This window comes from Fictibacillus sp. KU28468 (genome assembly GCF_026153615.1).
GTDB lineage: Bacteria > Bacillota > Bacilli > Bacillales > Fictibacillaceae > Fictibacillus_C > Fictibacillus_C marinisediminis.
This window is the reverse complement of the sequence record NZ_CP110666.1, coordinates 2639748-3546707: the sequence shown is the minus strand read 5'-3', so window position 1 is coordinate 3546707 and position 906960 is coordinate 2639748. Positions and strand designations below refer to the sequence as shown.

Here is a 906960-nt window from a genome sequence, read left to right as displayed (position 1 = left end):
AGCAACGTAAAGGGTACCATCTTCCTGCAGCTGTGCAAAAAAAACAGATTTACAGGAGGAGATACCAGCATTTCGCAGTTTCTTCTGGATCCATTCCTCAGTAAGTCCATATTCCCGCAAGTTTCCTTGCATCACAGTTCCGTCAACAATCAGTTCGGAAGGGAGGAAATGCGAGGGAGCAGCATCAGGCGTTTTCTTCTTTTTTATACTAAGCTGTCCGTTGGGCTCAAAGATAGCATAATCTACTTCTGTTATAGAGAAGATTTCCTGATTTCTCAGCAGCATGCACAAATCATCCAGACCGAGATTGAGCTTATCCAGCGCCTGCTGCATAATCATTCCTTTTTTTATAACAATGCAAGGCTCACCCTCCAGAGCCAATTTGGACTTGGGTGACCGTTTAACAAGAAATTCGATAGCCAGGAGAGCACAACTCCATATCAAAACCGCGACTAAGCCATTGGAAATAGGAACGTCTCTATAGTGAATAATCATTTCGCCGACGATGTTGCCAAAGGCAATACTCGTCGCATAATTAAAGTAGGTTAGCTCTCCTAACTGTTTTTTTCCAAATACTTTTGTAAAGATCAATAGAAAGACCAAACCAAGTAATGTCCTGACTGCTGTTTCTGTGATACCGTTCATTCGCTCACCTCTTTGCTATTCCCATTTTTACCGAAAAGAAAGAAGAGCAAACAAAAAAGATGGCTTTAAAGGCCATCTTTTTTTGATTAGCATCCCTATGTCATTTTTTGCATAAGAAGATGGCACAGAATAAGCTGTTTCAACCTTTGCCTTAGGATTTCCACCTTGTGTTCTTCTGCTTTTGGCATGAAATTGAAGGCAAAAATGGATGAAAGCTCTCTGACCGAGGGAAGTATATCACCTGGATATAAGATTGGGGAAAAAAGTTAACCTGAATACTCAGCCTGTTTTACTTCCGAAAATAATGAGCATACAATAAAGAGGAGAGGAGTTGCGTATATGCGTGAAATGATAGAAAAAAGCAAGCTTTTAATCTTTGATTTAGATGGCACCCTTTATGAGGGCACTGATCATTTTGACTATTATTGCCGTCTGCTTCAGCATCGGGCGGATAAATCGATACAAGAAGAGTTTTATAATGCTTATGAAGAGATGAAACAGGGGAAACATCCTGTTGCCATCGGAAAAGTGTATGACTTGAAAGAAAATGCGTCGCTCACTGTCGATCCCCTGACTTTGCAGGTAACGGCTGCACATCTTTGGGACGGTACTCAAATGAATGAAGAAACCATGAAGAGGGAGTACTCTGGAGAACTTACATATGATTTTGAACGCTTTATCGCTATTGGGGATGGCTGGTGGCTGCCCTATGTTACCGCCATGCATTACGGTCTGAGCCAGCAGGATACATGGGATTGCTACAATGCGACAAAGGTGTATATGGTCAGTGATGAGTTTTCACTCACAAAAACGCCATTATTGAAGGAAAGCCTTGAGAAACTGAAGAAGAAAAAACACCTTGTTCTGATGACAAACAGTGATAAAGAAGATGTGCTGCGTCTGCTCCTTGAACTGGAGCTGCAGGATGTGTTTGATGAGATCTTTCCTTCCTCACAGAAGCCTGTAAAGACCAAAGAGATTCTGATGGCCATTACGTCCAAATATAAGGTGAAGCCGGATGAAGCGGTTTCCATCGGAGATAATTTTATCAACGAAATCGCACCGGCCCTGCTGATGGGGCTAAATGCCGTGTACATACAGCCGAATGGCTACGATCTCCAGCATGACAATCTTTATATTGTTCCTACTTTGGGACATGCTTTTTAAAAGATGTGAAAGCTTTTGCTCTTTTTTGTTCTAATTTGGACAAAGTTACCTAAACTAGGAATAGGATGTCCGTAAGGGGGAGAGCGTGTGAAAAAAGCAATTCTGGTCGCTATGGGCTTTATTTTGTATGGAGCCGCCATGTGGTATTACTTAATGCATGGGGCTCAGGCCGATCTGCCGGTACAATTCCGGGGTTCTGCTGCTGATCCTGCCATGTTTATGAATGATAGGCAGCTTAAGCTGAGCTATGATTTCTCAAGGATAAAGGATTGGATCTACTTTTTGTCTGTTCCGCTGGAATGGCTGATCTATCTGCTCGTTTTAGGGTTTGGAATATCAAAAAAAATGAGGAGCACTGTCAAGCAAGTGACCCATTTTTCAGTCATCCATACAGCTCTTTATGTCCTTTTGCTGTCCTTTGTGAGCTGGATTTTGACCTTTCCGCTTCGATACTACAGCTATACGATCTCAAGGGATTATCATATCTCCGTTCAGCCGTTCAAGGGATGGATGAAAGACAGTTTGATCGACTTTTGGGTAGGATGGATATTTACGGTATTAACTGTACTCGTCATCTACTTTTTTATCCGTAAAAGTAAGAAGAAGTGGTGGCTGTACGCGTGGCTGATCTCCATTCCGTTCACCATCTTTATGTATTTCATCCAGCCCGTTGTGATTGATCCGCTCTATAATAAATTTTATCCTTTAAAGGACCAAGTGCTGAAGGAGAAAATATTAACGCTGGCCGAACGGGCAGATATACCGGCTTCCAACGTATATGAAGTGAACATGTCGGAAAAGACCAATTCCCTCAATGCTTATGTAAATGGCATAGGGTCCAACCTGCGAATTGTATTATGGGATACGACGCTCGATAAACTGAACGATAAACAGGTTTTGTTTGTCATGGCCCACGAGATGGGGCATTATGTGATGAAACATCTGTATCAGAATCTCATAGGTGCGATCATCCTGTCGTTCTTCGGCCTCTTCCTGGGAAGCAGAATTTATTCCTGGGCGATCTCAAAGTGGGGCAAACGGTGGGGTATCAAAGGAGTGAGTGATATCGCTGGCTTGCCGGTGCTTCTCCTGATATTCAGTCTATTGTCGTTTGTTGCTGGTCCTGTTGAAAATGCGTTTTCCCGTAAAGCGGAGAAGGATGCAGACCGCTATGCCATTGAGATGACCAAGAATCCCGACTCAGCAGTTGGAGCTTTCCAGCAGCTGACGATCTCAGGGCTCAGCGAAGTGAATCCGCCAAAGCTCGTGAAGTTCTTTTTGTATGGCCACCCCACTATGCTCGAAAGGATTACCTTCCTCGATTCCTATAAACAAAAATACGAACCAAAGGAACTGGAGAAAGCAAAAAAGCAACAGCGATGATAAAAGAAAAAGGTTGTTTTCGTAACCTTTGTTGCTCTTAGGAGTGGTTGATTTCCGTTTCAGGAGGCTCGCTTTCCGCGGGGCGTGCGGTGAGCCTTACCGGCGTGAACGCCTGCGGGAGTCTCACCTGTCACGCTAGTCCCGCAGGACAAGGAAGGCTCCGGCAGCTTTTTATCGCACGAAGAAAATGTGAAGTTCATTTTCGAGGAGTCTCGCACCTTGCACACCAATCAACTTTTCATTGAAGATTTTTCACGTCAAAGGAGCTGCCTGAAGGTCAATTTTCGACTTTCAGGACAGCCCCTTATTTTGCGTTTTCAAGACTATAGTTTGGCAGGACGAGTACTTCAACACGCCTGTTTTTTGCTTTGCCTTGTGCGGTTTTGTTGCTGGCTCTCGGCCGGTATTCCCCATAGCCGCTGGCGCTTAGTGTTTGTGGTGATAGATGCGGGTTCTTCATCATGATTTGCATGAAGTTAATGGCTCGTATAGCACTTAATTCCCAGTTTGACTTGTACTTAGACGTTTCAATCGGAACATTATCCGTATGCCCTGCAATAATAATATTTCGGGGAGGATTGGTGACGAGTAATTTAGACAGATCCTTTCCTATACTGACCGATTCTGTCTTGACGGTTGCACTTCCTGAATCAAAGAGCGCATTATCCAAAATGGTAATCAATAGGCCATTCTCTGTCAGTTTCGTCTGAAGGCTTTTCGATAGATGTTTGTCTTTTATAAAACTGTCTATTTTTTTCTGGACCTTATGAAGGGATTCTAGCTCTTCTTTGGCCTTCTCCATCCGTTCCTTTTCCTGAATCGATAATTGTACGATCTTTTCTTTTTTAGGAAGCGGCGTTGATTCGGTTGATGAGATGGGTGCCTGTTCTTCCAATACGCCGATTCCGCCGGAGAATTGACTGCGGAACGTGCTGGCCATCTGTTTGAACTTGGATGCATCCACTTCACTCATTGCAAAAAGAACGATAAATAGCGCCAGGAGAAGAGTCAGCATGTCGGAATAAGGAATGAGCCATGATTCATCTACATGATCTTCATGTTTTTTCTTTTTTCTAGCCAATGCTGACACCCTCTTTTAGGCTTTCCCGTTCGCTTGCCGGGATGTAGGTTAATAATTTTTCTTCCAATATTTTTGGAGAGGTTCCATCCTGGATGGATAAAAGCCCTTCAATCATAATCTCTTTTAGCATGACTTCATTCTGTGATTTTCGTTTTAATTTATTGGCAAAGGGGTGCCATAGGACATACCCAGTAAATATTCCAAAGAGCGTTGCGATAAAAGCAGCAGAAATGGCATGTCCGAGGGCCTCAATATCATCCATGTGTCCGAGGGCTGCAACAAGACCGACAACTGCTCCTAGTACTCCGAGCGTCGGCGCATAGGTGCCTGCCTGTGAGAAGATGCCCGCATTGCTGAGATGGCGTTCTTCCATCGTTTCCAGATCTTTTATTAGTACATCCTTGATAAATTCGGGGGACTGGCCGTCGACAATCATTTTGATCCCTTGTTTTAAAAATGGATCATCAATTTCTTCAGATTTCGGTTCGAGTGCAAGCAAGCCTTCCTTTCGGGCGATAGTTGCCCATTCAATGAAAATTGCAATCAGTTCTCGCATGCTTACCATCTTTTGATCGGTAAACAATATCTTAAAAAGCTTTGGAAGTTTTTTTACTTCGTTTAAAGGAAAGGCAATCATGATGGCAGCAGCTGTTCCTGCAAAGATAATCAACAGTGCTGCGGGATTGAAGAGCGAAGAGATAGCAACCCCTTTTAAAACCATACCTACACCAATAGCAACAAATCCAATGATTAAGCCAATCACCGATGTTTTATCCATATTATATTCATCCTCGCTTTTTGCTGAATTTAAAGATAGGTCTCCTGTTCCGGTTACACTTATATATCGGCGTTTCTCCATGTATTTTTATAGAAACTTCGTCGTGGCAGATGCAGAATTCCAGAATTCAGGTCATCCAAAACACTAATTCAAACGTTATCTTAATAACTCTGTTTATTACGGTAGGACAAAGCAGACATCAATAGGTATAATGACAGTAAAACGATTCAAAGGAGACAGGTATGTCAAAGCTTACTGATTTTGAACTTTATCTTAAAGTTCAAAACGGGGATAAATCAGCGCTTGAGCAGAAGTTATTGGACTTTGGAGAAAAAAAGAAGTTTATTCGGAAGAGAAAGGAAAGTTTTCATCATGGCTGTTAACGATCACGAGAAATACATGTTTAGACTTTATCCGCAAGATGAAGGGAAATGAGGTTGAACTTGAGGACCGTGATTCATTGATAAAAGATGAAATGTCTATTGAGGATCAGATTACATGGAAAGAAGAGAGGCTAAAATTGAAATCAGCGATGAAGCATCTTGCTGAAGATCAGCGAAAAGTTGGGGCTGTCGTCTTTAAAGTGGATTATCCAGGCAGCCACAAGTGGGATGCCGTTGCCGTTTCTCATGAACCTACAGCAAAAAGCACACAGCCTAAAGGCTATTGTCCTTCTTTCTAAGCTGTAATATGCAGGTGAAGAAACCCAATAAGAAAAACATAAAGAGGCAGGTTCTATGAAAATAAAACCATTCATTATTGTTCTCATCCTCGTTGGTTTAATCGGGCTTGCCCTTTGGACATCAAAGCAGGAAGCACAACCTAAGGACCGGAATGCATCGAGGGGTACATTCAGCGCGGTGGAGGAGAATGGACATACAGGCTTAAAACCAGGCAATAAAGTGCCGGATTTTACGATAATGGCACTGAACGGAGAAAAGGTTTCCATTAAAGATTACCGTGGTAAAAAGGTCATTCTGAATTTCTGGGCAACCTGGTGCCCTCCTTGCCGAAAAGAAATGCCCGATATGCAGAAAGTCTTCAACCAATATGAAGAAAAGAAGCTGGAAATCCTGGCAGTAAATCTAAGATATACAGAGAAAAGCACGGATTCGGTTTCAGAATTTGTAAAGGAACGAAAAGCAGCGTTTCCGATTTTGTTAGATACGGATGGAACGGTCAGTAAGAAGTTTCAGGCGGTATCTCTTCCGACGAGTTATTTGATTGACTCCAAGGGGATAATCCAAAAAAAAATAATTGGACCTCTTTCTCAAAATCTTATGATAGATTTTGCAGAAAAGGCAAAATAAGAAAATCCCTCCTTGCTCATTTGAGCAAGGAGGGATTTTCTATCCTTCATAGGATATTATTACTAGTAATTCCTAAAGAAAAATTAGGCACTTTGCATAATAGGGATTTCTTACCTTTTACCGAATTATATCAAAGGGGATCGATAGCGTACAAAAATCCAACTATGGAGAAAAGGGGTATACACACCATGGTTGAACAATTTTTAGTGAAAATGATGAATATGCAGAGGCGTATAGAACAACCTCAAAAGGAGGACGGACAGATTCATACATTGGAACTCAGTCCGGTTCAATTTTTCAAGCTGAAAAGAAAAGCTGCCGGAAACTATGTTGTCACGCACTCTGAGGGGAAGTTTGCCCAAGAAATTGCAATTCGTGGAGCTGCTGCAGAACGTCCTTTGAGTGATCTGATACCTCTTAAAACCATTCAGCACTGGGAAATTTACTTTGAAAAAGCCTTCAGCGGCCATGCCTGCTTTTTTGAAACGCACTATGCGGACCGTTCTTATCATACGGTTCTTTCACCTGTGTTTCATAATGGACAGGTATCAGAAGTTGTTGGTACTTCAACGGATTGTACACGCGATACAAAATCACGAGAAGAATTAATACTCTATACGCACAAATACAAAGAAATATTTAATAATACACTCAATCCTATTCTTTTGATGAATAACAGCAGAGTCATTCTCGAAGCTAATCCAGCCGCGCGCAAGGTGCTTGGAATCTCACTCGGGGATTTAAACCAAAACAGGCTGGATGCCTTCATCTGTGAGGAAGATGAAGGAGAATTATCTCTTAATTGGGATCTGTTCATGCTCGATCCGAGCCTCAAATGGGAGTTTAAATCAGGATTTGCAGACGAAAAAAGGCTGATTGAATTTACAGGAAAGAAAGACATACTGCCGGGCATCCACCTGTGTATCCTGGAGGATGTGACTGAACGAAGGCAGACAGAAGCCCGCCTTCTAAAAGCGGAGACCTTGAATGTCGTCGGTGAGATGGCTGCTGGAGTCGCCCATGAAATCCGTAATCCTCTCACCAGCCTTAAAGGGTTTATCCAGCTGCTTAAAAATGAAAGCCAAGCACATGATGCTTATTATTCCATTATTTTAAACGAAGTTGACCGGATTGAGTATATTATCAAAGAGTTTCTGCTGCTTGCCAAGACCGACCGCCAGCATATTGAAAAAAGCAGTCTCGTGCTCACACTAAAAGAAACAGTCTCCCTGCTTCAGACACAGGCGATCCTAAAAAACATTGAACTGGAAATGGAGATTGGCGAAGGCATTCCTGATATTGATTGTGATCCTTTTCAGATTAAACAGGTTTTTATTAATTTAATTAAAAATGGGATTGAAGCGACGGCTGAAGGTGGAACCATTACCATTAAAGCTTTCCGCAAAGAAAAAGATTATGTTCATTTCTGCTTTACGGATAATGGAACGGGAATGCCGAACCAAGTATTGGACAGAATTGGAAAACCATTCTATACAACAAAAGAAGAGGGAACAGGTTTAGGGCTCATGGTCAGCTATAAGATTATTGAAAATCATAAAGGCCGGGTAAGGGTTTCAAGTGAAGTAGGAAAAGGGACAACATTTGAAGTGGTTTTGCCGATTTAAATTGAGAGTAAATGCGGGCTTTTTGGATTGAGGAGGAATGAATGTCCATACAAAAAAGAGGCGTCCCTACGGGCGCCTCCTTTTTGTATGATCATCCAGTGAATTCTTGGACAAACATTTTACCGTATTTTCCGCCGTCAACAATCCCGATACCAACTTTTGTGTAGTCAGATTTAAGGATGTTTTCACGGTGTCCTTGAGAGTTCATAAGAGATGTGTGAGCTCCATCAACTGAAGAGTTTCCGGCAATGTTTTCACCAGCTGTTTGGTATTGGATGCCAAACTTATTCATCATGTCGAATGGAGAACCGTATTTTGGTGAATTGTGATCGAAGTAGTTGTTGTCGATCATGTCTTGTGCTTTTACTCGAGCCATTTTAGTTAGTTCCATATCTACTTGAAGCGGTTTAACCCCTGCTTTTTCACGCTCTTGGTTTACTTTGTCAACCATTTGCTTTTCGTCAGCAGTTAATTGCCCAGCAGCAGCGTCAGACTTTGGTGCTTCACTCGCTTTTTGTTGTTGTGGAGCTGCTTGAGTTTGAGTTTTTTCTTGAGCTGGAGCTTGTTGTTGCTTTTGCTCAACGTTTTGAGTTTGTACATCGAATCCTTGTTTTTTAAGAGATTCGATTAATTTATTTATATCAGCGTTCGATTGTCCTTGTTGTGGTTGTACTTGTACATTTCCACCTTGAGGGCAATCTTGCGCATGAGAAATTCCTGCGTTAGCACCGAATAATGATGCACCTAGAATTGAAGCTACTACTACTTTTTTCATGGATGTATTCCTCCCGTTTTTGTATAGTGATGTTAGCTACAACACAGGTTTCGCCCTTAGGTGTCCGCGGGTGGGGGTGTGGAAACAACTACCAGTTTATTTCCAGATTCTTTGGATACTGCTTTCTTCCTGTACGGTCACTTCATATACATCGGGGTTCGATAGAGCCTTCCATTCTGAAAAACCCATGCGTTCATCAAAGAGTTTTAATAACAGAGTCATTAAATTTCCATGTGTGACAAGAACGATACACTGATACGGCGTTGCGATGATTTCTTTCAGAAGCGGCCGAACCCTTTCCATTGCCTTCCGATTGGATTCTCCTCCTTCAAGAACGGCTTCAAAGTCGTAAAAGGAATGCTCAAGCAATTTCAGCCACTCAGGATGATCCTTTGAGGATAATATCCTTTCAGCTAAGCGGTCATCTGTTTCGATGGGGAGATCCTTGAATTTTGCCAGAGGTTCAATGGAATCAACTGCTCTGGTAAAAGGACTTGAAATAATTCTGTCAACGGGTTTGTTCATTAAAAAGTTCTTTAAATCGTGGGATTGCTGCAATCCTTCCTTTGTCAGGACAGCGTTTCTTTCCTGGCCACTGGCTTTGCAATGCCGGACAACTAAAATTGATTTCATGTGTGTTCCTCTTTCTGCAGAATATAGTTCTAACCCTCTAAACTTCGAGACCATTAAACAAGATTCCTTTCACGAATAATATAGAAGATGGAATTTTGCTGACACTTCAGCATTTCCTATTAGAAAGGAGTACGGTATGTATCCTGAACTTAAGCAGTTTAATCAAATAAGCAAGGATTATGAAGAACGTATAAAAGAGGCTAATGATCGATGGAAGATCCTGCATAAGCAGAAGGAAATGGCCTCTTCAGAGTATGAGAGTCTTCTTGGACAGTATGGCAGAAGAAATTCCCGTGTCAGTATGGAAGCCCTTCATGAGAGTAAGGACGAGTATCTCCGGCTATTAGCGAAGGAACGGGATGCCATGGAACATCTGGATGAGCTTAAAGAAACCAGACGGGACAGGATGAAGGATTTTGTGAATACCCTTCATCAGGCAAGAGACCGTGAAGTGGATGCTGCTACAAGAACGATGAAGAAAAAGGTAGAGGAAATGCAACGTTTGAAGGCAGAATATTTAATGATTGTACAGCAGATTCATCAAATTCATCAGTATGTAAATGAAATTGAAGAATCTACACTAAAAGCTTTCCAAACGATGGACAGCCGCTATCAGCAGAGAACGGATTATTCAATCTATCCAGCTTTAGCCAGGATGGAGATCAGCCACCATGAAATTCAGCAGGTATTTACGGCTGGAAAGCTGCCGTCTGAACTGACGAAGTACACAGATCCTTATTCTTCGATCCATTTGTCCAGAAAGAAATAATCAAAAAAAAAGCCATAATCTTAAAGATTATGGCAAAAGCCGAACGCATGATGAAGAATTGGGGTGGGAAGAGCTTTTTCTGCCGGAGAGACTTTTAAGCCGGCAGGATAGAGTGACATTCTCTACATGATTACAATATGCAGCTGTTATTGTTCAAGATTGGACAAGTGCCATGGGGAAGTCACCCAATTTTCTGATTTTTTTTCAGAAATGATCAAGAATGTGACACTGTTTTGGCGCGCCATTCGGATAGCAGTTCCTTCTCCCTATCCGGGGACATGCCGGCTTTATAGTCTTCTGGTTTCATATTTCTGGTCTGATCCCAGTTAAAGGTGTCCATAATGGTTTCTTGGATATTTCGGAAAGCAAGACCGGAAGCGATCGCTTTGTCATTGTTTATATGCTGTATTCCGATGGATTTCTTGGAGGAAATCCATAACGGAAGTTCCATCCATTCATTTACTTTCTTCTCATTTAAGAAGGATTCTTCTACCCAAATAATCTCACCTCCGGATTTGGTGACGGAGAGACAGGCTTTCAGGACTTCAGCCATCCTATAATGATCTCCTGCTGCATTAAACACTCCAGCTGCTTTTTTCTCCACCATTGAAACGATCCATTCAGACAAATCCCTGACATCAATGAATTGAACTTGTCTGTCTGGTTCTGCAGGTGCTAAAATTCCCCCGCCTTTCGCTGCTCTGGCAGGCCAATACGTAAATCTGTCTGAATAATCGTGGGGTCCGACAATTAAGCCGGGACGGATGATCAGACAAGACTCACCGTAGGTTTGTTTGATTTTTTCCTCACAGGCGGCTTTTAATGGGCCATATGTCTCTCCGGTTATTTCCTCTGTGGCTGTATCCGTAAGGACACCAAGTTCACTTTCTTCTGTCTGGTTTTTTTTCTCCATGCTTTTATAGGCAGATACGGAAGAAATATACGTGTAGTGGGGAACTGAATCCCTCAGAGTTTTCGCCATTTGTTCAGTCTGCCTCGGGAAATATCCGCACGTGTCGACAACAGCGTCCCACTTCTGTCCTCGTAATTGCTTTAAATCGCTGTCTCTGTCTCCAATCAGGGTTTGGCATTCAGGAAACAGTTCTTGATTTGACCCCCGATTGAAAAGAGTAACCTGATGGCCTTGCTGTAAAAATGAAGCCGCAATATATCTTCCTACGAATCGTGTACCGCCAATGATCAGTATTCTCACTTTTATTCCTCCTCAGCTGGTTTTACGAAATACAGGCAATTTCCAAAGTACAATCAAGTTGACGAGCAGCAATGAACAGGCGCCGCAAAACATAATGGAAGTGATAGAGACGCCATTTGAAAGAAAGAAAGAGGTAACCGCATAGGAAACAGGGGTTAACCCCAAGGAAGCCATGGTTAATAATCCTGAAAGCCTTCCGAGCATCGACCGGTCCACTAATTGCTGAAAAATAGAGAGGATCGGGATATTCGTTGCTGGAAATGTCATGCCGATTAGAAATAAGACGGCCATGCACCCGGCTTGAAAGTGAGTTTGGCTGAAAAGCATGAGAGCTGCTGCCATAGAAAACAGGGCGGCCGTCGCAAACATGCCGCGGTATCTTTTAACATTGAGGAAGCCGATGACCAGAGAACTGAAAACCATTCCTGCAGCCATTGATCCGTCCATATAGCTGAAATCGAGGGCAGAACCATGCAAGATGGTTTTTACAAAAATGGGCAATCCCATCATCAAAGGTCCTACTACGCTTAAATTTATGAATATGGTACTGATGAAGAGGGCGATTAGGAATGGCTGAGTCTTAACAAAGGAAAAGCCTTCTTTGATGGAGGCGAAAATACCTGGCCCGCCGCTGCTGTCAGTGGAGGCAGGCTTTAAGTTAATCAATCTGCTGAGGAAAGCCGAGCATAACAGCATGACGGCCGGTACAGAAAAGGAGAACAGATACCCTCCCCATGAGACAAGGAATCCTCCAATCATCGGCCCAATGATCATAGAGGCTTGCTGAGTCGTCTGAATGATGGAGTTTGCTCTTGTCAGCTGAGAATCCTCAACAAGCATAGGAAGAAGCGCACTGTTTGCAGGCCAGACGAAGGCATCGAGAATTCCAAAGACGAGGCCGAATACGGCAAATGAATAGACAGAAACCTCACCTGAACCGAGCAAGATCAAGAGTCCGCCGAGCAGGATGGAGCGTGTAAGGTTAGAGACCGATAAGATTTTGGTCCGGCTTACACGGTCTGCGATGACCCCTCCAACAGCCATGAACAGGAGGCGGGGAATACTTGATGCGATCATTACCATTCCGAGAGAGGCTTCCATATTAAGTGTTTTTACAATGTACCAGGATTGAGAAAACAAAAATATTGCAATACTGAAGGCTGAACAAAATGTAACTCCCCACAAGAGCATAAATTTTTTCTGGCTGAAAAAAGAAACCGGAATTGCCGGCTGTTCTCCTTTGATTATAGCTTCTTCCATGTTAACTACTCTCCTATTCGTCAGGATATTCGGGTTCACGGAACGGGAATGCCAGCAGCAGCATGTGATAGAGCTCTCCGCCCTGCTGCCGGGTTTTTTTAAAGGAATTAATTAACTCCTGCAGTTCTTTCGCTTTTTTCTCAAATTCCTGGATTTGAGCCTCATTCAAATACAATTGGTCATAGCCGAATTTAATCTGTTTCCACTCTTCGAACAAGCTGCTGTCTACCCTGCGCAAATAGCTTTTTGTTTTATCAAGGGAAATTAGAACGTTTTCCCTGAGCGTATCGGATAATTCATTTTTTACATGATCCTTGTGTTGTTTAAGAATGTTTTCAACAGAAAAATTTCTGGCGATCGGACGATAAAATTTTTGGATGATGCCGTTTTTTTCCTCAGTTTTTTCTACTGTAATCAATCCCACGCGGTCTAATTCTTTTAAATGATAATGAATTTTTGGGGCGGGGGCTTCGAGAATATCTGCAATCATTTTTCCTGTTTTGGCTTCATCAATAATTTCCCATAAGACTTTTAAGCGAAGGGGATCGCTAATGACTTTTAACTGTTCGGCATCTTCCAAATAATAAATTTCTTGCATGTTCTTCTCCTTTTGAACGTTCAAATTATATTGAATGTTATAAATTTATATTACCTCATCCCGTAAAGTATGTCAATTTTATCCAAATGAGCCATTCGACCTAGAAATTCTAATTTTCCAAAAAATAAATTTCCAATGTTTAGATTTTTTAGTATAATGTTAGTAGTTCATAAAGTTGGAGGATTCTATTAAATGAAAATAGAAGGACTAAAGGCATATGTTGAAAAGCTGGAAGTAGCTCATTATATACTGTCTAAAAGTTTGCATCCGGAAACGACAGGTGAAGGAGATCTAACCAGAACCCAATACATTTTAATGAGAATGCTATCTGTAAGAGACCGTTGGACAGTTACTGAATTGGCTGAAATGCTTGAAGTGAAGCCGAGTGCAGTAACCGTAGCGGTGGATCGCCTTTATAAAAAGAATTACGTGCAGCGTTACCGCAGTGAAGCTGACCGAAGAATTGTTTATTTGGAGCTTTCCGAAACAGGAATTGCAATCTTGCATGAAGCTGAAGAGCGGCGTCTGGTAAGTATGGAAAATTTATTGAGCAAACTCTCTCAGGAAGAGCGTGAAATGCTGATTACGATTTACGGGAAATTTGGGAAGAATACCTCACAAAGCGAAGAACTGACGTTCGCACCATAAAAAAACAACGGATCTTTTTCCGTTGTTTTTTCTTTTGCTCATTCTGATTTGCATAAAGGGCTTTGAAATGAAATATTTCATACTCCGGCTGAAGTTGAAAATACTATAGATATTCAAGATGAAGGAGGGATCTTTATGCTGAGAAGAGAAGGGTTGATTCCCACTGTATTAGGAACTGTTGTAAGCTTGGCTTCTTTTTCTTTTAGAGGTAACACACGCAAGTATTCTTCACTTTCTAACATCCTGCTTGGGTTTGGACTTGCACATCTCGTACTTGGGGTCATCGATTTGTTTGAACATAATGAAGATGAATGGTAAGAGGGGGCTGTCCAAGAAGTCTGTAAGCTGTTGATTTCCGTTCCAGGGTGCTCGCTTTTACCGGCGCGAGCTCCTACTTTCGCGGGGCGTGCGGTGAGCCTTACCGGCGTGAACGCCTGCTTTTTGGTGCTAGCGCCTGCGGGAGTCTCACCTGTCACGCTAGTCCCGCAGGACAAGGAAGGCTCCGGCAGCTTTTTATCGCACGAAGAAAATGTGAAGTTCATTTTCGAGGAGTCTCGCACCTTCCACTTCAATCAACTTTTCATTAAAGATTTCCAAGCCAAAAAGGAGCTGCTGAAGGTCAATTTTCGACTTTCAGGACAGCCCCTTCTTCTTAGTTTAATGGACTAATTTTACGGGAATTTTAGTTGAAAACTAAGCAGTAGGAGAATGAGCCATGAAACGAATTCTTGAATTTCTATTTGTCCTTGCAATGATTGCAGCTTTGTACATCATCTTTTTTTCAAATTTAGGATTGTATTGGAAGTTGGGGAGCGCAGCTGTTTATTTCGCGATTCTTTTTATCACTATTTATTCCCTTCTGCTCGAAAACCGGACAGCGCAGCATACGCTGGTCTGGATCTATGCTTTAGTGTTCATTCCTCTTTTCGGTTATATTTTTTACTTGTATTCCGGACAGCTTTACTTAAAGGGCCACCTTTTCAAGAGCAAACGGAAGCATGACAGGGAAGAATTGCAGCTGCTGGCAAAAAGGGAACAGAAACCGGACTGGTCTTTGTTTAATGAACATCAAGCTTGTTTTTCAAAATTTGCGCATAACGTGACGATGACCTTTCAAAACAGTGCCACCCAAACAAAAATACTTAAGAACGGGCAAGAAACGTTTCCGGAAATTAAACGCCGGCTGCTGGAAGCCAAGAGGTACATACATATCGAATATTACATATTCCGATCGGACCGGCTAGGAAAAGAATTGATTGATATATTAATCCAAAAATCAGAAGAAGGGGTTGAAGTTCGCTTTTTATTTGATGCGGTGGGAAGCTTGACTCTCTCTTCGAATGAAATTGACCGGATGAAAAAAGCAGGCGTTCAGGTGCATCCGTTCCTGCCTATTAAATATGGATTCTTTAATCAAAAGTTTAATTTTAGAAATCACCGCAAGATTATCGTCATTGACGGAGCAGTGGGATTTGTCGGAGGCCTGAACGTAGGAATTGAATATTTGGGAGAGGACCAAAAATTCGGTTTTTGGCGTGATACCCATATGGTCATGGAGGGAGAGGCCGTTCAGACGCTTCATGCTGTGTTCCTTCTGGACTGGGATTACGTAAGTGAAGAATACCTGCTGGAGAATGAGGAGTATACCAAACCTGTTCCTGTTGAAGGGAACGGTGCGGTTCAGGTGGTTCCAAGCGGACCGGATACCCAGGAAGGAATCATGAGTGATTTGTATTATTCTCTCATTTCCTGTGCGACCAAATCCATCTGGATCGCCACGCCTTATTTTGTTCCAAATGAAGCCATCAGAACCGCTTTAAGAATTGCTTCCCGTAAAGGGGTTCAGGTAAGGCTGATGGTGCCTGAGATCAACGACAGCTTCCTGACACAGTATGCCACAAGATCGTATTTTCCTGAATTGCTGCGCAGCGGCATTGAGATCTATTCCTATAAGAAAGGATTTATGCACCAGAAGGTAATGATCGTGGATGGGGATATGGCATCCATTGGTACAGCGAACATGGACATGAGAAGCTTTCATCTGAACTTTGAAGTGAATGTCTTTTTAACGGGAACTTCATCGATTAAGGACCTTGTAGAACACTATGAGGAAGATATGAAAGAAAGTGAAAAGGTACGGCCTGTCGGCTTCTATAAAAGGGGGCTCTGGGAACGTACGAAGGAATCATTTGCCCGGTTGTTCTCTGGTGTTCTATAAGAGAAACCCTTGTACTAACTTTCCTCTCCGGTGAATACGTTTTATCATGATGAGTGATAAGAGGTGAACACATGGATTGGCTTGAAGCGGTCATATTAGGAATCATTCAGGGGCTGACTGAATTTTTGCCTGTCAGTTCCACCGGACATCTCCTTTTGGGAAGGCATTTCTTTCGGCTGGATGAAGCAGGGCTTTTTCTCGACAGCATGCTTCATATTGGTACGCTGATTGCAGTGATGACGATTTATTGGCGAGAGATAAAAGAACTGATTAAGCAGCCATTCAGCAGACTGTCCATGCTGCTTGTGGCAGGCACTATACCCACCGTTATTATAGGCTTGTCATTTAAGGACTATTTTGAGGAAATCTCGAAGACCGGTGTTACTGTAGGATGGGAGTTTCTTGCCACAGGGTGTGTGCTTTGGTTTGCGGATACCATGAAATCAAGAGGACATAAGAAGCTGGAAGACATTACGATCATGGATGCGGTTTTAATTGGAAGTTTTCAGGGAGCAGCAATCCTGCCTGCAGTATCCCGTTCAGGGTTAACGATTGCTGCAGCACTTTTCCGTAAGATTGACAGGGGAACAGCGGCTTACTTTTCCTTTTTGTTATCCATACCTGCGATTGCCGGCGGTTGTCTGCTTCAAGTGAAAGATGTGCTGGGCGGCCAGGCGGAACAATTATCGTTCTTCTCCCTTTTCCTTGGGACAGCCATGTCAGCATTATTTGGCTACATAGCGGTTAAATGGATGATCTCTCTAGTGAAAAAAGGTTCTTTAAAGGGTTTTGCTATATATGTATGGCTCCTTGGCATTTCAATTGTTGGAATGCAGGCAGCAGGTGTTTTTTAACCTAAAATGAAGTCCTTAAGAAAGCATTGACAATTAACATTTGCAGGATTACATTATATTTATTCAAAATCCCATAGCCTTTAAATCGCTTAATTTTAAAGATCTTGTTAAGAGCGGGGGAACCACCTTTTTTGGGGTGAATCTTAGAAATAAGAAGGGATACTTTCAATTCCTAATCCGGCAGCTAACCTCGTAAGCGTTATACAGGAAGAAAGGGACAGTTTGGAAAGTAGCTGACCATTTTTTATAATGGTCTTTTTTTATTTGTTCTTAACTGATATTTGTTTCTAAGGAGAGAGAAGAATGGACAAGCAGTTTGCCGTTATAGGGTTAGGCCGTTTCGGTGGAAGCATATGCAGAGAATTTGCAAAAATGGGTTATGAAGTCATGGCTGTTGACCGGGATATCGAGCGGGTAAATGAATACGCCAGTATTGCTACTCAGGCTGTACAGGCAAACTCTACAGACGAGAAAGCATTAAGCGCCCTCGGTATTCGAAATTTCAATCATGTGATCGTATCGATTGGGGAAGATATCCAATCCAGTATCTTAACTACGCTTCTTTTAAAAGAAGCAGGAGTGAAAAGAGTCTGGGTTAAAGCTCAAAATGACTATCATCATAAAGTCCTTGAAAAAGTGGGTGCGGACCGAATCATACATCCTGAACGTGACATGGCCCTCAGGGTAGCACAGCTCATTACGTCTGAGAAAATTATTGATTTTATTGAACTATCCAACGAACACAGCATCATTGAAGTGGGAGTCACTGACAAACTTGCAGGCAAAACCCTGACGGAACTTGATGTCCGTGCCAAATATGGATGTAACATTGTCGCAATAAAAAAAGACAACGATATTCTTGTTTCTCCCATTGCCAATGTGGTATTGAAGCCAGGTGATGTTCTCGTAGTGATCGGACAAAATAAAGATTTAAACCGTTTCGAAAATGAAGGAGTGTAGTTTTCAGTGGCACTTAAAGTAGAGAGACGCAGTTCGTTCTTTTACCATCCGATCAAGCTGAATCCTCCCCAGATTCTCGCACTTGTTTTCTTGGCTCTCGTGCTTGTTGGCGGAGTGCTTCTCAAGCTGCCGATCGCTGCTGAAGAGCATATGAGTTGGATCGACGCTTTCTTTACCGCAGTATCAGCAGCAACAGTGACAGGCCTGGTTACCGTTGATCCTGGATCTGCCTTCACGCTGTTCGGTCAGATCGTTATCCTATTTCTCATCCAAGTGGGAGGACTTGGAATCATGTCCTTTGCTGTACTGGTCGTTCTCATGCTCGGGAAACGTATTGGCATCAAGCAGCGGCTTATCATGCAAGAGGCATTAAACCAGCCTTCCATTGGCGGAGTAATCAGGCTGGTAAGAAATCTTCTTCTCTTTTCTTTAATTATCGAGTCGATTGCTGTCTTCTTTCTTTCTTTGCGATGGGTCCCGGATCTGGGCTGGGGCAAGGGAATTTATTATAGTATTTTTCATACGATAGCAGCTTACAATAATGCTGGTTTTGGTTTGTGGCCAGACAATCTTACGAGGTATGTCGGTGACCCTACCGTCAACCTTGTGATTACACTTTTAATCATTACCGGCGGAATTGGTTTTACGGTACTTGTGGATCTTTGGTATAGCCGAAAGTGGCGAAATCTTTCACTTCATTCAAAAATCATGATTATCAGCACGATTTTAGTCAACCTGGTTTCCATTCTGCTCATTTATGCATTTGAATACAATAATCCTCATACACTGGGCCATCTTTCACAGTCTGATAAAATATGGGCAGCTTATTTTCAGGGCATTTCTCCACGGACAGCTGGATTTAATACGATTGACATCGGGAGTATGAGGCAGGATTCAATATTATTTACAATCATGCTCATGTTCATTGGGGCAGGGAGTACATCTACTGGCGGAGGAATAAAGCTGACAACATTCATTGTCATCATCTTTGCAGTCGTTACCTTTTTGCGCGGAAAGGAAGATACGACCATTATGAAACGGACGATACGCAATACAGTCATCTTTCGGGCGCTTGCCATCGCAACGATCAGCATGATGCTTGTATTCGGTGGAGCCATTCTGTTGGCAATGACTGAGAAAGCTCCTTTCCTTAACATTCTGTTTGAGGTAGTCTCTGCATTCGGTACAGTCGGGCTGACAATGGGCTTAACATTCCACCTCACTTTTTTCGGCAAAATCGTTATTATCTGCATTATGTTCTTGGGGAAAATCGGGCCTCTGACGCTCGCTTTCTCCATTGCTAAACCGAATAAAGCTAACATTCGCTATCCTGATGGCGAAGTGTTTACAGGATAAAAAAGAGGCGCGGGAAATTCTCCGCACCTCTTTTTTTATGGTTTTATTTAATTAAGTTTGCTTCTCGTGCGGGCGTAAAAAAAATAAACGATTAGGCCGATAGAAATCCAGATGACAAAAGAAATCCATGTGATCGAAGGAAGACTGATCATCAAGTAAAGACAGAATAAAACGGTTAAGATCGGCAATACAGGAACAAATGGAGCTTTGAATGCTCTTTCCAGGTTTGGATGTGTTTTCCTTAACACGATCACAGCTACGGCGATAAGAGCAAATGCTGACAATGTTCCCATGTTAACTAGGTGTGCAAGCGTTGTAAGATCGATAAAACCGGCAATTCCGGCTGCGATAAATCCCGTAAGCCAGGTATTTTTGAACGGCGTTTTAAATACCGGATGGACTTTAGAAAGTACAGGAGGCAGCAGGCCGTCGCGGCTCATCGCATAAGAAATTCGAACCTGTCCGAAAAGCATGACGAGCAGAACAGTGGTAATTCCCGTAATCGCACCGACTGATACAAGACCTGCAATGGAATCCTGGCCTACGTAGTGCAGGGCGAATGAAACAGGGTCTGCTACGTTCAATTTATTGTAGGGCACCATACCAGTTAAAATAAGGGATACTACAATATACAATGCGGTACAGATGGTAAGCGACCAGATAATTCCGAGAGGCAGATCACGCTGCGGCCGTTTAACTTCTTCGGCTGCTGTTGCTACTGCGTCGAATCCGATATAGGCAAAGAATACCGTTGCGGCACCAGCTACAATCCCTTCGAAACCAAACGGCATAAATGGTGTCCAGTTATCCGGTTTCACATAGCCGACACCGGCAACAATAAACAGAATAATAACAGCAAGCTTTATGAATACCATAATATTGTTGACACGGGCGCTCTCCCTGATTCCTCTGCTTAATAGCGTAGTAATCAGCAAAATAATGATAACCGCCGGGAGGTTAATCCATCCCCCCTTGCCGGATCCTGGAGCTGTTGCAAGCTCAACTGGAAGGTGAAGGCCGAATCCAGCGATCAATGACTGGAAATAAGCGGACCAGCCGGTTGCAACAGCAGATGTGGCGAGCAAGTACTCCAGCATCAGATCCCAGCCGATCAAAAAGGCAAAAACTTCACCTAGCGTGGCATAAGTATAGGTATAAACACTGCCGGCGATAGGAACGGTCGATGCAAACTCGGCATAGCAGAAGGCGGCGAAAGCACAAGCAAGACCAGATATGATAAAAGAAAGGATGAGAGCAGGACCAGCATGTTCAGCTGCTACAACTCCAGTCAAAACAAATATTCCGGTTCCTATAATAGCCCCGATGCCCAATAATGTTAAATCAAATGCTCCTAATGAGCGGTTCAATCCTTTATTGTTACTTTGAGCTAACATTTCTGAAATGGATTTTTTTCTGAAAATACTCATTGATGACCTCCATTTAAAGATTAATCTTTATAGTTTGAATATATTGAAAATTTTTATTTTCAAACTATTTGTAGTATATTGTCGAATGATGGTCTTGTCAATGGCTAACTAATTAGATAACTTTTCCAGGATCAAGATTTTTAAGTCAATTTCTTAGAAGCTGCTCTAATAATTCACTGTATTTCTTTTTCTCATCTAATGAAGAAACAGCATCATACTTCAACAATGTCTCCTTAATTACTTCCTCTTGTTTCTTAGTGCTCCAGCTTACATAGGCCTGATAGCAGCTGCTTTCCAGGTAAATGTTCAGCATATTATGGTCAGGTCCGAAAAAAAAGGCAAGGTGGTCGATGAACATGCGGATATTATTCAAGTCTACCGGGACGATGTGTGTATCCAAATGGTATTTGTAGGGATTGTATACATCCCTCTGAAATGAAATGCCATAGCATTCATCGTCAAGGAGCAGCCCTGGTGTTGTTGGCAGCAGAAGGAAAGGAGTATCCTGTCCATCATAGCCGATGAAAAAATCATGGCTGTTCTCGTTTTTAACGGGAGGCCGTTTCATGGTGGCATGTACAATTTCTTTTTGAAGGTTTATCAACACTACCACTCTCTTTCATTGATTGATAAACACAGCATGCCCGATAGATTACTAGTTTATACATGTGACATGCTGCCCTGATAAAGTGATAAGTTGTTGAAAGGGAATTGACGAACAATTCAGAAAGGCATAAACTGATTGTAGTGAGCAATTAGTTATTAGTGAAAGCCGCGATTTAAGCGAAAGTAGTGGATAAGATGTCTCTTGCAGAACAAAAGTTAATCGGCAAGCTTGCCATGCTTTATGTATTGGATGAATCTCACCAATTGAAGGTGGCGGAACTCGGATGGCTCCACTGCACCGGTAAAGTAGGTTCCATGGAATCGAATAAAGTAGTGGCAGCAATCGAAACAGCCGCAAAAAAGAACCAGGTTATCAATGGAGGAATCTATCGTGAAACTCATGCGTTATACCATGCCATTATGGAAGCGCTTCACGGAGTTACCCGGGGGCAAGTTCAGCTTGGAACGGTTCTTCGGACGGTAGGTTTACGATTTGCCATTGTTAGGGGACAGCCATATGAGCAGCCGGAAGAAGGAGAATGGATTGCTGTAGCTTTATACGGGACGATCGGCGCACCGGTCAAAGGTCTGGAACATGAAGCCATCGGACTCGGCATTAATCATATATAAATAAAAGCCCATAGCAAATAGTGAAACTTTAGGGGGCTGTGTTTCAAAGAACAGGTTTTTTTGCTGTTCTTTAAATGCAGCCTCTTTTTGCGTTTTTTTACATTATAAAAAAAGGAGAAGGATGACGCATGGTAGTTCTGACAGGACATACGTTGACTTTAGAAGAGGCAAAAAGCATCTTAAGTACCAATGAACGAGTGATCGCCTGTGAAGAAAGTTTAAAAAGAGTAAAAGAAAGCCGAAGAGCAGTAGAAGATATTGTTGCAAAAGGGAAAGTCATCTATGGGATCACGACAGGTTTCGGAAAGCTAAGTGATGTTTATATCGCTCCGGAGGATACTGAAAAACTGCAATTGAATTTAATAAGAAGCCATGCATGCGGAGTTGGAGAGCCTTTTCCTGAAAACGTAAGCCGCCTGATGGTCGTTTTGCGTGCCAACGCTCTATTAAAAGGATATTCGGGAGTAAGGCCGGTTGTTGTAGAAACGCTGATTAAACTTGTAAACTGCCAGATCCATCCGGTAATCCCTCAGCAAGGGTCCTTGGGAGCAAGCGGTGATCTTGCACCGCTGTCCCATCTGGCTCTTGTTTTGATCGGTGAAGGAGAAGTATGGTACCGCGGAAAGCGAATGAGTGCGATGGAAGCGCTGCTGCAGGAAGAAATCCTGCCGCTCACACTTACGGCTAAAGAAGGCCTTGCCCTCATCAATGGCACACAGGCGATGACAGCTCAGGGAGTAGCAGCCTATTTAGAAGCAGAGCAGCTTGCCAGCCAGTCAGAAGCCATAGCTGCGTTAACAATGGAAGGTTTAACAGCTATCACTGACGCTTTTGACAGAGACATTCATCTGGCGCGCGGCTATAAAGAGCAAGCAGCAGTAGCTGAACGCATCCTTTCCTACTTGGAAGGCAGCCGGCTGACGACGCGGCAAGGAGAAGTACGAGTGCAGGATGCTTATTCTATCCGCTGTATTCCTCAGGTACATGGTGCATCCTGGCAGGCACTGGGCTATGTAAAAGAGAAGCTGGAAATTGAAATTAACGCAGCAACAGACAATCCCCTTATTTTTGATGAAGGAAGAAAGGTTATTTCAGGCGGCAATTTTCATGGCCAGCCGATTGCCCTTGCCATGGATTTTCTCAGCATTGCGATGGCCGAATTCGCCAACATTTCAGAAAGGAGGATCGAACGGATGGTCAATCCTCAACTCAGTGATCTGCCGGCATTCCTCAGCGCTAATCCAGGCCTTGAATCTGGAGCGATGATTATGCAATATTGTGCGGCTTCATTGGTCTCAGAGAACAAAACGCTTGCTCATCCTGCGAGTGTGGATTCTATTCCTTCCTCTGCGAATCAGGAGGACCATGTCAGTATGGGGACCATCGGGGCACGGCATGCCTTCCAGATTATCGGCAATGTAAGAAGAGTATTTGCTATTGAAATGATCTGCGCTCTTCAAGCCGTCTATTATAGAGGGATAGATCTCCTTGCACCCGCAACCCGCAATATCTATGACCAGGCTTCTGCCGTTTGTCCTCCTATTACGTCTGACAGAATTTTTGCCACGGATATCGAACGAATGAATGCTTGGCTGAAAGAAGTTCGATGGGACGGACTTCTAGAACACCCAAACGAAAATTCAAAAGAAATGCAATGCTAAGAGGAGGAAATAACCATGTCAAATACCATTCAAAAAATTTCGGCTCCGCGCGGAGACAAATTAAACACGAAAGGATGGGTTCAAGAAGCAGCGCTGAGGATGCTGATGAATAACCTTGATGCAGAAGTTGCTGAAAAACCGGAAGAGCTTGTTGTTTATGGAGGAATTGGGAAAGCAGCGAGAAACTGGGAGAGCTATGAAAAAATTGTGGAATCCCTTAAGAAACTGGAGACCGATGAAACCCTCCTGATCCAATCCGGTAAACCTGTAGCAGTATTTAAGTCTCATCCAGACGCACCGAGAGTTTTACTTGCAAACTCAAACCTTGTACCAGCCTGGGCCAATTGGGAGACGTTCCGTGATTTAGAAAAACGGGGGCTCATGATGTACGGCCAGATGACGGCTGGAAGCTGGATTTATATCGGTACACAGGGAATTTTGCAAGGAACCTTTGAAACGTTTGCTGAAGCGGCACGCAAGCATTTTAACCATTCTCTTAAAGGAACGTTAACCGTTACGGCGGGCCTTGGAGGCATGGGAGGAGCACAGCCGCTGGCAGTTACGATGAACGGAGGGGTTGTGATCGCGATTGAGTGCGATCTTTCTCGCATCCAGCGAAGAATCGATACTAAATATTGTGACGTGCTTGCCAAGGATTTGAATGAGGCATTATCGCTGGCAAAGGAAGCCATGGCTCAAGAGAAGCCTCTGTCCATCGGCTTGCTGGGAAATGCTGCTGAGCTATTGCCTCAGTTGGCAGAAAGAAATGAAATACCGCATCTTGTTACTGACCAGACTTCCGCTCATGATCCGCTAAATGGATATCTTCCTGCTGGAATGTCGATGGAAGAAGGGGAAAAAATGCGGACGGAAAATCCAGATACGTATATCCGAAAGGCAAAGGAAAGCATGGCCGTACACGTACAGGCGATTCTTGACCTGCAGGCAAAGGGTGCGGTGGCGTTTGATTATGGCAACAACATCCGCCAGGTCGCCTTTGATGAGGGCGTAAAAGATGCCTTCCAGTTCCCAGGTTTTGTTCCGGCCTTTATCCGTCCTCTATTTTGTGAAGGGAAAGGGCCTTTCAGATGGGTAGCTCTTTCCGGCGATCCGGAGGATATTTATAAAACAGACGAAGTCATTCTAAGAGAATTTGCCGATAATGAACACTTATGCAATTGGATTAAAATGGCGAGGGAAAAAGTCCAGTTCCAAGGACTTCCTTCGAGAATTTGCTGGCTCGGATATGGTGAACGGGCGAAATTCGGCCGTATCATCAATGAAATGGTCGCCAAGGGAGAACTTTCGGCTCCGATTGTGATTGGACGTGACCATTTGGACTGCGGTTCTGTGGCCTCTCCAAACAGAGAAACCGAAAGCATGCTGGACGGCAGTGACGCTGTAGCAGACTGGCCGATACTGAATGCTCTCATCAATTCCGTAAATGGGGCGAGCTGGGTATCCCTGCATCACGGCGGAGGTGTCGGAATGGGCTATTCACTCCACAGCGGTATGGTAATCGTTGCAGATGGAACAGATGATGCAGCGAGAAGACTGGAGCGGGTGCTGACTTCGGATCCTGGCATGGGTGTTGTACGCCATGCTGATGCAGGATATGACCTGGCAAAGAAAACAGCCAAGGAAAAGGGAGTTCAAATCCCGATGATGGAAGAATAGGAGGGGTAAAATGCTGGATACATTGTTAACCTCCATTGATCAGCTTCTGGCTATTGATGGATCGCATGGACCAAAACGAGGCAAGGATATGAGTACACTTCCTGTGATCAAAAACGGTGCACTCGGTATAAAGGATGGAAAGATTGCATTTATAGGCACAACAGAGGAAGCGAAGGGCTTAGAGGCCAAAGAAATCATTGATTGTAAAGGGAAAATTGTATCCCCGGGCCTTGTTGATCCACATACACATCTTGTATTTGGCGGATCACGAGAACATGAAATGGCCTTGAAACAGCAGGGCGTATCTTACTTAGAGATTCTCGCACAAGGGGGCGGAATCTTATCTACCGTAAAAGCAACAAAGGATACGAGTGAGGAAGAACTCTTTCAAAAAGGATTGTTTCATCTAGATCGCAGCTTAAGTTTGGGTGTAACGACAATGGAGGCCAAAAGCGGATATGGTCTGGATCGTGAAACAGAAATAAAACAGCTGAGGGTGGCCAAACGATTGGATGAGGCTCATGATATGGACCTTGTTTCTACATTCCTCGGAGCTCATGCTGTACCAGCTGAGTATAAGGGGAAACCAGAAGGATTTTTGGAGAGCATGCTGGATGTGCTTCCTTACATTAAAGAACAGGGACTGGCTGAATTTGTGGATATCTTCTGCGAAACAGGCGTATTTACAGTTGAACAATCACGAAGGTTTCTTGAGCGAGCAAAAGACCTTGGATTTAACGTGAAAATTCATGCTGATGAGATCGATCCACTGGGCGGGGCAGAGATGGCATGCGGGATCGGGGCTATTACCGCCGATCACCTCGTAGGTGTTTCAGAAGAAGGAATACGGTTGCTTGGAACTTCGGAAACCATTGCTGTTCTCCTCCCAGGCACAACGTTCTACCTTGGAAAAGACAGCTATGCACCAGCAAGAAGCATCATTGAGGCAGGCGGAGCAGTTGCATTGTCCACAGATTTCAATCCGGGAAGTTCTCCAACCGAAAATCTTCAGTTTATTATGAACCTGGCGGCATTAAGACTAAAAATGAAGCCTGAAGAAATTTGGAATGCCGTTACAGTCAATGCTGCGTATGCCATTGGCAGAGGGTGTGAAGCTGGAGCCATTGAAACGGGAAGGTGGGCCGACCTCGTTCTTTGGGATGCCCCCAATTATCACTATCTGCCTTATCATTACGGTGTGAATCACGTGAATACTGTGTGGAAAAAAGGAAAGAAGGCAGGAGAAAGGAAGCCTGCTTATGCATGACATCGAACATTTAAAGCCTTCTGGAAAACCAAAGTTCATTGACCGGGGGATTAAAAAAGCAGGAGAAATGCTCGTGGACTGGAACGGAGAGAAGGTGAGCGGCATAGGGCTAATCGGGATGCCGTTATCAAAAACCTCGATTTCCCATTCAGGAGCTTCGGAAGCACCGGAAGTGATCAGGAAAATGCTGAATTCGTTTACGACATACAGCATTGAAAAGGACATCGATCTGCAATCATCAGTCATTACCGACTTGGGTGACATCATGCCTCATGTGACAGATCTCAAGGAAACACAATCCAGATTCGAACATGCATTGGAAGGAGTACTGAAGCACAATCCCGGTATGATTCCAATCGTACTCGGGGGAGACCATTCAATCAGCGCCAGCAGCATCGCAGCCTTCTCCAACATTTATGGTTCGGTTGGAATTATCCAGTTTGACGCCCATCACGACCTGCGCAATCTCGAAGATGGCGGCCCTTCAAACGGGACTCCCTTTCGAAACCTGATCGAACGGAATAAGATCAAAGGAGAGCACCTGATCCAGATAGGATTGCGTGATTTTTCCAATGGAAAGACCTATAGTGACTATGCTAAAGAGAAAGGTGTCACTGTTTATCCGATGAGCGAAGTAAACAGCCGTGGTATCATTCCTATATTGGAAGAAAGCATTCAACAGCTTAAATCGTCGGTATCTGCTGTTTATGTTTCAGTAGACATGGATGTTCTTGACCAGGCTTTCGCACCAGGATGTCCTGCCATCGGCCCTGGCGGCATGCACAGTGAAGAACTCATCAGGGGCATTCAGTTCCTTTCAACCCTCCCGATCGTAAAAGGCATGGATCTCGTGGAGATTGATCCAGCTATTGATTTTAGAGACATGACCAGCCGCCTAGCTGCCTATCTTATTCTTCAGTTTTTATTATTTCAAACATCAAAATAACACAAAAACCATCTCGAAATTTAATCCGAGATGGTTTTTTAATATCACTCATCCTTTTTGAGCATACGGTTCAGCTTGGTCCAGCGCAGTTCAATGAGCGGCTGGGCGAGGGCTATGACCGGCTTGCTGGCAAGGAACATTGTAATCATAACGGCCAGAACGAGAAGCATCACATAATAGTTGTTCTTCTCTATGGAGGAGAACAAATCTGTTGTAAATAAATATTTTAATACGAAACCATGCAGTAAATAAATATATAACGTTCTTTCGCCAAATTCCGTAAAAAAGAATCTTCGCTTTGGAATGATCGCCAAAAAACTGAATGTGGCAAGAAACATAACAGCATAGAGACCAAGCCTGATAAATCCTCCGTACCATTCGTTATGCCCGAGAATTTCCGCATAGGATGAAGAAGATAAAAGCCAGTCTTTGGCATGGTCTGGGATGAAGAAATGATAAGCCAGAAACATTAAGACCATGAATATACCGGAAGAGATCCGGATTGATGGTTTTAAAATCTGTTTGAAATCCCTTTTTGTCAAATAATGCCCTAGCAAAAACACTGGAAAAAATACAAAGGTTCTCAATAAACTTAAATATGTTCCTATCTCTGTAATATAACCGACAGCAACTCCAATTCCGATCGCAAGGATTAAAGGATACTTTATTTTTACAAATACCTTTAATAGGATGTTCCAGAATACCAGGCTTAACAAAAACCACATCGTCCATTGCGGGTCGAAAAAATTAAGCTTCATTTCACTTTTATCATATAAGTCATAGTAAAAGAATGAATAGATTAATTGAAAGACAACATAGGGAACAAGAACTTTTCTGAAAATCTTGGACAAATAGCCATCCTTGAATACACCCTTTGTAAAGAAGCCGGATATAAGGATAAAGGCTGGCATATGAAACGTATATATAAAGTTATAAAGGGTATAGAGCAAGTCATTTTGGCTTTTGATGGGGGAGATGAAATGACCCAGCACCACCAATAAGATTAAAATAAATCTTGCATTATCAAAATAATAGTCGCGTTCTTTTACATCAGTTGCCATATTTCCTCCAACATCTACAAGACATGCAAACATAGTTATTCGATGCCCGTGTCCCTTTTTCTGTATCTAGTTCTATAATTCCCATAATTGATAGGATTTCTAACCTACAAATAAAAAAAGTACAAAACAAAGTTTGTACTTTTGTCCTGAATGATAGGACCTGTTTTAAGATGAGATTTAAAAATCGATTTTAATTTTAACAAATCCAGCACTCCGTAGAGCTTCATAGATGATGACAAGTGCAGGGCCGACGATCAGACCGACGAATCCCAGGAGCTGAAAGCCGAGATAAAGGCTGATCAATGCTGCCAATGCTGAAATGCCGAGGCTGGATCCAAGGATTTTGGGTTCAATGATCCGCCGGATGACTGTCAGTACAGCAAACATAATCAATAGACCGATGGCCAGGAAATCGTTGCTGACCACAAAGTTATAGACGGCCCAAGGAACAATAAACGACCCTGTCCCTAATATAGGAAGAATATCAACCAATACGATAAACAGTGCGATAAGTACAGCATATTTCACATCAAGGATTAAAAGGCCGATTAAGGCAAGTACGTACGTGATAAAGCTAAGGATAATTTGAGCCCGGATGAAGCCTACAGTCGCTCTGGAAAGCTGTGTGAAAACGAGTTCGACCTTTTCTCTTGCAGATGTTGTAAACAGATTGAGAAAATTGGCGAAGAGCCGGGGTAAATCAAGAGAAATCAAAAACACAGCTACCAGATAAATGATGAGATAGATCAACAGCTGAGGGATGGAAGCAATAACCGCTATGATTCCATTCGTCAGCTTGGTCGCGAAACTTCCAGCAAACGTCTTAAAGCCCATCAGGGCATTCTGTATCGTTGAAATAACTTCGGGAGGAAGTGAAGCATAAAGTTTTTCTGCTTTATATAAATCTTTTTCAATAAGGCCGAACACTTTTACAGCATAAGAAGGAACAAGTGACAGGAATTCAATCGTCTGAACCACCAATGTTGTAGTCAGCCAATAGGAGAGAAGTCCAAATCCTGCTAGAAATAAAATAAACACGACTGTAACAGACAATAACCGTTTCATCTTAAAATTCTTTATGAAAAGCTTAATTGCAGGCTCCAGCACAAGAGCGGTTACAAGGGCTAATATTAAAGGAATGCTGTAAGGGATCAGAAAAATAACCACAGCCAGCACTAACCCAATAATAATTAAATTCTTTAACGACATTTCAGGCCATCATCCTCTATGTAAAGTAACTTTAATCTATATCTTAAATCATTATATGGAACGGTGAAAAAGTCAATCCTGTTCTAGCCTTTCGACAGAAAATTATATCTGTTCTGCTTTTCTCTTATGAATTGTCAGCAAGGCAGCGTTGATTTGTCCGCCAATAATCATAATCATCGCAGAGAGATAGAACCAGATCATAAGGGTGAGCAATGCGCCAAGATTGCCGTAGATCTGCCGGTAATCGAAAAGTGTTACATAATAGGAAAAGCCGATGGAGATCAGCTGCCATCCAATCGTAGAGAAGAAGGCTCCGGGCAAGACCTGTTTCAGCTTTAAGCGAATATTCGGAGCAATCAGGTACAGTGAAACAAACATCACCATCAGAATACCGAAGCTCAACGTCCAGCGGGTCGTATTCCAAAGGTGGAATGCCGGATGGCCATAGCCAAGCCTGTTCGCCAGAAAAGTACCGATCGAATTGCCGAATACAGGCAATAGCAAGGTAGAGACGATGGCAAATACGAGACCTAAAGTCAATAAGATGCCAAGAAAGAGTTCCCGGATGAAGGGCCGGTTCTCGATCACGTGATACGCTTGGTTAAACACACGGATAATGGCAAGAATTCCGATGGAAGACAGCCAGATGGTGATAACAATACTGATAGAAAAAATATCGCTCCTGTTCTGATCAAGAACGGAAATCAAATTATATTCCAGCAAGTTAAAAGCCTGTACTGGAGCGAACGGGCGAATAATCTCAAGCACTGAACCAGATGAAATGGGAAGGAACCCTAAAATGGTGAAGATTAAAAATGAAAAAGGAAAGAGTGACACCAAGAAATAGTAAGCAAGCTGTGCAGAAAGATCAAACACCTTGTCTTCAAAAAAACGAAGTTTAAGTTCTTTTAAAAATACGATCATAACTAACTCCTTTTTAGCCGTTACATGCAGTATTCCCCTTGTATAAGTAATAGAGACTGCTTTCATGATATAAATTTCAAAATGATTGAAACTTTCTTTCTTGATATCCGTATAACTTAAAACAAAGCAATTTTTCTTGCATGTCTCAAGGTTTTTTATGAAATGATATGGGGAAATAAGGATCAAACGCTATCATAATGTTTCATTTTTACAGCAAGATGCTGAGGAGGAAATTAACCAATGGATTTTTTTACGGCAGAATTCTTTTCTGCTCTCTTATCCATCGTCATTATCGATCTGGTGCTAGCAGGCGATAATGCGATTGTGATAGGACTTGCAGCAAGAAACTTGAAAAAAGAGCAGCAAAAAAAGGTAATCATCTGGGGAACGGTTGGGGCGGTGATTATTCGTGCGCTTGCTACGATGGCGGTCGTCTGGCTGCTTAAAGTGCCAGGATTGCTCCTTGCAGGAGGACTAATCCTGATTTACATCGCCTATAAGCTTATGGCGGAAGACAAGGATCATGATATTAAAGCTCAGGATAGCATCTGGGCAGCGATCAGAACCATCATTATCGCAGATGCGGTAATGGGTCTCGATAACGTACTTGCAGTAGCAGGAGCTGCTCATGGTGACTTCCTGCTGGTCGTTCTTGGATTACTTATTTCTGTTCCAATCGTTGTATGGGGAAGTACACTGTTCCTGAAACTCATCGACAAGTTTCCGTTTATTATTACGATCGGAGCAGGAATCCTGGCTTGGACTGCTGCTAAAATGATTGTTGGGGAACCGTTCCTCAAAGAGTATTTCAGCAATCCGTTCATTAAATATGGATTTGAAATTCTTATCATTGCCGCTGTCGTTCTAATTGGATTAGCGAAAAAACGTTCTGGCGCCAACCAAAAGAATACACAAGAACGCGGAGTTTAAGTCAATAAAAAAGCTGAAGCAGATCCTATCTGCTCCAGCTTTTTTTGTTATTTCTGGTGCCCCAGGCACCCGTAACTTAATATACATCCCTTTTCGTAAAGACAGCGAAGGCGACTATGAGGCCGCCTGCAGCCCAAACCAATAGTACACTTAACGAAAAGCCGAGGGACATTCCTTCAATCGGAGTAGCCATGCCGCTGATAAAATTAGTCAGGTCTAAATTCACCATGAATAGATATTTAGCGCTTTCCCATGAAGATACCATATTGGAAAGAATAGCACCGGCGATCAATGCCGCCAGCATGATTCCCATAACTGCAGCAGTACTCCTCAACAGTACAGATAGCATAAAGGTTAATGTTCCAACAACAAGGCATACATACCATACCAGACCGAATTCCATCAAAACATATTGCCATTGAGGAATGAGATGAACGTTGTTTGTCAGCAGTTCTTCACCCTTTGGACTGAATCCGGTCAAAAGAGGCATATCCCATCCTCCATAGCCAAAGACTAAACCTGATATAGTATAAGAAAGAAAGGCCACTGCTGTTACAATAAGCGATACTGATAATAGGAGCGCTATATATTTGCTCAGTAAAATTTTCCAACGTTTCACCGGCCGGGTGAGAAGGAGCTTGATGGTTCCCCCGCTAGCTTCAGAGGAAACTAGATCTGCTGCAGCCACCATAACAAGAAGCGGAAGAAGCAAAGTAATTGAATTTTCAACGAAAACTCTCATGAACGTTGGAGCACCTGGAGCCTGGGGATTAACATCATGATCGAGATAATATTGCTGCTGGGCCAAACGAATTTTTAAATATTTTCTCCAGTCATCCTGTAGCCGGCTTGAGCTTAGACGGTTCTGTGTGTCAACAATCTCCTGCTGGAGCTTCGTACGCCAATCTGCATTCCCAAGCTTCTCCTGAGTGGTCTTTGCCTGCTGGTATTGAGCATACGTAAAAAGGGGGACGAGGGCAGCAATAATCAGGATGATGACAAACAGCCGCTTTTTTCTGAACAGCTTCAGCAATTCATTATGAACAAGTTTAGTCAATATGCTCTCCTCCTGTAAGTTCTAAGAAAAGATCTTCAAGGGCAGGGAGTTTCGTTTTCATTTCTTTTACTTCAATCCCGGCGTTAACAAGTATCCTGTTCCAGTTTCCTATTTGATTCTCATCGTATAATGTGATAAGCCTGCCGTCTGATTCTGTCACAGTTGTAACTTCTTCAAGCAGAAGCTTCGCTTTATCCAGCGGTAATGCACTCCATACAACCCGTTCCTGTTCAGCCAGTAATGATTCTACTGTGTCGATCCTGATGATGCTGCCTTTCGAGATTATGGCTACACGGTCACACATCAGTTGAATTTCGCTAAGCAGGTGGGAGGAAACCATCACGCATAATTTCTCCTTTTCGGCCAGGAAGCGGATGAACTCTCTCATTTCACGGATTCCAGCAGGATCAAGCCCGTTGGTCGGTTCATCAAGTATAAGCAGTTTTGGGTTGCCAAGCAGGGCTTGGGCAATTCCGAGACGCTGCCTCATACCCAAAGAATAGGTACTCACTCTATCATTTATCCTTTTGCCCATATCTACGAGTTCGACGACTTCTTGAAGCCGGCTCTCGTGGATGGAGGAATCCATACGGGCAAAATGTTCAAGATTTTCCCAGCCTGTTAAATAAGGATAAAGCTCAGGGTTTTCAACAATGCAGCCCAAGTCTTTCATCGCTTCCCCGAACTGGGTCTGAACGTTCTTTCCACCGATATAGATCGATCCTGATGTGGGCTTGATCAGCCCGACAAGCATACGGATCGTGGTTGTTTTTCCGGCCCCGTTCGGTCCAAGAAAGCCAAAGACTTCACCGGGATATAATTCAAAGGAAAGTCCTTTGATAATTTCTTTTTTGCCGATGGTTTTCCGAAGGTTGCTAACGGAAAGGGCAGGTGATTCGCTCATTTCTTTTCCTCCTCGCTGAAATGAATGAGGGAAGCAGTGCGCTCTCCGATTAATTGATAGCCTTCTTTATTCGGATGAAAATGGTCACTGAAAAGATAGTCATTCACATTAAGTTCAAAAAGATCAAAGGTGGGGACATAAATAATATTGGGATAAGCAGCCGCAGCGTTAGCGGAATCAAAGTTCCATTTCCGGACGATGCTTGACGTTTTCTTGGAATCCTCCATATCGCTGAATGGGTTGTAGAGCCCTACATGATAGATGGTCCCAGTCTTGTTTAGCGAACGAATTTCCTTGTATAGTTCTTTCAGGTTGTTAAGGTAAGCATCCTCTGTTTTATTGATGCTCTGCGAATTTAGCTGCTGAAGAACTTGTCCGCCGCGGAATAAATCGTTGCCTCCAATTGTAAGCAGGATGACATCAGCGTTTTTAATCTGGCGTTTGATCTGCTGCTGGCTGATCTGGTCAAGAAGCTCTTTTGAAGTTTGCCCTTTTATAGCGGAATTGGAAAGCTCAATCTCTTTTTTTGTTTTCTTTGCTAATTCTTCTTTCAAGTAACCGATGTAGCCCTTGCCGTCAGGGTCGCCAGTGCCCCTTGTCAAGGAATCGCCTAATGCTGCAATGCGTAAGTTCCTGCCCATTCCATCCGCTGAATCGCTGGCAGTTTTACCGCTGTCTGGTTTAACGGTATCCATCCGCTGGCCGCCAGCTGAAAAAAACTGGTCCTGTATGACCCAGGCAAGTCCCGAAAGCCATAAAAAAGCTGATAAAATGGAAAGAGCTGTGATGAGAGACAGACCTTTTTTTCTCACAAGACCATCCTTTCAAATACTAATTACATAAAGCATAGCAGAGAAACAAAAAATTTCTTACTATTTTGCATATGTTTTCCTTCCTTTCTATTGTTTCCACTCCGCTGCCCTGTCTAAGCAGCTGTCATAAAAAATGCTGGTTAATGATACAGAGGGGAGAATAGAGAGAGAATAACAGCAGGCAACCTAAGCAGCCGGGTGGTGAAATATGAAAAAGAAATATCAAAACAAGCTGATTGCCATAGTGGTCATGACCATGGCAGCCATCTATTTTTTTATAAGCCTGAATCCTCCGCTTTCCGTGGTGGGTGAACATAAGAAATCAGCCAATGAAACATGGATTGAAGTAAAGAACGAAGGCTGGCTTTCATTGAAGGTAGATGCCTTGTATGTGAATAACAATGAGGTTCCTGCCGAAGCTTCTTTTTTGGCAGCTGATAAATTTACACCGTTAAAAAAGCAGACAATTCATTCAGGGGAAGAAAAGAATATACGTATTTTTTACGAGGTGCCTTTAAAAAGGATTACCGTAGCCTACAGCTTTGGCGGCATTTCTTTTATACGTTCGTTTTCAATCTTTTAACCAATTCAGTGTTCATTGGGTATGATCGAATACATGAGTGTAAAGGAGGGATTTTGATGGATTCAAAAACTGACTTTAATAATGAAGAATACGTTCAGTTAGATGAAGAAACGCTGTTTATTGTCTCACAGACGTTCAAAGCGCTCTCTGACCCTACCAGAATACGGATTCTGCATCTGCTTTCTCAAAAAGAATGCAGTGTGAATGAAATAACAGAGGCTTTATCTCTTTTGCAATCTACAGTTTCTCATCAATTAAGATTTTTAAAGAACTTGCGTCTTGTGAAGTTTCGCCGTTCAGGGACCACCCTGTTTTATTCCATGGACGATGGACATGTCATTGATCTGCTTAAACAGGCCATACATCATGCGAGCCATGACTAAGCTTGTTGTTGAGGAGAAAAGAAAAGATTTTGCTGATTTTATGAAGGTTTTATATTGTTTTTGTTGAATTTTGAGAAAAAAGCAGGAATTCTATAAAAAAACCTGTTCTAAAAGGCAGAAGCAAGCAAAAACGCTTAAAATCAGACGAAATAGATTATTCTGAATATTTTAATTTATCATCACATAAAGTATTATAAACGTAACAAAAGAAGGGAGTAGATTCCAATGAAGAATGTTAGCGAAGCATGCTAAACAAGCCTATACAAATAGTTAAACTATTTAACAGGCACAGTATGCGGGTCTTCAGAGTCTGCCAAGCAACAATTATCCATACATCCTTTTTAAAGGCGTGATTCCAATGAAAAAAGTTAGCGAAGCATGTCAAAATCATATCCGCTAAAAAATCAGCCCGTGAAAACTGGTTTTGAGATATGTGGACATGTGGGAAACCAAAAATGGAAACATTAAAACTTCAGAGGACGTGGTTCCGATGACAAAAGTTAGCGAAGCATGCTAGGATCATGGCGCATTAGGAAATAGTCCGTGAAAACTATTTTCGCATCATGTGGGCATGTGGGAAGCCAAAAAGGAGAAAATAAACTGAAAGATGCAAGTCTGCAAGTGATGCAAGACATGTGTTCTAAGTAAAGAAAGGAAAATCAACAAGTGAATAGCAAGTATTTTAAATAAGGCGCAAGTTTATGTTAATTTACATAAACAGCGTCTTATTTTTGTATAAAAATAAGACGCTGTTTAACGAGGAGGACTTGAAGGGAAACTAAGTTACAGGAAATGGAGGTCTCCAATGAATAATATATCCGGACAGAAAAACGCGCATCCTAAAACTCCCCAAAAATATCCTGAGCGACAATATTATTTCCCTGCCCAAATCGTTGAAACGTTTATTAGAAAAGGAAAAGAATCCATACAAACCACTTATTTGGCACAATTAATTCTATCCAGTCTGGCAGGAGCTTTTATCGCTTTTGGAGCTCTAGGTTCAGTATTATTGACAATGGAAATTGAATCGGCCGGCATTGTGAATTTGATGGCTGGTATCGGATTTATGATTGGCTACGCGATGGTCTTTTTATCAGGTTCCATATTATTTACGGAAGTAAACATACTCTTGCCCAGTTATATCATGCAGAGCAAGTTTTGGATCAGTAAAAAACTGCTGTCCTTTTGGTTTATCTGTTACATTGGAAATTTTGCGGGAGCTCTATTTGTCGGTTTTCTTTTAGACCTTTCAGGCTCGCTGCACGATGACTTCTATGATTACCTGCTCATATTCGTGGAAAAGAAAATGGAATTTACACATAGAGGAACTTGGGGCTGGTTTCAGGTTCTTTTTTCGGGAATTTTGGCAAACTGGCTGATCGGAGCCGCAGCGGTTCTTGCTACCGCCGCAAGAGATGTGGTTGGCAAGATTCTCGGTATTGCTCTGCCTGTTATCATTTTCGAAGCCGGAAACTTTCAGCACGCTGTGGCCAACATGGGCTATTTCAGTATATCCGTCCTTGAAGGCTTTGATATCAGCTGGTATAAGTTTATTCTGCTTAATCTGGTTCCAGCAAGTATCGGCAACCTGATCGGCGGCGGTATACTTGTATCTCTGCTGTTGTCATATGCTTACAAAGAAGAACTAGATGAGGGGGTTCTGAAAGAGGAAGAAGAGGCAATTGAGGAAATGGAAAACAAGAAAGAAGCACCCAATGGAAAACCAGCTGGAGAACCAGCTGGTCACCAATAATAAGGATAAGGGTAATAAGGATACGGATAGTAATAAGGATATAGAGAGAGTGCAGCTATAGAGGCAAGGGGAAATATCCCTGGAAAGAACCTTCTTCCAAACCATGGCCGGCCAAAAAATACACGATTTTCTTCATTGTCCTCTCTTCCCATAGCCCCCTGCTGCCCCTGCATTCCTTGTGTTCCCTGCATGCCCTGCTGGCTTTGTGTTCCTTGCTGGCTCCCTTGCCCGCCCTGTTGCGGCTGCTGAATGTCCTGAGGAATCATCATATGGAGATTCTGGCCATCCACATTTGTAATAATCCCTTCCGTTTTCTTGCCATCATGCATGGTAATAATCACATGAAAATACAGGTGCTGTTTACAAAGATTGTGCATTTGTGCCCAGTTTCTTTCATCCGTATGCTCCGGATTATTGTAATCTTCCACCATAGGCAATCAACTCCTTCCAACACTATTTTTATTAAAAAAAAAAAAAAGATTATGTCTGTCCAAAGAGGTTTGTGAGTGTTATTTCATTAGATATAGGGTAAATACTAACCACAATAGTGTATGAGGAGGAACAGCATGAGCTTATCTAAACAACAAATCAACGAATTAGAACAAAATCTGCTAAAGATGAAAAAACAACTAGAAGCACAGCATGAGCTGAGGGAGAAAGATGAAAGCCTGCAAGAGTCTACCGGGGAGATCAGCTCATATGATAACCACTTTGGTGATATGGGGAGTGAGTTATATGACCGCGAAATGGCAATGGCGCTTGATGAAAATCAAGAGGAAATTCTTGAAGACATTAACGAGGCGCTCCAGCGCATTGAAGAAGGCACCTACGGAAAATGCGTGGACACGGGAGAGGAGATTCCTTACGAAAGGTTAAAAGCCCTTCCTTATGCAAAACGGACGGTCCAGGCACAAGAAAAGGCTGATGAGGTCGGGAAAACAGATGATTATGAAATAGGTGAACCTTCTTTCGTCAGGAAGGGTGAAGGGAAGTATGAAGACAGCAGAATGCAATCGGTTGACGAGATAATGGAGACACACGGAAATGCTTCTAATAAAGGAGAGGACGCATAATAAAAAAGCAGCCTGCCCAACTATCGGGGTTCGGCTGCTTTTTTGTTCTTTGAATATCGTTTATTCGTGGCGTAGGACAACATAGGTTTAAAATAATAAATTGTATTAAACAGGATATTACCGAGAAGGATTCCGGCAAAAGCATCTAGAACTACGTGCTGTTTAATGAAGAGTGTGGAAAGAATAATCAAGTATCCTGCAATGTTGACAGCGAAAATTCGTACTGGTGTTTTTGTTTTGCAGTATCTTATTGCAATGACCATTAAATAACTGCTCAGGACATGAATACTTGGAAAGCAATTAAAAGGTTCATCGGCTGTGTAAATGTAACGGATAACATTTGTGAGAACACCGCTGCCCTCTATGGCAGGTCTTGGAACCGTTGTCTGAAAGAAATAGTAAATGACATAACAGATCACCATCCCGATCGTTAAGCTCAACAGCGTCTTGAAATATAAGGATCTGTCATAGATAAAAAAGTAAAACAACATGCCAAAAATGAAAAGGTACCAAAAAACATACGGAATAATAAAGGCTTCAATAAAAGGAATATGCTGGTCAAATGATGTAATAAGACTCCTTGCTCCCCGATCTCCGTTATTCAGTAATTCATAAAAAGTATGCAGAAGAGGAATAGAGAGCATCAATAACAAAGGAAGAATATGGGATTTTAATTTACTCAATAGTCACTGCCCCTTCAATTCATAACAATCATGTTTAACAACTACCATATTATACCATATCGTTTGCTAGAGTTGGGATGGTTCTTGTTAATGGCTATGTAATATTTATACCAAAAAATAGTCATACACTAGCTTATCATAACGTAATGAAGGGCTAGAGGCATCCTTTTTTTAGTGACAAATTATTTAACGATTTGCCTTCTCTGCATTATACTTCCCTAAAAATTGAAGGAAAGAACATCATTCAAAGGACAAATCCGCACATAAAGGTCTTTTGACACTAGGTATTAAGTCCTGTTAACGAAGATTGGGTAGTCAGATTGTTACAATTCATTTTACTGAATTTAGCTTAATTTGACAAAAAATATGGAATTCATTAGGTTTAATGTCATAAAAAATCGGGAATTCTATTAATTTGTAATATATCTGTAATCTCCCTAAAATGTTCGTGTCATATTTTGTTGGTAGAATCTAATTAACTTAGCAAGGAAACAAATACCAACATTGGTAATACAGATTTTAGGGGGATACATGCTTTGAAAAAATTGGCAGCGGCAGCGGCACTATTAGGAATGATGGCTTTCAACCCAATCGTAGGGAAAGCAGCGCTTGGCGATCACACTTTAAAACAAGGTATGACCAGTAAAGATGTGCAACAATTACAATCTGTCCTTAAGAAAAAAGGATATTTCACATACAAAAAGACGACTACTTACTATGGTACATATACGAAATCAGCTGTAAAAAAGTTCCAAAAGGCAAAAAAACTTAAAGCAGATGGCGTAGCTGGAAAAAGCACGTTCAAAGCACTAGGGGTTAAAACAGCTGTTAAAAGCACTTCATACAGTTCATCAGGTTTGATCAGTACAGCAAAAAGATACATGGGTGTTCCTTACCGCTGGGGCGGAACAACACCTAAAGGGTTCGATTGCAGCGGCTATATCAACTATGTTTTTGATAAATCGGCTGGAATTGACTTGCCTAGAACAGTTTCCGGAATCTATTTAAAAGGTACATCTGTCAGTACTCCAAAAGCTGGAGATGTTGTATTTTTCCAAACGTATAAACATGGTGCTTCCCATGCTGGAATATACATCGGAGACCATAAGTTTATTCACAGTTCATCTTCAAAAGGAGTAAGCATTGCTTCAATGCAAAATCCTTACTGGGCACCGAAATTCCTTGGCGCTAAAAAGATATAAGTACGAAACAGGCAGACTCATTCTGCCTGTTTTTTTTTTCAGTTTGAAGCCTTTTTTTATTTTTTTGTCATATCGTTTAACTTTTCTGAATATTATAGTATAATCTATCATATCATGAATTGGCCTTAATGCAGTTTACCTTCTGTTGAAAGGAGTGTTAGGCATGTATTTTGGTGAAACTGTCAAAATCAACCGTTTTGACGGGGAATACTTTGAGGTGAACCACAACTGGCTGATGGATATTGTGTGGGACAAATATCACATGCCGCTGCGGGACTTTTTGGATTCTTATGATAGAAGGGACAGTGATTATATTTTGACGCTGGCCGAACAGAATACTTTACGTTACGAATTGAAAAATGATGAAAGCCGCTTAGTTTTATAAGCGGTTTTTTTGTGATGTAAAAAAGTACAATATTCAGCTTGCATAGATGTAATGTCTAGCACCAGCACCCAGGGCTGAAAACTTGGTTCTTGTTTTCAGCATAAGTCCTCGATGACGCTTGCGCTTTTCTTACTTTGTCTTGTGGCATACCTCTTCACCTCTTCATATCATATGAGGAATGTTAGGCGAGGAGGATGAATTATGGCAAAAAAAAAGGCTAAAAAGATCTCTAAGTATGATCAGGCGGTCAATAAATATGCACATACTCAAAAAATGGTTACCAGTTCCACCTGCCTGTCCTGCAAAACCCAATGTGTGAGGGGATTGGCCTATATAGATAAAATGTCTAAACCGGGCGCGGTCGGGCACGGTGTCCCCTGCCATCTGACAAAAGGAAAAGGTATGAAATAAGTGATGTCTCTCTAACTTAGCACATCTTCCCTAAGGATTTAGTTTGTGTGAGGATGTGCATCCTTTTTTATTTTGAAGGATGTTAGCATCCATAAAAAGGTGTTTATGTTAATTCATCGCCGGGAAAAGTTCAGAATAGTGAAAACAAAAATGATGTCTCTGTCCCATAAAGGCGATAATAACTATAAACTATATAAAGCAAAGTCAGGTGATATCCATGAGCAGAGAATGCAGAGAAAAATTAAGTTTAAATGGCATATGGAAATGTGTTCCTGATGAGGATAACCGTCTGGAAGGAAATATTAGAAACAAGCCTGTATACCATTCAGAAGAACTAACTTGGGAGGATATCCATGTTCCTGCACACTGGCAGAAAGCAGGATATGAGGATTTCCAGGGAGTCATGTGGTATAAAACTGTCTTTCGTGCTCCGTCACTAAAGAAAAATAAGATGTTCTACATTTGTTTTGATGCTGTTGATTATTATTCAGAGGTTTGGCTGAACGGAGTGTATCTTGGAGCTCATGAAGGAGACTTTGATGCGTTTGAATTTAATGTCTCTGATTTTCTCGAATATTGCGGAGAGAACACGCTGGTAATCAAAGTGACTTCTGAATTGGATACAAAGCCCGAACGTAAAAAAATTGCCAAGGGAGGCCTTTACCATTGGGACTGCCTTCCAGTGAAACAAGAAGGGCTGACAGATTGTCCAGAAGTTCCTTCTTCTGTGAATGCCCATTACCCAAATCCTCTTGTCAACCCGGGTGGAATATGGAAAGGGGTTTATCTTGAAGAGCGCTGCAAGGTACATATTGAGCATATTCAGGTGACTCCTTATCTAAAAGATGAGTATAAGAAAGCCACCATCTACCTTGATGTTGAAATACAGAATAATAACAGCAAAGAAGCCAAAATTGACGTGGAAGTTTCATTCTTGCCCCATAATTTCAGAGGGAAAATATACAGATGGAAGTCTCAGAGCTATTTTCAAAGACCAGGTACGAGCAGCTATTCAATGACTGACCAGCTGTCCAACCCCAAATTATGGTGGACATGGGAGCTTGGATTTCCTCACCTGTATAAAGCTGTGATTGAAGTGTGGGTAAATGGGGTATTGGTAGACAAGAAGATTCAAATATTTGGAATCCGCGAAATTAAAATGGATGAAAAATGGATCTTTTACCTCAATGGAACAAGGGTGTTTATTAAAGGAAACAACTATTTGTCCGACCAGTTCCTCTCTCTTATGACAAAGGAATCCTACCAGCTTGATGTCCAAATGATGCTGGATGCCAACATGAATACCACCAGGCTTTTTGCCCATGCCGAACAGGAAGAGTTTTATCAGCTGTGCAACGAGAAGGGTATCATGGTTTTTCAGGATTTGCCGTTTCAATGGGGCTATGAATCTACGGGTCTTTTTATAAAAAGAGCCGAGGAGGTTTCACGTCGTTTCGTTAGAATGCTGTATAACCATCCTTCGATCATTTTGTGGTCCTGCCACAGCGAATCCCGCTTTCATGACTACAACAAGCTGGACAATATGCTCTTGCGTGTCGTAAAGGAACTCGATAGTCTGCGGCCCGTTATTAAAAATTCGGTGCTCGTATCCGATGAGGAACTTCCTCATTTTTTTGAGACGCTGGATGACTTTACAGACTATATCGGTACGCATTTAAGTGTGCACTGGGTCGGCTGGTATTGGGGCAAAATTGAGGATGCTGAGTTTTATAACCCGATGTTTGTAACAGAGTATGGAACCCAGTCTATTCCAAATGAAGATTCCTTGAAGAAATTTATGAACCAGGAGTCTCTCTGGCCTGTTAACTGGGAGATCTACCGTACATGGGGCTTTCAGACCAATATTTATCAGACGATGTTGGGGTCGGTCATGACTCAGTCCCTTCAAGAACTTATCGACATTACACAAGAATATCAGGTTCAGTTCTACAAGGAGCATACAGAGGCGTTAAGGCGGAAGAAATACAATCATGTAGGCGGGCTTCTTCAGTTTCACTTTGTTAATACAGGACCGTCCATCGATTGGTCCATCATCGACTATTACCGCCAGCCTAAAAAAGCTTATTTTGCCATGGCTAAAGCTTTTGAACCGCTGCATCTGTCCTTTAACGGCGAAGTTACGGATGGGGAGCTTGGAAAGACTGCTACCGTAACTCCTTGGATCGTGAACGATTACAACGTTACATTTGAAAACTGCGAAATAGCCTACAAGGTATTCCTTGAAGACGGCACCCTGGTCGATCAGCAATGTTTGCCTGTTCCAAAGATAGAGAAAGATTCAGTCCAATCATTTGAATCTTTAACCCTTCCGGTTTCATCCGGCACAACAGTTAAAGTAACAGGTCAATTGATGGATTCGAACGGTAAGACGGTCATGGAAAATGATAAAATCATCCGCTCGCTTCCGGCAGAGGATGAAGTGCAAAATCCGTTCAAATCCCCAATACGATTATAAAATGAGGAGGCAAAACCGATGAAAAAGGGATTGTTGCTGCTTTTTTGTCTTGTATTGGCTTTATCCATGTCAGCCTGTTCCAATGACAACCAAGGAGCGTCAGGAACAGAGAAAAATGGAGAAGTGCAGCTGAAAATGTGGGCGCATCAGGGACAGCCGAAAGAAGTCGACTTTTATAAAAAACGTATTGAGGAATTCAATAAAACTCATAAAGGAAAAATTCATGTTAAGCTCGATATCATTCCAAGCGGTGCAGGCCACGCCTATGAAGATAAAATCAATGCTGCTGCAACCTCGAACGGGCTCCCGGATGTTCTTGATATGGACGGGCCTTTTGTCGGGAACTATGCAGCAACAGGGATCCTGGCTCCCATTGATGATTACGTAGCGAAAAAGGACAAGCAGGATTTTGCCAAATCCATCATCCAGCAAGGTACATATGACGGCAAACTATACGCACTTGGGGCAATGGAATCATCCATTGTGGTCTTCTATAACAAAAAGTTGCTGAAGGAAGCCGGAATTCAGGCTCCTGAATCGCTGGATAAAGCTTGGACATGGGATCAGTTCATGGACGTATCAAAAAAGCTGACTAAGAACAATGTCCGCGGGCTCACGATGCATATGGATAATGGCGTCGGGGAATGGCTCACTTACATGGGTTCCGTATTTGTGTGGTCCAACGGCGGCCTCTTGCTCAATGAAGACCGCACTAAAGCTGACGGCTATGTCAATGGCCCGAAATCGGTAGAGGCAATGAACTATGTCAAAGATCTGTTTAAGTCAAAAGTTGTGAGCGTTTCCAACGGGCCAACGGATTTTGAAGAAGGAAAGGCGGCCATGATGCTTGGAGGTGTGTGGCTGATTCCTGGCTTTGAGGAGTATAAAAATCTGGATTGGGGAATGACCTATTTCCCTTACAGCAAAAAGAAAACCTCACCTTCCGGATCTTGGGCATTTGGTGTGTCCAGCCAGTCCAAGCAGCCGAAAGAAGCAGCTGAGGTTGTAAAGTGGATGAGCAATAAGGATTCTGTTGTAGAAATATCCAAAATTACCGGAATGCCGCCGGCAAGAGAATCCGCGTTTAAAGAGCTGCCGGAATACGATAAACTCCCTAAAAAGGTCATTAAAGACCAGGTTCTGAATACAGCAAAAGCTCGTCCGGCGACTCCTGCCTATCCGGTTTTAACCGCTAAATTTGCAGAAGCTTTTCAAGCGGCTGCCTTGGGGCAGGATGTAAAAAAAGAACTTGATAAAGCAGCGAAGGATACAGACAGAGAACTGGAACGATTCAAAAAATAAGCGAAAAAGGAGTGATTCATTCACTCCTTTTCCTGTACTTTTTGCAGAAAGGAGAAACAGGATGGAACCCGTTGCACAAAAAACAAACGTAAACCCTCCACTGCCTACGGTAAGCCCGAAGCAAAGAAAGCGGAAAAATATGTTTACCAGCTATGGATTTGTAGGCCCGGCGATGGTGCTGCTGTTTATCTTTCTTATACTGCCAGCTATTCTGGCGTTGTACTACAGTTTTACAAACTATTATTTGCTGACTCCAGAAAAAATGAAATTCATTGGTTTAGAAAACTACAAGCGACTCGCTGAGGACGACATCTTTTTAAAATCTTTAGGCAATACCGCTAAGTTTGTCGTGATTGTTGTGCCTGTTCAAACTCTTGTTGCCTTGGCACTCGCCCTTCTTGTGAATCAAAAGATAAGAGGTATTAAATTTTTCAGGATGGCTTTTTTTGCTCCTGTCGTAACTTCGATGGTCATCGTTTCTATATTGTGGACGTTTATCTATAATCCTGACAATGGTTTGGCCAATTCCATCTTAAATATCGTGGGACTCGGCCCGTTTCAGTTTCTTACAGATAAAGACCAGGCCATGTACTCTATCATTTTTATGAGTATCTGGCAGGGGGCGGGCTATCAGATGATGATCTTCCTTGCCGGACTTCAGGAGATTCCGGACCATCTCTATGAGGCCGCATCCATTGATGGAGCGAGTGCTTGGCAAAAGCTCATTCACATTACGATTCCGGGAATTCGTAATATCCTTGTCTTTATTGCGATCGTAACGATGATTGCTGCTACCAAACTCTTTATCCAGCCTTTTGTCATGACGCAGGGAGGCCCATTGGATTCTACGAAAACGCTCGTTTATATGGTATATGAAACAGGCTTTAAGTTTAGGGATGTTGGCTATTCATCAGCCATCGCCATTCTTTTCTTTGTGATCGTGCTAGTCATTTCCATTCTGCAGCGAAAGTTTATTAAAGAATCTACAGAATAGGAGGAGAGTTATGAAAAAGAACCGTTTATTTAAATTAATAGGATTGTATGTCGCCCTTACTTTGCTGGCACTTCTTTTTTTATTTCCTCTCATCTGGATGATTGTCTCTTCCTTTAAATCGGAAGCGCAGATTTTTGCGGACTTAAAATCATTTAAAGCTTTTGTTCCTTATACCTTCTCTTTGGACAATTATACCGGGGTTTTTGAACGGATTCCCTTCATCAGATACCTGCTTACGAGTACATTGTATGTATCCGTCATTGTCATTCTCGGGCTGTTTGTTAACTCCCTCGCTGCCTATGCATTTGCACGAATGGAGTTTAAAGGAAGAGATTTTTTATTTGCAGCGGTTGTTGCGTTAATCATTATCCCCTTTGAGAGTATCCTGCTCCCCTTATATTTAATCATTGATGAGTTTGATTGGCTGAACACCTACCAGGCGCTAATCATTCCTTTTATTGCAAATGCCTTTAACATTTTCATGTTTAGGCAGTTCTTTTTAAACTTGCCGAAAGAATTGGAAGAGTCTGCACGAATGGATGGTGCTTCTACGCTTCGAATCTTTTTCCAGATTGTCATTCCGCTATCAAAGCCTGTTTTTATTACAGTGGCTCTCCTTACATTTATTACACATTGGGGAGACTTCATGTGGCCGCTCATTGCAACAACAGATGAGAGCGTAAGGCCACTGCAAGTCGGCATGCAGTTCTTTTTCCATCAGCCGCCTGTAAAATATGGACATGTTATGGCCGCACTTACGATGGCAACCATCCCGCTGCTGATCATCTTCGTGTTCTTTCAAAAATACTACGTACAGGGAATTGCATCTGCCGGTATGAAAAACTAATCGATTAAAAGCAAAGCTGAATGGATCAGCTTTGCTTTTTCTTTCATATTCGAATGTTTTACCCTTTAGAACCTTCTGTAATGTTCGACCCTTCTATAAAGTATCGTTGGAAAAAGAAGAACAACAAGATAACAGGCAGCAGGACGAGGACTGATGCGGACATTAAATAATGCCATTGTGTCTGAACTGTTCCTTTGAAAGTTTGAAGTCCAATCTGAAGGGTGTATAACTTTTCATCATTTATATATAGGAGAGGACCTAAAAAGTCATTCCAAGCCCCATTGAAAGATAGAATGGCAACGGTGATAACGGCCGGCTTCATAAGCGGCATGGCCAGCTTCCACCAAATTTGCAAGTGGTGTGCCCCGTCTATTTTCGCTGCGTCAATCATTTCATCAGGAATAGTTTTAAAAAATTGGCGAAGAAGGAAAATGAAGAACGCATTCCCGAAAAAAGCAGGAACAATTAAAGGAAGATAGGTATTGATCCAATGAAGCTTTGAAAACAGCATGTATTGCGGAATCATCATGACAAAGCCCGGAATAAGCATGGTGGCCAGAACGAGGGTGAAAAGTATATTCCTTCCTTTAAACCGTATTTTTGCAAAACCATACGCAACAAAAGAATTAACAAATACATTCCCGATGACTACACATATTGTAATAAATAAGGTATTAAGGGCCCATCGGGTAAAAGGGGCCGTTTGCCAAGCTTTAATATAATTTCCCCATTGAAAGGATTCCGGCAGCAAGGATGGAGGATACTGCATGATTTCAGCTGGAGTCTTTAATGAAGTAGATATCATCCACCATACGGGTGATAGAATGACAATGCTGCCTAGGAGAAGGAGCACCACTACCAGCAGTTTTTTTGATTTCCGTTTAAATGATTGGGTTTCATAAAATTTAGGTGCCTGCTGATTTGAATTCATTTTTCGTCCCCTCCTCCATAATGAACCCAGCGTTTGCCGAATTTTAGATTGATTACAGTTAAAATAAGAACAATGACAAAAAGAAACCATGCCATCGCTGAAGCATACCCCATGTTAAAAACCTCAAATGCGTTATTCCACATATGAAGATTATAGAACAGCAGTGAATTTACAGGCCCTCCATCCCCATTTTCCGTCATAACATAGGCTTCTTGAAAGATTTGAAAGCCGCCAATTAAACTGGTTACAATATCGAAAAAGATAATGGGTGTAATCATAGGAAGCGTAATGTGAAAGAATTTTTGAATAGAGCTTGCTCCATCGATGTCTGCCGCTTCATACATGGCTTTGGGAACCCCCTGCAAGCTAGCCAAATATAGAAGCATGCTGCCGCCTACACTCCACATCTTCATGATGATAAGTGCAGGCTTTGTCCATGCAGGATCAAACAGCCATGCAGGGCCTTTAATGCCAACCCAGCTTAAGGCAGTATTGACAAGTCCTGTCGAAGGACTTAGAAGCTGCATCCATAGTAAATAAACCCCAACTCCTGATAACACTGCAGGCAGATAATAAATCGTCCGGAAAATTTTAATACCCGGTATTTTATGATTGAGCAGAACAGCCAGAAGGATTGCTCCGGCAGTCGTGAGAGGTACAGAAAAGACAACAAAATATAACGTGTTCCATAGTGAAGTCCAAAATAGACCGTCATTAAAAAACATTTGATGATAATTTTTTGTACCGACAAAATCCAACTTGGACGTCATATTATAGTTCGTAAAACTGATGTACAAAGAAAACAGAAGCGGACCAAGCGTTAATGCAAGAAAACCGAACAGCCATGGGGATATAAACAAAAATCCTGACAGTTGCTCGCGTTTTTTTAATGATTTAATTTTATATTTCTTAACAGGCTCTGCTATTTCTTTTTTGAGGGCCTGATTTCCTTTCTTACCTGATTCGTAAACGGTTTCCATATTCATACCCCGCCCTACATTTTATTATGGCATCTTATCGTGCATAGTACGATTTAGATAAACGGCCTGCCTCATATTTGGACAGGCCGTTTATCTTTAATTTTGAAGTGAATGTTCTACTTCTGATTGAGCTTGTTTCAATGCCTTTTCAGGGTCCTTTTTACCTAAAAGCACTTCATCAATTAAAGGATTAATTTTATTCTGATAGTCAGGGGCGTCTGGTGGAACAGGGTTCATTTTTGTAACATTCAGATTTTTTACAGTTTCCCTATAAACCATTTTGTCTTTGCCTTTTAATTTAGAAAGGGCATCTTCGGAAGCTTTTTTGTTTGAAACATTATCAAAGTTCTTTGAAGCCCAATAGCTCTGTGCCTTTTCGCCAGTTAAATACTTAATAAACTTATAGGCTTCTTTAGGATGTGCAGCTCCTTTGGGAATTTCGGCTACAAATCCGCCGCCATCGCTCCAATGCCCGGTATCTTTTGATTTGGATGGTATTGGTGCTACCCCAAAATCCATATTTTTGCCGAAATCTCGGATCTGTGTATAAAATGTGCCTACATCTACCCACATACCGACTTTGCCAGCGATAAAAGGATTAGCCTGTTCACTACCAAATTCTGCTTTAAAGGCATTGACGTTATCTGTTCCAAGCCGATTATTCCAGCCCTTCAGCCATTTAAGGCCCTCTATCTTTTCAGGGGAATTGATCTGTACCTGCCCAGCTTTAGTGAGAAAGCTTTCCCCGTTATCTGCATTCATCAGCCAGCTTGGTGGCCCAAATGAACCCCAAAGCGGATAAAAACCGATTCTTTCATAACGGTCCCCGCTCTTCTTATCGAGCCTTTTGGCATAGGATTCAAGTTCATCCCATGTTTTGGGAGGCTTATTTGGATCCAAGCCCGCTTCTTTGAACGCTTTTTTGTTGTAGAATAGCAGTCTTGTATCAGTATTGAAAGGAACTGCGTATGGGTCGCCTTTATACAGTACGGTATCCCAAAGTCTTGGATAGAAGTTTTCTTTGAAGGAGTCATCTTTTATGTATTTCGTTAAATTAGTAGATTGATTGTTCTTAGCCCTGTGCTGGACGGAATTAATATCATTAATAATAACGTCAGGGGGATTACCGGCAGAAATGGCCGCTAAGTTCTTTGTCCATATGTCACCCCAGGGCAAAAAGGTGTGTTTTACATAAATATCATCCTGTGATTTATTAAAATCACTGATGATCTTTTCAATAACGGGACGCCTTGTTTCCGATCCCCAGAACGTCCAGAAATTAACGGTTACTTTTCCTTTTGAGCCGGCGCTCTCTGCCTGTGGCCCTCCAGAACTGCCTGAGCATCCTGCCAATATGCCCAGCATTAACAAAATGGAGAATAATATAGCGGGAAAAATTTTCATGTTGCCCTCCTAATGATTAATTAAAGCAGTAAACCATAGAATATTACCCTAAATCTAATAAAATAAAACGACATAATTTCTGATTTGTTTTTTTGAAATTGTTTTCCGGAAAAAGAAAATAAAAGAACAAATTGGGAAAATGAATAGATAAATACTTGGATATTTTCATAGGCTAATCACCGATTTTCCCAATACACATCCTTCTTTTGTACTGATACAATTAAAATCAAACAATGTTCGACAAAGCATGGTATGTAAATAGTACCAGGAGGGATGGGTGAGGGTGTGAAAAAGAGAATACTTGTCTATCTCTATCCCCAGTTTCGAGAAGTAGAGATTATGGTGGCGCTGTCTATTGTCAGCCGCTTTTATGAAGTGTTGACCTTCTCATTGCCGCATGGGGCAGTTACAAGTGAATGCGGCCTTACGATGCAGCCGTCTATTAAACTGAAGAATATTAATCCTCTTGAATATGATTTGCTGCTGATCCCAGGAGGCACGCAAGCCGGCAGCCAATCTGATCCCCGGCTGATCAGACTGATCAAAGCCTTTGATAGAGATGGTGTACGCATAGCTGCCATAGGCACGGGTGTGCTTCTGGCTGGAAAAGCAGGAGTATTGATCAACAAAAATTTTACGGCCTCTGTTCTTGAAGAGGAGCATAGAAGAGCCAAGGACTGGCTGACAGGAAGAGCTGTCAACCGGCCGGTCGTTGAAGATAAAAATATAATAACCGCCAAAAACAATGCATATATTGATTTTGGATTGGTCATCGGTGACAGACTGGGTTGTTTTAACAGTATAGATGATTACAATCTGTATAAAGGCAGAGTGTAGCAGGTTGCTTGCCTATGTTAAAATAAGGAATAATAAATAAAGGAGCTGTACACGTGTCGACTCTTCTTATTTCAATTGTTATGTCTGTCATCATCATTTTGTTCATCCTTGTTATTTTTGTTGTTGCGATATCAAAGGGATATTCCTATAAACATACGGTGGACAGCCTGGAGGAAAATCCGCACCTGCAAGGAAAAAAGGAAAAATCGCGCGATGCATAAAGCTGGCAGCCCATGCCGGCTTTTTTTATTTTTCAGGCAAGGCTCATAAATTTAGACTGGAAAGTTTGAGGATGAGAGGGGATAATAAAGATGATGAGAGCGCATACATCGTTATGTGTTTTTTTACAAACTATGAAGTAAAAAGGAGAAAATATGTTAAAAGTAATTAGGCCTGCCTCACCCTTTGATTTCTCTAAGATGCTTCGGCGGGTGAGCAGTGCAGGAAAAAATAATATCGTGCATGTGGACATGGACAATCAAACCTATAAAAGAATGATTCACCTTAGAAATAAACCGATACTTATTCAGGTAAAAGCAGCGGGCAGCATCGACAATCCGGAGCTTATGCTGGAGCACCCCGATGGGCTTTCCGCAAGGGAGCAGGATGAGCTGGCTGTTATGGTAAAACGCATGTTTTCCACGGAGATTGATATTAAACAATTCTATAGCCAATTTTCGGACCATAGACAGATTACGCCGCTCATCTCGGACTTTTTCGGTGTGCGTCTTGTTACCGATCCCGACCTTTTTGAATCCATGGTTAAGATTATAATTGGCCAGCAGGTGAATCTAACGTTTGCCGGTGTCTTGATCGACCGTTTGATTGTTCTTGCCGGTGAACACATTGAACATGAAGGAGAAATGTTCTCCGTTTTTCCAACTCCGGAAAAAGTGGCTTCACTGAATGTTGAACAGCTGAGGGAGCTCCAGTTCAGTCAGAGGAAAGCGGAGTATATTATAGATTTTTCAAGGTTGATCACTTCTGGAGCATTAGATACTGATTCCCTTTGGTCCATGACAGATGAAGAAGTAATGAATACGCTGCTGCCCATCAGGGGAATTGGCCGCTGGACGATTGAATGTCTCCTTATTTTTGCAATGGGGCGTACCAATGTTCTTCCGGCAGCTGATATCGGTTTAAGAAATGGTGTGCGTAAAGCATGGGATCTTGACTATCAGCCGACTGAAGAGGATGTAAGAAAGCTGGCTGAAGACTGGGCGCCATGGAACACTTACATTACGTATTATCTTTGGGAAAGCCTAGCGGTTGAACCCTTGATAAAAGAAAGATAAGAATGCGAATAGAACGAGGAGGAAGGTACTGTGAACATTGCTTTTTTTCTTTTGCCTAAAGAAGAAGTGGCTTTTTTAAAGTCTACCTCAACAATCAGGCAGGCACTTGAAAAACTGGAACATCATCGATATACGGCTGTTCCTGTGCTGGATGAAAAAGGAAGGTATTCTGAAACACTGACAGAAGGCGATTTGCTTTGGACGATTAAAAATACGCCAGGGCTGACGTTTGAAACGAGCCATCGTTTTTCCATCTCCGGCATCCAAAAAGACCGGGTCATCAAGTCCGTCTATATTAATGCTGAGATGGAAGATCTCTTGTCTTTAATTGCCACCCAAAACTTTGTTCCTGTGGTGGATGATCAGGGAGTATTTATCGGCATTGTCCGCAGGAGTGACATTATTGAATACTGCTCCAATCAGCTGTTTGCCATAAAGGGGACTTAAAAAGAATGGAAGAGATCTACTCTGAGTTTCCGCAATTAGAAACAAAGCGTTTTATTCTTCGAAACATTGAAGAAGAGGATGCAGCCGACCTGCATGAAGTATATTCTGATCCTGAGGTTGTAAAATTTTGGGGTACTGCTCCGTTTACTTCTATAGAGCAAACCAAATCCTTAATTTGTGACTTTCAAAAAGGTTATAGGGATCAGATGACGATCCGCTGGGGAATTGCGGAAAGGGAAGGAAAGCGGCTTATCGGAACATGCGGATACCATAACTGGGCAAAAAAGAAGTTCAGGACAGAAATAGGATATGAAATACGAAAAAGCAAATGGCGCAAAGGTGTGATGAAAGAAGTACTCGGCTCCATACTTCCTTTCGCCTTTCAACACATGAAACTAAACCGGATTGGAGCCCTTATTCATCCCGACAACCATGGCTCTGCGATACTTGTATCAAAATTTGGTTTTCACGAAGAAGGGTGCCTCAGAGACTATCAATGTGTTGATGGTGAATTTCAAGATTTAGTGATGTACAGTTTGCTCAAAAAAGACATATTAACTCAAACATAGCATGGATGGAGTTAGGCGTTGAGCCTAGCTTTTTTTTATTTAACAGAGAATACTGCCTGGCAGTGGTATAACGAAATGTATGGGGAGTTTCTCATTCAAATATTCAATGAGTGGGTGGAGCATGATGTAGGCTCGGTATATGTCATGAACTTTGAATGGGCACTGGCTTTGTGGATTGGAATCCCTTTATCCATTTGTATTTTTTCAGAGAAGTGCGGTCAGGCAGCAGCAATGGAACACACAGGTGAGTTGTTTGCCTGTGATCGTTTTGTCTATCCTGAATATGGGTTAGGAAATATTAAAGAGGGCTTAGTATAAATAGATTTTGGTTTCATGAGCAAGGATTAAATTATCTATGTGCATCTTATCTCAACTATTTCAAGCACATTGATCCCTCTATGAAAAGGATGAAACAGCTGCTGCAGGATGGTATGCCTGCTTCGTATATTATGATGGATCCAGGAGGTGAACACGGCCAGCTATTCATTAGCAAAAACATCACACTCAGAACCGTTTCTGAATGTGATGTTTTTTTATTCTATTCGAGGGGGAAACATCAGGTCCTTTCTTCTCTATTCCGTTTCTTGAACTCTCCTGTAAGGCTTCGTGTTTCTTTTTTAAAGAAATCCAGCTCGTCCGAATCAAGTGAAAGGCCTCCATACCGGACCTTATTATAAGACGTTGATACGATCTCAATCCCTGTTATCGGCAGATCGAGACGATGCAGCCATTCAGTAACGGATTCGTCATAGGCACGGCCGCCCCCTAGTTTTGTCATGCGTTTTTCAAATTGGATATAAACTTTTCTCGCCTCATCGGCCGGTGTTTTCCAAAAACGGCGCCGTTTAAGAGCAGGCTTTTCGCCGGGCATAATGGGCTGAATACTTTGTGAGGATATCGTCTGACCCAATGTTGATAGAATCCTTCTTCTGAAATAGATTAAGAGGGCGAGCAGGATGACTGCACAGATGATCCACAATATCCATTGGTTGTGAAAAGGTGATACGTGAGGCAGTCCTTTCACTTTTTTGCTTCCTTTAAATGATCCAGCAAAGGCTTCAGCTCTCCTTTTGCCGCCATCAGAAATGGGAAGAAGGCTGTAAAGAAAGAATAGAGGTTTGCTTAAAATCGTAAATACAGCATAGAGTAGTAGACCCATCAAATTTTTGAACAAGAAGGAAAAGAAGGGGAAAGCAAGGTATGCAGCAACTGCTGAAGATAGCAGAACCGATAACGATAATATTCCTTGCTTTGTGCTCTGAAAACAAGGTTTCCCATCATTCAAATTTCGATGATAGCTTTTAAGCAGGATAAGATAGGCAAGCTGTACTGTCGGAATGAGGAGCAAAGCCTCAGGAATGTTCGGAAAGAAAATATACTGAAAGAATGCCAGTACAAAAGAGACAAGCCAGATCACTTCCATGTCTTGCTTAATGGGATCAGACCAGTTAGCCCATGCTCGCCAGGCTAAGATCCCTGCGAGAAGGAAAGAAAAGGCGGCGCCAAACCCAAAAAGATAAGCAATTCCAAAAGCAATAGGGCTGAGAAGGATGATTTTACCCACGGTCATCTTTTTCGAAAAGGTAAAAAGCAAAACAAATGGCAAGCAGCCAAGAATATAAAGAGCAAAAAACTTTAAAAAAAGGATAAGACTGAAAGGCAGCAGGCTGATTACGATTAAATAAAGAAGCAGACTGTCAAACGAGTAATTAAGAGAAAAGGTGAGAAGCATCCTTTTGTTTTTCATGAGATGGCTCTCCTTGCAGACCATTTTGAAAGATAAGCCCCTTCTTCTTGTTCTATAATCCGATAGACAGGGCTCCCGTGCTTCTGCCACTTTTGAAAGTACAGCTCTTGCCTGTCATCTTCATCAAGGCTGCCTGCCAGTATAACCACAGGAACCGTGCTTGAAATTTCGCGGTCTGATTTTGCAAGCAGCTCAATGAGGGGAAAGGTTACACTTGAAACACTGATACGGGCAAGTGTTTCGAGTACTTTTAACAGATGAGCACGGTCCTCTCCTTTTTCCACTTTAAGAAAACCAACAGCACCGGGAACACGGATATTCATAAAGATTTCATACGGAATACCGGCTGAAGAAGCATGCTGGCACATAAAGGTTAAATAACTGAGCTGGTTTTCCATTGTCTCACTCTGAAAAGGGGAGGTCCCATAGGAGGATGACCCAACATTGACGATAAAAGCCCATTTGTATTCTGTTGTTTTCTCTACAATTTTCGTCTTGAGTGAAGCTGAAGCTGCTGTTGCTTTCCAATGGATCCTGTTATAAGGATCACTCCTTTCATAGTCTCTTACACCTGCAGGAGAAGCCGGATCTTCAAACAATGACCGTGAAAAAGGATGGAAACCTTGGCCGAACTGCAGCAGCGGCTTGATACCAATCACTGGGAGAGGGGCAGGAAATACTATCACTTCCGTTCGGTAGATGGGATCAAAGGCCAGGAGGAGGAGACCATATCCCATGACATTCCGGATGCTGAGTTCAATACGGTTCAGCTTCACGGCCCCCCGTTTTTTTCCTGTAACTATAAGCTCCTGCTCCAGCCGTGACTTTTTAGGGACAGCAAATTGCCACTCATAATCCTTTTGCTTTAAATTTTTCTTTTCATGTGTCAGTACTGCGTTATCAACATCAATGGCATCGGAAGCGGTAAAGGTCATCGTTCCACGGATCTGCGGCCAGCTGCCTTCATAGGAAAGGGTAAGAGGCAGGCTGTCTGTATCGCCCGGAAAAAGCCGGATGCTCCTTCGCGGGTTTTGAAAAACAAGTTGATCAGCAGCAGACCGGAAATAAAGCCTGCTGAGATAGTATACGGCTCCGAATAAGCATGCAAGCGCTAATACAGCAGGTGATTTTTTATAAAAACTGATGGCAGCTAAAACTCCGCCGGCACTTAACGAGGCCTGAAGAAGCTTGGGTACGGCAAGCTCTTTCCGCCAGACACTCATGACCCAGCACCTGACTCGACCGGGACTTCAACGGATTTCAAGATCTCCTGAATGACCTGATGCTTTGTTTTTCTCAGCGTTCCTTCAAGCGAGAGGACCAGACGGTGGGAAAGAACATAAGGGGCCATCAGTTTTATGTCATCCGGTGTGACGTACATCCGTCCATGAATCAGAGCATGGCCCTGAGATGCACGCATAAAGGCAAGCGTTCCCCGCGGGCTGACGCCAGCTTCAGCAAATCCTGATTCTCTTGTCGCATGAACAATGGACAGCAAATAGTTCTCAACATCGTCCGATAGTTCCACTTCCTTTACCATGTCTTGCATTCTATGTAAATCCTCCAGAGAGAAGACGGCTTCAAGCAGATCGAGAGGTTCCTGCTTTCGATACAGAGAGATCATCCTCTTTTCTTCTTCAAATGAAGGGTATCCGGTCTGTATTTGAATGAAAAAACGGTCAAGCTGTGCTTCCGGAAGGGGAAAGGTACCTTGAGATTCAATCGGATTCTGGGTAGCGATGACAATAAAAGGAGAGGGAAGCTTGGTTGTTTCCCCTTCAATGGTAACTTGCTTCTCCTCCATTATTTCAAGCAGGCTGGACTGTGCCCTTGGTGTAGCTCTGTTAATCTCATCAGCCAGCAGTATGTTCGTCATGACCGGTCCGACGCGAAGCTCGAAATCCTGTTCTTTCGGGTTGAAAAATTTAATCCCAGTTATATCACTGGGAAGGACATCAGCCGTAAACTGAATCCGTCTGAATCCGCCGCTGATGGACTTGGCCACACTTTTAGCCAGCACCGTCTTCCCGGTGCCTGGCACGTCTTCTAAAAGAATATGTCCTTTATTAATAAGTGCAATCATAATCAAGTCGACAATTTTTTCTTTTCCGACTAATACTGACGCTATATTACGTTTCATGCGTTCTGTTTGCTGAAGGATATCCAATTTTATTTCCACCTTTATTTTCCATTTTTCTAATATATTCTACAAAAACGGTGAAAAACCTCCAATAAAAAAAGACGGCGAAAAACGCCATCTTTTATCTGAAATTGAAAATTAAAGCCAAATGATCGCAGCTAAAACTGCGGCAAGTATAAAACGATAATAGGCAAATGGAGTAAGTTTTACTTTTGCAATCAAGCGGATAAAGAACAGAATAGCAACGACCGCGACAATAAAGGCCGTGATGAATCCTGCTGCAAAGAATGGAAGATCAGCTCCGCTAAGAACATCCCAGCTTTTATACAGATCAAGACCGCTTGCAGCAATCATAATTGGGACTGCAAGAATAAATGTGAAATCTGCAGCTGTTCTGTGGCTTAAGCCGAGCAGCACACCGCCAGAAATGGTCGCGCCCGAACGGGAGAAGCCCGGCCAAAGTGCAAGACATTGAAACAGCCCAATGATAAATGCTTGTTTATACGTAATTTGATCAAGGGTAGCTGCCGTAATTTTCTTCTTCTTCTTTTCCGCATAAATCATCAGCAGACCGCCGACAATTAAGCTGAATACAACCGTACTTGTAGAGAATAAATATTTTTTTACAGCATCATGAGCGAGAAGCCCGATCACAACAGCCGGCAGCATGCCCGCAAAAATGTGGAGTAAATTCAAATGGCCTTTTTGGCCGTTTTCTGTCTCCACCTTGCCTACACCGAGAAGGCTCCACAGTCTTTTCCAATATAGAACCACAACAGCTAGGATGGAACCGAGCTGTATAACAATTTCAAACGTTTTCGCTTTGTCCCCTGTAAACCCGAGAAAATGCCCGGTAATAATTAAATGTCCGGTGGAGGAAACAGGTAGAAACTCTGTTAATCCTTCTACCATTCCCATAATAATCGCAATCCAAAGAAACATACATTCACCAGCCTGTTCACTAATTAGTCAAATACTGTACCTATTATAAAAGATATTTGCCGAAAAACATATAAAGATATTGTGACAACACTGAAATGCTGAAGCGGCTGTTCAGAGACGATAAGCACTGGAGGGCTTTGGCATAAAACGCTTTTTGTTTTCTGACAAAGACCGAAGTGATCGAGTCTCTAGCCGCTGAAGCTGGACACCGATAAAGAAAACACAATTTGCGTCTTTTGCAAACTGATGTTGCACTTATGCCCTGCGGGTAAATGCTGAAACGGCTGTCGAGAGAATAATCCGCACTAACAACGTTCGCAGCCCAAACAAAAAAAGAGACGGCACATGTCCGCCTCTTTTCTTAAAATGCAAAGATTATTTATCCAGGATGGTAACTTTAACGTTCTTGCGTCCCCATTCGGTTGCTTTTTGTTTAGAAGAATAGAAGACATCGATTCTGTTTCCTTGAATGGCGCCGCCTTTGTCAGCAGCTACTGCATAGCCATAGCCTTCTACATACACTTGTGAGTTTAACGGAATAACATCCGGGTCAACAGCGATGACTTTTACGTTTGGATTCGCTTTAAGATTTGTACCGTTTGCTGTTACGCCGCTGCATCCATCGCAATCAGCGGTGTAAGCTGTTGCTTCAACAGATACTGTTTTTCCTTGTTTCTGATCAGTAGAAGCAGCCTTTACTGGTGCTGAGGCTTTTTGTGCTGGAGCAGAAGATTCAACTTCAGTTTTGACGCGGACGCCATTTTCACCATAAAGAGCTTTAATGGTTTGAGGACCCGTTAATCCGTCAACAGTGATGCCTTTTGCTTTTTGGAAAGCTTTTACTGCATTCACAGTAACCGGACCATAAATGCCATCCACAGTATAGTTATAGAATCCTTGGTCTTTTAATTCACTTTGCAATCCTGAAACTGCATATCCTTTATTGCCTTGCTTTAGTATATTTGATTTTCCTAAAGAGGACTGAAGAAGTGCCTCAGCAGTTCTTTTTCCTGCTATTCCATCTACTTTTAATCCGTTTCTCTTTTGGAAATCTTTCACGGAAGCCGCTGTAATATCTCCATAAAAACCTGTTGTTTCAGTGTAATGAAAATATCCCTTATCCTTGAGTTTTTGCTGCAATTGATGCACGTCATTATCCCACATGCCCTGTTTTAATGTATGGTCCCCTAACGCGGCTTCCCCTACTAGTGGAGAACTCATCATTACTCCAGCGATCGCTCCTGTTGCAATTACTTTTTTAATCATATGTAGTACCTCCTCAAGTACGAAAAGTTTTAGTTAAAAAGGATATGTTTTCCTTCATAGCCAATTGCAATTGTACAGGGTGTGTATGACAGGCAGGTTAGAGTAAGGTAACAAAACGATTACATAATTATTTCGAAATAGTTCTATATCCCTCCAACCATTGAATTATTTACCTGATGAACTCATGGCATGACTGGGGTGTGAGGTTTTACTTGCTGTAATTCTTTATAATTTTCAGAAAACTGTTAAACTTGTATCGTACCTATTTATTGAAGGAAAGGTGGAATTTTTCATGGAATATCGCCGACTTGGAAAAACTGGATTGAAGGTAAGCGAGATTTCACTCGGCAGCTGGCTGACAACGGCTGGCTATGTGGAGAAAGAAAACGCGGAGGCTAGCATAAATAAAGCGTTTGACCTCGGCATTAACTTTTTCGACACCGCCAACGTCTATATGCGCGGAGAAGCTGAGAAAGTAGTGGGAGGGGTATTGAAAGATTACCAGAGAGATTCCTATGTTCTCGCAACAAAAGCCTTTTGGCCGATGGGAGAAGGTCCGAACGATAGAGGGCTTTCCCGCAAACATGTCATCGAGCAGTGCAATGCCAGTCTGCAGCGGCTCGGTCTGGATTATGTTGATATCTTCTATTGTCACCGTTATGACAAAGAAACGCCGCTCGAAGAAACATTGCGGGCCATCGATGATCTGATCAGGCATGGAAAGGTTTTGTATGCGGGAGTAAGTGAATGGACTGCAGAACAAATTTCTGAAGCGGTCCACTTTGCGGACAAAAAATTATTGGATCGAATTGTTGTCAGTCAGCCTCAATATAATATGTTTGAACGCTATATTGAAAAAGAAGTGATCCCTGTCAGCGAGAAACACGGAATCGGCCAAGTCGTATGGTCACCGTTGGCACAGGGGGTGCTAACAGGTAAGTACAAAATAGGAGAAGAAGCTCCGAAGGGAAGCCGCGCAGCAGATGAGAACAGTAGAAAGGCTATATCCCGCCATCTGACAGACGAGAAGCTTCAGAAAGTAGAACAGTTAAAAGGGGTAGCGGCAGAAACCGGTATCTCTGTTGCACAGCTTGCCCTTGCCTGGATCTTACGGCAGGAGAATGTTTCAAGCGCGATCGTAGGAGCGAGCTCTCCGGATCAGCTGGAGGAAACCGTGAAGGCCTCCGGCATTAAACTTTCCTCTGAGACTCTCGAGAATATTGAGAACATTCTTCAAAATTAATAGAATTCAAAAACGGCGGGGGACTTCCCCGCCGTTTTCTGCGTTATGCAGTTTTACGTTCTGTGTTATTGCGCTGGTTATTGCTCGATATACTGTTTTGGGCGACCCTTCATTCGGGAAAGGAGATTCAGCAAATGATCTAGTTCCTGGCTGCATTTCACGGTGACTTCTGCTGTCAATCCGTAGGTTTTCCCAAGACAAAGCAAAACTTCGCGCTTTTTTTCAATCATTTGTAATAACATCTTTCATTCACGACTTTCATGAGGGATTTTGTCACAAAAACTAGTATGAAGCAAAACCTAAATTTAGAAAAGAGATTTGATAAAAGTAGTCAAAATATTACAAAAAATAGTGTTGAATTATCTGTAATAATGGGCAATATAGTCCATTATTTTTTTGTTGTTGAAGGAATGAAGCACAACATTGAATGGAACCTCCTTAATTTTGATATAATGGATGGTACTATATTACGGAGGCTCACATGTTAAGTAAGCAGATTCCTAAAGACGTTGTTCTGGAACTTGGAAAAGACGTGTTGTTTCATTTTAGTGGAGAAGTGATACAAGAAGGCTATGCGCTTTACCAAAAAGGCGCTGTATACAATATTAATGTGGATAACAAGACTGTAACAGGAAGTGTTTCTGAAGAGAGTGGATATGCGGTAAGTCTTGATCTTGAGCATTTTTCAGAGAGCAGCTGTTCATGCTTCAGCTCAGAGCCATGTGCTCATAAGCTGGCTGTGTTTTTTCAGCTGTATGCCTCTTTTGGACCTCCCTATCAGCTTATATTGGAATGGAAAAGCAAGAGAGGAAAACAAAAGAATGAACAGCAGGAAGCCATGATTTCTTCAGCTGATCAGCAAGAGAGCAGCACAAAGAATGCTGAACCAAAAACGAGAAAACGGGTGATTCAAAACATACTTTCTGTTGATGAATGGAAAAAGAACTTTAATCAGCGCTTTGAAGACTTTGAAAAGAATAAGATGCAGAATCTGACCTTTAAAGAGCTGGAAAGGGGAGAAGGCTATACCTTCACCCACATCCATAAGGAGTTTTATCCAGGTCTATTGAATGCTGCCAGTTTTATGGATGATGACATAGGAAAGCTGTATCGGTTTCATGCACAGCTTGAGACCTTCCTAAGGCTTACGGAATATGAAAAGCAATATGGGGTGCCCGATTATTTAGCTGCACATTTTAAACTTAATCTCAGCCAGCTGGTCGATGGGATGTTCAAAACGGCTATGGAGATTCAGGCAGAAAGGCTTAAGTCGGAACATCTGGATTTAATTGAACAAAGTTTAAAAGAATTCCAGAATATATTTAAGCTTTCCGCCCGTTATTTTGATATTATTTTTCGTGTCTTTCAAGTAGGCTGGGCGACCATTTACCATGTGGACCAATGGGTAGTAGCTTATGAAAAGCAGCTTCTGGAGGAAAAGGAAAAGGGTTCCCGGGCTCAGTTTCTGGATATGGCGCTCGTTCACTTTGCCTTTTTGAGGGATGACCTTACAGAAGCTTATCAGCGGATGGAAAAAACAGAGCAGTTTTCTTCCCGTCATGCCTTAATATGGCTTGAGCTGCTTTTTCATTGGGAAAAGTGGGAGTCTTTACTGAAATGGCTGCTCGCCTTGAAGCCGGAATTTTACCGGAAGACGCAGGATTATTACCGGGATACGTCTGTTCGGGAACAGTTTCACCAATATATTGAATACTTTTGGAAATATGCACAGTACACGGGGGAGGAAAAGGAGTATGAACAGATGCTCGTTGACTGCCTTCCGGTAACTTTTTATGAATACAATGAATTTTTGCACGTCCAGCAGGATTTTAAGCGCTGGGTCGAGCTTCAGATCTTAATGGGGTATTCGCCTTCCTTGATTAATGGTACGGATTTAAAAGAAGTGGAGCAGCTGGATATGGAAGTGCTTCTTCCGCTGTACCACCAGTCCGTTGACCGGCTCATCAGGGAGAAAAACCGCAAATCCTATAAGCTGGCCATCCGTTTCTTGAAAAAGCTTCAGTCAATCTATAAAAAGCTGGACCGAGACGTGCAGTTTGATGATTATATTGAAAAGCTGGCTACCCAGTATGCCAGACTCCGCGCTTTTCAGGAAGAGCTAAGGAAAGGAAAATTCATACATGATTGATGTGACCGCCATTGTACTTCATGCCAGATGGCTGAACGACAACAGAATGGTGTTCTGGGGAGAGCAGAAAGGGCGCAGACTCCATGTGGATGACTGGATGCCCATGCTGTTTGCCTGGCATAAAAAATCTTATTATGGAACGTTTATCGAACGAGATGATGAGCAATATGTTTATGTGTCTGCTGTTGATGCGTTTCGTCTGTTCACAGGGCATCCGCGTTTTTTCCTGAAACAGGACAATTGGAGCGCAGAGGCTCAAGACATGATCACTCACGCCCGGGAGCTGGATGTATCACTGCAGGAACACCGAGTAAAACCCAGTTTTGAATCCTGGAAAAAAGGTGAATGGAAATGGGAGATAGAAGCCACCGGGAAAGAACTGTCCCATTGGCTGAACACGGCGATCGATGAACTCGCTCTTGAAGAACCAGAAAGATTGGATGCGGATCCTGCCTTTTTCGACCGGTTTCCGTTTCAACATCTTCTCGAAAAAAATACACTTTATGAAAATCTGTCAGAGGAATCATGGCTCGTTAAACTGGGTTGGAAAAAAGATGAAAAGCCGTTCGATGTCCTTCTTGAGCTTCAGGAACCTGAAGAAGATGATCGATATTGGAAACTGGATGTGCTGCTGGAGGATAAGGAGAGCAGCATCCACTTTGACTGGACAGGGGCAGCGGAAGATCTTCCGGAAGAATGGCAGCCCTTTACGCACCGAATAGCAGAAGATCTTTCTTTTGCCGGTACACTTGTATCTTTTCTTCAAAAGAAGGATGGTTCTTTTAAAACGAAGCTGACGGAAAATGAAGCATGGGATTTTTTAAATGAGAAGAGTCAATGGCTGGAAGAAGGGGGATTTAAAATCCTTCTTCCTTCATGGTGGGAAGCGCTGAAAGATCTTCAGCCGGACCTGAAAGCGAAAGTGAAAAGTTCATCTGGCGGATACGCTCCGTCATTTTTAGGGCTGGATTCCATCGTGCAGTTCGACTGGAAAGTTTCCACAGGCGACATCGAATTGAGCGAAGAGGAGTTCCTGAAGCTCGTTGACAGCCGCAGGCGCCTAGTGAAAATTAAAGGGAAATGGTTCAAGCTCGATCCTGCTTTTATCCGTGAGGTCAGACAGGTTATGAAGAGTGTGAACCGCAAAGGCCTTCAGCTGAAGGATATTTTGGAACAGCACCTCATGCAGCCCGTGAAAGACGGCAATGAAGAAGAGCCTTCCTTGCTGCGATATGTCAATATTGAGCTGAACACAGACCTTGCCAAAATGGTCGAACAGCTGTCTGAAGTGAAAGAGATCCCGATTCAGCCTACGGCCCCAGGCTTTCAGGGAAGTCTTCGGGACTACCAAAAAACAGGGAGCTCCTGGCTTCAATTTTTAAGAAAGTTCGGTCTTGGAGGATGTCTGGCGGATGACATGGGACTTGGGAAAACAATCCAGACCATCGATTACCTGCTTCAAACAAGAAAAGATAATGAAGAGGGGGGATTTCCTGCACTTCTAATCTGTCCGACTTCTGTCATTGGAAACTGGCAGAAAGAACTGCAGCATTTTTCACCTGATTTAAACGTGTTCCTTCATTATGGATCTTCAAGGATAAGAGGAGAGCCATTTATCAAGTCGATTCAGGGGGCGGATGTTGTATTAACCTCGTATACGACCGCACAGCTGGATGAAGAAGATTTTCAGCATGTCTTGTGGGATGCGATCATTTTAGATGAAGCTCAGAATATAAAGAACAGTTTTACAAAACAATCAAGGAGCATCCGCCGTTTATCGGGAAGGCATAAAATTGCGCTGACCGGCACACCAGTAGAGAACCGGCTGCTTGAGCTTTGGGCCATATTTGATTTTCTTAATCCCGGTTACCTGGGAAGTGAAGCCGCCTTTCGAAAACGGTTCGTCCTTCCTGTTGAAAGAGAGCACGATAACAGCCGGCTGAAACAGCTGCAGAGCCTCGTTCAGCCTTTCTTATTGAGAAGGACCAAACAGGACCCGCACGTACAGCTGAACCTTCCGGAGAAACAGGAGATTAAAGAGTATGTCCATCTAACGGCAGAGCAGGCATCCTTATACGAACGGATGATTCAGGATACGTTTCAGCAGCTTGAGCAAGAGGGCGGCATGAAGCGAAGAGGGCTGATTTTAGCTTTATTAGGCAAGCTGAAGCAGGTTTGTGACCATCCGGTTCTATATCTGAAGGAAGAAAAGAAGAACAGGCTCGAGGAGCGATCGAATAAATTTTCGAAGCTGGTGGAACTCTTGGAAGCCATAAGAGAAAAGGGCGAAAGGTGTTTGATCTTTACGCAGTTTTTATTTATGGGCAATCTGATTCAGGACTATATCGCGAACCGCTGGAACGAAGATGTGCTCTTTTTGCACGGAGGAGTGCCTAAGGCTAAACGCGATGAAATGATTGAAAAGTTTCAGGATGGAAAACACAGTGTGTTCGTGCTGTCCTTGAAAGCTGGGGGGACAGGGTTAAATCTTACAGAAGCAAACCATGTGATTCATTTTGACCGCTGGTGGAACCCAGCTGTAGAAAACCAGGCGACAGACCGTGCCCACCGAATCGGGCAAAAACGGTTTGTGACCGTTCATAAGATGATCACGCTCGGTACGCTTGAAGAGCGGATTGATGAAATGCTTGAAAGCAAAAAAGAGCTTAGCGAAAAAGTCATCACGAGTGAAAACTGGATTACAGAGCTTTCTACTCAGGAACTCAGAGAGCTTTTTGTCCTGCGGAAGGAATGGGTAGAAAAAGAGTAAAAAAAGAGGAGCAGACTCAGGATTGAGCTGCTCCTCTTTTTTTATTATTTATAAAGTATGTCATCTCTTAGTGTATTGACGTGATCAACTGCTGTTTCAATATCTTGTTCGGGCACGTTAAACTCCTGAAGCGCTTCTTTTAAGTGAAGAACAATGGCGTCGAAATGCTCAGGCTGGAGATTCATGCCTTCATGTACCTTTGCCATCGACTTTCCGGAATACTGAGCGGGTCCGCCCAAAGCGAAACTCAAGAACTTGGTTTGATGTTTCCTCTGTTTTTCCATATCGATATTTTCGAAAAAATAATTTACACTCGAATCGGCCAAAACTTTATCATAAAAACGGTCAACCACTTTTCCTATGGAGTCTTTGCCACCCAATTTTTCGTAAAGTGATGTCTGCAATGATATCTCCTCCTTATGTTACCATTTTCCCACAAGAGGACAGACATAAACGCTAAGGAGATTTATGGTTTGGACCTGAACACTTTTCTTGCGAATATGAGGTAAAAGAGGAGAGGGAACGGACATTGGATCAATCCCCATAAAGACCAGAACCAATAACGGTAGCCGCGTTTCCTTCCGTCCAGAAACAGCCATGTGCTCTGGCAAAGAAGAATGATGACAACGAGAATTAGTGTCCAAAGCGGCTGGCTGTGTATGTTATGTGTCATTCCATTCACCTTCTTTTCTATGATGTTTATAAAGAAACAGAATAGCACCAATCAGTACGGGAGCCTGAAGGATGACGAAAACAGAAGGGAGCCGAATAAGCATAGCTGCCACGCAGAACAGAACTGCAGCAGCTATCACTCCAAACAGGGCAAGCTCTTTAGCGAGCTGTCTTTTATTTCTGCTGGTTTCCTCAGCTACCATTTGTTCAAAAAAGGCAAGGTCTGGCACGATGACTTCTTCATATTTTTCAATCTGTGAGAGGCTTTCCTTTAGCTTATCTTCAAGGTTATTTGCTGAGTCTGGATTCTCCTTCACTTTCAGCTAACTCCTTTCTAATGAATCTTAACCCGGTATGAACCCGAGATTTAACCGTTCCGGCGGGAATATTCAGCATGTTCCCGATCTCGTCGTACGTATAACCGTAATAATGCTTTAGGATTAAGGGGGTTCTTGTTTCTTCGTTTAAAAGGCTTACGGCATCTAGCACTTCATTCCATTCTTCATTGATGAAAGCGGCTTTCCATTTCAGGTTTCGGGATGCCTGTTCGCGCTCCTGGTACTTCTGCTCGGTTTTCTTGCGTCTGAACTGGTCGATGTATAGATGGGATGCGATGGAAATGAGCCAGGAAGAAAATTTAGACTTTCCCTCGTATAACCCAATCTTTTGAATGCATTTAAGCATGGTCTCCTGTACAAGGTCTTCTGCTGTTGAACGGTTCATCGTTATTTTCAGTACATAATGAAACAAAATAGAATAATTTTGCTGCAGCAAGAGAGAAAGAGAATGCTGGTCGCCCTTTTTTGCTTTTTTGACCAAATCTTTTTCTTCCATCTTTACGGTGTCCTCCTTGCGACCTGATTCATGAATCAATAGTAATACGTTTTGTGAAGGTAAATCGTTCGTTCTGTTAAAAAATATCTCTTATTAATGGATAAAAGAGGGATCCTTTGTTACGTTAGAAATATTCTGTTATCTGGCGAGTCTTTTTACATTAAATTAACTGAGAGGAAGATTGATCATGTATTTACCGTCTTTTTCGTTGGAAGGAAAAACAGCATTGATCACTGGAGCAGGGCGGGGAATCGGCAGGGCACTGGCCATTGGTTTTGCTGAAGCTGGAGCGGATGTTGTACTGATCTCCCGAACTCGATCAGATCTTGATGAAGTTGCCGGCTCTATCGAAAAACTTGGGAGAAAGGCATATGCCTTTACAGTAGATGTGACAGTAAAGGAAGAAATTCAATCATTATATGATTCTCTTACATCACGCCAAATTCCTGTAAATATTCTAGTCAATAATGCCGGTATGAATATTAGAAGCAAAGCGCTGGAAGTTTCTGAAGAGGAATGGGAGAAAATCATGAACACCAACCTTCGTTCAGCCTTCTATGTTTCCCAGGAAGCCGCTAAACTTATGAAATCTCAAGGGAACGGGCGAATCATCAACATTTCCTCTGTAGCAGGGCATGTTGCGTTAAGAACGGGAGTAGTATATGCTTCGGCGAAAGCGGCGATGATCCAAATGACGAAAAACCTTGCACTGGAATGGGGCCGTTACGGAATCAATGTGAACTCAATTGGTCCCTGGTATTTCAGAACACCGTTAACAGCAGAACTTCTTGCAGATGAAAACTATTTGAATGACATTCTATCCCGTACTCCACTGAACAGAGTCGGAGAACTGGCCGAATTAGTCGGTCCTGCCGTTTTCCTGTCTTCTGACGCTGGTTCCTATTGTACAGGACAAACTCTTTTTGTAGACGGCGGAATGACCGTGTATGGATTCTAGGGAGACAATCTAAGTGTTAAGAGAAAGATCCCGGCCTTGTATACCGGGATCTTTTCATGTCCGAAAATATGCAGGGCAGATGTATAAAAAGTGAGAAAGCGTTAATAATGGTAGCAAATGCAATATATTAAATTACTTTTTAGGAGGATTTTTTTCATGAGAAAACAAGACTTAGTTGACGCAGTAAAATCTGCAACAAACATGAATAAAAAAGAGTCAACCCTTGCGGTGGAAGCTGTTCTTGAATCGATTACCAATGCATTAAGGCAGGGTGAGAGCGTCCAGCTGATTGGATTTGGAACCTTTGAAACTCGCAACCGCAACGCCCGTAAAGGGCGCAACCCTCTAACAGGGGAAGAAATCATGATTGCCGCAAGCAGTGTACCTGCATTTAAACCAGGAAAATCACTGAAAGAAGCCGTTAAAGCAGTATAAAATAAAAAGCCCCGGGTCTGAAGTGACCCCGAAAAGTTAGAGTTTTTATTATGCAGTTAATTGGCTGGTGTGTATCCGGTATTGAACGGGACTCATACCGGCCAATTTTTGTTTAATTCGCTTGTTATTATAATAATTGATATATTCTTTGATTCGCTTCTTTAAATCTTCAAACGAGCATCGTCGGTGACCATGATACATTTCTTGTTTTAATAGGCCAAAGAAGTTCTCCATAGGTGAGTTATCAATGCAGTTTCCTTTTCGTGACATACTCTGAACCCAGAGCTTCAGCACCACCTTCATTAAAAGCTTTTTTCCATGAAGCGATCATCGGAGAATTTGTTATCCCAAAATGAAGGGCTGTTTCCATTTCTGAAAAACCTGTTCTTTTCATAAAGCTTAGTACATCCAGCTTAAATTGAACAGAATAATTCCTCCTGTGAAGTTTCTTCCTTAAACCTTCCATTCCAAACTTTTCGTAAAGTTTGACCCATCTCTTAATCGGTGTACTGTCTGCCATGCCATGCTTCCTAGCCAGTGTGATTTATCCAAAATGCCCTGCCTGATATTCCTTTACTACCATCAACTTAAATTGTTCGCTATATTTAGCCATAAACAAACACCCCAAAAGTTAAGTTTTTACTCTAACTTTTGGGGTGCAATATAGTCACGGGGCTTTTTTTAATGAACAAAGTTTTTCCCATGCCTATTATTGTCTCTATTTGTCGGTAAATTCTTGAAGGAAAACCTTACCCCATTATCTAATATAAAAGGGATTGAGACACAATACGACAGAATGATAGTTGAGGGTGTGGACTGAAAATGATGCTGACCAAAGATGAACTTCTTCCGAGACTTGGTGTTTTCAAAAAATTAATTGATGTTTTGCCTGAATTTATATGCTTGAAAAATAGAGAAGGCCATTGGATAGAGGCTAATGAATTTGCACTTCAGGTATGTGGAGTGGACCGCTGTACGTATAAAGGAAAAGCTCTTGATGAACAGAACTCCTGGTGTAATGCAGGGATAATCGAGCGGTCAAAGGAAACAGACAAGAAGGCTTGGGAAACAGGACATCCGATAAAAATTCAAGAAGAAGTGCAGCAAAAAGACGGATCGTATATTTATCTTGAATTAATCAAACAAGCTACTTTTGACGAAGAAGGGAATCCTTTGTTTTTGTTTGTGACAGGAAGGGACATCACCCAGCATAAAGAAAAGGAAGAAGAGCTGAGTGTCGCGCTCGAACTTTTGGAATCTGTACTCGAGGGCACGACTGACGCCATTTTAATTGTCGATACAAAAGAAAATCTGATCAAGGTCAATCATGCCTTTGAGAATATGTTCGGCTGGGAAGAGCATGACCTTCTATCCGATGAAATCAATTCGCACATTATCATACCGGATGAATTCAAAGCGGAATCTAAAAGTATTATGGGCCTTCTTGCCGAAGGAAGTACGGTTCCTTCCTTTGAAACCCAGAGAGTCCGGCGTGATGGATTAAGGATTGATGTATCCATATCGTTTTCTGCTATCCGCAACATGCAGGGCAGAGTCATCGGTTTCTGTTTGATTTACCGGGATATTTCAGCACAAAAAAAGGCAGAGCGGGCTCTCCGTGAGAGTGAGGCGAAGTACCGTGTCATTGCCGAGCATTCTAAAGATTTAATCGCCGTAGCCAATCCCAATGGGGAACTGATCTATAGTTCACCTTCCCATGAAGCCATCCTCGGATTCTCTAGTAACTTAAATGAAATAAACAGAATTCTTTTTTCAAGGATTCATCCGGATGATTGGGAATTTCTTAGAGCTGCCTTTGCGAAGGCCAAAATGAAAAAAAAACCTTTTACATTTGAATGTCGCCTGATGCATCAAAATGGAGATTGGCTGGTCATGGAGACTAATGCGGTTCCGGTACTTAACGAATGGAACGAGATAGAAAGCTTCGTAACGATCGCTCGGGATATTACAGCAACGAAGGAAACTGAGGAATTGATAAGAAAGTCGGAGAAGCTTTCTGTTCTGGGGGAGCTGGCGGCAGGAGTCGCCCATGAAATACGGAACCCCCTTACATCCTTGATCGGCTTTGCCCAGCTTTTAAAGGAAACAGATGAAGAGATGAAAACCAAATATGTTGCAATTATGCTGACGGAATTAAAACGAATTAATGACATTGTCGGGGAGCTTATGCTAGTGGCAAAGCCGCAAGCCGTCCACTTCGAATACAGTTCATTAGAAGATATGCTTCAATCTGTGATTCGCCTTCTGGACACACAAGCCATTATTAAAAACATACAGATTCAATTAAAAGTGGATAAAGATATTCCTTCTATTTATTGTGTGGAAAATCAGTTGAAGCAGTTATTTATCAATCTGTTAAAAAATTCCATTGAAGCCATGGATCAAGGAGGAATCATCACGCTTGCTGTCATAAAGAAAAAAGGAAGTGTAGTGATTAAGATTGAAGACCAGGGTTCGGGCATACCGAAAAACAGGCTTGGAAAATTAGGAGAACCTTTTTATACGACGAAGGAAAAGGGAACAGGGCTTGGTCTGATGGTATGCTATAAAATTGTAAAAGAACATTACGGTAACATTTCTTTTGAGAGTGAAAAGAATAAAGGAACAACTGTTCAAGTGAAATTGCCCATCTATCCATTTTCAGTCGTTTAGAAATAGGCACCCGGGACATACTTATTCTAAAAAGGCAGGATGATGAGATGTCCCCCTACCGAATTTTTTTCGTATACAGGATGAATGATCTTCGCTATCTGCATGTACACGGGATGGATATGGTAAATAAAAAGCTGTTTACTGTTCTGTTGTACTCACCGGATGATTCCATTGATCTTACTCTGAATACAGAGCATTTGCCGCAGGAACTTCTGGAGACGCTGTCCAAGGAAAAGGAAAACATAGATGGAGGCAGCTACGATCTGGCACATTGGCAGCCGATGCAGTGGAATCAAGATTTAAATGCATTAAAAACGAACTAGACCAGCTCAAATAGAGCTGGTTTTTTTTATAGATGTGTAATGTCTAGCCCCACGCGCTTCGGCTTTTCCAACTAATCACTGGTGCCGGATTGGATGATATGGGTCTTTACCTTTACCGATAGGGGAACATCAGGATATTAAGGGACATTATTCTGTTCATGTTTTAAATAGTGAAAATCACTTGTTCCCATTTTCTGCTAAACAGCTTGTATTATACCCTAAAAAAAGAACCCTCTCAGATGAGAGGGTTCTTTACGTACTATCTTCTTCTTTTCATAAACAGAACGATAAGGATGACTACGAGTACAAGGATGATTAGAGTTTTCATGGATTAGTCCTTTCTAAGGTAAGTTTGTACTTTATTATTACCCTGTCCGCATTCTCCTTAATCTGCTGTTTTTAAAATAAAACCTTCCCCGGATTTAAAATATGGCGGGGGTCGAACTGTTCTTTGATCATTTTCATCAATGGCAGGGTGTCGGCATGCTCCTGCTGCAAATATTTCATCTTGCCGATTCCGATTCCATGTTCACCGGTACAGCTTCCTCTTTTAGAAAGGGCATACTCGACAATCATCTCATTAATACGATTGGCTTTTTGTGTTTCTTCTTCGCTGCTCTTATCAAACATGAGAATAGAATGGAAATTCCCATCACCGACATGTCCGAGAACTCCGCCGTGCAGACCTTCCCTTTCTATCAGTTCACGGGCGTAAACCACAGCGCCTGTTAATTCAGATAAGGGCACACACACATCTGTCAGCATCATCTCTCTTCCAGGAAACCCATGCTTAAATGCATAGGCAAGGTGATGTCTTGCTTCCCAAAGCTTTGCCTTCTTTATAGAATCTGTTTCGAATATCAGATCTTCAGAACCGTTAGCTGACAACAGTTCTTCAGCAAAGGCGACATCCTGCTGCATACCGGATGGGTTACCATGAAACTCCAGGAAAAGAGTGGGCTTTTCGGGATAGGAGGTTTCACTGTGCTGATTGACCTGCCTGATGGAATATTCATCAACAAGCTCTACACGGGCTAGTGAGTTTCCTGAGGAAAGAAGAGATATTGCGCCATCTACCGCCGCTTTAACACTAGGGAAAACCGCTCTTCCAGCAACAGTAGCCTCAGGAATGCCATAGACTTTGAGTGTAAGTTCAGTAAATACACCTAACGTGCCTTCCGAACCGACAAAAAGACTTGTCAAATGATACCCGGATGATGATTTTGCGGCGAGCCCGCCTGTATGGATAATCGAGCCGTCTGAAAGGACGACTTCCAGATCTCTGACTTGAGGCCGCATGATTCCATACCGCACGCTAGTCGTACCGCTCGCATTCGTTGCTGCCATCCCGCCTAACGTAGCATCTGCTCCTGGGTCAACAGGGAAAAACAAACCGTACTTTTTTAATGCCTGATTCAATTGTGTACGTGTTACCCCCGGCTGCACCCTGACTAGGAAATCCTCTTCACGCACTTCCAAGATCTTGTTCATGTTCTGGAAATTAATAGAGATGCCGCCCTGCAGTGGAATGCAGTGACCTTCAAGACTTGAACCTGCTCCAAAAGGAACAACAGGAATCTGGTGTTCGCTGGCGTATTGTAATATAGAAGAAACTTCGGAAGCTGAATCAGGAAAAACCACCACTTCCGGAAGTACAGGTGAATGATGGGACTCATCTTTGCTGTGCTGCTGAAGGATCGTCTCGTTGCTTGTTGCACGTTTTTCATCGGTAAGTTTTTTCATTTCTATAAGCAAATCTTCATGTAGTACTGGCATGTAAAAATCCTCCCTTGGGTGTATGTTAATAATCTCTCTTAAGGGTACTTATAGATGTAGACATAAAAATCCTTTTTTTATTCTGGTAAAATAACAAAAATCAGCCAAGACTATGTGTGAGGTGATGACATTGAAAAACTGGCTGCTTATATTGGGGTTTATCATCGTTTTAGCCGGATGCGGCACAACGGAAAAGAATGAGGCTAAGAAGGGAGAACCAGTCATGGGAGACGGAAACAAACAGGAACAGAAAAAAGACGATCCTGAAAGAAACAATGGCGGAGGAATTGTTGCAGGCGCCATCGAGCCTAAACTTTCGATTCTCGAGCAAAAAGCTGGGAGAGCGCTATTGCGCTATGAACTGAAAAATCAGACAGAGCAAGTCAAAATATTTGAATTCACAAGCGGTAAGAAATTTGACTACATTGTGAAAAATAAAGAGGGCAAAAAAGTTTATCAATACTCAGATGACCATATGTTTACTCAAGCTCTTTCGAAGATCACTTTAAAACAAGGAGAAACCTATACACAGGACATCATAGTCAAAAATTTGCCAGCCGGAACATATACGATTGAAATCTGGCTCACGGCAATAGATGAGGATAACGATTACAGACAGAAGCAAACATTTGAGATTAAATAGTGAAGAGCCCGCTCATGAAGCGGGATTTTTTATTGGGTTGTGGTCTCCGCTTCATAAAAAAAACAGATCATTTGATTTTCGGGAACAAGAAGTGTAAGGTACTAGAAACCAAAGATAATGTTACACACTTAAAATAAGCAAATATAAATTATTTGAGCAAAAACCTTGAAAGTCAAAGAAGGTCAAAGTATAATAAATCCATAAGGTCAAAGATAGTCAAAGTTAGACAAGACAAATGACCTATTACAATGAAGGAGGAAATGCTTTATGCGATGTGAACAATGTAAAGTGAATCCTGCGACTATTCATATGAATGTTTCTTTTAATCAACACAAACAACAATTAACGCTTTGTACAGATTGCTACCATAAAGTAACACAATCCATGAACACTGCAGGAGGTATGAATCCAATGAATCAATTCTCATCCTTTGACGAATTCTTTAAACAAATGATGAGCAGCGGAATGAATTCAGGTATTTCCAGCGAGCAGCAGTCTCCTAAGACCCAGCAGGGTGGAGGAGGAGGATTCCTGGATCAATTCGGGCGCAATATCAGCCATGCTGCGAAAGCAGGCTTGGTCGACCCAGTGATCGGCAGGGAAGAAGAAATCAGCCGTGTCATTGAAATCTTGAATCGCCGAAATAAAAACAACCCTGTCCTCATCGGGGAACCAGGGGTAGGTAAAACAGCCATTGCAGAAGGTCTTGCATTAAAAATTGCAGAAGGCTCTGTGCCGGCTAAACTTTTATCTAAAGAAGTCTACTTGCTGGATGTGGCATCTCTTGTTGCTGATACAGGAATCCGAGGCCAGTTTGAAGAACGGATGAAGCAGCTGATCGCTGAACTTCAAAAACGCAAGAACGTCATTCTTTTCATTGATGAAATTCATCAGATTGTCGGTGCCGGTTCTGCGGAAGGATCTATGGATGCGGGTAACATTCTAAAACCTGCTTTAGCACGAGGAGAGCTTCAAGTTGTTGGGGCAACCACGTTGAAAGAATACCGCAAAATTGAAAAGGATGCCGCTCTTGAACGCCGTTTTCAACCAGTAATCGTTAATGAACCCACGCCAGAAAAAGCGTATGAAATCTTAAAAGGACTTGCTCCAAAGTATGAACAATATCATGAAGTAAGCTTTTCTGATGATGTTCTAAAAGCATGTGTAAATCTTTCTCACCGCTATATTCAAGACCGATTCCTTCCAGATAAAGCAATCGATCTTATGGATGAGGCAGGTTCAAAAATCAATCTGCTGCACTCAGGAAGTGAAACTTCTTCTATTGAAGAAAGATTAGAAGAAATTTCCAACGAAAAAGAAAAAGCAGCATTGAGCGAAAATTATGAGCTTGCAGCCAAACTTCGCCAGGAAGAACTTCAGCTTCAGGAAAAACTGACCGAAAACGAAGCGAAAACGAAGGCAGAGGTTTCATTGGAAGATATTCAAAAAATCGTTGAACAGAAAACAGGAATCCCTGTAAGGAAGCTTCAAGCGGACGAACAGGCAAAAATGAAAGACCTTGCGAAAAACTTATCCCGAAAAGTCATCGGACAAAAAGAAGCGGTGGATAAAGTATCAAAAGCCATCCGCCGAAGCCGTGCAGGCCTTAAGGCCAAAAGCCGTCCAATTGGATCCTTCTTGTTTGTCGGACCGACTGGGGTAGGTAAAACAGAGCTTACGAAGTCGCTTGCAGAAGAACTGTTCGGTGATAAGGAAGCCATGATTCGCCTCGATATGAGTGAGTACATGGAAAAACATGCCGTGTCCAAGCTGATCGGTTCACCTCCAGGTTATGTGGGCCATGATGAAGCTGGACAGCTGACAGAACTGGTGCGCCGCAAGCCTTATAGCATCATCCTGCTCGATGAAATTGAAAAAGCCCATCCGGACGTCCAGCACATGTTCCTTCAAATTCTTGAAGACGGGCGTCTCACTGACAGCCAGGGCCGTACGGTAAGCTTTAAGGATACAGTCATTATCATGACGAGCAATGCCGGTTCTGGACTTAAACAAACGAAGAAATTAGGATTTACAAACGAGGTGGCTGAAGTTCAAAAAGAAACAAGCATTCTCGATGCGATCGGTTCTTACTTTAAGCCAGAATTCCTTAACCGTTTTGACAGTATTGTTCAATTTCAGTCACTTAAAGAAGAAGATCTTGTTCAAATCGTAGACCTTATGCTTACAGAATTGAAAGCAAACCTGGTTGAACAAGGCATCTCCATCAGTTTTACGAATGAGGCGAAAAAGAAAATTGCTGAACTGGGCTATCATCCATCGTTCGGGGCACGTCCTTTGCGCAGAGTGATTCAGGAGAAAGTGGAGGATGCTGTTGCAGACGTCCTTCTGGAGCAAGAAGAAAGTACAGAATTACGTGTTGATGTTCGTGAAAATGAATTAGTTGTAGTAAAAAGAGAAATAAAATAATACTAAAAAAGAGCCATGCGATGCCGCATGGCTTTTTTGTGTGAGATATGTGATGTAACCCTAATCGTTGTCCTTGGAGCGAATAATGGTCAGAACTAGCATTGAAAAACCAATCATTAACGACATTGCTTCGAATACTGTCATACCATTCCCTCCCCCTGATTATTTCGGGCTAGAACGTTGTATCAGGATAAGCAGCAACCCCTGTCTTATATATTCCTATTTTATCCCGATTGTCAATTTATAACAAGAATCGTTAAGACTATTTCAAATCTTTTCCAATAGTGCGATGGTACCAAGTTACCAAGCAAAATAGAATAAATATTCTCTAATTTGAAATTTAAAGGAAAATACATGCCGTTTTTACTATTTTTTATCCCGGTTGTATTGATGCTGTTTTTGCAGTGAAATAGTTAAAAACACCAGCCGGGTTTTCTGTTTCATCGTTTGCTACAATAATAGGGGAGGTTGGATTATGCGGAAATATAAGCTTGATGTGGTGGATGTAATTGAATTAAAAGAGCATTATATTGGAGAGACAAAAGAAGTAATGGTGGATACTGTCATCCTGAATGAGGATGGAAGCGAGTTTTTTCGCGGAATTACGGCAGTAAGATTTAACCGGCATGGAATATTTCCGCAGATTGACACCCTAAAGGGAATTTTTGAGGATAAAAACAGTTTTATGGACTTTGCGAGTTATTTAAAACGTTATATTAAACAGCAAGTGCGCTATTTGTAAGAAAGGGGCAGATTGATGAATTATGTATGGTATGCAAGTTACGGCTCAAATATGAACCAAGACAGGTTCAGCTGTTATATAGAAGGAAAGCAGGCAGAAGGCAGCTCTGAACCAGAGAGAGGATGCCGCAATTGTAATCCTCCCCTGGCTGACCAGCCGATAAATATTCAGTACCCGCTTTATTTTTCTAAACAGGAAAGCAAATGGGGAACAGGAGGAGTGGCGTTCATCGGCCACCGTGAAGGTGAAAATGAGAAGACAGCAGGAAGAATGTATTTGATTTCTGAAGAGCAGTTTATGGATGTAGCTTCACAGGAAAACGGCATCGATGGTTTAGAGATTGATTTCGCCCGAATTAAGGAATCCCGTTTTCTTCCCTTAACGGAGGGATGGTACGGAACCATCGTTTATTTGGGAGATTGCGAAGGCAAGCCGATTTTTACGTTTACATCCAACCATGATATGGGGGAGGAAGAGTTTGTGTCTCCTTCCTTTGCTTACCTCAAGACGATCGCCAAAGGGCTGGAGACTCTAGGGATGGATCGGCAGGAGGTTGTGGATTATCTGCTTGAGAAGAACGGGATTAACGGATTCATAAAAGGCGATCAGCTGGTTAAAGGATTATGGGGCTAGCGTAAAGGTCTTAGTTATATCGTCTGACTGAAGGCTGTAATGCCATGAAGAAGCAAAAATAGGCACCAAGTCGCAAGTCTCTTGATGCTTATCAATAAGATTTAAAGGTGAGATAATATAAATCCCCTATACATATGAGGCACCTTTACAAAGGTGCCTCTATTTTTTTGCTAAATACACTTAAGAATGAAGCTCGACAATGGAGACATACGTATTCCATAGAGCATGGACAAGCATGCCGGGAACGAGAGATTTAGTAAAGTAGAACAGCGTAGCAAAAACCATGCCCATGATACCGGCAGCCAGCGGATAACCGATATGCAAAGAGCCAAAGACAGCAGAAGAAACAGTCAGCCCCGCAATAAAATGATATCTCTCATGAAAGAAACGGAAAAGAAATCCCCGGAAGACCAATTCTTCAGTTACAGGTGCAGCAATGCAGGCGCAAAAAATAACAATAGCGATACCGGCGATACCAATCCCGCTTGTAAAAAGGCGGTCATCTCCGTTTGATCCGGGATCTTCGAGATGAAGCACCTCAAAAATAAGATATTGTGATACCTGGCAAATGATGAGAGCCCCAGCCATCAAGAAGTAGGTTTTCTTCTTTTTCAGGGCACCCAGCGTTAGTTTCTGGAACATAAATTGACGGGTGCGCTTAAAGACGAGCATGACTGCAGTGAACGTTAAAGCATCAATCAGCAAGAAGACAGGGCTTTTTTCAAATCCAGCCATGGAAAAACCAAAAATGACAGCTGCGAGCGCGTAAAACATGCCGGTCAGCAATGAAAACAAGATGATAAATCCAAGGTAAGCACCAAAAAAGCCGATGAATCCTCCCCAGGTCACCGGATAGGCACGTTTCTTCTTCACCAATGGCTGAGGCATTTCTTCTGTATACTCCAAATGTTCTTCCATTCTCTCCTCCTCATTGCTTTATAATCATATGCAGACCATCTATTTCAATTACACCAAAAATAGGATACAAAAGGAAGTGAGACGATGACAAAAAAAATTGTAGTTTCATTCAGCGGGGGCAAAGATTCCATGCTGGCTCTTCATAAATTGCTGGAATCAAAGGAATATGAAATCGATTCTTTGTTGACGACAGTCAATGAGGATTTTAAAAGGACGAGCATACACGGCATTCGGGAGGAAATTCTTGATGCGCAGGCAAACGCGCTTGGCTTTCCTGTCCGTAAAGTTAGAATTCCAAAAGTATGCACGAATGAGATCTACGAGGAGCGGATGCGGGTAGAAATGGACAAGGTGAGCCAAGCCGGCATTCAGCACGTGATGTTTGGAGACATTTTTCTTGCTGACATCAGAGAGTATAGGGAGGCCAAATTAAAACCGGCTGGAATGGAAGCTGTTTTCCCTCTGTGGGGCGCAAAGTCAGAGGATCTCATCGACGAATTTCTCGCGTTGGGTTATCGGACCGTCGTCACTACTCTTGATCGGACGAAGCTGGATGAAGATTTTCTGGGCCGTGAGATCAACGGCGACTGGAGAACGGATTTGCCCGAGAACGTAGATCCATGCGGAGAAAACGGAGAATTCCATACTCTTGTAATTGGGGGGCCATTGTTCAGGCAAAAGATTGAAGTGGTTCAGGGAAGTGAGACGGTTAGAGACGGCAATTTTGTTTATCGTGACTTTATGCTCGCTGAATAAAGATGAAAAGGCATTGTCCTCTGCCGGGACAATGCCTTTTATTTTTTCTTATAAGGAGCTTTAAGTGTTTTAATCATCTGCTCCGCAATCAGTTCGTGGCCTTTGTCGTTGGGATGAATAGAATCATAAATCCATTCTTTCCTGTTTTCGGGCTTAAGCACTTCGCTGCTCGGTATCACAACAGATGGTTTATATTTGGCTGTTGTTTCATAGGCAATCAGATTCCAGTCATTCAGCAATTTTTTAGTTGCCGGATAAAAGGATTCTCCCGAGTCCACAGCGTTATACAATTCATTGTATACGAGAATAGCATCAGGATTCTCTTTTCGAATCAATGAAAATATCTTATTTAAATTTTCTTCATAAGCAGATTTCACGTTTTGATAATCCTGAAGTGCCTGGACAGGCCCTTCCTTTAAAGCAAGCTTCACCAGATCGTTGCCCCCGATATTGATCGTAATAATATCCGCAGATTTTATCCGGTCCGACATACCTGGGGATGAGATGTGTTTAAGCAGATCACGGCTGGTTGCTCCTGAAATTCCCTGATTATCTAGCTGCACTTTTTTAGACGTAAGGACAGCCAGATTACTGCTGGCCATTTTAATAAAACCGCCTTGATCAGAACCTCGGCCCTGAATGACCGAATCTCCCAAAGCTAGATGATGAATCTCTTTTGCAGGCAGGGTTTTTAAATGCTGAATATAAGAAACATCAGCCGAATGGGATTTCGTCCCGGCGGATTCAGTGACTGCTGCATTCTGTGCCTTCAGGCGATCTATCTTAAACTGGGGATAGTAATACCACCCTCCAGCAGCCAGCGTACATAATGCAAAAAGGATGAGCGTCAGCGATATCCATTTTTTCATACGGCTCCCCCTTTCAAAGTAACCATTTTAAACCATCAATACTTCTTCTATCAAATATATAAACTTTTGCAGGGCATATGAGATTTCTTAAAATTGGATTTTACAGGAGAAGGAAAAAAGACAAGAGTAAAGAAGCCATAAAGAAAGAGGGGGAATACAGGTGGAAACAGCTATTCAAATTGAAAAACAGATACTGAAAAAGAAAAAATGGAAAAGAGTGGCCGTGATTATGCTGGCAGGACTGCTTCTCGTCACTGCCATTTCGGGATCGGCTGCCTATTGGATACTAAGAAAGAGCCTTCCAGTTGTGAGCGGTACAAAAACCGTTCCATCACTTTCCGGAACGGCAGTAGCTGTCCGTGACAAGAACGGTGTACCTCATATCAAGGCTGGCAGTTTAAAAGATTTATATACTGCCCAAGGATACGTTACGGCTCAGGACAGGATGTTTCAAATGGATTTGAGCAGGCGCCAGGCGTCAGGACAATTAAGCGAAGTAATCGGTGAGAAAACGGTGGAAAAGGACCGTTATTTCAGGACGCTTGGTTTACGAAGAGCCGCAGAGGCATCGTATGAACTGTATTCTTCTGAAGCGAAGCAAGTGCTGCAATGGTACGCGGATGGCGTGAACGCCTACTTAAGGGATGCCGAAAAGAACAATTCACTTCCGATCGAATTTTTGATGGTGGGGTACAAGCCAAAGAAATGGACGCCCGTCGATTCATTGACCATTGGAAAATATATGGCCTTTGATCTTGGCGGACATTGGGAAGGACAGGCATTCAGGCATTACTTGCTGCAGAATTTCCCAAAGGGCAACGCACTTGATCTTTTCCCTTCTTATCCAAAGGGCGGAGCAGAAATCATTGATATCGCAAGCAAAGCAAAGGTGGATATTAAGAGCAGCCTCGCTAAAGCGGTCATTCCTAATGAATTCAACGGATCGAATGATTGGGTGGTGGCCGGAACCAAAACAAAATCGGGTCTGCCGTATCTTGCAGACGATCCTCATCTTGGATTAAGCACGCCATCGATCTGGTACGAAAGCCATTTAAAAGCACCCGGCATGAATGTAAGCGGTGTCATATTTGCGGGGGTTCCGGGAATTATCGTTGGCCGGAACACACAGATTGCCTGGGGAGTCACAAATGTAGGACCCGATGTTCAGGACCTTTACATTGAAAAACGAAATTCCGATCATCCGGATGAATTTCTGTATGAAGGAAAATGGGAGAAAGCAAAAATCATCACAGAAAATATAAAAGTGAAAGATCAAAAGACCCTTCCTTACAAAGTCACGATTACCCGTCACGGTCCGATTATGTCCGAATTTGCTTATGACAAGCAAAAGAATACGGCGCTTTCCATGAGATGGACGGCACTTGAACCCTCAACGGAACTTCAGGCTGTACTGATGTTTAATAAAGCAAAGAACTGGAATGAGTTTAAAAAGGCGCTGACTTATTTTCATACACCGGCCCAGAACTTTGTCTTCGCATCTAAAGAAGGAACAATTGCCTATCGCGCCAATGGACTGATTCCGATCCGTAAAGAGAAATATGCTTCTGTCCCTGTACCGGGCTGGGAAAAGAAATATGAATGGAAGGGTTATATTCCTTGGGATAAGCTCCCGACGGCCGTGAACCCAAAAGAAGGATTTATTGCAACGGCCAATAATAAAGTGATCGGTGACGATTACCCGTACCACATTACTGATTCATGGGCCCAGCCTTACCGGGAGCAGCGAATAAAAGATGTTCTGTCAGCCAAAGAAAAGCTTTCCGTAAAAGATATGCAGAAGCTGCAGTTCGACAGGAAAAATCTTCAGGCAGAAGAAATGTTGCCGATCCTTCTCTCCCATTTGAAGACTGCAGATCTTGGGACAAACGGCAGAAAAGCGGTAAAACTATTGAAAGACTGGAATCATGAAGATGACAAAAATCTTGCTGCGCCCCTGCTGTTCAACTTATGGATGCAAGAGTTCAGCGATGTTCTCTTTGAAAAAAAGATTGATGAAAAGATGATGCCTTTGTTTGACGGCAAGGCTCAAGTCGTTGATGAACTGATCCGCAAGGCGGCCGAGGGTAAGGAAGGTCCCTGGATCAAAGAGGCAGGGGGGCTGGACAAAGCCGCAACAATCTCCTTCAGCAGAACGGTTAAACAGGTGGAGAAGCTGCAGGGTGAAAATCCCGATAAGTGGAAGTGGGGAACGTATCATACATTGCCGTTTGATCATCCTCTATCAGCGATAAAGCCGCTGAACCTGCTGTTTAATCCAAAAAAAACGCCGATGGGAGGAAGCAGGGTAACAGTAGGTGCTGCAGGCTGGGATTCTCTTACAGGGAAAGTGAACCATGGAGCTGCCTGGAGAACGGTAGTTGATCTTGCAGACTTGACGAAAACCTACAATGTCGTCGGTCCAGGACAGTCAGGACATGTCCTCAGCAAGTGGTATGATAACCAGATTGAAGATTGGACTACAGGCCGCTATCATGTAACGGAAACGAATGAATCCAGCTTCAAAAACGGAGAAAAACTAGTATTAAAGCCTGGTAAATGAAAACAGCCTCGTCCAAAAGGGACGAGGCTGTTTTATCATTAAGGATCGAGTCTTCGGTACTTCGCTTCAAAGAGCAAGTAGGCGCCATAAGCGACCAGTCCGAGAGCGACGATTGTAAGGAGCACTGGACCGAACGGCTGCTTTACAAGTTCAGCCAGAGCACCATCCAGCCCCTTTGTTTCATCTGGATCTGCCTGAATGGCTGTTCTGATTAAAAAGATGCCTATGATGGCGAATACTACACCATGTGCAAAAAGTCCGAACTTCCCGATATAACGTGCGGTCTTCCATTCTTTTTGATTCATCTCATGACGTTTAAGCCCTTTTTTGAATTTTTCCGTATAGGCCTTGTAGAAGTTATAAACCCCGATACCGATAAATACAGCACCAATAACCGCAATGATTGTTTGTCCAAAGGGCTGTGCCAGCGCTTTTGCGGATAAGGTCTGGTATTTTTGACTTGACGAGTTGGCACTCGCTCTGAAGATTATTTTGATTGCACTAACACATAGACTGAAATATATGGCAGCGATGATGAGATAACTGATTCGCGCCATCCATCCTTTTGCGTCATTTCCTTTATGCTCGGGGTCAAAGACCGTCATGATGACTTGCCACAGTGCATAGCCTGCAAGCCCCACAGCCAGCGCAGCGAGCATGACAGAGCCAAAGGGCTGCTTGGCAATGGTGTAGAGGGCACCTGAGGAAGTGGTTAATTTACCTTGCAAACCGAATGCTGTCATTACGGCAAGTATTCCAATGACAATATAAACGGCTCCTTTTGAGAAATGGCCGAAGCGGGCCATCCGGACGATCCATGGTGCAGCTTCATCTTTATATTCTTCTGCTTTTCTTTGGGCATGTTCTTTGTGCTGTGACAAATCTTTTTCCATAAAGGAGCCCCTTTCAAGGTTTCTATCTTCTATATACCCATTTTCTCCAATAGTTGAAACGGGCAGACTGCTGTCCACACCCGTTTTCCACAATTTGCATAAGATGCAGGGTAATTAGTGTAATCAGGGTAAAGAGGAGGTTTACTTTTGAAGGAACAATATTACGGTCTTTGCTGTCAGCATATTGGGCAAGACGTTGAAATTACCACCCATGACGGGAGTGTCTATAGAGGCTCCATCCAAAGCGTTGATACAGAAAATGTCTATCTCCTTCCCTATCATGATGATGGGACAGGGCGGTTCTTTCCGGTCCTTGGTGCAGCCTTGGTAGGTCTTGGACTGGGTTCCATTGCAGGGTTTGCCCTTGCGCCCCGTCCGTACGCTTATGGCTACGGTTACGGATACGGCGGGGTTGCACCATATCCTGGCGGCTTTGGCGGTTTTCCGGGAGGGTACGGCGGTTTTCCGGGCGGATACGGCGGTTTCCCAGGCGGCTATGGAGGCTTTTATTAGGTAAGAATAAAAAACTCTTCGCTTATAAAGTGAGGAGTTTTTTTGCTGTCTGTGAAATTGGCCAGTAAATCCGAAACATCGGCATGTAAAACCCCCACACCGGACAGTAAACACTCTTCAACCCTTTGAATGAACCGGAAACTTCTGGCTTATAATAGGGAAAAGGGCCAACTGGCTGAAAAAACTTGACAATACGGCTGAAAAATTGTACTATTTTCCCCATAATCTAAAGATGTAAAGCTATGACAGACGAATAGTATCTGAGGTGCTTTTGTGAAAAGCGATCCGGGGATGGTGGAAGCCCGGACAAAAGTTCAGAGAAACGGCAGTCTCGAGCGATTAATTGACCAAAGCGGATGCTTTTTTTAGCATCAATTAGGGTGGAACCGCGTGAGTATAAGCTCTCGTCCCTGGACAAGGATATTTGTCTATGGATGAGGGCTTTTTTGGTTGATTTAATTAGCATTTACTAAAAAAGGAGAGATGGTCATGAGTGTGACAATGGAACAGATCGTCAACATGGCAAAACAGCGCGGCTTTATTTTTCCGGGTTCAGAAATTTACGGAGGCTTGTCCAATACGTGGGATTATGGCCCGCTCGGCGTTGAACTGAAGAACAACGTGAAAAAAGCTTGGTGGAAAAAGTTTGTTCAGGAATCTCCATACAATGTTGGTTTGGATGCAGCGATTCTCATGAACCCGCAAACATGGGTAGCATCTGGACACATCGGAAACTTCAATGATCCAATGATCGACTGTAAGCAATGTAAGGCAAGACACCGTGCCGATAAATTGATTGAAGATGCACTTGCTGAAAAAGGAATCGAGAAGATTGTTGACGGGCTTTCTTTCGATGAAATGGAAAAGTTGATTGAAGAGCATAACATCGCATGTCCGGATTGTGATGCGCACGACTTTACATCTATCCGCCAGTTTAACCTGATGTTCAAAACGTTCCAGGGTGTAACGGAATCCAGCACGAACGAAATCTATCTTCGTCCCGAAACAGCACAAGGGATCTTTGTAAACTTTAAAAACGTGCAGCGTACGATGAGAAAGAAATTGCCGTTCGGGATCGCTCAGGTCGGCAAAAGCTTCCGTAACGAGATCACACCTGGTAACTTCACGTTCCGTACCCGTGAGTTCGAACAGATGGAGCTCGAGTTCTTCTGCAAGCCTGGCGAAGAACTGAAATGGTTTGATTTCTGGAAGCAGTATGCTCACGATTTCTTATTGAATCTTGGCATGAAACAGGATAAGCTTCGCCTGCGTGACCATGAATCCGAAGAGCTTTCCCACTACAGCAACGCTACGACAGATTTTGAATACCAGTTCCCGTTTGGCTGGGGAGAGCTTTGGGGCATCGCATCCCGTACTGATTTTGACCTTAAGCGCCACAGTGAGCACTCTGGTGAAGACTTTAACTATATCGATCAAGAAACGAATGACCGTTACATCCCTTATTGCATCGAGCCTTCACTTGGCGCAGACCGTGTAACACTTGCGTTCTTGATCGACGCGTTTGAAGAGGAAGAGCTTGAAGGCGGAGATACAAGGGCTGTTCTTCACTTGCATCCAGCTCTTGCGCCGTTTAAAGCAGCAGTGCTTCCTTTATCGAAAAAGCTTTCTGAAGAAGCAAGAGAAGTATTTGCCGGTCTTGCCAGCGACTTCATGGTTGATTATGATGAAACAGGCTCCATCGGAAAACGTTACCGCAGACAGGATGAAATCGGAACTCCTTTCTGTATTACGTATGATTTTGATTCTAAAGAAGATCAGCAGGTAACGGTACGTAACCGCGACACAATGGAACAGGTCCGCATGCCGGTCTCAGAGCTTCGATCCTTCCTGGAATCGAAGATCAAATTTTAATCTCTTTACATTTTTGACCTGAATGGTAAGATGAAATTAATTAAATACCTATTAGCAACACTGGGGGAGCCTTTGCCGGCTGAGACTGAACAACCTGTTCTAAACCCTTTGAACCTGATCTGGATGATGCCAGCGTAGGGAAGTGGAATCTGCACTGTATGACACATACAGCTGCTCTTGATTAGAAAACAGATAATCAGCCACTCTTTGCGAAAAGGGTGGCTTTTTTGCATGGAGAAAAGGAGGATGCAAGATGGGGAAATTCGAGTTTCATGCAATGACGAATGGAAGGAAGCAGCCTGACGAAATCATCTCGGCCGCATCCATCCTGGCTCCATATGTGACGTGCATACATATCAGGGAAAAAGACAGAAGTGCCGGTGAGATTTTTAATCTGGCAGAGAGATTGAAGAGAGAAGGATTGGGCCGGGAGCAGATCTATATCAATGACCGTGTGGATGTAGCCGTTGCTTCGGGAGCTGAAGGCGTTCACTTAAAAGGCTCCAGTCTTGATCCGGAAATCGTACACCGCTATTTTAGCGGGCTGAGAATCGGCCAATCCGTTCATTCCATAGATGAAGCGCTCTATGCTGAAGAAAAAGGAGCTCATTATTTGTTTTACGGACACGTTTTTAAAACAGGAAGCAAAAAAGGGAGCGAGCCGCGGGGTCTGGATCAATTGCGGGAGGTTGCTGAAGCGGTCACTGTTCCAGTTATCGCAATCGGAGGAGTTACACCAAGTAATACTAGTGAACTCATAAAAGCGGGAGCAAAAGGAATCGCCGTCATGTCGGGGATCTGGTCGGCGGCAGATCCGGGTTTAGAAGCGAAAGGCTATGCGGAAGCACTTAAGAAGGAGGAGATGTCATAATGCCCAGGCACTATGATGTGATCATTGCTGGCGGGGGGATAATCGGCTGTGCCATTGCTTACTATTTGCGCAAACATACAGAGTATACCGTGCTTGTGATTGAAAAGAACCGAATAGGCAATGAAGCTTCATCGGCCGCTGCAGGAATGCTTGGAGCGCAGGCAGAACTGAATGAGGCAGGGCCGCTCTACACGATGGCCCGTGAGAGCAGGAGCCTTTTTCCTGAGTTAAACAGGGAACTGAAGGAAATCAGCGGGATTGACATTGAGTTTATAGACAAAGGGCTGTTTAAAGCGGCAAAAAATGAAAAGGAAAGCCTCCGATTGCAGCAACTCATTGATTTTCACAACGATAGCGGCCAGCCGGCAGAGTGGATCAGCGGATCGGAGCTTTTGAAAATGGAGCCGAAGCTGTCCAGCGGATTGGAAGGTGCAATGTATTTGCCGAAAGACGGCCAGGTCAATCCATCTCAATTGACGAAAGCCTTTGCCCAATCTGCAGCAATGCTTGGAGCTGATTTTTTAGATTATACCGAAGCAGCCGGATTCGAAATGGGCCGGTCAGGGATTGGAATCCAAACGAGCGCGGGTATGTTTTTCGGAGAGAAGGCAGTGCTCGCATCAGGCGTCTGGACAGGGAAACTGGCGGCCCAGACCGGATTGCACATGCCTCTTTTTCCAGTAAAGGGAGAGTGTCTTTCTTTAACCTTTTTAGAACCGGTCATTACATCAACTGTTATCTCAGATGAATGCTATCTCGTCCCTAAGCAAGGAGGCAGGCTCGTAATCGGAGCAACCATGGAAGCAGGTACATACGACAGAAAGGTCAGAGCAAAGGGAGTTTTGGAACTGCTGACAAAAGCGAGTGAAGTCCTTCCTGCTATCGAAGAGGGCGAATGGGAGAAGGCATGGACAGGGTTTCGGCCGCAAACCCCTGATGGCCTCCCGTACATGGGGAAACATCCTTACCATAAAGACTTGTACATTGCGGCAGGCCATTTTCGCAATGGGATCCTGCTCAGTCCGCTGACAGGGCGATGGATGGCAGAGCTGCTGATCGGAAATCTGCAGGAAGAAAGATTAAAAGAGTTTGCGCCAGACCGGTTTGCCTATGAAAAGATGAAAGGATGAGTCTCATGAAACTGATGGTTAACGGAACAGCCTTAGATATAGCCTCAGCCCGTACAATCCAGGAACTTTTGGGAGAGTTAAAGCTTGCCGGCAAAGGGGCAATCGTTGAATTGAATCAAGAAATTTTGGATAAAAACCAGCACGCAGAAACGCGTTTAGCAGATGGTGACAAAATAGAAATCGTACATTTTGTAGGAGGAGGATGAGGTTATGCTGAAGATTGGAAACTATGAATTTCGCTCCAGATTGCTTTTAGGAACAGGTAAATTCCCTGATTTTGATGTCCAAAAAGAGGCAGTAAGGGTGTCGGGCACGGAAATCCTTACATTTGCCGTAAGAAGGATGAACATTTTTGATCCTGACCAGCCAAACTTTTTAGAAAAGCTGGAGGCAGAGAACTTTACGCTTCTGCCGAACACGGCGGGTGCGAAAACGGCAGAAGAGGCGGTTAGAATCGCGAAGCTGGCAAAAGCTTCGGGGCTATGTGATATGATAAAGGTAGAAGTGATAGGAGATTTTAAAACCCTGTTGCCTGATCCGCTGGAAACGCTGCGGGCTTCAGAAATGCTGTTGGAAGAGGGGTTTACGGTCTTGCCCTATGCTTCAGATGATGTCATTCTTGCACAAAAATTAGAGGAACTTGGCGTGCATGCCATAATGCCCGGAGCTTCCCCCATTGGATCTGGCCTCGGGATCATTAACCCGTTAAACATAAGCCTTATTATTGAGCAGGCCAATATACCAGTGATTGTAGATGCAGGCATCGGATCACCGGCTGATGCGGCGGCGGCCATGGAGTTGGGGGCTGATGGAGTACTGCTGAATTCAGCGGTATCAGGGGCCGATAATCCAGTAAAAATGGCCGAGGCCATGAAGCTTGCCATTGAAGCCGGCCGTCTCGGGTATGAAGCGGGAAGAATTCCAAAGAAAAGGTATGCAGCGGCAAGCAGTCCGCTGGAGGGAATGAGTATTTAATGAATGATCGCTACTCCAGGCAGATGTTATTCGAGCCTATAGGAGAAGAGGGACAGGATCTCTTGTCTGATAAACATGTTGTGATTATCGGTGCGGGTGCGCTCGGAACGGGCAATGCAGAAATTCTTGCCCGCGCGGGTGTGGGCAGGATCACGATTGCTGACCGTGACTATGTAGAATGGAGCAACCTCCAGCGTCAGCAGCTTTTCAGCGAGGAAGATGCAAAGTACCGGATGCCTAAAGCGGTTGCTGCAAGAGAACGGCTGGAACAGGTTAATTCCGATATCCACGTAGAGGGCCTTGTTTTGGATGCAGGAGCTGAAGAACTGAGGGAACTGACGGAGTTTGCCGATCTGATCATTGATGCGACAGATAATTTTGATACGCGATTGCTGATCAATGACATCTCCCAGGAGAAGAAGATTCCTTGGATTTACGGCGCATGCGTTGGAAGCTACGGACTCAGTTATGTGATTTTACCCGGTGAGACGCCTTGTCTAAGCTGTCTCCTGGAAAAGGTGCCGATGGGCGGAGCAACGTGTGATACGGCGGGAATCATTGCGCCTGTTGTCCAAATGGTTGTCGCTCACCAGACGTCTGAAGCACTGAAGCTGCTGACGGGCAACACCGCTGCACTCCGCAACAAACTGGTTTCCTTTGATGTATGGAACAATCATTATTTGGCGATGGATGTCCAAAAGCTAAAAAAAACGGACTGTCCTTCCTGTGGAGAACATCCTCGGTATCCGCATCTGAATCCTGAAAATCAGACGAAGACAGCTGTGCTCTGCGGAAGGAACACCGTCCAGATCCGTCCTTCGGAAAAGGGAGAAAGGGATTTGGATGAGCTTTCTTTGTCCCTGTCGCGGCTTGGCGGGAAAGTAGAACAGAACCCTTATCTGCTTTCATACAGCAATCAAGAAGAACAGCGGCTTGTCTTTTTCAAGGACGGACGCGTACTGATTCATGGCACGAAAGATATAACAGAAGCGAAAAATCTCTATTACAGTTTAATAGGATAATGAAATAGCAATCTGCTAGGGGGGCCGTACGGCTGAGACTGAACCTTTGTGTTCTAGACCCTTGGAACCTGATCTGGATTATACCAGCGGAGGGAAGCGTGCTGAAGCAACAAGCTGATTCAGAATAGATGACCTCAGCAAAAAACTCAGCCGCCATCTTTCATGAAGGCGGCTTTTTTGCGTGGATTGTTCGGTGCCAGGCACCGCCGTTACACAAGTATGTAAAGCCTGGTGCCTGGCACCAGATAAATGGCACCAGATAAAAGATAAAGGAGGCTGCCATGAACGGATTACAAGAGAAGATTAATAGATTAGCGGAGGAGAGACAGGAGAGGCTGATTGAGCTTTTAAGAGAGCTCGTTGCCTTTCAGACGGTCAGTCCTCCTGCAAGAAACACTGAAGAGGCACAAAGCTGCGTGAAATCCATCCTCTCTGGCCTTGGATTTATGACGGAGGAGTGGGAGCTGTTTCCTGGCGACAAGATTGTCGCAGGATCAAAACAAGGAGATGCCTCAGAGGAATATCAAAGCCTTCTTCTTAACGGCCACATTGATGTCGTAGCTGTCGGGGATGAAACGCAATGGAAGTATCCGCCGTTTGTGCTGACGGAGGAAGATGGATGGCTCTATGGACGGGGTACAGCAGACATGAAGGGAGGCATGGCCTCTTCTCTGTTTGCTCTTCAGCTTCTTCAAGAGCTGGGGATCAAGCTGAAAGGGGACCTCTTTTTTCAATCAGTAACCGGCGAAGAAGCCGGGGAAGCGGGTACCAAATCCTGTTTAGATCGGGGAATGAAAGCTGACTTTGCGCTCGTGGCTGATACGTCCAATCTGGAGATTTATGGACAAGGCGGCGTCATCACCGGCTGGATCACGATAAAAAGTAAAGAGACCTTTCATGATGGCCTTCGCTCGCGGATGATTCATGCAGGCGGCGGAATAATAGGAGCGAGCGCCATTGAAAAAATGATGAAGATTATAGAAGGGCTGCAGGAACTTGAACGGCATTGGGCAGTAACCAAAACATATCCAAACTTCCCGTTCGGAAGCACGACCATCAATCCCTCTGTCATTGAAGGAGGCAGGAATGCTGCATTTATCGCTGATGAATGCAAACTTTGGGTTACTGTTCATTTTTACCCGAATGAGACGTATGAAGATGCTGCAAAAGAAATTGAGGAGCACATTATTGCTATAGCAAAGGCCGATCCATGGCTGAAAAACAACCTGCCTCTGTTTAAGTGGGGAGGAATATCCATGATTGAGGAGAAGGGTGAAATCTTTCCTGCACTTGATGTTGATCACAATCATGAAGCATTGGCAGTACTGAAAGAACAGCATGATGCCGTTTCAGAACAGAAAGCTGCTGTTTCGATGTCGCCGACCGTTACAGATGCGGGGTGGCTTGGACAGGCGGGAATCCCAGCTGTCATTTATGGCCCGGGAGAGCTGAACGAAGCCCATGCTGTCAATGAAAAGGTGAGGCTTAAACAGTTGCTGGAGCATTCAAAGGTTCTCGCCGGATTTATTGCAAAGTGGTGCAATACAGAAAGGAGCAATAAACCATGACAAAGTTAAAGGAAGAACGATTTACAGATAGATTACACAGAAACGTGGAGCCAATCTGGAAGCATACTCATCTTCATCCGTTCGTTCAGGGTATTAAAGATGGTTCCTTGCCTAAAGAGCGCTTTGCTTATTACATGAAACAGGATTATGTGTTTTTAAAGGATTATGCAAAGCTCTTTGCGTTAGGGACGATAAAATCCAAGGATACAGAGACGATGAGCTGGTTTTCAAGCCTGCTTCATGAAACATTGAATACAGAAATGGATCTTCACCGCGAGTACTGCCATGAAATCGGCATCGAGCCCGAGGAACTGGAGGCTGAGCAAGCTTCTCCAATTAACCTTGCGTACACTCGCTATATGATGAACGCTTCCCAGCAGGGAACACTTGCTGAGGTAATCACATGCCTGCTGCCGTGCATGTGGAGCTACCACGAGATCGGAACGCTATTAAAGAGGGAAGCGGGAAGCCTCGCAGAGCATCCGTATACCCGATGGATTGAGATGTATGCCTCAGAAGAGTTCGGTGCACTTGCACAGTGGCTGATTGTTGAACTGAACAAGTTGGCGAAAGATATGACAGAACAGGAATTGGCGGTGCTAGAGGAGCATTTCCTGACCACATCGCGCTTTGAATTCATGTTTTGGGATATGGTGTATTACGGTCATGGATGGCCGGTATAATCACCTTTTGAAGGAGAGTTTTTATGTCAATAATCTTTAAGAATGTATCTTATTCTTTTACGGAGCAAAAACAAGCCCTCCCGCTTCTCAAGAACATCAATTTTGCAGCAGCGCCCGGAGAATTTGTATCGATCATCGGCAAGAGTGGAACCGGAAAAAGTACCCTGCTCAAGCTTGCCTGTGGACTGGAGAAACCTGATCAGGGAGAGATTATCGTACATGAGAAGCCAGTATATCCTGGAGCGGCGGGATACATGCCTCAAAAGGATTTGCTTCTGCCTTGGCGTACGGTCATGGAAAATCTTCTTCTTGCTCCTGAGATTCAGAACCAGAAGGGACAGAAGGTAGAAGAGGGGGATTCATGGCTGAAAAAAGTAGGACTGTGGAATTACCGGAATGCTTATCCGCATGAACTTTCAGGGGGGATGCGCCAAAGAATAGCCTTTCTCCGCACCCTGCTGACTGGAAAAGAAGTACTTCTTCTTGATGAACCATTCGGTGCTTTAGATGCGATGACTAAAAAGGAAATGCACGAATGGATTTCTTCCCTATGGAAGGATTTAAACAAAACCATTCTTTTGGTTACACATGATCTTCATGAAGCGGTTTTTTTAAGTGACCGAATCATCTTGCTGCATCCATCTGGCGAAACAGAAGAGGTGATGATTCGGCTTCCGAGGCCGAGAAATAGAGTATTAACGAATGAGATGGTGGGATTAATCAATAAATTGGAGAGCAGAATTACAAATGAACAGCATGAAACGATTTTTTAAAGACTATTATTTATTTTTGGCTGCTGCCGCCGTCTTGCTCGTACTATGGGAATGGCTTGTGAGGACAGACAGGGTGCCTTCGTTTATTTTGCCGGCCCCTACAGGCATCCTCGTTTCGCTCTTTGAAAACAAAGAGGTTCTTCTAGGACATACATGGGCGACATTCAAGGAAGCCATCCTAGGTTTTTTGATCGCAGCCGTTGCAGGTGTTTCGCTTGCTGCTGCCATGTTTTTTTTCAAATCTGTACAGAAAATGGTCTATCCTGCGGTCTTGATCTCCCAGACGATACCGATCATTGCACTGTCTCCGATCTTTGTCCTTTGGTTCGGCTACAGCATCTGGAGCAAAGTGGCGGTTACCGTACTGATTGCCTTCTTTCCCATCGTCGTCAGCACGTATGATGGTTTGAACCATCATGACCGGGATTATGTGGATCTTCTGCGTTCCATGGGAGCACGGAGATGGCAGGTCTTCAAAAAGGTGCAGCTGCCAATGGCGCTTCCGGCTTTCTTTTCAGGGATAAAACTCGCCGCTGTATTTTCAGTAGTAGGAGCGACGATCGGCGAATGGCTTGGTGCCAGCGAGGGGCTTGGCTATTATTCCAGAAGAATGTCGGGAAGCCTAAATGCAGAAGGAGTATTTTCTGCCATTTTTCTATTGTCATTGCTCGGGATGTGTTTGTTCGGAGCAGCTGCACTCGCAGAAAAACAAATGTTTAAATGGAAAGCTAACAGAGAGGATGTACAACATGAACAAATGGATAAAACGAAGTAGCTGGTTCTTCTTTGGGAGCCTGCTTCTCCTTTTAAGTGCTTGTTCCTCAGGGGACACAGCCAATCAAGGAGGAAAAGGGGATCTTAAAAAAGTCAGCATCATGCTCGATTGGTATCCGAATGCAGTACATGCCGGCATTTATGACGCCATCAAAAAAGGATATTTTAAGAAAGAAGGCATCCAGGTTGATGTGAAGATGCCAGCAGAAACGAACGATCCGTTAAAACTGGTGGCTGCCGGCAGGACCGATCTTGCATTAACGTACCAGCCTCAGGTCGTTCTTTCCAGGTCAGAAGATATTCCTGTTGTTTCCTTGGGAGCGCTGGTCAGGCATCCATTAAACCATTTGATGGTTCCTAAAAACAGTTCGATTCGTTCACCCAAAGATCTGGAAGGGAAGAATGTAGGCTATCCTTCTATTCCCATCAATGAAGCGATGGTCAAAACAATGGTGAAACATGATGGAGGCAATCCTGAAAAAGTGAAGATGACAGATGTCGGCTGGGATATCATCCCCGCGATGGCGGCTCACAAAGTCGATGGAATATCTGGAGGGTATATCAACCATGAACAGATTCTCTTGAATAAAGAGGGCCATCCTGTACGGTCCATTGATCCTGTAAAGTACGGTGTTCCTGATTATTATGAGCTCGTTCTTGTTTCCAGTGAAGATGGACTGAAAAAGAACCGAAAGCTTTACCAGAAGTTTTGGAATGCGCTGAAAAAAGGCCAAAAGGATGTACACGATTATCCGGACCAGGCACTGAATGTCTTATTTAAGCATGAAAACAAAGAATTCCCGCTGGATCAAAACGTAGAAAAGAAAAGCCTGCAGATCCTGCTGCCTTTAATGGACAGCGGAAAGAAGCCTTTTGGCTATCAGGACAAGCGTTCATGGAAAAAGGTTTCGGATTGGCTCTATGAAACCGATATGATTAAAAAGAAGGAAGATCCACGGAACGCTTATATTAATTTTGAGCAATAGAAGAATAGACTCCTCGAAAATGGTTACGGTAATAACCAAAGAGGAGGTGCCGTTATGGCTAACAGTGAAAAAATCCGCAAGCAAAACGCTGAACAGCGAAAAGGAAAAGCTGATATTCCAAAAGGAACGTTTGCTGATTCGATTGCCAATCAGGGAGACATAACTGAAGCAAAAAATATCAAAGAGAATAAATAGCAAGGAGGGCGTACTCTAATCAAGGGTGCGCTTTTTCTTATTTAGAAAGAACGATAGTATACAGGTTATGATGGATTCAGATAAAAGGGGAAAGACGTTGTGCTGACATGGGAGAAGAGCGGTCCTGACAAAACTATGGACGAACTGGAGATCATGAACACCAATCCGTTTTACAATAAGCTGTTTTACGGTCGTGGCGAAGTTACATTTGAAGAGGTGACGGAAGACTTAAAGGGATTGGAAGGATCCCCTAGACAACGCTATTTGATTAAAGCGGATGGCAACAACGCTGCGATCGTTGAGTACATTCTGAACAATCCGAAGGACCATAAACCTTGGCTTGGATTTTTAATGGTACACAGCACTTTCCACAGACAGGGGATCGCAAAGGAAATCTATCTGGCATGCGAAGAAGAGATAAAGAAAAATAACAAACAATACTTGCGTCTCGGTGTACTTAGCGGGAATATCCCTGCGCTTTCTTTTTGGTTCAGAATGGGTTTTGCAGAAATAGAAGTAAAGGAAAGCGAGGGAAAGCTTCTTCATATTCTTGAAAAATATCTTTAAACCGCTAATCAAGTCCTTTTTCCTAAATTCATTCTTACTCACATAAAGGCGAGTGTGCACGCATATCCTCATTGGTGTGCATAAAAGCTAAACCAGCTTAACATGTGCTTAATGATAGTGCATTAAAATGGCAGGGAAAAAGAATAGGAGTGGAAGGTAATGAAGACATATTGCTTTTTACAGGAAAAAATGAATTCTGCGACAATTAACAAGCTCGTTCTTAAGGCGAACGAATATGAAGAGTGCCAGATCTATTTTGAACTTGATAACTGCCAGATGAACGCTAAAAGCATTCTTAGTATGAGTAAGCTTCGCGGTATTGCCGGGCTATGCTGCATATCTGCCCAGGGCATGGATAAACAGCACGCATTGGAAGGTCTGAGACAGATCTGCGCTGGGAAAATATAACCATAAGAAATAATCGGGCGAACTATGATTTTTGAACATATATAGGATTTGTTGAAAATAATTAAGGCGAATTTGAACATAAATCCTTATTTCAGCGATTTGACAAGTTCATTTCAGCTTTCTGTCCCGACGCACAATAAAAAAGCTTGCACCGCATTATTTGGGCCAAGCTTATCTATTGCTTTTTCCTCTCATAGCTTTTCCCCATCTCAGAGGAGGAATGGGGAAAGTCATCCTTTTGCTTCTTCTTTAATGATGGAAAACAGATGGTCTAACGCATTACTAAGCTGGCTTTCTTCCATTCTGCTGATATAGGCTTCCTGATTTGAATAAAGCTGCTCAATGCCTTGCATAAGGGATTCAGCAGTCAGGTCTTCTTCAAACAGAACTTCGCAATAGCCTTGTTTTTCAAATGATCGGGCATTTTCAATTTGATCTCCGCGGCTTGCTTCTTTTGAGAGTGGAATGAGAAGCATTGGCTTTCTCAGTGACAAAAACTCAAAGATAGAATTAGAGCCTGCTCTTGAAATGACAAAATCCGTTGCTGCAAGGATATCTGCGAGCTCATCCGATACATATTCGAACTGGATGTAGCCTTTTTTCAGAATGGAAGAATCCTTCTGGCCTTTTCCGCAAAGATGAATGATTTGAAAGCGGGGAAGCAGAGCGTCAAGGCTTAATCTTACGGCCTCATTTATTTTTTTTGATCCGAGACTTCCTCCCATGATCAAGATGATCGGTTTACCAGGAATCAAACCACAGAAAGCTCTCCCCTTGACTGCGATCCCTTCATGCAGCTCCTTACGGATAACAGCACCCGCGTATACCGCTTTTTCCCTTGGAAGATGATCAGTGGTTTCGGGGAACGTTGTACACACTTTGTTAGCGAAGGGGAGTGAAAGACGGTTTGCAAGCCCTGGACTAAGATCGGATTCATGGGTCACAATTGGCACCTTGTTCATCCGGCTGCCGAGGATTACGGGAACGGATACGAAACCACCCTTTGAAAAGACCACGTCTGGTTTTATGGTCTTGATGAGCCGAAATGCTTCAAATGCTCCTTGCATGACACGGAACGGATCTTTAAAATTGTTCCAGTCAAAATAGCGCCTTAGTTTACCAGTAGAGATGCTGTAATAGCGGACGCTTTCGATGGTTTCTGTCAGTTGCCGTTCAATTCCTCCTTTTGAACCGATATAGCTGACTTCCCAGCCTTCTTTTAAGAACAAAGGAATCAGAGCCAGGTTAACAGAAACGTGCCCGGTGGAACCTCCCCCGGTGAATACGATTTTCTTGCCCAAACCTTCCACCCCTTTTATTTATGTGTTTCTATCATACCAAAAATAATCTGCAATGATTCCAGAAATATCTGAATAATGGTTGACGCTCTCCTGTTTGCCGTGATAGAGTAAGACTAATTTAATGAAGCTTATCAAGAGCGGCGGAGGGAAAGGCCCAATGAAGCCCGGCAACCTTCAAGTATTCTACTTGAAAAGGTGCTAAATCCTTCAAAGGTAAAACTTTGGGAGATAAGAGACGGATCGGAACCATACAGCTCTCTTATCTTCGTGATAAGGGGGTTTTTTGTACTAAAAAAATAAAGTGCTACATAACATGTTTCAATCTCATGATAATACTCTTATCCAGAGTGGCGGAGGGAAAGGCCCGATGAAGCCCGGCAACCTTCAAGTATTCTACTTGAAAAGGTGCTACTACCTGCAGGAAAGAACCCTGGATGATAAGAGGAGGCCGGACTGCAGACCTCTTCTTTAGGAAGAGGTTTTTTCTTTTGCCATCATACAGATACCATTCATCCACTAATAAAAAATTTGCTTTTGCAGAAGGAGTGATTGTGTTGAAAGAATTAAAAATAGCACTGCTGGGGCTGGGGACTGTAGGATCCGGCGTATATACATCCATCATGGATAGAAAAGGTGCTTTAGAAGAATTGCTGGGTCATCGTCTGAAGCTGTCCAGTATTTTGATTAAGGATTCTTCCAAAGCAAGGCCTTTCGTAAAGGGGGTACCGTTGACGTCCGAATTCGAGAAGGCGATCGGGGAAGAAGTGCCTGATGTGGTCATTGAGGCGATTGGCGGAATCGAGCCTGCACGGTCTTACATCATACAATCACTTGAAGCGGGATGCCATGTGATTTCTGCGAATAAAGATTTGATTGCCAGGCATGGAGAAGAATTAACAGAGCGTGCTGCCGCAAAGGGTGTCCGTTTTGTCTATGAAGCGAGCGTAGGCGGAGGAATACCGATTTTGAGAACATTGAGGGAGCTTTTAAGAATCAATCGGATTCAGCATGTAGAAGCCATTTTAAATGGAACGTCCAACTTCATTCTTTCGTACATGAGAACGACAGGTTCCTCGTTTGAAGAAGCGCTGAAACTGGCACAGAAAAAAGGATATGCAGAGCCGGATCCGACAAATGACATCGAAGGCTTGGACGCATTCTACAAAGCGATGGTGCTGAGCAAATGGATTTATGGCGTGCAGCCATCCTGGGAAGAAGTGCAGGTGGAGGGGATTGGAAATGTGCTTCTTGAAGAGATTCAACTGGCTGAGCAGCTGGGGCTTCGGCTGAAGCATCTCGTTCTTTTAAACGATAGACTTGATCTCCAGGTACAGCCTGTATTTGTGGATAGCGATCATCCGCTGTATGGTGTGGAAGGCGTGGACAATGCCGTCCGTATTCAGACAGACCTTCTCGGCTGTTTGACCTTGCAAGGGCCGGGAGCTGGTGCAGAAGCAACAGCAAGTGCCATTGTGGAAGACTTATTATCGATCTATGAAACTAGGGAAGTATATAGAAACAAACCGGCTGTATCGGAACTCTGCCCTAAGAAACAAGAACAAGAGGTGAATACCTACCTTCTCGTCGGTGAAAAAATTGATTTTACAAAGGAAAGGGTTTCAGCCATTGAAAGGCATGGAATCATTTTAGACCGGACTTCTCTTCGTTTTCAGCATACTTCCCTTGCTGCCCTGCTTTATGAAGGACCGCTCCCTCTAGAACAGGAGGATGAGTTTATTCCAGTGAACAGCATCTATCCGGTCCGTCTGTCAAAAAGCGGCAAGGGGGCAGAAAAAGAAAAGGTGCCGGTGGCAGAATAGGAGACAGGAATATCCGTGGAGAGTCGGCTCTCTGCGGATTTTTTTACCCATCATGTTGACAAAGGAAAGGGTTTTACATATGATGGAAGTAACAAAAGGAAGGGAGTTGTGTGGATGAGCGTTCACGTTCTTAACTAAGCGAATTGGATAGTTGGAGCAAAAAGGCCGTGCTTGAAGCGGTTGTATTCTTGATGTCTTTTTGCGGCCACCAATAGTTAAGAACAGCGGTCAGCATACAACATTATCATTTTCGTGTACGTATTTTGTGCAACGAACGATGCCGCGCTCTTTGGGCGTATTTTTTTATGCTTTTTACAGCTTCCATAAGTCAGGGGACAGCTGTATGGAGAGGCGTATCCTTCCACACGAAAATTGATAACAGGCAGAAATGGCGGCGGTCCATTTCTGCCTTTTTTATTGTCATGATCTGGCCCTGTTCCCGGGAAAGGGGGAACTGTTTTATAGATTAGCAATTCGAAAAAATATGAGGAGGCAACTACCTTTGAACACCCATACAATTAACATGCTCGAATTTAATAAAATTACAGAAACATTATCTGCGTATGGATTAAACGAGAGTACAAAAAGAAAAATTTTAGAGCTAATGCCCTCTGGACAGATCACAATCATTAAGAATTGGCTAAGAGAGACGACGGAAGCGGCAGCAATTCTTAGAAAGTCTTCAAGCGTTCCTATTGCGAACTTGAACGGGATCGACCATGTGATGACGATTCCGGATAAAGGCCTTCTCTTAAGCCCTGAACAGCTGCAGCTTATTTGCGGGCTTGCAGAAAACGTAGAGCGTTTGCAGCGGTATATGAAGGACAAAGAATTTCTTGCACCAACTGTATCTGCTTATGCATACTCTCTGTTTGAACTGAAAGACCTCAAATCTGAAATTCAGCGCTGTATCCGTAACGGAAGAGTGGATGACGGAGCCAGCAAGCCGCTTGAAAAAGTAAGAAAGAGGATGCTGGCCTGTGAGGAAAAAATCAAAGCGAAGCTGGATCATATTCTAAAATCACCGGCCTATCGGGATATGCTTCAGGAACCAATGATTTCGGTGAGAGACGGAAGGTATGTCATCCCTGTAAAAAGTAAATTTAAACGGAGCATGGATGGGCAGATCATTGATTCCTCTTCCAGCGGATCCACCGTTTTTATAGAACCGAAAGATGTCCGCAAGCTGCAGGATGAGCTTCAGCTTCTGCAGGCAGAGGAAGACATCGAAACAGCAAGGGTGCTGGGCAGATTAACAGGTCTGGTTGCAGGCTGCAAACATGAGATCTCAGTTAATATTGAAGGGATGCTTCATTATGATTTTATTTTTGCCAAAGCCAAATACAGCATCGCCCTTGATGGCAGGGAGGTTTCACTTAATCGTGAAAAACGGACCATTATCCATGAAGGAAGGCATCCGCTGCTCGGAAGCCATGCTGTTCCTTTGAATTTCCGACTAGGTGAAAACTATGGAGCACTCGTTATTACGGGTCCGAATACCGGCGGAAAGACGGTAGCCATAAAAACGGCAGGACTGCTGACGCTGATGGTTCAGTCGGGGCTTCATATTCCTGCTGGAGAGGGGAGCGAATTTGGAATCTATTCAGAGGTGCTGACAGATATCGGTGACCATCAGAACATTGAACAGTCGCTGAGCACATTTTCGGCGCATATGACGAACATTATCTCCATCCTTCAGAAGGCCGGTCCTGATACGCTTGTCATCCTCGATGAACTTGGTGCGGGAACCGATCCTGCTGAGGGAATGGGGCTGGCTGTAGCCATTCTTGAAGAATTGTTTGAGAGAGGCGCTTCCATTCTAGCCACGACCCATTACAGTGAGATTAAAGATTTTGCTTATCTTACTCCAGGATTTGAGAACGCATCGATGGCTTTTGACCTCGAATCTCTAAAGCCGCTTTATGAGCTGAAGATTGGGGAAGCTGGTGAAAGCCAGGCCTTTTCCATCGCGTGGAAGCTGGGTCTCGAACAAAAGCTGATCACAAGGGCAAAACAAATAACGAGCAAAGAGGTTTCAGAAAAGAAAGAGAGCACTATGTTCGATTTACTGCATGTAGAAGCACAAACGCAAATGATAAGGAAAAGAAGAGAAGCAGAAGAAGGGAGAAACCGCAAGATACGAGAGGCAGAAAAGAAAACGGAAGAAAAACCGGAAGCCCGGACATTCGAAGTGGGGGATCGGGTGTATGTATCCAGTTTAAAAACGGCGGGCATCATCTGTTCGGAAGAAGATAAAAGAGGAGAATACGAAGTGATTGTCCAAGGAGAAAAGGTGAAGATCCATAAGCTTCGCCTCACCCTCCATATTTCAAGAACCGAGCTGTATCCCGAGGGATATGATATGGATATTGTTTTTGAAACCAAGGAAAACCGAAAAAAAGACCGGCTCTTGAGCAAACGTCATGTTGATGGAATGGTGATCAACAGAGACGAAGAATAAAAGCTGCTAAAATGGTTGGTGCCTGGCACCACAATTACACAAGTGTGTAATTACGGTGCCAGGCACCAAAACCAAAACCAAACAAAAAGATCCAGGCGCTTCCGCCTGGATCTTTTTATTCTGCAGTAAAATTAGCAGCTGCTGCTGGATTCACATCCACCGAGATGGCCGATCCCGCACGAACAGCCGATGATGATCAAGAGGATAAACAATACGATAATAATCGCAAATCCTCTTCCGCCGCCGTAACCGTAGCCGCCATATCCGTGACATCCGCCGCCATAACCGTACCCGTAAGAAGCTGCAACAGGAACGTTTAGCGGAGCATTCATCGGTACATTAATCGGTGCGTTTGCATACATATTAAATTCCTCCTTCAAAATACTATTCCAACATCCTCGATACAGTATATGAAGGATCAGCCACTCGGTCTGGACGAATGCCTTGATGGCAAGCCTAAATTCTGGAGCAAAGAAAAAACGACGCTCTGGACCGTATTCCAGGGCGTGCGTTTTATGGAAAATCTTTTTATTGCTGTGCAAGCTGCGATTCAATTTCTTTTTTCATATCTTTGGGTGATGTCTGAGGAGAATGGCGGGATACAACAATTCCATTTCGATCAACAAGAAACTTTGTGAAATTCCATTTGACCACCTTTGAGCCTAAAATGCCGGGCGCTTCTTTTGTCAGGAAAGCAAAGAGAGGATGAATGTTGTCTCCTTTTACATCAACCTTTGCGAACATGGGGAATTTCACTCCATAATTCAATTCGCAAAACTCCTGAATTTCTTCTTCACTCCCAGGTTCCTGGCCTGCAAACTGGTTACAAGGGAAGCCAAGGATTTCAAGACCTTGTTCCTTGTACTGGTCGTAAAGTGCCTGAAGTTCCTTATATTGAGGAGTAAAACCGCATTTACTCGCTGTGTTGGCAATGATTAAAACCTTGCCCTCGTAGTCCCTGAGTGATTTTTCTTCCCCCGTGATCGTCTTTGCTCGATATTCATAAACAGACATTGTGACCCTCCTATTATATAAACGAAAGTATATAGCTTCAGTGTAGTAGGTTTTATTCAGAAAGGAAAATAAAACGCTTACCAATACATGTACGGTGCCAGGCACCGCCTTTTGACACTTGTGTAATTACGGTGCCTGGCACGCCAAAAAATCAAAAAAAAGCGACAGGGAGAATTCTCCTTGTCGCTTTTTCTATTCTTTTATGCTTCTTATGCCGCGGATATTGAGGCTTTTGCCCGCACACTATAAAACTGATAAAGGACGAGGGCGATGACGGACAATATGATTCCTGAGATATACGGAAGTCCCGCTGCAACAGAAAACAGCCAGCCGCCAAGCGGAGGCCCGATGATCCGTCCAAGCGAATCAAAGGAAGAGAGCAGTCCGGTTACACTGCCATGCCCTGATGTTGATGTTTTTGTTAAAAGTGCAGAGACACTAGGGCGGATTACACCATTGCCAATCCCGAAAATAGAAAGATAGATGGCCGCCGTCGTAAAGTTATGAACTAGAAGGATCAAACCAAACCCGGCAGCAGAAATGACAATGCCGGCCTGGATGACTTTTCCTTCGCCGAATTTTTTGGTCAGTCTGCCGACAAGTCCTCCTTGAACAAGAGCACCTGCAAACCCCATGATCATAAATATGTAGCCAAGGTGATTGGTATCAAGTCCAGCTTTTTTTGCAGCAAAATAAGCGAAAGTCGCTTCAAGTCCTGATAACGAAAGGGAAATGAACAGCTGAAGCACGAACAGAATGGATATGGCTCCCGTAAAAGCTTTCCATCTCGATCCAGGTTCAGACGGTCCATTCGTCCGGAGCTCTTTAGGCAGTGATTCCTTCAATACGAAAAGAACGAGAAAAAACGTGATAATTGATGAAATTCCAGCAAGATAAAACGGTGTGTTCAAGCTCGTCTTGGAAAAAACACCACCGATAGCCGGGCCGAAAATAAAACCAAGACCGACAGCTGCACCGAGGATACCCATACCTTTACCCCGGTTTTCCGGGGTCGTAATATCGGCTACATAAGCCATCGTTGTTGGCATGTTGGCGGATGAAAGCAGGCCGCCGATAATCCGTGCCGCAAAAAGCATCCAGAGCTGGCTGGAGACAGCCATCAAAAAGAAGGAAATAGAAAGTCCGGCGATTCCGATTAGCATGACCGGTTTCCGGCCGATCCTGTCAGAAACTCTTCCCCAGATAGGGGCGAAAAGAAGCTGCATCAATGAATAAACAGCCATCAGCAAACCGAGCTGTGCCGGATTTGCTCCGACCTTTTCCGCAAAAAAAGGAAGGACAGGAATAATGATTCCGAATCCAACCATCACTAAAAACATGACTAAGAATAAGATTGGCAACGCTTTTTTATTTTCCAATCTTGAGTCCCCTCCTGATCAAATCATATATCTATGTATTTTTATTTTAAAACGATAACCTGCATTAACTCTATAAACGTACCTCTTTTAACGGTTTTTATCAACTTCTGCATCTATACACCATGAGAAACAGCAGGATCATTTACAGGATGTGAGGGCCTGTTTGTTCTCAAAAATAGATACAGCCCTGTGCAGACAAGAAAACCTCCGGCTGCCTGGAATGCAGATATATGCTCATTCAGCATGAAATAGGCCAGTATGCTCGCGCCAACAGGCTCACCAAGGATATTGACAGAGATGGTTGTTGCACTTACGTATTTCATCAGCCAGTTAAAGAGGACATGGCCGAAGACGGTGGGAACAATGGCAAGTAAAAAGAAAACGGTCCAATCATGTTTGGAATAACCGGCCATAGCGATGCCAGCCCCCAAATTATAAAGAGCAAAAACAGCAATAGCGGATACAAAAACAGAAAGACTATAAAAATAAGAAGGAATACGCCGTAAAAGATGCTGTCCGATCAGCATATGAACTGCTACTGCAAGCGTCCCAAGAAGGGAAAGTACGTCTCCAAGCAAATTTTCGGGCGATATGCCAACGTCACCCCAGCCAATCAGCACAGCGCCGCAGATGGCGACCCCCATCCCAGCAAGCGAAGCGGCGGTGGTTCTTTCTTTAAATAGAAAGAAGGCCCCAATCAGAACAAAGACAGGCTGCAAAGCGAGTATGATCGTAGAGCTTGCGACAGTCGTCAGCTTCAGGGAACCCATCCAGAGCAAAAAATGAAGAGCAAGAAACATTCCCGACAAAAAAAGTAGCAGCCACTGACGAGGCGTAACTTGTTTCGAATGCTTGAACTGCTTACCTGCAAAAGGAAGCATGAACAGAACAGTAAAAAGCAGCCTGTACATCCCTTGAACGGAAACGGGAGCATCAGAAAGCTTAACAAAAATAGAAGAAAAAGAAACGGCGACAATACCGACGATTAACGGAATAAATACCGGAAAAGGGCACTTTTGTTTATCCATAGAGGCCTCCTGTATTCTCATTATGCCTATATGAAGTATACAGGATTTTTTATAAAAATCAGCCATTTTCTTACGGAGATTCCCAATAGAAATTCAAAAAAAAAAAACGGCTGACTGCTTATGCAGATCAACCTATTTTTTTATCTGTTTATTGAAGGCGGTGTTTGAAATGCTTGTTTCTTGGAAATAGACGGTAGATGACATGAAGCGCAAGAACGCCAGCCACTAATAGTGCGGCTAGTTTAATGTCTTGTAAATCTGTCTGTTTGACAGCAATTCCGATAAACGGCCAGACAATTACGAGGGAAAAAATGTCTCTGTTTCGCGCTTAAAATAAAAGGCGAAAGCGGCACCGACAATCAGCAATGACTTAATCCCCATGATAGAAGAATTGGTTCAAAAGGAGAAAATGAACAATGGATAAGAAACGGGAAACCATTAATGAATTCGCCAAAAATAAGCGGAAGTACATAAAAAACTTGAAGCAGGAACACCAAAACCAGGATAAAAACTAATGAAGCGGAGGCTCCTTGGGCGTAATGAGAGCCGCTCTTTTTTAATTTGCCAACTTAATATACGGTAATATTATGGACTCGGACGCTACTTCTCAGGTGATTTTTAGCAGCAGCAACAAAACAAGCGGCACGAAAACGGAAAGCCAGCGGCGAAAGGTATTTAAGAATACCTTTCGCCGCTGGCTTTTGTTAAGTTCAGTTTGCTTTATGTACGCTGCTGCTCACAAGCTCCCAGCGCGTGTACTGAAATTTCCAGACAGAGTCTGCGAAGGCAACTGAGTCTGCGTTGGCGATCCCGGATATTCTCTGAACACCCCGCAATTCGAATATGCCATCACCATTTATGTCTACAGGTGTGAGCATGCTGAATTTATTAGCGGATACCTTGATCGGTTTTACAAGGGTACCATTTTTATAGACCTCAGAGGTATCATATTTTTGTTTTCGTTCTTTTAAATTAATAGAAGTGATTTTTCCAGTGTTTTTAACTAAAATCGTAGCGTTGTAGCCATCTGTAAATCTTCCGCTGATTCCTAAAGAGGAAGGAACCGGAATTTCGAACACATGGTTATTTTTTGCAGATACTAGATGAAAGACAGAAGTTCCTCCGCGCCCGCCTGTTTCAGCCGAAATGTATGTCTCAGGAATATGGTCACCATTGAAATCAAAGAACTGAATGTGAGGATGATATCCCCCATCATTTAAATTTAAGGTTGTGAACCGATGGGTTGCTGAGTCTTGAAGAATCAAAAATAGATTTTCAGAGTAAATATTCTCCTGTTTTTCCTTTTGGCCCATTAACGTTACTACGTCAGGGCGCCGGTCACCTGTTACATCCATTTTTCGCTGTGACAGGACATAGATGGATGAACCGCTTTTATTTTCATTATTTTCTTGGCTGAGCGGGTTGGCAAGTGTCGGCGTTCCGGCGGTAATCAGTAAAATGAGGAAAAGAAGCATGTTGAAAAATATGGTCTTCACGAATTCTGCCTCCTTAATATCCTAATTATGGTTAATATGCCGATATTTCCATCGGTTCATACACATGGCTAACGAATTATTTTTTTGTAAATAAAATGAAATGTTTTTACAGGTTATCACTTCTTCAAACAGGGTATAAACCACTAAGGAGGGTTCGAATATGAAACAAACAATGAGTATGAAACCATGGATATTAGTGGGTATAGGTACTTCGGCTGCAGCCGTATGGTTATCATCAAAGCCTAACAGAATTCGAACAAAACTTGCATTGAAAAACATTAAGAGGAAAATTAAGCCTGACTATTCAGATAGAACGAAGGTTCTCCCTGTGGAAAAAGGCGGCCATCCTGATCCGAGCGATTTTGAAGATTCAAAAATGGTTTCAGAAGGTTCAGCCTATGGGGTCCATTATTTCAATGAAAAAAAGCAGTAAATAGGATAAACCTACTGTTTTATGAATATCAGTCAAGTTAGCCTCGCGCGTATGTTATTATGTTGAAATAACATATACGCGAGGTGATTTTGTTTTGAAGGCAAAAATTATCCTTTTAACAGCATTCCTTTTATTGGTAACAGGCACTGTTTATGCAGCCAGCTCAGTCCAAGTAAGGTCATATGGAGGAGATAAGTCCTCGTCTGCTGTTTCGTTTGACGACACCTATGCGACCATTTCGATAAAGAAGACGACAGGAAGCGGAAAGCTGAAACTTGAGCTTTGGCAAAAGCATTTATTTTTCCCGGATGAAAAAGTAGGCCAGACACCTTGGATAACAGAAAAGGGAGTAGGCTATCAAAAAGTGATCAATCTCGCTGGATCAGGGGATTATTATCTTAAAGTGGTAGACTCAGGCAAAGCTGGAGGAAATGGAATTGGCGTAAATTATAAGGCAACATCATTTCTGCAATGATTGATAGCTAAAAAGGCAGGGAATTCTTCCTTGTCTTTTATCATTTTCGCAAAAAAAAAGAGAATACATTACTGTATCCTCTAGCATTTCAATAATTTTCATGTCTCTCGCCTGGATAAAACTTTTCATCCAATTCCCATGATTCTACCATTTGGTAAGCGGCTTGCTGAGGGTAGCCTTTTCCGTACAGATAAGCCATGGCAGCAACCTCCCGCAAAGCATGTTCATAGGAGGTTTTCGGCGCTTCAGTCAATCCCCGTTTAACAAACCACTCGACGGCTGTCAAGGTCGATAACTTCAGGGGATTATTGTATGGAGTGAAGTAACCCCCGGCACCTGGAGCTGGACCTGGATAGCCCGGGTCTGGATAGCCCGGGTTTGGATAGCCCGGGTCTGGATAGCCCGGGTTTGGATAACCCGGGCCTGGACCGGCCCATCCTTGAGGCCCAGGAGGTCCTGAAAAGGGTGCTGGCCCCGGATAGGGTAAAGGAGGACCTGGATAAGGTAGCACGTTCGTTTCACCTCTCGTTTTAAGTAGCCTTTATGACAATCTAGTGTATGCAGGCGCCTAACACTCTGTGCAGAAGACATTGTTCCCTGCCTTTAAAGCTCAGAAACAGAATACTTAACCTATTTCAAAATTTAAGTATAATATATACAGGTAAGAACATTTTGGAAATTTAAAAGGCAGGTAATGAACATGAAAATTTTAGTTATGAACGGCAGTCCAACTGCGGAATCAAGAACCAGAGGCATTGCCGAGTATGCAGCAAACGTTCTGAAAGAAAAAGGTATAGATGTGTCCTTTTTCGACGCGGGAAAAGACCGTCTTCCATTATTCACGGGAGATACGGCGGAGCGGGAGGATGAAGCTGTTCGCGGTTTGAGTAAAGCGGCTGATGAAGCGGATGGTTTTTTTATTTGCACGCCGGAATATCACAATGGAATGAGCGGAGCTTTAAAAAATGCACTTGATTTTTTAAGCGGCGGCCATTTTAAGAACAAGCCAGTTGCCATCGCAGCGGCTGCTGGCGGCGGAAAAGGCGGAATTAACGCATTAAACAACCTGCGTACGGTGATGAGAGGTTTATACAGCCTTGTACTGCCGGATCAATTTGTCGCTGATCCCCTTCATTTCAATGAAGAACGGGAGCTGTCAGAAGAATTGGCTACGTTAAGAGTGTCTGCACTGACCGATCAGCTTATTGACTTAACAAAGGTCGTATCCGCCAACAAACAAAACCTTACTGAAGAATAATAAAGGAAAGGGGCTGTCCAGAAAGTCGAAAATTGACCTTCAGGCAGCCCCTTTTTGGCTTGAAAAATCTTCAATGAAAAGTTAATTGAAGTGGAAGATGCGAGACTCCTCGAAAATGAACTTCACATTTTCTTCGTGCGATATAACGCTGCCGAAGCTTTCCTTGTCCTGCGGGACTAGCGTGACAGGTGAGACTCCCGCCGGTGCTTGCACCAAAAAGTAGGCGTTCACGCGGTAAGGCTCACCGCACGCCCCGCGAAAGTAGGAGCTCGCGCCGGTAAAAGCGAGCAGCCTGGAACGAAAATCAACAGCTTACAGACTTCTTGGACAGCCCCTTTTTTTTTCGAGGAAGTAAAGTCTAGCTTCAGCTTTTCATTTGAACCAGCTTATGATTTCGAAATACCACATGCCGGCAAGGAAAATAACCCCCAGTGACAAGACGATAAATTTGACGTATCTCAAAAGGATTCTCCTGTCTTTTTACAATAGTATGACCAAAAGCCTATATGATAACGCGGCTTTTCAAAGGGAAGTTTGTATTGTTTTGTAACTTTATCACTTCTTTTGTTGAATCTCTTCTCAAACGTCAACTTTTTATAGATAATATCACTTGTGTATCTGAATATGTTGGAATTGATAGAAAAGGAGAGCATTGTGTGTGAGTAATGTAGAGTATCGCCAAAAATGGCTTTTAGAATCGATTGGAGTAAAAAAAGAAGAGCTAATCAGGCTGGCATTTCTCAGAGGGTTTACTAGTCATGAAACGGTCCAGTGCAGCCAGGAGCTTGACGGCCTGCTGAACGAGTACCAAAGAAACGTTTGTTAATTCATCGTTACGAGTTGCTTCGTTAACAGATCGACCCGTGTCAGGATCGCACGTTTAATCAGCAGCGGATAATCATTTTGAAACTCACTGAGAAGTGCCCGAATCTCGGTGATCAAGTCCAGTTCGTTTTCAAGAATAACATCTCTGCTCACTTGCTTAGGGAAGTCAATGACATTATTTTTCATCAAAACACCTCCGCGTAACTTACTTCTACATGAATGTAGTATTCCATAAAAAAGGAAACACTCCTGCACATAATTGTAAATGTTTTGAAAAGACGGCCTCAATTTTACAATAAAAAGCATCAGAATCTAAAAGAAGAAACGTTTTTTTCTTTCCTTGATTATGGGTATATTCGTAAAGGCAAACGCCTGCACACTTGTAAGGCATATCTTTTCTTGTTTTTGAAGATTTATGCGAAAATGTCGATATATTCATAATCTAAGGAGGGAATAAGATGGCTAAACATCTTCAAGACACAACAACATTGCACAATGGCGTTAAAATGCCTTGGTTCGGCCTTGGGGTTTATAAAGTGGAAGAAGGGGACGAAGTCTACCAATCCGTTAAATCGGCTTTGAGCAAAGGATATAAAAGCATTGATACAGCAGCAGTATACGGAAATGAAGAAGGCGTTGGCCGTGCGATCAAAGATTCCGGCATCCCGCGTGAAGAATTATTCATCACGACGAAAGTATGGAATGCAGATCAAGGTTATGAAACAACTTTAGCAGCATATGAGGAATCTCTCAAAAAGCTTCAGCTTGATTATGTGGATCTTTATCTCATTCACTGGCCAGTGGAAGGGAAATATAAAGAAACATGGCGTGCTTTGGAGAAATTATACATAGACGGCCGTGTCCGGGCGATCGGTGTGAGTAACTTCCACGTCCACCATTTAAAAGACGTAATGGCAGACAGTGAGATTGTACCGATGGTTAACCAGGTAGAGTTTCATCCGCTGTTAGCTCAAAAAGAATTGCTTGCTTTCTGTAAAGAAAACAAAATTCAGATGGAAGCGTGGAGCCCTCTGATGCAGGGTGAGCTCCTAAACAATCCAGTACTTTCTGAGATTGCGGAAAAACACAACAAATCCGTGGCACAGGTCATCCTGCGCTGGGATCTTCAAAATGGTGTTGTGACCATTCCGAAATCCGTAAAAGACCATAGAATTCAAGAAAACTCCGAAGTCTTTGACTTTGAACTAAGCGCGGAAGACATGGAGAAAATCAATACGCTAAACGAAGATCAAAGAGTCGGGCCCGATCCGGATAACTTTGACTTCTAAGACTAAAATGATAAAAAGAGGACGACTCAATTGGATGAGCCGTCCTCTTTTTTGTTTGCGCATAGAATGGTAAATATCCCTTCAGCCCGGGGTGTGCGTTATCATGATTTATAAAAGTAGTTCATTTCCTGCAAAACAGCCTTCAAATAATCCCATGTCCGAATGGTGGAAGGTACACTGAGGTGTTCTTCAGGAGTATGCACATCAAACATATCAGGACCAAGGGAAATGGCATCGATATGTGGAAGTTTTTCTGTGAAAATTCCGCATTCCAGACCGGCATGAATGGCTACGATCTCTGGAGGATTGCCGTATAAATCTTTGTAGACCGTTTCGAACAAGCGGCGGACTTTTGAATCTGGGCGGTAAGGCCATTCTGGATAATCAGCTTCTGTAGAGAACCGAGATTCTGTAAGCTGTGCAATCAGGTTATTCTGCTCAACAGTCTGCTGCTTCAGACTTTTCACTGAGCTTCGTATCTCACTGACAAAACGAACTTCCTGGCTGTTGCTCGTTACCACTCCAAGGTTGGTTGAACTCTCTGTTAAACCTTCAATCTCCTGGCTCATGGACAGCACACCATTTGGGATCAGCATGAGTGAGGTGATCACGTTTTGTGTGGTTTTGACGGAATATAATTTGTCCGGGCTTTCCGCGGCTTCTTCGACTGTAACTGAGATTCCAGGATCAGCTGTCCGCAGCTCATTTTTAAGAACATGTTCCCAGTGGGACACCAGCTTTGGCAGATCGATTGAAACATCTGAAGTTAAATAGATTACAGCTTCGGCTTCCCGAGGGATCGCATTTGATTTCAGCCCTCCATTTATTGAATGAAGGCTGAAAGGGAACTGGACGGAAAGCTCATGCAGTATTCTTCCAAGGAGCTTGTTGGCATTGCCTCTTCCTTTTTGGATGGACATGCCGGAGTGGCCGCCGAAAAGCCCGCTCAACTGGATCTTGTAGCCTTTAAGTTCTTTTGGAGCAGTTTCCCATTGTATAGGAAGAGCTTGCATGGCAGTTATGCCGCCTGCACTGCTGACCAATAATTTGCCTTCTTCTTCTGAATCAAGATTAATAAAAATTTCTCCAGAAAAAATTTCAGGACTGGCTTCTAGCGCGCCTTTCATGGTTGTTTCTTCTTCTGTAGTGATGATGATTTCAAGGGCAGGATGAGGAATACCACTCGAATCAAGGAGGGCGAGGGCATAAGCAACGGCTATTCCGTTATCCGCTCCGAGTGTCGTATTGGACGCATAGAGCATGTCATCTTTTAGCTGCAGGGAGATGGGGTCGTGTTCAAAATCATGGGCCGTTCCTTTGTTCTTTTCACATACCATATCCATATGGCCTTGCAGAATGATGGCAGGTACATGCTCATAGCCTTCTGAAGCGGTTTTTTTTATGAAAATGTTAAGCGCTTCATCCTGTACCGCTTCAAGGTTCCTTTCTTTTGCAAAACGCAAGAGGTAATTACTGATTTCTTTTTCGTTGCCGGAACCGCGGGGAATGGCGGAAATTTCGGAAAAAAAATGAAACACCGGGTGCTTTTTTACATCTTCAAGTGTTGTGTGCATATAATTCATCCTTTGCATGAATATTTTTGGACATGAACTTATGTATAAATATAGAGTAGAGAAAGAGGGTGAAATAATCAACCTGCTCAAACAAAAGGCTTTTCAAAAGGCTTGCAGTTTTGTATAATACACTTTGTTGACCATAAATATTGGCTCCGTAGCTCAGTGGATAGAGCGTCGGTTTCCTAAACCGTGCGTCGCAGGTTCGATTCCTGCCGGGGCCGCCACACTTATAAACAATACGATGGCTGCACGCGGCTGTCTTTTTTTATGTCTGACGAGATTTGAACGATTATTGAACAGTATAAGAACATAATGTGACATTTATCACAAACTAGTGTTAGGTCTGTTAAAATAGAGACATACTATATGATAGATATGAAAAGATGGTGATTTTATGGGTGAAAATGCTACTCCAAGCATTTTAAAAGACTATATACAAATAACAAAGCCGGGTATTATCTTTTCTAACCTGTTAGGAACAATTGCTGGCTTTTGCATCGGTGCGAGAAATCTTTCTTCAAGCCTTAGCTTATGGGAGCTTTTCTTCTGGACAGTTCTAGGAACCGTTTTTGTGATCGGTTCATCTGCGATCGTGAATAATGTTTACGATGCGGATATCGATAAGTACATGGAACGGACAAAGAACCGGCCGATTACCAATGGGAGAATACCGAAACGAAATGCGATCTTAATGTCGCTCATTTTTATTATCATAGGTGAGGCCATTTTAGGCTTGATGGTAAATCCGGTTGCTGCGCTTATAGGTTTTATTGGATTTATTTTCTATGGATTTGTTTATACAATTTCTAAAAGGGTGACAGTGATCAATACGGAAATCGGATGTATTTCAGGCGCTACACCTCCGATTATTGGCTATACGGCAGTTACCGGACACTTTGATTTGATCGCATTGCTCTTATTTGTATTCATGTTCGCATGGCAGCCCCCGCACTTCTTTGCACTGGCAATGAAACGGGCAGAAGAGTACAAGAGTGTAAATGTACCGATGCTGCCGAACAAAGTGGGCTTTAAGCAAACGAAGGTTCATATTTTAATCTATACCGTATTTGCGGTAGCAGCTTCTCTTCTCTTGTACTTTTTTAACGTACTGGGAATCTGGTACTTAATCGTTGCGGGTATTTTAGGAGCAGTCTTCCTTTACCGTGCGATGCAGTCCTTTAAGTACAAAGAAAAAGAAACGGAAATTGCGTGGTCAGGAAGAATGTTTAAATTCTCCATTATGTATTTAACGCTCATGTTCGTGACCATGATGTTTGCTCCGATTTTCAGCTAATAGCTTAACAATAAAAACCCCTATTGAAATGGTGCCTGGCACCGCCTCAATGGGGATTTTTTAATCCAGCTCCAGCACCAAGGGCTGAACGTGGCGCTGGAGCTTTTTTTAATGGCTGATTTCTTTCGTTGATGAGGGAATTGGTTTGGATTTTATGGAAGGTGACCAATTTCTCTCGGAGACAAAACATAATGTCTCTGCCAACAAGACGGCGGCGAACACATCAAGGATGACATGCTGTTTAACCATCAGAGTTGAAACGATAATAATCACGGAAAAGTACGTAATCATACTTCTGTTCCAGGTTGTTGAGAACGGTGCCTTGCGCATTACCCGGACCAGCAGGTAGCTGGAAAAGCAATGGATGCTTGGAAAACAATTATAAGGGGCATCCATCTCGTAGACCCGGTTTACAAGAGATTCCAAGAATGAAGAGCCAGCAACGAGCGGCCTAGGAACGGTGGTCTGAAAAAGGCTGTATACCGTATAGCAGACCAGCAGGCCTGCAATGTAAACAAACAGTGTCTTGAAGTACGTCTTCTTATCTTTGAAATAGAAATAAATCAAGGTTCCGTAAATATATAAGGTCCACAATAGGTAAGGGATAATAAAAACAGCAGAGAATGGTATGTTCCTGTCAACAGTTGTAGCTAGGTTATGCACTTCGCTCCCGGGGTGATTGACCCAATCATAGATCAAGGAGCAAATCGGCAATAATCCTAAAGAAAGCAGCGGGAACAGGTTTAGCAGCGATTTCTTCATAATTTCCTCCATGGCAGCTAACTTCTTTTGCCATTTCCCTAGTATACATCAGATCAAACAGAATAGGGCAAATGGAAAACATTGCTTGCTAAATGATAAGGCTGCTGGTTTAAAGGTAAGCTAAAAAAGGTATTTATCCTGTAATCCAAGCATGTTCAGGAGGTACAATCCATGCAGATAAGTAAACCAGCAATTGTTCCGCGTTATACATTTTCTGAAATTTACGGTCCGGATCTCATTTTTAATCCGAGGCCTTCATTCGCTCATAATAAGTGGATTCCCGATTGTCCAGTAAAGCTTGATCTTCTGACGGGAAGCCAGTTTGCGGTATTGGGAAGCATGCCGGTCATCTGCAACCGGTCGGTAACTACCAAAAAAGCAACGGAGCTGTATGAACGGGCGGGTCTCCTGCTTCGTTTTCCTGTTCACGAATATTCGACAGAGGCGGATTATCGAAACATTTTCGGCCGCTTAGAAAAAGAGCAGAAGAAGATGGTAGTTCAGCATATTCACCCAGAAGAAGAAATGTCATCAGAAAATTATTGGATCGATCCGCGCCTTGTTCAGTATCTAAACAATAAAGCGAATTTAGAAGAGCTGGTTCCTTCTGGACATGCTCCGAAACGAAAATCAACAACAGCTGCGGAACTTCATGATCAATTAGAAACCTTCCCATTTCCATGTGTCGTTAAGGCAGCGACAAATGAGGCAAATGCGGCAGGTTTTGATGTATTTATCTGCAAAAATCAGGAGGACATTGACAGGGCAGCAAACTTTTTCGCCTCCTGTGAAGGAATTGTCATAGAAGAGTACTTGGAGATCGAGCACAATTATTGCGTTCAGTTTGCCTGTACAGCAGATGACCGTCTGATTTATCTGGGCAGTACGATCCAAAATATTACGGAAGACGGAAAATATAAAGGAAACTGGGTCGATAAAGAGTCAGAACCCGATGATGAGGTCATCAAGGTCGGGAGAAGAATTATGGAAGAAGGCTGTAAAAGAGGCTATAAAGGGATTGCAGGATTTGACATTGCGGTAACGGCTGATGGAAGGAAAATAGCCTTTGATTTAAATTATAGAGTCAACGGTTCTACCGCCGCACTTCTTATGAGAGACAGTGTTGAAGAACAGCTCGGTAAAAAGGTAATCAAATTCGTTTCCTGGGAATCCAAGGGCGGTATAGAACCCCTGTATGATGAAGTGAAACGGGGGATTGAAGATAGATATTTCATTCCGCTGTCGATCTATAATGGCAGTGAAAGCCCTTATGAAGATGCCGCCACGCTTATACAGGGCCTTGTACTGGGAGACACAAGGGAAGAGGCGGATCAAAAGGAATATATTTTTCAAAGAGCCGGTCTATCCTAAAAGAGAAAACCATCTAAAACTCCCCGGCATTTGGAGGGGAGTTTTCTTATCCTTATGGTGGCACCTGTTTACAGATATAGGGTTGGGGTAAATACTAGTAAATAAAATCAGACATTGATTAGGAGGCAATACATATGAGCAAAATGGTGATTGGAGTGTATGAAACAGAGAACGAAGCTGTTGATAGTATACAATCCCTGGTGAATCAAGGATACAATGCAAAGGACATCTCCATCCTTGCTAAAGATGATGGAAAGATGGATCGAGTTGCCGATAAAACGAATGTTTCAGAAGAACATCTGGACGAAGATGTAAACGAAGCAGCCTATGGAACCATTGCAGGTTTTCTGTCTGGTATCGGCGGAGCCATCGCGGTGCCAGGCCTTGGTGTTCCCGGTATTGGTCCGCTGCTTGCTGCTGGTCCATTTGCATCCATGTTTAGTGAGGATTCAGAGGATGATTTAAAAGAAGTTCTCATGTCCCTGGATCTTTCAGAACGGACGGCTGAGCGTTATGTGCAAAAAATAGAACAGGGCAGCATTATGGTTTTCTTAGAAAAAGATGCGGTGAAACTTTAACAATAGAGTAATTCTAAGAGGTGCCTGAACGCATAAAATAGTCCGCCACATGAAAGGATATGTACATAAAAGCAAGTTAAAGTGAGGGCGGATATGAAAAAAGAGAATATGGCAATTCTAAGCGGCGTTATGATAATGGGTATTGTAGCTTTAAGACTAATGAACAGGCTTCGTAATGATGATCATTGGATGAAACTTGACGGAATGGGAAGCCTGGCTATATTTTCAGCACGGGGCGGAGGTTTCGTGGATTTCTTTCTGAGAAGTTACTCTTTTCTTGGTTCTGGATTTCTGTTGATTCCTGCCACTATTTATTCTGCATACAGATACAGGAGAAAAGGAAAGAGAAACATTGTTTTTTTATTAATAGCCAACCTGATCGGATGCCGTTGGATTAACTCTGTTTGGAGAAAGAATTGGAAGCAGCGGCCTCCATCCACTAAACCTTTTTACATTAGGTATGGATATCCGAGTGCGCATGCGATGAATGCAACAGCGCTTTATGGTCTTTTTACACTCTTATCAAAAAAGTTTGTTAGAACGAAATTTTGTATATTGGCAGTGCACCTTGGATTTATTTGCTGGAGCAGAATTTATCTAGGCATTCACTATATTACGGATGTACTGGCTGGAGTTGCCGGAGGAGCAATGTGGCTGGCTTTTATGGCTTCAGTGTTTTTTTTCCGATCAGAGAACTCCGAAAAAAGATTTGACATCGACTTAGATCATGGTATAAGATAGGTCACATCAAGTAAATATGAACGTGTTTCTTATCCAGAGAGGTGGAGGGATATGGCCCTGTGATACCTCGGCAGCGGGTTTTTCTTTTGAAAAACACTGTGCCAATTCCAGCAAGTTCCTTTAAGGGCTTGGAAGATAAGAAGAGCAGCTCGTTTCCTTATGGATACAAACATCTCTTCTTTCTTTAAGAAGAGATTTTTTTATTTAATTGAACATTATATTTGTTTCTTATCCAGAGAGGTGGAGGGATTGGCCCTTTGAAACCTCGGCAGCGGGTTCCCGGTTTAATGGGAATACTGTGCCAAGTCCGGCAAGCGATTAGCGCTTGGAAGATAAGAAGAGATCAGCCACTCATCTCGATGCGTCAGGCCTCTTCTTGTTTTCAAGAAGAGGCTTTTTTTGATGTTTTAACAGTAGCGAGAAAGGAGATCACATCATTGATTCGATTTGAAGAGGTAACCAAAATTTATGAGAGTGGCAAAAGCCGGGTAAGAGCGTTAAACAATGTGAGCTTTGAGATAAAAAAAGGGGAGATCTACGGTGTTGTCGGATACAGCGGAGCAGGAAAGAGCTCCTTGCTGCGATGTGTGAATCTTTTGGAGAAGCCAACATCAGGGCACGTCTTTGTAGGAGAGGAGGACATGGCAAGATTGTCTCCGAAGGAACTGAGAAAAAAACGGAAAAATATCGGTATGATTTTTCAGCATTTTAATCTGCTGAACGCAAAAACGGTATTTGATAATATTGCGACACCGCTTTATCTTCTCGGCATGAAGAAATCATTCGTTAAAGAGAAGGTGAACGACCTGCTGGAATTTGTTGGCTTGTCCGAGCACGGGCATAAATATCCCGACCAGCTCTCCGGCGGACAAAAACAGCGGGTAGGCATTGCCCGGGCGCTCTCCACTGATCCGGAAGTGCTATTGTGTGATGAAGCAACATCGGCATTGGATCCGCAGACTACCTCCAGTATTTTAAAGCTTCTGAAAAAAATCAATAAGGAATACAACATTACGATTCTGATCATCACGCATGAGATGAACGTCATTCGTGAGATATGCGATTCCGTCGCTGTTATGGAGAACGGAGAAGTGATTGAGAAAGGGAGCGTTTTTGATGTATTTGCAAGGCCACAGACTGAGACGGCAAGGCGCTTCGTCAGTTCAGTTCTTCAGGATGAATTGCCTGAGTCCCTTAAAGACCTATTGAAGAAGCAGGACAGGAATCATCAGATCTTCAGGATTGTATTTACCGGAGCATCCACAAGACAACCGCTGCTGTCACAGATTGCCAAGAAATTCAACGTGGACGTCAGCGTTCTATACGGCCATGTCACAGAACTTCAAGACGTCCCTTTCGGAAACCTTGTTGTTCAATTGATCGGCGACGAACAGGAAATCAGAAGAGCGATCTTTTTCGTGAACCAGAGTGAAGTCGAAATAAGGGAGGTCGCACCTTATGCAAGTTGATTGGAGTACATTTTGGGTCGACATTTTAAATGCGGCCGGTGATACCTTAACGATGGTTGGATTTTCCTTATTGTTCTCGGCTGTAATCGGCATTCCGCTTGGCGTCGTACTCGTAGTCACGAGGAAGGGGCACATTCTTGAAAACCTGGCCGTCTTTAACGTTTTGAACGCGATTGTAAACGTTCTGCGTTCGATACCGTTCATCATCTTAATGGTGGCGATTATCCCGTTTACAAGATTAGTAGTCGGTACCTCTATCGGGACATCGGCCGCGATTGTGCCATTGATTGTATATGCCGGCCCCTATATCGCAAGGCTCGTGGAAAACAGCCTGCTTGAGATCGATCCGGGCATTGTAGAGGCCGCAGAAGCCATGGGAGCTACTCCTTGGCAGACCATCTTTCGCATACTGCTGCCGGAAGCATTCAGTTCACTGATCCTGTCGTTTACGATCGCAACGATCGGCCTGGTCGGAGCTTCGGCGATGGCAGGGGCTGTTGGTGGAGGAGGCTTGGGCGATCTGGCCATTGCCTACGGCTATCAGCGATTTGATACAGACGTGATGATTGTCACCGTCGTTCTGCTCGTCATCCTTGTTCAAGGCTTACAGAGCACAGGAAATATACTGTCCAGAAAAATTAGAAGAAGATAAAAAGAGAAAAGGGAGAAGGGAAATCGTATGAAAAAATATTCATTGATCATTTTAGTCATCGGGGTTTTAATGTCGGCATTCTTGAGCGGGTGCAGCGGCGGAGATAAAAAAGGCCTTGAAAAAGTAAAGATGGGCATCAGCGGATCTGACAGTGACGTGTGGAAGTATATCGCTAAAAAAGCAGAAAAAGAAGGTATTGATTTGGAAATCGTAGAGTTTTCCGATTATGTCCGTCCGAATCAGGCATTGTCTGACGGGGATATTGACGCTAATGCGTTTCAGACCATCTCTTACTTCAATTCGTTTAAAAAAGAACATAAATTGGATTTAGCCCCGATTGCAACAACCGTCATTGCGCCTATGGGCGTTTACTCAAAAAAATACAAGAACATCAAGGATATCCCGGCTGGATCAACCATTGCTTTGCCGAATGAAGCTACGAACATGGGCCGTGCATTGCTTCTTCTGCAGAGTGCCGGGCTAATCAAACTGGAAAAGAACTTTGATGGAAATGGTGATCTGAAAAAAGTGGCGGAGAACAAAAAACACTTGAAGCTTAAACCAGTAGTTGCAGGCCAGACACCACGGGTGCTTCCTGATGTGGCCGCTTCAATCATTAACAATGGCGTTGCTGTCGATGCTGGAATGAATCCGAAGAAAGATTCGATCTTCCTTGAAAGCAAGACTGCAAAGCCATATATCAATATCATTGCAACAAGAACTGAAGATAAAAATAAAAAATCGCTGAAAAAAATTGCGAAGATCTATCAATCAAAAGATACAGCCAAGAAGATTAAAGAAATCTATAAAGGTGCAACCATTCCAACGTTTGTACCGCTAAGTGAAATTGGAGAGTAATAGAGAGAAAGGATCTGAGATCATGACTGTAATCAGCAGAACTGCCGGAGAAACCCAGGAACAAATCCGTACGAACATTGATGTAAACCAAGCGGCTTACATTCAAACTTCTCACGAGATCCATGATAATCCAGAAATCGGAAATGAAGAAGTGTTTGCATCCAGCCTGCTTACATCGCTGCTCGAAAAAGAGGGGTTTCAGATAGAACGCGGAGTGGCCGGTCACGAAACGGCATTTGTTGCCCGTAAGCGTTCTATTCTAGATGGGCCATCCGTTGCCTTTTTAGCAGAATATGATGCCCTTCCCGGCATCGGTCATGCATGCGGCCATAATATCATCGGTACATCAAGTGTGGCAGCGGCCATCGCTCTGGCTTCCGTTATCGATGAGATCGGAGGAGAAGTAGCTGTTTTTGGAACGCCTGCTGAAGAAGGCGGAGAGAACGGAAGTGCGAAGGGAAGTTTTGTGAAACACGGCTTGCTGGACGGCATTGATGCTGCGTTAATGTTCCATCCCGGTAACGCTAACCGCATTACCGGGACATCGCTTGCCGTTGATCCGCTGGATTTTGAATACATCGGGAAGCCCGCTCATGCGGCTGCGGCACCGGAAAAGGGAATCAATGCACTTGATGCAGTTATTCAGTTGTTTGTCGGGATTAACGCACTGCGCCAGCATGTGGCGGACGATGTGAAAATTCATGGCATCATTACACACGGGGGAGACGCTCCTAATATTGTGCCTGAATATGCGAAGGCCCGTTTTTACATTCGTGCTTCCACAAGAGCAAGACTGAATGAGACAACGAAAAAAGTAAAAGCCATCGCAGAAGGTGCTGCCCTTGCAACAGGAGCAAAGCTTAATGTTATTGCTTTTCAGAATCAGGTGGATAACCTTTTATTAAATCGATCGTTTGATAAAGTGTTTCAAGAACAGCTGGAGAGTCTGGGTGCAGAAGTAGATACCTCACACCGATGCGGACTTGGTTCGACTGATGCCGGTAACATCAGCCAGGCCGTGCCGACGATTCACCCTTACCTTCAGATCGGGCCGGATACGTTAATCGGGCATACGGATGAGTTCAGGGAGGCGGCAAAGTCAGAGCAGGGCGATCAGGCGCTTATTCTCGGTGCAAAAGCGCTCGCTTTGACCGGTTTTCAGCTGCTCACGAACGGTGAAGTGCTGGCTGGCATCAAGAAGGAATTTGAATTGAATAAAGCTAAGGAACTTGCTTCGGTCTAAAGAGCGATTTTGTCGATATTGAGCTTATTTTTGATTAATTGAGCCGAACTCAACATTTTTGAGCTAAACTTCAATTAATTGATCCTATTTCATTATTCAGACTTCTTCGCAAGATTTTTGTTAACTCTTAAAAGCCCTCAATCTCCCTGGAGGGCTTTTTTCCTAGCACTTTTTTTCATTTTCTCCAGCCAAGTGGTACCATACAAACAAGGAGGCGGTACATATGATAAAAAGTATTTCTGATACAGCTGTATTACAAAACGGTTTAAAGATGCCATGGCTGGGTCTTGGGGTATATAAAGCAGAAGAAGGCCAAGAGGTTATTGAGGCAATTAAACATGCGGTCGCCGCCGGCTACAGAAGCATCGATACAGCTTCGTTCTATAAAAATGAAGAAGGTGTAGGAGAGGCTGTTAAACAGGTGGATGTCCCGCGTGAAGAGCTTTTTATTACGACCAAGGTCTGGAATACAGAACAGGGATATGAGGAGACGCTGCGCTCATTTAAAGAGAGCCTGAAAAAGCTTGATATGGATTACGCAGACCTGTTCCTTGTTCATTGGCCGGTGTCTGGCAAGTATAAAGAGACGTGGAAAGCATTAGAAACGCTTTATAAAGAGGGTAAGACAAAAGCGATTGGTGTTTGTAATTTTAAAATTCACCATCTGGAAGACCTTATGAAAGACTGTGAGATTAAACCGATGGTCAATCAAGTGGAGTACCATCCCCGCCTTACACAAAAAGAACTGTTGGCTTTCTGCAAAGATCATCAAATCCAGCTGGAAGCATGGAGACCGCTGTTAAAGGGTGAAATCTTTGATGAACCGATCCTGATGGCATTGGCAGAAAAGCATAATAAAACGGTGGCACAGGTTATTCTTCGCTGGGATCTTCAGAATGGAGTAATTACCATTCCTAAATCAGTGAATGAAAACCGTATTAAGGAAAATGCCGATATCTTTGATTTTGAATTAAGCATGGAAGACATGGAGCAGATTGATTCATTGAATAAAGATCTTCGAAACGGGCCAGATCCGGACGAGTTTTAAGAAAAACTAAATTAGACAATAAGGTTTTATTAGGGTGAAAGGGAATTGAATAGCCATTTGATTTGTTTCACAAATCAAATGGCTCAAAAAAGAGCCAGCTATTCCCTCCTTCGGTGTTTGTATGTAAAAGACTTGAGGGCCTCTTTCAAGCAACAGTGTGCGATGTCCGTTACGAACGTTACGAACGAAAATCAATCTTCGGCTTTAGCAAAACTTAAGAGTTTGATAACTAAATATTTGCAGACTTTCAGTAAAATCGTCCTTAGTAAGGTCCTCTGTTATAGAACAGAGGACCTATTTTTATTTTTATTTAAAAAATGTGTTGCACAAATTATCTCAACTGTTATATATTATTTTACAAGATAAATATCTGTTTTATAACAGAAACCCCATCTCGTAATAAGGAGGAGAAATCGTGATGAATTGTGCCAGCTGCCATGGGAATGGTGAAGAAACATGCTTAGAGTGCAACGGATCAGGAATGCATCAAAATGGAAACTGCCCGGATTGTATGGGCGAAGGATGTGTCTGCTGCAAGCGCTGTAATGGAAACGGAATCATTGACTGAACAGGAGGTTAACACATGGATAATTCGGTAGTAACATCTAAAACACAAACTGTTGCAGTACAGGGAGATGTGGACCATGAAATACTGTCAGCAGAAGCCATGGCTTTTCTTGAAAAGCTTCATGATCGTTTCCAGAATGCAAGATTGCAACTCTTGCAGAACAGAGTAAACAGACAGAAAAAAATAGATCAAGGTGAGCTTCCGGATTTTTTGCCTGAAACAAAGAAAATACGGGAAAGCAATTGGTCTGTTGCAGATGTGCCTGATGATTTGCAGGATCGAAGAGTAGAAATTACCGGTCCGGCTGGTGATGCAAAGATGGTCATCAATGCTTTGAACTCAGGAGCCAAGGTCTTCATGGCAGATTTTGAAGATGCCAACTCTCCGACGTGGGAAAACAATCTGCTCGGACAGGTGTATTTGCGGGATGCGATTCGGGGAGAGCTGGAGTATACTTCTCCGCAGGGAAAAGAGTACCGCCTGCATGAGAAAACAGCGACTCTCGTTGTACGGCCCAGGGGCTGGCATCTTGAGGAGAAGCATCTGTCGTATAAAGGAGAGCCAATGTCTGGCAGTTTAGTAGATTTTGGACTTTATTTTTTTCATAATGCTAAAGCGCTGATCGAAAAAGGCTCCGGCCCCTACTTTTATCTGCCGAAGCTTGAGGGGCATCTGGAAGCCAGACTTTGGAACGAAGTGTTTGTCTTTGCCCAAGAGGAAATGGGAATTCCTCAAGGGACGGTCAAAGCAACTGTTTTGATTGAAACCATCCTAGCGACCTTTGAAGCGGAAGAGATTCTTTATGAATTACAGGAACACAGCGCGGGATTAAATTGCGGACGCTGGGACTATATTTTCAGCTACATTAAAAAGCTTAAGAATCATACGTCCTATCTGCTGCCCGACCGAGCACACGTCACGATGACGGTGCCTTTTATGAGAGCGTATACACAGTTTGTCATTAAGGTCTGCCATAAAAGAGGTGCTCATGCCATCGGGGGAATGGCGGCACAGATTCCGATCAAAAACAATCCCGAAGCCAATGAAGAAGCACTGCAAAAAGTAAAAACAGACAAAGAAAGAGAAGCGGCTGACGGGCATGACGGCAGCTGGGTAGCCCATCCCGGATTAGTGCCGGTCGTCCTTGAAGTATTTGACCGTCTGATGCCTTCGGCGAATCAATTGGAGAAACAGCGGAATGACGTAGCAGTAACAGCTGAGGATCTTTTGCAGCCTACGATCGGGCCGATTACTGAAAACGGCCTGAGGACCAATATCTCTGTAGGAATACAATACATTGCTGCATGGCTTACAGGCCGCGGAGCAGTACCGCTTAACCATCTGATGGAGGATGCGGCTACAGCTGAGATCTCCAGAGCTCAAGTCTGGCAATGGATCCGCCATACGCAAGGCGTCCTGGAAGATGGCAGACAGGTAACCCTTGAGCTTGTGGGACAAGTGACGGAAGAAGAAGTTCAGAAAATCAAAACAACACTGAATGAGCAGCAATGGGAAGATGGCCGGTTTGAAGAAGCCATTACTCTCTTTGAGCAGCTGGTTAGACAAGATGAGTTCATCGAATTTTTAACATTGCCTGGTTATACCCATATTAAATAAGGAGTGAAATAGAATGAATCAAAAAGATACGGCAGCACAAATTAATGAGAATTGGAAAGAAAAACGGTGGGAAGGAATCGAGAGAACGTATACGGCAGAAGATGTTGCCAAACTGAGAGGCTCGGTTCAAATTGAACATACCCTGGCCAAAAGAGGAGCAGAACGGCTATGGAAATCACTCCAAGACGAAAATTATGTTCATGCGCTTGGAGCACTGACGGGAAATCAGGCAGTTCAGCAAGTGAAGGCGGGGCTTAAGGCGATCTACTTAAGCGGCTGGCAAGTGGCGGCCGATGCCAACCTTTCCGGACATATGTATCCTGACCAAAGCCTTTACCCTGCAAACAGTGTACCTAATGTCGTGAAAAAGATTAACCAGGCGCTGCAGCGTGCCGATCAGATTGAATGCTCCGAAGGAAAAACCGACATCGACTGGTTTGTTCCAATTGTCGCGGATGCCGAGGCAGGATTTGGCGGAGCGCTTAACGTATTTGAGATGATGAAAGCGATGATTGAAGCAGGAGCCTCAGGGGTTCATTTTGAAGACCAGCTTTCTTCGGAAAAGAAGTGCGGTCACCTTGGCGGTAAAGTGCTCCTTCCGACACAGCAGGCGGTGCGCCATCTGGTTTCCGCCAGGCTGGCAGCAGATGTGATGGGAGTGGATACCATCTTAATCGCACGTACGGATGCCAATGCCGCTAATTTAATCACGAGCGATGTGGATCCTTATGACCATCATTTTTTAACCGGGGACAGGACTACTGAAGGGTTTTACAGAACGAATGCAGGGATCGACCAGGCGATTGCCAGAGGGCTTGCTTACGCGCCGTATGCAGACCTCATCTGGTGCGAGACATCGGAACCAAATCTTGAAGAAGCACAGAGATTTGCCGATGCCATCCACGAGCGTTTTCCTGGTAAAATGCTAGCCTATAACTGCTCTCCGTCTTTCAACTGGAAAAAGAAGCTGGATGATGAGACGATTGCTACCTTCCAGCAGCAGATTGCATCGATGGGTTACAAGTTCCAGTTTGTTACTCTTGCAGGATTCCATACTCTTAACCATAGCATGTTCGAACTGGCAAAAGAATATAAAACTAGAGGAATGGCCGCCTATTCAGAGCTTCAGCAGAGGGAGTTTGCAAATGAAAAAAATGGATACACGGCAACTCGTCATCAGCGTGAAGTAGGCACAGGTTACTTTGATGAAGTGGCACAAGCTGTCTCCGGCGGGCTTTCCTCTACTACAGCACTTAAAGGTTCAACAGAGGAAGAACAGTTTACAATAGCTAAATAAAGTGAAGCAGCCTTTAATGAGGCTGCTTTCTTTTTCATATTTGTCTAGCTCCCTTTGTTTATAGACAAATAACGAGATTTGGACAATAATTAAGGAAAATGCAAGAAGAAGAAAGGAATTACGCAAAAATGCTGCAGCAAGCTCTTGATCGAAGCGATATTGGAATTTATATGATTGACAAGGATTATAAGACTGTTTTTGTAAACAAAAAATGTGAAGAAATGTTAAACATAAATAGAGAAGATGCCATAGGTGTACATATTGATGAATTTTTAAGCCGAATTGATGGCTATCGCAGGTTTCTTTCGCTGTCACTGGAAAACAGAGAGGAATATGAAAAAAGCCGTTTTGAATATATTTGGAATGGAGAAACCCGAATCTTTACAGCCAAAACAAGAATTTTAAAAGATGGTGATACGATCATCGGAGCTTATGTGGAGTTCATTGAGGTGACCAGCCAGATCCTAAAGGAAAGGGAACTGGGGCAGATCATTAAAGAGCTTTCTTCCAATATTATTCCTGTCATGGATCGGATCGGTGTCCTTCCGATGCAGCCGACAGTTGGAAATGACCAGATTTTTTTGCTGACTGATTACACATTAAACCGCTGTTCTGAATTAAGGATTGAACATTTAATCATTGATTTAACCGCTGTATATTCGATAAATGACAGCCTTGTATCGGAACTTACACAGCTGATTGCAGCTCTTCAATTACTGGGGACTGAGGTATATGTCAGTGGAATTCAGCCAATGGTTTCAGCCGCGATTGTTTCTTCGGGTTATGCTTTTCCTGTTAAAGATGGCCGTACTTTTGCTCATTTGAGCCAAGTTTTGAAGGAACTGGGTAATGATTGAAGCTGCACAAGGCATTAATTTGATTGAAAAAGGTGGGGATACAAATGTCTGCTGAAGTCAGCCTGTCTTTCTATCAGCCTGAGCATAATCAGGAGTTGAGTACATTTGAACTTCCAAAAATGCAGCTGCGATTTACGGCACTTCCGTTAACGGCATTAAAGGTCTGCGAAGAAGACCAGAGCAGACATCCGGTGGTCATTTTGTACGAGGGGAAGCCTGCCGGTTTTTTTGTGCTCCATCATGGACCGGGCATCACCCCCTTTACAGAAAATCCGAACGCCCTTTTCATCCGTGCACTTTCTGTTCATCCGGAATACCAGGGAAAACGGGTAGCAAAACGTGCGATGCTGGCCCTGCCTGGCTTTGCCTCCGTCCATTTTCCATTTTGCGATGAGCTCGTGCTGGCGGTAAACAAAAAGAACATTGCCGCACAGCAACTGTATTTTAAAACGGGCTTTGAGGACAGAGGACAAAGAAGGGCTGGCAATATTGGCATTCAATATATTTTGCAGCTGCCCTTATAAAGGAGTATTTTTCCGAACAGCTAGCTGGTGTTTTATCGTATGCGAGAGGCCTGTCCTATGGGGATAAGGGCTTTTTTTTTAGTTTTTGACTGTTTGATATTTCCATTTTTATGTGAGAAAATATAAAAGATATTTTATTAATATGCTAGGATGGTAACTTTTTGTACTACATAAGGGGGTTTTTAGCTTGGCATTGGAGCTGCAGTATCTGCATAAATCTTTTGGGCATACAAAGGCAGTGTCTAATCTTTCACTTACTTTGCCGGCCGGGGAAGTACTTGGGCTTTTAGGAAGAAATGGTGCGGGTAAGACGACAACCATTAAAATGATTCTAGGCCTTCTCGTACCTGATCAGGGGGAGATTCTGTGGAAAGGCAGCCTGCTCGACCGCAGCCAAGTTTCGATCGGCTACTTGCCGGAAGAAAGAGGACTCTATCAAAAAAGCAAAGTTTCTGATCAGCTTCGATATTTTGCAGAGCTTGAGGGGATGGACAGACAAAGCGCCAATAAAGCTATCGATTATTGGCTTGAAAAACTGCAAATTCCCGAACACAAACATAAAAAGGCTTCCGATCTTTCCAAAGGAAATCAGCAAAAAATACAGCTGATCGCCACACTTATTCATGATCCGGAGCTTTTGATACTGGATGAGCCGTTCAGTGGTCTCGATCCTGTTAATTCGAATATGCTGTCTGCGATTATAGAAGAACAGGTGAAAAAGAAAAAAACAGTGATCCTTTCCTCGCATCGTATGGAGCAGATTGAATCATTCTGTGAAAATGTTTGTCTGATGAAAGATGGGCAAGCGGTTATACACGGCAGGCTTAGCGAGATTAAACAGAACTACGGATACCGCAATCTCACGCTGTTTAATCATGAAGATATGGAAGAGAAGCTGAAGGCATGGAAGGTTTCCTACGAGAAGAAGATGAACGACTTGCTTGTAAGGGTAAAGGATGATTCAGAAGCCTTCGAACTGTTTAACAGGCTACATCAGGCGAACGTTCCCATTCGATATTTTAAAATGCTCGAACCTACACTGAATGAAATCTTCCTGGAAAAGGTGAGATAAGATGAAAAAGTTTTCAACCGTATATAAATTTCATTTAAAAGAAAACCTGACTTCCAGGGCTTTCAAAATATCAACAGCCATCATCTTTGTGGCCATTCTGGCTTTTCTTGGCTACTCCAACTGGGCAAACAGCTCTGATAGCGGCAATAAGGATAAGATCTCGCTGATCAATGAAACGAGCAACGAGATTAATATTCAGGCATTAAATAAAACGCTAGAAGAAACAAAGCTGAATGAAGCCGGCCAAAGCCAGGGGAAAAGCTTAAGAAACAAGGTAGATCAAGGAGATCTGGATGGAGTTTTAATTGTTAAAGATCAAAAAGGTGTACCAGGTTTGACCTATATTTATAAAAACTTCCCGAATAATGAAGTTGTTCCTGTCGTATCTCAGGCATTGCAACAAGCATATATATCGAATACGATCTCCAAAAATAAAATTAATGCAGAAACGGCTTCTTCTTTGCTGGCAACAGTACAAGTGAAGGATGAAGTATTAAAGGATACGAGCAACACGTTTGGAATCGTTTATCTCTTTGTATTCTTTATGTACATATTTATCATGGGGTTCGGCCAGATGATTGCAACGGCCATCGCAGCGGAAAAATCCTCGCGCGTCATGGAAATCATGATTCCAAAAGTAAAGCCGATCATGATGATGTATGCCAAGATAGCCGCTATCCTGACAGGTGCAATTGTTCAGATTGCGTTTATCGGAGGGGCTGGCGGAATTGCTTACTTGGCAGGCTGGCTTGATGCCGATCAATTGTCGATTTTCGGTGCAGCTATCAATCTATCGAATTTAACACCGGGCGTCATTACAGCTTTCATTTCGTATTTTGTACTGGGGTATTTATTGTACGCCATGCTTTATGCGGCAGTCGGGTCAATGGTAAGCAGAACAGAAGACTTGGGCTCATCTCAGTTTCCGATCATTATCCTGATCATGGGAGCATTCTTTATCGGTATGCGCTCATTGTTCGATCCCTCCACTACACTTGTTGTTGTCAGCTCGTACATTCCGTTCTTCTCACCGATCGTTACATTTTCAAGAATTGTAGCGGGAGAAGCGGGAGCGATGGAGATAAGTATTACAATCGGAATACTTCTTGTTTCATTATGGATTATCAACCGGATTGCAGGGCGCATTTATGTGCATGGTGTGATGCATTACGGCGGCAAAGTGAAACTGAAAGATATGATCCAAGTCGCTAAAAATAGTTAATAAAGTGAAGCCGGCTATTGAAAACCGGCTTTTCTTATGTCCTCAAAAAAGAGTGATACAATCAAAAGGACTTCGATTTGAGAGGGAGGCGCACAATGTTAATCAATTGGAAACAAGAACACAAGGATCAGGCCATCCGAGATATTCAGCAGTTTTTTTACGATGAACGCGGGGAGGAAATAGGAATTATCGCAGCAGAAAATTTTCTTGATTTTTTCGCGAAGCAGATTGGACCTCATTTTTATAATCAGGGAGTCAGAGATTCACAGAATGTCTTAAGAGACAGACTGGCTGCTGTAGAAGATGATCTATATGCACTTGAAAGGAAATAAAAATAGGCCAGGCACCCATGCCTGGCCTATTTTTAATTAGCGAGCCTTACGATTGCAAGAAGTTTGAAAGAATCGCTCATCCGTATTCTGCCGGCTTGCTCTGTTGATGCATACAAGGTATACCGGGCAACCTCCAGGTTTTCGGTTAATTCCTCCGATCCAGTAACGGTCGCCGTGTTCTGCTGCTGAAGGTCCTGAGTCGTCAGAGAGTTCTGTGCCACAACAACTTCTTGATTGCGCCTGACGGTCAGTGTAATTTCTGCTGGTTCACAAGGGAAGCCAGCAGTCCACCCGGCTGATGCCGTTATTTCTACCTTATCCCCTTTGGAGAGCTGGGTAAATTGCACGTAAAGGAGCGGAACCTCTTCATTGGCTGGCAGAAAATCACTGGGGCTGTTCAGGTTCATTTCCTTGTTGATTGAAAGTTTCTTTTGAAACGTACTGTGTTTTTTCGCATCCGTTTTCCCGTTGCCAAAATTAAATTTCATCCATTTACCTCATTCAAAGTGTTATGAATTATGGTATGCGGTGTGGGGACAGAGGCTTGGACGGGTGGATGTGGTGCCTGGCAGCTAAAGAAGAAGAATTCATCCGTTGAAAAGTGGAAGAATAATCAGTCTGTACAAATATGGAGGTGAGTGTTTATGCAGATTTTATTAATAAGGCATGGGCAATCAGAAGCTGATATCCTGAATGTTCATGAAGGAAGGGCGGATGACCCCCTTACAGACTTGGGCAGAGAGCAAGCACGTCTGATGGCAAAAAGGGTGACTGAAGACTTTAGACCGGATGTCATATACGCAAGTACGCTTTGCAGGGCATCGGAAACAGCATCCATTTTGTCAAAAGCATCTGGTGCACCATTAAATTTTGAAGATAAGCTTCGTGAGCATGATAATGGAGTGCTCGCAGGAGTTCCATTTGAGGAAGAAAAAAAGTATTTTATCCCTAAAACCATGTATGAAAGGTTTGAAAAAGGAGAATCTGCCATCGAATTTCGAATGAGGGTGGAATGTATCTTTTCCAAAATATTGACTGAATGCTGTGAACAGCGAATTGCTATTGTTGCTCATGGAGGAGTTATACACTGCTTACTTCGTTCTTTCTTTAAAATGGGGGTACATATTGAGTTTTCTTTTCCAACTGGTGATACGGGCATTCATTTGCTTGAGATAAAAGGAGCCAAACGAATTATTCATTTTCTAAATGATACGTCTCATACTGCGGCAATACCATCAACAGTAAAATAAAGGCTTAGCAACGTCTTTCCTCATGGATTGACGTTTATTTTTTTGAAGGAAAAGGAATAACTACGGGTGCAGGAGAGTACAAGCATATTTATTGAAATAAAAAGAAAAAGTAAGTATCTTTTAAAACATACTTTCAAAAGGAGTGAAGCAATTGTCAGCTAAAAAAGTTTTAATCGTTGTGACGAGCCATGATAAAATCGGTGATCATAAAACGGGACTATGGCTTGAAGAGTTCGCAGTTCCTTACAATGAATTCAAAAAACAAGGATACGATATTAAGGTTGTCAGCATTGAAGGCGGAGAAGTGCCTCTCGATCCTAACAGCCTTGAAGGAGATAATGGAGATTTTGAAGAAGCGAAATCGCTGCTGAAGGATACACCAGCACTAACAAGGGAAGAAGCACACGGTTTTGATGCAATTTATCTTCCAGGCGGGCATGGTACCGTTTTTGATTTTCCGAACAGCAGGGATCTTCAAGTGGTTGTTTCCCAATTCGCACAAGAGAACAAAGTAATTGGCTCCGTTTGCCACGGTCCAACAGGGCTCGTGACAGCAGCCTATGAAGACGGAACTCCGATTGTTAAAGGGAAAAAAGTATCGGCGTTTACCGATTCTGAAGAGAGAGAAATGAAACTGACCGAAGAAGTTCCGTTTCTCTTGGAAACAAGGTTGCGTGAACTTGGAGCTGAATTTGTGAATGGCGACAACTGGACAGACTTTGCGGTTATAGATGGCAAGCTTGTAACCGGCCAGAATCCCCAATCCAGCCTCAGTGTAGCGCGAAAAGTAATTGAGGTGCTGGAAAGCTAATTTTATAGTTTTATTTTGATTGCCGGGTATTTTAAAATACCCGGCAATTTTTTATGTGCAAAAAACCTTCAGCACCTATTTTGGGGGAAGATAGGTGAACAATGATGCACTTTAGTTGGGGTGGAATAAGATGTATGGACAAAGGAGGAGTAATTTTGAACATAGACAAAGATATAAAAGCAACAGAATATTCAATGCCCTCTGCTCCATTAGTGGGAAAAGAAGGTTCTCATCATCATTATTATCTATTATGCCAGCATTTTGTTGGACAACATATTGAGCTTGAAATGATCGATGGCAAGATTTATCATGGCAGGCTTCAAACCTATGACAATGAGAATATGTATATGGTAATGCCGTTGAGAAATTACGAAATGGCGGACAGCCGTTTTCCGATTTTATCAGGCGGAGTGTTTCCAGGATACGGCTTGTACGGTTTTCCTTTTTATGGGATACGGCGATTTCGGCCTTTTTGGTAAAGTTTAAACGTTTACTGACTTAGTTGGAAGCGATGCTTTTTCATTCATAATGGGGGTTAAGGAATGAGGAATTGTCTGTTTGCGGGTGTTGCAGTAGCTGCCATCATTATATTATTTGCCTGGTTTACGGATCGATGGATATTTATATTAGAAGTTGCAGGACCTGTAGGATTTGGAGCCTTTTTGTTATCAGGCATTATGCTCTGTCTCTTTCTTGACGGGAAAATGATTAAGAAACATCCAAGAAAGAAAAAACGGAAAGAATGCAGAAGTGATTATTCGTTTCATATTTTGTTATTCGGATTACCAAGCGCTGCTGCTGCTATTCTTTATTTGATGAGATAGAATTCACACTCTTAAACGCATAAAGGCCTCTTATCAGGATTTTGAAGATCTGATAAGAGGCCTTTATGTTTCTGCTGATTCAATTTTTCCCATTTTGTTTTAGTTTTTCTCGTCCTCATATCTTTGAGTGCATAGATACCGCGATTGTCCAAAGGATTTCTTCTTCCGTCCCTTATTAGTCGTTCTCTTTGTTTTCTTGCTTTGCTTTTGCTCATTGTAAATCACTCCTTTTCTTTATTATACGATAAATAAAACGAAAATGATTTTGCATCTGTTCGCCAGCTCTTAACATTTTCCGGGAAATAATTCATTTTTCGTGTCGGATTTTATCAAAGCAAGCAATATATAAGGGGGACGTGAAACGCGGTCAATTATATATAAAGGCAACTAACCCATTGGAGCCTTGCTCACGGAAGGGAGAAGTTGTTATGAAACAAACACCATACCTCTTTAAAGACAAGATTACACTCCATGACCGTGCCCTCGATTTTACTAGAGCAGGCATCACGATTACAGACCTTCTTTAACAGATAATCCTATTGTTTATGTCAATGATGGGTTTCTTTCAATGTCTGGTTATACGCACGAGGAAGTTATAGGTAAGAACTGCCGCTTTCTGCAAGGTGACGAGACAGACCGGAGTAAGGTAAAGGCCATTAAGGATGCTATTTCAAAAAAGAAGAGGATTTCCGTTAAATTAAAGAATTACCGGAAAGACCACACTTCCTTCTGGAATGAATTAACGATTGATCCTTTCTACATAGAAGATGAAGCCAAATACTATTTTATTGGGATTTAAAAAGACATCACAAAGCAAGAAGAGTATCAGGATCGGCTGGAAACTACGTTAAAGAAGATTGACCGTTTGTCGACTCCGCTAGTTCCCATTGTTTTCAAAAAAATTAATAAATTCAATAAACAAAGCGGCAGCCATATCGGCCTGCCGCTTTTATACTATTTGATATACATCATACGGTTTGTCATTGCCATACCTTTAGGATATTTAAAGCCGATTACCATCCAGGAAATAAATAGAGCAAAGGACAGAAAGATAAATACAACCAAGAAACTGTTCCAAAATAGTTTGCTTTTTTCTTGTTTGAATTTATATTCGATGTGCCATTTGCCGTTGCCCATTCCGAGTGTATCATTTACTTCCTTTCCAGCAGTCGAGAAAACATAATCAGGAGGGCGTTTTTCCGATCTTTCTGTTCCTTGTTTTTCTGAAAATACAGCCAAATATTCCAATCCATTAATTTCAGAAGCCAATGAGGTGATCTTTTCTTTAACAGCGGGTGTCAGCGCCTCAGCATTCTGATTCTTCAGCAACTGAAAGATTTCGTCCGGGTTATGTGAGAATAGGGTTGTGTGTTTAAAATCCTGCCACATGAATACACCGAAAATAAGCATGCTAGCCGTAATAAACATTAGTGTAAGACGGAGAAGCAGACGGGCAGGACCTGCTTCTTTACGCTCTTTTATTCGTTTCCTTCTTATATAATCCGAAAGAAGAATGACTTTCTGATGATCAGCAGACATGGCATATTGTCCTCCCTTTTAAAAAATGTATAAAACTCAGCAACAAAAGACCTAGAGTGCTCTGTTGCTGCCTTTTTGCTTCAAATAAAGAGATTACTTATGTATTCTTCAAAATTTTGAATATTCCTACGATTAATTTTGATTTTATTCGGGTAAATACTTCATAGGTATATCGTTTGATAAACGTGGATAATTCTTTGGGAAGAGCAACAAGAGGAAAAAATTGCATGAAATTCTACCCAGTATAGTACAAACTCTCTAGTACTCTTGTAGCTAGTATTTAATTTTTTCTCACGTTACCATTGTATTATTCAGAACTATCAAACAATATTAAAGGAGGAAAAGCAGTGAAAAAGTTCTATTTGCCAGTACTACTAATAGTCGCAATGGTTTTGTCGGTTGCCGGCTGCGGGTCCTCAACTTCCAAAACAAAAAGTGGAGATGAAGTGGAGCTGAAGGAAGATGGAGTATTTTCGTTTGTCGTATCAGGGGAGTTTTATCCTTTCAGCTACTCGGATAAGAACGGGAAACTTGATGGATTTGATGTAGCGGTAGGAAAAGCACTCGCAAAGGAAATGGGATTAAAAGCAAAAGTGGACAAACAAAAATTTCACGGAATAGTCACAGCGGTAAAAACCAATCGCTTTGACGCTGCGGTTGCGAGCCATACCATTACTCCTGAGAGGAAGAAAGCTGTTAATTTCAGTACGCCATATTATTATTCTGGTCCGGTATTATTTGTTAAGAAAGACAGCTCCATTAAAGGAGTCAAAGACATTAAAGGCAAAAATATTGCTGTTGCTAAAGGATCTACATATGAAAGCGAAGCTCAAAAATATACTAAAGACATATCGGTGTATGACAGTGATGTCACAGCTTTGCGTGCCCTGAGTGAAGGAAAGCACGATGGAGTTATCACAGATTCCATTACAGGCAAACAAGCGATTAAAAAAGGATTTAAGGTTTCAGAAGCAGAAACGCTGGGGACGAGTGAACAGGCGATCGCTGTATCCAAAAAAGATGAAAAGCTTTTGAAAGCCATCAATAAAGCGCTCGAAGAACTTAGAAAAGATGGAACATTAGAGAAACTGAGCAAAAAGTATCTCGATATTGATATTACAAAAAAATCATAATTCACTTAAAGAATGTGTGAGCATGCGGCACATTCTTTTCTTTCAGAAGGAGCTGAACCTGTTTGCCAAATATCGGACATTTTTTTCACGTGTTCATCGACAGCTATCCGCTCTTTATGAAGGGATTGCTGCTGACCCTGCAAATTACAATCGTTTCTATTTTAATAGGTACAGTAGTAGGATTGCTGTTTGCTTTTTTTAAGCTCTCGAGCAGCAGAGTTTTAAATGCGATCGCGAACGTTTACATTGCAATTATCAGGGGGACACCGCTGATCGTGCAGATTTTCTTCTTTTATTTTGGATTGGCTGAGCTCGGTATTTCGCCATACTGGTGTGCCACGCTTGGGCTTGCCTTGCATAACAGTGCATATATCGCGGAGATTTTCAGAGGATCGATTCAGTCTATCAATAAAGGGCAGCTGGAAGCTGGGCGTTCGTTAGGGATGAGTACGCCTCTTGCCATGAGGCGCATCGTATTGCCGCAGGCATTCCGGCGTGCGCTTCCGCCCCTTGGTAACCAATTTATAATCGGTTTAAAGGATTCTTCGCTGGCTGCTTTTATCTCTTCTTCAGAACTGTTTAACGTGGCGACAACTCAAGGATCACGCACGTTTGAAGAAATGACCTATCTTCTGATTGTTGCTATTTATTATTTAGTTCTGGTTCTTTTGTTTACCCTTTTGGTGAACAAACTGGAAGGTAAAATCGCCGGAGGAGACGAGTAGAGGGGGAGTTTCATGGAACAGAGAAAAGTTATGATTAACGTTAATGATTTAAACAAATCATTCGGTGATCTACACGTTTTAAAAAATGTGAATCTTGAAGTGCACGAACAGGATGTTGTCGTCTTGATTGGCGCCAGCGGTTCAGGAAAAAGTACGCTGCTTCGCTGTTTAAACTATTTAGAGTACAAAGAAAGCGGCACGATTATGATTGATGGCAAAGTGGTGGAACCCGATAAGACCGACCTGAACAAGATCAGACAGGAAGTAGGAATGGTTTTTCAGCATTTTAACCTTTTTCCACATAAAACCGTATTGGAGAATGTTATAGAGGCTCCGCTGATGGTAAAAAAGGTGCCGAAAGATCAGGCTGTTCAAGAAGGCAGAGCGCTCTTGAAAAAGGTTGGACTGGCCGATAAAGAAGATGTGTATCCTTCAAAACTCTCTGGGGGACAAAAGCAGAGGGTGGCTATCGCTAGATCTCTCGCAATGAAGCCTAAAATCATGCTTTTTGATGAGCCGACTTCTGCTCTGGACCCCGAACTTGTCGGTGAGGTTCTAGCCACGATGAAGGATCTCGCGAGAGAAGGGATGACGATGCTCGTGGTAACCCATGAGATGGGCTTCGCTAGAGAAGCCGCCGACACGGTTGTTTATATGCATGATGGTAAAATTGTTGAAAAGGGTACCCCGAGCCAGATCTTTTCTGAGCCGCAGCATCAGCGCACAAAAGATTTTCTCAGCACAATACTATAGTTTTTATAAAAAAGGTGCCAGGCACCGTCTTTTGACAATTGTCAAAAAGCGGTGCCTGGCACCAAGTTTTTTACGCTTTTCTTTTCAAGTAAGAATCAAAGACAAAAGGGCCGAATGGAAGGACTGAGGCGACAAGTGCTCCCATGACCAATGTGAATGGCCAGCGATTTTTAAAGGTGACATTCGCGAGGGCAATTAGGTAAAGTACAAAGAACAGCCCGTGCAGTGAGCCGGCAATCATAACGGCTATGGGATAACCTGCAAAATACTTCAGCGGCATGGCGATGCCAAGCAGAACGAGGAAAGATATTCCTTCAAGTGTTCCAATTAATATAAATCGTTTGAGGGATGGATTCATACCTGGTAACCTCCTGTATCTCATTTCCCTATTAATTTACCATATCGAGGGGAGGGGTTGAGGGAGAATCATGGACGATATGTGAACCCTTTTTGTCTATTTGGAGAGATTAAAGCAAGTATTCCGATTCCATTTCCTTGTTCAGATAGCGGGCCATCGCGGTTTTTGCCATTTTTAATCCCGCTTTCCGATAGAATTCCTCATTTCCAGTTGTTGAGATTAAGTGGACACAGGAAACATCTTGTAGCTGAGCAAGCAGATCTACTACAATCTCTCGTCCAAGTCCGAGGCCTTGATAATCGGGGGAAACGATAACATCATAGATGGCTGCATTGAATACGCCATCTGAAAGAGCTCTTCCCAGCCCGGCCAGTTGTCCATCCACATAAGCAAAAGAGGTATGGGTGCTGCTGTTATAAATTTTGATTATGTTTTCAGTGTTATGCTTGCTCCAGCCTACGGCGTGATAAAGCTTCAGAACATCGTTCCAGATCACGTTTGATCGGCCTCTCTCAATGTGTGCCACAAACATTCCCTCCATTCACTCATCATTTTTTTATTTTACCCCTGAGAAAAATGGATTGGAATAACAAAAAAGCAGTCGGGAGATAAATTTCCCGACTGCTTTTGTAAGAGTTTATTTACTGAAAGAGGCCATCCAACGGTTTTAATAGATTTGGCAGCAGTTTTAGTGTTGAATGTTTTTTCATCTCCTTTTCCATTTTCTCAAAAAGATCAGGAGAGGCGAGTTCTTCATGATCTTTCAGCAGAGAAAGCAGATCCAGATTTTTTAACAGCTGGTTTTGAAGCAGCTTCAGTTGTTTTTCCGCTTTGTCATTTTCTGAACAAAGATCTGTCAGCGGTACTTTTTCATTTTGGGCGGCATGGATTAAATCCAACCCAAGCTGTTTGGGAACTTTTCCATCCATTTTGGCTGCGTCCTGGCAGAGCTGCTGTTTTGTCCGCTTCAGATGTTTCTTCACAGGCTCTGTGACTTGTTGCGCCGTTTTTTCTGTGCGGTGAACCACTTTAGGGACGGTGTCTGTCACTTTTTTCACTGGTTTTTTAACGGTATCCACGGTATCAGCTACCGGTTTTTTAATTTTTTTCAACGGTTCTGTTGTTTGGTCAATCGTATCCTTGACCGGTTTAGTTACCTCGCCAACAGTATCACTTACTGGCTTAACAGCATCCTCAACCGGTTTTTTAAGTTTCTTATCAATCGGCTTTTTAGAATCAGGCAAGAGCGGATCTGTTCCTTTGTCTGCAGGCTGATCTTCCTTTGACTTGTCTTCACACGTAAGCGGAAGGTGACCCTTCATGAGTGAGCCAATCGCATCTTTCGCTTCTAACAAAGGTAAAGAAGAGAGATCCTGAAGAACCTTTGGCGCATCGGGCCGCTGTAGATCATGATTGCCTTTTACGGTTGAAAGCTGAAGCCGCGAAAGCTCCCCTTGTTCGGCTTTCATCTGATGAACGAGCATCGTTACATTTTTAAGACCAAGCTCAGGAACAGATTCGCCTGCGTTCAAACAGGCTCCTTTTAAAGAAAAGGCGGAAGCATCCACGGTCATGTTCGTCAGGTGAACTGGCCCGTTTGCCTTCATGATGATTGTGATCGGGCCTTGATCAGTAGAAAGGACTTTTGTCAGTTTCATGCCATAAAGTGTGGCATTGCGGTATTGAAAACGAATCATGGGTTTTTGTTTTTGGACTGAAGTTTCCCCCATGACCACTTGAGGTAGCATGGTGCCCCCATCGACCCGATCTGCACTGATGACAAAGCCTTCCAAATTTTGATCAGCGCTCTCTGCCTTTGCTTGTGAAGAGCTAAAAAGCCCTGTCAGACCTAAAAGACAGGTGATGACCATCAGTGTTCGAACCATCATTTTGCTTGCACCATCTTATGAGGAACGTAGATTTCTTCCTCCGTTTCCTCTGAAGGCTGTTCGCCTGCTCGACGGTCAGAGGCAGGCGGGCTCCAGGCAACCATCAAGGATCCCCCGGTAATACCAAGTAGGGTTCCTACAATAAAGCCGCCAAGAGCACCGATGATGGACAGGATGGATAAAAAGATGGCAACAATACCAAATACTTTAGAAAACTGAGGAAAGAAAAGCCCCATGATGCCGATTAATAGCACCAAGCCCCCGAATAGGATTCCAATAACGGATACTGTGCCTGGCAGGAAGGCTTTGACGATCAAATTTAAGGGAACCCACAAAATAAGTGCCCCGCTGAGAAGTGTCAGAATCGATCCAAGAAAGGGACGTTCCTGCTTCCATTGTCTTACGCTCATATTCTTCACCTCCCATTTTAGTTGCCTGGTTTGTTGATGCGTTCAACTGTTACTTTCATACCGTTCATGACAACCTTTTCTTGAAAAAGGTAGTGGGTTTTTATCTTGGCGTGATCAAGCTGGATGGTAGAGGACATTTGCTGAAATTGTTTTTGCCAGTCATTGCTCTGCTTTTCTTTTAGGGCAAGGTTGCCGAACTTGGCATCCGCATTAATAACAGAAGCATCTTGCTGCAGCCCTGAAATGTGAACTGGTTTTTTGGCAGTAATTTTTACACGGATCCATTTATCCCCGCTGATGTTGAAATCTTTGTAAAGCTGGAGGTTATTGATGGTCAGATCTTTAATCAGGTTTGTGCCTTGAGGTGTGGATTTTTCCTTGCTCGATTCACCCATCTTTGGATAGAACGTATAGCCCTTTCCTTCAAGATGGTCAAAAACAACGTAAAAGTCACCGATCCCTGCCATCGGAATGGCGTAAGCCGTACCCGAGATCCCCATAAAACTAAGGAGGGCAGTCAGTACAATCATTCCGGAACCAAAAGCTTTCCAGAAGACTTTCTTGTTGGTTCCTCCTTTTTTCATAGCAGGCTTTAACTGAACCGTTTTTTCATTCATCAACGTCACCTCTTTCATATTTATGAAAACGCTTTAATATACACTTACTTTACTTTTAGGACAGTAAACTGACAATTCCGATAAGTATCGTAATCATGTTTTTTCACCCGACAAATGTAGGGGTAAATAGGTCGTATATTGTAAAAATATTTCGAAAAATATGAAGTGTAAGATATTTTGGCAAAGTAGAGGGAGGAATTCGGATGGAAGAGCTTTTTTTAAATGGTATGGCTCTCCTGACAAAATATGGGGGAGACATCTTAACAAACTGGAAGCGGGTGAAAAGTGAACTGTCCACTCAGCAAGACGACCTCATCTCTGAATTTGACGGCATGATGACCTATTCATTTGAAGAACTGCTGAAGAAAAATGACTATGAACATATTAATCAGCTGATTCTTGCCATGCTATCCCAATGGAGAGATCAGTACTCCATGGATATAGATTACAGCCAGGTGATTTTTTTGCTATCCGCCATTGAAAATATGATTCATCATATTCTGGAGGAGCAGGAGAACCCGAGTATTATTGACCATCAATCGATTCAGTATATCTTCAATAAGCTGCTCGACCAGGTTCTGATTCCATTGACAACAGAAACGAGCGGACATAAATGGCTGGATACAATGATAACTTCCAACATTATTCCGCTTCACTGGGCTGCGCTTTTACGAATAGAAGATTTCGATTACAAAGTGATTGAACTGAGAAGTGTCGATTCTACGAAAGAAACGAAGTCTATTATTGAAATCTGTATGACGATGTCTGCCCATACAGCGGAACAGCTTTCTCTCGCTTTATGCCGTCTCATGAATCCGGGAGAGACGCAGCCAAGAGTCATTCCAATTTCGTTTGCAAAAGAGACCCTGCTGCTTTGTCTGAAATCAACAGACGCTTCCAGCATCTCTTCTCAAAGGATTGAGCTCATTTCCAATATGTACAAACGGCAGATCAAGATGAATACACTGGAGAGCGAAAATGAATGGAAGGATGCTGCTCTCTTATATACTCTCAGGCTGCTCATGGCACAAACCTGTTCAGATACATTAAAAACAGTGGCTGATGGCTTTGTAGATTATCTATCCTATAAACGAAGCGCATTGTTTCTCTATTCACCTAAAGTGGAGAGTGCTATTTTTGCCGCTCATAAGAATTTGGGTAAGGATGTACAGAATATAAAGGTAGAATTCTCGGAAGTCTCATTTTTGAAAAAGTATCTGCAGAAAATTCTGCAGTCAAAGCCGGTTTACCTTGAAGAGGCAGCAGAGCATATTCCAAGGCGGCTGGCAGATGAATATCAGCTGGCTTCTCTTGTCGCCGTGCCGATCTTTACACCAAGAAAGGGAAGGCTGCTCGGACTGATTCTGTTAGATCAAGATGGAGAATGGTTTGAAGAGCCAAAACCAAATCAGCAGGCAATGCTCATGAAGTTTGGCCATTATGCAGGTGAAGCGCTCTATAAACAGTGGGGAAGCATTATCCAGCAGCTGGATGTGGGATCACCCTTGCTTACTCCGAGAGAAAAGGATGTATTGAAGCTTATGGCGCAGGGCGAAACGATCCAATGCGCTGCTGAACATCTTCATCTAAGCCCGTATACCGTCCGGGATTATGTAGCAGCCATCATTAAAAAATTAAAGGTGAAAAACCGGACAGAAGCCGTCGTAAAAGCCATCCGTCTGAATTTGATAGAATAAAAAATGGTGCCAGGCACCGCTTTTTGACATGTGTCAAAAGCCGGTGCCTGGCACCAAAACGTTAATCCTTTTTCTCTAAAGCGGACTTCAAGGCGTCGGCAAGGCTGTTCCCCATTGGAGCTTCTTCTTGTTTCGTATACTTTTTCATCAGTTGGCGTTCTTCACGCTTCGTAACCGTTTTTTTTCCGGTCCTCAGCTTTTTCCACGACGTTGCATGGACGGCATTGGAAGTAAGTTCCTGCTTTACCGTTGTGGATCTCCATCTTTTTATGGCATTGCGGACAGCGGCGGTTGGACAGCTTCGGATCCTTTCGCTTCCTGAATCCGCATTCCCTGCTGGAGCAGACGAGCATTTTTCCGTCACGCCCCTTGACCTCTTTCATCAGTTCTCCGCATTCAGGACATTTGGAGCCGGTGAGGTTATGCGCTTTGTACGTTTGCTTGCTGCCTTTAATCTCCTGTACAAGCTGTTTTGTCTGCTTGCGGATATTATCAAGAAAGGCTTTCGGATTTCCTTTTCCTCGTGCAATGTCTTCTAGTTCTTTCTCCCACTTTGCTGTCAGTTCAGGAGATTTTAATTCACTGTTGACCAATTCAATCAACTGTTTTCCTTTTGGAGTAGGATGAAGGCGGTTGTTCTGGCGGTCGATGGCCTCTGTGCTCAAAAGGCGTTCAATGATATCGGCGCGGGTAGCCGGCGTTCCAAGGCCGAACTTCTCCATGCGGGCCAGCAAGTCTGCTTCATTGAAACGGGCAGGCGGCTCCGTCAGTTTCTTCTGCAGGCGGGAATCCTTTACACTGAATTCCTGTCCAGTTTTAACTGCACCGAGCTGCTTCGTATCAGAACTGTCTTCATCTTTTCCTGTAACTTTCTTAAATCCGGCATCTACAATTTTGGTTTCTCTGGCAGAGAACATTTCGCCTTTTACATCAATGACTGCATGAATGGTCTCCGTCTGATAAGGTCCGTAAAATAAAGCAAGAAAGCGGCGGACGATGATATCGTACAGCTTTCGTTCATCATTGGAAAGGTCGCCAAGATGAGGAGTTTCATCTGTTGGTATAATGGCGTGGTGATCCGATACCTTACTGTTGTTAAAGACCTTCTTCGCGGCCACTCTGCCTTTATTCCTTAACGCAGGCTGAACCTCATCCCGATAGGCAGAGGAGAGAGCCTGCAGCCGATCGTTCATCGTCTGCTCCATATCGGCAGTTAAATATTTGGAATCTGTTCGTGGATAGGTCACGAGCTTGTAGCGCTCATACAGGTTCTGCAGCACACTTGACGTTTTTTTCGCTGAGAATCCGAAGCGCCGGTTGGCGTCACGCTGAAGTTCTGTCAGGTCATAGGGCATTGGCTGCTGTTCAGACTTTGCCTTCGTTTGAACAGATGCGACAGTACCTTTCTCATTTTTGACCAGCTCAACGACCTTTTCAGCTTTGGAGCGGTCAAAAATTCTTCGTTCCCCATTATTCTCCCAAGCCGCATCAAGCGGTCCAATCTTGGCATCGATTGTAAAATACTCCTTTGGAACAAAAGCTTTGATCTCCGCTTCCCTATCTAAAATCATGGAGAGGGCAGGGGTCTGAACACGCCCTGCTGACAGCTGTTCGTTGTATTTAGTAGTCAGCGCTCGTGTTACATTCAATCCAATGAGCCAGTCAGCTTCTGAGCGGCATACGGCAGACTGATACAAAAAGTCATACTCTTTGGCAGGTTTTAAATTGCGAAACCCATCCTTGATCGCCCTATCTGTCTGTGATGAGATCCAAAGGCGCTTCACCGGTTTCTTCCAGCGGAGTTTTTCCAGAATCCAGCGGGCGACAAGCTCACCTTCACGCCCGGCATCCGTGGCGATAATAAATTCCCCAACATCTTTTCGTCTGGCCAGGTGTTCGATTCCTTTAAATTGGTGGCTTACCTGGCGAATAAGCTTTAGGCCCATTTCATTAGGAATGATAGGCAGATCTTCCATTCGCCATGTTTTATATTCTTTGTTATAGTCCTCAGGCATCTTCAGCTCTACCAGATGGCCAAGCGCCCAAGTGACAATGTACTTTGGTCCTTCTATATATTGTTTTGTTTGCTGACTGCAGCCAAGTACACGGGCCAGGTCTCTGGCTACACTCGGCTTTTCGGCAAGAACTATGGATTTCATGTAATGAAAAGCTCCTTTCTCGTTCAGGCAGTTTGATTGAACTGCGTCCTTTATCAGTATAGCCGAAAGCAGGTTTCTTCGAAAATGTTTTGAAGCCTGGTAAAGAATACTTTGTATTTTCCGATATAGAGAGTAGCTAAAATAAAGAGGTGCATCTAATGAAAATACGAAACAAGTTATTCATTCTAATCGGGACGGCCATTTTTGCCCTGATTGTAGCTGGAGGTTTTTCATACTTCCATAGCTACAGTCAGGAACAGATGAGCGGGGAACTGCAAGACAAACAGGATCTGCAGACATCTTTAAAAGATCTGCAGTTTTACATTGCTGGCTACTCCAACGATGAGCGGGCGTATTTGCTGACCGGCGACAAAAAATACACAGCTGAAATGGCAGACAAAAAGAAGAGCATTGTGAGCCTTGCCAAACCGCTTCTGCCGCTGCTGGATGAAAAAATCCGCAAAAAATCGGAAGCGGGTCTAACCGGTTATTTTAATTCCAGTGAACGAACAATAAAAGCGTATGACGGCGGCGGAAAAGAACTTGCGATGACGGTTCACTTTGGCGATGAACGGAACATTCGCAAAGAAGTACTAAATCCGGTCATTGAAGGCTTGGATAAAAAGCTTGAAAAAGAAATTGCCACTGCAAAAGCAGACAACAAAAAAGCCATGATGATTCAAAATACAGTGTTCTCAGGTCTATTGCTTTTGCTGATGATCGGAAGCGTAATCTTCGGCACCCTGATTGTCCGTTCTATTATTCGTCCCATTCATCTTCTTAATCGTAATCTAAAAGAGATTGCAGAGGGAGAAGGGGATCTGACCAGACGAATCCAGTTAGATACGAAAGACGAACTCGGAGTCCTCGCCGGCACATTTGATCAATTTACAGAAAGTTTGCAGTCCATGATTTTACGAATCTCGGAAACAACCTCGCAAGTAGCAGCTTCATCACAGCAGCTGACAGCAAGCGCGGAGCAAAATAGCCATGCGGCAGGGCACATTGCACAAAGCATTCAGCAAGTCGCAACAGGCGCAGATATCCAGATGGAGAAATCAGCTGGCAGTGCAGAAATGATTGAGGAAACTGTTCAGCAGCTGGACGTTATTTCTGCGAATGCCTCCCATGCGGGTGAACTGACAGGCACCGCTTCTGGACAGGCTGAAGAAGGAAAAAAATACGTAAGCCGAACTGTAGAACAAATGAAACAAATCGAAGAATCGGTAAACATTACCCATGAGGGAATCGATGAACTAAGAGGACGGTCACAATCCATTGGAGACATCGTATCCATTATTACCGATATCTCGAATCAAACGAATCTTCTTGCTCTGAATGCATCCATTGAGGCTGCACGGGCGGGTGAAAGCGGAAGAGGGTTTGCTGTGGTCGCCGAGGAAGTAAGAAAGCTTGCCGAGCAATCCGGCCAATCGGCTCAAGAAATCAAGAGTCTTATTGAACAGATTCAGCATGAAACTGGGGCTTCAAGCCAGTCAATCGAGAACGTAAAAGAAAATGTTTCAGTGGGATTAACGGTTGTCCAGGAAACAGAAAAACAATTCCATCTGATACAAGAGTCCGTCATGGATGTTAATGAAAAAATCATGGGAATTTCGGGCGCGATCCAGCTGCTGGCAAATGGTTCTAGCTCTATTTCACAATCAGCCGATGAGATGGCGGCAAGCGCCAAAGAATCTTCAGAAAGCGCACAAAGCATCGCGGCTTCGACGGAAGAGCAGCTTGCTTCCATGGAAGAAATAACAGCTTCTGCACAGTCATTATCCTATATGGCAGAAGAGCTTCAGGGTATGATCTCGAAGTTTAAAATATGAACGAAGCAATTAAAAAGGGACCCCTGAGGGTCCCTTTTTTAGATTGATGTTACTTGTATTTAATATCGGACGCCAGCCGGTTTTGTTTACGTTTTTTCATCTTTTTTTTAAATGAAAATCAGTTTGTCAGCATAAGGTATAGAAAGTATGAAAAACGGGGGAAGGAAGATGATTCATCTGGATGAAGGAACGGTGCTTGCGAACGGGGTAAACATGCCTTGGGTCGGGCTGGGCACCTGCAAGCTTCGGCACCCGCAAGCGGTTGAACGAGCGGTGCATGCCGCTCTTGATGCCGGGTACAGGAGCATAGATACGGCTGCAATCTATCAAAACGAAACAGAAATTGGAAACGCTTTACAAAAAAGTTCAGTCTCAAGAGAACTTCTTTTTATTACAACAAAACTATGGAATGCGTCCCACGGATACAATAATACGCTTGCAGCCTTTGATGAGAGCCGGCGAAAACTTGGTGTGGATTATATTGATCTCTACATGATTCATTGGCCGGTTAAAGGGCAGATCAAGGAAACGTGGAGAGCGCTCGAGATCCTATACAACCGTGGAGATGTAAGAGCAATTGGCGTATCCAATTTTAGTGTATCAGATTTGGAAGAGTTGATCAGGCATTGCGAGATTAAGCCTCAGGTCAACCAGGTAGAGTATCATCCGAGGCTCTCTCAGAAAAAGTTGATGCATTTCTGCCATCAAAACAATATTCAAGTGGAAGCATGGAGCCCGTTGATGCAGGGAGAGATTCTGTATGAGAGCCTTATCCTGCAGATTGCAGAGAAACACGGGAAAACTCCGGCTCAGGTAGTATTGAGGTGGGCGCTTCAAAACGGAATTCCTGTCATTCCTAAATCAGCGACACCTCACCGCATACGTCAAAATATTGATGTTTTTGATTTTGAACTGCCGATTGAAGATATGGTGAACATTCACTTTTTGAATGAAAACAGGAGAATCGGACCTGATTCCGGCCTATATTTTTATGACTGACCATACAAACATCCAGTGATTTATTGCTGGGTGTTTTTTGCTTTTTCTCATGAAGGATGGACGTGATTTTGAATAGAATTCCGCTGACAGGGTATCCAAAACTATAAATAACCAAACGAAAGCCACTTAAAGATTAAGTTAGGCTTTAACTGGGTAATGTAGAAATAAGAGGTGAATGACAGCATGGAATCAATAACAGATTGGTTAAAAGACATACTATTATTCTTAGGCGGATTCTTGAACGTTAGTATCTTACTCATTATCATCATTGTCATTTTAGTGGTACGTTCAGCAAGACGCAATAAAAGGAATAAAAACCACAAAGATTATCTCGATGATTAATCGAAAAAAAGATAAGGCTGGTTCTGTTGAAGAACCGGCCTTTTTAATGGATTTTCTAGCTCCAACCATATATGATGAAAAGACTGATCATGTAATATGGGGGAGGCAAAATGAAAGAAGTTAATCAGCTTGAAAAAGCAACGTTTGCCGGAGGCTGTTTCTGGTGCATGGTAAAGCCATTTGATGAACTGCCGGGCATCCACGGCATCATTTCAGGGTATACTGGAGGCCATGTTGAGAATCCGGCATATGAAGAAATCAAAAAAGGTACCACCGGCCATTATGAAGCGGTTGAGATCACCTTCGATCCCGTTCTATTTCCTTATCAAAAGCTATTGGACATTTACTGGCCTCAAATCGATCCAACCGATGACGGTGGACAATTTTTTGACAGAGGAAGCCAATACAAAACCGCAATTTTTTTCCATAATGAAGAACAGCGGGAACTAGCCGAGCGCTCAAAACAAGAAGTGGCCAGCAGCGGCCGTTTCAACAAGCCAATTGTAACGGAGATTCTGCCGGCTTCAGCATTTTATTCAGCAGAAGACTATCATCAGGGTTTCTACAAGAAAAACCCTGAGAAATATAAGCAGGAACGCATAGATTCCGGAAGAGACACCTTTATTGAAGAAAACTGGACAAAGAAAGACAGCTGATAGACAGCTGTCTTTTTTTATTTGTTTGCGATATCCCTGAATCGTAAATGGTCTCTCCGTTAATCAGCGTCTTTTCAACAGTGCTCCGCGCATCGAACGGATCTCCGCTCCAAACCACTACGTCGGCATCCTTGCCAGGTTCAAGAGAACCGACCCTCTCATCGACACCCAAATGTTTTGCGGCATTGATTGTAATAGCCTTCAAGGGGTTTCCTCGCTTAAGCCGTGTTTCACCGCGGCAATAGCGCTTAAAATAAGGCTGTCGATAGCCCCGACATAAGGAGTTACCGGGTCGCTCGTTACATTACTGAATGTCGGGCCAATCGATAATAGCGGAGATGTGATGTCTGGCATGCCGATTATCGATGGAGGACCAGCTGCCATTTTTTCGACTCTTCCCGTCAGAAAATTTGCAAAAATTTTAAATAAAAGAGGTATTCCTGCAGAACTATCGAATACTGCAGGTGCCTACCTTTGTAATAATGTCATGTACAGTATGCTGCATCACTTGGAAAAATCAAATCTCGATATACCTGCTGGCTTCATTCATGTTCCTCCGTCCTATGAGCTTGCTGTGAACGACCGGTCCATTTCCGGATGGCCTAAGGAAACACTGCTGAACGCTATTGAAGTCGTGATTGATTCACTGGATAAAAAAATAACGGGAGATGAGCAGAAGTGGAAAAATTATATGACCGATTAAAAGAATTGTATCCAGAAATGGTGAAGATCCGCCGGCATCTGCATGAAAATCCGGAGCTTTCGTTTGAAGAAGTAAAAACACCGAAATATATCGCAGCCTATCATGAAGCGTTGGGACACGAAGTACGCAGAAATGTCGGGGGAAGAGGAGTCGTTGCTGTGCTTCGCGGCGGCAAGCCTGGCAAAACGGTAGCTCTTCGTGCGGATTTTGATGCACTGCCGATTCAAGAAGAAAATGATGTGGAATACAAATCGAAAGTCGATGGTGTCATGCATGCCTGCGGACATGATGGTCATACTGCCACATTGCTTGTCCTGGCTAAAGTGCTGAACAGCCTGAAGGATGAGCTCGAAGGAACGATCGTTTTTATACATCAGCATGCGGAAGAACTTGCTCCTGGAGGGGCGATTGCCATGATTGAGGATGGTTGCCTGGATGGCGTAGACGTTATTTTTGGCACCCATCTCTGGGCGGTTGCACCGTTCGGCTGCATTGAACACCGGATAGGTCCTTTTATGGCAGCGGCCGATAAGTTTGATATTGTTATCCAAGGAAAAGGAGGCCACGGTGCACAGCCTCACCTTACAAAAGATGCGGTGGTAATAGGTTCACAGCTTGTTATGAACTTGCAGCAGCTTGTCAGCCGCCGGGTCAATCCGCTGGAGGCAGCCGTCCTGTCAGTTGGCGCTTTTGAAGCGATCAACGCCTTTAACGTTATTGCGGATACAGCTAAAATTACAGGCACTGTCCGTACGTTTAAAGAAGATGTCAGGGCATTGATGGAGCGGGAAATTGAACGAGTTGTGAAAGGAACGTGCATGTCTGCTGATGCGGGCTATAGCCTGTCCTACAAGCGCGGATATCCACCAGTCGTCAACCATAAAGAAGAAACTGATTTTATAGCAAGGATTGCAAAGGATGTTCCTGGCGTTACAAAGGTTGTTGAAGGTGAGCCGCAAATGGGCGGCGAGGACTTCGCCTATTATCTGGAGCATGTGAAGGGAACGTTCTTCTATACAGGTGCACAGGATGAAAGCAAGAGTGAAACGTACCCTCATCATCACCCGAAATTTAACATTGATGAAAGAGCCATGCTCGTCGCGGCCAATACATTGGGAGCTGCATCATTGACCTTTTTGAAGGAAGCAGCAAAGAAAGAAGAGGCTGCTGTAACAAAATAGAAAGAGAACGAGAGCTGGTTCCGCACAGGCAAAAACGACAAGCCGGACCAGCTTTTTAAATGTTTAGGCGACACCTCTTCGTTTAGACAATTTTTGCAAGTGTGCCCCAAAAATAAAGGGAATACTTTTATATTACAAGAATGAGAAAAGAGACCATTTCTTATCCTTGGAAGGAGAAAATACTAATGGAAAAGTATGAGCAAAAGAAGATTACTGACTTTATCATCCTGCACAGAGAAGATTTTCAAAATAAGCTGTTATCCGAGGCTGTAGAAGTCGCAGCGAAAATAAATGATATTTTACAATCAGGAAATATTGATCTATTGAAAAACGCTGAGAAGCTGGTAACGTATGTCGTGGAAAGGAAAGAAACTGAACTTACTTCCTTTGCTCAGCAAGAGGGGGTGGCTTGGGCAAAGCATTCTTTAACCCTTACTCTTAAACTGGAGTGGGTACATGCAATTAGAAGGACGCTGTGGCACTATCTGTTTGAATATGATCAACAGAACACATTTGGACTCAGCATTTCAGACTATAGAGAAACGTTTTTTCAGATGGAGAAGCGGATCAATGACGGCATCGATAAATTTCTTAATAGTTTTTTCATAAGCTATTCGGCTTATAAAGATGAATTAATCAACGCTCAGCGAAAAATGGTTGAGCATTTATCGGTTCCTATTATACCGATCAATCCTCATATAGCGGTTCTTCCTTTAATCGGGGTTATTGATGTATACCGTGTGCATACCATTGAAGAAAAAGTATTAACGGACATTTCGAATTTAAAAATACGAACGTTAATTATGGATCTATCAGCCATTACAGATATGGATATTGATGTGATCCACCATTTTCAAAGAGTACTGAGCGGCGTTTCATTGATGGGATGTGAGGCGGTCATTACGGGTCTTCGTGCGGAACTCGTCAGGAAAATGATTCATTTGGATGTTTCGTTTGATGAGCACGCGGCAACTAAAGGTACGCTTCAGCAAACGTTAGCCGAATATTTTAAAGACGGTCTGCATTCATAAATTATTTCTAGTAGGGGGTATCACATTGAAAAAAACAATATCCAGGCTGCCGATGCCTGCTGGTCTAAGAATAGAACTTTCCAGAGCAGCCGGGCTGGATAGCGAAACACTGTTTCGCGCACTGAAAGAAAAAGATGTGAAATCCTTACGGCCAGCGGGAGAAAACTTGGATTGGGAGTACATGTTTTCGTATGCTGAACAGCATGAAGAGGAAGTAAAAGCAGCGATCTATCATGGCTACGAATTTAAATTCCTGACGATCAATGGATTGAGGAACTATTTGAAGATACGCTTTGGTTTCAAGGCTGGCCATGGATTTGATGTCAGTGAAGAAGGAGTTGTTTCACTGAAAATCAATGCGGAAGATGTAAAAGAACTGGAGGGCGCACTGCCAGGTCACTGGAATCTTTCAACGCTGGATGTGCCAGAAGAAAAAGATGGCCGAAGAAAGATTCAGATCAAGCCAGCCGCTCTTGAGCAAAACAAAGCAGCAGGAAGCTAAAGAACAGTTGTAACTTAATGAAAAAATAGGGTAGCGGCAGAATATCATGTTCTGCCGCTTTTTGTTGTTTTTGGTGCCAGGCACTGCGATTACACAAGTGTCAAAAGCCGGTGCCTGGCACCAATAAAATAAATTTACATATACTGTATTTACAAACGTAACAGTGTTATGTTACATTGATATCAGAAGAGAAAGGAGCCGGTAACTTGATCAATGAACTGATATCAAAAAAAGACCTGTTGGATTTGGCTGGAATTTCTTATGGACAGCTGTACCGCTGGAAAAGGAAAAACCTCATTCCTGAAGAGTGGTTTGTGCGTAAATCAACGTTTACAGGGCAAGAAACATTTTTCCCGAAGGATAAAGTGCTGGAACGGATCGACAAGATTCAATCGATGAAGGAAACGCTTTCGCTCGATGAACTTGCTGAACGGTTCTCACCTTCCGTAAAAACGGAAACCAAAATCACTAAAGAAGAACTGCTGCAGCGAAACATTGTTTCGAAAGCGGCCCTTGATCTGTATTTGAATGAAAATGGAAATATCGAGCAGTTTCAGTTTGATGAACTGCTGGAAGTGTTTATCTTAGATAAGCTGCTGACTTCCGGATACATCAGTCTCGACGAAGGAAAGATGCTCCTTCAAGTCCTAAAGGAAGCCCGAGGTTCACTCAGCAAGAGCAGATATGAACTTTTGTTTATCCGAAAGCTTGGCGTTACTTCATGCCTGCTGCTGTCAGGAGCAGAAAGTATAATGGTTGACCAGGGATCAAAAGTGACAGTTAGGCTTTCCGTAACGAGCTGTGTAGAAGAGCTAAAAACAAATTTGTAATGGAGGATGATTATGCAAAGCGGGATCAAAGGAAATCTCACCATCAATGGATACGGATCATCGAATGGCGGACATTTCGAGCAGGTCAAACTGAATGGCAGAGGCATAGTGAACGGCAGTATTGAATGTGTCCGGTTTGAGTGCAATGGGTCGGGAACTGTACATGGTCATTTGAAAATGCAAGATGCAAAAATCAGTGGAAGCGGAAAAGTTAAAGGCGCAGTGGAGGGAAACGATTTTGCCATTGAAGGGCACGGCTCGGTGTCCGATAGCGTCAGCCTAACCAACAAAATGAAATTATCAGGTTCAGGAAAAATTGGGGGCAGCCTTAAAGCCGATGAAATCAAGATCAATGGAAAAGCAACAATTGCAAACGATTGTGAAGCTGAAACCTTTAAAGCGGACGGCCAGTTTACCATCGGAGGCCTCTTGAGTGCGGATCATATTGATATCAGACTTTATGGTGATAGCTCTGTAACCGAAATGGGTGGCCAGTCCATTAAAGTAAAAGGAAAAAAGGGGCGTTTCTTTCATCTTTTCAAAGCCTTTTTCCCTGTCAAGCTGACAGTAAAACTAATTGAAGGCGATGACCTTGAGCTTGAAAGCACAAAGGCGGATGTCGTTCGGGGGAACAATGTTACGATCGGCCCTGATTGCGAAATTGATTTGGTTGAATACCAAGGGACACTCCATCAGGATGATAACGCAAAGGTAAGAGAAATCAAAAAAATATAGCCACAAACGGAAGGAGGATTACAATGGCGAAAGCAAATAACCTTATGATGAACGGTACAGGAGGCGCATCGGGAGGCTTGTACAATAAAGTGAAAATTATGGGAGAGGGAACCATTACTGACGATTTTGAATGTGCCCTTTTTAAAACATACGGATCGAGTGAGGTGTCCGGGAACGCCAAAGCGGAGGTTTTTGAAATTTTTGGCGAGACCGAAGTAAAAAAGAATTTGGACGCGCGAAACATGAAAGTACTTGGAACGCTTTCAATCGGAGAATCAGCAAAGATCGAAAACACAAAGATCCTAGGAACAGTGGAGGTTGCCGGAAGATTTACCGGGGATAAGGTGGACCTCAAGGGTAGTATAATTGTTAAAGGGGATCTTGAAGCGGAGGAATTTGTATCAAGCGGCCTTTTTGAGGTTTCGGGCCTGCTGAATGCAGATGTTATTGACGTCAAGCTGAGGTACAGCACGAGCCATGTTCAAGAGATGGGCGGAGAAACAATTCGTGTCCAAAAGAAAGGCGCCTTCCTGCCTTTCATGAAAAATGAAGGATATCTTGAAGCCAAGACCATTGAAGGTGATGATATCTTTCTGGAAAATACAACGGCTGATGTGGTGCGGGGGAAATTCGTACGGATCGGTTCTGGCTGTGAAATTGGATTGGTTGAGTACTATGAAGAGTTTAAGGCTCTATCTGGATCGTCGGTTAAAGAACACCGGAAAATAGATTAAGAGGATAAAAATTTGAAGGCAGTCGCCAGGAGGAATTTATATGAATGAAACTGCTTCTCCGTCAAAAGCGGGTATGGGAACCCTTGAAAAGGCAGCGATAAAAGAAGTTTCGTTTAGAGGCGCAACACTCAAAAATGTGTCTTTCATTTCGAGGATTACCTTGTCTAAGAAATATTACCGTGCTATTAAATCCATCTGTTCTGATGGTGCAATGAAGGATAAACTGACCTATGCAGCGCTAAAAGGCAAGGAAGCAGATTTATCAAAGGGTACTGTTAGATAAGGAGGAGAAGAATATGCCAAACAAGTCCATTCAGGTAAAAGGTTTGCAAAAGTCCTTCAAGAAGCTTCAGGTCCTAAAGGGTGTAGATTTTGAGGTGGAAAAGGGAGATATTTTTGCTCTGCTTGGCTCCAACGGTGCAGGTAAGACAACGATTGTCAAAATCCTCACCACGCTGCTGAAACCGGATGGAGGGACTGCCTTCGTAAACGGATTCGAGGTTGTGTCAAAGGACGATGAAGTGCGGCAGTCAATCAGCCTGACCGGGCAATTCGCCGCTGTGGATGAGGTTTTGACAGGGCGGGAAAATCTGATCATGATTGCCAAACTGAGGCACCTTAAACATCCACGCCAAGCAGCGGATGAGCTGCTAAAACGGTTCAGTTTGCTGGAGGCCGCTGATCGCAGGACGTCTACTTATTCAGGCGGCATGCGCCGCAGGCTCGATATCGCCATGAGCCTTGTGGGAAAACCGCAGATTATTTTCCTCGACGAACCGACTACCGGACTGGACCCCGAGGGGCGCATCGAGGTTTGGAAGATAGTCAAAGAACTTGCTGAGAGCGGTACGACTGTATTCTTGACCACTCAGTATTTGGAGGAGGCTGAACAGCTTGCAGATAGAATTGCCATTTTGCATGAGGGCAGGATTATTGCCAGCGGTACGCTCCAGGAACTGAAAAAGCTGTTCCCGCCCGCAAAAGTGGAATATGTGGAAAAACAGCCTTCATTGGAAGAGATCTTCCTCGCAATTATCAATAAAAAGGAGGAAAAGTAAAAATGAATACACATTTTTTCAGCGACATGGGTGTTATGCTTGGACGTTCCATGCGCCATATTTTGCGAAGTATGGACACCATCATTACGGTCAGCATCACGCCGATTGCATTATTGCTGCTGTTCGTCTATGTGTTTGGTGGTGCAATCCAAACCGGTACGGATAATTATGTGAACTACCTGATGCCCGGCATATTGCTGATAGCGATTGCGAGTGGTATATCTTATACGGCTTACCGCCTGTTTTTAGATAAGCAAAGGGGCATATTTGAGAGGTTCCACTCCATGCCGATTGCACGTTCCACCGTGTTGTGGGGGCACGTGCTAACCTCGCTGGTATCCAATGCCATTTCTGTAGTCGTAATCATTCTCGTAGCGCTCATTATGGGCTTTCGATCATCGGCCGGGGTGCTGTCATGGCTCGCTGTAGCCGGTATACTCGCGCTGTTTACGCTCACCCTGACCTGGATCGCGGCGATTGCCGGACTGTCCGCAAAATCGGTGGACGGTGTAAGCGCCTTTTCCTATCCTCTAATCTTCATGCCGTTTATCAGTTCAGCGTTTGTACCAACCGAGTCGATGCCGTCGGCAGTTCGCGCCTTTGCCGAAAATCAGCCGGTAACCTCTATAGTGGAATCCATTCGTGCGTTGTTGTCAAGTCAGCCAGTGGGTAATGATATATGGATTGCTCTTGCTTGGTGCGTTGGAATTATGATTGTGGCTTATGTCTTTGCAATGAGGGCGTACAATAAGCGGGTATGAAGAATGTAATGGAAAAATAGTTTAGCAGAGGTACAGCTACAGTGAAATGATATAAAAAATAAAATACTAGCACTCATTTCAGAGGTCTTAACAGGGCAGAATTATCAATCGCAATAAAGGCACCACACAAGGAATGGTTCAGGAAGCACATTCGGCGGCATATAACAATAAGGCCGGGTTTTATAAGGGATTGGAAAAATTAAAACGTGTATAGGGAGAATTAAAATGAGTCAAAAAAAGGAGCAGGTTAGGATTTGTAGTAGCGGGACTGCTGCTTGCCATCCTGATGGCATCGATGGATAATACCAACGCATCATGCATACCCATGTATATTAATAACTGTCTGATAACTTACCCATAAGCCATACACCCACCCTGTTATATAACCCTATCCTATATAGCCTTAGTGCTACCGTTCACATCACACACTGTACATCACACACTGTACATCACACATCGCTATCATTAACCATTGCATCATCATCATCACCACATCATTATCATTAACCATTGCATCACCACAGTTGAACAATAAATAAATTATATTTAAATAACACTTATCATTAACAAACTAGTCTGAACATCCAGTCAACGGGTAGGGATAGCTTTAAAATGGAGGTCTTTTCCACACTCGGTATCAGTGTATATAATATTTTCATTTTCTAAATCGGGGTTTAGAATTATTTTTCTCCAAATATAAATTGCCCGAATTCCTCTTGTCATTAAACTTTACATAAAGCTTAGGTAACCCTGAGTTACCCTAACTCATTACATCACCGTTAACATGAACCCATTCAATAAAAAAGACAAAGACTGTCCTACGGGCTATTTTCTTTTCCTTTATTTACAATTAAAGTAATAATATGGTAATATGTAGGGGCAAGTAGCAAGAAGCGGGTTCTGCCTTTGGCGGTAATCCAACCCCTTCTAAAGGGTGATTCAAATGGGAATCAAGTTTTCATTCGAGATTTCAAGTAAGGTGGACTGGATGCTAGTGATAGCACTCATAGACCTTGCGGTAAATTTGCTTAGCCTGTAATGGGCTAGGCTTTTTTACTTTTTTATCAGTTTTAGACACTTCAAAAAAATAGGGTGCTGAAATCCGAAAATTTTTCCTGAAAATAAACTTACCGAAACTAATAATAAAATAGGCATAAAATCCTACCCTAAAAAATAATTTTAGTGTAAAAGTTTCAAGAAAATATATTCCAATAATATTTCATTCGTGTTACAATTCGCTTTGGTGATAAAATTAAATAAAAGGGAGATTTTAGGGATAATGGCAAAAAAGGAAAAAGTTAAGAAACCTATTTTTAAAAGGGTCTGGTTCTGGGTGTTAGTAATCTTTGTCGTAATCATCGCTGCTAATATGGGTGGAGGAGATGATACTGCTTCAACAACTGACACTGGTAAAACCGAGACTGCAAGTGCTTCACCTTCCAGTGAAAAGGTTACTGCTGATGCACCTAAAAAGGAAGAAGCTAAAGCTGAACCAAAGAAAGAGGTTAAGAAGGAAGAACCTAAAAAACCTGAAATGACCTTATCACAAGAGAATGCAATTCAATCAGCTAAGGATTATATTGGCACTATGGCTTTCTCTAAAACTGGACTTATTAAGCAATTAGAGTTTGACAAGTTTTCAAATGCTGATGCAACTTTTGCGATAAATCACATTGAAGTAAACTGGAATGAACAAGCCGCAAAATCAGCAAAAGAATATCTCGACACTACTTCATTTTCAAGAAGTGGCTTAATTCAACAATTAAAGTTTGACGGATATACAACTGAACAAGCGACTTACGGTGTTGATAAAGTAGGTCTATAAATAATAAGGAGTCCTTCGGGGCTTCTTTTTTTATGTCCAGAAGAGGGGTGGGTTGCGGTGTCTAACTGTATGACAATTGTAGCCATAAGCCATACACCCACCCTGTTATATAACCCTATCCTATATAGCCTTAGTGCTACCGTTCACACCTCTCATTCCGTATAGATTCCGATATAAAGGATAAGCTTTAAGAGTTGACGGAAGCCTTCTGCAAGGAGTTTGGAACAATGTATCACAGACACAGCTTTAATTACACGTGTACATAATAATTTAAGGGGAAAAGCCTTGATATATAAGGGTTTATGGTTGCAGTTATAAGAAACCTTGGATAACACGATTGTTGTTACTGCGATGGGAACGATCGTGGGTGATCTGGGCGGCCTTGAAAGCTTTGTCTGGGTTGTCTCTGCTTACATGGTAGCTGAAATGGCAGGAATGCCGATCTTCGGGAAGCTGTCGGATATGTACGGCAGAAAACGATTCTTTATTTTTGGACTGATCCTGTTTATGGCAGGTTCCTCACTATGCGGAACGGCCGACAGCATTCTTCAGCTCGGCATCTACCGGGCGATTCAGGGGATTGGCGGAGGAGCTTTGATTACGATAGCGTTTACCATTGTTTTTGATATCTTTCCTCCAGAAAAGCGAGGAAAGATGGGCGGACTGTTTGGAGCGGTCTTCGGGCTTTCCAGCATTTTCGGTCCCCTTTTGGGAGCTTATATCACCGATAACATCAGCTGGCATTGGGTTTTCTACATTAACCTGCCGCTCGGAATCCTTGCGTTAGTATTCGTTGGCTTATTCTACAAAGAATCACACGTTCATACGAAGCAAAAAATTGACTGGCTCGGAGCTGTTACGCTGATTGGAGCAGTTGTTTGCCTTATGTTTGCGCTGGAGCTCGGCGGTCAGAAGTTTGATTGGGACTCTTGGCAGATCATCAGTCTGTTTGCCGGCTTTACTATCCTGTTCCTGCTGTTCCTGGGGGTGAACGAAAAGCGGAAGAACCGATCATCTCCTTTAAAATGTTTCAGAACCGCTTGTTTGCGGGGTGCACTGTTGTCGCGTTCTTTTATGGTGCTACTTTCATGGCTGCTACCGTTTATATTCCTATTTTTGTTCATGACGTGTACGGTGGAACAGCGACCAACTCAGGGCTGTTCCTGCTGCCGATGATGCTGGGTTCTGTGGTTACAGCACAGGTCGGAGGTTTCCTTACTTCTAAAATGAGTTATCGCAGCATCATGTTCCTTTCATGATTGCTGGATTTGCTTTATTGAGCACGATCACGCCGGATACAAGCAGACTGGTACTAACGCTGTACATGATCGTCGTCGGTCTTGGAGTAGGAGTCTCCTTCTCGGTTCTCAGCATGGCCGCTATCCATAATTTCGGCATGCATCAGAGGGGATCCGCTACATCAACGAGCAACTTTATCCGTTCACTCGGCATGACGCTCGGAATTACCATCTTCGGTACGATTCAGAGGAGGGACCTGGCATCACTGCTCAAGGAAACATTTAAAGGAATGGGAGGAACGATGCCGGGCAGCGGAGCAGGCGATGCCCGTCAGATTCTTTCTGAACAGGCGAGGGCGGCGATTCCGGCGCCAATACTGGAAAAGATCACTGCCGCCTTGTCCGACTCCATCGTCCATACCTTCATGTGGGCACTCATTCCGGCAGCGGTTGCCTTCCTGTTTGTCTTCCTCATGAGCAAGGAACGAATGACGGTGCCAGGCACCGTCATTACACAAGTGTCAAAAGAAGGTGCCTGACACCCGAAATAAAAAAACGCGATGCCAAACTATTCGGCACCGCGTTTTCGCGTTTTTTACGTTCTTTTATTCTTTTCTCAGCTCCGGCGGGACACGCCCGTCGCTCGGTTCGCTTCCTTCTTCTGTGTTATGTACTGTCCAGGCTATTAATGTGGCACTGTCGCGGCCATGATGAGTTTCAACGGTCTGCAGAAGCCGCTGTACACCTTCCTCCACCATGCTGTCATCAGCAAACTGACGATACACCTTCTCCGCATCCTCAAATCCTGCATCAGGGCACTCAACCATCCCATCAGTAGCAAGAAGCAGTACGGTTTTTCCTTTGCGAAGCTCACGCACACCTGAGCTGTAACTAGGAACAGGCAATTCAAACGTATTTTCCTTCCCGACCCACTCATAAAAGTTCCGCTGATTCAATTGATACTGCTTAAAGTCCGCAAGTTCAGGATGGCACAGATAGAGCACGCAATCGCCGATTGAAAACCACCACACATAATTCTCTTTGCGGAACGCGATCAGGCAGGCGGTTTCACCTTTTACCCTTTGGCACTTCGCGCGAAATTCAGCGCTCTTAAACAACGAAACTATGCGTGACTCCACCTCTGTAAAACAATCAGGTGCCTGAAGTCTGACCGCTTCAAGCAACCGCTCTTTTTCAGCTTCCAGCTCTTCAACGACAAGCTGGGCACTCTCTGCACTATAATGGGCATCCAGGATGACGGCAAACTCCCAATCTCCCTTTTCGCAAGCCCATACCAGGCATCCGTCTTCATTCTTATTGGCACCGGAAAGAGAGTTTCCACCATATCTTCCGACCGTGATATGATGAAGGGAAGAGATATCAGGCTGATCAATATAAGTATGAGAGCTGCCGACCCAGTTTATTTCATTCATTAACTTTTTCATAATCCATCCATCTCCATATGTGCTCTCAGCCTCTCGCACACCGCATCGACTTCTTCTCCGGTGCCGTACTGAGCGTTCTCCCAGTCTAATACTTCCCATGGTCCCCAGTACTCTTCAGGTGTGCCGGGATAGCGGGGAGTAAGATGCATGTGAAGATGAGGAACACCATGTCCGGAAACACGGGCGTAAATGTGTTCGGCTCCTTCGCTTTTTTTGAGGGCTTTGCTTATCCTTGCCATGGCCATCCCAAAAGACTTTGCTTCTTCCAGGTTCATATCAGCCAATGTAGGCACATGGCGCTTTAAATCAATCATGACATAGCCGAGATAAGCCGGGTTGCAGCCTTTATCGATATGTCCGATGTATACATAATCATCTTCGAAAATCATTTTTCCGGCTGTGTTTATCGTACCTTCGTGCTTGTTGCATATAAAACAGGAATCACTCATACAGGACAGCCCCCTTTTTAGATTTTTTTCAAATTATATACGATATCAGTTGATTAAGGAATAGTTTTCCAAATAATAGAGGAGGAATCATTATGGCTAAAAGATGGGCGCTCTCATGGAGTGGAGGAAAGGATGCGTGCATGGTGCTTGATCAGCTTGTGAAACAAGGAGAAGAAGTGGCATGTCTAATGACGACCCTTCCGAAAGAAATCGGCCGAACGTTTGGACATGGAGAGAGAACAGAACTCATTCAGGCCCAGGCTGATGCACTCAGCATTCCGCTTGAATGGATTCCGTGTTCTTTCGAGTCATACACAGCTAATTTTATATCAGAGCTAAAATCCTTCAAACAAAAATACAAATTGGATGGAGTGGCTTTCGGTGACCTGTATTTGGATGAACACAGACAATGGGGCGAAAACGTTGCCGAACAAACGGGTCTCGAAGCCGTTTACCCGCTATGGATGAAAAAAGAAGAAGCACCTTCAGCATTAAAAAATTTCGTTGAGTCTGAATATAAAGCGAAAATTATTAGAGTATCCAACGCGCATCTTGAAGAGAAGTGGCTGGGAAGAGAAATAGACGCTTCGTTCTTAAACGATATTCAAGAAACCGGCATCTGTCCGATGGGGGAGGCGGGCGAATACCACAGTTACGTATACAGTGGACCGCTGTTTCGCCGTGCCATTCCCGTAACATCGGGTGAAATCGTAGAACTCGAAACAACAAAGCGAATGGAGCTCTCATTGCAATCAGCAGCAATCAATAGGGAGTGAGCCAGCCTGGAAAGGATAATGGCGGCCATGGCGGAAACGGATAGGAGATGGAGTAGGAGTAAGGAGATGGGTAGGGTGAATAGTACGGTGGTGAATAATGCGGAAATGAATAAGGAGAAGAAAGGGATAATGGCACGGGAGGATGAGGAGCCGTCGTGAAAGGCACCGCAGGAACAGCAGGGACCCCTGGTACAGCCGGCACAGCTACGGCAACTCGCCCGCATAAATCAAGTATTCTCCCATGATCAAGCCATCCGCAATGATGGTGCTGATCATCAAAAAGAGGAAGCATATGAACCCTCCTGTCATTTAAACGTCACACTAAATTATTCAAGGGTTTGAAGAAAGTGAACAGAGAGAAAAGGAGAACTGAGACCAGTTCTCCTTTATTTATATCGTTTTCACTTCACGATTGTTTTCTGGCTGCAGAAAGCTTATTTCATCAATGATTTCTACTGCAGACCTGAAGCTCTCGTCGATCTGAAGCAGTCTTCTTATCAGTCTGTGGACTTCCGGAGACAATGTAAGCTCTTCCTCCCAGCTTTTTTCTTTCTTTGTATCAGGTTCATAATTCGAATAGAGCAGAAACAGGAGAAAGTGGCCAAGAGCATAAAAGTCACTTTCGACAGATACCTCTCGCATCAGATTATTAACTGTCTTGCGCTGATTATGGTGTTCTTGTTTTCTGTAAAGCCTGCAAGCAAGACCGAAATCGATAATGTGCAGTTTTCCATGGTCCGAAATAATATTGGGAATACGGAGATCCCGATGAACGATTCCTTTTTCATGGAAGGAACTGATAATGATCAGCACCTCTTTCAAAACGGCAAGAGCTTCCACCTCCGTATAGCGAATGCCCTCTTCAAAAATTAAATCCTCAAACGTTTTTCCGGAAACATAATCCATAACAATGAACCGGCCCCGTTTATCCTGCCCTGCTTGATGAACAGAAGGGATGGAAGGACATTTTAGCTGCTTATGAATTCTCGTCTCCCGATTAAATAATTGCCGGCCAGCTTTTGTCCAAGCCTTTGTTTTCCTCAGCTGCTTAACCGCCACTGTTTTTCCGGAATCCTTATCTAAAGCTGTATACGTTATTCCGTAGCTCCCCATGCCTAGCATTTTATTGATTCGATAACGGTCAAATAGGATAGTGCCCGGCTTAAGCGGCCGGTCTAGGATCAGCCGATACAGATCCTTTGCCCAATGAAACATCATGGATATCAGCTGCTGAAGAAGCCGCTTTTTCTGCGTTTTCCTTTGTAATAAGAATGACCATGGCTTTTTCCGTAATGTTTTTTCGCATGGTCGCTGCTGCTGAACTTCTTATATGAATGTTTATGATAATCACTGCTGCTGTATCGTTTGTGGCTTCCGCCAAGTAATGATTTCAATAATTTTTTTAACATGAAAAATCAACTCCTTTCCTAACTATACGGATCTACTTCAGTTTAGTTTCATTTTTGTCCAAATTTGCTGTGGGCTAATCCATAGAAATTACGTAAAGAAACTGCAACAAAAAGATTTTCTGCCGATATTAGAATAGTATTTTACTTGTTGTAGAAAGTGAGCAAACCAAGTTGTCTATTAAGCTAAGAACACTAGTCGCACTAACAATTGCTATTTTGATTTTTATTTTGTCGGGAATTTTAAGCATCACCATCAGCAAGAGGTCAGGAGCTGATATTAAAAAGGAAATTGGAGTAACGCTGTCACAGAACGCCTATCAGATGGCTGATAAGCTGGATTACTTTATGTGGTCGCGTTATGGTGAGATTAAAGTGCTGAGTGAACTCGATCAGCTTAAAGAACAGAAGCACCCGGAAAGCATTGAAAAAATGCTAAATCGTCTGCATGACAGCATTCCCTCGTTTTCATGGATTGGTCTGACCGATAAAAAAGGAAATGTCATCGCATCCACACAAGGAATTTTAAAAGGTAAAAACATTGAGGAACGCCCTGTATTCCAGCGAGCGAAAAAGGCACCTTTCATAGGAGATGTCCATGATGCGGTTCTTCTGGCAAAGCTGCTTCCTAATCCGTCCGGTGAGCCGATGCAGTTCGTGGATATCAGCACACCTGTATATGGGAAAAACGGCGATTTCAAAGGGGTTTTGGCCGCACACCTGAGCTGGGAGTGGTCAAAAGAGATCCGGGATACTGTATTGCAGCCCATGAAAAGTGAGAGGGGCAGTACTGAAATTTTCATTGTCAGCGCCAAACAGAACACGATCCTTCTCGGTCCAAAGCATTTGCTTGGAAAACCATTGCATCTTAAAAGTGTAAAACAGGCACAGCAAAAGAAAAATCATTGGAACCTTGAAAGATGGCCGGATGGAAAAACTTATTTAACCGGTTATGCATTGGGACAGGGTCATTTGGACTATCAAGGCCTCGGTTGGGCTATCATTGTCAGGCAGTCGGAAGATGCTGCATTTATTCCTGCAAAAAACCTCCAGTCCTTTATCTTGTTTTTTGGAGGTATTTGTTCAGTGCTGTTCGCAATTGCCGGCTGGCTGCTCGCAGGGAAAATTGCAGGTCCGCTGCAGCAAATTACAAACGCAGCCTATGAACTTCGTAAAGGAAATAAAGTAGAGATTCCGCAAGTGAGAGGGATAAAGGACATCGAGGTTCTTTCGTCTTCCCTTCGAAATCTTGTTGCTTCATTAAGTGAAACAGAATCAGAGCTTGGCAGAATGGAAGATCTGGCGCATAACGATGCATTGACTGGACTGCCGAACCGCCTCTCCCTTTATTTGCAGGTTGAACAGGCTATCCGGAGGGCAAGGGTGGTTGCTGACGGGTATTTCACTCTTCTGTTTATGGATTTAGATGGCTTTAAGTATGTCAATGATACATACGGCCATCATATTGGCGATGAACTTCTGAAGGAGGTAGGAAAACGGTTAAAACGGAGCCTGAGGAAAGGTGAGTATGTCGCCAGATTGGGAGGAGATGAATTTGTTCTTCTCATCGAATCTTCATCAGGTGAACCGATTGAGGAAGGGAAGCGGATCGGGAGCAGGACTATCAGTGTGCTTAATGAACGTTTTATGTTCAATGGAAACAGTTTAACAATCGGCTGCAGCATTGGCGGTGCAGTTTGGCCCATGAACGGTGAAGATATTGAAGATGTGATGAAGCTGGCGGATCAGGCGTTATATCTTTCAAAAAAATCAGGTAAAAACCAAGTTAATTTTATCGATCTTCCATCAATACAAGCCGTGCAATAAGAAAAGAAAATGTACTGAAAAGAAACAGATGTTATAATATGGAAAAAGAGGAGGGGTTTCATGACATCTGCGTATATCTTTTTCGGAGCTATTGCCATTCTGTATTTTATCATTATGATTCCTATTCAATATTCCTATATTTCCGGGATGAAAGAGCGAAGCCGAAACACTTCGTTAAGCCAGCAGGAAATGTATGATCAAATGCCAGTACAGGAAGAGCAGCTTCATTATCATGTGCAGGGCAACCTTTTTAATCTGCCGTCTGCTCTTGTCGCCAGCCTGATTTATAAATTGAAACATCGATAATGTTCTAAAAGCAGCGGTGCTTATTAAAAAGCGCTGCTGCTTTTCCTATGTCATTTAGTTGTTTTTTTAACGAATCGTTGATAATTTAAAAAGGAATGCGAATGAGGAGGATCAGCTTGAAGAATTTTAACATTACAATTCCAGCAGTCAATCATGAAGTCCGGGCGTTCCAGGCTGCTGCAGGGGATACAGAGGAAGTTATGGCATTGCTTGTCCGGACCGCACAATGGCTTCAGAGCAAAGGGTCCACGCAGTGGAATGAACTGCTTGAGGGCAAAGATGTTCATGGAATGGCTCAATCCATTTTAGACGGGGACGTGTTTGTTTTTAAAAATAAAGAAAATAAAATGGTAGGGGCGGTCATGCTCCCTCAGAAGGCGAGTGCTTGGGATCTTGAGCTTTGGGGAGATGATCTTGAGGAAGCGATCTACCTTCACCGTCTGGCGATTGACCGAAACACCGCTGGAAAAAATTTGGGAGCGGATATCCTGGACTGGGTAACGAATGGCATTTCGTTTAACGGAAAATCCGTCATCCGCCTGGACTGCATTGCCACCAATGAAAGCTTAAACCGGTTATACAGCGGTGCTGGCTTTACGTTTCGCGGAACAAGTGAAAGCGGCTTTAACATCTATGACAAGCCGAAACAATAAAAGAAAAGCAAAAACGCCCGGCGAAGCATCGCGGGGCGTTTTACTCTTCGAATATTCATGGTTGTAATGTCTAGCTCCAGCGCCCGGGGTTGAAAACGGAAGTACCGTTTTCAACATAAGTCCTCGGAGGACGAAATGAAAAATCACAATTCGTCTTTGGTCGCTTCACTCTTTCGCCTCAACACAAAAAGCGTGTTGCTGCGTAAGAGTTCCAGCGCTTGAGGCCTCCAAGCCCGACAGCAGTTACCAAGGCCAGCGGAAGCCAGCGTTTAAAATTATCCCTTATCATTGTCGTCCCCTCCTGTAATTTTCTTATATTTATTTGGCAAATTAAGTATATTCATAATCTTTCAGGCACTCAATGGACCATAGGTATTGCCTAAATGGTACTAGATTACAAGAGGTGCTGAGGAGGTAAACAAAGGAGTTGACACAAAAAAAGAGCCAGGAACGTTCCCATGGCTCTTTAGCAGTTTTATTTACTCAATTATTTAGAAAAAGCATTGCTTGACGTACAGCCGGTGTGCTAAAATGAAGTTTGCGACTTACCGGAAATTGTTAATATAAGATTAAATTTACCCAAATTTATTATAATAGGTAAGTGGTTGTTTTGTCAAGAATTTTAGCATGGAAATTTGCAGATAAAGGAGAGGGGTTATGAACCAGTGGGAAACAGAATGGCAAAGAGAACAGGAACGCGTTAATTCGGTTGTTGATCAAGTAAAAAAGAAAATGAATGTTCTTGAGGAGCATCTTGGCGGGAAAAAAGAAGATGTGGTCCAGATCAGAAAAGACTTCTGGGAAGATGTGACCGTCAATTTTGATGATGCGCATGAGGCGGCAGAAACCGCAGCCAGTATTAAGCAGCAGGCAGAATTGCTGTCTGAATTGGAACGCAGCCATAAAAACGCTGAAGACCAGAAAAAAAGCCTTGTAAAACTGAGTGACTCCCCTTACTTCGGAAGAATAGATTTTAAAGAAGTGAAGGATGCCAAGACAGATCGAATTTATCTCGGAATCGCTTCGTTTTATGATGAAAAGGCAGATGAATTTCTAGTATATGACTGGAGGGCGCCCATCTCCAGTCTATACTATGATCATTCACTTGGCAGAGCGGAATACGAGGCGCCAGAAGGTACCGTTTCAGGAGAGATGGAGCTGAAACGGCAATATATCATCCGGAATGCCCAGATCAAGAGTATGTTTGATACGGGTGTGACCATTGGCGATGAATTGCTGCAGGAAGTACTGAGCCGGCAGGCTAATCCTCAGATGAAAAGCATCGTGGCCACTATCCAAAAAGAACAGAACCAAATTATCCGGAATACGAAGGGGAACCTTCTGATTGTTCAAGGAGCTGCCGGGTGCGGAAAAACGTCAGCGGCCCTTCAGCGTGTCGCTTACCTCTTATATCGATACAGAGAAACACTTTCGGCCAACCAGATCGTACTCTTTTCTCCCAACAACGTGTTCAACAGCTATGTCTCAAACGTTTTGCCTGAGCTGGGTGAAGAAAATATGCTGCAGACGACGTTTCAGCAATATGTGTATCACCATCTTGGTGATTCCTACGATCTTGAAGATCCGTTGGAACAGATGGAGGCCGTACTTACTGAGGATGACCATCCGGATCACAAAGTCAGGCTGGAGGGCATCCGTTTTAAAGCGTCGCTTGATTTCATGAACGTGATTGAAGCGTATATCACTCATCTGCGCAATGAGGATATGCTCTTTAAATCTGTTTCATTTAGAGGGAGAGTCTTGGTCTCAGCAGAACAGATCAAAGAAAAATTCTATTCTTACTCCTCTTCGGTTTCCATTCCGAACCGCATGAAGCTCGTATCCGAATGGCTCGTGAGTGAGGTCAGGAAACGGGAAAAGACCGAACGGAAAGAACCGTGGGTGGAAGAAAAAATACAGCTGCTCGATAAAGAAGTGTACGTCAGGCTCTATCAAAAACTAATGAAGAAAAAGCAATACACGGAAGATTCGTTTAATGATTTTGAACAGGAGCAGAGACTGTTATCGGCGTATGTGGTTTCCAAAGCATTTAAGCCATTGAAAAAGAGGATCAAGTCCTTAACGTTCATTAATCTTAAGGCGCTGTACATGAGGCTGTTTACAGGCGAGGGGTTATCCTGGGAGAGGGAGGAGAAGTATCTGCTTCCTGGCAGCTGGAAAGAAATCTCCAGGCTGACTGCTGAAACATTAAGCAATGGAGAACTTTTATATGAGGATGCAACTCCTTACTTATATTTAAAAGAACGGCTGGAAGGGTTTCAGACCAATACGGCAGTACGCCATGTATTTATAGATGAGGCACAGGACTATTCTCCGTTTCAGTTTGCCTTCATTCAGCGCCTGTTTCCACGAAGCAAAATGACCGTTTTGGGTGATCTCAATCAATCGATTTATGCCCATTCCACGGGTGATGCGTTTCAGATGCTGTATGAGCGTTATGGAAAAGACCATACAGAACGCATTATTTTAACGCGAAGCTATCGTTCCACAAGACAGATCGTTGAATTTACACGGGAAATGCTAAATGAGAAGGAATCCATCATTCCCTTTAACCGTGATGGAGAAAAGCCGGTGCTGAAACAGTACGAAAAGAAAGAGGACCATACTCGAGCCATTGCAGGCACGATCCGTAAACTGCAGGATAAACATTTAAAGACGATCGCTGTGATATGCAAGACCGCGAAAGAATGTGAGGAAGCTTACGAAAGCCTGAAAGACCAGGTTCATGTAGAACTCATGAAGAAAGATTCTTTTTCTTTCAAGCAGGATACGCTGATCATTCCATCTTATCTTGCTAAAGGGATCGAGTTCGATGCGGTTCTGGTATACAATGCGTCAAATTTGCAATACGGCAAAGAAAGTGATCGCAGGCTGTTTTATACGGTGTGTACCCGTGCCATGCACGAACTGTATCTGTTTTCCCGCGGAGCGATTTCTCCGTTCATCACTGCGGTTCCTCAAGATTCCTTTGTGAGAGAAAATTAACAAAAAACCTGCCTTGAAACCTGCCTGAGCAGTTTTCCAACATCATGAGGGGCTGTCCAGAAAGTCGAAAATTGACCTTCAGGCAGCCCCTTTTTGCTTGGATGCCAAGCTTAAACAAAAAAACACACCCTGTTCGGGTGTGTTAATTGGTAGCTACGACCTTATAGCCAATTTCCTCAAGCTCGTGAATATTGTCGATATTTGTAACGCAGACGGAATCGTCATCGACTCTGCATACGACTGCTTCATTTTCATGGCAGTTCTGCAAAGCCCCTACTACAGATTCAAACTCTTTACCTAAAATCTCTTTCTGTCCAACTGACCAGGAACGCTGCCGGCAAACGTGATTGACTAACGAAACCATGACGGGACCACCTCCGTATGGATATATATGTTTATACCACAATTCTAGCATTTTACTCTTATAGAGGCAAAAAGAAATTTATTTGTAATAATTTATCTTTTTATATCGAAAATTCTGCAAAAAGTTTGAAAATGAGAAAAATACAGACTGAGTTAGGTTTAAAGAGGGTAAGTATCGTTAATAGTAAGCGGGAAGGGAGCTGTAAAAATGAAAGTATTAGTCGCAGGAGCAAACGGAACAACAGGAAGATTAATTCTGCAGGAACTAAAAAAAGCAGGACATGAAGCCAAGGCGATGGTCAGGAAGAAGGAACAGGGCCCTGATCTGGAAAATCTAGGAGCCGAAATCGTGCTCGCTGATCTCGAAGGAGATGTCTCTGAAGCAGTAAAAGGCTGTGATGCGGTTATTTTTGCAGCTGGTTCCGGTTCGAAAACGGGTCCGGATAAAACGGAAGCAGTTGATCGGGATGGTGCGATCAACATAATGGAAGAAGCTGAAAAACAAAAGGTGAGAAGGTTTATTATGCTGAGCAGCATGGGAGCAGGAACTCCAGAGAAAGGACCGGAAGAGCTGCAGCATTATTTAGAGATGAAAGGTGAAGCGGATGACCGGCTTGAATCCAGCAGGCTCCATTATACGATCGTCAGGCCAGGTGCGCTCACCGATGAACAAGGAACAGGCAAAATTAATATTGGTCGGAACTTGGGGAGTGGGAGTATTGCCCGCGCCGATGTAGCCAAAGTGATAGTAGCATCCCTGGATCTTGAAAATGCAAATCATAAAATCTTTGAAATTCTTGAGGGTGATCAGCAAGTAGATGATGCTTTAAAATCACTGTAAAATTCATTTATGAATGTGCGAAGGGGCTGTCCAGAAAGTCGAAAATTGACCTTCAGGCAGCCCCTTTTTGGCTTGAAAAATCTTCAATGAAAAGTTAATTGAAGTGGAAGATGCGAGACTCCTCGAAAATGAACTTCACATTTTCTTCGTGCGATAAAAAGCTGCCGGAGCCTTCCTTGTCCTGCGGGACTAGCGTGACAGGTGAGACTCCCGCAGGCGCTAGCACCAAAAAGTAGGCGTTCACGCCGGTAAGGCTCACCGCACGCCCCGCGAAAGTAGGAGCTCGCGCCGGTAAAAGCGAGCAGCCTGGAACGGAAATCAACAGCTTACAGACTTCTTGGACAGCCCCTTTTTAGTTATAAAATAAAATATGGATGAGCTGAAGGACAATGCCCAGGAATATACTGCTTTTGACTGGAACCTTCAGCAGAAGCTTGCGGGCTTATCACACAATCCGATATCTATCTCCTGATCATTAATAGTTTTAAAGAGGTCTATCTGCGTCTGGCAAAATCCTTTTTTGAAAATCAGCTCCATCGTTCCGCTTCAAGAAATTTTATAATGAACTGCTGAATACATTTTTAAAAAGAGATGCAGATGGAGCAGGGAGCCTTACGAAGCAAATGATGGAGGACAGTTTGCGATTGTGGAAAACAGGAGGGTGAAATGATGAAGAGTAAGGGATTGTATCAGGACTTTTTCCTGCATTTAGACATTTTGGTCTTGTCATTGATTATGTTAGGAATGGCTTTCTTTGTAGTGGCGTCCGGTATTAGTTGGCTGGCAGTTCTCTGCTTTCTTCTGGGGCTTGTTGCCTTTATGTTCAGTGAATATTTCACTCATCGCTTTTTATTTCATTTAAAAGTACCTAAAAACCCTCTGTTTCTTAAATTTTTAAAGCGGTTACATTATGATCATCATAAGTTTCCAGATGACCTGAAACTCCTTTTTCTGCCAATCTGGTACAGCATTCCCAGTCTGTTTGTGCTTTCGGCCCTATTTTATTTTATAACGGGCTCCATTTTAATCAGCTTGCCATTTGCGGGCGGACTCGTCTGTATGCTCCTCGTTTATGAATGGAAGCACTATGTCGCGCACCGGCCGATCAAACCTAACTCCAGATTCGGCAAGTGGCTGAAAAAGACACATACGCTTCATCATTATAAAAATGAAAACTACTGGTATGGAGTGTCCAATCCATTTGTGGATGCACTATTTGGTACGTTGAAGGATGAGAAAAGGGTAGAAATGAGTCAAACAGCAAGGGATCTTGAAAAAAGAGCGTAATAGAGCCAGACCTTTTACTCTGCTTTTTTAGAGGATTTTTTGTTACAGTAGAAAAGAAGATAAAGATATTCGAGGAGATGATCATAATGAATCAGTACCTTTACAAGCAGTTTGAAATGACAAGAGGATTTTTTCTGAAAAATGCCAGCGCAGTTCCCGCTGAAATGGCTGATGTTCAGCCGGAAGGATTCAACAATACCATCCACTGGCACATCGGACATGTCTTAACCGTAACTGAGCAGTTTCTTTTCGGTTTTCCGAAAAAGTCAGCTCATTTGCCCGAAAACTATGTAGAATTGTTTGGCAAAGGAACAAAGCCGGCAGACTGGAAGGGAAATGTTCCATCCGTTGAAGAACTGGTCACTCAGCTGCAGGATCAGCTCGTACGAATTAAAGACATCCCGGAAGAAGCACTGGATGAAAAATTGAAAAAGCCGTTCCTTGGTCTGGAAACATTCCGTGAACTAGCAAACATGGCTGTTTTTCATGAATCCAATCATTTGGGACAGCTGCACGCGATCGAACTTCTTATTGAACGCACGGTCGTTAAAAACTAAGAAAACCCAGAGAGCAAAAAACGGCTCTCTGGGTTTTTTTATGGGTGGAATTTCAAACACAGACACAAGTGAAAAGTAAAGAACAAAACAGTGTTCATCATGAACAAATGAAATTATGAATGAATCACTGAATGCAGAAAATCGATATCATTTTTTATCTGTTCCTTCAGAAACCGGTCTCTGCAACGTAAATATTCATCCGTAAGCATGGCGATTTCCTTCATGAACAGCATTACCTCTGTTTTTTTTAGCATAAGTTAACCCTGCCCTGCTCGTTTAGAATATGGAAAAATTCTTCCTGATACTTTATTCCTCTTTTTCAGTCAAAATAAACTAATATGTGCTAATTTTTTTGCCTCGTTCACAAATCTTTCAAGAAAACATTTGGGATAAAGCGTATATAAGTTTTCCAAGTGAAGCATCAGTTGAGCCGTCATTAATATAAAAGATATCTAACGAAGAATAGGTTAAGGTTTTCATGTTTTCAACGGATGTTGCAATGATTTTCTACTCATTGTAACAAGGAATGAGTATACTGACACTTTTTTCAAAAATCGGTTCTGGCCGATACCGTTTTTTTCTTTTTTGAAATAAGGGAAGGCAGTTAAAGGAATGAATGATTGGGAAAGCGATAGAAAGAAGAAAAAAAGTACTGCATATTCCACTATGATTGACCACCTTTTATGCCTCGTTAAAGTAAATCATGACCAAAACACCTTTTCAATGGCAAACAAACAAGTTGAACTTTTCTGTTAATTGAAAGTCTATACATATTTTGGCGGTTAAACGACTACAGTGAATAAATACCTGTGCCAAAAGACGGATTGTGCATGAAAAGCAGAGAAGCTATGATTACGTTGAAAACAGAATACGTTTTCTGCTAGGGGAGCCCGTCAGCCGGGCTGAGAGAAGAGAGAATAAGCTCTTTGACCCTTTGAACCTGATCTGGGTTATACCAGCGTAGGGAAGTAGGAGTCGAAGTCATATATACATATCGTATATTTTTCTTTGTCTATCCTATCGGGTTCTTCTTACTAGAACCCGATTTTTTTTTATGCTGTGTGTAACTTTGGACTCAATTTTTGAAAAAACGAGGAGGAAGTTGCATGAACGTACAGAACGAAAGCAAGTTCTCATTAAAATCACAGTTTCCAAACAGCACCAAAGTGTATAAGACCGGATCCCGTCCCGACATCCGGGTGCCAATGAGAAGGATCAGTCTGGCGGATACACAGACATCAGGAAGAGATGAGAAGAACCCGCCCGTCGTCCTTTATGATACGAGCGGACCTTATACAGATTTGAATTATGCTGCAGATGTTGAAAAAGGACTGCCTTTGCTGAGGGAAAATTGGGTGAGAGACAGGAACGATACAGAGCAATACGATGGGCGCGGAATTAAACCGGAGGACAACGGCTACAGACAGCAGTCTCATGCGGGTCATGTGTTTCCGGTTCGCCCATTTAAGCCGATGCGGGCAAAAGGTGGCGGAAATGTTACTCAGATGCATTATGCAAAAAAAGGGATCATTACGCCTGAAATGGAGTTCATTGCGATCCGGGAGGGGCTTGAAGCCGATTTTGTTCGAAGCGAAGTGGCGAGCGGGAGGGCCATCATCCCTGCCAACATTAATCACCTGGAACTGGAACCGATGATTATCGGGAAGAACTTTCATGTGAAAATCAACGCGAACATCGGAAACTCTGCTGTGACTTCGTCCATTGAGGAAGAGGTTGAAAAAATGACATGGGCTACCTACTGGGGAGCGGATACAATCATGGATCTGTCTACAGGCAAAGACATCCATACGACAAGAGAGTGGATCATCAGAAACTCTCCGGTCCCTGTTGGCACCGTTCCGATCTATCAGGCACTTGAGAAAGTGAACGGAATAGCGGAGGATTTATCCTGGGAAGTCTACCGTGATACACTCATTGAACAGGCCGAGCAGGGAGTCGATTATTTTACGATTCATGCTGGTGTGTTGCTGCGGTACGTGCCATTAACGATCAATCGGGTCACGGGCATCGTTTCACGGGGCGGATCCATCATGGCGCAATGGTGTCTCGCTTACCATCAGGAAAACTTTTTATATACTCATTTCGAGGACATCTGCGAAATCTGTAAAGCGTATGACATCTCCGTCTCATTGGGTGATGGATTACGGCCCGGCTCGATTGCGGATGCCAATGACGAGGCACAGTTTGCAGAACTGGAAACGTTGGGAGAGCTCACAAAGATCGCCTGGAAACATGATGTGCAGGTCATGATCGAAGGACCGGGGCATGTGCCGATGCATCAGATCAAGGAGAACGTAGATAAGCAAATGGAGATCTGCCATGAGGCGCCCTTCTATACACTAGGGCCTCTGACGACAGACATTGCGCCTGGGTACGACCACATCACTTCCGCAATTGGGGCTGCTATGATTGGATGGTTCGGAACGGCTATGCTTTGCTATGTGACGCCGAAGGAACATTTGGGGCTGCCGAACAAGGATGATGTCAGGGAGGGAGTGATCGCTTATAAGATCGCTGCCCATGCAGCAGATTTGGCAAAAGGCCATCAAGGAGCATTGAAGAGGGATAATGCTCTCTCAAAAGCTAGATTTGAATTCAGATGGGAAGATCAGTTTAATCTATCATTGGATCCTGAGAAGGCAAGGGGTTATCACGATGAAACCCTCCCTGCACAAGGTGCAAAAACCGCTCATTTTTGTTCCATGTGCGGACCAAAATTCTGCTCTATGAAAATTTCACATGATCTAAGAAATATGTCTGCACAAGAACTTTCGGGTCAGGAAAAAGATGTAAAGGAAGGAATGCGGGAAAAAGCCAAGGAATTTCATGACAAAGGCTCGAATATCTATTCATGAGCACCATTTCTATCCTTCGTGAAAGAATTGCTCTGCTGGAAATGCAGCTGCAGGAGATTCAGAGAAAATGCCGCCATGTATTTCTCGAAACCTCAAACTCCGATGAACGCATCTGTATGAGATGCAGCTATACAGAAAAAATCCTGTACAGGTTCCCTGAAGAAAGAGCAGTGGTGCCTGACACCATTTATGCGCATAAACGGTGCCTGGCACCCAAATAAAGCATAGAAAACACCGCTCTTTGGCAATGATAATGAAAAAGGAAGATTCAGGGAGGATTTATATTGGGTACAAATTGGCTGCAGAATACATTAAACTGGACTGAGCAAAGAGTGGGGCAAGCTTCTGATGGATTCAGGGAGATCCTCGGAAAGATCAAGAACGAGCCGGCGATGACGGTTACTGACTTGGCGACCTTCATCATGCTTCATCCTGAGACCCATAAAGAAAGAAACGATTTTCTCGGACTTACGTATTACACTTATTCATTGCATCTGGGGAACGTTGATCTACTTCTGGAAACAAAGGAAGGAAATGAGCATAAGGTTTTAGAATGCAGAGTAGATGAAAATAATCAGGTGATCTCCCATTACCGTTCCTATGATGCAAAGGCCAAAGAACGTTTGGCCATTCCGTTGGACATCAAACAATATCATAATTAGAGTGAGATTCCCGTCGGCCAAAAGGCAGACGGGTTTTTTTGTGCAGCGTGTTATATTTTAAGAATATTTCAAAAAATATTGTATGAAGCAATAATATTTATTAAGATAATCTCGAATCGTTTCGTGAAAGACTTTTATAAAGGAGGAATTAGAAATGCATAAAAGAGGGTTGCAGCTTTACACGATAAGAGAGCTTTGTGAAAAAGATTTCATTGGCACACTAAAAGAAGTTTCATCGTGGGGGTATAATGGTGCACAGTTTGCCGGTTATTATGACACTTCAGCAAAGGTGTTAAAGCAGGCACTGGATGAGTATGATTTAAAACCGGCAGGCAGCCACATCGGACTCGATCAGCTTGAGGGAGATGCACTCAAACGCCAGATTGAATACAATCAGTTACTTGGAAACGACTTATTAATCCTGGCATATCTGACGGAAGAGAATCGAAAGAATATAGAAGATTATAAACGAGCAGCTGAGATTTTAAATAATGCAGGGTATTTATTGAATCGCGAAGGGTTGAAATTAGGGTATCACAATCATGATTTTGAGTTTGTTGATCATGGGGGTGCTGCAGGTTACGATATTTTATTGGATGAGACCGATCCCTCACTGGTTTCCTTTGAATTGGATTGCTATTGGGCAGCCTATTCAGGCTATGACCCTGCTGAGTTTATGGAAAGGCTTGGGAAACGTCTTGTTACTTTACACATGAAGGACATGGCAGTAAAAGGGACCGAAAAACAAAGCACGATTTTAGGAAATGGAGAATTGGATTTACAATCTATCATCAAAAAGGGCAATGAATTGAATGTATCATGGTACATTGTGGAACAGGAGCATTTTGAAAAAGACCTTGTCACTACTGCAAAAGAAAATGCCAGGGTTCTTGAAGAACTACTAAGTTAGAAAACTTTTTTGATATAAAGCAGGCTCCAACGAGTTGCTCAGCCTTAGCAGCTGGAAAGGATTCTGCTTTTTATTATTATCGGGCAAAACCGAAATAAGTGGGTATTTAATATGAAAAGGCTCTTTTCTAAAAAATTGTTGCTTTGGGAACATTTTTGTAAAGAACCTTTATTGCTAAGTTGATTGGAGTGCAAGGTGCGAGACTCCTCGAAAATGAATTTCGCATTTTCTTCGTGCGATATAACGCTGCCGCAGCCTTCCTTGTCCTGCGGGAGCAGCGGGACAGGTGAGACCCAAAGGTGCCTGCGCCGTGGGGCTCACCGCACGCCCCGCGGAAAGCGAGCATCCTGGAACGGAAGTCAGCCACTCTCAAGAGCAACAAAGGTTACGAAAACAGCCTATGAAAAAGAGGAGGTAGATGATGAGTATCTATAAGAAAGAAGAAGGAAAAGTGGCCATTGTTACAGGCGGCGGTTCAGGAATTGGACGAGCAGCAGCCCTGGCCTTGGGGAAGGAAGGCTTAAAGGTTTGCGTGATGGATGTAAAAGAAGAACGAGCAGAAGAAGTGGCAGGGGAGATTAAGGATTCGGGCGGGGAGGCGATGGCTGCGGAAATCGATGTTTCCAACCCTCATGAGGTGCAGCGAGGAATAGAGCAAGCGGTACAGAAGTGGGGGAGGCTGGATGTTCTATTTGCCAACGCCGGGATTAACGGGACTCTTGCTCCAATAGAAATTTTGTCGCTTGAAGAATGGAACACCACCATATCCACCAACTTAAACGGCACCTTTTTAGCCGTTAAGCATGCTATTCCCTATATGAAAAAAGCAGGAGGAAGCATTGTGATCACGAGTTCCATTAATGGAACTCGTAAGTTTCACGGATTCGGGATGGCTGCATACAGTTCATCGAAAGCAGCACAGGTTGCTTTTATGAAAATGGCTGCTCTCGAGCTTGCCCGGTATAAGATAAGAGTGAATGCGATTTGTCCTGGTGCCATTAATACCAACATCGGAGAAAATACAGATGCAACCGAAGCGGTAAAGGAGATTACGATTCCGGTTAATTATCCAGAAGGAAACCAGCCCCTTGAACATAAGCCTGGGGAACCTGAACAAGTCGCCGATCTCGTTTTGTTTCTTGCGTCTGAACGCTCCGGTCATATTACAGGAACAGAAATCTACATTGACGGCGCTGAAACACTTCTATAAAAGAAAATGAAAGAGTACAAAAAGAGAAGAGCTGTCACTAGCTCTTCTCTTTTTTACCGCCGGCCCCTTGAGTTGGTTTAAGGTATCTGTAAGGGGAAATTCAGAAAGATGATACACGGGTATTAAATAGGGGGTAAAATAGCGTCTATGCCGCTTTTTGGGGCTTTTAAACAGCGTTAGAAAGATGTATTCAGGGTTCGATTGGTATGGATAATAAAGGATTTTTAGTATTTTTATAGAAAAGAATAAGGAAGGTAAATTGACTAAGTTTGGGGAGAAGATCATTTGAATCAATCAGAGAACATTTTAAATCAAGATGATGTCTTGCACATGCTGGATTCTTTATTAAGAGATCCGGTACCCTTTTGGGATGAATTTTATCGTGACCGTAATAAAAAGATTCCTTTTTTTCATAATGTGCCTGATGAAAACTTGGTTGAATACTTCGACAATGGCCGGTTAGGACCAGGCAGAGTGCTTGAACTAGGCTGCGGCCCGGGGAGAAACGCGATTTATCTTGCTCAAAAAGGCTGCGAGGTGGATGCGGTTGACCTGTCTGTAGAAGCCTTGGACTGGGGAAAGGAGCGAGCGCTGAACCAAAAGCTGCCTATTCATTTTATTCATCAGAATATCTTTAATCTGGATATAGAGGACGGATCCTATAACTTCATCTATGATTCAGGCTGTTTTCATCACCTTGCCCCGCATCGCAGGCTGACCTATGTGGAACTTGTAAACCGAGCTTTAAAACCAGGCGGCCATTTTGCGGTGACTTGTTTTGTGATGGGCGGCAGTTTGGGAGGCTCGGAAATTTCAGACTGGGAGGTGTACCGGGCGCGATCGGTGATGGGCGGATTGGGCTATACAGAGGAAAAGCTGAAAACTATTTTCAGGAGCTTTACGGCAGTAGAGGTTAGAAGGATGAAAGTGATGGGTGCAGGAAGTTCAACATTCGGTGTTCCGGATTTATGGACAGCTTTGTTTAAAAAGGAATAAAAAGTAGTACATTTTTACCATTTAACGTTAATTTGCAAAAATTTTTAAAAAACAGGTTTAAAATCAAAATCTTTTTTTGTATGATAAGATGATAACTATTAAGTCATTTTTTTGGGGGAAAGATGATGAATTCACTGAAACGGAGAATCCGGGGGCATAAAGGTATGGAGTTCGCTTTGATCTATCTTATCCTTTTGTTCGGTGTTGGTGCTTATCAGACAATTGAAGTCTTTATGAATATCAATCTTTATTCAGAACACGTTCTGTTCGGGCTGACTTCTCACTCGTTCATAGCTTCTATTTTGTTATTCTGGTCATTGATCAGTATTTTCTGGGTATTAAGCTTGCGAGTATTGGACTGGGCCCACCGTACATCATTGTTTACTTTAAAAAATGCAATATTTGGCTCTGTCGTTTTATTTCTTGGCGTTCCGATCGGAGTCTCTATACAGATTTACAGCGTTATGTCTTTGAATACGATTCTCAGCTCAATTACAGAAGCTTTATTAATTACAACGATTATCTCTTTTGCGATCGGGATTTCAGGAAAGTTCCGAAAAACAGCATAAGTGCAATAACGGCTCTGCCTAATAGGCGGAGCCGTTTTTTATAATGGTGCCTGGCACCCTTATAGTAAACTAGCGGGAGGGAGACTTCATGATTGAGTTAAAACCTGTCGATCGCGGCAACTGGGAAGAAGCGCTGCAGTTAAAAGTGAAAAAAGAGCAGGAGCATTTCGTGCCTTCTGTCGCTGTATCGCTGGCTAAAGTCTATATTAAGCCGGACGGCGATGATGTTGAGTACCTTCCGTTTGCTATCTATGCAGAAGGAATGATGGTAGGATTCATCATGCATGCATTTGAAGAGCAGAATGATAACATGTATTGGATCAATGGTTTTCTCATTGATGAAAAGCATCAGGGGAAGGGATATGGAAAAAGAGCGATGATTGAAATGATTTCTTGGATTGAGGAGAGGTTTCCTCATTCCCGTGAAACACGGCTTACGGTCCATCAAGAGAACCAGAGGGCAGCCGTACTGTATAAGAGGCTAGACTATCTGCCAACGGGAGATGTATATGATGGAGAAATTGTGTACAAACGGGAAAGAATTCAATAGAACAAAACCAGTGGCTTTTGCACTGGTTTTTTTATTGAGTTGTCAATTGATATGCGATATATTGGTTTTATGAAAAATATTCAACCAATTAGACGATTATCATTAAGAGAAGAAGTGTATCATCATTTGAAGAACGCAATACTCTTATTAGAACTGGAGCCTGAGGAACGATTGCATGACAAAGATCTTGCGGAGCAATTCGGCATCAGCCGGACACCGGTAAGGGAGGCTCTAAAAAAACTTGAAGATGAAGGACTAGTCGAAGCGATGCCGGGTTCCGCGACAAGAGTCGCTCCGTTAAATAACGATGAAGCGAACCATGCATTTACCGTCGTTGCAGCACTTCATGCATTAGCCGCCAGACTTGCCGTTCCACTTCTGGAGGAAAAGGATATTAAAGAATTAAAAGTACAAAATCAAAAGCTGAGATCTGCTATGGAAGAAAGGAATGTTATAGCCGCCATTCAAGCGGATGAAGATTTTCATCAGGTGTTTCTAACAGCAGCCGGAAATCCTGAGCTGGTGAAAGCGCTGGAGGTAAGTACCGCTAAGATCCGCCGTTTAGAAATGGCCCAATTCGGCTCCGTAAAAGGGGTGAATTCGATACAGCAGCATGAACAAATCATTGAAGCCTGCATAGAAAAAGATAGTGAGAAAACAGCTCTCCTGACTGAAGTAAACTGGCTGAGTCTCGGAGAACTGCTGATTCAAAAATGAAGAGAGAGGTGTACTCCATGCGGCCTGTCATCGTCGGAATTTGCTCTGCTTTCTTTTTTGCCTTTACATTTGTGCTAAACCGTTTAATGGAATTATCAGGAGGAAGCTGGATCTGGAGCGCTTCACTTCGCTATTTTTTCATGGTGCCCTTTCTGCTGATTATTGTAATGTTAAGGGGAAACTTGGGCCAGCTGATGCAGACCATGAAAGAACAGCCGAAAAGCTGGCTGTTATGGAGTTTGGTGGGCTTCGGCCTATTTTATGCTCCCATCTGTTTTGCTGCAGCCTATGAACCTGGATGGCTGATCGCCGGAACGTGGCAGATTACCATTATCTCAGGCTCACTTCTCGTTCCTTTTTTTAAGGAACAGGTTCAAACATCACAAGGGCTTCAATCGGTAAGAGGGAAGATTCCGTTTAAGGGGCTCTCCATGTCGTTGATCATCCTTCTTGGCATTGTCCTGATGCAGATGGAGCAGGCAAGAACACTTTCGTTCAATGATGTGCTGCTAGGAGCACTTCCTGTGTTAGTCGCTTCGTTTGCTTATCCGCTCGGTAATCGAAAAATGATGGAGTTATGCGGAGGTCGGTTGGATGCTTATCAGCGGGTACTTGGCATGACGCTCGCCAGTCTTCCTTTCTGGATCGTTCTCGCTTTTATTGGCTGGCTTGCCGATGGGCCTCCAACGGCAGTCCAAACCTTTCAATCCGCCCTTGTAGCTCTTTCTTCCGGCGTTATCGCCACGGTGCTGTTCTTTTATGCCACGGATCTTGTCAGGGGGAACATGCAGCAGTTAGCGGCTGTTGAGGCGACCCAATCTGCGGAAGTCCTCTTTGCGGCAATGGGTGAAATATGGATGTTATCCGTGCCGATGCCCTCCGCTTTATCATGGCTTGGCATGGCATTAATCATGGTTGGAATGATTCTTCACAGCTATGTTTCACAGGTGAAAAAACGCTCAAACCTAAAAAGAGCTAACGTTTCATAAAAAGGGATTTATTTCCTTGTCTATTTTGTTAATCATTCGGGTATTAACATTGGTAAAAGAGGAAGGGAAGACTTAGCCATGGCTTGGATTGAAGATCACTTGCTGCTTCTCATACTGGTGGTGCTTGCAATCATCGTGTTTGTGTTATTGTTTAAACTTGCTCTGCGTGCCGCCCTCATATTTGGAGTCATTGCCATCATCGCTATTGTCATATTTGGGGTCAGCCCCGACAAAATTATGAACATAGGAAAACAAGGTGTGAATTCTGCATCAACGGCATATAAAAAAACGATCGAGCCTGTGATAAAAAAAGAAATGGTCGATGCCAAACATGTTGAAAAGAAAGACGGAAGCTTTGTTATTCAGAGTAAAAGCGTAAAGATCACAGGCAAGGATGGAGACGAAAACGCAAAAGTCGTCTATAAAGGAAAAACCTATGATGTTGATATGAATGTGGTTAAGCCACTGCGTGAACAAATCGATACGACAAAACAATAAAAACGTGATAAGCAGGCCTGGAATGATAAGAGTGAGATTCCAGGCTTTTTTGTGTTCTCGAAAGGATACATTCATATTTCTGGATTTGGTGGCAATAATTTATATGAGCAGGAAATGAGGTGTATGAATGAAACGAAAGTCGGTCCTTATGATTAGTCTGGCCTACACGGTTTTTATGGCGGTCTTGTTTTTTTATTACTTTCCAAAAGGAGAGGTTCACAGCTATCAGGTAGCATTAGGAGGAGTTCTGTGCGGAGCCATACCGCTTGTCCTTGCCCGGTTTACTAAATTAAAGTTTAACCTGCCCATATTGCTTTCCTATTTAGCTTTTCTTTTTGCATCACAATATTTAGGTTCCATTCTTCATTTTTATGGTTTGGGCTGGTGGGATACGTTTCTGCATTTGCTGAGCGGAGCTTTGCTGGCTTTCGTTGCAGTGGCTCTTTATGAAAGGCTCGTTCATCGGGAAGGAGGCACGCATATTTCAGCATGGCTTGTCTTCTGGTTCGTGTTTTCATTTGCCGTTCTTGGCGGAGTCATCTGGGAGATGTATGAGTTCAGTATGGATCAGATCTTTGCTATGACGCTGCAGGGCGGGGGAAACAGCGATACGATGGTGGATCTTATTGCGGATACCTCAGGCGGCCTTATCATTGCCGTCATTTCACTGGTACGGACAAAACAAAAATTCGATGCACCAGACGGCGGGAAAGAACCTGGTCTGCCTCCTGAATCCTTGGCATAATGACAGCCCGAATCAACAAAGATTCGGGCTGTTCTTATTTTCTGTTCCAGTGCTGAAGCAAAGGTCCATCCGTACCGAAAACAGGATCGGTTTCAGGGAGAGGAACATTACGTATTTCTTCTAGAGCCGCAGGGCGTTCACCGTCGACTCCACGCATCAGATTATAATCCATTCCGTTGGGGTAAGCGCCAGCCACTTGAAAATCCGCGCTGGATTCCATGTTAATATGCCCGGTTCCAGCTGGCAAAACGATGACATCACCAGCATGAATCTGCAGCTCTTGTCCGGATTTTCCACCAATCTTAACTGTCGCAAATCCCGATATGACACCTAATACCTCATGAGTGTTGCTGTGATAATGATGATAGTCGAAAATGCCGTTCCGCCAGCTGTTTAGCCAGTTGTTCTCATTAAAAATCTGTTCGGCTTGATAAGATCGTTCGGCTAAAACCCCTTCGTAGAACAATACCGGCCAATCTGGGTGATTAGGAATGAATCCATCATCTTCAAAATAATAGGTTTTCACCTCAAACGTACTCATTTCGATTTGCCTCCTCAGTACACTTTTAAAATGAATTCCCGCTATGGGGGAAGATTAACCACAATGAATCGCTTATTTTATTGAAATACAACACTTGACATAATTAAATATATTATTTATACTAACTTACATAAAGTAATAAACAATAAAAATGGTCGTTTAGTGGAGGGAAATTAACATGGCAAAAGATTTTTTAACTTCAGTTCAAGAGAGACGCTCTTATTATGGAATCAGAAAAGAAGCCATTGTTTCTGATGAAAGAATTCAGGAAATCATCAATCATGCGGTAAAATACACACCATCTTCTTTTAATTCACAAAGTGCCCGTGTTGTTGTATTGCTTGGCGAAAACCACGATAAACTTTGGAATATCACGAAAGAAACTCTTCGTGCCATCGTTCCGGCAGATCAGTTTTCTCCGACAGAAGGAAAAATGAACGCGTTCGGAAGCGGATACGGAACCGTCCTATTTTTCGAAGACCAAAAAGTAGTGGAAGGACTTCAAGAAGCATTCGCTGCTTATGCAGACAATTTCCCAATCTGGTCCAACCATTCTTCAGGGATGCTCCAATTTGTTGTTTGGACTGCACTAGAGAATGAAGGATTCGGTGCATCACTTCAGCACTACAACCCAATCATTGATGAAGAAGTCAAAAAAGAATGGAATGTGCCAGAAAACTGGAAGCTTATCGCTCAAATGCCATTCGGCAAGCCTGTGGCAGCACCAGGCGAAAAAGAATTCCAGCCGCTTGAAGACCGTGTGAAAATCTATAAATAAAAATAAAAAGAGACCGTCCCCTTAAGACGGTCTCTTTTTTTGTGTCATTTATTATCCAATCAATAAACATGCAGCTACTTAAATAGATGGGCCAATCTCTCATACGATTTTTTTCTTTCTGCAAAAGAAAATACATTTGTCAAAATCATAAATTCAGCAGTCTGATACTGTTCTGAAAGTAATATAAGCTTGTCTCTTACGATCTCTGGAGAACCGATCACCATACGTTTTCTGTTCTTTTTGATTTGTTCCCGGTCAAACTGTGTGAAGGAGTATGATTTTGATTCTTCAATGTTCGGTATCCGGCTGTCCAGGCCCTTTTCAACACGGAGAAGCCAAAGGTCCTGGCTTAAAGCTAGTTCTTCAGCATGCTCATCCGTTTCCCCGCAGATCACAAAAACCGCAGCGATACCAGCCGGTTTTTCGAAAAAGGCTGATGACTGAAAGGTTTCATAATAGGTCTGAAACGCTTCCTGTCCCCTCTCGGGATTGATAAAATGCCCAAATACATAACCGATACCAAGCTCGGCTGCCTGCCTGGCGCTGTTTTCGCCCATTCCCAGTTCCCAAAGGCCTGGCGGTGAGGGGACTTGAGGAGAAGTTTTTATCCCATGAAAAGGATGATCAGAAGGGAGGGAGTTCGTCAGGTAATACGATAGATCCTGGAGCTGCCGGGGAAATGCGGTTAAGCTTTTCTTTATGTTGTCTGTTAAAGCAAGTCTCGTTTTCATCGTACCGCCGGGTGACCGGCCCACTCCAAGATCGATTCTGCCCGGCGAAAGAGCTTCCAGCTGCTGAAAGGTTTCTGCAACCTTAAACGGACTGTATTGCGGCAAAAGGACACCGCCAGAACCAAGCCGGATAGATTGAGTGAGTGCGGCGGTATGGGCAATCAATATTTCAGGAGCCGTGCTTGCCAGCCCCTTTGTGCTGTGATGCTCGGCAAACCAATACCGGTGATAGCCAAGCTTTTCAGCAATCTGGGCGAGCTGTATACTTTGCTGCAATGTCTCTGCAGCAGTCTGCCCTTTTGGAACAGGAACTTGATCTAATATACTTAAGGATATCAAGAGAAAGCATCCTTTCTGTTAAAAATACTGTTACCTTATGTATGCAGCAAAATCACTGCTTTAAAACGCAAATGTGAATAATGAATAGGAAAAACGAGGTGCCAGGCACCCCGTTTTTAACCGATCTGATTCCATTTTTGGACATTGCGTACATCAATCAGGGGCTCAATGTTTGTTCTGTAAGTCTGATAATGTGCCGAATCAATATGACTGTCGATTGCATTCTGATCTTTCCATAATTCATACAGCATAAAAACTTTTGGATCATCCTGCGATTGATGAAGGTTATAGTGTAAGCATCCTTCCTCGTTTCTCGAATGCTTCAATACTTCAAGAAGTACGTTCTGCGCTTCTTCTTCACGTCCAGGTTTTGCTGTAAGCGTGGCTGAAACTGTGATAGGGCTCATCATTTTTTCCTCCCATTTTTGTTTAGTTAGAGTGAACCTACTATAACGGACACTCTGTAAAAAGTCATCCCATTTGCCTAAGCAAAAACCAGTCCCGGATCATGAGACTGGCTTCTTGCATTCATTATACAGCTGAAACGTGAAGAGTCACTTCAATGTTTCCGCGGGTTGCTTTTGAATATGGACAAACTTGGTGAGCCTGTTCGATCAGCTGCTGGGCTTCTTCCTGACTGGCTCCCTTAATGGCAGCATGTAAAGCAACTGCTAAACCAAAGCCTCCATCGGTATCTTTGCCGATGCTTACTTCTGCGGTAACACTGGATTCAACTCGTTTTCTTGCCTGGCGGGCTACAAGCTGAAGAGCACTGTCAAAGCAGGCTGCGTAACCTGCAGCGAATAATTGTTCAGGGTTGGTAGCACCTGCTTCTTCCTTTCCGCCAAGTGCTTTTGGCATGGATAGTGAAAAATCAAGAGTGCTGTCACTGGATTTAACTTTACCTTGTCGTCCGCCGTCTGCGGTTGCTTTTGCTGTGTATAAAGATTTCATGCATGATCTCTCCCTTTTGATTTATATTGTGCACAATTTAATTACTTAATATCAATCTAACATGAAGCGATTTGTTTGTCAAAAATTAAATTGTGAACAATTTAATTTGACCGTAATGTTTGGTTGAAATATAGTGGAAATAGGATTATGAAGTGAGAGGAGGCGAAGAAAAATGAGTAAAGACCCATTGAAACTGGAAAACCAGATCTGTTTTATGGTGTATGCGGCTGCCCGTGAAATCACGAAGCAGTACCGTCCATTGCTGGAGGAGCTCGACGTCACCTACCCGCAATACCTGGTCCTGCTCGTACTATGGGAAAAGAAAGAGCTAGCCGTGAAAGATCTTGGTGAGAAGCTGTTCCTCGATTCGGGAACCCTGACACCAATGCTGAAAAGAATGGAAGCTCATAGACTGATCATGAGGAACCGTTCCAAGCAGGATGAGCGAAGTGTGATGGTCTCCTTGACGGAAAGAGGGGAAGGGCTGCGTGAGAAAGCAGCATGTATTCCCGGAGCACTGCTTGAAAACATAAAGATGGAAGACGATGAACTGAAAAACTTGAAGAGAAGCCTTGGTAAAATACTGAACAACATTCAAGAAAAAGAGTAAAAAAACCCCATTCGTTTAAGCCGAATGGGGTTTTTTACTGAAGTTATGTTCTGAGGTTTTGCTGGTGATCATGAACTCGGTTTACATACCTTCCTATGACTGTCTGTTACAGCTGCAGCCATTCTATACGCGGTCATAGGTTTAAAGGTTGGGATAAAAGAAACAACCAGTGAAAAAGCTTCCAGAAATAAAGATGAAAGCTCCTAAATAAGATTGGAAAACGGGTGGAGAAATCCACCCGTTTTGTTTTGGCTGTTACCAATCTGTCTAGGTGAAAACAACTATATACACATATGGGTTAATTTGGTAACATAAACGCGGACGAAGGAACAGTGGATAGGAAGGATTATTTTATGAAGAGAAATATTATTTTAGCTGTTTTCTTGCTGATTTTCATAGTCGGCTGGACGGCGTCATTTGCTGCATACAAACATCGGCAGGAATCTAAAACCGTGGAAGATGCGGCACGTTTATTGCCGACAAAAGTAAAGGAAATCAGACGGAGCACATCACAGAAAGAACTTCAGAAATGGATTAAGGATGCGTCGGAATCAGGGGAAAAGATATCCATTGCGGGCATGCAGCACAGCCAGGGAGGGCAAACGTACTTCCCAGACTCTATTATGCTTGATATGAAAACATACAATAGAGTACTGAATTTTCAGCCTGATAAAAAAAGAATTACTGTTCAGAGCGGAGCAACATGGAACGATATCCAGCGTTATATACATGGAAATGGACTCGCCGTTCAAGTGATGCAGTCCCAAAATATTTTCACCGTTGGCGGTTCGATCAGTGTCAATGTACATGGGAGAGATATAAGGTATGGTTCTTTAATTGATACGGTAGAGTCTTTGCGGCTGTTAAAAGCAGATGGGACGATTATTAATGTCAGCAGAAAACAAAATCATGAGCTGTTTGAACTCGTTAATGGGGGTTATGGTTTATTTGGCGTCATACTAGATGTAACACTTAAATTAGCACAGGATGAATGGTATGAAAATGAAGTAATCGCGATGGACTACAGTGAGTATACGGACTATTTTAAAAGAAAGGTCAAGCATGATCCTAACATCCGTATGCATATGGCCCGCCTGTCCATCGCACCCGATCCTTCGTTTTTTAAAGAGATGTACGTTACCAATTACCGGTTGCTGCAGAATCAAAAATCAACAAAAAATGAGCCGCTGAGGAACGATGGAAATGTCGTGCTGCCTAAAGTATTGCTCGGAACGTCACGGTACAGCAGCTGGGGCAAGGAATTATTATGGAAAACTCAGAAAAACTATTTTCTGAAGCAAAATGGAAAAGTGGAGACACGGAATAATGTTATGCGTTCAGACAGTGAATTTATGGAATATGACAGCCAAAACAGGACAGAGATCCTGCAGGAATATTTTGTTCCAGTGGATGAATTCTCTTCTTATGTGGATGACTTAAAGGCAGTTCTTACTAAAGAAGATCTGAATGTGCTGAATATTACGATACGCTATGTTGATCAAGACCAGCAGGCGATGATGACGTATGCGAAAAAGGATATGTTTGCCCTTGTTTGGCTGATCAATCAGGAGAAAAGCAAGAAAGGCACTGCTGATACTAAAAGAGTAGTCCGCAAGCTCATTAATATTACACTCGATCATGGAGGCAGCTATTATCTGCCTTATTACCCTTTCGCCAGCCAAAGCCAGCTGGAACGTGCCTATCCTCGTACGCAGGAATTCTTTGCACTGAAAAGAAAGTATGATCCGTCCGAAATGTTCATGAACTACTTTTATAAGGAGTACGGAGATGACCTATAAACAGCTCATACGTTCACAAAGCGTCATGATGACGGCAAGCAGCATCGTATTTCCTTTTTATCTGCTGCTTCTCCGCAATCTGGGTGACAGCTATTCTCAATTCGGCTGGGCCTATGGTCTGTTTGCTTTATCTTCCGCCTTATTTCATCCGTTCATTGGCAAGTGGAGTGACAGGTTTGGTGACCGTATACTGCTGCTGATCTATGCATGGGGAATGGCGGTGGTCATGCTGCTGGTTCCAGTCCTATCTGAGACTTGGCATGTTTATGTTATTCAGATAGTTATGGGCCTTTTGGGAGCATTTCAGAAAACAACAGAAAAAACAGCCCTATCCCGCCACACGGAAAGAAGAAATGCCGGTAAAAAGGTGGGCCACTATCATTTATGGACGTCTATTTGGGCAGCACTTGCTGTCATCATGACAGGATACATGATTGATTTTCTAACCATCGGCTCATTGTTTTATCTTACCTCTTTGTTGTATTTGATCGGAGGGATAATTCTCTGGAAGCGCCCCGTTATGGATGAATCAGCCAGCCAGTTGGATAAAAAGGTGATGTAAAATAAAAAGAAGGACGAACCCCGGGTTCGGGTGTTTCGTCCTTTCATTTTGTAAGGATCAAGAAGGATTACCCAAGCGCTTTAGTTCTTCGTCGATCTGTTTAATATCAATCCGCTCAAACAGCGGCTTTACACCTGAAAGCTGAATTCGGTCCGGATAAATCACCTTCCACGATGATTCTTTCATTCCAAGTGCCTGCTGGACTTCTTTGCTCGAAAAAGGAAGGAATGGTTCCAGCAGCTGCGCGAGATTAGTGATAATGGCAACACAGGTAGCCATTGTTCTCTCACAGCCAGCAGGGTTCTCATTAATTTGTTTCCAAGGCTGCTGTTCATCAAAATATTTATTCGCCGAACGGATGTAAGCGAAAATTTCTTCAAGTGCTTCTTTAAAACGGGACTCTTCAATCAAACGGCCTGTCTTTTGGTAAAGAGGAGGTAAAAGGGATTCTGCGATACGATCAACTCTACTCTTTGGCAAGAGCCCCCCGTAATATTTTTCAATAAATTTAAGTGTCCGGTTCACAAAATTGCCGTAGGCGCCAAGCAGTTCGCCGTTATGGCTATAGATGAACTCTCTCCATGAAAAATCAGTATCCCGGTTTTCGGGTGCATTGATCGTTAGGAAGTAGCGGATCGAATCCGGATGGTACCTCTCCAGAATGTCTGGAACCCAGACCGCCCAATTTTTACTCGTGGATATTTTTTTCTTCTCCAGTGTCAAATATTCATTCGAAACAATGTGACGGGGAAGGGCGGGATTTTGAGTTCCGTGCAGGATGGCAGGCCAGATGATGGTGTGGAACGGAATGTTATCCTTGCCATGGACATAATACGTGATCGTGTCTTCCTTCCAAAAGAGTGAATCATCATTGCCAGTCTCCTGTGACCATAATTGACTGGCAGAAAGATAGCCTGACACCGCTTCAATCCAGACATACACCTTTTTGTCTTCATAGCCCTCAATCGGGATACTTACTCCAATAGGCAAGTCACGTGAAACGGCACGGTCGATCAATCCTTCTTGTAGATAGCGCTTAGTCAACTGAATGGCATTCTGCCGCCAGGATTGTTGCTGCTCTGCTCGTTTAACATCTCTTTCCAGCTTTTCCTGAAACTTACGAAGCGCAAAATAGAAATGCTCAGTAAGCTTGAACACGGGCGGCTGGCCGCATAGCTTACATGTCCGGTCCAGCAGATCAGCAGGATCAAGGATGGTAGAACAATAGTCGCACTGATCTCCTCGCGCCTGTTTTCCGCATACGGGGCATGTACCCTCAACATAACGGTCAGGCAGAAACTGATCGTAGGATTCACAATACGCTTGCTCCATTTCTTTTTTATAGATATATCCGTTGTTTAATAAAGTAAGAAAAATCTTCTGAACGACCTCATGATGTTGGGGGTGGTCCGTTCTCGTGTAACAGTCGTACGAGAAACCGAGCCTGGTGAAGCAATCCTGAAATTCGGTATGATAGCGGTCCGCTACTTCCTGCGGTGAAATATTTTCCTGCCTTGCCCGGATAGTAATCGGTGTCCCGTTGCAGTCACTGCCTGAAACGTATAATACGTTCTCTCTCTTTAGGCGGTAATAGCGGGCTAACAGATCTCCGGGCAGCAGACTTGAAATGTGACCAGTGTGCAGTGAGCCATTCGCATAGGGCCAGGCTCCTCCAATAAAAATCGCCATTAGTCATCCTCCTCAATTTAGAGTTCAGTTATATCAGAATTGGCTAAACTGTTGGATTGCATGCTTAGACATTAAAAAAACCGTCCATATCTAAACATAGATAAGGACGGGGCTGATCTTCCCGTGGTACCACCTTCATTCATGAGAGGCTTGCGCCTGTCACCTCAGCTAGTACGGAGTGGATAAAAAACACTCTTATACTGTGGATTTGATAACAAGTGCCACCACTTGCTGCCGCCTACTTGCGTAAAGAAGCGTTCGGGACAGAGCTCAGAGACCATTTTCAAACCGTCATTTTTTGCTTCTTTTCAGCTGCCGAAGCTCTCTGTGTAAAAATAGTACGATTCTACTTTTCTCATCATTGCTTTTTTGAATAAGGATTTTGTAACCATTATTATAGCAAATATATTCAAATGATATCCAGTATTACAATAAAATAGATAAATAAGTCTATTGCTTGCGTGTCACCTCCGGGAGTAAAATTAAATTGTCTGAAAATTATGATAGCGAGGAGACAGGGGAATGAAAAAGAGGAACATGGCATTGACGGCCGCGGCCGTGATATTATTGTCAGTCAGTATGCCTTCTTTTCAGCATGGAAACAGCCCTGCTTTAAGAGGAAATGCTGTAAACGCTCAATCATTAAGCGCGAAATCTTCTGCAGATGACTTTTTAAAAAGGAATGCCGCTAAGTACAACCTTTCAAATGATCTCTCAGGCCTGGACTATGTTACGACCATTTCAACAGCTGCCGGCAGCTATGTGCGTTATCAGCAGATGGTAAACGGTTCACCTGTTTTCTCCAAGCAGCTTACCGCGACAGTCGATCTTGATGGACATGTCAGTTTGATAGTCTCAGATTATACACCATATAACTCAGTTGAACGTGCGCCGGACAAGCTTACAAAGGAGCAGGCTGAGACAAAGGCTGCTGCCTATATCAATGACAAAGGAAAAGGTAAGTGGGGCACGACCGAGAACACGTTTGGCTATGTGATTCAAAACGGCAAAGCCATTCCTGTGTATAAAGTCGTGATTCATGCGAATGAACCATTTGGGGCCTGGGAAGCGATCGTCCATGCGGGCAATGGGAGATTAATAGAGAAAAAGGATCTTAACCAAAAAGCAACAGGTTCAGGGCAGGTTTTTCTACCGAATCCGGTGGAGTCCAGTGGAAGTGCGGCAGGGCTGGCAGACAATAATGATGCGGATTCACCAGCATTGAACGCCCAGCTTAAAAATGTTCAATTATTGGGTCTTGATGGATCAGGAAAACTGGCAGGCCAATATGTTGCCATTAACTCAAAAGCAAGGACGAAAAGTTCAACCCTTACATTCAATTACACTCGCTCGGATAATCAATTTGAAGATGTAATGGCTTACTATCATATTGATACCTTGCAGCGCTACATTCAATCGCTAGGTTTTACCAACATCAACAACCGTACGATTACAGCGAATGTGAATACGTATAAACAGGATAACTCTTTTTACAGCCCGACGAAGAAGGATCTTACCTTTGGTTCTGGCGGAGTGGATGATGCTGAGGATGCAGGAGTCATCGCTCACGAATATGGACATTCTATTCAGGACAATCAGGTTCCAGGTTTTGGAGACTCCCTTGAAGGAGGATCTATGGGGGAGGGCTTTGGAGACTATCTTGGTGCAACCTATGAGGATGCAGTTACAGGGGATGGATTTGGACATGCTTGTGTTGCGGAATGGGATTCAACCTCCTATTCTTCGTCAAACCCTCCTTGTCTGAGAAGACTGGATGAAAATAAAGTATACCCAAGGGATGTTGCCGGGGAAGTTCATGCGGATGGAGAGATTTGGTCTCAGCCTCTATATGAGCTGGCAGGAGCTATTGGAAGGGACGCTGCTACAAAAATTATTTTGCAGTCTCATTGGTCACTGACACCCAATGCAACATTTAATGACGGGGCACGGGCGATCAAGCAGGCAGATCAGCAGCTCAATGGCGGCCGCAATGCAAAAACAATTGATGCAGTCTTTAAAGCGAGAGGGCTATCAACCAATTAATAAATAATAAAACCCCCCTGGAATGATCCAGGGGGATTTTATTATTTATTTTTATTCTGATCCAATTTCACGATCTTATATGCACCATGCTTGATGACTTGCCTTTCGTGCTGTGGATCTACCTCCTGAAATTCTTTGAAATCTGCCACTACAGTATCTGGAAAGCTTGCAATGACCCTGGCTTTCATGTTATTTACTTCGATTACGTCGTAAGGAAGTGCTGGTTTCATAGAAATCTCCTTTATAATGATTTGAACCCATAAAAAAAGAGCCGATCGGGCTCTTTTTTATGACAAGCTCAAATTCTGATCTTACACGTGTGTAGGTGTGTCACGAATTACTCCGTGCTCGCTTTGAAGGCTGCCATTAGCAGCAGCTGCACCCATCAAGGCTGTTAAAACCAAAAAAGTTCCCAGTAAAATTTTTGCTTTTTTCATCGTAAATACCCCATTTCTTCAATTTTGGTTTTAGCGCGGTACGCCTGATAAAAATAAGTACTGGCTTTCTCAAACTTTTTTTCATGATGAAGAATCGTAGCAATGGCTTCGGTATAATCTTGTACAAAGCCCCATAACTGCTGTTCTTCAAAGTATTTCAAATGCTCAGTAACAACTTGCTCGATTTCCTCAGAGGGAAGATTAGAGTACTGGGCATTTAAAATTTGCAGGTGGTGAATATACTCTTCATTCTGAATGGTGCTGCAAACGTCCATGCCTTGCTGGAGATAAAAAAAACCATTCTCTTTATCTTCCATTTTGAAGTATTCCCGTGCGAGCAGGAAGGATAGTTTATGGGGGATAAACTCCTTGCTGTACAGTTCGCTAAGGTGGCGAATGGCAATATCGGACAAATTTTGTTCAGAATAAAGGAATCCAAGGTTATAGCGTATAAAGTTGAGAAGCTCTTCATCTTTAAACTTCTCAGCGATATCCAGTGAATCCAAAAAGTGCTCTTCTGCCTGCTCGTACTGTTTTAGACTAAGACAGCAGAGACCTAGAATGTTTTCGCAGTCTGCACTTCTGAGATCGTTTTTTGAAACTTCTTCATACGTGGTTTTAGCCAGTTTTGCATAGCTGAGTGAAAGCAGAAACTTCCTGCTGTGATAATAGGCAGTGGCCGCTTTATAAAAAAATTCGGCAACTTCGATCTTATCTTCAATACTGCCCATAAATCTTTCCGCTTCATAATAGCAGGCCACAGCTTCTATGTACTGGTTCATACTGTAGGCATAGACGCCTTTGAAAAAGTGATAGTAGAAAGCCATTTCAGGGGATAACTGTCTTTGAAGCAGTTCAAGCTGCTGCAATAGAACTGCAGTGTCATCAAAGTTTTTTTGGATGAGTGTATACCGGATCTCCAGCAGCGAATGCCATAACAGTTCTTGCTGATCCAGTGTGGCAGGATCGATTTGTTCCTGCACCTCAATATTTAATTCTTCGACCACTGCCAGATTTCGATCCCTCATACTCACGTTCCATCGACTGAGCAATTCAATGACTTCAGACGCCTTTTCTGTTTGTAATATCATGATAACTCCCCTTAAGAAGGTTATATGAAAATAGTAGCATATAATGGAAAAAGGAAAGTTGGGAAAGTAGTATTGAAAATATAGCGATTATTAAGCAGGAATCTATCTCATTTTCCCAAGTTATTCTAAAATTCGGATTTTTCATCTTTATTCATTTTGGGTTTATAATAGTAGCCATTGTGGTAATTAGCAATGAGGAAGGTGAAGATTATGTATAAGCTCATCTCGCTTGCTATACCAATTGTACTGCTGAGCGTATGGCTTGGCTTTGCGCATGGTGACAAAGCGAAAACGGAAGAAAATATGCCAAAAACTAAAATAAATTCAGGATCGCACCCTTTAAATACATTATCTAATGTGGTTGTTTCAACCGACAGTCTTTCGAATCAGGAAAAGGATATCATGCTGGAGCAGGTCATATCTACAGACAAGCTCTTTCCCGATCAGCGACCTGCCAGTATATCGGCCCACAGCGGCAAAACCTACGCGAATGCGAAAGAAAAGCCGGTGAAAGAAAGTAAAGTAAAACCGGTGAAAGAAAGTAAAGTAAAACCGGTGAAGCAAAAACCAGCAAAGGAAAAAAAGGCAAAGAAACCCAAAGATAACAAGGGCTTGAAAAAAGGAAAAGTGAAAAAAGACAAGCCGGTAAAGCCGGAAAAACCGGCAAAAGAGGAAAAAAAAACCCGTTAAAATTCCGAAGCCTTCTGAAAAGCCTGCTGATCAGACAAAGCCAAAACCTGAACCAAAGCCTGAAAAACCAATGCCGCCTGAGGAAGAAGATACAAATAAGGACGATGGGACAGATGGCGGTCAAAGTGATGCTCAGCCATCACAGCAGGATAACAGTGCTCAAATACAGAGCATAACCCCTCAAAATGAGAGTACAACAGAATAAAACGAAGGCCTTTTCAGATGAGAAGGTCTTTTTTGTTGTGATCTTGAGAGAAAAGTCTTGCTTGTTTGAGCGGAATTGAGAGTAACTCAGAATAAGTGAGCCGAATCTGCAATAATTGAGCGCAACTCAAAATAATTGAAACTTCCGGAAAAGTCAGATAACTTTATGGCCTGATTTCAGATAAACACAGTGTTCATCAACTCACAGAAAAGGGTAGGATACTATGGAAACGATATTTTTAGGCGTTGAGGAGGCTCTATTCTATGTATATCTTTACAGGAGATGAAATTAAAAAAATCGATCAAACAGCACAAAATAGCGGCATGGATGTGTATACCTTGATGGAGAATGCCGGAAAAGCTCTGTATGAAGCCGTCTCGGATCTGGTAACCAGAGAAAGCCGTATCCTCGTCATGGCGGGTAAAGGCAATAACGGTGGAGACGGCATCGTGCTCTCAAGATACCTTCAGCAGAACGGATTCCATTGTGAGCTCGCCCTTCCAGATGGAAAACCAGGCACGGAAACAGCGTTCAAACATTTTACTTATTATACGGCTTGCGGCCTGAAGGTCTCCGAAAGGGAAGGGAAATATGATGTGATCATTGACGCCCTGCTCGGTGTCGGTACTTCTCCTCCCTTAAGAGGGAAGATTGCCCAAGAGGTCAGATGGGCAAATTCGCAGCAAGCACTGAAAATAGCGGTGGATCTCCCTACAGGTGTTTCTGCAGATCATGGCGAAACAGATGAAGCCTTTCAAGCAGAATTTACTTTTTGCCTCCATGGCTTTAAACCCTCTGCGTTTTTAGAAGGAAGTACAGATTTCTTTGGTGTTACCAGAGTGTTATCGATCGGTTTGCCTCAGGAATCCAATTGGCAAGTTTGGACAGAAGAAAATGTGCGGTCAACGTTTCATAAGAGGTTTGCCGGTGCTCATAAAGGAACGTTTGGAACGGGCCTTCTTCTTGCAGGATCTGATGAGATGCCAGGAAGTGCGCTGCTGGCTGGAAAAGGCGCATTAAAAAGCGGCATTGGAAAACTGACTATAGGAACGAGCCGTTTTGTCTCAGGGATTCTGGCGGGGCAGCTGCCAGAAGCGATGTACAAGCATGACGGACTGGAGGCTGTGGGAGAGGGTGATGTACCAAAAGGGATAAAGGCCTGCGCGATCGGACCAGGGCTGGCAGATGCTGAAAAAACCGAGATGGCATTACAGCACTTAATGAACACGGATCTGCATCTGGTCATCGATGCAGGAGCACTAAAAAAAAGAACATACCCGAAGCGGAAAGGTTTAGTGATCCTAACCCCGCATCCGGGTGAATTCAGCAGAATGACAGGCGTACCAGCCAGTGACATACAAAAAAAACAGATTTCAGTATGCTCTTGCCTATGCACAGGAACAGAACGCAATCGTTATTTTGAAAGGAAGATATACGGTGCTGGCCTTTCCTGACGGCAGCCTCATTGTCAATCCGACAGGCAACGCCGGACTGGCTAAAGGGGGAACAGGTGACACGCTTACCGGAATGCTTCTGGCTTTCGTTTCCTCAGAAAAAGACGTAAAGCCGGCTGTAGCCAATGCAGTTTATTTTCATGGAGCAAGTGCTGATTTATGGGAACAGACAAATGCTGAACGAGGATTGCTCGCCAGTGATGTAAGTGAACACCTTCCGCTGGTCATGAAATCCTTTGAGTATTAAATCCGTAATTAGACAAAGTTTCCAACTTAACATAGATAAAAGTTTATTACAAATAAAAAAGTCAGACGTTCAACTTATGAAGAAAAGGCACGAAAGAAACTAATGGGCAGCGATTTAAGGGATGGTTTTTAATTTTGGCAATGCTTTTGGGGTGAACTATCTTCTGACAGCTAAAAGCTTGCAGCAGATAGGTGGATTAGCAAGCATATAGATTAAAAATATGTTTCATAAACCGCAAATACGGATAATTATATGTATTATTTGTCAAAATACGTCGAAAAATAATTAGAATGAGGAGTGCAGAGTACTAAGGAATTTTGAAATTTTGAAGGAGGAAGTTCATGTCAGATCAAGGACCATTTAAAAAAACGATATCATTATTAGATCTTATACTCATCGGACTAGGAGCCATCTTTGGATCAGCTTGGCTGTTTGCAGTAAGTAATGTTGCTTCCAAAGCAGGACCACTCGGGAGTATTTCCTGGATTATCGGAGGAGTCATCGTTCTGCTGATCGGACTTGTCTATGCTGAACTGGGTGCAGCCCTTCCGCGTACAGGGGGGATTTTAAGGTATCCGGTGTATTCGCATGGACCGCTGGTAGGATATCTCATATCCTTTATTACTATCGTTGCTTACACAAGTTTGATTTCAATAGAAGTAACAGCTGTCAGACAGTATATTGCTTACTGGTTTCCAGGGCTTACGAAAGCAGGGTCTGACTCACCGACGATCACAGGCTGGCTGGTACAGTTCGGTTTGCTTTGTGTGTTTTTCCTGTTGAACTACTGGAGTGTTAAAACATTTACAAAATCGAACATTATCATTTCGATCTTTAAATATTTTGTCCCGCTCACCATTATCACCGTGTTAGCCTTCCATTTTAAATCCGGAAACTTTTCGGTTGAAGGATTCGCTCCATTTGGTTTCCAAGGTGTCCAGGCCGCAATATCCACAGGCGGTGTTATGTTTGCCTATCTAGGGCTGCATCCGATCGTATCTGTTGCAGGTGAAGTAAAAAATCCTCAGCGGAACATTCCAATCGCTCTCATTGTGTGTATCGTTCTCGCCGCAGTGATTTATACTCTTCTGCAAGTTCTGTTTATCGGTGCCATTCCTACAGATGTGCTTGGTGGAGGCTGGCAAAAGATACAGCAAGAATTCGCCCTGCCGTTTAAAGATATAGCTGTCGCGCTGGGACTAGGATGGCTTGCGACCATCGTTGTGCTTGATGCCGTCATTTCACCCGGAGGAAATGGAAATATCTTTATGAACACAACATCCCGTTTAGTGTACGCATGGAGCCGTACAGGAACACTGTTTAAAGTATTCTCAAGAGTACATGAAAAAACAGGAATCCCTCGGCCGTCATTATGGCTGTCCTTCGTGCTGTCCGTGTTCTGGACACTGCCGTTTCCATCTTGGAACGCGCTCGTAAATGTGTGTTCAGTTGCCTTGATCCTTTCCTATGCGATCGCTCCGATTTCTTCGGCAGCATTCCGCTTAAACGCGAAGGATCTTCACAAGCCATTTACTCTTAAGGGGATGAGTATTATTGCTCCTCTCTCCTTTATTTTCGCGACCTATATCGTATATTGGTCCGGCTGGAAGACGATTTCATGGTTAATCGGTTCACAGCTTCTGATGTTCGTCATCTACCTGATCTTTTCCAAGTATGTACCGAAGAAGGATGTCAGTCTTGCACAGCAATTGAAATCATCATGGTGGCTAGTGGCCTACTATGTGATGATGCTCATCATTTCGTATATCGGTTCCTTTGGAGGCGGGCTAGGCGTGTTGAGTAATCCATTGGATCTCATAATCATTGCTATCGGCTCTCTGTTGATTTATTTCTGGGCCAAACATTCCGGGCTGCCAAAAGCCATTATTGATAATGATGATGAGGATCTTAAAGAACAAGAAGAAAGCATAAAGGGAAATCCTGTTTCAACGTAATATACAAATCAACTATAAATAAAGAGTCTCTCCCAAACCGGGGGAGGCTTTTTATCATATAGGTTATGGAAGTTGACACTCTTGAGAAAAAGAAGTATATTACTTATTGTTTCTCTATTTTGTGCAAAATTTAATTTTAGGCAATGCAATATATGGAATTAAATGGAGGTTATCTTATGTCAACCAGAGATTTCACAGATGTTATCAATGAACGTCACTCAGTAAGAAAATATGATCCTTCTGCAGAACTGGCAGCAGAAGAAATTACAGAACTCCTTGAGGACGCAGCTAAAGCACCATCTTCTTGGAACCTTCAGCACTGGAAGTTTCTTGTGTTCCATGATCAGCAAGCAAAAGAGCAGCTTCTTCCGATTGCTTATAATCAGGAACAAGTAGTGCAAGCATCAGCTGTTGTTGCCATTCTTGGTGATTTAGAAGCTGACCAAAATGCTGACAGAGTTTATCAGGATGCTGTTGATGGCGGATTTATGACAGAGGAAATTAAAACAGCACTTGTTAGCCAGATTAAAGATGCTTATGCAACCCGTCCGGAAATGGCTCGTGATGAGGCCATCCGCAATGCCTCACTCGCATCCATGCAGCTTATGCTTACAGCAAAAGCAAAAGGACTTGATACGTGTGCAATGGGTGGATTCAATGCCGATGAACTCGTAAAAGCGTTTGGCATTCCGGAAAGGTATCTTCCCGTTATGCTGATATCTGTAGGAAAAGCAGCTAAAACAGCTCATCAGACTGCCCGATTCCCGATCCAAGAAGCGATTGTATGGAACAAATTTTAATTTATATAAAGTAAAAAAGCAGCTCTCACATGTGAGAGCTGCTTTTTTTAGGCTTCAAGCCAGTTCTGAGACCAATTTTCCACTTCTCTCATGATCGGCTGGATCGCCAATCCTTTTTCAGTAAGGGAATACTCTATGCGTACAGGGGTCTCTGGAATAACCACCCGTTTTACTAAACCATGCTGTTCAAGGTCCTTTAATCTCTCAGAAAGAATCCTGCCGCTCACTCCGATGGCTGATTCAATGGCACAAAAACGGTGAGGGCCGGATAGAAGCAGATAAATAATCATGCCCGTCCATCGCTGGCTCAAGAGATTCATTGCTTTTTCGAACCTGGGACAAAGTTTGGACGTGTTCATTGTGTACCTTCACCTCGCTAATTTTAGTATAACATAAGATGATTTTTATTAATATAATTACTTTTAGTAAGTGTTGATAAACAAAAAAGTACCAGCCAGGCGGCTAGGTACTTTTTTTGTTTATTTTCCATTAGAGACGGGCACGGCATTAAAGTATTCTTCCAGTGTTTCTCCTTTGCCCATGATCTTTTGTGCAACAGATTTTCCTACAAAACGGATGTGCCAAGGCTCGTACTTATACCCGGTAATGGAGTCCTTTCCTTCGGGATAGCGAATAATAAAGCCGAACTCTGAAACATGTTTAGCAAGCCATTTTGATTCTTGTGTGCCGCCAAAACAATCTTGGGCAGGACACTTTCCGCCGTCTCCAGCTACATCAATCGCCAATCCTGTTTCATGTTCACTTGTTCCAGGAAGTGCGCTGTATGTTCTTGCTTTTTCATAGCCATCGCGTTTTGCATAATTATTGAACAGCGTTGTTTGTGTAGCATGCGAACGGTATGCTGATACTCCAGTCAAGTGGATACCTTCTTTTTCCGCGGCAGCAAACATGGTTTCAAGCGCATCAGCAGCAGCCTTGCGCATCATGCGTTTCTCGGACTTTTCACTGAAAATAAACGGTACATCAGGATAAACAAGGTCTGCCGGCTTGTAGTTTTCAGGCAGTTTAGAACGTTTGTTTACTAGAACCGGAATACTTTCTGGATGGGCTACAACAGAGACACTGTCGTCCTTTTGAGCTGGCGGTTTTGGCTTTTTATTCTGACCCTGCGAAGGCTCGCCCGGTTCATTTTTTTTCTTATCCTGATCTTTTTTCGGTTCAGGATCCTGGCTTACATTGCCATTATTGTTCTTGTTTTCGCCGTTCTTTTTGTTTTCATCAGAAGGTGTGTTTTTATAATCGTTTTTTTTTGTCGGTTCATTCTTTTTATGTGCCTCATGTTCATGTTTTTCCGTTTTATGAGACGTATTTTCTTTTTGGGTTTGATCATCATTGGAACAGCCGGCAAAAAGAGCCAGACTTAATGCAAGTGCAACTCCTGAAACTAACCTTTTCTTCATATGTAAAACTTCCTTTCAAAATTGCGTTGTTGATTCCGACTTCTAATTATAACTGAAGTTTCCCTGTGAAACAAAGGATGAAACTGAATATTATATGAACATATCATAGTACAATGAACCAATACGTTAAACATTCATAAAATAAAATATTAAAAAAATAGATAAATAGGTTTCAGGCTTGTAAGTGCCGGGAATAGATTTAGAAAACTGGTAAGGAGGGATGGACAATGGATATGAATCAAGTTGCACAGCCTATTTCGAAGCCAATGACCCAGTCCGTTCTGAAGCAGCCGCTATTGCTGGCAGCAGGAACATCTAAAAAACCAGACGAAGATCGAAAACCAGAGTATGAATTAACGTTTTTGAATCCAAACTGATTTTACTAGGAGATTGTGCTGATGTTGAACTAAAAAGCCTGGACTCATATGGATGGAGTTCAGGCTATTTATTTTGTTTTCATCCTTTAAGTTCTGGTTCTCTAATTAAACACATTCATGGAACTATATTCCATGAATGTGTTTGGAGGCGATATAATGAGCATGAAATGGCAAGAGATTATAGACACTGAAGAAGAATTTGAGAAATTGCGTTCTCTTTGTGGAACACCCAGTATACGGGCTGAGAACAAAGTAATCTCATATCTTGACCAGCATTGCCGGGAATTTATCGGAATGTCCCCTTTTTTGACGCTGGCTACATGTGATTCGGAAGGCAGATGCGATGTTTCACCAAGGGGAGATATCCCCGGATTCGTTACCGTGCTAGACGAACATCACCTATTTATCCCTGAACGTCTTGGCAACAAAAGAATGGATTCTGCACAAAATATCTTAACAAACCCGGGCACGGGTTTGTTATTTATGATTCCGGGCCTGGGGGAAACGCTAAGAGTGAACGGAAAAGCCTTTATCTGCCGTGACAAAGAGCTTCTAGAATTAAGTACTGTCAATGGCAAACTACCCTTGTTTGGAATCGTAGTGAAGGCTGAGGAATGCTACTTGCATTGTGCCAAAGCGTTTATCCGCTCCGGGCTTTGGTGTCCTGAATCATGGGAGCCGAAAGAATCGCTGCCATCTGCGGCTAAAATGTTGGCAGCACATATGAATATTCCCAATATGAGTACTGAGCAGGTAGAAGAGGGTTTGCAAGAAGGATACAGACACCGGCTTTATTAAAAAAGGCTGTTTTCGTAACCGTTGTTCCTCTTAGAAGTGGTTGATTGGCATCCTGAAACGGATCCGTCAAATGGGAGGCTATAGATATGAACCAGAATGAAGAAATCAGAAGGCAGCTGTTAAAAACGGTAAGCGGTCTAAGCGATGATCAGTTAAACGAACCGGAAGAGAAGGGCAGATGGTCGATCATGCAGACGCTGCATCATCTATATCTCATGGAAAAATCGATCGCCATCATCATATCAAACCGTTTAAAAAGTAAAATAACGGTATCTGCAGAACCGAAACCGATTGAAATGACGGTGGACCGCAGCAGAAAAGTAGATGCTCCTGTTTTTGCTGTTCCCACGAAACGGTATCTGACCCTGGAAAAAATAAAAGAAAAATTGGAAGAATCACGAAATGAGCTGAATAAGGTAGCAAACAGCAATGATCAAGAGGCTTTGGAACAGAAATCCTACCCTCACCCGGTGTTTGGCCCGATGCCATTAAAACAATGGATTCCTTTCGTGGGGTATCATGAAAAGAGACATCTGGCTCAAATTGAAGAAATTAAGGAAAAGGTTCTTTCTTAGACAATTAAGCTAGACATCAACGGGAAGTTATACCTTAGTTGACTTATCAGAATACCTGCATTAAAATTTTACACAATAGAATAAATTGCTGATCAGAAAACTGAAGGCACCGCTATGCATGTTATTCCTTATGCACAGCGGTGCCTTTTTGCTGTCCTTTTCTGGTGAGGGAATATTGGAGGTATGTTATGTCTTTCAGCTATGTCAGCCATCTTGAATGTCCAAAGTGCGGCAGCATCTATGCTCATCACGAACCTAATCAATTGTGCCAGTGCGGTTCCCCCCTTCTCGTAAACTATGATTTAGAGGAACTGAAAAATGAGAATGAAATTATTAATAAGAAGAGGAATGATCTTTGGAGGTACCACAAACTTCTTCCTGTTATAGACCCAGATCATGTGGTATCACTGGGAGAGGGGATGACTCCTTTATTATCCATGCCTGCTCTCGGTGAGAAGCTTGGAATTGCAAATCTGCTCATGAAAGATGAGGGCATGGTACCTACCGGGTCTTTTAAGGCCAGGGGAGCGGCAGTCGGCGTTTCAAAAGCCAGAGAGCTCGGTATTACCCGGCTTGCCATGCCGACCAATGGCAACGCAGGAGCCGCCTGGTCACTCTATTGTGCAAGGGCCGGCATAAAGCCGTACATCGTTATGCCGGTGGATGCCCCAGTCATTACGAGAAAAGAAGTGGCGATTTCAGGTGCAGAGCTCTTTCTTGTGAACGGCCTGATCAGTGATGCCGGAAAAATTGTCGCGTCCCTTGTGAAGGAAGAAGGTTTCTATGATGCTTCCACATTAAAAGAACCTTACCGGATTGAAGGCAAGAAAACGATGGGGTATGAAATTTTAGAACAATGCGGAAGCGAGCCGCCTGATGTTATTGTGTATCCAACAGGCGGAGGAGTGGGGCTGATTGGCATATATAAAGCATTGAAAGAATTCAGGGAACTGGGCTTATTTAAAGGAAGCAGACTGCCGCGTTTAGTCGCTGTCCAGGCTGAAGGATGTGCACCGATCGTAAAAGCATGGGAAGAACACAAGAGTGAATCGGAGTTCTGGGAAAATTCTGAGACAGCTGCTTTTGGTATCAATGTTCCAAAAGCGATCGGAGATTTCCTTGTCCTTGAAGCACTTTATGAAACGGATGGATGCGCCGTTGCCGTTTCAGAAGATGAAATTAGCTTTACTCAGCGCCAAACTGCAGAGCTTGAAGGGAGTTTTATTTGTCCGGAAGGAGCGGCTGTGTTTGCCGCCTCAAAACGATTGAGGGAAAATGGCTGGATCAAAGCAGAGGAAAAGGTGATATGCCTAAATACTGGGCAGGGGATTAAATACCCTGATTCGTTTTCTGTAGATCCTCCCGTTTTAGAGCCTGGAGAAATCATTCGAAAATAAAATGAGTTATTGTCTTGACAATAAGATGGAAATCCCTATAATTGAATCCAATAGAATACATTTATCTTATATTTCTTATTTAGAGAGGTGGAGGGATCTGGCCCTTTGAAGCCTCGGCAGCGGACTCAATTATGAGCACTGTGCCAATTCCACAAGCAAAACGCTTGAATGATAAGAAGAGTATGACTTATGATGGCGATTCAACCTCTTCTTGTGCGTATTTTGCTTCCGCAAGAAGAGGTTTTTATTTATGCGAAAAACCAACTAATTCACTGTGAAATATAAGGATTGCTGATTGGTCAACCAAAGGCGCTTCATCATGAAAATGACGGCGGTTATTTTTTTGTTAAAAGCTTTATTAGTAAACGTAGTTGTTTATTTGTGGGGTGTGATTGAACCGCCTTCTGCTTTTCGGGCGTTTCATTTGTTTCACAAATCAGCAGGCTCATATCATCGCCAGCTATCACACACACCTTACTGTATAAAAAGGACTTGAGGGTCTCTTTCAAGCATCAGTATGCGATGCACAATAGGAAAGAAAATCAACAATGTGCTTTAAAAAAGCCTTGTAAAAAGGAGGGATTGTTTTGGAAAATCAACTAAGAAGAGCTGTGGAAAGCAAACGAAATCAGCTGATCAATAAACTCATCAATATGGGCATTTATAAAAAAGATGAGCTTCATTTATTTCAGCTGGCACTCTCTGATCTTGAAGAGGAGTATGCAAAGGCGGTAGGCGGCAAGAACAGCCTTCCGCAGGCTAAATAAACCACTCATTGAAGTATTCTTGCTTTTTTCGCGCCTGCTCCCCTTCTATTCTGTATTCGCTGCAACGGTTTTCTTAAAAACAGGGCAGCAATAAGAAAAACAGCGGGGAAAAGCAGCAGATGATACAAGTCAGACAGTACAACTTCTCTAATCATTCCCCCGGCTGCTTCTCGCAGTAAACTGACTCCATACGTAAACGGCATATACGGATTAAGCTTTTGAAAGAAGGAAGAGGTCATTGCCACAGGAAATGTTCCGCCTGAACTTGAAAACTGCAGAACGAGAAAAATAACCGCCAGGCCTTTACCCACATTTCCAAAGATGGAAACGAGCGTATACGTTAGTATGACAAAGACGATGCTCAGGAACATGGCAAATAAAACAAACCATGTTTTGTCCACAATGTAGGAATGGATAATGAACAGGTCACCAAGAGATACGACAAGCCCCTGCAGCATGCCGATCGTTGCAAAAGTCATCAGCCTCCCAAAATAAAAAGAAAGCGGTGAAATCTCTCCTTTACTTGGAACTTCACCTACTTTAAGAGAAGAGATGAGCAGCATTCCTCCCACCCAAAGCGCAAGTAAGGTGTAGAAGGGAGTCATGGCTGAGCCATAATTAGGAATCGGAAAAATTTTATTCTCTTTCAACGTGATAGGAGCGGCCAGAAAATCACTTTCCTTTTGAGCATCGTTCTTTAACGCTTTAATGATATCTCTCAAATTATTGTTGCGTTCAAAATCCCTGATTTTGTCTGCCGTACGTGTGATGGATTTCTCCATGGCGGGCAAGTCTTTTTCTGCAAATATAGCGGCCCTGTGGATTGCTTGTTCTATTTGGGGAAGCTGGGTATCCATCAATATCCCTGCTTTTTGAATATCTTGTTTGACACCCGGCAAATCGTTCCTCATAAAATCTGCTGCCTGTTGGATTTTCTGTTCTTGTGCGGGCCAGTCCTGTTGAGCAAATAAAGAAAGCTTCTGCAGAGGTTCGGTGTATGAGTCTGCACGGCCAGAAAGGATTTCTTTGTTCTGCTGGACGGTATTTTTAAGCTGATGCAATTCTTCTTTGATCGCTTCTAATTCATCAGGCTGGTATGAGATATCCGGGTTAGTTTTTTGTGCTGCGTTTCCTTTTGAGATCGCTTTATCTGCGGCTGTCTCCAGGTCAGTCAGTGAGCGTTCAAGATTCCCTGCCGTGTCATCTGCAGTTTGAAGTTTTAACAGATTATCCTGAAGAGGAGCCAACTGGTCGAACACCACTTTGATTTTAGGCAGACTTTCTTCCGTTTTAAGGATAACAGCCCCCAGCTTATCGATGTCGGGCACGCTTTTTTGAAACTCTTGGATCATACCCGCTCTTTTTTTTAACTCATTCATTTTTTGATCAAGCGAGATGATACGGTCTCCCATCTGATTGATTTGAGAAAACTCTTTTTCCAGAGAAAATATCTTCTGTTCAAAGCTGAGTATTGTTGGCATTTCTTTTTCTAACGTCATGCCAGCTTCGTTAAATTTTTTAAAGATGGCGTTTCCTACACTCTTCGTGAAATTGTCGCTAACCTGGTTGATAACAGTGGAAACTCCTGACTGGGTGATCTTAGGTGATACAGCATTGATTTTTTCGTTTACTGTATATACGATTTCAGGTTTTTCAGGATTTTCACTCGCGATGCTTGAAATCTTTTGTGAAAAATCACGTGGAATGAAGAGACTGGCATAATACTTCCCTTTCACCACTCCATCATGAGCGGTGTCTTTATCCACAAAGGTCCATCCTAGCTTATGATTGTTCTTTAAATTTCTTACGACTTGACGTCCGATATTAATGTGCTCATCCTGCAACAGGGCTCCTGTATCTTCATTCGTGATGGCAACCTTTATGCCTGATGTGTTTTCATAGGGATCCCACATGGCCTTAATATTCACCCAGGCATAAACAGATGGCAGTACAATTAACCCAAAGATCAGCAGAGCTGCAGAGGGAATTGTCAAAATGTCTTTCCAATCCAAGATATAAACGCGGAACATATTTTTCATCGTCACAAATCCTTTTCAAAGCAATTTAATGAAGATAGCAGTTCTGCATAGTCTTTGTTTCAAACGGAAGTTTATGTAAAGCCCCTTATCAGGTGTTGAAAAGAATTGGACACAGCCGGCCAGGTTATGGTGTACTAATAAAGGAATCTTATTTAATGGAGGAATTCAGATTGAACGAACAAATGGCCAATGAAATTCTTTCTGATCTGCGCAGCGGGAATCTTAGTGAATACGTCGTTATTAAAGAAGAGTTTTTTGTCTTTCGTGAGGTTCTTGTAAAGCAAGAGGATAAGAAAGCATTCCGCGGATTCATCGTCCCGGGCGGTGGGGGGAACGTAAAGTATTTGTATCAGCCTGGCTGGACAGCTTAAACCGAAATATAAAATGAGCTGGATCTGGAGCATTCCGGATCCCACAAAAAAATCGGTACCCTATCTGAAGGGAACCGATTTTTTTATTATTTAACGATAATCACCGGACATTCTGCTGCATGAGCTACCTGATGGCTGACACTTCCCAATAAGGCTTCTTTTATAAACCCCTTACCTGTGCTCCCCATGACAATGACATCGTACTCGTGTTTTTTTGCATACGAAGTGATGATCTGAGAAGGCTCCCCGTTATAGGCATGCGTTTCATAGGGAATTCCTGATTCAGAGAGATACTGAATGGCAGGCTGCAATAGTTCTTTGTCCTCTTCTTCCATTATCTCATCCAGATCAAAGTTAAGAAGCGGTTCCTGCAAAGGAAGGTTTTTATTTACATGCAGAATTGTAACCATTTCAGTATTCATCTTATGAGCCAGTTCCACTCCGTGCTGAAGAGCGCGGGCAGAAGGAGCTGAACCATCAAAGGCAATCAGAATTTTATTGTACATTGTAGAGACCTTCCTTTCCTTTAATGAGAAATTGAATCCACATGAGCAAGATGTTTACGGCCAAACGCAACAACCAGCATGGCGAATAGAACAAAAATCGCGCCCGTTACAAATGGCACATGTGGTGAATAGGTTTCAGCCAGTTTATTGGCAAGCCATGGTCCGATCGCACCACCGATGAAACGTACAAAACTGTAGGCAGCCGAGGCGGTTGCCCGCTCAACCGGTGCTACCTGCATAACAGCTGTTGTGATCAATGTATTGTTTGTCCCAAGGAAAAGACCGGCAACGATAACGGCTACGATGACCACCGTGCTTGATTCTGTCCAGATTCCCATAGCCAGCAGTGTCAATGCGAATAAGATCAGCATTACACACATGGATTTTACTGTACCGAATCTTGCCTGAATTTTTGGTGCAACGAATACAGAAGTTATGGCTAAGCATAAGCCCCATCCGAGGAACACATAGCCGAGGCCATGTTCGTCTAAATTCATAACAAATGGTGAATAGGCCATTAGAGTAAAGAATCCAATGTTATAAAGAAATGCGGTTAGACCCAGTCTAAGAAGTCCTGGATATTTCAATGCTTTAATCGGGTCGAGTACAGAACTTTTAATTTTTGGTTTAGGTACATGCGGCATTTTTAACAATAAGGCAAAGAATGCGATCACCATCAGTACGCTGACGCCGTAAAAAGGTCCGCGCCAAGAAATCGATCCCAGCTCCCCACCAAGTAATGGCCCAACGGAAATCCCCAATCCGATGGCTGCTTCATATAAAATAATGGCTTTTGCAGTACCTCCGATGGATAAACCAACAATGGCGGATAAAGCAGTTGCGATGAATAACGAGTTTCCTAACCCCCAACCGCCGCGAAAACCAACGATTTGGGAAATTTCATTAGAGGAGCCGGCTAAGGCAGAAAAAACGATAATCAATAATATTCCTGACAATAACGTCCACTTGATACCAACCCGGCTGGAAACCACGCCTGTAATCAGCATAGCGATACCGGTAATCAAATTGTAGCTGGAAAATAATAATGAGACCTGGCTCGGAGTAGCGTTAAGCTGATGAGCGATGGCAGGCAAAATAGGATCCACGAGACCCAATCCCATAAAAGAAATAATGGTGGCAAAGAAGATAACCCATATGACCAGAGGCTGTTTGCTTGGCTGTTCCTGGATACTCAATGCTTCTTGTTTCATAACTAAAAACCCCTTTTTCTATTTTAATATAAGTTAAAATAAATCACGTAATAGCATTGTGTACTCAAGAATTATAAAATATATTAACCTTAACGTCAACGTAAACATTTCCTTTTTAATATGCTTTTGTGGTATTTTTTATATAGAGCGATTTTTCGTATATTTGAACTTTAATGGCAAAGGAGCAAGAAAAATGAATGGGTTAAAAATAGATGATGTGGCTAAGCAGAGCGGGTTAACAAAACGGACGATCCGTTATTATGAACAGATCGGCCTGCTAGCTTCACCTCCGAGGAGTGAGGGGGGAATAAGACTATATTCAGAGGAGCATGTGGAGTTCTTAAAGAAGATCACAAATGCAAAAGAAGTGATGGGCTTTTCGCTTTCGGAGCTGCAGGAATTCATTACACTCAGTGACACCTTAGAACTTCAAAAACATGATTACAGACAGTTTAAAGGGACGAGCCAGCAAAAAGAAAAGCTTGAGAAAGTATTAATTACAGTGGAAGAGCAATTAAAACTGTTAGAACAAAAAAAGAAAAATATTCTCAAGGTGGAGGGAGACTTGGTCTCTCTTCGTGACAGGGCAAAAGCTGCGCTGATTCGGTTTGAACAGGAAAAATAAAAAAGCAGGCGGGAAAGGGTAACACCCGTCCAGCCTGCTTTTTTTATACGTTAATTGGTTTGTTCAAAGACGTTTCCTTCTGCAGGAATAGGGTGCTCCTTGAGCAATTTCGCAAAATGAATCAAGTTATGCGCCATGATCTTGGAATGCTGCATCGTAAATTCGTTTTCATAGCCTTTGGACTCGATATAAGAAGGACCAGGGCCAGCTTCTCCGACCCAATACGTATCTACATTCGGAGGGACTGTAAATCCGATATGAGATAAAGCGTAGATCACTGAACGGCTGACATGCTTGGCGCCGTCTTCGTTTCCTGTTACAACGACACCGCCGACTTTGTTATAGAAGAGATATTGCCCTTTATCGTTCGTTTGGCTGCTTGCCCCATATAGCCTTTCAATTAAAACTGTTGTAAGGCTGCTCTGCTGTCCTAGCCAGATCGGAGAACCAATAATTAAAATATCGGCTTCCTTTACTTTTTCGAAAATAATCGGCCATTCATCATTGTCGCTGATGGCATCTCCTGTTACTCCGTATTCAATGTTATAGTCTGCAAGGGTAACGATTTCTGTTTCAATTTCTTTTTCATCAAAAATTTTAACCGATTCATCAATGAGTGCTCTTGTATTTGATGTTTGGTTGCTCTTGTTTAAGGTACAGTTAATAACGAGTGCTTTTATGGACATTATTGATTCTACTCTCCTTCTGTTAGATTCTTTTTGATTCAATGTACCCTTCTATTCAAACTGAAAACATAAAAAAGCCCGCCGGCTTCCCAGGATCTAGGAAACCGGCGGGCTCTTATTGTTTTATTAGTTCACTCCAACATTTGTCCACGCTGTTTTTACTGCTGTGTATTCAGCGCTTGTGCTGCCATACAGATCAGCAGTAGCGCTTAATAGTGCAGCACGTGCTCCGCTGAAGTTAGTAGTCGGCGTCATATAGCGAGTCAGTGCTCTGTAGTAAATTTTCTCTGCTTTAGCTTTTCCGATCGCAGTGATCGTGTTATAAGCAGCTTTGTTAGGGATACCGCTGTTCGTATGCACTCCGCCATTATCACTTGAAGTGTTAACATATCCGCTCATATTGTCAGGCTGACCATAGAGCTTTGGATTTGAGAGGCTGCGGAGGCCATCTCCAGCTGTTCCAGGAGTATATACATCTTCACCCATCAGCCAGTCGTTTGGATCAAGGAAATATCCGAACACGTCTGACATGGATTCATTTAATGCTCCTGATTGATAGGAATAATTGAGTCCTGCCGTTCGTTCTGTTACCGCATGCGTTAATTCATGGGCAACAACATCAAGTGCACCGGACAATGGACGGAACTGAACGCCATCGCCATCACCGTATACCATCTGTGATCCATTCCAGAATGCGTTGTTGTATTTATAGCTGTAATGAACGGTAGAACTAATGGATGCACCTGCATTATCAAAGCTGTTGCGTCCATGAGTATTTAAATAATAATCATAAACTTTGCCGGCATAGTAGTTCGCATCAACATCTGCACCTTGTGAAGATGAAGTCCAAGCGTTGTTGGAATCCACAGAATACGCTCCTGGAAGGCTTGACCCATTTTGAGCCGTGTAGGTTTCGATGACACCATTCATCGGTTTCGTGGTGTCAAATAAGTAATAATAGCCAGCAGATAGATAGGTGTTTAACGTTTTGCTGTCACCGAGGACACCGTATCCAGAACCGGTGGTCGGTCCATCGTTATTTACAGCGTTAAAGCTCTTAAGGACATCTCCATTGGCTGCATCAACGTAGACTTGCCAGTTTGCAGGATAAGGATCGATGAATTGAAGGGCAACACGGTAGGCAAGTTTGAATTTATCTCCGTCTTTAAACATGACAAGTTTGGACTTTTCGACCGTATCACTTATCTTTGCACCTTTAAAGGCAAGCGGCTTGAGGTTTTCTTTTTTTGGCTGTTCACCTATATGCTTCCAAGCAGCTTTTATGGCGTTCGCCTTTGTCAGCTTTTTAGTAGCTTTAAAATTTTTAGGAAGGTTGGAATGGACGTCTCCATTGATTGCAGTAATTTTTCCTTGCTTGTCCGTATGAACGATGAACGTTGCTCCATCAATTGGAACACCGTTGATCGACTGGTTAAACACATAGTGTGTCATACCTAAATCATCTTTTTCTTGTTTTACTAGAGTGAGATGCTTTGATGCTTCAAACGGAAAGAGTTGTTTATTGCTGTCTAGAAAGGCAAGGATTTCTTTCTTGGAAAGGTATGTACCTTTGGAAAGTTTGCCTGAAATAAAGGATGGAACAGAATTTTCTTTTGTTCGAGTAACTTGAACCTGAGAGGTAACAGTTTTGTCATTCTCATGAAGAACCAGCTTTTGAGCTTTTGTTCCAGGCTCATTAGCTGCTGCTGCCTGATAGGCTGAACTGAATAGTAAACCAGCCGATAGTACTGCAATCAAACCTTTTTTCATAAAATACCCTCCTAAAATTCTGTGTAGGGGGCGCCCTTGGATTTATCATAGCACAGGGGCAGTACTTCGGTATTGGGAAAAACAGGGTGGTTTACTGTGAAATTCAGATTAAAGTTTACACCTGTTTTCCCAAGTGTAAAGAATGAGAAAAAGGAGTATAATTTTGTGTGTTTTTTGTGTCTATTAATAAAAAGTGATAGTGATGGATATTGCAAAACAATTACAATTCCCATTCAGGGTATGAATTAAACCTGAAATATGTTATTCTATATAGAAATAATAAAAAATCATTTGGGCAATATAGCTATTTTGAGCTCCCTCTTATAATGGAAAGGGGATTGATGACCATGAATCAATCAAAAATTCAGGACATGCTGCTCGATCTAAAAACGAAACAATACATCGAATCAGATGTAACCCATACGCTAAGTCAAAATAGTATACCATTAATCTCAATAAGCTACAGTAAATCCGACCATGTTTTTAAAATCCAATATTCCGATAACCCCGAGATTGAGTCATACGCTAATATCGACGCAGCGATGGACGCTATCACCTCACAGTTAAACAGACATAAATAAAATAAACACCGTGATTACGGTGTTTTTTCTTTTGCCCTGACACTCGTATTGTTGAGGGTATATCTACTTTTGTACTAGCAGATATGATATAATCACAGGAAAATTAGTAGAAAAGAAAGAGGCTGACAATGCTTACATTTTCAGAAAAAATAAATATTATTGAAGAAAACTTCCCTCAATTAACAAGGAAAGATATTTCCCTTGGGCGCATAAATTACCATCTCGAGGAGAGCAATCGCGACAAAAAAATTGTTATACAGCATCTGCATCCGAACGGGAACGGATTTGTATATGCTGGCCATCTGCCTAGAGGCAAGAAGAATGAAAAAGGCATGGTCAACATCCGGGATTATTCGGCTGATGAGCTGATTAACCTCGTACAGAAATCAATGGACTATTTATTAGAAGAAAAGGGTAATTCAGATGAGGAGTCTTATCCTTCAGAACCGGAAAAAGAAAATTGGATTGGAGGAGTAGACCACGAAAAGCTCCTGCTCGTTCATGAAGATGAACTATGGAATATATATGCGGGCTTAAATTTAGAAGCTGCTTTTGAATCCTATAAAGAAGCACATGACTATTTAGTTGAAGAAGGCTTTCAAAAAATATAGCCAGCCATTTTCATGATACTTAATCTTAATTGAGGAGTTTATAGAGATGGACATAAATCAAGAATTGCATCAATTTCTTCTGAATAGAGCCAGAAATTTGACCGAGGAATGGTATGATTCGCTTGATAAGTCAGGCACAGCTGGAGTATACAGTTCCAATGATCCCGCAGTTATAAAGACGCTGAAAGAACAAAATTATGAATTTCATATTCATTTATGTGAAGTGCTTGAAAAAGACGAAGAAACCTTTTTTAAAGATTTTGATGAGTGGATTATTAAAATTGCAAAAGACAATGAACATTTAAAAACACCCATTCATTACATCATAAAAGAATTCATGAGGGTACGGCAGCAGTATCTTGATTATATCAGCGAGTTCGTATCGATTCATCCAGAAGACATCGAACAGTTGCAGATCGAAGAATGGAATCGGGTGATGATCAAGATTTTTGACAATGTCATGCTTCAATTCATTGAGGAGACCCATAAATATTCCACCAATCGGCTGAAAGCACAGCAAGAATTACTGAATGAATTGAGTTCACCTGTCATCTCATTAAATAACGATACCGCTTTACTGCCGCTTGTTGGCGATATTGACACGGCCCGAGCGAAGTTTATTCTGGAGAATACACTGAATCAATGTGTCCAAAAAGGAATTGGCCATCTCTTTATTGATTTATCGGGTGTTGTGATGATTGATACTATGGTAGCTCATGAGATCTTCCAGCTTATTGATGCACTTGATCTTGTCGGGGTGAAGACTACCCTTTCAGGCATTCGTCCAGAAATCGCTGCAACTGCAGTTCAGCTCGGCCTATCCTTTGACAGGGTTTCCATCACTTCTACATTGGCTCAGGCGATGGACTTCAATAACAAGCAAAAAGGAAATAGCAACTGATATTTGCCAGGCAGCATTACTCATTGTAATGCTGCCTTTTTTATTTGAGTTTGAGGGATAAAAGGGTATGATACTAAATAAAAGGAAGAGTAACGAAAAATGTATTAATAGGAGGCATTATGGAACTAAAAGGAATACACCACGTCTCAGCCATCACGGCATTAGCGGGGAAAAACTATGAGTTTTATACGAAAGTCCTTGGAATGCGGCTGATCAAGAAAACCGTCAATCAGGATGACACCTCTGTGTATCATCTGTTCTATGGCGATGAAAAAGGAAATGCAGGAACTGAATTAACGTTTTTCGAAATCCCCAGAGCAGGAAGGAATCATGATGGCGCTAATAGCATTTCAGAAATATCCCTTCGCGTAAAGAACAATGAAGCGCTGCAATACTGGAAAACACGGTTCGAAGAGAAGAAGGTCGAACATGAGGAATTGTCGGAACGGTTCCGCCGGCAGTCATTAGCTTTTAAAGATGAAGAAGGACAGCGCCTGCGTCTTGTTTCAGACGAAACGAATAGTGGCGTAGCGGGCGGTGTGCCATGGAAAAAAAGCGCTGTTCCAAAGGACTTCGGAATTATCGGTCTTGGGCCGGTCATGCTGACGGTTCGTACAAGAGAATTAACCGAGGAAGTCATAACTGAAATTTTAGGATTCAGAAAAAAAGGAGCTTATGCCTCTCAAGTACCTGGTCAGCCGGACATTCTCGTGTACGAAACGGGAGAGGGCGGTACGGGTGCAGAACTTCATATTGAAGAGCGAAAGGACTTGCCTCCTGAACGGCTGGGAAGAGGAGGAGTTCATCATGTGGCGTTCCGTGTGAATGATGAAGAGGAACTCAGACAATGGATCAATAAAATACAGGGCGCCCGAATTCCAAATTCAGATTTTGTAGACCGGTACTATTTTAAGTCGTTATATTTCAGAGAGCTTAATGGGATTTTATTTGAATTAGCGACGGATGGTCCAGGCTTTGCTACGGATGAGGACCTTGAACATCTTGGTGAATCATTGGCATTGCCTCCTTTCCTCGAACCGAAGCGCCAAGAGATTGAAGCCAAACTGAAACCGCTTGATACCAAATTGTCCTAAACTTCATGTTGTGGGTATGGGATTCCCTCCTTTGCATCATATTAACTAAGAAAATCAAACTGCAAAGGAAGGGATAACCTATGGCAACTATACTTTATATCACTGCCCACCCTCATGATGAAACACAATCCTACAGCATGACTGCAGGAAAGGCATTTATTGAATCCTATAGAGATGCAAATCCAAGTGATGAAGTCATCCACTTGGATCTATACAAAGAGAATATTCCTCAGATTGATGCTGATGTATTCAGCGGGTGGGGAAAGCTAAGAACCGGTTCAACGTTTGATCAGCTGTCTGAGAATGAGCAATCCAAGGTTCGGCGGCTATCCGAACTGACCGAGCAATTTGTTGCTGCGGACAAATATGTTTTTGTGACGCCGCTTTGGAATTTTTTGTTTCCACCGGTTATGAAGGCTTATATTGACTCCATCTGTACAGCAGGTAAGACATTTAAGTATACAGAGCAGGGTCCGGTCGGTTTGCTTACTGACAAGAAAGCACTGCATATCCAGGCGCGCGGAGGGATTTATTCGGAAGGCCCAGCCATGGAATTGGAGATGGGGCACCGTTATATTGGCGTAATCATGAATTTCTTTGGTGTTCCTTCTTTTGAAGGTTTATTTGTCGAAGGGCACAATCAATTTCCTGATCGGGCGGAAGAAATTAAACAAAATGCCATTGCGAGAGCAAAGGAAAAAGCCCTGAATTTCTAAATGAATAAAAAACGAAAAGGAAAGCCTTTTATGCAAGTAAAAAGCTTTCCTTTTTCTTTTAGCTTTGTTAAAGCATATTGTAGATTTTTTTCATAATGGGCCTCGCATACTGATGCTTAAAAGAGACCCTCAAGTCTTTTTCTCCATTAATAAGGGTGAACTGGCGATTCAATCACCCCCACTTTCTTTTAAGTAGTGAAGAGCTCTCCTTGTATAGCTTTAATATATCGTTCTGCGGATCTTTGAACAGCTTGTGATGCATTTTCTTGTACGACTCTGTGAAAAGCATTGTACAAGCGATTAAATTTTAAATCCTTAACATTATCGGCTATACGGCTAACAACGGAAGCAGGCAGTGGGATAAGGTTAGGGTAGCTGTACATAAAACTGACCCAGCTGCGGTCAGCCGCCACCTGTATGACGTCCCCTGTTAAAAAGACACCCTTACTTTGGCTGCCATCGGCCCAGTGAAGGACTGCTCCTCCCTTAAAGTGGCCGCCCAGATGGTGCAGCGTCAATCCCTTGCTAAGTTCAAGCTTCTCACCTGACCAAAAATGAATATGGCTGCTTGTGCGGGTGACCCATTCTTTATCGTCTTCATGTATGTAGATCGGTACGTTGAACGTTTCTGCCCACGCCACCTGGCTTGAATAATAATGGGGATGGGAAAGGGCAATCGCATCGATACCACCAAGCTGTTTAACCGCTTCAATCGAAGCGTTGTCCAGGTAGGTAATGCAATCCCATAAAAGATTGAAACCTTCGCCTTGAACAAGGTAAGCCGTCTGTGAGATGGCAAAGTCTGGCTGGGTATGTATACTGTACAGGTTTGGCTCATCTTCCTTGATGGTGTTGTAAAAATCGTCAGCTCTCATTTCTTTGAGTGTTGTCCATTTTTGGCCAGCCGGATTAACATACTGCCTCTCTTCATTGCAAATGATGCACTCTGAAGGGGGCTGCTCAGATTGCTGGTACTGAACACCGCATGTGCTGCAAATAAATAATTCCACATCATCAACTCCTAATCTTAATAAATCTTAATAATTTCTGCACACGATTCTTAAGGTTTGAATCTTATGATAGAACTATAAATTCAAACCAACGGAGTGTGTTACAGTGTCCTTATCCTTTGTTTCTCAATACATCGTTAAGCCAAGAACGGTCGGAGCCATTCTCCCGAGTTCCAAATATCTTGCTGCAAAAATGGTAGGAGAAATCGATTTTAACTCTGCCTCCTACATTATAGAACTGGGACCGGGGACAGGAGTCTTCACTGACAAATTGCTTGAAAAACGAAATGAGAAAACTACAATCTTGATTATAGAGTATAATAGAGAATTTTATAAACGATTAGCATATAAATACAAAGATGCAAAAAAGTTCCATGTTGTTAATGGTTCTGCGGAAAACCTGCATCTTTATATGAAGATGTGCAACATTCCTTATGCAGACGCCATTGTTTCAGGTCTGCCATTTGCCAGTCTGCCAAAGGAAATGTCAGATTCCATTTTAAATAATGCAAAAGCCGCGCTCCATCAGGACGGCAAATTTATTACGTTTCAATATACAAAATGGAAAAGGAAAATGATTGAAGAGTACTTCTCTGACATTAACGTAAAGAAAGAGCTAAGGAATGTACCGCCGGCCTATGTTTTCAGCTGCAGCAAAGAATCAGAGAAAAGGGAAAGTCCTTATTGTTGATGATGAAAAAGTCAGCTGAAAAGTTTCAAATTTATACCGCATAAACAATCTGACTGTTAGGACATCTTGAAAGAACTAAGCATCACGGATTTTGAGGAAGCTATTGAAATTGGAATGACAGACATCAGCAGGTTTTGCTTGGTACTTCTTAATGTAATATCTCGTCAATGAGACTGACATTGTGGAAAAGTTAAGTCACCGTGTGAAGTATTCGTTTGAACCAAAGGAAATTTATATTGGATTGTCCTCAGATGAATCAAGTATTCAAATTACCGTAAGAAATAGGGGTGTGGAAATACCAGGGGATGAAATTGATAAGCTACAGCTTTATACCGTCCATTAAATTATTAAGGATAACAGAGCTTTGAATTTGCTGATGATTTATTCTGCTTGCCTTTCGTGGCATAAATATTGTTTAGATACGAGTTTGGTAACGGTTCTAATCAAACACAAAAGGGGCTGTCCTGAAAGTCGAAAATTGACCTTCAGCAGCTCCTTTTTGGCTTGAAAATCTTCAATGAAAAGTTGATTGAAGTGGAAGGTGAGAGACTCCTCGAAAATGAACTTCACATTTTCTTCGTGAGATAAAAAGCTGCCGGGGCCTTCCCTGTCCTGCGGGACTAGCGTGACAGGTGAGACTCCCGCAGGCGCTAGCGCCAAAAAGTAGGCGTTCACGCCGGTAAAAGCGAGCACCCTGGAACGGAAACCACAGCTTACAGACTTCTTGGACAGCCCCTTTTCATCACTTTTGGTAATTATTCCGATGAGATTCCCGTGTTCGATAAGGAGGCCAGTACATTCAGCAATTTCGTTCCATCAGGACTCCCAAGACCTGTACAGGCATCCCATCCTGCATGGGATTCATATCCTATATTGTTCCCCTCTGTAATATCATGAAGGGGTTGATCTTGGACAGGCAATGGATAGAGAAAAGGATTCGCAAAGCCTAAAGGATGTTCCAATTTTTGGTTAATCATCACAATTAAACCTGCCCAAAGTGGAGCGACTGCGCTTGTTCCTCCCACAACAAATTGTTGTCCGTCTGCTTGAACTTCATATCCAGTTGCAGGATCCGCATTACCCGCTACATCGGGAACCCCGCGTCCCACTCTTCCTCCTGGGTTTACAGATGCAGGAACTCGAGCATTTGCCTGCCAATCTGGCAGATCAAAAACATCACTGACTCCTCCTCCGGTCGCCCCATGTTCTCCTTCATTCCAGACCACTTCCTTCTGAATGGTCTGGCCAGCCCCGTCTAGACGTGTGCCCCCGCAAGCAAGGACATAAGGGCTCGAAGCTGGAAAGTCTACATGGGCAAGTCCGTCATTTACCCCGTCAGAAGAACCATTATCCCCTGAAGCACAGCATATCGTCACTCCAAGTGCCGCTGCATCATGGAAGACTTGATTCATGGCCTCTATGGCCTGATTCGTCCATTCACTTTCGGAAGCTCCCCAACTAATCGAAATGACGGAAGGTTTATTATTGGTATCGTGAATGGCTGTTGTAATGGCTTTTAAGAATCCTGCATCTGTATTCGGAGCGAAATACATCGCAATTTTTACGCCAGGAGCAACTGCAGCTGCTACCTCAATATCTAGCACAACTTCACCATCAGGCCCATCAGGACTACCTGTTGGTTTATTTTTAGCTCCTTTAATGGATACGTCCGTAATGTGAGGAACAGGTACGCCAAGACGAGTAAAATATTCCTTTAGGTCTGCATTTCGATACCCGCCACCTAATTCAATAATACCGATGCATTGGTCTTTGCAATTGATATCTGTAGGAAAATTATAAAGCTTGGCTACTTGTGGCGGTGTAAAGGAACTTACCGTTTTCCTCTGTTTGGCGGTTTCTATATTTTCTCTACGGATTCGAAAATGTGGCTTTGTTTGTGGCCGGTTATCTAACCCCAAAACAGCTTGTACAATATCTTTGAGGTTTTCGGGTATGTGAACATAACCTGTGCGTCCCCGATAAGTAAATTCGGGATGCTCATAAGTGCAAAGCTCAACTTTAAAGGCTTTATTCACTGTGGTGATCGTTCCTGATAACACGATTGTACCTGCAGCAGCGTTTACCTCGCTGACTTCAAGTCCATAACGATCGGCAAATTCCTCTATTTTCTTTATGTCTTCTTGATAGGCACTGTGGGTATTTGAAAATTCTTCATGATTAAGATAATTACGTTCATTTGGATGACGAACTTCCATTTCTTTTACGATCGTCTTTAAAGCAGATTGAATAGAGGAGCGACGTACAAATAACGTCACAGATAGCGTGTCATTTGGGTCGGCTGGGCCAAGTTTTCTAGCATTGGGGAGCGGTTTACGTTCACTGCCTTGAATACGAATATGATTATCCATTTATTCAACATCTCCTTTCTTGCCTTACAAATTATTTTACTTCATCATTCACTTTAACCGCTATCAAAAACTGAACATTTAAAAAATTTTACACATTTCTAGTGTTAATAATAGAAGGGATTCATTGACGAATCTGAAATTACTAAATTTCACTCGAACTTTATAAAAGATGATAGTGCTTGATTTCAAAACCAAGAATACGCGGTTTTTTGCTGCATTTCAGTATAGATTCCCCCCGATCCTACAAACAATAGAAAAAGATCAGGGGTGATGTGATGAGTAAAAAAAGCTGCAGTTCTTCGGCCGGCCGAGACAGCAAGAGCGGGGACTTAAAATGGTGGCAGCTCTCTTTAATGGGAGTGGGCTGCACGATCGGAACGGGTTATTTCTTAGGATCTTCCATAGGCATTAAGATGACCGGACCTTCGATCGTTATCTCTTTTATCCTGGCAGCAATCGGTACATATATTGTTTTTAATGTTCTCGCCCAAATGACGGCCGAAGATCCGCAGAAAGGATCTTTTTGTGCGTATGCTAAAAAAGCGTTTGGACGCTGGGCTGGGTTCAGCTGTGGCTGGAACTATTGGATTTCCAATATTCTTGTGATGGGGAGCCAGCTGACGGCACTTTCCATCCTGTCTCGTTTTTGGTTTCACAATGTTCCGCTATGGGTGTTTGCTGCAGGTTATGCCGTATTGGCGATCGCTGTTGTTTTGACCGGAACAAAAGGATTCGACAAAATTGAGGATATTCTCGCGATTGTAAAGGTGGCGGCTATCTTAATGTTCATTATTATAGCGGCAGCAGCAATGGCCGGCTGGATTGACGGCGAAGTGAAGAAACCGGGCCTGCCGGACAATTCACAGGTGCTTTTTCATGATGGCTTTCGTGGGTTTTGGTCCTCACTCATCTATGCGTTCTATGCGTTTGGAGGTATTGAAGTCATCGGTTTAATGGCCATGCAGCTGAAGAAGAAAGAGGATGGCCCTAAAGCAGGAAAAGCGATGATGATTCTGCTTACGGGTATTTATGTGCTTTCCATGGGCCTAGCCGTTACAATGGTGTTTCAGCATGCCTTTGATGATAAAGAAAGTCCTTTTGTTACCGCTTTGAGTGATTATCATCTTCCGTTTTTTCCCCATGTGTTTAACGGTGCCATTATCATTGCGGGATTTTCCACGATGACCGCTTCACTGTTTGGAGTAACAAACCTTTTATGTACGATGTCTGAGGATGGAGATGCACCTGGCGTTTTTAGCAAAAAAGTGAAAAAGCTGAAGGACCTCCCCTTGGCCTCACTGGGGATCGGTGCTGCCGGTCTGCTGGCTTCCATCATTACGGCTTTACTTCTGCCGGGAAAGATTTATGAATACATTACAACAGCTGCAGGGATATTGCTTCTTTATAACTGGCTGTTCATTATTGTTTCATCCTTAAAGGTTCTGAAACAAAAGGTGTGGGGTAAAGTATTCTCCATGTTAGGAATCGTTCTTCTTTTAGCGAGCATCAGCGGCACGATGGCTGAGAAGACCATCCGTCCAGGTTTTTATGTGAGCCTTCTTCTTGCGGCAATCATTGGTGCAGCGGCCGTATTCATGGGGAAAGTTTGGAAAAAGGCTGAAGCTAAAGGCGATTGAAAGGCTGTTTCCAAGGAAACGTGGAGAGAGCTTTTTTATTTATGAAAATTATAGGTAAAATAAACGTATTAAAAATTTTAAGAGTAAAATGAACTTATTCTTATTTTTGACGTCATTTTATTAGAAGACAATTCGTTGAGGCAGTTTGTCTAGAAGCGGGTGAATAAAGTGTGGACCACGAACTCCAGCAATTAATCGTAAACGCCAAAAAAGGAGATCAGGATTCCTTTTCAAAAATCGTTCGAAAATATAAAGGGAAAGTGTACCGGCATGCCTTTGCGATGGTCCATGATCAAATGGAAGCGGAAGATATTACTCAGGAAGCTTTCGTAAAAGCTTATTTTTCACTTCATCATTTGAAGCAGGATTATGCCTTCGCCTCTTGGTTAACACGAATCGTTACAAACTTATGTTATGACCGGATAAAGAAAGCTGAAAAGTCGCCTGTGCTGCATGTGGATCCGGAAAAAACAGAACGGCTGCCAAGCACCCATTCTGAAGTTGAAAACGCACAGCTGAAAATGAATCTTCAGTTTGCGATGAAAAAGCTTTCTCCAGACCATCGAACGGTGGTCGTTTTGCGGGACATTCAAGGATTCTCGTATCAGGAGATCGCAGATATTTTGGAGATTCCTGTGGGAACCGTTAGATCCAGAATAAATGTAGCTCGAACAGAATTAAGGAGCGAACTCATGAGGGGTGATCGGGATGCATGATGAAGTAAAAGAGCTTCTTTCTGCATATGTGGATGAAGAATTAAACGGGGATGAACGTATGGAGATAGAGGAGCATTGTAAAACCTGCAGTGAATGCAGGCAAGAAGTGTACGAACTGAGGGAATTAAAAGAACATTTTTACGCTGCATATCAGGTTGCAGAGCCGGAAAATTGGCAGATCGAACGAGCGGTGGTTGGACAAATTCAAGCAGAAAGCTCACCTCACCGGCTTCTATCCTGGAAATGGATTGCTGCTACAGGAATCACCGCATTCATCATCATCAGCATGATATGGATTTTGACACCTGTCATTTCAAAAAGCATAAGTGTAGGAATGACCTTAACTTCCATTTCATTCAGTCTGATGCATTCAGCATTTGCTGTTGCAGGAGGACTTCCTAACCTGCTTGAAGTGATCCTTGTTCTTACACTGATTATTTTAGCAGCTTCCGGATGGTCCGTCCGGAGATTATTAAGCACAAAAACACCAGGATAAGGAGGGCGGCCATGAAAAAAATTCAAATCATTAGTGCAGTGATCATCATATTCTTCACCAGTATGTCTCTTGCAAATCCTACTGCCTATGCTGCTGGAGAAAAGAACATTATGAAATCAAAAGAAGTGGTCATCCCCTCCAACCAAAGTGTTGAAAATGTGATTGTATTCGGGCATAATGCAATAATTAAAGGGAAGGTCAAAACGGCTGTTATTGTTTTTAATGGAGATGTGGAGATTAAACCGCATGCCAAAATAAAAGAGCTGGTCCTTGTCGTTGGCGGGCATGTTAAACAGGAGCCTGGATCCAATGTAACAGAGAACATCCTATCCATTAATCTCGACAGCCCATCTCAGAACAGCCTGTTTCTTGGAGGAATGGTGCTGGTCGGCGGCTGGCTGCTGCGTCTGATCGGAAGCATTGTTCTCGTTCTATTTACCACTTTCGCAGGGCTTGCATTGAATAAAAGATTCAGCAGCTATGAGGAATTTACAAAGGGGAAAGCGGCTCGTTTTGTTTTGTCAGGGGCCATTACAAGCTTGGCTATCCTAATACTAAGCCTGTTACTGGGTATAACCGTGATCGGTATCCCTATTTCCATCATTCTTCTGTTGATTCCTCTGATCTCCTTCATAGCGGGTATGGCGGTGTTAAGCAAAGAGACAGCAAAAAGGATTGCCGGCCTGGAGGATAAACCAGCTTGGATCGTCTATTTGACAGGATCTTTTCTGATCGTATCGATTTTTAACTTTCCAGTCATCGGAGGACTCGTCCTTTTTATTCTCTATTGTTTATCTCTTGGAATGGCCATTCAATGGCTGTTTAGATTACGGAGAAAAAAATAGCAGCAGGTCTTAACAGACTGAAAAGCCTAATCCTGAATCTTCATTTAGAACCGAGTTCTTAAAGAAGATTTAGGATTTTTTTATTTTGAATGAACTTTTTGCGATCTTTCTCGTCTTTTTACTTGTGTAAGGACTTTTATTCCTAATTTCATTAATAAAAACAGGTGATAAAGAATGAAAAAAATATTATTTTTGCCGTTTTTACAAATGCCGTCAGGGCACCATCAGGCTGCCGAGGCGTTAATCGATATGTTGAAGATCAGAAAAAAAGATATTGTTCTAAAGAAAGTGGACTTATTAAGCTATATGAATGTTTCGCTTGAAAAGATGGTGACAGGCACTTATCTCAAGTGGATTAAGCTGATGCCAGGCACCTATGATCTTATTTATAAAAATTGCACCTATTCCACGATGCGCAAGGTCCATTCATTCAAGGGCTATGAAATCTTATTTCTGAAAAAGATGGAAAAGCTTCTATACGATGAACAGCCGGACGTTATCATTTGTACACACAGCATCCCCTCCTACCTTGTGAGCGCATTGAAGCGGAAAGGAAAGTGCCGGGTTCCCGTCATGAATGTGTATACAGACTTTTTCATTAATGATGTATGGGGCAGGGGAGAAATTGATTATCACTTTGTCCCAAACCGGGATATGAAAGTAAAGTTAGTAACAGAACATCATATTCGCCAAGAAAACATTATTGTTTCAGGAATCCCGGTGCATGAACAATTTACCAAATCAACAAAACGCACAAATGACAACCGCCGCAGAAAAATTTTAATCTCTGGCGGGAGCAGTGGTTTAGGTGACATTTATGAGTTAATAACAGCCGCTGGACCAACTGGTGCCTTTGATTATTTTGTTCTATGCGGGAATAACCGAAAGCTGTATGAAAAAATCAGCCAGCTGGATGCCGATCATATTCATCCTCTTCCGTATATATCGTCGAGAAAAGAGATGAACGAATGGTACGACCGCGTGGATGCTCTTGTAACGAAACCGGGAGGAATAACAGTAAGTGAAGCGCTTCAGAAAAGCTTGCCGATCTTTGTTCATTCCTTTCTTCCAGGTCAGGAAGAAATCAATCTTGAATATCTGGAAAAAAAGAATCTGGTATTCCGGCTCGAAAGATCTCAATCCATTGAAGCACAGCTGATGAAGGTGTTAGGCAATCAACCTGAACTGAAAAAATGGCACGCGGCTAAAAAAGCGTATGAAAGAGGACTGGAGATGCTGTCACCAGATCAGATGACTAAATTTATCCAATCCTTATTGGAACCGGCGCTGTCTTTTACTCAGCACGCGTAAATATGGACAATCCTATTGAAAAACACCAAGACGGGAGCATAACCAAATGATGGGGAGGCCATTAACAAGAGAAACCAAATACTTGTACGGGGGATGGATCATCCTTCTGATCTATCTCTCTCCGCTTTTTATTTTAGGGGAGAATGCACATATCCGGGTCCATGACAACATGGATTCCAACATTGCCTGGTATCGGGTGCTTGTTCATAGCGGACAACTGTTTGGCAATTTACATGCGGTTATTCCGCAAGTCATCAACGGGCTGCCAAGGGATACGTTCGGAACGGAATTCAGCGGGATTGTCTGGCTGCATTCCCTCTTTCCAACAATGCTGGCCTACGCACTTTCACAGGCGATCACAAGAGTGTTTGCTTATATCGGAATGTATCTCCTGCTGAAAGATCATTTTGTGAAAGAACAGGAGCTATCCTTTATACGTGCGGGTGTATCCCTTGCTTTTGCCTTAACGCCTTTTTGGCCGTCCGGGATGCTGAGCACCCTTGGCATGCCAATGGCATTATGGGCCTTTTTAAACATTCGCAATCAAACATCAGGGCGTAAGGAATGGCTCGTTCTTCTCTTGCTTCCCTTTTATTCGAGCTTTGTGCTAGGATTTTTCTTCTTTCTCAGTGCGATGGCTCTATTGTGGGCAACAGATGTGTGGAGAAAACGAAAGTGGAATGTAAAATTTCTATTCAGCATTGCCTTTATGATTTCGATCTACTTGGTGATTGAGTATCGGCTTGTATACTCGCTTCTGCTGCCTCAGGCACCAACGAACAGAAATGAATTCAAGGAGTCAGTCCTTTCTTTTCCATCATCTCTTAGACTGATGCTGAAAAACTATGTATTTGGCCATACACATGTAATGACCATTCATACGTACTTTATCCTGCCGCTCTTGTTCTGGGCACTTTGGAAGATTTTTAGGCAAAAAACCTGGAGAAGTGAAAAACGTTTTCTGTTTCTTACGATTTTGAATGCTGTCTTATCGGTTTGGTATGGCCTTTGGTTTTATAAAGGATGGCAGCCGTTGAAAGATCACGTCTCACTTTTAAATACGTTTAACTTTTCGAGATTTCACTTTCTGCACCCGTTAATTTTGTATCTTTTGTTCGCCATCGGCTTGAAGATGGTTTGGAGGGGGAAAAGGAAAAAAGCCGCAGCAGTTTTGCTCGTGCTTCAATTGCTGCTGCTGTGCACTTTGAATGAGGAAGTCCGATATCGGATCGCTGGATATCCTTCGTTCAAGGAATTCTACTCCACCCAGCTTTTTGATAAAATTGACCGATACATCGGAAAACCGAAAAACACGTATCGGGTGGCAAGTATCGGCCTGCATCCAGCGATTTCTCAATACAACGGCTTTTATACGATTGATTCCTATAACAACTTTTACCCCCTTTCCTATAAACACCAGTTCCGTTCCATTATTTCGAAGGAACTGGACAAGAACCGGAACGTGAAAAACTATTTTGATCATTGGGGTGGCCGATGTTATTTATTCTCAGCAGAACTCGGCAAACATTATAACTTTGAAAAAGATTCGAATAAAAAAATTCACCACCTGCAATTAAACATCAGCGCGTTTAAAAAACTTGGGGGCCGGTACATCTTTTCATCTGTACCTATCCTTAATGCGAAAGAAGATCGATTAACTTTGAAAAAAACATTCACGGACCGGCATTCGGTATGGAAGATCTATCTTTACCAGGTGAGATGAGTGAAGCGCGATAAAAGGGAGTGGACTTGATGAATGAACCGATTTTAACGATTGTTGTGCCATGCTACAACGAAGAAGAAGTGCTGCAGGAAACAACGAAGCAATTAACCTATCTTCTTGAAGACTTGGAGACAGAAAAATTAATTCATACGCAAAGTAAAATCATGTTTGTCGATGACGGCAGCAAAGATCGAACCTGGAACATGATTGAAGAGGAAAGCTTTGTGAACGGATATGTAACAGGACTGAAATTATCCAAAAACGCCGGACATCAAAACGCATTGCTTGCCGGTTTGATGAAGGCAAAGGAATTTTCGGATTGTGTGATTTCCATCGATGCCGATCTTCAGGATGACATCTCGGTCATACGGGATTTTATCTTGAAATACAATGAAGGCTGTGAAATTGTGTATGGTGTCCGGAGAAAAAGAGACACAGATACCTTTTTTAAGCGAACGACAGCCAACGGTTTCTATCGGTTTATGCAAAAGATCGGAATTGACCTTATTCCTAATCATGCCGATTTTCGGCTGATGAGCAAGCGGGCGCTGGATGAGCTTTGCCGCTATGAGGAAAACAACTTGTTTTTGAGAGGAATTATTCCTCTCATCGGGTTCAAGTCTGCCAATGTTTACTACGACCGTAAAGAACGGATGGCAGGTACCACAAAATATCCATTAAAGAAAATGCTCGCTTTTGCAGTGGATGGAATTACTTCGTTCAGTATTGCTCCGATCCGCTTTGTGACCCTCATCGGATTGATGTCCATCATCCTCAGCGTACTATTAGGAGGATATACCATTGTTCAGGAGGTCTTGGGCCGTACAGAATCAGGATGGTCATCCTTAATGATTTCCATATGGTTTATTGGAGGACTGCAGCTTTTGGGTATAGGGGTAATCGGGGAATACATCGGAAAAATCTTTAAAGAAGTAAAGCGGCGTCCAAAATACTCGGTCGAATCCAATCTGAATTTAGATACGCCAAGAAAACGAGAAATCTTACAGGACAGTACCGTACGCTAATCCAATAATCATCCCTCTTTATTTACCATTTAGTAATCGATAAAATGGTAAGGGAAGGGGGATTTTTTATGGGACGAGGGAGGAACTCAATGAACGAGAAGGAGAACAATTTTCAAGAAGTTTTTTTACGTTTGAAGGGCCTTTTGCAGCCGTATAGTGTAACTACCTTCCTAATCGGGAAGAATGATGTTGAACTTATACATAATCGATAAAACATTCAGAGAGTGAGGATGAAATGGGGCAGTTACTTAAACAATTAAAAAAAGGGAACAAGTCTGCTTTTTTAGCGGCCATTGTAAATACGATTATTGCCATCATCAAAGGTGTGGCCTATTTTATGACAGGGAATGTCGCCATGTTTGCGGAGACGATGCACAGTCTCGGTGATGCAGCCAATCAATTCTTTGTTTTTATCGGAACAGCATTAAGCAAAAAAGGGGCAACCGACCGCTTTCCCAACGGATTTGGAAGGCTCGTGAATCTCGTGTTGCTGGGAGCCGTTCTTATTGTGGGAATCATGTCGTTTGAAACGGTTAAAGAAGGATTTACACACATCTTTCACCCAACGGAATCGACTGGCTTTGCCATCAATCTGGCTGTGCTGGGAGCGGCGGTCCTGCTCGAGGCATTCGTCCTTTTTAAAGCAATGAAAGAGATCATGCATGATGCAGGAGACACCACGAGCGGTTTTGCCGTATTCGCTAATAGTTTCGGTTACCTCCCAAAAGCCAAACCAGCTACAAAACTTGTTTTTATGGAAGATATGGTAGCCACGGCAGGCGGACTGCTCGCTATCATCGCCATTGTCATCGCCCACTACACACCGTTTCACCAAGCGGAAGGCATCGCGTCAATACTGATCGGCCTTATGATGTTCTTTGTTGTCGGAAAAGTATTTCTTGATAATGCTGCAGGGGCTCTTGGAGAAGCGGATGAGGAAATGGAAGACAAAATTGGTGATTTGGTCTTGCGTGATCCTGATGTAAAAGATGTGGTCGGAGTAACCGTCATTAAAGAAGGCGAAGATCTTCATGTCGAACTTGAAGTCGAAGTAGATCCATCGCTGACCGTCGCCCAGGCAGACGACATAAAAGACCGTCTTGAAGAGCAGATTTTATTGGAAAAAGGCGTAGCAGATGTCACCATTGAGTTTGATGAAGACGATGGTGTTCAGCAATGGCAGGAACACCGCAAAAACATGAATAAAACTGAAAAATGAGTAAAAAAACAAAGAATTTCTCCATGCTTTATGGAGGAATCCTTTGTTTTTGATGTTGATGAAGAGAAGAAATTGGAAGGTAAATGGAAATTCAAGCCGAAACAATAGATTTACCCGCCGAAATCATCAGTTTACCGTCCAAAATTTAAATTTACCCGCCAAAATGGAGCAAATACCCGCCAAATGCCCATTATGGTCAACTAACTAGACTAAAACATTCCGGGATAGCCGTAATATGGGTAAAATACCTGCTGGCTTTGCTGTCCCTGTCCGCCCTGCTGCTGCCCGCCCGGCATCCCGGGGAACATGCCAGGAAACTGCGGCATCTGCTGCTGTCCGCCCTGTCCTTGCTGAGGCTGCTGCCCTTGCTGTGCGCCTTGCTGGGTCTGCCCGCCCGGCATCCCTGGAAACATGCCAGGAAACTGCGGCATCTGCTGCCCGCTTTGCCCCTGTTGAGGCTGCTGCCCTTGTTGTCCGCCTTGCTGGGTCTGCCCGCCCGGCATCCCGGGAAACATGCCAGGAAACTGCGGCATCTGCTGCCCGCCTTGTCCCTGCTGAGACTGCTGACCTTGCTGTGCGCCTTGCTGGGTCTGTCCGCCCTGCTGCTGCCCGCCCGGCATCCCGGGAAACATCCCAGGAAATTGTGGCATCTGAGGCTGCCCGCCTAATCCTTGCTGACTGGGTTGACCCTGGCCATAAAATCCATGGAATCCAGGTGTCTGCTGTCCTGATCCCAGGCCAGCCCCTTGTCCGGGAAATTGGGGATACATTCTTTTGCAATAATGGTTCATCCAGAAACCTCCTTATTTACATACAAACTATCCTATTCACCCTTACAGTGGTTGGACACTGATTCTAAAGACCAGGTGAAAAACAGGGCATTGGTCTCAAGAAAGAAAGGCTTAATTTTACGAAGAGGGGGAATCTTCAGGCTGAGGGGAAATTTGTAAGGAATAACAAATCCATACAAAAAAGGGAGATGGCAAAATGAAAAAAATACTTGCTAGTTTGGCAGTTGTCATCATGGCCTGGGGGATTTCATTTTCAACAGCATCAGCTTCAGCGCCAGGATTTCATCACCCGGTGGACTGGGATAAAAATTCAATTTTACGCAAGGATTCGCGTGGTGTGGAAGTTAAAAACATGCAGTATATTATCAATGTTCTCAGATTTTATACCGATTCGTCAGTCATTGACTCCGATGGGATCTTTGGTCCAAAAACCGAAGCCGCTGTTAAACATTATCAAAAAACGCACAACCTGGTCGTTGATGGTGTAGTGGGGCCGAGGACATGGGACAGCTTCTCTCAATTCATTGAAAAGAGAGGAAAGAACACTTATGGAGCCGGTGGATACATGGCCCTAAGAATCCATTGGAAATACGATAGCTCTAATTTCTACGCGCCCTCCAAAGCATATATCTATGGAAATGGCGAAACATTAACCGATACGTATCGGTTATATGCCAATTAAATGTACTTAGGAATAACAATATCCTTATAAGCTTTCCTTCAAAGAGAACGTGCCTTATTCAGGCACGTTTTTCTTTGTTTTGCAATACTGAAGCTCTTAGCGTGCAAGGAATAAATCCTTTCTGACGGACGTACCTATAAAGTAGGAGGTGTATGATGTTTGGTCATCGAATGAAATTGCGGAAAGGACCTCTGCCGTTTAAACGTGTGCTGTTATACTCGTTGATCATGCTCCTCGGTATGACCATTTTTGCATTTTGGTTAGTGGACCATAAAATTGAACCCATCTTAAAAAACATCGCCCGTTCGGAAGTCCATAACATCGCGGATGAAGCCATCAATGATGCCATTCTTAAAACTACAAATCAATATGATATGAATAAATTGATTGTTATCCATGAACAAAAAGGCCAGCATCCGGCCTACAGTCTAAATTATCAAATGTTTAATAAGGTTTTGGGGAAAATGACGGAAAGTATTCATGATGAAATAAAGAGTCAGCAGCATACCAAAAAAGATAGATTCGGAAACAGACTTAACTCGATTGTCTATCAAATCCCGTTAGGTGCAGCATTTAACAACTCCTTGCTATCCGATGTAGGGCCTCCCGTACCAGTAGAAATGAGTGTGGTTGGAAACGTGGATTCAGAGCTGAAAACCAAGCCAATGAACGTAGGAATTAATAATCCATATCTTGAGGTTTATGTACATTTAAAAGTAAACGTACAGGTTGTTGTACCATTTTCTTCAGAGAAAGTCACCGTAGCGAACGATGTAAAACTTGGTGATCTTTTCTTGCCGCAAGACGTTCCAGAGTATTACGGAGACGGCGGAGGCTTATTCAAACCAGCAGTTATTGGCAATAAAGCGAAAAAGAACGATTAAACTCTATCCCTGGATCAGGATAGAGTTTTTTCACTTCTAATATATGGAATTTTAAAGGTGAAGATATAATGAAAGTACAGATAAAAAGGAGAATATGAATCATGAAACTCATTTCTAATTATAAAGATCATGATAGACTTAGATGCAGCTTTAATAACCTTGCTCCCCGCAGAAAAAATGCTCACCAGCGTGGAGTATTGCGGAAATACTTCCTCGGTTTCCATTCCGCTGGCGCTGGATCTGGCTATAAAAAAAGGAAAGTTGAACGACGGAGACATCCTTTTGCTTTATGGATTCGGAGGCGGTCTGACGCATGCCGGCCAATTGCTGCAGTGGAATCCTGATCCTGCTAAGCATAAGGATATAAAACTCAAATGGAGTATATAGGTAGAGTGGAAGGTCAGGAAATTATAGGATCTGGATGGTGGTCGGGCAGATGATACGCTGGGAAATGAAGTTGATTTCAACGGAACGCGGAAGCTTTGAAGTGTTTTGTAAAGGACAGGGACCTGCGTTATGTGTGACCCATCTCTATTCAGAGTTTAATGAGACGGGTGACAGATTTGCTGATACATTTACGGAAACAAACCAAGTATTTCTAGTAAATCTGAGAGAAGCGGGAAGGTCAGAACAAGCGCACGAACCGTATCAGCTCAGTATGATTGAGACGGTGCTCGATCTGGAAGCAGTTAGATTGGAGCTGGGCATTCAGTCTTGGAACGTTGCCGGACATTCTACCGGGGGAATGCTTGGGCTTGTCTATGGCATGCGGCATCCTCAATCCATTGATTCTTTAATCATTGCCGGTTCCGCAGCCAGGGTATATGCCTCCTCATCGCCCTATTGTATCTATCATCAGGGGCACCCACAGTTTGAAAAGATGCAAATGCTGATCGAACGCCTGAAAACGAACCTATCAGAAGAAGAACGCAGCCGCTGCTCCCGGGAGCGGACGAAACTCTCCTTGCATGAGCCAGATCGGTATGATGAATATTTTACAGGGGATGTCCACAAATCGATGTCTGCTTCCCGCATGAACTTTTTTGCACGGGAAATTCTGCTATTTGATATTACGAAACAATTGCACAAGGTTACTGCCAGAACTTTGGTGATTTGCGGAGCACATGACGTCCAGTGCCCTCTTCCTTTCTCTAGGGAAATTGCAGAACTAATCCCTAACGCCGAGCTGGAAGTTTTTAATGACAGCAATCATTATCCTTTTTTAGAAGAAGCTAAAAAATTCAGCAGGGTAATCAAAGAATTTCTATTCCATCCTGTTATGAGGCATAAAACATGAGAGCAATAAAGTTTGAAAAGCAGTTTGTGACAGCTGGAATCTTTGTCTTCTATAAAGGGCTTTTCCCGTTTCAGATCGGTCCGACAAGGAAAGGGGATCAGCTCGGAGTCGTCAGGCTGGGTGGGCATCGGGAAGGAAATGAAACACCGATCGAGACAGCGGTGCGGGAATTGCATGAAGAATCGGGCATGAATGTAAAAATCATCCATTCTCCAGTGACCTATCATACGCCCAGCTGGAATTATCCTGAAATAAAAGTGAGGGCACAGGATTCACAAGGGATGGGTCCCGTTCTGATTAAAGGTGTAAACGGTGAATATTCTGTCATGTACTTTGGGGAGTCCATGGATAAGCCTGTCCCATCTTCTGAAGCGAAAGCGATTGTATTATTGAAACCGGCAGATATTGTGATAATTTGCAGCAGGACGCTGACTTTTGGTGAGTATATAGCCCGCAATGGAATTGTTGTAGAAAGAGAGAAGATGGACCGTAATCTTAATCTGGTGCCCTTTCCGCAGCTTCGTTTTTTATCCAGGCTGTTAAATGATGAACCAGAGTGGCTCAAGGGTCTTTTTAATATGAAAATCTAGCAATAGAATTAGCCCAAAGTGGATTCGAACATTGATTCAAAGAGGGTTTCTATAAGTACCGTTAAACAGTTAGTTGAGGTGCTGTCCATGAGCGATAAAATACTGCTGGTCGAAGATGATCTCTCGATACAAGAAACGGTAGAACGTTTTTTAGTAAAAGAAGGATATCAAGTAACAGCTGCAAGTAATGGGAAAGAGGCTTTTCAACTCTAATCCATCACTTGGGCAGCCGTTTGCTTGCTTTTAAGGGAAAATAAAAAAGCCCAGCATTACGCTGAGCTGTAAATTTAAATTATTGAAATAGTCCGGAATGCAGAACTTCATTCGCTGCAGAAACAACATTGAACAAGAAAGCTCCCCACCATAAAAGACGGCCTCGGGAAGAAACTTTGCTCCATCTTGTTCCCTTGCCATGTTCTTTGAAATAAATAAGAGCAGCAAGGGCCGTTATATTAAAGAAGATCATGCTCCAGCGGGCTACAACAAGGTAAGTCGGACTAACTAATCCACCGGCAAGCAGCAATCCATTGATTAAGAACAGCATATAGAAAAACGGAAGACTTTTCATGTCATCACTTCTCTCCAAGATGATCAAATCCTCGTTTATTCTAACACCGCAATTATGAAATTGGAATGGGTTTGCTCAATGGTTAACAATGTTGACACATTTCTTATCCGAGCGGAAGAATCAATGTTTTTTCGAAGGAACATGTATGACATCAGAAGAAGAAATCATCACCATCATGCTCCCTCCATAGGTTTTGGCCCGGATCAGGATCGGCTGGTTATAACGGTTCTGAAAACGGAAATCAGGGCCGTACCAGCTTACGGTTGCATCCCTGCCTTTTGGAACATAAGGTACACTTCGGCTGTGTGAAAAACGCTGCACAATATGAAGTCCAGCCCGGTCCACGGCATTAAAAAGAGTAGAGGAGACCTGGCAGATTCCTCCGCCAACTCCTTCTGAAAGCTCTCCACGAACAATAACAGGTGCACGCATGTACCCTTTGTCCGTAGTCCGTCTGCCTACGACCCCGTTAAAGGAAAAGGTCTCTCCAGGAAACACGACTTGATTATCAATCGCTTTTGCGGCAAGTGAAATATTATGGGTCCTGGATGAATGAGAACGGTTGAAATAAGTGACATACTGAGCAAGGTGATTGGTCCTGATATTTCCAAGCAGCTCACTGTCAACCCTGGGGTGGACCGTTAATAGAGGGACTTCAAGTTTATGAGGCCCCTTGCTGAAAAAGCTGGCATAGAATTGCTCTTTAAACGCTTTTTTGTAGAGCATGGAACCGTTTTCTCCAGGAGTAATTCCTCCTAAATCATTAATTCTTGCATTAAGAGGCGGACGGTAAACCTGACCTTCCAATTTTGCAGCAAACGACTCGAATTTTTCACCGTCTATGATAGGCGTACCTGGCAGCGGAACCATAAAGTCTTTTCGATCAATAATTGCGATGGTTTGGCCTTGCTGAATCAATGATATACTCTCAGGCGTATAGACGGGCTGTACGGCCAGCAGCATACCGGTTAACAATGAAAGTAACATAACGAACAACCTCCCAAAAGATAGTATGAGGAAGGACGGCTGGATTTATGTAGTAAGCATTCACGTAAATAAAATTTAGATTTTTCAAAAAAGTTATTGACTTTCCATTGCACACCTGTTTTAATAACAATTAATCCGATGAGGATTATATGAATTAAAAACTCCATAAATTTTTTCTTATTCAGAGAGGTGGAGGGAATTGGCCCTGCGAAACCTCGGCAGCGGACTTTTTAACGAGAGAACTGTGCCAAATCCAACAAGCATCAGCTTGGACGATAAGAGAAGTAGAACGCTATTTAACTTCTTCTTACACGTCCTTGAGATGTAAGAGGAAGTTTTTTATTGAGTAAAAAAATATCGTGCAGCTGATTGGTAAACCAAAGGCCGTGTCTCAGTATTAGCAGACATGGCCTTTTGGTTTTCCTTTTTATCATAAACTGTTTCCGTTTGAAAGGGGGAATTTTATTCGCTGCAAATGTTCAAATTCGTCGACCGGACAACCGGAGGCTTTCCTTAAAAAGGAGGTTTCCGGTTGTTTTCTTTTTGCAAAAACGCAGGGAAGAAGGGAGATATGATATGACTTTACTGCAAATTAGTAAACTCAATCGGAGTTTTGAAACAGGAAAAGGCGTGACAAAAGCACTTGAGCAAATAGATCTCGATGTGAATCAAGGAGAATTTATTACTGTGATCGGCCCGAGCGGCTGCGGAAAAAGCACATTATTAAAAATAATTGCTGGATTGGATACAAGGCATGAGGGCTCTGTATTGCTGGATAACCAAAAAGTATCCGGGCCGAGCATTGATAAAGGGTTTATTTTTCAAGAACCCAGGCTGTTTCCCTGGCTGACCGTGGAAAAAAATATCGCGGCCAACTTGCCTGTGAAAGAAAGTGCTACACATGAAAAAGTTCGCGAGCTGATTAAGCTGGTACGGTTGGAGGACTTTGAAAATGCCTATCCAAAAGAGCTGTCGGGAGGAATGGCACAGCGGGTATCCATCGCAAGAGCCCTGCTTAGAAATCCTAAGATTCTTCTCTTAGATGAACCATTTGGAGCGTTGGATGCCTTTACCCGGTCACATATGCAAGAGGTACTGCTCAATATCTGGCAGAAGAACCGGACGACGATGATATTTGTGACTCACGACATCGATGAGGCCATTTATCTCGCCAGCACTGTAGTGATCATGAATCCCCGGCCAGGCACAGTCAGGGAGGTAATACCGATTGAACTGCCTCATCCACGGAGAAAAACAGATCTTGCTTTCCAGGAAATACGACAGCGGGTATTGAGTGAATTTGAAAAAGTGGAGGAAAGCGAGCGAGCAGCAACCGTCCGATAACGATATAAAGGAGATGATAAAATGAGCAATCAGACTGGGGTATTAACGAGAACGACTGTAGAACGAAAACAAAGCATCAAGGAAACAGCATCAAAAAAACAGAGGAAAAACCCATTTCTATCCCATTGGGCACGAGGATTGGCATTTCCCGTTTTTATCATCATTATTTGGGAACTGTCAGGTGCTTACGGACTTATTTCTGCCACCTTGCTGCCAAGGCCGAGTGAAATCCTTATCGCATTTAAGGACTTAATCCGTACCGGGGAATTATTCACCCATTTTAAAATCAGCTTGTTCCGGGCACTTACAGGATTTTTAATTGGCGGGGGACTTGGACTTCTGGCCGGGCTGGCAGTTGGTTTCTCGAGCAAAACAGAGCAATCGCTTGATCCGACGTTTCAGATGCTGCGGACTATTCCGTCGTTAGCTGTAATACCTTTATTCATTCTCTGGTTTGGCTTTGGCGAGCTGTCAAAAATATTGCTGATCTCAAAATCTGCGTTCTTTCCGCTTTATGTGAATGCGTTCCTAGGGATACGCGGTGTGGACTCTAAACTGTTTGATGTAGCGAAGGTGCTTGAATTCAGCAAATGGAAACAGATCACAAAACTCATTCTCCCTGCTGCACTACCAAATATTCTGCTCGGTTTACGGCTGTCATTAGGTGCGGCGTGGCTGGCTTTGGTCGCAGCTGAACTGATGGGATCGAGTGAAGGCATCGGATATCTTATCATGGATGCGAGGCAATTTTCTCAAACGTCCATCGTTTTTGTAGGCATTATCATTTTTGCGGTTTTCGGCAAAGCATCAGATTCACTGGTCCGATATTTTGAAAAGCGGCTTCTGAAATGGCGTGACAGTTATATCGGCTGATTAAAATCTTACATAACAGGAGAGGAGAAAACGGATGAAATTAACGATGAGAAAAATAGCTGCGGGTGTATTAACACTGATTTTATTGCTAAATATGCTTTCCGGCTGCAGTGAGAAAACCACCACCGCGGAGCAGAAAGGGAATGTTACGGTCAACATCGGAGTTCAGGGAAGTACCGGTGTTCTGCCGTATGCACGTGAGAAGAAATATTTTGAAAAAGCGTTTGAGAAAGAAGGCGTAAAAGTAAAATGGAGTGAATTTGAAAGCGGCCCTCCTCACTTTGAGGCATTGGCATCTGGAAGGCTGGATTTCGGTGCAACCGGAGGAACTCCTCTTATTGCCGGACAGTCGGGCAACGTTGATTTTAAAGCGATCGCGGTAACGACGGATGGAAAAAAGGGAAATTCAATCATCATACCAAAAGGAAGCAAGATTAAAGAGTTAGAAGATTTAAAAGGAAAGAAAATTGCGGTGGCTAAAGGAAGCAGTGCCTATAACTTTCTTTATATGGCGCTTGATCAAGCAGGGTTGACTGACAAGGATATTAAAATTGTACAGTTGCAGCCAGATGAAGCAAGACCTGCACTTGATAACGGTTCCGTGGATGCCTGGTCAACATGGGAACCGTATGCCACCACAGCCATCTATCAAACGGGAGCGAAGTCATTGGCTGATGGAGAAGACCTTAATATTAATGCGCCCAGCTTTTTGGTGGCAAGGACTCAGTTCACAAAGGAACATCCTGATTTAACGGTACTGTTCCTAAAGACATATGAGAAAGTCAGACAAGAGTTTATCAACCATCCGGAAGAAGTGACGGTAGATATCGCTAAAAAAGAGAAACTTGAACCGGAAATCGTCAGCACGGTCTTAAAGCGGGCCGATTTGATTCTATCTCCGACAACCAAAGAATTTGCAAAAGCTCATCAGCAACAAGCTGATTTTCTATACAAAGTAGGTGGCATCAAGACAAAGCTGGATACTTCAAAAGTCATAGAGAACAAGTTTGTTGAGAAGGTTTTAAAGAAGCAATGACCATACGCCAACATTTGATGGAGGGATAAACATGGGAGAAACGTCTTTGAGAGAATGGCAGCGACCCAAAGACTTTATTGCATCGATCACGAAGGAACACCTGAACTTTGTGAATTTGACAGATCTTCAGTTCACAGGGCTTTGCAAGGAAAAATACGGAGTGAATAAAGGGTTGTACAACACGATCGAAAACTACTTTGCAAAGAAAGGAATACGCAACATTCTCTATCGAAGAGTGTACATTCTTGAATTCCTGAACGATGTCCAGAGGCGAAAAAAAGGCAAAGAATGCCGTGAAACACACGTTACGTTCGGTTCAGGAGGGCTGGCAAAAGCGCTCCACAACTTTTTTATTAAAAACATTTAAGGGAGGATTTTATTGTGGCAGATATTGTAACCATATCAGGCAGCCCTTCTGTAACCTCAAGAACGGGGATCGTCCTTCGATATTTAAGTGAATTGTCCCAAAAAGGGGGGCTTGAAACAGAATCTTTTTCAGTACTTGATGTCCCGCCGGAAGATCTTGTTCTTGGCCATTTTCAGAGTCCTCATCTGAAAGCCATTGAGAAGAGCATAAAGCAAGCAAAAGCTGTCATTATTGGAACACCTGTGTACAAGGCAGCCTATTCAGGAGTCCTTAAGTCGCTGTTGGATCTGCTGCCACAAGATATCCTCTCTGGAAAAAGTGTATTGCCCATTGCAACGGGCGGTACGATCGCCCATCTTCTGAGCATCGAGTACGCGTTAAAGCCTGTTCTTAATGCCATTGGAGCAAGGAACATATTAAATGGAATTTATTTAATCGATCTGCAGCTGGAGCATAACAATGGCCGTGACGTTGCGTTTGATCAAGAAATCGAGAAGCGGCTGATTGTATCATTAAACGAACTGATCGATGAGGTAAAGAAAGATACGTACATCAAGGACTTAGAAAAAGCGGAGCTGCAAATTGCGGGAAACATTGATGGAAAGGGGAATAAAGCATGAACGTATATTGGTTTTTGCCGACACATGGAGACAGCCGGTATTTGGGAACATCAGAAGGAGGACGGCCTATCACGCTTTCCTATCTTCGCCAGATTGCGCAGGCGGCAGATAGCCTTGGCTTTAAAGGAGCACTCCTGCCGACAGGGCACTCCTGCGAAGATGCTTGGGTTACCGCTTCTTCCTTAATTCAGGCCACCGAAAAGATGAAATTCCTCATCGCTGTACGTCCGGGTTTGATCTCTCCCTCTCTAGCGGCACGAATGGCTTCAACCTTTGACCGGCTTTCTGATGGAAGGTTATTGATTAATGTTGTGACAGGAGGAGATCCGGTAGAGCTTGCCGGTGACGGATTGCACTTATCGCATAGTGAACGCTATAAACTGACGGATGAATTTTTAACCATCTGGAGGGAGCTGCTGGCCGGAGAAGAGGTTGACTATGAGGGTAATCACCTTAAGGTAAAAAAAGGGAAAATTCTTCTTCCTTCAGAGCAAGAGCCTTATCCGCCACTGTATTTCGGAGGGTCGTCGGATGCGGCGCTTGAAGTGGCTGCCAAGCATATTGACGTTTATCTGACTTGGGGAGAGCCGCCTGAACAGGTCAGAGAAAAGATTGATAGAGTCAGAAAGCTGGCAGCTCAACAGGGGAGAACGGTGAGCTTCGGAATCCGGCTCCATGTGATTGTCAGGGAAACAGAAGAAGAGGCTTGGGCTGCGGCTGATTCGTTAATTCAATATGTAGATGAAGAAACCATCATTGCTTCACAAAAAGTCTTTTCACGTTATGATTCAGTCGGACAGAAACGGATGGCTGCTCTTCACAACGGAAAAAGAGATTCTCTTGAGATCAGCCCAAACCTTTGGACCGGCATAGGCTTGGTGAGAGGCGGGGCTGGAACCGCACTTGTCGGTGATGCAGACACGGTTGCGGAGCGAATGAAAGAATACCAGGAAATCGGGATTGATCACTTTATCTTCTCAGGCTATCCGCATCTTGAAGAAGCATACCGAGTGGCTGAACTCCTTTTTCCTAGGCTTCCGATCTCACATAAAAATCCGGCGGCAAAGCGTCCGCTTCATTCGTTTGGCGAAGTGGTCGCCAATACGTACCTACCGCTGAAAAGCAAAGTAAAATAAAAACATTCTAGTAAACTTGCTCACTTTTTCTGACAGAAAAAAGTAGTTATTGACAAATTTAACCAGCTTAAGTAATCTATAAATGGAATTCATACAAAACCGGTCAGAATTATAAGGTTTGAACTTAATTTACAGCAAAAACTCATAAGCATGTTTATTGAGTTTTTGCAGTACATAATGATTGGTCCAATTCCAACAAGCTTTGGCTTGGACAATAAGAAGGGTAATTTGGTTATGTCTAACCTCTTCTTATTACGTGATCGTAGTAGGAAGAGGTTTTTATTACGGTATAAAACAGAGTAAATCCATAGGGATATTTGTATATTCTTTTTTGCTGCTGATTGGAAAACCAAAGGCAACTCTCTTTTTGGGATGTATGTCTTTGTTTTTTTTATTCAGCTCGAGCAAAAAGAAATAGTTGAAATAAGAGAGAGAGAAGGGAGATGCTGGTATGTCGTCGATATTAATTGTTGGTGGAGATCATCTTGGGAAAATTACGAAGAAACTGGAGCATCAAGGCATAAGGGAGATCATTCATGTGAGCGGAAGAAAAGCTAGAATGTCTCAAAAGGAGATTCCAAGTCATGTGAACTTGGTTCTGGTCCTGACCGATTTTATAAACCATGAGTTTTCAGCAGCGATTAAGAAAAAGGCGAACAAACAGAGTGTTCCCATCTATTTTTCCAAGAGGTCCTGGTGCTCGATCTATGCTGTACTTGAAAAATCGGAGCTTTTAAGCAATCGCACAAAACGGAAGAAGATAGCCGTTAATGGGTAATAAGAAAACCTGCCTCACAGGGCAGGTTTCATTCCGTTGAATTAATTTTTACAACTTCAAGCTGAAAGGGAACGCACTCTTCCAGTCTTTCTTTAATCTGTTCGGCTTCCTCTCTGGACAATGGAGTATTTGAGTCTCTTAACGTTTCCAGGCTGAAAGTAAACCTCCCGCTGGATTCAATAACCTTGTATTCTTTCATGGAAATTCCCCTTTCTCCCTTTCATTTGAGATTGCCAAAATGGCACGATGGTATATCTATATACTTCTACATACCCGGTTCGTTCCCTTTTAAGTATTTTGATTGGAGGAATTGAAAAAATATAGTTATAGGAAAATCATCACTCTAATATACATAATCGATGGAATCTCGATGGGAAACCGTGCTGATGGAGGGATGAAGGTATGACTGTTAAACCACCGATACTGCAGAGAGGGGACACCATCGGGATCGTGACACTAGGAAGCCCTCTGGAGGCCCAAATAATTAATGAAGGATTAAACACGCTGCGAAATTTTGGATTCAATATTGTCCTCGGGAAAAATGTTTACACGAATACTGGTTTTTTGGCCGGAACGGATGAGCAGCGGGCAGCTGATTTAATGGCGATGTTTACGAATAAAAAGGTGAAAATGATTTTGCCGACAAGAGGGGGAGTAGGAGTAGAGGGAATTCTGCCATATCTGGATTTTGATATCATCCGGCAGAATCCAAAAATCGTATCAGGTTACAGCGATATTACGATCCTGCTGAATGTACTATATCAATATACCGATTTAATCACCTTTCAGAGCCTTCTCCTGCTGGACTTTAATCCAAATACACCTGCTTATAGCTACCAACAGTTTTTCCAGGCAACTTCCACTGTTCAGTCACCCCGGCAAATTGTTAATCCGCCGGGTATTCCTCAAATTAGCAGAGTACAAGGAAATATAACGGGAGAAGTTGTTGGCGGCAATTTGACCTCGCTTGTGCATTCACTTGGAACTCCGTTTGAGATTGATACAGCAGGAAAAATTTTAGTGATAGAGGAGACCCATGAACCGATTAACGCGGTTTACCGGTATCTCAATCATTTAAAAATTGCGGGTAAATTTGATGATTGTGCAGGCATTGTGATGGGTGAATGCACATCGTGTGAACCTGCGTACGGTGTAACGTATGATCAGCTCATTACTACATTTGTCGTACCACTTGGGAAGCCGCTCATGACAAATGTTACAACAGCACATGGGTATTATAAGGCAGCCATCCCAATCGGTGCACAGGCGAACCTCGATACCGTTAACAACCGTTTTTCGATTTTAGAGCCGAGTGTGAGCAATATGTAATATAAAAGAGATTATCCAGCTGCCAGCTCCATCCATAAATAAAAGGTGGCATAGGCTCTCCAGCCTGTCCAATTTTGAGACCACTCGATGATTTCTGGAAGGCTTGGCTTGGAGTAGGAACCAAGCACCTTTTTTAACGCGTTATGCAAACCAACGTCTGAAGCAGGAAATGCATCAGGATGGCGCAGGCACCTCATGATGACATAGTTTGCTGACCAGCTCCCGATTCCGCGGATCGAAGTCAATTTCTTTTCCATCTCGTGAAGGGGCAGTTCTTGGAGTCCTGTTTTGGTTAATCTGCCGTTAGAGATTAATTCAGCAGCATCTAACAAGTACTCTGCCTTTCGGTTTGTGAACTTTAGGGAGAGCAAATTTTCTTTAGTAAGATTGGCTACTTTATCAGGCTCAGGAAACATCCAATAATCTTTTCCGTTAAATGCCATGTTTTCTCCGAGATGTTCAACCAACCGCCTCTTCAATAAATAAGCCACGTGAAGGCTGACTTGCTGCCCCATTATAGACCAGGCCAAGGCTTCAAACAGGTCAGGCACTCCAATGATTCTCAGCCCTTCCCGCCCTGGGACAACCTTACGCAAAATACGGTCTTCTTCTGCCATTTGATAGAAAGGGGTTAAATCCCGTTCCAAATCCATCCAATTGATGACGTGATGAACAATCTCTGCTTTTGTATTGTGATCGGGAACTTCGATTGGAAATGATAGAACGAGGTGCTGATCTGTGGCCTCCAACTGAATCAAAACACACTCTTTTTCACATCTAACCGCCTTCCTTACAGATTTATTGTCCATATCCACGGAATGCAGCAGTTCATTTTGATTTCGGTTTAAATAACGAAGACACTCTTCAAAAAGAACATCATGCCGTTTGATCTCAATATATTTTCCTTTGTCACTCCACATAAACAATCTCCTAAGCTTTTTAATATAGGAAGTCGATTAGCTTCCGGCTTCCTCCCGCAGACGGTTGAAGTCTCCTTCATGCCTTGTAGCCACAGCAATATCAAAAAGGGCATGGTTGAACTTCTCGTCTCGTGGTCCAGACTGAACAAAAAGCTATTTACAAAGCCTTTGGCGGTGTATACGGCAAAATTCCATCCGGCATCAAAGTCTTTGGGATTGATTGAGCTCGCCATTAAATCGAGTACTTTTAGGATTTCAATCCCTACAATGCAGCCTTGCATTTGCCATATGGATACCCTCCCAGAAGTAAAAACGTCCTAGCGATTATTAGATGGTTCGGTTTAGCCATATTACATATGTCTTTTGTTATAGGATCTTAATGATTGCAATAAACCCTTTAGTCCACTATATCGTAAAGCAGGGTTACTCAATGGAATCACCTAGCATTATTCAAGCAAATGTGGAGGTCAGGGATGGCGTAATACAAAGAACAAGCATTAAAGGTAAAGCGATTATAGTAGAATAGACCCGCTTAAACCCCTAGAAACCAACCAACTTTCTCGATAACTTATGTAAGGGGTGCCTGGCACCAGTAAAATGCTATTTCTTGCTCACACCCAGATATTGGGGTAAATTGTAAAAAAGACACAAGTTGAAGAAAGGAACACACTATGAATAAAAAGTTATTATCTTTTTTTGGAGGAAACAGTGGAGCTTCAGGAAAAAGTGAACAGATTCAGAATCGTGAAAGCTGGCTTAAGGTGATTGTAATTGGGGCATTTGCTCTTTTACTTTTTTATAAGATTGCCACCTCGCCATTTGTTTTCCGTTTCTCTGATTTTATTTCTCTCTTTGCTTCTCTTTTTGCGTTGACGATTTCAGTGATGTACTATAAAAAATTTAATGACCTCGTTCGCAGATTAGAGGAGGGGTCCATTAAGGGGCAAAGGGATGATGCCCCGGTAATACAATCACTTCCGGAAACGGTAGCTTCAAGGAATGATCAACAAGATTTAGAAGCAGAAGAAACATTTCTTGAAGGAGAAATGGAGACTCCAAAGGAAAAAATGCTGAAAGAGGAAGAACTGCCGGTTGATGATAAGCTGGCAGAGGAAGTACAAGAAGAGCAGGCTGAAGAAGCCTCAGAAAAGGATGAGCCAAAAGTACAGGCTGCTGAACGGCTTGAAGAGGCTCAGGCTTCCTCCGTCACTCCTCTGGTAACAGAAGAAGAACCGCCGGAAACAGAGGATAGGATTGAATATAAAAAGTCAGATGAAGATTACGTCTATGAGCCGAATGAAGAAGACATGAAAACCCAGCGAATTAAAGAAGAAGAGCTTAAACAGATTGAAATGGACAAAACCCAGATTTACCAGCAGCTGTATACGAGAGCCGATCTGAATGAAGAAGAGAGGAAATATTTCCAACAGCAGCTTCAGGAAAAAGAAACTCAGGCCTCTAATCTAAAACAGGAACTCATTCAGTTTACGAACAAGATCTCACAGGCGATCAATAAAACACCGCAGCTATTTCAAAAGCGTGATTCCAGGATTGAAGGAATCGTTCGGCTGCTCAAGCCTGACTTTGTAAATACTGCATCATTAAGTGAAATCAATGAACGTCTTGACGAACTGACCATTAATATACCGGAGGAGACACTGGAATCTCTTCAGCGTGAAGGGTTACTCGATGAATCGTTCCATTTTACCCGTTCCGGTTACAGGGAAGCGATCAACACAAGCAAACTGATCTAATCTATTTATATTTCAAAGAAAAGAAGCATCTTCTTAATGGGTGCTTCTTTTTTGATTCCAAATAAAAAGCCTGACACCCTAAAAGAAATGCACTTACATTTTCCGCTTAAACCCCAAATATTGAAGGGCAAGATGCAGGCTAGAAAATGTGGTGACCCCATTAAATTCCACACCAAGTGCGGTCATTGTCAGAGCAAGCTCTGGGCGAAGGCCGCTGATTTTTGTCTTCACACCAATCAGTTCGAGTGCTTGAATGACCTGATGGATTTTTTGCGCGACCATCGTATCAATGATTGGTACTCCAGATAAATCCAGAATAAGGTGATCGAGCTTTAGGTCTACAGAACTCCGCAAGGCGTTTTCCATGAGTACCTGAGCACGATTTGTATCGATATCGCCAATCATAGGCAGAATACCCACTCCGTCCCCGAGAGGCACGACGGGAACAGAAAGTTCATCGATTTCATGCCCGGCGGTCTCCAGGTTGGAAGCGTGTTTTTCCATATAAGAAGTACTTACCATAAGAACAGCAGTATCAACTACGGAATCAAATTCAGAAATCAGTTCGTAAAACGTATCGAGATCCAATTTTTGCATTTTGGCTTCTTCTTTTATGATGATGCCGATTTTAGTACGGTAAAAATGTACTTCTTCGATGGCACGATCCAATGGGATATTAAGCGAAACAAAGATATCAGCATATTCAGCTCCCCATTCCTTCAGCCTTTCAACAGAGACAGCTGGTGGAAGCGATACGGTCTCTCCATACAAATGAATCAGCTTCATACGAAGATGTTCTAACTGACTCCGATTGTTTCCTAAGTGGCTGTAATCGAATCGCTCTTCATCTAATATGGTTTTCGCTAAGGTTTCCTTTTGATTTAAAATAAGTCCGCTAATTGTTTTGAAATAGGGGCTTGTTTCTTTGCTCAGTACTTTCGACAATTTCAGACCCCTCCTTTAATAAAGAATAAAAAACAGTTGTTATAGTTTTCGTCGTTTTTTCGTTTTTTGTTAACGTTTTGAGAGGGATTGAATGCTCTAGTAGCTGGAAATGGTGCCATGGAAATGGTGCCAGGCACCTTTCATTTTTCACCGGAAGGTTTACTCCAGGGCAATAAGGATAATATTAAATGAGATGTTATTCCTTTTGTTACATAAAAAAGTTCCTTATAGTAGGATACATATGTTGGAACATAATTGCTTGAAAAGAAGGGTTGCACATGCTGGAAAAAAGAGTGGTCAGAATTGCTTTTGAAGTGCTTTGCATTATTTTTGGGAGTTTGCTCATTGGGGTAGGATCGAATACGCTGCTTCTGCCGGCACATTTACTTTCTGGCGGCCTGATGGGTATTTGCATGATCATCTACAATACGTTAGGCTGGTCGGTCGGAACGCAATATTTTCTCTATAATATTCCGCTCCTAGTTCTGGCCTATATTCATCTGGGCAAGAAATTTATTATTTATACACTGCTGGCGGTTGGTTTCGATTCACTGTTTCTGCATCTTATACCGATTAAGATGATGTGGACGCACAATATTATTCTTGCCTCGATCTTCGGGGGTGTGGTTTCTTTTGCTGGCGGAGCCATTATGCTTCGTGCCGGAGGTTCAAATGGGGGACTCGATGTTCTTGGGCGAGTGATCGCCAAGTATAAAAATCTTTCGATCGCCCGCTTCGGCCTGATCATGAATTTTATCATTATTTCCGTTTCCGCTGTTATCTTCAATGTACAGTCGGCCATGTTCACGATTCTTTCGATGTATGTCGGCGCGAAAACATACGATACTATCCTGACTGTGGCAGAAAGAAGTTCCGTCATGATTGTGACCGATAAAGGAAACGAGGTGTCAGGTGCATTAAACGAAGCCTTTAACCGGGGGGTAACATTCTGGGAAGGTGAAGGAGCGTATTCTCATGAAAGCAAACAGGTAGTTTTTTGTGTCATTGTGAATATTCAATGGGCTGATTTGGTTGATATTGTGAAAGGTATTGATGAAACAGCCTTTATTTCAGCAATTCCTGCTCATAAGATTGTCGGAAACTTTAAAAATGTGTGGTAAAACAAAAACCTGCTCAAAAAGGCAGGTTTTTGTTATGTCTGAATGTCTTTTTCCACTAAAGTTTTTAGCATCGACATCTTGTTCTGCCAGAACTGTTCGAAGTAGGAGAGCCATTGTTCCAATTCAGACAAAGGCTCAGCTTGAAGCGTGTAAAGTTTCTCCCTGCCGGACTTTCGTTTTTTAACTAAGCCTGCTTCAGAAAGGATCAGCAGATGCTTGGACACCGCGGTCCTGCTCATAGGAAATCGTTCCGAAAGTTCAGTGATGGCAAATTCCTTTCCTGCCAGCAATTTTAAAATTTCACGGCGTGTAGGGTCTGCGATGGCCTGGAAAACATCGTGCTTTTTAGCTGAAGCGTTCATTCTTTTTCTGCAAGCTCCTTTAGACTTTGCATGATTTTCGCCCAGCCGCCGTTCATATTGTCCCGTACAGCGGATACTTTTTGCTGTGCTTTAGGCAGGATAGCATCCGGATGGCCCCAGCCTGAATGAGTAAGGGTAAAACGGGTCTTACCTTCTTCTTCCTTAAGTTCAAACGTTACGATCCAGCCAAATTGATCCCATGCAAAAGAAAGCTTATGCGGCTCCTCAACCAATAACACTTTGCATGGTGACGGGCCAAACGGAGATTGAATATGGAAATCATGGCCAACATGCGGCTCAAAGTCATTGGGCATAAACCAAGCGGAGATCCCATCTGCAGTTGCAACGGTCTTCCACACTTTTTCAATAGGGGCATTGAAAACATCAGTATATTGAATATCTTTTACTCGTTCTTCCGTAAAATCGGACATCATGGTTTCCCTCACTTTTTAAAATTATGTGAAACTATATGGTTTCGCTTTCTGAATTATATACAACCATTTGGTTTCATGTCAACAATGTTTCGGTTTTTTACAAATATTACATAGTATGGTTTGCAATCATTAGAGAGAAAATTTAAGTATACCAATTGAGGAGGTGAAAACACATGGCTCAACAAGGTGGAAACAACAACGAACTATTGGTTCAAGGTGCTCAACAAGCTATCGACCAAATGAAGTACGAAATCGCTTCTGAATTTGGTGTACAACTTGGTGCTGACCAAACAGCTCGTGCTAACGGATCTGTTGGTGGAGAAATCACTAAACGTCTAGTAGCTCAAGCTCAATCTCAACTTTCTGGATTTGGTGGAACACGCTAATTCTAGCGAAGACATAACAGAATACTCAATGGACAAGGCTGCCTATTTTTTAAATAGGCAGTCCTTATTTTTTTCCAATCATTAAAAAGTATGAGCGTCAACATTATGTCAAATAATACAGTTGTGTACGAGATTCTACTTTCGGAGGTCATGAAATGGTATGGTCACAGCAGAGCATCAATCAGTTTAAAGACCGTCTCCAGCAGATGCAAAATGAATTGAACGAGCGGTTGGCGTATAACCGTCATTATGGAAATGAGTTAGAGCTTATTAAAGAATCGGTCAGCGAGCTTTCGAGTTATGATAACCATCCGGGGGATCTGGGTACAGAATTGTTCGAAAGGCAAAAAGATATCGCATTGAATGAATTAAATGAATCGGAATTAAAATCCATTCATCAGGCACTTGAAAGAATTGATGCAGGGGAATATGGATATTGCAAATCGTGCGGACAGCCAATCAGTATGGCAAGACTAGAGGCATTGCCAACAACGGCTTACTGCAAAGAGCACAGCCTTGAACAAAGCAGTTCCAATAACCGGCCAATTGAAGAAGAAGTATTGAAGCCTCCATATGGCCAGTATAATAATGATCAAAAAGATGCAACCTTTTACGATTCAGAAGATTCCTGGCAGGACGTAGCTGTTTACGGGACGAGTGAGTCCCCGTCTGATTTCTCGGAAAATGGAATGATGAATTATAATGAAATGTTTATTGAATCCGAAGAAAATGTGGGGTACGTTGAGGATATTGAAGGTTTTATCGCAACAGACATGGATGGAAGCAATACTCGCATCATTCCGAATAAAATGCACAAAGATTATGAACGGTTTCTGGTGGATCAGGAACAAACGGACGAAGATTCTGACTATGTGTAATCATAAACTCCTTATCAAGCTGGATAAGGAGTTTATTTGTGTTAATGAAAAGAGGAAATATTTTCATTCAGTTTTGTATAAAAAAACTTCATAGAGAGATGTTAAAAAAAAGGAGGTGAACATACATATGGCAAAGCAATCTAATCAAGTATTAGTACAAGGTGCTCAACAAGCACTTGATCAAATGAAGTGGGAAATCGCTTCTGAATTTGGAGTTCAGCTTGGAGCTGACACTACTTCCCGTCAAAACGGATCTGTAGGCGGAGAAATTACAAAACGTTTAGTGGCTACTGCTCAACAGCAGCTTTCTGGTTACGCTCGTTAATTTCAATGAAAAAGCTGGCCGCAGTGCTGCGGACCAGCTTTTTCTTATTTCTGATCTAAATCTTTTTCACCCATGCATTGGTGTCATATCCTCTCACTTGCCAGTAGCCCATATGCCGTCTATCGTGAATTTCCAGTTCTTGTTTGTAAATCGGGGGATTTCTGTAACAGTGTAAACCCAAATATTGTGAAATTGAACCAAACTAAGAATAATTGAACGGAACTGTCTGAGAATTGAACCAAAATAAAAGGAATTGAACCAAAATAAAAGGAATTGAACCAAACTAAATTTTCAGACTACCGACTCAATCCCTGATTGAATCTATTCTCATGACAAGAATGAACCTCCTATTTTTGTTGCAAACTAAAAGCAGGAAAGGGAGGTTTTAACTTTGGAACAGGCAAAGGTAATCTTACTAAAGTTTATTGTAAGCTTGATTGCTTTTTCAATCGGACTGGATTTGTTTTTCGATGCGACACTGGCTGATATCATTTCTTTTAGTGTTACGGCAACGGCTGTGTCATATATCCTGGCTGACCGCATTCTCCTGCCGCGGATTGGAAACATCAATACATTGATGGCAGAATTCATTTTAACGTACACGATCGTGTGGATCTTTGGGGCGATATTGCTTCACGGTTACCTGCAGATCGCCTGGGGGAGCGTTACCTCTGCCATTATCATTACGGCAGCGGAGGTCTATGTTCACCGCTATCTGCTCAAACACATGCCGGAAAGAAAAAGAGAGATCAGGCATCAGGGAGTCACTCCTAAATTACGATTTGTCACAGAATTTGCAGAAGATGACGATCCATCCGGCAAGAAGTAATTTTGGATAATATTTACAAAATGGAGTCCTTTCGTAAACTAATAGCGTAACGTAAATTTATGAATGAGGTGGAAAGGATGTTTTTTTTATCAACTGTTCTTATTAGAGATTTAGCTTGATACGGGAAAAGTCTGCCCTTTTTTTGAAATTAAGCTAATCGAAGAACAGTAGGTAAAATCACCAATCCCTTCTTATGTTATTAACTATTCAGTGGGCTGTCCAAGAAGTCTGAAAGCTGTTGATTTCCGTTCCAGGCTGATCGCTTTTACCGGCGCGAGCTCCTACTTTCGCGGGGCGTGCGGTGAGCCTTACCGGCGTGAACGCCTACTTTTTGGTGCAAGCACCGGAGGGAGTCTCACCTGTCACGCTAGTCCCGCAGGACAAGGAAGGCTCCGGCAGCTTTTTGCACGAAGAAAATGTGAAGTTCATTTTCGAGGAGTCTCGCATCTTCCACTTCAATTAACTTTTCATTTAAGATTTTTCAAGCCAAAAAGGGGCTGCTGAAGGTCAATTTTTGACTTTCTGGACAGCCCCATTTTTTATTGCCAAAATAAAATAGGTTCTTTTTCATGGTGTTCTCTCAGTTAGCTTTGGATCGAAAGAAAGCAAAAGGAGAGAATGAAATGAGTATTTTATCTGTAAACCATGTTACCCATATGTATGGAGATTAAAAAATATTAAAGGTATCAGCTTCCGGCAGCTGCCAGATGAACACGCCGGGTTGGCCGGGCGAAACGGAGCCAGCAAATCACCTTGCTGCGTATATTGTCGCAGGAATTGCTGCCTGACTCAGGAGCGGTTCATTGGCTACCCAGTGTTCAAATTGGTTTTCTGCAGCAGCATATCAAAATGAGGCAGGGAATCACCATCAAACAATACTTGCAAAGTACTTATAAAAATCTATACGAAACAGAACAGGAAATGCATACAATCGCCGAAAAAATGGCCGCCATGGATAACAGCCCGGAGTTATTGTTGGGAAAATACGGAAAACTGCAGGGTATTATAAACGTGCCTTTACAGGAATAAAAAGAAGAAATGAATATCTGCTTGAACTTACGTGTTTTTTTTTCACAGTATCCATAAAATTCCACATAACGATTACATAAGAACATAAAAAGACACCGCCAACTAGTGGCGGTGTCCTGAGGATCATCCTGTGTTTCGGAGCCCGGCTGCAATTCCATTAATGGTGAGCAGCGCTTCTCTTAACAGATCTTCATCCAGTTGCTCGTCTTCACGCAGCTTAGAAATCAATTCTACCTGCAGGAAGCTGAGTGGATCTACATATGGGTTTCTTAGTCTGATGGATTCTTTGATGTTTGGCAGCTGATCCATCAAATGATCCTGCTGTGTGATAAGCAGGATGGCTTCAGTTGTGCGGTGGTACTCATTTTCAATTTCGGAAAATATACGTTTAGCCATCTCCTGGTCTTTCACCATCCCCGTATATTCTCGTGCAGCGGTTAAGTCAGCTTTCATCAAGGCCATTTGCAAATTATCAATGGTCGAACGGAAGAACGGCCAATCATTGTACATTTGCTGGAGAAGGTTGAGTTGGTCATTGTTTTCCATATAATGCTGCAGTCCTGTTCCTGCCGCATACCAGGCTGGAAGGAGCTGACGGCTTTGGGTCCATGCGAACACCCAAGGAATGGCACGCAGGTCTTCAAAACGTTCGCTTCCTTTACGGCTCATAGGACGGGATCCGATATTGAGAGATCCCAATTCAGGAAGAGGAGTCGCTTGTTTAAAGTACGTAAGGAAATCAGGATCATTGAAGACAAGCTCTTGGTATTTCATAAGTGATGCGGAAGAGATGCCTTCCATGACATCTTCCCATGCTTTTGTCCTGCTGTCGTTTTGCTGTGCATCTGTTGAAGCATTAGCGGCTGCAGAAAGCAATGTTGAAGTTGCTTGTTCAAGGCTCCTGTAGGCAATGTCATATAAGGAATACCTTGAGGACAGCACTTCACCTTGTTCAGTAATCTTAAATCCGTCTCCCAATGTTTCGGCTGGCTGAGAGAGGATGCTTCGATACAGCGGGCCGCCCCCGCGTCCTAATGAACCCCCGCGGCCATGGAAGAATTTTAAACGGACATTGTATTGATCAGCCACCTCATGGATTTCCTGCTGAGCCTTGTATAGCTTCCAGTTGGCCGTCAGTGTACCGCCATCCTTGCTTCCATCCGAATAACCAAGCATGATTTCCTGCACGTTTCCATGCTGTTTCAGCTGTTGCTGGTAAAAATCCATTGAAAACAGCTTTTTCATAATGGCAGGTCCGGAAACAAGATCATCAATCGTTTCCAGCAGGGGAGCGACATTCAGTTTGCTTTCAACTCGCCCGTCAGCATGAAGGCGATAAACTCCCGCTTCTTTTGCGAGTACAAGAACTTCCAGCAGATCACTTACCGATTCCGTCATACTGACCAAATACACTTCGATGGAGCGATCTCCAAATTCCTCATGGGCTTTATTAATCATCCGGAAGACATCAATCATCTGACTTGTTTCTTTAGAATAATCTTCAGCGAAAGGAAGAAGCAAAGGCCTGGGATCCTGTAATACTTTCCCTAACAGCTCTACTTTTTCTTCTTCATCCAGACGAGAATAGTCAGTAGCCAGATTTACAGAATGGAAGATCTCAGTGATTGCCGCTTCATGCTCTCCGCTGTGATTGCGGATATCGAGCGTGGCCAGATGAAAACCGAATAATTCTACCTGCCGAATGAGCTGGTCAAGGCTTTTAAGCCTGAATCCATCCGGAGAATGTCCAAGAAGACTGCGTTTAATAAGCTGCAAGTCTTCCAAGAACTCCTCAGAACTTTGATACCCTTCTTTCGGTTTTCCGACCTGTTCTAACTTTTTCAGCATGATGGCCATTTTGCACCGATAGGCCTCATGTTCGATCTTCCACTGTTCTCCATCCTTTAGAATGGATAACTCCTCATGAATGGAGTCTGTTAATTCTTTGGATATGGCGATCTGTTTAGAAGATTGGCTCATCTGTTTCATTAAATTCGTCAGCGATGTATGATATTTTCGCAGCACCAGTTTACGATGTTTCTTTAAGGTTTTCCACGTTAACGCTGGAGTGACGTTCGGATTGCCGTCACGGTCACCGCCAATCCACGAACCGAATCGCAGAATGTTCGGCACATGCCAGTCTTCAGCTGAATAGTGCTCCTGCAGCGTTTCTTCAAGCTCCTGATGAATCTGAGGAAGGACCTCAAACAATGTTTCATCGAAATAGTAAAGCCCGTTCGCAACTTCGTCCATCACGGTCGGTTTTCTGTCACGCAATTCATCGGACTGCCACAAAATGGTGATCTCGTTAAACAGTTTTTCATTGAGCTCTTCCCGCTCACGGGGTGTGAGAATGGTCTGGTCGAGCTGGTGAAGCAAAAGAGCGATCCGTTTATGGATCTCCAGCACACTCCGTCGTGTCGCTTCTGTCGGATGGGCAGTAATAATCAGCTCCATCGACAGTTTTTCAATGACGTTTTTAATGATCTCAGCGTCGATGCCGTTTTCTTTAAATTGGGTGACTGTGCACTCCAGTGACCCAGGCTGGTGCCCATCCTTGAGCTGGTACTCCCGTCTGCGCCGTATGCGGTGGTTTTGTTCAGCGATATTAACAAGATGGAAATAGACGGCAAACGCCCGTATGACTTGCTGGCGCTCAGGGTGTTTTAAGCTGGCAATCTCATTTTTCAGCTCCTGATAGGATAATTCATCATTGTTTCTAAGAGATTTTGTCATTTCTCTAATCTTTTCAACTTTATCAAGCAGTGCCTGTCCGCCTTGCTGAACAAGGACTTTCCCCAGCAACTGGCCGAGAGATTTAACATCCCGGCGAAGGGGTGAACTGCTGTGTTCTGATTTTGCTGATTCTAAGATTGTTGTCATCATCTCACCTTCCGTTTCTTAGCTGTCATTCTTTTATTTTTGTACTGTTTTATTATTAGAATATTTTGATTTATAGGCATTGTATCATAAAACATTTTGATTTTCACAAATGAAAACAAGCCGGCGGGAAATCTGTACAACTATCAGATCGTGAAAAACTATAACAGTTCTGCGTGTAAGCGGATACATGAAATGAGAACAAAAAAAGACCCGGCCAGGGCTTTTGACAAAAAAATTTGTCAAAAAACTCCGTTAGCCGGGTTATTACGTCTAAATATGAAAAGGGGTTGTTGGGATGTCTTAACTATATCAGCTTGTCCTGTGATGGGAGTAAATATGGGACATTTTAGACATTCAACAAAAATATTAAACAGCTGCGTCTGCCGTTCATACTTTGTTCATTTCTTTCAGGTATAGTTAAGGCATGGAAGGGAAACAAATTTTACCAATATGAAGGTGATGAACTTTGAAAAAAGAGAATAACGTAAGCTCGAAGCAGTTTGTTGATTTAATAAAAAAGACCAACCCGCCAAAACTGAAACTGAGTATGGCCATCCTCATGAGTGTCATTACGACACTTGTCGGTCTATGTGTTCCGCTTTTCACGAAAAACTTTGTAGATAAATTTTCATTATCCACATTAAACGCTGCGCAGATCGCACTGCTGGCTGCTGTACTGATCGCACGGGCGGCAGCAGGGGGGATATCCGTCTACCTCTTGAATATGGTTGGAAATGGAATTGTAGCGGGTATCCGCGACCGGCTATGGAAGAAATTGATCTCCCTGCCGATTCCTTTTTATGATAATCACCAGACTGGGGAAACGATAAGCCGAATGACGAACGACACGGCTGTGATTAAAAATCTGGCGTCCGAGCATTTTACGAATTTTATTAATGGCATCATCTCGGTAGTCGGTTCCGTGATTTTTCTTTTAATTTTAGATTGGAAGCTGACACTTATCACACTGGTTATCGTACCTGTAGCCATGCTGGTCATTATTCCGATCGGAAAGCAAATGCATAGAATCTCAAAGGCCACACAAGATGAGAATGCCAGATTTACTGCCATTCTGAGTAAAGTCCTTATGGAAGTCCGGCTTGTAAAATCTTCAAATGCAGAGGGAACGGAGTATAACAACGGCAAGGAAGGTATTCAGAACCTCCTTCGTTTTGGGATTAAAGAAGGGAAGTACCAGGCGATGCTCGGACCGGTCATTTCGCTTATTCTTATGCTTCTGCTTGTCGTCATCATAGGATATGGGGGTATGAGGGTCTCAAGTGGAGCGTTAAGTGCCGGATCACTGGTTGCGTATCTTCTGTACTTGTTTCAGATCATTCTGCCGATGACTCAATTCGCGATGTTTTTTACAGAGCTTCAAAAAGCAAAAGGAGCGACAGAACGAATCATCACGCTGCTCGACCATGAAGAAGAGGACTATGCATCTGGCCGAGAATTGCTGCAAGTCGATCAAACCCTGCATGTGGAAAACCTGCGTTTTGCATATAAAGATGAGGAGATTCTGAAAGGAGTCAGTTTTTCTGTAGACCCGGGAAAAGTGACGGCGATCGTGGGGCCGAGCGGCAGCGGTAAAACCACTTTATTTTCATTGTTTGAGCGTTATTATAAACCTAATGGCGGTGAAATTAAATTAGGAGAAACACCGATCGATCAATTCACGCTAGCATCATGGAGAAGCAAAATCGGCTATGTTTCCCAGGAGAGCCCGCTCATTGCGGGAACAATAAGAGATAACATCTGCTACGGGCTGGATCGGAAGGTGAGTGAAGAAGAACTTCAAAAAGTGGCAATGATGGCATATGCTGATCAATTTATTAACGATCTGCCCGACGGCTTTGATACCGAGGTAGGAGAGCGTGGCATTAAGCTCTCAGGAGGACAGCGCCAGCGAATCGGTATTGCACGTGCTTTGCTGCGTGATCCGCAGATTCTGATGCTCGATGAAGCCACCTCCAGCCTTGACAGCAAGTCAGAGATTGTCGTTCAGCAAGCATTAAACAATCTGATGGCTGGAAGAACTACGATCGTTATCGCCCACCGGTTATCAACGGTAGTGGATTCGGAACAGATTATCTTTTTGGAAAAAGGAGAAATTACAGGAACAGGAACACATCAGGCGCTGTATCAGTCTCATGATCTCTATAGGGAGTTCGCTCTTCAGCAGCTTCATAAACAAGATAAAGAAGCAAAGGATGAGGTGTATGGCCAGGATCTTAGTTGTGGATGATGACAGCCATATTCGGCAATTGGTCGGAGCCATTTTAAAGAATGAAGGATTTGAAATGCGCTACGCTGAGGATGGGGAGGAAGCATTGAGCATACTGGAGACCGCCTCCGTTGACCTGATGATCTTAGACATCATGATGCCAAAATTGGATGGATGGGAATTAGCAGAGAAAGTCAGGGCTTATTATGATTTTCCTTTGCTCATGCTTACAGCAAAAGGAGAGACGAAGGAAAAAGTAAAAGGATTTCAGCTTGGGACGGACGATTATGTTGTTAAGCCGTTTGAACCGGCAGAGCTTGTTGTCCGGGTAAAGGCTTTGTTAAAACGCTATAACATTTCAGCATCCAACACAGTGAAAGCAGGGAAGCTGTCCATCAATAAAAACACGCACAACGTGACAGCCGGAAAGCTGGTGTATTCTCTTCCTTTAAAAGAATTCGAGCTGTTGTTCTTGCTTGCGAGCTATCCCGGGAAAACCTTTTCGAGGGAACAGCTGATTCAGCAAGTATGGGGACCGGATTATGAAGGGGATGACAGGACGGTGGACGTTCATATTAAACGGCTGCGCGCACGTTTTACAGAGGAGGAAGCGGGGATTAAAATCAGTACGGTATGGGGACTGGGATATCGATTCGAGAGCGGAACATGAATAGGCATGAGAATAAGGCATTAAACATGCTCCTCCATACTCTGGGCTTTTTCGGGATTCTCGGTCTATTGTTTCTGTGCTGGTCAGGTTTCTTTTATCTAACACCCTTCCTCTATAAAGGGATGGGTTATCACCCCTCATCTCTGCTTGTCTATTTAACAGGTTCTGTTCTTGGACTTCTTTTCTTTGGAGTAATCGCCCATCTGTTTGGCAGAAAGCAGCGGCGCAGCGGGATGAACATTTTTAATTTGATGAACGATGCGGTTAAACAAATTGCTCAAGGAGATTTCAGTGTCAGTATTCGAACTGAAATGAGGAAAGGCCATGTTATCGCTGATCTTGCCGATAATATTAACGTAATGGCAAAGGAACTGCAGAGCCTGGAGATGATGCGTCAGGAATTTATTTCGAACGTTTCTCATGAGATCCAGTCGCCCTTAACATCGATCCGGGGCTTTGCCAAGGTTCTGCAAAACGACAAATTGGAGCCGGAAGATCGGAAGCATTATCTGTACATTATTGAAAAGGAAAGCAAACGGCTCTCTAAGCTAAGTGATAATCTATTAAAATTAACTTCACTCGAATCTGACCGCCACCCTGTAGAGAAGGTGGACTATGAACTGGATGTTCAGCTAAAGCATGCCATTCTATCGTGTGAACCTTCTTTGGTTGATAAAGGTATGGAATTACAGCATTCTTTAGAGAAGGTAAACGTGACAGGGGATCAGGATCTCCTGAATCAAGTATGGCTTAACCTCCTATACAACAGTATTAAATTTACACCAAGAGGCGGGATGATTCGGCTCATACTGAAAAGAAGAGAGGGTGAAATTTCGGTTTCCGTTCAGGATAACGGGATCGGAATTTCAGAAAAAGATCAAATTCATATCTTTGAACGATTCTTCAAATCGGATAAATCCAGAAACAGAGCATCTGAAGGAAGCGGATTAGGATTGTCCATCGTAAAAAAGATTGTAGAGATGCATGAAGGCCGGATAGAGATCGAGAGCGAACCGCAAAAAGGGACGATTTTCACTGTCTATCTTCCTGCTCTTGTAGAATAATAAATATAAGATTCAAAGCTGGCTCACATAACCGAACAGGTGTGGTGTCTTTAGAAGGAAGACCTTTTATAAGAAAAGCGAAAGTGATTTTCAATTTCTCCCAGGACTTAAGCTGAAAACTGAAATTCGTGTTCAGCCCTGGGCGCTAGAGCTAGAAATAACTTCTATGCAAGCAGAATTATATGCTTTCTTATCTAATAAAAAGCGGAAGGGGCTGTCCAAGAAGTCTGTAAGCTGTTGATTTCCGTTCCAGGCTGCTCGCTTTTACCGGCGCGAGCTCCTACTTTCGCGGGGCGTGCGGTGAGCCTTACCGGCGTGAACGCCTACTTTTTGGTGCAAGCACCGGCGGGAGTCTTACCTGTCACGCTAGTCCCGCAAGACAAGGAAAGCTTCGGCAGCGTTATATCGCACGAAGAAAACGTGAAGTTCATTTTCGAGGAGTCTCGCATCTTCCACTTCAATTAACTTTTCATTGAAGATTTTTCAAGTCAAAAAGGGGCTGCCTGAAGGTCGATTTTCGATTTTCTGGACAGCCCTTTTTATGTGCTTTATTCAGCATTGTTAATGATGGCAAGCATCTGATGATCTTCCCAGCTGCCGTTTATTTTTACAGATTTTACAGCAATACCTTCTTTATGAAATCCTGCATTTTCTAATACCCGGATGGAACCTTTGTTGTGCGGCATGACACCCGCTTCGATGCGGTGAAGCTTCTGGACTTCGAATGCATACGAAATCATCAGTTTGACGATCTGCGTCATATACCCTTTTCCATTGTAATGTTGATCAAGACAGTACCCAAGCATTCCGGTTTGAACAGGTTCGCGTTCAATCTTGAACAATGAAATATCACCAATAAGTTTTCCGGATTCTTTTAAATGGATGCCGAAACTATACTGATGATCCAGTTCTTGCATGCTCTTGATCACATTCAGCATTTCTCGCTGTCCTTCCAAAGTATAGAACTCAGAATCTCTAAACGGGGTATATTTTTGAAAAAATTCACGGTTATCAAGCTCCAACTGAAGCATTGCTTCTGAATGTGAAGTGTCAAGAGGCTTCAAAAAGAAGTGTTCACCTTCCATCCTCATAATCTCACCTTTTTAATTCATATGGTATCACATTGAAGACAAAAACGGGCAGAGAGCGAACGTTTTCATTCCAATTCTAAGAAAATCTTACAATTGCGGCAAAATACGCTATAATAGGTTTTAGTAGTTTACAGGGTTAAAAATTTACTTTGCTTATCTATCAAACTCTGATTTCAATTTTAGCATGCTGAATGATATAAAAAATATAGGAGTGTATGTTCATGAACTCAATCATCCCTATGGCTAACTATCTATTGGAGAACTCTGGCACACTCTCTTCAAACATTGTTGATGAGATCATCGGCAGTTTTCATTTTGATGTTCCAGAAGAGGAGATCAAGCAAGCTAAATTAATGTATGATGAGTTTTTAGTTTTTTTAGCACAATCCCTAGATTGTCAGGAAGGCTCTGTTCCTGATGCTCTATTGTCATGGAGTAAGGCTAACGGAGAAGCAACTGCAAGAAGCCAGCTCAATATCTCTAAAATTATTATACGTTATCCTGATACTCGTATGGTTTTTTCGGATTTTGTAACGCGAGTTGGCATAGAATTCGGATTAAACACTCGAGAAGTAGTCATGGTCATTAAACGGGTGAATCAGATGCTGGATCTAAGCATGAATGAAACGGTGTTTGCTTTTGAACGCTATAAAGACAGTGTTATACAAGAAGCACAAAAAGAAATCAAGGAATTATCCACACCTATTGTACCCATCCAAGACGGAATTGCGATTCTTCCTTTAATCGGGACGATTGACTCGAATCGATCCGACCACTTGCTAAATCATGTGGCTCCAAAGATTTCTCCATTGGGTGTTAAATATCTGATACTTGATTTTTCAGGGATTGTTACCATTGATACTGAAGTGGCAAGGCACATCTTTACTGTACACAGTGTTTTGGCTCTCCTCGGAATTGATATTGCAGTAACAGGGATACGTCCTGAATTGGCCAGCAGAATTGTAAATGCCGGCATTGATTTTACTTCCATCAAAGTCTATGGAAATGTGAAACAGGCCATTGAAAACATGACGTTTCATTAAAAGTGTCAGGCAACAGTGCCTGGCACCAACGAAAGATTATGCAGTTCACCATCATCATCTATGATTCCTTCAGAAAATAGTCCTTTAGTTGGCTTACATACCTATAATATACAAACAAACGTTCTTGTCAAACAAGAAATATTTGTTAAACTAGAAGAAGCAGGCTGTTTGAGTGATCCACAGCCTGCAAAAAGATTTAAAATGTATTGTAAACATTGTCGCACTCTTCAGGAGTGGGCTGATAGAAGCAATGGAGTTTATATCTGGCGACAAACGGCTGGCCATACCAGGTAGGCGGACAATTTCCCTGCGGTCTGAAATACCATAAGCTATATTTTGCCGGCCAGTATCTTTCTCCATTAATGGCGCGTTTTGCCAGACGTTTTTCACTCGATCTTGCTGCTTGATAAAAATATCCGTGTGTTACGGCCTCAAACGCATGGGGCTGGTAAATCATCTGGGGAATCGTCCTCAGCCCTCTAAAATCGGAACAATTGGCACGGATCCTGTTAATACCAACATTTCCAACCAGCTGCATTCCCCGGACGCCTTCTCCTTCTCCTTCCGCTCGAAGCAATCGGGCGAACAACGTAATATCTGAACTGCTGGCTTGCACAACGGCCACGGTATCACCTCCAAGAATCCTTCCTTAAACTATATAAAAAATAAGTTTGGGCCATAACCGAAAACCATAATTTAATCCTATGTTTTGGTAAATGGGAATAAAATCCAATAATGAGAAGGATACACGTCCTGTTTGAAGAATCAATAAAAAAAGATGCAGGAGGTTTAAAACATGATTGAACAAGCGAATCATGAGGAAACAGCGTACATACTATCCAATGCTGCTCTTTCTGCAAATGAAGGATTGCAAGGGACTGGGGTTCTAACGCAGGAAAAGGCAGAGCATATGCTTACCGCTATCATGGAAAAGGGGGCGTATCACCTCGTATACAAAGATCGGGATAAAGTAGGCGGCTGGAATCATGATTGGTCATAATACGGATTATTTTACTGAAAAAGAGATCGGTTTTATTTATGACGTCTACATACTGCCGGATTATAGGGGAAGAGGACTCTCTAAAAAACTAGTCGAGGCAGGAATCAGTGAGTTAAAGGAAAAAGGGTATGAAGAAGTTAGGCTCAATGTATTTGACACCAATTTTGCGAAAGGCATTTACGAAAAAATGGGTTTTGAGCCGCTGCAAACGATCATGGTGTATAAGTGATGAATGATGAATCTAAAGAGATTGAACCAGAAGAAATAACGGTTCATGGGTTACCAGCAGAAACACTCGATTGATGACTTTCCTAAAAGTCACAGCCGTGGGTCAAAGGGTTGGTCATCCTGTTATTGGTTGTTTTCGGAGGAAGCTTGCTGATCGGTATTCTGGGCTCTTTATAGAATCAAAAAAAAAAGGGCTGTCCTGAAAGTCGAAAATTGACCTTCAGGCAGCTCCTTTGACGTGAAAAATCTTTGAACTTCACATTTTCTTCGTGCGATAAAAAGCTGCCGGAGCCTTCCTTGTCCTGCGGGACTAGCGTGACAGGTGAGACTCCCGCAGGCGCTTGCGCCAAAAAGTAGGCGTTCACGCCGGTAAGGCTCACCGCACGCCCTGCGAAAGTAGGCGTTTACGCCGGTAAAAGCGAGCAGCCTGGAGCAGAGATCAACAGCTACCAGACTTCTTGGACAGCCCCTTTTTTGGATGGGCCATAGAAGCAATGTCTAGCTCCAGCGACCAGGGCTGAAAACGAACTGGAAGGACGAAAACAAATGCTCTTTTCGTCTCTGATCGCTTGCGCTCTTTTTTACCAGCCCCGCTCGTATTGTACAGGGATATCAAGTGCTTCTTTTTGATGAACCGTTACGGCGGCACGCAATGGCCAATATGGATCACGAAGGAGCTCGCGTGCAAGCAGTACAAGATCTGCTTTTTCGTTGCGGATGATTTCATCAGCCTGCATGCCTTGTGTGATCAAACCTACTGCTGCAGTCGGAATACCGGCTTGTTCGCGAATTTTTTCAGCAAAAAGATTCTGGTAGCCGGCGCCGACAGGAATCGGCGCTTTCGGCAGATTACCGCCGGAACTGCAATCAATCAGGTCTACTCCTTCATCTTTCAGCAGCTTGGCCAGCTCGATGGAATCCTCAAGCGTCCAGCCGTCATCTACCCAGTCTGAAGAGGAGATGCGGACAGTGAAAGGAAGGTTTTCCGGCCATTCTTTTCTCATCACACGAACGGTCTCGATGAAAAAGCGAATACGGTTTTCGAAACTGCCGCCGTATTCATCAGTCCGTTTGTTTGAGACGGGAGAATAGAAGCTGTGAGCCAAATAGCCATGAGCTCCGTGGAATTCCATCCATTCAAAGCCCGCTTCCCGTGCTCTGATGGTTGCAAGCCTGAAGTTTTCCTGAATCTCTTTAATTTCTTCTACACTTAATTCTTTAGGTTTTTTGTATCCATCACTAAAAGGGATCGCGCTTGGGCCGACCACATCCCAGCCGCCTTGTTCGTTCGGAACTCCAGCAGCAGATGCTTCTTTTTGTTTCCAAGGGCTGTACGTAGAGGCTTTTCTTCCGGCATGTGCCAGCTGGATGCCTGGTACAGCTCCATGTTCTTTTATGAAACGGGTGATACGTTTAAAAGGTTCAATGTGCTGATCTGTATAGATGCCAAGATCTTCTGGCGAAATTCTGCCTCGGGCTTCTACCGCGGTAGCTTCTACGATAACCAGACCCGCTCCGCCAACAGCGCGTGAGCCTAAGTGAACAAAATGCCAGTCATTCGGCATTCCATCCTCAGCACTGTATTGGCACATGGGAGAAACCCCAATTCTGTTTCGAAGTGTTATATCCTTGATGGTAAGTGGAGAAAAAAGATGTTGCATGGACAAGTTCCCTCCTGTAATTTTAAAAGTTAAAAACAAAACCATAGTAACACAATCAAAATAATATGATAAAACAATGTGCTTGTAATAACGGAAATTCACAGCTTTTATTTTACCCCTTAGAAGAAGAATGTATAACACGGACAAAAAATGACGCGCCAACTGAAAAAGAGACAGAAATGGAGAAGGAAAAACTTCCTTTTTTATCGAATGTAATGCCTTAGAAAGATAAAGGCAGGTGGATTATGTCATACTCTGAAAAACTTATCCAAAAGGTTAAGGAAATGTACATTTTGGACCATAAAGCAAGAGTTCATATTGATAAAACACAGCATTCCATCAATGTTTTCTTTAGTGATATGAAGTTCAAATTAAGAATTGTGGAAGAAAAAACAGATGAGATCAATATTCGAATAAATGAAGCAGTGCCAGGTGTTTTTGCACAAATTATGATTAAACAGACAGTGCTCAGTTTTGAACGGACTCCGAACGGAACAATCCTGGTACAGCTAAAGGATGAGGGAGAAGTGGGGGAACTTGATACACTCGGATGGGACGGCGGCCGGGTGGCTTCCGAACGGTATGACAAGGAGTTTACGATTCCTTTGCTGAACAGTTACCTAAAAGAAGCGTTTGACCAGATTTTATTTTAATAAAAAGCTCTGCTAGTCAATGTTGTTGATTAATTAGTGAGGTGTGATTGAATCGCCTTTTGAAAAGCAGAAGGGTGTAAGCAAGCTTTTACCCTTCTGCTTTTCGGGCGCTTCATTTGTTTCACAAATTAGCCGGCTCTTTTCATCGCCAGCTAAAACCCCTTATTATTGGGGAAAAAGGCTTGAGGTCCTCTTTTAAGCATCAGTATGCGCTGCCCATTATTAAAGGAAATCAACAATATCCCTTTTAACAAAACCTAAAAAAAAAACAAGGCGGTTTCTAAAAGAACCGCCTTGTTTTTCTATCAACTTAAAATGTATGTGCGGCATCCTTCGCGCGTGCAATACCGTTTTCTTTAATTTCTTGAGCCTTATCAGGCATAGCAGCATGCCCTTCAATAAATACTCCTTCCAATGAAGGAACCCCGAAGAAGTTCATCATTACATTCAAATAACGATGCCCCATTTCAAGATCAGCAGCTGGGCCTTCTGAGTAAACACCGCCGCGAGCTTGAATATGAAGAGCTTTCTTGTCCGTTAAAAGACCAACTGGTCCTTGTTCTGTATATTTGAATGATTTACCTGCAACAGCTACTGAATCAAGATAAGCTTTCATAACTGGCGGGAAAGAGAAGTTCCACAATGGTGTAACGAAAACGTATTTATCGGCTTCAACGAACTTTTCGCTCAGTTCACCAAGACGCTGTACTTTTGTTTTCTCTTCAGCAGATAGTTCTTCAAACCCTTTTCCGCTTTGAAGTTTTCCCCAGCCGCTGAATACGTCAGCGTCAATTTGCGGAATGTTTTCTTTATAAAGGTCGATATGCACCACTTCGTCGTCTGCATTCACTTCTTTATAAGTGTCGATAAAAGCCTTACCTGCAGCCATACTGAAAGATTGAGTTTCATTATGCGGGTGGGCTGTAATATATAATACTTTTGCCATAGTGTATTCCACCTTTACTGGTTGTGATATAGAGCAGTTATTGTAATTTCCCTGCATTAGCAATTATTAATCATAGGCGCAGATTTGTGAAGTAGGCACATTCATGTGGTATAGTATAAAAAAAGGTACTGTAAAACGGAGGGCCGCTTTATGAAGAAAAATCCAGAACAATGTCAGGTGGTTGTGGCACTCGATCTGATCGTGGGAAAGTGGAAACCGATCATCATTCAGCATCTGCTTTCCGGTGATATTTTAAGGTTTAACGAATTACGAAGGTTAATGCCGGATATTACCCAGCGCATGCTGACGCTTCACCTGCGTGAATTAGAAGAGCAGGATATTGTACAAAGGGTGGTCTATCCCCAAATCCCACCGAAAGTAGAATACTCCATTACCGAATACGGCAAAAGCTTAGGGCCGATTATGGATGCTATGCACTATTGGGGCGCAGCCCATGTGGAGCATATGAAGCATAAAAAGGAACAAGAGGACTCTTCTTTTAATGGAGAGGCGAATTAAAAAGGAAAGCTGGCTGGATTTCCTTTTTTGATTCCGGCATTGTTGAAAAGTGATGAAGGCAAAGGAACAACCATCCTTCTGGATTTTCCAATTCACGAACCACTTGAGGAAATCGTTCCAGACGTAAAATAACAAAAAAGCCGCCGGTCACAAGCGAAGGAGGTCCAAGCTTTGACCAGCGGCTTTTATTAATTCTGCATCCTGATGGCCATGTCCGTAAAGCATAAGAAGAACGGTCGTATAGAGAGCCTTAAACCTTGCGAGTTCTTGGGTCTGAAGGTCTATTTCGCCATATACATGAAAGAACATCTCCCGGCCTTCTGGAGGAAGAAAACTGTAGACGATGGACAGGTCGACTGCAGGATGACCAATATGTACGTCTCCCCAGTCAATGATTCCCGAAACTTTCCCATTAGCATCCACTGTTATGTTGCGAATATGCAGATCTCCATGTACGAAAACTTCATGTCCAGCCGTTTCGTGCGGTTCTGTATCTTGAACGATTTGCTCAAGATCATCCACTCGTTCATAAAGCTGAAGGTCCCTAATTTCGTTTAAAAAGCCAAGCAGCTTTGGACGGCGATTCACGACACCTAATCGATCCAGCTCATCATAAGGCACTTGCAGGGACTTTGCCTGTTCTGCCGGAAACGCATGAAGTGCCCGAAGAAAACGGCCTAGCGGCACCGCTGAGGTTATTCGTTCTGCATGAGATAAACAGCCTGGCGGTTTTCCGGGAATAAGATAGTAGCCGGTAAAAGGCCAGGGATACAAATCTGGAACGGGTGAGCCAAAATAACATGGTGTGGCAATCGGTAACGGCATTTTTTCTGCTAAAGGTGGCAGCAACCTGTTTTCAGTCTTTAAAAGGGGGACCGCGATCGCTCGGCGTGGAAACCGGAAAATATATTTTCCATTTACAGAATAAACAGTATTATCAAAACCTTTGCCTATTTCATTGACTTCTCCGGGTGCAAGTTCCGGGAACTGACCTTCAATGAGCTGTTTTGCCATAAAAGGTGATACAACCATTTCAGCATCCCACACATTTCCCATTCAGAATCCCCCTCTTAAACCAATGATATTATTAATTTATACAATTGGACGGTGAAGTGGCAAGCAAAACCAAGGAGACAAAAGCCTGCCAGGAACATAGAGCTCCGCATGACACTGGGACTCATCAGCCGTTTGGAGAAATGAACAGTAAATACAAGATTGAGGTTCCATAAGAACAAACCCAGAATAATGGCAAAACTGCAGGCAAGAGAGAATACAACAGAGTAGGAAGAGGTTAAGATATTCAGGGAAGTTCCGAAAACACCAAACCAAAAAATGAGGGAAATGGGGTTGGCAAGCGCGATCATTAACCCTGTTAGGTAGGCACCTCGCCGGTTCATATCGTTCTCTGTAGTTAGCTTTAAGGAAAAGGTTAAGGCTGAACCTATACTCTGAAATCCTAGATAGATTAATAGAATAATGCCAACTATGTACATGATTATTTGTATCCAGTTTACCTGCATCATTTCACCCAGGCCAAAATAAATGCCGAGAAGGAGAAGAACATCCCCGGTAAGTCCTCCAAGCCCTACACACCAGGAAGCAAGGAATCCTTGTGTCAGCCCGCGTTTCATTACCTCTATATTCATCGGCCCAATTGGTGCCGCCAGACTCAGTCCCAAAAAAATAAAATGTGCGAATGAAATGAAGAACTCCATGTCTGACCCCTTTCCTTGCCCTCTTTTCTACTGTATGCCTTTAGGGGGAGGAGACATGCGTTTTTATAGAAAAGGGGGAATTGGATACTAGTTTGTATGAATGTTTTCGATATATGGAAATGTTTTAACCAGGAAGAAACGTGGAAGAGTACGGTGTGCACTTAAAATAAGTAAGGGAGGATTTTTTAGTGAAACCACATCAGCTCTATATTAATGGAGAATATGGATCTTCCACTTCCAATGAAACGATTGATGTAGTAAATCCCTCGACTGAAGAGGTGATTTCGACCATATATAATGGAACAGAAGAAGACATCAACCGAGCGATCGAAGCAGCTTTTGAAGGACAGAAAAAATGGGAAAAAGTCCCGAGTATCCAGCGCGGCAAGGCTGTCCGAAAACTGGGAGACAAAATTCAGGAGAACCGCGAGACTTTCGTTAAACTGCTGTCAGAAGAACAGGGAAAAAGCATAGAGGCAGCTGGAGGAGAGGTCGATACCGCGATTGAATACTTTTACTATATGTCCGAATGGGCCCGCCGTATCGAAGGCGAGATTGTACCGAGCGATCGGCCAAATGAAAACATCTTTATATACCGTAAACCGATCGGAGTCGTTGCAGGAATCGTTCCTTGGAATTTTCCGGTGTTTATTTTGGCAAGAAAGGTTGCAACAGCTCTTATCACAGGCTGTTCCATCGTCCTGAAGCCGAGTCAGCAGACGCCTAACACAGCAGCAGAATTCACGAAGCTGATTGACAGCATGAAGAATGAAATTCCTCCGGGTGTCTATAATTTTGTAACGGGCAAAGGTTCAGTGATCGGCAATGCGATGGCTACTCATCCTAAAGTAGGGATTGTCACCATGACTGGAAGCGTTGGTGCCGGATCTAAAGTGATGGAAGCGGCAGCGAAGAACATTACCAAAGTGAATCTTGAGCTGGGTGGAAAAGCACCAGCAATTGTCACCGAACACGCCGATCTCGATCTGGCGGTTGAGAAAATCAAAACGTCGAGAATTACGAATGCTGGCCAGGCTTGTACGAACGCTGAGCGTGTCTATGTGCATGAAAAAGTGGCCGATGCGTTTATTGATAAAATGGTGAATGCGATGAGAGAGACAAATGTAGGAAAGGCATCAGATAAAGATACTGAAATGGGGCCTCTGGTCAGCCAAAACCGTCTGGAAACTGTTCATGAGATGGTAGAGGGTGCTGTGAAAAGCGGTGCTAGAGTGCTGACAGGCGGCAAACGGGCAAATATCGAAAAAGGATACTTTTACGAACCGACGGTCATTACGAATGTCACCCAGGATATGAAGATCATCCAAGAAGAAATATTTGGACCTGTTCTCCCGGTGGTCACATACAAAACGCTTGACGAGGCGATCGAATGGGCCAATGATTCCGATTACGGTCTTTCTTCTTCCATCTATACGGAAAACGTGCACGAAGCGATGAGGGCTGCCAATGAATTGAAATTTGGTGAAACCTTTGTAAACCGGGAAAACTTTGAAGCCATCCAGGGTTATCACGCTGGCCGCAGAAAATCTGGCCTTGGCGGCGCGGACGGAAAACATGGCGTGGAAGATTTCCTTGTGACACATGCTGTCTATATGGAATACAAAAACTAAAAAACAGCATTAAAATCAGTCTGGCATATCATGTGCCAGGCTTTTTTATGTGGAAATACTTATTGTTCAATGAAAATATTTATAATATTATAATAAATATAAATTACAAAAAAAGGAATGAACAGCTGATGCAAAGGACTCCGTTTATCAGTTTCTGGATTGCAGAAACGAGCATATCTTTAGCCGACGTGGTCTATATCATGGCGGTTACGACATTTATCTATCAAAAAACGGGATCCGCATTAATCTCTTCATTATTCCCGCTTTTTCAGGCAGTTGCCCGTCTTTCTGCAGGATTTACGTCACCATTGCTGCTGAATAAATTTAAATTCAGCAAACTTCTCATTAGTCTGCAGGGGATTAAAGCACTGCTGCTCACTTTGCTTCTTATCGGATTCGGTTCGATTGCCTCTCATATTATATGGCTGCTTGCATTTATCCTCATCATTTCGTTCATTGAAGGATGGGGGAGCCCTTTCCTCAGTTCGGTCGTACCAAAAATAGTTCTGAGGGAAGAACTTGTAAAAGTAAACAGTTCTTTAGCGATTACGAATCAATCTGTACAGATTGCAGGATACACATTTACAGGTTACGCAGTCATTAAATGGGGGCACAGTCCTGTATTGATCGTGACGGCTGCTCTCATGTGGCTGGCGGTAATCTGCTTAATCATTTGCGGCCGGTATTTTTATGAGAAAGAGGAGGTAAAACCTTTCCCTTCAACGAAATGGGCCCTAATGAAAGAGGGCTGGATCTACTTGTGGAAAATTCCATCCCTGCGTATGGTGACGTTGATGGATGCTATTGAAGGAGTGGCAGGCTCGATTTGGATCGGTTCGCTGACACTGATTTATGTAAAAGAAGTTTTACATAGGGGCGAGCAATGGTGGGGGTTCATTAACGCTAGCTATTATGCCGGAACGATTCTAGGCGGAATTTGCACCCTATGGCTGGCCAAAAGAATTCAGAAACATCTAATCTTAAGCATGGCAGCAGGATCATTCCTGTTCAGCCTTTTTACCTTTTTATATGGTTTAAACAGTGTTCCGTTCTTTGCACTTCTTTTGTGTGTGGCCATGGGACCTGCCTATCAGCTCAGGGATGTTGCACAGCAAACAGCTTTCCAAACCAACATTGAGAGTGAACATCTGCCCAAAGTGTACGCCAGCAGGGGAATTCTATTGTCCATCATTACGAGCCTATCTATATTTTTAATGGGCTTTGTAGCAGATGCAATCAACATCCGTGCCGTTTACATTCTTGGAGCTGCTCTAATTATGGTTTCTGCTGTCTTGTCTTTTTCCTTGCTGCAGGCGAAGAGAAAAGAAGTAGCAGGTCTAAGCAGTCCTTTATAATGAGAAGAAACAGGAAATAAGGAGAAGGATATGAAAAAAACCAAAACGAACGCGATGAGAATACTGGACAAGGAAAAAATAGACTATGAAATTATGAGTTACAGTACAGAGGACGGCAAGATTGATGGGGTATCTGTGGCTCGCAAAATAGGGCGTGAGCCGGGGGTTGTATACAAGACACTGGTTGCCCAAGGCTCTGGCAAGGAATATTATGTTTTTGTAATTCCCGTCGAAGCGGAGCTTGACCTAAAGAAAGCGGCCAAAGCGGTCGATGAAAAGAAAGTGGAAATGCTTCCTGTAAAAGAATTGCTGGCCGTTACAGGATATGTTCGAGGGGGCTGCTCGCCTGTAGGCATGAAAAAACTGCTTCCTACAATCATAGAAGAAGCGGCGAAAGCACAGGAGACCATCATCGTAAGCGGAGGAAAGATTGGACTGCAGATCGACCTGTCACCGAGAGATTTAGAAAGCGTGACAAAAGTTAAATATGCAGCAATCACGAAGTAAATAACGAGGGGGATGGAACCTTTTTTCAGGGTTCCGCTTTTTTAATGGCAACCTTACATCATTGTAAGAAAGTGTAAGGTTTGCACATGGTAAAGGAGCCTCGTTCCCTCATAAAATAGAAATAGAGGAAAAAGGAAAAATCATTAAAAAAGGGGCGAAAAATGACACTTACACAATTTAATAATGAAACCTTTAGGAGTATCAATGATCTGGCCGGCAGTTTTTCCGCTGCAAACCCAGTCATGGTGTTTTTAGCGAAGTATATGCTCTATGCACTTGGAATCCTTGTTATCGGCTACTGTTTCACTCGCTCCAACCGCAACCGGCTGATGATGGTTTTTGCGATCGTGAGTTGTGGGATAGCAGAGATTCTTGGCAAACTGGCAGGTCTGCTCTATTCTCATCATCAGCCTTTTGCGGAACTGTCGAACGTGCATCAGCTGGTCGAGCATGGAATTGATAATTCATTTCCAAGTGACCATGCCATAATCTTCTTTTCAATCTGCACCACCATTTGGTTCTTCAGAAGGAAAGAAGGCTTCATTTGTCTTCTGCTCGCTTTTTGCGTCGCCTTTTCACGCGTTTGGGTGGGTATACATTATCCCCATCGATGTAATAGCAGGGGCATTGCTGGGTGTTGTGTCATCACAAATTGTTTATAAAACTATGATTTCTAGTCGTTTGGTTAAGCGTTATGCAAAAAGTGGCACAAAGGAGAGAGTGGAGAACTTTTGATAAGTTCTATTAAAAAATAAACAGGTAGAAATCCATCGAATAGTGTCGCGTTTAAACCGTTTGAAAAGCATTTTCAGAGTCTCCACTGTCGGGAAAACACTTTTGCTGCCTAATTGCATGGTTTTTTCCAGAAAGGAACGGCAAAGAAACTTGTACAATAAACGGATCTATACCGATTGCCGAGCAGCTTCTTAGCTGCTTTTTTAGTTTCTAAATTGTACCAGCTCTATTAGAATGAATATAAGATAAAGTTTGGGAAATTGGCAGATAACCCGTGAAAAGAAAGGAAGAATGGTAGTGTCTATACAAAGTGTTTTGATGAAAGAAGAAAACCTGGATGCCTGTATTGAACTGTATCAAAACGTTTTTAACAGCAGTCCTTGGAGTGAGAACTGGACCGTTGAAACGGCAAAGGAAAGGTTATCCGATTTGCTGAATACACCAAAGTTTCTCGGTTATGTATTTTATGAGAGCGGCCAGCTCATTGGCTTTATAGCGGGCAACAGCAAAAAGACCGATAACGGTTTAACGTTCTATATTGCTGAACTCTGTGTAAACAACAAGATTCAAGGGAAGGGCTATGGCACTAAAATGCTGAATGGGTTTGAAGTAGAACTGAAAAAAAGAGAGATTCAAAGTCTATATTTATTAACAGCTAAGGAAGGATTGGCACAAGCGTTTTACGAGAAAAATGGTTTCAGAGTGAACGAAAACCGGATCGTCATGAACAAGGCTCTATAAAAGGGGGGACTGCAATGATCATCTATCCATATCTAAAAAAAGGAGCCACTATTGGGGTAACAGCCCCTTCGTCTGGTTTACAGCCTGAGCTTCATGACCTTTTATAACAAGCCATTCAGCAAATGAAGGATGAATGATTCCAAGTAAAAAGCGGCAAGACGCCTTGGACACAAAGCAAGGCCAAATCAGCAGATGCAGAAGCACGTGGCGATGAATTTAACGAGGCGATGCAGAGTGAAGGGATCGATATCATTATTCCTCCATGGGGCGGGGAACTTCTAATTGAGATGCTGCCTCATGTGGATTTCGAGAAGATGAAGCGCAAATGGTTGCTGGCAACTACCTTAAACACTGGAATGGCCACAGCACATGGGACCAATCTCATCGATTTAAGGGGAGAAGACACCGATCATACAACGGCCATGTGGAAATCTGTACTTTCTACTGAAGCAGGTGCTTCCGTCCTGCAGCGTTCTTCTGAAAAATTTCAGAAGGAATGGCAGCATGGAACTCCTTCACCTCATGTCTTTCATCTGACCGAACAAACTTTGTTCAGTACACTGAAGATAATTAAATAATTATTGCTTCCGAAAGAGGTATTGCTTGGAGTAGTACCCTCTAACATTGCTTACGTTCGCTGCCATGAATCTAAAAAAACTGGCAAACTGGACATAGCGAGGCCCATGTCCAGTTTGAATCAACGATTATTTCCCTCTATAAAAACGGACAAACCCCTTTTCAAAGAAAATTGAAAAGGGGTTTGTCTACGGTCTGTGAGAACGCCTTAAAGGCGTTCTATAGAAATAATTAATTACCAGCGATATTTCTTCTTTTTCTTTTTGAAGGAGCTGGAACTGGAACTGGAGCTTGAGCTCGACTCAACGTGCTTTTTGCTGGAGCTTGAGCTCGACTTAACGCGCTTTTTGAAGGAGCTTGAGCTGGAGCTCGACTCAACGTGCTTTTTGAAGGAGCTTGAGCTGGAGCTCGACTCAACGTGTTTTTTGATGGAGCTGGAGCTCGACTCAACGTGTTTTTTGATGGGGCTGGAGCTGGAACTCGACTCAACGTGCTTTTTGCTGGAGCTGGAACTGGAACTAGACTCATCAAATTCTTTCTTCTTTTTCTTCTTGCAATCACATTTTGGAAAGCCAGGGTCTATGATCTCATGTATTGATTCTTCTTTATAGACATGGCGAGGGACATATTTGATATGCTCTTTTTTAATACGGATGATAGGGTGAACGAATGTTACTTCTTTTTCGGTATATACGTCTTTAACAATATATTCTGGATCACAATAAATTTTTTTTCGAGATTTCTTTTTTTCTCCCATTTAATTTCACCTCCTACTCTATTAAATGCATATAGAGAGACGTTGGCATGGACAAGCTACTTATTTCTAAAAAAATTGTGCTGTTGGGGTGAACGTTATCACTAATCCCATTCTTTAGTTTGATCATTCTACAACTAAACCAGCTAATAGTTTGTCAAAATTTTTTTAATTAAATAGATTTTTATATGCTAAACATACGCATGCCAAATAACCTTTCCAACCTGCTGTTTGGAAGCTTTTTCTTTATTTAGCCAAATTGATTAACTTAGCTATATCTTGGAAAGTTATTTTGCTTTTTAAAAGGGCAAATATCCATTGTAAAAGCTTATTTGCACAGGCTATAACAACTGGTGACACTTGGAGCTGACAGATACTAATCGGTTGAGGGCTTATCCTTATTAACAAAAGCGGTATGAACCGTTTATATCCGACAAGCGTTGGAGATCCTGACAAGAACACGTTTTTGGTGTTCGTAGGAGGGATTGCAACGACCTCGAGGATATGGTTCATGGAGCTGGACGTTAGCATCAGTGAAAGTTTGGATAAAGTTATCTAGTTTTGAGGGAATATACCTCAAAACAAGGTTTGTCAGCGACAAGATATACAAGGAAGCAAACGACGAGTCTCCGGAGTGTACCTAGACGTACATGAGGAAGAGGAGGAGTGCGCTGACGAAGAAGATCGCCGTTGATCACAAAGCGTATAGTCTGGTGGCGATAGCGAAGAGGTCACACCCGTTCCCATACCGAACACGGAAGTTAAGCTTTTCAGCGCCGATGGTAGTTGGGGGCTTCACCCTGTAAAAGTAGGACGTTGCAAGGCAAAAATGAGGCACTGTTGGATTTTCCAGCGGTGCTTTTTTTATTGTGAAATCGACAAAGTTCGTTTTCCCTCCTCTTTTGTTCTTTTACACGAGTTGATAAGCTCTTCGCTATCCGACTCCAAAAAATTTGCTTTTCTTCTTTATATCTTTATTAGCTTATTAAAAATGGTCTTGTATGATGGAGCCTACCTTTGAAAGCCATAGTGTGGATAAATGTAAAATATCGGTACTATGGTCCAATTTAGGGACTATGATATTACAATATTCACAAAATTATTTATATTGGAGGTTATCCATGAAAAATGTAGAAATAATTTTAGATGCGATTTTTACTTTCTCATTGCAAAGGTTCAAAAGAGAAAGAAATAATATAAAATGAGACGATGCTATTAATTTTTCGTTCAGGGAGGACAGCCTATGAAAAAGTTTTTTGCTTTTCAAGTGTTAATTGCATTGGTTATAGGAGCGCTTATCGGACATTTTTTTCCTGAATTTGGCCAAGCTTTAAGACCAGTTGGGGACGCTTTTATTCATCTTATTAAAATGATTGTTGTGCCTATTGTTTTCACTACAATTGTCATTGGGTCATCAGGCGGCGGAAGCATGAAAAAAATGGGTTCATTAGGACTTAAAACAATTATTTGGTTTGAATTCATTACCACGTTGATTCTAGGTATTGGTCTTTTACTTGCTAACACTTTAAAGCCAGGTGCCGGGCTTAATATGTCTCATCTTGCAAAGAATGATATCGCACCATTAAATGAGGGCGTTTCCAAAGTTGTTGATTTTAAAACAATGCTAGTTAACATCATCCCAAGCAACATTGTTGATGCGATGGCAAAAAGTGATTTGTTAGCTGTTATATTCTTCGCTATATTATTTGGTGTTGCTGCTGGAGCCATTGGCAAAGCGTCAGAGCCGGCAATAAAGTTTATGGAGTCAGTCGCCAAAATTATGTTTAAACTGACACAAATGGTCATGGTAACTGCACCGATTGGTGTACTCGCTCTCATGGCAGCCTCTGTAGGTCAGTTTGGTATCGCCCTTTTAGTCCCTATGGCAAAGTTAATTGGGGTCGTGTATCTTGGGCTTGCTATTGTTATTTTCGGTCTGTTTCCTTTGATCGCTTGGTTCTTAAAGATTTCTTACTTTAAATTGTTTCGAATGATATGGGATTTGTTCCTTATCGCATTTTCTACAACAAGTACGGAAACTATTCTTCCGCAGTTAATGAGTAGAATGGAGGCATATGGTTGTTCGAAACGTGTTGTATCTTTTGTTATTCCTTCTGGACTATCATTGAATTGTGATGGTTCGACATTGTACCTTTCAGTTTGCTCTATTTTCTTAGCACAAGCATTTGGAATCCCAATGGATTTTGGCCAACAGTTAATTTTAATGGGGGTTCTTGTTGCAACCTCAAAAGGAATTGCGGCTGTTCCATCCGGCTCGCTGGTTGTACTTTTAGCCACCGCCTCAGCAGTAGGGCTTCCTGCAGAAGGCGTCGCCATTATCGCAGGCATTGACCGTGTGCTGGATATGGCACGTACTGCCTGTAATACACCCGGACATGTTCTCGCTTGTATTGTGGTTTCAAAGTGGGAAAAAGAGTTCCGTCAGCAGGAATGGGTTAATACTCAAACCGAACAATCAAGCATTCGACAGGCATAAGAGAAAAGTTACTTATTCTCAAAGTTGAGGTGATGGTCTTCGGACCAAAATGAAAATCTGAAAAACGTTGATTTATCAAGGTTCATCCATCTTTTTAAAACATTTTGAAAAAGGTAATTAATCAATATCAGCATGGAAGGATGATAGAAATGTCGATTGAAAGCGTTAAAGCTTATTTGAAGCAATGGAACCGGGAAAAAGATGTGATGGAATTCGATGCATCCAGTGCAACCGTTCAACAGGCAGCCGATACGATTGGTGTCATTCCTGCAAGGATTGCCAAAACGTTATCATTCAAAGGAGAAGATGGACCCGCTATGCTGATCGTAGCGGCAGGAGATGCGAAGATTGATAACAAGAAATTCCGCCAGCAGTTCGGTTTTAAAGCGAAGATGCTTTCCCCGGAAGAAGTGCTGGAGCAAACCGGTCATGCGGTAGGCGGTGTTTGTCCGTTTGGTTTAAAGAATGAGATTGATGTCTATCTGGATGAGTCGATGAAAAGATTTCAAACACTCTTTCCGGCATGTGGCAGTTCGAATTCTGCAATTGAACTAACAATTGATGAGATATACGAGTATTCCAATGCTAAGGAATGGATAGATGTTTGCAAAGGCTGGGAATCAGAAGAAAGCAATGAGAAAGAAGCAGTGAAAAGCAGCTTATCATAGTTGTGAGATCAAGGACCTTATTCAGGGTCCTTTTTTTTTTGGATTTTTACTTTTTTTTCTAAAATATAAACTTCCTTCCATTAAACTTCGTCTATAGTAGTAGAGAGGGGTTGGTGGTGATGGTATCATGCACAATCAGCAGTTTAACAGTATGCCTGTATTTGAAAGAATTGATGGAGCAGATCATGAAGGATTACGGCAAGGATGTTCTGTACCTTTGTTATACGTATGTGAAGGAATGGAATCTGGCAGAGGATCTGGCGCAGGATGTTTTTGTGAAAATTTATAGCAAAGCTGACACCTATAGAGGTGAAGCCAAACGAAAGACGTGGATCTACAAGATTGCCATCAACCACTGCAAAGACTATATCAAAAGCGCTCATTACCGTTACTCTGTGGTCACAGAAAAAATTCAAAAGTACATAAAAGGAACCTCTTCTTCCGTTGAAGATCTGGCTCTTTATAAAGATGAAAAACAAACCCTATATCAGCACATTTTTCGGTTGCCGGTGAAATACCGTGAAGTGATCTTTCTCTTTTATTATGATGAGTTGTCACTTCAGGAAATCAGTGAATCATTGAACATCAACATTAACACGATTAAATCAAGATTAACGAAAGCAAAAAGTTTGCTGAAACACTCTTTAAAAGGAGGGCAGTGACATGGAGGAACTAAAAGGATTTAGAAACCACATGGAAAATACCACCTTTAAGAACCGGAACTTTGGCGAAAAACAACGGCAAATCGTCCATCAAAGGTACAGGGATATGAAATCAGAGAGTACTGCTTTCCGCCGTAAAACGGTTATTATGCCGATTGTCAGTGTAATCGTCTGCGCCTTATTTTTCTTCATTACAGCTTCTCTTGTGACTGACCATACTGCCAAGCTTGATCCGAATTCAGGGAATGCCTTGACAAAACGCCAAATGGTCAAAGCAAGCGTCCTAAAGGAAGCGAATAAAAAAGGCGAGGTTGTCTCTTATTTAAAAGCAGGAATAGAAATGTTCGACAGCAAAACAGATAATTTGGAGTACATGCTTCGGCTTACTAGAAAGGGAGAGAAGGGAGAGCCGTTTCAAACAAACATCTATTATATAAAGAAAAATAGAGTGTATAAGAATAAGCTAATTTTTGACGGGAAGCGTTTTATCTATAAAAATACCGTCCCTGGTCTTGGCGAGCTAAAAACCTATCAATGTAAAGCACTGGAGTGGCGAAATGTTGTGCTGACAGGCTGTAAAGGTGAAAAAGAGGGCAACGATGTGCTGGTAGTGCCTACAACCATCTCAGATTCTAAATATGCAGAGGCAAGAGAGTAGATTTTAGGTAACGATTAGGGGGGATATAATGAAAAATGTAATTGTATTCATCGTTACATCAGCAGTAATCGTTTTGGTTAATGTTGTCTTCTCATTTGTCATAAACGTCCATTTTATTGATTTAGCGTTCATTGTAGGTTTGCTTTCAGCTGTTGTTTTTAAGTTTTTTACTTCATCCGGCGGTTTAACGTCCAATATGATTCGGCTTCAGGCACAGGCACAAACAGGAATGAAGGTTGAGGAGGAAAAAAAAGCCTACACACCCGGCATTCCGTTTTATACCGCGATTGCCTATACGGTCCTTTCTCTAATTGCTACAGTTGTCTACTACAAAGAGTATTTTTTAAAATAAGGGAACGAAGCGAGGAAAAGGGGCTGTCCAAGAAGTCTGGTAGCTGTTGATCTCCGCTCCAGGCTGCTCGCTTTTACCGGCGTAAACGCCTACTTTCGCGGGGCGTGCGGTGAGCCTCACCGGCGTGAACGCCTACTTTTTGGCGCAAGCGCCTGGGGGAGTCTCACCTGTCACGCTAGTCCCGCAGGACAAGGAAGGCTCCGGCAGCTTTTTATCGCACGAAGAAAATGTGAAGTTCATTTTCGAGGAGTCTCGCACCTTGCACTCCAATCAACTTTTCATTGAAGATTTTTCAAGTCAAAGGAGCTGCCTGAAGGTCAATTTTCGACTTTCAGGACAGCCCCTTAGTATTACTTGCTGAACTCCTGAAGCCGTTCCCGCACAGAGCGTTTCACGATGTTAAACGATTGCCAGGAGTGATCTTCTGCAAAGGTGTACTTTTTTCGGTCCGATAAAGCTTTCTCCAAACCTGGCAGATCTGGATGGCTTTCATACAGGTCCAGCAATCCGTGCACTCCCGTATAAGAAAGCGAATCGAGATAATAAATATCTATTTTTCCTGTGTCCTTGTATCGCTGCAAGTTCTGGTCTACCACAAACTGATCAATGTTCACCATGTTTAATAGCGTGTAATAGACAAGGGAAGAGACCAGGTAGAAGCGGATCAGCGAAAGCCTTTCAATCCATACATTGATCAAAGTATAAAGGAAGATAACACCCAGGAAAATCATGAACGAGTGAGGCAATACCCTCGCGAGTGTGTATCCGTAGGCACTCTCGTACAACGACAATCTCATAAAAGCAGAAATTAGCATGACTCCGCTAACGGCTACCAATAAAGTGAGCATGACTTTGATGAAGAGCCTGATGCCTTTGCCGCTCTCTTTACTGAACGAGAGCGTACCGATCAAAAAGGTTAGGTTGATCATGGTAACAGCCATCAGCTCGAAAAAGCCTCGGCGTGCATATTCTGCAAACGTATAGCTGTCCTGTAAATTGCCGCTGAAAAAATATTGAAACTGAATGGTTACAAAAAGAACGTAAACCGCATTGATCATAACGAGAAGCGTCGAAACTATAACAGGATCCCAAAACTTTGGCTTACCCTTCATTTCAAGAAGGGCTGGCGGCTCCCACTTTGATTTTAACAGTTGTAAAAAACCAAAGAATCCAAACGTATAGAGCAGGACTACGATCGTTCGAAAGCTTCCTTCCAGCAAGTTGACATGAACAAAGAGAGAAGGGAATCTGTCGATCACTCGGCTGAACTCTGAATCTGCCGAAGAAAGGAGATTAACAACGATCAGAAGCAGCGGAACCGAGATGAGCAGGCCGATACCAATTTTGGTGATCACTTGATAAGCTTTGTTGTCGACCTTTGTCTTCACATTTTCTTTTTCTTTTGCAAAAAAAACGATGTTGTAAGGAAAGAGTGCGAACAGCTTAGAAAACGCATAAGGTATGAAGGAAAGACGATACCAGTCCATAGTGGGCGATCCAGTAATCAAAATGACGTGCAAAATGACCAAGACGGGAATGACCAAAATATTCAGTGCATAAAACAGCGTGTTGCAATAAAGAAAATAGCCGGCGGAAAGCAGCCAGATACAGAATAGCAGCAAAAAGCCAATCCGCCGGTTGGTGAACGGAAATCCTCTAAACCGGCAAAAGAATGCCCAATAAAATGCCGTAACAAAAAGGAAATAGGAAATCCCGATCTCCCCGTGGAAAAAGGAAAGCTCAGCCAATAATCCGAGCAAGGCGCATATCACTAAAAAAACCAAATCACTCTTTGAAGTTTGAATCTCCATCATGATCATATTCCTCCTATATCGTTTTTCTATATACTGAGTAATTCTATGTAGTTAACCAAAAAAAAATTAAAGTGACTGTTTTTTCCCCCATCGGAAGGCGATCCAGCAAATCGGGTACAGCAGAATGGTGGCTGCGATACACAACATAATAAATGTAGTGGAGAGGAGCGGATGAAACCATTCATGGGGTATGATGCGAAACAGGACGAGGAGCATCAAGACCAGGTTGGGAAGAACGGAAATAAGGAACGTCTTTTTCAGCAGCGGCCGTCCTCTTGCTCCAAAGCTTTTTCCGATTTCGTAACCGAGAAATGCCCAAAACCCCATGTAAAGCATCATGATGATGAAAGGAATGGAGGTTAGGGAGCGCCAGACAGCTTGAATCCATGTGTATTCATTCAGAAGATGAGCGAAAGTCAGTAAACTTCCTGCCACAAAAAAAGCAGCGTTCATCAAAAGAAAAAGGTAGAAGGTCTTATTGGGTGTAACAGAGAGCTCTTCCTTCCACATGGAGGCAACTTCCCTCGGATGTCCAATCACCTCTGAAAAAAGTAAATGCCACTCTTCCGCCGTCTTTTTTTCGTCTTCTTTTTCTGCCACTAGCTCATAGAGATGGGCTTCGTAGTCCTGTACAATGCTTTCTCGCTGGGGGTGTTTCTTTAATTCCTTTTTTAATTGCTGTAAATAAAGTTCTTTAGCTTCAAGATGGATCATGCTCCGGACCTCTCATCACCTTGTTTATTACTTGAACGAATTGCTCCCATTCGGATGTCTTTTCTTTTAGCATCTGTATGCCTTCTTCGGTAATCCGGTAGTATTTTCGTGCCGGGCCCTTTGCTTGTTCTTGCCAGTAGCACTCAATGTATTCCTGCTTTTCGAGCTTGTGAAGGGCAGGATAGAGAGTACCTTCTTTCACCTGCAGATGCTGGTCACTTCGTTTTTCCAGCTCTTTTACGAGCTCATACCCATACATATCCCGCTCAGCAAGCAGCTGAAGAACAATCAAGGAAGTACTGCCTTTTAAAAGTTCACGATTAAACATTTATTTTCACCTACCTAGAATTAAAAGGTATAGTAGCATCTTAGCATAAATAGGGAAAAATGTTCAAGTAAAGTTTGGAAAAACCATGCTATACTCAATTGGGGGAAATCCCCTTTTTTTAATGCAGTGAAAAGGAGGCCTCGTCATGATTATCAAGTGGATCAAACAAAGATAATTAAGGGTGCAGGCCAAATACTCCGTAGAGAGTTTATTGATCTGCGCCAAAAATACGGCGGTTGGATAATAAAAAACACGGAGGTATTAAACATGAGAGAACAAATACTGAACATTAATAAAGTAGAGATATGTACAGAATGCTTTGGAAATCCGAAAGATCCTGCGATGCTGCTGATCATGGGAGCAATGTCTTCTTTAGACTGGTGGGATGAGGACTTCTGTCTCCGCCTCGCAGATTCAGGGCGGTTTGTTATCCGCTACGATCATCGGGATTTAGGAAGATCAACCGTTTATGAGCCAGGCACGTCAAACTATTCGATATCGGACTTGGCTGATGATGCAGCTGGTGTATTGGATGCTTATTCTATTGAAAAAGCCCATATTGTCGGGATGTCGTTGGGTGGTATGATCGGCCAAATCCTTGCTTTGAGGTATCCGGAACGTGTGCTCTCTCTTTCAGTCATTGCTTCAAGCGTGTTTGGAAAAGAGCAGGAGCAGCTGCCGCCGATGGATCAGAAAATACTGGATTATCATGCGAAAAGTGCAACGTTGGATTGGTCGGATCGGGCGTCTGTTATTTCTTTTCTCGCAGATGGCTGGAAAACACTAGCCGGTTCCAAGCCATATGAGCAGGAGAGAATGTATAAGCTGGCGGAAAGAGAAGTTAACCGGGCGAAACAGCTGACGAGCCGATTTAATCATGCGATGCTGCAGGGCGGCGGGGAGTATTTTGATAGAATGGGTGAAATCAGCGTTCCTGCTGTTATTATTCATGGCACGGATGATCCTGCTCTTCCATACGAACACGGGCTTGCTCTCGTGAAAGCCATCCCCCATGCAGAATTGGTGACGCTGGAAGGATCCGGGCATGAGATTCATAGTGAAGACTGGGATCAAATTATAGAATCAGTTATAGACTTGAGTTCGCGATAAAAGAATAGGTGAACAGAAGCAGCCGTTTCATGCAACGGCTGCTTTTTTTGCGTTGAGCCTCACTTATTTTAAATTTACTGTTTAACCTCGAGAGGAAAACGGGAAATATCACAATAAATCTTTGAATCGGGGGTACAGAATGGCCATCACACTCAAACCAACAGAAAAAGTATCGTGCAGGAGCGAATATGATTCACTCGCCCGTGTAGTCGTATGTGAACCCAAATTTATGCATATCTCTGAAGTTATCAATGAAACACAGCGGCATTATGCAGATGAAAATATAAACAAGACATTAGCAACCAATCAGCATCTGAATTTTGTCCGAACCCTTCGATCTCATGGAGTTGAGGTAATTGAACTTCCCCCTCATCAGGAATTTCCTGAGCAGGTATTTACACGTGATATTGGCTTTACACTGGGGTCCACTATTTTTGTTTCTTCTATGGGAAGTAAAATCAGGCAAGGTGAGGAAGACATATTAAAAGAATGGCTGGGAAACAAAAATGTCCGCCTTCAAAAGATTTCTGACGGAAAGATGGAGGGCGGAGACGTGCTGGTTGATGGGGATACAATCTATATTGGTGTAAGCGGCCGGACAGCACAGTCATCTATCCAGTCTTTGCGGGAAAGGCTGCCAGAACACAAGGTGGTTTCCATGCCGTTTAATCCAAAGTATCTGCATCTTGATTGTGTATTCAACATTCTTTCATCCGCGGAAGCACTCGTATTTCCGCAGGCATTCCGTAAAAAGGAACTGGACTTTTTAGCCAAAAGATATGATTTGATTGAAGTCAGCAAGGAAGAACAGTTCTTGTTAGGCACGAACGTACTCTCCATTGGGGATAAAAAAGTATTCAGCCTGCCAGTGAATCCTAAGGTGAACAACAATCTTCGAAAAAGAGGATATGAAGTCATTGAAGTCGACTTATCTGAGATCATCAAATCAGGCGGATCGTTCCGATGCTGCACAATGCCTATCTTAAGAAAATAAGCAAGTTATATAGAAATGGAATGCCGCCTTTAAGGGGGCATTTTTTACATTTGATCGTGCAGTTTAAACGAAAGGCTCTCAGGGTACTGTTTCATATAACTACAATAGCTGAGTCAGTAATTTGAATCTAGTGGATGCAATGGAGGGATATGCTTGAAAACAGCGAATAAATATCTTCTTGAAAAAGAAGATATGATAAACCCGGAAATCGTTCCGGAATGGGTGATTCGAGAATACAAAAACTTTCATGAGACAGTGACAGATAAAACGTTTCCTTGCTATTTCGGCATGAATGCGGAAAAGAAGGGCGAGCTGCGGTATGCCTATGTTTCACAGGCAGATTGGTCAAACTTGCCTGGAGCCGTCGAAGAATTTATCCAGCTGTTTGATGCACCGAAACTCATTCGCTACGGATTATTTGTTTTTGTAGAGCCGGAAACAGAAGAGAAATCCATTCCTTACTACAGGGAATATTTCTGGAACCTGCTTCAATACATGCATGATCAGGATGAGAAAGATTGGCCTGAGGATAAGCCTACAGATCCGGATCATTATTTATGGAACTTTACCTTTGCAGGAGAGCCGTTCTTTGTGTTCGGAAATGCACCAGCCTACAAACAGAGAAAAACAAGAGACCTTGGCAACAGTCTTGTACTTGGGTTCCAGCCGCGAAGAATATTCGAGGGTCTTGAAGGAACATCGAAAGGCGGAATCATGTCACGGGATAAGGTTCGGGAACGGGTGGAAAAGTGGGATAACCTGCCGACGCATCCGAACATCAGCCATTATGGCGACCCTGAGCATCGTGAGTGGAAGCAATACTTTATCGGTGATGATGTAAAACCAATTGAGGGCAAATGCCCCTTCCATCATAGAAAAAATTAGTTCTCATTGCTGGTGCCAGGCACCCCATTTACACACTTGTGTAATTGAGGTGCCTGGCACCAAATTGCGTTATAATAGTAGAAGTTTAAAGGGGGAAATGCAGGATGGCGATTCAATGGGAACAGACGAGAGGTCAAAATCCCTCTAGGATGGATAAAGTGCTGGCGCTGTACGACCGGTCATTTCCCTTGGAGGTAAGAGAACCTCATGATGTATTTTACAGCGGCTTTCAGTATGCGCAGACCGCTGTTCCCAATCAATTCTGTTTGCTGATCGGCGTGGAAGAGGACCAGCTTTTGTCATTTGCAGCCGGGCACTATTTAGCAGAAGTGAATACAGGCTTTGTTGTTTATATCGCTGCAGACCCCAACCACCGAAACATGGGCATGGGATCCAAAACACTTGCTAAAATGGAAGACGTCTTCAATGAAGCAGCCATTTTAGCGGGGAAGAGCAAGGTGAGCGGCATTATTTTGGAAACAGAAAAGGAAGAAGAAGCTTCTACAACAATGGAACAAATGGAATGCAGAAAACGAATGCAGTTTTTTGCCAAAAACCAATACCAACCCTGTCTTGGTATAGACTATGTGCAGCCTCCGCTTCATCCGGATGGCCCCACAGTGCCTCTTAATCTTCTATTTAAGAATTTGGACTGTGAAAATGTCCATGATGAACATATACGGGAGATTGTCCAGCAGATCTACGCTGAAAAGTATGGCGCGGTGAATAAAATTGAAAACACGGTTCTCGGGAAGTGCCTGAAACAGATGGGCATCTAATAATTGTGTGTAAATATTTATATATTCATGGTCCATTTGACAAATAACGATAAGATGATAGTATTGTGTGATCTGTTTATATTCAACTGTGTTAATATATGGTAGGAGAAATAATTTATAAATTGTCTTACAGGCGGCAGCAGATCAGAAGCATTTTGCTGCCTTTTACTGTGATTGAAACAATAACATGAAAGGTGAATTTTCATTCATGAGATTTTTAAGTTTTAAATTTCTGCTTTTATTATTTTGTACGGCTGTTTTAGCCGTTATGCTGCTGTATTACTTCACAAATATTAATATTCCTGGAAAACAACCCATTCTTAATGTCATTCATAATGTTAAAGATATGGCTTCCATCGAAAAAGAAAATAAAATCTTAAAATCAAAGCTCCAGGAACAGGAATCTCTTTCTGTACAAAAAGTGGAACTTGAAAAAGAAAATAAAAACCTTCAAGCCGTTGTAGATAAAACTAAAGAAGTGGAACAATACGATCCCTTGCAAGCCAGCGTTATGTACAGAAATTCTGATTCATCCAGCTGGTATGAAACCGTTGTTATTGATAAAGGAAGCCAAGACAAGGTTCAAAACAACATGGCTGTTATCACGAAAGACGGATTGATCGGAAAAATAACCAATGTAAAACCAACATCCTCAGAAGTCAAGCTGCTCAGCAGCAAAGATAAAAGATACCGTATCTCTGCCTCCATCAAGGGAAAAAAGAACATCAACGGTATCCTGAACGGCTACGACCCTAGCAATAAATATTTAATGGTACGAGACATTTTGAATAAAAACATTAAAAAGGGTGAAAAGGTAGTAACTTCAGGATTGGGCGAGATTCTGCCGCCTAACCTGGATATCGGAACCATCGTCAAAGTGAAACCGGATCCCTACGGACTGACAAGCATTGCTTACATTAAACCGTCCGCCGACTTCTATGACATCAATCAGGTTGTCATCCTCAGATCGTCTGCCAATCAATAAGATCTTTCCGAAACGTTATAAGGTATTTTCTAAATCTGCTTATTTACTTTAAATGACAGGTTTAAAGTGCGGACAATAGGATATTAAAGAGATATGTACTTTTATAACGAAGGAGATGGATTGCATGTCAAACGTTAAACTGGCGGTTATCTATTACAGTTCTACAGGAACCAACTACAAGCTGGCGAATTGGGCTGCGGAAGGAGGAAAAGAAGCAGGAGCAGAAGTAAAAGTGGTAAAAGTGCCTGAACTTGCACCACCTGAGGCCATTGAATCAAATGCTGCATGGAAAGCGCACGTAGATGAGACGAAGGATGTTCCTGAAGTCTCTCTAAATGATTTAGAGTGGGCAGATGCCATTATATTCAGCATCCCTACCCGTTTTGGAAACGTGCCTGCTCAGGTTAAGCAATTTCTCGATACGACGGGTGGCCTTTGGTTTAATGGAAAACTGGTAAATAAAGTGACCAGTGCCATGACATCTGCCCAGAATCCGCATGGCGGACAGGAAGCTACAATCCTTTCTCTATATACAACGATGTACCATTGGGGTGCTATTGTGGCGACTCCGGGTTATACGGATCCCGTCTTATATGGAGCTGGCGGCAATCCATATGGAACCAGTGTTACGGTGGACCAAAATGGAAACATGAAGGATGATGTGAAAGATGCCGTCATTCATCAGGCAAAACGGACAGTGACGGTTGCTGAGTGGGTCAAAAAAGGAAATCAATAAAAAATAAACATTTTAAAGAAAGGGGCTGTCCAGAAAGTCGAAAATTGACCTTCAGGCAGCCCCTTTTTGGCTTGAAAAATCTTCAATGAAAAGTTAATTGAAGTGGAAGATGAGAGACTCCTCGAAAATGAACTTCACATTTTCTTCGTGCGATAAAAAGCTGCCGGAGCCTTCCTTGTCCTGCGGGACTAGCGTGACAGGTGAGACTCCCGCCGGTTGCTTGCACCAAAAAGTAGGCGTTCACGCCGGTAAGGATCACCGCACGCCCCTCGAAAGTAGGAGCTCGCGCCGGTAAAAGCGAGCAGCCTGGAACGGAAATCAACAGCTTTCAGACTTCTTGGACAGCCCCTTTACCTCTTCCATTACGATGCGGGTCCTCCTCTGCCTGAAGGAGCAGCTGGTGCACCCGGTGCTGCACTGCCTGCAGATGGAGCGCCCGGTGCGGCAGGTGTTAACGGCACAGATGCCCCAGCCTGCGCGGGAGTAGCAGGGGCAGGTGGTTTCGTTTGAAGCGTACCCTGAACCGGAGTCAATAAAGGACCAACAACGAGTGAGGTAGGCGGGGTATCGAAGGCCGAACCGGTTGAGATGGATTCAGCGTCACCGATCAATAAGATGGAGGAGATGCTGACACCCACAATATTGACCTCATGTACAGCGAGTTTGCGGTTGATCACTTTAACGTTCAATCCCTCAGCTCCTGTCCCAAGGTAGAAATGTGTAATGTGCATACTATATGTATGGAGAAGACTAATTCTTTATGAATGTTTTTTACGCATACGCAGGCCTAAAATATATTATTAAGGAAAGGCAAAAGGCAGACCCACCGGTGAGAGGATCTGCCTTTTCTTAATTGATCTTTTTAAATCCGTATTTTTCAAGAGTCTTTACGGACGAGTCGCTCTTAAGAAATGTATAGAATTTTTGTGCCTCTGCTTTATGTTTTGAGTCTTTGATGACTCCTAATGGGTAAACGATTGGAGAGTGAGATTCAGGATCAGCGGAAGCAGCTATCTTTACTTTTTTTGAAACCAGTGCATCTGTTCTATAAACGACCCCGGCATCGACATTTCCTGTTTCAACATAGGAAAGAACTTGACGCACATCCTTTGCATAGACCAGCTTTGGTTTTACTTCTCTCCATACCTTCATGTTTTTAAAAGATTCCAGGGCATATTGGCCGGCGGGTACGGCTTCAGGCGTCCCAATGGAGACCTTTTTAACAGAGTTGTTCGTTAAATCACTGAACGACTTTATCCCGGAGTCAGACCCTTTTGGAACAATCAGGACTAAATCGTTTCCTGCTAAATCTGTCCCATCTTTCTTTTCAATACTTCCATCCTTTACAAGGGCTTCAAACTTGTCCTGAGCTGCAGAGAAAAACAGATCAACAGGTGCTCCTTGCGAGATTTGCTGCTGCAAGGTACCTGAAGCGCCAAAATTGAAGTGCAGGTTCACGTCGGGATGCTTTTTCTCGTATGTATGCTGAAGGTCTGTAAGAGCATCCTTTAGACTGGCGGCAGCAGAGATCGTTAAGTCGATTGTTTGTTTTTCTTTTGAAGCCTGATCCTTGTCCGATTGGCCCGTACAAGCCGTAATTGTCGTGAACAAAAAAAGAAGCAGAAGCAGGCTTACTGTTTTTTTCATGAGAAGACTCCTCCAATTACCAATATTCAATACATATTTATTATAACTGATTATAACTAGATATAACTAGTTATAATAAATGCGGTTAATCAGAATAAAAGAATACTTTTTCGATAAAAAAAGTTACACTTGGGAGTGGAGGGATTGTATGGATAAACCAGTATCATACACGATCGAGGAAGTATCCGCGTTGTTAAAAGTTTCTAAGCTGACTATTTATGATCTTATTAAAAAAGGTGAGATTTCGGCTTTCAGGGTCGGAAGGCAAATGAGGATTGACCATGAAGATCTTGTAGCGTATAAAGCAGGGAGCAGAACGGTAAAATCTTATTCCGAGAATGCAGTACCTGCGCTTCATTCGCATCAAACAGTAATCAGCGGCCAGGATATCGTGCTTGACTTGCTCAGCAAGCACTTGGAGCCTAAATTAAGAACACCTCCTTTAAGGCTGTATATGGGAAGCTTGAATAGTTTAATGTCGATGTATCATGGAGAGTGTGATCTTGTCAGTGTCCATCTGTACGATGGAGAGACCGGACAATACAATGTGCCTTATGTAAAACGGATGCTGGTCAGCCAGCCTTTTGCGCTGATTAACTTAGTTTGCCGGAATGCAGGAATCTATGTGTGGAAGGGAAATCCTCTTCAAATCAAAACTTGGAGGGATTTGGCCAAGCCCGTTGTTACTATCGTCAACCGGGAAAAAGGTTCGGGTGCGCGGGTGCTGCTTGATGAGCAATTGCGGCTTCATCAAATTTCAAATGTAAACGTTAAAGGCTATGAAACAGAAGTAACCAATCATCTATCTGTCGCCTCAGCGGTGGCCAGCGGACAAGCTGATGCAGGCATAGGCATTGAGAACGTGGCAAAGATGGCAGAAGTTGATTTTATACCGATGATTCAAGAACAATATGATCTTGTTATTTTAAAAACAAATGAAAATAAACATTTGCTTCATCATGTAATGAACACTTTGTCCTCTTCGGATTTTAAATCCCAGTTAAGCCAGCTGAAAGGCTATGATCTGCATCTTACCGGGCAAATCATCTATGAAACATAAGCGAAACCAGATTCTGTGCTTTGGAATCTGGTTTTTTCTTTTATCAATCTTAAGGAAGAGTTAAGCTTCTCCTTCTAAACTGGCTCTAAAGTTGCTTGACCAAAATGTTGGACAGGAGAGGATGAGATGAATAATGGAAAGAAAGATGAGCGGTATGTTTTCGGTTGTTATTCCGGCATTCAATGAAGAAGAGGTCATTGAACATACGTACCACTGGCTGAAATCGGTCATATATTCCACAGTAAGGCCTTATGAGCTTCTCTTTTGAATGACGGAAGCCGGGATTCGACCGCAGAACAGCTGCTGAAGATCAGACAGCAGGATCACCGTGTGAAGCTGATTGAGTTCTCCAGGAATTTCGGCCATCAGGTGGCCATCTCAGCTGGGATGGACCATGCGAGAGGAGATGCGGTCATCAAATGGGCCGCGGAAGTCAGGAAGTAACTGACTGGATTAAGAAAAATTGTGAAAAGGTGCCGTCGAGTGAATGGAGTTCGAATGAAGAAAAGAACAACCTCCAGTTTGGACCTAATCAAAACCAAGCCCTTTATGTATACGAAGGATAACCTCAGTGGCTCCAAAAAGAGCCGCTGTTTTTTCTTTTTCGTAGAAGGTTGAGAAACTTCCCGCCAAATGACCTAGAGAATGGCTTGTTTTATATAATATTTCTCAACCTGGAAACCACGGTTTTTGCTACTATTGGATTATTTTTTGATTTATGATGGGGGTTAGAAAGATCTTAATCAATCAGGAGTGAACGGCATGAGTCCAGCCTTAAACAGGGAATTACTAGAGTTAATAGAAAATAAGAGAACTGAAGTGATTCATTCAGCAATGGAAAAGGGGTTTCATAATCAGGAAACCATCAGCCGCGGAAATGAACTGAATGAACTATTAAACTGTTATCAAAAGCTGCTTTCTATTCATTGCACGGACAGAATGTAGCGGTTTGCCCCTGTTTTTTAATACTCCCTCATCCTATTATTTATTTCTCTTATCCTATTTTTTTCCCTGTACTACACCTCCTTCTTTCCTAAACTCTCTTTCGTATATATGTTGATAGGGAAACATATGGTAGAATCTTTAGCAGAGAAATATTTTCTGTCTTTAATGATATGAGGGGGAGGCAGCACGTGATTGACGGCAAAAAAATCTATTTTTACAGAATTAAAAGAGGCTTAACCCAAAAGGCTGCCTGCGAAGGTATCTGTTCGGTTTCATACTTAAGTAAAATTGAAAACAACAGCATTACGGCAAGCCCTGAAATCTTACAGTTATTATGTGGTCGGTTAGACATCGAAACCTCTTACGTGAGTGGAGAGTTCATTAATAATTTGAAAAAAGAGATCCATGATTGGTATGAAGATATAAAGTATAGGAATGCTGAAGATGCCCACAGGAAATACGAGGAACTGCAAATTCAAATGAATAATGTGGATGATCCGGATCTCATTAATTTGTTCCAAGTAATTTTAGTTCGCTATTATATTTATATAGAGGAAATGAATAAAGCGAAAGAATTGCTGGTACAGTTGACAGATATGAAAAAGATGTATACAGAAGAAATTGAGTTTTACATTTTTCAATTTACAGGTCTTTATGAATTTTTACTTGATAACTATAAAACTGCTTTAGTTTATTATAAAAGAGCTTATGGACTGGCAAGAACACTTGGGGTTAAGGATCATGAAATTATCTACCAATTGACAAGCATCACCAACAAACTTGGCTATTTTTCGCAATCGCTTTTATATGCAAAGACTGCACTTGATGCATTTAATGCTGAAGCCAACTATGCAAGGAGTATTGATTGTCATATTTTTTTAGGAATTAACTATAGCCGTCTTAAAGATTTTGATACTGCAAGGTCTCATTATGTTACAGCATTAAACGCGGCAAATTTCAATCCAGCCTTAAAAAGGATGCTGCCAAACATCCTTCACAACATGGGCTACTCTTACTTTCAAGCTGGCAAATACGGCGAATCGCTGAATGTACTAAAAGAATGCCTGAAAAAGAGAAGGGGCATAAACACGGCAACTACAATCTGTCTCATTGCCTTTAATTATTATATGAAAAACGAAATGAAGGAAGCGAAGCAATGGATTAGCAAAGGGTTGAATGTGACAGATGAGGAGAATATAACAACGGGGTATATCCGCTTAAAGACACTTGAATATAAAGTTTATGAGCTTGATCATACTGAAGAATATCAGAAATTTATTGAAGAAAAGGCTCTTCCTTTTTTGGAGAAAATTCAAGATCGTCTTCATCTTATTGAACTATACGAGGAACTTGCCACATACTACTCTAATAAATTTTTATATAAACAAGCAAACCACTATTATGCAGCTGTGAACCAACTTTATAAAGAACATCTATGAAAGAAACAAGGAGAAAAAATGGAATCATTTTTTCTCCTTTTATATTACACAGAAAATCTGGTGTTCACTGATGCCGATCTCTTTCTTCTCACATACCACTCCGCCAGCCAAAGATTCATCAACATAGCAAGAAAGACAGCAAGCGGAAACCCAAGAGCAAAACTTGTACCTGCAACGATTGTAAGTAGGGGAAGAAAAATTCGGAACGTGATAAAGACGAGGGTAACCGCATAGCTGCGAACCATCCATTCCTGGTGACTGGTAATTTTTCGTTCACGAATCCGCTTTATCCCAACAAAAGTGGTAACGAACCAGGCGGCATCCAGACATAAGAAGCCAATGGTTGACCCCATGCCGCCGGTGGCATAGAACGCCAGGTAAATACCGGCAGGGACACTGAGAAAAATGGAAGACACATAAATTCTTCCTATGATTCTGTGGATAGAAGTCTTCTTTCGGCTCGCTTTTAAAAATTGAAAAGGTCCAGCTGCTAAAGCGATAGCGCCGGTTGCTATATGGATAAAGAAAAAAACCTGCCACTGGCTGTAGGGAAATCCAGGGTCCTCAAGTTTTCCTGAGACGATTCCTGACTGTTTGGGCCCGTATACAATGTACTGAATAACGATATAACCGATAAATAGAGCTACAACCAGATAAGAGAGCAACGCCTTGTAATTCATCCCCTTACGACCGCCCACATCCATTCCCCCTTCAACTCAAGACACTCACCCTAAATTATAGTGTAAAAAAAAGGATTTAAAAACATATTTTGTAAATAAATGAATGGTTTTAAACAAATATAAATTTCAAAGTTACGTTATAAATGAGTTAGTTTATCAAGAATATGGCTAACCTGCTTCTGCAAAATCATAATCTGAATCTGTCATTAATTCTTACTGCTCGCCAGAGAGGGAAACAAATTTTAAAGAGGAGAATAAGGAATATCTCTGTATAAATAAAATTCTTTGACCTCCTATTAGTGTATGCCGTGACTATCATCCACAATCAACAAGCTATCCTAAATAAAAAAGGGGCTGTCCAAGAAGTCTGGTAGCTGTGATCTCCGCTCCAGGCTGCTCGCTTTTACCGGCGCGAGCTCCTGCTTTCGCGGGGTGTGCGGTGAGCCTTACCGGCGTGAACGCCTACTTTTTGGTGGAAGCGCCTGCGGGAGTCTCACCTGTCACGCTAGTCCCGCAGGACAAGGAAGGCTCCGGCAGCTTTTTATCGCACGAAGAAAATGTGAAGTTCATTTTCGAGGAGTCTCGCACCTTGCACTCCAATCAACTTTTCATTGAAGATTTTTCACGTCAAAGGAGCTGCCTGAAGGTCAATATTCGACTTTCAGGACAGCCCCTTTTTTATGTTTGCTAATCAACAACAAGATAGGCAATCATGGGACCGTTGTGGGAGATATCGGCATGTGTCTTGCAGATCAGACGGTAAATGCCTTCTTTTTTAAAACGCAGGTGCAGAACCGTTTCTTTCCCTTTAACGACATTTCCTTTAACATTCGTTCCCTCAATATAAAACGGATGTTCCTTGCCATTCACTCCATAGATGCTTAAAGTTACAGGCTGATTGTGAGGGATATGGATGGTTCCGGGGTCCCAGCGGTAAGCTTCGATTTCCTTGCCATTATCAAGCTTGGACTTAAATTCCCCAGTGACCATGTTGATCACAATTCTTTTTGATGCCGCTGGAGAACCAGCTGTCTGGACCGCTTCCGGCTTTACAACGTACCATGTGCCGAGCCCGATACCAATACATAAAATAAAGGCAAGTATCCATTTCCTTGGAACATACAGCACTTTCAAACATTCCACCTCCATTAGCTTGTCTTTTAAACTATATGTAGGGTGGGCGGATAAGTTGTTTTTAAATATAAAAAAATTTAGTTAGAGAGGCTTTTTGGAGAAAGTAGATGCTGTGCAAAGGTGTAAATACAGCTAAATTGCAGTTCGCTTAATATATTCATGCTGTTTTGTTCGTTATCTTATTTCAGCACACCTTGTTTTGTTCACTATAGAAGTTCTTTTGAGGGCCGTTTATGCTTTGGGGAATTTTGTTATCGAATTTAGAAATATATGATCGAAAATGCAAATTTATTATTGAAAGGAGCGGATTTATTATCGAAATCCCAATTTTATTATCGAACAGGTTAAACACGACAGGATTTGACCGGTTTCAACCGAATCATTCCTTAAAAAAAGGAGTGACTCAATTCAAGTCACCCCTTCTCAAACCGTATTAGATTTTAATATCAATTTTTGCGTTTTTCTTAAGAGATTTTACGTGGCTCATCAGTTTTTCCTGTTTCTTTTGCTGTTCGAGCTGCTGCTTAATCTGCGGTTTTACTTCTTCCAGTTTTGGAGGCTTTTGGCCTTTGCCTGTTCCCTGCTTGGCATACTGGTTGTAGTAATCCTGAATTTCTTTATCAGTTACTGTATCGGCTGGTACTTCTTTATCAATATATTTTTGAGAAGTAATGCCTTTCGCGATCTGAGCTTTTAACTGAGATTCAGAAAGGTTAGCCTGTTTGAGAGCGGCGGTAAAATTTTTCTCGCCTTTATATTGTTTTTTTGTTTTTTCAAGCTGAGCATTTACTTCAGCTGAGGATGCCTTATAGCCTTTTTTCTTGGCATCCTGCATGATCAGTGACTGTCCGATCAAGCTTTCAATCGTTTGTTTCTTTATCTGTTTTGCCGCTTCTCTAGAAGAAGGGTCTTGTCCCATCTGCTGCATCTGCATTTGGGAGGAGGAAAGAGCCTGGTTGTAGTCTTTGCCTTTGATTTTCTCATTGTTTACTGTCGCAACAACTTTTTTATTTCCTACTTTTTGAGCTTCAAGTTTTTTCTGCATTTCTTTCATTTGTTTTTCTTGCTTTTTCTGAGCTTGGGACGTTTTCGCTTTATCGTTGTTGTCCGAAGCCTTTTTCTCTTTATCATTTGATCCACAAGCCGTTAATGCTACGGCAAGTAAACACACCATTAGTACCGAAATGATTTTTTTCATCATTCCACTCCTTTCAAAACATCCTTGGTGCGCATTATAACGGATATAAGACAAAAAGGGAAATCAAAGGGTATTAGTCAGAAAAAAAGAAAAACTCACACGGTTCCATGTGTGAGTTTCTCCATACGGATCAGATGATAAACATCGCAACAATGGTCGTTACAACGAGACCGATGAGTACTGGCAATAGATTCCTTCTTGCAAGTTCGAATGGATCGACTCCACAGATGGCTGCTGCAGGAATCAGCGCCCACGGAATCAAGGTGCCGCCCCCTACCCAAATGGCTGCAATCTGTCCTAAAGCAGTAAGCACAGCTGCTCCTGCTCCAATGGAGTGAGCAAACAAAGCGGCAATTGAACCAGCAAGCGATATACCAGAAAACCCAGAGCCGTCGAGACCGGTGATAGCACCCACTACGGTTAGTGTAACGGCACCAACCTCCTTGCTTAATGGCACAACAGAAGCAAGAGAGACGCCTAAGTCGTTGACAATGCCGTGAGATTGTTTTGGCAGAAAATCACCAATGATTTTTATAAAACCGGCATCTCCCAGGTAAAAGAAGGCAGCGATCGGAATGACCGGGCCAAATACTTTAAAACCGAACTGAAAGCCTTCAATCAGGTAGCTTGTTGTTTTTTCAAGCCCTTCATTTTTGTGGCTCGCCATGGTGATGAGCAGAAGAATGAACACGGAAGTTCCACCGATCAGTGCGGTCGCATCGCCGCCTTGAAGTTTAAGGATGTACATGGCGGCAACATCAAGAGCAAACAACAGAGGAATCAGCAAAGCAAACAAGCATTTTTGGCCATCAGAAAGAAGGTTTATTTGGCTCTGAGGCAGTTCTTTTGGCTCGGCTGCGGTTGAAAGTCCAGTAGATGCCGTTAATTTTCCGGATTTTAAGTCGCGTTTTAAAAAGTAGAAAGCAGCTAATGTCGTCACAACTCCCATAACCGCCACAAGAGGAATGCTGGCATGAATGACTTGGCTGACGGGGAGTCCGGCAGCATCCGCTGTCAGTTTGGGAGCGGCCTGGATGACATAATCACCAGACAATGCAATTCCATGTCCGAAGAGGTTCATCGCCATCGCCACACCGAGAGCGGGGAGCCCAGCTCGTATTGCGACAGGAAGCAGGACGGCTCCCATCAAGGCTACTGCAGGAGAAGGCCAGAAAAACCAGGAGATGATCATCATGAGAATTCCAATCGTCCAGTAGGCGAGAGCGGGAGTCCGTATCAGCTTTGAAAACGGGGAGATCATGACATCATTAATCCCAGTAGCCGTCAGCGTTTTGCTCATCGCCACGATAATCGAGATGACCAGGATAGTAGAGAGCAGCTCAGTGATTGCGTAAGCAAAGCTGTTGAAGATGCTGCTGACGGAAGCACTTAACGAGCCTGTAGCGGTTATGGCAATTAAGAAGATCCCGATGATACAGACCAGGGTCGTATCCCGTCTTAATACCATAAAGCCGATAATCAAAAAAATGAACACGACATAAATCCAATGAAGCGCTGTAAGTTCAACGCCCATTTTTTTCTCTCCCTTCATCGTTTCATATTCCTTAAACGGGCTTATGCCCATGGTGGTGGTAATACAGAATATGTTTAGGTGAAGATATGGTGAGAAGGATTTATAAGACAAAAGCCCCAACCCTGATATTTAAAGGGCTGAGGCTTCGAACTTAAATCGTTTTTCTTTTTTTAATCACAAAAACAGCGAGCAAGATGAATGCCATCAGCATCACAAGGATTACACTGAATTTTGACATATACATCTCTATGGATTTCCATTGGTTTCCGAGAAGGTATCCAAAGGTCAGGAACGTAATGGTCCAGATCAGGGCGCCTGTATAAGCGAAAAAGGAGAATTTTCGGAACGAGTAACCATTTATGCCCGCAAGATAAGCGGTCAAATGTCTTACAATCGGTATAAAGTAACCGATAAACAATAGGAAGGGACCGTATTTATCATAAAGTTTTTTTGCTGTATCGATTTTATCCTCAGTAAGATGAAGTTTCGGACCGAATTTCTTTAAAAACGGTAAACCTAATTTAACGCCTAAAAGATAGCTGATGGATATTCCTGCAGCCGATCCAGCCCATGCACTGAGTATAGCTGGAATGTAGGCCATCTCACCTTTAAAGATATGATATCCAATAAAAGTGAGGAACAGCTCGTCAGGTACAGGAAGCCCCACAATTCCTCCAATCAAAGCCATAATAATCCCGAAATAACCAAAATGTGCAAGAAGATAACTGATGTGCTGTTCCATGTGTGATCACTTCCACAATAGGTTATAGTTTTTCTTTTCTTTCAAGTTCATCTGTTTCAAAGAAATTTACTCTGCGGTACACGTTCAAGATAAACTGTACGAAAAATTCCAGCTTAGCAGAAAACCGCACGACCAAATATCCACATGCATAAGCAATTACTGCACTGCCTGCAATATCAGCCGGGTAATGAACACCAACAAAGATACGTGAAATTCCAATCACCACCGCCCAGCAGAGGACAGGCACACGCCAACGGCTGCCCCTCATCCATAAAATCCATGCGATAGAGAATACTACTATGGCATGATCACTTACAAAAGAAGAATCCATGGAGTGTGGAGTCAGTTTGTGTACATGGTGGACGGCAAACGGGCGTGGATGATAGTAAATAAGGTGTAAGATGAGATTCAGCAATAGCGCGAAGGCAGTTGTACATCCAGCATATATCGCGGTACGTTTATTTTCTATATGGTGTGACGTTCCTGGAATAAACCATAGCAGCAAGATCATGGCTACGGCTAAATAGGGCACACTGTTGGTCAGCAAAATCATACTTTTATCGAAAAAGACCGATTGATTTGCCAAGCTGTTGATCCATTGAAAGATAATATCATTCATACATTTCTCTCCTTACATACATAGAATCTCAGTTGTGGATGATTCTGTATCAAAAATTAAGTATAGTTCGGTAAACTGAAAAAACACTGAAGACCACATTAAAATTCAATTAAAATAAGAAGTTTGAAACGTGTCTCATGATAAAGTTGAAAAATAATAGTACAGCATTAAAGAGGTGAAATGGAGTGAAACAACGGATTCTAGTCGTGGAAGATGAAGTGCAGATTGCTAAAGTCCTTAAAATAGAACTGGAATATGAGGATTATGAAGTCCACATCGAGAATGATGGCTTGTCAGGACTGGAGAATGCACTAGAAGAAAATTATAATTTGATCCTTTTGGATGTCATGCTTCCGAAACTGAGCGGAATAGAAGTGTTAAGACGGCTGCGAAAAGCAGGCAGCCATACACCGGTAATTTTATTAACTGCCAGAAATACAACCCTGGATAAAGTGATGGGCCTGGATCTGGGAGCGAACGATTATGTCACGAAGCCGTTCGAGATTGAAGAGCTGCTGGCGCGGGTGCGGTCCTCCATCCGCTATCACTCTTCCATCATCAGCTGGCAAGCGGACCGAAACGAGCAGCCGAAGCTTTCGATTAAGGATTTAAGTGTGAACACAGAATCAAGGGAAGTGACAAGAAGTGGAGAAAGCATATCACTTACTCCAAAAGAATATGACTTGCTTGTTTATCTTCTTCATCATAAAAATAAGATCGTTACTCGCGAAGGAATATTAACGAATGTTTGGGGCTATGAATTTGAAGGAGAAACCAATGTGATCGATGTTTACATCCGGCACTTGAGGAAAAAACTTGGAGATGATTCATCTGATTCATTAATTCAAACGGTTCGTGGTGTCGGTTACACCATGAAGGAGAAGTAACGTGAAGATCACTACAAAGATTAACATTTTAACAACAGCCTGGCTGGTCTTTATCCTTCTCATCATGAATGTCCTTGTTTTTTTTACATTTATGAAAACCATCGGAAATATCGAAGAACGGTTTCTCATTCAGAAGGCTCATGAGATCATTAAAAAAACAGAAAAACAGGGGTCAAAAGTTTTGACGAAGGACTTATTGGAGGTCTATCTGACAGACCATTCCTTTATCCGGTTGGTCGATAGGAATTCGAGAGTCACCAAGCAAATTACAGATGATCAAGACTTGGCAAGGGTAAAAGCAGAGTTTACACCCAAAGAGGAATCAGAGCTTCGGCAGATTGGGGAAGAACAGTTCCAGATTGTCCGTGTTCCCATCTCAACGAACCATAATGTTTCCTATACGATGGAAATTGCACAGAGGGTAACAGGGCTTGAAGTGAAGAAGGATAAGCTATTATCCATCTTAGCAGCGTGTTCAGCCATTACTCTGCTGCTTTCTCTGGCTGGAGGGAGCTTCCTTTCAAATGTCATCATGAAGCCCATCTCCAGAATGATTAAGACGATGGAGGACATTGAACAGAGCGGGGTTCCTAAAACGATATTTATCCAGAATCGATCGAAGGATGAGCTCTATACCCTTGCCAACACGTTTAACCGCATGATCAGCAGACTGCAAGAAAATATTGAAAGGCAGAAGCAATTTGTCTCTGATGCCTCTCATGAATTAAAAACACCAATCACTGTGATCGGCAGCTATGCAAACTTGTTAAGACGAAGAGGACTGAAAAACGAAAAACTATCAAAAGAAGCAATAGAAGCGATTCATCAGGAAGCGATGAGAATGCAAAAAATGACAGAGACATTGCTTGATCTCGCTTCTTCTGAAAATGAAACATCATTAGAAATAAAAAAAGTAAATCTTACTCAAGTTTGCGAAAGCCTGATCAGACAGCTGAAGAGTGTCTATAAACGGGAAATCCTCCTTCATCAGAAGAATCCGCCCATTTTTGTTGAGGCTGACGAGTTAAAGATGAAACAGGTCATCATTATTGTCCTGGATAATGCCATAAAATACAGTAAAGCCAAAATAGAGATAACGGTCCGCCAAAATGAAGGGCAAGCCTTCATTAAAGTAAAAGACTACGGAATCGGTATTCCAGAAGAAGATGTCAGTCAGATTTTCGAACGATTCTATCGTGTGGATAAGGCAAGATCCAGGGAAACAGGTGGAACAGGACTCGGATTATCCATTGCCAAAATCATCATGAGGCTTCATCGAGGCGATGTACATATTAAAAGCAAAGAAGGAAAAGGAACAGAGGTCGAATTACGTTTTCCGGTTTTCTACAAAACAGCCGAAGAGGCAAATCATTAAAATTTGCTGAGCAGAAGATTAATAATAAATGAAAAACCGAAAATAAAGGATTTCACATGCTACAGTGGACACAAGGTTCAGGCTGACAAGCATTGAACCATCAAATCTTTTAAAAGAGGCGATGCACTGTGGCAATACTAGAAAAACTTCTTTCTCTCTTTCATAGGAGACCTTGTTTATCAGAAGAGGACGGGTATATCTCATGTCCTGAATGTGAGGGGACGGGAGAATTCGATACAGATATAGCATGTGATTATTGTGACGGAAAAGGAAAGATTGAAGAGACAGAGTACTATGAAATGCTTGTGAAAGGTGATTTTGAAGAACTCTAATAAAATAAGCATATAAAAAAGCGCTCCTGAACATGGAGCGCTTTTTATGATCGCATTGAGATTAACTTTCCTGTGGAGTTTCATCTCTTCGTGTCTTCGTCAAATACGTAACGAGAACTAAAATAATAACCAGGAAGATTACACTTGTTCCTGTTGTTCCGAGCCCAAGTCCTCCTGCATGGTGGGACTGTGAAAGAAAATCGCCGATGGAAGCGCCAAGCGGGCGTGTTAAAATGTAGGCGATCCAGAAGGATAGAACGGCATTCATGTTAAACTTGTAATAAGCAAGGGTAACTAAAGCGATCACGGCAGCGAAAATGATTCCGGATTTCCAGTAGCCTAATCCCATATCCTCAGAGATAAGGTCTCCGGCTGCTGTACCAAGTGCAAAAGTAAATAAAATAGCGAGCCAATAAAAGGTTTCCCGTTTTGTGGTAAAGATAGAGTGAATCGAAAGGGTCTTTTCACTGGCATACCAAGCAGCGAACGTAATGGCTAATACGATGGAAAAAACAATCGTCGATGTCACCAGAGGCACTCCGAAATGATCGGTGAGATTGTCGGTGATCAATGTTCCAACGACACTGATGAGCACGACCGCCAGCCAATAAATACTCGGTATATATTTTCTTGCTTTAAACTGAAAGACCAAGGTGATGATCAAGAGAACGCTCATGACATAGGTTGTATTGGTCAGTCCCCAGTGCAGCTTGAAGGTAAGAAAATCGGCTGCTGTTTCACCAACCGTTGTGGCCATAATTTTAATGATCCAAAAGAAAATGGTGACCTCCGGAACTTTATTCAGCATTTGGCGTCCGATAGAGGTTTGAGTGTTTTCAATGTTTTCCAAATCTATTTCCTCCTTTTTAATAAACATGTACGAATACATCATTAACATTACTGAATTGCTATTAAATTCTTCTGAAAATCAAATTAAAAATGAATTAAAACGTATCTTTATCTTTTCTAAAAGAATGTGCTTTGGGAACATTTTTGTGAAAAGTCTTCAATGATTGTTGATTGGAGTGCAAGGTGCGAGACTCCAGCGGGACGAGCGTGACAGGTGAAACCCGCAGGCGCTAGCGCCGAGGGGTTCAGCGCACGCCCCGCGGAAAGCGAGCAACCTGAAACGGAAATCAACCACTCTCAAGAGCAACAATGGTTGCGAAAACAGCCATTAAAAAAGACAGGCAGAGGTCTTTATGAACAAAAAAAATGACAAACGATATGAAACAGACTTGTACGAACCAGTAAGGGATTTTTTTATGGAAAAAGGCTTTGAAGTGTATGGGGAGGTCAACCACTGTGACATTGTGGTGGTCAAGGAAGATGAATTGATCATTGTCGAATTGAAGCTGAATCTGAATGTTGACCTCCTCGTCCAGGCAACAAACAGACAGAGGCTGACAGATTTCGTATACATCGCTATTCCGAGGCCTAAATACAAATTAAGATCAAAAAAGTGGCAGGACACCCTTCATTTGATCAGAAGGCTGGAGCTTGGCTTGCTGCTCGTTTCATTTCCAAAAAGCGGACCTGTAGTGGAAACCATTCTTTCTCCTGGAGCGTTTGACCGGTTAAAAAGCCAGCAGCGCTATAAGAAGAAACGAACCAAGCTTCTGGAAGAAATTAAGGGAAGAAATGGAGATTATAATGTTGGAGGCAGCAGCAAAAAGAAGCTCATGACCGCCTACAAAGAAAATTGCATCCAGATCGCCTTTCTGCTTGATCAGCTTGGGCCGTTGTCCCCAAAAGCGCTTCGGGAACTAGGGACAGGTGAGAAAACCCTTTCGATTCTGAACAAAAATTATTATGGCTGGTTTGAGAAAATTGCCAGGGGAATGTATGGGGTCAGTGAAAAAGGAAAGAAAGAGATGGCTTTGTTTCCTGAGCAAGTCAGGTATTACAGCGAGTTACTGGAAAAAGTAAAACCGGAAACGGATTAGAAACCTCTAATTCGTTTTTTTTTTGCCAATCAGACTATTTACCCATCTATTGTGCAACCGCTTTCATTTGTTTCTTTGTAATGGTAAAGTTATGTTTGAAATCCACATTTTGTAATGTAAAGGGAGGATAAGGAATGAAGTTGGCATTGATCAAGCGATTTATTGCATTACTCTCGATTTTTACTTTAGTCATTGGAGGTCTTTTTTCTTTCCATTCTGTGCAATCGTTTGCAGAAGCGGCGTCTGGAAAAACAAAAGTCACGATTCACTACAAGCCTGCAGAAGGCAGCACGAAGGACTGGAATTTATGGGTCTTTCCTGAAGGCGGAGAAGGAAAAGCCTATCCGTTTACAGGAGAGGACAAGTTCGGAAAGGTAGCCGAGATCGAGCTAGACGGTACATACAAGAAAGTCGGCTTCATCGTAAGAACGGACAGCTGGGAAAAGGATGGCGGAGACCGTTTTATTGATATCTCTGCCGGCGAAGGCGAAGTTTGGGTGAAGTCCGGTGATGACAATACTTACACAGAGCCGCCAGATGGAGAGTATCGAGACCTTCCTGCTTATGAAGATATTAATGTGAAGGTTCACTATTTCAGATACGACAATCAATATGAGGGCTGGAACCTATGGACCTGGCCGGAGAACGGCGAAGGAAAAGCGGTTCAGTTTACGGAAGATGATGATTTTGGAAAAGTAGCGAATATCAAGATGGAAAATTTAAAGGACGTTCATAAGATTGGCCTCATTGTAAGAAAAAGCGTGCCGGGAAATGAATGGGCGGATAAGGAATTTAATGATAGATACGTAACAAAGTTTCACGAAGACGGTTCTGCAGAAGTGTGGATCGCACAGGGGCAGGAGCGCATTTATTATGACAAAGACTTGGTCGACCGTACACCGAAAATCGTAAAAGCAAGCATCGATGGATTTAATGAAATTACATTTGAAACGAACTTCCCATTTGATGTGAAGAATCACGGCCTTTCACTTTCAGGCGGTGCATTAATAAAAGAAGTTGTTCCTTATGACAGCAAGACCGGTGATTTTACAAACAAAGTTAAAGTCATCACTTCGAAAAATGTGGATCTTACAAAAGTTTACAAGATCTCTAAAGAGAATTTTGGAGAAGCCGCAGTACAGACAGGCAAGGTGGTCCGTACACCGGAATTTGATAAGCAGTTCTTCTATAACGGTAAAGATTTAGGAAACACCTATTCTAAAAAAGAAACGAGTTTCAGGCTTTGGGCACCAACTGCTAGTGAAGCCAAGATCGTGGTCTACAAATCATGGAAAGAAGAGAAGGGAACCGAGCTGCCATTGAAGAAGTCCGAGCGAGGCACTTGGAAAACAACTCTTAACGGCAATCAAGAGGGTCTGATTTATACGTACAAAGTAAAGATTGGCGACCAGTGGAATGAAGCCGTGGACCCCTACGCACGTGCAGTAACGGTAAATGGCGATAAGGGTGCTGTTATCAATTTGGATAATACCAATCCGAAGCATTTTCACAAAAGAATGAAGGCCTTCACTCCTGAAGATGCCATCATTTACGAGCTTCATGTCAGAGATTTATCCATGCATCCAAAAAGCGGCATCAAGCATAAAGGAAAGTTCTTGGGAGTAGCTGAAGAAAAAACAACCGGGCAAGCGGGAGTAAAAACAGGACTGAACCATATTAAAGATCTCGGTGTTACACACGTTCAGCTGCTTCCAATCTATGATTATAATACGGTTGATGAGACAAAATTGAATGAACCGCAATTCAACTGGGGCTATGATCCTAAGAACTATAATGCACCAGAAGGCTCGTATTCTACTGATCCTTATAAGCCAGCAGTCCGGATCAAAGAGATGAAACAGATGGTCAACACCCTGCATCACAACAAACTTCGGGTCATTATGGACGTGGTATATAACCACATGTTCGCAGCTGGGGAGTCTAACTTCCAGAAGCTTGTACCGGGCTATTATTTCCGTTATAACGAAGACGGGACGTTGTCGAACGGTACAGGTGTAGGGAATGATACGGCATCAGAGCGTAAGATGATGCGCAAATTTATCGTAGACTCTGTGAGCTATTGGGCCAAAGAATACAATCTGGATGGTTTCCGCTTCGACTTGATGGGTATCCATGACGTTGAAACGATGAACCTGGTCAGAAAAGCATTGAACACAATTGATCCTTCTATTATAGTGCTTGGCGAAGGTTGGGATCTCAACACACCGATTGATCCTGAAACCAAAGCGAATCAAAAGAATGCCGGAAAAATGCCGGGAATCGCTCATTTCAACGATGGCATACGTGATGGTCTAAAAGGCAGCGTGTTCAATGATACAGATAAAGGATTTGTGAACGGTAAACCGGGTACAGAAGATGTTATTAAAGAAGGCGTTAAAGCGGGTATCGATTACCCGAGCACGACGGCGACCTATAAAGATCCGCAGCAAGTGATCACATACGTAGAAGCTCACGATAACCACACCTTATGGGATAAATTGCAGCTGACCAATCCAGAGAGTTCAGTTGATACCCGTAAGAAAATGCACAAGCTTGCGTCCTCTATTATCCTGACGTCACAAGGCATTTCGTTCCTGCATGCCGGCCAGGAGTTCATGAGAACGAAAGGCGGCGATCATAATAGCTACAGATCTCCTGATTCTGTGAACCAGCTTGATTGGCAGCGCCGAGCAGACTTCAGCAAAGAAGTAGATTATATGAAAGGCCTTATCAAGCTGCGCAAGAGCCATCCGGCATTCCGAATGAGAACAGCACAGGATATCCGAAGTCACTTAATGTTCCTTCCAGCTCCGAAAAATACAGTCATTTATGATCTGAAAGGACACGCAAACAAAGACAAGGCAAAAGATCTAGTTGTCGTGTACAACGCCAACGAAACTGTACAAACGATTTCTCTTCCAACGGTCGGACCATGGAAGGTGCTTGCCAATGGTGAGGAAGCGGGAAACAAATCACTCGGTACCCTGCTGGGCAAAAAGATAAAGGTCCCTGCACTTAGTGCTGTTGTTCTTGAAGGGAAATAACAAAAAGCTAAAGCGAAAGGCTGCCGGCGTAACCCGGCGGCCTTTTTGATGTCAATTTGTACGAAAACTCAATTCAATCACTATTCACTATTAACAGTAGATTACAGAATATTCATACTATATAATCCGAAGTAGGAATGATACTCAGGGAGGGGACCAGCATGAATGAAATAATAAGTACAAACATAAAAGCTGAAGTGACGATTCGGGAGGTGTGGGAAGCCAAAAAGAGGATCGGTTCCCTGATAAAAAAAACACCTGCTGTTGAATCTTTTATTCTATCTGAAAGAGCAGGGCGGCCAGTTTATCTTAAACTTGAGACGGTTCATGATACAGGAGCATTTAAAGTCCGGGGGGCAGCGAACAAAATTTTTAGTTTAAGTGAAGAGGAAAAAAAGAGGGGAGTTACAACGTATTCTACGGGAAATCATGGAATGGCAGTAGCCTATGTGGCGAAAAAGCTAGGCATTGAGGCCACTGTTTGTATATCCAACCGGGTGCCAAAAGCAAAAGTTGATTCTCTTAAGAGACTGGGTGCTGTTATTGAATTTTGTGGAGAAAGCCAGGATGAGGCTGGCGAAAGATGTTTCACATTAGAAAAAGAGCAGGGATTGACCGTGATCGAGCCATTCGATGATCCGCACATAATCGCAGGACAGGGTACCATTGGTTTGGAACTGCTTGAAGATATTCCATGTTTAACTGATGTGATCGTGCCGCTTTCGGGTGGGGGGCTGCTATCCGGCATTGGTATGGCGGTTAAGTCAAACGACCCGGGGATCAGAGTGACTGGGGTTTCCATGGCAGAATCCGCAGTGATGTATGAAAGCCTTAGAGCAGGGAAACCCGTAAAATTACCTGAGAAGGACACGCTTGCTGACAGCCTGCTCGGAGGAATCGGCCTGGACAATCGCTATACCTTTGAAATGGTAAAAAGGTATATGGACCAGGTTCTATTAATCTCTGAAGATGAGATTGCCTATAGTATGGCCTATATGATGGATCATCACCGAATGATCATGGAAGGAGCAGCAGGTACTGCAATTGCAGCATTATTAGGAAAAAAAATAGAGCACCAGGAAGGAGCAATTGCTGTCATTATCACAGGCCATAATGTAGATCTTTCGGTGGTACAACGAATTCTTCAAACCTACTCACCTTCTTGAAATTACCCATTTTTCCTTAAGATTGTACAGGGGAATTTGGTTTTGTGTTGAAAATATAGTAGAGATCTTCCCGATTATTGTGATGTGCTATATTTAACAATATGTATAATTCAGGAAGGAACATCTTGCGGTCAGGAGGGTTCATATGAGGTTAGCAGTAGGGGATATATTAAACTTCGAGATTATGAAAAATGCCAGAGTACGAACTGGGGGCCATATCCTGAACGAACGGTATGTTCAATGGATTTCTGCTATAGAGATGCCAGTAGAGAATTTTGTCCGCAAAAATGAAGTGGTCCTGAGCACGGCCATTGGGTGCGGCCATGATGTTTTGTTATTCAAAAAATATGTTGAAGACATCATACAATCTGAAGCTTCAGCGCTTATTATTGCTTTAGGCCGTTACATATATGATGTTCCAAAAGAAGTGATGGAGCTTGCAGAAAAACATAACTTTATCATTATTGAAATTCCATGGGAAATCCGTTTTGCTACCATCATTGAAGATGTTCTTAGAGAACTCAATGACAGGCAGTTTAAAGACCGGGAAAAATCTGAAAAAGTTCAGCAGGAACTACTTAAACTCATTCTGAAGGAGACTAGCCTGAACGAAATATCCGGTTATATTCAAAAACATATAGGCTGTACTCTCGTTATTACGGACAGAGCGGGAATTATTCAGGACAGGGCTGAAGCATGCGAGCCTGACGCCAGATGGAAATACTATGACATGAAAGATTGCATCTCCACAGAAAAAACACCTGCCGTTCTGCCGCAGGATCCGATGTTTCAAAAGTTTCATCTTATTGAACGTGAGGGTGAGTCAATTCTTCAACTGCCAATACTAAAGGCTTCAGGTGATATACAGGGATATTTATTTGTTCTGCCTCCAAACGATTTGGTGATTGAAGAGTTTTTAAATCAATACCGTGTGAACGTGCTCGAACATTCTGCTACCACGATCGCTCTTTGGCTGTCGCGCCAAAATGCCATTGAAGAAACGGAGATGCGTCTTCGCAGTGATTTTGTTCAGGAATTGGCAAAAGGAGAGTTTTCTTCCCGGGAACAAGCTGAATCCAGAGCAAAATTGCTCGGGTTTAATATTAAACTCCCTTATGTTTGTATTGCTGGCTATCCTGAAAACCTGGAACTATTGTTTAAAAAAAGAAAGCAGCACTATGATTCGTATGAGCACTGGCTTGACAGCATGATCCGCTACATTGAGGAAGAAATTTATTATGCGGCACAATCTCTAAAAAAAGAAGTGATGATGACCTATCAAGGCGAAAAACTTATCCTTTTTGTAGAAATCACAAGCAATGAGAACCCTGCACATCATTTTTTGGATCTGGTTGAGAGGCGTCTCCGGAATCTGCTGCCGGATGTCATCATTTCATGGGGAATCGGCGGGCATCAGGAGGAGGTTGCCGGGTTTAAAAAAGGATTTGACCAGGCAAAGACCGCACTGCAGATCGGAAGAAATAAGAAGGGAGCAGGACACCGGGTACTGTATGAAAATACAAAGGTTGACCGGGTGTTGTTGACTCTGGCACAGAACAAAGAAATGAAAGAAATCATCGTATCAGCGATTGAACCGCTTATTCAATATGACCAGCAGCGCACTATGGATCTTATCGGAACGTTCACCACCTACAATGAATGCCACGGAAATGTGAGTCAGACCGCGCGCCTGTTAAATCTTCACCGGCAATCCCTATTGTACAGGCTTCGTAAAATAGAGACCCTGACCGGCCTTTCCCTGATCGACACGGATGATTTATTTTTATTGGATCTCAGTATCAAAACCTGGAAGTTAGGGTTAACTGAAGCACGATATCCTATTAACAGCTAAATACTTTAAAAGATAAATTAACAATCTTTTATTAATAAAATATTTGATAGCTTGTCTGAACATGGACAAGCTCTTTTTTTATGTGTGCTAGCTATTCTGAAAAATTGACTAAAACTTTTTACAAAAGTTCATACATATTTGCAGATGATGAATAGATGGAGGATGTTCTATACTAAGTTTATAAATTAATTATTCATAAAATTCTAATAATTATACAGAAACAGGAGGGAAGGTCCTATGTCATTTGGGACAGCTGAATATCAGGAAAGAATTTATAAAACGAAAAAGAGTATGGCAGAGAAAGGGATAGAAGTCCTCCTGATTACAGACCCGGCCAATATGAACTATTTGTCAGGATACGATGGATGGTCGTTTTACGTCCATCAAATGCTGATCGTTATTAATGACGAAGATCAGCCGATCTGGATCGGCCGTGGCCAGGATGCCAATGGGGCAAAAGCAACGTCATGGCTTTACCATGAGAACCTGATTCCTTATTCCGACGATTATGTCCAATCGGACTCGAAGCATCCTATGGATTTTGTGGCCGATATCCTAAAGCAGATCGGGCAGGACAAGCGTTCGATCGGTGTGGAGATGGACAATTATTATTTTACGGCTAAATGTTATGAGCAGTTAAAGAAGGGGCTGCCCAATGCTTCGTTTAAAGATGCCACATTATTAGTAAACTGGGTTCGCCTCGTAAAATCAGATGCCGAAATTACGTATATGAAACGCGCCGCTGAAATTGTGGAAAATGCCATGATGAAAGGAATCGGGCTCATTAATGAAGGCGTCAGGGAATGTGATGTGGCCGCCGAGATTTTTCATACCCAAATCAAAGGGACCAAAGACTTTGGCGGTGACTATCCGGCGATCGTGCCCCTGCTGCCTTCAGGAGAAAAAACGTCTACACCTCACTTGACCTGGACGGATGACCGGTATAAAAAAGGGGACTCCGTCATTTTGGAACTGGCAGGCTGCTATAGACGGTATCATTCCCCGCTTGCAAGAACAGTAAATATCGGACCGCCATCCGACAAGCTCAAAAATCTTTCCGATGTTGTAGTAGAAGGGCTGAATGCATGCCTGGACATGATCAAGCCGGGAATTGCCTGTGAGGAAATTGAAGAAACGTGGAGAAAGACGATCCACAAAAGCGGCATTGTTAAAGAATCGCGGCTTGGCTATGCGATGGGACTTAATTATCCGCCGGACTGGGGTGAGCACACGGCAAGCATCCGGAAAGGAGACCGAACCATTTTGCAGCAGAATATGACCTTCCACCTTATCCCCGGAATCTGGCTTGATCAATACGGTTTTGAAGCCAGCGAATCTTTCCGGGTAACAGCGGACGGCTGTGAAGCTTTTGCTTCAATGCCAAGACAGCTGTTTATCAAAGATGGAGTGCTGGAAACGAACAAGAACTAAAAGGGGTGAAGGGAAAAATGTATATTTTCACAGAACAGGAATTGAAGCAGCATATCTCATTAAACCCGGAGGCTCTTTCCGTTGTTGAAGAAGGCTTTTCTTACCTAGCCGAAGATAAAGTAACCATGCCGCCTATCATGCGGGTTGATGTTCATGATCAGAACGGAGAAGTGGACGTGAAAACCGCCTATGTCCAAGGGAAAGACATGTTTGCGATTAAAGTGTCTTCTGGATTTTTTAACAATTACCAGATCGGCCTGCCGAGCGGAAGCGGACTGATGATGCTCATCAGTGCAAAAACAGGTGTGCCGAAGGCGATCTTGCTGGATAACGGTTATCTTACCGATATTCGTACGGCTGCCGCGGGTGCTATTGCTGCTAAATATCTATCAAGAGAAAAGATACAAACCGTTGGCGTGATCGGCTCAGGAAGCCAGGCGAGATACCAGGTAAAAGCCTTGCGGCTAGTAAGGGACTTTCAAGAGGTGCTCGTCTATGGTCGGTCAGTTGAACGGGCGAAGGCCTATGCTGAGGAAATGTCAGCTGAGCTTGGGATTGAGGTAAAAGCGGTCGAAAGCGCAGAGGCGGTTGTACGTAACAGCGATCTCGTCATTACAACAACGCCGGCAAAGGAACCGGTGATTAAAGCAGAATGGCTCCATCCAGGAATTCATATTACAGCGATGGGATCGGACGCCGAGCACAAGCAGGAACTCGAGGCTGAAGTATTGGCACAGGCCGGCCGGCTTGTTTGCGACACCATCGCTCAATGTGAGCGGTTGGGCGAACTTCATCATGCATATGATCGAGGACTTTTATCCCGTGAACAACCTATCGTTGAGCTCGGGGAGCTGACTTCGCAAAAAACAGTAGGCCGGCAGGATGAAGAACAGATTACGGTCTGTGACTTAACCGGAACAGGAGTACAGGATACCGCCATAGCTTTGTTTGCTTTTCAAGAAATGTTGAAACGAGGACTTGGTTTGAAAATAGAAAACAAAGAAGCAGCCTTAAAAAATTAACGAGGAGTGATCTCATGACAAATCAAAACGTTAAAGCAGGCACGAAGTCCGTGTGGGCAGGGGAAAAAGAGTATTTGGTGCACGGTGCTACTCAGGTGCCGGTCGTTCTAAGTGTAGCGTATGGCTACGACGATATGGATGAATGGTATGACGTCGCCATCGGGAAGAAAAAAGGGCATATATACGGACGAAACACAAATCCGACGGTCCAGGCTTTTGAAGACAAAGTAAAAATTCTCGAAGGAGCCGAAGCAGCTACGAGTTTTTCAACTGGAATGGCAGCGATCAGCAATACACTTTCTACTTTTTTAGTGCCTGGTGACCGAATCGTCTCCATCAAGGATACCTATGGCGGAACCAATAAAATATTCACAGAATTCCTCCCCCGGCAGCAGATCGAGGTTGCGTTATGTGAAACCGGAAACCATGAACAGATTGAAAAAGAAGTAGCAAAAGGCTGCAGTATTCTGTATTTGGAAACACCAACCAATCCAACGGTTAAAATTACAGACATTGAGAGGATGGCCAAAGCAGGACGTGAAGCGGGTGCGTTAGTGGTAGTTGACAATACGTTCGGAACACCGATCAACCAGAATCCGCTCGCTTTGGGAGCAGATCTTGTCATCCATAGTGCGACCAAATTTTTGGGAGGACATGCCGATGCGCTTGGAGGCGTAGTCTGCGGTACGGGGGAATTGGTGGAAAAAATCTATCATTTCCGTGAAATCAACGGAGCAACGATGGATCCGATGGCTGCTTACCTCATCTTAAGGGGGATGAAAACCCTTCAGCTGCGTGTTCGCCAGCAAAGTGAAAATGCAATGGAGCTTGCTAAATTCCTCCAAACGCAAGACTTGGTAGAAGGAGTTTATTATCCTGGACTTGAAACACATCCAAACCATGAAATTGCGAAAAAGCAGATGAAGGGATTTGGCGGGATGCTCAGCTTTGCGGTAAAAGGAGGCGTCGAAACGGTCAGGGACCTGCTTCCAAAATTGCAATTTGCTAACCGTGCGGCCAATCTTGGCGCAGTGGAAACAACCGTCGGCCCTGCACGTACGACAAGCCACGTGGAATGTACACCGGAAGAACGGGCGGCGATGGGAATTCCTGAAGGATTGATCCGCATCTCCTGCGGCATAGAGGACATCGAAGATATTATTACAGACTTTGAGCAGGCTTTTCAACATGTGGAAATTGCTTTAAAAGTCTAAAAGATAGCAAGTGTGTTTGAGGAGATGAATGACAAATGGCAAATCATCAGTTTGTTGCTGCTTCGGTAAAAGGGTTGAATGAAAAATTGATTGCATGGAGGCGGCAGATCCATCAAAACCCTGAAGTCAGTTTTCAGGAATTTGAAACGTCAAGCCTTGTGGCAGAAACATTAAGGCGGATTCCCGGAATGAAAACGGAGATCGGAGTGGGTGTTCCCACTGGTGTTGTAGGAACACTTACCACAGGGGAAGGACCGGTCATCGCCATCCGCGCAGACATGGATGCCTTACCCATTCATGAGAAAAATGCAATTGGTTACAAATCCGGGAACGAGGGTGTGATGCATGCTTGCGGTCATGATGCCCATACGTCCATCCTGCTGGGGGTTGCCAGCCTTCTGGCAGATGCATTTGAACGGGGAGATATACAGGGTAAGGTAAAATTTGTTTTTCAGCCGGCAGAAGAAAGCATTGATGAACACGGACTTTCAGGTTCTCCGTATATGGTTCAGGCAGGAGTTTATGATGAAGCAGACGCAGCCATAGCCCTCCATATGTGCCCTTGGCTTCCGGCTGGTGCTATTCAAGTGAACGATGGCTACAGCATGGCCAATGTTGATGTGTTCCAGGGCAAAATTTATGGAACAGGAGGACACGGTGCTTATCCTGAACAGGGAACCGACCCCATTTGGATGCTGGGGCCTGTCATGCAGGCACTGCATGGCATTGTGGCACGGAAAGTATCGGCAATGGAGTCAGCCGTGATCAGCATAGGTGAGATCCATGCCGGTTCGGCAAGCAATATTATTCCTACCGAGGTATCCATATCGGGAACGATTCGCAGCTATTCACCTGAAATACGCGGCATGCTCGCCTCAGAATTGGAAAAGGCGTTTTCGATTGTTCAGCCTCTAGGAGGAGAGTACTCTTTCAAAGTAGACCGGGGCGAGCCTGCGCTGAAGAATCATAAAACCATCAACAAGTGGTTTATGGAGGCGGCAAGAGAGCTTTATCCCGAAATCACGATTAAAAGAGGTCCGTTTGGAATGGGCGGAGAAGATTTTGGATATGTAACACAGAAAATGCCGGGTGCCATGTTCTTTTTGGGATGTGCCGAGCAAGGACAAGACCAGAGAGATTTGCACACTCCATTTTTTGATATAAATGAAGACTGCCTGCCAATCGGGACAGCGATTCTAGCACAGACAGCTATAAAGTATTTAAAAGGCGAGGTATTCCTGCCAAGCCGTGAAAAGGTGGAGGTAGACACATATGGCACATAAACTTGCTTTTATTGGGTTTGGAACAGTCGGCCAGGGATTGGCTGAAATTCTAAGGGACAAGCACGAAGATTTAAAGGCTAATGAGCATTTTGAAGCTGAAATTGTGGCCATCTCTGATTTTAACAAAGGTTCAATCTATCACCCAAACGGTCTGAACATTAATACGGTTTTACAAGTGCTGCGGGAGACTGGAAATCTGGAAAACTATCCGCCGGCCGCTGGACTCGTGACCGGCTGGGACAGCCTAAGGACCATTCGTGAAACTAATGCGGATACCATTATTGAGGTTTCGTATACCGATGTACGTACAGGACAGCCTGCCATCGATCATTGCCGGACGGCATTCTTGGCGAAAAAAAATGTGGTCATGACCAATAAGGGCCCGGTTGCATTGGCGTATAAAGAGCTTTCTGAATTGGCAAAAGAGGAAGGGGTGTACTGGGGATTTGAGGGAACAGTCATGAGCGGGACCCCTTCATTAAGGATGCCTGCTGCCGCTTTGGCGGGGAATGAGATTACAGAAATTCGCGGCATCTTAAACGGTACTACCAATTTTATCTTAACCAAGATGGAAGAAGAGGGAGTAACGTATGAGGAAGCGTTGAAAGAAGCCCAAAAAAAGGGTTATGCAGAAGCCGATCCAACCAGCGATGTTGAGGGCTATGATGCACGATATAAGATTACCATTCTTTCAAACTATGTGATGAACGAACCTTTGCTGGTAGAAGAAGTATCATGCCGGGGGATTACAGATCTCACCCTGAAGGATATTGAAGAGGCAAAAGCCGAAGGGAAACGGTGGAAACTGCTGGCCAAAGCTCGTAAAGAAAACGGGAAAGTTAATGCTTCTATCGCTCCTGAAAAGATCGATATGACTGATCCGCTTGCTTCCATCAGCGGAGCTGTAAACGCCATTGCTTATGATTGTGATCTCTTAGGAACTGTTACGCTAAGCGGAGCAGGTGCAGGTAAGGTTGAAACAGGCTTTTCCCTGTTAATCGATTTAATTAACATTGATCGCGAAAGAAAACTCGTAAACATTTAAACAGTGGAAGGCGGGGATGTTGATGACGACTCAGGTTGCTGGCCAAAAGATGTTTTTAGCAGGAAAATGGGTACACCGTGATAGAACCATTGAAGTTCGGGACCCGCAGGATAACAGAATGATAGACACTGTTCCTGCAGCTTCAAGAGAAGATATGCTGGCTTGTATTGAGCACGCAAAAGAAGGAGCAAAGATTGCCGCCGCCATGCCGGTGTATGAACGGATGGCTGTCATTCATAAAGCGGCAGACTACATTGAAGCCAATAAAGAAAAGTACGCTTTGACCATTGCGAAGGAAGGCAGCAAGACGATCCGTGAAGCTGCAAAAGAAACCGAAAGATGCATTCAGACCCTCCGTATCAGTGCAGAAGAGGCAAGAAGGATTCAGGGGGAGACCATTCCCTTTGACCAAATGGAAGGGAACAACAACCGGGTCGGCTACTATCAGCGTTTTCCAATTGGAATCATTGGCGCGATCACTCCATTTAATGACCCCCTGAACCTGGTCGCCCATAAAGTAGGGCCGGCAATTGCTTCAGGTAACGCTATCATCGTAAAGCCGGCAACGGTCACTCCGCTAAGTGCGCTGCTGCTTGCTGAGGCATTTGCCCATGGGGGGCTGCCTACAAAAGTATTGTCCGTCATTACGGGACATGGAAGCGAGATTGGAGATGTTCTTGTCACTCACCCAGCCATTCGGATGATTTCCTTTACAGGAGGAGTAGAGGCTGGAGAAGAGATTGTAAGAAAAGCCGGCTTAAAAAAGGTGAGTATGGAACTCGGCTCTAATTCTCCGGTTATTGTTCTGGAAGATGCGGACTTGCATGATGCCGTTGAATCCACAGTCTCCGGAGCCTATTGGGCAGCCGGCCAAAACTGCCTGAGTGTGCAGAGAATCTATGTTCAGCAGAGCATTATGTCCGATTTTGAAAAGTCGTTTGTTACGCGAACAAAACAGTATATCGTAGGCGATAAGCTGTCAGAGCTTACCGATATAGGTCCGCTAATCACTGAAAAGGAGGCGATGCGTGTAGAGAGTCTTGTGAATGAAGCCGTTGATAAAGGGGCTGAACTGCTGACAGGAGGCAAGCGTAATCAAGCGTTTTATTCTCCGACCGTTCTAAAGAATATTCCGGATGAAAGCACAATAGCAAAAGAAGAAATTTTTGGCCCGGTTGTACTCCTATACGCTGTTGCGGATGTGGATGAGGCCATTGAAAAATCCAATGAAGTAAGCTACGGGCTGCAGGCAGGTATTTTTACAAAAAACATTGATAAAGCTCAAAAAGCGATTGCCAGGATGGATGTAGGAGGCATCATGATCAACGACAGCAGTGACTACCGAATCGATGCCATGCCGTTTGGCGGGGTGAAGAAGTCAGGCTTGGGACGGGAAGGAATTAAATTTGCGATACAAGAAATGACAGAACCAAAAGTCGTTTGTTATAAACTATCTAACTGAAAAGAGATGAGTGAGAAAACAAGCAAGATTTACGGTATTAAGAGGAGGTACGATGTGGAAAGAGGACAAATAGAAAAGCTGACCAAAGAGGATATCACAGTTGTTGACAATAAAATTGCGAAAAAATCAATATTTGGAACATCTCTAGGCAATGCCATGGAGTGGTTTGATTTTGGCATCTATTCCTACTTAGCGGTTACGATTGGTAAAGTATTTTTCCCTGAAATCGATCCTTCTGCCCAGTTAATCTATGCTTTTGCAACGTTTGCGGTGGCATTTATCGCGAGGCCGATCGGCGGTATAGTGTTTGGAATGATGGGTGACCGTTTAGGCCGAAAGAAAGTTTTGGCCATAACGTTAATCATGATGGCCATTGCCACATTAAGCATCGGACTCATTCCGGGCTATGCAACGATCGGAGCCGCAGCACCAGTTTTATTGCTTGTTGCAAGAATGATACAAGGCTTTTCTACCGGAGGAGAGTATGCAGGTGCGATGACGTTTATCGCTGAATCTACACCTGATAAGAAACGAGGGTTTATGTCAAGCGGCCTTGAAGTCGGAACACTTGTCGGGTTCATCGCCGGATCGGGATTAGTTACTCTGCTTACCTTTCTGCTTGGATCTGAAACTATGCTTGAATGGGGCTGGAGAATTCCTTTCTTAATTGCCGCACCTTTAGGGCTGATCGGGTTTTATTTCAGATCGCATCTGGAAGAAACCCCGGCATTCCAGGCGATGAAGGAATCGGCAAAAGAGAGGAAACAGCAAACCTCCCTGAAACATATTTTTACGGAGCACTGGCGTTCTCTTTTGATTTGCATTGGCGTCGTTTTTTTCTATAACACCATAAACTATATGATTCTTACGTATATGCCCTCTTATTTATCAGAACAGCTTGGTTTTGGTGAAACAAAGGGGCTGGTCCTCATCCTATTTGTCATGATTGCAATGATTCCCTTTGTTTTGGCAATGGGATACTGGGGTGATCGGATTGGAAGAAACCGCCTGATTAAAGGAGCGTTAATCGGTACGATCGTACTCAGCATTCCGGCGTTCCTCATGATGGGCATGGGTTCAAGCATTTTGGCTTTTCTGGGATTGCTGACCCTGAGCTGTTTGTTTACAGCCTTTCAAGGCACATTACCTGCTGCATTGCCGTCGTTTTTTTTCACAGAGGTACGATATGGTTCCTTGGCGATAACGTACAATGTTTCAACCTCCATCTTTGGCGGAACTACACCTTTAATCGTAGCATGGCTCGTTAAAGCAACGAATAACAGTATGCTGCCAGCTTATTATTTGATCACGGTCTGTGTTATCGGGATTATTGTAGTAGCATTATTCGTTAAAGAAACAGCAGGAAGGTCATTAAGGGGATCGTACCCAGCTGTAGAAGATCCTGGTGAGATAAAGGAAATACTAATGAATTCAGAGGAAGCTTTGTGGTGGAAGGAAGAAGTTCGGGAGAGAAATGAAAGAGCAGCATTGAAAGAAAAAATAAGCATTTTGGGATCTCAGCAGAAAATATAGTAAACATCCAATAAAATTGTTGCAGGCTGCCGAGGTTGACTCGGCAGCCTTTTGATATGAAAATGGTTAGTTTGGGATCGATTTAGGGAAAAGGTTTAGTACAACAACTTTTAATTTTATGCAGTATGAGGAGGCACGCTGTGGATAGAAAAAATAGTAATAGATTACAAAAAGAAGATATTACGGTTGTTGATACAAAAATCGCAAAACAATCGATCCTGGGGACCTCGCTTGGTAATGCCATGGAATGGTTTGATTTTGGTATTTATTCTTATTTAGCGGTAACCATTGGCAAAGTTTTTTTCCCTGAAGTCGATTCTTCTGCCCAGGTGATTTATGCTTTCGCTACATTTGCAGTAGCATTTATCGCGAGGCCGATCGGCGGTGTAGTGTTTGGAATAATGGGTGACCGTTTAGGGCGAAAAAAGGTACTGGCCATTACATTGATCATGATGGCGATTGCAACACTCAGCCTCGGGCTAATACCCGGCTATAAGTCCATCGGGATTGCGGCGCCCATCCTTCTGCTGGTTGCCAGATTGGTGCAAGGCTTCTCAACCGGCGGAGAATACGCTGGGGCCATGACGTTTATTGCAGAATCAACTCCGGATAAAAAGCGCAGTTTTATGTCAAGCGTTTTAGAGGTAGGAACTTTGGCCGGCTATATTGCTGGTTCAGGGCTTGTGACCCTGCTGACCTTTATTCTAGGTTCGGAAACCATGCTGGAATGGGGCTGGAGAATTCCGTTCTTTATTGCAGCTCCACTAGGTTTAATCGGTTTATATTTCCGTTCTCACCTCGAGGAAACACCTGCTTTTCAGGCAATGGAGGAAGAACAAGAGGAAAAGAAAAAGGATTCGTCTCTTAAAGAAATTTTCCTCAATCATTGGAGGTCCCTATTGATCTGTGTAGGCATTGTCCTCTTTTACAATACAATTGTCTACATGGTGCTAACCTATATGCCGACTTACCTTTCTGAACAGATCGGTTATGGAGAAACAAAAGGGCTGCTGCTCATTCTCATTGTGATGGTTATTATGATTCCTTTCGTTTTGGGAATGGGGTATTTGGGTGACCGGATTGGAAGAAATAAAATTTTGATAGGAGCTTTGATTCTAACCATTATTTTGAGCATACCGGCCTTTATGCTGGCGGGGAATGAAAATGGCAATAATGCCTTCTTCGGAGTGCTGATTTTGGGATGTCTGCTCACCGCTTTTCAGGGAACGCTCCCGGCAACACTTCCTTCTTTATTTTTTACAAACGTTCGATATGGATCACTAGCCATTACTTACAATGTATCTACTTCCATCTTTGGCGGAACGACTCCGCTCATTGTTGCCTGGCTGGTGAAAGAAACCAATAATAAACTGCTGCCGGCCTATTATTTAATGGCGGTCTGTACGATCGGTATTGTTGTTGTAGCTTTCTTTGTCAAAGAAACAGCAGGCCGTTCATTGCGTGGATCTCTTCCAGCTGTTGAAGACCCAGGCGAGATCAAAGAGATCTTGCGGGATCCTGATGAAGCTTTATGGTGGGAAGAAGAAGTGCCAGCTAGTGAGGGAAAACCGGTTGGTGAGAGTAAACAAGCGTAAAACTGCATTTAATGAGGCTGTCGAGGAGACTCGGCAGCCTTTTTTATGGTGTCTCGTCGGCGAATTGAACCAAAATCGAGGAGAATTGAACCAAACTGAATATTGAGATAACTTCGCCGAGGGTTTTACAGATGATTCTCCGTTCATTCATTATTCGGCAGGTTAAAAGAGGATTAGCAGACCGAGAGAAGAATAGTTTTTAGAAGACATGGAATAGAGAAAGGAAGTTACAGATGAAATTGGAAACAGAACGGTTAACCATCATACCCTGCAGCAGACCATACATAGAATCACTATCGCCTGATGCATATCCAATCAGAAACCAAATTAAGTCCCACGTTGAACAGTTAGAACAAGACCCTGAGCTATACGGATGGGGTGTGTGGCTGGTCACAGAAAAGGAAACGGGAATGATTGTCGGAGATATTGGATTCAAAGGGAAACCCAGTGCCGAACGAACAGTAGAGGTCGGTTATGGAATCATTCCGTCTGCTCAGAAAAAAGGATACGCCACCGAATCGGTAAGGGCGATAATCGATTGGGCCTTTTCTTCTGACCAAGTTAACCGTGTCATTGCAGAATGCCTGATAAACAATGATCCTTCCATTCGGGTATTGGAAAAAATGAACATGAAGCGTTTAGGGCAAGAGGGTGAAATGCTGAATTGGGAGTTAAAAAAGGAAGAAGCGGGATTGACTAAGAATACTGGAGCGTTCTCATGATATGAGGGCTGCTTTTTTTATTTTAGTAAAACTTTCAATTCATTTTATGATAAACTGTAATTAATTGGGAGTTGTTTGGGGATTGATCTTAAATAGACTTCAAACAACAAGAGAATAAGCAATTGAAATAGCCTTCAATGGAAATGGGATTTGTTGATGAAAAACGGCTGGGGAGCTGCGTTTATGTTATCTTTTATCGCAGCAGGAATCTATTTATATGTGGTTAATTACGGGTACCAAACCAAAAAAGAGGCACTGCAGAAGGGCTGGACGAAAGAAGCCATTGAATTAAACACGGAGAAGGTTCAATCGGTTACTGTCCCCAATAGCCCTTATGTTCTGGAGATTACGAACGCACCTCATAAAATTTATGTTTTTAAAATAACAAAGCACTTCGGTAAATATAAAGCATCCCTGGCTGATGTAAATCTTTTATATCAGAGCATCAATAAAGATGGAATGTATTTTAACAAAAATTTACTGGAATTTGGTTTCGATACTGACAAACCGAGGAATAAAGATATTTATATTGATCATCAAAAAATGAGATACCTCTCTTTGGGCAAGTACTTTTCTAAAAGCAAGTTTGCCTGGAGCTACCAAAACTTATCCTTTTATTACTCTGAGCATCCAATGGAAACAAAGGCTATTGGTCCTGCATATCACTAAAAGCAGCATTCGAACGAGACATCATGTTCTTGTTCTTTTTTTAATTCATATAGATTAAAAAGCTGGAAAAACGGGTACTAGTACTTCTGACCTGTTTGTAATAAAAATGTAACATTTGTGATATGTATTCGTATTATTTTCTATTAAAATAGTATAAAATTGGTGTTCAGGAAAAATAAACTATTTCAGCATAGGGAACAGCATGGAACAATTTAAGGAGAGTTAATGATGGAAAAGAAAAATTCAGCTTCACGATTGGAAAGAAGAAAACAGAACAAAAGGCCTAAACGTTTTCGAAAATTCCTTACATACAGTACACTAACTTTTCTTGTTCTCTTTCTTTTAGTGGTTATTGGCGGGGGGGCAACCGTATTTTCAGTTGCAAAAGGCGCTCCTGAATTGAACCCCGAAAACCTGAAGTATTCACGTACTTCCACCGTCTATGACATGAACAATGAGAAAGTCGTTTCAATCAGCGGGAAGGAAAAGAGAGATTATGCTCACATTAAAGATATTCCGCCGCTCGTTCGGAACGCTTTTATTGCGACAGAAGACGTTCGATTCTACAAACATAACGGAATTGATACGAAAAGGGTCGCAGGAGCCATTCTTTCCAATATAACTCACGGATTTGGTTCAGAAGGTGCCAGTACAATCACACAGCAGGTTGTAAAAAACTCGTTCTTATCACCAGAAAAGACAGTAACTAGGAAGGTACAAGAAGCCTATTTGGCGATCCAGCTTGAACGGAAATATTCCAAGGATCAGATTCTTGAATTCTATTTAAATAAAATCTATTTCGGAAATAGTGCCTATGGAGTAAAAACAGCAGCAAAAACGTATTTTAATAAGCCTCTGGACCAGCTGACCATCGGCGAGGCTGCATTGCTTGCCGGACTGCCACAGCGTCCGAGCGGGTATGATCCATTCGTACATCCAGAGTTAGCAGAACAGCGAAGGAATGTGGTCTTGTCGCTACTGCACAAAAACGGGTATATTTCTGAGCAGGAAAAAGTAAAAGCGCAGCAGCAGCCAATTAAGAAAATGCTTGTGAAGCCTAAGAAGTCTCAGCCGAGATACGAAGCGTTTTTACAGCAGGTCATTAAAGACGCACGAAAAGAAGGCATTTCTGAAAAAGAACTGTTTGAAGGCGGATTGAAAATCTACACGACGCTGGACCAGGATGCCCAATCTCAAGCAGAAAAAATCTTATCAACGGAGGATTATGTCCGTTACCCAGACAATAAATTTCAGGCGGGGGTCGTTCTCCTTGATACTGAAACCGGCCAGATTCGTGCTATAGGCGGCAACAGGCTGGACGACAACAAACAGGCTATCAGAGGATTTAACTATGCAACCGATACAGAAAGACAGCCGGGATCGACGATTAAACCGATTCTTGACTACGGCCCGGCGATTGAATACTTGAAATGGTCTACGAGTACCCCGATCAAGGATGAGCCGCTCGAAATCAACGGCAAGCAGTTCCAGAACTGGGATAAAACCTATCATGGTACGCTTTCTATGAGAGAAGCACTCGTCCAATCGTATAACATTCCTGCCATAAAAACGTTCCAGGCAGTAGGAGAAGCGAACGCGAAACAGTTTGCAGGAAACCTTGGAATTAAGCTGGATACGATCTATCCGTCCTATGCGATCGGCGGATTCAATAAAGGGGTTTCTCCATTAACGATGGCCGGTGCGTATTCTGCTTTTGGAAACAAGGGCGTCTATCATCAGCCAACAACATTAAGAAAGATTGAATATCCGAATGGAGAAGTGAAGCAGTTTAGCCATCAGCCAAAAACTGCCATGAGCGATTACACAGCTTACATGGTAACGGATATGCTGAAGAGTGTTGTCAATAACGGAACTGGCCGCATGGCTCAGATTCCAGGATTGGATGTAGCCGGTAAGACAGGAACGACGAACCTTCCAGCCAATGTCTATGGCAATGGCTCGACCGATTCATGGTTTGTCGGTTATACCACACGCTATACAGCAGCTGTCTGGACAGGATATGATCACCCGGGCCAGGATGCTTATGTAAAGAAAGAAGACCAAGTGATCGCTAAGCTGATCTTTAAAGAACTGGTATCCCATGTTTCAGCAAATAAGCTCACTGCCGATTTCCAAAAACCGGGATCTGTCGTTTCACGAGGCTCTGAGCTTTACGTGCAAGGAACTTCGATGCCTGCTATAGCACAGCCAAGTCATAAGGAAGACAAAAAAGAAGATCCATCAGCTGATGCTGAAAAAGAAAAGCAAGATAAAGAAAAAGAGAAAAAAGAAGAAGACCAGAAGAAAAAAGATAAACAAGAAAAACCTAAAGATGACGGAAAAACCAAGCCGGATACTCCGGTCGCCCCTCCAAAAGATGATCAGGGCGGAAACGATCAGGGCGGGAATGGCCAGGGTGGAAATGGCGGAACGGATCAAGGAGGAACGGATCAAGGCGGCACCGATCAAGGCGGCACTCAGGATAAGCCGACAGATCCAACCACACCGCCGCCTAAAGATAAACCCGGAGACGGAACCACCAAACCAGGGACAGGTGATAAACCAAAAGATCCTGGCACCACACCGCCGAAAGAGACCAATGATACGAAAAAACCAGGGGGTGCGAAGCCAAGTCCAAGTTCTCTGGATAAGAATACCACGCAAACCGGACAGTAACATAAAACCAGCACCGAGGTTCTGAAGCCAGAACGCCGGTGCTGGTTTTTCATTTTTGTATCGTCATCATTTCTTATAGACACTAATCTTATGATCCAGCATCGTTTCGGTTTTCTGAAGGGTGCTGATTTGCTCCGTCACCGAGTTTCGATGCTCTTGGAGGAGGCGGAGCCGAGCTTCCTGTGTATGTTCTCCTTCTTGATACAGCCTTGAGTATTCCCTTATTTTAGCCAACGGCATTTGCGTCTGTCGTTTGACTTAGAGTAAACTCTAATCCTTATAATCACCACAAGGCAAGAAATTATTGGAGGAGGTACTTTTTATGAAATATACCGTAATTACAGGTGCAAGTTCAGGAATTGGGTTTGAAACGGCGCTTGAATTTGCCGCACGAGGAAAAAACCTGGTAATCGCTGCACGCCGCGAAGAAAAATTGGAGGAGTTAAAGACAGAAATCGCGAAGGTTAATTCAGAATTAGAAGTTGTAGTTCGTGTCACTGACTTATCTGTTGCGAAAAATGCGTACGAGTTGTACGACAGCTTAAAAGATCTCGAAATTGAAACCTGGATCAACAGTGCCGGGTTCGGCAACTTTGCTTCTGTAGGAGATCAAGATTTAAATAAAATAGGAGATATGCTTCATTTAAACATCGAAGCATTGACGATCTTGTCTTCTCTCTTTGTTCGTGATTATGCAAACACAGAGGGTACACAGCTGATTAATATCTCTTCAGCTGGAGGTTATACGATTGTAGGGAGTGCGGTTACGTATTGTGCGACTAAATTTTACGTCAGTGCTTTTACAGAAGGACTTGCACAGGAACTAAAAGCAAACGGAGCAAAAATCCAAGCGAAGGTTCTGGCTCCTGCTGCCACTGAAACCGAATTTGCACAGCGCTCCATGGATTTGGATAAATTTGAGTATGAAGGTGCGGTTCCTGAGTACCACACGGCTAAACAGATGGCTGGATTTTTGCTGGATCTCTATGACAGCAGCAAGGTTGTAGGAATTGTGAATGGCGAAACCTATGAATTTGCGCTTAAAGACCCGATTTATCCGTATGTATCAAGAACAAGATAAATATCATTACTGAAAGGGGCTGTCCAAGAAGTCTGGTAGCTGTTGATCTCCGCTCCAGGCTGCTCGCTTTCCGCGGGGCGTGCGGTGAGCCTTACCGGCGTGAACGCCTACTTTTTGGCGCAAGCGCTTGCGGGAGTCTCACCTGTCACGCTAGTCCCGCAGGAGTCTCACACCTTGCACTCCAATCAACTTTTCATTGAAGATTTTTCACGTCAAAGGAGCTGCCTGAAGGTCAATTTTCAACTTTCAGGACAGCCCCGTTTTAATGGTTACATCCAATCTCTCTTTTGCTTCGTAAAACAGTTATAAAACCATCCAATATATCATGACTCACAGTAAATCCTTTACGTTTATAGAATTCCAGTGCGGTAGTATTGCCATTTGAGACATAAATAAAATAATCTTCCACATCGTCAAATTGCTTGATCCAATCCATGGACATATGAAAAAGTTTGGATCCAATCCCATAGTGCCTGTACTCTTCTTTAATATAAAATTGAGATAAACAGCCTACATGATCTTTGTTAACAGAAGAAAGATCAAAAAAAGTGGCAAATTCATTGGAATAGGCTTCTTTAGGAGAGATATTGGAATAGACATAACCTACAATTTGATCATCATCTTTAACTACCACCGTATAATTGTGAACGGCATTATTTATTGATGGAATCAACCTTGTTTCAAAATTCATGTTGTCAAACAATTCAGGTGTTATGTAGGATTTTGATTTTTGAAAGGCCATGAGTTCATTGCAAATTTCTCTGCAGCATTCAATTTTTTCATCAGGTAAAACTTCATATTTTAACTTCAAAACTATCACTCCTTTATTTATCCTACAAATAATCAACTACGATATAATTTTATTACATAATCAAAGTAAAACAAGTATGCAGTATTTTATTTCTAAGTCAGAAAAAACTGATTAATGGAGAACCAAGGACTTATCATACGAAAGCAGTTTATGGAAATACCACCAAGAGTAGAATACTCACTAACAAAAGCAGAAGAGGACTTGAACCCATCTTTAAAATGACTGGAAGAATGGGGAAAGTCCATGCAAAATTAAAATACGTCTCGAATAATTATGGTATATAATGGAATTCGGTGGATCTTTTAAGGCATGTTTTGATTTTGGGTGGGGTGTGACGAACCGCCCTTACAGAATATTTACGATAGATGTACACAAGAAATCAAGCTTAAAGATGATTTAGTTACGGTAACGATTTTTTTGAGGTGATCCCTTATCCCGAGGAGTGCTATGCGCACGATTTAAAAGGAACGAAATCATTCTTTATAAACAACCGGCCGCTCAATGGCCTGTCTGGCAACATCTCTATTGTGATTTCCATCGTGGTTGCGTTTTGGGCAGTCTTTTTTACGGAAGGGTCCTTAAGGTTTGTTGCCCTTCTCGTTCTTATCCCGATTTTATACCGATTGTACTCTTATCTGGCGTATGAATGGCACTTGGAAGCTTAGGGGAAAGATGGATACATAATAAGGAAAGAGCAAAGGGGAATGAGTGAATGCTTGATTATAAAATTAAAACGTACGAAGAAGCCATTGATATTGTGAATGAAGTAGGGTTGCTGCCGCTTGCTCCTTTGTTTCCCGATTATCCCTCACTTAGCAGTATTACGGTTAAGGAAAATTGGTATACGGAGACCGAATTTGATCCTTGGGGATGGAGAACGCGGTTTGCTGCAGATGGAATAGCCGCGTACGGAAAATTTGTTAAGAAAAAATCTGTTCTCATCTCCCGCGAACTCCTTCCTTATATAAGAACGGTTCTGGGGAATCCAATGTCTGTGAAGGACCGTTATTATAATGGCATGCTGTCAAAAGATGCCTTCGATCTTCACTCACACATCCTGCAGGAAGAAGGAATTGATACGAGGCTTTTAAGGGCAAAGGCTGATATGAAAGCAAAAGAGAAAAAGAAAGCCTTCGACAACGGATTGCTCGAACTTCAGGCCTCTCTTGATATTGTCGTCTCCGGTACAAAGGAGAAACAAAATGCGATCGGGGAAAAAAATGGCTGGAACAGCACTTCCTATGAGACGATTGAGCATTGGACAGAAAAAAATAAGATAGAAAATATAGAGATTGATCGAGAGGAAGCACTCCAGAAACTGTTACAGCATTTTTCAGTAATCAGCAGTCCAGAGTCTATGAAAAAATTCCAGAAACTATTTCTGTAAAAATAGGAGTGGGGCAATGAAACGAGAATTATCCCAGCTGGTTTTTACTTTTGTATTTGCAGTCATTCTGTTTTATTGTGTACGATATTTTCTTGCGACCAACGATGAAGCCATCACTTTCATCCTATGTTTATTTGTTACCCACCAGTTGCCTGAGAAAAATCAGTGGTTTATTGATTGGTATCTATCTTTTAGTACTGAAGGAGAGAACAATGATAGACGATAGACAGAAAAACTCCTGAAGTAATTCAGGAGTTTTCTTCATGCCTCACATATTGGATCAGCGATTAGCATAGAAGGGTTTGGGTATATAAATAGGAGTAGTAGATGAAGCTTGAAGGAGTGAGTAGTTTGGCAGAAAGCAGAACGGTGGGACAATATTTATTGGATTGTTTAAAAAGAGAAGGAATATCAGAAGTCTTCGGGGTGCCGGGTGATTATAACTTTTCATTGCTTGATACGCTTGAAAGCGATAGCGGCCTTTCTTTTATTACGAATAGAAATGAGCTGAATGCAGGATATGCAGCAGATGCATACGCACGAATTAAAGGTATATCGGCACTCATTACAACATTTGGTGTCGGCGAAATGAGTGCGACGAACGCAATTGCCGGCGCATACAGTGAAGACGTGCCTGTGATACATATCGTTGGCTCGCCCAAATCAAAAATGCAGAAGGATAAAGAGCTGGCTCATCACACATTAATGGATGGAGATTATGATGTTTTTCGAAAAGTGTACGAAAACATCACTGCATATACGGCTGTTCTGACACCGGAAAACGCATCTCGGGAAATCCCGGCTGCTATTCAAGCGGCAAAGCAAAAGAAAAAGCCGGTTTATTTAAGTGTTGCGATCGACTTGGTGACTCAGCCGGTCATCTTTCATGAAACGGAAGAAACACAGACGAAGAGCAGTCAAACCGCACTTCAGGCTGCGCTAAAACAGATTACTGGGATGTTGGAAGAGGCAAAGAAAGCAGTCATTCTTGTTGATATGAAAGCCATTCGCTACCGGCTGCAGGATCAAGTGCAGCAGCTAGCAGAACAACTCAAAGTTCCTGTCGCTTCACTCATGCAAGGGAAGAGCGGGTTTGATGAAAGCCATCCACAGTACATCGGTGTATACGGTGGAGCTTTTGGACAGGAAGAGGTAACTAAAACGGTTGAAGAAGCCGACTGCATTTTTGCGATTGGCGTACAATGGACCGATGTGAATACGTCAAAACATACTATTAAACTGAATCCCTTAAAAATTGTTGAGATCCAGCCTGAATCTGTAAAGGTCGGAGCAGCAAGTTATTTGAACGTAAGAGCGGAGGACCTTTTACATGAGTTAACAAAAATTGGATTTAAACAGGAGAGTTCATTCGGTGACATCGCATTTCCTTACGGTACGGTGAGCGGCGGGGGAGAGGAACCAATCAAGGCTGCATCTTACTATCCAAGATTTCAGCACATGCTCAGGGAAAATGATGTGGTTGTTGTTGAGACAGGTTCGTTATCTTATGGAATGTCACAAATCAGGCTGCCGAAAGGAGCGACTTATATTGCACAGGGTGGCTGGCAAAGCATCGGGTTTGCTACTCCTGCGGCGTTCGGGGCATGTATGGCGGCGAAGGACCGGCGTGTTCTTCTTTTTACTGGTGATGGCTCATTGCAGCTGACCGTACAGGAAATCAGCTCGATGCTAGAGAACGGCTGCAAACCCATCATCTTTATTTTGAATAACAATGGATATACGATTGAAAAGTACTTGAACGTTAAAGTGGAGATTGAGAAACAGAAGTATAACGAGATCCCTTCCTGGAATTATACCAAGCTGGCAGAAGCGTTCGGAAGAGAGGCGTTTACGAAACAGGTGAGGACGAACCAGGAACTGGACGATGCCATCACTGAGGCTGAACGATTACAGGGAGAAAAACTTTGTATGATCGAACTGGTCGTTGAAGATCCGATGGACGCGCCGGAATATTTGCAGAAGATGCGTGCATTTTTGGAGAAACAAGAGAACGAGAAGTAATGATAAAGGGGCTGTCCAAGAAGTCTGTAAGCTGTTGATTTCCGTTCCAGGCTGCTCGCTTTTACCGGCGCGAGCTCCTACTTTCGAGGGGCGTGCGGTGAGCCTTACCGGCGTGAACGCCTACTTTTTGGTGCAAGCACCGGCGGGAGTCTCACCTGTCAAGCTAGTCCCGCAGGACAAGGAAAGCTCCGGCAGCGTTATATCGCACGAAGAAAATGTGAAGTTCATTTTCGAGGAGATTCGCATCTTCCACTTCAATTAACTTTTCATTGAAGATTTTTCAAGCCAAAAAAGGGCTGCCTGAAGGTCAATTTTCGACTTTCTGGACAGCCCCTTTTAATTTCTTATAATTGTGCAAATTCCTCTACCAGTTCCTCAAAGCGTTTCAGCGCATTGACGATCGGCTCTGGGGTTGTTAAGTCGACCCCTGTCTTTTTCAAAAGATCGAGCGGATAATCAGAGCTTCCGCTTTTTAAGAAATCCAAGTAGGAGTCAAGGGTCTGTTGGTCGCCGTCTAAGATTTTTGTAGCGAGGTGGATAGCTGACGCAAACCCTGTAGCATATTTGTAAACATAAAATGGACGGTAGAAATGAGGGATTCTGGACCAGCCGTATTTCACTTCTTCATCAAATACCACAGTATCGCTGTTGTATTCTCTAAACAGATTTTCATAGATTTGGTTGAACACCTCAGCATTCAGCGGCTGGCCTTCTTCTGCGAGTGCGTGGGTTTTCATCTCAAACTCGGCAAACATCACTTGCGTAAACAATGTTCCTTTGAACTGATCGATAAAATGATTCAGCAAATGTTTTTTAATATCTTTGTTGGTTTCCTTGTTCAGCAGGTAATTGATCAGAAGTACTTCGTTAACGGTAGAAGCAACCTCCGCGACAAAAATGCTGTAGCCGGCTGTGATTTTTGGCTGATGCTTATTGGAATAATGGCTGTGCATTGCATGTCCCATTTCGTGGGCCAGCGTAAAGAGGCTGTCTAGATCATCCTGATGGTTCAGAAGCACGAAAGGATGAACGCCGTACAACCCAAGATTATAAGCTCCAGAACGTTTTCCGCGTGTTTCCCTAACGTCGATATAACGTGCATTTTTAAACTCTTTCAATCGTTCAACATAATCATTGCCAAGCGGCGCGAGTGCTTTAACCATCGTTTCATAGGCTTCTTCATAGGGAATGTCCAGCTTAACTCCTTTTACAAGGGGGGCGCTAAGATCGTATTGGCGCAGCTCATCAAGTCCCAGTTTCTCTTTTCTGATTTCTGTGTACCGGTGCATGGACTTAATGTTTTCTTTTGTGGTGGCTATGAGATTTTCATAGACTTCTTTCGGTACGTTATCACCAAATAAACCTTTTTCAAGAGCAGAAGGATAGTTGCGGATTTCCGCAAGCGAGACATTGTTTTTAACCGCTGATGAAAGGGTGGATGCAATCGTATTTTTTAATGCCACATAGGGTTCATAATAAGCTTTGTATGCTTCTTTTCTTACTTCACGGTCTTCGTCCTCAATCAATTTGGAATACATGCCTCGGGTCATTTCAGCCTTTTTACCATTTTTATCAGTGACTTCCCCGAACTTAATATCCGCGTTATTAATCATGCTGAATGTGCCGCTTGGAGAGGAGAGCGCTTCACCCAGACGGGAAACAATCTTCTCCTGTTCTTTACTCAGGACATGGGACTTGTAGCGAAAGGAATCAAACAGATCTTCTTCAAAGTAGTTCAGCCCTTCATCCTCTGCGATATATTCCTTCAGCTGTGCTTCGTCCAAACTTAACAGGAAAGGCATAAAGAATGAAGTGGCAGAGCTGATTTTCACTCCGGCATGCTTCGCACGATCCAATAAGGATTGAGAATCTGAGTTTCGAGTATCCACGTCCACATTCAGCATGGCATAAACATAAACGAGATTGAAGGTGCAGGAGAGATCATCTTGTTTAGTGAGATATTCAAGCAGTGACTTACCTGAATCAATGTTTCCATCAAACGCCTTTAATTCTTCAGCCATTACCTTCACCTGTTCATAATCTTTTTCCCATTCAGCCAGTGAAGGATAAATATCGGTCAGGTTCCATTTTTCTTGTTCAGGAACGTCATTTCTTGATTGGTATGTGGTCATATAAGTAACTCCTTCTGCATGAAATATCTTTATTCTCTTATGTGTATTATAGGTCCCATAATATGATTATTGAATTTATTAGACTTATAGGGTGGATTCTCCTTCTTTCAAAGGAAATAAGAGGAAGATGGAGTTGGGCCGTATCGATAATATATCAGGATTATCAATAATAAAAAACCGGCAAGGGCTGTGAAAACTCACAGAACTTGATGTACCGGCTTTCTTTTTTGAAGAATTTCTTTAATTTGGTCAATGGCTTCTGCAATATTATTAACTTTTAAAGTAATTCGCTGGTCTTCTGGATATTCGACATCATGATGCTCGTAACGTGGATCATAATAGTGCTCAAGCAGCAGTCGGACAGCTGAATGATAGTTTCCTTCACTCAGATCATGTTCAATCTGAGCAGCTATTGGTGTATGAATGCGTCGTTTGATCTTTTGAAATGCGGCAAGACATTCCTCGTGATGCTCCCACGGAAGATAGTCTTCAAGGATATGATTGACCCGTTCCTCAATCGGCATGTCCAGGAAAATATGGAGACCTTGCTGCTTTTTATCCGTTACAAAACCCGGAAGCACGACTTTTCCGATTCGTTTGCTCTCAGCCTCCATCAGAACAAAAGGTGTATCTTTCAGTGCAAACAAATGATGAAAAAGGAGAGATTCAAACATTTTCTGGTTGTTTGGCTGAAGACCGATTTCTCCAAAAATGGAACCGCGGTGACCGGCCAATTGCTCAAGATCAAGAACGGGAAATCCTTGCTTGGCAAGCTCTTGAAGGATTAATGTTTTACCGGTGCCGGTATTTCCATGGAGAACGCAGGCTTTGGGAGCAAACTCCATCTCCTCTAGGTTTTTTATAATCCACTGCCGGTACACACGGAAACCGCCCTGCAGCCGGTAAGCACGAATTCCCATGAGATCAAGCACGGTCGCAGTCGTTCTGCTGCGCATTCCTCCTCTCCAGCAAAAAACAGCTTTGGGTCCAGCGATCTTCGAGAATTCTTTAATAAAAGCAGGAAGCTTGGCAGAAACAATCTCGAGTCCTCGTTCCTTAGCGGCTTCAACACTTTGCTGTTTATATAGAGTCCCAACTTCAGCACGTTCTTCATCATTAAAAAGAGGGATGTTCAAACTTCCCGGAATCGTAGAATCCTTAAATTCGGAGGGTGACCGTACATCAATGAGTGTAATCTCTTTTTTATTGTAGGATGACATAAGCTTTTCAATGGCAATATCCTGAAACACTGGTTTTTTCCGCCCTTCTGTACTGCACGTCTATATTCTATTATAAAATACTTCTTCTCTAATTTCATTTTAGCCGAATTTTGGAAAGCTTAAAAATATGTTTTTGCAGGAACTGTGATATAATTTACTATCCAATCTTAAGGTCGGAAAAAAAACTGGGGTGGGGGATCTATGTCTCAAATCAATCATAGTGTTCAAAATGGAAAATCCAACAGCAAAGAGGCAATCTGGGTCATTGTTATATTCATGGCGGTTGCTGCGGCTGGTTTGCTGTATGTAAAATGGTGGCCGTATTTTCAAAAGGTGATCTCAGTTTCAGCTACTCATTCTATCGGTCCATCGATCCTTGGTGATCAAGCAGCTTCGGCGTCACCATGGGTAACTGCTTGGGACTATGCAAAAGTTTATTTTCAGTCTGTATGGAAAGCTGCATTACTGGGGGTCTTACTCGGTTCGTTGATTCAAGTGCTGCTTCCGTCACGATGGCTGCTTAAAGTACTTGGAAAAACATCGTTTGGCAGTACAGCAGCAGGAGGATTGGCGTCCATTCCAGGCATGATGTGTACTTGCTGTGCGGCGCCCATGGCCGTGGGGATGCGCAAGAAGAAAGTGTCGATTGGAGCAAGCCTTGCTTTTTGGCTAGGTAATCCGACCATTAACCCGGCAACCCTGATTTTTATGACATTTGTATTATCATGGAAATTTACGGTACTGCGATTATTCTTTGGAATAATACTCGTGTTTGGTGTCAGTTACTTTGCCAATCGTTTTGCCAAAAACGCTGAGCCGGTAGATATGGAGAAAGTGCCCGAAAGCAAGAACTTTGAGGAAGAGGAAGGACCGTTTTTCATCAGATGGATGAAGAGCCTGGGCACCATGCTGCTCCATATTGGACCAGCTTACATTTTTTCGGTGCTTTTACTTGGTGCAGCACGTGTCTGGCTGTTTCCGCAGCTAAGTGAAACAGCGTCCAACAGCTTGTTTGCTGTTATCGGATTTGCTCTTGCCGGCATGCTGTTCGTTATTCCGACTGCTGCCGAAATTCCAATTATCCAGACGTTTATGCTCGTAGGTCTTGGTGCAGGACCTGCGGCTGCCTTGCTCATTACACTGCCGGCGCTAAGCTTGCCGTCCTTACTCATCGTTTCCAGGTCCTATCCCAAACGTGTTCTGTCGTTTGTCACCTTATCGGTCGTCGTTTTAGGTGTGTTTAGTGGTATGGTGGGAATGCTGTTTCTTTAAGGCTTACTTCTCTCTGACAGAATGGGTTGCACAATTTTACCATAATCGTGTTATACTAATACCAACAATGTGAAGGAGGTATCCAATTAGACATTATGTGGAACTAATCCCCTTGTCGATCATGAAATCTGATTGCACGGCAAGTGATGCTCTGCGGCTTTGGAGCGGGATGGGATACGTATGTCTATAGGAGACCCTCAACGGTTAAATTCAATGTATCAGTGTGCTGAAGCTGGTCTAACGGTCAATGCACTTTGAGGTGTTTTTTCGTATCTTTTTTCGCTTACCCAAAAACCGCAGGAATGCGGTTTTTTTTCGTCTTCAGATATCATGAGTCCCTATTGCCTTTGAACGAAACGCAAAGCGGTGATTTTTGATGACTCTATTAAGCTGTCACGAATTAAGTAAAGAATTTGGCGAGCGCCTGATTTTAAAAGAGGTTTCTTTGGATATAGACAGTAAAGAAAGGATAGGTTTGGTTGGTGTTAATGGAGCGGGAAAGACAACTTTGGCTAACCTGATTTTCGGAACACTTCAGCCCGATAAAGGTTCTATCGTTAAACATAAAAATCCACTGAAGATCGGTTATCTTCAGCAGTCCACCTCCTATACGACTAATACTTTTTCATATATGCAGAGTGAAGAAGAGGATTTTCTGCAGATGACCAGCCGTCTCGGTTTAAAGAAAGTACAGAATTGGGATGAGAGCCGTTTCCAAGGATTAAGCGGCGGGGAGAGGACGAAGCTGGCTATCGCTCATATCTGGTCAGCAAGGCCCGACCTTCTCATACTGGATGAGCCGACCAACCACCTTGATTTTAAAGGAGTCGAATGGCTGATTCAGGAGCTGAGATCATTTACAGGTACCACACTGATCATTTCGCATGACCGGTATTTTCTTGATCAAACCGTGAATCGAATCATTGAACTGGATGATGGCAAGTCTGTTGATTTTCCGGGGAATTATTCATTTTATCGGGAAGAGAAGGAGAGAAGGCACCATGCACAGCTGCATCAGTATGAAACACAGAAAAAGTACGAGAAAAAAATACAGTCTGAGATTGAAAGGCTGGACAGCTGGTCGTCGAAAGCACATAGAGAAGCAGGAAAAGTCGGTAAGATGGCAGAGATGCGCGGCACAAAAGAATTTTACAGAAGCAAAGCAAAGAGCATGGATAAACAGATCAGTTCCCGGATCAAACGCCTGAAAAAGATTGAATTGGAAGGTGTGGAAAAGCCAAAGGAGGAAACAAAAATACAGTTTGGCTGGGACAATCCGGAGAAACGGGGAAAGCGGCTGGTGGATGCGAAGGAAATCTCCAAATCTTTTTGTTCTCGACCGCTCTTTCAGAAAAGCTCGTTTTATATTAAACGAGGTGAAAGACTGGGATTGACAGGTCCGAACGGGTGCGGCAAGACGACGCTCCTTAAAATGCTGACAGGTAGGGAGACCGTCGATTCGGGTGAGCTTTGGATCAGTTCAAGCGCAAAAATGGCCTATCTGACACAGGATGTTACAGACCTCCCATCGGAACAAACGGTAGTAAACTTGATACACGATGTTTTTGAAGTCCGGTCAGAAGCCTCTACGGCCCGGACACTGCTCGCCAATATGGGGTTTGATGAAAGAATGCTGAAGAAGCAGATTCATCAATTGAGTCTTGGTGAACGGATGAGGGTGAAGCTCGCCTTGCTCATCATGCAGAAACATGATCTTCTGATTCTGGATGAGCCGACGAATCACCTTGATCTGGCAAGCAGGGAGCAGCTTGAGGAAGCCTTGCTGTCGTTCAGCGGTACACTGCTTATCGTTTCCCATGACCGCTATTTCCTGGAAAAAACGTGTGAAAAGCTGCTGGTTTTTGAAGATGGAAACATAAGAAAAACGCAAAAGGGCTTTAAAGAGTTTGCTGAAGCCAAACAAAAACCGGTACAGCCGCAAAATCATAAAAAAACGGATCTTCTTGAAAAAAGGATGATTATTGAGAACCGAATCAGTGCTGTTTTGGGAGAGCTTAGCCTCCTGTCTCCTGGTGATAAGGAATACAGGAGGCTGGACCAGGAGTTTAAGCGGCTGATGGAGGAGAAGAGAAAGCTTTCTTAGCAATACGGAATAACCAGACAAAAGCCGTCCCTAAATCCCGGACGGCTTCTGTCATTCTTCCAGCTTTTTAGAAAACTCCTTTAAGGCTTTGTTTTTTCCAATAATGACGAGAAGATCGCCGTTTTTCAAAGAATAATCCGGACTAGGAGCAACCGTAACCTCTTCGTCCGTATGCCGGATTGCAATGACGTTCAGCTGGTATCTGGCTCTGATGTCGAGGGCTTGTATGGTTTGTCCGACCAAGTCTGGAGGAATCTTAATTTCTTCTATACTGTAATCGTCCGATAATTTAAGATGATCGATGATGTTCGGATGCATCAGGTTTTGAGCGAGACGAAGCCCCATATCACGTTCAGGGAAAACCACCTGATCTGCGCCGATTTTGGTCAGTACCAGCCCGTGGCGTTTACTGAGTGCTTTGGCAACAATATAGGGAACTCCTAATTCTTTTAACAGAACGACAGTTAAAATACTGGCTTCCATGTCATCCCCGATTGCAACGATTACAACATCAAAGTTTCGGACACCAAGGCCTTTCATACTGTCCTCATCTGTACTGTCAGCGATAAATGCCTGACTCAGGCCATTCTGTAGATCTTCCACCTTTTCTTCGTTAATATCAATACCAATAACCTCGTTGTCTTCCTCATAGAGTGCTCTTGCTAAATGTGATCCAAACCTTCCGAGTCCGATTACTGCATATTGTTTCTTCATGCTCTGATTCCTCTCCTTCATTTTAGCCGATCATATATTTTCCTTTTGGATAGCGATAGAGTTCTTTTTCATTTTGTTTAGCCAAAGCGATGGCCACGGTCAGAGGTCCCAGCCTACCGATAAACATCGTTAGTGCAATAATAATTTTGCCGAACGAAGAAAGATCGGGTGTAAGTCCCATGGACAATCCCACCGTTCCGAATGCAGAGACCGCCTCAAACAGGATTTTCAAAAAGTTGTTTTCCTGTTCTGTGATCGAGAGCAACATCGTCACCACAATAACAAGAATCAATGCACTTAAAATAACGGTCAATGCTTTATAGATCATGGTCGGAATAATCCGCTGTTTAAAGAACACCACATCCTCTTTTCCTTTGATCTGTGACCAGGCCGCTCCAAACAATGTCACAAATGTCGTTGTCTTAATCCCGCCGCCGGTTGATCCTGGTGAAGCCCCGATAAACATAAGAATAATCGTTAGCAACAGAGTAGGATGAGTCAGGTCCGGAATGTTCAGAGTATTGGAACCGGCCGTCCTTGGAGTTACTGCTTGATAAAAAGAAGCCAGGAGCTTACCAGAAGGAGATAGAGGCTGAAGGGTCTTGCTGTTATGCATCTCCAACAGGAAGACAAGAACGGTGCCGGCCACAAGCAGGATAGCGGTCGTGGAAAGCACGACCTTCGTATGTAAAGAAATATTTTTTAGTTTTTTCCGATGTTCGATAAGCTCACTGACAACTATAAATCCAATTCCTCCTAGAATTATAAGGATTCCGATTGTCAGCGTAACGACGGGGTCTTCTTTATAATCCGTCAAACTCTTAAATCCTCCCATAATGTCAAAGCCTGCATTATTAAAATTAGAAACGGAATGAAAGATGCCAAAATAAATGGCTTTCTTGACTGGCATGTCCATGGCAAAGCGGAATGAAAGCAAGATGGAGCCAAGCAGTTCCGAAACAAACGTAAACAGAACAATGGTTTTCGCCACTTTTACAATGCCTTGGGTGGAGGAATTATTTAACGCTTCCTGCAGAAGAAGACGTTCACGAAACGAAATTCTCCGGCCGACGATTAATGCAAAAAAGGTGGAGAACGTCATAAATCCAAGACCGCCAATTTGAATGAGAGAGAGTATAACCATTTGTCCGAAAACGGTAAAGGTATCTCCGGTATCCACGACGATCAGCCCCGTGACACACGTTGCTGAAGTTGAGGTGAAAAAGGCATTAAGAAAAGACATTCCTTGGCCGCTACGAGTTGCTTCAGGCAAGCAAAGGAGAAAAGCTCCGGCCAAAATGATAGCGGCAAAGCCTAATACCAGTATTTTAGGAGGAGTCAATGCAAAGAGCTTCCTGCGATTTCGATCTGTCATATTTGGCCTTCCTTTCAGCAAATGGTGATTGTGTATTACCCTTTATTATCCGATTTTAATGCTTAATTATAACGGCAGTAGTTTATTGTTTTGTTTTTGTTTAATTGTTAAAGGATATAAATACTTTACATCAAGAATATGGAATAATATGGAACTCATTCAAGGCCATTCAGGCATAAAAAAAACAGCCCACCTGAACCGTGCAGATGGGCTGTTTCCTTATTTTTTTACTCCCGTATAAATGTGAATCGCATCTCTCAAGAACTCAGCAGTCCCCAGCTGGTCTTTGTCATAGTGCTGTTTGAACCGTTCGTCGTCCACGTACATTTGCGCCAGGCCTGCATGAGCTTCTTTGCTGTATTCATTCCAGTAAAAGCAGAGCCATTGCTTATGAAGTTCTGCCGCCTTCTGGGCAAGATCTCCAGCAGGATCCCCTGTTTTAAAGGCTTCAGCTAAAGAGGTCTTCAGTTCGTCCGCCAAATGATTTGCTTCATCATGATCTTCCTTCGTCATGTTTTTCAGCTTTTCATTGGATTGATTAATCATATCATCACCGTATTTTTCACGAATCTCTTTTCCGTATTGTTTCTCGTTATCATCAATGAGCTTCTGTTTAAAGCCTTCGAATTTTTCTTGATCTGTCATCGTCATTCTCCCTTCAGATGAAGCAATCGTTTTTTCCACATTCGTAATAAGCAGTTCCAATTGCTTTTTCTTGTCAAGGAGCTTCTCACGGTGTTCTTTAAGAGCCTCAGTCCCGTTAAAGGAAGGGTCAGTCATAATCTCCTTAATCTTTTCCAGACTGAGTCCGAGCTCCCGGTAGAATAAAATCTGCTGCAGACGGTCGACTTCCGGCTGGCCATAGATCCGGTAACCTGAAGAATTGATCCTTGCCGGCTTAAGGATGCCAATCTCATCATAATACCTTAGTGTTCTCGTACTGATTCCGGCCAGTCTTCCCAGCTTTTGCACCGTATATTCCATGTGATTACCTCCTGACATCCTAAATGTACACCTTGACGCAGCGTCAATGTCAAACCTGCTTTTAAAAGGCTCATTTCTAAAAGATTGTTGCTTTGGGAACATTTTTGTAAAGAGCTTCATTGACAAGTGGATTGGAGCGGAAGGTGCGAGACTCATCGAAAATGAATTTCACATTTTCTTCGTGCGATATAACGCTGCCGAAGCCTTCCTTGTCCTGCGGGACGAGCGTGACAGGGGAAACCCGCAGGCGCTTGCGCCGAGGGGTTCAGCGCACGCCCCGCGGAAAGGGAGCAGCCTAAAACGGAAATCAACCACTCCCAAGGGCAACAAAGGTTACGAAAAAAGCCTTTAACAATAATAAAACCTGCTCAGGATAAAAAGAGCAGGGTAGAGTGAAAAGCTACATGAGTTCTCCTGTCATGACAGACATGAAGTCATGATAGAACCAGTAAAAAATAAAATCGAACGCAATACGATGTTTCTTTTCACCATTGTTCAAATCGGCATAAGGCCGGATATCAGCGATGCTCTGTCCCTTTGTCACCCCGCTGTTCGTATCAATGTATACAGGAAGATGACGAAACGAGAACATGTTCTGATGCAGAGTTGCCATCAGAGTGAGTGCATCATGAACCGGGCTTCCTTTAATACTGGGATTGCGCTTCTTATAAAACTCATAATAAAAATCGAGCAGAGGCTTAATAATTTTAGCTTTTCCTTTAGACTGAATGTAATCGACCATCTGGGGTGTGACGATGGCCCGGTCTGTTACATTCAGGGGAATAATCGTTACATTATTGGCATAGTGAAGAACGATTTTTGCGGCAATAGGATCTCCGTGAAAGTTCGCTTCGGAAACAGCCGTAACATTGCCCGGCACCCAAAATGCACCGCCCATAATGTACACTTCTTTTACTTTATTCATCACGTCATTGTATAGGATGTACATGCTGGCAAGGGAAGTTAATCTGCCTGTATTAACAATCGTCAATTCACCCGGGTACTGGTTGATGAGTGAGACAACGTCATAAAAGTTTTCAGTGAAACCTTGAGAGGGAAGCTGTTGGGGAGGTTTGATGTATCCCAAGCCGTACTCTCCGTGCACTTCCGGATAAAAGATGGGATCTTCTCCTGTCAACGGTTTTTCAGCACCGAGTATGACCTTTGTATGCTGGGAAATATTAAATAGATTTACCAGATACGTAATATTGCGCAATCCCATTACCCTGGGAACATTTCCGTAGTCTGCGACCACTCCTATAATATCCACCTGTTTACTTAAATACCCGTAAATTAAGGCAATCGTGTCATCGATGCCAACATCCGCAAAAAGCAAAACCTTTTTGGCCATGGTATCACCTAATTAAATGTTTTTTACAACATATGACTGGAGGATATGTAAAAGAATGTAAAATGGAGGAGGACTTTAGGCTTATCTTTAAAGGAAAAAAGTCTGATAGGAGAGAATGTGTCCTAGGTGCCTGTTCTAAAGTGTCAATGCCTGATTCATAGGAGGAATGACAACGGATCCTGCGGGCTCGCTTCCATTTAATCGCTTCATAAAGAATGGGTAACCCTTAAAGAGGAGAGGATTGAATGAAAAAATCTTTTGCCGCATTGCTGGCGGCGAGTACTTTGTTCTCTTTTGCCCCGTTGACCGCCTATGCCGACCATCAGGAAGAACAAAAAAATAGGGAGGTTGAGTATGTCGCGTTAGGAGATTCAATAGCCGCAGGAATGACGCCTTATGGTGACATTGACAAGAGCTATCCGGATTTTATTCAAAGCTATTTTAAAAGATCCCACGTGAAGCTAACAGATTATGATAATTTTGGTGTCCCAGGCTATACTTCAGAACAGCTGAAAGAGGAGGTTTTAAACAATTCAGACGTGATGAAGGAGATTAAAGAAGCAACCCATATTACGATCAATATTGGGGCAAATGATCTTTTTCGCAAACTGATGACCGATCCAGCACATGCTTCTGAAGGAATTGCGACGGCCAGTGCCAACCTTCAGTTTATCCTTCAGGCAATCGATAAGCTAAATCCAAATGTGCATGTATATGTGATGGGGTATTACAATCCTTTCTCTTATTATGATCAGGATAGCCAAGCGTTCTTAGTTCCTTTGAATAACGCATTGAATTCTGCTATTAAGGAGGCAGCTGTATCAAATGGCGATTCATATGTCCCGACAGGTGGAGCCATCGATCCACATTTCCAGAAATACATGCCCAATCCGGAAGATAACCACCTCAACATCAAAGGATATAAAGTGATCGCTAAAGAGTTTTGGAGGGTGATAAAAAAGGATGTGAAGTAAGGGGAAAAGAGGACCGAGGTCCTCTTTTTTATGCAGGTGAGACGAGTACTTTCCATTTCTCCCATGCCTTCAAATATTCGGGCAAGTCTGCAGGGTGATGCTGAGAACTTCTGGCCAGCCGTGTGAAAAGACCGAGCAGCACTTCCTCATTGAGGACTTGTTCATCGTAATTCCACATCTTTAATTGCTTTGCAGCAGGAATAATCGTTTCTTGTGTAAGTTCGTTTGCGGTAGAACAAAAAGCAAAGACAAGATCGTGGAGCGGGTGGCCGATAAAGGTTTGAGGATCAATTAAACCAGAGAGCTCCTGCTCTGAGAACAGGAAATTATGATACCCGCAGTCTCCATGCAGCAAATAAGTGAGTTCGGATTCATTGCTTTGGGACCTAAGTTTAGCAAGTTCAGCGATAAGCTCGTAATCTTCATTTTCAAGCAGCCCAGAATGAATAATTTCTTTGACTGAACATATTTCGTCCTCCAAAAATTGTTCTCTGGAATGCTTAAGGTCGTCCCTGTATCCCCATCCATTTGCTTCAGAAAAAGGTTGATAGTAATTGAGCACATGCTGGACGAGGGAGGACAAGATGTTTGTTTTGTGCGTCCCGGAACTGTCTGTCGTTCCTGCAAGAAAGGGATAGACGATGAATCGGTTCGCAGGGTCTTTGTATACGAGACGGGGCAGGAAAGGAATATTCTCGTATTCATTCAAGAATTCCGCCTCTGCATGAATAACATTCGGTTCGTTGAACTTAAGCACCCATTGTTTTCCGCTTCCATCACGCAGTAATCCGATCGTACTGGTCGTTCCTCCGCTCAAAGGTTCGTAGACGGCATCTTTTGATTCTATGATCCCTTGGGTGTATAAATCTTTCACAATCCTATCCGTATCCATGATCCGAACTCCTTTTGTTGTTTGTATCTATTTAAAGAGTAGCAGATTCCAGGCTAAATGTTTCATAATTTTTAAGTTTAAAGATCAATCGGGGTGCATCCATTTTTAGCCTTCTACCTATCAAAATTAGAGGGGCTGTCCAAGAAGTCTGTAAGCTGTTGATTTCCGTTCCAGGCTGCTCGCTTTTACCGGCGCGAGCTCCAACTTTCGCGGGGCGTGCGGTGAGCCTTACCGGCGTGAACGCCTACTTTTTGGTGCAAGCACCGGCGGGAGTCTCACCTGTCACGCTAGTCCCGCAGAAGTCTCGCATCTTCCACTTCAATTAACTTTTCATTGAAGATTTTTCAAGCCAAAAAGGGGCTGCCTGAAGGTCAATTTTCGAATTTTGGACAGCCCCTCTTCGTTTTTATGTCGACTTTAAGGAACGAATCCTGAATTTTTCAAAAAACTGCTTCAGTTTCTCTATGTTTTGTGTACCATCCGCAAGAGCAACGTACCCATCCGGCCGGACAGCATATAAGGAATCCTGCTTAAGGCCAACATCCTCCATTTCAGGCTGCCACACAAAGGTATGAATCGCAAAGCCTGCGCTTTTACCATATTCCCGAACTTCCGGATGAATTTCACCGTATACATGAATCTGCCAGTCCATTGTTTTCAGCGGATCGAAATTGTTGCCGCTCTCTGTCTGAATCCAGGGCAAGCGGTCGCCTCCATGAACTTTTCCGGCCTTACCTTTGCTCAGTGCGCTGTCACGGTACTCGATCCGTGTTTGTGACACGGTATTAAAGGCAGCCCTGCGTGCGGCAGTGAAACCAAGCAGCAATGGAGCGACATAGGGAACCAACACCGTACGGAACAGGCGGTTACGAGTATTGCGTCCTACAATCATTTGAAAGGCACGGTCGGTTGTTGAGACGAGTGTGCGGGCAAAGGCGATCCGTTCTGTTTCATACGTCTCAAGGATCTCAGGGTCTGCCTTGCCTTTCAGAACCCATGCAAGCTTCCACGATAAATTAACCGCATCCCCTATACCGGTGTTCATTCCCTGTCCGCCTGCAGGACTATGAATATGGCCGGCATCTCCAGCTATAAAGCAGCGGCCCTTTCTAAAATGCTCACTGACCCGATGATGAACATGATAGGTTGAGAACCAATTGGCTTTATCAACTTTTAAACCAATCTGATTTTCAGCGTAAGGCTGGATCTCATCGAATGTAATCGACGTGGACTGCTCAAGCTCACGGGGGATGATGCCGATCAGGCGGATCATTCCCGTACTTCTGACCGGCATATACAAACAGAACCCCCTTTCACTGAGATGTACTTTAAGTGAGCGGTCCTGTGTTTCTTTATTTGATGACTCTACATCAGCCACATAAAAAAGCTGTTCGTACGTTCCACCTGCAAAGTCGAAGCCCAACCCTTTTCGTACGGTGCTGTGGGCGCCGTCACATCCGCATAAATAGTGGAATTCAGCGGTTTCCTCCATACCGTCTTTCTTCAAAACGGTGCGGACTCCTTCGCTGTCATCCGTAAAAGAAACCAGCTCGGTGTTCCACTCAATGGTGACGCCAGCCCTTTTAAGCTGTTCCACTAGAAATTGTTCGTGGACATCCTGAGGAAAACTTAAGGCAAAAGGATAAGGGCTGATGTCCTTGCCAATATCGCTGAACTTGAATTCTGCTTTTTCTTTCGTTCCTTCACGAAGATGAACGGATTTCATCGGAATGCCGAGACTTACCACTTCATCCGCAATGCCTAATTGACGGTAAAACTCTAAAATTCTTGCATGGACGACCAATGCTCGAGATGCTTCACCAGGTCCGGAATGTTTTTCAATAATGCGGAATGGGATCCCCATTTTTAAGAGCTGAAGGGCCAGGACAAGCCCTGTTGGACCTGCCCCTACAATCAAGACTTGAGGATTCATATCATCGGTCTCCTTTCAGAATTACTGTTTGATTTTTCGTTCACTTTAGGGGAAGCATAACTGTTCCTCCCCTGATTGATTAAGATTTGAATCGTGGATGAAGAAGGGGAAGGAGTCTGCATAGAGATCTGTTTTTGACTAAAATCCCTTGGGATGACAAGGGCTACATAATACTTTCTGTCGTTTAGACCCTCTATTGCTTTTTGTTTACCTGAAACAGCATGCCATTTGACAGGTGAATCGCCATCTGACTTCTCCTGCATGGCTTTCTTTATATTTTTTTCGACCTTATTCCCTAGGTTGATTTTGTCATGTAGAAGAAGGTATGAAAGTACAATTTGTAGAATTGTTATTACGAAAATATTGGTATGGGAGAGGTAACTTGAAAATAAATAAAGTATTTGAATATGATATTACTAATGATCTTTCGGTGCGTATACAAGAATTATTAAATGGCAGTTTTCCAGATGTCTATCCAACGAATAGAATTTACTTTAAGCAGTTACCGCATTTTAGATTTCTAGCTTTTAACGAGGAAAGTCAACTCCTAGGACATGTAGGACTCGATTACAGAGTGATGAATTTAAACGGAAAGTCCCTAAAAATACTCGGTATAATTGATTTGTGTGTTTCGCAAAACGCCCGCTCACAGGGTATTGGTTCGAGGCTGCTTTTAGAAATTGATAGGTTTTCTCAGGGACGCGATATTGATTTTATACTCTTATTTGCAGATAACATGGACTTATATTTAAGAAATGGATATCAATCAGTTGGAAATAAATGCAAATGGATGCAAATTAATCATGAAACCCAAGTTACAAATGGTATAGGTACTGAACACATTGATGAATTAATGATTAAGCAAATCGGCATGACCAATTGGAGTGAAGGGAATCTTGATTTATTAGGTTATCTTTATTGAGCTATGGGTGAATAGCAGTGCTGCAGGAGAGGAGCTAGATTGATTAGCTCTTTTTTTTGATGATACAAACAAAAAACCATTTTATCATCTCATAGGTAAAGCCGTATAGGTGGAGTCATTGATTGATAAAACCTCGCATATTTTCGGGATTTTTACTATCATATAACTAGCAGAGTCGAAACATCCTGAGGAAGGGGCCAAAACATTTGAACATCAAACTCAACCATAGCATCATCAAAGAAAAGTGCGGTACGGTCTCCTTCAAAAAAGGAGACTCTTTTTATCGAGCGGATAAAGTGTACTTTGAAAGTTACAGTATGGATGCTTGTAAAGCTGCAGTTACAGGAACACAGGATTTTCATGTCACCATTGAAAGGGAAATGAACGGAGGCTTTCGGTCTGAGTGCAGTTGTCCGACACTGGCTTCTTTTCAAAAAGATTGTCAGCACGTTGCAGCCGTTTTACTTGCGATATACCATCACCAGCAACAAGAGACAGTTCCTCTGATTTCCGGTCGACATCTTTCTGTATCTCTGGAAAATCAAGAACTGACAGAAGATTTTCTGACACTTTTTAATGATCAGCACAAGCGATCAAGCAGGCATCAGCTTCATTTTGAAAAAAGGCAAGTGCTTGATGTCGAGTTTACCTGCAAACCCGTGGAAGTAAGCAAAGGACAAACCGTTTTAGGCCTAGAGGTGAAAATCGGTCCGGTTAAAGTGCAGCACATCCGGGATTTTCTTCAACGTGTGAAAGAAGGGAGTATCAGCCCGCTTTCCCTTTCATTCACATTTGATCCGAGCCTCCATTGCTTTCAAATGGAAAACGATGCGGTACTTCAACAGCTTATAAAAGCCATGCATGATGAACAGATATATATCGATGAACTGTTAGACCGGCCGAACGACGTTACTCATAACAACACCTTATTTATCACTCCTTCTTCTTGGGACATGCTGTTGCCTTTGCTTGAGAAAGCACCAATTGTAAAGCTGGAGTATGGCAACACGTATAGAAGGTTTCGGACATCGAAAGAACCGCTGTCTCTACAGTTTGACTTTGGAGAGTCGCAAGGGGAGAACTATCATTTGAAGATTGAAGGACTAAGTCAGATGGTCGTGCTACATTCCTATCGCTCTGTCCTTTCAGAGGGAAAACTGTTTCAGTTAAAAAGTGATGACTGCTCACGCCTTTCAGAACTGAAACGAATGCTGGATGCATCAAGAACGAATGTCATACCGATTTCTCAGAAGCAGATGGGGATTTTTTTAGAAAAAGTCATTCCAGGTTTGAAACGCCTCGGGGAAGTTCACGTATCTCGTGCAATCACCGAGCAATTTGCCAAGATACCGTTAACAGCCAAACTATACTTGGATCGCGTGAAGAATCGACTCCTTGCCGGGCTGGAGTTTCATTATGAAAATATCGTCATTGATCCATTGGTCAGGCGTGATCTTCAGGAAAACTCCAAACTTATCAGAGATGTGGAGAAAGAGGAAATGATACTCAGGCTAATGGAAGAAAGCTCGTTTGCCAAGACAGATGGCGGATATTTTTTGCATAATGAAGAGCTGGAATATGAGTTTTTATATCATGTTGTTCCTAAACTCCAAAAGATCGCCCAAATCTATGCAACCACCTCTGTGAGAAATCGTATTTTCAGAGAGAATGCACGGCCGCAGATTAGAGTAAAGCTCAAAAAAGAACGGACCAATTGGCTGGAATTCAAATTTGATATCGATGGCATTCCTGAAGGACAAATACGAGATGTTCTTTTAGCACTAGAGGAGAAAAGAAAATATTACCGTTTGAGAAACGGCTCGCTGCTTTCATTAGAAACTAGGGAATTTGAAGAAATTCAACGTTTTCTGTATGCCTTGCCTGTTCCAAATCATGATCTGGAACAAGGCCTCGATCTACCCTTCATTCAGGGAATGCAAATGCTTGATACTGCTGAGGATCGTACGTTTGATTTGGAGAAATCTTTCCTTGAATTTTTGGAAAACCTGCGAAATCCGGGCAGCTTGGCATTCGAGGTCCCTGGAGACTTGGAACCGATCTTGCGAGATTATCAAAAACAAGGGTACTTATGGATGAAAACACTTGCCAGGTATGGATTTGGCGGGATCCTTGCTGATGATATGGGATTGGGAAAAACGCTTCAAAGCATCACATTCATCGTATCGGTGCTTCAGGATATTCGTGAAAAGAAGTCTCCGGTCCTAATTGTCTGCCCGTCTTCTTTGACGTACAACTGGCTGAGTGAATTGAAAAAATTCGCTCCAGACATACAATCTGTTGTGGTTGATGGCGGTAAAGCAGAGAGATTAGCATTCATTAAGGAAGCATTGGTTCATGATGTTATCATCACCTCTTATCCCTTGTTGCGCAAGGACATCGGGTGGTATGAGAAACAAGCCTTTCACACGGTATTTTTTGATGAGGCACAGGCTTTTAAAAATCCTGTGACGCAAACGGCACGAGCTGTGAAGAAGATCCAGGCAGATCATCGATTCGCGCTTACAGGTACACCAGTGGAGAATTCGCTGGAAGAACTGTGGTCGATCTTTCATGTTGTCTTTCCTGAGCTATTGCGCGGATTAAAGGAATTTAGTAATCTTCCAAAGAAAACCATTACACGAAGAATCTCTCCATTCTTGATGAGACGGTTAAAAGAGGATGTCCTGATGGAACTTCCTGAAAAAACGGAGTCCATGGAATCAGTTGAATTGCTTCCTGAACAGAAGAAACTGTATGCAGCCTATTTGGCGAAGCTGCGGCACGACACACTAAAGCATCTGGACAAAGATACACTTCGGAAAAATCGCCTCAAAATCCTTGCTGGTTTGACGCGTTTACGGCAGATTTGCTGCCATCCCGCTTTATTCGTAGACAGTTACAAAGGGACATCAGGGAAATTTAAGCAGCTCATGCAGATTGTAGAGGAATCCAAGCTATCAGGAAGAAGGGTGCTGATCTTCTCTCAATTTACGAAAATGCTGGAGCTCATAGGAAGGGAATTAGCGAACCAAGGCCTTCCTTTTTTCTATCTGGATGGACAAACTCCCTCCATGGAACGGGTGGAGCTATGCAATCGATTCAATTCAGGTGAACGTGATCTATTTCTCATTTCCTTGAAAGCGGGAGGGACAGGCCTTAACTTGACGGGTGCTGATACGGTCATTCTGTATGATATATGGTGGAACCCTGCTGTCGAGGACCAGGCAGCTGACCGTGCCCATCGGATGGGGCAGACCAATGCTGTCCAGGTCATCAAACTGGTTACCCAAGGTACAATCGAAGAAAAAATGAATGAACTGCAAGAGAAAAAGAAAGATCTCATTGAAGAGATTATTGGCGTTGGGGAGAAGCCGGCTTCATCCCTTACTGAAGAAGATATTCGGGAAATTTTGATGCTATAGAAAGATGACTTCTGACGCTGATGCTAATAACGAAGGGGCTGTCCAAGAAGTCTGTAAGCTGTTGATTTCCGTTCCAGGCTGCTCGCTTTTACCGGCGCGGACTCCTACTTTCGCGGGGCGTGCGGTGAGCCTTACCGGCATGAACGCCTACTTTTTGGTGCAAGCACCGGCGTGAGTCTCACCTGTCACGCTAGTCCCGCAGGACAAGGAAGGCTTCGGCAGCGTTATATCGCACGAAGAAAATGTGAAATTCATTTTCGAGGAGTCTCGCATCTTCCACTTCAATTAACTTTTCATTGAAGATTTTTCAAGCCAAAAAGGGGCTGCCTGAAGGTCAATTTTCGACTTTCTGGACAGCCCCTTTATTGTATATTCTTTTATGAAAATGACGTGATATGCAAGTAATTCTTGTCGAATCGCAAGTAACGGGTGTGAAATCGCAAGTAAACTCTGTCGAACCGCAAGTAAACGAGCCAAAGCCGCAAGTAAAGCAGTCAAACCCGCAAGTAACGACCAAAACCGCCCACCGTAGCCCGTCTAGATCACTCTTATTCCTCCAAAGGAAGGAAAAGAAGTGGCCAGTTTGATCCAGAAAGCAGCCTTCGTGGAGTTTTAGAAATCCGGGCATGCGCCGAGCGTGGAAGAGCCGAAACGTTATACAGAAGTAATCAATAACTTTTTTTAAGATTTTAATCCTCAACTTTTATAGAAAAATTTTCCAAAAAAATGTATAGTTAAAATGAAAGGATGCATAAAGTTTTTTAAAGTTGGAGGTTAGGGGCGGGCATGAAAAATCATTCAGTTGCATTGTCTATTATTTGTTTAGCCATAGGAATCACAGCGGGAAGCTGGTTCATATCTGACGCACTTAGCCCCAAAGCAATCCATACAACTACCGGGGAAACTGCTCAAAAGCAATTATTAACACAGTCGGAGTTAGCGGAATATCTAGGGTTAACTGCAGAAGAAGTTAAGAAACTGGGTCCTCAACTAGAAAGCGGAGATGACCTTGAGAGTGAGCTTCCATTTATTAAAGTGGGGAGCACGGTGTATTTCCCCAAAAAAGCAGTTGATAAATGGCAGAGAGAAACGCAATCTTTGATCATTGAAATAGAATCAATTAAGCAATAGGAGGTGGATGCATGGCAGTGAGCAGAAATGCTAAGACCATAATTCTTGTTATTTTAGGTTTTGTCATTGTGATTTTTGCTCTTCAGAGAATGGGGATAGATGCTCATTTTGCTTTTTATAATTTTGTTCCCTTTTTAACGGCCTATATTCTTCCCTGGATTGCCCTTTATTGGCTGATCAGGCTGGTCAAAGCGATTGAATCCAAGAATTACAATTAAGAAGGGTGCATGAAGCAGTCTTGTTTTTAATGAAAAAGTGATTCCGTAGCAATGGCTGTGACAAATGCCAGCCAATGGTTAATAACATATCGCTCCTGCAGAAGGAAAAGCAGGGATGACAGCGAAAGTAAAGATTTGTAGATATATAATGGGATAAAAGGAGAGAGCGCAGTGGAGGAAACGTGGAGTAATGTCGATGCTTATTTCAGCTCAAAGCTTCATGGAGCTGATCCGGATTTAGATTATGTTCTGAAAGCCAACAGTGAGGCTGGTTTACCGTCAATTGATGTCTCACCCAGTCAAGGGAAGTTTCTTTATCTGCTGACCAAGTTAAAAGGAGCAAAATACATTCTTGAAATTGGTACGCTTGGCGGCTACAGCAGTATTTGGATGGCACGTGCGCTGCCGGAAGATGGACGGCTCATTACATTGGAATACAGCCAAAAGCATGCAGATGTAGCGAGGGAGAACATCAGGAAAGCAGGACTGGACCACAAAATTGAAGTGCTTGTAGGTCCTGCCCTTGAATCTTTGCCAACGCTGAAGGAAAAAGGATTCTCTTCTTTTGAATTTATTTTTATTGATGCTGATAAGCCAAACAACCCTAACTACTTAAAGTGGGCGCTGATGCTTTCCAAGCCAGGTACAGTAATCATTGGGGACAACGTAGTGCGTAATGGAAAAGTAGTGGATGGCAACAGTCAGGATTCCAGTGTTCAGGGTTCACGAGCATTGATGGATCTGTTGGCCAATGAGCCGAGGATCGAAGCGACAGCGATGCAGACGGTAGGAAGCAAAGGCTACGATGGGTTTGTTTTTGGCATAGTAAAAGAGTGAGGGAAGCACATATGATCGAACTTCGGAAATTAGCACTGACAAACAATAGAAAGAGGAGAGAGTTCTTTAGTATAGAAGAAACAGCCAACGAATGAATCATTGGCCATTTATTTACCAGCCTGACCGCTGGCGGAGCGACGTGATATGAGCGATATGATGACGGCTGTGCCAGGAATACAACCCGATGTTCTGCGCTAGTGATACAACTCCGGAATCGGGATGAGTAAAGGTCTTTTCAAGATCAGCAGTGGTTAACGATTTAAGCAGTACGATCCAGCGTTCGTGGAGAGCTTCCAGCAATTGAATGGAAAACGCAATCGGGAGTTTAGAATCAGGCAGCTTGGCCCATTGATCTTCCTTGTAAGGCCTGATGACGGGATTCTCTTCTGTGAGCGCCAGTTTAAAGCGTGTATAGCTGTTAAGGTGGCTATCAGGCAAGTGGTGGACAACCTGCCTTACTGTCCAGCCTCCAGGACGATAAGGAGTATCCAATTGTTCTTCTGTAAGATCGTTAACTGCTTCTTTCAGTTGATTAGGCGCTGATTCAATGTCATGGATCCATTTTTCAATCTTTTTCTCTGTAATGTCTTGATCTAGTGCAAATAAGCCAACCGGATAGCGCAAATCTATCATCATTCGTTACACCCTCACTTAACTTAGTAGAAAGTCATCTATTACTATTATACATAAGCTTGCAGGTTGTGGATTGAAGTGTTCGTTAATTTAAATATGAAGGGAGTTGAGTGGAAGTGTCCAAAGTAACACCTTTTTTAATGTTCGAAGGTCAAGCAGAGGAAGCGATGAACTTTTATGTTTCACTCTTTGATGATTCAGAGATTACGAAGATTACTCGATACGGTGCAAATGAGGGAGGAGCAGAAGGTTCAGTGATGAAGGCGGAGTTCAGCTTAAACGGGCAGCGGTTTCTCTGTATCGACAGCAGTGTGAAGCATGAATTTACCTTTACACCTTCCATCTCTATGTATGTAACCTGTGAAACAGAAGAAGAGATTGATAGAGTATTTCAGAAATTGTCAGAGGGCGGACAAGTCTTAATGCCGCTAGGCTCCTATCCATTTAGCAGGAAGTTTGGCTGGACATCGGACAAGTTCGGCGTATCTTGGCAGCTGACCCTAGCGTGATATGGTGCCAGGCACCCCAATTACACAAGTGTGTAATTCAGGTGCCTGGCACCTAGAGTTGAATCGAAGACGAAAGAACGCAAAACATTACGAAATTCCAAAATCGATATTGGCCGGCGGAAGATTATTATCTTAAAACCGTAAGGCCGAATCAACAGGCGGATCTTGTTCTGTCCAATAGCCCCATGAAAAAACCAGCACTGTGACTAGTGCCGGTTTTCTTTATTGAGCCAGGATAGGATTTCTTTGATCACCTGATCCTGCTGTTTCTTGTTGGAGATACTTGCATTTTTGTCACCGGTTTGAGGACCGTACATGCCAAACTGGGCATTATTCCCGCCTTTGATTTCATAGTAGGTGGTGTCAGCCGGATTAAACGATTTGTTGCCGTTGATTTTAGCTTTTGTGGTTAAGCCGTCTCGTTCTCCATAGATAGAAAGAAGAGGGAAGTGGGCTTTCGATAAATTTGAACCTTCCGTTGTATAGGAACCAAGGAAGATCATACCTTTAATCTTATGTGGGTGTTTCAAGGCATAAGCGGAAGCTGCTGATCCGCCCAGTGAATGGCCGGCGATATACCATTCCTTAATATCAGGATCAGCTTTCATCGCCTCTTCGGCTTTGTTTTTGCCGAGTAGAGCCAGGTTCAGCGGCATTTCCGGTATGACAACGAGATACCCGGCATCAGCTACCTTTTTCGCCCAGTAGGAATAGGCGGTTGGCTCAACTTTAGCTCCAGGGTAAAAAATCACACCATCCCTTGGTGCCTTGTTTTTCGGTTTGAAAATATACAGGCCGTCTTTATGCTGGACCTCATTTTTTACGTCCACTAATTGGTTCAATTGAGCGGTTGGTTTAAAGGTCTCCTGCGTCCAGATGAAAAAGCCGCCGGCATAGACAACAAGCAAGATAAACAAAATGATAAGGACAAGCTTCAGTTTCTTATTCAAGTAAATCCTCCACGTGTTCTCCAGATTCGGAAGTTGTTCTAGTATACCTTGTTAGTATGAACATAAACTGTAATCCTGACAACAAAAGGGGCTGTCCAAGAAGTCTGTAAGCTGTTGATTTCCGTTCCAGGGTGCTCGCTTTTACCGGCGCGAGCTCCTACTTTCGCGGGGCGTGCGGTGAGCCTTACCGGCGTGAACGCCTACTTTTTGGCGCTAGCGCCTGCGGGAGTCTCACCTGTCACGCTAGTCCCGCAGGACAAGGAAGACTCCGGCAGCGTTTTATCGCACGAAGAAAATGTGAAGTTCATTTTCGAGGAGTCTCGCATCTTCCCCTTCACTCAACTTTTCATTGAAGATTTTTCAAGCCAAAAAGGGGCTGCCTGAAGGTCAATTTTCGACTTTCAGGACAGCCCCATCAAAAATCAAAATGCTCCTGCAGAATGGGTCAGGTCATAGCTGTGGCTCGAACGGGGGATTCATAAGCAAGGATAAAAAGACTGCTCTCTTGTGAGAAAGCTGTCTTTTTTTAGGCAGAGATATGAGTAAGTTTATCGGGATTCATGACCGAGTAGATGTTTTGAATTCTATTATTCTCAATATGAAGGGACATGACAGCATAGACACGCCCGCCAACCGTTAAAATCATTCCAGGTTCGCTGTTTACCGTAGTAAGGGTATAGCTGACATCTTTCGGAAGCTTTGGCAAAATGCTTTGGTAAAAGCGTGAAATGCGGTCTGCTCCAAGGATCGGGAAGATAGCGGCTTTTATTTTTCCGCCTCCGTCTGTCACCAGGGTAGCGTCAACTGACAACAGGCTGAGCAATGTATCGGTATCTCCGTAAGTGAGTGCACGAAAGAACTGTTCTGTGAGTGACGCTCCTTTTTTCGTTATTTTCTTTTCTTCAGAGGGACCGATGCTTTTCTTCGCCCGATGAAAGATCTGCCGGCAATTCGTGCTGCTTTTGCCAACCATTTCAGCAATATCCTCATAATTGTACTGTAAGACTTCCTTAAGGAGAAACACCGCTCGCTCTGTTTCCGACAACTGCTGAAGCAGAAGCAAGTAAGCCATAGATACTGATTCTTTCAAGAACATTTGATGGGCCGGATCTTCACTTTGGGTGTTCTCTGTAAGCAGCGGCTCGGGCAGCCACTCTCCAACATACTGTTCTCTTTTCTTTCGAGCAGACTTCAGCCGGTCGATACAGCGGTTGGTTACCATCTTGCTTAGATAAGCTTTAATATTCTGAATGTGCTCGGCCTCTGTTCCATTTAATGCGATAAATGTATCCTGGATGATGTCCTCGGCGTCCTGTACACTGCCCAGCATTCGGTACGCCAAGGAAAAAAGAAGTGGGCGATGTGTGGTATAAAGCATTTCTGTATCGATCGGACTCACGTTATGCCTCCCTTTGAATTCCGCGGTTCAAAGCTTCCTGAACAATGGCTGATGCGGCTCTTTTCGCACTTGCGAATGCCGCATCTACGAGCATTTCGCCATGGCCAGCGCCATCTCCTGCAATATAAAATCCAGGAATTTCCGGGACGGATGGACCATAGGAAAGGTGATGGTTCATCGCGCAGGAATCTTGCATCACGGCAATGTGCGGAAGGAATTGATAGGCTTTCAGTTCCTTTCGCCAGCCGGGCTGCAGCATCTCTAATACATGTTCCAGCTCCTGTTTACATTCTATTGCATTATTCACCTGTTCTGTCCCCAAATATTTAATGAGCTGACAGACCACTGAACCGTCTTCACTTAAACGGGCCGCTCTAGAATGATTGGAAAATAAAATGTGTTGATCCACTCCAATCGCGAACTGCTGGTTCTGATTCGGAAGAGTGTGCAGCGAGACATCAAGACAAGCAGCAAACACCGGTTTTGCCCTTTCCTTCCAGGCGGAAAGAGACGTATTTTCAGCTCCTTTTATCAGTCTGAACGTTTGCTCCGGGCTTGCAGTAGATAGTACAGAATGCGCATTAATCGTTTCCCCATTAGACAATGAGAGGGTAAAAGAATCGTTCTTTAGGACAGAAGAGACGGATTGATGAGTGAGGATTGTTACGCCCGCTTTCACCGCTATCTCTTTTAATTCTTCAATAATGGTTTGCCAGCCGCCATCTACATAAATGACGCCGTTCATGCCTCTCAAAACCTGTTGTATTACAGCACCAGCTCTTTGTTCATCGGGGCCAATGCAATAGGTTGATGTTCGGCAAAACGCGTAAAAAACGTGTCTGACCATGGGATCTTTAATTTCAGCTTCTGCCCATTGTCTCAAACTCATATCTCCCATTGTTTTAGCATCGATTTTTTTCAGTTTGACCAAAAGCTTTCCTAATTCCATTTTCCCTGGCCAAGAAAGAAGCCTGGTGGAAAGCAGAGAGCTTAAACTGCTTGGAAGCATATATAAAGATTGATTCCAAATGGCACTGCCTTTCGTTTCCGGCACACTTCCTGGTGGTTTAATCCCAAGCTCGTTTAGTATCGCTTCCCCCTCACCACCTTTATAGAGAGCATGCCCGCCAAGGTTAAGATAGGCTCCATTTTTTTTGGCTGTTTGCGCCCGGCCGCCCAGTTGTTTTCCTTTTTCAATTACCACAGTTGAAATTCCGTCTTTGGCTAAATAAACAGCAGCTGTTAACCCTGCAATTCCTCCGCCAATGATCGCTGTTTCAAATGTTCTCATAAGATCACCACTTTCTCTTTTACAAACAAGACGAGAAAAGGCCATCTTCTGTGACAAAAAGAAGAGAAAATTTTTTGAGAAAGGGCAAACTAACAAAAATGAAGCAAGGGAGTGGAATACATGCAAATGAACGGGAACATTATCTCTGGTGAATTTGATGAGGGAATGAACGAGTTTTCGCTTCAGCAAGTGAAGCATCTTACAACACAATCTACACTGTCAGTCAGCCAGTTAAATAAACTTTACGGTTATCTGCAGAAACATCAAAGTGATTTGGATGGCCAGGTGATCACCCTTTATGATGCAATGCCGATCAGACTGAGCCAGGAGGAAATAGGTCTGCTGCTGCAGGACCTAGGGAACATTCAATCTCTATATCAGCAGTAAAGGAGGGGGAAAAACCTTAATTATTGGACTGACAAGCCTTCAGGGTACAGGCTAGATTGGTTCTGATACCGCGAAACTTCTTCCGCGGTATCCCAAAGAATACGATGGTATTTATGTCTGATACAGTCTGATGGCATAGGGCATGAAAAAGGAGAGTATGGTTCCATTGAGGAAAGCGGTTAAAAACGTTCCGATGCCGATGGGTCCGTGGAGAAGAAAGGCGAGCGAGAGAATCACAACACTGATGACCAGCCGGGAAACAGCGATCGTCCAGCCGGCTTGTTTTTGAAGGATGAGCATGAGTCGATCGAGAGGAATGGGTGCAAATTCAGCTTGTAAATAGAGGGATGTTCCGATACCAATGAACACCATCCCTAAAGCGAGCAGTGAAAATTGAGAGAAGTACGTTACGGGTTTCAGCCACCCTTCGAGAGTGAAGAGCCAGAGATCGATGCCAGCGCCAGTAATCAAGGCAGTCAGTAAAGCCAGGTATTCAGGCCTGGTCCGGCTAGCAGCTGCATTTAAGAAGATCATCAACAGGGCAATAATAATCTCCCAAGAGCCTACCGTGAGGCCGATGGTTCTAAATGATCCAACGAGAAGCGCGTCATATGGAGAAGTGCCGGAGTTTGAAAGAATGGTTAAGGAAATGCCAAGCGTTAGAACAATGATTCCTAAAGAAAAGAATAGTGATTTTCTGAAAGTCATGAAGTAGCTCCTTAAACAAATTAAAACCTTGGAAAAGATTATCCAAGGTTTTTCTTCATTATGATATGCGGGATGCCATCTTCAATAAATACACCGGATGCGGATTTATAACCCAATTTTTCGTAAAAGAGCTCTGCTTGGGTCTGGCCGTGCAGTTTGGCAGCCGTTAGTCCTTTTTCTCTCGCACTTTCCTCAAGCGTGCTGATGATGATTTTACCAACACCGAACTTGCGATGGCTGGGAAGTACGCAGATCCGTTCAAATTTTGCCACGCCATCAACAATCCGCCATCTGCCAGTACCGACGGGTTGAACTTCGTCCATTACAAGAATATGCTCTGCGTTATCCTCGTGCTGATCAAATTCATCCTCAAGAGAAACGCCTTGTTCTTCGACAAACACCTTTTTCCGAATCTTAAATGCATCTTCTCGTTCTTCCGCTGTATTCACGTGTTTAGCTTCCATTTTTTCATCATCCTTTCTATTTACATACTAAAAACTCAAGACGCTAATCCATTTCCCAGATTGGAAATTTCAGCTCCACCTCTGTTCCTTTTCCTTCCTCACTATGAATGCTAATGTTTCCATTATGATGTTTCATAATATTTTTCGCGATGGAAAGCCCTAATCCTGTACCTCCAGTTTCTCGGCTTCGGGCTTTATCGGCCCTGTAAAAACGTTCGAAAATATGTTCCAAATCAGAAGAGGGAATACCTGTCCCATAATCTTGAATAGTAAGCAGAGCATAGTTATCTTTTTTCATCATCTTTAGATCAATCGTAGACATACTGTATTTTAGCGCATTATCCAGAACGATAATAAGTACCTGTTTCACGGCAGCTTCATCTGCGAGAATGAAAAGGGTCTGCTGATCGTGTTGAAACGTAATGTCTCTTTGGTATACCTCTTTCATCTGCTCTAAAACCTGGTAACAGGCTGCACCTAGATCTATGGGCTTAAGGTGGACATTCTTTTCTATTTCGGAGGTGGCCAAGGCAAGAAAGGACTGTGTCATGTTTTGCATCCGGGTAGCCTCCGAATAGATAGTTTCCGCTGCTTCTTCCTTAGACAATCTGTGGTCCTTTACATCACTTCTCCTCAAAAAGTTGGCATAGCTTTTAATGACTGTAAGCGGTGTTCTTAGCTCATGGGATGCATCTGAAATAAACTGCTTTTGCTTTTCAAGATTCTCCTGCAGCCTTACAATCATACGGTTAAAGGTGGTGGCCATTTTTTGAAGCTCGTCCTTCTTTTCGGTATTGATAACAAGCTGCTGCGGGACACCGCTTTGCTCAATGTTTTCCATTGTCTTGATCATAGAAGAGATGGGTTTCATAATTACATTGGACAGCCATCTCCCGCCAAGCAATGATAATAGGACGGCGATGACAGTACAGAACGTTAAGATGGATAATAATATATCCTTGCGCATTTCAAGCCCAAGGAGTCTTTCCCCGATTTCAATCGTACCTGTGACCTTGCCTTGACTGGTAATTGGCACACGGACAATTAAGATTTGTTCTTCGCCCTGTTCTTCATGTATGATATGCAGATTTGATTCTGTCTTCTTAGAAAAATGCGGCTTGAATTTATTGAGATGTTTATCATTTCTTACTTGGTTAATAACCTTTGATTCGGCATCAATGATACGAATGAAAGAGTGATTGGTTAAATAGGAAGTAAGGATTTCATCAGAGTAAACATGACCTGGTTTCTTATTCAGTACTTGAATAATGGAGTGAGCTTTCTGATGGACAGCTTGCTCTTCCATATTTACGGTAATCTTCATAAAGGAAAAAAAGACAACTCCATTTATGAGTAAAAGAATAGCAAGCAGCCAAGCTGTAGTATACAGGTTAATCTTCGTGGTAATCTTCATTTTATTTCTCCCTGGCGATATAGCCTACGCCCCTTACCGTATGGATGAGCGGTTCGTCAAATCCGCTTTCTATTTTCTTTCGCAAATAACGCATATATACATCAAGAACGTTTGTATCCCCTTCATATTCATATCCCCACACATTGATGATAATAGACTCCCGTGTCACGATCTGATTTTTGTTGGTCAACAAGTAAAATAGTAAATCGTATTCTTTTGGAGTCAATGAAATGGATTTTCCGGTTCTCATGACCTCCCGTGTAGCAGGATTTAGGGTTAAATCTTTCAAAGTCAACAGCGTTTCCTCATCAATATTATTTTCAATTTTCAGCAATGGACGAGTGCGGATACAAGCACGGATCCTCGCCATCAATTCCTCACTTTCATAAGGTTTGGTAATATAATCATTCGCCCCTTGATCCAATCCCAATACTTTATCAAGTGTTAAATCCCTGGCTGTTAAAAGAATCACAGGAACATGTGGATCGGCGTTCCTGATTTTCCTCAGCACTTCCATCCCGTTTAAACCGGGGAGCAGGATATCCAGCAGAATTAAATCTATTTTTTCCTGTAATGCTGCAGCAAGGCCGGATTTTCCGTTATGTTCAACGAGAACGTCATAACCTTCAAGCTCTAATTCAATTTGCAGCATCTTCGCAATCTGTACTTCATCTTCTATGACTAAAATGCGCTCTTTCATATCTGCCTCCAAATATGGCATTTTCCTATACTGTATCCAATGTAGCATGAAAAAAGTAAAAATTTATCATTCTCATGGATTTTTAAGAGTACTCTCAGAGAAATTTAAGGTTGTCTCTATATAGTAGGACTGCTGAGGCCAACCATGCTTTCACAAAAGACAGATAGAAATAATAATAGGGAGGAAAGAGAATGAAGAAATTGGTGGAAGCATCAATGCAAAGAGCCATTTTAATGATCGTGTGTGCGGTTATTATATTGGCGTGGGGGGGGATTTCCGCCTACCAAATGCAACGGGATTATCTTCCTGGAATTAATAATACAACACTGACAGTCAGCATGAGGGTACCTGGATATCAAGCTGAACAGGTAAAACAGGACATTACTGATAATTTGGAAAGTGCGGTAAGAACAACAGATGGCTTAACTGACGTGGAGACTAATTCATATGATGGCGGACTCTTTATGAGTCTATACTTTCCAATGGATTATGACATGAAACAAGCTGAAACTGATGTGAACAAAGCTCTCTCTAACGCCGATCTGCCGCAAACGATCACGTCGACACCGACTGTAACGAGATTAACCACAAGTTCGTTTCCGATCTTATCTTATAGTTTAACTAGTGCAAACCTTAATGAACAAACCTTAAGATCCACTGCACAGCAAGAGATCGTCAAGCAGCTGAAAACAGTGCCTGGAGTATCTGATGTGACAGTCTTTGGCGGGGCAAAGGACGGCTATGTGCTGACGATCCGCATGAAAGATCTTATCAAAAAAGGATTAACCCTGGATGATATCAATAACTCTTTTGCGAAGTCCGTTCCATCCCTGCCAAAGGGGACGGTTGTTAATAACCTTTTATCCATTCCGGTTAGTTTTGATGGAGTTTCATTAACAGAAGATCAGATGAAAAATACAACCATTAAGAATTCAGAAGGAAAACTGATTCCTTTGTCTGCAGTGGGTACCATAACCCATTCATTAAACGATGTAAAAACAGTATCAAGGACCAATGGTAAACCAAGTGTTCAATTAAATGTGATAAAAACTCCTTCTGCAAACATTACAGAGGTTGCGAAACTGGTGAAAGATCGAATCCAGCATCTTCACCTGGATACCGTCAATCCAAAGGATGTACATTTCCAAGTATTACTTGACCGTGAGAAAGAATTAAACAGCTCTCTTCATGGATTGATACGGGAAGGATTGCTCGGTTGTTTATTCTCCATGATCTGTGTGTTCTTCTTTTTCAGAAACGTAAGATCCACCTTGCTTATCGCCATATCATTGCCTATTTCCTTGCTGGCAACGACAATTTTCCTGAAATCGATGGGGATTACCCTTAACATTCTAACGGTTTCCGGATTGATTGTGGCGATGGGGCGGATCGTGGATGATTCCATCGTTATCTTGGATAACATGTACAGAAAAAGGGAGAATGCCCCAGACAAAGCCTTGCTGCCACTGCTTGCTTCTTCTGTAACTGAAATGATTCCGGCGATTTTAGGATCTACGCTTACGACGATTGCCGTCTATGTCCCGATTGCGCTGGTAGGCGGAGTGATCAGCGCTTCGTACAGTGGATTTGCATGGTCTGTCGTTATCGCCTTGATTACGTCGTTCTTTGTTGCGATGCTCGTCATTCCTGCTTTGGCGTTCATGGGCTGGAAGGGAGGCCCTTCATCGAAAAAGGCAGTGACCATGGAACCAGTGATGAAACCTGTCTTGGAAGCGGCGTTCAAACATAAAAAGATTATGGTGTTTGCTTCACTTCTCGTCTTTTTATTCGCTGCTGTTTATTCGGCGTTTTTGCCGGTGAGCTTTTTACCAAGTGCAAAAGTAGGACAAATTGCAGTTAAAGCAGAATTGCCAAAGGGCAGTACCATCAAGGAAGTGGATACAGAAGTTCAAAAGATTGAACATGCCCTAAAGAGTGATCCGGACGTAAAAGCTTATTCAGCCAGCTTTGGTTCCACGATGACACCTCAGAGCGATGATGTATTTGACCAAGGCGGCGGTTTTATTCAGAACCCGAATGTTGCCAATCTTTCTGTTGTTCTAAAAAACAACAAAGGTGTGGATAGCGTCATAAAACAATTGCGCTCACAGCTGCCTCACCTCTCTAAACAGGTAGTCTATACCGTTACGAGCCAGAATATTTCAGGTGATGATTCACAAATGAAAATAATGTTTAGCGGTGCCGATCAAGCAGTACTGGATAAAACCGCTCAAGAAGCACGCCAAAAATTGGCTCGCATTTCAGGATTAAGTGTGGATGGCAAAGTAGATTTAACGAACGGAATGCCTAAGTATAAGGTAACCTTGAACTCATCTGTTATTAAAGCAAAGGGCATCAACATGGCAGATGTACTGAGCGTAGTGAGACGTTATACGGCTCCAACGAAGGATGCTACCATCAGTGTGAATCATAAATCGCTGCCAGTGGATATGTTCTTGGAACAGATTTCTACTGGAGAACATTCGAAAGTAACATTGGAAGCAACACCAGGTGATGTTTTGGGATCATTAGCGAACGAAACAGTGAAAGATAAAGAAGGCAAAAATGTGCAGTTTGCACAGTTGGCAAAAATCTCAAAAGATACATCCCCTGCTACGATCAGTGAGAGGGATGGACAGCCGTTCTCAGTCGTCACTGCGCAGATTACTTCCAATGATATTAGCGGAGTTTCAGGAACGGTCGACCAAACGCTATCAAATATGAAACTTCCGCATGGTGTTTCTTATTCCATGGGAGGCATCACCGAACAGGTCAAACAGATGATTTTTGATATGGTTATCGCCGTTGTCTTCTCCATCTTGCTCGTACTGCTTATTACATCTTCCATGTTTAAAGGATGGAGAGCACCACTTTCTGTACTTCTAAGTATTCCTCTGGCATTAAGCGGAGTTGTAATTGCTCTCGGCCTGTTTGGGGGAGAATGGAATTTGGCTTCATTAGTCGGAGTGTTGATGCTTACTGGAATTGTAGTAACGAATGGAATTGTATTGATCGATAAAGTGGAAAGAAACCGCAGAGAGGGAATGGATGTAAGGACTGCAGTTTTACAGGGTAGCTTATCGAGGATACGTCCAATATTGATGACAGCTGCGGCTACCATCTTAACACTTTTGCCATTGGCTTTTTCACACAGTTCAGATACAGTTATCTCACAAACGTTGGGAGTCGTAGTTATCGGCGGGTTAATTACATCCACCCTCAACAGTTTTATCATTATTCCTATTATTTACGAATGGCTTCATCGAAAGTCCGTTCGTCAGGAAGTACCAATAACCAAACACAGAGCAAACCTATAATTAATTATTGCTAGAGAAAGGGGCTGTCCCGAAAGTCGAAAGTTGACCTTCAGGCAGCCCCTTTTTGGCTTGAAAAATCTTCAATGAAAAGTTAATTGAAGTGGAAGATGCGAGACTCCCGCCGGTGCTTGCACCAAAAAGTAGGCGTTCACGCCGGTAAGGCTCACCGCACGCCCCGCGATAGTAGGAGCTCGCGCCGGTAAAAGCGAGCAGCCTGGAGCGGAGATCAACAGCTACCAGACTTCTTGGACAGCCCCTTTTATTATGATTTTAAAGACCGTCTCTTTCATAGAAACCATGTTAAAATATGGTGGGTACGTTAAATATTGTGCGGGTGGATCAGGAGAGGGGTTAAACAATAGAATGTGGAAGAACCGAAACTTTTTATTACTCATGTTTGGTGTTGCGGTTTCGAGTACCGGTCTATGGGTCGGGATCATCGGCAACCTGGAATTTTTGCAAAAGAACGTGGAGTCATCCTTTTTACAAGCATTGCTTCTATTATCGGGGTTTTTGGTCGGAGTATTCCTGGCTCCAATGGCCGGGAGGATTATTGATCGGGGAGATAAGAAAAAAATACTCATCTATGCGGGTCTTGCGCGGTCTTTTGCGATCGCTTTCATGTACCTAGCCATTGCCAGCGATAATGTCTGGTGGATGCTGATCTACACGTTTATCATCGGAATTGCAGGGACGTTTTCCAATCCGGCCATGCAGACACTCATTCCGTTAATCGTGAAAAAAGAAGATCTGCTGCAGGCAAACGGTGTATACATGAACATTTTTACCGGTGCAAGAATTGCAGGGACAGCACTTGGAGGGGCGATGCTCGTCGGCATGTCGTTAACTTCGATGTACACGGTGACACTCGTATCCTATATTATTTTACTTTTCTCTACGTTTTATATTGCAGTAGAGCAAAAGCCCAGAGAAAAGTCAGCAGAAAGTAAAAAAGAAAGCTTCTTCATTACGTTAAAAGAACTTTATCCTATCGTGAAAAATCAATCTAAGGTCGTCTACGGTATCTTTCTTCTTATACCGCCGTATTTGTTTCTTTCCGGCTTTAACTTGATGGTCATCGAGATCAGCCAGATTCAGCACAATCCCGGAATCAAAGGAATTCTCTATACAACAGAGGGACTGTGTGTGTTCCTTGGCACCTTTTTAGCAAGAAGGTTCTTTCGTGAACGTCCGCGATTGCCGTATTTGTTTGCAATCACATTTCTCATCGCGACCGCTCATACATCACTATTTTTAGCCAATCATCCCGTGATGTCTGTCGTTTCGTTCGGCTTGTTTGGTCTGTCAGCGGGCATGCTTTTTCCGGTGACAACGACCATCTTCCAAACCGATATTCCTTCTGATTATCATGGACGGTTCTTCTCCATCAAAGGCATGACAGACAACATTATCTTTCAAATTCTCATGCTGTTAACCGGGTTATTCCTGGATACCATTGGTTTTGAAAAAATGGTCATCGGCTTTGGTATCAGCTCATTTGTCATAGCTTCCATTATTCTGCTGCAGTATCGGTCAAAAATGAATCAGAATAAAAGAAAGCCTGTAGCTATGTGAAATAAATACTTGTCATCATTTGCCCCAATAAAGGTATAAATGTATAGTAGGGGTGGCGAGGATGAGTAAGTATGAGCGCGGCTTCTATATTGGAATAGCCTGTTCTACATCTATGACATCTCTGCTCATTGGGAAAAAGGAGACGCAAGCTACGCGCTGGCCATTGAGGTGAAATAGCTTGAAGACCAGAGAAAAATTTCTCATGGATCAGGAGGAATGTGCATTTTAACAGAGAAGTTTAATAGGGCAGTGATGGTTTTAAACCATTCCAGCCTTTTTCTTCCTCATTTGCGAATTCGTTTCATAGGGTAGAGCAGAGAGATGGTATAAAAAAGGGGAGGTTATGCCTGGTGGCTTGGTTATTGCTGCTGTTGATTGCAGCTGCCGTTATGATTGGATTTTTTGTAAACTCCAGCAAAGCAACGAGGACCATACTCCAAGAGGATGACCCGGTTAAACTTCTAGAATCAGAGAATGCGAAAAATAATAGTTCTTACAATGGGGGACCGATGTAATATCGGTTCTTTTTTTAGGAAAGGCAGGTGCATATGCAGATCTTATTGATTCGGCATGGTGAATCAGAAGATGACTTTTTAGATGAAGACTACACTGGCTCAACTGATTTGCCGCTGACAAGCAGAGGGGTTGAACAGGTGGAAAGGATGGCACAGCGAGTTTGTGCTGAACTTCCGCCCGATCTGATTTGGAGCAGTACCCTGATCAGGGCCAGACAGGCAGCTGATCTTCTATCCAAGACGACTGGCTGTTCAGTAACCTACATAGATGACCTTAAAGAAAAACAGGAAGATGAAAGTAAAACAGACTTCAGGATGAGAGGAGAAAAGATCTTATCCTCAATTAGGGAACTTGGCAAGAATAGCATCAGAGTTGCGGTTGTTTCTCATGGAGGCATGATCACCCAGATTATTGAAGGCTTCCTGGAGCTGCCTCTCGTCAACACCGTTTGGTTTCACTCTGACAATACAGGCATTCATCTGCTTGAATACACTCGCAATGGCCAGCTCATCCGATTCACAAATTGTACTGCTCACTTAAAAAATAATGAGCAGTTGAGTGAATAATATATTGCATCTTAATGTCACATATAGTAAAATAAATAAGAACATTTGTTCGGAAAAATTCAAAATAAAAAAACGAGGTGTCTAGTATGATCGTAGGGCTATATCCTTATTTAGTAACGAATGGAGATGGACAAGAAGCTGTTAAGTTTTATGAAAAAGCATTGAATGCAAAGGTTTTATCTGTACAAACTTTTGGCGACCAGCCGGAGAATCCGGAATATCCTGTTCCAGCAGAAGCTAAAGACCGTGTAATGAATGCCCATTTAAAAGTGGGAGATCATGACTTGATGCTTTCTGATACATTCCCAGGGATGCCCTATGAAACTGGAGACCAAGTAACAGTAGCAATCACGATTGACAGTGTTGAAACATCAAAAGAAGTTTTTGAAAAATTAAAAGAAGGCGGCCAAGTAATCATGGAGCTGCAAGAAACCTTCTGGAGCCCATCTTATGGCCAGCTGAAAGATAAATTCGGTGTAACGTGGCAAATTTCAACATTAGGAAAATAAGTTAACTCATCTAAAAAAGCTGCTGCAGCAGCTTTTTTTGTTTTTGAAACTTTCCGATTCTGGCATTATTGGAGAACGGCTTACCCGTTGAAGAGGCTAAAAAAGAAGTTGAACAAATGCCACAGCTCCTTCGATACGGATGATCTGATCCTGAATACGTTTGGTGGAACGATAGGGTGTTTACTTATTATGATTGGTCTTTTATTGATCAAAAGGAATATTATAAAAAATCACATATTAAACTTGAAAAAGTAAAATGAAGTATATAATTTTGATACCAAACAAAGTGGAGGAATATTTGAATGGATAAAATCGTTAAAGAACTGAATATGGGAGAACACAGAATTGTAATTAGAGAATCTGAAGATGGAGTAAAGACGGCTCGTTTAAGCTCTGGATTCCATGGTGCCATTCTAGAGGTGGAAAAAGAAAAGAACGGCATTCGTATTAAAGAGATGGAACTGGGCTCCGCTCATCTTACTGCTGAACATTTGGCTTTGCTTCTGCATCATGCTGGTGTGTCAGAAGAGGTAATGGCTGAATTAGCTAAACTTCAACAACGCCGTGTTGGTTAGGGAATATACTTTAAATAAAAGGTAAAAACAGTTGTTAATCATTCATTGATTACAACTGTTTTTTTGTAGATCATTATACCCGCCATAAGGACGATCTCCAATATGCTAAAAAGATAAGAACATTTGCCAGTGCTGCAATCCAGAAGACGATACCGGGATGCGAAAACTTCGCGATCCAGCCGGCGGCAACAATGGCAAGCGGCATACCGAGCTTGAAGATGGATCCGGTCAGGCCGCCGATCCGGCCGATGAGGTGCTGAGGTGTCGTCTCCTGCCTGAACGTCCAGATGCATACCGAGGATATCGTTCCAAACAACCCTTCAAAAAACAAACCTGTCGCAAGCAGAAGAGGGGTATGAGCAAGAAATAAGATAAAGTACCCCAAACCTGAGCCAAATGTCGTCAAACCAAGCAGTTTGCCGAGCTTCACTTTCCTCCTCAAAATACTGACCATACTGCTGCCCGCCAAGCCGCCCACCCCTGCAAAGGAAAGGGTTAATCCAAGCTCTGATGTGCTCAGCCTCAATTCATCCTTGGCAAAAAAGACAATCATCGTGTCGACCATACCAGAGGTAGAATTGATAAAAACAACAAGAATAGTAATGAGCCAAAGCGGCCGGTTTTCGCGGAGAGCTATCCACCCTTCTTTTAAATCCTCGAGAAAGTGCTGCTTTTTTTGAACAGCCACTTCCTTATGATCAAGCTTCAACAAGAATAAAAAAGTGACGAAAAAGGCAACAGATGTAAGCAGAAATCCATCATGAAGACTCGACAGCATTAAGATAAACCCAGTAATCGCTGGCCCCATAATACCGATCAGTGTTGTTACAAACGAAAACGAGGCATTGGCCGGTGTGAGCAGCTCGTTTGGAAGCACTTGTTTGACCATACTGAAGCGGGCATTAAAGAACGCGTAGCTGCATGTCATGAGCAGGAAACCACATACATAAAAGAGCGGTAAAGAATGATACCCCATCTGCAGGGCCAGGAACAATCCGAATAAAACGACACTCTGGATGCCGATCGTCCAAAGTGACCAATGTTTCTTGTTCACCCGGTCGACGAGCACTCCGATGAACATGGCCAGCAGCAGATTTGGCAAAAATTCGATGGCCCTCATGTTCGACATAGCCACTGATGAATGGGTGAAATCATATAAAATGAGGGGAAGAGCAAGCTCATAGATCTTCCCTCCGACCGAAAAGATGAGTCCTGTAATAAACAACAGCATAAAATTCTTATTTTTCCATAACACCGGCTCTTCTGCAGCCGGCATCTGAACGACCTTTTCCATCTCCATCCGAAACGCTCCCTTCTATTACCAGTGTATCTTCCGTAAACATGAAAAAAAGTGTAAATTAAAATCAAAACCTTTCATCTTTTATCAAAAAGGAGAGTGACCGGATGCAGCTGCAGGAGCATTACCTCACTTTAAGACAACATTACAGAGATACAGGGATCCATCTGCCGCTTTCGGTCACACTGGAGGAGATCAGTTCGGTACTTTTTTGCTCCAAGAGAAATGCAAACTTTCTCCTGAACAAGATGGTGGTTCAGGAGTGGGTGAGCTGGTCGCCAGGCAGGGGGCGGGGAAATCGTTCATCTCTCGCCTTTTTGAGAGAGAAGAATTCCTTTCTGATGGAGCTGGCAAAAGAGAAGGTAGTGAAGGGTGACTTAAGTCAGGCTCAGCAACTTTTACATAACTATGAACTGGATGCAGCGTATCAGCAGGAATTCAATGTGTGGGTTCAGCAGCAGTTAGGCTATCATCTGGAACAGAAGGAGAACATCGCGATTGACGTGCTGCGGTTCCCGTTCTATAGGGAGATCAAAGACATTGATCCGGCGTATGTGAACCGGCGGACAGAAGCACATATGATTCAGCAGATATTCGATACCCTGCTTGTCTATAACGGTACTTCAGGTAAACTCGAACCACAGATTTGTCATCATTGGCGCAGTGATGAGTCGCTGATGGTCTGGACGTTCTTCCTGCGGAAAGGAATTGTGTTTCATCACGGGAAGCTGCTAACAGCTGAAGACGTTAAATACACCATCGAGCGAATTCACGATCCTATTAACGGTTCCCCACATCGATGGATGATGGAGAAGATTCAATCTATCACGGTTGTTCACGATTATGAACTTAGAATTGAACTGTCCGAGCCGAATGGCCTTTTTGTTTATTATTTTAGTACGGAACGGCTTTCCATCGTGCCTCGTGATTTTGAATTGTTGTCTAACTATAAACGAGAGCCGGTTGGGAGTGGTCCATTTATGGTGGAGAGCAATGACGAGTCACAGCTTCAGCTTACTGCACATACGCACTACTTTAAAGAACGGCCTTTTTTAGACCGGATTGAAATTTGGGTATGGCCAGATTATGACGGGGAGAAGATGTTGTTCGTTCCTCCAGGTGAGATGAAATATGTGCCGCATCCTATAGTCGCTAGTGAAGTAGAAGCGCACTACAAGGCACTCGATCATATTGAAAAAGGAGCGACCTACCTGATGTTCAACCTGAAAAAAGGAGGGCCGCAGTCTTCGTTTCTTTTCCGTAAAGCGATCGAGCAAGCTGTTGATTCCCAAGACTTGATTGAAAAACTGGGTGGGAAGAGGATGCTGCCGGCAGCAGGTTTTCTCCCAGCACGTTCAATAGAATCGCAGAGAACACATTCAAAGTCTGAAGCGAAACGCCTCCTTATTGATACCGAATACAAAGGTGAACCTTTAAAGCTATATACCTATGAGATGAGAACCAACGAATTAAACGCAGAGTGGGTAAAAGAGCAGCTTGCCAGTGTGGGAGTGGAGATAGAGATTGTGGTTGTACCCGTCGAGGAATTGAAAAAAGCAGAAGTGATGCAGGAGGCCGATCTGATCTTATCAGGGGAAGTCCTTGCCGATCCCGTGGAACTGTCACTGCTCGATATGTATGAAGTCGGCAATTCCTTTATCAGCTCTTTGATGGATGAGGATCTTCGTGAAGAAAAGGACCAGCTGATTCAGCAAGTATTTAAAGCTGAAACGCCGGAGAATCGATTGCTGTATTTTGAGAAAATTGAAGAGCTGTTAAAACAGCGGAGTGCTCTTATCTTTCTTTACCATACACAGCAGAGCATTCTTCATCATCAGTCACTGCAAGGTGTGACGCTTAACACGCTTGGATGGGCTGACTACAAGGATTTGTGGATTGAGCGTGTCTCCCTATAGAACCTTTAATTCTTTCGAGCATAACGTACCAATAGAGTATCGATTGTCATTTTATTTGGTTGTTTTCGTAACCTTTGTTGCTCTTAGGAGTGGTTGATTTCCGCTTCAGGAGTCTCGCACCTTGCACTCCGATAACTTAGCAATGAAGGTTCTTTACAAAAATGTTCCCAAAGCAACAATCTTTTAGAAAAGAGCCTTTTATTTTCATGGATTACGAAGGAAATGAGGAAATGAAAATGCTTGAAATCCTGGCCGTTATTGGTGCAATTATTGGGTTCGCTATCCTATTTTGGGTACGTGCACAGCTGAAAAATCCAAGGGTCTTTCGGAAAATGGTTCGTCAAGATAACGGGATGCTCCTCTTCTTGATGTATTTGGCCATCGGGGCTGTTGGATTAATGATAGCGGGAGTAAGCATTTCCTGTTTATATGAAGTGGGCGGCAGACCTATTTCTTGATAAGAGAAGCAAGAACTGCTAAACATGAAAACGCCTGTTTATCGAAACTGGGATAAACGGGCTTTTTCGTGCTTCAAAAATGAAACCTGTATATTTTACTTATTTTTGTTTGCAAAGTGTAGATCCGGGTACTTAACCACAGTAGAAAGACCATTTATAAAGGAGGAATTCATGATGGGCAAGCATGTCATTGGTGTATATGAATCTGAGGAAGCGGCCGTAAGTGCTGTACAGCAATTGCAATTGAGAGGATATGACACAGATGAGATCTCCGTAGTAACAAATCATGATCATTATACGGATACCGTGGAAACGATAACCGGTGCAACGGTTGATAATGTAAATGAAAAACCTCATAAAGAGTCTTTCTTGGACAAACTAAAAGCTGCATTTATGGATGATGAGTACACGAACAGCAAGAATAGCCTGGGAGAAAGATTATCGGATTATGGAATACCCGACCGGGAAGCTGCATCCTATGCTTCAGACGTGGAATCAGGCAAAATTCTGTTGATGGTCGATTCAGACCGTGATCTTGCAACGGATGAATCAGATGCCTTAAATCCTGCGAATGCTGGGATTGATTATGGGACATTTAGGATAGCTACGGATGTGGAAGTTACCAGAGATGGATACACTGCAGGGAACACTACTGACAATAACCATCATGACAGTGACTTGCGAAGAGATGCTGATGTAATGGATGACAATGAGCGTCCTCTCCGGGCAAACTCGGATCTTACAGATCGTACAGACCGAGACTTATACCCAGATGAAGATGGATTGAATGAAGGAGACCGCGACTTTAGAGACCGGACAAGACGAACACCAAGAAACTCGGACGAAGATAAATTGTTTTAAGTAAAGAGTAAGGGGCTGTCCAAGAAGTCTGTAAGCTGTTGATTTCCGTTCCAGGCTGCTCGCTTTTACCGGCGCGAGCTCCTACTTTCGCGGGGCGTGCGGTGAGCCTTACCGGCGTGAACGCCTACTTTTTGGTGCAAGCACCGGCGGGAGTCTCACCTGTCACGCTAGTCCCGCAGGACAAGGAAGGCTCCGGCAGCGTTATATCGCACGAAGAAAATGTGAAGTTCATTTTCGAGGAGTCTCGCATCTTCCACTTCAATTAACTTTTCATTGAAGATTTTTCAAGCCAAAAAGGGGCTGCCTGAAGGTCAATTTTCGACTTTCTGGACAGCCCCTTTGTTGTGCCTTAGTCACGCTCGACTTTAAATCTGGAGACATATTCTTTTGTGTCTTTCGGCTTAATGTCGTCAAACCCCGTTAAAGTTCTTGGGAGCTGCTTCAAATTCGGCGCATTGGTCACCCAGGAATACGGTTCAACAGCAAGCAGGTTTTCATTACCGCTGGCTGTGAATAAAACCCATTGGGTAAAATCATCAGAAAGGGAGTAGGAAATTTTGATGCCTTGTTCGGGACGTTCGATGGCTGCCGTTTTATTTTCGGTCATTAAGAAAACATCATCCATCGCCACTCCAGACAAGGAAGTTCCACCTGAAAACTCTTTCCTGTTTGCGATATTTTCAAGCTTCCCTGTAGGAAGATGCCGTTCGTTCAGCAGCCATTTTTCTGAAACATCAAGAAATAATTTGGCTTCACTGGGAAATTGAAAGGTGGTATGGTAGCCAATTCCACAGGGCATAGGGGATTCGCCGTTATTTGTGATTTCAGTGGTTTGTATCACTTCGTTTCCCTCGATCTCAATCGTCATCATGATTGTAAAATCATGAGGGAATTGATTGAGGATGTCTGGATGTTCAGCTGATCGGAGCTGTGTTTTCATTCTAGGGATGGTTTCTTCAATCTCAAGAACGCTCCATTCCTTATCATGAACAAACCCATGGATATGAACATTCTCTTTCGGCCGATTCATCTCCAATTCGTATTTCCGGCCATTATACTCAAACACAGCATCTTCTATGCGGTTAGGCGGGAACAGTACAGGTGTGCCGAACACCATCCTTCGTGTTTCGTATTCTTCTCTGGTTTTGGGCGTTCTCAATATTTCAGTATTTGTGCTTTTATCAAGAATAGAAATCAAATTGCTCCCTTGAGAAGGGAGGACAATGGCCTTTATCTCTTCGTTTTCAATGGCATACGCCGTTTCATCCAGGAATTGAATACGTTTCACACTCATTTAAAAACCTCCATTAAGTTCAGTGTCGAATAATAGTATTCCCTTACGCTGTTCAATGCAAGTCTTTTGATTTATTGAAAAAAATAAGGACTGATCTGATTAGTCTTTGGAAGGATTTTCATTGTGAAGCACTGGTGACTTATATTGAAACAGTAGATTCACACACTGTTACATTCAGGAAATTGAAAACAAAAAGAAACAATTTGTATTTAGAGGGTATCTCCTTAACCTTGTCGAAGTAAATCGCATGGAAGAAAGGCGTTTTTATGGATTCTAATAATAAACAAAAAAGGAGGTAGTTATTATGGTTTCAGTTCTGCAAATGCCAAGAACCATACTCTACGGAGAGGATTCATTTAAGAAAGTCGGAGAAGTAGCGTCTAAACTCGGAAACAACGCACTCATCATTAGCGACCGAATGATGGAAAAGCAGCTGTACGTTGAAGAATGCCAGCATTATTTAAAAGAAGCAGGAGTATCCTCAGCCACGTATTTAGATATTAATTCTGAGCCGAAAGATACGTTTGTTTATGAAGCTTTGGACAAGCTTAACGCCGAGTCCTGCAACGTCATTATTGGCTTGGGTGGAGGAAGCTGTATTGATACCGCAAAGGCGGTTGCCGTTCTTGGTACAAATGGAGGATCCATCAGCGATTATATGAATAGCAGGAAGATTGCACAGAAGTCAGCCGTTCCATTAATCGCTATTCCTACAACTGCTGGGACCGGGTCTGAAGCAACTGATGCAACAATCATAACCGATACTGTCCATGATATTAAAATGATGATTAAACAGCCCGCCTTCATGCCGGAAGCAGCGATTGTTGATCCGGTCCTTTCTATTACTTCACCTAAACATATAACTGCTGCAACCGGAATTGATGCCCTTACTCACGCGATTGAAGCGTATCTTTCAAGGCGTGCTCATCCTTTTACCGATTTTCTAGCGTTAACCGCCATTGGGGACATTATGGAAAGTATACGAGATGCCTATCATGAGCCTCAAAATATAGAAGCAAAGAAAAAAATGTCCCTTGCAGCCCTGCAGGCAGGAATGGCATTTTCCAATTCTTCGGTCTGCTTAGTTCATGGAATGTCCCGGCCGATCGGTGCACTGTTTCATGTGCCGCATGGCATTTCGAATGCGATGCTTCTTCCTGCTGTTTTGGAGTATAGTCTGGAAGATTGCTATGAGAGGCTAGCAGACATCGGGGATTTAATTCTCAAAGAAATGAAAGGGCTTACAAAACGGGAAACAGCGCAAAAAGTGGTGGAAGAGATGAAAGCCCTCTGCCTCGAGCTTGGTATTCCTAACTTGAAAGGATGGGGAATTCAGGAGGAGCAATTTTTGAAAAGTCTAGAAAAGATGGCCAGAGACGCGATCGCCAGCGGTAGTCCCGGGAATAATCCGAGGGTGCCGGATCATAGTGAATTAATGGGACTGTACAAATTATGCTATGATTACCAGTTTACCAATTCTCAAACCATTAAATCGTAGAAACGGGGGAAATCACAATGAGTATGATAGGACTGTTTCTGGCACTTGCCCTATTAATTTATTTAACCATGCGAGGGGTCAATATTATTATTGCAGCCATTATTAGCTCAGTAGTTGTTGCACTGACAGGTGGAATCAACCTTGAGACAGCCTTGACCAAGTATTATATGGACGGCTTTACAGGCTATTTTGCCACCTGGTTTTTAATCTTTCTGCTAGGGGCGATTTTTGGTAAAGTCATGCAGGACACGAAAGCTGCTGATTCCATTGCAGACTGGATCAGCCGTACAGCCGGGCCAAAGCGAGCGGTTTTTGCGGTTGTTGCAGCGTGTGCTATTATGACCTTTGGCGGCGTTAGTTTGTTTGTTGTTGGTTTTTCCGTTTATCCCATCGCTGTTTCTTTATTCAGAAAAGCCAACCTTCCTCATCGATTCATTCCTGCAGCCCTTGTATTCGGATCCATTTCGTTTTCAATGACTTCCCCGGGTTCACCAGAAATACAAAACATCATTCCTACTACCTTCTTTAAAACACAGCCAACTGCTGGAGGATTAATAGGCATCCTGATTGGAATCTTTATTTTAATCGCAGGCAGTCTTTATATAGGGCGTGAAGTACGAAAAGCCGTAAACAATGGGGAAACCTTTTCATTGCCCGAATCCCATCCGTTATTTCGTCCGAAAAAAGGTGAAGCCACTGAATTAGCAGCAGCGCTTGAAGAAGTAACAGCCATTGAAACAGAATCACCATTTAAAAAGGAATTACCGAACATCGTCACCTCTCTTATACCGTTAATTGCGGTTATCTGTATTTTAAATATTATGGCCCAGTTTACTTCTTCTACGAGTGCAGCCCTCATCTCGCTTGGAACCGGTATTTTATTGACATGGGTGCTCAACCTGAAATTCGTTCCACAATATTGGGGATCTCTGGCCGCTGGTACACAAGATGCTCTTGTCGCGATTGCCAATACATGTGCCGTCGTAGGATTCGGAAGCGTGGCGGCGAAAGTTCCCGCGTTTGGAGTAGTTGTCGATTCATTAGTGAATATCCCAGGACCGCCTTTATTGGGCTTGGGAGTTGCGGTCACATTAATTTGCGGGCTGACAGGTTCAGCTTCTGGAGGATTGGGGATTGCCTTGCCAATTCTGGCCCCGATTTATATGGCTCAAGGTTTGGATCCGAATGCCATGCATCGAATTTCCACACTGGCATCGGGAGGATTAGATTCACTGCCGCATAACGGGTATATCGTGACAACGATCCGCGCGATATGTGGAGAGACTCATAAACGTACGTATAAACCGGTCTTTGTGTTAAGTGTGGCCCTGCCGTTAGTCGGCATGTTCTTGGCCATTATCCTGTATTCTATTTTTTAAAAGCGGCCAAATCAACTTTAAGTGCTTCAAAGGAAAGGAGAGAGTTAGTTGGAACGATCTAATTTCCCTAGTTTTTTACTGAATCACATCGAGAAAACCCCCGATAAAGTGTACTTGCAATTTGAAAAGGAGAAATTTACTTACGAGCAGTTGCATGAAAAAATAGGCCGTCTTGTTTCAGGGCTAAAGGAACTTGATATTCAAAACGGAGACCATGTTTGTGTCATGTTAAATAACTGCCCCGAATATTTGGATGTATGGTTTAGCCTGTCCTTTTTGGGAGCCGTATCTGTTCCGTTAAACGTACACTTAATAGGAAAAGGGTTAACCTACATTTTATCTCACTCTGAATGCAAGGCTATTATCCTTCATCATGAATTCCTTCCCCAAATTCTTCCGAGCATCTCTGAATTGAACCGGCAAGTGAAACTCATTATTGTTAATGACAGTGACACAGATTCCGAAAAAACGGAATTAGAGCCTCATATCGACTTCAACCCCGTTTTTTCCTATCAACAGCTTCTGCAGACTGCTCAGCCTGTTGATATAGATCCATCCGTTTTTCCAGACGCCATTCAAAGCATTCTTTACACCTCAGGAACAACCGGCTTGCCAAAAGGAGTGATGCTCAGCCATGCCTCTTATGTGAAATCCGGACAAGCCTTTGCCGAACATATGATACAAGCCACTTCAGACGATATTTTATTTACATCTTTACCGCTGTTTCACATTAATGCCCAAGCGCATACTGTCATGGGAGCCATTGCACAAAACGCCACAATCGCTCTTGGGAAAAGGTTCAGCGCCTCACGTTTTTGGGATGAGATCCGTGATCACCGGGCAACCATATTTAATTCACTCGGTTCCATGATCCCCATCCTTTGCAAACAGCCGGAAAGACCGAATGACCGTAATAACCCGGCAAGGCGAACGGCCTGTGCTGCTACTCCAAAAGAGTTTTGGAAGGTATTTGAAGAGCGGTTTGGTGTCCAAATTATTGAAGGCTATGGACTAACGGAAACTACCGGCTTTTGCATATCCAACACCTTGACGGCCAACCGTCCACCTTCTATGGGGAAGCCTTTTTCATCGGTTAAAGTGAAGATTGCAGATGAACAAGATAATGAGGTACCGGTTAGAGAACTGGGTGAAATTTTAATTCATCCGATGGAAGAAGAAGTGCTGATGAAGGGATATTTCAAAAATCCGGAGAAAACAGACGAAGCTCTAAAAGGCGGCTGGTTCCATACTGGAGACCGCGGTTATCAAGATGAAGAAGGCTATCTTTATTTTTCAGACCGAACCAAACAATGCATTAGAAGGCGGGGGGAAAATATCTCCTCATGGGAAATAGAAAAAGCGGTGAATGACCATCCAAAAGTATTGGAAACGGCTGCAGTAGGCGTTCCGTCGGAAATAGGAGAAGAGGATGTAAAGCTGTATGTCATTCTCCATAAGGAGCAAAGTCTTACTCCTGAAGAAATTATTGACTGGTGCAGTGATCGGATGGCGTATTTTATGGTGCCCCGGTACGTTGAATTCATCCATTCATTTCCAAAAACAGCAACTGAGAGGATTCAGAAATTCAAGTTAAAAGCGCTTGGTATTGGGGATGCATGGGACAGGGAACAAGCCAATTATAGGCTAAAGGTAAATGGAAGGTGAGGTTGAAAGCAAATGGAGCGGACAAAAGCAATCGCATGTCATAAAGAAGCAGGAATAGCGATCTTAATGATTGATAACCCACCGTTAAATGTACTGGACCGCCATGTGGTTTCTGAGTTATCTGCATGGGCAGAAGAACTGGAAGACGATAAAAGCATAGTCGCTGTGATTATTACAGGAAAAGGTGACAAAGCGTTCATGGCTGGAGCGGATATTAAAGAGTTTCCTGAATGGATGGGGAAAGGAGAGGAGCTCCCAGAGCAGAAATCCAGGGAATTGCAAAGAGCCTTTCATCAAATCCATGAATTAAACAAACCTACCATAGCTGCCTTAAATGGAGTGGCATTAGGCGGAGGGTGTGAACTTGCGCTTGCTTGTGATTTGCGGATTGCGGAAGAACATGTACTGATTGGACTGCCTGAGATCAAGCTTGGACTTTTTCCAGGGGCGGGGGGAACACAACGTCTGCCGAGGCTTATAGGTGAGACAAAGGCAAAGGAACTGATGTATACGGGCCAGCCGATAACGGCCCAAGAAGCAGAGAAAATAGGTCTCCTTAATTATGTAGTTGAAAAAGGAAAGTCGGTAGAAAAAGCAAAAGAAATCGCTATGAAACTAACGGAATTATCATTGCCGGTCCTATCTTATATTAAGAAATCGGTTCATGAGGGCTGTAATGGTCCACTGGAAGAAGGGCTTCACGTAGAGGCCAAATATTTTGGTGAGGTCTTTCAAACACACGATGTAGTGGAAGGTGTTCAAGCATTTATACAGAAAAGAAAACCGGATTTTAAACATAAATAACTCTATAGCTCCAAACATTTTTTAAAAGAAGCTTATTATACAAATAGCGTAAGCGGGGAGAAATCCTCGCTTTTTTTATTTGTCCATAAATTCTGCATTGCAAGCTGAAAAGATCTTTCTAATTTGGCATTACTCTTTGTGTGTATGGGTTTTGTCTTATAAATAATAGTAGGCTGAAAAAAGGCCAGGGGGTGGTTCGATTAAATTTTTTTGAAAAAATAAACGTAATGGGCTTGAAGCTAACACAGTGTCAGGTTGTATAGTTAGGTTCCGGACTTACGGTACGAATGCTTCATCATTACGATAAGATTGGACTATTTTCTCCTTCGCAGTATTCAGATACGGGCCATAGACTTTATACAAAGTCAGATATAGTCAGGCAAATTATGACCCTTAAGCTGTTAGGGCTTGCATTGGAAGAGATAAAAGAGATATTGGAGAATCAAAATTTTAATCCACTTGAACTCATCAAAGTACAGTTAGATGATGTGAAAAAGCGTATACGTCTACAGGAACTGTTATGCAGCCGTTTGATTTAGAAACCTTTATCTATATATTAACAAAAACCCGTAACCCTTCTGTTTATTATTTTAAATCCTGCACACCTGCAACGGACACTCCTCACAGTTGCACACATTCTTTAAATAGTCCAGATCAGTAATTACAAGATTACCATTTTCATCATGATCAATGACTTTATCTTTCTTTAAGACACCTAGCATCCGATTGACTGTCTCACGGGAGGTACCAATCAATTCAGCCAGCTCTGCATTGGTAAGCTGTAGAGAAAGAACTATGCCTTGTTTGCCCATTTTTCCGTAAGAGTTGGAGAGACGAATGAGAGTGGAGCACAGAGCACCGTTCTTTCCATATAACATCAAGTCCCGAAGCTTGGAGCGAGTGATCTGATGCATCAACCCCGTCCAGCGCACAAACTCTATGGCAACCTCGCCATGTTTTCGCATCATTTCTTCCAGGTCAGCCGACTGGATAACGCCGACAACACTGTCGGTGGAAGCTACGGCACTGAAATTATGCTTTTCATCGCCAAAAGCATTGAGCTCTCCAATTAAGTCACCGTTCTGAAACATAGAAAGGACGAGCTCCTTACCATCCTCAGTCATTTTTGTTCCTTTAATGATTCCTTCACGTACAAAGTAAAGTTTCCCGGCAGCTTCATTATCCATGAAAAGCATTGTTCCTTTTTTGATCTTGCACTCCATCATTAATTCATCCAGCAAACGAAGGGTCTGCTCAGAGAAAATTTCTGTATTTTGAACCGAATTATAATCACTCGGGATATCACACGTTTTCATATCTTTAACCTCCATCACGTCACCTAACACATCTCTCCATAAGTATAGGAAAAAGATAAGAAATTCAGAATCAGGGAACTTCCCGATTGTGCAGGGGGAAACTCCCCTATATTTCGTTTGTAACTATAGGTGTGATAAGAGTCACGGTGAAAAACGGGGCAAAGAGTTACAGTTGAGAAAAGGAAACAGTCAGAAGGAGGAGTTATCATGGAAATGGTGTTTGATCCTACGGTAAAAACGCGTGAGATTGTTATGAGGTGTCCAAGAGCAGGGACATTGCTCAAACGGTACAAAATTGATTATTGTTGCAGTGGCAGTCGGCCGATCGGGGAGGCTTTACAGGAGAGAAACCTAAATCCAACCCAAATTCTTCATGAACTGAACACATTGTATGTAAAGAACTTTAAAGAGCAGCGCCAGATGACAAAATGGGAGAGACAGAAATTTAAGGTTCTGATTCAGTATATAATCGATGCCCATCATTCGTATTTGTACATGGCGTTGCCGAACCTGCAAACCATCATCACCAAGATTTACAATAAATATGGCAAGTCACATCCTGAATTGTCCAGTATTCACTATCTTTTCTCCATTCTCAAGATTGAACTCGAGCAGCATATCATCATGGAAGAAGAACTCATCTTTCCTAAAATCATATCCTACGAAAAGCATCCAACACTCAATGCTTTGATTGACATCACTGAATTTGTAGAAGACCTTGAAAGGGAACATCAGCATATTAGTCAGATTTTAAAAGACCTGAGAGACATCACAAATGATTACCGTGCGCCAGAAGACGTATGCGCGACCTACAGATTAGCCTATGTCAAACTGGACGAGCTCGAATCCGACCTGTTTCAGCATCTCCATCTTGAAAACAACATCCTGTTTCCTCGTCTTATGAAAGAAATGGAGAAAATGAGATAGAGGTTAAAGCCCACAATCCTAAAAGAATTAGGGATTATGGGCTTTCCTTTTGGATTTAAGAAAAGGATTTTCTAGATCATGCTTTATGATAAGATGAAGTTGTGAATTGAAAAGATTATCCAAAAAGAATTTGTACCTATTCAATTACAATGAAAAGAGGTTATACCATGCCAACCTACAACAAACTAGTACGAGATAGAATACCTGAAGTCATAACTAAAACAGGTAAATCATTCAACACATCAATATTGGAAAATGATGATTACATAAAAGAACTGAAGAAAAAATGCTATGAAGAACTTGATGAATATGCTGCTGCAACTAACGATGAAAATGCCATTGAAGAGCTCGCAGACTTGCTTGAACTAATGCATGCTCTTGCAAAAATCCATGGATCCGATATTTTTGAGGTTGAACGTGTCCGCCAGGAAAAAGCAGAAATGCGCGGAGGATTTGAAAAACGTATCTTCCTCATGGATGTGGAAGATTAAATGCAAAATATTAAACTTGTAACTGGTAACTTAAGAGAAGAACTTACAGGTTTGATGATTGATGCCAGTTCTATTTATATTCTTACCTCATTTATTATGAAATCAGGAGTCAGCTTGCTGGCTCCGTTTTTAAAAGAGGCAGTGGACAGAGGTGCAGAAGTTAAAATCTGCACAGGTGATTATTTATATGTCACTCAGCCTGATGCACTTGAAAAGCTGCTAGAAATTGACCCAAAAATTGAAATTCAGCTTTATCGAAGCAATGGGCGTTCTTTTCATCCAAAGGCTTATTTGTTCCAAAATGAGGATGGCAATGGTTCTTTTATTGTAGGTTCGTCCAACTTATCCAATTCTGCTTTAACGAGTGGTGTGGAATGGAACCTGATGATTAATAATGAAGTAGATCAAGAGGTTTACCAGGAAGCTCTTGATGCGTTTATTAAAACTTTTCATCATGAACAAACGATATCCATTAACCATGAAACCTTAATAGATTACAGGGATGAATATGAGAAGTATCATGAAAGGCATCCCGATTTACTGCGCCAATGGACAAAATCTGAAGAAGAGGTTTTGACATTGCCAATCCTTATTGAGCAACCGGAAATTATTAAGGAATCTCCAATTGGATATGGACAGTTAACCCCCCGGCAGGCTCAGCAGGAAGCTCTTGAAATGCTGAACACGACTTTGGAAGAAGGCTACAATAAAGCAATGGTTGTCATGGCAACCGGATTGGGAAAAACGTATCTTGCAGGATTTTTTGCTCAAAATTTTAAACGAATTCTTTTTATTGCTCATCGGGAAGAGATTCTAGGACAAGCTAGGAATTCTTTTCGTGATATCATGCCTGAACGCTCTATGGGATTATATTATGGAAAGGAAAAAGAGGGCGAAGCAGATTGTGTTTTTGCTTCTATTTATACACTTGGTATTCATCGCCATCTTGCCGGTTTCCAACCCAATGATTTTGACTTGATCATCGTGGATGAATTTCATCATGCTGCTGCAGGTTCCTATCAGAAAGTAATAGACTTTTTTAACCCAAAATTCTTATTAGGAATTACAGCAACACCTGATCGGATGGATGGCAAGGATGTGTATGCCATTTGTGAAGGAAACGTCGCGTATCAGCTTCATTTTATAGAAGCTATTCAAAAGCAGTGGTTGGCACCTTTTCACTATTATGGTGTTTATGATGATACAGACTACTCCCAAATAACATGGCTCGGAACACGCTATGATGAGGAAGAACTTGCTTTCATTCAACTGCGTGACGATATGGCAGAAAAAGTGTTGCAGGCCTGGAAAGCTCATAAGCAAACAAGAACCATTGCCTTCTGTTCCTCTATCCGGCAGGCCAACTTTCTCTCGGATTATTTTAATAGTAAGGGATATATCACAGTTAGTCTTAATTCTAAGACAGTGGGTACTACACGTGGGGAAGCCATACAGAGGTTAGACGCAGGAACCATCGATATTATTTTTACGGTAGACTTATTCAACGAAGGTGTCGACATTCCTTCTGTTGATACACTGCTTTTTGTCCGTCCGACAGAATCACTTACTGTATTCACTCAGCAGGTAGGTCGGGGATTGAGGCTGTTTGCCGGCAAAGATCACTGCGTCATTATTGATTTAATTGGTAACTATCGTAATGCAGATATTAAGCTTCAATTGTTTAATGCGGAACCTGGAGAAATGAAGAACGGAAAAAAAGCTGCTATACGTTCTGTACCTTTTGGCTGTGAATTGAATATTGAATTGGCAGCAGTAAATTTGCTCGATGAACTAAATCGAAAACGTCAGCCTAGGAAGGATAAACTTCTCGGGGATTACATTGAACTAAAAAAAGAGCTTGGAAGACGGCCAACTTATTTGGAGCTTCATTTACAAGGTAGATCAAATAGCAGAGAATACAAGCAGGAATTTAAGTCTTATGCAGGTTTTCTGTATTGGGCGGATGAACTGACAAATGAAGAAAAGAATGCGTTTATGGAAAACGAAGACTGGCTAGTTGAAGTTGAAAGTACCGGTATGGCGAAAAGCTATAAGATGGTGGTTCTGGACTACATGCTCAGCAGAGGAGCGGACAATTGGCTAATCCCGGTTACACCTAAAGACGTTGCTCCTTACTTCCATCATTATTTGACGGAAAAGGAGTATCGCAAACGTATCGACTTTTCAGATAAAGCATCAAAACAGCTTTGGGAGTATGATGAACAAAAGGTAGGCAAGCTAATTGCAAATATGCCGATGAACAAGTGGAGCGGAAGTTCTAAAGGGTTAACGGAATTTAAAGAAGGTATCTTTGCAATAAAGATCGATATCCCATTGGCCCTTACTGAAATAGTTTTTGAGTGGACACGGCAGATTTGCGAATATAGGCTGCACGAGCATTTTGAAAGAAAAGAAGAAAACTTAAAGTTGCTTGTTTAGTAAAGTCATGGCCATGATGCCATGACTTTACTTAAAAAAAAACGCAGTATACGGCTGCGTTTTTCCTTCAATTCTGTTCTTTAACTCCTGCACCCTCAATTTTCTCCACAAACATCAAGAATACATTCCGCTTTTCCTCAAGCTTCTTTAATTGCAGCTTAAGCTCGTTGTATTTTTCTTCGAATGGTTCCTGGTAGGTGGATTTGATGTTTCGGATCATTTCTTCGTTGATGGTGGATTGCAGGACTTGTTTGGTGATTCCGTATTTATAGGAATAGAGCTGAAGTTCTGTCTTTACTTTCTCGTACTCTTCATCAATCTCTCTTTTCTGAGTCTCCATCTCTTCTTTCCATTCAAGCAGAGCATCTTTCACATAGGGCTCCATTATAATGCCTCCTTCGTGCCTTCCTTTTTCAGCATTTCTTTTTATGTACTCTATAACATATTTATAATGAGACGTGGGGTTTGTGGGGGTGAATCGAGGAGATGACCATTTTTTTCCTTAGAAAAGGGAAAGAGGGGTTTCCGTAGAATACATACTGGGTTAGGAATCTTTTATGCAATGGGAGGCTTTCGTTATGAAAAACCAAGCAAAGGAAATGTATGACTATCATGCCTGGGCAAACGCAAAGATCTTTGAACGTCTAAAAGAACTTCCTGAGGAATTATACAAAAAAGAAATGAAGCCAAGCATTTTTCCATCACTTCAAATGGTGATGGTCCATATTTACCTCACGGATTCTCTGTGGCTGGAGATGATGAAAGGCAGAGATATGAAGGAAGTGTGGGGTGCTAATGATCAGGTGAGAGTGCAGGCAGAGGCCTGTACACTGGAGGAAATGGAAACGATGTACAATGAGCTTAGCGAGAAATACAAAGCCTTTATCCAGCAAAACGAAATGGAAAAGGTCTTCACGGTTGATAACCCATACGCTGGTCTGCTTGACACCACGCCCACCGAAACGATCTTCCATATCTCTACTCACGGCAACTATCACCGCGGGAATGTAGCCGCCATGCTGCGTCAGGAGGGGCATCCGTCTGTCATGCAGGATTACGGATTATACTTATTTGTGAACAGAAACGGGTTTAAGAGTCCAGTTTAACAAAAAGTGTAGCCCTCTATTTTAGGGGGCTATTTTAATGTATACATCTTTTTCCCTTTAATTGTAAAATGGAGATAGAGAAAAATGGAGGTGCAAGATGGCAGAACAAACAACTTCACTTCAAATCCGGCCATGGACAGATGGAGACCTCAACTTGCTGTATAAGTTGAATACCCGGGAGATGACGAAGCATCTTGGCGGACCGGAAAGTGAGGAGTTGATCCTTGGCCGCCATAAGCGTTATCTCGATCTAGGTGACAGGGGCTGTATGTACACGGTCATCCTGGATGATGGTGAAGCAGCAGGCTCGGTCGGTTATTGGGAAAGTGTCTGGGCGGATGAAACCGTCTATGAAATCGGCTGGAGTGTAGTACTGTCTCATCAGGGGAAGGGGATAGCGAGCCAAGCGGTTGCAGCGGCGATTACACAAGCGGTAGCTGAGAAAAAGCACAAGTTCCTTCATGCCTTTCCTTCGATCGGCAATGGGGCTTCCAATGCCATCTGCCGCAAGCTCGGTTTTACCTTTCTCAATGAGTGTCAGTTTGAGTATCCCCCGGGCAATTTAATGCAGTGCAACAACTGGCGTCTGGATTTTGAATAGGCAGTATGAAAGAGCATCAGCAACGATGCTCTTTTTGTTGTTCTATTAATCATAAGCATAGACCTTTGAATTCCCTCCAGTCCATTTCTTGATATACAACTCCGCTTGTCCATCCGTTCCGTCTGCATATTTACTAATATTGTGGTATACGACACAGCCTTTGCTATCAAATCCGATATTAGGGAAGCTAGGCTCATAAGCTTCCTCCGCCGGACTTGAAATTCTTGCTTTGCTTCGTAAAGACATCACTGCCCTGGTAATCCCAGCCTGCATGCGCGGTTGTCGGAATAAGCATGGAAAGTACAAAAAACACCAGAATGAAGCCTGATTTCTTCATCACTTTTCACCTCCTCCTATTGAAACATAGGGGTATGAGGTTACGATGATTATTGGTTCGGCTTTTTGTGGTGTTTTAATGGACGAGATAGATTGGATACTTTCATTTTATTAAATATGAAGAAATAAGAAAAGCAACTTAGTGATCAAAAGGAGGATTTGGTAAAAGAATGTCAAAGTTTTGAATAACGAATAGATGGTGGAGGAAGAGTTATGAACAAGCAGATTATTGAATACATACAATCGTTGGCCGCTGAAATTCACTTTTCAGGCTCGGTATTTGTAAAGCAGGGGGACCAAATCCTGGCAGATTGTAGTTTTGGACTGGCGAACCGTTCAGAGAAGATGAACAATGTAAGTGATACAAAGTTTGGAATTGCGTCGGGCAGTAAGCTGTTTACGGCTATTGCGATTTGTCAGCTGGCTGAAGAGGGGCGACTGTCCTATCATTCTTTGTTGGGAGATTGTTTAAACCAGTCTTTCCCTCATTTTTCTCAGGAAATCACCATCCATCAATTGCTGACTCATACTTCAGGTATTCCTGACTACTTTGATGAAGAAGTTTTGGAAGATTACGAGGAACTATGGATCAACAAGCCGATGTATCACGTTCGTGGTCCGAAAGACTTTTTACCGTTGTTTCAAAATGAAAAAATGAAGTACAATCCAGGAAGCAAGTTTCACTACAACAACGCGGGCTATATCTTGCTTGGCTTGATTGTTGAACAGGTTAGCGGAATGGCATTCACCGACTATGTAGAGAAAAATATATTTGAGAGAGTCGGAATGGATGCTGGTTACTTTGAAACGGACAGTCTGCCGCCGAAAGCAGCTTTAGGCTATATCGATCAAAGCGATGGAAGCTGGAAGACGAATATATTCTCCTTGCCGGCAAAAGGAGGTCCAGACGGCGGGGCCTATATCACGGCATGCGGGATAATTCAGTTATGGGAGGCTTTAACGGCAGGGAGGTTATTGGATAAACAGAACGTTCAACAGCTGCTTGCACCCCATATCCGTATAGATGACTCAACTGCATATGGCTATGGAATCTGGATGAAGACTGAAAAACATTCAGTGACTAAACACATTTTGATGGGCTACGACCCAGGAGTGAATTTCCGAGCCGCCTTCTATCCACATCCCTCACTCTGTATTTCTGTTTGCAGTAATCAGTCGGGAGGAGCGTTTGACATGATCAAAGGTATTGAGAGTGAACTAATGAAAGAGGTTACTTTTTAAACAAAGGCTGTTTTCGTTTAGATTGATGCTTTTATTAAAGTATACAAAAAAGTGAATTCATTGATTAAGAGAGGGATAACTTTGACTACTGGCTTTCGGGTGGACTCTATGGTCTGGTCCGAATTTGTTTCTATGGTAAAAGAACGGGAGAAGATGGAATGAAAGCAAAAATGTTTTGTATTATTTTAGGAATACTACTCCTAACGGGGTGTTCTTTATTTGCGACCGGGAAAGAGAATCTCACTTGGTATGATACTTCCTATGGTGCAATCCATAAAGGAGCGAAAGAAGAAGGAATTACGCAAGAAGATATAATGGGAAGAACCGAAATAGCGGGAGATGTTTTTATCTTCTACGAGAAGAAGGTTAGCGATGGAGATGCTATAGGTGTCGTCAACATTGGTAAAAAGAATGGAAAATATACTTGGTATCGGTCTTCTCCTGAGATCCAAATAAAGAACCAGAAAAATAATTCCTCACCCTCTGTTCATTTCAAGGTAGATTCCCTGTCCAAACACAAGTATACGGTTTATCTGGGAAGAGCAAAATCAAACCTTCATGGGATTGATACTGTCCATGGAAATCGAGTTGCGCCTACCATTGATAAAAAGCGTCAGATCTATTACTTCATGGAGCCCATTCGATAGCGAGAACGCAATAAAAAAGAGAAAGTAGAATCCTTGGCAAACATTCCGAAACGAGCCTAAACAAAAGAGCAGTGCTGTTCCTTGGGACGGCACTGCTCTTGAATCTAGAGTTTTTCTTTAGCCTTAATAATCTTTAAGATAATGGTATTATTTGGGTTTTGGAGTTAGAAGGAAGGGGAATTAGAAAGTGGGAGTTTTTAGTAATATAGTCCAATACATACAGCCCTATTTCTTTTTTACAATAAAAAGAGAGAAGAAAGGCAGGAGAAGAAAGTAATGAGTCGTGTAAATGTGAAACCGGATGAACTTAAGGCTCTTGCTTCCGATGTGGGCAAATTGGCAGCACAGAGCAAAGAAATCAAAGCGAACTTACAATTAAATTATTATTCCATTCAAAGTAATGGCCAAGGGATAAATCTTTCAGCCATCAGTCCGCTTTATAACAGCCTCATTCAACAGATGGAGCATTATGGTACACTTTTACATAGTGCCCAAGATGTCGTAAAGAAAACGGAAACTAAATTTCGCGAGGCGGATCAGCAACTGTTTAGTGCCGACGGCTTTACTAGTTTCTTGAGCGGTACTTTATTTGCTACAGTAAGGCAAGGGGTTTCTAATGTAAGTAAAAGTATTAAATATGGAAGGGTTTCTACTGCATTAACGATTAGCCAGTATCTTAAGTGGAAATATGATTTCAAAACTCTTTTTGACCCAGCCGGCCGAAAGGGAAGAGGAGCGTATACCTTATCCGCACGAAATAATAAAGATTTAGTAACAATAGCCAAGATGCTAAAGCTAAATAAAGATGATGATGCTTTCATGAAATATATTCGGAATGGTTTTAAGTTTGATGATTTAAAAACGACTAAATCACAAATTAAAAAAGCAAAGGCAACGATCTATAAATTACCGGATTTTGTAGCACATCAAGAGTTTAAAAAAGATCTTGAAAAAATTGGATTTACTAAAGCTTTCGGGAAACAAGGATTGAAAGGCTTTAAATCATCGTATGCCGACAGTTTGAAAAATCTCAATCCAGCGAAATGGAAATCAACCTTTAAAGAGGTTGGAAAAGTTGGAAAAGCAGTAAAAGGATTAGCTGTGGTAGGATCTGCATTATCCGTTGCCGGTAATGTCATAGAATCACAAAAAGACGGCTGGCAAGGTATGGATGCGGCTGATATCGTTACAGATTCAGCAGTAGATATTGGTTCAATTGCTGCTTCAGCCGGTGCGGGAGCTGCTGTAGGCTCGTTAATTGTACCACCTGTGGGAACGGTGGTTGGCGCTGGTGTGGGTATCGCTGCCTCGTTTGCAATGAATTATAAATCGGACTTCCTTGGAGGAGAGAGCATTGTTAGCGGCACGAAAAAAGCGATAAAGGGAGTAACACATAAGATTGCTTCTGTTTTCTGGTAGAATTACTCGTTAATTATTAAGGTGGAGAAATATATGTGGAACATTAAAGAAGAAGACTTATCTGAATTTAAAGTTACATCCAAAAATCGGCTTAATCCTGTTAATAATGTTTCATTTATGTATGGAACGATCATTTGGAGTTCCATGGTTATGTTTTTTATTATTCTTGGGTTAGTTAGATTTGGCTGGGCTGCTTTTCCAACTGCTTTTGAAAAGATAGTAGTTATTGTTGAGCTTTTGTTTTACAGCTTGCAGATCGTCTTATTATTCTTCTATTCAAAACCAAAGAGGTTTATTAAGTTTCAAAAGTCGCTTTCAAAAGTGACCTTGTTTTATTCTTTTCAACTCGCAACCATTGGATTTGTTACTGTAGTCATTCGGGGGGTTTTTAACTTTCCAAATGATACTCCTACGCTAATATATGTAGGATTATTGATAGCGGGCGGAATAATTACTCACTTCTTATGCACGCTAAATACTTTTAAACAAGCTGAAAATGGAGCTTTTAATGAGGGAGAAAACTCTACTGGATTTTTCAATAAAACTTTTATTTATACGGTTATTGCAGCCTTAGTTTATACCTTCGTTTTATTGATATTAATTTATGTACATAACTTTGGTGAAACTTCATTGGGGGATATGATCTTTTACTTTGTTCTATCAGTCATACTTTATGGTGTTGCTGTAGGTACAGCAGAATTTCATTTGTTAGCCTACTGCAAACGTAAATTCCCTTCTTTCAACATAACTTGGCAAGAATATCAGCGTGAGAATAAAGCGATGATAAAAAAACAAAGTCGTAAAGCAAAATAAAAGAAGAAACTGAGCTAGTGAAAGCAGGAGAGGAGTGGTCTTATTGAAAGTTCAATATAAATCTTTATCGCTATTAAACTTGATTAGTATTACTCAAGTGGTGGAAAAAGAGGAGTGGCTGTTGCCGGCTATCGCTTTAAGGAGCCAAGTTGTAAACAATGGAATCTATCCGGTAGGTCCGGTGCTTTTCAAATTCCAGCCCTTAGAGAATGATCCTGCTTCCGGGGAGTTTACATACTGTGTACCTGTGAATGACCGAGTAGAACTAGAAAAAGGTTCTGCTTATGAATATATTGACGCCTTAGTCATTGAGGAAGCTCTATGCGTTCGTTTTACAGATGAAGACGGCAGCATAGAAGAAGTGTATCAATTGATTCAAGAGACTGCGGAAAAGAATCATATTACACTCAATCCAAGCTTTTATCATGTTTGTTTGGATGTATTTGGAGAAACATGGCTGGATGTCTATGCACCTATTGTAGAAGTAGGTGAGCCCGCCCTATGATAGCTGAAGATCAAAGCATCGCCTACTCCAATGTGGTATCAAAGGAATATTTCTTCCATTACAGTGAGATGGAGAACGTAATTAAGGATCTATTATCAGAGATTGCAAAAGCCCATTTAACGATAAAGGGCCCCATGTTTTACGCGTTAAAAAATATACCGAAAGATGAAAACATGTATATTGAATTGTTCATGCCCGTTCATGAAGATAAAATTCCTTCCTCTGAATCTCTCACCTTTAGAAGCTATTATTATGTAGATGAGATGCTCATGAAGCGATTTACAGGGAATTACGAAAATTTAACGGAGTTTGTCTATGCTGAGTTGTTTCAATATATGGTAGATAACAATTTGAATTTAGCATCACCTATCTATCATATCTTTGGAGGTGATGAATCCATTCAGTATGTGGACGTAAAGATTTCGGTGTTTAGTGAGGAATAAATAAAAAAAATTCTTATTGAAGTATAAATTCACCCTGATTTTTCCCACCACAAGAGAAATCAGGGTTTTTTATGTACTCTAACTTAAAGGAGGTTTTTTAGATGAAACCACGAATTACGGTTATTACGTTAGGTGTCGATGATTTGGAACGGTCGGTAAAATTCTATCGGGACGGGTTGGGATTTCAGACAGAAGGAATTATCGGAACAGAGTTTGAGCATGGCGCGGTGGCTTTCTTTGACTTGGAATCAGGGGTAACCCATATGGAATCGTAAAGATCTTGCCCATGAGGCTAAGGTGGCTCAAGGCACACCAAACCCTGCTGAGTTTACGCTTGGCCACAATGTTGGAAGCAAGGCAGAAGTGGACCAGGTGATGAAAGAGGCAAAAAAAGCAGGTGCTGTGATCACCGACCCGGCGCATGACGCGTTCTGGGGCGGATATTCCGGGCATTTCCAAGACCCTGATGGCCATTTGTGGGAAGTCGTCTGGAATCCGGAGTGGGAGATTGTCATTAGAAAGGAGGTCTACCATGTTAAGGGACACGGTACTGAATGATCTTATCACTCAAAAAGGGAAGGATGCTGCTCCATTAGTGGTCATGATGTGTGGGGTAGCTGGTTCTGGCAAGACCACATTTGCTCAAGAATTGGAGAAAGAGGGCTATGTCCGTCTTTCCATTGATGAAGAGATTTGGACCACCCATGGCCGATATGGAATTGATTTTCCTGCTGAAGTCTACGAGAAATATAAGGACGAAGCGGATATGAAGCTTCGAAAATATATGGTGGTATTGATTCAAGAGAAAAAGCAAGTAGTTGTTGATTTTAGCTTTTGGCAGCGTTCGAGAAGAGAACGATACAAGCAGCTTATTGAAGATGCAGGAGGGGTGTGGAAAGTCATTTATTTGAAAGTTCCTCCTGATGAATTACGCAGGCGCTTGAATATAAGAAGCCAGCGTTTTGATGCCAATGCTGCTTTTCCTATTACAGAAGAAATATTAACTTCTTATCTGAATGGTTTTGAAGAACCGTCTGGTGAAGGAGAAATCATTATTGAAACCATGGGAAAGCAGGGAAATTAATTGTTGAACCTTACATAACGAGGCTTGAAGAAACGGAATTGCCTTTTGCCGAGCAAGAGGGTTGCTTCTGGAATAAGAAATAATTATCAATCTTTTCACAATATTTATGGTATTCTAAAAGTCGAGGTTTAATTTACATAAAAGGGAGGATTATCATGAAAAAACTAAGTATCTTCGGTCTGGTAATGATTCTATCATTGTTATTGGCTGCATGTGGCGGAGACAAAGAAGACGCCAAAAACAAAGTGTATAAAGTCGGGGTTGATACAACCTACCCTCCGTTTGAGTATGAAGAAAACGGAAAACAAAAAGGGATCGATATTGATTTGATCACAGAGATTGCTAAGAAAGAAGGCTTTAAAATCAAACTGGAGCCGATGAATTTCAAAGGGATCATTCCTGCCCTTCAAGCGGATGAGCTTGACATTGCCATTGCGGGCATGAGTATTACGGACGAAAGAAAGAAAGTAGTAGATTTCTCTGATCCATACTTCAAGGCAGGACTTACTCTGGTCGTAGCCAAGAACAACAATAACATCACATCCCAAGATGATGTGAAAGGAAAAACGATTGCGGTTAAAAAAGGGACAACCGGTGCCCAGTTTGCTGAAGAATTGGCTAAAAAGAAAAATGCGAAAGTGGTTCAATTCAATGATAGCCCTTCTATGTTCCAGGAAGTTTCCAATGGCAATGCCGACGTATTGATTGAGGATTATCCTGTCGTTGCCTACGCGATTGCACAGAAGGATCTTGGTCTTAAGATTGTAGGAGACCGCCTCAATGGTGACAACTATGGTATCGCCGTATTAAAAGGCGAGAATGAGGATGTATTGAAGAAAATCAACAAAGGCCTTGCGGATTTAAAGAAAAGCGGCAAATACGACGAGATCGTCAAAAAATATTTAAAAGAATAATAGGTTAGTTAAAATACGACGCGCTCACAGCGCGCCGTATTTTTGAAAGGAGAGTTTGTTATGGATGCAATTACAAAAGCGATGCCCTATTTGATAGAAGGGCTTCAAGTTACCGTCTATATTTTTATCGCAGCACTCATTTTAGGGTTAATCATTGGGTTAGTCATGGCGCTGCTTCGTCTTTCACCGCTTAAAGCATTGAATTGGATCGCAAAAATTTACATTGATGCCATCCGTGGGACTCCCATTCTGGTGCAATTGTTCTTTATCTATTTTGGGCTTAACTCTTTAGAATGGATTTCCATGGACAAAACAACCGCTGGAATTGTGACTGTCGGTCTTAATGCCGGCGCGTACTTTGCTGAAATTATCCGGGCTGGTATTCAATCCATCGATAAGGGACAAACCGAAGCTGCGCGATCCCTGGGGTTAACAGGGTTACAGAATATGCGGTTTATCGTATTGCCTCAAGCGGTCAGGAGAATGCTGCCGACGTTTACAAACCAAGCCATCATAAGCTTAAAGGATACCTCCCTATTATCGATTATTGGAATTGCGGATCTGACGCAGCAAGGTGAGGTTGCCACCTCAGCCACCTTTGAGGCTTTTAAGATTTGGTTTGTTGTCGGAATCATTTACTTTATATTAATCTATCTTCTTTCCCTGCTGGCGAACTTCCTCGAGAGGAGATTTGAATTAAGATGAGTATCATTCAAGTGAGCAATTTAAAGAAGTCATTTGGAACGTTAGAGGTTTTAAAAAATATCAATGCAGAAATTCAAGAAAAAGAAGTGGTATGTGTGATTGGTCCTTCAGGGTCAGGGAAAAGTACGTTTCTGCGCTGCCTTAATAAATTGGAGGACATTACAGACGGACAAGTAATCATCAGAGGCCAAGATATTACAGATTCAAAAATTGATATTAATAAAGTCAGACAAGACATCGGAATGGTGTTTCAAAGCTTTAATCTTTTCCCGCACATGACGGTCCTGGAAAATGTAACACTTGCACCTATTAAAGTGCGTTCCGTTTCGAAGGCGGTTTCAACTGAGAAGGGCCTGGAGCTATTGGCTAAGGTTGGATTGAAAGAAAAAGCAAACAGCTATCCAGGCCAATTATCAGGAGGCCAGAAACAGCGTGTGGCCATTGCGAGGGCGCTTGCCATGAACCCGAAAATCATGCTGTTTGATGAGCCAACGTCAGCGCTTGATCCAGAGATGGTAGGAGAAGTATTAGAAGTTATGAAACAATTAGCTCAAGAAGGGATGACCATGGTCGTCGTGACACACGAAATGGGCTTTGCCCGCGAGGTGGGTGACCGGGTGTTATTTATGGATGGCGGCTATATTGTTGAAGAGAATGTTCCAAGTGAATTATTTGGAAACCCTCAGCACGACAGAACCAAATCCTTTTTAAGCAAAGTATTATAACGATAAGCAATCAGAAGACCACCCCAAGTCAGACTATTGGGATGGTCTTTTTTTATATAATTAAGAGGGGTAGGCCTGTCCAAACCATTGCTAGATTTTTTACATAGAATAATAGAGAGAAAGAGATTGTTCTTTCTCAAGTTTTTAACAAAAGGGAGTGCTTAGTAGATGGTTAAAATCTTTATTGACCCTGGGCATGGTGGCAGTGATACAGGAGCCATCGGCAATGGCCTTCAAGAGAAGAATCTCACCCTGCAGATTGCTACACGGATCAAAAATATTCTGTTGGTTGAATATAATAATGTGGAAGTGAAGATGAGCCGAACGAGTGATGAATTCGTCTCGTTAGATGAAAGAACCGATGCAGCCAACAACTGGGATGCCGATTATTTTCTAGCCATTCATATCAATGCAGGCGGCGGGACAGGCTTTGAAAGTTATATTTATCCCGGCACAAGTGCACCAACCACAACTTACCGCACTAACATTCACGATGCCGTCATCGACTTAGTGGATTTCAGGGACCGCGGTAAGAAAACGGCAAATTTTCATGTGCTCCGGGAATCGAATATGCCGGCGGTGCTGACAGAAAATGGCTTTATCGATACGCCAGCAGATGCCACAAAATTAAAATCCAGTTCTTTTATTAGCAGCATTGCACGTGCTCATGTGAATGGGATCGTGAAAAGCTTCAGACTTACCAAAAAGCCAACAGCGGTATATCATACCGTCATCAAAGGGGATACTGTTTATTCCTTGAGCAAGACCTATAGCACCTCAGTAACCAAAATCAAGCAATGGAACAACCTGGACAGTGACTACACGATCTATGTAGGACAAAGCCTGCGGGTGAAATAACACAAAAGGAACCTGGTATAGACACCGGGTTCCTTTTCATCTTATGAATAAACAACATCCTTCTCCAGCGATTCTTTAAACAGGCCAGTCATTACCGAGATTCCGCTCTCGATCTGTTCAATCGTCGGATGGCTAAAGTTTAGTCGCAATGTATTCGCTTTTGGCAAGGTGGCAAAGAACGGTTCGCCAGGTACATACGCAACACCTCGGGATACTGCTTCCGGCAGAAGAAGCGTCGTATTTACATGTTCGTCGAGCTCAATCCAGAAGAACATGCCGCCCTTTGGTTTCGTAAATTTCAATCCTGGAAGGTTGGCTTCTTCCAAACAGCGGTACATGACGTTCATCCGTTTTTCATATTCTGCGATCAGGCGGTCGATATGGCCGTCCATATCAAACCCTGTACAGAAATGATAGAGTGCCTGCTGTGACAGGGAGTTGGAATGAAGATCATTTGCCTGTTTTGCCTGTGACATCATGCGGACAATTTGAAATGGCCCGGCGACCCAGCCTGTACGAAGTGCCGGTACGGCTGTTTTTGAAAAGGTGCTCGTGTACAGGACACAGGTTCCATCGTCCAGTGCAGCAAGCGGAGTGTAGGTTTCCTCGCGGTTGAACTGAAGATCACCGTACGGATCGTCTTCAAGGACCACAATGTTATGCTTATGTGCTGCTTGAAGCAGTTGTTTTCGGCGTTCGAGAGACCAGACTTTTCCGGCAGGATTGGAGAAGGTAGGAACGACATAGATGCATTTCGGCTTGTATTCTTTGATTTTGTGCGCCAGGTCCTCAGGAATCATGCCATCTTCATCAGATGCGACACCAATCACACGTGCTTCATAGGATTTAAATACCTGTAGCGCTGCGAGATACGTAGGGTCTTCGGTCAGGATGACGTCTCCAGGGTTCAGCATGACACGGGAAAACAAGTCGATGACCTGCTGGGACCCGGTTGTCAGCATCACATCTTTTGTAGTGTAGTTTGAAATGCCTTTGCGTGACATCCGTTCAAGGATGACTTCACGAAGCGGTAAATATCCTTCTGTCTCCATGTATTGGAGAGCATGCTTTCCGGATGCAAACACTTTAGCAAATGCTTCTTCAATTCCTTCCAAAGGAAAAAGCTGATCATCTGGCAGGCCTCCGGCAAAAGAAATGACGCCTTCCTGGTTCACGACTTTTAAAATATCTCTCACGGCAGATGATTGTAATGAATAAATGCGATTGGCAAATGAGTACTTCAACACGGACACCTCTGTTTAAAGTTTTAAAGAACATTTTACTCTTTCTGAATTGAATGTCAATGACCTTTCTCGAATTAATTCAAAATTATGTGTGAATTTTCAAATAATTACTGATTAAGCGATCTTTTTTATTCTACCGATTTTAATGTGATAGAGTAAAAACAGCATAGAGAAATCGGAGGATACTGTCATGAAAATGGTACCAGCAAAACCTTTTGCCTTTGAAGGCAGCAAGCGGGCCGTCCTGCTTCTGCATGGTTTTACGGGAAACACGGTGGATGTTCGGGAGCTCGGCCGATTTTTAAACGAGAAAGGCTATACGTGCCATGGCCCATTGTATGAAGGGCATGGAGATACGCCTGAAATGCTTGTCACCACACGGGCGAAACAGTGGTGGAAAAACGTTGAAGAGGGATTCGGTTTATTAAAGCAAAAGGGTCATGATGAGATTGCCGTTGTCGGTCTCTCTCTTGGAGGCGTGTTTGCCTTGAAAACGGCATACACTTTTCCGGTAAAAGGGCTCGTCTCCATGTGTGCGCCAGTTAAGCCGAAAAGCGCAGAAGACTTGGGCCGGCACGTCAGTCTTTTTACGAGGAGATATAAAACGATCCTACGAACACCGCCGGAACAAATGGAAAATGAATGGATGAGCCTGATGCCGCAATCAGCCGAGATGGTTCAAACCGTACAGGCGGTGATTGAGGAAGCAGGGGAGCATATACAGGAGATTACCTGTCCTGCTCTCGTTGTACAATCGGGTAAGGATCATCCCGTCAATCTGGAAAGTGCGGATCTGCTTTATAACCGGATTTCGTCTGAACAAAAATCGCTGATCTGGTATGAAAACTCTCCGCACCTTGTGACGAGGGGACCTGAGAAAGAAAAGCTGCACGAAGACATTTATCAATTTTTAAAAAAGCTGGATTGGAGAAGGTTTTGAGGGGGCTGTCCAATAAGTCTCTGTAAGCTGTTGATTTCCGTTCCAGACTGCTCGCTTTTACCGGCGCGAGCTCCTACTTTCGCGGGGCGTGCGGTGAGCCTTACCGGCGTGAACGCCTACTTTTTGGTGCAAGCACCGGCGGGAGTCTCACCTGTCACGCTAATCCCGCAGGACAAGGAAGGCTCCGGCAGCTTTTTATCGCACGAAGAAAATGTGAAGTTCATTTTCGACGAGTCTCGCATCTTCCACTTCAAATAACTTTTCATTGAAGATTTTTCAAGCCAAAAAGGGGCTGCCTGAAGGTCAATTTTCGACTTTCTGGACACCCCCTTTTTGTTATTTTTTTAAATAATTGTAAAGATTATCAGAACAATGCAAATAAAAGCAATCATTCAGACGAATTCCTTTTATATACAAAATTTTTATGAATGGGGGGAGTATAGGGCCTTGTTTTTACACATTTAAAGTCAAAAAAGAAGAGGGGAAAGAGATGAACAAGCAAGTGGGGTTACTTGGTAAGTACATTGGTAGAGTATTCGTTTCATTAGCAATGGTTGTGATGTTTGGTTTTGGATATATGCTTCCGGTTAAAAATGTAAGCGCCGCCGCACCGCCGCCATCAGCCCAAAGCTATTACATGGACACTGTTGATACAGTGTCATTATATGATATGGGATACCAAAAAGGCCTAGCAGATTACAAGAAAGCGGGAATTCAGAACAGTATGGTTATTCTTGATTTCGGTGGACAGTCTTCGCCAACGAATTTGTCTCTTTTCGGGATGCCGGATGCCACGCTGACTCAAGTTGGGGCAGCGGTCGAAGCATACTCCCGGGGATATTGGAAAGGCACAGGAAGTGATTCACTATCCACGGTTCATATCATTGTCGGAACGAATAACTCCTATACCGTTACGTATGAAGGCGGCCAGAACTTTGCCAATATGATCGATGATATTAACAGCCATAATAACACAAATTCTTATTCTGATCAGGTTGAAGTAGATGGCGGTAACGATATGGAACCGAGTTACGATCCTGTATCGACTACCACAGAATGGGTGAAAGGCTATGATTCTGTTAACAGCTATTCGCTCTATAATTATGGTTCTGCGGACGGATGCTACCACACCAACCTTAACTCGGGCACCATCAATTATTCGTGCAATAACGGCTGGACCTATAAAGATATTCAATATATTTCCTGGGGAGCATCGCCTGCATGGCCACTTCCGGAAATTTATGATAACAGCGGCGATATGGCAGAACAGTGGCAGAATATTGCCAAGTACTCTGCCGTAACTGCTGCTAAACCGATGCAGTTCAGTGCTTCTTTAACCCAATATAGTGCTTGTACGAATACAGGATGCCATTCGGAGCTCGATAACACGCCAAGCCAGGGCTGGAACCAGCTGTACAATGAACTATACAGTGATTCAAAAACCAAAGCGGCTACAAATTATCCAATACTCTCAACGGATATCCGTTGGCATTAAATCTATTTGAGGGGTGAAAGACATGAAAAAAATAGCCATTTCACTTATAACGACAGCTGTTTTGTTTGGAGCAGGAGTTACTTATTACCATGTATCTGCTTCTGGCAATTATGATAATCTTCCAAAAGAAAAAAGAGAGATAATGGAGAGGAAAGCACAGAACAAGGATATAGCGAGACATGACAGCATCTCCAAGAAAGATGGAGTGAACGGTCCGCTTGTTGTTCAGCATGACCGCGCGGTGACGGCTCAAATATTGACGCATGTGGAAGACCCGGTAAACGACCAGAAGGCTAAATTTACAAATGGCTGGGTCAGCCCGATCAAAAACGGTGAGATGAGCGGCAAGAATGTAACGGTCGAAGCAGGAGCGTTGACCAATGATCCCGCACAAGGCTATCTCTTTGTAAGATCGGAAGGGGATAAACGAAAGTACTTGGGTGAAAAAGAATACAAGTCCCCAAGCAAACATGGCGCGGTAAAAATTATCGGGGCCAAAGGATTTACATTAACCCTTCAGTCAAAAGATGGGAAAAAATGGACATTTAACATTCCCACTGGAACATTTAAAGATATAAACTAGAATCATATTTGGGCTCTGGATGACAATCTGGAGCTCTTTTCTATAAGTCCTTTTTTAGGAGGGGAAAGAATGGATGTTGCATTAAAAGAACATATCTATGAACTAGAAACTAGATTATTGAAATCTGAAGTGCGCCAATCCAAAAAAGAACTGGATGTTCTGTTGGCGGATGATTTTCTGGAACTCACGAGCTCAGGGCGGAGGATCAGCAAACAGGATTGTTTTGATGGCTTGGGGGTGCCGGGGATGGCCATGAAGGAACTGAACCTTCATCATCCATCCCCTCCAAAATAGGTTCGGGGAAGATTGGTCACCTCATGGGCAACCCTGATGCCAGATTGAATGGCTCCTTCAATCCAGGCAGGAGCAGTCGATGTATGTTCCCCTGCAAAATGGACTCTTCCCTCAGGTGTAGGAATATAAGGGAACAACTCTGTTTCCTGGGATGGCTTAAACATGGAAAATGCGCCTCCGGAGAACTGATACTGTGACCAGCTATGAGAGGCTCCAGTTAAAAAATCATCGTAGATTTGCTTGCCGTGAACCGTTGCCAAATTATCCAAGGCATTTCGAATCCGATCTCCCTCAGGCAAGTTATCCCATGACAGGGTGTCATCTTCCCAAGTATAGCTGGCTAAAATAATGCCTGATCCTGTAGAACCAATTAGGTGGCTTGGATAATAAGCAAAACGAATGGGCAGGTCGGTCATCAATTTCCCCCCACGGATGCCTTCTCTTTCCCAGAATCTTTTTTTGAATTGAAGTCCTATTTTCGTAGAAGCTACGTAATGAAGTTCCCGGATTGCTTTCCATTTGTCATGAGAGAACAAATTACGCGGCTCAATCTCAACGAATGATAGTAATGAAAAAGGGATCGTTATAATTGCCAGATCGCCGGTGACCGTTAATGGCCGCTGGCTTTTGGTATGTCTAGAATGGATGGTCACCTGGTTGTTATTTTGAACAATCTTTGTCATTTGGTACCCGAAATTAAGATTTTCCTTCAGCAGGGGTAAAAAAGCTTTGGGCAGTCTGTCGTTGCCTCCTTCCACTTCATAAAACTGTATGGCAGGACTGAAGAGCGGCAGCAATTCCCTGAGAATTGCAGGAAAAGATAGTTCAGGAAAGCCTTCCAGTCCGATCAAAACTTTTATACTCTCGATTGCCCCCGGAGATAAACTGGGTCCGACAGGATTGTACAGAAGAAAAAAAGACATCGGGTATTTATCAAAGTCTTTCACAACCCTTTGCCAGTTTTTGAGGGGATTCTTTTGGATATAGTCGGCAATGGGCTTTATCGCCATCTTAAGTAATTGTTCAGCAGATTTCCCCTTTTCATGAGGAGCGACAGGATAGTTTAATATATCCGGATTTCGCTGGTATTCCATTTGATTGGTTTTGATTCCGTTTGCATAAATCAGATCATTGGAGGTGACATTCAAAAATCTGTTCGTACGCAAATTGAATTTCTTTATATATTCCAGTACTAAATAATGATCATGCGGAATTCGCATAGCTCCAACATCCAGGTACAAATCATCCATAAAGGGGCTGCGCATCGTATAAACCCGGCCGCCTGCACGTTCCGTTGCCTCCAGAACGGTAACATCATGCCCGGCTTCTTTTAATAAAGAAGCTGCCACCAGCCCTGACATTCCAGCCCCGACGACAATGATTTTCTTTTGAACAGCAGATATGCCAAGGCCATGCTGAATGGTGGAAAGCATTTGTTCTGTAGATAACTGTAGTGCTCTGTTAACTGCCATGTTTGCTCCTTTCAGCTATTGTCCCATTAACTGAAACTGCCTATTTTATTACCAATATATTTTTAAAGGTATAAGGATATGAAAATTTGCTGAAAAAGAGAAGCAGAAATGGATGATCAGTTGTTTTTTTCAGCAAGGATCAATTATCCGGAGGTTCGCTCAATGAATTGGAGTTAGAGGCACAATTATTGAAAGTTAGGCTCAATTCCTCCGCATTTCGGCTCAATTCCAGCCAACAAGGCAGGAATCCACACTCCGTGAAGGGAATTCAATGGTAGACAGCACGGGATTGGAGGGAGAAGAAACTTTGATCTGGTTTTTTCGGGTGGTCGTCTGGCTGATTTTTATCGGAATCGGAGCTTATCTTATTTTTTATTGGAGAGATGAAGATAAAGCTGAAAAGAAATTGGATGCGATCCGCAAATTGTGGTACGTCATTTACTTATTCGGTGCCTTGATCTATTGGACAGTAAAGCCGCACAGCATCTTTACAAATTGGACTAACTATCTGGTCGTTCTCGTGGTGTTTATCCTCATTGATGCCTTTATCTTCCTGAGTTTGTACTTGAAAAAAATCGGGAATAATGAACTAGCAAGAATCACGCGATCTGTAGAGAACAATCAGATGCTTTTGGATGATCTGCGGGCGAAAGTAAATAATGCACTATATATCTTGAAAACAGAAGGGATCACGGCGTATTATGGAAGTAAGGAAAACTATCTATATGGACTGAAGCTCGTTCTTCAGGCTTATGTAGAGAAGGAAGGCCACAGCTTTACGATCCTGCCTTTCGATACACCGCAAGAGAAGAACGAAGCACTGGCTGCGTATACGAATGCAAGCCTTATTCAATCTACGCTATCAAGAGCTGAAGCTTACTATAACCAGGAAGACAACTTTGCGTTTTATCCTTTTAATATTGAAGATGAAATTTATGTAATCAAGATTTCATCCTCTGCAAAAGTAAGTGATGTTGATGGTTCCTTGATCGGAATCTTATTGGCCACTTACGATATCCTAGTACAAGCTTTAGAAAGGAGTGATGATGCGTGACGAGCGGACTCGATCTTATGGGGAGCCAGCCGGTATCCATGAAGAACAGTGAACGGAAAGGAATCACGTTCAAGCCGAGAATTCAGTTTCCAAAAGTCGGCATCAGCCACCACACCATGCAGGTCATGGAAGAGAATGAGCGGATCATTCAAAAAGGAAACAGACGGGGAACATCCAAACGAAAATAAGACCTTAAAGGCAGTGGAATATTCCGCTGCCCTTTTTTGTATGATTGACACCTTGCTGCATATACTAAAGCAAACATTTCCGTGAAGCTGGAGGGAAGTTTGTGAAGAGCAGACGGTTTGTCTCCCGGATCCAAGGCCCGAAGCCGACCTTGTCCCATTTTGAAAAAGCGCTGAAGGAAGAAAATCATTCTATCCTGACTTTATTAAACAGTTTGAAGAAAAAACGCTGGACGTTCTTTGCCGGCAAATAATACATTAAATGGAGAGGGAGCAGAACCCTTTCTTTTTTTATGGACAATTGTTTCCGGGAGGTCTTAAATGTTCAAAATACATCTTCATTCGGATACCCTTATCATCGTCGTTCACGAAATTTATGGATTGAATCAGCACATGAAGAAGGTTTGTAATTTCTTATCTCAGCAGGGATTTGATGTCATTTGCCCGAATATATTGGGACGGGAAACCCCTTTTGATTATTATGAGGAAAGTCTTGCTTATGAGCATTTCATGAAGAACGTAGGATTTGAAAAAGCCTCCCGAGAGGTCAAGAAATTAGTAAAGGAAAATAAACCGAACTATAAAAAAATCTTTATCACAGGGTTTAGTGTGGGGGCTACTGTTGCCTGGCTATGCAGTCAGGAAGAAGGAGTGGACGGTATTATTGAGTACTACGGTTCGCGCATACGAAACTATACAGAGGTTTCCTCACAGTGTCCTGTCCTGCTGTTTTTTCCTGAAGAAGAGAAATCCTTTGCTGTGGACGAGCTGATCACGGTGCTTCAGAAAAAGGATGTTGAAGTTTACAAATTTGCCGGAAAGCACGGATTTAGCGATCCTCACACGCCAAATTATAACGAAGAATCAGCAAACCAAGCCTTTCATCATCTGAAGAATTTTTTAGAAAGGAGCGAATATGTTGGCACAAAATCTTGAAAGTGATTTTCCGCCCAAATTAGCAAAACCGGCACAGCGTGCACTGGCCGGTGCAGGATTTTCCAGACTTGAGCAGCTTGTCAATCTTAGTGAAGCTGAACTATCAAAACTTCATGGGATGGGTCCGAAGGCAATGGAACAGCTTCGTACGGCGCTTGAGGAAAAAGGACTCTCGTTTGCTAAAAAATAATGCAGATACAATTAGCAACAGTTAAAGATGTTCCATCCATGGTCAAGGTTCTAAATGCCGTTACCCTCGACTTGCTGAAGAAAGGAATCAACCAGTGGCCGTATCCATGGGATCCTTTTGTTGTTAAACAGGCAATCGAGCGGGATGAGGGTTATGTTGTAAGGCTGGATGCTCAGATCATCGGAGCTTTCTACATCTATTCAGTAAGCAAACTTAGTGATCTACCCATCGAACCGCAGAGCCTTTACATCTCAAAAATCGCTATCCTGCCCGAGTACCAAGGTAGAAACATAGGCTCCCAAATCATCCGTTTTGCTTGCTCTTTAACACAGAAACAAAACAAAACGCTGTATTTGGACTGCTGGGCAGGAAATGAAAAGCTGAAAGGCTTCTACCGTGTTCAGTGTTTAGAATATGTCGGCGATTTCCCGGAGGAGGATTATTTCATCAGTATTTTTAAATTCTCAGGACACGTAAGAAAGTAATGTTCCTCCCGGCACCCCAATGGCCACAACCGACCATGGCGGCAGCTTCCAATACATAAGCAAACTGAAAAGCAATGCGGCAAAAGCGAAGTCGACGGGGGCCAGGATGGAGCTCGTCCAAATTGGCTGATAAAAAGCTGAGATCAAAATACCCACCACTGCAGCGTTCACCCCCATGAGCGCCCCTTTTACTTTGGGGTTGCGGCGCAATGCATTCCAAAAAGGAAGTGTGCCAAAAACGAGCAGGAAGGCGGGCAGGAAGATCGCAAAGGTTGCAAGCAGTCCTCCTGTCCAGCCCTTAATTATAGCACCAAGGTAGGACGCAAAGGTAAACAGGGGACCAGGGACTGCCTGAGCAGCGCCGTATCCAGCCAGAAAGGTTTCTTTGCTGATCCATCCGGCAGGAACGAACTCCTTTTCCAACAATGGCAGAACGACATGTCCACCTCCAAAAACGAGCGAGCCTGATCGGTAAAAGCTGTCAAACAGGGCGATCCACTGATTTGAAAGGGCGTTTCTTAGTACAGGAAGCAGAATAAGTAATCCCAAAAATAGAACTAAGCAACTGGCACCAAACTTCCGGGAAATCGGAAAATTCACGTCCGGTTCATCCTTCTCTTCATGCTGTTGATATAAAAGGAAGCCGGCAAGGGCAGAAAGGGCGATTACACCTGCTTGAGTTAAGGAAGTCTGCCATAACAATGTAACCACCAATGCCAGGACAATGAGCGCTTTTCGTTTAAGATCAGGCGCCAGTTTTGCTGCCATTCCTAAAATAGCTTGAGCAACAACAGCTACTGCGACGATTTTTAGACCGTGGATCCATCCCGCATCATTAACGTTAAAACGTTGAAGGATCAAAGCAAACAGGATCAGCGCGACAACGGAAGGCATGTAAATCCAATAAAGGAAACGATACCTCCAAGCACCCCCGCACGCATCACTCCGATACCTATACCTACCTGGTTGCTCGCTGGTCCAGGGAGAAACTGGCATAAAGCTACCAGGTCTGCGTAGCTTTTTTCATTGATCCACTTTCTTCTTTTTACATATTCATCAAAAAAGTAACCTAAATGAGCGATGGGGCCTCCAAACGAAGTAAGACCAAGTTTAGAGGAGACTAAAAAAATTTCAAGTAAGGAAGTTATTTGATTGTTCCTATTCATAAAACACCTGCTTTTATTTTATCTATCGAGTGATCTTATTATAAATTAAAGTGTTGTAAAACAGGATGGCTTTACAATTGTGTAATAAAACTTCATCATATCGTGACAAGAGATTTATCGTTCCTTCATACTCTTTTACTACAATGAAGGCACATAAGAGAAAAGGGGAGTGGAAGTATTGAAAAAGAAAACAATAGCTGCTGCAACACTTTCATTAGCACTCATCACATCATTTGGGGTAAATCAAATTGCGGATGCAAAAGAAGAGAAAAGTGCATCTCCTAAAAAAGCAAAAAATGTCATTATGTTTGTTGGAGACGGTATGGGAGCTTCTCACAGGGAAGCGATTCGTTTAGCTGCTCAAGGCCTTAACGGCGAGCTGGCTATGAATAAAATGCCATATACAGGAAATGTTCATACACATTCTACTTCGGTCGTAACCGACTCTGCTGCAGCAGGAACGGCTATGGCGACAGGAGTTAAAACATATAATGGAGCAATTGGAGTAGATGAAAATAAGAAACCAGTAAAATCTGTGCTGGAAATGGCCGGTGAGGCTGGGAAGTCAACAGGCCTTGTCACAACAAGCCAGATTACAGACGCCACACCTGCTTCGTTGGGTGCACATGTGGCCGATCGCAAAAAGCAAAGCGATATCGCGAAACAGTACCTTGAAAACAGTAAAGTCGACGTACTGCTCGGCGGCGGTGAAGACTACTGGTACCCTAAAGGCGAAGAAGGAAAATATCAGGATCACCCAGCAAAAGATAAAGAAGAAGCAAGCCAAGGCACTCAAGGGAACTTGGTGAAAAAAGCTCAAAAGCTTGGGTATAACTATGTAACCAATAAAGATGAACTTCAAAAAGCGAAGAACGGGAAATTGCTTGGCCTTTTCGCGAACGAAGAAATGTTCGAACAAAATCCTGAAGGTGAAGGCGACCTTTATGATCCGGTCGTACCATTGCCTGATATGACTCAAAAAGCAATTGATACGCTGTCTCAAAATAAAAAAGGATTTTTCCTCATGGTTGAAGAGGAAGGAACCGATGAAATGTCCCACGAAAACAATGGTAAACTCATGATGAAAGCCGGCAAGCAGCTGGACAAATCTGTACAAGTTGCGAAGGACTATGCGAAAAAACATCCTGACACTCTTGTTCTTGTAGCAGCTGACCATGAATGTGGCGGGCTTTCCATCGAAGAAGTAAACCCTAAAGACGAGAGCGGTGACGATGTTTCGAAAGAGGATGGGCCATATACACCTGCTCACTCTAAAGAAAAGTTTACGCTTGACTGGACGACTAATGAACATGGCGGTCAATCTGTTCCATTAACAGCACAAGGACCTGGAGCAGAGAAACTGGAAGGAACGTATGAGAACACGAATATCTTTAAGGCAATGAGAGACGCGATGGGCCTTAAAAAATAATAGTAGCAACATCCGAAACGCTCAGTGATTTCTTCTGAGCGTTTTTTTATTTGTCATTTTGCCGAATAGGGACAGTTTGATGGCTCCCCAGAAAGAAAATCGATCAAATTTAAAGAAGGACAGACGCCCGATTACGCTCTGTTATCTAATCTTCTTTCCAAGCTTCCCGGGCTTTAGTCTACGAGAAGCAAGCAGCGTTTGAAGAGATGCTGCCAATGATGCAGGAGGGTTTGCATTAAGTGATAGGAAAACACAAGAAGGAGTCCGTAAATCGGGATTCTCTGGTGTTTTTTTTGTTTCTAGGTCTTTATGTACAATTTTTTTAAAGCGCTTGCAAGGGACAAGAAATCGGGTATAGAGTGGTAGTATTTTTCAAATTTTTGTAAGGAGGCTAAAGTGTATGAGCATGAAAAAATCGTTGATCTGTTTTTCGGCAGCAGGATTTCTTGCACTGCAAGCTTTACTCCCAACCGCAGCGAGCGCATCGTCCTGTGTAAAATCAGAAAAAGCGAATGTGGCGGATCCCATATCCCGGCCACGTCATTAAATACGGGGATCGTGGTTCTGATGTCAGGAAAGTACAAACACATCTAAACAAAAATAGAATCCGGATTACGGTGGATGGAATCTTTGAAAAGGTGACGTCAGAAAGTGAAGCAGTTTCAATACTATCGCTATCTTAAGACAGATGGGATAGTAGGTCCTTCCACATGGAATGCTCTCTATCACACGCCAGTCCCCTATCCGGGGCACACCATTAAGAAAGGTGACCGAGGCATGGATGTGACATGGATTCAGGCACGTTTAAACGATGCGGGCGGTTCTATTAAAATTGATGGCATCTTTGGATCGAAAACAGAAGCGAAAGTAAAGGAATTTCAACAAAAACATCACCTTGCAGTCGACGGTATCGTTGGCCGGGAATCATGGGAAGTGTTGTTTAATTACGAGGAGTAGGAGATAAAAAATGAGGCATCAGGAGAACAGATCCTGATGTCTTTTTTTGGTGGGAAAATCATAGCCTCAATGTAGGGAGGAAGGGATTGCGGATGTTCTGGCGAAGAATTAACCAGGATATGAAACCCTTTGTGGAGAATGAATGATGACAGTAGCCGTAAAAGAATTACCGGAACATGAAGTTGCGTATGTCAGACGAGTCGGGTCTTATTTTGAGCCGCCAGAGCATTGGGGTAAATTGTTTCAGTGGGCGTTCGGCAATGAGCTGTTTCCTCCGCAGCAGCAGTTTATCGGAATCTCGCTTGATAATCCCGAGCTGGTAGAAGATCAAGAATGCCGTCATGATGCCTGTGTGACGATTCCAAAAGATTTTCAAAAAGAAGAGCATCCTGATGATTCATTTAAGAGATTGGATGGCGGATCATATGCTGTGTACTCCTTTTATGACACACCGGGTAAATTGAATCAGGCCTATCAGTTTATGTTTGCAGAGTGGCTGCCTGCCAGTGAGTATGAGCCGGATTTTTCACGTCATAATTTAGAGTTTAACCTGAATAATCCTGCAGAGGATCCGGAAGGGAGATGCAAGGTAGAACTGTTTGTTCCCATCAAAAAATGCGGGTGAGGAAGGTGGAGCATGAAGCTTAACCATTTGAATCTATGTGTGAAAGATTTAGCAGAAGCACAGCATTTTTTTGAACACTTCTTAGGATTTCAAACTAAAGCGCAAAGGAGCGATGTGAGTAGGGTTATGGATGATGGTGAGGGATTTCTGCTGGTATTGAGCAGTATGGGAGAAGAGCCTCCCAAGTATCCGAATGGTTTTCACGTTGGCTTTTATGTAGAAACGAGCGAAAAAGTGGATGAAATGTATGAACAGCTAAAAGCTGCAAAGGTTTCTGTTGGCAATCATCCGAGAGTGATCCGTGGTGGGTATACGTTTTATTTTCATGCGCTGGACGACATTATGTTTGAGGTGACGAGCTCTCAGTAGCTGCATCTGAAAAGGAGTGGTAGCTTGTATATTCCTAAGCCCTTTGAAATAAACGATGAAGAAATGATGTTTGATGTTATCGAACAATATAGTTTTGCCACGGTCATTTCTCAGCATGAAGGTGTTCCTTTTGCCACACATCTTCCCTTGGTGCTAGACCGTGAGAAACGTATGCTTTATGGCCATTTTGCCCGTCCGAATCATCAGTGGAAAGATATTGAACAGCAGAAGGTCCTTGTTATCTTTCAAGGACCTCATTGCTATGTTTCTCCTTCCTGGTATGAGACCCGGGAAGCGGTTCCGACCTGGAATTATGTAACCGTCCATGTGTATGGGGAAATCCAGTTTATACAGGATGAGCAAGAGATGGCTGAAACCCTCTTTAGCATGGTGAAGCAATATGAGGACCCTGAGAGTTCTTATGATGTTAACGATTTGGACCCACATTACATATCAGGGATGCAGAAAGGGATTGTAGGATTTAAGCTTGCCGTTACGAGTATGGAGGGAAAAGCAAAATTGAGTCAAAACCATCCATTAAAACGGCAGCAAATGGTGATGGAGAACCTGAATAAGCAGCCTGGTGAAAACGAGAGACGGATTGCTGAGCTGATGAATGAAAATCTCAAACAAGCTTCAACAAATCGGCAAGAATAAAAGGCGGGGAAGCTCTGTGTTCTTTCAAAATGGAAAGCTAAGCGTACGGCAGCTCGCGTATGAAGATCGGTTCGTATTGGCTAAGTGGCTTTCGGATCCATCTGTCCTGGAATTTTATGAAGGCAGGGACCGCCCTCACGATGTCTATAAAGTGATACAGAAGTTTTTTAAAAAAGAAGACGAGACGGTTGGCTGTATTGTTGAGTACGATGGAATAGACATTGGATACATTCAATTTTATAAACTGGATGATGAAGCAAAACATGCATACGGATACCGTGATGAAACGGTATATGGGATGGATCAGTTCCTCGGGGAAGCTCGTTATCGTGATAGAGGGATTGGGACAGACTTGGTGGCCGGGATGCTGGAGTACCTAGTAAACGATAAGCAGGCTCAGGTCATTATTATGGATCCGCAAACCTGGAATAAAAGGGCCATTCGGTGCTATGAGAAATGTGGATTTAAAAAAGTAAAAGTACTGGCTGAACATGAGTGGCATGAAGGAAAGTACAGGGATTGCTGGCTTATTGAGTTCCGGCCGGATAAGGAGGAAGTATCATGAAGACGCTGTTTCGTTACAACTGGCAAGTCAGGGAGGATTGGTACAAATGGTGTGAGGGTGTTCCTGAAGCTGAACTACTAAAAGTTCGTACAGGCGGTGTGGGAGGCATCTTACATACGCTCTTTCATATCATCGATGTCGAGTGGAGCTGGATTCGTGGATTACAGGAAAAACCTGATTTTCAGGAGACTTTTGATGGATATCAATCCCTTGAAAAAGTCAGAAAACTGGACGCCGAGTTTAAGCCTGAAGTGGAAAATTTTGTTCTTGCCTGGAACGACAGTATGGAAGAACGAATTTTGCATGATACCCGACCTGATGGAAGGAAAGTGACATTCACCCATGGAGAAATCATGCGCCATGTGATCGCCCACGAAATCCATCACATTGGACAATTGTCGGTTTGGGCGAGGGAGATCGGAACGAAACCAGTAACTGCTAACCTGATTGATCGGGGACTGCACATAACAATTCAATAGGTAAACATGAAAGGGGCTGTCCTGAAAGTCGAAAATTGACCTTCAGCAGCTCCTTTTTGGCTTGAAAATCTTCAATGAAAAGTTGATTGAAGTGGAAGGTGCGAGACTCCTCGAAAATGAACTTCACATTTTCTTCGTGCGATAAAAAGCTGCCGGAGCCTTCCTTGTCCTGCGGGACTAGCGTGACAGGTGAGACTCCTGCAGGCGCTTGCGCCAAAAAGTAGGCGTTCACGCCGGTAAGGCTCACCGCACGCCCCGCGAAAGTAGGCGTTTACGCCGGTAAAAGCGAGCAACCTGGAGCGGAGATCAACAGCTACCAGACTTCTTGGACAGCCCCTTTTTTATGTTGACTCTTTCATAAGTACATTTACCTTTCCAAAGTATGATTACGAGCCGCTTTAAAAGATTTTTGACACATATATTAGTTATTGCTAATATCATATTAATATATATATTAGTTTACTCTAATATATGAATGGGGGCTATTGGTATGCAATTGATCGAAATTGATACAAAGGTAAAATTTCTGCGTGGTTTCGCTGATAAAACAAGAATTCAAATATTAGAAGCGTTAATGGATGAAGAAAAAACTGTATCTCAAATCGTAGAAGCAATCAACGGAAATCAATCCAACATATCACAACATCTCGCCTGTCTTAAAGGTTGTGGCATTATTGTAGGAAGACAGGAAGGAAGATATTGTTATTATAGTATCCGCAACCAGCAGATCCATGAACTGCTTAACATGTTTAACGTTGTTCTTGCCGACGTTCAAAATGATGTCGCCTGTTGTGACAGTCATATAGATTAGGAGTGATTCATATGTCAAACCAATGCTCCGGCTCTGATAAAAAGCCACAAACGAAAAAGGATAGCTGCTGTTCAGGTGGGGAAGCCACAAATGCAATAGCCAAGGAGAAAACAACCAGCTGTTGTTCTTCTGAGCCACAAATAAAAGAAACGGATATTGTACCTTCCCTTGCTGGTGAAAAAATAGAGTTTAGAGTCCAGGGAATGGATTGTCCTGCTTGTGCAAAAACCATTGAAAAAGGGATTCGCTCACTAAAAGATATTAAAGAAGTCCATGTAAATTACAGTACCGCGAAATTGCAAGTTGTCGCAGATCATCTCTCTGCTTTTGATTCCATCGAGAGCCAAGTGAAGAAGCTCGGCTATACTGTGGAGCCGATTAATGAGAAAAGAAAACTTAAGACCTACACGGTAGAAGGAATGGATTGCGGTAGTTGTGCTAAAAGTATCGAAAATCATTTAAACCTGCACTCTTCTGTTCAAAGCGTAAATGTTAATTTTTCGACGGGAAAAATGAAAATTGAACATACAAATAGTCCAGAAGAAATCGTTTCAGAAGTTTCTAAGATTGGGTTTAAAGCTACGTTAGATACTAGCCGTACAGCAAGTCAGCCTGTACAAAAGAAGAATGAAAATAGTTTGCTCATTGTTTCAGGCCTGTTGATTGCCCTTGGTTTTGCTGGTTCCTATACAGGTGTATCCACATTGATGTCCTCGATCCTCTATGCTGTTGCCATGATTCTGAGTGGCTATAAACCTGTGAAAAGTGCCTGCTATTCGTTAAGAAGCCGTTCTTTAGACATGAATGTATTAATGTCAGCTGCAGCAATTGGAGCAGCTTTTATTGGTGAGTGGCTGGAAGGTGCCACTGTGGTTTGGTTATTCGCATTGGGGAACGTATTGCAGAATAAGTCCATTGAACAAACAAGAAATTCGATTCGCAATCTTATGGATCTAGCTCCTCCAGAAGCCTGGGTTCAAGCTGGCTTAGATGTTGTTAAAAAGCCCGCAGAGGATATCTCGATTGGTGATGTCATTATTGTTAAACCAGGTGACAAGATTCCTTTGGATGGAGAGGTGTTTAAAGGGGAATCCAGTGTTAATCAAGCTCCGATTACAGGTGAATCCATCCCTGTTGATAAAAAATCTGGAGACAACGTGTATGCAGGAACCATTAATGAACATGGAACGCTTGAGATCAAGGTAACAAAGCTAGTCGAAGATACGACTATTTCCAAAATCATTCACTTGGTGGAAGAAGCTCAGGAGCAAAAAGCACCAACTGAAGCCTTTATTGATAAATTCGCAGCCATTTATACGCCGATTGTATTTGGATTTGCATTACTTATCATGATCCTTCCGCCTTTATTAACATTAGGAACGTGGGGTGATTGGTTTTATAAAGGGCTTGAATTATTGGTGATTGCTTGTCCATGTGCACTGGTCATCTCTACTCCAGTGGCCATTGTGTCAGCCATCGGAAATGCTGCAAAGAATGGGATCTTAATCAAAGGTGGGACCTTCTTAGAAAAAGCGGGTGCCATCACAGCTATCGCGTTTGATAAAACAGGAACCTTAACTGAGGGTAAACCAAAAGTATCAAAAGTTGAAGTGCTGGAAGGTACAGAAGAAGAACTGTTATCCATCGCCTTCACATTAGAGAACTATTCCACTCATCCAATCGCTAAAGCCATTGTGGATTACGCGAAGTCCCAAGGGATTTCTTCTAAAGAAGGAGAGTTATATAAAAGCATTGTTGGGAAAGGCGTCCAAGCCGCGATTGATGGAGTGAATTATTACGCAGGAAACCTGACTCTATTTAAAGAAATGACGGTCTCACTGGAGCAGCTTAACGTACTGGAGCTGCAGAACCAAGGGAAAACGATTGTGATCCTTGGTACGGAACAAAAGATCATTGGTTTGATTGCCGTGTCGGATACGATCCGAGAATCCACCATCTCTTCGTTAAAAGCATTAAAAGAAAGAGGAATACGCGAGACCATCATGTTAACGGGGGATAACGAAGGTACCGCTAAAATAATTGCCTCTGAAGCAAATGTGAGTCGTTACTTTGCTGAATTATTGCCAGAAGATAAAGTAACCGCAATCAAGAAGCTGCAAAGCGAAGGTTACAAGGTAGCCATGGTCGGTGATGGAATTAATGATGCCCCTGCCCTGGCTGCCGCTGATCTAGGAATTGCGATGGGCGGAGCGGGAACGGATACTGCCATGGAGACCGCGGACATCGTTTTAATGGCTGATAATCTTGATAAGCTGCCTCATACCATGAAATTGAGTAAAAACGCGTTATCCATCATCAAGCAAAACATTTGGTTTTCCATCATCATAAAGGCTCTTGCATTAGGATTGATATTCCCTGGCGTGCTTACGCTATGGATGGCAGTTTTAAGTGATACAGGGGCAGCATTAATCGTTATTTTGAATGCTTTAAGGCTATTAAAGGATAAAGAATGAATATGTCGAGATGACATAATTTAAACCATTGAGACGATTCTCAATGGTTTTTCTTTATATGGTAGGTGTAGGTGTTGGTTTTGCATAACCCTTCTCATATGTTTTATTGATGTTCTCTCTAATTTCCTTTATTGATTTTCCTTTGCTGTAATCCCTTACTGATTGTGCAGCGATTTCCAGACATACCCCACATTTTGTTCCGTGATCATCCCAAACTATTGCACCGTTCTTTTTATTTTCATGGACGAAGCAATCGTAATTATTTTTATGGTTTGCTTCTACTCCACAGCCGCAGTAACAAGGAATCTTCTCCAGGAGCTCTTTATGTTTAGCAGCAGCCTGATAAATTACCTGTATCTCTTTTGGCTGTTTCATCAAAAAGGAAGGCAACGATTCAACTTTTCCTGTTTCCTCTCTAATATCGGAGGTTTCATGAGATTGTGATTGTTCATGATCTTGATGATTTTTTTCACTTTTTTGGGGTTCTTTATTGGAACAGGCGATTAGAAGAGATAAGGAGAGTAAGACAACAAGTGATTTTATTTTCATTACAATTCTCCTTTATAATAGATTAGATTACTCTGTCATTTTAAATGAAAAAAGGCGACTGCACATAGCTGTTCACAATAAATACATAAATGTAAACAACTCCATCCTGTGAAATCATGGTGCATTCTTTTTAGCCTTAACAAGAAAAACTGCCTTCATTTTTTTATAAAGTGAGGACATATGTCCTTTCCCTCATGCGTGGCTTTCCCTGATAATGAAAAATGTAAATTAAACAGGGGAGAGATTCGATGAAAGGAATACTTTTTGCGTTGTTCGGAGGTATCTTCATTTCGCTTCAAGGTGTGGCCAATTCCCGGATCGGCCAGGATATTGGCACATGGCAAGCGGCCACGGTTACCCAGATGACAGGATTTATTTTAGCGATGATCCTCATGATTTTCTTCAGAGACCGGACCTGGCAAAAATTCAAACTTGTGAAACCGCTGTATTTGTTTGGGGGAACGTTTGCTGCTGTCGTGATTTTCAGTAATGTGACAGCCATCCATAAGGTAGGTGTGACCCTGACCATCTCTGCTCTCTTGATCGCTCAGTTAAGCGTTGCTTTTTTAACAGACAGCTGCGGCTGGTTTGGAACGGCGAAACAGAGAATGAGGATGCCGCAGTTCATCGGAATTGGTATGATGATTACAGGTGTGCTGATTTTAAGCATGTGATAATCGCCTGATGGAGGTTTCGCTATGAAAGAAATCAATGATCGTGAGCTGCTTGAATTATATTTAAGTGATCATCAAATAGAATCTATATTTCGTTCGCAATTGATGCCGTATTTGAAGTTGTATCATTTCAAGCCGGGTGAGCTCATCTGTTCACAGGGAGAACCCGCACAGTATCTTTATGTACTGGTGAAGGGGAAGGTAAAAGTGTACACCACCTCACCAGAAGCCAAAACACTCATTCTTTCGTTTAAAACACCGCTTGAAGTGATCGGGGACATTGAATATGTACGGGGTACAGATACGGTGAACACAGTGGAGGCTGTATCTCCTGTCACGATGATCGGTATTCATCATCGCTGGCTGAAAAAATACGCTCGTGATGATTCAGCGTTCCTGAATTTTTTATTGGAAATCATTACGGAAAAATTCTATGTGAAATCCAATTCTTTACGCTTTAATCTGCTCTATCCGGTGGAAGTTCGTCTGGCGAGTTATCTCTTGTCGGTCTCGTTTGATGAATCGGATTCCTTATTAACGGGACAGCACAGTACCCGAAGCTTGAAAGATGCTGCGAATTTGATCGGAACGAGCTACAGGCATCTGAACCGGGTCATCCAGCAATTTTGTGCAGAAGGATTGGTTGAACGGAACAGCGGAGGAATTCTTGTAAAAGATCGGGAAGGCTTGCGGGCATTGGCCAACGACAATATCTATGAATAAGGAGTAGAAGAGTTATGCTTTTAGGGATCATTTTTGCGCTGATTGCAGGAGCGCTCGTCGGCCTGCAAAACATTTTCAATAGTAAGGTCAATGAACACGCGGGATCCTGGGCAACGAATGTCTTGGTTTTGGGACTGGGATTCATTGCATCACTGACGCTTGGTTTGATCTTTGAAGGGAAACAATTATTCCATCTGCACCATATGCAAACGTGGTATTGGTTCAGCGGTGTGATCGGAGTAGGAGTGGTGACCTGTGTGGTGCAGGGGGTCAAACGGCTCCGGCCAACGATTGCTATCTCCATTGTCCTGGCATCACAGCTTGGATTTGCCCTGTTTTTGGACTCAGTGGGCGCCTTAGGCTTGGACCCGGTGCCTTTTACCTTTAAGGAGCTGATTGGAGTGCTGATCATCATCGGAGGCATCATCGTTTTTAAATTCAGCGGTGAGCAAGAGACTCAGCAATCGCAGAAAGCCTCATGAAAACTTACCAAACACTGTTATTTGATGTTGATGATACGCTGTTGGACTTCGGTGCGGCAGAGAGCACAGCCCTTCACATGTTGTGTGAAGAGCAGCAGATTACGTTTACCTCAGAACTGGAAAGCCTTTATAAGAAAATAAACCAGGGGCTTTGGCAAGCATTTGAAGAAGGGGAAATCGAACGGGACGAGGTCCTTAACACTCGCTTTTCTCTTTTATTAAAAGAGTACGGCCATGAGGCGGATGGGCTTTTGCTTGAAGAAATCTATCGTGGATTTTTAAGTGAAGGGAACCAGCTGATCGAAGGAGCATTGGAATTGATCACAGTGCTGCAAGATCGTTTTGATCTATATATTGTGACAAATGGTGTTTCCAAAACACAAGACAAACGGTTGAGAAGTTCGGGGCTGCATCCACTGTTCAAAGGGATTTTTGTTTCCGAGGACACGGGGTTTCAAAAGCCAATGAAAGAGTACTTTGATTATGTTTTTGCACGGATCCCCGATTTTTCTCAAGAACAAGGATTGATCATCGGTGATTCCTTAAATGCGGACATGAAAGGCGGACAGCTGGCCGGGATTGATACCTGCTGGTTTAATCCCAAAAAGAAAACCAACCATACGGATATGGTTCCGACCTATGAAATACAGAAGCTTGATGAGCTGTATCAGATATTGGGATAAAACTAGGCCAACCGGATTTTTCTGGTTGGCCATTTTTAATTTCAAGGAATCTGCCGTTCGGATGGATAAGAAGAATAGATCCCTTTTATCGAGTTAATAATTTGTAACAGCGGCTATATGGGTTTTAATTCATGTAAGGTACACCTTACTAAGGGATGCCATTTTGACTGGCAACCCGTTTTTTAAACCCATCCGAAAAGGTAGTTTATGCTGTTTTGATTTCTTTTTGAGTTTTTGATTTGAAAAAGATTTTCATCATAGGTGGTGTAACAATAGTAGTCACAAGAACTACGACAACAATGACAGCAAACATGTCTTGGCTCAATAGCTTTGATTCTAGACCAATAGCGGAAATTATTAACGCTACTTCACCACGAGAGACCATGGCGGAACCAATTCCGAGTGAACTGTTCCAGCTGAATCCAGCTGCTTTTGCTCCTATTGAAGCTCCGATTAATTTGGTTAGGACCGCGATTAAACTAAGGGCTGCGATAAGACCTATATTTTCCTTAATTCCTGAAAACTCTGCTGTAATCCCAATAGAGGTAAAGAAAATAGGAACAAAGAGAGAATATCCGATCGTTTCAACTTTTTCAAAAACCTCTTGTTTGAAGTTGGTCACGCTAACCGCTACTCCGGCGATGTACGCACCAATGATCGCCGCAACTCCTGTATATTCTGCGAAATAGGCAAAAACGAAACAAATAATCAGAGCGGATGAAATCACCGTTTCTGTGACTTTTAATAAAGAAAACTTGTTTAAAAAGTTAGGGACGACCTTCCATCCTACAAGAATAGCTCCTGCGAAGAATAAAAGTTTCTTAAGAATAACCGTTGTTAAATTGACATCTCCTCCAGCAAAACTCATTAAGAATGCCAAAGCGATGATAACGACTACATCATCAATCACAGCTGCACCCAAGATTGTTGTTCCTTCAGGTGTTTTTAATTGGTTCATCTCCTTGAGTGCCTGAACAGAAATACTTACGCTTGTTGCAGAAAGCACAAGCCCTAAAAATACAGCTTCCAATACGGATAGGTGTAATGCCATTCCTGCTAAATATCCTAAAACAAGGGGAATAATGATACCACCAAAGCCTACTAATGTGGATGCTTTACCTGTCCTTTTAAACTCATCCAGATCCGTTTCCAACCCAGCAATAAACATTAAGAAGATCACACCGATTTGGCTAAATTCATTTAACGACTCTGTCTCGTTCACCAATCCCAATGGTCCAAGAACAATCCCAATGATAAGTTTTCCAAGAACTGAAGACTGTCCTAATCTTACACTCATGCTTCCCGCTATTTTGGAAGCAATTAAAATAATGGCGATTTGCAGTATTAACATGTGAACAACCACCTTTCATTTTTTAGTTAAAAACAAAAAAAGAGCCTGTTACCAAGGGCATAAATATCCCTTGGTGACAGGCTCCTCCAAGTCGTACGATTTATTTTGTTAAATCCATTATACCATATTTGCGGAAAAAATTTAAGTGTTTTAATGCAATTTCCAGTTTGTTCCGTCATACTAGAGGGACAACGAATTTGTGATCGGACAAGGAACCTCTTAACGATCAGCGGGTCGGAGATGAATCAAATCATCAGAGAATACGAAGCCTTTTAACGTGAAATACTCCAAAATGAATCTGAGGTGTGAACAATGAAGAAAAAAATTGGACATATCACCATCCTTGTTAAAGATTTTGATGAGGCGGTTGCTTTTTATACGAATCAGCTGGGATTTGAACTATTAACTAATGTAGCATTTGGCAATGGACACAGATGGGTTACAGTAGCTCCCTCAAAGGAATCAGAGACCGCCATCGTTTTTGTGAAGGGTGATACGCCGGATAAAGCTGAAAGAATCGGCAGCCAGGCCTCCAATCATGTCTTCTTAGTCATTCAAACGGATGATTGTTTACGTGATTATGAAGAAATGAAGAAAAAAGGGGTGAGCTTTCTAGGCGAACCGAAGGAAGTTCCTTGGGGAATTGAAGTCGTTTTTGAAGATCTATATGGCAACCGATTTGATCTTCTGCAGCATAATGGCATGTAAGAAAGAACTTCCCGTGTTGGAAGTTCTTTTAATTTTTTACTTGGTCGATGGCGATCACAATGAAAACAGCGAGCACATGGCATCCGGCGAGTAATGCATAAAAAGATCCTCTCAATCCGTCTATGAATAGGTGAACAATGGGAAAGAGAATCGTGATACATCCGAAGACCATTATAATGATACCGATTCGACTAGCCAATTTCTTTTCATTACGAGGAAAAAAAGTCTGCCGGTAACCAGCAACGAATGAAGCGGTACCTGAACATTTAATCATCCATCCCACAAATAAAATGAGTACACCGATTGCAGCTACACCGAGAGATTTCAAAAGCATTCACTTAATCCCTCCACCTTTATTTTTCCATATTATAACATTATTTCGGGGTTATGCCTTTTAGAAAAGAGGGGTTTTCGCATCTCTTAAAGAAAGGATAAAGAAAACATTCAAAATGAAGGGGAATTTCGATGAACAACGCAGCACTACGCTGTATGGAAGATCTTGTTTTCATGAAGCAGCTTCACATATTCGAACAGCCCGATGTCATTTTATATCATCCCGGACATTTTCCGGAATTAAATGAACAGCTGCTCTCCTTTTATGAAGAAAAAGGAGCAGAGCTGATCCTGATTCCTGGGGTTTATAACTCGTTCTTGAAACAAAATGAATATAATTACTATGCTCCTCTTTTATCAAAAGCGGGAATTCGTGAGGATCGACTGGTGGCCATACCAAACCGGAATGAAGCCAAAGGCGTAGAGAGTGTCATTCACTCTGCTTTTGAATTCTTAAATTCTACTCCTTGTCGAAACGTTCTGTTGGCCGGAAAGTCTTTCTTCTGTCGCCGTTTTTACCTTCTATCTTCTTTGTACGCAAGTGATGATAAAGTATTAGATGTTTTGCCTCTGCAAGATAATCGAGAAATTGTCCCTGAAAAATGGACTTTGAGTGAAAAAGGAAGGGCAAGGGTACTCAACGAGGTTGAACAGTTGGCCTACATAAGTAATGAGAAGCTATCAAAGCAGTTAGAGGAGATGAGCAAATGAAACGTGTAGATGTGGTTTATGTTTTATTGTGGGACGAACGAGCGGATAACATCTTAATGGTGAAGAACAGAGGGGAAAAAGGTTCCTATTATACGCTTCCCGGAGGAGCAGTAGAGGAAGGGGAAACCCTTGAACAGGGTGCTGTCCGTGAAGTGAGAGAAGAGACGGGCCTGGAGGTAGAAGTAGAGAACGTATTTGGAATATCAGAGGCCTTTTTTGAAGAAAGTAGGCATCATGTGATTTTCTTTACGTTCCTCGGTAAAATAACCGGTGGTAAGATTGGGACCCTTTGTCCTGATGAAATCGAGGAAGTTGCATGGATGGATTATATGGAAGCAGAGCCATATCTATATCTTCCGGATGGTGTAAAAGAAAGGATCAAATCCAATCGTTCCATCTCCTATAGTCAGCGAGGAACCGTCAGAAGCTAAAAAAGAAGTGCAGTATCCAAGCAAATAAGGACAATTATTTGATGAAAAAGAAGCTTTCTCGAAGATGAGGGGAAGCTTTATTTTTTTTTGAGGAGCATGCTTTGTTTTTAACGTGCAGATAACGTGTTTGAATACTGATTTTTGAGTTTACATGCGGGTTTGTATGGTTTACTGTCCACTTTGCTGAGCTTACGTGCCGTTTTTCAGAGTTTACAGTCTGCTTTTTGCGCTTTACGTGCCAGATCAAGCATGTTACATGCCAAACACATCATCCCGCCCCATGCCCCATACCAAATAAGAGCCAGGAGAAAATTCTCCAGGCTCTTATTTCAACTTATTTTGAAACAGGAAGGACGGCGCCTTTGTATTCTTTTTCAATAAACGTTTGGATCTTTTTAGAATGAAGCACTTCAACCAGGGTTTTAATGGCTTTCTTGTCTTTATCTCCTTGGCGGACAGTGATGATGTTGGCAAATGGAGAATCAGGCCCTTCTAGTGCGATGGAATCTTTCTTTGGATTAAGTCCTGCATCGATGGCATAGTTCGTGTTGATGACGATAGCATCTCCTTCATTGTACTGATAGGCCTTTGTAAGAAGAGCTGGCTCGATGTCAGCCTTAAATTTAAGTTTCTTTGGATTTTCAACAATGTCTTTCAGCTGTGCTTTGTACCCGACGCCTGATTTAAGCTTGATCAATCCTGCTTTTTCAAAGATAGAAAGGATTCGGCCATGCTCAGCTACTGAATTGCTCAGAATTACTTTTGCACCGTCCGGCAAATCTTTTAGTGATTTGTATTTTTTAGAGTAAACGCCCATTGGTTCAATGTGAATGGCTCCGGCGTTTTCGAATTTATAGTTTGGATTTTCTTTCAATTGCTGCTCCAGGTAAGGAATGTGCTGGAAGTAGTTAGCATCGATCTCTTTATTGGCCAGCGCTTTGTTTGGCAGAACGTAATCTTGGAATTTAACGATCTTCAGGTCAATTCCTTTTTTCTTCAGCAAAGGAACCGCTTCTTTTAGAATGACAGCGTGCGGTACATTTGAGGCACCGACAGTTAATTTTTCTATCTTTTTCCCATCGCCGCTCGTGCTAGATGATCCGCATGCCGATAATGCTGCTGCGATCAATACTCCCAGTAATAATAATCCCCATTTTTTTAATTTCATTGATTCCCCAACCCCCATTTTCATTTTTTGATAGTACTACACTGTCTTGAGAGCATGGAGTTAAACCAAAAGCCCTCAATCTCAAAAGAGATAGAGGGCTTCCGAATAAATCCGTTGACCTCTCATCTCTCAGCTTTCGCTGTTAGATTTAGCACCGTTTCCATACTGGTGATTCAGCATGAATGGTTGCCGGGCTTCATAGGGCTAATTCCCTCCACCTGCTCTTAATAAGAGTGTACTCATATCAAATTACTTTGTATTATGGCAGGGATTCAAAATAATGTCAATTCCTTTTTTTCTTACAGAGCCATTGTAAAAATATATTTATGGGTGTTTGTGTCGGAGCTCTTCAAGAAAAAGCGAACCTCTCGCAATCCACTGTATCCAATTCAAAATCCACCATGCGCAGCGTTCCTTTCCTTGTTTCTGCCATCTATCATAGCGAATTTGGGGCATGTTCTCCAATTAAGTTGCCCTATTTGTAAAAAAATGCAGACAAAACATGTGGAAGAAGATATCATTACAGTATGATCTACACGGCATAAGGAGGTACGAAATATGTCATCTGAAAATAATGGGCAGCCTAAAAAGCTGAGCTATCAGGAAGCGATCAAGCAAAAGCTGGCTGAAAAAAAGCAGCAGCAGGCTAACGGAAAGCTTTCTACAAACCCGGTTAAATCAACCAAACAAATGAAAAGCCAGCAGACGAAAAAGGCCAACAACCAGCACCGTCGCACTGGCGTTTAACTGTCACTATGAAACCCTTATATGAGGGTTTTTTTGTTTACTTAGAAAGGAGTCCTCATGAATATAATAAAACCAATTTTTCACCAGCTGGAGGTAGCCAACCATTACATTCTAAAAATTTTAGAAATCATGGAAGAAAGCGACCTGGAACTTTCGCTGGGAGCGGAGAAAAGAACGTTACGGGAACTGTTAGCCCATCTAGCCGTGATCTATAAAGCGGACTTTATGATCTTGAATGGGGCCACTCAGCAGGAGATGGAAGAGTTCTATGAAAAGCATCACCCCCAGACCATTGCGGAAATAAAGGAGATGCTTCTTGTTCATTTTGCTTTTTTAAAAGAAAAGACGGCGTGTTTTTCGAATGAAGATTGGTCTGTTGTGACAACTTCGTGGTGGGGAGTGTCCTATTCAAGATATGAATGGATGCTGGAAATTCTCGGACATGTCTATCACCATAGAGGTCAGCTGCAGACGGTACTCGCCATAAATAGCAGAGACCCGAAAATTCAACTGTTTGAATAACATCAAACTTTAATTCGCCTGGAAAGATAAGCTCACCATTCCATTTTCAATAACATATCATAAGGTAGCGGTGTATGAGGACGAGCATTTCTTCTTGCATTGACTACCCTTTTTAAGTTGGCGGTTTTATGAAATTGAAAACGAGTACGAAAAAAGATTACCGCTGGCCGTCTGATGTTGCGATCGTCATCATCGGAGTCCTATTTAAACTTTTATCCAATATGGTGACAATCGGCCCGAACTGGCCGGTCATTGTCATTGCTTTTATCCTTTATATTCCTTTGCTTTACGCAGTTAGTTCTGAACATGATCTATGGTCGAGGAAATTTGCGATTCTTCGGGTTTTAGTTCTTACTTTTGCCTTGATGAGCAGCATGGTGGACTTGGTGTATTCTTTATTTTTTGGCATGCCGAGTGCCAGTGAATTATTTCAAAGTGCTGGTCTATTGTGGGCAGCGAACGTGCTGATTTTTGCGATCTGGTATTGGGAGATCGACAGAGGGGGGCCAATCCGGAGAAATTCAAAAAATCCAGGGAAGCCTGAATTTGGTTTTCCTCAGATGATGTCCTCTCTGCCAGAGTGGGAAGGGTGGAAGCCTAATTTCCTAGATTACTTATTTGTAGCCTTTAACACAAGTGTTGCTTTCAGTCCGGCGGATACGGCTGTATTTTCCCGGCGGGCGAAACTCCTGATGATGACACAATCGGTGATCTCACTTGTTGCGCTCGTTGTACTGGCGGCACGGGCAATTAATATCGTGTAAGGGATGGTGAATGCCATCCTTTTTTAAGTTTATAAAATGGCCAGGTGCCGCAGTATCTACACGAGCGTCCTATGTTTACCAAAAAGATCAACTCGGTCTAAAGCGGGTATCGGCTTCCATTGTCCCACAGGGTCTTAAGATTTCAGAACAGGTAGAGGACGACCGCTTTACTGCTCATACGCATGCTCATAACAAGCAGATGGGTCAAATAAAGGAGAAAGTAAAACAGTAAATGGGCTCAGAAACACAAAAGCGTAAAGTTGCTTTTGTGTTTTTTTTGAATAGTTATTCGAAATATATTGAATAAATAGTTCGTTAAATTTAGAATATATAGTAAGAAACTATAAAAGGGGGATGGAAAGTCTTGAAACACCTTTTATCCGCACAGCCCGCAGAAAAAGTCCAAGTGGCACTAGAATCTTCATCTGTATGGGAAGTCATACTTGGTATTGCCGGTTATACCTACGCTCAATTAAGGCATTCCTTTGATTTGGACGAGCAATGGAAAGATTGGAAAGGGGAAATGAACAGTACGCTTATTGAGCATCTGAAACAAATCCAAGAAACGAACTTGTGGTACGGAATGCTCCTGCTGCAAAACCGTTGGGACGCGAACACCCTTCATGAATTTTCGAATCAACTGCAGAACATGACAGAGGAAGGATTTTATGAAATACTCCTGCCCTATAAAAATCGGGAAGCCGAAGCAACTCGAAAGGAGACCGCCCTAAACTTTGGCCATAAGAACCGTTTTACAGAATATGCTGCGTACTTTGAAGCGCACGATTACTTGGAAGGCTATGTTCGATTGCTGGGAGAGCGGCCACGCGTTGAGTTAAGTTCGCTGATGTTATCCGCGATGGAAGAGTGGCATGGCTTTATAAGTGCAAAGCCAGCTTGGGAAAAATGGATGCAGGCACTTGCCCATGAAACAAGACAAATCGTGAAATATGAAGAGCCATTGGAAGAGATTGAACGAATTACAGGCGGCGTTAAGTATATTCCTGAACCATCAGTGTGGTACATAAAGCTTGTTCCCCATGTTTCTTACCGGCCATGGGTTCTGCAATTACGGACACCTGACACCATGCTTTTCTTTTATCCGGTAAACGAAGAATATTTAACCGAGCCAGGGGTTCCGTCCATAGAGCTGATCCGGGGGCATAAAGCGCTCGGGGACGAGTTTCGATTGAAACTTCTTTTTCTGCTTCAAAAAGGTCCATTATCACTGCAGGAATTGAGCGGACAGTTTCACATGTCAAAAACGACACTTCACCATCAGCTTTCCCTTTTAAAAGCCGCGAAGTTCGTTAGTGTTGAAAAAGGGATCTATTCGGCAAATGTGAAACAGATCCAGTCTTTTTCGGAAAGATTAATCCAGTACTTGGGAAAAGAAGAATGAAAAGCTACTCGAGGTCGTTTAAAGCGCTTTGGACCGGAGAGATGGTATCTGAATTTGGAGGAGCAGCAGGGGGCATCGTCAACGGATTGCTTCTGTATGAACTGACCGGCTCAAAAGAATGGATGGGAGCATTGTGGCTTGTTTACTTTCTACCTTCTCTAGTGCTGCAGGGAATCAGTGCTCCTTTTTTAAATCACGTGATAAAAGAAAAAGTGCTCCGAAACATTCAGCTCATCCGCATGGGTGCTTACTTGCTGCCGCTGATAGGATCACTGCTCCATTCGCATGCGGGGACCATTTTAGGACTTGCCATTCTGCAATGCTGCTTAGGATTGCTGCAGCCGATCTATGCCAGTCTGTCGTTTTCTCTTTTGCCTGAAATCTGCAAAAAAGAGGAGCTGGCAGAAGCGAATGGATTGCTTGATGGAACGATACGGCTGATGAGTTTTCTTGCGCCTGGCGTAACTTCATTATTGCTGCTGATCAGTCCTGTGCCTCTTATTTACGCACTGTCTTCTTTCTTGTTTCTCGTTAGCTATTATGCCCTTTCACGAATACCGCCGCTTGAACAAAAAAGAGCAGCGGTGTGGACTAAACGATTTTGGTGGTCAGAGATGAAGCAGGGGTATCAGAACTTTTTTCAGTATCCATATCTCTTGAGGCTGACCCTTCTTTCATCAAGTGTCCAATTTGCTGTAGGAGCTGCCATGGTCCTAAGTGTTCCTCTGATTCGGAGTGAACTCAATGGAGAGAGGTGGGAGTATGCTGTTTTTTCAGGAGCTTTTCCGATCGGCTATGCGCTGGGGACCGTCCTAATAAAGCGAATTCCAAAATCGCCATGGACGATGTATTTTGGACTCGTAACTGGAGGGATTTCCTTCCTTCTTCTTTTCGTGGTGACGTCGATTCCAGGGGCATGGATGTGCGAGTTGTTTGGTGGAATGGTATTCCCGCTGTTCAACGCTCAAAGTGCTGCTAATTTCCAGAAGGAAGCTCCCCGAGAGCGATTGGCCCAGTTAAGTGCCGTCCGCTTGCTGTTCATGAGAGCCACGATGCCTTTGGGGATCTTATTTGCTTCTTCAGCATTCCTTCATCTCTCCATACGCCAGACTTTTGGTGTGATTGGAACGGTTATTGTCTTGCCCGGTTTATTTTTTCTGATCAAGGAAAGTGGAAGGATACATTCTTTAAATAAACAAAAGGGGCTGTCCTGAAAGTCGAATATTGACCTTCAGGCAGCTCCTTTGACGTGAAAAATCTTCAATGAAAAGTTGATTGAAGTGCAAGGTGCGAGACTCCTCGAAAATGAACTTCACATTTTCTTCGTGCGATAAAAAGCTGCCGGAGCCTTCCTTGTCCTGCGGGACTAGCGTGACAGGTGAGACTCCCGCAGGCGCTGGCGCCAAAAAGTAGGCGTTCACGCCGGTAAGGCTCACCGCACGCCCCGCGAAAGTAGGAGCTCGCGCCGGTAAAAGCGAGCAGCCTGGAGGGGAGATCAACAGCTACCAGACTTCTTGGACAGCCCCATTTATTGCTCTGGGAGATCCTCCACATATTTACCATAATCGGGAATGGCAATCTTATCAAAATCTCGTGCTAATCTTGTGAGATTTTGTGAGAGCCATTCTCCTTTAACCGGGCGCCCATGTCCTGTAACTGCCATTGCGGGGTGCAACGACTCCAGTTTTTTCACTGATTGCCAGGCTGTCATCCAGTCAGGGGTAAAATAGCGGGGTGGTCCGCTGATCTCCAGTTCCTGTATGATGACGCTGTATAGGTCCTCTTGTTTTACGGTGATGAAAGCATCCCCGGCGATCAATGCCTTGTCAGAATCCCGAAACAAGGAAATATGGCCGTCAGTATGGCCAGGTGTATGAATCCAGCGCCAACCAGGCATTTCGGGAACTGATCCATCTTCAGGGAGAGCGGTTACTCGTTGATCCAGGTCAATTGATTCGTGCGGGAAAAGAAAGGACATTTTTGCCACCATACCACCATCCACAGAAGGATCTGGCTCTTGATAATCTTTCTTCCCAGTGACATAAGGCAGCTCAAGACGGTGGGCATAGACAGGGACATCCCACTTTTTCAAAAGGCCAATGATGCCGCCGATATGATCGAAATGGGCATGCGTGAGAATGATGGCTTTCGGCCGTGCACCTTTTCCGAAGCGCTCTTCAGCCTCATAGATGATTTTTTCGGCCGAATCAGGCATACCGGCATCGACCAGTACCCAATCTTGCCCGCTTTCAGGCTTTCCGATAAAACAAAGATTAACGATCTGGTTGGTATAGCTGTAGATATCGGGTGCGAGTTCTATTCCTTCACCAGAAGTGACCGAGCTGACTGGAATGTATTTATTCGTAGAAGCACTGCCCTCCACATGATCCATACTGAAGATCCTCCGTTCCATTTTTTCTCTACTCGTATAGGGTTTTCAATACGGTATAATTTATGCGGGAATCCCTTATTGCCCAGAGCATGAAAGTGGAAAAAACAGCAGAATAAATGTACCTTTGAAGAGGGAACAGGAGGACTGAACATGAAAAAGTTAAAAGGACGGATACTGATTATGACATCCGTACAGGCGGAAAAAGAAGCCGTTCTTCGCGGATGGCATGATCCCCGAGTGGATGTTGTACTGGCAGGTGTTGGACCTGTTGCATCTGCCATCAATACGATGAAGGCATTAAACGCCAATACATATAATCTTGTCATTAATGCAGGAATTGCCGGTGGTTTTGCCAATAGAGCTGACATTGGTTCACTGGTGATCTCAAATGAAATTGTCTGTGCCGATTTAGGTGCTGAATCTACCGATGGCTTCCTCAGTCTGGACGAGCTGGGATTTGGTTCTTCAACTAGAGTTGGAGTGGATGAAAGGTTCGTACTGGCTATATCATCTGCACTGTCAAAAGCTGGTCTAATCGCACAAACAGCACCTATTCTTACTCTTTCAAAGGTGACAGGGACCACAGAAACGACTGAAGAATTAATGGAACGGGAACCGGAAGCCGCAGCTGAAGCGATGGAAGGATACGGTGTGGCATTGGCGGCACAGGAGTATAATCTGCCGGTGCTCGAAATCCGGGCGATCTCCAATACGGTAGGTCCTCGTGATCGTGAGGGATGGCGGATAAAAGATGCGCTGATATCCCTTGAATCAGCAAGTAAAGTTTTAATGGAGGTATTATAAATGAGTAAAATGAGCATCGCCTTTTCACCATGCCCGAATGATACGTTTGTGTTTCATGCATTGGTCCATGGAATGGTGCCAGGCACACCGGAATTTGATGTGACCTATGCCGATATTGACATTACAAACGGATGGGCTGCCCGACAGGAGGGGCCAGATATACTAAAGATTTCGTATGCTGCACTTCCTTGGGTGCTGGATCATTATGATTTGATTCCTTGCGGAGGAGCACTTGGACGAGGCTGCGGCCCGCTTGTTCTTGTGAATCAAAATGGCGAAGTAAGTCCGGACATGCTGTCAGGAAAAAGGGTTGCCGTGCCGAGCGAACGTTCTACGGCTTATTTGCTGTTCCGCCTATGGGCAGCTCAAAATGTACCAGGCGGAATTGGAGAAACAGTCGTAATGCCGTTTGACCAAATCATGCCGGCTGTTAAAGAAGGTAAGATTGATGCTGGCCTCGTCATTCATGAAGCCCGTTTTACCTATCAAAATTATGGCTTGAACCTGTTGGCCGATATGGGTAACTGGTGGGAAGAGGACACTGGGCTGCCGATACCGCTCGGTGCGATTATTGCCCGCAAGTCGATGGATATTAAATCAATCACGAAATGGATTCGTTCCTCAGTTGCCTATGCGTGGGACTCTCCAGAAGCGTCAAGAGAATATGTCATGCAGCATGCAAGCGAACTATCACTCGATGTAGCTCAGCAGCACATCAACCTCTATGTGAATGAATTTACCGCTGATTTAGGCGAAAAGGGCTATGAAGCGATCATTTCTTTGCTTAATCGCGCGGCGAAAGAAGGTCTTGTACCGGAAAGAAACTATTCCACACTTTTAAAAATGAAGAACTAAGCTATGAATTCACTAAACATCGATTTTCATAAAACAGCGCTCGTCATTATCGATCTTCAAAAAGGGATCGTCAAATTCCCTGGCGGACAAGAGGTAGTGGAGAAGGCTGCTGAATTGGTGAAGCTGTTCCGCCAAAAAGAGGGATTTATATCGTTCGTGAACGTGGAGTTTCATGATGGAAAAGATGCATTGAAACCGGCGATTGACAAGCCTGCTGCTTCTGCTGAACGCCCTGCTGACTGGGCTGAGTTTGCACCTGAACTTGGTGTTAAGGACAATGATTACGTCGTCACGAAGCGCCAATGGGGAGCTTTTTTTGGTACGGATCTTGATCTTCAGCTCAGGCGCCGCGGAATTGACACCATTGTGCTCTGCGGGATTGCCACCAACATCGGTGTTGAAAGTACGGCGAGAGAAGCCTTCCAGTTTGGATACAACCAAGTTTTCATAACGGACGCGATGGTTGCGCTCAGCCAGGAAGAGCATGACGCATCCTGCCGCTTTATTTTTCCGAAAATCGGTAAGGTAAGGACGCTGGATGAATTTTTGAAACACACTCACGTGAACTGAAAAGAAGGAAGGATTTCGGTCCTTCCTTCTTTTTTAATGGCTGTTTTCGTAACCTTTGTTACGCCATTTGCTTATCACCCCAGGTAAGATACTGCTCTCAGTATGAGACGAGGGAAGAAAAATATGTAATAGATGAAGCTCAAGATGAAAGGTAACGATCGTTCAAGAATAAGACCTGTACGTGATGAATATCCATACTGTATAACGAGAGAGAGAGAATCTATGGACCGAGAAGGAACAACCAATCCGGGTGACATTGCCCTGAAAGAAGGCTATCGAATCGAAGCGGCTGTAAAAGGGTTACAGCATCCAATCAGTTTATTATTTACGGCAAGAGGAAGGCTTATTGTCGGGGAAGCAGGTGTGGCAACAGGTTCAGGCAGAGTGATAGAAGTAACTAGACAGGGAAATAAAGTCATCGGGCAAGGAACGGCTACCAATTCAGGAGTAGTCGGGAAAGACTCAGGATGCTTGAAGGAGTTCAGGTATTTTCATGATTATCCGGGCCAGGATATTACGTTGAACGGACAAAACTTTAAAGTTTAGATCATAGCTGTCTCCTCACATATTTTTTTAGGATAAACCATGTGATTTCCAGCCAGGCCAAACTATATCCCCACGTGAAAAGCAATAGGTACAGCCAAAGATAAAAGTTGCCGGTACTGTGGAATGCGGGCCCGAATAGAGGAAATTGAAATCCGATCAGCATGATGCAAATTCCAGAAATAAGACAAATGGAACCAGTGGTTACAATCAAAATACGTCTTTTAAAAAAAGTAAAGCCATTACCCAATCCCAATCCAAGCCAAACCGGTTGTAAAAATAAAAATCAATAATTCACTAGGCTGCACAATAACAAGGAGCAGACATGTTAAAGCGAAGGAGTAAAACCCAAGAAGCGGAGAGATGATGGTGATCAAAACAACAGGAAGAGTGGAAAGGGGGCTGATGATGAGTCCGATCATCGGCAGAGTACCTCCAGCAGATTGCAGGAGTGCAGTCACTGCAGAAGCAATTGAAGTCATTACGAGTAATGCAGTTTTAGAAAAGCGGTTCTGAACAGAGTATGCTGCCATTTCAACAAGGCGATCCATTCTTTTAAAAAGGTACATAGAAAGCCTCCTGCCATTCATTTTTTACGTGACTATATCAATATAGTCCTGAACGTAAGGGGCATTCCTATTTTTACCTATTTTTATATGAAGGTTTACCGTAAACGGGCACTTCAAATGAGGATGATATGAATAACCACGATGGAGGATGGAAAGAGCCGGGGATTTCAACGCTCCAGGCTCTTCATCATTCAAGTTGATTTATATCATTTCTTCTGTTTCTATATCTGGTTCTTCGTCGCTTTTGTTAAATTCCGGTCCGCCGTATTGCTCGTTGATCTCTTTAGCTAGTTGCTCCAGGAACTCATCTGAGAATAAGTGCCCTTCTTTTTTAGACATTTTAAATCCTCCTTTTTTTTCGGGAAGTTCAAAATTTCTTTGTATATTAAATATTACCCACATCTTTAAAATTACCTTTAAGTAAAGTTTTTAATCTTTGTATTTACATTTTTTTAAGAGAGGAGTATTATTATCTAAGTTTCAAATTCTTAAATCGCTTAAACCAATTGGTGCGGGGGAACCATAATGGGCTTTTTTAAAAAGTCCTGGGGGTGAATCCTTAAGCAGGTAGGGCTACTCAATGGCCCGAATCCGACAGCTAACCTCGTAAGCGTTAATGAGAAGGAAATGAAGCTTGTGAGACTGGTAAACAAACGTCCGCAGGTCTATTAAAATTGGCTTGGGGGCTTTTTTCATGTGCATCTATACACAAATTTTTTATCGGCGGAGGAAAAACAGTGTTTTCTTATTTAAAGAGACTATTAATCGGAAGACCGCTCAAATCAAATGAGCTGGGGGAGCAGAAGCTTAACAAAACAAAAGCTTTAGCCATTCTTTCCTCAGATGCGTTATCATCTGTTGCGTATGGACCGGAGCAGATCTTGATCGTCTTAGTTACGGTTGGTGCTGCGGCTTTCTGGTATTCCATTCCCATTGCGGTTGGTGTACTTATTCTTTTAACTGCCCTTATTTTATCCTATCGGCAGATCATCTTTGCCTATCCACATGGCGGTGGGGCTTATGTTGTTTCAAGAGATAATTTAGGAGTAAATCCTGGATTAATCGCAGGCGGCTCGCTGCTGGTTGATTATATTTTAACCGTGGCAGTTAGTGTGTCAGCGGGTACAGATGCTATTACGTCTGCTTTCCCGGCGCTGCATTCTTATACTGTACCGATTGCGATTGTGTTTGTTTTGTTCCTTACAACTTTAAATTTGCGCGGGGTAACAGAATCTGCTTCAATTTTAGCTTATCCCGTTTATCTGTTTGTCCTAGCTTTATTTATCTTGATAGGTGTTGGATTGTATCAAATTTCAACGGGCCAGGTGCCTGCTGACTTACATACGTCTGTTGGAACACCAGTTGCCGGAATCAGTCTGTTTTTATTGCTGAAGGCCTTTGCTTCAGGCAGCTCAGCGTTAACAGGTGTAGAAGCCATTTCCAATGCTATACCGAATTTCAAGGATCCTGCCCCCAACAATGCGTCAAAGACGTTGATGGCCATGGGCGGATTATTGGCTTTACTATTTTCAGGAATTGTTTATTTGGCTTATTATTATGGAATTACTCCAAGTGTAAAGGAGACAGTGGTTTCTCAAATTGCCGACCATACATTTGGAAGAAACTATATGTATTATTTTATTCAGGGAACAACAGCATTAATTCTAATTTTGGCGGCAAACACAGGATATTCCGCTTTCCCGTTGCTCGCAGTTAACCTTGCAAAAGATAAATTTATCATGCGGATGTTCACCATTAGGGGTGACAGGCTTGGTTACTCAAATGGAATCATTACATTGGGAGTCAGCGCGATTATCCTGATCATCCTGTTTAAAGGACAGACAGAACATCTTATTCCGCTTTATGCCGTCGGGGTGTTTATCCCCTTCACCTTGTCTCAGTCAGGCATGATCGTGAAATGGATCAGGGAAAAACCAAAGGGATGGGTATCAAAGCTTATTATCAATGCAACCGGAGCTCTCATCAGTTTAACGGTAACCCTGATGTTCTTCTTTACTAAATTTCCACAGGTGTGGCCGGTATTAATCTTCTTGCCGATCATCGTCATCATCTTTCATAAGATCAAAACACATTATGAATTAGTAGGGGAACAATTAAGAATTAAACCGGATCAGCAGCCGAAGACGATTGAAGGCAACGTCATTATCGTACCTGTAGCAGGAATTACACAAGTTGTTGAAAACTCCATCAATTTTGCTACCTCACTTACAGATCAGGTCATAGCGGTATATGTTGCATTTGAGCGTGAGGATGAAAGAATATTCGAAGAAAAATGGAAGAAATGGCAGCCGAATGTGCGCCTCGTTACGCTGCATTCCCATTATCGAAGCATTATCCAGCCATTGACGAAATTTATTGACACGGTACAGCATAAAGCGAATGAAAATAACTATCAAGTAACCGTATTGATACCTCAGTTCATTACGAAGAAAAGCTGGCATAATATTCTTCATAACCAGTCAAGCTTACTGATTCGAGCGTATTTGCTCTTTAAACGAGATGTGGTTATTGCGACCGTGCCTTACCGTTTTAAAAAATAGTTGATGAAAAAACACTTCCGAAGATTTTACCTCACGGAAGTGTTTTTTCTGTTTTAGGATGGATTCGTAAGGCTGATAAGCTCCGCTTGCGTTCTGACATTGAAATCAAAGCGGTAGCCAGGGCGATAATAATGAAACATCCGCCGACGGTTGCATTGGATTCTACGGTAGATTGCTCAATCACAAAACCGCCGATGGCAGAACCGAACGCAATACCAAAGTGAAGCGCCGTGTTGTTCAGGCTTTGCTGGATATCTGAAGTTTCAGCAGTGGAAGATTCGATAAGATAGCTCTGCATCGCGGGTGTAATGGCCCAGCTCAGCATGCTCCAGATAATCATCACGCTCAAGAAAAACGGAAGGGAAAACGTTGTATAAGGAATAACGAACATCGTAAACCCGAAAAGGATGATAAATCCAATAATAGAGCGTTTCGTACCCAAACGGTCAGCAAGAAAACCTCCAACACCTCCGCCAGCTACCGCCGCACAGCCAAAGACGAGATAAACAATGCTTACCCACGTTCCGTTCAGGCCAAGGGCTGTTTTTAAGAAGGGCGTTAAATATCCATAAAGCGTCAAGTGGCCGGCCAAAAAGAGGAAGGACGTTAACTGGCCGAACAGAAGCTTTCGGTTTTTCAGCGTCTTTATCTGTATCATAAGGGAAACAGCAGGTTTTGAAGCCATTTGCTCCATAAAAAAGTAAACCCCAGCCATGGAAAGCAGCGTCAATCCAGCGATCAAAATAAAAGGAGCACGCCAGCCGAATGCATTTCCAAGCATTAATCCGATCGGAACTCCAAGCACGAGCGAGGCACTGATTCCCATGAAAACGACACCGATGGCACGAGCACGATATTGTTCAGATACGATATTAGATGCGATTGTGATGCACAGAACAACCAGCAGAGAGCCGCTTGCCGCTGATAGGATTCGAGCAATCAAGAGCACACTGTATGTCGGGCTGAAGATCGCAATGCCGTTTCCGGCAAAAAACACGAGCAGTGTCAGCAGGGTAAGGCGTTTTCTTTCTACTTTAGATGTCATCATAAGAAGAAGAGGTGAGGCGATCGCAAAAACAAGCGAAAATGCTGTGATCAGAAAACCGGCATGGCCGATGCTGACATGTAAGTCTTCCGCCACGAGATCAAGTATTCCGCCAATGATCAATTCAACCATACCTACAACAAAAGATACGATGGTCAATAAGTAAACACGTTTATTCATAGCTATTCATCCTTTTGTGAAAAAGTTACCACTGTAATAGTAACATTTATAAAAGGAAAAACAAGATAAAAGTTTGTTTGTACATAAATTGGAAAGGACTGTGTTATGATTTACATAGTGATTAAAGTCAAGGAGTCAAAAACATGCTGCAGCAATTCGGATTTACTCAATATGAAAGCCAGGTGTATCAATCCTTAATCACCGAGGATCAGCCGCTGGATGCTACCGGTATTGTCAAACGTTCTGGAGTTCCCCGTTCCAAAGTGTATGAGGTGCTTCACCGTCTGGCGGAAAAAGGAATGATCATGGAATCAACGGTGGAAAAAAAGCGGCTGTATACCGCACTGCCGATCGAGGCAACGATTAAAAAGCTCAAAGCCGACTTTGAGACCAATGTACAGCAGCTTAGAGAAGCACAGATAAAAAAAACAGTAACCGACGACCGGGTGTGGACGCTGAAAGACAATCAGTCCATCCAATCTGTCCTGCAAGGTCTGCTGCAGGGAGCGGAACAATCCATTATCATTTCTGGGTGGGCGGATGACTTAACAGGCTATCTCTCTTTACTGGAAGAGAAATATAAAAACGGGCTTTCAGTAAAAATTCATGTGATCGGTGAACTCTCCACGGAAATTCCGGACGTCTCGACTTTAATACCAGATACGCAGCACGGAACGTTGGAGAGAAGCCGGATCCTGATCGTGGACGAAGAGGAGATGCTCTTTGCTGGGATGGAAGATACGGCCTGGCAAGCCATTCGGACGAAATCACGTCCTCTCGTCAAATTCTTCGCGGAATTCTTTTATCATGATGTGGCACTAACAGAAATCACAAGAAAATACAAAGACACCGTCATGAAGGATGAAGCTGTAAGGAATGTTCTGTTGAACTTAAGATATTAGCTCTGTTAGTCAATGTTGTTGATTTCTGGCGCTCCGTTTGTTTCACAAATCAGCAGGCTCTTATCATCGCCTGCTATCACCCCTTATTATTGGAGAAAAGACTTGAGGGACTCTTTTAAGCATCAGTTTGCGAAGCCCATTAAGATTGAAAATCAACAATATGCTTTTGCAAAGCCAAGATATAATAAGAATAATAGCTCCTGCATAGCAGGGGCTATTCATTTGGAGAAATTTAACGAATTGAAAATGTCCTAAATAGGGTAAAGACTCCTATAACGAAAATCAGACAGGAGATGTTATTTTGGAGAATCAGAAGCCAGTGATCGGGATTACATGCTCAACAAAGGACATAGGAGGTCAGGAAACGGCCTATTTGCACTATAGCTATGCTACTTCCGTTATGAAGGCGGGTGGTGTTCCAGTCATACTTCCTATGGGTGACAAAGAAACGGTGAAAGAATGGGCAGCCCTGTGTGATGGCATATTGCTCAGCGGGGGAGAGGACATGGATCCACAGCAAATTGGAGCAGAACCGCATCCTAATCTTGGAAAAGTCATTCCGGAACGAGATGAAACAGAAATCAACCTCATCAACTATGCACAGAATAATAATATTCCTATCTTTGCGATCTGCCGGGGAATTCAGGTATTGAACGGAGCTTTGGGTGGCACGCTGGTGCAGGATCTAAATGAAGAGAGAGAGGATGTCATTAAACATTATCAGGACGGTGCGCGTTCGGCTGCTACTCATTCCATCAGCGTAGAAAAAGGTACGCTTTTGTCCGAAATTCTTGGAACTGAGGATATATCGGTTAATAGTTTTCATCATGGGGCAGTAGATGAAGTGGCACCGGGCTTAAAAGCTGCGGCCTATGCTTCAGACGGAGTGATTGAAGCTTTAGAAAGCACGGATCTAGAGAAAAGCTGGATGCTAGCAGTTCAATGGCATCCGGAAGATATGACAGAAGTAAGTGATGAAATGCATCAATTGTTTGTTCATTTCGTGCAAAAATGCCATGAGTTGTTGGAGAAGGAACAGCCCGCTCTCTAATCAGTAATGTATTAATAGGAAATCAGGTCATAAAAAAAGAGCTGTTCATCAGCTCTTTTTTTAGTTTCCTTCAGGGGGGACGAACAGTGAGAGATGTTGTTTCAGCACATTTGCTTGAAACGGAAGAGGCTCGCCTTCATCTCCATCAATATTGACCACCAGCTGTTCTGAAGCGGAAACATTCAGTGAAGCCGACTTGATATATTCCACATCTTTGTGTTCTTTCAGCTCACCCTTGATCAGTTTTGGGATGATGTTTAACGTACCAGGAAAAGAAATGTTTTTGACCACGTAAATATGAAAGAACCCGTCATTCACCTTCGCATGAGGCGCAAGCTTTTCAAAACCTCCTACGGAATTGGTAAGTGCGGTAATTAATAAATACGCTTTTCCCTCCCATTCGCCTTGATCATGTGAGATGGTCAATGAAAATGGTGTTTTATTAATGATAGCCTTCATTCCTTCCACAAAATAAGCAAACGGCCCGAGCAGTGTTTTTTGCTCTGTACTCACGTTGTAGGAGGCTTCGGCAATGGCTCCCACCGCCAGAACATTCATAAAGTGTCTGCCATTGATCTTACCGATATCTGCTTTTTTAAAGTGCTGGGAAGGAAGAATCTTTATAGCTTCAGAAGGGTCAAGCGGAATGTTCAGCGCTCTTGCAAAATCGTTGACCGTACCGAGCGGAATGATTCCAAAATCGGGCCGGTGCTCTTGTTCAGCGAGTCCGTTGACTGCCTCACTAACTGTACCATCTCCGCCCATGGATACTACGGTATCATAGTGAAGTTCACATGCTTTTCTTGCAAACTCCTCAGCGTCGCCTTCTTTTCTTGTTTCACTAACGGTCACTTCCTCATGAAATTTTTGAAGTATTCGTTCCGCCTCCGGAAGAAGATCCTTCGCTTGTTCCTTTCCAGAAGAAGGATTCAAGATAATCATCGCCTTTGTCATAGGCCCCCCCCTTTTTTTTACTGTATTCCTAAATAAGAGAGTACCCGTTACGGGTTGATCTCTAACTTCGGTACACTGGCCCTTTCATGAAAGGAAAAAGATGTTCTCTGTCGAATGATAGAAGGTAGTGGATGTCGAAAGGGAGTATCACATGGAATTTACCATTAATAAAGAGTATTTGAGCCAAGCGGTTTCGGATGTCAGTAAAGCGGTATCGGCACGGACAACATTGCCGATTCTATCTGGAATAAAGATAGCTGCTGACTATAACCGCCTTACCCTGACTGGAAGCAATGCTGAGATCGTGATTGAGCGTGTGCTGCATTCCGATGTGCAAGGTGAGAGCATGATTGCAGTACATAAAACCGGAAGTATCGTTGTTTCTGCAAAATATTTAAATGACCTTATCAAAAAACTGCCGGGTGATCTGCTGGTTAAGGTTGGGGAAAATCATTCGGTATCCATTCAATCAGAAGATATTGTTGTATCACTAAAAGGATTTCATGCAGGGGAGTTTCCTCGCCTCACGATGTCCCAGCCTGAAGCCAGCCATCAGTTACCAGGCACCGTTCTAGTTGATATGATCAAACGAACGATGTTTGCTGTCAGTAAAAATGGTGCACGGCCTGTCCTGACGGGTGTGCATTTTGTCTTTGATCAAAATTTTTTCTGCAGCACCGCTACCGACTCTCTGAGACTGGCAACCTATAAACGCAATATCGGCGCCAATTTGACCGGCTCATTTATCGTGCCTCATCCTGCTCTGCATGAGTTTTTAAAGCTAATGGGGAGCTACACGGGTGAAGTCACCTTAAAGCTTACTGAAAGCTATATTGAGTTTTCAACCGATGTTTTTTCTTTTTATTCGAGGCTCATTGCCGGAAAGTATCCAAACACGGCATCCTTGATTCCGAACGAATTTAAAACGGTGATTACTTTGCAGGCCAGTGATTTCTTAAAAGGAATTGACCGGGCAGCATTGTTTGCAGGGGAGTGGAAAAATAATAATGTGAATCTAACCCTTCTGGAGGGGAAAAAGCTCGGGATCTCTTCCCGATCTATGGAATCAGGCACCATCCATGAGATCCAGAACATTAACAGTTTAGAAGGCGAGGAAGAACTCAGTATTTCTCTTGATGGGAAATTTCTGACGGAAGCTCTCCGCGGAATAAAAGATGAAGAAATCAAAATCAGTTTCAGCGGGTCCATGAAGCCTGTTTTGATCGAATCTGTTTCTGATTCGCCTTATCAGCATCTTATTTCTCCCGTGAGAGCGTATTGATGGGGAGAAGAGGGTCTGCTCTTGGGGTTTGGAAGGCGGATTGTCGTTTATCCGCTAAAACAAGTGATTTACCCGCCGAAACGAAGCAAATACCCGCCAAAATAAAAAAATACCCACGAAAATAGGACGTTTACCCGCCAAAACCTTATTATAGTAAACTAGCGGATAATCAATACAAAAAGCACCGGCGCTCTGAAGTGACCCCGAAAAGTTAGAGTTTTTACTCTAACTATTGGGGTGCAGTATACTCCCGGTGCTTTTTCCGCTTATTTCACTTTCACATTAGCAGCATTCTCGTAAACTTCCAGCGCTTCTTTTACACTCGCATTCTTACGGACAATCTCATGGATCGCCTGAATCATGGCGCCTGGATGCTCTGACTGCCAGATGTTTCTGCCCATATCAACGCCGGCTGCGCCTTCCTGCATGGCGTTATACGTCAGATTTAATGCATCCTTCATGGTATCCAGCTTAGGTCCGCCAGCGATGACTACCGGAACGGGGCAAGTGCCCGTTACTTTTTCAAAGTTTTCGCAATAATAGGTTTTAATAATATCAGCGCCCATTTCTGCACCGATTCGAGAGGCAAGGGCCAGGAAGCGTGCTTCGCGTTTTTGCAGTTCCTTTGCAACAGCAGTAATCGCAAGGACAGGTATGCCGTAGTCGTGAGCTTCGGTTACAACAGTGGCCAAGTTTGAAACGGTTTGAGTTTCATAGTCTGAGCCCACAAAGATCGAAACACCAACGCCTACGACATTATGGCGGATAGCTTCTTTCATCGGAGTGACAATATGTTCATTAGCCAAATCCTTGCCCACTACACTAGGGCCACCTGATACCCTCATTAACACTGGTTTTTCACAGTTTTCAGGTATGCAGGCAGAGAGGGCTCCTCTTGTCGCAAATAAGGAATCTGTATAGGGGAGCAGCTCTTTTACGGTTTCTCCCGGTTTCTCTAGCCCGTGAATTGGGCCCAGGAAATAACCGTGATCAATGGCAAGCATGACTGCTTTTCCCTCAGGCAGTATTTGATTCATTCGGTTTTTTAATCCCCAACTCATAGGATCACTCCTTCTCAAGATCTGGATTGTCTACAACAACAGAATCTTTTTCTTGTATATGCGGTGATTTAATAAATACAGCTTTAAAATTTTGTTGAGATTGATTGATGAGATAGTGAGCTTCGTTTGGCCGGACTTGAAGCATGTCACCAGTTTTGGCAGGCACTCGCACACCATCAATATAGAAATCTATGGAACCTTCTAGTACATAAAAAATTTCTTCGCATGTCGTATGATAGTGATTTGGGAAGTCCTGGCCAGGCTTCAGCACGACGACACCAAGGTCTACATTTGGACCTTTCGTTAAATATTTAGGGCCATGATCTCCGAAGCGGAATTCATTTTCTGCCTCATTCACTTTCAGCAAAACAGCCACCCCTTTTCCTCTGTATTTATGACGGTCAAACAGAACCAGGTGCTTTCCACATATGATGGGTCAGCCCTTGGTCAGAGAGTGCCAGATGCTCCTTGTATACGGCCTGCCAATTCTCAAAAATCTTCGCATAAAGGATATGATTTTCTTTATTTGGTTCAAATGTGTTCTCCCATTGAACGATTTCAAGGGCAGCTTTTTCAATGGATGAGTAAATGCCAGCTCCATAACCAGCGACGATCGCTGTTCCGAGGGCGGCAGCTTCCTTCACAAGCGGCACCTTCACCTTGACTCCGAGCACGTCAGAAAGGATCTGGCACCAAAGCTTGCCTTTAGAAGCTCCTCCGGCAAAAATGACTTCATCGGGATAGTAGCCGGTGTGCTCCTGTATCATTTTTAAGTTTCCCAGCGTCACCAGGGCTGCATTTTCTTCAATCGCCCGGAACAACTCCTTTTTGCCGCAGCGTTCGGGATCGAGAGAAAGATTCGTAAAAGAAGGGGCGGCATGGCGCCAGGAAATAAAGTTCATCACATCTGAGAAAATAGGCATGATGCCATAAGAGCCCACAGGAACTTCAGCTGCCTGTTCTTCCAGCAATTCATAGGGGTCTCTTCCAAGCTCTCTTGCACGATTCTTTTCTTCTGTACAAAAGGCATCCCGAAACCAGCGCATGACGAGGCCAGGGAAGAAGACTATGGTTTCATACTGCCAAAGATGGGACACAGCATGACAATTGATTCGTATGCGCTGTTTAGGATCGGGGACAGGGGCAGTCACGTTAACTTCTTGCTGCCAAAAGCTTCCTCCGGAAACAAGGGTCTGACCTTCCTTCACTACTCCAACACCTACGGAGGCGAGCTGAGCATCACCTCCACCTGAAAATACGGCTGTACCTTCAGCCAATCCGGTGAACTTTGCAGTTTCAGCTGTAACATGCCCAAGTAATGTTCCTGCTTCATGGACAGGTGGGAATAGGCTGCTCTTCATTCCGCATTCCTTGGTAATCTGCGCATCCCAAGTGCGTTCTTTTATATTAAAGATGCCGGTTGTGCAGCCATTGGAAGGGTCGGCTTGCAGTTTTCCGCAAAGCTTATAGAGGAGCCAATCATTAAGCATCGTGATGGCCGCTGTCTCATTATAGATTTCAGGCTGATTTTTCTTGATCCATAAAAGACGAGGCAATGCTCCCAGCGCAAAGGTTTGGCCGGAAAGGCTGTACAGGTCCTCTTCAATAAGTGGGCGAAGCTGTTTTAAGTCTGTCACTTCTTCTGAAGCACGTGAGTCCACGTTGGCGCATGCCCAAATTTCCTGGCCTTCTTTGTTGTAAAGAACAAAACCTTCCCGCATGCTTGTTGCACTGATTCCTTTTATACATTGAGGTGTGATTTCGGCTTGCTGCACGGCATCTTTTATGCATTCCACAGCTATTCTCCAGTTCTCTTTTACATCAAAATTCATAGAGCCGGGAAAGCGCGGATCTGCGGGATGATCCCATTCCTGCTGTGACAATGACAGTTGATTGCCTTTCGTATCGAATAAAACCGCACGAATACTACCCGTTCCTGCATCAAGTGCTAGGATGGCATCCATTCTTTTTTTGTCGCCTCCTTCTGCATTAATTGAATAGCACTTTCTTCATCCGTGATTAAAGTTTGAACATATCCGCCTTTCAATGCTCCGTAAATGGCATCGATTTTCGTTTGTCCTCCTGCTACTCCGACCACATTTTTCATTCCTTTTAGTTTAGAGATGGGTATTCCAATTCTGCGTTCATGGTGAGGGAGAGTGAGGAGTTCTCCGGCAGCATTGTAAAATTGGCCGAGGATATCGCCGACTCCATTCTGTTTCTTGATTGTCGTCATTTCTTTCAAGGTTATTTTTTCTTCTTTAATAATGGTGGCATCTGATGACAATCCGCCTATTCCGACGAGCATGACAGAAGAAACACCTGCAAGCTCGAGGATATCGCTCACAGCAGGCTCGGAAAGAATGCTTGTGGCCATTTGGTGAGAGGAGGCAAGAAATGGTGCCGGGATAATATGAAACCGGCCCTGAAATTTGCTAAGCCCGCCATCAAGAGAATAATTTTTCTTTTGAAAATAATAGTTTACTCCGCCAGTCAGCGTAACAATGGATACATTGGCTGCCGGGTCAAGTGACAGGTGCTGCAGTGTACGGGTAACGGCTTCACCCCAGCCAATTCCGAGAAGCTGTTCGGAAGTCAAGGTGCTTTCAAGGTATTGTGCTGCCGCTTTTGCTAAGGAGTCTGACAGGTTGGAAGCAGGAGTTGGAATAATGAAGGCATCGGAGAGTCCAAATGTTTCTATAACATCTCTTTCGGTGCTCAAACAGTTGATTCCGTTCCCTCGAATGTTAAATTGAACAATTCCGTCAGAACGGGCTTTTTCCAGCATACGGACGATCTTGTTTCGGGAAAGATCCAGCAGTTCGGCAATTTCATTTTGTGTCAGGTTGTTTTTATAGTAGTGCCAGGCTACTTTTACGATTAAATTCTCCTCATAAGTGGACCTTTTCATGAGTTTCATCCTTTCCACATATGACCGTTGCTTCAACATATGTTCCTCCAAAAATGATTATGCCCGCTATTCAACGTGTGAAAATTGGTTCTAAGGAATCATTTGCTAAGATAAAATGCTACAAATACCACTTATTCTTTCCCAACAAAAATTAGCGGCAATAAAAATTGTTTGATTGAAAGGCAGGTGAATCCAATGGGTGAAGAATCCCTGTTACAAATGTCTGAGATCAAAAAGCAATTTTCTGAGAATCTGGTTTTGAAAGGCGTGGACATGAGTGTATTATCCGGCCAAATTCATGCTTTGATTGGTGGAAATGGAGCAGGAAAGTCTACTCTAATGAAAATCATAACCGGGCTGTATCAAGCAGATTCCGGGCAATTGCTGATGAAAGGGGAGCAGGTCCATTTCAACTCTCCGGCAGAAGCACATAAGAAAGGCATTTATCTCGTTCCGCAAGAACCTTTAATCTTTCCGAATATGTCAGTGGAGGAAAACATTTCGATTGGCCTCAAACAGCCGAAAAAGAACGTTAAACAAAAGATTAGGGAACTTAATACTAGACTTGGCTGGAATTTGGATCTTTCTCGATTGGCATCGACGCTCTCCATTGCTGAGCAGCAGCTGGTTGAATTGCTGAGAGGCCTTATGCGTGATGCTGAGCTGCTGATTCTGGATGAGCCGACCTCCACACTAACCCACCATGAAATATCAAGCCTGTTCAGGATTGTTAAACAGCTGGCAAGCAGCGAAAAGGGAATTGTATATATTACTCACCGCTTTTCAGAAATCTTCGAGCTTGCTCATCATATATCCGTTTTGCGTGACGGAGTGATCAGTGCTTCAGGCCCCGTTTCTCAGTTTTCCTATGAAAAGCTGGTTCAGAACCTTATGCCTGAAGGAAAAACATTTGATTCAAAAGCATCAGTCAGTCCTTGTAGACAGGAAGGAAAGGCAGAGGACAAAACTCCAATTTTGTCTGTAAAAAATCTATTTGGCAAGCGGTTTCATTCTGTGTCGTTCACTGTTTGCAAGGGTGAAGTTGTAGGAATAGCAGGAATCGTTGGGGCAGGGAGAACTGAACTAGCTGAAGCGATTTTTGGCATATCACAGTGCGCTTCAGGAGAAGTTTGTCTTGAAGGCGAAGATATTTCAACTTTATCTGTCAGAAAGCGGATCGACAGAGGCCTCGTTTATATACCGGAGGATCGATATGCACATGGTATATTTTCAATTGCATCGTTAAAAGGAAATTTAACCTCAGCCATACTTCATAAGGGAAAAAGATGGATCCTTCCCTTTAAGCAAGAACAAGAGATAGCGGAAAAGTACATCAGCCAGCTTAATGTGAAGGCGTTAAATTGCCGCCAGTCTGCCGAGTCCTTATCAGGAGGAAATCAGCAGAAAATTGTATTAGGAAAGTATCTGGCTGCCAAGCCAAAGGTAATCTTGTTTGATGAGCCTACTAGAGGAATAGATGCGAGTGCACGGCTGGATATCTATGAATTGATTTCAGAGCTGAAGAAAGAGGGAATCAGTATCGTTCTCATTTCATCGGACCCAGAAGAAATTATGGCGTTGAGTGACCATGTTTGGGTGATGCACGAAGGAAAGCTGGTCAAAAAACTGGAGGACGATGCCATTACACTGGATCAGATTACGAGTGCTTCCTTTGGTGTGGAAGAGGAGGTAACTGCTCCATGAAACTCCTATTGAGATTGATGCAAATCCGAGAGGCATCTATCTTTTTGTTCATTCTTTTATTTGTAGGCTGTATAGGCCTTGTAAATCCTGCATTTACAAGTGGGGAATCCCTCGGTTTGATTTTGAAGTCCAGTATGATTCTTCTCGTTTTGGCAGTCGGCCAATCGTTTGTCTTAATAACAGCAAATATTGACGTATCAGTGGGTTCTACTATGGGACTTTCTGCAGCGGTCTGCGGGATGATGCTTACTCATGGGGTGTCAGGATCTCTTTCTGTCGCCGCTGCTTTGCTTATCGGTTCATGTATTGGGGCTGCCAATGGTTTAGGCGTTTCGTTCTTTCGTATCCCGTCAATCATCATGACATTAGGGACTCTGGGAATTGTAAGAGGATATATGCTGTTTTATACAGAGGGTAAATGGATTGAGGATATTCCATTCTATTTTAAAAAACTGTCATCAGCAGAATTTCTCGGGATTCAACTTCCGGTTTGGATTGGAATCATAGCCGCTGTAGTGGCCTATCTCTTTCTTACCAGATCCTCAGTGGGCCGATACTTTTATGCGGTAGGGGATAATGAGGCAGGAGCAAGGCTAATCGGTCTTCCTGTTAGATCCATTACAGTGCTGGCGTTTACTTTCTCCGGTTTATCGGCATCGATTGCCGCCTGCCTGTTTGTCATGAACATCGGTTTTGTGCCGAATCAAACCGGTACAGGAATTGAATTGCAGGTCATTGCGGCAGCCGTCCTTGGAGGTGTAAGTCTTTCAGGAGGCCAGGGTTCTTTGTTTGGTGCAGGTCTGGGAGCCATCTTTCTTGAGGTGATCAATAATTCTTTGGTCTTTCTGAAGGTTCCTGCCTACTGGAACAACGCCATATCCGGATTTCTTCTGCTTTTGATCGTAACAGGAGACAGCAGGTTTCAGCTCTGGCTGCAAAGCAATGGGAAAAAGAAACAGCAAGAACAGGAAAATATGAGCCGTTCTAAACTACCGAAGTCAGGAGAGGGTGGATATGAAGATAAAGTGGTTCTATAGATGGGAGTTCTTCCTCTTGCTTATATTCATTGTGGAAATCGGCATTTTCGGATGGCTTAGCCCAGGTTTTTTCAATGTGAACAATCTGTTGTTCAGTATGAATGATTTCATGTTTATCAGCATTGCAGCCATTCCAATGACATTCGTCATTATTTCAGGGGGAATTGATGTTTCGATCGGTTCTATCATGGGTCTTTGCTCTATTATTCTGGGAGTCTCCTGGTCTCACGGAGTGAATGTGTGGCTGGCGGTATTGATTGCAATCTCCTGCGGATTGGCTGCAGGTCTTCTTAATGGACTGATCATTCTATATAGCAGAGTAGAGCCGCTCGTGGTGACATTAGGCAGTATGTTTCTTTTTTCTGGATTAGCGCTTGTTATTTCCGGCGGATCAAAGGCATCAGGGTATGAGGGTATCAGTGGTTTTCCAGATGCCTTCGTACAGCTTGGCAATGGGAGTTTCATAGGTATTCCCAATCCGCTCTGGTTCTTGATCGGTATGACAGCTGTCTTTTGTACATTGCTCCATTTTACGAAATACGGAAGAAGTGTGTATCTTGTCGGCATTAACAGCAAGGCTGCATTCTATAGCGGTTTGCGAATCAAGTGGATATCGCTAAGCACGTATATCTTATCTGGATTGGGAGGTGGTTTAGGCGGCGTACTGCTAACATCTTACTTCAGTTCAGCTCGAGCAGATTTAGGTTCTGAAGCTGTATTGCCTGTCATTACTGCAGTGGTTCTGGGTGGAACGAGCATCATCGGCGGCAAAGGGTCGATTGCAGGTACCGTGATTGCCAGTATTGTTATCGGCTTTATGCAATATGGTCTTCAAATGATCGGTCTGACGAGTGAACAGGCGAGTATTGTAATTGGGGCTATGCTGATTATTTCAGTCATGGCAAGGCAAAGTTCCTATCAGAAAGTCAATCAATGGTTCAGGCAAAGTAAAACAAATTCTTCTGATCTTACGTACAAGGGGGAAATGAGATGAAAAGAAGAAGTGCCTTATCTTTGTTCCTTATTTTTGCATTAATGATTTCATTGATGGCTGCCTGCAGCAGCGGTGACAGTAAACCGAAGGCCAAAGAGGCAAAGGATGTTAAGCTGGCGTTCATCCCGAAGCTGACAGGTGTAGGGTTCTTCACGTCTGGTGGTGAAGGGGCCAAGGAAATGGCTGACAAACTTGGCGTCAAACTGAAATACGACGGACCTTCAGAAGCTACTGTTTCCGGGCAAGTAAAATACATTAACAGTTTTGTGAACCAGGGTTATGATGCGATCATGGTGTCTTCAACCTCAGTTGACGGCCTCTCTCAAACATTAAAGCGTGCAAAGCAAAAAGGAGTGAAGGTACTGACTTGGGATTCAGATGTAAATCCAAAGGACCGATCGTTCTATATCAATCAGGGAACACCGCAGCAGCTTGGCCAGCTTCTCATCGATATGACGGCTTCTCAGATTGGCGATAAAGGGAAAGTAGCTTTCTTCTATTCCAGTCCTACGGTTACTGATCAAAATCAATGGGTAAAGGAAGCGAAAGCCATTATCGCAAAAAAATATCCAGGATGGGAGATAGTTACAACTCAATACGGTGAAAATAACGCGCAGAAATCATTATCCGTGGGTGAGGGAATCTTGAAAACCTATCCTGATGTGGATGCGGTCATCTGTCCGGATGCTACTGCTCTGCCGGCCATGGCACAAGCCGCTGAAAACCTCAAAAAAGCCGGAAAGGTAACTGTCACTGGATTTTCAACACCAAATGTCATGCGTGATTTTGTTAAACGCGGTACGGTAAAACAATTCGGCTTATGGGATGTTAAACAGCAGGGAGCACTCGCTACCTACGTTTCCTACCTGATGACGGTCAAAGGCAAGACTCTCAAAGTAGGAGACTCGTTTGAAGTGCCGGGTATAGGAAAAGTAAAAATTGAGCCAAATACCATTCAGGGCTATGATTATCAATCCAAAGACAGTGGCATTATCTTGCTCCCTGAACGCGTCATATTCACGAAAGATAATATTGATAAGTACAAATTTTAATTCTGCAGTCAGGATTTGGAGGGAGTGTGGCAAAATTACCGTTTACCCTCCAAACAAGTGATTTACCCGCCGAAACGGAGGTAATACCCGCCAAAATAAAAAAATACCCGCGAAAACAGAGCATTTACCCGCCAAAACTGGGTTATGGTAAACCAGCGACCTTTGAATTCAGCCAAATAAAAGAAGAGACTCAAATCTGAGTCTCTTCTTTTTATTAAAGGTAATTCTGTACTACGTAATAGCTGACTGCAACGATCAGGTTTGGCAAAGCGAACAATAGTAAGAGGGTGGAATAGCGTATTCTGTCTTGGCGATTCTCTTTGGTCTCACTGAAGTAATTTGCCCGGAACCGGTCACCGTCAATAAAAGCCCCAGTGAAAAGACCCGCAGCTAATAGCGAAACCAGGCCAATGCTGCCAGACACATTGAGCAGCAAGCTCCAGTCATTCAAAATAAATGCACTTAATAAAACAGCAGCACCGACAATCAGCCCCGCAATAAAAAACCTTTTCATAAAATCAGCCTCCTGTGTCTTGGATATACTGATCACATCTTTAAATTTCCATTACTACAATAATACCATTTATATCCAGTCTGTAAATGTAGTATATTCACTAAAAATTTCATTGTAAACAGCAGGCTGGCATTTTATAATAAGAACAAATGTTCGTTATATTAGGGAGTGGTAAAATTGGATGAGCAAATTCGGTATCATTTTATGTATAAGGAAAGAATGGCCGTTACCAATGAGATTATCATTCAGTTTATGGATTTTCAGGGTAAGCGTTTAGTAAGGGCGACAGCTCAGGATCTGAACAGCAGCAACAACCAAAAGTTAAAAGAAGATGCCAGAAAGCAGTGGGACCGGATAAAAAGGGCGGAGACCATGGAGCAGAAATAGCTGGCTGGCTATAAAAGAAGAGGAGGCAAGACATAGTGGATACCACAATGAATGGTACAGGGCGTGCAGCTGCGGGATGTGGAGGAAGAGGTTCTGAAGCTGCAATAGATTCTTGTCGAACTGAGTCTTTTTTCACATATAAAAGGATTATTTTGTAAAATATTGTAGAAAAGTTCAGAATTTTTGATATAATTAAGATGTGTAACTGATTGGTTCACAGAAGGAGGAATGTTATTGAGGTAAAATGCAGTGTCTATATCACCCAGGGGGCTGGGGATCTTTCAATTGAGAGGGGTAAGTGGTTAATGACAAATAAGGTGATGGTTCCAAATAAACAATATGAAATCAATGTAGACACCATGGCATTACTGCCTTTCTGCGATGAGTATGGCAAGTTACATACGAAGGTTCTTGAGAGAAACAGAACGTTGTGTGTTTGCGGAAAACCCAAGTCTGTTATCACTTTTAGCTGCGGTTACTATGGGTCAAGCTATAAGGGCCGGAAGGATGGGGCTTCTCATATAATGGGAATCCGGTCTCGGGCTCCAATTGTTATCAGTGAGCAGCTGGGCATCTTTTTCATTCCTCTTGAATCTCCGAACAATGACACATGCATCTGGATTGCTCAGGCCCATGTAAAACAGGTCAAGGCAACCTCCTCCGACACATCAGACATCATTTTTTCGAACGATACCTTCATTTCAGTCAACCAGGCTAAAAGTACGCTTGAAGCTAAAATCCATCGTGCGTCACATTATCGTTTTATTTTGGAACTGCGGATCAATGAGAAAAAAACGATTTATGCACATCGTTTTTTCCGGCCTTAAATTTAACCAAATGAAGACCCTGGTTGCTCTGCGCGCCAGGGTTTTATTGTATCTAAAGAGATTGAATGGGACTTATTGATTAAAGGTGCCAGGCACCATGTGCCCTTTTTTATTTTATCCAGTACAGGGCTTGTGAACTTTGAATACGATGAATATAACAATCGAAGAAAGAAAGGTTGTGTATTCATGTTTGAAATAAGGCCATCGCGGTTTGGCAGAGGCATCTTTGCTACCCGCAGCATAAAAAAAGGAGAGCTGATCCATAGAGCTCCCGTTATAGCGAGTCCAAAAGAAGAATGCAAATATATGATTAAAACGGTCTTGGCGGACTATGTTTTTAACTGGGGTGATGGGTATGCCATCGCACTGGGTTACGGATCGCTGTTTAATCATTCCTATTCCCCAAATGCCAGGTATAAACTTAAAAAAAGCGAGTTAATGATTGATTTTTACGCGTATAAAGACATTAATGCGGATGAAGAAATTCTGGTGAATTATAATGGGGATCCTGAGGATGACAGAGAACTATGGTTTAAACCGATATGAAGGCGGTATCCGCCTAACTAGGACATAAAAAAAGGAGTTTCAATCATACCCGATTGGACTCCTTTTTGTATCTGAAGGTCATTCACTCAAAAAAGCTGTTCTTTAATTCCTCTGTCATTTCCCTGACGAGCTCAGGCCGGCCATGAAATTGAGCAGGTGTATTTTGAAAGAGCTCGATTCTCCACATTCCATTCGTTTTAACGGCAACGAGGGTCTGATGAGCGTTAAGGTCGGGGTTCAAATCATCTTTCCCGTCCGGCACCATTCCGACGATCGACCGTAAAAGGGCACTTTCATTGCTTAATAGCTTAATGCCTTTAACTTTAAAGACATAGGCGGGAGTCGGATGATTTGCAAAGATCGGCTCAAGGTGAGAAAAAATTTCTTTATTTCCGATGACGTGGCTGCCGTCAAATCCGATTAATTCTCCCCCTGTCAGAAACAGTTCCGCCATGCCGGCACTGTTTCGTTGGTTCCAGGCTTCAATCAACTGGCGGTATAGCTGCATTACATCTTCAAGAGCAGTAGAACCCATAAGAATATCCCTCCAAGTACAGTATACTTATAGCTTGGCCTTATACAAGTCTATCGTCAAGTCCTGCTTTCTATCAAATTGGACAGCCTTTTTTTATTTCCAGGGATAGCTGCACCAATCGGGATTGATAGACTCGCATATACTAGTTTCATAAGGGTTTCCCTTTGTATCTTCTTTATAAGGAGGTGAGGGAATGATTACTCTAGTCACAATTGTGCTTGCATTACTCCTTTTGGTTGCATTGCTCGTAGCGGTACTTCTTGGTACACCAGAGCAGCAAACAATTATCCGGGATGCGATCATTGCGATTCTTAGTGCTTAATCAGCATAGAAACTAGATCCCCTTATGAGAAAAATCTCCGGAAGCTCATGTTTCCGGAGATTTTTTATTTCAATTCTGCATGTTCTGAATGTTATCGCCGTATTCCCCTAAGATTTTCTTCCAATTTCCATAAATCAATCGAAAACTTTCGAAAAAATACGAAAAGAAAAAGCAGGACTGGCTTTCCTAATGTCAAAGATAAAGCGTGTAGGAGAATTCCTACTTTTAAAATTCAATTCAGATGCAGGAGGGATCACCATGAAACGCATCCTAACATTTGAACCCAATAAGCCGGATCCTACAGACGTTGCTCACATCATTAAAGATGCTGCAGAATATGCCAATAAAGAGTGTTACAGGACCGATCTGCTGTCAGTCAATCATATTAATGTCCTATTGCATGTCATTGAATTGCTGCAAGAAGAAAAACAGGAGCAAATTCAGTCCGCTCAAGAAAATTTGAGAGAATGGAGTGTGCGGTGGGAACAAGGTGATGTTCATTTTGTTCCTGAACTCATGAATATGGTAAACAGAATGGTGCAAAATCCATCGCCCCTCTTAAAACAGGTGGGTACTATCGCTTCAAACGAATATTAAAAGTTTTTTTAACAAAATTCCTCTGCGGTGCATACGATGTTTATGGGTATTTGCCTACGATGCATACAGGGGGGAGCGGATAGTATGACAGAAAAAAATGACATTCAAGAACAAGAGAGTGAAGAGGTTAGCGGCAGAGAGGCTTTGGATGTTAACGGCATAATGAATTTAGCAGGAAGCATTCTCAACAAAGACGATGATTCCATTGATCTTAGCAGCATGATGATGATGGCTGCAAACTTGTTAAAAGACGATGGCCTTCTTGGAAACTTAGGCTTTGCTCAAGCCTCCGATGCTATCGTCGAAGATGAACAGCAGAATAGTGAGCTGGAGTGGCTGTCACGGCAGCTGCATGATCTCACCCATCAAAATATTGAGCTGAAGGAAGAATTGGTTGCCATTAAGGAACAGATCTCTGAGACGAAAGAAGCGATAGCACAGCTTGTAGAGGCTTCAAAAAAACGCTGGTGGCAGCTCAAATGAAGACAAAAACGGAAGGCCTCTTAGAGGTGTTCCGTTTTTAGTTTGTTTGCTTTTTAATTTCTTCATATTTTTGAACCCATCAAGGAAATGCTTTGTTAAAGGGTACGGGTTTGAAATCTTCCCATGTATAACGATATGGGTGGTTGTTCCCATGGCACACAATTCGCAATTTCCGCTTCCTTTTACAATTTCAAAGCCATATACGGATCTTGACCGTTTATTTTCTTCAACCCAGGTGTCCAAGCTATTTTAACAATAAGCTCTTTTCTAAAAGATTGTTGCATTGGGAACATTTTTGTAAAGAGCCTTCATTGACAAGTTGATTGGAGTGCAAGGTGTGAGACTCCTCGAAAATAAATTCCACATTTTCTTCGTGCGATATAACGCTGCCGAAGCCATCCTTGTCCTGCGGGAGCAGCGGGACAGGTGAGACCCACAGGCGACATTCGCCGAGAAAGTTGCCGCTGGCGCCGGTAAGGCTCACCGCACGCCCCGCGAAAGTAGGCGTTTATGCCGGTAAAAGCGAGCATCCTGAAACGGAAATCAACCACCCCTAAGAGCAACAAAGGTTACGAAAACAGCCTAACAATAAAATACTCAGCACTTTTAAGAGTTGAGCTTTTTATTATGTTTAAGGCCGTCCAACAGAACATGCAGGCCAAACAGAAACTGCGGTTCACCATGAACAACTGCTGAATAGCCGGCGAGTTCATTCAGTGCAGGATATTGCTCTACAGAAAGTGACTGGAACAATTCTTTTGTCTCTTTCAATAATTGATCTATCAATAGTTTATATGAAAGTGAAACCTTTTGCGGATGTCAAAAGCCCTGTTTTAATGGATAGATACTAAATATTCAGAAAATAAGTTTACGTTAAAACTATAGAATGATAAAATGTTGGTGAAACGTTTCGATAAAATAAAATAAATCAGTGAGAGGAGAAAAAATGAAGAAGCTGATGAATGTGGTAATCGCTTCAGTTTGTATTCTTTTTACCGTCTGTTCAGCTACTGCGGCTCAGGCCTCTGAACATAACCAGGCTGCATTTCAAAATGATTTGAAAGCGATTGCAAAGGATACCTATTCTTATTTTAGTGATTATACCGATCCAAGAACGGGGTTAACGAGTGATACGGTCAGGCTCCCAAACGGGAAAGTTGAAGAAGCCAAGCATACATCACCCACCAATATTTCAATGTATCTCCTGAGTACCATATCTGCGCAGGAAATGGGCTTTATTTCACGAAAGGAAGCCGTTCAGCGCATCCAAACAACACTCCATACACTGAACAGCTTAAAGAAGTGGAACGGCTTATTTTACAATTGGTACAATACGGACGGCTCTCTTAAAACGGACTGGGGACAATTTATTTCGCAGGTAGACAATAGCTGGTTGACGGCGGGATTAATGACCGCAGGACAGTCGTATAAGGAGCTCTATCCGCAAACAAGCAAAATTGTAAAGGCGATGGATTACAAGACACTTTATGATCCGGAAGTCGGACAGTTCCGTGGCGGCTATGATGTTGTGACGGGTAAATTGACTGAACATCATTATGGGATGTTTTATACCGAGCCAAGACTGGGGAGTTATATCGCCATCGGCAAAGGAGATGTACCCAGGGATCATTGGTGGAAAATGTACAGAACCCTTCCGCCTGAATGGGATTGGCAGTCACAGATTCCGGAAGGACCAACTGCAGAGTATGACGGTGTCTCAGTTTTCGAGGGGCATTATGAGTACAAGGGTGTAAAGTATGTACCGAGCTGGGGAGGAAGCATGTTTGAAGGGCTGATGCCGGGCCTTGTGTTAAATGAGAAAAAATATGGCAAGAACGCACTTGGTTTAAATAACGAGCGGCATGTTCAGCTGCAAATGGCGTTTGCGAAGGAGAAAGGCTATAGGGCTTGGGGATTCTCTCCTGCTGCCACTCCTGAAGGCTACAGTGAGTTCGCAGCAACACCGCTTGGGACATCGGGTTATAAAGATGATGGTACGGTAACGGCTCATGCATCGTTTCTTGCACTGGACTATGCACCAGCAGCCGTTCGTAAAAACCTTGCTGAGCTTAGAAAATTGCACGTTTATGGAAAGTATGGATTTTATGACTCAGTAAATGTAAAGAGCGGGGAAGTGGCCAAAGCCTACCTGGCGCTGGATCAGGGAATGATCATGGTATCGATCGCCAACCATGTGAAGCATGATGTGATCCGTAATTACTTCCATCAAGATCCTATCGCGGAAAAACCGCTAGATTTGCTGAAAAGGGAAGAGTTTTCGATTAAATAATGAACGAGCGGCTGCCAGAGTGGGTATGCCGCTCTTTTTTTGTGTGATTTGGATGCTTGATTGCTGTTTACCCGCGAAAACGTGAGGAATACCCGCGGAAATGAGAGATTTACCCGCCAAAAAAAAAAAAATACCCGCCAAAACAGCACATTTACCTGCCAAAAGCTGATTATAGTAAACTACGAACTCTCACACTGGCAGGTGCACACACAAAAAACACGCAGACTGCTAAAAGTCTGCGTGCTTGGCTTTATTTCATCCCCGAAATGGTGTAGCCCTCAATAATATGCTTTTGAAACAGCATGAAGATGATCACGATCGGTACGACCATAAAGGTAGAACCGGCCATCTGCAAGGCGAAGTTGCCGCCATATTGTCCTTTTAAAAGAGAAAGCCCGACAGACAGGGTATACAGTTTTTCATCGTTGGCGATGATCAAAGGCCATAGGAAGCTGTTCCAGCCGGCGATAAATGTCAGGATCCCCTGAACAGCCAGGATGGGTTTAGAGATCGGCAGGATAATCTGAATGAACACCCGGAATTCACTGGCTCCATCGAGGCGTGCGGCTTCAAGCAGCTCATCTGGAATGGTAGACATGAACTGACGGAACAAAAAGATGCTGAACGCCCCGACTAATCCTGGTAAAACAATTCCGGCCATCGTATTCGTCAGGTGAAGCTGGTTCAAGATCAGGTATACGGGAATCATCGTTACTTGCCCGGGAATCATCATCGTAGCGAGTACGAGGTAGAACAATTTTTCCCTCCCTTTGAATTGGTACTTGGCAAAAGCATATCCCGCCATCGCGTTTAAAAACAAACCCGCGAATGAACAGAGCACCACGATGATTGTGTTCCGCAAATAAACCGTGAAGTTCATGTTTTCAAACAGGTTGGTAAAATTCTCAAGCGTAAATTCATGTGGCAAAAAGGTTGGCGGGATCTGCATGACTTCCATTTCAGGTTTGAACGCAGATAAGATCATCCAAATAAATGGAATAGAGACGAGAAATCCACCGAGAGCCAAAATGATGCCGGTTACCCATTGCTGGCCACTGGCCGTTCTTCGGGCTTTAACTGAAGCATTAGTTTGCGTCTTTGCTTTTATCGCAGTCATCTCTAACTTCCCCATCTTAATAGTCCACCTCTTTTTTCTGCAATCGGAATTGAAGCAGTGTGATGATAATGATCGCAATAAACAAAATGAAAGATCCGGCAGCGGCATATCCGAAATTACTGAGCTGGAAACCATTTCTGTAAATAAACAGCGCAACAGAGGTGGTACTGTCGAGAGGGCCGCCTTTTGTCATGACTAGCGGTTCTTCAAAAAATTGAAGCCAGCCGATCATGGTAGTGATTGAAACGAAAAAGATTGCGTAACGCAGGAGCGGAAGGGTGATTTTCGTCAATTGCTTCCAGTTGGTTGCTCCGTCAAGCTGTGCCGCTTCATAGTAAGTTTTCGGTATCCCTTGGAGTGCTGCCAAAAAGATAATCATGTTCACCCCGATTCCCCGCCAGACAGCGAGTGCGATCAGTGATACTTTCGACATGTTCGGATCGGTGAGCCATGGAACAGGAGGCAGGTGAAGCCAATTCAGTACATAATTGAATAGTCCGAGCTGTGGATTGTACAGGTAGCTCCATACAACGGCGACTGCTACCACGTTTGTGATCGAAGGCATATAAAAGATCACACGGAAGGCTCGGAAAATGCGTGATTTGCCGAAGTTGATCAACAAAGCGATGGCCAAAGAACAAACAATGACCAAAGGCACACCGATTACTACATAAAAAAGCGTATTAAACAAGGACTTCATAAAAATAGGGTCTTTAAAAACCTGAATGTAATTTTCCAATCCGACAAAATGAATCATCGACCAGTCGCCCAAACCTTCGAGACTGATGTCCGTAAAACTGATGACAAGAGCAACGACGATTGGAAACAGAGAAAACAGGCCTAAAAGGAGAAGGGCAGGTGCGATAAATAAGTAAGGCGTTTTGGTGTTTATGGCTTTCATGTTTCGCTCCTTTCTGCACATCGATCTAATCTGGGGATGTAAAGGGATAACTAGCAGAAAGTCTGCTAGTTATCAGGGTTTGTCTTTATTTATTTAAAAGATCCTCCGCTTTTTTGTTGAACTCGTTCATTTCTTTTTTCGGTGTGGTTTGGCCGCGGTAAATCTTTTCAAAGCTGCTTAAGTATTCTTGAGCGACCGGTTCCCATTGTTTGATGACAGGCATTGGTTTGGAATCTTTCATCTGTTCGCCGAACGTTGTGTAGAACTTGTTGTCTTTCAGTGCCTGATCTTCCCATGCTTTTTTAGTAGAAGGAAGAGAATTTGTCATATTCATCCATTTTAGCTGAGTTTCAGGCTTGTTCATAAATGCCAGGAATTTCAGTGAAGCATCTTTGTGTTTTGTATATTGGAAGACAGAAAGATTGGAACCGCCAAGTGCTGATAGATTGTTTTCCTTTTTAGGAAGGACAGCGGTTGCCCATTTTCCTTTTAAGTCTGGTGCTTGGTCGTTAATGAGTTTAACCATCCACGGACCGCTTATAAACATTGGCAGAATACCGTCGCCGCGGAATCCTTGTACGATATCAATACCAGCGTCTTTTGGCGCAGATCCGTTTTTAAAGAAGCTGTTTAAATAATCGACCGCTTCCACAAACTTTGGATCATTGAAATGAGGTTTGCCTTGGCTATCGAGCAATTCCGCTCCGTTTTGCCGGGCGAACATAAAGCCTAAGCTTTGTTCTTTGACATCAAGGCTGATGCCGTACTTATTCTTGCCGCGCTCAGATAGTTTCTTGGCAGCTGCACTCAGTTCTTCCCACGTTTTAGGAGCTTCATTGAAACCGGCTTTCTTTAAAAGATCGGTACGGTAGAAGAGGACGCGTGTGTCGATATACCATGGAACACCGACCGTTTGGTTTTTATATTTTGTTGTTTCTATAGAACCGGCATAATAGTTGGACGGGTCGAGCTCCGGGTATTTTTTCACATAAGGTTTTAAATCCAGCAAAGCTTTCGCGGAACCGAATTCTGGAATCCAAGTTGTTCCCATCTGCAAAACATCTGGCCCTTTTTTAGCAGCAACAGCTGTTAGCAGCTTATCGTGGGCAGTCTCCCAAGGGATCGCCTGAACCTTAACATCAATTTTTGGATTTTCTTTTTCAAAGGCTTCGGCAATCTTGGGTAATGATTTGGCTTCTTCTCCCATTCCCCATACATTAATCACGGTCTTTCCGCTTCCTGATGTACTGGATGAACAGCCTGTGAGCGCACCTGACATGAGTACTGCTCCTGCCAAAGAACCGACGATTAGCTTTTTGTTGAGTTTAGGTAACCAGTTTTTCATATTTACTCCCCCTGTACGTTGATCAATTTTTGGGTCTTATCCATTTTACTTCTTCACTGCAGATTAATTCTAGTAAAGTATTCCTTTTCAGTGAAACGTTTCTATTATTAACAAAAAACATAGAAGAAGATTTTCAATGCTTTTTATTGAAACGTTTCGACAGGGCTATTATAATTCATAATGAAATCGTTTACAACTGAATTTTTCAAATGTATTTTTAAAAAAATAAATATTCTAACTATTTATGTTTATGAATCCCTTTGCCTGCAAGGGATTCAGCAAGAGACATAAGTGAAACGTTTCAATTCTTTCATTGACGATGATGTTTTGAACCATTTATAATCCTTTTTGAATAGTAATCGAAACGTTTCTACGTATTTTGGAATGATATGTTACATCTATATTGCACGTATATTAAAGCCGATTGGAGGAAATGAAATGCCAGACCAAACATTACATTCTCTTGTAAAAGAAATGACTCTAAATGAAAAAATTGCTCAGCTTATCCAGCTGGCCGCTCCTTTTTTTGAAGGATCAAAAGAACAAGGAGAGATAACGGGGCCGATGGCAGAAATGGGCGTTACGAAGGAAACAGTCAGAAATAGCGGTTCGGTCCTTGGGGCATCCGGCGCGAAAGAGGTGCGTGAGATACAGGAAGCACATCTTAAAACCAACCGGCTGGGCATTCCGCTCTTGATCATGGCGGACATTGTTCATGGATTTAAGACGATTTTTCCGGTACCGCTTGCGATCGGGTGCTCATGGGATATCAAGCTTGCGGAAAAAAGTGCGGAGATTGCCGCCGCTGAAGCCTCCGTAGCAGGTGTTCATGTAACGTTTGCCCCGATGGTCGACATCGTCCGTGATCCGCGATGGGGAAGAGTCATGGAATCCACAGGAGAAGATCCTTATTTAAACAGTGAATTTGCTCGCGCCTTTGTTCGTGGTTTTCAAGGAGATGACCTAACATCCGATACTTCCCGTGTTGCAGCTTGCGTCAAGCATTTCGCGGCGTACGGAGCCGGGGAAGGGGGACGTGACTATAATACTGTAGACATGTCTGAACGGCAGCTGAGGGAAATGTACTTGCCGGCCTATAAAGCAGCATTGGATGAGGGCTGTGAGATGGTCATGACCGCTTTTAACACGGTGGACGGCATACCAGCCTCAGGAAATAAGAGGCTGATGCGCGGTCTCCTGAGAGAGGAATGGGGCTTTGACGGCGTCCTCATCTCGGATTGGGGTGCAGTAAAAGAACTGATTCCCCATAGCGTGGCAGTGGATGAAAAAGAAGCAGCCGCCAAAGCGCTTACGGCGGGTGTCGATATTGAAATGATGACATTGTGCTATGTGAATCACTTAAAGGAGTTAATTGAAAACCGTGAAGTATCAGAAGATCTGCTGGATGAAGCTGTACTCCGCATTCTTGCATTAAAGAAGAAGCTCGGGCTGTTTGAAAACCCTCATCGCGGAACGGATGAACAAAGGGAGCAGGAAGTGATCATGAGTGAGCCGCACAGAGCGGTGGCGAGAGAACTTGCAGCCAAGTCTTGCGTTCTATTAAAAAATGAAAATGTCCTTCCTCTTCAATCCGGCCAAAAGGTTGCACTGATTGGCCCATTTGCACAAAACGGAGATATTCTTGGGCCGTGGTCATGGAAAGGTTCTAGAGAAGCAGCGATTCAACTGTATGATGGGCTGAAGGAAAGACTGGCTCATGATAGATTATCCGTTGCAAAAGGCTGCGGTATTGAAACTGGTACGGAGGAAGAGCTTCAGCAGGCTCTTGAAACAGCAGCTCATGCAGATATCGTTGTTCTTGCGCTTGGCGAAAACTCGGATATGAGCGGAGAAGCCGGGAGCCGAAGCGACATCAGACTGCCTGAAATTCAGCGCGAACTGCTCTCAGCTTTAAAGAAAATCGGCAAACCAATTGTCACCGTTTTGTTTAACGGCCGTCCTCTCGATCTTAGGGATATTACTGAGCAGTCAGACGCAATCCTTGAAGCTTGGTTTCCTGGAACAGAAGGAGGCCATGCGGTGGCAGAACTTCTTTTAGGAAAAGTAAATCCGTCCGGAAAGCTGTCAATGTCGTTTCCACATTCGGTGGGGCAGGTGCCGGTTTATTATAACTGCTTTAATACTGGGAGGCCTCAAGGTGCACCAGATGCACAAGAACGCTATGTTTCTCAGTATCTTGATGTGCCGAACGAAGCGCTTTATCCGTTTGGGTTTGGATTAAGCTACACGTCATTCAGCTACGGAGAGCCGGTATTATTAAGTAATGTTTTAAAACCGGGTGAAGCGATTCAGCTATCCATTACAGTCACGAACACAGGAAATCGGGATGGAGAAGAGACGGTACAGCTTTATGTGAGAGACATGGCGGGTGAAGTTGTCCGTCCGCTGAAAGAGTTGAAGGCGTTCGAGAAAGTGGCGCTTGTGTCCGGAGAGAAAAAGGAAATCATCTTTACTTTAAAAGAAGAACAACTGAGATACCATCATTCAGATTTAACGTTAGCGAGCGATCCCGGAGCCTATACCGCTTATGTGGGCCCTTGCAGCTCCAATGTGAAGGAAGTAACGTTTTCGTTAGTTAAATAAATTGAAAGATTTGAGGGGGATCCATGATTACCAAAACAATGCCCACATTTGATATACAGGCAGGGAACTACAGGTTTACTTTTTTAAACAGCGGAGATCTTTTTGAAGCGGTTCATCAAGGAATCATGATTAACCAATGGCAGTCCAATCCAATTGATGGCGCGCTGAACAATCTGTATCTGCGCATTCACGGCAGGGATAGCATTCAATATTTTCCAATGCTTGGCAGCCATTCCAACAGCAAGGTCAGCCATTCAGCTTCACAAGTGGTTTGGGAAGGTATGTCAGCAGATGTGCACTATAAGGTTGCATTTTCCCTTACCAGCCAGGGCGTTTGGTTCTGGGAGGTTGAAACGGAAGGCAAAGGCGTTGATATTGATGTCATTTATGCACAGGATATCGGGCTTGCAGATAAAGGAGCAGTACGGACGAATGAAGCTTTCGTTTCTCAATATATTGATCATTCTGTTTACGAAGATGGGGAAAAGGGCTATGTTGTTTGCTCGCGTCAAAACCAGCCTAGCTCCGGAGGGTTTCCTTATTTGCAGCAAGGTTCTTTAACAAAGGCCACAGCCTTTTCGACGGACGGATATCAGTTCTTCGGGCTCTCCTATAAAGAAACGAATGAGCCTGAGATCCTAAAAAAAGAAAAGCTTGAAAATGAAGTCTATCAATATGAATTTGGATTCACAGCTCTTCAGTCACCTCGAGTATTACTATCCGGAAAAGAACGGTTTGTTTTTTACGGACTGTTTAAAGAAAATCATCCGGAAGCGGTAGCTGAACTGGCATTTCAACAAGAGTTACAGAGTGCTTGGGACACGGTCAAAGGTCAGAAGCCAGAAGAATACAATGCTTTAGAGCCAGTACAGTTATCCTCCAGATTCGGAGATCCGCTTACGTCTATTTCGTTCACAGAAGAAGAACTTAACCAACTCTACCCTGATCGCCAATTGGAAGAGTACGACGGTGAATGCCTGCTCTCTTTTTTTACTGCAACGTTTGAGCACGTGGTTCTGAAGGAAAAAGAGCTGATCGTCGAACGGCCCCACGGACATATTATTGTATCCGGAAACAATGCAGGCATCACGGAAGAAGTCATTACGTCCACTTCCTACATGTTTGGTGTGTTTAATTCACATATCGTTAAGGGCAATACCTCGTACAATAAAATGATGACGAATATGAGAAATGCGCTGAATGTGATGAAAACTTCCGGACAGCGGATCTATGTGGAAATGGATGGGCAGTATCGCTTGCTCACCATGCCTTCCATCTACGAGATCGGATTTAATTATGCCCGCTGGTTCTATAAAACTGCCAGGGATACATTGAGAATCACCAGCTATACAACTGTTGATTCTCCTGTTATTCACTTGGAAGTCCAATCGTTAAGCGGGAAGCCATATCGTTTCCTTGTAACGAACCAGATTTCCATGAACAACAATGAATATGAAGTCCCGTACCGTATGGAGAAAAGCGGGAATGTTCTCTCGTTCTTTGCAGATGAATCATCAGACAGTGCAAAGACATATCCGAACCTTCGATATGACATGAATGTAACGGGAACAGACATGAGGGTAAGGGATGAGGGGCTGTTTGGCGAGAGCATTGAAACAGGATCAAGTTCGCTCGCTGTGCTTGAACTCGAAGCGGCAAGTGAATGGACGCTTTCTGTTCAGGGACAGCTCTACGGAGAAGAATCTCATTTCACCAAGAAAGATACTGAAAAAGAAATTGAACGATTTCGGGAATTCTACCATTCTGTTAACAAAGGCTTTCGTGTAAGCCAGCATGGCGGTGATAATGAAGAACTGCAGAAGGTGAACGCGATCTCATGGTGGTATACGCACAACATGCTCGTTCATTATTCTGTGCCCCATGGCTTGGAACAGTATGGAGGCGCCGCTTGGGGAACGAGAGACGTATGCCAGGGGCCTGCAGAATATTTTACAGCGACACAAAATTATGAAGCTATTCGTGAAATTATTAAGACAGTCTACTCCCACCAATACGAAAGCACCGGCAATTGGCCGCAGTGGTTCATGTTTGACCGTTATTACAAAATACAGCAGCAGGAGAGCCACGGGGATATTATCGTTTGGCCGTTAAAAGCGCTCAGTGATTATTTAGCGGCAACAAGTGATTACAGCTTGCTTGAGGAAATCATTCCGTACACTGAAGACAACGGTGAGTTTACGGTGAAAGAGGAATCCCTTTTTGACCACGTAAAGAAACAAATCAACTATATAAAGAAAAACTTTTTGCATGATACCTATCTTTCGTCATATGGAGACGGGGATTGGGATGATACGCTTCAGCCTGCAAATGCTCAATTGAAACAATACATGATCAGCAGCTGGACCGTGTCGTTAACCTATCAAGTGATGACTCAATTTTCCAGGCAGCTTGCAGCGATTGATCAAGCCCAGGCAGATGAGCTTAAGGACTTGGCTGCGGGGATTGAGTCTGATTTTAACAGATACATTCTTTCAGACGGTGTGATTCCAGGCTTTATTTACATGGAGGAACCAGGGAAAGAAGAACTGATGCTGCACCCGAAGGATACAAAGACGGGCATTCAGTATCGCCTGCTTCCGATGACGCGAAGCATGATCAGTGAACTCTTAAGTCCAGAACAGGCAGCAGAACATTATGAGCTGATCAAAAATCATATGCTCTGCCCGGATGGTGTAAGGCTCATGAACCAACCGGCCCATTATGCAGGAGGTGTCAGCACCCATTTTAAACGTGCGGAGCAGGCAGCGAATTTCGGAAGAGAAGTGGGCCTTCAATATGTCCACGCTCATATCCGTTTTGTAGAGGCGATGGCCAAGCTTGGAAAAACTGAAGAAGCTTGGGACGGACTGGCTGTGATCAATCCGATTGGTATCCAGAATGTGGTACCAAACGCTGAGCGAAGACAAAGCAATGCGTACTTCAGCAGTTCGGACGGTAAATTCAATACACGTTATGAAGCACAAGAACGCTTTAAAGAACTTAGAGAGGGGACCGTTCAGGTAAAGGGCGGATGGCGCATTTATTCCAGCGGTCCGGGAATCTTTATGAATCAGCTCATCTCAAGCTGTCTTGGCGTCCGGCAAGAAGGAGATATCCTTGTCATTGACCCTGTTCTGCCTAAAAAATTGGACGGCTTAGTGTTTGATTTTCATGTGAATGGAGTGCCCGTTTCGTTCCACTATGATCTAAGCGGGGAACATGAGAGCGGAGTGTCCGTTAATGGAAATCCGGTTTCTGCTGATCGTTTCTCTAACCGTTACCGAAAAGGCGGTTTTAAGATCAGTAAGAGTGAGCTTGAGGCTGTATATCAACAGGATAAGTCAGTATCAAATGTGATTGAGGTCAGGTTGTAACTGCAGGAACCGTGTCCAGCTCGAGCGCTTGTCGGACTTGAACAGAGCGCTTGTACTTTTCAAATCTAACAGCAATTACCATCAAAATGCCAGAACGATGTATAATAGAGATAACGTTTTCATAGACAGATTGGAGTGTGTCCAGGTGGTCAGTATTAAGGATATTGCAAAACAAGCTGGTGTTTCCATTTCAACCGTATCGTATGCCTTGAATGGAAGCCGGAAAGTCACGCAGGAAACCACCGCTAAAATTTTAGCAATCGCAAAGGAATTGAACTATATTCCTAACGCAGCGGCTCGAACGCTAAAGAAGCGGGAAACAAAAATTGCCGGTGTTTTCTTAACCAATTACAGTGGTGCTTTTTATGGTGAACTGCAGCAAGGGATGCTCGATCAGCTGGCACACCATGGATATGAGCTGATCGTATGCAGCGGCAAGGAATCCCACCGTTTTCTCCCTGAAGGAATGATCGACGGTGCCATTATATTGGACGCCAACTTTTCAAGTGAAGAACTGATCAGTTACGCAGACCGAGGCCATAAACTTGTTGTTCTGGATCGTGAACTGGAGCATGAAAATATCACTCAAGTATTACTCGACAATAAAACCGGAGCAAAGCTTGCGATTGAACATGCAGCAGATCAAGGTCATAAGAAGCTGATCATCGTGACAGGCCCTCAAGCGTCCTTTGATTCCGATCAGCGCCTGCAGCAGGCACTGGCCACGGCTGAAAAGAACGGCCTTGAATGCCATGTCATCCAAGGCGATTTTAACAAACCGACAGGTGAGAAAGCGGCGAGAAAAATCGTTGAATCGTACTCCGGCCCAGTCGCTGTCTTTTGTCTGAACGACGAGATGGCGATCGGCATGTACAATTTCTTGACTAAAACAGAGTACCGCATAGGAAAGCACATTCACATTATCGGTTTTGACAATATTGAAGTCGCACAATATACGCATCCACGCCTGACAACTATTGATTACTCCAAGCGGGAGTGGGGAGCGGCAGGGGCCGAGCAGCTGATCAAACTCATCCGAAAGGAAACAGCACCTTCTAAAAAAATCGGTGTAACTCTTGTAGAGGGAGAGTCTCTCCAAAAGGTTTAATCAGTAAAAAGGGAAGGAAGCCCTGGTGGCCCCTTCCCTTTTGGCATTATTGAAACTTATTAGGAAATTGCTTAATGATTCCGCCGGTTAGTGTATCGGCCATCTTGATGATATGGTCCTCGCCAAGATCAAACGCTGAAATATCGCCGTTCCAATCCTGCTTAAGCCGCGCAACAACCTGATCGGTAACGAATTGGAGATGGATATATAACATCTCCTTTAACGTTTTTTCCGGCCAGTTCGGATTGGCAGAGCTTAAAAATCGTGCGATATCGTCTGCGTTCCTGTACCAGGCGGTGTTGTATTTTTTAAAGTCTGCCTGATTTCCTGTTTTAGCGGCCGCTGTTAATTTTCCTGCAAGAACGATGTGCTCGGTCAGCAGCTCGCCCAATTTATTGCCTGCTGCCTCTCCGTAGTAAGGTTTGATGGCATTTCCTATGTCTTTTTGGTTCTTTAAAAGCCTCGCCAGGACTTGATCCTGGTCCTTTAATCCTGCGACTGCACTGACAATATAGCTTCTTGTCCAGATGGTGTGGTCGATCCAGAGCTTTCGCAAGTCTCCCTGAAGTTTTACGGCCGAAACGCTCAGGCACTGCTGCTGGACACGGGGTGCTGTTTTAGCTTGAGCGCTTAAAGGTGAAAAGATTAAGCAGGCAGCAAACAGCGGCATTGAAAATTTTAAAAGATGTTTTTTCATGCTTTATCTCCTTTTCTTTTCGTGCTGTCTTATTCTTGGAAAAAATGCCTGTTTTTATGAATACTTATTGAGTTTCCATCTATAATGAAGTAGTATGAAAGTAATAAAAATCGGAAGGGTGAACAAAGGGCGATGAACAACTAATCTTATTTCTTAGAAAAACATTCGTATAATCAATTGCGATCATTTTTTCTGGATAGGATTAGTACAGCCTTTTGATTCAGCCCAATTAGAAGCATGCCCGAATTGCGCGCATGTTCTCTGTCTTTTTTGCGGCGTAACAAGAGCCTCCTGTCCAGAATGATGGATCAGGAGGTTATTTTTTATGAACGAGACAACGTCTCAACCAAAAGTAAGCATGGGTGCATTATTCCAGAACCGGTTTATCCGGACGATATTGCTTTCTGTTTTTTTTCTGCAGATTGGCATTTGGGTAAGGAACTATTCCATCCTGCTGTACGTTATTGAAAAAACAAACGAAAATCCAGTGGCTGTTTCCCTCATCTCGGTAGCGGAATTCGCGCCAATCTTTCTGTTCTCCTTTATTGGCGGGACGTTTGCAGACCGCTGGAGACCGAAGCGGACGATGGTATGGTGCGATCTTTTAAGTGCAATATCAGTATTTGTGGTTCTTTTAACCTTGTTGCTGGGAAGCTGGAAGGTCATTTTCTTTGCGACCCTCGTATCTTCCATCCTTTCTCAGTTTTCACAGCCGTCAGGAATGAAGCTCTTTAAGCTTCATGTCCCGGCAGAACTTGTCCAAATGGGGATGTCGATGTATCAAACGGTATTTGCTCTGTTTATGATTCTTGGACCGATTATCGGTACATTCGTGTATCAGCATTTCGGCATCATGGCAGCGATTGGTGTCATGGGCGTGGCGTTCTTATTATCAGCGGGTACCCTTCTTATGCTGCCTGCAGACCGTGTAGATGATGAGGAAAAAGCAACCACAACATTAATGCAGGAAATGAAGGATGGCTTTCGTTATGTGTTAGGCAGCAAGCCTTTAACCTTGCTTGGGGGCTGTTTTGCAGCTGCCGGGCTCGCGATCGGCCTGACTCAGCCGCTCGGTGTCTTTTTGATAACTGAACGGCTCGGACTTCCTAAAGAACAGCTGCAATGGCTGATGGCAGCGTTTGGAATTGGCATGATTCTTGGGGGAGGATTGACCATTTCCATGTCTAAAAAAATCATGCCACAGGTGCTATTAGCGATGGGATTGGCGGCTAGCGCGATTGGTTTTATCGGAATGGGATTCTCAACTGTACTATGGTTCACACTTGCAGCTCAATTCTTTTCCGGTCTCTTTATGCCATGCATCCATATCGGGATCAATACAATGATTCTGCAAAATACAGAAGAGGCATTCATTGGGCGTGTCAACGGCATCTTAAATCCGCTCTTTATGGGAGCGATGGTGATTACCATGTCGGTCGCAGGCTGGATGAAATCGCACTTATCGATCGTTCTGATCTATGAAGTGGCGGCACTCCTCCTTTTTGTAGGAGTGGCCACCTTGCTGCCGCTTATGAAAAAGAGTGGGGTAAAGCAGGAGATTAGGGGAGAAGTATAGAATGAATGAACGCCTGGTTGTAGAGCCGGGCGTTTTTTTCATACATTAATGTAAGCATTGGTTGAAGGAGAGAGTATATGAAGCAGAGGGGCGATTCTTTATATAAAGTATGGATCGGTTTGTTCGTGTTGACCATTTTCATTGGACTGCTTACCGTCTGGATTGATGTTGCCTGGGTAAAAAAAACCTTATGGTCCGTACTGCTGCTGTTCAGTATGGTTGCAGCCACAGCAATGTATCCGGGATCCGGAAATTCTTCCAAAAAACATAAGGACAATGTAACCAGCATTTACGAATTAAAAAAGAAAAAAAGCCGAAGAAAAGGAATGTAGCAGTAAAGGGGGGAGAAGGAAAACATGCTTGGAAAAATAGTAGAGTTTGCAAAGAAGGAAAAACGGATTCGAGCTGTTATTTTGAATGGTTCTCGTGTAAATCCGAACGTGCCGCCGGATATTTTTCAAGACTACGATGTTCTTTTTGTTACAAAAGATGTACCGTACTATATTAAAAACCGAAGCTGGATTTCATCATTCGGTGAAATCATGATCATGCAGACTCCTGATGCCATGGGGACGCGGGAGTTATGGGGAACGAACGAAAAGTTTACGTATCTGATGCAGTTTATGGATGGTGAACGTATCGATCTTACTTTTTATTCTGAAGAAAAGGTCCAAGACATGGTGCATGACAGCTTGAGTAAGGTGGTTCTGGACAAGGACGGGATTTTTCCTGATTTGCCTGAATCAAGTAATCGAGACTACATAACAAATCGTCCTTCAGAAAAAGATTTTTCGGATTGCTGCAACGAGTTCTGGTGGGTGAGTACCTATATTGCCAAAGGATTATGGAGGCGTGAACTTCCATATGCCAAAGCGATGTTTGACGGGCCAGTCCGCGATATGCTAGTACTTATGCTGAAATGGCATATTGGAATGAGGCACGACTTTTCTGTAGACTCCGGAAAGCACGGCAAGTATTTCATGTTCTTGCTTAAGCCTGAGCAGTATGTTCAGTTCGTTAAAACCTATACGGACGGTGAGTATGAGAATATGTGGGAAGCCCTTTTCGAGATGGGCAGCCTTTTCCGGAAGGCAGCCTTTGAACTTGCAGACTGCTTGGGATTCAGTTATCCCTATGAGGAAGACCAAAAAGTAACCGCACATTTAAAATATATCCGTCACCTGCCTGCAGATACGAACAGGATGTATTGAAACTGAAACGATAAAAATTTAAACAAAGAGGGTGTACGTATTGTCTAATACTGCCAATGGTACAAGACAGCTACGAACAAACCGAAATGATTTACGTGCTGATTGTGAGAATTGCTTCTACGGCACTGCCTTTTGCTTCATCGGCAGATTTCCCAGTCGATAAAGACGGTAGGGTTCCTTGCTCCAATTTAACACTGGATTTTAAATGCTCGATTCATCAAAATTTAAGACAGGAAGGGTTCAGAGGCTGTTCCGTATATGACTGTTTTGGAGCGGGGCAAAAAGTTTCAAAAGTAACGTTCGAGGGCAAAGACTGGCGAACAGATTCAGTCAGAGCAGATCTGATGTTTACCGTCTTTCCTAAAATGCAGCAGCTTCAAGAAATGCTTTGGTATTTGGATGAAGCACTGACATTGGAGACCTCGCTTCCAATTCGTGATCATCTGAGATCAGTGTTCAGTAAGACAGAACGGCTTACCCTGCTTGATCCTAAGGATATTGTTGAACTGGATATACCGGCACACCGGGCAGTTGTTAATGCTCTTCTTTTAAAAGTCAGTGAATTGTATCGAAAGCATATTCACTCCCAACATCCTAAGAAAAGCTTTGGCCGGGGAGTGGACTTTATGGGAGCTGCTTTACGAAAAGCAGATTTTAGAGGAGCCAGCTTAAGAGGGGCTTATTTTATTGCTTCCGATCTGAGAGAAGCCGATCTTAGGGGGGCAGACCTTATCGGAGCAGATTTCCGGGATGCTGATCTTAGAGGCGCTGATCTGACGGGAAGCATTTTTCTCACTCAAGCCCAAGTGAATGCCGCAAAAGGAGATGCCCGGACAAAGCTGCCGCGGCTTCTCACAAAGCCAGCACATTGGGTGCATCCAAGCCGAAAAATTTAAACATTCTGAAAAGGTGTGGTAGAACTGTAGTTAAGAGGTGATAGCATGCACTATAAAAAATTGGGCAGGACAGGATTGGATGTATCGTCGATTTGTTTAGGAACGATGGCATTTGGCAGGTGGATTGACGAGGAGGCATCGCATTCCATCATAGCCAGCGCACTGGAACAGGGCATCAACTTTATTGATACGGCCAATTATTATGGTAAAGGCCAGGATACGGAGATTCCCTATGGAACAGGAGAGTCTGAAGAAATTATCGGACGGGCACTGAAGGGAAAAAGAGAGAACGTCGTCTTAGCAACAAAAGTGGGCATCCGAATGGGCCATGGCAAGAATGAATCCGGTCTATCGCGTGGTCATATAATGAAGGAAGTAGATCGATCTCTGAGCCGCCTGCAAACCGATTACATCGATTTGTACCAGGTTCACTTTTTTGACAACAGCACACCATTGGAAGAGACGCTTCGAACACTTGATAATCTCGTACGAAGCGGTAAAGTGCGATATATCGGCTGTTCAAATTATGCCGCCTGGCAGATCATGAAATCACATGGAATTAGTGAAAAAATGAATCTGGAGAAATACGTTTCTGTGCAGCCGCAATATAATCTGCTGTCCAGAGAGATTGAACAGGAGCTGCTGCCGTTTTGTGAGTCTGAAGAGGTCGGCGTGATGGTATACAGCCCATTGGGCAGAGGGATGTTATCCGGTAAATATAAGAATGCTGATGATGTTCCTGAAGAAAGCCGGGCGGCAAAGGGAGAGCGGCTCATTCAAAATTATTTCACTCCCCGAAATTTTGAACTTGTCAGCCAGTATCGCCAACTGGCTGAGAAAAACAAGGTGAGCCTCTCACAGTTCGCTCTTTCCTGGGTTTTAAATCAGCCTGCAGTCACTTCAGCCATCGTTGGGGCAAGCAAAGTGCATCATGTCACAGATGCTGTAAAAATCAGCGATTGGCGATGGAGTGAAGAGCTGCTGCAGAAAGTGAATGAAATAGTAGTTTAAGAGGTTCACACCGTTCAAAAGCAGAAGGGATCAGCAGATGATGAAATTTTGGATCAGCGTGTGTACTTCATTATTAAAGCCGTTTGGATAAAGGGAAATAAATAAGTCTTGGGGACGGGCCGCTGGTCTGTCTTTTTTTAGTTTTATATGTGAAATTCATCACATACTCCTGCAAGTAAATCCATTACAATCAAGGTGTACTAAGAGAGCAGGAACAAAGCGTGTGTTGAGCAGGCAGACTAATATTCGGGAGGAATGCGTTATGGCTTAACGCTTATGCTCAATATTGCAAAGCAGATGCTGATTATGTGATTAAAGTACCAAAATCTTTATAGGTGTTACCACCTTTAAAGCTTTAAAAGTAAGTGAAGCTAAACCTGGTGATTGGGTAGCGATATTCGGAATCGGGGGTCTTGGCCATGTAGCCGTCCAATATGCTAAAGCCATGGGATTTCATATTGTGCAGTGGATACGAGTGATGATAAATTAGAACTTGCAAAGGATTTAGGAGCTGAACTTACTGTAAACGCAGTTAAAGAAGATGCTGCAGCCATCACTTGCAAAGGATAGAGAAGGGATCTTGATCTCACCCGTCGACCTGAACCAGGAGTACTATGATTCTACTAAAGCATGGCGGGATAACGCCATGAATCACAAGTTTCACAGCGGAACACTTGTCAATGATCCCCGAAGTGCAAAAAGGAACTTTGAAAGCTTTTTTTAGTGCATTGAGCGCTTTCTAGCACTTGGGTGTAATATTCGTGCGGCATTGTTTTTCAGTTTATTTTTCCAAATGCAAAAAAGGGGCTGTCCAGAAAGTCGAAAATTGACCTTCAGGCACCCCCTTTTTGGCTTGAAAAATCTTCAATGAAAAGTTAATTGAAGTGGAAGATGCGAGACCCCTCGAAAATGAACTTCACATTTTCTTCGTGCGATAAAAAGCTGCCGGAGCCTTCCTTGTCCTGCGGGACTAGCGTGACAGGTGAGACTCCCGCCGGTGCTTGCACCAAAAAGTAGGCGTTCACGCCGGTAAGGCTCACCGCACGCCCCGCGAAAGTAGGAGCTCGCGCCGGTAAAAGCGAGCAGCCTGGAACGGAAATCAACAGCTTACAGACTTCTTGGACAGCCCCTTCCTCACTTCACTTCGTTTTAATTTGGTACAAACTGCAGTTCATAGCGCACTTTATACAGGCCGTTCGCTTTCGGCTGCCCCAGTGGAACGGTATCAGCAAAGAGTGTATATTCACCAGGTTCAATGGTGAACTCCAAGCTGTTGGCACCAACGCTTGATACCATGATTCCTTCTGCTTCAACCTTGAAAGGAAGAGAAAACGTGCGCGTTGAATTCACGTTTTCGTCATAATGGAGAGGTGAAGAGACAGCAATCTCACATTTGTAGTCCGACACTGCCTCGAAAGAAATGAGTCCGTCCCTCAGGATGTAGCCACGTTTGATATCGGCAGCTGTCCAGTCTAAAAAGGGTTTTTTGATCCCTTTGTTGTATACAATTAATTGGGAGTAGGAAACGGTTAGCTCACTTATCAAATCGGTGTGCCTCCTTTTGAAAAGTTAAACGCTCTTCATGTTTACCTTATTGAACGATGAAAAAAACCTTAGTTCCATCAGGATAGTCTTCCAGCTGGTTGCCGGCCCAAGAACCTGCACCACGATTATCGGATGGAGTTACATAGCGGATGTCTGCCCCGTATCCGCCTTCTTCGCACATCGCCATAGGCCACTCATCTCGATCGTAGCCCGGCTTGGTAGGAATGCCTTTAAGCGACTCTTCTCTGCGCTGATCGGCACCCCCGTTACTTATTGTACTCTTAAATAATAGTGCTATATCATTAAATTGGTTTTACTGAAATGTTAAGGGATTTTATCGGTTAATAGGACCATCGTAGAATTGATGCTTTTTTAATGAAAAACTAGGAAAGCTGCCCTAAGCTGACTCTTCATTTAAATAAAGCAAAAGGAGGAAGAGATATGAAAACCTATATTGCATGGCTGAGGGGAATTAATGTAGGCGGCCATAAAAAAATAAAGATGGAAACTTTGCGTGGACTTTTGGAATCGATGGGGCTTCAAAAGGTTAAAATACATTCAGAGCGGGAATGTCATTTTTCAAGCTGATGAAGAGGAGAAGACACTTCAGAAAAAAATAGAAGACAAAATTCTTGAGGAATTTGGTTTTGACGTAACCGTCATGCTGAGAACTCAGCATGAGTTAGAGGAAGCGATCTCCTCCGTTCCATTTGAAGTCTATGAATTAAAAGAGGGTGAAACGATTCACGTTATCTTCTTTCCGGAGGAGCCAGCGGAATCAGCCATTGAAATACTGAAGCCCTATAAAAATGAGGACCTGGATTTTGTGGTCAGGAACCGGGAACTTTATCTTTTATACCGTAAAAGCCTTAGAGACATAAAATTTCCTGTTCAGAAATTGAAGATTCCCGGCACAATGAGAAATTGGAACACCGTCAATAAGATGGCAGCCTTGGGGAGAACCATCGACGAATAGAAAGAAGAGATGGATCAATAGAAAGGAAGAAGAAATATGTTATTGAGAGAAGCCGAGGAGAAGGATATCCCTGAACTTGCAGATTTGAAGGGAGAACTAGGGTATCCAACAGAAACAAAAGCGATGGAGGAGCGGTTTGCTAAAATCGCAGTTCATCCTGATTACCACACAATTGTAGCAGAAAATTATTGCGTTGGTTGTTAAAGAAGAGGTTCGTAATCAAAAGATCGGCCAGCAGCTGCTCGAACAGGCTGAAGGGTGGGCAGGCAGAAAGGGCGTTCGAAAGCTGGCTGTGAATACCGGGTAAACGGAGAGTGGAGTTCCATCTCTTTTATTAAAACAGAGGTTTTGAAGAGACAGGGGCAGGGTTTTACAAATCGCTGGAAAAATAGGAGGAGTTCAAATGGAAGTCAGAGAACTGGCAGCAGTGGACGCTGAGGAATATTGGACACTAAGGCTGGAGGCATTGATGCTTTCTCCAGAGGCATTTGCAACGAGTTATGAGGAAGCGGTTAAGCGGAAGAATCCGATTGAACAAGTAAAAGAAAATTTCAGTGCTGATGGGAGCCATACATTCGGCGCCTTTTTAGATGGAGACATGGTCGGCATCGTCACCCTCATACAAGAAAGCCATAGGAAAATGAGCCATAAAGCCAATATCTTTGCCATGTATGTGACCTCCCGCAGCAGGGGAAAAGGTGCAGGAACAGCTTTAATGGAAGCTGCGATCCAAAAAGCAAAGGATATGGAAGAAATCGAGAAGATCAACCTGACTGTCGTTTCAAGCAACGAAAGCGCAAAAAAGCTGTATACCAGATTGGGCTTTGCATCGTATGGAACGGAAACAAGGGCAATGCAGGTCGACGGCGTTTTTTATGATGAGGACCATATGGAACTGTTTGTGAAATAACGGTAATCTAAGCTGCTGACCATCTCAACTCTTTTCTGCAAAAGACTAATCCTCCTGCTTCCATGGTAAAATAACGGGAGATGAGAAGATGGCGACGGAGGTTTTTATGGATTTAAACTATTTTTATACGTTTAAGGAAGTGGCGAAGTGGGGCAGCTTTACCCGGGCTGGTAAGGAACTGGGCTACGCGCAATCAAGTGTGACCACCCAGGTTAAAAAACTGGAAGACCAATACAAAGTAAGGCTCTTTGAGCGTTCCGGACAAAAGATGGTGCTCACCCAATCAGGGGAGGATCTGCTTTTTTATGTGGACAAAATCCTCAGCCTGCTTAAAGAAGCGAGCGAGCGCCTGACCGATGAAAGAAACCTGCGAGGCAGTATACGGATTGGAACGGTGGAATCATTGGCGGCTTATTTTATTACCCCTTACATCAAAGCGCTAAAGGATCAGCATCCATCACTAAAAATTATGCTTGAAGCTGGACTCTGTCCAAACCTCGTTCAAGGTATTCTTGAAGGAAAGTTTGATATTGCCGTATTGCTTGACCGAATTCAGTCGTCAAACGATCTGGAGGTTATTCCGATCAGAAAAGAGCAGATGGTTATGGTAGCCTCACCAAAGCATGAATGGAGCACTAAAAACAGTGTAGCGGCCGGTGATTTAAAACACGAGACCATCATTCTGACAGAAGAGGGATGCCCGTACAGAACGCTTCTTGAACAGCTCCTTGCCGAACATAGCATACAGCCTCAATCCGTGATTTCTTTCAGCAGCCTGGAAGCCATTAAGCAGTGTGTAGCTGATGACCTGGGTGTAGCCCTTGTACCCGAAATCGCAGTCCAAAGGGAATTGGCTTCTGGAAAACTGCAAAGGATTCCATTTGAAGATGATAGCATCCATCTCTATTCTCAGATCATCTACAGCAAGAAAAAATATCTTTCCACACCAATAAGGCAGTTTATTGAACTCGTTAACGACACAGATCATCAAAATAATTGATAATGACTATTAAAAATTCTCCATACCTCTCGCTGGTTTCTTTCTGATAAAGTGAGAAGGAAACCAATAAACAGAGGTGCTGATAAAGAGATGAATACATTCGTTCAGTATAATCCAACGAAATTATTTTTTGGGAAAGGACAAATCAGCCAGCTGTCCCAAGAGCTTGATAAATTAGGCAGCTCAGTAAAAGTACTCGTCGTATATGGCGGAGGCAGCATCAAGAAAAACGGAGTCTATGATGAAGTGATGAATGAATTAAATCATGCAGAAGCTCAAGTCTTTGAACTGTCAGGCGTAGAACCGAACCCGCGTTTATCAACCGTCCATAAAGGCGTAGACATCTGTAAAGAAGAAAAAATCGATTTGCTGCTGGCAGTAGGCGGAGGCAGTGTCATTGATTGCACAAAAGCCATCGCAATTGGTGCAAAGTATGATGGTGATACTTGGGATCTGATCACCCGCAAAGCAGAGATTAAGGATGCATTGCCAATCGGTACGGTCTTAACGCTGGCTGCAACAGGTTCAGAGATGAACTCGACATCAGTGATTACGAACTGGGATACGAAGGATAAGCTTGGCTGGTCGTCGCCTCATGTTCATCCTGTGTTTTCGATTCTAGATCCAGTTTATACCTTTTCTGTTCCCCGCGACCAGACGGTTTATGGCATCGTGGACAGCATGTCTCACGCGCTTGAAAGCTATTTCCACCGTACAAAAAATTCACCGATGATCGACGGCTTTATCGAATCCTTACTTCGTACCGCCATTCAAACTGGTCCAAAGCTTTTGGAGGACATGCAGTCGTTTGACCTCCGGGAAACGATGATGTATTTAAGCACAACCGCTTTCAATGATACGCTGTTGAATGGGACAGATGGAGGTGACTGGGCGACACACAGGATCGAGCATGCGGTTTCTGCTCTATATGACATTCCGCATGGCGGCGGTTTGGCCATCCTTTTCCCGAACTGGCTGGAGCATGTCCTGAAGGAAGATCCATCGCGTGTGAAGCAGCTTGCGGTTAATGTTTTTGGAATGGATCCTTCCGGCAAGACCGACAGTGAACTGGCTAAAGATGGCGCAAAAGCGCTCCGGGATTTCTGGAACTCGCTTGGTGCACCAAGTACGCTTCGTGACTATGGCATAGACGACTGCCAATTTGACAGCATCGTCGAAAAAACGTTTATCAAACCTGGAGTGGGCACTTATAAAGAGCTCGATCCGGAATCTGTGATGGATATTTTGAGAAGATCACTTTAATAAAAAACAGGCTCTCATTACACCCATTAAAGGGGATGAGAGCTTGTTTTCTTATTGCCTTGGAAAATCTTCGCTGCTAAAATAACGTTCCTTTAAAATCCCAAGATGATGTTTCTCATGGCCTGCAATAATATAAGCAATAGCCCTGACAGTAACGTCTGAACCATTTGCATTCCCTCTTCGGGTCCATGTTTCCTCATCTATGCTTTTTATTAACAGTATCGTAGACTGGCGGACAACTTGTGCTTGCTGTAATAACTCAGAAAGCGGCTGTCTGTCAAAGTAGGTCTGTTCCACATAGGCATTTTCATTAAAACCAGGAAGCATCCCTTTATCGCCTCGTGCGATCGAAAGCAGCCGAAACCCCATAATTCGTTCCGTATCCGTCATATGCCCGATGACTTCTTTTATGCTCCACTTGTAAGGCCCATATCTAAACAGTCCTTGCTGTTCGGTAAGGTTTTGTACCAACTGCCGCGTTTCTTCAGCCTGTTCTTCTAATAGACTGACGATGTCCTGTTCAGGCAGAGCCTTTATGTATTTCTCGTAATAGGAATTATACTCATTTGTATCTGGTTTGCTTCGCAATGCAATATCCCCCTCTAATCGTTTTATTGTAACTATAATATGAACCTTAAAAAGAATAAACAAAATTGTCTGGCATCAGAATGGAGATTAAAGTTAAAATGGATGTATATGGAATTTAGGGATAATTAAGTTTGGGGTGAAAGAGATGGTGAAAACAGTGAAATAACCCTCCTGCAAAAGAACAGTCAATACTTTTCAGGAGGGAAAAACAATGGAAAAGAACGAGTTTGAAAGCTGGAAAAAAAGCCATATGCTGAAGGCGCATGTAACCAATCCGAATCTTGTAGTCGGGGAATATACCTATTATTCTGGTTTTTATCACAAGGAGCATTTTCAAGATTATTGTGTTCGATACCTTTCTGAGAAAAAGGGTGAAGACCAGCTGATCATCGGCAAATTCTGTTCGATCGGTTCAGGTGCTGTCTTTATCATGTCAGGAAACCAAGGTCATCGGTACGACTGGACGACAACCTATCCTTTCTTTTATACAGATGATGACTGGGGAGGGAGCTGTGACGGGTACAGACCTTCAGGTGATACAGTAATAGGCAATGACGTGTGGATCGGAACGGAGTCAATGATTATGCCCGGTGTACGAATCGGTGATGGAGCGGTTATTGCGGCGAGGGCAGTGGTTACAAAAGACGTCGGACCTTACACGATCGTAGGCGGAAACCCTGCCAAAGTGATTAAGAAGAGGTTTACTGATACTCAGATCAGTATGCTGATGGAGATGAGATGGTGGGGCTGGCCAGAAGAGAAAATAAAGAGATATATGAAGCTCCTCTGTTCTGGGAGAATAAAAGAACTATATAAAGAGCACATACGAGGATAATTGAAAGAGGCACCCGATTAAAAATGGAGTGCCTCTTTTTTGAATTGGTGCGTATTTGTTGAAGATTGGCGCGTATTCCACTTAACTCAAGAAGATTTCTTCAGTTTCACTCCTGTTTTGTTTGTTCTGGGTTTTTTCGATGAGAGATAAACCCCGGCAAAGATGATGAGGAGGCCGATAATCAAGTTGGGGGTAACAGGCTCTCTCAAAAGGACATATCCCCAAATCATGGCGCTGGCGGGGATCAGGTAGGTGACTGTAGCTGCGAACTCAGGGCTTCCGTTTTTATTCAAGTAAAAATAGATAAGCTGGCCCAGACCGGAACCAAAACAACCGAGGCCGACCAAGGCAAACAACGGCTTAGGATGAAGAAGCTGCTGGAAATGAACAGGCTCGGTAAAAAGTACGCCGATTAGGCCGACGGCTGCACCAGTCAGTAAGGTGAAAAATGTAATGACGGCAACGCCGACTCCTGACAAATACCTTTTGGTGAGCTGTCCAGAGAGGCCGTAACAGACGGCGGCAAGAAGCATCGTGCCGATTCCTACGAACTGAGTTCCAAACAAATGGCCGAATTGAAAGTCCATAAGAACCAGTATGCCGAAAAATCCAATGAGAATTCCGATCCACTGCTGCTTGTTTAACCTGTAGGAAAACAAAAAGAAACCAATTAAACCGGTCCAGATCGGTGTCGTCGCATTTAGGATGGAAGCCGTATTGGACTGGATGACTGTCTCACTTAATGAGATCAGTCCCCAAGCTAAACCGCAGTTGAAAATTCCGGTAATGATCAGCCATTTAATGGGAAGCTTGTTTTTTATCTCTTTTCTCTTGCTCCAAATAACTGGTAAAAGAATAAGTGCTCCCGCCAGTGTCCGTAAAAATACGACTCCCCATACGCCAGCAGGCTCAAGCAGCCATTTCATAAACACGAAAGATAGTCCCCAAATAAGACTTAAGCCCGCAAGTGCAGCATATAAACGAATCATGTTTTTTTCCTTCTTTCTCATAAACGGTTTCAATTCATTTATCGTAATGCAAATGAAGGAAAAAGGAAAGGTCTCTTTCCTCTTTCCGATTCCAAGAACGTTTGTTACTATAATTTGGAATAGTTTACAATGAAAAGGTTGGAGCTGAAGACCATGGTTCGTGTAATAAAACTGGAAGAAATAACAGAACGGCTTGTGATCAGACCTTATATAACCAATGATTACAGAAATTGGTACACTCAATATTCTCATTGTTATCCAGCGCGCAATAAGTTTGATGAAGGCAAAATCGATTTGTCTGATTATACCGAAGCCTGGTTTGATGAAATGGTAAACAAACACCAGCAATTAATGGATAAGGATGTAGCCTATATCCTCGGTGTGTTCAGAAAAGACGATGGAGCACATGTCGGCGTTATCGATCTATCAACCTTGATGCGGAATGAATTTCAATGGGGAAGAATAGGCTATACGATATTAAATACATACTGGGAGCATGGCTATGGAAAAGAAGCAGTCAAAGCTGTACTGAATATGGCCTTTACCCAGCTAGGATACCACAGGATTGAAGCCCACATTAATATGGACAATACTGCCTCTATAAAATTGGCTGAATCTGTTGGTATGGAATTCGAATGTGTAAGGAGAGATTTTATTTTTGAGTTTGGGGAATGGACCGATCATCGTGTTTATTTTAGGAACGCTAAGCAGCAGCGAACTTTGGCATGATAATGGTAAAAAAGACCATAAGCAAATAGTTGTGCAAACTGTGCAATTTTTTGATAAGATTAAGTCTGTTAAATGTTAAGTGTTGCTTCTTTCTTGTGAAACAAGCAGCATAATGTTTAATGTAAATGAAAGGGTTTTCTAGAAAGGTGGAACGATTTTGGACGCTTATTTGCTTCTCGTCACGTTACTAGCCATTGTGATCGTTATTCTTGGTGTATCATGGTTAAAGTGGCATGCTTTTATTAGTTTACTTGTGGCCAGTTTATTTCTGGCCATCGCTACAGGATTGTCTCTTGACAAAATTGTAAGCGCCTACGAAACAGGGGTCGGCGGAGTCTTAGGCCATTTAGTCGGTATTCTGGCTCTAGGCACAATTTTAGGAAAAATGATGGCTGAATCAGGTGCTGGAATGCAGGTTGCTGATTTCTTCGTTCGAAAGTTCGGTGTGAAGAAATTGCCATGGGCAATGCTTTTCTCAGGTTTCATCATCGGTATACCTGTATTCTTTGAAGTCGGAATCCTGATCGTATTGCCGCTTGTTATTTCTATTCATAAGACAACAAAACAAAATATCTTATTGATCGCGTTGCCTGTTATTGCAGGATTATCTATCGTGCACGGACTTGTGCCTCCGCACCCTGGAGCATTGACAGCGATTAGCATTTACAAGGCGAACCTGGGTACAGTATTGATCTACTCTCTGATCATCGCTATTCCAGCTGCCATAATTGCAGGACCGCTTTTTGCAAAATGGGTTCATAAACGTGTTGTGCCTCAGGGGGAGCCTGAGCTGATCCGCTTCAATACCAATTATAAAAAACTTCCTCATACAGGACTTTCATTCTTTATTATTTTATTGCCTGTCCTATTGATGGTATTGGCAGCAGTCGCACCTTATATGGCGATTTCCAAAGGGGCAGAAAAGATTATGGCATTTATCGGAAGTCCGATTATTGCCTTGCTGATCGCGGTGTTTGCTGCATTTTATTTCCTTGGTATCCGTCAAGGAATGGACAGGAATATGCTGAAAAAATTCTCTGAAGAAAGCCTGCTTCCTGTTGGCTCCATCATACTCATCATCGGTGCTGGCGGAGGTTTCAAGCAAATTCTAATTGACAGCGGTGTAGGGAATACGATTGGGCAGATGTCTCAGCACTTATCACTTTCTCCACTCGTCCTGGCCTTTTTAATTGCGGGTCTGATCCGGATTGCAACAGGGTCCGCAACCGTCGCTTTAACAACGGCGGCGGGAATCGTTTCTCCTATTATTGAACATATGTCTGGCGTTAACCTTGAACTTCTTGTCATTGCAACGGGTGCAGGCTCACTTATGTTCTCTCATGTCAATGATGCCGGATTCTGGATGGTAAAAGAATATCTTGGCTTAACAGTGAATGAAACCTTTAAAACATGGACTGTGCTTGAAACTATTCTGTCCTTCACTGCTTTCGGGGGAGCACTGATACTGAACATGTTTGTATAAGATGGCAAAAAAGCATTGGAATGATTTTCCAATGCTTTTTTTACTGGATTTTTTTAGATCAATGATTTTCTTAAGTTGCGCAAATATCGCTGCCTGATGAAAAGAAAGTAGAGCACCTGAGCAACAAGAAAGATGGGGATCGAACGCTTGAAAATCAGCTGTCACAGCATCAAAGTTTTTGACTGCGAACGTTACAAATCCATACTTCTGCAAAAAGTTTTCCAGTAATTCGACAAGGCGGCTGTCATCTTCTACGATAAAGATTTTAAACATTTGTACTCTCCTTAAGTAATCTATGGTTTAAAGTGTACTAGAAGAAACAAATAATTCCAATACATCTCTGTACCACTGCGAGGAAATTACATCTGCATTAAAAAATAAATTTCCGGGTGGCCATTGTCTTTGGATTTGTTATAATGTTCATCATATTCTACGTAAAGCGAGTGATTGGAATGGATGCGAAAGAACGTGAATTGCTGCAGCTTATTGAAAAAAGCGGCCGCCTTGAAACATCAACGATTGCCAAACTGATGGGCATATCAGAAGAGGAAACGAAACAGATTATTAAAAAGCTTGAAAACGAAAAAGTCATTCTCGGATATTCAGCTATCATCAATTGGACAAAGGGCACAGATGAGGGAGCAGTTACCGCGATGATTGACGTCAAGGTCACACCTAAGCGCGGAGTAGGGTTTGATAAAGTGGCTGAACGGATCTACCGTTTTCCAGAAGTGAAAGCGGTCTATCTCATGTCAGGTGTCTACGATTTGTCAGTTTCCATTGAAGGGAAAACAATGGCTGAAGTCGGAAGGTTTGTCTCTGAAAAACTATCAACCATCGATTCTGTTATTTCCACAACCACCCATTTTATCTTGAAAAAATACAAGCATGACGGACTTGTATTCAGTGAGAATGAGGAAGATAAACGAATTGTGGTGTCGCCATGATTACAGAACAGACGTCAAAATATTTATCGAATAACGTGCAGGCAATCCAGCCATCCGGTATCCGCCGTTTTTTTGATCTTGCCTCATCCATGGAAAATGTTATTTCATTGGGGGTTGGTGAACCGGACTTTGTGACGCCATGGAACGTCATTGAAGCGAGCTATCATTCTCTTGAACAAGGATACACAGCGTATACGGCGAATGCAGGGCTGCTCGATTTGAGAAAGGAAATCTCCCGCTACATGAGGAGGCGTTTTGGCGTTACCTATAGTGCAGAGGATGAAATGGTTGTTACGGTGGGTGCCTCACAGGCGATCGACATTGCGCTGCGTGCCGTCGTAAATCCCGGTGAGGAAGTCATTGTCGTAGAGCCGAGCTTCGTTTCGTATGCTCCAACCGTAACGCTGGCTGGCGGTGTACCTGTTCCGGTTCATACATACAGTAAAGATGAGTTCAAGCTGCAGCCTGAGCATATTGAGGCAGCGGTCACTGAAAGAACGAAAGCCATCCTGTTATGCAGCCCGAACAATCCTACAGGAACCGTTTTGTCCAAAAGTGATCTAGTAAAAATTGCAGAAGTGGTAGAGAAGCATGATCTGCTCGTTATCTCAGATGAAATCTATGCTGAGCTAACCTATGATGAACCATATACAAGTTTTCCTGCGGTAAGGAACATGCGTGAACGTACCATCTTGATCTCGGGTTTTTCAAAAGCGTTTGCGATGACCGGATGGAGACTGGGCTTTGCTTGCGGACCAAAAGATATCCTGCAGGCAATGCTGAAGATTCATCAGTATACGATGATGTGCGCACCGACGATGGCGCAGCATGCCGCCCTTGAGGCACTTGTGAACGGACAGAAGGACGTTGTTAGAATGAAGGAAAGCTATCGCCAGCGCCGCAGCCTGGTCACCCATGCCCTGGAGGAATTGGGGCTCTCCTGCCATATTCCAGGGGGTGCATTTTATGTCTTTCCTTCCATCGAGAAGACGGGACTGAGTTCCGAAGAGTTTGCCGAACAGCTTTTGATGAAAGAGCAGGTAGCTGTCGTACCGGGAAGTGTATTCGGTGTGAGCGGTGAAGGCCATGTAAGATGTTCATATGCCACTTCGATTCAAAAGCTCGAAGAAGCCATGCGCCGAATTGATCGATTTGTGAAGACATTATAGTTGTAGGTGAGCTGTGCATGGGAAGGGGTTTCCAGTGCACAGCCTTTTTTGTTTATATAAACACCTAAACTTGTATTCTATTTCTGTGGCGTGCGCAAAAATTCGTAGATGGCGGAAAAATCCTCTTTTCCTAATCCGTATTGGTTCGCCAAACCATATATTTCTTTTGTCAGGTTTGCGATGGGTAAAGCACTTCCGTTATGATACGCTTCTCCGGTTACCAGGTTAAGATCTTTCTGAATGTGTTCGAGAGGAAACTCTGCTTCGTATTGATTGGTAAGCAGTTTGTCCTTTTTGCCGGCTAAAAACGCTCCAGTTGTTGGCCCGCCGATCAGCGTCTCCAGGACGTTTTTTTTCTCCAGTCCGAGTGATTCTCCAAAATTGACAGCTTCTGCAAAGACAGCCATGGATTGAGCGAGCATTAAGTTGACAACCAGTTTCATGGACGTGCCGCTGCCATGATCCCCCTGGTGGCTGATGGCTTTCCCCATGACATTTAAATACGGACGCACTTTATCAAGAACCTCAGCCTCCCCTCCAACCAGGAAGACTAGCTCTCCGCTCTCAGCAGGTTTTAACGAGCCTGCAACAGGTGCGTCCAGAAAGCGAATGTCATGTTTTTTGGCTTCTTCTGCCATGCGTCTCGAGAAGGTTGGATTAACTGTACTGCAATCTACCCATATGGATCCTTTTGGCAAATGCTGCAAAAAACCATCTTCGCCAAGAGCAACGCTTTCAACTGCTTTAGGATTAGTCAGCATTGTAAAAAGGATATCTGAATGCTTGGCCGTTTCTTTGGGTGTTTCTCCCCACAAAGCTCCCTGGTCCAGTAAACCGTCTGCCTTTTCTTTTGTGCGATTGTAGACAGTGAGCCCGTGTCCTTCCGAAATCAGGTTGCCTGCCATACGGCTTCCCATAATGCCTAGTCCGATAAATCCAATCATGTGATCCCTCCTTGTATACTTTTATTTTAAACCTCCAGACGAACGATAGCGAATAAACGGCATTGTGCCAAAAAAAATCACCAATTCGTGTTGAATTGGTGAGCGGGTTATATCGCGTAAATAATTTTGAGGTGATGAAGGTTCCAGAAGACAGTCTCGCCCTCAGCATTGGTTAGTGCAAGCTTATGTTCAAAGACTTTTTTCAATAAACCTGTTTTTTGCAGATGGTCTCCCAGATCAAGAACGATCATTTGATTCTCAAGTTTTTTGCATTGTTCATCAAATGTGCGTGCAAGGGGGAGGGAGCTGTGGCTGATCGGCAAACTTGTTACGCTGAGCGTATAAGGAGTGACGTTATCTTTATAGGGAATCAGCCATTTTAAGTGGCTGAGTGTAATATACATTGTTTTATATACCGGGGAATAGAAGACAAAATAGTCATTCATGACGCTTGTAATGTAGCCGTGTAGAGTCTTGTTCCCGGTCACATAGATTTTTACAAAAAGCCCTTTGGCGTTCATTAACGTTTTTCTGAACGATATTTTATCAGTATGATGGTCAATCGGAACTTCCGCAGGAGCTACTATCGGGTCTTCTTCCAGCTCAGTTATTTTTCGGATGTTATGGACATGGATAGAGGGGATGTATAGGTACTCCATGCCATTAAATAATACAAAAATGTCCGGTCCCAAATCAACTAGAACTCCTGCGTGATGGTGCCCGCCAGATACTTCAATTGAGACGGTATTGTCCAATAATTCTTGAAACTCTTTACTTAAATCATTCTTCATTCAATTTCCTCCATAACCATTAAAATAACCAATGGACCCAGTAATATAAACAGACCAAGGTGAAGATCACAGTCGGTGGAATGACCACGATTGTGACTTTAAAATAATGTTTCCAGCTGATTTTCACATTGCCTTTTTTAAGCAGATGCATCCACATTAAAGTGGCGAGTGTACCGATCGGCAAGAGCAGGGATCCGACATCGCTTCCAATTACGTTGGCAAGGTAAGCTACCTTTAAGGTGAGGGGATCGAGGCCCATATTCGTCAGAGTCAAAGTCCCTACCATCAACGCGGGATGATTGTTAAACAGATTGGAAAGGACTGAGAGCGTGCCGCCCATCAGCAGACTTGCGTACAGGTGATGCTTGGCCACATAAGGTTTCAGGACATGAATAAGTGCATCCGTTAACCCGATATTGTGGAGCCCGTAGATAATGACATACATGCTGAAGGCAAATATAAGGATGTGCCAAGGCGTTTTTTTAAACATATCCATAGGATTGATTTTCAAATGGATCCATCGCCATCCTAAGAGAACAAGTGAACCAAAAACAGCCATGGCTTCAACCGGTATGCCAATGTAAGAAGCAACGAACAAACTGATCCTTACACAAAACACGAAGAGGAGAATTTTGTACATGAAGGAATCTTGATTTTTTAGAACGGGGGTATTTTCAGGCTTCAGTGGATGTGATTTTGGATTTGAAAAATTAATGGGACCCTGTGGCAGTTTGCGGGGCAACGTCTTATAAAAGTACATATAAAGCAGAAGAACGAGGAAAACAAGGCCTAGAGTTGCCGGTACAAACATCATGGCTGTTTGCATATAGAGGTCCATGCCCACAATTTTTAAGGAAATCAAGTTTACGATATTGCTTACTCCGATCGGGGCGCTGGATGCTGTAGCAATGAGTGCTCCGGAAAGCAAGTAAGGTATTTTCTGGTGATTCTTTAAACGAAAATGTTTCAGGAGCAGTATCAAGATAGGCGTTGTGATTAGAATGCTTCCATCGTTATTAAAGAATAGAGTCATGAAAAAACAAAGTAAATTCACATTCCAAAACAGTCGGATACCAGAGCCTTTTGACTTCTCGGCCAGTATTTGTGCCATCCAATTAAAGAATCCAAAACTCTCTAAAACGATTGCCATTACAATGGTAGCCGTGATGGTAATGGCAGCACCACTGATGGTTTCAGCTATTTTGCCAAGATCATGGAGGGAGACGGTTCCGCATAACAATACGATAATCGCTCCTATCGTTGCAGGGACGGCCTCATTGACATCAAAAGGACGCCAAAAAATGAAAATCAAGGTGAGAAGAAAGGAGAGAACAGTGATAGACACCATTATTTCAGTCAAAAACTTCACTTCCTTTTTAAGCTTTCTAAGATGGTGAAACTAGTGAAGTGATTATCTTTCTGCAGCATTCATCACTAAGGTACATCTATACAGTAATTATATGTGTCTAGTAAAAAACTTGTCCTAAGTCATTCACACAATTTACTAGAAATGTGCGGCGGACTCTATTTATCAATAAAAAAAGGAGCCCCCCTGCGAACAGGAGGGCACCTTCCTCTGCTATTGTTTCTATTGGACAAGTACCTTACTTGCTAGATACGATATTCTCTGTTTTTTTGACTAAAAATTGCAGTGTTTGATCATATTCACTTTTTAGTTCGCCAATAATTTGATGAACCGGCGTTACTTCTTTAATTCTGTTGACACCTTGGCCAGCTGACCAGATATCTTTCCATGCCCTGGCATCAGAGGAATCTAAATGAGACATATCAACAGCTTCTTTTTTCTTCAACTGGTCAGGGTCAAGTCCGGCATTGCGAATACTAGAAACGAGATAGTTGGCGTTTACTCCGCTGAACGCATCCGTATAAATGAGGTCCTCAAAGGATGATTCGATCAGCATCTCCTTATATTCATTGCTTGCGAAACTTTCGGATGCTGCTATAAAACGGGTCCCCATGTAGGCGAGGTCAGCTCCGAGTGCTTCGGCAGCCAGGATATCCTGACCATTATTAATGCATCCGGCAAGGATGGTGATTCCGTCCCAAAATTCCTTTACTGCACCGATAAAGGCGATCGGATTAATGGTTCCGGCATGTCCGCCGGCTCCGTTGCAGACCAGAATCAGTCCGTCAACACCGGTTTTGGCAGCTTTTTTGGCATGAACAAGATGAATGACATCCGAGAACACGAGACCGCCGTATTGATGGACGATTTCCACCACTTCCCCCGGATGTCCGAGGGAGGTGATGACAACAGGAGGCTGATGCTTTCGAATGAGCTCAAGATCCTGCTTATACCTCTTGTTTGTTTTATGTACAATGATGTTTACAGCCCATGGAGCAATTTTACGTTCAGGATCCTGAGCCTTTGCCTGTTTTAATTCTTCTGTAATGCGAAGCATCCATTCATCGAGCACCTCATTCGTTCGTGCATTGAGCAGCGGAAAAGAACCGATGATGCCTGATTTGCAGCCTTCGATGACGAGTTCAGGGCTTGAAACAAGGAACATGGGAGCTGAGATAACGGGCAATTCAAGCTGATTGACGAAATGTTCCGGCAATTTTGCGGACATTGAATTTCTCCTCTCTTTTGTTAGCTGAAATAAATGAATGAACTCTCATTCATTTATAGAAACCAAAACGGCTATATCTTATATTTAAGGTACTTTACCACCGGAATTCGGTCAAGAGCAAACGGTTACAAAAATACCAATTTTTCTATGATAGAATGGAAATAAATACTAATCAAAAAAGGAATGACGATAAAATGAAAACTTTTAAACATTGCCAAAGCTGTGGAATGCCTTTCTCAAGGGATGAAAAAGGAGGAGGGACAGAATTAAACGGTGAAAAAAGCAGAATGTATTGCAGCCATTGTTACGAGAATGGAAGTTTTGTAATCCCTGATCTTACTGCAGAAGAGATGAAAGAGCGAGTACAGGGGAAGATTGTGGAGTTTGGTGCTCCTCGTTTTATGGCCAAGTTTTTTACAATAAAGCTTCATAAATTGGAAAGATGGAAGTCAAACTAACTCATTTCAGGGAAGGATAATGATATGTCCAAAAAAGTGATTTTGGCAGGAGGCTCAGGGTTTCTGAGTGAAACTTTAGCATTTTTTACAGAAAAAGAGCTATGAAGTAATTGGATGGATCATACACGGTCGTCAATTTTACTGGAAAAAGTGTCAACTGCATTTATAAAAAGAAAAACAGAGAGGAGATTGTTTCATCGCGTATGGATTCGGTTCAGGTGCTGAGGGAAGGAAGCAAGAAGTGCAGCTCTCCACCGCAAGGGGCACTCCGTTCTTAGCTGGGTGTTTGTTTGGCTTGATATCGGGATGCCGTTTAAGAGCAGCGCTGAAGAAAAAGGCTGGATGTAAAAAAGCAACCCAAATTGAAACATTGGGTTGCTTTTGCTATTGAGATTTTGGGCTTTGGCAAAGGGGCGGTAGATGAGCGGAAAACCAGTTACCCGCCGAAATATAAAAAATGCCCGCGGAAATCATCCATTTACCGGCCAAAATATGAATTTTACCCGCCGAAACGGAGGCAATACCCGCCAAAATGGATTTATGTTAACTAGCGAGCAACTTGGAACTTCAACAAACTAAACTTTAGCCATTAAGCTTTCAATCTTTGCCTTTGCTTCCTCTGGTGATTCTAATTCCAACACAATCTTCTTATAAACAAAACCTTCCAGATCCAGAATCAGGACGTTCTTATGGTTGGAATAGGAGAGAAATACCCATTCGCTGTCATAGAGGAAACGGCCGTGCTTTACGTTTTTTCCGATTCCCGATGTGCCTACACGGAAGGCTAACGGGTTGATCTTAAAGTCATCTATTTTTACATTGCTTATGGATGAGAGAGGAACCTCAATTTCTTTTTTGAGCGATGCCGCTACCGTCAAACCTGTAAAATGGATGATAAGTTTATCATTTAAATATTCAATATGTCTGCTCATTTTATGAAAACCTCCTTTTATTAATGTGACGGGTAGGGATGGCAAAACGTTCATCTTGATAAAAAATATTTTTTTACGATTTCAAAGACCATATGTAAAAGCCCTGCATGATATAAAAAACAGATGCCCGAGAGCACCTGTTTTGTTCTTTCTATTAGTCGGCTTTTTTAAAATTATGCAAGCCGCAGTCTTCCTTTAGTTTCACTTGAACAACAACTGGATCATGGTCACTCGCACGGCCATGCTGTTCCATGAACTGAGAATTAATGTGGACGATATCTACATTTGTGTCTTTTTTCAGGTTGTTGGACACGAGGATGTGGTCCAGCACCTGAGCATTGCCTTGGTAAGAATAAGAGTAGCGTTCTGGGTATGGAACTTCCTGAATCATATCGGAAAGTTCATTTCCTTTTACCTCTTCAAGGGCAGGGGTAAATTCAAAATCGTTAAAATCACCTAGCAGTACAACATTTGCTTTTGGATCATCGGCTTTAATGCTTTTTACGAAGTTGTTGACGATGCCGGCAATTTGCAGACGCTGAACCTCACTGCTTAAAACAGGAGGCTGGTTTTTACCGAACATCGGCTGATCTCCGCCTTTGGAGTTGAAATGGTTTGCGATGACAGTTACTTTTTCTCCATTGAATAAAAACTGTGCAGCCAATGGTTTACGGCTGTTTTCAAATGCAGGGTTCGCCGGATCGATACGGCCTGGGTTTAATGAAAGCTTGCCATTCTTGTATTCAACAGCTTGTGTTGCTGTTCCTTTTGTTCCAGGGGCAAGAGACACGCGATCAGGGTTGTAAATAAAGGCTACACGGATGTTCCCGCCAGGAATCCCTCCGTCCTTGCCATCAATGGGAGCGATGTCAGTATATTCGTAAGAAGGTCCGCCTTTTGCTTTAATTTCATTGATGAGACGATCAGCGCTGTCCTTTGCATCGGTCTTTCCATCGTTTACCGGTCCGTCACCATCTTGCATTTCAATAAGTCCCACAATATCAGGGGCATTCAGGTTATGGACGATGGAATCAGCAATCCGTTCTGCTTTTTCATCGCTCGTCCCATCTTTGCCATCTTTGTTGGCAGAGAAGTTCTCTACGTTAAAGCTTGCGATCGTTAATTTCTTATGTTTTCCTCTCAGCTTTGTGGTTTCAGGCTTTGTTTTGCCTTCCACAAAGGTTGGGAGCTGGTCTTTGTTCGTCAGTACTTTATAGTTGCTGAAGCTGTAGCTCATGACCCCTGTTATATTGCCTTTGAAGTAATCTCCGGATTTAGCAATAAAGCTGCTGTCGTTAATATCCACGAAAATTCGTTCAGGGTTGTAGTCTGCTTTTGAAATATTAATGGCTCCGGAGGTATTAAACGGTGTGTTACCTTTGTTGTTCGTCACAACTACCAGTTCCCCGTAGTTTTGAGGAGCAACGATTTTCGGGTTATCCACTTCGACACGCATGCCTTCTAAACTTTCATAAAAATCGATTCCATCTTCTTTAGGGTCAAAAAGCCCAAAATTGTCATTATCAATGATTTGTGTTGGAATATGTCTGCCTTTATCTCCAAGTACCACGGTAGCTGGAAGGGCATGGCCACTTTCCGTTACGGTAACAGAGCCCCCGTTTTCTGCGTTGATTTCAGTAACAGGAAGATCAGTTTTTAATTTATCCGGATATCCGTCAAGCACCCATTCTTTTACCTGGCCTGTCGTTTTCACAAGATCTCCGTTTTTTAAGCCGTGGTTCTTTTTGTAAATCAGGATGCCTTCAGAAGTGTTCTCATCAAGGTCAGGGGTGGTGTCCTGCATATAGAAGTTGTTGGCATCGACCACGTGAGTTACAACACCCTCTACATCCGCAACTGATTTATTTGCGAATGGAGACTGGTGTGAAGCTCCTTGAATGTCGTGAATTCGAAGTCCTGTTAATGCGACCGTATATTTAAAAGAAGAGATTTCACTGTTTTTAAGGCCGTCTTTGATGGCGATCGCTTTTACGGTTGCATCTTCATTAATGGTAAGTGGTTCACTGTATCGGCTGCTGCTGGATGTTGGATTGGTTCCGTCCAGAGTGTAATAGACCGCAGCATTTTCGGTAGCCGTAGATAAAGCTACTTTTGTTCCGCTTTTCACCAATCCAGAGTCAGGGGAAGCAGTAACCGGTTCAGCTTGAGGTTCTGATGGCGTATCTCCTGTAAAAGAAAAGCTTTTGGCGTTCTTATGCCCCGGAACGGAGAAATAGGCCATTAAATCACCGGTAATCTGAACTTTTTTGCCCAGGTTTTCGGGATGAGCTTTAAGATTTAAACCATCTCTCACTGCCCCAGCCGGCAGCTGTACAGGAAGGATTTTTGCTTTGTTTGTTTCAGCAGGAGAATCTGCGATGGCCAGATTTGTATCTTGCGAGAAAGGAGCCGACAGCTGAAAAGAAATAGATGTTCCGCTTCCGCCTTTCACTGCACCAACAATGTATCCTTCGACAGTTTTATCGGATCCGGTATTATTGGAAATGGCATCGGATACCGAGATCACATCAGCAGCAATGGCCTTTTTTGAAACCATCGGAGACAGCATGCTGACGATAAAAACCATAATCAATGCAAGGCTGAATAACTTTTTGTAGCTCTTTGTCTTCATGAATTTTCACCCTTTACTTCATATTTTTAAATATAAAAGCGGATTTTGCTTAAAAAGCTTTATTAATCTAACACCCATTTGTTAAAAAATAGGTCGTTTATTGTAAATATATCATGTAAAAACGGTTACAAATGGCTTATGAGGAAAAATGAGGAAAATTACCTTGGTTAATAATCTTTATTAGTAACATTTACCTAAGTAGTGGAGAGCCATGAACCCTTAAAGAGATAGGATGAATGAAGTTATATTACGAAAATTCAGTACCAGTATAAATTGCGAATTAAACCTTGGCTGCTGCAAACAGCCAAGGTTTTTTGTATAAAGGAACATTATTTCCTGGAGAATAATTGCATGTTTTGTAATATTTTGAGAGAATTTTTATCTTTCGTTTTTTCTTTGTTCGTCTTTTGGTATGGTAAATAGACATTGTAAGCAGGAAGGATGGGTAGAGAATGGCACGGGCTGAAAAAGAAAAAATGATCGCCGGGGAAATGTATCTTGCGGGTGATCCTGAGCTGATTAATGAAAGACAAGCAGCAAGAAAACTGACGCGAATCTATAACCAGACAGTTGAAACGGATGATGAACAGAGAGTTTTTCTTTTAAAGCAGCTTTTGGGAAGTACAAAAAAGAATCTTTATATCGAGCCGGCGTTTCGATGTGACTATGGGTATAATATCCACGTTGGAGAGAATTTCTACGCAAATTTTGATTGTGTGATATTGGATGTATGTGAAGTCAGGATTGGGGATAATTGTTTATTGGCGCCAGGTGTCCATATTTATACGGCAACCCATCCGCTGCATCCTGTTGAGCGTAATTCAGGGAGTGAGTTTGGAAAACCTGTTACGATTGGCGACAACGTATGGATCGGCGGCAGAGCCGTCATCAATCCAGGCGTTACGATTGGTGATAATGCCATCATTGCATCCGGAGCTGTAGTAACGAAAGATGTGCCAGCAAATGTGGTAGTGGGCGGAAATCCGGCTCGAATTATAAAAACGATTGAAATATGAGAAAAGGGGCTGTCCTGAAAGGCGAAAATTGACCTTCAGCAGTTCCTTTTTGGCTTGAAAATCTTCAATGAAAAGTTAATTGAAGTGGAAGATGCGAGACTCCTCGAAAATGAACTTCACATTTTCTTCGTGCGATAAAAAGCTGCCGGAGCCTTCCTTGTCCTGCGGGACTAGCGTGACAGGTGAGACTCCCGCCGGTGCTTGCACCAAAAAGTAGGCGTTCACGCCGGTAAGGCTCACCGCACGCCCCTCGAAAGTAGGAGCTCGCGCCGGTAAAAGCGAGCAGCCTGGAACGGAAATCAACAGCTTTCAGACTTCTTGGACAGCCCCTTTCCTAGTTACAGGGAAGGGGATGCCGATGATCTGTCTGTCCTTAAATGCAGAAATCGTTTCTTTATTCAGTATCACAGAACCAGAAGAAAAAAGATGGCCAGCAGTCTTTTCTTTTTCATGAACTTATCACCCCGCATTTATATTGGCCTCAAAACGTCGAAATCCAGCTGAAGAAGAGTAGTCGGCTGGTTTGTTTGTGTGAATTATAAAGTAGGTTGGACGGGGTGCTCTTCTTTTTGCAAGGCTTTCCCTTTTCTTAAAATATATGCGTTAAATCCAATGTAATAGGCTCCCAGAATAAAGAAAACAAAAGCAGTCAGCGGATCTCTTGTAAAATGCTGGCCATATTGCGTGTTTTGCACTGATTGTGTACCTGATGAAGAGGCAAGAAGCAGGAAACGGTACAAGAAACGCCCCAAAAAGAGAATCAGGACCGCAGCCTCGATCCACTTGTGTGTCCGGTAAAACAGCTGGGATTCCCGCCATTGATATGTACTGTGTTTGGCTGCAAATACGACAAGGACAACTCCGATCAGGGTGCCAGGCACCGCGTAAAGGAGAGTAGTCGGATGCATGGCCGCGTTTGCCAGAAAAGCCATCATGATGACAGCAAAAATGATCATCCTGAAAACCAGCCTTCCTGGCTTATAAGGCTGAAAACCAATGGTCCTTTTCGTTCTGCGATAAATGATAAATGCCATGAGCATCAAAGGAACCGCCATTTGTTGAATGTGCATTCAAGCACCTCCTTCATTTCACTTTCCACTAAATGTATTTATTTGGAGTATATCATTCTGCTATTAAAGACTGCACACTTTTATTCCAAAAAATCACTTAATATGTTTTCAATATATTAAATTAGGGTATATTTGTTAGTTGGTTACTAATTGTTATCTCATTGTAATCTAATTTTCATCCTCATGTCATAATGGGTTGTTAGAATTGGCTAGGAATTCATTAAACAGGAGGATGTTATTTTGAAAAAATTAGTTTCGGGAATTATTGTAGCAGGTGTTCTTGCCGTCAATCCAGTAGCAGGCCATGCAGCACTTGGAGACAACACGCTTAAGCCAGAAACCCATGATTCAGACGTTCAGGACCTCCAGTCATTGTTGAAAAAGAAAGGTTATTTTACATACCATGAAACAACTAACTACTTTGGACCATACACAGAGTCAGCAGTAAAGAAATTGCAGAAAGAAAAAGGAATGAATGTTGATGGAGTCGCAGGAGATTCTGTCTATAAAGCTCTCGGTGTATTCAGCAAGCAGGCGATTGTGGACCAAGCAGAAGAATACCGTGGAACTCCTTATGAGTGGGGCGGAGAAACACCGGATGGCTTTGATTGCAGCGGTTATTTAAATTACATTTTCGATAAAGCTGCAAACATTGATCTTCCGCGCGTCGTGAAAGATATTCATAAAGAAGGAACCTCTGTAGATTCTCCGCATGTTGGAGATATTGTCTTCTTTGATGTTGAAGGGAACGGCAATCTTTCTCACGCCGGAGTGTATGTAGGCGATGGGAAATTCATGCATGCTTCTTCTTCTAAAGGAGTAACCACTTCTGAGTTGGACAGCTCTTACTGGGCCCCTAAATATGAAGGTGCAAAGCGCTATAGATAGTTTTACCGGTGCCAGGCACCGCAATTACACAAGTGTGTAATCGTGGTGCCTGGCACCATTTTTTTTTTATCCGCTTAAGGAAATGTTAAGGAATGCCTGGTATGCTTGGCAATATTGTATTCGGATTTCAAAAAACAACTTGGAAAATATGTGCAAATAATATATTACTGGATAACGCCATGAAGCATACGGGACAGGGTGATCAAATTCTGTTATCTGCAAAAAAAGCAGCTTCTTCGATCGATCTGATGGTGAAGGATAACGGACACGGAATAGCAGAAAGTGAAAGGGAGCGGATATTTGACCGGTTCTATCAAAGTGATAAGGCAAGAACGGATGCCGAAGGGCTTGGCTTGGTTTATCCATCGCACAATGGATCATCGAAAAGCATAACGGAAAGGTGAAGGTGGAGAGCGAGTTAGGAAACGGTACAGCGTTTATCATCACGTTTCCAAAATAAAAGGGGCTGTCCAAGAAGTCTGTAAGCTGTTGATTTCCGTTCCAGGCTGCTCGCTTTTACCGGCGCGAGCTCCTACTTTCGCGGGGCGTGCGGTGAGCCTTACCGGCGTGAACGCCTACTTTTTGGTGCTAGCGCCTGCGGGAGTCTCACCTGTCACGCTAGTCCCGCAGGACAAGGAAGGCTCCGGCAGCTTTTTATCGCACGAAGAAAATGTGAAGTTCATTTTCGAGGAGTCTCGCATCTTCCACTTCAATTAACTTTTCATTGAAGATTTTTCAAGCCAAAAAGGGGCTGCCTGAAGGTCAATTTTCGACTTTCCGGACAGCCCCTATTTGTTTTGTCCAGCACCAGCGCTTGTTGGACTTAAGCCAGGGCGCTTACGCTTTACTACTTTAGATAGCCCAGTTACCTTTGGTGAACAATGGGATACGTTTTCCATCTTGATATTCAGCTTCAATTTCAAGGTCTGCAGAACCAATCATAAAGTCGGTGTGGCCATGGCTTTGATTGACTCCTTTTGCTTCAAGCTCTTCTTTTCTTAGCTGCTCTGCCCCGGGTATGTTCATACTGATAGCATTGCCTAATGCAAGGTGACAGGAAGCATTTTCATCAAATAAAGTGTTGTTGAACACGATCCCTGAGTTAGAGATTGGAGAGTCGTACGGAACAAGAGCGACTTCGCCAAGATATTTCATTCCTTCATCGATGTTAAGGAGCTGCTTTAGCGTATCCTCGCCTTTTTCCGCCTTAACATCTACCACTTTTCCATTTTCAAAGGTTAAGCTGAAGTTCTCGATAATGTTTCCCATTGCCGATAATGGCTTCTTGCTTGATACCGTTCCATTTACTCCCTCTTTAAGCGGGGCAGTAAATACTTCTTCGGTCGGCATATTCGGTATGTAAAACGTGTTGAATGTGGAGTGATGGCCGCCGCCGATCCATTCATGTTCAGGATGAAGGTCAATGCTAAGATCAGTACCTTCTGACTTATAGTGCAGCGTTTTAAATTTCTGCTCATTCAAATAATTCACTTTATTTAGCAGCGTTTCTCCATGCTCTCTCCATGCTGCTACTGGATCTGGCTGATCGACACGAACCGTTTGGAAAATCGCTTCCCAAAGGGCCTTAATGGCATCGTTTTCATTTTTTTCAGGGAAAACACTCTTTGCCCAACCGGCAGTCGGAGCTCCAGCGATTAGCCAAGGAACATCACCTGCAAGTCTTGCTTTTGTGAATTTTTCAAGTCGTTCACCTGCGTTCTTTTGCACAAGCAATAAGCGCTCGGATGGAACTCCTTGAAAGGCATTGGGATCATTCCCAGTCACCATGAGCATACAGTCATTGTTTTCCATTAAACTTTCTTGCATGTCAACTTGCCACTGAGGAATATTATCTTTCAATACCTCTTCAGAAGCGTTGTTTAAGTGAATACGGCTTGTTTCTGTATCTGACCATTCTACAAAGACGCGCTTGCAGCCGTTCTTATAAGCATGTTCTGTTACCTTGCGCGTAAATTCTGCAGCTTCAATGGGTGAATTGATCAGTAAACGCTGGCCGTCCTGGACATTAAGGCCCACTTTTACAACAAGTTCTGCGTACTGGTCCAACTTTTCTTCAAACGTTTTCATTGTATCCCTCCTATTCTTTGATTCTACTACAGGTAAGGAACAAGGTGCTATTATGAACAATTTAGGGGGAGAGATTTTGTAAAGGATCATCCTTCTTGGGTATACTAGTGCACTAGAAGGGAGTGTTATTCATGAAATTGGATCATACCGGTATAGCGGTACGAAGAATAAATGAAGCGATTGATTTTTACACAACCAACCTGGGAGGTAAACTGGTTCATCAGTATACGAGCGAGAAACCAGGGGTTGAAACACATATCGCCGTTATCGAAATGGACAATCAAGTCATAGAACTTTTAGAACCTACGAGTAAAACATCTCCGATCGAACGGTTCATCCGCCAAAAAGGAAAAGGTGTCCACCATCTGGCATATGAAGTGGACAACCTTGAAGAAACGATACGAGAGTATGAGGGTCGAGGAATCACATTTTTAAAAGATACCTATCGGATTAATCCATATGGAAGAAGGTTAATTTATATTAATCCGGTTCACACGCAGGGTACGATTATTGAGTTGTGTGATTATATTAGAAGCAATGATTAATTTCTTTTGAAAGGGTATAGCTTGTCATAGTTTTTGTGAACAGAAGGAAAACGGTTTGTACACAAAAAAAACAGTAAGCCGGCACACCGGCTTACTGTTTTAAATTAATCAACGATCTGAATACCATTACGGTCTTTTTCTTTATTCAATTGATATAAGCGGTACGTATGGCTGACGATAACCTTAAGAAGGGCATAAAATGGAACGGCCAGTATCATGCCGAGAAAACCGCCCATGTTGCCGGCAACTAGCAGGATAAGGATGACAGTTAGCGGATGGACATCCAGTTTTCTTCCCATGATCAGTGGAGAAGTTACGTTTCCATCGATCTGCTGCACCACAATGACCACGATAGCTACCTTTAAGGCCATGAGCGGCGACATGATCAAACCAATGATAATAGCCGGTATAAAGGCGATAAACGCACCAAGAAACGGAATGATATTGGTAATCATAGCGACTATGGCAAGAATTAAAGAATAATCAAGGCCGATAATGCTGTAGCCGATGTACATCATTACACCTACTAAAAAGGCTGCGGTTGCTTGTCCCTGAATATAAGAGCTTAGTGCCTCATCCATATCTTTTAAGATTCGTTTCGCTTCTGCTGCTTTTAAATAGGGAAGGAAGTTCTCTACTCTGTTGCCAAGTCCTTCACTATCCTTCAGCAAATAAAACACGATAAACGGAACCGTAACGATAACTGTAGCAACGCTCGTAATGATGCCGATCAGGCTGGAGATCTTGGTGCCGATGTTGCCGGCAAAGCCTTTGGCGTAATCGCTTGCCTTGGAGGTAAGGCTGTCGAACGTAATGTAATCATTTTGCTGAAAACGTGAAAACCATTCATTCTGCTTCAGGCTGTTCACTTTATCGTTAAGCGAGTCTACGATCTGCGGAGCATTGTTAATCAGGCTTTTAAATTGGCTCTGCAGCTGCGGGCCTAATAGGAAAACAAGCAAAGTCCCGAGACCGATGAACAGCAGATAGATGATCAGGATGGAAAGCACTTTCGGTACCTTGTGGCGATCTAAGTAATAGACGATCGGTCTTAATAAATAAAAAATAACCCCGCCGATCAAGAATGGGAAGAATAAGGTAGTAAAAATAATTTCCACCGGACGGAAGATAAATTCCACCTTGGATGAGAGTAAAACAATGACCAATAAAATGATAATTGCGTAGCCTATCCGAAAAGCTTTTGTGTTTGGCATAACATCACCTCAGTTTCGATTGTTTGCAGTATGAAAGCTATGTGTATTATTTTATCATTTAACCGCTTCTCTTGCCTGTTTCCATCTTTTCATAAAAATGGCAGAAGACTCTGCTTTTGTGTCATCGATTTGCCGTTCATTGACTTTGCCGTCTTCACCGTAATTATTTCCTCCTTTGTAGTTTGCATATCTTGGGCACGTGTATAGCCCATCTGCAGAAACTTTCTTGCCATATCCATTCCGACAAGATCGTCTTTCTCTTTGTAGTTCAAAAAGAGTCCGTAAATCTTTTGAGAGGATTTCAATGCAATTTCTGGAGTTTTAAACCGCCAATGAGGCAGAATCTCCCCTTAATAGGGTTCTGCTAAAAGGACTCCCTGTTCACCACGGCCGACACGGTATTTTTCTGGATGCTTGCGAAAATTTATTGTTTTGAAGTCTAAGTCATAATCAAATGCCATCTCGCACCGCCTACTTATTACCACCATTGTTCCCTTTTATAGGGATTCTTAAAACGAGAATCTATGGCTATCATAGCATGAACCATAATCCCGAAGTCCAGTACCCAGATGCTTGAAGCCACAGAAATCTGGTGCCGTTCAGCGTAGTCCGTACACGGTAATTTCACCTTTCTATTAAACAGTAAAAAGCAGGAGGGCAAGCGAGCCATCCTGCTTTTTTATGAATTAAGGCTGACGAAGAGGAATGAAAATCTAAACCACCAATAGAGCATAAAAGAGCAGCCTAGCAGAATGATGATGGCCCATGGGGAACCGCTCAGCATACCAGTAATCAAATGATCCCATTCCGTGTTGCCTTCAGGACGTCCTAAAGCAAAAGTAAAACTGATTACAGGTGTTGCGATGACAAATGTAAGATTAATAATGGAAGCTTTTAAATGTACTTTTTTGAACAGATTTGTGATGGTTGCCAATAAAGTCAGCGCTATAAAAGAGTAAAATAGCAGCCAGACCCAGTCAGGAAGTGTTTCATGCACCATATAAACGGCCTCCAATAGTCTCTATAATTTTCACATCCATCTGTATCCTAAAGGAGAACAGGAAAAATCGCATAAGAATTTTTTACTATTTTTTACATTTTTAGGTTTGGCCACTGTGTTTTTATTCAACTAATTTGTGAATAATGCCTCCGGTTACTTGGCAATTTCCGTTCCTTGAATTACCATTAGTTACGTATAGTTGAAGAGAAAGAGGGATGAGTATGGGATATATCGTGACTGCTATAATTGCTGGTTTGATCGTAACAGGGCTTACCGTTGCCATTGGTCTCCAAAAGGATGAAAAATACGGGTCCTCAACGAAAAATAATCTGAGCAGGCTTACTGCAATTTATGTTGTTTTGATTCTCGTCTGTATCATCGGTTTAGGCATTTATATCGGAAACCGTTAAATGTAAGAGAAACTGAAAATGAAGAGAGGGAACAGCCATGAAATCTGTCATACTTGATGTGGATACGGGGATTGATGATGCTTTGGCAATCGCTTATGCGATCCATTCTCCGGAATTAAACGTACTCGGCATTACAACAGGTTTTGGAAATGTATCAGCAGAAGAAGCGACAAGAAATACGCTTCAGGTTCTTCAATTATTAGAGAGAGCAGATATTCCAGTTTTTCAAGGCGCAGAACGGCCGTTTCGCAGAGAAAGCACTCGCCATAGAGCTTATGAAGTCCATGGGGAAGATGGTTTGGGAAACATTCAGCTGCCGCTGCCCGAACCCTTCTCACCAGGACAGCATGCCAGTGATTTTATCATCTCTATGGTGAAAAAACATCCAAATGAGATCACTCTTATCACGGTTGGTACACAGACCAATCTGGCTCTCGCTGTTGAAAAAGATCCTTCCATTACAGGATTGGTGAATGAAGTCGTGATTATGGGCGGCGCAGTCACTGTCCCGGGAAATGTTACACCTGCTGCAGAAGCCAATTTTTATGCGGATGCTGAGGGGGCGGATTTTGTACTTAACTCAGGGCTGCCTATAACTTTGGTCGGACTGGATGTGACGATGAAGACCCTGTTGCTGAGAGAAACATTGGCGGAGTGGAGAGGCTGCGGATTAAAGACTGCTGAAATATTTGCGGATATGTGCAGTTTCTATATGGATTTTTATGAAAGAAAGAATCCAGGTCTCGGCGGCTGTGCTCTTCATGATCCATTAGCCGTCGGAGTTGCAGTTGATCCCACGTTTATCAGTACAAAACCGATGAATGTCCGAGTATCGACAGAACAGGAAAAGCTTGGCCAGAGCAGGGGTGTGGAAACAGATAAGGGAATCTCTGTCGGCATTGAAGTTGATGCAGAACGTTTCAGGACACATTTCCTCAATCGAATTCTTCCTGCCAGTAGAAAGGAGAACCTTCATGCTGGACATTAAAGTGATTCCCGCTGAACAAACCTACGAGATTAGACATAAAGTGCTTCGGCCCAATCAAACGCTGGAAGATTGCCAGTTTCCTGGCGATCATGATCATGGAACGTTTCATCTTGGAGCCTATAAGGGTGATAAACTCATTTCTATCGCTTCCTTTTATCAAGAGAATCATCCTGATATTGAAGGAAACGTGCAGTACCGTCTGCGCGGAATGGCGACCCTTGAAGAATACAGGAAAGAAAAGGCGGGAAGCAGACTTCTAATAAGTGCCGAAGACATGTTGAAGAAGAAGCATACTGATTCCTGGTGGTGTAATGCAAGAGTTGGAGTGGCGGGTTATTATAAAAAGCTTGGTCTTCGTGAACACGGTGAGGTGTTTGATCTGCCGCCGATCGGACCGCATATCGTGATGTATAAAACGTTAAAGTAATAGGATTTTAAGAATACGATAAAAAAAGCCAGAATATAGTGTATCAAGTGAATACATCACTATACCTCTGCTGATCAGAAATGCTGAAGGCTCACTCTTTTATTCAAAAGAAGTGAGCCTTTTTATGTTCATGAGAGAGCAGCGGGAAACTAAAAGGAGGGAAGAACAGTGAATGTCTTTTTAACCATCGTGAACATTGTTGTGTTATTGCTGCTTGCTGGCGGTTTGTATTACCTTCAGCGTAAGAAAGTATCCTTTTCAAAACGTGTCTTTGCGGCTTTAGCTGCAGGAATTGTGTTTGGACTCATTCTCCAGTTTGTTTATGAGCCTGCATCCAAGGTGCTGGCCAACTCGACCGACTGGTACTCCATCATGGGAGGAGGATATGTAAAATTCCTTCAGATGGCGGTAATGCCGCTTGTTTTCGTTTCTATTTTGTCTGCTTTTACAAAATTAAAACTCAGTAACAACGTCGGCAAAATCAGTGGTTCGGTTATCGGAATATTGCTCGGAACAACAGCCATCGCGGCTGCGATCGGAATTGCAGCAGCACTATCCTTCCATCTCGAAGCGGTCCAGATCACGAAAGGCGCTCCAGAGCTCGCACGTGCAACAGAGCTTCAGACCACGTTTGACCAGATCAAAGACAAGACACTGCCTCAGCAGGTTCTTGACCTCCTTCCTGGAAATCCGTTTCTGGATTTTACGGGGGCCCGTCCGACTTCAACGATTGCGATTGTCATTTTTGCCGCTTTTGTAGGAATAGCCTACCTGGGAGTCAAACGGAAACAGGCAGATCAAGCTGCACTGTTCGCCAGTATTGTGGAAGCGGTTCATGCTATTGTCATGCGGGTTGTTACATTGATTCTCCGGTTAACCCCTTATGGAGTCCTCGCACTGATGACCAAAACGGTAGCTCTTAGTGATCTGGACGCCATCGCAAAACTTGGGAAATTTGTGATCGCCTCTTATATAGCATTGGCACTCATGTTTATCATTCACCTGCTGTTTATTACATTCTCTGGGTTAAGTCCTGTCACGTATATTCGCAAAGCGTTTCCGGTTCTGTCCTTTGCCTTTACTTCCAGAACGAGCGCAGGTGCGCTTCCTCTTAACATCAGTACACAAAAGAGCCTTGGAGTACCTGAAGGAATCGCCAACTTTGCAGGCTCCTTCGGGCTTACCATCGGACAGAACGGGTGCGCGGGAATTTATCCGGCCATGCTTGCTGTTATGATCGCGCCGTCTGCAGGAATTGATCCGCTTACTCCGTCTTTCATACTCAGCCTGATTGTTATCGTCGTAATCAGTTCCTTCGGGATTGCTGGCGTTGGGGGCGGCGCAACATTTGCTGCACTTCTCGTTCTTTCCTCTATGAACCTTCCTGTCGCATTGGCTGGTTTGCTCATTTCTGTTGAACCTCTGATTGATATGGGAAGAACCGCTTTGAATGTTAGCGGAGCCATGACCGCCGGTATTCTGACGAGCAAGGCGAGAAAAGAATTGGATACTGAAGTCTACAACGCACAGGTCAATGAACTAAAAGCAGAAGCATAAAGCTTTATTAATATTGTCAATTAATTGCCTATCTCAATAGAAAATAAAAACAGCCGGGGATAAGCTCAATCATCCCGGCTGTTCTTCAATACTATTCACAATCTAATTAAAAATAATCTGCGGAGTAAACACCAGGTCAGAAACTTCTTCTACAATTGATTCTTCTTCAGCTTCTTCCATCCCAAATCCATTCCATCTTTCAAATAGCTGAATTCTCCCGTCCGGAAGAGTTTTTGGAGTGGAAGAACATTTGCCGCTTTTGATTTCATGCTTTCGATTAATATGGCTATAGGTAAATTCAATGCTGCCGTCTTCTTTTACGATGCCGATCATGTTTCCCTTGAGAACATCTCCTCCTGAATACGTTGCGCTTAAAATGTCATCCTCCTGTTTATACGTAAAATAGATTTTCGAAGATGTTTCTCCATTCTCTGAACTTTTCACGGATACAAAACGCCGACCATTATAGTTGACCATTTAACGCGTCCTCCCTTTAAAGTTTTAAAGACAATGATAACAAAAGAATATGTATTTGAAAACAGAAAATTCTGTTTTTCTTAATCAAAAGTAAAAACAGGCCCGATTTTGAGAAAAAGGGCCTGTCTTTTTGTCATTCATCATGCTTTTTTCTTTTTGCGCTTTTCGTACCGCTCCTTTGCTTGCTGATAGCGGTGAATTTCTTCTTGGTTCACTGGCACGAGGGGAGGGACCGGTGATGGCCTGCCCTCCGCATCTACGGCAAGCATGGTAAACAGGGCCCTTGACGTAAGCCGTTTTTCGCCTGTTAGAAGGTTTTCAGATTCTACTTTAACGAAAATTTCCATGGATGTTCGGTGGGCACATGTGACATAGGCTTCAAGATTGATAGCTTCACCGGTTTTGATCGGGCCAAGAAATTCAAAGGAATCACTCGAAACAGTCACGACCGGTTTACGGCAATGCCGCATGGCAGTTATGCAGGCGATCTTGTCTACATAAGCCATGACTTTTCCGCCGAAGACAGTATGGTGGTGATTCGTATCTGGCGGGAAAACTAAATCTGTTAAGCAGGTTTTCGATTGCTGAACGGTCTTTGCTTCAGAAGGAAAGGAGGCAGGAATTTGAGAAGCCATGTTACGAGACTGCCTCTTTCTTTCTGACCAGAGCCGCAGCAGCTGTCATATTTTTGAGAGATTGAATGGTTTCTGATATGTTTCTTGTTTTCAGTCCGCAATCAGGATTTACCCACACCTGGTCTTCGTGCAATACTTCGAGAGTTTTTTCAATCATCACCCTCATCTCTTCAATTTCAGGTATTCGAGGGCTGTGAATATCATAAACCCCAAGGCCGATTCCTTTTTCATATGTCTGCCACGTGAAGGCAGAGATCAGCTCACCATGGCTTCTGGATGTTTCAAGAGAGATAACATCGGCATCCAGCTTGCTGATGACGCCAAGAAACTCGTTGAAATCGCAATAGCACATATGGGTGTGAATCTGGGTGGTTTCTTTTACAGTGCAGGTGGTCAGCAAAAAGCAGTTAACAGACCAGTCTATATAATGCTGCCACTTGCTTTTCTTCAGTGGCAGACCCTCTCTTAATGCGGGTTCATCTACTTGGATCATGGTAATGCCGGCAGATTCCAGTGCAAGCACTTCTTTTTGCAGGGCATTTGCTATTTGATAGCAGACATTCTCTCTTGAAATATCATCCCGGACAAAGGACCAGTTTAAGATGGTCACCGGCCCGGTAAGCATTCCTTTTACCGGTTTATCGGTCAGAGACTGTGCATACACACTTTCGTTTACGGTCATTGGTTCACTGAAATCGACATCACCGTAGATGACAGGCGGTTTAACGCAGCGAGATCCATAGGACTGAACCCATCCATTCTCTAAGAAAGCAAACCCGTTAAGTTTTTGTCCGAAAAATTCCACCATGTCTGTTCGTTCAAACTCCCCATGAACAAGAACATCTAAGCCAATATCTTCCTGGATTTTAATCCACTTTTCAATTTGGCTTTTAACAAATTGATCATACTGTGCTTTCGTCCATTCCCCTCGCTTATGTTTCCCCCGGGCCTGCTTTACTTCCGGGGTCTGTGGAAAGCTTCCAATGGTTGTCGTAGGGAGGAGAGGGAGGTTCCAAACTTCCTGCTGTTTTTGTTTTCTGTTCATGTAAGGCTGATTCCGCTTGAGGTCTTTGCCTTGAGCTTTTTCAACCTCCCATAAAACCTCCGTCCGGTTTCTTGCCGGAGAGCTGTTTAGCAAGTAAAGAGCATCATCATACTTCTTTATTGCTTCTTGTTGCGAAGGTGATGACAGCAATCGCAGTTCTTCCAGTTTTTCGTCAGCAAAGGCAAGACTGTTGTATAGTTCTTGCGGAAGGGAATGTTCGTGTTTGGCTGAAACAGGGACATGAAGCAAGCTGCAGGAGGGCTGGATCCATATTCGTTCGGATGCAGCCAGTTCTTCAAGCTGGAGTATAAGCTCTTGCTTTTGGCTCAAATTAGCACGCCATATATTTCTGCCGTCAAGTATGCCTGCACCCAGCACTTTATCCTCTGGGAACCCATGCAGACGCATCTCATCCAGTGTTTTTTCGCCATGGACAAAATCCAGTCCGATCCCCTGGACAGGGAACTGAATGATTTCTTTGTAATGCTCTGCGCTCTCAAAGTACGTCTGCAGCATAATATTAAGACCGGAAGCGGCTTTATGGAACTGTTCATAGATTTTCTTGGATACTGATAGTTCTTCTTTGGATAGGGAAGTAACGAGAATGGGCTCGTCGATTTGAATCCATTGGGCGCCCGCCTGTTCCAGTTCCTGAAGAATTCGGCAGTATAACGGGACAAGTTGGGAAAGCAGCGTGTCTTCCTGTTCGGGAAGGTATCCTTTTGCACATTTTATAAAAGTAACAGGCCCGACAATAACCGGTTTTCCTTCAATCCCAAGCTTCTCCTTTGCTTCCTTGTAAGCGGTAAGAGGCCTGTTTTCCACTAACCTCGGCGCACGGTCTTCCCATTCCGGCACGATATAATGGTAGTTTGTGTTAAACCATTTGGTCATTTCACACGCAACGGCTTCTTGTTTTCCTCTTGCCATGCCAAAGTAAAGGGAGAGAGGATTTTCCACTGCTTCAAATCTTTTTGGCACCAGCCCGAACATCACTGACATATCGAGCATGTGATCATAAAGTGTAAAATCATTGACTGGAATAATATCTATGCCCATGTCTTTTTGCTTTTGCAGATTTGCAAGCCTGATCTGTTCCATCTGCTGCAGAAAACTGGCTTCCGTCAGTTCTCCTTTCCAAAATGCTTCCAGTGCTCTTTTCCACTCCCGATTGCTGCCGATACGGGGATATCCCAAGTTGCTCGTTTTCATGTGTCATCTCTCCATTCTTTTAGATACTAAATATGGCAATAAAAACAAAAAAGCATTCCCAACGCCAGTGACAGAACGTTAGAAATGCCTGAAAAAGGGTAGAGTAAACCCCATTGTATGCAAGAATCTAACACCTCCCTATCTCCCGTAGGTTAAAACAGTGTTGTTGAAACAAGGCAGGTCTCCTGACTCAAGGGTTATATACCGAGCTGCATCCCTTCCCAACCTGCTGGCCAGTGGTCATTATGAGCTCGTTTCCTTTTACAGTGGCGGGACCGTGCCGGATTTTCACCGGGCTTCCCTTTTTCATCCATTGCATTTGTGCAATGGAACCTTGTCTCCACTATTATGTAATTTGATTTTGAAAATTTAGACAAGCCTATCATATCTAAAATAGGAAGTCAACGCATCAAAAGCAGAGAGAAGATGTGGAATTACTTTACTTCCAGCTATCTATATAGGTAAATGTTGTTTATAATAAAGGTGGATAACTATGAAAATAATAAAGGCAGGATGATAGAATGATAGGGAGAAACAGATTTGGAATCCGCGCAAAAATTTTTGCTGGATATCTAGTGATTATTCTTTGTCTGATCGTATCAATAGTAGCAGTAAATAATCAGATTGCCTCTATGCAAAAAGAGCGGAATTTTATTATTAATCATGACATAGAAATTCATTCGCTGACAAACGAGATTGAAAAGCAGGTTCTCGATATGGAAAACGGGCAGCGCGGTTTTATTATTACCGGGGATGAGAGCTATCTTAAACCCTTTAACCTGGCAATGAACAGTTTGGAAAACGATTATAAAAAGCTCTATGGGCTGATTGCCGATAATCCAGCACAGCAAAATAGGCTCGAGGAAATTAATAAATCCATTCACAATTGGCTCCAGAAAACAGGAAATCCGTCGATTCAGCTGAAGAAGGAAAACAAGGATGGAGAAGTTCTCTCTCTCATTAAAAAAGATGTAGGCAGCCAAAGTGTAGAACAGATCCGCAGCCAGTTTGACACGTTCAGAACCACTGAAAAAGGCTTGACGAAAGAACGGGCGGACAGGCTTGACGAGCAGAACAAATTCCTGAAAACAGGGCTCTTTTCTTTATTGGTTATTGTTGTGGCTGTTTCATCACTTATTGCGTCTTTTGTTTCAGGCTCGATCATTAATACCATTAAGGCTGTTGTAAGTTCCATTACGGCTATGTCATCTAACGGTGACGTTACCCAGCGCATACATGTAAAAACGAAAGATGAAATCAAAGACCTGGCTGAAGCGACCAATGAACTGCTTGATAAAGTTGAGCAGAGGGAATGGCTGCAGTCCAGCACGAATCAGGTAGTCGAAAGATATCAGGGAACATCTACGATTAAAGTGCTGGGAGAGAAATTTGTTACAGGTGTTGCCCACTTAACGCAGGCCTCCATGGGTGCTCTCTATATCCGGGAAGGGAGCGGAGAACAATCCCGATACGTTAAAAAAGGTTCGTTTTCAGAGCCTATCGGAGAACCAGGGCGAGAGGCGTTTAAACAGGGGGAAGGCCTTATCGGGCAATGTGTGTCTGAGAAACGCATCCTTGTGGTGGACAGGCTGCCCGCGGATTATCAAGTCATTGGTACAGGGCTTGGAGAAGTTCGTCCTAAGAGCTTGCTGATTGCCCCTGTTCTGAATGAGCAGGAAGTGATCGCAGTTTTGGAACTTGCTTCACTTGACACATTTACAGAACAGCACATTGAGCTGATCGAAAACGCAACAAAAACTTTTGGCCTGACCATCGACAGTGTGATTGGCAGAATGGAAATTGTCCGCCTGCTGAAAGAATCTCAGGCGATGACAGAAGAACTTCAAGCACAATCCGAAGAGCTTCAGACACAATCCGAAGAACTGCAGATGCAATCCGAAGAACTGCGCATGATTAATGAGCAGCTTGAACAGCGTTCCATTGAAGCAGAAGGAAAATCGGCAGAACTTCAGAACGCAAAAGTACAGCTTGAAGAAAAAGCCAAGCAGCTGACATTAAGCTCCAGGTACAAGTCTGAATTTCTTGCCAATATGTCACATGAGCTGAGAACACCGCTTAACAGTATTCTGATTCTTTCTGAGATGCTTGCTGAGAATTCTTCGAATAGCCTTTCTTCTGAAGATGAGGAGTTTGCGAGGGTGATTCACACCTCAGGCCAAGACCTGCTTAACCTGATTAACGATATTCTGGATCTTTCAAAAGTCGAAGCAGGTAAACTTGAAATGTATTTCAGCGAGATGAACATGAGTGAGCTTCCTGGGCAGTTTGAGCGGAATTTCGGACCCATCGCCGATCAAAAGAACCTTGAGTTTGAAATCATTAAAGAGAAAGATGTACCAGATATTTTCTATACGGATGAGAAGAGGTTCCAGCAAATTATTAAAAATCTTCTATCCAATGCCTTTAAGTTTACCGAAGAAGGCAAGATTTCTCTGCATATCGAAAAAGAACCTGTTTTTGACCTTCAGAACGGTGCAGACCACTTGCTTAAAATTACGGTTAAAGATACGGGAATCGGAATATCCAAGAACAAACATGATTTAATTTTTGAAGCATTCCAGCAGGGAGATGGAGCAACTGTCCGTAAATATGGGGGTACAGGCCTGGGCCTATCCATATCCCTTGAATTTGTAAAACTGCTGGGCGGCCGGCTGGAGCTCGAAAGTGAAGAAGGGAAAGGAAGCACTTTTACCTTGTATATTCCTAGCCTCCCTAACGGACTTGCGCCGGTTCAAGAGCTGGATGAAGCAGTGAGCGAGGTTGCTGCTGCCATTTCTCCTGAAGTTCAGGAAGAAAACAGAGTACTTGAGGGACTTAATAAGAACGATCGGCCGGCTGCAGAACAGGCTCCAGCTGATATCAGCTCCTTTAAGGGAAAAACCGTATTGATAGTTGATGATGATCACCGCAATATTTTTGCTTTAAAAACAGCACTGGAAAACGAAAAAATAAAGGTTATTACGGCTTCTAACGGAACAGAATGTCTGGAACTGCTGGAAAGGGAGCAGAACATTGATATGATCCTGATGGATATCATGATGCCGGTTATGGATGGATATGAAACCATGAGAAGGATCCGGGAGAACGAAAAAAACTCCGGTGTCCCTATTATCGCTCTGACTGCAAAAGCGATGAAGAATGACCGTGAGAAATGTCTTGAAGCCGGAGCATCGGATTATATCAGCAAGCCTTTGAAGATTGAACAGCTCTTTTCGGTCATGAGGGTATGGATTACAAACAAGTAAGGACGAACATAGATGATGAATGATCAAATTATTGCAAGTGAAGAAGAACTTGAAATTGGATTCGTGGAAAACATGGAGGCCGATCTCCTTTTAGAAGCGATCTATCGGCTTTCCGGCTTTGATTTCAGAAAATATATGAGATCATCTATTATCCGCCGGATCCAGAACCGAGTGCGTATGGAACGAATTCCAACGATAACGAGACTGCTCGAGAAAGTTATCCATGAAAAAGGTTTTCTCGAAAAATTGCTCAACGATTTTTCAATCAATGTAACTGAAATGTTCCGTGATCCCGAATTTTTCAAGGCCTTCCGGCAACGAGTGGTTCCTGAGTTAAGGAAAATGCCCGAGATTCGTATATGGCATGCGGGCTGTGCTACGGGTGAAGAAGTCTATTCAATGGCGATATTGATTGAGGAAGAGGGCTTGGCCGATAAAACCACAATCTATGCTACAGATATGAATGAAAAAGTACTGGAGAAGGCAAAGCAGGGAACATTTTCTCTGCTAAAGATGCAGACCTATACAAAGAACTACATGCAGGCAGGTGGAAAAGAGGCATTTTCAGAGTATTATACGGCCGATGAGCATTTTGCCTATTTCCATCCTTCCCTTTTACGCAATATTATTTTTGCTCAGCATAATCTCGTCACCGATTCTTCCTTTAATGAGTTTCATGTCATTATTTGCCGTAATGTATTGATTTATTTTACAAGTGAACTTCAAAATCAAGTGCAAGGGTTGTTCTATGAGAGTCTATGTCCAAGTGGCTTCCTTGGACTCGGCAACAAAGAATCTCTTCGCTTTTCCGAAAAGACTTCATACTATACTGAGTTTGATGCAGCTGAAAAAATATATAGAAAACTAGATTAAAAAAGACGGGCGAATTGATCGTCCGTCTTTAGCCTTTTATTGAAATGTTAAATGACAGAAGGAACTTTACTGGCTGCTGCCTGAATCATTAGAATGCACATGTCGTCCTGCTGGTTCACCAGCTCTTCTTCCGGTATGACCATATGAATAGGGGACGTGATGGTTTGGTTCCATTTTTGAGAAGCGATAAACTGCAGTTTATCGAGTAAGAGATTCTCATCCTTGTTCGCTTCAATAACACCGTCGGTAAAAAGAAGAAGCTGGATATCCTTTTCAAAATGGATCGTTGATTTTTCCACTTCCAATTGATCAAAGAAACCTACGGCACAGCTGCCGCGTTCAAGCAGGCATTGCTCAGCACCATCAATGAGTACAAATCCAGGAGGATGTCCTGCATTCACATATTCTACGGTTTTGCTCTTTGTATCAATGACCAAATAAATGCACGTAAAATAGTAATTATAGAAGTTCTTTTGATTATAAAGCAGCGCCATATAGCGATTCAGCTCTTTAATTACCAGTTCCGGGTCTTCAATCATCTTGATGGCATCTCTCATTACAGAGGAAATGTACATGCATACAAGTGAGGAGGAAATCCCATGCCCCATCATATCCAGCAGGATGACACCATACCGGTGCTCACTAAAGCGATGCCAGTAGTACATGTCACCCGCAAGCTTAAATGAGGGAAGATGGGAGACGTTAATCTGGATATTTTCTTGCTGGAGCGGGGGATTTAACAGACTTCTCTGAACCTGCATGGCAAGGTCAAGCTCATCCCTGATCTTCTTTTCCTGCTCGATATGCCAGTCTTTTTCATACTTCAACCTTAGCGCCACCCGTATACGGGCTAGCAGTTCAACTTTATTGATCGGTTTTGTGATATAGTCCATTCCGCCCACATCAAGCGCTTCGGCAAGTTTGTTAGTATCTTCAAGGGCGGTGATGAAAATGATGGGAATATCTTTTAGCCTTTCAATCTCTTGAATACGTCTGCAGGCTTCAATTCCGTCGATCTCGGGCATCATGATGTCCAATAGAATCAAGTCTACATCACTTTTTTTCGGGTGGGGATTCCCCATTTCAAGGTAATCAAACAATTGGCTGGCGGATGAAAGCGAAACCGTATTCTCATAACCGGCACCTTTTAATATTTTTTCTATAACAAATAGATTTACGGAATTATCATCTACCATAAGAATAGCCATGTCTTCTTTTCTCCTTCAACATTTTCTGTTATTAACAGAATAAACTGTGAATATGTAAAAAGATACTATTCTATCATTATACTGAAAATCAGGGAAGAAGGTATAATTAATTCTTTTTATTTGTTTTTCAGGGCAGATTAAGTGAGTGAATGGTCCAGGATGGTTACAATAAGAGTGGAGAACAAGATAAGGAGCTGATCATATGGCTGAACATACCTTTCATTTAAAAGCCAACTGGCCAGGTTTGCGAAATGATGTAGGTGAAATTGAAACAGGGAACCTGAAAATGAAAATCTCGATTCCTCCTGAAATGGATGGACCAGGAGTGGGTACCAATCCTGATGAAATGCTGCTTGGTGCAGCAGCAACCTGTTATATTATTACTCTTGCTGCCATGATGGAGAGAAGCAGCCTGGATAAAGAAAAGCTTACGATGGATTCAGTTGGGGTCGTGGATGTAACAAAAGGTGTGATCACGTATAAGAAAATCATACATCGCCCTGTTATTGTTTTAAAAGCTGAGGCGACACAGGCAGATCAGCAGCTCGCCAAAAGGCTGGCTGAAAAAGCAGAAACTTCATGTATGATCACAAGAGCCATACAAGGAAATGTCGAAGTGGAGCTGGAAGCAACCATAACAACAGCATAAAACAAAAAACCAGCATGTGAAAATTTTCTTGCTGGTTTTTTAGTCTGTTCTGCCATCCAGTAACCAGTATCCGCCCGCCACTTTTCCTCCAAAGATAAAGATGTTCACTCTCAGATTGAAAACAGTATGATCAGTACAAGTGAGAGTATGAGATAAAGGAGTTTATTCAAGAACACACCACATAACGTTATGGCATACCCGTCCATTCATGCTCCAAAATACTGAAGAGCAGCGAGTTCCGCCATCCACCTCCCATCTTTAGATCTTCTCTCAGTACACCTTCTTTTGTCATTCCTAATTTTTCGAGAACTCTTGCTGACCCTTCATTGTCAGGGTGGCACGTTGCATAGATTCGATGAAGACGCAGTACGGTATAACCCAAGTGGAGTAGAAGTCTGCCCGCCTCGGTTGCATAGCCTCGGCCCCAATAATCAGGATGGATGACATAGCCGATCTCTCCGATTTTGTTAGTGAAATCCCTGATGTTCAGTTCTGCCACTCCGATCAGTTTTTCATCTTTTTCTTCAATGATCGCAAAAGCATAGCGAGACCTGGGATTATGCTTTGTATCTTTTATAACCTGGCCCATGAATTCCAGCGTATCTTCCTCGGCATTTGGGCCCCACGGCTGAAAGCGGCATGTGATCTCCTGAGAAGCGTACGCATGTACATCCTTCCAGTCGGTTATTCGTAATTCCCGTAATCGGATTCTCTTTTGTGTCTGTTTCTCTGCCATGAGTTGTTCCTCCAAGCTGTAGTGTCCTTATTTAGATGTATTCTTCTTTCCGAAGAAATTTTCCTTGTTTTAAGAAGAAAGGGCAGGGTTGCAGGAAGATCTCATTGTCATATCGAAGGACTACTATGAAAATAAACATGATAAAAGGAGATTTAATATATGGAAAATCAAGCATCAAAATGGATGGACTATCATCTCTGGGCCAACAAGAAATGGTTTGAACATTTAAAGAAGCTGCCAGAAGAATGGGTGAAGCAAGAAATAAAAAGTGTGTTTCCAAGCTTGATGGATACATTGGTTCACATGCTGAAAACGGATCTGATCTGGCTATGGACGATTTCTGGAAGAACATACGAAGAAACGATCCACTCGCTGAATGAATGGAATGAGAGGCTGGAAGGCGTATCATTGATTGAAATTGAGAAATTATTTATGGAAGTATCCAGCAGCTATAAGCTGTATTTAAACGGGATAGAAGATCCACTTCAGGTGATCACGATTTCGCATCCGAAATTCGGGGAAGCTAAGGCGCCGCTGCAGGATTTTATTCTGCATGTTGTCAATCATGGAACCTACCATAGAGGAAATCTTACCGCCATGCTCAGACAGATGGACGGGGCAGGTGTGTCTACCGATTACATTTTTTATTTGTATGAAGAGCAGAACCTTTTTGCACAGAGCGGGGAGACGAGTCTGTAAGAACATTTTATTCATGAAAATAAAATGGTATAATTAAAAAGAGTACAAATGTTCGAATCTATGGATTAAATGAAGCATAATGACGAATATATGTATGCTTCAAGGAGTGAACCATGAAACTTATTATCGCTGAAAAACCATCACAGGCCCAAGCTCTTGCAGGGCCTTTTTCTAAGGTTAAGAAACTAAAAGGATATTATGAGATTCCTCCTCAGGAATTTTTTCCTGAAGGAGCCTATTTAACATGGTGTGTCGGCCACCTTCTGGAACTTGTTCCGCCAAAGGACTATAAACCGGAATGGGAAAAATGGAAACTTGAAACGCTGCCGATGATGCCGGACCGTTTCAGGTATAAAGTTTCTCCCTCTAAATGGGATCAATTTCAAACGATTAAAAAGCTGGCTTTTGAACCCGGAGTCACTGAAATCATCGGTGCGACCGATGCGGGTCGTGAAGGAGAACTTATCTATAAATCTCTTCTCCTCAATATGAACTGCAGAAAACCGGTAAAGCGCTTATGGATCTCATCATTAACAAAAAAAGCAGTCTTGGATGGATTCAAAAACCTGAAAGAAGGCCAGGAAACGCTCCCCATCTTTTTTGAAGCCTATTCCAGAGCCTGTGCCGACTGGCTTGTCGGGTTGAATACGACGAGAGCCTACACACTTTTAATGCAGAAAAAAGGAATTAGAGAGACATTTCCGACAGGAAGAGTCATGACACCGACAGTCGCGCTAGTTGTTAAACGCGAACATGAGATCGAGAAGTTTAAGCCGGAACCTTTTTTTGAAGTGATCGGTTCATTTGATGTGAATGGAAAGAAGTACAGCGGAAAATGGCATGATAAAAACAGCAGCCGCCTCAAAACGAAAGATCTGGCAGAGGAGATCAAAAAGCGGACTGAAAATCAGTCTAGTTCCGTGGACAGCATAAAAAAGGAGAGAAAAGAATACCATCCGCCGATGCTGTTTAATCTTTCTGCTCTCCAAGCTAAAGCGAATCAAGTGTATAAGTACTCCCCGGAAAGAACACTGAACATTACAAGCGATCTCTATTTAAAAAAAGTGGTCAGTTATCCAAGATCGGATAGCCCGTATATCACTGAAGAAGAGGCGAAAATGATGCCAGGCATATTGAAGCAACTTGGTGACCTTAAGGAATATAAACATCTCCTTCCTTCACCGAAGCGATCTCTCATAGGGAATCCGCGTTTTGTAAATGCTGAAAAAGTATCTGACCACTATGCCATCATTCCAACGGAAAACGTGGCTAATCCTGTAAAGTTAAGCCGAGATGAGCGGAACATATACGATCTGATTGTGAGGAGCGTGATTGCTGCCCACTATGATAAGGCGATTATGGATACCACTACAATCGTTACAAAAGTAAATGAGCGGGATGAATTCATTTCAAAAGGAAAAGTCATCGTACAGGAAGGATGGCGCAAGGTCCTTTTTGAAAACAAAAAGAAAGAAGATAAAAAAGAGGACGATGAAAACACCCTTCTTCCGGATCTAACTGAAGCCGACAAAGGAAGAGTGGAGAACATTGCAATCCGGGAAGGAAAAACACAGCCGCCTAAACGCTACACGCTCGGAAGTCTCGTCACCCTCATGAAAACAGCCGGCAAAACGATTGAGGATGAAGAGCTGAGCAAGGTGCTCGAACAAGTTCAAGGTCTTGGGACTGAGGCGACACGAAGCAGCATCATAAAAAAAATTGAAGAGCTGGATTACATCAGAGTAGAAAAAAACCAAGTATTTGCGACCGAAAAAGCGAAGGGATTAATTGCCGCGATCGGTGAAGAATCCATTTTGACATCTGCTGAAACAACTGCGGTTTGGGAGCAGCGGCTCCGTGAGATTGGAAGAGGAAAAGCAGATGCGAAACAGTTTATGGAGCTGACCCGCAAAATGACAGAAAAAGTGATCAGCGATGCCATTGCCGGTGCTGCAAGCTGGAAGGTAGAGAATATTCCGTTGTCTAAAACAGCAGAACCCATCGGCAATTGTCCGTACTGCGGAAAAGAAATCATCTATATTAAGCGAAATGACTTCTATGGATGCAGCGGCTATAAAGAAGGGTGCAAGTTTTCCATTTCCGGCAAGATCGCACGGAAAAAGCTATCGGCAGCTCAGGTGAAACGCCTGTTGGAAAAGGGCGAAACCACCAAGTTAAAAGGGTTTAAAAGCAAGCAGGGCAAACCGTTTGCGGCCGCCCTTACCCTCAATAAAGAGACCGGGAAAATTGAATTCAAAATGTAGAACATTGATAACATAAAAAAAGGATGCCCAGAAAGAAAGCTGGCCATCCTTTTTCTTATTTTTTAAATCGATATGGAACAGTAGTAACAACCACATTTCTTTTATACAGAAGATAAGCCCTGATGAGCAAGCTTGACTGGTTATGAAGAATGTTGTGCCAATTCTTTTTCGTAATGAATTGCGGAATCAGCACCGTCACCCAATAGTTCGATTCTTTTGCCTTGTGTTGGGCAGTATCTATAAATTTGGTGAGCGGCTGTATAATGCTCCGGTATTGTGAGTGCAGTGTGACGAGACGGATGTCCGGCTGCCACTGCTCCCATTTCTCTTCAAAACGTCTTTCCTCCTGTCGGTCAAAGGCTACATAAACGGCAATGACCTGGTCAGAGAGGGTTCTAGCGTAATTAAGTGAGTTTTCAACCACCCGAGTCATCCCGGCAACCGGAACAATGATAACATTTCCTTCGATGGCGAGGGGCGGATGTTCTGATTCCAGGCGAAGCTGGTCACCGACGTCCTTATAATGGCGATGGATCCGGTGGAACAGTAGGATAATTAACGGCAAGAAGATCAGAACGGACCAGACTTGAGTAAATTTAGTGACAAAAAAGATGATGAGAACGGTCAGGGTGATCAAGGCACCGATCAGATTGGCCGTTAGTTTTGAAATCCAGCCCTTTGGTTTTTCTCTAAGCCACTTTAAGATCATACCGGTTTGTGACAAGGTAAATGGAATGAATACCCCTACGGCATATAAGGGAATCAAGTTCTCAGTCTGCCCTCTGAACGCAACAATCAGAATGATAGAGCCGATGCCGAGCGTAATGATTCCATTTGAATAACCGAGGCGGTCTCCGCGCATCGTGTACATTCTCGGCATGAATTTATCTGCCGCCAGGTTATAAGCGAGAAGAGGGAACGCTGAGTAACCAGTATTGGCTGCAAGGACTAGAATTAGTGCGGTTGTTCCCTGGATAAAATAATACATATAGTTACGGCCGAACGTTTCTGCAGCAATTTGTGAAACAACGGTTTCCTCTACTTTAGGTGCGATGCCATACCAATAAGCAAGGAAGGTAACTCCAGTAAATAAAACAGCTAATAATGATCCCATCATGATCAGCGTTTTGGCAGCATTATTCGGCTGGGGCTCCTTAAAGTTCGGAATAGCATTAGAGATTGCTTCAACTCCAGTAAGAGCAGAACATCCAGAAGCGAAAGCTCTGAGAAGCAGGAACAGCGTCAGACCAGCAACCGGTGTACCGACAGGCGTGTGTGCAGATGCAGGAACACCTCCGGTTGCAATATGGTAAAGACCGACCCCGATCATAATGATAAGGGCCACAACAAAGAGGTAAACCGGGTAGGCCAAAATACTCGCCGACTCCGTTAAGCCTCTAAGATTTAAAATCGTAATGAGAATAACGAGCACTACGGCAATCACGACGTTATGCGCATGGAGGGCAGGAAAGGCTGAAGTGATGGCGTCTGTTCCTGCAGATACGCTAACAGCTACGGTTAATATGTAATCAACGAGTAAAGATCCCCCGGCAACCAGACCATAATTGACTCCCAGGTTTTCTTTAGAAACGACATAGGCTCCACCGCCGTGAGGATAGGAAAAGATAATCTGCCGGTAAGATAATATAAGTGCCAGTAATAGTACAAGGACTCCAATTGCGATAGGCAGGGAATACCAGAAGGCGACCGTCCCAAATGTTACGAGTACCAAGAGAATCTGCTCAGTTCCGTAAGCAACAGAGGAGAGCGCGTCAGATGAAAGAATTGCCAGCGCTTTCAACTTATTCAATTTATGTTCTCCGGCCTCGTTAGATTTTAACGGACGTCCGATTAAAAATCGTTTCAATGAAGTTAACATGATTCACCGCCAAGAATTAATTTTGAATGATAAAGTATGAAACCCTGAAAAAAAAGAAAGTTGTAATCTTTTAATTTTACCCATTTTACATTTATTCTTATACTTGTTCGCGTAATCGAAGAACAAAAAGGGTAGTATGAAATAAGATACCCAGAGTTATAAAGGAGAAAACAATGATGAACGAAAAACAGATGGCAGGCGAAAAAGCTGCTGATTTCATAGAAGAAGGAATGACAATTGGCCTTGGGACAGGATCTACTGTCTATTTTATGCTTCAAAAACTGGGGGAGCGGGTAAAGGAAGGACTTCAGATTAAGGGAGTATCCACTTCAGATTCCACAACAAAATTGGCAGAGTTACTTAATATACCGCTTATCTCCATTAATGAAATCGATCAAATCGATCTTACCATTGATGGAGCAGATGAAGTAGATGCTGAATTGAATGGGATAAAAGGAGGAGGTGGCGCCCTGCTGTATGAAAAAGTAGTAGCGAGCATCTCTTCCAAAATCATATGGATCGTTGATTCCGCTAAACGGGTTGAGTCACTCGGTACATTTCCCCTGCCAGTAGAGGTGCTGCCATTCGGATCTCATCAGGTTTTCCGTCTGTTTGAAAAAGAAGGGCTCCAACCGTCTTTTCGAAAAAAGGAAGATGCTTATTTTATAACAGACAGCGGACATTATGTGATTGATTTAAAAATGGAAAGTATCAAACATCCTGAAAAAACCGCTTCTTGGCTCGATGGGATCACAGGCGTAGTGGAACATGGTCTGTTCTTAAATATGGCTGACCTTTTGATCGTAGGAGAGGCTGGCGGCCCAGCCATCATTCATCGAAAGAAATGATAATTTTTCAAAAAAAAAGATTGTATCAATGTGGATAATACTGTATATTCTATCTTAATAAAACTGAACGTTATGAAAAGCTTTGAAAGGAACATGAGTGATTCTGGCCGGTTGCACAGAGAGGAAGGGTGCTGAGAACTTCCCAACGCAGGAGAATCGCTTACCATCCATGAGCTGTATCGGTGAAATAAGACTAGCCTATACCGCAGCCGCTGCGTTAAAGCACTGGAGCCATCACTTCGTTGTAAAACCTCTTGATGGGAATCTGGGTGGAACCACGGGTAAAACGCACTCGTCCCTATTGCCGGGGATGGGTGCGTTTTTTCTTTTTCCCTTTCCCGAAATAGAAAATAGCTGTGAACAGGACAAGAATGACTCAAACCGGTTATACAGAGAGGGAAGGAAAGCTGAGAACTTCCTAACACAGGAGAGTGATTTACCGCCTGGGAGCTGAATGGGTGAAACTGGATTCCATTAGCCCATTCCGCATGAGCTGCGTTACAGCGAATGGAGCCGTCAAATGCAATTATGGCGGGAACCAGGGTGGAACCACGGGTATAAGCACGCTCGTCCCTAGATTAGGGATTGGTGTGCTTTTTGTTATTCAAAAACTAAAATGGAGGGTTATAAGATGAAAGAAAATCAGATCAGCATTCAATTTCCCGATGGTTCCGAAAAAAAGTACCCGTATGGTGTATCAATGGATGAAATTGCGGCTTCAATCAGTCCTGGTCTTAAAAAGAAGGCTGCAGCAGGAAGGATAGACAATGTCCTTTACGACCTGAGCTTCACTATAGAGAGGGCCGCGGCCGTAGAGATTTTAACACTTGATTCCGATGAGGGAATCAACATCATGAGGCATAGCGCTGCACATGTCCTAGCTCAGGCTGTTCAGCGGCTATATGACAATGTAAAACTTGGAGTGGGGCCGGTCATTGAGAATGGGTTTTACTATGACATGGATGTGCCGGTTTCGATCAGACTTGAAGATCTACCTGCCATTGAAGCAGAGATGAACAAGATAATCAAAGAGAATAAAAAGATTGAGCGGATTGAGGTTTCAAGGGGGGAGGCAGAGGAATACTGGCTTGGAAAAGGGGATCTTTTAAAGCAGGAATTGCTCAACAATATCCCTGATGATGAAGAGATTACATTTTATAAACAGGGAGAGTTTATGGACCTTTGCCGAGGACCGCATCTTCCTTCAACTGGCCTTATTAAAGCATTTAAGTTAACTTCTGTATCTGGAGCCTACTGGCGGGGCGATTCGGAGAATCAAATGCTGCAGCGGATCTATGGAGTTGCTTTTTCCTCAAAAAAGGAACTCGAAGAGCATCTTCTCATTCTTGAAGAAGCAGCAAAGCGAGATCACCGCAAACTCGGAAAAGAGCTTGATCTGTTTATGTTTTCTGAAGAGGCTCCTGGAATGCCATTTTTCCTGCCAAAGGGCCAGTTGTTAAGAAATGAACTGGAACGATTTTTGAGGGAATTTCAGATGAGTCACTCCTTTGAAGAAGTAAGGACACCGCTTATGCTGAATCAGCGGCTGTGGGAGCAATCGGGCCATTGGGATCATTACAAGGAAAATATGTATTTCTCACAAGTGGATCAGGCTGGTTTTGCATTAAAGCCGATGAACTGTCCAGGGCATATGCTCATCTATAAAAACAAACGCAGGTCGTACCGGGATCTTCCCTTAAGACTCGCAGAATTCGGCCAGGTGCACCGGCATGAATTCAGCGGAGCGCTGAACGGGCTGCTGCGTGTAAGAACATTTTGCCAGGATGATGCCCATATCTTCGTTGCACCGGATCAAATTGAAAGCGAATTAGAGTCAGTGCTTGATGTCGTGGGTGAGGTGTACCGAACTTTTGGATTTCAATTCGAGGTTGAACTCTCTACTCGTCCAGAGGATTCGATGGGGGATGAGAGGCTTTGGGAAAAGGCAGAGAATGCCCTTGAAAATGTTCTGAAGAAAGCCGGATTGAATTACAGGATCAATGAAGGTGATGGTGCATTCTACGGTCCGAAGATTGATTTTCATATCCGGGATGCCATAAACAGAAGTCATCAGTGCGCGACAGTGCAGCTGGATTTCCAGATGCCTGAAAAGTTTGATCTCCATTATATTGATGAAAAGAATGAAAAACAGCGTCCGGTCGTTATTCATCGCGCGATTCTCGGTTCAATTGACCGTTTTTTAGGAATTCTGATTGAACATTATGCAGGTGCGTTTCCATTATGGCTGGCACCGGTCCAGGTGAAGGTTCTACCTGTGTCATTATTGCATCACCAGCCCTATGCAGAGGATGTGGTTCAGAGATTGAAATCTGCAGGAATAAGAGTAGAAGCTGATTTGAGAGAAGAAAAGCTGGGCTATAAAATCAGAGAAGCACAATTACAGAAGACACCCTTTATTTTAGTTGTCGGAGATGAAGAGATAAAACGCCAGGGTGTAAATGCCAGGAAATATGGAGAGGAATCTTCCGGTTTTATAGAAGTGGAACAGCTGATCAAACAGCTGCATGAGAAAGTTGAAAATAGACAATAACCATAAAGAAGAGGAGTTTTTTATCATGCTAAAGGGGTGTGATGAGAAAGCGCCTCTTTTTTTTGTAATGGCTGTGCGAAATCAGGTTATTTTAGGACAACCATTCAATTGGGAAGCATCATGGTCATTTTTATGCAAAAATGAAGGATTTTGAGTAAATTTTCATGCTGGAGTCCTTAGCCAGATGGTTCAGTGGGCTATTTTGGCTTCTGCAATATCTTTTGCGGAGGTATGAGCGCCAGACTAGTCACTTACACCTGAAAAAATCGTAACGACTTTTTTTTATTTAATTACAGATTATTGTTCAAAAATACGATCTTTTACGAAGATCAGCCGGTTTTTTTGTTTGGCAGGTAGCCTTACATAAGAAATACTGTCCAGAAATCCCAAAATACTGTCCAAAAGCGGAATTTTACTGTCCAAAATAAGAATTTACTGTCCAAAACCCCAATAATACCAGCCAAACCGATATTACGGTAAACTACCTCGAAAAATGGGTTTGACATTTTCTTGAATATCGGTGTATTATATCACTAGTACACTAGTTCATTAGAACAATGTGAAATGGAGGACTGTTTAATGAATCCTTGGTTAGGACAATTAAAAAAAGAATACAGGCTCGGAAAAGGCGGAGCGCTAGGTGCTTTAATTGCTTTGCTTTTATATTTGGGGCTTGGAGTGTATACAGCATGGAGGATGGGCAAACCTGAAACCTTTTTTGCATTTTGTGCGTTTGCGGTGATGATGCATGTAGTCTATATGGCAGGATATTTATGTGTGAGTTACTTTCTCGAGCAAAAAACAATGCATTTATGGCTGCAGACCCCGCTGTCTGTCAGTAAACTGCTTTTGGCAAAGCTGGTAAACGGGTTCGCGGCACTTGCCCTTTCGCTATTCATAACGAGCGTTGTTACACTTATCGCAGGAACGATGGTAATGGACGTTTTTGAGCTCAATCCGGATATGACATGGCCGGATGTCATTTACATTGGCACCTTTCTAGTCATTCATATCCTGCTTATTTCTTTCTACATTGGACTAGGTTTAACGTTTTTGTGGGCGATTTATCTCGTAACCACAAAAAACCTCGGTAAAGTAAGCGGATGGGTAATCGGGCTCGGAGTCTTTTTCTTTGGGCCGTGGCTTCTCGCAAAATGGGAAGATACCAAATTATTTGATGCTCTATTTATCTGGGGGAAAGTCAACCTTAAATATAGCGACTTCGTATATGGAGTCTTTAAGCACGTTTATATTGGCTATTATTTTTACCATCTGCTTTTGGCAATTGTACTATTTCTTGCAGCCAGCTGGTTAATCGAACGAAAAGTTGAGGTGTAGCACATGGCAGACGATTTTAATGCATCCAAACCGATATACATGCAGCTCGCCGACCGGATTAACCGCCAAATTCTTCGTAAAGAACTGGTAACTGGGCAGAAGCTGCCGTCAGTCAGGGAGATGGCGATTCAGTCGGGAGTCAACCCGAATACTGTTCAGCGAACCTACAGTGAATTAGAAAGGATGGGTAGTGTGGAATCAAAAAGGGGTCAAGGGACGTTTGTAACGGAAAACCAATCAGTATTAGTCGAACTTCGGCAAAATTTGAAAAAAGAACAGATTTCATCCTTTTTTGCCGATATGAAAGAAATGGGATTTTCAGCAGAAGAAATGATGGCAGGCTTACAAGAGTTCATCTCATCTGAAGAAAGCGGTGAACAGCGTGATTGAATTTAAGAATGTGACCAAGAAATATAGAAACCATCGTGCAGTGGATAACCTTTCGCTGTCATTGCCGCAGGGGAAAATCATCGGAATTGTAGGGGAGAACGGCAGCGGGAAGTCAACAACGATGAAATTAATCTCTGGACTAATCCGGCCTTCTAAGGGCAGTGTATCAGTTGATGGGGAGGAAGTGTCCCGTAATATCAGCAGAAAAGTTTCCTATCTTTCAGAACTGGATTCGTATTATTCCTTTTATACTGTTGGAGAAACGATTGATTATTACGCGTCCATATACAGTGATTTTAACCGCAGCAAGGCGGAAGAAATTCTGGACTATATGAAGCTCGACCGCAGCAAAAAAGTGAAGAACCTCTCCAAAGGAAACCGGGGCCGGTTAAAGATCGCTGTCACACTGGCGAGAGAAGTCCCGGTGATTCTTATGGATGAACCGCTGTCTGGGCTGGATCTCATGGTAAGGGATTCCATTGTGAAAGGTCTGCTGTCTTTTGTAGACTATGAAACTCGAACCATCATTATTACAACACACGAGATTAAAGAGATTGAACCTATTCTTGATCTGGTCGTCTTAATTAAGGATGGAAGGGTACTCCGCATGGAAGAAGTAGAGGAAATCCGGATCCATCAAAATGTCTCCATCGTGGAATGGATGAAGAAAGAATATGAGTAATGGAGGAGAAGACAATGAGCAGAAAACCTTTGGTAGAACTGCAAGATGTGAAGAAAAAGATTGGGAAGAAAGAGATCATTCACGGATTATCGTTTGATATTTATGGGGGAGAAGTGTTTGGTTTCCTCGGACCGAATGGGGCTGGGAAGACGACAACCATTCGTATGATGGTTGGATTAATGAAGCTCAGCGGCGGGAAAATTTTAATTAACGGTAAAAATATTGAGACGGAATACAAGAAGGCGATTTCTCATATTGGTGCTATTGTTGAGAACCCTGAAATGTATAAGTTTCTTACGGGTTACCAAAACCTCATCCATTATAGCCGCATGGTGAAATCGGTAAGCAAGACAAGGATTGCACAAGTGGTAGAACTGGTCGGATTAACAGATCGGATTCATGAAAAAGTAAAAACCTACTCGCTTGGGATGCGCCAGAGACTGGGTCTTGCACAGGCTTTGCTTCACTCTCCATCTGTTCTGATTTTAGATGAACCGACGAACGGTTTGGATCCAGCAGGTATCAGGGAAATCCGCCACTATCTTCGGGAACTGGCTGAGAAAGAAGGCATTGCTGTGATCGTATCGAGTCATCTTTTATCCGAGATGGAGCTCATGTGCGACAGGATTGCTATTATCCAGCACGGAAAACTGATCGGCGTTCAGAGCACGAAGGAATTCGTGGAAAGCGGCAGAACGAGAAAAGTGCGATTCCTTGTGGATGAAGTGGCTGCGGCACGCCATGCAGTGAGCCATCATGTGAAGGCTGAACGGATATCTCTTGGCAATGGCTATATTGAGGCAGAGATGGAAAGAGACCTGATACCAGAGGTGACAGCCACTCTTGTGGTTGAAGGACTAAAAGTCTATGGAATCTCATCAGAAACGAAAACGCTGGAAGATAAATTCTTGGAAGTGACGGGAGGAAAAGAGATTGTCTAACTTCATGGGAATGATCCGCAATGAAAATTTGAAAATATACCGGCGTATCGGAAATCTGATCATGCTTGCTTTGCTCATCGGTTTTATCGGACTGAGCGGAATCATCACAAAAACTGAAAAGTCGGCACCGGTAAAAGACAACTGGAAGCAGGAACTTAAAGCAGAAAATGCATCCATGGAAAAGACGCTGAAAAAAGAGCCGATGATGAAGAAGCATAATGAGCGCTTGATCGCGATCAACGAGTATCGTATCTCCCATAATATCAAACCGCTGGAAACGAAAAATCAATGGTCATTTGTTAGTGAAAGCCCGGATGCGATTCAGTTTATCTTAATCTTTACCATTATAATAGCGGGCGGTATGGTTGCCAGTGAATTTTCATGGGGGACGATTAAGCTGCTTCTGATTCGTCCTGTAAGCCGAACGACCATACTCGCTTCCAAATACATTTCTACTCTTCTTTATGCACTGTTGATGATTCTCATCACGTTTGTTGTATCATGGCTACTTGGCGGAGTGCTCTTCGGGTTTGATGGAAGCCCTCAGTCCTATCTCAGTTATGCGGACGGGAAGGTCGTAGAGGAAAACATGATCTGGCACATGTGGAAAGAATACGGCTTTGCGAGCATCATGCTGCTCATGATGGCTACCTTTGCCTTCATGATGTCCACCGTATTCCGCAACAGTTCGCTAGCGATCGGTTTTTCTATCTTCTTATCGCTTTCAGGCACACTGATCGTTAACTTCTTTTCTAAGTATGACTGGGTAAAATATATATTGTTCGCTAATGTGGATTTAAAGCAGTATTTTGATGGCACACCTTTCATCAAAGGGATGACCCTGAATTTTTCATTGACTGTACTTGCAGTTTACTTCGTCATCTTCATTGCCCTTACCTGGATTGTATTCAAGAAACGTGACGTGGCTGCTTAATTAAAAAGCTCTGTTAGTCCATTTTGTTGATTTTTGGTGGGGGTGATTGAACCTCCTTTTGAAAAGCAGAAGGGGCTGTCCAAGAAGTCTGTAAGCTGTTGATTTCCGTTCCAGGGTGCTCGCTTTTACCGGCGTAAACGCCTACTTTCGCAGGTCGTGCGGTGAGCCTTACCGGCGGGAACGCCTACTTTTTGGCGCTAGCGCCTGCGGGAGTCTCACCTGTCACGCTAGTCCCGCAGGACAAGGAAGGCTCCGGCAGCTTTTTATCGCACGAAGAAAATGTGAAGTTCATTTTCGAGGAGTCTCGCACCTTCCACTTCAATCAACTTTTCATTTAAGATTTTCAAGCCAAAAAGGGCCGCCTGAAGGTCAATTTTCGACTTTCTGGACAGCACCTTTCTTATTTTTCATCCTTCACGGCATCGTTTAGTTTTCTAGTGTTTCCTTTGGCATTTATGAATTCAAGAACCTGATTAAGTCCATCGGTGTCATTTGCTGTACCCTGGTTGATTTCAAGGCGTGTCTTTTCTGAGTTATTCTTCTTATTCATTATAATCAAATCTCCCTTCTTTATCCTTTCCCTTCGGTGGTGGATGCTACACGTATTGAGCGAGTCAGGAAAGCTTTCTGCTCGACCTCAGCCGGGTACGAAGGGGTGTGGCAGAGGGTTTTTTAGGTTGTGAGGTATTTCTGATAAGTCCGCTGTCTATACCATAACGCGGCCGGTGCTTGACCTCCTTAAATACTTTTCCAACATATTCCCCAACAAGTCCGATTCCCATCAGCTGAAGTCCGCCAATGAACCAGATGGACAGGATGATGGATGTCCAGCCCGGTACAGTGTATCCGTTAAACTTCTGAACTATAGCGAAAATCCCTGCGATTGCACTGAACACTAAGAATAAGAAGCCGGAAATGGTCAAGAAGCGGATTGGCTTGATGCTGAATGATGTAATTCCGTCGAACGCAAAGGCGAGCATTTTCCGAAGTGGATATTTCGATTCTCCTGCAGCTCTTTCTTTCCGGTCATAATAAACTTCTGCTGAAGAAAAGCCGAGAAGGGGGACGACCCCGCGCATGAAGAAATTTCTCTCACGGTACCGTCCAAGTTCTTCTAACGCTCTTTTGCTCAGCAGCCGGTAATCGGCATGGTTATAGATGAGTTCGACTCCCATCTTTTCCATAACTCTGTAAAACCATTGAGCAGTATGCCGTTTGAAGGCGGTGTCGTTTTTCCGTTCTCTTCGTATTCCGTAAACTACATCATGTCCTGCGCGATACTTGTGGATGAATTGGCGTATCGCCTGCACATCGTCCTGCAAATCAGCATCGATTGTGATAATGCAGTCAGAATAGGCTTTTGCCGTATCCATTCCAGCAAGGAGGGCGTTCTGGTGACCGGCATTCTTCGCCAGTTTAATTCCGTTCGCATGGTGGTTTGTTTTATGTAAGGCGGTAATAAGCTCCCATGTTTTGTCCTTGCTTCCATCATCTACAAAGAGCATGCTGCTTTCTGGAGAAATAAGTGTTTCTGAAATCATTTCTTTGAGTATGGATGTCAGTTCCCTTGCGGTGATCATGAGCACTTCCTCTTCGTTATAGCAAGGAACCACAATCGTCAAGACGGGCAATCGATTACTGTTCATTCTATGGTAAAGACCTCCTTATTTCTCATCTCTCCGCTTACTCGTAACGGGTGGCTTCAATGGCATTTGTTGTTTCTTGTAAATGACGGAGATGTTCACGGGCATGAAAAAGCCTCTTTGTCTGTTCCTCTGTCAATCCATCCGTTTGTCGGGATTGCTGAACCATTTCGTGGGCATATTCCAGCAATTGTTTCGCCTGCTGGAATTCTTCGGGATTGTTGTTTCCTTGTGATTCTTCAATGGCTTTTCTTGCATTCTCTACGCACTCTAAAGCATTGCTGTATAGGTTTTGATGATCCATCGGCCGACTCCTCCTGTTATTATTCTTATTCTTAACATGTGTTTTGGAGAATTTTGTTATACGTTTATGCCATAAATCCCATCACAAAAAAGGCGTACAAGTTCTGATAGCTGAATAAACTTGTACAAACAGAAATTACAGGCGGAGGTTTTCAGTGGGGATTTTACTTAAATACATGCTTTTAGGATTGTCGTTGGCCGCTCCAATTGGACCAATTAATGCTGCACAGATGGATAAAGGTATACGAAGCGGTTTCTGGCATGCCTGGATGGTGGGACTTGGAGCAACGACAGCAGATGCAATCTACATGGCTCTTGTTTATATGGGTTTGGTTCATTTTTTGGATGCTCCCGTCATCAAAGCCTTTCTCTGGCTGTTTGGGTGTTTTGTTTTAATCTACACAGGCATTGAAAGCTTTCAAAGTTCTGGAGTGATGGTTCTTTCAAAAAAGCAGGGAAGCGAAAAAACATGGAGATGTTTCTTATCAGGCTTTTTCATGTCACTGACCAATCCTCTGACTATACTTTTTTGGCTTGGCATTTATGGTTCTGTTCTGGCAGAGACAGCGGCGACTTATCATAAACAGCAGCTTTTTCTGATCAGCGGGGCGATTTTCAGCGGAATTTTGCTTTGGGATTTTACGATGGCTCTTGTAGCCAGCAGTTTCAGGCGGTATTTGGCAGATTCCTTGCTTAAATTGATCTCACATATATCTGGCCTTTCACTCATCTGCTTTGGCTGTTATTTCGGATATCAGGCCTTCAAATTTTTATGGAATTAGGCAGTGCCTTTTTGAGAAGATAATATAGAGGATCATTTGGGTATACAATGGTAGAGAAGGGAGATGAGCCAATGGGTGTGGCAGGAAGTTGAGACTCTATAAATGGATTTGCTATTTACTTGCACTATTCAATCTGGCTGATGCTTTCCTGACCTACAGGCTTCTGAAGCACGGCGGGGAAGAATTAAACCCGGTCATGCGGCTTCTCTTTGATTTTCATCCATTTGCCTTTATAGCGGTGAAAATTTTGTTTTCGTTCCTTGTTTTGCTTCTGTCTTTTTTACCGCTTCGCAGCAAGATAAAGTTTTTTGTTTACATTGCTTTTTTTGTCTACCTTTTAATAATGGGCTGGCATATCTACATACTGCTGATTTTGTCCATGCAATAAAGAAGCGCACAGACTCAGTCTGTGCGCTTGTTTTATGATTCCTTGATAAAGAAGGATCGATGTTTGTCCATTATTTCTTTGTAATCTGAAGTTACTTTGTCCTGAGAAATCCCCAGGCTGGAACTGATGTAGTCTATATACTTTTCATCCGGCATAAGCCATGAATTGTACTGTCGTTTCAAGTAATTTTCTGCAGACTGGAATTCCTCAAATGATTTCGGTACGGGAAGGCTGTTATGAATAAGCTTCCATTGTTTGTCGCTTGTTTGAAAGAGGTTTGTAATTTCTCTATTGTAATTAATAAATAGTGTACCATAGACATTTTCTCGCACGTTCCATTCGTTGTCGTGTGCATCACGACGTCTTGGCGGAATCTCAAAGGCAGGAAGAACGAAGCGCTGGAATCCTTCAGGTGTCAGGGTGCATCCAGAGGCTTTCGGATGTCCGCCGCCACCGAACTGTGCTGCATACTTTGACACGTCGACGTGGTCATATATCGTACGGAAACCGGCTCTTTTTCCGCCGATGTTTAAGATCACGATCAGATCAAGATGCGGATTTTCGCGGTTCAGCTCATTGCCAAGCTCTGAATGATGGCTTTCCGCATGAACGATTCCGATTCGATACGGTTCCCCGCCTGTCTTGTAAACTGTATCCCATGTTTCAGCCATTTGTCTTTGCTTTTTCTTAATATACGCTTTTCGGCTGTCTTCTTCGAGCTGAAGTATTGTTTCTTCCGTTTCGGAAAAATGGAAGTGTTCTTCTGTTTTTAACCGTTCCAGCATATTTTTTTCAAATTCACCCGGAGGCAGCAAATAGAAAAGGTCGTTTAGCCGCTTGGCATTTTCGTTTTCATTCTCAAACCATTCCCACGTATCATACTGTCTGACGAGCTCTACAAATTCTTTTAATGCTCCTTGGTCCTTCAACAGCCCTTTCTTTATATAATGTTCATAAAGGAGAGAGGTAGCAGAGGTGAGCTTGCCATCCTCTTGTTTTGTCTGAACAAGACCCCATTCAAATTTATTTAAATGATCGGCAGTCACATGATGATCGATGAGCTGCACTTCTCGCCCACTTTCGTACCGTGACTGAAGTTTTCCAGCGAGTTCATCATTTACTGCAATATCCGTTATGTATACCGGTTTTTTTTCCTGCTCTGGATCAAGCAAAAAATCAGAAACACGGCGATTAATATTATCATGCGAGCAGTAGAACGTTTCTACATTTTCTTCTCCCAATGCAAGCATGGCAACGATGCCGCATGACTTCCCATCAAGGTCATTATGTGAAAAAAGTTTCATTTCACTAACGCCTCCTTTCTCAATTCCATATTCAATAGTATAGGCACGAGCCCTTTCTTTCAACCGAAAAAAGGATTTTTCTCACTTCAGCAGAAATAATAGTGAGTTATCCATCTTTTTTTACAGGTGAAAGGAAGTAAACATGATCAATTTAAAAGAACAATCCCACAAAATGGCTAAAGTCTATCAAAGAAATGAAAAGATAGCGGGTGTCCTTCTTGCAGGCTCCGTTTCAAGAGGATGGGAGGACAGCCATTCAGATATTGAACTGCATATCTTATGGAATGAAGCACCGAATGATGAAGATCGGCTAAAACCAATAAAGGAAGTAAAAGGGGAAGTCATCGATTTCTTTCCATATGAAGATGAGGAATGGTCAGAAACGTACCTTGCAGCGGGCATCAAATTCGAGATCAGCAATTTTTTAGTAAAAACGGTTGAGGATGTGATCCGCCAAGTCGTGCAAGAAGGGAATATCAATTATGACCTTCAGTGTCTGGCTGCTTCTGTTCATGATGGACATGTTTTGTATGAGAAAGACGATATATTGTTACAGCTAAAGGAACTTGTGAAAGAATATCCTGTGCTTCTTGCTGAATACATGATTCTTGAAAATCTGGAACTTGGAAGCCGCTGGAATAACCGCAGGGCATTGTTCGACCGCGAGGATTGGCTTATGTATTATGATCTTCTTACAGCTGTACAAAAAAAGCTGCTCGGTGTCCTCTTCGGCTTGAATAGCATGTATGTTCATCATCCAGCATTCAAGTGGATCGAAAACAGCATCAAGGAGATGAAAATTGCTCCGGAAAATCTCTATGCACGATTTTCTGACATTTTAACGGGCGTTCCCCAGCACAGTTTAACAGCACTTGAGGAACTCACCGAGGAAGTGTTTGCACTTGCAGAACGTCATCATCCGTACTTGCCGGTAAAGGAGAAAAGACAACGGGCGGAATTCACAAGGCCTCATCACCAGTAAGAGGAGGGAAATAGTAGTTTCATACTTTCATTTCTCCATTCCTTACATGGATCGAATCCCTGAAAGATATAAACTCTGGTTTGGAGCAGCAGTGTTCTTTTTATTTTCCTGTACTTTATCTTATAAGAGCTGGAAAGGGCATCAGAAGAATCAGAAAAAGACAGAAGACGAGGCGGAGGGCAAATAGCTCCCGCTTATTTATTTTCTGAATCTAATGACCCGGGAAAACAGCAGAAAATATAGAATTCAAGCTTTTTTCCTGAAACCTCTGAATCTAGAATAGAACTAAATTCTCATTTTTCTGAAAACGGTTGTTTTTGGACAAATATAGTGCTAAAATGATGCAAACACCTATTCCCATACCCCTCAGAAGTTAATGTCAAAAGAAGGGAGGCAGCCGGCAACGGTTATTCCAGATTCTTTTAAAGGCATAGCTTATTTACACTTACCGCTCCCTGTCACTTTTCAATGTTTATTGCATCTTTACCTGTTGTATCATCACCTATATAAAGGAGGAAGGACTTATGAGTGAAGTTCGTTTAATTCCTTTTAAGTTAGAAGAAGTGCTGCAGACTGCCGGTGAAGAAATTCCGTATGGTATACAAATGATCAACGCTCCTGCGGCGTGGGATCAGGGAAATAAGGGAAAAGATGTTGTCGTTGCCGTTCTTGATACAGGCTGTGATGTAAATCATCCTGATTTAAAAGACCGTGTCATTGGGGGGAGGAATTTTACCAGCGATGATCCAGAAGACTATTTGGATGGACACTATCATGGGACACATGTTGCCGGTACGATAGCAGCATCCATTAATAAGCTTGGAGTTGCAGGAGTAGCACCAGAGGCGAAACTTTTAATTCTTCGAGTGCTCGGCGCTGATGGAAGCGGAAGCTACCAGGGAATCATTGACGCCATTAACTACGCTGTAGAATGGCGAGGGGAGAATGGAGAAAGAGTCAGGGTGATGTCCATGTCCCTGGGTGGGCCTGACGATGTACCTGAAATGCATGAGGCAATTAAGAATGCTACAGCCAACAATGTGATGGTTGTCTGCGCGGCTGGAAATGAAGGAGATTCAAGTGAGAGGTCAGATGAGCATGCTTATCCAGGCTATTATAAAGAAGTCGTGCAAGTAGGCGCAGTGGATGAACAAAAGCATTTGGCGGACTTTTCGAATACGAACGATGAGATTGATTTAGTAGCACCCGGCGTAAACGTGCTTTCCACGTATCCAGGTGAAAAGTATGCCAAGCTGTCAGGAACTTCCATGGCAACTCCGCACGTTTCAGGTGCATTAGCTGTACTGATTTTAAAAGAAGAAGCCGAATTTGGCAGGGAACTCACCGACCCAGAGATTTATGCCCAGCTTTGTAAAAATACACAATCCATTGGACTTACCAAAAAAGGGGAAGGCAATGGTTTACTTTATTTGGGTATGGAATCCAGAAAAGAAGCTAGCCAGAAAGAAGAAAAAAATGTAACCGTTCCAAAGTAAAATGACAATCCCATTTTAAAAGGGAGGATGTTGTTGATGGCGGTGTATAAGGTATTGTCCTTAATGATCAGCTTTGCCATGCTTACACTGAGAATGGTGGAGGAACGTAACCGCAGAAGCAAAAAAACATCCGCTCACCGAAATAAGGAACGGCCCGAACGTAAACGGGCGTAATTATAGAAAAAGCTGATCCTCACGAAGAGATCAGCTTTTTTATCTGCTTATTTTTTAACCTTATAAGTCGTAGCATTGCTTGTGTTCTTTGCTTTGTCGGTTGCTGTAACGGAAAGAATTGTACTCGCTCTTTGAGCTTTCATCTTCACTTTATATTTCCCGTATTTGTCAGCAACGTTCTTGCCAAGCGTTGTCTTACCTTTCTTTACTAGAACGGTAGAGTATGCTTCTGCTGAGCCGCCTACCGTTGTTGTTTTTGAGGTGATGGCAGAAACCTTTGGAGCAGAAGGTGCTGTCTTATCAGCGACTTTAACGGAGAAAGCAGGACTAACCGCATTCAAGCTGTCTTGATAGGTTACAGATAGTATGGTTCCGGCTTTTTGTTTAGGAATAACAAGTTTAAAAACACCTTTTGAGTCAGCATTCTTGGAGATGATTGTTTTGCTCCCCTTTTTGACTGTTACCTTCATGCCTTTTGGTGCTTTACCTGAAAGACTTGTATCATTATCATCGACTGGATTGACAGAAGGCTTGGACATTGCTTTGGTGATGTAAGCAGATGAGATATACCATGTGCCCTTTTCACCCGGAACAGTTACAGGAAACCAGACAAACTGATTGATGCTATTTGGTGTTTGATCATACTTAAAGGTGTCTGTGATCGTTAAAGGGGTATTTTTTTTAATGTATTTAGAAGAGCTTTCTGTGGTTGGAGCTTTTCTTATCTTCACGTGTGTGAATGAAGGGTCATCCCAGCTAGTTATGGCTTTGTCGTTCTTCTTCATTAAATATCTTGAAGCATGAAGCCTTTTGGTTATGCTGTAAGATTTTTTTATAAACTTAATATTGTCAGATTTGGTTGGATCATATTGAAAATCATTTGTTGAGAATGCTGGTTTTTGGAGGTTTGTATTCCCTAAGAAACTGTCCGCATTCAAGAGAGACATTACTTTTTCCTGGTAAGCATTTGTATTCGGCTTTCCTGTTTTTTGAACCACCGGGCTATTTATTGGTTTAATGCCATTGTAGGCCATGATTGCAAAGTACCATGATTCAAGCACACTCTTGTCTTTTGGCAGTACAGCAGGCAACTCGGAATTCTTATACTTAGAGGCAAGAAGGTTAACTCCGAAAGCTATGTTGTACGGGATGCTATATTTTAGCTTTTCTAGTTTTACAGGATCATAGTTTTTCGGAACGGTAATCTGCATAATACCAATACCGTTATCATGTGAGATGACGGGCTGACCCTTTTTATCGAACTGCTTCCATCCATTGTTTTCTTTTGAGGCAACAGCCTTCACGATCTCCGGTGGTATGCCGGCTTGGAGTGCTGCGTTTGTCAGCAAACAGTTCATATGCTGAAAACTGGGATTGGTTCCTTTTTTTAAAGTGCCGAATGAAGTGCATTTTACCTGGATATCCTTCGTTTCCGCAGCATGTGCATCATTCGCAGGCCACAGACCGATGGCGAGGCAGCCTGCCATACCAGCCTTTAAAAGCAAAGATTTCATTTCCTGTCCTCCGTCTCTATTAATCTCTTTATATTCTACCATAATTTACAAGGTTAATTGTGTAAAATAATTGAAGGTATTGGAATAAGAAGGGGAATGGAGAATTATTGTAGAATTAATGGATAGCGCATTCTGAAGGAGGCGGTCTATATGGCAAATGGATATGAACGAAATCAAAGGAATATTGTCGTTTAGTGAAATTTGAGGAGATGATTGTTTGAAACAAGCTTTGTTAGTCATTGATGCCCAGCAGGAATTAATGGATGGAAACAAAGAATATGAAGGAGTTTATCAAAAAGAACAACTGATAAACACGATAAATGAAGTGATCGAACAGGCGTCGGAACAAAAGGTGGACATCCTTTTTGTCAGAGATGTAGATGTGAGTTCAGGAGAAGGGCCAGGATTTCTTGTTCATGAGAAAATCAATGTCCCCGACGGATCCCCTGTATTTGATAAGAAAGCAACAAATGCCTTTCATGGCACCGGTTTGCTGGATCATTTAAGAGAAAACGAGATCGGACACCTCGTCATTATGGGCTGTCAAACGGAGTATTGCATTGATACGGCAGTAAGGACAGCAACCGTTCAAGGGTTTGATGTGACGCTCGTAAAAGAAGGGCATTCGACAACGAACTCAAACGTACTCAATGCCGAACAGATCATCGCACATCATAACAAAACCCTTCATGGCCACAACAATGTTGATCACTTTTCCATGGTGAGAAGCTCAAAAGAAGACCTATTCAGTCCAACACATGATACCTACCGATAGGAATCAGGAGACCTTTTATAAAAGGTCTCTTTTTTTATTAAGAAAGTCTTAAGAATTTTGCTCGGAGATTGTTAAGATTTACAGGTTAAGATACAGGTAATTCCAAAAAAGGAACATGATATAATTTTGAAAGGAGTGTGAGAAACCATGAGCGAATTCACCGTGCTAGTTGTAGATGATGAAAAAGAAATACGTGATGCGATAGAGATCTACCTTAAAAATGAAAAGATGACGGTTATTCAGGCCGCTGACGGTCTTGAAGCGATTGAAAAGCTTAATGAAGAAGCCATTCATTTAATCATACTGGATATTATGATGCCTCATCTTGACGGCATAGCAGCAACCTTTAAAATCCGGGAACAGAAAAATATCCCCATCATCATGCTGAGTGCCAAAAGTGAAGATACCGATAAAATTCTTGGCCTTCAAATCGGAGCCGATGATTATATGACAAAGCCATTTAATCCGATTGAGCTGATCGCCAGAGTGAAATCACAGCTTCGAAGGTACATGACGTTAGGGAATTATGAAGGCAAAAGTAATGTTATCAACCTAAATGGGCTTACTCTTGATAAAGAGGCAAGGGAAGTCGCGGTTCTTGGGGAAGCAGTAAAGCTGACCCCTATTGAGTACAAGATTGTAGAGCTATTAATGTCCCATCCTGGAAGAGTGTTTTCCATTCATGATATTTATGAGAGGGTGTGGCAGGAGCCTTGCTACAATGCAGAAAATACGGTCGCCGTACATATTCGGAAGATCAGGGAAAAGATCGAAATCGATCCGAAAAATCCAAGATATTTAAAGGTGGTATGGGGAATTGGATACAAGATGGAAAAGTAAACTTGGCCAGGTGGCCTGGGTGATATTATTTACGATAGGATTGAGCGGTACGCTGGCATTTCTGAATCATTGGGATACTTATATGGGAAAAAGTTATTTTGAAACAGATGAATTTAAGGGTGAGTTCGAAACCTTTCTAGGCTACCTTCATATCTATGAGGTGAGTAACCTGACGAGTGAGGAGCTCAAGGGTAAAATTACGGTTTCCAAAGAGGAAATAAAGGAATACCGATACAGAAATGGTGACTTATCGGAGCAAATTTCAAGCATACAAGACCAGTTCAGACCCCAGCTTGAAGAAGCCAACACGAACCATGATAAAAAGCTGGAATCTTATTTTAAAAAACAAAGAGATAAAAAGATTGAAGACATTCAAAAGAACTTTGAAAGCGATAAGTATGTTAAGCAAAAAGTAACGAAAGAAAAAGAAGAGCAAATCGATCAATTTATTGAAAATAAGAAAGCCGTTCAACAAGAATTCCAGCAGTGGCTATCTTCTTTTGAATATTATTTGCAAAACAATGAAACAGCAGAAGTTTTTACAAATTTAACAGCAGCTAATAAAGAAGATGCATACAAAAAGCTGGAAAGCAGTAATATGCTGTACCTGCAAAATTATACTGGCGAAAAAAATAGTTACTTGTCCATTTCTGATTATTCGCCTTCTTTATATGATGAGGGGGATTCACAACAAGCAGCCATGGGAATTCTGGCTGATGATCATTCTGTTCTAGAAGGGAAAATTGGTGTCCCGAAGGCTTTGCCAGCAGACAGCATGTTATATGATCAGTACAAAATGTTCAAAAGAAACCAACAGTTCTTTTTCCTTTATAGTGCGGCAGGACTGATCGCTTTATGTGTCACTATTTGGCAGGCAAAAAAACATCAGATGCTGCGGTTAATCGCTCACTCACCCTATATAACGCTTTATAAAAAAATACCTGTTGATCTAAAAATCGGCTGTATGATTATTTCTGCTATTGTGTTCTTTATCTCACTTGGGGTTGCGACTGATTACAATATTTATGGATCTTATGTCAGTATGATTGATGAAGCGGTCATCACTATTGGATTCGCAACCTTTATTACTGGATTGACCCTCATCCAGCTGATCTGGCTCATTTCCGAATGGAAAGAAAGCGGTTGGACTAAAGGATATTGGAAAACATCTTTAACCTATCGTTTCTGGCATGATTTAGAGAAGTTCTTCCATTTTCGAAGTCTTGCTTTCCAATACTTGATCTTACTAATCGTCATTTTCGCATCCGGATTTGGAGTAGGCTTTGTTTTATATCAAGTTCAGCTGGTCGGTTTATATCTTGTTCTATTTATGGTCGTAACGGTTCCTGTTTTGTTATTCTCGCTCAAAAAAATCTCTTATTTCAACAGAATCCTCCTCCATTCAAGCGAACTTGCGGCAGGGAACATGGAGCCGGATTTAAAGGCGAAAGGGAGTTCTGCTCTGGCAGGTTTGGCCCGAAATATCAATACGCTGAAACATGGAGTTAAGTCTCTCCAAAAATCGGAGGCAAAGAGTGAACGGCTCAAAACAGAACTGATTACAAATGTAAGCCACGATCTCAGGACCCCTCTGACTTCCATTATTACGTATACAGAGCTTTTAAAGACCCCTGATCTAGATGGAGAGAGCAGGGAAGCCTACGTGCAGATCATTGATAAAAAGTCAAAACGGTTAAAGGTTTTGATAGAAGATCTGTTTGAAGCTTCCAAGATGGCAAGCGGAAGTATTGAACTTATGAAGGCTAGAGTGGATATCGTTCAGCTGCTGCAGCAGGCATTGGCTGAGTACGATGAAGCGATTGAACAATCAACCCTCCAAATCAGGATGTCTGCTTCCGAACAGCCGATTGATGCGTATGTTGATGGACAAAAAATTTGGCGGGTGTTTGACAATCTGATTGGAAACATCCTTAAATATTCTCTTGAGAACACACGTGTGTATATAGCGATTGAAAAAAGGCAGGATATAGCCGTTCTTTTCTTTAAGAATGTCTCGAAATATGAATTGGGAGGCAACACAGAAGAATTGTTTGAACGATTCAAGCGCGGAGATACCTCTCGTCATACAGAAGGCTCTGGACTGGGGCTGGCGATCGCAAAATCCATTATTGATCTTCACGAGGGCAGCATGGACGTTGAAGCAGACGGCGATCTTTTCAAAGTAACCATTGAACTTGATTTAGCATAAAGAAAGGGGGCCTTTTATTTCAAAAAGGTCCTCTTCTCTGTCTTTCTATTGTATCCTAAAACCGATGCTATAAAGGGCGTCTCTCAAGATTGTTCATAATTTTGACGGAGGAAAGGCCAATTCCCAGCTGGACTGCTGTCTGAGCTACATCAAGTTTAATACCTGATATAATCGTCGAAACACCGAGCAGCTTCAGGCTGTTGATACTCCACTTCAAAAATCGTTGGAAGGAGGATCTGTTGTAGGCAAAGTTACGCCTCATGTTAAAGATTCAAACAAAACCTGCATGAAGAAGAGAAGTTTGTTATGGTAAGGAGAGAACAATAAATAAATATTTTGTTTACTTTTTTGGAGGGTTTTGTTTTATTATAGGAATAGACTGAATGTAAGAGGTATATCATATGCTAAATGTTTATCACACTGACAGTGCCAATCAAATGACAGAGATGGAAGATATCAAAAAAGGGTGCTGGATTAACTTGATTGCACCTACCAATGAAGAAATCAATTTGGTTGTAGAAAAAATTGGAATTGATCCGGATTTTTTACGAGATGCCTTGGATGAAGAAGAACGGTCCAGGGTTGAAAAAGAAGGAAACACCGTGAGCGTTATCGTAGACCTTCCAATTCTTGTTTCTGATGAAAATGGAATACAGTACGATACGTTTCCGCTTGCCATGATCTCAACTGATTCTCACTTTATTACCGTTTGTCTAAGGGAGAACCCTATTCTGGAGTTGTTTGCAAAACATAAAGTCAAGAATTTTTATACCTACAAGAAAACACGCTTTGTCTTTCAGCTGCTTCAAATGATCGCAACTTACTATTTGCGGTACCTGCGCCAGATCAACCGGAAAACGGAGCAGATCGAAAATGAACTGAGAGAATCATTGAAGAATGAGGATTTATTTGAGCTGCTCAGACTTGAAAAGTCCCTTGTCTATTTTGCGACCTCACTTAAGTCGAATGATGCTGTACTGGAGAAGTTGTTGAAAGTCAGCTATCTGAAGATGTATGAAGAGGATAAGGATCTTCTTGAGGATGTTATTATTGAAAATAAACAGGCGATTGAGATGAGCCTGATTTATCGAAATATCTTGAAAAGTTTAATGGATGCTTTTTCTTCGGTTATTTCGAATAACCTGAACGTGGAGATGCGATTCTTAACTTCCATTACGATCATACTCGCTCTTCCTACCATGGTGGCGAGTTTCTATGGCATGAATATTCCTTTGCCGTTTCAAAAGTATCCCCATGCATTTTTCGTAAGTCTATGCTTGGCATTCACACTTTCAGGCCTCGTCTCCTTTATTTTTTGGAAAAAACGTTTCTTTCGCAAATAAAAGATTATGGATAAAAAAGGTATCTCCTATTATAGGAGGTCCTTTTTACGTTTTTGAAAGAAAACGCTTTCTTATTTAAGCCGTTTGGGTTTACAATCAGGTTATCTTATCTTTAAAATTGTGTTAACATTGTAAAGCGATAGAAAGAACTTTTAAACGTATGAGTATCCTATGACCGTTTATATAGAATATTAAGCATAGTGATCCAAAAAGGAGATGCCAGCAATGAGCCAGATGATGTTAGAGAATGAGTCGTTCTCGCCCTATCTTTCTTTTTCAAGAAACGAGTGGGCGAGCCTGTATTCGGCCGATATACAGCCGTTAACGGAGTGGGAGATATCGGAGCTTCAGGGAATCAACGAAAACGTTTCTCTAGATGAGGTGTCCTCCATCTATTTGCCGCTTTGCCGGCTGCTGAACCTGTATGTCACATCCTCACAGCAGCTTCATCAGCAGTCCAATGCTTTTTTGAGAAAACAAATAAAAAAGCCGCCATTCATTATAGGGATTGCGGGGAGCGTAGCCGTCGGAAAAAGCACGACATCAAGAATCATTCAGGCACTTCTTTCAAGGTGGCCGAATACACCGAAAGTTGAGCTCGTAACGACGGATGGCTTTTTATTTCCGAATGCTGTTCTGGAGCAAAGGGGACTTATGGGTCGGAAGGGATTTCCGGAGAGCTACGATCTAAAAGGTCTGATTCATTTTTTATCCGAACTAAAATCGGGCAAGCGAGACGTTGAGGCTCCAATTTATTCCCACTTGGAATATGATATTTTGCCTGACCGGGTACAGACGATATCAGAGCCTGATATTGTTATTGTGGAGGGAATAAACGTCCTGCAGGTTCCAAAACAAAAACGGAATAAGCAAACACCGCAGATTTTTGTCTCTGACTTTTTTGATTTTTCCCTTTATGTTGATGCGGACGAAGAAGAGATCAAGAAATGGTATGTTGAGCGATTTAAAATTCTAAGAAACACAGCATTCCAAAGCCCGGTCTCGTATTTCCATCGATATGCTGATTTAAAAGATGATGATGCCATCCAGTTCGCGTTGAATATTTGGAACACCATCAATGGATTAAACTTGCGTGAAAACATTCTTCCTACGAAGTACAGGGCTCATCTGATTTTAGAAAAAGGAAAAAATCATTCGGTTTCCGGCATTAAAATGCGGAAGATGTAATGGATGAACGAAAAAAGACCCAAATAAAGGGTCTTTTTTTGTTATCTTGAAAAAACAAAAAAATATCCTAAAAGGACATGACATGATACATAAGAGGGTATTAAACAAATAGGTGAGTCGAAAAGGTAAAAAAGAAAAATTCATACAAAGTTCTCTTTTCTATTTTTTGTTTTTGGAGTAAAGTAACAATACTTTCAAAAAAGTAACTTACTATCTTCAGGATACCAATATATCCCACTATACTTTTTGATCGAAAACCAGCATGGGAGCTGATGTTATGGAAGATCAAGGCTTAAATCGTCATTTTTTTTTGGCAAAGCTTATCACACAATATGCCTATCTCCATCGTAAAACGGTAGGGCCTGCTGCCGAGGAGTATATTCGGCAAATCGGTATACGTACGGGGGAATGGATCGAGAGTTTTTATAATGAAAATTCCGCCCCTTGGTCAATAGATCAGTATGCAAATGTCATTATTGATATAAAAAACAGAATCGGCGGCCATTTTGAGATTGTCAAGGTAGAAAAAAACTGTGTGGTCGTCAAAGCCAATTCATGTCCATTTGGAAGCGTAGTTCGTGATGCTCCTCATCTTTGTATGATGACATCCAGTGTATTTGGCGGAATTGCCGCAAGAAAATTCGGTTACGGTAAAGTAAGCCTCAGGAAAAGAATTGCTCTTGGTGAATCCAACTGTGAAGTGGCCATCTATTTTTCTCCGAATGAAACGGAAGATGGCTTGGTTTTTGAAGACTTGCCGGTTACTCCAGTTAATGCGGATCCTTTTTTGTGGGAAGAAGAAACCATAAAGATGCTGAACGAAGAGCTTAGGCGAAGCGATGACATGCTGGTAAAATTATTAGATGAATTGGAAGTATTGAAACAGCAGGTAAAAGAAAGCGGCAGTGAACAAAAAGCTTAAAAACCCTGATGAAATTTAACGCATGGTGAAAAACCATGCGCTTTTTTTATTAGGCAAAAGATCAAGATCATGGTTCCTCTAGTTTGAAAGCTTGAATAATAGGTAAAAGATAAGAGTACATACAGAAGGAGTGGAGTAGCCTTGAAATTAAAAACAGCCAACCTCAGATCTGTAAAAATGTCTTATATCGATGAGGGTAAAGGAGATCCAATGGTGTTGCTTCATGGTTTTTGCGGCAGCCATCAGTATTGGGAGGAAGTCATTCCTGAGCTGGCAAGGGATTATAGAGTGATCGCTCCCGATTTGCGAGGTCATGGGAAATCATCGATAAGTGAATCAGCGTGCGCAGTAGAAGATCTTTCCGAAGATATTAAAGATTTACTCCAGCATCTAGGACTAGAAAAGGTAACGATGTTTGGCCATTCTTTAGGAGGTTATATCACATTAGCTTTTGCAGACCATCAAAGTAACAGGCTGAACGGTTTTTCACTTATTCATTCAACTGCTTTTCCTGATGATGAAGCAGGCAGGAAGGGGAGAGACGAGAAGATTGCCCAGATTAAAGAAGATGGCATGGTTGGGGTCATCGATCAGCTCGTTCCGAAACTTTTCGCTGCTGGAACTCAACAGAAAAGCAGAATAAACAGAGCGAAGGATATTGGCTATGATACTCCCGCCGAAGGAGCCATTTGTGCACTGGTTGCGATGAAGAACCGGCCCAACCGGAATGATGTCATTCAATCAGCAAAAATGCCGGTTCTCCTTGTGGCAGGCGACAGTGATCAAGTTATTCCTTCTGAAAAAACCTTTTCAGTTTCCGGTGAGATGATTACACCAATCCTTTTAAAGGAAACTGGCCATATGGGAATGTACGAATCTCCACATGAGCTTATTAAAGAAATAAAATCTTTTATGAAAAAGGTAAAATAAAAAAAGACTCCTGAAATCAGGAGTCTTTTATAATCACACTTACTTTTGAACGTTAGCAGCTTGAGGTCCGCGAGCACCTTCAGTGATTTCAAAAGTTACATCTTGACCTTCTTCAAGAGATTTGAAACCGTCGCCTTGAATAGCAGAGAAGTGTACGAATACATCGTCTTGGCCTTCAACTTCGATGAAGCCGAAACCTTTTTCTGCGTTAAACCATTTAACTTTACCTTGTAACATATGATGTTCCTCCTGTGTGGATAATCCCACGATTTATTACTATTCCTGCTCAAATATCATTCAAGACGCAAACCGCTGCGAAGAAGTCATGTACCGAACAAAAATAACTGTTATAACTGTAACATGGTTTAAACTTTTTATCAAGCAAGTTAAGGATTTATTCACTTTTTAATTTAAAATATAAGGAAATGGGGAATAGGAGTGCTAAGGAGGCTGAGATCATGAAGGCACAAGGATATTTAATATTCGGTTTACTTTTTGCCCTGTTGATCGCCGTTTTTGCCGTAGTAAATGGCAACGATGTAGAATTTAATTATATTTTTGGAACGGTGAAATGGCCGCTTGTCCTTATTATATTAGGATCGGCTGCCGTTGGCGGATTGACCGTCGGCTTTTTTGGCATTTTAAAGGTGGTTCAGTTGAGAAATAAGGTGAGACGTCTTGAACATGATCTGAAAAAGCATGAAACCATGCAAAGAGAAGTAGTTGTGGATAAAGAGAGAGGCGTAGAAGAACGAAGCCAGACTCCAGGTTAATCCTGAGTCTGGCCGTTCTCTTTTTATGGAAGTTTATTTCCTCTGGAAGAAACATAAAGCTCATACCATTCTTCGCGTGTCATCATTTCGGACTGTCGGACAGCATCTACAGCATCTTTAATGCGCTGAACGTTGGTCGTACCAATAACTGGCTGAATTTTCGCCGGGTGCCTCATGAGCCAGCCAAGGACAATTGCTTCAAGCGTGGTTCCTTTTTCAGCGGCCATTTTTGCTACTAATTCTTTGGTCTTCGCTTCTGCTTCAGACAATTCTAAAGAGCTGTTCCCTGAAAAAATTCCTTGAGCTAGAGGAGACCAAGCTTGAATCTGAATATCTTCCCGCATGCAATGTTCAATCAAACCGTCAGCAAAATGGACAGACGTTCCAGCCTGTTGGTTAACATGTACGCCTTGATCGACAAAATCAAGCTTATTTAAACTCATCTCTAATTGGTTAACGATCAAGCGCTCGTCTGAATAGGCTTCAAGAAGCTGGATTTGCGCTTTGTTCATATTGGATACACCGAAATGGAGGACTTTCCCGGCTGATTTTAACTGCTGAAAGGCTTCTGCTACCTCTTCAGGCTCCATGAGAGGATCAGGGCGGTGAAGAAGGAGAATGTCCAAATGGTCAATCGTAAGCCTTTGCAAAATTTCATCCACTGAACCCAAAATGTGTTCTTTAGAAAAATCATAACGGCCAGGACCGATATCATCAGCAAAGCGGATTCCGCATTTACTTTGAATGACCATTTTGTCGCGTAAGTCTGGATTTCCCTTTAATACATGCCCAAATGCTTCTTCAGCTTTACCCATTGTATAGATGTTGGCATGATCAAACATCGTGATGCCTGAAGAAAGTGCGGCATCAATTGCTTTTTCGGTTTTTAAGATTTCTTCGTCGGAAATGGGGCTGCGGTCCCAATTGCCGCCAAAGCCCATACACCCTAATGCTAGACGGCTAGATGTGATTTCTCGTTTTTCTAAAGGCATCGTACGCATCGTATAACCTCTTTCTTTTTTAGAATAATATTAACTTAATCACCGTAATTGTAGGCAAGCCGGGGCAAAACTGCAACTTTTATGAACCGTCTGGAGAAGGACAAAAAAACTGCCGAAGATTACGGCAGTTTTTTTTAGTCAGGCCTCAATTATAAGAATGCCTCATATGATCAGCCACGATTTGTCTGTGAATGAGCAGTTCGACCAATGTAAAAGTGAGGGCGATTAAAAAAGTTCCCCAAAATGTTACATAAGCACCGGACATTAATGAACTAATCGCGTAAACCAAAATGTAAGAAACGATGAAGTCAGCTGCAAAAACAGACCAAAAGGATAGGCGGGGCAGAAATACATATTCCATTAAAACAGCAATCGGCGCAAGGATGATTGTAATGATGAAGAAGGGCAGCGGTCTGTTAAAGGTAACACTCTCAAACCAAAACGTGCACAGAAGAAGAATCAGCGGTATGCTGATGATCTTCAGCAATAAACTTTGCATAAAAAAACCTCCTTTTCATTCCATTATTTTCTGCGATAGGTAAGAAATTATGCCATAATTTTAGAGTGAGAAATTGTTGGAATGGGGGAAAAGGATGCAGCCGATCATACATGGTTTTCTGCTGGCGTTAGGATTGATACTTCCTTTAGGAGTTCAAAATGTGTTTGTTTTTAATCAAGGTGCCAACCAAAAGCAGTTTAAAAAAGCTTTGCCTGTTATCATAACGGCTTCTATCTGTGATACAGTCCTCATCCTGCTGGCTGTTTTTGGTGTTTCATTGCTGATCTTAAGTTTTTCTTGGCTTAAAATGATTCTATTTATGGGAGGATTTTTTTTCTTGCTGTTCATGGGCTGGTCCGTTTGGAGAAGTAAGCCATCAAAAAGCAGTGAAGCAGCGGCCCTGCCCATGAAGAAACAAGTGACCTTTGCCGCGTCTGTATCTCTTTTAAATCCGCATGCTCTGTTGGATACAGCAGGCGTAATCGGGACAAGCTCAATCGTGTATAGCGGAGCAGAGAAATTGGGTTTTACAATGGCGTGTATATCCGTTTCCTGGCTGTGGTTTATCGGTTTGGCTTTTGCAGGAAAGTGGATTGGAGAACGGGATGGAAACGGGAAGCGGCTTTTGTTCATAAACCGCTTGTCCGCTTTCTTAATTTGGGGAGTTGCGTTATATATTGCTAAGGAGATTATCAAGCTGTTATAGATTATTGTTCTGTTGGCTAATTTCTCCTTCATCTAAATAAAGGTTGGCGCTTTCTAAATTTTTATGTTCGTTCACAGAATCTCCCGGGGCATAAGCGTCAGACCCCAGTGGATGTTTTGTATTCAATCCTGTAGCGATGCTAAACTCTTTTTCATCTGGTGCATTGGTTATTGCTTCATCTGTTTTTTGCTGTTTCTTTTTCATAAGGCCTCCTTAAAGTAAGACCTTTATAGGGTACGCGGATAGATTATTCATTATTCGAAATGGAATAACATAAAAGTGAGACAAACTGGGTATAACTTAATTATCCTATTGAAGGAGGAGGTATTTGCCATGGAGTACTCTTTGTACAAAAAAGATGGAGCCTTTCCTTGTGATGTAACAATCGATGTAGATAACAACATATATACCGTTCGAGACAGTGATACAACAGGACAGGTTTTTCAAAGTGCACCGGAAGTGGCCTCCTGGATCCAACAGAACTGGGCGCCCGATCAATTTGAAAAGCCTGATGATTATTATGATTTAATGAATACTTTGCAATCGTCGCTGCAAGAGGATGAAATGGAATATTAGAAAAAGCTAAAAGCTGGTTTTTAGGCGTAAGAATTCGGCCTGAAAACCAGCTTTTTTATTTATCGGAATTTAGACAGAATGTGAAAAGAAGGTGCTAATGTGATTCTTTTCGTTCAATAGGAATGTGCTGAAATGTTATCACATCGAACAATCCCATATCAGTTAGCTTTAGTTCAGGTATAACGGGAAGAGCCAGAAAGGATAACGTCAAAAAAGGGTTATAATCATGTGCAAATCCAATCTGCTTTAATGCTGTATTGATTTCGAGCAGCTTCTGATAGACATCTATATGGCTCTTGTCTGACATGAGGCCCGCGATCGGAAGCGGGAGGGAAGCAAGTACTTCACCATTCTCGATGACAGCCAGTCCGCCCTTCATTTCAACCATAATCCCAATTGCTTTTAATAGGTCGCTGTCATTTGTCCCGGCAGCAACAATGTTGTGAGAATCATGGGCAACAGTGGATACGATGGCTCCTGATGTTATTCCAAGGCCTTTAAGAATTCCGCATCCAATGTTTCCAGTCAGGTGGTGGCGTTCAACAACAACCAGTTTTAGCTGGTCTCTGTTCACATCAATTACGAAGCTGCCGTCAGAAGTACTGACTTTTTCTTTCAGATGTTTCGTTACAATACTGTTTGGAATAATTTTAATGATGTTTGCAGTCCCATTGTTTTTCATAGGAATGGCCAGTGAGTTGCTGGAGACCGGGTGAAGTTGAACGCTGTTAGTAATGGCAGGTGAGGCGGCTGCGGCCATTTTTTTATAGGGAAGCATTCTGCCCTCTGCAGCCACTTTCTTTCCGCTTTTATAAACCTCTTGAATTTTAAAGCTTGTAAGATCAGATAAAAGGATAAGGTCCGCATCATATCCGGGAGCGACGGCCCCTTTTTGTTTTAGGCCAAAGCATTCGGCTGCATTAAGACTGGCCATCTGAATGGCAAGTAAAGGGTCAAATCCTTTTTCAATTGTCAGTCGGATATTATGGTCAATGCTGCCGTTTTCGATTAGATCATCCAGATGCTTGTCATCCGTTACAAACAAACATCTGCGGGCGTTCCGCTCAGTCACTGCGTCAAGAAGAACGGTGAGATCCCTCGCAGCCGAGCCTTCCCTGAGCATGACATACATGCCTCTCATCAGCCTGTCTTTTGCTTCCTGGGGTGTCACACATTCATGGTCGGTTCGAATTCCAGCTGCCATATATACATTGATTCCATCTGCAGGGACACCGGAAGCATGTCCGTCAATGTGCTTATGATGGAACGACGCATCTGACAATTTTTTTACCATGTCATTTTCACCTTGAAAAACAGCAGGATAGTTCATGACCTCACCTAAACCGATCACCCGGGGATGAGCGTAGAAGGGTGCAAGATCGGACGCGTTCAGTTCTGCTCCAGCATGTTCAAATGGTGTAGCCGGCACACAGGAAGGAAGTGCAATATATACATCGAGGGGGAGATGCTCTGATGCATTCATCATATAGTCGATGCCTTCTTTTCCGCTCACATTGGCAATTTCATGAGGATCAGCAATGACAGTGGTGACGCCATGAGGAACGACGACACTGGCAAATTCCTGAGGAGTAACCATGGATGATTCAATATGTACATGGCCGTCAATGAGTCCAGGGCATATGTATGCACCACTTGCATCCATTTCATTTTTTCCCTGATATTTCCCAATCCCAACGATTACTCCATCAGATATTGCGATATCCGCTTCCACGATTGTAAGGCTGAACACATCAATAATTTTGCCGTTTTTGATGACCAGGTCGGCAGGGACTCGTTTAGAAGAGGCTGCCAGTCGTGCAGAAAGCGATTTTTGATTCAAATCCATTATTTGAGCCCCTTTCGATCTGCTTGTTTTTGAGAATAGGCCGGGAAATCTGTTTAATCCCGGCCCGTTTCTAAGCATTCTTCTTTAATGGCTTCCCCAAATAAAGTTGATAATAAACGCAATACTGATCAAGTACATCATCCAATGCAATTCCTTATGCTTGCCGGTCGTTAGTTTTAAGATGGTGTATGAGATGAAGCCAAAAGCCAGCCCCTGGGCGATACTGAAGGTTAAAGGCATGAGAATTATGGTAAGAAAAGCAGGTATTACATCGGTATAATCATTAAAGCTGATTGCTTTGATTTCACTGAGCATCAGGGCACCGACCAGAATTAAGATGGGTGCTGTGGCTACTGATGGGACAAAAGCAATCAAAGGGGCAAAAAGGAGCGTCAAAAAGAACAGAATTCCGGCAGTTAAAGCTGTTAGCCCGGTACGCCCGCCTTCTGAAATACCCGTGGCGTTTTCAACATAGGCATTCATGACTGTTCCGCCCATGGCTGCACTGGCCATCGTACCAATGGCATCTGCCTGAAGGGCACGGTCCAGATTTTCTATTTTTCCGTTTTCATCTGCCAGACCGGCTTTGCTGGAAAGGCCGATTAATGTTGCGAGGTTATCGAACAGTTCAACAATGGTAAAAGAAAATAAAATCGATAGGATGCCATAAGCGAATGCACCTTTCAGATCCATCGCCAGGAAGGTATCAGAAAGGCTCGGAAGGGAAAAGGAGGCTACATCTTTTGCAGCATGCGGATAGTCAATAAAGCCTGTTATCATGGCGACAACGGTCGTAAGCAAAATACTGATCAGCAAAGCACCCTTCTTTTTCTTCGCCATTAAAAAAGATGCCGCAAGAAGTCCGAACAGTGCGAGCAGCGGGCCTGTTTCAGTAATCTTGCCTAAGCTCACAAAGGTGTCTTTATTGGAAACTACGATACCAGAGTTTTTCAGTCCGATAAAGGCAATGAACAATCCGATTCCGACACTTATCGATGATTTTAATAGTGCAGGAACTCCGTCAACAATTTTCTGCCGGACACCGGTGATCGTTAACAGGAAAAACACCATTCCGGAAATGAACACGGCACCAAGGGCTGTCTGCCAGGTTAAACCGGCACCGAGCACGACCGTATACGTGAAAAATGCATTCAATCCCATGCCTGGTGCTACAGCTACCGGAAAGTTTGCCCAAAGAGCCATTAACAGCGTACAGAAAACACTGCCGTAAATGGTGGCTGCGAGAGCCGCTTCTTTCGGAATTCCGGCGTCGGCCAAAATGGAGGGATTGACAAAAATAATGTAGCTCATGGTCAGGAAGGTCGTAATTCCAGCGAGGATTTCAGTCTTTGTGTTCGTTTTTCTTTCAGTTAACTTAAAAAATCTGTCCAGAGAAGAGCTTTTGCCTGATGCGCTTTTTCCTGCCGCTGACATGGAAAACACCCCTTTTCTTCATTTGAGGATCCATAGACCAATCAATTAACCGGAAAAAAGGGAACGTTCATTTCTAAGATGAAAATAGAAACGCTGCACATGGGGTGAGACAGGTTAATTTGTACATCCTATGAACAAAAAAACAGGAATATTCTCCTGTTCTTTTAAAGCAGCGGTTCAATGAATACATCCATGATTCCTCCGCAGATGCCTCCATCCTCGTAAAGAAGTCCGCTTGTTAAATCTACCTCATGGATGACAGGAAGGCCTGTGTTGATCACTTCCAGTGCTTTTTCGATCACTTCGCCTTCTCCGCAGCCTCCGCCGACTGTACCCGTAATGGCTCCTGTTTGATAGACAATCATTTTGGATCCGGCCTTTCTGGGGGTCGAGCCTCTTGTACGGACGATGGTTGCTAATGCCGCAGTATTGCCGGTGTTAAAGATGTTTTGTATGGTGTGAATAAATTCATTTTCTTTCATCTTTTTTGCCCTTTCTAAAACCTATTTTCGCCAGTTCACGGATTGTAGAGCTGAGTGGAGCACCGGTTTTGCCTTTTTTCACGGCAAGGATCTCTGCAAAAATACTGACGGCGATCTCTGCCGGTGTCTCAGCTCCAATATCCAGCCCGACAGGTGTATATAGATTGGCAAAGGTTTCATTTGGAAAATCAGCACGAAGCTGTTCAAAAACTCCTGCGATTCTCCGTCTGCTTCCAATCATGCCAATATACGCTGGTTTTTCGTTTCTGGCTAGCAGCTGCTGCAGACTGAGTACGTCGAATTGATGCCCTCTCGTCAGCAGGAGAATATAGGTGGAGTTATTGAGAGGAACAGACTTGAAATACGAATGAAAGGATTGGCAGCAAACGTTATCAGAAAATGGAAAACGTTCTTTGCGGGCAAATTCTTGCCGATCATCAATGACTGACGTATAGAAACCTAGCATCTTGCCCATTTGTGCAACGGGCTCTGCGACATGTCCAGCACCACCTATGATTAAATGCGGTGGCGGGGCAAATGCTTCATGAAACACCTTGACGGTTTCATCATTACTCACAAATGTTACGGATCGCGTAAGTTGTTTGATGAAAAAGGGGAAGCAGATCTCAGCGAGCTGAAAGGCGAGTTTCATGTCAAGACCTGCTTCAGTATAGATTTCATCCTGTGAAAAGAAAAGCATGCGCTTACCGATCATTTCGGCTCGGCCAGCGGCAGTAATTGTTAGAAGCGAGACACGTCTTTTCTGTGTGATGGCTGTTGAGAGTTTCTCGTACAGTTCCAATTTATTCATTTCTTATTTCCCGCGGAGTTGTGGTTTGTTTCTCTTTAAGTGCTGTAAAAATTCGTTCGGGAGTAGCGGGGAGATGCTGAATCCTGATTCCGGCAGCATCATGGATTGCGTTTGTAATGGCCGCAATAATCGGAATCATCACCACTTCACCGATTCCTTTCGCTCCAAAAGGTCCGGTTTCTTCTGCACTATCGACTGGAATTGTTTCAATGAACGGTGTTTCCCGGATCGTAGGAAGGATGTAATTCGTGAAATTCGTGGTCTTGTGATACCCCGCTTCCATGAGAACGTCTTCATACAAGGTATAGCCGATTCCCATAACGGCTCCGCCTTCTGCCTGTCCCTCAAGCCCCTGAGGATTCAGAACCTTGCCGGCATCGGGAATAGAAACAACCCGGAGCACTTCTGTTTCTCCCGTCAAGGTATCTACTTCCACAAGAACGACGTGCGTTAAATAGCCATACAGATGGTGAGGTGCTCCGCCCGAGCCTTTGATCTCTTCCTTTTCTTTTGGAAGCATATAATGACCTTCCACTTTTACAGACCGGTGTTTTTCATAGAGATAATGGTATATGTCCCCGTAGGAAACAATGTGCTCATTGTCCTCTTCCAAAACATACATTTCGTTTTCGCCGATCAGCACATTTTCAGGCAAGACATTTTTTAGCTCCGCTGCGGCTTCTGTTAAAATACGGATCATATTGGGAACGGCTGCGGCAATCGCTTTACCGCCAGTGTAGGTAGAACGGGATGCGGTCACCGTTCCGCTGTCGATGGTTTCTGCGGTGTCTCCCTGGACGATTGAGATGTTTTTAATGTCACAATTTAAAAGCTCTGCTGCAACCTGGGCATAGACGGTGCTGTTTCCCCCTCCAATATCCTCGCATCCGACCCCGACTTTAAAGGTTCCATCGGGCATTAGCTCGATGGTAGCCGCTCCATAATCTGGGAGGCCGATTCCCATGCCGACTGCATGAAAGGAGGTGGCTATTCCGATTCCGCGTTTTTTCCAAGGTTCGGTGATGTTCTGTTTATGGACATTACGATTCTTCCAGAGCTCGCAATTTTCCGCAGTCTCCAGTGTTTGGAGTGTACCGACGCTTGTTTTCAGTACATGCCCCATACTCGATGTATCGCCTTTTTGATAGACGTTCTTTTTACGAAGTTCAATGGGATCAAGATCGAGCTTCTCAGCAAGCATGTCCATGTGTGTTTCGATGGCTGCACATACTTGATTGACCCCAAAGCCTCTGAACGCCCCTGCAATGCCATTATTGGTATAAACACAAAATCCTTCGAGATCAACATTGGGAACCTTATAAGGGCCGCAGCAATGTTCAATGGCCAGCGCGATGACCGCACCGCCCAATGAAGCATATGCCCCCGTGTCGGCTACCGCACGAACCTGGTTGGCAATAACCGTTCCGTCACTTTTGGCGGCGGTCTTCATCTGAACTTTAAAGGGATGGCGTTTAATGCCTGCAATGACGGATTCTTCCCGGTTTAAATGTATTTTTACCGGGCGTCCTCCCGTATGAAGCGCAAGGAGGGCCAAATAGATCTGAACCGTAATCTCGTCTTTTCCTCCAAACGCGCCGCCGATCGGATTAGAGACCACACGGATTCTTGCCGGGTTCAGTGCCAGTGCGCGGGCAATCTGAAGACGATCCCTATAGGCGTATTGCCCCGGACAGCGGATCGTGAGCATCCCGTCCGGCTCCACCACACCCCAGCCGCCTTCTGTTTCAATAAAGGCATGCATCTGGCGCGGGGAATAGAAGGTGTTTTCAAGAATAATATCTGCTTCTGCAAAGGCCTTTTCTGTGTCTCCGTTTTTTATCGTTACGTGGCTATGGATATTCCCGCTTTCGTGGAGCAAGGGCGCGCTGTCTGTCATCGCAAACTCAGCATCGGTAACAGGGGAGAGGGGTTCGTAATCAACCTGGATCCGCGAAACGGCGTGTTCAGCAATCTCCAGAGTTTCCGCCGCGACGAGCGCGATGGCATCCCCTGTACACCGGACCACGTCGCTTGCGAGGACGGGCTGGTCAGGAACGACGATGCCAAAACCGTTAAATCCGGGAATATCTTTATGCGTTAAGACCGCAATAACGCCTGGCAATTCTTTGGCTTTTGAAATATCGATCTGTTTGATGCGTGCGTAAGGAAAAGATGAGCGGAGTACTTTTCCCCAGACCATATTCTCAAAATGATAATCCGTCATATACTTCAGTTCGCCTGTCACCTTTTCAGGGCCGTCTATCCTGGGAATCCGCTTTCCCACGTACTTATAATGACTGTTTTCCATCTTCTCCCCACCTTTTCATTAAACGATATAGTCCGCGTTCGAGAAGTGCGCTAGCCATATCTCTGCGATAAGAAGCGGAGGCGCGGATGTCAGAGATCGGCATGACTTCCTTCCAAGCCACTTTGCCAATGTTGGCGATCATTTCATTCGTCAGTGCACCGAGTGTCAGCATCGCCTCGCACTTTCTCGCCCGTATGGCTGTTGGGCCAACTGAACCGAAAGCTATACGGCCGCCAGTACACTGGTTTGTTCCTTCCTTCATGGTAAGCGTAACCGCAACATTGACAATCGAGATCGATTGAGCTTTCCGCGGACCCAGCTTTTGAAAGATACCGATGTCATTTTTATCTCGGACATTGAACGCAATTTTAGTGATGATTTCATTAGGATTAGCTGCGGTTTTTCCTGGACCGATAAAGAAGTCCTCCACATCCATCTCTCGTTTTCCGGATAATGAAGTAAGCTCAATAACCGCTCCAAGTGCATATAAAGCAGGAATCGTATCACCCGCAGGGGAGGCTGTCGCAATATTTCCCCCGATGGTCCCCATGTTCTGCATCTGTGCTGCCCCGATTTCCTGACATGCCTGTACAAGAACATCGGCATGTGCCTGCAGGAGAGGGGAAGCGATGATTTCAGAATGAGTCGTCAGAGGTCCGATCTGAATCTCATCCTTCTGTATCGTAATAAAACGGAGTTCTTCAACATGTTTAAGGCTTACCCAGCAATCCGGACGCCACTTTCCTTCCTTCATGCGGACGACAGCGTCTGTTCCCCCGGCTAAAAGGCGAAGGTTTGCTTTTTCGTTCTCCAGGATATAAAGACATTCCTTTAATGAGCGTGGTGACAGCATATCAATCTCTGAAACAAACATTACGAATCCTCCCAACAGGCTGCTTGGTAGTCGGCTTGCTCATTTAAGTTTAAAAGAATACTTGGTTCATTGATTTCCACCGTGGCAATTTCGTTCTGACGGTTTCTGAGGAAATGGCGGAGTCCCTGTGTTTGTTCGCTGATGCAGCAAAGCTCTGGATAAAATTGCTCTGGTATAAGCAGGGGATGTCCGCGTTTTCCTTTAAAGGCAGGGATAATGATTGCGGCAGGCTGTTCACCGTGAAACTTGTACAGCTGCCTGATGACGTTCAGCAAGAGCGGCTGATCCACCGCAGCAATGACTACGCCTGTAGAAGAGGGGCTTATAGCAGCCATTCCTGCTTTGATGGACGAGCATTTCCCGGATTCGGAGGCTTTGTTTATGACTGTTTTTACGTTGTAAGAGCTGAGTTCCTTTGACAGCTCTGAAGCTTTATACCCCAGTATGACTGCAATGTCATCTATTCCGGCGTTTAACAATGTTTCGGTTTGGTAGCGAACGAGTGAGGTCTCTCTCCATGGTAGCAGAGCTTTTAATGCCCCCATTCTGGATGATCTGCCTGCTGCAAGCAGGATGGCCGAGACGGAAGGCATCCTAGAGTTCACGTGCTGAAAACTGCCGGGAGGCTGCTGTCTGGACTGCTTTAAGTATTTTTGTATAGCCTGTACACCTGCAAAGGTTACCGCCAAGTGCCCGTTTAATTTCATCGAGCCCAGGAACATGGCCGATAGAAGTTAAATAAGCTCGTGAAGCCACAATCAGTCCCGGTGTACAATACCCGCACTGGGTCGCCCCTTCATCAACAAACGCTTGCTGAACGAAATCCATATTTTCTTTCGTTCCGATCCCTTCTACCGTGACCACCCGTTCTCCTTGAACTTGTCCTGCAAGCACTAAACATGAACAGACGGGTACATCATTCAGCAGAACCGTACAGGAACCGCATTCTCCTTTTCCACAGCATTCTTTGCTGCCTGTTAACCCCGCATCTTCCCGCAGCACATCGAGCAAAATCTTTGTCGGACTGCATGTTACCGAAACGTCCTTTCCATTTACGCAAAAATCAATGGTCTTCAAAGTTCATCCTCCCCATATAATTTATGGACAAATTGGCTTGTATAAAATCTAGCGGTTGTATGTCTTAAAGAGTCAGTTTGTACAAATATAGTAGAGTTTCAAAAAAACATTCCTATTTTCATAGCTGAGGATGATTATGGGAGTTTGCAGGCTGCAGATACATGGCGCTTTGATGAGTTTACTGTCCACTTTTTCAGGTTTACGATCCGCTTCGAGGGATTTACTGTCCACTTTTTGAGATTTACAATCCACTTCAAGGAATTTACTGTCCACTTCGAGAGATTTACATGCCGCTTCAAACATATTCCTGCTCTTAAAGGAGGTGATGAAAGCAACCACGCAAGCTGCACAAAAAACATCAAGGAGGCAAGCAAAATGGCAGCACTCAAAAATTGGAAGGTTGGAGTACTCGGGTTACAGCATGTTCTGGCCATGTACGCAGGAGCGGTTATCGTACCGCTGATTGTAGGGCCGGCGATCGGTATGAACGCCCAGCAGCTGGCATATCTCATTTCCATTGATCTGTTTACTTGCGGAATTGCTACTCTTCTGCAGGTCATTGGAGGAAAGCACTTCGGCATCAAGCTTCCGGTCATTCTCGGCTGTACGTTCACGGCGGTAGCCCCAATGATCGCGATTGGAAAGCTGGAGGGGATCACCGCCATTTACGGTGCAATTATCGCTTCGGGGCTTGTCGTGATGGTGCTCTCTCAGTTTGTCGGAAAGATCCTGAAATTTTTTCCGCCGATCGTTACCGGCTCGGTCGTACTGATCATCGGTGTATCGCTCATACCGGTGGCGATGAATAATGCAGCCGGCGGGCTCGGTTCGAAAGGATTCGGCAGCCTTGAAAATTTATTGCTCGCCAGTTTTACGTTTGTGCTTATCATTCTGATCAACCGGTTCTCCAAAGGATATGTACGGGCCATTTCTGTTCTTTTATCGCTGATTGCCGGAACGGTACTTGCTTCTTTTATGGGGCTCGTAGATGTTACACCTGTTAAGGACGCTTCTTGGTTCCATCTTGTACAGCCGTTTTATTTTGGTGTTCCGGAATTTCATTTTTCTGCCATCCTCACGATGAGCATCGTTGCAATTGTAAGCATGATTGAGTCTACTGGTGTCTTCCTTGCTTTGAGTGACATTTGCGATAGAGACCTTAAGCCGGAAGATATTAAAAAAGGCCTTCGTGCTGAAGGACTTGCGGTTATGATCGGAGGCGTTTTTAATTCCTTTCCGTATACGTCCTTCTCTCAAAATGTAGGTCTCGTGGCTTTAACCAAAGTAAAAACGAGAAATGTGGTCATGGCTGCAGGAGGGCTGCTGCTCATTCTCGGTCTTCTTCCAAAGATAGCGGCGCTGACGACAATCATTCCAACGGCTGTTCTGGGAGGTGCGATGGTCCCGATGTTTGGGATGGTCATTGCATCTGGCGTAAAGATGCTCTCTCAGGCTGATTTTTCAAACAATGAAAATTTGCTGATCGTCGCCTGTTCCGTTGGGATCGGGCTTGGTACAGCGGTCGTTCCCATGGTGTTCAGCCAGCTGCCGGACAGTGTCAGGCTGCTCGTTGAAAACGGAATCGTAATCGGAAGTTTGACAGCAATTTTGCTCAATCTAGTATTTAATTTTAAGTCTATGAATATAAATGAGCAGGAAAGGATGGAGCAGCTGAAATCGGATGCTTCTGCAGAGGCTTTATAGCGGTATGCTCACGATCAGGGGCATGTCAAAAATGCCCCTTTTTCACTGGTTCTGTTCTGAAAACGTAAAAAGGGAGAGACGGAAATGGACTTGATTTTTAAAAATGCAATGATACCACAAGGAGACCGTACAGTCATCACCAACATCCTCGTGCATGAAGGAAAGATAACAGGCTTTTGCAGCGATATTCATTTTTTAAAAGCGGACAGGGTGATCGACATGGAAGGAAAGCTTGTCGTCCCGGGGTGTATTGATCCGCATACACATTTTATGGATCCAGGCTTTACACACCGCGAAACATTCGCTACTGGATCAAGATCGGCAGCAGCAGGCGGGCTGACAACGATCATTGACATGCCTTGCTGTTCCAAGCCTTCTGTCCGGGATGGTGAAAGTTTTCAGAAGAAAATTGCCCCGATACGGGGACAGGCTTATATCGATTATTGCTTCTGGGGCGGCATGACCGGAGAAGACGCAAGGAACGGATGGATTGATAATATTTATCCGCAGATGGACGAAGGGGTGGTGGCTTTCAAGGTTTACATGACGCCATCAGTACCAACGTTCCCGAAAGTATCGGATGGCGAGATGCTGGAGATCTTCCAAAAGGTCGCAAAAACCGGCATGCCGATTGGTGTTCATGCTGAAAACTATGATATTTGCACGTTTTATACCGAGAAGTTGAAGAAGGAGGGACGGGAAGATGGTCCGGCTTGGGCTGAGGCACGGATGGCGCTCGCTGAAAAAGTGGCGATCGAGCTGATCATCAGCTATGCAGAAGCAACAGATGCACGGGTGCACGTCGTTCATATGAGTACGAAAGAAGGCGTAAAACTTGTCCGGGAAGCCAAAAAACGGGGAGTTAAAGTAACCGCTGAAACGTGTCCGCATTACTTGATGCTTAATGCCCAGGATTCCATGAGTGAGAGAGGGGTATTCGCTAAGATCGCTCCGCCGCTTCGAGGCAAAGAAGACAACCAGGCACACTGGCAGGCACTTGCAGATGGAACGATTGATTTTGTAGGGACCGATCACGCGCCATATGAGATTGCGACGGAAAAAGCAGCCGCAGACTCAACGATCTGGAACAGTTTCCCGGGCATTCCGGGAGTGGAAACGATGGTGCCTATTCTCGTCAGTGAAGGTTTGAACAAAGGACGCTTATCATTGTCCCGCTTTGTGGAAGTAACGAGTAAGAATGCAGCGATCCATTATGGCATCTATCCGAAAAAAGGTGCAATGGAAATCGGCAGTGATGCGGATTTTACGGTTATTGATCTTGATTGCGAGTGGGAGATCGATGAGAAGCAGACAGAATCCATGGCAAAATATAACCCGCTGCATGGCATCAAGCTTAAAGGCCGGCCGGTGCAGACGATTGTCAGAGGCAATATGGTCTATAACTATGAAGCCGGCGGGATTGTAGGTGAAGCCGGATATGGTGAGTACGTCAAACGGCAAAGCATCCAGCGCCTTGACCGGACTTTGAAGTATGAAAACTATGAAGGAGCGATTAAAACAGCAGCACCTAAATCCGGCCGTCAGCAGCTTGAAAAAAGCAAGTAAGAGAGGAGACCGTACATGGAACTGAGAGGAAAGAAGCACGTAGTAGTTGTGATTGATATGCTGAATGACTTTATCGGAGAAAAAGCGGCGCTCCGCTGCGAAAACGGCGAAAAGATCGTTCCGGCCATCAAAGAGCTCGTTGATTTTTGCCATGAGGAAAGTATTCAGGTCGTTTTTGTACAGGAAGCTCATCGGAAAAACGACCGGGACTTCAGGGTCCGTCCGGTCCATGCCATCAAAGGGACATGGGGTTCTCAGTTTATTCCAGAACTGCAGCCGGATGAGAGCAAAGGAGATTATATCGTCCAAAAAAGGCGGCACAGTGCATTCAGCTATACCGATTTTGATCTGTTCTGCCGGGAAGAAGAGATCGATACGGTCGTCCTGACGGGTGTTTGGACCAATGTATGTGTAAGAAGCACTGGTTCTGATGCGCTGTATCATGGCTACAATGTGATCTGCCTGTCTGACTCTACGGCCTCTAAGGATGATTCCATGCACGAATCCGGGCTTCGGGACATCGATCTTTTTGGCGACATCATGTCAACAAAGGAATATATGGAAGCGGCCAGGAAAAAGTTTTCAAAAAATAGCCAGGTTGTTTAACCTGCCATGGCCCGAAACAAACGAATCGTTGTAGGAATTACCGGAGCGAGCGGATCATTATATGGCTACTCGCTCGTCCGGGCCCTGCACCAGCTCGGGGTAGAGACCCATTTGATCGTGACGGAAATGGGAGAGAAAGTCTTGCAGTTTGAGTGCGGTGTCGGAATGGAGACGTTGAAACAATATGCAGAGGTGCACAGCAACAAGAACCTGTTTGCCTCTGTGGCGAGCGGCTCCTTTTTAACAGACGGGATGGTTGTTGTGCCATGTTCCATGAACACGTTAGGCGCGATGGCCAATGGTGTAGGAGATACCTTATTGAGCCGGTCGGCCAGTGTCATGCTGAAAGAGAAAAGGCAGCTGATCGTCGTTCCAAGGGAAGCACCGTTTCACCTGATCCATCTTCAGAACATGACGAGGCTTGCTGAAGCGGGTGCCTGCATCATGCCGGCCTCGCCTGGGTTTTACCATAAGCCGAAAGAGATATGGGAACTGATTAATTTTATGTCCGGTCGGATTCTGGACATGTTGGGCATTGATCATGAGCTTCTACAACGATGGGGGGAGAAAGCATGAACCCTTCTTCAATGCGTGCCCTGCTTGACCACTGGGAAGCGGATAATAAACTTCTCAGAGTAAAAAGAGAAGTAAACCCCCTGTATGAGCTCGGAGCCGTTCTCAATGCCAGGCAGGGGAGGCAGCCGTTCTACTTTGAAAAAGTGAAAGGCTACTCTTCACCCATGGTCGGCGGCTTAGGCGGGGATCGTGCCCTCCTGGCGGACAGCATCGGCATTGCACCGGATCAGTTTGTTTCAAAAATTATCGATTCTATTGTTTCCCCGATCCCAACACGATTGATCGGAACAGGACCGGTTCATGACAACGTGGTTCTAGGGCCGTTTGATCTGGATGCGCTCTTTCCTATTCCAACCTATCACGGAGATGATTCCGGCGCTTATTATGTTTCAGGGATACTTGTCGTGAAAGATACAAGCGGAAAAAAGAGATATACATCAATCAGAAGGATGCAATTCTTAGGTGAAAACAAGACGAACGTGCTGATTACCTCTCCTGAACTTCTCCAGCAATTTCATGAGTATGAAGAGCGCGGTGAACCGATGGAAGTCGCTGTGATGTTTGGAGTAGTGCCTGCTGTGGTGCTCAGTTCCCAGATCAGCACACATTTGTATCATGCAGATAAACTCGATGTTGCGGGTGCTTTGATCGGCAAACCGCTTGATGTGGTGCAGTGCAAAACCGTGGATCTGGAAGTTTTGGCAGAAGCGGAAATCGTTCTGGAAGGCAAAATGATCCCGAATGAACGTGAGATGGAAGGCCCGTTCGGGGAACTCGCTGGTTATTATGGTACGAGAGCTCCTCAGCCAGTTATTGAATTTTCAGCGGTAACCTACAGAAACAATGCCATCTGCCAGACGATCTTTCCTTCGAGCTATGAGGAGAGGCTTCCGATGGCGCTTGTCCGGGAAGCCACACTTCTGAGTACGGTCAGACAGACGGTGCCCAACGTGAAACAAGTCCATATTACAATGGGCGGAGTGGCAAGATTTCATGCGGTCATTCAGATTGAAAAGAGGTCGGAAGGTGACGGGAAGCAAGCGGCGATTGCTGCCTTTGCGAGTGATAAGGACTTAAAGCACGTTATTGTGGTAGATGAAGATGTGGATATCTTTGACCCGGAGGATGTGGAATGGGCGATGGCTGTAAGAGTACAAGCTGATCAGGATATTTTTATCGTACCCGGTGCAAAAGGCTCTCCGCTGGAGGCGTCTCATAATGTCAGGGGGGTCACAGCGAAAATGGGGATTGACGCTACCGTGCCGCTGGCTCATAAGGAATCGTTCAAACGTACGTCCATACCGTTCGGGCCCATTGATCTGGAAGATTATTTGTAAAGCAAGGGGGGACATTGATTGAATGCAATTGGCATGATTGAAACGAGAGGCCTGACAGCAGCGATCGAGGCACTGGACGCCATGGCCAAAGCTGCAAATATAAAGATGACAGGATTTAAAAAAGTCGGCTCAGGCCTTGTCACCGTCATTATTGAAGGAGATGTAGCCGCTGTGTCGTCTGCCATCGAAGTAGGCAGGCAGGCGCACACCCAGACAGGAGGAGAACTGATTTCTTCTAATGTCATTCCCCGGCCTCACCCCGAATTGTCCAAAATTCTATAAAAGGAGGTGAGTCCATGTGTCGGAATTCATGCGAGCCATCGTTCAGGAAGTGTTAAAAAGCAATAATCACCCCGCAAGAGTGAAACAGGAACTGTCAGAGAAGAGGGGAGAAACACCTCAAACAAAGACAGCGCAAGAGCTTTACCGGCCGAACTACCAGAAGCTGAATAAGGAGAAGCGTCTTGGAAGTGCTGCTGGTTCTCCACCTGTAAAGGCCGAAAAAAAAGAAAAACACTCATCGTTCAGCAAGGATCCGGGGAGTGAGCTCGTATCCAAACTTCAAGTTCTTTCTCTTTCTCAAGGCATTCCATTTCGCCAACATACAGAAACAAACCATAGGCCAGAGAGGAATAACGACGTTGAACCTTCAGTAAAGTCATTTGGCAAAACAAAAAGCGGATTTTCTGTATGGCTATACTCAAATCTTCAGCCTGAAACGATGGAATGGTTTCATCGGCCGATCCCCGCAAAAGCGGTCGCTGTTTTTTCTTCTCAGGTTTCATCTCCAGGCCATCTGGTGATCGTTCAAGAGTGGCTGGCACAGAACGGAGATATTAAATATTTCATCCAATGGGATAAAAACGGCCAGAAGCCTTTTCTTCTAGAACTCTATCACAATGATAGCAGCGAGTTGGAAGCAGCCATACGAACTCTGTTTCAGACGCTGAACCACCAATCGGAAAAAAAGATCAAACGCTTTTATATCGAACAGCCGGGGGCTTGGCTCCTTAAGCAGCTTGAGGTCTCATGCACAAGGGAATCACTCGCGATCATAGAAGGAATGTCGCGCTACGAGACGATCGCTCTACTTCTTCCGGTTTCTGCAAATCTATCAAAATGCAATATACGCTTTAAAATTGAAGAAGGCTACTTTTTACTGTACGGACCCCATCAGCATCTTTCCAGCTGCTTGCCGAGCGTCTATAAGATGCTGGATGGCAATTAAAATTGATAGATAAGGATGGTGGAAGCATTGTATGCATTAGGCATGATTGAGACGGTAGGATATTGTGCCGCTGTTTCAGCAGCAGACGCGGCTGTTAAAGCGGCTGACGTAAAGATAGCCGCCATCGAGAAGGTGATTGGGGTTCACGGCGCTCTTGGTGTTACCTTGCACTTGAGCGGAGATGTCGCTGCTGTTGCTTCTGCAGTAGAAGCAGGAAAAAAAGAGGCAGAGAGGGTGGGTACTGTCATTTCAGCACACGTCATTCCAAGAACCCATACGAATGTGGCGGAAAAGCTTCTGTCAAAGTTTGCCTTGAATTCAGGCGATGCGGCGAAGGAATAGAACAAGCAGAAACATAGAATCTCAGCAAACCAAAGAGACCAGGAGGAATGAAAAAATGGGAGAAGCTCTAGGCTTGATCGAAACAAAGGGCCTTGTCGGGGCAATTGAGGCAGCAGATGCAATGGTAAAAGCTGCAAACGTCGAGATCTGCGGCTATGAAAAAGTCGGCTTCGGACTTGTTACAGTTATGGTCAGAGGAGATGTTGGAGCAGTGAAGGCTGCAACAGATGCAGGCGCCAGTGCGGCAAGCCGAGTGGGGGAACTCGTATCCGTTCATGTGATCCCGCGGCCTCATAGTGAAATCGAAAGAGCAATGCTTTCTAAAGGAGAGTAATCGTGCATGACGCCAGGCAGAGCGCTCTGGTCAGGAATACATTGCTGCACATGCTTTGTCCGCCAGGAGAAAAAGTTCCCTATGTGCTCTCCCTGCTAACCTATCATTTTACAGGGATGGAAGAAGGGCTCGCCCTTCTCCGTGAAGCAGGAAAAAGCAAGATCAGGCTGGAAGTGTTCACAGAAAAAATCCTGTTCCGCCATTTCACGAAAGAACATCTTGCTGGGGAAAGCAATCATGATGCCTGGTATCTCAGTTCAAGTCTGACTGAGGATAAGCTGCGAATGGCCGATTGTATCCTTATTCCTGTACTCTCTTTTTCTCTTGCAGGCGATCTTTTGCGATTTAACGACCAGCGGGATTTTGTCCGTATCATCCTGCAAGCATTATTAAGCGGTAAAAAAGTTGCTGCCCTGCCTTATGGCAACGATCCTTTTCATGAGGTATTTCGCAGTAAGGAACTGGATCGAGGATCAGAATACTTGAAAACAGAGCTGCACAAAACACTGTTTCAGTTGAAGAAGCTTGGTGTTACATTGCTGAGAGATGGGGAAGGCCTTGCCTCCTGGCTGAACGATAGCCGCCAAAAGCAGTCTGTCATCTCAGAGGCAGATATCCTGTCTGCATCAAAAGCACAGAAGAAGTTGCTGATTGCGGAAGAACATGCCATTATCACACCGCTGGCGCGGGATGCAGCAAAACAATATGGTGTAAAAATCAGCAGGCAGTAAGGAGCGGACGACATGCAAATGGGTTTAGTTATTGGACGGGTAACAGCAACCAGAAAAGATGAAAAGCTGATAGGTACGAAACTGCTGATCACCCAGCCGATCGGTATCAGTGAATCTCCTCAGCAAATGCCGATCATCGCTGTTGATACGGTGGGGGCGGGAGTAGGAGAAAAAGTTTTATATGTCACAGGCAGTATGGCTTCACGGGCAGCAGCTGACAAAGATGCCCCAATAGATGCAGCAATCGTTGGAATTATTGATAGCCTGGATTGGGAAAGGTCAGGAGGTTGAATTCATGGATACAAAAGGTATTAAAGAAGCCATCCAGTGGCGGAAACTCATTGATGTGCTGCTTGATGCCAATCAATTTGCAGATACCGTATTAAAAGGCGGACAATTTATCAATGTCATAACCCGTGAGATCTATCAGGCCGATGTGGCTATAAAAGGGGAATATATCCTGATGGCAGGGGACTGCGAAAGACTGATTGGTCCTTCCACAAAGGTTGAAAATGTCGCCGGCCGCTATATTTGTCCTGGTTTTATTGATTCGCATATGCATTTTGAAAGCGCAATGCTTACGGTTACTGAATTTTCCAAGCTGTCCATTCCTACAGGAACGACAACACTTGTTGCGGATCCCCATGAGATTGGTAATGTCCTCGGTGTCCATGGTATGCAGGAGATGGTCAGGGAGGCAAAGACGCTTCCTAACAACGTATATTTTACAGTGCCATGCCTGACTCCAGATGCACCGGGATTGGAGACGGCCGGCCAGGATATCACATCAGCGGATATGAAGGAACTGTTAAACGATCCTCATGTCCAGGGAATTGGTGAAATACAGGGGTTCAGCAATGTCAGGCCTGTGTTTGAGAACGCCCCTGAATTGATAGACGATTTGATTGCTTCGGTCTCTTATGCCAAAAGCATCGGCAAAACGATCGAGGGAAATGCCCCGGCCTTGTTTGGAGAAGAGCTCGCCGCTCATATTATAAGCGGAGGTACCCATGTATCCTGCCATGAGACAACAACGAAAGAAGAAATGGTGGAGAAACTTCGCTACGGAGTAAGTGTGTTTATGCGGGAGGGTTCATCTCAGCGGAATATGGCCGAGTGCATTCGGGCGATCACGGAAGAAGGCATGGATTCGAGGCGGGCCATCCTTGTTTCGGATGATATGGTGCCGGAAGACTTAATGAATTCCGGTCATATGGATGATATCGTCAGAAGGACGATTGCCCAGGGGATTGATCCGGTTGAAGCGATTCAGATGGTGACGATCAATCCGGCGACTCACTTCGGCTTCAGGGATATCGGGGTACTGACACCAGGTAAGCGCGCAGACATCGCTGTAATCAGCGATCTTATTAACATGACGGTTGACCAAGTGTATCTTAGCGGCAAAAAGGCGGCACAACAGAATAAACTGACGACAGATATTCCCTCCTATACGTATCCAGAAAGTGTGAAGTGTTCTGTGAAAAGGAAACCGGTAAAAGCACAAGATCTAGTGCTAGCGTCGCAAGCCTCAAGCGCAAAGGTAAGAGCGATTGAAGTGATACCCGATCAAAATCTTACAGGTGCCCGTGAATTTGAACTGAAAATAAAAGACGGCATCATTCAGCCTTGCCTTCAGCAGGATGTTCTTCCGCTCCTGGTGATCGAACGGCACGGCAGAAGCGGAAGAATCGGGAAAACATTTCTACATGGATTTAAGCTGAAAAGAGGCGCGATAGCAGAAAGCGTCGCCCATGACACACATAACATCATCGTGACCGGTACTAACTATGAAGACATGGTTACAGCAGTCAACCGGGTTATTGCTATGAATGGCGGCCTGGCGCTAATCCTTGACGGAAAAGTAGTTGGGGATATGGCACTCAATATAGGCGGGCTGATGACCGATGAGATGACAGGCGTGGAGGTCAGTGAAAGGATTACAGAACTTCACAGGCTCGCCCAAGAAGAATTGGGATGCGGGATCCACGTGCCCTTTATGCATTTATCTTTTCTCTCACTCGTTACAAGCCCTGAGTGGAAGATTACCGACATGGGCCTTATTGATGTCGACCGCTTCCAAGTTATTCCAACAGTATTGTAAGGAGGGTGTTTATGGGTGTGAAACTTGTAGACTTGTCACAGGAAATCTATCAGGGTATGCCTGTTTTTCCGCTGCATCAAAAGACAATGATCTTTCCAAACATATCTCATGAAGAAAGCATGAAGAAGATCGGATTTCCGTTCGCGACCAACAATCTTTTGATCAATGAACACGGCCCTACTCACAGCGATGCCACGTATGAGTATGACCCCAATGGAAAATTCATCGATGAGATGCCGCTGGAATTCTTTTACGGGCCCGCCGTATGTCTGGACTTGTCTCATGTTCATCCAGAAGAGTATATTACTCCGCAGGAGCTGGAAAACGCGCTGGACGCTTCCGGCCAGATTTTGCAAAAAGGAGACATCTGCCTGTTATATACTGGCCACTACAACAGAGCTTATGGGACGGAGGAATGGCTGACACGCTATTCCGGTTTAGATTACAGCGGAGCACGGTGGCTTGCTGAAAAAGGAGTAGTCAATATTGGGATCGATTCCCCGGCTATCGATAACCCGCTTGATCCGGATTACTCCGGCCATCTGATCTGCAAGGAATTTGGCATAACCAATACGGAAAATCTATGCAATCTTGATCAGGTTGCCGGTATGCGTTTTCTGTATTTCGGACTGCCGTTGAGAATACGAAAAGGGACGGGATCCCCAGTTCGAGCGGTTGCAGTATTCATTGAATAAGGGGGAGAAGTATGCCGATCGATCACAAATACCGTATTAAAGAAGAAATTATTATTCCGCCGTATGAAGCAAGAAGCATGCTTGTAAAAGCAGGGGAAGAACTCGTGATTATTGACATGGAAGGAAAACAGGTCGGTGACTTTGTCTGTTTTTCTCTCAAGGATCATAACGAACATGTCTCACCCGTCCACATGAGGGCAAGCTTAAGCAGCATCCGCCTGAAAGAAGGAGATTTTCTTTACAGCAACCGGCGCCGGCCGCTCATGCAGCTTTTGCAGGACACGGTAGGAAAGCACGATTTCTTTTTTCCGGCATGCGATTATTACCGATATAAAGTAGATTTCCATCTTGAAGATCATCCGAACTGCCATGATAATCTTAATAGAGCATTAGAAACCTATTCTTTAGGTCATCTGCCTGTCCCGGATCCAATCAACTGGTTCATGAACAATGTGCTTGATGAAGAAGGCGACTATGTGATCGCAGAGCCGCTGTCAAAGCCGGGGGATTTCGTTCGTTTAAAGGCGCTGGAGGATGTGGTGATCGCCTGTTCCACGTGTTCGCAGGACATGGCACCCGTAAACGGCTTTTCGGTTACTTCTTTAAAGCTGCAAGTTTTAAATAAAACGCGCTGATAGAAAACTAGAAAGATTTCATATAGTTTCGATAATATGGATCGAAAGTATCTACCGGAGAACCTTAAATTCTCCATGCTATGAAATCGTTCTTTTCTTTTCTGTTATAAAGAAAAGGAGGATATCCATGCCATCGATACTTATAAAAAATGCAGAAATTGTAACGATGAATACACAGGAAGAGATCGTTCAAGGAGATCTTTACATTGAAAACAACCGCATAACTGATATTGGCTTAAGCCTTGATTATCAGGCGGATAAAACCATAGATGCTACAAACAGAACCATCATCCCCGGGTTTATTCAAACGCATATCCATCTGTGCCAATCCTTGTTCAGAGGACAAGCAGATGATCTGGAACTAATGGATTGGCTGAAACAGAAAATCTGGCCGCTCGAAGCATCCCATGATGAAGAATCCCTTTATTATTCGGCCATGCTTGGAATTGGAGAACTGATTCAGAGCGGTACCACTACGATCGTGGATATGGAGACCGTCAATCATACGGATTTTGCATTTCAGGCTATTGCGAAGGGCGGTATTCGTGCACTTTCCGGTAAAGTGATGATGGATAAAGGGGAAGAAGTTCCAATCGGATTGAAGGAGAGCACGTCAAAATCTCTTCAGCAAAGCGTCGACCTGCTTGAGAAGTGGCATGGAAAAGAGAATGGAAGGATACAATATGCCTTCTGTCCACGCTTTGTGGTTTCCTGTACGGAGGAGCTGCTTATCGAAGTTCAGAAACTTTCAGGCCGCCATGGTGTTTGTGTTCACACCCATGCAGCGGAAAATCGCGGTGAGATCGCACTGGTAGAACAAGAAACCGGAATGCGTAATGTGGTTTATCTTGACCATATCGGGCTTGCAAATGAGAGGCTGATTCTTGCACATTGTGTTTGGCTTGATGATGAGGAAAAGAACATTATAAAAAAGCGGAAGGTGAAGGTAAGCCATTGTCCAGGGTCAAACCTGAAGCTTTCCTCAGGAATCGCCGAAGTGCCAGACATGCTGCAGCAAGGAATTCATCTCAGCTTGGGTGCAGACGGTGCACCCTGTAATAACAATTTGGACATGTTGAATGAAATGAGGCTTGCAGCGCTGATTCAAAAGCCAGTCCATGGGCCTACAGCCATGAATGCTAAAACCGTATTCCGGATGGCGACCATCGGAGGAGCCCGGGCAGTAGGAATGGATCATGAGATCGGCAGCCTTGAGGTTGGAAAAAAGGCGGATCTTGCTATTTTAAACCTGAATGATTTTCATATGTATCCCTCTTATGGTGTAGACACGATCTCTCGTATCGTCTATTCGGCCACTCGGGCCGATGTCGAAACGACGATTATTGATGGAGAAATGGTGATGGAGAACCGCATATTGAAGAACATGGATAAGAATGTGGTCCTTCACGAAACGAATAGATGCATCGGCCGTCTGATGAAACGGATTGAAGCCGCTTTTATGTAAACAAGAAAAAGCACGCGGAACATTGCTCCGTGTGCTTTCATCCATGTTTTAAGGAAGGTACCTTCTTGCCCCGGCAAATTCCTGTGCGTAAATCCCTTCAATTTTATCAATTCTTACAGTTGTGCTTGAGTTTGGAGAATGGATCATCATGCCGCCACCTGCATACATTCCTACATGGTGAACGCTTCCTTTTCCTGAATTATAGGCGAAGAAGAGAAGATCTCCCTTTTTCAAGTCTTCTTTTGCAACGGGTGTACCAGCTCGGGATTGGGGTCCAGAATCCCGTGGGATTGTAATTCCTGCTGCTTTATAGAGCGTATGGGTAAATCCGGAGCAGTCGAATCCAAATCCGGAAGCACCGGCCCATAAATAAGGCAGCCCCAGGAATTTCTTGCCTTCATTTACAAGGTCCTCACCGGTTGGTACCGGAATTGAGTCTTCTGAGAGATAGACTTGAACATCCTTGCGATCAAGATATCTTGTCTTTCCTTCTGGTGTAAGCACGCCAACAGAGGAACCTTTTATTTTGTGAACAGGCAGCCTGGTATTGTAGCTTAATTCAAGATCATTATGCTTCAATGATTTTTCCTTGTACAGCCATGCTGTTGGACTTTTGATCAAGGCGAAAGGCTTGTTCTCTTCTTTGGCAAATTTTTTGTTGTACACCAGCTGTGATTTTGGCATCCAGCCTGGGTATCCTGCTTCGAGTCGAGGGGTTGGCTGACCATCAACAGCTACTTTTACCCAGTCTCCCTGCTCGTCCGTTATCGTTACCTTGTTTCCGTATAATGCTTGGGTTTCCAGAGGTCCAACAAGCCAAAGCTTCTCTTCATAGGTCATACTCGTCGTCCATTTTCTTAGATCTACGGGGTTGCTTAAGGATGGCTCATCTAAAGGCCTTGTTTCTGCCGGTTTCGTCCACAATGTCGCAGCGGCAACATCTACATAGGCCGTGGCAGGTGATAAATCATGTGACTGGGAAGGTTTGGCGGCCTGTGCCGTACCGGCAAACATTGAGAAAACCAGACCGGCAGTTAAAACCGTACCTGTCCATTTTTTTATGTACTTCATATTCTTGCTCCTCCTTTAGTTTGATAATAAAAAGTTCCGTTTAAGCTGTTTTGTTTCCTTTTTATGAAGAAAATTTCGTTCAAAAGTCATTAAACTGATTAAAGGGTACTGGGAGAATGGTCACTATAATGGCTGCCGAAAACATAGCTCTTCAGTAAAAAAGGCAGGTATTAAAAAATCCCTGCATCCCAAGGATTATTTATGGTAAGAGATATTTATTTTCAGGCTGGCAGCAAGGATTTTAAAAGGATATGGAGCGAAAAAAAGAATTTCGTTGGTCTTTTTATTCATACTGAGGATGGTTTCTCCGACACCTGTAGCTGTAGTTCGAAATGCCAAAATGTCTTGAAAGTGTTCAATCTGTTTTGCTAAACCTTCTTCGACGGCTGACTGTAATAACTGGACAACTGTATGAAAATCATCTGGATGGATGAGAGTTTGATCGCCTTTACCTATCAGGTTTACTGTAACTTGTTTTTTTTCTGTTTTCATACATTTTCCTTTCGTGGAATCTGTTCTATACTAAGTATAAGGGGACATAGGTAATTTAAATAGTATGTACTTTTAAGATAGATAGTTACATTTTTGATACTATGAAAAACTAACTGTAGCAGGGGGATTGGGTTTAATGAAGGAAAGGAAGAAAAAATATTTTCATCCTATTGAGGTAACGTTGGATGTGGTTTGCGGGAAATGGAAAGGCGTAATTCTTTGTCTGCTTCAGGAGAAAGACTTTCGCTTTGGGGAATTAAAGGCGAAGCTTTTTGCTGTTACGCCGAAAGTGTTGACGCAACAGCTCCGGGAACTGGAAGAGGACGGGCTGATCATAAGAACCGTATATCCCCAGGTGCCTCCAAAGGTGGTTTATTCCCTTACACCATACGGTAAAGATCTTGAGGAGACTTTGCGAATGATGGAAAAGTGGGGGAAAACTCATCAGGAAAAAGTAGGACATGAGTTTGAAGAAGATATCAGTGAGGCAGGTTTATCTTAAATTAAGCGCTTCTAAACTCTGCCGATCATGGGAGGAAGGAAGTAAGATGAAGTTCAAAGAGATTAAACTGTTTACACATTGTCTTGTTGAACAGCGGAATTTTTATCATCAGCTTCTTGGCTTGCCATTGTTGAAAGAAGACGGCAGCTCGTTTGGGGTTGCTGTCGGATCGACCATGCTTACTTTTCGTTCAACAAACGAGGAAAGCTACTATCATATTGCGTTTACGATACCGAAAAATGCGTTTTCGGAAGCAAAAAAATGGATCAGTTCCTTCGTTTCGCTGAATTACGTGGAAGGAAAGGACGAAATCTATTTCGGGAACTGGGATGCCAATGCCTGTTATTTTTATGATTCAGCGGGAAATGTGGTAGAACTGATCGCTCGGCATAGGATGAATTATTCAATCAATCATCCCTTTACGAGCAAGGATATTTTAGCCATCAGCGAGATTGGTATGCCAGTAAAAGATGTCCGGAATGCTGCAAACCAACTAAAGGCAGCTTTGGGGGTAAGTACGTATCATGGAGAAAATGAAACATTTGCACCACTCGGAAACGAAGAGGGGCTGCTGATTGTTTCTGATAACAGCAGAACATGGCTTGGTTCTAATAAGCAGGCAAAAATCTTTCCGATTGAGCTTGTAATGGATAGTCCAATATCTGTAACACAGCTGGATGGATATCCTTACACGTTCAGCAGCAGCAAAAAAGCGTCAGCAGATGGCTAAAGCCGGACTGGCGCTTTTTCTTATTCCACAATGCCGCCTTGGGTGACTCGAATGTTAACTTTAATATGGACAGGGACATCAGGGTATTTTGTTTCCCAGTCTTTAAAATTGAAATGCCTGGACTGGCTTCTGGCTCTGTCTCCTAATCCGAGAGGATCAATCTCATCTTTCTGAAACCTCCTTATCATCGCTTTGGCTTGATGTTCGGTTTGCTTTTTGATTGTTTTTTCGATCATATCAATGGTTTTTTTCTGATAAAGCGGAGTGCCGGCTGCATCGTTGATTTTGCCGGTGATATGAATTTTCATGTTTATCACCGGATTTGTATTGCCATGATCGATATCATAATTTACCGTGGAGTTCAGGTTTTCAAGGGTAAGATAATTGTTTTTTCCGAATTTGAATTCATGGGATCCCTGCTGGAAATTTTGGTACATGAGCTTGAAAATAAAGGCATCGTTAAAGCTGATATGATCAACGTATTTGGAATGATCAAACAACGCAACACCGGCGATCCGAATATGGCCATGTTTCATATCGATCAGCGGCATAAAAGGATCACTGCCTTTTCCGTAATAGCTGTAGTTAAAGTGGTGAAAGTTTGCCCTAGGGAGTGTCAGCTCCATATTTTGTTCGATCATTCGTTTTAAATAAACGGGAACGATTTCTCCGACAGGGTACTGCTTGTTTAATATGTCCTTTGTTTTTCCTTTTGCAACAGCCACATAAATATTTCTTCCCACTGAAGGATCCCGCTGCAGGGAATCAATAATTTTTGTAATTCCGCGGCTCGCCAGCTCTTCATTAAACAAGATGACTGCAACTCGGCCCGTCGCAAAAGGCCGAGGTGACTCTGCTTGAAGGACCTGCCGAATGCTTTTACTCGAATGCGATTTTCCAGAAAAGGTTATGCTCGATAAAGTCGCCTGCTGAGTTCCTCCGGTTGTAATAGGAACAGCTACAGTAGCTTCAAATTTCTTTCCATCAACATAATCATACCCGACCACTCCGATGAGCTGAATATCCTCCAGTACTTGTTTTTGTGGAGTACAGCCAGCAGCAAGCAGAAGCACAATTAAAAATACAAGTTTGATCTTATTCATTTTTTCGTTGCCTCACTTTGTAAATCAGCAACTGAAGCAGGAAGAGAAGTGGAATGTAAAAATAAATGAAATAATAACCTACTTTAGAAATCCAATTGTTCAGCTGGTCAATCTGCTGACGATCTTTAAATAATAATGTTCCGATAAATACAAGAATGACGATGATGATTAGAGAGTGTTTTTGTTTTACCGAAAATAGCCGTTTGCCTCCCCGTGTCACACACCAGATAGCGATACATATGTTTGGCAGGACAATAAACAGCCACATCGAGATTCCGATATATTCAAAACGCTCAACAAAAGGGAATTCAACGATTTTCCAGATTGTAAGTGTAGCCCAGATCGTATGCTTTAATTGCCCTTGACTGTAGTAGGAAAACGATACTACCGCTGTAATGGTATAAAAAACGATCGTGAATAATACGCCCCATTGAGACCATTTGTGGGAGGTCTCGGGATTTTTGATAAAAGGATAATAAAAGAAAAGCATTTCAAAGCCCAGATAATTAAGGGTCATTGCCTTCGTACCGACAAAATAGTCGATCAGCGAGTGATCAAACAAAGGAAGAATATTATAGATATGAGCATCCTTTATCGCAAAGAATTTTAAAAAGACGAGAGGGGTTCCAATCAGCACACTAAAGAATGCGACTGCTGTTATCATCCTGAATCCGCCGCTGACAAAATAATAGACCAGCAGCGATAAAATAAACGAGATTCCCCATGTGTTGATGTGGGGAAACATCCAAACTTGAATGACCTCTATATACGTTCTCAGTACAGTGAGCGCCAAAAATGCAGAATAAATCATGAATATAGAACTTAATAGACCGCCTATCCATTTGCCAAGCACATCATTATGAACGGCGATAATGTCCCCATCGCTGCGTTTTAACATCTTATAGATCATCCAGACGAGTAGATGGATCAGTATGCCGCTAAAAATCACAGTCATCCATGCATCATGTCCCGCGGATTTGGCGATGTATCGCTGAAACCCCAAAACCCCGACACCAATCTGCATGGTGGATACAAGGTAAAAGGTAAAATAGGGTGATACCTGTTTATTTTCTGGCGGATGGATGTTCATGTTTTTCACCTTCGTTCTGTTGAATTATTCTTCAATATCGTTCTTTTGATTCGCTCTTTCATAATTTATTCGTGCCGGATCTGCAGGCCTCATTTGCATGGGACGCAATTTCTGGAGGTTGAATGGCAGGCGGATGAATGCATCTTTAAGATCAACCATCCTTAAAGGATAAAGGGGAGCCAGATAGGGCCTGCCGAGCGAGGTAAGTCGAAGCATATGGCCCATTACAAAGGCAAAACAGATGGAAACTCCAAGCAGTCCCCAAAATTGTGCAAAGACCAGAAAAGGAAAGCGGATCAGGCGGATCGTGTTGCTCATCTGATAAACTGGCGTCGTAAAGGAGGCCAGTGCAGCAAGGGCAACGATGATTAATAGAACGTTGCTCGTTAATCCGGCCTGTACAGCAGCGGTTCCAATAACGATACCGCCAACGATACCGATCGTCTGCCCGACTTTGGAAGGGAGACGTGCCCCGGCTTCACGAAGCAATTCGATCGATAACTCCAAGATGATCGCTTCCACAATCGGCGGAAATGGTATGCCGGAGCGGGAAGCTATCAATGTACCAAGAAGATCGGTCGGGATCATTTCGTAATGAAACGTAAGAACAGCAACGTAAAGTGGAGTGGACAGCACGGAAAACAGAACTCCCAGCAAACGGATCATCCGGATAACGGAAGCCACATGCCATGACAGGAAGTAATCTTCAAAGGCCGAGAAGAATTCTACTAGCGTAGTAGGGCCTGTCAGAGCACTTGGTGAGCCATCAACGAGTAAAGCAACTTTTCCCTCGGCTAGAACAGCTGCCACACGGTCAGGACGCTCTGTGTTGATCAGCTGGGGAAAAGGAGAATTCTGGTTGTCTGATATCATTTGAAGAACATAGGTACTGTCTAATATGTGATCATACTCAATGTCCGAAACCCGCTGAAGAAGGGTGTTAACATTCTCCTGGCTTGCGATGCCGTCAATATAAAGGATTGTAGCCCTTGTTTTTGAAAGTTTTCCTATTTTGACTTCCTTTACATGGAGCTCTGGAATTGGCAGCCTTTTTCGTATCATATTGACGTTGACTTCAATCGCTTCGACAAACGCTTCCTTTGGCCCGAGGACGCTGAACTCGGTTTCGGGAACAGAAATCTGCCGCTTTTCAGCAGTCGCTGCAGGAACTAACAGACAGTCGGCTTTTTTAGGGTCTGGCTGCACCATTATCGAACCGGTTAATACACTATCTTTTATTTTTTGAATATCCTTAGTATGCTCGATGTTCTCCACCGGAATTTCTGAAGCCAGCTGTTTGAGAGACATTGATGAACAGCGGGTCAAATAGGGGATTAAATCACGATGAACAAGATCCGGGTTTACCATGCTTTTGTAATAGGAAATGGTAAATGGATGCTGATCGCTTTTTGTAAAGGATACAAAGTCTTGTGAAGCCTTGCATTTATCCAGTAATTGTTTAATGGTAAGCTGGCTTCCACTTTGTCCGGAAGGCTTACTCGCTGCTTTTTCTTTTTTCTTATGCCGTTTACCGAACATAGCTGCCTCCATCCAAGAGTAGATTCATGTGTTTATTTGTATATCATTCCAATAGATGATGTCTCTATTCAATTTCGGCATAAGAAAAGGGGCTGTCCAAGAAGTCTGTAAGCTGTTGATTTCCGTTCCAGGCTCCTCGCTTTTACCGGGGCGTGCGGTGAGCCTTACCGGCGTGAACGCCTACTTTTTGGTGCAGGCACCGGCGGGAGTCTCACCTGTCACGCTAGTCCCGCAGGACAAGGAAGGCTCCGGCAGCTTTTTATCGCACGAAGAAAATGTGAAGTTCATTTTCGAGGAGTCTCGCATCTTCCACTTCAATTAACTTTTCATTGAAGATTTTTCAAGCCAAAAAGGGGCTGCCTGAAGGTCAATTTTCGACTTTCTGGACAGCCCCGATCATTTAAAATAATCCTTATCAAAGATATAGTATTTGGCGAGTGCAAGAATCTCACGTACATGTACCTGAGGAGTGACTGACAATGGGACAGAAGATCCCTGTCCGAATGCTTTTAAACCCAATCCTTCTGCCAGGCATTTCGCACGGTGGAGATGAAAATCACTTGAGATGATCACCACTCGCTGGGGTTTTCCGGCAGGTAGATATTTTTTCATCAGATTTCTTGAGAACTTTATATTTTCATAAGTGCTTGTTGCTTTGTTTTCATAAACAATCGAGGTTGAAGGAACTCCTTTGTTTTTTAAATACCTCCCCATGACTTCTGCTTCTGTCTTACTCTCGCCGACGGTCAGTCCTCCGCTTACGGCAGCTTTAACACCGGGATGTTTGTGAAGGTACAATGCTGCTTTGTTCAGCCGCTCTTTCAGCACTCTTGAAGGCGTACCATCCTTGATCCCGGCTCCTAAAATGAGTACATAATCAATATTTGCGGGATGTTCATCTTTGATGGATGTAAGAATCAGCCCTTCAAGCAGCAGGGCAATAATCAGGGCAATGGATACCGTTGAAACTGTGAAAATCCGGAATTTCTTGTTTTTTCTCCACTGCTTTTTGAGTGGATGGAAGACAATAGCTATTGCCAGTAACAAGAGAGAAACGAACAGTATAGCGAGAGCGCCAGTGTCTAATCTGGTGATCGCTATCACGAAAAAAGAATAGATGATTCCGATCAAGCTGATAAGAAAAAATAGTAATCGCATAATAACTCCTGATTTTTTGTGGTAAGTTATAGCCGTTGTTTCATTAAGACACGGAAGAAAGCTTCAGTTCCTCAACTAATAGAGGAACTAATGCTGGATCCCACTGTGTACCTTTGCCGTCAAGCAGAATGGCGACTGCCTTGTCTCTGCTCATGCCTTTCCGATAAGGCCGGTCTGATGTCATGGCGTCATAAGCGTCTGCTACTGCAATTATCCTTCCGAAGAAGGGAATGTCATCACCAGAAAGTCCTTCTGGATAGCCTTTTCCATCATAGCGTTCATGATGGTATTTCACGCCGGGAAGAAGTGGCTCCATAGCTTCCTTCGGCTGAACCTGAGATAAGATTGAAAATCCAACCACCGGATGTTTTTTAATGTAGCTGAACTCGATATCGTCCAATTTTCCGTCTTTTAATAGAATATGATCGGGGATACCAATTTTTCCAATGTCATGGAGGAGGGCTGCTTTTTTTAGTGTAGATAGTTCATCCATACTAAGGCCTGCTTTCTCACCAATCTGAACCGAATACTCGGCAACCCGCTGTGAATGTCCGGCAGTATACGGGTCACGTGCATCCATTGTGGCTGCCATGACGGCAAAAAAGCTGTCCAGAAGCTGGTGGTTCATTTCTTCCCGGTCGCGGATGGAAGAACTCATATGATTAAACCCTGAAACAAGCCTTGAAAATTCATCAGAATACGTGTTGTCCAGCAAAAATTGGCTGTTTCCAAGCTGTACTTCTTCCATGGCCGTTTGAAGGTTCTTCATCGGAGCGAGCAAATCTTTGTAGATCAGGTACGTCCCGAAAAAAGCAAAAAGCATGCCAAGCAACAGAATGAAGATCGCCCAGCTCCAGTATGACCTCGTGATGGAGGCTGCCTGTTCATATAATTTGACCTGGTTGGCAAGAGCGAACAAGAGTACAGGAAATGTTCCAATAAAAATGGTGCTTAGCTGAATTTTTCGCTGGATCGAAACAAACACTCTGTTGTTTTGGGACAGAGGATCTCCGTGCAGTTCGACCGCCCGATTCCTGAGTTCTTCAATGATCGGTTTCACGGCACTCGTTGTTAAATAAAATTCAACAATGGCATGCATTCCAGCTACGATAACGGCCCCCAGACCCCCCATGAACAGGTACATATAGGGCATGTTGAGAAAACCAAAGTAAATGGCTGCGGTCACTAAAATGATTGCTGGAACTGATAGTCCAAGAAAGTGAGGCCCCATGATCCGTTTTACCGTCAGCAAAGGAAAACGGTGAGCTTGAACAAATCCGTTCGTCAACGTGCGGATCGATGGGTTCGATTTGTAAAACGCCCGGTAGATCGGCTTGATGTGACGGGAGAAAGCACGGTATTCAATCAAACACATGATGAAAAAAGACAAAGCTAGGATCCCTGAGATCATCCATTTTTCAAAGGTAGAAAAGTGGAGAGTCGAAAAGACAAAAAAACCCCCAACTCCAATGACTGCGATAAGTGATCCTATGAGATAATTTCTTAGAAGCATTCTTTGAAAATGACGATAAAAGTCCATTTCACACCTCTTTCCAAAGGACTTAAGTCACTATATCTAGAATAACATTGATAACAATGGTAAAAAAGTCTAATTTTGTTATATTTTGAGGAAAAATGCTGGTGCCAGGCACCAAAAAATCAGGAGGGGAATTCATGGAGGAATGGACGAAAGAATCATACGTTATTTCAATGGATAAGAAGAGTCTCAATATTGATCTGATTCACGAGTATTTAACAAAGGAATCCTATTGGGCTCAAGGCATTACCCGAGAGAGGGTTCAAAAAGCGGTAGATCATTCTCTTTGTTTTGGAGTCTATGAGAAGAATGGCGATGATCAGACACAGGTTGGTTTTGCGAGGATCATAACAGATTATGTGGCGACAGCTTATGTTTGCGATGTATTTGTCCTGGATCCGCATCGCGGAAAAGGACTTTCCAAATGGCTGATTGAGACGATTACTTCCCATAAAGAACTGCAGGAGGTACGAGGAATGCTTCTTGTGACAAAGGATGCCCATGGACTCTATAGCCAATACGGGTTTCAGCCGGTTGAAGCGGAAAAATATATGAAAAAAGAAATGAAAAGAGAGGAGCAGCCTCCTCGTTCTGTAATGCGCGAAAAATAAAAAGAAGACGCTGACACATACGGTTCAGCGTCTTCAGCTTATGAAAGCTTGAGAATATAGAACATAAGCATAAAATGAGAGGCACTTCCAGCTAGTACGAAGAGATGCCAGATTGCATGGTTGAAAGGGAACTTACGCCATACGTAAAAAACGGCCCCGACCGTGTACATAATTCCTCCGCCGATCAGCCAGGCAAGACCTTGCTCAGGAAGAGTGACGACCACACGGTTAAAAGCGAATATGATCAGCCACCCCATAAGAATATAGCCGATTGTTGAGAGAATGACGAAGCGCTTCGTGAAAAAGATTTTAAACGCCACACCCGCCAAGGCGATCCCCCAAACGGTTCCAAACAATGCCCAGCCAAGAGCTCCCTTTACCACAATCAATAGAATCGGTGTATAAGAACCCGCAATAAAGATATAGATGGCTGAGTGGTCCATGATCTCAAAAATATCTTTGACCTTTCCCTCAGGAAAGCTGTGAACGAGGGTTGAAGAAGTATAGAGAAGCAGCATGGATCCGCCGAAAACAGCAAAGCATGTGATGTGAAGCGGTGTCCCTTGCGCGCTGGCAAAAACAACAAGTAGGGTTAAAGCAATAATACTGAAAACCGCTCCGATGCCATGGGTGATGGCATTGATAATTTCCTCACGTTTTGTATACGTAAATGCATTCATTTTTTTCACCCCTTATATAGTATCCTGCACTAAGACCGACATTAAGTTTCACTTATTTTAACATAGAAAAAAGAGCCCATGGCAACTGAGCTCTTTTCTTCGTTATTTACATCGGTTCACTGCCGGCCTGCTGCTGAATCGGCAATGTTTTTCCTGTTGATTTCCGGTTGCTCCGTTCTTTCGTTTCAAGCCTTCTTGCGAGCAATGATAATGAATAGTTAACGAGAAAGTAGATGAATGCAATGAGTAAAAAAGTGGGAATCACGTAATTTACGTTTTTACCATTCACGATTTGCGCATTATGCAGCAGCTCAGGAAGCGAGATGACAACAGCAAGAGAGGTGTCCTTTAAAAGAGAGATAAACTGACTGACAATCGGCGGAACCATTCTTCTTAAGGCCTGAGGCAATATGATGTGCTGCATCGTCTGAATGTAGGTGAGGCCGGAGGATCGGGCAGCTTCAATCTGTCCTTTTTCGATGGAGTTTAATCCGCTTCGGACAATCTCAGATAGCATGGCAGATTCAAAGATAATAAGAGCTGATACGGCAGCCATCATAACGCTCATTTTAATGCCGACTTCAGGCAAGGCGAAAAATGTGAAAAAGATAATCAGCAGCAAAGGCAGATTCCGTATTGTTTCAACACATACGGCAACGACCTTTGATAGAACCGGTATCTTTGCATAGCGCAAGATTCCTAAGATACTTCCGAAAATAAAACTGAAAACAATAGCGATGAAGGCAACGAAAAGTGTAGTCATCAGACCTTTTAGCAAAAAGAGCAGATTTCCTGCGGAATAAGCACCGATAAAATCCATTGTGCGTCTCCTCCTTATCCGCTCACAGCAAGACGCCGTTCAAGATAACCGACGAATAAGCTGAGTGGAATAGTTAGAACAAGATAGAACATCGCCACAAAAATATAGACGTCAAATACAACATACGTAGATGAAGAGATGGAATCTCCAAAGTACATTAAATCCAATCCTGCAACAACGCCAAGGATGGAAGAGTTTTTCACCAGATTAATGAACTGATTGCCAAGCGGAGGAATAACGATTTTAATGGCCTGAGGAAGTATGATGTATCTCATCGTTTGGATGTACGTCAAGCCTGATGAACGGCCAGCTTCCATTTGACCCTTATCCACGGATAAAATACCCGCGCGGATCGCTTCTGCAATAAATGCCGCTGTATAGATGGAAAGAGCAATGGTTCCCGCTTGAAAACCGCTAAGCTTCATGCCTAAACTCGGCAATCCATAATAAAAGATAAACAGGATCAAGATGAGAGGAATATTTCGGACAAATTCCACAAAAGCTGTTCCGATGATCTGAAAAATCTTTAACGGAGAGATCCGCATAACAGCGAAGATCACACCAAGAATAAAGCTGCAGACCAAAGCAAGAAGGCTAGCTTTCAGTGTGTTGACAAAGCCATCAAGATAGGTGTCAAAGTTGTCGATCAGTATGGTGAAGTCTAGCATGAATTCCCTCCTTTACGAAAGAAGGATAGATGGGCAAAGCTGCCCATCCATCACAAAAATCATTATTGTTCTTTTATCCATTTGCTCTTGATTTTGTCATATTCACCGCTGTCCTTAAGCTCTTTAAGGAATTTATTCACGTACTTAGTGAACTTGTCATCGCCTTTATTCAAAGCGATTCCATATGGCTCATCGGTAAATGGCTGTCCTACCAATTGATAGTTCGAATCCTGGTCAGCCATCCCGTATAGAATCGAGTTATCTGTTGTTAATGCATCACCCTTCCCAGCTTTTAACGCGGTAAAGGCTTCAGCATAGTTTTCAAACTCGAGTACCTGGGCATCAGGAGATTTGTCTTTGATGTTTTGAACAGAAGTGGAGCCTTTTACAGCCAACACCTTTGTGCCTTTCTTCACATCATCAATACCCTGGATTTTACTTCCTTTTTTCACGAGCAGCGACTGGCCTGCTTTAAAGTAGACATCAGAGAAGTTAACTTCCTTTTTACGGTCCTCTGTAATAGTCATTGTGGCAATAATCGCGTCAATGTCACCGTTTTTCAGCATTTGTACACGTGTCTTTGATGTAACTTCTTTTAGTTCAAGCTTTTTTTCGTCACCAAAGATTTTTTTGGCAAGTGCTTTTGCAATATCAATATCGAAGCCTTCTACTTTTCCGCTGGAGGGATCCTTGTAACCGAAAAGATTGGTATCATATTTTACACCGACCACCAGTTTACCGCGTTTTTTGATGGCAGATAGTGTATCTTTTGATTCTCCGCCTGTCTTGTCGCTTCCGCATGCTGAGAGCATGCTGATTACGAGTACCAGAATAATAGCCAACAACCAGCTTTTCTTGTTTTTCAAATGTCTCATCTCCTTTAATGGTTTAGAACTCTGCTTAAAAATAATTTTGCACGGTCTTCTTTTGGATTGGAGAAAAATGCTAAAGGTTCACTGTCTTCAAGTATTCTGCCGTGATCCATAAACACGACCCGGTTAGCCACTTCACGGGCGAATCCCATCTCATGAGTGACGACCACCATGGTCATCCCGTCCTTTGCGAGTGTTTTCATAACATCCAGAACCTCACCAATCATTTCGGGATCAAGGGCAGAGGTTGGCTCATCGAACAACATGATATTCGGTTTTAATGCGAGGCCCCTGGCGATGGCCACTCGCTGCTGCTGTCCTCCTGAGAGCTGGGATGGATAGGAATCAGCTTTGTCTGGAATCCCAACTTTTTCAAGGTAGAACATCGCCGTTTTTTTGGCTTCTGAAGGTGAGATCCCTAATGCCTTTTTTGGGGCGAGTGTGATGTTTTCAAGCACGGTCATATGTGGATAAAGATTAAAATGCTGAAATACCATGCCAATGTTTTTGCGTAGATCATTAATATTTGTTTCCTTGCTGTTTACTGCATTCTTGTTGACGGTGAGATCTCCGTCAGTAATTGTTTCGAGCCGGTTGATACACCGGAGCAATGTACTCTTTCCCGACCCCGATGGACCGACGACAACAACAACTTCCCCTTCTTTAATCTCCAGGTTAATATCATTCAGAACCTGAAAATCGCCGAAGTGCTTATTAACATGACGAAAAGATATCAAACCAATCCCCCTTTGTTATGTATTAAAACTCAGGTTTCTAAAGACCTGAAGTTTTACCCGATACGAAGTGTTTATGTATTGCAAATTTTCCGGCTAAAATTCTATTATTCGACTATCTGTAACAAAATTCCTTTTTAAATTTACTTTTTAATTGTTTTTTTACGAAATATTTGAGAGGTGGGATCCTTAAAATCATTGGAGGGAAGGGGATGGAGTGTTTGAACCGCCTTCTTATCATCGCCAGCTATCACCCCTTTATTATTGGAGTTAAAGACTTGAGGGTCTCTCTTAAGCATCAGTATGCAAGGTCCGTTAGGAATGAAAATCAACAATATGCTTTAACAGAAACTACAAAAAACTGGCTCCTCAAAAGAGTGAGGAACCAGCTGGATGTTTCTTTATTGGACAGCTTTAATCTCTACATCAATGTTGCCTCGTGTAGCTTTGGAATACGGACATACTTGATGAGCTTCATCTGCGAGCTTCTGAACATTTTCCTGATCCTGGCCCGGAATAGAAACCTCCAGGACGACTGCAAGCTTAAATCCGCCGTTTGAAGAATCTTTGCCGATCGTCACGTTAGCTGTAACTTTGCTGTCTGAAACATCAACTTTCTGTTTGCCGGCAACAATCTGCAGTGCGCTTTGATAACAGGCAGCATAACCGCAGGCAAACAGCTGTTCAGGGTTTGTTCCTTCACCGCCGGACCCCTGGAGCTCTTTTGGCATGCTGAGCTTTAAATCAAGTTTCCCGTCTTTGCTTGAAACTCTGCCATCTCTTCCGCCTTGTGCGGTAGCTTTTGCTGTGTATAAACCTTGATCCATTGTAAATCACTCCTTGTATAAGGTGACAATATCTGTCCCAAAATAGCTATACACCTAAACATTATCTTTTATCACTATTTTTAAACCTTTAAAATTTAGGAGGTGGTGCCAGGCACCGCATTTACACACTTGTGTAATTACAGTGCCTGTCACCAAACAAGGTACCAAACACCCAAATAGTTTAATAAAGATCTATTTAGGAAATTATTAATCTAAATACATAGCTGGAGGGAATGGCATGGAAGTGAAAGAGCAGATTATGGCTCTGATGGGAAATCCGGAGAGAGAGTTTGAATTTAAGCAAAAAACAGATTTACCGGGTGTAAAGGATGATTTGGTACGAATCCGTTATGTTCCTCAAGGCGAAAGCGGTTTTTTTCAATCCACATTCTATGATGAAGAAACAGAGATCGTTGGCTCACGGGTGTTTGACGAACTGGAGGATGTTATATTATTTGTAGAGAAAAATAAAATCTGAGGCTCTTGGCAGTAATGAAAGAGGAATATAAAAAAAAGCAATCCGGTTAAATATACTGGATTGCTTTTTCGTGTTTTACTTGTGGCGATTCACTTTGAGCGTACTGCCTTCCTTTATCAATCCTAAAAGGAAGGGGAGTCGCTCAGCTTCGACTGCCGTTTGTTCAGTTGTTCGAGCAGCATGCAGGTCAGCATACCAAGGATCAGCCCGTTATTCAGCAAAGTAGTTAATATGTTGGGCAGACCCTTCAAAGCAGCAGGAGGAATGAAGGTGGACCCCAAGCCGATCATTAACGATGTGGCGATAACAAACAGCGTATTTTCATTAAATTTCAGTGAGCGATATTCCTTTAAAGCCAGTCCGATCATGCTTGAAAAAGGAACAAAAATCGTCGCATAGCCAACAGGTGCAGGTATGCTTGCGAAAAAGAAGGTAAGCTTTGGAAACACGCTGATGGCGAGGATCATCAAACTCCCAATGATGTAGGGAAGGCGCTGAAACATTTTGGTCGTCAGGATAAATCCTGCCGTACCGGATATCGGAACACAGGCCACGGCCGAAAACAATCCGGCAATCAGCGTGTTTATTCCCATCAATCCTGTCGTTTGATTATAATTAATGTCTGAATGAGGCTGGTTTTCATTTTTATACACATTCTCGACGACGTTGACACTAGCGACCATATTGGCGAGAAGCAGGAAACCAATAATGATGGAAGTCAGAGCGATGCCGCCGCTGAACTGTGGAGCTCCCCATGCGAAAATCTCAGGGAGGGCTACGGTTTTACCGTGAAAGCCTGAGTCTTTGACCAGCCCCAATAACGAAAAAAGGCCCCAACCGGCAATCAGGCTGATCAAAACGGAATAGCTCCGCAAAAACTTGCTCTTCGCTTTTCCCAGAACCATGGACAAAATTAAAATGGCGATGGCTGTAACCGCAACTTTGCCGTCCACACTGTTTGATAAGTATCCGATCCCCAGGATTCCTTTAATAAAGGAGCCGCTTAGCTGAGCAACGAGCAGGATCAAATAAGTTCCTGTAACGAGGGGAGTAAACAGCTTTTTGAGAGGGCCTATCCATTTCATCAACCCTAGAAAAATGAAAAGAAGCCCGCAGATCAGCATTCCCATTTCCAGCTGATGAAGCACATCTTGTCCGTTTAACGAACCGGCTGAAACGAGTCCTGCATAGACCATGAAAACACCCCACCATAGACCAGCTGGCCCTTCTGTAATAGGAAGACGGTGTCCGAACAAGGCTTGCAGAAAACCGGAAATGCCAATAATAAAAAATGTCCTTTGAAGGAGTTCAGCTATTTCAGCCGGTGGAAGATGGAAGGCAGTGCCGATGGAAATAGGTGCTACTATGCTGCCCGCAAGGATGAAGACCATCCACTGAAACGAAGAGAAGAATAATTTCATATTATTAACACCTACTATCTGAAAACTTTAAACACGGAATCTATTATAGACCTGTTACCTAAATCCGGAAACCCTCTTTGTTTCTGGTTTTTAAGTTTAAACAGATGGCAAATAAGGGAAAGGAATGAGAAAGAGAATCTTAGGAGGAATGACGTGCGATGGATGAAAATAGAATTACGTTTTATGTTAATCCAAAAGGTGAGATCAATACTCTTCCGGCCGACGAAAGCATGCATCTATTTGAAATCCGAGCTAACGAGGCAGAGATAGAGCAGCTGCGAGGTTTATTTCGTCAGCTGCACGAACATAATAAAAAAGAAGGAAAAGATATTTTTTCAACGAAGTCTTTCTTTTACGAAAACCAGGGTGAACTGGACCGGAAAGAAGATAACGAGATCATGTTCGAGATTTACCGGCAAATTTTCATGCTGGGAACGGAAAAGACCAAAGAGGATGTAGAAGAGATGGGCGTCATTCCAAAGCTGAATGAATTAAGATAGACGTTCATTTATTGGAGATGAACGTCTTTTTATGAAATGTCTAGCTTCAGCGACCAAGTCCTCGAGGTCGCTTCACTCATTCCCTCAACACAAAAAGCGTGTTGCTGGGTATGAGCTCCAGCGCTTGTTGGACTTAAGCAGGTCGCTTACGCATTTCTTAGAAAAAATTTCTATTTTTTTATTAGGTACCCCTTTAAATAAAAATAGGCTGCGAAAACTATTAGAAGATATCTTTTTAGGTGTTTATGAAAGTTTTTCATTGGGTATTCATACATACATTCATCAACCATCACAACATAAATGGGGCAAGGGAAGAGTAATATGAAAACGATTAAACAGGAAGATATTCAACTTTGGGTAGAAAATCATTTAGAGGACTTTAAAAATTTTACTCCTTATCTGTTTACCCAAGAATTTATCCACTTTTTTTGTGAATCTCGGCAAAACGAAAAAGAGTTTGAAGTTAAGTATGATAAAAGTGGCCAAAAACTGTATATGCGTTATCTGGAACCTTCTGAAATTGAAGATGATTGGGTATGCGTCGGGAATGTGAGCTTCTAGACAAAGGAGATGTTATTGTGGAGATCAATCGCGTACAAAGAGTGGAGAAGCTGTATAATTCGGCACCCGTTAATAAACAGCAGCAAGAGGAAAAAAAGGAACTTCGAGATAAGATCGAAATTTCTAAGGAAGCTCAGGAGTTATATATGGCTGATAAGTTTACGAATGAGCGAAGTGCTAAAATAGAAGAACTCAAACAAAAAATTCAAGCTGGGGAGTACAAAATCGAGCCTGATAAGATCGCTCGGAAGATCGCTTCTCACTATCAACTATAAAAAACAGATCAGCTGCAGCTGATCTGTTTTTTTTGTTTATTTTTTATCCTTATCCGACTTGGGTTTCAAGATAAGGAATGCTTTTCGGATAAGCCCGGGAATTGGGATATTCGTCCTGCCCGCATTCTCGATGATGGATAGAAGCTCATTGGATAAATAAAAAAAGATGGTCGCATCCCGGATATATTGTCCGCCGAATAGGGAATCCAGTGAATGCGCAACCGCAACAATACAAAATATGATGACTTTTTTTATGATTCCTTTGAAGCCGACAGAACTTGACAATTTACCCTCATAGGCGGATGCGCAAATGCCGGAAATATAATCAATGATAGCAAGAATGACAAGCGCTTTAATCAGTGGTGACATCGAGCCAAACAAATAACCAGCATAAACACCAGCCAATGCCGATCCGCTTTTAAATAATAATTGCGCTCTACTCATATGAAAACACCTCAAACTTTCGAGAGTAGTGAATCTAGTATTGAATAATAGAATATGATGACGGACAAGATTTGGTTCATACGTGAGGGGAAATAGCATCAGTAAAGAACCTTTTTTTTGCAGAAATAGCAAGATTATATACAATAATATGACGAATTAATTAAATATTTAAAAAAATTTAAAAATAAGGAACAGACAGGCACATAATCTGTTACAATGGAGAAAATCTTTATTAGGAGGTATTTAATGTGAACAAAATTACTCTTGGTCTCCCTCCACATTGTCACAAAGTTTCATTCGATGGAAAGGTTTTTAAAATTAAAGGATTAAACAATGAAAAGATGATCGTACCGGTGTCTGGAACAGATAGCGCGGAAGTTAGCCATGTGAACGAGGAAACCGGGATGTTAAATATAATCGGAAAAGACCAGATATTAATTTCAATGGAGATGCCAATCCGGTTTTGTGAAATCGGAAAAGGATGGCTCCTTGATAAACTGCCAAAACGAAAAAAGAAATAAGATACCAAAGAGGACACAGGATGCTGTGTTCTTTTTTTGTTTTAGCTTTGTTACAGCATATTGTTGCTTGAAAGAGACACCCAAGTCTTTTTCTCCTAAAGAAGGCGTTTCGATCACACCCTGCAAAAATCAATAACAGAGCTTAATGTTTAAACGTAAAGCGTACCGGCTCTCACAGGGCTCTTCTAATTTCCTCGTACAGGCATACATTTAAACGGAGAGGTCGAGTTGAGTGGAGGGCAGGATGGGTATTCGGCGAAAACAGATCATTCAAATAGCCGCCACCTATATCGGGACGGTTGTAGGAGCGGGTTTTGCAACAGGAAGAGAGATCGTGGAGTTTTTTACCGTCCATGGTTCAGCTGGTTTCCTGGGAATCTTAATCAGCGGTTTCTTATTTATTTTTTTGGGGACGAAAGTTATGCTGCTGGCCCGAACGATTGGGGCGGATACCTATGAATCCTTAAACCGGTATTTATTTGGAGACCGATTTGCTTCGGGAATTAATTTCATCATGTTCATCATGCTGTTTGGGGTCACTTCGGTCATGCTGTCAGGAACGGGAGCCTTATTTTCAGAACAGCTTCATCTGCCGTTTCATGCAGGTATCATGCTAACGATCATCCTGTGCTTTTTGGTGATGCAAAAAGGAATGAACGGAATTTTGTGGACCAATTCAGTAATCGTTCCGGTCATGATTTTATTCTCCTTGATCATTTCCGTATCGATGCTTTTTTCTCCCATAGAAGCTCCCCTTATTAGAACAGAAGACTTCACTCAGCATTGGAAATGGCTGCTCAGCCCCTTTACATATGCTGCCTTTAATTTGACCTTGTCACAGGCCGTTCTCGTGCCATTAAGCCGTGAAGCAGAAGATGATACAGTCATTAAATGGGGAGGGGCCCTCGGTGGATTAGGCCTTACATTTATCCTTTTGAACAGCCATTTTGCTCTATACCTAGTGCCGCAGTCTGTACAATATGAAATTCCGGTAGCAGAGATCATCAGCAAACTGGGTATTTTTGTCCACTTTCTATTTTTGATTGTGGTTTATGGGGAGATTTTCACTACATTGATCGGCAATTTATTCGGGCTGATCGAACCGATGAAACAATCTTTCAAGTTATCTTCCAATGTCATTTTAGGCCTTTTAATGGGAGGCGGATATGTCATCAGTTTGTTTGGGTATTCCTCTCTTCTCCATTATCTCTATCCCCTTTTTGGTGTCATCGGTCTGTCGTACCTGGCGATCCTTGCTTTTAAAAAGAGTTATTAGGTACAGGGAAAATCAGAATATACAGGATGTCCCTTTCTTAAAATAGTAGAAAGAATCGTCACATGCAGACAAAGGGGGGATGGTATGGGAAATACAAAGCATACAGGGCCAGTATCACTTCCGCTCAAGCCGGATCCCTCACTTTGGGCGAGTCCTGTTCCATTTGGTTTTGGGAAAAACAAACCTCATCATGTAAGAGACACACTGAAAGCAGCATGGGAGAACCGTGATAACTTGAAATATGCAGCAAAAATATTGAACGAGGGGGTATGTGACGGATGTGCACTTGGTGTTTCCGGATTGCGTGACCAGACCCTTTCAGGGATGCATCTATGCACCACCCGGCTCAATGTGCTTCGTTTAAACACAATGCCGGCAATACCTGAAAAAATGCTGCATGATGATATACAAAACTTAAAGAAATACAGCAGTTCCGAGCTTCGTCAGCTTGGCAGAATTCCTTACCCGCTGATTAGAAAAAAAGGAGATCAGCATTTTCGGCGGATCACCTGGGATGAAGCACTAAATACGATTGCCACAAAAATAAAAGCCATTTCTCCGAAACAGCTTGCGTTCTATTTGACTTCCAGGGGCATAACGAATGAATCCTATTATATAGCAGCAAAAGCAGCCCGTTTTATTGGAACGAATAATATTGATAACGCCTCGCGAATCTGCCATTCTCCCTCTAAGACAGCTTTAAACCGGATGCTTGGTATAGGGGCATCAAGCTGCAGCTATAAGGATTGGATCGGGACCGGCGTTCTTGTGTTCTGGGGATCTGTTTCAGCGAACAACCAGCCGGTTACTACAAAGTATATTTATGCTGCCAAAAGAAAGGGAACAAAAGTAATTATCATCAATCCCTATGCAGAGCCTTCCATGGAACGCTATTGGATTCCTTCCATTCCTGATTCAGCTGTATTCGGTACCAAAATTGCTGATGATTTTTATCAAGTAAAGATTGGCGGGGATATTGCACTGATTAATGGAATCATTAAGCACTGGTTTGAGATGGAGCGTAAAGAGAGAGGTTCAGCTCTGGAGCATTCGTTTATTAACGAGCATGTTAAAGGACTTGAAGAGATGAAACGTCATGTGCGCGGTCTGACGTGGGAAAACCTTGAAAAGTCTTCGGGCATAGGGAGAGAGCGAATCTGCGAACTGGCAGAGATCCTGGCCTGCTCAAAGTCGGGTGTATTTGTCTGGTCAATGGGTCTGACCCAGCATAGGTTTGGCACCGATAATGTGTCACAGATTGTAAATCTCGCACTGCTCAGAGGATTTCTGGGCCGGGAAAATTGCGGTTTGATGCCTATTCGCGGGCATTCGGGTGTCCAGGGTGCAGGTGAGATGGGAGCCGATCCCTTTAGTTTGCCGGGCGGCGGATTTGATGAGAGAACACGGCAGCGCGTACAATCGGTTTGGGGTTTTGCTATACCAGACTGGCAAGGAGACATACTAGGCATCAGCCTGGAGAATGCTCTCCTTACTGAAGATGCAGACAGAAAGCTGAAGCTGTATTACATGTCAGGCGGGAACTTTTTGGAGACCATGCCAGATCCAGACTTTGTAAAGTCCTGTCTCGAAAACATAGAAGTCAGAGTCCATCAGGACATCATCCTTAATACATCTACTCTGCTTGATGCCAGGGATTGTGTCATCGTCCTTCCTGCAATGACAAGGTATGAACAGCCGGGTGGCGGGACTTCCACTTCAACCGAGAGAATGGTCTATTTTTCACCTGAAATTAATGGGCCGCGGATGGAAGAAGCACGTCCGGAATGGGAGATCTATAGTGAACTTGCTTCTAGAGTCTGGCCGGATCAAAGGAATATCATGCAATTCTCCGATGCAGAAGCAGTCAGAAAGGAGATTGCAATGGCTGCTCCAAACTATAAAGGGATACAGGATCTTTGCAAAAAAGGAGATGTGTTTCAATGGGGAGGTGCCTGGCTTTGTGAAGGAGGCATTTGCCCGACAGAAAACGGCAGGGGGCGGCTTTTTGCTATTGATCTGCCGGAACAGCGGCAGGGAAAAGGAGAATTTACCATTACGACAAGGAGAGGAAAACAGTTCAATTCCATGGTTTATCATAAAACGGATCCTTTTAACCAAGCATCCAGAGAAGACGTACTCCTTCACTTGAAGGACGTTTTAGAGCTTGGTTTACGGGAAGGAGAATCCGTTGTGGTTTACAATCGGCACGGTTTGTTTCGGGGCCGGGTGAAGATTGCAGACATAAAAAGGCGTAACGCCGCTTTATACTGGCCAGAAGCCAATTGTTTAATCCCTAAAGGAGTTTATGAAAGATCAGCTGGAATTCCGGAATACAATTCAGGAGCCTTAATTGAAAAGGCTGAAGTATTTTATGCCCAAAAAGACAAGGCATATAAAGAGAAAAGGCTGGCTGAGTCAGAATTAGATGATGATTAAGTTCTTAGTAGTATATTTGGATTTTTTTGAATACTATTACTATTTTTGAGCGTAGTGACAGATGATCCCGGCTATGATAAAGTTTTTAAAAGAAAGTCCTTCTAGAATAGACAAAAATAGTTTGGGAGTGGACAGAAAAGTGAACACAGAAGCAGGTCTCAAAAAAGACATAGGGCTTTCAGTGGCGATGTCTCTTGTAATTGGAACAGTGATCGGATCAGGTATCTTTATGAAGCCTGGAAAGGTAATTGAGTATGCTGGAGGCTCCAATATGGCGCTGCTGGCCTGGATACTGGGGGGACTCATCACCCTGGCAGGCGGCCTGACCATTGCAGAAGTTGCCACTCAAATTCCAAAAACAGGCGGGCTATACGTCTATATGGAAGAAGTGTACGGAAAAGTATGGGGTTATTTAAGCGGATGGGTTCAGACGGTCATCTACGGACCTGCTGTCATTGGAGGGCTTGGACTCTATTTTGGCTCTTTGATCGCGAACCTTTTTGGATGGAATGAAAAGACCGGTCCATGGATTGGCATTATAACCGTTATTTTCTTGGCGGCCATTAATAGTTTCGGCACCAAGTACGGGGGAATTGTTCAGAACGCCGCAACGATAGGAAAGCTGCTGCCTATTATTTTAATTATTGTGTTTGGGATCTGGAAAGGAAATGAAGAGGTCCTGAATGCAGGCAGCGGACTAACAGGCGAGATTAGTATGGGAGCAGCCATATTGGCGACATTGTGGGCATATGATGGATGGCTGATGGTTGGTTTTGTAGCAGGTGAAATGAAGAACCCTGCAAAAATTCTTCCTAAAGCCATCGTCGGCGGTATTCTGGTTGTCACTGCAGCTTACCTCCTTGTAAATGTAGCGATGTTTCATGTACTTCCTGCAAGCACGATCGTCGACCTCGGCGAGAACTCTGCAGGCAGAGCAGCTTCCTTATTATTCGGAGATATTGGCGGAAAGCTGATTGCTATTGGAATCGCCGTTTCTATTTTCGGTTGTCTTAACGGGAAAATTCTGACGTTCCCAAGGGTAACGTACGCCATGGCTCAACGCAAGCAGCTTCCGGCATCCCGCTTTCTGGCTTCTGTTTCAGAAAAGTTTGGAACACCGATCCCTGCGACAGGGCTTCAAGTCGTGTTTGCCGTTATTCTGATGCTTGTTTCCAACCCGGATTACCTATCAGCCATGGCGATATTTGCTATTTATATTTTTTACATTTTTGCCTTCTATGCCGTCTTTTTATTGAGAAAAAGAAACAAAGAGAAAAAAAGGACGTACAGCGTTCCTCTGTTTCCGTTTGTTCCAGCGTTTGCGATCATAGGGGCTGGTTATATCGTGATTGCGACGATCTTTGATAATCCGAGGGACAGCTTAACTGCAATCGCTGTGACTTTGTTGGGCTTGCCGCTGTATTGGTATTTAAATAGAAATAAAGGCAAAACTTCAAGTGATGAATTCTTGAAACAACAAGCCAAATAATCGTCATTATCTATTTGCTCTGCTGAGTTTTCAGCAGGGCTTTTTGTTTTATCGAATAAAAAGGCAGCATACTACAGAAAATGAGAAGAAAACAAAGTGGAGGTGAATGAATGGATGAAGATCAGGAAACGTTTAAAACGACGGCCGATTGCAGGTTCAGAAGCTAAAGCTTATGAAAATATTGAAGTTTCTTTACAGATTGATGAAAACCTCGATCACTTGAATAATATCTTAGGTGAGAGCATGGATGTGAAGATCCTGCCCGTTATATGCTCATCATCGTATTTTACTCGCTTCATTTGTGTTCGTATGTCGTCAGAAATGTCAGCAACTTCATGATTTCAAGCGTACTCCCGGATACGAACGCATGGACGTTTCAGATTATGCTGATTCTTGTTTCTCTGTATTCCTGCTATTATGGGTTGAACAATATTGCACGTGTGAACGAATTCTTAAACCCCATCATGGCGGTTCTGTTTATTGCATCGCTTATATTAACGCTGAACCGATTCGATATCAGGTACTTTAAGCCGGTTTTGGAACAGCCTCTTTCTACGGTCATGCAGGGGGCTTATACGACGACCGGTTTTCCATTTATTGAAGTCATATTGTTAGGCACGGTTTTTACGTATGTCAGGAAAAAGAAAAAGCTGATGAGATCCTACCTAAATGCTATTGTCGCGTCAGGAATTATACTCCTCATTACCATTATCGTAGACATAGGCTGTGACGGCTACTACATGGTCAGCCGGACTACATTTCCTACATTTGAACTGATGCGCGCCATTAATATTGTTAAAATTTGAGCGGATCGAGATCCTGATTGCCGTTGTTTGGATCGTCGGGATTTTTGCCAAAATCGTAATCTGTTTTCTTGCTGCTATGATGGGACTGCAGCAGGTTGCCAAGCACCATTCTTATGGACCGTTTCTTCTTCCTGCGGGTTTGCTTGTATGGGCAATGAGCAACCATCAACACAGCAATACGATGGAATTTACCGATTTCGTCGAAAAAACTGGACGCTCTGGTGGTTTACTCTATATATTCTTTTGATTGTGGTGCTGATCATTGGAGTAATCCTTAAAAAAATTAAGAGATCTGAACCATAAAAAGAACCCGCCCATTTGAGCAGGTTCTTTTTTAGTTTAAAGCAGTTTTAAGCTGACGGTATTTTGCAGAAAGGCTGGATGCGGAAGTGCCATAGCGTTTGGCTACTTCAGATTGTGTGGCAGGCTCATTCAGGACGTCCTTGGACGCCAAATAATGAAGAGCGGCTGCATAGGGCTGTTCTTTACGGATAATTGGATTTTGTGTCTTGTTCCACACATTCCAAATTCTTTCTGCCTCATTGTAGATCTCCTCTGATGTGTTCTCTTTAAGCAAAGATAGAACTCTATCAGCCGGCTGCGGCACAGCGTCTTCATCAGCTGCTTTCTCTAGTTTCGACAAAAGAACTTGTAGAGCTTTAGGAAAATCATCTTTCAAGGTTATTTTCAAGTCAGTCAGCGCATCTAAGCGTTTTTGCAATTCTCCCTGAGGAATCTCTGCAAAATCAATGTAAAATTCGTAATGTTCTCCAGTGTAGATAATAGAACCTGCTAGATCGGTTCCGTCGTGTGGAAGAATCTCAGAATTAAATTCGACCGTGTATTTCTGATCGGTCATCATATCTTGTAATAAAAAGGTATTTCGGTTCACTTTTGAGATCATTTTATAAACAGAAGGGAAACTCTTCTCCCAGTCTGCTATGATATCCAAGATTTCCGGCTGTTCTTTCCCTTTTTGCTCTTTAAGGTAATACGAAATTGGTGATCCGCCGTCCTTCACGTCAGAATGGAACATCAGCCAGCAAACCATCAGATTCGCATACGTTTGTTCTTCATCTCTTCCAATCTTGTATTTTTCTATGTAATTGCGTGTTTGGCTCCCCATTTCTTCATGAAAATGGTCAAAGGCAAACTTAGCTAAGCCTTCCTGATGGCGGCTCACTTCCACAATTTTGTTTAATTGAACGGTTGTGACCGATCGAAAACAGCAATTCTTATATTTTTTCCCGCTGCCGCATGGACACGGTTCGTTTCTTCCTGCTTTGTTCATGTTACCCTCCGTACTTCACTGCTCTTGTTGTAAATAAATCACTTTGTAAATACTAGCATATTCGGGTGATATTGCAACTCAAAGCTATAAAATTACCATATATTGTAACGAATAGGTGCTTTGGGTCGTCTATAAATTAAAGGGGGACATGATGATGATAAAAAAGAGAAATCAAAAGTTTATGGCCGTATGGGTGCTGATCGTTTTAGTTCTTGCGTCGTGCAGCAGCAAGGATGAAAACATGGCATCAAAGTCGTCTGAAGGGGGAAGCTCTTCCACCATCATGAAAAGGGAATCCGCTAAAGAAGACAAGCAGCCTGCTGCCGACCAAGGACGAAAAATGATTTACACGAGTGAAATTATAATAAGCGTTCAAAACATTAAGAAGGCCCGGAGTGAAGTGGAACAACTCACAAAACAAATGGGCGGCTATATCGCTGAAAGTGAATTCTTGTCTGAAGAAGAAGGGCAAAATGGGGGTTACCTGAAAATAAGAATTCCAAAGGAAGATTTTCTTGTTTTCACAAAAAAGGCAGGAGAATTAAGTTCTGGGAGCCCTCATGAAATCATAAATGGACGAGATGTTACAGAGGAATATACTGACTTGGAAGCAAGGCTGAAGGCAAAGCGCATTGTTCGTAACCGTTTGGAAAGCTTCATGAAAAATGCAGTAAAAACAGAGGATCTCCTTGCCATATCAAAAGAACTATCAGGAGTGCAGGAACAAATTGAAAAAATCCAGGGCAGAATAAACTATTTAGAGAATCAAAGCGATTTTTCAACGGTTACGGTCCATTTTGATATGAAAAATATTGGGACGAAGAACAATAAAAATCTGAATACCTGGGGAAATTCAATGACCTTATTTAAAGAGACGTGGAATGGACTGGTTCATACTATTTCCTATCTTATTATTGCACTCATTGGATTGTCGCCTGTCATTATCCTTTTCGTGGCTATTGGAGGAGCATGGCTTTACTTAAGAAGAAAACAGCGTTCAAAAAAAGAAACCAAACCGTAAAAGGTTTGGTTTCTTATCCAAGGAATTTTATATATTCATCTGTCAGTTTCATGAACTGTTTTTCATCACGTTTTTCCAGGGCTTCATCTATTTTTTCTTTATAACGTTTCATCTGATGGGCGTGCAGCGACTCATCAAGGATCATCTGAGCAACCATATTAAAAGCGAACGGGTCATTTTTCTTCTGAAGTTTATATTTCACAAGATCGTTCATGTCTTTATTATACGATGTATTGTCTTTCATGCTCTATTCCTCCTTGAACTTTTTTGCAGAAGCTTGTAGGATTGAAAGCTCATGCGTTAGTGGGTTTTTACTAGTATACTTATCAATGGTAATAATAGCAACAGTTTAATCTGAAAATTTAGTTTTTTTCATTTTGCTTCTCAATTTTTAAATCAGCCAGGACTTCATCTACAGAATGGAATTTTTTACTGTCCAGCTGTTCACCGCCTTCCATATCAAATACTTTTAATTCGTAAACATCTTCTGCAGGGTTATATTTGACTTCGACGGGATTGGTGTAATTTCTTGAGAAGGATTCTTCTGTTTGTGAATGACTGTAAACATCTTCTGGATTTTGTTTTAAATTTTGCAGTTTCTCTCTAATATTCATAATTTCTCTCCCTCCAGATTTTCTATCGGGTGTTGTATAAATAATGCCCGTATCCGTTCGTTTTTAAACACAGCAGCCTAACTTTTCGACAAATTTTATCCCTTGTTTGACGCTTTGGCTGCTGTCATATAGGATAGAAATAACATCATACATCGTATACCACTAGGGGAGCTTTGATTTAAAGCTGAGAAAAGAAATGTCTTTGACCCTTTGAACCTGATTCGGTTAATACTGGCGGAGGGAAGTGGCTTAAACTTTTATCAGCTTTCATGTTTAAGCCGCCTTCTCTTCAGATGGCGGCTTTTTAGCGGTCGAAGGAGGTCATGTTCAGCTTCAGTGCACAGGGACCTTAACAGAACGGGCCACTTGCGCTCTTCTAGTGGTGAAAGGAGTTCTTCCATATGTTAAAAACACCAAAAGCATTAACAGTTGCAGGATCAGATTCAGGAGGGGGAGCAGGAATCCAGGCCGATTTAAAGACGTTTCAGGAATTGGGAGCCTATGGAATGTCTGTCATCACAGCTGTGACCGCACAGAATACATTAGGTGTTCAAGGGATCCACCCGGTACCTGTTGAGATGATCATGAAACAGTTAAACAGCATAGAAGAGGATCTTCGTCCTGAAGCTTTAAAAACGGGTATGCTCTTCAGTGCAGAAATTATAGAAGCGGTATCTCATCATATTCGAAAGTATGAATGGAAAAACGTTGTTGTGGATCCTGTAATGATCGCGAAAGGGGGGGCTGACCTTCTGAGAAGGGATGCAGTAGAAGCCCTGAAAAAACAGCTGATTCCTCTAGCCTCGATCCTGACACCGAATATTCCCGAAGCTGAGCAGCTAACTGGAAGAAGCATTTCCACAAAGCAAGACAGGGAGGATGCTGCAAAATTTTTGCATGATTTAGGAGCAGGAATGATCGTGATCAAAGGAGGCCATCTCTCTCATGATAAAGCGCCAGTCGACTTGTTTTATGATGGCGAGAAGATGCATGAGCTGGAAGGAAGAAGGATTGATACACCGCAAACTCATGGAACCGGCTGTACGTTTGCAGCTGCCATTGCTGCTGAACTGGCACTTGGAAAAACCCCGTTTCATGCTGTAAAAACAGCGAAAACTTTTATTCAGGAAGCAATCAGCCACCCGCTTCATATTGGCAGCGGCCATGGGCCGACAAACCATTGGGCATACAGGAGGAATCAGGCATGAACGAACTGAGTGTGCTTTTAGAAGACATTAGAAAGAAAAAACCTCTGATTCATCACATCACTAACCATGTAACGATGAATTTTTTAGCGAACGGCATCTTGGCAGCTGGAGGAAGCCCGATGATGGCTCATCATTATGAAGAGGCTGAAGAAGCCGTCATGGCAGCTGACGCACTGGTTTTAAATATTGGAACCGTTGAACCTGACTTAGTTAATGCAATGGTTTTGGCTGGAAAAAAAGCGAAGGAACTGGGCATTCCTGTCATTTTGGATCCGGTGGGTGCAGGACTTTCCCAATTAAGGAAGAAAGCCGTTGAAGAGCTGGTAGAAAAGGTTTCTCCCGATGTCATTTGCGGCAATGCTGCAGAGATCTCCTTTTTGTATGGAGGTGACTGGGGTGGCAAAGGGGTTGATGGTGAACTATCAGGAAACGATGATGAGCTTGCTTTGCATGCGGCCAGAAAGCTCGGTTCGGTCATTGTCATTACAGGAAAACAGGATGCAGTGAGTGATGGAAAGGAATGCATAGCGATTAGTGGTGGACATGAAATATTGTCTTACGTGACAGGGACCGGCTGTTTTTCAACCTCTCTCATCGGTTTGTTTATGGCCAGATCTCTGGAAACCGGCCTTTCCTGCTGCCTCAGGGCCGCGGGCGCTTTGACGATGCTGGGAATCTGTGCTGAACGCGCTCAAGCCGTTTCGGCAGGACCAGGCTCCTTTCAGACAGCATTATTGGATGAGCTCTATCTATTAAACCCTGAAGACTTGAAAACGGCCGGCAGGTGGAGCTAAGGAGGCTTACAGATGGAATATAATACGCTTAAACAGCAGTTGAAAGTTTATTTTATTATGGGAAGCTTAAACTGCAGAGCTGAACCTGAACAAGTGCTGGAGCAAGCGCTAAAGGGAGGAGCGACGCTTTTTCAATATCGTGAAAAGGGCGAAGGGTGTCTATCATCTGATCAGAAATATGCCTTAGCTCTTATCTTGCAGAAAATCTGCGGAAAATACCATGTTCCTTTTATTATTAATGATGATATCGATCTCATGATCAGCCTGAATGCCGATGGTCTGCATGTCGGGCAGGAGGATGGAGATCTCAATCAAATCCGCAGCCGCATCCCCGATAAAATTCTTGGCGTTTCGGTTCACAATGTTGAAGAAGCAGAAGATGCATTACGGGCTGGAGCAGATTATTTAGGAGTGGGCCCGATTTTTGATACAAGTACAAAGATGGATACGCGTGATGTTATGGGGTTTTCTGTTTTAAAAGAGCTAAGAGCAGCAGGGATTACAGCACCAATCGTGGGAATAGGCGGCATTTTTAGAGAAAACGCATTTGAAGTAATCGAAGCCGGAGCGGATGGAGTATCTGTCATATCAGCCATCAGCCTGCATGTGGATCCAGAGAAGGCGGCAAGCGGTCTGCTTGAACGGGTAGAGAAGGCATGGAAAGCAAGACTCATTAATTAAATAGGGATGTCACCGAACAACCGTGTTCTTCGTACTATAAAAGAGTACGCAAGAAAGAGGTGCCACGATGAAAAAGAGAAGTAAGATATGGGCGTATTCGGAAATGGTACTGCTGTTCCTCGGCTTTTTGCTGGCTCTATGGAATGGAATGTACATTAACAGTCCGGCCCTGTTATTCGGAATCTTAGCTGCAGTATTTTTGTTTCGTGCCATTGAACGATATTATTTCAAACTTAAAACAGAGTTTTTTTTCAATACAGCTATGGTATTAATCTTTATCCTATTGGCCGTTATGCCGCTATTAAAGTGACAGAAGCACAAGCTTCTGCCACTTTTTTTGATTAAAATTAGAAATGTTTGACAAAGATAAGCCTATCGTAATAAAATGATTTTACGTAAAATAAAATTTTTAAGTGAGGTGAACCAGTGAAAAAGAATGCATCGATTGAAGAGACGTATCTTGTAACGCTGCCTGAGCAGGCTGCTGCTTTGCTCCATCCCATTCGTTCCGAGATGCTCAGTGCTCTAAAAGAACCGGCTTCTGCAACAGAAATAGCAAAGCTGCTCAATGAGTCACCTCAGAAGATCAATTACCATCTAAAGGCTTTAGAAAAAGTAGGGCTTGTTTTCAGAGCAGGAACGAGGAATGTGAGGAATTTGGTAGAAGTACTTTATCAAGCAGTAGCCAAAACGTTAATTTTTTCTGACTCTCTTGGCTTGTCACCGGAAACTTCACAGAAATTAAAAGATCAGCATGCGCTGGCCCACGTTCTCACCTTAACTGAAACCATGAAGAAAGATGCACTGCAGCTCATGGAAAAAGCAGAGGATGAACAAATTCCAAGTGCCATTCTGCAAGCTTCAGTTTCCTTGTCCAATGAGGAGGAACGCAACCAGTTCATTAATGAGTATTTCTCACTGCTTCACCAGCTTGTTGGCAAATATCAGTCTGGAAAAAATGAGCAAGGCGAAGAATATCAGGTGTCTATTGCTGTCTATCCAAAACCGGAGGGAGGAATCGAGGGATGAATGAAGTGAAAAAGCATCCTTCTCTTGCCTGGGAAAAGAGCAAGAAGCAGGCAGATCAAGCCGATAAAGTCATAGCTTTAGTAGATAAGCGGACTGAAAGGGAAGAGGCCGGGCAAGAAGAAATCAGAACGGAAATTTCGATTGAAAGTGAAGATAATACCCCGGTAAAAGTCATTTATATTACGTCCGGATTCGGAAAAATCGCATCAGAAGGCGCAGCTTCCACACCGATTTGCCAGGCTGCATAACGATTCTATAGGAGGAAGATGAAAATGAATTTAGTCCCAATGGTAGTGGAAACAACTAACCGTGGTGAGCGTTCCTACGATATTTATTCCCGGCTTTTGAAAGACCGTATCATCATCATTGGAAGTGCCATCGATGATAATGTAGCCAATTCTGTTGTGGCTCAGCTCCTGTTTCTCGCAGCGGAAGATCCGGAAAAAGATATTTCCATCTACATCAATTCTCCAGGAGGGTCGGTTACCGCGGGATTGGCGATCTATGACACAATGCAGTTCATCAAGCCTGCTGTTTCAACCATCTGCATAGGAATGGCTGCTTCCATGGGTGCCATTCTGCTGGTCGCGGGGGCAGAAGGCAAACGGTTTGCCCTCCCAAACGCAGAAGTCATGATTCATCAGCCGCTAGGAGGAACACAAGGGCAGGCTGCAGATATGATCATCCATGCCAAGCGAATTATAAAAACGAGAGAAATCTTAAATAAGATCATTTCAGACCGTTCAGGACAGCCGCTTGAGCGTGTCGAAAAAGATACCGACCGAGATTTCTTCATGACGGCAGCACAAGCTCTTGAATACGGGATCATCAATAAAATCATTGAAAAATTATAAGTCGTTTTTTTTGGAGAGGAAGAGCGCTGCCGCTCTTCCTTTTTGATTTTCCGGCAGGATTTAAATTCTAAAAGTCGAAAACTATATACCTGTCTATTTCATTAACATTTCAAGGAGACAAAAATATGGTTAATCAAAAGAGCAACAAAAATTTTGTTGTTGCAGGCCTGCTGCTCGGAATTCTCATGTCCGCTATGGACAACACAATAGTGGCAACTGCCCTCGGAACAATCGTTGCTGAATTGGGTGAGCTGGACAAGTTCATTTGGGTAACATCCTCGTACATGATTGCGTCAGTGGCAAGTATGCTTATTTTCGGGAAACTTTCTGACATGTATGGAAGGAAAAAATTTTATATTACAGGTCTGGGTCTCTTTATTATCGGATCGGTTCTGTGCGGAATGGCAGACAGTATGACACAGCTTTCCGTTTACCGTGCGATACAGGGAATCGGAGGTGGTGCCCTGATGCCGATTGCCTTTACGATCATTTTTGATATCTTTCCGGTAGAGCAGCGAGGGAAAATGACAGGCCTTTTTGGTGCCGTCTTTGGAATGTCCAGTGTCTTCGGTCCTCTGCTAGGTGCATATTTGACCGACTACTTGGATTGGAGGTGGATTTTCTATGTTAATTTGCCGCTCGGACTGCTTTCGCTTTTCTTTATCTTGAAGTATTATTTTGAATCTCTTGAGCACAGAGAACAAAAAATTGATTATTTAGGAGCGGGCCTGCTCGTAGCTTCGATCGTCAGCTTGATGTTTGCCCTCGAATTCGGAGGAAAAGATTATGAATGGGATTCCGCACTTATCCTATCTTTATTTGCTGCATTTGCCGTTCTCTTTATCCTTTTTATTCTAGTAGAACGACGTGCGGCAGACCCTATCGTTTCTTTGAATCTCTTTAAAAGCAGACTGTTTCTGTCCAGCCAGGGCATCGCCTTTTTCTACGGTTCTGTCTTTATACTAGCTACCATGTACATTCCCATTTACATACAAGGTGTGTTTGGCGGTTCGGCAACAAACGCTGGATTAATTTTAATGCCAATGATGATCGGGGTTGTTGTTGGGAGCCAGACAGGAGGGCGTACCGTCATCAACTCTTCCTATCGAAATGTGATGCTCGTTTCCGGCAGCATTTTCCTGGTGGGTGTTTACTTGCTGAGCACCATGTCAGCCGACACTTCTCGGCTCATGGTCACTCTATATATGGTTCTGACAGGAATTGGAGTAGGGTTCTCCTTCCCTGTTCTAAGTATGGCTTCTGTCCATATGCTTGATCCTCGTCAGAGGGGATCTGCTAACTCACAGAATGCATTCTTCCGCCTGATTGGAATGACTCTCGGTATCACCATTTTCGGTACGATTCAGAATAATCTGCTGACCGATAAATTAAAAGATGCATTGCCTCAGTTCTCTAAGTTTCAAAAGAATGTTGACTCGCGGGCTCTCCTTCAGCCGGAGGTCCGTAAACAAATACCGCCTGAAGTCCTCAATAAAATGACGGGAATTCTGGCAGATTCCATTGCAAAAATCTTTCAGTACTCCCTGATCTCTGTGGTCATCGCTCTGTTGTTCATTATCTTAATGGGCAAGGCCCGTGTGAAAGAATTCGACAATGCAGAAAGCGGAAGAAGAAAAGCATCAGAAGAGTAATCTTCTGATGCTTTTTTTGTCTAGCTCCATCGTTCTTCTTTTTATTTGTAAAAATCCGTAAAAGAATGATAATCTTTAACAATATAAACCAATTAGAGAAAGAAGGATATGTCATGGGTGTTGCTTCGTTAAAAAAGGAACCCTCGTCATCAGCTACCATTTACAAGGTGCTTTTTGCGATCAGTTTTGTGCATCTGTTAAACGATGCGATGCAGGCGGTTATTCCAGCTATTTTTCCGATCCTCGAGAAGTCTATGAATCTGTCTTTTGCCCAGCTTGGATGGATTGCATTCTCACTGAACATTACCTCTTCCATCATGCAGCCGGTTGTAGGCTGGTATACGGATCGGACCACATCACCATATTTGCTTCCTCTTGGGATGGCATCCAGCTTGATCGGAATGGTTGGCATCGCTTATTCTAATAACTTTACGTACATATTGCTCTCGGTTATCCTGATCGGCCTTGGTTCTGCTGTTTTTCATCCGGAAGGATCACGTGTTGCGTATATGGCAGCCGGGAAGAGGAGAGGATTGGCACAATCGATTTATCAGGTTGGAGGGAATACAGGAAATTCATTGGCGCCTGTCATGACAGCTCTTGTGTTCGTTCCGTTCGGCCAGTTTGGAGCGATATGGTTTACATCAGCAGCAGCCATGGCCATCATCGTCCTGGTTTTTGTGTCTGGATGGTATCGGTCAAGGCTTGTAAACTTTCCGAAAGTGACAAAAAAGCCGTCTAAGAAAGCTGCAAATCCAAAAAGAAAGAAGCAGATTATCTTTGCCGTATGTCTTTTAGTCTTTCTTGTATTTGCGCGATCTTGGTATTTTTCAGGAATCTCAAACTTCTACCAGTTTTATTTGATTAAGGATTATGGCCTTTCCATTCGCCATGCGCAGTATTATATTTTTGTCTTTCTGGCAGCTGGCGTTCTCGGAACTTTTTTTGGAGGACCGATGGCCGACCGATTAGGAAAGAGAAATATGATTTTCTGGTCGATGCTGGGTTCTGCTCCGCTAGCACTCCTGCTGCCATATGTCAGTTTAATTTGGATCTATCCAATATTCTTGCTGCTCGGTTTTATTCTAATGACCAGTTTTTCAGTGACGGTTGTTTATGCTCAGGAACTGCTTCCCGGAAGGATTGGTATGGTATCCGGACTGATTGTCGGGCTTGCTTTTGGAATGGGAGCTCTCGGTTCGGTTATCCTCGGAAACCTGGCGGACGCCTTCAGTGTACATTTCATTATGGTATTGGTCAGTTTTTTTCCAATAGCCGGTATACTGACGTTTTTACTACCGCGAGATCAAACAGTAAAAGCGTGGGAACAGGAAGCAAATCAATAAAAAATGGGGCTGTCCAAGAAGTCTGGTAGCTGTTGATCTCCGCTCCTGGCTGCTCGCTTTTACCGGCGTAAACGCCTACTTTTTGGTGCAAGCACCGGCGGGAGTCTCACCAGTCACGCTAGTCCCGCAGGACAAGGAAGGCTCCGGCAGCTTTTTATCGCACGAAGAAAATGTGAAGTTCATTTTCGAGGAGTCTCGCACCTTGCACTCCAATCAACTTTTCATTGAAGATTTTTCACGTCAAAGGAGCTGCCTGAAGGTCAATTTTCGACTTTCAGGACAGCCCCATTTTATAAGTAGGATTACGTTATTCTCCGAGTATTAACGATCACCCTCAGGAGGGTTTAGTTTTCTTTCTGATGACGAAGTGTTCTTTGTAGCTTTTTTATTTCTTTCCTCATTTTGTTCATCTTCAAAATCTTCTAACGGAAGTTCATCAGCAGGCATGACGAGCTGATCCCGCTCCAGTTGTTTTTCCTGGCTCCGTTTAAAGGCATTCTCTTTGTCGTTTCGATCAAGCAATTCCTTTTGTTTTTTATGGTTATCCATTATATGTTTCTCTCCTTTAAATGAGACTGTATGGTAACTATAGCCCTTATCAGGATTTTAAAACCTGCTGCCGATGAAAATAAATTCAAGTTACTGTATTTTAACATTTGACAAACGAGTAATGTGCCGTAAAATATAGGTAAACGTTTACATTCTGAAAAGTATAAAGGTTCTACCTCGTCTGATACGTAAACGTTTACTTATAAACAGAAGAGGTTATTTCTTACATAAATAGAAGGAGTGGAACGCAATGAAGGTTACCATCTGGAATGAAAATCGCCATGAGAACAAAAATCCGGCTGTACGCTCGGTGTATCCTGAAGGAATTCACGGTGCCATCCAGCAATTTTTATCAAAAGCAGGGGTAGACGCAGATACCGCAACTCTTGATGAGCCAGAACACGGGTTAGGCCAGCAGACTCTTGATCAGACAGACGTTCTTGTCTGGTGGGGACATATAGCACACGATGAAGTAAAAGAGGAAGTAGTAGAGCGCGTTTATCAGCGTGTTCTGGATGGTATGGGATTAATTGTCCTTCACTCTGGACACTTCTCAAAAATCTTTAAAAAACTAATGGGCACTTCCTGCGATTTGAAATGGCGGGAAGCAGATGAAAAAGAACGTCTATGGGTAGTCGATCCATCCCATCCGATTGCTTCTGGAATCAGTGAATATATTGAGTTGCCTCAAGAAGAGATGTACGGAGAGCATTTTGATATCCCGGCTCCTGATGAACTGGTTTTCGTCAGCTGGTTTGAAGGCGGAGAGGTGTTCAGGAGCGGGTGCACATACAAGCGCGGGAAAGGAAAAGTTTTTTATTTCCGTCCGGGACACGAAACCTATCCTACTTATCATAATGCCGATGTACAAAAGGTCATTTTAAATGCCGTTCAATGGGCAAAACCTGCAGGAAGCGATAAACCGGTTTACGGGAATGCAAAACCTCTTGAAGCAATTGGTGCCAATCAAAACTAAAAGGAGTGGAAGACAGGATGATTAAAGTTGGAGTCATTGGATGCGGAAGCATCGCTCAGCACAGACATTTACCAGAGTATAAAAACAATTCACAAACCATCATTGCAGCAGTATGCGACATTAATCATGAACGAGCAGATCACATTGCCAAAGAATACGGTGCAAAAGCGTACTATTCTTATGAAGATCTGCTTAATGATCCTGAAATTGAAGCTGTCAGTGTGTGCACACCCAATTACCTTCATGCGCCCATTTCCGTTGCTGCATTAAATAGCGGCAAGCATGTTTTATGCGAGAAACCGATGGCGACTTCACTTGAGGAAGCGGAGCAAATGATCCTTGCCAGTGAGAAAAATGGGAAAAAACTAATGATCGCTCATAATCAGCGTTTTGTCCGATCTCATGAAAAAGCGAAGGAATTGATCGCTGGTGGAGAACTGGGCAGGGTTTACAGCTTTAGAACAGCATTCGGACATCCTGGGCCAGAAACATGGAGCGCAGATGGCACAGACAGCTGGTTTTTCAAAAAAGAAAAAGCATTTATCGGAGCGATGGGAGACCTTGGTGTTCACAAAACAGATCTGATCCGCTTCATATTAGGTGAAGAAGTGGATGAAGTGGCATCTTTTGTGGAAACATCTTCAAAGAAAAACGCTACCGTAGATGATACAGCGGTATGTATATTAAAAACAGCAAGCGGAGTGATCGGAACACTTGCAGCGAGCTGGTCCTATGTCTCAAAAGAGGACAACTCTACTATTATTTATGGAGAGAAAGGAATTTTGCGCCTCGAGGAAAGCCCTGAGTATTCTTTGATCGCTCAATACAAAGATGGTTCAACTGTAAACTACTCTCTGGGCCAGATTCAGACGAATGATTCAGGGGGCCAGAATGATTCACGCGTGATCGGCAAGTTTGCAGATTGCATCCTGAACGACACAGAGCCAGCTGTATCCGGAGAAGAAGGAAAACGGTCTCTTGCTGTCATTATTGCTGCACTAAAAGCAAGCGAAACGAAGAAGACAGTGAGTCTCGAAAACGGGGTGCTCGCATGAATCTGCTAAAAGTAGGCTTGATTGGGGTCGGAGGAATCGCTGAAGGAAGGCATATTCCAGCCATTCAAAATTTAGCTGAAAAGGCAGTGATTACGGGTGTAAGTGATTTAAACGTTCATCGTGCTGAACAGATTGCAGAGAAGTATGATATTCCATCTGTGTATGAGAATTTTCATGAGATGCTTCCTCACATTGATGCCGTAATCATATCAACTCCAAACAAGTTTCATGCAGAAATTGCGGTAGCGGCACTCCAAGCCGGTGTCCATGTGTTATGTGAAAAACCAATGGCGTTGTCTACCGAAGAATGTGACCGGATGATTCAGGCTTCAAAAGAATCAGGCAAAATTCTTTCCATCGCTTATCACTATCGTTTTATGAAAAATGCCCAGGCTGCCAAAAAGGTGATGCTAGAAGGTGAGATCGGCGAGCCGCTTGTCATCAGAACCCAGGGACTCAGAAGAAGAAAGGTTCCAGGCTGGGGAGTCTTTACAAATAAAGAATTGCAGGGAGGGGGAAGCCTGATCGATTATGGCTGTCATCTGCTGGACTTGTCCTTATGGCTGATGGGAAATCCTGTTCCTGTGGAAGTCATGGGCTCTCAATATAATCTTTTGAGCCGTACTCCTGACCAAGTTAATCTTTGGGGTGAGTTTGACCATAAAACATTTGAAGTGGATGACCATGTAACAGGGTACATCCGTTTTGAAAACGGTGCGTCTCTTTTATTAGAAACCTCATGGTCAGCCAACATTAAAGATGATGTGGAGAATGTTAGCATTTCTGGTGAAAAAGGCGGGCTGGATGTTTTTCCTTTTCACTTGAATCAGGCAAAACACGGCATGCTCCTTAATTCTGAGGCATCCTTTATTCCAGGTGATGAAAACCCTGGAAATCCGCAGGCGGAGAATTTTGTAGACTGCTGTCTCGGCCTGGCTGAACAGGTCGTCAAGCCGGAGGAAGCACGAATGGTCTCTATGCTGATTGAAGCCATCTATAAAAGCAGCCTTACTGGGAGCAGCGTTAAACTTGATTATCGAAAGGAAGTGGAGAGTCAATGAAGTTAGGTGTATTTACCGTATTATTTTCAGATATGCAGTTTGAACAAATGCTCGATCATGTGAAGAAAGCCGGCGTTAAGGCCGTGGAGATCGGGACAGGGAATTACCCGGGAAACGCACATTGCAACTTAGATGAACTTTTGGACAGTGAAGAGAAACGAAAGAATTTTCTCCATCAGGTGAAATCCAGAGATCTAACGATCAGTGCTCTCAGCTGCCATGGAAATCCGCTCTCTCCTGACCAGGAGTTTGCCCGTCAATCTCATGACACGTTTGTTAAAACCGTCGATCTTGCTAATCTGCTAGGAGTGCCTGTCGTCAACTGTTTTTCAGGCGTACCTGGGGATCATGAAGGAGCGAAATACCCAAACTGGCCGGTTACACCTTGGCCGAATGAATATGGCGACATCTTAAAATGGCAATGGGAAGAAAAACTGATTCCTTACTGGCAAGAGTGGGGACAGTATGCCAAGGACAAGAACGTAAAAATTGGCCTTGAACTGCATGGGGGATTCCTCGTTCATACTCCTTACACATTGTTGAAACTTCGTCAAAAAACATGTGATGCCATTGGTGCCAACCTTGATCCAAGCCATCTGTGGTGGCAGGGGATTGATCCGATAGCGGCTATCAAAATACTAGGCAAAGAGAATGCTATCCATCATTTCCATGCCAAAGACACTTATATTGATCAGGATAATGTGAACTTATATGGACTGACTGACATGCAGCCGTATGGTGAAGTTCAATCCCGTGCGTGGAGTTTCCGTTCAGTAGGATGCGGACACAGCGTACAGGAATGGTCCGATATGATCAGCGCGCTGCGTACCTATGGTTATGACTATGTGGTCAGCATTGAGCATGAGGATCCCCTTATGTCCATAAATGAAGGATTTGCCCGCGCGGTGAAAAATTTAAATGATGTGATGATTGAAGAAACTCCTGCAGATATGTGGTGGGTTTAGCATAAAAAGCAGCAGGCCATTTACACGCCTAGCTGCTTTTTTGTAAGAATATTGCGCTTTTCTATTTTTTTGGTTTAACCTCATTTTGAAGAACATACCAGTTCTGAGGAAATGCTGGCCCCAAAAGCCAATAGCTGATGCCTCTTAATTGATACTGTTTGGCTGTGGTGAATTTTGCTTTTATGCTCCTTGCATCTTCAAACCATACGATATGCTGGGCGCCGCTTCCATCATAATAATTGTAAAAGGGCGATTGAGCCTTCTCATCATATTGAATTGATGCTCCGTAACGTCGAGCCCGGTCGACCGCTTCTTGGGGAGAGACAGTCTGAGCATACGTTCCTTGAACAAAAGGCAGCTTCCAATCATAGCCATACAGAGGGACACCCATGACAAGCTTGTTAGCTGGTATTTCTGTCAATGCATATTCCAGGACTTTCTTTACTTCGCTTAAAGGAGCAACCGCCATCGGTTTGCCGCCGATCCATCCCCATTCATACGTCATAACAATGACAAAATCTACGATTTCACCATGTGCCCGATAATCATGAGCTTCATAGAGAATTCCTTTTTGCCCTGCGCTAAGCTTTGGAGCGAGCGCGGTGGATGTGATATATCCAAGAGGTTTAAATAAGGATACGGTCCGCCTTAGAAACTGGTTGTAAGCTTCCCTCTGGTTAGGGCTAATGTATTCAAAATCGAAGTTAACCCCTTTATATCCCTTGTTCTTCATGACCGAAAGGATAGTGTTAAGCAGTTTACTCTGAATGCTGGTGTCCGAAAGAACAGCGCTGATGAGTTCAGTATCGAATGTCCCGTTTTGAAAGTTGGTCACTACCATTAAAGGAGAAATGCTTTCTGATTTGGCTGCGGGAAGGACGACTTCGTCTTTTGGAGGGTTAAGTGTCCCGTCCTTGTTGATGGTATAGCTGAAAGGCGTAATATACGTTAAATATTTTCCTTTTGAATGTATTTCCTTTTGAATAGCGGGGGTATAGCTGCTGATGTAGGCATTTATTTCTTTTACAGGCCTCTCGAAAGGAATGGTCAGTTTTTGTCCGGGATAAATAACATGTGCAGCCGATAAATTATTTTCTTCGGCGATTCCTTGAATGCTTGCGCCATACTTCATGGAAATCACATACAGACTGTCGCCTGGGTGCACAACATGGACGGGGATGATGAGTTCTTGGCCTATATAAATATAAGCCGTCTTTTCTAAATTGTTCCGGTCCACAATGGCTTGAACGGAGGTATCCCATCGGCCGGCTATTAAATACAGGGTATCGCCTTGCTGTACACGATAGCGCGGAAAGGGAGGAGGGATCACCAGTGCCTGGCCGATAACCAGTGAATTGGGATCTCTTACTTCGTTTTCGTTCATGATGACTTGAAGATCAACACCATAGTGATGGGCAATACCCCATAGGCTGTCACCCTGCTGAACCACATGGATGTGCATATCAACACCCCCCCATAATATATCTCTACCTAATGTATTAAAAGAGAACAGATATTATGAAGAATACACTCTTAAAAAGAAAGAGATGATAGAGGAGCGCGTGAAAAAAACATAAAAAACCCAGCTGCTAAAGAGCTGGGCTATAGTTTGTATTATTCTCCGAGTGTTTCTTTAGATGCCTCAGGAGAAGGTGGTATTTCGGGATCGTTTTGAGTGGTTGGTGAAACAGCCGAATTCTCATTTTTGTTTTTCATCGAACTAATCTTTTCCTTAGCTTGAGAAGTCATTTGACTGGTTATATCTTTCACGCTTCCCACCATGTTAGAAGCTTTTTCTTTCCCAGCCATTGTTCCCAGACGAGTTTTCAATTTTGCTTCGTCCTTCATTTGGATCGTTTTTTCTTTTAGATTAGATGTTTGATTGGATAAATCCCGGCGCATTTCCTTTCCGGATTTTGGAGTCAGTAATAGAGCGGTTGCGGCTCCAACCAGCCCCCCAACAAGAACACCTTTGGTAAAGTTGGTTTTGTCTTTGGTGTCAGTTGTTTTCGTTGTTTGATTGTTCATTGTCGAATTCCTCCTTTTCATCTTCTATACCCGGATGGACTTATCGATAAACATAGGGAATAGCAAGAAAAAAGGATCATATTATAAGTCCAGGGACTTAAATATGATCCTGTTTCATCTTTATTTTAGCTCGGGGAGCATGCGGATTTCTTGAGCCATCTTTGATTTGCAAATCGGGCATTTTGGTGTTTCCTGCAGAGAGTAATCTGCTCTCATCCAGCATGTGCACTCCTCATTTTCACATGCCCATACTTTCGTTTCTACGTCAGGAACTGGTTCGATCGGGTTTTTGGAAAAAAAGGCCATGGGTATCCCCCTTAAGTGTAATACTTACATTATACTCCTTTTTGGCAACTTTTATGAGTAAAAAGACTTTCAAACTTTTTAAAAGGTTGGAATCCTTTCATAGTTTCTGCTCATGAGCTCCGTCTTTTTCCGTATAATCTCTGCGATTTCAGCCGGTTGTACGACCTGGGCATCGCTGCCGAGGGACCATATTAATTCTCCAAATCTGTGAATATCATTTGTCAGTATATACATTGAAATGAGCCCGCTGCCATCGGTCTCTTGTATGACATGAGAAGAGAGAGAGGGATGTCTCAAAGCCTTCTGAATGCCTTCGCCTTCTAATTTAATATGTAACTGAAGCTTTTTGGAAGGCGGAAGAAGATCTGGCCAATTCGTGATCGTCACTTCTGAGAAATCCATTAAAGCTTGATGTTCAATTTGAATTGCTGCTTGTTTTACATCTTTTAAATCAATCACTTGAAATTCGTTCTCTGTATGGCTGTAACAGGGGCTGTACCAGCTGCCACAGTCACAATAGATCCCGATTGGCTGAAGTCTGCCGAGCTTGGTGTTCCCTCCCAGCTCATAGTGCGCGGTGACCAGGCACTGCTCCAATGATGCGTCCAGAAAAAGAGGCAAGAAAGGTAAGGGATCAGGGTAGGAAGGCAGGTGGATGAGCAATCTTTTTTGAATTTCTTCGAACCTTTTGACTGCATCATCAGGAAGGTAGTTGATAAATTTATCGTGCCCAGAGACAGCTTCCCTTCTGAAAGGGAACGATAGGCTCTTTTTGTAGGGCTGCAGAGCAAATAAGAAAGCAAGTGCCTCAGACTCTGTAAAACCGATTGGCGGCAGAATTCTTTCGTTTTCAAGTTTATATCCTCCGTGGGGACCGAATTCAGACACGATCGGCAGTCCCATATCCATCAGGGAAAGCAGGTCCCTTTGAATGGTTCGGGTTGAAACTTTAAATTCTTCTGCGAGTTCTTTTAATGTAAAGCGTTTTTTCTTGTTGATGGACAATAATAGTAGTTCATGCCGTTTAACCTTAGCCATGGATGTATCCTCAATCATATTAAAATAGTTGTTCTAGTTTATATATCGTTCAACTATCAAGACATTTTACATAAAATTGAGGATTACTTTTTGAAAGCGCTGGCAATTGTTAACAAAATTCCAATACCAGCAGCGCTGTAAGACAGATAGGCGGGCATAGAAAGCTTGCCGGAATAACCCAGAATGCCTGCAATAAAGAGCAGGGATCCTGTTGTTTGCAGGAAGGTTTTTGCCGAACTTCTGTTTTCTATGATTCTGTTCTTCATAAAAAACCCCTCATTTCTTTTTATAAGGAAAGTATAAGGGCACACATGACAAAATGCACGAGCGTTAAGCATCACACTGTGCATTTTGTCAGGATCAATGTTCTATCTTTTCGTATTGCTTTTCTTTGCTGCATTTTCAAGCTTGGTTTGCGGATCTGCTGCGAATTCAGTATCACCTTTTCCTTGAGGTGTTACACTGCTGGCAGCCTGGCCCTTACCACTGCTTTTCTTCGTCACATGATCACCTCCCATTTTTTAGCGTTGCCAACCTCAGAAGATTCATTCGCTGATTTCTGGTTAAAGGAGTATTAATTGTGGAATAAATAATGAGGTAGGCATTGTCAAAGAATGAAGAGGATGTGATTCATATGGAAATCGGATTAGTGGGTCTGGGGAAAATGGGTTTTAATATTGCACAGAATATGATTGATCATGATTTTAAGGTGATTGCTTATGATACCAATAAAGAAACGGTAGATCAAATCTCTTCAAAAGGTGCACTCGGGGTGGAGACACTTGAAGATTTAGCAAAGGGTTTTACCGGACGCCGGGCGATTATTTTATTGGTACCTGCAGGCCCTGCTGTAGACAGTGTGATCAGTGAACTGGTACCATATCTGGACCAAGGCGACATCATCATTGACGCAGGGAATTCAAAGTACAAGGATACACTTAGACGTTACGAAGAATTAAAAGAAAAAGGAATTCATTTAGTGGACTGCGGAACGAGCGGAGGTACTGAAGGAGCACGCCATGGTGTTTGTGTCATGGTCGGCGGGGATGAAGAAGCCGTGGATTATGTTGCTCCGCTGTATGAAAAAATTTCAATAGAAAACGGTTTTATGAAAACAGGAAAAGCAGGAAGCGGTCATTTCTTAAAAATGGTGCATAATGGAATTGAATACGGAATGATGCAGGCGATCGCGGAGGGGTTTGAAATTCTGGATAAAAGTGATTTTGACTATGATTATGAAGCAGTCGCAAAGGTCTGGAATAATGGATCAGTCATTCGTTCTTGGTTGATGGAACTAATGGAGAACGCATTTTCCAAACAGCCGAAACTTGAAGATATACGGGGTGTGATGAATTCTTCAGGAGAAGGCATTTGGACGATTGAGGCGGCGCTTGACTATCAGGCTACAGCCCCAGTTATTGCTCTGTCTCAGTTTATGAGGTTCAGGTCGCTCGAGGATGACACTTTCCACGGAAAAGTGGTGGCGGCTCTTCGAAACGAGTTCGGCGGACATGCTGTTGTGAAGAAATAGCACCTCTTACAAAACCTTTGCCCTATTGCAGAGGTTTTTTTTATATAATGGTACATAGGAGTGTGATATAAAAGCATGAAATTAAATGAGAAATTTGTTCGAGAATCCAGAACAGTAAAATCAAGTGTGGTTCTTCCGCCGGATACGAATAATCATGGAACTTTGTTTGGGGGCAAACTGATGGCATATATTGACGATGTGGCTGCGATATCAGCGATCCGCCATGCACGCTGCAATGTGGTAACCGCCTCAACCGATTCGGTCGATTTTTTGCATCCAATCAGAGTAGGAAATTCAGTCTGCCTGGAATCTTTTGTGACGTGGACGCACAAAACGTCGATGGAGGTTTTTGTAAAAATCACGTCTGAGAATTTATTTACAGGCGAGAGAAAGGTTTGTGCAGTTTCCTTTTTGACGTTTGTCGCACTGGGTGAAGATGGTAAACCAACGCCAGTGCCAAAAGCTATTCCAGAGTCTGAAGAGGAAAAGTGGCTTCATCAAGGTGCAGAGGAACGGGCTGTCAACCGGAGAAAAAGAAGGGAAAGCAGTAAAAAACTTGCTGAAGAATTCGGCACGCAAAAGCCATGGGAATATTAAAACCTGTTTTGTGAAAGTCTTTTCTTTATAAATCTGGTTTCGTCATGTTATAATAAAGTTACCTTTTTCCAGCCAGGGATACGAGAACCCTGGCTTATTATTTTTAAACTTTCATAGCTGATGATAATAGACCAGTCTGCAGATTGCAGGCTGGTTTTTTGGATGCAATGCTTGGCACCAGCGCTGGTCGGACCTTAGCTTGCCCTTTTCTTGCCATGCAAAAAAGAGTGGACGATTGTCCCACCCTTTTCGCTTTTGGGAGAGTTAAGATTAACGACGGAATCCGCCACCAAGTTGTTGTTCAGCCATTTGTACAAGACGCTTAGTGATTTCACCACCAACAGATCCGTTAGCGCGTGAAGAAGTGTCGGGTCCAAGTTGCACACCAAATTCAGAAGCGATTTCATACTTCATTTGGTCAAGAGCTTGTTGAGCACCAGCTACTACTAGTTCGTTTGAAGAGTTGTTACGTGCCATATGTATCACCTCCTTGTACTAGTAGTTTGTATTACCACTTTGAAAATATGCATGAAAAAGAAAATTTTTTTGGAGTCACGTTTCATTCGTATTTTCGTATAGTATCTTATCCCCCTATATTTGATTAGACGCCGTGATGACCTCCCACACGGCGTTTATTTGTGTTTAGACTTTCTACCGTCACTTGATGTTCACTATCATTTTAGGCCATAAGAGGGTATACTGTTAACAAAAGGGGGTGAGTCCGATCGAGCCGATATTTGAACTGCTATGTGAAATGGACGTTATGCTGATTTCATTGGGATTAACACTGGCTCTGCTTGGTATCAGCAGACATATCATAATGCAGTGCCCAGAAACGATAAAGAAAAGCAGCCAGCTGAAGATTTCCGATCAGAACAGAACACTTAAGATACGATTGAATCCAAGTCTGGTCCAAAACTTCTGTTTTATAAGGAATCATATAACACACAGGAAATACCGGAAAGAAGCACCAGATGATAATGACAGCCACTCCTTCTTGTTGAATCACTCAGACGCAAAACCAACAAGGAGGAAATGGAATGAACAGAAAGAAACAACGATCAGGACTTACACGCGGATTACAATTTTTTACGATGATATTAGGAATATGGGTACTTGCAGGCTGCAGCAGAGCACCTGTTAACGCACAGAGCCACGGGGTATGGAGCCATTATTTTGTTTATCCCTTCTCAGAAGTGATTCAGTTTGTGGCCACCTTCTTTAACGGAAATTATGGACTGGCTATCATCTTTTTGACGATCATTATTCGCTGTATTTTATTGCCTTTTACACTTTCCCAGACAAAAAATCAGCAAAAAATGAAAGAGCTTCAGCCGGAAATGAAGCGGATTCGAGAAAAATATAAAAGCAAAGACAGAGAAACTCAAACAAAAATGCAGCAGGAAGTTATGGCCCTTTACCAAAAGCATGGTGTTAACCCGGTGTCTATGGGATGTATGCCCTTGCTGATCCAGATGCCGATTTTGCTGGCATTCTATTATGCGATTATACGGACGAAAGAAATCGCGGCACATAATTTCTTATGGTTTAACCTGGGTACACCCGATCCAACACACATTCTGCCGATTATTGCGGCTATTACAACGTTTATTCAATATAAGATAATCAATAGACAGCTTGAGCAAGTGAATCCCCAGATCCAGATGATGGGCTACATTATGCCGATGATCATCGTTTTTTCTGCCTGGAGGCTTTCTGCGGTACTGCCCATGTACTGGATTGTCGGTAACATCTTCATGACGGTTCAAAGCATTGTGATCAATCGAAAACGGAAAAATATTCAAACGACGGCCAATTCAAATTCTTAATTCGAAAGAACTCTCCATTTTGGAGAGTTCTTCTATTTTACGGTGAAGCGTCTTTGTTGTACTTAGTTGACAGATTAACGGCGGAAATTCATCATAGAAAGAGGATAAGGAGTGATAGATATGAGAGAAAAGATGGTATTTTTTGATATTGATGGAACACTGATCGATGAAAGTACAGGGAGAATTCCGGATTCCACAAAGGAAGCCCTCCATCAGCTTCGAAAGAACGGTGTTCATACCGGAATAGCAACTGGAAGGGCGCCTTTTATGTTTGGACACTTATTGAAGGAACTCGAAATGGACTCGTTTATCAGCTTTAATGGGTCGTATGTTGTTTTCAAGGGAGAAGTCATCTACAAAGCAACACTGGATGTAGAAAGGCTGAAGGAACTTGAAAAGCTTGCTGTCCAATCGGAACATCCTCTTGTTTTCCTGGATCACGCAAAAGCAACAACCAATAATGAATACGCTGATGTGGTATATGAAAGTACGAAACATTTACTAACTGAATATCCTTCGTTCGATGAGACTTACTATCATAGCAATGATGTTTATCAGGCGCTTCTTTTTTGTGATGAAGAGTTTGAGCAGCCGTATAGAAATGATTATAAAGGAACCTTTGATTTTATCCGCTGGCATCACCACGCGATCGATGTAATGCCGTTTGGAGGTTCTAAAGCAAAAGGGATTGAAGAACTTCTGAAACGCACAACGATAAAACGAGAAGATACGTTTTCTTTCGGTGATGCCTTAAATGATATCGAAATGCTTCAATCATCAGGTATGGGGATTGCGATGGGCAACGGAAGGCCTGAAGCGAAAAAAGCAGCCCATTATGTTACGAAACCAGTTGGTGAAGATGGGATTTGGCACGGTTTAAAACATGCAGGCCTAATATAGAATGTGAGGCGGACAGAGCTTTTTAGAGCTTGTCCGCTTTCTTGTCATAAAAAAAGGAAATTGGGCAGCCTGTAGGAACCTTTGTGTCATTCTGGCAGAGAGAAGGTTTCCTTAATAGGCTGTAGAATTATTCTCCATATCATTTTAAAATATGAATGGGGCTGAAAAAACTGTGAAAAAAGTACAGATCGGTATTGTCATGCTGATGTGCATCAGCCAAATACTGAGTCCACCGGTACTTCAAGCGAGCACAGATGCAGAAGCATTTGTCGCTGCTGATCATTTGAACGTCAGGAAAATTGATTCCATCTCTGCTCCAGTGATTGGGTCCGTAAGAGGAGGGGAAATACTGTCAGTTCTTTCCGAAAGAAATGGGTGGGCGCATATTGAATTTCACGGTAAAACAGGATGGGTGTCCGCTGTTTATTTAAAAAAGAGAGGAAATGGAAATAGAGAGAAGCATGACGAAGCAGGAATATGGAATGTCGTAGCGAATCGTTCATTTAGCACACAAGAAGCTTACCGGAGTGGCAGCCTTAATGGTAAGCGGATTGTAATTGACCCGGGTCACGGCGGTGTTGACAGGGGGGCAAAAGGGGCGTTCCATTCTACTCTGGAATCAGAACTGACGCTTCGGACAGGTTTGCTTGCAGCAGAAAAACTGCGAGCGGCTGGAGCCATTGTTATGATGACCAGGATGAATAATGATTATTTTTCATTGGCGAACAGAGTGTTCCAAAGCGAGTCTGTGTTTGCGGATGCTTTTATCAGTATTCATTATAATTCATCTCTTCGCCCGGATGTGAGCGGGTTATCTACCTTTTATAATAAATCAGGAGATCAAGAACTTGCTCAATCCATTCAGGCGGAAATATTAAACGGTGGAACAAACCTGAAGGACAGAGGGGCGAAATTCGGAGATTATTATGTAATAAGGGAGAACCAGCGTCCCGCAGCCCTAATTGAATTAGGATTTCTATCGAACCGGCAAGACGAGCTGCAGGCAGAAACACAAGACTTTCAGGAGAATGCGGTAAGCGGAATCGTAAATGGGCTGGAAAATTATTTTAATCAAAGATAGCCAAAGTGCAGAGCATTTTATTGGCCTTTTGATAAAATATTACATATAGTGAACTATTATAGAGAAAAGAGGTATCACAGCATGAAAGGAACGGGTCTTGTCCTGGAAGGCGGGGGAATGAGGGGCGTTTATACAGCAGGAGTGCTTGATTATTTTATGGACAAGGAATTGTATTTTCCTTATGTCATTGGCGTTTCTGCCGGGGCCTGCAATGCCACCTCCTATCTTTCAAGGCAAAGAGGGAGAAACCGGGTTGTTAATATCGATTTTGTACGACATCCAGAGTACATTTCTTATAAAAATCTATTGTTGAAACGCAAAGGGCTTTTCGGGATGGACTTGATTTTTGATGAAATTCCTAAGAAACATGTCCCTTTTGATTTTGAAACGTTTGAACATGCGACAGAACGTTTCGTGATCGGAACGACTGACAGTGAGACAGGACTGCCGGTTTATTTTGAAAAGGCGGATCATCAAGAGCATATTCTTACCGTTCTTCGAGCTTCCGCATCTTTACCGTTTATGGCACCTGTCATCGAGTACCATGGAAAAAAACTGCTGGATGGCGGAGTGGCTGACCCTATTCCAGTCAAAAAGGCAAAAGCAGACGGAAACAAAAGGAACGTCATTGTTTTAACACAGAATGAAGGCTACAGAAAACGTAAAACAAAAATGGAATGGCTGGCGAGAAGGGTATACCAATCACAGCCGGGGATGTCTGATGTTTTGCTGAACCGTTATAAACATTACAATGAAACATTGGATTATATTGAAGAACTTGAGAAGAAAAATGAAGTATTTGTCATCAGGCCAAAGCAGAAGCTGGATGTAGGAAGAGCAGAACGCAATCCTGTAAAGCTTCACGCCCTATATGAACGGGGAATTGAAGATGCGATGAACGTCTATGAACAGCTGGAAGAATGGCTTCTTTTGGAAAAGACACATTAAGGCACAAAAACGGATAGACGGATGAGAGACAAGCAGTCTCACATCCGTCTTTTGTGTTTGCATTAGTAAATGTTCTGAATCACTTCTTCTATATCCGGTTCTTTCATCTGTATGTCGAGTGGAGTGCCCCACTTTGAGATCTCCTGCAATAGAGCAGGTGAAGAAATTTTAGAGCGATCATACAAGACGGTACATTCACGGCCGTTACTTTCTGTCCTCTCAATACCATAAACCACTTGCAGTTCAGGTGGTTGTTCATACGTGACGGTAAGAATACTGGGAAGACCAATATGATTACGCAGTTCCTCCAAAGATCCATCCAATACCATCCTTCCCTGGTTAATGACAATGACCCTGCTGCATAACTGTTCAATGTCGTCCATGTCGTGTGTGGTAAGGACGACGGTTTTATTTTCCGATTTATTCATTTCCTGCAGGAACTCCCGGATTTTATGCTTAGCTACAACATCAAGGCCGATGGTTGGCTCATCTAAGAACAAGACAGGCGGGTTGTGAATCATTGCCGCCGCAAGGTCTGCACGCATCCTCTGACCGAGGGATAATTTTCTGACTGGAGTCTGAAGAAAATGGCTGATATCAAGGATATCATCATAGTGTTTCAAGAATCTTTGATAATGGCGGTCTTCTATTTTGTACATGTGTTTCAAAATATCAAACGAGTCTATAACAGGAAGATCCCACCAAAGCTGTGTCCGCTGGCCAAAAACAATGCCAATATTTTGAGCAAGCATTTTTCGGTTCTTTTGCGGATTGATCCCAAGAACTTTTGCCTCTCCTGACGATGGATGGAGAATTCCGGAAAGCATCTTGATCGTTGTTGATTTACCTGCACCGTTTGGGCCAATATATCCTACAAATTCACCTTCGTCTATTTTAAAAGAGATAGAATCTACGGCGTTCTTTTCCTCGTATTCCCCGGAAAACAGCGAAAGCATGGAACCGAGCATGCCTTTTTTTGATTTGTATATTTTAAAGCTCTTTCTTAATTGATGTGCTTCAATCATCGTTCAATTCCTCCTCAGGTTCCAGTGCTATGATAAAATTTGATGCCGTAATGCCAAAATTTCAAAGAGGCACAAAAGAATAAGCCAGCCACGGCAGCTGGAAGCAGCAGAAAGTACAGGTTACCTCCTTTATGTAAAAGATAAAGCATAGGTACATAGTTCATAAATGCCACCGGTATCACCGTGAAAAAGATGATCTTTAACCAGCCGGGATAAATGTTCATCGGGTAGTTTGCGGCATTAAAAGGTGCATAGAGAGTAAACGTCTGAAAATCTTTTATCCGCTGTGTCCAGAACGCAATTGTCGCCGTAAACAGAGCGAGAGAAAATGAAATGAGCCATCCGCAGACAAGGATGACGGGAAGATAAGCGATAAGAAATACGAGTTGCTGCTCCTTGGAAAGTCCGTACAGGGAGAGGCAAAGAATAAGCAGACCCTGCAGAACACCTCCAATCCGGCTGAGGTCGAGATTTTTTGAAAGGAGCAGAACGAGAGGAGAGACTGGCCGAATCAAGAGACTGTCAAATTCCCCTTCTATCATATATTTCTCAAATTCGTGGATTTCAGGAGCCATCGTTCTGTACAAAGAAAGTGAAATCGATGAAATCGCGTAGAGAACACCCACCTCATAAATATTCCAACCTTTAATCTGATCAAAACGGTTCAAAATTGCGGCTAGAAGGACAAAGTCAATCATCATGATCACGCCATAGGAGACCATAGAGAAGATGAAATTCATTTTGTACTGCATTCTTGAACGGATACTGGCGCTGATGAGTTTTATGTATAATTTCATACTCAGCCTCCTTGAATTTCAATCTTTTGCCGGGCAAGGAATGTGATCCACTGATTCAGCAGCAGCAGGAAGAGCAGCCAGCCACCCTGAATAAGGAGAACAGAGCTGTTGGCTTTTTCAAGATAGATCATCACGGGATAATAAACCACACCTGCAAATGGCAGCCATCCAGCAAATTGTGACAATGGTCCAGGCAAAAAAGTCAATGGCACCATCTGGCCCCCAAGGGAGAACATCAGGGTCAGGTTAATAAAGTGAGCCCATGAAATTTCAGTTGTCCAGCAGGATGATATTCCAATCAAATAAAATATATTTAATGAAATACCGACAGCTAAGATGACAGAAAGGAAGGTATATACGTAGACCGGAAAGTGTTCTGGGGTGTAAAATCCGACGGAAAAGGTGAAAATCAAGCCGATCGGAAGACTTCTAAAGAGGGCGTTATACCCTATCCTTCCAGCCTCCTGGCTCGTTATGTAGAAAAAATAGTTCGTGGGTCTTGCAAGTTCAAACGAGATTGCACCGTTTCTTACGCCTGCCTGAATCCCGAGACCCGCTGTTAAAAATACGGTCATCCACAGAATGCATTGGCTCGCCCCCATATAATAGGTCATGTCCATGATACTGTATGGACTTTTTTGTTCTTTTCCAGCCAGTACTCCTGTCCATATGGCGATGTAAACAAAGCCGAAGATTGCTGAAGCGGCATTATTAATAAGGTGGGACAGGCGGTATTGCATATTGCGTGAAAAACTTTTCTTAAAAAGAAGCCAGTATACCATCTCAATCCTCCTTTTTATGGTTTTTTGGCACAGGATTTTTAATATAGCAAATAATGTGAATGGAAGCAATAAGGTAAATTATCTAGTAATTTAATTGGTGGAAATTATAGAGCAATTCCTTCTTTGATTTACAATATGAAAAAAATTTCGATTTATCTAAAAATACGTTTTTTTGAAAGGCTGGGATTAGTATCAGCCGTTGTGATCAATCGTTGAGTCAGAGGAAATCATGAGTGAACAGCAAAAGCAGCTGCTTCAGATTATGGAAACAGCGCGTGACTACGGAATCAAGGTGAATGCAGAAGGGATTGAACGAAAGGAGGTAGCAGAATACTGCGAGGAGATCGGTGTTGATCTTGTTCAAGGATATCTCTTCGGGAAACCAGATCCTCTTCCCATGAAAGGCCCCTGTTCATTTGCAATAAATAATAGTTGAATAGACTTTGGGGTGGATCGCTGGCGATGATAAGAGCCGGCTGATTTGTGTAACAAATGAAGCGCCCGAAAAGCAGATGGGGCTGTCCAGAAAGTCGAAAATTGACCTTGAGGCAGCCCCTTTTTGGCTTGAAAAATCTTCAATGAAAAGTTAATTGAAGTGGAAGATGCGAGACTCCTCGAAAATGAACTTCACATTTTCTTCGTGCGATAAAAAGCTGCCGGAGCCCTCGTTGTCCTGCGGACTAGCGTGACAGGTGAGACTCCCGCCGGTGCCTGCACCAAAAAGTAGGCGTTCACGCCGGTAAAAGCGAGCAGCCTGGAACGGAAATCAACAGCTTACAGACTTCTTGGACAGCCCCTTCTGATTTTCAGAAGGCTTCAATCACACCCCACCAAAACAACAAAATGGACTAGCAGAGTTTTTTTTGAAAAAAATTCTAATGAAAAACTTGGAATCTCTTTCAAACTTTAGTAATCTAGTAGGGAAGGTTTTGTAATATAATTGTAATAATCTACTGGAGGGAAAGGGTTATGGAAACTCAAAAGAAAACCAAAAAGAAAAAGAACCACCTTCCTTTTCGCTTAAATATACTATTTGTTGCCGTCTTTCTGCTTTTCTCCGTCCTCATACTGCGTCTCGGTGTTCTTCAAATCGTCAATGGGGAAGAAAAAAGACAGGAATCTGAAGCCATAAAAAAAGAAGAAGCTAAGAAAGAAGCTCCGCGCGGAAAGATCCTTGACCGTAATCAGCGGGTTGTGGTGGACAATCAACCTTATTTTACGCTGACGTATACGAAAACAAGCAGTACAAAAGCAGAAGATACATATAAGGTTGCCAAATGGCTGTCTCAGCATATTCAAGTGGAGAAGAAGAAAATTCCTGAGCGTGATAAAAAAGACTTTTTTATCGTAAAAACAGGAGTGGCTAATCTTATGAAAGAACGCCTTACCCCGGCTGAAACAAAAAAACTTAACAATGAAAAAGAATACAAGCTGCTGGTCAGCCGGATCACAAAAAAGGAACTTGATACACTGACAAAAAAAGATCTTCAGATTCTCGCCATCAAACGAGAAATGGATGCCGGCTATGCTTATTCGGCTTCACCAGTAAAGAAAAATTTAACTGATCGTGAAATTTCCATCATTTCTGAAAACCTGGATCAGCTTCCAGGCATTGATATCATGCCGGATGCAGACCGGACGTATCCGTTCGGCGATTCGCTTAAGACCATTTTCGGCCGTGTGAAACAGATGCCGAAAGAACAGCAGGACTATCTGGCAGCGATGAACTACGACCGTACCGATCAGGTTGGAATCAGCGGGCTTGAAGCACAGTATCAGGAAACACTTCGCGGTACGAAAGAAAAAAGCATCTATCTGACGAATCCGAAAACAGGGAAAACGCTCGGAGAACCGAAAGTAATTCCCGGCAAACGAGGAAAAGACATCGTTTTGACGATCGATATGGAACTTCAGCATAAGATGGAAAAAGTACTTGAAGAAGAAATCAGAAAAGGCCGTGCTGACCGGGGAAATGAAATGATGAAGTCTGCATATATCGTCATGATGAACCCGAAGACAGGGGAAATCTATACAATCGCCGGCAAAAAGATGGACAGCAGCGGAAAGTTTGTGAATGACTCGTACGGAGCTCTATTCGACGCTTACGAGATGGGATCTGCTGTCAAGGGAGCGACCGTTCTCACCGGTCTGCATAAGGGTGCCATCCACATGGGGGAATATATATACGATGCGCCGATCAAAATCGGCAAGACAACAAAGAAATCTCATGCGAACATGGGGAGCATCAATGATTTAACCGCATTAAAGAAATCATCAAACGTTTATATGTTTAATATTGCTATGAGACTTGGAAAATACAGCTATAGCAATAAAAGCTTTTATGGAGATAACCGTTACCTTGGCTATGATGTCATGCGCTATTATTTCAGCCAGTTCGGATTAGGGGTAAAAACTGGCATCGATTTTCCGAATGAATCCACAGGCTATTTCGGAGGTTATCAAGAGCTTGGTAATATGCTCGACATGGCCATTGGACAGTTTGACACCTATACTCCAATTCAGATGGTGCAATATGTTTCAACGATCGCAAACGGGGGATATCGCGTTCAGCCGAGGCTTGTGAAGGAAATCCGTGAACCGCAGACGGAAGTACAGCATGAAGGCAAGCTTGTGGAGCGGTTTGAACTGAATATTCTTAATGAAATTGATATGGATAAAAGCTATATCAATCGGGTGCAGCAAGGCTTCTGGGAGGTGTACCACTCTCCGGGCGGAACAGCCGCACAGTATTTTAACAATCCGAAATATCATAATCCGGCAGGGAAAACAGGTACTGCCCAGGTTAAGAAATATGATCACAACGGAAACTTTATTGCGAACAAAGATAACCTGACATTGGTCGGCTATGCCCCTTATGATAATCCGGAAATAGCTTTTGCGATTATTGTACCAGATGCGTCACCGTACAGCGGAACGCAAGCGGTCAACAAGCACATCGGACAGCGGGCTCTGGAGACGTATTGGGCGTTGAAGAAGAAGACCGAGACGGAAGCACAAGCGAAGCAATAAAAAGAAGCACTGAGCGGCGCTCAGTGCTTTAATTATGGGTTTTGGTTACTGGAAAACAATTTGCGTTAATCGTAGTTCATAATGACAAGGAAAAGATCTGCATCTTTTCCTTGTTCAGTGCATTAGCAGAATGCACAAGCACATCCGATGATAATCAAAAGCACGAATAGTACCACGATCAAAGCGAAACCACTTCCGCCTGCTGCGAATCCCATATGTGTTACCTCCTTTGTCATAAACTCCAACATCTCCCTAACACTATATGGCGCTTTGCTTGTTTTGTATGGGACAAATGCGGATATGCTTGGAAAATGGGCTCCGATTGCATTCACCATTTCAATTCAAAGCCGGTAATAAAAAAATGAAAGTTCTTAAAAAAATAGACTCTTGTACCGTTTCACAAAGCCTGTCTCCTTCATATGTTATGGGTGTAGATCGTTAAATATCTCGAAAGAGGAGGTAACAAAATGTCATTTGGATGCGGTGGAAGTGGTTTCGCTCTTATTGTGGTGCTGTTCATTTTGTTAATTATCATAGGCTGTGCTTGTGCATTTTGCTAAGCCCTGATCCGGCATGAATAACAGTAAACAGAAAAGACCCCCTGATGTTTGTGTCTGGGTGGTCTTTTTTTACGTTTTCCAGTAAAGTATATATAGCAATGAGGAAAGTAAAGGAGATGTAACATGAAGAAGTACATATTGATTCTTACCGCTGTTTTTTTTCTTTGTTCTGCGTCAATTGCATCCGCCCATACCGGCCTTGAATCTTCACAGCCGGCAGAAGGTGCTGTGATCAAAGAAAACTTAAGCAAGATCACGTTAACTTTTGAATCGAAAATTGAAAATTTAAGCACGATGAAAGTCACTAAGGATGGAAAACCCTTAGATGTAAAAGTGGACGTAAAGAATAACATCATGACAGGCACGGCGCCCTCACCGCTTGAAAACGGGAAGTATAAAGTAAATTACAAAATTATCGGTGCTGATGGCCATATTATCCAAAAAGATTATTCCTTTGCTGTTCAGAAGCCGAAAGAAGAGAAGGCGGTAAAAGCACCTAAAAAAGAAAGAGCAAAAGGTGAAAAGACCCAAAAAGAAGAACAACAGAAAAAGGCTGAAAAGGCGGAATCAAAGTCAAACAATGCAGCAGCCCCGGTGTTTATCGTAGTGCTGCTGATCGTGATTATCGGAGCCGTGCTGTTCATTAAACGAAGAAAATCATAATTAACACATAAAAGCAGGACCATGATTCATCCATTCATGGTCCTGCTTTCTTATCTTAAGGCCTGTTTCAAGACTTGAACGTTTTTTTGCATAAGTGATAAATAATCTTCGTTCGCCTCAGCATCCTTAGGAATAAGGGTCTCTAAGTTTCTTAATTTCAGCGTTTTTGTTCCTGTTTCACGCTCTACAACTCTGGCCAGTTTATCGCTGGCACTGTTTTCAAGAAGAACATAGTGAATATGTTTTGCTTTAACGTGTTTGATCAGGTCTTGCAGCTGTCTTTGTGACGGTTCCTGAGAAGTTGACAGTCCAGAAACTGGAATCTGTTTCAGGCCGTACCGATGTTCCCAGTATCCATAGGCAGCATGAGAAACAATAATCTCCTTATGCGGGCTTTTTTTGATCGTTTGATTGAACGAGGTATCAAGCCTTTCAAGATCCTTCTTAAGTGACAGGTAATTCTTTGTGAAGTCAGCTTTGGCTTTTGGGTTCAGCTTAATTAACGCCTGTTCGATGTTCTTGGCCATTTGGATTGAATAAACCGGATCAAGCCAAATGTGGGGATCTTTATCTCCATGTTCGTCAGGGTCCTCATCACGATGCTCCACTTTTTCCAGTGTGAGGCCCTTGGCTGCTTTTATGGATTCAACCCCTTCGTTTTTTACCGTTTCATTTACTTTATCAGCAAATCCTTCGATTCCTGTACCGTTATAGATGAATGCATCACTGTCTGAAATTTTGATCATGTCTTTCGTAGACGGTTCAAAAGAATGAGCATCGGTGCCTGGAGGGATTACATTTGATACAGAAACATGCTTTCCGCCGATCCTTTTCGTAAAGTATTCCAGGGGATAAAGTGTTGTAGTTATGGTAAGCTTATGAGGGCTATTTAATTTATGTTTAGTGCCATTCGCGCAGCCAGATAGTATCAGTGATCCTATGATCATAAACGTCAAGGCCGCATAGTGTCTTTTCATATGAGTGCTCCTTCCAAATGCATCAAAAATAATTCATCTTATTATAACGGAAACATTACGTTTTGCAAAGCGTATTTGTTCCGATTTATTTTTGAGGCATGCAAAAGGATAGACTTCTGGCCATGAATAAAGGATAATACATCCATTACAACCTTTTGGAAAGGGGAAGCAAATGAGTGTAGAAGATCATAAAAGACAGGCTCCTTCTTCTGTCTGCTGCAAAATTATTACTGTGAGTGATACGAGAACAGAAGAAACCGATCGCAGCGGCACCCTTATAAAAGAGGAGTTAACGCTGAACGGCCATACAGTGGGAGACTATGTAATTGTAAAAGATGAGCGAGAGGAAATTGAATCTGCTGTCTTGGCTGGGTGTGAAGCAAGTAATATCCAGGCTATTTTAATTAATGGCGGGACTGGCATTGCTGCCAGGGATGTTACCATTGAAACGCTAAAACCATTGTTTACAAAGGAAATTACAGGTTTTGGCGAGCTTTTCAGGATGTTAAGTTATACCGAGGATATTGGATCTGCAGCCATTCTGAGCAGAGCAGCGGCAGGAGTTGTTGGCTCCACAGCGGTTTTTGCAATGCCCGGATCTACAGGAGCGGCAGCTTTAGCCATGAAAAAGCTGATTCTCCCCGAGGTCTCTCATGTCATTCGGGAAATCAATAAAGATTTATAAAGAAGAAAAACAAGTCAGATCTTCCGTTTAGTGGTCATAAATGTATACTCTATCCAATAAATTTCAGTAAAGAGCCATGGATGCTGAAACTATTTAATTGGATCCACGTATACTATACTATGAAAACGCTTTAACGGGAGGAAATGATGGGCGGATTATTGCGGAAGGCCGTTGAAGAGAGGAAGAATTTCCTTATTCAGATGCTAAAGAAAAACGGGATAAGCAAAGAAGTGGAAGCAGAGCTTTCCACATGGCCATTGACTGAATTGGAAGAAGAATATAAAAGCTGGCTTTTTCAGCAAAATTATGGGATGGACCCTGGCAAAATAAGTTTAAATAAAACACAGTGAGGGAATAGACAATAGAACGTATGTGTCCTTCTTAGGGCTTTTTTTTTGTGATGGCTTATTACTGCTCATCTATTTTATTTTTTGTTATAGTAGAAAAGAACGGCTGCATTTTATGGTTAAAGGAGATCACAGCATGAACATAGCTTTTTATCTATTGCCTAAAGAAGAGGTTAAATATTTGAATCCTGAATCGACCATCAGGCAGGCATTGGAGAAGCTTTCTTATCACAAATATACATCTGTTCCCCTTGTTTCAGAGGAAGGGCAGTATGTCGGTACGCTCACAGAAGGGGATCTGCTTTGGAAATTGAAAGAAGCGTTCGACCTTGGCTTCTACGATGTGGTGAAAACAAAACTGAAGGATGTTCCACAGCGTGTGAACAACATCTCAGTATCAATCAATTCAAATATGGAAGATTTAATTACGTTGGCAACTGACCAGAACTTTATTCCGGTAACTGACGACGACGGGCATTTTATTGGGATTATCCGCCGCCGGGACATCATTAAGTACTGCGCAAATACAATATGGAATAACAAAATAAATGAAAACTAGGTGTTGACAAATACTATATTTAGTGTGAAAGTAAATATATTAAACTAAATATAGTATTTGAAACAAGAGGTGTCTAGTAAGACTTAATAGGGAATCCGGTAAAACAATCCGGAGCTGTCCCCGCAACTGTCATGTGGACGAAATGAGAATCCACTGTGTAAGAAACGCGCACGATCGTGTGGCTTTTACATGGGAAGGCTCAGAGTAGGAGGAAGCATTAGCCAGTAGACCTGCCTTTTTGTTTCACGATTTTGATTCTTCGGGGATTGAGAAGCAAAAACGGCACACTTTACTGCTATTTTTGATTCTTATAACTCGTGTCGTTTTTTTAGGCTCATCCACTGGATGGGCCTTTTTATTTTGCGGATTTTTAGAGGAGGAGATTTGACTTTGGTTATAGCAGGCGGAACAGATCATCTTGTTATGAATTGGCTGGATGAAATTCTATTGGGCTTTCCCCAGCTTGATAAAAAGGAAGAGTATACAGAACAGGTAGGCTATTATGCTGATAAAAGCAGTTCTCAAACAGAAGCGATGAATATGGCTATTTTGCATGCACTTGAAAGAATTTCAATGCATGAGCCGGATTGGACCTTCGTCGCAGGAAGAATTCATCTTAAAAAAATCTACTCGGATGCAGTAAAAAACAGGGGGAGACAAGGAGTTCATGGATATGGCCACTTCTATGGATTAATTCGTACACTGACAGACAAAGGAATCTATGATAAGAACCTGTTAAGCAGCTATTCACCAGAAGAAATAGATGAGCTTGAAGCGATGATTGTCCCTCAAAGGGATGAACTTTTTACATATATAGGACTTCGTACATTGGCTGACCGTTATCTTGCCAAATCGCATGAAGGCAAAGTGTTTGAATTGCCTCAGGAACGTTTTATGATCATCGCGATGTCCTTGATGTTCAACGAACCTTCAGACCGCCGCATGGAGCTGATTAAAGAAGCGTACTGGGCAATGTCGAACCTGTATATGACCGTGGCAACTCCTACACTTGCCAATGCGGGTAAAAGCTATGGCCAGCTGTCAAGCTGCTTCATCGATACGATGGATGACAGCCTTCGAGGAATCTATGATTCTACAACAGATGCAGCAACGCTCTCGAAAGGCGGAGGCGGGATCTCCGTTTACCTTGGCAAGATCAGAAGCCTTGGTTCAGAAATAAGAGGATTCAAGGGCAATTCATCGGGCATTATTCCATGGGCGAAGCTGTTGAACCAGACAGCGGTCAGTGTCGATCAGCTTGGACAGAGAAAGGGAGCTATCGCCATCTACTACAATGTGTTCGGCAAAGATCTTTTTTCCTTTCTTGACGCCAAGCTGAATAATGGTGACGAACGGCAGCGGGTTCATGACCTGTTTTTGGGCCTCTGCGTTCCGGATTTATTTATGGAAAAGGCAGAGTCTAGAGAAGACTGGTATCTGTTTGATCCTTATACGGTAAAAAAAGTGATGGGCTATGAACTGGATGATTTTTTTGATGAAGAACCCGGCAAAGGCAGTTTCCGCGATAAATATGATGAGTGCGTTGCCGCAGCCGAACAAGGGCTTTTGGGTGAAAAAGGTTCAGGAGGCTATGACGTTGTATCAGCCATTGAAATTTTTAAAAGAATCATGAAAAGCCAGCTGGAAACGGGAGTTCCGTATATGTTTTACCGGGACACGGTTAATCGGGCTAACCCGAATAAGCATGCCGGAATGGTCTACTGCAGCAATCTTTGCACGGAAATTGCCCAGAACGGATCAGCGACTACAGTCGAGGAGGAAGTAACACAGGACGGTAAAATCTTGATCACAAAGAAACCTGGAGATTATGTGACTTGCAACTTAAGCTCTATTTCGCTTGCAAAAGCAGTAAAGGATGATGTGCTTGAGAGATTGATCCCAATCCAAATCCGCATGCTAGATAATGTCATTGATATGAACCAGGAGCGAATAGAAGTGAAACAAGCGGTGCTTACCAATAAGAAGTACAGGGCGATCGGATTGGGTACATTTGGGCTGCATCACTTGCTGGCAGTGGAAGGAATACGCTGGGAATCAGAAGAAGCCGTAGCTTATAATGACTGTCTTTATGAAAAAATCAGCTATTTAAGCATCAGAGCCAGCCATGAACTGGCGAAGGAAAAAGGCGCGTATCCAGCCTTTAAAGGATCTGACTGGGAAACCGGTGTTTATTTTGAAGACAGGAACTATGTGTCTGAAGAGTGGACTATATTAAAAGAACAGGTTCATCAGACTGGCCTGCGGAATGCATGGCTTATGGCGGTTGCTCCGAATGCGACGACCAGTTTAATTGCGAACTCCACAGCATCCGTCGATCCTATTTTTAAAAAAGAGTACTCTGAGGAGAAGAAGGATTTTAGGATCCCGGTGACGGCTCCAGATCTTACCCCTCAGACAAGCTGGTATTATAAATCGGCATACGAGCTGGATCAGCATTGGAGCATCAGACAAAACGCCGTCAGACAGAAGCATGTAGACCAGTCCATCTCGTTTAACTTTTATGTCAAAAATACGATTAAAGCGAAGGAACTTCTCGATCTTCACATGACGGCATGGAAATCAGGTCTCAAAACAACGTATTATACGAGGTCTACATCTATTGCAGAATTGGAAGACTGTGAAAGCTGTTCCAGCTAAGAAGGGAGTTATTTTATTAATGAAAACACTGACAGAACGGAAACTATATGATGTAGAAGCGCCGAATGCTTCTACTGGTCTAATTAACGGACAGAGCTCCAATGTCTTAAATTGGGATGACGTTCGGTACAGCTGGGCATATCCCCTCTATAAAAATATGCTCGCGAATTTTTGGACTCCCTTTGAGATCAATATGTCCGGCGACGTGAAACAATATCCGAATCTATCAAACGAGGAAAAAGATACCTTTAATAAGATCATTGGACTGTTGGCTTTTCTGGACAGCATTCAGACGGATTACTCTTCAAGAGTGGCGGCGTACTTGACCGATTCCAGCCTGTCGGCATTAATGACGGTTTTATCCTTTCAGGAGGTAGTGCATAACCAGTCCTATTCGTATGTGTTATCGAGCCTGGTGAACAAGCAAAAACAAGATGAGATTTTTGAATACTGGAAACATGATCCTGTCTTGAGGGAACGGAACGATTTTATTGCAAACGGCTATCTGAAATTTACAGAAGAGCCATCACCAAAAACGTTTATGGAATCGATCGTCTATGACATTGTACTTGAAGGATTAAACTTCTATTCTGGTTTTGCTTTCTTTTATAATCTTGCCCGAAACCAGAAAATGGTCGCCTCCAGTACGATGATCAATTATATCAACCGGGATGAGCAGCTGCACGTCAGGCTCTTCTGCCAAATTTTCAAAGAACTGCTGAATGAAGTTCCGGAATTAAATTCTGAAGAGACGGTCCAGTTTGTTCAGGGGACATTCAAAAAGGCGGCTGAACTGGAAATACAATGGGGACGGTACATCATCGGGGACCGTTTTCCTGGGTTGAGAATGGATGAACTTGAAGCCTATATTAAATTCATGGCCAATAAGCGGGTCAATGAGCTGGGAATACAGCGTCCTTTTGATGGGTTTAGAGAGAATCCAATGAAATGGATCAAAGCGTATGAAGATATCAATCAGGGTAAGAGTGATTTTTTTGAACAGAAGTCAAGACAATATACAAAAGTCTCAGATGCCAATGGTTTTGACGATTTGTAAATTTTAACGCAAATTGTGCTAATGGAATTAAACATGATAATATGATGTTGGAGATGAAAGCAGCTCCTGCCGCGATTGCGGCAGGAGTCTGTTTTGTTGCATAGAAGTAATGTCTAGCTCCAGCGCCCAGGTCCTCGAGGCCGCTTGCGCTTTTCTTATAGAAAGGATGACGGATATGCTGCTTTACGTACTTGTGGGACTGGCAGGAATAGCCGGATCCCTTCTACGGTACGGCCTTGGGCTCGGTATCGCACTTGTTTGGGAAGGGAGCTATCCGCTGGCTACCTTCTTAACCAACATGGCAGGCTCATTTGCTCTCGGATATCTTACGTTTCGAATCGGCCGAAATCCCAGGGTTCACCCCTATTTTATGACGGTGCTCGGAACAGGATTGATAGGGTCGTTTACGACATTTTCTACTTTTACTGTGGAAAATATTCAGTTGCTTCAGACGGGACGCACAGCAACAGCTTTCCTATATATCATCCTAAGTTTAATAGGCGGGCTAGTCATGTCATGGCTAGGTTTCCTTCTTGGATCACTGACACGAGGCAAGGAGGAACAGCGAATATGATGCAAGTGATGCTTGTAGCAGCGGGCGGGTTCTTTGGAGCCATTTTCAGATTTGGTATTGGACAATTCATAAAAAGGATAACAGACTCCCCTTTTCCAATCGCTACCTTGCTTGTTAATATTACCGGTTCATTTCTACTCGGTATGCTTACAGGAATGCACGCGGGAGATTCTATCAGACTGTTTTTTGGCATAGGATTTATGGGGGCGTTCACTACGTTTTCTACTTTAAAACTGGAGAACATTCAATTCTATAGAAAAAGGCAGTGGAAGTATTTAATTACTTATATGGCAATCAGTTATGCGGGAGGACTTCTGGCGGCATTTATCGGTTTTATGATAAACTTCAAATGACTTAGCGGTTAGCCGGAGTCACCTGGCTGGCTAAAAGATGTACAAGGTTCAGGGACATAACTTTAATAGAGAGTAGGTATATAAATTGAAAGAAATGATATTATCACTTTTGGAATGGATTGTAGGGCTTGGACATTTAGGCATTGCTCTTGGTCTTATGATAGAAGTCATTCCCAGTGAACTTGTTTTATCTTACGCAGGCTATATGATCTCACAAGGACATTTGACCTTTGCAGGCTCTGTAATTGCCGGAACGATTGGCGGAACCATTGCCCAGCTATTTCTATATTGGATGGGGTATTATGGAGGACGGCCGTTTTTGGAGAAGTACGGTAAATATATCCTGATCAGCCACAAACAAATTGATCTATCAGAAAGTTGGTTTCAAAAATACGGGACTGGCATGATCTTTTTTGCCCGTTTTATCCCTGTTGTTCGCCATGCCATCTCCATTCCAGCGGGTATCGCGAAGATGCGTTTCTCCACATTTACACTGTATACGTTGATTGCCATCATTCCTTGGTCGATCTTGTTTATCTACCTTGGAACCACGCTGGGCAGTAACTGGGAAGATATTAAAACCATTGCGGCGCCTTATACAAGAGGAATAATGATAGCTGCCATATTGCTGTTGTTTATCGTTGTTTTGCTCAAAGTGAAAAAAGGAAAAAAATAGCTTTTGTTTTGACAGGAGAAGGCCTCTGAATAGGGGTCTTTTTCTTTTGTCCTGTTCATACACTAACGAAAAAGAGCAGGCAGGTGAAATCATGGATGAACCTCAGCGAAATAAAAAAATCAATGAACTGCTGCTGAAAATAAATGGGGATCCGGAAAAAGAAGAAGTCGCTGGATATGTTGCCCGTGCGATGAGAGAATGCGGTTATAGCAATGAAAACATACATCAGGTCATCAAAAACGTTTATCGTCAGTTTGAACAAATTAAAATGTAAACACGCGGACAGCCGGCGTGTTTTTTTGTTACACTCTATTTGGAAGTGTGTTACTCGAAACCAAAACGAAGGAGAGAGGTGCTGAAATGAAGCAATCCATTCTATCACTTTTCGACATTCAATATCCCATCGTACAAGCAGGAATGGCCGGCGGGCCAGCGACTCCGGAGCTGGCTGCGGCTGTTTCCAATGCCGGAGGATTAGGAACTCTGGGTGCAGGATACATGAAACCTGCAGATCTACAAGCAGCAATTAAAACAATCAGGGAAACAACGGATAAGCCTTATGCTGTAAATCTATTCCTCCCTGAAGAATTCATAGAGGACAGAGTGCAGACAGAAAAGATGCAGGCGCTGCTCGCACCTTTCCGCTCTTCACTTGGTATTATGGACAAGGCGACGGGTAAAAAAGAACATCAGTCCACCTTTCAAGAACAGCTTCAATGTGTCCTTGATGCTCAAGTTCCGATCGTGAGTTTTACATTTAACGCCCCCTCAGATGAACTTGTGGATCTTTTGAAAGGGTACGGGGTAAGGATTATGGCTACTGCAACATCAGTGAAGGAAGCTCAAAAGCTGGAGGCACTTGGGATTGACGCCATTTCGGCACAAGGCAGTGAAGCTGGCGGCCACCGGGGAACGTTTATAGGTGAAGCAGAAGATGCATTGATCGGGACGATGGCACTCATTCCGCTGCTCACAGATGCGGTTTCTGTGCCAGTCATAGCAGCCGGAGGAATTATGGATGGACGGGGAATCGCTGCCGCTATGGCACTCGGGGCGAGTGGAGTACAGCTCGGTACGGCATTTTTAGCTTCAGCTGAAAGCGGTGCCCATCCTTTGCATAAAGACGCCGTTCTTCATGCAAAGGAAACGGATCTGCGGCTGACGAAGGCCTTCTCTGGAAAGATGGCCAGAGGCATCAACAATGATTTTATGAAGCAGATGGCAGCAGTAGAAGATCTCCCGCCATACCCGATCCTGAACGCAATGACGTCAGAAATCCGCAAGAAAGCGGCAAGTGAAGGTAAAAGAGAGTGGATGTCATTATGGGCAGGGCAAGGTGCTCCTCTTGCAGAAAGCCGTCCTGCCCGTGAAATAATGAATCGTCTGCTGAAGGAATACAACGAAGTCATAAGCCAGATGAAACCGTTCTGACAGCAAAACAGCCGCAGCCCATGACCCGGGCTTGCGGCTGTTATTTTTTAAACTTTCTGAGGAGTTCTGCTGTTGTATTCTTCAATTCTGTAGCAGAATCTCCAACACTTTTAATGCTTTGTTTTTTATTATACATATCATATTTTAAGTACTCTGTTTTCTCGTTCAGAAGTGCAGTCTGATTGGTTACATCGTTCATTTCCGCCTGCATGAGCTGCGTCGTCCGGTTTAAGTTCTCCATCGTCTGGCGGCTCGATTTCATCAGTTTAACAGCATAGAATCCAAGGAAAACCAATGCAGCAACGACGACAGCAATACTGATATAAATAATGGCCATGTTCTTCCTCCCTATGTTCTCTATAATCAAGTGATACCCAATATTATTATCATACAAACAAAAGCCGCCTGATATTCAATGGATCAGTCGGCTTCATTCATCGGGCACGTTTTGAAGCATGTGCCTCCATCTGTTTTGTAATATAGGCAGCATGTCTGCCTTTTTTTCATCTCCTGTTCCTCATACTTCTTTGACGATTTCAGAAAAGGATTGGAGGAGGCTCCGAAATAAAAACCTTCCGCTTGCTGTACGATAAAACGATAACCTTCCTCCAGCTGCTTTTTTAGAGGTGCAGGGTGGGCTTCTGATTGCCATGCGTTATAAAGCCAGGCAATATAGATGAGCGCGTTCTCCCAGAGCATGGCTCTTGAAGCTTTCGTATAACTGGCCAGATGGAATCAACACTTCTTTCGGCAAATTGGAGCATGTTGGTCGCGTCATTCAAGTCCGCAATGATTTTAATGCGGGCTTTTCTTTATGTAGAAATGGAAGTATATATGTTGGCTTTCCAGGTTTACGTGCGAGTTTTGTGGATTTACGGTTCACTTTTCCAGGTTTACGTGCGAGTTTTCGCGGTTTACGTGCCAAACACAGCACGTTACATGCCAGACAACGCATCAGCCTCACTGACGTCTCATCAGATAGGCAGTCCAGGCGCTTGCGCTTTTCAATAAAATGTCACAATTTTCCTTAAGAAAGGATGTTAATTAGCGTATCATGAAGATATAGATACATCCTAAAATGGCAAGGGAGGTATAAATGGTATGAAGGAAAACGAGCTGGAAAAGGAACTTCAGAAGAAAGAAATTCTTATGAAGGATGAAGACACAGGCTGGTATTACGAAGACCATCTAACTGCCATTGTAAAACGTGCCGAAAAAGAAGGAGCCTTTGATAACCTTAAGGGAAAGGGCAAGCCGTTAGTTTTTGAGGATAATGATCTTACGTACAATCCGGAAAAACAGCTGAATAAAATCTTGAAGGAAAACAACATTCTGCCTAACTGGGTCAAGCTTGGAAAAGAGATTGAACAGTTGAAGAAAGAAGTTAAAACCTATACCGTGGAATATAACATCAAAAGAACAGTGGAAGAAATTAATAAAAAAGTTACAGCTTTTAATTCATCATGCCCGCCTTCTGTACAAAAACGCAAGGTTACGGTGGAAGAATTTTTACAATGAGGAAAGCGATATCACGTCATGAACTGCCGGTTATGAGATAACCGGCAGTCTTTTTTGAATATTTTTATAAAAAGATAAAAATAGACGGCTGCTTTATTTTGTCTTATAGTTTACTGCAGAAGGAAAACATCCAGGAGGCAATCTATGCTCTTTTTATCACTGCCGCAATCGTTTTTGCAGATGAATACGATATTTATTTCGATTTTAATTGAGGCACTGCCCTTTGTAGTTCTCGGTGTTTTTATGGCGGGAATCATACAAATCTTTGTTTCGGAGGAATTGGTGGCAAAGGTTATGCCAAAAAATCCAATTCTTGCAGTTTTGTTCGCCTCGTTTTTAGGCGCCCTTTTCCCAGCATGTGAATGCGGGATCGTACCGATTGTCAGGAGATTGGTCTCCAAGGGAGTACCTATCTATGCGGGTATTGCCTTTATGCTGACAGGACCCATTATCAATCCGGTCGTCCTTTTTTCAACCTATGTCGCCTTTGGAAGCAACTGGACCATGCCTTTATACCGTGCTGGCGGCGCTGTTGCTGTTTCAGTGGTGGTAGGTCTGATTCTTGCTTTCTTTTATAAAGGGGACGGTTTGAAGATTCGGATCGAACATCATCATTCTCTTAAAAAGCTTACGGTTAAACAAAAAATCGGGGAAACCCTGAATCATGCTGTTGAAGAATTCTTTTCGATGGGTAAATACTTAGTAATCGGCTCACTTATTGCAGCGGCTGTTCAAACGTATGTAAAGACATCCACATTGCTTGCCATCGGTCAGGGACAAGCTTCATCTTCTCTCGTTATGATGGGACTTGCCTTTGTCTTATCCCTTTGTTCGGAAGCAGATGCATTTATTGCGTCCTCATTCAGAAGTACGTTTTCCACAGGCTCCATAGTGGCGTTTCTTGTATTCGGGCCGATGCTTGACATGAAGAATCTCTTGATGATGCTCGGGACATTTAAGACAAAACTGGTTCTGATCGTCGTTGCATCACTGTCTGTAGTTGTATTTTTATATTCATTGCTGTTCTAAGGAGGTGGCACTATGATTCGAGGATATCTATTGATGGGATTTACATTTTTGATCATGCAGCTTCATGCATCTGGCAACATCAGCAAGTACATTAATATGAAATACTCGTACCTGTCATTCAGTGTCATGTTTGCTTTAGCGCTCCTGACCATTGTACAGTTTCGCAATGCCGTAAAGAATGATGAGAAAGATGCCAGCTGCGATTGCTGCGATCACAGCCACTCTGTTGAAGATACATGGTATAAAAAGCTGTTCGTTTATTCGATTTTTGCATTTCCGGTGATTACGGGAATCTTCCTTCCTGTCGCTACGATGGATTCCAATATTGTTAAAGCGAAGGGGTTTCACTTTCCTGTAAATCAGGAATCCAAAGGCGATCCGTATGCTCAGAATCAATTTTTGCGGCCGGATACAAGCGTATATTATGGCAAGGATGCCTATGATAAATTGATGAGAAAAGAGAAAAAGAAGTACTCTAAATACGAAACACTTGCCTTAAATGATACAAATTATCTAAAGGGCATGGAAACCATCTATAATTATCCAGGTGATTTTGATGACAAGAGTATTTCGTTTAAGGGATTTGTTTATAATGATCCAGATACGAAAAAAAATCAGCTTTTCGTTTTTCGATTTGGAATTATCCACTGTGTAGCAGACTCCGGAGTATTCGGCATGATGGTTGAGATGCCCAATGGTGTAAAGCTGAAAAATGATGAATGGATTACAGTTAAAGGCAAGATCTCGGAGATTTATTATCAGCCTTTTAAAACCAATATCCCTTATGTCAAAGTGGACTCCTGGTCAAAAACAACTGCACCGAAAGAACAATATGTTTACCGGGGCAATAATTAATCGTAAGAAAGCGGGGCTGTCCAAGAAGTCTGTAAGCTGTTGATTTCCGTTCCAGGCTGCTCGCTTTTTACCGGCGCGAGCTCCTACTTTTGCGGGGCGTGCGGTGAGCCTTACCGGCGTGAACGCCTACTTTTTGGTGCAAGCACCGGCGGGAGTCTCACCTGTGACGCTAGTCCCGCAGGACAAGGAAGGCTCCGGCAGCTTTTTATCGCCCGAAGAAAATGTGAAGTTCATTTTCGAGGGGTCTCGCATCTTCCACTTCAATTAACTTTTCATTGAAGATTTTTCAAGCCAAAAAGGGGCTGCCTGAAGGTCAATTTTCGACTTTCTGGACAGCCCCTTTTTTTTCAGCAATCAAGAAGTGATGTCTAGCTCAAGCGCTTGTTGGACTTGACCAAGGCGCTTGCGCTTTTCTTGTATGAATGTTTTTTTCAATATGAAACAAGCTATAAGAAAAGAGCAGGAGTGATGATGTTGGAAAAGCAGCCGTATTACGTCAATGTAGAAACAGGAGAGGTACATAGCGATAAAACAGCTTCCAGTTTTCAATTTGAGATTGAGGCGACAGCTGAGGATGCAAGCCGGCTTACAAAACTGTTCAGAGAGTGTGACGAATCAGCCACAGATACCTTTTTAAGATCTCATGTTCCATACGTTCCTTATCATAATGATGCTGATAACCACCGTTACGATCAGACGTTGAAGGACATATACCAGTTCATACATGATCATGGACAGCCATTGACAAAAGAGCATATCGAGTCGATGGGGATTCTTGGCGAACGCCAATAAAGAAAAAGCTGCTCGTAACGCCAGGTTTAGCGTCAGGGAGCAGCTTTTCTTATCACGAGTACATGAAGAATGCGGCGTAAATGATAATAATTACCGCAATTGAAAAGAAGATAAATGCCAATAGAACTGGATTAAGGACAACGGTATGCCTTGCGATGGCAGCATTAACATTGCCGTCTGCTGCATTTTTGGTCCGTTTGGACTGCAGTACCTTCCATGTCCAGACCAATCCACCGCCGCATAGAATGAGGCCAGCAGCCATGAGAATCCATAGTAACACGTGAGTTCAGCTCCTTGCTTTTGTGGTTGTTTCTAGTCTTTTAAAAGGAGGAGCTGATTATTCATAAGTTACAGAAGGAGGGGCTGGTTAAACGGTCAGGGGTTCAAGAGAATAGAGTTTTTCCTTTACTAAAGTAAGGACTTTCTCCGCATCTTGCTTGTTATGGACATCGTATTTTTTACTTTCGATGATCAAGACAGGCGTTTTCGTATAATTTTGAATCCAGTCTTTATACTTGCCGTGAAGCGTCTTATAATATTCCAGAAGCTCGGGATGGTTCTCTATCTGTTCATAATCCCGGCCGCGGTTTTTGATCCGGTTTAAGGCAGTATCCAAATCACTGTCCAAATAAATAAGGAGATCCGGACGCTGTTTCGGTGAAGAACTGATTTCATTCATTAGCGTTTCCAGCAGATCCACATACGTTTCAAATTCCAGTTTGGTCATATTTCCCGCTTCATAATTCAGTTCCGCGAAGATCAAGTCTTCGTAAAGACTGCGGTCAAGGACATGGTGCTGATCAGACATTGCCTGCCGAATAGTTTTAAACCGTGTATTTAAAAAGTAAATTTGAAGTGGGAAAGCCCACCGTTCAGGATTTACATAATAGTCAGGCAAAATGGGGTTATCGCCTACACTCTCGTAAAAAACCTGGCTTCCGAGAGATTCACTGATCAGTTCAGCGAATGTTGTTTTGCCAGTTCCTATCATTCCAGCCATTAAAATCACTAAATAAGCCCCCTGTATGTATCCATTTCTTGTTATGTATATTGATTGTGTCTATATATGGTGCTGTAAGTGCAAACACCTTCTAAATATATCACTTTTGTGGAAAGCTGAATAGTACATTTCTGGCGGCTGCTTTGCTATTATAAGAGAAAGAGTATGTTTTCATCACTGATTAACTGCAAGGAAGGTGTGTATCATGACCATCAAACTAAAAGTATACTCTGATTATACTTGCCCATACTGCTACTTGGCAGAAACAGCAATCAAGAGAGCAGTTGAAGGCAAGGACCTTAAAGTGGAATGGAAGCCGTTTGAACTGCACCCTTTTCCTTCCAACCGAAAGGCAATTAAAGAATGGAGTGCAGATTGGGAAACTTCTGTATTGCCCCATGCTAGAGAGTTGGGAAGAACAATTAATACTCCCGATCTTCCAGCGTTACCTTATACCGGCTTAGCTCATCTAGGTTTTATATATGCAAAAGAACAAGGCAAAGATCAATTGTATTCACAGCTCGTCTTTTCTGCTTTTTTTGAAAAAGGCAAGGACATTGAAAAGAAAGACGTCTTAGCGGAGATCGCGATGGAAGCGGGACTGGATCGCTTCGGATTCCTAAGTGCTCTTTCATCAGAGGAATTCAAAGAAAAATTAGTACGTGAACAGGGAGAAGCGAAGGAAGACAATATTACGGCTGCTCCCACGATTGTAATCGGAGAGCGTGTGTTAAAGGGGCTGTATCCACAGGCTTCCATTGAAAAAGCGATCAGATGCACGATCAGGGATCAGAAGATGCAATTCTGTGAAGGTGACGAATGCCAATAGAATCATAAACAAAAAAAGAGCCTCACAGGTATGGCCTGTGAGGCTCTTTTTTCATTCTACGATGAAAAAGGGGTTGATAGGGATGAGTACAATATATCAAAGCTTAAAATTGATATAGGGAATGTGTGATTTTTTTGATATGAGTATTAAACTTCACGAAAAAATAGATGTGTTTGTCAATGATGATGATAATTAAAGGTGTGATTGAACCGCTGTCTGAAAAGCAGAAGGGTATAAGAAAACTTTTTCCCATCTGCTTTTCAGGCGCTTTATTTGTTACACAAATCTGCCGGCTCTTATCCTCTCCAGCGTTCACACCCTGCTGTATAAAGAAAAAGATTTGAGGGTCTCTTTCAAGCATCAGTATGCGTTAATTGAATAGAGCCAAAAAATAAAAAAAGCCCTGGTCAGAGGCTTTTTTTACACTTCTATTTAAAAAAGGGGGGGTTACATTCTATTAGACGAATCCACTCTCAAAAAGTTTCAAATAAATTAAAAAAAGATAGGTATAGAATGTAAGTCATGTTAAATTAAATTAAAAAGAGAAAAAGCTTCACAATGTAAAAAGATATGGGGTATGCGCGATGAGCAGAAAAACATTTATGCAGCACTGGCATCCTATTGTAACTACTATTATAATGGGGACTTTTTTCTCCAGAGCAGCTTTTTTTATGACGATGCCATTTTTGGCTATTTTTTTATACAAGGAGAAGGGCATTGATCCTCAGATTGTCGGACTGATCATCGGTATCAGTGCACTGACAGGCACCTTTGGCGGTTTCATTGGCGGTTACTTATCAGATCGTATCGGCAGGTTCCCGGTCATGATTATTGCGATCTTTACTTGGAGCGGTGTTTTCGCGGGTTTTGCGATGGCAGATACTGTTTGGAGTTTTTTTGTGCTGAATTCCATAAACGGTCTGTGCAGATCGTGGTTTGAGCCCATCTCCCGAGCATTGTTGGCTGACGTGACAACAAAAGAAAACCGGTTGAGTGTGTTTAATGCCCGGTATTTTTCCATTAATGCGGGAGCCGCGATCGGGCCAGTGGCAGGTACATATTTAGGCAGTTCAACTTCGATGGCCACCTTTTTTATCACTTCTGCCGTCTATTTTCTTTATGCAGTGATCGTCCTGATGCTAATGAAAAAATATAAAGGAAGTCTTCAGCCGCAGCAGGAGAATAAATTGACCATCAAGAAGGCTGTAAGTGTCATCAGCAGAGACAAAGTTTTGTTGTATTTTCTTCTTGGAAATATAGCAGTCCTGATGGCGCAATCTCAGATGGATTCCACGCTCGCCCAGTATATGGGGAACTCACCCCAATTCCATCATGGAGTGACCTTATTTTCTTATCTAATTGTGACGAATGCTGTGAGTGTTTTAATCCTGCAGTATCCGGTGACGAATTATGTAAAGAGATTTGATCCGATGTTTGCCTTGCGGATAGGAAGCGCTGCTTTCAGTCTGGCCCTGCTTGGTTTCGGATTATCCTCGAACTGGTTATTTCTCGTCCTTTCTATGGTTGTTCTCACTCTTGGGGAGATTATTGTATTTGTAATCAGTGATGTTTTGCTGGACGACTTGGCACCCGATCATATGAGAGGAACATATTTTGGGGCAATGTCCTTCCGCTCTATCGGCTTTAGTGCAGGACCCTGGATCGGCGGCCTTTTGCTGAAAACGTTTGGTTTTAGCCATGGTTTCTATGTATTCGGATGTTTAACGCTCCTTTCCCTTTTGGCCTTGCCTTTCTTTCAGGTAGGACAGAAAGTAAAAAATAAAAACAGGACGGAAAATCAGCACACTTCCAATTTTGTTTGATGAATGGAGCAAATGTATTAAAGTGACAGGAGGTGAATGAGATGGACGTTATCAAAGCAATTCTCTCCTATTTAGGCAAAATTGTAATGATGATCGCCTGCCTGTTCACCCTTTATCTGCGGCTGGACGGCATGATGGGGATACTATTAGCCGTAGTGCTTCTTGCCGTTTGTTTTATTTGGTTTATGCACGGATTTTTGGGGCTGATCAGCGGCTCACCTGATAAACGGAAAATGGTATCTCGAATGGGATTAGCGATTGGAGCAGGTGTGGCAAGTGCTGTTCTTTCTTTGTCCAATTATTCCTTTTACTCTTTTTTGCAAGACGGAAAGATCAATGCCCAAGTAAAAAAGGATTATTATCAGGAAGCATTCCTATACAAGTATGATTATTTGCAGCGGAGTATGAGGTATCTTTCTTCTCTCCAGAACAAAACGGAAAAGAATGTGGATCTCTATTATCCTGCGGAAGATTCAATCTATGCCAAAGAGCTGATCAACCAGAGCCAGGCCACTGAAAAAGCAGTCAGTGCAGTCCTGCACTTAAATCATGTCCCAAAAGTCAGGGTGATTCTCTACCATAATCCTTTAATCATGAAGCAAAATTTACCGCCAAATCATTATGAATCGTTAAATGGGATGTACGTGCCTAAAGAGAGTACCATCCACCTTCTCGTTCCTCCTGCTCAAACTGAACATATGCGGACGATTAAAAAACTGTTTGCCCATGAATATGCCCACCATCTTATTATTGCGTATTTAACGGAGAGAGGCACTGATAATCAAAACGTTCCAAGATGGCTGGAAGAGGGTCTCGCTGAATATATCAGCTATAAAAGCATCGGCCGGGAACCGGTTTTCAGCCCTTTTGAACTGGTTCCATTTGAACAATTGAGTTCGGTCAAAGATTGGGAAAAAGCGAATAAAATCAATTCACCTTATAAACCGTATGAGCAGAGTTACTTTGCTATCGATCAGCTGCTTCATGATTATGGAAAGAAAAGCATCTTAAAGCTGTTATTTACTGGAGATCAGCAAGCTTTTTACCATGTTTTTGAGAAGGAGACGGGAAATACGCTCGCATTCTTTCAATCCAGGTTTCTAAAAGATGAAAATGACATCTATCGGATAAACCGCAAAAAAGTATTTCTGAACCGGTAAAAAGGGGCTGTCCAAGAAGTCTGGAAGCCGTTGATTTCCGTTTCAGGCCGCTCGCTTTCCGTGGGGCGTGCAGTGAGCCTTACCGGCGTGAACGCCTACTTTTTGGCGCAAGGCCTGCGGGAGTCTCACCTGTAGCTAGTCCCGCAGGACAAGGAACGCTGCGGCAGCGGTGCATCGCACGAAGAAAATGTGATTTTCATTTTCGAGGATCTCGCACCTTCCACTATAATCAACTTTTCATTGAAGATTTTTTGCGCGAAAAAGGAGCTGCCTGAAGGTCAATTTTTGACTTTCAGGACAGCCCCTTTATTATGGCGGTTTTTAATTTTTCGAAGTACATAAGGAAGGACTCTTTTTTTCCCTTCTCTGATTAAAAAAGCAACCAGGATTCCTTTTACTCCATTTCTTACACGCGGCATACTATCTCTCCTTTCTCTACCATACCCTGAATTTGGCGGAGCAAACCCAGGCAAATACTTTACTGTTTGTAGCCCGATGCCTATACATACAGGACAGGGGGGCATAGGATGATAGGGTAATACAGAAAGGGAGTTGAGAGAATTTGAACGAAAGGCAATTTCAGTTTCCATCATTTCCGGGTGGACAGGGGGGGCAGCAGTTTCCGTCATTTCCGGGCGGACAGGGAGGCCAGCAGTTTCCGCCATTTCCAGGTGGCCAGCAGCAAGGCCCAGGAAGCCAGCAAGCTGGGATGTATCCCCCAGGACCTCCGCCAACTGCTGTTCCTCAAGCTTCACCAGCATTGCTTTCCGGACAGCCAGGTACCTTTGCAATTGATCCAGGTGCTATAAGGCCTTGTTTATACCGGTATGTCTATATCTGGTTGAACAACGGACAAAGTTTTTGGGCATGGCTTACGTTTGCGGGATTTCGGTCGGTCGCAGGGTTCAGATGGAACGGATTCAGATGGAACTACTTTGGCATTGATTCAAACCGTATCGCATACTTTGTATGTTCCTAACACAGAGGAAGCCGTTTTTCGGCTTCCTTTTGCTATAGAGCGTTCGTATTTTAGCAGGATTAAAGACCGATTCATAACAGCCGATATAGAAAGAGAGGCACATGACAACACAAGAATGATGTAACAAATCTTAAACGGATTCGTCTAACTCTATGAGGTGATAAAATTGAAAAATAAAATATGGATTGCCGGGCTGTGTGCAGGGACTCTTGTTTTCGGAGCTGCCGGCTGCAGTTCTGAAACAACAAAAAAAGATGAAACTGCCCCTTCAGAAATACAAAAAGAAAACAAGAATAATGAACAATCAGACAAACCAGCTGATACAAAAGTGCAAATGATTACCGATGAGGGAATCTATACAAGGAAAATGGATGATCAAACGATTGAAATAAAAACAGCTTCCAACGGGACTCTTCTCCTGCAGCTGACAGATGCATCCAAGGAGGCTATTAAAACAATAAAAACGGGTTCTACCGTTTCCATATCTTTTCAAGCAGAAAATCATCAATACACAGCCGAGACCATTAAATTGATTAAGGCTCCAATAGCTCAACCATCTAAGCCAAAGCCTAGGCCTGAGCAAACCGTTCTTCCGAAAACAAAAACACTTATTGTGAACGTTGAAGGAGAACAAGATAAACGAACTGCCAAATTGGCTGAAAGTGACCAAGGATATTACTTCTACAAATTTGATCATTTTGATTTTACAGCAGAGGAGCCGGGCCGGGACCTATTATACTCTCAGATGGATGAAGAATATTTTGTAAGGATCGAGCCTCTTGACGATGCTGCCAGTTTAGCAGACATTAAATCATTGGGAATAAAAGAGTTAGAAGAGATAGGGAAACCAGATGAGGTAAAGGGATCTGACGTAGACAGCGGAGCGTTCGGCGGGGCGAAACTCGTACTAAAGGCAGCTTCCGATGAACTCATCAAGTATATCATCGTCCAGGAAACAGACGGACATCTAGTGAAATACACCGTTCACTTGCCTGTCCGTGAACCGATTGAAGGAATCGAGCCGTCGTTCTGGTCAATGCTTGGTTCTCTGGCGTTTAAAAAGTAAGATAAAGGAAGAAAGAAAGGGCATGAATCATGCTCTTTTTTTTATTTTTAAAGCTCTGTTACTTTCATTTGTTTCACAAATCAGCCGGCTCATATCATCGCCGGCCATCACCCCTTAATATGATAGAAAATCAACAATATGTTTTAACTAAGCCATTTTAAAAAAAGTACAAGTTTGTTGAAAAGGTGTCCAATGTTTTGTTTTGAGCATATAGTGTTTATTATCATTAAAAAAGTTTCCTTGAGGAAAAAGGAGGAAAAGCATGAACTGGAGCAGCAGGATATCCTTGAAGAAGGTTGAACATTATACCCGTTTTTTGCACCGATTAGGTGTATTTAATGAGGGGGAAAAGAAAGAAATTCTGGATAAAATCCATCAATATAAACAGAGAAAAACGGTTTAATTTCTCTTCCTTAGACAGACACAAACGGAGGGCTGCCGGAATAGTTTGTTAGAAACGGTAGAGAGGGGAAATCCCGTATGCGTCAATGGATGTTTCAATTCTTTCTGGCTCTTCTGGCGATCACCTGTTTTGCTGTCTATTATTTTGTTACGCATGCCAGCTATTATTTCTACATTATTTCTATAGCCAGCAGTATTCTTTTGACATTGCTGAGCTATAGGCAAGTAAATGAAGATTCTGACTGAAGATGCATATTTTGTAAAAAAAATGAAGGGAAATAGGGAATTCTGAAGAATTATCTATATATTACCGGAGAGGGGGCAATACATGAATGATAGAACATTTGATCATTAATTTATTGGTCATCCTCGTTCCGATAATTTGCCTGCAATTTGTTTTATTCGAGAAGAACACCACAGTAAACCGGACTAGAGCATCGTTACTGTTCCAAGTTATTAATGCAGGTGTTGTTCTCGTCTGTATGACATTCCCTGTTTCTTTTTCGGAAGGTGTTTTTTTCGATCTTCGTTACGTCCCGCTGTTCATCAGCTTTCTATATGGAGGAATCGTACCAGGATGCCTGACAGCTGTTCTTTTGATAGGGTATCGGTTGTTCCTGGGAGGCGAGGGTATGATCATTGCAGTCCTCTTCACCCTGGCAGCCGGGCTTATAACGAGCAGTCAGTATCAAACGTATCATCTGCTTCCGATCAAGAAAAAATTAAAGAAAATTACAGCCATTACATTGGGAATTACACTTTCCAAGCTGCTTTTTCTCATGCTTTACTTGACATTATTCCATTCGTTGAGCTGGGATATGAAGAAGGCTATGATTTATGCATTTTATCCTTTACTTCAAACGGCGGCACTTATTGTTGTCATTTCCTTGATTGAAAATATCCGTTATGCACTAAATTTTCGGCTGCAGCAATCTGAAATGCTTCATTCTGTAGGGCAGCTCGCAGCCTCTGTAACCCATGAAGTCCGTAATCCCATGGCTGTTGCGCGCGGCTTTATGCAGATTTTCCAAAAAGAAAAATACATACCTGAAGATAAAAAGATTTTCTTAACGATGATGATTGAAGAAATTGACAGGGCACAAATGATCATCTCTGATTATTTGTCTCTCGTTAAGACCAACTCTTCAAGGATTGAGCGGTTGAATGTTTCCGAATTAATATCCTCGTTAAGAAGTGTCATGTTTCCATATGCTCTGTTAAAGGGTGTAGATCTTGTTCAAAAACCTGGGGATGTTATTCATGTGGTGGGAGATCCCGTAAAAATAAAACAAATTTTGATGAACATTATTAAAAATGGGATTGAAGCAACTCCGGAAGGGGGAACCGTAACGCTATCCGCTTTTATAGAGGACAAAGAAGTGATTATCAATATATCAGATACAGGGATTGGCATGGGAAGGGAACAGTTGAAAATGCTTGGGAATCCATTCTTTTCTACCAAAACAAGCGGGACAGGTTTAGGATTGATGGCAAGTTACCGAATGGCAGCTGAAATGAACGGAAGGATTGAAGCTGCCAGCGAAATCGGTAAAGGGACTCATTTTAAAATTTTTTTTCCAAAATAAAAAGGACTGGCTAACAAGCCAGTCCCTCAATTTAAGTTGATTATCTTTTTACAACGTTGGCAGCCTGTGGTCCACGTGCACCATCAACGATTTCAAATTCAACTTCCTGGCCTTCATCTAATGATTTGAAGCCATCGGATTGAATTGCTGAGAAATGGACAAATACGTCGTCTCCACCTTCAACTTCGATAAAACCAAAACCTTTTTCTGCGTTAAACCATTTTACTTTACCTGTTTGCATTACTATGCCTCCTAAAACTTTGCACGGTGTGCTTTTTTTACCATAGAACCTTTCAAACATTTACTTACAGCACATAAATATGTAATCAAAGTCTAAATGGTTGGAACTACTATATCATAGAAAAATATCATAGGCAAGTTGTTTTGTCAGAAAAATTAAAATACCTTTACTCCTCTGAAGGATGATGATCTTCCGATGGACGGGAAAGAGGGTGAGAAGGTTGTACGGCTACTTTTCCTGTAGCTTTTACGATTTCGTTCAATATGTTTATTCTTGATTGATCATTAAAATTTTGTGCTTTTACGTAAGCATAGCCATTTTCATTGGAAACATATCTCGGGGGAAGCTGATTCAGTGTAATGGCATAAACATCGGTCTTGCATAGATCACATTTACATGGGAGTTCGAGCTGCTTCCAATAATAATTTAACGCTTCTTCAACAAGAATTTCCATCGCGTTTCTGACTTTCATGGCTTTATTTACCCCTTTAATAAGATAGAACTAGAATAGCTTATTTTTACTACATCTGTAAATTATTTAGGTGAAGGATGGTTCCTTCGGCCTATATTTAGGAATAATATATTATTTTCAGAAAATTCTGTTGAAATCATATATGATTTTCAATTATCATTAACTTATGGAAAATAACAACAGAATCAACAAACAGCAGTATGCCTATAAGGTCATTAAGTCACGTATTCTGGATGGACGCTATCCGCCGGGTTACAGGATTGTGATCGACCAGCTGGCAAGAGAACTGCAGACAAGTGCCATCCCAGTTCGTGAAGCCATTCGTAATCTGGAGACTGACGGGCTCATTCATTTTAAACCCTACAGCGGCGCTGTTGTCACCCCATTCAATGAAAAAGAGTACCTGGAAACGCTGTCTGTCCTGGCTGTTTTAGAAGGCCATGCTACTGCAATTTCAGCACAGCATTTCCCCCGCCACAAGATTACCGACCTCATTGCGATCAACAACCTGATGAAAGAGTCATTGGATGATTTTGATTTTCTCATGTTCGGAAACTTCAACCGGGAATTCCACAGCTTAACCTACCAATACTGCGATAACCACTTCTTAGTTGAAAACATCAAATCCATCTGGAACAGGCTCGACCGAGTAAGAAAGATGGGGGCGGCTACCAAGCCCTCTAGAGCAAAAAAATCCATCGAAGAACATGAAAAGATTATTGAGATGCTTTTTAACCGTCATTCTTTCTCAGAAATCGAAGCCTATGTCCGGACCCACAAATTAAACACCGTCCATTCATTTTTGGAAGAAAAAAAGGGTGGGGAAGAATTACGGAATTATCCATAAGGAGGAGAAAAACAGAAAGGTTGGCACTAAGCACTGCTGGTGTTCGGGCTTCAGTGTCTATGAGGACTTAACCGGAAACTTCAGCTACTTTCAAAGGAGAGATGATCATTTTGAAAACTGGTCAATTTGATGAGATGAAAAGCAGGTTGAAAGGGTCTGTGGCTCCTATTATTACGCCTTTTCAAGAGGATGACAGCCTTGATTTGGAAACTCTTCGTGATTTGATCAACTGGCATATTGAAAGCGGGAGCCATGGGATTTCGGTTACGGGCACAACAGGAGAACCGAGCTCATTGACGCTGCAGGAAAGAGAGCAAGTGATGGAAACGACGATCCAGTCTGTTGCCGGGAGGGTGCCAGTCGTTCCGGGAACAGGGTCAACCAATCATCAGGAAACAATGCATCTGACTAAGAGAGCACAGGAAATGGGAGCAGATGCCGCAATGGTTATTGTTCCTTATTATAACAAGCCCTCACAGCATGCCTTATATAATCACTTTAAAGCTGTTGCACAATCTGTTGATATCCCATTGATCGTTTACAACATTCCAGGAAGAACAGGTGTGAATCTGGAAGTTAAAACACTCGCCAGGCTGAAAGAGGACTGCCCGAACATCATCGGAGTGAAAGAGTCGAACAAGGATTTTGAACATGTGAACCGTGTTCTTCTGAATTGTGGAAGAGACTTCCTGCTGTTCTCCGGGATTGAGCTGCTCTGCTATCCAATGCTTGCGATCGGCGGAAAAGGCTATATCAGCGCAACAGCAAATGTTCTGCCAGGGAAAGTTGCAGAAGTGTATAATGCCTGGGAAGCTGGCAACATTGAAGAAGCCATGCAGCTTCATTATGAATTGATGCCGCTGAATGATGTGCTGTTTAGGGATACCAATCCGGCACCATTAAAGGCGGCATTGGGAATGATGGGTAAAATTAAGCCAAGGCTGAGACTTCCGATGGATCTGCCGTCTGACAGCATTCAAGAAGAAATTCGTACGGTGTTAACCAGTTATGGTCTATTGAATAAAGTTGGGAGTGAGATGCAATGAAACACGCACGTATCCTATTCGAGGGCAGAGAGCGGACTGCCACGGTGAAGGATGACCAGCTATTGCTTAGCTGCGGACGGACCATCTCCATGGATGAAGCAGAGGCTTGGCTTCCTCCGCTCAAGCCAAATAAGATGATTGGCTTGGCATTAAACTATGCTGATCATGCGGAAGAACTCGGCTTGGATAAACCCGCTGAACCTGTTCTCTTTATTAAGCCGAACAGTTCTCTTGTCGGACATAAAGCACCGGTATATTATCCGGATGGCGCTACCTATATGCATTATGAAAATGAACTGGCTGTGGTCATCGGCAGGGAAGGCAGAAATATTAAAGCAAAGGACGCAATGGAATTTGTAAGCGGTTACACCATTGCGAACGATGTAACGGTTCGGGATTTCGTAAACAACATGTACCGTCCGCCAGTTCGGGCAAAAGGACATGACACCTTCGGACCGCTTGGGCCATATTTTGTTGATGCGGCGGATATCCCCGATCCTAACAATCTCGAACTAAGAACCTATGTAAACGGTGAACTGAGACAGCAGGGCAACACAAAGAATTTGATCTATACCATATCTGAGCTGATCGAGTTCATTTCTTCCTTTATGACCCTTGAAGTGAATGACATCATCTGGACAGGGACTCCAAAGGGGATTTCTCACATTCATCCAGGTGATTCAGTACGGCTTGAAATCGATTATATCGGAAGTTTGGAAAATAAAATTCTTGATGGCCGCAATACTGGTACCGCGGGAGGAGGGATGAAGCATGAGCAGCAGCTATGAAAAAACCGTCCTTCATTATATAAATGGTGAGTTTGTACCTTCAGCATCAGGAGAAACGTTTACAAATATCAATCCTTTTACAAATGAGGCGATTAATCCCGTAGCAGAAGGAACAAAAACAGAAATCGACTCGGCCGTTAAATCGGCGAAGGAGGCCTTCAAAACAGGAACCTGGGGAAAAATGAAGCTTAGTGATAGGCTGAAACACATTCATAGGATCGCGGACCTCATCGACCGGGATATTGAGCAGGTGGCACATCTGGAGTCCCTGGATACCGGCCTTCCGATCTCACAGACGAAGAAAATGGTTGCTAGAGCTGCGGACAACTTCCGTTTTTATGCCGAGATGGTAAAGAACAGAATGGTCGGTGAAGCCTACCATGTGGACGATGAATTCATCAATTACACCATCCAGAAACCTGTAGGTGTAGCAGGCTTAATCACCCCTTGGAACGCACCGTTCATGCTTGAAACATGGAAAGTTGCCCCGGCTCTTGCTACGGGGAACACGGTTGTACTCAAGCCCGCTGAATGGTCGCCGCTGACGGCTAACAAGCTTGGAGAGATCATTCATGAGGCAGGCCTTCCAGAAGGTGTGTTTAATATTGTTCATGGGTTTGGAGAGACTGCCGGTGCTGCATTGGTCGCACATCAGGATGTACAGCTGATCTCGTTTACCGGTGAGACGAAGACAGGTTCGGAAATTATGCGGAACGGAGCAGATTCTCTTAAAAGGTTCTCCATGGAGCTTGGCGGAAAATCACCAATCATTGTGTTTGACGACTGTGACGTTGAACGTGCCCTTGATGCGTGTGTATGGGGGATCTTCTCTTTCAATGGTGAGAGGTGCACGGCGAACTCCAGACTGTTTGTTCAGGAATCAATAAGTGAAACCTTTATCAGCGCTTTAAAGAAAAGAGTTCTCAACATTATTGTTGGCGATCCTTCCCATGCAGATACCGAAGTAGGCCCACTTATTCATAAGGATCATTATGAAAATGTAAAACGCTATCTGAAAATTGCTGAGGATGAAGGCAGTGAGATATTTGCTGCTGAAGTGCCAAAGCATCTTTCCAAAGGCAACTTTATTCCGCCGACCCTCCTGTTGAAAGTGAAGAATGACATGACGGTGGCACAGGAAGAAATATTCGGTCCGGTCTTAACGGTGATGACCTTTCAGACAGAAGAAGAAGTGGTCGAGATGGCCAATGATGTGAAATATGGTCTTGCCGGCTATGTATGGACGAACGATATGAAAAAAGGCCATCGTGTCGCTGGTGCCGTTGACGCTGGAATGCTGTGGGTGAACTCACAGAATGTTCGTGATTTGCGAATCCCATTTGGAGGTTCTAAATCATCCGGCATTGGAAGAGAAGGCGGGCATTATGCTTTTGAATTTTACACAGAAATGAAAGTCGTTCATGTGGCCGTCGGTGATCACCATATTCAGCAGTTCGGAAAAAAGAACATAGCTGCTTCAGCGAATACCAACGCCTGAGACCAGAACGCTAGCAAGCTACTAATATCCGGGAGGGAATGACATTGCCTGCACGCACGGGAGAACAATATATCAACGGTTTAAAAACGGCAAACAACAACGTTTGGATTCATGGAAAACGAGTAACAGATGTAACAGAACATCCTGCCTTAAGGAACGTGGTACGTTCGATTGCCAATCTATTCGATCTCCAGCATGAAAAAGCGGATAAAATGCTCTACACCTCAGATACAACAGGAGATAAAGTTGGTTTATCTTTTATCGCCCCTAAAACCAAGGACGATTTAATCGCGCGCCGTGAAATGTTTACAGAATGGGCGCGGTACACGGGCGGAATGATGGGGCGCACACCAGATTACTTGAATACGAGTGTCATGGCGTTTGGTACAGCAGATTCGTTTTTTGCTCAGGGAGACCCGATGTTTGCGGAGAACGCCAGAAACTATTATCACTATTGCCGTGAAAACGATATTAGCCTCACACATACGCTCATCCATCCGCAGACTAACCGTTCGAAAAAACAATCAGAACAAAAGGATCCTTTTCTGTCTGCAAGAATCGTAGAAAAGAACAAAGAGGGAATCGTGATAAAAGGGGCGCGTCTGTTAGCCACGCTGGGCGGTGTGACGGACGAGATCGTCGTGTTCCCTTCTACCCTGAACAAAGCGGCATCTGAGGATGATCCATACGCAATGGCTTTCGCGATTCCCAACAACACAGAAGGCTTGAAGTTCCTGTGCCGTGAATCATTTGACCAAGGAAGAAACCAGTGGGATCACCCATTGAGTTCAAGATTTGAAGAGAGCGATGCGATCGTTGTGTTTGATAACGTGCTTGTTCCGTGGGACCGTGTGTTTGTCGGGGGAAGCTCTGACATCTGTAATCGTACGTACGTGGAAACAAATGCGATCGTGCATATGGCCCATCAGGTAGTAGCTAAAAATACGGTAAAAACGGAATTCGTTCTAGGCATCATCTTAAGCATTATGGATGCGATCGGCATCGATGTGTTTCCGCACGTAAAAGAAAAAGCGTCAGAGGTCATGCTCATTCTTGAAACGATGCAATCTCATCTGTTCCGTGCTGAACAAAATGCATCCCTTGATGCCTATGGAAACATGACCCCGGATTTTGCTCCGCTCAATGCAGCTCGAAACTGGTTCCCTAAAATGTATCAGCGGATGGTGGAAATCGTACGAATCTTAGGGGCATCCGGCTTAATGGGGATACCGACAGAGTCTGACTTTGAAGCGGAAGACATCGGGGAACTCGTACACCGCTACACACAGGGAGCGAACATCAATGGCTATGAAAGGGTACAGCTTTTCAGGCTTGCATGGGATGTTTGCATGAGCTCCTTTGGCGGCAGGCAGGCGCTTTACGAATATTATTTCTTTGGCGATCCCGCACGCATGTCCAACATTTATTATGATGGCTTCAACAAGGAACCGTACAAACAAATGGTCCAGGAATTCTTGAGCCGTGTGAAAACCGCCGACCACAACTATGCTCGTATTTAAGGAGGTGCTTTATGGACTTTAATATCATTCGAGTGGCCCGGATAGTCATGAACGTGACCGACTTGAACGCTTCCCGAGATTTCTATGTCAATGCGTTAGGCTTTATTGAGACGGAAGGCGACGGACAGCACATTTATTTAAGGGGCCTGGAAGAACACTGTCATCATTGCCTCGTACTGAAGAAAGCGGATCAGCCAGGTGTCCATTCCATCGGCTATAAAGTTTGGCATGAAGAAGATCTTGAGAAGATTGAGAAACTTTTCAAAGGAAGAAATCTTTTTACGCAGTGGGAGGAGGCGGGTAAGCAAAGAGCGCTGGGCCGCGTTCTTAAGGCAACAGATCCTTCTGGCATGCCGCTTGAATTCTTTTCAAAAATGGAAACGGTGGAACGCTGCTTGCAAAAGTACGATCTATACAAGGGAGCACGTATCCAGAGGATTGACCATGTTAACTGCATGGTACCTGATGTGGAGAAGGCTGTCGCTTTTTATACTGATGAACTTGGCTTCCGCTGTTCAGAGTATACGGCTACAGAGGACGACAGAACATGGGCTGCCTGGCTCCATCGCAAACCCTCTGTCCACGACATCGCCTTTATGAACGGAGAGGGGCCCCGTCTGCATCATATCGGTTTCTGGCTTTCTGATCCCATGAGCCTTATTCATTCTTGTGATGTGCTGGCAAGCATGGGATATGCCGATTGTATCGAGAGGGGACCTGGTCGCCATGGTTTATCGAACGCCTTTTTCCTCTATATTCGGGATCCTGATGGAAACCGGCTGGAACTATATAATGGAGACTATTTAACGTGCGACCCTGATTTTGAGCCGGTTAAATGGGATATTAATGACCCCCGGCGCCAGACGTTCTGGGGGCATAAGGCACCTGACAGCTGGTTTGAAGAAGCAACGGAATTTATTCAGCAGGAGAGCGGCTTGCCTGTCGGACAGTCTAAAGCCGTCCTTGCTCAGCAAAAACCTGATTTTGTGACATGATACAGCGTGGAAATAGAGAAGAGCTGTCATAAGAGTAGTTATCTTATGACAGTTTATTTTGAAATTTCTTGCTGTATCCGTTACTTACCAAACCAGTTTATGAGAAGATAAAATGGTACATAAAAATTCTCGGATGAAGAAGGGAGCACTTTCAAATGGCCAAACCGGAAATACCTGCTCAGCTTTCCACAGAACTTTTTGAATATCTGCAGGGGGAGAAACTTGTGCTGCTCGGTACGGTTGATGCAGAAACGAAGGCCCCAGGAATTTCTGCCATATCATGGGTAAAAAGCTGTGACGAAAAAAGAATCAGGTTTACAGTAACGAACAACTCGAGAATTGTGGCTAACATTAAGAAGAATCCACAGGTTGTCTTAACCATTGTCGGACTGGAGAGCGTGTATTCCATCAATGGGAAAGCTGCTGTTCTTGAGGAAAAAATGGAAGGTGTGCCACTAAAACTTGCCAAGATTGAAGTGGTGATCGATCATGTCTTTGAAAGTATGTTCTGGGGAGCAAAGATTGTTCAGGAACCGGAGTATGAAAAGACCACGAACGCGGAAAAGGCAAAAGAACTCGATCTGCAGGTATACGAAGCACTAATGAAATAAGATAGCAAAAAAACTATCCGTTCGTTCTGAAGTGACCCCAAAAAGCTGTCTAACTTTTTGGGGTCACTTCAGAATGGATGGTTTTTTGTTGCGTGTTTACTAGGACTAATTGAGTGAATATGGTAAACTAGGTGAAAAGTCTGTCTAATTTTGGCGATAATTTAGACGGGCATAATGAGATTAAATAAAGGCTGTAATGGAAACGATGATAGCTATATAGAAGGGAGACCGGGCTATGAATTGGAGTGAGTGGAAAACTTATCTTTCGCAGGAAAACATACTGCATTTTTTAGAGCAATACCGGGATTTAGGCTTCTTGCCCGGCGTGCTTCTCCCGCTGCTTGAGGCCATTATTCCCGTATTGCCGCTGTTCATTATCGTAGCTGGAAACGCTGCGGCTTACGGATTCTGGCTGGGAGCCCTCTTTTCCTGGCTGGGCGCAGTAATCGGTTCGATTATTGTGTTCTTTTTGGTACGGAAATTGGGCCAGCAAAGATTTCTTCATTTTATTACAAAGCATCATAAGATTGAAAAGCTGCTGGGATGGATGGAACGCCGTGGTTTCGGCACACTCTTCCTCATCTACTGTTTTCCATTTACGCCTTCTGCTTTGATCAATGTCATTGCCGGTTTGTCCCGGATCAACCAAAAGACATTCGTTTTATCCGTAGCTCTTGGGAAGCTCGTAATGATCGCCATCATCTCCTTCATCGGCTATGATTTTTTGGATGTGATAAAAAATCCATTGAAACTAGGGCTCACGGTATTTGGCATCTTAGTCCTCTGGCTTGGCGGAAAAGTTGTCGAATCGAGAATGAAACAAAGCCATCAGGCGTAAATCAACCATTGATTTGCGCCTTGCGCTGTTTTTAGCAAGTTTGCTGGGAACAAATAGATAAACAAAGAATATAGTAAGTTTACACCTTACTTATTTGCAGGATGGGAAAGGATACTCATGATTACTTATAAGTCAAAAAAAGATATTGAACAAATGCACAAAGCCGGACAGCTGCTGGCGAATTGCCACAAAGAAATCAAGAAACTCATCAAGCCGGGTATTTCAACACTTGAAATTGATGCTTTTGTGGAGAGGTTTCTTAAAGAACACGGAGCAACTCCTGAACAAAAAGGTTATCAGGGATATCCCTTTGCCACTTGTGCTTCGGTGAACGATGTCATCTGCCACGGCTTTCCGAACAAAAAGAAACTGAAATCAGGAGACATCGTGACGATTGACATGGTCGTGAAATTAAACGGCTGGCTTGCTGATTCCGCATGGTCGTATACAGTAGGGGAAGTATCTGAAAAAGCGCGCCATCTGATGGAGGCCACCGAAAAATCACTTTATCTCGGCATTGAAAAAGCTGTGATTGGCAACCGGATCGGAGACATCTCTCATGCCATCCAGCAGTATGCAGAAGGAGAAGGGCTTTCAGTCGTCCGCGAGTTTATCGGACATGGGATCGGACGGGTGATGCATGAGGATCCTCAAGTGCCGCACGCCGGTATAAAAGGAACAGGCCCGCTCTTAAAAGAAGGAATGGTCCTTACGATCGAGCCGATGCTGAACACAGGCAAACGCTATGTGAAAATAGATAATGACGGATGGACCGCCCGTACGTTTGATGGCTCGCTATCCACTCAATATGAGCATACGATTGCCATAACAAAAGAAGGTCCGCTCGTTCTGACGGCTCAATAATATGAAATGTAAATAAAAAGAAAAAAACACGAGGAACCGGCTGGAAAATCACCGGTTCTTCGTGTTTTTTTATCTTATGAAACTTCAGTAAGTGAATATGTCCACCTGATACGGGAGATTTCATATTGTTGTATGCCTGAAAAGCATACACTCAGCTATTGCTTTGTTTAAGATGAAAATACCCGCGAAAATAGAGCATTTACCCGCCGAAACGGAGAAAATACCCGCCAAAACACCTTTATGGTCAACTTGGCGGCTCTAAGGAGTCCACAAAAAAACGGATCCGCGAAAATTCACGGATCAGTTTTTTCTATTTTACTTATTCTCCATTTTTTTCTCAGCTGCATCCACTGTATGTTTCAGCAGCATCGCGATAGTGACTGGACCGACACCGCCTGGAACAGGGGTGATGGCTCCGGCATTTTTCTCGCATTCTTCGTAATCAGCATCGCCAATGTTGCCCGGATTATAGCCGGCGTCCATGACAACGGCCCCTTGCTTGATCCAATCTCCTTGGATGAACTTAGGCTTTCCGACGGCCGCTACGACAATATCGGCCTGTTTTACGATCTCATTCAAATTTTGAGTGTAGGAATGGCAGGTGGTTACGGTAGCGTTTCGGTTAAGGAGCAGCATGGAAACCGGCTTGCCCAGTATAGGGCTCCTGCCAACAACGACAGCGTGCTTGCCTTCAATCGAAATGTCATAGTAATCCATAATGGCCATAATGGCTGCAGGCGTACAGGATGGATAGCTGCCAAATCCAAACGAAGTCTGTCCAAATCCCCAGCTCGTTACGCCATCCACATCCTTTTCAATGTCGATCGCTTCAAACGCGGCTCTTTCATCAATATGGGAAGGTACAGGATGCTGAAGAAGGATGCCATGCACGTTCTCATCCTGATTCAATTCATGGATAGTGTTTAATAGATCTTCCGTGGTGATCTCTGCTGAAAGATGAATCCTTTTTGATAGGATCCCTAGCTTTTCACAAGCGTTGCCTTTCATTTTCACGTATGTAGCAGAAGAAGGGTCTTCTCCTACTAAAACAGTTGCCAGACACGGTGTGGTGCCTTGGCTGGTTAATGACGAAACTCTTTCTTTTAACTGTTCTTTAATTTCTGCTGCGACACGGGTGCCATCGAGTATTAGCTTGTTTTCCATCCAATTACCTCCTGAGAATAGAAAAAAGGCAAGGAATATACACAGTGATTCCTTACCTTTGCCCAGACGAACGGCTTTTTAGGTTAAAAAAATGCAGCTTCCTTGTGGTCAATTCCACACGTTCTCGTCAGTTGCTGCCCTCTTATTTCTTATGTTGCTTTCATTATACATCAAGTTTTCCCACAGATTCAATACAGCAGAACACGTTTTTTGAAAAGCAATGTTGCATTCGCAGTTTCTTGGAGATTCTTATATAATAAGAACGATATCAAGGGGGTGACATTCGTGTTCAAGGAAATGACGGAAAATCAGATCCTGCTTTTTGTTATAAAAAGTTTAAAAGAACTTCGAAAGAAAGAGTTCCAGGAATTAATGGACGAACTGCACCCATACGACATCGCGGAAGTCTATAAGACACTGCCGGAGAAACACCGGCATAAATTTCTTACGTTCCTGACAACAAGGCAGCTTGCTTCTCTCATTCAGGAACTGGACAGCCATTTTCAAATCGAGATTCTTCATAAATTAGGAATCGAACGATCATCCCATATCATGAATGAGATGGAAAACGATGACCTGGCGGACTTGCTAAGTAATTTCTCATTTGAAGAGATTCAGGATTTTCTAGCATCCATGAAGGCGGATGAATCCCGTACGGTCCAATCACTCATGCAATATCCTGCCGACACCGCCGGCGGGATTATGACCAATCGGTTCGTCTGGATCCCGCAGATGTTTACAGTTCGCGATGCGGTCGATAAACTGAAGACGTTCGCCGGATTTGCTGAAAATATTTATTATTTGTATGTCATCAATGAAGAAAAGCAGCTCGCCGGCGTCGTTTCCTATCGTGATCTGCTGCTGGGAGACCTCAACGACCGGATTGAAGACATCATGTTTACCCGGGTCATCTCTGTTGCTGCTGACATGGACCAGGAGGAAGTGGCCCGCACGATTGAAAAGTACGATTTCATTGCTGTTCCGGTAGTGGACGATAATGATGTTTTGCTTGGAATCGTAACGGTAGACGATGTGCTTGATGTTTTGATCGAAGAAGCGAATGAGGATATTGAAAAGCTATCAGCTTCGGGAAAATCCATTGATTTTAACACCAGTGCCTTCGTTGCTTCTTACCGCCGGCTTCCGTGGCTGATCTTGCTCCTGTTCATCGGCATTATCTCCGGAAGTATTATTTCTGCTTTTGAGGATACGCTGTCAAAGGTAGTATCGCTCGCATTCTTCATGCCGATGATCGCTGGAATGACCGGAAATACGGGTACACAATCACTCGCTGTCGTGGTCCGTGGGCTTGTTTCCAATGACATCGATAAAAAGGTCGTCTGGCGACTCATCCTCCGTGAATTTGGAGTCGGGCTGATCATTGGCACTACCTGCGGAATTCTTATCGCACTCGTTGCTTTTTTCTGGCAGGGAAATGCCATTTTGGGATTGGTGGTTGGAAGCTCGCTGTTTTTGACTCTTATTATTGGAACCCTTGCAGGAACGCTGATTCCGCTTCTTTTATATCGTTTTAACGTCGACCCAGCCGTCGCTTCAGGGCCGCTGATTACAACACTCAACGATATTTTTTCATTGCTTGTCTATTTTGGGACTGCGTCGATCTTTATTTCTCATCTAATATGAAACAAAACCCGCCGCCCTCGGCGGGTTTTTACTCTGCTTTATCTGGTTTCAACAATAATCGAAGTGTCATATACGTGTCAATGTAGGAAGGAGAGATTAGATGAATCATGTCATACTGTACTGCCACCCGGCTAAAGAAAGTTTCAACATGGCTTTGCTGGAGACTTATACAGAGGAATTAAAGAGGAGCGGGCACACAGTGGCTGTCAGAAATCTGTATTCTTCTGGATTTCAGCCGGTTCTGACACAGGAGGAATATGAACAGTCCCTGGCTTATATGTACAGCACTGATATAAAAAAAGAACAGGAGCTGCTTACCTGGTGTGACTGCCTTACGCTCATCTATCCGGTCTGGTGGGGAGGCATGCCTGCGTTGCTAAAAGGGTATATCGACAGGGTATTCAGCTATGGATTTGCTTATGAACTGGATGGAGAAGAACCCATTCCGCAGTTAAAAGGAAAATCTGCAGTTTCAATCTGCACGACTGGAACGCCTTCTGAGATCTACGAAAAGAACGGTATGCATTATGCAATGAATCTGGCGCGGGATCATAGTATTTTTGAATTTTGCGGAATGGAGGTCAAGCGATCCATCTATTTTGGCAACGTAATCCAGTCTCCCCAATCAGAGAGAGAAAGAATGCTGCAATGCGTTCGAAGCCTAGGTTCATCTTTCTAAAGGTGCGGAAAAGAATTTGAATTTAAAATTTCTGCACTGAAAAAGGCAAAAACACTTGTTGGTTAAGTGTTTTTGCCTTTTCTAAGACTAAATCATTCGGTTTAAATAGTCTATCATTCTTTCCATTTCCTCATCAGAGAGACCGGAGAACTTTTCTCTGAAATAGCCCCGGCGGATGGAAGCCAGTTTTTCTGCAACAGAATGGCCTTTTTCTGTTATTTTAACGTATACGATTCTTCGGTCAGTAACCGAACGTTCTCTTGTGATCATACCTTTTTTTATTAGACGGTCTGTTACTCCGGTAATGTGGCTTGAAGACACCTTCATTTCTGCTGCCAGTTCAGATGCAGTAAGGAAATCTTTATCTTTTAACAAATTCAGTACTCCGAACTCATTGGAGGGGACGTCATCAGAAAAAAGGTCATTGATGTCTTTCCTGAAAGTCCGAAAGACGGTTTGGAAGCTGGTTTCGAGCTCTGCAATAGATTCCGTGCGTTTATCACTCATATCATTCACCTATTCTACGTTTAGTTCAATATTGACGCTTCTATTAAATATAGTATACTGTGGCGGCCATTTACTCAAACATTTATCTGTTATTGACACAAAGTTTCCTGTTTTGGAACTTCTTTTCTCGTTTCCGATATGGTACCCTCGAAGTGGAAATGAAATAAGAATGAGGTTGGAAGATGAAAAACAGTACATTATGGTTTTTGCTGCTTGGAATTGGTTTTCTCGCAGGAATCATCTACTGGGTGTGGGTGTTCGCGGCGAATTAAAGTCGGAGGAGTTGTCTGTAAAGGCAGCTCCTTTTGTTTTTTTTTGCCTACTTATAGGTAAAAAGGAAATGAGGGATAGGTTTGGTCGGGAATCGTTACAGTATCACTTCTATGCTGATTGATAAAAAGTGGAGGCACAGGCCTGGCGGCAACAGAATACCGAGGTACGCGGTTGCCCATGACACTGGAAATGAAGGCTCCACTGCCCTGCAAAATTTCAACTATTTTAACAGCAGGCATTTAGCCGCTTCTGCTCATGTATTTATTGATGATCAGGACATCCTGATCATCATCCCGCTGCGCGAGAAAGCCTGGCATGTCAGAAGACAGGTGTCTGATGCGAACGACTGGGCTATAGGAGTGGAGTTGTGCTACGGCGGAAAGATTTCATGGGTAGAAGCATACAAACGATATGTCTGGTTTTTTTCCTGGCTGTGCCAAACCTATGAATGGAATCCCACTCTGCATATTAAAGGACATTTTCAGCTGGATCCCGGCAGGCGGAAAGACCCTGTGAACGCGTTAAAAAGGAACGGGAAGAGTTTTGAAGATTTTCTTCAGGATGTAAAAGATCAATTGGAAAGCATAAAAAGGGAAGGAGAAGGCGTGCATCGGGTTAACGAAAAAAAGCATGACAGGCTCTATCGAGTCCAAATTGGCTGTTTTAAACAAAAAGGGAATGCAGAAGAGGCAGCACGGAAAGCCATTAAAGCAGGATTTGATGCGATTATTCATGTGGATGAATCTTCATAAAATGGCGCGCTGCCTATTGCAATACAAAATTTAAAAATGGTATAATTGGAACAAATATACTTTTGGATGAAAGGAGGGGTAGGAATGCTGAATGGTGTACGTTGTATGGTGGATTGGCTGACGGTTGAAGTACGCTCTATTACACATGTAATAGCTGTCAACGGGAGAAGTCTGTCCAAATTTATACAACATTAGTGCATCAGTAAGTTTTCCATACCCATTCCTCATCAACGGATCAACCATGGGCAGGTATGCTTGCCCATGGTTTTTTGTGTTTTAATTTATTTGAAGAATGGGTAACCACCAAATTTGAGGAGTGTTTACCTATGATTATTTGTTCCGCGAACGGACTCACAAAAAGCTTCGGAGGACATACCGTATTTAATAATATATCTCTGGAAATCCATAGCACAGACCGGATAGGCCTGATCGGGCGTAACGGAACCGGAAAAAGTACATTATTTAAACTGCTTGCAGGTACAGAGCATCCGGACGAAGGAAGTGTTCATCTCAAGAAAGGATCGGCGGCAGGCTATTTGGAGCAGGTGCCGGTCCGATCGGATAATGCCTCGGTTTATGAGGTGTTTATGCAGTCCTTTTCTGAACTTCATGAAATTCAAGAAAAAATACATGCTCTGACTGCAAAAATGAGTGAGACTCCAAACGAAAAACAGCTGGATAAATGGCTGAATCAGCTATATGGTTTGCAGGAGACATATGAAGAAATGGGGGGGTATTCCATCGAATCCAAGATTAACGGAATCGTAAAAGGCCTCGGTCTTGAAGCCGTAAAAGACCAGCCATTCTCTTCCATCAGCGGAGGCGAAAAGACAAAGGCAGGGCTCGGATGCCTGCTTCTGAAGGAGCCGGATCTGCTTTTGCTTGATGAACCGACCAACCATCTTGATTTAAGTACGATGGAATGGCTTGAAGACTATTTGCTGAAATACAAGGGGGCTGTCGTCATCATCTCACATGACCGCTATTTCCTGGACCGTACCGTGAACAAAATTTATGATCTGGAAGACGGAGAAGTGATCCTCTATCACGGGAATTACAGTGCTTTTTCAGCTGAAAAAGAAAAACGCCTGCTTGCTGAATTTGCTCAGTATCAAGAACAGCAAAAAAGAATAAAAAAAATGCAGGAGGCCATTAAGCGTCTGCGCGACTGGGCGATCAGGGGTGACAATGGCGATCTTCACAGACGGGCCCGCAGCATGGAACGGGCTATAGAAAGGATGCAGAAAATCAAACGTCCGTTACTTAACCGCAGAAAGACAGAAATCTCGTTTCAGATGAAGGATCGAAGCGGAAAAGAAGTCCTTTCTATGCTGGATGTGACGGCAAGCTATCCTGGCAGGGAAATACTGAAACAAGTTGATCTTTTTATCCGTTTTGGTGAAAAGGTTGCAATTGTAGGCAACAATGGGACAGGAAAATCTACCTTGTTAAAAGCGATCTTAGGGGAGCAGGAAGTCACTGGTCTTATTGAGATTGGAAGATCCGTTAAACTTGGATACCTTTCCCAGACCGGACTGAACAGTCACCCGGATGAAACGGTATTGTCTGCTTTTCGTGAAGCTGTTCCTGTTGATGAAGGGGCAGCAAGGCATTTGCTTGCCAAGTTTTTATTTTATGGACAATCCGTGTTCAAGAAGGTGAGGGATTTAAGCGGAGGAGAGAATACCCGCCTTCGCTTTGCACAGCTCGTCCACCAGGATGTTAATCTGCTGCTGCTTGATGAGCCGACCAACCATCTGGATATTGATTCACGTGAAGTCCTGGAGGATGCTCTGGAAGAATATAACGGAACTGTCGTAGCTGTCTCGCATGACCGGTACTTCTTAAATAAGCTCTTCAACCGTGTGGCCTGGGTTCATGAAGGAGAGATCAAAGAATATTTAGGCACTTATGATGAGGCTCGTCGTCAAAGGTAGGAAATCGTTTATTGTAAGCCTTCTATAGTGTATGATGATAGGACAATATAAACGATATGAGGGGTAGACGATGGACAAGAACTTAAGAGCTCTGGGAGACTGCATTATTCAGCATAAAGTGGAACTTGCTGAGGCCGTAACGCAGAATCGGATAAAGAATGGGATCAATCCGCCGAATGACCAGCAAAAGCAGCTTTTAATCGATTGGCGCATCGAACTGTTTCAATTCATCGGTGAAGCATTATTCTCAAACCTCGAACAATCAGAAAAAAGATTTTTAGAATGGGGAAAAAAAAGCGGGGAAATTGCGGTAGAAATCAATTTGTCCCTTGATACAGCCCTCGATTCTACACGGCTTTACCGGACGATCATCTGGGAATTCATTGGAAAAGAAGTGGAAAGAAATGATTACGATAACCATACAGTCATGAAGGCTGTGACTATTATTGATCCATTATTGGATAAGGTGGTTTATTCTTTCAGTGTGGCCTATGTCGACTATAATAATCATCTGCTCGACTTGGCCAGAGAGGCACTTGAAGAGCTGTCTGTTCCTGTTGTCCGCCTTACGCAGACCGTCGGGGTCCTGCCTCTCGTCGGCCCCATTGATACCCACCGCTCGAAATTGATCATGGAGATCGCTCTTAATGAATGTATGGAGATGCAGATTGAGCACCTTTATATTGATTTATCAGGTGTTCCAATCATTGACACGATGGTCGCCCATAACCTTTTTCAAGTGATTACATCCTTAAAGCTTCTCGGTGTGGAGGTAACATTGACAGGCATGCGGCCAGAACTTGCTCAGACCGTTGTTGCTCTGGGAATTAGCTTTGAGGGATTTTCCATCGCAGGAAGCCTTCATCAGGCACTGGGACAGAAAGGATTATTGCAAAGCGTGTAATAATATTAGGGTTTATGCCTATCCTTACTAAGGGTAGGCATATTTTTCTAGTTGCATAAAGAACGTTTGTTCGCATATACTATGAATAAATAAATGGTAAGGCGGTGGCTAAAATGAATCGATTGCTGATGCGTTGTGTGTCTGAACGTTCTCCCTTTATGATGATCTATCAGTCTGGCGGCGGGCAGTTTACTCAGCGTTACGTTTTTCCGGTTTCTTGTGAAGGAGAAACGTTAACCGCCTATTGCTGTCTTCGAAAACAAATCCGTACGTTTAAGCTGTCTAATATTTTGTCGGTTGCCGGAAAAACGGGTTGAACGGCGATCGGGAGGAACAAAAATGTTATATGGCGATGAAAGAGATCGTATACTAGTAGATAAATATATTATGTATCCTATGCTGCTCACCATCTTTAACCGTGATTTAAAAGTGATAGCCGTTTCTCCTTTCAAATTAAGGCAGCCGTATGTCACCCTCATCGAGAACGTGATGAATGCCATCAGTTTTGAATTAAGAGATGTAAAAAAAGAAATGATGGCCCGTAAAATTAAAGTAACGGATGGAAGGCCAGTGGATGACATCACAGAATATCAGATTTTTATCCGGGGATATCAGGAAGTCATGAGATTCCCGAACGTCCATCTTCGAAATAAAGCAGAATTGCTGATGAAACATTTTCTTTTTGGTACGATGATAGAGCGCAAATAGCAGAGCTGTTCAAAGCTTTCGGCGAGAGACTTAGGAATCGGGCCAGGTGAATCATGAAAAAGTATACGGAGTTATCAGAGGAGTTAACACAAGAAGTAAAAATAATTAGCAGGAATCCCGGTGATCCTGTGGAAGTTCTGTTTGCTCCTCAACCGTGGGAGCTTCTGGGCTGCGGCAATTATGCTGCCGTTTTCGTCCATCCTGATTTCCCTGACCAAGTCGTTAAGATTTACGGCAGAAATCATGAAGACCTGCTTGAAGAGATATCTGTTTACCGGCAGCTGGGTGAGCACCCTGGGTATTCACGCTGTTACGGATATGGAGAACGCCATTTGATCCTAAAGCGAATCGAAGGAATAACACTTTATGATTGCCTGCATAAAGGGGTGAAAATTTCCGAAAACGTGATTCGTGACGTGGATGAAGCACTCTGCTATGCTCGAAACCGCGGCCTTTTTCCCCGGGATGTTCACGGGAAAAATGTAATGATTTCTAATGGGCGGGGAATCATTGTGGATGTTTCAGATTTTTGCAAGAAAGAGGAATGCTATAAATGGAAAGATTTAAGAAAGGCTTATTATAAAATCTATCAGCCGTTCTTTTATAGATTCCCTCTTAGAGTTCCTTATCCGGTGCTGAATGGTGTACGAGTCGGCTATCGATGGTACAAAAGATGGAAAACGAAAAAATAGGTCTAAGGTTCGTGTTTGATGTTGGTAAAAATAGGTTATATGGTATATAATTACTATATTGGATAAATAAAAGAGACCTTTGTCTCAGAGCAAACCATCTGAAAAGGTGGGACGCAAAGCCGCGGGCCTAATGTTTGTAAAAACTATGGCAGCCGGGTTGCCAAAGGGGAAAGAGCGATTTCCCTGCAGGGGAGATGGCTTTTTTGTTATGTTCGGCCAAATACATCTTGTTCTAAAGCCGGCCGCTTCTTAAATACTATATTGAATAGAGGGATCCAACCTATGCCAGAAACGGACATTGCCGACCTCAAAAGCCGTCTTTATAACCTTCATATCGAATCCATTCCCAGCATTATCGAGAGGCACCTTCTTCATCTGGAAAAGAATGAACTGTTTGTTCCCTTTCTGACCTATACAGATTCAGAATACCAGATGCATCTTAAATGGATGTTAACTGCCTTGATAAAAGGCATTTTTATACATAATGAAGAATTTAACTCCTGCATGGAACGAATTGAAGATCGGGGTTTCAAGCAGGGATATGATTTTGCCGGGCAAAGGGCAATCCCCCATCAGCTCCTTCCTCTTTTAGCAAAGAGTCTGAGGCAGGCGGGCAACAGTGTTATTCAGAACCTGATTAAGGAAGAAACAGCTGAAAACAAACTGTTTTTCCTGGAGAGATGGGGACATGCTGCCAATTCTTTAATGATCGGGGTTTTAAGCGGTTATTTTTCAAAGCAAGTAACCGATCTGAAAGAGCTGAGCATCAGAGACCCATTAACGAACCTATATAACAGGCGCTACTTTTATCATTGCCTGGAAACAGAGGTCCTGAAGGCAAAAAGGGGCCAATATCCACTGTCACTGATTATGATGGACATCAATGATTTTAAAGAGATCAATGACCAGTTCGGCCATCATATGGGAGACGAGCTGCTGCAGCAGATCGCTTTCTTTGCGGAAAAGCTGAAAATGGATCTCGGCTTCCGGTTTGGAGGCGACGAGTTTGTATTCTTGATTCCCGGCCATACAGAACAAACGGCCTATCAGCTGGCCGGCCAGATTGATCTGTATTTGCGTTCGTGGAATGAAAAGGTCTCGCTGGCCTATGGAACCATTTGCCTTCATGCGGATGCGGTTGACAATATTGATCATTACCTGCGTCTTGCGGATGAAAGAATGTACATGAATAAAAGAAACATAAAGCAATAATGAATAGAATGATCAGTGCCTGCCTTGTTCCAGTTAAAGGCAGGCTTTTCTGCAGTCGTTATCATTCTTTTACATACTGTTTTATGAGATAATAGGTTTAAGATTATTAGGTTGACAGAGGTGAGGATATGAGTTTGCGCTTTATTCTTGGAAGAGCCGGAAGCGGAAAGAGTGACCGCAGTTTAAGCGAGATCAGAGAATCTCTTTTTGCAAATCCGGAGGGAAAACCCATTATCTATTTGGTGCCCGATCAGATGACATTTCAATCCGAATATGAGTTGGCAAAGACACCTGGCCTCGAAGGAATGATGCGTGCCCAGGTGTTCAGTTTTTCCCGTATGGCATGGAAAGTCCTCGGTGATGTCGGAGGGATGACCAGACTTCATATTACAAGTGTCGGAATGAACATGATGCTCAGAAAAATAATAGAAAACAAAAAACAGGATCTAAAGGTATTTAAAAAAGCGTCAGATCAGAATGGATTCTATGAACTTATGGAAAATATGATCACTGAATTCAAGCGATACTGCGTGGATGCCGAGCAGCTCGACTGGAACGCTCAGACGCTGCTGCAATTTAACAGCGACGCAAAAGGAACTGTTCTTCAGGACAAGCTTACGGACCTCGCCCTGATCTATGGAGAATTAGAAAAAGCATTGGTTCATAAATACGTGGATACCGAGGATTATTTAAGGCTGCTGGCAGAGAAGATTCCTTATTCAGAGTATATAAAAGAGGCTGAATTCTACATAGACGGTTTTCACCAGTTCACGCCGCAGGAACTTGAAGTCATTCGGATGCTGCTGAAACATGCAGATCATGTAACAGTTGCCCTGACTCTTGATTCATACGAAAGTTCTGGACATCCCCATGAGCTTGATCTGTTCTATACTCCGAAAAATACACTTCTCTCCATTAAAAAAATAGCACAGGAAGAGGGTGTGTTTGAAAGAGAGCCGGTTATTCTGGAAAAAACGCCAAGGTTCAGCGGCACACCGTCTCTGGCTCATTTAGAAAGCCAGTTCGACCGCAGGCCAGCTATGGAATTTGATGCGCCAAACGGCATTTCTGTTCAATCTGCCGTTAATCGGAGAACGGAAATCGAGGCCGCTGCCAGGGAGATCATCCGCCTTGTCCGTGATGAAAACTACCGATACAGGGAGATCGCCCTCTCCATTCGAAACATGAATGATTATTACGACCTGATTGAAACGGTCTTTGAGGAATATGAAATTCCCGTCTTTTTAGATCAGAAGAAACCGATGCTTCACCATCCACTCGTTGAATTGATCCGGTCGTCGCTGGAAGCTGTGACAAGCAACTGGCGGTACGAATCGGTTTTCCGTGCTGTAAAAACAGATCTGCTTTATCCTGTAGACAGTGATTTTTCATGGGCAGAACTTCGCCATGAAATGGATGAACTGGAGAATTATGTGCTCGCATACGGCATTCAGGGATATCGCTGGATAGAGAAGAAGCCGTGGAAGGTGCAGCGTTTTCAGGCGCTGGAAGAACATGAATTCGTCCAGACAGATGAGGAAAAAGAAAAGCAGGAGCGGCTGAACGAAGTCAGGCATATGGTTGCGTCTCCGCTGGACAAACTTTCACATGACTTGAAAAACGCGGACAATGTCCGGGGGTTCTGTGAGGTGCTGTTTCTTTATCTTGAACGTCTGCACATCCCGATGAAGCTTGAACGTCTCAGTCAAAGAGCACAGCAGGAAGGTAAGCTCAGGATTGCACGAGAACATGATCAGGTCTGGGATGCAGTTGTAGAGCTTCTTGATGAGATGGTAGAGATTACGGGTGAAGAAAGCATCAAGCTTGATCTATGGATCAAAATGCTGGATACAGGCTTAGAAAGCCTAAAGTTTGCCCTTGTACCGCCTGCCCTCGATCAGGTGCTCGCCGGAACGATGGACCGCTCCCGTTACTCAGGCGTAAAATGCCACTTCATATTGGGGGTCAATGACGGGATTCTGCCGGCAAAGCCGAAGGAGGAAGGAATACTTTCAGAAGATGACAGGAATGTTCTTGAAAAGAACGGCCTGCCTCTTGCTCCTGATTCAAGAAGGCAGCTTTTAGATGAACAATTCCTCATCTATCTTTCACTGGCGAATGCCACAGACAAGCTGTATATCTCTTATCCGCTGGCAGATGAGGAGGGGAAGAATCTGCTTCCTTCCATGGTGATCGGCAGGGTGAAATCACTGTTCCCTGGACTTAAAGAAGAATTGATTCAAAGCGATCCGGAAAACGGCAACGATTTGGCTTATATCCAGCATCCTCAAAAGGCGATTTCCTATCTCAATACCCAGCTGCGTGAATGGAAGAAAGGCTATCCCATCTCAGGGGTTTGGTGGGATGTTTATAATTGGACTACCGTTCAGGATAGGTGGAAATGGCTGGGGGAAACCGTGCTGGGAAGTCTATTTTATTTTAACCAGGAAAACAACCTCACACCGGCTGTAACGAAAGAGTTATACGGAAATGAGATTACGGCCAGCGTTTCAAGGATGGAACTGCACCAGTCATGTCCTTTTTCACAGTTTCTTTCCTATGGGCTGAAGCTGCACGAAAGAAAGCTGTATAGATTGGAAGCACCTGATATCGGTCAGCTGTTTCATGCCGCTCTAAAGAACATGGATGATTTTCTGGGCTCCAACCACATGAGCTGGCGCGATCTTTCCATGAAGGATTGTTACCGCATTGCGGGAGACATGGTGGAAAGCCTCGCATTAAAACTTCAGAGCCAGATCTTGCTCAGTACGAAACGCCATTTATATATAAAGAGCAAATTAAAGGATATTGTCGGCAGAGCGTCCCATATGTTAAGCGAGCATGCGCGAGCCAGCGGCTTTGCTCCAATCGGCCTTGAACTGGGGTTCGGCAAACAGCAGCCCCTTCCGCCGCTTAAATATCAATTGCCAAACGGCACAACCATGGAGATTATCGGAAGAATTGACCGTGTGGATTCCGCCGAAGGGTCAGACGGACTGATGTTAAGAATCATTGATTATAAATCAAGCTCGACAGGGTTAAACCTCTCAGAAGTTTATTATGGGATCGCCCTGCAGATGCTTACGTATCTTGATGTTGTCATCAGCCACTCCAAACAATGGCTCGGAAGGGAAGCACACCCGGCCGGTGTTCTGTATTTCCACATCCATAACCCATTAGTTTCAAACAAAAAGCTGCTGACGCTTGAAGAGGTGCAGCACGAACTTTACAAGAAGTTCAAGATGAAAGGCTTGGTACTGGCAGATACTGAGACGGTGCAATTGATGGATACGGTGTTTGAAAAGAAATCAGATATCATACCTGTTTCCATTACTTCGAAGGGTTTTCATCCTACTCACTCATCTGTAGCAACCGAGGAAGAGTTTTCAACGATGACGAATTATGTTCGAAAGGTCATTAAGGATGTCGGCACAGACATTACGGAAGGGGTCATAGATATCTCCCCTTATCAAATGAAAAGTAAAGTGCCATGTACCTTCTGCTCCTATCGTTCGGTATGCCAGTTCGACCAGTCGCTCGAAGAAAATCAATACAGGCTGTTAAAAGACGAAAGTGATGAGAATATATTAGCCAAAATGAACGAGGAAGGAGGAAGCAGCGATGATTAAAATAGCAGAAAAGCCCGCAGACAGCTTATGGACAGATGACCAGTGGCAAGCGATTCAATCGAGAGGGCAGGATATTCTTGTTGCTGCTGCAGCAGGATCGGGAAAGACAGCCGTGCTTGTTGAGCGGATTATTTCGATGATCAGAAAAGAAATCGCTGATGTCGACAGAATGCTCATCGTTACATTTACAAACGCCGCCGCTGCTGAGATGCGAAAAAGGATAGGAGATGCGATTGAAAAAGAGCTTTCTCTGCATCCGGCCTCGCTCCATCTGCGAAGGCAGCTCGGTTTGCTGAATAAAGCCTCCATTTCCACGCTTCACTCCTTTTGTATTGAAGTACTGAGAAAGTATTATTATCAGATCGATCTGGATCCGGGCTTTAGGATTGCCGATGACACCGAAGCAGAATTAATCAGGCAGGAAGTATTGGAAAATCTGTTTGAAGAAGAGTACAGCAAGGGAGAGGGCCATGCGTTCTTTGATGTGGTTGATGCATACAGTTCAGATCGGAATGATATTGAACTGCAGCGCCTTATTCTAAAGCTCTATGATTTTTCAAGAAGCCATCCTGAACCAGCACAATGGCTGCAGCAAATGGCGGCTCAGTATGATGCTGGTGAAGTGGCGATAATCGATGATCTGCCTTGGACGAAAGAGCTGCTGGAAGATGTGGCGATGCAGCTGAAAGGCTTAGGAACCGTGCTTGAACGTGCACTTGACACAGCACGGTCTCCTGAAGGACCTGCCGCATACGGAGAAACGATTGAAAACGATCTGGTTTTTGTAAAGCGCCTTGAAGCCGCTGCAGTCTTATCCTGGCAAGAGCTTTATGACGTGTTTCAATCCGGTGCTTTTGCAACGATGAAACAGGTGCGCGGAAAAGAGGTAGATCCTGTTCTCAAAGAAAAAGTAAAGAAGATGCGGGACCAGGTAAAAAAGAAAGTCTCTCAAATAAAAGAAGATCTGTTCAGCAGGCCACCGGAGTCGTATGTGATTCACTTGCAGGAGATGGCCCCGGTTGTAAAATATCTTGCAGAACTGGTTCAAGAGTTTGGCCGCCGTTTTTTAAAAGAAAAGCAGGAAAAGGGGTTGCTTGATTTTGGGGATCTTGAACATTTTTGTCTGGAGATCTTGAGCGCGCCTTCTTCAACAGTTGAGAACCCAGTACCTTCTTCTGCAGCGCTTGAATACAGAAACCGTTTTGTAGAGGTTCTGGTTGACGAGTATCAGGACACGAACCTCGTGCAGGAAACCATTGTCAGGCTGGTCAGCAAAGGAAAAGGAGAACAAGGGAACCTGTTTATGGTCGGGGATGTGAAGCAGAGCATTTATCGTTTCCGCTTGGCTGAACCAGGACTTTTCTTATCGAAATACAAGCAATTTTCCAAGCAGGGTGATGGAGGAAACGGACTGCGGATCGACCTGGCAAAAAACTTCAGGAGCCGTTCGGAAGTACTTGATGCTGCTAACTATATTTTTAAGCAGATCATGAATGAGTCTGTTGGCGAAATCGCATACAGCAAGGAAGCTGAACTTTCTTTTGGCGCAAATTATTATCCGGAAACCGCAAAAGTGGAAGCAGAACTTCTGCTCATCAATAAAAGTTCCCCTGTACTTGATGAAGAGGGTGAGGCGACCGGTGAAAGCGAGAAATCGGACAGTGAAACAGTACTGCTTGAAGCAAGGGTAATGGCAGAGAAAATTAAACAGCTGATCGGCACAGAGAGTAATGCCTCTTATCAGGTTCTTGATAAGACAACAGGAAACATGAGGCCGGTAAAATATAAAGATATCGTTATTCTGCTCCGTGCAACGAGCTCCTGGGCTCCCATCATCCTGGAAGAGTTCAAGCGCCAGGGCATCCCTTCTTACGCGGAGCTTTCTAGCGGGTATTTCGAAGCTGTGGAAGTCAACATTATGCTTTCCCTGTTAAAAGTCGTTGATAACCCGCTGCAGGATATCCCGATCGCTTCTGTACTGCGTTCTCCAATTGTAGGGTTCACCGGGGATGAAATGGCCGCTGTCCGGCTGGCAGATAAAAAAGGCACCTATTTTGACGCAGTGACAGAATACATCGCCACCGGAGAAGATGAAAACATCATCAGCCGGCTGCAGCACTTTACGAAGAAGCTCGGTCAGTGGCGTGAAACCGCGAGACAAGGTTCTCTCGCAGAATTAATTTGGAGAATCTACCGGGAAACGGGCTATTTTGATTTCGTAGGGGGCCTTCCTGGTGGCAAACAGCGGCAGGCTAACCTTCGTGCGCTATACGACCGGGCAAGGCAATACGAAAAAACATCGTTCCGCGGGCTCTTCCGATTTCTTCGATTTATCGAACGGATGCAGGACCGCGGGAAGGACCTGGGTGCGGCCCGTGCACTTGGAGAACAGGAAGATGTCGTGCGGGTAATGACGATTCATAAGAGTAAGGGTCTGGAATTCCCGGTTGTTTTTGCAGCGGGGTTAAATAAACAGTTTAATACGATGGACCTGAAGGAGAGCGTTCTTCTGCATAAAGAACTCGGGCTTGGCACACGGTATATTAATCCGAGATTCAGGGTGGCCTATCCTACGCTTCCGCAGCTAGCGATTCAGCGCAGAAAGAAAATGGAGCTGCTGGCAGAAGAGATGAGGGTATTGTATGTCGCCTTAACACGGGCGAAAGAAAAGCTTTATCTGCTGGGGACACTTAACGATCTGGAGAAGTCCGTCAATCAATGGGGAGAAGCACTGGGAAGCGAAGAATGGCTTCTCCCGGACTATGACCGCTCACAGGCAAAAAGCTATTTGGACTGGATTGGCCGTGCGGTAATCAGACACAAAGACAGCGGCGATCTGAGAAACCATTTGCAAAGTGCAGAACAGGGAAGAGGCGAAACGTATATTGACCCGGCGAAGTGGCGGATCGATATCTTTGATGCTGCGGATTATGAAGAAGAACACGAAGGCAGAAAAATTCTTCAGGAAGAAATTCTATCAGCTATTAAAGAATACAAGTCTGTCGATCTCGGTTCTGAAGAAAAAGAAGAAGCAGAACGGCGTCTGAACTGGGAATATGGCTACAAACTATCGACGGCGACTTTATCGAAGCAGTCGGTCACCGAAATTAAAAAACAGTATCAGTTCCTCGATGAGTACAGCGATCGTCCGTTGGCTGGCGGCTTTTCGTCGGCAAATGCGAGCAGGCCAAGGTTTATGCAGGAAAAAACGCTGACAGCGGCAGAACGGGGAACGGCTATGCATGCTGTTATGCAGCATATTGATCTGTCCTTGCAGGCTGAACCCGAACAGATTAAAGAGCTGCTTGCAAAAATGGTGAACAAGGAACTTTTAACAGACGAACAGGCTGCTCATATTGACTTTGGCGCCATTTCCAGATTCTTTGAAACCGACATTGGAAAAAGGGTAAGCCAGGCACCAAACATCATAAGAGAGATGCCGTTCAGCATGGCGCTCCCCGTGGAGGAAGCCGCGTTGACATGGCAGGGTACAGCCAAGGAAACTATTCTTGTACAAGGTGTTATCGATTGTATGATTGCTGAAGAAGATGGGTTTATTTTGATAGATTATAAGTCGGATACCATCAGCAACCGCTTTGCCGGAGGATTTGATGGAGCGAAGCAGATATTGCTTGAACGGTATCGTGTGCAGCTGGAGCTATATGGAAAAGCGATAGAGCGGATCTTAAAGAAGCCAGTTAAAGCGAGTTATTTGTATTTCTTTGACGGAGGCCATTTATTGCAAGTGAAATAGAGTGGCAAAAGAAAGAAAAGGAGGGAGCAGAATGAGGCTGCTTCACACGGCAGATTGGCATTTAGGAAGAACACTGGAAGGGCGCAGCAGACTGGAAGAACAGCAGCAGTTTCTCGATGAACTGGTCAGCATCGCAGAGGAAGAAAAAGTAGATGCAGTGATCATGGCGGGTGATGTGTTTGATACAGTCAACCCGCCGGCTGCAGCGGAACAGATGTTTTATGATACGATGGCACGGCTGAGCGATAAAGGAAAACGGCATGTGATCGCCATTGCGGGAAATCATGACCATCCTGACCGTCTTTCCGCTTCCTCACCCCTTGCAGGAAATCTAGGCATAACACTTGTCGGGCTGCCTGGGACGGAAATGTATTCATATGGCATTAAGCGCACACAGGAGAAATTGAATGTCTGTGCTTTGCCTTACCCCTCAGAATCAAGATTAAGAGAAATGCTTTCTGATTCCGGAGAAGAACTGCAGTTACGAAATGAGTACGATAGCTGGGTCGGAAAATATTTTCAAATGATGTCGGGCCATTTTTCACCTGAATGCGTCAATATCGCGATGAGCCACTTATATGTTGCAGGCAGCAACGAGAGTGACTCAGAACGGCCAGTACATATAGGGGGAGCTTATACAGTCGCGGCTGAAACACTGCCGGAAGCTGCACAATACGTAGCTCTTGGCCATCTCCATCGGCCCCAGAACGTCAAGAGGGCCAAAACGGCCGCGCGGTATTCCGGTTCGCCGCTCAGTTACAGTTTTTCGGAAGCAGGCCACACGAAATCCGTCACTATTGTTGATGTTGAACCAGGTAAAGCTGCTGAGATAAAAGAGATTCCGCTGACATGCGGAAAGCCGCTGGTCGTCTATCAGGCAAAAGGAGTAGCAGAGGTTTACCGCTGGCTGGAGGAAGGGCTGAACAGCAGTGCCTGGGTGGATCTCTCTATCTCTGTGCAGGACAGCATCGCGATGGAAGATATACAATTCATCAGAAAAGCCCATAAAGGCATTATTCATATCAAACCCATTTTTGAAAACAGCACTTCACAGGAAATGGCTGTACAGAAGAAGCTGCCCATCGACGAGCTGTTCAGTAAATTTTACGAACGTCAGACAGGCGGCGGTATTCCGGATGAAAAGGTGATGTCCCTTTTTCTCGAGCTGATTTCAGATGAAGAAGAGGAAAGGAGTGCTGCAGAATGAGGCCGATCTTATTGCAGGTGGCAGGTTTGCAAAGCTTTCGCGAAAAACAGAGCATCGATTTTGATACGCTGTGCGGGGGAGGGGTCTTCGGAATCTTCGGCCCAACCGGCAGCGGCAAATCCAGCATTCTTGATGCCATTACCCTTGCGCTGTATGGAAAAGTAGAACGGGCAGCTGGCGGCACACAGGGCATACTGAACCATGCCGAGGACACACTTTCTGTATCGTTTACATTTGAGCTTGGTGGAGGATCAGCTCCTTCACGGTATAAAATTGAACGGAACTATAAGCGGACCGGAGAGCACACGATTCGCACCAGCACATGCAGGCTGCTCGAAAAAGAGAATGATAGCTGGGTGGTCCATGCTGATAAAGAACGGGATGTAACACAGCAGGTGCAGCAGCTTCTTGGACTTACCATTGAAGATTTCACGCGTGCGGTTGTCCTGCCCCAAGGAAAATTTGCTGAGTTTTTATCGTTAAAGGGAGCAGAACGGAGACAGATGCTTCAGCGGCTGTTTCAGCTTGAAAAGTACGGAGACAGTTTAAACCAGAAATTAAAGAAACGTGTGGAAGAGGCAAAAGGGGTCAGGGATCATCTGTCTGCAGAGCAGGCGGGTCTTGGCGATGCCTCCAAGGAAGCCCTCAAGGATGCTGAGATGGCCTGGAATCAAGCTCAGCAAGAGGTAACTTTAAAGAGGAAAGAGACAGATGCACAAGAACAAAGCTACGAAAAAAATAGACAGATCTGGCAAGCACAGGTACAGCTGAAAGCTTTGGAAGAGGAAGAAGCACGGCTTCAAACAAATGCCGGCAGGATTCAAGTCTTTGAACAAAAATTGCAGAACGCAAGGACTGCAGATCTGTTGATGCCCTATGGTGATGCCGCTGAAAAGGCCGAGGAAGAATGGGCTTATTATATAAAAAGAGAAGAAGAACTGCGCGTTCAGACCTATCAGGCGAAAGAACGGACGGATGATACGGATCATAGGTATGAAGAAGCAAAAAAAGAAAAAGAGAACCAAGAACCGCTTCTGATCGCAAGGAAAGAACAGCTTCTTACAGCCATAGAAATGGAAAAAGAAGCGCGTTTGAAAAAGAAGAGCGCACAAGAAAAAAAGCAAATTCTAACAGAACAGAAGCAACAGCAGCGTTCGGTCCACAGCCAGCAGAAAGCGGCAGAAGAATTATTGCATAAAGCCATTAACCGGCAGAATGAACTGCAAATGCAGTTAAAAGCAACAAATGTTTCTTCCGCAGACAGAGAGAGGATTAACCGTGCAGCTGAGTATGCTTTGGAAATGGACTATACAGCCAAACAGTTCAGGGAAGCAAATGCAGCCTTTGATAAAACCATTAAACTCCTGGGTACAAACGAAGCCGAATCGGAGCGGCTGAACGAAAAGAAAAAACAGCTTGAAAACAAGATTCAGCAAACAGGAAACCGCATTCTTGCACTTTATAATGAGCTGTCCGATCTTCAGTATGGTCAAGAACTGATGACTCATACGGCCGAGGAAATGGAAGAGCAGCTCGTGTCTAAAAGAGAGCTGGACCAGGCGAAAGTCCTGGCGGCAAAACTTTCTGAACAGTTAATGGACGGTGAGCCATGCTTGGTTTGCGGATCACTGGACCATCCTCATCCAATGGAGCATTTTAAACCTGACGAAGAGGCAGCCGGACAGATCCGGCAGATGAAAGTGATACAAAGGGATTCAGCAGAATTGAAAAATGAAATTCTATTGATGAAAAACAGCATGGAACGGATGTCCGAAGATCTCCATCAATTTCTAGAGAAATCTGAAGCTGCAGCGGGCCTGATTTCTTCTCCATCAGAAAAGCAGATATCTCTTCATTCCCTTTCAGATCTAAATCAGCAGCTGCAGGATACAAAGGTGAGTGTCAAAGGATTGCGACAGGACATCCTTCAGATCGAAGATGAAACGAAAAGGATCCGCTCTGAGTTCCATGAATTATCTTCCGTTGAACATAAGGTAAATGCACAGCTTGATAATTTACAGAATGAAGCAGAGGAACGCAGGGAGAAGCTTGTTGAGCTGGAGTCTGCACTGAAGCAGCAGCAGACCGGTTGGAAAGAGCGTTTTCCAGACCTTCCTCCCGGCCAGGTAAAAGAAGAAAAAGAACGGGTACGGTCGCTGGATGCCCAGCGGGAGAAGATAGAAGAAGGTCTTCTAAAAGCAGTGCCTTTTATTGAAGAAAAAGAAAAAATTATCGAGGATTGTCGAAAACAGAGCATCGATATCGACCGCAGCATTACTAAGCTTGAAATTGAGCATAGCAGTCTGCTTCAGGAATACACGCGATTAAGTGAAAAGTCAGAACGAATTACGGGCGGACAGGATGCGGAGGCTTATCTTCAGCAGACTGAGCAAAAACTCAGCAGTCTTTCGGAACAAGTGACACAGCTTGAAGCACAAAGAAAAGCGGCTTTGGATCATTATCATACAAAGGATAAAGAATGGCGTTCTGCCTTGGATGCAAAAGAAAAAAGTGAACAAAGAAAAGAAGAATGTCTTATCGCATGGGAAGAAAAAAGAAAGTCTTCGCAGTTTGAATCACTGGAGAAATTAAGAGAATGCATGGCATCTGAACAGGTTCAGAAATCATGGAAGTCAGAGATTGATGTGTATTATGATCAATGCAAACGGACGGAATCAGAGAAACGAAAAATAGTAAATGAATTAAATGGAGCATTGTTGACGAAGGAGCAATGGGATGAAATCACCGCTTCTTTACAGCGTGTTAAGGAAGAGCTTCAGACCTCCATTCAGAAGATGGGAGAAGCAGGACAGTATCATAAGGACCTGGAAATGAGACATGTCCGCTACAATGAGCTTGAAACAGAAAAAAGAGAAGTGGAAGAACAGCTTAAAACTCTCGGTAAACTGCAAGCCGTCTTCAGAGGCAACAGCTTTGTTGAATATGTTGCAGAAGAGCAGCTTGTTCAAGTAAGCCTTGATGCTTCAAACCGTCTTGCCCAGCTAACCCGCGGCAGGTATGCGATTGAAGTGGACTCGTATAATGGATTTGTCATCCGAGATGATGCGAACGGCGGTGTTAAAAGACCTGTTTCAACGCTATCCGGTGGTGAAACGTTCCTGACGTCCCTTGCGTTGGCGCTTTCCTTGTCCACACAGATCCAGCTTAGAGGGAAATATCCGCTTGAGTTTTTCTTCTTGGATGAAGGGTTTGGCACGCTCGATCAGGAGCTGCTGGACACGGTCGTCACGGCATTGGAAAAGCTTCATACAAACGCTTTGTCAGTCGGCATCATTTCTCATGTGCCGGAACTCAAAGCAAGATTAACGAAGAAATTGATTGTCACACCTGCTAATGCCGAAGGAAATGGCAGCCGGACAGCAATTGAAAATACGTAAAAAAATGCGTTCCGATTTAGGAACGCGTTTTTTTAGTAGAGGATCCCGTGATCCGCGATATTCACAGTGACCTTCGCGGATAGAGCAATTTGGGGAAAGTCCTTCTCCCAATCGGTTTTTTTCCAAATCTGAATGATAGGCGTTCAGCTCTAGGCCGATGCCAATCGTGTAAGAATTTGCATTTTAAAATCATTCGGAATAGAGGGTTTTGTAAAAAGAAAAATACGTTATTTGCCAAATCAAGACAAAATTGATAAAAAAATTGTGATATGATGGAGGAAAAAGAAAGTAATGGAGGGGGACCATAAGTTGCCGGGTGAAGTGCATATTTTGAAAAGTCTGGTTCAGCCCAGGGAGCAATTTGGTTATTTCCGCCGGTTTCACAGAGCGGAAGGATTTTTTCTGCGGTTTTTGATGATCTGTATCGTAAGTGCCTTTATGACTGCGATCAGTTATTTTCTTTCAGCAGAACATCTGCTGAATATGCCGATTGTAAAAGAAGTGAAATTAACAGAAACCAAACTGCAGGCAAGCAAATATTTATTAATGGTGGCAGGGGGCTTGATCGGCTTTATAACGCCTGCTGTTGTGATAACTTTGATGTCGATTGTTTTTCTTCCCTTCTTTAGAGAGGTTGGTTTTAAGAAACTCTTTGTGCTTCAATCGATTGTTTATTGTGTTTTCTTAATTTCCTCCCTCATTAAGCTTCCGTTTCAAGGGATGCTTCATACAAATGAAGTACTCAGCCCGTTAAGTCTTGGAGTCATCGCCAATTACATGACCAATAACGCGTTTATCATATCCCTTTTTGGATTTATATCGCTATTTACCGTTTGGGCGTTCTATTTAACGTATACCGGATTAAAACAGGCGAGCTATAAATCGAAGACCTATATCATTGCTGCTGTATCGCTTTTATACATAGGGTTCATACTGTTGTCCTCACTGACCTATGCAATGCAATATGGCCAGCTTACTTTATAATGGGGGCCAACATTGTGAATAAAAAAATCATTTTTTTAGGAATTGGAGTGTTCGCCGTTCTATTACTGGCATTGAATGGATGGATTTTCTCGAAAGACAAAAGTGCATTTGCCAGAGTCCAGAATGTCCACCTTACGTCTGCAAATGTGATGGATATTAAGCGGACAGTCATGACAAAAGGTGTTGTCGTTCCGGCAGAAAATGAAACATTCTATGTCCAGGATAAGCTAGGATATGTTAAAGAGATGGAAGTAAAAGCAGGAGACGAAGTAACACCTGGCACTGTCCTTTTTACGTATGAGAATCCGGAGCTTGAGAAGGAAGTCCGCAGCCTGGAACAGAAAAAGAAAGAAACTGCAGTAAAAGAAACGTATTATAAAGATCTGCAAACAAAGCTTCAGTCACAGGCTGATGCGCTTGGTACGGATAAAAAAGAAGAAACAAAGAAGAACCAGCTTGAAAAAGATCAGGCGAAAGCAAAAATGGAAAGTGAACTGGCCGCTGCAAGGAACTCTTCCATCGATGAGCAGCTTACAAAGCTTGCTGAAGAAAAAGAAAACTTATCCATTAAAAGCAATACTCAGGGAGTAGTGAAGAGCGTCAATCAAGGCGCCTCCGAGGGAAGTATGCCGATCGTAGAGATCGTTTCGAAAGATGATGTTCAGATTAAAGGAAATCTGACAGAAGAAGATTCCCTGATCGTAGAGGCAGGTGAAAAAGCGGTCATCCTTTCTCCAGCTATTGAAGACAAGCAATGGAAAGGAACTGTTTCACAATTTCAAGATGCCAAAAAAAGCAATGAAGGATCAGCTTTTCCTTTTACGGTAAAAATGGATCAGGCGAATAACTTAAAGATCGGACAGCATCTGCAGCTGAAGCTGAAACCTGTTATAAGAGAAAAAGCCGTTGTCATCCCAATGTCATCCCTTATAAAAAGCAAAGGAAAGCCATTTGTTTACACGGTGCAAGAAGGATACTTAAAGAAAAGGGCAGTACGCACAGGTTTATCATACGGGAAATGGATAGAGATTAAAGCAGGAATCCGTCCGGAGGAAAAAGTTGTCTCAGACCCAACGTCATACTTGACGGAAAATACGGAAGTCATTGTTCCAAAAGATAAAAAAGAAGAAAAAAAGAATGCCGTTAAAGAAAGCAAAAAGGATGCCCTTAAGTAAGGACATCCTCTTTTTTTTAGGCTGTTTTCTAAAAGATTGTTGCTTTGGGAATCTTCTTGTAAAGAAGCTTCATGGATAAGTTGATTGGAGTGTAAGGTGCGAGGCTACGGCTAGGAGCAGCGGGACAGGTGAGACCCACAGGCGCATGCGCCGGTAAGGCTCACCGCACGCCCCGCGGAAAGCGAGCATCCTGAAACGGAAATCAACCACTCCTAAGAGCAACAAAGGTTACGAAAACAGCCATTTTTTATTTGGCTTCGATGGAGAGCTCTTCTAACATAATGAGCTCAAGCGGAATGGTGTAATGTTCCGGTTCATGGGTCTTCGGATGGTAATAGATCAAAGAAAGAACAGGGTTTTCTTTAATTTCATGTGTCTGGAGGTAGTGCTTCAGATCAAATGGAACTAGATCGAGCACGGTATGCTTTATAAGATCCTTCTCACTTAAACCATACGCTTTGAACTCTTCCGAAACAAGTTCAGGATGATTTTTAATCCAGCGGTTATAGTGGTCTGTTTCTGTTTTAGAAAGGGTTTCCTTCCACCACGAACGGTGCGGACGGTGTTTTTTACGAGAGAAATAATCGTATTTCATTAGACTCTCAATCACCTCTTCATGTACTGTCCCGCTATGCTGCAAGAACTCCTTAAGCCGTGCAAATAAATCCTCCAGCTGGTGTCCAATACGTGACCAGCCTTTGCTTTCCCAATAATCTCCGTATTCCTGGAAAAAATCGAAGGGTGATTCGAACACATGATGGATGAGATAGTGAAGCGTCTCGTCCATTCGGTGGTCGTTCCAGTATTTTTCCAACACATCCTCTACACGCTTAATCTTTATGATTTCGTCAAACGAAAGCACGTTATTGCCCAAAATCTCATAAGGAGAGTGATTCATATAAACATAGTCATGACGGTCAGCAGTCAGGCGCAAACCGGTTCCTCGAAGCATCTTTAAGAAGCCGAGCTGTACTTCTTCCACACCGAATGCGAAAACATCATTAAACGTTTTACGGAAGGAACCATAGTCTTCTTCTGGAAGCCCGGCGATGAGATCAAGATGCTGTGCTATCTTTCCGCCTTCTTTTACGGTCATTACCGTCCGCGTAAGTTTTTCGAAATTCTGTCTTCGCTGTACAAGTTCGTTGACATGATCATTGGTGGATTGTACGCCGATTTCAAAACGGAAAAGCCCTGCAGGTGCATTTTCATTAAGATAGGCAATGACCTCAGGCCGCATGATATCTGCTGTGATTTCAAACTGAAATACCACGCCAGGTCTCCTGTTTTCGATAAGGAACTGAAACATTTCAAGCGCGTAGTCACGTTTGATGTTAAAGGTACGGTCAACGAATTTGATCGTCTTCGCCCCATTATCCATAAGAAAGATAAGATCGTCCTTTACTTTTTGGATGTCAAAATACCGGACACCCACTTCAATGGAAGAGAGACAGAACGCACAGGAATAAGGACAGCCTCTGCTTGTCTCAAAATAGGTCACCCGCTTGGAAAGCTGATCCAAATCTTCATGGAAACGGTAGGGGCTTGCAACGGTTTTGAGATCTAACTTTTCGCGCGGCGGGTTAATCGTTGGCTTTCCTTCTTTTCTCCAGGCCAAGCCCGCTACCTTTTCATAGCGTTTTTCTCCGGAGTGCTCTGAAAGAAAATGTTTAAACGAGATTTCACCTTCGTTTATGATAATGAAATCAGCATCTGGAATTCTGTCTAACCAATGGGCCACGTCATAGGAAACCTCAGGGCCTCCAAGGATAATGGCTGTTTCCGGGCTGATCTTTTTGATCATCTCGATGACTTTTATCGTTTCTTCAATATTCCAGATGTAACAGCTGAAGCCAAGTACATCGGGCTTTTTCATATAGAGGTCACTCACGATGTTAATCGCGGGATCTTTAATGGTATACTCGGCCATTTCAACTTGGAAATCCGGTTCGCTATAAGCCTTTAAATACCTGAGTGCCAGGCAGGTATGAATATATTTTGCATTGAGTGTGCTCACTACAATGTTCACAGCAATCCCTCATATCTGTTAATTTTATTCAACAAATTATTTTATCATAAAAAAATAGGGAAATAAAACGGATCTGTTAACCGAATATTTTGACGTTTAAACAATCGCTCGGTTATAGTTTTAATAAGGGGCAGAAAGGCGGATTTCAGATGGATGAAGTGCTGTCAGAGGAAGTGATTGAACGATTTATTGAGAGGCATCCGGATTGGAAGCTGACAAACGGAAAATGGCTGGTGAAAAAATACCGATTCGAAAATTATTTGAACGGGATTGAATTTGTCAGTGAAGTGGGACAGCTTTCAGAGAGTTTTCAGCATCATCCTTATATCACAGTGAACTACAAGCTTGTCACCGTTAAGCTTACAACGTGGAGTTTGAGCGGGCTGACGCAGACAGACCTCAAAATGGCCGTCCTTTTTGATGAAGCATTCAGTAAACTCTAAAGAAAGAAACGGAAGGTGAAGCCTATGAAATTAGTAACAGCTCGCTATCAGAATGATTTATTTTTAGGCAAACTGATCGAGGAACAAAATGTAGTGTTCAATCTTAGTATGGCTGCGAAAGAAAAAAACATGGAATTACCTTTAACCATGCTGGAAGGAATACAGCTCGGTGCTGCATTTTTGGATAAAATCAATCAATTATCAGACACTTTTCACGAAAACCTGCTCTTTACATACGGTCTTGACGACCCTGATCTACAATGGCTCGCTCCTATTCCGCGGCCGGCAAAGAATATCTTTTGTGTTGGAAAAAATTATAAGGATCACGCCATTGAGATGGGCAGTGAAGCCGATATTCCAGAACATGTCATGATGTTCTCTAAAGCTCCTACGTCTGTTATCGGCCATGGAGCAGGCATTCCAAGGCATAAAGGTATTACAGAGGAGCTCGATTATGAAGGTGAGCTTGCAGTTGTCATAGGGAAGATAGGTATCGGCATTCCGGCGGAAGAAGCGATGGACTATGTTTTCGGCTATACAATTATCAACGATGTAACGGCCAGAGACTTGCAGAAGCGCCATAAGCAATTTCTAATCGGAAAGAGCCTGGATGGTTCCTGCCCGATGGGGCCATGCATCGTGCCGAAGGAATACCTGGGTGATCCCCATGAATTGAAGCTGATCACCAAAGTGAACGGCGAGGTCAGGCAGGATGGCCATACGAAAGACTTTATTTTCACCATACCAGAAATTATTAAAGCGCTTTCGGCCGGCACAACCCTTGAACCTGGTGATATTATCGCAACGGGGACACCGGCTGGAGTAGGTAAAGGATTTAAGCCGCCTAGACTTCTTAAAAGTGGAGATCAAGTGGAAATTACGGTAGAAGGAATCGGAACCCTCAGCAATGAAGTAATCTAGCACGTTTTAAGGTCATGCAGAAAAGGAAGAGTAGAAAGACATACAACGATTGAGGAGGCAAGGCCGATGGAAAAAGTACTGTATATTAATGGAGAATGGACCGGCAGTAATTTAAAAAAGATTGAGGTGTTAAATCCCGCGAACGGAGAGCTTGTTGGAACGGTTGCTTCGGCTGGCAAGGTGGAAACCCGTGTAGCGATCGAAGCTGCCCATGAAGCTTTTGGCCCTTGGTCCCGCTTAACAGCCTATGATCGTTCGGCCTACTTGGACAGGCTTTATGATCTGATGATTGAACAGAAGGAAGAGATAGCGGAAATAATGACAAAAGAAATGGGTAAACCATTGAATGAGTCGCTGGGTGAGGTTCAATATGCAGCTTCTTTCATTCAGTGGTATTCAGAGGAAGGCAAGCGTGTGTATGGCCGCTCTATCCCGGCTTCTGCTGAAAACAAAAGGATGCAGGTGATCAAACAGCCGGTTGGTGTCGTGGCGGCGATAACGCCTTGGAACTTTCCGGCGGCGATGATTACCCGAAAGCTTGGCCCGGCTTTGGCTGCAGGCTGCACATTTATTGTAAAGCCACCGAAAGAAACTCCGCTGACGGCTATTAAACTGGTAGAACTCTGTGAAAAGGCTGGTTTTCCAAAAGGCGTTGTAAATCTGCTCACTGGTCCGTCTTCGGTAATAGCAGAAGAGATTATGGACAGTGACAAGGTGAAAAAGGTGACTTTTACAGGATCGACGGAAGTGGGAAAAATGCTGATTGAGCAAAGTGCCAAGACTGTAAAAAATGTATCCATGGAACTAGGCGGCCATGCTCCTTCAATCGTCCTGGATGATGCGGATCTTGATAAAGCGGTGAAAGGCATCGTCGCTTCCAAATTTAGAAACGCAGGCCAGACCTGTATTTGTATCAACCGTGTGTATGTCCATGAGAACAAATATGAAGAGTTTACAAAATTGCTTGTTGAAGCGACGCGCAAGTTGAAAGTCGGAAATGGAATGGATGAAGGCACAGACATTGGTCCGATCATCAACAGGGACGGCTATGAAAAAATCAAAGAGCATGTTGATAATGCGGTTGAAAAGGGAGCAGCTTGTGTTTTGGGCGGAAAAGGTAAGGACGAAGGCAATGCCTGCTTCTATGAACCTACTGTTCTAAAAGATGTAAACCATGACATGCTTATTATGAATGAAGAGACATTCGGGCCCGTACTTCCTGTGCAGAAAATCAGTACAGATGAAGAGGGAATCAGGCTTGCAAACAGCAGTCCATTTGGCCTTGCGGCGTATGTTTACACAGAAAGTATGTCGAGAGGCACACGTTTGATCGAAGGGCTTGACTACGGCATCATCGGCTGGAATGATGGTGTCCCTTCCGCTGCTCAGGCACCATTTGGAGGATTCAAGGAAAGCGGCATCGGCAGAGAAGGCGGTACGGAAGGAATGGAAGCGTATCTTGAAACGAAGTATGTTAGCATTGTCATCTGAATTAATTTTTAGTGAGCGCAGGAAGTGGGAGGGGATTAAATTATGGATTTAGGGTTAAGAAATAAAGCAGTGCTCGTTCTTGCCTCCAGCAAAGGACTTGGACGGGCAACAGCGATGAAATTTGCCGAAGAAGGTGCGGCTGTCATGATTACGAGCCGTGATGAAAAAGCTTTGATGGTAACTGCGGATGAGATTAGAAAGAAAACAGGAAGCCGGATTGAGTATGCTGTATGTGATATTACTCAAAAAGAAGAGATTACGCGGCTCGTGAAAGCGGCCGCAGACGCGTTCGGGAAAATTGATGTCCTCGTAAACAACGCTGGTGGACCGCCGGCTGGGACTTTTGATTCGTTCGGGGATGAAGAGTGGGAGTTTGGGTTCAATCTTACCCTTATGAGTTTGGTTCGTACTGTTCGTGAGGTTCTTCCTTATATGAGGGAGAATGGTGGCGGCAGAATCGTTAACATTGCCTCTTCTTCATTTAAACAGCCGATTGATGGGCTCATTCTATCCAACACGTTCAGGACTGCCATCAATGGCTTGTCGAAAAGCTTATCTCAGGAGCTGGGCAAGGACGGCATCCTCATTAACACGATCGGCCCTGGCCGTATCGGTACCGACCGGGTGGCGGAGCTAGACAGTAAAGCTGCAGATGCGAATTCAGTGAGCCCTGAACAGGTGAAGGAACAGATGGAAAAGAGCATTCCGCTCGGCCGATATGGTACACCAGAAGAATTTGCTAGGACCATAGTTTACTTAGGCTCGGAAGCCAACACCTACATTACAGGACAATCGTTCCTGATTGACGGAGGTATGGTGAAGGCGCTATAAAGAGAGTAAAGCATGGGTTGCTTGAAGAGCAGTACCCATGCTTTTTTTGGGTCTTTTAAACGGAATTGAGCGAATTGGGGCAGTAATTGAGCGAAACAAGGAAATAATTGTGCCAGAAACCCAGGGAATTGAGCCTAACTCGAAATAATTAATTATTACTGAATTTTCTGTCTTTTTTGCGTGTCAATTAACACGCGTGGAATCACCTCCCTCCACCCATTCTCTCGAATCAGTAGTCCAACAAAAAAACAGGCTGGAAGTACTTCCAGCCTGTTTCTGCTTATTGTGTTAAACAGATAATACTTTTTTTATACGATCGATCGCCCAGTCCAAATCTTCGTTTGAAATGATGAGCGGTGGAGCAAAACGGATAACGTTTTCGTGTGTTTCTTTGCAGAGGAGCCCTTCTTCTTTCAGCTTCTCACAATATGGCCGGGCCGCTTCGCTAAGCTCAACCCCGATGAATAATCCCCGTCCGCGGACTTCTGTAATGACCGGATTATCAATCGATTTTAGTTCGTTCAAGAAGTGCTCTCCTAGCTGCAATGAACGCTCAACCAGATTTTCTTCTTCAATAACTTCAAGAGAAGCAACAGAAACAGCAGATGCAAGCGGGTTTCCGCCAAACGTTGATCCGTGGCTGCCTGGATTAAATACGCCAAGAATATCTTTATCAGCAGCTACACAGGAAATTGGCATAACGCCGCCGCCTAATGCTTTTCCGAGGATGTACATGTCTGGAACAACTTCTTCCCAGTCGCAGGCAAACAGCTTACCTGAACGGCCTAATCCAGATTGAATCTCGTCCGCTACGAAAAGGACGTTGTTTTCTTTACAAAGCTCTCGTGCTTGTTTTAAGAAACCTTCCGGCGGGATCACGATTCCTGCTTCACCCTGGATCGGTTCCATGATGAAAGCTGCCGTATTCGGTGTGATCGCTTGCTTCAACGCTTCAAGATCACCATAAGGAATCAGTTTGATGCCAGGGAGCATCGGCCCGAATCCGCGTTTATATTCTTCATCAGAAGACATGGAAACCGCTGTCATTGTACGGCCGTGGAAGTTGCCTTCACAAGCGATGACTTCTGCCTGGTTGGCAGGAACGCCTTTTACCTCATACGCCCAGCGACGGACAGTTTTAATAGCTGTTTCAACCGCTTCAGCACCTGTGTTCATCGGAAGAACCATGTTCTTTCCTGTGAGATCAGTTACTTTCTCATAAAAATTACCAAGCTGATCATTGTGGAAAGCACGGGATGTTAACGTGATTCGGTCTGCCTGATCTTTTAAGGCTTGAATAATTTTAGGATGTCTGTGCCCCTGGTTTACCGCAGAGTAGGCACTGAGCATATCCATATATTTGTTTCCTTCCGGGTCATAAACCCAAACACCTTCGCCTTTGGAAATGACTATTGGAAGTGGGTGATAGTTATTCGCCCCGAATTGTTCTGTTTTGGAGATGATGTTTTCTGTTTTAATCATATCTCTCACTCCAATCTGTAGTTTATGGTGAATCCTTTTACATTATAGCAATGAAAAGGCTTTCTTCCTACCTTAAATTCTCGTATTTCCCGAGCTGAAAAAGTTCGTGGTATAGTAAAGTGGAGGATTATACATAGGAGGAAATAAATATGTTGCATATGCATGTCTTTTCGTGGGGTATGGCGCTTATTCTGTTCTTTGTGACTTATAGCCTATACAAAATAAAAAATAAAAAAATTTCTAAAATTCTTCATATGATTTTGCGCCTGCTCTATGTAACGACCATTTTTTCGGGTGCTGCGCTCATTTATTTGTGGATTCAGGCCAGTGCCGTGAATATTGGTCCGCTTATTGTTAAAGGTGTACTTGGGCTGGCTGTCATTGGACAGATGGAGCTTATGCTTTACGGTGAAAAACGCAATGAACTGAAAAAAACCCGCTGGATCACCTTTGTTCTTGCGCTGGCTCTTGTGTTTTATTACGGCTATTCTGTATTGCCGATGAGCTTTTAATGAAGTAATGATGTTTGTGTAAACAAATGAGCAGCCGATGCCGATATAGAATACAGAGAACTGTATATTGGCATTTGAATAGATCGAGGTGCTCATGATGAAGAATGATAACGAAGAAATAATGGCACTGTCACATTTAGTGAAAGCATCAACTGTTGAAATGATTAAGCTAAATGCCAGCCTTCAAGAATCTGAACAGCGCTATAAATCTCTGTTTGATCATAACCCTGACTTGATCTACTCTATGGATCTCACAGGCATGATTACGAGTGTGAACGCCTCTTTGACCAGAATGCTTGGGTACAGACAGCCGGAAGTATTGAAAACAACGGCGATCACCTATGTTTCAAAGGAAGATAAATTAAAGGTAAGCAACTGCTTTAACCTCACCATACATGGGCAGACGCAATGTTTCACAGCTAAGCTTTATCATAAAAAAGGGTATGCGCTCGAATTCTGCATCACCAACCTTCCGATTATCGTTAACGGAGAAGTGGTTGGTGTTTATGGGATCGGTAAGAATGTTACAAAGCAAAAGGAAGCAGAAGAAAAAATCGTTCACCTTGCGTTTCATGATCTATTGACCGGACTTCCAAACCGAATGCTATTTGAACAGCATCTGGAAAACTGCTTAAGGAAAACCATGGAAATCGGAGAAAAGGCTGCGGTTGTTTTTATTGATCTTGATCAGTTCAAAATGATTAACGAGAGTCTTGGGCATCAAGCCGGAGATCATTTTCTTAAGTATGCGGCAAAACAGCTGAAAAAAAGAATCGGACGGCAATGCATGCTGTCACGATATGCCGGAGACGAATTCATGGTTGTCATCAACGAGCTGTCAGGTGTGGAAGAAGCCGGAAGGGTAAGTGAGAAACTATCAGAAACTCTGGCTGTTCCTCTTATTTATAATGATCAGGAATTTGTTCTGACAGCCTCGATGGGAATCAGCATTTATCCGGATGATGGACTTACTCCGGATGTTTTGATCAAAAATGCCGGAATTGCTCTTCACCGGGCAAAAGCAAAAGGCAGGGGAGAGCGGGAGTTCTTTAAGGGCGAGATGAACGAGTTCACGATTGAACGGCTTGCCATGGAGAGCTTTCTCCGGAATGCTATTCCAAAAGGTGAACTGTCACTGTATTTTCAGCCCCAGATTAGTTTGGATGATGGCAAGGTCATCGCACTCGAAGCTTTGGTCCGCTGGAACCATCCTCGTCTTGGAATTGTTTCCCCGGGAAACTTCATCCCTCTTGCTGAAGAGACCGGACTGATCGGGAACATTGGGAGATGGGTATTAAATGAAGCATGTCAGCAGCTGAAAAAATGGCATGAGACGATGAACAGTGAGATCTCTATATCCGTGAATGTTTCAGGCAGGCAATTTCAAAAGCTGGATTTTGTGTATGAAGTGAAAGAAGCGCTTCAGCGATCTAAAATTGACCCAAGGTTCCTTCATTTGGAGCTGACAGAAAGCATGATGGTGGAAAATGTACAATATGGCATTAACATCATGAAAGAACTGAAGGAGCTCGGCATTAAAATATCCATCGATGATTTTGGCACGGGATATAGTTCATTGAGCTACTTAAAAGATTTTCCGATCGATATTCTTAAGATTGATCAATCATTCATCCGCAACCTTACGAAATCTGATCACAGTTCCACAGATGCAGCCATCGTCAGAGCGATCATCACGATGTGCAAAGGGCTTTCCGTAACAGCTCTTGCTGAAGGGGTGGAAACAAAACAGCAGCTTCTTGTGCTGAAGGATTATGGCTGTGATCATGTACAGGGGTTTTTCATCGGGAAACCGGTCTGTGCGGCAGAAATCGAAGAATTGTTTCATACGTACCATACAAAAAGCTCGTGACCCAAAAGGGCCGCGAGCTTTTTTTAGCTATTAAAAAAGTTTGCAAGCTGTTTTTTATAATTTCCTGACGCAATTCCCCTCTCGGTAATGATGGCGGTAATGTACTCATGGGGAGTGACATCAAAAGCAGGATTGAATACCTTCACGCCTTCTGGTGCGATGGGTTCTCCCTGAAAGTGGGTCACTTCTTCTGCCGGTCTTTCCTCAATGGGAATATCATCTCCTGTTGATGTGTTCAAATCGATCGTTGATAGAGGAGAGGCTACATAAAAGGGAATGCCGAGTGCTTTTGCCTGCAAGGCTAGTCCGAACGTCCCGATTTTATTTGCGGTATCTCCGTTGGCAGCGACCCTGTCACAGCCGACGATGACCGCAGCGATGTTTTTTGTTTTAAGTGTATGGGCAGCCATGTTATCCGTAATCAATGTTACATTAATTCCTGCCTGCTGCAGCTCCCAGGCTGTTAAACGCGCCCCTTGAAATACCGGTCTTGTTTCATTAGCGTACACTGAGATGTCCCAGCCTTTTTCTTTTGCTAAATACATGGGAGCCAGAGCTGTACCATACCGGGAAGTTGCAATTCCGCCAGCGTTGCAGTGCGTCATCAAACAATCCCCGTTTTTCAGCAAGGTCAATGCGTATTCCCCGATTTTACGGCAAGTTTCTTCATCTTCCCGCTGAATGAGAAGAGCCTCTTGCTCGATCAGCTGAACCGCTTCCTCAGTATCTCGGGCTTGTTCGGCAGAGCCTGTGACCCGGTCGAGGGCCCAGAACAAATTAACCGCAGTGGGCCGGGATCCGGCAAGGTAAGCTTTTTGCTGCAACAGCTTTGACTTGAACTCGTCATACGGCATGGATATGTTGGCCTTTGCCCATAACACGATTCCAAAAGCTGCGGCGATTCCAATGGCAGGTGCGCCTCGCACTTGCAATTTTTTTATGCAACCCCACACTTGTTCAATTGTCGTAACATTAATGTAGACGGTATGGCGGGGAAGCTGCTGCTGATCAAGGAGCAGAAGATGATCCCCTTTATATCTCAGTGATGAAATCCAGGTTTCTGTCGTACTCATAATCATTAAACACTCCTGATGTATGTGATAAATTCATTGATATTTTTTATGCTCTCAGCGTTCTTTACCCAATCGCTTCCAAGCTTCAGCACCCGTTTTTTTAACTCGATTTGGCCATTGAAGTCTTCAATGGAATCAAGATCTTCGACATGGGCAAGCCCAATCGTGCGGCGGATCACTTCACAACCGGCAAAACCAATCATATCTGTAAAAATGCTATTTAAAATCTCTTCCTCAAATCCAGGAAGTTTGGTTGCAGACTCTACACCCTCTGTTTTCCACAGTTCTCTGTAACGGGCAGTGAAGGTTTCCCAAGTGTCTTTGATCACGCTGAGCAAATAGCTCTGATATTCTTCGCGCCTAAGAGAGTCAGAGATATGAAAGGACTGTGAGGCATGATTCAATGCAATATTGGCAAAAAAGTGGGCGATATCAAAGCCTTGAGGCCCATAATAAGCAAACTCGGAATCTATTAATTTTGTAGAAGTTTCGGTAACGAAAATACTTCCGGTATGGAGGTCACCATGCAACAGAGCCTCTGCACGCGTCAAAAATTTATATTTTAGAGAGGCAGCTCTCTGTTTGAGGAGAGTATCACTCCATAGTTCGGAAACCGCCTCCTTCAGCTCGGAAGGAAAATCGTTGGTGTCGATGTCATAAAACGGGTCAGTAAATACAAGGTCTTCGGTAATCTTGCAGAGTTCAGGGTTTGTAAACGTCTGGACAAGCACTTTCTTCTCGAAAGGATGCAAGTAAAAATCACTCGTATAGAACAGGCTTTTGGCAATAAATGTGCCGATGTGCTGTGCGAGATGAGGATATTTGACCCCTTCGATCAGACCTTTCCGCAGAATCACGTGAGAAGATAAGTCTTCCATTACAGTGAGAGCGAGATCCTGGTCTGTATAAAAAACTTCTGGAACATGCTCAGGAGCAAATTCTGCTGATTTTATTAAAGAGCTGCTTTCAATCCTTGCCCTGTCAAGTGTAAGCGGCCAGCTTTCTCCCACGACTTTGGCATAGGGAAGTGCCTGCTTTACGATAATGGATTTACCTGTATCTTCTTCGATTAGCCGAAAAACAAGGTTAAGATTACCGTCACCAATCTCATTGACTTTAATGTTTTGATAATCAGATAACAGTTCGAGTTTTTGTGCCAGCTCCACCACGGTTTGTTCATTCAGTCGTTCGTAAGATTGTTTGAGGGTTGTTGCCATCTATACTACCTCCGGAATATTTTGTATGTAAAAAGGCCTCTTTTCTGTAAGAAAAGAGGCCTGGAAGTATAGTTTCCACGCCTCTTATCTTGCAAAACAAAGTTTTGCTGGAATTAGCACCGTGCCATACTGGATCTCCAGGCTTCTAGTAATAGACGCCCCATTTCACAATGGTATTACGGTCGGTTGCTGGGTTTCATCGGGCCAAATTCCCTCCACCTGCTCTTGATAAGAGACAACAAATATAAAATTGTTAGAAAAAACAGAATGCAATAATAATTTACAATGGCAATCATACAATCTTATCCATTGTCTGTCAAATCTTTTTTAATAAAACTCTGGGCGTCTGTCTTCAAACACAGGGATTCTGTTTCTTACTTCTTCAACAAGATCAGTGTCGACCTCAGCAAACAAAATGGTCTCTTCTTCTCCGTCTGTCTCTGCAATAATTTCTCCCCAGGGATCAATGACCATCGTGTGACCTGCGAACGTGTTGTTGTTATCACTGCCGACCCGGTTGCATGCCACAACGTAGCATTGGTTCTCAATGGCTCTTGTTATTAGCAGGTTCCGCCAGTGGCTCAGCCTCTGCGCCGGCCACTCGGCAGGAACAAACAGGATAGAGGCGCCTTCAAGAATATGGGCGCGAATCCATTCAGGGAAACGGATATCATAGCAGATGACACCGGCAGCAGGAACGTTTTCCAGCAAGAAATTTCCTTTGCGGGAGCCCGGAGAAATATATTTTTCTTCCTGCATTAGCCGGATCAGATGGAGTTTACTGTATTCGCCGGTCTGCTCACCTTTTCGGTTAAAGGCATACATGGTGTTATAGATTCCTTCAACCGTTTTCTTAGCGATGGAACCTGCAACAATGTTCACTTGGTATTTGCTGGCAAGGCCGCTCATTAATCGTTTGATCTCATCGCCGTTTGTATCTCCTATCTCATCTAGCCTTTCTAGATCATAGCCTGTAGTCCACAGTTCAGGAAGAACAATCACATCAGGTTTTTTCATTGCTGCATGTTCAATTCTTTCTGAAGCCCTCATAATATTTTCCTTGGGATTGCCAAGCTGAATATCCATTTGAATCGCTGCAACAGTAAGTTTCATGCTAACCTCCATTAAAACGTTTTGACAGATTTTAATTAAGCGTATAACATAATTGATTAGAATTTCAAGAAAATTACGAAAGACAGGATGTGTAACCGTGAAACAATTTCAGCAAGCAGAAGCTTTATCGCGGCTGCCTGAACAATTTTTTGCAAAGCTGGTAGGCAAGGTGAGTGCTGCTGCTTCTAAAGGGCATGATATTATCAACCTTGGCCAGGGAAACCCTGACCAGCCCACTCCTCCGCATATTGTGGCCGCTTTGCAGGAGGCTGCTCATAACCCGCAATATCATAAATATTCTCCGTTCAGGGGTTATGATTTTTTAAAAGAGGCAGTTGCTGAACATTACAAGAAAGAATTCGGCGTAGACGTTGATCCAAAAAAAGAAGTAGCTGTCTTATTCGGAGGTAAAGCGGGTTTAGTAGAGATTTCACAATGTTTTTTGAACAAAGGTGACCTAGCCCTGGTCCCGGATCCTGGATATCCCGATTACTGGTCAGGACTTGCCATGGCGGAAGCTGAGATGAGCATGATGCCTCTTAAAGAGGAAAATGATTTCCTGCCTGATTACGCTGAAATCTCACAAGAGGATGCAGAACGGGCAAAACTCATGTTCTTGAACTATCCGAATAATCCAACGGCGGGTGTAGCGACAGTGCCGTTCTTTGAAGATACAGTAAGCTTTGCTGAAAAGCATAATATTTTAGTCGTCCATGATTTTGCCTATGGAGCCATCGGATTTGAAAACGAGAAACCGGTCAGCTATCTGCAGGTTCCTGGTGCGAAAGAACAGGGTATCGAAATCTATACGATGAGCAAGACGTATAACATGGCTGGCTGGAGAGTAGGCTTTGCCATCGGGAACGAGAGTGTGATTGAAAGCATTAATCTTCTTCAGGACCACTTCTATGTCAGCCTTTTTCCAGCTGTACAGGAAGCTGCAGCTAAAGCACTCCTGGGGCCGCAGGAGTGCGTGGAAAACCTGGTCGCCATGTATGAAAAACGGCGTGATGTGTTTATTTCAGGATTGAAGGAGATCGGCTGGGATGTGACTGCCCCTAAAGGATCCTTCTTTTGTTGGCTACCTGTTCCCTCAGGATTCACATCTGAAAGTTTTGCAGATTATCTTCTGGAGCATGCACATGTCGTTGTTGCACCAGGCATCGGTTTTGGCAAAGAAGGAGACGGTTATGTTAGAGCAGGGCTATTAACGGATGAGAACAAGCTGAAGGAAGCCGTTGATCGGATAGCCCAGCTAAAATTATTTTGATAGTGTTGAACATTTAAGAGATTGACAGATTTTTTGTTACCTGTCATAATCACAAGTAATTCTAACATTCGAATAATTTTATTTATTCTCTTATCAAGAGCAGGTGGAGGGACTAGCCCTATGAAGCCCGGCAACCGGCTTATCCTTTAGGATAAAAACGGTGCTAATTCTTGCAGCGGCAGCTGACAGATGAGAGGAAGCGGTATCTCTGTGTTTATTATGCCTCTTCCCTCGGGAAGAGGTTTTTTAAGTTAAGTGTAAAGCGAGTACAAAATTCAGCTGGCATAGAAGTAATGTCCAGCTCCAGCGCCCAGGGCTGAAAACATGTTTCTTTTTTTCGGCTCCGAGGACCTTAGCAGGGCGATTGCGCCTTTCTAATATAAATCTATGCTTTCGGAGGGATTTCAGCATGTCGACAATAACTGCAACCTATCTGGTTCATGATCCAAAAGGCAACTTTGAGAAAAAAGCTGAAGGAATTGCACTCGGACTGACGGTCGGTTCATGGACGGACTTGCCGGATCTTCAGAAAGAACAGCTGCGAAACCATAAAGGCCAAGTAGTGGAAATCAATGAATTGCCCGAAGATACGAGGGTAAATCAATACTTTGGCTCGTCCAGAAAACAGGCTCTTCTTAAAATCGCGTATCCTGCCGCTAACTTCACAGCGGACTTGCCGGCAATCTTGACGACTGTTTTCGGTAAACTATCGTTGGATGGAGAAGTAAAGCTGATCGATCTTGATTTTTCCCCTGAATTGGCTTCGGCTTTTCCTGGACCTTCTTTTGGAATTGATGGAATTCGCAATCAGCTGGGGGTTTTTGAAAGGCCTCTTCTAATGAGTATTTTTAAAGGTGTGATCGGCAGGGATCTTCAATATTTCAAGAATCAGCTGAAGGAACAAGCGCTGGGCGGGGTGGACCTCGTAAAAGATGATGAAATTCTGTTCGATAATCCGCTGACACCATTTGAAGAACGAATAAAAGCTGCTAAAGAAGTATTAACGGCAACTGAACAAGAGACCGGACATAAGACACTGTATGCAGTGAATTTGACAGGGCGTACGTATGAACTGAAAGATAAAGCAAAAAAGGCGGCAGAGCTCGGGGCAAGCGCATTGCTGTTTAACGTTTTCGCCTATGGGCTTGACGTCTTGCAAAGCTTAGCAGAAGATCCGGACATCAGCCTTCCGATTATGGCACATCCTGCCTTATCAGGCGCCATTACACCATCGGAATTTTATGGGATCTCCAACCGTCTGCTTCTTGGTAAACTGCTCCGCCTTGCAGGAGCGGATCTCGTATTGTTCCCGTCACCATATGGCAGTGTCGCCCTTCGAAAAGAAGATGCAATCGGCATTGCAGGCGAACTGACTGAGAAGGATGCAAACTGGAAAGGGGCATTCCCGGTACCATCAGCAGGAATCCATCCTGGTTTAACACCGCTATTGCTTCAGGATTTTGGCATTGAAAGCATTATTAATGCTGGTGGGGGTGTTCACGGCCATCCAGGAGGGGCTGTGGATGGCGGAAGAGCTTTCCGGGATGCAATCGATGGATTGATGCTAAACAAATCTCTTGAACAGATCAGCCAGGAAAGTAAACCTTTAAAGGAAGCGCTTGATTTGTGGGGCGGATTGGTAAAGGCATGAGCAAAACGAAAATTATCTTTTGTGATTTTGACGGTACGATTACCGAAAAAGATAATATTATCGATATCATGAAGAATTTTGCTCCGAACGGCTGGGAACTCATTAAAGATCAAATTCTAAATCAGGAGATCTCTATCCGGGAAGGTGTAGGGAAACTTTTTTCCCTTATTCCATCCGACAGGAAGAATGAGATTGTGGACTATGTCCTCTCAACAGCAAAATTTCGAGAAGGATTTAAAGAATTTGCAGCTTATACAAAAGAGCACAATATCCCTCTGTTTATCGTCAGTGGTGGAATTGATTTTTTCGTTTATCCAATGCTTGATGGAATAATTAATCAAGATAAGATTTATTGCAACGGGAGTAATTTTCATGGAGAGACAATACAGATTCTTTGGCCGCACTCCTGCGATTCTTCCTGCGGCAATGATTGTGGATGCTGTAAACCTACTATACTGAGAGGCTACGATTCTTCCCGTTATGAAAAAATTGTGATCGGTGATTCCATTACAGACCTGCAGGCCGCCAAGATTGCGGATAAAGTGTTTGCCAGAGATTTCTTGATCGAGAAATGCGAAGAACTCAGCATTGCATACGATCCTTTCTCTACTTTTTATGAGATTGTACAGTATCTTGAGGAAAAGGAAGTGAGAGTTTGAGTACGCTTGATGCGCTATGGACAGAACTGGCGGACATTAAAGATGAATTGGCATTAAGGGACTGGTTTCCAGGAACAAGCGGAAACCTGTCCATTAAGGTAAGCGATCAACCGCTTACCTTCTTGGTTACCGCAAGCGGAAAGGATAAGCGAAGAAGGACGACTGAGGATTTTCTATTGGTGGATTCAGAGGGAAATGCGGCTGATCCGACACATCTCCGCGCTTCAGCTGAAACCGGCCTTCATTCAAAAGTATATCAGCTGACCGATGCGGGCTGCTGTCTCCATGTGCATACTGTGGACAATAATGTGATTTCAGAATTGTATGCAGGAGAGGGGCAGGTTACTTTCAAAGGGCAGGAACTGATCAAGGCCTTTAACATCTGGGAAGAAGATGGGTCCATCACGGTTCCCATTATTGAGAACTATGCGGATCTTAAGATATTGGCCGAAAGCTTCGGAAAGGCAATTGGTCCTGATACAAGAGCTGTCCTTATTCGAAACCACGGAATCACCGTTTGGGGCAAATCGGGATTTGAGGCGAAAAGGCACTTGGAAGCAATAGAGTTTCTATTTTCCTATCATATTAAAATGAAATCAATAATGCAGTTTCATGATGGACAACCATCACTTATTTAAAACGAAAGAGTATAGGGGGATGCCATATGGCGCAATTACGTTTTCATGATAACCATGAGAGATATGAAGAACTTAAGAAGGTTAGTGATTATCTTGAAAGCCAGGGAGTAATCTACGAAAATTGGGATATTGAAAAACTTCCTGCACACCTGAAAGAAAACTATTCTTTAAGTGATGAAGAGAAAGCAGAAATCATTCAGGTCTTCAGAAAAGAAATTGATGAACTGTCAGAAAGAAGAGGATACGTGACAGAAGACATAATTGCCCTGTCACCGGATACTCCAAATCTTGATGAGCTGCTGAAAAACTTTTTGGCAGAGCATCACCATTCTGATGATGAAGTACGATTAATTGTGAGCGGACACGGTATTTTTGCGATTGAAGGGCCAGAGGGACGATTTTTTGACGTCGAGCTAGAGCCAGGAGATCTCATTTCTGTACCTGAAAACTATCGCCATTACTTTACACTCATGGATGACCGCAAAGTTGTGGCCGTCCGAATCTTTAAATCAAAGGAAGGCTGGGTGCCCCTCTACGATAAACAGGAAACAGCCGTTAAATAATCAGATTACACACTAGACTGCAGCAAAGGGAGCTTCCTTTGCTGCAGTTTTTTTTATGGCTAGCTTGCAAGCTTTTCAATCTTGCATAATTACCCACTCATACCGGTGAACCATTATCACTTACCTGCATAAAGTAAGTATTGGGCGCTTATGGAAGGATGAATCAGCATCCGAATGGAAAGGGTGATGACGGTGTGCGGGATTACTGGATGGATAGACTGGAAGCGCGACGTTTCACAGGAAAATAAAACATTGATTAAAATGGCAGCTACATTATCGAAACGCGGTCCGGACGCTTTGAACGTATGGAGCCGCACTCATGCAGGCTTCGGCCATGCAAGGCTGGCGGTTGTGGATCTTGAAGGCGGCGCACAGCCGATGACGAGGGGAGAAGAGAACGCCCCTTGCACACTTTGTTATAATGGTGAGCTTTATAACACACAGGATTTAAGAAAAGAACTGTTGAAAAAAGGGTATCGGTTTGAAGGTCATTCTGATACCGAAGTGCTTCTCATTTCCTATATTGAATGGGGAGAAAGCTGTATTGATCACTTTAATGGGATCTTTGCTTTTGCGATCTGGGATTCCCAAAAAGAAAAATTGTTTCTTGCACGAGACCGTCTTGGTGTCAAACCGCTGTTTTACTCTATAGCGGGAGGGCGTCTTTTGTTCGGTTCGGAATTAAAAGCGATCCTGGCTCATCCTGATGTAAAAGCCGAACTGGAGAGCGAAGGTCTTCAGGAAGTTTTCGGGCTGGGGCCATCAAGGACTCCGGGACATGGTGTGTTTAAAGGGGTCAGTGAACTCAGGCCCGGCCATGCTTTAACATTTGATAGAAACGGTCGAAGGCTTTGGCGGTATTGGAACGTGAAGAGCGAGCGTCATCCTCATTCGCTGGAGGAAACCATATCCAATGTGAGAGAGCTGGTGGTGGATGCTGTTCAACGGCAGCTTGTTGCCGATGTGCCGGTTTCCACCTTTTTATCGGGAGGCCTTGACTCAAGTGTGATATCCGCGATTGCGGCAGAGCATTTTAAATCAGAGAATAGAGGCCGGCTCCACACGTTCAGCATCGATTATGTGGATAATGACAAGTACTTTAAAGCGAGTGATTTCCAGCCGAACGCCGACGGTCCATTTATCCAAAAGATGGTGGAAGCCACAGGCTCCGTCCATCACAATTGTGTCATTGACACAGAGCTGCTGGTCAATCACCTTCGGGAATCAGTAGCAGTAAGAGATCTTCCGGGAATGGCAGATGTTGATTCCTCATTGCTTTGGTTCTGCAGACTGATTAAAGATCATTCCACGGTTGCACTTTCCGGTGAGTGTGCCGATGAAATTTTTGGCGGTTATCCATGGTTTCATAAACCAGAAGTTATGAACCGGCCCCTTTTTCCATGGATGAGTTCAACGGCTGAGCGTGAAGATCTGCTGCATGATCATTGGAAGAATAAGCTCAATCTATCTTCCTATGTGAAACAGCGGTACCAAGAATCACTCGCGGAAATGCCAAGGCTTGATGGAGAAACGGGAGTGGAGGCGAAACGCAGGGAGATTTTTTACTTAAACATGATCTGGTTTATGACAACATTACTCGATCGTAAGGACCGAATGAGCATGGGGGCAAGTCTGGAGGTCAGGGTACCGTTTGCTGACCACCGGATCGTTGAATACGCCTGGAACATACCGTGGGAGATGAAGATGCTGGAAGGACGGGAAAAGGGCCTTCTCAGGAAAGCACTTACCGGAATCCTGCCGGATGAGGTTCTTCATAGAAAGAAAAGCCCTTATCCGAAAACACATAATCCAAACTATACGCAAAGTGTGAAAGAGTGGCTTCAGTCGATCATCGATAACAGCAGTTCACCTATACTGGAATTGATAAAAAAAGAAAAAGTTCAGGCGATTATTGATACAAACGGTGAAGCATTTAAAGTTCCTTGGTTCGGCCAGCTAATGACCGGGCCACAGCTCATGGCCCATCTGTCTCAAATCGATACTTGGCTGAACGACTATAACATTAATATTATCGATTGAAAAAGGGGCTGTCCTGAAAGTCGAAACTTGACCTTCAGCAGCTCCTTTTTGTCTTGAAAATCTTCAATGAAAAGTTGATTGAAGTGGAAGGTGCGAGACTCCTCGAAAATGAACTTCACATTTTCTTCGTGCGATAAAACGCTGCCGGAGCCTTCCTTGTCCTGCGGGACTAGCGTGATAGGTGAGACTCCCGCAGGCGCTAGCGCCAAAAAGTAGGCGTTCACGCCGGTAAGGCTCACCGCACGCCCCGCGAAAGTAGGAGCTCGCGCCGGTAAAAGCGAGCACCCTGGAACGGAAATCAACAGCTTACAGACTTCTTGGACAGCCCCTTCTATGTGTGAGCTGCGCCGGGCTGAATATCCAATACGTTCTTCCGCTCCCAGATTCTTGACCTCCAGCGCCAAAGCATAAGAAGTTCGCGCAGCCATTCATCTACGATAAAGGCGATCCATATGCCAAGCAGTCCCATCTCCATCGAAATTCCTAAAAAATAAGCAAGCGGGACACTGATTCCCCACATCGATATGACTCCCATCAGGGCAGGGAACTTAGCGTCTCTGGCCGCCCGAAGTGACGAGATGACCACAAGATTAAACAACCGGCCAGGCTCTAAGATAACTGGTTCTACGTTAACTTAATTTTAAAATCAAGAAATCTTTGGCATTTACAACCGCATAAGCTGGACTGATGTTTTCTCCGGTCCAAAGGTTAATGGCATTGCTGAAGCCGTCAAATAGACCTTCTTCAAGCGTTAGGGGTCCGCTCTCTGTATTAAAGGCGAATAAAAGGGTTTCATCAGCAGATGTTTTCTTATAAAGAAGCGTTCCAGGTGTATGGCTCCCTTTGATAAAAGAGAGGGTTCCACCATTGCCAAAAGCAGAATGATCAGATCTGAACGTGATCAGTTTTTGAATATCATCAAATAAAGTGCGGTCCTGTTTTTCCTCATCCCACTCCATGCATTTTCTGCAGCCGGGATCCATTTCGCCAGTCATCCCTACTTCATCTCCATAATAGATGCAGGGAGTTCCAGGGAAGGACAGCATGAGTGTGTACAATTGGCGGACTCTTTCTTTATTTTCCTTGGCTAGTGTCAGTACCCTTGGTGTGTCATGTGAATCAAGAAGATTAAAAGCAACCTCATTCACGTTTGCAGGGTAGGACTGTAGAACGTTTGTAATCTTGTCAGCAAATTCGCTGCCTGTTATTTTATCAAATGCTAGAAAATCCAAGGCTGCCGTCGTAAACGGATAGTTCATAACCGCATCAAACTGATCACCCTGCAGCCAAGGCATGGAATCATGCCAGATTTCTCCGAGGATATACGCATCAGGCTTTACACTTTTCACGGTGCTGCGGAACTCGCGCCAGAATTGATGATCCACTTCGTTGGCCACATCCAGCCGCCAGCCGTCAATATTGAATTCTTCGAGCCAAAATCGGGCTACTTTCAATAAATATTCTTTTACCTCAGAATTTTCAGTATTTAGTTTCGGCATGTTTTTCTCAAAGGCAAAGGTGTCATAGTTTGGTTTAGGTTCTGTGATGACCGGAAATTCGCGAATGTGGAACCAGTTTTTATATGGCGAGTTTTCCTGGTTTCTGAGAACATCCTGAAAGGGTTCGAAGTAGAAGCCGCTATGATTGAAAACAGCGTCCAGCATTACTTTTATGCCTTTTTCATGGCAAGCATCCACCAATTGCCGGAAGGTTTCTTTTGTTCCAAACTGCGGATCGATTTCAAAATAATCGATCGTGTCATATTTATGATTCGACTTTGCTTTGAAAATAGGGGTGAAGTAAATGCCGGTTATTCCAAGGCTGGCGAGATGATCAAGGTGCTGGATGACACCCTCAAAATCTCCACCAAAAAAATTGGTCTTGGATGGTGCAGCTGAGCCCCATGCCAGTGCCCCTTCAGGATCATTGGCAGGGTTGCCATTCGCAAATCGTTCAGGGAAAATTTGATACCAAACCGTATTCTTTACCCATTCAGGTGCCCTGAATACATCTGCTTTGTTAAGGAAAGGGAAGCAGAAATAATACGATGTATCATCCATAGGTGCTTCTTCATAAAAGCCTTTTTCCGTATAGACCAGCTTCTCACTCTCATTCATCAGCTCAAATCCATAACGAAGTCTTCTAAACTCGGGAGATACTTCAATGACGTAATAATCGAACCATTCATCAGATCCCGATTTGGTCATCTCACTTTTCTGGATTTGCCAGCGTCCGTCTATCCAATTATAAGGGTCGCCATAGATAAGATGTACAGACTGAACATCACCTTTTTTCGTTCGTAAACGGATGTGAAGCGTTTTTTCGTCATAGGCATAGGCATAGTTATTCTTTGGTCTATGGTACAGGACTTCTCGCTGCATATCATCACTCCTGACTAGTTTTTGCAATCGGTTGCACGTATAGGATATAAAAAAGGTACAAACTCTGTGTGGAGGTTGTACCTGCGGTAGCATTGCCCCGATGCAATTAATTTCAACTTTAATGTAGTATATACTGAAATTGATGTCAACGAAAGAGTTGGAAGCGTTTTAGAAAAATTTTTGAAAACAGTTGTCAAAATAAAAAAGGGATGTATAATGAAATTAGGAATTGATGCAAGCGTTTTCACAACACGTTAGGCGAAGGCCTAATCCTTTTTTTGATTTGGTTGTGCAAACGGTTGTTCAAGATCTTAAACAAAATAGGGGGAACAAGAATGAAAAAGATAATGGCCTATATGTTAACACCAGTGCTTGCTTTTGGTGTTCTTTCTGCCTGTGGTCCACAAGACAGCAGCGGAAGCGGCAGCAATACAGGAAAAGCAGAGAAAAAACCGGATAAATTAGTAGTCTGGGAAGATACAGATAAAAGTGTAGGCCTTGAACCAGCTGCGAAAAGCTTTGAAAAGAAATACGGAATTAAAATTCAATTAAAAGAAATGCCAATGCTTGATCAACAAGATAAGCTTCGTCTTGACGGACCGACTCACAAAGGTGCGGACATCATCACGACACCACATGACCGTATTGGGCCATTGGCTACTGAAGGATTGATCGAGCCTCTAAATATTTCAAGTGATATTACAAGCCAATATACTGACTCATCAATCTCGGCTTTAACGTTTAAAGGAAAACTTTATGGTCTTCCAAAATCTACTGAAACACCTGTTTTCATCTACAACAAAAAGTATATGAAAGAAGCCCCTGCAACACTTGACGATCTTTACAAGTTCTCTAAAGGCGACAAAGGCGGCGCGCAATACGGGTTCTTGGCGAACTGGACAGATTTCTACTTCGCACATGGCATCTTAAGCGGTTACGGTGGTTATGTATTTAAGGATAACAATGGAACACTTGATACGAAAGATCTTGGTTTAACAAACAAAGGCTCTTTTGAAGGTGCTGATTACATTTCCAAATGGTACAAAGAAGGATTATTCCCTAAAGGTATCATCGGGAAAAAAGCAGGACAAACCATTGACGGTCTATTCAATGAAAAGAAAGTTGCTTCTGTAATGAATGGACCTTGGTCATTCCAAGGCTATAAAGATGCAGGAATTGATATCGGTGTTGCACCAATGCCGAAGCTTCCTAACGGCGAGTATGTAAAAACATTCATCGGTGTTAAAGGCTGGAACGTAAGTGCATACTCTGAGCACAAAAAATGGGCTCAAAAATTTGTAGAGTGGATCACGAACGAAGAAAACGCGAAAATCCGCTACGAAAAAACTCAGGAGATTCCTCCGATCAAAGCTCTTATGAAAGATCCAATCATTGCTGATAACGAAGCAGCAAAAGCAGTTGCTGTTCAATCAGAACGCGGTGTTCCAATGCCAAACGTACCAGAAATGGCAGAAGTTTGGGTACCAGTAGGAAACGCGCTGCAGCTTGCTGCAACAGGTAAACAAGATTCCAAGAAAGCATTGGAAGACGCATCTAAAACAATTGAGCAAAACATTAAAGCAAAACACACCGGTAAATAATATAGAGGGAGGCGGTACCCAGTATATTCTGGGTACTGCTTTCACTATAGGTGAATCTTCTAATACCTGAAGGTTCAGACATTGGAAGATGCATCTATATCAAGTGTTTCAGAAAGGGGACAGCCTACATCATGGAGGCGTTAGCAAATCAATCCAACCATCGTAAAACCGCGGCTTTGCTCTCTATCATTCCTGGGATCGGCCAGGTATATAATAAACAAAGAATAAAAGGGGCTTTATTCCTTATCCTGGCAGCTTCCTACTTCGTTGTTTTCGGGAACCTCTTGAACATGGGGCTCTGGGGATTCTTTACCCTTGGAACAGAGCTTCCGCGTGACCATTCCATCATCCTTCTCGTCCAAGGGGTCATCGCATTTATCGTGATTGGCTTCGGCATCGCTTTTTATGTGTTTAACATTTACGATGCGTTTCAAAATGGCAAGAAGAGAGATCAGGGCTTTGCGGTGACAACCATTAAAGAGCAATATCAAAATGTGATTGATAAAGGATTCCCTTATCTTTTAGTAGGGCCGGGCTTTTTTATCCTGATCTTTGTTGTTGTATTTCCGATTCTGTTCATGGTTTTCCTTGCGTTTACCAACTATGACTTGTACCATTCACCGCCTGCCAAACTGGTAGATTGGGTAGGAGTTCAGAACTTCAGTGACATGTTTACGATGGATATCTGGAGAAATACATTTGTATCTGTATTTGCCTGGACGATTATCTGGACATTTACAGCAACCACTCTGCAGGTTGCCGTTGGGATTTTTCTTGCGGTTGTTATTAATCAAAAGGATCTTAAATTTAAAGGAATCATCCGTACGTTATTAATTCTTCCATGGGCAGTTCCTGCTTTCGTTTCTATCCTTGTGTTCAGTGGAATGTTCAACGACTCTTTTGGAGCCATTAATAACGATATTCTGGCAGCTTTTGGAATCGATCCCATACCGTGGCTGACCGATCCGCAATGGACGAAAGTCGCGATCATCTTTATCCAGACATGGCTGGGATTCCCTTTCATCATGGCAATGACAACCGGGGTACTCCAATCCATCCCTGAAGAATTGTATGAGGCAGCAACCGTTGACGGAGCGACAGTTTGGGATAAATTCAGATCCATTACACTTCCGATGATTCTGGCTGCTACTGCACCGATCATCATCACACAGTACACGTTCAACTTTAACAACTTTAACGTCATTTATCTCTTTAACGAGGGCGGTCCAGCCGTTGCTGGACAAAGTGCAGGCGGAACAGACATTCTAATTTCATGGATTTATAATTTGACCATGACTTCTGCACAGTACAGCAAAGCTGCAGCTGTTACAGTTCTGCTGTCTGTCGTTATCGTTACGGTTGCGCTTATTAACTTTAAGCGAACGAAAGCATTTAAAGATGAAGGAATGATGTAAGATGAGCATTAAACGAGGGAAAATTATACGTCTCACTTTGTCCTATCTGGTCATTCTTGCTGCGATTACAATAGTGATCTATCCGATCCTCTGGGTTATTGGATCATCACTAAATCCCGGGGACAGTTTAACGAGTTCAACGATTATACCGGAGCATGCAACACTGCAGCATTACAAAGAACTGTTCACGAAAACTCAATATTTAACTTGGTATTGGAATACATTGAAAATTTGTATCAGCACTATGGTTCTTGCTGTAATCTTTATCGGTCTGACAGCCTATGCTTTTTCTCGCTACCGTTTCTTCGGGCGAAAAAATGGTCTGCTTCTATTCCTTGTATTGCAAATGATTCCTCAGTTTGTAGCAATTCTTGCAATCTATATCCTTGCAAACCTTGTTGGACTTCTTGACACGCATTTCGGACTTGTTCTTGTGTACGTTGGGGGATTGATTCCTATGAACACCTGGCTGGCAAAAGGTTACTTTGATACGATCCCAAGAGAACTGGATGAATCAGCACGCATTGATGGAGCAGGACACTTCCGAATTTTTTGGCAGATCATTCTTCCGCTTGCCAAGCCAATTCTGGCCGTGGTTGCTTTGTTCAGTTTCATCTCGCCATTTGCGGACTTCATTCTTGCGTCCATCTTGCTTCAGTCAGATGAGAAAAAGACTTTGGCTGTAGGTCTTTTCAATATGGTATCCGATGAGTTTGGAAATTCCTTTACACTGTTCGCAGCTGGATCTGTATTAATTGCAATTCCGATCGGACTCTTGTTCCTTTCATTGCAGCGTTTCTTCGTTTCTGGGCTGACGGCTGGAGGAACAAAAGGCTAAAAGCGCCTCAATATATGAACGGGAAAAAGCTGCATACGCTTTTCCCGTTTTTTAATGAATGGAATTCCATTATTTTTGGAGGAAATGAGAATGCTAGATACAAGCTTTGCCATACATCCTAAATTATTGAACAGTACCTATACCGACATAGGAAAGCTCTTGAAGGCGGAAAAGAAAGAGACGGATTTTTTGTTTCAGTCCGAATTCGGCTTTGTACGAGTTTCATTCTATACAGAAGATACGGTCAGAGTGACGATGAATCCGGCGGGGTATCCTTCATTCGATTCAAGCTTTGCTCTTATTAAAGAACCTCAAAACATAAACGTTAAGATGACAGACGAAGAAGACAAAATGATGATAGCTGCTTCCCGAATCAGTGTTGCCATACGCCAAAAGAGGTCTTACAGCAATACACAGAGCTGACAGGGCGGATGAACATGCCGCCAAAATGGGCGATCGGGTATCATCAGTCCCGCGATACTGGTGTCAAAGAGGATCCGGAGTATAAAACTTATCAAGAGGGAACGTATGAAGATCATTTCTGTAAATACATCGAAGGGCACCCTTATTTTGGTGACGTTTGGCCTGGAAAGTCAGCATTTCCTGATTTCACGAACACGAAAACAAGGGAATGGTGGGGTCGGAACCACAAATTCTACAGTGATATGGGAATCCACGGCATCTGGAATGATATGAATGAACCGGCTGTCTTCAATGAGATGAAGACGATGGATATTAAAATGTTGCATGGGAATAACGGTCATCCGAAAACGCACAGAGAGCTTCACAATCTGTATGGTTTATTAATGGGTGAATCCACCTATAATGGTATGAAGAAGCTGATCGGCGGAGACAGGTCATTTCTATTGACCAGAGCCGGTTATGCTTCGGGAACCACCCATCGAGTGGTATATCTTCCACATGGCATGATTATTGGACAGAAACCGTATATGAAGGCGGTCAGCATGTCCTTATAAAGGCGGAACTGGATGTATTGCCGAACTTTGTGAAAGCCGGCTATATCCTGCCGCATGGTACGGTAAAACCAAACTCTGCCGTAAAAGAAACGAAGATGACGTTCCATGTGTATGCAGAGCTTGATGGAAGTACGGAGTATAGCTTGGATGAAGATGACGCCAAGACTTTTGCTTATGAAGATAATCACTTTGCAGAAATAAATATCAACTGTTCATTTTCCAAAAATTTGATTAAAATAGAACTTAACCAAGAAAGCAGCGGCTATACTCCTGATTGCACAGAATACTAGGTTGTTATCCACCATCCTGAGCCAGATACAGAATTTAAGTTAAATGGACAAACGGTGAAAGGCAACAGGTTAAATGTTAATATACAGTAATCATTAAAGGAACGTTGCAGCATGATTGAGAGTAAACACGGAAGGAGGATGATGATGACCGTTACGATTAAAGATGTAGCTAAACTCGCAAATGTAGCCCCATCCACCGTTTCGCGTGTCATTGCCAACAACCCAAGGATATCTGAAAAAACAAAGCTCAGAGTAAGGGAAGCGATGGAGCATTTAGGGTATCATCCAAACTTTAATGCAAGAAGTCTCGCTAACCGATCAACCCAAGCGATCGGTCTTGTTATGCCCGGTTCCGCAGACAAAGCGTTTCAAAATCCATTTTTCCCGGAAGTTATCCGCGGCATCAGCACCATTGTGCATGAAAAAGAATATGCACTGTATATGTCCACAGGCCAGACAGAAGATGAAATTCATGATGGGGTAGTTCGAATGGTCCAGGGCGGCAGAGTGGACGGTATTATCCTCTTGTATTCAAGCGTAGATGATAAAGTAATGAACTATCTGATCGAGAAGAAGTTTCCTTTTACACTGATCGGCAAGCCGTTTAAGAATGAAGATGCGATTACCCACATTGATAATGATAATTTTAAAGCGGCAAGAGAGATGGCAGACTATTTGATCTCGCTCGGCCATGATAAGATCGGATTCGTTGGTGGAAGTTCTCATTTGGTTGTAACCATCGACCGGCTTCTCGGCTATGAAAAATCGTTGAGAATCCACCAGATTCCATACCGTGATGAATACATTATTCATGAAGAATTTTTAAAAGAAGGCGGCCAGGAAGCGATCAGAAAGTTGATGGCACTAGAGGAACCCCCGACTGCTCTTCTCGTCATGGATGATCTGATGGCGTTTGGTGTACTGAGTACACTCAGCGAGATGAACATCTCTGTACCTGATGACATTTCCGTACTTAGCTTTAATAACGTGATGCTGGCAGACTTTTCAACACCAGCGTTAACCTCTGTTGACATCAATATTTTTCAACTGGGATATGAAGCAGCAGAGTGTCTGATGGATCTTATCGCAAAACCAGACCTCAAACCAAGAAGGGTGGCAGTTCCGTACCGGCTTGTCGAACGGCAGTCTTGTATGGCAATATCTGCCCCAAAAGAGAAAACCATATAAAAAAGAAGGCAGCCTGTTTATGGTTCAAATAAACAGGCTTTTTTCTCTGAGAATGAATAGAGCGATGATATTCCAGCGCTCGTCGGGCCTTAAACGGGTACTTATTAAATAAACCTGTTGCTTAATGTTTATGTAATCGTATACAATAAGGATGGGACTTAGGACAAACGTTTGCGCAAAACGAAAACAGGGAGTTATTGAAATGAAAAAGAAATGGTGGAAAGAAAGCGTCGTCTATCAAATATACCCTCGAAGCTTCATGGACAGTAATGGGGACGGAATTGGGGATCTTCAAGGAATTATTTCAAAAATGGACTACTTAAAGGACCTTGGAATCGATGTCATATGGCTTTCGCCAGTATATAAATCTCCGAACGATGATAACGGCTATGATATTAGCGACTATCAGGAGATCATGGATGATTTTGGTACGATGGAAGATTGGGAAGAGATGCTGGCAGCCTGCCATGAACGGGGAATCAAGCTGATCATGGATCTTGTCATCAACCATACATCTGATGAACATCCTTGGTTTATTGAATCACGTTCATCTAAAGACAATCCTTACAGAGACTTTTATATTTGGAGGGAGGGGAAAGGCGGCAGAGAGCCGAACAACTGGGAGAGTATCTTCAGCGGCTCAGCATGGCAGTACGATGAACAGACCGATGAATACTACCTGCACCTGTTCTCGACGAAACAGCCAGATCTTAACTGGGAAAACGAAAAGGTCCGTCAAAAGCTTTATGAACTGGTTCAGTGGTGGGTCGATAAAGGAATCGATGGATTCCGTGTGGATGCGATCACGCACATTAAGAAAGCTCCAGGGCTCGAGGATCTTCCGAATCCGGGCAATAAACGCTACGTTCCTTCCTGGGACGGCCACCTCAATCAGCCTGGAATCCAGGATTTCCTGAAAGAGCTGAAAGAGAATGTCTTCATGAATGATAAAATCATGACGGTGGGAGAAACGCCAGGCGTTAGTCCTGAAGGTGCAAGAGAGTACGTGGATGAAGAAATCGGTAAATTTAATATGGTCTTTCAATTTGAACACATGGGTCTTGATCAAACGGAAGAAAGTAAGTGGGATCTTGCTCCTTGGAAGCTCTCTGATTTGAAAGACGTACTTACCAAATGGCAAAAAGGCCTTGAGGGAAGCGGATGGAACAGCCTATATCTTGAAAATCATGATCAGCCGCGGTCAGTTTCCAGGTTTGGCAATGATAAAGAATATCACAACAAATCAGCCAAGATGCTGGCCGCTTTTTATCAGTTCATGCAGGGAACACCTTATATTTATCAGGGACAGGAGATTGGGATGACCAACGTACAGTTTGAGTCGATCGAAGACTACCGTGATGTGGAAATCCTGAACCTGTACAGGGAAGCTCAGCTTGACGGAAAGAGTGTTCCTGAAATCATGAAGTCCATTTATGTGAAAGGCCGTGATAACGCCAGAACTCCAATGCAATGGAAAGACGCTGAAAACGGTGGCTTTTCTGAAGGGACACCATGGATTTCTGTGAACCCGAACTATCCTGAGATTAATGTGGTACAGCAGTTGGCTGACGAGAATTCAATCTTAAACTTTTATAAAAAGCTGATCCAGCTTAGAAAAGAACACAGCATCATTGTCTATGGAACGTACGACCTGGTTCTTGATGGCCATCCTGACGTATACGCCTACACTCGTACACTAGATAATGAAAAGCTTACGGTGCTTTGCAACTTCAGCAGCCAATGCACACAAGTTGAGCTTCCAGAAAGCTTAAAAGATGACAAAGCTGTGTTGCTGATCTCGAATTATGAGTACAGCGGCAGTGGTTTGAAGAACTGTGAACTGCAGCCGTTTGAAGTTCGGGTGTTTTACAGCAAATGATGAATAAAAAAATATCCTGGCCCATGCCAGGATATTTTTTGTTATAAACCTTGTTCCTTCAGCCAGTCCAGTACTGGCCCGAAGTGCTGGTTGGATTTTGCATCTTCAAATTCAGCAAACGGATCGCCATTTTCCAATATTCTCTGGTGAATCGAGTCCAGCGGAAAGGTTTCTGGGCGAAGATCTCTATTTAGTTCTTCCCAGCGAAGAGGTGTAGCAACGAGTGCTTCTTCGTTGCCCCTCACAGAATAAGGGGCGATGATGGTTTTTCCTTCCGCATGCTGAATGTAATCAATATAGCATTTGTTGCCTCTGTTTTTCTTAAGCCGTTCAACAGTAAACCAGCCCGGTTCTTTCGTAATAAGATATTGAGCCAGAAAATGGGTGAACCTTCTTGTTTCATCAAAGGTAAACTGGTTTTCAGGCAAAGGGATATATACTTGCAGCCCTTTGTTTCCGCTTGTTTTGACAAACGCTTCTAACTTCAGCTTTTGACAAACCTCATGGATAAGCATGGCAGCTTCGACTGAGAGCACGAACTCATCCCGTGATGGCGGGTCTAGATCCATGACAATCTCAGAGGGTGCTTCAGTACCGATTTTACGAAAGGGGATATGGAGCTCGAATGCCAGCTGATTTCCTAGCCAAAGCAGTGCAGGCAGGGTGTTGCAGACAATATAATGAATCTCGTCTTCAACAACGGTCTCGATAAAGTCAGGAGCATAATCAGGACAATTCTTCTGATAAAAACGTTCATCATTGACCCCATGCGGATAGCGGATGACCGTCAGTGCCCGGTTCTTTAAAAAGGGAAGAAGGTAAGGCGCTATCCTGGCCAAATACTCAAGATAGTGAAGCTTCTGAAGTCCTTTTTTCGGCCACAAAGGCTTATCTGGAGAGGTGACGGCTACTTTAAAGCCGTTGATGTTCAGCTCCTGCTGCTGATTGCTTTTTCCCATGTACAATCCTCCCAGCTGACATCGAGTCTAAAAGCAACAAATCTTGGATGTCTCAGCTGATCTTTATAGATCTCCAAATATTGAAGTTCAACACATATTGATGGTAAAACCTTGATAACATTGCTGTCTTCCCCAGACTTGTTGCTTTTTATGACTTCGATCAGAACTCTGCGTTCTTCTGAAGATAAGCCATGAGAGAACAAGCCGACAGAAACCGTTTCACCATCTTTACGTGCAGCCACATGAAAGTAGCCGTTCTTCTTTTCATAGGCTGTGATAAAAAAGATGCCGGTCTGTGGGTTTTTTATTTTTATCCATTGTTCTGACCGTGCTCCTGGAACGTAATTGCTTTTGCACCGTTTCGCTATAATCCCTTCACTCTTTTCTTTTTTGTTGAGAGACCATAGCTCATCCCCATTACTGAAAAATTCGATGGGTTTTGTTTTCATTTCTTCGCGTGCAGACATTTTTTTGAAAATCTCTTGGAGCTTTTCTTTTCGCTGAAGCAAAGGGGTTTCGGTTACTCGCTCTCCCCGTACACTCAGCACATCAAAGACAAGGTAGGTGGCAGTATGATCTGCAGCGGCCCGTTTGATTTTGTTCACATCCTTTAACCTTCCCCTTTTTTGCAAAGCTTCAAATGATGCCTTATAGGGGGTTTCCAAGATGCATAATTCTCCATCGAATATGAGTGGGAGGAGGGATTTGATCTCCTCAGTCATTAGGATTAAATCATTCACGACTTCTGGAAACGAAAGGTTTAATGAATGGCCGTTTCTGCTGTAAAGATCGACTCCTGATTCGGTCCATTGGGCAATGCAGCGGTAGCCGTCATATTTTATCTCATAAATCCATTCGGATCCCGTTGGCAGATCACTCCCTAAGGAAGCAAGCATTGGTCTGATCGGTATAGGCATTTTATTTTAAGCTTTCTTCTTCTTTGGTTTAGCCTTTTTTGTTTGAGTTTCCGTTTTCTTTTCAATTGTCTTGGACTGGTCGATACTCGCCTGCAGTGCTTCCATCAAGTCAACCACATTGGTTCGCGGCCGTTCTTCAGACACTTTGATTTCTTCACCGGAAATCTTGCTTTCTATGATGTTTAGAAGCGCTTCACGATACTCGTCTTTATATTTCTCAGGCTCGAACGGCGTTGACAGCTGTTCGATTAACTGCTTTGCCATTTCTAGTTCTTTGTCATTCACCTGTATGTCCTCATCCAGTCCTGGAACATGCTCGACATTACGAACTTCATCGGGGTAATATATCGTTTCCATGACAAGCCCTTTATCATAAACCCTTACGGCAGCCAAACTCTCTTTTGAACGAATCGTAATCTTTGCGAGTCCGATCCTTCCGCTTTCTTTCATTGCTTCTTTTAACAAAGTGAAAGGTTTTGCGCCATTCTCTCCGGGGCCGATGAAATAGGAACGATTAAAGTAAATCGGGTCGATCTCTTCCAATGAGACAAAATCAATGATTTCGATCGCTTTATTTTTAATCCCGGCGATTTTGTCGAGATCTTCTTTTTCTACAAGCACAAATTTTCCCGGTTCATATTCATAGCCTTTGACGATGTCTTCTTGCTCGACAGGCTGTTCACAAACCGGACAGGTTTTTTCATACTTGATCGGATTATGGCATTTTTTATGAAGATACCTCATCTTAATGTCTTTGTCCTCAGTCGCTGCAAACAGCTTTATTGGAATATTAACCAGGCCGAAACTGATGCTTCCCTTCCACATGGTATGCATTGTCTACACCCTTTCCTAGTGTTCTTGTTCTAGTGTGTGACAATTGCCTGCCATTTTATCCAAATAAAAAAAGCCGATCTTTATCGGCTTTTCAGAATGTGAGAAACAGCTTGCATTGAGGCTATGTCTAGCTCCAGCGCAAATTTTGAAAACAGGATTCATGTTTTAAGCCAAGGTCCTCGTAAGACGAAATATAAACACTATTTCGTCCCAGGTTGCTTGAGCTTTTCTTAATCTATCCGTTAACAACCGTTCCTCCGTTGATGTGGATAGTCTGACCTGAAACATAGGATGAATCGTCACTTGCCAGGTAGACATAGGCTGGTGCCAGTTCTTCAGGCTGGCCCGGACGTTTCATAGGGGAGTTTTTTCCAAATACATCCACTTCTTCTGCAGTAAAAGTAGAAGGGATCAGTGGTGTCCAAATCGGTCCTGGAGCAATTGCATTTACTCTAATGCCTTTTTCGACGATTGAATTGGAAAGGGCGCGAGTAAACGACACGATTGCTCCTTTGGTCGATGAGTAGTCGATCAGTTTTGGGTGGCCTTTATAAGCAGTTATGGAAGCGGTATTGATGATGGAACTTCCAGCCTTAAAATGCTTTAAAGCGGCTTTCGTCAGATGGAACATGGAGAAGATATTTGTTCTAAAGGTTTTCTCCAGCTGCTCTGCTGAAATATCCTCAATGCTGTTCTGTGGATGCTGTTCACCAGCATTATTAACAAGAATGTCTAGCTGTCCAAATTCTCCTACCGTTTTTTCAACGGCTTCCTTGCAGAAGTTTTCGTCTCCAATGTCACCGGAAAATAAGAGGCAGCGAACGCCTTCCTGTTCGATCAGCAATTTTGTTTCTTCAGCGTCATTCTGTTCATCAAGATAGATGATGGATAACTGAGCGCCCTCTTTTGCAAAGGCAATCGCGGCTGCCTTACCGATCCCGCTGTCGCCTCCTGTGACTAGGGCGACTTTTCCTTTGAGCTTGCCGCTGCCTTGATATGTTTTAGCTTGAGATTGCGGTTTTGGATTCATTTCCGATTCTGTTCCCGGCTGATGATTTTGGTGCTGTGCCGGAGGATCAATTTTTCTTCCTTGCTGGTCGCTCATTTTCTCATCCTTCCTTTGTCCATGGTTTGAATACGACATTATTCTTCCACATCTCTTATGCAATCAAACCTTTTTAAAAAAAAGGTAGACAAATATTGTTCATCTTTTCAAAGTGTTGCATAATGAAATAAAAGATGACAAAGAGAGAGGCAGTGGTTTCATGGTTGGTGTTGAAGCGTTGTCCAGCGAACAACTGTATCGAGCAATAAATCACTTTCGAACGCTTCATGAAAAGATTGTTTGGGAATGGCTGGACCACGCCTTAATAAAAAAAGAAGACCCTTTTTATGAAGAGGTCGTTAAGAACGGCAACCGCACCCTTGATTTGCTTTATCAGTATATAGAAAAACCGGATATTGCCCTGATTATGGACCTTACAAAAAAAATTGCTCCTGAGCGGATTGAAGCCAAAACAGACATTAGTGAATTTGTTTATAACATTAACATAGGCAGGCAAATCGTAAACGATAAGGCACTGAACTCCATTTTACTTCCTGATGAAAAGAAGTGGATCATCATGACCATCAACCATTTTTTTGACCAGCTTCTTTACTATGCCATAAAAGAGTTTTCGTCATTGAATGATGTTATCATCGAGAATAAAAACCAGTTTATTCAGGAAATGCACAGTGACAGGCTTACGATATTAGGGCAGATTGCGGCAAGCTTTGCACATGAGTTTAGGAATCCGTTGACTTCTATTAAAGGATTCATTTATCTTTTGGAATCAGAGCTTGTACCGAATGAAAAAACCGACCATTATATTTCTATCATCAATGATGAGATGGAAAATCTGCAGGACAAGATCAGCCAGTTCCTATTGCTTTCCAAGATGAAAGGACTGGACGACCTTATCGCTATCTTTGATCTATCTATCTGTTTGCATGAAATGATCGACTTTATGTACCCTCGTTTTCTAGAAGCAAAAATTAATCTAATGGTAGAAATCTCTCCGGATCTAAAGGTTGAAGGGGACAAGAACCAATTGAAACAAGTCATCTTGAATATACTGAACAACGCCGTAGAGGAGCTTTGTGATCTTCCGGAAGAACGAATTATTAAAGTAAAAGCCTATCGATCATCAGAAAAAATAAGGCTTGAAATATCAAACAATGGTTCACAGATTCCAGCCCACCTGCTCGAGAACATTTTTGAACCTTTCATTACAACCAAGGAGCTGGGAACCGGACTTGGATTATCGGTCTGCAAGCAAATTGTTGAAAAGCATAATGGCCAAATCCTTGTTGACTCCAATGCTTCATATACAACCTTTTCCATCAGTATTCCAGAAGCAATCGAAAGAACATCTTTATAAGGTGTTTTTTTTTTGCAATGAAGTAATGTCTAGATTCGATGCTTGACGAACGGACTTTAGCAGAGGCTTGCACCTTTCTTATGATTCACAATTCTGACATAAGAAAAGTGATTGTAATCACTATGAGGTTATTTTCGTTTTCTTATAATGAACATGTAATCAATATTGAAACCAAAGGGGACTTTGTCATGCTGGATCAAAAGACAATTGAAGTGATTAAATCAACCGTACCTGTGCTTAAAACTCACGGAAAGGAGATCACTACCCGTTTTTATAAAAATTTGTTCACTAAACATCCGGAACTATTAAATATTTTTAATCATGCCAATCAAAAACAGGGCCGCCAGCAGACGGCTTTAGCGAACGCCGTTTATGCGGCTGCTGCCAATATTGATCAGCTGGAATCGATTATTCCAGCAGTGAAGCAAATTGCCCAGAAGCATCGAAGCTTAGGGATTCTGCCTGAACATTATCCGATCGTCGGCGAAAACCTTCTTATAGCGATCAAGGAAGTGCTTGGCGACGCTGCAACTCCTGAAATTATAGAGGCATGGGGAAAAGCATACGGTGTAATTGCAGACGCGTTCATCGGAGTGGAAAGCCAAATGTATCAGGAAGCAGAACATCAGCCAGGAGGCTGGGAAGGATTCCAGAATTTTATCGTGGATCGGGTCGAAGAAGAGAGTTCAGTTATTACCTCTTACTATTTAGTCCCGGAAGATCAAAAAGCCATCGCTGCGTTTAAACCTGGACAATACATCAGTATCAAGTTTGTGATCGATGGCGAAGAATACAATCATATTCGCCAGTACAGCTTATCAGATGCTCCGGGAACCGGCTATTATCGGATCAGTGTCAAGAAAGAAGCGGGCGGCTCCCATCCAGGCAAGGTTTCTGTTTATCTTCATGACCATTTTAAACAAGGGGATATTCTGCAGGTAAGTGCTCCTGCCGGAGAGTTTTATCTTGATACAAAAAAAGAAACTCCTGTTGTGCTTCTAAGCGGAGGAGTGGGTTTAACCCCGATGGTCAGCATGCTGAACACATTGGCTCAAGAACAAACAGAGAGAAACATTACTTTCATTCATGCTGCCATCGACAGTACATTTCATGCATTCAGGGACCATGTCAAGAATTTGGCTGCAGAGTTTGATCATATTAAAAGTTATGTCGTCTATGAGAATCCAACTCTTGAAGACGAAGAAAAAGGTTTGTACCACAAAAAGGGCTACATTGATCTCAACTGGCTGAAAGGACTGAATCTCGATCCTTATGCGGATTATTATTTCTGTGGACCACTTCCATTCATGAAGGCTGTGTATCACTGCCTAAGGGATCTTGGAATCCACGAACAGCAGCTTCATTTTGAATTTTTCGGGCCAGCAGCAGAACTTACAGAAACCGAAAAAGTAAAAGCATAAAAAAAAGCATCCGCAAAGGATGCTTTTTTAAAATTTACAAATGATCGTTTTCTTTAGAAAACGAATGTTTACCAGCTGCTTTGTTTTTTTGTTCAGCTTCATTTTTTAACTGCTGATCCGCTTGACGATCGTTTTTTTTCTTATGATTGTCTTTCGTGTATTTATGTGTCAAAAGTCTCGCCTCCTCATGAATTAACATGAGCGGGCAGGAGTAACTTTATGCATCGGAATAGGGCTTTGTAAGAAAGAACAAGGCAATGGTGCCTGGACCCGCATGAGAGCCGATGGCACAGCCGATCATGGATATCATAATCTGTTCACAGCCGGTTTCTGCTTTAATCATTTCTTTTAAGGCATTTGCTGCTTCTTGATCATCGGCATGGCTGATCCCGATAATTTGATCTTCAAATGAAGTTCCCCGTTCTTTCATCAATTCGATCATCCGGGCAAACACTTTCTTTTTGCCACGGATTTTTTCAATCGGATAGAGTTTTCCTTCCTTCATATGAAGAACCGGCTTTATTTTCAGCAGGCTTCCCATTACTGCTGCTGTCCGGCTAACACGTCCGCCTCTTAATAAATATTCCAAGTCATCAACGGTAAAAATATGCTCAGTATGGCTGAGGTAATAATTCGCTGTGTTTATTACTTCTTCTAGATTTTTTCCTTCCTTCGCAGCCTTCGCCGCCTGATAAACAACAAGGCCAAAACCAAGAGAAGCACATTGGCTGTCGATAACACTGATATTTGCATGAGGATATTCCTCAAGCACCTCCTGGCGCATGAGTTCAGCGGTCTGGAAAGTTCCGCTTAAGCCTGAAGAAAGCGTGATATAAACACAAGGCGTTTCAGTTTCTGCGCATTTTTGGAAGGCTTCCTTAACAAGCAAAGGAGGAACCTGGGACGTTTTAGGTGCCGCACCTTCACGCATCTGATTATACAGCTGAAGCGGCTGTATGGTTTTACGGTCATATTCTTCATGGCTATGAATGGTTACGACTAAAGGAAGCATATTAATTTCAAGTTCGTCTATTATGTGCTGCGGCAGATCACAGCCGCTGTCTGTAATGATCTGGACTCCCATATCAATCACCTTCAATTATGTATGATATCTTCAGTGTATACTTCACTATTGGTAATGGCAATAGAATGTTTCAAGCTAAAACCTTTGTGCCTATTGACTCCAGAAGTTAATTCTGATAAAAAAGTATAGTTGGGAAGCAATGAATCGAAAGGAAATTTAATAATGAATTACACACCCATGCAAGAAATCAAGAAAATTATCGTCATTATTTTAGGTGCTGCGCTGAATGCAGCCGCCCTTAATTTATTTTTGATACCCGCCAAAGTGTATGCGAGCGGATTTACCGGTGTGGCACAGCTCGTTTCTAGCTTGCTTATCCATTCACCAGTTCCTATCTCAACTGGGATGCTTTTGTTTGCTCTAAACATTCCGGTAGCTATTCTAGGATGGATGAAGGTTGGTAAATCGTTCACCATCTACAGCTTTTTTTGTGTTTTTATGATGTCTTTTTTTCTTGAAATCATTCCTGTTGTTGAAATCTCAAAGGATATTTTGCTCAACGCAGTATTTGGAGGAGTGATTGCAGCTGTTGGTGTTGGCTTTACGCTAAAATATGGTGCTTCAACAGGCGGCCTTGATATTGTTGCCATGATTTTGTCACGTAAACACAACCGCCCGATCGGAACATATTTTCTTATTTTAAACGGCTGCATCATCCTTGCGGCCGGGCTGCTTTTCGGGTGGGAGAAAGCCCTTTATACACTCGTTACTTTATATGTTAGTACACGTGTCATCGATGCAATCCATACCCGCCATGAGAAACTGACGGCTATGATCGTGACAAGAAAGGGAAGCGAATTAAAAGAAGCCATCCACTCAAGGCTGGTTAGGGGAATTACGATTGTCCCTGCAAAAGGAGCATTCTCAAACGAAACCAAGGAGATGCTAGTTATTGTCGTAACCCGATATGAGCTATATGATTTAGAAAACATCATTAAAGAAGTCGATCCAAGTGCATTCACCAATATTGTGAACACGACTGGAGTTTTCGGGTTATTTCGAAGAGATGATTAATAGAAAAAAGAGTACCTTCAGGGAATTTTACCTGCCAGGTACTCTTTTTTTCATTATAACGTCTCCAGAACTTTTTGAATTTGGGGCACCAGTTCGTCCCAATCACTTTCAGGAAATTTGTTTACGGTAATAAAGTCTTGAAAACCGAAGATGGATTCCACACCATCAATGCCAATAAGGGATTGTGCCAATTCTGAATCAGGTGTGTCTCCTGCTCTGGCTGATAATCTGCCTTCTAAAAAGGGCTGGCTTGCTGAAAATTTAAGAGCATGTGGGTTTGGGGTTGGTTGTATTCCAAATTCTACTGACATTGTTCTCATCTCCTGTTATTAAAAATTAAAACGATACCTCTGTGATACAATATCATGAAAATCAAGGGAGTTATACAGGTGTTTCGTGACTGAATTGTTGATTCCTGTTTCCAGCTCTATGGACTTAATCCCTTCACGTTCTGCCCAATGGATCAAATGCAGCAAAATTTTGCGGGCAATCCCTTTGTTTCGCGCATTTTCCCGGACGAAAAGTTCGTTTAACCAAAGATAGGGGCCGCCAAGAGGCAAACTGATTCCGATGTTGTAGAATGCAACTCCGAGAATTTCTCCTGCTTCCTCGGCGATGATGACGCCTGAGTTGGAATCCTTCTGGATGGCAAGAGAAATGCCGTTTAGTACTTTTTGATAACTGCCATCATCCTCTGAACGCGTACGCTGCTGAGAGATCAAATCCGCGATTTTCTTGGTTAAATCCTCAGTGGCGTCAGCCGGAACTTCATAGACAAACATTAAAATCCTCCATGCAAATAGGTTTTGTAGCTATATTATAACAAAATAATCACTTTGCGACTGTGAGCAAATGAATTTTACAGGCGAATATTTATAATGAAACTAAAAAATGGCAAGGGGGGAGTTCATGAAAACATTGGTGTGCTTCGGTGACAGCATCACTTCTGAGGAAAAAAGTGATGATGGTACACTTAGGCTGACTTCAAGGGTGCGTTTGTCCCTGCAGAAATGGAATGTTATTAATGCAGGTGTACCCGCTGAAACCACACGATTGGCGTTAACCCGTTTTCAGGAAGACGTTTTACGGCATGACCCTGATCTGGTGACCATTCTTTTTGGTGCAAATGACGCGAGCAGCCATCGTTTAATCGAAGTGGAAGAATATAAAAAAAACCTGGAATACATGATTGAAAAGCTTGGTCCATCAAAGGTCATCCTTGTTTCTCCGTCACCGGTTGACGAACGTTTTCAACATGCGAGATCAAATGAGGAGTTGAAGAATTACGCGTTAGCGGTAAGAAAACTTGCAAAAAAGTACAATACCCATTTCGTGGATTTATGGACAGAGATGATCAACAAAGATTATTGCAAGATGCTTAACAATGATGGCCTGCATTTTAATAAAAAGGGCTATAAACTCCTTGCAGATCTCGTCATCCGAAAAATGGAAAAGCTGACAAGTTCCCAAGCTTCGAAACGAATGTTACTGCTATAATGGGTAACCCATAAAAAAAGGCTGAGAGAAAACTCTCGGCCTTTTACTGCTGGTCTTTTGTGCTGCTTTTTGTCTGGTCAAGCTCTTCCTGCAGTTCAGCAAGCTGCTGGCGTTCTGCATCAGAAGAGTCTGCCATGGCGGAAGAGATAATATTCTGTGCTACTGAAACGTCTTCGTTGCTGAAGTCATTGTTTTGCTGGCTGATTTGCTCATGCTGTTCGTGTTGTCCCTCTTCATTTTTCCCAACCAGATTGGAAACTGCTTCTCTTGCTCTCTGAAAAATATTATTACCCATCGGTTAATTTCCTCCTAATGTAATATTGTTTTGGACTTCTTGCTTCGTTTCTTTAATGTCTTCATTTAGCTGCTGCTGAACGTCATTATGCTTTACTTCATCAGCGCCTTGCTGTATAGCACGTTTTGATTTGCTGTGCTTGCTCATTCATCTTGGCCTCCTAACGGTTTATATTAGTTTTTACACAAGCACGAGTTTTATGTAGAAAGCTCACCCTTCCAAAATTTATAAAAACCCGGCAAAGATTAGTCTTTGCCGGGTTTAATGGATTACATTATTTTAATGACAATACATCTTCTAAGTAAAGGGCGATTCCATCTTCTTCGTTTGTTGCCGTTACAAAGTTTGCGATATTTTTCAATTCGGAAATGGCATTGCCCATCGCGATTCCGTGTCCTGCATATTCAATCATTTCCAAGTCATTGTCTTCGTCGCCAAAAGCAATGACCCTTTCTGTTGGTATGTTGTAAAATTCGGCGATCTTCTTTAATCCTACAGCTTTGTTTAAACCGGCACGTATGATTTCTATGATGTTCCAAGGAGCAGCCCATACGCGCTGGTCGATTACTTCAGCATGTTCCTGTTTCAGCTGGTCCCGTAATTCAGCAACGTGATGATCCTGAGGATGAATCAAAATGGAGGTAGGGTCATCATTGAGCATGTTTTGAAGGTCCCCCGTCTGTGCCGGGTTCTCTCCCATGATAAACGTATTGACAATGACCTCGTCTTCTTTGTGCAAATACACATCATCCAATACTTCAGCCATAATATTTTTCACAAGAAAGTCTTCAGCAGTTTGAATGACTCTTTTCGCATGTGAAAGTTCCAATGGGGAATGGTACACACCAAACTTCTTATCATGGGGGTGATGGACAAATGCGCCGTTAAAGTTAACAATTGGTGTGTTTAAGCCAAGTTCATCATAATACATGGTGCTTGCACGATACGGGCGGCCGGTTGAAATGCAGATGATATGGCCCTCTTTTTTAGCCTGAAGAACGGCGTTTTTTGTTCGATCCGAAATCGTTTTTTTATCATTCAGTAAGGTGCCGTCTAGATCTAACGCGATTAAATACGGTTTCTTCATTCAGATTCCTGCCTTTTCTTCGGTTCTCAAATTTAGTGTAATGCTTTCCTTAATCACTGTCCAATATAAGGAAGTTTTACAGTATCGGCTCAAGGGTAATGCTACATACATATAGGTTCAAGAAGGAGGAGTTTCCATGAAGAAGAAATATTTGCTGCTATCTGGTTTTGCATTGTCCGCTGCCGGAGTAACATCCTACCTCTTGCGTAAGGGTTCCAACAGGGCTATGGCTAAAATGATGATCAATGACATGAAAGATAAAATCCTACCTTTTATGACAAAAGAGGAAAAAGATCAGAAACTGCCTGTGAATAAAGCGGGCCATCCCGATCCATATGATATCGATGATAATGAAATGGTGTCGGAAGGAAGCATGTATCCCGTGAATTATTACAATAAAAAGAAACAGTAAGGCAATGACAAAGGTAAGAAAGTATAAAGCAATTTAGCATGCATAGATATAATGTCTAGCTCAATCACCCAGTGCTGAAAACGAACTTCAGTTTTCAGCATAAGTCCTCGAGAGACGAAAAATATTTACCATTTCGTCTTAGGTCGCTTCACTTTTACCCAACAACACAAAAAGCGTGTTGTTGGGTAAGAGTTCCAGCGCTGTCGGACTTAAACGGGCGATTGAGCTTTTCTAATACGCAAATTTCGATTAACTTGTTATGATAGAGAAAACAATAAGCAAAGGAGAAGTATATGGTAACCATAGAAACACGAACAATTGATAACATTCCGGTGCTGCATGCTTTTGAAACGGGCAAAGAGAATGAAAAGCTTCCTTTAATGTTGTTTATCCATGGATTCACGAGCGCAAAGGAGCACAACCTGCACTTTGCCTATGCCCTTGCCCAAAAAGGATACCGTGTCGTTCTGCCGGATATGCTTCATCATGGTGAACGAATGTCTGACGTTTCAGGAGATAAAAGGATGTATTCCTTCTGGGATATCGTCGTTCAAGGTATCCAGGACATACATACACTTGTTCAATCTCTTGATCTGGAAGGCATAATTGACCCAGAGAGGGTAGGGGTTTCAGGTACTTCCATGGGAGGGATCATTACATTTGGAGCTCTATCGCAGTATCCTTATATAAAAGCCGCTGTAACACTCATGGGAACACCGTACTATGAAGATTTTGCTTATTGGCAGATTGAAAAGATGAAACAGCAGGAAGTTTCCTTTCCTTTTTCAGAGGAGGCACTCGCGAAGGTCATCTCCATCATCAAGCCCTTTGATTTAACATCGTGCATGGAAAAGCTTGATAATCGGCCTCTGTTATTATGGCACAGCAAGATCGATGAAGTGGTACCTTTCAGCCAAAGCTGCGATTTCTATAGAAAAGCAAAGGCTGTTTATAAAAATCCTGAGAAAATCCAATACATCGCGGATGAAACCTCAGGGCATAAAGTATCTAGGACGGCGTATCTCGAAACGGTAAAATGGTTTGCCAAATATTTATAGATCTGAAATAACCAAAGAGAGAGAGGTGAGCATGATGCCGATTGAAAAACGGGAAATCATACCCGTCTGGGAAGCAGTACGGAGTGTACTGGATCAAACATTTGAATTGCCGACCGAAAAGATTCCTCTTGAAGTAAGTGATAACCGTTATTTAGCGGAAGACATTAAAGCTACCCATGATGTGCCTCCTTTTGATCGTTCTCCTTATGATGGATTTGCAATTAGAGCTGAAGATACAAATGGTGCATCAAAACAAGCTCCTGTAATCTTAAACGTGATCGATTCAATCGGAGCTGGCCATGTTTCTGAAAAAACAGTTCAAAAGGGAGAGGCCGTACGCCTAATGACAGGGGCTGAGATCCCAAAAGGTGCAGATGCCGTCATCATGCTGGAGCTCGTGAGCGAGAGGGACAGCAGGCATATTGAGATAAGACGAACTGTCCTCCCAGGTGATAATATTTCTGAACAGGGTGAAGACACAAAACAGGGAACTCCGATCTTAAAAAAAGGCTCAAAAATTCATCCGGGTGCTGTCGCTCTTCTGGCTACCTTCGGTTATGAAAGAGTGAAGGTTATGAAGAAGCCGGTGGTGGGGATATTAGCAACTGGTACAGAGCTGCTGGATGTTGGGGAGGAGCTCGTTCCCGGAAAGATTCGAAACAGCAATGCCTACATGATTGCCTCACAGATCAAAAAAATAGGCGGTGAACCTCACATACTCGGCAAACTACCGGATGATTTCGAGAAAACGTATACGGGTATTGTCGGCGCTTTAGAACGATGTGATGTGTTAATCACGACAGGCGGCGTTTCAGTGGGAGATTTTGATCATTTGCCGGCAATCTATAAGAAGATGGGGGCAAAGCTGCTTTTTAATAAAATCGCGATGAGGCCGGGGAGCGTTACTTCAGCATCGGTTTACAAGGGGAAACTTTTATTTGGCCTCTCCGGCAACCCGTCAGCATGCTTTGTGGGCTGTGAGCTGTTCGTGCGTCCTTATCTTTTGAATGCCTTGAATGCCGAAAAGGTTCATCTTGGCGTTTTAAAAACAGAGTTACAGGAGGATTTCCTTAAACCGAATCCATTTACACGTTTTGTGCGAAGCAGAGTGGAATGGAGGGGCTCTGCACCATCTTCTGTTCCAGTAGGCTTGGATAAATCGGGTTCCGTTTCCTCCCTCGCAGACGCCAATGCTCTAATCGTTCTGCCTGGGGGAACGAGGGGGTGGGAAAAAGGATCGGAAGTGACCACGCTCTTATTAGACGGGGAAGGCAGTGTATGGCCATGGGATCTGGCAGTAAAGTCCAAGTCGTAGGATATAAGAACAGCGGAAAAACAACTTTGATTACAAACCTATTAGAGGCTGCGGCCAAGGCTGGAATCATGACCGGAACGCTTAAGCATCATGGACATGGCGGCCGGGTTGAATTTCGAGACGATGAAACAGATACCGCAGCACACCGCAGAGCGGGGGCAGTTGTTTCAGGGGTTGAAGGCGGGAATGCTTTTCAGCTTTGTCTTAATATGCAAGCAAGCTTATGCAAGCTGCTAGAACTCTATGAACCGCTGGGACTTGATTTGCTGCTGCTAGAGGGATTCAAGGAACATCAGTTGCCTCGCATCGTCCTGCTAAAGGAGAATGCAGATCTAAAACTTCTTGAAGACAGTGTGAAAATTCTTGCGGTGATTGCATGGCCGCCTGTTTCCAGGCAGATGATATCAGCAGATCTTCCATTTTTCAGGATTGGCGAAAAGGAACAATATATAGATTTTCTTCTGGATTTGTTTAAGGGGTTGAATACATGAAACGATTTGAAATTGTAACTGGACCAATTTTGGTACAGGACATTATAGACAAAGTGATCAGGGCGGAAGCCGGTGCAGTAAATACGTTTATAGGAACTGTCAGAGAGTTGACGAAGGGTAAAAGAACGGTCTATTTAAAGTATGAAGCATATATTCCGATGGCAGAAAAACAGCTTGCGAAGATAGGCGATGAGATTAGTGCCCGCTGGCCGGGATCAAGAACGGCCATTTCCCACCGAATCGGCAGCCTGGACATTTCTGATATTGCTGTTGTTATCGCGGTTTCTACACCTCACCGGGCAGAAGCCTTTGATGCATGCCGCTACGCGATCGAGCGCATCAAAGAAATTGTCCCCATCTGGAAAAAAGAACATTGGGATAACGGAGAGATGTGGGTGGGAGATCAGCTTGAAACAGAGGCCTATTCAAAAGGCCATCCTGAAAGCGAGGAAGATAAAAATGATTAGAGTGTTGTTGTTTGCCGGCATGCAGGAACGCGCAGGCACCGCTGAGCTTCAGTTGGATGAAGAACGGCTCCGTATTTCTGATATTAAATCCGCATTAGAAAAAAAGTATGATTTTCCAAAAATGTTTATAGGCTGTCTATCGGCGGTCAATGAAGAATTTGCCGATGATGATACAGAAGTGTCCACAGGGGATACTGTCGCCTTTATTCCTCCGGTAAGCGGAGGTTAATTTTCGCGTTCTGCACACGAAAAACAAAATAATGTCGTTTGGTCCACATGAATGCCATTTAAAAAGCCCTCTAAACAATAGATGGGCTTTTTGCATTGGCTGCATTCTCCCACGTATTCCTTCATTCTCCCACCTCCTTTTCCTTATCTTAAACGCAACGATTTGTGCAATCAACTCAGAAAAAATAAAAATTTATAAATATACAGTTGAATTTATCTTTATACATACATATAATGAAACATACATTAAAAAAACGAGGTGGAAGTTTTGAATGTCGGTATTGTAGGAGCAACAGGCTTCGGGGGTCTTGAACTTGTGCGGCTGCTGCTGCAGCATCCCGGTGTAAAAAAGCTTACGTTGTATTCATCAAGTAAAAAAGGAGAATCGATTGAAACAATCTATCCCCATTTGAACGGCATCAAGGAGGGAAAGCTGGAAGACATTGATCCGTACAAAATTCCTGAACAGGTTGACTTTCTGTTTTCATCAGCACCTACGGGGGTCTCTGCAAGTTTGCTGCCTCCGATTCTTGAGCGGGGGATGAAGGTGATTGACCTTGCAGGCGACTTCCGTTTAAAGAAAAGTGAGGAATATAAGCAGTGGTACAAAAAAGAACCGCCCGATGCCAGGTGGGTTGATCTAGCGGTTTATGGACTATCAGAGTGGAACACAGATCTAATAAGAAACGCTCAAATGATCGCCAACCCCGGGTGCTACCCGACGGCAGCTTTGCTCGGCCTTTTGCCGCTGATCAAAAAGAGTTTAATAGAAGTCAGTACAATTATTATTGATGCAAAGTCTGGTGTATCAGGAGCTGGGGCGGTTCCTTCTGTTTCGGCACATTTTCCGTTTGCTAACGATAATCTGCAAATCTATAAGGTAAACCAGCATCAGCATATTCCAGAAATTGAACAAATGCTCCATCACTATTGTGAAACGAACAAGCCCATTACGTTCAGTTCACATTTGGTTCCTATGACGCGTGGAATCATGAATACGATGTATGCGAAAGTGAAGGAGGGGGTCAGTTCGAAGGAGATTGAGGAAACCTATATCGAGTATGCAGAACAGCATGATTTTATCAGGCTTTCTCCATCACAAGGATTTCCTTCCACCAGGCAGGTGTACGGAAGCAATTTTTGTGACATCGGCTGGTCCTTTGATCACCGGACACAGCGCATAACAGCTGTATCGGTCATCGATAACCTGATGAAAGGTGCAGCAGGCCAGGCTGTACATAATTTTAATCTAATGAATGGATTTCCGGAAGCAGCCGGATTGCCGGCAAGTCCAGTTTTTCCATAAAGGAAGGAGAGCCGATGTGGCTTCTATCGTTTCATCTCATCTAAAAAAAGTTACAGGATCAAATATTACATTGCCAAAAGGATTTTCAGCTGCGGGTATGAACTGCGGAATTAAATACAAGAAAAAAGATCTAGGTATTATTTTGAGCGAGAAACCAGCTTCAGCTGCGGCAGTATATACAACAAATAAGATCAAGGCAGCTCCCCTGGAGGTCACGAAGGAAAGCATTGAAACTGAAGGATTGCTGCAGGCTGTGATTGTTAATTCTGGGAATGCCAACGCCTTTACGGGAGAACAGGGCAGATTGGATGCCTATGCCATGCGCAATGAAGTGAGTGAACGATTTGGACTGCAACAGAATCATGTGGGGGTAGCCTCCACAGGCATTATCGGCGAGACAATGCCGATCGATACAATATTAAAAGGAATTCAGCAATTGAATCCCGCATCCAAACTGAATCAAGCGCTGGAGTTCAGCCAATCGATTTTAACGACCGATACGAAGACAAAAAACGCTTGTTACTCTTTTACTGTAGGCGAATCAGAGGTGGTGCTGGCGGGTACAGCGAAAGGATCTGGAATGATTCATCCGAATATGGCGACGATGCTTTCCTTTTTAACAACAGATGCTAACATATCTCCCGAAAATCTTCATCACGCACTGAAAAAAGTGACAGATCAAAGCTTCAACTGTATTACTGTTGATGGTGAAACATCGACGAATGACATGGTTCTCATACTTGCCAATGGATATGCAGATCATGAGGAACTCACTCCTGATCACCCTGACTGGGGAACATTCCTTCAAGCATTGACACTAACGTGCACCGATCTTGCGAAAGCCATCGCCAGAGATGGAGAGGGAGCAACGAAATTGATCGAGGTGACGGTGGAAGGGGCGGCAAGCAGTGAGGAAGCTAGAGCGGCAGCAAAGTCCATCGTTGGTTCACCGCTAGTGAAAACGGCCATCTTCGGTTGTGATCCCAACTGGGGAAGGATCGTAGCTGTCCTTGGATATGCAGGCATCGAAATGAGTCCAGAAGCGATTGATCTTTATATAGGAGATTTTCCTGTACTGGTGCAGAGTGAAATCGAACGCTTTAACCATGAAGAGATCTCTGGCTACCTAACAGGGAGCGAAATTTCCATAACAGTCAACCTCCATACAGGAAACGGAATAGGAAAAGCTTGGGGCTGCGACCTAACCTATGATTACGTACAAATCAATTCCAGCTATAAGACGTGAGGAGGAGACAGGATGGATCAATTGGTAATCATTAAGTGCGGGGGGAGCGTTCTGAAAGCGCTGGAGCCTTCATTTTTTCAGAGGTTAAAAGATATGCAGGAAGAAGGAAAACAAATCATACTTGTTCATGGAGGCGGACCGGATATTACCAAATTTATGAATGTCCTGTCCATACCAAATGAATTTATCAACGGTGTGAGGCGAACCTCCGGCCGAGCGGCAGAAACAGCCGAAATGGTACTTGCAGGCCGGCTGAATCCCTGGTTTGTGTATCAGCTGAACCAGCTGGGGCTCAAAGCTATCGGAATAAATGGCAATGATGGTGCGTTATTGGAATGTGACTATCTGAAAAAAGAACAATGGGGCCATGTGGGCAAGATTTTAAAGGTGAACAGCGGAACGCTGACGCAGCTGATCAAAGCTGGTTTTATCCCTGTCATCGCATCAGTATCAAGGAATCTTACTGGAGAAATCTTGAACTTAAATGCAGATACAGTCGCCTTTGAAGTTGCCTCTGTGATGGAGGCGGAATCTCTGATTTTTGTGACAGACGTCAACGGAATTATGGCAGAAGGCAAGACTGTTCAAAAAGCGTCCATCGCTTCAATACATGAGCTGATTAATAACGGGGTCATAACAGGAGGGATGATTCCAAAAGTACAGGCGGCTATAGGATGTCTGCAATCCAAAATTAAAGAGATTCAGATCGTAGGAAAAGAAATGAAAGGGACGATGATCATAAAAGAGGAGGTATACAGTTGAGTGCACTATTTTCAAACTACGGCCGATGGGACCTGCAGATTGAAAGTGGAAGCGGGAGTACGTTGACCGATCAGGCGGGCAAGTCTTATCTTGATTTTACGAGCGGTATCGGTGTTTGCAATTTAGGCCATGTTCATCCAGCGGTCACAGCTGCGGTTGAAAAACAATTGAAAAAAGTCTGGCATACATCTAACCTGTTCCAATCTGATCTTCAGGAAGAAACTGCAGAACTGCTGGTTAAGCCTACTCATCTAAATAAAGTGTTTTTCTGCAACAGCGGAGCGGAAGCGAATGAAGCTGCTATTAAACTTGCAAGAAAATTTACTGGGAAAACAAAAATCATAACGTTTGAGCAGTCCTTTCATGGAAGAACCTATGGAGCAATGGCAGCAACAGGGCAGGATAAGATTAAAAAAGGATTCGGGCCGATGCTGGCGGACTTTCAAACGGTTCCTTTTAATGACTTTGATTCATTGATCAAATACGCTGATTCACAGACAGCTGCGGTAATGCTCGAAGTGGTTCAAGGAGAAGGCGGTGTCATACCGGGAAATGAATCCTTCTTGCAAAGGGTTCAGCAGCATTGCAAGGATCATGACATACTTTTGATCATTGATGAAGTGCAGACTGGGATTGGACGGACTGGGAAAGCTTTTGCTTTTCAGCATTATGGATTAAAACCTGATATCGTTACGTCCGCAAAAGGACTAGGCAACGGTTTTCCAGTAGGTGCTGTACTGGGGACTGAGGAAGTAAGCACAGCGTTTGGACCAGGCAGCCACGGAACGACGTTCGGGGGGAATCCGCTTGCCATGGCAGCAGCGAGTGCCGTACTAAAAGAAGTGTTCTCTGACGTATTTCTGGATGAAGTGATGAAAAAAAGCGCTTTTTTAATTGAAGAATTACAGAAGGAACTATCTCCTTGTAAGGAAGTATTAGAAGTCAGAGGGCTGGGGTTGATGGCAGGTATTGAATTCAGTCATAAAGCCGCGCCACTCATTCAGGAACTTCAAAACGATGGGGTGCTGGCACTGCCGGCAGGAGAGTGTGTTTTGCGTCTTCTCCCGCCTCTAAACATGAGTTATGAAGAACTGGCGGAAGGCGTCAAAAAAATATCTAAAGCTGTTAAAAAGAAAAGCATCCTGGTATAACACATTTTTTTTACAAGGAAATGCATAAAAATTCAAATATAAAAATTAATATACAAAGGAGAAGGAATGATGAAAGGATTCTTGCAGCTTTCTAATGGAGAAAGTTTTAAAGGGATTTGGCACGGGGAGCCGCAATGCTCGAGCGGTGAAGTGGTGTTTTTTACCGGAATGACCGGATATCAGGAGGTACTGAGCGATCCTTCTTATCACGGACAGATTGTTGTTTTTGCTTATCCTCTCATCGGAAATTATGGGATCAATAAAGAAGACTTTGAATCTATCGTTCCTCAGCCAGCCGGAGTGGTGACATGCTCTGCAGATGAAGAAGGCCATCACTATCAGAGCCAGGAGTCATTTTCAGCTTTGCTGAAGAAGCATAATATACCGCATTTGAGCGGAGCAGACACCCGGTCTCTAATAAAATTGATCCGTTCCGAGGGAGACATGAAAGGGTTATTAACCAGCAGTGAACAAACTTTGCAGGATTTCAAAGAACAAAAAGGGATGCAGGGAAGGCTGGTAAAAGAAGTAGCCGTGACAAAACCTGAGGTGTACGGCAAAGGAAAAACACATATCGTAATGATTGATTTCGGATATAAGAAATCCATTTTGGATGCCTTAATCTCGTCCGGATGCAAAGTGACCATCGTCCCCTATGATACACAAGAAGAAGTTCTCCATAAACTAAAACCGGATGGCCTTCTCTTTTCAAATGGACCGGGCAATCCAAAAGAACTGGCACCCTATATGCCAGTGTACAGAAGGCTAGCCGAGCTCTACCCTTCATTTGGTATTTGTCTCGGTCATCAGCTTTTGGCACTGGCTTTCGGCGGAAACACTAAAAAATTAAAATTTGGCCATCGGGGAGCGAATCATCCCATCATTAATGTGAGAACGAATAAAGTGGCGATGAGCTCGCAAAATCATGGCTATGTTGTGGAGGAAAACAGTTTAATTCATACCGGGTTTCAAGTGCTCTATAAAAATATCAATGATGGAAGTGTGGAAGGGATGTTTCATGAAACACATCCGGTCATGACGGCCCAGTTTCATCCTGAGGCCAATCCAGGACCGGAAGATCATGCTCATTTGTTCAGCAGTTTTATTGAACTAATCAAAGAAAAGAGGAGCGAAAAGATTTATGCCTAAGCAGCAAGAGATTCATAGTGTCCTGGTGATTGGTTCGGGGCCTATCGTCATCGGGCAGGCAGCTGAATTTGATTATGCAGGAACACAAGCCTGTGCAGCGCTGAAAGAAGAAGGAGTACATGTTGTTCTCGTCAATAATAATCCGGCTACCATCATGACGGATGAAACGTATGCCGATAAAGTATATTTTGAACCTCTGACTGCCCAGTCCTTGGCAAGCATTATCTCAAAGGAAAAACCTGACGGACTATTGGCTTCAGTCGGCGGGCAAACCGGGTTGAATTTGGCAATGGAGCTTCAGGAAAAAGGGATTCTAGAGGAACACAATGTAAAACTGCTTGGGACAAATTTGGAGTCCATTAAAAAAGCAGAAGACCGCGAGCTTTTCCGTACATTGATGCATGAGCTTGATGAACCTGTACCCGACAGTGAAATTGTAACAACAGCTGAAGAAGCTGCTGCGTTTGCAGAAAAAATAGGGTTTCCGGTCATTATTCGTCCAGCATACACGCTAGGAGGCTTCGGGGGCGGTACTGCGCATACAGAGCACGAACTGAATGTCATCGTTAAAAAAGGTCTATCAGCAAGTCCGATCGGCCAATGTCTGATCGAGAAAAGCATTGCCGGATTTAAGGAAATTGAATATGAGGTGGTACGCGACTGCAATGATACATGTATCACGATATGCAATATGGAAAATATTGATCCGGTAGGCATACATACCGGCGATTCGATGGTTGTCGCACCAAGCCAGACAATGACAGATCAGGAATACCACATGCTGCGTTCGTCAGCCATAAAAATCATCAGGGCACTTGGTATTATCGGCGGCTGCAATATCCAGTTCGCTCTTGATCCAGAAAGCAAAGCCTATTATCTGATTGAGGTGAACCCTCGTTTAAGCCGATCATCTGCCCTGGCTTCAAAAGCAACCGGATATCCAATCGCAAAAATAGCAGCAAAATTAAGTGTTGGTTATCAGCTTCATGAACTGAAAAATCCTGTTACTGGTTCAACGTTTGCCAGCTTTGAACCGGCTTTGGACTATATTACGGTTAAAATGCCGCGCTGGCCGTTTGACAAATTTCCGGAAGCAGAAAGAAAACTCGGAACGCAAATGAAGGCCACCGGAGAAGTGATGGCGATCGAGAGGAACCTGGAAGCGGCTTTGCAAAAGGCTGTCCGTTCTCTGGAACTGGACACGGAAAGTATTTTTTTGCAGGAGCTTAAGACATGGGGGAGCGGGAAGCTGAAAAATCTTTTATTAGAAGCGGACGACCGCCGGTTCTTTGCGATCACGGAATTGCTCAGCCGGGGAACTTCGGTTGAAGAGATTCATGAAATTACGAAAATCAATTCTTTTTTTCTTGCGTCATTTAAAAAACTGGCTGACCTCGACCAGCAGATAAAGAACAGTTCAATGAAAGACCTGGAAGTAAACCAGCTTTCTGAATGGAAAGCTGCGGGATTCTCTGACCAGACGATCGCAGCGGCCAGGAACGTGACTGAAAATGAAGTAAGACAAAAAAGGATTCAATCAGGAATCGTTCCTTCATATAAAATGGTCGACACATGTGCGGCAGAATTTACTGCTGATACGGCTTATTATTACTCAAGCTGGAAAGGGAAAAGCGACAAACTTCCGGGAAAGAAAGAAAAAATTGCAATCATCGGATCTGGACCGATACGGATCGGCCAAGGGGTAGAGTTTGATTATTGCTGTGTTCATGGCGTGCTTGCTTTGCAGAAGGAAGGCTATGAGACCATTCTGATCAATAATAATCCGGAGACTGTAAGTACTGATTTTGAAGTGGCGGATACGCTTTATTTTGAACCTCTTTCATTTGAAGACATTATGAACGTACTGGAGTTTGAAGGAGCCGAAAAAGCGATCCTTCAGTTTGGGGGACAGACAGCTATCAATGTAGCAAATCAGCTGGAAGAAGCGGGTATCCAAGTCCTTGGTTCAAGAGCAGATCTGATTGATGAGATGGAAAACAGGGAGAGGTTTTATCACTTTCTGAAAAAATACGGCATCCCTCATGTGCCAGGGGAAACAGCGTATGAAAGGCATGAAGTACTGACATCCGCACAGAAGATCGGCTACCCGGTCTTGCTGCGCCCTTCCTATGTAATCGGCGGAGAAGGAATGGTGATTGTTCATGGTGATCACGAGCTGAAGGACTATTTGAACACACAGACCATCGAGTTTCCTGTTCTAGTCGACCGTTATATTTCAGGGAAAGAAGCAGAAGTAGATGTATTAACAGATGGAGACCAAGTATTTATTCCAGGGATTTTTGAACATATCGAGCCAGCGGGCGTCCACTCTGGTGACAGTACAGCTGTTACACCTCCGGTAAGTCTGCAAAAGACCACGATTGATTTTATTGTATCTTATACAGAAACGATCGCCCGCTCGATGCCGTTCAAAGGGATTTTCAATATCCAGTTTGTCATCGAGGGGAACGAGGTTTATGTCCTTGAGATCAACCCGCGTGCATCAAGGACCGCACCTATTTTTAATAAAATATCGGGTGTGAACGTTATCCAGTCTGCCGTTCAAGTCATGCTTGGCAAGAAGCTGGCTGAGCTCGGGATTGAAGAAGGGCTGAACGAAAACCACTATTTCGCAGTAAAAGCACCTGTATTTTCCAATGTTAAGCTCCCAGGCCTTTCGCCTAAAACAGCCCCTATTATGCGTTCAACTGGAGAGGTGCTTGGAATTGGAGATTCTTTAGGGGAAGCTGCACAAAAAGTCTTTGCAGGGTGCAATCCGGCTGCCAGGACAGGAGATGTTTCTTTGCCAGCCAGCCTTTATGCAGACGTAGAGGAAGATTCCCTTACTATAGAAGAAACACAACTTCTCCGAAATTGGAAAGAGAAAGGTGTGAGCGTCTATTTTCCATCACAGCTCCCTTTTTCAGAGTGGAACCAATCGAGGCAGACCGGCATCTACTTATCAACGGGCAGCGACGAGCTTTCGCAGAAAAAGTTAATGGAGGCCAGTCTGGCAGGCAATTATATCTTTACACAATGGGAAACATGTACATTTTATCAGTATGGCCTATTGTCTTATAACGAAAATCCTATCCATATCAAAGAAAAACAAGAAAGAAAGGGAGTTAAACTATGAATCCGATGGCATCCATTGCGGAAACGTCACTCAAAGGCAAGAACCTGTTAACCCTGGCGGACTGGAAGGCGGATGAAATACAACAAATCCTTCACTATGCCCTTCAGCTGAAAAAAGAAAACCAGCCAAAACACCTGCTGGCGGGAAAAACCCTAGGAATGATTTTTGAAAAATCATCCACAAGAACCAGGGTATCTTTTGAAGTCGGCATGCTTCAGTTGGGCGGTCATGCTCTTCACCTAAGTTCCCGTGACATTCAAATGGGGAGAGGAGAATCCATCGCCGACACCGCAAAAGTGCTGTCAAGGTATCTAGATGCGATTATGATCAGAACATTTGACCATGAGATTGTAGAAGAACTTGCTCTTCATGCTGATATACCAGTGATTAACGGACTAACCGATGATTATCACCCATGCCAAGTACTTGCTGATCTCATGACCATTCTTGAATATAAATCCGCTTTTGCAGGAAAAAAATTAACGTATATCGGGGACGGAAACAACATGGCCCATTCCTTAATGATCGGCTCGGCTAAAGTGGGACTGGACTGTACCATTGTGACTCCGAAGAATTATAAGCCGAAAGCGGAGATTGTAAGTAAAGCGCAGGAAATTGCAAAAGAATCGGGTGCGAAGATTCTTGTGACCAATGATTTAAAAGAAGGCATACAACATGCCGATATCGTGTATACCGATGTATGGGCAAGCATGGGCTGGGAAGACGAAACCAATGAGCGTCTCAAAGCTTTCAAAGAGTATCAAATAAACAGCGAATCTTTATCAGGCGCAAATCCAGATTATATTTTCATGCATTGCCTGCCTGCACACCGAGGGGAAGAAGTGACAGGTGAAATAATAGATGGAACTCATTCCGTTGTCTTTGAGGAAGCAGAAAACCGTCTGCATGTTCAAAAAGCACTGCTTGCATCTGTTATGTAAGGGGATGAACACATTGGGGCTGGGTGAATAACATGTGTTAGTAAGGAGGTGCCCCATGTTTAATAACCAGAATCCTTATTATGCTCAACAGCAAGGTTTCCAGCCGCAAGGCTACCAGCAACCGCAACCGGGCTTTCAGCAGCAAGGCTTCCCGCCGAATCCTCAAATGTTCAAAAAGATGCAGAAGCTGTGCCGGAAAAACATTCAGCGATTTGTTTCGGTAACCATGCTCGATGGCAGTGTATACGATGGATTTATTGAATTCATGGACGGACAGAATATTTATTTTGCTTCTCCCATTATTGATGAGGGGCAGGACAGTGAAAGAGAGAACAACGAAACCGAATACGATTATCCATATTACGGGTTTTCGCAGCCTGTAAGAAGCTATGAAATTGAACGGTTTATCATCCCGGTATCCAACCTGGCGAACGTCACGCCTGTTCCATATTACTAATTTCCGAGCCAGCCATTATTGGTTGGTTTTTTTGTGTGTTTTTGGGAATAGTAATCAACGAAAATGTAAAAAGGAGTGTGGAAACATTGGGTCAGAATCATCAATTTAAACATGGGCAAAAGGCTCCAAACAATGGCATCTATGTAGAAATCGGCGAAACCGGAAGCATGGTCAACGATCCGCAAGAGGTCAAGCTTAGTACGGGGGACCCCTTTCCGAAAAATTCAAATCATAACCGTGTTTGGACGTATAAACGAAAGCCTTGATTCTGCTGAAAAAAGAGATTGGCGCGTAATGTTAACGAACTGGCGCGTAAAAGAAAAAAGGACCTGGAATCAGGTCCTTTTTTCGCGGTTTTCGAATTCTTCTTTAACAGCCTTTAGAAGCTGTGGATTCGTCAGGAGGTCATAGCCGGTTAGTGCAAGTGATTTTGCACCGATGAGCATTCCATCATAGCCCTTTTCTGAATTGGCTGCAGTGCAAAATTCTCTCGTATGGAGATTATGAAAGGCATCCGTAATCTTAATATACGGGTGGATGGCCGGTACCACCTGGCTCACATTACCTAAATCGAGTGATCCATGGTCATTCCCTGTTTCAATTTCTTCGAGCGGAATGCCGAGTGAAACGAGATTTTTTGTAAACGCATCTGACATGGATTCATTCGTAAGCAGGTTGGCGTAGCCGAGTTCATAATGTGAGGCTTCCCATTCACAGCCCGAACTCATAGCTGCTCCTGCAGCACAGTCTTTTACTCTTCTCACCAGGTCTGGCAATTGTTCAACAGTGGACGCACGCACATAGAATTTAGCTTGTGTTCGATCCGGAATTACATTGGGTACGGTACCGCCCTGCGTGATTACTCCATGGATGCGGACATCTGGGGTGACCTGCTGTCGGAGAGCATTCACATTGTTAAACAATGAAATGACAGCATCCAGAGCATTGATTCCTTCATGAGGTGAAGCAGCAGCATGCGCGGATTTGCCCTTAAAGTCAAATTGCAGAGCTTCCATCGCCATACTCGATCCGCTTCGTTCAAAGGCTTTGTATGGATGGCACATGAGGGCAGCATCTGCACGGTCAAAGTATCCTTTATCGGTAAGGTGAACCTTGGCTCCTCCAGTTTCTTCTGCAGGCGTTCCATATACAAGTACTTTTCCTCCGGTCTCGGCGAGCACTCGGCTAAGTGCAATTCCGGCAGCCGTACTCATCGTACCAATCAAATTATGGCCGCAAGCGTGGTCAATTTCCGGAAGTGCATCATATTCTGCAAGAAAGCTGATGGAAGGGCCGGATTGCCCGCTGTCATAAACAGCAATAAATGCCGTTTCCATTCCCTCGATATTCTGTTCAACCTCAAAACCAAATGATCTTAATGTGCCGATGAGTTTATTGGATGACTGATATTCATTATAGCCAAGCTCGGGATGCTCCCAAATATAGCGGGCAACTTCTTTAAATAAGTCAAAATTGTCATCCAGGAAAGCGGTAATGGATTCTTTCATTCGATAACCTCCAGATACGTCCTTATTATGAAAAAAAGCCCTTCACGGATGTGATGGGCTGCTATTTTGGTTATTCTGCAGTTTCTGCTTCATTTGGAAGTACAGCACCGATGATCATGATAAATACGGCAAAGATCACGCCAAATGTTGTAGCTTTTGCGAAGTCGTATGCTCCGCCCTGCATGGAAGCCAGTACATAAAATGCCATGTTGCTTAAAAGTAATGACCAGATTAACGTCCAGAAATAGCGCATTTAGTTCACCTCAGCTTTATGTAAACGAATTCTTCTCCTGATATAGTAACAAAAAATCAATGTTTTGTCTTTAAATGTTTTAGGAAATCAGCCAGGAATAGGCATATCCCTTCTCCACTTTCACAGAACGGACATAGAATAAGTAAGAAAACTTTGGATGAGGGGAGAAAAGTGAGTATCGAAGAGAGATCATTCAGCTTAGATGGACAATGGAATACAATACATCTTCCTGAACAGCCAAACGGTTTTGCTGTCATGGTATTTGGAGACTGCAATCATTTTGTTGATAATCATACAAGTTTATGGAAACAGAACACTGACCGGTTCATGCTCATCCGTACTCTGATGGAAATGGGATACACCGTTTTTTATTCACATCTATACGGACGGAACTGGGGGAACCCAGAGGCTGTAAATCTTGCGAGAAGAGTTTACCGATATGTTGTGAAATATGAAATTCTAAATCCGAAGATTCATATCCTGGCAGAAGGAATGGGTGCTCTAACCGCACTCGATTTTATCAATGATATGGAAGGATACATCCGGTCTGCCATTTTTATCAACCCCTGCCTGGATCTTAAGGGGCATTTTCAGCAGGAAAAGCAAAACAAATTATTTTTAAAGCGAATCCGCAAAGAAATCAGCCAGGCTTACGGAATAAAAAACGAACAGATCGATGGATTTCTAGACAAAGAAATTTCTCGGTTCAACCTGAAAAGCAATGTACCGATTAAAATTTTTCATGATGCGGCAGGTTCGGTTTATCCTTTCAAAGTGCATAGCCGGCCCTTTGAATCCTCTTGCCTTGAAAAAGGTTTCTCTGTTTCGCTGACCATACAGATGCCGGGTAAAAGTGCAGAACGGTATACTTCCATCCCTTATTTTTACAGCCGCTTTGAGACCATCCTGTGACTTTATGGTTGCAGGTTTTTTTATGTGCTTTTCTTAAGATGCATACTCCTTAAGTTGAAAAATACGATATAGAGTAGGATAAAGAACGGAGGATTGTTCATGAAACGAGCACTCGTTACAGGAGCAGCAGGTTTTATTGGCTCCCACTTATGTACCAAACTTTTAGAGGATGATGTGGAGGTCATAGGAATCGATGGCTCCCAATCAACCGAAAAATTAGATTATATTGGAAGAAACGCAAACTTTGAACTCATTAATCAACGAATCGAACAGGCGGACCTGATGAAGATTATGCAAAAGGTCGATGTGGTTTTCCATCTTGCCTGTGGGATTCAGCCAAATGAACAATGGAGTGATATTGAAGATAGAGTAAAGGACCATGTTCATTGTATGCGGCTGTTAGCTGAATCAATAGACAGCCGAAAAACGAAATTCATCTTTTCCTCTTCTTATGATGTGTATGGAAAAAAAACAGGTGAAGTTACAGAGAACTCTGCAGCGAATCCGGAGACATTGTACGGATTGATTAAACTCACAGAAGAGAATTATATTCGGATGGCTGCTGCAAAAAAGCATTTTTCATACGTCATTCTAAGATTCCCAACAGTATATGGCCCTTGGCAGCCTGAGGGGATGACTTTTCAGCAGATCATCAGCGCAGACGAAGGAGAACGTGATGTTATGACGGTAAAAAAAGATTCTGTCACAGAGGATGCGATCTACGTTGAAGATGCCGTCAGAGCCTTATGTATGGCTGCAGAAAACGAAAGCAGAAATGCGATATATAATATAGTCAGCGGAACAAACGGAGAATGGCGCAAAGGATTAAAACTCCTATCTATAAAAGAAGATGAAATTCCAAAAGAAAAGCGAAACATGGTGGTTGTAGGAGAAAAGGCGGCTAAAGAACTTGGATTCCGCTCAGATGTTAAAATCGAAGAAGGTTTGAAAAAGCAGATTCAGCATAGCAAGGAAAGGCTCAAAAATAGGTTTAAGGCATAAAAAGGGAAAATATGTTTTCCCTTTTTTTATTGTCCAGCTTCAGCGCCTAGGTCCTCGAGGTCGCTTCACTCTTACACCTCAACACAAAAAGCGTGTTGCTGTGTAAGAGCTCCAGCGCTTGTCGGACCTTATCAGGGCGCTTGCGCTTTTCCCATTATTCTTTATACTATTAAAGGGGATATCCGGCAAGCGAGGAAATGGAGTGAACGTCCAAAATGCAGATTAAAACATTGCTCCTGGCAGCTTGTATACTGTTAGGTCTCACAGGATGCCAGGAAAAATCTTCACAGAACCTTCAAAACACGGGACTCCTGATTCAGGATACAATCAATGATCAGGGCTGGGGTGACAAGGGGTATAAAGGGCTTTTAAAGATTCAGGATACATATGGGAATGAAGTTTTTTACAAAGAAAAAATAGAAACAAAAAGCCAGGTGCTTAAAGCGGTAAAAGAGTTTCAGAAGAAAAAGGTTAACCTCGTTTTTGGCCATGGTAAGATTTATGCTGATATCTTTGATCAGATCAGCAGTGATTTTCCCAAGATGCACTTTGTGAGCTTTAATGGAAAAGTACATGGCAAAAATGTGACGAGCATTCATTTTAATTCATATGGAATGGGTTTTTTCGCTGGAATGGCAGCAGCCAAAATGAGCCGCACCAACCATCTTGGAGTAATTGCCGCCCAGGATTGGCAGCCTGAAATAAATGGCTTTATAGAGGGTGCTCGTTACCAAAAGCCCAAAATTAAAGTGGATAAGAATGTGGTACACAGCTGGAGCGATGAACAGAAGGCCATCAGCGCATTCCGTAAGATGGAAGCTTCCGGGGCAGATGTCTTTTATCCTGCAGGTGACGGATTTACCATCCCTGTTATTGAAGAAGTGAAAAAGAAAGCACTCTACGCGGTAGGCTATGTATCTGACCAATCGGATCTCGGCCGCGCTACAGTACTGACTAGTACGGTGCAAAATGTTGAATATGTGTATGGATTTGTCGCTGACAAGTTTAATGAAGGCGATCTGAAATCCGGGAATCTGCAATATGGATTTAAGGAGAAAGCCATTTCTCTGGGCAGGTTCAGCCCGCAAGTGCCTGCTTCTTTTGAAAAGAAGATAAAGCAGGAAATTGACGAATACAAAAAATCCGGAAAGCTCCCCAACGGAAAAGTAATGAAAGAACATGTATTGGAGGAAGAACAATGAATCAAGAACTCAATATGAAATTCATGCAAATTGCCATGAAGCATCTGCCAGAAGGAAAAGAGCTTTTGGAGAAAAAAGGAATGGAATTATCCATGGAGGATATCCAGCCTATGTTGAATCTTCTGCTTAAAGTAATGAACGATGCTTATGAGCTCGGAAAACAGGATTAAGAAAACGGAAAAAGGAGCCAACTCTGTGTTGGCTCTTTTATTTTTTCCTAAAGGCATTAAAGAGCGGTGAGACCTGCTGTGCTACTTTAACGGTCTGATCAATAACAGCCATCAGCTTGTTATAATCAAACGCCCCATCGTTCGTCCGGAATGCACTTAATAAGGGATTGGGTCGCTGAAAGGGCTGGCGGTAAGCCATAGGTATAAAGGGCGGCTCACTTGGAGGCTGTTCTCTTGTTTGCCGCGGTGGAGGAAATGGGCTTCTTGCATGCATCAGCGGCCTTGGATGCCTTGGTGAAGGAGGCCCATAGCGAGGCGAATTCAAATGTACCACTCCTTATTTTCAGACTGATTACATCTCTCTCTAGGATATGCCCTGATTTGAAGTTGGTATCTTGTACCGGAAATCTCGGTACTGGACAAAAAACAAAAAATATCTTACATTAGTACCAGGTCTTAAAAATTGATACTAAGTTAGCTGGCGAACAAAATATTAAAAATAAACCAAAGGGGTAATGACATGAATGCTGGAATACTGGGTTTAGGTGCTTATGTCCCTGAGAAAGTGTTAACAAATTTCGATTTGGAAAAAATGGTAGATACAAGTGATGAATGGATTCGTACTCGAACAGGAATTGAAGAACGCAGAATAGCATCTGACGATATCAATACATCACACATGTCTGAAAATGCTGCACGAGAGGCGCTTAAAAACGCTGATATGAATGCAGAGGACATTGATCTCATTGTTGTGGCTACCGTCACTCCTGACAGGCCTTTTCCTTCCGTTGCTTGTATGATCCAGGATAGGCTGGGAGCGGTTAATGCTGTTGCTATGGATATAAGTGCAGCCTGCTCTGGGTTCATGTATGGAATGGTGATCGCTAAACAATTCATTGAATCGGGAACCTACAAAAATGTCCTGGTAGTCGGAGCTGAAAAATTGTCCAGAATTACAGACTGGAATGACAGAAATACAGCAGTGCTGTTTGGTGACGGAGCAGGTGCTGCTGTAATGTCGACAGTTTCTGAAGGCAGAGGGATCCTTTCCTTTGAACTGGGTTCAGACGGCAGAGGAGCGAAACACCTTTATCAGGACAAATATCTTTATATGAACGGCCGGGAAGTGTTTAAATTTGCTGTCCGCCAAATGGGTGAATCATCCATGAACGTTGTTGAAAAAGCTGGATTGACTAAGGATGATGTAGATTACCTTATTCCCCATCAAGCCAACATCCGGATCATGGAAGCAGCTCGGCAGCGGCTTGATCTACCGAAAGAAAAATGGCAGTAACCGTAAATAAATATGGAAATACTTCATCAGCTTCTATTCCTATGGCTATTTCTGATGCCTTAAAAAATGGTAAAATAAAAGATGATGATCTGCTAGTACTCGTTGGATTTGGAGGCGGCCTTACATGGGGTGCAGTTGCACTTCGGTGGGGAAGATAATAGCTAACTATTCTTCAAAGGAGAGTTGAATTAAAAATGAAAAGACGCGTAGTAATTACAGGAATGGGAGCCGTTTCTCCCCTTGGAAATAGTGTAGAAGAAACATGGAACCGAATCGTTGCAGGTGAATCTGGTGTTGGCCCGCTAACTCGCAGGGACCGGGATAAATTCCCGGTAAAAGTAGCTGCAGAAGCTACAGAATTTGATCCCCAGGAATTCATGGACCGCAAAGAAGCAAGAAAAATGGACCGCTTTACTCAATTTGCAGTAGCTGCCTCTAAAATGGCAGTGGAAGATGCAGAGCTTGACATTACAGATGAGATCGCACCGCGTGTAGGGGTGTGGATCGGTTCTGGAATCGGCGGAATGGATACGCATGAAGAACAATTCCGTGTTTTTGAGAAAAAAGGCTACAGAAGGGTCAGCCCGTTCTTTGTACCGATGATGATTCCGGATATGGCAGCGGGACAGGTTTCCATTATTCTTGGAGCAAAAGGTATGAACTCCTGTACGGTAACGGCTTGTGCATCAGGTGCAAACTCCATTGGTGACGCGTTTAAAGTGATTCAGCGCGGAGATGCGGATGCGATGATCTGCGGAGGAACTGAGGCACCGATCACAGATATGGCATTGGCTGGTTTTTGCCAAGCTGGAGCCCTCTCCTACAATGAGGATCCTGCAACAGCCAGCCGTCCATTTGATGCGAACCGCAGCGGTTTCGTCATTGGTGAAGGTGCAGGTATTCTTGTCCTTGAAGATCTTGAGTTTGCAAAAAAACGCGGAGCGAAAATTTACGCGGAAATCGTAGGCTATGCAGGCACCGGTGATGCCCATCACATTACAGCCCCGGCTCCAGGAGGAGAAGGCGGAGTCAGAGCCATGACACAAGCTGTTGAAGACAGCGGTCTTGCATTAGAAGAAATTGATTACATCAATGCTCATGGAACAAGCACAGATTATAATGATAAGTTTGAAACGATGGCGATCAAAGAAGTATTTGGAGAGCATGCTTATAAAGTGGCTGTCAGTTCAACAAAATCAATGACAGGGCATCTTTTAGGCGCGGCAGGTGGAATTGAAGCAATTTTCTCAGTAAAATCCATTCAAAACAGTATCATTCCTCCTACCATTAACTATGAAACAGCGGATCCGGAGTGTGATCTGGATTACGTGCCGAATGAAGCAAGAAAAGCAGAAGTTAACGCTGTGCTCAGCAACTCTTTAGGCTTCGGCGGCCATAACGCAACACTTATCTTTAAAAAATACAGTGAGTAGTACAAAATCTTGGTTGATTTTTTCAACCAAGATTTTTGTTTGTGTACAAAATGATGGTTGTTTTTTTCAACCAAGATATTTGTTTGTAATACAAAACCCTGGTTAATTCTATTAACCAGGGTTTTGAGTTCCTTTCGGGATTTTTCTTCCCATGCCATAGAATAAATTGGACAACCTCTGACTATACTGTTTTTAACAAAACGGTTAAGCGAGGGGTTGCAGATGTTATATTTACGAGATGTTTGGGTGAATTGGTTCGAAGGTGAAGAAAATGGCTATAACGTTTGTGAGTTCCATGAGTGGAGAAAGGATGACTTTATTGAATTGCTCGATCAAGTTCCAATCGTGAAAATGGATTCTTCACTCTTTCATTATATTGAAAATGAACTTAGCGATCTTCCAGATTCCCTTTTAGAGGAAGTACACCAAAAAGCATACGTAAGAAAAAACAACCAGAGAGTGCAGCTTGATCATTGTTTTATCATAACGGATGAGAAGAAAACGATGGTGATTGACACGATGGGCTATCGTATCCCGATACGAAAAAGCAGACTGATTCCGAGACAGGAACAGCTCGTCTATGAAATGGCGGAACAAATGGAGACCGCAACTTACACGTTCAAACCAGAAATCAAAGAAAAAGAGCATCATATCCTATCACCGGAACCGATTATCATGAGAGGGCTCACAAGAAAAGAAAGACAGTTAAAGCAGCTCTTGTTCATGGTGCTGGATCAGCTTCATACAACTAAAAATGTTGCGGAAGTGCGTTATTGGTATACGGAGTGGATGCCTGAGAATTACATGGCCATTCAGCGAATGGAATTTGAAGAAGCATGGGCAGCACTTTATTCTGAAATTAAAGACGGCTGGAGCGACCAGCATTATGCAATCTGTGAACGATTAGTAAAAGGGCAGCCTTACTTTGAAAAGATATGGGAACTTGAGAACGGGACACACGTAAACTGACCATGAAGCAATAAAGGAGACTCATTGTGTGAGTCTCCTTTATTATGATCTTCAGGATTGAAGCCAGGGGTGGAGTTATTTGAATACTCATTTCGAGTAACGCTCAATTAAATCAAGATTCGGATTAAATCCCTAAATTAACAACTGCTTTTCCGCGAGATTCAAACTTCAATAAACACATAGAAACCCCCACTTAAAGTGGAGGTTTCTTCACGTGTTCCGGGTTTTACACTCGTTTTCTGGCCAAGCCCATTGCACGCTCTGCTTTATTCAGCATTTTGTTTGCTGCCCGGTTGGCTTTTTCTGCCCCTTGGTCAAGGATTTGATCAAGTTCATCAGATTCGATGAGGCTGAAATACCGGTCTTGTATCGGTTGTAAACGTTCAATGATCGCTTTAGCTGTGCCTTCTTTAAAATCTCCGTAACCTTTTCCTTCATATTTGGTCTCCAACTCGGAAATGGACTCTCCAGAACAAAGAGAGTAGATTGTCAAGAGATTTGAGATTCCTGGCTTATTCTCTTTATCAAACCTAACGATACCTTCTGAATCAGTTGTCGCACGCTTGATCTTTTTTGTGATGACCGCTTCATTATCTAAAATAGAGATGAAGGCATTCACGTTCGGGTCTGATTTGCTCATTTTTTTAACCGGATCAACGAGGGACATGATTCTCGCACCGACTTTGGGAATTCGAGGCTCAGGAATCGTAAAGATCTCACGGTACTTTTTATTAAAACGTTCTGCAAGATCTCTTGTAAGCTCAATGTGCTGTTTCTGATCATCCCCAACAGGAACTAGTTCAGTTCCATACAGCAGGATATCAGCAGCCATCAGCGGCGGGTATGTCAGCAACCCTGCAGAAACAGCATCTTTTCCTTTGGATTTGTCTTTAAATTGAGTCATACGTTCAAGTTCTCCAATATAAGCGATACACTGTAATATCCATCCCATCTTCGTATGAGCAGGAACCTCAGACTGAATGAATAGTGTAGACTTCTCCGGGTCAATTCCAACAGCCAGGTATAGGGCGGCAAGGCTGCGGCTGTTCTTTTTCAGCTGGACCGGGTCTTGCGGAACTGTAATTGCATGCTGGTTTACCACACAGAAGTAACAGTGGTTATCTTCCTGATAGTTTACAAAGTGCTGCAGTGCTCCTAAATAGTTGCCAAGTGTGATCGTACCGCTTGGCTGTATGCCTGAAAATATAGTTGCCATAAAATATCCTTCTCCTTTTACTTCTAAATCAATACAAAAAGGCCCATCCATCCCATTAAAAGGGACGAATGGACCGCGGTGCCACCCTTACTTATTCATAAAGAATCTCTCAAAGCCGTACTGTCATACGGTGGCCATTCTATCGTGCGGACAAACACGCCTGTTCCTACTGTAAGTTCAGACAGGAGCTCAAAAGCCCATTCCATGCTTATTCACTGCCTGTTTACACCAAACACAGGCTCTCTGAGAGCTTCAAAAACATGTACTTTTCTTTATCATCGCCATGATCATTCAATTAAAATAAGTATAGTAAATTTAAGACAGAATTGCAACCAGGCTAGAGACCACAAACAGAAAAAGACCCGAAGAGAGGAGCGGAAAAACAAATTCTCCTGATACTCTTTCTGAAAGATAGAAGTTCGATTCGGTTTCATGGCTGCTTGCATACTCTGCAGACTTAGAGAAACTCTTCATAACTTTTTTCAGTGTCCTGGAAAACAGATCGAATAATCCTCCCCTGATGACAAAAAGGGTTAAGCCAATTAAAAGGAGGGCGAGGGAAACCATGAAAAGGTTGTTCACTAAATGAATGAGGTGGATCTTTTTTTCAGAGACAAGCTCTATAATGAGCGAAAGTATTATGGATCCCGCGGTTAATAACAATGAGGAAGTCAAGCGTGACATCAAATTTCTCCTATCTGAAAAATTCAAGTTTGTTTTATACATTTTAACATGAAAATTCACGAATGAAGTAATACTTTTTACCTAGTAAATCCCACTGTCGATCTTCTTGAAGTGAGCTTTTTGATTCAAAACAGCGGGAGAGCGAAAAAAATATGGGGTAATAAAGGAGGATATATCACCAAACATTCTGGAAATTACTGTCTTAAAAACAGAAAGAAAACGACGGACAATAATAGGTCTTTATTCCTATTTTTTGTTAATAAAACGTAAATATTATGGGCTTTTTGTAAAAGTCGTAAAAAAAAGTATATGCATAATAGTTAGAAAACTTGTATAATACGGTTGTGGGCAAAATGTCTGATAATTCACGAAGCTTTGGTCCACTAATTAGGTAAACAGAAAAAGGGGAGGTCAATTCATGAAGAAGTCAAAATGGTCGTTACTTCTAACGATCGTGCTCGTATTGAGCGTCTTTCTTTCTGCGTGTAGCGGAAAGAGCGGTAAAGATGACAAAGCAAATGGCAATGCATCTGAAGGTAATGGTAGTTCATCTAAAGAAAAGGTGCTTAACCTGTTAGACTCATCAGAAATTCCGTACCTTGATAACATCATGGCGGATGACTCTGTATCTCTAAACGTTGCGAATAACGTTTACGAAGGTCTTTACACTTTAGATGACAAAGATCAGCCAGTCCTTTCTGGTGCTGCTGAAGAGCCGCAAGAAAAAGACGGCGGTAAAACATGGGTATTCAAACTTCGTGATGACGCTGTTTGGAGCAACGGTGAAAAAGTAACAGCAAATGATTATGTATTTGCTTGGAGAAAAGCTGTAGCGAAAGAAACAGCTACTCAATACTCTTTCATTTATCAAGTAGCAGGTATCCTGAATGCAGATAAAATACTTAACCCTGAAGACAAAATGTACAACAAAACGGATCAGCTTGGTGTTAAAGCAATTGATGACAAAACTTTAGAAATTAAATTTGCAGCTGACCCTGCATCAAAACCTTACACTAAAGCGGTTCTTTCATTCCCTACTTTCTATCCGCAAAATGAAGCTTTCGTTAAAAAACAAGGCAAAGAGTTTGCTCTTGAAGCGGACAAAGCGCTTTATAACGGCCCTTACACTCTTTCTAAATGGGAGCATGAAAAAGGCTGGCAGTTGAAAAAGAACCCTAAATATTGGGACAAGAACAACGTAAAAGTTGACACAATCAACGTAAACGTAGTTAAAGAAGAAGCAACTCGCATCAACCTGTTTGAAACTGGAAAAGCAGACCGTACTACCATTTCTGCTGAGTACGTGGATCAATACAAAGACAAGAAAGATATTTTCAGTACTGTTCCTGAATCAACATTATTCTTCTTGCGTATGAACCAAAAGAACAAAGCGTTGGCTAATGAAAACATCCGTCACGCACTAGATATGGGCTGGGACAAAAAACAGCTTACTGACGTTCTTTTAAACAATGGATCTGTTCCTGCTTACTTCCTAGTTCCTTCTAAGTTCGTTAAAGGTCCAGATGGATCTGACTTCCGTGAGAAGTACGGCGACCTTAATAAAGGCGATGCCAAAAAGGCAAAAGAATATTGGGAAAAAGGCTTGAAAGAGCTTGGAACAAAGAAAGTAGATCTTACTCTACTTAACTATGACAGCGATACAGCACAAAAAGATGCGCAGTTCATCAAAAACCAACTTGAGAAAAACCTTCCTGGTCTATCTCTAAAAATTAAGCCACAGCCATTCAAACAAAAACTTAAGCTTGAAGAGAAACTTGATTACGATATCTCTTATGCTGGTTGGGGACCTGACTATCCAGATCCAATGACATTCGTAGATATGTTCGTAACTAATAGTCCTCATAACGAAATGGCTTACTCAAACAAAAAGTATGACGACCTAATCAAAAAAGCTTCATCTGAAACAGATCTTAAAAAGCGTTGGACTATGATGCAAGACGCTGAAAAAATCTTGATTCAGGATGATGCAGCAATCAGCCCGATGTATCAACGTGGTCTTGCTTACATCACTAAGCCAAACCTTAAAAACGTAGTAAACCACTCATTTGGCGGAGATTTCAGCTATAAAAACTGGGATGTTAAGTAAAAAATAATATTAAATGGTTAAATAGCTATACGCGGAGAGTATATGTCAGTAAGCCATATACTCTCCTTTTAACTGCAAAATTCTCACTAGTTGAAATTTGTCGAACTTTCAAATAAAACTATTGTAGGATATTGTAATCTCAACTATTATAGATATATAGGTATATAGCTGGGGTTTATTATTAGGAGGTGCAATAGTGGTTCGTTTTGTACTCAAACGCATGGTTTACATGTTGATCACACTATTTATTATTTCTTCATTTACATTTTTCTTAATGAAGCTGCTGCCAGGTTCTCCGTTTAACAACGAGGAAAAATTGACAGCAGAGCAAAAAGTTATCTTGAATGAAAAATACGGGCTGAATGATCCGATTCCTGTACAGTACTTTAACTATATGAGCAATCTCGTAAAAGGGGACGCGGGTGTTTCCTTCCAGTATGACAACCGGCCTGTATCCACTATGATTACAGAGAGAATTGGGCCTTCTGCTGTTCTGGGTGTTGAAGCAACTATTTTTGGAACGATTATCGGATTGATCCTAGGAATTGCCGCTGCATTAAAGCAAAATTCGGCGATTGATTACGTTTCTTCATTATTTGCTGTATTAGGGATATCCATTCCTTCATTTGTATTTGCCGGTGTTCTTCAATATTACGTGGGAGTTAAGCTAGATTGGCTGCCCGTAGCCCTTTGGGATGGTCCGAAATATCATGTTCTGCCAGCACTTTCGTTATCGGTTTTTGTAATAGCAACAGTTGCGAGGTTCATGAGAACGGAAATGCTAGAAGTGTTGGGACAAGATTATATTACAACTGCTAAATCCAAAGGTTTAAAAAATATTGTTGTTATTTGGAAACACACGATTAGAAATGCAATGATTCCGGTAGTAACTATTTTAGGGCCTCTTGCCATCAACCTGATCACAGGTACGCTGATCATCGAACGAATTTTTGCAGTGCCTGGCCTGGGATACCAATTCGTAGGTTCGATCACACTTAATGATTATCCGGTAATTATGGCAACTACCATTTTTTATAGTGTATGTTTCATTGTAGTCATTTTAATTGTTGACATTTTGTACGGAATTATTGACCCGAGAATCAGGGTTGCAGGAGGCAAGGAATAATGAGCATGCGTGAAAAACAACTTAACAATGATTTGTTCCAGCCTGCGGTGATCTCTGCGGAAGCTTCTGAAAAAATAACGAAAGAGAGCACTTCCTTTTGGCAGGATGCCAGAAGACGTTTGTTTGAAAACAAGGGAGCTGTTGCTGGGCTTATCATCATCGTAGCTATTCTCCTTTTTGCCTTTTTAGGTCCAGTTATGAGTCATAACGGCTTTGATGATCAAGACACAAGCAGAACCAATTTGCCGCCGCGTATTCCTTTACTTGAAAAGGTAAGCTTCCTTGGTGTTGATGGTGTGGACATCCGAGGCATCGATCAGTATAAAATGAAAAACCAGACAAAAAATTACTACTGGTTTGGAACGGACGCTCTGGGCCGGGATCAGTTCGTAAGAATATGGAAAGGGACACAGATTTCTCTTTACATCGCATTCTTAGCTGCAGCCATTGACATGATTATTGGTGTAGCTTATGGAGCCATTTCAGGTTTCTTTGGCGGACGAACGGATAATATTATGCAGAGGATTATTGAGATCGTAGTCGGTATCCCCAACTTAATCGTCATTATCCTTTTCATTCTAATTCTTGATCCAGGTATTTTATCCATCACAATGGCATTGGTTATTACAGGCTGGACAACAATGGCCCGTATTGTACGCGGACAGATCTTAAAATTGAAAAACCAGGAATTTGTAATGGCATCAAAATCATTGGGGGCAACAAGTTCCCGTATTTTGACAAAGCACATGTTCCCGAATATTTTGGGTGCGATCATCATTACATCCATGTTTACTATTCCTAACGCTATTTTCTTTGAAGCATTCCTAAGCTTTATCGGACTTGGACTTGCTCCTCCAACAGCTTCTCTAGGGTCATTAGTAAACGAAGGATTTAAATCATTACAGATCTATCCTCACCTAGTAATGTACCCGGCTGTCATTATCTCGTTGATCATGATCAGCTTTAACCTATTGGGTGACGGATTACGTGATGCTCTGGATCCTAAGATGCGTAAATAGGGGGAGAAAATATGAAGAATATATTAGAACTTAACAATCTTAATGTCTCCTTTCATACATTTGCAGGAGAAGTAAAAGCGGTTCGCGGGGTAAGTCTGCATCTTGAAAAGGGTGAGTCCCTTGCGATAGTAGGAGAATCCGGATCAGGTAAATCTGTTACTTCGAAAGCAATCATGCGATTATTGCCTGAAAAAACGAGTGAGATTAAGGAAGGCCAAATCTTTTTTGAAGGAAAAGATCTAGTGAAGCTCTCCAACCGCGAGATGGAGAAAATCCGTGGTTCTGAGATTTCTATGATTTTCCAGGATCCGATGACTTCCCTAAACCCGACGATGACAGTCGGGAAGCAAATCATGGAAGGTCTTCGCAAGCATCAGAACTTGTCTAAGAGCGAAGCGAAAGAAAGAGCAATCAATCTCTTAAAGCTTGTAGGAATTCCAAACCCGGAACTCCGCATTACAGAATATCCTCACCAATTCTCTGGTGGGATGAGACAGCGTGTGGTCATCGCCATCGCGCTTGCGTGTAACCCGAAAGTATTAATCGCCGATGAGCCAACAACGGCACTTGATGTTACGATTCAGGCACAGATCCTTGATTTAATGAGAGATCTGCAGCAAAAGACCGGAACAGCTATTATTCTGATTACCCATGATCTTGGTGTAGTAGCCAATCTTTCACAAAGGGTCGCGGTAATGTACGGTGGAACGATTGTTGAAACAGGTACAACGGATGAAGTGTTCTACAATCCTAAACATCCTTACACTTGGGGATTACTATCCTCCATGCCAAAGTTAAACACGAACGACAAAGAATTGCTGGCGATTCCTGGTACGCCGCCAAACTTGCTTAATCCGCCGAAAGGCTGCCCGTTTGCTGCACGCTGCCCTTATGCGATGCAGGTTTGTGTGGACCATATGCCGGATGCCTCAGACGTTACTTCAACTCATAAATCGGCTTGCTGGCTGCTGGATGAGCGTGCGCCTAAGGTAGAACCGCCTGAAGCTGCATTAGTAGGAGGTGCCCGTTAATGGCAGTTGTAGAAAGAGAGAAGTTATTAGAAGTCAAGAACCTGAAAAAGCATTTTAGAGTTGGCAAGAATGCTGTGTTAAAAGCAGTTGACGATGTTAGCTTTGATATATATAAAGGTGAAACACTCGGACTTGTTGGAGAATCCGGATGCGGAAAATCTACGACTGGAAGAACGATTATTCGTCTATACGATGCTACAGACGGCAATGTCGCTTATGAAGGTGTTGATGTTCATGGCAAAAAGTCCGGTAAAGAATTAAAATCCTTTAACCGCAAGATGCAAATGATCTTCCAGGATCCCTATGCATCCTTAAATCCAAGGATGACGATCAAAGATATTATTGCCGAGGGAATAGATATCCACGGTCTGGCAAAGAACGACAAGGAACGTATGGAGCGTGTTTACGAGCTTCTTGAAACGGTAGGGCTGAACCGTGCACATGCCAGCCGTTACCCGCATGAATTCTCAGGCGGACAGCGTCAGCGTATCGGTATTGCCCGTGCCCTTGCAGTGGATCCTGATTTTATCATCGCTGACGAACCGATCTCAGCGTTGGACGTATCCATTCAGGCGCAGGTTGTAAACCTGCTTATGAAACTCCAAAAAGAACGCGGACTAACGTATTTATTCATCGCCCATGATCTTTCCATGGTTAAACATATTTCCGACCGCGTGGGTGTTATGTATCTTGGAAACATAGTTGAGCTTGCAGACAGTGATGAGCTTTATGAAGAGCCTCTGCATCCGTATACTCAAGCGCTTCTTTCAGCCATCCCTGTTCCGGATCCTGAAGTAGAACGAAGCCGCGAGCGAATCATTCTTGAAGGTGATATCCCGAGTCCAATCAGCCCGCCAAGCGGATGCCGTTTCCGTACGCGCTGTCCGCATGCCATGGATGTTTGCGCAAGTACAGTTCCTAAATGGCAGGAAGCAAGAGAAGGCCACTGGGTAGCTTGCCATCTTTATGACAATGAATCGAACAATGAGAATAAACAGTAACAAATGACGCGATCTCCTGTATATCAGGAGGTCGTTTTATGATATGTTTAAGGAGGGTTATAAGGATTATTTGAAACGAGGTAATTGAATGAATATCACTTTTATTCTGGATAGTGCAAGCGACTACTGTGTAGATCATCATACATTATCCGTCCCATTTGTCATTGTTCCGCTTAATATTACTTTTAAAGACGGTCATTTTTTAGATGGGGTCGATATCAGTATGGATGAATTTTACGAGCGGATGGCAAGAGAGGAGAATCTTCCTAAGACAAGCCAGCCATCTCCACAGGCTTTCTATAATGCTTTTCATTCTGAACTTGAAAAAGGAAACGAGCTGATTTATCTAGGACTTTCATCAAACCTGAGCGGTACTGTGCAAAGTGCCGGAATCGCGAAAGGAATGCTAGATGAAGCCGTCCAGCATAAAGTGCATATTATCGATACAGGAACAGCTTCTGCAGGAATTCATGTATTGCTAAAAGAAGCGGAAAAACTTGTTCAGCAAGGCAAGAGTGCTGAAGAAATAGTAGCATCCCTCAATGAGAAAAAAGAAACGGTTTTGGCTTATGTACTATTGGAAACGCTGGAAAATGTGAAAAAGGGCGGCAGGATATCTGCTGTTCAGGGAGCCATTGCTGAATTTCTGAATATAAAACCCCTTCTTTCCGTACAGGACGGAATCGTTGAAACGGTTGGAAAGTACAGAGGGAAGAAAAAAGGATTATTGAAACTGAAAGAATTGCTGCAGGAATGGAAGCAAAAGCATCCTGAAAAGGAGCTTTTTATTATTCATAGTCTTCCTTCCAAAGAAGAAGTAATTAAGGAGTTTGGTGAACTGTTTACATTCTCTGCGTTTAAATCGATCTCGTTCACCCGATTTGGCAGTACGATTGGTACGTATGCAAGCCAAAACGCGATCGGGTTCATCTTTCATTAATATATAAATAAAAACACTCCGTATGGATATGATCTATACGGAGTGTTTTAGGTTTTGTGTCTCATATTGAGCATCCACCAATCGGTCCAGATTTTTAATTCGGTTAAGTGCCGTACTTTTATCCAGTTTTCGATAATGATGCAAACCGCCAGGCTCCTCATCTGCTTCGTCGGCAAGCGCAACTACACGCTGTAGCGGCAGAAGCTGAAGCTGTCCTTCCGGCAGATAAGAATCAGTGTGCAAAAGAATGGCTAACGCAATCTCTTTTGCTTTCCTTGGATCTTCTCCCAGCTCAATGAGCAGTTTATGCGCTCTTTCAGCACCTTTAATGGCATGAATGTCATTTTCTTTATAAAGGGAGTAATCCCATTGGCCGTTTGTATACCAAGTATAGTGGCCGACATCATGAAGAAGTGCAGCTTTTGTTGCGAGATCCGGGTTGACGCCATGCTCTTTAGCGAGGGAAAACGCATGATATGCTGTTGAGATAGCATGCACAAGGCCAGAACGGTCCAAGTATTTCTGAGCAGATGGATGAAGAAATATATCGGTTAATGTCACGTTTCTCATCAATTTTTCTCCTTTCTGCAAACTCCTCGAACAGGCAGGATACGAGGGATGCTAAAAATGTATATTGTTAAATACTATACCACCGTTTTGCCTCTTAATCAATAAAATAAACCAAAAAGAAGGGCTCTCACGGGAGCCCTTCTTTTCCATTAACTTTGTTAAAGCATATTGTTGATTTTCAATCATATTGGGCATCGCATACTGATCCTTAAAAGAGATACTCAAGACTTTTTCTTCAATCACACCCCACCAAAACAACACATGAACTAACAGAGCTTTTCCATTAAAAATATTCCTTCCAGCGCTTTGAAACCAATTGGTCAATATCTGGCCGTGTTTCAACCGTTTCGGGATAAAAAGGCTTCATTCTTGCATCGATAATGACTGGTCCGCTGTATTTAATTTTATTTCGTACAACCTCACATTTGGCGTAAAGATCATATGCTGGATCAAAACGCGTAAAGGTTGTCCATAAAAATTGGGATTGAGATGAGGCGATGGTGGCATCGTCCACTAAAAACACCAGCTGCCATTTATTAAGCTGCTGTTCGCCAGCTTGAAGCAGTTTTTCACCAAATTCGGGTTCTTCTTCAAATGTTGGTCCAGAGACACATAAACAGCCTCCGCAATATGCCTGGACGTCATGAATTCCTGGAATGGTTCCACCTTCATATACTCTTTTCAGTTCTCGTACGGGCTCTCCAAGCCCTGTCATGATCGCTTTGCTGCCGGTGTTGAATTTTCGTCCTGTATAATCCAGGGTATCCATGGATGTATCATGCAGGATCAGCAAATCACGCTCAGGCAGGAATCTCTCTAACACCGCTTCGAGAAGCTGGGAGAAATCCTGAAGATCCACTTCCTTATTGGTTACCATAAGAAATTTAGTTAATGTAAGCTGACCCTCACCCATGATTCTTAAAGCATGGGCGAGCCCTTCCTTAAAATAGGATTCTCGGACAACTGCACCTGCAAGGGCGTGAAAGCCTGTCTCTGCATAGGTCCACAATTGTTTAACACCATTCATGACAACCGGGAACAGAGGGCTCATCAGCCGCTGCAGATATTCACCGATAAAGTAGTCTTCTTGTCTTGGCTTTCCAACCACTGTTGCGGGGTAGATGGCGTCTTTTCGTTTCCACATATGGTTCACATTGAATACAGGGAAGTCGTGTGCCCATGAATAATAGCCGTAGTGGTCACCAAAAGGCCCCTCGGGTTCCCTGATATGTGGTGGAACAACTCCTCCAAATGCAAACTCTGCTTCAGCGATCAGCGGGTGTGAATAACCCGGCGCATGTGTAAGGTTTAGCTTGTCTCCCATCAGCATAGAGGAAAACATAAGCTCCGGAACTGCTTCAGGGAGCGGAGCAATTGCGCTGATCATTAGGGAAGGAGGCCCGCCAAGGAATAATGTTACAGGAAGCTCCTCGTTTTTTTGTTCAGCGGCAAAGTGGTGGAAGCCGCCCCCCTTATGAATTTGCCAGTGGATGCCGGTTTTCTTTTCTTCTTTAATCTCGATTCTATACATTCCAAGATTGTGCTCGTGTTTATCAGGATGTTCGGTGTAAACAAGAGGCAGCGTAACAAACGGGTTACTGTCCATATGCCAGCCGGTTAAAGCAGGAAGCTTCTTCATGTTCACGTCAGCTGTGTAGGTTTCCATGATTGGAGCTTTTGCCGGTTTTACAGTTCTTGTGCCAATTTTCAGTACGTCTTTGATCATCCCTTTTTTTCCCCACAGTTTTGAAGCAGAAGGAGGGAGAAGGTCATCAATTGATGCGACCAGCTGCTTAACAAGAGCTTCCGGTTTAGGGCCGAACGCCATATCTACACGGCGGATTGTTCCGAATAGATTAGTTACAACAGGGATATCACTGCCTTTAACATTCGTAAAAAGCAGGGCTGGCCCCTGTTCATCGATGACCCTTCGGTGAATTTCTGGGATTTCAAGGTATGGATCAACCTCGGCTTTTATTTCAATAATTTCATTTTCTTTTTTTAACTGCTGAATAAACGTTCGTAAATTGATATGCATGAATCTCCACCTCTAGTATGTATAATCTTCTTTTATCTTCACAAAAAAACAACTTCTCGTAAAGTAGAAGTTGTTTACCGGTTTCTTCTTTGTACGTTACTCCAATTGGACTGAAAAGATTTAGAGTGGTCTACGAATTTAAAAACAGATCTTCCGCCGAATACTTTTAGTGAGAACCAATGTGCGAGTATACCCATAAAAGCAGTCAATCCGATGACAAAAACAGCGAGCAGGAGTAAATCACGGAAAAACATCACCATCTAATCCCTCCATTGAAAAGGCATACATTTCCTCTTTATTGTATAAGATGTTTATCCCTTTGGAAAGAGGGAAAACTAAATCAAATTCTTTTTACTCTCTCTATAACTAAATCATTTCAGTTAGGAGCTGTCAGGACAAAATGAACTGGTACGAAAAATTAAATCAATATTTCCCAATTGAAGAAATGAAATCTCAAGAACATATGGAACTCCTTCTAGAAGACAAAGGAGATATTTATCATAAAGATGAAGGCCCCCATCATGTGCTGATGTATGTAGAACTGGATGATTTTATTTTCATTGATTATTTGTTCGTGTCTAAAGAATCACGCGGCCAGGGGCTGGGAAAGACCTTGCTGAAGAAGCTTAAAGAAAAAGAAAAACCGATCATACTTGAAGTAGAACCTATTGACTATGAAGATACAGATACCGAAAAACGGCAGCGGTTCTATCGGCGTGAAGGATTTAAGCATGCATCAAAGATTGGTTACAAAAGAAAGTCACTTGCTACTGAACAAGTGAATGAAATGGAGATTTTATATTGGGCTCCCAAAGGAGAAAGTGAAGAAAGTATTTATGAAAACATGAAAAAGACGTATAATGAGATACACACGTACAAAGATAAAGAATTGTACGGTAAAGCTTATCAGGATGTAGCCGATGTGCTCACCTTTCAGCACGGTAAAGACGCCATAACCGAGTAATTTCTATGGCAAGGAGGTATCTGCATGAAAGCCAAGGATAAGAAAAAACAGAGTAAGCGGGAACTATTGAAAGAGATGTTGAGAAAGAATTTAAAAGGCTTATCCACGGGTCCGAAAAAAGGGCCGGCATCTCAATTCAAATCAATTGCATAAAGTGATTATGGGATGAAAACTTTTTCATCCTATTTCTTTTTATGTTTTGTGAAACTTTTTTCGGGGTAATACGTCTATATAGATAGAACACATTGTTTTAGTTGGGTTGTATAAGTTTTATTACATTTTTGTGAAGACCTTTCTTGTTTAAAGAAAATGTAGTATAATAAAAAATATGATTTAATAACTATTTTAAAGTAGGGGTTAAATCAGTAGGATGGGGAAGGAGAAGATCCATATGGTTACTTTATTTACTTCGCCGAGTTGTACATCTTGTCGTAAGGCAAAAGCGTGGTTAAAAGAGAATGACATTCCATACCAAGAAAGAAATATCTTTTCAGAGCCTTTGAGCATAGAGGAAGTAAAACAAATCCTTCGTATGACTGAGGATGGAACGGATGAAATTATTTCAACCCGTTCAAAAACATTTCAGGAATTAAACTTGAATGTCGAGACGATGCCTCTACAGGATCTTTATCAGCTTATCGCTGATAACCCTGGGCTTTTAAGAAGGCCGATTATCATGGATGAAAAACGACTCCAGGTAGGCTATAATGAAGATGAAATCAGAAGGTTTTTACCTAGAAAAGTCCGTACGTATCAATTGCTCGAAGCACAGCGTATGGTTAATTAAAAAAGCTTCTACAGATTAAGTTCTGTAGAGGCTTTTTTTATCAATCATTTATGTTTTCCGGTCCTTCTCGATTTTGAAAGAACGCCTGCAGCAATCACTCCGATTACGATAATGATGCTGAATGCGGATTTGATGTGGGGGCTGGACAGGAATAAAGGCTGAAGTTCTTTTTCCGAACAGATCATGCCCGCAGCTGTGTAGGCCAGAATACCGGCGCCGATATAAATCAGGATTGAAAAGCGTTCCATCATATGAAGGATGGCCTTGCTTCCCCATATAATAATAGGTACAGAGATGATAAGACCAATCACGACGAGCTGAACCGATCCATGTGAAGCACCAGCAATAGCCAGTACATTATCAAGGCCCATTGCAATATCGGCTACAACAATGGTTCGGATGGCGCTGATCAACGACATGCCTGGTTTAATATTATTTCCGTTTTCATCATGTACCAGCAGCTGGAAGGCGATGTAAATTAACAGAACTCCCCCTGTCAGGTAAAGAAGGGGAACCTTGAGCAAATAGACCACAAGAACGGTTAAGATGATTCTGACGATGATTGCGAGGCCTGTCCCAATAAAAATCGCTTTATTTCTTTGATGCTCAGGCAAATTACGGCTGGCCAGAGCAATTACAATCGCATTATCTCCCCCAAGCAGAATATCAATGGCGATGATCTGTAAGAGGGATATGAGGAAATCTGTTTCCACGAATGCCAAACCCCTTTCAAGTGCTAAACGGGACTATGTATGTTAAAATGTACAAAACTTCTTTCAAATTAAGACCATTTATTTTTTCGAAAAGTCATTTAATCGTTAAAAGAGCCCGTTTAATCTAAAAAAAGGGCAAAAAAATGGTCAGCATTTTTATTTCCAACTTCGATGTTTTGTCATAGAATAGAAGTACAAGAATGAGCCAGCTTTGGATTGAATTTTCTTTTTTTAGGGAAAAGTGACAATACATCTTACCCAGGGGAAATTATCCCTTCATAGGTTACAATACGGTTAGAAGGGAGAGAACGAAATGGAAATAGAAAGAGTCAATGAATTTACAATTAAATTTTTCATAACGTATAGAGATATTGAAGACCGAGGTTTTGATCGTGAGGAAATCTGGTCCGACCGTGAGCGGGGGGAAGAACTGTTCTGGGAAATGATGGATGAAGCCCACCAGCAGGAACAGTTTCCTTTAGAGGGTCCGCTTTGGATTCAGGTGCAGGCCATGGATAAAGGGCTGGAGATTATAGTAACTAGAGCACAGATGTCAAAAGACGGCACCAAGCTTGAATTGCCTCTAGGTGATGAAAAAATCGATCTTCCTGTAGATAAAAATATCGAAAAGATGCTTGATCAGCAGTTTACGCCAGACGATCAAGAGGAAGCTGAAGATATTGAACTTGCAGACGAAGATTATTTGTCCTTTCTGTTAATCTTCAGTGATTTTGAAGATATGATCATGTTATCCCACAACATTGACAGTTCTTTATTCGCAAATTCCCTTTATCACTTTGATAATAAGTATTACTTGTATGTTACGTTCAATCCAGAAACAACGGATAGGGAGCAGGATGATTTATTATCTCAGCTGCTCGAATATGGCACAGATTCTGATGCATCCATCCATCGAATTCAAGAGTACGGAAAACAGATTATTGCTGAGCGGGCACTTGAAGACATTTCGGCTCACTTTACATTGTAAGCACGCACCGATTTCATTACTTGGAATCGGTGTTTTTATTTTGAAGAAAGCCAGTTCCCTGTTTACTCCAACAAGAGCTGGAGCTGGACAATATATCTATGCAGTTCATTGAAAAAAACAGACGATGATCGCCTGTTTTACTTAACTAGCTTCCATTGGTGCTGCCGATTGCGGGTTTTGGTACCGCCGCCGTGTGAAATTTCTATTGTGTAAGGTTTTAGTTCAGGAAACGTTGAACCTTCTTGAAGTTCCACACGCTGTCCTCTTTTTACTTTGCCGCCACCATGGCCTGCTTCAGCATATGTCCCGTTTACGTTTACGGTTTCTCCGGATTTAAACATGATCATACCTTCTTTCTGTTCATATTTAAGCTCACAAGTTGAATGATAGTCTGACAAATATAGTATAGCAATACATGAAAATATTTCCACTCTAAATCAACCATCTTCTTGAAAATGGGATTTCTTTACCATAAAATAAAAGAAAAAAGAGGTGATGCAATGCTTGTTGCCCATACGAGCACAGGTAAAAGAATCAGTCTTCATACCGGCTACTCGAAAGAAGAGCTGAGGTCTATTCAAAAAAGCAGCGGTTTTTATTGTCCCCAATGCAATGAAAAAGTTCAGATCAAAGCGGGAAACATGAAGATCTGGCATTTTTCACACGTTCCCGGCGTTACCAAGTGTACTTTATCCAGAGGAGAATCAATGTACCATCTGCTCGGCAAAAAGCTCTTGTATGAACATGTCAATAAGGAATTTCCCAATGCACTTCTGGAACCATTCTTTCCGGATATCTCCCAGCGCCCTGATATATGGATACCACCCCAGATTCCCATAGAGTTTCAATGCTCTGCTATTCCATCCTCCATTTTGATTGAAAGATCCAAAGGCTACATCAGCAGGGGATTGACCCCTTTTTGGATCCTCGGTAAGAAAAGGCTTAAAACACTTAGTTCCACTACTTTTCAGATCTCATCATTTGATTGGCTGACCGCCCGAATTTCTTCTGTTAACCACTTGCCCTCACTTTATTACTTCTGTCCTGTTGAAGCAAAAGTGTATCATCTCTCCTCCATTGTTCCTGTTACATCAACAAGAGTGTATGGAAAGCTTGATTCATATCCCCTATGTGAATATTCCTTTCAAACTCCTCATCATCTTCAACCATCAAAAAGAGATTCCCCATTGTTTCAAGTTAAATCCTGGCTGAACGCAAAAAAACAATGGAGACTCCACGCCTTTAAACAAAACCATCAAACCTACCGCCAACTGAAAATCCTCTTTTTTAAAAATCATTCAACGCTTACTTACTTTCCTTCTGAAGCAGGGATGCCTGTCCCTTTTGCTTATACTCTAAAGGAACCTTCATTTATATGGCAGTCATATGTGCTGCTGTACTCCATCATTCCTGTACAGATTGGTGAATCCATTCAGTTCTCCAGCGTATTTAACCATATGAAATGGCTTATCCATAAAAAAATAATAACTCTGCGGGAACTGCCGCTCATTGCAGATGTACATTATTCATTTGCTGTTATGCATTATCTTAACCTGCTTTGCTTTTATGGGATCATTAAACGAGTTGGAAAAAAAGAGTTTGTAAAGATCAGAGACCCCGTTTTCCCAATTACGATGAATCAGGCATTGGCCAATGATTTTATTTTAATGGAGTCAGGGGTAAAACATGGTGTGAATATTCTGTTTTCTGGTAAAATGTAGGTATGCACGAAATTAAAGCAGGAGGTGCCGCTGCATGGCTCAAACAAAATCAAAATCTCTTCCGAAACGAGAAGAATTATTACAGCAGGATACATGGGATCTTGAAGCCATTTACGCAACAAATGACAAATGGGAAGAAGAATTCAATGAAGTTAAAGGCCTGTTGCCTGAATTGAAGGAATTTCAAGGAAAACTTGGAGAATCGGCAGAAACGCTCTATCATTACTTTCAAAAACAGGACGAGCTCACAAAAAAGCTTGGGAAGCTCTATACATACGCCCATATGCGGTACGATCAAGACACAACAAACTCTTTTTACCAAGGATTGAATGACCGGGCATCAAATCTAGCAACTCAGGTAAGCAGTTCTTTATCATTTGCTGTACCGGAAATTCTGTCGTTGCCCGAGGAGACCATTCAAACCTATGTTAAAGAGTATAAAGAACTGGCCTTATACAAGCATGCCTTGGATGAAATCAACCGCCAGCGGCCGCATGTTCTTTCTAAAGAGGAAGAAGCTCTTCTGGCTGATGTCAGTGAAGTGACGGCAAGTGCCAGTACCACATTCGGAATGCTCAACAATGCCGACCTTAAATTTCCTGAAATCAAAGATGAGAACGGAGATGAAGTCGAGGTTACACATGGCAGGTACATCCGGTTTCTGGAAAGCAGCGACCGACGTGTAAGGGAAGATGCGTTTAAAGCTGTTTATGGAACGTATGATAGATTTAAAAATACATTTGCAAGTACGCTGGCAGGTACCGTGAAAAAAGATAACTTTTTTGCCAGGACAAGAAAGTTTGAGTCTGCAAGGCAAGCCGCTTTAGACAGCAATAATATTCCTGAAAAAGTGTATGAAAATCTCGTTAAAACAGTGAATGACCATCTTCATCTCCTTCATCGTTATGTCGACATCCGAAAGCGGGCACTGAATGTAGATGAACTTCATATGTACGATCTGTATACACCGCTAGTTCAGGATGTGAAGATGGAAGTTCCTTATGAGGAAGCGAAAAACCTTGTGTTAGAAAGCCTGAAGCCTATGGGCGAAGAGTATGTGGGTATCGTGAAAGAGGGCTTGGAAAAGCGCTGGATTGATGTACATGAAAATGCAGGGAAAAGAAGCGGAGCCTATTCATCTGGAGCATACGGGACGATGCCTTATATATTGCTGAACTGGCAGGACAATGTTAATAACCTGTTTACATTGACACATGAAATCGGGCACTCGGTTCACAGCTATTATACGAGAGAATATCAGCCATATCCTTATGCTGATTATTCCATCTTTGTCGCTGAAGTAGCTTCTACCTGTAATGAAGCGCTGTTAAATCACTACATGTTAAATAAAACAAAAAATAAGCAGGAAAAGCTTTACTTGTTGAATCACCACTTGGAAGGCTTCAGGGGGACGGTATTCCGTCAGACCATGTTTGCAGAATTTGAACAAGCTATCCATGTTAAGGCAGCAAACGGTGAGCCATTAACACCAGAACTTCTCACCAAGATTTATTACGATCTAAATCTGAAATATTTTGGTGAGAATGTGGTGATCGATAAAGAGATCGGCCTGGAATGGTCAAGGATTCCACATTTCTATTACAATTTCTATGTGTATCAATACGCTACTGGCTTCAGTGCGGCAGCTTCTCTTTCAAAACAGATCCTGGAAGAAGGAGAAAGTGCAGTTTCCCGTTACATTGACTTCTTAAAAGCCGGAAGCTCTGATTATCCAATAGAAGTGCTGAAAAAAGCAGGAGTTGATATGACGACGTCTAAACCGATCGAGGATGCATTAAAAGTGTTTGAAGAAATTCTGGATGAGATGGAAGACCTGCTATTTGAGAAATAAAAACAAGAGGAGCTCTTTACCGGTTAGACCGGTAAAGAGCTCCTTTAATTGTGAAAGGGTCTTTTCAATTTGTTTCGGTAATTGATACATAACATGAAAAGAAGGATGGAAAGAAAAAGCAAGGGAACGGATAAAGCAAGAGAAATCATTTTTAACAATGAAAGGAGAAAAAAATAAAAGCAGCCGGCAATAAAGAATAAGGACATTGTGAATAAGAACAAATACATGGCGACCCTCCTTGTCTCCATTGTATTCACCCTGTTCAGCCGCTATTCAAAAAAAGACGGACCTTTATGTGAAAGGTCCGTCAGTCAACCGACTTGTGATGAATTGTATCTCCAGAATGTACCGTACTTTACCGGAACACGTTCTACCACCTGTTGAAGAACGAGCTTTTTCATGGCTGTTTCTATCTCATTGGCTGCCAAGTTGTACACGACGGAAAGCTCTTTCGTTGCGACGAACCGGTAAATTTTCATGAACTCTTCAAGAGGGGGAGGGGATTTGGGTTCAGGATGAAACCCAAGCATCTCGCCAATAATTTCAACATAAATCGAATATTGATAGCTGCCGGCAATTTTTATTCCGTCTTCTTCGGCCTTATCATTAAATATGATAAGGGTAGGAATCTGGTCGATTTCCATTTCATTTGTAAATTCCCAATCGCATTGAAGGGCTTTTATAGCCGATTGTGAATGCATATCTTTTATGAATTCATAAGCGTCCAAGCCAACGTTCTTGGCGATTTCAAAAAGCACTTCTTCTTTTGAAATGTTTTGCTTCTGCAAAAATAAATGCTCTCTAAGCTTGCGCAAAAATTTGTTTCCTGACTGCTTGCCTTGAAGTTCCGCTGCTTTAATGGCAAGGAATACAAGGTAGGGCGCAAGGATGGGATCTTCAAACCAGAGATCACCGTCACAGCTCATGCCCGTCATATTGGCTGTTTTTTCCCATCGGTCTGCAATTCGTTCAGCAGACTGATAGCCTTTCCGTCTTCGAAATGAATTTAAGGAGTCCAATTTCCCGCCAATGATGTGCCTTAATGTGAAATATTGTCCATACTCAACCTGCAATTTCTTTAAGATAGGTTCCAGCGCCCAGCATTCGGGGCATAATGGGTCAATGACAGAGTATAATTCCAAGGGCTTATGACAGCTGGAAGCAGTAAAGTTACCCTTGTGCTTCGCTTCATAAGGATATTCGGCTTCAAAAGGTGTCAATATTTATTCTCCTTTCCATGGCTATCATCGGACGTATTTACCATATGATAAGCAGTCATGGTTAGACGGCTGATAATAAAATCCTTGAGGGGGCCTTCAAGGGATACAGAATCCATTGCTTTCCCCATACACTCCAGCCAAGCTTTTGCATGGCGCTCTGTAATCGGAAAAGGCATATGCCGTGCTCTTAGCATAGGATGCCCATGTTCCATCGTGTATAATGAGGGACCGCCAAGAAACTGAGTAAGAAATTGAATCTGTTTACGTGCAGTTTCAGTAAGATCATCAGGAAACAGGGGCGCTAGATCCTCGTTTTGTTTGACATGTTGATAAAAATTGGTGACCATTTTTGTAAGAACAGCCTCTCCGCCCAGATGTTCATATGGGGTCATATCCATATCATTCATGGTGAAAACTCCTTCAAGCATTTTTCACAAAATCAGATTCATTAACTGGGATTTGGGTGACCGATGATCACGTTCAAAAAATCCTCAGAGTTTGTTTGTTTTCGAACTCCGCATTTGATGATGCGATAAACTTATTGTAGCAAGGGTATAGCCGGATTAGCAAACATTAGGATTCCCGGAAAAGCCCATAAAAAAACCGCACCTTTCATAAGGGCGGTCAAGCATTCATGCTCTGGTATGATTCCATCACTTTATTTACATAATTTTGTGTTTCTTGAAAAGGAGGGATGCCTCCATATTTAGCTACATTGCCAGGGCCAGCATTATAAGCTGCGAGAGCAAGCTTTTCATCACCGTTATAGCGGTCAAGCATCTGTTTAATGTACTTCACGCCGCCTTCGATATTATCTTCAGGGTTATAGGGATTCTGTACACCAAGCGCCTTTGCCGTCTCAGGCATGAGCTGCATCAATCCCATGGCACCTGCCGGGCTTTTGCTTAATGGGTTAAAACCTGATTCATGCTGTATGACCGACCGGATCAGGCTGGGGTTTACATCATATTTAGCACTGATTCTTTCAAGAATTGAATCGATATCTTTTGCTCCGGATGGGTGCGTTAGCTGTAATGAAGGCTTGGTATTCGGAACAGCCGGCAATGCAGAGACTGTCTTCACTGGTATTACTGGTTCTCCACCAGGCTGATCTAACCCCGCGGCTTCACTCAACTGCTGAAGAATCATGGCAAAGGGTGAAGATACAGGAGCAGCTGCTGTCCCATTTACATTTAACTGCTGAATCGCTTGAAGCTCCATCAGCATTTTTATAGCATCAATTTTCATTTTTGTTCTCTCCTCAAACTATATGTATAATCATATCAAATGAGGAAGAATTAAACAATTAGAGTTCGCTGTTTTTAGCTTCAAAAAAACGTTGTATTTTATTGAGTGTTTTTCTTTCAGGTATTCCGTATTGCTTCAAGAATGTGTTAAATTCAAATTCACCTTTTTTTCTTTCTTTCGCTTCATATTCCAGTTCGTAATCGATAACGGAAAGATATTGATTTTCATCGAGGACAAGGAGGCCGTCGGTGGTTTCTTTTTCCGCTCGCTTCGTTTTCAGCGTTCCAAGGTAAACGATGCTTTTCGGATCAACGCCTAAATCGGTCAGGATGGAATAAACATGGCCTTCTGCAAACTTTTGGTTATTCATGTAAGAGCTGTATTCTGCTTCGCTGAGTTGTTGATGCGTTTCGAGCAGTCCATCGGGATGAGGCTGCTTTAAGGTTAAAACAAAAGATCCGTTTTTTTCGCGGATTCGCAGGGCACAGCGGTGACTTTTAAGTGAAAAATCGGGAGTATCGAAATAATGGTTCGTCTGTGTGGTAAAAGACTCTTCCTTGAGTGAAAGTTCATTAGATAACAGGAAGAATTCATCAGGGGTGAGCATATTTTTAAACTCTATTTCAACTTCTTGCTCCATATTTAGCACTCCTTCGTATATGTACTGCACGAATCCCATTATGACACAGCCTTATTTGATTCTCAAATGACAAAATGTCTCTATAATTGTGTTAAACTAAAGAGTAGAATAATTGTTTTTAGGAGGTACAGCATGGCAATCAGACATAACATAAATCAAGCAGAAATAGGTGAACAGCTTACACTGAGCATAGAGAAGGGTGAAGGCTTTTCCGAATGGAAAGACGGCAGCAGGATGCTTGTTGATTCGGATCAGCTTTCATTCATCTATGTCATGGAAACAGAGGATGACCTCGTATATATTTCGCTGCCAGAGCAGTTTTGGGGACAATTGAGTGAAGCCCTTTCTAAAGAACTTCCCGTTGTACTAAAAACAGCTGAAGAAGACCATTCCTTCGAGCTGTCTGCTCTGCATTCTGAACTGTCTTATTTGCTCGAAAACATAAAAGGCAACAGCAATTATGGCGATAATATGCTTGAGGCTGTAGAACGATTGTTTCCAGCGAATAGCAAGTAATAACAGGAAGGTGGATGAGGCAATGGATTGGGAGACCCTTCTCGCCCCCTACAAACAAGCAGTAGATGAATTAAAAGTAAAATTCAGAGGAATAAGGGAACAATTTCAGAAGACCACAAAGCAATCACCGATTGAATTCGTCACAGGAAGGGTAAAGCCTATTAATTCTATTTTGAATAAGGCGTGGCAAAAAAATATACCGTTTGAAAAAATAGAAGAAGAAATTCAGGACATTGCCGGTTTGCGCATCATGTGCCAGTTTACGGATGATATTAAAAAAGTGACAGATATGCTCAGGAACCGCAAAGACTTCGAAATAGTTGAAGAGCGGGATTACATCACGAACAAAAAGCCAAGCGGCTACAGATCCTATCATCTGGTCATCCGTTACCCTGTGCAGACCTTGGAAGGGGAGAAGCCCTTGCTGGCAGAAGTTCAAATCCGTACGCTGGCGATGAATTTTTGGGCAACCATTGAGCATTCTTTAAACTATAAATATCAGGGACAGATCCCGAAAGACATTCAGCTGCGCCTGCAGCGGGCAGCGGAGGCGGCAGGCCGTCTGGATGAAGAAATGGCTGAGATCAGAGGCGAGGTTCAGGAGGCACAAATCGTATTTTCGGAAAGAACGGATGATGGGAAAGGATCCAGTCCGACTACATAATTTCTTCGAAAGAAGGTGATCCATTCGTGAATTTTGCCATTATTTCAAAAGGCGACCAAAAGTCAAATACGCTGAAACAAAAAATTAAGACCTATCTGCAGGAATTTGAGCTGCAATACAATGAGACGGAACCGGATATCGTGATTACGGTTGGCGGGGATGGCACATTGCTTCACGCTTTCCATCACTATGTACACCGGATTGACCAGACGGCATTTGTCGGGATTCACACGGGCCACTTAGGCTTTTTCGCCGATTGGGTGCCGGATGAAGTGGAAAAGCTCGTGATTCATATTGCAAAAACACCCTACCAAATTGTAGAATATCCGCTTCTTGAAGTGACAGTACGCTATCTGGATGATGTTGATGAAAAAAGCTATCTCGCCCTTAATGAATGTACAGTCAAAAGCGGCGAGGGCTCTCTTGTCATGGATGTGGAAATTAAAGGTGATCTGTTTGAAACGTTCCGCGGGGATGGACTCTGTATTTCTACACCATCAGGAAGTACGGCTTATAACAAGGCTCTTGGAGGAGCGATCATTCATCCTTCACTTCCATCCATCCAGCTTTCGGAAATGGCTTCGATCAATAACCGTGTATTCCGTACAATTGGTTCACCCCTGGTGCTTCCTCAGCATCATACATGCATGCTGAAACCGGTGAACGATGTGGATTTCCATATTACCATCGACCATTTGTTTCTGCTGCAAAAGAAAGTCAAATCGATACAATGCCGGGTAGCTGAAGAAAAGATCCGGTTTGCCCGATTCCGTCCTTTCCCATTCTGGAAACGGGTGAAAGAAGCCTTCGTTACCGATTAACAGGAGACATTATGACCACATTTACAATAACGTGGAAGGTTAAAGAAAATGAGGCTGGTTTGCTGCGTGAATTTTTGCGGCTTCATAAAAATATTTCTAAAAGCGCACTGGCTGATATTAAGTTTACAGGGGGAGAGCTTCTCGTAAATGGAGTACCTTCTACTGTCAGAAAAAGTGTGAACACCGGGGATGAGGTTGAGGTCCGGTTTCCACCCGAGGAAATCAGTTCTCATATGGAGCCGATTCCTATGCTGCTTGATATCCTGTATGAGGATGAACATCTTCTCCTCGTAAACAAGCCTGCAGGGATTCCTACCATACCATCACGCTACCAGCAGAACGGCTCCCTTGCCCAGGGAGTCCTTTCCTATTATGAACAGGAAGGGATTCAGAGCACATTTCATGCCGTCAACCGTCTTGATAAGGATACTTCGGGTCTCGTCATGATTGCGAAGCACCGTTTTGCACATTCGTTATTGTCTCAGCAGCAGAAGATAAAGGCGATCAAGCGAACCTATCTAGCAGGTGTGGAAGGTAGGTTTGAGAGTCTAAGCGGGACAGTGGACGCCACCATTGGAAGGAATCCTGATAGTCTGGTTGAAAGGATGGTCACAGATCAGGGTCAGAAGGCCATTACTCATTTTAAAGTGCTGAAGGAGTTGGCGGGGAACAGTCTTGTTTCTCTGCAGCTTGAAACCGGTCGTACCCATCAGATACGCGTTCATATGGCCCACATCGGACATCCGCTGCTCGGAGACGACCTATATGGTGGACAAGTAGATCTGATTGTCCGACAGGCCCTCCACAGCTGGCAAGTCTCCTTCTATCATCCGTTAGAGGAAAAGATGATGAACGTAGAGGCACCGCTGCCGCAGGATTTACAGCATCTTTTTGGAGACGTAGCAGAACAGTAAAAAAAAAGCCCTTTTGGGGGCTTTTTTTGTTGGTCCAGTTCTTACAAGAAACTCCGAAACTTTTCTTCAACAAATGGCATAGACGAAGGTACAGAAACGGTCTGTTTCTCAGGATGGCGCAGGGCAGTCAGGCGGTTGCCGAACACGCAGCCGGTATCAATGTTAATGGTGCCATTCACTTCCCGCGGTTCTAAGACAGGAGTATGGCCATAGACGATGCAGGCATTCCCGCTATAATGACTCGCCCAATCCCTTCTAACGGGTGTTCCGTCCGGATTGGTTTTACCCGTAATATCACCGTACAATACAAAGGTCTCAACTTTCTTCCCGGTCTTCCCGATATAATCCTCTCGAATTCCGGCATGGGCAATCACAAGCTGGCCATGGTCAAGTACAAGATATAGGGGAGAGCTTTCATACAGCTCCATGAAATGATTTTTCACCTGATTAAACTCGCTGGGCGGAAGCTCATTTAGCTCAGCTACGGTTGTTTCCAGTCCGTGAGTAATCTTAACATTACGGCCCAGGAAATATCGGTAAAGCTTATTGCAGTGGTTTCCCGGAACATACAAGGCTTGATCAGCCTTGAACAGCTGATAGACATGTTCCATCAATTTGATAGAGCAGGGGCCACGGTCCGTAAGATCACCAACGAAAACCAGTTTCCGATCCTCATCATGTACAGGCATTTCATTTTTCCATATGTATCCTAGCTTCATGGTTAGTTCATAATATTCATCCCAGCAGCCGTGAATGTCTCCGATTACATCGTAGTTCATGTTCGTCACCTCAATTATCCTTTACTTACTATAACCTCAAGAGAAAAGAAAAACACCTGCAATAACAGGTGTTTTACTCAAACATATATTTTCTTGTCCTTGATCGAACATTGAGCACGAGGCCAAAAGCGATCATCTGGGCCAGAACCGAACTTCCTCCGTAACTGATGAAGGGGAGTGGAATTCCTGTGATCGGCATGACCTGAATATTCATTCCGATATTTTGGAAAACCTGGAACGTGACCATCCCGATTACACCTGCACACAGGTAGCTTCCAAATGCTTCATTGCTTTCTAATGCTGTATTGATCATTCGGTAGATCATAAGGAAGAATAAAGAGATCAATACGCTTGTACCGATAAAGCCCCATTCTTCACCAACGATCGAAAAGATGAAATCCGTTTGTGCCTCTGGAAGGTAAACAGACCCATGGGTAAAGCCCTTTCCGAACAGCTGTCCTGAACCGATGGCCATTAAGGCGTTCCGGATATGGTAACCTTCATCTTTGTGTCCATAGGGATCAAGCCAGGCGTAAAAGCGTTCCAGCTGATATTCATCAAGGATATGATCCAGGAAAAATTGCGGGAAGGTAAAATAGATCCAAACCAGCAATGTGATAAAAAGAACGCCTATTAAAATGATCACGGCAATAATCCGCCACCTGATTCCGGATACGAGCATCAGACTCAGTGTAAGGGCGATAAACACCAAACTCGTACCGAGGTCAGGCTGCATCAGGATGAGGAGCATTGGAGGCATGACGATCAGCGCAATTTTACCAATAAGCAGCAAATCTTCATGCAAGGTCCGCACAATATATTTTTCGTTATGGGTTGCGATGGTATTGCTGATCGAAATAATCAAGGCGACCTTCATCAGCTCTGATGGCTGAAGAGCGAAGGGACCGAAGCGGAACCAAGCTCTTGCCCCATTAATATTCGGTACAAGAGATTCAGGAGCAATTACAATCCCGATCAAGAGCAGGATGCCGAAACCGTACAAATACCATGATAGTTTTCTAAACTGGTCAAAATCCAGAATCATTACACCGGCAACAGCGAAAGCGCCGACCACGTACCACATAAGCTGCTTGATAACAAAGTTAGAATCATATTGTGCAATTTCCTGAGCACTGTATATGGCCATACAGCTTATGCATATCATTAGAAACAGTAAAAATATTAAATTATAATCAATCTGCTGCAGCGGGGACTGCCTGTTATTTTCCATTGCATTCATACTCCTTATCTCGGATAACATGTTCTATCTTACCGAAAAATGAGAAGTTTGCATACTGAAAAGGGGGACATTAATTTGACAATTACATTACTTATTTTTTATAGTGGACAAAATCAAGTGGTGCATACTGATATATAAGGAGTTTTTATATCATACATCTTGGGTAAATAAGTACTTATTGTAAAAAAGGAGGTAGCTATGGGAGGCCATGCTTCATTTTCTTCACTCGTCATCGTCATTTTAACAGCATTCTTTATACCAATTCTGCTCAACAAGTTTAAGATCAGGTTTTTACCGGTAGTGGTCGCGGAGATCATCGCCGGAATCATCATTGGAAAAAGCGGGTTTGATATTGTTCATGCGGGAACATGGCTGGATATCCTTTCTGTGCTCGGTTTCATCTTTTTAATGTTCTTAAGCGGGCTCGAGATTGATTTCTCGGTGTTTGCTCCAAGTGCAGAGAAGAAAAAGCTGGCGAACGGTAAGACAGAACCGAACCGGCTTGCTGTCTCCACCATTATTTTTACTTTGATTTTCGTTATCTCTTTTGCTTTATCCATGGTCTTTGTATGGACCGGGTTTACTGATAATGCGTTCTTTATGACGCTGATCATCTCGACTATATCATTGGGAGTCGTTGTACCGACTTTAAAGGAAGAGGAGTTGTCCAAGACTGGAATCGGCCAGATTATTCTTTTGATCGCGGTCATCGCCGATCTCGTCACGATGATCCTGCTCGCTGTATTCGTTTCTCTTCAATCGGGAGACAGCGGACAGATGTGGCTTCTGCTTATTCTATTCGGTGCTGGCATTGTACTTTATTTTATCGGAAAGTACATGCGCCATCATACGTTTCTTGAAACACTTTCTAAAGGGACAGTACAAATTGATACACGAGCCGTGTTCACGCTAATCATCGTTCTAGTTGGTGTTTCTGAATCCGTAGGTGCTGAAAACATCCTGGGAGCCTTTTTGGCAGGGGTATTAGTCTCACTTCTTTCTCCAAATCAGCATATGGTCCATAAACTGGATTCCTTTGGCTACGGATTTCTTATTCCGATCTTTTTTGTTATGGTCGGTGTGGAGCTGGACTTGGTTTCTGTATTAAAGGACCCGAAAGTGCTCATCTTGATTCCGTTGCTGCTTTTAGGGCTCTTGATTTCTAAATTTGTTCCTATAATAGTGCTGAGAAAATGGTATGACTGGAAGACTGTACTGGCATCAGGATTTTTATTGACGTCTACCTTATCACTCGTAATTGCCGCGGCAAAGATCGGTGAAAGGATTAAAGTAATCGATTCAAGAACATCATCAGCCTTGATCTTGACGGCGGTCATCAGCTGTATTATCACACCGGTGTTCTTTAAGAAGCTGCTTCCAAGAAAAAAAATCGAAAACGCCAAAGAAAGATTGGCCATCATCGGTGCCAATCAATTTACACTTCCGGTTTCCAAAGAACTCGACAGCGGGCGCTATGAAAAGAAAGTCTATCACACGAGACAAAAAGAAAAAGATCCGAAGCAGCTGGAATCCTTTGAGATCATCGAACTGGAGGACTATTCAGCAGACACACTACAAAACAACGGTGCCTTTGATTCGGATATTCTGATCGTAGCTACGGGTGAAGACGGTGTGAACGAATCGATCGCCCATGAAGCCAGCAATTATGGCATCAAACGGGTCATCACCCGAATTGAGGATCCCGTGAAAAGGGAAGAGCTGGGCAATAAAAATATTGAAGTGTACTCTGCCTTTTTCAGCTCTCAGGTACTGCTTAAGATGATGATTGAGAATCCATCCGTCGCGAGCTTTCTATCCCATAATGACAATTCTTTATACGAGATTTCAGTGAAAAATATGGATTATCATAAAACCGCACTCCGAAACTTCCCTCATTTTGGAGATGCGATCATCGTCAGGATTTTCCGAGGCAAGGATTCTATCGTTCCTCATGGCGATACCGAAATTTTGTTCGGTGATAAGCTGATTGTGACAGGCAGCAGGGAACATATTAAAGAGTTAAAGCGTGTATTAAGGTAAAAGAAGACGCACGAAAGCATGCTGTTTTTTTTCAGCAGCCTGCTTTCGGCGTCTTTTTGTATGAAATTACGTCCATACTAACGATAAAAAGGAGTGATGAAAATGAGTTTGCCAATCGTTAGATGTCCTCAATGCCACAAAGAAGCAGAGATTGATGCCGTACTGACGGCTCAGTCCAATCAAAATGTAATCTTTAACTGTCCCGGCTGCGGTTATGAAGCCCGAAATATTGAAACGAGCAAAGGATAAAAAAGATAAGAGGGTTCTAGTATTTCCTTTCTTTTAAAATCTGTTATACTAATATTAGGACTAGGTACTAATAACAATTGCTAATATGGTCCGAATGAAATTTATCCTGCCATATTTAATAAGGAGGAACTACAAAATGAATCTATCACTTGAAAACCGTACATATGTCATTATGGGAGTTGCCAACAAACGAAGTATTGCATGGGGGATTGCTCAGTCGCTGTCTAAAGCAGGAGCAAGGCTTATTTTTACATACGCTGGCGAGCGCCTCGAGAAAAACGTAAGGGATCTTGCTGAAACGCTTGAGCGCAAGGATTCGCTGGTTCTCCCTTGTGACATTACGAACGATGATGAAATTAAATCTGCTTTTGAGCAGATTAAAGCTGAAGTCGGGGTAATTCATGGGCTTGCCCACTGCATCGCTTTTGCGAATACAGATGAACTAAAAGGTGAATACCTGAATACGACGAGAGACGGGTTCTTACTCGCTCATAACATCTCTTCTTATTCGCTTACTGCGGTTGCTAAAGAAGCACGCGGCCTAATGACAGAAGGCGGAAGCATCGTAACATTAACTTACCTTGGAGGAGAGCGTGTCCTTCAGAACTACAACGTAATGGGTGTTGCCAAGGCTTCACTGGATGCGAGCGTGAAATACCTCGCGAGTGACCTTGGAAAAGAAAACATTCGTGTAAACGCGATTTCGGCCGGTCCAATCCGTACGCTCGCTGCGAAAGGAATCGGCGACTTCAACAGCATCTTAAAGCAAATTGAAGAAAAAGCCCCTCTCCGCCGTACAACGACTCCAGAAGAAGTTGGCGATACAGCTCTATTCCTGATGAGTGATCTTTCAAGAGGCATTACAGGGGAAACGATTCATGTGGACAGTGGGTACAGCATTTTAGGAAACTAATCCTTGTATAATAATATTTAATCCGCCAGCCAGTATACCCGGTATATTGGCTGGTATTTTTTTATGATTAATGCTGAAAACGGTGCGATGAGCAAACCGATCGAAATTCTCGATCTCATCTTATCCCTCCTTCAGTTTTATCACTTCACCGCAATGGTTTTACAAAAGTAAGAAGGGTTAGGCTGCATCCATTGTGGGAGCGTAAAGGTAAAGCGGAATGGCAAGTACAGAAAAGTGGTTGATTTCTGTTTCAGGATGCTCGCTTTTACCGGCGTAAACGCCTACTTTCGCGGGGCGGTCTCACCTGTCCCGTTAGTCCCGCAGGGCAAGGAAGGCTTCGGCAGCGTTATATCGCACGAAGAAAATGTGAAATTCATTTTCGAGGAGTCTCGCACCTTGCACTCCAATCAACTTGTCAATGAAGCCTATTTACAAAAAGGTTCCCAAAGCAACAATCTTTTAGAAATGAGCCGTATAAAAAGGGTTTCGTGGCAGGGAAATGGCTGAAAATGGCCGCATAAATAACCGAGGACAAGCGGATAGCATAAAGTGATTGTAGGGTAATGCATCTGGAAAGAGGGATGTTCGTTGAAGAGAATGAGGAGTGTTTTATGCTAGTATCTGTTGTAATGCCTGTTTATAATGGTGAAGCTTTTTTAATGGAATCTGTTGATAGTGTCCTTAATCAAACCTATAAACATTTCGAATTAATCGTTGTAAACGATGGATCCACAGACCGTACGAAAGATATTCTGAGTTCATTGAATGATGATCGAATAAAGAGTATTCATCTGGAAAAAAACGGTGGAGCTGCAAATGCATTAAATATTGGCATCAAGGAAGCCAAAGGGGATTGGATAGCGATTCAGGATGCTGATGACATCAGCTTACCGAACAAGTTAGAGGAACAGATACGTTATATCTGTGAACATCCGGATGCAACCGCTGTAGGTTCTCTTATAGAATGTATTTCAGGCCATGCTGAAGTTCCTATGAGAAATCTGCAAATAGAAGCCACTAGAAATCACCTTTCTTCCAAAGAGCATATTAACGCTTATCGTTTTTATTTAAACCCTTTTTGCCACGGATCAGTTTTATTTTCTAAATCAATTTTTAATCAAATAGGGGGCTATGACCCTCAATATAAAATATGTTATGACTATGATTTATGGTTAAGGATGCTTGAGTTAACCCCCATTCATAAAATACCTATTGTGTTGTACCAGTATCGAGTTCATTCTGGGTCGATCAGCCGGAAAAACCAGCAAACGATAAATGAAGATTGGCTAGTAGCTTCTAAACATTTAAAAAAACAATTACAGGAGCGTTTTAAAAGAGCGCCGAGTTTTATCGTATTTGGCAAAGAAGAGGCCTGCGAAGATTTTAAACAAGTCAGTTTAATGAACAGAATAGACGTATCAGGATATTTTTATAAAGATTTTGACAATGATGATATGCTGCAGCTTTATTATGAGAGGAACATCGATGGGATTATTTTTTTAGAAGATATTAGCCTGATAAGCCTGTTTTATAAACTGCAGGAAAAAGGATTAGAGCTGAATAAAAACCTGTATAAAATTTGGGCAGGATATTATAAATAACACTTGCTGTAAGGATAAGAAAGTAACAATAGTTTTGAATGGGAGGCAGCAGCATGGCCATTTTAGTTACGGGAGGCGCAGGTTATATTGGCACCCATACGTGTGTGGAGCTTTTAAATAAAGGCTATGACATTGTTGTGTTAGATAAATTGTCCAATAGTAAAAGAGAATCAGTCAACCGAGTAATGGAGATTTCAGGCAGAAATTTTAAATTTGAGCATGTTGATCTTGTAGAGAAAAAGGAACTGGAAAGAGTTTTTACCGAGAATAAGATTGAGGCTGTCGTCCACTTTGCCGGATTAAAGGCAGTTGGAGAGTCAGTGAAAAAGCCTCTTGATTATTATCGAAATAATGTCTTGGGTACGATTTTGCTTTGTGAGGCAATGCAGCAATTTGGTGTGAAAAATGTGGTGATTAGTTCTTCTGCCGCAGTTTATGGTACAACGAAGCAAATGCCAATAGCAGAAGATGCACCGCTTGGTCCGGATAACCCTTATGGACGGACGAAGCTGATGATCGAAGAAATACTTCGAGATCTCTATGTTTCAGATAGCGAATGGAGCATTGCTCTCCTGCGATATTTCAATCCTGTTGGAGCACATGAAAGCGGACGAATTGGGGAGGATCTGAACGGAATTCCTAGTAACTTAGCACCCTATATCACACAGGTCGCTGTCGGGAGATTGAAGGAAGTTAATGTCTTTGGCAATGATTATCAAACAAAAGACGGTACAGGAGTCAGGGATTATATCCATATTACTGATCTGGCAAAGGGACACTTAAAGGCGTTAGATAAAGTGTTGGCCGGCAATGGTATAGATGCTTATAACCTTGGGACTGGAATAGGGTATAGTGTGATGGAAATGATTGCAGCGTTTGAAAAAGCAACTGGACAAAAGATACCTTACAAAGTGGTGGACCGCCGGCCGGGAGATGTTGCTGTCAGTTATGCAGACCCGGCAAAAGCCAAGAGGATGCTAGGATGGGAAGCCCAAAAGGGGATTGATGAAATGTGTGCTGATGCCTGGAATTGGCAGAAGAACAATTTATATGCTTCATTGATAAAAAATGACTCAGTTATAGGAGAGTCCGAATGTTAGTTTCAGTTGTCATGGCTGTTTACAATGCTGAAGACTATAATGTATAACTCCATGGTTTTTTGCCTATACATCCCCTTAATTGCTGAATAGATTAAACTAATTCAATGTATTTAAGTTTCGGGGGTGTACGATGCTTAACACTGGGAATGAACGGATATTAATCATAGCACCACACTCCGATGATGAAGTATTGGGTTGTGGAGGATTGATTGAAAGGGCATGCAGGTTAGGAAATCATGTGAAAGTTGTCATTGCAGCATTAGGTGAAACAACATTCATCCATTCCGGAATGAAAGTGACAGCCGATATTAGAAAAAAGGAACTGTCCGATGCCTTATCATTTTTGGGCTGTGAAGATTATGAAGTCATGTTTGAGGATAAAGAAGGGATATTGGACACCATTCCGCAAAAACAATTAGTCTCAAAAATTGATGATATCTTGGTGAGTTTTAAACCCTCAATGGTGTTCATACCATATCCGAGTTTTCATCAGGATCATAAAGCGCTTTTTCATGCCTGCATGGCCAGCTTAAGGCCACAGCCGCATCTAAATTATAAGTTGATTGCTATGTATGAATACCCTTTAATCGTCTGGCAATATCCCCGAATTAACAATGCGGGTGAGCTTTTCTTGGATCTTGGTGAAAAAATAGATATGAAAGTAGAAGCAATGAAGATGCATGTTTCCCAAATCCGTGAGTCCCAACATCTTATTTCACCAGAAAGCATAAAGAAATGGGCAGAAAAAAGAGGGATGGAGAACGGGTCCCAATATGCTGAGAAATATTATATTTTACGTGCACAGCTTTTCTAGCATCATGCCAGGATTAAATTAAGGAGGAGCTTTTGCTGAATAACTTTTCAATAAGACCCAAAAGCAGAAATTTTGGATCCGACCGGGGAAAACCTATTGATAGATTTTACATTGAGAAATTTTTAGAGAATAACCGCGCAGAGATAAAAGGACATGTTCTGGAAGTAGGAGATAACTATTATACGAGGATCTATGGAACTAACGTTTCGAAAAGCGATGTGCTGAACCTCATTCCTTCACCTGAAGCGACCATTGTAGGTGACTTGGCAACAGGAGAAAATATACCTCATGAGGTTTTTGACTGTATTATACTGACCCAGGTCATTCATGTCATATATGATATTAAAATGGCATTAAACAATACAATAAAAGCGTTAAAACCAGGAGGGACATTGCTGATAACGACTACTGGTTTAAGCGCAAGCTGCCGAACAGATTTTCATGGAGACTATTGGAGATTTACGGATACTTCATTGAGGATGCTGTTGAATGAACTCGTTGATGAAGAAAAGATAGAGATAGAGGTATTTGGCAATGTTGCTGTAGCGAAAGCATTTCTTGACGGTTTGGCCGTTCATGAAATCCCTGAAGCCATTTTAGGCATTAAGGATGACCATTACCAGGTAATTCTAACTGCAATAGTTAAAAAATAATGTTTAAAAGAGCAAAGGATGAATTGCTCTTTTTTTATTTATATAAACATCAATACAATCAGGATTGGATTAAGTGCATATAAAATAACAAGGAATATTTTTATTTACAGGATATTATAAATTTTAAGAGGTGTTTAAGTAGTTGGATAAAGAAGTGACCATTTTAATACCTTCATTTAATTCAGGAATATATTTAAGAGAAGCTATAGAGAGTGTGTTTAATCAAACGTATCCCTATTGGAAAATTATTTTAGTGGATGATGCATCAACCGATGATAGCTTGTCCCATGCTGCTGATCTGTTGGAAGATCAAAGAATTACACTTATCAAGAATAACAAAAACGTTGGCCAATCTATGTCACAAAACATTGGGCTTGAAAGAATAAATACAGAATTCTTTATGCAATTAGACGCTGATGATTGGCTTCCAGAAAACACACTGGATTTATTAATGGATACAGCAAGAAATTTACCTGAAGAAGTAGCATTGATTGTTGGCAATGTTATAGAAGTGACAGAAAACAGAATAAGAAAAAGAAAAAGGTACCGATCTGTTTCTATTGAATGGGACAATATTCAGCAGGAAAAATATGAACTGTTGCTTTCAAACTATATTCCTTGGCCAAAGTTTTACCGAACATCATTGATAAAAAAGATGGGCGGATGGGCAGTTAATGACCCGTTTAAAGGCAGGCATGCAGAAGATCTTCGTATGTTTTTACGACTAATAGAAGAATACCGTTTTTACTATATACCACAAACCATTTTATACTATCGAATACATGCAAGGAATTCCACACATCAAAAAGACGTTTACAGAGAGGCTGTAGAGTGGATCGTACGCGATGCTCTTCACCGGTGGGGAAATGAATATGAACCAGTATTTAAGAAAATTAGAGGCGGTTGGAGAGTAGTTAAAAAGTTAAAACGGATTGAATAGGAGGGTTGGTGAAAATGGACGAAAAAGTAACGGTTCTAATCCCCTCGTATAACCCTGGCAAGTATTTAAGAAATGCAATAGAGAGTGTAATTAACCAGACGTATCAAGGCTGGAAAATGGTCATTGTAGACGATGCTTCGACTGATGATAGTTTATCAACGATACAGGACTATCTATCCGATCCGCGTATAGTCCTTATAAAAAACAAGAAAAATTTAGGACAGTCCAAAACCCAAAACGCTGGTTTAGAGCAAATAGATACTCTTTTTACAATAATGCTGGATAGTGATGACTGGTTTTTTCCAGATACACTTGAAATTCTGATGAATGAGGCGGCAAGGTTGCCCGATGAGGTAGCATTGATCTGCGGCAAAAAAACAATCGTAATAGAAAATGATCATGGTGAAGTGGTATATAAGATGCTGGATATAAAGGGTCGTTCATTTGACGATCCTTATGAATTTTTGTTGGGAAATTTTGTTCCATATCCCCGTTTTTACCGGACATCCGCCCTTAAAAACGTAGGAGGCTGGCCAACGGATGACCCATACGAGGGGCGTTATCTGGAAGACCGTCGCATGGATGTCCTTTTGATTAAAGATTATAAAATTCGATGGATCGATAAAATGCTTTATAATTATAGAAAACATATCAACAACGTAACAGTTAATAAGAAGGCTATTTTAAATGAGATGATTAAATGGAATATTCATTATGCGTTAAATAAATGGGGGAATAAGTTTGAGCCACAATTCTCAATAAATAAAAACGGCTGGGTTGAATTGAGTTCACTTATTCCAGTGAAAACTTAGCATAGACCCCATTTTCCAATCCGTATAAAAAGACTGTCTCAAGAAATTCGTCGTTTCAAAACGATCTGTATGAGGCAGCCTTCTTTTTTATTTGGTTGATTTCGGGAGTAGTCAGCTCTTCCACGTCATGATTCATTTAGTTACTAAATGAAGATTTATAAACATTTATTGTTCTTTGTAATCCTTCTTCCAGGCTTACCTTAGGTTCCCAATCAAGAATTTTTTTTGCTTTGTCAATGTTTGGCCGTCTTTGTTTAGGGTCGTCTTTTGGCAGAGGGAGAAATACAATATCACTAGAGGAATTTGTGAGTTCTTTTATTAATTTAGCCAGATTTAAAACGGTAATCTCATTTGGATTACCTATATTTATAATTTCTCCGTTTGCTGCATCATTCTTCATCATTAACATAATTGCACGGATGGTGTCGTCTACATAGCAAAATGACCTTGACTGTGAGCCATCTCCATAAACAGTAATTTCCTCTCCCTTTATGGCCTGATTTACAAAATTAGAAATTACACGTCCATCGTCATTTCGCAAACCAGCGGAATACGTGTTAAATATCCGGGCAACCTTGATTTTCACCCCGAAGAGGCTGTGGTATAAATAACAAAACACTTCCCCAAGCCGTTTGCCTTCATCATAGCAGGCTCTGGGTCCCCAGGTATTAACATTGCCCCTGTAATCTTCCGTCTGAGGATGGATTTCTGGATCGCCATAAACTTCACTTGTACTTAAATATACCATTTTGGCATTATGAGTTTTAGTGAGTTCTAACATGTTTTTCGTTCCAATAGTATTGATTTCAATGGTCTCAAAAGGATAGTGTTGATAGTATTTGGGGGATGCAGGAGAAGCGAGGTGATAAATTTGGTCTATGTCTGTTATTTCCTTTAATGGAAAGAGGTTATCAGAGCAAACATCAAGTTTAATAAAGGTGAAGTTTGGATTAGCATTTAACTTAACAATATTTTGCACCCTGCCGGTAGAAAGATTATCAATTCCTATAATGCAGCAGCCTTCGGATAAAAGAGTTTCTGCCAGCTGGTATCCCAAGAAACCGGCCACTCCGGTAATAATTATTTTTTTCAATGCACCTATCACCTCTCAAGTGATTAATTGTAACCTATTCCTTCATAAATATAGCCAATAGATCTCATCTCTGCTGTATTGAGCATATTTCTCCCGTCAAAAATAATAGGGGAATTCATTTTATTTTTTATACCTGCCCAATTTATATTTTTATATTGAGGCCAGTCAGTACAGATTAATATTGCATCTGCATTTGTGATTGCTTCTTCTGCAGAATCTTTTTGACATACAGTATCCGTTAGATTGCCAGGGAGTTTAGCAACGGGATCGTGTACTTCAACAATTGCTCCTTCATTTATTAAGTTTTGTATGATCTTCAAGGATGGCGACTGTCTTATATCATCTGTTTGAGCCTTAAAGGAAAGACCCAATACAGCAATTTTTTTTGCTGCCAAGCTGATTAATCTTGTTTTTACTTTTTTAAAGAGGTAGCCCGGCTGGTTCTCATTAATAGCATGAACTTTCTCGAGAATTGAAAGATCTACATTATTTTTCTTTGCAGTATCGATCAAGGCCAGCACATCTTTTGGAAAACAAGATCCCCCATAGCCAATACCAGCATCTAAAAATAATTGGCCGATTCTTAAATCCAATCCAACCCCTTTAGCCACATCTTGGACATTAATATGCAATTTGTCACAAAGGATGGCTATTTCGTTAATGAATGAAATTTTAGTTGCTAAAAATGAATTGGCTGTATATTTAATTAATTCTGCAGCACTTGGTGTAGTAACAATAAATGGTGACTTTATTCCCTTATAGAGTTCTTGAAGGAGTGCGGTTGCTTTATCATTTTCACTTCCAAGTATTATTCGGTCTGGATAAAGCGCATCGTGTAAAGCATTGCCTTCTCTTAAAAACTCTGGATTTGATAATACATCAAAAGAGACAGGATCTTTCTTGGTATTTTCGATCCACAGCTTAACTTGTTTAGACGTTCCCGCTGGCACAGTGCTTTTGATGACGATTATTTTGTATTCATTCAGGTTTGAAGCGATAAATTCAGAAGCTTCCCGTAAAAAGTGCAAGTTGGCACTTCCATCTTGATTTTGCGGAGTACCGACACAGATGAAAATAAGGTTATTATTTTTTATAGCTCTTTGATGATCATTTTCAAATGTGATTTTTCCAGAAACTAAGTGCTTTGTTAATAGCGTTTCTAAACCGGGTTCGTAAAAAAAAAGTTTTCCTTTCTGTAAATCATTAATTTTCTTTTGATCAACATCTATCACTGTTACCGAATGTCCCAATTCAGCAAATAGTAAACCAGTAGTTGTTCCTACATAACCTGCCCCAATGATTAAAACATTCAATGAAACACCCCCGTTAAATTTCAGCTATTCTAAAATATGAATGAAACCAAAAAAAGGAAACGGCTATAGCTAAAATTAACACTGTCCCGGGCTTGAAATCTGTAATTAGTCTTTATATTTTTTAAAGACACGCCGGTTTTCACTAGTAATCTCAGATTGCGCTAAATCATTATTTTTATAATTATTACGTATTTTATCGCTTACTAATCTGCCATTATCAAAGTAATCCTTCTTTATATTTGCTATAGACATATTTCATAAGTTGTCCTTTACAAGTACATGCCGCTTCGTATTGATTATATTTAAAAATAGTTGTTTCAAAATTAATAAAGCCTATGTCCTTAGCCAAGACCACTTCATAAAAATCTTGTTCATCCATTAAATGAGCAGGCAAGCTTTTTTCTAGTAAACAAATAACCAATTTACTTTCTGGCATATGCTTTTATTGTGATTTTGCCAATACCTTTGCCTTTAACAAATGATTTAGACAAACGGATGTAAAAAATCATATTTCACATCACCTTACTTAGAAACTATTTTAGTATCATCAAAAAATATGCATTCAATGGAAGTGTTTTCTATGTGCAGTTTATCGATTTTTGTCCCTTTTCCGAAAATACTATGGGTAATTAAAGAAGATACATCACGTACATACACATTTTCCAGAACTATACTGTCTTGAAGCTTGCAGTTATCTATAACAGCACCGTGTGAAACAGATACATACGGACCTATGGTCGAATTGGTTAACACACAATTTTTATCAATATGAACGGGTGGAATCAACTTGCAGTTTCTGATGATAGTTGTAGGGTCTGTAGTCTCCTCTGATCGATTCAGGGAATCTAAAACCCAACGGTTGGCTTCTAACCATCGTTCTATTGTGCCTACATCTGAATATTCCTTATTTGTAATTTGGTAAGAGATATTATATTGATGATTAATCAACCATTGAATGGCGTCAGTAATTTCGTATTCTCCTCTTGAGGAGGGTTGTATATGGTTAATGGCAGTGAGCACATTGGAGTCAAACGCATAAGCTCCAATTATGGCAAGATTGGATGCTGAATTTTTTGGTTTCTCTTCCACTTTAATGATCTGGTTGTTTTCTACATGGGCGATTCCATATTCACTAGGATTAGAGACCTTCGTAAGCATTACAGCACCGTTGACTGAACTAGACAGGATAGCTTCTTTAAGGGATAAAAGCGAATCATTGATTAGGTTATCTCCTAATAAAAGAATAAATGGTTCGCTCTTCAAAAAATCCGATGCTTGCCTTACAGCATCTCCAATACCTTTTGCTTCCGGCTGATAAATAAGTGTAATTGAAGTATTGTCGGCTGTCCGATTATCTATATACTCACAAATCTCTTTTTGTATAGGGTTTAATACAATGCCAATTTCGTTTATGCCTATTTTTTTCAGGCTTTCAATACAATATTCTAGTAAGGGCTTATTAGCAACTGGTATTAAAGTTTTTGCCCTTGCTAGTGAAAAAGGCCGAAGTCTAGTACCTTTTCCGGCTACTAATATTAATCCTTTCAATAAAAAAACACCACCAGTTTCTATCATTAAAATATATGTTAAGTTATGCATTTATACTGAATAACGTTACATAAATAGGTGATTCATGTATTTAGTCTTTAAAAAAATCTATCAAACAGCCCAACCAAATGATTGCATTTTGAATAATTTAAAAAGTACAAGAGGAGTTTTATTTGAGGGGCAAGTAATTATTTAAAAGTAAATGGGAGGATTTTTTATCATCTACAAAAGGGTTGTGCCCATTATAATGTTTTCTGCTTTATGAATAGTCTGTTTAAATAAATCCTAAAGAACATGGAGAGATTTATGGAAAATTATGATGTTACCGTTTTGATACCTTCCTATAATCCTGGAATATTTTTAAAGGATGCATTGGAAAGTGTGTTCCGGCAAACTTATGATAAATGGAAAATAGTTTTGGTAGACGATGCCTCCACCGATCAAAGTCTTGCTTTTGTCGAAGAATACTTAAATGATCCAAGGGTTACTTTAATTCGTTTGAAAGAAAATGCAGGACAGTCAAAAGCACAAAATGAGGGCCTTGCCGTTATTGATACGCCTTTCATAATGAAGCTTGATTCAGATGATTGGCTTTTTTTTGACACAATTGAAAAACTAAGAAATGAAGCAGAAAAGGTTTCAGATCACGTTGCACTTATTTGGGGCAATAAAACAGATATTTATGAGGATCGGGAAGGGAATAAACTATTGGAAGTACCGCGCATCGGGGGACGTTCCTATAGTGATAGGTATGAATTCTTATTATCTAACGATGTACCTTTTCCCCGTTTTTACAGAACGTCCGCTCTAAAACAAGTGGGTGGATGGCCAACCGATGATCCATGGGAAGGACGTCATCTTGAAGATAAACGAATGGATGCATTGCTTATTGAACATTTTGAAATTCACTGGATAGATGAGATGCTTTATAATTACAGGCAGCATGCAAATAATGCTACCAAAAAAATAGATCTATATAATGAAGTTTTTGAATGGCACATCTATAATACTTTAAAAAATTGGGGTGACTTGTATACCCCCGTTTTTAGAACATATTGTGGCTGGAAACAGCTGGCACAGCTTATTCCAAAGCAAAATCCTGTATAAAAAACAGGGTTTTTTCTTTTATTTCCATGGAAAATTCATAGCAATCTCCTTTATTGCATACATAAATCATATAATCCCATTTCTGGAGAAGATAAAATTTAAGCAGGCCAGATCAATTATTCATATGAGTATGATTTTAAGCGTATTACGGAATAAAAATCCTGGGAACGACGATTGCAAGAGAATATCTGGAAGTCTATAAAAAAGGATTTAATGACCCATATTACCCGGTTCCCCAAAAAGAATACAGGGAGCATAATATGGACCAAATCGTAGCAAGGGCTCTGCACTTGTTCGAAAAAATTAATACAGAAAAGGATTATAAAAGAGGAGAACAGGAGAGTTTGCCATGATTCTTGTGACAGGCGGGGCAGGATACATTGGGAGTCACGTAGTCAAAGCCTTAATCATGAAAAATTATCAGGTTGTCGTAATTGATAATTTGTCAACAGGCAATCAGGAAGCGATAGATCCTAAAGCAATATTTGTGAAAGGGGATGTAAGAAACCCTAAAGACTTAGGAGAAATCTTTTCAAAATACCCTGTTTGTGCAGTTATGCATTTTGCAGCAAATGCATACGTAGGAGAGTCAGTTGAAAAACCTGCAGTATATTATAGCAACAACGTCAATGGAATGATAACCCTATTGAAGATGATGGTGCAATATCATGTTAAGAAAATTGTTTTCTCCTCATCATGTGCAGTTTACGGGAAACCGCCTTGCAAGATGATAAATGAAAGTACTCCTGCAATTCCCATTAATCCTTATGGTTGGACCAAATTAATTGGGGAGCAGCTATTAAGAGACTTTTCAACAGCATATTCGCTAAAATATATTGCTCTGCGGTATTTTAATGTAGCAGGCGCCATTGACTCAGGAGAATTGGGAGAGGACCACACACCTGAGACACATTTAATTCCCAATATCATAAAACATTTACTCGGCGAGACGAAAAAAATTTTTGTGTATGGCAATGATTATGAAACAAGAGACGGTACATGCATAAGAGATTATATCCATGTTACAGACTTAAGTAATGCCCACATTCTTGCCCTTGAAGCACTGCTGGATAGTAAGGCTGCCAACCGAGTTTATAACGTAGGAAATGAAAAAGGAATAAGTGTGAATGAAATAATAAAAATGTGCGAAACGATAATCGGCAGAAAAGCCACTGTGGAATATGCAAAAAGACGTGATGGAGATCCTCCTGCTCTCATAGCCAGTGCAGATATGTTGAAAAAAGAGTTTAACTGGAAGGCACAGTTTGACCTGAAAGATATGATTGAATCAGCATACCAATGGTTTTTAAAAAATCCAAAAGGTTATAAAAAGCCGTAAAAGGAAAGGGGATTATATGGTATCTGTCATCACCTGTACAATTAGGGATTCTTGCATGGATAATATATTTGATAATTACAAGACTCAAAATTACGATAATAAAGAACTGATCATTGTGCTTAACCAAGACAGTATGTGTTTGAAAAAATGGCGTGAAAAAGCAAAAAATTATGATAATGTTTCTGTTTTTCAACTCCCGGAACTTACCTCCTTAGGTAATTGTATCAATTTTGCAGTGGGGCAGGCTAAATATGATATAATTGCAAATTTTGAAGATGACGATTATTATGCACCAGCATATCTGCAGCATTCTATTTCTGTATTGAATGCTATGAAAGCGGATGTTATAGGAAAGACATCGGTATATATATACTTGAAAAACAAGCAAGTATTGGCTGTTTTCAATCCAGGCAATGAAAATCAATATGTCAATCATCAAAGCAGCTTTGCAAAGCAATATTTACAAGGAGGTACGTTAGTATTTTATAAAGCAATTTTGGACCTAGTAAGGTTTCCGGATCAGATTAAAGAAGTAGACCGGATTTTTTGCAGGGACTGTGTGAAGGCGGGCTTAAGGGTTTACTCAACAACAAAAGAAAATTTCACCTATGTAAGGAATGATGATCAGGAACAGCATACGTGGAAGGTGCCTGTGGATGTTATTTTAAGCATAAGCCAATTTATTACGAAGACAGATGATTTCAAACCGTTTGTATCAAAGCTTTGATGTTACTTATGAGGAACAGGGGAGGCTTGTATGGTTTCCGTCATCACTTGCACGATAAGGGATAATTGTATGGAAGAGGTTTTCCTCAATTTTGATCGGCAGCAAGATGTAGAAAAAGAATTAATTATCATTTTAAATAAAGATAATATGGATGCTGAAAAATGGAAAGAAAGAGCAGCTGATTCTTCTAACATTTCTATCTATCAATTACCATCTGATACTACGCTGGGAGAATGTTTAAACTTTGGTGTAGAAAAAGCAAAGTTCAGCCATATCGCTAAATTTGATGATGATGATTACTATTCGCCTTATTACTTGTTGGATTCACTTCAATCTTTAAGAAATTCTCAAGCATCGGTCGTTGGAAAAACCTCCATTTTTATGTATTTTAAAGATCAAAGCCTGCTTACCGAATTTAATCCGAATAAGTTTGGGGGAGCAGTTGCGAAAAATGAGGAGACATACAATAATCATTTATTAATGGGAGGGACGCTGGTTTTTAAAAAAGAAGTTTTTAATACGGTAAAATTCAGTTCCACCAATATTGCTGAGGATTCAGCTTTTTGTAAATCATGTATTGAGAATGGAATTCCTCTGTACTCAGCAACTAAAGATAACTATGTTTATTTAAGAAGCTTTGAACCAGAAAGCCATACATGGAGGATTAAAAATAACACGATTTTGAAATTCTGCAGCGTAATTGCTAAAACCGATGACTATAGGCCTTATATTACGAAAAAACCTAGTCCCTAAATGTAAGAAAATCAGGCTGATTAATTCATTTTTCATTATCCAATCGTTGCCTTTTTAAGCTAGCCTGAACTTTTAAAAAAAAAATCAGGCTCAAAGGCCTGATTTTTTCGTAATCAGTTATTACGTGAATAGTTGGATTGCAACGATTTGACGGCAGTCAATGATGATAGGATATCCATCCAAGATGAAAGTCGCACAGCAAGTTTTATGATCGAAACATGCGAATGTTATCTCGCCATCAAAGAAGTCTTCTCCGCCTTTTAGCACGATTTGTACCGATGCGCCAGGTCTTAACTTCTTAATCTGTTCACACGCACAACCTTTACATTGGTTGTGAGAAGAAGATGAAGATGAAGATGAAGAGCTTTCTTCTTTTCTCTTCCGTCTGCGTACAAAGCTGGAGCTTGAGCTAGAACTAGAGCTTTCGTGTTTTTTTCTTTTCTTGTGTACAAAGCTGGAGCTGGAACTAGAACTTTCTTCGTTGCAGCCGCACCCTTGTTTTTTAAATAATGAACCCATTACTTTTCCTCCTTATTGTCTTTCGTACTCCTGATCATTCAGGGGTAATATAGTATATTGAGTTTTTTAAAATTTGCATGGATAAGTACCTACTTGTACAAAAAATAGGTTTTTCTACTAGAAAAATAGAAAAAAAGAAGGGTGAGATCCTTCTTTTTAGTGGCCAGCATTGTTTTTTTTAGGCTTCCACGTTACTTTTCCGCACGTTTTGCAGCCCTTCTTTTTTTTCACAGGTTCAAACAATGACGGTTTGCTTGCCGATTTTTTTGATTTTTCCTGCTGGCGATTACGATATAGCTTTCGCATTTGAGATTTGTCCATTCCACCCACACCTTTTCAGTAAGTTGCTTCTATACTATTCTTTACTTCTCCGAGTGGTATAGGTATTTGGCTGAAAGGGATTAATGGCTGTTGAAGTTTTGCTATTTTTTTGTTTAAACGGATTGATAGTAGATTCAGGGGTTTGTACGCTTTTGAATGGGCTTATGGCCGGCCCGTTATGGAGATTTTTATTTCGTGTCACTGTTGCGGGTCTGCTTCGGACAGGTATATGCTGCTGAGGAGCAATAAAGGTGTCAGGGACCTTAAATTCAGGCTCCATTTTTGGCTTTTTCATTTTTTTTGTTTCTTTTTCGCATTGCAGATCAGCGAGCATGGGATTTATCGATCTTAAGATGTGGTTTATCCCTGTCTGGTATTCTCCAATAGAGAGGGAAGCGAGTGATGAAAATGTCTTGGAGAGTCCAATCTGCAGGATGAGGTAGCTGATCCATTCAGGAATATATTCTTTTTCTCGCCATCTGAAGGAAAAAGAATAGTGATTTGCTTTTCTTTTGCATAGGATGCTCTTATGAATCATGTTTTGAACAGCATTTTCGGTATTCTTGGCTGGAGTAATATAGAGGAGTTTGGAATTTTCCGTTTGAATGATGATGGGTACAGGCTGGTCAGCAACAAATGAAACCGATATTGAGGCTGTTGTACTCATTCCCGAGGGATTTTCTTCTATAATAACATCTGTATGCTTAAGAAATTCTTTAACTCTATCCAAGTCCCTTTGCTCAAGACCAGAAATCACAAAACACTGGCCATACATAGCCGGTTCAATTTCATGATAGTTTTCATTCCAATCCAATCCCCAATAATTTAATAACGGTTTTATATGCTGAAAAAAATTGGTGTCCATCTGTCCGATCTGTTTGCCCCCAAATGTAAGAATCATGATGTCTTTCCTCCTAGCTGCCCGAAAAATAGGCATTCATTCTTGTGTCATAACCTATCGTATTCCCATAGTATGTATGGAATCTTCAGAACATGATGAGGAAAGGAAGGGAAACTATGGGTTTAAATCATAAGAAATCTATACCAAAGGCTGCCAATAGTCTCCAGGAAGAATGCATAAGAGTACAGAAAGTGTATGATTGGGTTACTGATACATTTTCAGTAACGAAACAAGTTTGTTTCAATCCGGAGCAGCTCAGAAAGATCGAGGAAGCATTAGAAGATCCGGCACGGCGTCCTTTGCGACTGACTTGTCAAACACCGGCGGCTCCGCCTCCATTCCCGTTAAACGGAGAAGAAACGAGGGCAGAATGCGAGACCTTCCTGTGTGAGCAGGTTGGAGAGAAAAGAGATGTAACGGTTTCGCTAAACGGTAATTTTGTTGATGCTCAGCTCGTGGAGCTATTATTCACTTCTGAGGTAAGGGTAGCTGTTGTGGACCGTAACGGAAGAGTCGTAACACACCTTACAACGGATGCATCTGTGCTCGAGCCGTTTGTACTTTGTTATCCAGACGGAACAGACCTGTTTTGCAAAATCACCAGAATTCTTTGCAAAATCCAAACAGGAACTGTACTCCTAAACGCTCCAGCACCACGATCTTTTAACCTCACCATTACATTCTGTGTGGATATCCAAATCGAAGCTGAAGTGAAACTCGAGGTACTTGCTAAGTTCTGCTCACCTCGAAATAATGACCTTTCAGCTGAAGAAGCTGAAATGGATTCTTGTCCGGAGGTCGAATTCCCTGCACAATGTCCGGATATCTTCCCTCGCCCTAACTGCGATTGCAGTGTCAGCGGTGAAGCGAGCGGACGCACCGGAAGCAATTCTACTGAAAAAGGCCGCCTTAGCGTGCTTGCTGATATCTGCCAAAACTGCAGCCTGAGTGACAGTTCACTTCACTTTACGTTTGAAGATGAAAACGGGGGATTAAACAACTTCGACTTCACGGCGGATAGCTTTGAACAGGATTCTCTAACTTGCGAGCCTTGCGAAGGCAAGGGACTCAAGCTGATGGTCTCAGGGGTAGGTACGACAAATGAGGGTGAAGAATTTGACTTTAACTTCGCAGCCGTAAGCCGCCACTCTGGAAGCCGTTTCCAGCTTCAGCTTATTGATGAAAGAGGGGTCACTGTATTCGAATCAGGAATTGTGAAAGTAGATAAAGGAAGCCTTGAGGTTGAAGATTGCGTAACTTTCGATGATATCAAATTAAAATAATATCCTTAAGCGCAATAAAAGAGCAGGGAACCATCCTGCTCTTTTTTCTTTAAATAGTGAACGAATCAGTGAAGCCTACATAAGATAAAAGATGGGAGCCTATTTAGGGGGGGACACGTATGCATTCTCAAAAAGAACGGTTAAGCTATGACCGTCTTATCGCTCGGGCCCAGTTTTATCAGGAAAAGTCTTTAGAGTTGGAAAAAAAATTAGTGTTTGCAGAGGAACTGATTGAAAAACTTGAAAAAGAAGCAGCGGATTCTTCAAAAGATACAACGATACAGGCACTTGAAGCTGAACGGGTGCGGCTGACAGAAGAGGTCGCACACTTGAAAAATGAGCTGGGGCAAGCCAAAAGCATTGATTATGACAAAAGAGCAGCGGATTATGAGGCATTGCTGGCTGAAGTGCAAAAGGAAATTAACGATAAGGAGAACAAACTGGATCTCAGCCAGCAAAAAATAAGGGCATTAGAAAAAAAGCTTTCACTTCAAGGAAGGCCTGATCCCTTTATGAAGAAAGCAGAGGAAGACGAAGAAGAGAATATTTTCGTTAAGAAGGATTATGAGTGTCTCTGCCTGTTTGATTACTCCATCATCATGAATGAAAATCAATCAGGCTTTATTAAGGGATCATTTATCATTGAAAACACAGGATTAATTACACTTCAGAATCCATCTGTTTGTCTGCGCTTCAATCCAGGTGAAGCCAACGTCTTAAAAGGGAAGATTTACTCCAGTGAAAATCATGAGGTTAATCAAGACAACCTCGCGAACTTTCATTGGATGTTTATCGACAACGACTGGGCGCAAGAAGCGAAAGAGCGCGGAGAAATCTGGATCTGTCCGATAAGAGAAATGACGATAGAACCTGGTGAGAAATCCGTGATACAAGACTATCAGATTCCATTTAAGAAAGAAATCATAGGCAATCTAACGGTTGAAGCCTTTGTTTTCTTCAATAAACAGCAATATAAAGTAAAAGCGGCCAATCATATTTCTATCAATTTTTGATAATTAAGCCTATGTCCCTTCTCTATAATCTTGCATACTATGGGAATTATAGAGGAGGTTAGAGTATGTCTTGCGAGAAAAAGAAAAAGAAAGTGATCAAAGCAGATAAAGTTTTTATTAAAGCAGAGAAAGTGATCGTAGTTGAAGAAAAAAAGAAGAAGTACGACTATAAAGAAACATGGACTCCGGATCACGTATATTCTCCTAAGAAGAAAGAATCTTCCAGCTGTAAAAAACATGAATCTTCCAGTTCCCACGGCAAAAAGAAAGAATCTTCTTCATCCTGTTCCAAACATTTTAAGTCAGAATCCAGCTTCAAAAAACACGAATCTTCTTCAAGCTATATTTGCTTTAAAAAGAAGCATAAAAAGCATAAAAAGCATAAAGATTGCGGCTGTGGTGGTTCCTGGATCTAAGCATGCAAACAAAAAAGAACACGCAAAGTGTTCTTTTTTGCTTTATAAAAAACAATTAGTCCTTTTCTTTCATTACTAGCAGTTCATGTCCCTTTTTCCATTCCGCATAGAAAACATCTTGAGCGGAGTTTATTTTTCTTTTTAAAAGCTGTGCCCGCAGCCACTCCTCATCAACACCCGCTGTATTTAAATTGTCATGAATAATTTTACCATCTAGGATCAAAGTAACAGGAAGTGTAACCTCAACTTCATGAAGCTTTAAGTCTTTGCGGGTGACCGGCTGTACATTGGATTTAGGGAGTACAGAAATGGAACCGTTCGTCTCCAGAATGGCATATTCTATTTCTCTCATGCTAAAATGGCCTTTCTGCCGGATGAGATCTTGAAGCTGGTTGATATCAAGCTTGTTCTTCTTCAGCTGTTTACGGTCAATGACGCCTTTTCGGACGATGATAGAGGGAGAACCTTCGAGAACCTTACGCAGCGTAATTGATTTTTGTGTCAGCATCTCCAATGAATACATAAGTACTCCCCATACGCTAATCGCAAATAAGATCATCCAAATGTGCACATCAGGGTCATACATCGCATTTCCGACAAGTTCTCCGAGGATAAGAGCTGAAATAAAGTCGAAAGGTGTAAGCTGTGATAATTGTGTTTTTCCTAATAATTTAGTTAAAAAGAAAAGAGCAAAAAAACCAATGATCATTTCAATTGTAATTGTACCAAGCCTCATGACAGCCCCCACTGGTGCGAAGTTAAAGTTAGTGTTCTCCTGTTTGTCCAAAATAAACCGATCGTGAACATAAAAAAGCATCAAACTGACTCAAGATCAGTTCAATGCTTTATTCATGGCAACATGCCAAATATTGGCGTCTAGAAAGGGTTCTGTTGAAGTTGTAGCATATCCTAATTTTTTATAGAAATCCTCTGCATGGACCTGTGCATATAATGTAAGGGATGGATAACCGGACTGTTTGGCTGCCTGTTCCATCTTTTTCATCAGCAACTCGCCGAGCCCCTGTTTACGGAGGCTGGCCAGAATACAGACTCTTTCAATTTTCCCTCCGCCTTCTATCGGACGTAAACGGCCTGCACCAATTGGTTCACGACGGTCATCGTAAAGGACAAAATGGGCAGATTGATTTTCATGCGAGTCAATCTCTTCTTGCTCGGAGACGTTCTGTTCATTTACAAAAACCTGTTTTCGAACGAATAAAGCGTCCTTGTAAGATGGATCTTCCGTTGTTAGTACTTTTACTTCCAAAATTAAACATCCTTCCCGAGCGCAAAAGTCTTGTAGACTTTCCAGCGGTCAGATTCTTCATCCATTTTTAACAAATGAAATTCTGTTACGGTTTCTTGGTATTCTGCTTCCACCATTTTTAACCGTTCCAGCACATCCGCATGCTCCACGTCAGAAAGCTTTTGGGCCAGGGTGAGATGAGGAACGAAATTATACGGATGTTCGTGTTCGAGCGGCCCTTCATAGAGAAGCTCGTGCAAGGAGTTTAGTTCATCATTGTTATCTACTTTCAAGTAAATAACATTGTTGACAGGATGAAAAGAACTTGCTCGGGTGATATGAATATTGATCGGAGGAATATTCTTGGCGACTGTTTCGATATATTCAACGATTTCTTCGATTTCTGCATCGTTGGCTTCAAATGGATCTTTGAGTGTAATATGCGGTGCAATGATAGAATAATGAGGATCATAGCGTTTGCGGTAAGAATTTATTTTATCTTTGAGTTCTTCTGATGGGAATATAGCAATACCGTATTTCATTGAAAACTTCCTCCCTTATCTTTTGAATTAGTATATCAAAAATTCTTACAACTTCACAAATCGAATTATTTTCCGTAGATAAATTTTAAAGCAGGCCTAAGGTTTACTTGCCAGTCTGACCATAGATGACTTCCTTCAAATTCTTCATAACGATAATCAAATCCTTTGTTCAGAAACCAGTCCGAAAGTTCACGGTTCGGCGATAAAAAATCTTTTATAAAGCCATCAACAGATTCAAAGCGGCTTTCTTCTTTTCCGACGGAATGATAGAGCGTCAGCAGTTCATACCCAGTGAAAGAGCGGACATCGTTCAAGATTTGCTGCTCAACGTACGGAGACTGTACGATCAGCTTGCCGAAAGTACGGGGAAAAGATATCCCGCATCTGAGGGATACATAGCCTCCAAGCGAGTCTCCGAGAAGGCACATCCCGGATCCCAATAAGTAAGTATTAAACTTCTCTTGAACATAGGAAGGCAGATCCAGCGACATGAAGCGAATATAAGCGTTATGTTTTTCTCCTTTTGGGTGATACTTATGATGCCTGTCCTCTCCGCGTTTATGGGAAATACCGATGATGATCATTTCCTCGATCTCATTCGCCTGAATCATGTCATCCGCTGTAGATGCAAGCCTTCCGAGCTGAAAATAATCAGGTCCGTCCTGTGCGATCAATACAGGATATTTTTTTAGTGTGGTAAACGCTGGAGGCAAATAGATCAATAAAGGAATTTCTTCATTAAGTTCTTTGCTATGTATGGTTTCTTCATAGACGGTTCCTTGAAAAGTGGGCATAAAAATTCTCCTATCTAAAAACAGCGCTTTCATTGTATCCGTTCCATTCTATCATACAGTGGTATAATGTAATCAAGATAAAAGTATTATTCGGGAAAAATCCAAGGAAAATACAGAGGTGAGCCCAATGGCAAAACGAGTCCATAGCCGTGATGTTGAGTCTGCGGCCAGAGCCCTGCTTGCAGAGCGGGGAGTAACGATTCCGGAAATCGCTGAAATTGTGTTTGAAATGCAGTCTCCTTTTTCTCCTCAATTAACGATGACAGAATGTATTGAGAGTGTTGATGCCGTGTTAACAAAACGAGAGATCCAGCATGCTTTGTTGGTTGGAATTGAGCTCGATAAATTAGCAGAAAAAAAGATGCTCTCTGAGCCATTGCAATCCATTGTGGAGATGGATGAAGGATTATTTGGTGTAGATGAAACGATTGCCCTTGGAGCAGTTTTTGGATATGGCAGTATTGCCGTTACGACGTTTGGACACCTTGATAAATATAAAATGGGTATCATTCGAAAGCTGGATACGAAAACATCCGAAGGCATCCATACGTTTCTGGACGACCTCGTTGCAAGCATTGCAGCAAATGCATCGAGCCGGCTTGCGCATCGGCTCAGGGATCAGGAAGAGCGGCTTTCAAAGCAGGAAATGGAACAGCACGATCAAGAAGAAAAAATAGGATAAATAGGAGCCGTCCAAGAAGTCTGGTAGCTGTTGACCTCCGCTCCAGGCTGCTCGCTTTTACCGGCGTGAGCTCCTACTTTCGCGGGGCGTGCGGTGAGCCTTACCGGCGTGAACGCCTACTTTTTGGCGCAAGCGCCTGCGGGAGTCTCACCTGTCACGCTAGTCCCGCAGGACAAGGAAGGCTCCGGCAGCGTTTTATCGCACGAAGGAAATGTGAAGTTCATTTTCGAGGAGTCTCGCACCTTCCACTCCAATCAACTTTTCATTGAAGATTTTTCACGTCAAAGGAGCTGCCTGAAGGTCAATTTTCGACTTTCAGGACAGCCCCTTTTCATCACCCATTTTTCCAGTATGGATGGACCAAGTATAGCTTATCTACATATGGTAGTAATGTGAAACTTTATAGAAGGGAAAATGCATATGCAAAATAGAATGTACCCGTATGGTCCTGGGGCGGGTTACGGCTATGGGCAAGGCAACTATGGGAACCCAAACGTGAATCCCAATATGAATTATCCGAACCCTAACATAAGCCCAAACATGAATTATCCTGTCAGCCCCAATATGAAATATCCGGTAAGTCCTAATATGAATGTAAATATCCCGTTCAGCCCCCAAATGAAATACCCTAAAGAAGAAAAGCCGACAGAAGTAAGTCCGGCAGAGGTGACGAAAGCCAACAATTTTCTAGGGATCACAGAGACGCTTTCCGTCTGCCCATGTCCTCCAGGAGAGAACGTGTGGGCGGCCCTTGTTAATCCGGAAGGTTCAGGTGTAGATCTGGCGTTACAGCGAATCACCATCTCCAATATGACGTGCAGCCCGATAAACGCTCAAATCTATTTTAAGCCAACGCTGCCGTTCAATGGAAGAATGTCAGGAAATGTTACTCCTGCAGACTTGTCAAAAACTCCATCCGCCCGGCCAAAAGGACAGATTCAATTTGGTTCGCTTCCTAACTCTCCAGTTAACGGAGTTTTAGCAGCATCCAGAATCATTCCTCCATACAAAAGTATTACCGTTGATCTGGATGGATTGTGGGTCATCGCATCAAGAACAAATGTAATGGTTTTCCTTACCTCTACATGCGATGACAGCAGCCTGAAATCTACTGTTGCTTTTGAATGGGAAGAAAAGTGATGCTTTACAAATTAGGCCCTTTTTTAGGGTCTTTTTATTTATTTTAAAAAAGCAGTTGCAAACTAAGTGAAAAATGAGGTATACTTTTATTTGTCCGATACATAATCAATTGATCCGATAGCTCAGCTGGGAGAGCGCTACCTTGACAGGGTAGAGGTCGGGGGTTCGAACCCCTCTCGGGTCACCATAACAGCTAATGACAAACCCTTGTATATCAGGGGTTTTTTTGTATAACAGAGTTTTTCAATTTTAGTAGTACAGATGAATTGGTGGCAAACTGGTGGCAAATTTCGTTTTTCTAGTTAGTTTTAATGCTCTTTTTTTATCATAGTCGTTTCATTAGGGGAAAGTAAAAATTCCATTTTCTCTGCTGCCGCTTCATCAGCACTTTCTAATGCGTGCGCATATAGATCCATGGTAATGCCAATTTTTGAATGTCTAACAATCGAACACTGCTGCGGTTAAGTTTTATCGTAAAATGGGAATGGAAGAAGTTGGTCCAGAGGTTGAAGGGAAAGTTATTAGGATGAAGGGTTATTTATAAAATTTCTTATTGTGCTAACGGGGGCGTTAGCTGAAGATCAGAGCTGTCTTTAAGGCAGCTCTTTCTTTATGCATCTATGGCTTATTAAGTTTAACTATAGCATTGAACGCGACTTTAATTAACACGTATCAAATATTTCCCCACCTTTATCCCCAGAAATATGATCTAGGAACAGCACATAGAATAGTATAGAAATACTGCGGCTAATGCCGGACATGGAGGGGATGTATTTATATGAGTACCAGATTACTCCGGCAGCTGATAAGGTCAAGGCAACGGGAATTAGTCGAACTTGCTGCTTCATTTATTCGAATTCCATCTGAAAATCCATCGCCCGAGTTTAAGAAGCGGTCAGCAGAAATGGGCCGCCATATTAGCCGATACCTAGCAGCAAAAGGGTTCTTGATTACCGAGCACCGCCGTAGCGAAAATGCGCTGGTTACCGTGGTCTGTGATGCTCCCTTAACCAGGGTACCTGGTCCACGGCTCCTATTTTGTGGACATACAGATGTCGTACCTGCAGGCGATTGTTCACATTGGACCTCCGATCCTTTCTCAGGAGAAGTCAGAGCGGGTATGCTTTTGGGTAGGGGAGCCTCCGATATGAAAGGAGGCTTGGCATCACTGATTTTTGTGGCTGGACTACTTCAGGAGTTCGCCCCCACTCTTAATTTGAAAGGTAGCCTAGGAGTTATTGCCTCTCCGGATGAAGAGACTGGCGGCATTGAGGTGGCCTCGCTCCTGGATCAAGGATTGATTAAGGGTGATGCTTGTCTGATTGGTGAACCAACGGACCCCCACCATCCGAATGCCGGCGAAAAGGGCAAGGCATGGATGCAGGTGATCATACCAGGTCAGACAGATCATGGCAGCCTACAACCGCTTTATGGAATCTCCGCCATACGAAGAGGGGCAGCCGCTGTCGAAGCACTAACCAAGCTATGGGAGCTCAAGGCAACGCCTCCGGCAGAGCCTTGTCAACTTTTGTACAATACTGAGTGGCTCCTATCTCAGTGTCTAGGAAATCCCTTATTGTCACAGTTACTTTATCGTCCCTCTTACAATCCAGGTGTAATCCAGGGCGGAACAAATGTGAACGTCGTCGCAGACAAGTGTATCATTAAAGTGGATACCCGGGTTCCATTCGGTATGAAGTCCGAGTTTGTACTTGATATCGCTAGGAATCTTGTTAGTGCTGTAGCGCCAGGTGCGGTTGTAGAGCCAATGGTACCCTGTACTAACCCGAACTGGACCTTAGAGAATCGTCCAATTGTGAGGGCCATAGAACTGGGAATCCAGAGTGTCCTCGGAATGGAGGAACCAGTCTTCAGCGTACTTATGCTTAGTTCAAGTGATGCCAGTCACTTCCGGCGCCATGGCATTGATACCGTCCTTTACGGTCCTGGGCTGGAACACACCATCCATGGGTACGATGAGCGGGTTTCAGTGGAGAACTTAATAGAATCTGCCGAGATATATGCTGAGACGGCAGTCAAGTATCTTAGGTCATTTTAAATCTATTTTCACTAAACTTTATGTAGCGGTAACGTCAGGATTTTGACAATTTATAACGTTAAGATAGAACCCCTTGTATCAATAGGGTCTAGCCTATTGATATGGAGTCAATATAACGTGAAACAAGGCTTACTAGTGTCTCGTATATCTTGTCTCAACACATTAATCGTTGCTACACCAACTCATATCTACTTCCTAGAACAGCTTAACGTTGTAAATCCGCATTTTCCTGACGCTACCCCATAGCCATCAAGGTAAGAAATCCATTGTTCCCCAAAACGAAAAAAATGGGCTGAATTCTCATAAATAACTGTAGAGGTATAAAATTTTCCTTTTGGGGGCGTGAACCTAGAAACAATCTGCGAAGGAATGGTTGAAAATTTAGCCTTGTGTTTTACCTATTTTAGTGATGGGAATTTTCATTTGTTGATCGGAAAGGTTCACTATGTGGATACCTTTAGAAGAGAACTACGAATAGTGGACTTCGATGGGGAAATTGTTAAGATTAAACTGGCTGATCTAGTGGATGTGAAAATGAATTAAAAATAGCAACGTAAAAATTTACGATGCTGTTTTACTAAGCTATTCAGAGGACAACAGTCCTTCCTGCGCAATTAACCAAGGCATTATTTCACATGATTCACTTATCTGAGAAGGCTTGTTAAAACCATAATACACAAGGGATTCAGCTGGTGATGTACTGGTGGCAGATTGGTGGCAAAACCAAGCATATTGCCACCAATTACATCTGTCTAAATCATATTTTTAAAATATAAAAGCTTATCATATCAACGAAATCCAACTAGATCTGTTATAATCAGATTCGCTTTTCTACCTTGACAGGGTAGAGGTCGGGGGTTCGAACCCCTCTCGGGTCACCATAACAGTTTATTCAAAGTCATTGATTTTCAAGGTTTTTTTTGTATTACAGAGTATTGAATTTTTATACTGCAATAAATCGAAACACGTTAAAGGAAAAACGATAATCGTCTTTTCATAAAATCGAATGTCAAAAGGACAGCTAATTTCAGCTGTCCTTTCGTGATATTCTCTGCCATTTTTGTTAGTGCCAAGTTGGTCTACCTAAGCACGAGAACCTTCATGATCGCAATAACTTCAGGTTCGCCCTTCAATGAACCAATTCTGAGACGGAGTCTTTTTGATAGAGTTTACGGAGTTTACGTCACAGCAATTAAATTTTACAATACTCCCATCAGCAATCTCTCCCGTAACAAGACCCTTATTAGAGTCATAATGTCTAAAGGTAATTTGAACCGATGTATCATGTAAACGAACAGTCACTTTGTTTCCCGATTTAAGGTGTTTAAATCGTTTACAAGTTTGTGAATGTTTTGAGGAATTCATTTTTCAACCACCTTCTTAAAAATTAGAACTTGTACTTGTCATAGTTTATGCGTTCCGATCATTGTTGGTTTGGACGGGCAGCAAAATTTGGACAAATACACATTGGTAAACATAAAAGCTGACCTTAAAGGGCTTTTCAGCTTCTTTTTTTCGTTTAACCAGTCTTTTTTAATGGTGTCCCGCTGTTTTTTTCTGTATCGTTGAGGGAAACATAAACAGAAAGAAAGGATGATAGTTTTGAGGGGAAAAATGAAGGCGGTAGGTTTGTATAAGTATTTACCGATTGATAATCCTGAGAGTCTGTTAGATGTAGAAATTGATAAACCAACTCCAGGTAAAAGAGATCTTCTCGTAAAAGTAAAAGCAATCTCTGTTAATCCCGTTGATACGAAAGTGCGCAGCCCGAAAAACGCCATAGAAAAAGAACCGAAAATTCTTGGCTGGGATGTTTCGGGCATAGTGGAAGCGACGGGTTCTGGAGTAAGTATGTTCAAAGCTGGAGATGAAGTATACTACGCTGGTTCCATTGGCAGACCAGGAGGAAATAGTGAATACCATCTTGTGGATGAACGTATTGCGGCCCATAAACCAAAAACGTTCAGCTTTGAAGAAGCTGCCGCAATGCCGCTCACAAGTCTTACAGCCTGGGAAGGTTTATTTGAACGCCTCGGTATTGCTATGAAGAAGGATAAAAATAAAGGTCGATCCATATTAATTATAGGTGCAGCCGGTGGAGTAGGTTCTATTGCGCTTCAGCTTGCAAGTTGGGCAGGATTGACCGTGGTTGGGACCGCCTCACGAGCAGAGACCGAAGTCTGGGCTAAAACACATGGAGCGGACTATACAATCAGCCATTATGAGGACTTTTTACCGCAGCTGAAAAAAATAGGGATGTCTGAAGTGGATTACATATTTTGTCTGAACAGTACAAATCAGCATTGGGAAAGTATGATGGAAGCAATTGCTCCCCAAGGTAAGATTTGTTCGATTGTAGAAACGAAAACACCACTGAACATAAGCTTACTTCAGCAGAAGAGTGTAACGTTTGTCATGGAATTCATGTTCACGAGATCGCTCTTTGAAACGGAGGATATGAAAAGGCAGCATGAGATCCTGACAGATATGGCAAACATGTTCGATGAAGGGATATTAAAGACAACATTAACGAAAACACTTCAACCGATCGATGCAGAAACGATGAGAGAAGCACATTCGAAATTAGAATCCGGTAAGACGATAGGAAAAGTAGTAGTAAGCAGCAATGAATAAACCCTTCAGTTAGACGGGTTTATTTTTTTGTTTTTTTAAGCTGTGAGAAGGGAATATTTTAAAAATCTAATTTATAGTAAATGAAGATGAAAGGATGATGCAGGTGTTTAAGAATAAAGTTGTCATCGTTACTGGAGCAGGACAGGGAATTGGCAGGCAAATTGCCACTGATTTTGCGGCTGCGGGAGCAAAGGTGGTGCTGGCTGACCAAAAGGAAAAGGAAGCGAAAGAGACTTTGGAAAAGATACAGTCCAATGAAGGGAAAGCTCTCTTTATTCCAACAGATGTACGCAAGCCTGAAGATATTATCTCACTTATGGGGCAGACAAAAAGGGAATTTGGGCCAGTTGATATTCTGATCAATAATGCCGGCAAAGGGATTTGGAAGTCTCCGTTCGATTTGGACGTGGAAGAATGGGATAATGTCATTCAAACCAATCTTCGAAGTGTATTTCTATGTTCGCGGGAAGCAGCGAAACAGATGAAAGAAAATGGGGGAGGCTCCATCGTCAATATCGCATCGACCAGAGCATCCATGTCAGAACCTAACAGTGAGGCATACGCGGCAACGAAAGGCGGTATTACAGCTCTCACTCATGCATTGGCCGCATCGTTCAGCGAACATGGCATTACAGTTAACGCCATCAGCCCAGGTTGGATTGAAACCCAAGACTATGAAGGTTTAAGAGATGCTGACCATCAGCAGCATTGGTCAAAGAGGGTTGGAAAACCATCGGATATCTCCAGCGCCTGTTTATATTTAACAGCCCCTGATAATAACTTTATTAATGGTGAGAACCTGGTGATCGATGGAGGAATGACAAGAAAGATGATCTATCACCATTAAGATAGAACCGAACGGATGAATTCATCCAGTTAAGGAATGCTATACGTAGCCTTTTTTAGGTGAATGAAGAATAAGAGGGTGAGAGGCTGTGCCAGCTGAAAAGACACAGAGTAAAGTTGAGAGAGGGGTATATCTCAGTTTATCGGCATACATCGTCCTATCCCTGCTGAAGCTCGGGGTTGGCTGGTTCTATTCCTCTGAAGCTTTGGTTGCAGATGGATTAAATAACTCAACGGACATTTTGGCATCCGTCGCAGTTCTGGTCGGTTTGAAAATTTCAAGGAAACCCGCGGACCGTGACCATCCTTATGGACATCTTCGTGCTGAGACCATTGCATCCATGATTGCATCCTTTATTATGGTGGTTATCGGGCTTGAAGTTTTTATTTCTGCAGTAAAGAGTATCGTGGAATTTAAAATAAAGCCTCCATCAACCATAGCCGGGTTTACTGCCATTGTTTCAGCGTTTGTTATGCTTGCGGTCTACCGTTATAACATTAAACTTGCAAGAGAAACAGACAGCCAAGGGTTAAAGGCGGCAGCCCTTGATAACCGCTCCGATGCGTTCGTAAGCATTGGAGCGGCTGTTGGCATATTCGGAGCTCAATTTGGCATTGTGTGGCTGGATCCTCTTGCTGCTGTGCTTGTGGCACTAATGATCATCAAAACCGGCTGGGATATTTTTTACGAAACCTCACATAATCTTTCGGACGGATTTGATTATGAAGAAGGAAAAGAGATGGAAAAAAAGATCTTGCAGGTAATTGGTGTAAAGCAAGTAACAGACTTAAAAGCAAGAAATCATGGGAGTTCTGCTATTATTGATGTAACCATCCATGTAAATCCTTCGCTGAATGTCATTGAAAGCCACGAGATCACTGAGAATATTGAAGCAATGCTCAAGCAGGCGTATAAAGTGGGAAGCATATCTGTTCATGTAGAGCCGCATGAGATGAAGAAAGAGGTAGAGAGAAATGAATGAGAGTTTCAGGCACACTGTTCCTGACAGGAAAGAAGAGAGGCGGACAATAAGGCCATTGGTCCTTGCGTCGGTGATCATCGCCATGTTTATGGCAGCGATTGAAGGAACCATTGTTTCAACAGCTATGCCGGGAATCGTAGGGGACCTGGGTGGTTTTGCATTATATAGCTGGGTTTTCTCTGCTTATCTGCTCATGCAGTCGGTGACCATCCTTATTTATGGCAAATTGTCTGATTTATACGGACGGAAACCTGTTTTTATTATTGGAATTATTATTTTTTTAATCGGTTCATTGCTGTGCGGTTTTGCGGCATCTATGAAACAGCTGATTGTTTATCGGCTTCTTCAGGGACTTGGAGCTGGAGCTGTGCAGCCGATAGCCACAACCATCGTAGGTGACATGTATTCCATGGAGGAACGTGCAAAAATACAAGGATATCTGGCAAGTGTGTGGGGAATCTCTGCTATTCTTGGGCCATTGCTTGGAGGCTTTTTTGTCACATTTTCTCATTGGTCCCTTGTTTTCTGGATGAATATTCCCCTGGGAATTCTGGCGATGATAGGTGTCGGTAAATATCTGCATGAAAACATTGAGAAAAAGAGAGTACATATTGATTATCTCGGATCTTTGTTCGTTTTAGTCGGTGTAAGTGCTTTGATGGTCCTGCTTATACAGGGAGGAACCGCCTGGCCGTGGAATTCTTGGGAGACCTATTTTTTGGGTATTTTATCCACGGGCGTCCTGTTCTGGTTTGTGATTCATGAATCAAAGTTTCCTGAACCGCTGATGCCTGTATTCCTGTGGAGCAACAGGCTGATTTCTCTTTCAAACGCCGCATCGCTTACCAATGGTGCAATCCTGATCGGCATTTCCAGCTTTCTTCCCGCGTATATTCAAGGGGTAATGGAACAGCCTCCAGTCGTAGCAGGATTTGCTCTCACTGCTATGTCAATCGGCTGGCCGATCTTTTCAACCATTGGTGGAAAGCTTCTGCTTAAAGTAGGCTTCCGGCCGGTGGCAACTGCTGGAGGCATCGCATTAATTGCTGGCTCGATCGTCTTCGTGTTTATGGATCCTTCCAAAGGACCGGTCTGGGCAGGAGCTGGATCATTTCTTATCGGCTGCGGTATGGGGCTGACAAATACGACTTTTATCGTTGCTATACAGAATAATGTGGATTGGAGAACAAGGGGTATTGCTACTGCTTCTAACATGTTTATGAGAATCGTAGGCAGTGCATTGGGAGCTGCTGTGCTTGGAGGCATATTAAATACCAGATTGAGCACTTATTTTGAAGAACATGGGGACAAAAAGGTATCCCTGGATGCAGCAAACATTCTTTTGGATGAAGAAAAACGAAGCAAACTGAGCAGTTCTGTTATTGATCTTCTGCAGCACGGACTTTCGTTTTCCTTGGACGATGTTTATAAAGGGGTTCTTGTGCTGTCCGTGTTAAGCTTTCTTTTCTCGGTACTGCTTCCTAAACCTACCCATAATAAAACAGGAGATCAATAGTTCTCCTGTTAGATTGATTCCTGGTTTATTGTAATGTTTCCAGGAGCTCGATACGGTTGCCGAACGGATCACGAAAAGAAAAACGGATGATTCCAGGGATTTCAGTTTCATCTTTCACCACTACTTCTTTGGATTGGAGATACTGTTTTACGAGCTCTAGCTGAGCCACCTCAAATGCCGGGTGGCTTTTTCCTTTGGACGATTCTGGGTTTTCTACTCCGATATGCAATTCCTGGTTCCCTGCTTGGTACCAAAGCCCGCCGTTTTTCTTTAAACTCTCTGGTTTTTCAATTTCGCTTAAACCAAGCACACCAGTATAGAAATCTCTTGCCCTTTCTTCTTCTCCTGGAGGAATGCACAGTTGAACGTGATGAATCCCTTTAATATTTAATTTCATCCTGGTACTTCCTTTCTATATATGGAATGGTCTACCATTATCATAAATATTTCGTCAAATAATTGAAAATAGAATATAATAGTAAAAACTCATAAGTTTTTCTTATTGCTTAAATTGTGACGATTGCTATTGTAAAGGAGGGACAGCATGCAGCTTTCTGAATTTAAAATTCTTCAAGTCCTTGCACAGGAATTGAATATGCGAAAAGCATCTGAACGGCTGTATGTTTCACAGCCGGCTTTGAGCCAGCGTCTTCAGACGATTGAAAACAGCTGGGGAACAAAAATCTTTTTACGGTCACAAAAGGGACTAGCGATAACAGCAGCTGGAGAGAAGATCATTGCGCACGTAAACGATACATTGAAAGAAGAAGAGCGTGTGAGAGAAGACTTGCAGTCATTGACCAAGGAAGTCTTTGGTACGTTAAGGCTGGCAGTAGCATCAATCATAGGGCAATACTGGCTTCCAAATGCTCTTAAGCAGTATGTCAGTTTATATCCTCAAGTAAATATTTCCTTGATCACAGGCTGGAGCAGTGAAATTATCAAACATCTTTATGAGGATCAGATCCACATTGGTATCGTGAGAGGAAATCCTGAATGGCGGGGAGAGAAGATTCATCTGTTTTCAGACAGCCTTTATTTGACGGATACAGACATTTCCACCGTTGAAGAGCTGCAAACAACAGATAAGCCTTTTATTCAATTCAAAAGCCATTCTACCTATTATCAGGATATTCAGGAATGGTGGCAGGATCATTTTAGTATTCCCCCAAAGAAGACCATCATCGTGGACCAGATTGAAACATGCAAGCAGATGGCTCTCCACGGAGTCGGCTATGCCATTCTTCCTTCGATTTCTCTGCGTGAAACAGACGAATTCTATAAGGTTCCGCTGCACAATAAAAATGGAGAATCAATAAAGCGCGACACTTGGATGATCTCTCATGGAGGTACACTTGAGCTCAAACAAGTAGAGGCTTTCATAAAACTGGTCAACAGTGCTTAAAAAAGGATTTTTGGTTTGAATGTTGTTTGAAATAATGGTTTAATACAAGACAGAACGTATTTAAGGAGGAGCACACACATGAAAATGATGGATGCAAATGAAATTATTTCATTTATACAAAACAGCAAGAAATCAACACCTGTAAAAGTATATGTAAAAGGTAATCTGGAAGGGCTCCAATTTGGGGAAAACACCAAGTCATTCCTAAACGGAAGTACTGGAGTGCTTTTCGGAGAATGGAAAGAGATCGAACAAATATTGAAAAACAATGAAAGCAAAATTGAGGACTTTGTGGTAGAAAATGACCGCCGCAATTCAGCGATCCCTCTTCTGGACATGAAGCATGTGAACGCGCGTATCGAACCGGGCGCCATTATCCGTGACCAAGTAGAAATTGGGAATAATGCCATTATCATGATGGGCGCTTCCATTAATATTGGTGCGGTAATCGGCGACGGCACTATGATCGACATGAACGTGGTTCTTGGCGGCCGAGCAACAGTCGGAAAGAACTGCCATATTGGAGCTGGATCCGTACTTGCAGGAGTCATCGAACCGCCATCTGCAAAGCCTGTTGTCGTTGAAGATGATGTGGTCATTGGCGCAAATGCGGTTGTGCTCGAGGGAGTGACCGTTGGTAAAGGTGCTGTTGTGGCAGCGGGAGCTATCGTAATTGAAGACGTGCCTCCTTATACTGTTGTGGCAGGTACGCCTGCACGCGTAATTAAAGAAATTGATGAAAAAACAAAATCAAAAACAGAAATCAAACAAGAACTTCGCCAGCTAAACGACTAATTTGTCAGGTGCTGATAAGATGAATATGGATACAGAGCGTTTTATAACGATCAGAAGACAGCTTCACCAGATTCCGGAACCTGGTTTTCAGGAGTATAAAACACAGCAGTTTATTCTGGATTTTATTAAAGGCCTTCCAAAGGAAAGGCTGGAGGTTCAGACATGGAAAACGGGTGTGCTCGTAAAAGTTCCCGGGCATAATCCCAGAAAAACCATTGGTTACCGCACTGATATGGATGGCTTGCCGATCTCAGAAGAAACAAGTTATGATTTTACATCTGTTCATAACGGCTATATGCACGCCTGCGGGCATGATCTGCATATGACCATTGCTTTAGGTCTCCTTGATCACTTTGTGCATCATCCGGTAGACGATCATCTGCTGTTTATCTTTCAGCCAGCAGAGGAGGGTCCGGGCGGAGCGCTGCCCCTTCTGCAAAGTGAAGAGTTTCAAGCTGTAAAGCCGGATATGATGCTGGCATTGCATATTGCGCCAGAATACCCGGTTGGAACTGTGGCTGTTAAAGAAGGTCTTTTGTTTGCCAATACGTCGGAGCTTTTTATTGATTTGAAAGGGAAGGGCGGACACGCGGCTTATCCTCACCTTGCGAATGATATGGTCGTGGCGGCGAGCCACCTTGTGACACAGCTTCAGTCTGTTGTTTCAAGGAACATAGATCCTCTTGATTCAGCCGTGATCACCGTCGGAAAAATTACAGGCGGCACAAAGCAGAATATCATTGCTGAAACAGCTCGATTAGAAGGCACGATCCGCACTCTTTCCTCAGCTTCAATGATCAAGGTTAAATCACGTATTGAGGCCATTATAAAAGGAATTGAAGCTTCTTTTGAATGTGAAGCGGCCATTGATTATGGATCCAACTATTACCAAGTCTATAATCATGAGGAGCTGACCAAAGAATTTATTTCATTTCTCGAGTCCAGCAAACCTGCGGATTTCTATCGATGCCGAGAAGCCATGACAGGAGAAGATTTTGGCTATTTCTTAAAAGAAATACCTGGGTTTATGTTCTGGCTGGGAGTGGACTGTGAATATGGTCTGCATCATTCCTGCATTGAACCAAAAGAAGAGGCTATACCTGTTGCACTGCGCACGCTGTCCTCTTATATTGAATGGAAAGCTACATCCCAATGATCAGATTGAATTTAAAAAGCGGCCCCTGGCCGCTTTTTTATTTGTGTGAAGAGGGATAAGCAGGCATTTCATTGGACAGATTAAAAAATGCTAAGGAGGTGGAAACGATGGCTAGAATTGGTGTGGAGGAATCCTTAACTAATGTTTCCGATGCTTTAAAAGCTAAAGGCTATGATGTAGTGGCACTTCGCCAGGAAAATGATGTGAATGGATGTGACTGCTGCGTCATCTCAGGACAGGATGAAAATGTCATGGGAATGCAAAATGCAGTAGTGCAAGGTTCTGTTATTAACGCGGATGGAATGAGCGCAGACGATGTTTGCCAAGCGGTAGAAAGCAAACTTCAGCAATAAAACGGAAGGGGAACAGCCGGTATCGGGCTGTTCCTTCGTCTTGTCTGTGCGTTTATCTGTAAGGTAGAGAGGGTAACCTTTATTATCCCTACTCTAATTCTATTGGCAGGAGGTGACGATCCTTAATCAGTCTGGTTAAGGATTATCAAATGGCACTATTTAATATTGTAATGATTATCGCACTAATTCTTATAACCGCTTTTTTTGTAGCTTCTGAATTTGCCATCGTAAAAGTTCGTGCAACTCGAATCGATTTTCTGGCAGAGCAAGGCAATGGAAATGCAAAAGCAGTTAAAAAAATTCTCTCCAACATAGATGGCTATCTATCGTCTACCCAGCTGGGGATTACCATTACATCACTTGCTCTTGGCGGACTTGGAGAACCGACAGTAGAGACGCTGCTGAAGCCGTTATTTCATCACGTAAATCTGCCTCCCCAGGTTCTTCATACCATTTCCTTTATCATAGCTTTTACGGCCATCACTTATTTTGAAGTTGTACTGGGTGAACTGGCGCCAAAATCATTTGCCATCCGAAAAGCTGAAGAGATCAGCCTTGCAATAGCCAAGCCCTTAATCGTTTTCAGTTATGTCATGTTCCCGTTTATTTTTGTCCTTAACCGCTCAGCGGCAGTGCTGACAAGGATGTTAGGACTGAAAAGAAGTGAAGAACATGAAATGGCTCATAATGAAGAAGAATTGCGCCATCTGCTCTCAGAAAGTTTTGAAGGCGGAGAGATCAATCAATCAGAATATCGTTATGTAAACAAGATCTTTGAGTTTGATGACCGCCTGGCAAAAGAAATCATGGTGCCGCGGACAGAGATCGTATGCTTATATAAAGAAAACAGTTTTAAAGAGAATTTAAATGTTATGAGGGAAGAGAAATTCACTAGATATCCGGTAGCCGTGGATGATAAAGACCATATTGTCGGTCTTGTCAACATTAAGGAATTCTTTAATGAGCATGTTACGAATGAAGAAGAAGAATTAGAAAAATACATAAGGCCTATCATTTCCGTTCATGAATCATATCCTATCCAGGAGCTTCTTGTAAAGATGCAAAAGGAAAGAGTACACATGGCTGTATTAATGGACGAATATGGAGGAACCTCCGGAATCGTTACAGTTGAGGACATTATTGAAGAAATTGTCGGAGAGATACGGGATGAGTTTGATGAAGATGAAGAGCCAAGAATTAAAAAGATAAATGACAATGTGACGATTTTGGATGGAAAAGTACTCATCTCGGAAGTAAACGAATTATTCCATTTGGATTTAGATGATACTGATTTAGATACGATCGGCGGATGGATACTGAGCCAGCGTGGAGAGGTTGGGCTGGATGAAGAAATAGAGCATGAAGCTTATTCATTTAAGGTGATTGAAACAGATGGCCACCAGATTAAAAAGTTAAAAGTACTGAAAAAATCAGAAGAAGAAGCACAGACGGAATCTTAACCCGCAGAATGGGAAAGGTCCCGTTTTTATTTCCGGCGCAAAAAGCTGACTTCCCGCATGATGCGGACTTAGTCAGCCTCTTTTTATTGGTCTTCTTTTTTTACCCATTCATCGTTGTCATTTTTTTTATATTTCTTTTTGACAGCACTCCAGGCCACTTTAAAGGCAGTTTCTTCTTCTTTATATTCGTCTGAAGCTGAATTAAAAGCCTCTTTAAAAATTTTCTGAGCATGATGGGGCAAGTTGTCTTTCACTTGGTCGGGCAATTCTTTAATGGAATCATATGGCATCAGTTAACCTCCCTAAAAGTCATTCTTACTGAAAGGAATACCCGAAGAACTGCCTGTTTAATCATCATACCCCGGGCTCGCTGGACCCTTCATTTGAATCTTCTTCAGGTGATGGAAGGCTGATGCCAGCTTGTCTGAATCTTTGCTGAAGCCGATCCTTGATCTTTTGTTCCATACTCCATTGCTTTAGATTTTCAGTTCTTGCAAGAATTCGAAGAACCGTCAGGCCAGTATCGGCTTCAACTACCGGCAGTACGTTAGGCCCTTCGAGGATCGCAGGTTCTTCCTGCTGTAATAAGCGGCTTTCTTCTTTAACGATCTGCAGCGCTTCTTCTACCTGTGGAGTAGAGGGGATTTTGAAATCCACAAGAGCTCTCATATTGCCTCTTGAGTGATTGCTTACACTTGTTATTAAGCGGTTAGGAATATAATGAAGGGTTCCGTCAAAGCCGCGTACCTTGGTTGTACGGAGCTCTACATTTTCAACGATGCCATTAAAGGTTCCGGTCGTAATATAATCTCCAACATCTATTTGTTTTTCGAGCAGAATAAAAAATCCGGTGACAACATCATTGACAAGTCCTTGGGCACCAAAACCAATCGCGAGTCCTACGATTCCGGCACCTGCAAGCAAACCGCGGATATCTATGCGAAACAATCCAAAAACGGCGACGAAGGCCATAAATATCAATGCATATGTATACACGCTGATCACAAGCGTTGCAAGGGTTTTTGCCCTGAAATTTGACATGCCTTTCCTGTTGGACATTCGTCCAAAGGTCGTACTGATGATCTTCCTTCCTATATTTCGTACAACAATATAAACAATAAAGATGGCTAAAAGCTTAAAAACTAAAATTCCAGTACTTAATGCAAGTGCGCCAAAGTCAATCTCCGTAAAATTTTTGTAATCTGGCATTAAAACAATGTCCTCCTTTAGTCATTGTATCCTTTTTATTATGCATAACAGTATAACTGACTAAACGGTGTAATCCAATTATTTCACTTCTTTTGATTAACTTGTTATGATATGGGGGAAAGTAATGTTGGATTGTGAATAAAACTCCTTATTTAAATTAATTATTATTTAATATTGACTAAAAAGTAAGGTTGTTTTATAATAACAATGAAGCAATAACACAATTAGTTGGAGGGATTTAGTATGGCAGAACGTATGGTAGCAAAACAAGCTCCACGATTTGAAATGGACGCAGTATTACCAAACAAGGAATTCGGAAAAGTAAGTCTTGAAGAAAATATGAAAAATGACAAATGGACCGTGCTTTTCTTCTACCCAATGGACTTTACGTTCGTATGTCCTACTGAAATTACATCTTTAAGCGATCGTTTCGATGAGTTTGAAGATCTGGATGCAGAAGTTATCGGTGTTTCTACTGACACTATTCATACTCACAAAGCTTGGATCAACACTCCGCGTGATTCTAACGGTCTCGGTGAACTTAATTATGCATTGGCTGCTGACACGAACCACGCAGTTGCGCGTGACTATGGTGTTCTAATTGAAGAAGAAGGTGTCGCATTGCGCGGACTTTACATTATTTCACCAGAAGGCGAACTAATGTATGCTGTTGTTAACCACAACAACATCGGCCGTGATGTTGATGAGACATTGCGTGTTCTTCAAGCATTACAAACTGGCGGACTTTGCCCTGCAAACTGGAAGCCAGGACAAGAAACACTGAACGTTTAATACAATCAATGTGAGGACGGCCAAGAATTACTCTTGGCCGTCTTTTTCATTTTCTCATTTGAAAACTCTCTTGTTGATAGAGATGTTGTTTTCTTTTTCCAATTCAGCATCTATACTAAAATAAAAGACATTACATAAATAAATAGTTGGGGGAATAGATGGTGAAACGCCAATATGCAGTTATCGGCCTCGGCCGCTTTGGTGGAAGCATTTGCCGTGCGTTAAGCGATCAGGGGATGGAAGTGCTGGGCATCGATATGGATGAAGATCGGGTTAATGAGTATTCATCCATTGCCACTCATACAGTCATTGCGGATTCAACAGATGAGGGCGTACTTAAAAACCTGGGTATCCGAAATTTTGAACACGTCATCGTTGCGATAGGGGAAAACCTTCAATCCAGCATACTGACGACTTTAATACTTAAGGATATGGGGGTTTCAAAAATTACTGTGAAGGCACAGAATGATTACCATGAAAGGGTATTGCTGAAAATCGGAGCTGACCGTATCATACATCCTGAAAGAGACATGGGAATAAGAATCGCTCACCAGGTCGTTTCAAAAAATGTTCTGGATTACCTGGAATTGTCTGATGAGTATAGCATTGTCGAGATGGCAGCAGGTGAGAAGATGAGCGGAAAGTCATTACAGGAGATGAACATCCGCGCTAAGTACGGTTGTAATGTGGTGGCCGTAAAGCGCAGCAATGAAGTAATCGTTTCACCTCATGCCGATCAGAAGGTGGAGGAAGGGGATGTAATGATTGTCATAGGAGGCGAAAAGGACATCAGCCGGCTTGAGAAAGATTTAATGGCTTAGCGGAAAAGTTATTACATAAAAAAAGCACGAAAGGTTGTCCTTTCATGCTTTTTCTATTTAGATTTCCATGATGATCGGCAGGATCATCGGACGTCTTTTTGTTTTTTCATAAAGGAAAGGAGAAAGTACATCAGTGATCTCGTTCTTGATCTCAGACCATTGCCTTGTCCGTTTTTCCTCCATAAGCCCGTTCAAATGCTGGTTCAGCAGGTTTTGTGCATCATTGATTAAGTCACCTGACTCTCTCATATACACAAAACCGCGTGAGATGATATCAGGCCCTGCTTCAATTTTGAATTCCTTCATATTCAGGCTGACGACAACAACAACCAGTCCTTCTTCAGATAGAATTTTTCTGTCCCTGAGTACGATGTTGCCAATATCCCCGATGCCGCTTCCGTCGACATATACTGAACCAGAAGGGATCTTGCCGGCAACTGCTGCCTCATTGCTTGAAAGAGCAAGCACATCGCCGTTATCCATTGTAAAACAATTTTTAGGCAGAACATCGCAGGATGTTGCGAGATTGATATGCATCTTTAACATCCTGTATTCCCCATGGATAGGGAGGAAGTATTTTGGTTTCATCAGGCGCAGCATGAGCTTTTGCTCCTGCTGTCCTCCGTGGCCGGAAGTATGAATATCGTTTAATGATCCATGAATCACTTCAGCGCCTGCCCGGAACAGCTGGTTAATGGTTCTATTAACGCTCAATGCATTACCAGGAATCGGCGATGATGAGAAAACAACGGTGTCTCCTGGAATGATCTGAATTTGACGGTGAGTGCCGTTGGCTATCCTTGATAATGCAGCCATCGGTTCTCCTTGGCTTCCTGTACACAGGATGGTTACCTGGTTGTCAGGAAGTCTGTTAATCTGTGAAGATTCAATAAACGTATTTTTCGGCGCCTTGATGAATCCGAGTTCTTGTCCGATCGTTATGGCAGAATCCATGCTTCTTCCAAAAACAGCGATCTTCCTGTTGTTTTGTACAGAGGCTTCGACTACCTGCTGAAGTCGATAGATGTTTGAGGCGAACGTTGCGAAAATGACCCTGCCGTTGACCTTACGGAAAATATCATTAATGCTCTCGCCAACCTTTCGCTCAGAGAGAGTAAAACCCGGAACTTCAGCATTTGTACTGTCTGAAAGCAGACACAGTACGCCTTCCTTTCCGATTTCCGCCATCTTCGTTAGATCGGCAGGTTCTCCTACAGGAGTAAAATCAAATTTAAAATCTCCCGTATGTACGATGTTGCCTGGCGGTGTCTTGACAACAATTCCGAAAGATTCCGGAATGCTGTGTGTTGTCCGGAAGAATGAAACAGACGTTTTTCTGAATTTAATCACTTGGTCTTCTGAGATTTCATAAAGGTTGGCTCTGCGCAATAGACCGTGTTCTTCAAGCTTGTTTTTGATTAGGGCGATGGCTAGTTTTCCGCCGTAAATAGGAATGTTCACTTGTCTGAGCAAGTATGGAATACCGCCAATATGGTCTTCATGTCCATGGGTAATAAACAGACCTTTAATTTTATCTTCATTTTTTACCAGATACGTATAGTCTGGGATCACATAGTCAATTCCAAGCAGCTCGTCTTCAGGAAATTTAATGCCTGCATCAATCAGGATGATTTCATCCTGGAATTGTACGCCGTATGTGTTCTTTCCGATTTCTCCCAAGCCGCCCAGAGCAAACACTGCTGTTTGATGGTTTTTTACAAATTTCATAAATTATCTTTTCTCCACTTCAAAAGAGTCTGATTGTTGCTCGTACTCAAGAAATTTCCCTTTGATTTCTTGAACAAACTCAATATTGTAATTGGTATTAGACAGTTTTTTTCTGACTTCCTCGATTGAATTGGCATCCATATAGATGGATTTTGTGTTCTCTCGGATAGGTACCTCGTTTTTGTTTTCCTGGAAATAAACTTTAAAAATCATCTTTTCGTCTCCTTACCGTGCTAGTATTATCAATATCTTTGTTTTATTATAAATGAATTAGGTATGTTTTTCATGTTTTTTTCATCTTATCATGATAAATCGGACAATGTTAAGCCGGTAAAAGCCCAGTTTATTGCAGACAAAAAGGTTTTTTTGCTCTTTTTAAATAAGGATATTCTTGCATTAGTTTTTTTAGCTTGTTCATATATCTTCGTTTTCGTTTCATTTCAGCCGACCATCCTTTTTATGCGTAGTTTGTAATAGTATGCCGCTGGTCTGTTTTCTCTTGCTAGGTAAATAGTGGATGAAGTCAAGTGAAAAAAGCTCCAGCCTGATCGGCTGGAGCTTTTTTCATTGTTCTATCTGTGAAGCGTTACAGCTGTTGGCGGAGTAAACGGGTTCTCTTTGTTGATCCGGTCATAAAACATGATTCCATCTAAATGATCGATCTCATGCTGGAAGACGATAGCAGGCATACCTTTTAACTTTAGTTCGACCTGCTCTCCATCTATTGTTGTTCCTTTAACTGTGGCTTTTGCATAGCGCGGAACGAGGCCGGGAACTTCTCTGTCTACGGAGAGGCAGCCTTCACCGCTTTCAAGGTAAGTTACTTTAACAGAGTGGCTGACGATTCTTGGATTAAAAAGGGCGTAGCTGAATAGTTCCCCTTGTTCGTCAGTAGTATGAACAGCGATGATCCTTTTTGAGATTCCAATTTGCGGACATGCCAGCCCGATGCCAGGGCGGAGTTTGTATTTCTGGGCAATATCAGGGTCTTGGCTGTTCTTCAGAAATTCAAGCATCTTTTTTGCGGTTTCGATATCCTCTTGCTGAGGAGGAAGTTCAACATTTTCTGCTTTTTCGCGCAGTATAGGATGGCCTTCTCGGACAACGTCCTTCATGGTTAGCATATGGTTTCCCCCAATTTACAAAGTTTCTTCTTTATTAATATGATAATGGCTTTTTCTGTATTCTACCATAAAAGAATAGCTTTCAATCGGTAATTTGACGTTAAGGTTAGCCTGCTTTTGAAAAAATGCTGTTTTGAAACAGGGTGATATGGAAAGTGATACAGTGATGATTCAGGTGTGCTAGAAAGGCTTGAACTGGCCTGTGAAAATTCAAAAATATATTGATAGTAAACAATTGACGCTGTTTGGACGCTGGTGTAAACTAATCATGTGATAAACATAATTGTATTACTTTGATTTCAATAATATAGTAATACAGTTTTTGAAAGCCCTTAGAAACAGGAGGGGTGCACAAGATCATGTTTACCCATGATCAAATAGGGAAACAGCAATAATGATTTGTGCATCGGACCCTAAAGGCTTTTTTATAATCTTTGTCATGTATACGGAAAATTATGGGCATTCTAATAGAAGCGCTTATATACATGGCGGATAACATTGGTGTAAGGAAGGATGAGGTGAAGGTTAATGAGTTTGATTGAACAGGTTGAAAAACAATTTGAAACCTTTCAAATCTTATCAGAAGACGGGAAAGTAGTTAATAAATCTGCTATGCCTAAACTTTCAGATGATGAGTTGCAGGAATTAATGACACGGATGGTTTATACGCGTATTTGGGACCAAAGAGCGATTTCCTTAAACCGTCAAGGACGTTTAGGATTCTATGCGCCGGTCGCGGGGCAAGAGGCTTCTATGCTTGGTTCTCAATTTGCGCTTGATAAAGAGGACTGGATTCTTCCAGGATATCGTGATATTCCTCAGATTGTATATCACGGATTGCCGCTATACCAAGCATTCCTATATTCCCGCGGACATTTCCAAGGAGGACAGATTCCTGAAGGCGTGAACGTTTTAATGCCTCAGATCATCATCGGCGCACAGATCGTTCAAGCTGCCGGCGTCGGAGTTGGTTTAAAGAAGAAGGGCAAAAAGAATGTTGCGATCACGTATACAGGTGATGGCGGTGCATCACAAGGTGACTTCTACGAAGGATTGAACTTTGCTGGAGCTTACAATGCACAAACCATTTTTGTCGTTCAAAACAACCGTTTCGCGATTTCAGTTCCTGTAGAGAAGCAATCTGCAGCTAAAACAATTGCTCAAAAAGCAGTTGCAGCTGGGATTGAAGGAATTCAAGTAGACGGAATGGACGTATTGGCTGTTTATTCTGCAGTTAAACAAGCTCGTGAACGTGCTTTAAATGGAGATGGACCAACACTTATCGAAACACTTACTTACCGCTATGGTCCACATACAATGGCAGGTGACGATCCAACCCGTTATCGTACAGAAGACCTTGATAACGAATGGACGAAGAAAGATCCGCTTGTCCGTTTCCGCAAATTCCTCGAAGATAAAGGCCTTTGGTCTGAAGAGCAGGAAAACAAAGTAATGGATCAAGCAAAAGAAGACATTAAAGCAGCGATCAAAAAAGCGGATGGCGCACCGAAGCAAAAGGTTACAGACCTTATCGGATTTATGTTTGAAGAGCTTCCGCACAATCTGAAAGAGCAACTTGAAGAATACAAAGCAAAGGAGTCGAAATAATATGGCTCAAATGACCATGATTCAAGCAATTACAGATGCGATGCGCACTGAGTTGAAAAATAATGAAAATGTCGTTGTGTTCGGTGAAGACGTTGGTCAAAACGGCGGTGTGTTCCGTGCGACCGAAGGTCTTCAATCTGAATTTGGTGAAGACCGAGTATTTGATACTCCTCTTGCTGAGTCCGGTATCGGCGGTCTTGCAATTGGCCTGGGACTTACCGGATTCCGTCCTGTTATGGAAATTCAGTTCTTCGGATTTGTATTTGAAGTAATGGACTCTGTTGTGGCTCAGGCTGCACGTATGCGTTACCGTTCTGGCGGAGTTTATAATTCTCCTATTACGATCCGTTCTCCGTTTGGCGGAGGTGTAAAAACTCCAGAACTTCATGCAGATAACCTTGAAGGCCTTATGGCACAAGCACCCGGAGTGAAAGTTGTTATTCCTTCAACGCCTTATGATGCAAAAGGACTTTTGATTTCTGCAATCCGAGATAACGACCCAGTTGTCTACTTGGAACATATGAAACTATACCGTTCTTTCCGCGGCGAAGTTCCAGAAGAAGAATACACAATTGAGATCGGTAAAGCGGACGTGAAACGTGAAGGTAAGGATGTTTCTATCATTACTTACGGAGCGATGGTTCACTCTTCCCTTAAAGCGGCAGAAGTGCTTGAAAAAGAAGGGATTTCTGCTGAGGTTATCGACCTTCGTACGGTTAGCCCGCTTGATATCGACACCATCATCGCTTCAGTTGAAAAAACCGGACGTGCGATCGTCGTTCAAGAAGCTCAAAAACAAGCTGGTGTAGGTGCAACGGTTGTAGCTGAAATTAATGACCGTGCGATCCTTAGCCTTGAAGCACCTGTACTTCGTGTAGCTGCTCCTGATACGGTATTCCCGTTTGCTTCAGCTGAAGATGTCTGGCTTCCTGATTATAAAGATATTGTTGAGAAGGCAAAGACAGTTTATAACTTCTAATGCCGGACAACATGCCTGAAAAAGAAATCTATTTGATTTCTTTTTCAGCATTTTATCCCTTTAAAGCATGATTAATTTTTTACTATAGGAGGCGTTGTTAGTGGCATTTGAATTTAAGCTTCCCGATATCGGTGAAGGCATCCACGAAGGCGAGATTGTAAAATGGTTTGTTAAAGCGGGAGATGAAGTTAAAGAAGACGACATCCTGCTTGAAGTGCAAAATGATAAAGCAGTAGTTGAAATTCCGTCTCCGGTTGACGGTAAGATTCTAGAAGTAAAAGTTGACGAAGGCACTGTTTCTGTCGTTGGTGATGTTCTCGTAACGATCGAATCAGAAAGTGAGCCGCCTCCATCTGCACATGGTGATGATACTCCAGAACAGCCAAAAGCTGAAGAAGAGAAAAAACCAGCTGCAGAAGAAGCAACTCAAAAAACAGAAGCAGCAAAAACAGAGCCGGTTTCTGATGAAACAGTCGATGAAAATAAACGTGTTATCGCAATGCCGTCAGTGCGCAAATACGCACGTGAAAAAGGCGTTGAAATCCGTAAAGTTTCCGGTTCAGGAGACAACGGCCGTGTAATGAAAGAAGACATCGACAAATACCTAAGCGGCGATGCTGGAACTCAAGAGCAGGAAGCTGTAAAAGAACCTGCAGCAGGAACACCTGCTGCAAAAGAAGCTCCTAAAGCGATCCCAACTGGGGACAATGAAACTCGTGAAAAACTTAAAGGCGTTCGTAAAGTGATTGCGAAAGCTATGGTTAATTCTAAGCATACTGCTCCTCACGTGACGTTGATGGACGAAATTGAAGTTACCGAGCTTGTGGCACACCGTAAGAAATTCAAACAAGCTGCAGCGGATAAAGGAATTAAGCTTACTTACCTTCCTTACGTTGTTAAAGCTTTAGTTTCTGCTGCACGTGAATTCCCTGCAATTAATGCATCTATTGATGATGCGAATGAAGAAATCGTTTGGAAGCACTATTACAATATTGGAATTGCAGCCGATACAGATAACGGACTTATGGTTCCAGTTGTAAAAGATGCTGACCGTAAATCCATCTTCAAAATTTCTGCAGAAATCAATGAGTTGGCTGTTAAGGCCCGTGACGGAAAACTTTCATCCGATGAAATGAGAGGCGGATCTATTACAATTTCAAATATTGGATCAGCTGGCGGACAATGGTTTACTCCAGTAATCAATCATCCGGAAGTGGCGATTCTAGGAATCGGCCGTATTGCAGAAAAAGCAATTGTGAAAAACGGAGAAGTTGTCGTTGCACCGGTTCTTGCGTTATCATTAAGCTTTGACCACCGTTTAATTGATGGTGTAACTGCTCAAAATGCAATGAACCATATTAAACGTTTGTTGAACGATCCACAACTTTTGGTAATGGAGGCGTAGAGAAATGGTTGTAGGTGATTTTCCGATTGAATTAGACACACTTGTTATAGGATCAGGTCCAGGGGGATATGTGGCTGCCATCCGTGCAGCACAGCTTGGCCAAAAGGTTGCTGTAGCAGAAAGAGGCGAAATGGGCGGAGTATGCTTGAACGTGGGATGTATTCCTTCTAAAGCATTAATCAATGCCGGCCATCGCGTTGAACATGCGAAGCATTCTGACGACATGGGAATTAAAGCAGAGAACGTTACTGTTGACTTCTCAAAGGTTCAAGAATGGAAATCCGGTATCGTTAATAAATTAACAACTGGAGTTCAAGGCCTGCTTAAAGGAAACAAAGCGGAAATTATTCGCGGTGAAGCCTACTTCGTCAACGAAAACTCTGTACGAATCATGGATGAAAAGAACTCCCAAACGTACACGTTCAAAAACTGCATCATTGCAACAGGTTCCCGTCCGATCGAAATTCCTGGATTCAAATGGAGTGACCGTGTCATTTCTTCTACAGGTGCTCTTGCTTTGCAAGAAGTTCCAAAGAAAATGGTCGTAATCGGCGGAGGCTACATCGGAATGGAGCTTGGAACAGCTTTTGCTAACTTCGGTACTGAAATTACAGTATTGGAAGGAAGCAAGCAGATTCTTCCGGGCTTTGAAAAGCAGATGAGCCAAGTGGTTTCTAAACGCCTGAAGAAAAAAGGCAATGTAGAAATCTTTACAGAAGCTCTCGCTAAAGGCGTGGAAGAAACAAAAGACGGAGTTACCGTAACTGCTGAAATCAAAGGTGAAACAAAAACGTTTGATGCAGATTATGTATTGGTAACTGTTGGACGCCGTCCAAACACTGAAGAGCTTGGACTTGAGCAAGTCGGAATTGAAATGACTGAGCGCGGATTAATCAAGATCGATAAGCAAGCTCAAACCAATGTAAAAGGCATTTACGCGATTGGTGACATCGTTGAAGGGCCAGCTCTTGCTCATAAAGCTTCTTATGAAGGTAAAATTGCAGCTGAAGCGATCAGCGGACATCCTTCTGAGATCGACTACCTAGCTATTCCAGCGGTTGTATTTACCGATCCTGAACTAGCTACTGTAGGATATGATGAAAAGAGCGCGAAGGAAGCTGGATTTGACGTAAAAGCGTCCAAATTCCCATTCGCTGCAAACGGCCGTGCGCTGTCCATGAATGAAACTGACGGCTTCATGAAGCTGATCACTAGAAAAGAAGACGGATTGCTTCTTGGCGCTCAAATTGCGGGCGGAAACGCGTCTGACATGATTGCTGAGCTTGGATTGGCTATCGAAGCTGGAATGACAGCAGAAGATATTGCTATGACGATTCATGCCCACCCAACATTCGGAGAGATCTCCATGGAAGCTGCTGAAGTAGCGCTTGGATCTCCAATCCACATTGTAAAATAATTGTATTCTATCAGGCCTTCCCTTAGGGAAGGCCTTTTTTAGGTTTTGTTCCTTTAATATCCAGCATAGTGTAAGAGAGGAGGGGTGTACGATGAAATGGTTTCTTTTAATCAGTCCAGTACATTGTGTTTTGTGGGCCGGTTACTTTACAGTGATCGAATTATCCAGACATGATCGAACGTTTTTTGAAATTATTTTGTTTCTTATGTTTTTATACCTGTCTTACCTGTTCTCTCATACGTTGTTCCAAAAAAGAACGGTAGCCATTAAAAGCACGATATTGTCCACGTCTTTATTTTTGCTGGCTAAATGGACCATGCTGCTTTTTGGGACGTTTACTCTCTCTTGATGGGTAATGCAAAAAAAGATGCCTTTCATCTGGTTCAGGCATCCAAAGTTGCTGCTTTTTTATTTTCTCTTATAGTAATACATTATTCTGCCATTAAATAAATGCAGCTCTCCCTCTAGTTGTTTCGCCAGGAACTTACAGAATTCATTTGCTTTTCCTTTGTCTCCATGTGTAAACCCTTCCGGCAGAGTGACCTGGATATAGGAGGTATTTGTTTCAGCTGTTTCCTCAGTGTCCAATCCAATAATAATATACTTAAATTGCTGCCTGTCAGTACCTTTTAAATAAAACCATCGGTCCTTGCCTTCGCTTTTTTCTTCCATTGAATAAGGAAATGCCGATTGACCATATTCCCATCCAAGCTGGGTCCCTGTCTTAGAGGTAATCTCATTGTAATAACGAAAAAGATTCTTCACTTCTTCACTTGTAATAGACTGCTGTTTCGATGACGGTACGAGTTTGATATAAGCGTGCTGCTGCAATTTAATACCCCGCTTTCCCCCGATTTAACAACGGATGAGGCCAGTATACCTTACCTACTACTTTACCATTATTTTAAATAGTATGACAATATTACGATAATTGGTTTAACTAAGGAAACACTGGGGAAAAAGATATAAATTAAGTTTGTTATAAAACATATCTCAGGGAATATAGTTGTTATATACTGCAAACATAGCGGCCCGCTTCAAAAATTATGGTTAGGGAGGGGTTTCTGTGGAAGTATTTGAAAAGCTTTATGATGAACATGAAAATGTCAACGTGCGTTTTGTTGGTTTTACAACAGAAGAGGTTCGGTATGACTTTGGTATTATCCATACGAACATGTTCTTCGGTAAGCCCTTGGTTGTCTGTATGCAGACGGGGCGGTCGGCCCTGCTCGATGCAAATGATCTTCAGAACCATGAGTACCTGCAGAAGGTATTTCGTATTCACTCATTAAAGGAAGCGAAAGATCTTTCCCTTTTCTTTGAAGAGTCTCTTCCTTCTATACTTGCATCTGAGCAATATGATTAAACATCATAAATAATTTAATGTGTTATGCTAATTGGGGTTGACAAATTCAATGTGACACAATATTATAAAGGTAAGAATAAAAGCGCTTACATGAAAAGGAGATGTTTTAGATGGGAGAAATCATTTGCCAGACATGTGATAGCACGATTGAACATTTTGAAGACGAAAAGGTAACAAAGCTTTACGCAAATAAATGTCCAAACTGCGCAAATCATAAAAACGAACAACAAAAATAATAGAGGGGAAAACCTTGGATCACCCCTGCGATATCCTAAGTATGCAAAACAAAATAAAACACCTTCGAACCGGTACAATGAATACAAGTACCAAAATCGGAGGTGTTTTTGCGTGGGCAAAAACAGATATCCACTTGAACGGAAGTGGACAGTCGTGGAAGAAAAACGGACGGGTAACAACGTAAGAAATTATGGAGAACGGACTTGTTAAGCGATGAAGAGAAAAGGGAACGGCAAAATACATGAAATGACTCCTGGCTATCATTGACTTGCCTTCAAACCACTGGAATATGGACTTTGGGATGATAATCACCCAAAAGAGCTTAATAGCGCTTCTTTTTGCATAAATACACTAGCTTAAACTGAACCAAAAGTGTCTGACCCCTCTGATTAGGAATACATAAAGCGGTATAATTCGATCGGTATATCGTCCAGAGAGGTTTGATACTTTGCTATTTGGTTAGCTCTTTTTCTGTTTTTCTTGTTTGAAGGAATACACAAATTTAAGGCCTTTTCATATAAATAATATAAGCAAGGATTATGTTAGATAACACTAATAGATTATTAGCTCAAAGGAGGCGCTCATAGTTAAGATGAAACCTCTCGTAAGTGTTGTTATACCTTGCTTTAATTACGGATGCGATTGAGCCAGCCCTGATCGGAAAAAAGTTGAAATACTGGAGACAAGACCGGATAAAGGATTTGTTTTGACAGGACTAAGGTATTTTGGGGATATAAAACGGATAGTCAGACTTGAGCCCTTCAATTTCTATAATCTGTTATTTCGTAACACAGGATCTTACTGCTGCTTATTTAGGAAACAAGCCTGGAGACTGGTGGTGGCTACAACGAGAATGTGATAAACGGATATGAGTTTGGGATATTTGGATTTCTTTAGCAGAAGAAGGATGGTATGGCTATACGATTGATGAAATTTTATTAAACGATCCTAGGCACGGAAATACCATGGGTTTTTATGCAAGCTGTACGGAAACTTTCTTTTGCATTTGATCACCTTTTATTAATTTTTCCGTATCATCTTAGTTGATGATGATTCAAAAGATAAAAGCCTAGAATATATAAATGATCTTCTAAAAGATTCGAGAATAAAAGTTGTTAAAAATCAAACAAATTTAGGACAATCCAAAAGCCTAAATGTTGGATTGGGATTGGTAGAAAGTGAATTTTTTATGCAGTTAGATGCTGATGACCTGGCTGCCACCTTACCGGGAACGTCATCCATGTACATGAAACAAAAAAAGGAAGACAACTAAAGGAATTTGTTAGAACAATAACAACAGAAGGATGGTCCTTTAATGAACGTTATGAAATACTGCTTTCAAATTATACGCCCTATCCTCGTTTTTACAGAACAGAAGCAGTAAAACAACTCGGCAGTTGGTCTATAGATGATCCTTATGAAGGAAGGCATATTGAGGATTTACGAATGTTTTTAAGACTTATTGAACAATACAAATTTCTCTGGTTTGACCATGTGCTTTATTATTACCGCCTGCATTCAAATAATAATTCAACCAGAGATTTTCCATTAATAAATAAGGTGTATGAATGGATTATTAAAGACGCTCTCAGGAGATGGGGAGACGAATATATACCTGTATTTGAACAGAGATCTAGCTGGTGGAATCCCGCTCTGAAGGAAAGGAGGGAACATATGCGAAAATTTCCGATCAGACCTGTTAGCAGCCATTTTGGTTATGACCGGGGTAAGCCGATTGACAGGTATTATATAGAAAAATTTTTGGATAGGAATAAGGGTGAAATTAAAGGCCGTGTATTGGAAATAGGAGATAATAATTATACCAGGATGTTTGGAACAGATGTGACAATGAGCGATGTGCTTAATCCCATTCCATCTAAAGAATCTACAATTGTAGGCAACTTGGCAACTGGAGAAAATATCCCGATATCAGCTTTTGACTGCATCATTCTTACACAGGTTCTGCATGTCATATACGATGTGAAATCTTCATTGTATCATACCATTGAAGCACTAAAGCCAGGAGCAGTTTTACTATTAACCACAACCGGGTTAAGCCAGAATTGCCGATGTGAATCGTATGGTGACTATTGGAGGTTCACTGACATGTCTTTAAATTATTTATTAAGTGAAATTTTAGATCCAAGTACTTTTGAAATAGAGAGCTTTGGTAATGTAGCGGTAGCAAAAGCCTTTCTCGATGGTTTGGCACTGCATGAAATTCCTGAACACGTCTTGGATTATAATGATCCAAATTATCAAGTCCTATTAACGGTAAAAATAAAAAAGTAATAGGATAGAATAGGCTGACTCAAGGGTCGTTCTTTTCGTGGTTATCATCATGTGATTAGTTGGGGTGAATAATACGTTTGAAAAAGGAAATTACAATACTTATTACATCTTACAATTCGGGATATTATCTCCGTGAAACGATAGAAAGTGTAATTTATCAAACTTATCCCAATTGGAAAATCATTTTGGTTGATGATGCATCAACAGACAACAGCTTGGACTTTGTCGGGGATTATTTACTCGATCCGCGTATCAAGCTTATTAGAAATGAGTATAATGTCGGCCCCTCAACTACTTATAATAGGTGTCTTAATGAGATTACAACCGACTTTTTTATGCTTTTAAATGGTTATGATTGGCTACCTCATAATAGTTTGGAGTTGTTAATGGAAGAAGCAGAAAATTTATCAAATGACGTCGCCTTGATCGTCGGTAAAGTACATGAGGTAAAAGAAACCAGTAGAGGTATTAAAAGATATCGAGTAATCTCGAATGAATGGAGCAACAATCACCAGGACCGTTATGAGCTGTTACTGGCAAACTATTTTCCAACGGTCAACTTTTATCGGACTTCGGTGATAAAAAACATTGGGGGCTGGGATACAAATGATCCCTACAATGGAAGATATTACGAAGATGTGCGAATGTTTTTAAAGCTTATAGAAGCCAATAAATTCCGTTATATTCCCCATAACATATATAACCATCGACAATATAAAGAAAACGGTTCCAATGAAAAATCGCTTAAAAATAAAGCCTTTGAATGGATTATTAATGATGCTCTCAACAGATGGGGAGGACATTATGAACCTATTTTTAAAAAAATCAAGGGTGGACGGAAAATAGTTAGAAAATTGAGGCCAAATGTAACGGATAAGAAAGTAACTGTGCTGATTCCTTCCTATAACCCAGGCCATTATTTAAGAGATGCTTTAGAAAGTGTTTTTTTGCAAACTTATCAAAATTGGAGAATTGTATTGGTTGATGATGCTTCCACCGATAACAGTTTATCTACAGTTAGTGACTATTTAGAAGATCCTCGTGTGGAACTTATTCAAAATGTAGAAAATAAAGGACAATCAAAAGCGCAAAACGCTGGATTAGCAGTTATTGATACTCCTCTTATCTTAATGCTGGATAGTGATAACTGGCTATTCCCAAACACGCTGGAAATCATGATAGCTGAAGCGGAGAGCGTTTCTGAAGATATTGCATTAATATGTGGGAATCACACACTTATTTATGAAAGTGAGCAGGGCCAAGTCTTAAGAAATGTTGAGGTCGAGGGAGGAAAATCATTTAATGACCCGTATGAATTCCTGCTAGCAAACTATGTACCATATCCTCGACTATACAGAACATCTGCACTTAAAGAGGTGGGAGGCTGGCCTACAGATGATCCCTATGAAGGCAGATATCTTGAAGACCGCCGAATGGATGTTTTATTGATTGAAAAATATAAGATTCATTGGGTTGATTGCATGCTCTATAATTACCGCAAACATAGTAATAACTTAACCGTACAGCGAAAAGATATTTTAAATGATATGATTCGATGGAACATTGAGTATGCTTTAAAAAGATGGGGAGATCAGTTTACACCCGTGTATGGAGAATCATCCGGCTGGGTGGAGTTGAAGGAACTGGAGCCCAAACTGTAATAAATATTTAAGGAAGCGATAAAATGGATAAGCTTATTCATATTTCCGGAACCTATCCAGAGCTTCAGATTAAAAATTACGGCGGCTGGGGTTCCAGAAATGAATCTACTTTATTTTTGTTCCAAGAAATGTTTTTGAAATTTGAGGAGCACTTCTTAAATAAAAAACTAAATTTTTTAATTTATACAGGAGACAGGCCTGAAGAGGCAATTCCATACCTGCGCATGGGCCCAGTGTTTGCGTACAGTACGACAAAGAAGCTGAGGAAGAAAATCATTCCAATTCCAGACTATATTTTTATTCATTCGAAAGAAGTGGGGATTGAGGATTGGGAAAAGATGGTAAAACGATGTAAAGATAAAGCTGATGTTCCCTATGAAAAAGAACAGTGTTTTTGGATTGGTAATACATCCACTTACCCAATGCGAAAGAGGCTGGTTGAATTATCCGAAAGATTTCCAGATCTGATATATGCACTGGAAATGCACTGGCAGCCAGAATCTGGTGGTAGAAACATCGGCAACGGAATCCAAGCCTCCCAATATGTTTCAATACCCGATCATGCAAAATACAAATATTTAGTAGATATTCAGGGGATGGGCTGGAGTTCACGTTTAAAACTGCTGATGCACCTTAAACGTCCTGTATTTATGATAAAACGTGAATATGAAGAATTCTTCTTTCCGCATATGGTTCCTTACAGTCATTTTATTCCAGTGAAGAAAAATTTGTCGAATTTGGTTCCTTTGATACGATGGCTTAACGGAAATGATGAGTATTATCAAAAAATTGTGGCTGAAACAGAAGTTTTTATAAAAAAGTACCTTAATAAAGAATTTGCATTGGAATATTTATTTAAAACAGTGGTTCGGCACGGCATGAAATAAATATCATTTTCATAAAAAATGTATACGAATCACGTGGGATTTATAAGACGATTGGGAACTGTATCGTCTGCACATCTACTTAAGCGAGGGGAAGTTATGTATGATTTTTTAATTGTTGGCGCTGGGTTTTCAGGCTGTGTGTTGGCACAACAGATCGCATCTATCTTAAATAAACGTGTCTTGCTGATTGACAAAAGAAATCATATCGCCGGAAATGCCTATGATTATTATAATGAAGCCGGAATTCTGGTTCACAAGTACGGCCCTCACATTTTTCATACAAATAGTCAAAAGGTTTTTAACTATCTTTCCCGATTTACCGAGTGGATTTATTATCAGCACAAAGTTCTTGCTTCAGTAGACGGAAAAAAGGTGCCAATACCGATTAACCTAAATACAATTAATGAGTTGTATGGGCTAAGACTCTCCGAGAGAGAGATGCAAGATTTTTACCAATCCATACGGGTGCCTTTTGATAAAATTACAAATTCAGAAGAAGTTGTAGTAAATAAAGTTGGTTATGACTTGTATGAAAAGTTTTTTAAGCATTATACAAAAAAACAGTGGAATTTATGGCCATCAGAACTGCAGCCTTCTGTTTGTGCAAGAATCCCTGTACGGACAAATCGTGATGACCGTTATTTTACGGATAAATACCAGGTGATGCCAAAGTATGGATACGCTGAAATGTTTAAAAAAATGATTCGCCACTCCAATATTCACCTGATGCTCCAAACGGATTATAAAGATATTGCTCCCACAATCCCTCATGGAAAAGTGATTTATACCGGTCCTATCGATTCCTTCTTCGATTATAAGTTTGGAAAACTCCCCTACCGCTCGTTGGAATTTGAATTTGTTACATTAGATAAAGAGCGCTTTCAAGAAACAGCTCAGGTCAATTATCCGAATGAATATGATTATACCCGGATAGCAGAATTCAAATATATAACGGGTCAAAACCATCCAAAAACAACCATCGCATTTGAATTTCCAACTGATTCAGGCGATCCTTACTATCCCATTCCAAAAAATGAAAATATAGAGCTTTATAAAAAATATAAGGAAGAGGCGGACAAAATGACAAATGTCTGGTTTCTCGGCCGGCTTGGAACATATCAATATTACAATATGGATCAGGTAGTGGCTCAAGCGTTAGCCTTTTTTGAAAATAAATTGAATAAATAAAATGTAAAAATCAATGAGAAAGGAATGGATCAGATTAGTGATTGGAAGTAAAATAATGAATTTTTTTAAATGTCAGAATAGGAAAAGGTTTCTGGTAATTGCAAGAGTTGGGGATGATTCATTGCACCAGGAATGGAAAAAACCTCTAAAACACAAAAACTTTGATCTTTGTCTAAGTTACTATGGTGATGATAAGGGCTGCTTTAAAGAGCAGTGTGATTTTTATTTTGAAAGCAAGGGTACAAAATGGCCAGTGATTAAAGAAATCATTCAATCCCTGGGTTCAGAAATCTTTCACTATGATGCCATATGGTTTCCTGATGATGACCTCCGCACTGATGCTACAAATATTAACCGCATGTTTGAAATCTTTATGGAACAAGGTTTTGATCTGGCCCAGCCAGCCTTGACCAAGGATTCCTTCTTCTCACATTCTGTAACACTCGAAAATGAAAATTTCCGATGGAGATACACAGCATTTGTTGAAATAATGGCTCCTGTTTTTTCAAGAAGTGCACTGAAAAAGTGCTGGCATAGTTTCAATGGAAACAAATCAGGCTGGGGTCTGGACTTGTTATGGCCAAAGTTATTAGGCGATCCCGAGAAAAGAATCGCAATGATTGATGAGACCCCTGTCACTCATACACGTGCGGTTGGAGGCGGAACCCTATATCAGTATATTACTGGAAGCCCTTTTGATGAAATGGCGAAAATTGAAAAAAAATATGGTGTCGATCGTTCTACGTATGATCTTCCACATTATAACGGGGTACTAAAAGATAAAAAATTGTATATTATGATTCTGGCCCATCAAAACGAAGATGTTCTAAAAGCACAGGTAGAAAACATTCGTCATTTTAATCCAAATGCTGGTATTATACTCTATAATGGCGGAAGCAATAAAAATTTTCCGGAAAATTTAGAGCTTGCCGTATGTCCATATAGCAGACCCATCAAGTGGATTTACCAGGCTCGTGTACTGTTGGATGTCATGAGATGGCTGGAGGAAACAAATGTCAACTATGAATATCTTGTGAGTTTTGATCATGATATGCTTTTTATTAAACAAGGCTTTGAAGAATTTCTTGATACTTCTATGGGAAATGTTGATTGTATGGGCTGGCAGATGTTGATGGGCTCTGAACGTGATAAATATCCGGATCCAAATGTACCTGATTCCCTGTGGAGGGAATGGAAAAAGTGGAAGGGCATTTTTCGTACAGATAATTTTGTAAGATATTTTAATCCGGGGCAAGTCTATCGCCGGGGGATTATCCAACGAATGCTGGCATATTTAAATCACACTATAAAGCAGGAGACCCTAGATAATTTATTAGACAATACAACAGTTTATGGGTTTGAGGAAATGTTCAGTGTCACATTAGCTATGGCAAGCGGAGGAAAATGCCGTGAGTATCCCGATGGAAATGAATATAATTTTGCCGTCAGATGGGGAGATGATCTGACTCAAGAAGAAGTAAGTCAGGCAATTAACCGTCCTGCTTATTATTGGATTCATCCGGTAAAAGGAAATAATTTAATTAAAACTAGCCAATGGCTGCTTGGAGATGTGCCTGATACTAAAGAAGATATTCCTACGAACGGTCATGCGGATATTAAATCTGACCTCCAAACGGATGTTCATGTAGAACCACCAAAGGATGCCCATACTGAGCTGCAAACAGATGTACATGTTGTACCACCTGATGAAGTCCACACTGCCCCGAAAACAAATTTCCATGTTAAACCAGACGACGATATCCGTATTGATAGCCATAAGGATTCCCATGCTGATCCTCATGTTACCCAGCCAGTTAATAATGAAAGTAAAAGAAGAGGGAGTAAAGAAAGAAAGGAGATAAAAGAAAGGAAAAAATGTGAAAGAAGAGAACGACGTGAAAAGGTAAAATGGGAAGGAATAAAAAGAAGAGAAGAGAAAAGAAGGGAAAGAAAAGAAAGAAAAGAGAGGGAAAAAAGAGAAAAAAGAGAAAGAAGAGTTTAGAAGGAGTCCTGGAGGTAATATATATAATTCGAATCATTATACAAATGGTTACCTGAAAATAAACGAAAAATAAGAACAAGTCATTTTGGCTGTCCTAAAAAAGCAAGGCAATATAAAACACCTGCGTGCTGGTACAATAAATACAAGTACTAAAATCGGAGGTTTAGCAGACTTGGGATTCCTTTCATTCCAATTTAAAGTTAGAGGAATTTCAGTACATTAAGTTAGGCTGCGTGGCACCCAAAGAATACTGGGGCAATGGCAGCCTAATGATGATGTTTTATAAGTTTCTCAAATCGCTAGGTCACTGTTTTCTTTCTCAATTCAGCGAATCGCGATGTGTTCTTTTATCACTTTTAGCTTTCCTAATTCAGGATCTTCTGGACCTTGAACAGGCAGGCCTGCCTCAATGGTTTCCTTAATATAGTCCAGGTTATCCTGTGTAATGATTTCACCAGGAATGAAAATTGGAATTCCTGGGGGATAAACCATGATAAATTCGGCAATGATTCTGCCTGCTGATTCCTCAAAGGGAACACTCTCGGTATCTGCGTAAAAAGCGTCACGAGGAGATAATGCAAGTACAGGAATATCGGGAACGTGTACAGGCAAAGCTTGTGCAGCCCTCTCATCTGTATTCTCAAAGTGCTGGGACATTTCTTCAAGTGCGTTTACTAATACCATAATATTCTTCTCGTGGTCAGCGGTCGTAATGAGACAAAGGATGTTATAAAGATCGGACAGTTCGACTTCTATATTATGTTTTTCGCGAAGCCAAACTTCTGCATCATATCCTGTTATGCCAAGTTCTTTAACTGAAATAAGAATTTTCGTGGGATCCAGGTCATAGGTCGCTTCTTTTCCTAAGATTTCGTCACCCACACAATAAAGCCGTGGGATTTGATTTATTTTCTCACGGGCCCCATTGGCCAGTTTGATGGTTTTCTCTATGATGCTGTAACCCTCAGTAGCCAGCCGTTTTCTTGCGGTATCAAGAGAAGCGAGCAGTATATATGACGTTGAGGTTGTAGTGAGCATACTTAGGATGGTTTGAACTCGTTTAGCTGACACAAGGCCTTCCTTGATGTTAAGGATAGAACTGCCGGTCAAGGATCCTCCTAACTTATGGACGGAAGTCGCAGCCATATCCGCTCCTGCCTGCATCGCGGAGAGCGGCATCTTGTCATGAAAGTGAATAAGGACACCATGAGCTTCGTCGACAAGAACGGGTACACGGTAGCTATGTGCGATTTCAACAATTTCACTAAGATTGGCTGACACTCCATAATAGGTTGGATTAATGACAAGCACCCCTTTAGCATCAGGATTCTGCTCCAATGCTTTCTTAACGCTTTGAGGAGTTATTCCATGAGAGATCCCTAGCTCTCTGTCAATTTCCGGATGAATGAAAACAGGTGTGGCACCAGAAAAAACGATCGCTGTCATAATGGATTTATGGACGTTGCGCGGTACGATAATTTTATCTCCGGGAGATACAACCGACATGATCATCGTCATGATGGCACCGCTTGTTCCTTGAACAGAGAAGAAAGTATGGTCAGCTCCAAAAGCTTGAGCTGCTAAGTCCTGAGCCTGTTTTATCATGCCCTTCGGCTGGTGAAGATCATCAAGCGGAGCAATATTAATTAAATCTATGGACAGGGCATTCTCGCCGATGAAATCCCGGAATTCCGGGTCCATTCCGTGGCCTTTTTTATGTCCGGGAATATGAAATTGATACGGGTTTCGTTTAGCATGTTCTTTTAGACCAGTAAATAAAGGGGTTTCGTGTTGTGACAATTTTGACACCTCATCTATAATAAAAATAATCTTATCCTCATGAAAATACATAGTAAAACAAAAGAAGTATATCAGATTCTAACGGTTTTGTATGCAAAGAATATAAAAAAAGAAAGGTTGGGGAAGAAGCATGGAAATGAAAACAAAAGTGACGGAGTTGTTGGGAGTCCGTTATCCCATCATTCAGGGAGGGCTGGCCTATCTAGCATACTCGAGACTTGCAGCTGGGGTTTCAGAAGCAGGCGGCCTGGGACAAATTACGGCTATGTCACTGGATTCTCCAGAATCATTAAAAGAGGAGATTAAAAAAACGAAGAAATGACTTCAAGCCCTTTTGGGGTAAATTTTGCAATCGGACAACATGGAAGGTCCTTTGAACATATGGTTGAAGCTGCAGTGGAAGAAAAAGTGCCTGTGATCAGTATGACAGGCGGAAACCCGTCAGGCATATTCGATCTTTTAAAGGGAATTGAGGTGAAGAAACTTGTTCTCGTTGCATCCACAAGACAGGCTGTTAAAGCAGAAAAGCTAGGTGCCGATGCCGTCATGGTCGTTGGCCAGGAAGGAGGGGGACATATTGGAAAAGATGATGTCAGTACGATGGTGCTCATTCCTCAGGTAGCTGATGCGGTTTCCATACCGGTAATTGCTTCAGGAGGCATAGGAGATGGGAGAGGCTTGATGGCTGCCCTGGCCCTTGGTGCTGAGGGTGTGGAAATGGGGCCAGGTTCATTGCTACTAAGGAATGTGAACACGCACATCCTCTATACAAGGAAGCACTCGTTCATGGAACGGAAACAGGGACAGTAGTCATTAAACGGAAGCTTGGTGCACCAGCTTAGAGCAATCAGCAACAGCTGGACAGACCTTATTTTGCAAGAAGAAGAAAAAGCTGCGGGTTACGAAGAGATAAAAGATCTTATCAGCGGAAAACGGAACAAGGAATACATCTATGATGGAAACTCAAACGAAGGTTTTGGATGGGCTGGCCACATCATGGGGAGAATTCAAGATGTTTCTTCAGTTGAAGAACTCTTTGCCAGGATACTTTCTGAAGCAGGCCATATTAAAGAGAGATGGGGAGCAGTGATTAAATAAAATTATTGAACGTTTTACCCAAACACTTTTTGCTCTCAACAATATACTAATGGTAAGAAGAGGAGAAATTCTCTCCCCTTCCTGCCAAATCATATGTTACTCGGAATACACCTGTTTTTTTAACTCGTAAAGGGGCATCAGGGTTCGGAAGACGCTATCTGCTTTTTCGATAAAGTCCTTTCCGTTCAACTTAACCGCTTCATCCCTAGGTATATGAATCCCGCATAGCAGTTCGGCCTTTTTCACTTCTGCCAAAGTACGCACAAAGCCTGAAAGGTTACCGCTCTTCATTTCACGATGATGCACAGCATCCGGCTTCATATGATCCTGTGACCAAACGAAGTCATCCGGAATGGAGGCAGTGATCGTATTTAATTCTTTTTTGAGCGAAGCGGCATACTCTTTTTTTACTGGGGATTCATATATAATAGCAAACCAGATAAATACGTGGGTCTCAAACAGTCCGATTTGAAAATGCGGAAGTTTTTTGTATCCTCTCTTGCTGCTCGAGAATGCCACCCATGTATCATTTGGGGGATTAACTGTTCTTCGGGCATGTTTTGCCACATGAAAAAACATCTCCTCTCCTGTTAAAGAAGAAAGTTCTGCCGCGAAATGGCTGCCTAATGCTTCAAGCTTTGGCCGCACCCGCTCAATCAGTTTCTCCATTCTCGCCTCAAGTCCTCCAATAGCAAACACCTTAAAATCGCTCTCTTTAAATCCTGTAAAGCTCATTTCTTTTCCTCCTGGTAGAACTGTTTTGTGCACCGTGGTTAGTAGTTTACCACAAGGGGTACTGTAAAAGAAAATCCGCAATATATGCTACTTTTATATAATTTTTTTAAATAAAGAGATTAAGGTTGCATTAAGTGAAAGTCAATCATATGATAGAAGACAATATAAAAAATCAGAATATTTAGTATTCTTATAAAAGATAGAAAGGATGTGGGATGTATGAAACAAGTCATTCAAACACTGAAAAGAACGGACGCCGAGCGAAGAATACCGGTACTGAAACTTGAAATCGATTATGAATTAGCGACATTATTCGAAGCATTGCAAAATAAAAATACGAAGCAGATCAACGAATCCAAGCGGAAGCTGGAAAAACTTCGCCAGGAACTAGTGAGACTGGAAGCATGATGATAACTGACACAGGGTAAAAAAACGAACCTGATCTATTGCAGGGTCGTTTTTTTTGGGTGAACAATAAAATTCCGTCTGACAAAAGTGCATGGTATGGTTATGTTAAGCCTTTCTAGTGGTAACATATAATAAAACATTGAACGAAACTGGAGCTGATGATAATGGACAATACAAAACTTGAAGATCTATACCAAACGGCCAAGAACTGGGTGTATGAAGCCGGAGAAGTTATTAAGCGTTCATTTTCTAATGAGCTGAACATTACATATAAATCACATTATGCCGATTTAGTGACAGATATGGACAAAGCCATAGAAAAGTTCTTTATCGATAAAATTAAAAAAGAATACCCGGACCATGAAATATTGGGGGAGGAAGGCTATGGCGATGAGGTGAAGGATCTAGACGGAACCGTCTGGATCATTGACCCGATCGATGGAACCACTAATTTTGTCCATCAGCAGAATAACTTTGCCATTTCAGTGGGGATTTTTCATAATGGTGAAGGTAAAGCGGCGTTTATTTATGACGTGGTCCGCAACGAATTGTTTCATTGCATAAAAGGGAACGGGCTGTATTTAAATGAAGAAAAACTTCCTCTGCTCAGTGAAGTGACATTGGACAAAGCGGTCATCGGCTTAAACGCCACCTGGATTACACCAAACCGCAAGATAGATCATCATCTGCTTCTTCCCCTTGTCAGAAAATCGCGTGGAACAAGATCTTATGGTACAGCAGCCATCGAACTGGCCTATGTCGCTTGCGGAAGGCTGGATGCCTATATGACGATGAGGCTTTCACCTTGGGATTTTGCAGCAGGATATATTTTGATTCAGGAAGCCGGTGGAATCATTTCCACGATGGACGGCAGGAAAGTGGAGGTTTTGAGCAAAACAAGTATTTTTGCTTCTAAGCCTGGTTTGCATCAAGAAATTTTGGATACCATCCATACGGGAACACCACAAGATGGAGAATAGAAAAATAAGGGATGAAGATTTCGATTTTTTTAAAGAAATAATCCGTCATTCACACACTTGGATGGAAGAAGAAGGCTTGACAGGCGAAGAAAATGATGAGCATTTGCGGTCTTATTTGCATCGTTATGATGAAACAGGCGGAGAATGGCTGATCTGGAGTGGGGAAGGGAAAAAAATTGGAGCAGCGTATCTTGTATTCGCTGCTCCTTCCAATAAAAAACCATGGCTTGGCACCATTGTCATCCATCCTGAAAAAAGAAAACAAGGATTTGCCAAAAAAATCATAGAGGAGATTTCCTCAATGGTGATACAGAATAGCGCTGTATTGTTTTCAGCCTGTCCTGCGGAAAACACATCCTGGATCGGTTTCCTGAATCACAATGGCTTTGAACAGGGGGGATTAGAAAATGATGAAAAAGGAAAAGAATATATTAAATTTGTTAAAGTCCTTTCAGACTAAGACTGATTTCTTTCCCTGAATCTTTTTTTTAGTGTAAAACCTAATCCCATAAGTAAAAATACAGCAATGATCGCAATGATACCAATCAGCCAGCTATGTTGGCCGATTGCCACTCCGATCAAAGCAATGCTGAACGTTGTTAACACGGCAATGATCAAAAAAATCATATTTTCAATTTTCATAAGGGCCTCCAATCATACAAACGATAACTATAGTGTAACTAATTTTTCAAAAAAGAAAAAGATTGTAGTTCTTTGTGGTATAATAGTAAAGTTGAATTCCAATAGAGAAATAAATATCCAGGTTGGTTCTGGAAATTTAATAAATAAAAGATAGGATTTTTAAGGAGAGATTATTTTGAATTTGAGACAAGATATAAAAAACATCGCGATTATCGCGCACGTTGACCACGGGAAAACAACGCTCGTGGACCAAATGCTTCACCAATCAGGAACTTTCCGTTCAAATGAACATGTCAATGAACGTGCAATGGACTCCAATGATTTGGAAAAAGAACGCGGAATCACAATCTTAGCAAAGAATACGGCGATCAATTATGAAGGGATCCGCATTAACATCATGGATACTCCTGGACATGCCGATTTTGGCGGAGAGGTAGAACGGATCATGAAAATGGTTGATGGTGTTCTTCTAGTCGTTGACGCTTACGAAGGATGTATGCCGCAAACTCGATTCGTTTTGAAAAAAGCGCTTGAGCAAAAATTGACTCCAATCGTAGTCGTAAATAAAATTGACCGTGATTTTGCCCGTCCTGAAGAAGTAGTGGATGAAGTCATTGATTTGTTTATCGAGCTTGGTGCAAATGAAGACCAGCTTGAATTCCCTGTCGTATTCGCTTCTGCAATCCAAGGTACAGCGAGCACGGATCCGCATCAGCAAGATGAAAACATGAAAGCTTTATTCGACTCCATTATTGAAAATATTCCATCACCGGTTGATAACAGTGATGAGGCGCTGCAATTCCAAGTTTCCCTTTTGGATTACAATGATTATCTTGGCCGTATCGGGATTGGCCGTGTTTTCAGAGGTACAATGCATGTAGGTCAGGCTGTGTCTCTTATGAAACTTGACGGATCCGTTAAAAAATTCCGCGTAACTAAAATCTTCGGTTTCCTTGGACTGAAGAGAGTGGAAATCCAGGAAGCAAAAGCTGGTGACCTTGTAGCTGTATCAGGAATGGAAGAAATCAATGTTGGTGAAACGGTCTGTCCTGAAGGCCAGGAAGAAGCTTTACCGGTTCTTAGAATTGATGAGCCTACATTGAAAATGACCTTCCTTGTGAACAACTCGCCTTTTGCAGGACGAGAAGGGAAATACCTTACTTCAAGAAAAATTGAAGAGCGACTTCGTTCACAGTTGGAGACTGATGTTTCCCTGCGTGTTGATAACACGGAATCACCGGATGCTTGGATTGTTTCTGGACGCGGAGAGCTTCACCTTTCCATTCTGATTGAAAACATGAGAAGAGAAGGCTACGAGCTTCAAGTATCAAAACCTGAAGTAATAGTTCGAATGGTTGACGGAGTTCGTTCTGAACCTGTAGAGCGTGTTCAAATTGATGTACCAGAAGAGTATACTGGAGCCGTTATGGAATCTCTCGGAGCTCGAAAAGGCGAAATGCTGAACATGATCAATGATGGTAGTGGTCAGGTTAGACTCGAATTCATGGTTCCTGCACGTGGTTTGATCGGGTATTCTACAGAATTCTTAACACAAACTCGAGGCTATGGAATATTGAATCATACATTTGACAGCTATCAGCCGATACATCAAGGCCAGGTTGGAGGACGCCGCCAGGGAGTTCTTGTATCCATGGAACACGGCAAGGCAAGCCAATACGGTATTATCAATGTGGAAGACCGCGGAACGATCTTCGTAGAACCGGGTACTGAGGTTTATGAAGGAATGATCGTCGGTGAACATACACGAGAAAATGATATTACGGTAAATATCGTAAAAGTGAAACAAATGACAAATATGCGATCTGCTAACAAAGACCAGACTGTAAGCATGAAAAAACCAAAGGTTATGTCGTTAGAGGAATCACTTGAATATCTGAATGAAGATGAGTATTGTGAAGTTACACCTGAGAGCATCCGTCTTCGCAAAAAAATCCTTGATAAAAATGAGCGTGAACGTGCAAGCAAGAAAAGTAAAATAGCCAAGCAAAACTAAGATTTCGTCTGGTGGTGTGAGCGGTGGATGATAAAAAAGTAATGTCTGCGACGGGTGAGGATTCTTCACCCATCGCTCTTCTTTTAGGAATAAATGAACATCCTGTAGCAGGTTTCTTTCTATTGTATCTGGTCATTACAGTATTAACGATTCTTGTCTATCAGCTGGGATTTGCTAAAAAGCTTCCACTTCTTAAATCTGCAGTTATCTATATTCTTTTGATATTGGGCTGTTTTCCGCTTACCTTTTTCGGAATAGGCCTGCCGGTTGCAGAGGGTCTTTTGTGTGCTGCCGCAGTATTGATTATTTACAAGATCAGGCTGCACCAGAGCAAAAAAAATAAAGCCGAACACCTTTAAGGAGCGCCTCTATGACCTTACAGGATGCGCTTTACAATTGGCTAAGTATAAAAAAGGTGGCAGAAGAAAGAACTGATGATCAAGCTGCAGCAGATACACTGCTTTTTTTCGATGAAATTCTGCGGGATGACCATGGGTTAGAACACATTGCTGTGCGTATCAGCAATGGCTGTTATGAAGTGGATTACAGAATTGGGGATTCACAGCATCATAAAAAATTTCCTTGCGACTATATTGATGCGCTTTGGGAATCGATTGAAGCAGAGCCTAAGTATAATTAGACTATATTTTGTATTGAGCCATGAACACTACTTGTTCATGGCTCTTTTTATGAGAAAGCCCAAGAGGCATCCATACAGCAGGTGTCCTGCAAACCAGAGAAAAAGAGCATTAAAGTCAGTAATCGCAGGCGTTGGCTGCAATGACAGGATGGTTAATGGAAAGTATAAAAAGGCAGACGCAGCGCTAAGCGTGAGCGATAAAAGATAGACATTCATTCTAATATGCTGCAGAAGGAACAGGGCGGCAAGCCCGATTAAAAATGAAACAAGGAGATGCAGAAGAAACTGGGAAAGTTCAGTCTGCATAAAAGAGGGAAGCGAAGGAACAAAATCGATGTTAATCAGGAGCGTGAAGACCCGTTTTCCTGTCAGTGATTCAGCCGCCTTCAGAAAAATACCTAGAAGACAGCCGGATAATATGCCGGCCCAAAAACCGGCAGCAATCAGTTTACCATTCATTTTCTTTTGCAGGAGAACGGTATAACAAAAAATTTCCTGTTGCAATTCTTTTGTTTGTTTTATCAGTGATCCTCTCCTGGCACTTTTCGCACATGTACGTGTGGATCGGCCGGTTTCGCAGCCGTTTAGCCAAAGAGGATTGATCTTCAATGGATTGAATGGTGTCACATAACACACATTTTACTCGCATACCAATCACCTCTGTCTTTTTGGTGTTAAAGCCATTATATCAAAGAAGCCTCTATAAACACTAATAAATAACAAATCTCCATATAAAAAACCCCGCTTGTCCAGCGGGGAAAAGATGGGTTAATGTGTTTCTTTTAATTTTTGCTGCTGATTTTTTGTGGCTTTTTCTTGTTTTTGCTGTTGGTTTTTCAGGGTCCTTTTCTCGTTATTTGAAAGCTGGCTGTTGTTGGTTTCTGTCGGTGAAGGTTTGCGTGAATCCGTATTGTTTGGAACTTGCGGCATCAGCCTTCCAACGATGGCAGAAAGTTCTCTGATGATTCCGCCTATAGGATGACCTTGTCTGATCTGTATTCCCATTTCTCTTAGACGCTGAACGGTATCAGGATCGGCAGTTACTACCGCATTGGCTCCGTAGGGGTCTTTTTTTAATGCCTCTGCCACAGAATACTTGATTGTTCCTGTCCTTGATGCGTCCAGTTTAGAATCGACATCAATTCCCACAACTGCATAACGTCCAAGTACAACCGCTGTAGCGTCTTCTACACCCGGTATGCCGGTAATCAGTTCAACCAGATGCTGAGAAACTTGTTGTGAGTTCCTTGGCCCTTGCTTTTGCCCGTTATTGGCTGTCTGGTTAACCTTGGTTAATTTAGGTGTGGTTTTATCCGTTTGTTCTGCACTTTTGTTGCTGTTGCATGCAAAAAGCAGCAATAGTGAACACATAACGGCTATAATCCTTAATGTTTTCAATACTTTCATCCTTTCGAGCATGATCTTTTCCGTTATTTTCTGTGTTTTCTTCTATCTTTATTCAACAGTTCATACATTTAACTATAGTCCGTCCCGGCTGCTTTTCTTATACAGCTGGAAATAGACATGCAATCATCATTCATTAACACCGCCAAAATCATAGAAAATCAATTGTCAGGAGGCTGTGTAGGATTGAATAAAATATATGTCCTTGATACCAATGTTCTTTTACAGGATCCATATTCAATATTCTCATTTGGAAATCATGAGGTCGTTATTCCTGCAATCGTGCTCGAGGAAGTGGATTCAAAAAAAAGGTACATGGATGAGATCGGAAGAAACGCACGGGAAGTATCAAGGCTAATTGATAAACTTAGGGCGAAAGGGAAACTCCATGAACATGTTCCCCTGGAAAATGGGGGGATATTGAGGGTTGAACTCAATCATCGTTCCTTCCAGCGGCTTCAGGAAACATTTGCTGAGCCCACCAATGACAACAGGATCTTGGCTGTTTCTTTAAATTTATTAAATGAGGAAAAAGGAAAAGAGAACGCCAAGGAGGTAATTTTGGTAAGTAAGGATGTACTCGTCAGAGTCAAAGCAGATGCACTTGGCATCCAAGCAGAAGATTTTCTGAGTGACAGGGTAGTGGATCGCGACGAACAAACCTATTTAGGCTACAAGGAAATATACGTAAACAGCGAACTGCTGGATAAATTTTATGAGAATCAGGAGCTTACTGTATTGGAGATTGCCAACCACTCTTTCTACCCCCACCAGTTTATCATTATGAAAGACATGTACCGGAGTTCGGTTTCTGCACTCGCGAGGGTAGAAGATAACGGAAAAAAACTAAAGCCTCTTCTATTTGAAGGGGATTCAATCTGGGGAATTAAGCCAAGGAATGTCCAGCAAAAAATGGCGATCGAATTGCTCTTGCGCAAGGATGTTCACCTCGTGACTTTGATCGGAAAAGCAGGGACCGGCAAAACCCTTTTAACATTGGCAGCAGGTCTTCTGCAGACCGAGGACTTGAAAAAATACATTAAACTCTTTATTGCAAGACCTATTGTACCGGTAGGAAAAGACATCGGTTATCTTCCTGGTGAAAAAGACGAAAAATTAAAGCCGTGGATGCAGCCGATTTATGATAATCTTGAATATTTATTTAATGCTAAAAAGCAGGGAGAACTTGAAAAAATCCTTGCGGGCATAGGATCTATTCATGTAGAGGCGCTTACTTATATCAGGGGTCGAAGCCTGCCTGACCAGTTCATTATTATTGATGAAGCACAAAACCTTACAAAACATGAAGTGAAGACGATATTAACGAGGGTAGGGGAAGGAAGCAAGGTAATTCTCCTGGGTGATCCGAAACAGATAGATCATCCTTATCTCGATGAATTTACGAATGGGCTCACATATGTTGTTGAAAAATTCAAAGACCAGAGCATCAGTGGGCATGTAAAACTTGAAAAAGGGGAGCGATCAAGCCTGGCTCAGCTTGCGGCGGATCTGCTTTAGAGGATGCTCGAAAAAAATAAACCTGCCGCGGCAGGTTTATTTAATAATGAATCCTCTAATGTTTTTTAACGGATTTTCTTTATTTCTTCCATCACCGTAATAGAAATGGACGGGACCGTCTTCATTTAAAGGCTTTCCATTTAAAGAGAAGCCCAATACAGATTGGAGGCCTTCTTCCAATGTGATTTCTTCCATGCCGTCTTCTGTATGGATCTCAATATGAGAGGCCGTTTTATCCGGTTCAGCGTTCTTTATGAAGTGTGCAAAGCCAATGCCGAATGTACCCGTTGCAATTTTCTCTTTCAGAGTCTTCTTAGACGCTGGCTTTTTCTCTGGAGGAGCAGACCCTTCAATAATTTCTTTATCCCAATGGGAAGATACGGCTTTTAAATACTTTTCTTCTTCACTCTCAACATTCTCTTTTTCATCAAAATATTTGGTCAGATCAAACTTTCTGTCATCGAATATAAATACACCTGGATCGATGGTCAGAATATACTTAACTTTTCCCTTTAATTCTAAAACAAAATCCATATTACCATGCTCCTAATTGACGTATAGTTATTGTTTCATTCTTATTCATTCTATCATGAATAGAGTTAATACTGTAATATGTTGATTTTTTGGCTGTCTAGCGCTATATTAAAGAGTAGAAAGCCAGAGTAGAACGGAGGGATTATATTGTCACCTGAGATGGCAACAGGACATCGAGAAAAGGCATTTGAACTATTACAGGCGGATGCTGCAAAGATACTGAAGTTAATTGAGGTGCAGATGGAAAACCTGACGATGCCGCAATGTCCCCTCTATGAGGAAGTGCTTGATACACAAATGTTTGGACTCTCCCGGGAGATTGATTTTGCAGTAAGGCTTAACCTCGTTGATGAGGAAGATGGCAAAGGCTTGCTGGAATCACTTGAACGTCAGCTTTCCGCACTGCATGAAGCTTCTATGCGGAAATAATAGATAACTCAAACCGTTGGCAAAATGGTTTGGGTTTTTTTTATATACTCCATTGAATTTCAGGAGCAATTTACAAAGTTGTGTTAAAATATTTTTAACTTTATCATACAGAGGGAAAGGAAGTTTTATATACGAATCATTGTTAAGGAAAAGACTACATAAAGGATGTAAGATAATGTTAAAAAAAATGTTTCGGCACTATGATTATTCACTGGTGATTGCAATTTTAGTTTTATGCGGTCTTGGTCTCGTGATGGTTTACAGCGCGAGCATCATTGTTTCGATTAACCGCTTCGGCTATTCCAGCAATTACTTTTTTATCCGCCAGCTTGTTTTTTTGGGAGCCGGGCTTGTCTGTTTTTTGGCTGCGATGATTATTCCCTATCAGTTCTATAAAAAACTCATCGTACCGATTGTTTTCGGCTCTATCCTCCTGCTCATAGCGGTTCTGTTTATCGGAAAAACGACAAACAACGCACAGAGCTGGATTTACATAGGACCTATCGGGTTTCAGCCGGCAGAATTTGTGAAGCTTGGGCTGACGATTTACCTTGCTGCGATTTTTTCAAAAAAGCAGGACAAGCTTGAAAATTTTGCGGCCAGCGCACCTCCGTTGAGTGTATTTGCAGTGATGTTTATTCTGATCATGAAACAGCCAGATTTGGGGACCGGTTTGATTATTGCAGCGACTACCGGCATCATTATCCTGAGCTCAGGTATGAAACCAGGACACAAACTGATTTTGATTGTATCTGCACTAATGATCATCGGACTTGGTTCCCAGGTTTTGACACATGAGCAGAAGTCGCGTTTTACGGCAGCTTATGAACCGTTTAAAGATCCACAAGGGGACGGTTTTCAGCTCGTCAATTCTTACTTGGCCATCGGTTCTGGAGGGATCACCGGCAATGGACTGGGCCAGAGTATTCAGAAATATGGCTTTCTTCCGGAACCTCACACAGATTTCATTATTGCCGTTATAGCGGAAGAGCTAGGATTCTGGGGAGTCGCGCTTATTGTCGGCTTGATTGGATTTGTTGTTATTAAAGGCTTTATAACCGGCCTTAGAAGCAGGGATACTTATGGAAGCCTGCTTGCCTTTGGTATTTCTGGTATGGTCGGAATCCAGTCTTCAGTAAATCTTGGGGCAGCCATTGGTCTGCTTCCGATTACAGGCGTACCATTGCCTTTTATATCGTATGGTGGTTCATCTCTAGTCTTGTTGTTAATTTCCATGGGGATTTTAGTTAATATTTCCTGCCATGTTAATTATAAAAGGAAGCATCAAAAGCCGGAACAAGCACCTGCAAAAGCAAATCTTCACGCAGTGTAATTCCAGTAATTATTAGAGGGAGAGATACCGATGTCACAACAGCAAATCAGAAAAATATTAGTTGCCAACCGCGGAGAGATTGCCATCCGCATTTTTCGTGCATGTACAGAGCTGGGAATTCGTACGGTAGCGATTTACTCCAAGGAAGATTCAGGATCCTATCATCGATACAAAGCAGATGAAGCCTATTTGGTTGGAGAAGGAAAAAAACCGATTGATGCTTATTTGGACATTGAAGGTATTATCACCATTGCAAAAAGAAACGGGATAGATGCCATTCACCCTGGTTATGGATTCTTATCAGAAAATATCCATTTTGCAAAGCGCTGTGCAGAAGAAAAGATTACGTTTATCGGACCGAAACAAGAACACCTCATTATGTTCGGCGATAAAGTAAAAGCAAGGGAAGTAGCGGTCAGTGCCGGACTTCCAGTCATACCGGGGTCTGACGGGCCAGTAAACAGCATTGATGAAGTGAGGGAATTTGCAGGAGAACATGGCTATCCAATCATTATAAAGGCCTCTTTAGGCGGCGGCGGAAGAGGAATGCGGATCATACGAAGTGAAAATTCGCTTGCTGAAGGATATGAAAGAGCAAAATCCGAAGCCAAAGCTGCGTTTGGAGAGGATCAGGTTTACGTTGAAAAATTTGTTGAGAAGCCAAAGCACATTGAAGTTCAGATTCTTGCGGACTTAGAAGGCAACATTGTGCATTTGTTTGAAAGGGACTGTTCTGTTCAGCGAAGGCATCAAAAAGTAGTTGAAGTTGCACCGAGTGTTGCCCTAAGTAAGGAACTTCGGCAGGAAATATGTGATGCCGCCGTTCAGCTGATGACGCATATCCACTATTTAAATGCAGGAACGGTGGAGTTCTTGGTTACGGAGGACGGCCGTTTTTATTTCATTGAAGTGAATCCCCGTGTGCAGGTGGAACATACCATTACCGAAATGGTAACAGGTGTGGATATCGTTCAGACGCAGATTCTGATCGCTCAGGGCAATATGCTTCATGGTGATGTAATTGGAATTCCGCAGCAAGAGGATATTGCATGCCACGGCTATGCAATTCAATGCCGGGTAACAACAGAAGATCCTGCGAACAATTTTATGCCGGATACTGGTAAGATCAATGTTTACCGTTCTGGAGGAGGCTTCGGGGTACGCTTGGATGCTGGAAACGGCTTTCAGGGAGCTGTTATTACGCCTCATTACGATTCATTGCTCGTTAAGCTGTCAACATGGGCTCTAACCTTTGATCAAGCAGCTGCTAAAATGCTCAGGAATCTTAAAGAGTTCCGGATCCGCGGTATAAAAACGAACATCGAATTTCTTGAAAATGTTGTAAAACATAAATCGTTTATATCCGGAAACTATAATACTTCTTTTATTGACACATCAAGTGAGTTATTCTTGTTCCCTAAGAAGAAGGACCGGGGTACCAAGATGCTGACTTACATCGGTTTAACGACAGTTAATGGTTTTCCCGGCATTGAAAAAATGAAGAAACCGGCATTTACAAATCCGCGTCTTCCGAATTTACAGCTGATAGATCAGCCTGCAGATGGAACAAAACAAATCCTTGATCAGCATGGTGCCGATGGACTCGTTAATTGGATTAAAGAACAGAAAAAAGTTCTTCTGACAGATACGACCTTCAGGGATGGACATCAATCGCTCTTAGCCACTCGAGTAAGGACAAATGACCTGCTGCATGCGGCGGAACCGACAGCCAAACTATGGCCTTCCATGTTTTCTTTGGAGATGTGGGGAGGAGCTACCTTCGATGTGGCTTACCGATTCCTTAACGAGGACCCATGGGAGCGGCTCTTAAAGCTTCGAGAAAAAGTTCCAAACGTTCTGTTTCAGATGCTGCTGCGTGCTTCTAATGCGGTTGGCTATAAAAACTATCCAGATAATGTCGTTGAGGAGTTTGTGGAAATATCATCCGCAGCAGGAATTGATGTGTTCCGAATCTTTGACAGCCTGAACTGGGTAGAGGGAATGACTGTCGCCATTGACTCAGTAAGGAAGAACGGAAAAATTGCCGAGGCTGCTCTATGTTATACAGGCGATATTCTTGATTCCTCGAGGACAAAGTACAATGCAGAGTACTACATAAAAATGGCAAAGGAATTAGAGGCTTCAGGTGCCCATATTCTCGCAATCAAGGATATGGCCGGATTGCTTAAACCGCAGGCTGCTTATGAACTTGTTTCACGTTTAAAAGAAAATGTAAGCCTGCCTATTCACCTGCATACTCATGATACGAGCGGTAACGGAATATTCACCTACTCAAAGGCGATTGATGCCGGGGTAGACATAGTAGACGTGGCAGTCAGTTCTATGGCTGGGGGAACTTCGCAGCCTTCTGCCAACTCGTTGTACTATGCCCTTGCAGGAAATGAACGGCAGCCGGATGCTGATATCAGCAATCTTCAAGAGCTAAGTTCCTATTGGGAAGATGTCCGCAAGTACTATCAAGGCTTCGAAAGCGGGATGAACGCTCCTGATCCAGAAGTCTATGAGCATGAGATGCCTGGCGGCCAGTTCAGCAATCTTAAACAACAGGCAAAAGCGGTTGGTCTTGAAGAAAAGTGGGACCATGTTAAGCGAATGTACCGCCGCGTGAACGATATGTTCGGTGATGTAGTAAAAGTAACTCCTTCTTCAAAAGTGGTAGGAGATATGGCACTGTTCATGGTTCAGAATGATCTTACAGAAGACGATGTATACGAAAAAGGTGAAAAACTGGACTTCCCTGATTCTGTAGTTGAGTTTTTCCAGGGTTATATCGGCCAGCCATACCAAGGGTTCCCAAAAGAACTTCAGCAGCTGATCTTAAAGGGAAGAGAGCATATAACGAAGCGTCCTGGAGAATTGCTGGAGGCCGCTGACTTTATAGAGATTAAAGAAACGCTCTTCCATAAACTCAATCGTCAAGTAACCAGTTTTGATGCGATATCCTACGCTCTTTATCCAAAGGTATTATTAGACCGCGAAAGAATGTTTCAGCAATTCGGGGATATTTCAGTCCTCGATACACCGACTTTCTTTTATGGCATGAGGCTTGGAGAGGAGATCGAGATCGAAATTGAACAGGGGAAAACCCTTATTGTTAAACTTGTGTCCATCGGAGAACCGCAAATGGATGGAACAAGAGTCGTTTACTTTGAGTTGAATGGCCAGCCGAGGGAAGTTGTCGTTAAAGATGAAAGCATCAAATCGGCTGTCGCTGCCAAGAGAAAAGTAGATCCGTCCGATCCAGGCCAAATCGGTGCAAGTATGCCGGGCACAGTAGTGAAGGTTTTGGTAGAGAAGGGTGAAAAGGTTAAAAAAGGTGATCATCTGATGATCACAGAGGCGATGAAAATGGAAACAACCGTGCAGGCGCCATATGATGGAATCATTAAAGAAATCTACGCAGCCAACAGCGAAACCATTTCACCAGGGGATTTATTGATCGAATTAGCAAAATAGATAGCATCAATAAATCCATTGGGGATTTATTGATCGAATTAGCAAAATAGACAGCATCAATAAATCCATAGGGGATTTATTGATCGAATTAGCTAAATGGACAGCATCAATAAATCCATTGGGGATTAATTGATTGAACTGGCTAAATGGAAAGACAAAAAAGCATTTCACCTTTTGGGGGGAAATGCTTTTTTTATAGTTAAATAAGATTGTTCAAAGAAAATTCACAAATTTGTTAAATTTCAGCCTTATACTAAAGTTTGCCAAAACATAGGAATATTATAGGAATATGTCTATCCGAGTCGAAGTATACAAACCTTCTAAATTGTTTTATAATGTTTTAGAAACATGTCTATCATATCACAACAATATGTGATAAATTTCGCAAATATGTGAAAAAAGGGATGCATTTTACATATTGATTTCCGTTTCATTACTATTTAGAATAAAATATGGCATTTTACCTGGATAGTTTCACAAAAACCGGAAATGGAAGGAAACTTACCTGTAAAGGAGGTGTATACGGTGAGCAAAACTCAAACAACATTTGATGATGCTGACAAAGTGATCAAGGCTGATTCTCTACCGGAAGCTAATCCGACAGGTACATGGAAAGATTTTCTTGCAATTGCCAAGATGGGAATCGTTATTTCAAATCTCATCACAGTTTTTGCAGGTGTATTCCTTGCCATTAAGTTAAACGGTCTGCTCTTTATGGATGAGCTGAATGTTTTGGCTCTGGCCATTGTCGGCTCAGCCTTTGTAATCGCGGGAGGCTGCTGCTTAAACAATTACATAGACCGCGATATTGACGGTTTGATGGATCGTACCATGGACAGACCGACAGTAACCGGGAAAATTGAAGCACACCAGGCATTATGGATGGGGATTATTTTATCTGCCATCGGCGTTATTCTTCTAGCCATGACAACGCTAACAGCCGCCGTTTTTGGATTGATTGGTTTATTTGTATATGTGGTGGTCTACACGATGTGGCTTAAAAGAACCCATTCTATTAATACGGTTGTGGGCGGAATTTCCGGAGCGATGCCGCCGCTGATCGGCTGGGCCGCAGTGGATGCGAACCTGGATATAAAAGCATGGATACTGTTCTTGATTATGTTTTTATGGCAGCCGCCGCATTTTTTGGCGCTTGCGATGAAGAGATGTGAAGAATACAGAAATGCGGGAATACCAATGCTTCCTGTCGTTTCGGGATTTAAAATGACGAAGCGCCAGATGATCTGGTATGTAGCCGCTCTCATCCCGGTCTCCTTATATTTGTATCCATTTGGCAAGGTATTTACCATTCTAGCCGCTGTACTGGGATTTGGCTGGCTGGCTCTTGGCTTATCCGGTATCCGGACAAGTGATGACATAAAGTGGGCAAGGCAGATGTTTGTCTACTCTCTTAATTACTTGACTATATTGTTCGTCGCTATGATTCTCGTAAACATATAATATCGACTTCAGTACGGAACATATCAATGAACCGGCTGAATGAATATATTAAAGACCTTTTATATTAAAGGGCTTACATTTCTTTTTGCTATTTGCTGCTTAATGTAAACGGACACATGCCGTTTATGACAAGCAGGTAATAGATTATAGTAGCTGAACTACAACGAGAAAGTGGGGTTTTATGAAGTGATGAGAAATTTGCTGCGTAAAGGGCGAGTAATCCCTTTGTTTGCAATGCTGGCGCTTCTGCTGATGGGTTGTGGTGATCCAACACTGTCTGCGCTTATGCCGCAAGGTGAAGTAGCCAACAAACAATATTCATTAATGGTGCTGAGCTTAGCAATTATGATTTTTGTATTGTTGGTCGTTTTTATCATTTATGTTTTTGTATTGATCAAATTTCGAAAGCGCAAGGGCGATGACACAATTCCTGAACAGGTAGAAGGAAATCATCTGCTCGAAATTCTGTGGACCGCGATTCCAATTCTTTTACTGATTATTCTTGCAGTTCCGACAGTTATGCAAACTTTTGATTTATCTGCGAAAGATAAACCTAAAAAGGGTGAACTGGCTCTCAAGGTTACAGGCCATCAGTACTGGTGGGAGTTTGAGTATCCTAAAGAAGAGATTATTACTTCTCAGGAACTAGTGCTTCCAGTTAACACAAAAGTGCATGTGGAGCTTTCTTCTGCTGATGTCATCCACTCATTCTGGATTCCATCTCTTGCTGGTAAAACAGACACCAATCCCGGTGACGGCAGCAAGAACTACATGTGGATTGAAACAGGAAAGAAAGAACAGATCTATAAAGGAAAATGTGCTGAATTATGCGGTGCTTCTCATGCCCTTATGGATTTCAAAGTAAAAGTTGTTTCAAAAGAAAAATACAAGGCTTGGGTAGATTCATTCAAGAATGCAAGCGGCAATGCTACCGGAAATGCTGCTGAAGGGCAAAAAATCTTTAAAAAGAACTGTATGTCTTGTCATGCGGTAGGCAAAAACGGCGGTAATACCGGACCTAATCTTACTGGTTTCGGTGATAAACAGCGTGTTGCCGGTGTGCTTGAACATAACAAAGCCAACTTGGAAAAATGGATTAAAAATCCTCAAAAAGTAAAACCAGGCAATAACATGCCGAACGTGCCCCTTAACGATGAAGAAGTTGACGCAGTAGCTGACTATCTTCTAAGTCTAAAACTTCAATAGGCAAGAGGAGCGGTTTGTAAAAAGGAGGTAAAAAGGTGTCTACTCATGCAAGTCACAAAAAGAGAAGTGGGCTGATGGACTGGCTCACTACAGTCGATCATAAAAAAATTGGTATTTTATACCTTGTTGCAGGGGGATTCTTCTTCATCATTGGAGGAATCGAAGCAATGTTAATGCGTATTCAGTTGATAAAACCGGAAAATGACTTTGTTGCTGCTGAGACGTTTAACCAATTGCTGACGATGCACGGTACTACAATGATTTTCTTTGCGGCCATGCCGTTGATTTTTGCTTATATGAATGCTGTGGTCCCATTGCAGATCGGGGCAAGGGACGTTGCCTTTCCATTTGTAAACGCGTTGGGGTTCTGGTTGTTTTTCTGCGGAGGAGTACTTCTGAATTTAAGCTGGCTCTTAGGAGGAGCTCCTGACGCTGGTTGGACGGCTTATGCGCCTCTTTCAACAACGTCCGGGGGACCGGGGGTGGACTTTTATGTACTGGGAATTCAGATCTCGGGTATAGGAACCCTTATAGGCGGAATTAACTTCCTGGTAACAATCATAAACATGCGTGCTCCAGGTATGACATTTATGCGCATGCCGTTGTTTACCTGGACAGCATTCGTTACATCAGGTTTGATTCTATTTGCATTCCCTCCATTAACTATTGGTTTATTTATGTTATCTTTTGACAGGGTTTTTGATGCAAACTTTTTCAACCCGGACAATGGCGGTAATATTTTGATTTGGGAGCATATTTTCTGGATCTTCGGACACCCTGAAGTTTATATCCTCATCTTGCCTTCATTTGGTGCGATCAGTGAGGTAGTTGCGACCTTCTCAAGAAAACGTCTTTTCGGATACAGCGCCATGGTGTTCGCGACCGTATTGATCGGTTTCTTAGGATTCATGGTATGGGTCCACCATATGTTTACTGTCGGTCTTGGACCTGTAGCCAACTCTATTTTTGCCGTTGCAACTATGGCTATCGCTGTTCCTACAGGTGTTAAGATCTTTAACTGGCTTTTCACGATGTGGGGCGGGAAAATCGTATTCTCAACAGCCATGCTCTGGGCGGTTGGATTTATCCCGACATTCGTAATGGGAGGGGTAACAGGAGTTATGCTTGCCATTCCTTCAGCTGACTACCAATTCCATGACAGCTATTTTGTAGTTGCCCATTTCCATTATGTAATTGTGGGTGGCGTAATACTTGGTCTTTTTGCAGGCCTATACTATTGGTATCCTAGAATGTTTAACAGGGTTTTGAATGAAACTCTTGGGAAGATTCATTTCTGGACGTTCTTTATCGGCTTCCACCTTACATTCTTCCCTCAGCATTTCTTGGGCCTTATGGGTATGCCGCGCCGGGTATTTACATACCTTTCCGGTCAGGACCTGGATCAATTAAACTTTATAAGTTCAATCGGTGCCTTCTTAATGGCAATCGGTACGATTGTATTATTTATTAACATTATCATCTCAGCTTCAAAAAAATATGCACCTTCTTCCGATCCTTGGAATGGAAGAACGCTGGAGTGGGCCATTCCGTATCCCACACCTGAATATAACTTTGCACAAACACCATTAGTTCGGGGACTTGATGCCTTTTGGATTGAAAAAGCAGCTGGGAATAAAGGCATGACGCCTGCAGAACCAGTCGGGGATATTCACATGCCTAATCCATCCATCCTCCCGCTCTTTATGTCAATCGGGCTTTTTAGCGCAGCTTTAGGATTAATTTATGACACTATAACTGTAACAATCATTGGAATAATCGCCACGTTTATTTGCATGTTCTTACGTTCAATTATTGACGACCATGGCTTCCATATTCACAAAGAAGAAGTGGAAGATGATTTAAAGGGGGTTAAAGAATAATGCACGCGGATGAACGATTAAATGATGCTAACTTTCCGGAACATCCCGAAAAAGCCACCCTTGAAGGCAAAAATAAATTTTTAGGATTTTGGCTTTTTCTTGGAGGAGAAACAGTTTTATTTGCAACATTGTTCGGTACCTATTTAGGCCTTCGCCATATGAATATGGATGGCCCGACTACTGAAGAACTATTCAAGCTTCCAACCGTATTCCTGGCAACCATGCTCCTGCTAACAAGCTCTTTAACAAGCGTATATGCGGTACTTGCATTAAAGCAAAACCGCGTAAAGAGCTTGCAAGGATGGTTTTTTGTAACCTTACTCTTGGGTCTTTGCTTTCTTGGCCTGGAAGTATATGAATTTAATGAATATGTACATGAAGGGCATACTTTTACAAGCAGTGCTTTTGGTTCTGCCTTCTATACCCTTGTAGGATTCCATGGAGGCCACGTAGCTTTTGGCTGTTTATGGATCATTACATTGCTGGCACGCAACTGGAATCGCGGAATTACGCTTGTAAACGCACCAAAGTATTATTTATTTGCCCTCTATTGGCACTTTGTTGACGTCGTTTGGGTATTCATTTTCACAGTTGTGTATCTTATGGGGAAGGTGGGTTAAGAGATGGCTAATCATAGCAACCCTGAAACCAATGTTCACCGCAGCGAGGCACTGCAGCGTAAATTGGCGTTTAAAGAAGAGAGGAAACACCATAATGTTTCTTTCATTATGATGATCCTTTTAACACTGATTGCGTTCTATGCCATTTGGAGTGATAAAGTAGCAGATTCTTTTGCAGTACTATTTATTCTTGTACTTGCTGTTGTTCAAGTTTTCTTTCAATTGTATATCTGGATGCATTTAAGTCATAAGGGACATGATTTCCCGCTTTGGGGAATGATGTGCGGAATCCTTGTTGCAGCCATTACGGTTGTTGGTATTGCAGGAATGATCTGGACTTCTTAAAAGGAAAATGGCTGCTTAAAGCAGCCATTTTTCATAAATATTGAACATCCCTGCTTTCCGTGGGAAAGGAGTTTATATAATGGACCATAACATGAGTCATGAAAAAATCAGTGATTTTAGTTTTTACAGCCTTTACCGGCCGGATATTTTCATCCTAATTTTGATCATCGGCATTTTATATTTTAAAAATTACGGCAACAAAAACTCGGCTTTAAAAACAACAATGCTGCAAAAGTTCTTTTTTTCAGCAGGTCTTGTATTTTTGTATATTTCCAAAGGCAGTCCGTTAAATGTCATCGGCCATCATTATTTATTCAGCGTGCATATGATTGAAATGGCAGTAAGCTATCTTGTGGTTCCGCCGCTTATGATCCTCGGTATGCCGCATGGTTTGTATTTGAAGTGGTTTAGCCTTCAGAACTCAATGATGAACATCGTACGCTTTTTAACAAAACCGCTCATTGCGTTATTAGTCTTTATTACGCTGTTTTCCATTTACCATATGCCAGTTGTCTTTGACGCAGTCATGGCAAATGGATTTGTGGCTTTTCTCAGCCATACCATCTTGTTTATCACGGCATTTACGATGTGGTGGCCAGTTCTCTGTCCAATTGAAGAATTGAATTCATTGTCTGATTTACAAAAGGTTGGATATGTATTCGCAAGCGGTGTTTTACTGACGCCAGCCTGTGCATTGATCATGTTTGCCGGCCATCTGCTCTATGCAACGTATGCTCATGCGCCAGAACTGGTATCGTTTCTCCCTCCATTAGAAGACCAGATGACCGGAGGTATTGTTATGAAGATTCTCCAGGAAGTGGTTTATGGAGTAGTTCTTGGACACATTTTTTATAAGTGGGTAAAAAGAGAACGGGCGAAAGACAAAGAAGATTTAGCATTGATCAAAATGAGTGCTGCCGCAAATCATTCATAAAGACATTAAGTTAACCGGTTGCCGGTTAACTTTTTTTTTTGAAAAAAAAGAGTTGTACCGTATAATGTCGAACTAGTTGTTAGAGAGAAAAAGGAGGAAAACCAGTGATTAGAAACCTTCAAAAGGAAGAACTGATGCATTCTCTTGAGCTTTCACAGTATGCATTCAGATATTCATTAACAAAAGAAGATATAGAAAAGAGACTTCGAAATCTCGATCCTGCAAGCGTTTACGGTACGTTTGATAAAGATGGCCAACTGCTGGCTAAACTGCATTTGCTTCCGTTTGATGCTTATTTAGGGGGAAAATCCGTAAAAATGGGCGGTTTGGCTGGAGTAGCGACCTGGCCTGAGAACAGAAGAAAGGGACTGGTCAGGCAGCTGCTCAGACATTCATTGGAAGTGATGAATAACACGGGTACTAATCTATCCATGCTTCATCCGTTTTCAGTAAAGTTTTACCGAAGTTTTGGATGGGAACTAACGTGTGATTACAAAAAATATAAAATACATAAAATCCAATTTCCGCCCTTTCATGAGGTGAGCGGCAGAGTAGAACGACTATCTGAAGAAAGTTCACCTATACTGTCTCCAATATATGAGAGATTCTCAGAACGCTATAACGGCTCATTGAAGCGAAACGAAGTGTGGTGGAATAATAATGTGCTTTCAAACTCAAAAATAGCACTCTATCGGCAAAGCAACAACGAGGGTGCAGGTTATATCCTTTATTCAATAAAAGAGAATGTAATGGAGATCGAAGAGTTTGTTGCACTGGACAGAGAGAGCTGGGAAGGGCTTTGGAACTTTATAAGGAATCATGATTCAATGATTAACGAAGTCACCATTGTAGCTCCCCCTGATGATGAAATGGGATTTTATTTGGATGATCCTAAGATTCATCAGGAGCAGCACAGTTATTTTATGGCGAGAGTTGTCAACGTTCTTGAGGCTCTAAGAGAATATCCATTTAACAAGATTCCAGGTGAAACGTTGTTTCTCCACGTGAAAGATGACTTCGCTGAATGGAATACAGGTACCTATTCCGTTACAGCAGATGGGATACAGCAAAGTGTGAATTTCTTTCCTGCTAAGGAAGGAGAATTTTCATGCCAAATGGCGCCTAAACGTGGAATTTCCCTTGGAATAAAGGAACTGACGGCTATTCTCTTTAACTATAAACAACCTAAAAGCCTGCTGAATCATGGGAGAATATCCGGGAGGGAAGAAGATATCGCTTTATTTGAATCACTGCTCCCAAAAAACACACCATTTATCTACGACTTTTTTTAAGGAGAATGAAATAATGTCAAATAGAGATTCGGCCGTTGAGGCTGCCAAAAAGTTTATTGATCAATTCTTTCCTTCGGGAGAAGTTGTATTTCTAGCGGGGAGTATCGTTAGAGGGGAAGGTACCGAAAGCTCTGATCTCGATATTGTGATTTTTGATGCCTTGGCAAAACATTCGTTTAGAAAATCGTACCTGGAGTTTGGATGGCCAATTGAAGCATTCGTTCACAGCTTTCAGTCTTATAAAGTTTTTTTTAAGGAAAACAGAGACAGAGCAAGACCCTCACTTCCACAGATGTGCGCAGAAGGGATCATTCTGAAAGACAACGGACAGGCAGCTGCCATCAAAAATGAATCTCTGGCTCTGTTAAAAAGAGGCCCGTCACCGTGGAAGTCCAAAGAAGTGGATTCTGCCCGCTATGAGATCACAAACCTGCTTGATGATCTGGAAGGGTCGAGTAATCCATCTGAAGATCTTTTCATTGTTTCAAAATTGGCGTACATGATCCATGAATTTATCCTCCGTGTAAATAGCTGCTGGATTGGTGAAGGGAAATGGATGGTAAGGGCGTTAAAAGAATTTGATGAGGAGTTTGCACTACGTTTTGTTCAGGTGTTTGATGAGTACTATAAAGCAAGAGAGAAACAGCAGGTGATTGGCTTTGCAGATGATGTGCTTGAGCCATACGGAGGAAGGCTGTTTGAAGGATATGCAATAGGAAAAAGAGAATAAGGAAAAACCCTTTCCGACAGGAAAGGGTTTTTTGCAGGAAGGGCATTATTTGATTTCTTCTATCACTTGATTAATAAGTTTTTTGCAATGATCTGTAATTGTTTTAGGAAACTCCTCATCATATTCAACACCGTGCGGATAATAGTGTTTTCCAAGATAAGGATCCGACAGTTCAATCTTTGCATGAGAGCTCTCAACTTCGCCCTCTGCCACACGGCATGGAAAACGCAAGTAATATACGTCACCATTCGTCATATCTTCAAATTTATAATCGTATGTAATTCTTTCATAATCCCACTGTCCTGCACGGATGATTCCATGGTTATGCATAATATGTTCAAGAATTGAAAATTGGACAACTTGCCCCTTCAGGCCGCTTTCTTCAAATAACATTTTCCTTAACCTCCCACTGTTCATGTAAACCTTTACTTATCTATGATAGTATGAATGCTTTAAAGATGCAATCGTTGTCATAATATTTCCCCTATATTGAATGGGCGTATAAAATGCCTTCAGAAGTGAACACTAATCTCGATAAAAATTGAGTATGGAGGAATCTTTAATGAAAACAATAAGTGACATTATGACAACGAACGTGGATTCTTGTTCACCACAGGACAGCATCTATGAAATTGCTGTAAAAATGAAACAGGATGATGTAGGGGTCATTCCAGTATGTGAAGGAAAGAAACTCCTTGGAGTCATCACGGACAGAGATATCGTCATCAGGGCAGTTGCAGAGAAGAAACAGGGTTCAACGAAGGTAACGGATGTCATGAGCAGTGAACTCATAACAGGGAGCCCGGACATGAACATAGAGGAAGCTTCCGATCTCATGTCAAAGGATCAGATCCGCCGCTTGCCGATCGTAGAGAACAGCAATTTAGTTGGAATTGTTTCCCTTGGAGACATCGCTGTGCATAAAGAAACAGACTCTAAAGCAGGTGCGGCACTAAGTGAGATTTCGGAACAAAGAGATCAGCTTCAGTAAAATTGCAAATATCCTAAATAAGGGGCTGTCCAGAAAGTCGAAAATTGACCTTCAGGCAGCCCCTTTTTGGCTTGAAAAATCTTCAATGAAAAGTTAATTGAAGTGGAAGATGCGAGACTCCTCGAAAATGAACTTCACATTTTCTTCGTGCGATAAAAAGCTGCCGGAGCGTTCCTTGTCCTGCGGGACCAGCGTGACAGGTGAGACTCCCTCCGGTGCTTGCACCAAAAAGCAGGCGTTCACGCCGGTAAGGCTCAACGCACGCCCCGCGAAAGTAGGAGCTCGCGCCGGTAAAAGCGAGCAGCCTGGAACGGAAATCAACAGCTTACAGACTTCTTGGACAGCCCCTTTAATTTATAGACAAATTCCACAATTGTGAAGTACAGTTATGAAAGGTATATTTGAAGGGAGAACCACTTTTGAAGAAAACAGCAATCCTAACGCTTTTTGCAATTCTCGTTATCTCGTTCTTTTTGGACAGTTGTGATCAGAATTCTTATCCTACTCCTGAGAGACAGGAGAAACATAAAATCCCTCAGGAGAGTATTCAAACATTAAGCATCGAAAAATCGACCGTGGCTAATTTTGTAGGTAAAAGCAATAACTATCTGACCAAACGTCTTGGCCCCCCAGACCGGATCGAACCATCAGCTTACGGATATGACTGGTATGTTTACTCAAGTTCCGAGAACCAGTATATGCAGGCAGGAATCAAAGATAATAAAGTGGTAACCGTCTTTGTGGCAGGGGACGGAGTGCCGATCAAACCGTTCAAGATCGGCCAGTCCGTAACGTCGCTTCTAAAAGAGATTCCTGTTAAGAGTGAGGTTACCGTTAATAAAACAGATGATTTCTTTCGTTTCGAGCTATCGGAAGATGAAATGAATACCCGTCCTCTTATTCCATTTCATGATATTTATGCTCAGCTTTATTTTGATAAATTTACTCAAGAGCTTTCCAGCATCAGGTATCTGGATAAAGAAACATTGCTCATGCAAAGACCCTATTCTGTCGTATACAGAGGCAGCTTGGAGAAACAGCCTGTATTCTCCGAAAAGTTGAAGAGAAAAATTGAAAAAGGACAAGAACAGCAGATTCTGGATATTACCAATGTCATTCGCTTAAAACATGGGTTAGCTCCTTTAGAAAAGGATAGCAAGACAGCAAAAGTGGCCTATAACCACAGTAAAGAAATGGAAGAGCTTAATTATTTTTCGCATACTTCACCCACGTCAGGTGACTTGGCCGAACGGCTAGAAGCGGGAAAAGTGAAGTACACACAGGCCGGTGAAAATATTGCAGCAAAATATACAGATGGACCGGCTGCAGTAGAGGGATGGCTCAACAGCCAGGGCCACCGGGAAGCGCTTTTAAATAAAAACTATACTAGATTGGGTGTGGGGGTTTATGGGAGCAATTATACACAAAATTTTATAAAGCCAAGATAAGCAGTCAGGGGAGGCCAGATGATCTCCCTTATTTTTTTTGAAACACAAAAAACGTGTTGCTGTGTTAGAGCTCCAGCGCTTGTCGAACCTGAGCAGGCCGCTTACGCCTTTCTTACAATAAAAAACGTGCCGGTCGAGACGGCGATTAATTGGTTTTGGTCACCGTAAACTTTTGATTCTGTAACGATGACTTTTTTTCCACGGTTTAGCACCTCTGCTTCACAGCGAAGAAAGCTTCCTGTTCCGGGTGAAGTAAAGTTTACTTTCATTTCAACAGTAACAGCTGCTGATCCTTCAGAAAGCGTCTGGTTGGCTGCTGTACCCATAGCGGTGTCCATTAAAGTTGCAGTGAGCCCGCCATGTACTATTCCTATTGTGTTGCTTAATAATGGAGTGATTGGCACAGTGATTTCCAATTTATGATCGCTAATGATGTTCAGCTTCATATCCATTAAGCTTGAAATATAAGTAGAGTGGGTGTGTTCTCTTTTATTTTTTAAGCTTTTTATGATGCCTGACAGCACATTTCTCTCTTCTTCGGAGGCTTCTGTTATGAAAGACTCCATCTCTTTATACAATTCCATTTTTTTATTTCCTCTCTCTGTCTAGTTGCAACGCCTGCTGCTCTTCAATTTTGACACAAAAAACAAAGGTAAACAACGATGTTTAAAGCAGCACAAGAAAAATAGGCGCACCATTTTATAGGCGGAACTGTATCATGTAATAGGTGAATTGTAGTCGTTGAAGGACAGCCGGGGGTGAGAAGATGAAAAAGGACGTTGAGGCATTCCGAATATTTGTTCAGAAACATCCTAAGCTGATAAGTGAAGTCCGTTCAAATAATCGTACGTGGAGGGATGTCTATGAAGATTGGTATTTCCTTGGAGCAAATCATGAAAGCTGGAAGGCTTTTAAGGCCGAAAAGGATCAGGATACGTTAAAAACCGATAATTTCAGGGGACTGAAGGAAAGAAAACAGAAACAGGAACCGGAATCGGCTGAAGAACATTCTAAAAAAGAAATTACAGTCGGAGATGTTTTTTCCATGTTTCGAGACATCAATGTCAGTGAAATTCAGCAGCATATTGTCCAATTCAGCGGTGCGATAGAAGGCATTCATCAGTTGCTGAAGCAGTTCCAGGGCAGTAAATCAGTTCAGGGCCCGCCGTCAAATTCAAAGGATAGTTATTTTTCAGTATTTAAAGACTAAGGGGTGTGACGGATGAGAAGGGAAATTATTGACTATTTAAATACTAGACCAGATCTTAAGTTTTTTATTCGGGAGCAGCCTAGATGGTATCGGGATCTAACGAGAAATCCCCTCCTGCTGGAAGTGATGGAAAGTGAAGCGAATGTGTTTTTTGGGAGGACATTTGGCCAGCGGATTGATAAGTTCCACAATCAAGTGAAAACAGTGGGATTGATGATTGATTTTCTGAGCATGATGGGAAAAGGAGAAGACCTATAGGCCTGCTATAGGCTTCTCTTTTCACCATAATAAAGGTCATACTTTGCTTACCGGTCCAACTCAGCTGCTGTAAGATATTCATGAATTTTTTTCTCTGGAGATACGGCAAGGTGGTTAAAGGCCTGGTTTCCGAAAAGCACATTAAACTCTAGAATATAAAAACGGCCGTTCGCCGCAACGATATCAAAGCCTGCATGGTTGATATTGAGTCCTTGAGCAACACGAAGGACAAGCTCTAATGCTTCAGCAGGAATGTTATCGAATGAGAGGGTTCCGCCCTGGCTTACGTTATTATGAAAGCCGTTGCTGCCTATGCGCCAATAACTTCCAATAATCTCATTTCCAACTACGCATACGCGAAGATCACGGTCAATCGGAAGGTATTCCTGTATATAGAAAACATCGTTTGCTTTTGCATATTCTTCGAATTCTTGTTCGTTATGAATAAGAAATACGCCTTTGCCCATTGAATTACGAATCTCCTTGGCAACAAAAGGAAAAGGAAAAGTCTCCAGAACCTTGCGCTTGTTCTCATTGGAATGTCCTAGAATCTCAGTGTATGGAAGATTTTCTGGACAAACCGTCCATAACGCACGTGTCATCTCCATTTTGCTAAACCCGAGCTGAATACTTTCGATGCTCGGAAATATTTTTTTCTTCATTCCATATACCAACGAGTTAACCTGCCAGTTTTCCGGAAAAAGAAGGACGTCTGCTGCTTTTATTTTATCAAGCTCTTTGAACATGTTGTCAGGCTTTACATACTGTATGCCAGGGATTCCAATCGTTCTAAAAGGGTTAAACGTTACAAGTTTCATTGCGGTCCTCGCTCTCAAAGTCTTTCAAACGAGAGTATTATACTTTTTTTTATAAGAAGGAGTCAATGTTATGGAGGCGGTTTTTCTTTTATCTCATAATAATTTCGGCTATAATAATAAGATGAAGGTAGAAAGTATAAGTAATCACTGCAGGGAGTGAGAGGATGCTGGGATTAGTGCTGGATTTTGAATTGCTGGATGAATCCTATTCTCTCGGAAAGATGATAGCTGAATCAGAAGCTGCCATACAATACCGAGTGTGTAAATATAATCTTGAACAAGACGCAAATGCTCAGAAGCTCATCAATGAGTTCAACAAAACAAAAGAGCTGTATGAGGAAGTACAGCGTTTTGGAAAGTATCATCCAGATTATAAAACCGTATCAACAAAGGTGAGGGTTTTAAAAAGGGAACTCGATTTTAATGAGACCATAGCCGGTTTCAAAAAAGCGGAGAAAGAATTGGAAAGCCTGTTAAACGAATGCAGTTCCCTTATAGCGGGAAGCGTTTCAGAGCACATCAAAGTGCCGACAGGCAACCCATTCTTTGATTCAAAAAGCTGCAGCGGCGGTTGCGGAAGCGGAGGCGGATGCAGCTGCGGTTAAGGGCTCTCGAAACAGAGCTCTTATTTTTCTTTTATCTATGATAGCGGATACAATCTTCACAAAGGTTGCCGCAGCAGAACATCTTTTGTTGAGGAACGAGAAATCGGAACCGGTATACATATAAATGAGAATCTGTCCTGAAATAGGATATTTCTGCGTTCAGCCTTTTGCCCTTCATGGCTTGGATTGATCGAAGTTTTATCTCTTCCTCTATTTTCGTTCTGTCTGCTGATCCATCCGTTTTAATATAAAGAAACGGTATACCGGTGATGAGTTTTTTTTCTGCAGAATGGATAAAGGAAGTCTTCCGTGCGGCCTCGAGGAAGTCATTCCAAATGTTGTCAAGGTTCATAGGGGAAACTCCTTTTCTTAAATGGGATTAAATTGCAGACTGATAATAATCATGCTAGACTAAAAAAAATGATGGTGTTAAAGGAGTAATTTATGATTGGAAACCGAATGGGGCTTGCGGTTTATTTGCATTCACTGAAATTTTCAAAGCAGCTGAGGAGATATGGAAATGTACATTATATTTCAAAACGGTTGAAATATGCTGTTATATATTGCGATGCAGCAAAAATTGATGATGTTGCCGGCAAACTGGAATCTCTTCATTTTGTGAAAGAAGTGAAACGATCTCATAAACATGAGATCAAAACAGAATATGAAAGCAAGATCCCGGATAAAGCAAAAGAATATGATTACAAGATGGGATTATAAAAGACGATGACCCGAAAGAAGGATTGGGTCATCTTTTTATTTTATAACAATGGCGGAATTAGATAATTTAAACGCAAAATGCCGGTCAAATAGTGAAAATACAGTTCTTTTTCTTCGAAGTCTCCTGAAGGTTTCACGTCAAAGGTGATGATTTTCTTCTCCAGTTTCCGGGAGAGCCCTTCAAAAAGCTGATATCGCTTTGAATCTGCCGGAATCCCTTCCCGGCATATGTATAAAGGCTGGAATTTTCCTTCATCTGCGGGATGCAGTACTACGATGAATGAGGCTTTTTGAATCCCGTTGATTTCAGTTCTTAGACAGAGCAGCTGACTGAGTCTCTTTTTGTTCGTTTCGGCGATTTCCATTAGTTCATAAATATCTGAATAACCTTCTCCGAGTTCAATAAAACGCTGAATCATAGGATGCGTTGATCCCCCTTTCTTTCTTTGACTTTAGCACACAAGGCTGAGGCTGAAAAGGGAGTGGAGCTTTTTAAGAATCAAAAAAAAACCCGCAGAACATCTGCGGGTTGCCCAAGGATAGGTAAAAACACTTTTTACTATCTTTAAGGCGATGGGAGAGGAGAAACCGGAGGAAGAACTTATGGGGAAGTAAGTCTTCTCCGCGGTTGGCAACAACATCATTAGGGATGTTGTTAGGATTAGTATAGCCCTGCTCTAATTTTCTATACTTTAGGCTTGTAAAATAACTTGACAGTTTCTGTTTATTCTAAAAAAAGTGTGATAGGATAATGTTGAATAAGAGCTGGAAGCAGCCATTAATCGTAAATTGATATGTAAGGTGTGGAAAAATGAGAGTTATTTCAGGTGAATGCAAGGGCAGGCCTTTGAAAGCTGTTCCGGGACAGTCAACACGCCCCACAACAGATAAAATCAAAGAGTCACTTTTTAATATTATCGGCCCTTATTTTGATGGCGGAATTGGACTGGACTTATACGGCGGCAGTGGAGGGCTCGGAATAGAGGCTCTTAGCCGGGGAATGGATAAGATGATCTTTGTGGACCGTGACATAAAGGCAGCAGAGACGATTAAGAATAATATTAAAGCATGCCGTTATGAAGAAAAGACAGAAGTTTATAGAATAGAATCACAGCGAGCCTTAAAGGCACTGAAAAAAAGGGAGTTTCAATTTGACCTTGTGCTTCTTGATCCGCCTTATGCGAAACAGCGGATTGCCGACGACATAACAAAACTTGATGAATATGGCTTATTAAGCAAGGGAGTTCAGGTTGTAGCTGAACACGATCCTGGGGTGCTCCTCCCTTCATCGATCGGAAGTCTTGAAAGAGTGAGGGAAGAGACTTACGGAAGTACTAAGCTTTCTTTATATTTACGCAGAGAAGAGTAAATACATTGGACAAGAGGTGGAGACCATGCCGAATATAGCAGTTTGTTCTGGGAGTTTTGACCCAGTCACACTTGGACATTTGGATATTATCAAACGAGGCGCAAAGGTTTTTGATGAGGTTATCGTTGTAGTAGCGAAAAATCAGAGCAAAAGCCCATTATTTTCTGTAGAAGAACGGTTAGGCCTGCTACAGGAAGTGACAGGTGAACTTCCAAATGTCCGGATCGATTCATTCAGCGGACTTTTGATCGATTATGTTAAAAGCGTAGGAGCAAGCGTCATACTTAGGGGGCTCCGGGCAGTATCGGATTTTGAATATGAAATGCAGATTGCATCCATCAACAAAAAGCTGAACGAAGAAGTAGAAACGTTTTTTATGATGACAAACAATCAGTATTCCTTCTTAAGCTCAAGTATCGTTAAAGAGGCAGCTAAATACCATGCATCTGTAGAGGGACTCGTTCCCCCCGCCGTACAGGACGCATTAAAACAAAAGTTCAGTTCCCCCCTTTAATGAAAACGGGGGTTTTTTTTGTTGAGCGAATGCTTAAGACCCCAGATCAATATAGAAAGAATAAGAGCAGCAAGTGTCATATATGAACCTGCTTTTATAAAGAAGTGCCAATATTCATCCCAAGGGTACATCATCAATTGGTTCTGTGCCCAAACAGTTATTGATGTTTTGGAATGACTGTAAAGAAACAAGGGAAAGAACAGCGCTGCTAGTACAGAAGCATACAGACCGTGCAAAAGCCTGGCGAAAAAGAACGGTTTGAAGCGAATGTCCGTATCAGCAAGAATGCTGGCAACCTGAGCCTGAACAGAAAAGCCGCTGAAGGCGAGAATGAAACTGACAATAATGCATTGCTGTAAAAGCATGCTTGTGCTTTCGCTGGCGAGCTTGCTGCCGAGAGTGATCTCAAATAAGCCCGTTATGAGCGGATAGCTGAGGACGCCTGAAATAGAGAGGATCGAAAGACATTTTTCAAGCAGGTGTGCAAAGACAGGCGTTATCGCCAACAGGCTTAAAACCTTATTGATCACTGAAAACAAGATGATAAATCCTCCGATCATCAGAAGTGTACTGGTAGATGATTGAACAGCATCTCCTAACAGCTTTCCGATGGGCCGGCCGTCAGCCAGCCGGGCCTGATGCATTTTTTGCAGAGCGCTTAACGGCTTGAACCTTGTTAAAAAGCGGTTCGAATCTTCCCCTTTCATCATTTTCTTCCCGTGGAATCTCATGGTGAGGCCGACAAGAATGTTTCCTGCATAGTGGCTTAAGGCCAAAACGATACCGAGAGACGGATTGTTAAAAAAACCGACAGCCACTGCTCCAAAGATAAACAGCGGGTTCGAACAGTTCGTAAAAGAAACGAGTCTCTCTGCTTCAATCGTAGTGATTTCTTTTTGCTGCCACAGTCTGGCCGTAAGTTTGGCTCCAGCCGGAAAACCGGATGAAAGCCCCATGGCCCAGACGAATCCCCCAGAACCGGGAACCTTGAACAAAGGACGCATTAAAGGCTCAAACAGCACGCCGAAAAAATGAACAACACCAAACCCGATCAAGATTTCGGAAAGGATAAAAAAGGGTAAAAGAGAAGGGAAAACAACTTCCCACCACATCTCTAAACCGTCCAGCGATGCCGTAAACGCCGCTTTTGGAAAGATCATAACCGCAGCAGCGAGCGTGATCGCGGCTATAGAGAGTACGATAGATTTATAATAATTCCATTTCACTTTCATCCCCCGTTTCATCAAGTGAGACTAAAGAGCCATCCCTTGTCCATCTATATATTTATACGTATAGGCAAGTTAATTAGACCATATCTTAAAAAGGACAAAAGTTTTAGGAGGAGTCTGTAATGCAGAGGCCGATCATCGGTTTGGCACTAGGGTCAGGTGGAGCTAGGGGCTTTGCACATATAGGAGTAATCAAGGCACTCCGTGAAGCGGAAATACCGATTGATATGATCGCGGGAAGCAGTATGGGTGCCCTAGTCGGAGCTATGGTTGGAATGGGGCATAATAATGAGAATCTCATAAAAATGGCAACTTTATTTAAAAGAAAGTATTATATGGATTATACAGTTCCTAAAATGGGGTTTGTTTCAGGAAAAAAAATAAAAGAACTGGTCCGCCTGCTCACACAAAATAAAAAGATTGAAGACACCATCATCCCGCTTTCCATTGTTGCTACTGATTTGATCAAAGGTGAAAAAATTGTTTTTAGAAAAGGCCCGATTGCCGAGGCGGTCAGGGCAAGCATTTCCATTCCTGGCATTTTTGTACCTGAAAAAATAGGCGGCAGGCTGCTCGTTGACGGAGGAGTGATCGAAAGAGTGCCGGCTGCTGTTGTAAGGGAAATGGGAGCAGATATTGTGATCGCTGTAGATATCTCTCATTTTAAAGCTCAGCCGGAGATGGCTTCCATTCTGGATGTTATTGTCCAAAGCATTGATATCATGCAAAGAGAAATTGTCCGCTATCATGAGATCTCAGCTGATATTATGATCAGGCCGATGGTCGAACAATATAGCTCGACAGCTTTTAAGAATGTAAGTGAGATCATCTTAATTGGAGAAGAAGCAGGGAAAAGTAAAATTGAGATGATTAAAAGCAGAATTGAGAAATGGAAGGAGAACAATCATGAAAGACCATCAAAACCCCCGGAGATCGAGCCGGATTAGTAAATTATCACTTCTCGGGGTGATCGTGCTGGCGCTGGTCATCGCACTGTATCCACTGCCTTATTATGTGACATCACCGGGAAGTGCCAATGAACTGGCACCCATTATTCATGTAAAAGACGGCGATAAAGAAAAGGGAAGCTTTATGCTGACCACCGTACGGATCGGAAAAGCAAATATCCCTCAATATTTATATGCAAAAGTAAGCGATTACCGTGAACTTCTGCCGGCAAATGAAGTTCGTTCTGACGATGAAACAGATGAAGAATACAACCAGCGGCAGCTACAGATGATGCAGGATTCTCAGCACGCAGCTACAGTAGTAGCTTACCGGAAAGCTGGAAAAAATGTAAAAATCATCAGCAAAGGTGTCTACGTCACCGGAATTATTTCAGGTATGCCTGCAGAAGGAAAGCTAAAAGTCGGGGATGAGATTACGGAATTAGAAGGAAAACCGGTAAAAACAACAGAAGAGCTGCTAAAAAAATTGGCAGGGAAAAAAGCGGGAGACAAAGTGCAATTAAAAGTCCTCAGAGGCAAAAAGACATTTGCGAAAACCGTAGCACTTGCTAAATTCCCTAAAAAACTCAGCCAGAACAATGAAAAAAGAGCGGGCATCGGCATTACATATCCTGTAACAGATGTAGAGATTAAAGTTGATCCGCCGATCTACATAAAAACAAGTGAAATCGGCGGCCCTTCAGCAGGTTTGATGTTTTCTCTGGAAATCTTAAATCAGCTGACAAAAGGCGATATGACGAAGGGACACAAGATTGCGGGAACAGGAACGATTAATATTAATGAGGAAGTCGGGCCGATCGGCGGCATTCAGCAGAAGATTGTGGCAGCGGACAAAGCAGGTGCTGAAATCTTTTTTGCACCTGTCAGTGCCAACAATTACAAAGATGCTGTAAAAGCAGCGAAAGATATTAAAACGGATATGAAGATCATACCAGTTAAAAAAATGGATGACGCAATCAACTACCTGAACAAATTAAAATAAAATAGCAAAGACCTATAGAAAGTGGTCCTTGCTTCTGTCAAAGCGTAAGGGAGGAGTACTATACTCTTCCTTTATTTTTTTGGAAAGAACCGCTTGCGGATATCCGGCATAATAAATGGACGAGACACGCTGTTCCAGCTCCAGCATAGGGTGACTGTACTGTGAGACTGTGGTTACAATTGGTACAGTGACCTCTTTTTTGCGCATTCTTAAGTACTTCTGCCCATCACTGCTCATTCCCAGAATGCGTATGTATGGAGGCCCTTTGCGAACCCATTCTGCAGCTGTTTCTTTTTTAATATTGTGCAGGATATGAAGGCACATCCGCTGAAGCCTTGTCCATGTATAGCGTTTGGTTTTTAAGGCAGCCATAAACTCATGAAAATTATTTGCGCCTGAGATAACTGAACGGAGGCGGTGCTCCAAGCCCTCTTCTGTTTCATACAGCTCACTTAACTGTTCTGGTGTTGATGAGAGCAGTTTATACCGGAGGATTGGATATAATGACTCCCATGTAGTGAATTGTCCTGTTTCCTGAAGGTGACTCTCTAGTATATCCCGTGTATAATCTGGAACCGCTTCCTTAATTTCGTTTGTGCTTATATTTTCAGATTCAAATAAAGTCTTTCTTATGGCGGTTGCACTTGCAATTTTATGTGCAGTGATTTGATCTTCGTGATAGGCGGCCCCGATCCGTTTAATGGTATTAGGCTTGATGGAGAACTCCTGATCGAGGATTGCTTTTACATATTCAATGCCTAAAATATTATTGGGCTTGGCCAGATCGAGGGTATTGCTGCTTAACATAAGTGAATCGGCCGCAAGGGAAGAAGCCTTCGGAAATGAATACCCTTGTTTTATAAACGATTGAAAAGATTGATCATATAGAGTTTTATTCTTCTCCAGTTCTGAAATTGTATGGTAGAATGAATCCATGTTTCCTGATTCACTGCCAAAGCAGATAGCATCAACACCCATTTCATTTAAAAGAAAGACACTGGATTGTGCAAAAATAGGTGCAGGTGATACGGCGAACAGATAGGGTAGTTCAATAACAAGGTCAGCGCCTCCCATAAGGGCCGTTCTAGACCGGTCCCATTTCGAGAGGATGGCGGGTTCACCGCGCTGCAGGAAATTCCCGCTCATAACGGCAACAATTATGTCACTCTCTGATTGTTTTTTTGATTGTTGCAAATGATAAGAATGTCCATTATGGAAAGGGTTATATTCGACGATGATTCCGCAGGCTTTCACAGATTAACCTCCTTTTTGAATAAACATGGTACTTATTCTAGTTTAACGTTAATCGCTGATTCTTTAAAGAACATGCTGTAAAGATAATATGTTGACATTTCTCTTTATGGCCGATATAATTATTACTGTTGCCTTGAGGTGAAAATAGATGAATTGGTCACTACAGGAATTAAAAAACTTTTATCGAAAACCGCTTGAATTTGATGAGTATGTTGATGCAAGTGAACTAAAATCGCTTGATAAGGAAATTCGCGATATACCGCCTGTTCATGTTAGCGGACATGCCGATGTTACTCAGCAGAAAGCCACCTTTTACCTGAAAATTCAGGGAGAAATGGTTCTTCCCTGCTCAAACACATTGGCAGATGTCCATTTTCCATTTTCGATAAAGACAACCGAAATTTTTCTTCTGGATCCTTCATATACGGTACCGGCTGAAGAGGAGAACCTTCACACGGTTGAAGGGCATTTCCTTGATCTGATGCCTTATATACAAGAGCATATTCTGCTTGAAAAGCCGATCAAAGTGGTAGCCGGACCTGATGTTAAGGATAAGAAGGCTCCGCCTGAAGGAGAAGGATGGCAGGTCGTTACTGAGGAAGACCGCAAGAAGAAGATTGATCCCAGACTTGCGGATCTTGCCAAGTTTTTTGACAAAGACAAATCGTAAAATTGGAAAATCTGATGTATGTTTCAGACAAAACCAATACCCCATTTTAAGGAGGTGGATAACATGGCAGTACCTTTTCGCAGAACTTCCCAAACCCGCCAAGCAAAGCGCCGTACTCATTACAAGCTTGAAATGCCTGGTATGGTAAAATGTCCACAATGTGGAGAATACAAACTTTCTCACCGCGTATGCCGTGAATGCGGTTCTTACAAAGGAAAAGAAGTAATCAGCAGCAAATAAGAAGAAACAGGAAGCAAATCTGCTTCCTGTTTTTTTATATATATGTAAATTGAGGATTTATTGATCAATTAAAGGATTTTCCCGCTTAAAAACGAACTATATGTGTGACGTAAAGGGGGAATTAGATGGAAAAAGTACTGTATACAATTGAAGATGAGATCGGATGGATCACCATCAACCGTCCTGAAGTCAGAAATGCCGTGGATTTCGAGGTAATGGAGCAATTAGAGGAATACATAACTCAAGCCCGACAAAATGATAAAGTAAAAGTCTTAGTGATCAGAGGAGCTGGAAACCGGGCATTTTGTGCTGGGGGAGATTTACGGGCTTTTTCAGGTCTCAAAACAGAAAGACAAGCTCACATTATGCTTTCGAGGATGGGTGAAGTGCTGAAGAGCCTGTTTTTCTTCCCGAAGCCAACTGCCGCCTTGATCAATGGAACGGCAGTAGGAGGCGGATGTGAAATCGCGTCTGCCTGTGATGTCAGGATCGCTTCGGCGAATGTGAAGATGGGCTTCGTACAGGGAACGCTCGGGATTACAACAGGATGGGGAGGCGGCACCTATCTCATGGAGAGGGTACGGAAACTGGATGCACTGGATATGCTGTGGAGCGCAGGAAAGCTGACGGCGAAACATGCGGCCGACAAAGGATTTTTACAGTATCTGATAAAAGACGGTGACATTCAAACAGAGTGCACTAAATATTTAAGAAGGTATACGGAACATTCGGTTGATGTGCTGATGGCCTATAAACAGGTATATCTTCGCAGTCTTCCCTTCCAAGAAATTAATACAAGAGCAGATGAAGAAATAAAAACATGTGCAAAGCTCTGGGAATCAGAAAATCATCACCATGCTGTGGCAGCATTTTTCAATAACAGCAACTGATTTGCCTTGATCTTTTTACTAAGTATAGTATCCTGGCGAAATGGAAAACGTACGATGGAGACCTCTTATTAATAGAACAAAAGTCTATCTTTTCTATTAATTGCATAACTATGTAAAAACGACATAAAAGATGGAGGGATTAGGTTGACTGTTGTTCGCCAGGATGCTTGGAACCAGGAAGAAGATGTATTGCTAGCAGATGTTGTACTTCGCCATATCAGGGAAGGGAGCACTCAGCTGGCAGCGTTTGAAGAAGTGGGAGAAAAACTGTCACGTACTTCTGCGGCCTGTGGGTTCAGATGGAATTCTTTGATCAGAAAAAGGTATGAATCAGCCATCGCTATAGCAAAAAAGCAGCGGAAAGAAAGAAATAAAGATAAGATTGATTATGAGGAAAGCCGTGTAGACGTTTCGAGGCATGCTGGTAAAAGAGATGAATATGTCGTTGCGAAGGAAAAGTCTTTATCACTGGATGATGTCATTGTCTTCTTGAAGAATTTTAAATCTACTGAAGAACGCCGTTCGGGCCAAGAGCTGGCTAATCTTCGGAATCAAGTGGAGGAACTGAAAACACAAAATGCTCAGTTTCAGTCCCATATTCAGAAATTAAATCATGAATACCAGCTCGTTTGTGAAGATTATAAAGCACTGATAGAAATCATGGACCGTGCTAGAAAAATGGTGGCGACGGATGAAGAAGGCGGCAATCATCTGACATTCAAAGTAGATGGCCTTCAAAAACTTGAAAAATAAAAAAAGATGGCGCTCTCCGCCATCTTTTTTTATTTTTGCTTATTTAATTATAGCGCTTGTTCAGTTACCCCTTTTGGATAGGACACATAAGGGTTTTCCCCGCGGTCCCTTTCTTCATTGTAGGTAACGGCTTCAAAGCCCATTTTCTCCCAGAACCCGCTCGATTGCTGTCTTCCATTTGTTTTAATTGGAAGATTGAACGATTGTGCAAATTGAACCAGCGTTTTTCCGTAGCCTTTCCCTTGATACTGCGGCAGTACTTCCAGCTTCCACAATTCAAAATAATCCTGTGGTGGACTGAAATAACGGTCGTATGCTGCCTCAATTCTATATAAGCTCATCCTGGCCACTAATTTGTCGCCAAAATAGATTCCGTAAAAAGGAGACTCACTGTCATTTTCAATAATGTTATCTTGAAGATCCTCAAGCATAGACAGCTCCTGAATACCGTATTCTTTGAACTGTTTAAATTCTTCTAATGTTTTATAGTTGATGACTAAGCGTTTAACTGTATACGTTTCCATGGTGCTCATAACTCGTTCCCCCTCAAATGACTCTGTTGATTATGTTTCTTTTAGTATATACTAATTATGCGAAAAATTCTTTAAAAAAGAAATATTCGTTTTGTTGCCGCTTACAAAAGGAAAAAAATATTTTTTGTCGAATATACGACAATGAAGCATCGAAGGGAGGATATAAAGTGAAGAAAATATTGATCGCTAACCGGGGAGAAATTGCCGGACGAATCGTTAAAACGTGTTCGGAAATGGGAATAGAATCTATTGTGGTCTATTCGGATGCTGACAAGGAACTTCCCTACGTTCAGCAGGCCACTCGTGCTTATCATCTGGGAGAACCCCCGGTCATTAAATCTTACTTGAACCAGGACAAAATCATTGAGATTGCACAATCTGAAAAGGTTGATGCGATTCATCCAGGCTATGGATTCCTCTCCGAGAACGGGGAGTTTGCTAAAAAAATAGAAGAACTGGGCATAACGTTCATCGGTCCGTCCCCGAACGTAGTGGAGGCCATGGGAGACAAAGTTCAGGCGAGAAAAACCATGGAGAAAGCGGGTGTCCCTGTTGTCCCTGGAACGACTGAACCGATTGCGGATGTAGAAGAAGCGGCATCTATCGCTGGCAAGATCGGCTATCCTGTTATGCTTAAGGCAAGCGCAGGAGGCGGCGGGATTGGTATGGTCCGCTGTGACGATGAAGAAACCCTTCGAAAGCAGTTCCTCTCCAGCCAGCAGCGAGCTAAAATGTATTTTGGCAGCGACCGTATGTTTATAGAGAAATTTATCAGCCCTGCCCGCCATATTGAAGTTCAAGTATTTGGAGACAGCCAAGGAAACATCATCCATTTGTTTGAAAGAGACTGTTCCATTCAGAGGAGGCATCAAAAAGTCATTGAAGAATCACCTTCACCTTATTTAACTGAGAAACTGCGTGGAGAAATGGGTGAAGCCGCAGTGAAAGCTGCTCAATCTGTTTCCTATACGAATGCGGGAACAGTGGAATTTATCGTTGATGGCGATGGGCATTTTTATTTTCTTGAAATGAATACCCGTCTTCAGGTCGAACACCCCGTAACGGAAATGACGACCGGGTTGGATCTTGTGAGATGGCAGATTGAAGTGGCTTCAGGAAAATCGCTCCCGCTCCTGCAGAATGAAGTGCAGCAGAAAGGCCATAGTATGGAATTCCGCCTATATGCAGAGGATCCTGTTAAATTTCTTCCTTCACCAGGAAAAATTGAAGTTCTTTCGTTCCCTCAAGGAGAAGGAATCCGAATTGATGCAGGTTATGCAGCAACAAACACTGTCTCTCCGTTTTATGACCCAATGATTGCGAAAATTATTGTAAGCGATTCCAACAGAGAGCAGTGCCTAAAGAAAGCAGCTGAGTTTTTTAACGAGTTTGAGGTCAGAGGGATAAAAACAAATGCCCCTCTTTTTATAAAGGTTCTTGAGGATCCTGATTTTCAAAAAGGGGTCTATACGACAGGTTTTTTAAGTGAGAAGCCAAAGGTTACAGAACAATAAAATACGTAGGAGTGTATGAGAATGAAACAGGTTATCGCATCAATGGCAGGAACAGTATGGAATATTGCTGTATCAGAAGGAGACCAGGTATCAGCGGGACAGAGTGTGATCATCCTCGAATCAATGAAGATGGAAATACCGGTCGAAGCAGAGTCGGCAGGGACAGTAGAAGAGATTAAAGTAGCGGTTGGAGATTTCGTAAATGAAGGAGACGTTCTAGTTACTCTGGCTTAAGGTTACGGAGAAAAACTGAACGAGCGCTCACTCTTTAACGCGGATGGAGGGATAACGATGGATTCAACGAAGACAGAATCGTCCTATGAAGTACTTGTCAGCAAGATTAAAGCAGGCGGTGCGGAAAAATATCATGCTAAAAACGCCTCTCAAAACAAGATGTTTGCAAGAGAACGTCTCTCGCTGTTATTTGATGAAGGTGAATTTCATGAAGAAGACGGACTGTTTGCAAACAGCCAGGCGGGAGATCTTCCCGCTGATGGTGTCATCACGGCAACGGGCAAGGTAAACGGACAGACGGTATGTGCGATGGCGAATGATTCTACGGTTAAAGCGGGCTCGTGGGGTGCCCGGACTGTGGAAAAAATTATTCGTATCCAGGAAACAGCACAGCGGCTGAAAGTTCCGATGTTTTATCTGGTCGATTCTGCAGGTGCACGGATTACCGATCAGATTGACATGTTCCCGAATCGCAGGGGAGCTGGAAGGATTTTTTATAATCAGGTAAAAATGTCAGGCATGATTCCTCAAGTATGCCTCCTTTTTGGACCTTCTGCTGCAGGCGGAGCATACATTCCTGCATTTTGTGACGTTGTTATCATGGTTGACCAGAATGCGTCCATGTATCTGGGCTCACCAAGAATGGCTGAAAAAGTAATCGGCGAAAAAGTTACCCTGGAAGAAATGGGCGGAGCAAGGATGCACTGTTCGGTGAGCGGTTGCGGGGATATCCTCGCTGCAGATGAAAAAGAAGCGATCAGCTATGCGAGAAAGTACCTTTCTTATTTTCCGGCCAATTACAAGCATAAGCCTGCTTTTACAGAAGAGAAGGCGCCAGTTTCTGGAAGAGAGATCAGCGATATCGTGCCAAAGAACCAGAACGTGCCTTTTGATATGTATGAATTTATCAGCAGAATTGTGGATGAAGACAGCTTTTTTGAGATGAAGAAGCTTTTCGCTGCAGAAATTGTTACCGGTTTTGCAAGAATAAAGGGCCGCCCGGTCGGATTGATTGCCAATCAGCCAAAAGTGAAAGGCGGAGTGCTGTTTGTTGATTCAGCCGATAAGGCCGCTAAATTTATCACGCTGTGTGATGCTTTCAATATCCCTGTTATTTTCCTGGCGGATGTACCTGGTTTTATGATTGGTACGAAAGTAGAAAGAGCGGGCATTATCCGCCATGGAGCCAAGCTGATTGCCGCCATGAGTGATGTCACGGTTCCTAAACTGTCTGTTATCGTAAGAAAAGCCTATGGAGCTGGACTTTATGCGATGGCTGGTCCTGCGTTTGAACCGGACTGCTGTATCGCGCTTCCTACCGCGCAAATTGCTGTTATGGGCCCAGAAGCTGCGGTAAATGCAGTTTATTCAAACAAAATTAATGAGATTGAAGATCCGAAAGAACGCGTGATGTATGTCCAGCAGAAACAACAGGAATACAAAGAGCATATTGACGTGTATAAATTGGCTTCTGAGCTGATTATTGATGATATTGTTGAACCTTCTGCTTTAAGGGAGACGCTCTATCACAGACTGGTCTTTTTTGAATCAAAAGATATGGTGTTTAGTGAAAGAAAGCATCCTGTCTATCCGGTATAAAGGATCCCTCCGCTGTTTTTGGCGGAGGTCTTTTTTGTGTCAAGATATGATAATATGAAAAAAATACGACGATACATAGGGATTAGGAGGAGTCCATGAAAATTGCCATAATCGGAGGAGGATCCATCGGCCTGCTCCTCACAGCATTTTTTTCAGAAGAAGGCCAAGAGGTTACAGTTTGCACAAGGACGAGCCAGCAGGCAAACGCCATCAAACGAAATGGTGTGATCTGCAGGTCCGTTTCAGGTACTGAAAAAACATATCCAGTTTCTGCGAGTCTGATTAATGAATACAAAGAAGAACCGCATTATACGGTTGTTTGTGTAAAACAGCATCAGCTGCCTGCTGTCTATGCTATTTTACGTTCCAGCCAGAGGTTTTTAGACAGTACACTGCTCTTTATACAAAACGGAATGGGGCATGTGGATTCATTGGATTCCCTGCCCCAGCAGAATATTTTGGCCGGCATCATTGAACAAGGAGCGCTTAAGATCAGTGATCATGAAGTGCGGCATACCGGAAATGGGAAAATTAAGCTCGCCTCTTACCGGGGCGGCATTGACAATGCATTTTGGGGAAGAATGATAACAGGAAACTTCAGTATTGAATCAAAAGACAGGCTTGATTCCATCATGAAGGAAAAACTTGTGGTAAACAGTGTGGTCAATCCATTAACCTCATTGTTCCGTGTTCAGAATGGTGACATTGAGCGGAATGCTCATTTAAGAGTAATGGCGAAACTTCTTTTTGAAGAAGCCTGTGGGGTTTTAGGTATTGGAGAGACGGATGCTCTTTGGGAGCATGTAAGGAATGTCTGCAGAAGAACAGCGGATAATCGGTCTTCAATGTTAAGGGATATTGAAGAAGGACGAAAAACAGAGATCGAAGCCATCAGTGGATATCTTCTTATGGTCGCTGATCATAAGGGGATGCATCTTCCTTACACGAAGTTTGTCTATCATGGAATCAAGGCATTAGAACCATAAAAGCCCAGTGGTTCACCTTCTATTGAATGTTGTTCTTTATTTCGCATAAGTTACAATGAAGACTCTTGTTTTGTTTTCTTAATTTCTGTACTTTTCTCCGAGCATTTCATTTTGGTGATGAACCTGTAGTTTGCTATACTCTATAAGCAGTTGTATACATAGAGAAAGGACGTACTTATATGAGGATCGATGAATTCCCTCTTCAAGATAAAAACCAAATAGCCGCATCATATTCAGCTGCTGATCCTTCAGTGGAAAACCTCTATGATTACAATGGGTTTACTGCTGAAATGATGGAACAACGGATTTCGGATATCGGCAGCAGAGAGTATGAACGAGAAAAATTGGCGAATTATCTTTCTGATTATAATTTTCAATTTTCCTGTTCAAAACAAACCTTAACCAACATCGAAAAACTAAGAAACCCTAAAAGTGCAGCAGTGATCGGCGGACAACAGGCGGGATTGCTTACCGGCCCGCTTTTAACCATACACAAATGCATCAGCATTATACAATTTGCCTGTATTCAGGAACGGCAGCTGGGTGTTCCTGTCGTTCCTGTCTTTTGGATTGCTGGTGAAGACCATGATTATGATGAGATCAATCATGTGAATGTCGAACGGAACGGAGTCCCTAAAAAACGCTCCCTTCCACCGGTTAGCCCGTTAAAGACTTCTGCAACCTTAATGGAGTGGGATAGCGTGAAGGCGGCGGAGTGGGCTGAATCTGTTTTTAGGGAGTTTGGAGAAACGGAATTCACAAAAGAAGTACTTTCAAAAGTAAAAGAGATCTTCAAATCTTCTAAAACAGCGGTTCATTCGTTTGCTCAATTTATTACAGATCTATTTGGTGAATACGGTTTGGTTTTAGTGGACTCTGGGGAACCGCATTTTAAGCGGCTTCAGACAGATACCTTGGAAAAAATGATTCTTCGCAACATAGAGGTGGATGAGGCTTTTGCTGCTGGCATCGAACAATTAACCGGTCGAGGGTTTTCTGCCCCGGTAGAGCTTCAAGAGAACAACGCCCACTTGTTTATCTATCATAATGAAGAAAGACTGCTGTTATTTCGGGATGATAGCGGTAACTTCCTCACGAAAAATGAGGAAGTAACCATCACCTCAGAACAGCTCATGGCTAATGCCAAAGAAAAGCCGGAACTCTTCAGCAATAATGTTGTGACCAGACCTGTCATGCAAGAAAGCCTGTTTCCTGTCTTGGCATTTATCGCAGGATCGGGCGAGATTGCGTACTGGTCTGCACTTAAAGAAGTATTTCATCTTTTTAGCTTTAAGATGCCGCCTCTAGTACCCAGGCTTTCCATGACCATCGTAACTGGAAAGAATGAAAAACAGCTGAAAGAAACAGGGTTGAAAGTGGAGGATGTTCTGCGGGAAGGAACCGAAGTACACAAACAGTCTTGGTATGAAAGCCATAAACCAATCGATACGAAAGGTGTCTATACGGAGACATTGACCAAGATCGAGGCGGCTCATACAGAACTGAAAATGCTGGCCCTCACTATTGATCCTTCTCTTAAGAGGCTTACGGACATAAATCTAAACAGAATCAAGAATGAAGTTGATTATCTGCATACAAAAATGGAGCGGTCCATGAAAAAGGAATTAATGGAGCCTCTTGCTTTGTTCGATCATCTGCAGTGCGATCTCGCTCCGGATGGTGTGCTTCAGGAGAGAGTTTGGAATGCTTTTTCATACATTAACCGCTATGGAACAAATTGGATTAAACAGCTAACAGAGCAGCCTCTTGAATTCAATGGCAAGCATAAACTTGTATATGTACGTTAAATTAAAAACGAAATAAAAAGATAAAAAAAATCCTGCCCTACAGCAGGATTCTTTTTTTTGTTAGCGAATAATTTGTTAGTGGTGAAAAGTGGGGCAATGTGGTAGAGTTAGGGTAGAAAGTGGGGGATGTCCTATGTTCATGGGTGAATATCAGCATAACATCGATGAAAAAGGACGTATGATCATTCCCGCTAAATTTCGTGAAAACCTTGGTTCAACCTTTATCCTAACCCGTGGGATGGACAAATGCGTATTCGGTTATCCTCTTGAAGAATGGAAAGTGATCGAGGAGAAATTGAAGAGTTTGCCATTCACAAAAAAAGATGCAAGAGCTTTCACCCGCTTCTTCTTTTCCGGTGCAGCAGAATGCCAATTGGACAAACAGGGGAGAGTAAACGTGGCACCTCAGCTTAGAGAGTACGCCAACCTCGAAAAAGATTGCGTAGTGATAGGTGTTTCGAATAGAATTGAAATTTGGAGCAAATCAATTTGGGAAGAATACTTCGCAGCTTCAGAGGAATCCTTCGGTGAAATCGCTGAAAGCCTCATGGATTTTGATTTGTAGCCAAATGAAAAACTCTCTGACTTTATACACAGGAAGGAATACATCATGTTTGACCATATTACCGTACTTAAAGAAGAAGCCGTTAATGCCTTAGATGTGAAACCGGATGGAATTTACGTTGACTGTACACTTGGAGGAGCAGGCCACAGCCGACTCATACTCTCAAAACTGACATCAGGCCACCTGTATGCTTTTGACCAAGATGACACGGCCATTGAACATGCAAAAGCTGCCCTTGAGGAATATGAAGGAACTTTCACCATTATTAAAAGCAATTTCCGTTACATTAAAGAAGAGCTTTATAATCATGGGATTGAGAAAGTAGATGGAATTTTATTCGACCTGGGTGTATCCTCGCCGCAGTTGGATGAAGCAGATCGGGGATTCAGCTATCAGCACGATGCGCCGCTAGATATGAGGATGGATCAGACGGCTCAGCTGTCTGCCCATGAAGTAGTTAATGAGTGGCCTTATGAGAAGCTAGTGAAAATCATTTTTCAGTATGGAGAAGAGAAGTTCGCTAAGCAGATAGCAAGAAAAATTGAAGCTGCCAGGAAAGATCGGACGATTGACACAACTGGAGAACTTGTGGACCTGATCAAGGATGCCATACCTGCACCAGCCAGGAGAGCTGGCGGGCATCCAGCCAAAAGAACGTTCCAAGCCATCCGAATCGCAGTCAATGATGAATTGAACGCGTTCGAAGAAGCATTGGAGGATTCTATAGAGCTGCTTTCGATCGGCGGTAGACTTAGCATCATTACCTTCCATTCACTGGAAGACAGAGCCTGCAAAACGATTATTAAAAAGCACAGTACCGGACCGTCCCTGCCTCCAGGTTTGCCGATCATACCCGAAGAATTTTTGCCGGTATTAAAAAACATAACAAGGAAGCCGATACTACCACGTGAAGAGGAAATTGACGTTAATAGGAGATCACGATCGGCCAAACTGCGAATAGCAGAAAAACAAAAATAAAGGAGAGTTATGGGTTGAGTAATTTAGCGTATCAAACACAGAGACAGTATCAGCAAGAATCAAGACAAAAATATGTCCAGCAACAAGCACAACCGAGAATCAGAACCCCACGAATAACAAAAGGAGAAAAGTTCCTTTGGGTTTTTGCCTCCCTTTTGCTTATTGCAGGCGCCATTTTCATGGTGTCAAACTACGCCTCAATCTATAAAGTGAACTCCAGCATCGAATCCGTTCAAAGTTCGATCAACTACGAAAATAAAGTAGTGGATGATTACAAACAGCAGGTCACAGAACTAAGTGCACCCGACCGCATTCTTAAAATTGCAAAAGAAAAGCTAGGGATGACGCTTAACGATAAAAACGTAAAAGTGCTTGAAAATTAAGGCGGAGTATTGAACTATGGAAAATAAGTTTAAATTTAATTGGGGAGCAGGGGTTATCATGTTAGTTTTCATCCTGCTCTTTTTTGTGTTGATAGGAAGATTTTTTTACATCGCGTATACGAAACACATTGAAAATGTTGATTTAAAAGCCTATGCAGAAGAAAAATGGACGAGGCACAAAACCCTTGATGCCAACCGGGGGACCATCTTTGACCGCCACGGGCAGGCAATCGCCAAAGATATTCCATCCTATACTGTAACAGCCACACTTGACAAGAAGTATCCGACCCATATTAAGGATCCTGCAGCGGCTGCTTCCAAGCTGGCAGGTGTCCTGGATGCAGATGAAGGGACGATCGAAGAAGCGCTGAGCAAAAAGAAATTGTTTGAGGTCCAAGTTCCCGGCGGCAGAAAGATCAGCCACAGCGATAAAGAAAAAATAGAAAAGATGAAAATAGCCGGTATTGATTTTCGGCCGGAAACGAAACGATATTATCCAAACCAAACGTTTGCTCCTTACGTGATCGGCTATACGAATGAGCAGGGGGAAAATGAAATATCTGGGGCTTTCGGTCTTGAGAAAACGCTTGATAAATATTTAAAAGAAACAAACGGAAGCCTGTCGTTCAAGAGTGATACGAAAGGCGTAAAGCTTCCGGATCCAGGAGAAAAGATCAAGAAACCGAAGAACGGTTCCAATGTATACTTAACTCTCGATGAGAAAATCCAAATGGTGCTCGAACAGTCGATGGATAAGGCGAACAAAAAATATAAGCCTGAAAAGATTATCGGTATTGTAGCCGATCCGAAAACGGGCAGGATATTGGCCATGAGCAACCGGCCGGCTTTTAATCCGAACAAGCGGAACATTAAAGACTTTACGAACCTTGCCATCTCAGATCCTTACGAGCCAGGATCTACGATGAAAATCTTTACATTGGCGGCTGCAATCCAAGAAGGGGTGTACAATGGCAATGAAACTTATAAATCAGGCCAATATAAGATTCCCCACAACCGTCCGATCAGCGATCATAACAAAGTTGGCTGGGGAACGATCACCTTCAATGAAGGGGTTCAAAACTCTTCCAACGTGCTATTCTCCAAGCTTGCGAGAGAGAAGCTAGGCTATGACCGGCTTTTAAATTACTTGAAAAAGTTCGGCCTGGATCGTCCAACCGGCATTGATCTGCCGAATGAAAAATCCGGAAGAATCCTCTACAACTATGAGATTGAAAAACTCACCACCGCATTCGGACAGGGGACAACAGTAACACCAATCCAGCAGATCCAGGCGGCAACAGCAATAGCGAACGGCGGTAAAATGATGAAGCCGTATGTGATTGACAAAGTGGTGGATCCCTCCGACAAAAAAGTGCTGCTGCAGCACAAACCGGAAGTGGCAGGAAGACCGATTTCAGAAAAAACATCAAAAGAAGTCCGCGATATTTTAGAGACCGTTGTTACGAAAGGAACAGGAAAGCCTTATCAGATCAAAGGGTACTCTGTCGCTGGCAAAACAGGTACAGCACAGGTGGTAGATAAAGAGACTGGAAGATATGCTCACGGATGGGGACAAAATGTTTTTTCTTTCATGGGTATGGCTCCTAAAGACGATCCCAAGCTGCTCGTCTATGTCGCTGTTGACCGCCCTCATTTAAAGAATAATGAGCTCGGATCTTACCCGGTGTCAGACGTCTTCACTACAGTTATGAAAAACAGCCTTCAATACTTGAACATTGAACCTGAAGATGAAAAAGAAACAAAAAGAAAAATTTCCGACAGTTCAATCAAAATCGATGATTACAGCGGTAAGGAGTCTGCAAAAGCTGAAGATGAACTGAAACAGAAAGGGATGAAAGTGCTGACCCTTGGAAGCGGAAGCCAAGTCATCTCCCAGCAGCCCTCTGCCTCTTCAGGACTGCTTCCTGGAGAGAGGGTCATCCTTCGGACAAAAGGTGATGTACAGATGCCGGACCTTACCGGATGGTCTTTGAGAGATGTCCTGAAATTTTCAAAGATCATGGACATCGACGCCTCCGCAGAAGGTTCAGGTTTTGCATCGAAACAGAGTTTGAAAAAAGGATCGGTAATCAAAGATAAAGATTACCTGACAGTCGAGTTTGAAAAGCCTCAGATGCCTTCCGTGAATCTCAGCGATGAAAGCGGAGGCGGAACAGAATAGATTGGCGGAATGGCACACTGCCATTCCGTTCTAATCGCCTATGTACAAGCATATATTGAAACGAGCCATGTGGAGGAGGTAATCATGTGCGTGTTTCAAATGTGACGGTACGTAGGCGGTTAATTTTTGTTCTTACCTTTGGGCTGATCTTCTTTTTTATTATTGGAGTCAGGCTTGGTTATGTACAGTTTGTAATCGGAGACTGGCTGACAGGCAAAGCACTTGACTCATGGAGCCGGAATATTCCGTTTGAACCGCAGAGGGGTGAAATTCTGGATCGGAACAATGTGCCGCTGGCAACCAACATCAGTGCGCCTACTGTCTTTGTGATACCAAGACAGATCAGCGATCCTGTTCAAACGTCTGAAAAATTAGCAGCCGTGCTGGATATTTCCCAGCTTGATGTATATAAAAAAATCACAAAGAAATCTTCCATCATCCGTCTGGACCAAGGCGGCAGAAAGATCAGCAATGAAAAAGCGAATCAAGTCCGTGAGCTAAACCTGCCTGGTATCTTTATTGCTGAAGACAGCAAGAGGCACTATCCTTTCGGCAGCTATCTCTCCCATGTGTTGGGTTTTGCCGGGATCGACAACCAGGGGCTTATGGGACTGGAGCTCTATTATGATAAACAGCTAAAAGGAACAAAAGGACATGTTTCGTTCTTTTCTGATGCGAGGGGACGCAGAATGCCCTCGTTATCGGATGATTATGAGCGGCCAAAGGATGGTTATAACCTCAAATTGACCATTGACTCAAAAGTACAGACCATCATCGAACGCGAACTGGACATCGCGCAGGCGAAATACAATCCTGATGGAGCAGTAGCCATTGCGATGAACCCGAATACCGGTGAGATCCTTGGCATGTCAAGCCGGCCTGACTTTGATCCCGAAGAATACCGCCGTGTTGCGCCGGAAGTGTATAACCGAAATCTGCCGGTATGGGCAAACTATGAACCCGGTTCAACATTTAAGATCATTACGCTGGCAGCGGCCCTGGAAGAAAATAAAGTTAATCTCGAGCACGACCACTTTCATGATCCTGGATCTATTGAAGTTGGCGGCAGGAAACTGCGCTGCTGGAAAAGGGGAGGACATGGCAGCCAATCCTTCTTGGAAGGAGTTCAGAACTCATGCAACCCTGGATTTGTTATTCTCGGGCAGCGTCTTGGCAAAGAAAAACTGTTCTCCTACATTCAAAAGTTTGGATTTGGCCAGAAAACGGGTATCGACCTTCAAGGAGAGGGAACAGGAATATTGTTTAACCTGAAGAACGTAGGGCCGCTCGAGCTCGCAACGACCGCGTTCGGCCAGGGGGTTTCAGTTACGCCGATCCAGCAGGTTGCAGCGGTATCCGCTGCGATTAACGGTGGTTATCTGTATGAGCCATACATTGCCAAGGAACTGGTTGATCCAGCAACCGGGAAAACGGTGAGCAGGCAGACGCCAAAACTAAAACGGCGTGTCATATCAGAGAAAACATCCAAAGAAGTCCGGCATGCACTTGAGACCGTTGTGGCACAAGGTACTGGCGGCAATGCGTTTGTAGATGGCTATCGTGTAGGCGGAAAAACAGGGACAGCACAAAAAGCTAAGAATGGAAAATATCTTCAGAACAATCATATTGTATCGTTTATCGGTATGGCTCCTGCAGATGATCCGCAGATCGTTGTTTACGTTGCGGTCGACAACCCGAAAGACACCATTCAATTCGGAGGTGTAGTTGCTGCGCCGATGGTTGGAAAGATTGTGGATGACTCCTTACGAGCGATGGGGGTAGAGAAGCGGAAGAACCAGATCGAAAAGAAAAAAACGTGGCAGGATCAGGAGCTGATCAAAGTGCCCAATCTTGTAGGCAAGTCGACGAAAGAAATCAAAGGCTTGCTCTATGATTTGAAAATCCAAAGCTCCGGACGAGGGCAATATGTAGTAAAGCAAGCACCGGAACCTGGAGTTAAACTAAAGCCGGGTTCAGTTATTCGCCTGTTTTTGGGTGACAAACCGGATAGGTAGGATTAAAATAGACTTGAATGCTAATAGCCAGGCGATAGCCTTGGCTTCTTTTTCTGATGTGAACTCTTGTAGAAAGGTCTTGATAATGTGGAACTAAAGACACTAGTAAATCATTTATTAAACTATAAAACAGATCATGGAACAAACCCTGAAATTACTTCGATTGAAATGGACTCCAGAGCAGCAGGACCGGGAAGTCTGTTTGTCTGCATCAAAGGGTTTACCGTAGACGGTCACGACTATGCGGGGCAGGCTGTAAAAAACGGAGCAGCAGCAGTATTGGCTGAAAAACCTCTGGAGGGCATTGATTCGGTGCCCGTCATTTTAGTGAACGATACCAAAAGGGCGATGGCGGTGCTCGCGAATGTATTTTACGATTACCCAACAAGTAAACTGCATCTTATCGGGATCACCGGAACGAACGGTAAAACGACCACTTCTCATCTGATCGAGCAGATTTTTTCAGATGCTGGGAAACGAACGGGCATGATAGGCACCATCGATATGAAAATAAATGGAGTCAGCCATAAAGTATCCAACACCACCCCGGAATCTCTTTTTCTTCAAAAAGCGTTTAAAGAGATGAATGATCAGGGCGTGGAGAGTGCAGTCATGGAAGTTTCCTCCCATGCCCTGGATATGGGCAGGGTCAGGGGCTGCGATTATGACATCGCTGTGTTCACGAATTTTACCCAGGACCATTTGGACTATCATAAAGATATGGAGACGTATTTAAGAGCTAAAGGGCTTCTGTTCGCTCAGCTCGGTAATACATACGCCGGGAATAAGGAAAAGATCGCCATCCTTAACAGGGATGACGAGGCTTCAAAAGAGTTCGAAAAAATGACAGCCGCACAAATATTAACGTACGGTATTGAACAAAAAAGCGATATTATGGCGAAGGATATTAAGGTGACTGGAAAAGGAACCTCCTTTACTCTTGTAACGCCGTTAGAAGAGAGGCCTGTTTCCATAAAACTAGTCGGTAAATTTTCGGTATACAACGTACTTGCTGCGATTTCAGCTACGCTTTTATCCGGTATTCCGATTGACTCTATTGTCAAAACCATGGAAAATATGAATGGTGTACCGGGGCGTTTTGAAACGGTTGATGCTGGCCAAAGCTTTACGGTAATCGTTGACTATGCCCATACACCTGACAGCCTCGAGAATGCACTTACAACCGTGAATGAATTTGCCGTTGGAAAAGTGATTTCTGTAGTAGGCTGCGGAGGAGACCGTGACCGGACTAAAAGGCCACTGATGGCAAAGATTGCAGCAGAGCATTCGGATGTTGCCATCTTTACTTCCGATAATCCCAGGACAGAAGATCCCCTTGCGATACTTGAGGATATGAAAGAAGGCGTTCAGGGCTACGAATACATCATTAAGCCAGACCGAAAAGATGCGATCACCTACGCGGTAGAAATCGCAGATGACAATGACATTATCCTGGTTGCCGGAAAAGGGCATGAAACCTACCAAATTATCGGAAAAGACGTTCTGGATTTTGATGACCGGAAAGTAGCTGCAGAAGCGATTGGAGCGAAATAGCAATGAAATTGGATTTAAAAGAATTAACAGGGATAGCTGTATCGACTACTGGAAACATTGAGAATACAGTGATTCATGAGGTAACCAAAGATTCAAGGCAATCTTCTCCGCAATCGCTGTACATCCCAATCTCTGGAGAGAAATTCGATGGACATCGTTTTTTAATGCAGGCCATTGAGCAGGGAGCTGTAGCCTCCCTTTGGAAAGAAGGTACACCCTTGCCAGAAGGGCTCGAAAGCTCGTTCCCTCTCCTTTATGTAAAAGATACGGTGGAATCTCTTCAGCAGATGGCTAAGCTTTATTTAAGGAAAGTAAAGCCGGTCGTTATTGCTGTAACTGGTTCCAATGGGAAAACGACGACTAAGGATCTGCTGGAAGCTGTTGTTTCCACGAGTTTTAAAACCCATAAAACACAAGGCAACTACAATAACCATATCGGCCTGCCTCTGACGATCCTGTCCATGGAAAACGACACTGAGGTTATCATTCTTGAAATGGGAATGAGCAATTTCGGAGAGATCTCATTACTTAGCAGATTGTCTGAACCTGATCTGGCGATTGTAACAAATATTGGAGAATCACATATCGAGTACCTCGGAAGCAGAGAAGGCATCGCAAAAGCTAAACTTGAGATTAAAGACGGCCTTAAAGAAAGCGGGCTGCTCATTGTTGATGGAGATGAACCTCTTCTTCAGCATCTGTCATCACCCAATATATTAAAATGTGGCTATGGTGAAGATTGCACGGTGAAGATCGTGAATCAAGATGGTGATGAGGATGGCTTCACATTCGAGCTTGAAGGAGGGAACATGGTTTATTCTCTTCCGCTGCTCGGTACTCATAATGTTAAAAATGCAGCATATGCTATCGCAGTCGGCCATTATTTGAATATTGAGGACAGCGCGATGAATGAGGGTTTGAAAAACCTGAAGCTGACCAACATGAGGCTGGAAAAATACCGCGGCTTGAATGGGGCGCTGCTGATCAATGACGCATATAATGCCAGCCCTACAAGCATGGCGGCTGCTATAGAAGCTGTTAAAGGACTGCAGAATTATAAAAGAAAAGCCGTTGTACTGGGAGATATGTATGAACTTGGTCCGACGGAAGAAAAGATGCACCGTGGCGTAGCAGAGTACATTGATGCTGAAATCACAGATGTTATCGCCATCGGAGAAAAAGGAAAGTGGATCGGCGAGGAAGTATTAAAAAAGGGTAAACCTGGGCTAAACGTCTCCATTTTCAACAAAAAAGAAGAGGCGTCTGATGCGATTCGCTCTCTGCTCTCGAAGGACACGGCAGTTCTGTTTAAAGCATCACGCGGGATGGCGCTGGAGACCATCATTAAACCATTTATTGAGGATGTTCAGGAGGCAGGGAAATGATTGAACAAGTATTACTATTTACACTTCTTGCTTCTTTTCTAATTGCTGTTTTAAGCTCGCCATTTTTCATACCATTCTTACGAAGATTAAAGTTCGGGCAAAGCATTCGGGAAGAAGGGCCGAAATCTCATCAGAAGAAGTCGGGTACACCAACAATGGGAGGCATTATTATTATCGTCGCCCTTTCGCTGGCTGCGTATATTATGACTTTTAAATTCATTGGTATGAAGACGGAGACGTATTTGCTTCTTCTTGTAACAGTAGGTTACGGGATCGTAGGTTTTCTGGATGACTTTATCAAAGTCGTAAAAAAGAGGAATCTAGGGCTCACTTCCAGACAAAAGCTGGTAGGGCAGCTGGTTATTGCCGCAATCTTCTACATTGGACTTATTAAAACAGGTTTTTCAACAGAGATCAGTGTACCAGGGACGGATTTTTCCTTTGATGTTGGCTGGTTGTATCCCGTTCTTGTCGTCGTCATGCTGATAGGAGCTTCTAACGCGGTGAACCTTACGGATGGTCTCGATGGACTTCTTGCGGGAACAGCCGCCATTGCTTTTGGGGCATTCGCGGTTCTTGCTTCCAACCTCCACCACTATGAAACTGCGTTGTTCTCAGTAGCTGTTGTCGGGGGCGTTCTCGGCTTTTTAGTTTTCAATGCCCATCCGGCAAAAGTTTTTATGGGTGATACAGGGTCGCTCGCTCTAGGGGGAGCCATAAGTGCTATTGCCATCATTTTGAAACTGGAACTTCTGCTTGTGATCATTGGCGGTGTGTTCGTTATCGAAACATTGTCGGTTATGCTTCAGGTTGCGTCATTTAAGACGAGAGGAAAACGAATCTTTAAGATGAGTCCTCTTCACCACCACTATGAACTCAGCGGCTGGTCGGAATGGAGAATAGTTGTAACCTTCTGGGGTGTCGGTTTGTTATTCGCTGCCCTTGGAATCTATTTAGAGGTGTGGGTATAAAATGAACGATATGAAAAATTTTCAAGGAAAACATGTACTAGTTCTCGGCTTGGCTAAAAGCGGATTCGCTGCTGCCAAGCTGCTTAAGACTTATGGTGCGAACGTCGTCGTGAACGATCGAACGCCGATGGAAGAGAATGAACAAGCAAGAAAACTTTCAAGTGAAGGCTATGAAGTAATCTGCGGGGATCATCCATTATCCTTATTGGACCGTCCGACAGACTTTGTTGTGAAAAATCCCGGAATTCCTTATACCAATCCGATTGTCAGTGAGGCGGTTAAACGCGGCATTCCTGTCATCACCGAGGTAGAAATCGCCGGAAAGGTATCCCGTGCTGAGATGATTGCCATTACGGGATCTAACGGAAAGACTACGACGACCACCCTGGTGGGAGAGATGCTAAAAAACAGCGGACGCAAACCTGTAGTTGCAGGTAACATCGGAACGGTTCTGTCTGAAGTGGCAGACAGGTCAAACGAATCAGATGTTATTGTTGCAGAATTGTCAAGTTTTCAATTGATGGGGACACAGTCGTATGCACCAAGAATCGCAGTTCTTCTTAATATTTTTGAGGCGCACCTGGATTATCACGGTTCACTTGCAGAGTATGCAGCAGCAAAGGGAAGGATTTTTGCCAACCAGAAAGAGAAAGACTTCGCGGTTTATAACGCGGATGACCTGAGAGTTTGTGAATTGGCTCAAAGCACAAAAGCGCTGAAGGTTCCCTTTTCTGTGACGAAAGAATGCCATGATGGAGCTTACATAAAAGATGGAAGCCTTTATTTTAGAGAAGAGAAAATCATCTCTTTGAGAGATATTGTTCTTCCTGGGCAGCACAACCTTGAGAATATTCTTGCCGCTGTTGCCGCTTCGAAGCTAGCTGGAGCGAATAATGAACAGATTCAGGAAACGTTAAATACATTTACCGGTGTCAAGCACCGCCTGCAGTACGTAGCGGAGGTCAACGGCAGGAAATTTTATAACGATTCAAAAGCTACCAATATACTGGCTACCCAAAAAGCCATTTCTGCGTTTGAGCAAAAAATTATTCTTCTTGCCGGCGGATTGGACAGAGGGAACGAATTTGATGATTTGATCCCACAGCTGAAACAAGTGAAGTCGATCATTTTATTTGGCCAAACAGCGCCTAAGCTGCAGCGAGCTGCAAAAGACGCCGGAATAGAAGATATTAAACTTGTTGATAATGTGGAGGAAGCCGTTCCTGCCGCATATCAGAATTCTTCTGAAGGCGATATTATCCTTCTATCCCCGGCTTGCGCGAGCTGGGACCAGTTTAAAACTTTTGAACAAAGAGGGGACATCTTTATCAACTCTGTGCATAAACTTAAGTAGAGTTTGTACATGCTGGTTTTGGAACGAGCAAATACAGAAGAGTTGAGGTGTTTCTTTTGCCTGCGACACGAACAACACCGGATATTATTTTAATTGGCACGACATTGCTTCTATTATCCATAGGCATTATTATGGTTTACAGCGCCAGTGCGGATTGGGCACTTGTAAAGTTCAACGATCCGTTCTTCTTCGCTAAACGGCAGCTTCTTTTTGCCGGAGTCGGAGTGGCAGCTATGTTTTTTATTATGAATGTCAATTATATGACCTGGCGTACTTGGGCAAAGATCCTCTTAGTCATATGTTTTGTTTTGCTGGTAGGCGTGCTCATCCCAGGAGTGGGAATGGTGCGGGGGGGCGCAAGAAGCTGGATTGGAGTGGGAGCCTTTTCCATCCAGCCCTCAGAATTTATGAAACTTGCAATGATTACTTTTCTGGCTAAATATTTAGCAGAACATCAAAAAAAGATAACGTCCTTTAAGAAGGGCTTGCTGCCCACATTAGGCCTTGTTATGCTGGCGTTCGCGATGATCATGCTGCAGCCCGATCTCGGTACAGGTTCTGTCATGGTAGGAACGAGCATCGTTATGATCTTTGTAGCCGGTGCAAGAATCTCCCACTTTGTAGGACTAGGGTTCGTCGGACTTGTGGGATTCGCCGGTCTGATCATATCAGCCCCATACCGGATTAAGCGGATTACCTCCTTTTTGGATCCATGGAGTGACGAGCTTGGAAGCGGATTTCAGATCATTCAATCTCTGTATTCATTGGGTCCCGGCGGATTGATGGGGCTCGGACTTGGTGAGAGCAGACAAAAGTTTGGTTACCTTCCAGAACCACAGACGGACTTTATCTTTGCTATTCTATCAGAGGAGCTTGGATTTATTGGCGGTGCATTGGTCTTGCTGCTTTTTAGCATCCTTCTGTGGAGGGGAGTCAGAATTGCACTCGGCGCGCCTGATTTGTTCGGAAGCTTTCTGGCAATTGGTATTATTGGAATGGTTGCTATTCAAGTAATGATTAACATCGGAGTAGTCACAGGTCTTATGCCGGTCACAGGGATCACTCTTCCACTGATCAGCTATGGGGGATCATCACTGACTCTCATGCTTGCATCGATCGGGGTTCTGCTGAACATCAGCCGATATGCCAAGTATTAAGCAGCGTCTTACATGCTGAATTTTAAGGACAAAGAAGTGAAACAGCTGGAAGTACAGGGTCCTCACAGCGTTTTTAGCTTATTTGTCTCTCGCATGCCCTGTCAGTGTGGTGACAGGGTTTGTATTATTTTTAATCAGTTTTACGGAGGTGCTTTATGAGGATTGTGTTAAGCGGCGGAGGTACGGGAGGACATATTTATCCTGCTCTTGCGCTTGCAAATGAGATTAAGAAACTTCATCCGGATGCGGAGATTTTATATATAGGGACAGAAAAAGGGCTTGAGAGCAAGCTCGTTCCGAGGGAAAACATCCCTTTTAAAAGTATTCATATTACAGGCTTTAAAAGAAGTCTTTCAATGGAAAACGCAAAAACGGTCATGCGCTTTTTAAAAGGTGTTTCCCGCTGCAAGAAAATCATGAAGGAATTTAAGCCGGACGTTGTAGTGGGCACAGGAGGATATGTTTGCGGACCAGTCGTATATGCGGCGAGCAGCCTGAAGATTCCTTCGCTGATCCATGAACAGAACAGTGTCCCAGGCCTGACAAACAAGTTTCTTAGCAAGTATGTTAAGAAAATTGCGATCTCATTTGAAGAGAGCGCAAGTTATTTTCCTAAGGAAAAAGTTGTTTTCACTGGGAATCCCAGAGCTTCTGAGGTCATTGGAACTGACGGTGCAAAAGGAAGACAATCATTGAACCTCGATCCGGAGAAGAAAACAGTATTGATTGTAGGGGGAAGCCGGGGAGCCCGCCCAATCAATGAAGCGTTTCTGGATGTGCTTACAGAAGCAGAGAAGAAGAGCTATCAATTCGTCTATGTTACAGGTGACGTGCATCATGAGAACGTCCTGAAGGCGGTCAGCCAGTCAGGAAGCCCGGCGAATGTGACCATTGTTCCTTTTGTTCACAACATGCCCGAACTTCTTGCAGGTGTTGACCTTGTGGTTGCGCGGGCAGGGGCCACATCTATCGCGGAATTGACGGCGCTTGGAATTCCTAGTATTTTGATACCGAGCCCATACGTGACCAATAATCATCAGGAAAAGAACGCGAGAGCTCTTGAACAAAACGGAGCGGCTGTTGTGATTCTTGAAAAAGATATGAATGGTTCATTGCTTCTTGAAGAAGTGGACAACATCTTGCTTAACCAGAAGAACTGGGAACGAATGCACCAGGCTTCAAAAGAACTGGGTATGCCAAGGGCTGCAGCGAATGTGGTAAAGCTGATGGAAAATATTAAACATACTTCTGCGAAATAATATAAAATATGATAATAGATTTTGTGTGATATAGGGGGGGATTTTTTTGAATAAACTGGCAGATCAACTGCGGAAAGAAAACTTAGGTAAAGTTTTGGAAAATGAGCCGCTGAAAAACCATACTACATTAAAAATCGGAGGGCCTGCAGATCTTTTTTTTGAGCCGAACAATACAGACTCTCTTAAAAAAGCAATGGAATACATTAAAGCAGCAGGTGTACCTTTCCGTCCGATCGGCCGAGGATCAAACTTGCTCGTATCGGATGAAGGAATCGAAGGAGTCGTCATAAAGCTAGGTGACGGTCTAGACAGCCTTGAACAAAATGGGGGCGAGTTTAGGATTGGAGGGGGGTATTCCCTCGTCAAACTGGCTACCGTTCTATCCCGCGAAGGATACTCAGGACTTGAATTTTCCGCAGGAATTCCAGGATCTCTCGGCGGAGCCGTATTCATGAACGCCGGAGCTCATGGATCAGACATGTCAAAAATCTTGAAAGAAGCATTGGTCCTCTTTCCCGATGGGGAGTTGAAATGGCTCACCAATGAAGAAATGGAGTTCTCTTATCGTACCTCAGTACTACAGAAAACCGGTGGGATCTGCGTGGAAGCCGTTCTGCTTCTTGAAAAAGGCGACAGAGAAACCATAATGGCTGAACTGAAAAAGAATAAGGACTACCGCAGAAATACACAGCCTTGGAACTATCCATGCTGCGGCAGCGTATTTAGGAATCCTCTTCCGAATTATGCGGGCCAGCTTATTGAATCCTCTGGTTTAAAAGGAACAACTGTCGGGGGTGCACAGATCTCTGACATGCATGCTAACTTTATTGTAAACACTGGAAATGCCAAAGCGAAAGATGTCCTGGATCTGATCTCGCTGATCCAGAAAAAGATCAAAGAACTGCACAATATCGATATCGAGACCGAAGTGGAGATAATCGGCAGAAAAAGCTAAAAAATGCCACATCGTTCACGTTAACTTATGTTATAATTTAATAGACATAAATCGGACTGGATGGTTCCTATTGGAGAAGGAGAATAGCTTGCAGAGCTGTTTTCCTTTCTCTTTACATATGAAGGATGGTATTCAGTTTATTTGTATTTACACGGGGGAAAGGAAATGGACAAGGAAAAAGTTGTTACGATTGAAGACCGCATTCCCAAATTAAAAACGCAGCGCAAACAAAAAACAAACAGAAGAATGATTATTTACTTGTCCCTTTTCTTTTTGCTGATATTGGTATTTGTCTATTTCCAATCCAGTTTCAGTGACATAAAAAAGATAACCGTGAGCGGGAACGAAAACATCAGCGACCAAGCCATTATTAAAGCGGCGAAAATCAGCCCTCACACCTCTTTTCTGAACCTGTCGGATGAAGACATTCAAAAAGGCATACTAAAAATGGGGGAGATCTCCTCTGTTGAAGTACATAAAAAGTTCTACAATCATCTCATCATAGAAGTGAAGGAATTTCATAGAGTAGGCTATCTGAAGGAAAATGGAAAATATTATCCTGTTCTCGAAAGCGGGAAACTCCTTGCTGGTATGAAAAAGGGCTCGTTGCCAGTAAACGCACCAATCATCACAGACTGGAAGGACCGGAAGCTCTTGAAACCTATGGCGAAGGAACTCGGCAAGCTGACGAAAGGGATCGCCCACCGTATTTCTGAGATTCAATTAGATACTGAAAGCAAGGACGGCAATCGAATCATTCTTTATATGACAGACGGTTACGAAGTCAGGTCCTCGATCACCCGTTTTGCCAGAAAAATGGAGGCTTACCCATCCATCGTACAGCAGCTGGGACCTCATCAAAAAGGGGTTATCAATATGGATGTCAGCACGTATTTCCATGAATTCGGCAAAGAGGAGGCACCTAAGAGTGAAACCGACAGGTAAGTATGTTTTCTTTTCGATCATCATGCTCGTGACAGGCTTTTTTCTATCGTACTCCTATCAAATTACGAAAAAGGAAGCAGCGACTCATGAAACGAACAGCCAGTGGAAACAAGAGGATGGTTTGAGAAGCGGTATATTGAGAACCCAAAAGACTAACCGGAAATTGAACGGGGAATTAAAAAAAATTCAGCTTCAAATTCAAAAAAGAGAAAACAAACTAGCGGATCAGGAGAAGAAATCCTATAACTTAGTTGAAGACCTGAAAAAAATGAGGAAAGTAGTTGGAAGCGTTAAAGTTAAGGGTCCAGGAATTGAAGTAACCCTCTCGGACTCATCTTATGTTCCAGATGGTGAGAATCCCAATAATTATATTGTTCATGAAGAGCACATTCGAAGCGTGATCTACGAAATGCTTGTTTCAGGAGCGGAAGCTGTTGCTGTTAACGGACAAAGGATTTCCCACAGCAGCTATATCACATGTGTGGGTCCGGTCGTCAGCGTAGACGGCAATCAATATCCAGCTCCTTTTACCATTACAGCGATCGGAGATAAGTCAATAATGGAAAAATCGTTGAATTTATCTGTAGTCAGTGATCTCGTCAATGATGGCATTGAAGTTAGAGTAGCGACAAAGGATGGAATTACGATGGATCCTTATTTAAGCAAAGAGGGATGAGCGAATTGAACAACAAAAGAAAAGCAATATTCGCCGGCGTTGCCTGCATTCTGGGCTTAATGCTGGCCATTCAGTTTCAGACAACCAACAATCCCATAACAAGAGACACAAGAGATACGTGGGAACTCCGTGCGGACTTGGAAAAAGAGAAACAGCGCCAGCAGGATCTAAACAATGAAATCAAAAAGTATCAGGATCTTTTAGATGATTATGAACAATCACGAAAGAAGGAAAAAACAGAGGCGATGGAAAAAGCGCTTAATGACTTAAAAGAGGCGGCAGGTTTGACAGAAGTGAGCGGACAAGGAATTCTGATCACCATCGAACCCTTTAATGAAGGAGAAGCGCCAAAACTCTATCCGGAATTGATCAGAAGGCTGATCAATGAACTGAACAGATATGAAGCAAAGGATATTTCAGTGGATGGCCAGCGAATCATCTCGACTACACCGATCAGGGAAGTCAATGGCGAAACCTACATAAATAACCAGCCGCTCGGCTCGTTTCCTATTGAAATCAAAGTATTATCAGATGATGCCCAAAAACTTCAAAATAAAATTATTGCTTCGCAATCTGCGGAAGATTTTGTGAGGGAGAACCTATACATTGATTCTAAGCCACAAAACCAGCTGACACTGCCCGCTTACGATAAACCCATCCGTGTAAAATACATGAAGCAGGCAAAGGAGGAATTATAATGTGGCTGCCGGTCTTGGCTTTAATCATTGGTCTGGTTTTGGGTTTTTTATCTGAAATACGGATTCCTTATGAATATACAAACTACCTTTCTATCGCTGTTCTGGCAGCGCTTGACACGTTGTTCGGAGGAATTCGGGCCCACATGCAAGGGAATTTCGAGGATAAGGTATTTATCAGCGGGTTTTTCTTTAATATTCTGCTTGCGGCAGGCCTTGCCTATCTAGGGGTACATCTTGGAATTGATTTATATTTGGCGGCAATATTTGCTTTTGGCGTCAGATTGTTTAATAATATAGCTGTCATTCGCCGGCTTGTTATTTCAAAATGGAGCAAATCTAGAAAAAACAGTTAATTTTCTTAAAAACTTAAGAAAAAAAAGAGGGAATAATCCTTGTTTGTGGAATTTATTCCTTAATTAACCCACTCGTATACCGATATAATTACATAACGGATAGACGAATAGTATATAACGGACATTTTAAACTCAAGGAGGTGCCAAAGAATGAACAGCAACGAGATTTATGTAAGTTTAGACATCGGTACATCCAATATTAAAGTTATCATTGGAGAAATGACCAGTGAATCCTTTAATGTAATTGGTGTAGGTCACTCAAAATCTGCAGGAATAAAAAAAGGATCTATTGTTGATATCGATGAAACTGTTCGTTCCATAAAAAAAGCGGTTGAACAGGCAGAACGAATGCTTGGTATACCGGTTAATGCAGTAATTGTAGGTGTGAAAGGAAATCATATTCAGCTTCAGCCATGCCATGGTGTAGTTGCTGTTTCCAGTGAAGACCGTGAAATTGGGGATGAAGACATTGCACGCGTGATTGATGCTGCTCAAGTAGTTTCAATTCCTCCTGAACGGGAAATTATTGATGTCATACCTGGACAGTTTATTGTTGATGGAACCGATGAAATTATTGATCCGCGCGGTATGCTCGGAGTCAGGCTGGAAATGGAAGGAACGATCGTAACAGGATCTAAGACCATATTACATAATTTACTGCGTTGCGTGGAAAGAGCGGGGCTGCAAGTTGCTGATATCTGTCTTGAACCACTGGCTACTGCTTCAATAGCCCTTACCAGGGATGAGATGGACTTAGGAACAGCCTTAATCGATATCGGCGGAGGATCAACTACAGTGTCCGTATTTGATCAGGGAACAATGCAGATGACCACCGTTCTTCCATTCGGCGGAGAGTTCATTTCTAAAGACATATCTATCGGACTTCGAACGACTGCTGAAGATGCAGAAAAAATAAAGGTCAAGCATGGACATGCTTTTGTTGATCATGCATCAAAAGACGAAACGTTTTCTGTCGCTCAGATTGGATCCTCATCAGATCAGGAGATCAGTCAGTACGATCTGGCTCTTATTATTGAAGCCCGTATTGCTGAAATGCTCGAACTAGCTGACGAAGAGCTCATTCGAAGAGGCTATAGAGATCTGCCAGGAGGATTTGTGATAACCGGTGGTGTTGCCGCGATGCCTGGATTGCTGGAATTGGCACAGGAAATTTTCCAGAACAATGTCAGGGTCTCCCTGCCGGATTATATCGGCGTCAGAGAGCCGCAATATACGACAGGTATCGGCCTCATCCAATTTACGTACCGCAACATTAAGGTACAAGGAAAAGAGGTAGCTTCTGCCCTTACTGAGGGAGCAGAGGTCCAGCAAAGAAAGAAACAGCCTCAAGCGGCAAAGCAGCAAAGTGATAAAACCGCAGGCGGCATGAAATCCAAAATGAAAAATTGGTTTGGTTTATTTTTCGAATAAGAGACAGGTTTAACTAGTCATTAGGAGGAACGCTCATGTTAGAGTTTGATATGAACATGGATTCATTAGCTACAATTAAGGTCATTGGTGTCGGCGGCGGCGGAAGCAACGCTGTTAACCGCATGATTGAGCACGGTGTACAAGGAGTAGAATTTATTTGCGTGAATACTGACGCCCAGGCACTGAACCTTTCAAAGGCTCAGATTAAAATGCAGATCGGTTCAAAGCTTACTAGGGGATTGGGTGCAGGAGCCAACCCGGAAATTGGAAAAAAAGCGGCGGAAGAGAGCAGGGAACAGGTTGAAGAAGCCCTCCGCGGGGCCGATATGGTCTTTGTTACTGCCGGTATGGGCGGAGGAACTGGAACAGGTGCAGCTCCTGTAATCGCTGAAATCGCTAAGGAAATGGGAGCATTGACAGTAGGTGTTGTTACCCGTCCTTTCACGTTTGAAGGACGAAAACGTTCTACTCAAGCTGTTGGCGGAATCAGCGTATTCAAAGAAAAAGTAGATACCTTGATTGTCATTCCAAATGACAGACTACTAGAAATCGTTGACAAAAATACTCCGATGCTTGAAGCTTTCCGTGAGGCAGATAACGTATTGCGACAAGGTGTACAAGGGATCTCTGACTTGATCGCTGTACCTGGATTGATCAACCTTGACTTTGCCGATGTTAAAACGATCATGACTGAAAAAGGTTCTGCTCTAATGGGTATTGGTATTGCCACTGGCGAAAACAGAGCAGCTGAGGCAGCACGAAAGGCCATTTCTTCACCATTGCTTGAAACTTCAATCGACGGTGCCAAGGGTGTCCTGATGAACATTACTGGAGGAGCCAACCTAAGCCTTTATGAAGTTAATGAAGCGGCAGATATTGTATCCTCTGCTTCAGATCCTGAAGTCAACATGATCTTCGGGTCTGTTATCAATGAAGATTTAAAAGATGAAATTCTGGTGACTGTTATTGCGACCGGTTTCGATGAAAGAGAAAACATGCAAGCCATGCAGGCACAGGCGCAGCGTCCAAAATTCCAGCAGCAGGCTCCAAAGGCTCCAACTAGCCAAGGAAGCCAGCGTGAGGAAGTGACGAACGAAAACCGTCCGGCTCCGCCTTCACAATCCGATTCTGATACACTGGATATCCCTACTTTCCTTCGCAACCGCAACCGTAACCGAAGAAGATAACTAAGAAAAGCAGAAGCGCCAACAATACCTGCAAAACACCTTTCAGACTATGAAAGGTGTTTTTTTATGCCTTCAAAACAGTTTTTTGCAAGCAGTAGATTATGACAAAATCTCTTAAAATAAAAAGATATCTTGTCTCATAAATTGACAGACTTTATATTTCGCCTGTTTTATACTTGTTTCAACTCTTAAGAAAGGAGAAAACAAATGACACTTTATCTGGATGTCATTTGGTTTCTTAATTTTTGCATTGATTTTCTGCTGATTGTTTTAACCGGAATGGTGTTAAAACGCAAAATGCAAAAATGGAGACTGGCTGCGGGTTCTTTCATCGGATCTTCGTATGTTTTGCTGCTTTTCATTCCTACGGATATCAGCATGTATCATCCGCTCATCAAATTTGTTTTTTCCTTGATCATCATGTTCGTGTCATTTGGTTTTCAAAAATTTTCATACTTCGCTAAAAATGTTGGGATGTTTTATTTTGTAACGTTTGTCACAGGAGGGGGGCTTTTTGCGGCACATTATTTCTTACAGACAGATTTAACGATCATGCATGGTGTATTGGCGACCAAGAGTACAGGAAAGGGTGATCTTTTAAGCTGGGCGTTTGTCTGTATCGGCTTTCCGGCAGTATGGCTGTTTTCCAAAAGAAGAGTGGATGACATTAAAGTGCAGAAACTCCATTATACAGAATTGGTGGAGGTGGAAATCAGAATTGAGGATACATGCATACAAGCTGCCGGGCTGATTGACAGCGGAAATAAACTGCATGACCCCATCACCAAGGTGCCTGTAATGATCCTTGACTTGAATATCCACGAAGAACACCTTCCACCGGAAATCATAGCGTTTTCTAAAGATATGGAGTCATTTAACGAATTTGGTGCCTCGGGGCATTCATGGGAATCACGTCTGCGGATTATTCCATTTCGTGCTGTGGGGAAAGACAGTGAATTTCTCCCGGCCATCAAGCCGGATGAAGTCGTAATCAAAAGCAAACAGGGGAACTTTACATGTTCGAGAGTTCTTATCGGGTTAACATATACAGCATTATCAAGTGAAAATGCGTTTACCTGCATTGTGCATCCAGAAGTCATGTCGAAAGGTATCGAGAGCATAGCAGCCTCATAGAATAAGGAGAGGGGAGAATGGCAAATTGAGAAAGCTTCGTCTGAAACTGACACTTCTTTGGTACAAACTGTTAATTAAGCTTGGGATCAAAACGGAGGAAATTCATTATATAGGCGGCCATGAGGCGCTTCCGCCGCCGCTGAGCAAGGAGGAAGAAGCTGTACTCCTTGAAAAGCTGCCATCCGGCGATAAGGCTGCTAAATCATTGCTCATCGAAAGGAATTTAAGGCTGGTCGTCTACATTGCAAGAAAATTTGAGAATACCGGGATCAATATAGAGGATTTAATCAGTATTGGTACGATCGGACTGATCAAAGCGGTAAACACGTTCAATCCTGAAAAGAAAATAAAACTGGCTACATATGCATCCCGATGCATTGAAAATGAAATCCTTATGTATTTGCGCAGAAATAACAAAACACGATCAGAAGTTTCTTTTGATGAACCGCTGAATGTTGACTGGGATGGAAATGAACTCTTATTATCAGATGTCCTCGGGACAGAAGAGGATATTATTACACGCCGATTAGAGGCGAATGTCGATCGGAAATTGCTTTTGAAGGCTTTATTTACGTTAAATGACAGGGAGAAACAGATCATGGAGCTTAGATTTGGACTATCTGGAGGGGAAGAAAAGACCCAGAAAGATGTGGCTGATATGCTCGGGATATCTCAGTCCTATATCTCAAGATTGGAGAAGAGAATTATTAAACGGCTGCAAAAGGAATTTAATAAAATGGTCTAATTGGAGGCAGCAGCCTCTTTTTTTATTTGGCTTTGAAATTTGGCATCGCATACAGATGGTTGAAACCCTCAAGTCTTTTCTCCTATAGCAGGGGGGAACAGCTGGCTTATACCCTTCTGCTTATTTTGAAAATAATTTCCAGTCAATTAAGCTATACTGCCGCATGATTTCCGGCATCCTGCTTTACTTCCTTAAGAAGAAGCTACTGCATAAAAATTCCTGCCAGGGAAATACTGACTTTGACAAAAAACTCCCGGTAGGAGGGAAATCCATTGACCCGAAACAAAGTAGAGATCTGCGGAGTAGACACGTCTAAGCTTCCAGTATTAAAAAATCCCGAAATGCGTGAATTGTTCACAAAGATGCAGAACGGGGATCCTACTGCACGCGAAACGTTAGTAAACGGCAACCTGCGCTTAGTTCTCAGCGTTATCCAGAGATTTAACAACCGCGGGGAGTTTGTTGATGATTTATTTCAGGTCGGCTGTATTGGCCTAATGAAATCCATCGATAATTTTGACCTTGGTCAAAATGTAAAATTTTCCACGTATGCAGTACCTATGATTATTGGAGAGATCAGAAGATATTTGCGGGACAACAACCCCATCCGGGTATCCCGTTCACTAAGGGATATCGCTTACAAAGCGTTACAGGTAAGAGACCAGCTTATGAATAAGCTTTCAAGGGAACCAACGGCACAGCAGATCGCTGAAGTGCTGGAGGTTCCTAAAGAAGAAGTGGTATTTGCACTGGATGCCATACAGGACCCCGTTTCTCTTTTTGAACCTATTTATAATGACGGCGGCGATCCGATCTACGTAATGGATCAGATAAGTGATGATAAGGCTAAAGATTTTCAGTGGATTGAAGAAATTGCCCTGAAAGAAGCAATGAGGCGCCTTAATGAAAGAGAAAAAATGATTCTGACGATGAGATTTTTTCAAGGCAAAACGCAGATGGAGGTCGCCGATGAGATTGGAATCTCACAAGCCCAGGTCTCGCGTCTGGAAAAAGCGGCCATCTCACAGATGAACAAAAATATACAGAGCAGCTAAAAAGACAACCCGCTGATAAAGCGGGTTGTTTGCTGTACATGATTTTACAAGCTCGCTCATATAGTTATTAAAAGAAGGGCGGGGATACGATGATGAAGATTTCTGACTTTCAGGTCAAGGACGTAGTAAATGTTGCGAACGGCAAAAAACTTGGACATATCGCTGATCTGGAGATTAATTTAAGCACGGGAAAGATAGAATCACTGATCATACCGGGGCCAGGAAAAATGCTCGGCTTTTTTGCAAGAGAAAGTGATATTGTCATTCCATGGAGAAATATCGTAAAGATCGGGACAGATGTCATTCTTGTCCGCTATATGGACGCTCAGGATTCAGGAGAATATATTAAAGAACCTTTTGATCAGCTGAAAAAGTAAATAGCATTATACGCTCAAGACTCATCTGTGATAAAATAAATAGCATAATAACCCAATATCCGTCTCAATTTGATAATACTTTTCACAGAAGGAAGTGTGCGGTTTTGAGAGCTGAACCATTTGTACAACAAGGCAGCATGTTTAAACTGGCTGACTGGATGAACCAGCATGCCGGATTAACAGCAGGCATCACGTCACGGCGTAATGGTTTTAGCAAGCATCCATATGAATCATTGAATTTAGGATTCCATGTCGGGGACAACCCGGAGGATGTTCTAAAAAACCGGCAGAGCGCAAGTGTTTCCATTGGAGCTGCTTTAGACCACTGGGTCGGAACTGAGCAGGTGCATCAGGCAGTCATAAAAAAAGTTACGCATGAGGATGCTGGAAAGGGCGCAAAAGATCTGGCAAGCGCGATTAAAGGCACCGATGGAATATATACATCAGAAGAAGACCTGCTACTAACCTCACTTTACGCTGACTGTGTGCCGCTTTTCTTTTTGAGTCCCCAAAGCAAACTTGTCGGGCTTGCCCATGCAGGCTGGAAAGGTACAGTCGGCAAGATCGGAGCAAACATGGTGGATGAATGGGTGAAGGCTGAAGGTGTCAGGCCCGATGACATCATTGCAGCAATCGGCCCATCGATCGGATGCTGCTGTTATGAGGTAGATGAATTTGTTATCAAGCAAGTCAACAAGGCGCTTCCGGCTGATACAGCAAATTTTCCATACCGTCAGATAGACGAGACGCATTATTTGCTGGATTTGCGGGAAGTAAATAAGAGGATCCTGATTCAGGCAGGCATGAAAGAGGAAAATATTGTTGAAACTTCTTATTGCACCAGCTGCAATAATGAACAATTTTTTTCTCATCGCAAGGAACTTGGAAAAACCGGCAGGATCATGAGCTATATCGGGCGTTTGAAAGGAGCAGAACGTGAATATCCAGCAAAATCTTTCAGTCATCCAAACTAATATTTCTGAAGCTTGCAAGAAAAAAAACAGAAAGCCAGAGGACGTTAAAATTATTGCCGTGACGAAATATGTGAGTACTGAAACGGCTGTGGATGCAGTGAAATCTGGCGTTGAGCACATTGGTGAAAACCGTCCGGAAGGCCTAAAGGAAAAGTATGAGGTTCTTGGTGATGATGTGACGTGGCATTTTATTGGTTCTCTTCAGTCCAGAAAAGTTAAGGAAGTTCTCCCTTACGTTGACTATATTCATTCATTGGACAGGCTTTCGCTTGCTAAGGAGATCGATAAGAGGGCAGACCGTGTCATCAATTGTTTTGTTCAAGTCAATGTCTCCGGAGAAGAAACAAAACATGGGTTGTCGGCTGAAAAAACTCTATCATATGTCGATAATATGAAAGAGTTTCCAAACATCCGGATCGTAGGGCTGATGACCATGGCTCCTCATACAGAAGATGAGGAAACCCTTCGTTCTGTTTTTTCAACACTTAAACAGCTGCAAAATGACATACAGGCGAAGCATTACGAATTTGCGCCATGCACTGAGCTTTCCATGGGAATGTCTAATGATTATGAAATAGCTGTCCAGGAAGGAGCAACGTTCGTCAGAATTGGGACCAGCCTGGTCGGCAAAGAATTTTAGGAGGTGCCAATCATGAGCATAAAGAACAAATTCAAGCGCTTTTTTGACCTTGAAGAAGATGAATATGTATATGAAGAGGTAGTTGAAGAGGATGGTGCAGAGGCTGTGGAGAGTGAATATCCTCCTGCTCAAACAAAGAAAAACAAGCAGAACGTCGTCAGCCTGCAAAGTATTCATCAGCAATCCAAGGTGGTCCTTGTTGAACCGAGAGTATACGCGGAAGCACAGGACATTGCCGATCAATTAAAAAACAGGCGTGCGGTTGTCATGAACCTGCAGCGCATTCCACATGATCAGGCAAAACGGATCGTCGACTTTTTAAGCGGAACCGTTTATGCGATAGGTGGAGATATACAAAAATTAGGTCCTAACACATTTTTGTGCACACCGGAAAACGTAGATATTTCCGGATCGATTTCGGAAATGCTGGAAGGCGAATAATACGAGGACGGTGGCTTTCTTTGGTATATCAGATTGGGAACTTTGTTAGCGAACTTTTCACTATCTATCGATATATAGTCATAGCGTACATATTAATGTCATGGTTCCCGAATGCAAGGGAATCTTCCATCGGCCAATTTATTGCCAGAATCGTGGAGCCATACTTGGCGCCGTTCAGGAGAATCATCCCGCCGCTTGGCATGATTGATATTTCTCCGATCGTCGCATTATTTGCATTATCGTTTGCACAAGCTGGTGTGAAAATGGTCATTTACTGGATTGGCCAATACCTGGCCTAAAGGCAGAGGAGCATAGATGAACATATATCAGCATTTTCGTAAAGAAGAATATCCCTTTATTGATCAAGTGCTGCAGTGGAAGGCTGAAGCTGAGGAACGGTATTCTGTTAAACTGACTGATTTTCTTGATCCAAGAGAGCAGGATATCGCTGAAAGCATGATTGGAAAAGGCTCGGAGGCTTCCCTGGCGTTCTGGGGAGGCTCTTCTTTTTCTGAGAGAAAGAGAGCATTAATCTATCCTTCTTATTTTGTACCCGAGAAAAAGGATTTTGAAGTTTCTGTATTGGAAATTCACTATCCAGCAAAGTTTGTAACGATGGAGCATCGAGACGTTCTCGGCTCTCTGATGAACCTTGGAATGAAGAGAGGAAAGTTTGGTGATATCCTTCAAAACAAGGACAGGATGCAGATCGTTGTTGCAGGCGATGTGAGCGACTACGTCTGCCTTAACTTAGAGCGGATCGGAAAAGCGAGTGTTAAGCTGAAAGAAGTGTCTGAAAATGATCTCATTGAATCAGACGAGATTTATGAAATGAAAGAAGGAACAGTTTCTTCATTGCGGCTTGACGTGGTTCTCTCTGAGATCTATGGGCTTTCTCGGTCAAAAGTCAGCCCTCTCATTCAAGGGTCGAAAGCAAAGGTCAATTGGAGGGTTACTGAAGAAGTGTCTTTCCCAGTTGAACCTGGAGATTATTTATCTTTAAGAGGATACGGCAGGAGCAAACTGATCGCTGTGGAAGGTAAGACAAAGAAAGACAGATGGCGGGTAAGGTACGGAGTTTTACAATAAATTATACAGTTTAGAAGGAATGGCATTACAATTGTCGAAACTAGGTAATTAATAGAAAGCATCATTAGCGGAGGTGGCGGAAATGCCTTTAACACCATTGGATATTCATAATAAAGAGTTTACCCGGGGATTTCGGGGTTATAATGAAGATGAGGTCAACGATTTTCTTGATCAAGTAATTAAAGATTATGAATCAGTGATCCGCGAAAGAAGAGAATTGGAAGAAACCGTAGAAAAGCTTGAAGAGAAGCTTTCCTATTTTAAAAACATTGAAGAAACATTGAACAAATCTATTCTTGTTGCTCAGGAAACAGGCGAGGAAGTTAAACGAAGCGCAACAAAAGAAGCAAGGCTGATCGTAAAGGAAGCGGAAAAGAACGCGGACCGAATTATCAATGAATCGCTGGCTAAATCCCGAAAAATCGCGATGGAGATCGAAGAATTGAAAAAGCAGTCTTCTGTTTATCGCACCCGTTTCCGCATGCTCATCGAAGCTCAGCTGGAAATGCTGAAGAATGAGGATTGGGATGCTCTTCAGCCTGCAGAACGTGGTGAAGAATACGAACTGGAGATGAAATAGAACGCTTGACGTTTTTTCGTCCTAAGCATATAATTCTTTAAAGATTATTATATTTCGGCAACGATGAAAGGGAAAGTATGTAGAGAATCCATTTTTCAAGTAAGCGAGCTGGTGATGGTGGAAGACCGGTAAATGGACTGTACAGAAGATCACCCCGGAGTTTCCAGGCTGAACCTGCACTAAGTAAGCCTGGCGTTCTTTCACGATACGATTGCAAAGCGGGTTTCTTTCATTTTGAAACCTATTAGGGTGGTACCGCGGGTGGCCTTCTCGTCCCTTCACAGTGACGAGAAGGCCTTTTTGTATGCATGTGAGCAGTTGGAAATGATTTTTTCGATAGATGTAGGAGGAAAAATATGAATTACAAAGACACGTTATTAATGCCTAAAACAGAATTTCCGATGCGGGGCAATCTTCCTCAGCGTGAACCGGAAGTTCAAGCCAAATGGGAAGATCTGAATATTTACAATAAAGTGCAGGAACATACGAAAGGGCGACCTTCCTTCATTCTTCATGACGGGCCTCCTTATGCCAATGGAGATATCCATGTAGGGCATGCAGAGAATAAGATCTTAAAAGATATGATCGTCCGTTATAAATCCATGACAGGCTATCATGCACCATACGTTCCTGGCTGGGATACACATGGCCTTCCAATTGAAACCGCCTTAACCAAGAGCGGAAAAGTAAAAAGAAAAGAGATGTCGGTTGCAAAATTCCGTAAACGGTGTGAAGAATATGCTCTGACACAAGTGGATCGCCAGCGGAATCAGTTTAAACGACTGGGAGTACGCGGAGATTGGGAGAATCCGTACATCACCCTGAACAAAGCGTATGAAGCCCGTCAGATCGAAGTATTTGGCGAAATGGTGAAAAGGGGATTCATCTACAAAGGATTGAAGCCTGTTTATTGGTCTCCATCATCTGAATCTGCATTAGCAGAAGCAGAGATCGAATATTATGACAAACGTTCAGCATCTATCTATGTTGCGTTCCCGGTGAAAGACGGAAAAGACGTACTTGATCAAGACGTAAGCATCGTCATCTGGACCACGACACCATGGACCATTCCGGCAAACCTCGGTATTTCCGTTCATCCTGATCTTGACTATGTCGTTGTTGAGGCAGAGGGGAGAAAGCTTCTAGTGGCACAGGCGCTAGTCGAGCAGCTGGAAAAAGAATTAGAATGGACGAATGTGACGGTTTCCAAAACCGTAAAAGGTAAAGATCTTGAACATGTTGTTGCACAGCATCCTCTTTATGATCGTGAATCCCTCGTCATGCTCGGTGACCATGTCACGACTGATGCAGGTACTGGGTGTGTCCATACAGCACCCGGACACGGGGAAGATGACTTCCTTGTCGGTAAAAAATACGGACTAGAAGTGCTCTGCCCAGTCGATGACCGTGGTGTTATGACAAGTGAAGCTCCTGGATTTGAAGGCATGTTTTATGATGAAGCTAACAAGCCAATCACACAGAAGCTGGAGGAGGCTGGCGCGCTCTTAAAGCTGTCCTTCATCACCCACTCATACCCGCATGACTGGAGAACGAAAAAACCGGTAATCTTCAGGGCTACTGCTCAATGGTTCGCTTCTATTAAAGGAATGCGTGAAGAGATGCTGGACGCTATTAAAGAAGTGAACTGGATTCCTAACTGGGGCGAAACAAGACTGTTTAACATGATCAAAGACCGTGAAGACTGGTGTATTTCAAGACAGCGTGCATGGGGAGTTCCTATTCCGGTGTTCTATGCAGAAAACGGTGAACCGATCATGACGGAAGAAACAATCGCGCATGTTGTAAAACTGTTCCGTGAACACGGATCGAATATTTGGTTCGAACGAGATGCAAAAGAACTGCTTCCTGAAGGATTCACGTCTGATCACAGTCCGAACGGCAGGTTCTCTAAAGAAACAGACATCATGGACGTATGGTTTGATTCTGGATCTTCTCACTGGAGTGTTCTTGAAGAACGCGAAGATCTAAGCCGTCCGGCTGATCTCTATCTGGAAGGTTCTGACCAGTACCGCGGATGGTTTAACTCATCTCTTTCCACATCAGTAGCGATCACAGGCAAGGCACCGTACAAATCGGTTCTTAGCCATGGTTTTGTTCTTGATGGTGAAGGAAGAAAAATGAGTAAGTCCATCGGCAACGTAATGGATCCAATAAAAGTCATGAACCAGCTTGGCGCTGACATTATCCGCCTATGGGTATCTTCTGTGGACTATCAGGCAGATGTCAGAGTGTCCGATGATATTTTGAAACAAGTAGCTGAAGTTTACCGCAAAATCCGTAATACACTGCGCTTCTTGCTTGGAAACCTTAATGGGTTTGATCCGAAAGTAAACGCTGTTCCTTTTGAAAAACTTGGCAAGATCGATCAGTACATGCTCGTTAAACTCAATAAACTGATCGACCGGGTAAAGAAATCTTATGATGAGTACCAGTTCCTGTCTGTTTATAACGCGATCCATAATTTCTGTACCATCGATCTGTCATCATTCTACCTTGATATTGCTAAGGATACTCTCTACATTCAGTCAGAGGACGATATTAAACGCAGAAGCATACAGACCGTACTTTATGAAGCACTGATGGCGATCACAAAATTGACAGCTCCAATTCTGGCCCACACGGCCGACGAAGTTTGGAGCTACATTCCTGGTGTTACAGAGGAAAGTGTTCAATTAACAACCATGCCGGACTCTGTCACTTATCCTGGTGAAGACCAATTGATGAAAGACTGGGATCTGTTTATGGATCTTCGTGATGAAGTATTAAAAGCACTTGAGGAAGCAAGAAATGCTAAAGTAATCGGGAAGTCCCTTACAGCGTCTATCACCCTGTATCCTGCAGAAAATGTGAAGAGCTGGCTTGAAAATGTAGAGGACCTTAATAAACTGTTTATTGTTTCAGAGGCAGTGATTGGCGGTTTTAGAGATGATGCTCCTGAAAGGGCAGTAAAATATGATCACTTGGCGGTTTCTGTTAAGCCTGCTGAAGGCGAAACGTGTGAGCGCTGCTGGGTTGTAACACCAGAAGTTGGTTCTGATGAAAAACACCCTACACTTTGTGCATCGTGTGCAGAGATTGTAACTAAAAATTATGAAAACTAAATCGTGAATAAAGAATAGCTGTCTTTCTGACGACGCAATCATTGCGGCTTGAGGAGGACGGCTTTTTTTAGGCTATTTTTGCTTTTTGTATGGACATTCACCTAACCACTTGCTTTGAAATATTGTAAAAGCAAGGAGGCTGAGTATGGAACGGTTATATGACAAGGAGAGTGCATCTGTACTGCTTGACGATTGGAAAAGGAATGCATTCCATGCTTTTCATAGCAAGATGACGAATCATGAACTTAAATTTCCCTGCATTCCCGCCATTCAGGGGTATCAGCTCGGCCATATCCGTTATGGTTTCGCACCCCATCCAGAAAGCAGGGAAGCTTCTGAAGCCTTTGCAGAACTGCTGGATTCATATGGAAAGTGCTCCCGTGAAACCGGCCTTTATTCGGCTCTTGTTGTTTTCTTTAATAATGATCCGGCTCATCCTGAAGAGTTTCAAACGGTAAATACGTACGAAGAAGTTTTTTGGGACTTGATGAAAAGAACTTCATCGCTTGACAAAAAACCTTGGCCGGCACATATTTCAAATGATCCAGAGGATGCTACCTGGGAGTTTTGTTATGGATTGGAACAATATTTCGTATTTTGCGGAACACCCGCACATGTGAAAAGGTACAGCCGTTACTTTCCCTTTTTTATGCTCGCTCTTACACCGAGGTGGGTGCTTTCCTGTTTCAATGAAGACAAGAGAAAGGCAGAAAAGATGTCTGAATGGATCAGGGATCGACTGTCAACCTATGATACTGCCCCAATCCACCCTGAATTAAAAAAGTATGGAGATGCCGAAAATAAAGAATGGAAACAATATTATTTAAGGGATGATGAGACGGCAGCCTCGTCCTGTCCGTTTCATCATCTATGGAAGCAAAGTTCAGAAGCAAAAAGAGATACATGAGTGTGAGTAGCTGAAAAAGCAGGTAGTACCTGCTTTTTTCTGCATACTGATGCTTATGGCGATGATAAGCTAAATAATTTAGGCTTTGGATTGTGCTTGGCCTTCAGCCTGTGCTAAAATTTGAAAGTATAAACTTAGGAATCGGAGGAAACAAAGTGTACTATTATCTTCTAGCACTTTTGGTGCTTGGTCTCGACCAGGTGACAAAATGGTGGATCGTTAAAAACATGCATTATGGACAAAGTATTACGGTCATAGAAAATGTTTTTTACATAACCTCACATCGGAACAGAGGAGCTGCCTTCGGTATTCTGCAAAATCAGATGTGGTTTTTTGTCATCATTACGATCGCTGTTATCGCTGCGGTCATCTATTATATGCAGAAGCACGCTAAACATCAGCCGTTGCTGCGA

The 906960-nt window shown here is 42.9% G+C and carries 980 protein-coding genes, 2 tRNA genes, 1 rRNA gene, 20 pseudogenes, 20 riboswitches and 4 other annotated features (2 of these 1027 running past the window's edge); of the genes and pseudogenes, 688 read left to right on the top strand and 315 right to left on the bottom strand.

Annotated features, from left to right (window positions below; translation table 11 throughout):
* A protein-coding gene (locus OKX00_RS18615) for a YetF domain-containing protein (protein WP_265408398.1) crosses the window boundary here: on the bottom strand, positions 1-645 show its 5' portion. The gene continues 33 nt to the left of window position 1, outside the view; the window shows 645 of its 678 coding nt (coding positions 1-645); its start codon is at positions 643-645; its stop codon lies beyond the left edge, outside the window.
* A gap of 339 nt (positions 646-984) precedes the next feature.
* Here OKX00_RS18615 and OKX00_RS18610 point away from each other — a divergent pair, with 339 nt between their 5' ends.
* The 3 genes from OKX00_RS18610 to OKX00_RS18600 all read left to right on the top strand — a co-directional run bounded on the left by OKX00_RS18610 (position 985) and on the right by OKX00_RS18600 (position 3440).
* Entirely contained in the window at positions 985-1812 is an 828-nt protein-coding gene (locus OKX00_RS18610; RefSeq protein ID WP_265408397.1) for an HAD family hydrolase, read from the top strand.
* 87 nt (positions 1813-1899) lie between these two features.
* Entirely contained in the window at positions 1900-3195 is a 1296-nt protein-coding gene (locus OKX00_RS18605; protein ID WP_265408396.1) for a M48 family metallopeptidase, read from the top strand.
* A gap of 47 nt (positions 3196-3242) precedes the next feature.
* The gene (locus OKX00_RS18600; RefSeq protein ID WP_265408395.1) at positions 3243-3440 is read left to right on the top strand and encodes a hypothetical protein; all 198 of its coding nucleotides are present in this window, start codon (positions 3243-3245) and stop codon (positions 3438-3440) included.
* Between the two features lie 59 nt (positions 3441-3499).
* On the opposite strand, the gene motB is transcribed toward OKX00_RS18600, so the two are convergent.
* Both motB and motA read right to left on the bottom strand, forming a co-directional pair.
* Positions 3500-4276 carry a flagellar motor protein MotB gene (motB, locus tag OKX00_RS18595; RefSeq protein WP_265408394.1) on the bottom strand — a complete coding sequence of 259 codons (777 nt, stop codon included), beginning with the start codon at positions 4274-4276 and terminating at the stop codon, positions 3500-3502.
* Entirely contained in the window at positions 4269-5054 is a 786-nt protein-coding gene (gene motA / locus OKX00_RS18590) for a flagellar motor stator protein MotA (protein ID WP_265408393.1), read from the bottom strand. The genes motB and motA overlap by 8 nt, the downstream gene beginning before the upstream one ends.
* A gap of 242 nt (positions 5055-5296) precedes the next feature.
* Between motA and OKX00_RS18585 the strand changes: the two genes are divergently transcribed.
* The 4 genes from OKX00_RS18585 to OKX00_RS18570 all read left to right on the top strand — a co-directional run bounded on the left by OKX00_RS18585 (position 5297) and on the right by OKX00_RS18570 (position 7989).
* Positions 5297-5437 (top strand): hypothetical protein, encoded by a 141-nt coding sequence (locus tag OKX00_RS18585; RefSeq protein ID WP_265408392.1) that lies wholly within the window; start codon positions 5297-5299, stop codon positions 5435-5437.
* On the top strand, positions 5371-5736 hold the full coding sequence (locus OKX00_RS18580; protein WP_416054352.1) for a sigma-70 family RNA polymerase sigma factor: 366 nt from the start codon (positions 5371-5373) through the stop codon (positions 5734-5736). The genes OKX00_RS18585 and OKX00_RS18580 overlap by 67 nt, the downstream gene beginning before the upstream one ends.
* 55 nt (positions 5737-5791) lie before the next feature.
* Positions 5792-6364 carry a TlpA disulfide reductase family protein gene (locus OKX00_RS18575; protein WP_265408390.1) on the top strand — a complete coding sequence of 191 codons (573 nt, stop codon included), beginning with the start codon at positions 5792-5794 and terminating at the stop codon, positions 6362-6364.
* A gap of 188 nt (positions 6365-6552) precedes the next feature.
* Entirely contained in the window at positions 6553-7989 is a 1437-nt protein-coding gene (locus OKX00_RS18570) for an ATP-binding protein (protein ID WP_265408389.1), read from the top strand.
* Between the two features lie 91 nt (positions 7990-8080).
* Here the strand turns inward: OKX00_RS18570 and OKX00_RS18565 are convergent, their stop codons facing one another.
* Positions 8081-8764: a CAP domain-containing protein gene (locus tag OKX00_RS18565; RefSeq protein ID WP_265408388.1), complete on the bottom strand. Its 684-nt coding sequence runs from the start codon at positions 8762-8764 to the stop codon at positions 8081-8083.
* 96 nt (positions 8765-8860) lie between these two features.
* Positions 8861-9397 (bottom strand): histidine phosphatase family protein, encoded by a 537-nt coding sequence (locus OKX00_RS18560; RefSeq protein WP_265408387.1) that lies wholly within the window; start codon positions 9395-9397, stop codon positions 8861-8863.
* A 136-nt stretch (positions 9398-9533) separates the two neighbouring features.
* Here OKX00_RS18560 and OKX00_RS18555 point away from each other — a divergent pair, with 136 nt between their 5' ends.
* Positions 9534-10166: a hypothetical protein gene (locus OKX00_RS18555; protein WP_265408386.1), complete on the top strand. Its 633-nt coding sequence runs from the start codon at positions 9534-9536 to the stop codon at positions 10164-10166.
* Between the two features lie 214 nt (positions 10167-10380).
* Here OKX00_RS18555 and OKX00_RS18550 read toward each other — a convergent pair whose 3' ends face one another.
* From OKX00_RS18550 to OKX00_RS18540, 3 genes are read right to left on the bottom strand one after another with little or no spacing between them, the layout of a single operon-like run.
* The gene (locus OKX00_RS18550) at positions 10381-11379 is read right to left on the bottom strand and encodes an NAD-dependent epimerase/dehydratase family protein (protein WP_265408385.1); all 999 of its coding nucleotides are present in this window, start codon (positions 11377-11379) and stop codon (positions 10381-10383) included.
* A gap of 12 nt (positions 11380-11391) precedes the next feature.
* Complete coding sequence (locus OKX00_RS18545; RefSeq protein ID WP_265408384.1) at positions 11392-12639, bottom strand: MFS transporter; 1248 nt, start codon at positions 12637-12639, stop codon at positions 11392-11394.
* A gap of 13 nt (positions 12640-12652) precedes the next feature.
* A complete protein-coding gene (locus tag OKX00_RS18540) occupies positions 12653-13237 on the bottom strand; it encodes an ArsR/SmtB family transcription factor (protein ID WP_062236494.1) in 585 nt (194 codons plus the stop codon).
* Between the two features lie 192 nt (positions 13238-13429).
* Here OKX00_RS18540 and OKX00_RS18535 point away from each other — a divergent pair, with 192 nt between their 5' ends.
* From OKX00_RS18535 to OKX00_RS18505, 7 genes are all read left to right on the top strand, one after another.
* Positions 13430-13885, top strand: coding sequence for a MarR family winged helix-turn-helix transcriptional regulator (locus OKX00_RS18535; RefSeq protein WP_062236491.1), 456 nt, complete (start codon positions 13430-13432; stop codon positions 13883-13885).
* Positions 13886-14020: 135 nt separating this feature from the next.
* Positions 14021-14203: an asparagine synthase gene (locus OKX00_RS18530; protein WP_265408383.1), complete on the top strand. Its 183-nt coding sequence runs from the start codon at positions 14021-14023 to the stop codon at positions 14201-14203.
* 30 nt (positions 14204-14233) lie between these two features.
* Entirely contained in the window at positions 14234-14554 is a 321-nt protein-coding gene (locus OKX00_RS18525) for a hypothetical protein (protein WP_265408382.1), read from the top strand.
* Between the two features lie 46 nt (positions 14555-14600).
* Positions 14601-16103 (top strand): cardiolipin synthase, encoded by a 1503-nt coding sequence (cls, locus tag OKX00_RS18520; RefSeq protein WP_265408381.1) that lies wholly within the window; start codon positions 14601-14603, stop codon positions 16101-16103.
* 71 nt (positions 16104-16174) lie between these two features.
* Positions 16175-16957: an undecaprenyl-diphosphate phosphatase gene (locus OKX00_RS18515; RefSeq protein WP_265408380.1), complete on the top strand. Its 783-nt coding sequence runs from the start codon at positions 16175-16177 to the stop codon at positions 16955-16957.
* 76 nt (positions 16958-17033) lie between these two features.
* Positions 17034-17171: riboswitch (cyclic di-AMP (ydaO/yuaA leader) on the top strand.
* Between the two features lie 89 nt (positions 17172-17260).
* On the top strand, positions 17261-17917 hold the full coding sequence (locus OKX00_RS18510) for a potassium channel family protein (protein WP_265408379.1): 657 nt from the start codon (positions 17261-17263) through the stop codon (positions 17915-17917).
* 6 nt (positions 17918-17923) lie between these two features.
* Positions 17924-19273, top strand: coding sequence for a TrkH family potassium uptake protein (locus OKX00_RS18505; RefSeq protein ID WP_265408378.1), 1350 nt, complete (start codon positions 17924-17926; stop codon positions 19271-19273).
* 47 nt (positions 19274-19320) lie between these two features.
* On the opposite strand, the gene OKX00_RS18500 is transcribed toward OKX00_RS18505, so the two are convergent.
* Positions 19321-20700, bottom strand: coding sequence for a branched-chain amino acid transporter BcaP (locus tag OKX00_RS18500; protein ID WP_265408377.1), 1380 nt, complete (start codon positions 20698-20700; stop codon positions 19321-19323).
* A gap of 145 nt (positions 20701-20845) precedes the next feature.
* Positions 20846-21307, bottom strand: a complete 462-nt coding sequence (locus OKX00_RS18495) for a hypothetical protein (RefSeq protein ID WP_265408376.1) — start codon at positions 21305-21307, stop codon at positions 20846-20848.
* Between the two features lie 194 nt (positions 21308-21501).
* Here OKX00_RS18495 and hutP point away from each other — a divergent pair, with 194 nt between their 5' ends.
* From hutP to hutG, 5 genes are all read left to right on the top strand, one after another.
* On the top strand, positions 21502-21936 hold the full coding sequence (gene hutP, locus OKX00_RS18490; RefSeq protein ID WP_265408375.1) for a histidine utilization transcription antiterminator HutP: 435 nt from the start codon (positions 21502-21504) through the stop codon (positions 21934-21936).
* 128 nt (positions 21937-22064) lie between these two features.
* Positions 22065-23597, top strand: coding sequence for a histidine ammonia-lyase (gene hutH / locus OKX00_RS18485; protein WP_265408374.1), 1533 nt, complete (start codon positions 22065-22067; stop codon positions 23595-23597).
* Between the two features lie 15 nt (positions 23598-23612).
* Entirely contained in the window at positions 23613-25274 is a 1662-nt protein-coding gene (hutU, locus tag OKX00_RS18480) for a urocanate hydratase (RefSeq protein ID WP_265408373.1), read from the top strand.
* Positions 25275-25284: 10 nt separating this feature from the next.
* A complete protein-coding gene (hutI, locus tag OKX00_RS18475) occupies positions 25285-26541 on the top strand; it encodes an imidazolonepropionase (protein ID WP_265408372.1) in 1257 nt (418 codons plus the stop codon).
* On the top strand, positions 26534-27487 hold the full coding sequence (hutG, locus tag OKX00_RS18470; RefSeq protein WP_265408371.1) for a formimidoylglutamase: 954 nt from the start codon (positions 26534-26536) through the stop codon (positions 27485-27487). Before hutI ends, hutG begins: the two co-directional genes overlap by 8 nt.
* 44 nt (positions 27488-27531) lie before the next feature.
* Here the strand turns inward: hutG and OKX00_RS18465 are convergent, their stop codons facing one another.
* The 3 genes from OKX00_RS18465 to OKX00_RS18455 form a co-directional block, all read right to left on the bottom strand.
* Complete coding sequence (locus OKX00_RS18465) at positions 27532-28548, bottom strand: acyltransferase family protein (protein WP_265408370.1); 1017 nt, start codon at positions 28546-28548, stop codon at positions 27532-27534.
* Positions 28549-28725: 177 nt separating this feature from the next.
* A complete protein-coding gene (ytvI, locus tag OKX00_RS18460) occupies positions 28726-29757 on the bottom strand; it encodes a sporulation integral membrane protein YtvI (RefSeq protein WP_053355469.1) in 1032 nt (343 codons plus the stop codon).
* Between the two features lie 102 nt (positions 29758-29859).
* Positions 29860-30681 (bottom strand): YihY/virulence factor BrkB family protein, encoded by an 822-nt coding sequence (locus tag OKX00_RS18455; protein WP_265408369.1) that lies wholly within the window; start codon positions 30679-30681, stop codon positions 29860-29862.
* Positions 30682-30921: 240 nt separating this feature from the next.
* Here OKX00_RS18455 and OKX00_RS18450 point away from each other — a divergent pair, with 240 nt between their 5' ends.
* Positions 30922-31611: a TerC family protein gene (locus OKX00_RS18450; RefSeq protein WP_265408368.1), complete on the top strand. Its 690-nt coding sequence runs from the start codon at positions 30922-30924 to the stop codon at positions 31609-31611.
* Positions 31612-31687: 76 nt separating this feature from the next.
* On the opposite strand, the gene OKX00_RS18445 is transcribed toward OKX00_RS18450, so the two are convergent.
* From OKX00_RS18445 to OKX00_RS18435, 3 genes are read right to left on the bottom strand one after another with little or no spacing between them, the layout of a single operon-like run.
* A complete protein-coding gene (locus tag OKX00_RS18445; RefSeq protein WP_265408367.1) occupies positions 31688-32668 on the bottom strand; it encodes an ABC transporter permease in 981 nt (326 codons plus the stop codon).
* Positions 32661-33572 carry an ABC transporter ATP-binding protein gene (locus OKX00_RS18440; protein WP_265408366.1) on the bottom strand — a complete coding sequence of 304 codons (912 nt, stop codon included), beginning with the start codon at positions 33570-33572 and terminating at the stop codon, positions 32661-32663. The genes OKX00_RS18445 and OKX00_RS18440 overlap by 8 nt, the downstream gene beginning before the upstream one ends.
* The gene (locus tag OKX00_RS18435) at positions 33569-34384 is read right to left on the bottom strand and encodes an SGNH/GDSL hydrolase family protein (RefSeq protein ID WP_265408365.1); all 816 of its coding nucleotides are present in this window, start codon (positions 34382-34384) and stop codon (positions 33569-33571) included. The genes OKX00_RS18440 and OKX00_RS18435 overlap by 4 nt, the downstream gene beginning before the upstream one ends.
* 208 nt (positions 34385-34592) lie before the next feature.
* Here OKX00_RS18435 and OKX00_RS18430 point away from each other — a divergent pair, with 208 nt between their 5' ends.
* The 3 genes from OKX00_RS18430 (at position 34593) to OKX00_RS18420 (ending at position 37103) form a co-directional block, all read left to right on the top strand.
* A complete protein-coding gene (locus tag OKX00_RS18430) occupies positions 34593-34967 on the top strand; it encodes a hypothetical protein (protein WP_265408364.1) in 375 nt (124 codons plus the stop codon).
* A gap of 56 nt (positions 34968-35023) precedes the next feature.
* Complete coding sequence (locus OKX00_RS18425; protein WP_248251709.1) at positions 35024-35350, top strand: ArsR/SmtB family transcription factor; 327 nt, start codon at positions 35024-35026, stop codon at positions 35348-35350.
* An 805-nt stretch (positions 35351-36155) separates the two neighbouring features.
* Complete coding sequence (locus OKX00_RS18420) at positions 36156-37103, top strand: formate/nitrite transporter family protein (RefSeq protein WP_265408363.1); 948 nt, start codon at positions 36156-36158, stop codon at positions 37101-37103.
* Here the strand turns inward: OKX00_RS18420 and OKX00_RS18415 are convergent.
* Positions 37094-37534 carry a hypothetical protein gene (locus OKX00_RS18415; protein WP_265408362.1) on the bottom strand — a complete coding sequence of 147 codons (441 nt, stop codon included), beginning with the start codon at positions 37532-37534 and terminating at the stop codon, positions 37094-37096. The genes OKX00_RS18420 and OKX00_RS18415 overlap by 10 nt on opposite strands.
* A gap of 135 nt (positions 37535-37669) precedes the next feature.
* Here OKX00_RS18415 and OKX00_RS18410 point away from each other — a divergent pair, with 135 nt between their 5' ends.
* Complete coding sequence (locus OKX00_RS18410) at positions 37670-38176, top strand: TraR/DksA C4-type zinc finger protein (protein ID WP_265408361.1); 507 nt, start codon at positions 37670-37672, stop codon at positions 38174-38176.
* Between the two features lie 20 nt (positions 38177-38196).
* Here the strand turns inward: OKX00_RS18410 and OKX00_RS18405 are convergent, their stop codons facing one another.
* Positions 38197-38859: a phosphatase PAP2 family protein gene (locus OKX00_RS18405; RefSeq protein ID WP_265408360.1), complete on the bottom strand. Its 663-nt coding sequence runs from the start codon at positions 38857-38859 to the stop codon at positions 38197-38199.
* Between the two features lie 536 nt (positions 38860-39395).
* On the opposite strand from OKX00_RS18405, the gene OKX00_RS18400 reads away from it, so the two are divergent.
* The 7 genes from OKX00_RS18400 (at position 39396) to OKX00_RS18370 (ending at position 46476) form a co-directional block, all read left to right on the top strand.
* Positions 39396-40061: a C40 family peptidase gene (locus tag OKX00_RS18400; RefSeq protein ID WP_265408359.1), complete on the top strand. Its 666-nt coding sequence runs from the start codon at positions 39396-39398 to the stop codon at positions 40059-40061.
* Positions 40062-40224: 163 nt separating this feature from the next.
* A complete protein-coding gene (locus OKX00_RS18395) occupies positions 40225-40446 on the top strand; it encodes a hypothetical protein (RefSeq protein ID WP_062236429.1) in 222 nt (73 codons plus the stop codon).
* A 201-nt stretch (positions 40447-40647) separates the two neighbouring features.
* Positions 40648-40857 (top strand): hypothetical protein, encoded by a 210-nt coding sequence (locus OKX00_RS18390; RefSeq protein ID WP_265408358.1) that lies wholly within the window; start codon positions 40648-40650, stop codon positions 40855-40857.
* A gap of 217 nt (positions 40858-41074) precedes the next feature.
* Positions 41075-43333: a glycoside hydrolase family 2 protein gene (locus OKX00_RS18385; protein ID WP_265408357.1), complete on the top strand. Its 2259-nt coding sequence runs from the start codon at positions 41075-41077 to the stop codon at positions 43331-43333.
* Positions 43334-43351: 18 nt separating this feature from the next.
* The gene (locus OKX00_RS18380; protein WP_265408356.1) at positions 43352-44635 is read left to right on the top strand and encodes an ABC transporter substrate-binding protein; all 1284 of its coding nucleotides are present in this window, start codon (positions 43352-43354) and stop codon (positions 44633-44635) included.
* A gap of 61 nt (positions 44636-44696) precedes the next feature.
* Positions 44697-45629: a carbohydrate ABC transporter permease gene (locus tag OKX00_RS18375; protein WP_265408355.1), complete on the top strand. Its 933-nt coding sequence runs from the start codon at positions 44697-44699 to the stop codon at positions 45627-45629.
* A gap of 10 nt (positions 45630-45639) precedes the next feature.
* Positions 45640-46476 (top strand): carbohydrate ABC transporter permease, encoded by an 837-nt coding sequence (locus OKX00_RS18370; protein ID WP_265408354.1) that lies wholly within the window; start codon positions 45640-45642, stop codon positions 46474-46476.
* 58 nt (positions 46477-46534) lie between these two features.
* Here OKX00_RS18370 and OKX00_RS18365 read toward each other — a convergent pair whose 3' ends face one another.
* The 3 genes from OKX00_RS18365 to OKX00_RS18355 all read right to left on the bottom strand — a co-directional run bounded on the left by OKX00_RS18365 (position 46535) and on the right by OKX00_RS18355 (position 49791).
* Positions 46535-47407, bottom strand: coding sequence for a carbohydrate ABC transporter permease (locus OKX00_RS18365; RefSeq protein ID WP_265408353.1), 873 nt, complete (start codon positions 47405-47407; stop codon positions 46535-46537).
* Positions 47404-48387: a carbohydrate ABC transporter permease gene (locus tag OKX00_RS18360; protein WP_265408352.1), complete on the bottom strand. Its 984-nt coding sequence runs from the start codon at positions 48385-48387 to the stop codon at positions 47404-47406. Before OKX00_RS18360 ends, OKX00_RS18365 begins: the two co-directional genes overlap by 4 nt.
* Before the next feature lie 96 nt (positions 48388-48483).
* Positions 48484-49791 (bottom strand): ABC transporter substrate-binding protein, encoded by a 1308-nt coding sequence (locus OKX00_RS18355; RefSeq protein WP_265408351.1) that lies wholly within the window; start codon positions 49789-49791, stop codon positions 48484-48486.
* Positions 49792-50076: 285 nt separating this feature from the next.
* Between OKX00_RS18355 and OKX00_RS18350 the strand changes: the two genes are divergently transcribed.
* The 6 genes from OKX00_RS18350 to OKX00_RS18325 all read left to right on the top strand — a co-directional run bounded on the left by OKX00_RS18350 (position 50077) and on the right by OKX00_RS18325 (position 53257).
* Positions 50077-50628: a DJ-1/PfpI family protein gene (locus OKX00_RS18350; protein WP_265408350.1), complete on the top strand. Its 552-nt coding sequence runs from the start codon at positions 50077-50079 to the stop codon at positions 50626-50628.
* Between the two features lie 53 nt (positions 50629-50681).
* Entirely contained in the window at positions 50682-50849 is a 168-nt protein-coding gene (gene ytzI, locus OKX00_RS18345; RefSeq protein WP_256226579.1) for a YtzI protein, read from the top strand.
* Positions 50850-51002: 153 nt separating this feature from the next.
* Complete coding sequence (locus OKX00_RS18340; RefSeq protein ID WP_265408349.1) at positions 51003-51923, top strand: DNA-3-methyladenine glycosylase family protein; 921 nt, start codon at positions 51003-51005, stop codon at positions 51921-51923.
* A 30-nt stretch (positions 51924-51953) separates the two neighbouring features.
* Complete coding sequence (locus tag OKX00_RS18335; RefSeq protein WP_053355450.1) at positions 51954-52370, top strand: CBS domain-containing protein; 417 nt, start codon at positions 51954-51956, stop codon at positions 52368-52370.
* A gap of 5 nt (positions 52371-52375) precedes the next feature.
* Entirely contained in the window at positions 52376-52939 is a 564-nt protein-coding gene (locus OKX00_RS18330; RefSeq protein ID WP_265408348.1) for a GNAT family N-acetyltransferase, read from the top strand.
* An 18-nt stretch (positions 52940-52957) separates the two neighbouring features.
* Positions 52958-53257, top strand: a complete 300-nt coding sequence (locus tag OKX00_RS18325; RefSeq protein WP_265408347.1) for a hypothetical protein — start codon at positions 52958-52960, stop codon at positions 53255-53257.
* Positions 53258-53495: 238 nt separating this feature from the next.
* Here the strand turns inward: OKX00_RS18325 and OKX00_RS18320 are convergent, their stop codons facing one another.
* From OKX00_RS18320 to OKX00_RS18300, 5 genes are all read right to left on the bottom strand, one after another.
* A complete protein-coding gene (locus OKX00_RS18320) occupies positions 53496-54686 on the bottom strand; it encodes a hypothetical protein (protein ID WP_265408346.1) in 1191 nt (396 codons plus the stop codon).
* Positions 54683-55909 carry a DUF58 domain-containing protein gene (locus OKX00_RS18315; protein ID WP_265408345.1) on the bottom strand — a complete coding sequence of 409 codons (1227 nt, stop codon included), beginning with the start codon at positions 55907-55909 and terminating at the stop codon, positions 54683-54685. Before OKX00_RS18315 ends, OKX00_RS18320 begins: the two co-directional genes overlap by 4 nt.
* Positions 55906-56826, bottom strand: coding sequence for an AAA family ATPase (locus OKX00_RS18310; RefSeq protein ID WP_053358348.1), 921 nt, complete (start codon positions 56824-56826; stop codon positions 55906-55908). The genes OKX00_RS18315 and OKX00_RS18310 overlap by 4 nt, the downstream gene beginning before the upstream one ends.
* Positions 56827-56964: 138 nt before the next feature.
* Positions 56965-57768, bottom strand: coding sequence for an undecaprenyl-diphosphate phosphatase (bacA, locus tag OKX00_RS18305; RefSeq protein WP_053355447.1), 804 nt, complete (start codon positions 57766-57768; stop codon positions 56965-56967).
* 375 nt (positions 57769-58143) lie between these two features.
* On the bottom strand, positions 58144-59034 hold the full coding sequence (locus OKX00_RS18300) for a peptidoglycan-binding protein (RefSeq protein WP_265408344.1): 891 nt from the start codon (positions 59032-59034) through the stop codon (positions 58144-58146).
* Between the two features lie 292 nt (positions 59035-59326).
* Here OKX00_RS18300 and OKX00_RS18295 point away from each other — a divergent pair, with 292 nt between their 5' ends.
* Positions 59327-60277, top strand: a complete 951-nt coding sequence (locus OKX00_RS18295) for an aldo/keto reductase family protein (RefSeq protein ID WP_265408343.1) — start codon at positions 59327-59329, stop codon at positions 60275-60277.
* 77 nt (positions 60278-60354) lie between these two features.
* Here OKX00_RS18295 and OKX00_RS18290 read toward each other — a convergent pair whose 3' ends face one another.
* Complete coding sequence (locus OKX00_RS18290) at positions 60355-60507, bottom strand: aspartyl-phosphate phosphatase Spo0E family protein (RefSeq protein ID WP_231689152.1); 153 nt, start codon at positions 60505-60507, stop codon at positions 60355-60357.
* Positions 60508-60758: 251 nt separating this feature from the next.
* On the opposite strand from OKX00_RS18290, the gene OKX00_RS18285 reads away from it, so the two are divergent.
* Both OKX00_RS18285 and OKX00_RS18280 read left to right on the top strand, forming a co-directional pair.
* The gene (locus OKX00_RS18285) at positions 60759-62426 is read left to right on the top strand and encodes an SWIM zinc finger family protein (RefSeq protein WP_265408342.1); all 1668 of its coding nucleotides are present in this window, start codon (positions 60759-60761) and stop codon (positions 62424-62426) included.
* Positions 62419-65196 carry a DEAD/DEAH box helicase gene (locus OKX00_RS18280; RefSeq protein ID WP_265408341.1) on the top strand — a complete coding sequence of 926 codons (2778 nt, stop codon included), beginning with the start codon at positions 62419-62421 and terminating at the stop codon, positions 65194-65196. The genes OKX00_RS18285 and OKX00_RS18280 overlap by 8 nt, the downstream gene beginning before the upstream one ends.
* 44 nt (positions 65197-65240) lie before the next feature.
* Here the strand turns inward: OKX00_RS18280 and OKX00_RS18275 are convergent, their stop codons facing one another.
* The 4 genes from OKX00_RS18275 to sigY form a co-directional block, all read right to left on the bottom strand.
* The gene (locus tag OKX00_RS18275; protein WP_416054259.1) at positions 65241-65600 is read right to left on the bottom strand and encodes a group I truncated hemoglobin; all 360 of its coding nucleotides are present in this window, start codon (positions 65598-65600) and stop codon (positions 65241-65243) included.
* 62 nt (positions 65601-65662) lie between these two features.
* Entirely contained in the window at positions 65663-65869 is a 207-nt protein-coding gene (locus OKX00_RS18270) for a sigmaY antisigma factor component (RefSeq protein WP_265408340.1), read from the bottom strand.
* Positions 65859-66185, bottom strand: coding sequence for a YxlC family protein (locus OKX00_RS18265; RefSeq protein WP_265408339.1), 327 nt, complete (start codon positions 66183-66185; stop codon positions 65859-65861). The genes OKX00_RS18270 and OKX00_RS18265 overlap by 11 nt, the downstream gene beginning before the upstream one ends.
* Complete coding sequence (gene sigY / locus OKX00_RS18260; protein WP_062236382.1) at positions 66157-66702, bottom strand: RNA polymerase sigma factor SigY; 546 nt, start codon at positions 66700-66702, stop codon at positions 66157-66159. The genes OKX00_RS18265 and sigY overlap by 29 nt, the downstream gene beginning before the upstream one ends.
* Before the next feature lie 187 nt (positions 66703-66889).
* Between sigY and OKX00_RS18255 the strand changes: the two genes are divergently transcribed.
* Together OKX00_RS18255 and OKX00_RS18250 are read left to right on the top strand one after the other, a co-directional pair.
* The gene (locus tag OKX00_RS18255; RefSeq protein WP_265408338.1) at positions 66890-67660 is read left to right on the top strand and encodes an SDR family NAD(P)-dependent oxidoreductase; all 771 of its coding nucleotides are present in this window, start codon (positions 66890-66892) and stop codon (positions 67658-67660) included.
* A 156-nt stretch (positions 67661-67816) separates the two neighbouring features.
* The gene (locus OKX00_RS18250; protein ID WP_053355437.1) at positions 67817-68095 is read left to right on the top strand and encodes an HU family DNA-binding protein; all 279 of its coding nucleotides are present in this window, start codon (positions 67817-67819) and stop codon (positions 68093-68095) included.
* Between the two features lie 48 nt (positions 68096-68143).
* Here the strand turns inward: OKX00_RS18250 and OKX00_RS18245 are convergent.
* A pseudogene (locus OKX00_RS18245) lies at positions 68144-68371 on the bottom strand (IS3 family transposase); the annotation flags it as partial.
* Complete coding sequence (locus tag OKX00_RS18240; protein ID WP_265410585.1) at positions 68340-68465, bottom strand: helix-turn-helix domain-containing protein; 126 nt, start codon at positions 68463-68465, stop codon at positions 68340-68342. The gene OKX00_RS18240 and the pseudogene OKX00_RS18245, both read right to left, overlap by 32 nt.
* Before the next feature lie 452 nt (positions 68466-68917).
* On the opposite strand from OKX00_RS18240, the gene OKX00_RS18235 reads away from it, so the two are divergent.
* Entirely contained in the window at positions 68918-70768 is a 1851-nt protein-coding gene (locus OKX00_RS18235) for a PAS domain-containing sensor histidine kinase (protein ID WP_265408337.1), read from the top strand.
* A gap of 47 nt (positions 70769-70815) precedes the next feature.
* Positions 70816-71091, top strand: coding sequence for a hypothetical protein (locus tag OKX00_RS18230; protein WP_053355435.1), 276 nt, complete (start codon positions 70816-70818; stop codon positions 71089-71091).
* A gap of 399 nt (positions 71092-71490) precedes the next feature.
* Here OKX00_RS18230 and OKX00_RS18225 read toward each other — a convergent pair whose 3' ends face one another.
* Complete coding sequence (locus OKX00_RS18225; RefSeq protein WP_265408336.1) at positions 71491-72867, bottom strand: FAD-binding oxidoreductase; 1377 nt, start codon at positions 72865-72867, stop codon at positions 71491-71493.
* Between the two features lie 130 nt (positions 72868-72997).
* On the opposite strand from OKX00_RS18225, the gene OKX00_RS18220 reads away from it, so the two are divergent.
* Both OKX00_RS18220 and OKX00_RS18215 read left to right on the top strand, forming a co-directional pair.
* Positions 72998-73510: a BsuPI-related putative proteinase inhibitor gene (locus tag OKX00_RS18220; RefSeq protein ID WP_265408335.1), complete on the top strand. Its 513-nt coding sequence runs from the start codon at positions 72998-73000 to the stop codon at positions 73508-73510.
* 267 nt (positions 73511-73777) lie between these two features.
* The gene (locus OKX00_RS18215; RefSeq protein WP_265408334.1) at positions 73778-75937 is read left to right on the top strand and encodes an ATP-dependent Clp protease ATP-binding subunit; all 2160 of its coding nucleotides are present in this window, start codon (positions 73778-73780) and stop codon (positions 75935-75937) included.
* 60 nt (positions 75938-75997) lie between these two features.
* Here the strand turns inward: OKX00_RS18215 and OKX00_RS23405 are convergent, their stop codons facing one another.
* Positions 75998-76054 (bottom strand): hypothetical protein, encoded by a 57-nt coding sequence (locus OKX00_RS23405; protein ID WP_416054351.1) that lies wholly within the window; start codon positions 76052-76054, stop codon positions 75998-76000.
* A gap of 358 nt (positions 76055-76412) precedes the next feature.
* Between OKX00_RS23405 and OKX00_RS18210 the strand changes: the two genes are divergently transcribed.
* Both OKX00_RS18210 and OKX00_RS18205 read left to right on the top strand, forming a co-directional pair.
* The gene (locus tag OKX00_RS18210) at positions 76413-76679 is read left to right on the top strand and encodes a hypothetical protein (RefSeq protein ID WP_265408333.1); all 267 of its coding nucleotides are present in this window, start codon (positions 76413-76415) and stop codon (positions 76677-76679) included.
* Positions 76680-76694: 15 nt separating this feature from the next.
* The gene (locus tag OKX00_RS18205) at positions 76695-77312 is read left to right on the top strand and encodes a hypothetical protein (protein ID WP_265408332.1); all 618 of its coding nucleotides are present in this window, start codon (positions 76695-76697) and stop codon (positions 77310-77312) included.
* Between the two features lie 180 nt (positions 77313-77492).
* On the opposite strand, the gene OKX00_RS18200 is transcribed toward OKX00_RS18205, so the two are convergent.
* Positions 77493-78230, bottom strand: a complete 738-nt coding sequence (locus OKX00_RS18200; RefSeq protein WP_265408331.1) for a CPBP family intramembrane glutamic endopeptidase — start codon at positions 78228-78230, stop codon at positions 77493-77495.
* Between the two features lie 84 nt (positions 78231-78314).
* Between OKX00_RS18200 and OKX00_RS18195 the strand changes: the two genes are divergently transcribed.
* Positions 78315-78986 carry a Dph6-related ATP pyrophosphatase gene (locus tag OKX00_RS18195; RefSeq protein ID WP_265408330.1) on the top strand — a complete coding sequence of 224 codons (672 nt, stop codon included), beginning with the start codon at positions 78315-78317 and terminating at the stop codon, positions 78984-78986.
* 38 nt (positions 78987-79024) lie between these two features.
* On the opposite strand, the gene OKX00_RS18190 is transcribed toward OKX00_RS18195, so the two are convergent.
* Complete coding sequence (locus OKX00_RS18190) at positions 79025-79855, bottom strand: GDSL-type esterase/lipase family protein (RefSeq protein WP_265408329.1); 831 nt, start codon at positions 79853-79855, stop codon at positions 79025-79027.
* A 154-nt stretch (positions 79856-80009) separates the two neighbouring features.
* On the opposite strand from OKX00_RS18190, the gene OKX00_RS18185 reads away from it, so the two are divergent.
* The gene (locus OKX00_RS18185) at positions 80010-82415 is read left to right on the top strand and encodes a penicillin acylase family protein (protein WP_416054350.1); all 2406 of its coding nucleotides are present in this window, start codon (positions 80010-80012) and stop codon (positions 82413-82415) included.
* Positions 82416-82453: 38 nt separating this feature from the next.
* On the opposite strand, the gene OKX00_RS18180 is transcribed toward OKX00_RS18185, so the two are convergent.
* Positions 82454-83308: a DUF1206 domain-containing protein gene (locus tag OKX00_RS18180; RefSeq protein WP_053355424.1), complete on the bottom strand. Its 855-nt coding sequence runs from the start codon at positions 83306-83308 to the stop codon at positions 82454-82456.
* Between the two features lie 147 nt (positions 83309-83455).
* On the opposite strand from OKX00_RS18180, the gene OKX00_RS18175 reads away from it, so the two are divergent.
* From OKX00_RS18175 to OKX00_RS18105, 15 genes are all read left to right on the top strand, one after another.
* Positions 83456-83821, top strand: coding sequence for an LSm family protein (locus tag OKX00_RS18175; protein WP_265408328.1), 366 nt, complete (start codon positions 83456-83458; stop codon positions 83819-83821).
* Between the two features lie 489 nt (positions 83822-84310).
* On the top strand, positions 84311-85693 hold the full coding sequence (locus tag OKX00_RS18170; protein WP_265408327.1) for a glycine--tRNA ligase: 1383 nt from the start codon (positions 84311-84313) through the stop codon (positions 85691-85693).
* 52 nt (positions 85694-85745) lie between these two features.
* Positions 85746-85851: riboswitch (TPP riboswitch) on the top strand.
* 95 nt (positions 85852-85946) lie between these two features.
* The gene (locus OKX00_RS18165; protein WP_265408326.1) at positions 85947-86564 is read left to right on the top strand and encodes a thiamine phosphate synthase; all 618 of its coding nucleotides are present in this window, start codon (positions 85947-85949) and stop codon (positions 86562-86564) included.
* On the top strand, positions 86564-87694 hold the full coding sequence (thiO, locus tag OKX00_RS18160) for a glycine oxidase ThiO (protein WP_265408325.1): 1131 nt from the start codon (positions 86564-86566) through the stop codon (positions 87692-87694). The genes OKX00_RS18165 and thiO overlap by 1 nt, the downstream gene beginning before the upstream one ends.
* A 5-nt stretch (positions 87695-87699) precedes the next feature.
* Positions 87700-87900: a sulfur carrier protein ThiS gene (thiS, locus tag OKX00_RS18155; RefSeq protein WP_265408324.1), complete on the top strand. Its 201-nt coding sequence runs from the start codon at positions 87700-87702 to the stop codon at positions 87898-87900.
* A gap of 4 nt (positions 87901-87904) precedes the next feature.
* On the top strand, positions 87905-88669 hold the full coding sequence (locus tag OKX00_RS18150; protein WP_053355418.1) for a thiazole synthase: 765 nt from the start codon (positions 87905-87907) through the stop codon (positions 88667-88669).
* Positions 88669-89691, top strand: a complete 1023-nt coding sequence (locus tag OKX00_RS18145; RefSeq protein ID WP_053355417.1) for a thiazole biosynthesis adenylyltransferase ThiF — start codon at positions 88669-88671, stop codon at positions 89689-89691. Before OKX00_RS18150 ends, OKX00_RS18145 begins: the two co-directional genes overlap by 1 nt.
* Positions 89692-89698: 7 nt before the next feature.
* Positions 89699-89803: riboswitch (TPP riboswitch) on the top strand.
* Between the two features lie 169 nt (positions 89804-89972).
* Entirely contained in the window at positions 89973-91259 is a 1287-nt protein-coding gene (locus OKX00_RS18140) for an acetylornithine deacetylase (protein ID WP_265408323.1), read from the top strand.
* Positions 91256-91942 carry a thiaminase II gene (gene tenA, locus OKX00_RS18135; protein WP_265408322.1) on the top strand — a complete coding sequence of 229 codons (687 nt, stop codon included), beginning with the start codon at positions 91256-91258 and terminating at the stop codon, positions 91940-91942. The genes OKX00_RS18140 and tenA overlap by 4 nt, the downstream gene beginning before the upstream one ends.
* Before the next feature lie 23 nt (positions 91943-91965).
* Positions 91966-92715 (top strand): ABC transporter ATP-binding protein, encoded by a 750-nt coding sequence (locus OKX00_RS18130; protein WP_053355414.1) that lies wholly within the window; start codon positions 91966-91968, stop codon positions 92713-92715.
* Positions 92690-93490: an ABC transporter permease gene (locus OKX00_RS18125; protein WP_265408321.1), complete on the top strand. Its 801-nt coding sequence runs from the start codon at positions 92690-92692 to the stop codon at positions 93488-93490. Before OKX00_RS18130 ends, OKX00_RS18125 begins: the two co-directional genes overlap by 26 nt.
* The gene (locus OKX00_RS18120; protein WP_265408320.1) at positions 93465-94475 is read left to right on the top strand and encodes an ABC transporter substrate-binding protein; all 1011 of its coding nucleotides are present in this window, start codon (positions 93465-93467) and stop codon (positions 94473-94475) included. Before OKX00_RS18125 ends, OKX00_RS18120 begins: the two co-directional genes overlap by 26 nt.
* 54 nt (positions 94476-94529) lie before the next feature.
* Complete coding sequence (locus OKX00_RS18115; RefSeq protein ID WP_265408319.1) at positions 94530-94670, top strand: hypothetical protein; 141 nt, start codon at positions 94530-94532, stop codon at positions 94668-94670.
* A 99-nt stretch (positions 94671-94769) separates the two neighbouring features.
* Positions 94770-95237 carry a GNAT family N-acetyltransferase gene (locus OKX00_RS18110; RefSeq protein ID WP_265408318.1) on the top strand — a complete coding sequence of 156 codons (468 nt, stop codon included), beginning with the start codon at positions 94770-94772 and terminating at the stop codon, positions 95235-95237.
* A gap of 159 nt (positions 95238-95396) precedes the next feature.
* Positions 95397-95645: an HPr family phosphocarrier protein gene (locus OKX00_RS18105; RefSeq protein WP_265408317.1), complete on the top strand. Its 249-nt coding sequence runs from the start codon at positions 95397-95399 to the stop codon at positions 95643-95645.
* A gap of 230 nt (positions 95646-95875) precedes the next feature.
* Here OKX00_RS18105 and OKX00_RS18100 read toward each other — a convergent pair whose 3' ends face one another.
* Positions 95876-96946 (bottom strand): undecaprenyldiphospho-muramoylpentapeptide beta-N-acetylglucosaminyltransferase, encoded by a 1071-nt coding sequence (locus tag OKX00_RS18100; protein WP_265408316.1) that lies wholly within the window; start codon positions 96944-96946, stop codon positions 95876-95878.
* 125 nt (positions 96947-97071) lie between these two features.
* Positions 97072-97181: riboswitch (SAM riboswitch) on the top strand.
* 100 nt (positions 97182-97281) lie between these two features.
* A riboswitch (SAM riboswitch) is annotated at positions 97282-97390 on the top strand.
* 110 nt (positions 97391-97500) lie between these two features.
* Between OKX00_RS18100 and OKX00_RS18095 the strand changes: the two genes are divergently transcribed.
* Positions 97501-98766 carry a homoserine dehydrogenase gene (locus OKX00_RS18095; RefSeq protein WP_265408315.1) on the top strand — a complete coding sequence of 422 codons (1266 nt, stop codon included), beginning with the start codon at positions 97501-97503 and terminating at the stop codon, positions 98764-98766.
* 502 nt (positions 98767-99268) lie between these two features.
* Positions 99269-101227, top strand: coding sequence for an endonuclease MutS2 (locus tag OKX00_RS18090; protein WP_265408314.1), 1959 nt, complete (start codon positions 99269-99271; stop codon positions 101225-101227).
* A 131-nt stretch (positions 101228-101358) separates the two neighbouring features.
* Here OKX00_RS18090 and yjcZ read toward each other — a convergent pair whose 3' ends face one another.
* From yjcZ to OKX00_RS18065, 5 genes are all read right to left on the bottom strand, one after another.
* Complete coding sequence (yjcZ, locus tag OKX00_RS18085) at positions 101359-101559, bottom strand: sporulation protein YjcZ (RefSeq protein WP_265410583.1); 201 nt, start codon at positions 101557-101559, stop codon at positions 101359-101361.
* Between the two features lie 196 nt (positions 101560-101755).
* Complete coding sequence (locus OKX00_RS18080; RefSeq protein ID WP_265408313.1) at positions 101756-102241, bottom strand: glutathione peroxidase; 486 nt, start codon at positions 102239-102241, stop codon at positions 101756-101758.
* A gap of 209 nt (positions 102242-102450) precedes the next feature.
* Complete coding sequence (locus OKX00_RS18075; RefSeq protein WP_265408312.1) at positions 102451-103620, bottom strand: MFS transporter; 1170 nt, start codon at positions 103618-103620, stop codon at positions 102451-102453.
* 113 nt (positions 103621-103733) lie between these two features.
* Positions 103734-104648 (bottom strand): DMT family transporter, encoded by a 915-nt coding sequence (locus tag OKX00_RS18070; protein WP_053355405.1) that lies wholly within the window; start codon positions 104646-104648, stop codon positions 103734-103736.
* Between the two features lie 710 nt (positions 104649-105358).
* Positions 105359-106144 carry a hypothetical protein gene (locus OKX00_RS18065; RefSeq protein WP_053355403.1) on the bottom strand — a complete coding sequence of 262 codons (786 nt, stop codon included), beginning with the start codon at positions 106142-106144 and terminating at the stop codon, positions 105359-105361.
* A gap of 160 nt (positions 106145-106304) precedes the next feature.
* Between OKX00_RS18065 and OKX00_RS18060 the strand changes: the two genes are divergently transcribed.
* Together OKX00_RS18060 and OKX00_RS18055 are read left to right on the top strand one after the other, a co-directional pair.
* Complete coding sequence (locus OKX00_RS18060) at positions 106305-106577, top strand: LapA family protein (RefSeq protein ID WP_265408311.1); 273 nt, start codon at positions 106305-106307, stop codon at positions 106575-106577.
* A gap of 94 nt (positions 106578-106671) precedes the next feature.
* Positions 106672-107052: a hypothetical protein gene (locus OKX00_RS18055; RefSeq protein WP_265408310.1), complete on the top strand. Its 381-nt coding sequence runs from the start codon at positions 106672-106674 to the stop codon at positions 107050-107052.
* An 88-nt stretch (positions 107053-107140) separates the two neighbouring features.
* Here OKX00_RS18055 and OKX00_RS23265 read toward each other — a convergent pair whose 3' ends face one another.
* Positions 107141-107563, bottom strand: a complete 423-nt coding sequence (locus tag OKX00_RS23265) for a hypothetical protein (RefSeq protein WP_322114330.1) — start codon at positions 107561-107563, stop codon at positions 107141-107143.
* Between the two features lie 189 nt (positions 107564-107752).
* Here OKX00_RS23265 and OKX00_RS18045 point away from each other — a divergent pair, with 189 nt between their 5' ends.
* Positions 107753-108310 carry an NADPH-dependent FMN reductase gene (locus OKX00_RS18045; protein ID WP_062236298.1) on the top strand — a complete coding sequence of 186 codons (558 nt, stop codon included), beginning with the start codon at positions 107753-107755 and terminating at the stop codon, positions 108308-108310.
* An 81-nt stretch (positions 108311-108391) separates the two neighbouring features.
* Here the strand turns inward: OKX00_RS18045 and OKX00_RS18040 are convergent, their stop codons facing one another.
* Positions 108392-108541, bottom strand: coding sequence for a hypothetical protein (locus OKX00_RS18040; protein WP_265408309.1), 150 nt, complete (start codon positions 108539-108541; stop codon positions 108392-108394).
* A 427-nt stretch (positions 108542-108968) separates the two neighbouring features.
* On the opposite strand from OKX00_RS18040, the gene OKX00_RS18035 reads away from it, so the two are divergent.
* Positions 108969-109136 carry an aspartyl-phosphate phosphatase Spo0E family protein gene (locus OKX00_RS18035; RefSeq protein ID WP_231689151.1) on the top strand — a complete coding sequence of 56 codons (168 nt, stop codon included), beginning with the start codon at positions 108969-108971 and terminating at the stop codon, positions 109134-109136.
* Here OKX00_RS18035 and OKX00_RS18030 read toward each other — a convergent pair.
* Positions 109133-109321 (bottom strand): hypothetical protein, encoded by a 189-nt coding sequence (locus OKX00_RS18030; protein WP_053355398.1) that lies wholly within the window; start codon positions 109319-109321, stop codon positions 109133-109135. The genes OKX00_RS18035 and OKX00_RS18030 overlap by 4 nt on opposite strands.
* A 272-nt stretch (positions 109322-109593) precedes the next feature.
* Here OKX00_RS18030 and OKX00_RS18025 point away from each other — a divergent pair, with 272 nt between their 5' ends.
* Positions 109594-110424, top strand: a complete 831-nt coding sequence (locus OKX00_RS18025) for an aldo/keto reductase (protein ID WP_265408308.1) — start codon at positions 109594-109596, stop codon at positions 110422-110424.
* 101 nt (positions 110425-110525) lie between these two features.
* On the opposite strand, the gene OKX00_RS18020 is transcribed toward OKX00_RS18025, so the two are convergent.
* Positions 110526-111998, bottom strand: coding sequence for an aminoacyl-histidine dipeptidase (locus OKX00_RS18020; protein ID WP_265408307.1), 1473 nt, complete (start codon positions 111996-111998; stop codon positions 110526-110528).
* 151 nt (positions 111999-112149) lie between these two features.
* Between OKX00_RS18020 and OKX00_RS18015 the strand changes: the two genes are divergently transcribed.
* Together OKX00_RS18015 and cyoE (OKX00_RS18010) are read left to right on the top strand one after the other, a co-directional pair.
* Positions 112150-112225, top strand: a tRNA-Arg gene (locus OKX00_RS18015).
* Positions 112226-112395: 170 nt separating this feature from the next.
* A complete protein-coding gene (cyoE, locus tag OKX00_RS18010) occupies positions 112396-113295 on the top strand; it encodes a heme o synthase (protein WP_265408306.1) in 900 nt (299 codons plus the stop codon).
* 108 nt (positions 113296-113403) lie between these two features.
* Here the strand turns inward: cyoE (OKX00_RS18010) and OKX00_RS18005 are convergent, their stop codons facing one another.
* Positions 113404-114057, bottom strand: a complete 654-nt coding sequence (locus OKX00_RS18005; protein WP_265408305.1) for a phosphatase PAP2 family protein — start codon at positions 114055-114057, stop codon at positions 113404-113406.
* Positions 114058-114228: 171 nt separating this feature from the next.
* On the opposite strand from OKX00_RS18005, the gene OKX00_RS18000 reads away from it, so the two are divergent.
* From OKX00_RS18000 to OKX00_RS17930, 15 genes are all read left to right on the top strand, one after another.
* Positions 114229-115428, top strand: coding sequence for an ATP-grasp domain-containing protein (locus OKX00_RS18000; protein ID WP_265408304.1), 1200 nt, complete (start codon positions 114229-114231; stop codon positions 115426-115428).
* A 134-nt stretch (positions 115429-115562) separates the two neighbouring features.
* Positions 115563-116006 (top strand): YflT domain-containing protein, encoded by a 444-nt coding sequence (locus OKX00_RS17995; protein ID WP_265408303.1) that lies wholly within the window; start codon positions 115563-115565, stop codon positions 116004-116006.
* Positions 116007-116099: 93 nt separating this feature from the next.
* Positions 116100-116747, top strand: a complete 648-nt coding sequence (locus tag OKX00_RS17990) for a phosphatase PAP2 family protein (RefSeq protein ID WP_265408302.1) — start codon at positions 116100-116102, stop codon at positions 116745-116747.
* A gap of 26 nt (positions 116748-116773) precedes the next feature.
* A riboswitch (SAM riboswitch) is annotated at positions 116774-116889 on the top strand.
* 83 nt (positions 116890-116972) lie between these two features.
* Positions 116973-117086, top strand: a riboswitch (SAM riboswitch).
* 98 nt (positions 117087-117184) lie between these two features.
* Complete coding sequence (locus tag OKX00_RS17985; protein WP_265408301.1) at positions 117185-118216, top strand: methionine ABC transporter ATP-binding protein; 1032 nt, start codon at positions 117185-117187, stop codon at positions 118214-118216.
* Complete coding sequence (locus tag OKX00_RS17980) at positions 118206-118868, top strand: methionine ABC transporter permease (RefSeq protein WP_053355379.1); 663 nt, start codon at positions 118206-118208, stop codon at positions 118866-118868. The genes OKX00_RS17985 and OKX00_RS17980 overlap by 11 nt, the downstream gene beginning before the upstream one ends.
* Positions 118869-118895: 27 nt before the next feature.
* Positions 118896-119726: a MetQ/NlpA family ABC transporter substrate-binding protein gene (locus OKX00_RS17975; protein WP_265408300.1), complete on the top strand. Its 831-nt coding sequence runs from the start codon at positions 118896-118898 to the stop codon at positions 119724-119726.
* Positions 119710-120969: a M20 family metallopeptidase gene (locus OKX00_RS17970; protein WP_416054258.1), complete on the top strand. Its 1260-nt coding sequence runs from the start codon at positions 119710-119712 to the stop codon at positions 120967-120969. The genes OKX00_RS17975 and OKX00_RS17970 overlap by 17 nt, the downstream gene beginning before the upstream one ends.
* A gap of 223 nt (positions 120970-121192) precedes the next feature.
* Positions 121193-122017: an aldo/keto reductase gene (locus OKX00_RS17965; protein ID WP_156316248.1), complete on the top strand. Its 825-nt coding sequence runs from the start codon at positions 121193-121195 to the stop codon at positions 122015-122017.
* A 667-nt stretch (positions 122018-122684) separates the two neighbouring features.
* On the top strand, positions 122685-124202 hold the full coding sequence (aceB, locus tag OKX00_RS17960) for a malate synthase A (protein WP_265410582.1): 1518 nt from the start codon (positions 122685-122687) through the stop codon (positions 124200-124202).
* Between the two features lie 13 nt (positions 124203-124215).
* On the top strand, positions 124216-125499 hold the full coding sequence (gene aceA, locus OKX00_RS17955) for an isocitrate lyase (protein WP_053355376.1): 1284 nt from the start codon (positions 124216-124218) through the stop codon (positions 125497-125499).
* Positions 125500-125627: 128 nt separating this feature from the next.
* Complete coding sequence (locus tag OKX00_RS17950) at positions 125628-126356, top strand: PAS domain-containing protein (protein WP_265408298.1); 729 nt, start codon at positions 125628-125630, stop codon at positions 126354-126356.
* Positions 126357-126400: 44 nt separating this feature from the next.
* Positions 126401-126880, top strand: coding sequence for a GNAT family N-acetyltransferase (locus tag OKX00_RS17945; RefSeq protein ID WP_265408297.1), 480 nt, complete (start codon positions 126401-126403; stop codon positions 126878-126880).
* A 187-nt stretch (positions 126881-127067) separates the two neighbouring features.
* Positions 127068-127952: an ABC transporter ATP-binding protein gene (locus tag OKX00_RS17940; RefSeq protein WP_265408296.1), complete on the top strand. Its 885-nt coding sequence runs from the start codon at positions 127068-127070 to the stop codon at positions 127950-127952.
* A gap of 1 nt (position 127953) precedes the next feature.
* Positions 127954-129174: an ABC transporter permease gene (locus OKX00_RS17935; RefSeq protein WP_265408295.1), complete on the top strand. Its 1221-nt coding sequence runs from the start codon at positions 127954-127956 to the stop codon at positions 129172-129174.
* Between the two features lie 95 nt (positions 129175-129269).
* Entirely contained in the window at positions 129270-129506 is a 237-nt protein-coding gene (locus OKX00_RS17930; RefSeq protein ID WP_265408294.1) for a DUF2164 domain-containing protein, read from the top strand.
* A gap of 32 nt (positions 129507-129538) precedes the next feature.
* Here the strand turns inward: OKX00_RS17930 and OKX00_RS17925 are convergent, their stop codons facing one another.
* Positions 129539-129994, bottom strand: a complete 456-nt coding sequence (locus tag OKX00_RS17925; protein ID WP_265408293.1) for a hypothetical protein — start codon at positions 129992-129994, stop codon at positions 129539-129541.
* 156 nt (positions 129995-130150) lie between these two features.
* On the opposite strand from OKX00_RS17925, the gene OKX00_RS17920 reads away from it, so the two are divergent.
* The 4 genes from OKX00_RS17920 (at position 130151) to OKX00_RS17905 (ending at position 132391) form a co-directional block, all read left to right on the top strand.
* Complete coding sequence (locus OKX00_RS17920; RefSeq protein WP_265408292.1) at positions 130151-130756, top strand: histidine phosphatase family protein; 606 nt, start codon at positions 130151-130153, stop codon at positions 130754-130756.
* A gap of 151 nt (positions 130757-130907) precedes the next feature.
* Positions 130908-131567 (top strand): type 1 glutamine amidotransferase domain-containing protein, encoded by a 660-nt coding sequence (locus OKX00_RS17915; protein ID WP_265408291.1) that lies wholly within the window; start codon positions 130908-130910, stop codon positions 131565-131567.
* A gap of 155 nt (positions 131568-131722) precedes the next feature.
* Entirely contained in the window at positions 131723-132046 is a 324-nt protein-coding gene (locus OKX00_RS17910) for a hypothetical protein (protein ID WP_265408290.1), read from the top strand.
* A 63-nt stretch (positions 132047-132109) separates the two neighbouring features.
* Positions 132110-132391 (top strand): DUF5316 family protein, encoded by a 282-nt coding sequence (locus OKX00_RS17905; protein ID WP_265408289.1) that lies wholly within the window; start codon positions 132110-132112, stop codon positions 132389-132391.
* 11 nt (positions 132392-132402) lie between these two features.
* Here OKX00_RS17905 and OKX00_RS17900 read toward each other — a convergent pair whose 3' ends face one another.
* Entirely contained in the window at positions 132403-132606 is a 204-nt protein-coding gene (locus tag OKX00_RS17900; protein ID WP_265408288.1) for a hypothetical protein, read from the bottom strand.
* 353 nt (positions 132607-132959) lie between these two features.
* Between OKX00_RS17900 and OKX00_RS17895 the strand changes: the two genes are divergently transcribed.
* Positions 132960-133190 (top strand): PAS domain-containing protein, encoded by a 231-nt coding sequence (locus OKX00_RS17895; RefSeq protein ID WP_265408287.1) that lies wholly within the window; start codon positions 132960-132962, stop codon positions 133188-133190.
* A 155-nt stretch (positions 133191-133345) separates the two neighbouring features.
* Here OKX00_RS17895 and OKX00_RS17890 read toward each other — a convergent pair whose 3' ends face one another.
* Positions 133346-133930, bottom strand: coding sequence for a hypothetical protein (locus tag OKX00_RS17890; protein ID WP_265408286.1), 585 nt, complete (start codon positions 133928-133930; stop codon positions 133346-133348).
* Positions 133931-134277: 347 nt separating this feature from the next.
* Here OKX00_RS17890 and OKX00_RS17885 point away from each other — a divergent pair, with 347 nt between their 5' ends.
* The 3 genes from OKX00_RS17885 (at position 134278) to OKX00_RS17875 (ending at position 136541) form a co-directional block, all read left to right on the top strand.
* Positions 134278-135063 (top strand): transporter substrate-binding domain-containing protein, encoded by a 786-nt coding sequence (locus OKX00_RS17885; protein WP_265408285.1) that lies wholly within the window; start codon positions 134278-134280, stop codon positions 135061-135063.
* 62 nt (positions 135064-135125) lie between these two features.
* Positions 135126-135788, top strand: a complete 663-nt coding sequence (locus tag OKX00_RS17880) for an amino acid ABC transporter permease (protein WP_265408284.1) — start codon at positions 135126-135128, stop codon at positions 135786-135788.
* A gap of 12 nt (positions 135789-135800) precedes the next feature.
* Positions 135801-136541: an amino acid ABC transporter ATP-binding protein gene (locus OKX00_RS17875; protein ID WP_322114329.1), complete on the top strand. Its 741-nt coding sequence runs from the start codon at positions 135801-135803 to the stop codon at positions 136539-136541.
* 70 nt (positions 136542-136611) lie between these two features.
* Here OKX00_RS17875 and OKX00_RS17870 read toward each other — a convergent pair whose 3' ends face one another.
* The 5 genes from OKX00_RS17870 to OKX00_RS17850 all read right to left on the bottom strand — a co-directional run bounded on the left by OKX00_RS17870 (position 136612) and on the right by OKX00_RS17850 (position 139815).
* On the bottom strand, positions 136612-136899 hold the full coding sequence (locus tag OKX00_RS17870; RefSeq protein ID WP_062236218.1) for a DUF3817 domain-containing protein: 288 nt from the start codon (positions 136897-136899) through the stop codon (positions 136612-136614).
* 109 nt (positions 136900-137008) lie between these two features.
* Positions 137009-137425, bottom strand: coding sequence for a GNAT family N-acetyltransferase (locus OKX00_RS17865; protein WP_416054257.1), 417 nt, complete (start codon positions 137423-137425; stop codon positions 137009-137011).
* A gap of 115 nt (positions 137426-137540) precedes the next feature.
* Positions 137541-138788 (bottom strand): hypothetical protein, encoded by a 1248-nt coding sequence (locus tag OKX00_RS17860; protein ID WP_265408283.1) that lies wholly within the window; start codon positions 138786-138788, stop codon positions 137541-137543.
* Positions 138785-139198: a DUF6114 domain-containing protein gene (locus OKX00_RS17855; RefSeq protein ID WP_053355358.1), complete on the bottom strand. Its 414-nt coding sequence runs from the start codon at positions 139196-139198 to the stop codon at positions 138785-138787. The genes OKX00_RS17860 and OKX00_RS17855 overlap by 4 nt, the downstream gene beginning before the upstream one ends.
* Positions 139199-139215: 17 nt before the next feature.
* A complete protein-coding gene (locus OKX00_RS17850) occupies positions 139216-139815 on the bottom strand; it encodes a DUF6230 family protein (RefSeq protein WP_265408282.1) in 600 nt (199 codons plus the stop codon).
* A 203-nt stretch (positions 139816-140018) separates the two neighbouring features.
* Between OKX00_RS17850 and OKX00_RS17845 the strand changes: the two genes are divergently transcribed.
* Positions 140019-141512, top strand: a complete 1494-nt coding sequence (locus tag OKX00_RS17845; RefSeq protein WP_265408281.1) for a helix-turn-helix transcriptional regulator — start codon at positions 140019-140021, stop codon at positions 141510-141512.
* A gap of 61 nt (positions 141513-141573) precedes the next feature.
* Here the strand turns inward: OKX00_RS17845 and OKX00_RS17840 are convergent.
* A pseudogene (locus OKX00_RS17840) lies at positions 141574-143671 on the bottom strand (DNA topoisomerase 3).
* 158 nt (positions 143672-143829) lie between these two features.
* Between OKX00_RS17840 and OKX00_RS17835 the strand changes: the two are divergent.
* From OKX00_RS17835 to msrA, 3 genes are all read left to right on the top strand, one after another.
* Positions 143830-145506, top strand: a complete 1677-nt coding sequence (locus OKX00_RS17835; protein ID WP_265408280.1) for a methyl-accepting chemotaxis protein — start codon at positions 143830-143832, stop codon at positions 145504-145506.
* Positions 145507-145674: 168 nt separating this feature from the next.
* The gene (locus OKX00_RS17830) at positions 145675-146505 is read left to right on the top strand and encodes an aldo/keto reductase (protein ID WP_265408279.1); all 831 of its coding nucleotides are present in this window, start codon (positions 145675-145677) and stop codon (positions 146503-146505) included.
* Between the two features lie 452 nt (positions 146506-146957).
* Positions 146958-147503, top strand: coding sequence for a peptide-methionine (S)-S-oxide reductase MsrA (gene msrA / locus OKX00_RS17825; protein WP_265408278.1), 546 nt, complete (start codon positions 146958-146960; stop codon positions 147501-147503).
* On the opposite strand, the gene OKX00_RS17820 is transcribed toward msrA, so the two are convergent.
* The gene (locus tag OKX00_RS17820) at positions 147469-147708 is read right to left on the bottom strand and encodes an amidohydrolase family protein (RefSeq protein WP_265408277.1); all 240 of its coding nucleotides are present in this window, start codon (positions 147706-147708) and stop codon (positions 147469-147471) included. The two genes, msrA and OKX00_RS17820, sit on opposite strands and share 35 nt — an antisense overlap.
* Positions 147709-147846: 138 nt before the next feature.
* Here OKX00_RS17820 and OKX00_RS17815 point away from each other — a divergent pair, with 138 nt between their 5' ends.
* From OKX00_RS17815 to OKX00_RS17760, 13 genes and pseudogenes are all read left to right on the top strand, one after another.
* On the top strand, positions 147847-148206 hold the full coding sequence (locus OKX00_RS17815) for a pyroglutamyl-peptidase I (protein WP_265408276.1): 360 nt from the start codon (positions 147847-147849) through the stop codon (positions 148204-148206).
* Positions 148182-149387, top strand: a complete 1206-nt coding sequence (locus tag OKX00_RS17810; RefSeq protein WP_322114328.1) for a M20 family metallopeptidase — start codon at positions 148182-148184, stop codon at positions 149385-149387. Before OKX00_RS17815 ends, OKX00_RS17810 begins: the two co-directional genes overlap by 25 nt.
* 185 nt (positions 149388-149572) lie before the next feature.
* The gene (locus OKX00_RS17805; RefSeq protein WP_265408275.1) at positions 149573-150418 is read left to right on the top strand and encodes an STAS domain-containing protein; all 846 of its coding nucleotides are present in this window, start codon (positions 149573-149575) and stop codon (positions 150416-150418) included.
* 25 nt (positions 150419-150443) lie between these two features.
* A complete protein-coding gene (locus OKX00_RS17800) occupies positions 150444-150920 on the top strand; it encodes a hypothetical protein (RefSeq protein WP_265408274.1) in 477 nt (158 codons plus the stop codon).
* Positions 150921-151126: 206 nt separating this feature from the next.
* Positions 151127-151750 (top strand): YhbD family protein, encoded by a 624-nt coding sequence (locus OKX00_RS17795; protein ID WP_265408273.1) that lies wholly within the window; start codon positions 151127-151129, stop codon positions 151748-151750.
* A 12-nt stretch (positions 151751-151762) separates the two neighbouring features.
* On the top strand, positions 151763-152485 hold the full coding sequence (locus OKX00_RS17790) for a polymer-forming cytoskeletal protein (RefSeq protein ID WP_265408272.1): 723 nt from the start codon (positions 151763-151765) through the stop codon (positions 152483-152485).
* A gap of 23 nt (positions 152486-152508) precedes the next feature.
* The gene (locus OKX00_RS17785) at positions 152509-153219 is read left to right on the top strand and encodes a bactofilin family protein (protein WP_265408271.1); all 711 of its coding nucleotides are present in this window, start codon (positions 152509-152511) and stop codon (positions 153217-153219) included.
* Between the two features lie 85 nt (positions 153220-153304).
* Positions 153305-153502: pseudogene (locus tag OKX00_RS17780) on the top strand (pentapeptide repeat-containing protein); the annotation flags it as partial.
* Positions 153503-153515: 13 nt separating this feature from the next.
* Entirely contained in the window at positions 153516-154277 is a 762-nt protein-coding gene (locus tag OKX00_RS17775) for an ABC transporter ATP-binding protein (RefSeq protein ID WP_265408269.1), read from the top strand.
* Between the two features lie 2 nt (positions 154278-154279).
* Positions 154280-155038 (top strand): ABC transporter permease, encoded by a 759-nt coding sequence (locus OKX00_RS17770; RefSeq protein WP_265408268.1) that lies wholly within the window; start codon positions 154280-154282, stop codon positions 155036-155038.
* A 229-nt stretch (positions 155039-155267) separates the two neighbouring features.
* Positions 155268-155345: pseudogene (locus OKX00_RS23400) on the top strand (multidrug MFS transporter); the annotation flags it as partial.
* Positions 155346-156317: 972 nt separating this feature from the next.
* Positions 156318-156863, top strand: a complete 546-nt coding sequence (locus tag OKX00_RS17765) for an Ltp family lipoprotein (protein ID WP_265408267.1) — start codon at positions 156318-156320, stop codon at positions 156861-156863.
* A gap of 351 nt (positions 156864-157214) precedes the next feature.
* Positions 157215-158640 (top strand): annotated as a pseudogene (locus OKX00_RS17760) (MDR family MFS transporter).
* Positions 158641-158706: 66 nt separating this feature from the next.
* On the opposite strand, the gene OKX00_RS17755 reads toward OKX00_RS17760, so the two are convergent.
* Positions 158707-159546 (bottom strand): PP2C family serine/threonine-protein phosphatase, encoded by an 840-nt coding sequence (locus OKX00_RS17755; RefSeq protein ID WP_265408266.1) that lies wholly within the window; start codon positions 159544-159546, stop codon positions 158707-158709.
* Positions 159543-159995 (bottom strand): HIT family protein, encoded by a 453-nt coding sequence (locus tag OKX00_RS17750; protein ID WP_265408265.1) that lies wholly within the window; start codon positions 159993-159995, stop codon positions 159543-159545. Before OKX00_RS17750 ends, OKX00_RS17755 begins: the two co-directional genes overlap by 4 nt.
* Before the next feature lie 92 nt (positions 159996-160087).
* Here OKX00_RS17750 and OKX00_RS17745 point away from each other — a divergent pair, with 92 nt between their 5' ends.
* Positions 160088-160771, top strand: a complete 684-nt coding sequence (locus OKX00_RS17745; RefSeq protein ID WP_265408264.1) for a Dph6-related ATP pyrophosphatase — start codon at positions 160088-160090, stop codon at positions 160769-160771.
* On the opposite strand, the gene OKX00_RS17740 is transcribed toward OKX00_RS17745, so the two are convergent.
* The 3 genes from OKX00_RS17740 to OKX00_RS17730 all read right to left on the bottom strand — a co-directional run bounded on the left by OKX00_RS17740 (position 160758) and on the right by OKX00_RS17730 (position 162180).
* The gene (locus OKX00_RS17740; RefSeq protein WP_265408263.1) at positions 160758-161063 is read right to left on the bottom strand and encodes a hypothetical protein; all 306 of its coding nucleotides are present in this window, start codon (positions 161061-161063) and stop codon (positions 160758-160760) included. The two genes, OKX00_RS17745 and OKX00_RS17740, sit on opposite strands and share 14 nt — an antisense overlap.
* A 98-nt stretch (positions 161064-161161) precedes the next feature.
* Complete coding sequence (locus OKX00_RS17735; RefSeq protein WP_265408262.1) at positions 161162-161989, bottom strand: serine/threonine protein kinase; 828 nt, start codon at positions 161987-161989, stop codon at positions 161162-161164.
* A gap of 5 nt (positions 161990-161994) precedes the next feature.
* The gene (locus tag OKX00_RS17730) at positions 161995-162180 is read right to left on the bottom strand and encodes a hypothetical protein (protein WP_265408261.1); all 186 of its coding nucleotides are present in this window, start codon (positions 162178-162180) and stop codon (positions 161995-161997) included.
* Between the two features lie 171 nt (positions 162181-162351).
* Here OKX00_RS17730 and OKX00_RS17725 point away from each other — a divergent pair, with 171 nt between their 5' ends.
* The 4 genes from OKX00_RS17725 (at position 162352) to helD (ending at position 167969) form a co-directional block, all read left to right on the top strand.
* Positions 162352-164004, top strand: a complete 1653-nt coding sequence (locus tag OKX00_RS17725) for a sensor domain-containing diguanylate cyclase (RefSeq protein ID WP_265408260.1) — start codon at positions 162352-162354, stop codon at positions 164002-164004.
* Between the two features lie 60 nt (positions 164005-164064).
* Positions 164065-164310 (top strand): DUF3949 domain-containing protein, encoded by a 246-nt coding sequence (locus tag OKX00_RS17720; protein WP_053355338.1) that lies wholly within the window; start codon positions 164065-164067, stop codon positions 164308-164310.
* Positions 164311-164426: 116 nt separating this feature from the next.
* Positions 164427-164963: an N-acetyltransferase gene (locus OKX00_RS17715; RefSeq protein WP_265408258.1), complete on the top strand. Its 537-nt coding sequence runs from the start codon at positions 164427-164429 to the stop codon at positions 164961-164963.
* A gap of 657 nt (positions 164964-165620) precedes the next feature.
* The gene (gene helD, locus OKX00_RS17710; protein WP_265408256.1) at positions 165621-167969 is read left to right on the top strand and encodes an RNA polymerase recycling motor HelD; all 2349 of its coding nucleotides are present in this window, start codon (positions 165621-165623) and stop codon (positions 167967-167969) included.
* 142 nt (positions 167970-168111) lie between these two features.
* On the opposite strand, the gene OKX00_RS17705 is transcribed toward helD, so the two are convergent.
* Positions 168112-168333 carry a hypothetical protein gene (locus OKX00_RS17705; RefSeq protein ID WP_062236130.1) on the bottom strand — a complete coding sequence of 74 codons (222 nt, stop codon included), beginning with the start codon at positions 168331-168333 and terminating at the stop codon, positions 168112-168114.
* A gap of 207 nt (positions 168334-168540) precedes the next feature.
* Here OKX00_RS17705 and OKX00_RS17700 point away from each other — a divergent pair, with 207 nt between their 5' ends.
* A complete protein-coding gene (locus OKX00_RS17700; RefSeq protein ID WP_265408254.1) occupies positions 168541-169173 on the top strand; it encodes an SDR family oxidoreductase in 633 nt (210 codons plus the stop codon).
* Positions 169174-169267: 94 nt separating this feature from the next.
* Here the strand turns inward: OKX00_RS17700 and OKX00_RS17695 are convergent, their stop codons facing one another.
* On the bottom strand, positions 169268-169495 hold the full coding sequence (locus OKX00_RS17695; RefSeq protein ID WP_265407977.1) for a hypothetical protein: 228 nt from the start codon (positions 169493-169495) through the stop codon (positions 169268-169270).
* A gap of 48 nt (positions 169496-169543) precedes the next feature.
* Between OKX00_RS17695 and OKX00_RS23395 the strand changes: the two genes are divergently transcribed.
* From OKX00_RS23395 to OKX00_RS17685, 4 genes are all read left to right on the top strand, one after another.
* Positions 169544-169645 carry a hypothetical protein gene (locus tag OKX00_RS23395; protein ID WP_416054255.1) on the top strand — a complete coding sequence of 34 codons (102 nt, stop codon included), beginning with the start codon at positions 169544-169546 and terminating at the stop codon, positions 169643-169645.
* On the top strand, positions 169618-169746 hold the full coding sequence (locus OKX00_RS23390; RefSeq protein WP_416054349.1) for a hypothetical protein: 129 nt from the start codon (positions 169618-169620) through the stop codon (positions 169744-169746). The genes OKX00_RS23395 and OKX00_RS23390 overlap by 28 nt, the downstream gene beginning before the upstream one ends.
* 96 nt (positions 169747-169842) lie before the next feature.
* Complete coding sequence (locus OKX00_RS17690; RefSeq protein WP_265410579.1) at positions 169843-170460, top strand: sterol desaturase family protein; 618 nt, start codon at positions 169843-169845, stop codon at positions 170458-170460.
* Positions 170461-170546: 86 nt separating this feature from the next.
* Entirely contained in the window at positions 170547-171017 is a 471-nt protein-coding gene (locus tag OKX00_RS17685; protein WP_265408253.1) for a DinB family protein, read from the top strand.
* 113 nt (positions 171018-171130) lie between these two features.
* On the opposite strand, the gene OKX00_RS17680 is transcribed toward OKX00_RS17685, so the two are convergent.
* Positions 171131-171271, bottom strand: coding sequence for a hypothetical protein (locus OKX00_RS17680; RefSeq protein WP_156418955.1), 141 nt, complete (start codon positions 171269-171271; stop codon positions 171131-171133).
* Positions 171272-171889: 618 nt separating this feature from the next.
* A riboswitch (TPP riboswitch) is annotated at positions 171890-172001 on the top strand.
* Positions 172002-172123: 122 nt separating this feature from the next.
* On the opposite strand from OKX00_RS17680, the gene thiC reads away from it, so the two are divergent.
* The 11 genes from thiC (at position 172124) to OKX00_RS17625 (ending at position 181739) form a co-directional block, all read left to right on the top strand.
* On the top strand, positions 172124-173893 hold the full coding sequence (gene thiC / locus OKX00_RS17675) for a phosphomethylpyrimidine synthase ThiC (protein WP_265408252.1): 1770 nt from the start codon (positions 172124-172126) through the stop codon (positions 173891-173893).
* A gap of 284 nt (positions 173894-174177) precedes the next feature.
* A complete protein-coding gene (locus OKX00_RS17670) occupies positions 174178-174555 on the top strand; it encodes a hypothetical protein (protein WP_265408251.1) in 378 nt (125 codons plus the stop codon).
* 154 nt (positions 174556-174709) lie between these two features.
* The gene (locus OKX00_RS17665; protein WP_265408250.1) at positions 174710-175465 is read left to right on the top strand and encodes a sugar phosphate isomerase/epimerase family protein; all 756 of its coding nucleotides are present in this window, start codon (positions 174710-174712) and stop codon (positions 175463-175465) included.
* A 421-nt stretch (positions 175466-175886) separates the two neighbouring features.
* Positions 175887-176675 carry an SDR family oxidoreductase gene (locus OKX00_RS17660; RefSeq protein ID WP_265408249.1) on the top strand — a complete coding sequence of 263 codons (789 nt, stop codon included), beginning with the start codon at positions 175887-175889 and terminating at the stop codon, positions 176673-176675.
* A gap of 330 nt (positions 176676-177005) precedes the next feature.
* A complete protein-coding gene (locus OKX00_RS17655) occupies positions 177006-177671 on the top strand; it encodes a class I SAM-dependent methyltransferase (protein ID WP_265410578.1) in 666 nt (221 codons plus the stop codon).
* Positions 177672-177793: 122 nt separating this feature from the next.
* Positions 177794-178240 (top strand): hypothetical protein, encoded by a 447-nt coding sequence (locus tag OKX00_RS17650; protein WP_139223409.1) that lies wholly within the window; start codon positions 177794-177796, stop codon positions 178238-178240.
* An 88-nt stretch (positions 178241-178328) separates the two neighbouring features.
* Positions 178329-178790 carry a GNAT family N-acetyltransferase gene (locus OKX00_RS17645; RefSeq protein WP_265408248.1) on the top strand — a complete coding sequence of 154 codons (462 nt, stop codon included), beginning with the start codon at positions 178329-178331 and terminating at the stop codon, positions 178788-178790.
* A 51-nt stretch (positions 178791-178841) separates the two neighbouring features.
* The gene (locus tag OKX00_RS17640; RefSeq protein ID WP_265410577.1) at positions 178842-179507 is read left to right on the top strand and encodes a GntR family transcriptional regulator; all 666 of its coding nucleotides are present in this window, start codon (positions 178842-178844) and stop codon (positions 179505-179507) included.
* A gap of 17 nt (positions 179508-179524) precedes the next feature.
* Positions 179525-180496 carry a DMT family transporter gene (locus OKX00_RS17635; RefSeq protein WP_265410576.1) on the top strand — a complete coding sequence of 324 codons (972 nt, stop codon included), beginning with the start codon at positions 179525-179527 and terminating at the stop codon, positions 180494-180496.
* A 78-nt stretch (positions 180497-180574) separates the two neighbouring features.
* The gene (locus OKX00_RS17630) at positions 180575-180994 is read left to right on the top strand and encodes a hypothetical protein (RefSeq protein WP_265408247.1); all 420 of its coding nucleotides are present in this window, start codon (positions 180575-180577) and stop codon (positions 180992-180994) included.
* A gap of 127 nt (positions 180995-181121) precedes the next feature.
* Positions 181122-181739 (top strand): DUF2238 domain-containing protein, encoded by a 618-nt coding sequence (locus OKX00_RS17625; RefSeq protein ID WP_265408246.1) that lies wholly within the window; start codon positions 181122-181124, stop codon positions 181737-181739.
* Positions 181740-181773: 34 nt separating this feature from the next.
* Here the strand turns inward: OKX00_RS17625 and OKX00_RS17620 are convergent, their stop codons facing one another.
* Positions 181774-182280, bottom strand: coding sequence for a cupin domain-containing protein (locus tag OKX00_RS17620; protein WP_265408245.1), 507 nt, complete (start codon positions 182278-182280; stop codon positions 181774-181776).
* A gap of 178 nt (positions 182281-182458) precedes the next feature.
* On the opposite strand from OKX00_RS17620, the gene OKX00_RS17615 reads away from it, so the two are divergent.
* Complete coding sequence (locus tag OKX00_RS17615) at positions 182459-183058, top strand: nitroreductase family protein (protein ID WP_265408244.1); 600 nt, start codon at positions 182459-182461, stop codon at positions 183056-183058.
* Positions 183059-183132: 74 nt separating this feature from the next.
* Here OKX00_RS17615 and OKX00_RS17610 read toward each other — a convergent pair whose 3' ends face one another.
* The 3 genes from OKX00_RS17610 to OKX00_RS17600 all read right to left on the bottom strand — a co-directional run bounded on the left by OKX00_RS17610 (position 183133) and on the right by OKX00_RS17600 (position 185082).
* Positions 183133-184128: an LLM class flavin-dependent oxidoreductase gene (locus tag OKX00_RS17610; RefSeq protein ID WP_265408243.1), complete on the bottom strand. Its 996-nt coding sequence runs from the start codon at positions 184126-184128 to the stop codon at positions 183133-183135.
* Positions 184129-184244: 116 nt separating this feature from the next.
* Positions 184245-184535, bottom strand: coding sequence for a putative quinol monooxygenase (locus OKX00_RS17605; protein ID WP_265408242.1), 291 nt, complete (start codon positions 184533-184535; stop codon positions 184245-184247).
* A gap of 124 nt (positions 184536-184659) precedes the next feature.
* Positions 184660-185082, bottom strand: coding sequence for an organic hydroperoxide resistance protein (locus OKX00_RS17600; RefSeq protein WP_265408241.1), 423 nt, complete (start codon positions 185080-185082; stop codon positions 184660-184662).
* A 172-nt stretch (positions 185083-185254) separates the two neighbouring features.
* Between OKX00_RS17600 and OKX00_RS17595 the strand changes: the two genes are divergently transcribed.
* The 3 genes from OKX00_RS17595 to OKX00_RS17585 all read left to right on the top strand — a co-directional run bounded on the left by OKX00_RS17595 (position 185255) and on the right by OKX00_RS17585 (position 188053).
* On the top strand, positions 185255-185692 hold the full coding sequence (locus OKX00_RS17595; RefSeq protein ID WP_265408240.1) for a MarR family winged helix-turn-helix transcriptional regulator: 438 nt from the start codon (positions 185255-185257) through the stop codon (positions 185690-185692).
* A gap of 353 nt (positions 185693-186045) precedes the next feature.
* A complete protein-coding gene (locus OKX00_RS17590) occupies positions 186046-187491 on the top strand; it encodes an FAD-binding oxidoreductase (RefSeq protein WP_265408239.1) in 1446 nt (481 codons plus the stop codon).
* On the top strand, positions 187481-188053 hold the full coding sequence (locus OKX00_RS17585; RefSeq protein WP_265408238.1) for an MFS transporter: 573 nt from the start codon (positions 187481-187483) through the stop codon (positions 188051-188053). Before OKX00_RS17590 ends, OKX00_RS17585 begins: the two co-directional genes overlap by 11 nt.
* Before the next feature lie 57 nt (positions 188054-188110).
* Here OKX00_RS17585 and metG read toward each other — a convergent pair whose 3' ends face one another.
* Entirely contained in the window at positions 188111-189742 is a 1632-nt protein-coding gene (metG, locus tag OKX00_RS17580; RefSeq protein WP_265408237.1) for a methionine--tRNA ligase, read from the bottom strand.
* A gap of 99 nt (positions 189743-189841) precedes the next feature.
* Positions 189842-190113 (bottom strand) — a binding site (T-box leader).
* Positions 190114-190321: 208 nt separating this feature from the next.
* Between metG and OKX00_RS17575 the strand changes: the two genes are divergently transcribed.
* Positions 190322-191785: a M36 family metallopeptidase gene (locus OKX00_RS17575; protein ID WP_265410575.1), complete on the top strand. Its 1464-nt coding sequence runs from the start codon at positions 190322-190324 to the stop codon at positions 191783-191785.
* 41 nt (positions 191786-191826) lie between these two features.
* Here OKX00_RS17575 and OKX00_RS17570 read toward each other — a convergent pair whose 3' ends face one another.
* From OKX00_RS17570 to OKX00_RS17560, 3 genes are all read right to left on the bottom strand, one after another.
* On the bottom strand, positions 191827-192015 hold the full coding sequence (locus OKX00_RS17570; RefSeq protein WP_053355306.1) for a hypothetical protein: 189 nt from the start codon (positions 192013-192015) through the stop codon (positions 191827-191829).
* Between the two features lie 81 nt (positions 192016-192096).
* The gene (locus OKX00_RS17565) at positions 192097-192222 is read right to left on the bottom strand and encodes a hypothetical protein (RefSeq protein WP_255357573.1); all 126 of its coding nucleotides are present in this window, start codon (positions 192220-192222) and stop codon (positions 192097-192099) included.
* Complete coding sequence (locus tag OKX00_RS17560) at positions 192219-193313, bottom strand: tetratricopeptide repeat protein (protein ID WP_265408236.1); 1095 nt, start codon at positions 193311-193313, stop codon at positions 192219-192221. The genes OKX00_RS17565 and OKX00_RS17560 overlap by 4 nt, the downstream gene beginning before the upstream one ends.
* A 210-nt stretch (positions 193314-193523) precedes the next feature.
* Between OKX00_RS17560 and OKX00_RS17555 the strand changes: the two genes are divergently transcribed.
* The 5 genes from OKX00_RS17555 (at position 193524) to OKX00_RS17535 (ending at position 198664) form a co-directional block, all read left to right on the top strand.
* Positions 193524-194003, top strand: a complete 480-nt coding sequence (locus OKX00_RS17555) for a hypothetical protein (protein ID WP_265408235.1) — start codon at positions 193524-193526, stop codon at positions 194001-194003.
* A gap of 468 nt (positions 194004-194471) precedes the next feature.
* Positions 194472-195662 carry an NAD(P)H-hydrate epimerase gene (locus tag OKX00_RS17550; protein ID WP_265408234.1) on the top strand — a complete coding sequence of 397 codons (1191 nt, stop codon included), beginning with the start codon at positions 194472-194474 and terminating at the stop codon, positions 195660-195662.
* A complete protein-coding gene (locus OKX00_RS17545; RefSeq protein WP_416054254.1) occupies positions 195646-195909 on the top strand; it encodes an NAD(P)H-hydrate dehydratase in 264 nt (87 codons plus the stop codon). The genes OKX00_RS17550 and OKX00_RS17545 overlap by 17 nt, the downstream gene beginning before the upstream one ends.
* 341 nt (positions 195910-196250) lie before the next feature.
* Entirely contained in the window at positions 196251-197864 is a 1614-nt protein-coding gene (locus OKX00_RS17540; protein WP_265408232.1) for an APC family permease, read from the top strand.
* Between the two features lie 176 nt (positions 197865-198040).
* Entirely contained in the window at positions 198041-198664 is a 624-nt protein-coding gene (locus OKX00_RS17535; RefSeq protein ID WP_265408231.1) for a nitroreductase family protein, read from the top strand.
* Positions 198665-198711: 47 nt separating this feature from the next.
* Here OKX00_RS17535 and OKX00_RS17530 read toward each other — a convergent pair whose 3' ends face one another.
* Positions 198712-199023 (bottom strand): winged helix-turn-helix transcriptional regulator, encoded by a 312-nt coding sequence (locus OKX00_RS17530; protein ID WP_062235998.1) that lies wholly within the window; start codon positions 199021-199023, stop codon positions 198712-198714.
* A gap of 120 nt (positions 199024-199143) precedes the next feature.
* Positions 199144-200085: a M15 family metallopeptidase gene (locus tag OKX00_RS17525; RefSeq protein ID WP_265408230.1), complete on the bottom strand. Its 942-nt coding sequence runs from the start codon at positions 200083-200085 to the stop codon at positions 199144-199146.
* A gap of 227 nt (positions 200086-200312) precedes the next feature.
* Between OKX00_RS17525 and OKX00_RS17520 the strand changes: the two genes are divergently transcribed.
* The 5 genes from OKX00_RS17520 to OKX00_RS17500 all read left to right on the top strand — a co-directional run bounded on the left by OKX00_RS17520 (position 200313) and on the right by OKX00_RS17500 (position 203999).
* A complete protein-coding gene (locus tag OKX00_RS17520) occupies positions 200313-200462 on the top strand; it encodes a hypothetical protein (RefSeq protein ID WP_156316246.1) in 150 nt (49 codons plus the stop codon).
* Positions 200463-200618: 156 nt separating this feature from the next.
* Positions 200619-201260 carry a pyridoxamine 5'-phosphate oxidase family protein gene (locus OKX00_RS17515; protein WP_265408229.1) on the top strand — a complete coding sequence of 214 codons (642 nt, stop codon included), beginning with the start codon at positions 200619-200621 and terminating at the stop codon, positions 201258-201260.
* An 86-nt stretch (positions 201261-201346) separates the two neighbouring features.
* Positions 201347-201835, top strand: coding sequence for a DinB family protein (locus OKX00_RS17510; protein WP_265408228.1), 489 nt, complete (start codon positions 201347-201349; stop codon positions 201833-201835).
* 188 nt (positions 201836-202023) lie between these two features.
* Positions 202024-203232 carry a threonine synthase gene (locus OKX00_RS17505; protein WP_265408227.1) on the top strand — a complete coding sequence of 403 codons (1209 nt, stop codon included), beginning with the start codon at positions 202024-202026 and terminating at the stop codon, positions 203230-203232.
* A 72-nt stretch (positions 203233-203304) separates the two neighbouring features.
* Positions 203305-203410, top strand: a riboswitch (SAM riboswitch).
* 409 nt (positions 203411-203819) lie between these two features.
* Positions 203820-203999, top strand: a complete 180-nt coding sequence (locus OKX00_RS17500; RefSeq protein WP_091007109.1) for a Fur-regulated basic protein FbpA — start codon at positions 203820-203822, stop codon at positions 203997-203999.
* Positions 204000-204004: 5 nt separating this feature from the next.
* Here the strand turns inward: OKX00_RS17500 and OKX00_RS17495 are convergent, their stop codons facing one another.
* Positions 204005-206038 carry a YhgE/Pip domain-containing protein gene (locus tag OKX00_RS17495; protein ID WP_265408226.1) on the bottom strand — a complete coding sequence of 678 codons (2034 nt, stop codon included), beginning with the start codon at positions 206036-206038 and terminating at the stop codon, positions 204005-204007.
* 170 nt (positions 206039-206208) lie between these two features.
* On the opposite strand from OKX00_RS17495, the gene OKX00_RS17490 reads away from it, so the two are divergent.
* Entirely contained in the window at positions 206209-206409 is a 201-nt protein-coding gene (locus tag OKX00_RS17490; RefSeq protein ID WP_091007106.1) for a hypothetical protein, read from the top strand.
* An 86-nt stretch (positions 206410-206495) separates the two neighbouring features.
* Here OKX00_RS17490 and OKX00_RS17485 read toward each other — a convergent pair whose 3' ends face one another.
* Together OKX00_RS17485 and OKX00_RS17480 are read right to left on the bottom strand one after the other, a co-directional pair.
* Entirely contained in the window at positions 206496-206915 is a 420-nt protein-coding gene (locus OKX00_RS17485; RefSeq protein WP_256227275.1) for a universal stress protein, read from the bottom strand.
* Positions 206916-206935: 20 nt separating this feature from the next.
* Positions 206936-208126, bottom strand: a complete 1191-nt coding sequence (locus OKX00_RS17480) for an MFS transporter (protein WP_265408225.1) — start codon at positions 208124-208126, stop codon at positions 206936-206938.
* Positions 208127-208319: 193 nt separating this feature from the next.
* On the opposite strand from OKX00_RS17480, the gene OKX00_RS17475 reads away from it, so the two are divergent.
* Entirely contained in the window at positions 208320-208751 is a 432-nt protein-coding gene (locus tag OKX00_RS17475; protein WP_265408224.1) for a MerR family transcriptional regulator, read from the top strand.
* A gap of 50 nt (positions 208752-208801) precedes the next feature.
* Here OKX00_RS17475 and OKX00_RS17470 read toward each other — a convergent pair whose 3' ends face one another.
* On the bottom strand, positions 208802-209437 hold the full coding sequence (locus OKX00_RS17470) for a flavodoxin family protein (protein WP_322114327.1): 636 nt from the start codon (positions 209435-209437) through the stop codon (positions 208802-208804).
* A gap of 126 nt (positions 209438-209563) precedes the next feature.
* The gene (locus OKX00_RS17465) at positions 209564-211207 is read right to left on the bottom strand and encodes a M4 family metallopeptidase (protein ID WP_265408223.1); all 1644 of its coding nucleotides are present in this window, start codon (positions 211205-211207) and stop codon (positions 209564-209566) included.
* A gap of 347 nt (positions 211208-211554) precedes the next feature.
* On the opposite strand from OKX00_RS17465, the gene OKX00_RS17460 reads away from it, so the two are divergent.
* The 5 genes from OKX00_RS17460 to OKX00_RS17440 all read left to right on the top strand — a co-directional run bounded on the left by OKX00_RS17460 (position 211555) and on the right by OKX00_RS17440 (position 215110).
* Entirely contained in the window at positions 211555-211788 is a 234-nt protein-coding gene (locus OKX00_RS17460; RefSeq protein ID WP_265408222.1) for a hypothetical protein, read from the top strand.
* Positions 211789-211916: 128 nt separating this feature from the next.
* Positions 211917-212399, top strand: coding sequence for a hypothetical protein (locus tag OKX00_RS17455; RefSeq protein WP_265408221.1), 483 nt, complete (start codon positions 211917-211919; stop codon positions 212397-212399).
* Positions 212400-212445: 46 nt separating this feature from the next.
* Positions 212446-213300, top strand: a complete 855-nt coding sequence (locus OKX00_RS17450) for an STAS domain-containing protein (RefSeq protein WP_265408220.1) — start codon at positions 212446-212448, stop codon at positions 213298-213300.
* A 119-nt stretch (positions 213301-213419) separates the two neighbouring features.
* The gene (locus OKX00_RS17445; protein ID WP_265408219.1) at positions 213420-214394 is read left to right on the top strand and encodes a ring-cleaving dioxygenase; all 975 of its coding nucleotides are present in this window, start codon (positions 213420-213422) and stop codon (positions 214392-214394) included.
* An 80-nt stretch (positions 214395-214474) separates the two neighbouring features.
* Positions 214475-215110: an FMN-dependent NADH-azoreductase gene (locus OKX00_RS17440; protein ID WP_265408218.1), complete on the top strand. Its 636-nt coding sequence runs from the start codon at positions 214475-214477 to the stop codon at positions 215108-215110.
* Positions 215111-215298: 188 nt separating this feature from the next.
* Here the strand turns inward: OKX00_RS17440 and OKX00_RS17435 are convergent, their stop codons facing one another.
* Positions 215299-216120 (bottom strand): MBL fold metallo-hydrolase, encoded by an 822-nt coding sequence (locus OKX00_RS17435; protein ID WP_265408217.1) that lies wholly within the window; start codon positions 216118-216120, stop codon positions 215299-215301.
* Between the two features lie 106 nt (positions 216121-216226).
* On the opposite strand from OKX00_RS17435, the gene OKX00_RS17430 reads away from it, so the two are divergent.
* Both OKX00_RS17430 and OKX00_RS17425 read left to right on the top strand, forming a co-directional pair.
* Positions 216227-216811, top strand: a complete 585-nt coding sequence (locus OKX00_RS17430) for a class I SAM-dependent methyltransferase (RefSeq protein WP_265408216.1) — start codon at positions 216227-216229, stop codon at positions 216809-216811.
* A 181-nt stretch (positions 216812-216992) separates the two neighbouring features.
* Complete coding sequence (locus OKX00_RS17425; RefSeq protein WP_265408215.1) at positions 216993-217154, top strand: hypothetical protein; 162 nt, start codon at positions 216993-216995, stop codon at positions 217152-217154.
* Between the two features lie 38 nt (positions 217155-217192).
* Here the strand turns inward: OKX00_RS17425 and OKX00_RS17420 are convergent, their stop codons facing one another.
* Together OKX00_RS17420 and OKX00_RS17415 are read right to left on the bottom strand one after the other, a co-directional pair.
* Positions 217193-217504: a hypothetical protein gene (locus OKX00_RS17420; protein ID WP_265408214.1), complete on the bottom strand. Its 312-nt coding sequence runs from the start codon at positions 217502-217504 to the stop codon at positions 217193-217195.
* A gap of 62 nt (positions 217505-217566) precedes the next feature.
* Positions 217567-219180, bottom strand: a complete 1614-nt coding sequence (locus OKX00_RS17415) for a S53 family peptidase (RefSeq protein ID WP_265408213.1) — start codon at positions 219178-219180, stop codon at positions 217567-217569.
* Positions 219181-219455: 275 nt separating this feature from the next.
* Here OKX00_RS17415 and OKX00_RS17410 point away from each other — a divergent pair, with 275 nt between their 5' ends.
* The 8 genes from OKX00_RS17410 to OKX00_RS17375 all read left to right on the top strand — a co-directional run bounded on the left by OKX00_RS17410 (position 219456) and on the right by OKX00_RS17375 (position 228152).
* Positions 219456-220817 carry an amino acid permease gene (locus OKX00_RS17410; protein WP_265408212.1) on the top strand — a complete coding sequence of 454 codons (1362 nt, stop codon included), beginning with the start codon at positions 219456-219458 and terminating at the stop codon, positions 220815-220817.
* A 170-nt stretch (positions 220818-220987) separates the two neighbouring features.
* On the top strand, positions 220988-221533 hold the full coding sequence (locus OKX00_RS17405; protein ID WP_265408211.1) for an RNA polymerase sigma factor: 546 nt from the start codon (positions 220988-220990) through the stop codon (positions 221531-221533).
* A complete protein-coding gene (locus tag OKX00_RS17400; protein WP_265408210.1) occupies positions 221526-222029 on the top strand; it encodes an anti-sigma factor family protein in 504 nt (167 codons plus the stop codon). The genes OKX00_RS17405 and OKX00_RS17400 overlap by 8 nt, the downstream gene beginning before the upstream one ends.
* An 11-nt stretch (positions 222030-222040) precedes the next feature.
* Positions 222041-222874 (top strand): hypothetical protein, encoded by an 834-nt coding sequence (locus tag OKX00_RS17395; protein WP_265408209.1) that lies wholly within the window; start codon positions 222041-222043, stop codon positions 222872-222874.
* Between the two features lie 174 nt (positions 222875-223048).
* Positions 223049-224185 carry an MGDG synthase family glycosyltransferase gene (locus OKX00_RS17390; protein ID WP_265408208.1) on the top strand — a complete coding sequence of 379 codons (1137 nt, stop codon included), beginning with the start codon at positions 223049-223051 and terminating at the stop codon, positions 224183-224185.
* Between the two features lie 46 nt (positions 224186-224231).
* On the top strand, positions 224232-225908 hold the full coding sequence (locus OKX00_RS17385; RefSeq protein WP_416054253.1) for a DUF6044 family protein: 1677 nt from the start codon (positions 224232-224234) through the stop codon (positions 225906-225908).
* Positions 225909-225937: 29 nt separating this feature from the next.
* Positions 225938-226933 (top strand): glycosyltransferase family 2 protein, encoded by a 996-nt coding sequence (locus OKX00_RS17380; RefSeq protein WP_265408207.1) that lies wholly within the window; start codon positions 225938-225940, stop codon positions 226931-226933.
* Between the two features lie 235 nt (positions 226934-227168).
* The gene (locus OKX00_RS17375; RefSeq protein ID WP_265408206.1) at positions 227169-228152 is read left to right on the top strand and encodes a cation diffusion facilitator family transporter; all 984 of its coding nucleotides are present in this window, start codon (positions 227169-227171) and stop codon (positions 228150-228152) included.
* Positions 228153-228361: 209 nt separating this feature from the next.
* Here the strand turns inward: OKX00_RS17375 and OKX00_RS17370 are convergent, their stop codons facing one another.
* Positions 228362-228943, bottom strand: a complete 582-nt coding sequence (locus tag OKX00_RS17370) for a hypothetical protein (protein ID WP_265408205.1) — start codon at positions 228941-228943, stop codon at positions 228362-228364.
* Positions 228944-229139: 196 nt separating this feature from the next.
* Here OKX00_RS17370 and OKX00_RS17365 point away from each other — a divergent pair, with 196 nt between their 5' ends.
* The 6 genes and pseudogenes from OKX00_RS17365 to OKX00_RS17340 form a co-directional block, all read left to right on the top strand.
* Positions 229140-229625, top strand: coding sequence for a peptidoglycan-binding domain-containing protein (locus tag OKX00_RS17365; RefSeq protein ID WP_265408204.1), 486 nt, complete (start codon positions 229140-229142; stop codon positions 229623-229625).
* Between the two features lie 155 nt (positions 229626-229780).
* Positions 229781-230509, top strand: coding sequence for a sporulation protein YunB (yunB, locus tag OKX00_RS17360; protein ID WP_062235928.1), 729 nt, complete (start codon positions 229781-229783; stop codon positions 230507-230509).
* A gap of 162 nt (positions 230510-230671) precedes the next feature.
* Positions 230672-230896, top strand: a pseudogene (locus tag OKX00_RS17355) (3-oxoacyl-[acyl-carrier-protein] synthase III C-terminal domain-containing protein); the annotation flags it as partial.
* Positions 230897-230945: 49 nt separating this feature from the next.
* Positions 230946-231806: an alpha/beta fold hydrolase gene (locus tag OKX00_RS17350; protein WP_265408203.1), complete on the top strand. Its 861-nt coding sequence runs from the start codon at positions 230946-230948 to the stop codon at positions 231804-231806.
* Positions 231803-232396, top strand: a complete 594-nt coding sequence (locus OKX00_RS17345) for an NUDIX hydrolase (RefSeq protein WP_265408202.1) — start codon at positions 231803-231805, stop codon at positions 232394-232396. Before OKX00_RS17350 ends, OKX00_RS17345 begins: the two co-directional genes overlap by 4 nt.
* 87 nt (positions 232397-232483) lie before the next feature.
* Positions 232484-232594 (top strand): annotated as a pseudogene (locus tag OKX00_RS17340) (DNA-binding response regulator); the annotation flags it as partial.
* Between the two features lie 94 nt (positions 232595-232688).
* On the opposite strand, the gene OKX00_RS17335 reads toward OKX00_RS17340, so the two are convergent.
* Positions 232689-232964 carry a hypothetical protein gene (locus tag OKX00_RS17335; RefSeq protein ID WP_265408201.1) on the bottom strand — a complete coding sequence of 92 codons (276 nt, stop codon included), beginning with the start codon at positions 232962-232964 and terminating at the stop codon, positions 232689-232691.
* 120 nt (positions 232965-233084) lie between these two features.
* On the bottom strand, positions 233085-233951 hold the full coding sequence (locus tag OKX00_RS17330; RefSeq protein ID WP_256227253.1) for a VanW family protein: 867 nt from the start codon (positions 233949-233951) through the stop codon (positions 233085-233087).
* 174 nt (positions 233952-234125) lie between these two features.
* Positions 234126-234233, top strand: a riboswitch (SAM riboswitch).
* A 294-nt stretch (positions 234234-234527) separates the two neighbouring features.
* On the opposite strand from OKX00_RS17330, the gene OKX00_RS17325 reads away from it, so the two are divergent.
* The 7 genes from OKX00_RS17325 to OKX00_RS17295 all read left to right on the top strand — a co-directional run bounded on the left by OKX00_RS17325 (position 234528) and on the right by OKX00_RS17295 (position 240105).
* The gene (locus OKX00_RS17325) at positions 234528-235295 is read left to right on the top strand and encodes an ABC transporter ATP-binding protein (RefSeq protein WP_265408200.1); all 768 of its coding nucleotides are present in this window, start codon (positions 234528-234530) and stop codon (positions 235293-235295) included.
* Positions 235296-235316: 21 nt separating this feature from the next.
* Entirely contained in the window at positions 235317-236168 is an 852-nt protein-coding gene (locus tag OKX00_RS17320) for an ABC transporter permease (protein WP_091010273.1), read from the top strand.
* 34 nt (positions 236169-236202) lie between these two features.
* Positions 236203-237204 carry an aliphatic sulfonate ABC transporter substrate-binding protein gene (locus OKX00_RS17315; protein ID WP_265408199.1) on the top strand — a complete coding sequence of 334 codons (1002 nt, stop codon included), beginning with the start codon at positions 236203-236205 and terminating at the stop codon, positions 237202-237204.
* Positions 237205-237235: 31 nt separating this feature from the next.
* Entirely contained in the window at positions 237236-237571 is a 336-nt protein-coding gene (locus OKX00_RS17310) for a hypothetical protein (protein WP_265408198.1), read from the top strand.
* Between the two features lie 14 nt (positions 237572-237585).
* Positions 237586-238191, top strand: a complete 606-nt coding sequence (ssuE, locus tag OKX00_RS17305) for an NADPH-dependent FMN reductase (protein WP_265408197.1) — start codon at positions 237586-237588, stop codon at positions 238189-238191.
* Positions 238188-239327 (top strand): FMNH2-dependent alkanesulfonate monooxygenase, encoded by a 1140-nt coding sequence (ssuD, locus tag OKX00_RS17300; protein WP_265408196.1) that lies wholly within the window; start codon positions 238188-238190, stop codon positions 239325-239327. Before ssuE ends, ssuD begins: the two co-directional genes overlap by 4 nt.
* A gap of 451 nt (positions 239328-239778) precedes the next feature.
* Positions 239779-240105, top strand: a complete 327-nt coding sequence (locus OKX00_RS17295) for a DUF2325 domain-containing protein (RefSeq protein WP_265408195.1) — start codon at positions 239779-239781, stop codon at positions 240103-240105.
* Positions 240106-240133: 28 nt separating this feature from the next.
* Here the strand turns inward: OKX00_RS17295 and OKX00_RS17290 are convergent, their stop codons facing one another.
* Positions 240134-240304 carry a hypothetical protein gene (locus tag OKX00_RS17290; RefSeq protein ID WP_156316245.1) on the bottom strand — a complete coding sequence of 57 codons (171 nt, stop codon included), beginning with the start codon at positions 240302-240304 and terminating at the stop codon, positions 240134-240136.
* A gap of 203 nt (positions 240305-240507) precedes the next feature.
* Between OKX00_RS17290 and OKX00_RS17285 the strand changes: the two genes are divergently transcribed.
* Complete coding sequence (locus tag OKX00_RS17285; RefSeq protein WP_265408194.1) at positions 240508-241434, top strand: S66 peptidase family protein; 927 nt, start codon at positions 240508-240510, stop codon at positions 241432-241434.
* 11 nt (positions 241435-241445) lie between these two features.
* On the opposite strand, the gene OKX00_RS17280 is transcribed toward OKX00_RS17285, so the two are convergent.
* On the bottom strand, positions 241446-242354 hold the full coding sequence (locus OKX00_RS17280) for a DNA-3-methyladenine glycosylase family protein (protein ID WP_265408193.1): 909 nt from the start codon (positions 242352-242354) through the stop codon (positions 241446-241448).
* 671 nt (positions 242355-243025) lie between these two features.
* On the opposite strand from OKX00_RS17280, the gene OKX00_RS17275 reads away from it, so the two are divergent.
* Positions 243026-244108, top strand: a complete 1083-nt coding sequence (locus OKX00_RS17275) for a hypothetical protein (protein WP_265408192.1) — start codon at positions 243026-243028, stop codon at positions 244106-244108.
* 93 nt (positions 244109-244201) lie between these two features.
* Here the strand turns inward: OKX00_RS17275 and OKX00_RS17270 are convergent, their stop codons facing one another.
* On the bottom strand, positions 244202-245053 hold the full coding sequence (locus OKX00_RS17270) for an STAS domain-containing protein (protein WP_265408191.1): 852 nt from the start codon (positions 245051-245053) through the stop codon (positions 244202-244204).
* Positions 245054-245331: 278 nt separating this feature from the next.
* On the opposite strand from OKX00_RS17270, the gene OKX00_RS17265 reads away from it, so the two are divergent.
* Positions 245332-246174, top strand: coding sequence for a YitT family protein (locus OKX00_RS17265; RefSeq protein ID WP_062235878.1), 843 nt, complete (start codon positions 245332-245334; stop codon positions 246172-246174).
* A gap of 32 nt (positions 246175-246206) precedes the next feature.
* On the opposite strand, the gene OKX00_RS17260 is transcribed toward OKX00_RS17265, so the two are convergent.
* Both OKX00_RS17260 and OKX00_RS17255 read right to left on the bottom strand, forming a co-directional pair.
* The gene (locus OKX00_RS17260; protein WP_265408190.1) at positions 246207-246536 is read right to left on the bottom strand and encodes an ArsR/SmtB family transcription factor; all 330 of its coding nucleotides are present in this window, start codon (positions 246534-246536) and stop codon (positions 246207-246209) included.
* The gene (locus OKX00_RS17255; protein WP_053355251.1) at positions 246533-246967 is read right to left on the bottom strand and encodes an SRPBCC family protein; all 435 of its coding nucleotides are present in this window, start codon (positions 246965-246967) and stop codon (positions 246533-246535) included. The genes OKX00_RS17260 and OKX00_RS17255 overlap by 4 nt, the downstream gene beginning before the upstream one ends.
* A 176-nt stretch (positions 246968-247143) precedes the next feature.
* On the opposite strand from OKX00_RS17255, the gene OKX00_RS17250 reads away from it, so the two are divergent.
* From OKX00_RS17250 to OKX00_RS17225, 6 genes are all read left to right on the top strand, one after another.
* The gene (locus OKX00_RS17250) at positions 247144-247356 is read left to right on the top strand and encodes an alpha/beta-type small acid-soluble spore protein (protein WP_265408189.1); all 213 of its coding nucleotides are present in this window, start codon (positions 247144-247146) and stop codon (positions 247354-247356) included.
* 155 nt (positions 247357-247511) lie between these two features.
* The gene (locus OKX00_RS17245; protein ID WP_265408188.1) at positions 247512-248234 is read left to right on the top strand and encodes a TraR/DksA C4-type zinc finger protein; all 723 of its coding nucleotides are present in this window, start codon (positions 247512-247514) and stop codon (positions 248232-248234) included.
* A 127-nt stretch (positions 248235-248361) separates the two neighbouring features.
* Positions 248362-248559, top strand: coding sequence for an alpha/beta-type small acid-soluble spore protein (locus OKX00_RS17240; RefSeq protein WP_248251910.1), 198 nt, complete (start codon positions 248362-248364; stop codon positions 248557-248559).
* 391 nt (positions 248560-248950) lie between these two features.
* Positions 248951-249388 (top strand): YndM family protein, encoded by a 438-nt coding sequence (locus OKX00_RS17235; protein WP_265408187.1) that lies wholly within the window; start codon positions 248951-248953, stop codon positions 249386-249388.
* A gap of 301 nt (positions 249389-249689) precedes the next feature.
* Entirely contained in the window at positions 249690-249851 is a 162-nt protein-coding gene (locus OKX00_RS17230; protein ID WP_265408186.1) for a hypothetical protein, read from the top strand.
* Between the two features lie 290 nt (positions 249852-250141).
* Positions 250142-250417: a hypothetical protein gene (locus OKX00_RS17225; protein ID WP_265408185.1), complete on the top strand. Its 276-nt coding sequence runs from the start codon at positions 250142-250144 to the stop codon at positions 250415-250417.
* Between the two features lie 123 nt (positions 250418-250540).
* On the opposite strand, the gene ppc is transcribed toward OKX00_RS17225, so the two are convergent.
* Complete coding sequence (gene ppc, locus OKX00_RS17220; RefSeq protein WP_265408184.1) at positions 250541-253300, bottom strand: phosphoenolpyruvate carboxylase; 2760 nt, start codon at positions 253298-253300, stop codon at positions 250541-250543.
* 466 nt (positions 253301-253766) lie between these two features.
* On the opposite strand from ppc, the gene OKX00_RS17215 reads away from it, so the two are divergent.
* The 4 genes from OKX00_RS17215 to OKX00_RS17200 all read left to right on the top strand — a co-directional run bounded on the left by OKX00_RS17215 (position 253767) and on the right by OKX00_RS17200 (position 257726).
* Complete coding sequence (locus OKX00_RS17215; RefSeq protein ID WP_265408183.1) at positions 253767-255548, top strand: ABC transporter ATP-binding protein; 1782 nt, start codon at positions 253767-253769, stop codon at positions 255546-255548.
* Positions 255523-256197 (top strand): response regulator transcription factor, encoded by a 675-nt coding sequence (locus tag OKX00_RS17210; protein ID WP_265408182.1) that lies wholly within the window; start codon positions 255523-255525, stop codon positions 256195-256197. Before OKX00_RS17215 ends, OKX00_RS17210 begins: the two co-directional genes overlap by 26 nt.
* On the top strand, positions 256194-257261 hold the full coding sequence (locus OKX00_RS17205) for a sensor histidine kinase (RefSeq protein ID WP_265408181.1): 1068 nt from the start codon (positions 256194-256196) through the stop codon (positions 257259-257261). The genes OKX00_RS17210 and OKX00_RS17205 overlap by 4 nt, the downstream gene beginning before the upstream one ends.
* Positions 257262-257498: 237 nt before the next feature.
* Entirely contained in the window at positions 257499-257726 is a 228-nt protein-coding gene (locus tag OKX00_RS17200) for a hypothetical protein (RefSeq protein WP_265408180.1), read from the top strand.
* Between the two features lie 83 nt (positions 257727-257809).
* Here the strand turns inward: OKX00_RS17200 and OKX00_RS17195 are convergent, their stop codons facing one another.
* Positions 257810-258352, bottom strand: a complete 543-nt coding sequence (locus OKX00_RS17195; RefSeq protein ID WP_322114326.1) for a GNAT family N-acetyltransferase — start codon at positions 258350-258352, stop codon at positions 257810-257812.
* Between the two features lie 221 nt (positions 258353-258573).
* Here OKX00_RS17195 and OKX00_RS17190 point away from each other — a divergent pair, with 221 nt between their 5' ends.
* Positions 258574-259395 carry an STAS domain-containing protein gene (locus OKX00_RS17190; protein WP_265408179.1) on the top strand — a complete coding sequence of 274 codons (822 nt, stop codon included), beginning with the start codon at positions 258574-258576 and terminating at the stop codon, positions 259393-259395.
* A 196-nt stretch (positions 259396-259591) separates the two neighbouring features.
* Here OKX00_RS17190 and OKX00_RS17185 read toward each other — a convergent pair whose 3' ends face one another.
* On the bottom strand, positions 259592-260020 hold the full coding sequence (locus OKX00_RS17185; RefSeq protein WP_265408178.1) for a cell wall hydrolase: 429 nt from the start codon (positions 260018-260020) through the stop codon (positions 259592-259594).
* A gap of 171 nt (positions 260021-260191) precedes the next feature.
* Here OKX00_RS17185 and OKX00_RS17180 point away from each other — a divergent pair.
* Positions 260192-260624: pseudogene (locus tag OKX00_RS17180) on the top strand (GNAT family N-acetyltransferase).
* A 178-nt stretch (positions 260625-260802) separates the two neighbouring features.
* Here OKX00_RS17180 and OKX00_RS17175 read toward each other — a convergent pair.
* Positions 260803-261003: a hypothetical protein gene (locus OKX00_RS17175; RefSeq protein ID WP_265408177.1), complete on the bottom strand. Its 201-nt coding sequence runs from the start codon at positions 261001-261003 to the stop codon at positions 260803-260805.
* A gap of 201 nt (positions 261004-261204) precedes the next feature.
* Positions 261205-262284, bottom strand: a complete 1080-nt coding sequence (locus OKX00_RS17170; RefSeq protein WP_265408176.1) for an NADH:flavin oxidoreductase/NADH oxidase — start codon at positions 262282-262284, stop codon at positions 261205-261207.
* Positions 262285-262529: 245 nt separating this feature from the next.
* Here OKX00_RS17170 and OKX00_RS17165 point away from each other — a divergent pair, with 245 nt between their 5' ends.
* Entirely contained in the window at positions 262530-262937 is a 408-nt protein-coding gene (locus OKX00_RS17165) for a hypothetical protein (RefSeq protein ID WP_053355235.1), read from the top strand.
* Positions 262938-263247: 310 nt separating this feature from the next.
* On the opposite strand, the gene OKX00_RS17160 is transcribed toward OKX00_RS17165, so the two are convergent.
* On the bottom strand, positions 263248-263883 hold the full coding sequence (locus OKX00_RS17160) for an FMN-dependent NADH-azoreductase (RefSeq protein ID WP_265408175.1): 636 nt from the start codon (positions 263881-263883) through the stop codon (positions 263248-263250).
* 150 nt (positions 263884-264033) lie between these two features.
* Here OKX00_RS17160 and OKX00_RS17155 point away from each other — a divergent pair, with 150 nt between their 5' ends.
* Positions 264034-264402 carry a winged helix-turn-helix transcriptional regulator gene (locus tag OKX00_RS17155; RefSeq protein WP_265408174.1) on the top strand — a complete coding sequence of 123 codons (369 nt, stop codon included), beginning with the start codon at positions 264034-264036 and terminating at the stop codon, positions 264400-264402.
* 147 nt (positions 264403-264549) lie between these two features.
* Here the strand turns inward: OKX00_RS17155 and OKX00_RS17150 are convergent, their stop codons facing one another.
* The gene (locus OKX00_RS17150) at positions 264550-265458 is read right to left on the bottom strand and encodes a phosphotransferase (protein WP_265408173.1); all 909 of its coding nucleotides are present in this window, start codon (positions 265456-265458) and stop codon (positions 264550-264552) included.
* A 14-nt stretch (positions 265459-265472) separates the two neighbouring features.
* Positions 265473-266117, bottom strand: a complete 645-nt coding sequence (locus OKX00_RS17145) for a LysE family translocator (protein WP_265408172.1) — start codon at positions 266115-266117, stop codon at positions 265473-265475.
* Between the two features lie 188 nt (positions 266118-266305).
* On the opposite strand from OKX00_RS17145, the gene aldA reads away from it, so the two are divergent.
* The 6 genes and pseudogenes from aldA to OKX00_RS17115 all read left to right on the top strand — a co-directional run.
* Positions 266306-267748: an aldehyde dehydrogenase gene (gene aldA, locus OKX00_RS17140; RefSeq protein WP_256227221.1), complete on the top strand. Its 1443-nt coding sequence runs from the start codon at positions 266306-266308 to the stop codon at positions 267746-267748.
* 128 nt (positions 267749-267876) lie between these two features.
* Positions 267877-269103 carry an MFS transporter gene (locus OKX00_RS17135; protein ID WP_265408171.1) on the top strand — a complete coding sequence of 409 codons (1227 nt, stop codon included), beginning with the start codon at positions 267877-267879 and terminating at the stop codon, positions 269101-269103.
* Positions 269104-269133: 30 nt separating this feature from the next.
* Complete coding sequence (ybaK, locus tag OKX00_RS17130) at positions 269134-269610, top strand: Cys-tRNA(Pro) deacylase (RefSeq protein ID WP_265408170.1); 477 nt, start codon at positions 269134-269136, stop codon at positions 269608-269610.
* Positions 269611-269771: 161 nt separating this feature from the next.
* Entirely contained in the window at positions 269772-270272 is a 501-nt protein-coding gene (locus OKX00_RS17125; RefSeq protein ID WP_265408169.1) for an undecaprenyl-diphosphatase, read from the top strand.
* 370 nt (positions 270273-270642) lie between these two features.
* Positions 270643-271086, top strand: coding sequence for a GNAT family N-acetyltransferase (locus OKX00_RS17120; protein WP_416054251.1), 444 nt, complete (start codon positions 270643-270645; stop codon positions 271084-271086).
* A 14-nt stretch (positions 271087-271100) separates the two neighbouring features.
* A pseudogene (locus tag OKX00_RS17115) lies at positions 271101-271646 on the top strand (LD-carboxypeptidase); the annotation flags it as partial.
* A 251-nt stretch (positions 271647-271897) separates the two neighbouring features.
* Here OKX00_RS17115 and OKX00_RS17110 read toward each other — a convergent pair.
* Positions 271898-272419, bottom strand: a complete 522-nt coding sequence (locus OKX00_RS17110) for a hypothetical protein (protein ID WP_265408167.1) — start codon at positions 272417-272419, stop codon at positions 271898-271900.
* 706 nt (positions 272420-273125) lie between these two features.
* Between OKX00_RS17110 and rrf the strand changes: the two genes are divergently transcribed.
* The 7 genes from rrf (at position 273126) to OKX00_RS17075 (ending at position 277614) form a co-directional block, all read left to right on the top strand.
* A 5S ribosomal RNA gene (gene rrf / locus OKX00_RS17105) occupies positions 273126-273241 on the top strand.
* 418 nt (positions 273242-273659) lie between these two features.
* A complete protein-coding gene (locus tag OKX00_RS17100) occupies positions 273660-274913 on the top strand; it encodes a dicarboxylate/amino acid:cation symporter (protein WP_062235809.1) in 1254 nt (417 codons plus the stop codon).
* 149 nt (positions 274914-275062) lie between these two features.
* Positions 275063-275581 (top strand): YbaK/EbsC family protein, encoded by a 519-nt coding sequence (locus tag OKX00_RS17095; protein WP_265408166.1) that lies wholly within the window; start codon positions 275063-275065, stop codon positions 275579-275581.
* A 119-nt stretch (positions 275582-275700) separates the two neighbouring features.
* The gene (locus OKX00_RS17090; RefSeq protein WP_265408165.1) at positions 275701-276243 is read left to right on the top strand and encodes a sigma-70 family RNA polymerase sigma factor; all 543 of its coding nucleotides are present in this window, start codon (positions 275701-275703) and stop codon (positions 276241-276243) included.
* 1 nt (position 276244) lies between these two features.
* On the top strand, positions 276245-276901 hold the full coding sequence (locus tag OKX00_RS17085) for a hypothetical protein (protein ID WP_265408164.1): 657 nt from the start codon (positions 276245-276247) through the stop codon (positions 276899-276901).
* 28 nt (positions 276902-276929) lie between these two features.
* On the top strand, positions 276930-277253 hold the full coding sequence (locus OKX00_RS17080) for a hypothetical protein (protein WP_265408163.1): 324 nt from the start codon (positions 276930-276932) through the stop codon (positions 277251-277253).
* A 109-nt stretch (positions 277254-277362) separates the two neighbouring features.
* Positions 277363-277614: a hypothetical protein gene (locus OKX00_RS17075; RefSeq protein ID WP_265408162.1), complete on the top strand. Its 252-nt coding sequence runs from the start codon at positions 277363-277365 to the stop codon at positions 277612-277614.
* Here OKX00_RS17075 and OKX00_RS17070 read toward each other — a convergent pair.
* The 3 genes from OKX00_RS17070 to OKX00_RS17060 form a co-directional block, all read right to left on the bottom strand.
* Entirely contained in the window at positions 277604-279067 is a 1464-nt protein-coding gene (locus OKX00_RS17070) for a DUF4153 domain-containing protein (protein WP_265408161.1), read from the bottom strand. The genes OKX00_RS17075 and OKX00_RS17070 overlap by 11 nt on opposite strands.
* 66 nt (positions 279068-279133) lie before the next feature.
* Entirely contained in the window at positions 279134-279781 is a 648-nt protein-coding gene (locus tag OKX00_RS17065) for a Yip1 family protein (RefSeq protein ID WP_265408160.1), read from the bottom strand.
* Positions 279768-280109 carry a PadR family transcriptional regulator gene (locus tag OKX00_RS17060; protein WP_053355218.1) on the bottom strand — a complete coding sequence of 114 codons (342 nt, stop codon included), beginning with the start codon at positions 280107-280109 and terminating at the stop codon, positions 279768-279770. Before OKX00_RS17060 ends, OKX00_RS17065 begins: the two co-directional genes overlap by 14 nt.
* Positions 280110-280376: 267 nt before the next feature.
* Here OKX00_RS17060 and OKX00_RS17055 point away from each other — a divergent pair, with 267 nt between their 5' ends.
* The 6 genes from OKX00_RS17055 to wrbA all read left to right on the top strand — a co-directional run bounded on the left by OKX00_RS17055 (position 280377) and on the right by wrbA (position 285598).
* Positions 280377-281219, top strand: coding sequence for a CBF family alpha/beta fold macrolide esterase (locus tag OKX00_RS17055; protein WP_265408159.1), 843 nt, complete (start codon positions 280377-280379; stop codon positions 281217-281219).
* A gap of 139 nt (positions 281220-281358) precedes the next feature.
* Complete coding sequence (locus tag OKX00_RS17050) at positions 281359-282213, top strand: dimethylarginine dimethylaminohydrolase family protein (RefSeq protein WP_265408158.1); 855 nt, start codon at positions 281359-281361, stop codon at positions 282211-282213.
* 192 nt (positions 282214-282405) lie between these two features.
* Positions 282406-283098, top strand: coding sequence for a YqcI/YcgG family protein (locus tag OKX00_RS17045; RefSeq protein ID WP_265410571.1), 693 nt, complete (start codon positions 282406-282408; stop codon positions 283096-283098).
* A gap of 104 nt (positions 283099-283202) precedes the next feature.
* Positions 283203-283877, top strand: coding sequence for a GNAT family N-acetyltransferase (locus OKX00_RS17040; RefSeq protein WP_265408157.1), 675 nt, complete (start codon positions 283203-283205; stop codon positions 283875-283877).
* Between the two features lie 208 nt (positions 283878-284085).
* On the top strand, positions 284086-284862 hold the full coding sequence (gene mreC, locus OKX00_RS17035) for a rod shape-determining protein MreC (RefSeq protein ID WP_053355213.1): 777 nt from the start codon (positions 284086-284088) through the stop codon (positions 284860-284862).
* A 124-nt stretch (positions 284863-284986) separates the two neighbouring features.
* Entirely contained in the window at positions 284987-285598 is a 612-nt protein-coding gene (gene wrbA / locus OKX00_RS17030) for an NAD(P)H:quinone oxidoreductase (RefSeq protein ID WP_265408156.1), read from the top strand.
* Between the two features lie 82 nt (positions 285599-285680).
* Here the strand turns inward: wrbA and OKX00_RS17025 are convergent, their stop codons facing one another.
* From OKX00_RS17025 to modA, 3 genes are all read right to left on the bottom strand, one after another.
* Positions 285681-285920: a hypothetical protein gene (locus OKX00_RS17025; RefSeq protein WP_265408155.1), complete on the bottom strand. Its 240-nt coding sequence runs from the start codon at positions 285918-285920 to the stop codon at positions 285681-285683.
* A 40-nt stretch (positions 285921-285960) separates the two neighbouring features.
* Positions 285961-286287 (bottom strand): hypothetical protein, encoded by a 327-nt coding sequence (locus OKX00_RS23260; protein ID WP_053355211.1) that lies wholly within the window; start codon positions 286285-286287, stop codon positions 285961-285963.
* 160 nt (positions 286288-286447) lie between these two features.
* Positions 286448-287245, bottom strand: a complete 798-nt coding sequence (gene modA / locus OKX00_RS17015) for a molybdate ABC transporter substrate-binding protein (RefSeq protein ID WP_265408154.1) — start codon at positions 287243-287245, stop codon at positions 286448-286450.
* A gap of 148 nt (positions 287246-287393) precedes the next feature.
* On the opposite strand from modA, the gene OKX00_RS17010 reads away from it, so the two are divergent.
* The 5 genes from OKX00_RS17010 (at position 287394) to OKX00_RS16990 (ending at position 290689) form a co-directional block, all read left to right on the top strand.
* Positions 287394-288305, top strand: a complete 912-nt coding sequence (locus OKX00_RS17010) for a substrate-binding domain-containing protein (RefSeq protein ID WP_265408153.1) — start codon at positions 287394-287396, stop codon at positions 288303-288305.
* Positions 288306-288438: 133 nt separating this feature from the next.
* Positions 288439-288573: a hypothetical protein gene (locus OKX00_RS17005; RefSeq protein WP_265408152.1), complete on the top strand. Its 135-nt coding sequence runs from the start codon at positions 288439-288441 to the stop codon at positions 288571-288573.
* On the top strand, positions 288570-288749 hold the full coding sequence (locus OKX00_RS17000) for a glycosyltransferase (RefSeq protein WP_265408151.1): 180 nt from the start codon (positions 288570-288572) through the stop codon (positions 288747-288749). Before OKX00_RS17005 ends, OKX00_RS17000 begins: the two co-directional genes overlap by 4 nt.
* Positions 288750-289067: 318 nt before the next feature.
* Positions 289068-289250, top strand: coding sequence for an aspartyl-phosphate phosphatase Spo0E family protein (locus OKX00_RS16995; RefSeq protein ID WP_062235764.1), 183 nt, complete (start codon positions 289068-289070; stop codon positions 289248-289250).
* 188 nt (positions 289251-289438) lie between these two features.
* Complete coding sequence (locus OKX00_RS16990; RefSeq protein ID WP_265408150.1) at positions 289439-290689, top strand: helix-turn-helix transcriptional regulator; 1251 nt, start codon at positions 289439-289441, stop codon at positions 290687-290689.
* Positions 290690-290733: 44 nt separating this feature from the next.
* Here OKX00_RS16990 and OKX00_RS16985 read toward each other — a convergent pair whose 3' ends face one another.
* Positions 290734-291387, bottom strand: a complete 654-nt coding sequence (locus tag OKX00_RS16985; protein WP_265408149.1) for a DUF2306 domain-containing protein — start codon at positions 291385-291387, stop codon at positions 290734-290736.
* A 358-nt stretch (positions 291388-291745) separates the two neighbouring features.
* On the opposite strand from OKX00_RS16985, the gene OKX00_RS16980 reads away from it, so the two are divergent.
* On the top strand, positions 291746-292060 hold the full coding sequence (locus OKX00_RS16980) for a hypothetical protein (RefSeq protein WP_265408148.1): 315 nt from the start codon (positions 291746-291748) through the stop codon (positions 292058-292060).
* Here OKX00_RS16980 and OKX00_RS16975 read toward each other — a convergent pair.
* The 5 genes from OKX00_RS16975 to OKX00_RS16955 all read right to left on the bottom strand — a co-directional run bounded on the left by OKX00_RS16975 (position 292057) and on the right by OKX00_RS16955 (position 296596).
* Positions 292057-292497 (bottom strand): cupredoxin domain-containing protein, encoded by a 441-nt coding sequence (locus tag OKX00_RS16975; RefSeq protein ID WP_369795830.1) that lies wholly within the window; start codon positions 292495-292497, stop codon positions 292057-292059. The two genes, OKX00_RS16980 and OKX00_RS16975, sit on opposite strands and share 4 nt — an antisense overlap.
* A gap of 439 nt (positions 292498-292936) precedes the next feature.
* A complete protein-coding gene (locus OKX00_RS16970; RefSeq protein WP_265408147.1) occupies positions 292937-293701 on the bottom strand; it encodes a SurA N-terminal domain-containing protein in 765 nt (254 codons plus the stop codon).
* A gap of 130 nt (positions 293702-293831) precedes the next feature.
* The gene (locus OKX00_RS16965) at positions 293832-295235 is read right to left on the bottom strand and encodes a hypothetical protein (protein WP_265408146.1); all 1404 of its coding nucleotides are present in this window, start codon (positions 295233-295235) and stop codon (positions 293832-293834) included.
* 151 nt (positions 295236-295386) lie between these two features.
* Positions 295387-295977, bottom strand: a complete 591-nt coding sequence (locus OKX00_RS16960) for a DedA family protein (protein ID WP_265408145.1) — start codon at positions 295975-295977, stop codon at positions 295387-295389.
* 22 nt (positions 295978-295999) lie between these two features.
* Positions 296000-296596, bottom strand: a complete 597-nt coding sequence (locus OKX00_RS16955) for an undecaprenyl-diphosphatase (RefSeq protein ID WP_265408144.1) — start codon at positions 296594-296596, stop codon at positions 296000-296002.
* 185 nt (positions 296597-296781) lie between these two features.
* Here OKX00_RS16955 and OKX00_RS16950 point away from each other — a divergent pair, with 185 nt between their 5' ends.
* The 3 genes from OKX00_RS16950 to OKX00_RS16940 all read left to right on the top strand — a co-directional run bounded on the left by OKX00_RS16950 (position 296782) and on the right by OKX00_RS16940 (position 299190).
* Positions 296782-297483, top strand: a complete 702-nt coding sequence (locus OKX00_RS16950; RefSeq protein WP_265408143.1) for a response regulator transcription factor — start codon at positions 296782-296784, stop codon at positions 297481-297483.
* A gap of 1 nt (position 297484) precedes the next feature.
* Positions 297485-298858 carry a sensor histidine kinase gene (locus tag OKX00_RS16945; RefSeq protein WP_265408142.1) on the top strand — a complete coding sequence of 458 codons (1374 nt, stop codon included), beginning with the start codon at positions 297485-297487 and terminating at the stop codon, positions 298856-298858.
* Positions 298859-298986: 128 nt separating this feature from the next.
* A complete protein-coding gene (locus OKX00_RS16940; protein ID WP_265408141.1) occupies positions 298987-299190 on the top strand; it encodes a hypothetical protein in 204 nt (67 codons plus the stop codon).
* A 61-nt stretch (positions 299191-299251) separates the two neighbouring features.
* Here OKX00_RS16940 and OKX00_RS16935 read toward each other — a convergent pair whose 3' ends face one another.
* Positions 299252-299998, bottom strand: coding sequence for a COG4705 family protein (locus OKX00_RS16935; RefSeq protein ID WP_265410570.1), 747 nt, complete (start codon positions 299996-299998; stop codon positions 299252-299254).
* A gap of 394 nt (positions 299999-300392) precedes the next feature.
* Here OKX00_RS16935 and OKX00_RS16930 point away from each other — a divergent pair, with 394 nt between their 5' ends.
* From OKX00_RS16930 to OKX00_RS16860, 15 genes are all read left to right on the top strand, one after another.
* Entirely contained in the window at positions 300393-301136 is a 744-nt protein-coding gene (locus OKX00_RS16930; RefSeq protein WP_265408140.1) for a DUF2161 domain-containing phosphodiesterase, read from the top strand.
* Positions 301137-301270: 134 nt separating this feature from the next.
* Positions 301271-304180 carry a type I pullulanase gene (pulA, locus tag OKX00_RS16925; RefSeq protein WP_265408139.1) on the top strand — a complete coding sequence of 970 codons (2910 nt, stop codon included), beginning with the start codon at positions 301271-301273 and terminating at the stop codon, positions 304178-304180.
* 161 nt (positions 304181-304341) lie between these two features.
* Positions 304342-305346, top strand: coding sequence for a hydroxyectoine utilization dehydratase EutB (gene eutB, locus OKX00_RS16920; RefSeq protein ID WP_091008798.1), 1005 nt, complete (start codon positions 304342-304344; stop codon positions 305344-305346).
* A 145-nt stretch (positions 305347-305491) separates the two neighbouring features.
* Positions 305492-307198, top strand: coding sequence for a PucR family transcriptional regulator (locus OKX00_RS16915; protein WP_265408138.1), 1707 nt, complete (start codon positions 305492-305494; stop codon positions 307196-307198).
* Between the two features lie 237 nt (positions 307199-307435).
* The gene (locus tag OKX00_RS16910) at positions 307436-308629 is read left to right on the top strand and encodes a M24 family metallopeptidase (RefSeq protein ID WP_265408137.1); all 1194 of its coding nucleotides are present in this window, start codon (positions 307436-307438) and stop codon (positions 308627-308629) included.
* A 17-nt stretch (positions 308630-308646) separates the two neighbouring features.
* Positions 308647-309651 (top strand): cyclodeaminase, encoded by a 1005-nt coding sequence (locus OKX00_RS16905; protein WP_265408136.1) that lies wholly within the window; start codon positions 308647-308649, stop codon positions 309649-309651.
* A gap of 14 nt (positions 309652-309665) precedes the next feature.
* Positions 309666-310865: a cystathionine gamma-synthase family protein gene (locus tag OKX00_RS16900; RefSeq protein ID WP_265408135.1), complete on the top strand. Its 1200-nt coding sequence runs from the start codon at positions 309666-309668 to the stop codon at positions 310863-310865.
* Between the two features lie 35 nt (positions 310866-310900).
* Positions 310901-312148 (top strand): M20 metallopeptidase family protein, encoded by a 1248-nt coding sequence (locus tag OKX00_RS16895; protein ID WP_265408134.1) that lies wholly within the window; start codon positions 310901-310903, stop codon positions 312146-312148.
* Positions 312138-313193 (top strand): homoserine dehydrogenase, encoded by a 1056-nt coding sequence (locus tag OKX00_RS16890; RefSeq protein ID WP_265408133.1) that lies wholly within the window; start codon positions 312138-312140, stop codon positions 313191-313193. Before OKX00_RS16895 ends, OKX00_RS16890 begins: the two co-directional genes overlap by 11 nt.
* A gap of 22 nt (positions 313194-313215) precedes the next feature.
* A complete protein-coding gene (locus tag OKX00_RS16885; RefSeq protein ID WP_265408132.1) occupies positions 313216-314655 on the top strand; it encodes an aldehyde dehydrogenase family protein in 1440 nt (479 codons plus the stop codon).
* Positions 314656-314661: 6 nt separating this feature from the next.
* Complete coding sequence (gene proP, locus OKX00_RS16880) at positions 314662-316188, top strand: glycine betaine/L-proline transporter ProP (protein ID WP_416054250.1); 1527 nt, start codon at positions 314662-314664, stop codon at positions 316186-316188.
* A 125-nt stretch (positions 316189-316313) separates the two neighbouring features.
* Positions 316314-317783, top strand: a complete 1470-nt coding sequence (locus OKX00_RS16875; RefSeq protein ID WP_062235651.1) for an MFS transporter — start codon at positions 316314-316316, stop codon at positions 317781-317783.
* A 233-nt stretch (positions 317784-318016) separates the two neighbouring features.
* On the top strand, positions 318017-318505 hold the full coding sequence (locus OKX00_RS16870; RefSeq protein ID WP_265408130.1) for a GNAT family N-acetyltransferase: 489 nt from the start codon (positions 318017-318019) through the stop codon (positions 318503-318505).
* A gap of 183 nt (positions 318506-318688) precedes the next feature.
* The gene (locus tag OKX00_RS16865) at positions 318689-319174 is read left to right on the top strand and encodes an SRPBCC family protein (protein ID WP_265408129.1); all 486 of its coding nucleotides are present in this window, start codon (positions 318689-318691) and stop codon (positions 319172-319174) included.
* 228 nt (positions 319175-319402) lie between these two features.
* Positions 319403-321850, top strand: coding sequence for a transglycosylase domain-containing protein (locus OKX00_RS16860; protein WP_265408128.1), 2448 nt, complete (start codon positions 319403-319405; stop codon positions 321848-321850).
* Between the two features lie 66 nt (positions 321851-321916).
* Here OKX00_RS16860 and OKX00_RS16855 read toward each other — a convergent pair.
* Positions 321917-322102, bottom strand: a pseudogene (locus tag OKX00_RS16855) (MerR family DNA-binding protein); the annotation flags it as partial.
* Positions 322103-322172: 70 nt separating this feature from the next.
* Between OKX00_RS16855 and OKX00_RS16850 the strand changes: the two are divergent.
* Both OKX00_RS16850 and OKX00_RS16845 read left to right on the top strand, forming a co-directional pair.
* Positions 322173-322931 carry an SDR family NAD(P)-dependent oxidoreductase gene (locus OKX00_RS16850; protein WP_265408127.1) on the top strand — a complete coding sequence of 253 codons (759 nt, stop codon included), beginning with the start codon at positions 322173-322175 and terminating at the stop codon, positions 322929-322931.
* 42 nt (positions 322932-322973) lie between these two features.
* Complete coding sequence (locus OKX00_RS16845; RefSeq protein ID WP_265408126.1) at positions 322974-323240, top strand: hypothetical protein; 267 nt, start codon at positions 322974-322976, stop codon at positions 323238-323240.
* Here the strand turns inward: OKX00_RS16845 and OKX00_RS16840 are convergent.
* Positions 323194-323742 (bottom strand): GNAT family N-acetyltransferase, encoded by a 549-nt coding sequence (locus OKX00_RS16840; RefSeq protein WP_265408125.1) that lies wholly within the window; start codon positions 323740-323742, stop codon positions 323194-323196. The two genes, OKX00_RS16845 and OKX00_RS16840, sit on opposite strands and share 47 nt — an antisense overlap.
* A gap of 114 nt (positions 323743-323856) precedes the next feature.
* On the opposite strand from OKX00_RS16840, the gene OKX00_RS23255 reads away from it, so the two are divergent.
* The 5 genes from OKX00_RS23255 (at position 323857) to OKX00_RS16820 (ending at position 327413) form a co-directional block, all read left to right on the top strand.
* A complete protein-coding gene (locus tag OKX00_RS23255; protein WP_322114325.1) occupies positions 323857-323964 on the top strand; it encodes a winged helix-turn-helix transcriptional regulator in 108 nt (35 codons plus the stop codon).
* Between the two features lie 490 nt (positions 323965-324454).
* Positions 324455-325129 carry an AlkZ-related protein gene (locus OKX00_RS16835; RefSeq protein ID WP_265408124.1) on the top strand — a complete coding sequence of 225 codons (675 nt, stop codon included), beginning with the start codon at positions 324455-324457 and terminating at the stop codon, positions 325127-325129.
* A gap of 16 nt (positions 325130-325145) precedes the next feature.
* The gene (locus OKX00_RS16830) at positions 325146-325355 is read left to right on the top strand and encodes a hypothetical protein (protein WP_265408123.1); all 210 of its coding nucleotides are present in this window, start codon (positions 325146-325148) and stop codon (positions 325353-325355) included.
* A gap of 101 nt (positions 325356-325456) precedes the next feature.
* Positions 325457-327151 carry an alpha-keto acid decarboxylase family protein gene (locus OKX00_RS16825; protein WP_265408122.1) on the top strand — a complete coding sequence of 565 codons (1695 nt, stop codon included), beginning with the start codon at positions 325457-325459 and terminating at the stop codon, positions 327149-327151.
* A 34-nt stretch (positions 327152-327185) separates the two neighbouring features.
* Complete coding sequence (locus OKX00_RS16820; RefSeq protein ID WP_265408121.1) at positions 327186-327413, top strand: hypothetical protein; 228 nt, start codon at positions 327186-327188, stop codon at positions 327411-327413.
* An 82-nt stretch (positions 327414-327495) separates the two neighbouring features.
* Here the strand turns inward: OKX00_RS16820 and pepF (OKX00_RS16815) are convergent, their stop codons facing one another.
* Positions 327496-329283: an oligoendopeptidase F gene (pepF, locus tag OKX00_RS16815; protein ID WP_265408120.1), complete on the bottom strand. Its 1788-nt coding sequence runs from the start codon at positions 329281-329283 to the stop codon at positions 327496-327498.
* A gap of 197 nt (positions 329284-329480) precedes the next feature.
* Positions 329481-330533, bottom strand: a complete 1053-nt coding sequence (gene mnmH, locus OKX00_RS16810) for a tRNA 2-selenouridine(34) synthase MnmH (protein ID WP_265408119.1) — start codon at positions 330531-330533, stop codon at positions 329481-329483.
* Between the two features lie 171 nt (positions 330534-330704).
* Between mnmH and OKX00_RS16805 the strand changes: the two genes are divergently transcribed.
* Positions 330705-331775: a permease gene (locus OKX00_RS16805; protein ID WP_265408118.1), complete on the top strand. Its 1071-nt coding sequence runs from the start codon at positions 330705-330707 to the stop codon at positions 331773-331775.
* A gap of 376 nt (positions 331776-332151) precedes the next feature.
* Positions 332152-333879, top strand: a complete 1728-nt coding sequence (gene abc-f / locus OKX00_RS16800; RefSeq protein WP_265408117.1) for a ribosomal protection-like ABC-F family protein — start codon at positions 332152-332154, stop codon at positions 333877-333879.
* A gap of 51 nt (positions 333880-333930) precedes the next feature.
* On the opposite strand, the gene OKX00_RS16795 is transcribed toward abc-f (OKX00_RS16800), so the two are convergent.
* From OKX00_RS16795 to OKX00_RS16780, 4 genes are all read right to left on the bottom strand, one after another.
* Entirely contained in the window at positions 333931-334593 is a 663-nt protein-coding gene (locus tag OKX00_RS16795) for a potassium channel family protein (RefSeq protein WP_265408116.1), read from the bottom strand.
* Between the two features lie 22 nt (positions 334594-334615).
* The gene (locus tag OKX00_RS16790; RefSeq protein ID WP_265408115.1) at positions 334616-335968 is read right to left on the bottom strand and encodes a TrkH family potassium uptake protein; all 1353 of its coding nucleotides are present in this window, start codon (positions 335966-335968) and stop codon (positions 334616-334618) included.
* A 219-nt stretch (positions 335969-336187) separates the two neighbouring features.
* Complete coding sequence (locus OKX00_RS16785) at positions 336188-336952, bottom strand: MerR family transcriptional regulator (RefSeq protein WP_265408114.1); 765 nt, start codon at positions 336950-336952, stop codon at positions 336188-336190.
* Positions 336953-337352: 400 nt separating this feature from the next.
* Positions 337353-338303: a nucleoside hydrolase gene (locus OKX00_RS16780; RefSeq protein ID WP_062239320.1), complete on the bottom strand. Its 951-nt coding sequence runs from the start codon at positions 338301-338303 to the stop codon at positions 337353-337355.
* A gap of 245 nt (positions 338304-338548) precedes the next feature.
* On the opposite strand from OKX00_RS16780, the gene OKX00_RS16775 reads away from it, so the two are divergent.
* Entirely contained in the window at positions 338549-339277 is a 729-nt protein-coding gene (locus tag OKX00_RS16775; protein ID WP_265408113.1) for an SGNH/GDSL hydrolase family protein, read from the top strand.
* 28 nt (positions 339278-339305) lie between these two features.
* On the opposite strand, the gene OKX00_RS16770 is transcribed toward OKX00_RS16775, so the two are convergent.
* Positions 339306-340169: a phosphotransferase family protein gene (locus OKX00_RS16770; RefSeq protein ID WP_265408112.1), complete on the bottom strand. Its 864-nt coding sequence runs from the start codon at positions 340167-340169 to the stop codon at positions 339306-339308.
* Between the two features lie 158 nt (positions 340170-340327).
* Here OKX00_RS16770 and OKX00_RS16765 point away from each other — a divergent pair, with 158 nt between their 5' ends.
* Positions 340328-340495: a hypothetical protein gene (locus tag OKX00_RS16765; RefSeq protein WP_265408111.1), complete on the top strand. Its 168-nt coding sequence runs from the start codon at positions 340328-340330 to the stop codon at positions 340493-340495.
* Positions 340496-340575: 80 nt separating this feature from the next.
* Here OKX00_RS16765 and OKX00_RS16760 read toward each other — a convergent pair whose 3' ends face one another.
* Positions 340576-342102 (bottom strand): FAD-dependent monooxygenase, encoded by a 1527-nt coding sequence (locus tag OKX00_RS16760; RefSeq protein WP_265408110.1) that lies wholly within the window; start codon positions 342100-342102, stop codon positions 340576-340578.
* Positions 342103-342484: 382 nt separating this feature from the next.
* Here OKX00_RS16760 and OKX00_RS16755 point away from each other — a divergent pair, with 382 nt between their 5' ends.
* From OKX00_RS16755 to OKX00_RS16735, 5 genes are all read left to right on the top strand, one after another.
* Positions 342485-343024 (top strand): GNAT family N-acetyltransferase, encoded by a 540-nt coding sequence (locus OKX00_RS16755; protein WP_265408109.1) that lies wholly within the window; start codon positions 342485-342487, stop codon positions 343022-343024.
* Positions 343025-343230: 206 nt separating this feature from the next.
* Entirely contained in the window at positions 343231-346446 is a 3216-nt protein-coding gene (locus OKX00_RS16750) for a DEAD/DEAH box helicase (protein WP_265408108.1), read from the top strand.
* Between the two features lie 786 nt (positions 346447-347232).
* Positions 347233-347577, top strand: a complete 345-nt coding sequence (locus OKX00_RS16745; RefSeq protein ID WP_265408107.1) for a helix-turn-helix domain-containing protein — start codon at positions 347233-347235, stop codon at positions 347575-347577.
* Between the two features lie 11 nt (positions 347578-347588).
* Entirely contained in the window at positions 347589-347795 is a 207-nt protein-coding gene (locus OKX00_RS16740) for a hypothetical protein (protein WP_091008911.1), read from the top strand.
* 171 nt (positions 347796-347966) lie between these two features.
* On the top strand, positions 347967-348632 hold the full coding sequence (locus OKX00_RS16735; protein ID WP_265408106.1) for an O-methyltransferase: 666 nt from the start codon (positions 347967-347969) through the stop codon (positions 348630-348632).
* A 111-nt stretch (positions 348633-348743) separates the two neighbouring features.
* Here the strand turns inward: OKX00_RS16735 and OKX00_RS16730 are convergent, their stop codons facing one another.
* A complete protein-coding gene (locus tag OKX00_RS16730) occupies positions 348744-349265 on the bottom strand; it encodes a YfiT family bacillithiol transferase (RefSeq protein WP_265410569.1) in 522 nt (173 codons plus the stop codon).
* A 140-nt stretch (positions 349266-349405) separates the two neighbouring features.
* On the opposite strand from OKX00_RS16730, the gene OKX00_RS16725 reads away from it, so the two are divergent.
* Positions 349406-349774: a VOC family protein gene (locus OKX00_RS16725; protein WP_265410568.1), complete on the top strand. Its 369-nt coding sequence runs from the start codon at positions 349406-349408 to the stop codon at positions 349772-349774.
* Between the two features lie 206 nt (positions 349775-349980).
* On the opposite strand, the gene OKX00_RS16720 is transcribed toward OKX00_RS16725, so the two are convergent.
* A complete protein-coding gene (locus OKX00_RS16720; RefSeq protein ID WP_265408105.1) occupies positions 349981-350724 on the bottom strand; it encodes an alpha/beta fold hydrolase in 744 nt (247 codons plus the stop codon).
* 114 nt (positions 350725-350838) lie between these two features.
* Here OKX00_RS16720 and OKX00_RS16715 point away from each other — a divergent pair, with 114 nt between their 5' ends.
* Complete coding sequence (locus OKX00_RS16715; RefSeq protein WP_265408104.1) at positions 350839-351108, top strand: hypothetical protein; 270 nt, start codon at positions 350839-350841, stop codon at positions 351106-351108.
* A gap of 142 nt (positions 351109-351250) precedes the next feature.
* Here OKX00_RS16715 and OKX00_RS16710 read toward each other — a convergent pair whose 3' ends face one another.
* A complete protein-coding gene (locus OKX00_RS16710; RefSeq protein WP_265410567.1) occupies positions 351251-352114 on the bottom strand; it encodes an RNA polymerase sigma-70 factor in 864 nt (287 codons plus the stop codon).
* Positions 352115-352124: 10 nt separating this feature from the next.
* On the bottom strand, positions 352125-353414 hold the full coding sequence (locus tag OKX00_RS16705) for a phytoene desaturase family protein (protein ID WP_265408103.1): 1290 nt from the start codon (positions 353412-353414) through the stop codon (positions 352125-352127).
* Between the two features lie 120 nt (positions 353415-353534).
* Between OKX00_RS16705 and OKX00_RS16700 the strand changes: the two genes are divergently transcribed.
* Positions 353535-353801 carry a hypothetical protein gene (locus OKX00_RS16700; RefSeq protein WP_265408102.1) on the top strand — a complete coding sequence of 89 codons (267 nt, stop codon included), beginning with the start codon at positions 353535-353537 and terminating at the stop codon, positions 353799-353801.
* Positions 353802-353912: 111 nt separating this feature from the next.
* On the opposite strand, the gene OKX00_RS16695 is transcribed toward OKX00_RS16700, so the two are convergent.
* From OKX00_RS16695 to OKX00_RS16680, 4 genes are read right to left on the bottom strand one after another with little or no spacing between them, the layout of a single operon-like run.
* Complete coding sequence (locus OKX00_RS16695) at positions 353913-354509, bottom strand: YczE/YyaS/YitT family protein (protein ID WP_265408101.1); 597 nt, start codon at positions 354507-354509, stop codon at positions 353913-353915.
* Positions 354510-354547: 38 nt separating this feature from the next.
* Positions 354548-354973: a GNAT family N-acetyltransferase gene (locus tag OKX00_RS16690; protein WP_265408100.1), complete on the bottom strand. Its 426-nt coding sequence runs from the start codon at positions 354971-354973 to the stop codon at positions 354548-354550.
* 43 nt (positions 354974-355016) lie between these two features.
* A complete protein-coding gene (locus tag OKX00_RS16685; protein WP_265408099.1) occupies positions 355017-356387 on the bottom strand; it encodes a HAMP domain-containing sensor histidine kinase in 1371 nt (456 codons plus the stop codon).
* A gap of 1 nt (position 356388) precedes the next feature.
* Positions 356389-357087: a response regulator transcription factor gene (locus tag OKX00_RS16680; protein WP_265408098.1), complete on the bottom strand. Its 699-nt coding sequence runs from the start codon at positions 357085-357087 to the stop codon at positions 356389-356391.
* 191 nt (positions 357088-357278) lie between these two features.
* Here OKX00_RS16680 and OKX00_RS16675 point away from each other — a divergent pair, with 191 nt between their 5' ends.
* Positions 357279-360404: an efflux RND transporter permease subunit gene (locus tag OKX00_RS16675; protein WP_265408097.1), complete on the top strand. Its 3126-nt coding sequence runs from the start codon at positions 357279-357281 to the stop codon at positions 360402-360404.
* Between the two features lie 80 nt (positions 360405-360484).
* Here OKX00_RS16675 and OKX00_RS16670 read toward each other — a convergent pair whose 3' ends face one another.
* Positions 360485-360634: a hypothetical protein gene (locus OKX00_RS16670; RefSeq protein WP_265408096.1), complete on the bottom strand. Its 150-nt coding sequence runs from the start codon at positions 360632-360634 to the stop codon at positions 360485-360487.
* A gap of 133 nt (positions 360635-360767) precedes the next feature.
* On the opposite strand from OKX00_RS16670, the gene OKX00_RS16665 reads away from it, so the two are divergent.
* The 5 genes from OKX00_RS16665 to OKX00_RS16645 all read left to right on the top strand — a co-directional run bounded on the left by OKX00_RS16665 (position 360768) and on the right by OKX00_RS16645 (position 364145).
* Complete coding sequence (locus OKX00_RS16665; protein WP_265408095.1) at positions 360768-361979, top strand: MFS transporter; 1212 nt, start codon at positions 360768-360770, stop codon at positions 361977-361979.
* Positions 361980-362329: 350 nt separating this feature from the next.
* Positions 362330-362494 carry a hypothetical protein gene (locus tag OKX00_RS16660; RefSeq protein WP_156316240.1) on the top strand — a complete coding sequence of 55 codons (165 nt, stop codon included), beginning with the start codon at positions 362330-362332 and terminating at the stop codon, positions 362492-362494.
* A gap of 33 nt (positions 362495-362527) precedes the next feature.
* The gene (locus OKX00_RS16655; protein ID WP_265408094.1) at positions 362528-363061 is read left to right on the top strand and encodes a histidine phosphatase family protein; all 534 of its coding nucleotides are present in this window, start codon (positions 362528-362530) and stop codon (positions 363059-363061) included.
* Between the two features lie 86 nt (positions 363062-363147).
* Complete coding sequence (locus tag OKX00_RS16650) at positions 363148-363570, top strand: VOC family protein (protein WP_265408093.1); 423 nt, start codon at positions 363148-363150, stop codon at positions 363568-363570.
* A 302-nt stretch (positions 363571-363872) separates the two neighbouring features.
* Complete coding sequence (locus OKX00_RS16645; protein ID WP_265408092.1) at positions 363873-364145, top strand: hypothetical protein; 273 nt, start codon at positions 363873-363875, stop codon at positions 364143-364145.
* Positions 364146-364218: 73 nt separating this feature from the next.
* Here OKX00_RS16645 and OKX00_RS16640 read toward each other — a convergent pair whose 3' ends face one another.
* A complete protein-coding gene (locus OKX00_RS16640) occupies positions 364219-365445 on the bottom strand; it encodes an MFS transporter (RefSeq protein WP_265408091.1) in 1227 nt (408 codons plus the stop codon).
* A gap of 104 nt (positions 365446-365549) precedes the next feature.
* Here OKX00_RS16640 and OKX00_RS16635 point away from each other — a divergent pair, with 104 nt between their 5' ends.
* The 4 genes from OKX00_RS16635 to OKX00_RS16620 all read left to right on the top strand — a co-directional run bounded on the left by OKX00_RS16635 (position 365550) and on the right by OKX00_RS16620 (position 368943).
* Positions 365550-367358: an ABC transporter substrate-binding protein gene (locus OKX00_RS16635; RefSeq protein ID WP_265408090.1), complete on the top strand. Its 1809-nt coding sequence runs from the start codon at positions 365550-365552 to the stop codon at positions 367356-367358.
* Between the two features lie 230 nt (positions 367359-367588).
* The gene (locus OKX00_RS16630) at positions 367589-367816 is read left to right on the top strand and encodes a hypothetical protein (protein ID WP_156419117.1); all 228 of its coding nucleotides are present in this window, start codon (positions 367589-367591) and stop codon (positions 367814-367816) included.
* Positions 367817-367987: 171 nt separating this feature from the next.
* Positions 367988-368677, top strand: a complete 690-nt coding sequence (locus OKX00_RS16625) for a YflT domain-containing protein (RefSeq protein ID WP_265408089.1) — start codon at positions 367988-367990, stop codon at positions 368675-368677.
* Positions 368678-368715: 38 nt separating this feature from the next.
* Positions 368716-368943 carry a hypothetical protein gene (locus OKX00_RS16620; RefSeq protein WP_265408088.1) on the top strand — a complete coding sequence of 76 codons (228 nt, stop codon included), beginning with the start codon at positions 368716-368718 and terminating at the stop codon, positions 368941-368943.
* A gap of 83 nt (positions 368944-369026) precedes the next feature.
* Here OKX00_RS16620 and OKX00_RS16615 read toward each other — a convergent pair whose 3' ends face one another.
* The gene (locus tag OKX00_RS16615; RefSeq protein WP_265408087.1) at positions 369027-369971 is read right to left on the bottom strand and encodes an aldose 1-epimerase; all 945 of its coding nucleotides are present in this window, start codon (positions 369969-369971) and stop codon (positions 369027-369029) included.
* Positions 369972-370275: 304 nt separating this feature from the next.
* Here OKX00_RS16615 and OKX00_RS16610 point away from each other — a divergent pair, with 304 nt between their 5' ends.
* The 5 genes from OKX00_RS16610 (at position 370276) to OKX00_RS16590 (ending at position 375856) form a co-directional block, all read left to right on the top strand.
* Complete coding sequence (locus OKX00_RS16610; protein ID WP_265408086.1) at positions 370276-371469, top strand: iron-containing alcohol dehydrogenase; 1194 nt, start codon at positions 370276-370278, stop codon at positions 371467-371469.
* 17 nt (positions 371470-371486) lie between these two features.
* On the top strand, positions 371487-372848 hold the full coding sequence (locus tag OKX00_RS16605) for a GntP family permease (RefSeq protein ID WP_265408085.1): 1362 nt from the start codon (positions 371487-371489) through the stop codon (positions 372846-372848).
* A gap of 48 nt (positions 372849-372896) precedes the next feature.
* Positions 372897-374513 (top strand): ATP-dependent acyl-CoA ligase, encoded by a 1617-nt coding sequence (locus tag OKX00_RS16600; protein ID WP_265408084.1) that lies wholly within the window; start codon positions 372897-372899, stop codon positions 374511-374513.
* A 12-nt stretch (positions 374514-374525) separates the two neighbouring features.
* Positions 374526-375317, top strand: a complete 792-nt coding sequence (locus OKX00_RS16595) for an enoyl-CoA hydratase (protein ID WP_265408083.1) — start codon at positions 374526-374528, stop codon at positions 375315-375317.
* A gap of 287 nt (positions 375318-375604) precedes the next feature.
* Positions 375605-375856 (top strand): MerR family transcriptional regulator, encoded by a 252-nt coding sequence (locus OKX00_RS16590; RefSeq protein WP_265408082.1) that lies wholly within the window; start codon positions 375605-375607, stop codon positions 375854-375856.
* 51 nt (positions 375857-375907) lie between these two features.
* Here the strand turns inward: OKX00_RS16590 and OKX00_RS16585 are convergent, their stop codons facing one another.
* Entirely contained in the window at positions 375908-376633 is a 726-nt protein-coding gene (locus OKX00_RS16585) for a Crp/Fnr family transcriptional regulator (RefSeq protein WP_265408081.1), read from the bottom strand.
* A 207-nt stretch (positions 376634-376840) separates the two neighbouring features.
* Here OKX00_RS16585 and ric point away from each other — a divergent pair, with 207 nt between their 5' ends.
* The 3 genes from ric (at position 376841) to OKX00_RS16570 (ending at position 380490) form a co-directional block, all read left to right on the top strand.
* Positions 376841-377560 (top strand): iron-sulfur cluster repair di-iron protein, encoded by a 720-nt coding sequence (gene ric / locus OKX00_RS16580; protein WP_265408080.1) that lies wholly within the window; start codon positions 376841-376843, stop codon positions 377558-377560.
* Positions 377561-377727: 167 nt separating this feature from the next.
* Positions 377728-378051, top strand: a complete 324-nt coding sequence (locus tag OKX00_RS16575; protein ID WP_265408079.1) for a nucleoside triphosphate pyrophosphohydrolase — start codon at positions 377728-377730, stop codon at positions 378049-378051.
* On the top strand, positions 378052-380490 hold the full coding sequence (locus OKX00_RS16570) for a DEAD/DEAH box helicase family protein (RefSeq protein ID WP_265408078.1): 2439 nt from the start codon (positions 378052-378054) through the stop codon (positions 380488-380490).
* Positions 380491-380557: 67 nt separating this feature from the next.
* Here the strand turns inward: OKX00_RS16570 and OKX00_RS16565 are convergent, their stop codons facing one another.
* Positions 380558-380875 (bottom strand): hypothetical protein, encoded by a 318-nt coding sequence (locus OKX00_RS16565; RefSeq protein ID WP_265408077.1) that lies wholly within the window; start codon positions 380873-380875, stop codon positions 380558-380560.
* Positions 380876-381068: 193 nt separating this feature from the next.
* Here OKX00_RS16565 and OKX00_RS16560 point away from each other — a divergent pair, with 193 nt between their 5' ends.
* Positions 381069-381596 (top strand): DinB family protein, encoded by a 528-nt coding sequence (locus tag OKX00_RS16560; protein ID WP_265408076.1) that lies wholly within the window; start codon positions 381069-381071, stop codon positions 381594-381596.
* A 97-nt stretch (positions 381597-381693) separates the two neighbouring features.
* Entirely contained in the window at positions 381694-382197 is a 504-nt protein-coding gene (locus OKX00_RS16555) for a GNAT family N-acetyltransferase (RefSeq protein WP_265408075.1), read from the top strand.
* Positions 382198-382390: 193 nt separating this feature from the next.
* Here the strand turns inward: OKX00_RS16555 and OKX00_RS16550 are convergent, their stop codons facing one another.
* Complete coding sequence (locus OKX00_RS16550; RefSeq protein ID WP_265408074.1) at positions 382391-382534, bottom strand: hypothetical protein; 144 nt, start codon at positions 382532-382534, stop codon at positions 382391-382393.
* Between the two features lie 212 nt (positions 382535-382746).
* Between OKX00_RS16550 and OKX00_RS16545 the strand changes: the two genes are divergently transcribed.
* The 12 genes and pseudogenes from OKX00_RS16545 (at position 382747) to OKX00_RS16490 (ending at position 391888) form a co-directional block, all read left to right on the top strand.
* The gene (locus tag OKX00_RS16545; protein ID WP_265408073.1) at positions 382747-383775 is read left to right on the top strand and encodes a serine hydrolase domain-containing protein; all 1029 of its coding nucleotides are present in this window, start codon (positions 382747-382749) and stop codon (positions 383773-383775) included.
* Between the two features lie 158 nt (positions 383776-383933).
* Complete coding sequence (locus OKX00_RS16540) at positions 383934-384422, top strand: hypothetical protein (protein ID WP_265408072.1); 489 nt, start codon at positions 383934-383936, stop codon at positions 384420-384422.
* Positions 384423-384698: 276 nt separating this feature from the next.
* On the top strand, positions 384699-385841 hold the full coding sequence (locus OKX00_RS16535) for a WXG100 family type VII secretion target (protein ID WP_265408071.1): 1143 nt from the start codon (positions 384699-384701) through the stop codon (positions 385839-385841).
* A 33-nt stretch (positions 385842-385874) separates the two neighbouring features.
* Positions 385875-386654, top strand: a complete 780-nt coding sequence (locus OKX00_RS16530; RefSeq protein ID WP_265408070.1) for a hypothetical protein — start codon at positions 385875-385877, stop codon at positions 386652-386654.
* Between the two features lie 43 nt (positions 386655-386697).
* Entirely contained in the window at positions 386698-387159 is a 462-nt protein-coding gene (locus tag OKX00_RS16525) for a DUF5085 family protein (RefSeq protein ID WP_265408069.1), read from the top strand.
* The gene (locus OKX00_RS16520; RefSeq protein ID WP_265408068.1) at positions 387156-387602 is read left to right on the top strand and encodes a DUF5085 family protein; all 447 of its coding nucleotides are present in this window, start codon (positions 387156-387158) and stop codon (positions 387600-387602) included. The genes OKX00_RS16525 and OKX00_RS16520 overlap by 4 nt, the downstream gene beginning before the upstream one ends.
* A gap of 101 nt (positions 387603-387703) precedes the next feature.
* Positions 387704-388160, top strand: a pseudogene (locus OKX00_RS16515) (VOC family protein).
* On the top strand, positions 388135-388686 hold the full coding sequence (locus OKX00_RS16510; protein ID WP_265408067.1) for a P-loop nucleotide/nucleoside kinase family protein: 552 nt from the start codon (positions 388135-388137) through the stop codon (positions 388684-388686). The pseudogene OKX00_RS16515 and the gene OKX00_RS16510 overlap by 26 nt, the downstream one beginning before the upstream one ends.
* A gap of 155 nt (positions 388687-388841) precedes the next feature.
* The gene (locus OKX00_RS16505) at positions 388842-389600 is read left to right on the top strand and encodes a transporter substrate-binding domain-containing protein (protein WP_053355120.1); all 759 of its coding nucleotides are present in this window, start codon (positions 388842-388844) and stop codon (positions 389598-389600) included.
* A gap of 60 nt (positions 389601-389660) precedes the next feature.
* On the top strand, positions 389661-390305 hold the full coding sequence (locus OKX00_RS16500) for an amino acid ABC transporter permease (protein WP_062239469.1): 645 nt from the start codon (positions 389661-389663) through the stop codon (positions 390303-390305).
* Positions 390302-391030, top strand: coding sequence for an amino acid ABC transporter ATP-binding protein (locus OKX00_RS16495; RefSeq protein WP_062239471.1), 729 nt, complete (start codon positions 390302-390304; stop codon positions 391028-391030). The genes OKX00_RS16500 and OKX00_RS16495 overlap by 4 nt, the downstream gene beginning before the upstream one ends.
* A gap of 168 nt (positions 391031-391198) precedes the next feature.
* Positions 391199-391888 (top strand): N-acetylmuramoyl-L-alanine amidase, encoded by a 690-nt coding sequence (locus OKX00_RS16490; RefSeq protein ID WP_265408066.1) that lies wholly within the window; start codon positions 391199-391201, stop codon positions 391886-391888.
* Positions 391889-391929: 41 nt separating this feature from the next.
* Here OKX00_RS16490 and OKX00_RS16485 read toward each other — a convergent pair whose 3' ends face one another.
* Complete coding sequence (locus tag OKX00_RS16485) at positions 391930-393132, bottom strand: aminotransferase-like domain-containing protein (RefSeq protein ID WP_265408065.1); 1203 nt, start codon at positions 393130-393132, stop codon at positions 391930-391932.
* A 190-nt stretch (positions 393133-393322) separates the two neighbouring features.
* On the opposite strand from OKX00_RS16485, the gene OKX00_RS16480 reads away from it, so the two are divergent.
* From OKX00_RS16480 to OKX00_RS16460, 5 genes are all read left to right on the top strand, one after another.
* Positions 393323-394072 carry an alpha/beta hydrolase gene (locus tag OKX00_RS16480; protein WP_265408064.1) on the top strand — a complete coding sequence of 250 codons (750 nt, stop codon included), beginning with the start codon at positions 393323-393325 and terminating at the stop codon, positions 394070-394072.
* 30 nt (positions 394073-394102) lie between these two features.
* Positions 394103-394330, top strand: a complete 228-nt coding sequence (locus OKX00_RS16475) for a hypothetical protein (RefSeq protein ID WP_265408063.1) — start codon at positions 394103-394105, stop codon at positions 394328-394330.
* Between the two features lie 232 nt (positions 394331-394562).
* Positions 394563-395567, top strand: a complete 1005-nt coding sequence (locus tag OKX00_RS16470; protein ID WP_265408062.1) for a hypothetical protein — start codon at positions 394563-394565, stop codon at positions 395565-395567.
* Positions 395568-395589: 22 nt separating this feature from the next.
* A complete protein-coding gene (locus OKX00_RS16465) occupies positions 395590-396150 on the top strand; it encodes a hypothetical protein (RefSeq protein ID WP_265408061.1) in 561 nt (186 codons plus the stop codon).
* A gap of 69 nt (positions 396151-396219) precedes the next feature.
* Positions 396220-396444 carry a nuclear transport factor 2 family protein gene (locus OKX00_RS16460; RefSeq protein WP_265408060.1) on the top strand — a complete coding sequence of 75 codons (225 nt, stop codon included), beginning with the start codon at positions 396220-396222 and terminating at the stop codon, positions 396442-396444.
* Here OKX00_RS16460 and OKX00_RS16455 read toward each other — a convergent pair.
* On the bottom strand, positions 396423-397916 hold the full coding sequence (locus OKX00_RS16455; RefSeq protein ID WP_265408059.1) for a flavin monoamine oxidase family protein: 1494 nt from the start codon (positions 397914-397916) through the stop codon (positions 396423-396425). The two genes, OKX00_RS16460 and OKX00_RS16455, sit on opposite strands and share 22 nt — an antisense overlap.
* A 307-nt stretch (positions 397917-398223) precedes the next feature.
* Between OKX00_RS16455 and OKX00_RS16450 the strand changes: the two genes are divergently transcribed.
* From OKX00_RS16450 to OKX00_RS16425, 6 genes are all read left to right on the top strand, one after another.
* Positions 398224-398970: a type II toxin-antitoxin system SpoIISA family toxin gene (locus OKX00_RS16450; protein ID WP_265408058.1), complete on the top strand. Its 747-nt coding sequence runs from the start codon at positions 398224-398226 to the stop codon at positions 398968-398970.
* Positions 398967-399158, top strand: a complete 192-nt coding sequence (locus OKX00_RS16445; protein ID WP_265408057.1) for a hypothetical protein — start codon at positions 398967-398969, stop codon at positions 399156-399158. The genes OKX00_RS16450 and OKX00_RS16445 overlap by 4 nt, the downstream gene beginning before the upstream one ends.
* A 101-nt stretch (positions 399159-399259) precedes the next feature.
* On the top strand, positions 399260-399409 hold the full coding sequence (locus OKX00_RS16440; RefSeq protein WP_156419122.1) for a hypothetical protein: 150 nt from the start codon (positions 399260-399262) through the stop codon (positions 399407-399409).
* Positions 399410-399476: 67 nt separating this feature from the next.
* The gene (locus OKX00_RS16435; RefSeq protein ID WP_265408056.1) at positions 399477-400091 is read left to right on the top strand and encodes a dienelactone hydrolase family protein; all 615 of its coding nucleotides are present in this window, start codon (positions 399477-399479) and stop codon (positions 400089-400091) included.
* A complete protein-coding gene (locus OKX00_RS16430) occupies positions 400072-400281 on the top strand; it encodes a helix-hairpin-helix domain-containing protein (protein WP_265408055.1) in 210 nt (69 codons plus the stop codon). Before OKX00_RS16435 ends, OKX00_RS16430 begins: the two co-directional genes overlap by 20 nt.
* A gap of 38 nt (positions 400282-400319) precedes the next feature.
* Complete coding sequence (locus OKX00_RS16425; protein ID WP_265408054.1) at positions 400320-400766, top strand: GNAT family N-acetyltransferase; 447 nt, start codon at positions 400320-400322, stop codon at positions 400764-400766.
* On the opposite strand, the pseudogene chrA reads toward OKX00_RS16425, so the two are convergent.
* Positions 400746-401932, bottom strand: a pseudogene (gene chrA / locus OKX00_RS16420) (chromate efflux transporter). The gene OKX00_RS16425 and the pseudogene chrA sit on opposite strands and share 21 nt — an antisense overlap.
* 193 nt (positions 401933-402125) lie before the next feature.
* Between chrA and OKX00_RS16415 the strand changes: the two are divergent.
* From OKX00_RS16415 to OKX00_RS16380, 8 genes are all read left to right on the top strand, one after another.
* A complete protein-coding gene (locus OKX00_RS16415; protein WP_416054348.1) occupies positions 402126-403361 on the top strand; it encodes an alkaline phosphatase in 1236 nt (411 codons plus the stop codon).
* 396 nt (positions 403362-403757) lie between these two features.
* Complete coding sequence (locus OKX00_RS16410) at positions 403758-403955, top strand: hypothetical protein (RefSeq protein ID WP_265408052.1); 198 nt, start codon at positions 403758-403760, stop codon at positions 403953-403955.
* A gap of 57 nt (positions 403956-404012) precedes the next feature.
* The gene (locus OKX00_RS16405) at positions 404013-404318 is read left to right on the top strand and encodes a peptidoglycan-binding domain-containing protein (protein ID WP_265408051.1); all 306 of its coding nucleotides are present in this window, start codon (positions 404013-404015) and stop codon (positions 404316-404318) included.
* A gap of 145 nt (positions 404319-404463) precedes the next feature.
* Entirely contained in the window at positions 404464-404943 is a 480-nt protein-coding gene (locus OKX00_RS16400; RefSeq protein ID WP_265410566.1) for an AraC family transcriptional regulator, read from the top strand.
* Positions 404944-404955: 12 nt separating this feature from the next.
* Positions 404956-405312, top strand: a complete 357-nt coding sequence (locus OKX00_RS16395; protein ID WP_265408050.1) for a VOC family protein — start codon at positions 404956-404958, stop codon at positions 405310-405312.
* 24 nt (positions 405313-405336) lie between these two features.
* Positions 405337-405969 carry an FMN-binding negative transcriptional regulator gene (locus tag OKX00_RS16390; RefSeq protein ID WP_265408049.1) on the top strand — a complete coding sequence of 211 codons (633 nt, stop codon included), beginning with the start codon at positions 405337-405339 and terminating at the stop codon, positions 405967-405969.
* A 16-nt stretch (positions 405970-405985) separates the two neighbouring features.
* Positions 405986-406534 (top strand): GNAT family N-acetyltransferase, encoded by a 549-nt coding sequence (locus tag OKX00_RS16385; protein WP_265408048.1) that lies wholly within the window; start codon positions 405986-405988, stop codon positions 406532-406534.
* The gene (locus OKX00_RS16380) at positions 406531-407013 is read left to right on the top strand and encodes a DinB family protein (RefSeq protein ID WP_265408047.1); all 483 of its coding nucleotides are present in this window, start codon (positions 406531-406533) and stop codon (positions 407011-407013) included. Before OKX00_RS16385 ends, OKX00_RS16380 begins: the two co-directional genes overlap by 4 nt.
* Here the strand turns inward: OKX00_RS16380 and OKX00_RS16375 are convergent.
* The gene (locus OKX00_RS16375) at positions 406973-407260 is read right to left on the bottom strand and encodes a hypothetical protein (RefSeq protein WP_265408046.1); all 288 of its coding nucleotides are present in this window, start codon (positions 407258-407260) and stop codon (positions 406973-406975) included. The genes OKX00_RS16380 and OKX00_RS16375 overlap by 41 nt on opposite strands.
* 243 nt (positions 407261-407503) lie before the next feature.
* Here OKX00_RS16375 and OKX00_RS16370 point away from each other — a divergent pair, with 243 nt between their 5' ends.
* Positions 407504-407824: an ArsR/SmtB family transcription factor gene (locus OKX00_RS16370; protein WP_265408045.1), complete on the top strand. Its 321-nt coding sequence runs from the start codon at positions 407504-407506 to the stop codon at positions 407822-407824.
* Between the two features lie 11 nt (positions 407825-407835).
* Positions 407836-410298 (top strand): heavy metal translocating P-type ATPase, encoded by a 2463-nt coding sequence (locus tag OKX00_RS16365; RefSeq protein ID WP_265408044.1) that lies wholly within the window; start codon positions 407836-407838, stop codon positions 410296-410298.
* Between the two features lie 54 nt (positions 410299-410352).
* Here OKX00_RS16365 and OKX00_RS16360 read toward each other — a convergent pair whose 3' ends face one another.
* Positions 410353-410847, bottom strand: a complete 495-nt coding sequence (locus OKX00_RS16360; RefSeq protein ID WP_265408043.1) for a PCYCGC motif-containing (lipo)protein — start codon at positions 410845-410847, stop codon at positions 410353-410355.
* Between the two features lie 248 nt (positions 410848-411095).
* Between OKX00_RS16360 and OKX00_RS16355 the strand changes: the two genes are divergently transcribed.
* The 4 genes from OKX00_RS16355 to OKX00_RS16340 are packed head-to-tail and all read left to right on the top strand — an operon-like array spanning position 411096 to position 413409.
* Positions 411096-411521, top strand: a complete 426-nt coding sequence (locus tag OKX00_RS16355) for a DMT family transporter (RefSeq protein WP_265408042.1) — start codon at positions 411096-411098, stop codon at positions 411519-411521.
* A gap of 24 nt (positions 411522-411545) precedes the next feature.
* Positions 411546-412244, top strand: a complete 699-nt coding sequence (locus OKX00_RS16350; protein ID WP_265408041.1) for a Crp/Fnr family transcriptional regulator — start codon at positions 411546-411548, stop codon at positions 412242-412244.
* Positions 412245-412258: 14 nt separating this feature from the next.
* Positions 412259-412726, top strand: coding sequence for a DMT family transporter (locus tag OKX00_RS16345; protein ID WP_053355088.1), 468 nt, complete (start codon positions 412259-412261; stop codon positions 412724-412726).
* Positions 412723-413409 carry a YjjG family noncanonical pyrimidine nucleotidase gene (locus OKX00_RS16340; protein WP_265408040.1) on the top strand — a complete coding sequence of 229 codons (687 nt, stop codon included), beginning with the start codon at positions 412723-412725 and terminating at the stop codon, positions 413407-413409. Before OKX00_RS16345 ends, OKX00_RS16340 begins: the two co-directional genes overlap by 4 nt.
* Positions 413410-413614: 205 nt before the next feature.
* On the opposite strand, the gene OKX00_RS16335 is transcribed toward OKX00_RS16340, so the two are convergent.
* On the bottom strand, positions 413615-414760 hold the full coding sequence (locus tag OKX00_RS16335; protein WP_265408039.1) for a cation:proton antiporter: 1146 nt from the start codon (positions 414758-414760) through the stop codon (positions 413615-413617).
* A 312-nt stretch (positions 414761-415072) separates the two neighbouring features.
* On the opposite strand from OKX00_RS16335, the gene OKX00_RS16330 reads away from it, so the two are divergent.
* A complete protein-coding gene (locus OKX00_RS16330; protein WP_256225314.1) occupies positions 415073-415468 on the top strand; it encodes a VOC family protein in 396 nt (131 codons plus the stop codon).
* Between the two features lie 28 nt (positions 415469-415496).
* Here the strand turns inward: OKX00_RS16330 and OKX00_RS16325 are convergent, their stop codons facing one another.
* On the bottom strand, positions 415497-415802 hold the full coding sequence (locus OKX00_RS16325) for a hypothetical protein (RefSeq protein ID WP_053355084.1): 306 nt from the start codon (positions 415800-415802) through the stop codon (positions 415497-415499).
* Positions 415803-415933: 131 nt separating this feature from the next.
* Here OKX00_RS16325 and OKX00_RS16320 point away from each other — a divergent pair, with 131 nt between their 5' ends.
* On the top strand, positions 415934-416512 hold the full coding sequence (locus tag OKX00_RS16320) for a hypothetical protein (protein ID WP_265408038.1): 579 nt from the start codon (positions 415934-415936) through the stop codon (positions 416510-416512).
* Positions 416509-416943, top strand: coding sequence for an NUDIX hydrolase (locus OKX00_RS16315; protein WP_265408037.1), 435 nt, complete (start codon positions 416509-416511; stop codon positions 416941-416943). The genes OKX00_RS16320 and OKX00_RS16315 overlap by 4 nt, the downstream gene beginning before the upstream one ends.
* Positions 416944-417277: 334 nt before the next feature.
* Here the strand turns inward: OKX00_RS16315 and OKX00_RS16310 are convergent, their stop codons facing one another.
* Positions 417278-418111, bottom strand: a complete 834-nt coding sequence (locus OKX00_RS16310; RefSeq protein ID WP_062239571.1) for a MetQ/NlpA family ABC transporter substrate-binding protein — start codon at positions 418109-418111, stop codon at positions 417278-417280.
* Positions 418112-418230: 119 nt separating this feature from the next.
* Positions 418231-418345, bottom strand: a riboswitch (SAM riboswitch).
* A 324-nt stretch (positions 418346-418669) separates the two neighbouring features.
* Here OKX00_RS16310 and OKX00_RS16305 point away from each other — a divergent pair.
* The 6 genes from OKX00_RS16305 to OKX00_RS16280 all read left to right on the top strand — a co-directional run bounded on the left by OKX00_RS16305 (position 418670) and on the right by OKX00_RS16280 (position 422760).
* Entirely contained in the window at positions 418670-418858 is a 189-nt protein-coding gene (locus tag OKX00_RS16305) for a hypothetical protein (protein WP_062239573.1), read from the top strand.
* A gap of 57 nt (positions 418859-418915) precedes the next feature.
* Complete coding sequence (locus OKX00_RS16300) at positions 418916-419380, top strand: DinB family protein (RefSeq protein ID WP_265408036.1); 465 nt, start codon at positions 418916-418918, stop codon at positions 419378-419380.
* Positions 419381-419508: 128 nt separating this feature from the next.
* On the top strand, positions 419509-420144 hold the full coding sequence (locus OKX00_RS16295) for a hypothetical protein (RefSeq protein WP_062239578.1): 636 nt from the start codon (positions 419509-419511) through the stop codon (positions 420142-420144).
* Positions 420145-420154: 10 nt separating this feature from the next.
* The gene (locus OKX00_RS16290) at positions 420155-420376 is read left to right on the top strand and encodes a hypothetical protein (protein WP_265408035.1); all 222 of its coding nucleotides are present in this window, start codon (positions 420155-420157) and stop codon (positions 420374-420376) included.
* A gap of 132 nt (positions 420377-420508) precedes the next feature.
* The gene (locus tag OKX00_RS16285) at positions 420509-421546 is read left to right on the top strand and encodes an ArsR/SmtB family transcription factor (RefSeq protein WP_265408034.1); all 1038 of its coding nucleotides are present in this window, start codon (positions 420509-420511) and stop codon (positions 421544-421546) included.
* Positions 421543-422760, top strand: coding sequence for an MFS transporter (locus OKX00_RS16280; RefSeq protein WP_265408033.1), 1218 nt, complete (start codon positions 421543-421545; stop codon positions 422758-422760). Before OKX00_RS16285 ends, OKX00_RS16280 begins: the two co-directional genes overlap by 4 nt.
* Here the strand turns inward: OKX00_RS16280 and OKX00_RS16275 are convergent.
* Positions 422734-423045 (bottom strand): hypothetical protein, encoded by a 312-nt coding sequence (locus tag OKX00_RS16275; RefSeq protein WP_265408032.1) that lies wholly within the window; start codon positions 423043-423045, stop codon positions 422734-422736. The two genes, OKX00_RS16280 and OKX00_RS16275, sit on opposite strands and share 27 nt — an antisense overlap.
* A gap of 29 nt (positions 423046-423074) precedes the next feature.
* Positions 423075-423938 carry an MBL fold metallo-hydrolase gene (locus tag OKX00_RS16270; protein WP_265408031.1) on the bottom strand — a complete coding sequence of 288 codons (864 nt, stop codon included), beginning with the start codon at positions 423936-423938 and terminating at the stop codon, positions 423075-423077.
* Between the two features lie 150 nt (positions 423939-424088).
* Between OKX00_RS16270 and OKX00_RS16265 the strand changes: the two genes are divergently transcribed.
* The 4 genes from OKX00_RS16265 (at position 424089) to OKX00_RS16250 (ending at position 426713) form a co-directional block, all read left to right on the top strand.
* Positions 424089-424742, top strand: a complete 654-nt coding sequence (locus tag OKX00_RS16265) for a futalosine hydrolase (RefSeq protein WP_265408030.1) — start codon at positions 424089-424091, stop codon at positions 424740-424742.
* Positions 424743-424751: 9 nt separating this feature from the next.
* Positions 424752-425597 carry a 1,4-dihydroxy-6-naphtoate synthase gene (locus OKX00_RS16260; RefSeq protein ID WP_265410565.1) on the top strand — a complete coding sequence of 282 codons (846 nt, stop codon included), beginning with the start codon at positions 424752-424754 and terminating at the stop codon, positions 425595-425597.
* Positions 425598-425600: 3 nt separating this feature from the next.
* Positions 425601-426167, top strand: a complete 567-nt coding sequence (locus tag OKX00_RS16255) for a hydrolase (RefSeq protein WP_265408029.1) — start codon at positions 425601-425603, stop codon at positions 426165-426167.
* Positions 426168-426311: 144 nt separating this feature from the next.
* Positions 426312-426713 (top strand): hypothetical protein, encoded by a 402-nt coding sequence (locus OKX00_RS16250; protein WP_265408028.1) that lies wholly within the window; start codon positions 426312-426314, stop codon positions 426711-426713.
* Between the two features lie 239 nt (positions 426714-426952).
* On the opposite strand, the gene OKX00_RS16245 is transcribed toward OKX00_RS16250, so the two are convergent.
* Entirely contained in the window at positions 426953-427279 is a 327-nt protein-coding gene (locus tag OKX00_RS16245; RefSeq protein WP_265408027.1) for a hypothetical protein, read from the bottom strand.
* Between the two features lie 201 nt (positions 427280-427480).
* On the bottom strand, positions 427481-427618 hold the full coding sequence (locus OKX00_RS16240; protein ID WP_139223431.1) for a hypothetical protein: 138 nt from the start codon (positions 427616-427618) through the stop codon (positions 427481-427483).
* Positions 427619-427763: 145 nt separating this feature from the next.
* A riboswitch (cyclic di-AMP (ydaO/yuaA leader) is annotated at positions 427764-427907 on the top strand.
* A 109-nt stretch (positions 427908-428016) separates the two neighbouring features.
* On the opposite strand from OKX00_RS16240, the gene OKX00_RS16235 reads away from it, so the two are divergent.
* The gene (locus OKX00_RS16235; protein WP_053355066.1) at positions 428017-429840 is read left to right on the top strand and encodes an APC family permease; all 1824 of its coding nucleotides are present in this window, start codon (positions 428017-428019) and stop codon (positions 429838-429840) included.
* 31 nt (positions 429841-429871) lie between these two features.
* Here the strand turns inward: OKX00_RS16235 and OKX00_RS16230 are convergent, their stop codons facing one another.
* Complete coding sequence (locus OKX00_RS16230) at positions 429872-431065, bottom strand: MFS transporter (RefSeq protein WP_265408026.1); 1194 nt, start codon at positions 431063-431065, stop codon at positions 429872-429874.
* Positions 431066-431208: 143 nt separating this feature from the next.
* Here OKX00_RS16230 and OKX00_RS16225 point away from each other — a divergent pair, with 143 nt between their 5' ends.
* Positions 431209-431967 (top strand): TrmB family transcriptional regulator, encoded by a 759-nt coding sequence (locus OKX00_RS16225; protein WP_265408025.1) that lies wholly within the window; start codon positions 431209-431211, stop codon positions 431965-431967.
* Positions 431968-432268: 301 nt separating this feature from the next.
* Positions 432269-433018, top strand: coding sequence for a gamma-glutamyl-gamma-aminobutyrate hydrolase family protein (locus OKX00_RS16220; protein ID WP_265408024.1), 750 nt, complete (start codon positions 432269-432271; stop codon positions 433016-433018).
* A 60-nt stretch (positions 433019-433078) separates the two neighbouring features.
* Here OKX00_RS16220 and OKX00_RS16215 read toward each other — a convergent pair whose 3' ends face one another.
* Positions 433079-433972, bottom strand: coding sequence for a diacylglycerol/lipid kinase family protein (locus OKX00_RS16215; RefSeq protein ID WP_265408023.1), 894 nt, complete (start codon positions 433970-433972; stop codon positions 433079-433081).
* A gap of 151 nt (positions 433973-434123) precedes the next feature.
* On the opposite strand from OKX00_RS16215, the gene dnaN reads away from it, so the two are divergent.
* A complete protein-coding gene (dnaN, locus tag OKX00_RS16210) occupies positions 434124-435254 on the top strand; it encodes a DNA polymerase III subunit beta (protein WP_265408022.1) in 1131 nt (376 codons plus the stop codon).
* Between the two features lie 266 nt (positions 435255-435520).
* Here dnaN and lsrF read toward each other — a convergent pair whose 3' ends face one another.
* The 4 genes from lsrF to OKX00_RS16190 are packed head-to-tail and all read right to left on the bottom strand — an operon-like array spanning position 435521 to position 439226.
* The gene (gene lsrF / locus OKX00_RS16205) at positions 435521-436315 is read right to left on the bottom strand and encodes a 3-hydroxy-5-phosphonooxypentane-2,4-dione thiolase (protein WP_265408021.1); all 795 of its coding nucleotides are present in this window, start codon (positions 436313-436315) and stop codon (positions 435521-435523) included.
* A gap of 4 nt (positions 436316-436319) precedes the next feature.
* Positions 436320-436682 (bottom strand): cupin domain-containing protein, encoded by a 363-nt coding sequence (locus OKX00_RS16200; RefSeq protein ID WP_265408020.1) that lies wholly within the window; start codon positions 436680-436682, stop codon positions 436320-436322.
* Positions 436683-436716: 34 nt separating this feature from the next.
* On the bottom strand, positions 436717-438279 hold the full coding sequence (lsrK, locus tag OKX00_RS16195) for an autoinducer-2 kinase (protein WP_265408019.1): 1563 nt from the start codon (positions 438277-438279) through the stop codon (positions 436717-436719).
* On the bottom strand, positions 438264-439226 hold the full coding sequence (locus OKX00_RS16190; protein ID WP_265410564.1) for a sugar-binding transcriptional regulator: 963 nt from the start codon (positions 439224-439226) through the stop codon (positions 438264-438266). The genes lsrK and OKX00_RS16190 overlap by 16 nt, the downstream gene beginning before the upstream one ends.
* Positions 439227-439421: 195 nt before the next feature.
* Here OKX00_RS16190 and OKX00_RS16185 point away from each other — a divergent pair, with 195 nt between their 5' ends.
* From OKX00_RS16185 to OKX00_RS16165, 5 genes are read left to right on the top strand one after another with little or no spacing between them, the layout of a single operon-like run.
* Positions 439422-440930, top strand: a complete 1509-nt coding sequence (locus OKX00_RS16185; protein WP_265408018.1) for a sugar ABC transporter ATP-binding protein — start codon at positions 439422-439424, stop codon at positions 440928-440930.
* A complete protein-coding gene (locus OKX00_RS16180; RefSeq protein WP_416054249.1) occupies positions 440927-441967 on the top strand; it encodes an ABC transporter permease subunit in 1041 nt (346 codons plus the stop codon). The genes OKX00_RS16185 and OKX00_RS16180 overlap by 4 nt, the downstream gene beginning before the upstream one ends.
* Positions 441951-442961: an ABC transporter permease gene (locus OKX00_RS16175; protein WP_416054347.1), complete on the top strand. Its 1011-nt coding sequence runs from the start codon at positions 441951-441953 to the stop codon at positions 442959-442961. Before OKX00_RS16180 ends, OKX00_RS16175 begins: the two co-directional genes overlap by 17 nt.
* Positions 442958-444013, top strand: coding sequence for an autoinducer 2 ABC transporter substrate-binding protein LsrB (gene lsrB, locus OKX00_RS16170; RefSeq protein ID WP_053355053.1), 1056 nt, complete (start codon positions 442958-442960; stop codon positions 444011-444013). The genes OKX00_RS16175 and lsrB overlap by 4 nt, the downstream gene beginning before the upstream one ends.
* 26 nt (positions 444014-444039) lie before the next feature.
* Complete coding sequence (locus tag OKX00_RS16165) at positions 444040-444213, top strand: hypothetical protein (protein WP_265408016.1); 174 nt, start codon at positions 444040-444042, stop codon at positions 444211-444213.
* Positions 444214-444227: 14 nt separating this feature from the next.
* On the opposite strand, the gene OKX00_RS16160 is transcribed toward OKX00_RS16165, so the two are convergent.
* Positions 444228-444527 carry a DUF5316 domain-containing protein gene (locus OKX00_RS16160; protein ID WP_062239649.1) on the bottom strand — a complete coding sequence of 100 codons (300 nt, stop codon included), beginning with the start codon at positions 444525-444527 and terminating at the stop codon, positions 444228-444230.
* Between the two features lie 177 nt (positions 444528-444704).
* Here OKX00_RS16160 and OKX00_RS16155 point away from each other — a divergent pair, with 177 nt between their 5' ends.
* From OKX00_RS16155 to OKX00_RS16145, 3 genes are all read left to right on the top strand, one after another.
* Entirely contained in the window at positions 444705-444914 is a 210-nt protein-coding gene (locus OKX00_RS16155) for a hypothetical protein (protein ID WP_062239652.1), read from the top strand.
* Positions 444915-445219: 305 nt separating this feature from the next.
* The gene (locus OKX00_RS16150; RefSeq protein ID WP_053355050.1) at positions 445220-445741 is read left to right on the top strand and encodes a competence protein ComK; all 522 of its coding nucleotides are present in this window, start codon (positions 445220-445222) and stop codon (positions 445739-445741) included.
* A gap of 186 nt (positions 445742-445927) precedes the next feature.
* Positions 445928-446287 (top strand): SET domain-containing protein, encoded by a 360-nt coding sequence (locus tag OKX00_RS16145; protein ID WP_248254619.1) that lies wholly within the window; start codon positions 445928-445930, stop codon positions 446285-446287.
* Between the two features lie 82 nt (positions 446288-446369).
* Here the strand turns inward: OKX00_RS16145 and OKX00_RS16140 are convergent, their stop codons facing one another.
* On the bottom strand, positions 446370-446822 hold the full coding sequence (locus OKX00_RS16140; RefSeq protein WP_265408015.1) for an SgcJ/EcaC family oxidoreductase: 453 nt from the start codon (positions 446820-446822) through the stop codon (positions 446370-446372).
* Between the two features lie 193 nt (positions 446823-447015).
* Between OKX00_RS16140 and OKX00_RS16135 the strand changes: the two genes are divergently transcribed.
* The 3 genes from OKX00_RS16135 to OKX00_RS16125 all read left to right on the top strand — a co-directional run bounded on the left by OKX00_RS16135 (position 447016) and on the right by OKX00_RS16125 (position 448224).
* Positions 447016-447144 carry a hypothetical protein gene (locus OKX00_RS16135; RefSeq protein WP_255357618.1) on the top strand — a complete coding sequence of 43 codons (129 nt, stop codon included), beginning with the start codon at positions 447016-447018 and terminating at the stop codon, positions 447142-447144.
* Positions 447145-447402: 258 nt separating this feature from the next.
* Positions 447403-447741: a hypothetical protein gene (locus OKX00_RS16130; protein WP_265408014.1), complete on the top strand. Its 339-nt coding sequence runs from the start codon at positions 447403-447405 to the stop codon at positions 447739-447741.
* 84 nt (positions 447742-447825) lie between these two features.
* Positions 447826-448224: a hypothetical protein gene (locus tag OKX00_RS16125; protein WP_053355046.1), complete on the top strand. Its 399-nt coding sequence runs from the start codon at positions 447826-447828 to the stop codon at positions 448222-448224.
* A gap of 244 nt (positions 448225-448468) precedes the next feature.
* Here OKX00_RS16125 and OKX00_RS16120 read toward each other — a convergent pair whose 3' ends face one another.
* Complete coding sequence (locus OKX00_RS16120; RefSeq protein ID WP_265408013.1) at positions 448469-448708, bottom strand: hypothetical protein; 240 nt, start codon at positions 448706-448708, stop codon at positions 448469-448471.
* A 122-nt stretch (positions 448709-448830) separates the two neighbouring features.
* The gene (locus OKX00_RS16115; protein ID WP_265408012.1) at positions 448831-448977 is read right to left on the bottom strand and encodes a hypothetical protein; all 147 of its coding nucleotides are present in this window, start codon (positions 448975-448977) and stop codon (positions 448831-448833) included.
* A gap of 193 nt (positions 448978-449170) precedes the next feature.
* Between OKX00_RS16115 and OKX00_RS16110 the strand changes: the two genes are divergently transcribed.
* Positions 449171-450514, top strand: coding sequence for a glucoamylase family protein (locus OKX00_RS16110; RefSeq protein WP_265408011.1), 1344 nt, complete (start codon positions 449171-449173; stop codon positions 450512-450514).
* A gap of 250 nt (positions 450515-450764) precedes the next feature.
* On the opposite strand, the gene OKX00_RS16105 is transcribed toward OKX00_RS16110, so the two are convergent.
* From OKX00_RS16105 to OKX00_RS16095, 3 genes are all read right to left on the bottom strand, one after another.
* On the bottom strand, positions 450765-451631 hold the full coding sequence (locus OKX00_RS16105; protein WP_416054346.1) for a carbohydrate ABC transporter permease: 867 nt from the start codon (positions 451629-451631) through the stop codon (positions 450765-450767).
* Between the two features lie 16 nt (positions 451632-451647).
* The gene (locus tag OKX00_RS16100; protein ID WP_062239665.1) at positions 451648-452532 is read right to left on the bottom strand and encodes a carbohydrate ABC transporter permease; all 885 of its coding nucleotides are present in this window, start codon (positions 452530-452532) and stop codon (positions 451648-451650) included.
* An 85-nt stretch (positions 452533-452617) separates the two neighbouring features.
* A complete protein-coding gene (locus tag OKX00_RS16095) occupies positions 452618-453877 on the bottom strand; it encodes a sugar ABC transporter substrate-binding protein (protein ID WP_265408009.1) in 1260 nt (419 codons plus the stop codon).
* Positions 453878-454315: 438 nt separating this feature from the next.
* Between OKX00_RS16095 and OKX00_RS16090 the strand changes: the two genes are divergently transcribed.
* The 3 genes from OKX00_RS16090 to OKX00_RS16080 all read left to right on the top strand — a co-directional run bounded on the left by OKX00_RS16090 (position 454316) and on the right by OKX00_RS16080 (position 460963).
* The gene (locus OKX00_RS16090; protein ID WP_265408008.1) at positions 454316-456481 is read left to right on the top strand and encodes a glycoside hydrolase family 3 N-terminal domain-containing protein; all 2166 of its coding nucleotides are present in this window, start codon (positions 454316-454318) and stop codon (positions 456479-456481) included.
* A gap of 23 nt (positions 456482-456504) precedes the next feature.
* Positions 456505-459855, top strand: coding sequence for a GH36-type glycosyl hydrolase domain-containing protein (locus OKX00_RS16085; protein ID WP_265408007.1), 3351 nt, complete (start codon positions 456505-456507; stop codon positions 459853-459855).
* Positions 459856-460000: 145 nt separating this feature from the next.
* Complete coding sequence (locus OKX00_RS16080; RefSeq protein ID WP_053355040.1) at positions 460001-460963, top strand: LacI family DNA-binding transcriptional regulator; 963 nt, start codon at positions 460001-460003, stop codon at positions 460961-460963.
* Positions 460964-461009: 46 nt separating this feature from the next.
* On the opposite strand, the gene OKX00_RS16075 is transcribed toward OKX00_RS16080, so the two are convergent.
* Positions 461010-461660 carry a glycosyltransferase gene (locus OKX00_RS16075; protein WP_265408006.1) on the bottom strand — a complete coding sequence of 217 codons (651 nt, stop codon included), beginning with the start codon at positions 461658-461660 and terminating at the stop codon, positions 461010-461012.
* A gap of 325 nt (positions 461661-461985) precedes the next feature.
* Here OKX00_RS16075 and OKX00_RS16070 point away from each other — a divergent pair, with 325 nt between their 5' ends.
* The 7 genes and pseudogenes from OKX00_RS16070 to OKX00_RS16040 all read left to right on the top strand — a co-directional run bounded on the left by OKX00_RS16070 (position 461986) and on the right by OKX00_RS16040 (position 467078).
* Positions 461986-463236, top strand: a complete 1251-nt coding sequence (locus OKX00_RS16070; RefSeq protein ID WP_265408005.1) for an MFS transporter — start codon at positions 461986-461988, stop codon at positions 463234-463236.
* 77 nt (positions 463237-463313) lie between these two features.
* Positions 463314-463568: a hypothetical protein gene (locus OKX00_RS16065; protein ID WP_265408004.1), complete on the top strand. Its 255-nt coding sequence runs from the start codon at positions 463314-463316 to the stop codon at positions 463566-463568.
* A 24-nt stretch (positions 463569-463592) separates the two neighbouring features.
* Complete coding sequence (locus tag OKX00_RS16060) at positions 463593-464447, top strand: aminoglycoside 6-adenylyltransferase (protein WP_265408003.1); 855 nt, start codon at positions 463593-463595, stop codon at positions 464445-464447.
* 40 nt (positions 464448-464487) lie between these two features.
* Positions 464488-465343 (top strand): annotated as a pseudogene (locus tag OKX00_RS16055) (pentapeptide repeat-containing protein).
* Between the two features lie 45 nt (positions 465344-465388).
* Entirely contained in the window at positions 465389-466354 is a 966-nt protein-coding gene (locus OKX00_RS16050; protein ID WP_265408002.1) for an aldo/keto reductase, read from the top strand.
* 275 nt (positions 466355-466629) lie between these two features.
* Positions 466630-466906: pseudogene (locus tag OKX00_RS16045) on the top strand (zinc-binding dehydrogenase); the annotation flags it as partial.
* Positions 466896-467078 (top strand): hypothetical protein, encoded by a 183-nt coding sequence (locus OKX00_RS16040; RefSeq protein ID WP_265410621.1) that lies wholly within the window; start codon positions 466896-466898, stop codon positions 467076-467078. The pseudogene OKX00_RS16045 and the gene OKX00_RS16040, both read left to right, overlap by 11 nt.
* 151 nt (positions 467079-467229) lie before the next feature.
* On the opposite strand, the gene OKX00_RS16035 is transcribed toward OKX00_RS16040, so the two are convergent.
* The 3 genes and pseudogenes from OKX00_RS16035 to OKX00_RS16025 form a co-directional block, all read right to left on the bottom strand.
* Positions 467230-467457 (bottom strand): hypothetical protein, encoded by a 228-nt coding sequence (locus OKX00_RS16035; protein WP_265408001.1) that lies wholly within the window; start codon positions 467455-467457, stop codon positions 467230-467232.
* Positions 467458-467503: 46 nt separating this feature from the next.
* The gene (comJ, locus tag OKX00_RS16030) at positions 467504-467899 is read right to left on the bottom strand and encodes a competence protein ComJ (protein ID WP_265408000.1); all 396 of its coding nucleotides are present in this window, start codon (positions 467897-467899) and stop codon (positions 467504-467506) included.
* A 46-nt stretch (positions 467900-467945) separates the two neighbouring features.
* Positions 467946-468176, bottom strand: a pseudogene (locus OKX00_RS16025) (sporulation protein); the annotation flags it as partial.
* A 164-nt stretch (positions 468177-468340) separates the two neighbouring features.
* Here OKX00_RS16025 and OKX00_RS23385 point away from each other — a divergent pair.
* From OKX00_RS23385 to OKX00_RS15995, 7 genes and pseudogenes are all read left to right on the top strand, one after another.
* Positions 468341-468400, top strand: a pseudogene (locus OKX00_RS23385) (DUF1697 domain-containing protein); the annotation flags it as partial.
* Positions 468401-468413: 13 nt separating this feature from the next.
* Complete coding sequence (locus OKX00_RS16020; protein WP_265407999.1) at positions 468414-468875, top strand: DUF1697 domain-containing protein; 462 nt, start codon at positions 468414-468416, stop codon at positions 468873-468875.
* 36 nt (positions 468876-468911) lie between these two features.
* Positions 468912-469079, top strand: coding sequence for a hypothetical protein (locus OKX00_RS16015; RefSeq protein WP_265407998.1), 168 nt, complete (start codon positions 468912-468914; stop codon positions 469077-469079).
* The gene (locus OKX00_RS16010; protein WP_265407997.1) at positions 469069-469182 is read left to right on the top strand and encodes a GNAT family N-acetyltransferase; all 114 of its coding nucleotides are present in this window, start codon (positions 469069-469071) and stop codon (positions 469180-469182) included. Before OKX00_RS16015 ends, OKX00_RS16010 begins: the two co-directional genes overlap by 11 nt.
* A 96-nt stretch (positions 469183-469278) precedes the next feature.
* Positions 469279-469785: a GNAT family N-acetyltransferase gene (locus tag OKX00_RS16005; RefSeq protein WP_265407996.1), complete on the top strand. Its 507-nt coding sequence runs from the start codon at positions 469279-469281 to the stop codon at positions 469783-469785.
* Positions 469786-469873: 88 nt separating this feature from the next.
* Complete coding sequence (locus OKX00_RS16000; RefSeq protein WP_265407995.1) at positions 469874-470785, top strand: LysR family transcriptional regulator; 912 nt, start codon at positions 469874-469876, stop codon at positions 470783-470785.
* A 90-nt stretch (positions 470786-470875) separates the two neighbouring features.
* Entirely contained in the window at positions 470876-472048 is a 1173-nt protein-coding gene (locus tag OKX00_RS15995) for an iron-containing alcohol dehydrogenase (protein WP_265407994.1), read from the top strand.
* A gap of 51 nt (positions 472049-472099) precedes the next feature.
* Here the strand turns inward: OKX00_RS15995 and OKX00_RS15990 are convergent, their stop codons facing one another.
* Positions 472100-472636: a DinB family protein gene (locus OKX00_RS15990; protein WP_265407993.1), complete on the bottom strand. Its 537-nt coding sequence runs from the start codon at positions 472634-472636 to the stop codon at positions 472100-472102.
* 211 nt (positions 472637-472847) lie between these two features.
* Between OKX00_RS15990 and OKX00_RS15985 the strand changes: the two genes are divergently transcribed.
* Positions 472848-473471 carry a CatB-related O-acetyltransferase gene (locus OKX00_RS15985; RefSeq protein ID WP_062239713.1) on the top strand — a complete coding sequence of 208 codons (624 nt, stop codon included), beginning with the start codon at positions 472848-472850 and terminating at the stop codon, positions 473469-473471.
* Positions 473472-473557: 86 nt separating this feature from the next.
* Here OKX00_RS15985 and OKX00_RS15980 read toward each other — a convergent pair whose 3' ends face one another.
* Positions 473558-474460: a DMT family transporter gene (locus tag OKX00_RS15980; protein WP_265407992.1), complete on the bottom strand. Its 903-nt coding sequence runs from the start codon at positions 474458-474460 to the stop codon at positions 473558-473560.
* 153 nt (positions 474461-474613) lie between these two features.
* On the opposite strand from OKX00_RS15980, the gene OKX00_RS15975 reads away from it, so the two are divergent.
* The 4 genes from OKX00_RS15975 to OKX00_RS15960 all read left to right on the top strand — a co-directional run bounded on the left by OKX00_RS15975 (position 474614) and on the right by OKX00_RS15960 (position 478788).
* Entirely contained in the window at positions 474614-475189 is a 576-nt protein-coding gene (locus OKX00_RS15975; RefSeq protein ID WP_265407991.1) for a GNAT family N-acetyltransferase, read from the top strand.
* 157 nt (positions 475190-475346) lie between these two features.
* Positions 475347-476672, top strand: a complete 1326-nt coding sequence (locus OKX00_RS15970; RefSeq protein WP_062239719.1) for a GntP family permease — start codon at positions 475347-475349, stop codon at positions 476670-476672.
* 452 nt (positions 476673-477124) lie between these two features.
* The gene (locus OKX00_RS15965; RefSeq protein WP_062239822.1) at positions 477125-477619 is read left to right on the top strand and encodes an Lrp/AsnC family transcriptional regulator; all 495 of its coding nucleotides are present in this window, start codon (positions 477125-477127) and stop codon (positions 477617-477619) included.
* Positions 477616-478788, top strand: a complete 1173-nt coding sequence (locus OKX00_RS15960; RefSeq protein WP_265407990.1) for an aminotransferase — start codon at positions 477616-477618, stop codon at positions 478786-478788. Before OKX00_RS15965 ends, OKX00_RS15960 begins: the two co-directional genes overlap by 4 nt.
* A gap of 77 nt (positions 478789-478865) precedes the next feature.
* Here the strand turns inward: OKX00_RS15960 and OKX00_RS15955 are convergent, their stop codons facing one another.
* From OKX00_RS15955 to OKX00_RS15940, 4 genes are all read right to left on the bottom strand, one after another.
* On the bottom strand, positions 478866-479732 hold the full coding sequence (locus tag OKX00_RS15955; RefSeq protein WP_053355018.1) for an NAD(P)-dependent oxidoreductase: 867 nt from the start codon (positions 479730-479732) through the stop codon (positions 478866-478868).
* 107 nt (positions 479733-479839) lie between these two features.
* Complete coding sequence (locus OKX00_RS15950; RefSeq protein ID WP_265407989.1) at positions 479840-480523, bottom strand: DUF2642 domain-containing protein; 684 nt, start codon at positions 480521-480523, stop codon at positions 479840-479842.
* Positions 480524-480542: 19 nt separating this feature from the next.
* On the bottom strand, positions 480543-481883 hold the full coding sequence (locus OKX00_RS15945; protein WP_265407988.1) for an arsenic transporter: 1341 nt from the start codon (positions 481881-481883) through the stop codon (positions 480543-480545).
* 244 nt (positions 481884-482127) lie between these two features.
* Positions 482128-483117 (bottom strand): NAD(P)H-dependent flavin oxidoreductase, encoded by a 990-nt coding sequence (locus OKX00_RS15940; protein WP_265407987.1) that lies wholly within the window; start codon positions 483115-483117, stop codon positions 482128-482130.
* Positions 483118-483311: 194 nt separating this feature from the next.
* On the opposite strand from OKX00_RS15940, the gene OKX00_RS15935 reads away from it, so the two are divergent.
* Together OKX00_RS15935 and OKX00_RS15930 are read left to right on the top strand one after the other, a co-directional pair.
* Positions 483312-483575, top strand: coding sequence for a zinc ribbon domain-containing protein (locus OKX00_RS15935; protein ID WP_265407986.1), 264 nt, complete (start codon positions 483312-483314; stop codon positions 483573-483575).
* Positions 483576-483995: 420 nt separating this feature from the next.
* The gene (locus OKX00_RS15930) at positions 483996-484154 is read left to right on the top strand and encodes a hypothetical protein (protein ID WP_265407985.1); all 159 of its coding nucleotides are present in this window, start codon (positions 483996-483998) and stop codon (positions 484152-484154) included.
* Here OKX00_RS15930 and OKX00_RS15925 read toward each other — a convergent pair.
* Together OKX00_RS15925 and OKX00_RS15920 are read right to left on the bottom strand one after the other, a co-directional pair.
* Positions 484151-484507 (bottom strand): hypothetical protein, encoded by a 357-nt coding sequence (locus OKX00_RS15925; RefSeq protein ID WP_265407984.1) that lies wholly within the window; start codon positions 484505-484507, stop codon positions 484151-484153. The two genes, OKX00_RS15930 and OKX00_RS15925, sit on opposite strands and share 4 nt — an antisense overlap.
* A 154-nt stretch (positions 484508-484661) precedes the next feature.
* On the bottom strand, positions 484662-487139 hold the full coding sequence (locus tag OKX00_RS15920) for a DUF6359 domain-containing protein (RefSeq protein ID WP_265407983.1): 2478 nt from the start codon (positions 487137-487139) through the stop codon (positions 484662-484664).
* Between the two features lie 452 nt (positions 487140-487591).
* Here OKX00_RS15920 and maa point away from each other — a divergent pair, with 452 nt between their 5' ends.
* The gene (gene maa / locus OKX00_RS15915; RefSeq protein WP_265407982.1) at positions 487592-488155 is read left to right on the top strand and encodes a maltose O-acetyltransferase; all 564 of its coding nucleotides are present in this window, start codon (positions 487592-487594) and stop codon (positions 488153-488155) included.
* 75 nt (positions 488156-488230) lie between these two features.
* On the opposite strand, the gene OKX00_RS15910 is transcribed toward maa, so the two are convergent.
* Positions 488231-488458, bottom strand: coding sequence for a hypothetical protein (locus OKX00_RS15910; protein WP_265407981.1), 228 nt, complete (start codon positions 488456-488458; stop codon positions 488231-488233).
* Between the two features lie 233 nt (positions 488459-488691).
* Positions 488692-489225: a CcdC protein domain-containing protein gene (locus OKX00_RS15905; RefSeq protein WP_265407980.1), complete on the bottom strand. Its 534-nt coding sequence runs from the start codon at positions 489223-489225 to the stop codon at positions 488692-488694.
* Between the two features lie 240 nt (positions 489226-489465).
* Between OKX00_RS15905 and OKX00_RS15900 the strand changes: the two genes are divergently transcribed.
* The 4 genes from OKX00_RS15900 (at position 489466) to OKX00_RS15890 (ending at position 490830) form a co-directional block, all read left to right on the top strand.
* Positions 489466-490113: a C40 family peptidase gene (locus tag OKX00_RS15900; protein ID WP_265407979.1), complete on the top strand. Its 648-nt coding sequence runs from the start codon at positions 489466-489468 to the stop codon at positions 490111-490113.
* Between the two features lie 101 nt (positions 490114-490214).
* The gene (locus OKX00_RS15895; protein ID WP_265407978.1) at positions 490215-490517 is read left to right on the top strand and encodes a sensor histidine kinase; all 303 of its coding nucleotides are present in this window, start codon (positions 490215-490217) and stop codon (positions 490515-490517) included.
* On the top strand, positions 490514-490573 hold the full coding sequence (locus tag OKX00_RS23380; protein WP_416054345.1) for a hypothetical protein: 60 nt from the start codon (positions 490514-490516) through the stop codon (positions 490571-490573). The genes OKX00_RS15895 and OKX00_RS23380 overlap by 4 nt, the downstream gene beginning before the upstream one ends.
* A 29-nt stretch (positions 490574-490602) precedes the next feature.
* Positions 490603-490830 (top strand): hypothetical protein, encoded by a 228-nt coding sequence (locus OKX00_RS15890; protein ID WP_265407977.1) that lies wholly within the window; start codon positions 490603-490605, stop codon positions 490828-490830.
* Positions 490831-490965: 135 nt separating this feature from the next.
* Here OKX00_RS15890 and OKX00_RS15885 read toward each other — a convergent pair whose 3' ends face one another.
* Positions 490966-492201: an aminopeptidase gene (locus OKX00_RS15885; protein WP_265407976.1), complete on the bottom strand. Its 1236-nt coding sequence runs from the start codon at positions 492199-492201 to the stop codon at positions 490966-490968.
* A gap of 131 nt (positions 492202-492332) precedes the next feature.
* Here OKX00_RS15885 and OKX00_RS15880 point away from each other — a divergent pair, with 131 nt between their 5' ends.
* Positions 492333-492746: a VOC family protein gene (locus OKX00_RS15880; protein WP_062239755.1), complete on the top strand. Its 414-nt coding sequence runs from the start codon at positions 492333-492335 to the stop codon at positions 492744-492746.
* Between the two features lie 104 nt (positions 492747-492850).
* Here the strand turns inward: OKX00_RS15880 and OKX00_RS15875 are convergent, their stop codons facing one another.
* The 3 genes and pseudogenes from OKX00_RS15875 to OKX00_RS15865 all read right to left on the bottom strand — a co-directional run bounded on the left by OKX00_RS15875 (position 492851) and on the right by OKX00_RS15865 (position 494960).
* Positions 492851-493960, bottom strand: coding sequence for an AI-2E family transporter (locus OKX00_RS15875; protein WP_265407975.1), 1110 nt, complete (start codon positions 493958-493960; stop codon positions 492851-492853).
* A gap of 54 nt (positions 493961-494014) precedes the next feature.
* Positions 494015-494421: pseudogene (locus OKX00_RS15870) on the bottom strand (DUF4385 domain-containing protein).
* Positions 494422-494639: 218 nt separating this feature from the next.
* The gene (locus OKX00_RS15865; RefSeq protein WP_265407974.1) at positions 494640-494960 is read right to left on the bottom strand and encodes a hypothetical protein; all 321 of its coding nucleotides are present in this window, start codon (positions 494958-494960) and stop codon (positions 494640-494642) included.
* Positions 494961-495181: 221 nt separating this feature from the next.
* On the opposite strand from OKX00_RS15865, the gene OKX00_RS15860 reads away from it, so the two are divergent.
* The 4 genes from OKX00_RS15860 to OKX00_RS15845 all read left to right on the top strand — a co-directional run bounded on the left by OKX00_RS15860 (position 495182) and on the right by OKX00_RS15845 (position 498342).
* Complete coding sequence (locus OKX00_RS15860; RefSeq protein WP_053355003.1) at positions 495182-495370, top strand: hypothetical protein; 189 nt, start codon at positions 495182-495184, stop codon at positions 495368-495370.
* A 37-nt stretch (positions 495371-495407) separates the two neighbouring features.
* Complete coding sequence (locus OKX00_RS15855; protein ID WP_265407973.1) at positions 495408-496358, top strand: nucleoside hydrolase; 951 nt, start codon at positions 495408-495410, stop codon at positions 496356-496358.
* On the top strand, positions 496345-496785 hold the full coding sequence (locus OKX00_RS15850) for a GNAT family N-acetyltransferase (RefSeq protein WP_265407972.1): 441 nt from the start codon (positions 496345-496347) through the stop codon (positions 496783-496785). The genes OKX00_RS15855 and OKX00_RS15850 overlap by 14 nt, the downstream gene beginning before the upstream one ends.
* 168 nt (positions 496786-496953) lie before the next feature.
* Positions 496954-498342, top strand: a complete 1389-nt coding sequence (locus OKX00_RS15845; protein ID WP_265407971.1) for an L-cystine transporter — start codon at positions 496954-496956, stop codon at positions 498340-498342.
* A 102-nt stretch (positions 498343-498444) separates the two neighbouring features.
* Here the strand turns inward: OKX00_RS15845 and OKX00_RS15840 are convergent, their stop codons facing one another.
* The 3 genes from OKX00_RS15840 to metE form a co-directional block, all read right to left on the bottom strand.
* Positions 498445-498819, bottom strand: a complete 375-nt coding sequence (locus OKX00_RS15840; RefSeq protein ID WP_265407970.1) for an avidin-fold protein — start codon at positions 498817-498819, stop codon at positions 498445-498447.
* A gap of 140 nt (positions 498820-498959) precedes the next feature.
* Positions 498960-499454: an acyl-CoA thioesterase gene (locus OKX00_RS15835; RefSeq protein ID WP_053354998.1), complete on the bottom strand. Its 495-nt coding sequence runs from the start codon at positions 499452-499454 to the stop codon at positions 498960-498962.
* Between the two features lies 1 nt (position 499455).
* A complete protein-coding gene (gene metE, locus OKX00_RS15830; RefSeq protein WP_265407969.1) occupies positions 499456-501711 on the bottom strand; it encodes a 5-methyltetrahydropteroyltriglutamate--homocysteine S-methyltransferase in 2256 nt (751 codons plus the stop codon).
* Between the two features lie 157 nt (positions 501712-501868).
* Positions 501869-502063, bottom strand: a riboswitch (cobalamin riboswitch).
* 169 nt (positions 502064-502232) lie between these two features.
* Between metE and OKX00_RS15825 the strand changes: the two genes are divergently transcribed.
* Positions 502233-504977, top strand: coding sequence for a CHASE3 domain-containing protein (locus OKX00_RS15825; protein WP_265407968.1), 2745 nt, complete (start codon positions 502233-502235; stop codon positions 504975-504977).
* A gap of 15 nt (positions 504978-504992) precedes the next feature.
* Entirely contained in the window at positions 504993-505850 is an 858-nt protein-coding gene (locus OKX00_RS15820; RefSeq protein WP_265410563.1) for a CheR family methyltransferase, read from the top strand.
* Positions 505851-505897: 47 nt separating this feature from the next.
* Here the strand turns inward: OKX00_RS15820 and OKX00_RS15815 are convergent, their stop codons facing one another.
* Positions 505898-507058, bottom strand: a complete 1161-nt coding sequence (locus tag OKX00_RS15815; RefSeq protein WP_256225395.1) for a SpoIIE family protein phosphatase — start codon at positions 507056-507058, stop codon at positions 505898-505900.
* Between the two features lie 202 nt (positions 507059-507260).
* Here OKX00_RS15815 and OKX00_RS15810 point away from each other — a divergent pair, with 202 nt between their 5' ends.
* The gene (locus OKX00_RS15810; RefSeq protein ID WP_265407967.1) at positions 507261-507707 is read left to right on the top strand and encodes an OsmC family protein; all 447 of its coding nucleotides are present in this window, start codon (positions 507261-507263) and stop codon (positions 507705-507707) included.
* Between the two features lie 187 nt (positions 507708-507894).
* Here the strand turns inward: OKX00_RS15810 and OKX00_RS15805 are convergent, their stop codons facing one another.
* Entirely contained in the window at positions 507895-508443 is a 549-nt protein-coding gene (locus OKX00_RS15805; protein WP_265407966.1) for a GNAT family N-acetyltransferase, read from the bottom strand.
* A 159-nt stretch (positions 508444-508602) separates the two neighbouring features.
* Here OKX00_RS15805 and OKX00_RS15800 point away from each other — a divergent pair, with 159 nt between their 5' ends.
* On the top strand, positions 508603-509142 hold the full coding sequence (locus OKX00_RS15800; RefSeq protein WP_265407965.1) for a DinB family protein: 540 nt from the start codon (positions 508603-508605) through the stop codon (positions 509140-509142).
* Positions 509143-509255: 113 nt separating this feature from the next.
* Complete coding sequence (locus OKX00_RS15795; RefSeq protein WP_265407964.1) at positions 509256-511406, top strand: type IA DNA topoisomerase; 2151 nt, start codon at positions 509256-509258, stop codon at positions 511404-511406.
* 55 nt (positions 511407-511461) lie between these two features.
* Here the strand turns inward: OKX00_RS15795 and OKX00_RS15790 are convergent, their stop codons facing one another.
* Positions 511462-513285, bottom strand: a complete 1824-nt coding sequence (locus OKX00_RS15790; protein ID WP_265407963.1) for an APC family permease — start codon at positions 513283-513285, stop codon at positions 511462-511464.
* A gap of 176 nt (positions 513286-513461) precedes the next feature.
* Between OKX00_RS15790 and rpiA the strand changes: the two genes are divergently transcribed.
* The 8 genes from rpiA (at position 513462) to OKX00_RS15750 (ending at position 521307) form a co-directional block, all read left to right on the top strand.
* Positions 513462-514133, top strand: a complete 672-nt coding sequence (gene rpiA / locus OKX00_RS15785) for a ribose-5-phosphate isomerase RpiA (protein ID WP_265410562.1) — start codon at positions 513462-513464, stop codon at positions 514131-514133.
* A gap of 347 nt (positions 514134-514480) precedes the next feature.
* Positions 514481-514711 (top strand) — a binding site (T-box leader).
* A gap of 53 nt (positions 514712-514764) precedes the next feature.
* Positions 514765-516684 carry a threonine--tRNA ligase gene (gene thrS / locus OKX00_RS15780; RefSeq protein ID WP_265407962.1) on the top strand — a complete coding sequence of 640 codons (1920 nt, stop codon included), beginning with the start codon at positions 514765-514767 and terminating at the stop codon, positions 516682-516684.
* Between the two features lie 579 nt (positions 516685-517263).
* A complete protein-coding gene (locus tag OKX00_RS15775) occupies positions 517264-518022 on the top strand; it encodes a hypothetical protein (RefSeq protein WP_265407961.1) in 759 nt (252 codons plus the stop codon).
* 3 nt (positions 518023-518025) lie between these two features.
* On the top strand, positions 518026-518412 hold the full coding sequence (locus tag OKX00_RS15770; protein WP_265407960.1) for a GntR family transcriptional regulator: 387 nt from the start codon (positions 518026-518028) through the stop codon (positions 518410-518412).
* Entirely contained in the window at positions 518405-519094 is a 690-nt protein-coding gene (locus tag OKX00_RS15765) for an ABC transporter ATP-binding protein (RefSeq protein ID WP_265407959.1), read from the top strand. The genes OKX00_RS15770 and OKX00_RS15765 overlap by 8 nt, the downstream gene beginning before the upstream one ends.
* Positions 519095-519108: 14 nt before the next feature.
* Positions 519109-520035, top strand: a complete 927-nt coding sequence (locus OKX00_RS15760; RefSeq protein ID WP_053354976.1) for an ABC transporter ATP-binding protein — start codon at positions 519109-519111, stop codon at positions 520033-520035.
* Positions 520036-520039: 4 nt separating this feature from the next.
* On the top strand, positions 520040-520969 hold the full coding sequence (locus OKX00_RS15755; protein ID WP_265410561.1) for an ABC transporter permease: 930 nt from the start codon (positions 520040-520042) through the stop codon (positions 520967-520969).
* Positions 520970-521130: 161 nt separating this feature from the next.
* Complete coding sequence (locus OKX00_RS15750) at positions 521131-521307, top strand: hypothetical protein (protein ID WP_265407958.1); 177 nt, start codon at positions 521131-521133, stop codon at positions 521305-521307.
* Between the two features lie 62 nt (positions 521308-521369).
* On the opposite strand, the gene OKX00_RS15745 is transcribed toward OKX00_RS15750, so the two are convergent.
* The 3 genes from OKX00_RS15745 to OKX00_RS15735 form a co-directional block, all read right to left on the bottom strand.
* Positions 521370-521519, bottom strand: coding sequence for a hypothetical protein (locus OKX00_RS15745; protein WP_265407957.1), 150 nt, complete (start codon positions 521517-521519; stop codon positions 521370-521372).
* 64 nt (positions 521520-521583) lie between these two features.
* A complete protein-coding gene (locus OKX00_RS15740; protein ID WP_256225411.1) occupies positions 521584-522615 on the bottom strand; it encodes a glycosyltransferase family 2 protein in 1032 nt (343 codons plus the stop codon).
* Between the two features lie 37 nt (positions 522616-522652).
* The gene (locus OKX00_RS15735) at positions 522653-522916 is read right to left on the bottom strand and encodes a hypothetical protein (RefSeq protein ID WP_053354974.1); all 264 of its coding nucleotides are present in this window, start codon (positions 522914-522916) and stop codon (positions 522653-522655) included.
* Between the two features lie 154 nt (positions 522917-523070).
* Between OKX00_RS15735 and OKX00_RS15730 the strand changes: the two genes are divergently transcribed.
* Entirely contained in the window at positions 523071-523697 is a 627-nt protein-coding gene (locus OKX00_RS15730; RefSeq protein WP_265407956.1) for a LysE family transporter, read from the top strand.
* Positions 523698-523785: 88 nt separating this feature from the next.
* Positions 523786-524085 (top strand): DUF5658 family protein, encoded by a 300-nt coding sequence (locus OKX00_RS15725; protein ID WP_053354972.1) that lies wholly within the window; start codon positions 523786-523788, stop codon positions 524083-524085.
* Between the two features lie 32 nt (positions 524086-524117).
* On the opposite strand, the gene OKX00_RS15720 is transcribed toward OKX00_RS15725, so the two are convergent.
* Positions 524118-525389: a DHH family phosphoesterase gene (locus OKX00_RS15720; RefSeq protein WP_265407955.1), complete on the bottom strand. Its 1272-nt coding sequence runs from the start codon at positions 525387-525389 to the stop codon at positions 524118-524120.
* Between the two features lie 145 nt (positions 525390-525534).
* Here OKX00_RS15720 and OKX00_RS15715 point away from each other — a divergent pair, with 145 nt between their 5' ends.
* The 3 genes from OKX00_RS15715 to OKX00_RS15705 all read left to right on the top strand — a co-directional run bounded on the left by OKX00_RS15715 (position 525535) and on the right by OKX00_RS15705 (position 528041).
* Positions 525535-526371 (top strand): DUF4037 domain-containing protein, encoded by an 837-nt coding sequence (locus tag OKX00_RS15715; protein ID WP_265410560.1) that lies wholly within the window; start codon positions 525535-525537, stop codon positions 526369-526371.
* Positions 526372-526895: 524 nt separating this feature from the next.
* The gene (locus OKX00_RS15710) at positions 526896-527867 is read left to right on the top strand and encodes a S8 family peptidase (protein ID WP_091006122.1); all 972 of its coding nucleotides are present in this window, start codon (positions 526896-526898) and stop codon (positions 527865-527867) included.
* A 36-nt stretch (positions 527868-527903) separates the two neighbouring features.
* Positions 527904-528041 (top strand): hypothetical protein, encoded by a 138-nt coding sequence (locus OKX00_RS15705; protein WP_156316231.1) that lies wholly within the window; start codon positions 527904-527906, stop codon positions 528039-528041.
* A 47-nt stretch (positions 528042-528088) separates the two neighbouring features.
* Here OKX00_RS15705 and OKX00_RS15700 read toward each other — a convergent pair whose 3' ends face one another.
* A complete protein-coding gene (locus tag OKX00_RS15700) occupies positions 528089-529555 on the bottom strand; it encodes an Ig-like domain-containing protein (RefSeq protein WP_265407954.1) in 1467 nt (488 codons plus the stop codon).
* 217 nt (positions 529556-529772) lie between these two features.
* Between OKX00_RS15700 and OKX00_RS15695 the strand changes: the two genes are divergently transcribed.
* From OKX00_RS15695 to OKX00_RS15665, 7 genes are all read left to right on the top strand, one after another.
* Positions 529773-530330, top strand: coding sequence for a cysteine hydrolase family protein (locus OKX00_RS15695; protein ID WP_265407953.1), 558 nt, complete (start codon positions 529773-529775; stop codon positions 530328-530330).
* Positions 530331-530477: 147 nt separating this feature from the next.
* Entirely contained in the window at positions 530478-531170 is a 693-nt protein-coding gene (locus tag OKX00_RS15690) for a response regulator transcription factor (RefSeq protein WP_265407952.1), read from the top strand.
* Positions 531148-533379 carry a histidine kinase dimerization/phospho-acceptor domain-containing protein gene (locus OKX00_RS15685; RefSeq protein WP_265407951.1) on the top strand — a complete coding sequence of 744 codons (2232 nt, stop codon included), beginning with the start codon at positions 531148-531150 and terminating at the stop codon, positions 533377-533379. Before OKX00_RS15690 ends, OKX00_RS15685 begins: the two co-directional genes overlap by 23 nt.
* Before the next feature lie 401 nt (positions 533380-533780).
* Positions 533781-534722, top strand: coding sequence for a magnesium transporter CorA family protein (locus tag OKX00_RS15680; protein ID WP_265407950.1), 942 nt, complete (start codon positions 533781-533783; stop codon positions 534720-534722).
* Between the two features lie 225 nt (positions 534723-534947).
* On the top strand, positions 534948-535910 hold the full coding sequence (coaA, locus tag OKX00_RS15675) for a type I pantothenate kinase (protein WP_091006140.1): 963 nt from the start codon (positions 534948-534950) through the stop codon (positions 535908-535910).
* A gap of 277 nt (positions 535911-536187) precedes the next feature.
* Positions 536188-536832 carry a methanogen output domain 1-containing protein gene (locus OKX00_RS15670; RefSeq protein ID WP_265407949.1) on the top strand — a complete coding sequence of 215 codons (645 nt, stop codon included), beginning with the start codon at positions 536188-536190 and terminating at the stop codon, positions 536830-536832.
* A 141-nt stretch (positions 536833-536973) separates the two neighbouring features.
* Positions 536974-537762 carry an alpha/beta fold hydrolase gene (locus OKX00_RS15665; protein ID WP_265407948.1) on the top strand — a complete coding sequence of 263 codons (789 nt, stop codon included), beginning with the start codon at positions 536974-536976 and terminating at the stop codon, positions 537760-537762.
* A 39-nt stretch (positions 537763-537801) separates the two neighbouring features.
* Here the strand turns inward: OKX00_RS15665 and cspD (OKX00_RS15660) are convergent, their stop codons facing one another.
* The gene (cspD, locus tag OKX00_RS15660) at positions 537802-537999 is read right to left on the bottom strand and encodes a cold-shock protein CspD (RefSeq protein ID WP_053354963.1); all 198 of its coding nucleotides are present in this window, start codon (positions 537997-537999) and stop codon (positions 537802-537804) included.
* A gap of 221 nt (positions 538000-538220) precedes the next feature.
* On the opposite strand from cspD (OKX00_RS15660), the gene OKX00_RS15655 reads away from it, so the two are divergent.
* Positions 538221-538535 carry a LapA family protein gene (locus OKX00_RS15655; protein ID WP_265407947.1) on the top strand — a complete coding sequence of 105 codons (315 nt, stop codon included), beginning with the start codon at positions 538221-538223 and terminating at the stop codon, positions 538533-538535.
* Between the two features lie 23 nt (positions 538536-538558).
* Here the strand turns inward: OKX00_RS15655 and OKX00_RS15650 are convergent, their stop codons facing one another.
* Positions 538559-539536, bottom strand: a complete 978-nt coding sequence (locus OKX00_RS15650; RefSeq protein ID WP_265407946.1) for an aldo/keto reductase — start codon at positions 539534-539536, stop codon at positions 538559-538561.
* A gap of 145 nt (positions 539537-539681) precedes the next feature.
* Positions 539682-540035, bottom strand: a complete 354-nt coding sequence (locus OKX00_RS15645) for a DUF2512 family protein (RefSeq protein WP_053354960.1) — start codon at positions 540033-540035, stop codon at positions 539682-539684.
* 94 nt (positions 540036-540129) lie between these two features.
* Between OKX00_RS15645 and OKX00_RS15640 the strand changes: the two genes are divergently transcribed.
* Entirely contained in the window at positions 540130-540741 is a 612-nt protein-coding gene (locus OKX00_RS15640; RefSeq protein WP_265407945.1) for a LysE/ArgO family amino acid transporter, read from the top strand.
* On the opposite strand, the gene OKX00_RS15635 is transcribed toward OKX00_RS15640, so the two are convergent.
* Entirely contained in the window at positions 540736-540945 is a 210-nt protein-coding gene (locus OKX00_RS15635; protein WP_265407944.1) for a hypothetical protein, read from the bottom strand. The two genes, OKX00_RS15640 and OKX00_RS15635, sit on opposite strands and share 6 nt — an antisense overlap.
* A 129-nt stretch (positions 540946-541074) precedes the next feature.
* On the opposite strand from OKX00_RS15635, the gene OKX00_RS15630 reads away from it, so the two are divergent.
* Positions 541075-541317: a hypothetical protein gene (locus OKX00_RS15630; RefSeq protein WP_053354957.1), complete on the top strand. Its 243-nt coding sequence runs from the start codon at positions 541075-541077 to the stop codon at positions 541315-541317.
* 94 nt (positions 541318-541411) lie between these two features.
* Here the strand turns inward: OKX00_RS15630 and ade (OKX00_RS15625) are convergent, their stop codons facing one another.
* The 8 genes from ade (OKX00_RS15625) to OKX00_RS15590 all read right to left on the bottom strand — a co-directional run bounded on the left by ade (OKX00_RS15625) (position 541412) and on the right by OKX00_RS15590 (position 550149).
* Positions 541412-543163 (bottom strand): adenine deaminase, encoded by a 1752-nt coding sequence (ade, locus tag OKX00_RS15625; protein ID WP_265407943.1) that lies wholly within the window; start codon positions 543161-543163, stop codon positions 541412-541414.
* An 84-nt stretch (positions 543164-543247) separates the two neighbouring features.
* Positions 543248-544597, bottom strand: a complete 1350-nt coding sequence (locus tag OKX00_RS15620; protein ID WP_053354955.1) for an NCS2 family permease — start codon at positions 544595-544597, stop codon at positions 543248-543250.
* A 164-nt stretch (positions 544598-544761) separates the two neighbouring features.
* A complete protein-coding gene (locus OKX00_RS15615; RefSeq protein WP_053354954.1) occupies positions 544762-545079 on the bottom strand; it encodes an XdhC family protein in 318 nt (105 codons plus the stop codon).
* Positions 545066-545890, bottom strand: coding sequence for an XdhC family protein (locus tag OKX00_RS15610; protein ID WP_265407942.1), 825 nt, complete (start codon positions 545888-545890; stop codon positions 545066-545068). Before OKX00_RS15610 ends, OKX00_RS15615 begins: the two co-directional genes overlap by 14 nt.
* Positions 545883-548198, bottom strand: a complete 2316-nt coding sequence (locus OKX00_RS15605) for a xanthine dehydrogenase family protein molybdopterin-binding subunit (protein WP_265407941.1) — start codon at positions 548196-548198, stop codon at positions 545883-545885. Before OKX00_RS15605 ends, OKX00_RS15610 begins: the two co-directional genes overlap by 8 nt.
* Positions 548179-549072, bottom strand: a complete 894-nt coding sequence (locus OKX00_RS15600; protein WP_265407940.1) for an FAD binding domain-containing protein — start codon at positions 549070-549072, stop codon at positions 548179-548181. Before OKX00_RS15600 ends, OKX00_RS15605 begins: the two co-directional genes overlap by 20 nt.
* Positions 549072-549665, bottom strand: coding sequence for a nucleotidyltransferase family protein (locus OKX00_RS15595; RefSeq protein WP_265407939.1), 594 nt, complete (start codon positions 549663-549665; stop codon positions 549072-549074). The genes OKX00_RS15600 and OKX00_RS15595 overlap by 1 nt, the downstream gene beginning before the upstream one ends.
* A gap of 1 nt (position 549666) precedes the next feature.
* Positions 549667-550149 carry a (2Fe-2S)-binding protein gene (locus OKX00_RS15590; RefSeq protein WP_053354949.1) on the bottom strand — a complete coding sequence of 161 codons (483 nt, stop codon included), beginning with the start codon at positions 550147-550149 and terminating at the stop codon, positions 549667-549669.
* Positions 550150-550524: 375 nt separating this feature from the next.
* On the opposite strand from OKX00_RS15590, the gene OKX00_RS15585 reads away from it, so the two are divergent.
* From OKX00_RS15585 to OKX00_RS15515, 15 genes are all read left to right on the top strand, one after another.
* A complete protein-coding gene (locus tag OKX00_RS15585; RefSeq protein ID WP_265407938.1) occupies positions 550525-551853 on the top strand; it encodes a nucleobase:cation symporter-2 family protein in 1329 nt (442 codons plus the stop codon).
* Between the two features lie 84 nt (positions 551854-551937).
* Positions 551938-553419, top strand: a complete 1482-nt coding sequence (locus OKX00_RS15580; protein ID WP_265407937.1) for a dihydroorotase — start codon at positions 551938-551940, stop codon at positions 553417-553419.
* A gap of 15 nt (positions 553420-553434) precedes the next feature.
* Positions 553435-554025, top strand: a complete 591-nt coding sequence (locus tag OKX00_RS15575; RefSeq protein ID WP_053354947.1) for a cysteine hydrolase family protein — start codon at positions 553435-553437, stop codon at positions 554023-554025.
* 6 nt (positions 554026-554031) lie between these two features.
* Complete coding sequence (locus OKX00_RS15570) at positions 554032-554601, top strand: UbiX family flavin prenyltransferase (protein ID WP_062231085.1); 570 nt, start codon at positions 554032-554034, stop codon at positions 554599-554601.
* Entirely contained in the window at positions 554598-555938 is a 1341-nt protein-coding gene (locus OKX00_RS15565; RefSeq protein WP_265407936.1) for a UbiD family decarboxylase, read from the top strand. Before OKX00_RS15570 ends, OKX00_RS15565 begins: the two co-directional genes overlap by 4 nt.
* Positions 555939-555956: 18 nt before the next feature.
* Positions 555957-556220 carry a BMC domain-containing protein gene (locus tag OKX00_RS15560; RefSeq protein WP_269431867.1) on the top strand — a complete coding sequence of 88 codons (264 nt, stop codon included), beginning with the start codon at positions 555957-555959 and terminating at the stop codon, positions 556218-556220.
* Positions 556221-556236: 16 nt separating this feature from the next.
* Positions 556237-557166 carry a hypothetical protein gene (locus tag OKX00_RS15555; protein ID WP_265407935.1) on the top strand — a complete coding sequence of 310 codons (930 nt, stop codon included), beginning with the start codon at positions 556237-556239 and terminating at the stop codon, positions 557164-557166.
* Positions 557167-557193: 27 nt separating this feature from the next.
* Positions 557194-557508 (top strand): BMC domain-containing protein, encoded by a 315-nt coding sequence (locus tag OKX00_RS15550; RefSeq protein WP_082315971.1) that lies wholly within the window; start codon positions 557194-557196, stop codon positions 557506-557508.
* Positions 557509-557563: 55 nt separating this feature from the next.
* Positions 557564-557842 (top strand): BMC domain-containing protein, encoded by a 279-nt coding sequence (locus OKX00_RS15545; RefSeq protein WP_053354942.1) that lies wholly within the window; start codon positions 557564-557566, stop codon positions 557840-557842.
* Between the two features lie 2 nt (positions 557843-557844).
* Positions 557845-558573 (top strand): hypothetical protein, encoded by a 729-nt coding sequence (locus OKX00_RS15540; protein ID WP_265407934.1) that lies wholly within the window; start codon positions 557845-557847, stop codon positions 558571-558573.
* Between the two features lie 12 nt (positions 558574-558585).
* Entirely contained in the window at positions 558586-558864 is a 279-nt protein-coding gene (locus OKX00_RS15535) for a EutN/CcmL family microcompartment protein (RefSeq protein ID WP_062231093.1), read from the top strand.
* A 4-nt stretch (positions 558865-558868) separates the two neighbouring features.
* Complete coding sequence (gene ade, locus OKX00_RS15530; protein ID WP_265407933.1) at positions 558869-560677, top strand: adenine deaminase; 1809 nt, start codon at positions 558869-558871, stop codon at positions 560675-560677.
* Positions 560678-560688: 11 nt separating this feature from the next.
* Positions 560689-561372: a cyclase family protein gene (locus OKX00_RS15525; protein ID WP_256225440.1), complete on the top strand. Its 684-nt coding sequence runs from the start codon at positions 560689-560691 to the stop codon at positions 561370-561372.
* Between the two features lie 11 nt (positions 561373-561383).
* Positions 561384-562007 carry a DUF1989 domain-containing protein gene (locus tag OKX00_RS15520; protein WP_256225441.1) on the top strand — a complete coding sequence of 208 codons (624 nt, stop codon included), beginning with the start codon at positions 561384-561386 and terminating at the stop codon, positions 562005-562007.
* A riboswitch (purine riboswitch) is annotated at positions 562006-562108 on the top strand. It overlaps the preceding gene by 2 nt.
* A gap of 26 nt (positions 562109-562134) precedes the next feature.
* The gene (locus tag OKX00_RS15515; protein WP_265407932.1) at positions 562135-563472 is read left to right on the top strand and encodes a 5'-deoxyadenosine deaminase; all 1338 of its coding nucleotides are present in this window, start codon (positions 562135-562137) and stop codon (positions 563470-563472) included.
* A 48-nt stretch (positions 563473-563520) separates the two neighbouring features.
* Here OKX00_RS15515 and OKX00_RS15510 read toward each other — a convergent pair whose 3' ends face one another.
* Positions 563521-564543 carry a C40 family peptidase gene (locus OKX00_RS15510; protein ID WP_265407931.1) on the bottom strand — a complete coding sequence of 341 codons (1023 nt, stop codon included), beginning with the start codon at positions 564541-564543 and terminating at the stop codon, positions 563521-563523.
* Between the two features lie 195 nt (positions 564544-564738).
* Entirely contained in the window at positions 564739-565035 is a 297-nt protein-coding gene (locus OKX00_RS15505; protein ID WP_265407930.1) for a hypothetical protein, read from the bottom strand.
* 136 nt (positions 565036-565171) lie between these two features.
* Here OKX00_RS15505 and OKX00_RS15500 point away from each other — a divergent pair, with 136 nt between their 5' ends.
* Positions 565172-565537 (top strand): winged helix-turn-helix transcriptional regulator, encoded by a 366-nt coding sequence (locus OKX00_RS15500; protein WP_265407929.1) that lies wholly within the window; start codon positions 565172-565174, stop codon positions 565535-565537.
* 46 nt (positions 565538-565583) lie between these two features.
* Complete coding sequence (locus OKX00_RS15495) at positions 565584-566267, top strand: VOC family protein (protein ID WP_265407928.1); 684 nt, start codon at positions 565584-565586, stop codon at positions 566265-566267.
* A gap of 20 nt (positions 566268-566287) precedes the next feature.
* On the opposite strand, the gene OKX00_RS15490 is transcribed toward OKX00_RS15495, so the two are convergent.
* The 3 genes from OKX00_RS15490 to OKX00_RS15480 are packed head-to-tail and all read right to left on the bottom strand — an operon-like array spanning position 566288 to position 569999.
* Positions 566288-567370 (bottom strand): Ger(x)C family spore germination protein, encoded by a 1083-nt coding sequence (locus OKX00_RS15490; RefSeq protein WP_265407927.1) that lies wholly within the window; start codon positions 567368-567370, stop codon positions 566288-566290.
* On the bottom strand, positions 567363-568460 hold the full coding sequence (locus OKX00_RS15485) for a GerAB/ArcD/ProY family transporter (protein ID WP_265407926.1): 1098 nt from the start codon (positions 568458-568460) through the stop codon (positions 567363-567365). Before OKX00_RS15485 ends, OKX00_RS15490 begins: the two co-directional genes overlap by 8 nt.
* Positions 568461-568484: 24 nt before the next feature.
* Positions 568485-569999, bottom strand: a complete 1515-nt coding sequence (locus OKX00_RS15480) for a spore germination protein (protein ID WP_265407925.1) — start codon at positions 569997-569999, stop codon at positions 568485-568487.
* A 115-nt stretch (positions 570000-570114) separates the two neighbouring features.
* Here OKX00_RS15480 and OKX00_RS15475 point away from each other — a divergent pair, with 115 nt between their 5' ends.
* Entirely contained in the window at positions 570115-570321 is a 207-nt protein-coding gene (locus tag OKX00_RS15475) for a hypothetical protein (protein ID WP_265407924.1), read from the top strand.
* A 74-nt stretch (positions 570322-570395) separates the two neighbouring features.
* On the opposite strand, the gene OKX00_RS15470 is transcribed toward OKX00_RS15475, so the two are convergent.
* Together OKX00_RS15470 and OKX00_RS15465 are read right to left on the bottom strand one after the other, a co-directional pair.
* Positions 570396-571157 carry a YdcF family protein gene (locus OKX00_RS15470; RefSeq protein ID WP_265407923.1) on the bottom strand — a complete coding sequence of 254 codons (762 nt, stop codon included), beginning with the start codon at positions 571155-571157 and terminating at the stop codon, positions 570396-570398.
* A 43-nt stretch (positions 571158-571200) separates the two neighbouring features.
* Positions 571201-572697 (bottom strand): HD domain-containing phosphohydrolase, encoded by a 1497-nt coding sequence (locus tag OKX00_RS15465; protein WP_265407922.1) that lies wholly within the window; start codon positions 572695-572697, stop codon positions 571201-571203.
* Positions 572698-572831: 134 nt separating this feature from the next.
* Here OKX00_RS15465 and OKX00_RS15460 point away from each other — a divergent pair, with 134 nt between their 5' ends.
* The gene (locus OKX00_RS15460) at positions 572832-573305 is read left to right on the top strand and encodes a GNAT family N-acetyltransferase (protein ID WP_265407921.1); all 474 of its coding nucleotides are present in this window, start codon (positions 572832-572834) and stop codon (positions 573303-573305) included.
* A 38-nt stretch (positions 573306-573343) separates the two neighbouring features.
* Here OKX00_RS15460 and trhA read toward each other — a convergent pair whose 3' ends face one another.
* The 6 genes from trhA to OKX00_RS15430 form a co-directional block, all read right to left on the bottom strand.
* On the bottom strand, positions 573344-573985 hold the full coding sequence (gene trhA / locus OKX00_RS15455) for a PAQR family membrane homeostasis protein TrhA (RefSeq protein ID WP_053354927.1): 642 nt from the start codon (positions 573983-573985) through the stop codon (positions 573344-573346).
* A 106-nt stretch (positions 573986-574091) separates the two neighbouring features.
* Entirely contained in the window at positions 574092-574805 is a 714-nt protein-coding gene (locus tag OKX00_RS15450; protein ID WP_062231123.1) for an amino acid ABC transporter permease, read from the bottom strand.
* A gap of 14 nt (positions 574806-574819) precedes the next feature.
* On the bottom strand, positions 574820-575473 hold the full coding sequence (locus OKX00_RS15445) for an amino acid ABC transporter permease (protein ID WP_062231126.1): 654 nt from the start codon (positions 575471-575473) through the stop codon (positions 574820-574822).
* A 62-nt stretch (positions 575474-575535) separates the two neighbouring features.
* Positions 575536-576285 (bottom strand): glutamate ABC transporter substrate-binding protein, encoded by a 750-nt coding sequence (locus tag OKX00_RS15440; protein WP_369795785.1) that lies wholly within the window; start codon positions 576283-576285, stop codon positions 575536-575538.
* Between the two features lie 68 nt (positions 576286-576353).
* Positions 576354-577082, bottom strand: coding sequence for an amino acid ABC transporter ATP-binding protein (locus OKX00_RS15435; RefSeq protein ID WP_091006254.1), 729 nt, complete (start codon positions 577080-577082; stop codon positions 576354-576356).
* A gap of 398 nt (positions 577083-577480) precedes the next feature.
* Positions 577481-577906 (bottom strand): organic hydroperoxide resistance protein, encoded by a 426-nt coding sequence (locus tag OKX00_RS15430; RefSeq protein ID WP_265407920.1) that lies wholly within the window; start codon positions 577904-577906, stop codon positions 577481-577483.
* A 238-nt stretch (positions 577907-578144) separates the two neighbouring features.
* Here OKX00_RS15430 and OKX00_RS15425 point away from each other — a divergent pair, with 238 nt between their 5' ends.
* Entirely contained in the window at positions 578145-578384 is a 240-nt protein-coding gene (locus tag OKX00_RS15425; RefSeq protein WP_265407919.1) for a hypothetical protein, read from the top strand.
* 122 nt (positions 578385-578506) lie between these two features.
* On the opposite strand, the gene OKX00_RS15420 is transcribed toward OKX00_RS15425, so the two are convergent.
* Positions 578507-579805, bottom strand: a complete 1299-nt coding sequence (locus OKX00_RS15420) for a purine/pyrimidine permease (RefSeq protein ID WP_265407918.1) — start codon at positions 579803-579805, stop codon at positions 578507-578509.
* 158 nt (positions 579806-579963) lie between these two features.
* Between OKX00_RS15420 and OKX00_RS15415 the strand changes: the two genes are divergently transcribed.
* From OKX00_RS15415 to flgM, 3 genes are all read left to right on the top strand, one after another.
* Positions 579964-580305, top strand: coding sequence for a hypothetical protein (locus OKX00_RS15415; RefSeq protein ID WP_053354918.1), 342 nt, complete (start codon positions 579964-579966; stop codon positions 580303-580305).
* A gap of 321 nt (positions 580306-580626) precedes the next feature.
* Entirely contained in the window at positions 580627-580866 is a 240-nt protein-coding gene (locus tag OKX00_RS15410; protein ID WP_053354917.1) for a hypothetical protein, read from the top strand.
* 17 nt (positions 580867-580883) lie between these two features.
* The gene (gene flgM, locus OKX00_RS15405) at positions 580884-581141 is read left to right on the top strand and encodes a flagellar biosynthesis anti-sigma factor FlgM (protein WP_265407917.1); all 258 of its coding nucleotides are present in this window, start codon (positions 580884-580886) and stop codon (positions 581139-581141) included.
* Positions 581142-581177: 36 nt separating this feature from the next.
* On the opposite strand, the gene OKX00_RS15400 is transcribed toward flgM, so the two are convergent.
* Complete coding sequence (locus tag OKX00_RS15400) at positions 581178-581585, bottom strand: phage holin family protein (RefSeq protein ID WP_091006270.1); 408 nt, start codon at positions 581583-581585, stop codon at positions 581178-581180.
* A gap of 248 nt (positions 581586-581833) precedes the next feature.
* Between OKX00_RS15400 and OKX00_RS15395 the strand changes: the two genes are divergently transcribed.
* From OKX00_RS15395 to OKX00_RS15365, 7 genes are all read left to right on the top strand, one after another.
* Positions 581834-582106, top strand: a complete 273-nt coding sequence (locus OKX00_RS15395) for a hypothetical protein (protein WP_053354914.1) — start codon at positions 581834-581836, stop codon at positions 582104-582106.
* Between the two features lie 244 nt (positions 582107-582350).
* Positions 582351-583382 carry a YkvI family membrane protein gene (locus OKX00_RS15390; RefSeq protein ID WP_265407916.1) on the top strand — a complete coding sequence of 344 codons (1032 nt, stop codon included), beginning with the start codon at positions 582351-582353 and terminating at the stop codon, positions 583380-583382.
* Between the two features lie 84 nt (positions 583383-583466).
* Positions 583467-585818, top strand: coding sequence for an FdhF/YdeP family oxidoreductase (locus OKX00_RS15385; protein WP_265407915.1), 2352 nt, complete (start codon positions 583467-583469; stop codon positions 585816-585818).
* A 139-nt stretch (positions 585819-585957) separates the two neighbouring features.
* Positions 585958-587307, top strand: coding sequence for an APC family permease (locus tag OKX00_RS15380; RefSeq protein WP_265407914.1), 1350 nt, complete (start codon positions 585958-585960; stop codon positions 587305-587307).
* Between the two features lie 114 nt (positions 587308-587421).
* A complete protein-coding gene (locus OKX00_RS15375; RefSeq protein ID WP_265410620.1) occupies positions 587422-587646 on the top strand; it encodes a hypothetical protein in 225 nt (74 codons plus the stop codon).
* Positions 587577-588113 carry a GerAB/ArcD/ProY family transporter gene (locus tag OKX00_RS15370; protein WP_265407913.1) on the top strand — a complete coding sequence of 179 codons (537 nt, stop codon included), beginning with the start codon at positions 587577-587579 and terminating at the stop codon, positions 588111-588113. Before OKX00_RS15375 ends, OKX00_RS15370 begins: the two co-directional genes overlap by 70 nt.
* Positions 588100-588360, top strand: a complete 261-nt coding sequence (locus tag OKX00_RS15365; protein WP_265407912.1) for a GerAB/ArcD/ProY family transporter — start codon at positions 588100-588102, stop codon at positions 588358-588360. The genes OKX00_RS15370 and OKX00_RS15365 overlap by 14 nt, the downstream gene beginning before the upstream one ends.
* Before the next feature lie 87 nt (positions 588361-588447).
* On the opposite strand, the gene OKX00_RS15360 is transcribed toward OKX00_RS15365, so the two are convergent.
* Entirely contained in the window at positions 588448-589404 is a 957-nt protein-coding gene (locus OKX00_RS15360) for a YecA family protein (RefSeq protein ID WP_265407911.1), read from the bottom strand.
* A 151-nt stretch (positions 589405-589555) separates the two neighbouring features.
* On the opposite strand from OKX00_RS15360, the gene OKX00_RS15355 reads away from it, so the two are divergent.
* Positions 589556-590425 (top strand): DUF4349 domain-containing protein, encoded by an 870-nt coding sequence (locus OKX00_RS15355; protein ID WP_265407910.1) that lies wholly within the window; start codon positions 589556-589558, stop codon positions 590423-590425.
* Between the two features lie 13 nt (positions 590426-590438).
* Here OKX00_RS15355 and OKX00_RS15350 read toward each other — a convergent pair whose 3' ends face one another.
* Both OKX00_RS15350 and OKX00_RS15345 read right to left on the bottom strand, forming a co-directional pair.
* The gene (locus OKX00_RS15350) at positions 590439-590669 is read right to left on the bottom strand and encodes an IDEAL domain-containing protein (RefSeq protein WP_265407909.1); all 231 of its coding nucleotides are present in this window, start codon (positions 590667-590669) and stop codon (positions 590439-590441) included.
* A gap of 118 nt (positions 590670-590787) precedes the next feature.
* Positions 590788-591039: a hypothetical protein gene (locus tag OKX00_RS15345; protein WP_062231158.1), complete on the bottom strand. Its 252-nt coding sequence runs from the start codon at positions 591037-591039 to the stop codon at positions 590788-590790.
* A gap of 154 nt (positions 591040-591193) precedes the next feature.
* Positions 591194-591299, top strand: a riboswitch (TPP riboswitch).
* A gap of 141 nt (positions 591300-591440) precedes the next feature.
* Between OKX00_RS15345 and thiD the strand changes: the two genes are divergently transcribed.
* From thiD to OKX00_RS15295, 10 genes are all read left to right on the top strand, one after another.
* Entirely contained in the window at positions 591441-592247 is an 807-nt protein-coding gene (thiD, locus tag OKX00_RS15340) for a bifunctional hydroxymethylpyrimidine kinase/phosphomethylpyrimidine kinase (protein ID WP_053354903.1), read from the top strand.
* The gene (gene thiM / locus OKX00_RS15335; RefSeq protein WP_265407908.1) at positions 592244-593041 is read left to right on the top strand and encodes a hydroxyethylthiazole kinase; all 798 of its coding nucleotides are present in this window, start codon (positions 592244-592246) and stop codon (positions 593039-593041) included. Before thiD ends, thiM begins: the two co-directional genes overlap by 4 nt.
* A 12-nt stretch (positions 593042-593053) precedes the next feature.
* Entirely contained in the window at positions 593054-593722 is a 669-nt protein-coding gene (thiE, locus tag OKX00_RS15330; RefSeq protein WP_265407907.1) for a thiamine phosphate synthase, read from the top strand.
* Between the two features lie 67 nt (positions 593723-593789).
* The gene (locus OKX00_RS15325; RefSeq protein ID WP_053354900.1) at positions 593790-594032 is read left to right on the top strand and encodes a hypothetical protein; all 243 of its coding nucleotides are present in this window, start codon (positions 593790-593792) and stop codon (positions 594030-594032) included.
* 116 nt (positions 594033-594148) lie between these two features.
* Positions 594149-594751, top strand: coding sequence for an ArsR/SmtB family transcription factor (locus OKX00_RS15320; protein WP_053354899.1), 603 nt, complete (start codon positions 594149-594151; stop codon positions 594749-594751).
* Positions 594748-594999, top strand: a complete 252-nt coding sequence (locus OKX00_RS15315) for a hypothetical protein (protein ID WP_265407906.1) — start codon at positions 594748-594750, stop codon at positions 594997-594999. The genes OKX00_RS15320 and OKX00_RS15315 overlap by 4 nt, the downstream gene beginning before the upstream one ends.
* Positions 595000-595023: 24 nt before the next feature.
* The gene (gene clpP / locus OKX00_RS15310) at positions 595024-595605 is read left to right on the top strand and encodes an ATP-dependent Clp endopeptidase proteolytic subunit ClpP (protein WP_053354897.1); all 582 of its coding nucleotides are present in this window, start codon (positions 595024-595026) and stop codon (positions 595603-595605) included.
* Between the two features lie 125 nt (positions 595606-595730).
* A complete protein-coding gene (locus tag OKX00_RS15305) occupies positions 595731-597257 on the top strand; it encodes an MDR family MFS transporter (RefSeq protein ID WP_265407905.1) in 1527 nt (508 codons plus the stop codon).
* Between the two features lie 113 nt (positions 597258-597370).
* Positions 597371-598603, top strand: a complete 1233-nt coding sequence (locus OKX00_RS15300) for an MFS transporter (RefSeq protein WP_265407904.1) — start codon at positions 597371-597373, stop codon at positions 598601-598603.
* 82 nt (positions 598604-598685) lie between these two features.
* Positions 598686-598928: a hypothetical protein gene (locus OKX00_RS15295; protein ID WP_265407903.1), complete on the top strand. Its 243-nt coding sequence runs from the start codon at positions 598686-598688 to the stop codon at positions 598926-598928.
* Here the strand turns inward: OKX00_RS15295 and OKX00_RS15290 are convergent.
* The gene (locus tag OKX00_RS15290; protein WP_053354894.1) at positions 598925-599152 is read right to left on the bottom strand and encodes a hypothetical protein; all 228 of its coding nucleotides are present in this window, start codon (positions 599150-599152) and stop codon (positions 598925-598927) included. The two genes, OKX00_RS15295 and OKX00_RS15290, sit on opposite strands and share 4 nt — an antisense overlap.
* A gap of 250 nt (positions 599153-599402) precedes the next feature.
* On the opposite strand from OKX00_RS15290, the gene OKX00_RS15285 reads away from it, so the two are divergent.
* From OKX00_RS15285 to OKX00_RS15270, 4 genes are read left to right on the top strand one after another with little or no spacing between them, the layout of a single operon-like run.
* Positions 599403-600128, top strand: a complete 726-nt coding sequence (locus tag OKX00_RS15285; RefSeq protein WP_053354893.1) for a ThuA domain-containing protein — start codon at positions 599403-599405, stop codon at positions 600126-600128.
* 17 nt (positions 600129-600145) lie between these two features.
* Entirely contained in the window at positions 600146-601183 is a 1038-nt protein-coding gene (locus OKX00_RS15280; protein WP_265407902.1) for a Gfo/Idh/MocA family protein, read from the top strand.
* Entirely contained in the window at positions 601180-602244 is a 1065-nt protein-coding gene (locus OKX00_RS15275; protein WP_265407901.1) for a Gfo/Idh/MocA family protein, read from the top strand. The genes OKX00_RS15280 and OKX00_RS15275 overlap by 4 nt, the downstream gene beginning before the upstream one ends.
* Positions 602241-603209: a sugar phosphate isomerase/epimerase family protein gene (locus tag OKX00_RS15270; RefSeq protein ID WP_265407900.1), complete on the top strand. Its 969-nt coding sequence runs from the start codon at positions 602241-602243 to the stop codon at positions 603207-603209. The genes OKX00_RS15275 and OKX00_RS15270 overlap by 4 nt, the downstream gene beginning before the upstream one ends.
* A 61-nt stretch (positions 603210-603270) precedes the next feature.
* Here OKX00_RS15270 and OKX00_RS15265 read toward each other — a convergent pair whose 3' ends face one another.
* From OKX00_RS15265 to sspL, 6 genes are all read right to left on the bottom strand, one after another.
* The gene (locus OKX00_RS15265; protein ID WP_265407899.1) at positions 603271-604671 is read right to left on the bottom strand and encodes a LysM peptidoglycan-binding domain-containing protein; all 1401 of its coding nucleotides are present in this window, start codon (positions 604669-604671) and stop codon (positions 603271-603273) included.
* A 152-nt stretch (positions 604672-604823) separates the two neighbouring features.
* Positions 604824-605237, bottom strand: a complete 414-nt coding sequence (locus OKX00_RS15260) for a YtxH domain-containing protein (RefSeq protein WP_265407898.1) — start codon at positions 605235-605237, stop codon at positions 604824-604826.
* A 120-nt stretch (positions 605238-605357) separates the two neighbouring features.
* Positions 605358-605543, bottom strand: a complete 186-nt coding sequence (locus OKX00_RS15255) for a cold-shock protein (RefSeq protein ID WP_053354887.1) — start codon at positions 605541-605543, stop codon at positions 605358-605360.
* 78 nt (positions 605544-605621) lie between these two features.
* Positions 605622-606581, bottom strand: coding sequence for a helix-turn-helix transcriptional regulator (locus tag OKX00_RS15250; RefSeq protein ID WP_265407897.1), 960 nt, complete (start codon positions 606579-606581; stop codon positions 605622-605624).
* 83 nt (positions 606582-606664) lie between these two features.
* A complete protein-coding gene (locus tag OKX00_RS15245) occupies positions 606665-606847 on the bottom strand; it encodes a hypothetical protein (protein WP_248252246.1) in 183 nt (60 codons plus the stop codon).
* Positions 606848-606949: 102 nt separating this feature from the next.
* Entirely contained in the window at positions 606950-607084 is a 135-nt protein-coding gene (sspL, locus tag OKX00_RS15240) for a small, acid-soluble spore protein L (RefSeq protein WP_369795751.1), read from the bottom strand.
* Positions 607085-607215: 131 nt separating this feature from the next.
* On the opposite strand from sspL, the gene gnd reads away from it, so the two are divergent.
* Positions 607216-608112 (top strand): phosphogluconate dehydrogenase (NAD(+)-dependent, decarboxylating), encoded by an 897-nt coding sequence (gnd, locus tag OKX00_RS15235; RefSeq protein WP_265410559.1) that lies wholly within the window; start codon positions 607216-607218, stop codon positions 608110-608112.
* A gap of 75 nt (positions 608113-608187) precedes the next feature.
* Positions 608188-608709: an acyl-CoA thioesterase gene (locus tag OKX00_RS15230; protein WP_053354883.1), complete on the top strand. Its 522-nt coding sequence runs from the start codon at positions 608188-608190 to the stop codon at positions 608707-608709.
* A 270-nt stretch (positions 608710-608979) separates the two neighbouring features.
* Here OKX00_RS15230 and OKX00_RS15225 read toward each other — a convergent pair whose 3' ends face one another.
* A complete protein-coding gene (locus tag OKX00_RS15225) occupies positions 608980-609186 on the bottom strand; it encodes an alpha/beta-type small acid-soluble spore protein (RefSeq protein WP_053354882.1) in 207 nt (68 codons plus the stop codon).
* 304 nt (positions 609187-609490) lie between these two features.
* Complete coding sequence (locus tag OKX00_RS15220; protein ID WP_139223393.1) at positions 609491-609718, bottom strand: hypothetical protein; 228 nt, start codon at positions 609716-609718, stop codon at positions 609491-609493.
* 31 nt (positions 609719-609749) lie between these two features.
* Here OKX00_RS15220 and yidC point away from each other — a divergent pair, with 31 nt between their 5' ends.
* The 4 genes from yidC (at position 609750) to OKX00_RS15200 (ending at position 613467) form a co-directional block, all read left to right on the top strand.
* Complete coding sequence (gene yidC, locus OKX00_RS15215; RefSeq protein ID WP_082315963.1) at positions 609750-610538, top strand: membrane protein insertase YidC; 789 nt, start codon at positions 609750-609752, stop codon at positions 610536-610538.
* 120 nt (positions 610539-610658) lie between these two features.
* On the top strand, positions 610659-611438 hold the full coding sequence (locus tag OKX00_RS15210; protein ID WP_265407896.1) for a Cof-type HAD-IIB family hydrolase: 780 nt from the start codon (positions 610659-610661) through the stop codon (positions 611436-611438).
* A 172-nt stretch (positions 611439-611610) separates the two neighbouring features.
* Complete coding sequence (locus OKX00_RS15205) at positions 611611-612519, top strand: N-acetylmuramoyl-L-alanine amidase family protein (RefSeq protein WP_265407895.1); 909 nt, start codon at positions 611611-611613, stop codon at positions 612517-612519.
* Between the two features lie 81 nt (positions 612520-612600).
* Positions 612601-613467: a patatin-like phospholipase family protein gene (locus OKX00_RS15200; RefSeq protein WP_265407894.1), complete on the top strand. Its 867-nt coding sequence runs from the start codon at positions 612601-612603 to the stop codon at positions 613465-613467.
* A 62-nt stretch (positions 613468-613529) separates the two neighbouring features.
* Here the strand turns inward: OKX00_RS15200 and OKX00_RS15195 are convergent, their stop codons facing one another.
* From OKX00_RS15195 to OKX00_RS15185, 3 genes are read right to left on the bottom strand one after another with little or no spacing between them, the layout of a single operon-like run.
* The gene (locus OKX00_RS15195; protein ID WP_265407893.1) at positions 613530-614492 is read right to left on the bottom strand and encodes an ABC transporter ATP-binding protein; all 963 of its coding nucleotides are present in this window, start codon (positions 614490-614492) and stop codon (positions 613530-613532) included.
* A gap of 14 nt (positions 614493-614506) precedes the next feature.
* The gene (locus tag OKX00_RS15190) at positions 614507-615289 is read right to left on the bottom strand and encodes an ABC transporter permease (protein WP_062231190.1); all 783 of its coding nucleotides are present in this window, start codon (positions 615287-615289) and stop codon (positions 614507-614509) included.
* Between the two features lie 2 nt (positions 615290-615291).
* A complete protein-coding gene (locus tag OKX00_RS15185; RefSeq protein ID WP_265407892.1) occupies positions 615292-616071 on the bottom strand; it encodes an ABC transporter permease in 780 nt (259 codons plus the stop codon).
* Between the two features lie 229 nt (positions 616072-616300).
* Here OKX00_RS15185 and OKX00_RS15180 point away from each other — a divergent pair, with 229 nt between their 5' ends.
* The gene (locus tag OKX00_RS15180; RefSeq protein WP_265407891.1) at positions 616301-616507 is read left to right on the top strand and encodes an EAL domain-containing protein; all 207 of its coding nucleotides are present in this window, start codon (positions 616301-616303) and stop codon (positions 616505-616507) included.
* A 533-nt stretch (positions 616508-617040) separates the two neighbouring features.
* Positions 617041-619101: a peptidoglycan D,D-transpeptidase FtsI family protein gene (locus OKX00_RS15175; protein WP_265407890.1), complete on the top strand. Its 2061-nt coding sequence runs from the start codon at positions 617041-617043 to the stop codon at positions 619099-619101.
* Positions 619102-619223: 122 nt separating this feature from the next.
* On the opposite strand, the gene OKX00_RS15170 is transcribed toward OKX00_RS15175, so the two are convergent.
* Complete coding sequence (locus OKX00_RS15170; protein WP_234293139.1) at positions 619224-619337, bottom strand: YjcZ family sporulation protein; 114 nt, start codon at positions 619335-619337, stop codon at positions 619224-619226.
* Between the two features lie 231 nt (positions 619338-619568).
* On the opposite strand from OKX00_RS15170, the gene OKX00_RS15165 reads away from it, so the two are divergent.
* Together OKX00_RS15165 and OKX00_RS15160 are read left to right on the top strand one after the other, a co-directional pair.
* A complete protein-coding gene (locus OKX00_RS15165; protein ID WP_091006374.1) occupies positions 619569-619661 on the top strand; it encodes a YjcZ family sporulation protein in 93 nt (30 codons plus the stop codon).
* A gap of 123 nt (positions 619662-619784) precedes the next feature.
* A complete protein-coding gene (locus OKX00_RS15160; protein ID WP_265407889.1) occupies positions 619785-620324 on the top strand; it encodes a copper resistance CopC family protein in 540 nt (179 codons plus the stop codon).
* A 50-nt stretch (positions 620325-620374) separates the two neighbouring features.
* Here the strand turns inward: OKX00_RS15160 and OKX00_RS15155 are convergent, their stop codons facing one another.
* A complete protein-coding gene (locus OKX00_RS15155; protein WP_265407888.1) occupies positions 620375-621301 on the bottom strand; it encodes a metal ABC transporter solute-binding protein, Zn/Mn family in 927 nt (308 codons plus the stop codon).
* Positions 621302-621473: 172 nt separating this feature from the next.
* On the opposite strand from OKX00_RS15155, the gene OKX00_RS15150 reads away from it, so the two are divergent.
* The 10 genes from OKX00_RS15150 to OKX00_RS15105 all read left to right on the top strand — a co-directional run bounded on the left by OKX00_RS15150 (position 621474) and on the right by OKX00_RS15105 (position 629641).
* The gene (locus OKX00_RS15150) at positions 621474-621986 is read left to right on the top strand and encodes a MogA/MoaB family molybdenum cofactor biosynthesis protein (protein ID WP_265407887.1); all 513 of its coding nucleotides are present in this window, start codon (positions 621474-621476) and stop codon (positions 621984-621986) included.
* Positions 621987-622132: 146 nt separating this feature from the next.
* Positions 622133-622336 (top strand): Fur-regulated basic protein FbpA, encoded by a 204-nt coding sequence (locus tag OKX00_RS15145; RefSeq protein ID WP_265407886.1) that lies wholly within the window; start codon positions 622133-622135, stop codon positions 622334-622336.
* Positions 622337-622469: 133 nt separating this feature from the next.
* Complete coding sequence (locus OKX00_RS15140) at positions 622470-622892, top strand: CBS domain-containing protein (RefSeq protein WP_053354868.1); 423 nt, start codon at positions 622470-622472, stop codon at positions 622890-622892.
* A gap of 50 nt (positions 622893-622942) precedes the next feature.
* Positions 622943-623145, top strand: a riboswitch (cobalamin riboswitch).
* A gap of 170 nt (positions 623146-623315) precedes the next feature.
* A complete protein-coding gene (locus OKX00_RS15135) occupies positions 623316-625550 on the top strand; it encodes a ribonucleoside-diphosphate reductase subunit alpha (protein ID WP_265410558.1) in 2235 nt (744 codons plus the stop codon).
* A gap of 19 nt (positions 625551-625569) precedes the next feature.
* Positions 625570-626607, top strand: coding sequence for a ribonucleotide-diphosphate reductase subunit beta (locus tag OKX00_RS15130; RefSeq protein ID WP_265407885.1), 1038 nt, complete (start codon positions 625570-625572; stop codon positions 626605-626607).
* A gap of 175 nt (positions 626608-626782) precedes the next feature.
* Entirely contained in the window at positions 626783-627181 is a 399-nt protein-coding gene (gene crcB / locus OKX00_RS15125; protein ID WP_265407884.1) for a fluoride efflux transporter CrcB, read from the top strand.
* Entirely contained in the window at positions 627178-627534 is a 357-nt protein-coding gene (gene crcB / locus OKX00_RS15120; RefSeq protein ID WP_265407883.1) for a fluoride efflux transporter CrcB, read from the top strand. The genes crcB (OKX00_RS15125) and crcB (OKX00_RS15120) overlap by 4 nt, the downstream gene beginning before the upstream one ends.
* A gap of 85 nt (positions 627535-627619) precedes the next feature.
* Complete coding sequence (locus OKX00_RS15115) at positions 627620-628210, top strand: undecaprenyl phosphate transporter UptA (RefSeq protein WP_053354865.1); 591 nt, start codon at positions 627620-627622, stop codon at positions 628208-628210.
* Between the two features lie 46 nt (positions 628211-628256).
* A complete protein-coding gene (locus OKX00_RS15110; protein ID WP_265407882.1) occupies positions 628257-628484 on the top strand; it encodes a hypothetical protein in 228 nt (75 codons plus the stop codon).
* Between the two features lie 86 nt (positions 628485-628570).
* A complete protein-coding gene (locus tag OKX00_RS15105) occupies positions 628571-629641 on the top strand; it encodes an NAD(P)H-dependent flavin oxidoreductase (protein ID WP_265407881.1) in 1071 nt (356 codons plus the stop codon).
* Between the two features lie 40 nt (positions 629642-629681).
* On the opposite strand, the gene OKX00_RS15100 is transcribed toward OKX00_RS15105, so the two are convergent.
* On the bottom strand, positions 629682-629978 hold the full coding sequence (locus OKX00_RS15100; RefSeq protein WP_265407880.1) for a DUF948 domain-containing protein: 297 nt from the start codon (positions 629976-629978) through the stop codon (positions 629682-629684).
* 83 nt (positions 629979-630061) lie between these two features.
* Complete coding sequence (locus OKX00_RS15095; protein ID WP_265407879.1) at positions 630062-630340, bottom strand: hypothetical protein; 279 nt, start codon at positions 630338-630340, stop codon at positions 630062-630064.
* 402 nt (positions 630341-630742) lie between these two features.
* On the opposite strand from OKX00_RS15095, the gene OKX00_RS15090 reads away from it, so the two are divergent.
* The 5 genes from OKX00_RS15090 to OKX00_RS15070 all read left to right on the top strand — a co-directional run bounded on the left by OKX00_RS15090 (position 630743) and on the right by OKX00_RS15070 (position 633835).
* On the top strand, positions 630743-631159 hold the full coding sequence (locus OKX00_RS15090) for a DnaJ family domain-containing protein (RefSeq protein ID WP_265407878.1): 417 nt from the start codon (positions 630743-630745) through the stop codon (positions 631157-631159).
* A 144-nt stretch (positions 631160-631303) separates the two neighbouring features.
* Positions 631304-632188, top strand: a complete 885-nt coding sequence (locus OKX00_RS15085) for a permease (RefSeq protein WP_062231218.1) — start codon at positions 631304-631306, stop codon at positions 632186-632188.
* Positions 632189-632200: 12 nt separating this feature from the next.
* A complete protein-coding gene (locus OKX00_RS15080; protein WP_053354854.1) occupies positions 632201-633043 on the top strand; it encodes a TIGR03943 family putative permease subunit in 843 nt (280 codons plus the stop codon).
* A 103-nt stretch (positions 633044-633146) separates the two neighbouring features.
* Complete coding sequence (locus OKX00_RS15075; protein WP_265407877.1) at positions 633147-633311, top strand: hypothetical protein; 165 nt, start codon at positions 633147-633149, stop codon at positions 633309-633311.
* A 200-nt stretch (positions 633312-633511) separates the two neighbouring features.
* Positions 633512-633835 (top strand): hydrolase, encoded by a 324-nt coding sequence (locus OKX00_RS15070; protein WP_265407876.1) that lies wholly within the window; start codon positions 633512-633514, stop codon positions 633833-633835.
* Positions 633836-633887: 52 nt separating this feature from the next.
* Here OKX00_RS15070 and OKX00_RS15065 read toward each other — a convergent pair whose 3' ends face one another.
* Together OKX00_RS15065 and OKX00_RS15060 are read right to left on the bottom strand one after the other, a co-directional pair.
* Positions 633888-634115 carry a hypothetical protein gene (locus OKX00_RS15065; RefSeq protein ID WP_091006413.1) on the bottom strand — a complete coding sequence of 76 codons (228 nt, stop codon included), beginning with the start codon at positions 634113-634115 and terminating at the stop codon, positions 633888-633890.
* Between the two features lie 87 nt (positions 634116-634202).
* Positions 634203-634835: a deoxynucleoside kinase gene (locus OKX00_RS15060; RefSeq protein ID WP_265410557.1), complete on the bottom strand. Its 633-nt coding sequence runs from the start codon at positions 634833-634835 to the stop codon at positions 634203-634205.
* Between the two features lie 205 nt (positions 634836-635040).
* Between OKX00_RS15060 and OKX00_RS15055 the strand changes: the two genes are divergently transcribed.
* The 8 genes from OKX00_RS15055 to OKX00_RS15020 all read left to right on the top strand — a co-directional run bounded on the left by OKX00_RS15055 (position 635041) and on the right by OKX00_RS15020 (position 642680).
* Positions 635041-635664, top strand: coding sequence for a DsbA family oxidoreductase (locus tag OKX00_RS15055; RefSeq protein WP_265407875.1), 624 nt, complete (start codon positions 635041-635043; stop codon positions 635662-635664).
* Between the two features lie 584 nt (positions 635665-636248).
* A complete protein-coding gene (locus OKX00_RS15050; protein WP_265407874.1) occupies positions 636249-637487 on the top strand; it encodes an MDR family MFS transporter in 1239 nt (412 codons plus the stop codon).
* Positions 637488-637528: 41 nt separating this feature from the next.
* Positions 637529-638647 (top strand): DUF2268 domain-containing putative Zn-dependent protease, encoded by a 1119-nt coding sequence (locus OKX00_RS15045; protein ID WP_265407873.1) that lies wholly within the window; start codon positions 637529-637531, stop codon positions 638645-638647.
* Positions 638648-639209: 562 nt separating this feature from the next.
* Positions 639210-639626: a hypothetical protein gene (locus tag OKX00_RS15040; protein ID WP_053354847.1), complete on the top strand. Its 417-nt coding sequence runs from the start codon at positions 639210-639212 to the stop codon at positions 639624-639626.
* A 166-nt stretch (positions 639627-639792) separates the two neighbouring features.
* Positions 639793-640692 (top strand): hypothetical protein, encoded by a 900-nt coding sequence (locus OKX00_RS15035; protein ID WP_265407872.1) that lies wholly within the window; start codon positions 639793-639795, stop codon positions 640690-640692.
* 262 nt (positions 640693-640954) lie between these two features.
* Complete coding sequence (locus OKX00_RS15030; RefSeq protein WP_265407871.1) at positions 640955-641095, top strand: hypothetical protein; 141 nt, start codon at positions 640955-640957, stop codon at positions 641093-641095.
* Positions 641096-641172: 77 nt separating this feature from the next.
* Positions 641173-641340 (top strand): hypothetical protein, encoded by a 168-nt coding sequence (locus OKX00_RS15025; protein ID WP_156418809.1) that lies wholly within the window; start codon positions 641173-641175, stop codon positions 641338-641340.
* Positions 641341-641426: 86 nt separating this feature from the next.
* Entirely contained in the window at positions 641427-642680 is a 1254-nt protein-coding gene (locus tag OKX00_RS15020) for an ATP-binding protein (RefSeq protein ID WP_265407870.1), read from the top strand.
* Between the two features lie 40 nt (positions 642681-642720).
* Here the strand turns inward: OKX00_RS15020 and cspD (OKX00_RS15015) are convergent, their stop codons facing one another.
* Positions 642721-642921 (bottom strand): cold-shock protein CspD, encoded by a 201-nt coding sequence (cspD, locus tag OKX00_RS15015; RefSeq protein WP_053354844.1) that lies wholly within the window; start codon positions 642919-642921, stop codon positions 642721-642723.
* Between the two features lie 166 nt (positions 642922-643087).
* Positions 643088-643393, bottom strand: coding sequence for a late competence development ComFB family protein (locus tag OKX00_RS15010; protein WP_053354843.1), 306 nt, complete (start codon positions 643391-643393; stop codon positions 643088-643090).
* A 166-nt stretch (positions 643394-643559) separates the two neighbouring features.
* On the opposite strand from OKX00_RS15010, the gene OKX00_RS15005 reads away from it, so the two are divergent.
* The 9 genes from OKX00_RS15005 to map all read left to right on the top strand — a co-directional run bounded on the left by OKX00_RS15005 (position 643560) and on the right by map (position 652400).
* The gene (locus OKX00_RS15005; RefSeq protein ID WP_265407869.1) at positions 643560-644240 is read left to right on the top strand and encodes a GntR family transcriptional regulator; all 681 of its coding nucleotides are present in this window, start codon (positions 643560-643562) and stop codon (positions 644238-644240) included.
* 134 nt (positions 644241-644374) lie between these two features.
* Positions 644375-645286 carry a 2,4-dihydroxyhept-2-ene-1,7-dioic acid aldolase gene (hpaI, locus tag OKX00_RS15000; RefSeq protein ID WP_265410556.1) on the top strand — a complete coding sequence of 304 codons (912 nt, stop codon included), beginning with the start codon at positions 644375-644377 and terminating at the stop codon, positions 645284-645286.
* Positions 645283-646074: a fumarylacetoacetate hydrolase family protein gene (locus OKX00_RS14995; protein WP_265407868.1), complete on the top strand. Its 792-nt coding sequence runs from the start codon at positions 645283-645285 to the stop codon at positions 646072-646074. Before hpaI ends, OKX00_RS14995 begins: the two co-directional genes overlap by 4 nt.
* Positions 646058-647572: a 5-carboxymethyl-2-hydroxymuconate semialdehyde dehydrogenase gene (gene hpaE / locus OKX00_RS14990; RefSeq protein WP_265407867.1), complete on the top strand. Its 1515-nt coding sequence runs from the start codon at positions 646058-646060 to the stop codon at positions 647570-647572. The genes OKX00_RS14995 and hpaE overlap by 17 nt, the downstream gene beginning before the upstream one ends.
* Before the next feature lie 44 nt (positions 647573-647616).
* On the top strand, positions 647617-649092 hold the full coding sequence (gene hpaB, locus OKX00_RS14985; protein WP_062231248.1) for a 4-hydroxyphenylacetate 3-monooxygenase, oxygenase component: 1476 nt from the start codon (positions 647617-647619) through the stop codon (positions 649090-649092).
* Positions 649093-649103: 11 nt separating this feature from the next.
* On the top strand, positions 649104-650087 hold the full coding sequence (gene hpaD, locus OKX00_RS14980; protein WP_265407866.1) for a 3,4-dihydroxyphenylacetate 2,3-dioxygenase: 984 nt from the start codon (positions 649104-649106) through the stop codon (positions 650085-650087).
* A gap of 155 nt (positions 650088-650242) precedes the next feature.
* Positions 650243-650698 (top strand): pyridoxamine 5'-phosphate oxidase family protein, encoded by a 456-nt coding sequence (locus OKX00_RS14975; protein ID WP_053354837.1) that lies wholly within the window; start codon positions 650243-650245, stop codon positions 650696-650698.
* Positions 650699-650933: 235 nt separating this feature from the next.
* On the top strand, positions 650934-651536 hold the full coding sequence (locus OKX00_RS14970) for a TVP38/TMEM64 family protein (RefSeq protein ID WP_265407865.1): 603 nt from the start codon (positions 650934-650936) through the stop codon (positions 651534-651536).
* A 117-nt stretch (positions 651537-651653) separates the two neighbouring features.
* Positions 651654-652400: a type I methionyl aminopeptidase gene (gene map, locus OKX00_RS14965; protein ID WP_265407864.1), complete on the top strand. Its 747-nt coding sequence runs from the start codon at positions 651654-651656 to the stop codon at positions 652398-652400.
* Between the two features lie 315 nt (positions 652401-652715).
* Here map and OKX00_RS14960 read toward each other — a convergent pair whose 3' ends face one another.
* Positions 652716-653564, bottom strand: a complete 849-nt coding sequence (locus OKX00_RS14960; protein ID WP_265407863.1) for a bifunctional 5,10-methylenetetrahydrofolate dehydrogenase/5,10-methenyltetrahydrofolate cyclohydrolase — start codon at positions 653562-653564, stop codon at positions 652716-652718.
* 53 nt (positions 653565-653617) lie between these two features.
* Positions 653618-653709, bottom strand: a riboswitch (ZMP/ZTP riboswitch).
* 140 nt (positions 653710-653849) lie between these two features.
* Between OKX00_RS14960 and mgtE the strand changes: the two genes are divergently transcribed.
* Together mgtE and OKX00_RS14950 are read left to right on the top strand one after the other, a co-directional pair.
* A complete protein-coding gene (mgtE, locus tag OKX00_RS14955) occupies positions 653850-655208 on the top strand; it encodes a magnesium transporter (RefSeq protein ID WP_265407862.1) in 1359 nt (452 codons plus the stop codon).
* A 100-nt stretch (positions 655209-655308) separates the two neighbouring features.
* Positions 655309-655887 carry an NAD(P)H-dependent oxidoreductase gene (locus OKX00_RS14950; protein ID WP_265407861.1) on the top strand — a complete coding sequence of 193 codons (579 nt, stop codon included), beginning with the start codon at positions 655309-655311 and terminating at the stop codon, positions 655885-655887.
* An 87-nt stretch (positions 655888-655974) separates the two neighbouring features.
* On the opposite strand, the gene OKX00_RS14945 is transcribed toward OKX00_RS14950, so the two are convergent.
* On the bottom strand, positions 655975-656394 hold the full coding sequence (locus OKX00_RS14945) for a MarR family winged helix-turn-helix transcriptional regulator (protein WP_062231261.1): 420 nt from the start codon (positions 656392-656394) through the stop codon (positions 655975-655977).
* A gap of 353 nt (positions 656395-656747) precedes the next feature.
* Between OKX00_RS14945 and OKX00_RS14940 the strand changes: the two genes are divergently transcribed.
* The 13 genes from OKX00_RS14940 (at position 656748) to OKX00_RS14880 (ending at position 677019) form a co-directional block, all read left to right on the top strand.
* Positions 656748-657419: an N-acetylmuramoyl-L-alanine amidase gene (locus OKX00_RS14940; RefSeq protein ID WP_265407860.1), complete on the top strand. Its 672-nt coding sequence runs from the start codon at positions 656748-656750 to the stop codon at positions 657417-657419.
* Positions 657420-657745: 326 nt separating this feature from the next.
* Positions 657746-659356, top strand: a complete 1611-nt coding sequence (abc-f, locus tag OKX00_RS14935) for a ribosomal protection-like ABC-F family protein (protein ID WP_231689130.1) — start codon at positions 657746-657748, stop codon at positions 659354-659356.
* 70 nt (positions 659357-659426) lie between these two features.
* Positions 659427-660260, top strand: coding sequence for an STAS domain-containing protein (locus tag OKX00_RS14930; protein WP_265407859.1), 834 nt, complete (start codon positions 659427-659429; stop codon positions 660258-660260).
* Positions 660261-660373: 113 nt separating this feature from the next.
* Complete coding sequence (locus OKX00_RS14925; protein WP_053354829.1) at positions 660374-660577, top strand: WYL domain-containing protein; 204 nt, start codon at positions 660374-660376, stop codon at positions 660575-660577.
* Between the two features lie 22 nt (positions 660578-660599).
* Entirely contained in the window at positions 660600-660968 is a 369-nt protein-coding gene (locus tag OKX00_RS14920; RefSeq protein WP_053354828.1) for a YhjD family protein, read from the top strand.
* Positions 660969-661021: 53 nt separating this feature from the next.
* On the top strand, positions 661022-661660 hold the full coding sequence (locus OKX00_RS14915; RefSeq protein ID WP_062231270.1) for a serine/threonine-protein kinase: 639 nt from the start codon (positions 661022-661024) through the stop codon (positions 661658-661660).
* Positions 661661-661738: 78 nt separating this feature from the next.
* Positions 661739-661825: riboswitch (cyclic di-GMP riboswitch) on the top strand.
* Between the two features lie 117 nt (positions 661826-661942).
* Positions 661943-662872, top strand: a complete 930-nt coding sequence (locus OKX00_RS14910) for a GGDEF domain-containing protein (protein WP_265407858.1) — start codon at positions 661943-661945, stop codon at positions 662870-662872.
* A gap of 128 nt (positions 662873-663000) precedes the next feature.
* Positions 663001-666501, top strand: a complete 3501-nt coding sequence (gene addB / locus OKX00_RS14905) for a helicase-exonuclease AddAB subunit AddB (protein ID WP_265407857.1) — start codon at positions 663001-663003, stop codon at positions 666499-666501.
* On the top strand, positions 666494-670255 hold the full coding sequence (gene addA / locus OKX00_RS14900) for a helicase-exonuclease AddAB subunit AddA (protein ID WP_265407856.1): 3762 nt from the start codon (positions 666494-666496) through the stop codon (positions 670253-670255). The genes addB and addA overlap by 8 nt, the downstream gene beginning before the upstream one ends.
* 31 nt (positions 670256-670286) lie before the next feature.
* Positions 670287-671462: a metallophosphoesterase family protein gene (locus tag OKX00_RS14895; RefSeq protein ID WP_265407855.1), complete on the top strand. Its 1176-nt coding sequence runs from the start codon at positions 670287-670289 to the stop codon at positions 671460-671462.
* On the top strand, positions 671459-674860 hold the full coding sequence (locus OKX00_RS14890; RefSeq protein ID WP_265407854.1) for an AAA family ATPase: 3402 nt from the start codon (positions 671459-671461) through the stop codon (positions 674858-674860). The genes OKX00_RS14895 and OKX00_RS14890 overlap by 4 nt, the downstream gene beginning before the upstream one ends.
* A 309-nt stretch (positions 674861-675169) precedes the next feature.
* A complete protein-coding gene (locus OKX00_RS14885) occupies positions 675170-675844 on the top strand; it encodes a YIP1 family protein (protein ID WP_265407853.1) in 675 nt (224 codons plus the stop codon).
* Positions 675845-675858: 14 nt separating this feature from the next.
* Positions 675859-677019, top strand: a complete 1161-nt coding sequence (locus OKX00_RS14880) for an efflux RND transporter periplasmic adaptor subunit (protein WP_265407852.1) — start codon at positions 675859-675861, stop codon at positions 677017-677019.
* Positions 677020-677266: 247 nt separating this feature from the next.
* On the opposite strand, the gene OKX00_RS14875 is transcribed toward OKX00_RS14880, so the two are convergent.
* Both OKX00_RS14875 and OKX00_RS23375 read right to left on the bottom strand, forming a co-directional pair.
* The gene (locus tag OKX00_RS14875) at positions 677267-679012 is read right to left on the bottom strand and encodes a B12-binding domain-containing radical SAM protein (protein ID WP_416054344.1); all 1746 of its coding nucleotides are present in this window, start codon (positions 679010-679012) and stop codon (positions 677267-677269) included.
* Entirely contained in the window at positions 678972-679061 is a 90-nt protein-coding gene (locus tag OKX00_RS23375) for a hypothetical protein (RefSeq protein WP_416054248.1), read from the bottom strand. Before OKX00_RS23375 ends, OKX00_RS14875 begins: the two co-directional genes overlap by 41 nt.
* A gap of 136 nt (positions 679062-679197) precedes the next feature.
* On the opposite strand from OKX00_RS23375, the gene OKX00_RS14870 reads away from it, so the two are divergent.
* From OKX00_RS14870 to OKX00_RS14855, 4 genes are all read left to right on the top strand, one after another.
* Positions 679198-679491, top strand: a complete 294-nt coding sequence (locus OKX00_RS14870) for a 4a-hydroxytetrahydrobiopterin dehydratase (RefSeq protein WP_053354818.1) — start codon at positions 679198-679200, stop codon at positions 679489-679491.
* Between the two features lie 24 nt (positions 679492-679515).
* Positions 679516-680412 carry a fumarylacetoacetate hydrolase family protein gene (locus OKX00_RS14865; RefSeq protein WP_265407850.1) on the top strand — a complete coding sequence of 299 codons (897 nt, stop codon included), beginning with the start codon at positions 679516-679518 and terminating at the stop codon, positions 680410-680412.
* A 66-nt stretch (positions 680413-680478) separates the two neighbouring features.
* Positions 680479-681903, top strand: a complete 1425-nt coding sequence (locus tag OKX00_RS14860) for an NAD-dependent succinate-semialdehyde dehydrogenase (RefSeq protein ID WP_265407849.1) — start codon at positions 680479-680481, stop codon at positions 681901-681903.
* Between the two features lie 42 nt (positions 681904-681945).
* Entirely contained in the window at positions 681946-682734 is a 789-nt protein-coding gene (locus OKX00_RS14855; protein WP_265407848.1) for an SDR family oxidoreductase, read from the top strand.
* 288 nt (positions 682735-683022) lie between these two features.
* Here OKX00_RS14855 and OKX00_RS14850 read toward each other — a convergent pair whose 3' ends face one another.
* On the bottom strand, positions 683023-684216 hold the full coding sequence (locus tag OKX00_RS14850; protein WP_416054247.1) for an ornithine--oxo-acid transaminase: 1194 nt from the start codon (positions 684214-684216) through the stop codon (positions 683023-683025).
* A gap of 149 nt (positions 684217-684365) precedes the next feature.
* Between OKX00_RS14850 and OKX00_RS14845 the strand changes: the two genes are divergently transcribed.
* Together OKX00_RS14845 and OKX00_RS14840 are read left to right on the top strand one after the other, a co-directional pair.
* Positions 684366-684728 carry a DUF1516 family protein gene (locus tag OKX00_RS14845; protein ID WP_265407846.1) on the top strand — a complete coding sequence of 121 codons (363 nt, stop codon included), beginning with the start codon at positions 684366-684368 and terminating at the stop codon, positions 684726-684728.
* A 94-nt stretch (positions 684729-684822) separates the two neighbouring features.
* Positions 684823-686598, top strand: coding sequence for a bifunctional diguanylate cyclase/phosphodiesterase (locus tag OKX00_RS14840; protein WP_265407845.1), 1776 nt, complete (start codon positions 684823-684825; stop codon positions 686596-686598).
* Positions 686599-686621: 23 nt separating this feature from the next.
* Here the strand turns inward: OKX00_RS14840 and mtnA are convergent, their stop codons facing one another.
* The 3 genes from mtnA to OKX00_RS14825 form a co-directional block, all read right to left on the bottom strand.
* On the bottom strand, positions 686622-687671 hold the full coding sequence (mtnA, locus tag OKX00_RS14835) for an S-methyl-5-thioribose-1-phosphate isomerase (RefSeq protein ID WP_265407844.1): 1050 nt from the start codon (positions 687669-687671) through the stop codon (positions 686622-686624).
* Positions 687672-687676: 5 nt separating this feature from the next.
* Complete coding sequence (mtnK, locus tag OKX00_RS14830) at positions 687677-688888, bottom strand: S-methyl-5-thioribose kinase (RefSeq protein ID WP_265407843.1); 1212 nt, start codon at positions 688886-688888, stop codon at positions 687677-687679.
* An 81-nt stretch (positions 688889-688969) separates the two neighbouring features.
* A riboswitch (SAM riboswitch) is annotated at positions 688970-689123 on the bottom strand.
* 92 nt (positions 689124-689215) lie between these two features.
* Positions 689216-690013 (bottom strand): carbon-nitrogen family hydrolase, encoded by a 798-nt coding sequence (locus OKX00_RS14825; protein WP_416054246.1) that lies wholly within the window; start codon positions 690011-690013, stop codon positions 689216-689218.
* An 85-nt stretch (positions 690014-690098) separates the two neighbouring features.
* Here OKX00_RS14825 and OKX00_RS14820 point away from each other — a divergent pair, with 85 nt between their 5' ends.
* The 6 genes from OKX00_RS14820 (at position 690099) to asnB (ending at position 696822) form a co-directional block, all read left to right on the top strand.
* On the top strand, positions 690099-691271 hold the full coding sequence (locus OKX00_RS14820; RefSeq protein ID WP_053354809.1) for a pyridoxal phosphate-dependent aminotransferase: 1173 nt from the start codon (positions 690099-690101) through the stop codon (positions 691269-691271).
* A gap of 87 nt (positions 691272-691358) precedes the next feature.
* A riboswitch (SAM riboswitch) is annotated at positions 691359-691467 on the top strand.
* 213 nt (positions 691468-691680) lie between these two features.
* The gene (gene mtnW / locus OKX00_RS14815; protein ID WP_265407841.1) at positions 691681-692922 is read left to right on the top strand and encodes a 2,3-diketo-5-methylthiopentyl-1-phosphate enolase; all 1242 of its coding nucleotides are present in this window, start codon (positions 691681-691683) and stop codon (positions 692920-692922) included.
* Positions 692919-693581, top strand: coding sequence for a 2-hydroxy-3-keto-5-methylthiopentenyl-1-phosphate phosphatase (locus OKX00_RS14810; RefSeq protein ID WP_265407840.1), 663 nt, complete (start codon positions 692919-692921; stop codon positions 693579-693581). The genes mtnW and OKX00_RS14810 overlap by 4 nt, the downstream gene beginning before the upstream one ends.
* A complete protein-coding gene (locus OKX00_RS14805; RefSeq protein WP_265407839.1) occupies positions 693578-694219 on the top strand; it encodes a methylthioribulose 1-phosphate dehydratase in 642 nt (213 codons plus the stop codon). The genes OKX00_RS14810 and OKX00_RS14805 overlap by 4 nt, the downstream gene beginning before the upstream one ends.
* A gap of 26 nt (positions 694220-694245) precedes the next feature.
* Positions 694246-694782, top strand: coding sequence for a 1,2-dihydroxy-3-keto-5-methylthiopentene dioxygenase (locus OKX00_RS14800; RefSeq protein ID WP_265407838.1), 537 nt, complete (start codon positions 694246-694248; stop codon positions 694780-694782).
* A gap of 183 nt (positions 694783-694965) precedes the next feature.
* Entirely contained in the window at positions 694966-696822 is a 1857-nt protein-coding gene (asnB, locus tag OKX00_RS14795; protein ID WP_265410555.1) for an asparagine synthase (glutamine-hydrolyzing), read from the top strand.
* On the opposite strand, the gene OKX00_RS14790 is transcribed toward asnB, so the two are convergent.
* The 3 genes and pseudogenes from OKX00_RS14790 to OKX00_RS14780 form a co-directional block, all read right to left on the bottom strand.
* Positions 696798-697124 carry a hypothetical protein gene (locus OKX00_RS14790; protein ID WP_265407837.1) on the bottom strand — a complete coding sequence of 109 codons (327 nt, stop codon included), beginning with the start codon at positions 697122-697124 and terminating at the stop codon, positions 696798-696800. The genes asnB and OKX00_RS14790 overlap by 25 nt on opposite strands.
* Before the next feature lie 29 nt (positions 697125-697153).
* Positions 697154-697441: pseudogene (locus tag OKX00_RS14785) on the bottom strand (MATE family efflux transporter); the annotation flags it as partial.
* 10 nt (positions 697442-697451) lie between these two features.
* Positions 697452-699203, bottom strand: coding sequence for a glycoside hydrolase family 13 protein (locus tag OKX00_RS14780; protein WP_416054245.1), 1752 nt, complete (start codon positions 699201-699203; stop codon positions 697452-697454).
* Positions 699204-699538: 335 nt separating this feature from the next.
* On the opposite strand from OKX00_RS14780, the gene OKX00_RS14775 reads away from it, so the two are divergent.
* The 8 genes from OKX00_RS14775 to OKX00_RS14740 all read left to right on the top strand — a co-directional run bounded on the left by OKX00_RS14775 (position 699539) and on the right by OKX00_RS14740 (position 707391).
* Entirely contained in the window at positions 699539-700804 is a 1266-nt protein-coding gene (locus OKX00_RS14775) for an extracellular solute-binding protein (protein WP_265407836.1), read from the top strand.
* Between the two features lie 131 nt (positions 700805-700935).
* Positions 700936-702219 (top strand): carbohydrate ABC transporter permease, encoded by a 1284-nt coding sequence (locus OKX00_RS14770; RefSeq protein WP_265407835.1) that lies wholly within the window; start codon positions 700936-700938, stop codon positions 702217-702219.
* Between the two features lies 1 nt (position 702220).
* A complete protein-coding gene (locus tag OKX00_RS14765; protein WP_248252329.1) occupies positions 702221-703057 on the top strand; it encodes a sugar ABC transporter permease in 837 nt (278 codons plus the stop codon).
* 90 nt (positions 703058-703147) lie between these two features.
* The gene (locus OKX00_RS14760; protein ID WP_265407834.1) at positions 703148-703480 is read left to right on the top strand and encodes an alpha-glucosidase domain-containing protein; all 333 of its coding nucleotides are present in this window, start codon (positions 703148-703150) and stop codon (positions 703478-703480) included.
* Between the two features lie 14 nt (positions 703481-703494).
* Positions 703495-704034 carry a TIM-barrel domain-containing protein gene (locus OKX00_RS14755; RefSeq protein WP_265407833.1) on the top strand — a complete coding sequence of 180 codons (540 nt, stop codon included), beginning with the start codon at positions 703495-703497 and terminating at the stop codon, positions 704032-704034.
* A complete protein-coding gene (locus OKX00_RS14750) occupies positions 703917-704324 on the top strand; it encodes a DUF5110 domain-containing protein (RefSeq protein ID WP_416054343.1) in 408 nt (135 codons plus the stop codon). Before OKX00_RS14755 ends, OKX00_RS14750 begins: the two co-directional genes overlap by 118 nt.
* Positions 704325-704468: 144 nt before the next feature.
* Positions 704469-705512 (top strand): LacI family DNA-binding transcriptional regulator, encoded by a 1044-nt coding sequence (locus tag OKX00_RS14745; protein ID WP_053354799.1) that lies wholly within the window; start codon positions 704469-704471, stop codon positions 705510-705512.
* 202 nt (positions 705513-705714) lie between these two features.
* Positions 705715-707391: a glycoside hydrolase family 13 protein gene (locus OKX00_RS14740; protein ID WP_265407831.1), complete on the top strand. Its 1677-nt coding sequence runs from the start codon at positions 705715-705717 to the stop codon at positions 707389-707391.
* Between the two features lie 41 nt (positions 707392-707432).
* Here the strand turns inward: OKX00_RS14740 and ligD (OKX00_RS14735) are convergent, their stop codons facing one another.
* The 4 genes from ligD (OKX00_RS14735) to OKX00_RS14720 all read right to left on the bottom strand — a co-directional run bounded on the left by ligD (OKX00_RS14735) (position 707433) and on the right by OKX00_RS14720 (position 711206).
* Entirely contained in the window at positions 707433-708350 is a 918-nt protein-coding gene (gene ligD / locus OKX00_RS14735; protein ID WP_265407830.1) for a non-homologous end-joining DNA ligase, read from the bottom strand.
* Entirely contained in the window at positions 708320-709267 is a 948-nt protein-coding gene (ligD, locus tag OKX00_RS14730) for a non-homologous end-joining DNA ligase (RefSeq protein ID WP_265407829.1), read from the bottom strand. The genes ligD (OKX00_RS14735) and ligD (OKX00_RS14730) overlap by 31 nt, the downstream gene beginning before the upstream one ends.
* Before the next feature lie 6 nt (positions 709268-709273).
* Positions 709274-710101: a non-homologous end joining protein Ku gene (locus OKX00_RS14725; RefSeq protein WP_265407828.1), complete on the bottom strand. Its 828-nt coding sequence runs from the start codon at positions 710099-710101 to the stop codon at positions 709274-709276.
* A 235-nt stretch (positions 710102-710336) separates the two neighbouring features.
* Positions 710337-711206: an SDR family oxidoreductase gene (locus OKX00_RS14720; RefSeq protein WP_265407827.1), complete on the bottom strand. Its 870-nt coding sequence runs from the start codon at positions 711204-711206 to the stop codon at positions 710337-710339.
* A gap of 160 nt (positions 711207-711366) precedes the next feature.
* Here OKX00_RS14720 and OKX00_RS14715 point away from each other — a divergent pair, with 160 nt between their 5' ends.
* Positions 711367-712521, top strand: a complete 1155-nt coding sequence (locus OKX00_RS14715) for a histidine kinase N-terminal domain-containing protein (protein ID WP_265407826.1) — start codon at positions 711367-711369, stop codon at positions 712519-712521.
* Positions 712522-712709: 188 nt separating this feature from the next.
* On the top strand, positions 712710-713942 hold the full coding sequence (gene hmpA, locus OKX00_RS14710; protein WP_265407825.1) for an NO-inducible flavohemoprotein: 1233 nt from the start codon (positions 712710-712712) through the stop codon (positions 713940-713942).
* Positions 713943-713976: 34 nt separating this feature from the next.
* On the opposite strand, the gene OKX00_RS14705 is transcribed toward hmpA, so the two are convergent.
* Positions 713977-714114, bottom strand: a complete 138-nt coding sequence (locus OKX00_RS14705) for a DUF3941 domain-containing protein (protein ID WP_175501864.1) — start codon at positions 714112-714114, stop codon at positions 713977-713979.
* Positions 714115-714159: 45 nt separating this feature from the next.
* On the bottom strand, positions 714160-715026 hold the full coding sequence (locus OKX00_RS14700) for a DegV family protein (protein ID WP_265407824.1): 867 nt from the start codon (positions 715024-715026) through the stop codon (positions 714160-714162).
* A gap of 162 nt (positions 715027-715188) precedes the next feature.
* Between OKX00_RS14700 and OKX00_RS14695 the strand changes: the two genes are divergently transcribed.
* A complete protein-coding gene (locus tag OKX00_RS14695) occupies positions 715189-716040 on the top strand; it encodes a YitT family protein (RefSeq protein WP_265407823.1) in 852 nt (283 codons plus the stop codon).
* Positions 716041-716093: 53 nt separating this feature from the next.
* Here the strand turns inward: OKX00_RS14695 and OKX00_RS14690 are convergent, their stop codons facing one another.
* Together OKX00_RS14690 and OKX00_RS14685 are read right to left on the bottom strand one after the other, a co-directional pair.
* Positions 716094-716351, bottom strand: coding sequence for a NifU N-terminal domain-containing protein (locus OKX00_RS14690; protein WP_265407822.1), 258 nt, complete (start codon positions 716349-716351; stop codon positions 716094-716096).
* 18 nt (positions 716352-716369) lie between these two features.
* On the bottom strand, positions 716370-716822 hold the full coding sequence (locus OKX00_RS14685; RefSeq protein ID WP_053354792.1) for a GNAT family N-acetyltransferase: 453 nt from the start codon (positions 716820-716822) through the stop codon (positions 716370-716372).
* Between the two features lie 127 nt (positions 716823-716949).
* Here OKX00_RS14685 and OKX00_RS14680 point away from each other — a divergent pair, with 127 nt between their 5' ends.
* The gene (locus OKX00_RS14680) at positions 716950-717537 is read left to right on the top strand and encodes an SGNH/GDSL hydrolase family protein (protein WP_062231340.1); all 588 of its coding nucleotides are present in this window, start codon (positions 716950-716952) and stop codon (positions 717535-717537) included.
* Positions 717538-717580: 43 nt separating this feature from the next.
* Here OKX00_RS14680 and OKX00_RS14675 read toward each other — a convergent pair whose 3' ends face one another.
* The 3 genes from OKX00_RS14675 to OKX00_RS14665 all read right to left on the bottom strand — a co-directional run bounded on the left by OKX00_RS14675 (position 717581) and on the right by OKX00_RS14665 (position 718919).
* A complete protein-coding gene (locus tag OKX00_RS14675) occupies positions 717581-717832 on the bottom strand; it encodes a DUF3813 domain-containing protein (RefSeq protein ID WP_265407821.1) in 252 nt (83 codons plus the stop codon).
* 3 nt (positions 717833-717835) lie between these two features.
* Positions 717836-717979 (bottom strand): hypothetical protein, encoded by a 144-nt coding sequence (locus tag OKX00_RS14670; RefSeq protein ID WP_265407820.1) that lies wholly within the window; start codon positions 717977-717979, stop codon positions 717836-717838.
* A 127-nt stretch (positions 717980-718106) separates the two neighbouring features.
* Positions 718107-718919: a Cof-type HAD-IIB family hydrolase gene (locus tag OKX00_RS14665; protein WP_265407819.1), complete on the bottom strand. Its 813-nt coding sequence runs from the start codon at positions 718917-718919 to the stop codon at positions 718107-718109.
* Between the two features lie 136 nt (positions 718920-719055).
* On the opposite strand from OKX00_RS14665, the gene OKX00_RS14660 reads away from it, so the two are divergent.
* The 6 genes from OKX00_RS14660 (at position 719056) to OKX00_RS14635 (ending at position 722891) form a co-directional block, all read left to right on the top strand.
* Positions 719056-719331: a hypothetical protein gene (locus OKX00_RS14660; protein ID WP_062231346.1), complete on the top strand. Its 276-nt coding sequence runs from the start codon at positions 719056-719058 to the stop codon at positions 719329-719331.
* 293 nt (positions 719332-719624) lie between these two features.
* Positions 719625-720389: an esterase gene (gene yjfP / locus OKX00_RS14655; protein ID WP_265407818.1), complete on the top strand. Its 765-nt coding sequence runs from the start codon at positions 719625-719627 to the stop codon at positions 720387-720389.
* Positions 720390-720420: 31 nt separating this feature from the next.
* On the top strand, positions 720421-721704 hold the full coding sequence (glp, locus tag OKX00_RS14650) for a molybdopterin molybdotransferase MoeA (RefSeq protein ID WP_322114323.1): 1284 nt from the start codon (positions 720421-720423) through the stop codon (positions 721702-721704).
* Positions 721668-722195, top strand: coding sequence for a molybdopterin-guanine dinucleotide biosynthesis protein B (mobB, locus tag OKX00_RS14645; protein ID WP_265407817.1), 528 nt, complete (start codon positions 721668-721670; stop codon positions 722193-722195). The genes glp and mobB overlap by 37 nt, the downstream gene beginning before the upstream one ends.
* Entirely contained in the window at positions 722192-722662 is a 471-nt protein-coding gene (locus OKX00_RS14640) for a molybdenum cofactor biosynthesis protein MoaE (protein ID WP_053354784.1), read from the top strand. The genes mobB and OKX00_RS14640 overlap by 4 nt, the downstream gene beginning before the upstream one ends.
* Entirely contained in the window at positions 722655-722891 is a 237-nt protein-coding gene (locus OKX00_RS14635; RefSeq protein ID WP_053354783.1) for a MoaD/ThiS family protein, read from the top strand. The genes OKX00_RS14640 and OKX00_RS14635 overlap by 8 nt, the downstream gene beginning before the upstream one ends.
* On the opposite strand, the gene OKX00_RS14630 is transcribed toward OKX00_RS14635, so the two are convergent.
* The gene (locus OKX00_RS14630; RefSeq protein WP_265407816.1) at positions 722888-723016 is read right to left on the bottom strand and encodes a hypothetical protein; all 129 of its coding nucleotides are present in this window, start codon (positions 723014-723016) and stop codon (positions 722888-722890) included. The two genes, OKX00_RS14635 and OKX00_RS14630, sit on opposite strands and share 4 nt — an antisense overlap.
* A 142-nt stretch (positions 723017-723158) precedes the next feature.
* Here OKX00_RS14630 and argC point away from each other — a divergent pair, with 142 nt between their 5' ends.
* The 9 genes from argC to OKX00_RS14585 all read left to right on the top strand — a co-directional run bounded on the left by argC (position 723159) and on the right by OKX00_RS14585 (position 733304).
* A complete protein-coding gene (gene argC / locus OKX00_RS14625; RefSeq protein ID WP_062231357.1) occupies positions 723159-724196 on the top strand; it encodes an N-acetyl-gamma-glutamyl-phosphate reductase in 1038 nt (345 codons plus the stop codon).
* A 16-nt stretch (positions 724197-724212) separates the two neighbouring features.
* A complete protein-coding gene (argJ, locus tag OKX00_RS14620) occupies positions 724213-725442 on the top strand; it encodes a bifunctional glutamate N-acetyltransferase/amino-acid acetyltransferase ArgJ (RefSeq protein WP_322114322.1) in 1230 nt (409 codons plus the stop codon).
* A 12-nt stretch (positions 725443-725454) separates the two neighbouring features.
* A complete protein-coding gene (argB, locus tag OKX00_RS14615; RefSeq protein ID WP_265407815.1) occupies positions 725455-726204 on the top strand; it encodes an acetylglutamate kinase in 750 nt (249 codons plus the stop codon).
* Entirely contained in the window at positions 726201-727355 is a 1155-nt protein-coding gene (locus tag OKX00_RS14610; protein WP_091006530.1) for an acetylornithine transaminase, read from the top strand. The genes argB and OKX00_RS14610 overlap by 4 nt, the downstream gene beginning before the upstream one ends.
* 69 nt (positions 727356-727424) lie before the next feature.
* The gene (locus tag OKX00_RS14605) at positions 727425-728504 is read left to right on the top strand and encodes a carbamoyl phosphate synthase small subunit (protein ID WP_265410552.1); all 1080 of its coding nucleotides are present in this window, start codon (positions 727425-727427) and stop codon (positions 728502-728504) included.
* Positions 728497-731640: a carbamoyl-phosphate synthase (glutamine-hydrolyzing) large subunit gene (locus OKX00_RS14600; protein WP_265407814.1), complete on the top strand. Its 3144-nt coding sequence runs from the start codon at positions 728497-728499 to the stop codon at positions 731638-731640. Before OKX00_RS14605 ends, OKX00_RS14600 begins: the two co-directional genes overlap by 8 nt.
* A 5-nt stretch (positions 731641-731645) precedes the next feature.
* Complete coding sequence (gene argF / locus OKX00_RS14595; protein WP_416054342.1) at positions 731646-732581, top strand: ornithine carbamoyltransferase; 936 nt, start codon at positions 731646-731648, stop codon at positions 732579-732581.
* 55 nt (positions 732582-732636) lie between these two features.
* A complete protein-coding gene (locus OKX00_RS14590; protein ID WP_062231367.1) occupies positions 732637-733038 on the top strand; it encodes a hypothetical protein in 402 nt (133 codons plus the stop codon).
* Positions 733039-733124: 86 nt separating this feature from the next.
* Complete coding sequence (locus OKX00_RS14585) at positions 733125-733304, top strand: YjzC family protein (RefSeq protein WP_265407812.1); 180 nt, start codon at positions 733125-733127, stop codon at positions 733302-733304.
* A gap of 69 nt (positions 733305-733373) precedes the next feature.
* Here OKX00_RS14585 and OKX00_RS14580 read toward each other — a convergent pair whose 3' ends face one another.
* Together OKX00_RS14580 and OKX00_RS14575 are read right to left on the bottom strand one after the other, a co-directional pair.
* Positions 733374-734546, bottom strand: coding sequence for a M20 family metallopeptidase (locus tag OKX00_RS14580; protein WP_265407811.1), 1173 nt, complete (start codon positions 734544-734546; stop codon positions 733374-733376).
* A gap of 70 nt (positions 734547-734616) precedes the next feature.
* Positions 734617-734799 carry a YjzD family protein gene (locus tag OKX00_RS14575; RefSeq protein ID WP_053354773.1) on the bottom strand — a complete coding sequence of 61 codons (183 nt, stop codon included), beginning with the start codon at positions 734797-734799 and terminating at the stop codon, positions 734617-734619.
* 171 nt (positions 734800-734970) lie between these two features.
* On the opposite strand from OKX00_RS14575, the gene OKX00_RS14570 reads away from it, so the two are divergent.
* The 4 genes from OKX00_RS14570 (at position 734971) to OKX00_RS14555 (ending at position 738085) form a co-directional block, all read left to right on the top strand.
* On the top strand, positions 734971-735711 hold the full coding sequence (locus OKX00_RS14570) for an alpha/beta hydrolase (RefSeq protein ID WP_265407810.1): 741 nt from the start codon (positions 734971-734973) through the stop codon (positions 735709-735711).
* A gap of 99 nt (positions 735712-735810) precedes the next feature.
* Positions 735811-736713, top strand: a complete 903-nt coding sequence (locus tag OKX00_RS14565) for an NAD-dependent epimerase/dehydratase family protein (RefSeq protein WP_265407809.1) — start codon at positions 735811-735813, stop codon at positions 736711-736713.
* Positions 736714-736928: 215 nt separating this feature from the next.
* Positions 736929-737915 carry a BMP family ABC transporter substrate-binding protein gene (locus tag OKX00_RS14560; RefSeq protein ID WP_265407808.1) on the top strand — a complete coding sequence of 329 codons (987 nt, stop codon included), beginning with the start codon at positions 736929-736931 and terminating at the stop codon, positions 737913-737915.
* On the top strand, positions 737912-738085 hold the full coding sequence (locus OKX00_RS14555; RefSeq protein WP_053354769.1) for a ComZ family protein: 174 nt from the start codon (positions 737912-737914) through the stop codon (positions 738083-738085). Before OKX00_RS14560 ends, OKX00_RS14555 begins: the two co-directional genes overlap by 4 nt.
* A gap of 37 nt (positions 738086-738122) precedes the next feature.
* Here OKX00_RS14555 and OKX00_RS14550 read toward each other — a convergent pair whose 3' ends face one another.
* Positions 738123-738410, bottom strand: coding sequence for a YppG family protein (locus OKX00_RS14550; protein ID WP_082683303.1), 288 nt, complete (start codon positions 738408-738410; stop codon positions 738123-738125).
* A gap of 195 nt (positions 738411-738605) precedes the next feature.
* On the opposite strand from OKX00_RS14550, the pseudogene OKX00_RS14545 reads away from it, so the two are divergent.
* From OKX00_RS14545 to OKX00_RS14535, 3 genes and pseudogenes are all read left to right on the top strand, one after another.
* Positions 738606-739537, top strand: a pseudogene (locus OKX00_RS14545) (beta-ketoacyl-ACP synthase III).
* A 36-nt stretch (positions 739538-739573) separates the two neighbouring features.
* The gene (fabF, locus tag OKX00_RS14540) at positions 739574-740812 is read left to right on the top strand and encodes a beta-ketoacyl-ACP synthase II (protein WP_062231382.1); all 1239 of its coding nucleotides are present in this window, start codon (positions 739574-739576) and stop codon (positions 740810-740812) included.
* 222 nt (positions 740813-741034) lie between these two features.
* The gene (locus tag OKX00_RS14535) at positions 741035-741781 is read left to right on the top strand and encodes a YjbA family protein (RefSeq protein ID WP_053354765.1); all 747 of its coding nucleotides are present in this window, start codon (positions 741035-741037) and stop codon (positions 741779-741781) included.
* Positions 741782-742007: 226 nt separating this feature from the next.
* Here the strand turns inward: OKX00_RS14535 and trpS are convergent, their stop codons facing one another.
* Positions 742008-742997, bottom strand: coding sequence for a tryptophan--tRNA ligase (gene trpS / locus OKX00_RS14530; RefSeq protein WP_053358293.1), 990 nt, complete (start codon positions 742995-742997; stop codon positions 742008-742010).
* Between the two features lie 57 nt (positions 742998-743054).
* Positions 743055-743285 (bottom strand) — a binding site (T-box leader).
* 27 nt (positions 743286-743312) lie between these two features.
* A complete protein-coding gene (locus OKX00_RS14525; RefSeq protein WP_062231385.1) occupies positions 743313-743681 on the bottom strand; it encodes a DUF3899 domain-containing protein in 369 nt (122 codons plus the stop codon).
* A gap of 418 nt (positions 743682-744099) precedes the next feature.
* On the opposite strand from OKX00_RS14525, the gene OKX00_RS14520 reads away from it, so the two are divergent.
* The 6 genes from OKX00_RS14520 (at position 744100) to OKX00_RS14495 (ending at position 750905) form a co-directional block, all read left to right on the top strand.
* Positions 744100-745788: a peptide ABC transporter substrate-binding protein gene (locus OKX00_RS14520; protein ID WP_265407807.1), complete on the top strand. Its 1689-nt coding sequence runs from the start codon at positions 744100-744102 to the stop codon at positions 745786-745788.
* 196 nt (positions 745789-745984) lie between these two features.
* Positions 745985-746914 (top strand): oligopeptide ABC transporter permease, encoded by a 930-nt coding sequence (opp3b, locus tag OKX00_RS14515; protein WP_053354762.1) that lies wholly within the window; start codon positions 745985-745987, stop codon positions 746912-746914.
* Positions 746915-746919: 5 nt separating this feature from the next.
* Positions 746920-747933, top strand: a complete 1014-nt coding sequence (gene opp3C, locus OKX00_RS14510; protein ID WP_265410551.1) for an oligopeptide ABC transporter permease — start codon at positions 746920-746922, stop codon at positions 747931-747933.
* An 11-nt stretch (positions 747934-747944) separates the two neighbouring features.
* Positions 747945-748964 carry an ABC transporter ATP-binding protein gene (locus OKX00_RS14505; protein ID WP_053354761.1) on the top strand — a complete coding sequence of 340 codons (1020 nt, stop codon included), beginning with the start codon at positions 747945-747947 and terminating at the stop codon, positions 748962-748964.
* A complete protein-coding gene (locus OKX00_RS14500) occupies positions 748964-749965 on the top strand; it encodes an ABC transporter ATP-binding protein (protein ID WP_265407806.1) in 1002 nt (333 codons plus the stop codon). The genes OKX00_RS14505 and OKX00_RS14500 overlap by 1 nt, the downstream gene beginning before the upstream one ends.
* An 88-nt stretch (positions 749966-750053) precedes the next feature.
* Positions 750054-750905, top strand: a complete 852-nt coding sequence (locus OKX00_RS14495) for a DegV family protein (protein ID WP_265407805.1) — start codon at positions 750054-750056, stop codon at positions 750903-750905.
* A gap of 33 nt (positions 750906-750938) precedes the next feature.
* Here OKX00_RS14495 and OKX00_RS14490 read toward each other — a convergent pair whose 3' ends face one another.
* The 3 genes from OKX00_RS14490 to OKX00_RS14480 form a co-directional block, all read right to left on the bottom strand.
* On the bottom strand, positions 750939-751475 hold the full coding sequence (locus OKX00_RS14490; protein WP_265407804.1) for an HD domain-containing protein: 537 nt from the start codon (positions 751473-751475) through the stop codon (positions 750939-750941).
* 283 nt (positions 751476-751758) lie between these two features.
* Positions 751759-753513 (bottom strand): UbiD family decarboxylase, encoded by a 1755-nt coding sequence (locus OKX00_RS14485; RefSeq protein ID WP_265407803.1) that lies wholly within the window; start codon positions 753511-753513, stop codon positions 751759-751761.
* 74 nt (positions 753514-753587) lie between these two features.
* The gene (locus OKX00_RS14480; RefSeq protein WP_062231396.1) at positions 753588-753773 is read right to left on the bottom strand and encodes a hypothetical protein; all 186 of its coding nucleotides are present in this window, start codon (positions 753771-753773) and stop codon (positions 753588-753590) included.
* Positions 753774-753913: 140 nt separating this feature from the next.
* Between OKX00_RS14480 and OKX00_RS14475 the strand changes: the two genes are divergently transcribed.
* From OKX00_RS14475 to spxA, 3 genes are all read left to right on the top strand, one after another.
* Entirely contained in the window at positions 753914-754477 is a 564-nt protein-coding gene (locus tag OKX00_RS14475; protein ID WP_265407802.1) for a GNAT family N-acetyltransferase, read from the top strand.
* A 24-nt stretch (positions 754478-754501) separates the two neighbouring features.
* On the top strand, positions 754502-754630 hold the full coding sequence (locus tag OKX00_RS14470) for a hypothetical protein (protein ID WP_255357533.1): 129 nt from the start codon (positions 754502-754504) through the stop codon (positions 754628-754630).
* A gap of 238 nt (positions 754631-754868) precedes the next feature.
* A complete protein-coding gene (gene spxA / locus OKX00_RS14465) occupies positions 754869-755264 on the top strand; it encodes a transcriptional regulator SpxA (protein ID WP_007203028.1) in 396 nt (131 codons plus the stop codon).
* 44 nt (positions 755265-755308) lie between these two features.
* Here the strand turns inward: spxA and OKX00_RS14460 are convergent, their stop codons facing one another.
* Positions 755309-755977 carry a TerC family protein gene (locus tag OKX00_RS14460; RefSeq protein WP_265407801.1) on the bottom strand — a complete coding sequence of 223 codons (669 nt, stop codon included), beginning with the start codon at positions 755975-755977 and terminating at the stop codon, positions 755309-755311.
* A 313-nt stretch (positions 755978-756290) separates the two neighbouring features.
* Here OKX00_RS14460 and mecA point away from each other — a divergent pair, with 313 nt between their 5' ends.
* Positions 756291-756965, top strand: a complete 675-nt coding sequence (gene mecA, locus OKX00_RS14455) for an adaptor protein MecA (protein ID WP_248252375.1) — start codon at positions 756291-756293, stop codon at positions 756963-756965.
* A 137-nt stretch (positions 756966-757102) separates the two neighbouring features.
* Here the strand turns inward: mecA and OKX00_RS14450 are convergent, their stop codons facing one another.
* Positions 757103-757306 (bottom strand): YjzC family protein, encoded by a 204-nt coding sequence (locus tag OKX00_RS14450; RefSeq protein ID WP_265407800.1) that lies wholly within the window; start codon positions 757304-757306, stop codon positions 757103-757105.
* Between the two features lie 159 nt (positions 757307-757465).
* On the opposite strand from OKX00_RS14450, the gene OKX00_RS14445 reads away from it, so the two are divergent.
* Together OKX00_RS14445 and pepF (OKX00_RS14440) are read left to right on the top strand one after the other, a co-directional pair.
* Entirely contained in the window at positions 757466-758686 is a 1221-nt protein-coding gene (locus OKX00_RS14445) for a competence protein CoiA (RefSeq protein WP_265407799.1), read from the top strand.
* Positions 758687-758720: 34 nt separating this feature from the next.
* Complete coding sequence (gene pepF / locus OKX00_RS14440; RefSeq protein ID WP_265407798.1) at positions 758721-760538, top strand: oligoendopeptidase F; 1818 nt, start codon at positions 758721-758723, stop codon at positions 760536-760538.
* Positions 760539-760849: 311 nt separating this feature from the next.
* Here pepF (OKX00_RS14440) and OKX00_RS14435 read toward each other — a convergent pair whose 3' ends face one another.
* The 4 genes from OKX00_RS14435 to OKX00_RS14420 form a co-directional block, all read right to left on the bottom strand.
* Complete coding sequence (locus OKX00_RS14435) at positions 760850-761758, bottom strand: ClpXP adapter SpxH family protein (RefSeq protein WP_062231412.1); 909 nt, start codon at positions 761756-761758, stop codon at positions 760850-760852.
* On the bottom strand, positions 761755-762165 hold the full coding sequence (locus OKX00_RS14430; protein ID WP_322114321.1) for a globin domain-containing protein: 411 nt from the start codon (positions 762163-762165) through the stop codon (positions 761755-761757). Before OKX00_RS14430 ends, OKX00_RS14435 begins: the two co-directional genes overlap by 4 nt.
* A gap of 217 nt (positions 762166-762382) precedes the next feature.
* Entirely contained in the window at positions 762383-763006 is a 624-nt protein-coding gene (locus OKX00_RS23250; protein WP_322114320.1) for a lytic transglycosylase domain-containing protein, read from the bottom strand.
* A 58-nt stretch (positions 763007-763064) separates the two neighbouring features.
* The gene (locus OKX00_RS14420; RefSeq protein ID WP_265407797.1) at positions 763065-763646 is read right to left on the bottom strand and encodes a CYTH domain-containing protein; all 582 of its coding nucleotides are present in this window, start codon (positions 763644-763646) and stop codon (positions 763065-763067) included.
* Between the two features lie 132 nt (positions 763647-763778).
* Here OKX00_RS14420 and OKX00_RS14415 point away from each other — a divergent pair, with 132 nt between their 5' ends.
* The 4 genes from OKX00_RS14415 to OKX00_RS14400 are packed head-to-tail and all read left to right on the top strand — an operon-like array spanning position 763779 to position 766561.
* Positions 763779-764162 (top strand): UPF0738 family protein, encoded by a 384-nt coding sequence (locus OKX00_RS14415; protein ID WP_062231418.1) that lies wholly within the window; start codon positions 763779-763781, stop codon positions 764160-764162.
* Between the two features lie 22 nt (positions 764163-764184).
* Positions 764185-764826, top strand: a complete 642-nt coding sequence (locus tag OKX00_RS14410; RefSeq protein ID WP_053354744.1) for a GTP diphosphokinase — start codon at positions 764185-764187, stop codon at positions 764824-764826.
* Between the two features lie 26 nt (positions 764827-764852).
* Positions 764853-765647 carry an NAD kinase gene (locus OKX00_RS14405; protein ID WP_053354743.1) on the top strand — a complete coding sequence of 265 codons (795 nt, stop codon included), beginning with the start codon at positions 764853-764855 and terminating at the stop codon, positions 765645-765647.
* Between the two features lie 11 nt (positions 765648-765658).
* Positions 765659-766561, top strand: coding sequence for an RluA family pseudouridine synthase (locus tag OKX00_RS14400; RefSeq protein ID WP_265407796.1), 903 nt, complete (start codon positions 765659-765661; stop codon positions 766559-766561).
* A gap of 41 nt (positions 766562-766602) precedes the next feature.
* On the opposite strand, the gene prpE is transcribed toward OKX00_RS14400, so the two are convergent.
* Both prpE and OKX00_RS14390 read right to left on the bottom strand, forming a co-directional pair.
* Positions 766603-767340, bottom strand: a complete 738-nt coding sequence (gene prpE / locus OKX00_RS14395; RefSeq protein ID WP_062231422.1) for a bis(5'-nucleosyl)-tetraphosphatase PrpE — start codon at positions 767338-767340, stop codon at positions 766603-766605.
* 73 nt (positions 767341-767413) lie between these two features.
* Positions 767414-768571, bottom strand: coding sequence for an FtsW/RodA/SpoVE family cell cycle protein (locus OKX00_RS14390; protein ID WP_053354740.1), 1158 nt, complete (start codon positions 768569-768571; stop codon positions 767414-767416).
* Between the two features lie 207 nt (positions 768572-768778).
* Here OKX00_RS14390 and OKX00_RS14385 point away from each other — a divergent pair, with 207 nt between their 5' ends.
* The 10 genes from OKX00_RS14385 to OKX00_RS14340 all read left to right on the top strand — a co-directional run bounded on the left by OKX00_RS14385 (position 768779) and on the right by OKX00_RS14340 (position 777702).
* Positions 768779-770620 (top strand): monovalent cation:proton antiporter family protein, encoded by a 1842-nt coding sequence (locus OKX00_RS14385; RefSeq protein WP_265407795.1) that lies wholly within the window; start codon positions 768779-768781, stop codon positions 770618-770620.
* A gap of 102 nt (positions 770621-770722) precedes the next feature.
* Positions 770723-770869, top strand: coding sequence for a hypothetical protein (locus OKX00_RS14380; protein WP_091006588.1), 147 nt, complete (start codon positions 770723-770725; stop codon positions 770867-770869).
* Between the two features lie 136 nt (positions 770870-771005).
* Positions 771006-771782, top strand: coding sequence for an enoyl-ACP reductase FabI (fabI, locus tag OKX00_RS14375; protein ID WP_265407794.1), 777 nt, complete (start codon positions 771006-771008; stop codon positions 771780-771782).
* 234 nt (positions 771783-772016) lie between these two features.
* Positions 772017-772289, top strand: a complete 273-nt coding sequence (locus OKX00_RS14370) for a hypothetical protein (protein ID WP_265407793.1) — start codon at positions 772017-772019, stop codon at positions 772287-772289.
* A 104-nt stretch (positions 772290-772393) separates the two neighbouring features.
* Complete coding sequence (locus OKX00_RS14365) at positions 772394-773383, top strand: glycosyltransferase family 2 protein (RefSeq protein WP_062231429.1); 990 nt, start codon at positions 772394-772396, stop codon at positions 773381-773383.
* 53 nt (positions 773384-773436) lie between these two features.
* The gene (gene galE / locus OKX00_RS14360; RefSeq protein WP_265407792.1) at positions 773437-774483 is read left to right on the top strand and encodes a UDP-glucose 4-epimerase GalE; all 1047 of its coding nucleotides are present in this window, start codon (positions 773437-773439) and stop codon (positions 774481-774483) included.
* 130 nt (positions 774484-774613) lie between these two features.
* Positions 774614-775297 (top strand): PIG-L deacetylase family protein, encoded by a 684-nt coding sequence (locus tag OKX00_RS14355; RefSeq protein ID WP_053354734.1) that lies wholly within the window; start codon positions 774614-774616, stop codon positions 775295-775297.
* A 32-nt stretch (positions 775298-775329) separates the two neighbouring features.
* Complete coding sequence (locus tag OKX00_RS14350; protein WP_265407791.1) at positions 775330-775950, top strand: methyltransferase domain-containing protein; 621 nt, start codon at positions 775330-775332, stop codon at positions 775948-775950.
* Positions 775951-776092: 142 nt separating this feature from the next.
* Complete coding sequence (locus tag OKX00_RS14345; protein WP_265407790.1) at positions 776093-776890, top strand: glycosyltransferase family 2 protein; 798 nt, start codon at positions 776093-776095, stop codon at positions 776888-776890.
* Positions 776891-776904: 14 nt separating this feature from the next.
* Positions 776905-777702, top strand: coding sequence for a glycosyltransferase family 2 protein (locus tag OKX00_RS14340; RefSeq protein ID WP_265407789.1), 798 nt, complete (start codon positions 776905-776907; stop codon positions 777700-777702).
* Positions 777703-777838: 136 nt separating this feature from the next.
* On the opposite strand, the gene OKX00_RS14335 is transcribed toward OKX00_RS14340, so the two are convergent.
* The 3 genes from OKX00_RS14335 to OKX00_RS14325 form a co-directional block, all read right to left on the bottom strand.
* Positions 777839-778795: a UDP-glucuronic acid decarboxylase family protein gene (locus OKX00_RS14335; RefSeq protein ID WP_265407788.1), complete on the bottom strand. Its 957-nt coding sequence runs from the start codon at positions 778793-778795 to the stop codon at positions 777839-777841.
* 23 nt (positions 778796-778818) lie between these two features.
* Entirely contained in the window at positions 778819-780108 is a 1290-nt protein-coding gene (locus tag OKX00_RS14330; protein WP_265407787.1) for a UDP-glucose dehydrogenase family protein, read from the bottom strand.
* 522 nt (positions 780109-780630) lie between these two features.
* Positions 780631-781656, bottom strand: a complete 1026-nt coding sequence (locus OKX00_RS14325; RefSeq protein ID WP_265407786.1) for a sugar phosphate nucleotidyltransferase — start codon at positions 781654-781656, stop codon at positions 780631-780633.
* A 306-nt stretch (positions 781657-781962) separates the two neighbouring features.
* Between OKX00_RS14325 and OKX00_RS14320 the strand changes: the two genes are divergently transcribed.
* From OKX00_RS14320 to OKX00_RS14305, 4 genes are all read left to right on the top strand, one after another.
* Entirely contained in the window at positions 781963-782763 is an 801-nt protein-coding gene (locus OKX00_RS14320; protein WP_265407785.1) for a glycosyltransferase family 2 protein, read from the top strand.
* 349 nt (positions 782764-783112) lie between these two features.
* Positions 783113-784102, top strand: coding sequence for a UDP-glucose 4-epimerase GalE (gene galE / locus OKX00_RS14315; RefSeq protein WP_265407784.1), 990 nt, complete (start codon positions 783113-783115; stop codon positions 784100-784102).
* A 55-nt stretch (positions 784103-784157) separates the two neighbouring features.
* A complete protein-coding gene (locus tag OKX00_RS14310) occupies positions 784158-784829 on the top strand; it encodes a glycosyltransferase family 2 protein (RefSeq protein ID WP_265407783.1) in 672 nt (223 codons plus the stop codon).
* Positions 784830-784859: 30 nt separating this feature from the next.
* The gene (locus tag OKX00_RS14305) at positions 784860-785582 is read left to right on the top strand and encodes a glycosyltransferase (RefSeq protein ID WP_265407782.1); all 723 of its coding nucleotides are present in this window, start codon (positions 784860-784862) and stop codon (positions 785580-785582) included.
* Between the two features lie 120 nt (positions 785583-785702).
* Here the strand turns inward: OKX00_RS14305 and OKX00_RS14300 are convergent, their stop codons facing one another.
* The 3 genes from OKX00_RS14300 to OKX00_RS14290 form a co-directional block, all read right to left on the bottom strand.
* Positions 785703-786101, bottom strand: a complete 399-nt coding sequence (locus OKX00_RS14300; RefSeq protein ID WP_265407781.1) for a hypothetical protein — start codon at positions 786099-786101, stop codon at positions 785703-785705.
* Positions 786102-786257: 156 nt separating this feature from the next.
* Complete coding sequence (locus tag OKX00_RS14295) at positions 786258-786422, bottom strand: hypothetical protein (protein ID WP_156316214.1); 165 nt, start codon at positions 786420-786422, stop codon at positions 786258-786260.
* Between the two features lie 34 nt (positions 786423-786456).
* On the bottom strand, positions 786457-787323 hold the full coding sequence (locus OKX00_RS14290) for a hypothetical protein (RefSeq protein ID WP_265407780.1): 867 nt from the start codon (positions 787321-787323) through the stop codon (positions 786457-786459).
* 116 nt (positions 787324-787439) lie between these two features.
* Between OKX00_RS14290 and OKX00_RS14285 the strand changes: the two genes are divergently transcribed.
* The 3 genes from OKX00_RS14285 to OKX00_RS14275 all read left to right on the top strand — a co-directional run bounded on the left by OKX00_RS14285 (position 787440) and on the right by OKX00_RS14275 (position 790035).
* Positions 787440-788606 carry a BMQ_0737 family morphogenetic spore coat protein gene (locus OKX00_RS14285; protein WP_265407779.1) on the top strand — a complete coding sequence of 389 codons (1167 nt, stop codon included), beginning with the start codon at positions 787440-787442 and terminating at the stop codon, positions 788604-788606.
* Between the two features lie 119 nt (positions 788607-788725).
* The gene (locus tag OKX00_RS14280) at positions 788726-789619 is read left to right on the top strand and encodes an SH3 domain-containing protein (protein WP_265407778.1); all 894 of its coding nucleotides are present in this window, start codon (positions 788726-788728) and stop codon (positions 789617-789619) included.
* Between the two features lie 65 nt (positions 789620-789684).
* Complete coding sequence (locus tag OKX00_RS14275) at positions 789685-790035, top strand: hypothetical protein (RefSeq protein ID WP_062231468.1); 351 nt, start codon at positions 789685-789687, stop codon at positions 790033-790035.
* Between the two features lie 55 nt (positions 790036-790090).
* Here OKX00_RS14275 and OKX00_RS14270 read toward each other — a convergent pair whose 3' ends face one another.
* The 4 genes from OKX00_RS14270 to OKX00_RS14255 all read right to left on the bottom strand — a co-directional run bounded on the left by OKX00_RS14270 (position 790091) and on the right by OKX00_RS14255 (position 792617).
* A complete protein-coding gene (locus OKX00_RS14270; protein WP_265407777.1) occupies positions 790091-790771 on the bottom strand; it encodes a DUF421 domain-containing protein in 681 nt (226 codons plus the stop codon).
* A 96-nt stretch (positions 790772-790867) separates the two neighbouring features.
* A complete protein-coding gene (locus OKX00_RS14265) occupies positions 790868-791302 on the bottom strand; it encodes a GNAT family N-acetyltransferase (protein ID WP_265407776.1) in 435 nt (144 codons plus the stop codon).
* A gap of 2 nt (positions 791303-791304) precedes the next feature.
* On the bottom strand, positions 791305-791823 hold the full coding sequence (locus OKX00_RS14260; RefSeq protein WP_091006638.1) for a 2'-5' RNA ligase family protein: 519 nt from the start codon (positions 791821-791823) through the stop codon (positions 791305-791307).
* A gap of 65 nt (positions 791824-791888) precedes the next feature.
* Positions 791889-792617 (bottom strand): alpha/beta hydrolase, encoded by a 729-nt coding sequence (locus OKX00_RS14255; RefSeq protein ID WP_091006640.1) that lies wholly within the window; start codon positions 792615-792617, stop codon positions 791889-791891.
* Between the two features lie 127 nt (positions 792618-792744).
* On the opposite strand from OKX00_RS14255, the gene OKX00_RS14250 reads away from it, so the two are divergent.
* The 10 genes from OKX00_RS14250 (at position 792745) to OKX00_RS14205 (ending at position 802477) form a co-directional block, all read left to right on the top strand.
* Positions 792745-793299 carry a phosphatidylglycerophosphatase A family protein gene (locus OKX00_RS14250; protein ID WP_053354715.1) on the top strand — a complete coding sequence of 185 codons (555 nt, stop codon included), beginning with the start codon at positions 792745-792747 and terminating at the stop codon, positions 793297-793299.
* A gap of 93 nt (positions 793300-793392) precedes the next feature.
* Positions 793393-793695, top strand: coding sequence for a hypothetical protein (locus OKX00_RS14245; protein WP_265407775.1), 303 nt, complete (start codon positions 793393-793395; stop codon positions 793693-793695).
* 24 nt (positions 793696-793719) lie between these two features.
* Positions 793720-794439 (top strand): DUF6143 family protein, encoded by a 720-nt coding sequence (locus OKX00_RS14240; protein WP_265407774.1) that lies wholly within the window; start codon positions 793720-793722, stop codon positions 794437-794439.
* 111 nt (positions 794440-794550) lie between these two features.
* Positions 794551-794626 (top strand) — tRNA-Val (locus tag OKX00_RS14235).
* A 591-nt stretch (positions 794627-795217) separates the two neighbouring features.
* Positions 795218-796498: a M20 family metallopeptidase gene (locus OKX00_RS14230; protein WP_265407773.1), complete on the top strand. Its 1281-nt coding sequence runs from the start codon at positions 795218-795220 to the stop codon at positions 796496-796498.
* Between the two features lie 369 nt (positions 796499-796867).
* The gene (locus OKX00_RS14225) at positions 796868-797041 is read left to right on the top strand and encodes a YolD-like family protein (protein WP_265410549.1); all 174 of its coding nucleotides are present in this window, start codon (positions 796868-796870) and stop codon (positions 797039-797041) included.
* A gap of 1050 nt (positions 797042-798091) precedes the next feature.
* Entirely contained in the window at positions 798092-799132 is a 1041-nt protein-coding gene (locus tag OKX00_RS14220) for a zinc-binding alcohol dehydrogenase family protein (protein ID WP_416054241.1), read from the top strand.
* A 103-nt stretch (positions 799133-799235) separates the two neighbouring features.
* The gene (locus OKX00_RS14215) at positions 799236-799979 is read left to right on the top strand and encodes an SDR family NAD(P)-dependent oxidoreductase (RefSeq protein ID WP_265407772.1); all 744 of its coding nucleotides are present in this window, start codon (positions 799236-799238) and stop codon (positions 799977-799979) included.
* Positions 799980-800067: 88 nt separating this feature from the next.
* Positions 800068-800961, top strand: coding sequence for a cation diffusion facilitator family transporter (locus OKX00_RS14210; RefSeq protein WP_053354664.1), 894 nt, complete (start codon positions 800068-800070; stop codon positions 800959-800961).
* On the top strand, positions 800954-802477 hold the full coding sequence (locus OKX00_RS14205; protein ID WP_265407771.1) for an MDR family MFS transporter: 1524 nt from the start codon (positions 800954-800956) through the stop codon (positions 802475-802477). The genes OKX00_RS14210 and OKX00_RS14205 overlap by 8 nt, the downstream gene beginning before the upstream one ends.
* Before the next feature lie 25 nt (positions 802478-802502).
* Here OKX00_RS14205 and OKX00_RS14200 read toward each other — a convergent pair whose 3' ends face one another.
* Positions 802503-802874, bottom strand: a complete 372-nt coding sequence (locus tag OKX00_RS14200; RefSeq protein WP_265407770.1) for a VOC family protein — start codon at positions 802872-802874, stop codon at positions 802503-802505.
* A 147-nt stretch (positions 802875-803021) separates the two neighbouring features.
* Here OKX00_RS14200 and OKX00_RS14195 point away from each other — a divergent pair, with 147 nt between their 5' ends.
* The 5 genes from OKX00_RS14195 (at position 803022) to OKX00_RS14175 (ending at position 807646) form a co-directional block, all read left to right on the top strand.
* Entirely contained in the window at positions 803022-803882 is an 861-nt protein-coding gene (locus tag OKX00_RS14195; protein WP_265407769.1) for a transcriptional regulator CcpC, read from the top strand.
* Positions 803883-803960: 78 nt separating this feature from the next.
* Positions 803961-804677, top strand: coding sequence for a 2,3,4,5-tetrahydropyridine-2,6-dicarboxylate N-acetyltransferase (dapD, locus tag OKX00_RS14190; RefSeq protein ID WP_265407768.1), 717 nt, complete (start codon positions 803961-803963; stop codon positions 804675-804677).
* A 25-nt stretch (positions 804678-804702) separates the two neighbouring features.
* A complete protein-coding gene (locus OKX00_RS14185; RefSeq protein ID WP_265410547.1) occupies positions 804703-805833 on the top strand; it encodes an N-acetyldiaminopimelate deacetylase in 1131 nt (376 codons plus the stop codon).
* Between the two features lie 107 nt (positions 805834-805940).
* The gene (locus OKX00_RS14180) at positions 805941-806186 is read left to right on the top strand and encodes a YkuS family protein (RefSeq protein WP_053354659.1); all 246 of its coding nucleotides are present in this window, start codon (positions 805941-805943) and stop codon (positions 806184-806186) included.
* A gap of 149 nt (positions 806187-806335) precedes the next feature.
* Positions 806336-807646, top strand: a complete 1311-nt coding sequence (locus tag OKX00_RS14175) for a hemolysin family protein (RefSeq protein WP_265407767.1) — start codon at positions 806336-806338, stop codon at positions 807644-807646.
* A gap of 83 nt (positions 807647-807729) precedes the next feature.
* Here OKX00_RS14175 and OKX00_RS14170 read toward each other — a convergent pair whose 3' ends face one another.
* Complete coding sequence (locus OKX00_RS14170) at positions 807730-807936, bottom strand: ChaB family protein (protein WP_265407766.1); 207 nt, start codon at positions 807934-807936, stop codon at positions 807730-807732.
* A gap of 64 nt (positions 807937-808000) precedes the next feature.
* Positions 808001-808855 carry a mechanosensitive ion channel family protein gene (locus tag OKX00_RS14165; RefSeq protein WP_265407765.1) on the bottom strand — a complete coding sequence of 285 codons (855 nt, stop codon included), beginning with the start codon at positions 808853-808855 and terminating at the stop codon, positions 808001-808003.
* A 243-nt stretch (positions 808856-809098) separates the two neighbouring features.
* Here OKX00_RS14165 and OKX00_RS14160 point away from each other — a divergent pair, with 243 nt between their 5' ends.
* Positions 809099-809647 carry a peroxiredoxin gene (locus OKX00_RS14160; protein ID WP_062231533.1) on the top strand — a complete coding sequence of 183 codons (549 nt, stop codon included), beginning with the start codon at positions 809099-809101 and terminating at the stop codon, positions 809645-809647.
* A gap of 161 nt (positions 809648-809808) precedes the next feature.
* Entirely contained in the window at positions 809809-810468 is a 660-nt protein-coding gene (locus OKX00_RS14155; protein ID WP_265410546.1) for a potassium channel family protein, read from the top strand.
* Between the two features lie 57 nt (positions 810469-810525).
* On the opposite strand, the gene rnjA is transcribed toward OKX00_RS14155, so the two are convergent.
* The 3 genes from rnjA to def all read right to left on the bottom strand — a co-directional run bounded on the left by rnjA (position 810526) and on the right by def (position 813320).
* On the bottom strand, positions 810526-812196 hold the full coding sequence (rnjA, locus tag OKX00_RS14150) for a ribonuclease J1 (RefSeq protein ID WP_265407764.1): 1671 nt from the start codon (positions 812194-812196) through the stop codon (positions 810526-810528).
* 3 nt (positions 812197-812199) lie between these two features.
* Positions 812200-812409, bottom strand: coding sequence for a DNA-dependent RNA polymerase subunit epsilon (locus OKX00_RS14145; RefSeq protein ID WP_053354653.1), 210 nt, complete (start codon positions 812407-812409; stop codon positions 812200-812202).
* 359 nt (positions 812410-812768) lie between these two features.
* Positions 812769-813320 (bottom strand): peptide deformylase, encoded by a 552-nt coding sequence (def, locus tag OKX00_RS14140; RefSeq protein WP_053354652.1) that lies wholly within the window; start codon positions 813318-813320, stop codon positions 812769-812771.
* A 528-nt stretch (positions 813321-813848) separates the two neighbouring features.
* Between def and pdhA the strand changes: the two genes are divergently transcribed.
* From pdhA to OKX00_RS14115, 5 genes are all read left to right on the top strand, one after another.
* A complete protein-coding gene (gene pdhA / locus OKX00_RS14135) occupies positions 813849-814928 on the top strand; it encodes a pyruvate dehydrogenase (acetyl-transferring) E1 component subunit alpha (RefSeq protein WP_053354651.1) in 1080 nt (359 codons plus the stop codon).
* Position 814929: 1 nt separating this feature from the next.
* Complete coding sequence (locus tag OKX00_RS14130) at positions 814930-815907, top strand: alpha-ketoacid dehydrogenase subunit beta (protein ID WP_265407763.1); 978 nt, start codon at positions 814930-814932, stop codon at positions 815905-815907.
* Positions 815908-816007: 100 nt separating this feature from the next.
* Positions 816008-817312 (top strand): dihydrolipoamide acetyltransferase family protein, encoded by a 1305-nt coding sequence (locus tag OKX00_RS14125; RefSeq protein ID WP_265407762.1) that lies wholly within the window; start codon positions 816008-816010, stop codon positions 817310-817312.
* Between the two features lie 4 nt (positions 817313-817316).
* Positions 817317-818729 carry a dihydrolipoyl dehydrogenase gene (gene lpdA / locus OKX00_RS14120; protein ID WP_265407761.1) on the top strand — a complete coding sequence of 471 codons (1413 nt, stop codon included), beginning with the start codon at positions 817317-817319 and terminating at the stop codon, positions 818727-818729.
* Positions 818730-818820: 91 nt separating this feature from the next.
* Positions 818821-819078, top strand: a complete 258-nt coding sequence (locus tag OKX00_RS14115; protein WP_265407760.1) for a hypothetical protein — start codon at positions 818821-818823, stop codon at positions 819076-819078.
* Positions 819079-819137: 59 nt separating this feature from the next.
* On the opposite strand, the gene OKX00_RS14110 is transcribed toward OKX00_RS14115, so the two are convergent.
* Positions 819138-819560, bottom strand: a complete 423-nt coding sequence (locus OKX00_RS14110; protein ID WP_265407759.1) for a DUF1885 family protein — start codon at positions 819558-819560, stop codon at positions 819138-819140.
* Between the two features lie 235 nt (positions 819561-819795).
* On the opposite strand from OKX00_RS14110, the gene OKX00_RS14105 reads away from it, so the two are divergent.
* From OKX00_RS14105 to OKX00_RS14075, 8 genes are all read left to right on the top strand, one after another.
* Positions 819796-820095 (top strand): DUF3055 domain-containing protein, encoded by a 300-nt coding sequence (locus OKX00_RS14105; protein WP_053354645.1) that lies wholly within the window; start codon positions 819796-819798, stop codon positions 820093-820095.
* A 110-nt stretch (positions 820096-820205) separates the two neighbouring features.
* Complete coding sequence (locus OKX00_RS14100) at positions 820206-820331, top strand: GapA-binding peptide SR1P (RefSeq protein ID WP_082315928.1); 126 nt, start codon at positions 820206-820208, stop codon at positions 820329-820331.
* Positions 820332-821365: 1034 nt separating this feature from the next.
* The gene (locus OKX00_RS23370; RefSeq protein WP_416054341.1) at positions 821366-821605 is read left to right on the top strand and encodes a glycosyltransferase family 2 protein; all 240 of its coding nucleotides are present in this window, start codon (positions 821366-821368) and stop codon (positions 821603-821605) included.
* A gap of 173 nt (positions 821606-821778) precedes the next feature.
* Positions 821779-822624 (top strand): class I SAM-dependent methyltransferase, encoded by an 846-nt coding sequence (locus tag OKX00_RS14095; RefSeq protein WP_265407758.1) that lies wholly within the window; start codon positions 821779-821781, stop codon positions 822622-822624.
* Positions 822625-822701: 77 nt separating this feature from the next.
* Positions 822702-824285: a glycosyltransferase family 2 protein gene (locus OKX00_RS14090; RefSeq protein ID WP_265407757.1), complete on the top strand. Its 1584-nt coding sequence runs from the start codon at positions 822702-822704 to the stop codon at positions 824283-824285.
* Between the two features lie 23 nt (positions 824286-824308).
* Positions 824309-825172 carry a glycosyl transferase family 90 gene (locus OKX00_RS14085; protein ID WP_265407756.1) on the top strand — a complete coding sequence of 288 codons (864 nt, stop codon included), beginning with the start codon at positions 824309-824311 and terminating at the stop codon, positions 825170-825172.
* 96 nt (positions 825173-825268) lie between these two features.
* The gene (gene glf / locus OKX00_RS14080) at positions 825269-826360 is read left to right on the top strand and encodes a UDP-galactopyranose mutase (RefSeq protein ID WP_053355393.1); all 1092 of its coding nucleotides are present in this window, start codon (positions 825269-825271) and stop codon (positions 826358-826360) included.
* A gap of 121 nt (positions 826361-826481) precedes the next feature.
* On the top strand, positions 826482-828362 hold the full coding sequence (locus OKX00_RS14075) for a DUF707 domain-containing protein (RefSeq protein WP_265407755.1): 1881 nt from the start codon (positions 826482-826484) through the stop codon (positions 828360-828362).
* Between the two features lie 324 nt (positions 828363-828686).
* Here the strand turns inward: OKX00_RS14075 and OKX00_RS14070 are convergent, their stop codons facing one another.
* A complete protein-coding gene (locus tag OKX00_RS14070; protein WP_265407754.1) occupies positions 828687-830162 on the bottom strand; it encodes an aminotransferase class I/II-fold pyridoxal phosphate-dependent enzyme in 1476 nt (491 codons plus the stop codon).
* Between the two features lie 130 nt (positions 830163-830292).
* Here OKX00_RS14070 and OKX00_RS14065 point away from each other — a divergent pair.
* Positions 830293-831260, top strand: a pseudogene (locus OKX00_RS14065) (NAD(P)H-dependent flavin oxidoreductase).
* Between the two features lie 96 nt (positions 831261-831356).
* Here the strand turns inward: OKX00_RS14065 and OKX00_RS14060 are convergent.
* A complete protein-coding gene (locus OKX00_RS14060) occupies positions 831357-831995 on the bottom strand; it encodes a YktB family protein (protein WP_265407753.1) in 639 nt (212 codons plus the stop codon).
* Between the two features lie 219 nt (positions 831996-832214).
* Between OKX00_RS14060 and OKX00_RS14055 the strand changes: the two genes are divergently transcribed.
* The 3 genes from OKX00_RS14055 (at position 832215) to OKX00_RS14045 (ending at position 833843) form a co-directional block, all read left to right on the top strand.
* Positions 832215-832403, top strand: coding sequence for a hypothetical protein (locus OKX00_RS14055; protein ID WP_053354634.1), 189 nt, complete (start codon positions 832215-832217; stop codon positions 832401-832403).
* A 164-nt stretch (positions 832404-832567) separates the two neighbouring features.
* Complete coding sequence (locus tag OKX00_RS14050; protein WP_265407752.1) at positions 832568-833383, top strand: inositol monophosphatase family protein; 816 nt, start codon at positions 832568-832570, stop codon at positions 833381-833383.
* Positions 833373-833843, top strand: a complete 471-nt coding sequence (locus OKX00_RS14045; RefSeq protein WP_265407751.1) for a GNAT family N-acetyltransferase — start codon at positions 833373-833375, stop codon at positions 833841-833843. The genes OKX00_RS14050 and OKX00_RS14045 overlap by 11 nt, the downstream gene beginning before the upstream one ends.
* Here OKX00_RS14045 and OKX00_RS14040 read toward each other — a convergent pair.
* Positions 833840-834025 (bottom strand): DUF5325 family protein, encoded by a 186-nt coding sequence (locus tag OKX00_RS14040; RefSeq protein ID WP_053354631.1) that lies wholly within the window; start codon positions 834023-834025, stop codon positions 833840-833842. The genes OKX00_RS14045 and OKX00_RS14040 overlap by 4 nt on opposite strands.
* 172 nt (positions 834026-834197) lie before the next feature.
* Here OKX00_RS14040 and typA point away from each other — a divergent pair, with 172 nt between their 5' ends.
* Genes typA through OKX00_RS14025 form a run of 3 tightly spaced genes read left to right on the top strand, consistent with a single transcriptional unit; the run spans position 834198 to position 836679 of the window.
* The gene (typA, locus tag OKX00_RS14035; RefSeq protein WP_053354630.1) at positions 834198-836039 is read left to right on the top strand and encodes a translational GTPase TypA; all 1842 of its coding nucleotides are present in this window, start codon (positions 834198-834200) and stop codon (positions 836037-836039) included.
* A 41-nt stretch (positions 836040-836080) separates the two neighbouring features.
* A complete protein-coding gene (locus OKX00_RS14030) occupies positions 836081-836398 on the top strand; it encodes a YlaH-like family protein (RefSeq protein ID WP_062232523.1) in 318 nt (105 codons plus the stop codon).
* Between the two features lie 11 nt (positions 836399-836409).
* Positions 836410-836679: a hypothetical protein gene (locus OKX00_RS14025; RefSeq protein WP_053354629.1), complete on the top strand. Its 270-nt coding sequence runs from the start codon at positions 836410-836412 to the stop codon at positions 836677-836679.
* Between the two features lie 27 nt (positions 836680-836706).
* On the opposite strand, the gene OKX00_RS14020 is transcribed toward OKX00_RS14025, so the two are convergent.
* The 3 genes from OKX00_RS14020 to OKX00_RS14010 form a co-directional block, all read right to left on the bottom strand.
* Positions 836707-837138 (bottom strand): hypothetical protein, encoded by a 432-nt coding sequence (locus OKX00_RS14020; protein ID WP_265407750.1) that lies wholly within the window; start codon positions 837136-837138, stop codon positions 836707-836709.
* Positions 837128-837328 carry a YlaI family protein gene (locus OKX00_RS14015; RefSeq protein ID WP_082315925.1) on the bottom strand — a complete coding sequence of 67 codons (201 nt, stop codon included), beginning with the start codon at positions 837326-837328 and terminating at the stop codon, positions 837128-837130. Before OKX00_RS14015 ends, OKX00_RS14020 begins: the two co-directional genes overlap by 11 nt.
* Positions 837329-837447: 119 nt before the next feature.
* Positions 837448-838077 carry a YhcN/YlaJ family sporulation lipoprotein gene (locus tag OKX00_RS14010; RefSeq protein WP_265407749.1) on the bottom strand — a complete coding sequence of 210 codons (630 nt, stop codon included), beginning with the start codon at positions 838075-838077 and terminating at the stop codon, positions 837448-837450.
* 192 nt (positions 838078-838269) lie between these two features.
* Between OKX00_RS14010 and OKX00_RS14005 the strand changes: the two genes are divergently transcribed.
* A complete protein-coding gene (locus OKX00_RS14005; RefSeq protein WP_053354626.1) occupies positions 838270-839601 on the top strand; it encodes a PhoH family protein in 1332 nt (443 codons plus the stop codon).
* Positions 839602-839637: 36 nt separating this feature from the next.
* On the opposite strand, the gene OKX00_RS14000 is transcribed toward OKX00_RS14005, so the two are convergent.
* Positions 839638-840135: a molybdopterin-binding protein gene (locus OKX00_RS14000; protein WP_265407748.1), complete on the bottom strand. Its 498-nt coding sequence runs from the start codon at positions 840133-840135 to the stop codon at positions 839638-839640.
* 159 nt (positions 840136-840294) lie between these two features.
* Here OKX00_RS14000 and OKX00_RS13995 point away from each other — a divergent pair, with 159 nt between their 5' ends.
* The 11 genes from OKX00_RS13995 to OKX00_RS13945 all read left to right on the top strand — a co-directional run bounded on the left by OKX00_RS13995 (position 840295) and on the right by OKX00_RS13945 (position 853842).
* Positions 840295-840564, top strand: a complete 270-nt coding sequence (locus tag OKX00_RS13995; protein WP_369795790.1) for an Fpa/YlaN family protein — start codon at positions 840295-840297, stop codon at positions 840562-840564.
* A 175-nt stretch (positions 840565-840739) separates the two neighbouring features.
* On the top strand, positions 840740-841897 hold the full coding sequence (gene ftsW / locus OKX00_RS13990) for a putative lipid II flippase FtsW (RefSeq protein ID WP_053354623.1): 1158 nt from the start codon (positions 840740-840742) through the stop codon (positions 841895-841897).
* Between the two features lie 30 nt (positions 841898-841927).
* Positions 841928-845374 carry a pyruvate carboxylase gene (pyc, locus tag OKX00_RS13985; RefSeq protein ID WP_265407747.1) on the top strand — a complete coding sequence of 1149 codons (3447 nt, stop codon included), beginning with the start codon at positions 841928-841930 and terminating at the stop codon, positions 845372-845374.
* 525 nt (positions 845375-845899) lie between these two features.
* Entirely contained in the window at positions 845900-846835 is a 936-nt protein-coding gene (cyoE, locus tag OKX00_RS13980; RefSeq protein ID WP_416054239.1) for a heme o synthase, read from the top strand.
* A gap of 189 nt (positions 846836-847024) precedes the next feature.
* Positions 847025-848041, top strand: a complete 1017-nt coding sequence (gene coxB, locus OKX00_RS13975; RefSeq protein WP_265410544.1) for a cytochrome c oxidase subunit II — start codon at positions 847025-847027, stop codon at positions 848039-848041.
* 35 nt (positions 848042-848076) lie between these two features.
* Positions 848077-849921: a cytochrome c oxidase subunit I gene (gene ctaD / locus OKX00_RS13970; protein WP_265407746.1), complete on the top strand. Its 1845-nt coding sequence runs from the start codon at positions 848077-848079 to the stop codon at positions 849919-849921.
* Positions 849921-850541 carry a cytochrome c oxidase subunit 3 gene (locus tag OKX00_RS13965; RefSeq protein WP_053354619.1) on the top strand — a complete coding sequence of 207 codons (621 nt, stop codon included), beginning with the start codon at positions 849921-849923 and terminating at the stop codon, positions 850539-850541. The genes ctaD and OKX00_RS13965 overlap by 1 nt, the downstream gene beginning before the upstream one ends.
* 3 nt (positions 850542-850544) lie before the next feature.
* Positions 850545-850886, top strand: a complete 342-nt coding sequence (locus tag OKX00_RS13960; RefSeq protein ID WP_053354618.1) for a cytochrome C oxidase subunit IV family protein — start codon at positions 850545-850547, stop codon at positions 850884-850886.
* Between the two features lie 79 nt (positions 850887-850965).
* Positions 850966-851820, top strand: a complete 855-nt coding sequence (locus OKX00_RS13955; protein WP_265407745.1) for a cytochrome c oxidase assembly protein — start codon at positions 850966-850968, stop codon at positions 851818-851820.
* A 104-nt stretch (positions 851821-851924) separates the two neighbouring features.
* Positions 851925-853112 carry a GNAT family N-acetyltransferase gene (gene eis, locus OKX00_RS13950; RefSeq protein ID WP_265407744.1) on the top strand — a complete coding sequence of 396 codons (1188 nt, stop codon included), beginning with the start codon at positions 851925-851927 and terminating at the stop codon, positions 853110-853112.
* A 13-nt stretch (positions 853113-853125) separates the two neighbouring features.
* A complete protein-coding gene (locus OKX00_RS13945; protein WP_265407743.1) occupies positions 853126-853842 on the top strand; it encodes a nucleotidyltransferase domain-containing protein in 717 nt (238 codons plus the stop codon).
* A 45-nt stretch (positions 853843-853887) separates the two neighbouring features.
* Here OKX00_RS13945 and OKX00_RS13940 read toward each other — a convergent pair whose 3' ends face one another.
* Positions 853888-854235, bottom strand: a complete 348-nt coding sequence (locus tag OKX00_RS13940) for a YugN family protein (protein ID WP_053354614.1) — start codon at positions 854233-854235, stop codon at positions 853888-853890.
* Between the two features lie 169 nt (positions 854236-854404).
* On the opposite strand from OKX00_RS13940, the gene OKX00_RS13935 reads away from it, so the two are divergent.
* A complete protein-coding gene (locus OKX00_RS13935) occupies positions 854405-854833 on the top strand; it encodes a CBS domain-containing protein (protein WP_265407742.1) in 429 nt (142 codons plus the stop codon).
* A gap of 93 nt (positions 854834-854926) precedes the next feature.
* Here the strand turns inward: OKX00_RS13935 and OKX00_RS13930 are convergent, their stop codons facing one another.
* A complete protein-coding gene (locus OKX00_RS13930; RefSeq protein WP_265407741.1) occupies positions 854927-855154 on the bottom strand; it encodes a hypothetical protein in 228 nt (75 codons plus the stop codon).
* Positions 855155-855252: 98 nt separating this feature from the next.
* Between OKX00_RS13930 and OKX00_RS13925 the strand changes: the two genes are divergently transcribed.
* Positions 855253-856281: a CAP domain-containing protein gene (locus OKX00_RS13925; RefSeq protein WP_265407740.1), complete on the top strand. Its 1029-nt coding sequence runs from the start codon at positions 855253-855255 to the stop codon at positions 856279-856281.
* Positions 856282-856382: 101 nt separating this feature from the next.
* Here OKX00_RS13925 and OKX00_RS13920 read toward each other — a convergent pair whose 3' ends face one another.
* Positions 856383-856865: a PaaI family thioesterase gene (locus OKX00_RS13920; RefSeq protein ID WP_091006725.1), complete on the bottom strand. Its 483-nt coding sequence runs from the start codon at positions 856863-856865 to the stop codon at positions 856383-856385.
* 182 nt (positions 856866-857047) lie between these two features.
* Between OKX00_RS13920 and ylbD the strand changes: the two genes are divergently transcribed.
* Both ylbD and OKX00_RS13910 read left to right on the top strand, forming a co-directional pair.
* Positions 857048-857491 (top strand): spore coat protein YlbD, encoded by a 444-nt coding sequence (gene ylbD, locus OKX00_RS13915; RefSeq protein ID WP_265407739.1) that lies wholly within the window; start codon positions 857048-857050, stop codon positions 857489-857491.
* 12 nt (positions 857492-857503) lie between these two features.
* A complete protein-coding gene (locus tag OKX00_RS13910; protein WP_265407738.1) occupies positions 857504-857749 on the top strand; it encodes a YlbE-like family protein in 246 nt (81 codons plus the stop codon).
* Positions 857750-857796: 47 nt separating this feature from the next.
* Here OKX00_RS13910 and OKX00_RS13905 read toward each other — a convergent pair whose 3' ends face one another.
* On the bottom strand, positions 857797-858567 hold the full coding sequence (locus OKX00_RS13905) for an ATP-grasp domain-containing protein (protein ID WP_265407737.1): 771 nt from the start codon (positions 858565-858567) through the stop codon (positions 857797-857799).
* A gap of 164 nt (positions 858568-858731) precedes the next feature.
* Between OKX00_RS13905 and OKX00_RS13900 the strand changes: the two genes are divergently transcribed.
* Entirely contained in the window at positions 858732-859172 is a 441-nt protein-coding gene (locus OKX00_RS13900) for a YlbF/YmcA family competence regulator (protein WP_053354607.1), read from the top strand.
* A 31-nt stretch (positions 859173-859203) separates the two neighbouring features.
* On the opposite strand, the gene OKX00_RS13895 is transcribed toward OKX00_RS13900, so the two are convergent.
* Positions 859204-859524, bottom strand: coding sequence for a hypothetical protein (locus OKX00_RS13895; protein WP_265407736.1), 321 nt, complete (start codon positions 859522-859524; stop codon positions 859204-859206).
* A 92-nt stretch (positions 859525-859616) separates the two neighbouring features.
* Here OKX00_RS13895 and OKX00_RS13890 point away from each other — a divergent pair, with 92 nt between their 5' ends.
* Positions 859617-859892: a YlbG family protein gene (locus OKX00_RS13890; RefSeq protein ID WP_053354605.1), complete on the top strand. Its 276-nt coding sequence runs from the start codon at positions 859617-859619 to the stop codon at positions 859890-859892.
* Positions 859893-859933: 41 nt separating this feature from the next.
* Here OKX00_RS13890 and OKX00_RS13885 read toward each other — a convergent pair whose 3' ends face one another.
* Positions 859934-860311 (bottom strand): DUF7147 family protein, encoded by a 378-nt coding sequence (locus OKX00_RS13885; RefSeq protein ID WP_265407735.1) that lies wholly within the window; start codon positions 860309-860311, stop codon positions 859934-859936.
* Positions 860312-860703: 392 nt separating this feature from the next.
* Here OKX00_RS13885 and rsmD point away from each other — a divergent pair, with 392 nt between their 5' ends.
* The gene (gene rsmD / locus OKX00_RS13880; RefSeq protein WP_062231595.1) at positions 860704-861261 is read left to right on the top strand and encodes a 16S rRNA (guanine(966)-N(2))-methyltransferase RsmD; all 558 of its coding nucleotides are present in this window, start codon (positions 860704-860706) and stop codon (positions 861259-861261) included.
* A gap of 25 nt (positions 861262-861286) precedes the next feature.
* Positions 861287-861775, top strand: coding sequence for a pantetheine-phosphate adenylyltransferase (gene coaD / locus OKX00_RS13875; protein WP_256225692.1), 489 nt, complete (start codon positions 861287-861289; stop codon positions 861773-861775).
* Here the strand turns inward: coaD and ylbJ are convergent.
* On the bottom strand, positions 861772-863007 hold the full coding sequence (gene ylbJ / locus OKX00_RS13870) for a sporulation integral membrane protein YlbJ (RefSeq protein ID WP_265407734.1): 1236 nt from the start codon (positions 863005-863007) through the stop codon (positions 861772-861774). The two genes, coaD and ylbJ, sit on opposite strands and share 4 nt — an antisense overlap.
* Positions 863008-863126: 119 nt before the next feature.
* Here ylbJ and OKX00_RS13865 point away from each other — a divergent pair, with 119 nt between their 5' ends.
* The gene (locus tag OKX00_RS13865; protein WP_062231601.1) at positions 863127-863951 is read left to right on the top strand and encodes a patatin-like phospholipase family protein; all 825 of its coding nucleotides are present in this window, start codon (positions 863127-863129) and stop codon (positions 863949-863951) included.
* The gene (locus OKX00_RS13860) at positions 863911-864954 is read left to right on the top strand and encodes a SepM family pheromone-processing serine protease (protein ID WP_053354599.1); all 1044 of its coding nucleotides are present in this window, start codon (positions 863911-863913) and stop codon (positions 864952-864954) included. Before OKX00_RS13865 ends, OKX00_RS13860 begins: the two co-directional genes overlap by 41 nt.
* 12 nt (positions 864955-864966) lie before the next feature.
* Here the strand turns inward: OKX00_RS13860 and OKX00_RS13855 are convergent, their stop codons facing one another.
* Positions 864967-866208, bottom strand: coding sequence for a nucleotidyltransferase (locus tag OKX00_RS13855; RefSeq protein ID WP_265407733.1), 1242 nt, complete (start codon positions 866206-866208; stop codon positions 864967-864969).
* Positions 866209-866356: 148 nt separating this feature from the next.
* Between OKX00_RS13855 and OKX00_RS13850 the strand changes: the two genes are divergently transcribed.
* The 4 genes from OKX00_RS13850 (at position 866357) to OKX00_RS13835 (ending at position 868761) form a co-directional block, all read left to right on the top strand.
* Complete coding sequence (locus OKX00_RS13850; protein ID WP_053354597.1) at positions 866357-866878, top strand: YceD family protein; 522 nt, start codon at positions 866357-866359, stop codon at positions 866876-866878.
* Positions 866879-866941: 63 nt separating this feature from the next.
* Positions 866942-867118 carry a 50S ribosomal protein L32 gene (gene rpmF, locus OKX00_RS13845; protein WP_053354596.1) on the top strand — a complete coding sequence of 59 codons (177 nt, stop codon included), beginning with the start codon at positions 866942-866944 and terminating at the stop codon, positions 867116-867118.
* Between the two features lie 125 nt (positions 867119-867243).
* Positions 867244-868008, top strand: coding sequence for an enoyl-CoA hydratase/isomerase family protein (locus OKX00_RS13840; protein ID WP_091005311.1), 765 nt, complete (start codon positions 867244-867246; stop codon positions 868006-868008).
* A 144-nt stretch (positions 868009-868152) separates the two neighbouring features.
* Positions 868153-868761, top strand: a complete 609-nt coding sequence (locus tag OKX00_RS13835) for an RsfA family transcriptional regulator (protein WP_265407732.1) — start codon at positions 868153-868155, stop codon at positions 868759-868761.
* Between the two features lie 47 nt (positions 868762-868808).
* Here the strand turns inward: OKX00_RS13835 and OKX00_RS13830 are convergent, their stop codons facing one another.
* Positions 868809-869285 carry an N-acetyltransferase gene (locus OKX00_RS13830; RefSeq protein WP_053358284.1) on the bottom strand — a complete coding sequence of 159 codons (477 nt, stop codon included), beginning with the start codon at positions 869283-869285 and terminating at the stop codon, positions 868809-868811.
* Between the two features lie 176 nt (positions 869286-869461).
* Here OKX00_RS13830 and OKX00_RS13825 point away from each other — a divergent pair, with 176 nt between their 5' ends.
* From OKX00_RS13825 to lspA, 36 genes are all read left to right on the top strand, one after another.
* Complete coding sequence (locus tag OKX00_RS13825; RefSeq protein WP_265407731.1) at positions 869462-870808, top strand: acetyl-CoA carboxylase biotin carboxylase subunit; 1347 nt, start codon at positions 869462-869464, stop codon at positions 870806-870808.
* Between the two features lie 21 nt (positions 870809-870829).
* Positions 870830-871042: an acetyl-CoA carboxylase biotin carboxyl carrier protein subunit gene (locus OKX00_RS13820; protein ID WP_053354592.1), complete on the top strand. Its 213-nt coding sequence runs from the start codon at positions 870830-870832 to the stop codon at positions 871040-871042.
* A gap of 57 nt (positions 871043-871099) precedes the next feature.
* Positions 871100-872641 carry an acyl-CoA carboxylase subunit beta gene (locus OKX00_RS13815; protein ID WP_265407730.1) on the top strand — a complete coding sequence of 514 codons (1542 nt, stop codon included), beginning with the start codon at positions 871100-871102 and terminating at the stop codon, positions 872639-872641.
* 95 nt (positions 872642-872736) lie between these two features.
* Positions 872737-873627 carry a ketopantoate reductase family protein gene (locus OKX00_RS13810; protein ID WP_265407729.1) on the top strand — a complete coding sequence of 297 codons (891 nt, stop codon included), beginning with the start codon at positions 872737-872739 and terminating at the stop codon, positions 873625-873627.
* A gap of 179 nt (positions 873628-873806) precedes the next feature.
* Positions 873807-875435: a bacillithiol biosynthesis cysteine-adding enzyme BshC gene (bshC, locus tag OKX00_RS13805; protein WP_265407728.1), complete on the top strand. Its 1629-nt coding sequence runs from the start codon at positions 873807-873809 to the stop codon at positions 875433-875435.
* A gap of 133 nt (positions 875436-875568) precedes the next feature.
* Positions 875569-876000, top strand: a complete 432-nt coding sequence (gene mraZ, locus OKX00_RS13800; protein WP_062231616.1) for a division/cell wall cluster transcriptional repressor MraZ — start codon at positions 875569-875571, stop codon at positions 875998-876000.
* 45 nt (positions 876001-876045) lie between these two features.
* Positions 876046-876978 carry a 16S rRNA (cytosine(1402)-N(4))-methyltransferase RsmH gene (gene rsmH / locus OKX00_RS13795; RefSeq protein ID WP_265407727.1) on the top strand — a complete coding sequence of 311 codons (933 nt, stop codon included), beginning with the start codon at positions 876046-876048 and terminating at the stop codon, positions 876976-876978.
* Between the two features lie 14 nt (positions 876979-876992).
* Complete coding sequence (ftsL, locus tag OKX00_RS13790; protein ID WP_265407726.1) at positions 876993-877361, top strand: cell division protein FtsL; 369 nt, start codon at positions 876993-876995, stop codon at positions 877359-877361.
* A 58-nt stretch (positions 877362-877419) separates the two neighbouring features.
* Positions 877420-879543 carry a penicillin-binding protein gene (locus tag OKX00_RS13785; RefSeq protein WP_265407725.1) on the top strand — a complete coding sequence of 708 codons (2124 nt, stop codon included), beginning with the start codon at positions 877420-877422 and terminating at the stop codon, positions 879541-879543.
* Between the two features lie 86 nt (positions 879544-879629).
* Positions 879630-881558, top strand: coding sequence for a stage V sporulation protein D (locus OKX00_RS13780; protein WP_265407724.1), 1929 nt, complete (start codon positions 879630-879632; stop codon positions 881556-881558).
* Between the two features lie 87 nt (positions 881559-881645).
* A complete protein-coding gene (locus OKX00_RS13775) occupies positions 881646-883112 on the top strand; it encodes a UDP-N-acetylmuramoyl-L-alanyl-D-glutamate--2,6-diaminopimelate ligase (RefSeq protein ID WP_265407723.1) in 1467 nt (488 codons plus the stop codon).
* 2 nt (positions 883113-883114) lie between these two features.
* Positions 883115-884497, top strand: coding sequence for a UDP-N-acetylmuramoyl-tripeptide--D-alanyl-D-alanine ligase (locus tag OKX00_RS13770; RefSeq protein WP_265407722.1), 1383 nt, complete (start codon positions 883115-883117; stop codon positions 884495-884497).
* Complete coding sequence (gene mraY / locus OKX00_RS13765; protein WP_265407721.1) at positions 884494-885468, top strand: phospho-N-acetylmuramoyl-pentapeptide-transferase; 975 nt, start codon at positions 884494-884496, stop codon at positions 885466-885468. Before OKX00_RS13770 ends, mraY begins: the two co-directional genes overlap by 4 nt.
* Before the next feature lies 1 nt (position 885469).
* The gene (murD, locus tag OKX00_RS13760; RefSeq protein WP_265407720.1) at positions 885470-886822 is read left to right on the top strand and encodes a UDP-N-acetylmuramoyl-L-alanine--D-glutamate ligase; all 1353 of its coding nucleotides are present in this window, start codon (positions 885470-885472) and stop codon (positions 886820-886822) included.
* Between the two features lie 56 nt (positions 886823-886878).
* Positions 886879-887979, top strand: a complete 1101-nt coding sequence (gene spoVE, locus OKX00_RS13755) for a stage V sporulation protein E (RefSeq protein WP_053358283.1) — start codon at positions 886879-886881, stop codon at positions 887977-887979.
* Positions 887980-888134: 155 nt separating this feature from the next.
* Entirely contained in the window at positions 888135-889238 is a 1104-nt protein-coding gene (gene murG / locus OKX00_RS13750) for an undecaprenyldiphospho-muramoylpentapeptide beta-N-acetylglucosaminyltransferase (RefSeq protein ID WP_265407719.1), read from the top strand.
* Positions 889239-889284: 46 nt separating this feature from the next.
* The gene (gene murB / locus OKX00_RS13745; RefSeq protein ID WP_265407718.1) at positions 889285-890193 is read left to right on the top strand and encodes a UDP-N-acetylmuramate dehydrogenase; all 909 of its coding nucleotides are present in this window, start codon (positions 889285-889287) and stop codon (positions 890191-890193) included.
* Positions 890194-890358: 165 nt separating this feature from the next.
* Positions 890359-891138 carry a cell division protein FtsQ/DivIB gene (locus OKX00_RS13740; RefSeq protein ID WP_265407717.1) on the top strand — a complete coding sequence of 260 codons (780 nt, stop codon included), beginning with the start codon at positions 890359-890361 and terminating at the stop codon, positions 891136-891138.
* A complete protein-coding gene (locus tag OKX00_RS13735; RefSeq protein WP_231689121.1) occupies positions 891122-891814 on the top strand; it encodes a DUF881 domain-containing protein in 693 nt (230 codons plus the stop codon). Before OKX00_RS13740 ends, OKX00_RS13735 begins: the two co-directional genes overlap by 17 nt.
* Positions 891815-891819: 5 nt before the next feature.
* Complete coding sequence (locus OKX00_RS13730; RefSeq protein ID WP_265407716.1) at positions 891820-892512, top strand: DUF881 domain-containing protein; 693 nt, start codon at positions 891820-891822, stop codon at positions 892510-892512.
* A complete protein-coding gene (locus OKX00_RS13725) occupies positions 892512-892865 on the top strand; it encodes a small basic family protein (protein WP_248252516.1) in 354 nt (117 codons plus the stop codon). Before OKX00_RS13730 ends, OKX00_RS13725 begins: the two co-directional genes overlap by 1 nt.
* Positions 892866-893015: 150 nt before the next feature.
* Positions 893016-894296 carry a cell division protein FtsA gene (gene ftsA, locus OKX00_RS13720; protein ID WP_091005330.1) on the top strand — a complete coding sequence of 427 codons (1281 nt, stop codon included), beginning with the start codon at positions 893016-893018 and terminating at the stop codon, positions 894294-894296.
* A 35-nt stretch (positions 894297-894331) separates the two neighbouring features.
* Positions 894332-895483 carry a cell division protein FtsZ gene (gene ftsZ, locus OKX00_RS13715; RefSeq protein WP_265407715.1) on the top strand — a complete coding sequence of 384 codons (1152 nt, stop codon included), beginning with the start codon at positions 894332-894334 and terminating at the stop codon, positions 895481-895483.
* 207 nt (positions 895484-895690) lie between these two features.
* Positions 895691-896617 carry a sigma-E processing peptidase SpoIIGA gene (spoIIGA, locus tag OKX00_RS13710; protein WP_265407714.1) on the top strand — a complete coding sequence of 309 codons (927 nt, stop codon included), beginning with the start codon at positions 895691-895693 and terminating at the stop codon, positions 896615-896617.
* Positions 896618-896642: 25 nt separating this feature from the next.
* On the top strand, positions 896643-897362 hold the full coding sequence (sigE, locus tag OKX00_RS13705) for an RNA polymerase sporulation sigma factor SigE (protein WP_053354571.1): 720 nt from the start codon (positions 896643-896645) through the stop codon (positions 897360-897362).
* Positions 897363-897634: 272 nt separating this feature from the next.
* Positions 897635-898417, top strand: coding sequence for an RNA polymerase sporulation sigma factor SigG (gene sigG / locus OKX00_RS13700; protein ID WP_062231643.1), 783 nt, complete (start codon positions 897635-897637; stop codon positions 898415-898417).
* An 89-nt stretch (positions 898418-898506) separates the two neighbouring features.
* Positions 898507-898794 carry a YlmC/YmxH family sporulation protein gene (locus OKX00_RS13695; protein WP_053354569.1) on the top strand — a complete coding sequence of 96 codons (288 nt, stop codon included), beginning with the start codon at positions 898507-898509 and terminating at the stop codon, positions 898792-898794.
* A gap of 104 nt (positions 898795-898898) precedes the next feature.
* Positions 898899-899768: a peptidoglycan editing factor PgeF gene (gene pgeF, locus OKX00_RS13690; RefSeq protein ID WP_265407713.1), complete on the top strand. Its 870-nt coding sequence runs from the start codon at positions 898899-898901 to the stop codon at positions 899766-899768.
* Positions 899731-900408 carry a YggS family pyridoxal phosphate-dependent enzyme gene (locus tag OKX00_RS13685; protein WP_265407712.1) on the top strand — a complete coding sequence of 226 codons (678 nt, stop codon included), beginning with the start codon at positions 899731-899733 and terminating at the stop codon, positions 900406-900408. The genes pgeF and OKX00_RS13685 overlap by 38 nt, the downstream gene beginning before the upstream one ends.
* A gap of 12 nt (positions 900409-900420) precedes the next feature.
* The gene (locus OKX00_RS13680) at positions 900421-900849 is read left to right on the top strand and encodes a cell division protein SepF (RefSeq protein ID WP_062231650.1); all 429 of its coding nucleotides are present in this window, start codon (positions 900421-900423) and stop codon (positions 900847-900849) included.
* 20 nt (positions 900850-900869) lie between these two features.
* Positions 900870-901148 (top strand): YggT family protein, encoded by a 279-nt coding sequence (locus tag OKX00_RS13675; RefSeq protein WP_234293161.1) that lies wholly within the window; start codon positions 900870-900872, stop codon positions 901146-901148.
* Positions 901149-901164: 16 nt separating this feature from the next.
* The gene (locus OKX00_RS13670) at positions 901165-901938 is read left to right on the top strand and encodes a YlmH family RNA-binding protein (protein ID WP_062231652.1); all 774 of its coding nucleotides are present in this window, start codon (positions 901165-901167) and stop codon (positions 901936-901938) included.
* Positions 901939-902020: 82 nt separating this feature from the next.
* On the top strand, positions 902021-902518 hold the full coding sequence (locus tag OKX00_RS13665; protein ID WP_053354563.1) for a DivIVA domain-containing protein: 498 nt from the start codon (positions 902021-902023) through the stop codon (positions 902516-902518).
* Between the two features lie 54 nt (positions 902519-902572).
* Positions 902573-902799, top strand: a binding site (T-box leader).
* Between the two features lie 75 nt (positions 902800-902874).
* Complete coding sequence (ileS, locus tag OKX00_RS13660; RefSeq protein ID WP_265407711.1) at positions 902875-905640, top strand: isoleucine--tRNA ligase; 2766 nt, start codon at positions 902875-902877, stop codon at positions 905638-905640.
* 145 nt (positions 905641-905785) lie between these two features.
* Positions 905786-906547: a YqcI/YcgG family protein gene (locus OKX00_RS13655; RefSeq protein WP_265407710.1), complete on the top strand. Its 762-nt coding sequence runs from the start codon at positions 905786-905788 to the stop codon at positions 906545-906547.
* A gap of 155 nt (positions 906548-906702) precedes the next feature.
* Positions 906703-906960, top strand: partial view of a signal peptidase II gene (lspA, locus tag OKX00_RS13650; RefSeq protein ID WP_053354560.1) — the 5' portion only. Its footprint extends 225 nt past the window's final position; only the first 258 of its 483 coding nucleotides appear in the window; its start codon is at positions 906703-906705; its stop codon lies off the right edge, out of view.

What these genes read in the sequence shown, in the direction of transcription:
- OKX00_RS23375 (WP_416054248.1), bottom strand. Translation starts at nt 679,061, where the DNA reads ATGAGGGATTGCTGTGAACATTGTAGTGAGCACACTCAATGCAAAATA.
- OKX00_RS16090 (WP_265408008.1), top strand. Translation starts at nt 454,316, where the DNA reads ATGCCAGACCAAACATTACATTCTCTTGTAAAAGAAATGACTCTAAAT.
- OKX00_RS17845 (WP_265408281.1), top strand. Translation starts at nt 140,019, where the DNA reads ATGGAAGAGCTTTTTTTAAATGGTATGGCTCTCCTGACAAAATATGGG.
- OKX00_RS18070 (WP_053355405.1), bottom strand. Translation starts at nt 104,648, where the DNA reads ATGGATAAACAAAAGTGCCCTTTTCCGGTATTTATTCCGTTAATCGTC.
- mreC (WP_053355213.1), top strand. Translation starts at nt 284,086, where the DNA reads ATGAGATTTTTAAGTTTTAAATTTCTGCTTTTATTATTTTGTACGGCT.
- OKX00_RS16795 (WP_265408116.1), bottom strand. Translation starts at nt 334,593, where the DNA reads ATGAAGAAACAATATGCAGTAATCGGACTCGGAAGGTTTGGATCACAT.
- OKX00_RS15370 (WP_265407913.1), top strand. Translation starts at nt 587,577, where the DNA reads ATGCTCATCATCGTATTTTACTCGCTTCATTTGTGTTCGTATGTCGTC.
- OKX00_RS13885 (WP_265407735.1), bottom strand. Translation starts at nt 860,311, where the DNA reads ATGATTCAGCGTTTTATTGAACTCGGAGAAGGTTATTCAGATATTTAT.
- OKX00_RS17110 (WP_265408167.1), bottom strand. Translation starts at nt 272,419, where the DNA reads ATGGGAGAAAAAAAGAAATCTCGAAAAAAAATTTATTGTGATCCAGAA.
- OKX00_RS18545 (WP_265408384.1), bottom strand. Translation starts at nt 12,639, where the DNA reads ATGGAAGAAGCTATAATCAAAGGAGAACAGCCGGCAATTCCGGTTTCT.
- ade (WP_265407943.1), bottom strand. Translation starts at nt 543,163, where the DNA reads ATGGATTTGAATCAAAAATCGCTTTCTGCACGACTGGCAGCCTCTTCT.
- OKX00_RS18465 (WP_265408370.1), bottom strand. Translation starts at nt 28,548, where the DNA reads ATGGCAACTGATGTAAAAGAACGCGACTATTATTTTGATAATGCAAGA.
- OKX00_RS15495 (WP_265407928.1), top strand. Translation starts at nt 565,584, where the DNA reads ATGAAGTTCAAAGAGATTAAACTGTTTACACATTGTCTTGTTGAACAG.
- OKX00_RS15440 (WP_369795785.1), bottom strand. Translation starts at nt 576,285, where the DNA reads ATGCTCTCAGCATGCGGAAGCGACAAGACAGGCGGAGAATCAAAAGAT.
- OKX00_RS14130 (WP_265407763.1), top strand. Translation starts at nt 814,930, where the DNA reads ATGGCTCAAATGACCATGATTCAAGCAATTACAGATGCGATGCGCACT.
- OKX00_RS14410 (WP_053354744.1), top strand. Translation starts at nt 764,185, where the DNA reads ATGGATTGGGAGACCCTTCTCGCCCCCTACAAACAAGCAGTAGATGAA.
- OKX00_RS15430 (WP_265407920.1), bottom strand. Translation starts at nt 577,906, where the DNA reads ATGGATCAAGGTTTATACACAGCAAAAGCTACCGCACAAGGCGGAAGA.
- OKX00_RS17195 (WP_322114326.1), bottom strand. Translation starts at nt 258,352, where the DNA reads ATGAGGATGGAAGGTGAACACTTCTTTTTGAAGCCTCTTGACACTTCA.
- OKX00_RS16870 (WP_265408130.1), top strand. Translation starts at nt 318,017, where the DNA reads ATGAAATTGGAAACAGAACGGTTAACCATCATACCCTGCAGCAGACCA.
- OKX00_RS17205 (WP_265408181.1), top strand. Translation starts at nt 256,194, where the DNA reads ATGAATAGGCATGAGAATAAGGCATTAAACATGCTCCTCCATACTCTG.
- OKX00_RS15670 (WP_265407949.1), top strand. Translation starts at nt 536,188, where the DNA reads ATGGAAGATCAAGGCTTAAATCGTCATTTTTTTTTGGCAAAGCTTATC.
- OKX00_RS14525 (WP_062231385.1), bottom strand. Translation starts at nt 743,681, where the DNA reads ATGTCACGCTTGACTTCCTCATTGTTATTAACCGCGGGATCCATAATA.
- OKX00_RS17835 (WP_265408280.1), top strand. Translation starts at nt 143,830, where the DNA reads ATGAAAATACGAAACAAGTTATTCATTCTAATCGGGACGGCCATTTTT.
- OKX00_RS16005 (WP_265407996.1), top strand. Translation starts at nt 469,279, where the DNA reads ATGGAAGTCAGAGAACTGGCAGCAGTGGACGCTGAGGAATATTGGACA.
- OKX00_RS15460 (WP_265407921.1), top strand. Translation starts at nt 572,832, where the DNA reads ATGGAGGAATGGACGAAAGAATCATACGTTATTTCAATGGATAAGAAG.
- OKX00_RS15855 (WP_265407973.1), top strand. Translation starts at nt 495,408, where the DNA reads ATGAAATCTGTCATACTTGATGTGGATACGGGGATTGATGATGCTTTG.
- OKX00_RS14680 (WP_062231340.1), top strand. Translation starts at nt 716,950, where the DNA reads ATGAAAACATTGGTGTGCTTCGGTGACAGCATCACTTCTGAGGAAAAA.
- OKX00_RS14860 (WP_265407849.1), top strand. Translation starts at nt 680,479, where the DNA reads ATGGAAAAAGTACTGTATATTAATGGAGAATGGACCGGCAGTAATTTA.
- mecA (WP_248252375.1), top strand. Translation starts at nt 756,291, where the DNA reads ATGGAAATAGAAAGAGTCAATGAATTTACAATTAAATTTTTCATAACG.
- OKX00_RS23250 (WP_322114320.1), bottom strand. Translation starts at nt 763,006, where the DNA reads ATGAAAATTGATGCTATAAAAATGCTGATGGAGCTTCAAGCGATTCAG.
- OKX00_RS15605 (WP_265407941.1), bottom strand. Translation starts at nt 548,198, where the DNA reads ATGGAAAACAGTCATTATAAGTACGTGGGAAAGCGGATTCCCAGGATA.
- OKX00_RS16400 (WP_265410566.1), top strand. Translation starts at nt 404,464, where the DNA reads ATGACAGTAGCCGTAAAAGAATTACCGGAACATGAAGTTGCGTATGTC.
- OKX00_RS17685 (WP_265408253.1), top strand. Translation starts at nt 170,547, where the DNA reads ATGAATCAGTACCTTTACAAGCAGTTTGAAATGACAAGAGGATTTTTT.
- OKX00_RS17920 (WP_265408292.1), top strand. Translation starts at nt 130,151, where the DNA reads ATGCAGATTTTATTAATAAGGCATGGGCAATCAGAAGCTGATATCCTG.
- OKX00_RS18585 (WP_265408392.1), top strand. Translation starts at nt 5,297, where the DNA reads ATGTCAAAGCTTACTGATTTTGAACTTTATCTTAAAGTTCAAAACGGG.
- OKX00_RS14040 (WP_053354631.1), bottom strand. Translation starts at nt 834,025, where the DNA reads ATGAAAATTGAAAATATGATTTTTTTGATCATTGCCGTGTTAACAACG.
- OKX00_RS18340 (WP_265408349.1), top strand. Translation starts at nt 51,003, where the DNA reads ATGTTAAAAGTAATTAGGCCTGCCTCACCCTTTGATTTCTCTAAGATG.
- OKX00_RS16105 (WP_416054346.1), bottom strand. Translation starts at nt 451,631, where the DNA reads ATGACTGCGATAAAAGCAAAGACGCAAACTAATGCTTCAGTTAAAGCC.
- OKX00_RS15795 (WP_265407964.1), top strand. Translation starts at nt 509,256, where the DNA reads ATGAAACTTATTATCGCTGAAAAACCATCACAGGCCCAAGCTCTTGCA.
- OKX00_RS17625 (WP_265408246.1), top strand. Translation starts at nt 181,122, where the DNA reads ATGAAACGAAAGTCGGTCCTTATGATTAGTCTGGCCTACACGGTTTTT.
- dapD (WP_265407768.1), top strand. Translation starts at nt 803,961, where the DNA reads ATGAAAATGATGGATGCAAATGAAATTATTTCATTTATACAAAACAGC.
- OKX00_RS17785 (WP_265408271.1), top strand. Translation starts at nt 152,509, where the DNA reads ATGGCGAAAGCAAATAACCTTATGATGAACGGTACAGGAGGCGCATCG.
- OKX00_RS16325 (WP_053355084.1), bottom strand. Translation starts at nt 415,802, where the DNA reads ATGCTTTTGAAATCTCTCGGTGTAGCTGCAATCGGTGTACTCATTTTA.
- OKX00_RS16190 (WP_265410564.1), bottom strand. Translation starts at nt 439,226, where the DNA reads ATGAAAAGGTCCACTTATGAGGAGAATTTAATCGTAAAAGTAGCCTGG.
- OKX00_RS14000 (WP_265407748.1), bottom strand. Translation starts at nt 840,135, where the DNA reads ATGGATTTTGTTTTAGAATTAAAGGGAAAAGTTAAGTATATTCTGACC.
- OKX00_RS14320 (WP_265407785.1), top strand. Translation starts at nt 781,963, where the DNA reads ATGGAAAATTATGATGTTACCGTTTTGATACCTTCCTATAATCCTGGA.
- thiO (WP_265408325.1), top strand. Translation starts at nt 86,564, where the DNA reads ATGCCCAGGCACTATGATGTGATCATTGCTGGCGGGGGGATAATCGGC.
- OKX00_RS14275 (WP_062231468.1), top strand. Translation starts at nt 789,685, where the DNA reads ATGTCTTGCGAGAAAAAGAAAAAGAAAGTGATCAAAGCAGATAAAGTT.
- modA (WP_265408154.1), bottom strand. Translation starts at nt 287,245, where the DNA reads ATGAAAAAAACAGTAAGCCTGCTTCTGCTTCTTTTTTTGTTCACGACA.
- OKX00_RS15390 (WP_265407916.1), top strand. Translation starts at nt 582,351, where the DNA reads ATGGGTATTCGGCGAAAACAGATCATTCAAATAGCCGCCACCTATATC.
- OKX00_RS14255 (WP_091006640.1), bottom strand. Translation starts at nt 792,617, where the DNA reads ATGCCCACTTTTCAAGGAACCGTCTATGAAGAAACCATACATAGCAAA.
- OKX00_RS16595 (WP_265408083.1), top strand. Translation starts at nt 374,526, where the DNA reads ATGGAGCGGACAAAAGCAATCGCATGTCATAAAGAAGCAGGAATAGCG.
- OKX00_RS15490 (WP_265407927.1), bottom strand. Translation starts at nt 567,370, where the DNA reads ATGAATAAGATCAAACTTGTATTTTTAATTGTGCTTCTGCTTGCTGCT.
- OKX00_RS16250 (WP_265408028.1), top strand. Translation starts at nt 426,312, where the DNA reads ATGAAAGGTAACGATCGTTCAAGAATAAGACCTGTACGTGATGAATAT.
- fabF (WP_062231382.1), top strand. Translation starts at nt 739,574, where the DNA reads ATGAAAAGACGCGTAGTAATTACAGGAATGGGAGCCGTTTCTCCCCTT.
- OKX00_RS16085 (WP_265408007.1), top strand. Translation starts at nt 456,505, where the DNA reads ATGATTACCAAAACAATGCCCACATTTGATATACAGGCAGGGAACTAC.
- OKX00_RS18440 (WP_265408366.1), bottom strand. Translation starts at nt 33,572, where the DNA reads ATGAGCGAATCACCTGCCCTTTCCGTTAGCAACCTTCGGAAAACCATC.
- OKX00_RS15835 (WP_053354998.1), bottom strand. Translation starts at nt 499,454, where the DNA reads ATGGCTTCTCAAATTCCTGCCTCCTTTCCTTCTGAAGCAAAGACCGTT.
- OKX00_RS15740 (WP_256225411.1), bottom strand. Translation starts at nt 522,615, where the DNA reads ATGAACAGTAATCGATTGCCCGTCTTGACGATTGTGGTTCCTTGCTAT.
- OKX00_RS14565 (WP_265407809.1), top strand. Translation starts at nt 735,811, where the DNA reads ATGAAACGAGCACTCGTTACAGGAGCAGCAGGTTTTATTGGCTCCCAC.
- OKX00_RS14855 (WP_265407848.1), top strand. Translation starts at nt 681,946, where the DNA reads ATGGATTTAGGGTTAAGAAATAAAGCAGTGCTCGTTCTTGCCTCCAGC.
- yidC (WP_082315963.1), top strand. Translation starts at nt 609,750, where the DNA reads ATGAACAGAAAGAAACAACGATCAGGACTTACACGCGGATTACAATTT.
- OKX00_RS17680 (WP_156418955.1), bottom strand. Translation starts at nt 171,271, where the DNA reads ATGCTAAAAAAAACAGAGGTAATGCTGTTCATGAAGGAAATCGCCATG.
- OKX00_RS17125 (WP_265408169.1), top strand. Translation starts at nt 269,772, where the DNA reads ATGACACTTACACAATTTAATAATGAAACCTTTAGGAGTATCAATGAT.
- OKX00_RS17390 (WP_265408208.1), top strand. Translation starts at nt 223,049, where the DNA reads ATGAAAAAAATATTATTTTTGCCGTTTTTACAAATGCCGTCAGGGCAC.
- OKX00_RS15850 (WP_265407972.1), top strand. Translation starts at nt 496,345, where the DNA reads ATGCTGGACATTAAAGTGATTCCCGCTGAACAAACCTACGAGATTAGA.
- OKX00_RS15770 (WP_265407960.1), top strand. Translation starts at nt 518,026, where the DNA reads ATGGCAGACGATTTTAATGCATCCAAACCGATATACATGCAGCTCGCC.
- OKX00_RS17450 (WP_265408220.1), top strand. Translation starts at nt 212,446, where the DNA reads ATGGACATAAATCAAGAATTGCATCAATTTCTTCTGAATAGAGCCAGA.
- rnjA (WP_265407764.1), bottom strand. Translation starts at nt 812,196, where the DNA reads ATGAAATTTGTAAAAAACCATCAAACAGCAGTGTTTGCTCTGGGCGGC.
- OKX00_RS17440 (WP_265408218.1), top strand. Translation starts at nt 214,475, where the DNA reads ATGGCAACTATACTTTATATCACTGCCCACCCTCATGATGAAACACAA.
- OKX00_RS15470 (WP_265407923.1), bottom strand. Translation starts at nt 571,157, where the DNA reads ATGCGATTACTATTTTTTCTTATCAGCTTGATCGGAATCATCTATTCT.
- abc-f (WP_265408117.1), top strand. Translation starts at nt 332,152, where the DNA reads ATGACTCTATTAAGCTGTCACGAATTAAGTAAAGAATTTGGCGAGCGC.
- rpmF (WP_053354596.1), top strand. Translation starts at nt 866,942, where the DNA reads ATGGCAGTACCTTTTCGCAGAACTTCCCAAACCCGCCAAGCAAAGCGC.
- OKX00_RS16070 (WP_265408005.1), top strand. Translation starts at nt 461,986, where the DNA reads ATGAACGAGACAACGTCTCAACCAAAAGTAAGCATGGGTGCATTATTC.
- OKX00_RS16535 (WP_265408071.1), top strand. Translation starts at nt 384,699, where the DNA reads ATGAGTCGTGTAAATGTGAAACCGGATGAACTTAAGGCTCTTGCTTCC.
- motA (WP_265408393.1), bottom strand. Translation starts at nt 5,054, where the DNA reads ATGGATAAAACATCGGTGATTGGCTTAATCATTGGATTTGTTGCTATT.
- OKX00_RS14590 (WP_062231367.1), top strand. Translation starts at nt 732,637, where the DNA reads ATGTTTAATAACCAGAATCCTTATTATGCTCAACAGCAAGGTTTCCAG.
- OKX00_RS16545 (WP_265408073.1), top strand. Translation starts at nt 382,747, where the DNA reads ATGAACAAGCAGATTATTGAATACATACAATCGTTGGCCGCTGAAATT.
- OKX00_RS18120 (WP_265408320.1), top strand. Translation starts at nt 93,465, where the DNA reads ATGAACAAATGGATAAAACGAAGTAGCTGGTTCTTCTTTGGGAGCCTG.
- OKX00_RS13785 (WP_265407725.1), top strand. Translation starts at nt 877,420, where the DNA reads ATGTTAGTTTTCATCCTGCTCTTTTTTGTGTTGATAGGAAGATTTTTT.
- OKX00_RS16455 (WP_265408059.1), bottom strand. Translation starts at nt 397,916, where the DNA reads ATGGCAGTTAACAGAGCACTACAGTTATCTACAGAACAAATGCTTTCC.
- glf (WP_053355393.1), top strand. Translation starts at nt 825,269, where the DNA reads ATGTATGATTTTTTAATTGTTGGCGCTGGGTTTTCAGGCTGTGTGTTG.
- OKX00_RS16740 (WP_091008911.1), top strand. Translation starts at nt 347,589, where the DNA reads ATGGCAGTGAGCAGAAATGCTAAGACCATAATTCTTGTTATTTTAGGT.
- OKX00_RS17950 (WP_265408298.1), top strand. Translation starts at nt 125,628, where the DNA reads ATGCTGCAGCAAGCTCTTGATCGAAGCGATATTGGAATTTATATGATT.
- OKX00_RS16300 (WP_265408036.1), top strand. Translation starts at nt 418,916, where the DNA reads ATGAATATAATAAAACCAATTTTTCACCAGCTGGAGGTAGCCAACCAT.
- OKX00_RS15705 (WP_156316231.1), top strand. Translation starts at nt 527,904, where the DNA reads ATGGCGGTGTATAAGGTATTGTCCTTAATGATCAGCTTTGCCATGCTT.
- hutG (WP_265408371.1), top strand. Translation starts at nt 26,534, where the DNA reads ATGCATGACATCGAACATTTAAAGCCTTCTGGAAAACCAAAGTTCATT.
- galE (WP_265407784.1), top strand. Translation starts at nt 783,113, where the DNA reads ATGATTCTTGTGACAGGCGGGGCAGGATACATTGGGAGTCACGTAGTC.
- OKX00_RS15545 (WP_053354942.1), top strand. Translation starts at nt 557,564, where the DNA reads ATGGGAGAAGCTCTAGGCTTGATCGAAACAAAGGGCCTTGTCGGGGCA.
- OKX00_RS16310 (WP_062239571.1), bottom strand. Translation starts at nt 418,111, where the DNA reads ATGAAATTAAAAAAATGGGGATTATTATTACTGGGAGTATTGATCGCA.
- OKX00_RS14720 (WP_265407827.1), bottom strand. Translation starts at nt 711,206, where the DNA reads ATGAGCGACCAGCAAGGAAGAAAAATTGATCCTCCGGCACAGCACCAA.
- OKX00_RS15450 (WP_062231123.1), bottom strand. Translation starts at nt 574,805, where the DNA reads ATGGATTTTATCGGTGCTTATTCCGCAGGAAATCTGCTCTTTTTGCTA.
- mraY (WP_265407721.1), top strand. Translation starts at nt 884,494, where the DNA reads ATGATTGAACAAGTATTACTATTTACACTTCTTGCTTCTTTTCTAATT.
- OKX00_RS15600 (WP_265407940.1), bottom strand. Translation starts at nt 549,072, where the DNA reads ATGTTTGTTTCAGAGATTGATATGCTGTCACCACGCTCATTAAAGGAA.
- OKX00_RS17495 (WP_265408226.1), bottom strand. Translation starts at nt 206,038, where the DNA reads ATGAAAAATATGTTCCGCGTTTATATCTTGGATTGGAAAGACATTTTG.
- OKX00_RS16380 (WP_265408047.1), top strand. Translation starts at nt 406,531, where the DNA reads ATGAAGACGCTGTTTCGTTACAACTGGCAAGTCAGGGAGGATTGGTAC.
- argB (WP_265407815.1), top strand. Translation starts at nt 725,455, where the DNA reads ATGGATCAATTGGTAATCATTAAGTGCGGGGGGAGCGTTCTGAAAGCG.
- OKX00_RS18315 (WP_265408345.1), bottom strand. Translation starts at nt 55,909, where the DNA reads ATGAGTGTCTGGCGGAAAGAGCTTGCCGTACCCAAGCTTCTTCAGGCC.
- OKX00_RS17640 (WP_265410577.1), top strand. Translation starts at nt 178,842, where the DNA reads ATGCGATATATTGGTTTTATGAAAAATATTCAACCAATTAGACGATTA.
- OKX00_RS17890 (WP_265408286.1), bottom strand. Translation starts at nt 133,930, where the DNA reads ATGTCTGCTGATCATCAGAAAGTCATTCTTCTTTCGGATTATATAAGA.
- OKX00_RS14165 (WP_265407765.1), bottom strand. Translation starts at nt 808,855, where the DNA reads ATGCCAGATTACAAAAATTTTACGGAGATTGACTTTGGCGCACTTGCA.
- OKX00_RS18285 (WP_265408342.1), top strand. Translation starts at nt 60,759, where the DNA reads ATGTTAAGTAAGCAGATTCCTAAAGACGTTGTTCTGGAACTTGGAAAA.
- OKX00_RS17705 (WP_062236130.1), bottom strand. Translation starts at nt 168,333, where the DNA reads ATGGTTTCGTTAGTCAATCACGTTTGCCGGCAGCGTTCCTGGTCAGTT.
- ssuD (WP_265408196.1), top strand. Translation starts at nt 238,188, where the DNA reads ATGAACGTATATTGGTTTTTGCCGACACATGGAGACAGCCGGTATTTG.
- OKX00_RS15920 (WP_265407983.1), bottom strand. Translation starts at nt 487,139, where the DNA reads ATGAAGACAAAGAGCTACAAAAAGTTATTCAGCCTTGCATTGATTATG.
- OKX00_RS16630 (WP_156419117.1), top strand. Translation starts at nt 367,589, where the DNA reads ATGAAAATGCTTGAAATCCTGGCCGTTATTGGTGCAATTATTGGGTTC.
- OKX00_RS17325 (WP_265408200.1), top strand. Translation starts at nt 234,528, where the DNA reads ATGACTTTACTGCAAATTAGTAAACTCAATCGGAGTTTTGAAACAGGA.
- OKX00_RS16885 (WP_265408132.1), top strand. Translation starts at nt 313,216, where the DNA reads ATGACGACTCAGGTTGCTGGCCAAAAGATGTTTTTAGCAGGAAAATGG.
- OKX00_RS16760 (WP_265408110.1), bottom strand. Translation starts at nt 342,102, where the DNA reads ATGAATCCTCAAGTCTTGATTGTAGGGGCAGGTCCAACAGGGCTTGTC.
- spxA (WP_007203028.1), top strand. Translation starts at nt 754,869, where the DNA reads ATGGTTACTTTATTTACTTCGCCGAGTTGTACATCTTGTCGTAAGGCA.
- rpiA (WP_265410562.1), top strand. Translation starts at nt 513,462, where the DNA reads ATGAACGAAAAACAGATGGCAGGCGAAAAAGCTGCTGATTTCATAGAA.
- OKX00_RS18225 (WP_265408336.1), bottom strand. Translation starts at nt 72,867, where the DNA reads ATGCCAGTACTACATGAAGATTTGCTTATAGAAATGAAAAAACTTACC.
- OKX00_RS18230 (WP_053355435.1), top strand. Translation starts at nt 70,816, where the DNA reads ATGTCCCCCTACCGAATTTTTTTCGTATACAGGATGAATGATCTTCGC.
- OKX00_RS17575 (WP_265410575.1), top strand. Translation starts at nt 190,322, where the DNA reads ATGCCTTCTTTTCAGCATGGAAACAGCCCTGCTTTAAGAGGAAATGCT.
- rsmD (WP_062231595.1), top strand. Translation starts at nt 860,704, where the DNA reads ATGAGAGTTATTTCAGGTGAATGCAAGGGCAGGCCTTTGAAAGCTGTT.
- OKX00_RS17700 (WP_265408254.1), top strand. Translation starts at nt 168,541, where the DNA reads ATGAAAGTATTAGTCGCAGGAGCAAACGGAACAACAGGAAGATTAATT.
- OKX00_RS18235 (WP_265408337.1), top strand. Translation starts at nt 68,918, where the DNA reads ATGATGCTGACCAAAGATGAACTTCTTCCGAGACTTGGTGTTTTCAAA.
- OKX00_RS15955 (WP_053355018.1), bottom strand. Translation starts at nt 479,732, where the DNA reads ATGATTGGATTTATCGGACTAGGCATTATGGGAAGCCGTATGGCAGGC.
- OKX00_RS16480 (WP_265408064.1), top strand. Translation starts at nt 393,323, where the DNA reads ATGAAAATGGTACCAGCAAAACCTTTTGCCTTTGAAGGCAGCAAGCGG.
- OKX00_RS18290 (WP_231689152.1), bottom strand. Translation starts at nt 60,507, where the DNA reads ATGATTGAAAAAAAGCGCGAAGTTTTGCTTTGTCTTGGGAAAACCTAC.
- OKX00_RS18420 (WP_265408363.1), top strand. Translation starts at nt 36,156, where the DNA reads ATGAATAATATATCCGGACAGAAAAACGCGCATCCTAAAACTCCCCAA.
- OKX00_RS17320 (WP_091010273.1), top strand. Translation starts at nt 235,317, where the DNA reads ATGAGCAATCAGACTGGGGTATTAACGAGAACGACTGTAGAACGAAAA.
- OKX00_RS16350 (WP_265408041.1), top strand. Translation starts at nt 411,546, where the DNA reads ATGAAAGAAATCAATGATCGTGAGCTGCTTGAATTATATTTAAGTGAT.
- OKX00_RS16360 (WP_265408043.1), bottom strand. Translation starts at nt 410,847, where the DNA reads ATGAAAATAAAATCACTTGTTGTCTTACTCTCCTTATCTCTTCTAATC.
- OKX00_RS16465 (WP_265408061.1), top strand. Translation starts at nt 395,590, where the DNA reads ATGAAAAAAATAGCCATTTCACTTATAACGACAGCTGTTTTGTTTGGA.
- bshC (WP_265407728.1), top strand. Translation starts at nt 873,807, where the DNA reads ATGAGGATCGATGAATTCCCTCTTCAAGATAAAAACCAAATAGCCGCA.
- OKX00_RS15865 (WP_265407974.1), bottom strand. Translation starts at nt 494,960, where the DNA reads ATGGTGCATGAAACACTTCCTGACTGGGTCTGGCTGCTATTTTACTCT.
- OKX00_RS18250 (WP_053355437.1), top strand. Translation starts at nt 67,817, where the DNA reads ATGAGAAAACAAGACTTAGTTGACGCAGTAAAATCTGCAACAAACATG.
- OKX00_RS15020 (WP_265407870.1), top strand. Translation starts at nt 641,427, where the DNA reads ATGATAGAACATTTGATCATTAATTTATTGGTCATCCTCGTTCCGATA.
- OKX00_RS13815 (WP_265407730.1), top strand. Translation starts at nt 871,100, where the DNA reads ATGGATTCAACGAAGACAGAATCGTCCTATGAAGTACTTGTCAGCAAG.
- OKX00_RS17775 (WP_265408269.1), top strand. Translation starts at nt 153,516, where the DNA reads ATGCCAAACAAGTCCATTCAGGTAAAAGGTTTGCAAAAGTCCTTCAAG.
- OKX00_RS15445 (WP_062231126.1), bottom strand. Translation starts at nt 575,473, where the DNA reads ATGCTAGACTTCACCATACTGATCGACAACTTTGACACCTATCTTGAT.
- OKX00_RS17565 (WP_255357573.1), bottom strand. Translation starts at nt 192,222, where the DNA reads ATGAAAAAAGCAAAAATTTTACTGGGAACTTTTTTGGTTTTAACAGCC.
- OKX00_RS17770 (WP_265408268.1), top strand. Translation starts at nt 154,280, where the DNA reads ATGAATACACATTTTTTCAGCGACATGGGTGTTATGCTTGGACGTTCC.
- OKX00_RS16355 (WP_265408042.1), top strand. Translation starts at nt 411,096, where the DNA reads ATGAAAGGAATACTTTTTGCGTTGTTCGGAGGTATCTTCATTTCGCTT.
- OKX00_RS14765 (WP_248252329.1), top strand. Translation starts at nt 702,221, where the DNA reads ATGAGCATTAAACGAGGGAAAATTATACGTCTCACTTTGTCCTATCTG.
- OKX00_RS16585 (WP_265408081.1), bottom strand. Translation starts at nt 376,633, where the DNA reads ATGAAAACGTGTGATATCCCGAGTGATTATAATTCGGTTCAAAATACA.
- OKX00_RS17290 (WP_156316245.1), bottom strand. Translation starts at nt 240,304, where the DNA reads ATGAAAGAATACAAGGTTATTGAATCCAGCGGGAGGTTTACTTTCAGC.
- OKX00_RS16835 (WP_265408124.1), top strand. Translation starts at nt 324,455, where the DNA reads ATGCTTGATTATAAAATTAAAACGTACGAAGAAGCCATTGATATTGTG.
- OKX00_RS17335 (WP_265408201.1), bottom strand. Translation starts at nt 232,964, where the DNA reads ATGAAAAGTCTTCCGTTTTTCTATATGCTGTTCTTAATCAATGGATTG.
- OKX00_RS15260 (WP_265407898.1), bottom strand. Translation starts at nt 605,237, where the DNA reads ATGAACAATCAAACAACGAAAACAACTGACACCAAAGACAAAACCAAC.
- OKX00_RS16255 (WP_265408029.1), top strand. Translation starts at nt 425,601, where the DNA reads ATGAATTCACTAAACATCGATTTTCATAAAACAGCGCTCGTCATTATC.
- OKX00_RS18515 (WP_265408380.1), top strand. Translation starts at nt 16,175, where the DNA reads ATGGATTGGCTTGAAGCGGTCATATTAGGAATCATTCAGGGGCTGACT.
- OKX00_RS15145 (WP_265407886.1), top strand. Translation starts at nt 622,133, where the DNA reads ATGGGCGGATTATTGCGGAAGGCCGTTGAAGAGAGGAAGAATTTCCTT.
- OKX00_RS17595 (WP_265408240.1), top strand. Translation starts at nt 185,255, where the DNA reads ATGAGTAAAGACCCATTGAAACTGGAAAACCAGATCTGTTTTATGGTG.
- OKX00_RS17805 (WP_265408275.1), top strand. Translation starts at nt 149,573, where the DNA reads ATGGAAAAGTATGAGCAAAAGAAGATTACTGACTTTATCATCCTGCAC.
- mraZ (WP_062231616.1), top strand. Translation starts at nt 875,569, where the DNA reads ATGTTCATGGGTGAATATCAGCATAACATCGATGAAAAAGGACGTATG.
- OKX00_RS14755 (WP_265407833.1), top strand. Translation starts at nt 703,495, where the DNA reads ATGCCGCCAAAATGGGCGATCGGGTATCATCAGTCCCGCGATACTGGT.
- OKX00_RS15315 (WP_265407906.1), top strand. Translation starts at nt 594,748, where the DNA reads ATGAATGAAGTGAAAAAGCATCCTTCTCTTGCCTGGGAAAAGAGCAAG.
- OKX00_RS13820 (WP_053354592.1), top strand. Translation starts at nt 870,830, where the DNA reads ATGAAACAGGTTATCGCATCAATGGCAGGAACAGTATGGAATATTGCT.
- OKX00_RS13995 (WP_369795790.1), top strand. Translation starts at nt 840,295, where the DNA reads ATGGCAACAGGACATCGAGAAAAGGCATTTGAACTATTACAGGCGGAT.
- OKX00_RS17980 (WP_053355379.1), top strand. Translation starts at nt 118,206, where the DNA reads ATGCAAGTTGATTGGAGTACATTTTGGGTCGACATTTTAAATGCGGCC.
- OKX00_RS17135 (WP_265408171.1), top strand. Translation starts at nt 267,877, where the DNA reads ATGCAAAGGACTCCGTTTATCAGTTTCTGGATTGCAGAAACGAGCATA.
- OKX00_RS16065 (WP_265408004.1), top strand. Translation starts at nt 463,314, where the DNA reads ATGAAGCAGAGGGGCGATTCTTTATATAAAGTATGGATCGGTTTGTTC.
- OKX00_RS13900 (WP_053354607.1), top strand. Translation starts at nt 858,732, where the DNA reads ATGCTGGGATTAGTGCTGGATTTTGAATTGCTGGATGAATCCTATTCT.
- OKX00_RS15710 (WP_091006122.1), top strand. Translation starts at nt 526,896, where the DNA reads ATGAGTGAAGTTCGTTTAATTCCTTTTAAGTTAGAAGAAGTGCTGCAG.
- OKX00_RS14740 (WP_265407831.1), top strand. Translation starts at nt 705,715, where the DNA reads ATGAAAAAGAAATGGTGGAAAGAAAGCGTCGTCTATCAAATATACCCT.
- OKX00_RS14055 (WP_053354634.1), top strand. Translation starts at nt 832,215, where the DNA reads ATGAAACAAGTCATTCAAACACTGAAAAGAACGGACGCCGAGCGAAGA.
- OKX00_RS14225 (WP_265410549.1), top strand. Translation starts at nt 796,868, where the DNA reads ATGGTTGAAAATTTAGCCTTGTGTTTTACCTATTTTAGTGATGGGAAT.
- OKX00_RS16490 (WP_265408066.1), top strand. Translation starts at nt 391,199, where the DNA reads ATGGTTAAAATCTTTATTGACCCTGGGCATGGTGGCAGTGATACAGGA.
- OKX00_RS15630 (WP_053354957.1), top strand. Translation starts at nt 541,075, where the DNA reads ATGGAGTACTCTTTGTACAAAAAAGATGGAGCCTTTCCTTGTGATGTA.
- OKX00_RS14195 (WP_265407769.1), top strand. Translation starts at nt 803,022, where the DNA reads ATGCAGCTTTCTGAATTTAAAATTCTTCAAGTCCTTGCACAGGAATTG.
- OKX00_RS17295 (WP_265408195.1), top strand. Translation starts at nt 239,779, where the DNA reads ATGTCGTCGATATTAATTGTTGGTGGAGATCATCTTGGGAAAATTACG.
- OKX00_RS15425 (WP_265407919.1), top strand. Translation starts at nt 578,145, where the DNA reads ATGGAAGTGAAAGAGCAGATTATGGCTCTGATGGGAAATCCGGAGAGA.
- OKX00_RS16150 (WP_053355050.1), top strand. Translation starts at nt 445,220, where the DNA reads ATGACAAATAAGGTGATGGTTCCAAATAAACAATATGAAATCAATGTA.
- OKX00_RS16695 (WP_265408101.1), bottom strand. Translation starts at nt 354,509, where the DNA reads ATGACTTTCAGAAAATCACTATTCTTTTCTTTAGGAATCATTGTTCTA.
- OKX00_RS14295 (WP_156316214.1), bottom strand. Translation starts at nt 786,422, where the DNA reads ATGGACAAATCTCAAATGCGAAAGCTATATCGTAATCGCCAGCAGGAA.
- OKX00_RS16270 (WP_265408031.1), bottom strand. Translation starts at nt 423,938, where the DNA reads ATGGATCATGTGGAGGGCAGTGCTTCTACGAATAAATACATTCCAGTC.
- OKX00_RS17150 (WP_265408173.1), bottom strand. Translation starts at nt 265,458, where the DNA reads ATGGGAAATGTGTGGGATGCTGAAATGGTTGTATCACCTTTTATGGCA.
- thiD (WP_053354903.1), top strand. Translation starts at nt 591,441, where the DNA reads ATGTTAAAAACACCAAAAGCATTAACAGTTGCAGGATCAGATTCAGGA.
- OKX00_RS16160 (WP_062239649.1), bottom strand. Translation starts at nt 444,527, where the DNA reads ATGAAAAGGTTTTTTATTGCGGGGCTGATTGTCGGTGCTGCTGTTTTA.
- OKX00_RS15610 (WP_265407942.1), bottom strand. Translation starts at nt 545,890, where the DNA reads ATGAATAAATTGGAACTGTACGAGAAACTCTCAACAGCCATCACACAG.
- OKX00_RS16345 (WP_053355088.1), top strand. Translation starts at nt 412,259, where the DNA reads ATGCTTTTAGGGATCATTTTTGCGCTGATTGCAGGAGCGCTCGTCGGC.
- OKX00_RS16645 (WP_265408092.1), top strand. Translation starts at nt 363,873, where the DNA reads ATGGATAAAATCGTTAAAGAACTGAATATGGGAGAACACAGAATTGTA.
- OKX00_RS16095 (WP_265408009.1), bottom strand. Translation starts at nt 453,877, where the DNA reads ATGAAAAACTGGTTACCTAAACTCAACAAAAAGCTAATCGTCGGTTCT.
- OKX00_RS17245 (WP_265408188.1), top strand. Translation starts at nt 247,512, where the DNA reads ATGGTATGGTCACAGCAGAGCATCAATCAGTTTAAAGACCGTCTCCAG.
- OKX00_RS18360 (WP_265408352.1), bottom strand. Translation starts at nt 48,387, where the DNA reads ATGGAAACCGTTTACGAATCAGGTAAGAAAGGAAATCAGGCCCTCAAA.
- OKX00_RS15030 (WP_265407871.1), top strand. Translation starts at nt 640,955, where the DNA reads ATGAACTGGAGCAGCAGGATATCCTTGAAGAAGGTTGAACATTATACC.
- OKX00_RS16335 (WP_265408039.1), bottom strand. Translation starts at nt 414,760, where the DNA reads ATGTTAATACTGCAAATCGCCATTATTTTAATTGCTTCCAAAATAGCG.
- OKX00_RS16100 (WP_062239665.1), bottom strand. Translation starts at nt 452,532, where the DNA reads ATGAAAGCCATAAACACCAAAACGCCTTACTTATTTATCGCACCTGCC.
- OKX00_RS16565 (WP_265408077.1), bottom strand. Translation starts at nt 380,875, where the DNA reads ATGGAGCCCTATGTGAAAGATGCTCTGCTTGAATGGAAAGAAGAGATG.
- OKX00_RS15480 (WP_265407925.1), bottom strand. Translation starts at nt 569,999, where the DNA reads ATGTTCGGTAAACGGCATAAGAAAAAAGAAAAAGCAGCGAGTAAGCCT.
- OKX00_RS18240 (WP_265410585.1), bottom strand. Translation starts at nt 68,465, where the DNA reads ATGGAAACAGCCCTTCATTTTGGGATAACAAATTCTCCGATGATCGCT.
- OKX00_RS14185 (WP_265410547.1), top strand. Translation starts at nt 804,703, where the DNA reads ATGGATACAGAGCGTTTTATAACGATCAGAAGACAGCTTCACCAGATT.
- OKX00_RS16995 (WP_062235764.1), top strand. Translation starts at nt 289,068, where the DNA reads ATGAGTCCAGCCTTAAACAGGGAATTACTAGAGTTAATAGAAAATAAG.
- OKX00_RS15520 (WP_256225441.1), top strand. Translation starts at nt 561,384, where the DNA reads ATGCCGATCGATCACAAATACCGTATTAAAGAAGAAATTATTATTCCG.
- OKX00_RS17145 (WP_265408172.1), bottom strand. Translation starts at nt 266,117, where the DNA reads ATGGAGTTCTTCATTTCATTCGCACATTTTATTTTTTTGGGACTGAGT.
- OKX00_RS14230 (WP_265407773.1), top strand. Translation starts at nt 795,218, where the DNA reads ATGAGTACCAGATTACTCCGGCAGCTGATAAGGTCAAGGCAACGGGAA.
- OKX00_RS17255 (WP_053355251.1), bottom strand. Translation starts at nt 246,967, where the DNA reads ATGTCCGATTTTACGGAAGAACGAGTAAAAGATATTCAATATACTGAT.
- OKX00_RS16780 (WP_062239320.1), bottom strand. Translation starts at nt 338,303, where the DNA reads ATGGCCAAAAAGGTTTTGCTTTTTGCGGATGTTGGCATCGATGACACG.
- OKX00_RS14580 (WP_265407811.1), bottom strand. Translation starts at nt 734,546, where the DNA reads ATGAAAGAATCCATTACCGCTTTCCTGGATGACAATTTTGACTTATTT.
- OKX00_RS16915 (WP_265408138.1), top strand. Translation starts at nt 305,492, where the DNA reads ATGAGGTTAGCAGTAGGGGATATATTAAACTTCGAGATTATGAAAAAT.
- OKX00_RS17895 (WP_265408287.1), top strand. Translation starts at nt 132,960, where the DNA reads ATGTCTGGTTATACGCACGAGGAAGTTATAGGTAAGAACTGCCGCTTT.
- OKX00_RS15210 (WP_265407896.1), top strand. Translation starts at nt 610,659, where the DNA reads ATGAGAGAAAAGATGGTATTTTTTGATATTGATGGAACACTGATCGAT.
- OKX00_RS17005 (WP_265408152.1), top strand. Translation starts at nt 288,439, where the DNA reads ATGGAAAGAAAGATGAGCGGTATGTTTTCGGTTGTTATTCCGGCATTC.
- OKX00_RS16685 (WP_265408099.1), bottom strand. Translation starts at nt 356,387, where the DNA reads ATGAAGATTACCACGAAGATTAACCTGTATACTACAGCTTGGCTGCTT.
- ftsZ (WP_265407715.1), top strand. Translation starts at nt 894,332, where the DNA reads ATGTTAGAGTTTGATATGAACATGGATTCATTAGCTACAATTAAGGTC.
- OKX00_RS17520 (WP_156316246.1), top strand. Translation starts at nt 200,313, where the DNA reads ATGGATATGAATCAAGTTGCACAGCCTATTTCGAAGCCAATGACCCAG.
- OKX00_RS14145 (WP_053354653.1), bottom strand. Translation starts at nt 812,409, where the DNA reads ATGATTTTTAAAGTTTATTTCCAGGAAAACAAAAACGAGGTACCTATC.
- OKX00_RS16650 (WP_265408093.1), top strand. Translation starts at nt 363,148, where the DNA reads ATGATCGTAGGGCTATATCCTTATTTAGTAACGAATGGAGATGGACAA.
- OKX00_RS16185 (WP_265408018.1), top strand. Translation starts at nt 439,422, where the DNA reads ATGGGTGAAGAATCCCTGTTACAAATGTCTGAGATCAAAAAGCAATTT.
- OKX00_RS15925 (WP_265407984.1), bottom strand. Translation starts at nt 484,507, where the DNA reads ATGAGCAGACATATTGAATATTTAAATGATAAACTTATCATCCATTTT.
- OKX00_RS15270 (WP_265407900.1), top strand. Translation starts at nt 602,241, where the DNA reads ATGAAGTTAGGTGTATTTACCGTATTATTTTCAGATATGCAGTTTGAA.
- OKX00_RS17160 (WP_265408175.1), bottom strand. Translation starts at nt 263,883, where the DNA reads ATGGCAAAAGTATTATATATTACAGCCCACCCGCATAATGAAACTCAA.
- OKX00_RS15290 (WP_053354894.1), bottom strand. Translation starts at nt 599,152, where the DNA reads ATGGATAACCATAAAAAACAAAAGGAATTGCTTGATCGAAACGACAAA.
- OKX00_RS17585 (WP_265408238.1), top strand. Translation starts at nt 187,481, where the DNA reads ATGACCTATAAACAGCTCATACGTTCACAAAGCGTCATGATGACGGCA.
- OKX00_RS14695 (WP_265407823.1), top strand. Translation starts at nt 715,189, where the DNA reads ATGAATTACACACCCATGCAAGAAATCAAGAAAATTATCGTCATTATT.
- OKX00_RS15350 (WP_265407909.1), bottom strand. Translation starts at nt 590,669, where the DNA reads ATGAAAGACAATACATCGTATAATAAAGACATGAACGATCTTGTGAAA.
- OKX00_RS17415 (WP_265408213.1), bottom strand. Translation starts at nt 219,180, where the DNA reads ATGGATAATCATATTCGTATTCAAGGCAGTGAACGTAAACCGCTCCCC.
- OKX00_RS17445 (WP_265408219.1), top strand. Translation starts at nt 213,420, where the DNA reads ATGGAACTAAAAGGAATACACCACGTCTCAGCCATCACGGCATTAGCG.
- OKX00_RS17330 (WP_256227253.1), bottom strand. Translation starts at nt 233,951, where the DNA reads ATGTTACTTTCATTGTTAACCGGTATGCTGCTGGCCGTACAGCCCGTC.
- pepF (WP_265408120.1), bottom strand. Translation starts at nt 329,283, where the DNA reads ATGACCACATACCAATCAAGAAATGACGTTCCTGAACAAGAAAAATGG.
- OKX00_RS15325 (WP_053354900.1), top strand. Translation starts at nt 593,790, where the DNA reads ATGAAAAAGAGAAGTAAGATATGGGCGTATTCGGAAATGGTACTGCTG.
- OKX00_RS16830 (WP_265408123.1), top strand. Translation starts at nt 325,146, where the DNA reads ATGAAACGAGAATTATCCCAGCTGGTTTTTACTTTTGTATTTGCAGTC.
- OKX00_RS13695 (WP_053354569.1), top strand. Translation starts at nt 898,507, where the DNA reads ATGATGAAGATTTCTGACTTTCAGGTCAAGGACGTAGTAAATGTTGCG.
- OKX00_RS18195 (WP_265408330.1), top strand. Translation starts at nt 78,315, where the DNA reads ATGACAAAAAAAATTGTAGTTTCATTCAGCGGGGGCAAAGATTCCATG.
- OKX00_RS18455 (WP_265408369.1), bottom strand. Translation starts at nt 30,681, where the DNA reads ATGATCGTATTTTTAAAAGAACTTAAACTTCGTTTTTTTGAAGACAAG.
- OKX00_RS13665 (WP_053354563.1), top strand. Translation starts at nt 902,021, where the DNA reads ATGCCTTTAACACCATTGGATATTCATAATAAAGAGTTTACCCGGGGA.
- ylbD (WP_265407739.1), top strand. Translation starts at nt 857,048, where the DNA reads ATGAAAAAGGACGTTGAGGCATTCCGAATATTTGTTCAGAAACATCCT.
- OKX00_RS15175 (WP_265407890.1), top strand. Translation starts at nt 617,041, where the DNA reads ATGGAAACTCAAAAGAAAACCAAAAAGAAAAAGAACCACCTTCCTTTT.
- OKX00_RS17470 (WP_322114327.1), bottom strand. Translation starts at nt 209,437, where the DNA reads ATGTCCATAAAAGCACTCGTTATTAACTGTACCTTAAACAAGAGCAAC.
- ileS (WP_265407711.1), top strand. Translation starts at nt 902,875, where the DNA reads ATGAATTACAAAGACACGTTATTAATGCCTAAAACAGAATTTCCGATG.
- OKX00_RS17560 (WP_265408236.1), bottom strand. Translation starts at nt 193,313, where the DNA reads ATGATATTACAAACAGAAAAGGCGTCTGAAGTCATTGAATTGCTCAGT.
- OKX00_RS16495 (WP_062239471.1), top strand. Translation starts at nt 390,302, where the DNA reads ATGAGTATCATTCAAGTGAGCAATTTAAAGAAGTCATTTGGAACGTTA.
- OKX00_RS14950 (WP_265407861.1), top strand. Translation starts at nt 655,309, where the DNA reads ATGAATCATGTCATACTGTACTGCCACCCGGCTAAAGAAAGTTTCAAC.
- OKX00_RS15080 (WP_053354854.1), top strand. Translation starts at nt 632,201, where the DNA reads ATGATTCGAGGATATCTATTGATGGGATTTACATTTTTGATCATGCAG.
- OKX00_RS16770 (WP_265408112.1), bottom strand. Translation starts at nt 340,169, where the DNA reads ATGGATACGGATAGGATTGTGAAAGATTTATACACCCAAGGGATCATA.
- OKX00_RS16295 (WP_062239578.1), top strand. Translation starts at nt 419,509, where the DNA reads ATGAAATTGAAAACGAGTACGAAAAAAGATTACCGCTGGCCGTCTGAT.
- OKX00_RS14600 (WP_265407814.1), top strand. Translation starts at nt 728,497, where the DNA reads ATGCCTAAGCAGCAAGAGATTCATAGTGTCCTGGTGATTGGTTCGGGG.
- OKX00_RS15180 (WP_265407891.1), top strand. Translation starts at nt 616,301, where the DNA reads ATGAGTGAACAGCAAAAGCAGCTGCTTCAGATTATGGAAACAGCGCGT.
- OKX00_RS15635 (WP_265407944.1), bottom strand. Translation starts at nt 540,945, where the DNA reads ATGAAAAAGAAACAGCAAAAAACAGATGAAGCAATAACCAATGCACCA.
- bacA (WP_053355447.1), bottom strand. Translation starts at nt 57,768, where the DNA reads ATGTTTCTTTGGATTGCGATTATTATGGGAATGGTAGAAGGATTAACA.
- opp3C (WP_265410551.1), top strand. Translation starts at nt 746,920, where the DNA reads ATGCGTGAAAAACAACTTAACAATGATTTGTTCCAGCCTGCGGTGATC.
- OKX00_RS17635 (WP_265410576.1), top strand. Translation starts at nt 179,525, where the DNA reads ATGCGGCCTGTCATCGTCGGAATTTGCTCTGCTTTCTTTTTTGCCTTT.
- addA (WP_265407856.1), top strand. Translation starts at nt 666,494, where the DNA reads ATGATTAAAATAGCAGAAAAGCCCGCAGACAGCTTATGGACAGATGAC.
- OKX00_RS14220 (WP_416054241.1), top strand. Translation starts at nt 798,092, where the DNA reads ATGATAGTTTTGAGGGGAAAAATGAAGGCGGTAGGTTTGTATAAGTAT.
- OKX00_RS17315 (WP_265408199.1), top strand. Translation starts at nt 236,203, where the DNA reads ATGAAATTAACGATGAGAAAAATAGCTGCGGGTGTATTAACACTGATT.
- OKX00_RS15595 (WP_265407939.1), bottom strand. Translation starts at nt 549,665, where the DNA reads ATGCCTTCCGTCTCGGCCATCCTGCTTGCAGCAGGCAGATCATCCAGA.
- OKX00_RS14850 (WP_416054247.1), bottom strand. Translation starts at nt 684,216, where the DNA reads ATGATTAAAACAGAAAACATCATCTCCAAAACAGAACAATTCGGGGCG.
- OKX00_RS17280 (WP_265408193.1), bottom strand. Translation starts at nt 242,354, where the DNA reads ATGTGGAGTGACAAAGGAAAATATATTGAGATCAAACGGCATGATGTT.
- ylbJ (WP_265407734.1), bottom strand. Translation starts at nt 863,007, where the DNA reads ATGAAAGTGAAATGGAATTATTATAAATCTATCGTACTCTCTATAGCC.
- OKX00_RS17790 (WP_265408272.1), top strand. Translation starts at nt 151,763, where the DNA reads ATGCAAAGCGGGATCAAAGGAAATCTCACCATCAATGGATACGGATCA.
- OKX00_RS14050 (WP_265407752.1), top strand. Translation starts at nt 832,568, where the DNA reads ATGGACAATACAAAACTTGAAGATCTATACCAAACGGCCAAGAACTGG.
- OKX00_RS14310 (WP_265407783.1), top strand. Translation starts at nt 784,158, where the DNA reads ATGGATAATATATTTGATAATTACAAGACTCAAAATTACGATAATAAA.
- OKX00_RS14015 (WP_082315925.1), bottom strand. Translation starts at nt 837,328, where the DNA reads ATGCGAGTAAAATGTGTGTTATGTGACACCATTCAATCCATTGAAGAT.
- OKX00_RS14715 (WP_265407826.1), top strand. Translation starts at nt 711,367, where the DNA reads ATGGTTGGTGTTGAAGCGTTGTCCAGCGAACAACTGTATCGAGCAATA.
- OKX00_RS13840 (WP_091005311.1), top strand. Translation starts at nt 867,244, where the DNA reads ATGGAAAAAGTACTGTATACAATTGAAGATGAGATCGGATGGATCACC.
- OKX00_RS15005 (WP_265407869.1), top strand. Translation starts at nt 643,560, where the DNA reads ATGGAAAATAACAACAGAATCAACAAACAGCAGTATGCCTATAAGGTC.
- OKX00_RS18610 (WP_265408397.1), top strand. Translation starts at nt 985, where the DNA reads ATGCGTGAAATGATAGAAAAAAGCAAGCTTTTAATCTTTGATTTAGAT.
- cyoE (WP_265408306.1), top strand. Translation starts at nt 112,396, where the DNA reads ATGGGTGAAAATGCTACTCCAAGCATTTTAAAAGACTATATACAAATA.
- OKX00_RS18025 (WP_265408308.1), top strand. Translation starts at nt 109,594, where the DNA reads ATGGCTAAACATCTTCAAGACACAACAACATTGCACAATGGCGTTAAA.
- OKX00_RS17615 (WP_265408244.1), top strand. Translation starts at nt 182,459, where the DNA reads ATGGCAAAAGATTTTTTAACTTCAGTTCAAGAGAGACGCTCTTATTAT.
- lsrB (WP_053355053.1), top strand. Translation starts at nt 442,958, where the DNA reads ATGAAAAGAAGAAGTGCCTTATCTTTGTTCCTTATTTTTGCATTAATG.
- hpaE (WP_265407867.1), top strand. Translation starts at nt 646,058, where the DNA reads ATGAGCAGCAGCTATGAAAAAACCGTCCTTCATTATATAAATGGTGAG.
- OKX00_RS17250 (WP_265408189.1), top strand. Translation starts at nt 247,144, where the DNA reads ATGGCTCAACAAGGTGGAAACAACAACGAACTATTGGTTCAAGGTGCT.
- OKX00_RS18415 (WP_265408362.1), bottom strand. Translation starts at nt 37,534, where the DNA reads ATGGTGGAAGATTACAATAATCCGGAGCATACGGATGAAAGAAACTGG.
- hpaD (WP_265407866.1), top strand. Translation starts at nt 649,104, where the DNA reads ATGGACTTTAATATCATTCGAGTGGCCCGGATAGTCATGAACGTGACC.
- OKX00_RS17370 (WP_265408205.1), bottom strand. Translation starts at nt 228,943, where the DNA reads ATGAACCATTATTGCAAAAGAATGTATCCCCAATTTCCCGGACAAGGG.
- OKX00_RS18355 (WP_265408351.1), bottom strand. Translation starts at nt 49,791, where the DNA reads ATGAAAATTTTTCCCGCTATATTATTCTCCATTTTGTTAATGCTGGGC.
- OKX00_RS15880 (WP_062239755.1), top strand. Translation starts at nt 492,333, where the DNA reads ATGAAATTGGATCATACCGGTATAGCGGTACGAAGAATAAATGAAGCG.
- OKX00_RS18530 (WP_265408383.1), top strand. Translation starts at nt 14,021, where the DNA reads ATGCTGAGAAGAGAAGGGTTGATTCCCACTGTATTAGGAACTGTTGTA.
- OKX00_RS15815 (WP_256225395.1), bottom strand. Translation starts at nt 507,058, where the DNA reads ATGGCTATTCTTATGGTAGATGATAATTCCGTAAATCTATTTGTTATA.
- OKX00_RS16965 (WP_265408146.1), bottom strand. Translation starts at nt 295,235, where the DNA reads ATGGGCGTTGAACTTACAGCGCTTCATTGGATTTATGTCGTGTTCATT.
- OKX00_RS18190 (WP_265408329.1), bottom strand. Translation starts at nt 79,855, where the DNA reads ATGAAAAAATGGATATCGCTGACGCTCATCCTTTTTGCATTATGTACG.
- proP (WP_416054250.1), top strand. Translation starts at nt 314,662, where the DNA reads ATGAGTGAGAAAACAAGCAAGATTTACGGTATTAAGAGGAGGTACGAT.
- OKX00_RS18005 (WP_265408305.1), bottom strand. Translation starts at nt 114,057, where the DNA reads ATGAAGAAATCGCTGCTAAACCTGTTCCCGCTGCTTTCTTTAGGATTA.
- OKX00_RS18510 (WP_265408379.1), top strand. Translation starts at nt 17,261, where the DNA reads ATGGACAAGCAGTTTGCCGTTATAGGGTTAGGCCGTTTCGGTGGAAGC.
- OKX00_RS17055 (WP_265408159.1), top strand. Translation starts at nt 280,377, where the DNA reads ATGAGAGAACAAATACTGAACATTAATAAAGTAGAGATATGTACAGAA.
- OKX00_RS15140 (WP_053354868.1), top strand. Translation starts at nt 622,470, where the DNA reads ATGAACATAGCTTTTTATCTATTGCCTAAAGAAGAGGTTAAATATTTG.
- OKX00_RS14470 (WP_255357533.1), top strand. Translation starts at nt 754,502, where the DNA reads ATGAAAGCCAAGGATAAGAAAAAACAGAGTAAGCGGGAACTATTGAAA.
- cls (WP_265408381.1), top strand. Translation starts at nt 14,601, where the DNA reads ATGAAACGAATTCTTGAATTTCTATTTGTCCTTGCAATGATTGCAGCT.
- OKX00_RS18330 (WP_265408348.1), top strand. Translation starts at nt 52,376, where the DNA reads ATGGAAGAGATCTACTCTGAGTTTCCGCAATTAGAAACAAAGCGTTTT.
- OKX00_RS14630 (WP_265407816.1), bottom strand. Translation starts at nt 723,016, where the DNA reads ATGAAGGAATACGTGGGAGAATGCAGCCAATGCAAAAAGCCCATCTAT.
- metE (WP_265407969.1), bottom strand. Translation starts at nt 501,711, where the DNA reads ATGAAAACGAGCAACTTGGGATATCCCCGTATCGGCAGCAATCGGGAG.
- OKX00_RS16775 (WP_265408113.1), top strand. Translation starts at nt 338,549, where the DNA reads ATGAAAAAATCTTTTGCCGCATTGCTGGCGGCGAGTACTTTGTTCTCT.
- OKX00_RS15400 (WP_091006270.1), bottom strand. Translation starts at nt 581,585, where the DNA reads ATGAGTAGAGCGCAATTATTATTTAAAAGCGGATCGGCATTGGCTGGT.
- OKX00_RS17645 (WP_265408248.1), top strand. Translation starts at nt 178,329, where the DNA reads ATGATTGAGTTAAAACCTGTCGATCGCGGCAACTGGGAAGAAGCGCTG.
- msrA (WP_265408278.1), top strand. Translation starts at nt 146,958, where the DNA reads ATGAAAGAAGTTAATCAGCTTGAAAAAGCAACGTTTGCCGGAGGCTGT.
- OKX00_RS14840 (WP_265407845.1), top strand. Translation starts at nt 684,823, where the DNA reads ATGATGAAGAATGATAACGAAGAAATAATGGCACTGTCACATTTAGTG.
- OKX00_RS15840 (WP_265407970.1), bottom strand. Translation starts at nt 498,819, where the DNA reads ATGGTCAACTATAATGGTCGGCGTTTTGTATCCGTGAAAAGTTCAGAG.
- OKX00_RS17555 (WP_265408235.1), top strand. Translation starts at nt 193,524, where the DNA reads ATGTATAAGCTCATCTCGCTTGCTATACCAATTGTACTGCTGAGCGTA.
- OKX00_RS14535 (WP_053354765.1), top strand. Translation starts at nt 741,035, where the DNA reads ATGTTATATTTACGAGATGTTTGGGTGAATTGGTTCGAAGGTGAAGAA.
- hpaI (WP_265410556.1), top strand. Translation starts at nt 644,375, where the DNA reads ATGAAAAGCAGGTTGAAAGGGTCTGTGGCTCCTATTATTACGCCTTTT.
- yjfP (WP_265407818.1), top strand. Translation starts at nt 719,625, where the DNA reads ATGGTAACCATAGAAACACGAACAATTGATAACATTCCGGTGCTGCAT.
- yunB (WP_062235928.1), top strand. Translation starts at nt 229,781, where the DNA reads ATGTTTGGTCATCGAATGAAATTGCGGAAAGGACCTCTGCCGTTTAAA.
- OKX00_RS15645 (WP_053354960.1), bottom strand. Translation starts at nt 540,035, where the DNA reads ATGCAAAGTTTATTGCTGAAGATCATCAGCATACCGCTGATTCTTCTT.
- OKX00_RS14520 (WP_265407807.1), top strand. Translation starts at nt 744,100, where the DNA reads ATGAAGAAGTCAAAATGGTCGTTACTTCTAACGATCGTGCTCGTATTG.
- OKX00_RS15060 (WP_265410557.1), bottom strand. Translation starts at nt 634,835, where the DNA reads ATGGCTGGAATGATAGGAACTGGCAAAACAACATTCGCTGAACTGATC.
- OKX00_RS15515 (WP_265407932.1), top strand. Translation starts at nt 562,135, where the DNA reads ATGCCATCGATACTTATAAAAAATGCAGAAATTGTAACGATGAATACA.
- OKX00_RS16505 (WP_053355120.1), top strand. Translation starts at nt 388,842, where the DNA reads ATGAAAAAACTAAGTATCTTCGGTCTGGTAATGATTCTATCATTGTTA.
- OKX00_RS15615 (WP_053354954.1), bottom strand. Translation starts at nt 545,079, where the DNA reads ATGAAAGAAAATGAATTTATTCACACCATACAAAACATCTTTAACACC.
- OKX00_RS16560 (WP_265408076.1), top strand. Translation starts at nt 381,069, where the DNA reads ATGAAAAACCAAGCAAAGGAAATGTATGACTATCATGCCTGGGCAAAC.
- OKX00_RS16935 (WP_265410570.1), bottom strand. Translation starts at nt 299,998, where the DNA reads ATGCTGAATAAAGTTCCGGAGGTCACCATTTTCTTTTGGATCATTAAA.
- OKX00_RS17395 (WP_265408209.1), top strand. Translation starts at nt 222,041, where the DNA reads ATGAAAAAAATTCAAATCATTAGTGCAGTGATCATCATATTCTTCACC.
- OKX00_RS17010 (WP_265408153.1), top strand. Translation starts at nt 287,394, where the DNA reads ATGGATAAACCAGTATCATACACGATCGAGGAAGTATCCGCGTTGTTA.
- OKX00_RS14960 (WP_265407863.1), bottom strand. Translation starts at nt 653,564, where the DNA reads ATGGAAAACAAGCTAATACTCGATGGCACCCGTGTCGCAGCAGAAATT.
- OKX00_RS13905 (WP_265407737.1), bottom strand. Translation starts at nt 858,567, where the DNA reads ATGAAACTTGTAACGTTTAACCCTTTTAGAACGATTGGAATCCCTGGC.
- OKX00_RS15275 (WP_265407901.1), top strand. Translation starts at nt 601,180, where the DNA reads ATGAATCTGCTAAAAGTAGGCTTGATTGGGGTCGGAGGAATCGCTGAA.
- OKX00_RS13960 (WP_053354618.1), top strand. Translation starts at nt 850,545, where the DNA reads ATGGCTAATCATAGCAACCCTGAAACCAATGTTCACCGCAGCGAGGCA.
- OKX00_RS18365 (WP_265408353.1), bottom strand. Translation starts at nt 47,407, where the DNA reads ATGAATTCAAATCAGCAGGCACCTAAATTTTATGAAACCCAATCATTT.
- OKX00_RS16610 (WP_265408086.1), top strand. Translation starts at nt 370,276, where the DNA reads ATGGTTTCAGTTCTGCAAATGCCAAGAACCATACTCTACGGAGAGGAT.
- OKX00_RS18165 (WP_265408326.1), top strand. Translation starts at nt 85,947, where the DNA reads ATGGGGAAATTCGAGTTTCATGCAATGACGAATGGAAGGAAGCAGCCT.
- OKX00_RS13740 (WP_265407717.1), top strand. Translation starts at nt 890,359, where the DNA reads ATGGACAAGGAAAAAGTTGTTACGATTGAAGACCGCATTCCCAAATTA.
- OKX00_RS17070 (WP_265408161.1), bottom strand. Translation starts at nt 279,067, where the DNA reads ATGATGGAGATTCAAACTTCAAAGAGTGATTTGGTTTTTTTAGTGATA.
- galE (WP_265407792.1), top strand. Translation starts at nt 773,437, where the DNA reads ATGGCCATTTTAGTTACGGGAGGCGCAGGTTATATTGGCACCCATACG.
- OKX00_RS16340 (WP_265408040.1), top strand. Translation starts at nt 412,723, where the DNA reads ATGAAAACTTACCAAACACTGTTATTTGATGTTGATGATACGCTGTTG.
- OKX00_RS15640 (WP_265407945.1), top strand. Translation starts at nt 540,130, where the DNA reads ATGCAGCCGATCATACATGGTTTTCTGCTGGCGTTAGGATTGATACTT.
- ric (WP_265408080.1), top strand. Translation starts at nt 376,841, where the DNA reads ATGGAAATGGTGTTTGATCCTACGGTAAAAACGCGTGAGATTGTTATG.
- OKX00_RS14895 (WP_265407855.1), top strand. Translation starts at nt 670,287, where the DNA reads ATGAGGCTGCTTCACACGGCAGATTGGCATTTAGGAAGAACACTGGAA.
- OKX00_RS15160 (WP_265407889.1), top strand. Translation starts at nt 619,785, where the DNA reads ATGAAGAAGTACATATTGATTCTTACCGCTGTTTTTTTTCTTTGTTCT.
- pyc (WP_265407747.1), top strand. Translation starts at nt 841,928, where the DNA reads ATGTCACAACAGCAAATCAGAAAAATATTAGTTGCCAACCGCGGAGAG.
- OKX00_RS15935 (WP_265407986.1), top strand. Translation starts at nt 483,312, where the DNA reads ATGAAAACTTTTAAACATTGCCAAAGCTGTGGAATGCCTTTCTCAAGG.
- OKX00_RS17570 (WP_053355306.1), bottom strand. Translation starts at nt 192,015, where the DNA reads ATGAAACCAGCACTTCCTTACGACGTAATCGAAGTAAATAACATGAAA.
- ybaK (WP_265408170.1), top strand. Translation starts at nt 269,134, where the DNA reads ATGAAAAAAACCAAAACGAACGCGATGAGAATACTGGACAAGGAAAAA.
- OKX00_RS14555 (WP_053354769.1), top strand. Translation starts at nt 737,912, where the DNA reads ATGAATCAAGAACTCAATATGAAATTCATGCAAATTGCCATGAAGCAT.
- OKX00_RS14025 (WP_053354629.1), top strand. Translation starts at nt 836,410, where the DNA reads ATGACCTTACAGGATGCGCTTTACAATTGGCTAAGTATAAAAAAGGTG.
- OKX00_RS14380 (WP_091006588.1), top strand. Translation starts at nt 770,723, where the DNA reads ATGAGTTTGCCAATCGTTAGATGTCCTCAATGCCACAAAGAAGCAGAG.
- OKX00_RS18080 (WP_265408313.1), bottom strand. Translation starts at nt 102,241, where the DNA reads ATGTCTGTTTATGAATATCGAGCAAAGACGATCACGGGGGAAGAAAAA.
- OKX00_RS16605 (WP_265408085.1), top strand. Translation starts at nt 371,487, where the DNA reads ATGAGTATGATAGGACTGTTTCTGGCACTTGCCCTATTAATTTATTTA.
- OKX00_RS17510 (WP_265408228.1), top strand. Translation starts at nt 201,347, where the DNA reads ATGAACCAGAATGAAGAAATCAGAAGGCAGCTGTTAAAAACGGTAAGC.
- OKX00_RS14340 (WP_265407789.1), top strand. Translation starts at nt 776,905, where the DNA reads ATGGACGAAAAAGTAACGGTTCTAATCCCCTCGTATAACCCTGGCAAG.
- OKX00_RS15655 (WP_265407947.1), top strand. Translation starts at nt 538,221, where the DNA reads ATGAAGGCACAAGGATATTTAATATTCGGTTTACTTTTTGCCCTGTTG.
- OKX00_RS15565 (WP_265407936.1), top strand. Translation starts at nt 554,598, where the DNA reads ATGAACCCTTCTTCAATGCGTGCCCTGCTTGACCACTGGGAAGCGGAT.
- murD (WP_265407720.1), top strand. Translation starts at nt 885,470, where the DNA reads ATGAACGATATGAAAAATTTTCAAGGAAAACATGTACTAGTTCTCGGC.
- OKX00_RS17155 (WP_265408174.1), top strand. Translation starts at nt 264,034, where the DNA reads ATGAAGAAAAATCCAGAACAATGTCAGGTGGTTGTGGCACTCGATCTG.
- OKX00_RS18020 (WP_265408307.1), bottom strand. Translation starts at nt 111,998, where the DNA reads ATGCACACAACACTTGAAGATGTAAAAAAGCACCCGGTGTTTCATTTT.
- trpS (WP_053358293.1), bottom strand. Translation starts at nt 742,997, where the DNA reads ATGGCAACTATATTTTCAGGCATACAGCCAAGCGGTACGATCACACTT.
- OKX00_RS18375 (WP_265408355.1), top strand. Translation starts at nt 44,697, where the DNA reads ATGGAACCCGTTGCACAAAAAACAAACGTAAACCCTCCACTGCCTACG.
- OKX00_RS15025 (WP_156418809.1), top strand. Translation starts at nt 641,173, where the DNA reads ATGCGTCAATGGATGTTTCAATTCTTTCTGGCTCTTCTGGCGATCACC.
- OKX00_RS16315 (WP_265408037.1), top strand. Translation starts at nt 416,509, where the DNA reads ATGAAACGTGTAGATGTGGTTTATGTTTTATTGTGGGACGAACGAGCG.
- OKX00_RS18380 (WP_265408356.1), top strand. Translation starts at nt 43,352, where the DNA reads ATGAAAAAGGGATTGTTGCTGCTTTTTTGTCTTGTATTGGCTTTATCC.
- OKX00_RS17480 (WP_265408225.1), bottom strand. Translation starts at nt 208,126, where the DNA reads ATGAAACAAGAAGCATTGAGTATCCAGGAACAGCCAAGCAAACAGCCT.
- OKX00_RS17750 (WP_265408265.1), bottom strand. Translation starts at nt 159,995, where the DNA reads ATGAGTGATTCCTGTTTTATATGCAACAAGCACGAAGGTACGATAAAC.
- OKX00_RS16430 (WP_265408055.1), top strand. Translation starts at nt 400,072, where the DNA reads ATGTTGGCACAAAATCTTGAAAGTGATTTTCCGCCCAAATTAGCAAAA.
- OKX00_RS17240 (WP_248251910.1), top strand. Translation starts at nt 248,362, where the DNA reads ATGGCAAAGCAATCTAATCAAGTATTAGTACAAGGTGCTCAACAAGCA.
- OKX00_RS18000 (WP_265408304.1), top strand. Translation starts at nt 114,229, where the DNA reads ATGCAGATAAGTAAACCAGCAATTGTTCCGCGTTATACATTTTCTGAA.
- OKX00_RS16510 (WP_265408067.1), top strand. Translation starts at nt 388,135, where the DNA reads ATGTTAAGGGACACGGTACTGAATGATCTTATCACTCAAAAAGGGAAG.
- OKX00_RS18045 (WP_062236298.1), top strand. Translation starts at nt 107,753, where the DNA reads ATGAAAATTTTAGTTATGAACGGCAGTCCAACTGCGGAATCAAGAACC.
- OKX00_RS16570 (WP_265408078.1), top strand. Translation starts at nt 378,052, where the DNA reads ATGCAAAATATTAAACTTGTAACTGGTAACTTAAGAGAAGAACTTACA.
- OKX00_RS17690 (WP_265410579.1), top strand. Translation starts at nt 169,843, where the DNA reads ATGAAGAGTAAGGGATTGTATCAGGACTTTTTCCTGCATTTAGACATT.
- OKX00_RS15985 (WP_062239713.1), top strand. Translation starts at nt 472,848, where the DNA reads ATGGAAAAGAACGAGTTTGAAAGCTGGAAAAAAAGCCATATGCTGAAG.
- OKX00_RS13680 (WP_062231650.1), top strand. Translation starts at nt 900,421, where the DNA reads ATGAGCATAAAGAACAAATTCAAGCGCTTTTTTGACCTTGAAGAAGAT.
- mtnW (WP_265407841.1), top strand. Translation starts at nt 691,681, where the DNA reads ATGTCGACAATAACTGCAACCTATCTGGTTCATGATCCAAAAGGCAAC.
- OKX00_RS17100 (WP_062235809.1), top strand. Translation starts at nt 273,660, where the DNA reads ATGAAAAAGTTTTTTGCTTTTCAAGTGTTAATTGCATTGGTTATAGGA.
- OKX00_RS14775 (WP_265407836.1), top strand. Translation starts at nt 699,539, where the DNA reads ATGAAAAAGATAATGGCCTATATGTTAACACCAGTGCTTGCTTTTGGT.
- gnd (WP_265410559.1), top strand. Translation starts at nt 607,216, where the DNA reads ATGGAAATCGGATTAGTGGGTCTGGGGAAAATGGGTTTTAATATTGCA.
- OKX00_RS14970 (WP_265407865.1), top strand. Translation starts at nt 650,934, where the DNA reads ATGAATTGGAGTGAGTGGAAAACTTATCTTTCGCAGGAAAACATACTG.
- OKX00_RS14945 (WP_062231261.1), bottom strand. Translation starts at nt 656,394, where the DNA reads ATGAGTGATAAACGCACGGAATCTATTGCAGAGCTCGAAACCAGCTTC.
- OKX00_RS14500 (WP_265407806.1), top strand. Translation starts at nt 748,964, where the DNA reads ATGGCAGTTGTAGAAAGAGAGAAGTTATTAGAAGTCAAGAACCTGAAA.
- OKX00_RS16140 (WP_265408015.1), bottom strand. Translation starts at nt 446,822, where the DNA reads ATGGGTTCTACTGCTCTTGAAGATGTAATGCAGCTATACCGCCAGTTG.
- OKX00_RS17065 (WP_265408160.1), bottom strand. Translation starts at nt 279,781, where the DNA reads ATGATCCATCTTGAAGCTAAAGAACTTTATTTACAGCAATTAAAAAAG.
- OKX00_RS16145 (WP_248254619.1), top strand. Translation starts at nt 445,928, where the DNA reads ATGTTTGAAATAAGGCCATCGCGGTTTGGCAGAGGCATCTTTGCTACC.
- ftsA (WP_091005330.1), top strand. Translation starts at nt 893,016, where the DNA reads ATGAACAGCAACGAGATTTATGTAAGTTTAGACATCGGTACATCCAAT.
- OKX00_RS17730 (WP_265408261.1), bottom strand. Translation starts at nt 162,180, where the DNA reads ATGTTAAAAAAATTATTGAAATCATTACTTGGCGGAAGCCACAAACGA.
- OKX00_RS14475 (WP_265407802.1), top strand. Translation starts at nt 753,914, where the DNA reads ATGAACTGGTACGAAAAATTAAATCAATATTTCCCAATTGAAGAAATG.
- OKX00_RS17870 (WP_062236218.1), bottom strand. Translation starts at nt 136,899, where the DNA reads ATGAATCCATCCCTCAAACGATTTATATTAATTGGAACACTTGAAGGA.
- OKX00_RS16320 (WP_265408038.1), top strand. Translation starts at nt 415,934, where the DNA reads ATGAACAACGCAGCACTACGCTGTATGGAAGATCTTGTTTTCATGAAG.
- OKX00_RS14205 (WP_265407771.1), top strand. Translation starts at nt 800,954, where the DNA reads ATGAATGAGAGTTTCAGGCACACTGTTCCTGACAGGAAAGAAGAGAGG.
- ytvI (WP_053355469.1), bottom strand. Translation starts at nt 29,757, where the DNA reads ATGTCGTTAAAGAATTTAATTATTATTGGGTTAGTGCTGGCTGTGGTT.
- OKX00_RS13945 (WP_265407743.1), top strand. Translation starts at nt 853,126, where the DNA reads ATGTCAAATAGAGATTCGGCCGTTGAGGCTGCCAAAAAGTTTATTGAT.
- OKX00_RS15820 (WP_265410563.1), top strand. Translation starts at nt 504,993, where the DNA reads ATGAATGATCAAATTATTGCAAGTGAAGAAGAACTTGAAATTGGATTC.
- OKX00_RS16240 (WP_139223431.1), bottom strand. Translation starts at nt 427,618, where the DNA reads ATGTCTAAAAAAGAAGGGCACTTATTCTCAGATGAGTTCCTGGAGCAA.
- OKX00_RS18210 (WP_265408333.1), top strand. Translation starts at nt 76,413, where the DNA reads ATGCGGAAATATAAGCTTGATGTGGTGGATGTAATTGAATTAAAAGAG.
- wrbA (WP_265408156.1), top strand. Translation starts at nt 284,987, where the DNA reads ATGTCAAACGTTAAACTGGCGGTTATCTATTACAGTTCTACAGGAACC.
- pulA (WP_265408139.1), top strand. Translation starts at nt 301,271, where the DNA reads ATGAAGTTGGCATTGATCAAGCGATTTATTGCATTACTCTCGATTTTT.
- OKX00_RS13810 (WP_265407729.1), top strand. Translation starts at nt 872,737, where the DNA reads ATGAAAATTGCCATAATCGGAGGAGGATCCATCGGCCTGCTCCTCACA.
- sigY (WP_062236382.1), bottom strand. Translation starts at nt 66,702, where the DNA reads ATGGAAGAAAAAGATTTGGTCAAAAAAGCAAAAAAGGGCGACCAGCAT.
- OKX00_RS14290 (WP_265407780.1), bottom strand. Translation starts at nt 787,323, where the DNA reads ATGATTCTTACATTTGGGGGCAAACAGATCGGACAGATGGACACCAAT.
- OKX00_RS14640 (WP_053354784.1), top strand. Translation starts at nt 722,192, where the DNA reads ATGAAACGATTTGAAATTGTAACTGGACCAATTTTGGTACAGGACATT.
- tenA (WP_265408322.1), top strand. Translation starts at nt 91,256, where the DNA reads ATGACAAAGTTAAAGGAAGAACGATTTACAGATAGATTACACAGAAAC.
- mtnK (WP_265407843.1), bottom strand. Translation starts at nt 688,888, where the DNA reads ATGGCAACAACCCTCAAACAATCTTACGAACGACTGAATGAACAAACC.
- OKX00_RS14300 (WP_265407781.1), bottom strand. Translation starts at nt 786,101, where the DNA reads ATGGGTTCATTATTTAAAAAACAAGGGTGCGGCTGCAACGAAGAAAGT.
- OKX00_RS14910 (WP_265407858.1), top strand. Translation starts at nt 661,943, where the DNA reads ATGCCAGAAACGGACATTGCCGACCTCAAAAGCCGTCTTTATAACCTT.
- OKX00_RS15895 (WP_265407978.1), top strand. Translation starts at nt 490,215, where the DNA reads ATGCTTGGCAATATTGTATTCGGATTTCAAAAAACAACTTGGAAAATA.
- OKX00_RS16075 (WP_265408006.1), bottom strand. Translation starts at nt 461,660, where the DNA reads ATGAAAAAACATCTTTTAAAATTTTCAATGCCGCTGTTTGCTGCCTGC.
- OKX00_RS17860 (WP_265408283.1), bottom strand. Translation starts at nt 138,788, where the DNA reads ATGATGGTTCGAACACTGATGGTCATCACCTGTCTTTTAGGTCTGACA.
- OKX00_RS16215 (WP_265408023.1), bottom strand. Translation starts at nt 433,972, where the DNA reads ATGACAAAGGCGATGATTATCTTGAATCCTTCTTCTGGAAAGGAACAA.
- hutH (WP_265408374.1), top strand. Translation starts at nt 22,065, where the DNA reads ATGGTAGTTCTGACAGGACATACGTTGACTTTAGAAGAGGCAAAAAGC.
- OKX00_RS17260 (WP_265408190.1), bottom strand. Translation starts at nt 246,536, where the DNA reads ATGAACGCTTCAGCTAAAAAGCACGATGTTTTCCAGGCCATCGCAGAC.
- OKX00_RS18150 (WP_053355418.1), top strand. Translation starts at nt 87,905, where the DNA reads ATGCTGAAGATTGGAAACTATGAATTTCGCTCCAGATTGCTTTTAGGA.
- OKX00_RS18310 (WP_053358348.1), bottom strand. Translation starts at nt 56,826, where the DNA reads ATGAAACGTAATATAGCGTCAGTATTAGTCGGAAAAGAAAAAATTGTC.
- OKX00_RS15070 (WP_265407876.1), top strand. Translation starts at nt 633,512, where the DNA reads ATGATGTTGGAAAAGCAGCCGTATTACGTCAATGTAGAAACAGGAGAG.
- metG (WP_265408237.1), bottom strand. Translation starts at nt 189,742, where the DNA reads ATGGCGATTTTTATTGGAGGAGCCTGGCCCTATGCGAATGGCTCACTG.
- OKX00_RS15355 (WP_265407910.1), top strand. Translation starts at nt 589,556, where the DNA reads ATGATGATAAAAAAGAGAAATCAAAAGTTTATGGCCGTATGGGTGCTG.
- OKX00_RS17905 (WP_265408289.1), top strand. Translation starts at nt 132,110, where the DNA reads ATGAGGAATTGTCTGTTTGCGGGTGTTGCAGTAGCTGCCATCATTATA.
- OKX00_RS15810 (WP_265407967.1), top strand. Translation starts at nt 507,261, where the DNA reads ATGGCTGAACATACCTTTCATTTAAAAGCCAACTGGCCAGGTTTGCGA.
- OKX00_RS16555 (WP_265408075.1), top strand. Translation starts at nt 381,694, where the DNA reads ATGGCAGAACAAACAACTTCACTTCAAATCCGGCCATGGACAGATGGA.
- OKX00_RS17745 (WP_265408264.1), top strand. Translation starts at nt 160,088, where the DNA reads ATGGCTAAAAGATGGGCGCTCTCATGGAGTGGAGGAAAGGATGCGTGC.
- OKX00_RS14930 (WP_265407859.1), top strand. Translation starts at nt 659,427, where the DNA reads ATGGACAAGAACTTAAGAGCTCTGGGAGACTGCATTATTCAGCATAAA.
- OKX00_RS18255 (WP_265408338.1), top strand. Translation starts at nt 66,890, where the DNA reads ATGTATTTACCGTCTTTTTCGTTGGAAGGAAAAACAGCATTGATCACT.
- OKX00_RS14995 (WP_265407868.1), top strand. Translation starts at nt 645,283, where the DNA reads ATGAAACACGCACGTATCCTATTCGAGGGCAGAGAGCGGACTGCCACG.
- OKX00_RS16290 (WP_265408035.1), top strand. Translation starts at nt 420,155, where the DNA reads ATGCCATCCTTTTTTAAGTTTATAAAATGGCCAGGTGCCGCAGTATCT.
- OKX00_RS16730 (WP_265410569.1), bottom strand. Translation starts at nt 349,265, where the DNA reads ATGATAGATTTGCGCTATCCGGTTGGCTTATTTGCACTAGATCAAGAC.
- OKX00_RS17740 (WP_265408263.1), bottom strand. Translation starts at nt 161,063, where the DNA reads ATGCTTCCTCTTTTTGATGATCAGCACCATCATTGCGGATGGCTTGAT.
- def (WP_053354652.1), bottom strand. Translation starts at nt 813,320, where the DNA reads ATGCTAACCATGAAGGACGTTGTCCGAGAAGGCCATCCTATACTGCGC.
- OKX00_RS16690 (WP_265408100.1), bottom strand. Translation starts at nt 354,973, where the DNA reads ATGGAAGCTAAACACGTGAATACAGCGGAAGAACGAGAAGATGCATTT.
- OKX00_RS18280 (WP_265408341.1), top strand. Translation starts at nt 62,419, where the DNA reads ATGATTGATGTGACCGCCATTGTACTTCATGCCAGATGGCTGAACGAC.
- OKX00_RS17090 (WP_265408165.1), top strand. Translation starts at nt 275,701, where the DNA reads ATGGTATCATGCACAATCAGCAGTTTAACAGTATGCCTGTATTTGAAA.
- OKX00_RS13955 (WP_265407745.1), top strand. Translation starts at nt 850,966, where the DNA reads ATGGACCATAACATGAGTCATGAAAAAATCAGTGATTTTAGTTTTTAC.
- OKX00_RS14250 (WP_053354715.1), top strand. Translation starts at nt 792,745, where the DNA reads ATGGCAAAACGAGTCCATAGCCGTGATGTTGAGTCTGCGGCCAGAGCC.
- OKX00_RS17265 (WP_062235878.1), top strand. Translation starts at nt 245,332, where the DNA reads ATGCTGGAAAAAAGAGTGGTCAGAATTGCTTTTGAAGTGCTTTGCATT.
- OKX00_RS14770 (WP_265407835.1), top strand. Translation starts at nt 700,936, where the DNA reads ATGGAGGCGTTAGCAAATCAATCCAACCATCGTAAAACCGCGGCTTTG.
- OKX00_RS15255 (WP_053354887.1), bottom strand. Translation starts at nt 605,543, where the DNA reads ATGGCCTTTTTTTCCAAAAACCCGATCGAACCAGTTCCTGACGTAGAA.
- lpdA (WP_265407761.1), top strand. Translation starts at nt 817,317, where the DNA reads ATGGTTGTAGGTGATTTTCCGATTGAATTAGACACACTTGTTATAGGA.
- OKX00_RS14180 (WP_053354659.1), top strand. Translation starts at nt 805,941, where the DNA reads ATGGCTAGAATTGGTGTGGAGGAATCCTTAACTAATGTTTCCGATGCT.
- OKX00_RS16625 (WP_265408089.1), top strand. Translation starts at nt 367,988, where the DNA reads ATGATGGGCAAGCATGTCATTGGTGTATATGAATCTGAGGAAGCGGCC.
- lsrF (WP_265408021.1), bottom strand. Translation starts at nt 436,315, where the DNA reads ATGAGTTGGGGATTAAAAAACCGAATGAATCAAATACTGCCTGAGGGA.
- OKX00_RS16245 (WP_265408027.1), bottom strand. Translation starts at nt 427,279, where the DNA reads ATGTACCTTTTTAAAAGAATGGATCGCCTTGTTGAAATGGCAGCATAC.
- OKX00_RS14045 (WP_265407751.1), top strand. Translation starts at nt 833,373, where the DNA reads ATGGAGAATAGAAAAATAAGGGATGAAGATTTCGATTTTTTTAAAGAA.
- OKX00_RS17935 (WP_265408295.1), top strand. Translation starts at nt 127,954, where the DNA reads ATGAAAAAGTTTTCAACCGTATATAAATTTCATTTAAAAGAAAACCTG.
- prpE (WP_062231422.1), bottom strand. Translation starts at nt 767,340, where the DNA reads ATGAACTACGATGTAATCGGAGACATTCACGGCTGCTGGGATGAATAT.
- OKX00_RS15875 (WP_265407975.1), bottom strand. Translation starts at nt 493,960, where the DNA reads ATGCCAAACACAAAAGCTTTTCGGATAGGCTACGCAATTATCATTTTA.
- OKX00_RS15150 (WP_265407887.1), top strand. Translation starts at nt 621,474, where the DNA reads ATGAGTGTAGAAGATCATAAAAGACAGGCTCCTTCTTCTGTCTGCTGC.
- OKX00_RS13830 (WP_053358284.1), bottom strand. Translation starts at nt 869,285, where the DNA reads ATGGAAACGTATACAGTTAAACGCTTAGTCATCAACTATAAAACATTA.
- OKX00_RS14260 (WP_091006638.1), bottom strand. Translation starts at nt 791,823, where the DNA reads ATGAAATACGGTATTGCTATATTCCCATCAGAAGAACTCAAAGATAAA.
- OKX00_RS18200 (WP_265408331.1), bottom strand. Translation starts at nt 78,230, where the DNA reads ATGGAAGAACATTTGGAGTATACAGAAGAAATGCCTCAGCCATTGGTG.
- OKX00_RS15410 (WP_053354917.1), top strand. Translation starts at nt 580,627, where the DNA reads ATGAAAACGATTAAACAGGAAGATATTCAACTTTGGGTAGAAAATCAT.
- OKX00_RS16265 (WP_265408030.1), top strand. Translation starts at nt 424,089, where the DNA reads ATGAAAAAGTTAAAAGGACGGATACTGATTATGACATCCGTACAGGCG.
- OKX00_RS13655 (WP_265407710.1), top strand. Translation starts at nt 905,786, where the DNA reads ATGGAACGGTTATATGACAAGGAGAGTGCATCTGTACTGCTTGACGAT.
- OKX00_RS17505 (WP_265408227.1), top strand. Translation starts at nt 202,024, where the DNA reads ATGTCTTTCAGCTATGTCAGCCATCTTGAATGTCCAAAGTGCGGCAGC.
- ligD (WP_265407829.1), bottom strand. Translation starts at nt 709,267, where the DNA reads ATGCCTATACCGATCAGACCAATGCTTGCTTCCTTAGGGAGTGATCTG.
- OKX00_RS15165 (WP_091006374.1), top strand. Translation starts at nt 619,569, where the DNA reads ATGTCATTTGGATGCGGTGGAAGTGGTTTCGCTCTTATTGTGGTGCTG.
- OKX00_RS15375 (WP_265410620.1), top strand. Translation starts at nt 587,422, where the DNA reads ATGAAGATCAGGAAACGTTTAAAACGACGGCCGATTGCAGGTTCAGAA.
- OKX00_RS16425 (WP_265408054.1), top strand. Translation starts at nt 400,320, where the DNA reads ATGGTCAAGGTTCTAAATGCCGTTACCCTCGACTTGCTGAAGAAAGGA.
- OKX00_RS15105 (WP_265407881.1), top strand. Translation starts at nt 628,571, where the DNA reads ATGAAGCAATCCATTCTATCACTTTTCGACATTCAATATCCCATCGTA.
- OKX00_RS16790 (WP_265408115.1), bottom strand. Translation starts at nt 335,968, where the DNA reads ATGACAGATCGAAATCGCAGGAAGCTCTTTGCATTGACTCCTCCTAAA.
- OKX00_RS18140 (WP_265408323.1), top strand. Translation starts at nt 89,973, where the DNA reads ATGAACGGATTACAAGAGAAGATTAATAGATTAGCGGAGGAGAGACAG.
- OKX00_RS17530 (WP_062235998.1), bottom strand. Translation starts at nt 199,023, where the DNA reads ATGAACACGTCCAAACTTTGTCCCAGGTTCGAAAAAGCAATGAATCTC.
- OKX00_RS15525 (WP_256225440.1), top strand. Translation starts at nt 560,689, where the DNA reads ATGGGTGTGAAACTTGTAGACTTGTCACAGGAAATCTATCAGGGTATG.
- OKX00_RS15085 (WP_062231218.1), top strand. Translation starts at nt 631,304, where the DNA reads ATGCTCTTTTTATCACTGCCGCAATCGTTTTTGCAGATGAATACGATA.
- OKX00_RS17990 (WP_265408302.1), top strand. Translation starts at nt 116,100, where the DNA reads ATGAAAAAAGAGAATATGGCAATTCTAAGCGGCGTTATGATAATGGGT.
- OKX00_RS17850 (WP_265408282.1), bottom strand. Translation starts at nt 139,815, where the DNA reads ATGAATGAAAAAACGGTTCAGTTAAAGCCTGCTATGAAAAAAGGAGGA.
- OKX00_RS16530 (WP_265408070.1), top strand. Translation starts at nt 385,875, where the DNA reads ATGTGGAACATTAAAGAAGAAGACTTATCTGAATTTAAAGTTACATCC.
- OKX00_RS13670 (WP_062231652.1), top strand. Translation starts at nt 901,165, where the DNA reads ATGAACATATATCAGCATTTTCGTAAAGAAGAATATCCCTTTATTGAT.
- OKX00_RS16550 (WP_265408074.1), bottom strand. Translation starts at nt 382,534, where the DNA reads ATGAAGAAATCAGGCTTCATTCTGGTGTTTTTTGTACTTTCCATGCTT.
- OKX00_RS14100 (WP_082315928.1), top strand. Translation starts at nt 820,206, where the DNA reads ATGGGAGAAATCATTTGCCAGACATGTGATAGCACGATTGAACATTTT.
- OKX00_RS16865 (WP_265408129.1), top strand. Translation starts at nt 318,689, where the DNA reads ATGTTATCTTTTATCGCAGCAGGAATCTATTTATATGTGGTTAATTAC.
- yjcZ (WP_265410583.1), bottom strand. Translation starts at nt 101,559, where the DNA reads ATGAATGCTCCGCTAAACGTTCCTGTTGCAGCTTCTTACGGGTACGGT.
- OKX00_RS17165 (WP_053355235.1), top strand. Translation starts at nt 262,530, where the DNA reads ATGTCATACTCTGAAAAACTTATCCAAAAGGTTAAGGAAATGTACATT.
- OKX00_RS15885 (WP_265407976.1), bottom strand. Translation starts at nt 492,201, where the DNA reads ATGAAAACGTTTGAAGAAAAGTTGGACCAGTACGCAGAACTTGTTGTA.
- OKX00_RS18555 (WP_265408386.1), top strand. Translation starts at nt 9,534, where the DNA reads ATGTATCCTGAACTTAAGCAGTTTAATCAAATAAGCAAGGATTATGAA.
- OKX00_RS16680 (WP_265408098.1), bottom strand. Translation starts at nt 357,087, where the DNA reads ATGAAAGAGCGCATTTTAGTCATAGAAGATGAAGTACAGATTGCGAAG.
- OKX00_RS15690 (WP_265407952.1), top strand. Translation starts at nt 530,478, where the DNA reads ATGAGCGAATTCACCGTGCTAGTTGTAGATGATGAAAAAGAAATACGT.
- OKX00_RS15225 (WP_053354882.1), bottom strand. Translation starts at nt 609,186, where the DNA reads ATGGCACGTAACAACTCTTCAAACGAACTAGTAGTAGCTGGTGCTCAA.
- OKX00_RS14665 (WP_265407819.1), bottom strand. Translation starts at nt 718,919, where the DNA reads ATGAAGAAACCGTATTTAATCGCGTTAGATCTAGACGGCACCTTACTG.
- OKX00_RS14975 (WP_053354837.1), top strand. Translation starts at nt 650,243, where the DNA reads ATGGCCAAACCGGAAATACCTGCTCAGCTTTCCACAGAACTTTTTGAA.
- OKX00_RS17535 (WP_265408231.1), top strand. Translation starts at nt 198,041, where the DNA reads ATGTCAACCAGAGATTTCACAGATGTTATCAATGAACGTCACTCAGTA.
- OKX00_RS14365 (WP_062231429.1), top strand. Translation starts at nt 772,394, where the DNA reads ATGCTAGTATCTGTTGTAATGCCTGTTTATAATGGTGAAGCTTTTTTA.
- OKX00_RS17045 (WP_265410571.1), top strand. Translation starts at nt 282,406, where the DNA reads ATGATAAACCCGGAAATCGTTCCGGAATGGGTGATTCGAGAATACAAA.
- OKX00_RS17550 (WP_265408234.1), top strand. Translation starts at nt 194,472, where the DNA reads ATGTATATCTTTACAGGAGATGAAATTAAAAAAATCGATCAAACAGCA.
- OKX00_RS17455 (WP_265408221.1), top strand. Translation starts at nt 211,917, where the DNA reads ATGCTTACATTTTCAGAAAAAATAAATATTATTGAAGAAAACTTCCCT.
- OKX00_RS15720 (WP_265407955.1), bottom strand. Translation starts at nt 525,389, where the DNA reads ATGAAACTTTTTTCACATAATGACCTTGATGGGAAGTCATGCGGCATC.
- OKX00_RS14690 (WP_265407822.1), bottom strand. Translation starts at nt 716,351, where the DNA reads ATGTCAGTAGAATTTGGAATACAACCAACCCCAAACCCACATGCTCTT.
- OKX00_RS14355 (WP_053354734.1), top strand. Translation starts at nt 774,614, where the DNA reads ATGCTTAACACTGGGAATGAACGGATATTAATCATAGCACCACACTCC.
- OKX00_RS16180 (WP_416054249.1), top strand. Translation starts at nt 440,927, where the DNA reads ATGAAACTCCTATTGAGATTGATGCAAATCCGAGAGGCATCTATCTTT.
- OKX00_RS18565 (WP_265408388.1), bottom strand. Translation starts at nt 8,764, where the DNA reads ATGAAAAAAGTAGTAGTAGCTTCAATTCTAGGTGCATCATTATTCGGT.
- OKX00_RS15905 (WP_265407980.1), bottom strand. Translation starts at nt 489,225, where the DNA reads ATGCACATTCAACAAATGGCGGTTCCTTTGATGCTCATGGCATTTATC.
- OKX00_RS14445 (WP_265407799.1), top strand. Translation starts at nt 757,466, where the DNA reads ATGCTTGTTGCCCATACGAGCACAGGTAAAAGAATCAGTCTTCATACC.
- ppc (WP_265408184.1), bottom strand. Translation starts at nt 253,300, where the DNA reads ATGACAACAATCTTAGAATCAGCAAAATCAGAACACAGCAGTTCACCC.
- OKX00_RS17095 (WP_265408166.1), top strand. Translation starts at nt 275,063, where the DNA reads ATGTCGATTGAAAGCGTTAAAGCTTATTTGAAGCAATGGAACCGGGAA.
- OKX00_RS15045 (WP_265407873.1), top strand. Translation starts at nt 637,529, where the DNA reads ATGGACGTTATCAAAGCAATTCTCTCCTATTTAGGCAAAATTGTAATG.
- OKX00_RS17630 (WP_265408247.1), top strand. Translation starts at nt 180,575, where the DNA reads ATGGCTTGGATTGAAGATCACTTGCTGCTTCTCATACTGGTGGTGCTT.
- OKX00_RS15995 (WP_265407994.1), top strand. Translation starts at nt 470,876, where the DNA reads ATGAATACATTCGTTCAGTATAATCCAACGAAATTATTTTTTGGGAAA.
- OKX00_RS16330 (WP_256225314.1), top strand. Translation starts at nt 415,073, where the DNA reads ATGAAGAAAAAAATTGGACATATCACCATCCTTGTTAAAGATTTTGAT.
- OKX00_RS17365 (WP_265408204.1), top strand. Translation starts at nt 229,140, where the DNA reads ATGAAAAAAATACTTGCTAGTTTGGCAGTTGTCATCATGGCCTGGGGG.
- OKX00_RS17410 (WP_265408212.1), top strand. Translation starts at nt 219,456, where the DNA reads ATGAGTAAAAAAAGCTGCAGTTCTTCGGCCGGCCGAGACAGCAAGAGC.
- OKX00_RS14400 (WP_265407796.1), top strand. Translation starts at nt 765,659, where the DNA reads ATGACCACATTTACAATAACGTGGAAGGTTAAAGAAAATGAGGCTGGT.
- OKX00_RS15505 (WP_265407930.1), bottom strand. Translation starts at nt 565,035, where the DNA reads ATGAAAACAGAAAAAAAACAAGTTACAGTAAACCTGATAGGTAAAGGC.
- OKX00_RS17830 (WP_265408279.1), top strand. Translation starts at nt 145,675, where the DNA reads ATGATTCATCTGGATGAAGGAACGGTGCTTGCGAACGGGGTAAACATG.
- OKX00_RS15950 (WP_265407989.1), bottom strand. Translation starts at nt 480,523, where the DNA reads ATGAAGAATGATTTAAGTAAAGAGTTTCAAGAATTATTGGACAATACC.
- OKX00_RS16125 (WP_053355046.1), top strand. Translation starts at nt 447,826, where the DNA reads ATGACAGAAAAAAATGACATTCAAGAACAAGAGAGTGAAGAGGTTAGC.
- OKX00_RS14240 (WP_265407774.1), top strand. Translation starts at nt 793,720, where the DNA reads ATGCAAAATAGAATGTACCCGTATGGTCCTGGGGCGGGTTACGGCTAT.
- OKX00_RS15585 (WP_265407938.1), top strand. Translation starts at nt 550,525, where the DNA reads ATGGCAGCACTCAAAAATTGGAAGGTTGGAGTACTCGGGTTACAGCAT.
- OKX00_RS14495 (WP_265407805.1), top strand. Translation starts at nt 750,054, where the DNA reads ATGAATATCACTTTTATTCTGGATAGTGCAAGCGACTACTGTGTAGAT.
- OKX00_RS18540 (WP_062236494.1), bottom strand. Translation starts at nt 13,237, where the DNA reads ATGCAAGAAATTTATTATTTGGAAGATGCCGAACAGTTAAAAGTCATT.
- OKX00_RS17735 (WP_265408262.1), bottom strand. Translation starts at nt 161,989, where the DNA reads ATGATGTTTCATTGGGCAAAGGATCTGTATCGGCTGATCCTAGACCGG.
- OKX00_RS15055 (WP_265407875.1), top strand. Translation starts at nt 635,041, where the DNA reads ATGACCATCAAACTAAAAGTATACTCTGATTATACTTGCCCATACTGC.
- OKX00_RS16000 (WP_265407995.1), top strand. Translation starts at nt 469,874, where the DNA reads ATGGCGACGGAGGTTTTTATGGATTTAAACTATTTTTATACGTTTAAG.
- OKX00_RS17720 (WP_053355338.1), top strand. Translation starts at nt 164,065, where the DNA reads ATGACATCTGCGTATATCTTTTTCGGAGCTATTGCCATTCTGTATTTT.
- coaA (WP_091006140.1), top strand. Translation starts at nt 534,948, where the DNA reads ATGAGCCAGATGATGTTAGAGAATGAGTCGTTCTCGCCCTATCTTTCT.
- OKX00_RS17345 (WP_265408202.1), top strand. Translation starts at nt 231,803, where the DNA reads ATGAGAGCAATAAAGTTTGAAAAGCAGTTTGTGACAGCTGGAATCTTT.
- OKX00_RS18145 (WP_053355417.1), top strand. Translation starts at nt 88,669, where the DNA reads ATGAATGATCGCTACTCCAGGCAGATGTTATTCGAGCCTATAGGAGAA.
- OKX00_RS13725 (WP_248252516.1), top strand. Translation starts at nt 892,512, where the DNA reads ATGTGGCTGCCGGTCTTGGCTTTAATCATTGGTCTGGTTTTGGGTTTT.
- OKX00_RS14480 (WP_062231396.1), bottom strand. Translation starts at nt 753,773, where the DNA reads ATGGTGATGTTTTTCCGTGATTTACTCCTGCTCGCTGTTTTTGTCATC.
- OKX00_RS18450 (WP_265408368.1), top strand. Translation starts at nt 30,922, where the DNA reads ATGGATTTTTTTACGGCAGAATTCTTTTCTGCTCTCTTATCCATCGTC.
- OKX00_RS16655 (WP_265408094.1), top strand. Translation starts at nt 362,528, where the DNA reads ATGCAGATCTTATTGATTCGGCATGGTGAATCAGAAGATGACTTTTTA.
- OKX00_RS15185 (WP_265407892.1), bottom strand. Translation starts at nt 616,071, where the DNA reads ATGGTATACTGGCTTCTTTTTAAGAAAAGTTTTTCACGCAATATGCAA.
- OKX00_RS17600 (WP_265408241.1), bottom strand. Translation starts at nt 185,082, where the DNA reads ATGAAATCTTTATACACAGCAAAAGCAACCGCAGACGGCGGACGACAA.
- mtnA (WP_265407844.1), bottom strand. Translation starts at nt 687,671, where the DNA reads ATGAGTACGACAGAAACCTGGATTTCATCACTGAGATATAAAGGGGAT.
- OKX00_RS15575 (WP_053354947.1), top strand. Translation starts at nt 553,435, where the DNA reads ATGGAACTGAGAGGAAAGAAGCACGTAGTAGTTGTGATTGATATGCTG.
- OKX00_RS18170 (WP_265408327.1), top strand. Translation starts at nt 84,311, where the DNA reads ATGAGTGTGACAATGGAACAGATCGTCAACATGGCAAAACAGCGCGGC.
- OKX00_RS17190 (WP_265408179.1), top strand. Translation starts at nt 258,574, where the DNA reads ATGAACTCAATCATCCCTATGGCTAACTATCTATTGGAGAACTCTGGC.
- OKX00_RS16635 (WP_265408090.1), top strand. Translation starts at nt 365,550, where the DNA reads ATGCAGCTGCAGGAGCATTACCTCACTTTAAGACAACATTACAGAGAT.
- OKX00_RS17975 (WP_265408300.1), top strand. Translation starts at nt 118,896, where the DNA reads ATGAAAAAATATTCATTGATCATTTTAGTCATCGGGGTTTTAATGTCG.
- OKX00_RS15195 (WP_265407893.1), bottom strand. Translation starts at nt 614,492, where the DNA reads ATGATTGAAGCACATCAATTAAGAAAGAGCTTTAAAATATACAAATCA.
- OKX00_RS15090 (WP_265407878.1), top strand. Translation starts at nt 630,743, where the DNA reads ATGAAGGAAAACGAGCTGGAAAAGGAACTTCAGAAGAAAGAAATTCTT.
- OKX00_RS14670 (WP_265407820.1), bottom strand. Translation starts at nt 717,979, where the DNA reads ATGAGCAAGCACAGCAAATCAAAACGTGCTATACAGCAAGGCGCTGAT.
- OKX00_RS15050 (WP_265407874.1), top strand. Translation starts at nt 636,249, where the DNA reads ATGAGCAGAAAAACATTTATGCAGCACTGGCATCCTATTGTAACTACT.
- coxB (WP_265410544.1), top strand. Translation starts at nt 847,025, where the DNA reads ATGAGAAATTTGCTGCGTAAAGGGCGAGTAATCCCTTTGTTTGCAATG.
- clpP (WP_053354897.1), top strand. Translation starts at nt 595,024, where the DNA reads ATGAATTTAGTCCCAATGGTAGTGGAAACAACTAACCGTGGTGAGCGT.
- OKX00_RS15580 (WP_265407937.1), top strand. Translation starts at nt 551,938, where the DNA reads ATGGACTTGATTTTTAAAAATGCAATGATACCACAAGGAGACCGTACA.
- OKX00_RS17210 (WP_265408182.1), top strand. Translation starts at nt 255,523, where the DNA reads ATGGCCAGGATCTTAGTTGTGGATGATGACAGCCATATTCGGCAATTG.
- OKX00_RS16470 (WP_265408062.1), top strand. Translation starts at nt 394,563, where the DNA reads ATGAACAAGCAAGTGGGGTTACTTGGTAAGTACATTGGTAGAGTATTC.
- OKX00_RS14200 (WP_265407770.1), bottom strand. Translation starts at nt 802,874, where the DNA reads ATGAAATTAAATATTAAAGGGATTCATCACGTTCAACTGTGCATTCCT.
- OKX00_RS16040 (WP_265410621.1), top strand. Translation starts at nt 466,896, where the DNA reads ATGCTGCAGCCATCACTTGCAAAGGATAGAGAAGGGATCTTGATCTCA.
- OKX00_RS15930 (WP_265407985.1), top strand. Translation starts at nt 483,996, where the DNA reads ATGAGCGGAAAACCAGTTACCCGCCGAAATATAAAAAATGCCCGCGGA.
- OKX00_RS17590 (WP_265408239.1), top strand. Translation starts at nt 186,046, where the DNA reads ATGAAGAGAAATATTATTTTAGCTGTTTTCTTGCTGATTTTCATAGTC.
- OKX00_RS15680 (WP_265407950.1), top strand. Translation starts at nt 533,781, where the DNA reads ATGCTAAATGTTTATCACACTGACAGTGCCAATCAAATGACAGAGATG.
- OKX00_RS17995 (WP_265408303.1), top strand. Translation starts at nt 115,563, where the DNA reads ATGAGCAAAATGGTGATTGGAGTGTATGAAACAGAGAACGAAGCTGTT.
- OKX00_RS16365 (WP_265408044.1), top strand. Translation starts at nt 407,836, where the DNA reads ATGTCAAACCAATGCTCCGGCTCTGATAAAAAGCCACAAACGAAAAAG.
- OKX00_RS16305 (WP_062239573.1), top strand. Translation starts at nt 418,670, where the DNA reads ATGTCATCTGAAAATAATGGGCAGCCTAAAAAGCTGAGCTATCAGGAA.
- OKX00_RS17855 (WP_053355358.1), bottom strand. Translation starts at nt 139,198, where the DNA reads ATGAGCGTAAGACAATGGAAGCAGGAACGTCCCTTTCTTGGATCGATT.
- OKX00_RS18535 (WP_062236491.1), top strand. Translation starts at nt 13,430, where the DNA reads ATGAAAATAGAAGGACTAAAGGCATATGTTGAAAAGCTGGAAGTAGCT.
- OKX00_RS16860 (WP_265408128.1), top strand. Translation starts at nt 319,403, where the DNA reads ATGGAAAAGAAAAATTCAGCTTCACGATTGGAAAGAAGAAAACAGAAC.
- OKX00_RS16225 (WP_265408025.1), top strand. Translation starts at nt 431,209, where the DNA reads ATGCTGCAGCAATTCGGATTTACTCAATATGAAAGCCAGGTGTATCAA.
- OKX00_RS16500 (WP_062239469.1), top strand. Translation starts at nt 389,661, where the DNA reads ATGGATGCAATTACAAAAGCGATGCCCTATTTGATAGAAGGGCTTCAA.
- OKX00_RS16900 (WP_265408135.1), top strand. Translation starts at nt 309,666, where the DNA reads ATGACAAATCAAAACGTTAAAGCAGGCACGAAGTCCGTGTGGGCAGGG.
- OKX00_RS17925 (WP_265408293.1), bottom strand. Translation starts at nt 129,994, where the DNA reads ATGAAATTTAATTTTGGCAACGGGAAAACGGATGCGAAAAAACACAGT.
- cspD (WP_053354844.1), bottom strand. Translation starts at nt 642,921, where the DNA reads ATGCAAACAGGTAAAGTAAAATGGTTTAACGCAGAAAAAGGTTTTGGT.
- thiE (WP_265407907.1), top strand. Translation starts at nt 593,054, where the DNA reads ATGGAATATAATACGCTTAAACAGCAGTTGAAAGTTTATTTTATTATG.
- OKX00_RS16590 (WP_265408082.1), top strand. Translation starts at nt 375,605, where the DNA reads ATGCTTCATCATTACGATAAGATTGGACTATTTTCTCCTTCGCAGTAT.
- lsrK (WP_265408019.1), bottom strand. Translation starts at nt 438,279, where the DNA reads ATGGATGCCATCCTAGCACTTGATGCAGGAACGGGTAGTATTCGTGCG.
- OKX00_RS15170 (WP_234293139.1), bottom strand. Translation starts at nt 619,337, where the DNA reads ATGACAAAGGAGGTAACACATATGGGATTCGCAGCAGGCGGAAGTGGT.
- OKX00_RS14725 (WP_265407828.1), bottom strand. Translation starts at nt 710,101, where the DNA reads ATGCATACCATGTGGAAGGGAAGCATCAGTTTCGGCCTGGTTAATATT.
- OKX00_RS13910 (WP_265407738.1), top strand. Translation starts at nt 857,504, where the DNA reads ATGAGAAGGGAAATTATTGACTATTTAAATACTAGACCAGATCTTAAG.
- OKX00_RS15285 (WP_053354893.1), top strand. Translation starts at nt 599,403, where the DNA reads ATGAAGGTTACCATCTGGAATGAAAATCGCCATGAGAACAAAAATCCG.
- OKX00_RS17965 (WP_156316248.1), top strand. Translation starts at nt 121,193, where the DNA reads ATGATAAAAAGTATTTCTGATACAGCTGTATTACAAAACGGTTTAAAG.
- OKX00_RS17400 (WP_265408210.1), top strand. Translation starts at nt 221,526, where the DNA reads ATGCATGATGAAGTAAAAGAGCTTCTTTCTGCATATGTGGATGAAGAA.
- OKX00_RS14490 (WP_265407804.1), bottom strand. Translation starts at nt 751,475, where the DNA reads ATGAGAAACGTGACATTAACCGATATATTTCTTCATCCATCTGCTCAG.
- addB (WP_265407857.1), top strand. Translation starts at nt 663,001, where the DNA reads ATGAGTTTGCGCTTTATTCTTGGAAGAGCCGGAAGCGGAAAGAGTGAC.
- OKX00_RS15095 (WP_265407879.1), bottom strand. Translation starts at nt 630,340, where the DNA reads ATGCTCTGGGAGAACGCGCTCATCTATATTGCCTGGCTTTATAACGCA.
- OKX00_RS17040 (WP_265408157.1), top strand. Translation starts at nt 283,203, where the DNA reads ATGGCGATTCAATGGGAACAGACGAGAGGTCAAAATCCCTCTAGGATG.
- OKX00_RS17930 (WP_265408294.1), top strand. Translation starts at nt 129,270, where the DNA reads ATGTTAATCAATTGGAAACAAGAACACAAGGATCAGGCCATCCGAGAT.
- OKX00_RS14485 (WP_265407803.1), bottom strand. Translation starts at nt 753,513, where the DNA reads ATGCATATCAATTTACGAACGTTTATTCAGCAGTTAAAAAAAGAAAAT.
- OKX00_RS17460 (WP_265408222.1), top strand. Translation starts at nt 211,555, where the DNA reads ATGAATCAATCAAAAATTCAGGACATGCTGCTCGATCTAAAAACGAAA.
- OKX00_RS16280 (WP_265408033.1), top strand. Translation starts at nt 421,543, where the DNA reads ATGAAAAGCTACTCGAGGTCGTTTAAAGCGCTTTGGACCGGAGAGATG.
- OKX00_RS14800 (WP_265407838.1), top strand. Translation starts at nt 694,246, where the DNA reads ATGGCGCAATTACGTTTTCATGATAACCATGAGAGATATGAAGAACTT.
- OKX00_RS15700 (WP_265407954.1), bottom strand. Translation starts at nt 529,555, where the DNA reads ATGAAATCTTTGCTTTTAAAGGCTGGTATGGCAGGCTGCCTCGCCATC.
- OKX00_RS15760 (WP_053354976.1), top strand. Translation starts at nt 519,109, where the DNA reads ATGAGCAGAAAACCTTTGGTAGAACTGCAAGATGTGAAGAAAAAGATT.
- OKX00_RS14060 (WP_265407753.1), bottom strand. Translation starts at nt 831,995, where the DNA reads ATGAGCTTTACAGGATTTAAAGAGAGCGATTTTAAGGTGTTTGCTATT.
- OKX00_RS18570 (WP_265408389.1), top strand. Translation starts at nt 6,553, where the DNA reads ATGGTTGAACAATTTTTAGTGAAAATGATGAATATGCAGAGGCGTATA.
- OKX00_RS16805 (WP_265408118.1), top strand. Translation starts at nt 330,705, where the DNA reads ATGTCTCAAATCAATCATAGTGTTCAAAATGGAAAATCCAACAGCAAA.
- OKX00_RS18115 (WP_265408319.1), top strand. Translation starts at nt 94,530, where the DNA reads ATGGCTAACAGTGAAAAAATCCGCAAGCAAAACGCTGAACAGCGAAAA.
- OKX00_RS14420 (WP_265407797.1), bottom strand. Translation starts at nt 763,646, where the DNA reads ATGGAGCAAGAAGTTGAAATAGAGTTTAAAAATATGCTCACCCCTGAT.
- OKX00_RS15155 (WP_265407888.1), bottom strand. Translation starts at nt 621,301, where the DNA reads ATGAAAAGACACTATGCGGCCTTGACGTTTATGATCATAGGATCACTG.
- OKX00_RS15790 (WP_265407963.1), bottom strand. Translation starts at nt 513,285, where the DNA reads ATGTTAACTTCATTGAAACGATTTTTAATCGGACGTCCGTTAAAATCT.
- OKX00_RS15190 (WP_062231190.1), bottom strand. Translation starts at nt 615,289, where the DNA reads ATGAAATTATACATAAAACTCATCAGCGCCAGTATCCGTTCAAGAATG.
- OKX00_RS17170 (WP_265408176.1), bottom strand. Translation starts at nt 262,284, where the DNA reads ATGCAACATCTTTTTTCTCCACTTACCATCAAGGATATAACACTTCGA.
- OKX00_RS14865 (WP_265407850.1), top strand. Translation starts at nt 679,516, where the DNA reads ATGAAATTAGTAACAGCTCGCTATCAGAATGATTTATTTTTAGGCAAA.
- OKX00_RS15345 (WP_062231158.1), bottom strand. Translation starts at nt 591,039, where the DNA reads ATGAATATTAGAGAGAAACTGCAAAATTTAAAACAAAATCCAGAAGAT.
- OKX00_RS18560 (WP_265408387.1), bottom strand. Translation starts at nt 9,397, where the DNA reads ATGAAATCAATTTTAGTTGTCCGGCATTGCAAAGCCAGTGGCCAGGAA.
- OKX00_RS16895 (WP_265408134.1), top strand. Translation starts at nt 310,901, where the DNA reads ATGGCAAATCATCAGTTTGTTGCTGCTTCGGTAAAAGGGTTGAATGAA.
- OKX00_RS17465 (WP_265408223.1), bottom strand. Translation starts at nt 211,207, where the DNA reads ATGAAAAAAGGTTTGATTGCAGTACTATCGGCTGGTTTACTATTCAGT.
- thiC (WP_265408252.1), top strand. Translation starts at nt 172,124, where the DNA reads ATGAACGTACAGAACGAAAGCAAGTTCTCATTAAAATCACAGTTTCCA.
- OKX00_RS14390 (WP_053354740.1), bottom strand. Translation starts at nt 768,571, where the DNA reads ATGGAAAATAACAGGCAGTCCCCGCTGCAGCAGATTGATTATAATTTA.
- OKX00_RS17310 (WP_265408198.1), top strand. Translation starts at nt 237,236, where the DNA reads ATGGGAGAAACGTCTTTGAGAGAATGGCAGCGACCCAAAGACTTTATT.
- OKX00_RS17665 (WP_265408250.1), top strand. Translation starts at nt 174,710, where the DNA reads ATGCATAAAAGAGGGTTGCAGCTTTACACGATAAGAGAGCTTTGTGAA.
- OKX00_RS17385 (WP_416054253.1), top strand. Translation starts at nt 224,232, where the DNA reads ATGATGGGGAGGCCATTAACAAGAGAAACCAAATACTTGTACGGGGGA.
- OKX00_RS16725 (WP_265410568.1), top strand. Translation starts at nt 349,406, where the DNA reads ATGTTCGAAGGTCAAGCAGAGGAAGCGATGAACTTTTATGTTTCACTC.
- OKX00_RS18390 (WP_265408358.1), top strand. Translation starts at nt 40,648, where the DNA reads ATGGCAAAAAAAAAGGCTAAAAAGATCTCTAAGTATGATCAGGCGGTC.
- OKX00_RS15800 (WP_265407965.1), top strand. Translation starts at nt 508,603, where the DNA reads ATGGAAAATCAAGCATCAAAATGGATGGACTATCATCTCTGGGCCAAC.
- OKX00_RS17655 (WP_265410578.1), top strand. Translation starts at nt 177,006, where the DNA reads ATGCTGGATTCTTTATTAAGAGATCCGGTACCCTTTTGGGATGAATTT.
- OKX00_RS15415 (WP_053354918.1), top strand. Translation starts at nt 579,964, where the DNA reads ATGGATGAAAATAGAATTACGTTTTATGTTAATCCAAAAGGTGAGATC.
- OKX00_RS18205 (WP_265408332.1), top strand. Translation starts at nt 76,695, where the DNA reads ATGAATTATGTATGGTATGCAAGTTACGGCTCAAATATGAACCAAGAC.
- OKX00_RS14270 (WP_265407777.1), bottom strand. Translation starts at nt 790,771, where the DNA reads ATGAGGCTTGGTACAATTACAATTGAAATGATCATTGGTTTTTTTGCT.
- OKX00_RS14920 (WP_053354828.1), top strand. Translation starts at nt 660,600, where the DNA reads ATGTTATATGGCGATGAAAGAGATCGTATACTAGTAGATAAATATATT.
- OKX00_RS18130 (WP_053355414.1), top strand. Translation starts at nt 91,966, where the DNA reads ATGTCAATAATCTTTAAGAATGTATCTTATTCTTTTACGGAGCAAAAA.
- OKX00_RS17350 (WP_265408203.1), top strand. Translation starts at nt 230,946, where the DNA reads ATGATACGCTGGGAAATGAAGTTGATTTCAACGGAACGCGGAAGCTTT.
- OKX00_RS14635 (WP_053354783.1), top strand. Translation starts at nt 722,655, where the DNA reads ATGATTAGAGTGTTGTTGTTTGCCGGCATGCAGGAACGCGCAGGCACC.
- OKX00_RS15960 (WP_265407990.1), top strand. Translation starts at nt 477,616, where the DNA reads ATGATTACAGAACAGACGTCAAAATATTTATCGAATAACGTGCAGGCA.
- OKX00_RS15745 (WP_265407957.1), bottom strand. Translation starts at nt 521,519, where the DNA reads ATGAATAAGAAGAATAACTCAGAAAAGACACGCCTTGAAATCAACCAG.
- OKX00_RS15805 (WP_265407966.1), bottom strand. Translation starts at nt 508,443, where the DNA reads ATGGCAGAGAAACAGACACAAAAGAGAATCCGATTACGGGAATTACGA.
- OKX00_RS16260 (WP_265410565.1), top strand. Translation starts at nt 424,752, where the DNA reads ATGAGCATCGCCTTTTCACCATGCCCGAATGATACGTTTGTGTTTCAT.
- OKX00_RS13965 (WP_053354619.1), top strand. Translation starts at nt 849,921, where the DNA reads ATGCACGCGGATGAACGATTAAATGATGCTAACTTTCCGGAACATCCC.
- OKX00_RS17475 (WP_265408224.1), top strand. Translation starts at nt 208,320, where the DNA reads ATGAATGGGTTAAAAATAGATGATGTGGCTAAGCAGAGCGGGTTAACA.
- OKX00_RS16875 (WP_062235651.1), top strand. Translation starts at nt 316,314, where the DNA reads ATGAGGAGGCACGCTGTGGATAGAAAAAATAGTAATAGATTACAAAAA.
- OKX00_RS14115 (WP_265407760.1), top strand. Translation starts at nt 818,821, where the DNA reads ATGAAATGGTTTCTTTTAATCAGTCCAGTACATTGTGTTTTGTGGGCC.
- OKX00_RS15360 (WP_265407911.1), bottom strand. Translation starts at nt 589,404, where the DNA reads ATGAACAAAGCAGGAAGAAACGAACCGTGTCCATGCGGCAGCGGGAAA.
- OKX00_RS17050 (WP_265408158.1), top strand. Translation starts at nt 281,359, where the DNA reads ATGGCCATCACACTCAAACCAACAGAAAAAGTATCGTGCAGGAGCGAA.
- OKX00_RS14845 (WP_265407846.1), top strand. Translation starts at nt 684,366, where the DNA reads ATGTTGCATATGCATGTCTTTTCGTGGGGTATGGCGCTTATTCTGTTC.
- OKX00_RS14745 (WP_053354799.1), top strand. Translation starts at nt 704,469, where the DNA reads ATGACCGTTACGATTAAAGATGTAGCTAAACTCGCAAATGTAGCCCCA.
- OKX00_RS13935 (WP_265407742.1), top strand. Translation starts at nt 854,405, where the DNA reads ATGAAAACAATAAGTGACATTATGACAACGAACGTGGATTCTTGTTCA.
- OKX00_RS15130 (WP_265407885.1), top strand. Translation starts at nt 625,570, where the DNA reads ATGAAAACACTGACAGAACGGAAACTATATGATGTAGAAGCGCCGAAT.
- OKX00_RS14415 (WP_062231418.1), top strand. Translation starts at nt 763,779, where the DNA reads ATGGCAATCAGACATAACATAAATCAAGCAGAAATAGGTGAACAGCTT.
- cspD (WP_053354963.1), bottom strand. Translation starts at nt 537,999, where the DNA reads ATGTTACAAGGTAAAGTTAAATGGTTTAACGCAGAAAAAGGTTTCGGC.
- OKX00_RS15385 (WP_265407915.1), top strand. Translation starts at nt 583,467, where the DNA reads ATGGGAAATACAAAGCATACAGGGCCAGTATCACTTCCGCTCAAGCCG.
- OKX00_RS17540 (WP_265408232.1), top strand. Translation starts at nt 196,251, where the DNA reads ATGTCAGATCAAGGACCATTTAAAAAAACGATATCATTATTAGATCTT.
- OKX00_RS13920 (WP_091006725.1), bottom strand. Translation starts at nt 856,865, where the DNA reads ATGGAATTGTATAAAGAGATGGAGTCTTTCATAACAGAAGCCTCCGAA.
- OKX00_RS15485 (WP_265407926.1), bottom strand. Translation starts at nt 568,460, where the DNA reads ATGAACATCCATCCGCCAGAAAATAAACAGGTATCACCCTATTTTACC.
- OKX00_RS16435 (WP_265408056.1), top strand. Translation starts at nt 399,477, where the DNA reads ATGTTCAAAATACATCTTCATTCGGATACCCTTATCATCGTCGTTCAC.
- OKX00_RS18030 (WP_053355398.1), bottom strand. Translation starts at nt 109,321, where the DNA reads ATGAAAAATAATGTCATTGACTTCCCTAAGCAAGTGAGCAGAGATGTT.
- pepF (WP_265407798.1), top strand. Translation starts at nt 758,721, where the DNA reads ATGGCTCAAACAAAATCAAAATCTCTTCCGAAACGAGAAGAATTATTA.
- thrS (WP_265407962.1), top strand. Translation starts at nt 514,765, where the DNA reads ATGAAAGAAAATCAGATCAGCATTCAATTTCCCGATGGTTCCGAAAAA.
- OKX00_RS15860 (WP_053355003.1), top strand. Translation starts at nt 495,182, where the DNA reads ATGGGATATATCGTGACTGCTATAATTGCTGGTTTGATCGTAACAGGG.
- OKX00_RS18125 (WP_265408321.1), top strand. Translation starts at nt 92,690, where the DNA reads ATGAACAGCATGAAACGATTTTTTAAAGACTATTATTTATTTTTGGCT.
- hutU (WP_265408373.1), top strand. Translation starts at nt 23,613, where the DNA reads ATGTCAAATACCATTCAAAAAATTTCGGCTCCGCGCGGAGACAAATTA.
- OKX00_RS18270 (WP_265408340.1), bottom strand. Translation starts at nt 65,869, where the DNA reads ATGACACATAACATACACAGCCAGCCGCTTTGGACACTAATTCTCGTT.
- aceA (WP_053355376.1), top strand. Translation starts at nt 124,216, where the DNA reads ATGAATCAAAAAGATACGGCAGCACAAATTAATGAGAATTGGAAAGAA.
- OKX00_RS16890 (WP_265408133.1), top strand. Translation starts at nt 312,138, where the DNA reads ATGGCACATAAACTTGCTTTTATTGGGTTTGGAACAGTCGGCCAGGGA.
- OKX00_RS16460 (WP_265408060.1), top strand. Translation starts at nt 396,220, where the DNA reads ATGGATGTTGCATTAAAAGAACATATCTATGAACTAGAAACTAGATTA.
- OKX00_RS16785 (WP_265408114.1), bottom strand. Translation starts at nt 336,952, where the DNA reads ATGGAATATACGGTGCAAAAGCTGGGAAGACTGGCCGGAATCAGTACG.
- OKX00_RS18180 (WP_053355424.1), bottom strand. Translation starts at nt 83,308, where the DNA reads ATGGAAAAAGATTTGTCACAGCACAAAGAACATGCCCAAAGAAAAGCA.
- OKX00_RS14285 (WP_265407779.1), top strand. Translation starts at nt 787,440, where the DNA reads ATGGGTTTAAATCATAAGAAATCTATACCAAAGGCTGCCAATAGTCTC.
- OKX00_RS16930 (WP_265408140.1), top strand. Translation starts at nt 300,393, where the DNA reads ATGAACAAAAAAAATGACAAACGATATGAAACAGACTTGTACGAACCA.
- OKX00_RS14660 (WP_062231346.1), top strand. Translation starts at nt 719,056, where the DNA reads ATGAAGAAGAAATATTTGCTGCTATCTGGTTTTGCATTGTCCGCTGCC.
- OKX00_RS23255 (WP_322114325.1), top strand. Translation starts at nt 323,857, where the DNA reads ATGGAGAACCAAGGACTTATCATACGAAAGCAGTTTATGGAAATACCA.
- OKX00_RS18215 (WP_265408334.1), top strand. Translation starts at nt 73,778, where the DNA reads ATGCGATGTGAACAATGTAAAGTGAATCCTGCGACTATTCATATGAAT.
- OKX00_RS17060 (WP_053355218.1), bottom strand. Translation starts at nt 280,109, where the DNA reads ATGTTTAATCGTGAACTTTTAAAAGGCAGTACTTCCTTGATTGTTCTT.
- rsmH (WP_265407727.1), top strand. Translation starts at nt 876,046, where the DNA reads ATGTTTGACCATATTACCGTACTTAAAGAAGAAGCCGTTAATGCCTTA.
- OKX00_RS16665 (WP_265408095.1), top strand. Translation starts at nt 360,768, where the DNA reads ATGTGGAAGAACCGAAACTTTTTATTACTCATGTTTGGTGTTGCGGTT.
- OKX00_RS14915 (WP_062231270.1), top strand. Translation starts at nt 661,022, where the DNA reads ATGAAAAAGTATACGGAGTTATCAGAGGAGTTAACACAAGAAGTAAAA.
- OKX00_RS18430 (WP_265408364.1), top strand. Translation starts at nt 34,593, where the DNA reads ATGAAAAAGAAATATCAAAACAAGCTGATTGCCATAGTGGTCATGACC.
- OKX00_RS14030 (WP_062232523.1), top strand. Translation starts at nt 836,081, where the DNA reads ATGTCTGCGACGGGTGAGGATTCTTCACCCATCGCTCTTCTTTTAGGA.
- OKX00_RS17660 (WP_265408249.1), top strand. Translation starts at nt 175,887, where the DNA reads ATGAGTATCTATAAGAAAGAAGAAGGAAAAGTGGCCATTGTTACAGGC.
- OKX00_RS16575 (WP_265408079.1), top strand. Translation starts at nt 377,728, where the DNA reads ATGCCAACCTACAACAAACTAGTACGAGATAGAATACCTGAAGTCATA.
- OKX00_RS15535 (WP_062231093.1), top strand. Translation starts at nt 558,586, where the DNA reads ATGCAAATGGGTTTAGTTATTGGACGGGTAACAGCAACCAGAAAAGAT.
- OKX00_RS15280 (WP_265407902.1), top strand. Translation starts at nt 600,146, where the DNA reads ATGATTAAAGTTGGAGTCATTGGATGCGGAAGCATCGCTCAGCACAGA.
- OKX00_RS15650 (WP_265407946.1), bottom strand. Translation starts at nt 539,536, where the DNA reads ATGCGTACGATGCCTTTAGAAAAACGAGAAATCACATCTAGCCGTCTA.
- OKX00_RS23395 (WP_416054255.1), top strand. Translation starts at nt 169,544, where the DNA reads ATGGATGAGCTGAAGGACAATGCCCAGGAATATACTGCTTTTGACTGG.
- OKX00_RS17755 (WP_265408266.1), bottom strand. Translation starts at nt 159,546, where the DNA reads ATGAAAAAGTTAATGAATGAAATAAACTGGGTCGGCAGCTCTCATACT.
- OKX00_RS17080 (WP_265408163.1), top strand. Translation starts at nt 276,930, where the DNA reads ATGAAAAATGTAATTGTATTCATCGTTACATCAGCAGTAATCGTTTTG.
- OKX00_RS15620 (WP_053354955.1), bottom strand. Translation starts at nt 544,597, where the DNA reads ATGTCAGCGGCAGGAAAAAGCGCATCAGGCAAAAGCTCTTCTCTGGAC.
- OKX00_RS16615 (WP_265408087.1), bottom strand. Translation starts at nt 369,971, where the DNA reads ATGAGTGTGAAACGTATTCAATTCCTGGATGAAACGGCGTATGCCATT.
- OKX00_RS18500 (WP_265408377.1), bottom strand. Translation starts at nt 20,700, where the DNA reads ATGAGTATTTTCAGAAAAAAATCCATTTCAGAAATGTTAGCTCAAAGT.
- OKX00_RS15975 (WP_265407991.1), top strand. Translation starts at nt 474,614, where the DNA reads ATGGTTCGTGTAATAAAACTGGAAGAAATAACAGAACGGCTTGTGATC.
- trhA (WP_053354927.1), bottom strand. Translation starts at nt 573,985, where the DNA reads ATGAATGCATTTACGTATACAAAACGTGAGGAAATTATCAATGCCATC.
- OKX00_RS17765 (WP_265408267.1), top strand. Translation starts at nt 156,318, where the DNA reads ATGGCAAAAAAGGAAAAAGTTAAGAAACCTATTTTTAAAAGGGTCTGG.
- OKX00_RS14305 (WP_265407782.1), top strand. Translation starts at nt 784,860, where the DNA reads ATGGTTTCCGTCATCACTTGCACGATAAGGGATAATTGTATGGAAGAG.
- OKX00_RS16060 (WP_265408003.1), top strand. Translation starts at nt 463,593, where the DNA reads ATGCTTGGAAAAATAGTAGAGTTTGCAAAGAAGGAAAAACGGATTCGA.
- OKX00_RS14870 (WP_053354818.1), top strand. Translation starts at nt 679,198, where the DNA reads ATGGATGAAGTGCTGTCAGAGGAAGTGATTGAACGATTTATTGAGAGG.
- hutP (WP_265408375.1), top strand. Translation starts at nt 21,502, where the DNA reads ATGTCTCTTGCAGAACAAAAGTTAATCGGCAAGCTTGCCATGCTTTAT.
- OKX00_RS16700 (WP_265408102.1), top strand. Translation starts at nt 353,535, where the DNA reads ATGCAAATGAACGGGAACATTATCTCTGGTGAATTTGATGAGGGAATG.
- OKX00_RS17285 (WP_265408194.1), top strand. Translation starts at nt 240,508, where the DNA reads ATGACTGTTAAACCACCGATACTGCAGAGAGGGGACACCATCGGGATC.
- map (WP_265407864.1), top strand. Translation starts at nt 651,654, where the DNA reads ATGATTACTTATAAGTCAAAAAAAGATATTGAACAAATGCACAAAGCC.
- OKX00_RS15250 (WP_265407897.1), bottom strand. Translation starts at nt 606,581, where the DNA reads ATGGCTAAGGTTAAACGGCATGAACTACTATTATTGTCCATCAACAAG.
- OKX00_RS14825 (WP_416054246.1), bottom strand. Translation starts at nt 690,013, where the DNA reads ATGGAGGTTAGCATGAAACTTACTGTTGCAGCGATTCAAATGGATATT.
- OKX00_RS15465 (WP_265407922.1), bottom strand. Translation starts at nt 572,697, where the DNA reads ATGGACTTTTATCGTCATTTTCAAAGAATGCTTCTAAGAAATTATCTC.
- ligD (WP_265407830.1), bottom strand. Translation starts at nt 708,350, where the DNA reads ATGGGAAAAAGCAATCAGCAGCAGGAGCTGAACATCAACGGCTTTAAA.
- OKX00_RS18060 (WP_265408311.1), top strand. Translation starts at nt 106,305, where the DNA reads ATGAAACAAACAATGAGTATGAAACCATGGATATTAGTGGGTATAGGT.
- OKX00_RS14430 (WP_322114321.1), bottom strand. Translation starts at nt 762,165, where the DNA reads ATGAATGATATGGATATGACCCCATATGAACATCTGGGCGGAGAGGCT.
- OKX00_RS15775 (WP_265407961.1), top strand. Translation starts at nt 517,264, where the DNA reads ATGAATCCTTGGTTAGGACAATTAAAAAAAGAATACAGGCTCGGAAAA.
- OKX00_RS15245 (WP_248252246.1), bottom strand. Translation starts at nt 606,847, where the DNA reads ATGAAGAACAGAATCATAGAAAACAGAAGTTCGGCAAAAACCTTCCTG.
- OKX00_RS15010 (WP_053354843.1), bottom strand. Translation starts at nt 643,393, where the DNA reads ATGAAAGTCAGAAACGCGATGGAAATTCTTGTTGAAGAAGCGTTAAAT.
- OKX00_RS14925 (WP_053354829.1), top strand. Translation starts at nt 660,374, where the DNA reads ATGAATCGATTGCTGATGCGTTGTGTGTCTGAACGTTCTCCCTTTATG.
- OKX00_RS16955 (WP_265408144.1), bottom strand. Translation starts at nt 296,596, where the DNA reads ATGAATGATATTATCTTTCAATGGATCAACAGCTTGGCAAATCAATCG.
- OKX00_RS16050 (WP_265408002.1), top strand. Translation starts at nt 465,389, where the DNA reads ATGCACTATAAAAAATTGGGCAGGACAGGATTGGATGTATCGTCGATT.
- OKX00_RS13860 (WP_053354599.1), top strand. Translation starts at nt 863,911, where the DNA reads ATGAAAGACCATCAAAACCCCCGGAGATCGAGCCGGATTAGTAAATTA.
- OKX00_RS16910 (WP_265408137.1), top strand. Translation starts at nt 307,436, where the DNA reads ATGTCATTTGGGACAGCTGAATATCAGGAAAGAATTTATAAAACGAAA.
- OKX00_RS15100 (WP_265407880.1), bottom strand. Translation starts at nt 629,978, where the DNA reads ATGGCCATTATTTATATCAGTATTGCTGTCGTCGTTGCTGCATTGGTT.
- OKX00_RS15200 (WP_265407894.1), top strand. Translation starts at nt 612,601, where the DNA reads ATGAAAGGAACGGGTCTTGTCCTGGAAGGCGGGGGAATGAGGGGCGTT.
- OKX00_RS16110 (WP_265408011.1), top strand. Translation starts at nt 449,171, where the DNA reads ATGAAGAAGCTGATGAATGTGGTAATCGCTTCAGTTTGTATTCTTTTT.
- OKX00_RS15265 (WP_265407899.1), bottom strand. Translation starts at nt 604,671, where the DNA reads ATGCACATCCATGTGGTTCAGCAGGGTGACAGCCTATGGGGTATTGCC.
- OKX00_RS16370 (WP_265408045.1), top strand. Translation starts at nt 407,504, where the DNA reads ATGCAATTGATCGAAATTGATACAAAGGTAAAATTTCTGCGTGGTTTC.
- OKX00_RS18425 (WP_248251709.1), top strand. Translation starts at nt 35,024, where the DNA reads ATGGATTCAAAAACTGACTTTAATAATGAAGAATACGTTCAGTTAGAT.
- OKX00_RS15825 (WP_265407968.1), top strand. Translation starts at nt 502,233, where the DNA reads ATGATAGGGAGAAACAGATTTGGAATCCGCGCAAAAATTTTTGCTGGA.
- OKX00_RS15510 (WP_265407931.1), bottom strand. Translation starts at nt 564,543, where the DNA reads ATGAAGTACATAAAAAAATGGACAGGTACGGTTTTAACTGCCGGTCTG.
- OKX00_RS17650 (WP_139223409.1), top strand. Translation starts at nt 177,794, where the DNA reads ATGATGAATTCACTGAAACGGAGAATCCGGGGGCATAAAGGTATGGAG.
- OKX00_RS14085 (WP_265407756.1), top strand. Translation starts at nt 824,309, where the DNA reads ATGGATAAGCTTATTCATATTTCCGGAACCTATCCAGAGCTTCAGATT.
- OKX00_RS16015 (WP_265407998.1), top strand. Translation starts at nt 468,912, where the DNA reads ATGTTATTGAGAGAAGCCGAGGAGAAGGATATCCCTGAACTTGCAGAT.
- OKX00_RS15420 (WP_265407918.1), bottom strand. Translation starts at nt 579,805, where the DNA reads ATGAAATTATTCTTCTCTTCGTTTCAGTGGATGGTCTTCATCCTTGCG.
- OKX00_RS13850 (WP_053354597.1), top strand. Translation starts at nt 866,357, where the DNA reads ATGAATTGGTCACTACAGGAATTAAAAAACTTTTATCGAAAACCGCTT.
- OKX00_RS15500 (WP_265407929.1), top strand. Translation starts at nt 565,172, where the DNA reads ATGAAGGAAAGGAAGAAAAAATATTTTCATCCTATTGAGGTAACGTTG.
- OKX00_RS14450 (WP_265407800.1), bottom strand. Translation starts at nt 757,306, where the DNA reads ATGTTTAAATCCGGAGAAACCGTAAACGTAAACGGGACATATGCTGAA.
- OKX00_RS16130 (WP_265408014.1), top strand. Translation starts at nt 447,403, where the DNA reads ATGAAACGCATCCTAACATTTGAACCCAATAAGCCGGATCCTACAGAC.
- OKX00_RS14175 (WP_265407767.1), top strand. Translation starts at nt 806,336, where the DNA reads ATGGCACTATTTAATATTGTAATGATTATCGCACTAATTCTTATAACC.
- OKX00_RS16745 (WP_265408107.1), top strand. Translation starts at nt 347,233, where the DNA reads ATGAAAAATCATTCAGTTGCATTGTCTATTATTTGTTTAGCCATAGGA.
- OKX00_RS16395 (WP_265408050.1), top strand. Translation starts at nt 404,956, where the DNA reads ATGAAGCTTAACCATTTGAATCTATGTGTGAAAGATTTAGCAGAAGCA.
- hutI (WP_265408372.1), top strand. Translation starts at nt 25,285, where the DNA reads ATGCTGGATACATTGTTAACCTCCATTGATCAGCTTCTGGCTATTGAT.
- ade (WP_265407933.1), top strand. Translation starts at nt 558,869, where the DNA reads ATGGATACAAAAGGTATTAAAGAAGCCATCCAGTGGCGGAAACTCATT.
- OKX00_RS16135 (WP_255357618.1), top strand. Translation starts at nt 447,016, where the DNA reads ATGATTACTCTAGTCACAATTGTGCTTGCATTACTCCTTTTGGTTGCA.
- OKX00_RS17375 (WP_265408206.1), top strand. Translation starts at nt 227,169, where the DNA reads ATGGGGCAGTTACTTAAACAATTAAAAAAAGGGAACAAGTCTGCTTTT.
- OKX00_RS15965 (WP_062239822.1), top strand. Translation starts at nt 477,125, where the DNA reads ATGGATGCGAAAGAACGTGAATTGCTGCAGCTTATTGAAAAAAGCGGC.
- thiM (WP_265407908.1), top strand. Translation starts at nt 592,244, where the DNA reads ATGAACGAACTGAGTGTGCTTTTAGAAGACATTAGAAAGAAAAAACCT.
- OKX00_RS14760 (WP_265407834.1), top strand. Translation starts at nt 703,148, where the DNA reads ATGCTAGATACAAGCTTTGCCATACATCCTAAATTATTGAACAGTACC.
- glp (WP_322114323.1), top strand. Translation starts at nt 720,421, where the DNA reads ATGATGCCGATTGAAAAACGGGAAATCATACCCGTCTGGGAAGCAGTA.
- OKX00_RS15305 (WP_265407905.1), top strand. Translation starts at nt 595,731, where the DNA reads ATGGTTAATCAAAAGAGCAACAAAAATTTTGTTGTTGCAGGCCTGCTG.
- OKX00_RS16825 (WP_265408122.1), top strand. Translation starts at nt 325,457, where the DNA reads ATGAAGCTTGAAGGAGTGAGTAGTTTGGCAGAAAGCAGAACGGTGGGA.
- mobB (WP_265407817.1), top strand. Translation starts at nt 721,668, where the DNA reads ATGGCCATGGGATCTGGCAGTAAAGTCCAAGTCGTAGGATATAAGAAC.
- OKX00_RS14095 (WP_265407758.1), top strand. Translation starts at nt 821,779, where the DNA reads ATGTTTTTAAGACTTATTGAACAATACAAATTTCTCTGGTTTGACCAT.
- OKX00_RS18320 (WP_265408346.1), bottom strand. Translation starts at nt 54,686, where the DNA reads ATGAAAAACAAAAGGATGCTTCTCACCTTTTCTCTTAATTACTCGTTT.
- OKX00_RS17275 (WP_265408192.1), top strand. Translation starts at nt 243,026, where the DNA reads ATGAATAAAAAGTTATTATCTTTTTTTGGAGGAAACAGTGGAGCTTCA.
- OKX00_RS15135 (WP_265410558.1), top strand. Translation starts at nt 623,316, where the DNA reads ATGAATTGGCTGGATGAAATTCTATTGGGCTTTCCCCAGCTTGATAAA.
- OKX00_RS14675 (WP_265407821.1), bottom strand. Translation starts at nt 717,832, where the DNA reads ATGGGTAATAATATTTTTCAGAGAGCAAGAGAAGCAGTTTCCAATCTG.
- OKX00_RS14780 (WP_416054245.1), bottom strand. Translation starts at nt 699,203, where the DNA reads ATGCAGCGAGAAGTCCTGTACCATAGACCAAAGAATAACTATGCCTAT.
- crcB (WP_265407883.1), top strand. Translation starts at nt 627,178, where the DNA reads ATGATGCAAGTGATGCTTGTAGCAGCGGGCGGGTTCTTTGGAGCCATT.
- pdhA (WP_053354651.1), top strand. Translation starts at nt 813,849, where the DNA reads ATGAGTTTGATTGAACAGGTTGAAAAACAATTTGAAACCTTTCAAATC.
- OKX00_RS17875 (WP_322114329.1), top strand. Translation starts at nt 135,801, where the DNA reads ATGGAACAGAGAAAAGTTATGATTAACGTTAATGATTTAAACAAATCA.
- OKX00_RS14560 (WP_265407808.1), top strand. Translation starts at nt 736,929, where the DNA reads ATGCAGATTAAAACATTGCTCCTGGCAGCTTGTATACTGTTAGGTCTC.
- OKX00_RS14505 (WP_053354761.1), top strand. Translation starts at nt 747,945, where the DNA reads ATGAAGAATATATTAGAACTTAACAATCTTAATGTCTCCTTTCATACA.
- OKX00_RS14170 (WP_265407766.1), bottom strand. Translation starts at nt 807,936, where the DNA reads ATGCCATATGATTCCATTAAAGAATTGCCCGACCAAGTGAAAGACAAC.
- coaD (WP_256225692.1), top strand. Translation starts at nt 861,287, where the DNA reads ATGCCGAATATAGCAGTTTGTTCTGGGAGTTTTGACCCAGTCACACTT.
- OKX00_RS15735 (WP_053354974.1), bottom strand. Translation starts at nt 522,916, where the DNA reads ATGGATCATCAAAACCTATACAGCAATGCTTTAGAGTGCGTAGAGAAT.
- OKX00_RS13770 (WP_265407722.1), top strand. Translation starts at nt 883,115, where the DNA reads ATGAAATTGGATTTAAAAGAATTAACAGGGATAGCTGTATCGACTACT.
- OKX00_RS17525 (WP_265408230.1), bottom strand. Translation starts at nt 200,085, where the DNA reads ATGAAGAAAAGGTTAGTTTCAGGAGTTGCACTTGCATTAAGTCTGGCT.
- OKX00_RS16540 (WP_265408072.1), top strand. Translation starts at nt 383,934, where the DNA reads ATGAAAGCAAAAATGTTTTGTATTATTTTAGGAATACTACTCCTAACG.
- OKX00_RS14685 (WP_053354792.1), bottom strand. Translation starts at nt 716,822, where the DNA reads ATGTTTGTCTATGAAGTTCCGGCTGACGCCACTGAGGATTTAACCAAG.
- OKX00_RS16970 (WP_265408147.1), bottom strand. Translation starts at nt 293,701, where the DNA reads ATGAAAAAAATCATTTCGGTACTAATGGTGTGTTTACTTGCCGTAGCA.
- OKX00_RS16230 (WP_265408026.1), bottom strand. Translation starts at nt 431,065, where the DNA reads ATGAATAAACGTGTTTACTTATTGACCATCGTATCTTTTGTTGTAGGT.
- OKX00_RS18410 (WP_265408361.1), top strand. Translation starts at nt 37,670, where the DNA reads ATGAGCTTATCTAAACAACAAATCAACGAATTAGAACAAAATCTGCTA.
- OKX00_RS13865 (WP_062231601.1), top strand. Translation starts at nt 863,127, where the DNA reads ATGCAGAGGCCGATCATCGGTTTGGCACTAGGGTCAGGTGGAGCTAGG.
- OKX00_RS16520 (WP_265408068.1), top strand. Translation starts at nt 387,156, where the DNA reads ATGATAGCTGAAGATCAAAGCATCGCCTACTCCAATGTGGTATCAAAG.
- OKX00_RS18385 (WP_265408357.1), top strand. Translation starts at nt 41,075, where the DNA reads ATGAGCAGAGAATGCAGAGAAAAATTAAGTTTAAATGGCATATGGAAA.
- OKX00_RS16960 (WP_265408145.1), bottom strand. Translation starts at nt 295,977, where the DNA reads ATGGAACAGCACATCAGTTATCTTCTTGCACATTTTGGTTATTTCGGG.
- OKX00_RS16640 (WP_265408091.1), bottom strand. Translation starts at nt 365,445, where the DNA reads ATGGAGATGGAAAAGGTCGTTCAGATGCCGGCTGCAGAAGAGCCGGTG.
- OKX00_RS18370 (WP_265408354.1), top strand. Translation starts at nt 45,640, where the DNA reads ATGAAAAAGAACCGTTTATTTAAATTAATAGGATTGTATGTCGCCCTT.
- spoIIGA (WP_265407714.1), top strand. Translation starts at nt 895,691, where the DNA reads ATGACACTTTATCTGGATGTCATTTGGTTTCTTAATTTTTGCATTGAT.
- OKX00_RS14810 (WP_265407840.1), top strand. Translation starts at nt 692,919, where the DNA reads ATGAGCAAAACGAAAATTATCTTTTGTGATTTTGACGGTACGATTACC.
- murG (WP_265407719.1), top strand. Translation starts at nt 888,135, where the DNA reads ATGAGGATTGTGTTAAGCGGCGGAGGTACGGGAGGACATATTTATCCT.
- argF (WP_416054342.1), top strand. Translation starts at nt 731,646, where the DNA reads ATGGCATCCATTGCGGAAACGTCACTCAAAGGCAAGAACCTGTTAACC.
- OKX00_RS18575 (WP_265408390.1), top strand. Translation starts at nt 5,792, where the DNA reads ATGAAAATAAAACCATTCATTATTGTTCTCATCCTCGTTGGTTTAATC.
- OKX00_RS18105 (WP_265408317.1), top strand. Translation starts at nt 95,397, where the DNA reads ATGAAGACATATTGCTTTTTACAGGAAAAAATGAATTCTGCGACAATT.
- OKX00_RS14385 (WP_265407795.1), top strand. Translation starts at nt 768,779, where the DNA reads ATGGGAGGCCATGCTTCATTTTCTTCACTCGTCATCGTCATTTTAACA.
- OKX00_RS17815 (WP_265408276.1), top strand. Translation starts at nt 147,847, where the DNA reads ATGTCTGGCATGCCGATTATCGATGGAGGACCAGCTGCCATTTTTTCG.
- ftsW (WP_053354623.1), top strand. Translation starts at nt 840,740, where the DNA reads ATGTTAAAAAAAATGTTTCGGCACTATGATTATTCACTGGTGATTGCA.
- OKX00_RS14575 (WP_053354773.1), bottom strand. Translation starts at nt 734,799, where the DNA reads ATGCGCTATTTCTGGACGTTAATCTGGTCATTACTTTTAAGCAACATG.
- thiS (WP_265408324.1), top strand. Translation starts at nt 87,700, where the DNA reads ATGAAACTGATGGTTAACGGAACAGCCTTAGATATAGCCTCAGCCCGT.
- abc-f (WP_231689130.1), top strand. Translation starts at nt 657,746, where the DNA reads ATGATTATTTGTTCCGCGAACGGACTCACAAAAAGCTTCGGAGGACAT.
- OKX00_RS17945 (WP_265408297.1), top strand. Translation starts at nt 126,401, where the DNA reads ATGTCTGCTGAAGTCAGCCTGTCTTTCTATCAGCCTGAGCATAATCAG.
- maa (WP_265407982.1), top strand. Translation starts at nt 487,592, where the DNA reads ATGGCACGGGCTGAAAAAGAAAAAATGATCGCCGGGGAAATGTATCTT.
- OKX00_RS14280 (WP_265407778.1), top strand. Translation starts at nt 788,726, where the DNA reads ATGCATTCTCAAAAAGAACGGTTAAGCTATGACCGTCTTATCGCTCGG.
- OKX00_RS17485 (WP_256227275.1), bottom strand. Translation starts at nt 206,915, where the DNA reads ATGTACAATAAAATTCTGATTGCCTTTGATGGTTCAGCTCCTTCTGCC.
- OKX00_RS18395 (WP_062236429.1), top strand. Translation starts at nt 40,225, where the DNA reads ATGTATTTTGGTGAAACTGTCAAAATCAACCGTTTTGACGGGGAATAC.
- OKX00_RS13940 (WP_053354614.1), bottom strand. Translation starts at nt 854,235, where the DNA reads ATGTTATTTGAAGAAAGCGGCCTGAAGGGGCAAGTTGTCCAATTTTCA.
- OKX00_RS15755 (WP_265410561.1), top strand. Translation starts at nt 520,040, where the DNA reads ATGGGAATGATCCGCAATGAAAATTTGAAAATATACCGGCGTATCGGA.
- OKX00_RS17380 (WP_265408207.1), top strand. Translation starts at nt 225,938, where the DNA reads ATGAATGAACCGATTTTAACGATTGTTGTGCCATGCTACAACGAAGAA.
- helD (WP_265408256.1), top strand. Translation starts at nt 165,621, where the DNA reads ATGAACCAGTGGGAAACAGAATGGCAAAGAGAACAGGAACGCGTTAAT.
- OKX00_RS14700 (WP_265407824.1), bottom strand. Translation starts at nt 715,026, where the DNA reads ATGGGAGTCCAGATCATTACAGACAGCGGCTGTGATCTGCCGCAGCAC.
- crcB (WP_265407884.1), top strand. Translation starts at nt 626,783, where the DNA reads ATGCTGCTTTACGTACTTGTGGGACTGGCAGGAATAGCCGGATCCCTT.
- OKX00_RS16905 (WP_265408136.1), top strand. Translation starts at nt 308,647, where the DNA reads ATGTATATTTTCACAGAACAGGAATTGAAGCAGCATATCTCATTAAAC.
- OKX00_RS14160 (WP_062231533.1), top strand. Translation starts at nt 809,099, where the DNA reads ATGGCAGAACGTATGGTAGCAAAACAAGCTCCACGATTTGAAATGGAC.
- OKX00_RS13890 (WP_053354605.1), top strand. Translation starts at nt 859,617, where the DNA reads ATGATTGGAAACCGAATGGGGCTTGCGGTTTATTTGCATTCACTGAAA.
- OKX00_RS17515 (WP_265408229.1), top strand. Translation starts at nt 200,619, where the DNA reads ATGAGCATGAAATGGCAAGAGATTATAGACACTGAAGAAGAATTTGAG.
- eutB (WP_091008798.1), top strand. Translation starts at nt 304,342, where the DNA reads ATGAATGAAATAATAAGTACAAACATAAAAGCTGAAGTGACGATTCGG.
- fabI (WP_265407794.1), top strand. Translation starts at nt 771,006, where the DNA reads ATGAATCTATCACTTGAAAACCGTACATATGTCATTATGGGAGTTGCC.
- OKX00_RS14605 (WP_265410552.1), top strand. Translation starts at nt 727,425, where the DNA reads ATGAAAGGATTCTTGCAGCTTTCTAATGGAGAAAGTTTTAAAGGGATT.
- OKX00_RS17900 (WP_265408288.1), bottom strand. Translation starts at nt 132,606, where the DNA reads ATGAGCAAAAGCAAAGCAAGAAAACAAAGAGAACGACTAATAAGGGAC.
- OKX00_RS15980 (WP_265407992.1), bottom strand. Translation starts at nt 474,460, where the DNA reads ATGATTCGTTTATATGCTGCACTTGCGGGCTTAAGTCTTATTTGGGGA.
- OKX00_RS16675 (WP_265408097.1), top strand. Translation starts at nt 357,279, where the DNA reads ATGAAGAAATTGGTGGAAGCATCAATGCAAAGAGCCATTTTAATGATC.
- OKX00_RS18300 (WP_265408344.1), bottom strand. Translation starts at nt 59,034, where the DNA reads ATGATTAAAAAAGTAATTGCAACAGGAGCGATCGCTGGAGTAATGATG.
- OKX00_RS15570 (WP_062231085.1), top strand. Translation starts at nt 554,032, where the DNA reads ATGGCCCGAAACAAACGAATCGTTGTAGGAATTACCGGAGCGAGCGGA.
- OKX00_RS15230 (WP_053354883.1), top strand. Translation starts at nt 608,188, where the DNA reads ATGAAATTAAATGAGAAATTTGTTCGAGAATCCAGAACAGTAAAATCA.
- aceB (WP_265410582.1), top strand. Translation starts at nt 122,685, where the DNA reads ATGGCTTTTCTTGAAAAGCTTCATGATCGTTTCCAGAATGCAAGATTG.
- OKX00_RS14890 (WP_265407854.1), top strand. Translation starts at nt 671,459, where the DNA reads ATGAGGCCGATCTTATTGCAGGTGGCAGGTTTGCAAAGCTTTCGCGAA.
- OKX00_RS17620 (WP_265408245.1), bottom strand. Translation starts at nt 182,280, where the DNA reads ATGAGTACGTTTGAGGTGAAAACCTATTATTTTGAAGATGATGGATTC.
- OKX00_RS13895 (WP_265407736.1), bottom strand. Translation starts at nt 859,524, where the DNA reads ATGAACCTTGACAACATTTGGAATGACTTCCTCGAGGCCGCACGGAAG.
- OKX00_RS15300 (WP_265407904.1), top strand. Translation starts at nt 597,371, where the DNA reads ATGGGTGTTGCTTCGTTAAAAAAGGAACCCTCGTCATCAGCTACCATT.
- OKX00_RS14020 (WP_265407750.1), bottom strand. Translation starts at nt 837,138, where the DNA reads ATGAATGGTAAACTGATTGCTGCCGGTTTTTGGGCCGGCATATTATCC.
- dnaN (WP_265408022.1), top strand. Translation starts at nt 434,124, where the DNA reads ATGGAATTTACCATTAATAAAGAGTATTTGAGCCAAGCGGTTTCGGAT.
- OKX00_RS18295 (WP_265408343.1), top strand. Translation starts at nt 59,327, where the DNA reads ATGGAATATCGCCGACTTGGAAAAACTGGATTGAAGGTAAGCGAGATT.
- OKX00_RS17085 (WP_265408164.1), top strand. Translation starts at nt 276,245, where the DNA reads ATGGAGGAACTAAAAGGATTTAGAAACCACATGGAAAATACCACCTTT.
- OKX00_RS17605 (WP_265408242.1), bottom strand. Translation starts at nt 184,535, where the DNA reads ATGAGCCCTATCACAGTTTCAGCCACGCTTACAGCAAAACCTGGACGT.
- hmpA (WP_265407825.1), top strand. Translation starts at nt 712,710, where the DNA reads ATGCTGGATCAAAAGACAATTGAAGTGATTAAATCAACCGTACCTGTG.
- OKX00_RS15940 (WP_265407987.1), bottom strand. Translation starts at nt 483,117, where the DNA reads ATGTCCGCAAAATTGCCGGAACATTTCGTCAATCAGCTTGAATTGCCC.
- OKX00_RS16850 (WP_265408127.1), top strand. Translation starts at nt 322,173, where the DNA reads ATGAAATATACCGTAATTACAGGTGCAAGTTCAGGAATTGGGTTTGAA.
- OKX00_RS16705 (WP_265408103.1), bottom strand. Translation starts at nt 353,414, where the DNA reads ATGAGAACATTTGAAACAGCGATCATTGGCGGAGGAATTGCAGGGTTA.